This is a genomic window from Pseudomonas sp. G11 (assembly GCF_029457515.1).
GTDB lineage: Bacteria > Pseudomonadota > Gammaproteobacteria > Pseudomonadales > Pseudomonadaceae > Aquipseudomonas > Aquipseudomonas gorinensis.
Window position 1 is genome coordinate 4,912,975 of sequence record NZ_CP120377.1, and the last position, 922,746, is coordinate 5,835,720.

General features: G+C 60.6%; 818 protein-coding genes, 10 tRNA genes, 24 pseudogenes and 1 riboswitch (1 of these 853 only partly in view). Of the genes and pseudogenes, 352 read left to right on the forward strand and 500 right to left on the reverse strand.

What is annotated here, in order from left to right; translation table 11 throughout:
• Positions 1–130: 130 nt before the first annotated feature.
• Complete coding sequence (locus tag P2T68_RS22520; protein WP_069075767.1) at positions 131–961, reverse strand: IclR family transcriptional regulator; 831 nt, start codon at positions 959–961, stop codon at positions 131–133.
• 244 nt (positions 962–1,205) lie between these two features.
• Between P2T68_RS22520 and P2T68_RS22525 the strand changes: the two genes are divergently transcribed.
• From P2T68_RS22525 to P2T68_RS22555, 7 genes are read left to right on the forward strand one after another with little or no spacing between them, the layout of a single operon-like run.
• Positions 1,206–2,234, forward strand: coding sequence for an ABC transporter ATP-binding protein (locus P2T68_RS22525; protein WP_277378300.1), 1,029 nt, complete (start codon positions 1,206–1,208; stop codon positions 2,232–2,234).
• Positions 2,231–3,076 carry an ABC transporter permease gene (locus P2T68_RS22530; protein ID WP_069075768.1) on the forward strand — a complete coding sequence of 282 codons (846 nt, stop codon included), beginning with the start codon at positions 2,231–2,233 and terminating at the stop codon, positions 3,074–3,076. Before P2T68_RS22525 ends, P2T68_RS22530 begins: the two co-directional genes overlap by 4 nt.
• Positions 3,077–3,080: 4 nt before the next feature.
• Positions 3,081–3,875: an ABC transporter permease gene (locus tag P2T68_RS22535; protein WP_024074860.1), complete on the forward strand. Its 795-nt coding sequence runs from the start codon at positions 3,081–3,083 to the stop codon at positions 3,873–3,875.
• Positions 3,875–4,165: a (2Fe-2S)-binding protein gene (locus tag P2T68_RS22540; RefSeq protein WP_024074859.1), complete on the forward strand. Its 291-nt coding sequence runs from the start codon at positions 3,875–3,877 to the stop codon at positions 4,163–4,165. Before P2T68_RS22535 ends, P2T68_RS22540 begins: the two co-directional genes overlap by 1 nt.
• A complete protein-coding gene (locus P2T68_RS22545) occupies positions 4,162–5,505 on the forward strand; it encodes an FAD/NAD(P)-binding oxidoreductase (RefSeq protein ID WP_277378301.1) in 1,344 nt (447 codons plus the stop codon). Before P2T68_RS22540 ends, P2T68_RS22545 begins: the two co-directional genes overlap by 4 nt.
• Complete coding sequence (locus P2T68_RS22550) at positions 5,502–6,599, forward strand: FAD-dependent oxidoreductase (RefSeq protein WP_150054876.1); 1,098 nt, start codon at positions 5,502–5,504, stop codon at positions 6,597–6,599. The genes P2T68_RS22545 and P2T68_RS22550 overlap by 4 nt, the downstream gene beginning before the upstream one ends.
• A gap of 14 nt (positions 6,600–6,613) precedes the next feature.
• Entirely contained in the window at positions 6,614–7,645 is a 1,032-nt protein-coding gene (locus P2T68_RS22555) for an ABC transporter substrate-binding protein (RefSeq protein WP_024074856.1), read from the forward strand.
• 45 nt (positions 7,646–7,690) lie between these two features.
• Here P2T68_RS22555 and P2T68_RS22560 read toward each other — a convergent pair whose 3' ends face one another.
• From P2T68_RS22560 to P2T68_RS22580, 5 genes are all read right to left on the reverse strand, one after another.
• Complete coding sequence (locus tag P2T68_RS22560) at positions 7,691–8,107, reverse strand: hypothetical protein (protein WP_223817850.1); 417 nt, start codon at positions 8,105–8,107, stop codon at positions 7,691–7,693.
• A 59-nt stretch (positions 8,108–8,166) separates the two neighbouring features.
• Entirely contained in the window at positions 8,167–8,376 is a 210-nt protein-coding gene (locus P2T68_RS22565) for a hypothetical protein (RefSeq protein WP_277378303.1), read from the reverse strand.
• A 219-nt stretch (positions 8,377–8,595) separates the two neighbouring features.
• Positions 8,596–9,405 (reverse strand): ammonia-dependent NAD(+) synthetase, encoded by an 810-nt coding sequence (gene nadE / locus P2T68_RS22570; protein WP_277378304.1) that lies wholly within the window; start codon positions 9,403–9,405, stop codon positions 8,596–8,598.
• A 1-nt stretch (position 9,406) separates the two neighbouring features.
• Positions 9,407–10,624, reverse strand: a complete 1,218-nt coding sequence (pncB, locus tag P2T68_RS22575; protein WP_069075772.1) for a nicotinate phosphoribosyltransferase — start codon at positions 10,622–10,624, stop codon at positions 9,407–9,409.
• Positions 10,625–10,635: 11 nt separating this feature from the next.
• Positions 10,636–11,283: a nicotinamidase gene (locus tag P2T68_RS22580; protein WP_024074851.1), complete on the reverse strand. Its 648-nt coding sequence runs from the start codon at positions 11,281–11,283 to the stop codon at positions 10,636–10,638.
• Between the two features lie 146 nt (positions 11,284–11,429).
• Between P2T68_RS22580 and P2T68_RS22585 the strand changes: the two genes are divergently transcribed.
• The gene (locus tag P2T68_RS22585; protein ID WP_069075773.1) at positions 11,430–12,122 is read left to right on the forward strand and encodes an NUDIX hydrolase; all 693 of its coding nucleotides are present in this window, start codon (positions 11,430–11,432) and stop codon (positions 12,120–12,122) included.
• 156 nt (positions 12,123–12,278) lie between these two features.
• Here P2T68_RS22585 and P2T68_RS22590 read toward each other — a convergent pair whose 3' ends face one another.
• Both P2T68_RS22590 and P2T68_RS22595 read right to left on the reverse strand, forming a co-directional pair.
• On the reverse strand, positions 12,279–13,052 hold the full coding sequence (locus P2T68_RS22590) for an L-iditol 2-dehydrogenase (protein ID WP_277378305.1): 774 nt from the start codon (positions 13,050–13,052) through the stop codon (positions 12,279–12,281).
• A gap of 17 nt (positions 13,053–13,069) precedes the next feature.
• A complete protein-coding gene (locus P2T68_RS22595) occupies positions 13,070–14,395 on the reverse strand; it encodes a sugar ABC transporter substrate-binding protein (RefSeq protein ID WP_277378306.1) in 1,326 nt (441 codons plus the stop codon).
• Between the two features lie 210 nt (positions 14,396–14,605).
• On the opposite strand from P2T68_RS22595, the gene P2T68_RS22600 reads away from it, so the two are divergent.
• From P2T68_RS22600 to P2T68_RS22610, 3 genes are all read left to right on the forward strand, one after another.
• Complete coding sequence (locus P2T68_RS22600) at positions 14,606–15,544, forward strand: AraC family transcriptional regulator (protein WP_069075776.1); 939 nt, start codon at positions 14,606–14,608, stop codon at positions 15,542–15,544.
• 155 nt (positions 15,545–15,699) lie between these two features.
• Positions 15,700–16,647, forward strand: a complete 948-nt coding sequence (locus tag P2T68_RS22605) for a nucleoside-specific channel-forming protein Tsx (RefSeq protein WP_277378307.1) — start codon at positions 15,700–15,702, stop codon at positions 16,645–16,647.
• Positions 16,648–16,661: 14 nt separating this feature from the next.
• Complete coding sequence (locus P2T68_RS22610) at positions 16,662–17,690, forward strand: purine nucleoside permease (RefSeq protein ID WP_277378308.1); 1,029 nt, start codon at positions 16,662–16,664, stop codon at positions 17,688–17,690.
• Between the two features lie 190 nt (positions 17,691–17,880).
• On the opposite strand, the gene P2T68_RS22615 is transcribed toward P2T68_RS22610, so the two are convergent.
• The 3 genes and pseudogenes from P2T68_RS22615 to P2T68_RS22625 form a co-directional block, all read right to left on the reverse strand.
• Positions 17,881–18,840, reverse strand: coding sequence for a zinc-binding alcohol dehydrogenase family protein (locus P2T68_RS22615; protein WP_277378309.1), 960 nt, complete (start codon positions 18,838–18,840; stop codon positions 17,881–17,883).
• Between the two features lie 30 nt (positions 18,841–18,870).
• Positions 18,871–19,044, reverse strand: a complete 174-nt coding sequence (locus tag P2T68_RS22620; protein ID WP_024074843.1) for a DUF1427 family protein — start codon at positions 19,042–19,044, stop codon at positions 18,871–18,873.
• Positions 19,045–19,136: 92 nt separating this feature from the next.
• A pseudogene (locus P2T68_RS22625) lies at positions 19,137–19,898 on the reverse strand (helix-turn-helix transcriptional regulator); the annotation flags it as partial.
• A 116-nt stretch (positions 19,899–20,014) separates the two neighbouring features.
• On the opposite strand from P2T68_RS22625, the gene P2T68_RS22630 reads away from it, so the two are divergent.
• Together P2T68_RS22630 and P2T68_RS22635 are read left to right on the forward strand one after the other, a co-directional pair.
• Positions 20,015–20,257 carry a DUF6555 family protein gene (locus P2T68_RS22630; protein ID WP_024074841.1) on the forward strand — a complete coding sequence of 81 codons (243 nt, stop codon included), beginning with the start codon at positions 20,015–20,017 and terminating at the stop codon, positions 20,255–20,257.
• Between the two features lie 16 nt (positions 20,258–20,273).
• Positions 20,274–20,546 carry a hypothetical protein gene (locus P2T68_RS22635; RefSeq protein ID WP_024074840.1) on the forward strand — a complete coding sequence of 91 codons (273 nt, stop codon included), beginning with the start codon at positions 20,274–20,276 and terminating at the stop codon, positions 20,544–20,546.
• A 62-nt stretch (positions 20,547–20,608) separates the two neighbouring features.
• Here the strand turns inward: P2T68_RS22635 and P2T68_RS22640 are convergent, their stop codons facing one another.
• The 3 genes from P2T68_RS22640 to P2T68_RS22650 all read right to left on the reverse strand — a co-directional run bounded on the left by P2T68_RS22640 (position 20,609) and on the right by P2T68_RS22650 (position 21,813).
• Positions 20,609–20,779 (reverse strand): metallothionein, encoded by a 171-nt coding sequence (locus P2T68_RS22640; protein WP_081329179.1) that lies wholly within the window; start codon positions 20,777–20,779, stop codon positions 20,609–20,611.
• Positions 20,780–20,867: 88 nt separating this feature from the next.
• Positions 20,868–21,320 (reverse strand): DMT family transporter, encoded by a 453-nt coding sequence (locus tag P2T68_RS22645; protein ID WP_024074839.1) that lies wholly within the window; start codon positions 21,318–21,320, stop codon positions 20,868–20,870.
• Positions 21,321–21,324: 4 nt separating this feature from the next.
• On the reverse strand, positions 21,325–21,813 hold the full coding sequence (locus P2T68_RS22650) for a DMT family transporter (protein WP_024074838.1): 489 nt from the start codon (positions 21,811–21,813) through the stop codon (positions 21,325–21,327).
• A gap of 120 nt (positions 21,814–21,933) precedes the next feature.
• Between P2T68_RS22650 and P2T68_RS22655 the strand changes: the two genes are divergently transcribed.
• Positions 21,934–22,884 carry a LysR family transcriptional regulator gene (locus P2T68_RS22655; RefSeq protein WP_277378311.1) on the forward strand — a complete coding sequence of 317 codons (951 nt, stop codon included), beginning with the start codon at positions 21,934–21,936 and terminating at the stop codon, positions 22,882–22,884.
• A gap of 23 nt (positions 22,885–22,907) precedes the next feature.
• On the opposite strand, the gene P2T68_RS22660 is transcribed toward P2T68_RS22655, so the two are convergent.
• Both P2T68_RS22660 and P2T68_RS22665 read right to left on the reverse strand, forming a co-directional pair.
• Positions 22,908–24,227, reverse strand: coding sequence for an Nramp family divalent metal transporter (locus P2T68_RS22660; RefSeq protein ID WP_277378312.1), 1,320 nt, complete (start codon positions 24,225–24,227; stop codon positions 22,908–22,910).
• Positions 24,228–24,268: 41 nt separating this feature from the next.
• Positions 24,269–25,822, reverse strand: a complete 1,554-nt coding sequence (locus P2T68_RS22665; protein WP_277378313.1) for a DUF726 domain-containing protein — start codon at positions 25,820–25,822, stop codon at positions 24,269–24,271.
• 460 nt (positions 25,823–26,282) lie between these two features.
• On the opposite strand from P2T68_RS22665, the gene P2T68_RS22670 reads away from it, so the two are divergent.
• Together P2T68_RS22670 and P2T68_RS22675 are read left to right on the forward strand one after the other, a co-directional pair.
• Complete coding sequence (locus tag P2T68_RS22670; protein WP_150054648.1) at positions 26,283–28,091, forward strand: monovalent cation:proton antiporter-2 (CPA2) family protein; 1,809 nt, start codon at positions 26,283–26,285, stop codon at positions 28,089–28,091.
• Positions 28,092–28,166: 75 nt separating this feature from the next.
• The gene (locus P2T68_RS22675; protein WP_024074833.1) at positions 28,167–28,721 is read left to right on the forward strand and encodes a hypothetical protein; all 555 of its coding nucleotides are present in this window, start codon (positions 28,167–28,169) and stop codon (positions 28,719–28,721) included.
• 258 nt (positions 28,722–28,979) lie between these two features.
• On the opposite strand, the gene P2T68_RS22680 is transcribed toward P2T68_RS22675, so the two are convergent.
• The 4 genes from P2T68_RS22680 to P2T68_RS22695 are packed head-to-tail and all read right to left on the reverse strand — an operon-like array spanning position 28,980 to position 31,677.
• Positions 28,980–29,699, reverse strand: coding sequence for an alpha/beta fold hydrolase (locus tag P2T68_RS22680; protein WP_277378314.1), 720 nt, complete (start codon positions 29,697–29,699; stop codon positions 28,980–28,982).
• 11 nt (positions 29,700–29,710) lie between these two features.
• Entirely contained in the window at positions 29,711–30,466 is a 756-nt protein-coding gene (gene cobF, locus P2T68_RS22685; RefSeq protein ID WP_024074831.1) for a precorrin-6A synthase (deacetylating), read from the reverse strand.
• A gap of 9 nt (positions 30,467–30,475) precedes the next feature.
• Complete coding sequence (locus tag P2T68_RS22690) at positions 30,476–31,066, reverse strand: histidine phosphatase family protein (protein ID WP_069075765.1); 591 nt, start codon at positions 31,064–31,066, stop codon at positions 30,476–30,478.
• A gap of 47 nt (positions 31,067–31,113) precedes the next feature.
• Positions 31,114–31,677, reverse strand: a complete 564-nt coding sequence (locus tag P2T68_RS22695) for a DUF4865 family protein (RefSeq protein WP_069075764.1) — start codon at positions 31,675–31,677, stop codon at positions 31,114–31,116.
• A gap of 93 nt (positions 31,678–31,770) precedes the next feature.
• Here P2T68_RS22695 and P2T68_RS22700 point away from each other — a divergent pair, with 93 nt between their 5' ends.
• Positions 31,771–32,637: a LysR family transcriptional regulator gene (locus P2T68_RS22700; protein ID WP_069075763.1), complete on the forward strand. Its 867-nt coding sequence runs from the start codon at positions 31,771–31,773 to the stop codon at positions 32,635–32,637.
• Here the strand turns inward: P2T68_RS22700 and P2T68_RS22705 are convergent.
• From P2T68_RS22705 to P2T68_RS22750, 10 genes are read right to left on the reverse strand one after another with little or no spacing between them, the layout of a single operon-like run.
• Complete coding sequence (locus P2T68_RS22705; RefSeq protein ID WP_277378315.1) at positions 32,634–33,611, reverse strand: LysR family transcriptional regulator; 978 nt, start codon at positions 33,609–33,611, stop codon at positions 32,634–32,636. The genes P2T68_RS22700 and P2T68_RS22705 overlap by 4 nt on opposite strands.
• A gap of 51 nt (positions 33,612–33,662) precedes the next feature.
• Positions 33,663–34,604: a peptidylprolyl isomerase gene (locus P2T68_RS22710; RefSeq protein WP_069075761.1), complete on the reverse strand. Its 942-nt coding sequence runs from the start codon at positions 34,602–34,604 to the stop codon at positions 33,663–33,665.
• Positions 34,601–35,071: a YbjN domain-containing protein gene (locus P2T68_RS22715; protein WP_102625576.1), complete on the reverse strand. Its 471-nt coding sequence runs from the start codon at positions 35,069–35,071 to the stop codon at positions 34,601–34,603. The genes P2T68_RS22710 and P2T68_RS22715 overlap by 4 nt, the downstream gene beginning before the upstream one ends.
• Before the next feature lie 20 nt (positions 35,072–35,091).
• Positions 35,092–35,718 (reverse strand): hypothetical protein, encoded by a 627-nt coding sequence (locus P2T68_RS22720; RefSeq protein WP_024074824.1) that lies wholly within the window; start codon positions 35,716–35,718, stop codon positions 35,092–35,094.
• A 17-nt stretch (positions 35,719–35,735) separates the two neighbouring features.
• Positions 35,736–37,436, reverse strand: a complete 1,701-nt coding sequence (locus tag P2T68_RS22725) for a putative porin (RefSeq protein WP_024074823.1) — start codon at positions 37,434–37,436, stop codon at positions 35,736–35,738.
• Between the two features lie 43 nt (positions 37,437–37,479).
• Positions 37,480–38,184 carry an energy transducer TonB gene (locus P2T68_RS22730; RefSeq protein ID WP_277378316.1) on the reverse strand — a complete coding sequence of 235 codons (705 nt, stop codon included), beginning with the start codon at positions 38,182–38,184 and terminating at the stop codon, positions 37,480–37,482.
• 3 nt (positions 38,185–38,187) lie between these two features.
• Entirely contained in the window at positions 38,188–38,613 is a 426-nt protein-coding gene (locus P2T68_RS22735) for a biopolymer transporter ExbD (RefSeq protein WP_010211136.1), read from the reverse strand.
• 11 nt (positions 38,614–38,624) lie between these two features.
• The gene (locus tag P2T68_RS22740) at positions 38,625–40,424 is read right to left on the reverse strand and encodes a MotA/TolQ/ExbB proton channel family protein (RefSeq protein ID WP_024074821.1); all 1,800 of its coding nucleotides are present in this window, start codon (positions 40,422–40,424) and stop codon (positions 38,625–38,627) included.
• Positions 40,425–40,448: 24 nt separating this feature from the next.
• Positions 40,449–42,035 (reverse strand): ShlB/FhaC/HecB family hemolysin secretion/activation protein, encoded by a 1,587-nt coding sequence (locus P2T68_RS22745; protein WP_102625580.1) that lies wholly within the window; start codon positions 42,033–42,035, stop codon positions 40,449–40,451.
• Between the two features lie 59 nt (positions 42,036–42,094).
• Positions 42,095–42,688: a transposase gene (locus P2T68_RS22750; protein ID WP_102625581.1), complete on the reverse strand. Its 594-nt coding sequence runs from the start codon at positions 42,686–42,688 to the stop codon at positions 42,095–42,097.
• A gap of 384 nt (positions 42,689–43,072) precedes the next feature.
• Between P2T68_RS22750 and P2T68_RS22755 the strand changes: the two genes are divergently transcribed.
• Positions 43,073–43,342 (forward strand): hypothetical protein, encoded by a 270-nt coding sequence (locus P2T68_RS22755; RefSeq protein WP_277378317.1) that lies wholly within the window; start codon positions 43,073–43,075, stop codon positions 43,340–43,342.
• A gap of 655 nt (positions 43,343–43,997) precedes the next feature.
• On the opposite strand, the gene P2T68_RS22760 is transcribed toward P2T68_RS22755, so the two are convergent.
• The 10 genes and pseudogenes from P2T68_RS22760 to gspG form a co-directional block, all read right to left on the reverse strand.
• The gene (locus P2T68_RS22760) at positions 43,998–56,045 is read right to left on the reverse strand and encodes a filamentous haemagglutinin family protein (RefSeq protein ID WP_277378319.1); all 12,048 of its coding nucleotides are present in this window, start codon (positions 56,043–56,045) and stop codon (positions 43,998–44,000) included.
• Positions 56,046–56,192: 147 nt separating this feature from the next.
• Positions 56,193–56,318, reverse strand: a pseudogene (locus P2T68_RS35195) (outer membrane lipoprotein carrier protein LolA); the annotation flags it as partial.
• 52 nt (positions 56,319–56,370) lie between these two features.
• Entirely contained in the window at positions 56,371–57,573 is a 1,203-nt protein-coding gene (locus tag P2T68_RS22765; RefSeq protein ID WP_024074816.1) for a substrate-binding domain-containing protein, read from the reverse strand.
• 377 nt (positions 57,574–57,950) lie between these two features.
• Positions 57,951–59,162 (reverse strand): type II secretion system inner membrane protein GspF, encoded by a 1,212-nt coding sequence (gene gspF / locus P2T68_RS22770; RefSeq protein ID WP_024074815.1) that lies wholly within the window; start codon positions 59,160–59,162, stop codon positions 57,951–57,953.
• On the reverse strand, positions 59,162–60,580 hold the full coding sequence (gene gspE, locus P2T68_RS22775) for a type II secretion system ATPase GspE (protein ID WP_024074814.1): 1,419 nt from the start codon (positions 60,578–60,580) through the stop codon (positions 59,162–59,164). The genes gspF and gspE overlap by 1 nt, the downstream gene beginning before the upstream one ends.
• 952 nt (positions 60,581–61,532) lie before the next feature.
• On the reverse strand, positions 61,533–63,878 hold the full coding sequence (gene gspD, locus P2T68_RS22780) for a type II secretion system secretin GspD (RefSeq protein ID WP_168233347.1): 2,346 nt from the start codon (positions 63,876–63,878) through the stop codon (positions 61,533–61,535).
• Entirely contained in the window at positions 63,875–64,387 is a 513-nt protein-coding gene (gspM, locus tag P2T68_RS22785) for a type II secretion system protein GspM (protein WP_168233348.1), read from the reverse strand. Before gspM ends, gspD begins: the two co-directional genes overlap by 4 nt.
• Entirely contained in the window at positions 64,380–65,450 is a 1,071-nt protein-coding gene (gene gspL, locus P2T68_RS22790; RefSeq protein WP_168233349.1) for a type II secretion system protein GspL, read from the reverse strand. Before gspL ends, gspM begins: the two co-directional genes overlap by 8 nt.
• Positions 65,447–66,325, reverse strand: a complete 879-nt coding sequence (gene gspK / locus P2T68_RS22795) for a type II secretion system minor pseudopilin GspK (protein WP_168233350.1) — start codon at positions 66,323–66,325, stop codon at positions 65,447–65,449. The genes gspL and gspK overlap by 4 nt, the downstream gene beginning before the upstream one ends.
• Positions 66,326–66,333: 8 nt before the next feature.
• On the reverse strand, positions 66,334–66,783 hold the full coding sequence (gene gspG / locus P2T68_RS22800) for a type II secretion system major pseudopilin GspG (protein ID WP_024074809.1): 450 nt from the start codon (positions 66,781–66,783) through the stop codon (positions 66,334–66,336).
• A gap of 148 nt (positions 66,784–66,931) precedes the next feature.
• On the opposite strand from gspG, the gene gspI reads away from it, so the two are divergent.
• The gene (gene gspI / locus P2T68_RS22805) at positions 66,932–67,318 is read left to right on the forward strand and encodes a type II secretion system minor pseudopilin GspI (protein WP_024074808.1); all 387 of its coding nucleotides are present in this window, start codon (positions 66,932–66,934) and stop codon (positions 67,316–67,318) included.
• On the opposite strand, the gene P2T68_RS22810 is transcribed toward gspI, so the two are convergent.
• The gene (locus tag P2T68_RS22810) at positions 67,305–67,736 is read right to left on the reverse strand and encodes a type II secretion system protein N (RefSeq protein ID WP_024074807.1); all 432 of its coding nucleotides are present in this window, start codon (positions 67,734–67,736) and stop codon (positions 67,305–67,307) included. The two genes, gspI and P2T68_RS22810, sit on opposite strands and share 14 nt — an antisense overlap.
• 93 nt (positions 67,737–67,829) lie before the next feature.
• On the opposite strand from P2T68_RS22810, the gene gspH reads away from it, so the two are divergent.
• From gspH to P2T68_RS22835, 5 genes and pseudogenes are all read left to right on the forward strand, one after another.
• The gene (gene gspH / locus P2T68_RS22815) at positions 67,830–68,282 is read left to right on the forward strand and encodes a type II secretion system minor pseudopilin GspH (protein ID WP_024074806.1); all 453 of its coding nucleotides are present in this window, start codon (positions 67,830–67,832) and stop codon (positions 68,280–68,282) included.
• Complete coding sequence (locus P2T68_RS22820; protein WP_024074805.1) at positions 68,279–68,881, forward strand: type II secretion system protein GspJ; 603 nt, start codon at positions 68,279–68,281, stop codon at positions 68,879–68,881. Before gspH ends, P2T68_RS22820 begins: the two co-directional genes overlap by 4 nt.
• Positions 68,882–69,090: 209 nt before the next feature.
• Positions 69,091–69,207 (forward strand): annotated as a pseudogene (locus P2T68_RS22825) (IS481 family transposase); the annotation flags it as partial.
• Between the two features lie 51 nt (positions 69,208–69,258).
• Positions 69,259–70,509: an IS256 family transposase gene (locus P2T68_RS22830; protein ID WP_102625793.1), complete on the forward strand. Its 1,251-nt coding sequence runs from the start codon at positions 69,259–69,261 to the stop codon at positions 70,507–70,509.
• A 60-nt stretch (positions 70,510–70,569) separates the two neighbouring features.
• Positions 70,570–71,586 (forward strand): annotated as a pseudogene (locus P2T68_RS22835) (IS481 family transposase); the annotation flags it as partial.
• An 864-nt stretch (positions 71,587–72,450) separates the two neighbouring features.
• Here the strand turns inward: P2T68_RS22835 and P2T68_RS22840 are convergent.
• Genes P2T68_RS22840 through P2T68_RS22850 form a run of 3 tightly spaced genes read right to left on the reverse strand, consistent with a single transcriptional unit; the run spans position 72,451 to position 74,601 of the window.
• Positions 72,451–73,377: a DUF4880 domain-containing protein gene (locus P2T68_RS22840; RefSeq protein ID WP_024074803.1), complete on the reverse strand. Its 927-nt coding sequence runs from the start codon at positions 73,375–73,377 to the stop codon at positions 72,451–72,453.
• Positions 73,378–73,414: 37 nt separating this feature from the next.
• Positions 73,415–73,960, reverse strand: a complete 546-nt coding sequence (locus tag P2T68_RS22845) for an RNA polymerase sigma factor (RefSeq protein WP_024074802.1) — start codon at positions 73,958–73,960, stop codon at positions 73,415–73,417.
• Positions 73,957–74,601: a secretin and TonB N-terminal domain-containing protein gene (locus P2T68_RS22850; RefSeq protein WP_041161160.1), complete on the reverse strand. Its 645-nt coding sequence runs from the start codon at positions 74,599–74,601 to the stop codon at positions 73,957–73,959. The genes P2T68_RS22845 and P2T68_RS22850 overlap by 4 nt, the downstream gene beginning before the upstream one ends.
• Before the next feature lie 217 nt (positions 74,602–74,818).
• On the opposite strand from P2T68_RS22850, the gene P2T68_RS22855 reads away from it, so the two are divergent.
• Together P2T68_RS22855 and P2T68_RS22860 are read left to right on the forward strand one after the other, a co-directional pair.
• Positions 74,819–75,130, forward strand: coding sequence for a hypothetical protein (locus P2T68_RS22855; protein WP_277378320.1), 312 nt, complete (start codon positions 74,819–74,821; stop codon positions 75,128–75,130).
• Positions 75,131–75,517: 387 nt separating this feature from the next.
• On the forward strand, positions 75,518–76,642 hold the full coding sequence (locus P2T68_RS22860) for an IS481 family transposase (protein WP_277378321.1): 1,125 nt from the start codon (positions 75,518–75,520) through the stop codon (positions 76,640–76,642).
• A 507-nt stretch (positions 76,643–77,149) separates the two neighbouring features.
• Here P2T68_RS22860 and P2T68_RS22865 read toward each other — a convergent pair.
• Positions 77,150–78,217, reverse strand: a complete 1,068-nt coding sequence (locus tag P2T68_RS22865) for an NAD(P)-dependent alcohol dehydrogenase (protein WP_024074799.1) — start codon at positions 78,215–78,217, stop codon at positions 77,150–77,152.
• Positions 78,218–78,364: 147 nt separating this feature from the next.
• Between P2T68_RS22865 and P2T68_RS22870 the strand changes: the two genes are divergently transcribed.
• The 3 genes from P2T68_RS22870 (at position 78,365) to P2T68_RS22880 (ending at position 81,557) form a co-directional block, all read left to right on the forward strand.
• On the forward strand, positions 78,365–79,261 hold the full coding sequence (locus tag P2T68_RS22870) for a glyoxalase (RefSeq protein ID WP_102625713.1): 897 nt from the start codon (positions 78,365–78,367) through the stop codon (positions 79,259–79,261).
• Entirely contained in the window at positions 79,258–80,649 is a 1,392-nt protein-coding gene (locus P2T68_RS22875) for an alginate export family protein (RefSeq protein ID WP_069075755.1), read from the forward strand. The genes P2T68_RS22870 and P2T68_RS22875 overlap by 4 nt, the downstream gene beginning before the upstream one ends.
• Before the next feature lie 89 nt (positions 80,650–80,738).
• Positions 80,739–81,557 carry an alpha/beta hydrolase gene (locus tag P2T68_RS22880; protein WP_024074796.1) on the forward strand — a complete coding sequence of 273 codons (819 nt, stop codon included), beginning with the start codon at positions 80,739–80,741 and terminating at the stop codon, positions 81,555–81,557.
• A 145-nt stretch (positions 81,558–81,702) separates the two neighbouring features.
• Here P2T68_RS22880 and P2T68_RS22885 read toward each other — a convergent pair whose 3' ends face one another.
• Positions 81,703–82,089 (reverse strand): DoxX family protein, encoded by a 387-nt coding sequence (locus tag P2T68_RS22885; protein ID WP_024074795.1) that lies wholly within the window; start codon positions 82,087–82,089, stop codon positions 81,703–81,705.
• Positions 82,090–82,170: 81 nt separating this feature from the next.
• On the reverse strand, positions 82,171–83,046 hold the full coding sequence (locus P2T68_RS22890; RefSeq protein ID WP_024074794.1) for a LysR family transcriptional regulator: 876 nt from the start codon (positions 83,044–83,046) through the stop codon (positions 82,171–82,173).
• 111 nt (positions 83,047–83,157) lie between these two features.
• On the opposite strand from P2T68_RS22890, the gene P2T68_RS22895 reads away from it, so the two are divergent.
• Together P2T68_RS22895 and P2T68_RS22900 are read left to right on the forward strand one after the other, a co-directional pair.
• Positions 83,158–84,390, forward strand: coding sequence for a YbfB/YjiJ family MFS transporter (locus tag P2T68_RS22895; protein WP_277378322.1), 1,233 nt, complete (start codon positions 83,158–83,160; stop codon positions 84,388–84,390).
• Positions 84,387–85,385 (forward strand): NAD(P)H-quinone oxidoreductase, encoded by a 999-nt coding sequence (locus P2T68_RS22900; RefSeq protein ID WP_024074792.1) that lies wholly within the window; start codon positions 84,387–84,389, stop codon positions 85,383–85,385. Before P2T68_RS22895 ends, P2T68_RS22900 begins: the two co-directional genes overlap by 4 nt.
• A gap of 951 nt (positions 85,386–86,336) precedes the next feature.
• Here P2T68_RS22900 and P2T68_RS22905 read toward each other — a convergent pair.
• The 3 genes from P2T68_RS22905 to P2T68_RS22915 all read right to left on the reverse strand — a co-directional run bounded on the left by P2T68_RS22905 (position 86,337) and on the right by P2T68_RS22915 (position 88,844).
• A complete protein-coding gene (locus P2T68_RS22905) occupies positions 86,337–87,461 on the reverse strand; it encodes an alkene reductase (RefSeq protein WP_150054792.1) in 1,125 nt (374 codons plus the stop codon).
• A gap of 79 nt (positions 87,462–87,540) precedes the next feature.
• A complete protein-coding gene (locus tag P2T68_RS22910) occupies positions 87,541–88,218 on the reverse strand; it encodes a type 1 glutamine amidotransferase domain-containing protein (protein ID WP_069075743.1) in 678 nt (225 codons plus the stop codon).
• On the reverse strand, positions 88,215–88,844 hold the full coding sequence (locus tag P2T68_RS22915; RefSeq protein ID WP_069075744.1) for a TetR/AcrR family transcriptional regulator: 630 nt from the start codon (positions 88,842–88,844) through the stop codon (positions 88,215–88,217). The genes P2T68_RS22910 and P2T68_RS22915 overlap by 4 nt, the downstream gene beginning before the upstream one ends.
• Positions 88,845–89,016: 172 nt before the next feature.
• Between P2T68_RS22915 and P2T68_RS22920 the strand changes: the two genes are divergently transcribed.
• A complete protein-coding gene (locus P2T68_RS22920) occupies positions 89,017–89,958 on the forward strand; it encodes a GlxA family transcriptional regulator (RefSeq protein WP_193690492.1) in 942 nt (313 codons plus the stop codon).
• Here P2T68_RS22920 and P2T68_RS22925 read toward each other — a convergent pair.
• Positions 89,955–90,221, reverse strand: a complete 267-nt coding sequence (locus P2T68_RS22925; RefSeq protein WP_024074787.1) for a hypothetical protein — start codon at positions 90,219–90,221, stop codon at positions 89,955–89,957. The genes P2T68_RS22920 and P2T68_RS22925 overlap by 4 nt on opposite strands.
• An 80-nt stretch (positions 90,222–90,301) precedes the next feature.
• Positions 90,302–90,808: a GNAT family N-acetyltransferase gene (locus P2T68_RS22930; RefSeq protein WP_041161159.1), complete on the reverse strand. Its 507-nt coding sequence runs from the start codon at positions 90,806–90,808 to the stop codon at positions 90,302–90,304.
• Between the two features lie 179 nt (positions 90,809–90,987).
• Between P2T68_RS22930 and P2T68_RS22935 the strand changes: the two genes are divergently transcribed.
• Together P2T68_RS22935 and P2T68_RS22940 are read left to right on the forward strand one after the other, a co-directional pair.
• Positions 90,988–91,860, forward strand: a complete 873-nt coding sequence (locus P2T68_RS22935; RefSeq protein ID WP_024074786.1) for an undecaprenyl-diphosphate phosphatase — start codon at positions 90,988–90,990, stop codon at positions 91,858–91,860.
• A 60-nt stretch (positions 91,861–91,920) separates the two neighbouring features.
• The gene (locus P2T68_RS22940; RefSeq protein ID WP_277378324.1) at positions 91,921–93,903 is read left to right on the forward strand and encodes a hypothetical protein; all 1,983 of its coding nucleotides are present in this window, start codon (positions 91,921–91,923) and stop codon (positions 93,901–93,903) included.
• Here the strand turns inward: P2T68_RS22940 and P2T68_RS22945 are convergent.
• The 5 genes from P2T68_RS22945 to P2T68_RS22965 are packed head-to-tail and all read right to left on the reverse strand — an operon-like array spanning position 93,898 to position 98,375.
• Positions 93,898–94,860 carry a Dyp-type peroxidase gene (locus P2T68_RS22945; RefSeq protein WP_069075747.1) on the reverse strand — a complete coding sequence of 321 codons (963 nt, stop codon included), beginning with the start codon at positions 94,858–94,860 and terminating at the stop codon, positions 93,898–93,900. The two genes, P2T68_RS22940 and P2T68_RS22945, sit on opposite strands and share 6 nt — an antisense overlap.
• Before the next feature lie 50 nt (positions 94,861–94,910).
• Positions 94,911–95,729, reverse strand: a complete 819-nt coding sequence (locus P2T68_RS22950) for a sugar phosphate isomerase/epimerase (protein ID WP_277378325.1) — start codon at positions 95,727–95,729, stop codon at positions 94,911–94,913.
• A 1-nt stretch (position 95,730) separates the two neighbouring features.
• Complete coding sequence (locus P2T68_RS22955; protein ID WP_277379770.1) at positions 95,731–96,930, reverse strand: FAD-dependent oxidoreductase; 1,200 nt, start codon at positions 96,928–96,930, stop codon at positions 95,731–95,733.
• Positions 96,931–96,932: 2 nt separating this feature from the next.
• Entirely contained in the window at positions 96,933–97,253 is a 321-nt protein-coding gene (locus P2T68_RS22960) for a MocE family 2Fe-2S type ferredoxin (RefSeq protein WP_024074781.1), read from the reverse strand.
• Between the two features lie 27 nt (positions 97,254–97,280).
• Positions 97,281–98,375, reverse strand: a complete 1,095-nt coding sequence (locus P2T68_RS22965; protein WP_102625597.1) for a fatty acid desaturase family protein — start codon at positions 98,373–98,375, stop codon at positions 97,281–97,283.
• A 162-nt stretch (positions 98,376–98,537) separates the two neighbouring features.
• On the opposite strand from P2T68_RS22965, the gene P2T68_RS22970 reads away from it, so the two are divergent.
• Positions 98,538–99,581, forward strand: coding sequence for a LacI family DNA-binding transcriptional regulator (locus tag P2T68_RS22970; protein ID WP_069075751.1), 1,044 nt, complete (start codon positions 98,538–98,540; stop codon positions 99,579–99,581).
• A 222-nt stretch (positions 99,582–99,803) separates the two neighbouring features.
• On the opposite strand, the gene P2T68_RS22975 is transcribed toward P2T68_RS22970, so the two are convergent.
• Complete coding sequence (locus P2T68_RS22975; protein WP_277378326.1) at positions 99,804–101,777, reverse strand: sigma 54-interacting transcriptional regulator; 1,974 nt, start codon at positions 101,775–101,777, stop codon at positions 99,804–99,806.
• 185 nt (positions 101,778–101,962) lie between these two features.
• Between P2T68_RS22975 and P2T68_RS22980 the strand changes: the two genes are divergently transcribed.
• Genes P2T68_RS22980 through P2T68_RS22990 form a run of 3 tightly spaced genes read left to right on the forward strand, consistent with a single transcriptional unit; the run spans position 101,963 to position 104,704 of the window.
• Positions 101,963–102,979 carry a Gfo/Idh/MocA family oxidoreductase gene (locus P2T68_RS22980; protein WP_024074777.1) on the forward strand — a complete coding sequence of 339 codons (1,017 nt, stop codon included), beginning with the start codon at positions 101,963–101,965 and terminating at the stop codon, positions 102,977–102,979.
• Complete coding sequence (locus tag P2T68_RS22985) at positions 102,979–103,758, forward strand: TIM barrel protein (RefSeq protein WP_024074776.1); 780 nt, start codon at positions 102,979–102,981, stop codon at positions 103,756–103,758. Before P2T68_RS22980 ends, P2T68_RS22985 begins: the two co-directional genes overlap by 1 nt.
• Positions 103,759–103,777: 19 nt before the next feature.
• Positions 103,778–104,704 carry a sugar ABC transporter substrate-binding protein gene (locus P2T68_RS22990; RefSeq protein ID WP_277378327.1) on the forward strand — a complete coding sequence of 309 codons (927 nt, stop codon included), beginning with the start codon at positions 103,778–103,780 and terminating at the stop codon, positions 104,702–104,704.
• A 78-nt stretch (positions 104,705–104,782) separates the two neighbouring features.
• Here the strand turns inward: P2T68_RS22990 and yghU are convergent, their stop codons facing one another.
• Positions 104,783–105,616, reverse strand: a complete 834-nt coding sequence (gene yghU, locus P2T68_RS22995; RefSeq protein ID WP_277378328.1) for a glutathione-dependent disulfide-bond oxidoreductase — start codon at positions 105,614–105,616, stop codon at positions 104,783–104,785.
• Between the two features lie 44 nt (positions 105,617–105,660).
• Positions 105,661–106,896 carry an MFS transporter gene (locus P2T68_RS23000; RefSeq protein ID WP_024074773.1) on the reverse strand — a complete coding sequence of 412 codons (1,236 nt, stop codon included), beginning with the start codon at positions 106,894–106,896 and terminating at the stop codon, positions 105,661–105,663.
• Positions 106,897–106,996: 100 nt separating this feature from the next.
• On the opposite strand from P2T68_RS23000, the gene P2T68_RS23005 reads away from it, so the two are divergent.
• Genes P2T68_RS23005 through P2T68_RS23015 form a run of 3 tightly spaced genes read left to right on the forward strand, consistent with a single transcriptional unit; the run spans position 106,997 to position 109,103 of the window.
• Positions 106,997–107,959 carry an AraC family transcriptional regulator gene (locus P2T68_RS23005; protein ID WP_069077386.1) on the forward strand — a complete coding sequence of 321 codons (963 nt, stop codon included), beginning with the start codon at positions 106,997–106,999 and terminating at the stop codon, positions 107,957–107,959.
• A complete protein-coding gene (gene mug, locus P2T68_RS23010; protein ID WP_069075736.1) occupies positions 107,956–108,468 on the forward strand; it encodes a G/U mismatch-specific DNA glycosylase in 513 nt (170 codons plus the stop codon). The genes P2T68_RS23005 and mug overlap by 4 nt, the downstream gene beginning before the upstream one ends.
• A 38-nt stretch (positions 108,469–108,506) precedes the next feature.
• Entirely contained in the window at positions 108,507–109,103 is a 597-nt protein-coding gene (locus tag P2T68_RS23015; RefSeq protein ID WP_277378329.1) for a glutathione S-transferase, read from the forward strand.
• A 752-nt stretch (positions 109,104–109,855) separates the two neighbouring features.
• On the opposite strand, the gene P2T68_RS23020 is transcribed toward P2T68_RS23015, so the two are convergent.
• Positions 109,856–110,623, reverse strand: a complete 768-nt coding sequence (locus tag P2T68_RS23020; RefSeq protein ID WP_024074769.1) for an SDR family oxidoreductase — start codon at positions 110,621–110,623, stop codon at positions 109,856–109,858.
• A 137-nt stretch (positions 110,624–110,760) separates the two neighbouring features.
• Between P2T68_RS23020 and P2T68_RS23025 the strand changes: the two genes are divergently transcribed.
• Entirely contained in the window at positions 110,761–111,909 is a 1,149-nt protein-coding gene (locus tag P2T68_RS23025; protein ID WP_024074768.1) for an aldose epimerase family protein, read from the forward strand.
• 115 nt (positions 111,910–112,024) lie between these two features.
• On the opposite strand, the gene P2T68_RS23030 is transcribed toward P2T68_RS23025, so the two are convergent.
• The 5 genes from P2T68_RS23030 to P2T68_RS23050 all read right to left on the reverse strand — a co-directional run bounded on the left by P2T68_RS23030 (position 112,025) and on the right by P2T68_RS23050 (position 117,972).
• Entirely contained in the window at positions 112,025–113,029 is a 1,005-nt protein-coding gene (locus P2T68_RS23030; protein ID WP_024074767.1) for a substrate-binding domain-containing protein, read from the reverse strand.
• Between the two features lie 141 nt (positions 113,030–113,170).
• Complete coding sequence (locus P2T68_RS23035) at positions 113,171–114,034, reverse strand: SMP-30/gluconolactonase/LRE family protein (RefSeq protein ID WP_277378330.1); 864 nt, start codon at positions 114,032–114,034, stop codon at positions 113,171–113,173.
• A gap of 19 nt (positions 114,035–114,053) precedes the next feature.
• Entirely contained in the window at positions 114,054–115,634 is a 1,581-nt protein-coding gene (locus tag P2T68_RS23040; RefSeq protein WP_277378331.1) for an aldehyde dehydrogenase (NADP(+)), read from the reverse strand.
• A 10-nt stretch (positions 115,635–115,644) separates the two neighbouring features.
• Positions 115,645–116,634 carry an AraD1 family protein gene (gene araD1 / locus P2T68_RS23045; RefSeq protein WP_069075733.1) on the reverse strand — a complete coding sequence of 330 codons (990 nt, stop codon included), beginning with the start codon at positions 116,632–116,634 and terminating at the stop codon, positions 115,645–115,647.
• A 15-nt stretch (positions 116,635–116,649) separates the two neighbouring features.
• On the reverse strand, positions 116,650–117,972 hold the full coding sequence (locus P2T68_RS23050) for an MFS transporter (protein WP_102625367.1): 1,323 nt from the start codon (positions 117,970–117,972) through the stop codon (positions 116,650–116,652).
• 193 nt (positions 117,973–118,165) lie between these two features.
• On the opposite strand from P2T68_RS23050, the gene P2T68_RS23055 reads away from it, so the two are divergent.
• Positions 118,166–119,902, forward strand: coding sequence for an IlvD/Edd family dehydratase (locus tag P2T68_RS23055; RefSeq protein WP_024074762.1), 1,737 nt, complete (start codon positions 118,166–118,168; stop codon positions 119,900–119,902).
• Positions 119,903–119,950: 48 nt separating this feature from the next.
• A complete protein-coding gene (locus P2T68_RS23060) occupies positions 119,951–120,673 on the forward strand; it encodes a FadR/GntR family transcriptional regulator (RefSeq protein ID WP_024074761.1) in 723 nt (240 codons plus the stop codon).
• Positions 120,674–120,701: 28 nt separating this feature from the next.
• Here the strand turns inward: P2T68_RS23060 and P2T68_RS23065 are convergent, their stop codons facing one another.
• Both P2T68_RS23065 and P2T68_RS23070 read right to left on the reverse strand, forming a co-directional pair.
• A complete protein-coding gene (locus P2T68_RS23065) occupies positions 120,702–122,150 on the reverse strand; it encodes a hypothetical protein (protein ID WP_277378333.1) in 1,449 nt (482 codons plus the stop codon).
• A 459-nt stretch (positions 122,151–122,609) separates the two neighbouring features.
• Complete coding sequence (locus P2T68_RS23070; protein ID WP_277378334.1) at positions 122,610–124,736, reverse strand: TonB-dependent siderophore receptor; 2,127 nt, start codon at positions 124,734–124,736, stop codon at positions 122,610–122,612.
• 308 nt (positions 124,737–125,044) lie between these two features.
• On the opposite strand from P2T68_RS23070, the gene P2T68_RS23075 reads away from it, so the two are divergent.
• The 5 genes from P2T68_RS23075 to P2T68_RS23095 all read left to right on the forward strand — a co-directional run bounded on the left by P2T68_RS23075 (position 125,045) and on the right by P2T68_RS23095 (position 132,606).
• Positions 125,045–125,935, forward strand: a complete 891-nt coding sequence (locus tag P2T68_RS23075; RefSeq protein WP_069075729.1) for a bestrophin family ion channel — start codon at positions 125,045–125,047, stop codon at positions 125,933–125,935.
• A 142-nt stretch (positions 125,936–126,077) separates the two neighbouring features.
• The gene (locus P2T68_RS23080) at positions 126,078–128,021 is read left to right on the forward strand and encodes a methyl-accepting chemotaxis protein (RefSeq protein ID WP_024074757.1); all 1,944 of its coding nucleotides are present in this window, start codon (positions 126,078–126,080) and stop codon (positions 128,019–128,021) included.
• 239 nt (positions 128,022–128,260) lie between these two features.
• On the forward strand, positions 128,261–129,019 hold the full coding sequence (locus tag P2T68_RS23085) for an autoinducer binding domain-containing protein (protein WP_024074756.1): 759 nt from the start codon (positions 128,261–128,263) through the stop codon (positions 129,017–129,019).
• Positions 129,020–129,100: 81 nt separating this feature from the next.
• Positions 129,101–129,988 carry a proline iminopeptidase-family hydrolase gene (locus P2T68_RS23090; RefSeq protein ID WP_069075727.1) on the forward strand — a complete coding sequence of 296 codons (888 nt, stop codon included), beginning with the start codon at positions 129,101–129,103 and terminating at the stop codon, positions 129,986–129,988.
• A gap of 209 nt (positions 129,989–130,197) precedes the next feature.
• A complete protein-coding gene (locus tag P2T68_RS23095; protein WP_277378335.1) occupies positions 130,198–132,606 on the forward strand; it encodes a glucose/quinate/shikimate family membrane-bound PQQ-dependent dehydrogenase in 2,409 nt (802 codons plus the stop codon).
• A gap of 141 nt (positions 132,607–132,747) precedes the next feature.
• Here P2T68_RS23095 and fabI read toward each other — a convergent pair whose 3' ends face one another.
• From fabI to P2T68_RS23155, 12 genes are all read right to left on the reverse strand, one after another.
• On the reverse strand, positions 132,748–133,533 hold the full coding sequence (gene fabI / locus P2T68_RS23100; protein ID WP_277378337.1) for an enoyl-ACP reductase FabI: 786 nt from the start codon (positions 133,531–133,533) through the stop codon (positions 132,748–132,750).
• Positions 133,534–133,569: 36 nt separating this feature from the next.
• Complete coding sequence (locus P2T68_RS23105) at positions 133,570–134,274, reverse strand: lysophospholipid acyltransferase family protein (protein WP_024074752.1); 705 nt, start codon at positions 134,272–134,274, stop codon at positions 133,570–133,572.
• Entirely contained in the window at positions 134,271–135,305 is a 1,035-nt protein-coding gene (locus P2T68_RS23110) for a hypothetical protein (RefSeq protein WP_168233304.1), read from the reverse strand. Before P2T68_RS23110 ends, P2T68_RS23105 begins: the two co-directional genes overlap by 4 nt.
• Positions 135,302–136,513, reverse strand: a complete 1,212-nt coding sequence (locus P2T68_RS23115) for a beta-ketoacyl-[acyl-carrier-protein] synthase family protein (protein ID WP_081730323.1) — start codon at positions 136,511–136,513, stop codon at positions 135,302–135,304. Before P2T68_RS23115 ends, P2T68_RS23110 begins: the two co-directional genes overlap by 4 nt.
• Positions 136,510–136,764: an acyl carrier protein gene (locus P2T68_RS23120; protein WP_024074749.1), complete on the reverse strand. Its 255-nt coding sequence runs from the start codon at positions 136,762–136,764 to the stop codon at positions 136,510–136,512. Before P2T68_RS23120 ends, P2T68_RS23115 begins: the two co-directional genes overlap by 4 nt.
• 24 nt (positions 136,765–136,788) lie before the next feature.
• Complete coding sequence (locus tag P2T68_RS23125; protein ID WP_277378338.1) at positions 136,789–137,403, reverse strand: isoprenylcysteine carboxylmethyltransferase family protein; 615 nt, start codon at positions 137,401–137,403, stop codon at positions 136,789–136,791.
• Positions 137,384–138,289: an NAD-dependent epimerase/dehydratase family protein gene (locus P2T68_RS23130; RefSeq protein ID WP_277378339.1), complete on the reverse strand. Its 906-nt coding sequence runs from the start codon at positions 138,287–138,289 to the stop codon at positions 137,384–137,386. Before P2T68_RS23130 ends, P2T68_RS23125 begins: the two co-directional genes overlap by 20 nt.
• 16 nt (positions 138,290–138,305) lie before the next feature.
• Positions 138,306–138,878, reverse strand: a complete 573-nt coding sequence (locus P2T68_RS23135) for a histidine phosphatase family protein (RefSeq protein WP_024074746.1) — start codon at positions 138,876–138,878, stop codon at positions 138,306–138,308.
• Positions 138,875–139,603 carry a hypothetical protein gene (locus tag P2T68_RS23140; RefSeq protein ID WP_144113499.1) on the reverse strand — a complete coding sequence of 243 codons (729 nt, stop codon included), beginning with the start codon at positions 139,601–139,603 and terminating at the stop codon, positions 138,875–138,877. Before P2T68_RS23140 ends, P2T68_RS23135 begins: the two co-directional genes overlap by 4 nt.
• 82 nt (positions 139,604–139,685) lie before the next feature.
• Entirely contained in the window at positions 139,686–140,840 is a 1,155-nt protein-coding gene (locus P2T68_RS23145) for a pyridoxal phosphate-dependent aminotransferase family protein (protein WP_024074744.1), read from the reverse strand.
• Positions 140,841–140,847: 7 nt separating this feature from the next.
• Positions 140,848–141,852 carry a GNAT family N-acetyltransferase gene (locus P2T68_RS23150; RefSeq protein WP_277378340.1) on the reverse strand — a complete coding sequence of 335 codons (1,005 nt, stop codon included), beginning with the start codon at positions 141,850–141,852 and terminating at the stop codon, positions 140,848–140,850.
• A gap of 76 nt (positions 141,853–141,928) precedes the next feature.
• Entirely contained in the window at positions 141,929–142,513 is a 585-nt protein-coding gene (locus P2T68_RS23155) for an acyl-homoserine-lactone synthase (RefSeq protein ID WP_024074742.1), read from the reverse strand.
• A 339-nt stretch (positions 142,514–142,852) separates the two neighbouring features.
• On the opposite strand from P2T68_RS23155, the gene P2T68_RS23160 reads away from it, so the two are divergent.
• Entirely contained in the window at positions 142,853–143,566 is a 714-nt protein-coding gene (locus tag P2T68_RS23160) for an autoinducer binding domain-containing protein (RefSeq protein ID WP_024074741.1), read from the forward strand.
• Here the strand turns inward: P2T68_RS23160 and P2T68_RS23165 are convergent.
• A complete protein-coding gene (locus tag P2T68_RS23165; RefSeq protein WP_024074740.1) occupies positions 143,563–144,732 on the reverse strand; it encodes a XylR family transcriptional regulator in 1,170 nt (389 codons plus the stop codon). The two genes, P2T68_RS23160 and P2T68_RS23165, sit on opposite strands and share 4 nt — an antisense overlap.
• 140 nt (positions 144,733–144,872) lie before the next feature.
• Here P2T68_RS23165 and xylA point away from each other — a divergent pair, with 140 nt between their 5' ends.
• The 7 genes from xylA to P2T68_RS23200 all read left to right on the forward strand — a co-directional run bounded on the left by xylA (position 144,873) and on the right by P2T68_RS23200 (position 154,188).
• The gene (gene xylA, locus P2T68_RS23170) at positions 144,873–146,189 is read left to right on the forward strand and encodes a xylose isomerase (protein WP_024074739.1); all 1,317 of its coding nucleotides are present in this window, start codon (positions 144,873–144,875) and stop codon (positions 146,187–146,189) included.
• 101 nt (positions 146,190–146,290) lie between these two features.
• The gene (xylF, locus tag P2T68_RS23175) at positions 146,291–147,289 is read left to right on the forward strand and encodes a D-xylose ABC transporter substrate-binding protein (protein ID WP_277378341.1); all 999 of its coding nucleotides are present in this window, start codon (positions 146,291–146,293) and stop codon (positions 147,287–147,289) included.
• Between the two features lie 135 nt (positions 147,290–147,424).
• A complete protein-coding gene (gene xylG / locus P2T68_RS23180; protein ID WP_277378342.1) occupies positions 147,425–148,972 on the forward strand; it encodes a D-xylose ABC transporter ATP-binding protein in 1,548 nt (515 codons plus the stop codon).
• Complete coding sequence (locus P2T68_RS23185) at positions 148,973–150,109, forward strand: sugar ABC transporter permease (protein WP_193690475.1); 1,137 nt, start codon at positions 148,973–148,975, stop codon at positions 150,107–150,109.
• A gap of 405 nt (positions 150,110–150,514) precedes the next feature.
• The gene (locus P2T68_RS23190; protein WP_277378343.1) at positions 150,515–151,531 is read left to right on the forward strand and encodes an iron ABC transporter substrate-binding protein; all 1,017 of its coding nucleotides are present in this window, start codon (positions 150,515–150,517) and stop codon (positions 151,529–151,531) included.
• An 18-nt stretch (positions 151,532–151,549) separates the two neighbouring features.
• Positions 151,550–153,124: an iron ABC transporter permease gene (locus tag P2T68_RS23195; protein ID WP_150056391.1), complete on the forward strand. Its 1,575-nt coding sequence runs from the start codon at positions 151,550–151,552 to the stop codon at positions 153,122–153,124.
• Entirely contained in the window at positions 153,121–154,188 is a 1,068-nt protein-coding gene (locus tag P2T68_RS23200) for an ABC transporter ATP-binding protein (RefSeq protein WP_150293834.1), read from the forward strand. Before P2T68_RS23195 ends, P2T68_RS23200 begins: the two co-directional genes overlap by 4 nt.
• A gap of 573 nt (positions 154,189–154,761) precedes the next feature.
• On the opposite strand, the gene P2T68_RS23205 is transcribed toward P2T68_RS23200, so the two are convergent.
• The 5 genes from P2T68_RS23205 to P2T68_RS23225 form a co-directional block, all read right to left on the reverse strand.
• Positions 154,762–155,682, reverse strand: a complete 921-nt coding sequence (locus tag P2T68_RS23205) for a substrate-binding domain-containing protein (RefSeq protein WP_024074732.1) — start codon at positions 155,680–155,682, stop codon at positions 154,762–154,764.
• A gap of 17 nt (positions 155,683–155,699) precedes the next feature.
• Complete coding sequence (locus P2T68_RS23210) at positions 155,700–157,685, reverse strand: methyl-accepting chemotaxis protein (protein ID WP_024074731.1); 1,986 nt, start codon at positions 157,683–157,685, stop codon at positions 155,700–155,702.
• 273 nt (positions 157,686–157,958) lie between these two features.
• Entirely contained in the window at positions 157,959–159,209 is a 1,251-nt protein-coding gene (locus tag P2T68_RS23215; protein WP_024074730.1) for a glycoside hydrolase family 68 protein, read from the reverse strand.
• A 251-nt stretch (positions 159,210–159,460) separates the two neighbouring features.
• Positions 159,461–159,766, reverse strand: coding sequence for a hypothetical protein (locus P2T68_RS23220; RefSeq protein ID WP_256581295.1), 306 nt, complete (start codon positions 159,764–159,766; stop codon positions 159,461–159,463).
• Positions 159,767–160,233: 467 nt separating this feature from the next.
• Complete coding sequence (locus P2T68_RS23225) at positions 160,234–161,733, reverse strand: CoA-acylating methylmalonate-semialdehyde dehydrogenase (protein ID WP_024074728.1); 1,500 nt, start codon at positions 161,731–161,733, stop codon at positions 160,234–160,236.
• 109 nt (positions 161,734–161,842) lie between these two features.
• Here P2T68_RS23225 and P2T68_RS23230 point away from each other — a divergent pair, with 109 nt between their 5' ends.
• From P2T68_RS23230 to P2T68_RS23300, 15 genes are all read left to right on the forward strand, one after another.
• Entirely contained in the window at positions 161,843–162,781 is a 939-nt protein-coding gene (locus tag P2T68_RS23230) for a LysR family transcriptional regulator (protein ID WP_024074727.1), read from the forward strand.
• A gap of 576 nt (positions 162,782–163,357) precedes the next feature.
• Positions 163,358–165,229, forward strand: coding sequence for a 3-dehydroquinate synthase (locus P2T68_RS23235; protein WP_277378345.1), 1,872 nt, complete (start codon positions 163,358–163,360; stop codon positions 165,227–165,229).
• Positions 165,230–165,234: 5 nt separating this feature from the next.
• On the forward strand, positions 165,235–166,104 hold the full coding sequence (locus P2T68_RS23240) for a UbiA family prenyltransferase (RefSeq protein WP_277379771.1): 870 nt from the start codon (positions 165,235–165,237) through the stop codon (positions 166,102–166,104).
• A complete protein-coding gene (locus tag P2T68_RS23245; protein ID WP_193690471.1) occupies positions 166,101–166,784 on the forward strand; it encodes an EboA domain-containing protein in 684 nt (227 codons plus the stop codon). Before P2T68_RS23240 ends, P2T68_RS23245 begins: the two co-directional genes overlap by 4 nt.
• Before the next feature lie 39 nt (positions 166,785–166,823).
• Complete coding sequence (locus P2T68_RS23250; RefSeq protein ID WP_277378346.1) at positions 166,824–167,708, forward strand: TatD family hydrolase; 885 nt, start codon at positions 166,824–166,826, stop codon at positions 167,706–167,708.
• On the forward strand, positions 167,705–168,925 hold the full coding sequence (gene eboE, locus P2T68_RS23255; protein WP_277378347.1) for a metabolite traffic protein EboE: 1,221 nt from the start codon (positions 167,705–167,707) through the stop codon (positions 168,923–168,925). The genes P2T68_RS23250 and eboE overlap by 4 nt, the downstream gene beginning before the upstream one ends.
• Complete coding sequence (locus P2T68_RS23260) at positions 168,915–170,351, forward strand: nucleotide pyrophosphatase/phosphodiesterase family protein (RefSeq protein ID WP_277378348.1); 1,437 nt, start codon at positions 168,915–168,917, stop codon at positions 170,349–170,351. Before eboE ends, P2T68_RS23260 begins: the two co-directional genes overlap by 11 nt.
• A complete protein-coding gene (locus P2T68_RS23265; RefSeq protein ID WP_102624902.1) occupies positions 170,330–171,469 on the forward strand; it encodes a hypothetical protein in 1,140 nt (379 codons plus the stop codon). The genes P2T68_RS23260 and P2T68_RS23265 overlap by 22 nt, the downstream gene beginning before the upstream one ends.
• A 10-nt stretch (positions 171,470–171,479) precedes the next feature.
• Positions 171,480–173,837 (forward strand): hypothetical protein, encoded by a 2,358-nt coding sequence (locus P2T68_RS23270; protein ID WP_024074719.1) that lies wholly within the window; start codon positions 171,480–171,482, stop codon positions 173,835–173,837.
• Between the two features lie 213 nt (positions 173,838–174,050).
• Entirely contained in the window at positions 174,051–175,307 is a 1,257-nt protein-coding gene (locus P2T68_RS23275) for a hypothetical protein (RefSeq protein WP_277378349.1), read from the forward strand.
• Positions 175,308–175,310: 3 nt separating this feature from the next.
• A complete protein-coding gene (locus P2T68_RS23280; RefSeq protein ID WP_277378350.1) occupies positions 175,311–177,119 on the forward strand; it encodes a hypothetical protein in 1,809 nt (602 codons plus the stop codon).
• A gap of 12 nt (positions 177,120–177,131) precedes the next feature.
• The gene (locus P2T68_RS23285) at positions 177,132–178,184 is read left to right on the forward strand and encodes a hypothetical protein (RefSeq protein ID WP_277378351.1); all 1,053 of its coding nucleotides are present in this window, start codon (positions 177,132–177,134) and stop codon (positions 178,182–178,184) included.
• Between the two features lie 79 nt (positions 178,185–178,263).
• The gene (locus P2T68_RS23290) at positions 178,264–179,211 is read left to right on the forward strand and encodes an ornithine cyclodeaminase family protein (protein ID WP_069075659.1); all 948 of its coding nucleotides are present in this window, start codon (positions 178,264–178,266) and stop codon (positions 179,209–179,211) included.
• Between the two features lie 22 nt (positions 179,212–179,233).
• Entirely contained in the window at positions 179,234–180,367 is a 1,134-nt protein-coding gene (locus tag P2T68_RS23295; RefSeq protein WP_024074713.1) for an FAD-binding oxidoreductase, read from the forward strand.
• Positions 180,367–180,993, forward strand: coding sequence for a PAS domain-containing protein (locus tag P2T68_RS23300; protein ID WP_277378352.1), 627 nt, complete (start codon positions 180,367–180,369; stop codon positions 180,991–180,993). The genes P2T68_RS23295 and P2T68_RS23300 overlap by 1 nt, the downstream gene beginning before the upstream one ends.
• A gap of 131 nt (positions 180,994–181,124) precedes the next feature.
• Here the strand turns inward: P2T68_RS23300 and P2T68_RS23305 are convergent, their stop codons facing one another.
• Positions 181,125–181,901 (reverse strand): ABC transporter substrate-binding protein, encoded by a 777-nt coding sequence (locus tag P2T68_RS23305; protein ID WP_069075658.1) that lies wholly within the window; start codon positions 181,899–181,901, stop codon positions 181,125–181,127.
• 433 nt (positions 181,902–182,334) lie between these two features.
• Here P2T68_RS23305 and P2T68_RS23310 point away from each other — a divergent pair, with 433 nt between their 5' ends.
• Complete coding sequence (locus P2T68_RS23310; protein ID WP_024074710.1) at positions 182,335–183,204, forward strand: oxaloacetate decarboxylase; 870 nt, start codon at positions 182,335–182,337, stop codon at positions 183,202–183,204.
• On the opposite strand, the gene P2T68_RS23315 is transcribed toward P2T68_RS23310, so the two are convergent.
• From P2T68_RS23315 to P2T68_RS23330, 4 genes are all read right to left on the reverse strand, one after another.
• Complete coding sequence (locus tag P2T68_RS23315; protein ID WP_277378353.1) at positions 183,194–183,892, reverse strand: glycosyltransferase family 2 protein; 699 nt, start codon at positions 183,890–183,892, stop codon at positions 183,194–183,196. The genes P2T68_RS23310 and P2T68_RS23315 overlap by 11 nt on opposite strands.
• 324 nt (positions 183,893–184,216) lie before the next feature.
• Positions 184,217–186,217 carry an FUSC family protein gene (locus P2T68_RS23320; RefSeq protein WP_277378354.1) on the reverse strand — a complete coding sequence of 667 codons (2,001 nt, stop codon included), beginning with the start codon at positions 186,215–186,217 and terminating at the stop codon, positions 184,217–184,219.
• Complete coding sequence (locus P2T68_RS23325) at positions 186,217–187,125, reverse strand: HlyD family secretion protein (protein ID WP_150293795.1); 909 nt, start codon at positions 187,123–187,125, stop codon at positions 186,217–186,219. The genes P2T68_RS23320 and P2T68_RS23325 overlap by 1 nt, the downstream gene beginning before the upstream one ends.
• Before the next feature lie 10 nt (positions 187,126–187,135).
• Positions 187,136–187,324, reverse strand: coding sequence for a DUF1656 domain-containing protein (locus tag P2T68_RS23330; protein ID WP_041160899.1), 189 nt, complete (start codon positions 187,322–187,324; stop codon positions 187,136–187,138).
• Between the two features lie 127 nt (positions 187,325–187,451).
• On the opposite strand from P2T68_RS23330, the gene P2T68_RS23335 reads away from it, so the two are divergent.
• The 8 genes from P2T68_RS23335 to P2T68_RS23370 all read left to right on the forward strand — a co-directional run bounded on the left by P2T68_RS23335 (position 187,452) and on the right by P2T68_RS23370 (position 193,746).
• Positions 187,452–188,264, forward strand: coding sequence for a helix-turn-helix transcriptional regulator (locus tag P2T68_RS23335; RefSeq protein ID WP_024074706.1), 813 nt, complete (start codon positions 187,452–187,454; stop codon positions 188,262–188,264).
• A 238-nt stretch (positions 188,265–188,502) separates the two neighbouring features.
• On the forward strand, positions 188,503–189,093 hold the full coding sequence (locus tag P2T68_RS23340; RefSeq protein WP_024074705.1) for an amino acid synthesis family protein: 591 nt from the start codon (positions 188,503–188,505) through the stop codon (positions 189,091–189,093).
• A gap of 44 nt (positions 189,094–189,137) precedes the next feature.
• Entirely contained in the window at positions 189,138–189,971 is an 834-nt protein-coding gene (locus tag P2T68_RS23345; protein ID WP_024074704.1) for an alpha/beta fold hydrolase, read from the forward strand.
• A complete protein-coding gene (locus P2T68_RS23350) occupies positions 189,968–191,449 on the forward strand; it encodes an aldehyde dehydrogenase (protein WP_024074703.1) in 1,482 nt (493 codons plus the stop codon). Before P2T68_RS23345 ends, P2T68_RS23350 begins: the two co-directional genes overlap by 4 nt.
• A gap of 12 nt (positions 191,450–191,461) precedes the next feature.
• Entirely contained in the window at positions 191,462–191,947 is a 486-nt protein-coding gene (locus tag P2T68_RS23355) for a flavin reductase family protein (protein ID WP_024074702.1), read from the forward strand.
• A gap of 13 nt (positions 191,948–191,960) precedes the next feature.
• Complete coding sequence (locus P2T68_RS23360; protein WP_024074701.1) at positions 191,961–192,350, forward strand: carboxymuconolactone decarboxylase family protein; 390 nt, start codon at positions 191,961–191,963, stop codon at positions 192,348–192,350.
• A 77-nt stretch (positions 192,351–192,427) separates the two neighbouring features.
• A complete protein-coding gene (locus P2T68_RS23365) occupies positions 192,428–193,180 on the forward strand; it encodes a GntR family transcriptional regulator (protein ID WP_024074700.1) in 753 nt (250 codons plus the stop codon).
• Between the two features lie 2 nt (positions 193,181–193,182).
• A complete protein-coding gene (locus tag P2T68_RS23370; RefSeq protein ID WP_024074699.1) occupies positions 193,183–193,746 on the forward strand; it encodes an NUDIX hydrolase in 564 nt (187 codons plus the stop codon).
• Between the two features lie 299 nt (positions 193,747–194,045).
• On the opposite strand, the pseudogene P2T68_RS23375 reads toward P2T68_RS23370, so the two are convergent.
• Together P2T68_RS23375 and P2T68_RS23380 are read right to left on the reverse strand one after the other, a co-directional pair.
• A pseudogene (locus P2T68_RS23375) lies at positions 194,046–195,421 on the reverse strand (IS3 family transposase).
• Positions 195,422–195,528: 107 nt separating this feature from the next.
• The gene (locus P2T68_RS23380) at positions 195,529–195,822 is read right to left on the reverse strand and encodes a DUF1330 domain-containing protein (protein WP_024074698.1); all 294 of its coding nucleotides are present in this window, start codon (positions 195,820–195,822) and stop codon (positions 195,529–195,531) included.
• Between the two features lie 70 nt (positions 195,823–195,892).
• Between P2T68_RS23380 and ribBA the strand changes: the two genes are divergently transcribed.
• From ribBA to P2T68_RS23405, 5 genes are all read left to right on the forward strand, one after another.
• Positions 195,893–197,002, forward strand: a complete 1,110-nt coding sequence (gene ribBA, locus P2T68_RS23385; RefSeq protein WP_024074697.1) for a bifunctional 3,4-dihydroxy-2-butanone-4-phosphate synthase/GTP cyclohydrolase II — start codon at positions 195,893–195,895, stop codon at positions 197,000–197,002.
• Between the two features lie 225 nt (positions 197,003–197,227).
• A complete protein-coding gene (locus P2T68_RS23390; protein ID WP_024074696.1) occupies positions 197,228–198,253 on the forward strand; it encodes an ABC transporter substrate-binding protein in 1,026 nt (341 codons plus the stop codon).
• On the forward strand, positions 198,250–199,167 hold the full coding sequence (locus P2T68_RS23395) for an ABC transporter permease (protein WP_024074695.1): 918 nt from the start codon (positions 198,250–198,252) through the stop codon (positions 199,165–199,167). The genes P2T68_RS23390 and P2T68_RS23395 overlap by 4 nt, the downstream gene beginning before the upstream one ends.
• A 6-nt stretch (positions 199,168–199,173) precedes the next feature.
• A complete protein-coding gene (locus P2T68_RS23400; protein WP_010567348.1) occupies positions 199,174–199,983 on the forward strand; it encodes an ABC transporter permease in 810 nt (269 codons plus the stop codon).
• A 17-nt stretch (positions 199,984–200,000) separates the two neighbouring features.
• A complete protein-coding gene (locus P2T68_RS23405; RefSeq protein ID WP_024074694.1) occupies positions 200,001–201,155 on the forward strand; it encodes an ABC transporter ATP-binding protein in 1,155 nt (384 codons plus the stop codon).
• A 131-nt stretch (positions 201,156–201,286) separates the two neighbouring features.
• On the opposite strand, the gene P2T68_RS23410 is transcribed toward P2T68_RS23405, so the two are convergent.
• From P2T68_RS23410 to P2T68_RS23420, 3 genes are read right to left on the reverse strand one after another with little or no spacing between them, the layout of a single operon-like run.
• Positions 201,287–202,027, reverse strand: coding sequence for a PAS domain-containing protein (locus P2T68_RS23410; RefSeq protein ID WP_024074693.1), 741 nt, complete (start codon positions 202,025–202,027; stop codon positions 201,287–201,289).
• Positions 202,028–202,687 (reverse strand): response regulator, encoded by a 660-nt coding sequence (locus P2T68_RS23415; RefSeq protein WP_024074692.1) that lies wholly within the window; start codon positions 202,685–202,687, stop codon positions 202,028–202,030.
• Entirely contained in the window at positions 202,656–203,726 is a 1,071-nt protein-coding gene (locus P2T68_RS23420) for an ATP-binding protein (RefSeq protein ID WP_277378355.1), read from the reverse strand. Before P2T68_RS23420 ends, P2T68_RS23415 begins: the two co-directional genes overlap by 32 nt.
• Positions 203,727–203,951: 225 nt before the next feature.
• Here P2T68_RS23420 and P2T68_RS23425 point away from each other — a divergent pair, with 225 nt between their 5' ends.
• The 9 genes from P2T68_RS23425 (at position 203,952) to folD (P2T68_RS23465) (ending at position 214,844) form a co-directional block, all read left to right on the forward strand.
• Positions 203,952–204,398, forward strand: coding sequence for a dimethylamine monooxygenase subunit DmmA family protein (locus tag P2T68_RS23425; RefSeq protein ID WP_277378356.1), 447 nt, complete (start codon positions 203,952–203,954; stop codon positions 204,396–204,398).
• A complete protein-coding gene (locus tag P2T68_RS23430; protein WP_277378357.1) occupies positions 204,395–205,324 on the forward strand; it encodes a PDR/VanB family oxidoreductase in 930 nt (309 codons plus the stop codon). The genes P2T68_RS23425 and P2T68_RS23430 overlap by 4 nt, the downstream gene beginning before the upstream one ends.
• Before the next feature lie 11 nt (positions 205,325–205,335).
• Positions 205,336–206,352 carry a DUF3445 domain-containing protein gene (locus P2T68_RS23435; RefSeq protein WP_041160898.1) on the forward strand — a complete coding sequence of 339 codons (1,017 nt, stop codon included), beginning with the start codon at positions 205,336–205,338 and terminating at the stop codon, positions 206,350–206,352.
• Between the two features lie 27 nt (positions 206,353–206,379).
• The gene (locus P2T68_RS23440; protein ID WP_069075689.1) at positions 206,380–207,510 is read left to right on the forward strand and encodes an aminomethyltransferase family protein; all 1,131 of its coding nucleotides are present in this window, start codon (positions 206,380–206,382) and stop codon (positions 207,508–207,510) included.
• 30 nt (positions 207,511–207,540) lie between these two features.
• Entirely contained in the window at positions 207,541–208,407 is an 867-nt protein-coding gene (gene purU / locus P2T68_RS23445) for a formyltetrahydrofolate deformylase (RefSeq protein WP_277378358.1), read from the forward strand.
• Positions 208,408–208,427: 20 nt separating this feature from the next.
• Positions 208,428–209,795 carry an NAD(P)/FAD-dependent oxidoreductase gene (locus P2T68_RS23450; RefSeq protein WP_069075688.1) on the forward strand — a complete coding sequence of 456 codons (1,368 nt, stop codon included), beginning with the start codon at positions 208,428–208,430 and terminating at the stop codon, positions 209,793–209,795.
• Between the two features lie 2 nt (positions 209,796–209,797).
• Positions 209,798–212,107: an aminomethyltransferase family protein gene (locus P2T68_RS23455; protein ID WP_277379772.1), complete on the forward strand. Its 2,310-nt coding sequence runs from the start codon at positions 209,798–209,800 to the stop codon at positions 212,105–212,107.
• 74 nt (positions 212,108–212,181) lie between these two features.
• Positions 212,182–213,861, forward strand: a complete 1,680-nt coding sequence (locus P2T68_RS23460) for an APC family permease (RefSeq protein WP_024074683.1) — start codon at positions 212,182–212,184, stop codon at positions 213,859–213,861.
• A gap of 65 nt (positions 213,862–213,926) precedes the next feature.
• The gene (folD, locus tag P2T68_RS23465; RefSeq protein ID WP_277378359.1) at positions 213,927–214,844 is read left to right on the forward strand and encodes a bifunctional methylenetetrahydrofolate dehydrogenase/methenyltetrahydrofolate cyclohydrolase FolD; all 918 of its coding nucleotides are present in this window, start codon (positions 213,927–213,929) and stop codon (positions 214,842–214,844) included.
• Between the two features lie 329 nt (positions 214,845–215,173).
• Here folD (P2T68_RS23465) and P2T68_RS23470 read toward each other — a convergent pair whose 3' ends face one another.
• The 5 genes from P2T68_RS23470 to glnT all read right to left on the reverse strand — a co-directional run bounded on the left by P2T68_RS23470 (position 215,174) and on the right by glnT (position 220,923).
• The gene (locus P2T68_RS23470; protein ID WP_041160897.1) at positions 215,174–216,499 is read right to left on the reverse strand and encodes an ammonium transporter; all 1,326 of its coding nucleotides are present in this window, start codon (positions 216,497–216,499) and stop codon (positions 215,174–215,176) included.
• Positions 216,500–216,637: 138 nt separating this feature from the next.
• Entirely contained in the window at positions 216,638–217,960 is a 1,323-nt protein-coding gene (locus P2T68_RS23475) for an FMN-binding glutamate synthase family protein (RefSeq protein WP_024074680.1), read from the reverse strand.
• Between the two features lie 14 nt (positions 217,961–217,974).
• Positions 217,975–218,649 (reverse strand): protein glxC, encoded by a 675-nt coding sequence (locus P2T68_RS23480; RefSeq protein ID WP_024074679.1) that lies wholly within the window; start codon positions 218,647–218,649, stop codon positions 217,975–217,977.
• An 11-nt stretch (positions 218,650–218,660) separates the two neighbouring features.
• Positions 218,661–219,566: a glutamine amidotransferase family protein gene (locus P2T68_RS23485; RefSeq protein WP_069075686.1), complete on the reverse strand. Its 906-nt coding sequence runs from the start codon at positions 219,564–219,566 to the stop codon at positions 218,661–218,663.
• Positions 219,567–219,588: 22 nt separating this feature from the next.
• Complete coding sequence (gene glnT / locus P2T68_RS23490; protein ID WP_024074677.1) at positions 219,589–220,923, reverse strand: type III glutamate--ammonia ligase; 1,335 nt, start codon at positions 220,921–220,923, stop codon at positions 219,589–219,591.
• Positions 220,924–221,205: 282 nt separating this feature from the next.
• Here glnT and P2T68_RS23495 point away from each other — a divergent pair, with 282 nt between their 5' ends.
• From P2T68_RS23495 to P2T68_RS23525, 7 genes are all read left to right on the forward strand, one after another.
• Positions 221,206–221,805: a helix-turn-helix domain-containing protein gene (locus P2T68_RS23495; protein WP_041161149.1), complete on the forward strand. Its 600-nt coding sequence runs from the start codon at positions 221,206–221,208 to the stop codon at positions 221,803–221,805.
• A 1,232-nt stretch (positions 221,806–223,037) separates the two neighbouring features.
• On the forward strand, positions 223,038–223,904 hold the full coding sequence (purU, locus tag P2T68_RS23500; protein WP_024074674.1) for a formyltetrahydrofolate deformylase: 867 nt from the start codon (positions 223,038–223,040) through the stop codon (positions 223,902–223,904).
• On the forward strand, positions 223,901–224,806 hold the full coding sequence (folD, locus tag P2T68_RS23505) for a bifunctional methylenetetrahydrofolate dehydrogenase/methenyltetrahydrofolate cyclohydrolase FolD (protein WP_193690457.1): 906 nt from the start codon (positions 223,901–223,903) through the stop codon (positions 224,804–224,806). The genes purU (P2T68_RS23500) and folD (P2T68_RS23505) overlap by 4 nt, the downstream gene beginning before the upstream one ends.
• Complete coding sequence (locus tag P2T68_RS23510; RefSeq protein WP_024074672.1) at positions 224,788–226,029, forward strand: FAD-dependent oxidoreductase; 1,242 nt, start codon at positions 224,788–224,790, stop codon at positions 226,027–226,029. The genes folD (P2T68_RS23505) and P2T68_RS23510 overlap by 19 nt, the downstream gene beginning before the upstream one ends.
• Positions 226,030–226,042: 13 nt before the next feature.
• A complete protein-coding gene (locus P2T68_RS23515; protein WP_024074671.1) occupies positions 226,043–226,342 on the forward strand; it encodes a sarcosine oxidase subunit delta in 300 nt (99 codons plus the stop codon).
• Positions 226,339–229,236 (forward strand): 2Fe-2S iron-sulfur cluster-binding protein, encoded by a 2,898-nt coding sequence (locus P2T68_RS23520; protein ID WP_277378360.1) that lies wholly within the window; start codon positions 226,339–226,341, stop codon positions 229,234–229,236. The genes P2T68_RS23515 and P2T68_RS23520 overlap by 4 nt, the downstream gene beginning before the upstream one ends.
• A gap of 3 nt (positions 229,237–229,239) precedes the next feature.
• Complete coding sequence (locus tag P2T68_RS23525) at positions 229,240–229,806, forward strand: sarcosine oxidase (RefSeq protein ID WP_168233164.1); 567 nt, start codon at positions 229,240–229,242, stop codon at positions 229,804–229,806.
• On the opposite strand, the gene P2T68_RS23530 is transcribed toward P2T68_RS23525, so the two are convergent.
• The 3 genes from P2T68_RS23530 to P2T68_RS23540 form a co-directional block, all read right to left on the reverse strand.
• The gene (locus P2T68_RS23530) at positions 229,798–230,898 is read right to left on the reverse strand and encodes an HNH endonuclease (protein ID WP_024074668.1); all 1,101 of its coding nucleotides are present in this window, start codon (positions 230,896–230,898) and stop codon (positions 229,798–229,800) included. The genes P2T68_RS23525 and P2T68_RS23530 overlap by 9 nt on opposite strands.
• A gap of 2 nt (positions 230,899–230,900) precedes the next feature.
• The gene (locus P2T68_RS23535) at positions 230,901–233,246 is read right to left on the reverse strand and encodes an AAA family ATPase (RefSeq protein ID WP_150054871.1); all 2,346 of its coding nucleotides are present in this window, start codon (positions 233,244–233,246) and stop codon (positions 230,901–230,903) included.
• 82 nt (positions 233,247–233,328) lie between these two features.
• Positions 233,329–234,729, reverse strand: coding sequence for a cytosine permease (locus P2T68_RS23540; RefSeq protein WP_277378361.1), 1,401 nt, complete (start codon positions 234,727–234,729; stop codon positions 233,329–233,331).
• A gap of 322 nt (positions 234,730–235,051) precedes the next feature.
• On the opposite strand from P2T68_RS23540, the gene P2T68_RS23545 reads away from it, so the two are divergent.
• Positions 235,052–235,537, forward strand: a complete 486-nt coding sequence (locus tag P2T68_RS23545; protein WP_024074665.1) for a flavin reductase family protein — start codon at positions 235,052–235,054, stop codon at positions 235,535–235,537.
• 216 nt (positions 235,538–235,753) lie between these two features.
• Here P2T68_RS23545 and P2T68_RS23550 read toward each other — a convergent pair whose 3' ends face one another.
• Positions 235,754–237,700 (reverse strand): methyl-accepting chemotaxis protein, encoded by a 1,947-nt coding sequence (locus P2T68_RS23550; RefSeq protein WP_069075681.1) that lies wholly within the window; start codon positions 237,698–237,700, stop codon positions 235,754–235,756.
• Positions 237,701–237,888: 188 nt separating this feature from the next.
• Between P2T68_RS23550 and P2T68_RS23555 the strand changes: the two genes are divergently transcribed.
• The 4 genes from P2T68_RS23555 (at position 237,889) to P2T68_RS23570 (ending at position 243,274) form a co-directional block, all read left to right on the forward strand.
• Complete coding sequence (locus P2T68_RS23555; protein ID WP_277378362.1) at positions 237,889–238,932, forward strand: LLM class flavin-dependent oxidoreductase; 1,044 nt, start codon at positions 237,889–237,891, stop codon at positions 238,930–238,932.
• A 298-nt stretch (positions 238,933–239,230) separates the two neighbouring features.
• The gene (locus tag P2T68_RS23560; protein ID WP_024074662.1) at positions 239,231–239,686 is read left to right on the forward strand and encodes a (2Fe-2S)-binding protein; all 456 of its coding nucleotides are present in this window, start codon (positions 239,231–239,233) and stop codon (positions 239,684–239,686) included.
• Positions 239,686–241,917: a xanthine dehydrogenase family protein molybdopterin-binding subunit gene (locus P2T68_RS23565; RefSeq protein WP_277378363.1), complete on the forward strand. Its 2,232-nt coding sequence runs from the start codon at positions 239,686–239,688 to the stop codon at positions 241,915–241,917. The genes P2T68_RS23560 and P2T68_RS23565 overlap by 1 nt, the downstream gene beginning before the upstream one ends.
• A gap of 16 nt (positions 241,918–241,933) precedes the next feature.
• Complete coding sequence (locus P2T68_RS23570) at positions 241,934–243,274, forward strand: cytochrome c (RefSeq protein ID WP_277378364.1); 1,341 nt, start codon at positions 241,934–241,936, stop codon at positions 243,272–243,274.
• Positions 243,275–243,524: 250 nt separating this feature from the next.
• Here the strand turns inward: P2T68_RS23570 and P2T68_RS23575 are convergent, their stop codons facing one another.
• From P2T68_RS23575 to P2T68_RS23610, 8 genes are all read right to left on the reverse strand, one after another.
• Positions 243,525–244,112 carry a hypothetical protein gene (locus P2T68_RS23575; protein ID WP_024074659.1) on the reverse strand — a complete coding sequence of 196 codons (588 nt, stop codon included), beginning with the start codon at positions 244,110–244,112 and terminating at the stop codon, positions 243,525–243,527.
• On the reverse strand, positions 244,112–244,810 hold the full coding sequence (locus P2T68_RS23580; protein ID WP_024074658.1) for a hypothetical protein: 699 nt from the start codon (positions 244,808–244,810) through the stop codon (positions 244,112–244,114). The genes P2T68_RS23575 and P2T68_RS23580 overlap by 1 nt, the downstream gene beginning before the upstream one ends.
• Before the next feature lie 31 nt (positions 244,811–244,841).
• Entirely contained in the window at positions 244,842–245,603 is a 762-nt protein-coding gene (gene pstB, locus P2T68_RS23585; protein ID WP_017847588.1) for a phosphate ABC transporter ATP-binding protein PstB, read from the reverse strand.
• Positions 245,604–245,679: 76 nt separating this feature from the next.
• Entirely contained in the window at positions 245,680–246,591 is a 912-nt protein-coding gene (pstA, locus tag P2T68_RS23590) for a phosphate ABC transporter permease PstA (RefSeq protein ID WP_277378365.1), read from the reverse strand.
• Positions 246,591–247,556 (reverse strand): phosphate ABC transporter permease subunit PstC, encoded by a 966-nt coding sequence (gene pstC, locus P2T68_RS23595; protein WP_024074655.1) that lies wholly within the window; start codon positions 247,554–247,556, stop codon positions 246,591–246,593. Before pstC ends, pstA begins: the two co-directional genes overlap by 1 nt.
• Before the next feature lie 74 nt (positions 247,557–247,630).
• Positions 247,631–248,659 (reverse strand): phosphate ABC transporter substrate-binding protein PstS, encoded by a 1,029-nt coding sequence (gene pstS / locus P2T68_RS23600; RefSeq protein WP_069075677.1) that lies wholly within the window; start codon positions 248,657–248,659, stop codon positions 247,631–247,633.
• A 217-nt stretch (positions 248,660–248,876) separates the two neighbouring features.
• The gene (locus P2T68_RS23605) at positions 248,877–250,655 is read right to left on the reverse strand and encodes an acyl-CoA dehydrogenase (protein WP_069075676.1); all 1,779 of its coding nucleotides are present in this window, start codon (positions 250,653–250,655) and stop codon (positions 248,877–248,879) included.
• A 367-nt stretch (positions 250,656–251,022) separates the two neighbouring features.
• Positions 251,023–252,045, reverse strand: coding sequence for an AraC family transcriptional regulator (locus P2T68_RS23610; protein ID WP_024074652.1), 1,023 nt, complete (start codon positions 252,043–252,045; stop codon positions 251,023–251,025).
• Between the two features lie 162 nt (positions 252,046–252,207).
• On the opposite strand from P2T68_RS23610, the gene P2T68_RS23615 reads away from it, so the two are divergent.
• Together P2T68_RS23615 and P2T68_RS23620 are read left to right on the forward strand one after the other, a co-directional pair.
• Entirely contained in the window at positions 252,208–253,059 is an 852-nt protein-coding gene (locus tag P2T68_RS23615) for a 3-hydroxybutyryl-CoA dehydrogenase (RefSeq protein WP_024074651.1), read from the forward strand.
• Positions 253,052–253,666, forward strand: coding sequence for a TetR/AcrR family transcriptional regulator (locus P2T68_RS23620; RefSeq protein WP_024074650.1), 615 nt, complete (start codon positions 253,052–253,054; stop codon positions 253,664–253,666). The genes P2T68_RS23615 and P2T68_RS23620 overlap by 8 nt, the downstream gene beginning before the upstream one ends.
• Positions 253,667–253,672: 6 nt before the next feature.
• On the opposite strand, the gene P2T68_RS23625 is transcribed toward P2T68_RS23620, so the two are convergent.
• On the reverse strand, positions 253,673–254,308 hold the full coding sequence (locus tag P2T68_RS23625; RefSeq protein WP_150293575.1) for a response regulator transcription factor: 636 nt from the start codon (positions 254,306–254,308) through the stop codon (positions 253,673–253,675).
• A 4-nt stretch (positions 254,309–254,312) separates the two neighbouring features.
• On the reverse strand, positions 254,313–256,157 hold the full coding sequence (locus P2T68_RS23630) for a PAS domain S-box protein (RefSeq protein WP_277378366.1): 1,845 nt from the start codon (positions 256,155–256,157) through the stop codon (positions 254,313–254,315).
• Between the two features lie 239 nt (positions 256,158–256,396).
• Between P2T68_RS23630 and P2T68_RS23635 the strand changes: the two genes are divergently transcribed.
• The gene (locus P2T68_RS23635; RefSeq protein WP_024074647.1) at positions 256,397–258,019 is read left to right on the forward strand and encodes an acyl-CoA synthetase; all 1,623 of its coding nucleotides are present in this window, start codon (positions 256,397–256,399) and stop codon (positions 258,017–258,019) included.
• An 88-nt stretch (positions 258,020–258,107) separates the two neighbouring features.
• Here the strand turns inward: P2T68_RS23635 and P2T68_RS23640 are convergent, their stop codons facing one another.
• From P2T68_RS23640 to P2T68_RS23720, 17 genes and pseudogenes are all read right to left on the reverse strand, one after another.
• Positions 258,108–259,178, reverse strand: coding sequence for a chemotaxis response regulator protein-glutamate methylesterase (locus P2T68_RS23640; RefSeq protein WP_024074646.1), 1,071 nt, complete (start codon positions 259,176–259,178; stop codon positions 258,108–258,110).
• Complete coding sequence (locus P2T68_RS23645; RefSeq protein WP_024074645.1) at positions 259,175–259,687, reverse strand: chemotaxis protein CheD; 513 nt, start codon at positions 259,685–259,687, stop codon at positions 259,175–259,177. Before P2T68_RS23645 ends, P2T68_RS23640 begins: the two co-directional genes overlap by 4 nt.
• Complete coding sequence (locus P2T68_RS23650) at positions 259,680–260,483, reverse strand: protein-glutamate O-methyltransferase CheR (RefSeq protein WP_024074644.1); 804 nt, start codon at positions 260,481–260,483, stop codon at positions 259,680–259,682. The genes P2T68_RS23645 and P2T68_RS23650 overlap by 8 nt, the downstream gene beginning before the upstream one ends.
• 21 nt (positions 260,484–260,504) lie before the next feature.
• Positions 260,505–261,029 (reverse strand): chemotaxis protein CheW, encoded by a 525-nt coding sequence (locus P2T68_RS23655; protein WP_069075672.1) that lies wholly within the window; start codon positions 261,027–261,029, stop codon positions 260,505–260,507.
• Positions 261,030–261,084: 55 nt separating this feature from the next.
• Positions 261,085–261,597, reverse strand: a complete 513-nt coding sequence (locus tag P2T68_RS23660; RefSeq protein WP_193690450.1) for a chemotaxis protein CheW — start codon at positions 261,595–261,597, stop codon at positions 261,085–261,087.
• 123 nt (positions 261,598–261,720) lie between these two features.
• Positions 261,721–262,635, reverse strand: a pseudogene (locus tag P2T68_RS23665) (methyl-accepting chemotaxis protein); the annotation flags it as partial.
• An 87-nt stretch (positions 262,636–262,722) separates the two neighbouring features.
• A pseudogene (locus P2T68_RS23670) lies at positions 262,723–264,045 on the reverse strand (MCP four helix bundle domain-containing protein); the annotation flags it as partial.
• A complete protein-coding gene (locus P2T68_RS23675; protein ID WP_277378368.1) occupies positions 264,042–266,192 on the reverse strand; it encodes a chemotaxis protein CheA in 2,151 nt (716 codons plus the stop codon). The pseudogene P2T68_RS23670 and the gene P2T68_RS23675, both read right to left, overlap by 4 nt.
• Positions 266,193–266,196: 4 nt before the next feature.
• The gene (locus tag P2T68_RS23680; RefSeq protein WP_102624675.1) at positions 266,197–266,514 is read right to left on the reverse strand and encodes an STAS domain-containing protein; all 318 of its coding nucleotides are present in this window, start codon (positions 266,512–266,514) and stop codon (positions 266,197–266,199) included.
• Positions 266,515–266,547: 33 nt separating this feature from the next.
• On the reverse strand, positions 266,548–266,916 hold the full coding sequence (locus P2T68_RS23685; protein WP_024074638.1) for a response regulator: 369 nt from the start codon (positions 266,914–266,916) through the stop codon (positions 266,548–266,550).
• A 13-nt stretch (positions 266,917–266,929) separates the two neighbouring features.
• The gene (locus P2T68_RS23690; protein WP_277378369.1) at positions 266,930–268,114 is read right to left on the reverse strand and encodes a methyl-accepting chemotaxis protein; all 1,185 of its coding nucleotides are present in this window, start codon (positions 268,112–268,114) and stop codon (positions 266,930–266,932) included.
• A gap of 163 nt (positions 268,115–268,277) precedes the next feature.
• Positions 268,278–268,907 (reverse strand): response regulator transcription factor, encoded by a 630-nt coding sequence (locus P2T68_RS23695; RefSeq protein WP_024074636.1) that lies wholly within the window; start codon positions 268,905–268,907, stop codon positions 268,278–268,280.
• On the reverse strand, positions 268,907–271,804 hold the full coding sequence (locus P2T68_RS23700) for a PAS domain S-box protein (protein WP_277378370.1): 2,898 nt from the start codon (positions 271,802–271,804) through the stop codon (positions 268,907–268,909). The genes P2T68_RS23695 and P2T68_RS23700 overlap by 1 nt, the downstream gene beginning before the upstream one ends.
• Positions 271,805–272,085: 281 nt before the next feature.
• Positions 272,086–273,555, reverse strand: coding sequence for an amidase family protein (locus tag P2T68_RS23705; RefSeq protein WP_172831343.1), 1,470 nt, complete (start codon positions 273,553–273,555; stop codon positions 272,086–272,088).
• Between the two features lie 10 nt (positions 273,556–273,565).
• Entirely contained in the window at positions 273,566–274,798 is a 1,233-nt protein-coding gene (locus tag P2T68_RS23710) for an MFS transporter (protein WP_277378373.1), read from the reverse strand.
• A gap of 10 nt (positions 274,799–274,808) precedes the next feature.
• A complete protein-coding gene (locus tag P2T68_RS23715; protein ID WP_277378374.1) occupies positions 274,809–275,741 on the reverse strand; it encodes a transporter in 933 nt (310 codons plus the stop codon).
• Positions 275,742–275,809: 68 nt separating this feature from the next.
• Entirely contained in the window at positions 275,810–276,802 is a 993-nt protein-coding gene (locus tag P2T68_RS23720) for a helix-turn-helix domain-containing protein (RefSeq protein WP_024074631.1), read from the reverse strand.
• Between the two features lie 683 nt (positions 276,803–277,485).
• Between P2T68_RS23720 and P2T68_RS23725 the strand changes: the two genes are divergently transcribed.
• The 9 genes from P2T68_RS23725 to P2T68_RS23765 all read left to right on the forward strand — a co-directional run bounded on the left by P2T68_RS23725 (position 277,486) and on the right by P2T68_RS23765 (position 285,423).
• Positions 277,486–277,827 (forward strand): hypothetical protein, encoded by a 342-nt coding sequence (locus P2T68_RS23725; RefSeq protein ID WP_277378375.1) that lies wholly within the window; start codon positions 277,486–277,488, stop codon positions 277,825–277,827.
• A gap of 71 nt (positions 277,828–277,898) precedes the next feature.
• Positions 277,899–279,197: an FAD-binding oxidoreductase gene (locus P2T68_RS23730; RefSeq protein ID WP_024074628.1), complete on the forward strand. Its 1,299-nt coding sequence runs from the start codon at positions 277,899–277,901 to the stop codon at positions 279,195–279,197.
• 467 nt (positions 279,198–279,664) lie between these two features.
• Positions 279,665–280,030 carry a cupin domain-containing protein gene (locus P2T68_RS23735; RefSeq protein WP_277378376.1) on the forward strand — a complete coding sequence of 122 codons (366 nt, stop codon included), beginning with the start codon at positions 279,665–279,667 and terminating at the stop codon, positions 280,028–280,030.
• A 57-nt stretch (positions 280,031–280,087) separates the two neighbouring features.
• Positions 280,088–280,747, forward strand: a complete 660-nt coding sequence (locus P2T68_RS23740; protein ID WP_277378377.1) for a LuxR C-terminal-related transcriptional regulator — start codon at positions 280,088–280,090, stop codon at positions 280,745–280,747.
• A gap of 85 nt (positions 280,748–280,832) precedes the next feature.
• Positions 280,833–281,654 (forward strand): molybdenum cofactor biosynthesis F family protein, encoded by an 822-nt coding sequence (locus P2T68_RS23745; protein WP_277378378.1) that lies wholly within the window; start codon positions 280,833–280,835, stop codon positions 281,652–281,654.
• Entirely contained in the window at positions 281,647–282,447 is an 801-nt protein-coding gene (locus tag P2T68_RS23750) for an SDR family oxidoreductase (RefSeq protein WP_024074624.1), read from the forward strand. Before P2T68_RS23745 ends, P2T68_RS23750 begins: the two co-directional genes overlap by 8 nt.
• On the forward strand, positions 282,440–283,210 hold the full coding sequence (locus P2T68_RS23755) for an SDR family oxidoreductase (protein ID WP_024074623.1): 771 nt from the start codon (positions 282,440–282,442) through the stop codon (positions 283,208–283,210). Before P2T68_RS23750 ends, P2T68_RS23755 begins: the two co-directional genes overlap by 8 nt.
• A gap of 172 nt (positions 283,211–283,382) precedes the next feature.
• Complete coding sequence (locus tag P2T68_RS23760) at positions 283,383–284,444, forward strand: aromatic ring-hydroxylating dioxygenase subunit alpha (RefSeq protein WP_277378379.1); 1,062 nt, start codon at positions 283,383–283,385, stop codon at positions 284,442–284,444.
• A 28-nt stretch (positions 284,445–284,472) separates the two neighbouring features.
• Positions 284,473–285,423, forward strand: a complete 951-nt coding sequence (locus P2T68_RS23765; protein ID WP_277378380.1) for a PDR/VanB family oxidoreductase — start codon at positions 284,473–284,475, stop codon at positions 285,421–285,423.
• Between the two features lie 6 nt (positions 285,424–285,429).
• Here P2T68_RS23765 and P2T68_RS23770 read toward each other — a convergent pair whose 3' ends face one another.
• The 6 genes from P2T68_RS23770 to P2T68_RS23795 form a co-directional block, all read right to left on the reverse strand.
• On the reverse strand, positions 285,430–286,143 hold the full coding sequence (locus P2T68_RS23770) for a GntR family transcriptional regulator (RefSeq protein ID WP_024074620.1): 714 nt from the start codon (positions 286,141–286,143) through the stop codon (positions 285,430–285,432).
• A 55-nt stretch (positions 286,144–286,198) separates the two neighbouring features.
• Positions 286,199–287,941, reverse strand: a complete 1,743-nt coding sequence (locus tag P2T68_RS23775; RefSeq protein ID WP_102623777.1) for an acyl-CoA dehydrogenase — start codon at positions 287,939–287,941, stop codon at positions 286,199–286,201.
• A gap of 35 nt (positions 287,942–287,976) precedes the next feature.
• Positions 287,977–289,218: a thiolase family protein gene (locus tag P2T68_RS23780; protein WP_168233157.1), complete on the reverse strand. Its 1,242-nt coding sequence runs from the start codon at positions 289,216–289,218 to the stop codon at positions 287,977–287,979.
• Positions 289,215–291,089 carry a feruloyl-CoA synthase gene (locus tag P2T68_RS23785; protein ID WP_277378381.1) on the reverse strand — a complete coding sequence of 625 codons (1,875 nt, stop codon included), beginning with the start codon at positions 291,087–291,089 and terminating at the stop codon, positions 289,215–289,217. Before P2T68_RS23785 ends, P2T68_RS23780 begins: the two co-directional genes overlap by 4 nt.
• 62 nt (positions 291,090–291,151) lie before the next feature.
• Positions 291,152–292,600, reverse strand: a complete 1,449-nt coding sequence (locus tag P2T68_RS23790; protein ID WP_024074616.1) for an aldehyde dehydrogenase — start codon at positions 292,598–292,600, stop codon at positions 291,152–291,154.
• Between the two features lie 76 nt (positions 292,601–292,676).
• Positions 292,677–293,507 carry a p-hydroxycinnamoyl CoA hydratase/lyase gene (locus P2T68_RS23795; protein WP_010567568.1) on the reverse strand — a complete coding sequence of 277 codons (831 nt, stop codon included), beginning with the start codon at positions 293,505–293,507 and terminating at the stop codon, positions 292,677–292,679.
• A 213-nt stretch (positions 293,508–293,720) separates the two neighbouring features.
• Between P2T68_RS23795 and P2T68_RS23800 the strand changes: the two genes are divergently transcribed.
• Positions 293,721–294,209, forward strand: coding sequence for a MarR family transcriptional regulator (locus P2T68_RS23800; RefSeq protein ID WP_024074615.1), 489 nt, complete (start codon positions 293,721–293,723; stop codon positions 294,207–294,209).
• Between the two features lie 5 nt (positions 294,210–294,214).
• Here P2T68_RS23800 and P2T68_RS23805 read toward each other — a convergent pair whose 3' ends face one another.
• Positions 294,215–295,516 (reverse strand): OprD family porin, encoded by a 1,302-nt coding sequence (locus P2T68_RS23805; RefSeq protein WP_069076178.1) that lies wholly within the window; start codon positions 295,514–295,516, stop codon positions 294,215–294,217.
• Between the two features lie 323 nt (positions 295,517–295,839).
• Here P2T68_RS23805 and mhpT point away from each other — a divergent pair, with 323 nt between their 5' ends.
• Positions 295,840–297,069: a 3-(3-hydroxy-phenyl)propionate transporter MhpT gene (gene mhpT, locus P2T68_RS23810; RefSeq protein ID WP_277378382.1), complete on the forward strand. Its 1,230-nt coding sequence runs from the start codon at positions 295,840–295,842 to the stop codon at positions 297,067–297,069.
• Here mhpT and P2T68_RS23815 read toward each other — a convergent pair.
• The 3 genes from P2T68_RS23815 to P2T68_RS23825 form a co-directional block, all read right to left on the reverse strand.
• The gene (locus P2T68_RS23815) at positions 297,066–298,013 is read right to left on the reverse strand and encodes a transporter (protein WP_277378383.1); all 948 of its coding nucleotides are present in this window, start codon (positions 298,011–298,013) and stop codon (positions 297,066–297,068) included. The two genes, mhpT and P2T68_RS23815, sit on opposite strands and share 4 nt — an antisense overlap.
• A gap of 81 nt (positions 298,014–298,094) precedes the next feature.
• Positions 298,095–298,862, reverse strand: a complete 768-nt coding sequence (locus tag P2T68_RS23820; RefSeq protein WP_277378384.1) for a coniferyl-alcohol dehydrogenase — start codon at positions 298,860–298,862, stop codon at positions 298,095–298,097.
• A gap of 57 nt (positions 298,863–298,919) precedes the next feature.
• Positions 298,920–300,395 (reverse strand): benzaldehyde dehydrogenase, encoded by a 1,476-nt coding sequence (locus P2T68_RS23825; RefSeq protein ID WP_277378385.1) that lies wholly within the window; start codon positions 300,393–300,395, stop codon positions 298,920–298,922.
• Between the two features lie 270 nt (positions 300,396–300,665).
• Here P2T68_RS23825 and P2T68_RS23830 point away from each other — a divergent pair, with 270 nt between their 5' ends.
• Both P2T68_RS23830 and P2T68_RS23835 read left to right on the forward strand, forming a co-directional pair.
• On the forward strand, positions 300,666–302,423 hold the full coding sequence (locus P2T68_RS23830) for a sigma-54-dependent Fis family transcriptional regulator (RefSeq protein WP_069076182.1): 1,758 nt from the start codon (positions 300,666–300,668) through the stop codon (positions 302,421–302,423).
• Between the two features lie 105 nt (positions 302,424–302,528).
• On the forward strand, positions 302,529–303,140 hold the full coding sequence (locus tag P2T68_RS23835) for a TetR/AcrR family transcriptional regulator (RefSeq protein WP_024074607.1): 612 nt from the start codon (positions 302,529–302,531) through the stop codon (positions 303,138–303,140).
• A 234-nt stretch (positions 303,141–303,374) separates the two neighbouring features.
• Here P2T68_RS23835 and P2T68_RS23840 read toward each other — a convergent pair whose 3' ends face one another.
• The 11 genes from P2T68_RS23840 to P2T68_RS23890 form a co-directional block, all read right to left on the reverse strand.
• Positions 303,375–304,478, reverse strand: a complete 1,104-nt coding sequence (locus tag P2T68_RS23840; RefSeq protein ID WP_150056082.1) for a polyamine ABC transporter substrate-binding protein — start codon at positions 304,476–304,478, stop codon at positions 303,375–303,377.
• A gap of 40 nt (positions 304,479–304,518) precedes the next feature.
• Positions 304,519–305,856 (reverse strand): hypothetical protein, encoded by a 1,338-nt coding sequence (locus tag P2T68_RS23845; protein ID WP_041160894.1) that lies wholly within the window; start codon positions 305,854–305,856, stop codon positions 304,519–304,521.
• A gap of 117 nt (positions 305,857–305,973) precedes the next feature.
• Positions 305,974–307,236: a serine hydrolase gene (locus P2T68_RS23850; protein WP_024074603.1), complete on the reverse strand. Its 1,263-nt coding sequence runs from the start codon at positions 307,234–307,236 to the stop codon at positions 305,974–305,976.
• 248 nt (positions 307,237–307,484) lie between these two features.
• Entirely contained in the window at positions 307,485–309,095 is a 1,611-nt protein-coding gene (locus P2T68_RS23855; RefSeq protein ID WP_193690438.1) for a gamma-glutamyltransferase family protein, read from the reverse strand.
• A gap of 17 nt (positions 309,096–309,112) precedes the next feature.
• On the reverse strand, positions 309,113–310,204 hold the full coding sequence (locus P2T68_RS23860) for a polyamine ABC transporter substrate-binding protein (RefSeq protein WP_277378386.1): 1,092 nt from the start codon (positions 310,202–310,204) through the stop codon (positions 309,113–309,115).
• A gap of 20 nt (positions 310,205–310,224) precedes the next feature.
• Positions 310,225–311,004 (reverse strand): amino acid ABC transporter ATP-binding protein, encoded by a 780-nt coding sequence (locus P2T68_RS23865; protein WP_193690437.1) that lies wholly within the window; start codon positions 311,002–311,004, stop codon positions 310,225–310,227.
• A 2-nt stretch (positions 311,005–311,006) separates the two neighbouring features.
• A complete protein-coding gene (locus tag P2T68_RS23870) occupies positions 311,007–311,783 on the reverse strand; it encodes an amino acid ABC transporter permease (RefSeq protein WP_024074599.1) in 777 nt (258 codons plus the stop codon).
• A gap of 12 nt (positions 311,784–311,795) precedes the next feature.
• Positions 311,796–312,602: an ABC transporter substrate-binding protein gene (locus P2T68_RS23875; RefSeq protein WP_069076189.1), complete on the reverse strand. Its 807-nt coding sequence runs from the start codon at positions 312,600–312,602 to the stop codon at positions 311,796–311,798.
• Positions 312,603–312,676: 74 nt separating this feature from the next.
• Complete coding sequence (locus P2T68_RS23880; protein WP_024074597.1) at positions 312,677–313,345, reverse strand: GntR family transcriptional regulator; 669 nt, start codon at positions 313,343–313,345, stop codon at positions 312,677–312,679.
• A gap of 341 nt (positions 313,346–313,686) precedes the next feature.
• A complete protein-coding gene (locus P2T68_RS23885) occupies positions 313,687–317,403 on the reverse strand; it encodes an ATP-binding protein (protein WP_277378387.1) in 3,717 nt (1,238 codons plus the stop codon).
• A gap of 25 nt (positions 317,404–317,428) precedes the next feature.
• Complete coding sequence (locus P2T68_RS23890; protein WP_024074586.1) at positions 317,429–318,529, reverse strand: ABC transporter substrate-binding protein; 1,101 nt, start codon at positions 318,527–318,529, stop codon at positions 317,429–317,431.
• Positions 318,530–319,004: 475 nt separating this feature from the next.
• Here P2T68_RS23890 and P2T68_RS23895 point away from each other — a divergent pair, with 475 nt between their 5' ends.
• The 8 genes from P2T68_RS23895 (at position 319,005) to P2T68_RS23930 (ending at position 327,943) form a co-directional block, all read left to right on the forward strand.
• On the forward strand, positions 319,005–320,057 hold the full coding sequence (locus tag P2T68_RS23895; RefSeq protein ID WP_024074585.1) for an ABC transporter substrate-binding protein: 1,053 nt from the start codon (positions 319,005–319,007) through the stop codon (positions 320,055–320,057).
• 322 nt (positions 320,058–320,379) lie between these two features.
• On the forward strand, positions 320,380–321,306 hold the full coding sequence (locus P2T68_RS23900; RefSeq protein WP_024074584.1) for an ABC transporter permease: 927 nt from the start codon (positions 320,380–320,382) through the stop codon (positions 321,304–321,306).
• Positions 321,307–322,101: an ABC transporter permease gene (locus P2T68_RS23905; RefSeq protein WP_024074583.1), complete on the forward strand. Its 795-nt coding sequence runs from the start codon at positions 321,307–321,309 to the stop codon at positions 322,099–322,101.
• A gap of 270 nt (positions 322,102–322,371) precedes the next feature.
• A complete protein-coding gene (locus P2T68_RS23910) occupies positions 322,372–323,832 on the forward strand; it encodes an NAD-dependent succinate-semialdehyde dehydrogenase (protein ID WP_277378388.1) in 1,461 nt (486 codons plus the stop codon).
• A gap of 159 nt (positions 323,833–323,991) precedes the next feature.
• Positions 323,992–325,080 carry an ABC transporter ATP-binding protein gene (locus P2T68_RS23915; protein WP_024074581.1) on the forward strand — a complete coding sequence of 363 codons (1,089 nt, stop codon included), beginning with the start codon at positions 323,992–323,994 and terminating at the stop codon, positions 325,078–325,080.
• Between the two features lie 262 nt (positions 325,081–325,342).
• The gene (gene gabT / locus P2T68_RS23920; RefSeq protein WP_024074580.1) at positions 325,343–326,629 is read left to right on the forward strand and encodes a 4-aminobutyrate--2-oxoglutarate transaminase; all 1,287 of its coding nucleotides are present in this window, start codon (positions 325,343–325,345) and stop codon (positions 326,627–326,629) included.
• A 97-nt stretch (positions 326,630–326,726) separates the two neighbouring features.
• Positions 326,727–327,413 (forward strand): hypothetical protein, encoded by a 687-nt coding sequence (locus P2T68_RS23925; protein ID WP_277378391.1) that lies wholly within the window; start codon positions 326,727–326,729, stop codon positions 327,411–327,413.
• A gap of 38 nt (positions 327,414–327,451) precedes the next feature.
• On the forward strand, positions 327,452–327,943 hold the full coding sequence (locus P2T68_RS23930; protein WP_024074578.1) for a winged helix-turn-helix transcriptional regulator: 492 nt from the start codon (positions 327,452–327,454) through the stop codon (positions 327,941–327,943).
• Positions 327,944–328,028: 85 nt separating this feature from the next.
• On the opposite strand, the gene P2T68_RS23935 is transcribed toward P2T68_RS23930, so the two are convergent.
• From P2T68_RS23935 to P2T68_RS23950, 4 genes are all read right to left on the reverse strand, one after another.
• A complete protein-coding gene (locus P2T68_RS23935; RefSeq protein ID WP_024074576.1) occupies positions 328,029–328,739 on the reverse strand; it encodes a cupin domain-containing protein in 711 nt (236 codons plus the stop codon).
• A gap of 14 nt (positions 328,740–328,753) precedes the next feature.
• Positions 328,754–330,037, reverse strand: coding sequence for an FAD-binding oxidoreductase (locus tag P2T68_RS23940; RefSeq protein ID WP_277378393.1), 1,284 nt, complete (start codon positions 330,035–330,037; stop codon positions 328,754–328,756).
• A gap of 60 nt (positions 330,038–330,097) precedes the next feature.
• The gene (locus P2T68_RS23945; RefSeq protein ID WP_024074574.1) at positions 330,098–330,802 is read right to left on the reverse strand and encodes an HAD-IA family hydrolase; all 705 of its coding nucleotides are present in this window, start codon (positions 330,800–330,802) and stop codon (positions 330,098–330,100) included.
• A 142-nt stretch (positions 330,803–330,944) separates the two neighbouring features.
• Positions 330,945–331,892, reverse strand: coding sequence for a LysR family transcriptional regulator (locus P2T68_RS23950; protein ID WP_024074573.1), 948 nt, complete (start codon positions 331,890–331,892; stop codon positions 330,945–330,947).
• Between the two features lie 139 nt (positions 331,893–332,031).
• On the opposite strand from P2T68_RS23950, the gene P2T68_RS23955 reads away from it, so the two are divergent.
• Positions 332,032–333,459 (forward strand): aldehyde dehydrogenase family protein, encoded by a 1,428-nt coding sequence (locus P2T68_RS23955; protein ID WP_102623760.1) that lies wholly within the window; start codon positions 332,032–332,034, stop codon positions 333,457–333,459.
• 37 nt (positions 333,460–333,496) lie between these two features.
• Here P2T68_RS23955 and P2T68_RS23960 read toward each other — a convergent pair whose 3' ends face one another.
• From P2T68_RS23960 to P2T68_RS23970, 3 genes are all read right to left on the reverse strand, one after another.
• Positions 333,497–335,230: a GMC family oxidoreductase N-terminal domain-containing protein gene (locus P2T68_RS23960; protein WP_277378394.1), complete on the reverse strand. Its 1,734-nt coding sequence runs from the start codon at positions 335,228–335,230 to the stop codon at positions 333,497–333,499.
• A gap of 9 nt (positions 335,231–335,239) precedes the next feature.
• Positions 335,240–336,289, reverse strand: a complete 1,050-nt coding sequence (locus P2T68_RS23965; protein WP_024074570.1) for an ABC transporter substrate-binding protein — start codon at positions 336,287–336,289, stop codon at positions 335,240–335,242.
• A 228-nt stretch (positions 336,290–336,517) separates the two neighbouring features.
• Entirely contained in the window at positions 336,518–337,429 is a 912-nt protein-coding gene (locus P2T68_RS23970) for a LysR family transcriptional regulator (protein WP_277378396.1), read from the reverse strand.
• A 107-nt stretch (positions 337,430–337,536) separates the two neighbouring features.
• On the opposite strand from P2T68_RS23970, the gene P2T68_RS23975 reads away from it, so the two are divergent.
• The 3 genes from P2T68_RS23975 (at position 337,537) to P2T68_RS23985 (ending at position 340,715) form a co-directional block, all read left to right on the forward strand.
• Complete coding sequence (locus P2T68_RS23975) at positions 337,537–338,616, forward strand: tartrate dehydrogenase (RefSeq protein ID WP_069076200.1); 1,080 nt, start codon at positions 337,537–337,539, stop codon at positions 338,614–338,616.
• 107 nt (positions 338,617–338,723) lie between these two features.
• Positions 338,724–339,650, forward strand: a complete 927-nt coding sequence (locus P2T68_RS23980; RefSeq protein ID WP_024074567.1) for a glyoxylate/hydroxypyruvate reductase A — start codon at positions 338,724–338,726, stop codon at positions 339,648–339,650.
• A gap of 330 nt (positions 339,651–339,980) precedes the next feature.
• Complete coding sequence (locus P2T68_RS23985; protein WP_277378397.1) at positions 339,981–340,715, forward strand: EthD domain-containing protein; 735 nt, start codon at positions 339,981–339,983, stop codon at positions 340,713–340,715.
• Positions 340,716–340,835: 120 nt separating this feature from the next.
• Here P2T68_RS23985 and P2T68_RS23990 read toward each other — a convergent pair whose 3' ends face one another.
• The 20 genes from P2T68_RS23990 to P2T68_RS24085 all read right to left on the reverse strand — a co-directional run bounded on the left by P2T68_RS23990 (position 340,836) and on the right by P2T68_RS24085 (position 363,866).
• The gene (locus P2T68_RS23990; RefSeq protein ID WP_277378398.1) at positions 340,836–341,969 is read right to left on the reverse strand and encodes an FAD-dependent oxidoreductase; all 1,134 of its coding nucleotides are present in this window, start codon (positions 341,967–341,969) and stop codon (positions 340,836–340,838) included.
• Between the two features lie 307 nt (positions 341,970–342,276).
• Positions 342,277–343,746, reverse strand: a complete 1,470-nt coding sequence (locus tag P2T68_RS23995) for an NAD-dependent succinate-semialdehyde dehydrogenase (RefSeq protein ID WP_277378399.1) — start codon at positions 343,744–343,746, stop codon at positions 342,277–342,279.
• A gap of 16 nt (positions 343,747–343,762) precedes the next feature.
• On the reverse strand, positions 343,763–344,779 hold the full coding sequence (locus tag P2T68_RS24000) for a dihydrodipicolinate synthase family protein (RefSeq protein ID WP_024074563.1): 1,017 nt from the start codon (positions 344,777–344,779) through the stop codon (positions 343,763–343,765).
• Positions 344,780–344,807: 28 nt separating this feature from the next.
• Complete coding sequence (locus P2T68_RS24005; RefSeq protein WP_102623755.1) at positions 344,808–345,818, reverse strand: NAD(P)-binding domain-containing protein; 1,011 nt, start codon at positions 345,816–345,818, stop codon at positions 344,808–344,810.
• Positions 345,819–345,917: 99 nt separating this feature from the next.
• The gene (locus P2T68_RS24010; RefSeq protein ID WP_024074561.1) at positions 345,918–346,868 is read right to left on the reverse strand and encodes a LysR family transcriptional regulator; all 951 of its coding nucleotides are present in this window, start codon (positions 346,866–346,868) and stop codon (positions 345,918–345,920) included.
• Positions 346,865–347,596, reverse strand: coding sequence for a FadR/GntR family transcriptional regulator (locus tag P2T68_RS24015; protein WP_277378401.1), 732 nt, complete (start codon positions 347,594–347,596; stop codon positions 346,865–346,867). The genes P2T68_RS24010 and P2T68_RS24015 overlap by 4 nt, the downstream gene beginning before the upstream one ends.
• Positions 347,593–348,378, reverse strand: a complete 786-nt coding sequence (locus P2T68_RS24020) for a cyclase family protein (RefSeq protein WP_277378402.1) — start codon at positions 348,376–348,378, stop codon at positions 347,593–347,595. Before P2T68_RS24020 ends, P2T68_RS24015 begins: the two co-directional genes overlap by 4 nt.
• Positions 348,365–349,372: an NAD-dependent epimerase/dehydratase family protein gene (locus tag P2T68_RS24025; protein ID WP_277378403.1), complete on the reverse strand. Its 1,008-nt coding sequence runs from the start codon at positions 349,370–349,372 to the stop codon at positions 348,365–348,367. Before P2T68_RS24025 ends, P2T68_RS24020 begins: the two co-directional genes overlap by 14 nt.
• Positions 349,363–350,355: a fumarylacetoacetate hydrolase family protein gene (locus tag P2T68_RS24030; protein WP_277378404.1), complete on the reverse strand. Its 993-nt coding sequence runs from the start codon at positions 350,353–350,355 to the stop codon at positions 349,363–349,365. Before P2T68_RS24030 ends, P2T68_RS24025 begins: the two co-directional genes overlap by 10 nt.
• Positions 350,352–350,924: a cupin domain-containing protein gene (locus tag P2T68_RS24035; protein WP_102623752.1), complete on the reverse strand. Its 573-nt coding sequence runs from the start codon at positions 350,922–350,924 to the stop codon at positions 350,352–350,354. The genes P2T68_RS24030 and P2T68_RS24035 overlap by 4 nt, the downstream gene beginning before the upstream one ends.
• A 62-nt stretch (positions 350,925–350,986) precedes the next feature.
• Positions 350,987–351,940 carry a PDR/VanB family oxidoreductase gene (locus P2T68_RS24040; protein WP_277378405.1) on the reverse strand — a complete coding sequence of 318 codons (954 nt, stop codon included), beginning with the start codon at positions 351,938–351,940 and terminating at the stop codon, positions 350,987–350,989.
• Positions 351,937–352,977, reverse strand: coding sequence for an aromatic ring-hydroxylating dioxygenase subunit alpha (locus P2T68_RS24045; RefSeq protein WP_150293449.1), 1,041 nt, complete (start codon positions 352,975–352,977; stop codon positions 351,937–351,939). Before P2T68_RS24045 ends, P2T68_RS24040 begins: the two co-directional genes overlap by 4 nt.
• A gap of 48 nt (positions 352,978–353,025) precedes the next feature.
• On the reverse strand, positions 353,026–354,228 hold the full coding sequence (locus P2T68_RS24050) for an MFS transporter (protein WP_277378406.1): 1,203 nt from the start codon (positions 354,226–354,228) through the stop codon (positions 353,026–353,028).
• Between the two features lie 126 nt (positions 354,229–354,354).
• The gene (locus P2T68_RS24055; protein WP_277378407.1) at positions 354,355–356,883 is read right to left on the reverse strand and encodes an MMPL family transporter; all 2,529 of its coding nucleotides are present in this window, start codon (positions 356,881–356,883) and stop codon (positions 354,355–354,357) included.
• 4 nt (positions 356,884–356,887) lie between these two features.
• Entirely contained in the window at positions 356,888–357,991 is a 1,104-nt protein-coding gene (locus P2T68_RS24060; RefSeq protein WP_277378408.1) for a YCF48-related protein, read from the reverse strand.
• A 71-nt stretch (positions 357,992–358,062) separates the two neighbouring features.
• Positions 358,063–359,427 carry a DUF1329 domain-containing protein gene (locus tag P2T68_RS24065; protein ID WP_102623750.1) on the reverse strand — a complete coding sequence of 455 codons (1,365 nt, stop codon included), beginning with the start codon at positions 359,425–359,427 and terminating at the stop codon, positions 358,063–358,065.
• A 12-nt stretch (positions 359,428–359,439) separates the two neighbouring features.
• A complete protein-coding gene (locus P2T68_RS24070; protein WP_069076211.1) occupies positions 359,440–361,119 on the reverse strand; it encodes a DUF1302 domain-containing protein in 1,680 nt (559 codons plus the stop codon).
• A 127-nt stretch (positions 361,120–361,246) separates the two neighbouring features.
• Positions 361,247–362,371, reverse strand: a complete 1,125-nt coding sequence (locus P2T68_RS24075; RefSeq protein WP_277378409.1) for an FAD-dependent oxidoreductase — start codon at positions 362,369–362,371, stop codon at positions 361,247–361,249.
• A 157-nt stretch (positions 362,372–362,528) separates the two neighbouring features.
• Positions 362,529–362,912 (reverse strand): Rieske 2Fe-2S domain-containing protein, encoded by a 384-nt coding sequence (locus tag P2T68_RS24080; protein ID WP_150053835.1) that lies wholly within the window; start codon positions 362,910–362,912, stop codon positions 362,529–362,531.
• Between the two features lie 15 nt (positions 362,913–362,927).
• Positions 362,928–363,866, reverse strand: coding sequence for a VOC family protein (locus P2T68_RS24085; protein ID WP_277378410.1), 939 nt, complete (start codon positions 363,864–363,866; stop codon positions 362,928–362,930).
• A gap of 314 nt (positions 363,867–364,180) precedes the next feature.
• Between P2T68_RS24085 and P2T68_RS24090 the strand changes: the two genes are divergently transcribed.
• The 3 genes from P2T68_RS24090 (at position 364,181) to P2T68_RS24100 (ending at position 368,226) form a co-directional block, all read left to right on the forward strand.
• Positions 364,181–365,092, forward strand: a complete 912-nt coding sequence (locus P2T68_RS24090) for a LysR family transcriptional regulator (RefSeq protein WP_024074544.1) — start codon at positions 364,181–364,183, stop codon at positions 365,090–365,092.
• Positions 365,093–365,290: 198 nt separating this feature from the next.
• Positions 365,291–366,448 (forward strand): prolyl oligopeptidase family serine peptidase, encoded by a 1,158-nt coding sequence (locus P2T68_RS24095; RefSeq protein ID WP_168233135.1) that lies wholly within the window; start codon positions 365,291–365,293, stop codon positions 366,446–366,448.
• A gap of 647 nt (positions 366,449–367,095) precedes the next feature.
• A complete protein-coding gene (locus P2T68_RS24100) occupies positions 367,096–368,226 on the forward strand; it encodes a hypothetical protein (RefSeq protein ID WP_277378411.1) in 1,131 nt (376 codons plus the stop codon).
• Between the two features lie 76 nt (positions 368,227–368,302).
• On the opposite strand, the pseudogene P2T68_RS24105 reads toward P2T68_RS24100, so the two are convergent.
• The 4 genes and pseudogenes from P2T68_RS24105 to P2T68_RS24120 form a co-directional block, all read right to left on the reverse strand.
• A pseudogene (locus tag P2T68_RS24105) lies at positions 368,303–368,835 on the reverse strand (KUP/HAK/KT family potassium transporter); the annotation flags it as partial.
• A gap of 214 nt (positions 368,836–369,049) precedes the next feature.
• A pseudogene (locus P2T68_RS24110) lies at positions 369,050–369,889 on the reverse strand (IS3 family transposase); the annotation flags it as partial.
• 42 nt (positions 369,890–369,931) lie between these two features.
• The gene (locus P2T68_RS24115; RefSeq protein ID WP_126587413.1) at positions 369,932–371,281 is read right to left on the reverse strand and encodes an IS110 family transposase; all 1,350 of its coding nucleotides are present in this window, start codon (positions 371,279–371,281) and stop codon (positions 369,932–369,934) included.
• Between the two features lie 39 nt (positions 371,282–371,320).
• Entirely contained in the window at positions 371,321–371,758 is a 438-nt protein-coding gene (locus P2T68_RS24120) for a transposase (RefSeq protein WP_249410712.1), read from the reverse strand.
• Positions 371,759–372,250: 492 nt separating this feature from the next.
• On the opposite strand from P2T68_RS24120, the pseudogene P2T68_RS24125 reads away from it, so the two are divergent.
• Positions 372,251–372,771, forward strand: a pseudogene (locus P2T68_RS24125) (cation:dicarboxylase symporter family transporter); the annotation flags it as partial.
• Positions 372,772–372,987: 216 nt separating this feature from the next.
• Here P2T68_RS24125 and P2T68_RS24130 read toward each other — a convergent pair.
• Positions 372,988–373,947: a hypothetical protein gene (locus P2T68_RS24130; RefSeq protein WP_126587301.1), complete on the reverse strand. Its 960-nt coding sequence runs from the start codon at positions 373,945–373,947 to the stop codon at positions 372,988–372,990.
• Between the two features lie 99 nt (positions 373,948–374,046).
• Between P2T68_RS24130 and P2T68_RS24135 the strand changes: the two genes are divergently transcribed.
• Positions 374,047–375,075: an IS30 family transposase gene (locus P2T68_RS24135; protein ID WP_019818564.1), complete on the forward strand. Its 1,029-nt coding sequence runs from the start codon at positions 374,047–374,049 to the stop codon at positions 375,073–375,075.
• A 781-nt stretch (positions 375,076–375,856) separates the two neighbouring features.
• On the opposite strand, the gene P2T68_RS24140 is transcribed toward P2T68_RS24135, so the two are convergent.
• Together P2T68_RS24140 and P2T68_RS24145 are read right to left on the reverse strand one after the other, a co-directional pair.
• Positions 375,857–377,614, reverse strand: coding sequence for an ATP-dependent helicase (locus tag P2T68_RS24140; protein ID WP_126587303.1), 1,758 nt, complete (start codon positions 377,612–377,614; stop codon positions 375,857–375,859).
• Entirely contained in the window at positions 377,611–379,503 is a 1,893-nt protein-coding gene (locus tag P2T68_RS24145; RefSeq protein ID WP_126587304.1) for an AAA family ATPase, read from the reverse strand. Before P2T68_RS24145 ends, P2T68_RS24140 begins: the two co-directional genes overlap by 4 nt.
• A gap of 602 nt (positions 379,504–380,105) precedes the next feature.
• Between P2T68_RS24145 and P2T68_RS24150 the strand changes: the two genes are divergently transcribed.
• The 3 genes from P2T68_RS24150 (at position 380,106) to P2T68_RS24160 (ending at position 388,120) form a co-directional block, all read left to right on the forward strand.
• Entirely contained in the window at positions 380,106–381,479 is a 1,374-nt protein-coding gene (locus P2T68_RS24150) for an IS1182 family transposase (RefSeq protein ID WP_042910153.1), read from the forward strand.
• A gap of 396 nt (positions 381,480–381,875) precedes the next feature.
• The gene (locus P2T68_RS24155) at positions 381,876–386,471 is read left to right on the forward strand and encodes a hypothetical protein (RefSeq protein WP_212799537.1); all 4,596 of its coding nucleotides are present in this window, start codon (positions 381,876–381,878) and stop codon (positions 386,469–386,471) included.
• A 182-nt stretch (positions 386,472–386,653) separates the two neighbouring features.
• Complete coding sequence (locus P2T68_RS24160) at positions 386,654–388,120, forward strand: glycosyltransferase family 9 protein (protein ID WP_212799536.1); 1,467 nt, start codon at positions 386,654–386,656, stop codon at positions 388,118–388,120.
• 6 nt (positions 388,121–388,126) lie between these two features.
• On the opposite strand, the gene P2T68_RS24165 is transcribed toward P2T68_RS24160, so the two are convergent.
• The 10 genes from P2T68_RS24165 to P2T68_RS24210 all read right to left on the reverse strand — a co-directional run bounded on the left by P2T68_RS24165 (position 388,127) and on the right by P2T68_RS24210 (position 396,400).
• Positions 388,127–388,909 (reverse strand): glycosyltransferase, encoded by a 783-nt coding sequence (locus P2T68_RS24165; RefSeq protein WP_212799535.1) that lies wholly within the window; start codon positions 388,907–388,909, stop codon positions 388,127–388,129.
• Positions 388,900–390,033 carry a hypothetical protein gene (locus tag P2T68_RS24170; RefSeq protein WP_212799534.1) on the reverse strand — a complete coding sequence of 378 codons (1,134 nt, stop codon included), beginning with the start codon at positions 390,031–390,033 and terminating at the stop codon, positions 388,900–388,902. Before P2T68_RS24170 ends, P2T68_RS24165 begins: the two co-directional genes overlap by 10 nt.
• Positions 390,030–390,884, reverse strand: coding sequence for a histidinol-phosphatase (locus P2T68_RS24175; protein ID WP_212799533.1), 855 nt, complete (start codon positions 390,882–390,884; stop codon positions 390,030–390,032). Before P2T68_RS24175 ends, P2T68_RS24170 begins: the two co-directional genes overlap by 4 nt.
• Positions 390,881–391,909, reverse strand: coding sequence for a radical SAM protein (locus tag P2T68_RS24180; protein WP_212799532.1), 1,029 nt, complete (start codon positions 391,907–391,909; stop codon positions 390,881–390,883). Before P2T68_RS24180 ends, P2T68_RS24175 begins: the two co-directional genes overlap by 4 nt.
• An 80-nt stretch (positions 391,910–391,989) precedes the next feature.
• A complete protein-coding gene (locus tag P2T68_RS24185; protein ID WP_212799531.1) occupies positions 391,990–393,219 on the reverse strand; it encodes a hypothetical protein in 1,230 nt (409 codons plus the stop codon).
• Positions 393,220–393,247: 28 nt separating this feature from the next.
• Positions 393,248–393,391, reverse strand: coding sequence for a hypothetical protein (locus tag P2T68_RS24190; protein ID WP_164488184.1), 144 nt, complete (start codon positions 393,389–393,391; stop codon positions 393,248–393,250).
• A 31-nt stretch (positions 393,392–393,422) separates the two neighbouring features.
• Positions 393,423–394,232 carry a ubiquinol-cytochrome C chaperone family protein gene (locus P2T68_RS24195; RefSeq protein WP_198799710.1) on the reverse strand — a complete coding sequence of 270 codons (810 nt, stop codon included), beginning with the start codon at positions 394,230–394,232 and terminating at the stop codon, positions 393,423–393,425.
• Positions 394,233–394,243: 11 nt separating this feature from the next.
• Positions 394,244–394,879 (reverse strand): helix-turn-helix transcriptional regulator, encoded by a 636-nt coding sequence (locus tag P2T68_RS24200; protein ID WP_277378413.1) that lies wholly within the window; start codon positions 394,877–394,879, stop codon positions 394,244–394,246.
• 179 nt (positions 394,880–395,058) lie between these two features.
• Complete coding sequence (locus P2T68_RS24205; protein ID WP_212799530.1) at positions 395,059–395,427, reverse strand: hypothetical protein; 369 nt, start codon at positions 395,425–395,427, stop codon at positions 395,059–395,061.
• A gap of 103 nt (positions 395,428–395,530) precedes the next feature.
• Entirely contained in the window at positions 395,531–396,400 is an 870-nt protein-coding gene (locus P2T68_RS24210) for a hypothetical protein (RefSeq protein ID WP_212799529.1), read from the reverse strand.
• A gap of 98 nt (positions 396,401–396,498) precedes the next feature.
• Between P2T68_RS24210 and P2T68_RS24215 the strand changes: the two genes are divergently transcribed.
• A complete protein-coding gene (locus tag P2T68_RS24215) occupies positions 396,499–397,587 on the forward strand; it encodes a WYL domain-containing protein (protein WP_212799528.1) in 1,089 nt (362 codons plus the stop codon).
• A gap of 69 nt (positions 397,588–397,656) precedes the next feature.
• On the opposite strand, the gene P2T68_RS24220 is transcribed toward P2T68_RS24215, so the two are convergent.
• Complete coding sequence (locus P2T68_RS24220; RefSeq protein ID WP_249410707.1) at positions 397,657–397,884, reverse strand: LysR substrate-binding domain-containing protein; 228 nt, start codon at positions 397,882–397,884, stop codon at positions 397,657–397,659.
• Between the two features lie 295 nt (positions 397,885–398,179).
• Between P2T68_RS24220 and P2T68_RS24225 the strand changes: the two genes are divergently transcribed.
• From P2T68_RS24225 to P2T68_RS24235, 3 genes are all read left to right on the forward strand, one after another.
• Positions 398,180–399,274: a PD-(D/E)XK nuclease family protein gene (locus tag P2T68_RS24225; protein ID WP_126587308.1), complete on the forward strand. Its 1,095-nt coding sequence runs from the start codon at positions 398,180–398,182 to the stop codon at positions 399,272–399,274.
• A gap of 108 nt (positions 399,275–399,382) precedes the next feature.
• Entirely contained in the window at positions 399,383–401,668 is a 2,286-nt protein-coding gene (locus P2T68_RS24230; RefSeq protein ID WP_126587309.1) for an AAA family ATPase, read from the forward strand.
• The gene (locus tag P2T68_RS24235) at positions 401,665–402,432 is read left to right on the forward strand and encodes a hypothetical protein (RefSeq protein ID WP_277378414.1); all 768 of its coding nucleotides are present in this window, start codon (positions 401,665–401,667) and stop codon (positions 402,430–402,432) included. Before P2T68_RS24230 ends, P2T68_RS24235 begins: the two co-directional genes overlap by 4 nt.
• A 1-nt stretch (position 402,433) precedes the next feature.
• Here the strand turns inward: P2T68_RS24235 and P2T68_RS24240 are convergent.
• Positions 402,434–402,829 (reverse strand): annotated as a pseudogene (locus tag P2T68_RS24240) (biopolymer transporter ExbD).
• Between the two features lie 44 nt (positions 402,830–402,873).
• Positions 402,874–402,978: pseudogene (locus tag P2T68_RS24245) on the reverse strand (MotA/TolQ/ExbB proton channel family protein); the annotation flags it as partial.
• 175 nt (positions 402,979–403,153) lie between these two features.
• Between P2T68_RS24245 and P2T68_RS24250 the strand changes: the two are divergent.
• On the forward strand, positions 403,154–403,366 hold the full coding sequence (locus tag P2T68_RS24250) for a hypothetical protein (RefSeq protein WP_126587311.1): 213 nt from the start codon (positions 403,154–403,156) through the stop codon (positions 403,364–403,366).
• Positions 403,367–403,485: 119 nt separating this feature from the next.
• Here the strand turns inward: P2T68_RS24250 and P2T68_RS24255 are convergent, their stop codons facing one another.
• From P2T68_RS24255 to P2T68_RS24270, 4 genes are all read right to left on the reverse strand, one after another.
• A complete protein-coding gene (locus P2T68_RS24255; protein WP_126587312.1) occupies positions 403,486–403,746 on the reverse strand; it encodes a hypothetical protein in 261 nt (86 codons plus the stop codon).
• Positions 403,747–403,987: 241 nt separating this feature from the next.
• Complete coding sequence (locus P2T68_RS24260; RefSeq protein ID WP_126587313.1) at positions 403,988–404,695, reverse strand: RES family NAD+ phosphorylase; 708 nt, start codon at positions 404,693–404,695, stop codon at positions 403,988–403,990.
• Positions 404,688–405,359, reverse strand: coding sequence for a hypothetical protein (locus P2T68_RS24265; protein ID WP_126587314.1), 672 nt, complete (start codon positions 405,357–405,359; stop codon positions 404,688–404,690). Before P2T68_RS24265 ends, P2T68_RS24260 begins: the two co-directional genes overlap by 8 nt.
• A 605-nt stretch (positions 405,360–405,964) precedes the next feature.
• Entirely contained in the window at positions 405,965–406,285 is a 321-nt protein-coding gene (locus P2T68_RS24270; RefSeq protein WP_013692855.1) for a hypothetical protein, read from the reverse strand.
• 160 nt (positions 406,286–406,445) lie between these two features.
• On the opposite strand from P2T68_RS24270, the gene P2T68_RS24275 reads away from it, so the two are divergent.
• Positions 406,446–406,586: a hypothetical protein gene (locus P2T68_RS24275; protein WP_185833616.1), complete on the forward strand. Its 141-nt coding sequence runs from the start codon at positions 406,446–406,448 to the stop codon at positions 406,584–406,586.
• 440 nt (positions 406,587–407,026) lie between these two features.
• Here P2T68_RS24275 and P2T68_RS24280 read toward each other — a convergent pair.
• From P2T68_RS24280 to norV, 3 genes and pseudogenes are all read right to left on the reverse strand, one after another.
• A pseudogene (locus P2T68_RS24280) lies at positions 407,027–407,317 on the reverse strand (Arm DNA-binding domain-containing protein); the annotation flags it as partial.
• A gap of 974 nt (positions 407,318–408,291) precedes the next feature.
• Positions 408,292–409,425: an NADH:flavorubredoxin reductase NorW gene (gene norW, locus P2T68_RS24285; RefSeq protein WP_025214355.1), complete on the reverse strand. Its 1,134-nt coding sequence runs from the start codon at positions 409,423–409,425 to the stop codon at positions 408,292–408,294.
• Positions 409,422–410,864, reverse strand: coding sequence for an anaerobic nitric oxide reductase flavorubredoxin (norV, locus tag P2T68_RS24290; RefSeq protein ID WP_095021390.1), 1,443 nt, complete (start codon positions 410,862–410,864; stop codon positions 409,422–409,424). The genes norW and norV overlap by 4 nt, the downstream gene beginning before the upstream one ends.
• 156 nt (positions 410,865–411,020) lie before the next feature.
• On the opposite strand from norV, the gene norR reads away from it, so the two are divergent.
• A complete protein-coding gene (gene norR, locus P2T68_RS24295; RefSeq protein WP_102617426.1) occupies positions 411,021–412,544 on the forward strand; it encodes a nitric oxide reductase transcriptional regulator NorR in 1,524 nt (507 codons plus the stop codon).
• 123 nt (positions 412,545–412,667) lie between these two features.
• Here norR and P2T68_RS24300 read toward each other — a convergent pair whose 3' ends face one another.
• Positions 412,668–413,870 carry a cytochrome P450 gene (locus P2T68_RS24300; protein ID WP_014338858.1) on the reverse strand — a complete coding sequence of 401 codons (1,203 nt, stop codon included), beginning with the start codon at positions 413,868–413,870 and terminating at the stop codon, positions 412,668–412,670.
• 198 nt (positions 413,871–414,068) lie between these two features.
• Here P2T68_RS24300 and P2T68_RS24305 point away from each other — a divergent pair, with 198 nt between their 5' ends.
• Entirely contained in the window at positions 414,069–414,416 is a 348-nt protein-coding gene (locus tag P2T68_RS24305; RefSeq protein ID WP_034114482.1) for a hypothetical protein, read from the forward strand.
• Between the two features lie 377 nt (positions 414,417–414,793).
• On the opposite strand, the pseudogene P2T68_RS24310 reads toward P2T68_RS24305, so the two are convergent.
• Positions 414,794–415,242: pseudogene (locus tag P2T68_RS24310) on the reverse strand (regulatory protein NosR); the annotation flags it as partial.
• Between the two features lie 474 nt (positions 415,243–415,716).
• On the opposite strand from P2T68_RS24310, the pseudogene P2T68_RS24315 reads away from it, so the two are divergent.
• The 6 genes and pseudogenes from P2T68_RS24315 to P2T68_RS24340 form a co-directional block, all read left to right on the forward strand.
• A pseudogene (locus P2T68_RS24315) lies at positions 415,717–415,866 on the forward strand (DUF488 family protein); the annotation flags it as partial.
• A gap of 366 nt (positions 415,867–416,232) precedes the next feature.
• Complete coding sequence (locus P2T68_RS24320) at positions 416,233–416,583, forward strand: hypothetical protein (protein ID WP_034114485.1); 351 nt, start codon at positions 416,233–416,235, stop codon at positions 416,581–416,583.
• Between the two features lie 669 nt (positions 416,584–417,252).
• Positions 417,253–418,110: a cytochrome c gene (locus P2T68_RS24325; RefSeq protein WP_025214367.1), complete on the forward strand. Its 858-nt coding sequence runs from the start codon at positions 417,253–417,255 to the stop codon at positions 418,108–418,110.
• Between the two features lie 15 nt (positions 418,111–418,125).
• Positions 418,126–419,493, forward strand: coding sequence for a cbb3-type cytochrome c oxidase subunit I (locus tag P2T68_RS24330; protein ID WP_102617428.1), 1,368 nt, complete (start codon positions 418,126–418,128; stop codon positions 419,491–419,493).
• A gap of 14 nt (positions 419,494–419,507) precedes the next feature.
• Positions 419,508–420,323 carry a CbbQ/NirQ/NorQ/GpvN family protein gene (locus P2T68_RS24335; protein WP_094989999.1) on the forward strand — a complete coding sequence of 272 codons (816 nt, stop codon included), beginning with the start codon at positions 419,508–419,510 and terminating at the stop codon, positions 420,321–420,323.
• Positions 420,324–422,342, forward strand: a complete 2,019-nt coding sequence (locus tag P2T68_RS24340) for a VWA domain-containing protein (protein WP_102617429.1) — start codon at positions 420,324–420,326, stop codon at positions 422,340–422,342. It abuts the gene before it with no gap.
• Positions 422,343–422,777: 435 nt separating this feature from the next.
• On the opposite strand, the gene P2T68_RS24345 is transcribed toward P2T68_RS24340, so the two are convergent.
• The 3 genes and pseudogenes from P2T68_RS24345 to P2T68_RS24355 all read right to left on the reverse strand — a co-directional run.
• Positions 422,778–423,755, reverse strand: coding sequence for an IS5 family transposase (locus P2T68_RS24345; RefSeq protein ID WP_033902000.1), 978 nt, complete (start codon positions 423,753–423,755; stop codon positions 422,778–422,780).
• Positions 423,756–423,761: 6 nt separating this feature from the next.
• Positions 423,762–424,082: a hypothetical protein gene (locus tag P2T68_RS24350; protein ID WP_277378417.1), complete on the reverse strand. Its 321-nt coding sequence runs from the start codon at positions 424,080–424,082 to the stop codon at positions 423,762–423,764.
• A gap of 37 nt (positions 424,083–424,119) precedes the next feature.
• Positions 424,120–424,431, reverse strand: a pseudogene (locus P2T68_RS24355) (hypothetical protein); the annotation flags it as partial.
• A gap of 739 nt (positions 424,432–425,170) precedes the next feature.
• On the opposite strand from P2T68_RS24355, the gene P2T68_RS24360 reads away from it, so the two are divergent.
• Positions 425,171–425,485 carry a c-type cytochrome gene (locus P2T68_RS24360; protein WP_041475993.1) on the forward strand — a complete coding sequence of 105 codons (315 nt, stop codon included), beginning with the start codon at positions 425,171–425,173 and terminating at the stop codon, positions 425,483–425,485.
• 122 nt (positions 425,486–425,607) lie between these two features.
• Here P2T68_RS24360 and P2T68_RS24365 read toward each other — a convergent pair whose 3' ends face one another.
• The 8 genes and pseudogenes from P2T68_RS24365 to P2T68_RS24400 all read right to left on the reverse strand — a co-directional run.
• Positions 425,608–426,117 (reverse strand): nitrous oxide reductase accessory protein NosL, encoded by a 510-nt coding sequence (locus tag P2T68_RS24365; protein ID WP_277378418.1) that lies wholly within the window; start codon positions 426,115–426,117, stop codon positions 425,608–425,610.
• A gap of 24 nt (positions 426,118–426,141) precedes the next feature.
• Positions 426,142–426,972 (reverse strand): ABC transporter permease subunit, encoded by an 831-nt coding sequence (locus P2T68_RS24370; RefSeq protein ID WP_014338850.1) that lies wholly within the window; start codon positions 426,970–426,972, stop codon positions 426,142–426,144.
• Positions 426,969–427,892, reverse strand: a complete 924-nt coding sequence (locus P2T68_RS24375) for an ABC transporter ATP-binding protein (protein WP_014338849.1) — start codon at positions 427,890–427,892, stop codon at positions 426,969–426,971. Before P2T68_RS24375 ends, P2T68_RS24370 begins: the two co-directional genes overlap by 4 nt.
• Complete coding sequence (locus P2T68_RS24380; RefSeq protein WP_102617442.1) at positions 427,889–429,160, reverse strand: nitrous oxide reductase family maturation protein NosD; 1,272 nt, start codon at positions 429,158–429,160, stop codon at positions 427,889–427,891. The genes P2T68_RS24375 and P2T68_RS24380 overlap by 4 nt, the downstream gene beginning before the upstream one ends.
• 56 nt (positions 429,161–429,216) lie before the next feature.
• Positions 429,217–431,154, reverse strand: coding sequence for a TAT-dependent nitrous-oxide reductase (gene nosZ, locus P2T68_RS24385; protein ID WP_013692874.1), 1,938 nt, complete (start codon positions 431,152–431,154; stop codon positions 429,217–429,219).
• Between the two features lie 65 nt (positions 431,155–431,219).
• A complete protein-coding gene (locus P2T68_RS24390) occupies positions 431,220–433,409 on the reverse strand; it encodes a NosR/NirI family protein (protein ID WP_044059280.1) in 2,190 nt (729 codons plus the stop codon).
• Between the two features lie 352 nt (positions 433,410–433,761).
• The gene (locus P2T68_RS24395; RefSeq protein ID WP_019818564.1) at positions 433,762–434,790 is read right to left on the reverse strand and encodes an IS30 family transposase; all 1,029 of its coding nucleotides are present in this window, start codon (positions 434,788–434,790) and stop codon (positions 433,762–433,764) included.
• A 331-nt stretch (positions 434,791–435,121) separates the two neighbouring features.
• Positions 435,122–435,340 (reverse strand): annotated as a pseudogene (locus P2T68_RS24400) (IS3 family transposase); the annotation flags it as partial.
• Between the two features lie 509 nt (positions 435,341–435,849).
• Here P2T68_RS24400 and P2T68_RS24405 point away from each other — a divergent pair.
• Complete coding sequence (locus tag P2T68_RS24405; protein WP_013692859.1) at positions 435,850–436,044, forward strand: hypothetical protein; 195 nt, start codon at positions 435,850–435,852, stop codon at positions 436,042–436,044.
• A 149-nt stretch (positions 436,045–436,193) separates the two neighbouring features.
• Here P2T68_RS24405 and P2T68_RS24410 read toward each other — a convergent pair whose 3' ends face one another.
• Entirely contained in the window at positions 436,194–436,478 is a 285-nt protein-coding gene (locus P2T68_RS24410) for a hypothetical protein (RefSeq protein ID WP_013692858.1), read from the reverse strand.
• 344 nt (positions 436,479–436,822) lie between these two features.
• Here P2T68_RS24410 and P2T68_RS24415 point away from each other — a divergent pair, with 344 nt between their 5' ends.
• The 4 genes from P2T68_RS24415 to P2T68_RS24430 are packed head-to-tail and all read left to right on the forward strand — an operon-like array spanning position 436,823 to position 440,885.
• Positions 436,823–437,764, forward strand: coding sequence for a hypothetical protein (locus tag P2T68_RS24415; RefSeq protein ID WP_277378420.1), 942 nt, complete (start codon positions 436,823–436,825; stop codon positions 437,762–437,764).
• A 7-nt stretch (positions 437,765–437,771) separates the two neighbouring features.
• On the forward strand, positions 437,772–438,941 hold the full coding sequence (locus tag P2T68_RS24420; RefSeq protein WP_277378422.1) for an HlyD family secretion protein: 1,170 nt from the start codon (positions 437,772–437,774) through the stop codon (positions 438,939–438,941).
• Positions 438,938–440,326, forward strand: a complete 1,389-nt coding sequence (locus tag P2T68_RS24425; RefSeq protein ID WP_102617430.1) for an efflux transporter outer membrane subunit — start codon at positions 438,938–438,940, stop codon at positions 440,324–440,326. The genes P2T68_RS24420 and P2T68_RS24425 overlap by 4 nt, the downstream gene beginning before the upstream one ends.
• Before the next feature lie 46 nt (positions 440,327–440,372).
• Entirely contained in the window at positions 440,373–440,885 is a 513-nt protein-coding gene (locus tag P2T68_RS24430; protein ID WP_041475991.1) for an integrating conjugative element protein, read from the forward strand.
• A 68-nt stretch (positions 440,886–440,953) separates the two neighbouring features.
• Here P2T68_RS24430 and P2T68_RS24435 read toward each other — a convergent pair whose 3' ends face one another.
• The 17 genes from P2T68_RS24435 to P2T68_RS24515 all read right to left on the reverse strand — a co-directional run bounded on the left by P2T68_RS24435 (position 440,954) and on the right by P2T68_RS24515 (position 458,075).
• The gene (locus P2T68_RS24435) at positions 440,954–441,520 is read right to left on the reverse strand and encodes a TetR/AcrR family transcriptional regulator (RefSeq protein ID WP_232925609.1); all 567 of its coding nucleotides are present in this window, start codon (positions 441,518–441,520) and stop codon (positions 440,954–440,956) included.
• 250 nt (positions 441,521–441,770) lie between these two features.
• Positions 441,771–442,976: an MFS transporter gene (locus P2T68_RS24440; protein ID WP_014338839.1), complete on the reverse strand. Its 1,206-nt coding sequence runs from the start codon at positions 442,974–442,976 to the stop codon at positions 441,771–441,773.
• 6 nt (positions 442,977–442,982) lie between these two features.
• A complete protein-coding gene (locus P2T68_RS24445; protein WP_233903647.1) occupies positions 442,983–443,936 on the reverse strand; it encodes a cache domain-containing protein in 954 nt (317 codons plus the stop codon).
• Positions 443,929–444,789, reverse strand: a complete 861-nt coding sequence (gene panC / locus P2T68_RS24450; RefSeq protein ID WP_102617432.1) for a pantoate--beta-alanine ligase — start codon at positions 444,787–444,789, stop codon at positions 443,929–443,931. Before panC ends, P2T68_RS24445 begins: the two co-directional genes overlap by 8 nt.
• 2 nt (positions 444,790–444,791) lie before the next feature.
• The gene (locus tag P2T68_RS24455; protein WP_014338836.1) at positions 444,792–445,343 is read right to left on the reverse strand and encodes a glutathione peroxidase; all 552 of its coding nucleotides are present in this window, start codon (positions 445,341–445,343) and stop codon (positions 444,792–444,794) included.
• A gap of 24 nt (positions 445,344–445,367) precedes the next feature.
• Positions 445,368–446,492, reverse strand: a complete 1,125-nt coding sequence (locus P2T68_RS24460) for an acyl-CoA dehydrogenase family protein (RefSeq protein WP_014338835.1) — start codon at positions 446,490–446,492, stop codon at positions 445,368–445,370.
• Between the two features lie 42 nt (positions 446,493–446,534).
• Complete coding sequence (locus P2T68_RS24465; protein WP_014338834.1) at positions 446,535–447,335, reverse strand: crotonase/enoyl-CoA hydratase family protein; 801 nt, start codon at positions 447,333–447,335, stop codon at positions 446,535–446,537.
• The gene (locus tag P2T68_RS24470) at positions 447,332–448,405 is read right to left on the reverse strand and encodes an acyl-CoA dehydrogenase family protein (RefSeq protein WP_014338833.1); all 1,074 of its coding nucleotides are present in this window, start codon (positions 448,403–448,405) and stop codon (positions 447,332–447,334) included. Before P2T68_RS24470 ends, P2T68_RS24465 begins: the two co-directional genes overlap by 4 nt.
• A complete protein-coding gene (locus P2T68_RS24475) occupies positions 448,405–449,553 on the reverse strand; it encodes an acyl-CoA dehydrogenase family protein (RefSeq protein ID WP_034114487.1) in 1,149 nt (382 codons plus the stop codon). Before P2T68_RS24475 ends, P2T68_RS24470 begins: the two co-directional genes overlap by 1 nt.
• 110 nt (positions 449,554–449,663) lie before the next feature.
• Positions 449,664–450,971: an amidohydrolase family protein gene (locus tag P2T68_RS24480; protein WP_014338831.1), complete on the reverse strand. Its 1,308-nt coding sequence runs from the start codon at positions 450,969–450,971 to the stop codon at positions 449,664–449,666.
• Between the two features lie 113 nt (positions 450,972–451,084).
• Positions 451,085–452,362 (reverse strand): cytochrome P450, encoded by a 1,278-nt coding sequence (locus P2T68_RS24485; RefSeq protein WP_014338830.1) that lies wholly within the window; start codon positions 452,360–452,362, stop codon positions 451,085–451,087.
• A 139-nt stretch (positions 452,363–452,501) separates the two neighbouring features.
• The gene (locus P2T68_RS24490) at positions 452,502–453,005 is read right to left on the reverse strand and encodes a carboxymuconolactone decarboxylase family protein (RefSeq protein WP_014338829.1); all 504 of its coding nucleotides are present in this window, start codon (positions 453,003–453,005) and stop codon (positions 452,502–452,504) included.
• Position 453,006: 1 nt separating this feature from the next.
• The gene (locus tag P2T68_RS24495; RefSeq protein WP_014338828.1) at positions 453,007–454,182 is read right to left on the reverse strand and encodes a thiolase family protein; all 1,176 of its coding nucleotides are present in this window, start codon (positions 454,180–454,182) and stop codon (positions 453,007–453,009) included.
• On the reverse strand, positions 454,179–455,081 hold the full coding sequence (locus P2T68_RS24500) for a 3-hydroxyacyl-CoA dehydrogenase (protein ID WP_014338827.1): 903 nt from the start codon (positions 455,079–455,081) through the stop codon (positions 454,179–454,181). Before P2T68_RS24500 ends, P2T68_RS24495 begins: the two co-directional genes overlap by 4 nt.
• 13 nt (positions 455,082–455,094) lie before the next feature.
• Positions 455,095–455,946: a fumarylacetoacetate hydrolase family protein gene (locus tag P2T68_RS24505; protein WP_034114489.1), complete on the reverse strand. Its 852-nt coding sequence runs from the start codon at positions 455,944–455,946 to the stop codon at positions 455,095–455,097.
• Positions 455,946–457,010 (reverse strand): amidohydrolase family protein, encoded by a 1,065-nt coding sequence (locus P2T68_RS24510; RefSeq protein WP_034114491.1) that lies wholly within the window; start codon positions 457,008–457,010, stop codon positions 455,946–455,948. Before P2T68_RS24510 ends, P2T68_RS24505 begins: the two co-directional genes overlap by 1 nt.
• 333 nt (positions 457,011–457,343) lie before the next feature.
• Positions 457,344–458,075: a TetR/AcrR family transcriptional regulator gene (locus tag P2T68_RS24515; RefSeq protein WP_014338824.1), complete on the reverse strand. Its 732-nt coding sequence runs from the start codon at positions 458,073–458,075 to the stop codon at positions 457,344–457,346.
• 184 nt (positions 458,076–458,259) lie between these two features.
• Here P2T68_RS24515 and P2T68_RS24520 point away from each other — a divergent pair, with 184 nt between their 5' ends.
• Complete coding sequence (locus P2T68_RS24520) at positions 458,260–459,891, forward strand: ATP-dependent acyl-CoA ligase (protein WP_277378424.1); 1,632 nt, start codon at positions 458,260–458,262, stop codon at positions 459,889–459,891.
• Between the two features lie 126 nt (positions 459,892–460,017).
• Here P2T68_RS24520 and P2T68_RS24525 read toward each other — a convergent pair whose 3' ends face one another.
• On the reverse strand, positions 460,018–460,818 hold the full coding sequence (locus tag P2T68_RS24525; RefSeq protein WP_014338822.1) for an SDR family oxidoreductase: 801 nt from the start codon (positions 460,816–460,818) through the stop codon (positions 460,018–460,020).
• Between the two features lie 101 nt (positions 460,819–460,919).
• On the opposite strand from P2T68_RS24525, the gene P2T68_RS24530 reads away from it, so the two are divergent.
• Positions 460,920–461,660 carry a DUF2889 domain-containing protein gene (locus P2T68_RS24530; protein WP_014338821.1) on the forward strand — a complete coding sequence of 247 codons (741 nt, stop codon included), beginning with the start codon at positions 460,920–460,922 and terminating at the stop codon, positions 461,658–461,660.
• Positions 461,661–461,745: 85 nt separating this feature from the next.
• Here P2T68_RS24530 and P2T68_RS24535 read toward each other — a convergent pair whose 3' ends face one another.
• The 4 genes from P2T68_RS24535 to P2T68_RS24550 form a co-directional block, all read right to left on the reverse strand.
• On the reverse strand, positions 461,746–462,321 hold the full coding sequence (locus tag P2T68_RS24535; protein ID WP_014338820.1) for an aromatic-ring-hydroxylating dioxygenase subunit beta: 576 nt from the start codon (positions 462,319–462,321) through the stop codon (positions 461,746–461,748).
• 89 nt (positions 462,322–462,410) lie between these two features.
• Entirely contained in the window at positions 462,411–463,811 is a 1,401-nt protein-coding gene (locus P2T68_RS24540; protein ID WP_014338819.1) for a Rieske 2Fe-2S domain-containing protein, read from the reverse strand.
• A gap of 114 nt (positions 463,812–463,925) precedes the next feature.
• Positions 463,926–464,924, reverse strand: coding sequence for a fumarylacetoacetate hydrolase family protein (locus tag P2T68_RS24545; RefSeq protein WP_102617434.1), 999 nt, complete (start codon positions 464,922–464,924; stop codon positions 463,926–463,928).
• On the reverse strand, positions 464,921–465,622 hold the full coding sequence (locus P2T68_RS24550) for an SDR family NAD(P)-dependent oxidoreductase (RefSeq protein ID WP_014338817.1): 702 nt from the start codon (positions 465,620–465,622) through the stop codon (positions 464,921–464,923). The genes P2T68_RS24545 and P2T68_RS24550 overlap by 4 nt, the downstream gene beginning before the upstream one ends.
• Before the next feature lie 139 nt (positions 465,623–465,761).
• Between P2T68_RS24550 and P2T68_RS24555 the strand changes: the two genes are divergently transcribed.
• The gene (locus P2T68_RS24555) at positions 465,762–466,160 is read left to right on the forward strand and encodes a Zn-ribbon domain-containing OB-fold protein (RefSeq protein ID WP_014338816.1); all 399 of its coding nucleotides are present in this window, start codon (positions 465,762–465,764) and stop codon (positions 466,158–466,160) included.
• Complete coding sequence (locus P2T68_RS24560) at positions 466,160–467,350, forward strand: thiolase family protein (RefSeq protein ID WP_014338815.1); 1,191 nt, start codon at positions 466,160–466,162, stop codon at positions 467,348–467,350. The genes P2T68_RS24555 and P2T68_RS24560 overlap by 1 nt, the downstream gene beginning before the upstream one ends.
• 9 nt (positions 467,351–467,359) lie before the next feature.
• On the opposite strand, the gene P2T68_RS24565 is transcribed toward P2T68_RS24560, so the two are convergent.
• The 6 genes from P2T68_RS24565 to P2T68_RS24590 form a co-directional block, all read right to left on the reverse strand.
• Entirely contained in the window at positions 467,360–468,145 is a 786-nt protein-coding gene (locus P2T68_RS24565) for an IclR family transcriptional regulator (protein ID WP_014338814.1), read from the reverse strand.
• 64 nt (positions 468,146–468,209) lie between these two features.
• Complete coding sequence (locus P2T68_RS24570; RefSeq protein WP_014338813.1) at positions 468,210–468,494, reverse strand: MFS transporter; 285 nt, start codon at positions 468,492–468,494, stop codon at positions 468,210–468,212.
• A gap of 34 nt (positions 468,495–468,528) precedes the next feature.
• Positions 468,529–469,413 carry a fumarylacetoacetate hydrolase family protein gene (locus P2T68_RS24575; RefSeq protein ID WP_014338812.1) on the reverse strand — a complete coding sequence of 295 codons (885 nt, stop codon included), beginning with the start codon at positions 469,411–469,413 and terminating at the stop codon, positions 468,529–468,531.
• A gap of 1 nt (position 469,414) precedes the next feature.
• The gene (locus P2T68_RS24580) at positions 469,415–470,365 is read right to left on the reverse strand and encodes a VOC family protein (protein ID WP_102617435.1); all 951 of its coding nucleotides are present in this window, start codon (positions 470,363–470,365) and stop codon (positions 469,415–469,417) included.
• 61 nt (positions 470,366–470,426) lie between these two features.
• Positions 470,427–471,185 (reverse strand): SDR family NAD(P)-dependent oxidoreductase, encoded by a 759-nt coding sequence (locus tag P2T68_RS24585; protein WP_034114552.1) that lies wholly within the window; start codon positions 471,183–471,185, stop codon positions 470,427–470,429.
• A 51-nt stretch (positions 471,186–471,236) separates the two neighbouring features.
• Complete coding sequence (locus tag P2T68_RS24590) at positions 471,237–471,473, reverse strand: ferredoxin (RefSeq protein WP_014338809.1); 237 nt, start codon at positions 471,471–471,473, stop codon at positions 471,237–471,239.
• A 352-nt stretch (positions 471,474–471,825) separates the two neighbouring features.
• Between P2T68_RS24590 and P2T68_RS24595 the strand changes: the two genes are divergently transcribed.
• The 4 genes from P2T68_RS24595 (at position 471,826) to P2T68_RS24610 (ending at position 475,614) form a co-directional block, all read left to right on the forward strand.
• Complete coding sequence (locus P2T68_RS24595) at positions 471,826–473,088, forward strand: MFS transporter (RefSeq protein WP_014338808.1); 1,263 nt, start codon at positions 471,826–471,828, stop codon at positions 473,086–473,088.
• A 33-nt stretch (positions 473,089–473,121) separates the two neighbouring features.
• Entirely contained in the window at positions 473,122–473,442 is a 321-nt protein-coding gene (locus P2T68_RS24600; RefSeq protein WP_014338807.1) for a 2Fe-2S iron-sulfur cluster-binding protein, read from the forward strand.
• 20 nt (positions 473,443–473,462) lie between these two features.
• Complete coding sequence (locus P2T68_RS24605; protein ID WP_014338806.1) at positions 473,463–474,698, forward strand: FAD-dependent oxidoreductase; 1,236 nt, start codon at positions 473,463–473,465, stop codon at positions 474,696–474,698.
• An 82-nt stretch (positions 474,699–474,780) separates the two neighbouring features.
• Complete coding sequence (locus tag P2T68_RS24610) at positions 474,781–475,614, forward strand: oxidoreductase (protein ID WP_014338805.1); 834 nt, start codon at positions 474,781–474,783, stop codon at positions 475,612–475,614.
• A gap of 56 nt (positions 475,615–475,670) precedes the next feature.
• Here the strand turns inward: P2T68_RS24610 and P2T68_RS24615 are convergent, their stop codons facing one another.
• The 5 genes from P2T68_RS24615 to P2T68_RS24635 all read right to left on the reverse strand — a co-directional run bounded on the left by P2T68_RS24615 (position 475,671) and on the right by P2T68_RS24635 (position 480,627).
• A complete protein-coding gene (locus tag P2T68_RS24615; RefSeq protein ID WP_014338804.1) occupies positions 475,671–476,021 on the reverse strand; it encodes a nuclear transport factor 2 family protein in 351 nt (116 codons plus the stop codon).
• Between the two features lie 23 nt (positions 476,022–476,044).
• The gene (locus P2T68_RS24620; RefSeq protein WP_014338803.1) at positions 476,045–477,346 is read right to left on the reverse strand and encodes an MFS transporter; all 1,302 of its coding nucleotides are present in this window, start codon (positions 477,344–477,346) and stop codon (positions 476,045–476,047) included.
• Between the two features lie 45 nt (positions 477,347–477,391).
• Entirely contained in the window at positions 477,392–478,180 is a 789-nt protein-coding gene (locus tag P2T68_RS24625) for an SDR family oxidoreductase (protein WP_014338802.1), read from the reverse strand.
• An 87-nt stretch (positions 478,181–478,267) separates the two neighbouring features.
• A complete protein-coding gene (locus tag P2T68_RS24630) occupies positions 478,268–479,299 on the reverse strand; it encodes a hypothetical protein (RefSeq protein WP_014338801.1) in 1,032 nt (343 codons plus the stop codon).
• A 50-nt stretch (positions 479,300–479,349) separates the two neighbouring features.
• Entirely contained in the window at positions 479,350–480,627 is a 1,278-nt protein-coding gene (locus tag P2T68_RS24635) for a cytochrome P450 (protein WP_014338800.1), read from the reverse strand.
• A 182-nt stretch (positions 480,628–480,809) separates the two neighbouring features.
• On the opposite strand from P2T68_RS24635, the gene P2T68_RS24640 reads away from it, so the two are divergent.
• Complete coding sequence (locus tag P2T68_RS24640) at positions 480,810–481,475, forward strand: TetR/AcrR family transcriptional regulator (RefSeq protein WP_014338799.1); 666 nt, start codon at positions 480,810–480,812, stop codon at positions 481,473–481,475.
• 179 nt (positions 481,476–481,654) lie between these two features.
• Here P2T68_RS24640 and P2T68_RS24645 read toward each other — a convergent pair whose 3' ends face one another.
• The 8 genes from P2T68_RS24645 to P2T68_RS24680 form a co-directional block, all read right to left on the reverse strand.
• Entirely contained in the window at positions 481,655–483,259 is a 1,605-nt protein-coding gene (locus tag P2T68_RS24645; RefSeq protein ID WP_014338798.1) for an NAD(P)/FAD-dependent oxidoreductase, read from the reverse strand.
• A gap of 90 nt (positions 483,260–483,349) precedes the next feature.
• Positions 483,350–484,171 carry an SDR family oxidoreductase gene (locus P2T68_RS24650; protein WP_014338797.1) on the reverse strand — a complete coding sequence of 274 codons (822 nt, stop codon included), beginning with the start codon at positions 484,169–484,171 and terminating at the stop codon, positions 483,350–483,352.
• A gap of 32 nt (positions 484,172–484,203) precedes the next feature.
• A complete protein-coding gene (locus P2T68_RS24655) occupies positions 484,204–485,022 on the reverse strand; it encodes an enoyl-CoA hydratase/isomerase family protein (RefSeq protein ID WP_014338796.1) in 819 nt (272 codons plus the stop codon).
• Entirely contained in the window at positions 485,019–485,990 is a 972-nt protein-coding gene (locus P2T68_RS24660; RefSeq protein WP_277378425.1) for a lactoylglutathione lyase, read from the reverse strand. The genes P2T68_RS24655 and P2T68_RS24660 overlap by 4 nt, the downstream gene beginning before the upstream one ends.
• 47 nt (positions 485,991–486,037) lie before the next feature.
• Positions 486,038–488,569 (reverse strand): MMPL family transporter, encoded by a 2,532-nt coding sequence (locus tag P2T68_RS24665; protein ID WP_014338794.1) that lies wholly within the window; start codon positions 488,567–488,569, stop codon positions 486,038–486,040.
• A gap of 35 nt (positions 488,570–488,604) precedes the next feature.
• A complete protein-coding gene (locus tag P2T68_RS24670) occupies positions 488,605–489,735 on the reverse strand; it encodes a YCF48-related protein (protein WP_014338793.1) in 1,131 nt (376 codons plus the stop codon).
• A 95-nt stretch (positions 489,736–489,830) separates the two neighbouring features.
• On the reverse strand, positions 489,831–491,192 hold the full coding sequence (locus P2T68_RS24675) for a DUF1329 domain-containing protein (RefSeq protein ID WP_034114512.1): 1,362 nt from the start codon (positions 491,190–491,192) through the stop codon (positions 489,831–489,833).
• Positions 491,193–491,222: 30 nt separating this feature from the next.
• On the reverse strand, positions 491,223–492,884 hold the full coding sequence (locus P2T68_RS24680) for a DUF1302 family protein (protein ID WP_014338791.1): 1,662 nt from the start codon (positions 492,882–492,884) through the stop codon (positions 491,223–491,225).
• 421 nt (positions 492,885–493,305) lie between these two features.
• Between P2T68_RS24680 and P2T68_RS24685 the strand changes: the two genes are divergently transcribed.
• Positions 493,306–494,151, forward strand: coding sequence for an SDR family oxidoreductase (locus tag P2T68_RS24685; protein ID WP_014338790.1), 846 nt, complete (start codon positions 493,306–493,308; stop codon positions 494,149–494,151).
• 44 nt (positions 494,152–494,195) lie between these two features.
• Here the strand turns inward: P2T68_RS24685 and P2T68_RS24690 are convergent, their stop codons facing one another.
• Both P2T68_RS24690 and P2T68_RS24695 read right to left on the reverse strand, forming a co-directional pair.
• Positions 494,196–495,233, reverse strand: coding sequence for an amidohydrolase family protein (locus tag P2T68_RS24690; protein ID WP_014338789.1), 1,038 nt, complete (start codon positions 495,231–495,233; stop codon positions 494,196–494,198).
• A gap of 165 nt (positions 495,234–495,398) precedes the next feature.
• Positions 495,399–496,310, reverse strand: a complete 912-nt coding sequence (locus P2T68_RS24695; protein WP_277378426.1) for a LysR family transcriptional regulator — start codon at positions 496,308–496,310, stop codon at positions 495,399–495,401.
• A 141-nt stretch (positions 496,311–496,451) separates the two neighbouring features.
• Between P2T68_RS24695 and P2T68_RS24700 the strand changes: the two genes are divergently transcribed.
• The gene (locus P2T68_RS24700) at positions 496,452–497,357 is read left to right on the forward strand and encodes an AraC family transcriptional regulator (RefSeq protein WP_034114517.1); all 906 of its coding nucleotides are present in this window, start codon (positions 496,452–496,454) and stop codon (positions 497,355–497,357) included.
• Positions 497,358–497,397: 40 nt separating this feature from the next.
• On the opposite strand, the gene P2T68_RS24705 is transcribed toward P2T68_RS24700, so the two are convergent.
• The 8 genes and pseudogenes from P2T68_RS24705 to P2T68_RS24740 all read right to left on the reverse strand — a co-directional run bounded on the left by P2T68_RS24705 (position 497,398) and on the right by P2T68_RS24740 (position 506,416).
• Complete coding sequence (locus P2T68_RS24705) at positions 497,398–498,324, reverse strand: zinc-binding dehydrogenase (protein WP_014338786.1); 927 nt, start codon at positions 498,322–498,324, stop codon at positions 497,398–497,400.
• A gap of 93 nt (positions 498,325–498,417) precedes the next feature.
• Positions 498,418–499,665, reverse strand: a complete 1,248-nt coding sequence (locus P2T68_RS24710; protein WP_102617437.1) for an MFS transporter — start codon at positions 499,663–499,665, stop codon at positions 498,418–498,420.
• Positions 499,666–499,675: 10 nt separating this feature from the next.
• Complete coding sequence (locus P2T68_RS24715; protein ID WP_034114521.1) at positions 499,676–500,497, reverse strand: SDR family NAD(P)-dependent oxidoreductase; 822 nt, start codon at positions 500,495–500,497, stop codon at positions 499,676–499,678.
• Positions 500,498–500,556: 59 nt separating this feature from the next.
• Positions 500,557–501,921 (reverse strand): phosphotransferase family protein, encoded by a 1,365-nt coding sequence (locus P2T68_RS24720; protein WP_014338783.1) that lies wholly within the window; start codon positions 501,919–501,921, stop codon positions 500,557–500,559.
• A 38-nt stretch (positions 501,922–501,959) separates the two neighbouring features.
• Positions 501,960–502,408 (reverse strand): annotated as a pseudogene (locus P2T68_RS24725) (nuclear transport factor 2 family protein).
• Positions 502,409–502,441: 33 nt separating this feature from the next.
• Positions 502,442–503,260 carry an SDR family NAD(P)-dependent oxidoreductase gene (locus P2T68_RS24730; protein WP_014338781.1) on the reverse strand — a complete coding sequence of 273 codons (819 nt, stop codon included), beginning with the start codon at positions 503,258–503,260 and terminating at the stop codon, positions 502,442–502,444.
• A 65-nt stretch (positions 503,261–503,325) separates the two neighbouring features.
• Complete coding sequence (locus P2T68_RS24735) at positions 503,326–504,678, reverse strand: DUF1329 domain-containing protein (RefSeq protein WP_014338780.1); 1,353 nt, start codon at positions 504,676–504,678, stop codon at positions 503,326–503,328.
• 67 nt (positions 504,679–504,745) lie between these two features.
• On the reverse strand, positions 504,746–506,416 hold the full coding sequence (locus P2T68_RS24740) for a DUF1302 family protein (RefSeq protein ID WP_014338779.1): 1,671 nt from the start codon (positions 506,414–506,416) through the stop codon (positions 504,746–504,748).
• A 373-nt stretch (positions 506,417–506,789) separates the two neighbouring features.
• On the opposite strand from P2T68_RS24740, the gene P2T68_RS24745 reads away from it, so the two are divergent.
• The 3 genes from P2T68_RS24745 to P2T68_RS24755 all read left to right on the forward strand — a co-directional run bounded on the left by P2T68_RS24745 (position 506,790) and on the right by P2T68_RS24755 (position 511,533).
• The gene (locus tag P2T68_RS24745) at positions 506,790–510,353 is read left to right on the forward strand and encodes an indolepyruvate ferredoxin oxidoreductase family protein (RefSeq protein ID WP_014338778.1); all 3,564 of its coding nucleotides are present in this window, start codon (positions 506,790–506,792) and stop codon (positions 510,351–510,353) included.
• A 100-nt stretch (positions 510,354–510,453) separates the two neighbouring features.
• A complete protein-coding gene (gene folE / locus P2T68_RS24750; RefSeq protein WP_014338777.1) occupies positions 510,454–511,011 on the forward strand; it encodes a GTP cyclohydrolase I FolE in 558 nt (185 codons plus the stop codon).
• A gap of 63 nt (positions 511,012–511,074) precedes the next feature.
• The gene (locus P2T68_RS24755; RefSeq protein WP_034114523.1) at positions 511,075–511,533 is read left to right on the forward strand and encodes a MarR family transcriptional regulator; all 459 of its coding nucleotides are present in this window, start codon (positions 511,075–511,077) and stop codon (positions 511,531–511,533) included.
• A 52-nt stretch (positions 511,534–511,585) separates the two neighbouring features.
• On the opposite strand, the gene P2T68_RS24760 is transcribed toward P2T68_RS24755, so the two are convergent.
• Both P2T68_RS24760 and P2T68_RS24765 read right to left on the reverse strand, forming a co-directional pair.
• Positions 511,586–513,238: a methyl-accepting chemotaxis protein gene (locus P2T68_RS24760; protein ID WP_014338775.1), complete on the reverse strand. Its 1,653-nt coding sequence runs from the start codon at positions 513,236–513,238 to the stop codon at positions 511,586–511,588.
• 189 nt (positions 513,239–513,427) lie between these two features.
• Complete coding sequence (locus P2T68_RS24765) at positions 513,428–514,444, reverse strand: AraC family transcriptional regulator (RefSeq protein ID WP_014338774.1); 1,017 nt, start codon at positions 514,442–514,444, stop codon at positions 513,428–513,430.
• Positions 514,445–514,754: 310 nt separating this feature from the next.
• Between P2T68_RS24765 and istA (P2T68_RS24770) the strand changes: the two genes are divergently transcribed.
• From istA (P2T68_RS24770) to P2T68_RS24845, 16 genes are all read left to right on the forward strand, one after another.
• Positions 514,755–516,269: an IS21 family transposase gene (gene istA / locus P2T68_RS24770; RefSeq protein ID WP_102617438.1), complete on the forward strand. Its 1,515-nt coding sequence runs from the start codon at positions 514,755–514,757 to the stop codon at positions 516,267–516,269.
• A 19-nt stretch (positions 516,270–516,288) separates the two neighbouring features.
• Positions 516,289–517,044 (forward strand): IS21-like element ISPsy14 family helper ATPase IstB, encoded by a 756-nt coding sequence (istB, locus tag P2T68_RS24775; protein WP_057711072.1) that lies wholly within the window; start codon positions 516,289–516,291, stop codon positions 517,042–517,044.
• 110 nt (positions 517,045–517,154) lie between these two features.
• Positions 517,155–518,339, forward strand: a complete 1,185-nt coding sequence (locus P2T68_RS24780; RefSeq protein WP_014338773.1) for an acetyl-CoA C-acyltransferase family protein — start codon at positions 517,155–517,157, stop codon at positions 518,337–518,339.
• A gap of 13 nt (positions 518,340–518,352) precedes the next feature.
• The gene (locus P2T68_RS24785; protein WP_014338772.1) at positions 518,353–519,204 is read left to right on the forward strand and encodes a 3-hydroxybutyryl-CoA dehydrogenase; all 852 of its coding nucleotides are present in this window, start codon (positions 518,353–518,355) and stop codon (positions 519,202–519,204) included.
• Entirely contained in the window at positions 519,191–519,871 is a 681-nt protein-coding gene (locus P2T68_RS24790; RefSeq protein WP_080569988.1) for a TetR/AcrR family transcriptional regulator, read from the forward strand. The genes P2T68_RS24785 and P2T68_RS24790 overlap by 14 nt, the downstream gene beginning before the upstream one ends.
• Before the next feature lie 658 nt (positions 519,872–520,529).
• A complete protein-coding gene (locus tag P2T68_RS24795) occupies positions 520,530–520,964 on the forward strand; it encodes a hypothetical protein (protein ID WP_277378429.1) in 435 nt (144 codons plus the stop codon).
• A 37-nt stretch (positions 520,965–521,001) separates the two neighbouring features.
• On the forward strand, positions 521,002–522,030 hold the full coding sequence (locus tag P2T68_RS24800) for an IS30 family transposase (RefSeq protein ID WP_019818564.1): 1,029 nt from the start codon (positions 521,002–521,004) through the stop codon (positions 522,028–522,030).
• A 396-nt stretch (positions 522,031–522,426) separates the two neighbouring features.
• Positions 522,427–522,654 (forward strand): AlpA family transcriptional regulator, encoded by a 228-nt coding sequence (locus P2T68_RS24805; protein ID WP_034113396.1) that lies wholly within the window; start codon positions 522,427–522,429, stop codon positions 522,652–522,654.
• Between the two features lie 182 nt (positions 522,655–522,836).
• Positions 522,837–523,046 carry a hypothetical protein gene (locus tag P2T68_RS24810; RefSeq protein WP_034113398.1) on the forward strand — a complete coding sequence of 70 codons (210 nt, stop codon included), beginning with the start codon at positions 522,837–522,839 and terminating at the stop codon, positions 523,044–523,046.
• Between the two features lie 14 nt (positions 523,047–523,060).
• On the forward strand, positions 523,061–524,632 hold the full coding sequence (locus P2T68_RS24815; protein WP_126587196.1) for a ParB family protein: 1,572 nt from the start codon (positions 523,061–523,063) through the stop codon (positions 524,630–524,632).
• Positions 524,629–525,177, forward strand: coding sequence for a DUF2857 domain-containing protein (locus tag P2T68_RS24820; RefSeq protein WP_126587195.1), 549 nt, complete (start codon positions 524,629–524,631; stop codon positions 525,175–525,177). Before P2T68_RS24815 ends, P2T68_RS24820 begins: the two co-directional genes overlap by 4 nt.
• On the forward strand, positions 525,174–526,361 hold the full coding sequence (locus P2T68_RS24825) for an STY4528 family pathogenicity island replication protein (RefSeq protein ID WP_126587194.1): 1,188 nt from the start codon (positions 525,174–525,176) through the stop codon (positions 526,359–526,361). The genes P2T68_RS24820 and P2T68_RS24825 overlap by 4 nt, the downstream gene beginning before the upstream one ends.
• Before the next feature lie 143 nt (positions 526,362–526,504).
• A complete protein-coding gene (locus tag P2T68_RS24830) occupies positions 526,505–527,260 on the forward strand; it encodes a PFL_4669 family integrating conjugative element protein (RefSeq protein WP_126587193.1) in 756 nt (251 codons plus the stop codon).
• Positions 527,257–527,775, forward strand: coding sequence for a DUF3158 family protein (locus P2T68_RS24835; RefSeq protein ID WP_126587192.1), 519 nt, complete (start codon positions 527,257–527,259; stop codon positions 527,773–527,775). Before P2T68_RS24830 ends, P2T68_RS24835 begins: the two co-directional genes overlap by 4 nt.
• The gene (locus tag P2T68_RS24840; RefSeq protein ID WP_126587191.1) at positions 527,772–528,242 is read left to right on the forward strand and encodes a single-stranded DNA-binding protein; all 471 of its coding nucleotides are present in this window, start codon (positions 527,772–527,774) and stop codon (positions 528,240–528,242) included. Before P2T68_RS24835 ends, P2T68_RS24840 begins: the two co-directional genes overlap by 4 nt.
• 222 nt (positions 528,243–528,464) lie before the next feature.
• Complete coding sequence (locus P2T68_RS24845; protein ID WP_126587190.1) at positions 528,465–530,432, forward strand: DNA topoisomerase III; 1,968 nt, start codon at positions 528,465–528,467, stop codon at positions 530,430–530,432.
• 36 nt (positions 530,433–530,468) lie between these two features.
• Here the strand turns inward: P2T68_RS24845 and P2T68_RS24850 are convergent, their stop codons facing one another.
• Positions 530,469–530,726 (reverse strand): hypothetical protein, encoded by a 258-nt coding sequence (locus P2T68_RS24850; RefSeq protein ID WP_126587189.1) that lies wholly within the window; start codon positions 530,724–530,726, stop codon positions 530,469–530,471.
• Positions 530,727–530,935: 209 nt separating this feature from the next.
• Here P2T68_RS24850 and P2T68_RS24855 point away from each other — a divergent pair, with 209 nt between their 5' ends.
• From P2T68_RS24855 to P2T68_RS24915, 13 genes are all read left to right on the forward strand, one after another.
• Positions 530,936–531,277 carry a helix-turn-helix transcriptional regulator gene (locus P2T68_RS24855; RefSeq protein WP_027912505.1) on the forward strand — a complete coding sequence of 114 codons (342 nt, stop codon included), beginning with the start codon at positions 530,936–530,938 and terminating at the stop codon, positions 531,275–531,277.
• Between the two features lie 867 nt (positions 531,278–532,144).
• A complete protein-coding gene (locus P2T68_RS24860; RefSeq protein WP_014338759.1) occupies positions 532,145–532,726 on the forward strand; it encodes an STY4534 family ICE replication protein in 582 nt (193 codons plus the stop codon).
• Positions 532,727–532,795: 69 nt separating this feature from the next.
• The gene (locus tag P2T68_RS24865) at positions 532,796–533,053 is read left to right on the forward strand and encodes a hypothetical protein (protein ID WP_041475988.1); all 258 of its coding nucleotides are present in this window, start codon (positions 532,796–532,798) and stop codon (positions 533,051–533,053) included.
• 100 nt (positions 533,054–533,153) lie between these two features.
• Positions 533,154–533,648, forward strand: a complete 495-nt coding sequence (radC, locus tag P2T68_RS24870; RefSeq protein WP_014338758.1) for a DNA repair protein RadC — start codon at positions 533,154–533,156, stop codon at positions 533,646–533,648.
• 53 nt (positions 533,649–533,701) lie between these two features.
• Entirely contained in the window at positions 533,702–534,448 is a 747-nt protein-coding gene (locus tag P2T68_RS24875; RefSeq protein ID WP_102617439.1) for an ABC transporter substrate-binding protein, read from the forward strand.
• A gap of 106 nt (positions 534,449–534,554) precedes the next feature.
• Positions 534,555–535,097 (forward strand): PilL N-terminal domain-containing protein, encoded by a 543-nt coding sequence (locus P2T68_RS24880; protein ID WP_014338756.1) that lies wholly within the window; start codon positions 534,555–534,557, stop codon positions 535,095–535,097.
• Positions 535,094–535,765 (forward strand): chemotaxis protein, encoded by a 672-nt coding sequence (locus P2T68_RS24885; protein ID WP_014338755.1) that lies wholly within the window; start codon positions 535,094–535,096, stop codon positions 535,763–535,765. The genes P2T68_RS24880 and P2T68_RS24885 overlap by 4 nt, the downstream gene beginning before the upstream one ends.
• A gap of 9 nt (positions 535,766–535,774) precedes the next feature.
• Positions 535,775–536,494, forward strand: a complete 720-nt coding sequence (locus P2T68_RS24890; RefSeq protein ID WP_014338754.1) for a TIGR03759 family integrating conjugative element protein — start codon at positions 535,775–535,777, stop codon at positions 536,492–536,494.
• Positions 536,476–537,024, forward strand: coding sequence for a hypothetical protein (locus P2T68_RS24895; RefSeq protein WP_041475987.1), 549 nt, complete (start codon positions 536,476–536,478; stop codon positions 537,022–537,024). The genes P2T68_RS24890 and P2T68_RS24895 overlap by 19 nt, the downstream gene beginning before the upstream one ends.
• A complete protein-coding gene (locus tag P2T68_RS24900; RefSeq protein WP_041475986.1) occupies positions 537,021–537,536 on the forward strand; it encodes an integrating conjugative element protein in 516 nt (171 codons plus the stop codon). Before P2T68_RS24895 ends, P2T68_RS24900 begins: the two co-directional genes overlap by 4 nt.
• Before the next feature lie 9 nt (positions 537,537–537,545).
• Positions 537,546–539,651, forward strand: coding sequence for a type IV conjugative transfer system coupling protein TraD (gene traD / locus P2T68_RS24905; RefSeq protein ID WP_014338751.1), 2,106 nt, complete (start codon positions 537,546–537,548; stop codon positions 539,649–539,651).
• An 86-nt stretch (positions 539,652–539,737) separates the two neighbouring features.
• Entirely contained in the window at positions 539,738–540,457 is a 720-nt protein-coding gene (locus tag P2T68_RS24910; RefSeq protein WP_277378431.1) for a TIGR03747 family integrating conjugative element membrane protein, read from the forward strand.
• A gap of 40 nt (positions 540,458–540,497) precedes the next feature.
• Positions 540,498–541,648 (forward strand): IS3 family transposase gene (locus P2T68_RS24915; RefSeq protein WP_277378190.1). Its coding sequence is split into 2 segments (ribosomal slippage): positions 540,498–540,732 and positions 540,732–541,648, totalling 1,152 coding nucleotides; the frame shifts between segments, so codons are not numbered across the junction.
• A gap of 129 nt (positions 541,649–541,777) precedes the next feature.
• On the opposite strand, the gene P2T68_RS24920 is transcribed toward P2T68_RS24915, so the two are convergent.
• Positions 541,778–544,096 carry a hypothetical protein gene (locus P2T68_RS24920; protein WP_277378432.1) on the reverse strand — a complete coding sequence of 773 codons (2,319 nt, stop codon included), beginning with the start codon at positions 544,094–544,096 and terminating at the stop codon, positions 541,778–541,780.
• A 391-nt stretch (positions 544,097–544,487) separates the two neighbouring features.
• Between P2T68_RS24920 and P2T68_RS24925 the strand changes: the two genes are divergently transcribed.
• From P2T68_RS24925 to P2T68_RS24965, 9 genes are read left to right on the forward strand one after another with little or no spacing between them, the layout of a single operon-like run.
• Entirely contained in the window at positions 544,488–544,820 is a 333-nt protein-coding gene (locus P2T68_RS24925) for an RAQPRD family integrative conjugative element protein (protein ID WP_014338745.1), read from the forward strand.
• Complete coding sequence (locus P2T68_RS24930; protein ID WP_014338744.1) at positions 544,817–545,056, forward strand: TIGR03758 family integrating conjugative element protein; 240 nt, start codon at positions 544,817–544,819, stop codon at positions 545,054–545,056. The genes P2T68_RS24925 and P2T68_RS24930 overlap by 4 nt, the downstream gene beginning before the upstream one ends.
• Positions 545,057–545,073: 17 nt before the next feature.
• A complete protein-coding gene (locus P2T68_RS24935) occupies positions 545,074–545,445 on the forward strand; it encodes a TIGR03745 family integrating conjugative element membrane protein (RefSeq protein WP_014338743.1) in 372 nt (123 codons plus the stop codon).
• Positions 545,446–545,452: 7 nt separating this feature from the next.
• Positions 545,453–545,866, forward strand: a complete 414-nt coding sequence (locus P2T68_RS24940; RefSeq protein WP_014338742.1) for a TIGR03750 family conjugal transfer protein — start codon at positions 545,453–545,455, stop codon at positions 545,864–545,866.
• Complete coding sequence (locus tag P2T68_RS24945) at positions 545,863–546,504, forward strand: PFL_4703 family integrating conjugative element protein (protein WP_014338741.1); 642 nt, start codon at positions 545,863–545,865, stop codon at positions 546,502–546,504. Before P2T68_RS24940 ends, P2T68_RS24945 begins: the two co-directional genes overlap by 4 nt.
• Positions 546,501–547,313 carry a TIGR03749 family integrating conjugative element protein gene (locus tag P2T68_RS24950; RefSeq protein WP_126587186.1) on the forward strand — a complete coding sequence of 271 codons (813 nt, stop codon included), beginning with the start codon at positions 546,501–546,503 and terminating at the stop codon, positions 547,311–547,313. Before P2T68_RS24945 ends, P2T68_RS24950 begins: the two co-directional genes overlap by 4 nt.
• The gene (locus tag P2T68_RS24955; RefSeq protein ID WP_126587185.1) at positions 547,303–548,820 is read left to right on the forward strand and encodes a TIGR03752 family integrating conjugative element protein; all 1,518 of its coding nucleotides are present in this window, start codon (positions 547,303–547,305) and stop codon (positions 548,818–548,820) included. Before P2T68_RS24950 ends, P2T68_RS24955 begins: the two co-directional genes overlap by 11 nt.
• The gene (locus tag P2T68_RS24960; protein ID WP_041475984.1) at positions 548,783–549,199 is read left to right on the forward strand and encodes a TIGR03751 family conjugal transfer lipoprotein; all 417 of its coding nucleotides are present in this window, start codon (positions 548,783–548,785) and stop codon (positions 549,197–549,199) included. The genes P2T68_RS24955 and P2T68_RS24960 overlap by 38 nt, the downstream gene beginning before the upstream one ends.
• Positions 549,199–551,952, forward strand: a complete 2,754-nt coding sequence (locus P2T68_RS24965) for a conjugative transfer ATPase (RefSeq protein ID WP_126587184.1) — start codon at positions 549,199–549,201, stop codon at positions 551,950–551,952. The genes P2T68_RS24960 and P2T68_RS24965 overlap by 1 nt, the downstream gene beginning before the upstream one ends.
• A 41-nt stretch (positions 551,953–551,993) precedes the next feature.
• Here P2T68_RS24965 and P2T68_RS24970 read toward each other — a convergent pair whose 3' ends face one another.
• A complete protein-coding gene (locus tag P2T68_RS24970) occupies positions 551,994–552,251 on the reverse strand; it encodes a LasR-specific antiactivator QslA (RefSeq protein WP_126587183.1) in 258 nt (85 codons plus the stop codon).
• Between the two features lie 157 nt (positions 552,252–552,408).
• Here P2T68_RS24970 and P2T68_RS24975 point away from each other — a divergent pair, with 157 nt between their 5' ends.
• The 5 genes from P2T68_RS24975 (at position 552,409) to P2T68_RS24995 (ending at position 556,993) form a co-directional block, all read left to right on the forward strand.
• Positions 552,409–552,663, forward strand: coding sequence for a helix-turn-helix transcriptional regulator (locus P2T68_RS24975; protein ID WP_046062023.1), 255 nt, complete (start codon positions 552,409–552,411; stop codon positions 552,661–552,663).
• A 115-nt stretch (positions 552,664–552,778) separates the two neighbouring features.
• A complete protein-coding gene (locus P2T68_RS24980; RefSeq protein ID WP_126587182.1) occupies positions 552,779–553,735 on the forward strand; it encodes a TIGR03756 family integrating conjugative element protein in 957 nt (318 codons plus the stop codon).
• Complete coding sequence (locus P2T68_RS24985; protein WP_212799524.1) at positions 553,732–555,114, forward strand: integrating conjugative element protein; 1,383 nt, start codon at positions 553,732–553,734, stop codon at positions 555,112–555,114. The genes P2T68_RS24980 and P2T68_RS24985 overlap by 4 nt, the downstream gene beginning before the upstream one ends.
• A 3-nt stretch (positions 555,115–555,117) precedes the next feature.
• Positions 555,118–555,426: a hypothetical protein gene (locus P2T68_RS24990; RefSeq protein WP_277378434.1), complete on the forward strand. Its 309-nt coding sequence runs from the start codon at positions 555,118–555,120 to the stop codon at positions 555,424–555,426.
• A gap of 10 nt (positions 555,427–555,436) precedes the next feature.
• Positions 555,437–556,993 (forward strand): conjugal transfer protein TraG N-terminal domain-containing protein, encoded by a 1,557-nt coding sequence (locus P2T68_RS24995; protein WP_126587180.1) that lies wholly within the window; start codon positions 555,437–555,439, stop codon positions 556,991–556,993.
• A 9-nt stretch (positions 556,994–557,002) separates the two neighbouring features.
• On the opposite strand, the gene P2T68_RS25000 is transcribed toward P2T68_RS24995, so the two are convergent.
• Complete coding sequence (locus P2T68_RS25000) at positions 557,003–557,368, reverse strand: DUF3742 family protein (protein ID WP_126587179.1); 366 nt, start codon at positions 557,366–557,368, stop codon at positions 557,003–557,005.
• 448 nt (positions 557,369–557,816) lie between these two features.
• On the opposite strand from P2T68_RS25000, the gene P2T68_RS25005 reads away from it, so the two are divergent.
• Together P2T68_RS25005 and P2T68_RS25010 are read left to right on the forward strand one after the other, a co-directional pair.
• On the forward strand, positions 557,817–558,146 hold the full coding sequence (locus P2T68_RS25005; RefSeq protein ID WP_126587178.1) for a hypothetical protein: 330 nt from the start codon (positions 557,817–557,819) through the stop codon (positions 558,144–558,146).
• A gap of 113 nt (positions 558,147–558,259) precedes the next feature.
• Positions 558,260–559,222, forward strand: a complete 963-nt coding sequence (locus P2T68_RS25010; protein ID WP_212799523.1) for a zincin-like metallopeptidase domain-containing protein — start codon at positions 558,260–558,262, stop codon at positions 559,220–559,222.
• Between the two features lie 134 nt (positions 559,223–559,356).
• Here P2T68_RS25010 and P2T68_RS25015 read toward each other — a convergent pair whose 3' ends face one another.
• Positions 559,357–559,551, reverse strand: coding sequence for a hypothetical protein (locus P2T68_RS25015; protein ID WP_027912535.1), 195 nt, complete (start codon positions 559,549–559,551; stop codon positions 559,357–559,359).
• Between the two features lie 231 nt (positions 559,552–559,782).
• Here P2T68_RS25015 and mobH point away from each other — a divergent pair, with 231 nt between their 5' ends.
• Complete coding sequence (mobH, locus tag P2T68_RS25020) at positions 559,783–561,507, forward strand: MobH family relaxase (protein ID WP_102617440.1); 1,725 nt, start codon at positions 559,783–559,785, stop codon at positions 561,505–561,507.
• A 612-nt stretch (positions 561,508–562,119) separates the two neighbouring features.
• Here mobH and P2T68_RS25025 read toward each other — a convergent pair.
• Complete coding sequence (locus tag P2T68_RS25025) at positions 562,120–563,097, reverse strand: IS5 family transposase (protein ID WP_033902000.1); 978 nt, start codon at positions 563,095–563,097, stop codon at positions 562,120–562,122.
• Between the two features lie 34 nt (positions 563,098–563,131).
• On the opposite strand from P2T68_RS25025, the gene P2T68_RS25030 reads away from it, so the two are divergent.
• The 3 genes from P2T68_RS25030 (at position 563,132) to P2T68_RS25040 (ending at position 566,276) form a co-directional block, all read left to right on the forward strand.
• A complete protein-coding gene (locus P2T68_RS25030) occupies positions 563,132–563,329 on the forward strand; it encodes a hypothetical protein (RefSeq protein ID WP_277379773.1) in 198 nt (65 codons plus the stop codon).
• Between the two features lie 324 nt (positions 563,330–563,653).
• Entirely contained in the window at positions 563,654–565,252 is a 1,599-nt protein-coding gene (locus P2T68_RS25035; protein WP_212799522.1) for an AAA family ATPase, read from the forward strand.
• 1 nt (position 565,253) lies between these two features.
• Entirely contained in the window at positions 565,254–566,276 is a 1,023-nt protein-coding gene (locus P2T68_RS25040) for a hypothetical protein (RefSeq protein WP_041475976.1), read from the forward strand.
• A 457-nt stretch (positions 566,277–566,733) separates the two neighbouring features.
• Here the strand turns inward: P2T68_RS25040 and P2T68_RS25045 are convergent, their stop codons facing one another.
• From P2T68_RS25045 to P2T68_RS25070, 6 genes are all read right to left on the reverse strand, one after another.
• A complete protein-coding gene (locus P2T68_RS25045; protein ID WP_019818564.1) occupies positions 566,734–567,762 on the reverse strand; it encodes an IS30 family transposase in 1,029 nt (342 codons plus the stop codon).
• 466 nt (positions 567,763–568,228) lie between these two features.
• Positions 568,229–569,212 carry a DUF4113 domain-containing protein gene (locus P2T68_RS25050; protein ID WP_256580865.1) on the reverse strand — a complete coding sequence of 328 codons (984 nt, stop codon included), beginning with the start codon at positions 569,210–569,212 and terminating at the stop codon, positions 568,229–568,231.
• 136 nt (positions 569,213–569,348) lie between these two features.
• Positions 569,349–569,483 carry a DUF4113 domain-containing protein gene (locus P2T68_RS25055; RefSeq protein ID WP_277379774.1) on the reverse strand — a complete coding sequence of 45 codons (135 nt, stop codon included), beginning with the start codon at positions 569,481–569,483 and terminating at the stop codon, positions 569,349–569,351.
• 156 nt (positions 569,484–569,639) lie between these two features.
• Positions 569,640–571,013: an IS1182 family transposase gene (locus P2T68_RS25060; protein WP_042910153.1), complete on the reverse strand. Its 1,374-nt coding sequence runs from the start codon at positions 571,011–571,013 to the stop codon at positions 569,640–569,642.
• A gap of 407 nt (positions 571,014–571,420) precedes the next feature.
• A complete protein-coding gene (locus P2T68_RS25065) occupies positions 571,421–572,068 on the reverse strand; it encodes a hypothetical protein (RefSeq protein ID WP_057387406.1) in 648 nt (215 codons plus the stop codon).
• A gap of 12 nt (positions 572,069–572,080) precedes the next feature.
• Positions 572,081–572,818 carry a HupE/UreJ family protein gene (locus tag P2T68_RS25070; protein WP_057387407.1) on the reverse strand — a complete coding sequence of 246 codons (738 nt, stop codon included), beginning with the start codon at positions 572,816–572,818 and terminating at the stop codon, positions 572,081–572,083.
• Positions 572,819–573,331: 513 nt separating this feature from the next.
• On the opposite strand from P2T68_RS25070, the gene P2T68_RS25075 reads away from it, so the two are divergent.
• Genes P2T68_RS25075 through P2T68_RS25090 form a run of 4 tightly spaced genes read left to right on the forward strand, consistent with a single transcriptional unit; the run spans position 573,332 to position 575,965 of the window.
• The gene (locus tag P2T68_RS25075) at positions 573,332–573,631 is read left to right on the forward strand and encodes a metal-sensing transcriptional repressor (RefSeq protein ID WP_057387408.1); all 300 of its coding nucleotides are present in this window, start codon (positions 573,332–573,334) and stop codon (positions 573,629–573,631) included.
• Between the two features lie 7 nt (positions 573,632–573,638).
• Positions 573,639–574,775, forward strand: a complete 1,137-nt coding sequence (locus tag P2T68_RS25080) for a nickel/cobalt efflux protein RcnA (RefSeq protein WP_057387409.1) — start codon at positions 573,639–573,641, stop codon at positions 574,773–574,775.
• A gap of 12 nt (positions 574,776–574,787) precedes the next feature.
• The gene (locus P2T68_RS25085) at positions 574,788–575,225 is read left to right on the forward strand and encodes a YqaA family protein (RefSeq protein WP_057387410.1); all 438 of its coding nucleotides are present in this window, start codon (positions 574,788–574,790) and stop codon (positions 575,223–575,225) included.
• Positions 575,222–575,965: a TraX family protein gene (locus tag P2T68_RS25090; RefSeq protein ID WP_057387411.1), complete on the forward strand. Its 744-nt coding sequence runs from the start codon at positions 575,222–575,224 to the stop codon at positions 575,963–575,965. The genes P2T68_RS25085 and P2T68_RS25090 overlap by 4 nt, the downstream gene beginning before the upstream one ends.
• 41 nt (positions 575,966–576,006) lie before the next feature.
• On the opposite strand, the gene P2T68_RS25095 is transcribed toward P2T68_RS25090, so the two are convergent.
• Positions 576,007–577,317, reverse strand: a complete 1,311-nt coding sequence (locus P2T68_RS25095) for an MFS transporter (protein WP_057387412.1) — start codon at positions 577,315–577,317, stop codon at positions 576,007–576,009.
• A 265-nt stretch (positions 577,318–577,582) separates the two neighbouring features.
• Here P2T68_RS25095 and P2T68_RS25100 point away from each other — a divergent pair, with 265 nt between their 5' ends.
• Positions 577,583–577,735: a YHYH domain-containing protein gene (locus P2T68_RS25100; protein WP_223656464.1), complete on the forward strand. Its 153-nt coding sequence runs from the start codon at positions 577,583–577,585 to the stop codon at positions 577,733–577,735.
• Between the two features lie 48 nt (positions 577,736–577,783).
• Here P2T68_RS25100 and P2T68_RS25105 read toward each other — a convergent pair whose 3' ends face one another.
• The 6 genes and pseudogenes from P2T68_RS25105 to P2T68_RS25130 all read right to left on the reverse strand — a co-directional run.
• Positions 577,784–578,236 carry a chromate resistance protein ChrB domain-containing protein gene (locus tag P2T68_RS25105; protein WP_057387413.1) on the reverse strand — a complete coding sequence of 151 codons (453 nt, stop codon included), beginning with the start codon at positions 578,234–578,236 and terminating at the stop codon, positions 577,784–577,786.
• An 82-nt stretch (positions 578,237–578,318) separates the two neighbouring features.
• On the reverse strand, positions 578,319–579,677 hold the full coding sequence (gene chrA / locus P2T68_RS25110) for a chromate efflux transporter (RefSeq protein WP_057387414.1): 1,359 nt from the start codon (positions 579,675–579,677) through the stop codon (positions 578,319–578,321).
• Complete coding sequence (locus P2T68_RS25115; protein ID WP_057387415.1) at positions 579,670–580,614, reverse strand: chromate resistance protein ChrB domain-containing protein; 945 nt, start codon at positions 580,612–580,614, stop codon at positions 579,670–579,672. Before P2T68_RS25115 ends, chrA (P2T68_RS25110) begins: the two co-directional genes overlap by 8 nt.
• A gap of 379 nt (positions 580,615–580,993) precedes the next feature.
• Positions 580,994–581,440, reverse strand: a complete 447-nt coding sequence (locus tag P2T68_RS25120; protein WP_124188771.1) for a hypothetical protein — start codon at positions 581,438–581,440, stop codon at positions 580,994–580,996.
• Positions 581,430–583,451 (reverse strand): hypothetical protein, encoded by a 2,022-nt coding sequence (locus P2T68_RS25125; RefSeq protein ID WP_223656463.1) that lies wholly within the window; start codon positions 583,449–583,451, stop codon positions 581,430–581,432. Before P2T68_RS25125 ends, P2T68_RS25120 begins: the two co-directional genes overlap by 11 nt.
• Positions 583,448–584,395, reverse strand: a pseudogene (locus P2T68_RS25130) (site-specific integrase); the annotation flags it as partial. The pseudogene P2T68_RS25130 and the gene P2T68_RS25125, both read right to left, overlap by 4 nt.
• Positions 584,396–584,573: 178 nt before the next feature.
• Between P2T68_RS25130 and istA (P2T68_RS25135) the strand changes: the two are divergent.
• Together istA (P2T68_RS25135) and istB (P2T68_RS25140) are read left to right on the forward strand one after the other, a co-directional pair.
• A complete protein-coding gene (gene istA / locus P2T68_RS25135) occupies positions 584,574–586,088 on the forward strand; it encodes an IS21 family transposase (RefSeq protein ID WP_102617438.1) in 1,515 nt (504 codons plus the stop codon).
• A 19-nt stretch (positions 586,089–586,107) separates the two neighbouring features.
• Entirely contained in the window at positions 586,108–586,863 is a 756-nt protein-coding gene (gene istB, locus P2T68_RS25140) for an IS21-like element ISPsy14 family helper ATPase IstB (RefSeq protein WP_057711072.1), read from the forward strand.
• Here the strand turns inward: istB (P2T68_RS25140) and P2T68_RS25145 are convergent.
• The 3 genes and pseudogenes from P2T68_RS25145 to P2T68_RS25155 form a co-directional block, all read right to left on the reverse strand.
• The gene (locus P2T68_RS25145) at positions 586,855–587,766 is read right to left on the reverse strand and encodes a hypothetical protein (RefSeq protein WP_277378440.1); all 912 of its coding nucleotides are present in this window, start codon (positions 587,764–587,766) and stop codon (positions 586,855–586,857) included. The genes istB (P2T68_RS25140) and P2T68_RS25145 overlap by 9 nt on opposite strands.
• Positions 587,759–589,051, reverse strand: a complete 1,293-nt coding sequence (locus P2T68_RS25150; protein ID WP_124188769.1) for a site-specific integrase — start codon at positions 589,049–589,051, stop codon at positions 587,759–587,761. Before P2T68_RS25150 ends, P2T68_RS25145 begins: the two co-directional genes overlap by 8 nt.
• Positions 589,052–589,130: 79 nt before the next feature.
• Positions 589,131–589,337: pseudogene (locus P2T68_RS25155) on the reverse strand (DNA polymerase V subunit UmuC); the annotation flags it as partial.
• Positions 589,338–589,785: 448 nt separating this feature from the next.
• Here P2T68_RS25155 and P2T68_RS25160 point away from each other — a divergent pair.
• From P2T68_RS25160 to istB (P2T68_RS25170), 3 genes and pseudogenes are all read left to right on the forward strand, one after another.
• Positions 589,786–591,192, forward strand: a pseudogene (locus P2T68_RS25160) (SulP family inorganic anion transporter); the annotation flags it as partial.
• A gap of 110 nt (positions 591,193–591,302) precedes the next feature.
• The gene (istA, locus tag P2T68_RS25165) at positions 591,303–592,802 is read left to right on the forward strand and encodes an IS21 family transposase (RefSeq protein ID WP_115129398.1); all 1,500 of its coding nucleotides are present in this window, start codon (positions 591,303–591,305) and stop codon (positions 592,800–592,802) included.
• The gene (istB, locus tag P2T68_RS25170; RefSeq protein WP_029241171.1) at positions 592,795–593,598 is read left to right on the forward strand and encodes an IS21-like element ISPsy20 family helper ATPase IstB; all 804 of its coding nucleotides are present in this window, start codon (positions 592,795–592,797) and stop codon (positions 593,596–593,598) included. The genes istA (P2T68_RS25165) and istB (P2T68_RS25170) overlap by 8 nt, the downstream gene beginning before the upstream one ends.
• A 713-nt stretch (positions 593,599–594,311) precedes the next feature.
• Here istB (P2T68_RS25170) and P2T68_RS25175 read toward each other — a convergent pair.
• The 9 genes from P2T68_RS25175 to thrS all read right to left on the reverse strand — a co-directional run bounded on the left by P2T68_RS25175 (position 594,312) and on the right by thrS (position 601,767).
• A tRNA-Pro gene (locus tag P2T68_RS25175) sits at positions 594,312–594,388 on the reverse strand.
• Positions 594,389–594,478: 90 nt separating this feature from the next.
• A complete protein-coding gene (locus tag P2T68_RS25180; protein ID WP_003174972.1) occupies positions 594,479–594,835 on the reverse strand; it encodes a MerR family transcriptional regulator in 357 nt (118 codons plus the stop codon).
• Positions 594,816–595,118 carry an integration host factor subunit alpha gene (gene ihfA, locus P2T68_RS25185; protein ID WP_002553164.1) on the reverse strand — a complete coding sequence of 101 codons (303 nt, stop codon included), beginning with the start codon at positions 595,116–595,118 and terminating at the stop codon, positions 594,816–594,818. The genes P2T68_RS25180 and ihfA overlap by 20 nt, the downstream gene beginning before the upstream one ends.
• A gap of 3 nt (positions 595,119–595,121) precedes the next feature.
• Positions 595,122–597,500, reverse strand: coding sequence for a phenylalanine--tRNA ligase subunit beta (gene pheT, locus P2T68_RS25190; protein WP_277378442.1), 2,379 nt, complete (start codon positions 597,498–597,500; stop codon positions 595,122–595,124).
• Positions 597,501–597,526: 26 nt separating this feature from the next.
• Positions 597,527–598,543, reverse strand: a complete 1,017-nt coding sequence (gene pheS / locus P2T68_RS25195; RefSeq protein ID WP_024076467.1) for a phenylalanine--tRNA ligase subunit alpha — start codon at positions 598,541–598,543, stop codon at positions 597,527–597,529.
• Positions 598,544–598,651: 108 nt separating this feature from the next.
• Positions 598,652–599,008, reverse strand: coding sequence for a 50S ribosomal protein L20 (gene rplT / locus P2T68_RS25200; protein WP_002553161.1), 357 nt, complete (start codon positions 599,006–599,008; stop codon positions 598,652–598,654).
• 30 nt (positions 599,009–599,038) lie between these two features.
• Positions 599,039–599,233 (reverse strand): 50S ribosomal protein L35, encoded by a 195-nt coding sequence (gene rpmI / locus P2T68_RS25205; RefSeq protein WP_002553160.1) that lies wholly within the window; start codon positions 599,231–599,233, stop codon positions 599,039–599,041.
• A gap of 60 nt (positions 599,234–599,293) precedes the next feature.
• Positions 599,294–599,845, reverse strand: coding sequence for a translation initiation factor IF-3 (gene infC, locus P2T68_RS25210; protein ID WP_169850653.1), 552 nt, complete (start codon positions 599,843–599,845; stop codon positions 599,294–599,296).
• Positions 599,845–601,767 (reverse strand): threonine--tRNA ligase, encoded by a 1,923-nt coding sequence (gene thrS / locus P2T68_RS25215; RefSeq protein WP_024076468.1) that lies wholly within the window; start codon positions 601,765–601,767, stop codon positions 599,845–599,847. Before thrS ends, infC begins: the two co-directional genes overlap by 1 nt.
• Positions 601,768–602,132: 365 nt before the next feature.
• Here thrS and P2T68_RS25220 point away from each other — a divergent pair, with 365 nt between their 5' ends.
• Both P2T68_RS25220 and P2T68_RS25225 read left to right on the forward strand, forming a co-directional pair.
• Positions 602,133–602,447, forward strand: coding sequence for a hypothetical protein (locus tag P2T68_RS25220; protein ID WP_024076469.1), 315 nt, complete (start codon positions 602,133–602,135; stop codon positions 602,445–602,447).
• A gap of 289 nt (positions 602,448–602,736) precedes the next feature.
• Entirely contained in the window at positions 602,737–602,949 is a 213-nt protein-coding gene (locus P2T68_RS25225; RefSeq protein WP_003234260.1) for a cold-shock protein, read from the forward strand.
• 73 nt (positions 602,950–603,022) lie between these two features.
• On the opposite strand, the gene P2T68_RS25230 is transcribed toward P2T68_RS25225, so the two are convergent.
• Positions 603,023–603,343, reverse strand: a complete 321-nt coding sequence (locus P2T68_RS25230; protein ID WP_024076470.1) for an I78 family peptidase inhibitor — start codon at positions 603,341–603,343, stop codon at positions 603,023–603,025.
• Between the two features lie 145 nt (positions 603,344–603,488).
• A complete protein-coding gene (locus tag P2T68_RS25235; protein WP_024076471.1) occupies positions 603,489–603,797 on the reverse strand; it encodes a hypothetical protein in 309 nt (102 codons plus the stop codon).
• A gap of 155 nt (positions 603,798–603,952) precedes the next feature.
• Here P2T68_RS25235 and P2T68_RS25240 point away from each other — a divergent pair, with 155 nt between their 5' ends.
• The gene (locus P2T68_RS25240; protein WP_024076472.1) at positions 603,953–604,165 is read left to right on the forward strand and encodes a hypothetical protein; all 213 of its coding nucleotides are present in this window, start codon (positions 603,953–603,955) and stop codon (positions 604,163–604,165) included.
• Positions 604,166–604,198: 33 nt separating this feature from the next.
• On the opposite strand, the gene P2T68_RS25245 is transcribed toward P2T68_RS25240, so the two are convergent.
• Genes P2T68_RS25245 through P2T68_RS25275 form a run of 7 tightly spaced genes read right to left on the reverse strand, consistent with a single transcriptional unit; the run spans position 604,199 to position 611,165 of the window.
• The gene (locus P2T68_RS25245; RefSeq protein WP_069076654.1) at positions 604,199–605,227 is read right to left on the reverse strand and encodes a nucleoside hydrolase; all 1,029 of its coding nucleotides are present in this window, start codon (positions 605,225–605,227) and stop codon (positions 604,199–604,201) included.
• A gap of 26 nt (positions 605,228–605,253) precedes the next feature.
• Complete coding sequence (gene rbsD, locus P2T68_RS25250; protein ID WP_024076474.1) at positions 605,254–605,658, reverse strand: D-ribose pyranase; 405 nt, start codon at positions 605,656–605,658, stop codon at positions 605,254–605,256.
• Positions 605,655–606,572: a ribokinase gene (gene rbsK / locus P2T68_RS25255; RefSeq protein WP_277378444.1), complete on the reverse strand. Its 918-nt coding sequence runs from the start codon at positions 606,570–606,572 to the stop codon at positions 605,655–605,657. The genes rbsD and rbsK overlap by 4 nt, the downstream gene beginning before the upstream one ends.
• Positions 606,573–606,595: 23 nt before the next feature.
• Complete coding sequence (locus tag P2T68_RS25260) at positions 606,596–607,618, reverse strand: LacI family DNA-binding transcriptional regulator (RefSeq protein WP_024076476.1); 1,023 nt, start codon at positions 607,616–607,618, stop codon at positions 606,596–606,598.
• A 3-nt stretch (positions 607,619–607,621) separates the two neighbouring features.
• Positions 607,622–608,599 carry an ABC transporter permease gene (locus P2T68_RS25265; RefSeq protein WP_069076652.1) on the reverse strand — a complete coding sequence of 326 codons (978 nt, stop codon included), beginning with the start codon at positions 608,597–608,599 and terminating at the stop codon, positions 607,622–607,624.
• Positions 608,596–610,149: a sugar ABC transporter ATP-binding protein gene (locus P2T68_RS25270; protein ID WP_024076478.1), complete on the reverse strand. Its 1,554-nt coding sequence runs from the start codon at positions 610,147–610,149 to the stop codon at positions 608,596–608,598. The genes P2T68_RS25265 and P2T68_RS25270 overlap by 4 nt, the downstream gene beginning before the upstream one ends.
• Before the next feature lie 56 nt (positions 610,150–610,205).
• Positions 610,206–611,165, reverse strand: coding sequence for a sugar ABC transporter substrate-binding protein (locus tag P2T68_RS25275; RefSeq protein WP_024076479.1), 960 nt, complete (start codon positions 611,163–611,165; stop codon positions 610,206–610,208).
• Between the two features lie 565 nt (positions 611,166–611,730).
• Between P2T68_RS25275 and P2T68_RS25280 the strand changes: the two genes are divergently transcribed.
• From P2T68_RS25280 to P2T68_RS25290, 3 genes are all read left to right on the forward strand, one after another.
• Complete coding sequence (locus P2T68_RS25280; RefSeq protein ID WP_024076480.1) at positions 611,731–612,819, forward strand: asparaginase; 1,089 nt, start codon at positions 611,731–611,733, stop codon at positions 612,817–612,819.
• 249 nt (positions 612,820–613,068) lie between these two features.
• Positions 613,069–613,320, forward strand: a complete 252-nt coding sequence (locus tag P2T68_RS25285; RefSeq protein ID WP_172831355.1) for a DUF1654 domain-containing protein — start codon at positions 613,069–613,071, stop codon at positions 613,318–613,320.
• A 4-nt stretch (positions 613,321–613,324) separates the two neighbouring features.
• Complete coding sequence (locus P2T68_RS25290; protein ID WP_024076482.1) at positions 613,325–614,014, forward strand: endonuclease I family protein; 690 nt, start codon at positions 613,325–613,327, stop codon at positions 614,012–614,014.
• A 43-nt stretch (positions 614,015–614,057) separates the two neighbouring features.
• Here P2T68_RS25290 and P2T68_RS25295 read toward each other — a convergent pair whose 3' ends face one another.
• Entirely contained in the window at positions 614,058–614,423 is a 366-nt protein-coding gene (locus P2T68_RS25295; RefSeq protein WP_150054087.1) for an SPOR domain-containing protein, read from the reverse strand.
• A gap of 263 nt (positions 614,424–614,686) precedes the next feature.
• Here P2T68_RS25295 and csrA (P2T68_RS25300) point away from each other — a divergent pair, with 263 nt between their 5' ends.
• From csrA (P2T68_RS25300) to P2T68_RS25310, 3 genes are all read left to right on the forward strand, one after another.
• Complete coding sequence (gene csrA, locus P2T68_RS25300; RefSeq protein ID WP_003192511.1) at positions 614,687–614,881, forward strand: carbon storage regulator CsrA; 195 nt, start codon at positions 614,687–614,689, stop codon at positions 614,879–614,881.
• A gap of 205 nt (positions 614,882–615,086) precedes the next feature.
• Positions 615,087–615,350 (forward strand): hypothetical protein, encoded by a 264-nt coding sequence (locus P2T68_RS25305; protein ID WP_024076484.1) that lies wholly within the window; start codon positions 615,087–615,089, stop codon positions 615,348–615,350.
• A 95-nt stretch (positions 615,351–615,445) separates the two neighbouring features.
• Positions 615,446–615,730 (forward strand): hypothetical protein, encoded by a 285-nt coding sequence (locus tag P2T68_RS25310; protein ID WP_024076485.1) that lies wholly within the window; start codon positions 615,446–615,448, stop codon positions 615,728–615,730.
• Between the two features lie 36 nt (positions 615,731–615,766).
• Here the strand turns inward: P2T68_RS25310 and P2T68_RS25315 are convergent, their stop codons facing one another.
• Entirely contained in the window at positions 615,767–616,435 is a 669-nt protein-coding gene (locus P2T68_RS25315) for an HAD-IA family hydrolase (protein ID WP_024076486.1), read from the reverse strand.
• A gap of 100 nt (positions 616,436–616,535) precedes the next feature.
• On the opposite strand from P2T68_RS25315, the pseudogene P2T68_RS35200 reads away from it, so the two are divergent.
• From P2T68_RS35200 to P2T68_RS25335, 5 genes and pseudogenes are all read left to right on the forward strand, one after another.
• Positions 616,536–616,749: pseudogene (locus tag P2T68_RS35200) on the forward strand (alpha/beta hydrolase); the annotation flags it as partial.
• 107 nt (positions 616,750–616,856) lie between these two features.
• Entirely contained in the window at positions 616,857–617,117 is a 261-nt protein-coding gene (locus P2T68_RS25320; RefSeq protein ID WP_041160981.1) for a DUF2790 domain-containing protein, read from the forward strand.
• A gap of 42 nt (positions 617,118–617,159) precedes the next feature.
• Positions 617,160–617,831, forward strand: coding sequence for a heavy metal response regulator transcription factor (locus P2T68_RS25325; protein WP_024076487.1), 672 nt, complete (start codon positions 617,160–617,162; stop codon positions 617,829–617,831).
• Positions 617,828–619,228, forward strand: a complete 1,401-nt coding sequence (locus P2T68_RS25330) for a heavy metal sensor histidine kinase (RefSeq protein ID WP_024076488.1) — start codon at positions 617,828–617,830, stop codon at positions 619,226–619,228. The genes P2T68_RS25325 and P2T68_RS25330 overlap by 4 nt, the downstream gene beginning before the upstream one ends.
• A gap of 121 nt (positions 619,229–619,349) precedes the next feature.
• Positions 619,350–619,667, forward strand: a complete 318-nt coding sequence (locus P2T68_RS25335; protein WP_223817811.1) for a hypothetical protein — start codon at positions 619,350–619,352, stop codon at positions 619,665–619,667.
• A 15-nt stretch (positions 619,668–619,682) separates the two neighbouring features.
• Here the strand turns inward: P2T68_RS25335 and pcp are convergent, their stop codons facing one another.
• The 5 genes from pcp to P2T68_RS25360 form a co-directional block, all read right to left on the reverse strand.
• Entirely contained in the window at positions 619,683–620,324 is a 642-nt protein-coding gene (gene pcp, locus P2T68_RS25340) for a pyroglutamyl-peptidase I (RefSeq protein ID WP_024076490.1), read from the reverse strand.
• Between the two features lie 7 nt (positions 620,325–620,331).
• Positions 620,332–621,282 carry a DUF979 domain-containing protein gene (locus P2T68_RS25345; RefSeq protein WP_069076648.1) on the reverse strand — a complete coding sequence of 317 codons (951 nt, stop codon included), beginning with the start codon at positions 621,280–621,282 and terminating at the stop codon, positions 620,332–620,334.
• Positions 621,279–621,995, reverse strand: a complete 717-nt coding sequence (locus tag P2T68_RS25350; RefSeq protein ID WP_024076491.1) for a DUF969 domain-containing protein — start codon at positions 621,993–621,995, stop codon at positions 621,279–621,281. The genes P2T68_RS25345 and P2T68_RS25350 overlap by 4 nt, the downstream gene beginning before the upstream one ends.
• Before the next feature lie 240 nt (positions 621,996–622,235).
• A complete protein-coding gene (locus tag P2T68_RS25355; RefSeq protein WP_024076492.1) occupies positions 622,236–622,661 on the reverse strand; it encodes a GNAT family N-acetyltransferase in 426 nt (141 codons plus the stop codon).
• 465 nt (positions 622,662–623,126) lie between these two features.
• Positions 623,127–623,203: transfer RNA gene (locus P2T68_RS25360), tRNA-Val, on the reverse strand.
• Positions 623,204–623,387: 184 nt separating this feature from the next.
• Between P2T68_RS25360 and P2T68_RS25365 the strand changes: the two genes are divergently transcribed.
• Positions 623,388–624,671 carry an FAD-binding oxidoreductase gene (locus P2T68_RS25365; protein WP_024076494.1) on the forward strand — a complete coding sequence of 428 codons (1,284 nt, stop codon included), beginning with the start codon at positions 623,388–623,390 and terminating at the stop codon, positions 624,669–624,671.
• 233 nt (positions 624,672–624,904) lie between these two features.
• On the opposite strand, the gene P2T68_RS25370 is transcribed toward P2T68_RS25365, so the two are convergent.
• The 19 genes from P2T68_RS25370 to leuC form a co-directional block, all read right to left on the reverse strand.
• Positions 624,905–624,981 (reverse strand) — tRNA-Asp (locus P2T68_RS25370).
• 105 nt (positions 624,982–625,086) lie between these two features.
• Positions 625,087–625,163 (reverse strand) — tRNA-Asp (locus tag P2T68_RS25375).
• 55 nt (positions 625,164–625,218) lie between these two features.
• A tRNA-Val gene (locus P2T68_RS25380) sits at positions 625,219–625,294 on the reverse strand.
• Between the two features lie 107 nt (positions 625,295–625,401).
• Positions 625,402–626,166: an SDR family oxidoreductase gene (locus P2T68_RS25385; protein ID WP_051448900.1), complete on the reverse strand. Its 765-nt coding sequence runs from the start codon at positions 626,164–626,166 to the stop codon at positions 625,402–625,404.
• Positions 626,167–626,177: 11 nt separating this feature from the next.
• Complete coding sequence (locus P2T68_RS25390) at positions 626,178–627,389, reverse strand: O-succinylhomoserine sulfhydrylase (RefSeq protein WP_010566994.1); 1,212 nt, start codon at positions 627,387–627,389, stop codon at positions 626,178–626,180.
• Positions 627,390–627,454: 65 nt separating this feature from the next.
• Complete coding sequence (gene purF / locus P2T68_RS25395) at positions 627,455–628,960, reverse strand: amidophosphoribosyltransferase (protein WP_277378446.1); 1,506 nt, start codon at positions 628,958–628,960, stop codon at positions 627,455–627,457.
• A gap of 41 nt (positions 628,961–629,001) precedes the next feature.
• Positions 629,002–629,559: a CvpA family protein gene (locus tag P2T68_RS25400; protein ID WP_277378447.1), complete on the reverse strand. Its 558-nt coding sequence runs from the start codon at positions 629,557–629,559 to the stop codon at positions 629,002–629,004.
• Between the two features lie 257 nt (positions 629,560–629,816).
• Positions 629,817–630,476, reverse strand: coding sequence for an SPOR domain-containing protein (locus tag P2T68_RS25405; RefSeq protein WP_168232060.1), 660 nt, complete (start codon positions 630,474–630,476; stop codon positions 629,817–629,819).
• Positions 630,460–631,767 carry a bifunctional tetrahydrofolate synthase/dihydrofolate synthase gene (folC, locus tag P2T68_RS25410; protein WP_277378448.1) on the reverse strand — a complete coding sequence of 436 codons (1,308 nt, stop codon included), beginning with the start codon at positions 631,765–631,767 and terminating at the stop codon, positions 630,460–630,462. The genes P2T68_RS25405 and folC overlap by 17 nt, the downstream gene beginning before the upstream one ends.
• The gene (gene accD, locus P2T68_RS25415) at positions 631,764–632,684 is read right to left on the reverse strand and encodes an acetyl-CoA carboxylase, carboxyltransferase subunit beta (RefSeq protein ID WP_024076500.1); all 921 of its coding nucleotides are present in this window, start codon (positions 632,682–632,684) and stop codon (positions 631,764–631,766) included. The genes folC and accD overlap by 4 nt, the downstream gene beginning before the upstream one ends.
• Positions 632,685–632,928: 244 nt before the next feature.
• The gene (locus P2T68_RS25420) at positions 632,929–633,561 is read right to left on the reverse strand and encodes a phosphoribosylanthranilate isomerase (protein WP_069076647.1); all 633 of its coding nucleotides are present in this window, start codon (positions 633,559–633,561) and stop codon (positions 632,929–632,931) included.
• Between the two features lie 63 nt (positions 633,562–633,624).
• Positions 633,625–634,449 (reverse strand): tRNA pseudouridine(38-40) synthase TruA, encoded by an 825-nt coding sequence (gene truA / locus P2T68_RS25425; protein ID WP_041160982.1) that lies wholly within the window; start codon positions 634,447–634,449, stop codon positions 633,625–633,627.
• A 231-nt stretch (positions 634,450–634,680) separates the two neighbouring features.
• Entirely contained in the window at positions 634,681–637,257 is a 2,577-nt protein-coding gene (locus tag P2T68_RS25430) for a FimV/HubP family polar landmark protein (RefSeq protein ID WP_277378449.1), read from the reverse strand.
• A gap of 162 nt (positions 637,258–637,419) precedes the next feature.
• Positions 637,420–638,430, reverse strand: coding sequence for an aspartate-semialdehyde dehydrogenase (locus tag P2T68_RS25435; RefSeq protein WP_024076504.1), 1,011 nt, complete (start codon positions 638,428–638,430; stop codon positions 637,420–637,422).
• 249 nt (positions 638,431–638,679) lie between these two features.
• Positions 638,680–639,792 carry an aspartate-semialdehyde dehydrogenase gene (asd, locus tag P2T68_RS25440; RefSeq protein ID WP_024076505.1) on the reverse strand — a complete coding sequence of 371 codons (1,113 nt, stop codon included), beginning with the start codon at positions 639,790–639,792 and terminating at the stop codon, positions 638,680–638,682.
• Between the two features lie 64 nt (positions 639,793–639,856).
• Positions 639,857–640,939, reverse strand: coding sequence for a 3-isopropylmalate dehydrogenase (gene leuB, locus P2T68_RS25445; RefSeq protein WP_024076506.1), 1,083 nt, complete (start codon positions 640,937–640,939; stop codon positions 639,857–639,859).
• Between the two features lie 52 nt (positions 640,940–640,991).
• Positions 640,992–641,756, reverse strand: coding sequence for a class I SAM-dependent methyltransferase (locus P2T68_RS25450; RefSeq protein ID WP_277378450.1), 765 nt, complete (start codon positions 641,754–641,756; stop codon positions 640,992–640,994).
• Between the two features lie 129 nt (positions 641,757–641,885).
• Positions 641,886–642,530 (reverse strand): 3-isopropylmalate dehydratase small subunit, encoded by a 645-nt coding sequence (gene leuD, locus P2T68_RS25455; protein ID WP_024076508.1) that lies wholly within the window; start codon positions 642,528–642,530, stop codon positions 641,886–641,888.
• Between the two features lie 10 nt (positions 642,531–642,540).
• Positions 642,541–643,959 (reverse strand): 3-isopropylmalate dehydratase large subunit, encoded by a 1,419-nt coding sequence (leuC, locus tag P2T68_RS25460; RefSeq protein WP_024076509.1) that lies wholly within the window; start codon positions 643,957–643,959, stop codon positions 642,541–642,543.
• 147 nt (positions 643,960–644,106) lie between these two features.
• Here leuC and P2T68_RS25465 point away from each other — a divergent pair, with 147 nt between their 5' ends.
• Both P2T68_RS25465 and P2T68_RS25470 read left to right on the forward strand, forming a co-directional pair.
• Positions 644,107–644,997 (forward strand): LysR family transcriptional regulator, encoded by an 891-nt coding sequence (locus P2T68_RS25465; protein ID WP_024076510.1) that lies wholly within the window; start codon positions 644,107–644,109, stop codon positions 644,995–644,997.
• 66 nt (positions 644,998–645,063) lie between these two features.
• Positions 645,064–648,342 (forward strand): EAL domain-containing protein, encoded by a 3,279-nt coding sequence (locus tag P2T68_RS25470; RefSeq protein ID WP_102624573.1) that lies wholly within the window; start codon positions 645,064–645,066, stop codon positions 648,340–648,342.
• Between the two features lie 3 nt (positions 648,343–648,345).
• Here the strand turns inward: P2T68_RS25470 and P2T68_RS25475 are convergent, their stop codons facing one another.
• The 13 genes from P2T68_RS25475 to uvrB all read right to left on the reverse strand — a co-directional run bounded on the left by P2T68_RS25475 (position 648,346) and on the right by uvrB (position 659,819).
• A complete protein-coding gene (locus P2T68_RS25475; RefSeq protein WP_102624572.1) occupies positions 648,346–649,602 on the reverse strand; it encodes a hypothetical protein in 1,257 nt (418 codons plus the stop codon).
• 118 nt (positions 649,603–649,720) lie between these two features.
• Entirely contained in the window at positions 649,721–650,509 is a 789-nt protein-coding gene (locus tag P2T68_RS25480) for a hypothetical protein (RefSeq protein WP_227496816.1), read from the reverse strand.
• A gap of 241 nt (positions 650,510–650,750) precedes the next feature.
• A complete protein-coding gene (locus P2T68_RS25485; RefSeq protein ID WP_024076514.1) occupies positions 650,751–651,740 on the reverse strand; it encodes a hypothetical protein in 990 nt (329 codons plus the stop codon).
• Between the two features lie 614 nt (positions 651,741–652,354).
• Positions 652,355–653,323: a tRNA-dihydrouridine synthase family protein gene (locus tag P2T68_RS25490; RefSeq protein ID WP_024076515.1), complete on the reverse strand. Its 969-nt coding sequence runs from the start codon at positions 653,321–653,323 to the stop codon at positions 652,355–652,357.
• Between the two features lie 55 nt (positions 653,324–653,378).
• A complete protein-coding gene (locus P2T68_RS25495) occupies positions 653,379–653,813 on the reverse strand; it encodes a thioesterase family protein (RefSeq protein ID WP_024076516.1) in 435 nt (144 codons plus the stop codon).
• Positions 653,814–653,851: 38 nt separating this feature from the next.
• Positions 653,852–654,685 (reverse strand): alpha/beta fold hydrolase, encoded by an 834-nt coding sequence (locus P2T68_RS25500; protein ID WP_024076517.1) that lies wholly within the window; start codon positions 654,683–654,685, stop codon positions 653,852–653,854.
• A gap of 15 nt (positions 654,686–654,700) precedes the next feature.
• Positions 654,701–655,240 carry a TetR/AcrR family transcriptional regulator gene (locus P2T68_RS25505; RefSeq protein ID WP_024076518.1) on the reverse strand — a complete coding sequence of 180 codons (540 nt, stop codon included), beginning with the start codon at positions 655,238–655,240 and terminating at the stop codon, positions 654,701–654,703.
• 218 nt (positions 655,241–655,458) lie between these two features.
• Positions 655,459–655,534: transfer RNA gene (locus P2T68_RS25510), tRNA-Glu, on the reverse strand.
• 90 nt (positions 655,535–655,624) lie between these two features.
• A tRNA-Ala gene (locus P2T68_RS25515) sits at positions 655,625–655,700 on the reverse strand.
• Between the two features lie 49 nt (positions 655,701–655,749).
• Positions 655,750–655,825: transfer RNA gene (locus tag P2T68_RS25520), tRNA-Glu, on the reverse strand.
• Between the two features lie 78 nt (positions 655,826–655,903).
• Positions 655,904–655,979, reverse strand: a tRNA-Ala gene (locus tag P2T68_RS25525).
• Between the two features lie 147 nt (positions 655,980–656,126).
• On the reverse strand, positions 656,127–657,608 hold the full coding sequence (gene gltX, locus P2T68_RS25530) for a glutamate--tRNA ligase (RefSeq protein WP_024076519.1): 1,482 nt from the start codon (positions 657,606–657,608) through the stop codon (positions 656,127–656,129).
• A gap of 195 nt (positions 657,609–657,803) precedes the next feature.
• Entirely contained in the window at positions 657,804–659,819 is a 2,016-nt protein-coding gene (gene uvrB, locus P2T68_RS25535) for an excinuclease ABC subunit UvrB (protein WP_024076520.1), read from the reverse strand.
• Positions 659,820–660,163: 344 nt separating this feature from the next.
• On the opposite strand from uvrB, the gene P2T68_RS25540 reads away from it, so the two are divergent.
• Both P2T68_RS25540 and P2T68_RS25545 read left to right on the forward strand, forming a co-directional pair.
• Positions 660,164–661,360, forward strand: a complete 1,197-nt coding sequence (locus tag P2T68_RS25540; protein WP_150056164.1) for an amino acid aminotransferase — start codon at positions 660,164–660,166, stop codon at positions 661,358–661,360.
• A gap of 111 nt (positions 661,361–661,471) precedes the next feature.
• Entirely contained in the window at positions 661,472–661,681 is a 210-nt protein-coding gene (locus tag P2T68_RS25545) for a hypothetical protein (protein ID WP_024076522.1), read from the forward strand.
• A gap of 81 nt (positions 661,682–661,762) precedes the next feature.
• On the opposite strand, the gene P2T68_RS25550 is transcribed toward P2T68_RS25545, so the two are convergent.
• Positions 661,763–662,656 carry a LysR family transcriptional regulator gene (locus P2T68_RS25550; RefSeq protein WP_069076637.1) on the reverse strand — a complete coding sequence of 298 codons (894 nt, stop codon included), beginning with the start codon at positions 662,654–662,656 and terminating at the stop codon, positions 661,763–661,765.
• Between the two features lie 103 nt (positions 662,657–662,759).
• Here P2T68_RS25550 and P2T68_RS25555 point away from each other — a divergent pair, with 103 nt between their 5' ends.
• Complete coding sequence (locus P2T68_RS25555; RefSeq protein ID WP_277378453.1) at positions 662,760–664,151, forward strand: aldehyde dehydrogenase family protein; 1,392 nt, start codon at positions 662,760–662,762, stop codon at positions 664,149–664,151.
• Positions 664,152–664,175: 24 nt separating this feature from the next.
• On the opposite strand, the gene P2T68_RS25560 is transcribed toward P2T68_RS25555, so the two are convergent.
• Positions 664,176–664,481 carry a protealysin inhibitor emfourin gene (locus tag P2T68_RS25560; protein WP_024076525.1) on the reverse strand — a complete coding sequence of 102 codons (306 nt, stop codon included), beginning with the start codon at positions 664,479–664,481 and terminating at the stop codon, positions 664,176–664,178.
• 28 nt (positions 664,482–664,509) lie between these two features.
• A complete protein-coding gene (locus tag P2T68_RS25565) occupies positions 664,510–665,571 on the reverse strand; it encodes a M4 family metallopeptidase (RefSeq protein WP_168232055.1) in 1,062 nt (353 codons plus the stop codon).
• A 132-nt stretch (positions 665,572–665,703) separates the two neighbouring features.
• On the opposite strand from P2T68_RS25565, the gene P2T68_RS25570 reads away from it, so the two are divergent.
• From P2T68_RS25570 to P2T68_RS25585, 4 genes are all read left to right on the forward strand, one after another.
• The gene (locus tag P2T68_RS25570) at positions 665,704–666,633 is read left to right on the forward strand and encodes a DNA/RNA non-specific endonuclease (RefSeq protein WP_277378454.1); all 930 of its coding nucleotides are present in this window, start codon (positions 665,704–665,706) and stop codon (positions 666,631–666,633) included.
• 82 nt (positions 666,634–666,715) lie between these two features.
• Positions 666,716–666,911: riboswitch (cobalamin riboswitch) on the forward strand.
• A 113-nt stretch (positions 666,912–667,024) separates the two neighbouring features.
• Positions 667,025–668,035 carry an ABC transporter substrate-binding protein gene (locus P2T68_RS25575; protein ID WP_150056442.1) on the forward strand — a complete coding sequence of 337 codons (1,011 nt, stop codon included), beginning with the start codon at positions 667,025–667,027 and terminating at the stop codon, positions 668,033–668,035.
• Complete coding sequence (locus tag P2T68_RS25580) at positions 668,032–669,036, forward strand: iron ABC transporter permease (RefSeq protein WP_024076529.1); 1,005 nt, start codon at positions 668,032–668,034, stop codon at positions 669,034–669,036. The genes P2T68_RS25575 and P2T68_RS25580 overlap by 4 nt, the downstream gene beginning before the upstream one ends.
• Positions 669,033–669,797: an ABC transporter ATP-binding protein gene (locus P2T68_RS25585; RefSeq protein ID WP_069076634.1), complete on the forward strand. Its 765-nt coding sequence runs from the start codon at positions 669,033–669,035 to the stop codon at positions 669,795–669,797. Before P2T68_RS25580 ends, P2T68_RS25585 begins: the two co-directional genes overlap by 4 nt.
• 363 nt (positions 669,798–670,160) lie before the next feature.
• Here the strand turns inward: P2T68_RS25585 and P2T68_RS25590 are convergent, their stop codons facing one another.
• A complete protein-coding gene (locus P2T68_RS25590) occupies positions 670,161–671,087 on the reverse strand; it encodes an alpha/beta hydrolase fold domain-containing protein (protein ID WP_277378455.1) in 927 nt (308 codons plus the stop codon).
• Entirely contained in the window at positions 671,087–671,527 is a 441-nt protein-coding gene (locus tag P2T68_RS25595; protein ID WP_069076632.1) for a TspO/MBR family protein, read from the reverse strand. Before P2T68_RS25595 ends, P2T68_RS25590 begins: the two co-directional genes overlap by 1 nt.
• 197 nt (positions 671,528–671,724) lie before the next feature.
• Between P2T68_RS25595 and chrA (P2T68_RS25600) the strand changes: the two genes are divergently transcribed.
• Complete coding sequence (gene chrA / locus P2T68_RS25600; protein ID WP_277378456.1) at positions 671,725–672,933, forward strand: chromate efflux transporter; 1,209 nt, start codon at positions 671,725–671,727, stop codon at positions 672,931–672,933.
• 39 nt (positions 672,934–672,972) lie between these two features.
• Here chrA (P2T68_RS25600) and P2T68_RS25605 read toward each other — a convergent pair whose 3' ends face one another.
• The gene (locus P2T68_RS25605; protein ID WP_024076534.1) at positions 672,973–673,206 is read right to left on the reverse strand and encodes a hypothetical protein; all 234 of its coding nucleotides are present in this window, start codon (positions 673,204–673,206) and stop codon (positions 672,973–672,975) included.
• A gap of 228 nt (positions 673,207–673,434) precedes the next feature.
• On the opposite strand from P2T68_RS25605, the gene P2T68_RS25610 reads away from it, so the two are divergent.
• The 3 genes from P2T68_RS25610 to P2T68_RS25620 all read left to right on the forward strand — a co-directional run bounded on the left by P2T68_RS25610 (position 673,435) and on the right by P2T68_RS25620 (position 674,627).
• Positions 673,435–673,653: a hypothetical protein gene (locus P2T68_RS25610; protein ID WP_041160983.1), complete on the forward strand. Its 219-nt coding sequence runs from the start codon at positions 673,435–673,437 to the stop codon at positions 673,651–673,653.
• Positions 673,654–673,785: 132 nt separating this feature from the next.
• Entirely contained in the window at positions 673,786–674,103 is a 318-nt protein-coding gene (locus tag P2T68_RS25615) for a hypothetical protein (protein ID WP_024076535.1), read from the forward strand.
• Positions 674,104–674,219: 116 nt separating this feature from the next.
• Complete coding sequence (locus P2T68_RS25620; protein ID WP_024076536.1) at positions 674,220–674,627, forward strand: hypothetical protein; 408 nt, start codon at positions 674,220–674,222, stop codon at positions 674,625–674,627.
• 144 nt (positions 674,628–674,771) lie between these two features.
• Here the strand turns inward: P2T68_RS25620 and P2T68_RS25625 are convergent, their stop codons facing one another.
• A complete protein-coding gene (locus P2T68_RS25625; RefSeq protein WP_033902000.1) occupies positions 674,772–675,749 on the reverse strand; it encodes an IS5 family transposase in 978 nt (325 codons plus the stop codon).
• A gap of 575 nt (positions 675,750–676,324) precedes the next feature.
• Here P2T68_RS25625 and P2T68_RS25630 point away from each other — a divergent pair.
• Complete coding sequence (locus P2T68_RS25630) at positions 676,325–676,705, forward strand: cupin domain-containing protein (RefSeq protein ID WP_024076537.1); 381 nt, start codon at positions 676,325–676,327, stop codon at positions 676,703–676,705.
• A gap of 159 nt (positions 676,706–676,864) precedes the next feature.
• Here the strand turns inward: P2T68_RS25630 and P2T68_RS25635 are convergent, their stop codons facing one another.
• Positions 676,865–677,596, reverse strand: coding sequence for a BPL-N domain-containing protein (locus tag P2T68_RS25635; protein WP_024076538.1), 732 nt, complete (start codon positions 677,594–677,596; stop codon positions 676,865–676,867).
• Positions 677,597–677,776: 180 nt separating this feature from the next.
• Here P2T68_RS25635 and P2T68_RS25640 point away from each other — a divergent pair.
• A pseudogene (locus P2T68_RS25640) lies at positions 677,777–677,920 on the forward strand (methylmalonyl-CoA epimerase); the annotation flags it as partial.
• Positions 677,921–677,983: 63 nt separating this feature from the next.
• Positions 677,984–678,610, forward strand: coding sequence for a glutathione S-transferase (locus P2T68_RS25645; RefSeq protein ID WP_069076629.1), 627 nt, complete (start codon positions 677,984–677,986; stop codon positions 678,608–678,610).
• A 211-nt stretch (positions 678,611–678,821) separates the two neighbouring features.
• On the opposite strand, the gene P2T68_RS25650 is transcribed toward P2T68_RS25645, so the two are convergent.
• The 10 genes from P2T68_RS25650 to P2T68_RS25695 form a co-directional block, all read right to left on the reverse strand.
• A complete protein-coding gene (locus tag P2T68_RS25650) occupies positions 678,822–680,879 on the reverse strand; it encodes a methyl-accepting chemotaxis protein (RefSeq protein WP_277378457.1) in 2,058 nt (685 codons plus the stop codon).
• A 236-nt stretch (positions 680,880–681,115) separates the two neighbouring features.
• Positions 681,116–681,424 carry a DUF3144 domain-containing protein gene (locus tag P2T68_RS25655; RefSeq protein WP_024076543.1) on the reverse strand — a complete coding sequence of 103 codons (309 nt, stop codon included), beginning with the start codon at positions 681,422–681,424 and terminating at the stop codon, positions 681,116–681,118.
• A gap of 33 nt (positions 681,425–681,457) precedes the next feature.
• Entirely contained in the window at positions 681,458–682,153 is a 696-nt protein-coding gene (locus P2T68_RS25660; protein WP_277378458.1) for a tRNA (adenine(22)-N(1))-methyltransferase TrmK, read from the reverse strand.
• Positions 682,154–682,258: 105 nt separating this feature from the next.
• Positions 682,259–683,410: an acetylornithine deacetylase gene (argE, locus tag P2T68_RS25665; RefSeq protein ID WP_069076704.1), complete on the reverse strand. Its 1,152-nt coding sequence runs from the start codon at positions 683,408–683,410 to the stop codon at positions 682,259–682,261.
• Positions 683,407–684,084, reverse strand: a complete 678-nt coding sequence (locus P2T68_RS25670; protein ID WP_277378459.1) for a DUF1028 domain-containing protein — start codon at positions 684,082–684,084, stop codon at positions 683,407–683,409. Before P2T68_RS25670 ends, argE begins: the two co-directional genes overlap by 4 nt.
• 10 nt (positions 684,085–684,094) lie before the next feature.
• Positions 684,095–684,826, reverse strand: coding sequence for a class II aldolase and adducin N-terminal domain-containing protein (locus tag P2T68_RS25675; protein ID WP_024076549.1), 732 nt, complete (start codon positions 684,824–684,826; stop codon positions 684,095–684,097).
• Between the two features lie 52 nt (positions 684,827–684,878).
• On the reverse strand, positions 684,879–685,709 hold the full coding sequence (locus P2T68_RS25680) for an ABC transporter substrate-binding protein (RefSeq protein WP_024076550.1): 831 nt from the start codon (positions 685,707–685,709) through the stop codon (positions 684,879–684,881).
• A gap of 28 nt (positions 685,710–685,737) precedes the next feature.
• Complete coding sequence (locus tag P2T68_RS25685) at positions 685,738–686,610, reverse strand: phytanoyl-CoA dioxygenase family protein (protein WP_150055936.1); 873 nt, start codon at positions 686,608–686,610, stop codon at positions 685,738–685,740.
• Between the two features lie 26 nt (positions 686,611–686,636).
• Positions 686,637–688,154, reverse strand: a complete 1,518-nt coding sequence (locus P2T68_RS25690; protein WP_102623653.1) for an amino acid ABC transporter permease/ATP-binding protein — start codon at positions 688,152–688,154, stop codon at positions 686,637–686,639.
• Between the two features lie 895 nt (positions 688,155–689,049).
• Positions 689,050–690,024 (reverse strand): LysR family transcriptional regulator, encoded by a 975-nt coding sequence (locus tag P2T68_RS25695; protein WP_069076168.1) that lies wholly within the window; start codon positions 690,022–690,024, stop codon positions 689,050–689,052.
• A gap of 183 nt (positions 690,025–690,207) precedes the next feature.
• Between P2T68_RS25695 and P2T68_RS25700 the strand changes: the two genes are divergently transcribed.
• The 8 genes from P2T68_RS25700 to P2T68_RS25735 all read left to right on the forward strand — a co-directional run bounded on the left by P2T68_RS25700 (position 690,208) and on the right by P2T68_RS25735 (position 697,087).
• Positions 690,208–690,630 (forward strand): RidA family protein, encoded by a 423-nt coding sequence (locus P2T68_RS25700; protein WP_024076555.1) that lies wholly within the window; start codon positions 690,208–690,210, stop codon positions 690,628–690,630.
• A complete protein-coding gene (locus P2T68_RS25705; RefSeq protein ID WP_102623651.1) occupies positions 690,627–691,607 on the forward strand; it encodes an NAD(P)H-quinone oxidoreductase in 981 nt (326 codons plus the stop codon). The genes P2T68_RS25700 and P2T68_RS25705 overlap by 4 nt, the downstream gene beginning before the upstream one ends.
• Positions 691,608–691,620: 13 nt before the next feature.
• Entirely contained in the window at positions 691,621–692,061 is a 441-nt protein-coding gene (locus P2T68_RS25710) for a type II 3-dehydroquinate dehydratase (protein WP_069076166.1), read from the forward strand.
• A gap of 101 nt (positions 692,062–692,162) precedes the next feature.
• The gene (locus P2T68_RS25715; RefSeq protein ID WP_024076558.1) at positions 692,163–693,413 is read left to right on the forward strand and encodes an NAD(P)/FAD-dependent oxidoreductase; all 1,251 of its coding nucleotides are present in this window, start codon (positions 692,163–692,165) and stop codon (positions 693,411–693,413) included.
• Between the two features lie 357 nt (positions 693,414–693,770).
• Positions 693,771–694,535, forward strand: a complete 765-nt coding sequence (locus P2T68_RS25720; RefSeq protein WP_277378460.1) for a hypothetical protein — start codon at positions 693,771–693,773, stop codon at positions 694,533–694,535.
• Between the two features lie 29 nt (positions 694,536–694,564).
• Positions 694,565–695,002, forward strand: a complete 438-nt coding sequence (locus tag P2T68_RS25725; protein ID WP_277378461.1) for a hypothetical protein — start codon at positions 694,565–694,567, stop codon at positions 695,000–695,002.
• 97 nt (positions 695,003–695,099) lie between these two features.
• Positions 695,100–695,765: a response regulator transcription factor gene (locus P2T68_RS25730; protein WP_150296195.1), complete on the forward strand. Its 666-nt coding sequence runs from the start codon at positions 695,100–695,102 to the stop codon at positions 695,763–695,765.
• On the forward strand, positions 695,741–697,087 hold the full coding sequence (locus tag P2T68_RS25735; protein ID WP_277378462.1) for an ATP-binding protein: 1,347 nt from the start codon (positions 695,741–695,743) through the stop codon (positions 697,085–697,087). Before P2T68_RS25730 ends, P2T68_RS25735 begins: the two co-directional genes overlap by 25 nt.
• A gap of 16 nt (positions 697,088–697,103) precedes the next feature.
• Here P2T68_RS25735 and P2T68_RS25740 read toward each other — a convergent pair whose 3' ends face one another.
• The 11 genes from P2T68_RS25740 to P2T68_RS25790 form a co-directional block, all read right to left on the reverse strand.
• Positions 697,104–698,183 (reverse strand): chemotaxis response regulator protein-glutamate methylesterase, encoded by a 1,080-nt coding sequence (locus tag P2T68_RS25740; protein ID WP_024076559.1) that lies wholly within the window; start codon positions 698,181–698,183, stop codon positions 697,104–697,106.
• Positions 698,176–698,679, reverse strand: a complete 504-nt coding sequence (gene cheD, locus P2T68_RS25745; RefSeq protein ID WP_024076560.1) for a chemoreceptor glutamine deamidase CheD — start codon at positions 698,677–698,679, stop codon at positions 698,176–698,178. The genes P2T68_RS25740 and cheD overlap by 8 nt, the downstream gene beginning before the upstream one ends.
• Complete coding sequence (locus P2T68_RS25750) at positions 698,676–699,485, reverse strand: protein-glutamate O-methyltransferase CheR (protein WP_024076561.1); 810 nt, start codon at positions 699,483–699,485, stop codon at positions 698,676–698,678. The genes cheD and P2T68_RS25750 overlap by 4 nt, the downstream gene beginning before the upstream one ends.
• Positions 699,486–699,494: 9 nt before the next feature.
• Positions 699,495–700,034 (reverse strand): chemotaxis protein CheW, encoded by a 540-nt coding sequence (locus P2T68_RS25755; protein ID WP_024076562.1) that lies wholly within the window; start codon positions 700,032–700,034, stop codon positions 699,495–699,497.
• 36 nt (positions 700,035–700,070) lie between these two features.
• Entirely contained in the window at positions 700,071–701,729 is a 1,659-nt protein-coding gene (locus P2T68_RS25760; RefSeq protein ID WP_024076563.1) for a methyl-accepting chemotaxis protein, read from the reverse strand.
• A gap of 29 nt (positions 701,730–701,758) precedes the next feature.
• Entirely contained in the window at positions 701,759–703,792 is a 2,034-nt protein-coding gene (locus P2T68_RS25765; RefSeq protein ID WP_277378463.1) for a chemotaxis protein CheA, read from the reverse strand.
• A gap of 41 nt (positions 703,793–703,833) precedes the next feature.
• The gene (locus P2T68_RS25770; protein ID WP_024076565.1) at positions 703,834–704,121 is read right to left on the reverse strand and encodes an STAS domain-containing protein; all 288 of its coding nucleotides are present in this window, start codon (positions 704,119–704,121) and stop codon (positions 703,834–703,836) included.
• A 23-nt stretch (positions 704,122–704,144) separates the two neighbouring features.
• On the reverse strand, positions 704,145–704,513 hold the full coding sequence (locus P2T68_RS25775; protein WP_024076566.1) for a response regulator: 369 nt from the start codon (positions 704,511–704,513) through the stop codon (positions 704,145–704,147).
• A 9-nt stretch (positions 704,514–704,522) separates the two neighbouring features.
• Entirely contained in the window at positions 704,523–705,737 is a 1,215-nt protein-coding gene (locus P2T68_RS25780) for a methyl-accepting chemotaxis protein (protein ID WP_024076567.1), read from the reverse strand.
• Between the two features lie 282 nt (positions 705,738–706,019).
• The gene (locus P2T68_RS25785; RefSeq protein WP_277378464.1) at positions 706,020–707,366 is read right to left on the reverse strand and encodes a hypothetical protein; all 1,347 of its coding nucleotides are present in this window, start codon (positions 707,364–707,366) and stop codon (positions 706,020–706,022) included.
• Positions 707,367–707,473: 107 nt separating this feature from the next.
• Positions 707,474–707,980 (reverse strand): hypothetical protein, encoded by a 507-nt coding sequence (locus P2T68_RS25790; protein WP_193689607.1) that lies wholly within the window; start codon positions 707,978–707,980, stop codon positions 707,474–707,476.
• A gap of 414 nt (positions 707,981–708,394) precedes the next feature.
• Between P2T68_RS25790 and P2T68_RS25795 the strand changes: the two genes are divergently transcribed.
• Positions 708,395–710,416: a methyl-accepting chemotaxis protein gene (locus P2T68_RS25795; protein ID WP_024076569.1), complete on the forward strand. Its 2,022-nt coding sequence runs from the start codon at positions 708,395–708,397 to the stop codon at positions 710,414–710,416.
• Between the two features lie 23 nt (positions 710,417–710,439).
• On the opposite strand, the gene P2T68_RS25800 is transcribed toward P2T68_RS25795, so the two are convergent.
• Both P2T68_RS25800 and P2T68_RS25805 read right to left on the reverse strand, forming a co-directional pair.
• On the reverse strand, positions 710,440–711,780 hold the full coding sequence (locus P2T68_RS25800) for a hypothetical protein (protein ID WP_277378465.1): 1,341 nt from the start codon (positions 711,778–711,780) through the stop codon (positions 710,440–710,442).
• A 103-nt stretch (positions 711,781–711,883) separates the two neighbouring features.
• Positions 711,884–712,390 (reverse strand): hypothetical protein, encoded by a 507-nt coding sequence (locus P2T68_RS25805; RefSeq protein WP_146015743.1) that lies wholly within the window; start codon positions 712,388–712,390, stop codon positions 711,884–711,886.
• A 245-nt stretch (positions 712,391–712,635) separates the two neighbouring features.
• Between P2T68_RS25805 and P2T68_RS25810 the strand changes: the two genes are divergently transcribed.
• From P2T68_RS25810 to P2T68_RS25820, 3 genes are all read left to right on the forward strand, one after another.
• Positions 712,636–713,676: an alpha/beta hydrolase gene (locus tag P2T68_RS25810; RefSeq protein ID WP_277378466.1), complete on the forward strand. Its 1,041-nt coding sequence runs from the start codon at positions 712,636–712,638 to the stop codon at positions 713,674–713,676.
• Between the two features lie 212 nt (positions 713,677–713,888).
• A complete protein-coding gene (locus P2T68_RS25815; protein ID WP_150054517.1) occupies positions 713,889–715,115 on the forward strand; it encodes an MFS transporter in 1,227 nt (408 codons plus the stop codon).
• An 80-nt stretch (positions 715,116–715,195) separates the two neighbouring features.
• Positions 715,196–715,357 carry a DUF2986 domain-containing protein gene (locus P2T68_RS25820; RefSeq protein ID WP_168232039.1) on the forward strand — a complete coding sequence of 54 codons (162 nt, stop codon included), beginning with the start codon at positions 715,196–715,198 and terminating at the stop codon, positions 715,355–715,357.
• A gap of 75 nt (positions 715,358–715,432) precedes the next feature.
• On the opposite strand, the gene P2T68_RS25825 is transcribed toward P2T68_RS25820, so the two are convergent.
• From P2T68_RS25825 to P2T68_RS25835, 3 genes are all read right to left on the reverse strand, one after another.
• Positions 715,433–716,716, reverse strand: coding sequence for a hypothetical protein (locus tag P2T68_RS25825; RefSeq protein WP_277378467.1), 1,284 nt, complete (start codon positions 716,714–716,716; stop codon positions 715,433–715,435).
• Positions 716,716–717,036, reverse strand: coding sequence for a hypothetical protein (locus tag P2T68_RS25830; protein ID WP_168232037.1), 321 nt, complete (start codon positions 717,034–717,036; stop codon positions 716,716–716,718). Before P2T68_RS25830 ends, P2T68_RS25825 begins: the two co-directional genes overlap by 1 nt.
• Before the next feature lie 179 nt (positions 717,037–717,215).
• Positions 717,216–718,427, reverse strand: a complete 1,212-nt coding sequence (locus P2T68_RS25835; RefSeq protein ID WP_277378468.1) for a YeeE/YedE family protein — start codon at positions 718,425–718,427, stop codon at positions 717,216–717,218.
• Positions 718,428–718,507: 80 nt separating this feature from the next.
• On the opposite strand from P2T68_RS25835, the gene P2T68_RS25840 reads away from it, so the two are divergent.
• From P2T68_RS25840 to P2T68_RS25855, 4 genes are all read left to right on the forward strand, one after another.
• Positions 718,508–719,725 carry an MFS transporter gene (locus tag P2T68_RS25840; protein WP_024076578.1) on the forward strand — a complete coding sequence of 406 codons (1,218 nt, stop codon included), beginning with the start codon at positions 718,508–718,510 and terminating at the stop codon, positions 719,723–719,725.
• 76 nt (positions 719,726–719,801) lie between these two features.
• Positions 719,802–720,077, forward strand: a complete 276-nt coding sequence (locus tag P2T68_RS25845; protein WP_024076579.1) for a metal/formaldehyde-sensitive transcriptional repressor — start codon at positions 719,802–719,804, stop codon at positions 720,075–720,077.
• Entirely contained in the window at positions 720,074–720,985 is a 912-nt protein-coding gene (dmeF, locus tag P2T68_RS25850) for a CDF family Co(II)/Ni(II) efflux transporter DmeF (protein ID WP_069076157.1), read from the forward strand. Before P2T68_RS25845 ends, dmeF begins: the two co-directional genes overlap by 4 nt.
• A 33-nt stretch (positions 720,986–721,018) precedes the next feature.
• Positions 721,019–721,198: a DUF1289 domain-containing protein gene (locus P2T68_RS25855; protein ID WP_024076581.1), complete on the forward strand. Its 180-nt coding sequence runs from the start codon at positions 721,019–721,021 to the stop codon at positions 721,196–721,198.
• Between the two features lie 26 nt (positions 721,199–721,224).
• On the opposite strand, the gene P2T68_RS25860 is transcribed toward P2T68_RS25855, so the two are convergent.
• Together P2T68_RS25860 and P2T68_RS25865 are read right to left on the reverse strand one after the other, a co-directional pair.
• Entirely contained in the window at positions 721,225–722,022 is a 798-nt protein-coding gene (locus P2T68_RS25860) for a DNA/RNA non-specific endonuclease (RefSeq protein ID WP_277378469.1), read from the reverse strand.
• A gap of 138 nt (positions 722,023–722,160) precedes the next feature.
• On the reverse strand, positions 722,161–723,372 hold the full coding sequence (locus P2T68_RS25865) for an MFS transporter (RefSeq protein ID WP_277378470.1): 1,212 nt from the start codon (positions 723,370–723,372) through the stop codon (positions 722,161–722,163).
• 122 nt (positions 723,373–723,494) lie between these two features.
• On the opposite strand from P2T68_RS25865, the gene P2T68_RS25870 reads away from it, so the two are divergent.
• Positions 723,495–724,145 (forward strand): TetR/AcrR family transcriptional regulator, encoded by a 651-nt coding sequence (locus P2T68_RS25870; RefSeq protein WP_102623606.1) that lies wholly within the window; start codon positions 723,495–723,497, stop codon positions 724,143–724,145.
• 70 nt (positions 724,146–724,215) lie between these two features.
• On the opposite strand, the gene P2T68_RS25875 is transcribed toward P2T68_RS25870, so the two are convergent.
• Positions 724,216–725,271 carry an NAD(P)-dependent oxidoreductase gene (locus P2T68_RS25875; protein ID WP_277378471.1) on the reverse strand — a complete coding sequence of 352 codons (1,056 nt, stop codon included), beginning with the start codon at positions 725,269–725,271 and terminating at the stop codon, positions 724,216–724,218.
• Positions 725,272–725,420: 149 nt separating this feature from the next.
• Positions 725,421–726,317 carry a LysR family transcriptional regulator gene (locus tag P2T68_RS25880; protein ID WP_069076154.1) on the reverse strand — a complete coding sequence of 299 codons (897 nt, stop codon included), beginning with the start codon at positions 726,315–726,317 and terminating at the stop codon, positions 725,421–725,423.
• A 122-nt stretch (positions 726,318–726,439) separates the two neighbouring features.
• Between P2T68_RS25880 and P2T68_RS25885 the strand changes: the two genes are divergently transcribed.
• From P2T68_RS25885 to P2T68_RS25895, 3 genes are all read left to right on the forward strand, one after another.
• Entirely contained in the window at positions 726,440–727,102 is a 663-nt protein-coding gene (locus P2T68_RS25885) for an RraA family protein (RefSeq protein WP_024076587.1), read from the forward strand.
• 11 nt (positions 727,103–727,113) lie between these two features.
• Entirely contained in the window at positions 727,114–728,322 is a 1,209-nt protein-coding gene (locus P2T68_RS25890; protein WP_024076588.1) for a pyridoxal phosphate-dependent aminotransferase, read from the forward strand.
• Positions 728,323–728,417: 95 nt separating this feature from the next.
• Positions 728,418–729,695 carry a cation:dicarboxylase symporter family transporter gene (locus P2T68_RS25895; protein ID WP_102623604.1) on the forward strand — a complete coding sequence of 426 codons (1,278 nt, stop codon included), beginning with the start codon at positions 728,418–728,420 and terminating at the stop codon, positions 729,693–729,695.
• A gap of 290 nt (positions 729,696–729,985) precedes the next feature.
• Here P2T68_RS25895 and P2T68_RS25900 read toward each other — a convergent pair whose 3' ends face one another.
• The 3 genes from P2T68_RS25900 to P2T68_RS25910 all read right to left on the reverse strand — a co-directional run bounded on the left by P2T68_RS25900 (position 729,986) and on the right by P2T68_RS25910 (position 731,693).
• The gene (locus P2T68_RS25900; protein WP_024076590.1) at positions 729,986–730,444 is read right to left on the reverse strand and encodes an Hsp20 family protein; all 459 of its coding nucleotides are present in this window, start codon (positions 730,442–730,444) and stop codon (positions 729,986–729,988) included.
• A 201-nt stretch (positions 730,445–730,645) separates the two neighbouring features.
• Positions 730,646–730,721, reverse strand: a tRNA-Asn gene (locus P2T68_RS25905).
• Positions 730,722–730,805: 84 nt separating this feature from the next.
• Positions 730,806–731,693 (reverse strand): LysR family transcriptional regulator, encoded by an 888-nt coding sequence (locus P2T68_RS25910; RefSeq protein ID WP_024076600.1) that lies wholly within the window; start codon positions 731,691–731,693, stop codon positions 730,806–730,808.
• Between the two features lie 100 nt (positions 731,694–731,793).
• On the opposite strand from P2T68_RS25910, the gene lldD reads away from it, so the two are divergent.
• On the forward strand, positions 731,794–732,936 hold the full coding sequence (gene lldD / locus P2T68_RS25915) for an FMN-dependent L-lactate dehydrogenase LldD (RefSeq protein WP_069076150.1): 1,143 nt from the start codon (positions 731,794–731,796) through the stop codon (positions 732,934–732,936).
• Between the two features lie 281 nt (positions 732,937–733,217).
• Positions 733,218–734,144 (forward strand): GGDEF domain-containing protein, encoded by a 927-nt coding sequence (locus P2T68_RS25920; protein WP_041160986.1) that lies wholly within the window; start codon positions 733,218–733,220, stop codon positions 734,142–734,144.
• A gap of 22 nt (positions 734,145–734,166) precedes the next feature.
• On the opposite strand, the gene P2T68_RS25925 is transcribed toward P2T68_RS25920, so the two are convergent.
• The 7 genes from P2T68_RS25925 to P2T68_RS25955 all read right to left on the reverse strand — a co-directional run bounded on the left by P2T68_RS25925 (position 734,167) and on the right by P2T68_RS25955 (position 741,880).
• On the reverse strand, positions 734,167–734,970 hold the full coding sequence (locus tag P2T68_RS25925; RefSeq protein WP_024076603.1) for an iron-containing redox enzyme family protein: 804 nt from the start codon (positions 734,968–734,970) through the stop codon (positions 734,167–734,169).
• A gap of 45 nt (positions 734,971–735,015) precedes the next feature.
• Positions 735,016–737,478 carry an EAL domain-containing protein gene (locus P2T68_RS25930; protein WP_150095469.1) on the reverse strand — a complete coding sequence of 821 codons (2,463 nt, stop codon included), beginning with the start codon at positions 737,476–737,478 and terminating at the stop codon, positions 735,016–735,018.
• A gap of 71 nt (positions 737,479–737,549) precedes the next feature.
• On the reverse strand, positions 737,550–739,367 hold the full coding sequence (locus P2T68_RS25935) for an ABC transporter ATP-binding protein (RefSeq protein ID WP_069076148.1): 1,818 nt from the start codon (positions 739,365–739,367) through the stop codon (positions 737,550–737,552).
• Positions 739,360–739,995 carry a DsbA family protein gene (locus P2T68_RS25940; protein WP_024076606.1) on the reverse strand — a complete coding sequence of 212 codons (636 nt, stop codon included), beginning with the start codon at positions 739,993–739,995 and terminating at the stop codon, positions 739,360–739,362. The genes P2T68_RS25935 and P2T68_RS25940 overlap by 8 nt, the downstream gene beginning before the upstream one ends.
• Before the next feature lie 3 nt (positions 739,996–739,998).
• Positions 739,999–740,940: a rhodanese-related sulfurtransferase gene (locus P2T68_RS25945; protein WP_024076607.1), complete on the reverse strand. Its 942-nt coding sequence runs from the start codon at positions 740,938–740,940 to the stop codon at positions 739,999–740,001.
• A 118-nt stretch (positions 740,941–741,058) separates the two neighbouring features.
• The gene (locus tag P2T68_RS25950; RefSeq protein WP_024076608.1) at positions 741,059–741,355 is read right to left on the reverse strand and encodes a BolA family protein; all 297 of its coding nucleotides are present in this window, start codon (positions 741,353–741,355) and stop codon (positions 741,059–741,061) included.
• Between the two features lie 6 nt (positions 741,356–741,361).
• Positions 741,362–741,880: a DUF2059 domain-containing protein gene (locus P2T68_RS25955; RefSeq protein ID WP_010567461.1), complete on the reverse strand. Its 519-nt coding sequence runs from the start codon at positions 741,878–741,880 to the stop codon at positions 741,362–741,364.
• A gap of 192 nt (positions 741,881–742,072) precedes the next feature.
• Here P2T68_RS25955 and P2T68_RS25960 point away from each other — a divergent pair, with 192 nt between their 5' ends.
• A complete protein-coding gene (locus tag P2T68_RS25960; protein ID WP_193689616.1) occupies positions 742,073–743,455 on the forward strand; it encodes a class II fumarate hydratase in 1,383 nt (460 codons plus the stop codon).
• On the opposite strand, the gene P2T68_RS25965 is transcribed toward P2T68_RS25960, so the two are convergent.
• The 3 genes from P2T68_RS25965 to pap form a co-directional block, all read right to left on the reverse strand.
• Positions 743,452–744,408, reverse strand: a complete 957-nt coding sequence (locus P2T68_RS25965) for a DMT family transporter (RefSeq protein ID WP_024076610.1) — start codon at positions 744,406–744,408, stop codon at positions 743,452–743,454. The two genes, P2T68_RS25960 and P2T68_RS25965, sit on opposite strands and share 4 nt — an antisense overlap.
• Before the next feature lie 128 nt (positions 744,409–744,536).
• Positions 744,537–745,721, reverse strand: coding sequence for a thiolase family protein (locus P2T68_RS25970; protein ID WP_024076611.1), 1,185 nt, complete (start codon positions 745,719–745,721; stop codon positions 744,537–744,539).
• 385 nt (positions 745,722–746,106) lie between these two features.
• A complete protein-coding gene (pap, locus tag P2T68_RS25975; protein ID WP_277378472.1) occupies positions 746,107–747,621 on the reverse strand; it encodes a polyphosphate:AMP phosphotransferase in 1,515 nt (504 codons plus the stop codon).
• A gap of 141 nt (positions 747,622–747,762) precedes the next feature.
• Here pap and mnmC point away from each other — a divergent pair, with 141 nt between their 5' ends.
• From mnmC to P2T68_RS26000, 5 genes are all read left to right on the forward strand, one after another.
• Positions 747,763–749,757: a bifunctional tRNA (5-methylaminomethyl-2-thiouridine)(34)-methyltransferase MnmD/FAD-dependent 5-carboxymethylaminomethyl-2-thiouridine(34) oxidoreductase MnmC gene (gene mnmC / locus P2T68_RS25980; RefSeq protein ID WP_024076613.1), complete on the forward strand. Its 1,995-nt coding sequence runs from the start codon at positions 747,763–747,765 to the stop codon at positions 749,755–749,757.
• Positions 749,758–749,922: 165 nt separating this feature from the next.
• Positions 749,923–751,695: an N-acetylglutaminylglutamine amidotransferase gene (locus tag P2T68_RS25985; protein WP_277378474.1), complete on the forward strand. Its 1,773-nt coding sequence runs from the start codon at positions 749,923–749,925 to the stop codon at positions 751,693–751,695.
• Positions 751,696–751,698: 3 nt separating this feature from the next.
• Positions 751,699–753,447 carry an N-acetylglutaminylglutamine synthetase gene (ngg, locus tag P2T68_RS25990; RefSeq protein ID WP_024076615.1) on the forward strand — a complete coding sequence of 583 codons (1,749 nt, stop codon included), beginning with the start codon at positions 751,699–751,701 and terminating at the stop codon, positions 753,445–753,447.
• A 467-nt stretch (positions 753,448–753,914) separates the two neighbouring features.
• Positions 753,915–755,099: an osmoprotectant NAGGN system M42 family peptidase gene (locus P2T68_RS25995; protein ID WP_069076725.1), complete on the forward strand. Its 1,185-nt coding sequence runs from the start codon at positions 753,915–753,917 to the stop codon at positions 755,097–755,099.
• 59 nt (positions 755,100–755,158) lie between these two features.
• Entirely contained in the window at positions 755,159–755,386 is a 228-nt protein-coding gene (locus P2T68_RS26000; RefSeq protein WP_003236706.1) for a YheU family protein, read from the forward strand.
• 8 nt (positions 755,387–755,394) lie between these two features.
• Here P2T68_RS26000 and csrA (P2T68_RS26005) read toward each other — a convergent pair whose 3' ends face one another.
• Positions 755,395–755,592 (reverse strand): carbon storage regulator CsrA, encoded by a 198-nt coding sequence (gene csrA / locus P2T68_RS26005; RefSeq protein WP_024076617.1) that lies wholly within the window; start codon positions 755,590–755,592, stop codon positions 755,395–755,397.
• A gap of 188 nt (positions 755,593–755,780) precedes the next feature.
• Positions 755,781–756,596 carry an SDR family oxidoreductase gene (locus P2T68_RS26010; protein ID WP_024076618.1) on the reverse strand — a complete coding sequence of 272 codons (816 nt, stop codon included), beginning with the start codon at positions 756,594–756,596 and terminating at the stop codon, positions 755,781–755,783.
• Between the two features lie 328 nt (positions 756,597–756,924).
• Between P2T68_RS26010 and P2T68_RS26015 the strand changes: the two genes are divergently transcribed.
• A complete protein-coding gene (locus P2T68_RS26015) occupies positions 756,925–757,077 on the forward strand; it encodes a DUF3309 family protein (RefSeq protein WP_010208879.1) in 153 nt (50 codons plus the stop codon).
• Between the two features lie 54 nt (positions 757,078–757,131).
• Here P2T68_RS26015 and P2T68_RS26020 read toward each other — a convergent pair whose 3' ends face one another.
• The 5 genes from P2T68_RS26020 to P2T68_RS26040 form a co-directional block, all read right to left on the reverse strand.
• Positions 757,132–759,219, reverse strand: a complete 2,088-nt coding sequence (locus P2T68_RS26020) for an LTA synthase family protein (protein WP_277378475.1) — start codon at positions 759,217–759,219, stop codon at positions 757,132–757,134.
• A gap of 410 nt (positions 759,220–759,629) precedes the next feature.
• The gene (locus P2T68_RS26025; RefSeq protein ID WP_024076620.1) at positions 759,630–759,821 is read right to left on the reverse strand and encodes a PLDc N-terminal domain-containing protein; all 192 of its coding nucleotides are present in this window, start codon (positions 759,819–759,821) and stop codon (positions 759,630–759,632) included.
• Between the two features lie 67 nt (positions 759,822–759,888).
• Positions 759,889–760,419 (reverse strand): hypothetical protein, encoded by a 531-nt coding sequence (locus tag P2T68_RS26030; protein WP_024076621.1) that lies wholly within the window; start codon positions 760,417–760,419, stop codon positions 759,889–759,891.
• 41 nt (positions 760,420–760,460) lie between these two features.
• A complete protein-coding gene (locus P2T68_RS26035; protein WP_024076622.1) occupies positions 760,461–760,976 on the reverse strand; it encodes an ankyrin repeat domain-containing protein in 516 nt (171 codons plus the stop codon).
• 97 nt (positions 760,977–761,073) lie between these two features.
• On the reverse strand, positions 761,074–762,900 hold the full coding sequence (locus P2T68_RS26040) for a long-chain-acyl-CoA synthetase (RefSeq protein ID WP_277378476.1): 1,827 nt from the start codon (positions 762,898–762,900) through the stop codon (positions 761,074–761,076).
• 399 nt (positions 762,901–763,299) lie between these two features.
• Between P2T68_RS26040 and P2T68_RS26045 the strand changes: the two genes are divergently transcribed.
• Positions 763,300–763,578: a DUF3509 domain-containing protein gene (locus tag P2T68_RS26045; RefSeq protein ID WP_003172952.1), complete on the forward strand. Its 279-nt coding sequence runs from the start codon at positions 763,300–763,302 to the stop codon at positions 763,576–763,578.
• Between the two features lie 60 nt (positions 763,579–763,638).
• On the opposite strand, the gene P2T68_RS26050 is transcribed toward P2T68_RS26045, so the two are convergent.
• The 4 genes from P2T68_RS26050 to aroC form a co-directional block, all read right to left on the reverse strand.
• Complete coding sequence (locus P2T68_RS26050) at positions 763,639–763,917, reverse strand: helix-turn-helix transcriptional regulator (RefSeq protein WP_024076624.1); 279 nt, start codon at positions 763,915–763,917, stop codon at positions 763,639–763,641.
• 209 nt (positions 763,918–764,126) lie between these two features.
• Positions 764,127–764,657, reverse strand: a complete 531-nt coding sequence (locus P2T68_RS26055; protein WP_024076625.1) for an acireductone dioxygenase — start codon at positions 764,655–764,657, stop codon at positions 764,127–764,129.
• A complete protein-coding gene (locus tag P2T68_RS26060) occupies positions 764,654–765,817 on the reverse strand; it encodes an MFS transporter (RefSeq protein ID WP_277378477.1) in 1,164 nt (387 codons plus the stop codon). Before P2T68_RS26060 ends, P2T68_RS26055 begins: the two co-directional genes overlap by 4 nt.
• Before the next feature lie 61 nt (positions 765,818–765,878).
• Entirely contained in the window at positions 765,879–766,970 is a 1,092-nt protein-coding gene (aroC, locus tag P2T68_RS26065) for a chorismate synthase (protein ID WP_024076627.1), read from the reverse strand.
• A 142-nt stretch (positions 766,971–767,112) separates the two neighbouring features.
• Between aroC and P2T68_RS26070 the strand changes: the two genes are divergently transcribed.
• Positions 767,113–768,075, forward strand: a complete 963-nt coding sequence (locus P2T68_RS26070; protein ID WP_024076628.1) for an alpha/beta fold hydrolase — start codon at positions 767,113–767,115, stop codon at positions 768,073–768,075.
• A 99-nt stretch (positions 768,076–768,174) separates the two neighbouring features.
• Positions 768,175–768,981 carry a hypothetical protein gene (locus P2T68_RS26075; protein ID WP_024076629.1) on the forward strand — a complete coding sequence of 269 codons (807 nt, stop codon included), beginning with the start codon at positions 768,175–768,177 and terminating at the stop codon, positions 768,979–768,981.
• A gap of 341 nt (positions 768,982–769,322) precedes the next feature.
• On the opposite strand, the gene prmB is transcribed toward P2T68_RS26075, so the two are convergent.
• Positions 769,323–770,231 carry a 50S ribosomal protein L3 N(5)-glutamine methyltransferase gene (prmB, locus tag P2T68_RS26080; RefSeq protein WP_024076630.1) on the reverse strand — a complete coding sequence of 303 codons (909 nt, stop codon included), beginning with the start codon at positions 770,229–770,231 and terminating at the stop codon, positions 769,323–769,325.
• A gap of 239 nt (positions 770,232–770,470) precedes the next feature.
• Here prmB and P2T68_RS26085 point away from each other — a divergent pair, with 239 nt between their 5' ends.
• The 5 genes from P2T68_RS26085 to P2T68_RS26105 all read left to right on the forward strand — a co-directional run bounded on the left by P2T68_RS26085 (position 770,471) and on the right by P2T68_RS26105 (position 773,253).
• Entirely contained in the window at positions 770,471–771,061 is a 591-nt protein-coding gene (locus P2T68_RS26085; RefSeq protein WP_024076631.1) for a cysteine hydrolase family protein, read from the forward strand.
• Between the two features lie 140 nt (positions 771,062–771,201).
• Positions 771,202–771,522, forward strand: coding sequence for a hypothetical protein (locus P2T68_RS26090; RefSeq protein ID WP_102625225.1), 321 nt, complete (start codon positions 771,202–771,204; stop codon positions 771,520–771,522).
• A 75-nt stretch (positions 771,523–771,597) separates the two neighbouring features.
• Complete coding sequence (locus P2T68_RS26095; RefSeq protein WP_003192796.1) at positions 771,598–772,155, forward strand: Smr/MutS family protein; 558 nt, start codon at positions 771,598–771,600, stop codon at positions 772,153–772,155.
• Positions 772,156–772,233: 78 nt separating this feature from the next.
• Positions 772,234–772,779: a GTP cyclohydrolase I FolE gene (folE, locus tag P2T68_RS26100; RefSeq protein ID WP_024076633.1), complete on the forward strand. Its 546-nt coding sequence runs from the start codon at positions 772,234–772,236 to the stop codon at positions 772,777–772,779.
• A gap of 102 nt (positions 772,780–772,881) precedes the next feature.
• Positions 772,882–773,253, forward strand: a complete 372-nt coding sequence (locus tag P2T68_RS26105; protein ID WP_024076634.1) for a glutathione S-transferase N-terminal domain-containing protein — start codon at positions 772,882–772,884, stop codon at positions 773,251–773,253.
• 16 nt (positions 773,254–773,269) lie between these two features.
• Here P2T68_RS26105 and P2T68_RS26110 read toward each other — a convergent pair.
• From P2T68_RS26110 to P2T68_RS26125, 4 genes and pseudogenes are all read right to left on the reverse strand, one after another.
• A pseudogene (locus P2T68_RS26110) lies at positions 773,270–773,344 on the reverse strand (outer membrane lipoprotein carrier protein LolA); the annotation flags it as partial.
• Between the two features lie 20 nt (positions 773,345–773,364).
• Positions 773,365–773,676, reverse strand: coding sequence for a hypothetical protein (locus P2T68_RS26115; RefSeq protein WP_069076716.1), 312 nt, complete (start codon positions 773,674–773,676; stop codon positions 773,365–773,367).
• Complete coding sequence (locus tag P2T68_RS26120; RefSeq protein WP_277378479.1) at positions 773,673–774,998, reverse strand: acyclic terpene utilization AtuA family protein; 1,326 nt, start codon at positions 774,996–774,998, stop codon at positions 773,673–773,675. Before P2T68_RS26120 ends, P2T68_RS26115 begins: the two co-directional genes overlap by 4 nt.
• Before the next feature lies 1 nt (position 774,999).
• Positions 775,000–776,292, reverse strand: a complete 1,293-nt coding sequence (locus P2T68_RS26125) for a citrate:proton symporter (protein ID WP_024076637.1) — start codon at positions 776,290–776,292, stop codon at positions 775,000–775,002.
• A 111-nt stretch (positions 776,293–776,403) separates the two neighbouring features.
• On the opposite strand from P2T68_RS26125, the gene P2T68_RS26130 reads away from it, so the two are divergent.
• A complete protein-coding gene (locus P2T68_RS26130; RefSeq protein ID WP_024076638.1) occupies positions 776,404–777,306 on the forward strand; it encodes a LysR family transcriptional regulator in 903 nt (300 codons plus the stop codon).
• Positions 777,307–777,315: 9 nt separating this feature from the next.
• On the opposite strand, the gene P2T68_RS26135 is transcribed toward P2T68_RS26130, so the two are convergent.
• Together P2T68_RS26135 and P2T68_RS26140 are read right to left on the reverse strand one after the other, a co-directional pair.
• Positions 777,316–777,918: a glutathione S-transferase family protein gene (locus P2T68_RS26135; RefSeq protein WP_024076639.1), complete on the reverse strand. Its 603-nt coding sequence runs from the start codon at positions 777,916–777,918 to the stop codon at positions 777,316–777,318.
• 10 nt (positions 777,919–777,928) lie between these two features.
• Entirely contained in the window at positions 777,929–779,095 is a 1,167-nt protein-coding gene (locus P2T68_RS26140; RefSeq protein WP_277378481.1) for a PLP-dependent aminotransferase family protein, read from the reverse strand.
• An 81-nt stretch (positions 779,096–779,176) separates the two neighbouring features.
• On the opposite strand from P2T68_RS26140, the gene P2T68_RS26145 reads away from it, so the two are divergent.
• From P2T68_RS26145 to P2T68_RS26155, 3 genes are all read left to right on the forward strand, one after another.
• Positions 779,177–779,611: a MarR family transcriptional regulator gene (locus tag P2T68_RS26145; RefSeq protein WP_277378482.1), complete on the forward strand. Its 435-nt coding sequence runs from the start codon at positions 779,177–779,179 to the stop codon at positions 779,609–779,611.
• 256 nt (positions 779,612–779,867) lie between these two features.
• Positions 779,868–781,199: an NCS2 family permease gene (locus tag P2T68_RS26150; RefSeq protein ID WP_205896041.1), complete on the forward strand. Its 1,332-nt coding sequence runs from the start codon at positions 779,868–779,870 to the stop codon at positions 781,197–781,199.
• 13 nt (positions 781,200–781,212) lie between these two features.
• Positions 781,213–781,839: a LysE family translocator gene (locus tag P2T68_RS26155; protein ID WP_024076643.1), complete on the forward strand. Its 627-nt coding sequence runs from the start codon at positions 781,213–781,215 to the stop codon at positions 781,837–781,839.
• Positions 781,840–781,894: 55 nt separating this feature from the next.
• Here the strand turns inward: P2T68_RS26155 and P2T68_RS26160 are convergent, their stop codons facing one another.
• Both P2T68_RS26160 and uraH read right to left on the reverse strand, forming a co-directional pair.
• Complete coding sequence (locus P2T68_RS26160; RefSeq protein WP_277378483.1) at positions 781,895–787,135, reverse strand: DUF6543 domain-containing protein; 5,241 nt, start codon at positions 787,133–787,135, stop codon at positions 781,895–781,897.
• 148 nt (positions 787,136–787,283) lie between these two features.
• Entirely contained in the window at positions 787,284–787,637 is a 354-nt protein-coding gene (uraH, locus tag P2T68_RS26165) for a hydroxyisourate hydrolase (protein ID WP_024076645.1), read from the reverse strand.
• Between the two features lie 389 nt (positions 787,638–788,026).
• Between uraH and puuE the strand changes: the two genes are divergently transcribed.
• The 7 genes from puuE (at position 788,027) to P2T68_RS26200 (ending at position 795,441) form a co-directional block, all read left to right on the forward strand.
• On the forward strand, positions 788,027–788,953 hold the full coding sequence (gene puuE / locus P2T68_RS26170; protein ID WP_024076646.1) for an allantoinase PuuE: 927 nt from the start codon (positions 788,027–788,029) through the stop codon (positions 788,951–788,953).
• Positions 788,950–789,465 carry a 2-oxo-4-hydroxy-4-carboxy-5-ureidoimidazoline decarboxylase gene (uraD, locus tag P2T68_RS26175; protein WP_024076647.1) on the forward strand — a complete coding sequence of 172 codons (516 nt, stop codon included), beginning with the start codon at positions 788,950–788,952 and terminating at the stop codon, positions 789,463–789,465. The genes puuE and uraD overlap by 4 nt, the downstream gene beginning before the upstream one ends.
• A gap of 41 nt (positions 789,466–789,506) precedes the next feature.
• Positions 789,507–790,502 carry an allantoicase gene (gene alc, locus P2T68_RS26180; RefSeq protein ID WP_024076648.1) on the forward strand — a complete coding sequence of 332 codons (996 nt, stop codon included), beginning with the start codon at positions 789,507–789,509 and terminating at the stop codon, positions 790,500–790,502.
• 356 nt (positions 790,503–790,858) lie between these two features.
• The gene (locus P2T68_RS26185) at positions 790,859–791,362 is read left to right on the forward strand and encodes an ureidoglycolate lyase (RefSeq protein WP_024076649.1); all 504 of its coding nucleotides are present in this window, start codon (positions 790,859–790,861) and stop codon (positions 791,360–791,362) included.
• A gap of 51 nt (positions 791,363–791,413) precedes the next feature.
• The gene (locus P2T68_RS26190; protein WP_102651009.1) at positions 791,414–792,697 is read left to right on the forward strand and encodes a urate hydroxylase PuuD; all 1,284 of its coding nucleotides are present in this window, start codon (positions 791,414–791,416) and stop codon (positions 792,695–792,697) included.
• Positions 792,698–792,873: 176 nt separating this feature from the next.
• Positions 792,874–794,220, forward strand: coding sequence for a nucleobase:cation symporter-2 family protein (locus P2T68_RS26195; RefSeq protein WP_277378484.1), 1,347 nt, complete (start codon positions 792,874–792,876; stop codon positions 794,218–794,220).
• 435 nt (positions 794,221–794,655) lie between these two features.
• On the forward strand, positions 794,656–795,441 hold the full coding sequence (locus P2T68_RS26200; RefSeq protein ID WP_024076652.1) for an outer membrane protein OmpK: 786 nt from the start codon (positions 794,656–794,658) through the stop codon (positions 795,439–795,441).
• 116 nt (positions 795,442–795,557) lie between these two features.
• Here P2T68_RS26200 and P2T68_RS26205 read toward each other — a convergent pair whose 3' ends face one another.
• Together P2T68_RS26205 and P2T68_RS26210 are read right to left on the reverse strand one after the other, a co-directional pair.
• On the reverse strand, positions 795,558–796,706 hold the full coding sequence (locus P2T68_RS26205; RefSeq protein WP_069076727.1) for a patatin-like phospholipase family protein: 1,149 nt from the start codon (positions 796,704–796,706) through the stop codon (positions 795,558–795,560).
• A gap of 40 nt (positions 796,707–796,746) precedes the next feature.
• Positions 796,747–797,682 (reverse strand): lipid A biosynthesis lauroyl acyltransferase, encoded by a 936-nt coding sequence (locus P2T68_RS26210; protein WP_069076728.1) that lies wholly within the window; start codon positions 797,680–797,682, stop codon positions 796,747–796,749.
• Positions 797,683–797,801: 119 nt separating this feature from the next.
• Here P2T68_RS26210 and minC point away from each other — a divergent pair, with 119 nt between their 5' ends.
• The 7 genes from minC to P2T68_RS26245 all read left to right on the forward strand — a co-directional run bounded on the left by minC (position 797,802) and on the right by P2T68_RS26245 (position 804,578).
• Complete coding sequence (minC, locus tag P2T68_RS26215; protein ID WP_024076655.1) at positions 797,802–798,539, forward strand: septum site-determining protein MinC; 738 nt, start codon at positions 797,802–797,804, stop codon at positions 798,537–798,539.
• A 201-nt stretch (positions 798,540–798,740) separates the two neighbouring features.
• Positions 798,741–799,553 (forward strand): septum site-determining protein MinD, encoded by an 813-nt coding sequence (gene minD / locus P2T68_RS26220; RefSeq protein WP_003175251.1) that lies wholly within the window; start codon positions 798,741–798,743, stop codon positions 799,551–799,553.
• A gap of 3 nt (positions 799,554–799,556) precedes the next feature.
• Entirely contained in the window at positions 799,557–799,811 is a 255-nt protein-coding gene (gene minE / locus P2T68_RS26225) for a cell division topological specificity factor MinE (protein WP_003175252.1), read from the forward strand.
• Between the two features lie 96 nt (positions 799,812–799,907).
• Positions 799,908–800,543 carry an RluA family pseudouridine synthase gene (locus P2T68_RS26230; RefSeq protein WP_003192838.1) on the forward strand — a complete coding sequence of 212 codons (636 nt, stop codon included), beginning with the start codon at positions 799,908–799,910 and terminating at the stop codon, positions 800,541–800,543.
• Between the two features lie 170 nt (positions 800,544–800,713).
• The gene (locus tag P2T68_RS26235) at positions 800,714–802,003 is read left to right on the forward strand and encodes a M18 family aminopeptidase (protein WP_024076656.1); all 1,290 of its coding nucleotides are present in this window, start codon (positions 800,714–800,716) and stop codon (positions 802,001–802,003) included.
• A gap of 156 nt (positions 802,004–802,159) precedes the next feature.
• Positions 802,160–802,336 (forward strand): hypothetical protein, encoded by a 177-nt coding sequence (locus tag P2T68_RS26240; protein ID WP_017845812.1) that lies wholly within the window; start codon positions 802,160–802,162, stop codon positions 802,334–802,336.
• A gap of 73 nt (positions 802,337–802,409) precedes the next feature.
• Entirely contained in the window at positions 802,410–804,578 is a 2,169-nt protein-coding gene (locus tag P2T68_RS26245; protein WP_024076657.1) for a mechanosensitive ion channel domain-containing protein, read from the forward strand.
• Positions 804,579–805,001: 423 nt separating this feature from the next.
• On the opposite strand, the gene P2T68_RS26250 is transcribed toward P2T68_RS26245, so the two are convergent.
• The 5 genes from P2T68_RS26250 to P2T68_RS26270 form a co-directional block, all read right to left on the reverse strand.
• On the reverse strand, positions 805,002–805,223 hold the full coding sequence (locus tag P2T68_RS26250) for an MbtH family protein (RefSeq protein ID WP_024076658.1): 222 nt from the start codon (positions 805,221–805,223) through the stop codon (positions 805,002–805,004).
• An 82-nt stretch (positions 805,224–805,305) separates the two neighbouring features.
• Positions 805,306–806,718, reverse strand: coding sequence for an aspartate aminotransferase family protein (locus P2T68_RS26255; RefSeq protein WP_024076659.1), 1,413 nt, complete (start codon positions 806,716–806,718; stop codon positions 805,306–805,308).
• A 215-nt stretch (positions 806,719–806,933) separates the two neighbouring features.
• Positions 806,934–807,701 (reverse strand): N-acetylmuramoyl-L-alanine amidase, encoded by a 768-nt coding sequence (locus tag P2T68_RS26260; protein ID WP_069076729.1) that lies wholly within the window; start codon positions 807,699–807,701, stop codon positions 806,934–806,936.
• A 126-nt stretch (positions 807,702–807,827) separates the two neighbouring features.
• The gene (locus tag P2T68_RS26265) at positions 807,828–809,147 is read right to left on the reverse strand and encodes an ATP-binding protein (protein ID WP_041160988.1); all 1,320 of its coding nucleotides are present in this window, start codon (positions 809,145–809,147) and stop codon (positions 807,828–807,830) included.
• Positions 809,147–809,842 carry a response regulator gene (locus P2T68_RS26270; protein WP_024076662.1) on the reverse strand — a complete coding sequence of 232 codons (696 nt, stop codon included), beginning with the start codon at positions 809,840–809,842 and terminating at the stop codon, positions 809,147–809,149. Before P2T68_RS26270 ends, P2T68_RS26265 begins: the two co-directional genes overlap by 1 nt.
• Before the next feature lie 177 nt (positions 809,843–810,019).
• Between P2T68_RS26270 and dsbD the strand changes: the two genes are divergently transcribed.
• Genes dsbD through dsbG form a run of 3 tightly spaced genes read left to right on the forward strand, consistent with a single transcriptional unit; the run spans position 810,020 to position 813,344 of the window.
• Positions 810,020–811,747 (forward strand): protein-disulfide reductase DsbD, encoded by a 1,728-nt coding sequence (gene dsbD / locus P2T68_RS26275; RefSeq protein WP_277378487.1) that lies wholly within the window; start codon positions 810,020–810,022, stop codon positions 811,745–811,747.
• A complete protein-coding gene (locus P2T68_RS26280; protein WP_024076664.1) occupies positions 811,747–812,607 on the forward strand; it encodes a TlpA disulfide reductase family protein in 861 nt (286 codons plus the stop codon). Before dsbD ends, P2T68_RS26280 begins: the two co-directional genes overlap by 1 nt.
• A complete protein-coding gene (gene dsbG / locus P2T68_RS26285; protein ID WP_024076665.1) occupies positions 812,583–813,344 on the forward strand; it encodes a thiol:disulfide interchange protein DsbG in 762 nt (253 codons plus the stop codon). Before P2T68_RS26280 ends, dsbG begins: the two co-directional genes overlap by 25 nt.
• Before the next feature lie 124 nt (positions 813,345–813,468).
• Here the strand turns inward: dsbG and P2T68_RS26290 are convergent, their stop codons facing one another.
• Both P2T68_RS26290 and P2T68_RS26295 read right to left on the reverse strand, forming a co-directional pair.
• Entirely contained in the window at positions 813,469–826,353 is a 12,885-nt protein-coding gene (locus tag P2T68_RS26290; protein WP_277378488.1) for a non-ribosomal peptide synthetase, read from the reverse strand.
• 56 nt (positions 826,354–826,409) lie between these two features.
• Positions 826,410–827,162: a thioesterase domain-containing protein gene (locus tag P2T68_RS26295; protein WP_277378489.1), complete on the reverse strand. Its 753-nt coding sequence runs from the start codon at positions 827,160–827,162 to the stop codon at positions 826,410–826,412.
• A gap of 302 nt (positions 827,163–827,464) precedes the next feature.
• On the opposite strand from P2T68_RS26295, the gene P2T68_RS26300 reads away from it, so the two are divergent.
• A complete protein-coding gene (locus tag P2T68_RS26300; RefSeq protein ID WP_024076668.1) occupies positions 827,465–828,016 on the forward strand; it encodes an RNA polymerase factor sigma-70 in 552 nt (183 codons plus the stop codon).
• A gap of 27 nt (positions 828,017–828,043) precedes the next feature.
• Here the strand turns inward: P2T68_RS26300 and P2T68_RS26305 are convergent, their stop codons facing one another.
• Complete coding sequence (locus P2T68_RS26305) at positions 828,044–828,832, reverse strand: transporter substrate-binding domain-containing protein (protein WP_024076669.1); 789 nt, start codon at positions 828,830–828,832, stop codon at positions 828,044–828,046.
• Between the two features lie 94 nt (positions 828,833–828,926).
• Positions 828,927–829,550, reverse strand: coding sequence for a TetR/AcrR family transcriptional regulator (locus tag P2T68_RS26310; RefSeq protein ID WP_024076670.1), 624 nt, complete (start codon positions 829,548–829,550; stop codon positions 828,927–828,929).
• A 152-nt stretch (positions 829,551–829,702) separates the two neighbouring features.
• On the opposite strand from P2T68_RS26310, the gene P2T68_RS26315 reads away from it, so the two are divergent.
• From P2T68_RS26315 to P2T68_RS26350, 8 genes are all read left to right on the forward strand, one after another.
• Entirely contained in the window at positions 829,703–831,481 is a 1,779-nt protein-coding gene (locus P2T68_RS26315) for an acyclic terpene utilization AtuA family protein (protein ID WP_277378490.1), read from the forward strand.
• A gap of 13 nt (positions 831,482–831,494) precedes the next feature.
• Positions 831,495–832,367 (forward strand): SDR family oxidoreductase, encoded by an 873-nt coding sequence (locus P2T68_RS26320; protein ID WP_024076672.1) that lies wholly within the window; start codon positions 831,495–831,497, stop codon positions 832,365–832,367.
• Between the two features lie 3 nt (positions 832,368–832,370).
• Positions 832,371–833,987 (forward strand): geranyl-CoA carboxylase subunit beta, encoded by a 1,617-nt coding sequence (atuC, locus tag P2T68_RS26325; RefSeq protein WP_150053697.1) that lies wholly within the window; start codon positions 832,371–832,373, stop codon positions 833,985–833,987.
• Between the two features lie 16 nt (positions 833,988–834,003).
• A complete protein-coding gene (gene atuD, locus P2T68_RS26330; protein WP_069076736.1) occupies positions 834,004–835,161 on the forward strand; it encodes a citronellyl-CoA dehydrogenase in 1,158 nt (385 codons plus the stop codon).
• Positions 835,158–835,919 (forward strand): enoyl-CoA hydratase-related protein, encoded by a 762-nt coding sequence (locus tag P2T68_RS26335; protein ID WP_277378491.1) that lies wholly within the window; start codon positions 835,158–835,160, stop codon positions 835,917–835,919. The genes atuD and P2T68_RS26335 overlap by 4 nt, the downstream gene beginning before the upstream one ends.
• Before the next feature lie 136 nt (positions 835,920–836,055).
• Positions 836,056–837,978, forward strand: coding sequence for an acetyl/propionyl/methylcrotonyl-CoA carboxylase subunit alpha (locus tag P2T68_RS26340; protein WP_277378492.1), 1,923 nt, complete (start codon positions 836,056–836,058; stop codon positions 837,976–837,978).
• A gap of 89 nt (positions 837,979–838,067) precedes the next feature.
• Entirely contained in the window at positions 838,068–838,610 is a 543-nt protein-coding gene (locus tag P2T68_RS26345; protein WP_024076677.1) for an exonuclease domain-containing protein, read from the forward strand.
• 63 nt (positions 838,611–838,673) lie between these two features.
• A complete protein-coding gene (locus P2T68_RS26350; protein WP_003226701.1) occupies positions 838,674–838,958 on the forward strand; it encodes a pyrimidine/purine nucleoside phosphorylase in 285 nt (94 codons plus the stop codon).
• A 65-nt stretch (positions 838,959–839,023) separates the two neighbouring features.
• On the opposite strand, the gene P2T68_RS26355 is transcribed toward P2T68_RS26350, so the two are convergent.
• Both P2T68_RS26355 and P2T68_RS26360 read right to left on the reverse strand, forming a co-directional pair.
• Complete coding sequence (locus P2T68_RS26355; RefSeq protein ID WP_024076678.1) at positions 839,024–839,830, reverse strand: MOSC domain-containing protein; 807 nt, start codon at positions 839,828–839,830, stop codon at positions 839,024–839,026.
• 39 nt (positions 839,831–839,869) lie between these two features.
• Positions 839,870–840,805: a chemotaxis protein CheV gene (locus tag P2T68_RS26360; protein ID WP_024076679.1), complete on the reverse strand. Its 936-nt coding sequence runs from the start codon at positions 840,803–840,805 to the stop codon at positions 839,870–839,872.
• A 622-nt stretch (positions 840,806–841,427) separates the two neighbouring features.
• Here P2T68_RS26360 and P2T68_RS26365 point away from each other — a divergent pair.
• The 4 genes from P2T68_RS26365 to P2T68_RS26380 all read left to right on the forward strand — a co-directional run bounded on the left by P2T68_RS26365 (position 841,428) and on the right by P2T68_RS26380 (position 844,912).
• Positions 841,428–841,835 (forward strand): hypothetical protein, encoded by a 408-nt coding sequence (locus P2T68_RS26365; protein WP_277378493.1) that lies wholly within the window; start codon positions 841,428–841,430, stop codon positions 841,833–841,835.
• Between the two features lie 37 nt (positions 841,836–841,872).
• Positions 841,873–842,901, forward strand: coding sequence for an IS30 family transposase (locus P2T68_RS26370; RefSeq protein ID WP_019818564.1), 1,029 nt, complete (start codon positions 841,873–841,875; stop codon positions 842,899–842,901).
• 461 nt (positions 842,902–843,362) lie between these two features.
• A complete protein-coding gene (locus P2T68_RS26375; RefSeq protein ID WP_024076681.1) occupies positions 843,363–844,256 on the forward strand; it encodes a sensor histidine kinase in 894 nt (297 codons plus the stop codon).
• On the forward strand, positions 844,253–844,912 hold the full coding sequence (locus P2T68_RS26380) for a response regulator transcription factor (protein WP_024076682.1): 660 nt from the start codon (positions 844,253–844,255) through the stop codon (positions 844,910–844,912). Before P2T68_RS26375 ends, P2T68_RS26380 begins: the two co-directional genes overlap by 4 nt.
• On the opposite strand, the gene yegS is transcribed toward P2T68_RS26380, so the two are convergent.
• The 52 genes from yegS to P2T68_RS26640 all read right to left on the reverse strand — a co-directional run bounded on the left by yegS (position 844,871) and on the right by P2T68_RS26640 (position 897,301).
• Positions 844,871–845,791: a lipid kinase YegS gene (gene yegS / locus P2T68_RS26385; RefSeq protein ID WP_024076683.1), complete on the reverse strand. Its 921-nt coding sequence runs from the start codon at positions 845,789–845,791 to the stop codon at positions 844,871–844,873. The two genes, P2T68_RS26380 and yegS, sit on opposite strands and share 42 nt — an antisense overlap.
• Positions 845,792–845,899: 108 nt before the next feature.
• The gene (locus P2T68_RS26390) at positions 845,900–846,292 is read right to left on the reverse strand and encodes a DUF2802 domain-containing protein (RefSeq protein ID WP_024076684.1); all 393 of its coding nucleotides are present in this window, start codon (positions 846,290–846,292) and stop codon (positions 845,900–845,902) included.
• Positions 846,293–846,781, reverse strand: a complete 489-nt coding sequence (locus tag P2T68_RS26395; RefSeq protein WP_024076685.1) for a chemotaxis protein CheW — start codon at positions 846,779–846,781, stop codon at positions 846,293–846,295.
• Positions 846,782–846,860: 79 nt separating this feature from the next.
• Positions 846,861–847,661 carry a CheW domain-containing protein gene (locus tag P2T68_RS26400; RefSeq protein WP_024076686.1) on the reverse strand — a complete coding sequence of 267 codons (801 nt, stop codon included), beginning with the start codon at positions 847,659–847,661 and terminating at the stop codon, positions 846,861–846,863.
• Positions 847,661–848,449: a ParA family protein gene (locus tag P2T68_RS26405; RefSeq protein ID WP_277378495.1), complete on the reverse strand. Its 789-nt coding sequence runs from the start codon at positions 848,447–848,449 to the stop codon at positions 847,661–847,663. Before P2T68_RS26405 ends, P2T68_RS26400 begins: the two co-directional genes overlap by 1 nt.
• Before the next feature lie 51 nt (positions 848,450–848,500).
• Entirely contained in the window at positions 848,501–849,388 is an 888-nt protein-coding gene (gene motD / locus P2T68_RS26410; RefSeq protein ID WP_069076742.1) for a flagellar motor protein MotD, read from the reverse strand.
• A gap of 142 nt (positions 849,389–849,530) precedes the next feature.
• On the reverse strand, positions 849,531–850,271 hold the full coding sequence (locus tag P2T68_RS26415; protein WP_024076690.1) for a flagellar motor protein: 741 nt from the start codon (positions 850,269–850,271) through the stop codon (positions 849,531–849,533).
• A complete protein-coding gene (locus P2T68_RS26420) occupies positions 850,271–851,404 on the reverse strand; it encodes a chemotaxis response regulator protein-glutamate methylesterase (protein WP_024076691.1) in 1,134 nt (377 codons plus the stop codon). Before P2T68_RS26420 ends, P2T68_RS26415 begins: the two co-directional genes overlap by 1 nt.
• 48 nt (positions 851,405–851,452) lie before the next feature.
• Positions 851,453–853,696 (reverse strand): chemotaxis protein CheA, encoded by a 2,244-nt coding sequence (locus tag P2T68_RS26425; RefSeq protein WP_102624821.1) that lies wholly within the window; start codon positions 853,694–853,696, stop codon positions 851,453–851,455.
• An 11-nt stretch (positions 853,697–853,707) separates the two neighbouring features.
• Positions 853,708–854,496, reverse strand: coding sequence for a protein phosphatase CheZ (locus P2T68_RS26430; protein WP_024076693.1), 789 nt, complete (start codon positions 854,494–854,496; stop codon positions 853,708–853,710).
• An 18-nt stretch (positions 854,497–854,514) separates the two neighbouring features.
• Positions 854,515–854,889: a chemotaxis response regulator CheY gene (locus P2T68_RS26435; protein ID WP_160385018.1), complete on the reverse strand. Its 375-nt coding sequence runs from the start codon at positions 854,887–854,889 to the stop codon at positions 854,515–854,517.
• A gap of 167 nt (positions 854,890–855,056) precedes the next feature.
• Positions 855,057–855,797, reverse strand: coding sequence for an RNA polymerase sigma factor FliA (fliA, locus tag P2T68_RS26440; protein ID WP_024076694.1), 741 nt, complete (start codon positions 855,795–855,797; stop codon positions 855,057–855,059).
• Entirely contained in the window at positions 855,794–856,627 is an 834-nt protein-coding gene (gene fleN, locus P2T68_RS26445) for a flagellar synthesis regulator FleN (protein ID WP_003192912.1), read from the reverse strand. Before fleN ends, fliA begins: the two co-directional genes overlap by 4 nt.
• Before the next feature lie 105 nt (positions 856,628–856,732).
• Positions 856,733–858,049, reverse strand: coding sequence for a flagellar biosynthesis protein FlhF (flhF, locus tag P2T68_RS26450; protein ID WP_024076695.1), 1,317 nt, complete (start codon positions 858,047–858,049; stop codon positions 856,733–856,735).
• Positions 858,050–858,060: 11 nt separating this feature from the next.
• Positions 858,061–860,175, reverse strand: coding sequence for a flagellar biosynthesis protein FlhA (flhA, locus tag P2T68_RS26455; protein ID WP_041160990.1), 2,115 nt, complete (start codon positions 860,173–860,175; stop codon positions 858,061–858,063).
• A gap of 468 nt (positions 860,176–860,643) precedes the next feature.
• Positions 860,644–860,847 carry a cold-shock protein gene (locus P2T68_RS26460; RefSeq protein WP_277378497.1) on the reverse strand — a complete coding sequence of 68 codons (204 nt, stop codon included), beginning with the start codon at positions 860,845–860,847 and terminating at the stop codon, positions 860,644–860,646.
• Between the two features lie 44 nt (positions 860,848–860,891).
• A complete protein-coding gene (locus P2T68_RS26465) occupies positions 860,892–861,092 on the reverse strand; it encodes a cold shock domain-containing protein (protein ID WP_024076699.1) in 201 nt (66 codons plus the stop codon).
• Between the two features lie 516 nt (positions 861,093–861,608).
• The gene (gene flhB / locus P2T68_RS26470) at positions 861,609–862,745 is read right to left on the reverse strand and encodes a flagellar biosynthesis protein FlhB (protein WP_024076700.1); all 1,137 of its coding nucleotides are present in this window, start codon (positions 862,743–862,745) and stop codon (positions 861,609–861,611) included.
• A gap of 3 nt (positions 862,746–862,748) precedes the next feature.
• Positions 862,749–863,534 (reverse strand): flagellar biosynthetic protein FliR, encoded by a 786-nt coding sequence (gene fliR / locus P2T68_RS26475; RefSeq protein WP_024076701.1) that lies wholly within the window; start codon positions 863,532–863,534, stop codon positions 862,749–862,751.
• A 4-nt stretch (positions 863,535–863,538) separates the two neighbouring features.
• Positions 863,539–863,808: a flagellar biosynthesis protein FliQ gene (fliQ, locus tag P2T68_RS26480; RefSeq protein ID WP_003214552.1), complete on the reverse strand. Its 270-nt coding sequence runs from the start codon at positions 863,806–863,808 to the stop codon at positions 863,539–863,541.
• 4 nt (positions 863,809–863,812) lie between these two features.
• Entirely contained in the window at positions 863,813–864,556 is a 744-nt protein-coding gene (fliP, locus tag P2T68_RS26485; RefSeq protein WP_024076702.1) for a flagellar type III secretion system pore protein FliP, read from the reverse strand.
• Positions 864,556–864,990, reverse strand: a complete 435-nt coding sequence (fliO, locus tag P2T68_RS26490; protein ID WP_024076703.1) for a flagellar biosynthetic protein FliO — start codon at positions 864,988–864,990, stop codon at positions 864,556–864,558. The genes fliP and fliO overlap by 1 nt, the downstream gene beginning before the upstream one ends.
• Before the next feature lies 1 nt (position 864,991).
• Complete coding sequence (gene fliN, locus P2T68_RS26495; RefSeq protein WP_024076704.1) at positions 864,992–865,459, reverse strand: flagellar motor switch protein FliN; 468 nt, start codon at positions 865,457–865,459, stop codon at positions 864,992–864,994.
• A gap of 56 nt (positions 865,460–865,515) precedes the next feature.
• Positions 865,516–866,484 (reverse strand): flagellar motor switch protein FliM, encoded by a 969-nt coding sequence (gene fliM / locus P2T68_RS26500; protein WP_024076705.1) that lies wholly within the window; start codon positions 866,482–866,484, stop codon positions 865,516–865,518.
• A 9-nt stretch (positions 866,485–866,493) separates the two neighbouring features.
• Complete coding sequence (gene fliL / locus P2T68_RS26505; protein ID WP_024076706.1) at positions 866,494–867,000, reverse strand: flagellar basal body-associated protein FliL; 507 nt, start codon at positions 866,998–867,000, stop codon at positions 866,494–866,496.
• Between the two features lie 223 nt (positions 867,001–867,223).
• Positions 867,224–868,615, reverse strand: coding sequence for a flagellar hook-length control protein FliK (locus P2T68_RS26510; protein ID WP_277378498.1), 1,392 nt, complete (start codon positions 868,613–868,615; stop codon positions 867,224–867,226).
• Positions 868,616–868,733: 118 nt separating this feature from the next.
• A complete protein-coding gene (locus P2T68_RS26515) occupies positions 868,734–869,078 on the reverse strand; it encodes an Hpt domain-containing protein (protein ID WP_024076708.1) in 345 nt (114 codons plus the stop codon).
• A 30-nt stretch (positions 869,079–869,108) separates the two neighbouring features.
• Entirely contained in the window at positions 869,109–870,827 is a 1,719-nt protein-coding gene (locus tag P2T68_RS26520) for a fused response regulator/phosphatase (protein ID WP_168233195.1), read from the reverse strand.
• Entirely contained in the window at positions 870,824–871,129 is a 306-nt protein-coding gene (locus P2T68_RS26525; RefSeq protein WP_024076710.1) for an STAS domain-containing protein, read from the reverse strand. Before P2T68_RS26525 ends, P2T68_RS26520 begins: the two co-directional genes overlap by 4 nt.
• 108 nt (positions 871,130–871,237) lie before the next feature.
• Positions 871,238–871,687: a flagellar export protein FliJ gene (gene fliJ / locus P2T68_RS26530; RefSeq protein WP_024076711.1), complete on the reverse strand. Its 450-nt coding sequence runs from the start codon at positions 871,685–871,687 to the stop codon at positions 871,238–871,240.
• Between the two features lie 3 nt (positions 871,688–871,690).
• Positions 871,691–873,049: a flagellar protein export ATPase FliI gene (fliI, locus tag P2T68_RS26535; RefSeq protein WP_024076712.1), complete on the reverse strand. Its 1,359-nt coding sequence runs from the start codon at positions 873,047–873,049 to the stop codon at positions 871,691–871,693.
• Entirely contained in the window at positions 873,039–873,803 is a 765-nt protein-coding gene (fliH, locus tag P2T68_RS26540) for a flagellar assembly protein FliH (RefSeq protein WP_168233194.1), read from the reverse strand. Before fliH ends, fliI begins: the two co-directional genes overlap by 11 nt.
• A gap of 10 nt (positions 873,804–873,813) precedes the next feature.
• Positions 873,814–874,833 carry a flagellar motor switch protein FliG gene (fliG, locus tag P2T68_RS26545; protein WP_010563975.1) on the reverse strand — a complete coding sequence of 340 codons (1,020 nt, stop codon included), beginning with the start codon at positions 874,831–874,833 and terminating at the stop codon, positions 873,814–873,816.
• The gene (gene fliF / locus P2T68_RS26550) at positions 874,826–876,604 is read right to left on the reverse strand and encodes a flagellar basal-body MS-ring/collar protein FliF (protein WP_024076714.1); all 1,779 of its coding nucleotides are present in this window, start codon (positions 876,602–876,604) and stop codon (positions 874,826–874,828) included. Before fliF ends, fliG begins: the two co-directional genes overlap by 8 nt.
• A gap of 16 nt (positions 876,605–876,620) precedes the next feature.
• A complete protein-coding gene (fliE, locus tag P2T68_RS26555; RefSeq protein ID WP_024076715.1) occupies positions 876,621–876,950 on the reverse strand; it encodes a flagellar hook-basal body complex protein FliE in 330 nt (109 codons plus the stop codon).
• A gap of 128 nt (positions 876,951–877,078) precedes the next feature.
• Positions 877,079–878,455: a sigma-54 dependent transcriptional regulator gene (locus P2T68_RS26560; RefSeq protein WP_277378499.1), complete on the reverse strand. Its 1,377-nt coding sequence runs from the start codon at positions 878,453–878,455 to the stop codon at positions 877,079–877,081.
• 6 nt (positions 878,456–878,461) lie between these two features.
• Positions 878,462–879,673, reverse strand: coding sequence for an ATP-binding protein (locus P2T68_RS26565; protein WP_069077440.1), 1,212 nt, complete (start codon positions 879,671–879,673; stop codon positions 878,462–878,464).
• Between the two features lie 110 nt (positions 879,674–879,783).
• Positions 879,784–881,259, reverse strand: a complete 1,476-nt coding sequence (locus tag P2T68_RS26570) for a sigma-54 dependent transcriptional regulator (RefSeq protein ID WP_024076718.1) — start codon at positions 881,257–881,259, stop codon at positions 879,784–879,786.
• Between the two features lie 169 nt (positions 881,260–881,428).
• The gene (fliT, locus tag P2T68_RS26575) at positions 881,429–881,725 is read right to left on the reverse strand and encodes a flagellar protein FliT (protein ID WP_024076719.1); all 297 of its coding nucleotides are present in this window, start codon (positions 881,723–881,725) and stop codon (positions 881,429–881,431) included.
• Between the two features lie 25 nt (positions 881,726–881,750).
• Positions 881,751–882,155, reverse strand: coding sequence for a flagellar export chaperone FliS (gene fliS / locus P2T68_RS26580; RefSeq protein WP_024076720.1), 405 nt, complete (start codon positions 882,153–882,155; stop codon positions 881,751–881,753).
• A 139-nt stretch (positions 882,156–882,294) separates the two neighbouring features.
• The gene (gene fliD, locus P2T68_RS26585) at positions 882,295–883,704 is read right to left on the reverse strand and encodes a flagellar filament capping protein FliD (protein ID WP_024076721.1); all 1,410 of its coding nucleotides are present in this window, start codon (positions 883,702–883,704) and stop codon (positions 882,295–882,297) included.
• A gap of 81 nt (positions 883,705–883,785) precedes the next feature.
• Positions 883,786–884,136: a flagellar protein FlaG gene (locus tag P2T68_RS26590; RefSeq protein ID WP_024076722.1), complete on the reverse strand. Its 351-nt coding sequence runs from the start codon at positions 884,134–884,136 to the stop codon at positions 883,786–883,788.
• A gap of 74 nt (positions 884,137–884,210) precedes the next feature.
• A complete protein-coding gene (locus P2T68_RS26595; protein WP_277378501.1) occupies positions 884,211–885,626 on the reverse strand; it encodes a flagellin in 1,416 nt (471 codons plus the stop codon).
• A 274-nt stretch (positions 885,627–885,900) separates the two neighbouring features.
• Positions 885,901–886,830 (reverse strand): ketoacyl-ACP synthase III, encoded by a 930-nt coding sequence (locus P2T68_RS26600; protein ID WP_024076724.1) that lies wholly within the window; start codon positions 886,828–886,830, stop codon positions 885,901–885,903.
• A 277-nt stretch (positions 886,831–887,107) separates the two neighbouring features.
• A complete protein-coding gene (locus P2T68_RS26605) occupies positions 887,108–888,709 on the reverse strand; it encodes a flagellar hook-associated protein 3 (RefSeq protein WP_024076725.1) in 1,602 nt (533 codons plus the stop codon).
• A 14-nt stretch (positions 888,710–888,723) separates the two neighbouring features.
• Entirely contained in the window at positions 888,724–890,769 is a 2,046-nt protein-coding gene (gene flgK, locus P2T68_RS26610; RefSeq protein ID WP_024076726.1) for a flagellar hook-associated protein FlgK, read from the reverse strand.
• A 13-nt stretch (positions 890,770–890,782) separates the two neighbouring features.
• Entirely contained in the window at positions 890,783–892,048 is a 1,266-nt protein-coding gene (gene flgJ, locus P2T68_RS26615; protein WP_277378503.1) for a flagellar assembly peptidoglycan hydrolase FlgJ, read from the reverse strand.
• Positions 892,049–892,052: 4 nt separating this feature from the next.
• On the reverse strand, positions 892,053–893,141 hold the full coding sequence (locus tag P2T68_RS26620) for a flagellar basal body P-ring protein FlgI (protein WP_162163609.1): 1,089 nt from the start codon (positions 893,139–893,141) through the stop codon (positions 892,053–892,055).
• Between the two features lie 27 nt (positions 893,142–893,168).
• Positions 893,169–893,864 carry a flagellar basal body L-ring protein FlgH gene (gene flgH, locus P2T68_RS26625; protein WP_024076729.1) on the reverse strand — a complete coding sequence of 232 codons (696 nt, stop codon included), beginning with the start codon at positions 893,862–893,864 and terminating at the stop codon, positions 893,169–893,171.
• A 53-nt stretch (positions 893,865–893,917) separates the two neighbouring features.
• Positions 893,918–894,703, reverse strand: a complete 786-nt coding sequence (gene flgG, locus P2T68_RS26630) for a flagellar basal-body rod protein FlgG (protein WP_024076730.1) — start codon at positions 894,701–894,703, stop codon at positions 893,918–893,920.
• A gap of 66 nt (positions 894,704–894,769) precedes the next feature.
• On the reverse strand, positions 894,770–895,510 hold the full coding sequence (locus tag P2T68_RS26635) for a flagellar basal body rod protein FlgF (RefSeq protein ID WP_024076731.1): 741 nt from the start codon (positions 895,508–895,510) through the stop codon (positions 894,770–894,772).
• Between the two features lie 228 nt (positions 895,511–895,738).
• Entirely contained in the window at positions 895,739–897,301 is a 1,563-nt protein-coding gene (locus P2T68_RS26640) for a sigma-54-dependent transcriptional regulator (RefSeq protein WP_168233190.1), read from the reverse strand.
• Positions 897,302–897,558: 257 nt separating this feature from the next.
• On the opposite strand from P2T68_RS26640, the gene phhA reads away from it, so the two are divergent.
• The 3 genes from phhA to P2T68_RS26655 all read left to right on the forward strand — a co-directional run bounded on the left by phhA (position 897,559) and on the right by P2T68_RS26655 (position 900,003).
• Positions 897,559–898,350: a phenylalanine 4-monooxygenase gene (phhA, locus tag P2T68_RS26645; protein WP_277378504.1), complete on the forward strand. Its 792-nt coding sequence runs from the start codon at positions 897,559–897,561 to the stop codon at positions 898,348–898,350.
• Between the two features lie 103 nt (positions 898,351–898,453).
• Positions 898,454–898,810 carry a 4a-hydroxytetrahydrobiopterin dehydratase gene (locus P2T68_RS26650; RefSeq protein ID WP_069076748.1) on the forward strand — a complete coding sequence of 119 codons (357 nt, stop codon included), beginning with the start codon at positions 898,454–898,456 and terminating at the stop codon, positions 898,808–898,810.
• Positions 898,810–900,003, forward strand: coding sequence for an amino acid aminotransferase (locus P2T68_RS26655; RefSeq protein WP_277378505.1), 1,194 nt, complete (start codon positions 898,810–898,812; stop codon positions 900,001–900,003). Before P2T68_RS26650 ends, P2T68_RS26655 begins: the two co-directional genes overlap by 1 nt.
• 159 nt (positions 900,004–900,162) lie before the next feature.
• Here the strand turns inward: P2T68_RS26655 and P2T68_RS26660 are convergent, their stop codons facing one another.
• A complete protein-coding gene (locus P2T68_RS26660) occupies positions 900,163–900,972 on the reverse strand; it encodes a UDP-2,3-diacylglucosamine diphosphatase (protein ID WP_024076736.1) in 810 nt (269 codons plus the stop codon).
• 137 nt (positions 900,973–901,109) lie between these two features.
• Between P2T68_RS26660 and P2T68_RS26665 the strand changes: the two genes are divergently transcribed.
• The 3 genes from P2T68_RS26665 (at position 901,110) to P2T68_RS26675 (ending at position 903,254) form a co-directional block, all read left to right on the forward strand.
• Positions 901,110–901,877, forward strand: a complete 768-nt coding sequence (locus tag P2T68_RS26665; protein WP_069076749.1) for an AraC family transcriptional regulator — start codon at positions 901,110–901,112, stop codon at positions 901,875–901,877.
• Positions 901,878–901,959: 82 nt separating this feature from the next.
• Positions 901,960–902,844 carry a DMT family transporter gene (locus tag P2T68_RS26670; protein ID WP_024076738.1) on the forward strand — a complete coding sequence of 295 codons (885 nt, stop codon included), beginning with the start codon at positions 901,960–901,962 and terminating at the stop codon, positions 902,842–902,844.
• A 128-nt stretch (positions 902,845–902,972) separates the two neighbouring features.
• Complete coding sequence (locus tag P2T68_RS26675; RefSeq protein ID WP_102624213.1) at positions 902,973–903,254, forward strand: hypothetical protein; 282 nt, start codon at positions 902,973–902,975, stop codon at positions 903,252–903,254.
• Positions 903,255–903,295: 41 nt separating this feature from the next.
• Here the strand turns inward: P2T68_RS26675 and P2T68_RS26680 are convergent, their stop codons facing one another.
• Complete coding sequence (locus tag P2T68_RS26680; RefSeq protein ID WP_024076741.1) at positions 903,296–903,583, reverse strand: SelT/SelW/SelH family protein; 288 nt, start codon at positions 903,581–903,583, stop codon at positions 903,296–903,298.
• Between the two features lie 84 nt (positions 903,584–903,667).
• Between P2T68_RS26680 and P2T68_RS26685 the strand changes: the two genes are divergently transcribed.
• Positions 903,668–905,857: a patatin-like phospholipase family protein gene (locus P2T68_RS26685; RefSeq protein ID WP_069076751.1), complete on the forward strand. Its 2,190-nt coding sequence runs from the start codon at positions 903,668–903,670 to the stop codon at positions 905,855–905,857.
• A 78-nt stretch (positions 905,858–905,935) separates the two neighbouring features.
• On the opposite strand, the gene P2T68_RS26690 is transcribed toward P2T68_RS26685, so the two are convergent.
• The gene (locus P2T68_RS26690) at positions 905,936–906,370 is read right to left on the reverse strand and encodes a MarR family transcriptional regulator (protein WP_024076743.1); all 435 of its coding nucleotides are present in this window, start codon (positions 906,368–906,370) and stop codon (positions 905,936–905,938) included.
• A 121-nt stretch (positions 906,371–906,491) separates the two neighbouring features.
• Positions 906,492–908,618, reverse strand: coding sequence for a DNA helicase RecQ (recQ, locus tag P2T68_RS26695; RefSeq protein ID WP_024076744.1), 2,127 nt, complete (start codon positions 908,616–908,618; stop codon positions 906,492–906,494).
• A gap of 274 nt (positions 908,619–908,892) precedes the next feature.
• Here recQ and P2T68_RS26700 point away from each other — a divergent pair, with 274 nt between their 5' ends.
• The 3 genes from P2T68_RS26700 (at position 908,893) to P2T68_RS26710 (ending at position 913,502) form a co-directional block, all read left to right on the forward strand.
• Positions 908,893–909,480 carry a YecA family protein gene (locus P2T68_RS26700; protein WP_024076745.1) on the forward strand — a complete coding sequence of 196 codons (588 nt, stop codon included), beginning with the start codon at positions 908,893–908,895 and terminating at the stop codon, positions 909,478–909,480.
• A 20-nt stretch (positions 909,481–909,500) separates the two neighbouring features.
• Positions 909,501–909,884 (forward strand): YbaN family protein, encoded by a 384-nt coding sequence (locus tag P2T68_RS26705; RefSeq protein WP_041160992.1) that lies wholly within the window; start codon positions 909,501–909,503, stop codon positions 909,882–909,884.
• Between the two features lie 147 nt (positions 909,885–910,031).
• Entirely contained in the window at positions 910,032–913,502 is a 3,471-nt protein-coding gene (locus P2T68_RS26710; RefSeq protein ID WP_024076747.1) for a PAS domain-containing hybrid sensor histidine kinase/response regulator, read from the forward strand.
• A 104-nt stretch (positions 913,503–913,606) separates the two neighbouring features.
• Here the strand turns inward: P2T68_RS26710 and rmuC are convergent, their stop codons facing one another.
• Positions 913,607–914,971, reverse strand: a complete 1,365-nt coding sequence (gene rmuC / locus P2T68_RS26715) for a DNA recombination protein RmuC (protein WP_168233204.1) — start codon at positions 914,969–914,971, stop codon at positions 913,607–913,609.
• A 174-nt stretch (positions 914,972–915,145) separates the two neighbouring features.
• Positions 915,146–915,469, reverse strand: a complete 324-nt coding sequence (locus P2T68_RS26720; RefSeq protein WP_024076749.1) for a hypothetical protein — start codon at positions 915,467–915,469, stop codon at positions 915,146–915,148.
• A 459-nt stretch (positions 915,470–915,928) separates the two neighbouring features.
• Between P2T68_RS26720 and P2T68_RS26725 the strand changes: the two genes are divergently transcribed.
• The 4 genes from P2T68_RS26725 to P2T68_RS26740 all read left to right on the forward strand — a co-directional run bounded on the left by P2T68_RS26725 (position 915,929) and on the right by P2T68_RS26740 (position 919,094).
• Entirely contained in the window at positions 915,929–916,234 is a 306-nt protein-coding gene (locus tag P2T68_RS26725; protein ID WP_277378506.1) for a hypothetical protein, read from the forward strand.
• A 443-nt stretch (positions 916,235–916,677) separates the two neighbouring features.
• Positions 916,678–916,899 carry a hypothetical protein gene (locus P2T68_RS26730; RefSeq protein ID WP_024076751.1) on the forward strand — a complete coding sequence of 74 codons (222 nt, stop codon included), beginning with the start codon at positions 916,678–916,680 and terminating at the stop codon, positions 916,897–916,899.
• A gap of 279 nt (positions 916,900–917,178) precedes the next feature.
• On the forward strand, positions 917,179–917,661 hold the full coding sequence (locus P2T68_RS26735; RefSeq protein WP_024076752.1) for a hypothetical protein: 483 nt from the start codon (positions 917,179–917,181) through the stop codon (positions 917,659–917,661).
• A 146-nt stretch (positions 917,662–917,807) separates the two neighbouring features.
• On the forward strand, positions 917,808–919,094 hold the full coding sequence (locus P2T68_RS26740) for an outer membrane protein transport protein (RefSeq protein WP_024076753.1): 1,287 nt from the start codon (positions 917,808–917,810) through the stop codon (positions 919,092–919,094).
• Between the two features lie 64 nt (positions 919,095–919,158).
• Here P2T68_RS26740 and P2T68_RS26745 read toward each other — a convergent pair whose 3' ends face one another.
• The 5 genes from P2T68_RS26745 to cobC form a co-directional block, all read right to left on the reverse strand.
• Positions 919,159–919,707 carry a redoxin domain-containing protein gene (locus P2T68_RS26745; RefSeq protein ID WP_024076754.1) on the reverse strand — a complete coding sequence of 183 codons (549 nt, stop codon included), beginning with the start codon at positions 919,705–919,707 and terminating at the stop codon, positions 919,159–919,161.
• 150 nt (positions 919,708–919,857) lie between these two features.
• Positions 919,858–921,057 carry an MFS transporter gene (locus P2T68_RS26750; RefSeq protein ID WP_162163611.1) on the reverse strand — a complete coding sequence of 400 codons (1,200 nt, stop codon included), beginning with the start codon at positions 921,055–921,057 and terminating at the stop codon, positions 919,858–919,860.
• Between the two features lie 63 nt (positions 921,058–921,120).
• A complete protein-coding gene (locus P2T68_RS26755) occupies positions 921,121–921,525 on the reverse strand; it encodes a MarR family transcriptional regulator (RefSeq protein ID WP_277378508.1) in 405 nt (134 codons plus the stop codon).
• Positions 921,526–921,567: 42 nt separating this feature from the next.
• Complete coding sequence (locus tag P2T68_RS26760) at positions 921,568–922,296, reverse strand: adenosylcobinamide-GDP ribazoletransferase (RefSeq protein WP_024076758.1); 729 nt, start codon at positions 922,294–922,296, stop codon at positions 921,568–921,570.
• Between the two features lie 2 nt (positions 922,297–922,298).
• On the reverse strand, positions 922,299–922,746 hold the 3' portion of the coding sequence (gene cobC, locus P2T68_RS26765) for an alpha-ribazole phosphatase family protein (protein ID WP_150055686.1). The gene runs 128 nt beyond the window's last position; only the last 448 of its 576 coding nucleotides appear in the window; its start codon lies beyond the right edge, outside the window; it ends in the stop codon at positions 922,299–922,301.

A 922,746-nucleotide genomic window follows, 5' to 3' on the forward strand; every position in this document is an offset into this window, starting at 1 on the left:
GCAAGCCCGCTCGCCACAGTTAGCCCGTCTGCCACAGTTAGCCCGTCTGCCATAACAGCCCACATGCCACAACAGTCCGCTCGGCACTGAAGTGCGGTTCCCACATGGGATCTTCATTGCCGGGAATAAGTTAACCGCCGAAGGTTTGTGAAGGCCGGCGCAATGTCGGGTCAAACGGGTTGATCCTGGGACCGATCGCCGCCGCTTCGCGTTTCAACAACTCCACCACCATCGGCAACCGGCTAGGCCCCAGGCGATCGCTGATGGTCGCCACGCTCAATGCCGCCACCGCATGCCCGTCCCGGTTGAGGATCGGTACCGCCAGCCCCGCCATGCCTTCCAGCACCCCGGTGTTGCGCGCCGCATAGCCCAGGTTGCGCACATTCTCCACCTCCGAACGCAACAGCACCTCGTCATACAGATGGAAATCCTTGAGCCGTGGCAAGTTGTAGCGGATCACCGTCTCGCGCTCTTCTTCCGGCAGGAATGCCAGGATGGCCAGGCTGCCCTGCCCCACGCCCAATGCCACGCGCCCGCCGATGTCGCCGGTGAAGGTGCGGATCGGGTACGGGCCCTCGCTGCGGTCCAGGCAGATCGCGTCAAAGCCGCTGCGCGCCAGCAAAAACAATGAGTCGCCCAAGGACGCGCTCAAGCGCAGCATGCTCGGGCGCACCAGGTCGCGCAGGTTGCCGGTCTTGCCCGCGTTCGCCGCCAAGGCGAAGAACTCCAGGCTCAGGCGATAACGTTTGCTGCGCGCGTCCTGTTCGACCATGCCTTCGTCCATCAGGCTGCGCAGCAGGCGGTGGGTGGTGGGCTGGGATAGGCCGACCTGTTGGGCGAGTTGGGTGACGCGCTCACCACCTTCCGGCACCTCACCCAGGGTACGCAGCAACGCGAACAGACGGGACACCCCGCCCGCCCCCACTTCCTTACTGTTGTTATTCCGCTCAGTGGAATCCATAACGCGCTATCTCATGAGTAATTCTGTTCAGTGAATAAATCTTAAAATAATTGCTCACCCAGTGAAATTCCATCTTCCGCCCATCCTAGTCTTCGTCCTAATCTGCGTCCACAGGGGCGAAATGAACAACAACCGGCAGCCGACTTGAGATCGAGCGCCAACGCACCCGCAACACTCTTTTCGCATCTGCCCAAAACAAAAAAAGCGCGTTTCGACGCGACTGAAAAAAAGGTGGAACGCAGACATGGCATTTCTCCAACTCAACGCCTTGAGCAAACGCTACGGCGCCGTCGACGCGGTGGTCGCCACTGACTTGGCGGTGGAAAAAGGCGAGTTCGTTTCCCTGCTCGGCCCCTCGGGCTGCGGCAAGACCACTACCTTGCAAATGATCGCCGGCTTCGTCGAGGTGAGCGGCGGCCAGATCCTGCTCGACGGCCGCGACATCACCCATGCCAAGCCCGCCAGCCGTGGCCTGGGCGTGGTGTTCCAGAGCTACGCGCTGTTCCCGCACATGAGCGTGCGCGACAACGTCGCCTTCGGCCTGAAGATGCGCAAGGTGCCGGGCAGCGAGATCGCCGCCAAGGTCAAGACCGTGCTGGAGCTGGTGCGCCTGGCCCCCCACGCCGACCGTTACCCACGGGAGTTATCCGGCGGCCAGCGCCAACGCGTGGCCCTGGCGCGCGCCCTGGTGATCGAGCCGCCGGTGTTGCTGCTGGATGAGCCGCTGTCCAACCTCGACGCCAACCTGCGCGAAGAGATGCAGTTTGAAATCCGCCGTATCCAGTGCGCGGTGGGCATCACCACCTTGATGGTCACTCACGACCAGGCCGAGGCGCTGTCCATCAGCGATCGTGTGGTGGTGATGCAAGCCGGGCGCGTGACCCAGATCGATGTGCCGTACACCCTGTACGAACACCCCCGCACGCGGTTTATCTCGGACTTCGTCGGCAAGGCCAACCTGCTGCCCGGCGACTATGACGAGCTCGGCACTGCGCAGGTCCGCCACGCCAAGGGCGACGGCGAGTTGGTGTTGAGCCTGCGCCCGGAAAAAATCCAGCTGGTGGACGCCGGCACCGGCCGCCTGCAAGGCCAGGTCGTCAACCGCTACTTCTTCGGCAGCCAGTGGCTGTACCGCCTCCAGACCGCGCTGGGCGAAATCACCGTGGTGCGCAGCAACGACGGCAGCGCGCCGTTGGACCATGGCGCAACGGTCGGCCTGGATTGGCAGGCCGACCTGCTGCGGGTATTGGCGACGGATGAGGTGCACGCATGAGTCGGGGTTATTGGCTCTCGCTGCCGGCGCTGGTGCTGTTCGCCGGGCTGCTGATCCTGCCGTTGGGCCTGACGCTGGTGCTGTCGTTCAACGTGTTCGACTATCAGGTGGGTGTAAAGGCGGATGAATGGACCTTGGCCCATTACCTGTCGTTGTTCAGCGATGCGTACTTCTACGAGATCTTCTGGCGCACCTTCTGGATCAGCGCGTTGGTGACCTTGCTGTGCGTGGTGATTGGCGTGCCCGAGGCCTACATCCTCAGCCGCATGGGCACACCGTGGCGCTCGATCTTCCTGATTTTGATCCTCACGCCGCTGTTGATTTCGGTGGTGGTGCGGGCGTTCGGCTGGAGCCTGCTGCTCGGTGCCGACGGGCTGGTGAACCAGATGATCCAGGCGCTGGGCGGGCGCCCGGTGAAGCTGTTGTACACGCCGTTCGCGGTGATCATTGCGCTGGTGCACGTGATGCTGCCGTTCATGATCATTCCGGTGTGGACCTCGCTGCAAAAGCTCGACCCCTCGGCCGAACAGGCGGCGTTGTCGCTGGGCGCAAGCCAGGCCACGGTGATGCGCAAGATCGTGTTGCCACAGGTCATGCCCGGCGTGCTGTCCGGCACCTTGATTGTGTTCGGCCTGGCCGCCAGCTCCTTTGCGATCCCCGGCCTGCTCGGCGGACGCCGCCTGAAAATGGTCGCCACCGTGGTGTACGACCAGTACCTCTCGGAACTCAACTGGCCCATGGGCGCGACCATCGCGGTGGTGCTGTTGCTGGTCAATCTGCTGATCATGCTGAGCTGGAACCGCATGGTCGAAGGCCGCTACAAAAAGTCCCTGGGGGTTTAAGCGCATGTCCAGAAACGGTCCTTTGGCCCTCGGTTTCCACGGTTTGGTGGTGCTGTTCATGATGGCGCCGCTGGTGGTGGTGTGCCTGGTGGCTTTCACCCCGGAAAACACCTTGAGCCTGCCCACCTCGGGTTTCTCACTGCGCTGGTTTCGCGCCGTGTTCGAGCGGGCCGACTTTATCCAGGCGTTCTATAACAGCCTGATCCTGGCGTTTACCGCCGCGACCTTGGCGACACTGATCGCGGTGCCGGCAGCGTTGGCGATCAGTCGCTATCAGTTCCCGGGGCGCAACTTCTTCAGCACCTTGTTCCTGTCACCGATCATCATCCCGCACCTGGTACTGGGGGTGGCGATGCTGCGCCTGTTTGCGCTGATGGGGGTGAATGGCAGCTTCACCTGGCTGATGTTGGCGCACGTGGTGATCATCACGCCCTATGTGCTGCGCCTGGTATTGGCGGCGGCGGTCGGCATGGATCGCAGCGCCGAGCAGGCCGCCGAGTCCCTCGGCGCCGGGCGCATCACGCTGTTTCTCAGGGTGACGTTGCCGATGATTTTGCCCGGCGTGGCCGGTGGCTGGTTGCTGGCCTTCATCAACAGTTTCGATGAGGTGACCTTGTCGATCTTTGTCAGCTCGCCAGCCACGCAAACCCTGCCGGTGCGCATGTATGTGTACGCCACCGAGTCCATCGACCCGATGATGGCGGCGGTGTCGGCGCTGGTGATTGCGCTGACGGCGGCGACCATGATTCTGCTCGACCGGGTCTACGGCCTGGACCGCGTGCTGGTGGGGAAACATTGATGGCTCTGTTCAAACGATTGGCCGAGACCGCGCGCCCTGCCGTTGCCTTCACCCTCGACGGGCAACCGGCCACCGGCCTGCGCGGCGACACCCTGCTGACCGCCGTGCTGACCTGTGCCGAGCACCTGCGCGGCAGCGATTTCAGCGCCGAGCGCCGCGCCGGGTTTTGCCTGATGGGCGCCTGCCAGGACTGCTGGGTGCGCCTGGAGGATGGGCGGCGGGTACGCGCCTGCTCGACGTTGCTGGAAGAAGGCCAGGTGATCAGCCGTGATCCGGGGCGCCAGCTATGAAGCCGGTGGTGATTGTGGGCGCAGGCCCGGCGGGGATCAGCGCGGCGCGCACCCTGCTCGACCACGGCGTCAAACCTTGCCTGATCGATGAAAGCCTGCGCGGTGGCGGGCAGATCTATCGGCGCCAACCAGCGGGTTTCCAACGCTCAGCCAAGCAGGTCTACGGTTTTGACGCGCGCAAGGCAGACGCCGTGCACCGCACGATGGATGAGTTGGCCGGTTTGATCGACTATCGGCCCGAAACCCTGGTGTGGAATGCCGAGGACGGTCGCCTGGACACGCTCAAGAGCGGCCGTGCCGAGAGCCTCGAGTATTCGCGGATCATCGTCGCGACCGGCGCCACCGACCGCATCCTGCCTGTTTCGGGCTGGACCTTGCCCGGCGTCTACAGCCTGGGCGCCGCGCAAATCGCCTTGAAGTACCAGGGCTGCGCCATCGGCGAACGGGTGGCGTTTTGTGGCAGCGGGCCATTGCTGTATTTAGTGGCTTATCAATACGCCAAGGCCGGGGCCAAGGTGGTGGCGGTGCTCGACAGCGCGCCGTTCAGTGCGCAATGCCGTGCGTTGCCGGCGCTGCTCGGTCAACCGGCGACGTTGGCCAAGGGCTTGTATTACCGCGCCTGGCTGAGCGCCCACGGGGTTCCCGTGCATCAGGGCGTGACGCTCCAGCAGATCGAGGGCGAACAGCGGGTCAGCGGTATTCGTTGGGATAGGCAAGATTTGGCCTGTGACGCCGTGGCCTTCGCCCACGCCCTGCGCAGCGAAACCCAACTGGCGGATCTGCTCGGCTGTGAATTTGAATGGAATGCCTTGAACCGTGCCTGGTTGCCGCGCCGGGACAACGCTGGGCGCAGCAGCCTCGCAGGCGTGTACCTGGCAGGCGACGGTGCCGGGATCATGGGCGCGGATGCCGCACAGCTGGCGGGCGAGCGGGCGGCGTTGGCGGTGTTGGAAGACGCAGGCGTGGCGATCGATCATCGCCGCCCCGCTGTGCTGGAGCAGCAATTGGCAGGCATCCAACGCTTTCGCCAGGGGTTGGAGACTGCGTTCCCCTTCCCTGAAGACTGGGCGGCGCAGGCACCGGATGAATTGATTGTGTGCCGCTGTGAAGAAGTCAGCGTCGGCGATGTACGCGCCGTGGTGGATGAAGGCCACTGGGAGATCAACCGGGTCAAAGCCCATTGCCGGGTTGGCATGGGCCGCTGCCAGGGCCGCATGTGCGGGCTGGCGGCAGCCGAGATCGTCGCTGAGCGCAGTGGCCGCGGGATTGAACACGTCGGCCGCTTGCGTGGCCAGGCACCGATCAAGCCGCTGCCGTTTGGCGTGCAGGTGCAGCCATGATCGACGTCATCGTATTGGGCGGCGGGATCGTCGGGGCTTCGGCGGCCTTGATGCTGGCGCACAAAGGCCAGCGCGTGGCCCTGGTAGAGCGGGACTTTTGTGGCTCGCATTCCAGTGGCGTGAATTACGGCGGCGTCAGGCGCCAGGGTCGGCCGTTGCATCAGTTGCCGCTGTCGCAGCGCGCCCACCAGCTGTGGGCCGACCTGCCGGGGTTGATCGGTATCGAGGGCGAATACGTGCGCTCCGGGCATCTGAAACTGGCGCGCAGCCATGCGGATTTCGCCGCGTTGCAGGCCTATGCCGAGCAAACCCGAGGTTTTGGCCTGGGCTTGCAGCTGCTCGATCACGCCGAACTGCGCGCACGCTTCCCTTGGGTCGGCGATATCGCAGTGGGGGCTTCACTGTGCCCTGAGGACGGGCACGCCAACCCGCGACTGGTGTCCCCCGCCTTCGCCCGTGCGGCGCAACGCCTGGGCGCATCGGTATACGAGCAGGCCGAGGTGATCCGCATCGAACATGACGGCCGCCATTTCCGCGTACACTGCGCCAACGGCCTGCACCTGCAAGCCCCCTGGTTATTGAACTGCGCCGGCGCCTGGGCCGGCACCCTCGCCGCGCAATTTGGCGAGCCGGTGCCGATCATTTCGGCGCACCCGGCCATGTTGGTCACCGAACCGCTGCCGGTGGTGATGAACGTGAGCACCGGTGTCGAAGGCGGTGGGATTTATGCACGCCAGGTGGCCCGCGGCAATTGCATCCTTGGCGGCGGGCGCGGCTTTGCCCTTGGCCCCCGGCAGGCGCGCCCCGGGCAAGCGGCAGTGCTGGAAATCCTGCGCAATGCCGCCGAGCTGTACCCGTTCCTCAAGGGCGCCCAGGCGATTCGCACCTGGAGCGGCACCGAAGGTTACCTACCCGATCACGAGCCGGTGATCGGCCCCAGCAGCACCCAACCTGGCCTGCTCCACGGTTTCGGCTTTGCCGGCGCCGGGTTCCAGCTGGGCCCAGCGGTCGGTGAAGCCCTGGCAGAGATCGTCTGCGACGGGGCCAGCCGCCAACCCATCGAAGCGTTTTCCATCCGTCGTTTCCAAGCCTGAGAGGAAAAACATCCATGAACACTCGTATTGCGCTGTCCTGCTTGTCCCTCGCTCTGCTCGCCTCCACCGCCCATGCCGCGCCGACGCTGTACCTGGGCATGAACGGCGGCACCATGGAACGGGTGTACGCCGACAAGGTGCTGCCTGCGTTCGAGAAGGCCAACAACGTCAAGGTGGTGATCGTACCCGGCACGTCGTCGGACATCCTCGCCAAGGTCCAGGCCAACAAAGACAACCCGCAGATGCACGTGATGTTCCTCGACGACGGCATCATGTACCGCGCCATCTCCATGGGCTTGTGCGACAAACTGGCAGCCAGCCCGACCCTGGAACAGATCCCGGCCAAGGCGAAGATCAAGGACCAGGCCGTGGCCGTGACGTTGGGCGTCACCGGCCTGGGCTACAACGCCAGGATGTTCAAGGAAAAAGGCTGGGCCGCCCCCACCTCATGGATGGACCTGGCCGACCCGCGCTTCAAGGACAAAGTGGTGTTCCAGTCCGTGGCCTCTTCCACTTTCGGCCTGCACGGTTTCCTCATGTTCAACCGCCTCCAGGGCGGCGACGAAACCAACGTGGAGCCCGGCTTCAAGGCCTGGCCAAAAACCGTCGGCCCCAACGTGCTGGAATATATCGCCAGCTCCGCGAAAATCTCCGAGATGGTGCAAACCGACGAAGCGGCGATCTTCCCCCTCACCCCAACCCAGGTGGCCACCCAGAAACTGCTCGGTGTGCCAATGGAATACGCGCAACCCAAGGAAGGCGCCGTGGTGCTGAACGTGGCCGAGTGCGTGATCGCGCGTAATGACCAACCGGAACTGGCACAGAAACTCGCCGCCTTTTTGCTGACCGCCGAGGCCCAGGCCCCGGCGCTGGAGGAAGGCGACCAGATCCCGTCGAACCCGACCACCCCGACCACCGACAAGACCCGCGCGCGGGTAGAGGCGATGCAGGGGTATTTGCAGACGGCGATTTCGATTGATTGGGACCAGGTGAACCAGGCGCGGCCGGAGTGGAATGCGCGGTGGAGTCGGTCGATTGAGCGGTAGGCGGGTATAGCTTGCGCTCCCACGTTGTTGACGTGGGAGCCGCCGTTACCCTTCCCTGCCCGCCCTGGCCTTGAGTTTATTGCAGTAATTTTTGTAGATCGCTCTCGCGGTATTTCGTTGAATGCGGATTTCAAATAATTTTTGCCGCATTTCCCGGTGGCGTTCGGTATTGAGCAGAAGCAATCCCAGGAGTGGAAATACAACGCCCAGAGAAAACGCCACGGTATGCGGGCGGTATTGAATCGTTGGTATGACCAGCATCAGGCAGAAAGCGAAATAGCCCGCCAGGAGTCCAACTGCCCAGTTGAAGCCACGCACAATCATGAAATTGGAAAACCCGAAGAAAAACGTCAGCGACAGAAGCCCCCACCCCATCAATTCGGTTCTCAGTGACGGCTCGAGCTTGCGCAAATAGTGATCATCAACCAGCACGGTCACCATAGCGGTTGAGAAGATAGCCATGAATATCGTGCTCATGAACACTGGAAAGTTACGGCGGAGAAGACGGAGAGGTGACTCATTCACTCTGAAATCTCCTCGTACCAGCCCACAACTATTATCGTCGTGGCATTTCCAACGTGACCATGTTGATAACTTCCAGCCAGCCCCGAAATCCCGCCCAGAACATCGTTTAATGGTTCGTTGAAGCGTCGAACCCTGCGGCTTTCTACCCGTTCACGGGGGGTGAGGTGGGCCCAGGGGAAACCGTCCTTCAATACGCTGCTAGCCATTCCTTTGCTCCTGAACTCACAAGAGCGCAGAGCGTAAAGAATCAATATCCGTCAAGAATGTAGGAAGGTTTCCTTTTTTAAGACAGGCACTTCCCGATCTGGTCTCAGCGCCTTGTAGTCAATCCTGGGAATGGGAAAGGTACCGCCGCAGAAAGCCGATGGCGGGCCGATCCGGTTCGGCTGGAATATTCGCGAGCACATCAACATTTGATCGTCCGTTCAAGCGGGAACTATCGGCAGCGCGCGTTTGTGCGCTGTCTTGCTGTACGCCCCTTCGACAATCGTCCTCACCCGCTCACTCACCGGCTCGCCCATCAGGTAGGCATCGATCTCTTCGTACGTGCAGCCATAGGCATGTTCATCCAGCTTGCCCGGTACGAGTTCTTCCAGGTCGGCAGTGGGCTGCTTCTGCACCAGGTTCGTCGGGGCCCCAAGGGCACTGGCCAACAGGCGCACCTGGGTCTTGGTCAGGCCCGACAGCGGTGCCAGGTCACAGGCGCCGTCGCCGAATTTGGTGAAGAAGCCCATCAATGCCTCGGCGCCGTGGTCGGTGCCGACGACCAGGCCGTTGTGCAGGTTGGCCACGGCGTACTGGGCGATCATGCGGGTACGGGCCTTGACGTTGCCTTTGATGAAGTCGACATGCTCCGCACTGGCTTCAGTGGCGCTCAGGCTGGCCATCAGGCCGTCGACGCTGGCGGCGATGTCGAGGGTGTCGATCTGGTCCGGAGCGATGAAGTCCAGGGAGGCCTGGGCGTCGTGTTCGTCGGCCTGGCTCTTGTAGGGCAAGCGCATGGCGATAAAACGCGCGGCGTAGTCCTCAGCCCGCAGTTGCTCCACCGCCAACTGGCACAGGCGACCGGCGGTGAGCGAATCGACGCCGCCGCTGATGCCCAGTACCAGGGCCTTGCAGCCTGAGTGGCGCAAGGTGGTCTTGATGAAGTCGATGCGCCGTTGGATTTCCTTGGCTTCACCGCCCTTGACCAGTTGCCGATCGATATTCAGTTCCTGCGCGATACGTTCTTGCATGTCACACCTCCACCCTGCCCACGTTGAACACCTGTGCCGCGTACTGCAAAAACGAGGCGTCTTCGCAGACATTCTTGATCGGATCATCGGAGAATTTCACCACCGGTTCGCCGTGCACCCGCACCAGCTTCATGACGATACTCAGCGGCTCGACGCCCTCCACATCGCACGCCAGGCTGGTGCCCATGCCGAAACCGAACTTGGCCTTGCCACGCACGTGACGCAGGATCGGCAGGCATTTTTCGAAGTTCAGGCCGTCGGAGAACATCAGGTCCTTGGTCATCGGGTCGATGCCCAATGCTTTGTAGCGGGCCAGGACTTTGTCGGCCCAGGCGATGGGATCGCCGGAGTCCTGGCGCAAACCGTCATACAACTTGGCGAAGTACAGGTCGAAGTCCTTGAGGAAAAAGTCGGTGCTGATGGTGTCGGTCAAGGCAATGCCCAGGCGGCCGCGGTATTCACGTACCCAGTTTTCCAGGCCGGCGTTCTGGCTTTCGCGCAAGCGCCCCAGTTGCTGGTGCACCATCATCCACTGGTGAGCCATGGTACCAATCAGCGGCAGGTCGAATTCGTAGGCCAGGTGCGCGTTGCTGGTGCCCACGAAGTGGCCGGGGAAGTCGCGGCGCATGATGTCCACCACTTCACGCTGGGCCTTGAATGACAGGCGCCGACGGGTGGAAAAGTCAGAGACGCGCAGGTCGGCCAGCTCGTCGCGGCTGAGGTGTTTCTCCAGCCAATCGAATTTCTGGTAGAGCTTGCGGGTGACGTCTTCCAGGGTCACGTCCGGGTACTTGTCGCGGTTGCGCAACTCACTGACCAGCGCCAGCACCGGCTGCTCGAACATGATGCAGTGCAGCATCGGGCCGACCACGCGGATATTCAGCTGGCCGTCGATTTCGCTGACGTGGATGTAGCGCAGGTTGAAGCGGAACAGGCCGAGGAAGCGTTCGTAGTCGGGGGTCAGGTATTCGCGAAAGCGTGGGTTGAACAGGAAGCGCAGCTCGCCTTCGCGCATTTGCAGGCCGGCCATTTTTTCAAGCTCGGCACGCAGTTCTGGGATCAGGTGACCGAGTTTTTCCCTGGAGCGCACGATGAAGTTGTATTCGACGTCGACGTTGGGGTGCTGGTGCAACACCGCCTGCATCATGGTGAAGGTGTAGTAGTCGGTGTCGAGCAAGCCCTGGATCACCGGGGCTTCGTAGTCGTAGGCACTTTCCATGGTGTGTCTCCTTAACGCGTGGCCATCGCGGCCAGTTCTTCGCGGGTGCTGCTGATCACAGCCCCGGCCTTGAGCAACTCATTGACGGCCTGCACGCTCCCCTCGTCGCTGATTCCTCGGCATGCCGGCAGGTGCAGGACCACCTCCAGGCCAGCCTTGAGCAGTTGCAGCGCAGTGGTCTTGACGCAGTAGTCCAGGGCCAGGCCGCCGACGATCACGCGGACCACGCCTTGGGCCTTGAGGTATTCGATCACGCCCGTGGAGAGCTTGTCGTGCAGGTCGTGGTAGCAGGCGCCGTAAGGGTGCAGGTCGGGTTCGACGCCTTTCCAGATGAAGTAATCGTAGTCATATGGGGCGGGCAACTCGTCTAGCAGGGTGAAACCCTCGGTGCCCGGCACGCAGTGGCTGACCCAGGTGACATCGGCGTGCGCCAGGCCGGTGGGTTGCAGCATCTCGCTGGGTTGGGCAACCACCCAGGGGGCGTGCGGGCTGTGGGCATCTTTGCTGCCGATGCGGTGGCCGGCGAGGCTGGCCATGTAGTTGAGTTCGGCACCGATCTGGTCACCACCCGCCACCGGCAACTCGTTGGGGCACAGCGGCGTAAAGCTCTTCTGGGCGTCGACGTCGAATGAAGCGATGGCAGTTTTCGAGAGGGTCATGGCGGTTCTCCTGTGGCCTGGAAACAAAAGTACACGTCATGTACTTTCATTGCAAGAAACATTTGTTTATCTATTCTGGACTCAGTACATGACATATCTATTCGATCCGTTAGACTGTGCCCCACCGCTGTTTACAAGGACTCCACATGCCACTGAGCGCCTACCTCCACACCGTCGACCTCTGCGTGCTGTGCTACTGCCGCGCGGCGGGAGAATTAAAGCTGCTGCTGAATAAACGCGACGCCGAGCCATTCGCCGGGCATTGGGCGCTGCCGGGCGTGGTGGTGAATGGTGGGGTGCAGGATCTGAGCCTCCAGGATGCCGTGGAACGCTTGCGCGCCAGCAGCAAGGTTGGCCTGGCGTTGGCCTGGAGCGAGCAAGTGGGCACGGTGGGCGATGCGTTTCGCGACCCGCGTTGCTGGTCGTCGTCCACTTATTACCTGGCGATCGTCGCCGATGAGGTGGCGCTGGGTGAGCATCAGGGCTGGTTTTCGCTGAAGGCGGTGGCCGATGGCAGCATCAAGTTGCCGTTCGATCACAACAGCATCGTCGCGGCCGTGCAGGAGCGGCTGTTGTCCAAGTCGCTGTACAGCAACTTGCCCTTGATGTTCCTGGGCCATGAGTTCAGCGCGCCGGAAGCGACGACGATCTTCTCGCTGGTGCTGGCGCGGCCAGTGTTGAAGACCAGTATTCGCCAGCGCTTGTTGAAGCTGACGGAGGCAGGGTACTTGCGCGAGACGGGACGCAAGAAGCAAGGCGAAGGCGGCAGGCCCCAGGCGACGGTGGAGAACCTGAGACCTGGGGAGGTTTATTTCTTTGATCGCAGTTTTGCTGACTAGCCTCGATTTAAAGAACACCGATCATCCAATGTGGGAGGGGGCTTGCCCCCGATGGCGGTAGATCGGTCTATATATGTACTAACTGTCACACTGCCATCGGGGGCAAGTCGAATCGTCGCACCGCCCCTCCCACATTATTTTGATTGGGGTATGGCTTCAGCTCATCCAGTTGCCGCCATCGACGTTATAGGTTTGCGCCACCACATAATCGGCCTCCTTCGACGCCAGGAAAATCGCCATCCCGGTCAAATCCTCGGCCGTCCCCATCCGCCCAAACGGCACCTCGGCCGCCACCTGCCGCTTCTTCTCGCCCGGCGCCAGCCCTTCATGCTTGGCGAACAATGCATCCACGCCGTCCCAATGCTCGCCATCCACCACTCCCGGCGCGATGGCGTTGACGTTGATGCCCTGCTTGATCAGGTTCAGCCCCGCCGATTGCGTGAGGCTCATCACCGCCGCCTTGGTCGCGCAGTAGATCGCCACCAGCGGCTCGCCACGACGCCCGGCCTGGCTGGCCATGTTGATGATCTTGCCGCCATGGCCCTGGCTGATCATCTGCCGTGCCGCCGCCTGCAACGTGAACAACGTGCCGGCAACGTTGATCGAGAACAGCCGCTCATAACTGTCGCGGGTGATATCGACGATGGGCGCCAGGTCGAACAGTGCGGCGTTGTTGACCAGGATATCCAGCTTGCCGGCCTGGGCCACCACGGCGGCAATCGCGCTGTCGATGGAGGCTTGGTCGGTGACGTCCATCGCCACCGCGTAAGCCTGGGGCCCGAGTTCGGCCGCTGTGGCCTGGGCGCGTTGCAGGTTGATATCGGCGATGGCCACGGTCGCGCCTTCGGCGATATAGGCCTGGGCAAAGGCGCGGCCGATGCCGCGCGCCGATCCGGTGATCAGCGCGCTCTTTCCTTCGAGTCGTTTCATGGGTTTGTCCGTCAACGTTATTTGGGATAACCGGCGCGTTTCATCTCACGCTCGGTAGTGGACTGGGCCTGCTGCAATGCCTGATCGACCGACATGCCGCCGGTCAACGCCGCCGAAAGCAGCTTGCCGACGGAAGTGCCGATGGCCTGGAACTCGGGGATGGTCACGTACTGGATGCCCACGTACGGCACCGGCTGGGCCGAGGGATGCGCGGGATCGGCGTGCTTCATCATCTCCAGGGTGACCTGGGCGAACGGTGCGGCCTTCAGGTAGGCCGCGCTGTAGGTGGATTGGCGCGTGCCCGGCGGTACGTTGGCGAGACCCTCCTTGTCAGCCACCAACTGGATGTAGTCCTTGGAAGTGGCCCAGGTGATAAAGGTCTTGGCGGCGTCCTTGTGCTTGGACGTGGCGGGGATCGCCAGGGACCAGGCATAGAGCCAGGAAGAGCCTTTGTCGGTGACTTCGGTGGGCGCGGCGACGAACCCTACGCTGTCGGCGACCTTGCTCTGGCTCTTGTCGGTGGTGAACGAGCCGGCGACGCTGGCATCCACCCAGATGGCGCATTTGCCACTGTTGAACAGTGCCAGGGTTTCGTTGAAGCCGTTGCTGGACACACCCGGCGGGCCGTATTGCTTGAGGGTGTTGACGTAGAAGTTGGCCGCCGCGGTCCACTCGGGGCTGGTCAATTCCGGCTTCCACTGCTCATCGAACCAGCGTGCGCCAAAGGCGTTGGCCATGGTGCTGAGCAGCGCGATGTTCTCGCCCCAGCCGGCCTTGCCGCGCAGGCACATCCCGTATTGGTCTTGGTCTTTAGCCGTGAGCCTGGCGGCGAACTCGCCGAGCTGGGTCCAGGTGGGGTGCGCGGGCATGCTCAGGCCGGCTTGTTTGAACAGGTCGGTGCGGTAATAAGTGACGGTGCTTTCGCCGTAGAACGGCAAGGCGTACAGGGTGTCGTTGACCGACAGGCCCTGGCGCACCGAGGGGAAGATGTCTTCGGCGTCGTAGTCGGCGGGCAGTTGGGTCAACGGCTCCAGCCAGTGCTTGGCGCCCCACAGCGGGGTTTCGTAGGTGCCGATGGTCAGCACGTCGAACTGCCCGCCCTGGGTGGCGATATCGGTGGTGAGGCGTTGACGCAGCACGTTTTCTTCCAGCACCACCCAGTTGAGCCGGATGTCTGGGTGCTGCTGCTCGAACACCTTGGACAGGCGTTGCATGCGGATCATGTCGCTGTTGTTGACCGTGGCGATGGTCACGGTGTCGGCGGCCTGGCTGGGCACGGCCAGTGCCAGGCCGGACAGCAGGAACAGTGCTTGCGGGAACGTGGCTTTGCAGGACTGGAGCATGGCGGTTTGCACCTGTTGTTTTTGTTGTCGAGGGCCGATTACAGCAGCTTGGCCAGGCCCTAACAAACCCATGGCGCATGCACGACTGATACTTTTTTAACCGCCGGCCCCGGATCAAAAAAGTATCAGCGCCGGACGAAACCAGAGGTAGCGCTGCCGTTGCCAACCCGCGTATTTTGAGGCGATTCCACAAGCAAAAGAGGCATCAGCATGCCCGTCGACCGCGCCGCCCTGTTCGAACACCGCCCTGCCGAGCTGGAAGTGATCCTGCCCGAACCTGAGCACGGCTTTCGCTGGTTCGAACATGACTACCCTTTTGAGCTGGCGCGCTGGAACCACCACCCCGAATTCGAAATCCACCTGATCCGCCAGGGCAGTGGCAAGCTGGTGGCGGGCGACTATATCGGGGCGTTCAGCGCCGGGCATGTGGCGCTGATCGGCCCGGACCTGCCCCACGACTGGATCGGCGAGCTGGCACCCGGCGAATACCTGAAGGGTCGCGATGTGGTGCTGCAATTCGACGGCGCCGCCCTCCTCGCCCTGCGCAAGACCCTGCCGGAGCTCGGCGACTTGCACACGCTGTTCGAACAGGCCCGGCGCGGCCTGGAGTTCAGCGGCGACACCGCCGCGCAGGCTGCGCGTTTGCTCGAGGCCATCGGCAGCGCCCACGGCCTGCAACGCCTGATCCTGTTCCTGCAACTGCTCGACACCCTGAGGAACGCCCCGCCACCCGAGGTGAAAGCCCTGGCCAGCGCCTGCTACGCACCAACCCTGGACGCGCGCAGCGCCGAGCGCATCAACAAGGCGTTCGACTACCTGATGCGTGAACTGACCGGCGACTTGCGCCTGTCGGTCATCGCGCAGCAACTGGAGATGAGCGAACCGGGCTTCTCACGCTTCTTCAAGCGCAACACCGGCCACGGGTTCATTGACCTGATGCGCAAGTTCCGCGTGCAGCGCGCCTGTCGCCTGTTGCTGCAAAGCGAGATGTCGGTGGCGGATATCTGCTTTGAGGTGGGCTACGCCAACCTGTCCAACTTCAACCGGCACTTTCGCATCGAGATGCACCAGACCCCCAGCGAATACCGGCGCGAAACCGCCATGCACTTGTTCAATCGGATTGAAAAAATGACACCGCGTCATTTCTGATCAAAAGGTCGATTAATCGCGATTTTTTCCAGTCCATTCAAGCCATTGCGCAAAGTTGGTACGACCTGTGCGAGCGTGTGCGCAACGAACTTGGTCGCCAAGTTCGCCTCAACCCGAAGAATCGGGTTCAAACCGCGTACGAATAGGGATTTTCAATGCACTTGACCTCAAGGCGTCCTGCTTATTTTGGTGTTTCCCTGCTACTGGTTGCCGTTACGGGAGTACTCAGCCCGCCCATTTTGGCGCAGCAACCGCCCATCGATGACTCAGCACAGGGCGAAACCCTCAGCCCGGAAGCCAGCCCGGCGAAAAAAGGCGTGTACCTGTCGGACTGGTTTAACCAGGACCTGACCTTGATCGGCAGCAAGGACATCAGCTTCGGCCCCAAGCCGCAGGACGATGTCTACCTGGAATACGAGTACTTCGGCCGCAAGGGCCCCTTCGAGTTGTACGGCTACATCGACGTGCCGAAGATCCTCGGCATCGGCAACAGCCACGACAAAGGCGCGTGGGACCATGGCTCGCCGGTGTTCATGGAGCACGAGCCGCGTATCTCCATCGATTACCTGGCCGGCCGCAGCCTGGCCATCGGCCCCTTCAAGGAATGGTACGTGGCCTTTGACTGGATCTACGACCACGGCAGCAACCAGGCCAACCGTGCCAACACCCTGTACAGCGGCCTCGGCACCGATATCGACACCCACTCGCGTGTCAACCTCTCGGCGAACTTCTATGGGCGTTACCAGTGGGAAAACTATGGCGCCAGCAATGAATATTCGTGGGACGGCTACCGTGCGCAGATGAAATACATCGTGCCCATCGACACGTTCGACAACGGTGCCTCGCTGACCTACATCGGTTTCACCAACTACGATTTCGGCTCGGACCTGCACAAGGACAACCCGGCCCGTACCGCCAACGCGCTGGTGGCAACCAACGTGCTGCTGTATTCATTCACCCATTTGCGCTTCACCCTGGTCGGCCGTTATTTTCATAACGGCGGCAACTGGGAGGATGGCAGCGAGTTGAATTTCGGCGAAGGCAACTTCCGCGCACGCTCCAACGGCTGGGGTTACTACGCTGGCGTGGGCTACCAATTCTGATCAAGGAGTACTGGATGAAAGCGTTTACCCGTCTCACGCTGGCTATCGGCCTGACCCTGCTGCCCCACATGGTGCTGGCTGACACACCCACGCCGATCAAACCGAAAGTGATGCTGATCACCATGTTCGCCCCTGAGGCGCAAACCTGGATCGAGCGCCTGGAACTCAAGCAGGAGGTGCGCGTACCGGGCTTGTCCGCCGACTACCCAGTGATCCGCTGCAACACCCAGGACGTATGCCTGCTGGTCACCGGCATGGGCCAGACCAACGCCGCCGCGTCCACCCTGGCCCTGGCGCTGTCGCCCAAGTTCGACCTGCGCCACAGCTATTTCCTGATCGCCGGGATCGCCGGCATCAGCCCCAAACACGGCACCCTGGGCACCGCCGCGTGGGCCCACTACCTGGTGGAATTCGGCACCCAGTGGGAGCTGGATTCGCGGGATGCACCCAAGGATTGGCCGACCGGGTATATCGGCATCAACACCAAGGGGCCCAACGAAAAGCCGCCACTGGACTACAAGACCGAAGTGTTCGAGCTGAACCCCAAGCTGCAGGCCAGGGCGTTCGCCCTGTCGCACAAGGTCGAACTCACGGAAAGCAAAGAGTCCGCCGCCTGGCGCAAACACTACCCCGCCGCCCCCGCCAACCAGCCGCCGCAAGTCACTCGTTGCGACACCCTGGCGGGCAACACCTGGTTCTCCGGCACGCGCCTGAGCGAGCGCGCCGAGGTGTGGACCAAGCTGCTCACGGACAACAAAGGCGAATACTGCACCACCCAGCAGGAAGACAACTCCACCTATGAGGCGCTGCTACGCGCCAGCCGTGAGGGCCTGGTGGATATCCAGCGCCTGGCGGTGGTGCGTGCAGGGTCCGATTTCGACCGGCCTTATCCGGGCTACAGCGAGGTGGATAACCTGCTCAAGTATGCGGATCAGGGTGGTTTCGTGCCGGCGCTGGAAAACCTGTACCGCACGGGCAATCCGTTGGTACAGGCGATCCTGAAGAATTGGTCGGCATGGGAAAAAGGCGTTCCCGACGCCTAGTGCCGAGCGAAATGTGGGGCAGCGTCCATCGCCGTCTGTAGGAGCGAGGGGGACGCCTAGTTCTTGCTCGCGAAAAACTCACAGGCGCCGCGTTCATTCAGGAAGCGCGCGTTATCGTTGAGGTTTTTCGCGAGCAAGAACTAGGCGTCCCCCTCGCTCCTACAAAAAGGCCTTAACTGCCCCGATCGTGTCAGGGCAGCAAGATGATTTTGTCGGCGCTGCCTAGATTCACGTCCTCATAGCACTGCACGCCATGGGCCAACGCCACTTCGCGCAGGCCAGTCGGCAATGGCAGTTGCCCTTCATCGAAAAAGCGTCCGAACTGCTCCAGCATCACCGCGCACTGCTCGCAGTTGTAGAGCAATGAATTGATGCCCACCACCGAGCCACCCTTGCGGTACAGGGCCAGGGCCGGCAGTTGTACGTGGCCGTCCACCGGCGCGGCAATGATCGCGATGCGGCCAAACGGAGCCAGGCCGGCCACGGCGGCTGGCAGCCAGAAACCGGTGGTGTCGAAGATCACATCGGCGCCGCCCTTGAACACCGCATGAACCTGCGCACCCAGTTCTTCGGGCTTGCCCAACGCAATGGCGTCGAACCCTTGCCCCTGCAACACCTCGACCTGGTCAGCCTTGCGCACCGCCGCCAACACGTGGGCGCCGCGGATGTTCGCCAAGGCCAATGCCGCACTGCCCACAGCACCATTGGCGCCGATCACCAGCAACCGCGTGCCTTTGCCCACGCCACTGCGCTCCAGCGCATCCCAGGCCGTGGTGTACGGCACTCCCAGGCTGGCGGCCTGGGAAAAACTCAGGTGCGCAGGTTTATGCGCGACACCTTTGGCCGACACGGTGAGGTACTGGGCGTGGGAGCCGTCAGCGAAAAACCCCAGGTCGCGGCCGGTACCCCAGACTTCCTGGCCCACCAGTGCCTGCGGACCTTGAACGACCACGCCGGCAAAGTCGCGGCCAGGTATGCGCGGCACTGTGGTGTAGGGGAAACGCCCGAGTACGTTCTTCACGTCGCTGGGGTTAAGGCCCGCGGCCTTGATCTGGACCAGCACCTCATCGGCGGCGGGCACCGGGGTGGCAACCTCGACGAAGCGCAGGGCGGTGAGGTCGCCGGTGGCGGAAAATTGCAGTGCATTCATGGCCAATATCCATCGAGGGGAAGAAAGGGATCAGGACAACCAACCGGCGACCAACTGCCGGCCCATGGGCCAGAGCTGCTCACCGAGCAGCATGCCCATCAGGCCCACCAGCGCGATGGCCGGCGGTGCGGGCGAACGAAAGTCCAGGGCGCCGTAGATCAAGCCGACGAACAGGCCGATAGCCAGGGAAATCAGATAGTTCATGGTGGTGAGTGCCTGATGGGTAGATGGGCCCAGTGTAGAGAGCCCATCGCTGAAGCATCGGCCAAGTGCTTCGGGATTTCGGCCAACCCTCAGCCGTTGTATTGCGACGGTGCCACACCGAGCTCGCGGCGGAACATGTCGCTGAAACTGCTCGGCGAATAGCCCAGGGAGCGCGCGATAGCACTCACCGACTGGCCCTGGATCAACTCAGCCACCGCCGTGGCCAGTTGCACCTGGCGACGCCATTCGGCGAAGCCCATGCCCAGGTGGTTCTGGAACAGTCGCGCCAGCGTCCGCACACTGGCGCCGGCCGCTTCGGCGTGTTGCTCGAAGGGAATCTCCAGGGACGGCGCCGCCATGACCGCCTGGCAGGCATTGATCAGCCGCCGGTCGACGCCCACCGGCATGGCGATGCGAATGGGCGAGCGGCGCGCGCGTTGCAGCTCCAGCAAGGCCAGGCCGACCACCGCGTCGTAATAGCCTGCATCGCCAGTGTCCCCCTGCTCCACCAGCGTGACGATCAACTCGCGCAGCAACCCACCGACTTCGATGACCTGCACCTGGCTGTCCAGCGTCGTCGCCAAGGCTGGACGCAAGTAGATATTGCGCATCTGCAAATCCGAGACCACGCGGATGCCGTGCTCCACCCCCGGTGGCAACCACACCGCCCGCTGGGGCGGCACCACCAGCGCCTCGTGGGGTGTCTCGACCCACATCACGCCGCTCATGGCGTAGAGCAACTGGCCCCAGTCGTGGCTATGGGGCTCCACGTACAAACCGCGCGGGTAGGTGCGCGCCAGGGGCAGTACGGGGACGGCGTGGTCACTGAGGTCGGGGGGCGCGGCCTGGGCCATGGGAAACACATCGTTCAAGGGTGAGCCGCCATGGTAATGACCACCGCTCGACAATCCGAGTGAATTTTTGCGGCCCACGAGGATCACTTGCTTACACCTGAAGGTTTGATGGGCCCATGAATAACGCAAAACTGTTTGTGATCGACTACACCCTGCATGGCGAACCCAAGTCATTCATCATTCGCCTGGAACAGCTCGATGCCGCTCAAGCCTGGCATTGGGCGAGCTGTGACGCCGGCGTGGGGCGCATCGGTCGCTTTGCCCGTGAGCAAGTGAAGAAAACCAGCCAGGAGCAGGCCGAGAAATTCGGCATTGAAAACGTGCAATGGCGCCGCTCGGATGCGCGCGCCCAGGCTTGATCAAGGAGCGATACCCATGGATTCAACCCGGCAAGTCAACGGCAAGGCCCGGATTGACTACACCCAGGACACGCTGTTCGGGCCACTGGCCAAGCATGTCGAATGCCAAGTGAGTGTGCAGCAAAGGGCCGGATGGCTGGTGTTGAAGGTGTTCCAGCCACTGCCCGATGATCTACATGCCGCGCAAACCGTAGTGTTTGCATTGGAGGGGCGGCGCACCAGCGCCGTGGTGAAAGACAGCCACCGCCTGGCCGATCACAGCCTGCGCCTGGAACTGGAAACCCAATAGCCCAAATCGAACCGCTGAAGCGTGGGAGGAAGCAGGCCCCCCTCCCACCGTCATAACTGCGCTCAGCCTTTGGCCGACTTGGCGCACTCACACCCCGTCGGCGCTGCACAGGGTTCGCCATGGGCATGGTGCTCGGCACAGCCCTGGCAGCAATAACCCTTACCGTCTTTCATTACTGCATCAGCCCCCAACACGCACTTGCAGTGTGGGCAGGCACAGGTTGCATCTGGCATGGTCAGACTCCTTCTTCATGGTCGTCCGGTGCGGCGAGCGCCAGCACCTTAAGCAGTGACTGCGGGCCGGCGCGGATGGTTCCAACCATCAATCGGTGCGGGTATTGCTGCGGTACATGAACACCAGCGCCAGGGCCAGGCAGGCCATGGCCACGATGCGGCTGCCCGACAACTCGATCGCCGGGTTGCCCAGCCAGCCGAAGTTATCGATCAACATACCCATGCCCAACTGCCCGACGATCACCGCTACAGTGGCGACCGCCGTGCCGACCACCGGTACCGCGCCGACCATGACCATCATGTACACCACGCCGAACAGCGCGCCGGTCAGTTGCCATTTCGGTACGTCCAGCAGGCTCAAGGCCTGGGCCGGCTCGAAGAAGAAAATCAACAGCGCAGTGGTCAATGCGCCCACCGCAAAGGTCAGCAGGCTGCTGCGCAATACCCCCACCGCCTGGCCCAGGCGACCATTGATCGCCGCCTGCACACTCAACACCGCACCCGCGGCAATCACCAGCACCAATAACAGAATCAGGTTCATTGCCTTACCCTCGTGCAATCAAAACAAGTGCCGCCACAATCAACGCCAAGGCGATCCAACGCTCGCCATTGACCCGCTTGCGCGCGGTGCCGAACCAACCGAAATGGTCAATCAGCACGCTCTTGCCGACCTGGCCCGACAGAATCGCGATCATCGTCATCGCGATACCGATATGCGGCGTGGCCAGGGTCAACACCACCACATACATCGGCCCCAGGAAGCCGCCAATCAACTGCCAGCGCGGCAAGTCGGTCAACGCCGGGCCCTTTTGCGGGCCGCTGAACAACAGCAGCAAATACAGGATGGCGGAGCCGACGCCGAAGATGCTCAAGGTCGCCCACAAGTGGCCCACCTGCACACCCAACGGCCCGAGCAAACCGGCTTCCACGGACAAGCCCATGCCCGCCAGGATCACCAGTGGCAACAACAGCAACCTGAGCGCATTTTTTTTCGTGGTGGCCCGCGCCACACCCTCGATAGAACTGGCCTGCATACATCACCTGCGCTTTAACAAAAGATTGGATGGCGCGCATTATCCGGTGGCCGTGCTGTGCGATAAATGGGAGCATACAGACAACACCTTTGCGCATTACGCACAACACGGGGGAGCACGATGCAGGGTTTGAATGAATTGAGTTTCAAGGCGCTGCGCCTGTTCGTCGCGGTGCTGGACCATGGCAGCTTTTCTGAAGTGGCGCGTCGCGAAAGCCTGGCGCCCTCCTCCATTTCGCGGCAGATCCAATTGATGGAACAGGCCCTCGGCCAGCAGTTGCTCTACCGCCACACCCGCGCAGTGACCCCCACCGAGACCGGGCGTCTGCTTGGACGGCATGCACGCGTGATGCTGGAGCAGTTGGAAGTCGCCAGCCAGGCCCTGCAGGAACAGGACAGCGAACCCAGCGGGCTGGTGCGGATCAACGCGCCGATGGTGTTCGGCCAGCGCCACCTGTCACCGTGGCTGGGGGCGTTATGCCGGCGCTACCCCAAGCTGCAACTGGATATCCAGCAAACCGACACCTACGTTGACCCGCTGCAAGATGGCACCGACTTGCTGTTCCGCATCGGCGTGCTCAACGACTCCAGCATGCAGGCGCGCATCTTCGCCCCCCAGCGCTTTCGCATCGCCGCCAGCCCCGCCTACCTGGCCCGGCACGGCACGCCCAGGCACCCGGACGAACTGCTCAATCACCAGTGCCTGGCCTATAAAGGCATCACCGGCCAGCAGCGCTGGTTCTTCCGCCGTGACCAGGGCGACTGGACGCCCTACAGCGTCAAGGGCCCGATCACCGGCAACCACGCCGACACCCTGACCCACGCCGCCGAACAGGGCCTGGGGCTGGTGGTGTTTCCTTCCTGGCTGATCGGCGAAAGCCTGCGGGCCGGAACCTTACAGGCGGTACTGACAGAGTACGAAGTGGCAACCACCCTGGAGCCCCAGCAGATTGCGGCGTTGTGGCCCGGGAGCCGGCGTTTGTCGCTGAAGGTGCGGACGGTGATCGATTACTTCGTGGAGTGTTTTGGGGCCGTGCCGTACTGGGATCGAGGGGAGGTACCGGTTGTGTAGACCGCCCGAGCTACCCAGCGGATTCAAAACAACCACTGCCCAAGCAACCACGCATTCGCCCCGCTGATCACCGCAAACAGAAACCACGCCAGCCACCGCGTCGGCAGCCGATTGACGAACGGCCCCATCAATTGCGGGTCGCCGGTCATGCGGATCAGCGGGTACAGCGCAAACGGCAATTGCAGGCTGAGCACCACCTGGCTGAGGATCAGCAGCTTGCCAATCGCGTCATCGCCCATCAGCCACACGCCAAGGAACGCCGGGATCAGCGCCAGCCCACGGGTGATCAGGCGGCGTTGCCAGCACGGAATACGCAGGTTGAGGTAACCCTCCATGATCACCTGGCCGGCGATGGTGCCGGTAAAGGTCGAACTCTGCCCGGACGCCAGCAAGGCGACCCCAAACAGGATGCTGGCAAAGGCACCGCCCACCAACGGGTCAAGCAGGTGGTAGGCGTCCTGGATTTCCACCACATCGGTATGACCGGTCTTGTAGAAGGCAGCGGCGGCGAGTATCAGGATCGCGGCGTTGACCAGCAACGCCAGGGCCAGGGAGCCGATGGTATCGATGCGTGCCAGCTTGACCGCGTCCTGTTTGCTGGCGAGGTCCTTGCCGATCAGGCGGGTTTGCACGATCGAGGTATGCAGGTAAAGGTTATGGGGCATCACCGTGGCGCCGAGGATCCCAATAGCCAGGTACAGCGGTGCGGCATCGCTGATGGCCGACAGTGACGGGGTGAAACCGCTGAGCACGTCCGGCCAATAGGGTTTGATCAGCACCAGCTCGATAAAGAAGCACACGCCGATGGTCGCCACCAGCGCCAGCATGATCGCTTCCAGGCGGCGGAACCCACGGTTTTGCAGGGCCAGGATCAGCAGTGTGTCGAATGCGGTGATGACAATGCCGGTGGTCAGGGACACGCCGAGCAGCAGGTGGAACGCCAGGGCGCAGCCGAGTACTTCGGCGAGGTCGGTGGCAATGATGGAGATTTCCGCCAGTGCCCACTGGGTGCGCGCAGAGCACGGGCTGTAACGCTCGCGGCACAGTTGCGCCAGGTCCTTGCCGGTGGCGATACCCAGGCGCGAGCACAAGCACTGCACCGCCATGCCTGCCAGGCTGGCCAGCAGCACCACAAACAGCAGGTTGTAGCCGTAGCGTGAACCGGCCTCGATGGCCGTGGCCCAGTTGCCTGGGTCCATGTAGCCGATGGAGATCAGCAAGCCGGGGCCGGCGAACATCAGCACCCGTTTGAAAAACGAGGCCTTGGGGTCAACGATGATAGAGCCGGCAACTTCCGGCGGGCAGAACGGGGCGGTAGCGACTTTCGGCAGACTGAATTTCACGCGGTATCCCAGGCAAACACACAAGACAGAGGCGCAGCTTATCAGTCGGACGCGACCGTGCGCATTACCGTCTCCCGAGGCAAATCGAATGCCTCGACCACCTGCACCACCAGGTCCATCTCCTGGTTCAGCGCCTCGCGCTCCATGCGTTGGCGAATCACGCCGATCACCAGCACCGCCAGGGTGGTGATGGAGTACGCCGGGCCGGAGAACGCACGCACACCGCTTACCACCAGCATCGCCGCCGCCAGCGCCTGGCCCACTACCGGAATCGCCGAGGCCGCCCCCCGGCGCAGGATAAACCCGGTCAGCCCCGCCAAGGCGGTGCCGCTGAGGGCCGTGGCGGCCGAACGGCCGACATCGAAACGATTGAACAGCCCCTGTTCCTTTTGCGCGGCGGCCTGGAGTTCGGCGTCGAATACTTGCCGGTCGGCGTTGCTGAGTTTGTGCTTGTACTGCTCGATCAGTTTTTCCGCGACCTGGGCTTCAATGTCGGCCAATGCAACGGTGTCCACTGGATCATCGAACGTGATCCCCAACCGCTGCGCCACGTCCTCGGCAATCTGGCGATAACTCACGCCATGGCCACGGGCCAGGTTCATGAAGCTGTCACCGCCCATGCGCTGTAGCTCGATCGCCAGCTTCAGCGGCTCGCGCACGCTGGCGTCAATCGAGGCGCTGCGTTTTTGCGCCATCAATTCGGCGAGGAATTTCAGCTCTTCCGCGCGTGCCTGTACCAACGCCGGAAACAGGTCCACGTCTTCCTCGGCAAAGCGCACCTGCGCACTGCGCTGGTCGGCGCGGATCATGCCGCGCCGCTCCTGCAGCAGGTCGGTGTACTGCACCACCGTGCGCAACTGCGGCCAATACGCGGCATGATCGAAGCTGGCCAGGTGCACATTCGTCACCTTGGCCTTGAGCGCCGGCGTGACGGGAATCGCATATCGACCGATGCAGCGCTCGGTGTCGGGTTTCAGCGCCAGGGCCCAGTCCTTGCTGGAGTGGCAGTTGATCACCCGCCCCTTGAGCGGCGCCGCTATTTCATCCCACGGGCTCGACGTACAGATCGCGCCGCCCATCAACAGCAAATTGTCCAACGGCAGTTCGTGGGCGGTGTCGGGGTTGGCCAGCACGCTCTTGACCAGGATCCGTGCGCCGAGGGAATGGCCGATCAGGTTGATGCGCCGCACGTCCAGCGATTCGCCGTGCAGGTAGCTGGCCAGCTCCGGCAATAAGGTCTTGGCCACTTCATCGACGCGCGCCTCGACGCTTTTGTAGTGATCGAGAAAATACGCGATCGCCTTGCCCACCCCCACCGTTGCCGCTCCCAGGCCACCCCCGCCGAGCATCGAGGTGATCACGTCCTTGAAGGGCGCAAACACATTTTCCAGGAAATGCCCCGCTGGCCAGAACAGCATCAGGTTGGTCGAACCTTCGATTGCCGCCAGCTGTTCCTTGAAGTTGCCCAGTTGTTGCCGGTTGAAGAATGCCGAATAACCGTGAACGTAGAGATTGAGCACATCCCCCTGGGGCTCGCCACACAGAACGAACGTGGGCTTGCGGGTGCGGTGCATTTCATCCCACTGGTGTTGCATGGGCCGGTGACTCCTGGTGACAAGGGAGAGCGATAGTAACAAAGGGCGGGCCGCTGGAAGGTGAATCCTGACCGACGCGGCAGCGGCACGCCGCCTTGCCCCTGGTATTTTTCATTGCACGCCCCGCCGTGCGGTTCCGCTACGTGGCCGCCTTCGGCTTTATTTTCGGGCTGGCCTGGCGGTGGGGTTATACCGCAGGCCCACCCCGGCGCACGGCAAGACACGCCGTCAGCGAAAGGAGCGATCTTGCGCTGAACGTCGGGAAACCACGGGATAATGTCCCGGTTCGCGTACATCGCACGCATGCAGCCAGGCAGCGTATTCAGGACCGACCTTCGGCGGTTTCTTCAAATGCTTCCCCCGCCTTCAAGCAAACACCTCTCAAAAACACAATTTTGAAGCGGTAAAAAGCGCTCTAATAGCCGCCTGTCGATTGGTTTTAAAGATTTTGGAGTTCGCAATGCCCCATGAAGGCAACCTGTTACAAGCAGCCGTGGTATTCCTGCTCGCCGCCGTGCTGACCGTGCCCCTGGCCAAGCGCCTGCAATTGGGCGCGGTGCTCGGGTATCTGTTCGCCGGCGTCATCATCGGCCCGTCAGTGCTTGGGCTGATCGGCAACCCGCAAAGCGTTGCGCAGTTCTCTGAACTGGGCGTGGTGTTGCTGCTGTTCATCATCGGGCTGGAGTTGTCGCCAAAGCGTCTCTGGGTAATGCGCAAGGCGGTGTTCGGTGTCGGCCTGGCCCAGGTGCTGCTCACCGGCTTGGTGATGGGCGCGGTGGCGCTGTGGCTGTTTGGCCAGGCGTGGAACAGCGCAATCGTGCTGGGGCTGGGCCTGGCGTTGTCCTCCACCGCCTTCGGCCTGCAAAGCCTGGCCGAGCGCAAGGAGCTGAACCAGCCCCACGGGCGCCTGGCCTTTGCCATCCTGCTGTTCCAGGACATCGCCGCGATCCCGCTGATCGCCATGGTGCCGCTGCTTGCCGGCAGCGACCACCCGACCAACGAAGCGCAAGGCTTGCAGCACGTGTTGCAGATCCTCGGCAGCATCGCCGTGGTGATCATCGGCGGGCGCTACCTGTTGCGCCCGGTGTTTCGCATTGTCGCCAAGACCGGCCTGCGCGAAGTGTCCACCGCCACGGCCCTGCTGGTGGTGATCGGCACCGCATGGTTGATGGAGCTGGTCGGCGTGTCCATGGCCCTCGGCGCGTTCCTCGCCGGCCTGCTGCTGGCGGACTCGGAATACCGCCATGAGCTGGAGTCCCAGATCGAACCGTTCAAGGGCCTGCTGCTGGGTCTGTTTTTTATCAGCGTAGGCATGGGCGCCAACCTCAGCCTGTTGCTCAGTTCGCCACTGGTGGTGATCGGCCTGACCCTGTTGCTGATCGGTCTCAAGCTGCCGCTGCTGTATGCCGTGGGCCGCCTGGTGGGCGACCTCAATCGCGAAAGTGCCCTGCGCCTGGGCGTGGTGCTGGCGGCCGGCGGTGAATTTGCCTTTGTGGTGTTCAAGATCGGCCGCGACCAGGGCCTGTTCGAACCGCACCTGTACGACATCCTGGTGTTGACCATCACCCTGTCCATGGCCATTACGCCGCTGCTGTTGCTGGTGTGCCCGAAGCTGTTCAAGCCCAGGGTCAAACCGGTAGAAGTGCCCGAGGAGTACCGCGCCATCGAAAGCGACGCACCGCGCGTGGTGATCGCCGGGATGGGCCGCATGGGCCAGATCGTCGCGCGGATCCTGCGCGCGCAGAACATCTCGTTCATAGCCCTCGACACCTCGGTGGAAACCATCGAGCTGACCCGCAGTTTCGGCGGTATGCCGGTGTTTTACGGCGACCCGCAGCGCCCGGAAATCCTGCACGCGGCCAAGGTCGACCAGGCCGAGTTCTTCGTGATCGCCATGGACGACCCGGAGATCAATATCAAGACCGCCGAACTGGTGCGCAGCCTCTTCCCGCACATGAAAATCATCGCCCGCGCCCGTAACCGCCAGCACGTTCACCGCCTGGTGGACCTGGACGCGTCACCGGTGCGCGAGACCTTCTATTCCAGCCTGGAAATGAGCCGCCGCACCTTGGTGGGCCTCGGTTTGAGCCAGGCCCAGGCCGATGCGCGCATCAACCGCTTCAAGAACCACGACCTGCAAGTCCTCGCCGCCCAGCACGCGGTGTATGACGACGCGGCCAAGGTGATGCAAACCGCCCAGGAAGCCCGTGCGGAACTGGCGCGACTGTTTGAAATGGACCGACTTGAGGAAGAGTCCGACAAGGTGTAAGGCAGTGGACGAACGATCTTGCGAAATTTCTGACAGAATACCGCGCAATTTCGTTCACCACTGGAGCGCTTCCCCATGGCCACTTTCACCAAGACCGCCGTCCTGCTGGCCCTTGCGCTCAGCGCCGGCAGCGCCTTCGCCGCGGCCAAGCCGGCCACGCAGACCATCTCCACCTTGGGCGGCAAGTTCACCTTCAGCCTGCCCAAGGCCTATGCGGCCGATACCTTGCCGGCCGGCAAGGCCGAGGATGGCACCGCCGATACCCAAGGCACGATGTACGCGAACCAGACCACGAAAAGTGTGGTGATCGTCGCCGAAACCGTGCGTAACGATGGGGTGACCATCCAGGATAACGACCCGCAGTTCCTCGACGGCGCGGTCGCCGGTTTCGTCAAGGACCAAAGCGCGGCCCTGCCCGATTTCAAGAAGCAAAACGAAAAGAAACTGACCTTCAAGGGCCTGGGTCTGCGCCAGGTGGACAGCACCGCCACCCAGGGCGGCGGCAAGACCTTGAACTCCACCTTCCTCGGTGGTTCGGGCAACCACCTGCTGGTGATCCAGGCCATTTCGCGGGCGGATGATGTGAAGGGGCATGCGGAGTTGGTGAAGCAGATTACCGGCGGTAAGTAAGCCGAGCAGGCTTGTTGTGGCGAGCGGGCTTGCCCTAATGCCGTTCAGTTAAGGCTTTTTTGTAGGAGCGAGCTTGCTCGCGAAGAACTCACAGGCGCCGCGTTGATTCAGGAAACACGCGTGATCGTTGACGTTTTTCGCGAGCAAGCTCGCTCCTACAGAAGGCGATGTACGCTTAACTGAACGGCATTAGGGCTTGCCACAACAAGCCTGCTCGCCACATTAAGGGGCCTTCCCCTCCCACCCTTTTGACCGCGTTTACTTCAAGCTTTTTTCCAACCAGGCTTTCAGGTCCTGGATTTCCGCTGCGCTGACGGTGTGGTTCATGCCCGGATACGTATGGAACTCCGGCTTCAGCCCGATCTTCTCCAATACCTCATTCGCCCGCGTTGCCGACTCATACGGCAGTGCCTGGTCCAGGGTGCCGTGGCCAATAAAGATCGCCAGTTTGTTCAAGCGCTCATCCGGCTTGAGCTCAGCCTTGAGCACCGGCAGCACGCTGCCACTGAGCGCTGCGATGCCGCGCACCAGCCCAGGATCACGCAATGCCACTTCGTAAGACATGATCGCGCCCTGGCTGAACCCCACCAGGAACACCCGGTCAGGCTGGGTGTGGTACTTGGCGGTGGCCTTGCCGACGAAGTCCTTGATCAGCCTGGCACTGCTCTGCAGATCCTCAGTCACCCCATCGTAATCGCCCTCACCGGGCGTCTTGGTAAACCAGCGAAACCCGTGGGGGTCCACGGGCATGGGCGCGCGGGCTGACAGGTAGGTCCAGGTCGACGGCAGCGCATCCTTGATGCCAAACAAGTCTTCCTCGTTGCTGCCGAACCCGTGCAGGAAAATCACCAACGGCTGGTTACGCGCATCGCCCTGGGTCTGTTCCAGGTAGGACAACGGCAAGTCGGTGTGCAGGGTGGCATCGGCCTGGGCGGCGCCGGCCACCAGGGTCAGCGCCAGGGCAAACAGTTTGAGCATGGGAAATGACCTCAGGGTTTGCGCAATAAATAAGTGTCCATGATCCAGCCGTTGTCCAGGCGCGCGGCCTTGCGCACCCGTTCGATCTGTTCAGCCACGTCACTGACTTTGCCACTGATCAGGATTTCATCCGGCGTGCCCAGGTAGGCGCCCCAGTAGATATCCAGGTCCTGGTCGGCCACCGTACGGTAGGAATCTTCCGCATCGAGCATCACCACCAGGGTATCGGCATCACTCGCCTGCCCCGCCGCCAAGCGGCGCCCGGTGGTGATCTCGATGGACTTGCCGATGCGGTTCAGCGGGACTTTGTGTTGCGCGGCCAGGGCCTGCACGCTGGTGATGCCGGGGATCACCTCGAACTCAAAGGCACAGCGGCCGCTGGCCAGGATCGCCTGCAAGATACGAATGGTGCTGTCGTACAACGCCGGGTCGCCCCACGCCAGGAAAGCCCCCACCTCACCGTCCGCCAGGTGCTCGTTGATCATGCGCTCGAACGTCTGCTGCTTGTCGCGATTGAGGTCCTGCACGGCGGTGGTGTAGTCGATGTCACCGCGCACCCGCTCGGGGCAATCGGCCTCGACGAAGCGATAGCCAGGCTCGGTGATATAGGTCTCGCAGATCTCGCGGCGCAGGTCGATCAGCTTGTCTTTGCTCTGGCCCTTGTCCATCAGGAAAAACACATCCGTGCGATTCAGTGCTTTCACGGCCTGCATCGTGATGTAGTCAGGGTTGCCGGCGCCAATGCCGATGATCAGGATGCGTTTCATGGGTTGCTCTCATTGCGGGGCGGCGATTTTGCCATGTTCGGGGGGCCAGGCGTGAGTTTCCAGGCGCAGGCGCCAGACACCGTTGAAGCGCAGCTCGGTGGCGGACAACGGCTCGACATCAATGCGGTGGAACAGCGCGATGGGATAGCGCATGACGTACAGCATCGCCGCGCGGATAACAAACGGATGGGTGACGGCCAACACATGGCCAGGCTGGCTTTCCAGGGATTCCATCCACAGCGCCACCCGCGTGCAGATCTGGTCCACCGACTCGCCGCCATGGGGAGCGCTGGCACTGTCGGTGAGCCAGGTCGTCAAGGCATCGCTGTCCAGTTGACCGATGTCCTGGCCTTTCCACTGGCCGAAATCGCCATCGCGCAGCGCCGGCTCGATCACCGCGTCGGTGCCGAACAGACGCGCGGTCTCGCGGGTCCGGGCCTCAGGCCCACACAGCAGGCGCCGGCCTTTCTTGAAGCCACCGGCCAGGGACAGCGTTGCACCTGGCCCATTCAGCGCCAGCGATTCGTCATCGGGGAAGCGCCCGCGCTTTTGCAGCGGGGTGAGGGCATGGCAAATCAATGTCAAACGGGTGGCATGCATTGCAAGTCGCTGCGACAGGAAAGATCAAGCCACCAAGACTGGCGCACTTAGCCCTGTGACGCAACGCCTTGCGCCAGATAGAGCACCTGGTAGCCCGTGCCCGGACGCTCCGCCGCCACCGGCTGGGCCGATACGGTGATGCGCACCAGGCGCCAGGCCTGCACATCCAGAGCCAGGAGCACCGCGAACGTATCGCGGCGGTCCGCCACCTGCCGGTTGCGTACTTTCTCCTCGGCCAGCCTCGCGGCCCGGTCTGCGCCCGGTTCCAGCGCCCACTCCTCTCGATACAGGCTCAAGGCGCCCTGCGCCGGCCCGCGCTGCACGTCCAGCGGCAGCCAGCTTTCAATGTGCGGTCGACCAAAGCTGTCGAGCACTTTTTGAAAGCGTTCGCCCAGCAGAAAATCGGCGGCCTGCAACGGGTCCGACCACAGGTACACCGAGGCATACAGGTTGCCCACGCCCGCTCCCTGCCCGTGCTCCTGAGCAATGAAGGCCTTGAAAATCAAACCCTCGGTGCCGTCCCATAACGGCCCCAATTGCGTCGCGCGCTGGCGAATCACGCCCATGTCGTAGTCGGCAGGCAAGCGATGTGAATACTGTTTGGCAAACATGGAAAAGCTCCCGTGCAAATTGAGGGTCCAGCTTGCGCAGCGGCGATGATTTCAACAAGATATCACCCAATATAAGTGCGATAAGGATTTGATATGACCGATGCGCCCAAACCCCTGGATATCGACACCGTGCAGGCGTTTGTGCTGGTCGCCGATTTCGCCAGTTTCACCCGCGCCGCCGAAGCCCTCGACACCTCCCAGGCCGCCATCAGCCTCAAGCTCAAGCGCCTTGAAGAGCGCCTGGGTTATCGCCTGCTGGAGCGCACCCCCCGCCATGTGCGGCTGTCGCCCCAGGGCGAACGCTTTATCGTCGCGGCCCGCGCCCTGCTCAATGCCCATGAACGCGCCCTGGCCGACCTCGGCAGTCACGCCTCCCGGCGCCTGGTGATCGGCATCAGCGACCACGTGGCCGGGCCGGACTTACCCTCCTGGCTAAGCCGTCTCGCCGCCTACGACCCGCTGGTGATCCTGGAAGTGCGCATCGCCTCCTCCCGCGACCTGGTCGGCGCGTTCGACCGCAACGAACTGGACGCCGTGATCGTGCGCAACGAAGGCGATCGCCAGGACGGCGAAGTCTTGGCGGTGGAACGTTTTGGCTGGTTTGCCGCGCCCGGCTGGCAACACAGCCCAGGCACGCCGTTGCGCATGGCGACCATGGCCGCGCCCTGCGGCGTTCGCCAGTTGGCGACACAGGCACTGGATGCCGCGCGCATCGACTGGGCCGAAGTGTTTGTCGGCGGCGGCGTGATGGCGGTGGGGGCAGCGGTCAGCGCCGGGTTGGGCGTGGCCGCCCTCGCCCACCGCGTGGCACCGGCCGGCGCTGTGGAGGTGAGTGGGCAATACGGTTTGCCCGCCTTGCCCGTGAGTGAAGTGGTGCTCTACAGCCGCATCAGTGACACACGCTCCCGTGAAACATTGCGTGCGCTGAGCGCGACGTTTCGTGGGGTGTTGCAGCGTTAATCAAACCACTCGCGCCGCCCGTCGAACGTACTGACGATCAACTCGACAATCATCTGCACGGCCTCGGCGTGCTGCACCTGTGCGTTCACCGCCAGCCACACCTGGCGCTGCATGCTCTCGGCGAGCAAGCCCGGCAAGGCCACCAGCCCACGGTCGAAGCTGCTCATGTAATGCGGCAACAAGCCGATGCACGCGCCGCAGCGAATCATCTCCAGCATCAGCGAATAGGCCTGCACCTGCACCACTGCCGCCAGGCGTTGTTCCACCACGCGGTTCCAGGGCTGCAAGGCGTCGACCTGTATGTCGGGTCGCCACTGCACCAGCATGTAGTCGGCGAGGTCGTCGACACTGTCGGGGCGCGTCGTCAGTCGCGAGTAGCGCTTGGCGATATGCGGCAAGTAGTGCAAGCGCGCCAGGCGCTTCGGTGGCTCGGTGGGGAAACTCGGGCCCGGCGCGGGGCCATCCGCGTCGGAGAGCCACAGCACCACATCCACGTCCACCGCCTGCAGTGACAGTTGGCTGTCCAGGGAGATGATCTCCAGGCGCACGCTGGCGTTGCGGCGCAGCAAGGCGATCAGGTCGCGGCCAAGGATGTCGTGCAGGATCGGTTCGGCCACCGCCAGGCGGATCAACGGCTGCTCCAGCACCGGCAGGCGCCGCTCATGGGCCAGGGCGGCCAATTGCGCTTGCAGTTGCTGGCCGTCGCGACTGAGGACCAGGCCATTGCCCTGGTAGCTGAACAGCGAATGGTGCAGCTGTTCCTCCAGCTGCGCCAGGCGTTTGCGCAGCAGGGTCGCCTTGATATTCAGGCTGCGCGCGGCCTGCATGAAACAGCCGCAACGCGCACTGACCAGGAAGTAGCGCACCACCTCCGGCTCGATCTCGCTGGCTAATGCCAGCCAGGCGCCGCGCACCGGGTTCGGCTCGCGATAGGGTGCAGGCCCCTGGGGGCCGGACGGTTCTAGAAATGCCATGGGAGACTCCCTGTCTTGTGGGGCTTGTGCATCCAATGCGATCGACGCGTATCACTCCAGCACGGTGTTCAGCTGTGCTCCGTCGATGCTCAAGGTGGCGGTGTTGAGCATGCCTTCGAGGTACGCCTTGGCAATCTGCTCCTGACGTTGGGCGCGCAGGGCCTGGGTCAGGCGCTCGCGCAGTTCGTCGAGGGTGGCGGTACGCGCCGGTTGCTGCGCGGTGAGCTTGAGCACATGAAAACCCGCCGCGCTCTGCACCGCGTCCGACACCGCGCCGACCTTGAGCCGCGAGACCACCTCGCGCACCTGCGGTACCAGTTGCTGCAACGGCTGCAAGCCCGAATCGCCGCCCTGTTGCGCAGTGCCGGGGTCCTGGGAATATTGCGCGGCCAGGGCGGCAAAATCCGCCGGCGCCGCCTGGGCCTTGCGGCTCAGTTCCTGGGCCTGGCGCCGCACCGCGTCGACGCTTTGCGGGCCATCCACCGCCAGGAAAATCTGGCTGACCCGATACATCGGCGGCGTCACCCACTGCGCCTTGCCGCTGTCGTAGGCTTGTTGCAACTCGGCGGCGCTGGGGTAATCGGCCGGCACCTGGCTGACCGAGAGCATGTAGTCGCGGAACACGATCTGCTCGGTGGCGGCGCGGGTCTGTTGCTCCACCTCCGGGCGCTGGCGCCAGCCCTGGGCGTCGGCCTGTTCGAGCACGGCCTTCTGCGCCAGGCGCGAACGCAGCCAGGTCTCCAGGGCGCCGCGGTTACCGCGCAGTTGCTCACGGGTTTCGGCCGGCAGGCTCGCCAGCACGCTTTTCAGTTCAGTCAGGTCAATGTGCTGGTTGCCCAGGCGTGCCACGGCTGGCCCGCCCTGTTCGGGGCTGACGGCGGGCGCCGGCTGCTGCGCGGCGACCGGGTCGCTGCCCGGGCGCAGGCTCAGCCCCACCGCCACCACCAGCAACGTCAGCGCACCGGCGCCGACAAGCAAGGTTGGCTTTTTCACAGGATCGGCGCCTCTTCAGCCACGGGTTCAGCCGCCTGGGCCTGCAACTGCGCAGCCTGTTGGCTGTATTCACGCAGGTAGACGATAAATTCCTGCAACAGGCGGTCCCACAGCTCCAGCTGGCTGCGCAGGTGCGTGGCGCCAACGCCGGCCACCACCACGTCCATTTCCATCAGCAGGAACTCGCCCTGCAACGACAACCGCGCAAAGCGGCGCGAGGCATTCCACACCTGGGCCAGGCCCTCGGGCAATGCGCCCTGTACCCGCAGCGCGCAGCTGTAGGTGAAGTCCACATAGCTGCCCGGCTCTGCCGACGGGTTGCCAAAGCGCACGGCATAGCCGATGCCCTGGCTGGCGCTGAGCAGTTGCACGATGCCGTTCTGTTCGCTCTGGTTGACCCGGTAGCCGGCCTCTTGCAACAGCTCGGTCAAACTCTGGACGGTCACGCCGGTGATCAATTCGCTCATGGGGATCTCTTCCTTGTCTATCAGTGAGTGGCAGCTGCCTGGGGCGCGTCATAACGGGTCTTGTACAAATCGTCGCCAAAGCCCTGGGCCAGTTCCTCGAACTTGACCCGCGCACCACTGGCGAAGGGCTGGCGAATACTCATCACCTCGGCCACGTCGATTTTTTCGTAGGCCGCGAGCAACTGCTGGGCCACGCCGTACATTTGTTGATTCTTGGCTGAACATTGCTGCACTTGTGTGTCACGTTCACTCAATTGTGCTTGCAGCCGCGCGCGCTCGGCCTCTTTGCCCTTGGCGAGGGCCAGCAGTTCTTCATAGGCCTTCTTGAACTTGCCGATCTGCTCGTTGCTCGCCGCCACCTGGGCCTGCGCCTGGCTGTGCAGGCTCTGTTGCTGGCCGGCCAGTTGCTCAGCCGTACCACGGGCTTTTTCCAGCTCGGCGGTCAGTTGCTTGATCTGCGCCTGGGCTTGCTTGGCCTGGTTTTCAGCGGCCAGGCGTGCAGCGCTGGCCTGGGCCTGTTCGCTTTGCAGCGCCTGCAACTGCTGGGTGGTGCTGCGCAGTTGCGTGCGCAGGCGCTCTTCCATGCCTTCGGCCGAAGCCCCGGTGGCGACCAGCGCCAACAGCAGCGCGCATATTCGCGTGTTCATGTGGCATCTCCTGCGCATCAAAAGCGCGTGTTGAGTTCCAGTTGCATCACATCGACTTCAAACGGCGCGCCATACACTTCGGATGCGCTCAACCAACGCGCACTGGCGTAGATGTTCTTGTCGATACCGTAGTTGCCGCCAATGAAATACCCCTTGGCGTTGGTGCCGCCCAGGTGAAACGAGGAGTCGTTGAAGCCGTCGGGCAAGGCGTCCGGCTGGATGTACTTGTAGCCAGCCAATACGTTCCAGTCGCCGCGCTTGCGCATCTCCAGCGCGCTGCCGAGGGTGAAGGAGACCATCAAGGCATTGCCGCCACTTTCAAACTGGCCATTGCTGTTGATGTTGTTGACGATCTCGCCTTCGCTGCGCTTGAGCATTTCGCCCTTGTCGTAGGCCAGGTTGTGGATGAAGTTACCCTGGGTGCGCAGCTTGAAGTCGCTCGGCAGTTCGCTGTCCCAGACCAGGTTGAGGTCCAGCACATCGAACTTGGATGCCAGGCCCACGTATTGTGGGTCCGGGGTGGTGGTTGGGGTGGCCGGGTTGGTGGTGTTGTTGCGCAGGTTGAACACGCTGTTGCCTTTTTGCATAAAGGCCACGCGGGTGCCGTCAGTGTCGCAACCGGGTGCGCCCTTCCACGTCGAGCAAGGGCTGGAGCGTTCACCCTCGATATCCTGGAACTGGTAGTACGCCGCGGCCAGCTTGAGGCGGTTGCTGCGGTTGATCTTCCAGTCCGCGCCGATCTGCCCACCGAACAGCCACTTGGTCTCACTGTCTTGCTTGTCGATGCCGTTGGTAGTGGCCGCATCCGAGGTGTATTCGACCGGGAACGCACCCAGGGTGCCGAACAGGCCCCATTCGTTGCTGAGCGTGTGATTGAAGATCGCGGCCACGCCGTCGAAATTGAGGTCGGTGGAGTACATCATGTCGGTGGAGTAGAACGGGTTGGCGATACGCCCCGCGGTCAGGGTCATGGCATCGTTGGCTTTCCAGCTCAGGTAACCCTGGTCGAGCCAGATGTCCTTCTTGCCAAAGCCACCGCCCAGGGTCTGGGTGGTGGACACCGGGTTATTGTCAGAGCCGGTGCCCAGGCGAATACCCGCGGTCCACTCCGGCGAGATCACCGCTTTCATGCCCAGGCGCGCGCGCAGGCGGAACAGGTTCTCGCGGTCCTGGGTGGTGTTGATCAACGGCGGGAACTTGGTGTTCGAGTTCTTGTTGACGTCATACGGGCCGGTGTCATTGAGCTTGGCGAAGTCGGTGATTTCCGGGCTGTTGTTGCCTGAGAAATAGCGCGACTCATCACGCAGGCGGATATCGCCATCGAAGCTGATGCGCGAGACCCAATCCGGGAAGGTATTGGGCTGGGCCCAGTTTTCCTGCTTGGCGGTGGCCATCACCTCGGCTTTGACCTGGTCGCGGATCTGGTCGCGCACCGCCTGCGGCACGTACTGCACGCGCACATCCCCAGGCGCCGCCGCCGGGCCGCTGGCGACCACCGGAGCGGCATTGGCCTGGCGTGCCTGCTGGGCTTCTTTTTCCGCCTGGGCAATCAGCCCATTGGCGGTGTCCTGGGTCAGTACGCCTTGTTGCACCAGCAGGCGGATGAGGTTGATCGTGACGTTTTCCGAAGGCGCGACCGGGGCTGCAGCCGCCTGGCCGACCAGGGTCGCGATGACCATGCCGACCGCCAGGGTCAGTCGATTCACGGGGGAAATCATGTGTACGCAACTCCTGTAAAAAACTGCGAATAAGTAGGTTTGTTCAATCCGGACGCCGACCCTTGAGGGACAGGCGTACCGGCAGGGTCACTGACGCAGGAACACGTTGCGTGGCATGGGGTGTGCGCAAGGCCGCCAGCACCTGGGCGTCGGTCTCGGCGTCGCCGCTGGACTTGGCCAGTTCAACCCGCGTGACCTGGCCCTCGGCGCTCAACCACACGTCCGCCTGTACCGCGTAGGCCTTCTTGCGTAACTCCGGGTCTTCCCTCAGCAGGCGCTGAAACACGCCGGCCAGGTACTGCTTGTAGGTACCGGCACCGAGGCCACCGCCGCCACTGCCCGCCATGCCGCCGCCCTTGCCCGCGCCGATGTTGAAAGCGTCATTGCCCGATTGCGCGTCGCCGTCGATCTGCATCGGGTTGGCCAGATCATCAACCGGCGAAGGCGGTGCTTCTTCTGCCGGCTTGACCTCCTCGGGTTCAGGGGTGGGCACCGGCTCAGGGACTTTTTCCTCGACCTTGGGCTCGGGTTCCTTGGGTTTTTCCGGCGGCGGTGGCGGCGGTGGCGGCAACGGGATAATCGTCGGCACCTTCGGCGCTTCGCGGCGTACGCCACTCATGTCATTGGCCCATTGCCAGAGGAACCAGGCCGCCACGGCGCCCAGCAGCAGGCCGGCGCCCCACTTCAGCGGGCGCAGCGGCGGCTTGTTCTTTACCGGCAACGGCGGCATCGGGATCTGTGCAGTCATGGCTCAGCCCTGGCTCGGCTTGCCGGTGACCAGCCCGACCTGGGACAGCTCCAGCCGCCGCAGCAAATCGAGCACCTCGATCACCTTCTGGTACTGCACCATGGCGTCGCCGCGCACGATCACCGGGAAGTCCGGGTTCAGCGCTTTCTCGATGCGCAGGCGTTCTTCCAGCTCGCCGAGGGTGACCGGGTAGGCATCGAGGAACACCTGGCCGCCATCGTTCACCGAGATGGCCTTGGTCTTGGCCTCGGACAACGACACCGAGGCGCTGGCCTTGGGCAAGTGAATCTGGATGCCCGAGACCTGGGCGGTAGCGGTGAGGATAAACATCACCAGCACCACCATCAGCACGTCCACCAAGGGCGTGATGTTGATGCTGTCGACAGCCGCGTCGTCATCATCGTCGTGGGAGGCATTTACGGAAGCCATGGCGATTCTCCTCAGGCCGAAACCGGCGCGTGGTGCGGAGCACGGTGCCCCGCTTCACTGAACTGGCTCTCGCCGTGCATCTCCGCCAGGCGGGTGATGAACTCGTCGACAAACACGCGCATGTCGGCGCTGACTTCCTTGTTGCGCGTGATCAGGCGGTTGTAGCCAAACAGTGCGGGAATCGCGACGAACAGCCCCATGGCCGTGGCCAGCAAGGCGGCCGCCATGCCTGGGGCGATGGCGTTGATATTCACGTCGCCGGCCATGGCCGTGCCGAGGAACACCACCATGATCCCCAGCACCGTACCGAGCAGGCCGATATACGGGCCGCCGGCGATGGCGTTGGACAAGGTCGAGAGTTTGGAACTGAGCGCCTGGTTTTCACGGGTGCGCACGCCGTCCATGGAGCAGCGGATGGCTTCGATGGTCGCCGCCGACACCGACGACGTGTCGGCGCCCTGGGCGCGACGGGTGCGGATCTCCTTGATCGCCACACGGTACAGGCGCCACAGCGAGGAATGCGTCAGGCGTTCGGCGAGCACGGCGTCGTCATAGAACATTTCCAGGCGCGTGCCGATCTGCGCGAACTGTTCGCGAAATACCTCGTTGGCACTGCTCACGCGGCTGACCATGCGGTTCTTGCGGATCATGATGAACCACGACTGGAACATCATCGCCACCAGCACCAGGATGATCACCCAGGCGTCCGCCGGCACGGCTTTGAGCAAAAAGCCCAGGCTGCCGAAACCGAAGCCCGACTGCTCTTCATCCACCCCGTAGGCCACCAGTTTCGACTCGGCGCCCTGGGCGCTCGCGTCGGCCAGCAACAGCGCAGCCGGGCGGGCCACCTTGGACAGGCGCAACTCATCGATGGCCCCGGCGAACGGCAGGTGCGTGCTACCGGCTTCGGGCAGGTCGGCGCCAATCGCCCATTGTGAATTCAGCGCGGGCATGGCCACTGCCAGGCTCGCGGTTTCGCGGCCATTGACATACAGCGCGACTTTTTCACCCTCGGCGGTGAACGCCAGGTGCTGCCATTGGCCAGGGTTGAGCGGCTGGGTCGACGCCGCGCGCTGGCCGTCGATCTCGACAAACGGCATGCCCTGGTTCACGCCCAGCAACAGGCTGTGGGGCCCCTCACGTCGGGCCACGACGATTTGCTCGCCGCTGGCCTGGTCCAGGCGCAGCCAGGCGCTGAAGGTGAAGGCGCCACCCGCGGCGTGTTGCAGCGATGGGCTGGCCGGCAACAGCAGCGGCTGGCCGCCGAACTGCAAGGCGCGGCCGATCACACCGTCGATGCTGGTGCCGGTGGCGTTCAGCGCGGTGTTGGCATAGGCCGTGGTGTCACGCGGCGGCGTCGCATTGGCGCCGTCAAAGTGGTAGATCGCGGTGTAGTTCGGGTCGAAGGTCAACTGGCCGTTTGCCGTAGCCGGGGCCTTCTGGTTGCCGTAGTACATCCACAGGTCCTGGCGTTGGCCGCCCTCGACCTTGGGCACATCGACCCAGATCAGCGCCATGCCCATCAGCGGGTCGAAGCTTTCAATCTGGTGGTTGAATACCGTCTTGTCATCGGCACTGACAAAGCGCAGGTCGCTGCCGTCATCCTTGACCCCGTCAAAGGTGAAGTTGCCGGTGTGCAGGCGCACCAACAGCGCGGTACGGCCCAGGGCCTGGCTGATCGCCGCGCCTTGGGCGGTGGTGTCCACGCTGATCTGTTTGCGGTAATGCCAGTCGTCTTGCCACCAGGCATGGGCAGTGGCCGGGAGCGCGAAGCCCAGGCAGATCAACAGGCTCAGGATTAGGCGTTGCATGGGAAGAGTCTCCGGGGAAAAGGGTCAGAAAGTCGCCTGCACACTGAAGTGCAGTCGCGAGTCCTGTTTCTGGGTGTTCGGTCCGTCGAGCAGCGGGTAGCCCCAATCCAGGCTGCCGGACAACCATTTGCTCAAACTGGCGCGGGTGCCCAGGCCGACACTGGCCAGGCTGTATTCGTCTTCCTGCTCGGGCAGCGGGTCATGCAGGCGCAGGCGCGCACCTTCAGCGAACGCATAGAAGCGCCACTCCTGTACGTAGCTACCGAGGAACTTGGCCAGGGACGGTGTGCGCAACTCCTGGGAGAGCAGGAAACCTTCATCCCCGGTGCGCTCGGCCGCCAGGTAGCCGCGCACCGAGGTGGCGCCACCGGCGGAATACTGCTCGTTGGACACCAGCGGCCCCGAGGCCAACTGGAAGCCGGCCTTGCTCGCCGACTGCCAATCGTTGGCGAAGGTGTAGGTGTAATTCAGGTCGCCCTTGAGCACGGCGAAGCTGGCACTGGCCTTGTAGCGCTTGTTGTCGAACGCTTTAGCGTCGCTGCCATAACCAAAAAATGCGCGGGTGCCGACGATCAGGTTCAAGCCCAGCCCCAACTGGGATTGCTCGGTGTAGCGATAACCGTTGTAGCCAAAGGTCAACGGTGCGTACTTGAGCGGTACCTGGTCGCTGCTGTTGCCGAACCTCATCTCCTCGTCGAAATCCTTGAAGTCGATCCCGAACGAAAACGAATTGGCCCAGTTGCCTGCCGCCGGCAGGTTGTAGATGGCCGATACCCCGTAGGAGTGGCCCTTGCCCAACACGTTGCTGCCGCCGATGGTGGCGATGTTGCTGTCGGACTGGTAGCCGGAGAACTGCAAGGTCCAGCGCTCATCCAGCGGGGCACTGTAGGAACCCGACCAGACCTTGGCATTCGAGCTGTCCTCGGGGGCGGTGAAGTAGGTCAGGGAAATGCTGTGGCCCAGTTGCCAGAGGTTGTCGTAGCCCAGGGTCGCGACCGAGCGCAGCTTCTCGGTGTCGGCGCTGTAGTCGTTGTTCAGGCCGAGACTGGCGTGCCAGGGGTTCTGGTCTTCCACCTGCAAATCCACGTCCATGGTGCCGGGGCGCTGGCCTTCGCGAACCAGCGGCGTAACCTGCCGACCGGCGCTGCGGTTGAGCCCGGCCAGCTGGCTTTGCACCGAGGTGAAATCCGGCACGGCGCCCTCTTTCAGGCCCGGCACTTCTTCGCGAATTTCCACGGGTGAGTAATGCTTGGCCCCAACGACGCGCACGCGGCCGACCTTGGTTTCGCTGACTTGCAGGAACACGATGCCGTCATCGACCTTCTGCTCGGGCAGTTCCACAAACACCGACTGGTAACCCCGTGCCTGGTAGATCTTCTGCAACGCATCGCGGGCGCCTTCGATATCGCCCAGGGTCTTTTGCGGGCCGAGAAACGGGTACACCGCCTCCTCGATCGTTGCGGCATCGAGCACGGTATTGCCGCGCACGAAGTACTCGTTGACGTCCACCCGGCGCGCCGGGGCTTCGCCCTCTTCGGCCAGCACCGGCTGCGCGAAGGCGCCCAGCGTCAGGCAGCACAACGCCAACGTTGACTTGAACAGATGCTCCACACAGCCCCCTAAGTGTCTAAAATATTGCGCCGTCGCCGTGTGTATGGCGTTTGGCCTGCTCAATTGCGGATGGTCGAAAGCTGGCTGTGCCGGGCCAGCCAGGTGTGCAGCAGCGCGAAGTTCAGGGAGAACTCCTGCATGTGCAGCAAGGCGCCGCCAAACACGTCACCGATGATGGTCTGGATCAGCTGCACCGCCCGAGGGTTGTTCAGCAAGGTGGCAATGTCGCGTTGCAGGACGTGGAGGCCCCACACCTTCTGGTGCAGGTCGAGGCCGACGAACCAGCGGAACAGCAGGTTGTAGTTGAGCTGCTCGTGCAGTTGCTGTTCGCTGGGCACCGAGTACAGCAGTTGCAACAACAGGATCTGCAGCACGGTGCGCGGTGCGATCAGCATCCCCGGTGTGGGCTGCAGCAGGTCGGGGTGCCGGTCGAACACCTCGTCGATCTGCGGGCGCAGCAACACCAGCGAATGGCTCGCCGGGATGTAGCTGGAGACTTCCTTCAAGGCGCCCTGCCAATCGTCCTGGGAGACGATCCACACCCACGGTGCGCCGTAGCGGTACACCGAGACCGGTTTCTTGCGCGCGGCTTCGACGATCTTCGACAGGCGCTGGTCGAGCTCCTGCATGCCGACTTTCGAGTAACGTTCCATAGTTCCCATTTGCCCCACTCCTGGCGTCCTGCTGACGGCTGGGGAGGTGATTTGTGGTCGCCTCCAGCGCGTTACATAGGCAAGACGGGGATGGGGGGGAGCTACCGAACTTTTGTCATGAAAGCTTCATTTGGGATTGGGTGGGGGGCAATTTTTTGGGGGGCGGTTGGGGGGTTGGGGGGCATATCCGTTGCTGCGGTAATGGCGGGTGGTCCGTGTACATATCCATTTCTGCGGTAACGGCGACTGGCGGTTCCGCCCTTACGGCGGGTCACTTTTGGAAAAGAGCCCCAAAAGTAACCAAAAGGGCTCTTGCCCCACCACTCGGCACCTCGCTTAGGCTCGGTGTGCCCGAACGAAGGCTTGAATCCGTGGGCCGCCGTCATGGGCCATCCCTGGCCCAGGACGGCTAACCCGGCGTCCTGCCGGGTTACCCACGGATTCAAGCCTGCGTTCGGCCAGCGTGGTTTAACGGGGCGCCTAAGATCAAGATCAAAAGCCAGAGCAAAAGCAGAGCAAAAGCAAAGCAAAGCAAAGCAAAGCAAAGCAAAGCAAAGCAAAGCAAAGCAAAGCAAAGCAAAGCAAAGCAAAGCAAAGCAAAGCAAAGCAAAGCAAAAGCAGAATGAGGTCTACCTGACTTGCAGAGATATCTGATCTATGAAGATCCAATTGTGGGAGGGGCGGTGCGACGATTCGACTTGCCCCCGATGGCGCCGGGTCAGTTAACCAATAAGTGACTGACACACCCTCATCGGGGGCAAGCCCCCTCCCACATTTTTACCGAGTACACCAGCCACAACACCGGTCGGTTCCAAGGCAGCAAAAGACAGAGCAAAACCAGGCCGAGGTCTACCTGACCTATGGAGATCTCTGACCTGTGGAGATCCAATTGTGGGAGGGGGCTTGCCCCCGATGGCGCCGAGTCAGTTAACCAATAAGTGACTGACACGCCCTCATCGGGGGCAAGCCCCCTCCCACATTTTTAACCGAGTACACCAGCCACAACACCGGTCGGCTCCAAGGCAGCAAAAGACAGAGCAAAACCAGGCCGAGGTCTACCTCACCTATGGAGATCTCTGACCTGTGGAGATCCAATTGTGGGAGGGGGCTTGCCCCCGATGGCGCCGAGTCAGTTAACCAATAAGTGACTGACACGCCCTCATCGGGGGCAAGCCCCCTCCCACATTTTTAACCGAGTACACCAGCCACAAATCCGGTCGGCTATCAGGCCGCCGCGCCAACAACCCCAAAAAAACGGGGCGATCATTGATCGCCCCAAACGGTACATCGAGAGGTCCCTTCTAAATCGTTACAGCGTGATCTGCTTGCGCTCTTCATCCGTCAAGCGCGCACGCGCCTGTTCACTCAACGGTCCGGCGCCCAGTACCTGCACCGGGCTGTTGGGGTTGTAGCCGGAGGTTTTCTGCTGTTCCTGCGGCTCGCGCTGTACCGGCTCGGAGCCAAAGCTCAGTACCTCCACCGTCACGATCGACGCCCTGCCCTGCTTGGCCGCCGCCTGCTGGCTGCGTGCGGCACCCTCCGCTGCCTGGGACGCCGCCGCCCCCGCCGCGCTGGCCGAGCTCATGGCGCCGGTGTTGACGGTGGCCGTCACCGGCACTCCGGACGATTTGCCCTGGGTCTGGATGTTGGCCGCGTTGACCACGCGCAAGGCGGCGATGTTGACGTTGCCCGACACCCGAATGCCCGCCTCGCCCGCGTCGATGGTGCCCAGCGGTGCGATCAGGTCGATGTCCCCCGCCGGCACTTCCGGGATCGGGTTCAACGTGGCGATCCCCGCCCCGGTGCTCGGTACCGATGGCGACAGGCCCACGTTGCCCCAGTTGTCATAGACGCGCTTGGGCGGTGTGTACACCACGGTGGTCTTGGAACCGCGCCCGGCGTTGATGTCGCCCTGGGCGGTCCAGGCCATGATCGAACCGCCGAAGGTGGTCATGATGCGGCTCTGGCCGAGCAGGATACTGCCCAAGGAATACAGCTGGATATTGCCCGAGCCCTGGGTGATCACACCCGCCGTCGACGGAGGCGCCGCGCCTTCGATGCCGAAGGTCTGGTTACCGCCTGGGGTGAGCATCTGGATCGAGCCACCGAAGTTGGTGTGTACACCCGCGCCGCCGAACATCGTGATATTGCCTTTGTAGCTGATCGGGTTACCGGCCACGTCGGTCTCGGGGAACAACCTGGCAATCGCCGCACGCCCACGGACATAGCTGCCCTGGCGTACGCTGCCGTCCTGGTTGTACTCGCGGCCGGCGGCCTTGAGTTCGGCGAAGTACACGTCACGGGCGAAAACCCGCTGTTGTTCGACCGGCAGTGCGGCGTAGTAGGTCCGCGCCTGTTCGCTATTGCCGACGAAACCGAAGCGTGCGGCCAGCCAGGAGACCAGCTCGTTTTCGTAGGTCTTGGCGATTTTGCCGCCCTGGATCGACTCCCCTGGCTGGGCCAGGTTAGCGGGGTTCAGGTAGGCCTCGACAAAGCGGCGGTAATCCGGGCCGTTGGGGCCTGCGCCGGCTTGCATCACGATGCTCGCACCGGGCCGGGTGTCGCCAGGAGCCACGGCCCCCAGGCTGGTGATCGCCACTTGGTCGTCCATCAGGATATTGCGCCCAGCGGTCACTTCCAGGGTGCCGGGGCCGGCGACATTGAAGCTGCTGTAGAGGATGTCGCGACCGGCGCTGGCGATGGAAATGTCGCTGGCGCCGTTATGCACGAACAGGTTGCCCGCAAAGGTGTACTGACCGGTCGTCGGGTCCCCGCCCGTGGCGCCGCTCAGGAGAGTGCCGCTGCGGACAATATCTCGCCCGGCCAGCATCCGTACCGCGCCAGCGCCCTCGTAATAGGTCTGCCCGAAACGCGCGTCATCCGAGCCGGTAATGGTGATCGCACGCCCACTGTTGACCGCGAGCAGATCGCCGCTCAGCGCATAGAAACGTGCAGGCTCCAGAGCATCACCCCATGACGTACTGGCGGTGTTGGGACCGAAGGCAAACAACGGGTAGGAGATGCCCAGGCGGGCAATATTGCCGTCGATAGAGACATTCCCGCTGCCCACGTCCGGGCGCCTGCTAATAAAGCCCTGGAAAGCCGGATGCAGGATGCTCGCCAAACTATTCGGCGCCGCGCTGGAACGGCTGATCGTCAGGTCACCGCCGTAGATCGAATCCCCCGCCAGCAGCTGCAACTGGCCGTTGGTCGACGGTGCCAACACCAGCGCCTTGAGCTCCGGCCAAGGTGCTGTGTTGAAGGATGAAGCGCGGCCGTAGTACAGGCTGCCATTGGCGGCGACTGCACGTAATGTCGCGGGATACACTGCTGCCATGTCCGACTCTGCGGTATCGGTCAACGGCGTGAGATTGCCACCGGCCGAGAACAAGTCGATGGCTGTGCGGTTGGTCCACAGGCTGAACCAGCTCTGCCCCAGACCGCTGACCCCATTATTCTCGTAAGCCAGGATATTCATCTGCGGTGCACGGCCAGGGTCGGCCACGTCCTGCAGCACCAGGTCACCACGGGTGGCCAGGCTGAAGGTCGCATCCCCCGGAAACAGGCTCCAACCACCGGTCGCGGCCGCAGAAGTCGAGCGGGTCGGATCGTAGGCGCGGATTTCGCTGGGGCTCTGATCCTTAGGCTGGCTGCCATAACGCAACGTCAGGCTACCCAGGGCGCCACCCGTCAGTTGTACATGCCCACGCAGATCCACCACCGCGCCATTGAGATGCTCCAGCGCCGTCTGGCTGCCGGGGTTCACCGCCCCACCCACCCGCACGTTCAGATCGCCGCCGCCGGTGAGTTGCAGGCTGCCATCGGCCGCGACCCGCCCAGTACTGCCTACCGCCAGGACCAGGCCCGTGCTGCGCGGGCTTATGTTGCCAGCCAGGTTCGCCACAGGCTTGAGCATCCCCGCATCGCCACCGACCTCGACATTCAGATTGCCGCCGCCCAGGGTGCCGAACCCGGTAAAGCCCACCATCCGATCCGCTAGCCCCGCTAACGGCACCTTGGAGCCAAAGTTGATCCACCAGGCGGTGGGTTGCGCCTGGCTGCCGCTCAAACCATTGCCTTGACGCCAGAGCCAATTGCCGACGTTGACCGAATCCACCTCACCATCGGTAGTCACCGGCCGCCCGCCAGTGGACCTCGCCTTGCTGGTAATGTTGCCGGTCAGGTTGCCACCGACCTTCAACAACACATTACCTCCCCCATCCGGGAACCAGGCACCTTGCGGGCTACCGGCGGTGGCAGCGGTGGGACTGCCGGCGGTGTAGACGCCGAAGAGCGATTCCATGCTTAAATCACCCGCGGCCAGCAATTCCAGGTCCGCCGTACCGGTGCGGATTACGCTGAAACGCGCGCTGCTGCCCACTATCTTGCTCGGACCGAAGACGCCGTAATGGCTGTCGGCCAGGCGCAGATCACCGGCACCGGCCTGTGGATGCGCCAGCAGCATCCGGCTGTTGGCCGCCTGGGTATCGGCCCCACCCACTAGGCGCATCGACCACGACTGGGAGCCCTCAGGCAGCATGGGCGCTGCGGCCCATAGACGGTTCGGATAGTTTGGGTCCGGCACTCGCAACTGTATCGACTTTGCGGCCCCCGGAAATTTAAAGTTGACGCCCTCCGGCAACCGCGCACCACGAGGCAGTTCCTTGGTGCCAAAGAGGGTCACGGAGGCTACGCTGGGCAGCGGCACGCCAGCAGGCCAGGTCATCTGCTTGACTTCGGTCAGACTGACCAACACGTTCCCGGCATCCAGGATACTGTCAGCCGGGAAGGTCACCGCTGTGCTTAACAGGGTGCCTGCCGGGTACAGCACACTCCCTGTCGCATCGCGCACGGCGCCCGCCAGCACCGTGCCGGCCGGAAGCACCAGTTCCTCAGCGAGGGTCACTGCGACCGGCAGCCGGGTGCCAGCCGGCAGGCTCCGCGCTTTGATCGGCAGGTCAAAGTTAAGCGTCGTGCCACCTGGGAACGTCGTACCGTCCGCCAGAATCACACCGTTGCGCGGTATTACCACCGCGCCGCCGGTGTAATCGAGACCCGCACGCAGTACCCAGCCGTTGTCATCCGCCGTCGCTGCAGGCACTGCAAAGCCGTCATTGATGCTGCCGTAGATATTCAGGTTACCACCGGCGCGCAGCGTCAGGCTGCCCGCCTCGGTCACCGCACGGGTAGGCGATTTCAGGCTGGCGTAGCGATAGCCGGACAGGTCCAGGTCGCCTTGTACCACCAGGTCGCCATCGGCGGTTTTGCTGATGATTTCTACGCCGGGACGCAGGTGGAACGTATCGCCGTAGGTCGCATTGTTCAGACCGGCCAGCTTGTTCTGTACCAGGTTGGTGTTACTCAACGCCGCATCGATGAACGTGGTGTTGAGACCGTGTATGTCATCCAGGTATTTCTGGGTGATGACCTGATACGGCCTGCCGCTGGCGGTCGTACCGGTCCCGAGCGGCGCATTATCATAGGTGGCCATGCCATTGAGGGCGATCGAGCGCGCGCCCTGGATCGTCAAGCGTCCACTGGCGTCGATCGCGATGTCATCGGCACCCAGGCGCGGCGCATTCAGTTCCAACGTGCCACGGTTGCGCCCGTCATTGGCGGTGGCGGCTTCGGTACCATGGCGCAGGTCAATTCGCGCCCCATCGGCCAGGGTCAGTTGGCCGGTGCCGGAACCCAGGACCACGATGGCGCGGTTCGGCGAATCAATGATCTTGCCGTAGCTGTCCACGCGCAATTGCGTGCCATGGGCGTCAAGCACCGCAGTGCCGTCCAGGGTCAGGCCGTTCTTGCCAGCCAGGTTGATGCTGCCGACGCGCTCGCCACTGGCGTCCACCCGGCCAGTCACGCGCAACGTGCCGCTGTCCACCGAGACATCCACGGTGTTGGCCTTGACTCCGTCGCCGATGATCAGGTCGCCCTGCTTGAGCTGGAAGCTGCGCGCGCCAAAGACCTGGCCCTGGTTGAGACGCTGGTTGAGGGCGGTGAACTGGTCACTCAAGCTGCCGCTGCCACCCAGGTGCTGGGCCTGGACTTCCACCGCGCCGGCCAGGTACGGCACCAAGGTGCCGCCGGCATCGTAATAACCGCTGCTACCCGCAAGGATCTTGCCCGCCAGGTCGACGGTGCCGGCCGTGCCGCCCACCGCCACGGCGCGTAGCTTGCCCGCCTGGTTGTACTGCGCCGACAAGTCGATGGTCGAGCCCGCGGCCTGCTGCACATTGCCTGCGCGACTCTCCAGCACCACGTCGCCCCCCGCGCTGTATTTGGTCAGGTCGTTGAAAACGATCGAGCGACCGGACACATCAACCGATGCGTTGTCGGTCAGCACCACGTCGCCACGGGCGCCCAGGGTGACCTTGCCGCTGGGCAGTACCACCGCGCTGGCCAGGCGAAGGCTGTCGCCCTGCAGCGACAGCTCGCCGCCCAGGCCTTCCACTTTACCCACCGGGCCTGCCGATGCGCTGATGTCGATGGCGCCACCCGCGGTGATTTTATTCACCGAGCCGGCTTCGCCGGTCATCAGTGGCGTGAGGATATTCAGGTTGCCGCCACTGTAGGCAAAGCCCTTGAGCGCGTCATAGGCACCTTGGCTCTGGTACACCGAAAGGCTGCCCTTGTGGTTGGCGGTGATGCGGTCGCTGGCATTCAGGTTGACATTGGCAAAGCCCAGGGCGAGGTGCTTCAACGTTGCCGTGGTGCTGGCTTGGGCAAACTCGCCATAACCGAACACGATGCGTTCGGCGTTGATATCCAGGCGCCCGCTGCCGGTGCCCGCACCACCCGCCACCACCATGCCAGGGGCTGCCTCGGCGCCCTGCCAGATCAGGTTGGCGGTATGGATGGTCGCCACATCATTCGCGCCCCCGGAACCGTAGATCGCCGGGGTGGAGAGCATCAGGTTGTTCAACAGGGACTTGCCGGTCACCGCATCGTAGGTGTCGAGGGTGGCGGAGCCGTAGAAATTGAAGCTGTCCCGCGCCGACAGTTGCAGGGTTTCCAGGGCCGGAGCGCCAAATTGAGTGTCGCCGCGCAGCAGGCGGTCGAGCACTTGCTGGGTGAGGGTCAGGCCCGCTGGCAAGCGATTCCCCGCCGCGGCGTCGGCCAGCGCTTGCGGGCTGCCAACGTTGATGCTGGTCAGCCCCAGGTTGAGGTGACGGGTGCCATAACGCACCTGATCGCCCATCTGCAGGGTGCTGTCGGTCAAGGCGACAATGCTGCCTTCGGAGTACAGGGCGGTCTGCCCAGTGCACGGCGCGTTGTTGCATACCCCCAACTGGATGCCGCGGCCGACATCCGGTTGCGCCGCTGCGACCACATTGAGCAAACCGTTGGAAACCGCCAGTGTGTTGGCCAGGTTGTAGATGAAACCGTCACGCGCGTCATAACTGGCCTTGCCACGCCCGATAGTATTGATGGACGCCCCCTGCTCCACCACGATGGAACCGGTGGAAGCCACCAGGAACACTTCCGGCGCCGCCAGGCTCGCGCCCTCTCGCAAGACGAGAGCGCCAGTGGTGCCGTTGGCAAGGGTTATGTAGTTGCCCGCCTGGCCGTAGTTGACCACTGTCGTCCCCCCGATCATCAGGCGCGCGGCACCCAGCGAATTCAAGCTGTCGGCATCCACGGTGATACCGTTGAAACCACTGGTGGCGCCCCGGCCGGCAGCCACGATTTCGAGGTCGTTGCCTAGACCGCTGTGGTCTACGTTCATCAGCGCAACGGTACCCCCGTACCCCCCTTCAGCGGCCTCGAAGCGACCATTGCCCTGGAACGAAAAAGCATCCGCCCCGGCCCCCAGGCGCAAGGCCAGTTGTAAGGTCTTCGCATCCACAGGCAGCAATGCCCGTGGGACACCGAGCCGCGCGGCATCGGCTATGGCAAATTGCGCGTAGCTGGTTTCGTTGTACTGGGAGTAACGGCGCAAGGTATCGGCGGAGGTCAGGATCACTTGGCTCGCGATGCTGTCGCTGATGCCGGTGTTGGCGATGGACAGCTGCCCGGCAGTGGACCATGAGCCGTTGCCCATCAGTTGGGCTGCCCCTTGACTGCCAAGGCCGGCCAGGCCGTTGATTTCCACCCTGAACGCCCCCGGCATCAGGGCATAGGTGGACGGCATCAGCGTATAAGTGCCCGCCGCCAGCCCCGGCACACCAGCACCGATCGTGATCTGCTGGCCCACAAGCGGCTCGACGGCCCCACCCTCCGGTGCTACCGGGGCGTAGCCCGGTTGCGCGCCGGGCACAATCGCATAGACCGGGTTAGTGCCCAGCCCCGGCAACACAAAGCCACCATTTGCGCCGAACTGCACCAACGGGTTGTAGCGCGCATCCGTGGAGCCGCCGCGCCCGGAAATGAACCCGGCCCCGAGCAGCTCGCCACCGCCGGACAGATCAACGGTAGCACCAGGCCGCACCAACACCGACTCACCGCCCAACGTCATGCCGACATTAAGGGTGCCGTTGAGGGCTGAGCCTCCTTGGCCGATGAACGTCACCGTCTTGCCGTTGTACTTATAAACCTGCCCATCCACCGTGCCGCCATAGGGCAGCACCAACCCCTTGCCACTCACCGAGGTAAGGCTGCCAGGCAGCAATTCGACACGACTGGAGCCCAGGCTGCCAATTTCGATCAGCCCCAGGGGCGCGCGTATCACCCCGCCCTGCTTGATGGTAGGGCCGCCCAATTGCAGGCGACCGAACGCCGAATACGGCGTGGCGCTCTGGCTGTCACCGGTGCGTGCAATGGTCAAGGTACGCGTCGGGTCGTAGTTGAAGCCGGTGCCATTGTTGCTGAGACCGTCCAGGTAACCGGCGATCACCCGCGCCCCGACTTCGGTCGCGGGGTACAGCTGTGCGGCACTCAGGGTCATGTCCCCCCGGGTCATCAGTTGTGTGCTGATGCCCTGGGCAATCACGTTTGCATCGGCACCGGCCAAGAAGCGCAGGTCGCCCTGGCTCGTCAGTTGTACATCGTCGAAACCGCGACGGTCGACAGTCACCAGGCTGCCATCGGCCAGCGTCAGATCACTCTTGTTGCCCATCAGCACATTGCCGCGCACATCGATCAGGTTGCCACCGGCGTTGAATACCGCCTGACTGGCGCGTCGCGACATGCCTGAGGTCAACACCGGATGCAGGTATTGGTCCTTTGTGGGATCCAGCGGCGCAAGGATGCCCGCCAACAACAGGTAAGGCGCCGACAGGTTGATACGGGCATTAGCGGCAGCGTTTTCAGTCAGGCCCATGGCGCCGCTGTACAGGCGCAGGCTCTGGCCCATGTTCAACGCCACGTCGCCGTCAAAACTCAACAGGCCGTTGCTGAGCAAAGCCAGGTTGTCAAAACCACCAGCGCTGACCTGATCCACCCCAAGGCGGCCATGACCGTATTCCAGGCTCGCAGCCGCGGCATCGGCGGTACCCGGTAAGAGGCTGTCTTGATGGACTTGACTGATCACCAGCTCGCGCACATTGAGCACCCTGTCGGTGACCGTACTCTTGGCGTAATACGGGCTTTCCAGCGCCAGCGACAAACTACCGCCCGCCGCCCCCGCACCACCGGCCCGGGCGACAACGCTGCCGTCCAGGTACAGGCCATTGTTGGAGGCCAAGCTGATGCTGCCGCCCTTGCTCGCGACCAACACCCGGCCCTGGCCTGGAATGTCCAGCGCCGCCTGGGCACCCGAAGCATCCAGGCGCGCGCCCTTGCGCACCACCACAAACAGGTCGCTGGCCTTGGCAATGCCGGTCGCCAGGTCGATATCGCCGCCGATGCTGATCTTGCCGCCACTGCGCACCTGACCGTAGACCCCCCCACGGTTGTTCACCGCCGTAACCGCCCGCGACGCCACGTCGATCAGCGCGTTCTCGCCCACCCAGATCGAGCGGCCATGGCCAACGGCATTCGTCGCTTCGGAGCTGCCCACCGTCAGGCCGCCGAGGCTGACGCTCCCGCCCCAGGCATTGAGAGTACCGTTCATCGTCAGCTGGCCGACGCTGCGCAGGTTGATGCCCTGGCCGGGGTCGACATTGATCACCGCGCCTTGGCCTACGGTCAGGGTCGTGGTGGCCAGGTCGGCCGCAGTGGAGTCCTGATGACCCGCGGTCAAGCTCAAGCTGGCACCCAGGCGCTGGTTCAATACGCCTTGGGTCGGGTTTTCCTGGTACAACGCTGGCGTCCAGCGCTCAAGGGCAGCGGCCGGGTCGCTGCCGCTCGAAACGCCGGATGTCTGTTCGCCCAAACGGTAGACCGGCGTGGTGACATCCACCTGGGTGCCATCGGTGACAAGCAGCCCTTCATTGCCGGTAATGTCATAGGCCGAGAAGCCCTTATTGAAGAAGTCGCCGGCCAGTTGCAAGGTGTCGGCGGCCGGCGCCGTGGCGCTGTCGCCTATCTGCACCTGGCGCGCCTGCAACGCCAGGGTGCCGCCGCCGCTGACGCCATAGCCACGAATCTCGCCGTCCAGCGCCAAAGTGCCAAGGGCCGCCAGGGTCACGTCACCGCCCTTGCCGCCAGTGAGGGTGCCATTCACACCCAGCGTGCCACCGGAAGCCACGTCCACCACACTGCCCGTCGCCAGGTTGACATTCGCGGTGCTACGCAGCGACACCTTGCCGCCGTTCACATAGGCCACACCGGCGGTATTGGCTGGGTCCAGCAGCAGGTTGTTCCAGCGCCCGGTGGTGTCCAGCCTGACCCCGCCGGCGACGTCGACAATACCGCCCCCCGCCAGGATCGTGTCACCCACAGCCCCGGCTTTAAGCGGGTCGACCTGGCTGAGAATGTTACCGGCATTGATGCTGCCACCATGGGCCGTGAGGTTGGCGTTGAGGTTGACCCCTGGCCCGAACAAGGTGATATCGCCGCCATCCGCCACCGTGAGCGCACCGTTGACGGTGATCTGCTGAGTGGCACCGACTTTGATCGCGCTCAGTGAGTAGCCATTGAGCTGATCGCTGTCGAGCACCAGCTTGCCTTGGCGATCCGCCGGCAGTGCGGTGCTGAGGTCCAGGCCCTCGGCGATCTTTTGGGTGTTGCTGTCAATCAGCACTTCGGCGGCAGTGCCGTTCAGGGCATAGCGCAGGGTGCCGGTGGTCTTGTTATAGACCGGTGTGTACCCGCCAATGATCAACTGCGCGCGCTGGGCCATGGCCTTCTGTGACTGCTGGTAACCGTCGAGGTTGAGGTTTGGCGCCTGGGTCTGGCGATCGCCCTGGAAGACGTCACTGATCAGTTGCCCTTCCAGCACCGCGCTGGTGATTCCGACCACCAGCTTGCCGGCATCGCGGCCCACGGTGTAACCCGACTCGTAACGGCGTTGCTTGGCGATCATGGGGTTGTAGTAATACTCGGTCTGGCCCCAGCGTTTACTGGTGTCTTCAAACCCCTTGTAGAAACCGGAATAGAGAATGTCGCCCGGCGCCCTGGACACTTCATACAAGCGCCCATCGGGGCCCTTGAGCCAGGTCTGTTGGATATAACCGGCCTGCACATCCACGGTGCCACCCGACAGGTTGATCTGCGCGCCCTTTTGGGTCACCACGTCCTTGCCGGTAAAGGTCACGGTACCGCCCTGGGCCATCCACTCACCCACCGAGTGGCCCTGGGTGCCGAGGTAGCCACCGACTTCCAGCAAGCCGCCGGCGGTGTACCAGCGATCCGTCGCATAGCCGTTGGTGCCGGCGGGCACAAACACCAGCTCGCGCAGGTCGACCCACACATCGTTGTTGATCAACTGCCCGCTGTCACGGTTGACCGGCGCATCGCGCTGCTCGTTGCCCTGCACGTTGATCTTGATGTTGTTGGCTTCCATCGACACCTTGACGCCTACCGCACCGGACACGTCGATCATCGCCCCATCGCGCACCAGGCTGCGGCCGGCGGCGCTTACGGCGACCTGGCCGCCGGTCGCCAGGGTGATCGAGCCCTTCTGGAAATCCACGGTGCCGCCGCTGACGATCTCGATACGCGATTGGTCGGTGCGATCGGCCACGGCGCTGAGGTTGTTGAACAGACCGGTGATCAGGTTGGCGGGGGTGCCGTCGAGCTTGGTCAGGCCATTGCTTTGCTGGCTGTTCAGCGCAGTGCTGCCACTGCTGTCCAACAGGATCGCGGTGGTGCTGCCCTCGCCCAGGGTCACACTGCCGGTGGTGTCGGTGGCGGAATTGAGCAGGTGAATCGTGCCACGGGTGTCCACCGAGGTGCTGGCCAGGGCCACGCCGTTTTGCTGCACCTGGTGCCCGGTCAGGGTGATATCGCCGGTGGAGGCCATGATCAAACCGCTGTTGCTGACCTTGCCGGCACTGCTGCCAGTGTTAAGGCTGGTCGCCACTTCGTTGCCACGGGTGGTGGAACGATCGTTGCCGGTGGTGCCGACCCCCTTGCGGATGTAAAAACTGTCACCGGCCGCCAGGGTGGTCTGCCCCTTGGCGGTGCTGATGGTGCCGGCGTTTTCGACCTCTGAACCGAGCAGCAAGGCATAGCCGCCCGCATCCGTCGAGGTGGACGGGGTGTGGGTCTGGATCAGCGCGCCGCGCTGTACCTGGACCTTGCCCGCTGCGTCGGTGAAGGTCGGCTGGGTGCCGGTGCCATCCACGTAAATACCGCGCTGGGTGAACTGCTCATCAGTGATGGTCGCAGCGGCGGCCACGAGATTGCGCACGTTGACCTGGCTGGTACCATTGAAGACCACACCGTTGCGGTTCACGATCATCACCGTGCCAGCCCCCTTGATCTGGCCCTGGATCTCGCTGGGTCGCGCATCAGGATCGTTGACGCGGTTGAGTACGCCCCAACTGGACTGCTGTTGGAAATCCACGGTGGTGTTGCGCCCGACGTTGAAGGTCTCCCAATTGAGGATCGCCTTGTCAGCCGTCTGTTCGATGCTCACCGTGGTTTTGCCGCCAGATTGGCTCTGGGTCGGGCCCTTGGCGTTGGTCCAGCCCTGGGTCAGGCTGTTGTCAACTTGCAGGCCGCCCTTGCCCAGGCCATCGGGAATCGTCGACACCTGGCCAAACGCCGCCTGGCGCCCTGCCGCTTGCGCCGCCTGCTGCGCTGCAATCGCCGCGACACTGGTATTCAAGTTGCTGATCGAGCGCGCCATCTGCTGGTTGACCCGCGCTTGCTGGTTCAGCGTTGGAACCCCCGGCACCTGCCCGGCACTGATCCGCGCCGCCGTCGCGGCCTGGGACGCGCCTTTGTCGGCAAACCAACCGGAACTGAACGCCGTGGCCGCCTGGGCATTGCCTGCCACCATCAACAAGGCAATGGCGTGGGCCAAGGGCTTGAGCCGCAGGACCGTCTCTTGGGCTTTCAGGTTAACCGGCGATTTGCAGCGGACCATCGGGAATCTTCCTTCTTTATTGGCGCCCAGGGGCAAGACAGGCTTGTGTATGAGGGTTAGGCGGTTGGCGGGGGGCGCGACTGAACTTCTGTCATGCAAAGTTCATAAAGGACTGGTAACGGCCCGATAAGGACGACGCACAGTTTCTGTAGGAGCGAGCTTGCTCGCGAAAAACGTGAGGACGCCGCAGGCATTCAGCAGGCCCGCGTCATCGTTGACGACCTTCGCGAGCAAGCTCGCTCCTACAGAAGAAATCGCAACGCAAAAAATCAGCAACGGCACAGGCCGTTGCTGATCAGGTGTTGCAGGTCGGTGAAAGCTTGGGTTACAGCGGACGACCGATGCCGTTGCAAACGTTGGTTTTGCCGATGCTCAACGCGCTGCTTGCCGTCACGAAGTTATCGGTGATGGCGGTTTTCCAGTTATCTGGCAGCGGTACGAAACGGTTGGCCGTGATGGCGTCGTCGTTGTTGTTGGTGTCGCCAAAGTGCTTGGTGAAGAAGGCACGCACTTGGCTGGTCTGGGTAGCGTCGGCGTAGCACTGGCTGAAGATCAGGTTGGTGAAGCCGAGGATTGGGTAGCCCGAATCCGGGTACGGCTGGACACCGGCCACGCCTGTTTTACCGAACACTGGAACCCAGTTGTCCGGGTTGGTGACATCGAGCGGAGCGCTCGGGTCGTTAGGTGGCAGAACCTGAGCAATGGCGTCGGAAACATTGCTCGGAGCTGGCGATACGCCTTTGATGCCCTTAGCCGTGTTTTTACCAACACGGGCAACCTTGGTGGCGTCGTCCAGACCGGCCAGCGTAGACGCAGCGAAGTCAGGGCTCATGTAGGTGATGCGGCCTTCAGCGACAGAAGTATCGTTCACGGCATCCATCACGCCCTGGCTGCCAGTGGCGGCAACAGCGCCGGCAGGCAGGCCACCGGTGTAGCTGGTGCCGAAGGTGGTGGTGATGTTGAAAGTGCCGGTCTCAGTGCACTTGGCGTTAAGGAAACGCGTGAACAGCTCGGTGGTACCGCTGCTCTCGCTGCGATAGACAACCGTGATCGGGCCAGTACGGCCAGCGCCCGAAATCCCGCTCCAGTCAGTGATACGGCCGGAGAACACACCACACAGCTCTGAAACGCTCAGGTCAACCGCGTTGGCACCGCTCTTGCGGAAAGGAATGGCAACCGAAGTAGCCACCGAAGGCACCTGGATCAATTTGCCCCAGGTAGGTTGTTTGTTGGTGGCGTAGGTCGACAGTTCAGTCGCAGTCAGCTTCGAATCGCTACCGGCCCAGTGCACGTTCTTGTTGCTCACGCCAGCCACGAACTTGGTGTAATCGTTGGTCAAGAAGGCTGCCTTGCCATTCCCGCTGCCCACACCAATGTAAGGGGCGAAACCGGCAGTCAGCACACCGGAGGTCTGGTACAGCTTCTGTGGCAGGGTCGCACCACCGCCGTTGATGTCAGCCATTGCAGCCTGTGCCGAGCACAGTGCAGCGAGGGTCATGGATACCGCGAGAACGTTGCGCTTAAACATGAAGAATCTCCTTTCATCGTGTTTGTACGTTTGGGGTAGATGGCTCTTGCATGACGCCATGGCTTCGGTCCCAAGCCGTGTGTCGGGGGTGGCGAGGGGTGAGGCCATGGGTTAGGAATTTGGCAGCTTCCGATGACAGCAAAACGAAAAAACCTCGGGAGGAAGGGCTTGATTTTTAAAAAGATTCTCGGGTGTTTTGGTCATGCTTTTGAGCGGTTTGGCGGCAGGTGACAGCGGGGTTTCAGCGTGGGTTTCGTCAAGGCGGCGCGGGCTGTGGCGAGGGGGGTGGATGTGACGGAATGAGGAACCCGAGGTTGAGGGCCGGCGATATCGGCCCGCCCCAAAATCGACTGAACAGACAGGGTCCAATGTGGGAGTCAGGTCACCAGTTGGTTGATCTCGATGATCGGCAACAGCACCGCCATCACGATCACCAGCACCACCGCGCCCATTACTACGATCATCAACGGCTCCAGCAACGCGGTCATGCCCATGGCACGCCGTTCGATGTCCCGCGACAGGGTCTGCGCGGCGCGTTCGAGCATCGGCGGCAACGAGCCGGTTTTTTCGCCGCTGGCGATCAGGTGGATCAGTACCGGCGGGAAGACTTTCTCCACCGCCAGCGCCGGGGCCAGGTTGACGCCTTCGCGCACCTTGGCCGTGGCATCGTTGACGCACTGGCTGAGGCGCTCGTTGGACAGGGTTTGCCGCGCCGCTTCCAGCGCGCGCAATAACGGCACGCCGGCACCGCCGAGGATCGCCAGGGTCGAGGCAAACCGCGCGGTGTTCAGGCCCAGCACAAAACGCCCGATCAGCGGCAGGCGCAGCACCCGGCTGTGCCAGTTCAATCGCGCCACCGGGTCGCGCAGGTACAGGCGCCAACCCCAGAAGCTGCCGACGATACCGCCGAAACACAGCCAGCCCCAGGCGCGGATAAAGTCGCTGGCGTTGAGCATCGCCAGGGTCAGCCCCGGCAGGTCCTGGCGCGCCTGGGAAAACGCGCTGACCACCTGGGGCACCACGTAGCTGAGCAGGAAAATCACGATGCCGATCGACACCAGCCCCACCACACCGGGGTAGATGAACGCAGTGAGGATCTTGCCGCGCAGGTTGTTGCGCTCTTCGATGTAGTCCGCCAGGCGTTCCATCACCTGGGCCAGGTCACCGGACTCCTCCCCCGCCGCGATCAGTGCGCGGTAGATCGACGGGAAGTCCCGTGGCCGTGCCGCCAAGGCATCCGCCAACCGCATGCCGCCGCGCACATCGGCACGCACAGCGGCCAGGGTCTGGGCGATGTGCTTTTTCTCGGCCTGCTCCACCGTGGCGCTCAGCGCCGCCTCCAACGGCAGGCTGGCGCCGAGCAGGCTCGCCAGTTGCCGCGTGGCCCAAGCCAGGTCGTTGTCCGACAGCTTGGCGCTGAACAGGCTGCTGCCGGCGGCGCTTTGCTGACTGCCTTCGACCTGCACCCGCAGCGCGGTCAGGCCACGGCTGCGCAGCACGGCAAACGCCCCGCTCTGGCTGTCGGCCTCCAGGTGCCCGGCCTCGACTTTGCCGCTGGCATCGGCGGCTTCATAACGATAGCGATTCATCAGGCGTCCCGTGTCACGCGCAGGATTTCTTCCGGTGCGGTGGCGCCGCTGCGCACCCAGCGCTCGCCGTCTTCACGCATGCTGAACATCCCCGCACGGCGTGCGGCCACGCGCAAATCCTGCTCGCCGGCGCCTTGGTGGATCAGGCTGCGGATATCGTCGTCGACGCAAAACAACTCATGAATGCCGGTACGCCCGCTGTAGCCGATCTGGTTGCACTGCGCGCAGCCCACCGGGCGCCAGGTGCCGGGCGCGGCGGGGTCTTCCTGCTTGCAATGCGGGCACAGGCGCCGTACCAGGCGCTGGGCCAAGACGCCCAGCAGTGACGAGGCCAGCAAAAACGGTTCGACGCCCATGTCGATCAGGCGGTTGACCGCCGACACCGCGTCGTTGGTGTGCAAGGTGGCGAGCACCAGGTGGCCGGTGAGCGAGGCCTGCACGGCGATTTGGGCGGTCTCCAGGTCGCGGATTTCGCCGATCATGATGATGTCCGGGTCCTGACGCAGGATCGCCCGCAGCGCGAGGCCGAAGGTCATGTCGATCTTGGCGTTGACTTGGATCTGGCTGATACCCGGCAGGTCGTACTCCACCGGGTCTTCGACGGTGAGGATATTGCTGGTGCTCGCATCCAGCCGCGCCAGGGCCGCGTACAGGCTGGTGGTCTTGCCGCTGCCGGTGGGCCCGGTGACCAGCACGATGCCATGGGGCTGGCGAATCAAGGTGTCGAGGCGCGCGAGCAACTGCGGCTCCATGCCCAGGGTCTCCAATTGCAGACGCCCGGCCTGCTTGTCCAGCAAGCGCATCACAACGCGTTCGCCATGCCCGGTGGGCACGGTCGACACGCGAATATCAATCGGCCGCCCGGCCACGCGCAGGGCAATACGGCCATCCTGGGGCAAGCGTTTTTCGGCGATGTCGAGCTGGGCCATGATCTTGATGCGCGACACCAGCGCACCATGCAACGCCTTGCGCGGCGACACCACGTCACGCAGGGTGCCATCGACGCGGTAGCGCACCACAGAATGGGTTTCATACGGCTCGATATGAATATCACTGGCCTCGTCCCGCGCGGCCTGGGTCAGCAAGGCGTTGATCATGCGGATCACCGGCGCGCCGTCCTGGGTATCGAGCAGGTCGGTGATCTCGGGCATGTCCTGCATCAGGCGGTCGAGGTCGACTTCGTTTTCGGCAGCGCCGACCACAGCGGCGGCGCTGCCTGTATCGGCATAGGCGCTGGCGAGCAGGCCGTCGAGTTCGTCATCGCGCACTTGCTCGAGGCGGGCCTGGCCGAACTGGCGATGGACTTCGCTGATGGACCAGCCGGGGGTTGAGGGGCAGACGGTCAGCAGCATGCCCTGCTCGCTGGGGCGCAGGAGGATGCGTTGGGATTTGGCCCAGGCGTAGGGCAGAAGGCTCATGGGGTGGGCCCTTTTTGGGGGTGGGCGTGGGCATATCCGTTGCTGCGGTAATGGCGGCTGGCGGGGGGGTGTACATATCCATTGCTGCGGTAACGGCTACTGGCGGTTCCGCTCTTACAGCGGGTCACTTTTGGAAAAGAGCCCCAAAAGTAACCAAAAGGGCTCTTGCCCCACCACTCGGCACCTCGCTTAGGCTCGGTGTGCCCGAACGCAGGCTTGAATCCGTGGGCCGCCGTCATGGGCCATCCCTGGCCCAGGACGGCTAACCCGGCGTCCTGCCGGGTTACCCACGGATTCAAACCTGCGTTCGGCCAGCGTGGTTTTACGGGACGCCTAAGATCAAGAGCAAAAGCCAGAGCAAAAGCAGAGCAAAAGCAGAGCAAAAGCGGAACGAGGTCTACCTGACCTATGGAGATCTCTGACCTGTGGAGATCCAAATGTGGGAGGGGGCTTGCCCCCGATGGCGGTGGGTCAGTCAACAAATAAGTGACTGACACGCCCTCATCGGGGGCAAGCCCCCTCCCACACTTAACCGAGTACACCAGCCACAACACCGGTCGGCTCGAAGGCCGCCGCGCTTTGGCTTTTGATCTTCGGCGCCCCGTTAAACCACGCTGGCCGAACGCAGGCTTTGGAGCGTGGGTAACCCGGCAGGACGCCGGGTTAGCCGTCCTGGGCCAGGGATGGCCCATGACGGCGGCCCACGCTCCAAAGCCTTCGTTCGGGCACACCGAGCCTAGGCGAGGTGCCGAGTGGTGGGGCACAGACCTTTTGGTTACTTTTGGGGCCTTCCAAAAGTGACCCGCTGTAAGAGCGGAACCATAGGTGGCCGTTACCGCAGCAATGGATATGTACACCCCCCCGCCAGCCGCCGTTACCGCAGCAACGGATATGCACCCCAACCCGCCAGCCACCGCTCCCGCAGCAACGGATATGTACACCATCAAAACACTCACGGCCTCCCCCCAGAACCAGAAACCGGCACCGCCCGAATCACCGCCCGCGGCGCCTGCTGCTGTTGCTGCGCCCCAGGAATCGCCTTCTCCACCGAAGGCAACTGCGGCGCCTGCACATCCGGCATCGCCCAACTACGCTCCGGCTGCAACCCACCCTGCGCCCGGCGCATAAACTCATACCGATTCAACGTAATACTGCGCCCCGCCCCACCGTCACGAATAATGTAAGGCCGCAAAAACACCATCAAATTGGTCTTGCTCACACTGCGCTTTTCATTGCGAAACAACGCCCCCAACCCCGGAATATCCGAGAGCCAAGGCACCGCGTCATTGCTCTGGCTATAGCCATCCTGCAACAACCCGCCAAGCACCATGATCTGCCCGTCGTCCAGCAAGATGCTGGTATCGATCGCGCGCTTGTTGGTCACCGTGCCCGCCGCCACCGAAGCCCGGGTATCCACGCTGCTGACCTCCTGGTAAATATCCAGCTTCACCGTGCCGCCCTCGGAGATCTGCGGGCGCACATTCAGCTTGAGCCCCACTTCTTCACGCTGCACGGTCTGGAACGGGTTATTGCTGGTGCCACCGCCGCCCGTCACATAACTGCCGGTGACGAACGGAATGGTCTGCCCGACAAAAATGCTCGCGGCTTCGTTGTCCAGGGTCAGCAGGTTCGGCGTCGACAGCACATTGGTACCGCCCTTGCTCTTCAACGCACGGGCCAGCACCTTGAGGTCGAGCACCTTGCCAATGCCGGGGATGTCCACGGTGCCATTGACCAGGCCGATATTCAGGCCCTTGGGCAATACGTCGATGCTGGTCTTGCTGGTGGGCGTGCCATTGACCCCGCTGCCGCCCAGGTTGACGCCGCCGAAGCCGCCCTTGCCCGCCAGGTTGCCAGCCTGCCATTGCACGCCAAACTCGCTGGCGTCGTCTTCGCCGACTTCGACGATCAGGCTTTCGATCACCACCTGGGCGCGGCGCTGGTCGAGCATGTCGATCACTTCGCGCAGGTTGCGGTACAGCGGGTCGGGCGCGGAGATCAGCAACGTGTTGGTGGTGGCGTCAGCCTGGATGGTCGCGCCGCCGGCGCTGAACGCGGTGTTCTGATCGCTGGCGGTGCTGCCGTTGGCGCTGGTGCCGGTGGTGCCGGTCTGGCCATACGCGGACGGTACGCCGCTGCCGGTGGGCGTGCCGCTGCTGTTCTGCGTGGTGGTATTGCCTTGGGTCGCCTGGCCAGTGCCGCCCATGGCGCTGAGCTTGCCCCGTGCTTCCTCGCTGACACCCGAGTCGCTCTCGCCGGTGAGCAAGCCGCGCAGCGACTGCGCCAGCTTGCCCGCCTGGGCGTTGCGCAGGTACACCACGTGCATATTGCTCGGGTTGCTCTGGGCGTTGTCGAGCTTGTAGATCAGGTTGCGCGCCAGCTCGGTGCGCTCGGGGCTGCCGGCGCGAATGATGATCGAGTTGGAGCGTGGGTCGCCGACCACGTTGATCTTCTGGGTCTGGTCGGCGCCCTGGGTATCCAGCAGTTCGCTGACCATGGTGGCGATGTCCACGGCAATGCCGTTCTGCACCTTCACCACGTCGGTGTCGATGGCGCCGGGGGTGTCGATGCCGTCGATGATCTGCGCCACCCGCGCGAGGTTTTCCGCGTAGTCGGTGATGACGATGCTGTTGTTGCCGGGGTAGGCGTTGATCGGGTTGTTCGGCGACACGATGGGGCGCAGCACTGGGATCAGGTTTACCGCGTTTTCATATTGCAGGCGAAAGGTCCGCGTCTGCATACCGCTGCTGCCGGCGCTGTAGATCGGCCCGCCGAGCAACTTGGCATCGGCCTCGGGCACCACCTGGGCCACACCGCCGACGTCGACCACGCTGAACCCCTGCATGCGCAACGCCGCCAACAGCATGTCATAGGCTTGATGGGCCGGCACCTGGCCTTCGCTGACCAGGGTCAGGTTGCCTTTAACCCGTGGGTCGACCAGGAATTGCTGACCGGTGGCACGGGACAGCGCACGCACCACGGCCTGGATATCGGCATCGACGAAATTCAGTTGCACCGGCTGATCGCCCAGCGGGTTGCGCGCCTTGACGGTGGTCGGGGCATGAGCACGGGCACTGTTGGTCAGCGGGTGCTGGACGCGCGGCGTGGGCGCCGGTTCGCGCTGGCGATCGAGCATGGTTTCGCCGCTGCGCCGGGTGTCGGCCAAGGGCTGGCCAAGCTCGCTGTCCACCAGCAACGGCGTGTCGGGCGGCGGGTTATGGCTGCACGCGCTCAAGGCCAGTAACAGCAGCGGCGCGACCTTTCGAAAAGGCGCGGGGTTGGGGACTGACCACTTCATGAAGCTTCCTTAGCGCCAAGCGCCTGATCCATGCGAACGGTCCCGGACACAGTGCCGGCCGAGTTGTCGACGGCGTCCGCGCTACGCTGCAAGCGCGCCTCGGACACCTCTAGGGAAAATGCACGGGGGTTGCCCAGCAACCAGTCCACCACGGCATCGGCCGGGGCGTTGTCGAAGGTCAGGCGCCAGCCACCGGTTTCCAGGGCCTGCAACTGATAGCGGCCTTGCAGGCCGGCGCTGTCCAGGGTCTGGCGCAGTGCGCTTTCGTCGGCGTGCCGAGGCGCCGCGACGCCCTGTAACAGCACTTGCAAGGCGGCGGCTTGGGCGCGCAATTTCGGGGTTTCGGCCTGCCAGTAGTCGATCTTCTTCAACGCAGGCTGCACCAGCACCAGCCAGGTCAGCATGCCCGCCAGGACCAGGCTGGCGCCGCTGAGCAGGCGTTGTTCACGCAGGGCCAGGCCGCGCCAGAAGCCCTGGGCCTGGCTACGCAGACGGCGCCACTTATTCATCGCTGGCTCCCGCTTGCTCTGCCGGTTGCGCCAGGCCAAGGGTCCAGCCGTGGTCATCGCGGGTCGCGGTAAAACCGGCCTGGGCCAACGCGGCCTGCGCCTCGCCTGGCAGCGTCGGGCTGTGAGTGTCGGTCAGCAACCCAAGGTGCAAGCGCCCTTGTTCGAAAACCAGGCTGTCGACGCTGCCCACCATGAACGGCAAGTTGCTGCCGCCGATCTGCAACAGGCTGGTAAAGCGCTGGCCAGGGTCGGCCGCCGCGCCGGTTTGCCGCGCGGCCAGCTGTTGGCGGGCCTGCTGCAAGGGGTTGAGCACCACCGGCAATTCGGGGAATGCCTGGCGTACCTGCTGGCTCATCAGGGCCTTGAGCCGTTGGCCTTCGTCCACTTGGCGCGCCGCGTAGAGGTTCAGGCCGAGGGTCCAGATGGCGGTGGCCAGGGCGACACAGGCCAGCGCCCTGCCCCAACCACCGCTGGCCGTTTGATTGAGGTGGCCGTGCAGGCCCCAGCCGGGCAGCGCGCCAGTCCAGCGTTGGGTGGCGTCCACCAGCGGCAGATCGAGCGCCTGCAATCCCAACGGATGAACCGTCCCTTGTTGCAGGCTATCGCGGGTCAACAGATACCCGTCGTCCAACGCCGCAGCGCCTACCGGCAAGGCATAGGGCGCCGGGTACAGGCCACGCAGCTTGAGCTGGACCTGCGCCAGTACCTGGGCCAACTGTTCCAGGCCGGCCTTGGGCACCCAGCCCACCTGGACACGCCCCTGACTGTCGCGCGGGCCGTGGGCCACGTGCATCTGGTCCAACGCGCCGAGGATCAACGCCTGCGCCGCACAGGTCACCGCCGCATGGGTTTTTGCAGCAGGTAATGGCGGCAGCTCAAGGCTGGTGAGCAGGCTGTCACGCGGGTGCAGAAAACAGTCCACGGCCTGCCGGCTCTTGCCCAATTGCGCCAGGCTTTCATGCCCCTCGGACACCACCACACCGCGGTCTAGCCAGGCAAATTTCACCCGGCTTTCAGCGCTGACCTGGTCCAGCGGCGGCAAGCCAATGCGCAAGCGTTTCATACGCCCACCCGCGACCAGATCACCTTGGGTTCACGGTCTTCGGGGCGATGCAACAACGCGTCGATCGTCACTCGACGGCGCTCGCGCCGCGCCTGGCCCTGCAGGCGAAACCACTCGCTGGTAATGCCCACTTGCACCGAATCCACCGCCACCTGGGGCAAGTGCAGACGGTTGACGAAATCCCCACGGTTGATAAACCAATGGCCATTGTCGCGCTCGGCCACCAGCCCATGGGCCTGGGACAGGCTGAGCTGCGGCACCACCGCGCTGAGCACTTCGGCGCTGGCGGTGTTGCCGTTGACCCAGGTATTGCCAGGCAACACGCTGATGTAGGCCTGCAGGCGCTGCAACACCTCGGGGGTCAGGCCTTCGAGGCCCCTCAGGTCGTCGAGGCTGCGCAGCATCGGGTATTTGGCGGGCAACCCCTTTTGTGCGTAGGAAGCGATCACCCGTTGGCTGATGCGGCGGCTGACGGCCGGGTCCACGCCAAGGGTGCGGCACAGGCGCTCGAAGCTGTGCAATTGCTCGGCGTCGAGCTGTTCGCGGTTAACCAGGTTGCGCAGGTTGAACTTGCCCTGTTCATCGTCGATCCGCCCCTCGAACACGCCGGCCTGGATGCGCACCCAGGGCTGGTCAAGGCGCGTCAGCACGTCCTTCTGGCGCGCCGCCCAGAGCAGCTGACGGCTGCGTTCCAGGCCACCCTGCAACAGCCATTGGCCCTGCACACGCAACTGTTCGGCTTCCAGGCTGCGGGTAAAGACGGTCTGGCGCGTGAGCATGCCGCCGGCGATCACCGCCACCACCGCGGCGATCAGCAAGGCGCTGATAATCGCCATGCCGCGCTGCTTCGCCGCTGCGGACGAATACCGTTTCATGGCGCGCCTTACAACTGCCAGGAGCCGATATCGGCATTGACGCCTTCGCCATCCGGTTGGCCGTCGGCGCCCAGGGAGAACACATCGACCTCACCGTTGGCGCCCGGGTTGAGGTAGTGATAAGGGTGGCCCCACGGGTCGTTGGGCAGGCGGTCGAGGTAGGCGCGCCAGTTGCTGTTCTTCGCATCGGCCGGGCGTTCCACCAGCACCTTGAGACCCTGGTTCATGGTGGGGTAAGTGCCGTGGTCGAGGCGATAGAGTTTCAGCGCCTGCATCAACCCGGCGATGTCCTGTTTCGCGGCGGTAGCCCGCGCCTGGTCCGGGCGGTCGAGCACCTTGGGTACCACCATGGCCGCGAGGATCCCGAGGATGACCACCACCACCATGATCTCGATCAGGGTAAAGCCACGTTGCCCGCGAGGGCCTGGCGTGGGGGATGTTAGGCGCGCGATATCCATCTCGACATTCCTTGGCTTGAGTGCGTTTCGTGGCGCAGTGTTGCAAGAACACATGTCAGTCGTATTGAAAATCCTCGGGAGCTTCGGTCGCCAATCGGTCAACTCGCGGCGCTAGTCTGCGGGCCTGTTTCCCGGCTTTGAGAGCGCCATGTACGGCCGTCGCAACGCGCAAGGTTTTACCTTGATAGAAGTGCTGGTGGCGCTGGCGATCATCGCCGTGGCCATGGCCGCCGCCGTGCGCGTGGCCGGGCTGATGACCCAGAGCAACGGCCTGCTGCGCGACAAGTCCATGGCGTTGCTGGCGGCACACAGTCGCCTGGCGGAATTGCGCCTGGAGGGGCGTGCGAGCCCCGGCAAGAGGACGTTCACGTGTGATCAGGGGCGCTTGAAACTGCGCTGCGAACAAACCATCAGCATCGGCCCCGATAACCGGCTGTTGCAGGTCAATGTGCAAGTGCTGGACGCCAGCCGCGACGCACCACCCCTGGCCCGCCTGGAGACTTCGCTGGCCAGGCCGCAGGTCAAGGCCGAGTGAACCGCGGCAAGGCCGGCGCCTGCGGTAATGTGTCGAGGGGCACGCGCACCTTCTCGCCCGCGCGCTCGATCTCGACGCTGTCACCCGCGATGGCCGTCAAGCGCACGCCGGGGCTGAGGTGCTCGCCGAGTAAAAAGCTGCGCGGCGGGCCCTCGTTGAGGCTGAGGATCGCCACCGCACCACGTGCCCCGGCCAGCACCCCCGAAACCTTGACCTGCACCGCCGCCGGCACCGTGGAGAACCATTGCAGCGCGGGGTTATCACTGCGCGTCGCCAACGCCTGGGGCGCAACCTGGGGCGTATGGGATTCGGCCGAGGTGAGCAGCAGCGGCGTCCATACCGCAACGCCGGCCAACGCCGCCAGCACGCCCAGGGCCTGTACGCCATGGGCCGGTGAAAAACGAAGGGCAAATGCCATGGGAAGGACCTCCTGTTTGTCCATGGCACCAGCCTACAGGCCAATTCGCACGTTTTTATTTCATAACCTCGCCAGCTTTCCAGGTACGCCACCATGAAACAGCATGGCTTTACCCTGATCGAACTGATGGTGGTGCTGGTGATCATCGGCATCGCCAGCGCCGCCATCAGCCTGACCATCAAGCCCGACCCACTGCAGCTGCTGCGCAAAGACGCCGAACGCCTGAGCCAACTGCTGCAAGTGGCCCAGGCCGAAGCCCGCGCCGACGGCCGCCCGATCACCTGGCGCGCCGACGCCAAGGGCTTTCGCTTCAACCGCCCCAGCGAGGACGGCCTGGGCGTGGAAGCCTTCCAGGGCGACGCCCAACTGCGCCCGCGCCTGTGGGAGAGCACCCCGATGCAAATCAACATCGAGCCGCGGCAAACCCTGGTGCTCAACGCCGAATGGATCAACCCGCCCGTGCGTGTGGTGCTGTCTGACGGGCAACACCGTCTCAGCCTGCAACGCGATGCTGCGGGCTTGATGCGCGTGGTGAGCCAGCCATGAACCCATCGCAGAAGGGTTTTACGCTGATCGAGGTGATGGTGGCGATCATGCTTATGGCGCTGGTCAGCCTGATCGCCTGGCGGGGGCTCGACAGCGTTAACCGGGCCGATCAGCACTTGCAGGCGAGCACGGAACAGACCGAGGCGGTGTTGCGGGCGTTGAACCAGTTGCAGCGCGACGTCAGCCTGCGCGCCAGTGTGGAACTGAACCCGCCGAAAGACCGCGCGGCCCCATCGGACGGGTTGGCGGCGGTGACGGTGCGCAGTTCCGACAGCAAGGGGTTTCGGTTGGATGTGATCCGCAGTGCGCCGGTCGCGGGGGATGGGTTGCAGCGGGTGCGTTGGTGGCTCAAGGGCGACAACCTGTACCGCGCGGTCGCGCCGGCGCGGGATCGCTTTCCGTTGCCGGCGGCGAAGGATGGGGTGGTGGTGTTGACGGGGGTCAGTGATCTGCAGGTGCGGGTGTGGGAGGCGGATAAGGGGTGGCGGCAGTTGAGTGGGAATCGGCGGGAGGATCCGTTGGGGTTGGAGGTGAGTCTGGTGCGGCAGACGGCGCAGGGGGTGGAGCGGTATCGGCAGGTTTTGGGGTTGGTTTGGTAGGGGGATTGGGGTATGTATCCGTTGCAGCGTTAATGGCTACTTGCGGGTTGGGGGGCATATCCGTTGCTGCGGTAATGGCGGCTGGCGGTTCCGCTCTTACAGCGGGTCACTTTTGGAAAAGAGCCCTGTATGGACCGGACACATGGTTGACGGGTGTGCGGGGACATGGTGGACACTTTTCGGCGAGCCAATTTCGCCGGAAAGCCATCATGCCCTGGGACACGAGAGATGCCATGAGCCTGAAAGAAGAGTTTGTTGCCTTAGCAGGGCAACCCGGCAGCAACAAACGAGAACTATGCCGACGGTTCGGTATCAGTCCGCAGACGGGGGTGTCAGAAATTTTGTGTTCGGGCATAACATGAGTAAGAGGTGCATGTATGCCAACCAAAAAGAAACCTGCGTTGCGAGAGCTGCCGAAAATCCCGAAAGAGCTGCTCGAGCAATTCACCGATGGACCGATGACCGCTGAAGCCATCGAGGACGCGTCTGCGGCGTTCAAGAAGGCTTTGATCGAGCGAGCCCTGAGTGCTGAGCTCGGGCATCACTTGGGCTATCCGCCGGGCGCGCAGCGCCCAGAGGATGAAACCAATCAGCGCAACGGCAAAAGCGGCAAGACGGTTCTAACCGGCGACGGCCCGCTCCGACTGGATATTCCTCGCGACCGGGACGGCAGTTTTTCGCCCATTTTGATCCCCAAGCACGAACGCCGCTACACCGGTTTCGACGACAAGATCATCGCCATGTATGCCCGTGGAATGACGGTCAGAGAGATCCGAGCGTTTCTTTCCGAGCAGTACGGTACTGACGTTTCTCCCGACTTCATCAGCTCTGTAACCGACGAGGTCATGGCAGAGATCGGTGCATGGCAACAGCGGCCTTTGGAGCCGATGTATCCGGTTATTTTCTTCGATGCTCTACGGGTCAAAATTCGCGAAGAGGGGCTGGTTCGCAACAAGGCGATTTACTTGGCCCTGGGCGTTTTGCCTGACGGAACACGCGATATTCTCGGCATCTGGATAGAAAATACCGAGGGCGCCAAGTTCTGGATGAAAGTTTTCAACGACCTCAAGACACGCGGCGTCGAAGACGTGTTGATTGCTGTGACCGATGGACTGAAAGGCATGCCAGAGGCTCTCAACGCCGTATTTCCAGACACGACACTGCAAACATGCATTGTTCATCTGATCCGCAACAGTCTTGATTACGCGGCCTGGGACAAGCGTCGCGAACTGGCCAAGGCGCTCAAACCGATCTATCAGGCGGTGACCGCCGAAGCGGCCGAGCAGGCACTGGATGCGTTTGAAAGCGGGCCATGGGGCAAGCAGTATCCGACGGTAGTGGCTGCCTGGCGCCGCGCTTGGGATCGTGTGATCCCATTTTTCGTGTTCCCGCCGGCGATTCGAAAAGTGATCTACACGACCAACGCCATTGAGAGCATCAACGCTCAGTTGCGCAAGATCATCAAGACCCGAGGTCACTTCCCGACCGACGATGCGGCGACAAAACTGATCTGGCTTGGACTGCGCAATATCACCGCAAACTGGGGCTCCGCGGCACATGACTGGAAAAGTGCGATGAATCAATTTGCGATTCTGTACGGAGATCGATTTATCAGGCCAACCTGGTAAAGCATGGCCTGCCTGACGGCAGGCCATTACCGGCCCGCACACAAAATATCTGACAGTCCCCCGCAGACGGCTTACAAGTGGCTTAACCGCTACGCGACGCTCGGCCATTCAGGGCTGCAAGATAAATCCCGAAAACCGGCTACCAGCCCCAAGCTGACCACGCCGGCCCTGGAAGCGCAGGTCATAGCGCTCAGACAAGACCATCCAGCATGGGGTGGGCGCACGATCAGCAGCCTCTTGAAAAAGCAGATTGCTCCCAGCACCGTTACCAATGTCCTGCACCGGCACGGGCTGATTCAGCCGACTACGAAGGAGCAAGAGGCAAAGCTGAGGTTTGAACACGAGGCGCCCAACAATCTTTGGCAGATGGATTTCAAAGGGCATTTCCCGACGCAAGAAGGCAGATGCCATCCCCTGACTTTACTGGACGACCATTCACGTTTCAGTTTGGCTATTCAAGCTTGTGATAACGAGCGTGGAGCCACGGTGAAAGAAAGGTTGACCGAGGTATTCCAGCGCTTCGGATTACCGGCTCGCATCAACGTTGATAACGGACCGCCTTGGGGCTCTCCACGTAACCCTGGTGAAATCACAGAGCTGAGTATCTGGTTGATTCGTCTGGGTATTCGGATCAGTTTCAGCCGCCCTTACCACCCACAAACCAATGGAAAGATTGAGCGTTTCCATCGCTCACTCAAGGCCGAAGTACTTGAAGGGCGTCAGTTTTCCACGCTCAAGGAAGCTCAAGCAGCATTTGATCGGTGGCGTGATGTTTATAACCTGCAACGGCCCCATCAGGCACTGGACTACAAGGTGCCTATGGACCGGTATAGAGCCAGCCCATGGGCTTATCCGCAACAGTTACCAACCTTTGAGTACGGACCGGACGACGTATTAGCCAAGGCTTATCACAGCCGTTTTCGTTTTCAGAAACGCTACTTCAGCATCGCCAAAGGTTTGGCTGGGCATCACATCGCAATACGGCCCAACACTGAAGGTGATGGACTGTTTGACGTGTTTTTCTGCCATCACTTCCTACGAACGATCGACGTGAGCAAACCTGACTATGGTCCATAATGTGTCAACCATGTCCCCGCACATGTGTCCACCATGTGTCCGGTCCATACAGAAAAGAGCCCCAAAAGTAACCAAAAGGGCTCTTGCCCCACCACTCGGCACCTCGCTTAGGCTCGGTGTGCCCGAACACAGGCTTGAATCCGTGGGCCGCCGTCATGGGCCGTCCCTGGCCCAGGACGGCTAACCCGGCGTCCTGCCGGGTTACCCACGGATTCAAGCCTGCGTTCGGCCAGCGTGGTTTAACGGGGCGCCTAAGATCAAGATCAAAAGCCAGAGCCAGAGCCAGAGCCAGAGCCAGAGCCAGAGCCAGAGCCAGAGCCAGAGCCAGAGCCAGAGCCAGAGCCAGAGCCAGAGCCAGAGCCAGAGCCAGAGCCAGAGCAGGATGAGGTCTACCTGACCTGTGGAGATATCTGACCTGTGGAGATCCAAATGTGGGAGGGGGCTTGCCCGCGATAGCGCCGGGTCAGTCAACAAATAAGTGACTGACACGCCCTCATCGGGGGCAAGCCCCCTCCCACATTTTTTACCGAGTACACCAGCTACAACACCGGTCGGCTCTAAGGCCGCCGCGCTTTGGCTTTTGATCTTCGGCGCCCCGTTAAACCACGCTGGCCGAACGCAGGCTTTGGAGCGTGGGTAACCCGGCAGGACGCCGGGTTAGCCGTCCTGGGCCAGGGATGGCCCATGACGGCGGCCCACGCTCCAAAGCCTTCGTTCGGGCACACCGAGCCTAGGCGAGGTGCCGAGTGGTGGGGCAAGAGTCCTTTTGGTTACTTTTGGGGCTCTTTTCCAAAAGTGACCCGCCGTAAGGGCGGAACCGCCAGTGGCCGTTACCGCAGAAATGGATATGTACACAGACCCACACTAACTCAACAACACCACCCCCCCAGGCAACTCCGTACACCTGGCCCCATAAGCATCCCGAATCAACAGCGCCACCCCCGCCAACTGCTGCAAGCTGAACCGCGCCTGCACTCGCCGCTTGCCCAGTTCCTTGTTCAGCAACACCAACATCCCCGGTCGATATCGGTTGATCTCATCCACCACCGTCGCCAACGTTGCGTTGTTGAACACCAGTACCTGCTCACGCCAGGCCACTACCGCGTGGGCATCGACGCTCGTCACTTCACCCATGCCCGCCGCGCCGTAGGTCAGTTGCCGGCCACTCTCCAGGCGTACATTGCGCCCGGCGACGTCCACCGACAGCCACCCCTCGATACAGGTCACGCAGACGTTGCGATCGGTATGCCGCACGTTGAACCGCGCCTGGGCCGCGCTCAGCCAGCCCTGGCCCGCCTGGACCTTGAGCGGCTGTGCCACGTCGGCGAGGACTTCGACTTCGCCTTCGAGCAGTTCGATCCCCTGCCCCACCCGGCTGATGCGCGTCTGTGTATTGAGCTCCAGGCTCACACCCTCGCTCAATAACACCTGGCGCTGTTCGCCGACCTCGGTTCGGTAGTCGGCGGTCAACCCGGCAAACCCGCCCGGCACACCGACGTTGACCATCACCACCGCCGCCGACGCTGCAATCGCGCCGCCGAGGAAGGCACGCCGGCCAAAATGACGCGGGCGCTCGGCCTGTTCGGCCGCTGCGCCCAAACGCTGCCACAGCGTCTTGGCCTGTTCGAACGCCTGGGCATGTTCCGGGCTTTGGGCGCACCACGCTTTCAGGGCCTTGGCATCGGCCACGGTAGCGCGGCCCGAGGTCAACAGGACCAGCCAGTCGCGGGCTTCGTCGTGCAGTGGGCTGGCGGGTGTTTCCCGGGCGGTGGAGAAGCTAAAAATATTCAAGCGCGCAAATACTCACGGATTTATCAGGGACTCACTACTAAGACGGTTTCCCGGCCCCGGGACCGAACCGCTGAATCACTTTTCTTTCCAGGCGCTGAGCACAGTAGCCCAGGGCAGCCTTGATTTCTTTCTCGACCATGCGTGTGGAAATGCCGAAACGCTGGGAGATTTCCAGGTGCGGCGCCTCTTCCAGGCGCGCGGCGATGAGGATCTTGCGTCGGCGTGCCGGCAGTTCGTAGAGGGCCTTGACCAGCGATTGGATTTCTTTCTGGCCACCCACCACCCGCGACGGGTCCAGGACTTCGTCGGCGCTTTGCAGCAGCTCTTCCACCTCGCTGCCGGTCAGCAGGCGCGCGTCGGCCTGGCGGCGGTCGGCGGCGATGTTCAAGGCCATGCGGTACAGGTAGGCATTGGGCTGCTGAAGGTTTGGAGGCATGTCCATGCGGTCGACCCGCAGGTAGGTTTCGTGCAGCACGTCGTTGGCCAGGTCCTCCGAGCCCAGGCGCTTGCGCAACCGCACCTTGAAGTCCTCGTAGGACGCCAGGAACAAGCTGACCATTGTGCTCTGCCCGGTATTTTTCATCCGCCCCAGGCTCCGTTTGCTGCTGTGCATTCCATGCGCGTTCCTGTTGTGTCAGGCATCAAAAGTAAAGTCACCGGTTGGCGCAGGGAACTGGGTGCCGGGCGTTCGACCCGCGCGGTTGCCAGGCTGCGTACCAGTGCTTCATCGCGTTGTTCATCGCCGGTGGAACTGACCAACCGACTGTGTTCGATCAGCCCTTGCGGGTTGACCCACACCTGCACCAGTGCCCGAAAACTGCCGGGCCGGGTCAGCGGCGAGCGGCACAGGCTGGTCTCGATGGCCTGCTGCAAGGCCGTGGCGTAGCTGTTGTTGATGCGCGCGGCATTGCGTGCCGCCGTACCACGGGTTGCAGGCGGCTGGCTGACCTCGGGCAGTTGCAGGGTAAACGCATCGCTGCGTGCATAACGTGCCATCAGGCCACTCCCTGTCAGCAACATCGCCAGAGCCTCCTGTGCCGTGAAGCGCCCGCGCACACTGATGGAGCGCCGGCCCAGCGTCAGTTCGCGGTCGACCAGCACCGCCATGCCGGTGGCACGGCTGTACGCTTGCAGTGCGTGTTCCAGGTCTTGTGCCGGCAGGTCCAGGCTCAGCAACGGGGGCTCTGCCTTGGCGGGCGGCGTGCCCGTCAGCAGCAACAGCAAGACCAGGGCGCATACGGCGCGCCGCCAAGTCCCCTGTTCACCCCCCGCGTTGCATCGCTGCACGGCCGACGTGTCCTTGAAAACCGTCATCCTGAGGCCAGTTTATGAACCTGATGTTACGGTGATAGCAAAAAAAACATCACGGTGACGAGAGGCCCGCTGCACTACACTTTCACGCCATGCCGGCCCATTCTCTCGGGCCCATCAGGAGGCTCCGATGAAGCTGTTTCCAACCCTCGCCAGCCTGTTGCTGTGTATCGCAATGCCCCTGCTCGCCCACGCTGAAACCGCGGCCAATGGCTGCACGGAAGTCACGGTGGATGGGTATAAGGCGCCCAACTACGGCTGCCTTGGCCAGCAGATGGGGAATGCACCGAACGCGGCCAAGGCCGCCCAAAAAAATCGCGAAGCGCAGAATATCCCGGTACAGAAGCGGCCACCGAACCAGGTGGGGCTGTCTACCCCGGCGGCGACCGGTGTGCGCATGGGCAATACCTTCGGGACCTCGGTGAAACCGCAGCGGCCTTGAGGGCTCTGGGCACAATCCATCAAGCATTCAATAGATTTTTCATCGCTTCCCGATGCTGGTGGGTGCGACGATTCGACTTGCCCCCGATGGTGGTGGGTCAGTTAACAAATAAGTGACTGACACGCCCTCATCGGGGCATAAGTATCTACACAACTTTTTTCAGCGGTCTGTGGCGAGGGAGCTTGGTCCCGTGGCGGCCTTCGGGCCGACCGCTTTTTTGGAGTTTTAGCGAGTACATATCCGTTGCTGCGGTAACGGCCACTTAGGGTTCCGCTCTTACAGCGGGTCACTTTTGGAAAAGCGCTGTATGGACCGGACACATGGTTGACGGGTGTGCGGGGACATGGTGGACACTTTTCGGCGAGCCAATTTCGCCGGAAAGCCATCATGCCCTGGGACACGAGAGATGCCATGAGCCTGAAAGAAGAGTTTGTTGCCTTAGCAGGGCAACCCGGCAGCAACAAACGAGAACTATGCCGACGGTTCGGTATCAGTCCGCAGACGGCTTACAAGAGGCTTAACCGCTACGCGACGCTCGGCCATTCAGGACTGCAAGATAAATCCCGAAAACCGGCTACCAGCCCCAAGCTGACCACGCCGGCCCTGGAAGCGCAGGTCATAGCGCTCAGACAAGACCATCCAGCATGGGGTGGGCGCACGATCAGCAGCCTCTTGAAAAAGCAGATTGCTCCCAGCACCGTTACCAATGTCCTGCACCGGCACGGGCTGATTCAGCCGACTACGAAGGAGCAAGAGGCAAAGCTGAGGTTTGAACACGAGGCGCCCAACAATCTTTGGCAGATGGATTTCAAAGGGCATTTCCCGACGCAAGAAGGCAGATGCCATCCCCTGACTTTACTGGACGACCATTCACGTTTCAGTTTGGCTATTCAAGCTTGTGATAACGAGCGTGGAGCCACGGTGAAAGAAAGGTTGACCGAGGTATTCCAGCGCTTCGGATTACCGGCTCGCATCAACGTTGATAACGGACCGCCTTGGGGCTCTCCACGTAACCCTGGTGAAATCACAGAGCTGAGTATCTGGTTGATTCGTCTGGGTATTCGGATCAGTTTCAGCCGCCCTTACCACCCACAAACCAATGGAAAGATTGAGCGTTTCCATCGCTCACTCAAGGCCGAAGTACTTGAAGGGCGTCAGTTTTCCACGCTCAAGGAAGCTCAAGCAGCATTTGATCGGTGGCGTGATGTTTATAACCTGCAACGGCCCCATCAGGCACTGGACTACAAGGTGCCTATGGACCGGTATAGAGCCAGCCCATGGGCTTATCCGCAACAGTTACCAACCTTTGAGTACGGACCGGACGACGTATTAGCCAAGGCTTATCACAGCCGTTTTCGTTTTCAGAAACGCTACTTCAGCATCGCCAAAGGTTTGGCTGGGCATCACATCGCAATACGGCCCAACACTGAAGGTGATGGACTGTTTGACGTGTTTTTCTGCCATCACTTCCTACGAACGATCGACGTGAGCAAACCTGACTATGGTCCATAATGTGTCAACCATGTCCCCGCACATGTGTCCACCATGTGTCCGGTCCATACAGAAAGAGCCCAAAAGTAACCAAAAGGCTCTTGCCCCACCACTCGGCACCTCGCTTAGGCTCGGTGTGCCCGAACCCAGGCTTGAATCCGTGGGCCGCCGTCATGGGCCATCCCTGGCCCAGGACGGCTAACCCGGCGTCCTGCCGGGTTACCCACGCTCCAAAGCCTGCGTTCGGGCACACCGAGCCTAAGCGAGGTGCCGAGTGGTGGGGCAAAGCGTTTTTGGTTACTTTTGGCGCTCTTCCAAAAGTGACCCGCTGTAAGAGCGGAACCCATAGCGGCCGTTACCGCAGCAACGGATATGTACTCGGTCAAATCCAACCACATGGTCGGCCCGAAGGCCGCCACGGAAACAAGCCCCCTCGCCACAGACCACTGGAAATTGTGTAGATACCCATGCTCATCGGGGGCAAGCCCCCTCCCACAAAGGCTCTACAGTGGTTTGGAGATCGGGGTTTCAGGCCGCGTGGCTTTCCTTTTTCAAGCTGTCCATATCGATCACGAACCGATACTTCACATCGCCCTTGAGCATGCGCTCATACGCCTCGTTGATGCCCTGGATATCGATCATTTCGATGTCCGAGACAATCCCGTGCCTGGCGCAGAAATCCAGCATGTCCTGGGTTTCCTGGATGCCGCCGATCAACGAACCGGCCAGGCTGCGGCGCTTGAAGATCAGGTTGAACACCGTAGGCGACGGGTGCGGGCTGTCGGGGGCGCCGACCAGGGTCATGGTGCCGTCGCGCTTGAGCAGGTTGAGGAAGGCATCGAGGTTGTGCGGCGCGGCGACGGTGTTGAGGATGAAGTCCAGGCTGTTGGCGACCTTGGCCATTTCGTCCGGGTTCTTCGACACCACCACCTGATCGGCACCGAGGCGCAGGCCGTCTTCGCGCTTGTTCGGCGAGGTGGTGAACAAGGTGACATGGGCGCCCATGGCGTGGGCAATCTTCACCGCCATATGCCCCAGGCCCCCGAGGCCGACCACGCCGACTTTCTTGCCGGGACCGACCTTCCAGTGATGCAGCGGCGAATAGGTGGTGATGCCGGCGCACAGCAGCGGCGCCACGGCCGCCAGGTTAGTGTCATCGTGGGAGATACGCAGCACGAACTTCTCCTTGACCACGATATTGTCCGAGTAGCCCCCGAAGGTGTTCTCCCCGCCAAACACCGGGCCGTTGTAGGTGCCGGTAAAACCGTTCTCGCAATATTGCTCCTCGCCCTCGGCGCAAGAGGCGCAGTGCTGGCAGCTGTCGACCATGCAGCCGACACCGGCGAGGTCGCCGACCTTGAACTTGCTCACATTGCCACCCACCGCCGTCACACGGCCGACGATTTCATGGCCGGGCACCGAAGGGTAAAGGGTGTTGTTCCACTCGTTGCGCACGGTGTGCAGGTCGGAGTGGCACACGCCGCAGTAGAGAATGTCGATCTGTACGTCATCCGCCCCCGGCGCGCGGCGCTCGAAGGTAAAGGGCTTGAGGGCATCCTTGGCGTTCTGGGCGGCGTAACTGTATGTCTTGGCCATTTCGTTCACCTGTGTGATCTGACGGTAGAGGTCAGTGGACCAGCATAGACGCTGAACCGTTCAACCGAGCACGTCTGTACAATTTCCATCGCGTCCCTGCGCCTAACCTCACGGCTTTCAATCGCGTAGAAGTGCTGGAGAATGGGCATGCGTAGCAAAGCAATCAAGGTATCTGTGGCATTGACGCTGCTGGCGGGCGCAATGATGGGCAATGCCTTCGCGGCAACCCCGAGCGTGGCCGTGGCGCCACAATACGACACCAGCCACGTCTACGTGGCCCCAGCGGATGTGGACCGTTTCACCCAGAGTTTCCTCGCCACCTTCGGCGGCAAAAGCACGCCCCAGGTAGTGGTGAACGTGCTGCCGGTGCCGAGCAGTACCACCTCGCAGCTGCTGCAGACGCCGGCGGGCACGGTGTCGCTGTTCGGTTTCACCACGCCTATCCCGCACCCTTTTGGCCAGGAACGCAACGGCTACCTGGTCAAGGACATGGACGTTGCACTCAAAGCCGCGCGGGAAAACGGCGCCGCCGTTATCGTCAGCGACTTCCCGGACCCGATCGGGCGTGACGCCGTGGTGCAATGGCCGGGTGGCGTGAACATGCAGCTCTACTGGCACACCAAGACCCCGGCCTACGCAGCGTTCCAGACCGTGCCGGAAAACCGCGTGTACCTGTCCACCGAGCGCGCCGATGCCTTTATCAAATCGTTCCTGGGCTTCTCCCACGGCAAGGTGCTGGCCGATGACAAGCATGCGCCCGGCGCCGATGTGGGCCAGGCCACTGGCACGTACCGCCGCGTCGATATCGAGTCACCGTTCGGACGCATGGCGGTGCTGGTCACCAACGGCCAACTGCCCTACCCCTTCGGCCATGAGACCACCGGTTATCAAGTGCCTGACCTGACGGCTACCCTGGGCAAGGCCACCGGTTCCGGCGCCAAGGTCCTGGTGCCGGCCTTTGACAGCAAGGGCCGCCGCAGCGCCGTGGTTGAATTCCCCGGCGGCTACGTCGCGGAAATTCACCAGCTCCTCGCTGCAAAATGATTGGCCGCACAGGCTGGGGCCTGGCCGTGCTGTGGCCGCTGCTGATCGGCAGCGCCCACGCCGACGATCAACCGACACGACCGGCCATCAAGACCAACCGCTGGCAGGAAGACTGGTCGGTGCTCCAAGACCCGGCGCTGCGCACCCAACCGCTGGACAGCTTGAAGTACATCCCGCTGTCCAGCGCCAACCCGTTCACCTATTTGTCATTGGGGGCGACGTTGCGCGAGCGCTTCGAGATGAACGATGCCAATGGTTTTGGGGTGAAGGGCGTCAAGCGTGACAGCTACCTGATCCAGCGCTTCCAGGTGCACGCCGACCTGCACTTGAACGAAAACTGGCGGCTCTTCACCCAACTGGAAGATGCACGCGCCTACGACAAGACCACGGTCGGCGGCGCCGACCAGAACCGCGTCGATTTGCGCCTGGCCTTTGCCGAATACGTCAACGCCTTCAGCAGCGGCACGCTCAAGGCGCGTGTCGGGCGCCAGGACTTTGCCTTCGACTTGCAGCGTTTCATCTCATCGCGGGACGGCCCGAACGTGCGGCAATCCTTCGATGCATTGTGGGCCGATTGGGAAACGTCCAACTGGCGCTTTATCGGGATTGCCAGCCAGCCGGTGCAGTATCAGGACGAGCGGCACTTCGACGACAAATCCAACAGTGACGCGCGCTTCCACATGCTGCGGGTCGAGCGGCTGGTGGGCGGCAAGAATGAGCTGTCGGCCTACTACGGCGTGTACGAGCGCAGCGCTGCGCACTATCTGGATGCGGACGGCGATGAAACCCGCCACCTGCTGGATGCACGCCTGGGCGGCACGGCCCAGGGGTTCGACTGGGACATTGAAGCCATGCTGCAAAGCGGCTCGGTGGGCAACAAGGATATTCGCGCCTGGGCCGGCGGCAGCCGCACGGGATACACCTTCGACAGCGTGACGTGGAAACCGCGCATCGGCCTGCAACTGGACATCGCCTCGGGCGACCGTAAGACCGGTGACGGTACAGTCGGCACGTTCAACCCGCTGTTCCCCAACGGCTACTATTTTTCCCTGGCCGGCTATACGGGCTACAGCAACCTGATTCACGTCAAACCGTCGATCACCGTCAAGCCCATCGACAAGCTCAGCGTGCAGACCGCCGTCGGCCTGCTGTGGCGCCAGACCACCAGCGATGCGGTGTACACGCAACCGAACCTGCCAGTCGCCGGCACCGCAGGCCAGGGTGGACGCTGGACCGGTGCCTACGGTCAATTGCGCACCGACTACGTGTTTACGCCGAACCTCACCGGTGCGGTTGAAGCGGTGCATTACGCGGTCGGCCGCACGTTGCGCGACGCCGGCGGCGATGACAGCAATTACCTGGGGGTCGAGCTCAAGTTCAGTTGGTGACCCCAGGCAAGCACACCCGTACAAGCCCCTGGCCCGGTTTCGGGCAATAGTGAGGCTGATGTCCAGTCCCTCAACCAAGGAGTTTCTCCATGAGCACATTCGTAGCCAAAGACGGTACCCAGATCTATTTCAAGGACTGGGGCAGCGGTAAACCGGTGCTGTTCAGCCACGGCTGGCCGCTGGATGCCGACATGTGGGAATACCAGATGGAATACCTGAGCAGCCGTGGTTTTCGCACTATCGCATTTGACCGCCGTGGCTTCGGGCGCTCTGACCAGCCGTGGACCGGTAACGACTACAACACCTTCGCTGACGACATCGCGCAGTTGATCGAACACCTGGACCTCAAGGACGTGACCCTGGTGGGCTTCTCCATGGGCGGCGGTGACGTGGCCCGCTACATCGCCCGCCACGGCAGTGCACGGGTGGCCGGCCTGGTGCTGTTGGGCGCCGTGACGCCGATCTTCGGCCAGCAGGCGGATTACCCACAAGGCGTGCCGAGCGAAGTGTTCGACGGTATCAAGGCCGGGTTGCTCAAAGACCGTGCGCAGTTCATCGCGGACTTCAACACGCCGTTCTTCGGCATCAACAAGGGCCAGACCGTTTCCGAAGGTACGCTGGCCCAGACCCTGCAGATCGCCATGCTGGCGTCCCTCAAGTCGACCGTGGATTGCGTCAGCGCATTCTCCGAGACCGACTTCCGCCCGGACATGGCCAAGATCGACGTGCCGACCCTGGTGATCCACGGTGACGGCGACCAGATCGTGCCGTTCGAGACCACCGGCAAGGTGGCGGCCGAGATGATCAAGGGTGCCAAGTTGAAGGTGTACAAGGATGCGCCGCACGGGTTTGCCGTGACCCACACCCAAGCCTTGAACGAGGACCTGCTGGCGTTCCTCAATCGCTGAAACACCCCGCTCCTTTGGCCGGAACGCTAGTGCCCTGTAGGAGCAAGCTTGCTCGCGAAGATCGTCAACGATGACGCAGTCAATCAGATTTAACGCGTCGCTCTTGGGTTCTTCGCGAGCAAGCTCGCTCCTACAAGGGCAGGGTTTAACCGGCCTTTTTTTCCAGCGCCAGGCGACCTGGCCCGGCAATCAGGATGCTGGTGAAAATGATCAACAGCAGCCAGCCGAATTGCCCTTCCAGCAACGTCCACTCCGGATGCACCACCACCATCGCAATCAACAGCACCGCCAGGATCGGCAGGCACGCCAGGCGCACCAGCACCCCGGCGATGATCAACAGCGGGCACAGCACTTCGGCGAATATCGCCAGCAGCAGGGTGACATGGGCGCCGAGGTGAAACGGGTCTTCGATCAGCTTCAACTGCTCGCTGTAGTTGAGCAATTTGGGCAGGCCATGCACCCACAGCAGGAACAGCGCCCCGCTGACCCGCAGAAATAACAGCCCGATGTCCTGGTGTCTTGATTCGTTCATATGCGCTCCGGTGGGTTGACACGTTATCGACGTCGATTGTGTCCGCAGAGCGCTGCGCACGCTTGCAACCGTGTGCTGACCTTACTCCCCGGTGCCGGAAAACCCGGCGACGATCTCGTCGATCACCGCCCGTACCCGCGCGGTGTGGCGCAAGTCGGCATGGGTCACCAGCCACACGTCATACGGCAAGGGCCGCGTACGCTCCGGCCACACACGCACCAGGCCGTCCATCTGGCCGGTCGGCACCGGGATTTCACCGATACCGATGCCGGCGGCAATCGAGCGGCGTACCAGCAGGCTGGAACTCAACGCGGCCACAATGCGCCCACGGCCCAAGGGTTCGGACACCAGGCTCATGTCCTTCTGGGTTTGCAGGTACGGCTGGTAGACCACCAGGTCATGGCCTTCGAACAGACTGCCCGGCTCCGGCACACCGTGGCGGTCGACATACGCCTGTGAAGCGAACAGGCCCACCGGCCAACGCGCGATACGCCGGGCGATCAGGTCGGGGCTGTCCGGGCGGATGTTGCGCACAGCGATGTCGGTTTCACGCTTGGCCAGGCTGAGGAACTGGGTGGAAGCGTCCAGTTGCACACGCACGTCGGGGTGCTGATGGTGCAGCCGGGCGATCGCCGGGATCAGGAAGTCGATGGCCAGGGAGTCGGTGCTGCTGACCCGCACAGTGCCGGTCAGGCGGTCGTCCAGGCCTTGGATCTGGCGCTGGAGATCCAGGGCCGAGCGTTCCATTTTTTCCACCGAGAGCAAGGCGGCCTCGCCAACGGCGGTCAATGCATAGCCCTCGGAGGTGCGCAGGAACAACGTCGCGCCCAAGGCCTTTTCCAGGGCGTTGACCCGCCGCCCGACCGTGGCCTGGTCGACCCCAAGTACCCGCGCGGCACCGCGTAATGTCGACTCGCGGCACACCGCCAGGAACACCCGTGCGTCATCCCAATTCATGCTGCCTCCTTGTGATGCATATCTGCATCGCCATGACGTGTAATCGCTGCATTATTGCATCGAAAAACCTGGATATGCTGGGCGCCAGAGAAAATACCCAGGACCACCGTCATGCCCGACACTCATACCCCCCCTCGCACGGCCTTGTGGCTGCCGATTTTCGCCGGCCTGTGTGCCAGCCTGGTCAGCATCGGCCTGGCGCGCTTCGCCTACACGCCGTTGATTCCATCGCTGATCCAGGCCCACTGGTTCAGCGCCAATGATGTGGTGTACCTCGGCGCCGCCAACCTGGTGGGTTACCTGATCGGCGCGCTGATCGGCCGGCCTATCGCCCAGCGCACCTCGAACAGGACCGCGCTGCGCCTCATGATGCTGGCGGTGACCCTCGCGTTCTTTGCCTGTGGCTTCCCGCTGTCGGTAGTGTGGTTCTTCGCCTGGCGCCTGCTGTCGGGGATTGCCGGTGGCGCGATCATGGTGCTGGTGGCCGCGACCGTGTTGCCCCATGTACCGGCCGCACGTCGGGGCCTGGCCAGTGGGGCGATCTTCCTCGGCATTGGCCTGGGCATCGCCGGCTCCGGCACGATAGTCCCCCCGCTGCTGAGCCTGGGCTTGCAGCAGACCTGGTTCGGCCTGGGCCTGTTGGCCGTGGTGCTGACCGCCGCCAGCTGGTTCGCCTGGCCTTCGGGCACGCTGCATGAAGATGCGCGGCCCTCCGGCCCGGCCGTCGCGACGCCATCCGGGGTGTACCTGCTGTTCGCCCAGTACGCCTTTATGGCCGCAGGGCTGGTACCGGCGATGGTGTTCCTGGTGGATTACGTGGCCCGTGGCCTGGGGGCCGGGGCGCATATCGGCGCGATGATCTGGGTGATGTACGGCCTGGGTTCGATTGTGGGGCCGGTCACTTACGGGTTCCTGGCAGACAAACTGGGTGCGCGCTTGAGCATTCGCGTGGTGCTGGTGGTGCAGGCGATAGCGGTCGGGTCGTTGCCGTTTGCCGGCTCGTTGACGGCCCTGGCGGTACTCGCGGTGCTCCTCGGTTCTTTCCCGCCGGGCATTGTGCCGTTGGCGCTGGCACGGGTGCATGAACTGATCCCCAACCATCATCAGCAGCAGGTCGCGTGGAGCCGTGCCACGGTGTCATTTGCCACTTTCCAGGCGCTCTCGGGGTTTGCCTATTCCGCCCTGTTCAACTTCAGCGGTGGCCAGCATGGGTGGTTGTTCATGATCGCCGCCGGGGCGATAGTGGTTGCCCTGGCACTCGAACTGGGCATGCGCCTGCTGAACCGCCGACCGTCCGCCGCGGTCCCACCCCATACGCTCATCGCTGCAGGTAATCTGAAATGACGCTCCCGAAAGAAATGACCTTGATCGAAATCACCACCCCCGGTGGCCCCGAGGTGCTGCAGCCGCGCCGCGCAGATGTACCGGTGGCGGGCCCCGGCGAGATCCTGATTCGCGTGCATGCGGCCGGGGTCAACCGCCCCGACGCCCTGCAACGCGCCGGCAAGTACCCGATGAAACCTGGCATGAACCCGCTGCCTGGCCTGGAAGTGGCTGGGGAAGTCGCCGCGCTGGGCGACGGCGTGACCGAATACGCCCTGGGCGATAAGGTCTGCGCCCTGACCAACGGCGGCGGCTATGCGCAGTTCTGCACGGTGCCCGCCAGCCAGGCGCTGCCGATCCCCGCCGGCATGGACTGGATTCAAGCCGCTGCCATACCGGAAACCTTCTTCACCGTGTGGGCCAACCTGTTCGGCCTTGGCGGCGCGCACACCGGCCAGCGCGTGTTGATCCACGGTGGCACCAGCGGCATCGGCACCACCGCCTTGATGCTCTGCCGCGAGTTCGGTATCCAGGCCTTCGCCACCGCCGGCAGCGCCGACAAATGCGCGGCCATTGCCCAGCTTGGCGGCGAGCCGATCCATTATCGCGAGCAGGATTTTGCCGAGGTCATCGCGCAACAGACCGACGGCCAGGGCGTGGACGTGATCCTCGACATCATGGGCGGCTCGTACCTCAACAACAATCTCAAGGCCCTGGCCATGGACGGTCACCTGGTGATGCTGGGCTTCCTCGGCGGCGCCAAGGCCAATGATGTCGACCTGCTGAGCATCCTCGGCAAACGCGCGGTGATCACCGGCTCGCTGTTGCGCGCGCGCACCAAGGATGAGAAAGCCGCGATCGCCCAGCAACTGCGCGAATATGTGTGGCCGGTGCTGGAGGCCGGGCGGTGCCTGCCGATCATCGACAAGGTGTACGAATACACCGACGCCGCCCAGGCCCATGCACGGATGGAAGGTGGGGACCATATCGGCAAGATTGTGTTGCGGGTGGAGTAACCGGCAGGCAACACCTATTAAATGTGGGAGGGGGCTTGCCCCCGATTGCAGTAGGTCAGTCAATGATGACTGTGACTGTCCTACCGCTATCCGAGCATGGGTATCTGCACAACTTTCAGGCTGAAAAATCTCTTTGGGGGTGAGGGAGCTTGGTTCCGTGGCGGCCTCTGGGCCGACCGCTTTTTTGGAGTTTTAGCGAGTACATATCCGTTGCTGCGGTAACGGCTGCTTAGGGTTCCGCTCTTACAGCGGGTCACTTTTGGAAGAGCGCCAAAAGTAACCAAAAACGCTTCGCCCCAACACTCGGCACCTCGCCTAGGCTCGGTGTGCCCGAACGCAGGCTTTGGAGCGTGGGCCGCCGTCATGGGCCATCCCTGGCCCAGGACGGCTAACCCGGCGTCCTGCCGGGTTACCCACGCTCCAAAGCCTGCGTTCGGCCAGCGTGTTTGACGGGGCGATCCCAGATCAAAAACAAAAGCGAGGCGGCCTTAAAGCCGACCTGATCATTGAAGCGTACGCGGTGTGGCTTCTATTTCCTTAAACGCTGACGAAGTCAGCAATCTTTTGATCTGCTCTGGCTCTGGCTCTGGCTTTTGATCTTGATCTTGATCTCAGGCGCCCCGTTAACCACGCTGGCCGAACGCAGGCTTGAATCCGTGGGTAACCCGGCAGGACGCCGGGTTAGCCGTCCTGGGCCAGGGATGGCCCATGACGGCGGCCCACGCTCCAAAGCCTGGGTTCGGGCACACCGAGCCTAAGCGAGGTGCCGAGTGTTGGGGCAAGAGCCCTTTTGGTTACTTTTGGGGCTCTTTTCCAAAAGTGACCCGCTGTAAGAGCGGAACCCTAAGCAGCCGTTACCGCAGCAACGGATATGTACTCGGTCAAATCCAACCACATGGTCGGCCCGAAGGCCGCCACGGAAACAAGCCCCCTCCCACATTGATTGCGTGACTATTCGGAATAGACGGGGTAGTCGATGTAACCCACCTCCCCCCCACCATACATCCCCTCTTCCCGCAGCGGATTCAACGGCCAGCCGTTGAATAGCCGCTGCGGCAGATCCGGGTTGGCAATGAACGGCCGTCCGAAGGCAATCAAATCCGCAAGCCCGGCTTCCACCAGTTTCGCGCCGCGTTCAGCGGTGTAACGACCGGCATAGATAATGCGGCCGCTGAAGGTGCTGCGCACGGCTTCACGGAAGGTGTCGGGCAACACGGGGGCGTTGTCCCAGTCGGCTTCGGCGATGGAGACATAGGCGATGCCCGAGGCTTGCAGCACCTTGATCGCTTCGATGTAGGTGTGATGCGGGTCTTCTTCCACCAGGCCGATATACACACGGTCCTCATCGGTACCGCTGAACAGCGGCGAAAAACGCACGCCCAACCGTTCCGGCCCCACCACCTTGCAAACCGCCTCGACGATCTCACGCAAAAAGCGCAGGCGATTATCCAGTGAGCCGCCGTATTCGTCGTCACGCTGGTTGGCGTGGGCCGAGATGAACTGGTTGACCAGGTAACCGTTGGCCGAATGAATCTCGACCCCGTCAAACCCTGCGTCCAGTGCATTGCGTGCCGCCTGGGCGTAGTGCTGGACCAGTGCCTTGACCTCTTGGGTGCTCAACGCACGGGGCACCGGCGGTTGCATCAGCTCGCCCACACCCGGCCCGGTTGCGATAAAGGCTTTGGCTTGCTCGGCTGCCAGTGCGGACGGCGCAACCGGTGCGGCGCCGTCGGGCTGCAAGGCGTTATGGGACACGCGGCCCACGTGCCACAACTGGGCGAAGATGACCCCGCCCTCGGCATGCACGGCGTCGGTGACTTTGCGCCAGCCGTCAATCTGCGCGGGGGTGTAGATGCCTGGCGTCCAGGCGTAACCCTGGCCACGCGGTTCAATCTGCGTGCCTTCGCTGACCATAAAGCCGGCCGTCGCGCGCTGGCGGTAATACTCGGCCATCAGGTCGGTGGCGATATCGCCGGGTTGCGCGCTGCGCTGGCGTGTCAGGGGCGGCAGCACCACACGGTTGTTCAGGGTGTGATGCCCCAGTGAAATCGGGGTACTTAAAACAGAGTGGGTCATTCGAGAACTTCCAAATTGAGGACAAGCGAAGGCATTGGCGACTCCAGGGAGTCGCCAAGCCATCCAGCGTGTCAGGGGTTTAAGCGGTGAGTTTCAGCAGGGCCTTGGCCACATCACTGGAGCTGGCAGGGTTCTGCCCGGTGACCAGCAAACCATCTTCGAGGACAAAGGACTGCCAATCCGCGCCCTTTTCATACTTGCCGCCCAGGGCCTTGAAATCATCTTCAATCAGGAACGGCACCACATCGGTCAAGCCCACCGCCTTCTCTTCCGAATTGGAGAAGCCGGTGACGCGACGGCCCTTGACCAGCGGCTCGCCATTGACCGCCTTGACGTGACGCAAGGCACCCGGCGCGTGGCAGACAAAGCCGATAGGTTTGCCGGCCCGCTCGAAGGACTCGATCAGGGCGATGGAAACCGGCGACTCCGCCAGGTCCCACAGCGGGCCGTGGCCACCTGGGTAGAACACGGTGTCGAAGTCGTCAGCGTTGACCGTGTCCAATTTGACCGTGTTGGCCAGGGCCTGCTGCGCAGCCGGGTCGGCGGCAAAGCGGCGGGTTTGTTCGGTTTGTGCATCGGGTGCGTCACTGACCGGGTCCAGGGGCGGCTGGCCGCCGGCCGGGGATGCCAGGACCACCTCGACCCCGGCGTCCTTGAACGCGTAGTACGGCGCGGCAAATTCTTCGAGCCAGAAGCCGGTCTTGCGGCCGGTGTCGCCCAGTTGGTCGTGAGAGGTCAGTACCATTAATACTTTCATGTTCCAGTGCCTCGATCGATGTGAATGTCAGTGTGTTCAGGGCAACCCAACATCTGTCGGGTCAGCCACAGCGCCTGATCAAAAGGCGCAGACGTACGGGTGATCTTGTTCATGACGCTGGTGCCCAGCCATAACGCATACAGCTGATGGGCGAGATCCCTTGGGCTGTGTTCAAGCACCAGGGAACCGTCTTCAACGCCGCGCTGCATGGCCTCGGCGAGCATTTGGATAGTGCGCGAGGTGCCACGATGCAGCGCCAATCGCATGGGCTCTGAAAGGTCTGACACCTCCGCACCGAGTTTGACGGCAAGGCATTTGCCTGCATCGGTGCAGCCGGTCTGGTTGTCGATCCAGGCTTGCCAATAGCGCATCAACTTGGCCTGCTGGGATAACCCCGGCTGGGCGAAGAGTTGCGCCATTCCCTGCACGTAGCGATCAAAGTAGGTGTCAAGCAAGACGACACCAAATGCATCCTTGGAATCGAAGTAGTGATAAAACGAACCTTTGGGCACATCGGCGGCTTGCAGTATTTCGTTCAACCCCACGGCGGAAAACCCTTTGCGGCCCACAATCGATTGCGCCGTCTCCAGAATGGTCTGCCGTGCACTTTTGGTTTCGCTGTTCATGCTTCACTCCGCCCGATTAGACCAGTCGTCTAGTGCGTGGAGTGAATGTTAGGAGCCGAGCCTTACGCTCACAATGTCATATCCGCAAGGATTCCGGACACGCTGCAAAGGCGGTTGCCGTTTTCCCGGCAGCCACCGACAATCCCTTCTCCCACGCCCCAGGAGACATGCGATGCACAGCGTTGCGCTGATGGTTTACCCGAACTTCCAATCCTTGAGCCTCAGCCTGGGCTCGGTGTTCGAGTGCGCGAACCTGCTGCGTGGTGAGCCGGCCTATGAGTTTCACCTGGTGTCGGAAAGCGGCGGCGCGGTGATGACGTCCCAGGGGTTCTCGGTCAATACCACGCCGATTCGGCCCGAAGGCTATGACACCCTGATCGTCAGCGGTTACCTGGAATTTCGCCTGCCGGAAGCGAACCTGCTGGCGCTGGTCAAGGCAGCGTCGGTGCAATCGCGGCGGATTGCCTCGCTGTGCACGGGCATTTTCGTGCTGGCCGAGGCTGGGTTGCTGGAAGGCAAGCGCGCCACCACGCACTGGATTCATGCGCCGGCTTTTCGCAAGCGCTACCCGGCTATCCAGTTGGAAGACGACAAGCTGTTCATCGTCGACGGCCAGATCTGGACCGGTGCCGGCATGAGCGCCGGGGTCGACCTGGCGTTGGCGATGGTGGAAAACGACCTGGGCAGCGACCTCGCCCGGCGCATCGCGCGCAAGCTGGTGATTGCCCAGCGTCGCGGCAGTGAACAATCGCAGTTGTCCGCCTTGCTGGAACTGGACCCCAAGTCCGACCGCGTGCAACTGGCCCTGGCCTACGCGCGTGAGAACCTCACCCACGATCTGTCCGTGGACGCCTTGGCCGACGTCGCCCGTCTGAGCCCGCGCCAGTTCAGCCGGGTATTTCGCGAAGAAACCGGGCAGACGCCGGCCAAAGCCATCGAAGCCCTGCGCGTGGAAGCCGCGCGGGCGATGATGGAAACCAGCCGTCACCCCGTGGAAGTAGTGGCGCGCGAAACCGGCTTCGGTGATCGCGAGCGCATGCGCCAGGCGTTTCTACGTGCTTTCGGGCAACCGCCCCAGGCGATGCAACAGGCGCTGTTCAATACGCGTGCCTAGCGGCAGTGGTAAGGGCTTTCGCTCTTGAGTTCTTCCCCGGTTTTGAGGTCACGGATGGTCACCGTGGCTTTCGGGAAGTTCTGGCAGAACATATTGCGCGAGGAATAGATACCGCTGCCGTGGCTGGTGATCACCATGTTGATCGGAGCGCCCGAGGCGTCGACGGCCGTGACATCGTAGTCACCCGACATGGTTACGCAACCGCCCAAAGTCAGCAGCAGCGCAGCGCCAACGAGGTATTTGGAAAAAGACACTGTGTGCATTTCGCATCCTTGTGAAATTAAGGGCCAGAACGGCCAGCGAGATTAGGAACAGGCCGCCGCGTTTAAGTTCAACATTGTGTTCAATGCAACGCCGCCCGGGTAATCAGGTAACTGGTCAACTGCGGGTCATCGTCCAGCTCGATGGCCTGCACCGGGCGTGGCAGGTTATCCAGCACCGTACGCCAGAACGCCTGGGACACTTCATCCTGGTCATAGAAACGCACCAGCCAATCGGCCTCGCCGCTGCACAGCACCTGGGTGGCGATCGCGCTGCCGATGCCCTTGCGACGATAGCGCTTGAGGATAAACAGGTCGGCCAGTTCCAAGGCATGGATGCCCGGCACTTCGCTGCCCTCGATCAGCAGGAAGCCGGCGATATAACCGTCGACCAGCAACAGGTTGGCGCTCCATTGCGGGTCTTGCCAATAGCGGTTCAGGTGTTCGTCATGGATGTAGAAACGACCGTCCGCCTCGACATCTTCCTGCTCCCAGTCCGACGACTCGTAGGCGTAGTACTGGTAAAGATTGCGGATCAACTCGGATGCTTCGGGGCCGGTCTGGATCAATTCAACGGTGGTTTCAGGCATGGGGCTCTCGGTGAAAAAAAACAGGGCGCCATTGTTCACAAAACCCCGCCCCAGTCCAATAGCGGTCTCCACCTTTCTACTTGCTGAACCGATTGCAAATAGCGATTGCATTGGCCGAATTCTTGAAACATTTGGAATAAACTTCGCCGACTCGCCCGTTATTCTCAAGGACACCTATTTTGACCAACGTCTGTTCCGCCGGCCTGGATGTGGGCTTCGCCTCTCTGGATTACCTGCAAATCTTTATCCTGGGCGTGATCCAGGGCATTACCGAGTTGTTACCGGTGTCGTCCACCGCCCACATGCGCGTGATACCCGCCCTGCTCGGCTGGCAAGACCCGGGCTCGGCGTTTTCGGCGGCGATGCAGTTGGCGGCGCTGGCTGCGGTGGTCAGTTACTTCTGGCGCGATGTGCACCAAGTGACCACCGGCAGCATCGGCGCGGTACGCCGGGGTGACTACAACGACCGCTGGTTCAAGCTGGCTGTGGCGATTGTGCTGGCGACGATCCCCATCGGCATTGCCGGCCTGGCGCTGTCCTCGACCTTGAATGCCTGCAACTCGCCGTTGCGCGGGCTGATGGTGATCGGCATTTCCTGCGTGGTGATGGCGGTGTTGCTGGCGGCGGCCGAGCTGCGTGCCCGGCATACACGGGACGTCAGCCAGATGCGCCTGCGGGATGCGTTGATCGTCGGTGTCGCCCAGATCGGCGCGTTGATTCCAGGCGTATCGCGTTCCGGCTCGACCCTCACCGCGGCCCTGTTCCTCAACTTCAAACGCGAAGAAGCCGCGCGCTTTTCCTTCCTGCTGGGCCTGCCGGCCATCGCCCTCGCCGGCCTGAAGGAGCTGTGGGTGCTGCTGCACGCCGACATGCCCGCCCACGCCTGGCCGCATTTGCTGTTTGGGCTGGTGGTGGCCAGCGTGTCGGCGTTCTTTGCGATCTGGGGCCTGATGAAGTTCCTGGAGCGCTTCTCCACCTGGCCCTTTGTGATCTACCGCGCGCTGCTCGGGGTGTTCTTGATTGTGGCGGTCAGTACCGGCTTGCTGAGCTGACCCGAGGCGCAGGTATTCGTCTGGTAGAGTTCAGTGATCGCAACGGAGTGGTCGCTGAACATGTCTTTCTTGAAACGCGTACAACACCAGAAAATTTCACGTCCCAACCAACACAGCTTCCACCCTGACCGGTGGAACGCAGCGCTGGATCCCGACGCCGCTGACGCACAGGACAAGAGCCTGCATCAAGCCGGCCTGTGGTTTTACCGCGCGTTTGGTGAGTTGCGCAAACAGCTGAGTTTTGCCGCTGACCGGCAGATCCCCAAGAAGAACAAACTGTTGGCGTTCATCACCCATGCCAACCTGAACGCCATGATGTATGAGCAGGCCGCGAAGGAGATTCGCGAAAACATCGGTGACCTCGATCCGGCCGAGATCACGCGCCAGCAACTGGTGCCCAAGTTTTCCGACAACCAGGGTACAGAGCACTCGATCGATGAGGTTGCCCAGGCCGATATCGACGGGCTGCAAATGCCCATCCAGATGGTGCTGGCGGAAAAAGGCGATGCGTCAGAACCGGATATCAGCACCACGCATTTCGACCTCAAGCGTGTCGCCCACGACTATCAACTGGGTGCCTTTTACGGTGTGCTTGAAGAGCACTGGGAGGACTGCCTGTGGAACGACTACAGATTCGAGCACGGTGCCAGGATCTTGCTCACGCCAGGCAATCAGCACTTCGCCGCCTGGAAGGTCATCAGTCAATTTCGGCGCAATATTCTCGTTCATTCGAAGACAACCGCGCGGATCATGCACTTCAGCAGGCACTACACGCAAAATTCCCACACCGAACTGGGGATTGTGCGACCTGTCTGTGCGATCACCCACCGTGAGGGCGTCACTCACTACCACCTCGCCGATGACGCAGAGGTCCAGCGCTCAGCCCTGGCCACCTACCTGATCATCCATGAAGCCCTGGAACCGTACTACAACGGATATTCCGCCTTCCAGGCGCCCAAATTGGATGGAGCAACCCTCCATGACGTGGTCAGGTGCTGGGCCGTCCTGTGCAGCCTGGCAAGATGCCTGCTGGATACCCCCAAGGCGCCACCTGAAACACCGTTGGGCGACTCGTTGCTGGTGCATGTGGCTGCACCGATGGTCGATAGAACCGCGTTGCTCAATGCGGTATCCGAATCCCTGGGAGTGGACCTGGCACGTAGCCGGGCACTGATTGATTTCCTGACCTTTGATCACACCGACAAATCGGATACCGGTAAGAACGAGTTGTGGACGCAACCGTTAATCCCCTACAACGACGATAAACTGCTGGTGTTATTCACGCCGCTGCTGTGGGGCACCACCCAACGCAACGTGAATATCTGGTTGCGACAGATGGGCGCCGACCTGGCGGCGCGCGGCAACTCGTTCGAAACCCATGCGCGTCAGGTCCTGGAACGCTATGCCCAGGACTCGCGCCTGAAAAAACACATTCGAATCATGCCGCATGCCTTCACATTCAACTTACCGAAGACCGCTGCGCCCCCGTATGAGGACATCGACCTGCTGATGCTGATCGGCAGTACGCTGGTGGTCGGCGAAGTAAAATGCTTCCTGCAACCTGCCGATACGCTGAGCACCTTCAAGCATCGAGACAAGGTCATCGAGGCTTGCGCGCAACTGGCACGCAAAATCGAGGGTATCCGACAACATGAAAAGTCCTTTAGAAAGCAGTGCCTGAAAGCCAATTTCCCGCTGCCTGACAAGCTCTCGATCCAACCCGTGGTGCTGTTGAACGGACCGGCCCACTGCGGGATTCCCTATGACGGCATACCGATTGTCGACACGTTGATTCTGTCGACCTTCCTGAGCGGCGTTATCCGGCAAAACATCACCGAAACCGTCGAGGGCGTGATCGCCGAAGAGCAGATTCATCTCTACACGGACCTCCCGGGCGCTGAAGCCAACCTTGCCGATTACCTGTCAGCCCCACCGCAACTGGCCTATATAAAAGCCGGGCTCACCGTGCAGGAATCCAACCGCCAACACATAGCCCAGCCGATCGAGGCCATCAGCTATCGGTATTTCGAGGTGGTCCTATAGGCCGGGGCTGCGCTCCGCCAGTTCGTCGAGCAGATCGGCCGACGGCACGAAAAACAAACCGCCGGTGACCGCCGTGCTGAAGTCGAGCAAGCGGTCGTAGTTGCCCGCCGGGCGGCCGACGAACATGTTTTCCAGCATCTGCTCCAGTGGCTGCGGCGAGCGTGCGTAGCCGATGAAGTAGGTGCCGAACTCCCCGGCGCCCGGACGGCCGAAGGGCATGTTGTCGCGCAGGATTTTCACTTCTTCGCCGTTCTCGTCGGTGATGACGGTCAGCGCGCTGTGGGAATTGCTCGGCTTGGCCGCATCGTCCAACTCGATATCCGACAACTTGGTGCGCCCGATCACCTTTTCCTGGGCTTCCACGGTCAGGCCGTTCCAGGCGGTCATGTTGTGCAGGTATTTCTGCACCAGCACGTAGCTGCCGCCTTCGAATTCGGGGTCTTCGTCGCCGACGATGGTGAAGCCCACGGCCTTGCGCCCCACCGGGTTCTCGGTGCCGTCGACAAAGCCGATGATGCTGCGCATGTCGAAGTAGCGGAAACCCTGGACTTCATCCACGACCTTGACGCTGTCACCGAGGGCCGTCATCAGTTGGGTGGCGAGTTCAAAGCACAGGTCCATCTGTTCGGCACGGATGTGCAGCAGGATGTCGCCGGGCGTCGACACTGCCATGCGCCCTGGCACCCCGAACTCGCGAAATGGATGCAGCGAGGCCGGGCGTGGCGCGCCGAACAGCCGGTCCCAAGCCTGCGAGCCGAAGCCACAGACGCACGTGAGGTTGCCCGCCGGCACGCGTTTACCCACCGAGCGCACCAGCCCGGCGATGTCCGCACACCAGGCGCGCACGCTGTCTTCAGTGCCAGGCGCGACGGTGGCAACCATGAAAATCGCGCTGCTGGTGATGGGGTGGCAGACGGACTGAGGCTCAAGAGGCGGCTGAACAGACGAAGTCGACATAGTGGAAGTCCAGGCTAAAGGGCGAGAGTGAACCCGCGCAGATTAGCAGATCATTTCCGACACTCCTGCCACACGTCGCGAATCAATGCCTTGAGCTTCAACGCCTCGGCCCAGCGATCACTGATTTCATGCCCATCGGCGCCGGTGATGGCATAGGGCGGCGGGCCCAGTTCGCAGGTGAAGGAAAGGCTTTGCGGGGTTTCGGGGCGGGCCAGCCAGTCTTCGATCCCGTAGCGCCACCACTCGGTAAAGCGTTGCACCCAGGCTTGGTGCTGGGGAAACGCCAGGGCGACTTGCACCTGTTCACTGCTGGCCACACGCCCATGAAAGCCCCAGCTGTGCTGCAGGATCGTGCGGATCTGTTCATCGTCTTCAACGGCGCCGGGCTCGGGCAATTCGCGCCCGACCACGTAGTGGGACAAGTCAGCGAGCAGTTTCAGGTCGGGCATCTGCGCCAGCAGGTCGAGGGTGAACAGCAGGTCGTTGGTGAGGCGATAGCGGTGGGTTTCCAGCAGCACCGGAAAGTCCACCTGCTCGGCCAGGCGTTGCCAGCCTTCGATCAAACGCGCGGCCTCGGTTTGGGTACGTGGGCGCACATCGGCTTGCAGGGTGAGGTGGTGGCAGCCGTGGCGGCTGATCACATCCAGTGCGGTCGCCAGGTCGTCGACGCTTTGCGGGAACAACTGGCCTTCGATCTGCAGGCCCCGCGCCGTGGCGGCGGCGTGTAGGCGCGCCACATCGGCGGCTTGCCAATAGTGATCGGTAATGCCGTCGAAACCGGCGGCTTTGATACGGTCGAGTTGGGCCTCCAGAGGGCCGGGCTCGGTGTGCATCGCCCACAGGGATTGGAATACCAGGAATTGGCGCATATCAGCCTCGCAGCAGGTGTTTGAGGGACACGTGGGGGTCGGCCAGGCTGGCAGGGTTCAGGGCGATGCGCGCGCTGATCAGCCGTTCGCACAGCTTGACATCCTTGGCCACGCTATTGCCGGGGCCCCAGCCGCAGGCGCCTTGCAGGCGATGGTCGGCGTCGAGGTAGAACAGCAGCAGCCCCGCGTCCGGCAATACACGGCTGACGGTCAGCGGCGTGATCACGCCCACGGTCTGCAACCCCCAGTCGTACTGGTCGGACCAGAAACCGGGGAGCGCTTCGAACGGCTCGTCGCGCCCCAGCATGTTGAGCGCGGCATGCCGCCCTTGCGCCTCGGCGTTGCGCCAGGTTTCCTGGCGTTGGTACTCGCCGCCGAGGCGAAACTCGCAAACGTCCCCTGCCGCGTAGATGTCCGGCACACCGGTGCGCAGGTGCGTGTCAACGCGAATGCCCTGCCCCACCTCCAGCCCCGCCGCCACGGCCAGCTCGATATTCGGTTGCATGCCGATGCCGACCACCACCAGGTCACAGGGCAGCCATTGCCCATCCACCAGTTGCACCGCCTCTGCATGGATCGACTCCAGCGCCACATTCAGGCGCACGTCGACGCCGTGTTGGCGATGCAGCTTCAGCAGCGCCTCGGAGATGACCGGCGCCAGCACCCTGCCCGCCAAGCGTGGCCCGGCTTCGAGCACCGTCACCTCGCAACCCAGGCCGCGCGCCGTCGCCGCCACTTCCAGGCCGATAAACCCGCCGCCGACAATCACCAGCCGCGCTCCGGGGCGCAACGCGGATTTCAGCGCCAGCGCTTCATCGTGGGTGCGCAGGTACAGCACGTTGGCCTGTTCCTGGGGCAAACGCCGCGCCCTGCCCCCGGTGGCCAGCAACAGGCCGGCGTAGGACAGCCACTGGCCGTCGGCGAGTTGCAGGCGGTGTTGCGGCGGGTCCAATTGGCGGACCGGGTTACCGGCGATATGTTCGATGCCCAACTCGGCCAGCCGCGCGCTGTCGCACAGGCTGCACCCGGCGAGGTCCATGCTGCCCTGCAACAGCCCTTTGGACAGGGGCGGCCGCTCGTAGGGCACGTGCGGCTCGTCGCCGATCAGGATCAGGCGCCCGCTGTAGCCTTCTTCACGCAGGGTCAATGCCGCGCGGCCACCGGCATGGCCGGCGCCGACGATGATCAGGGCGGCGGTCATCATCAGGCCGTGACGGCGAGCAAAACCCGCCCCGCTTCGACCCGCACCGGGTAGGTCTTGAGGTTGACGCACACCGGCGCGCCCAAGGCCTTGCCGGAACGGTAATCGAAGCGCCCGTTGTGCTTGGGGCATTCGACCACATGGTCCATCACCAGGCCGTCGGCGAGGTGGATTTTCTCGTGGGTGCACAGGCCGGCGGTGGCGAAAAACTCATTGTCCGCCGAGCGGAACACCGCGTAGGTGTGCGGCCCGTGATCGAAGCGCAGCACGTCTTCTGCGTCTATTTCGCCCACGGCGCAGACGTCGATCCATTGATCGTTCATGGCGTTTTCTCTTGTTATTGGAGGGTGTCAGCCGGCAGTGGCTTCTGCATGCATCGGGGCCCTGGCGGCCGGTTCAGCACTGGGGCCGATGGGACGTTGGACGAAGTAAGTCGAATCGCTGCGCTGTTTCCAGATCGTCGGGATGATTTCCTTGTACGCCTCGAACAGGTTGGCGTACGGCGGCGGGCAGTCGTTGCGGATCTCTTCGTGCAATTGCGCCAATGCGTGGTACGGCACCATTGGGTACATGTGGTGCTCGAGGTGGTAGTTCATGTTCATGTAGATAAAACGCAGCACGCGGTTCATGTAGATCGTGCGGCAGTTGCTGCGGTGGTCGAGCACGTCTTCGGCCAGGCCCACATGCTGGCTGAGGCCGAACACGTAACCGAGCCAGGCACCGTAGAGGCTCGGCAGGCCCACCAGCATCAGCGGCAGCCAACTGTGCAGGTACAACGCAGTGCCGATGACCAGCGCATAAATGCCGACCCAGATACGCGCGGCGCGGAACACCTTGGGCCACTCGGACTCCGGGATAAAGTCCTGCTCCTGGGCACTCATCTGGCCGATCGCATGGCGCGCCACACCGCTGAAGGTCTTCCAGGCCAGGGGCAGGTTGAACAGGCTGAGCACCATCATCGGCAGGCTCGGCGGACGTGGTTCGACGATCTCCGGGTCGCGGCCGACGACGATGGTGTCGGTGTGGTGCCGGGCATGGCTCCAGCGCCACACGTGGGGCTCGAAGATGCACATGAAGCTCGCGACCTGGTACAGCACGTCGTTCATCCAGCGGGTCTTGAATGCGGTGCCGTGGCCGGTTTCGTGCCAGCGCGGGTTGGACGCGGTGCCGTACAGCACGCCATAGGCGAGGAAGAACGGCACGCAGGCCCACGTGCCCCAGAACCAGTAGCCGCCGAAGCCGGTGGCGAACAGCGCGGTCACCCAAATAGCGGTATCGAGCAAGGCCGGGGCGTCGCGGCGTTGCATCAGTTCTTTCATGCGTTTACGGGAAATCGGCGATTGGTACCAACTGGCCGAGACCAGGCCTTTTTCCGCCGCGCGGGCGGCTTCGGGACCGGTGAGGCTGTAGTCGCGCCGAGCGTGATGAGCGGTGTGTTCAGGCATTGTTATTGTTCTCCGCAAGCGAGAGGTTTCAGGTGCTTTGCGAAACCAACGATAGAGTGCGGCTAAATCACCCTCAAGGCCTTGAATCCATTCCCTATCAAGCTATCATCCAGGCCCAGCGGGGCTTGATAGTTTTCTATCAAGACGCTCAAGAGGGCTGTCATGAACAACAATAAACGCCCCACCATCGCCACCGTCGCCGCCCATGCGGGCCTGAGTGTGGCCACTGTCGACCGCGTGCTGAATGCGCGCGCGCCAGTCAATCCGCAGACGGCCGAGCAGGTGTTCCAGGCCGCCGAAGCCGTGGGCTATTTTGCTGCGCGGCTGATCGGCCAACGCATCCGCGAACGCCGGCCGACCTATCGCTTCGGCATTCTGCTGCTGGGCACCGCCCAAGCGTTCTATGCCCACCTGGCGCAGTCGATCAGCGAGGCGGCGCAGCATCACGCCACCACCAACCTCACCTGCCAGTTCGACTACATCAACGACCGCACACCCAGCGCCATCGTCGCGCAGATCGAACAACTGGCCGTGCAGTGCGACGCCCTCGCCGTGGTCAGCTTCGCCCACCCGCTGATCAACGCCTGCCTGGCGCAGATCCGCGCGGCCGGCGTGCCGGTGGTGGCCCTGCTCTCGGATATTCACGAGCAAGCCCTTGAACCCTACGTGGGTCAGGACAACCACGTGGTCGGCCGCACCATGGGCTGGCTGCTCGCCCGCACCTGTGGCGCACGCAAAGGCAGCGTGGGGATCCTGCTCGGCGGCCATCGCTTCCTCGGTCACCAGGCACGGGTCGAAGGCCTGCACAGCTACCTGGCCGAACACGCACCTGGGCTCAAACCGCTGGAGCCGCTGATCAACCTGGACAACTGCGACATCACCGAAGAAGCCACCCTCGACCTGCTCACCCGCCACAGCGACCTGCGCGGCCTGTGTGTGGTCGGCGGCGGCGGCGACGGCATCATCAGCGCCCTGGCGCAGCTGCCCAAGCGCCCGGCGTTGTGCTGCATCTTGCAGGAGTCCACGGCGCTGTCACGCCAGGCACTGAGCCAGGGGTTGATCGATGTGGTAATGGATTCACAGCCCAGGCAGACGGCGAACGCGCTGGTGCAGTTGCTGGTGGAATTGCAGAGTGCCGAGGGGTTTGATCCGGTGCGGCATCGGGTGCATATCGCGCCGCAGATTGTCACCTCGGAGAACATGTGAGCCTGAGACAGGGGGATCAAATGTGGGAGGGGCAAGCCCTAATGCCGTTCAGTTAAGGCTTTTTTGTAGGAGCGAGCTTGCTCGCGAAAAACGTCAACGATAACGCGTGTTTCCTGAGTCAACGCGGCGCCTGTGAGTTTTTCGCGAGCAAGCTCGCTCCTACAGAAGGCGATGTACGCTTAACTGAACGGCATTAGGGCTTGCCCCTCCCACATTTTGAATTTACGCGCCGCGAAAATCGCCGGCATTCAGCCCGAATCGACTCATCTTGTTGTACAACCCACCCCGCGATACGTTCAGTTGCCGGGCGGCCAGGCGGATGTTGCCGCCGGTGCTTTTGAGTGCGGCGACGATGGCGTGCATTTCGTGGCTGCTCAGGTCCTGGGCGGGCTGAGGTTCGTGGTGGCGCAGCGTGGCGCGCGGTCTGGTTTCCAGAGGCAGATCGGCCGCCTGGATCAACTCGCCTGTCGCCAGGTTGGTGGCGCGCTCGATGCTGTTTTCCAGCTCGCGCACATTGCCCGGCCAGGCGTAGGCCGAGAGCAATTCCAGCGCATCCGGGGCAAAGCCCTGCACCGCTTTACGCAGCGAACGAGCACAGCGTGTAAGGAAGTGCCGCGCCAGCAACGGGATGTCTTCACGGCGCATGCGCAACGGCGGTACGGTCAGGTTCAGTACGTTGAGGCGGTAGTAGAGGTCTTCACGGAACGCGCCTTCGGCCACCGCCTGACTAAGGTTGCGGTGGGTCGCGGCGATGATGCGCACGTCCACCTGCCGTGAGTTTTTCGCGCCGACGCGGGTGATCTCGCCTTCCTGCAACACTCGCAGCAGGCTGACCTGAGCGTCGAAGGACATATCGCCAATCTCATCCAGAAAGATCGTACCGCCATCCGCCAGTTCAAACTTGCCCGCCGACCCGCCACGGGCCGAGCCGGTGAATGCGCCTTCGACATGCCCGAACAGCTCGCTCTGCACCAGATCGCGTGGGATCGCGCCGCAGTTGACCGCCACGAACGGGCCGTTGGCGCGGTCGCTGGCGTTGTGGATGGCCTGGGCGAACAGTTCCTTGCCGGTGCCGCTTTCGCCGAGGATCAGGGTGGTAGATTCACTGCGACTGGCGATACGCCCCAGATGCAGCGCGTCCTGGATCGCCCGCGACGTGCCCTGGATGGTGTCGAAGGTATAGCGGGCCTGGGTGCTGATGATGCGCCGGGTGATTTCGCGGATGCGGCGGTTCTCGCGCAGTGACACGATCACCCCGCCCTGCTCCAGCGGGCACACCGAGACCAGGCAGGCGAGCTGGCTGCGGTCGCGCAGGTGGAAGGTGCAATCGAGGTCACGCACCGACTCACCGCCGCGTAGAAGAATGGCGTCACTCAACTCACTGCGGCCCAGGCGCTGGAACGGGCTGCCGATCAGTTCCAGCCCCACTCCGAACAGTTGCCGGGCATAACGGTTGAGCGCCTTGATGCAGCCACGCTCATCGAGCACCACCAGGCCCTCGTTGAGGACTTCGAGCACGGTTTGCTGCTCTTCCAACAGCGCTTGCAGGGCCATCTGACGAGAGACCGCTTCGGCGGCGGCTTGCACGGTGCCGAGGGTGTGAAAGTGAAACCAGCCGGGCTCGGCAGTGAGGGTCAGCATCGCCAGGGTCTGGCCCTGGGCATTCCTGATCGGCGCGGCGGCGCAGTGCATGCGGCGCTGGCGCAGGCCACTGCCGAAGTTCTCCTCGGCCAGCACGTACACCAGGCGGTCTTCGGCCAGGGCCAGGCCGGTGCAATTGGTGCCCTGGACTGATTCGAGCAGGCGACTGCCGACGGGGGTGATGTCCAGCCCGCAGAAATACAGGGTGATGCCGTCGGCGTCGGTGAGGTTGATATGGCCGCGAGGGTTGTAGGCCAACAAGCCGTGCATGACTTGCGCGGCGGCGGCGATCAGCACGCGGTGGCTGGCCAGGGTGGTCGCCAGCGTGTCGGCGGCGGCGAAGCGGTATTGGCTGTCCTGCGGGTCGATACCGGCATCGACACTGCGCCGCCACGAGTCCCAGATTACCTGGCGCACCTCGGCCGGGCGCTGCACCTGCCCGGCCAGGCACGCGCGCCACGCGTGTTCCAGCGCGGCAATGGGGCCGTCGTTCAGCGCCGCCGGCCCCAGGGCCGTCAGGTAGTCGAGGTCTTGCATGCTGAACGCCATGCTCATCGTGAGGTACCCATGTTCATGTTTTTGACATGTCAGTATAGGCATGTCATCAGAATGAACACATTTTGTTTATTGTATTTTATAAATTGTTAATTATCAGTCACTTATAAATTGGCATAACCTTTGCTCCTGCCCCTTTGCCAGTCAGGGCTGTCCTGCGGCCAACAATAAAAAGGGGTCATTTCATGAGTACACAGAACATCCGCCTGGGCTTGATCGGTGCTGGTCGCATGGGCAGCTTCCACGGCTTGACCGCTGCGCGACACATCCCCGGCGCGACCCTCGCCGCCATCGCCGACCCCACTCCCGGCCAAGCCGCACGCCTGGCAGCCGAACTGGGGGTGGACAAGGTCTACACCGACCCGCAGCAGCTGCTCGACGACCCGGACATCGACGGCGTCCTCATCGCCGCCCCCGCCCGCAGCCACGCCGAACTGGTGATCAGCGCCGCTCGCGCCGGCAAGGGGATCTTCTGCGAAAAACCCATGGCCATCACCCTCGACGAAGCCGACCGCGCCATTGCCGCCGCGGCCGATGCGCGCGTGCCGCTGCAGGTCGGTTTCAATCGGCGCTTCGCCAAGAGCTTCCGCACCGCCCACCTCGACGTGGCGGCCGGCCGCATCGGCACGCCGCAGCTGTTGCGCTCGCTGACCCGCGACCCGGCACTCAATAACCCGGCCAATTCGCCGCAGTGGGTGATCTTCCTGGAAACCCTGATCCACGACTTCGACACCCTGCGCTACCTCAACCCCGGTGCCGAAGCGGTGCAGGTGTATGTGATGGCCGACGCACTGATCGCGCCGGAGTACAAAAGCAAAGGCTTCCTCGACACCGCCGTGGTCGCGATCCGCTTCGACAACGGCGCCATCGCCACCGCCGAGGCCAACTTCCAGGCGGTGTACGGCTACGACGTGCGCGGCGAAGTGTTCGGCAGCGCCGGCATGCTGAGCATGGGCAGCCTCAACGACTCCGACCTGGTGCGCTACCTGGCCCAGGGCATCCAGGCCGACACCCAGCGTATGGACACCGACCTGCTGCGCGACGCCTACATCGCCGAACTCAACCACTTTGTCGACTGCTTGCGCAGCGGCGCCAAGCCCATGGCCAGTGGTGAAGACGCGCGCGCCGCCCTGGCGATCGCCCGCGCCTGCATCGAGTCGTTCGAAACCGGCAAGGCCGTTGCCGTGCAGGGGGCCCGCTGATGAGCCCGTTCAAACTGGCGATCAGTGCCGAGATGGTGTTTCTCGACCTGCCCTTCATCGAGCGCGTGAAGCGCATCCACGCACTGGGTTTCAGCGCCGAGATCTGGAATTGGACCCACAAGGACATCAGCGCCCTCGCCGCCACCGGCGCCGATTTCACCTCGATGACCGGCTATATCAGCGGCAGCCTTACCGACCCCGACGGCATCCGCCAACTGCTCGACAGCGCGCGCGAATCCATCGGCGTCGCCGAGCGCCTGAACTGCCCCAGCCTCAACCTGCACGGCACCGGCCTGGGTGACGGCGGCCTGCCGGTGCAGCCCGTGGGCCAGACCACCGGGCGCATGTGGCTGAGCGCGTGCAAGACACTGGAAAAAATCGCGCGCCTGGGCGAAGACGCCGGCCGAGTGTTCCTGCTGGAAAACCTCAACACTGAGGTCGACCACCCCGGCGTTCCGTTCGCCCGCGCCGACGACACCCTGGCGCTGATCGAAGCGGTGGGCAGCCCGCACCTGAAGATGAACCTGGACCTTTACCACGCGCAGATCGGCGAAGGAAACCTGATCGAACTGATCCAGCGCGCAGGCAGCGCCATCGGTGAAATCCAGGTGGCCGACGTGCCCGGGCGCAAGGAGCCTGGCACCGGCGAAATCCACTACCCGGCCATTGCCAGGGCCCTGCACGCCATGGGCTACAACGGCGTGGTCGGCCTCGAAGGCTGGGCCAGCGGCGACAGTGAGTTGGCCCTGGAGCGTTTCCGTCAAGCGTTCACCCTATAACAATAAAAGGAACACCCTCATGCATCGCTATTCATTGCTTGTTGCTGCGTTTTTACTGCTGTTCAGCCAATGGACCTTCGCCGCGTATCGCATCGGCGTGAGCATCGCGCGGGTCGACGATAATTTCATGACCTACGTGCGCACCGGCCTGGAAAATGCCGCTAAACAACAGGACGTGCAGATCCAGTTCGAAGACGCCCAGGGCGACGTGGTGCGCCAGCTCAACCAGGTCGAAGGCTTTCTCAACCAGAAAGTCGACGCCGTGATCGTGCTGCCGGTGGACACCGCCGCCACCGCCAACATGACCCGCGCGGCCGTGGCGGCCAAGACGCCGCTGGTGTACGTCAACCGCCATCCGGATGAGCGCACCTTGCCCAAGGGCGTCGTCACCGTGGCGTCCAACGATATCGAAGCCGGGCAATTGCAGATGCGCTACCTCGCGGACAAACTCGGCGGCAAAGGCAATGTGGCGATCATCATGGGCGACCTCGCGCAGAACGCCACCCATGACCGCACCGAAGGCGCCAAGCAGGTGCTCAAGGAATTTCCCGGCATCAAGGTGGTGGAGCAGCAAAGCGCTGAGTGGCAACGCAGCAAGGGCATGGACTTGACCAGCAACTGGTTGCTGGCGGGCACGCAGTTCGATGCCATCGTGGCCAACAACGATGAAATGGCGATTGGCGCGGCCATGGCCTTGCAACAGGCGGGCAAGGCCAAGGGTGAGATCGCGATTATCGGCATCGACGGCTTGCCCGACGGCTTGGCGGCGATCAAGCGAGGCATGCTCACCGCCTCGGTGTTCCAGGACCCCAAGGCCCAGGCCACTCAGGCAGTGCAGTCGGCGATCAAGATGATCAAGGGCGAGCCGATCGAGTCGGAGGTGTGGGTGCCGTTCGAGCTCATCAAGCCTGAACAGGTGGCGGTGTTCGAACAGCGCTACAAATAAATCGAAGATAAGGACATCCAACTGTGGGAGGGGCAAGTCGAATCGTCGCCCCGCCCCTCCCCCACACCTGGATCTCAATCAGTCCAGGTCACTTGCGTCATGCCGCTCGGCCAACTGCTCATGGGGCTCACCCGAGACCCGATTCACCCGCCGCCCACGCTGCACCGCCGGCCGCGCTTCAATCGCCTCCGCCCAGCGCTGTACATGTTTGTACTCATGCACCGACAGAAACTCCGCGGCCCCATACAAGCGGCCTTTGACCAGCCCGCCGTACCACGGCCAGATGGCAATGTCGGCGATGGTGTATTCATCCCCGGCGATGTATTCGCTCACCGCCAGGCGTTGGTCAAGCACGTCCAGTTGGCGCTTGGTCTCCATGGCAAAACGGTTGATCGGGTATTCCATCTTGCTCGGTGCATAGGCATAGAAATGCCCGAAGCCACCGCCCAGGTAAGGCGCGCTGCCCATCTGCCAGAACAGCCACGACAAGCACTCCGCGCGGGCCCCCGGCTCGGTGGGGAAGAACGCGCCGAACTTCTCGGCCAGGTACTGCAGGATCGCGCCGGACTCGAACACGCGAATCGGCTGGGCGCCGCTGTGGTCCATCAAGGCCGGGATCTTGGAGTTCGGGTTGACCGCGACAAAGCCGCTGCCGAACTGGTCGCCATCGCCGATCTTGATCAGCCAGGCGTCGTACTCCGCGCCGCGGTGCCCCAGGGCCAGCAATTCTTCGAGCAGGATGGTGACCTTCTGCCCGTTGGGCGTGGCCAGGGAATACAACTGCAACGGGTGCTTGCCGATTGGCAGTGTCTTTTCATGGGTGGCGCCGGCAATCGGGCGGTTGATGCTGGCGAAGGTGCCGCCGCTTTCGGTGTCCCAGGTCCAGACTTTCGGGGGTACATACTCGGTCATGCTTACGACTCCAGCAGCGTTTGCGATCAGCGAAGCGCTTGAGACTAAACCAAAGACGGGTGGTGCGTCACACTCCCCGCCTCAGCGTGCCGGGGCACCTGCACACGCAGGGCGATCAACAACGCTGCCAGCAGCATCAAGCAACCCGCGCCCAGAAACACCCCGTCGATACCGGTGGCACTGAACATCGCGCCCCCGCCAGCGGCACCCGCCGCGATTGCCGATTGCACCGAAGCGACCACCATGCCACCGGCACTTTCCGCCTGATCTGGCACCGCACGCGCCACCCAGTTCGACCACGCTACCGGCACGCCGCCGAAGGCCATGCCCCACAGCGCCAGGAGCAACGCCTGGCCCGGCAGCGATGCCGGCAGCAGCACCAGGGCCAACGCAGCGACGCCCACCAGGACCGGCATCAACACCAGGGTTCCACGGGGATTGCGCACCAGCAACCACCCGGCCAGCAGCGTGCCGACAAAATTCGCCGCGCCAAACCCCAGCAGCATCAGTGCCAGCCCTTGGGGGCCGACCCCGGTGGTGCTTTCCAGGAACGGGCGAATGTAGGTAAACAGCGCGAAGTGCCCGGTGTGCACCAGCACGCAGCCGAACATGCCCACGGCAATGCCGGGGCGCAGCAGTACATCAAGTACGGTGCGCAGGCGTGCGGTGCCACGGGGTGCCAGGCGTGGCAGTGTGAACAGCTGGAACGCCAGGGTCACCACGCCAACGGCGGCGGCAGCGACAAACGCGCTGCGCCAGCCGTACAGGCCGCCGAGGTAGCTGCCCAACGGCACTGCGACGACAGTACCCAGCGCAATGCCGCTGAAGATGATCGACAGGGCACGGGGCAGCAACGCCGCCGGTACCAGGCGCATCGCAACCGCGGCCGCCATGCTCCAGAAACCACCAAGGGCAATGCCCAGCAAGATGCGCATCAACAACAGCACCAACAGGCTGGACGAGAACGCCACCAGCAGGTTGGACGCAATCATCAGCGTGGAGAACCCCAACAGCACCAGGCGCCGGTCGATACCGCGCGTCAGGCCAGGCACCAGCAACCCGGCGAACAAGGCCACCACCGCCGTGACCGTGACCGCTTGCCCGGCCAACGCTTGGGACACGCCCAGGTCCAGGGCCATCGGCGTCAGCAGGCTGGCCGGCAGGTACTCCGCCGTGAGCAGGCCGAACACGCCCATCGCCAGGGAAAACACCGCCATCCACGCCGGCGTGGTCGGTTCTACCCTGCAATCGACAGGGGCATGGGACACACAATCATTCATCACAAGACATCCTCAGGCATTAGCGTGACGGCCAGTCTAGGTTCCGCTCCCTGGATGATCTATGATTCAAACCCTTGAGTTTTTGACCGAAACCCCGAATATGCCAACCGACAACGCGTTCGCCCTGTCCTCCGAACTGATCAATGAGCTGCTGCGCAGCATGCGCCTGCGCGGCGTGCAGTACCGGCGCATCCAGGCCGGGCCGGTGTTCGGTATCGGCTTTGCGGCCAAGCCGGGGCACGCGTATTTCCATTTTCTGGCCGCCGGCTGCGCGACCCTGCGCCTGCAGGACGGCAGCCTCTTTGAGTTGTCGGCCGGTAATGCGGTGTTCATCGCCCATGGTGGCGCCCACGCGTTGTTGTCCAAAGCGGATGACCCCGTGCAGGACATCGCCAGCTTCGACGCCGCACCGCTGGGCGATACCGTGTGTGCCGTGAATGCCTCGCCCGATGAGCCGCCCAGCACCCTGCTGTTCAGCGCCTGCATGGAGTTCGAGCTCGACAGCATCCAGGGCCTTGGCAACCTGATGCCGGCCTTGATGCTGATCGACGCCGGGGGCCAGCGTTACCCCGGCTTGATGCCGATCCTGGCGGTGATGGAACGCGAAGTCTCCAGCGCCCGCGTCGGTTATGCCGGCATCCTCGCGCGCCTGGCCGATGTGGTGGCGGCGATGATCGTGCGGGGCTGGGTCGAATGCGCCTGCGCCAATGCATCGGGCCTCGCGGCCGCCTTGCGCGACACCCGGTTGGCGGGCGCCCTGCTCGCCCTGCACCAGCAACCGGGGCGCGACTGGAGCGTGGCCGAACTGGCGGCGCACTGTCATACCTCACGTTCGGTGTTCGCGGATCGTTTCCAGGCCACCCTGGGGGTACCACCGCTGCGTTACGTGACCGAACTGCGCATGCGCCTCGCCAGCCAGTGGCTGACCCTGGAGCGCCTGCCCATCGAAGAAGTGGCGTACCGACTCGGCTATACCTCCCAGGCGGCCTTCAGTCGCGCCTACAAACGCATCACCGGGCAACCGCCGGGCGCCAGCCGCCAAGGTTTCAGGAGCCCGGCATGAACGCCGGGCTGGAAGACATCCTCGCCGACCACCTGAACGTGGTGTTCTGCGGCATCAACCCCGGCAAGGGTTCCGCTGCCCTCGGCCTGCACTTCGCCAACCGCAGCAACCGCTTCTGGCGCACCCTGCACCTGGCCGGTTTCACCCCCCATGAAATCCGCCCCGAGCACGGCCGCACGCTGTTGCACTACCACTGCGGCCTGACCACGTTGGTGGAACGCCCCACGGCCAGCGCGGGTGAACTGGCGCGACATGAGTTCACGCAGGCGGCGGCGGGCTTCGAACAGAAGATCCGCCACTATGCACCGCGCTTCGTGGCGTTTCTCGGCAAACCCGGCTACAGCGCGTTAAGCGGCCAGCGCGAGATCGGCTGGGGCTTGCAGCCAAAGGTGTTGGGCGGTGCGTCAGTGTGGGTACTGCCCAACCCCAGCGGGCGCAACCTGGCGTTCAGCCTGGAGCAGTTGGTGCAGGCGTATCAACAATTGCGCCGGGCGACCGAGTGCCCTTAATCTCTTGAGCTCGTCACCCTGATAGCAATGGAGGCTTCATGAAACTGATCGGCATGCTGGACTCGCCTTACGTACGCCGCGTGGCAATTTCCCTGGACTTGTACGGGGTGGATTTTGAGCATGAACCCTTGTCCGTGTTCCGCACCTTCAACGAATTTGCGCAGATCAACCCGGTGGTCAAGGCCCCTACCCTGGTGCTGGACGATGGCACGGTGTTGATGGACTCCAGCCTGATCCTAGACTACCTCGAAGCCTTGGCCCCGGCTGACAGGAAGCTGCTGCCCCAACAACCGGCGGCACTTGCCAAGGACTTGCAGGTTCTGGGACTGGCGCTGGCAGCCTGTGAGAAGAGCGTGCAGATCGTCTACGAACACAACCTGCGCCCGGCCGAGAAACTGCATGCACCCTGGCTTGAGCGCGTGACCGGCCAACTGCTCGCCGCCTATGCGTTGCTGGACAAGCAAGTGGGCCACAGCGAAGCACTGACCCAGGCCTCGATTACCGCGGCGGTTGCCTGGTCGTTCAGCCAGTTCACCGTGGCATCGGTGGTCAAGGCGGATGCGTTTCCTAATCTGCAACGGCATGCCGAGCGGCTGGAGCAGCATCCGGCGTTCAAGCGTTACCCGATTGAATAAGCGATGCAGTTCAAATGAGAGAGGAGGCCTGCCCCCGATAGCCATGGGTATCAGGAGCAACTTTGTAGCAGCCCCGGTAACCACGATGCGAAGCGAGCCGCTCTTGATCTTGCCGTTGCTTTAGATCTTGATCTTGCTTTTGATCTTGATCTCAGGCGCCCCGTTAAACCACGCTGGCCGGAATTCGATATTGATTTGGGGGGTAAACCGGCAGGGATGCCGGTTTAGCCGCCCCGCGCCATGGATGGCGCGTGGCGGCGGCCCCCCAAATCAATGTCGGATTACGGGCACACCGAGCCTAGGCGAGGTGCCGAGTGGTGGGGCAAAGCGTTTTTGGTTACTTTTGGCGCTTTTCCAAAAGTGACCCGCTGTAAGAGCGGAACCCTAAGTAGCCGTTACCGCAGCAACGGATATGTACTCATTCCACTCCAGCATCCTGGTCGGCCCAGAGGCCGCCATCGGGGGCAAGCCCCCTCCCACATTTAAGTCGCGGAGCATCAGTTAGATAGTCGTCAGCTCCTGAGCCGTCACGGGGGCAAGCCCTAATGCCGTTCAGTTAAGGCTTTTTTGTAGGAGCGAGCTTGCTCGCGAAGAACTCACAGGCGCCGCGTTCACTCAGGAAACACGCGTTATCGTTGACGTTTTTCGCGAGCAAGCTCGCTCCTACAGAAGGCGATGTACGCTTAACTGAACGGCATTAGGGCAAGCCCCCTCCCACATTGGCCTCTGTTGTCTGGACAAGGGTTCCAGGCTCAGACCCAACCACCATCCACAATAAAATTCTGCGCCGAACACATCGCCGACGCATCGGAAGCAAGAAACAACGCCATATTGGCGATATGTTCCGGCAGTACGCTACCCGGCAGGCACTGACTGCGGCTGATCAGCTCCTTGGCAGCGTCATCCACCCACATGGCCAGCTGTTTTTCAGTCATCACCCAACCCGGCACCAGCGTGTTCACACGGATACGGTTCGGCCCCAACTCCCGTGCCAGCGCGCGGGTCATGCCGTGGGCGGCGGCCTTGCTGGCGGCGTACACCGGATAGCCGGCCGAGGCCATCATCCAGCCGACGGAGCCGAGGTTGATGATCGAGCCGCTGCCGGCGCGCTTCATCATCGGCACCACGGCCTTGGCGGCAAAGAAGGCGTGTTTCAGGTTGACGGAGATCAGCTTGTCGAAGGTTTCCGAATCGACTTCTTCCAGGGTGTGGCGCACGTCATTGGCGGCGTTGTTGACCAGCACGGTGATCGGCCCCAGGGAATGCTCGAAGCGCCCTATCGCCGCCTTGTAGGCGATTTCATCGGTGATGTCGCAGCACACGAATTCCACGGCATGCCCCCGCGAACTCAACAAGGCCGCCAGGCGTTCGCCCTGGCTTTGCGCGCGGTCCACAAACCCGACCCTGGCACCCTGCGCGGCGAAGGCCCGCACCATGAATTCGCCGATCCCCGAGGCGCCCCCGGAAATCAATACGGTCTTGCCGTTGAGGTCGGGATAAACGGCGTGTTCAGTACTCATAAAAGGATGCCTCGATCAATTAGTCTTATTTTATTTTACGAAATTGGCGTTTAAGGCTATAAATTCGCTGTCATATCGACAAAATATCGCACATTAGTAGAACTATTCCATCCAAAACAACAAAAGGAAGTTCGACCATGAAGCACCCTCGATACCTGCTGTCCGGCCTGGCGCTGTCCATGATGATCGCCAGCGGTGGCGCCCAGGCAGCCGGTTTGTCCAGCGAGCAAAAACCTTTCGGTAAAACCAACGACGGCACCGCCGTCGAGCAGTACATCTTGCGCAACAGCCATGGCATGCAAGCCACGGTGATCACTTACGGCGGTGTGCTGCAGTCGCTGAAGGTGCCGGACAAACACGGCAAGCTCGACGACGTGGTCCTGGGCTTTGACGACGTACAGGGCTATCAGGCCGGCACGGCGTTTTTCGGCGCGACCATCGGGCGCTTTGGCAATCGCCTGGCGGGCGGCGCCTTTGAGCTCGACGGCAAGCGCTACCAGGTGCCACTCAACGACGGCCCCAATTCGCTGCATGGCGGCGCCCAGGGTTTCGACAAGCAGGTGTGGAAAGCCGAGCCGGTCAAGGATAAGGATTCCGTCGGTGTGAAGCTGAGCTACTTGTCCAAGGACGGTGAAATGGGCTTCCCTGGCAACCTGAAAACCGAGGTCACCTATCGTCTCAATGACCAGAATGAACTGCATATCGACTACACCGCCACCACCGACAAACCCACGGTGCTTAACCTCACTAACCACAGCTATTTCAACCTGGCCGGCGCGGGGAATGGCGACATCCTCAAGCAGGTCGCGACCTTGCATGCCAGCCACTACACGCCAGTCAACGCCACCTTGATTCCCACGGGCGAACTGGCGCCGGTCAAAGGCACGCCAATGGATTTCCTGAAACCTACGCCTATCGGCCAGCACATCAAGGATGACCATCCGCAGCTCAAATTTGCCGAGCCCAAACAGGGCGGGTTTGATTTCAACTGGGCGCTGGACACCCAAGGCAATATCAAACAACTCGCCGCCGAGGTGCACGACCCCGCCTCCGGACGGCGCTTGCAGTTGTACACCACCGAGCCTGGGGTGCAGTTCTATACCAGCAACTTCCTCGACGGTTCGGTAAAGGGCAAGGGCGGCAAGACCTACCTGCACTGGAGCGGTTTCACCCTGGAAACCCAGCACTTCCCGGATGCGCCGAACCAGCCCAAGTTTGCGTCAACCCGCCTGGACCCTGGACAGACTTATCGGCAGAACACCGTCTTCAAGTTCTCCGCTGACTGACGCGGTTTATATAAGCGCTGTCGAGCTTTAGCGAGGCTGCCTCGCTAAAGCTCGACAGCGCCCACATTGGATCAGTGTTAAGTGTGGACGCAGTGCAACGGCGAGAGAAAACCTATCAGTTCCACAAGCCGATTTTCTCCAGCTCCTGCTTGAAGTTGTCGCGGGTGATCAGGGTCACTTCGTCCATGGCGGTGTATTTCGGTGGTTCCTTGCCGGTGGTCACCCAGTCGAACATCATCTTCGCGGTGTTGTAGCCCTCGATATGCGGGCTGGGCAGCATCGAGCCGAAGAAGCCACTGTTGGGTTTCTTCAGTTCGCCGATGGCGTCGGTGCCATTGATGCCGATGCCGATGACATTGGCGGCGGCGAAGCCGGCGCTCTCAGTGGCACGCACGCCGCCGAGCACGGTGTTGTCGTTCATGCCGCCGATGATCAGGTTTTTCGCGCCGGCGGGCAGCTTGACCAGGGCCGAGTTGGTGGCGTCCATGCTGCCGGGGACGTCGAGGGTTTTCAGCGCAGCCGTCAGAATGTGGTCCTTGGGAATACCGGCCTCTTCCAGGGATTTGATCGAGCCGTCGGTGCGTTTCTTGCCGGTGTCGAGTTCATTGAAGGTGTTGATCACCGCGTAGGTGTCCTTCCAGTCCCAACCGCGTTTTTTCGCTTCGGCCGCCATGGCCGCGCCTTGTTTCTGGCCCACTTCAAACGCAGCCATGCCCAGGTACGGCACGTCTTCCATGAAGTTGCCCTTGGCATCGACAAAGCGGTCATCCACGGCGATCACTTTCAAACCGTTGGCCTTGGCCTTGGCGACGATGGCCGGGCCCAGGGACACGTCCGGCGGGCAGATCACAAAGCCCTTGGCGCCGTTGGCGGCCAGGCTGTCGATGGCCGAGAGGGTTTTCTCGCCATCGGGCACGGCGATCTTGATCACCTTGAAGCCATGTTCCTTGCCGGCTTTTTCGGCAAAGGCCCATTCGGTCTGGAACCACGGCTCCTCGGCCTGCTTGACCAGAAAACCGATCTTCACTTCTTCAGCGGCCAGCAACAGCCCGCTCAAGCTCATGGCCGAGACCGCCACAGCGGCGCAGCACAGGGAACGCAAACCACGACGACGTTTCATACGGGTGACTCCTTGTTGTTGTTTTTTGTTTGCTGTTTTTTGTAGGAGCGAGCTTGCTCGCGAAAAACGTTAACGATGACGCGTACATCCTGAATGCACACGGCGCGCTCAAGCTTTTCGCGAGCACGCTCGCGCCTACAGCTAACCGGCAAAGCGATGGCAAGGCTTGCCGGGTACATCGACTTCGATGGCCAGCACCGCGCCGTCCAGAGGGTGATCCAATGGGCTGGCGGCGCTGGTGATATACAAGGTCGTGAGGTTGGGGCCACCGAATACGCAACTGGTGGGCCGGCTCACGGGCAACTCGATAATGCGGTCCACCTCACCATCGGGTGTCAGGCGCAGCAGGCAACTGCCGTCCCAACGGGCGTTCCAGATGTAGCCTTGAGTGTCCATGGCCGAGCCATCCGGCCCGCCGCGTACGTGCGGGCCGAACCACAGCGTTGCGGGCTCGAGTTGACCGTCGGCCTGGATCGCATGCTGGTAGAGCGTGGCATCCAGGCTGTCGCCGAAATGCACCTGGCTGCCGTCCTCGCTCCACAGCAAGGTGTTGGGAATACCCAGGCCGTGCAGCAACGGCGTGACCTGCCCGTCCGCATCGATGCGAAACAGGCCACCGGAGCGCCGCGTGATCGGCAGGTCTTCGCCGTGTTCGCCGATGTTGTTCTGCATGGTGCCCAGCCACAGGCGGCCCTGGGCATCGCAGCGGGCTTCATTGCCACGGTTGCCCGGTTGCGGGTCGGCCACGCAGAGCAAGGTCAGGGCCTGGGTCGCCAGGTCCAGCCGATAGACGCCACTGCTCAAGGTCACCAGCGCATCACCGCTTTCACACGGGATAAACGCCGAAACGTGCTCGGGCAACTGCCAGATCTGCAAGTGCCCGCCCATCAGGCGCAGTGCCTGTTTGCCGGCGATATTGACCCAGTACAGTGCCTGGGTCGGCACGTCCCAGAACGGACCTTCCCCCAGTTGCGCACGGTGTTCAGTGACAGCGGTACACGACATGTCGCCTCCTGATTGTGGTTTACAGCGGGTCGCGCGATGGCGTGCCATCCACCAGACGCTGGATACGCAATGGGTTGGCGTTTTTCAACGCGTCGGGCAGCAGGCTATCAGGGTAGTTCTGGAAGCACACCGGGCGCAGGAAACGGTCGATGGCCAAGGTGCCGACCGAGGTGCCACGGGCGTCGGAGGTCGCCGGGTACGGCCCGCCGTGGACCATTGCATCGCAGACTTCCACGCCGGTCGGGTAGCCGTTGAGCAGGATGCGCCCGACTTTCTGTTCCAGCAGCGGCGTGAGCTCGGCGAACTGTTGAAAGTCCGCCGGTTCGCCAATGATCGTCGCCGTGAGCTGGCCGTGCAGGCCGTGCAAAGCGGCAGTGAGTTGGGCCTGGTCGGCGACTTCGACGAACACCGTGGTCGGGCCGAAGACTTCCTCCTGCAACACTTCGTCGCCGTCGATCAACAGGCGGACATCGGCCTTGAACACTTGCGGCTGCGCCTGGTTGCCGGCCTGGACGCTGCCCGCCAGGTGCTGGATGCCAGGGTGCGCCAGGAGTTTCTCCAGGCCCTTGGCATAGCTGCCCAGGGTGCCGGCATTGAGCATGGTTTGGGCGGGTTGATCGCCGATCAATTGCGCCACCTGCTGGGTGAACGCAGTGAACGCCGGCGACGCGATACCGATCACCAGGCCGGGGTTGGTGCAGAACTGGCCGCAGCCTTGCACCACCGAGGCGGTCAGGTCGCGGGCGACGGTTTCGGCCCTGGCCTGCAACGCCTGGGGCAACACAATCACCGGGTTGATGCTCGACATCTCGGCAAACACCGGGATCGGCTGCGGGCGCGCCGCCGCCATGTCGCACAAGGCGCGGCCGCCCTTGAGCGAGCCGGTAAAGCCCACTGCCTGGATCGCCGGGTGCTTGACCAGCGCTTCGCCAACGCCGCCGCCGAAAATCATATTGAACACACCCGCCGGCATTTCGCTGGCCGCAGCCGCGCGCATGATCGCATCGGCCACCTGTTCCGCCGTGGCCATGTGCCCGCTGTGGGCCTTGAACACCACCGGGCAGCCGGCCGCCAGTGCGGCAGCGGTGTCGCCGCCCGCCGTGGAAAACGCCAGGGGAAAGTTGCTCGCGCCAAACACGGCGACCGGGCCCAGGCCGATGCGGTATTGGCGCAGGTCCGGGCGTGGCAGCGGCTGGCGATCGGGTAATGCCTTGTCGATACGGGCACCATAGAAATCACCCCGGCGCAGCACCGTAGCGAACAGGCGCATCTGGCCGCTGGTGCGCCCACGCTCGCCTTTGATACGTGCGGCGGGCAGCGCGGTTTCGCGGCAGACCAACTCGATGAAATTATCGCTCAGGGCATCCAGCTCGTCGGCGATCGCGTCCAGGAACTGCGCGCGGCGCGCGGCACTCAAGGCGCGGTAGGCCGGGTAAGCCGCAGCGGCGGCCTGGGCGGCGGCGTCGACCTCTTCCGGCGTGGCCTGGTAGAAAGCCTGCGGCAAGGCTTCGCCCGTGCTGGCATCGACGCTGTACAGCTTGACGCTGCCGTTGGCGCTGCGCTGGCCGCCGATATAGTTGTGGCCGAGGAACTGGGGCATGTTGATCTCCTTAAAGGGGGGTGACTTGGCCGGGTTCGAATGCCGCATCGCTGCTGCCGACACCGTTGATCAACGGCGCGCCGAACTCGGCCTGGCTGATCTCGAACACATCGCCCGGCAGGGTACGTATACCGTCGGCGAATGACAGGGTGGCGGTGCCGAAGAAGTGAACATGCACATCGCCGGGGGTCAGGAACTGGCTGTACTTGAAATGGTGGTATTCGAGGTTTTCCAGGCTGTGGCACATATTGGCCTCGCCACTGAGGAATTCGTTCCGCCAGATTTCCTCGCCGTGACGCAAGATGCGGCTGGTGCCCGCCAGGTGCTGCGGTAACTCGCCCACGCGCAGCTCCGGGCCAAAGCTGCAACTGCGCAGTTTGGAATGGGCCAGGTACAGGTAGTTCTTGCGCTCCATGACGTGGTCGGAGAACTCGTTGCCCACCGCAAACCCCAGGCGATAAGGCTTGCTGTCAGGGCCGATGACGTACAGGCCACCGATCTCCGGCTCTTCGCCCGCGTCTTCGGCGAACGGCGGCACCGGAAAAGCCGCACCCGGGCGCACGACGATGCGGCCATCGCCCTTGTAGAACCACTCGGGCTGCACGCCCGCCTGGCCGGCTGCTGGCTTGCCGCCCTCCAGGCCCCACTTGAAGATGCGCATGGTGTCGGTCAGTGCGGTTTCGTCAGCGCCCTGGTGCATCTTGTCGCGGGCCGAGGCGCTGCCCAGGTGGGTCAGGCCGGTACCGCTGATCAGCATATGGGCCGGGTCCGGGTGGTCCAGCGGCGGCAGGACTTTCAGGTCGGCCAGCAACGCCGCGTAGTCATGGCTGGCGCCCAGGCCGAGACGCTCTACCTGCTGCTGCAAGTTGATGCCCGCCTCGATAGCGGCCAGTGCCAGTTCGCGCACGCTGCGCGCGGTTTGCACTTCGCGCAGTTGGTTGCCATCCACCACGCCGACCCGACGCTCACCGTTGTTTGATTCGAACTGCACTAAACGCATGAAGCTTCTCCCTGATTAAGTACGTGTGGCGCCACGGGCACTGGCGGCGAATTGATCGACCGGCAGGACGTGCTTGCGCTCCAGCAGGCGGTAGACCACGCCGGTCAAGACCAGCCCGAACACCATGACCCCGGACAGGAAGTACAAGCCCGAGGCGAGGTTGCCGGTGTATTCCTTGAGTGCACCGATCACGAACGGACCGATATAGCCGCCAAGGTTGCCCACCGAGTTGATCAAGGCAATGCCCGCCGCCGCACTGGCGCCGGCAAAGAAGCGCCCCGGCAAGGTCCAGAACACCGCCGTGCAGGAAAACAGCGCGAAGGCCGCCAGGCACAGCGCGGCCATTTGCAGCACCGGCACACTCAGCCAGGCGCTGAAGAACAGGCCGATGGCGCCCAGTACATAAAGCACGGCCAGGTGGCCGTAGCGATCATTCAGGCGGTCGGAACTGCGCGGGATGATCAGCAGGCCGATGATCCCGAAAATGTACGGCACGGCGGAGATAAAACCGGTGACCAGGTCGGTGCCGCCGAACTGCTTGATCAGGGTCGGCAGCCACAGGCCCAGGCCATAGATACTCAAAGTCACTGGCAGGTAGAACAGCGCCAGCAGCAACACACGCTGGTCCTTCAGGGCGTGCAACGGGTTGCCGTGACGTGTCTGCCCATAGGTTTGCAGGTCTTTATTCAGCTCGCCGGTGAGCCAGGCTTTTTCATCGTCGCTCATCCATTTGACCTGCTTGGGGCCATCCGGCAGGTAGCGCAGCACCGGCCAGGTCAGCAGGATCGCCGGGGTGCCGATCACAATAAACAGCCACTGCCAGCCGTGCAGCCCGAGGATGCCGTCCATGCCCAGCAAGCCACCGGAGACCGGGCCGGTGATCATCATCGCGATGGGTTGGGACAGGATGAACAGCCCGAGGATCTTGCCGCGATGGCGAATCGGAAACCATTGGGTGATGTAGTACAGCACGCCGGGGAAGAACCCCGCTTCGGCCGCGCCCAGCAGGAAGCGCATCACGTAGAAGCTGTGCGGCCCCTGCACAAACGCCATGCCAATGGTGATCGCGCCCCAGGTCAGCATGATGCGTGCGAACCAACGCCGCGCGCCGAAGCGGTCGAGCATCAGGTTGCTGGGGATCTCGAACAGGAAGTAGCCAATGAAGAAAAGCCCCGCGCCCAAGCCGTAGGCTGCGTCACCGATGCCGACGTCGGCGCCCATGTGCAACTTGGCGAACCCGACCGCCGATCGGTCCACATAGGCGATCAGGTACAGCAGGATCAGGAAGGGAATCAGTTTCAGCGTAATGCGCCGGATAAGCCGCAGTTCCTGGCTCATGGGGGTCGATCTCCGATTGTTGTTCTTATAGAAGCTCGGGGGACGCCTCTGGCGAAAATCCGCCAGGGCCAACCCTCAGTTGAGATCGACTATATAGTAGTACTATTTACTAAACAACACTTCCAAAGCGTCGATTTTGCGCTTATGTTTAGCTTCAGATAGAACATATAGTCATACAATAAGAGAATCGATCATGTCTGATAAAAAGCCCGGCCTACGCTCCGCCCAGTGGTTTGGTACCGCCGACAAAAACGGCTTCATGTACCGCAGCTGGATGAAGAACCAGGGCATTGCCGACCATCAGTTCCATGGCAAGCCGATCATCGGTATCTGCAACACCTGGTCGGAGCTGACCCCGTGCAACGCGCATTTCCGCCAGATCGCCGAGCACGTCAAACGTGGCGTGATCGAGGCCGGCGGCTTCCCGGTGGAATTCCCGGTGTTCTCCAACGGCGAATCCAACCTGCGCCCCACCGCCATGCTCACCCGCAACCTGGCGAGCATGGACGTGGAGGAAGCCATTCGCGGCAACCCGATCGACGGTGTGGTGCTGCTGACCGGCTGTGACAAAACCACCCCGGCCCTGCTGATGGGCGCGGCCAGTTGCGACGTGCCGGCCATCGTGGTCACGGGTGGGCCGATGCTCAACGGTAAGCACAAGGGCCAGGACATCGGCTCGGGCACCGTGGTGTGGCAGCTCAGTGAACAGGTCAAGGCCGGCACCATTACCCTGGATGACTTCCTCGCGGCCGAAGGCGGCATGTCGCGCTCGGCGGGCACCTGCAACACCATGGGCACCGCGTCGACCATGGCCTGCATGGCCGAGGCGCTGGGCACGTCCCTGCCCCACAATGCGGCGATCCCCGCCGTGGATGCGCGGCGTTATGTATTGGCCCATATGTCGGGCATGCGTGCGGTCGAGATGGTGCGCGAAGACTTGAAGCTGTCGAAGATCCTCACCAAGGAGGCGTTCGAAAACGCGATCCGCGTGAACGCGGCCATCGGGGGTTCCACCAACGCCGTGATCCATTTGAAAGCCATCGCCGGGCGCATCGGCGTCGAACTCGACCTGGACGACTGGACCCGCATCGGCCGTGGCATGCCGACCATCGTCGACCTGCAACCGTCGGGGCGCTTCCTGATGGAAGAGTTCTACTACGCCGGTGGCCTGCCCGCCGTGCTGCGTCGCCTCGGTGAAGCCAACCTGATCCCGCACCCGAACGCCTTGACCGTCAACGGCAAGACCCTGGGCGAAAACACCCAGGACTCGCCGATCTACGGCCAGGACGAAGTGATCCGCACCCTCGACAACCCGATCCGCGCCGACGGCGGCATCTGCGTGCTGCGCGGCAACCTGGCGCCATTGGGCGCAGTGCTCAAGCCTTCGGCGGCCAGCGCCGAGCTGATGCAGCATCGCGGCCGTGCGGTGGTGTTCGAGAATTTCGACATGTACAAGGCACGCATCAACGACCCGGAGCTGGACGTGGACGCCAACTCGATCCTGGTCATGAAGAACTGCGGGCCCAAGGGTTACCCAGGCATGGCCGAAGTCGGCAACATGGGCTTGCCGGCCAAGCTGCTGGCCCAGGGCGTGACCGACATGGTGCGGATTTCCGATGCCCGCATGAGCGGCACGGCGTATGGCACGGTGGTCTTGCATGTGGCGCCGGAAGCCGCGGCCGGCGGACCGTTGGCTGCCGTGCAGGAAGGCGACTGGATCGAACTTGACTGCGCCAACGGCCGCCTGCACCTGGACATCCCCGACGCCGAGCTGGCGGCGCGCATGGCCGACCTGAAACCGCCGCAGAACCTGATCGTCGGCGGCTATCGCCAGCTGTACATCGACCATGTGCTGCAGGCCGACCAGGGTTGCGACTTTGACTTCCTGGTCGGTTGCCGAGGGGCGGAAGTCCCTCGGCATTCCCACTAATTGGGATGCTATGATGCCGCGAATTTAAGCCAGAGCATCCCTGTCGTTATGGATCAGCCGCCGTCCAAGCCGCGCAAGAGCATGCATGCCCAGATCGTTCAGGACTTGGGCATGCACATCGTTTCCGGTCGCTTCAAGCCCGAAGAAAGACTGCCCATGGAGGCCACGCTCTGCGAGGAGTACAAGGTCAGCCGCTCGGTATTACGCGAAGCGACACGGGTACTCAGCGCCAAGGGCCTGGTGTACTCCAAGCCCCGCGTGGGCGCCGTGGTGCGGCCTCGGGTGAAATGGCACCTGCTCGACCCGGACGTGCTGTCCTGGTTGATGCAGTCCACGCCCCATAGCGAGTTCTTCAATACGCTGGCGGGCGTGCGGCGCATCCTCGAACCTGAAATCGCCGCCATGGCCGCGACCACGGCCACTGATGAAGACATCGCCATCATCGAAAAAGCCTACCTGGGCATGGAAACCGCGCAGACCCACGAGCAGCTGTTGCAGGCCGACCTGGACTTCCACCGCGCGATTGCCGATGCCACCCGCAACGACCTGCTGGCCTATATGTGCAACATGTTGTCGCTGCCGCTGCGCGAGTCGATCAGCATCACCAACCGCCGCCCGGATATCCAGGGCCTGAGCCTGCCCCGGCACAAGGCAATCCTCACCGCGATCCAGAACCGCGACGCCCTCGGCGCGCGGCATGCGTCGCTGGTGCAACTGGATGACACGCGGGTGGCGTTGGATACGGTGATGAATGTGCTGACGCCGCTATAACCTGCGGTGGGGAGCTTGAACCGCTGGGTTAGTGCAAGCTGTAGGAACCTATGCCGGTGTCATCGGCGCTCTTTTGTTGGCTCCAGAACACCCGGTCGCTGCCACCGTCGAAGCCGCGTACCCCCATGTAGCCATCCACCGCCAGGCGCTGCCATGACTGGCCCCAGTCTTTGGAGTAAAACACCGCCTCGGCGGAAATATTTGCGTCCCCCCACCAGTAGAGCCAGCGTGGCGGATGGTGTTCGCTGGACGTGTTGAGCAACAGGCTGTTGCGCCCCACCCAAAGCCCGCGGGCCTGGGTGTCGGCAGCCAACGGCGAGAACACACTGGGCAAGTCGCTCAAGGGCTGCCAGGCCAGGGTGGTGGTGTTCAGTTCGGCCACCACGGTATGCCCATATCCGCCCCGGTCGATCAAGCCGATCACACGGCCATCGCCGTTGTCCGCCAGCGCCGTGACAAACAGGCCATCTTCACGCTCAAGGCGCCCCACCTGCCAGCCCCCGGTCGTGCGGGTTAACGACGCACGGGTGGTGATATCGATCGCCAGGTTGTTGCTCTGGCCGTCGGGGTGGCTGCCCCAAAAGCGCTGGGACACCCAGATCAGTGCGTGCTGGGCATCCTGTTGCAGGACATGGCTGCGCACGTCGCCGGACTCCCCTTCGGCCGTGCGCCATTCGACGATGTCCGGGCGCTTGCCTTGGGCGTACTCACGCGGTACCAGCAAGGATTGAGGTGCAACGACCGGCGCACTGTGGGCACCGCCGTCCCTGGAGTAATACACGCCCGTGGGAATTGCGCCGGAAGGGTCGGCGCTGGCCTCGTCGTCCGCGGTGCCGGGTGAACCCCAGGCCCACACCTCGTCCTTGTTGTAGAAATACGGGGTCAGGTTGTCGGCCACCCGGTCCGCCTCCGGGAAAAAGCCTGCGGCCATCCATGTCCAGTGCTGGCCCTGGTCATCGCTGCGAAATACCACGGTCTGGGCGGCGGCGTCATCGGGACGGTTCGCGTCGCTCAACAGGTACAGGTGGGCGCCATCCGGGCTGGCCACCAAACACGCTGCGCCGCTGAGATGGGCCACAGGGGTGAATTGGCCGTTGGCATCCAGGCGCGAAATAAACGTGGTTTCACGCTCGCGGCTCGGGATCAGGCTGCCAAAGGCACCCGGCTCCTTTGGCGGTGCGGGCGCCTTGCCGTGCAGTACGGCATTCAGGTCGACCATGGCGGCAGACGGCTGGAACGGTTCGTAGGCATCCTCCAGCCGCCCCACCAGCCAGGTGCCCTGGGGCGTTACCAGCACGCCGGTGCAATATTGGCTGACCGCCCGCGTTTGCACGCCGGGCACCGTGCCCAGCCAGTGTTGCTCGGGGCTGCTGCCGCCCCACTCGAGCTTGGCACTGGCGATCATCCACACGTACCAAAGCGCCACGCCGACCAACAGTGCGACCAATAGCCGGGTGATAAGGCTTGAGCGAGGCATGTGACGTCCATATCCAGGAAGTTGGCAGAGCTTTTCTCATCTCCTTGGGCACGAGTAAATAGTTATCGCCTGCCAACGTGGAGTTTTTCAGCAAGGTGTGACACCGATTGCAATCGCGTGAGGCCTGCAACGACCTGCTGGCCTACATGTGCAACATGTTGATGAATGTGCTGACGCCGCTCTGACTTCAATGTGGGAGGGGGCAAGCCCTAATGCCAGTCGGTTCAGGGGGGGAACACTATAACTGTGGCGAGCGGGCTTGCCCTAATGCCGTTCAGTTAAGCGTACATCGCCTTCTGTAGGAGCGAGCTTGCTCGCGAAAAACTCACAGGCGCCGCGTTCATTCAGGAGACACGCGTTATCGTTGACGTTTTTCGCGAGCAAGCTCGCTCCTACAAAAAAGCCTTAACTGACAGGCATTAGGGCTTGCCCCCTCCCACATTGAAACGGTGCACGCCGTTAGAGCGTGTAGGCGATGCCCACCTGCACCGTGCGCGGTTCGCCTGGGTAGGCGTAGACGTTGCCAAACGCCCCCTCTTCATAGTCGCGGTTGAACAGGTTCTTCACGTCCAGGTTCAACCGCACCTTGTCATTGACCTTGTAGTAGCCGAGCAGGTCGACCACGGTGTAGGCGCCCATTGAAAAAGCGCTGTTGGAGGTTTGCCCGGCCCGCTCATCCACATACTTGCCACCCGCGCCCAGGCCCAGGCCCTTGAGGGCGCCGTCCTGGAATTCGTAGACGTTGAGCAGGCTGAAGCTGTTGCGCGGGATGTTCAGCAAACGCGTACCGGTGCGCAGGGTGTTGTCCTTGGTCACTTCGGCGTCCACGTAGGCATAGCCACCGATCACACGCCACTCGGGGGTGATATTGCCGGCCACGTTCAGATCGAAACCACGGCTGCGCACCTGACCGGCGGCCACGCTGAAGGTTGAGTCGAAAGGGTCGGTGGTGAGCACGTTTTTCTTCTCGATCTGGTAGATCGCTGCGTCGACGCTGAGTTGACGGTCCAGGGCTTCCCACTTGATGCCCATCTCGTACGACTTGCCCTTCTCCGGCGCAAACCCACCGCCCTCGCGGCTGGCCCCGGTGTTGGGCTTGAACGAGCGAGCGGCGTCGGCGTAGACCGCGACGGTGTCGGTGAGGTCGTAGATCACGCCCATGCGTGGGGTGACGGCATTGTCGGCGGCCTGCCAACTTTTACCGCCCGGCACATAGGTGGTGTAGTCATGCTCAAAACGCTCGAAACGTGCACCGGCCAGCACCTTCAAACGTTCGGTCAGCGCCACTTGATCCTGCACAAACGTCGCGTAGGTCTTGAGGTTTTCCTTGTCGTGGGTCGGCGTGCGCGTGAGGGCCGGGCGCGCCTGGCCATAGACCGGGTTGAAGATGTCGATGGGGTAGCTACCCGCCGCGCCGCTGGAACGCTGGATAATCGACTTGTAGTCGTAGTCTTCGAACTCGACGCCGGTGAGCAAGGTGTGATCAAAACCGCCCGCGGAGAAATGGCCGGTGAGGTTGAGCTGGGTGTCTTTATCGGTCCACTCCAGTTTGCGGTAGTTGAAGTTGCGGCTCAGGGTGCGGCCGTCAGCGGCGAGGCTGTTGGCTTCAACAGCATTGCCTTGCAAGGTGCCGTCGAGCCACTGGAAACCACCGCCCAGGGTCCAGCTGTCGTTGAGCCGGTGCTCGAAACGCAGCTGGGCCATGCTGTTGTCGTTGTGCAGCTTGCCGGCGTCTTTTTCACCCCAGAAGGTGTCGCGCGAGGCGGTGCCTTTTTGATTGGGGTAGCGCGTCAGGCCACGGTCCAGCGGGTGGTTGTTGCGCATGAAGTCGCCTTCGAAGATCACCTTGGTGTCATCGCTGGCCTGCCAGGTGATCACCGGCGTCACGCCATAGCGTTCGGTTTCGACATGATCACGGAAGGTATCCCCGCCCTCACCCACCACGTTCAGGCGATAGGCCAGGCGCCCCTCCTCATCCAGCGGGCCCGAAGCATCCAGGGTGCCACGACGCATGCCCTGGTCATCCAGCTGGCTGCCGAGGGTCACGGTGCGCTCGGCCAGCGGTTGCTTGGAGACCACGTTGAAGGTGCCGCCGGGATCGCCACGGCCATACAGCATGGTTGCCGGGCCGCGCAGCACTTCGAGGCGCTCGATGGTGTTGGCGTCCGGCATGTTCGGGTAGCCGCGGTTGATCGGGAAGCCGTTGCGGTAGAACTCGCCGGTGGTAAAGCCGCGCACGGTGAACGTCGTGAGCCCCTGCCCACCGAAGTTGTTGGCGCGGCCTACGCCGCCGGCGTAGTCCAGTGCGTCCTGCAACCGGGTGGCACCGATGTCTTCGACCACATCCTTGGACACCACGCTGATGGACTGCGGCGTTTCATGAATCGAGGTGTCGGTGCGCGTCGCACTCGCCGAACGTGTGGCGTGGTACCCCTTGACCGGCCCTTGAGCCGTCTCGTAATCCGCCTCCCCCGTGACATCGATGGCTTGCAGCTCAAGACTGGCCTTGTCGGCAGAGGCCACCTCTGCCCAGGTAAAAGGGGAAAACGCCTGAAGCACACAGAGGGAAATCAGGGTACGACGCATGGATGTTGAACCTAGTGAATGAGCCAGAAGGGGCGGCAAACCTGCCAAAAATTCGCACGAATGGTATACCAAGTCATTCGCGTTTGATATCTGTTCTCATTCACTATTTTTCAGGTAACCGTTTTGTATCGATACGTAGGAAGTTTGACGCGAGGCAAATGTGGGAGGGACGGTGTGCCAAAGCTCCAGGCCGAGAGGCCGGCCCCCGCCGCCACGACTTAAACGTTTCACGTCCACAGGCGAACCTTCCCCACCCAGCGACGTCGGAGCTAAGGCACTGTTGCCTACCGCCGCCGCGAGGTCCTCGTTTGAAAGCCGCTATCGCCAAGAAATACCGCCTGGTCATCAAGACCATGGGCTACGTGGGCTGGTCATTGTTTTGGCTGTTGCTCTGGGACGTCGCCGTCACCGTGGATTTCATGCTGTTCCTGACCGCCAAGATCAACCTGCCGCTGATGCCCCTGACGCTGCTCGGCTCAGCCCTGGTGGTGCTGATCAGTTTTCGCAACAGCAGCGCCTACAACCGCTGGTGGGAAGCCCGCACGCTGTGGGGGGCGATGGTCAACAATTCGCGCAGCTTTGCACGGCAGGTGTTGACCCTGCTGGATGACCCGGAGGGCGAGGTGAACCCGGTCAAAGCCACCCTGCTGCGCCGCCATGTGGCCTATGTGAATTGCCTGGCAGCCCATCTCAAGGGCCTGCCGTGCCCGGACGAGGTGCGTGCGTTTATCCCGTCAGAGGAGTTCGCCCGCAATGGCGCCACCAACAACTTCGCCAACGACATCCTCACCGGCTCGGCCGCCCTGCTGGCCAAGGAATACAAGGCCGGGCACCTGGACAGCATTCGCTTGGCGCGGTTGGAGTCGACCCTGGTGGACTTGTCCAACGCCCAGGGCGGCATGGAGCGTATCGCCAACACGCCGCTGCCCTACCCTTACGTGTATTTCCCACGCCTGTTCATCTCGCTGTTCTGCCTGATCGTGCCGGTGGGCCTGGTGGAATCCCTGGGTTGGTTCACGCCGCTGGCGTCCACCGTGGTGGGTTTTATGCTGCTGGCCATCGAACGCATCGGCACCGACCTGCAAAGCCCGTTTCATTCCAGTGAGCATCAGATCCAGATGGAAACCATCTGCGAAACCATCGAGAGAAACCTGCAATCGATGCAGCGCGATGCCCTCGGTGGCGATCGCATCGGCTAAGCCTCCCCTGCGCCCTAAAGTGCGTGCTCCCACGGCCGATAGAGAGGGAGTACGCATGGGCCGCACCCCTCATAACAACACATGCGACGTTCACCGCTACCGTTTTTCCTTGCCAAAACTATAAATACCCGCGGGAGAAGTCATGAATATCAAGCAGAAGCTGACCTGGGCGTTTGCGGCCATCGCGTGCCTGCCGGTTGTCCTGGTGGCCGTGCTGGTTGTACTGAATGTGCGCGAGGGGGCCCAGGCCAATTTCCTCGACAGCAGTGGCCGAGAAATCCGCCAGATCGACAATGGCATGAAGCAGTTTTTCGACGGCATCAGCCAGAACGTCGACTTTGTGGCCAAGGACCCGCGCGTTGTCGCGGCCAAGGACCTCAAGAGCTACGCGGGCGCCGACGCCGCGCAAATCCCGCTGACACCGACCAATAAAGAACTGCTGGCGATTTTCGACCAGTTCGCCAAGAGCCATCCCAGCACCGCCTACCTGTCCCTGGGCCTGAGCGATGGCGGCTACGCCAGCTGGCCTGACGACACCAAGCTGAACAACTACGACCCGCGCGTGCGCCCCTGGTACAAGGCCGCCATCGCCGCGCCAGGCACCACCGTGCGCACGGGCGCTTATTACTGGGCCCCGGACGACGTGGTGCTGATCGGCACCGTACATACCGTCGCCGACGCCACCGGTAACATCCTCGGCGTGGTCGGGTTGGACGTGTCGCTCAAGCAACTGACCGAGCTGGTGCGCAACATCAAGCTGGGCGACAGCGGCTACCTGATGCTGGTGGAAGCCAACGGTAACGTGCTGGTAGACCCCAGCGACGCCAAGCACAACTTCAAGCCCCTGGCCGACCTCGGCCCCAGCTACGCCGAACTGGCCAAGCGCGGCGACGGCGTGACCCAGGTCGAGATCGACGGCGTGCCCTACATGGCCAACGTGGTCAGCTCCAAAGACCTGGGCTGGCGCTTTATCGGCTTGATCAAGCGTGATGAAGTGATGGCCGGCGCCACGCGCTTGACCTGGCTGATCGTCGCCATTGCCGCGGCCTTGGCCGTGATCTTCGCGATTGTCGGCGCCAGCTTCGCCAGTGTGATCGTGCGCCCGATTCGCGGGGTCGCCGACGGCCTGCAAGAAATCGCCGAAGGTGAAGGCGACCTGACGCGCCAACTCAAAGTGCAAGGCAAGGATGAAACCGCCAGCCTGGCCGGCTGGTTCAACCAGTTCCTGAGCATGATCGCGCAACTGGTGCAGCGCATCGGCAACGCCTCTTCCGACCTGCAAACCGCCGCCGCCGACACCAGCGAAGTCGCCAACAACATGAACCAGGCCGCCGGCCGCCAACGTGAAGCCGTAGAGTTGGTGAGCACCGCGTTCAACGAAATGGTAGCCACGTCCAACGAAGTCGCGCGCTCTTGCAGCGCCGCCGCCGCCAGTGCCGACGAAGGCTACCGCGACGTGCACGACGGCCAGCAACACATCGGCGAGGCCACCGGCAGCGTGCTCAAGCTCAGCGAAGACCTGCAAAAGTCGACCCAGACCATGCAGTTGCTGGAGCAGGACAGCCAGAACATCAACACCATCCTCGACACCATCCGTTCGATTGCCGAACAAACCAACCTGCTGGCCCTCAACGCCGCCATCGAAGCCGCGCGCGCCGGCGACCAGGGCCGTGGTTTCGCCGTGGTGGCCGACGAAGTACGCGCCCTGGCGCGACGCACCGCCGACTCCACCGGCGAGATCGACAGCCTGCTGGGCAACCTCGCCCGTCGCACCCAGGAAGTGACGGCGCAGATGCAAGGCAGCTTGCAGGTGTCGCACACCAGCGTGGAACGTATCCAGCAGGCCCGCGACAGTTTCGACAAGATCCTCGGCTCGGTGGACTCGATTCGCGACCAGAACACCCAGATCGCTACAGCGGCCGAGGAACAGCACCAGGTGGCCGAGGAGATCAACCGCCACATCGCGCAGATCCATGCCGATGCGCAACTGGTGGAAGGCTTTGCTCACTCGGCGCAGACCGGGTCCGGCCGGCTGACGGATATTTCGGGTCAGCTCAAGGGGTTGGTGGGGCGGTTCAAGTTCTAGCCTGCCGCAACAATAGGCGCGCCCCTTGCCGGGCGCGCCAGCCGGCCGCAGTCATATGAAGCAGCAGCAAGACGCCCCGCGCACCATCATCGCGCATGCACGCCAGCCATTGATCCCCCCCTCCGACAATACCCGCGCCTATGGCGCAAGCCAGCCACCCACAACGTGAAAAGCGCCCCGCCTCGCCGTTGGCAGAGTGTTTGCTTGCAACAACAAGCATCCCACCGCCCGGAGGCGCCATGCATACCGACCTGATGACATTCAGCGAGCAACTCGCCCCCTTGAGCAGCCTTGACGCGTGCCTGGCCCATGTCCTGCAAGTCATCAACCCGCTGGGGTTCAAGACGCTGATCTATGATTACGCGCCAGTCCCCGTCAGCCATGAAGGCGCACTGATCACGCCGTCGGTATTCAAGGCGTTGAATGCCCCGGGCGATATGCATGCGCAGTGGTGCGAGCGCGGCTACTACCAGATCGACCCGGTGCAGCAATGCGCAGCGCGACGGACCACGCCGTTCGCCTGGTCGTTCAGCACCGACACTCACTGGAACGGTGCCCTCACCGAAGCCCACCGTCCGGTGGCCCACTACATTTGTGACTATGGCCTGAGCACCGGCCTGACCGTGCCGCTGCACTTGCCCGATGGCGGCTTTGCCACGCTGACCGCCTTTGTCGACGGCGCCCCGGCGGAGGCCGAGCAACACGCCCAGCGCAACCTCGGCGAGATGCTGGTACTGGCCCATACGTTCCAAGCCCGCGCCAGTGAGTTGCTGGCGCCGGCGGAACGCTGCTGCACCCACATTCATCTCACGCGCCGCGAACGCGAGTGCCTGCAACACTCGGCCAAGGGGCTGTCAGCCAAAGGCATAGCCGCCACCCTCCACCGCTCCGAAGCCACGGTCAACCTGCACCTGGTTGCCGCCGCGCGCAAGCTGGGCGCGCGCAATCGCGTCGAAGCCGTGGCGCGCGGGCTGCATTACCGCCTGGTCGAAGTCTGAGAACCTATCATTTTTGCCAGTGCACCTGGCCCACCGTTTTGACTAGCCTGTACCTCACTGAACCCCAAGGAGGTACACAGCATGCAAGTACGCGAAGGTTATGCCGATTTCCGTGAGCATCGGACGTGGTTCCGGGTCACGGGGGATTTGAACTCAGGGCGACTGCCCTTGATCATTGCCCACGGCGGCCCCGGCTGTACCCATGACTATGTCGACAGTTTCAAGGACCTGGCCGCCACCGGCCGCGCCGTGGTGCACTACGACCAATTGGGCAACGGCCGCTCGACCCACTTGCCCGAAGCGCCCAGCGATTTCTGGACGGTGGAACTGTTCCTGGCTGAACTGAACAACCTGATCGCCCACCTGGGCATTCGTGACTACGCCCTGCTGGGCCAATCCTGGGGCGGCATGCTCGGCGCCGAGCATGCGGTGCGCCAACCGGTTGGCCTCAAGGCGCTGATCATTGCCAACTCCCCGGCGTCCATGGCGCTGTGGTGCCAAGCGGCAAAGGAACTGCGCCAGGCCCTGCCCGCCGAGGTGCAAGCCACCCTGCAACGGCACGAAGACGCGGGCACCACCGACAGCGCCGAGTACCGCGCCGCCTCCGATGTGTTCTACGCGCGCCATGTGTGCCGCATCCAACCGATGCCCGCCGAGGTGGCGCGCACCTTCGCGGCCATCGATGCAGACCCCACCGTCTATCACGCCATGAACGGCCCCACCGAGTTTCACGTGATCGGCAGCCTGCGCACCTGGAGCATCATCGAACGCCTGGCGTCCATCCAGGTGCCCACGCTGCTGATATCCGGACGCTTCGATGAAGCGACACCCGCGACGGTGCAGCCATTTGCCGACGGGATCGCCAATGCGCAGTGGCAGATATTCGAGCAGTCCAGCCACATGCCCCATGTCGAAGAGCGTGAGGCATGCATGGCCTGTGTGGCTGGGTTTCTTGAGCAGCAGCGGTAGCGCGGCCAGGCGAGCACAGCGCTGATAACCCGCGAAGGCGGCGACCGCGTTATTGCGTGCGCCACCTATCGCGGTCGCGCGGAAAACCCGGCACCTGTCCCACAGGGTTCGCCTACATGTAAAAGTATATTGCAGCGCACAATGTACTAACCGGTTACTTATGTTGCTAAAATCACGCCTTTGCCCTCTCACCTTCGAGTCTTGTCGATATGAAACGAGCATCGCGCGCCGCTGGCGTCTCTAGAATCTTCCTGCTGGGCCTGGGCGTGATCATCGCCTTGCTCGGCGCGGCCCTGGCTGTCGGTGGCGTCAAACTGGTCAGCCTGGGCGGTTCCTGGTATTTCCTCAGCGGCGGCGTGGCCATGGCGATTGCCGGCCTGTTGATTGCCGCACGTAAACCGGCGGGTGCCTGGCTGTTTGCCGCCTTCCTGGTCGGCACCGCCATATGGGCGGTGGCGGATGTGGGGCTGGTGTACTGGCCACTGTTCTCGCGGCTGTTCATGTTTGCGGTGATCGGTGTGGTGGTGGCGCTGGTCTACCCGCTGCTGGCCGGCAAACCGGCACGCGGCGCGTATGGCGTCGCTGCGCTGTTGGCCGTGGGTGTGGCAGTGGCGGCAGGCAATATGTTTGTCGCGCACCCCAGCGTCGCGCCGACCGGTGCAGGCCCTGGCGTCACCCCGGTCAACCCGGCCGATGCACAGAAAGACTGGGCGCACTACGGCAACACCGAGGGCGGCAGCCGCTTCGCCGCGCTGGACCAGATCAATCGCGACAACGTCGACAAACTTAAAGTGGCATGGACCTACCACACCGGCGACATCGCCATCAGTGACGGCAACGGCGCCGAAGACCAACTGACGCCCCTGCAGATCGGCAACAAGGTGTTTATCTGCACCCCGCACAACAACCTGATCGCCCTGGATGCCGACACCGGCAAAGAACTGTGGAAAAACCAGATCAACGCCAAATCGGCGGTGTGGCAGCGTTGCCGTGGCATGGCGTACTTTGACGCCACTGCGCCCATCGCCCAACCGACCCAGCCGCACAGCTCGCCGATCCTGGCCGCCAGCGTGGCGGTGGGTGCGCAATGCCAGCGACGCTTGCTGACCAACACCATTGATGCGCGCCTGATTGCGGTCGATGCCGACACCGGCAAGTTCTGCGAAGACTTCGGCAACCACGGCCAGGTGGACTTGAAAGCCGGCCTGGGCAATGTGCCGGACAGCTACTACCAACTGTCCTCGGCGCCGTTGATCGCCGGCACCACCGTGGTGGTGGGCGGCCGCGTCGCCGATAACGTGCAGACCGACATGCCCGGCGGTGTGATCCGTGGTTTCGATGTGATCAGCGGGCACATGCGCTGGGCCTTCGACCCCGGCAACCCGCAGGACAAAAACGCCCCGGCAGCGGGCAGCACCTATGTGCGCAGCACGCCGAACAGCTGGGCACCGATGTCCTACGACCCATTGATGAATACCGTGTTCTTGCCGATGGGCAGTTCGTCCACCGACCTATACGGCGTGGAACGTACCCCACTCAACCACAGATACGGTGCCTCCGTGCTGGCGCTGGACGCCTCCACCGGCGAGGAAAAGTGGGTCTACCAGACCGTCCACAACGACCTGTGGGACTTCGACCTGCCGATGCAACCGAGCCTGATCGACTTCACCCCGCCCGGCAGCGACAAGGCGGTACCGGCGGTGGTGATCGGCACCAAGGCCGGGCAGATCTATGTCCTCGACCGCGCCACCGGCCAACCGCTGACCGAGGTGAAAGAAGTACCGGTCAAGGCCGCCAATATCCCCAACGAACCGTACGCGCTGACCCAGCCAAAGTCGCTGGGCATGCCGCAGATCGGCGCGCAAACCCTGACCGAGTCGGACATGTGGGGGGCCACCCCGTTTGACCAACTGCTGTGCCGCATCGATTTCAAGGGCATGCGCTACGACGGCCTGTACACCGCGCCAGGCACGGATAAATCCCTGAGTTTTCCGGGCTCCCTGGGCGGCATGAACTGGGGCAGCCTTTCCACCGACCCGGTCCATGGCTTTATCTTCGTCAACGACATGCGCCTGGGCCTGTGGATCCAGATGGTGCCGTCACAGAACAAGGCCCAGGCCACCTCCGGTGGCGAAGCGCTGAACACCGGCATGGGCGCCGTGCCGCTCAAGGGCACGCCGTATGCGGTGAACAAAAACCGCTTCCTGTCGGTGGCCGGCATCCCATGCCAGGCGCCGCCGTTCGGCACCCTGACCGCCATCGACATGAAGACCCAGAAGATCGCCTGGCAAGTGCCGGTCGGCACCGTTGAAGACACCGGCCCCCTGGGCATTCGCATGCACATGCCGATCAAGATCGGCCTGCCGACCCTCGGCGGCACCTTGTCGACCCAGGGCGGCCTGATCTTTATCGCCGGTACCCAGGACTTCTACCTGCGCGCATTCAACAGCGGCAACGGTGATGAAATCTGGAAAGCCCGCCTCCCGGTCGGCAGCCAGGGCGGCCCGATGACCTATGTCTCGCCAAAAACCGGCAAGCAATACATCGTGATCACCGCCGGCGGCGCACGCCAGTCCACCGACCGTGGCGACTATGTGATCGCCTACGCCCTGCCCTAACCCGCCCTTGGCGCGGTGCCCAGGCACCGCGCTGTGCGCCGGCAAGCCTCCATGACCGCAGGCTGACCCGAGCCCCGGCTTGGGCGCCTGCTGCCGGGCCTGAGACTCGGGCCGCAGGTCAAGGCGACGTCCTGACTCGCTTCACCCGCCCATGGCGGTGGTGTTGAAGCCAGCATCCACATACAGGATTTCACCGCTGATGCCGGACGCCAGGTCGGAGCACAGGAAGGCGCCAGCGTTGCCGACCTCGTCGATGGTGACATTGCGCCGCAACGGCGCCTGGGCTTCGCTGGTGCTCAGCATGGCACGGAAGTTCTTGATGCCCGACGCGGCCAGGGTGCGGATCGGTCCCGCCGAGATGGCATTCACGCGGGTACCTTCGGCCCCCAGGCTGCTGGCCAGGTAGCGCACGCCAGCCTCCAGGCTGGCCTTGGCCATGCCCATGACGTTGTAGTTTGGCATCGTGCGCTCAGCCCCCAGATAAGACAGCGTCAGCACATTACCCTGGCGGCCGCGCATCATTGCCCGCCCGGCTTTAGCCAATGCCACCAGGCTGTACGCACTGATATCGTGGGCACTGCGAAACCCTTCGCGGGTAGTGACCTCAGTGAAGTCACCGTCAAGTTGCTCAAGCGGCGCGAAGCCCACGCAATGCACGATGCAATCGAGCGCGTCCCAGTGTTGGCGCAAATGCTCGAACACCTGCGCAATTTCATCATCGCTCGCCACATCGCAGGGCACGCACAGGGCCGCGTCGGTGCCCCATTGCGCGGCGAGCGCCTGCACGCGCCCCTTGAACTTTTCATTCTGATACGTGAACGCCAGCTCGGCGCCCTCGCGATGCATCGCTTGGGCAATGCCTGACGCAATCGACAAGCGGCTGGCCACGCCAACGATCAGCACGCGCTTACCCGTGAGAAACCCCATTGTGTGCTCCTTGCTGTGCGATACGACCGCGGCTCGCTATGGCTGAACCACAGGCAGCGCGTTGTTGATAATCTCGCGGGCGTGATTGGCCAGCTGCTTGGCGCTCATCGCCGCCACCTCATCGGCTTCGATGGGCGGGTGGGCGACGATGCTGACGTGGGTACTGCGCAAGGCGTTGTAGGCAATATGATTGACCGCCGGGCTGATCGTGACGGGAATGATCCCCACCCCCATATCCTTGGCAATCCGAAAGGCCCCGGTCTTGAACGGCAGCATCTGGCCGCCATGGTTTCGCGTGCCTTCGGGGAAGATCCACAGCGATGTATTGTCGGCCACAACCCGCTTGGCGATCTTGCGCAAACTCTGGATGGACGCCCGTGGGCTGTTGCGATCAATGAACAGGCTGCCGGTCAGCCAATACAACTGCCCTACCAGCGGCAACCATTTGAGGGATTTCTTACCCACGATCACGGTGCCGGGGTTGAGCGCCTGCGCCACGATCAACACGTCATAGTTGCATTGGTGGTTGGCCACGTAGATATACGGACGCGTCGTGGGGATGCTGTCAAAACCACGTACATCCACGCGCACCGAGAAGATCTTATTGATCACCGCGTAGGCCCGACAGGCCACGTAGAGGTTTCTATTCTTCGAGGGGTTGATCAACATGTAGAGGCACAGGAACGGAAAGCTCAACACGATCAACACCAACACCAACAGCCCCCTGGCTAACGCAATCATAAGCTACCCGCTTGACTCGAATGATTGGGCGCGGTTAACGCAGCCGCTTGAAAAGCGTTACGCTGAATCAGTGCAACGCCATAAAAACCTTCTTCATCCACACAGGCCATCACCCCACCGCCTTGCGCCGGAATGCTTTTGGCCAGGTGCGCCAATTGATAGGCGCCGACCAGGGACAAACTCAGCGCCTTGGCCCGGTCCAGCCTGTCGACCGGCATACCCAGGGCGTCGCTCAACGCCACGCAGGTCGCCGGCCAGGCATCCGGTGCGGCCAGGCTCACGCGCCACTCCGCCGGTTCAACGCCCTGCCCTGCCAGACACCCACGTATCAGCTCGCCCAGGCTGGCCGGGTCGGCGGCGAGCAGTCGCCCGGTGACACAAGCGCGCACGACGAGCCCGGGCGCCTGCGTGTCGGTACTGGCCTCGAAGCTGAACACCGCCGCGGTGTCCGGCCGTTCTTCGGCGGGCCGTTCAATCGCGCGCAGGTAGCGCTTGCCAAACTCACCGCTGAAGGTTTCCAGCGCCGTGGCGTAGAGACGCTCCGAGTCGCCGCGCCGGGCAATCCTCAAGGCTTGAACCAAGGCGCTGTAGAAACTCAGCTCCTTTGCGCACAACGAGACGTTCGCGCCCTTGATGCCGTATTTGATCGCCAATTGACCCAACGACGAATTGATCACGGTATTGGGGATCTGCGCCGGGTTGACCTGAAAGGCAAAGCGGTTGTCGTTGGATTCCTTGATCAACTGAATGACGCTGTCGATGGAGCCATTGGCCGTCGCACCGATAAGGGCCGAGCGCACCAGGGTGTCACCGTGGTTGTCATCGTTGACCAGCGCCATCGCCGCCAGCAGCAACAAGGCTTGGCGGTCGAAGTTCTTCAGCTCACGCCCGCCTACCAGCTCGCCAGCGGCCAAGTCCCACGCAGGCCGGGTGCCCCGGTTCAATTCGACGCCGCCGTGCTCGAACTCACCGGGCATTTGCAACATGACCCAATCACGCAGGATCAATCCAACGATAGCGTCGCCCGTCATTTCAAATTACCGAATACCAGAATTGAATTATTCCCGCCAAAAGCGAAAGCGTTGTTGACCACCACATCGACCTTGCCCGCCCGGAACCCCTGGGCAACCACATCAAGAGGGATGTGCGGGTCCTGCTCGGTGACATTGATCGTCGGCGGCAGCCCCTCGCTCAGCGCCAGCATGCAGGCAATCGCGCCAAAGCCGGCCGCGGCGCCCATGCTGTGGCCCATCATGGACTTGATCGAACTCACCGGCGGCGGCGACGCGCCGAAGACCGCTTCGATGGCCTGATATTCGTTGCTGTCATTGGCCACGGTGCCAGTGCCGTGGGCACAGATATACCCCACCTCAGCCGGCGCCACTGCCGCCTTGGCCAGCGCCGCCTGCAGACACTCGCCGACACGCTGGTGATTGAGCCTGACCATATGGTCGGCATCGCAGTTCATCGAAAACCCCAGCACTTCCCCATAGATCGGCGCACCCCGACGCAGCGCCCGCTCGTAATCCTCAAGCACCAGGGCACTGCCACCTTCGGCGGTCAGCACGCCTTTACGCCCGGTATTGAACGGCGTGCAGTCTTTGTCGGTCATGCTGCCCAAGCGATGGAAGGTGGCGAAGGTGGCCTTGTAGACCGCGTCACTGCCACCGCACACGGCAATATCGCAGTCCCCGGCCTGGATAGCCTCGTAGCCAAAGATCAGCGCGGTGTTGCTGGCCGAGCAGGCGTTGCCGATGGTGAGTGACTCACCGGTCGAACCGATTGACCGGAGCACATCACGGCTGATTTCAGAGGCAAACACCGGGTCGACTGACGGCTGTGGGTCCGACTGGGGGTCGGCCATGGCCGTCACCATGCTGTCGATCCGATCAGACTCGCCATAGGTGGTGCCGAAATAACAATTGACGCGCTGGCCGCGAATTGCGGCGCGCTCGATACCCGCGTCGGCCAGCGCCAGTTCAGTGGCGGCAAGGGCAAAATGGCTGGCAGCCCCGGCGTGCGCGAAGGCGGCAAAATTCGGGATCAAGGGGCCGACCGGCGCTTTCACTTCACAGCCGTATTTGCGCTCGAACCGGTCGGTGTCGATTTTGCAAAGCGGCGCCGAGCCATTGACCCCGGCTTTCAACGCTTGGAAAAACGCGGCTTTGCCGATGCCGATCGGACTGACCGGCCCCAGCCCCGTGACCACCACCCTCCTGCCCTTGTCGGCGTTCATCATGCACACTCGGCCGCAGGCAAGGTCTCGTGGATAAACCCGAGAATGGAATCCACACTGATGATCTGCGGCAGATAGGCTTCATCGACGCGCACCTGGAAAGCCCCCTCGATCCCCGCCAGGATTTCTATGCCTGACATTGAATCGGCACCATACGCCTCGACAAAGTTTTCGTGGTTGCGAATCTCCTCGGCATTGACCCCCAATACCTTGGCGACGATCTGCTTGATTTTTGCTTCATGCACAGTGTTCATAAACGCTCCTTTTAAATAACCGAGTCAGATAACAAACGGGATGACTTTGAAACTATCGAACTGGTACTGCCTGTAGGCGGCACCGAAATACCCCAGCAGCATTTTCTCCTCTTGACTCACGCGCTTGAGAATCAACGCAAGTGCCAAAAAAAAGATGACCAGTGCCGCGTAGATACTCGTGTACAAGGCAAAGCCGGTCACGATCAGCAACGTGCCCAGATACGCCGGATGCCGGATGTATTTGAAGGCGCCGACCTTGACCAACTGATGATCGGCAAGGACCCGCAGCGAGTGGGAAAAGTGCCGCCCCAGGACGATCTTTCCATGGGCACGCAAACCGATCCCACCGGCGATCAGCAACGAGCCGACAAGGTGCAACAGCACATCGCTGCGCATCAGCAACTGCAACAACATGACGATCGATATGGCACAGGACACCATGAAGCCGCTCTTGATGCCTTTATCGAAGGTGCTGTCGCTGTCGGTTTCCTGGAGAAAATACAGCTCTGCCAGCAGCAGGACACTGGCCATGAAGATTGGCACCACGAATGTCAGGTCGGCGTAATACATGAGGACCGCCGATGCACATGCCAACGGCGTCAGCAGGCTTAACGCCACATCAACCCTGAGCGTTTTCAAAGTAGTCTCCTATCAACGCCGACACCCTGAGCGGGGTCTGGATCACGTCTACACCGCTTTCGATGTGCCAAGGGCAGACAAACAGATCATTGAAGCGCGCCCATGGAAACAGCTTGCGCCCGCGCCTGAACCGGTCCATGAACGTCAGCACTTTGTAGACCTTGGCCAACCCGTGCACGCTGACCGAACGTAACCGGGCACTGCGCGTCAGTGGTTGCAAGCGGGCATACACTTCGCCCACCAGATCGTTGTATGTCACCGTGCGGTCACTGAGCAGGTAATACGTGTGCAGTGCCGGGTCAGGCACGCGCGCCAACCATTGGATAATGCAGGTGGCAATACTCTCCACCCCAATCACATGCAGGGCCGGAAGTTGGCCGGTGACCTTCGGCAGCAGCTTCAACCGGCACATCGAAATCATCGGCAGCAGGTTCTTGTCATGCCGCCCCAGTACCGTCGGCACGCGCAATATCACGCCCTGCACTTTGTCGCTATTGAGGTGAATCACCTGCTCGGCCGCGTACTTGTCATCGGCGTAGGCATCCACTCGTTGCTCTGGGTTGTGGGCTTTGACGCTGCTCAAATGAAAGAATGGTTTCTTGCCCGTGGCACCGGGTTTGATCGCGGCCAGTATCTGCTCGGTAAGGGCTTTGTTACTGGCGCCGGCCGTGCCCAGGCGGCTAAGCCCGATGCCGGTGCAATTGACAATGCAATCACACTCGTCGACCAGCGTATCGAATGCCGGCGAGCCGATTTCGCACGCCGTGTACCCCGCCCTGGGCGAACGCGAATGGCGGATAACGTCAATCCCCGGCAATGGGTCAAGGCGTTCGTAGACCCCTCGTCCGATAAACCCACTGGCGCCTAACAGCAGTATCTTCTTCACGTGCACGCAATCCCTTTCATGGGGTTAAGGTTTCGACCGTGAAACACCCTGAGCGATAAACCGTATGCGCCTGCATACCCTGCTTTTGCAGGCGCTGGCGCACCGATCGCAGGAACATGCCGTGGGACACGACGACCACGGTCTTGCCCGCCTCGGTGCTGGCGGCATAGAGCTCGTCGGCGACCGCGGCCGCTCGACGGTACTCGTCCTTGCGGGAGGCCGCGCCCAATGAAATGCCCAGCAGCCAGGCCACCCGATGCAGGGCGAACCATTGCCGCAAGCCCATCGTCACCCAGGGAATGGCGCTCAAGCGCAGGTCGTACTCGTGCAAGCGGCTGTCCCGCTGGACACGCTGCGCATCGAACAACCGGCACGCCGTGGCATAGGCCCGGTTGACGGGTGAAGACAAGATGGTGGCCTCGGCGCTCAATAGCGGCTGCGACAACGGCGTACGGTTCAAGAAGCCGCTGATTTCGTCTTCTTCGATCAGGGCGGTGTGGTTGTATTCATCCAGGCGGACTTTGGCCAGTGCGGCACCGCAGCGCGAATAGTCGACCTTGGGTGAGGCATGGCGAATCAGATAAATCACAGCAGGTACACCCCCGTCACGATGGCGTTACCGACCAGGAACAGAAACGGCGTATCCCAGGTGTGCGGGGATTTGGCTTCCGTCAGCGTCAGTGCAAGTGGGAACACGGCGCAGAGCAGGAAAAACTGTCCCGCTGAAAAGTACTGCTCGAACGCCACGCAAAACACCATCGACATCACAAACACAGTGGCCGACCCTTCAAGGGTTCGCTTGAATTTCTTATCGACAAAAAAGCCTTTCGCAACGTACTCGTGCTTACCAAAACGGACACCCACCGGCTCTGCCAGCCCGTCACCGAAGGTGGTGGCCAGGATCGTGATGTATATCAACTCCACCGGTACCCCGAGCGCCAACCAGCAATACTGGGTCACCCACAGCACGAACAACCCCGCCACGGTCTGGCTCACCAACCAGGAAAGGGTGTGCGGCGAGTCTTCCGGGCGATCAATACTGGCAAACATATGTTGGGCGGTGAGGGACCGACGACGAGACCATCCACACATCGCCAGGAACAGGATGGCAGTCGACACCATCGACAGCAGCAAGCGCTCATGGGTGCTTTGAATATTGAACAAGGCGAAAAACAGGCTGGGCAGCAGGAACATCGCAAAGTGCCCGACTTTTCGTGTGTAGTTCACCCGCACGCCTCGGTTGAGCACCAACAGTCCCAGGCCTTTACACAACACAAAATAGAAAAGCACGATGCCCAACAGAGCCGAAGCCACCTGAACCATTTCATTACCACTTCGTTGACGGATTAAACAGCGGACGCAGGCGCCCGCTGGCATTGGGGAACCGACGGCGGTCTCAGATCACGCTGCGCAGGGCTGTAATGCAGTAATCCACATCGGCCACCGTGTGGTTGTACGTCAGGCACAGCCTGATCCGGGACTGATGGTTGGGTACGAAGGGCGGCACAAACAGCGACCCCATGATGCCTTGGTCAACCAGCTCGGCATTGACCCGTGCGGCCTCCATCGGGTCCTTGAACACCACGGGAATCACCGCCGTCCGCGAGCTGAGTTTGTCCACGCCCAGGGCGCTCAGTTGTTCGTGGGTGTAGCGTGTCAGTTCAGCCAGTGCCTGGCGGCGTTCGGCGCCCTGCGTGGCATTGATCTCGAGCGCGGTGCACGATGCCGAAGCGACACCCGGCGACACCGAGCGCGAAGCGTTATAGGTCGGGCAACGGAACCGCACCCGTTCGGCGAACGCCTCGTCCTTGAACACCACGAACCCACCGGAAGAGCCGAACGCCTTGCTCATGGTGCCGACAATGTAGTCAACCTGCGCGGCGACCCCCGCCGACTCACAGGCGCCCTGACCGGAGTCGCCCAACATCCCCACGCCGTGTGCATCGTCGATGTAGATTTCGAGTTGCGGATGCACCTGCTTCAACGCCACGATGGCGGCAAGATCGGCCACATCCCCGTCGGCGGAAAACACGCCGTCGCTGATGATCAGGATTTTCTTGTCCTGGTTGAGCTGCACCAACTGCCCGAGCATCTCCACGTCGCCGTGGCTGTAGGCCCTGAACGGGCAACCCGATAGCTTCACGCCGTCCCAGATCGAGACATGGGACAGCTTGTCCAGCAAAATCAGATCGGCACGCTCAGCGGCCAAGGGGATCACCCCGAAGTTCGCTTGGTACGACGTGGTAAACATCAGCGTGGTGCGACCACCGAACAAATCACGGTAACGGTTTTGCAAGCGCTCGTGGTATTCAGTAAAACCACTGAAAATCATCGGCCCGCCGATGTTCGAACCGTACTCGCGAATGGCCGCGATGGCCGACTCTTTCATACGTTCGTTATTGGACAACCCCAAGTAATCACACGACGCAAAGTTCAACAGCGTGCGCCCGTCGGCGAGGGTCATGTCGCGACCACAGGCCGAACGCACTTTAGGGAAGTAGGTGTAATAACCCAACTCTTTCGATTTGAAGGCGACGTCATCTATGCGCATAACACTCTCATTCAGCCGGCGTGGCATATCTATAAATTCGATAAGCGCGTTCATGGCAAACACCCTCTTGAGTCAGGTGGCGCATGGTGCGCAGTACCATGATGTTATCTTCGAGCATCCAGGACACACTGATGCGTCCGCGTCCGACCACACTTAATGCAATCGCGGATAACTTCAGCGTGAGCGCAACCGACAATCCCTTGCGTTGATAAGCCGGCGCGACACCAGTGAAAAACGCCCGGCCATATAACCCCTGTTGATTCAAGGCGGGTGCAAACATAGTGAAACCGACCACTTCACCGTGCCGCTCGGCGATCAACGCAGAAATATTATTGATATTGCGCGCCGCCACTTCAAACTGCCCTTTCGACGCCGGGCTATAACCCCAGTTGCGTTCCCAGGCGCGGTTATAACAGTCGGCCAATTGCTGACTCTTGGCGACCAGCTCATCCTGGCCACAATGAACAAACTGGATATCGGCCAATCGTTGCGTGAGTTTGTCTTCCAAGGCCTGGTATTGATAACCCTGGGCAGGCGGTTCAAAGACAATCTCGATCAGGTCTTTTTCTTTGTGGAAACCCGCCTCGGTCATTGCATCCGCGAGTGCCAGCGTATTGGCGGGCAATGAAAACACATTAAAGTCGGACTCGAACGTACGCAGCCCGCGCTCAATCAGGAATGAACTGTGGAGGGGGCCGACCAACTCAGTCACCTGCCGGGGCAACAACCGCGAGCTGTTTATATAGTCGATTGAACTGTGCATCAGCGCCTGCAAGGCGCTTGCCTGGGGTAACGCGATCAGGGTTGAAAAATAGGCAGTGCCCACCCCATTGATCGTGGCGCGCCGATCGAAATGCACAATGCAAAAGGCAACGAGGTTACCGTGTTCGTCTTGCCACGCCACCGGGATGTTATGTTCGGTGGCCGAATGCTCGCAGGCTGCTATCACGCGCTGTTCAATCTGTTGCTGCGTGCGCCCCACCACCGACACCTGCTGGTCCAGATGCTGCAAGGCATACCAGTCGCACGCGGCCAAACCTATGACTCTGCTCATCGATATTCTCGTCCCACCTGCGTGGCATGGGTGTTCAGGCGGCCAGGCATAAGGCACGGGTGGTTTGGTCGTCGATCTCAATCCAGAAAGGCACAACGCTCTGGTTATCGATCAGGTGTGGCGGTGAAATCCGGCGGGTATTGACGCCCATCCGCTTGAGCAAACGTTCATTGCCTACCGCACTGAACGCGATCAATCGAAAAGCGCCCTTGGAGCGCGCAACATCAATGACTTCCCGAACCAGCGTTACTGTATTTTTCCAAGCTTGCGCGGCGGTTAATACCTGGCCCTTGGGCTGGCTGATGGCAAACCGGGAAAGCTCCCAGATACCCGGCGAAAAAGGCGGGGAACTTGCACCCATCAAATGCGGAAAAACTTCCCCCAACAAATACGGCCCATTAGTGGGAAGCAGTCGGGCACAACCAAATATTTCGCGATCACGATCACAGGCCACTACATAGACAGTATCTGGACGATCAAACGCATCCAGTTCAATACCCTCCTCGCAATGTAACGGCCAACCCAATGTTTTAACGAATACTTCGTACCGATAGTTAGCCAACGCGCGTGCCATCCCTGGCAAAAGTTCGCCAACCGTCCCTGTTATTGCCGTAAGCATGCCAACTACCCAGCCAGCCAATATGATTAAGCAAGTACAACAAACCCATCACTGTGTGAGTAGCTGCCCAAATGGGCAGGTCGATCGAAGCCCTCGCCGCCTAGGCAGAACTTATGGGTCAAAAACCGACTTTCTAGTACTGCCGTACTAATAAATAATCAAGCTTAATGCGCCGACTACTGACTTCATTTCACCTGCGTCCCACGTCGAATGCGGTGTTGCCGACTTTTTCAGGCAACTCGATACCCCGCAACCGCACGCCCTTCATCGCCCGCAGAGCCTGTATAATCCGCTCCCGCCTCCCAGCATCAGGGGCGTTGACCACGGAAGGTATTATTGGTGAAAGAATGGCGCGAAACATTAATAGAGGCCGTGTCCGACTGCGCGACCGAACATGAACTCTTCAATAAACTTCACACGATAACGTCCAACTTAGGCTTCGAATTCTGCTCTTATGGATTAAAAGTTCCATTGCCGTCGAGCGCTTCGCAATATGTACTGATTTCCAACTACCCCCGCTCGTGGGAACAGAAGTACGTCAGCGAAAACTACTTCTCCCAAGACCCCACTGTCGCCCATGGCCTGACCCGCTCCATCCCGCTGCACTGGTCCGCCGCCCAACAGCAGCAACACCTGGCCTTCTGGGAGGAAGCGCGCCATTACCAGCTTAATCATGGTTGGTGCTTGTCGTCGCAACGCGGCCCTAACGCGATTGGATTGCTCTCGGTGTCGCGCTCCAGTGAATACATCTCGACCACGGAACTCGAGCACATCGAGAACAAGTTGATCTGGCTGACGCAGTTGGCACACGAATCGATGACGCGCTTCTTTTCCGAAAAGTGCTTGCCAGACATCCACCGCGCCCTGACCGCACGGGAAAAAGAGACCTTGAGGTGGACGGCCCTGGGCAAAACCTATGTCGAGATCAGCATGATCCTCAACATCGACACACGGACCGTGAAGTTTCATCTGGTCAACGCCATGCGCAAACTCCAGGCCAGCAACAAAGCAGAAGCGGCCGTCAAAGCCTCCTTGCTGGGGTTACTTTTTTAGCCCTGCTGGTACTCGCGCGGCGTACAGCCGAACTCGCGGCGAAACACCGTGTGCAGGTACTGCGCCGACTTGAAGCCACACTTGGCGGCAATATCGGCAATCGCCAGTTCGTGGCTTTCCAGGCCCTTGGCGGCGGCCGCGAGTTTGAAGCGCAGGATCTCGTCATGCACGCTGCAACCACGCGCCTTGCGAAAATGCGCTTCCAGGGATGAGCGCGACACACCGACATAGGCCGCCACCTGCGCGGTCTTGATGCCTTGGCAGGCGTACTGCCGGATAAACAGCAGCGCCTGCATCACATACGGATTACCCAAGGGTTGATGCACGCTGGAAGCCTGCACATTGATCGCCTCCGGCGGTACCAGAATCTGCGTGCCCGCGCAGGGTTTGCCGTGCAGCATCTGATGCAACAGCGCGGCGGCCGTACGCCCCATGGTCTCGGTGCCCTGGATCACCGAACTGAGCGGCACCCGCGTCAGGGTGCGGGTCAGCGGATCGTTGTCGATGCCGATCAACGCCACCTCCTCCGGCACCGCGATCCCGGCCGTGAGGCAGGCCTGCAGCAACTGCCGCGCGCGGGCGTCGGTGACGGCGATGATGCCAATCGGTTTGGGCAGGCTGTGCAGCCAGGCGATCTGCTGTTCCACCGCGCTGTCCCACAACGGCGCACTGGTCCCCAGGCCACGATAGACCTCGACGTGCAGGCCATCGCGTTGCAGCAGGCGGCGAAAGGCTTTTTCGCGCTCCTGGGCCCAGCGATTGGCCTGGGCTTCGGGCAGGCTGAAACAGGCAAAGCGGGTCAACCCGGCCTCGATCAAATGCTCATAGGCCAGCTTCATCAAGGCATGGTTATCGGTGGCGACGTAGGGAATGCCCTTGGGGTAGGCGCGCGCATCTTCATAAGAGCCGCCCACGGCCACCACCGGCAGTTTGCAATCGGCCAATGCCTCGCCGATCAGCGGGTCATCGAAATCGGCAATGATGCCGTCACCCTGCCAGCGCTCGATGCCGCGCAGGCGACAGAGGAAATCCTCTTCCAGGAACAAATCCCAGGACGCGCGCGTGCTGCTCAGGTAGTTGCCGATGCCGGCGATGATGCCACGGTCGTAGATTTTGCTGCCGTTGAACAACAGGGCGATGCGGTGGACGGGCGGTAGGGTTTTCATTGTTTTTATCCGGGGGCCAGTGGTAACAGACTAGCCCTCGCCACTCAAAATCGCACTACACCTTGGTGATTTTCATAATCAGCAGCCCAGGTGCCGTTGCTAGTATCCAGACATCGCCAAGAACAATAAGGAACACGCCCATGCCGTACTTCCCCGGTGTCGATCAGGTGCGCTTCGAAGGCCCTGCCAGCGACTCTCCCCTCGCCTTCCGCCATTACGACGCGAACAAGCTGATCCTCGGCAAACCGATGCGCGAGCACCTGCGCATGGCCGCCTGTTACTGGCACACCTTTGTGTGGCCGGGGGCGGATATGTTTGGCATGGGCACCTTCAAGCGCCCGTGGCAACGCAGCGGTGAGCCGATGGAAGTGGCCATCGGCAAGGCTGACGCGGCCTTTGAGTTTTTCTCCAAGCTGGGCATCGACTACTACAGCTTCCACGACACCGATGTGGCGCCGGAAGGCAGCTCGCTCAAGGAGTACCGCAACCACTTCGCGCAGATGGTCGACCACCTGGAGCGCCATCAGGAACAAACCGGTATCAAGCTGCTGTGGGGCACCGCCAATTGCTTCAGCAACCCGCGCTTTGCCGCTGGCGCAGCGAGCAACCCCGACCCTGAAGTGTTTGCCTACGCTGCCGCCCAGGTGTTCAGCGCGATGAACGCTACCCTGCGGCTCAAGGGTGCCAACTACGTACTCTGGGGCGGCCGTGAAGGTTATGAAACCCTGCTCAACACCGACCTCAAGCGCGAGCGCGAACAGCTCGGGCGCTTTATGCGCATGGTGGTGGAGCACAAGCACAAGATCGGCTTCAAGGGCGACCTGCTGATCGAGCCCAAGCCCCAGGAGCCGACCAAGCACCAGTACGATTACGACAGCGCCACGGTGTTCGGCTTTTTGCATGAGTACGGGCTGGAACATGAGATCAAGGTGAATATCGAGGCCAACCACGCGACCCTGGCCGGGCACAGTTTTCATCATGAGATCGCCACCGCCGTGTCCCTGGGGATCTTCGGCAGCATCGACGCCAACCGCGGCGACCCGCAGAACGGTTGGGACACTGACCAGTTCCCCAATAGCGTCGAGGAAATGACCCTGGCCACGTATGAAATCCTCAAGGCTGGCGGGTTCAAGAATGGCGGCTATAACTTTGACTCCAAGGTGCGCCGCCAGAGCCTGGACGAGGTGGACTTGTTCCACGGGCATGTCGCCGCCATGGATGTACTCGCCCTGGCTCTGGAACGTGCGGCGGCCATGGTGCAGAACGACCAGTTGCAGCAGTTCAAGGACCAGCGTTATGCGGGCTGGCAGCAGCCACTGGGCCAAGCCGTGCTGGCCGGTGAGTTCAGCCTGGAGTCGCTGGCCGAACATGCGTTTGCCCATGAACTGAACCCACAGGCCGTGAGTGGTCGGCAAGAGATGCTGGAGGGAGTGGTCAACCGGTTTATTTATCGGTGACATTTGCGCGACAAATCTGTGCACGGAGCGTCGAAGGACGCTCTACAGTTCTACCCGCATCACGCTGTGTCTTTCCAACAACAATAAAAGGACGCACCACCATGAAGTCATTCAAACGTACCCTGCTCGCCACCGCCCTGGCCCTGTTCGCCCTGCCGGTGATGGCTGACTCTGCCCACCCGAAAATCGGTTTTTCCATCGACGACCTGCGCCTGGAGCGCTGGTCCCGTGACCGTGACTACTTCGTTGCCGCGGCGGAAAAACTCGATGCCAAGGTCTTCGTGCAGTCTGCCGATGCCAATGAGCAGAAGCAGATTTCCCAGATCGAAAACCTGATCTCCCGTGGCGTCGACGTGATCGTGATCGTGCCGTTCAACGCCACCGTGTTGACCAACGCCGTGGCCGAGGCCAAGAAAGCCGGGATCAAGGTGGTGTCCTATGACCGCCTGATCCTCAACGCCGACATCGACGCGTATATCTCCTTCGATAACGAAAAAGTCGGCGAGATGCAGGCCAGCGGCGTGCTGCAAGCGGCGCCCAAGGGCAATTACTTCCTGCTCGGCGGCGCGCCCACCGACAACAACGCCAAGGTGCTGCGCGAAGGCCAGATGAAAGTGCTGCAACCGGCCATCGACAAGGGCGACATCAAGATTGTCGGCCAGCAGTGGGTCAAGGAATGGAACCCCACCGAAGCCCTGAGCATCGTCGAAAACGCCCTGACCCGGAACAACAACAAGATCGACGCCATCGTCGCCTCCAACGACGCTACCGCCGGCGGTGCGATCCAGGCCCTGGCCGCGCAGAAGCTGGCGGGCAAGGTGCCGATCTCGGGCCAGGACGCCGACCTCGCGGCGGTCAAGCGCGTGATCAACGGCACCCAGACCATGACCGTGTACAAGCCGCTCAAGCTGATCGCCACCGAAGCCGCCAAGCTCTCGGTGCAGTTGGCGCGTAACGAGAAACCGACGTACAGCTCGCAGTACGACAATGGCAGCAAGAAAGTCGACACCATCCTGCTCACCCCGACCCCGCTGACCAAGGCGAACATCGACCTGTTGGAAAAGGACGGGTTCTATACCAAAGAGCAGATTGGCCAGTAGGAGCGGGCTTGCCCGCGAAAAACGTCAACGATAACGCGGGCATTGAGGATGAACGCGGTGTCCTCGGGTTCTTCGCGAGCAAGCTCGCTCCTACGGGAACCCGCGTTTCTTCGGCCTTTTGTGTGAGCCATGGTCATGTCCGACTACCTGCTGCAAATGAACGGCATCGTCAAAACCTTTGGCGGTGTCCACGCGCTGAACGGCATCGATATCAAGGTGCGGCCGGGGGAATGTGTCGGCCTGTGCGGTGAGAACGGTGCCGGCAAGTCGACCTTGATGAAGGTGCTGTCGGCCGTCTATCCGCACGGCACCTGGGAGGGTGAAATCCTCTGGGACGGGCAACCGCTCAAGGCCCAGTCCATCAGCGAAACCGAGGCCGCCGGTATCGTCATCATCCACCAGGAACTGACCCTGGTGCCCGACCTGTCGGTGGCCGAGAACATCTTCATGGGCCACGAGCTGACCTTGCCCGGCGGGCGCATGAACTACCCGGCGATGCTACACCGCGCCGAAGCGTTGATGCGCGAACTCAAGGTGCCGGACATGAACGTCGCGCTGCCGGTGTCGCAGTATGGCGGCGGCTACCAGCAACTGGTGGAAATCGCCAAGGCTCTGAACAAAAAGGCGCGCTTGTTGATCCTCGACGAGCCCTCTTCGGCCCTGACCCGCTCTGAGATCGAGGTGCTGCTCGACATCATCCGCGACCTCAAGGCCAAGGGCGTGGCCTGCGTGTACATCTCCCACAAACTCGATGAAGTCGCGGCGGTGTGCGACACCATCTCAGTGATTCGCGACGGCAAACACATCGCGACCACCGCCATGACCGATATGGATATCCCGCGCATCATCACGCAGATGGTCGGACGCGAGATGAGCAACCTCTACCCCACCGAGCCCCATGCCGTGGGCGAGGTGATCTTCGAGGCGCGCCACGTGACTTGCTACGACGTCGACAACCCCAAGCGCAAACGCGTCGACGATATTTCCTTCGTGCTCAAGCGCGGCGAAATCCTCGGCATCGCCGGCTTGGTGGGCGCCGGGCGCACGGAGCTGGTGTCGGCGCTGTTCGGCGCCTACCCCGGCCGCTACAGCGCCGAGGTGTGGCTGGACGGCCAACTGATCGACACGCGCACACCGCTTAAATCGATCCGCGCCGGGCTGTGCATGGTGCCCGAGGACCGCAAGCGCCAAGGCATCATTCCCGACCTGGGCGTGGGCCAGAACATCACCCTGGCGGTGCTCGACACCTATGCGCACCTGACCCGTATCGACGCCGAGGCCGAACTGGGCAGCATCGACCAACAGATCGCGCGCATGCACCTCAAGACGGCCAGCCCGTTCTTGCCGATCACCAGCCTGTCCGGCGGCAACCAGCAAAAAGCCGTGCTGGCGAAAATGCTGATGGCCAAGCCCAAGGTGCTGATCCTCGACGAGCCCACACGCGGGGTGGATGTAGGGGCCAAGTATGAGATCTACAAACTGATGGGCGCGCTGGCGGCCGAAGGTGTATCGATCATCATGGTCTCGTCGGAGCTGGCCGAAGTGCTCGGCGTGTCCAACCGCGTGCTGGTGATCGGCGACGGCCAGTTGCGGGGCGACTTCATCAACGAGGGGCTCACCCAGGAACAGGTGCTCGCCGCCGCGCTCAGCCAAAACAATAATAACGATCGGAAAACCGCGTAGATGAATCAGGTCAAACAGCTGTTTACCCGCTACAAAATGCTCGCCCTGGTGATCGCCGTGGCGTTTATCTGGCTGTTTTTCAGCTGGCAGACCGAAGGCGGTTTCCTCACTCCGCGCAACCTGTCCAACCTGCTGCGGCAGATGTCGATCACCGGGATCCTGGCCTGCGGCATGGTGCTGGTGATCATCAGCGGGGAGATCGATTTGTCGGTGGGCTCATTGCTCGGCTTGCTCGGCGGGCTCGCGGCGATCCTGGATGTGGTCTATCACATGCCGTTGCTGGCCAACCTCAGCCTGGTGGCGCTGTGTGGCTTGACGATCGGTTTGGCCAACGGCTACATGACCGCCTACCTGCGCATCCCGTCGTTTATCGTTGGGCTGGGTGGCATGTTGGCGTTTCGCGGGATTCTGCTGGGGATTACCGGCGGCACCACCATTGCGCCGGTGTCGCCATCGCTGGTGTATGTGGGCCAGGGGTATTTGCCGCATTCGGTGGGGCTTGGCCTTGGGGTCCTGCTGTTTGCCCTGACCCTGTTCTTGACCTGGAAACAACGGCGCAACCGCGCACTGCACGGGTTGGCCGCGCACTCGCTGGTGCGGGACGTACTGCGCGTGGTGGTGATCGGCGCGGTGCTGGCTGGGTTCGTCACCACCCTCAACAGCTACGACGGCATTCCCGTGCCGGTGCTGCTGTTGCTGGTGCTGCTTGGCGTGTTCAGCTACGTCACCAGCCAGACCGTGTTCGGCCGCCGCGTGTATGCGGTGGGCAGCAACATGGAAGCCACGCGCCTGTCAGGTATCAATGTGCAGGCGGTGAAACTGTGGATCTTCGGGATCATGGGCGTGATGTGCGCCCTCGCCGGCCTGGTCAACACCGCGCGCCTCGCGGCGGGCTCACCGTCGGCGGGCAATATGGGCGAACTCGACGCCATCGCTGCGTGCTTCATCGGCGGTACATCCATGCGCGGCGGCTCGGGCACGGTGTATGGCGCGCTGCTCGGGGCGCTGGTGATCACCAGCCTGGATAACGGCATGTCGATGCTGGATGTGGACAGTTATTGGCAGATGATTGTGAAGGGCAGCATCCTGGTGCTGGCGGTGTGGGTGGATGTGAGTACCCGCACAGGTCGGCGGTAGGAATGCAGGATAAATGTGGGAGGGGCTTGCTCCCTCCCACATTGACCGCCTCAAAAATCACTGCCTGAACGGGGTCAAAACTGTGGGAGGGGGCTTGCCCCCGATGGCGGTCGGTCAGTCGACATCTACAGTGCCAGCAGCTTTCTTGAATGGGGTAACCCCAAGATAAAAGAGGTAGGCAATCGCTCCCCACGTCAATAGCTGATGATTGGCCCCCCAAAACGCTTCGACCACCTTCAACCCCGTGCGCTCGCGACCCGTTTATCACATTTTTTTGACGTTTTTTTCTCATTCCCGGCTCTACATTCGCCGCGCCTAAACATGCAAATGATTCCTATTGGTTTCGTCTCAATCGACCTCTAGCGGATTTCCCGTGTCGCCATACAAACCCGGAGCGCTCACCGCATGACCACCCGCCTTCCTTCGTTCGTCAAAAAAGCCCTGCTGGCCACCGCCCTGGTCAGCGCCGGGCATGTGTATGCCGCCAGCGAGCCGGTCGGCATCGTGGTCTACAACGCCCAGCATGAAAGCCTCACCAAGGCCTGGGTCGAAGGGTTCACCCAGGAAACCGGGATTCCGGTGACGATCCGCAATGGCGACGACACCGAGATGGGTAACCAGCTCGTGCAGGAAGGCGCGGCCTCTCCGGCGGATGTGTTCCTCACCGAAAACTCCCCGGCCATGGTGCTGGTGGACAACGCAGGCCTGTTCGCGCCGGTCGCGCCGGCCACCCTGCAACAGGTGGACGCCGCCTACCGCCCGGCTCATGGCAAATGGGTGGGCATCGCTGCGCGCTCCACCGTGTTCGTGTACAACCCGAGCAAACTGAAAGAGGGCGACCTGCCTAAATCCCTGCTGGACCTGGCTTCGCCAAGCTGGAAAGGCCGCTGGGCCGCTTCACCGGCCGGTGCCGACTTCCAGGCCATCGTCGCCGCCGTGCTTGAACTCAAGGGCGAAGCCGCGACCCTCGACTGGCTCAAGGCAATGAAGGCCAACGCGAGCATCTACCGAGGCAACAGCGCCGTGCTCAAGGCCGTCAACGCCGGCCAGGTCGACAGCGGTGTGATCTATCACTATTACAGCTTCGTCGACCAATCCAAGACCGGTGAAAACAGCAAGAACACCCAGCTGCACTACTTCAAGCACCAGGACCCGGGCGCGTTTGTGAGCATCTCCGGTGCCGGTGTCCTGGCCTCCAGCAAGCATCAGGAACAGGCCCAGGCCTTCTTGAAGTGGATCACCGGCAAAGACGGCCAGGCGGTCCTCAAGGACGGCAATTCGTTCGAATACGCGGTCGGCCAGAACGCCCAATCCAACCCCAAACTGATGCCACTGGCGCAACTGGATGCACCTAAGGTCGACGCGTCGAAACTCAACAGCAAAAAGGCTGTCGAGCTGATGACCCAGGCCGGACTGCTCTGATTGTTGCCTGAATCGTCGATACCCGGCATCGCCCACGCGCAGCTACGCAAACGCCCCCACGGACTGTTCAAAAGCCGTGGGGGCACGTGGGTCACCAGTTTGTCGGTACTGGTTTCGTTGTTGGCGCTGCTGCCGATTGCGTTTGTGATCGGCGTGTCGTGGCAAATCGGCTGGGCGCAAATCGAAGCGCTGGTATGGCGCCCTCGCGTCGGCGAGTTGCTGACGAACACCGTGCTACTGGTGCTGTTCACCTTGCCGTTGTGCATCGTATTGGGCGTCGCGCTCGCATGGTTGACCGAGCGCACCGACCTGCCCGGCCGCCGTGCCTGGTCGTTGCTGGCGGTCGCGCCGCTGGCGGTGCCGGCGTTTGTGCACAGTTACGCGTGGGTCAGCCTCGTGCCGTCGATCCATGGATTGCCGGCCGGTGTGCTGGTGTCGGTGATCGCCTATTTCCCGTTTCTGTACCTGCCGGTGGCGGCGACCCTGCGCCGGCTGGACCCTGCGATTGAAGACGTGGCCGAATCCCTGGGCCTCAAGCCCTGGGCGGTGTTCCGGCGGGTGGTGTTGCCGCAGTTGCGCCTGGCGATCTGCGGCGGTGCGCTGTTGGTCGGCCTGCATCTGTTGGCCGAATATGGCCTGTACGCGATGATCCGCTTCGACACCTTCACCACGGCGATTTTCGATCAGTTCAAGTCCACCTTCAACGGCCCGGCGGCCAATATGCTCGCGGCGGTGCTGGCCCTGTGTTGCCTGGCGATGCTCACCGTCGAATCCGCCTCGCGCGGCCATGCACGTTATGCCCGGGTCGGTTCCGGCAGTGCCCGTGAGCAACGCATCGTGCGGCTGAGCGCCGTCACCCGCATGCTCTCCCTCGGCTTGCAAGCCGCAACCTGTGCATTGGCCCTCGGCGTGCCGCTGGTCACCCTGGGCAAATGGCTGGTCGCCGGTGGGCGTGAGGTCTGGCAGTTCAGCGAGCTGCTGCCGGCGCTGGAGCAAACCGTGCTGCTGGGCATTGCCGGTGCGGTGTTGACCACCTGCGCGGCGGTACCGATTGCCTGGCTGTCGATTCGTGCGCCGGGGCGCCTGCAACGCATCCTGGAAAGCTGCAACTACATCACCAGTTCGTTGCCCGGCATTGTCGTGGCACTGGCGCTGGTCACGGTGACCATCCACTTCGCCCGGCCAATCTACCAGACGACGATCACCGTGCTGCTCGCCTACCTGCTGATGTTCCTGCCACGGGCGCTGGTGAGCCTGCGTGCGGGTATCGCCCAGGCGCCGGTGGAACTGGAAAACATGGCGCGCAGCCTTGGCCGCTCGCCGGGCCGCGCCCTGTGGCTGATCACGATGCGCCTGGCGGCCCCGGCCGCCGCTGCAGGAGCGGCGCTGGTGTTCCTGGCGATCACCAACGAGCTGACCGCCACCCTGTTGCTCGCGCCCAACGGCACGCGCACCCTGGCCACCGGTTTCTGGGCGATGACCAGCGAGATCGACTACGCCGCCGCCGCGCCTTACGCGTTGATCATGATCCTGCTCTCACTGCCGTTGACCGGCCTCCTCTACCACCAATCCAAACGCACGGCCGGCCGATGAACGCCCTCGAACTCACTGCTCTTTGCAAAACCTTCGGCACCCAAGCAGCCTTGGCCGACGTCAGCCTGGCGGTGCCCAACGGCAGCCGCACGGTGATCGTCGGGCCTTCCGGCTCCGGCAAGACCACCTTGCTGCGGATGATTGCCGGCTTTGAATTCCCCGACAGCGGCAGCCTGACCCTGAACGGCCAGGTGCTGGTCGACGACATCCACGCCGTGCCGGCCCACCAGCGCCAGATCGGTTATGTGCCGCAGGATGGTGCGTTGTTCCCGCACATGACTGTGGCCGACAACATTGGCTTCGGCCTCGCGGCCAAGCACGCTGCACGGCACGAACGCATCGCCGAACTGATGGACAGCGTGGCCCTCGACGCCAACATGGCCCGGCGCTGGCCCCACGAGCTGTCCGGCGGCCAACAGCAGCGCGTGGCGCTGGCGCGGGCCTTGGCGCAACAGCCCCGGCTGATGCTGCTGGATGAACCGTTTTCCGCGCTGGACACCGGCCTGCGCTCGGCCATGCGCAAGATGGTGGCGCGGTTGCTGAGTGATGCGAACATCACCACGATCCTGGTCACCCATGATCAGAGTGAGGCGCTGTCGTTCGCCGACCAGTTGGCGGTGATGCGCCAGGGGCGCCTGGTGCAATCGGGTCATCCGATGAACCTTTATCAGTACCCCGTGGACGAACAAACCGCGTTATTTCTCGGCGAAGCCGTGGTCATGCCCGCGCGGATTGAGGCGGGCTGGGCTCACTGTGCGTTGGGTCGCGTGTCGGTCGACAGCCAGGCCAATCATGGTGCGGCACAGATCATGCTGCGCCCGGAGCAACTGCACCTGAGTACCACCGACGAATCCGGCTGCCGTGGCGTGGTCACCGAGCGCGAATTCGGCGGCAATACCTGCACCCTGACCGTGGCGTTGCAACCGGGCGAGGACGCGCCTGGCCAGGCCATCCTGGTGCGCAGCTCGGGTCTGCAAGCGCCAAACCCAGGCAGCGTGGTGTATCTCAGCACGGTGGGCATGGCCCATGTGCTGAAAAAACCAGCGGCCCTCAGCCCCCGCTGAGTTTTGCGAGGTATCTACACAACGTTGGCGCGCCCCTGAACAAGCGGGCTTGCCCTAACACCGTTCAGTTAAGGCTTTTTTGTAGGAGCGAGCTTGCTCGCGAAGAACTCACAGGCGCCGCGTTCATTCAGGAAGCACGCGTTATCGTTGACGTTTTTCGCGAGCAAGCTCGCTCCTACAGAAGGCGATGTACGCTTAACTGAAACGGCATTAGGGCAAGCCCGCATGCCGTTCAGTTAAGGCTTTTTTGTAGGAGCGAGCTTGCTCGCGAAGAACTCACAGGCACCGCGTTCATTCAGGAAACACGCGTTATCGTTGAGGTTTTTCGCGAGCAAGCTCGCTCCTACAGAAGGCGATGTACGCTTAACTGAAACGGCATTAGGGCAAGCCCGCATGCCGTTCAGCTAAGGCTTTTTTGTAGGAGCGAGCTTGCTCGCGAAGAACTCACAGGCACCGCGTTCATTCAGGAAGCACGCGTTATCGTTGACGTTTTTCGCGAGCAAGCTCGCTCCTACAGAAGGCGATGCATTTGACCGCGTTCCAAGGCTGGATCGAGGTGCTCAGTCCGAGCCCCTATTCAAACGCCTGGCGATTCTCCGGTGTGATCAACTTGAACGGCACCCAGACCACCGTCGACTCCAGCACCTCACCGCGTACCAGGCGCAGTGCGGTGTCCACTGCGCCGCCGGCCTGGCCTGCGGCGTCCTGAAATACGCTGACCGCCATCTTGCCCTCAGCCATCAATTTCAAACCGTCCGGGGTGCCGTCGATGCCGCCGACCCAGTAGTCCTTGGCCTGCTTGCCGGCCTTTTCCAATCCCATGATCGCGCCGATCGCCATTTCATCGTTATTGGCCGCGATGATCGAAAAATCGACGCCCTGCTTGATCCAGTCAATGACAATCGTGGCAGCCTGGCTACGCTCCCAGTTACCGACTTTTTTCTGGACGACTTTCATATCCGGGTATTTGGCGACGACTTTTTCCACGTCTTCGGTGCGCATCAAGGAGGATGCGTTGGCCGGGTCGCCCACCAGAATCACCACATTGCCCTTGTAACCGGCGCGGCGCGCCAGCTCTTCCATCTGCAACGTCCCCGACTCCAACTCGTTGGAGCCGACAAACGCGGTCTGCGCCGGCCACTTTTCCGGGTTCGGATTGCGGTTGACGAATACCAGCGGGATCTTTGCGTCCGTGGCCAACTGCATCATTTGCGCCGCACTTTTGCCGTCAACCATCGCGACGATAATCGCGTCCACCTTGGCGTTGACCAGGTTGCGGAATTGGCGCATCTGCAAATCGATGCTGTCCTGCCCGTTCTCCATAAAGATGTCGACGTTCATGACGCTGGCCTGTTGCTGCACCCCATTGCGCAGCAGGGTCTGGAAGTTGTCGTCGTATTTTGCCATGCCCACACCCAGCAAGGGCGTGGCGGCCTGGGTTGGGCCCGGAATGAACAGCGTCGCCCCCAAGGCGAGCATTAACCATGCTTTCATGTTCTGACTCCCGCGGCTCAAACGCTGAAATGATGGAGCAGCTCGCGCTGCACCTTGGCCATGTCCGACAGCTCGTGGCTGCTGATGGCAGACTGCTCGGCACCGTCTGCCGTCTGCTGGGCCGAATCGTTGATCTGGATGACCATCCGACTGGTTTCCTGCACCGTGGCGCTCTGCTGCTCGGTGGCGGCGGCAATCTGAATATTCATGTCGCGGATACTGTCGACCGAATCGCTCATCGACAGCAGCAAGTCACCGGCACCCGAGGCCAGGGACACGCACTGGCTGGACTGCGCCTGGCTTTCGTTCATCACGTGCACCACCGAGTGAATTTTTTCCTGCATGAGCCCGATCATGTCCTGGATTTCGCTGGTCGAGGTCTGGGTACGGCTGGCCAGGGAACGCACTTCATCGGCCACTACCGCAAAACCACGTCCCTGCTCGCCGGCACGGGCCGCTTCGATCGCCGCATTCAGGGCGAGCAGGTTGGTCTGTTCGGCAATGGTGCGAATGGCGACCACAATGCCCTCGATGTTCTGCCCGTACTTCTGCAACTCATCGGTCACCTGCGTGGCTTTGTTCACCTGGTCAGCCTGCTGGCGGATATTGACGATGGTCTCGGCCACGCGCGCCTGCACCTTGTGGGTGAGCTCACTCGTGTCGTCCACGGCCTGGCGGGTGTCCTGCGCGCGCCGGGCCACCTCTTCGACCGTGCTTTCCATCTGCGTCATGGCCGAGGCTGCCGATTGCAACCGGTCCTTCTGCTCATCCACCACACGGGTGGTCTGTTCGCTGTTCAAGGCGTTGCTGCCGGCGGTCACGGCCAGTGCATCGGCAGAGCTGATCAATTCACGGAAGGTTTTCTGCAGGGCCTTGGTCAGTTCGTTCAGGTACCCCCCCAACTCACCGAACTCATCTTTACGGCTGACATCGAAACTGACCCGCATGTCGCCCGCAGTGAGCGTCTTGAGGACTTCGCGAAACGCCGCCAGCGGACGCCGCAAGCTGAAGGCGACCCAGGTGCCAATCAACACCGCCGCCAGCACCGCAAGCACACACGCGATCAACAGCAAGCTGCGGCTGGTGCCGATGGTGGCATTGGCAGACTGACTGGCCTGGTTGGCCACCTCCAGGGACTGGCTGCCAAACTCGCCAATCCTGTCCAGGGTGGCTTTCAGCGCCGCCTCCACCGCATTGCGTTGCTGCTGCACCTGCGCGGCCAGTTTCGCCTCCACCTGGTAGGCCTGGAACAAGCCGTCAGGGGCGGTCAGATCCGTCAGCAGGCGGTTGACCATGACCCCGGCAATCCGCCCGACCCGCGGGTCAATCGCCGTCAGGGCCTGGGCCCGGGTGCTGATCACTTCGTCTTGCAGATTGAGCACACGCTGTAATTTATCAATGGCGGGCGTGACAGCATGGGCCGCGAAGCCATCGTAGGATTTGTTGACTTCCAGCAGCAGCTTTTCCGCTGCGGCAACCTGTTGCGGCTCGCCAACACTGCGCGCATGCGCGATGTAATCACGCAAATAGCTGGTCAACTGCATGGCCTGCGCACTGCTGTAGCCTTGCAGTTTGCGCGTCAGCGCCAACTGCTGCACATGTTGCAAGTGGGACGTCATCAACGCCTGCGCCTGTTCGGCGTAGGCCGCTACCTCTTGGCGCTGCTGCGCCAGGTTCGCCCGCAGCGCTTCATGCTCGCCTGTGTAGGCAACGGTGCTGTCGAGTAACTGATTGAACTGGGCGATGCTCTCGGTAAACGGTCGCTTGCCGTCCTCGATCTGCTTGGGGTCGGTGCTGATCTGGATGGCCAGCAACGCCTGGTTGGCGCGCAGGATATGCACATACAGTTCACTGGCGGCCCGGCTCAAGGGCGCCGACTGGCCGGTAATAATGGTCAAGCGACTGCTGATGGACTGCGTGTTCTGATAGCTGATCCCCGCCATGATCAGCAGTAACAGCACCAACACCGCAAACCCGCCGATCACACGCTGCAATATGGTCATGGCCACCCCTTTTGATTTTTATTCGTTGACCTGAGCGACGACCAGGCGTGCCCCTACGAGTTCGGGATCACTCGTGGTGCTAGTGCCTGTATCGGCCGGGTGGGCTGGGACTTGAGCGGTGAAGACAGGCTGTAACGCGCTCAAAAAAATGTGGGAGGGGGCTTGCCCCCGATAGCGGAGTGACAGTCACTGTATATGTGCCTGATACACCGCCATCGGGGGCAAGCCCCCTCCCACCTACCTGATGAAATCAGGCTGGCTTTTGCACTGGGGTTACTGGCTCAACACCACATCCCGCATCGCCGGAATGTAGCCGTAGTCATAAGACTCCTGCACAAACGAGCGAGCGCCCTTCAACACGATCCTGACCGTCGGCGCTTCGGTCCCGCCGATGCGGTAGTCATCGCCGGTGGTGGGTACGCTGTCGATGAACGACGTCACCAGGCCGTTGGGCATCACGCAGTGAGAGTACGTCTGGAACGGCTGCGAAGGCGGGTTGCCGAGTACCAGCCCCGACGCATTCATCGGTGCATAGGGGCCGAACAGATGATCGCTGACAAAGCCATAGACGCCATCCGGACCCGTCACGCCATCCGCGTAGGTGAACTTGTGGCTGATGGTGAACAGGTAGTACTTGTTGTCCTGGAACACATAGTGCGGGCGCTCGGTCTGGTCATTCACCCCGACGGCAGTCACCAGCGGCGGCAGGATTTCCCACTCGTCACCGTTGAGGTCCTTGGCCACGGCGATGCCGATGCAACCCACCTGGTAGCGGGCGCCGCCCACGTCCTCATGCCCCGGTGGCACCAGTCCCAGCTCGTTCGGGCCCACTTCGTGAGTCCCGCGCTCGCCGGCCACATTGCCTTCGAACACCATGTACAACTTGCCATCGACGGGGTCGATAAAGGGGCTGGGATCGCGAAAGTTCCAGGTCGCGTTCTGTGCTTCGGTTTGGTAGTAGGTGCCATCGGCCTCGAACAACGACTTGACCTGATCAAAGCCCTGGAGGGTGACACCGGTGTCCGAGGTGACAACCTGGCCCCTGACTTTGGCAATCGTGGCACCCGGCGTGACGCAGGTGTAGTACAGGTCGATATCACCGTTGTTATTCAACAGGATCGGCGTGCCCGCCCATTCACGGGTGGTCGGCGAAACCCCTTCGGCCATGACACGGCCGCCGAAGATCCAGTCCTTGCCGGTACGCGAATACCAGTAGCAGATACGCGCATGACCATGGCGGTCTTCCCAATCGCGCTTGATGTCGTAGCGGCCATCGGCGTTGATGAATTGTGGATCATGGGGGCGACGATCGGCGGTCAGGGTGAAGATCACTGACCAGCCATCCACCGATACCACCGTGCCATCGAGTTCACGCAATGGCATGGTGTCCCAGATAAAGACCGTGTCACTCATGACAGGAAAGTCAGGACTCACTAACGGCTGTGTCGTCGTCGGGTCATTTTCATTAACTTTCAGCGCATCGGCCCGTGTCCAGCGAGTGGGTGTGTGATTCGCATGTTTCATGATGATGTCCTTTTGCTGACGCTTAAGTGACAAGCGAAGATTAAATAGCACCTGACAGCCCACAACTTAATGGCGACTGAAAGAGCATATGATAGTTGCATCTGCAAGTGCGAAAACAGGTTTAACATGGAAGCCTGAATATCACAACATGAGGGATTATTTAGATTACAAAGGCCATCACTGTGTTTATATCCTTGATATAAATACAGTGGCACTTGCAATAAATGACAGCTCAGTAGAAAGCGAGCCAATCAATCACCGAACACCCGCGCCGCGGCCTTGGCCCCGGCGTTCTTCTGGGTAAAGCCCTTGGCTTGCGCCGCCGCCTTCAAGGTTTGGGCGTCGTTGGAAGTTGCCGTCCATTGTGTTTTAGGCGACTTCTGATGGGTGATCGGCGGCACACTGTTTGTATCAGTGAACATCCCGCTGCCCTTGCCATCCAACATGCCTTTGTTTTGGCTGCGCTCGCCAAAACAATTACGTTCAGAAAGGATATTGGCATTCTGCGCCAAGGTGAAACCGGTCAAGCCGATGAGTTTGCGTTCTGGATAGGACATGAGTTCCCTCTCTCGATATAAAACGGCTCGGTATAACGAGCCTGTGCATCAAGTTAATCCGTTAACTTGCACACAGTGTTTGGCATGGCTGAAGTTGCCGAGTGTTGGTCGATCAGCGCTTAAACACTGTGTTTATGTACAGTATTCTTGAATCACTGAATCGTCAACCCTTACGCGGTCAAAAAAATGGGAGGGGGCTTGCCCTAATGCCGTTCAGTTAAGGCTTTTTTGTAGGAGCGAGCTTGCTCGCGAAGAACTTACAGGCGCCGCGTTCATTCAGGAAACACGCATTATCGTTGACGTTTTTCGCGAGCAAGCTCGCTCCTACAGAAGGCGATGTACGCTTAACTGAATGGCATTAGGGCTTGGCCCCGAGGGTGGTGGGTCAGTCGACATCTCTACGACTGATCCACCGCCATCGGGGGCAAGCCCCCTCCCACATTTGCCCTGCGGTGTTCTTCCAAGCGTTATTTGGACACAGGCATCGCAAACTCCGCACCCTGCTCGATGCTTTCCGACCAGCGCTGCATGATCGACTTCTGCTTGGTGTAGAAGCGCACGCCTTCGGTACCGTAGGCATGCATGTCGCCAAACAGGCTCTTCTTCCAGCCACCAAACCCGTGCCAGGCCATCGGCACCGGGATCGGTACGTTGATGCCGACCATGCCCACTTCGATACGCCGCGCAAACTCGCGGGCAATGTTGCCGTCGCGGGTAAAGCAGCTGACGCCGTTGCCGAACTCGTGGTCGTTGACCAGCTTCACCGCCTCGGCAAAGTCATTCACGCGCACACAGGCCAGCACCGGGCCGAAGATTTCTTCGCGGTAGATGCTCATCTCTTTGGTCACGTGGTCGAACAAGGTCGCGCCGAGCCAGAAGCCGTTTTCCAGGCCCGCTTCGGTAGGCACATAGTCACGCCCGTCGAGCAGCAGTTGCGCGCCGGCCTGCACGCCTTGTTCGATGTAGCCGCTGATGCGCTCCAGGGCGGCGCGCGAGACGATCGGGCCCATTTCGGCCTTGAGGTCGCGGCCGTCGGTGATGCGCAGTTGCTTGGCTCGTTCGGTCAGGGCGGCGATGACTTTGTCGCCCACATCGCCCACCAGCACCGCGACGGAGATGGCCATGCAGCGTTCGCCGGCACTGCCGTAGGCGGCGCCCATCAGCGCGTCGACGGTTTTCTCGATATCCGCGTCGGGCATTACCACCATGTGGTTCTTTGCGCCGCCCAGGCCCTGGACGCGCTTGCCGTTGCGCGCGCCGGTTTCGTAGATGTATTGGGCGATCGGCGTGGAGCCGACAAAGCTCACGGCCTTGACGTCCGGGTGTGCGATCAGCGCGTCCACCGCTTCCTTGTCGCCCTGCACCACGTTGAATACACCTTTGGGCAGGCCGGCTTCATGCAGCAGCTCGGCCATGAACAGCGAGGCGCTCGGGTCGGTCGGGCTTGGCTTGAGGATGAAGGTGTTGCCCGCCGCGATGGCGATCGGGTACATCCACATCGGCACCATCACCGGGAAGTTGAACGGTGTGACGCCGGCGACCACGCCCAGGGGCTGGCGCATCGTCCAATTGTCCATGCCACGGGAAACCTGGTCGGAGTGTTCGCCCTTGAGCAGGTTGGGAATGCCACAGGCGAATTCGAGGATGTCGATACCACGGTCGACTTCGCCCTGGGCATCGGTGAAGACCTTGCCGTGTTCAGCAACGATGATGCGCGCCAGGTCGTCCTTGCGCTCACGCAGCAGGTGCAGGTATTCGAACAATACGCGGGCGCGGCGGATCGGTGGGGTGTCAGCCCAACGGGTGAACGCGGCTTGCGCGGCGGCGACGGCCTCATCGACCGTCTGCCGGCTGGCCAGGGCGACGCGGCCGGTCACTTCGCCGGTGGCCGGGTTGTAGACGTCCTGATAGCGATCATCGCGGCTGACGCGCTGGTCGTTGATGTAGTGCTCGATTGTTGTAGTCATGGCAGTAGATCCCAGGTGGGTTGCGTTGGGACACACGATAGGCTTTCGGTTTGTTCCAAACCAGAGCAGAATCCAGAACTGATTGTCCTCATAAGCGAACAATAACCCCATGGAAAAATCCGAGATCGAAGGGCTGTGGACCCACATTCACTGGCTCTCAGTGCTGGAGGAACACGGCACCTACACCGCTGCCGCCGCGCGCCTGGGGGTGAGTAAATCCGCGGTCAGCCAGCGTATTTCCGACCTGGAGAAAGCCACCGGCACACGCCTGGTGACGCGCACCACGCGCAGCGTGCGGTTGACCGATGCCGGGTTGTCGTTGACCCGTGAAGTGCGCGGTGCCTATGAGCAAATCGCCCGCAGCTTCTCGTCCGTGCGCGATTCCGCCGGCGAGATTCGTGGCCTGGTGCGCTTGACCGCCCCCGTGGCATTCGCCCGGCAACAGCTGGTGCCGCACCTGTCGGAGTTCCTCCAGCACTACCCGCAGGTGCGTATCCAACTGGACGTGTCGGACGCCTTGAGCTCGCTGGCCGCCGAAGGCTACGACCTGGCGGTGCGCCACGGTTTCCAGGTACCGGAAACCCATGTGGCCTGGAAGCTGTGCGACACCACCTCAGTGCTGGTTGCCAGCCGTGACTACCTGCAACGCCACGGTGAACCGCGCGCGCCCGCCGACCTCAGCGCACACAACTGCCTCTATTACCCGCGCGGCACCGACCAACCGGCCTGGACCTTCGAGCGCGGCAGCAGGAAAGTCGAACGGGTCACCGTGCCCATCGCCGGCAGCTTCTCCACCAACAACAGCGAAGCCCTGCGCGACGCGGCGCTCAACCACCTGGGCATCGCCCTGCTCCCGGACTTCAGCGCCCACGCCGCCCTGGCCGGCGGCAAACTGGTGCAGGTGCTCAAGGACTGGACGCTCAAGGGCGCGTTTGCCGATGAGATCTACCTGATTCGGCCCTACTCGCCCCATGTACCCAAGTCGGTGAGTGCGCTGGTGGGTTACCTCAAGGAAAAACTCTCTAGCGGCTTTCGTTTCCTCGGTTAGCGCACCCCGGCTCAGTGGCCTCTTGAGCGCATCCGTGCGCACCCCGCAGCATTGCGGGCAACGCTGCACACAACGGGTTTAAAGGCCAATAACGCAGGTCCCTTTAGTTGCAGGACGTTCCCGAAACAATTCCACGGCGTGAGCACACCCACATTAAACGGAATCATTCTCGACAAATACAACGTGGAACAACGCTATATAGCGAACGGCAATAATTCATCCCCGAAAACAACACGCTTCGCGCACTTGAACATCAATGACTCATTCAAGACAAACACGTTTGACGGGTTATTGGCGTCATTCAAAACACTATGCAACTCGTTGTAATCAATCAATAAATCCCATCACATAAAACCCGTCTCGACCTGCTTTCAGTCGCGCTTTAAAACGCTGTCGCCCGACAAACTTGCAAAAAAACCACAACCGACTAAGTTCATCCATACCATGAAGGCAATCAGCCATTGCCCGTATAAACAGCCATCCAGGCGAGGAATTTTATTGCTCTGAAAACCGACCAGACGCAGCGTTAACACAAGACACGGAATTTAAGTCTTAACACTCAAAAGGGATGCTTTGATGAAGCGCAGCCGGTGGTATCGTGCGTTCTCGAAAAAGGGGCCAGTTGAACATTTCTGGCTGTCATTGCTGTGCTTTTCGGGGCTGGTCATCGCCAGCTTCCTGTTGTTCGAACAACAGATCCAAGACGTCCTGATACACCTCAACCTCTATCAGCCGACGACCCCCACGCAAACATTCAACCTGGCGCTGCTGCTGATTGCCCTGCTCGCGCTGGACGTGGTGCTGCCCGTACCGTCGAGCCTGGTGGCGCTGCTGGCGGTGGCGATGCTGGGCAGCCTGGGCGGTTACCTGGTGATTTTCATTGGCCTGTGCCTCGGTGCCGGGTTGGGGTACGCCCTGGGGGCCGGGTATTTTCGCCTGCTGTCAGGCCGCCTGGGCCTGCATCAGCGCCAACCGGGGCAGTTGGCGTATCGCTTGGGCACACTCTCGCTGATTTGCCTGCGTGGCGTACCGGTACTGGCGGAAACCTCGGTGGTGGCCGCCGGCATGCAGCGCTATCCGCTGCGGGCATTTACAGTCATCACCACCCTGGCCAACGCGGGCCTGGCCCTGGCCTACACGGCTATCGGTACATTCCTGATCGAGCAAAACGCGCTGCTGGTGACGATCCTCGCCAGCATGGTGTTGCCGGTGGTGTTTGTGGCGGGCTACAGCCTGTTCAAGGCCGCGCGCAAGCCGCACGCCGAGCAAGCGCTGCACGGGCGCTTCGAAGTCCGTTATGACTACCCGGTGGTGTTCACCGACCACCTGTTCACCCCGCTCAACCCTTGCCTGCATCGCCAACTCACCGCCCAGCACAGCGGCCCGGTGACGGTACTGGTGTTCGCCGATGAACAACTGTTGCTCAGCACACCGCACCTGCTGGAAGAGATCGACAGCTACTTTGCCGCGTATCCCGACTTGCATCTGCAGGCGGCACCGATTGCGCTGCCGGCCGGTGAACTGAGCAAGCACGCGCAGGTACTGGAACGGCTGTACAGCGACATGCTGCAACACGGCCTGGACCGGCATTGCTACGTGCTGGCCCTGGGCGGCGGTGCGGTGCTGGATGCAGTGGGCTACGCCTGCGCCACCTTCCATCGTGGCATTCGCCTGATCCGTATCCCGAGCACCGTGCTGGCGCAGAACGATGCCGGTATCGGCGTGAAGAACGGCATCAATGCCTTCGGCCAGAAGAACCTGTTGGGCGCCTTCTACCCCGCCACGGCGGTGCTCAATGACTTTCAACTGCTGACCAGCCTCACCCGCCGCGACCAGATCGCCGGGCTGGCCGAGGCGGTGAAGGTGGCGTTGATCAAGGACCGGGCTTTTTTCGAATGGATGGAACAGCACGCCGACGCCCTCGCCCATTTCGATCACGCTGCCAGCCGCTACGCCATTCGCCGCTGCGCCGAACTGCACCTGCACCACATCACCGGGGCCGGCGACCCCTTCGAACGCGGTAACGGCCGGCCCCTGGATTACGGGCACTGGGCCGCGCACAAACTGGAAAACCTCAGCCATCACCGCCTGCGCCATGGCGAGGCGGTGGCGGTGGGCATGGCCCTGGATGGGGTGTACGCCAATGCCCTGGGGCTGCTGGGCGATGCCGACATCGAACGGATCACGCAGTTGCTGCTCACGCTCGGTTTCAACCTGTGCCCACCGGAGCTGGCCTTGCGGGACGCGCAAGGTCGCTCGCCGGTATTGCTCGGGCTGGAGGAATTCCGTCAGCACCTGGGCGGGCAACTGTCGATCCCGATGCTCTGCCGCATCGGTGAGTCGGTGGACCTGCACGAAATCGACAACGCGAAGATGGAAGCTGCCCTGCAACGCCTGCTGAGTCGCAGCGATGCCGCGCTGCCGCTGGGTGAGGGCTACGCACAATGAGCCCGATGAAAACCTGGATGACCCTTGGCCGCGTCTCCAACCTGCCCACGGTGTGGACCAACACCCTGGCCGCCGCCCTGCTCGCCAGCAGTGCCGGCGCCCTGGCGCCGCCGTCATGGCTGGTGTGGGGGTTGCTGTTGATCACCCTGTCGCTGCTGTACCTGGCGGGCATGCTGCTCAATGACCTGCTCGATGCCGACTGGGACCGGCAACACCACAACCCGCGCCCGATCACCCTGGGCCTGGCCAGCCGCCAGCAAGTCGGCGTGGCGACCGCGCTGTTGCTGAGCCTGGCCGCTGCCGCGGTGCTGGGCCTGAGCCGCTTGATCGATGAGCCCCATTGGTTGCTCGGCGGCGTACTGCTGCTGGTGGGCTGCATCTTCGGCTACAACCTGCTGCACAAGAAGTACGCCCACAGCGTGTGGCTGATGGGGGCCTGTCGCTCGGCGCTGTACCTCACCGCCGCCGCCAGCCTGGCGGTGCCACCGGAACCGATCTGGCTCTGCGCGATCCTGCTCGGCGTGTACATCAGCGGCCTCACCTACCTGGCACGCCAGGAACACCGCAACCAGCTGATCAGCCGCCTGCCGTTGCTGCTGATGCTCAGCCCGCTGGCCCTGGCGATCTACTCCAACAACCTGTGGTTCTGGCCGGTGCTGCTGTTGTGGCTCGGTTGGTTGGGCTGGCACTACCACCAGCACCTGGCCAACCCGCGACAGCGCCAGGTTCGCGCGTATATCGGTGCCGGCCTGGCCGCCCTGCCGTTGTTCGATGCACTGGTACTGGCCGTGGCCGACCAGCCGGTTGGCAGCCTGTTATGTGTGCTGGTGTTTTTCCTGCTGCCCCACTTTCAACGCTGGATCAAGCCGACATGAACATGCGCCAGGATTGCCTCACCGAACATCGCCAAAACTTGAGCCAGCAGCTGGATAACACCGAGCAACAATGGTGGCAGCAGGCGCAGCAACGGCTTGTGCAACAGCCGGACGCCGACACGGCCGCACTGTTGAGCGGCCAGTGCAAGCGCCAGTTGAAAGCGCCCGTGGTCGCGCTGGCGCGGGCCTTGCTGTTGGCCCAGGTGCTGGAGACCTGCCCGGCTGCCGAGCGATTGGCACTGCTGCGCCAGCTGTTCCTGTGGGGCGACGACCTGGAAAAAATCGCCTTGCTCAACGCCCTCGACTGGCTCGACAGCGACGGGCAGTGCCTGGCGCTGGCGCTGCAGGCCGGGCGCACCAGCAACCCCCAGGTGTTTGCCGCCCTCGCCCTCGACTCCGCCTACCCGTCGCGTCACTACCCGGAGCACGCCTTTCACCAACTGGTGCTCAAAGCCCTCGGCATGGGCCTGGACATCACGCGCCTGGTCGGCCTGGCGCAGCGCCACAGCGTCAGCCTCAACCAGCTGGCCCTCGACCTGCTGGACGAACAGCTCGCCGCCGGGCGCAGCGTGTCCCCCGGCCTGCCCCGGGTGATCGCCTTCAACCTGCTCAGCCCGGCACAACTGCAACGCCTGCGCGGCCTGTGCCTGCCGCCGGAATGGCACACGTACCTGAATTGACGCCCAGTGCCGCCCCTTTTCCCTTGACGAGGATCCACCATGCTCAAGTATTTCGACCCGCACATTCATATGGTCAGCCGCACCACCGACGACTACCAGAACATGGCCGCCGCCGGGATCACCGGGGTGATCGAGCCGGCCTTCTGGCAGGGCCAGGCGCGCACCAGTGTCGGCAGTTTCGTCGACTACTTCGACACCCTGCTGGGCTGGGAGCGCTTTCGCGCCAGCATGTTCGGCATCCACCATTTCTGCACCATCGGCCTGAACCCCAAGGAGGCCAATGACCTGTCGATCGCCAATGAAGTGCTGGGGATTTTGCCGCGCTACCTGGTCAAGGACGGCGTAGTGGCCGTCGGCGAAATCGGCTATGACGACATCACCCCCGAAGAGGATCGCTTTCTCGCCGCCCAGCTGGAGCTGGCCAAGCAATTCAACCTGCCGGTACTGGTGCATACGCCGCACCGCAACAAGATCGGCGGCACTAAACGCACCCTGGCGGTGATCCGTGAGGTGGGGATTGCCGAGCACCTGGTCATCATTGACCACCTCAACGAGCTGACCTTGCCGCTGGTACTGGACAGCGACTGTTGGCGCGGGCACTCCATCTACCCCAACACCAAGATGTCCGAGCAGCGCATGGTCGCCCTGCTCCAGGAATACGGCACCGAAAAAATGGTGGTCAACAGCGCTGCCGACTGGGGCATCAGCGACCCGCTGAAAGTGCCCAAGACCGGCGAAGCGATGCTGGCGGCCGGGTTCACCCAGGCCCAGGTCGAACAGGTGCTGTTCCATAACCCGGTGGACTTCTTTGCCCAAAGCGGGCAACTGGACAAGGCCCTCGTCAGCACCCCGCTGCCCATCGACCAGCGCAAGCAATGGCAGGAAAACTCGGCCCTGCGCGGCCAGGACCCGGTGATCAAATGAACGCCGTCAGCGGCTGGACAGCCCCCCAGGTCGGCTACTGCAGCAACGTCCACCCCACCCGTGACCTCGCCGGGCTGCAGGCCTCGATCGCGCGGCACTTCCAGGGCGTGCGGCGCTTGCGCGGGCTCGACGAACAGGACAGCGGCTTGTGGATTTGCGCGCGCGCGGCGGCCGAACTGCAACAGGCGTCGGCGCGTGAGTCGTTCCTGCAATTGCTGCAACACAGCGGCCTGCGCCTGACCTCGCTGAACGGCTTCCCCTATGGCGAATTCCATCAGGGCGCGGTGAAAGCCGAGGTGTACCTGCCCGACTGGGCCGACCCACAACGCCTGGCGTACAGCCTGGACCTGGCGCGAATCCTCGCCCAGGCCTTGCCAGCCGATTGCGCGCAGGGGGTGATTTCCACGGTGCCCCTGGGCTACGCCGCCACTTGGACCCCAGCACGGCAGGCACGCGCCGATGCGCACCTCAGCCAACTCACCCGCGCACTCGCCGCGCTGCATCGGCAAACCGGCAAGAAAATCCTGTTCTGCCTGGAAATGGAACCGGACTGCGTGCTGGAAAACACCGCGCAGGCCATCGCCTTCTTCCAGCAACGGCAAACCTTCGACCCACACCATGAGTACCTGGCGCTGTGTTTTGATGTGTGCCACCAGGCCGTGATGTTCGAAGACTGTTATGAGTCGTTGACGCGGCTGCACCAGGCGCGGGTGCCGGTGGGCAAGATCCAGCTGTCCAACGCAATGATTTGCCGCTTGCCGCCTCAAGGCGATCAGCGCCGCGACCACGTGCTCAAGACCCTGGGACATTTTGCCGAGGCGACCTACCTGCATCAGGTCAAGGCACTCGATGCGCAAGGTCGCCTGGCTGCCTGGGCCGACTTGCCCGCGGCCCTCAGTGACTGCGCGCAGTTCACGGAGCTGCGCATTCATTTCCACATCCCGCTGTTCAGTGAACAGCTGCTGTTGCCGGAGCTGACGGGCAGCCAGGTCGCCCTGGCGCAGACCTTCGACTACCTGGCGGGCCATGTGGACTGTCGTCCGGTGCTGGAAGTCGAGACCTACAGCTGGGGCGTGTTGCCCGCCCAACTGCGCCCGGCCACCGAGCCGGCGCAACTGGAGGGCATCGCCGCTGAACTGCGCTGGGTCGAAGACCAACTGCGCCAGCGCAACCTGTTGCACGCTGCGGTCCAGGAGGCCTACGCCCATGCCCTCTGAGCAACCGCTGTTGTTGATCAATGTGGTGGGCTTGACGCCCTCGTTGTTGGGCGAAGCCACGCCGCAGATCAATGCCCTGCTCAAGACTGCCAAGCTGGCCCACCTGCAACCGGCGTTCCCGGCGGTGACGTCGACGGTACAGGCGTCGATCCTGACCGGGGCACCGCCGTCGCAACACGGTATCGTCGGCAATGGCTGGTACTTTCGCGACCAGGCCGAAGTGCGCTTCTGGCTGCAACCCAATGCGCTGGTCCAGGGCGAAAAGGTCTGGCACACGCTCAAGCGCGAGTTCCCGGCCTTTCGCTGCAGCCAATTGTTCTGGTGGTACAACATGTACGCCGACGTGGACGCCGCCATCACCCCGCGCCCGCATTACCCGGCGGACGGGCGTAAACAGTTCGGCCTGTACTCGTCACCGCCCGGGCTGCATGAACAGATCGAACAGCAGATTGGCGAGTTCCCGTTTCCCGGGTTCTGGGGCCCGGCGGCCGGCATCGCGTCGAGCCGCTGGATCGTCGATTGCGCCATTACCGAGTTCCAGATCAACCGTCCCCACCTGCAATTGGTCTACCTGCCCCATCTCGACTACAGCTTGCAGCGCCTGGGCCCGGATCACCCGTCGATCGCCGACGAAGTGCGGGCCATCGACCGTGAAGTCGGCCGGCTGCTGGCCTTCGCCAAGGTGCAGGGCGCCGCGGTGATGCTGCTGTCGGAATATGGCATCGAGGCCGTCGAGCAATCGGTGTCGATCAACCGTGTATTGCGCACCGAAGGCTGGTTGCAGGTGCGCCAATCCCTGAGCTGGGAGCTGCTCGACCCCGGCGCCAGCGCGGCCTTCGCGGTGGCTGATCATCAGGTTGCGCATGTCTACGTCAAGCAGGCGCAGGACATCCCTCGGGTCAAAGCCCTGTTGCAGCGCCAGCCCGGCATCGAGCAGGTGCTGGACAAAGCCGAGCAACGCGCCTGGCAACTGGATCACCCGCGCAGCGGCGAGCTGGTGGCCGTGGCCGCCGCCGGCAGCTGGTTTGATTACTACTACTGGTTCGACGACCGCAAGGCCCCCGACTTTGCCCGCACCGTGGACATCCATCGCAAGCCTGGCTACGACCCGGTCGAGCTGTTTATCGACCCGGCGATCCGGTTCCCCATGCTGAAAGTGGCGCGCCGCCTGCTGCAAAAAAAGCTCGGCTTTCGCTACTACATGGACCTGATCCCGCTGGACACCTCCCTGGTCCGCGGCAGCCACGGGCGCCTGCCGACCAGCGTGCAGACCGGCCCCCTGCTGATCACCAATTGTGATCTGCCGATACCGCAGCAGCTTGCGGCGACGGCAGTGAAGCAACTGCTCCTGGAACACTTCCTGGGGCGCCCACACACCGAACTGGCCATTGCCAAGGAGCTCTCATGCGGCGAGCCTTCTCTATAACGGTCCTCAGTGCATTGGCCGGGTTGGCCCAGGCACAGGACACCAACCCCTTCGATTGCAGCAACTTCCTGCAATTTGGAGGCAACCTCGACAAGACCCGGGCGGCCTTTGTGCAAAGCCCGGACACCCTGGCCTGGAACTGGTTTGCCTGCCTGAACCAGCCCGCCAGCGTGCAGAGCCCCGACCGGGTCTGGGAAACCCTGAAACCCTCGGACCAGGTGTACCTGGCCAACGGCGCCCCGCCCCAGCCGTACAACCAAAATACGCCGCCGCCAGACGCCGTGCTGCAACAGGCCAAGGCGCTGGGCATGAACCTCAGTCGCACCTTTCACAACCTCAATGCCACGCAGCAGGTGGACGGGCTGATCCTGGAAATGGGCGGCCAGGTCCCCAAGGACCAGCAAGGCCAGGCGGTGCGCTTCCAGTTGTTGATGGGCGCGGACACGTTCGACTACATCGTGCAGCAGAAGGTCTACAACGTGAACGGCCAGGCCGCCTTGACCAGCGATCTCAACTTCCCCGCCACCGCCTGGGAACTGAAAGCCGCGTGGCTGTGGATCGGCAACGACCCCAGCTACCAGCAGCAACTGGCCAACGATGGCTACTACATCGCCCAGGCCTACTACCAGCAAGGTGAACAGTACCAGGTGGGCTATGCCGCCTTGAGCGGCTTGCATGTGATCAACAAGCTGAACCCCGACTGGGTCTGGACCACCTTCGAAAACCGCCACAACAGCCAGTACACCGTGACCAATGCGGTGCCGCCCACGCCGATGACCAACAGCACCGGGCCGACACCGGCGGCACAGCCGGTCAACACGCTCTTCCAGGCCCAGTACGCCGAACTGGCGCAGTACGAGTTGATTGGCGTGCAGTCCAACACCACGCCCACCCTGCTCGCCAATTCCCAGCTGGAGTCGGCCTTCCAGAGCCAATCGTCGTGTTTCGCCTGCCACGCTACAGCCGCGTACTCGGCGAAACAGGGCTACTTCAATTTCGCCCTCAAGGAACAGGGCGGCATCGTGTACCCCACCGCCCTACTGCCGGCCACCGACTTTGTCGGTTACCACAAACTGGACTTTGTCTGGTCGCTCAAACGCGCCCAGTGGCAACGCTAAGGAGCCTGACATGAGCGTATTGAATTTCCCGCGTATCTACCTGGGCGGCCATCTGTTCTGGAACCCGCCGACCGCTAACAACAACGACATGTACCCGCTCTACGATGCGGTGAAGATGCAGATGAACTGGCGGTTCCTGGACAGCTTCAACGTCACCCCGCAGAACGCCGCCAGCACCTTGCTGCCGTGGACGATCGCGCCACTGCCACACAGCCAGATCCCCGGCTATGTCCTGCAAGTACCGGGCAACGCCTCGCAGTTGACCACGCCGATGATCCCCGGCGAATGGAACCTGTTCGGGGACAACGCCTGCGGCACCGTGAGCTACAACCAGATCCAGTCCGTGGTCACCGGCGGCGAGTTGCCCACCGGGGGGTATGTGAGCCAGGACCCGCTGATCAACCAGAGCTTCCAATTGCTCGGCAACCCGTTTGGCAGCAACGCGCCCACACCGGCGCGCTTTGTCGACGTGAGCCCCTGGCAGAACACCTTCACTGCGCTGTACTTCGACAAACTGGTGCTGGGCACCGACCAATGTGGCCTGACGCTCAAGCGCGAGCACCGCATGCTCGACCGCTTCCTGAACTTCAACTGGGCCAACCTCGGCGGGCTGAGCTACGTCACCACCACCTGGCAGACCTGTTTCCCGAAAGAGAACCTGGCCTGGGTCATCGGCAACTCGGCCTTGCTGCAAAACCTGCAGGCGCAGATGGAACAACAAAAAGCCAAAGGTTTGATGTTTCGCTTTTCCACCTACCTGACGTGCTACGACAGGAACGGTATTTTCAATAACTACCCGCCCATCGACACCCACTCCTCCAGCCCCGAAGCCCTGGCCAAGGTGACGGCGATGTATCAACAAGGGCTGGATAACGTCGGCGATATTTTCTTCAACCCGGCCTACAGCCGCACGGTCGGCACCCTGGGCCTGTGGCTGGACGGTGAATTCCCCACCGCCCCGGCCGGTCGGCGCCTGATCCCGGCCAACCCGGTGCCGATCACCTCGCCCACGCAAACCACCTCGGCCAAACTCGGCGTGATCTCGGCGCAGGCCCATGGCGATACGTTGTCGCTGGACCTGGGCAACGCCTTTCCGTTCTACCCGGTCGACAAGACCGCGCCCATCCCGGTGGCGGCCAAGTTCCAGGCCGGCAACTACCAGATCGGTATCCGGCAGGGCGAGCAATTCAGCCCGTTGGCCAGCTTCGGCTATGACGATTACCAGCAGGCGGCGTTCGACCAACGTGCGGGTATCCTCGACCTGCCCCTCACCGCCCAGGCCCAGGCGCAGCTGCAAACCGGCACGCTGGAACTGCAACTGCAAGGCGCCACCACGCCCCCCGCCGCCACCCAGCAAATGTGGACAGCCGAAGTGGTGCAGAGCGCCAGCTTCATCGACGTGGGCGACACCAAGACATTGCAGATCATGGTGCAATACGATGGCCTGCCAGCGCCGGCCGGGACCGTGTTGTGGGTGGCGGAGTACAGCAATGCCTACATGCTGTGCACCACCGATTACTACCTGGCGTTCAGCAACGCGGCCGACTTCACGCTGTTCAACAACGACCCGCAAAACCCGATCAAGAACAGCGCCAACCTCCCGCAATTCAACGGCACGTCGACACTGCTCGCCGAAGTCACCGAGGGCACCGGTCGCCAGCTCATGGCCACGCGGATCGTCGAATCAGACGATCAAACGGTGCCGGTGACCTACCAGCAATTCCTGCCGACACCCGCCTCCGTCGCCCTCAGCCCGTGCCTGTCGTTCGCCAACCCGATCCCCCGGCAAGGCACGTTGCAAGACCCGCTCAGCAACACGGTGCAGTACAGCGTGACCCAGATCCAGACCGACGCCAACGGCATTGCCAACCTGACGGTCACCGCCCAGGCCCCTGGCTTTCCGACCCTGCGTTTCTTTGTGCAGGAAGGCCAGCAGGCACCGGTGATCCCGTTCAGTTTCCCGCTCAACCAGGCCTTCACCGACTTCCTCGCGCCACTGCGCGTGTTGCCGCTGGAGCCGCAGATGCAGCAGGACTTTGTCGACGCATGGAACCAGGTCTACCAACGTGAAGACGCCGGCCAACTGATCTGGGAGAGCTTTATCTACCCCTTCATCCTGCAACCGTTCTATTACCTGTACCCGATCATGAGCAAGTACATGCCGCTCAATTCCCTGACGCGCATCGAAGGTGCCGTCGACCAGCTGATTGTGTTGATCAGCAAGGAGTACCAGGAGGAAAGCACCCTGGCGATGCCCATCACCCGCGACATGCCGCAAAGCCGGCGCGCCGTGCTGGAGCTGTGGGCGCAGGCCCTGGTGAAGCGCAATTACCCACCCGTCCCGCTCAGTATGAGCGACTACTCGTAAGCCTCGGACAGGACCACCGGGTGACGCACCTGTCACCCGGACTTCAAAGGAGTGTCATATGAACACCAGCCTCTTGAGTCGACTGTTTCTGCTCCTGCTGCTGCTCAGCCCCGCGGCGTTTGGCGGGCAAGACAGCGGCGCAGAGTAACGGGCATAAGGCGCAGTGGAACCAGCTGATGCAGCGCAAACCCTGACCCCCAAGGAAGGATCGCCATGAAAAGCCTCATTTGTTGTGCCGTGATAGTCATCGGCCTGGCCAGCCCGCCGGCGCTGGCCAGGGAAACGCCTGCGGCGTCGACGCTGGCCGCCCCACTCAACTGCCAGCCGCCCAGCAGTGCACCGGTCGCCACCGCCAGCCAGGACCAGTTCGATCAATACAGCTGGCAGATGTTCATCGCGTTGAACTGGCCGGCCCAGGACGGCCAACGCGGCACGCCCAATTGCAGTCAACAGCCCGGCGATGCGGGCTATACCGTGTGGCAGACCTACAAGACCGTCGAGGAAATTTTCTTGCCGAATGCGGCCGACCCTGGCCCATGGAACACCCCGCTGGCGGCCAGAACCCTGGGCATCATCAACATTGCCGCGTTGAAAAACACGCGACAGGAGACCTTCATTGACCAGGCCGTCGGCGGCTGGCTGATCGACCAGGCCGGCAACCCGACCTACTACGACATCGCGGCCAACGAGACCTCCTACAACTACATCGTCGCCAACCGCTTCTACAACGCCGATGTGGTGTCCAAGGCCAACAACATCCAGTTCCCCAACGGGGTCATCGAGATCAAATCCAGCTGGCGCATCCTGACGCCCAATGACAATGCCAGCCGCTACCTGACCCAACTGGCGCAGGTTGCCACGTTCAACGAGCAGGGCCAGCGCATCGGTACCCAGCAGGCGTACCTGGGGCTGGTGGGCCTGCACATCATCACCAAGCCGGCCGGCTACCCGCAGTGGGTCTGGTCGACCTTCGAGCAGATCGACAACGTACCGTCCAATGCGACCACCAGCCCGCCCTACAGCTACTTCAACCCCAGCGCCGCCCACGTCAACCAGTCGCCCTGCACCTGGCAGCCCCAGGGCGCCCAACTGGTCTGCGTGCCGCTGCCGGGCACCACGTTCCAGACGCCCGACCCGCTGAGCCGGTTCACCCCGATTGCCGCGCTGACCGACGACGTCAACAAACGCTACCGCGCCGAGCCGGGCCTGCAAAACAGCGTGCTCAAGTACTACCAACTGATCACCACCCAGCGCCCGCTGCGGCCGAACGACCCGAGCAACCCCTTGGGCACGCCAACGCCCGCGCTGTCGGCCAACGTGACCATGGAAAGCTACATCCAGCCCAACAGCAGTTGCATGACGTGCCACTCCATGGCCACACCGGCCAAGAGCCTGTTCACCTCCGATTTCTCCTACCTGTTCAAATTCGCCAATGCCCCGGGTACCCGCCCGTCCAAGGAAAAGGAATAGACCATGAGTATTCTGAATGGACCTCGCCTGAATTTCTGGGGCGGCATCAGCACGGATGTCAGCGTGTCGAACAACACCCCATGCCTGCCCCAAGGCACGGCACACAGCTGGCCGGTGTTTGACCTGGCCACCTCGACCCTGGCGCCGCAAGCCGAGGCTTTCAGCGACGACCAGTTGAACGACATGCTCAATACCCCCGGCGGAACACGCTACACCCTCGGCGGCTGGAACCACTACGGGCAGCACCTGGTGGAAACCCAGGACGCCTTGATCAGCTCCCAAGGCAGCCCGGGCAGCATCAGCACCACCGGCGACCTGGTGGGCCAGGCGGTCTACCTGCTCGGTTCGGTAGACCCGGTGACCGGCCAGGGCCCCCACTCCGGGCCGATGATGGTGGACCTGGACCCGACGGCGTCCACCACCACCCAGATCTTCGTCGGTGGCCTGCAGATCGGCGCCAGCGACAACGTCCAATTGCTGATCCACTGCGATACCGTGTGCAGCAGTTTCGACGTGCAGGGCCGCGTGCTGCTGCCGGGCACCATGGACGCACCGGGCTCGTTCCACGCCAGTGGCACGTTCCAGCTGACCTTCCCGCTGAGCAGTATCGTCAGCTGGAACACCAGCAGCCCTGGCCTGCAATCGATCATCCAGGCACCGGGCGCGACGGGCATCGTGCTGCGTTTCGTGATGTTCGAGATGTGCCCCTTGATGACCACCGAACAACTGAACGCCGATTACGCCTTGGGCCAATACACGCCCAACCCCAGTATTGGCCGGGTCATCGGCACCCTGGCCCCGGCATTCGCCGACGAGCCGCTGACCTGCCAGCCGGGGCGGCAGTTGGTCAACCAGTGCACGTCCAATGCAGCCTATGCCGAGTTGGCCAGCAATGGCCTGCTGAGCCTGGACATGGTGAACGTCATCCCCAAGGAAACCTTCCGGGCGGTCAGGGACGACATCACCAGCGCGATCGGGCCGAACGCCAATTACGGCACCGTCAGTATCAGCGCCGGCACCACCCTGCTGACCACCCTCGACCCCACCAGCAGCCCGTTGGTCGACTACTACGTGTATGGCGGTATCGTCGACGTGCCCCTGAGCCCCAGCCAACAACAGGCGACCCAGGTCTCGCCCTTGTCCATCACCGCACCGGGCACGGTGGCCGGGACCACGCTGAACGCGATCGAATCGACCTACCGGGTGTACGGTGATCAGCGCAATGTCTACCTGGAGGACTACCCCGATGGCCTGTCGATCACCTTGCAGGTCCGCTATCTGGGCGGCCCGGTGCCCGACACCACCGATATCGGCCTGACGGTCACGCCTCCGGCGCTCTACACCGACCCGCAAAACTACGACTTCCTCGATGTCCCCACCACGCTGACGGTGAAGGCCGGGCAACTGGCTGTCCGCGTACCGGTCAGCGTCAAGCCCGGCACCGCGGCCCAGGCGGGTTTCGCCGCCTTGACCTGCACCGCCAATGGCCTTGACAGCAGCGGCTACTTCACCAATTTCCGCAAGTACGCCCAGACCGACTTCGGCATTCCCAAGGGCACAACCATTACCTGGGAACTCATGTACCCAAATGTCCTGCGCTTTCACTACCTGGCCTTCCCGGCCATGTCGCGCTATGTGGCATTGAACCAACCGGATGCGGTGATGGGCGCCAAGAACGCGATCCTCGCCCGCACCGCCGACACCTACAAAGGCACCACGTTGTTCATGCCGGTGGTGCGCTCGATGTCGCCCTGCCAACGCGCCCTGTTGCGCGCCTATCTCACCGGCGAACCGTGGCAGCCACCCCAATAGGAGAGCGATCCCATGACCTGGCATATCCCCGCCCACCCCGACGAAACCCTGCGCCCCAGCACACTGATCGCCGAGGGGCTGCTCAACCCGCGCGGCGTTTGCCTGCGGGCCGATGACAGCCTGTTACTGGCCGAGGCCGGTTCGGGCCTGGCGGACCAACCCTTCAGCGGGCGTATCAGCCTGCTGCAACCAGACCCGCAACGACCCGGCGCCTACCTGCCCGGTGAATGCCTTGCCCAAGGGTTTCGCGCGATGAACATGCAGGCACGCATGCTGCGCGATGAAATCATGGGCCTGTCAGACATCGCCTGCGGTGACGGGCACTGCATGGTCAGCCAGACCGACTATGTCAGTGGCTCCAAGTTGCTGGACCTGCAATACAGCCCGCCCGAACCGGTGTTCCACAGCCGTGGCAACCTGAATGCGCTGTGCTGGCACCCAACCCGACGCAGTTGGCTGGCGGTCAAGCCCGATACCAACCAACTGGTGGAGTTCAGCGACGGCCAGGACGAGCAGGTGCGGGTGCAACTGCCCGAACTGGAACAAGGCCAGGAGGCCGTACCGGTGACCCTGGTCTACGAACCGCAGACCGACGCGGTGCTGATCAGCCTGTTCTCCGGTGAATTGCGGGGCGACCCGGCGCGCCAGGGCATCGACTTTGCCGACAAGGCCGGCCAGGTGATTCGGGTACACCCGGCCAGCGGTCGGATCGAGGTGCTGATTGACGGGCTGCAACTGCCCACCGGGTTGGCGTGGTGCCCGGACGGCAACCTGCTGGTGCTGGAATTGTGCAGCCACCTGCAACAACCCTTGCCGCCGGACTGGAACGGTGCCGTCCTGCACGGCGGCTTTACCCGCTTCAGCGGGCGGCTGTTGAGCTGCAACCTGGACACCGGGCAAGTCGCCGTACTGGCACGCGGGCTGGATACGCCGTCCAACCTGTGCCGGGTCCAGGATGCGGTGGTGATCAGTGAAGGCATGGGGCTGACGGGGCGGCCGATACCGGCGCCGGATAACAGCGTAGTGGCACTGAGCGGCCGGCTGCGGCGAGTGCAACTGGCCTGACAGCTTTTTTTCACCGGGATATTGCTCCGCATAACTAAAAGTCCATAATGGACAAAATAGTTTAATGCGGAGCAAACCCATGTCCAGCACGCCTTATGTGATCAACCCGGCACAGGCCCGCGAGTTACTCGCTCAAGTCGATGTACCGCAGATCCTGCGCAAGTTGTTTCACGACCTCGCCGCCGGGCAGGCGGTGCAGCCCGCACAGCAACAGGTGGAGTTTCCCCAGGGCGCCGGCGACTTTATCAACTACCTGGGCGTGCTGGCCGAAGACGGGGTGTACGGGGTCAAGACCTCGCCCTACATCGTGCGCGAGCAAGGGCCGCTGGTGACCGCATGGACGCTGTTGATGTCGATGCACACCGGCCAACCGTTGCTGCTGTGTGATGCCGGTGAGTTGACCACCGCTCGCACCGCCGCCACCACGGCCCTGGCGGTGGAGGCACTGGCGCCATTGGCGGTACGGCGCCTGGCGATCATCGGCAGCGGCAAGGTCGCCCAGGCGCACCTGCGCTACGTGCAGAACCTGCGCGACTGGCAGCACATCAGCCTGTTTTCGCCAAGCCTGGCCAACGCCTCCCCCACGACCCTCGCGCAGCTCGGCAGCCTCGATCCGCGCCTGGTCATCGCCAGCAGTTGCGCAGCCGCGGTGGAGGATGCCGACGTGATCCTGCTCTGCACCTCATCGGCCGGCCCGGTGCTCGACCCGGCGCGCTTGAGCAAACCGGCACTGATCACCTCGATCAGCACCAACGCCCCTCGCGCCCATGAAGTACCGCCCCACGCCCTTAACGACATGCAGGTATTCTGCGACTACCGCCAGACCACACCCGGCGCGGCGGGCGACATGCTGATCGCCAGCGAACAGCACGGCTGGGACGCCAGCGCCGTCATGGGCGACCTGCCCGAGCTGCTGACGGAAATGGCGCAGCGCCCGAACAATGACCGCCACGTATTCTTCCGCTCTATCGGGTTGGGCCTGGAAGACATCGCCCTGGCCAATGCGCTCTATCAGTTGCAGCGCTGACCCCACCTATCAGGAGACGAGCATGAGTCACGCAGACTTCATCATCATCGGTGGCGGCATCGCCGGCGCTTCCACGGGTTTCTGGCTGGCGCCCCACGGCAAAGTGCTGGTGCTGGAACGTGAATCGCACCCCGCCTATCACTCCACCGGGCGTTCGGCGGCGCTCTACACCGCCGCCTACGGCACCCCGCAAGTGCGGGCGCTGACCCTGGCCAGCCGTGAGTTTTTCGACAATCCGCCCGCCGGGTTCTGCGAGCACCCGCTGCTGACGCCACGGGGCGAGATGACGGTGGACTTCATCGGCGACCCGACCGAGTTGAACCGCCAATACCTCAGCGCCAAGGCCACCGTGCCGCAGGTCGAACAGCTGAGTGCCGACCAAGCCTGCGCGCGGCTGCCGATCCTGCGTCGCGAAAAAGTCCACGGGGCGATCTATGACCCGACCGCCAGCGATATCGACACCGACGCCCTGCACCAGGGCTACCTGCGCGGTATCCGCCGCCACCAGGGCGAGGTGCGAACCGACCACCACGTGCTGGGCCTGAGCCGCGACGCCGACGGCCTGTGGCACGTACAAACCCAACAGGAAACCTTCACCGCGCCAATTATCATCAACGCCGCCGGGGCCTGGGCCGACCATATCGGCGGGTTGGCCGGCGCGGCTTCCATCGGCCTGCAACCCAAGCGCCGTTCAGCGTTTATCTTCGCCGGCCCCGAGGGCGTGGACAGCCACGCCTGGCCGATGCTGGTTGCGCTCGACGAAGCCTTCTACATGAAACCCGACGCCGGCATGTTCCTCGGCTCACCGGCCAACGCCGACCCGGTGGAACCCCAGGACATCCAGCCCGAAGAGCTGGACATCGCCATGGGGATCTACCAGATCGAAGAGGCCACCACCCTGACCATCCGACGCCCGACCCGCACCTGGGCCGGCCTGCGCAGTTTTGTGCACGACGGTGACTTGCTGTCCGGTTTCGATCCTCGGGTGCCCGGCCTGTTCTGGGTCGCGGCGCAAGGCGGTTATGGCATCCAGACCTCGCCCGCCATGGGCCAGGCCAGCGCGGCCCTGGTGCGCGGCGCGGCGTTGCCGGAGCCACTGGCGCGGTTCGGCCTGGACGCTGGTATGCTCTCCCCCGAGCGCCTGGAGCCCCATTGATGAACACCGCTGAACAAGACAAGGTCCTGCAGAACTTCCGTGCGATCGCCGATGCGATCGCCACGCTGTTCTTTCCCCATGCCGAGGCCGTGCTGCACGATTTGCGCACGCAAAAGGTCGACTACATCGCCAACAACCTGTCGAAACGCGCCATTGGCGACGACTCGGCGCTGGAAGACATGCTGTCCGACGATGTGCGCGAAGTGAATATCGGTCCCTACGAAAAGCTCAACTGGGACGGCCAGAAAATTCGCAGCCTGAGCACCGTGCTGCACGACCACAAAGGTCGCCCGCTGGCGGTGCTGTGCATCAACCTGAATATCTCGCTGTTTGAAAATGCCAAGGCCGCGCTCGACCTGTTCCTGTCACCGAGCAAGCTGATCCCGCAACCGGATTCGCTGTTTCGCGATGACTGGCAGGAACGCATCAACACCTTCCTGCATGCGTGGATGCGCGAACGCCAATTGAGCCTGAACCTGCTGACCCGAGATCATAAGCGTGAGTTGGTACTGGCGCTGCATGCCGAAGGCGCCTTCAAGGGCAAGAGCGCCTCGAACTATGTGGCCAATGTATTGGGGATGGGGCGGGCGACGGTCTACAAGCACTTGAAGGAACTCAAGAGCTGAACGCCCGGCAAATAGCGCTGGTGTGGTGATCGGGCTGGCCACAGGGAGATTGGTCAGGGGCTGAGAAGTTGTGTAGATGCCTATGGTTATCGGGAGCAAGCTTGCTCCCGCATTTTACCCGCCTATGACGCTCAATCGCCGTAGATATCCGACTTGAAATAGTGCTGGGAAATCTTCTGGTACTCGCCACTGGCACGAATGCCATCGATGGCCGCATTCAACTCGCTGACCAACGCAGTATTGCCCTTGCGCACTGCGATCCCGGCACCCTCGCCCACGTATTTCGGGTCCTTGAGCTCCGGGCCGACAAAGGCGTAGCCCTGGCCGCGCGGCATGGACAGAAAGTCGCTCAGGGGGATGGTGTCGGCAAAGATCGCGTCCAGGCGCCCTGCCGCCAGGTCCATGTAGATTTCTTCATTATTGCCGTAGCGCTTGACGTTGATGCCCTGCGGTTCAAACACCTCGGTGGCATAACGATCGGTGGTGGTGGCGCGTTGCACGCCGACCGTCTTGCCCTTGAGGCTGGCGTACTGGTCATCCACCACCGCGCCCTGCTTCATCACCAGGCGCGATGAGGTGAAGTAATACTTGTGGCTGAAATCCACCGACTTCTTACGGTCCTCGTTGATGGTCATGGACGACAAGGCCATGTCGATCTTCTTCACTTTCAGCGACGGAATCAGCCCGTCGAACTCGCCTTCAACCCACACGCATTTGGCTTTCATCTGCGCGCACAGCGCATTGCCGATGTCGTAGTCGAACCCGACGATCTTGCCGTCCTCGGTCTTCGAGGCAAACGGCGGGTAAGCCGCCTCGATGCCAATGCGCAGGGTTTTCTCGGCGCCCAGCACATGGCTGGAAGCGAGCAGGCTCAGGGCCAGGGCGGTGATAAGGGAGCGTTTCTTCATGATCGTGTTCTCGCAAGTTGTTGTTGGTTTGGCAAGAGTGAAGAAAAGGTGACGCCGGCGAGCATTTTTTGTACTTATAATTCCATAATGGACTTTTGTGTATTTCACGTCAATCCACACGCAAACACTTCATCGCCATCCATTTCCAGGCATCACACGACCGCCCTCTCGCGCGTGAGAAGGTCGCGAAACATCACAGGGGCAGGCAAAAAAATCATCAGTGGAAAAAGCCCAATGCGCTCTTTCGGGGCGCGGCGCAGGGGCCTGACAGGCATCAGGAAAACAGGCGTGCTTTATAACGGTGCATCAGTATGTGCGTGGCGCATACCCTATTCTCAAACGTCATGACTCTGTATTTTGGCGCGTGGTAGTCTCGCTGGTTTATGAATAGGCATTGATCGTACTTCGACGATGACCAGCACCAGGATAGATCATGCCAAAAATGTCCCACTCCGCTCTTCGTCGTAATTTCCGTGAACTGCTTGGCGCACAAAAATGCGTGGAGACAGCATCTGTTTTCGATCCGATGTCCGCGCGAATCGCGGCGGACCTGGGTTTCGAAGTCGGTATCCTCGGCGGCTCCGTCGCCTCGTTGCAGGTACTGGCGGCGCCCGACTTTGCGTTGATCACCCTGAGCGAATTCGTCGAACAGGCCACCCGCATCGGCCGTGTCGCCCAGTTACCGTTCATCGCAGACGCCGACCACGGCTACGGCAACGCCTTGAACGTGATGCGCACCGTCGAAGAGTTGGAACGTGCCGGCGTCGCGGCGTTGACCATTGAAGACACCCTGCTGCCGGCGCAATTCGGGCGCAAATCGACCGACCTGATTTCCGTCGAGGAAGGTATCGGCAAGGTCAAGGCCGCCCTCGAAGCCCGGGTCGACCCCGAGCTGTCGATCATCGCGCGAACCAACGCCGGCGTGCTGCCCACCGAAGCCGTGATTGAACGTACCAAGGCCTACGAAAAAGCCGGTGCCGACGGCATCTGCATGGTGGGTATCAGCGACTTCGAGCACCTGGAGAAAATCGCGGAAAACCTCACGGTACCGTTGATGCTGGTGACCTATGGCAACCCCAAGCTCAATGACGCCGAGCGCCTGGCCCGCTTGGGTGTGCGCGTGATCGTGGCCGGCCATGGCGCCTACTTTGCGTCGATCAAGGCGACCTACGACAGCCTGCGGGCCCAGCGTCAGCTGACCCACAGCACCTCGAACCTGAGCGCCACGGAGCTGACGCATACCTACACCCTGCCGGAAAGCTATGTGGCATGGGCCAAGGAATTCATGGACGTCAAAGAGTAACCAGCGGCGGGCCGCCGGCAGGCAACTCCGGGCCGTGGGGCGCAAGCATGGACATCAGGTATTCGCCAAAGCCGCCACGGCACTTGTAGTCGCGGCGCGCGCTGGTGATCACCGGGTTGGTGGCGGTCCAGGCGATTCGCGCGCCGGTCCGCTCAAGGTCGGCCACAAGCCGCACGTCTTCATGAGTGACCAGGTGTTGAAAGCCACCGGCGTTGCGGTAGGCATCGGCACTCAGGCCCAGGTTTGCACCGTGGATGTGGCGATGGTTTTCGATGAATTGGTACAGCTCCAGGTAGCGCGAGCGCACGCTTTCATCATGCTCGCTCCAACTGTCCACTTCGACGGTGCCACACACCGCGTCAGCGCCACATTCGATCTGGCGCACCAGCCAATCACGGGGCACCCGTGTGTCCGCATCCGTGAAGGCAAGCCATTGCACACCGGCCTCCAGCAAGTGCTCAGCGCCCACGGCCCTGGCCTTGCCGACGTTCTGAAAGCACACCTCGAGCATGCTCGCCCCGCGCGCCGCCACCTGCTCGACCGTGCCGTCCGAGCAGGCGTCCAGCACCACCAGTATCTCAACCCGCTGGCCCTGCAACGCCGGATGCTCACTGGCAAGTCGCACAGAAGCAAGGCACTCGCTGATATGCCGTTCTTCGTTATGGGCAGGTATCACAACCCCTATCATTGACGTTCCCTCACCTGGCGAAGTATCTCCAGCTATCGACCTGTCGCTCAGTGAGAAGGTTTAAATAATCTTGCGTACAGGGCGTGCCTGTCAGTTAAGGAGGAACACTGTAACTGTGGCGAGCGGGCTTACTGTGGCAAGCGGGCTTGTTGTGGCGAGCGGGCTTGCCCCGCGTTGGGCTGCGCAGCAGCCCCAATAAGGCCGCCGCGTTTATCCAGGCATATTAAATCGTTAGGTTTTGGGGCCGCTTCGCAGCCCAACGCGGGGCAAGCCCGCTCGCCACAGTAAGCCCGCTCCACAGTAAGCCCGCTCGCCACAGGTTACTTACTGTTTGCTCGTTCTATCTCTTAACTGACTGGCATTCGGGCGTGCCCGCTCATTCATCGAATGGTCAGGGCCCCGCCCGTACTGTTCCAACAACCCAGCCAGTTCCTCGTAGCACGCAGCGAGATGCGGGGCCCCCAGCCTGCGCATCGATTTTGCCGTTCGCCGGGCCTGGGCCGCGCTCACTGCGGTGTTCAAGGCATGCCTGGACAGTCGCCGAGCGCCCCTTTGCGCACATTCGGCAATCGCCGACCTCGGCGCCAATTGGCCGGTCTTGCGTTGCAGCCGCCCCAGGCTCCGGCTCAATTGCAACGACACATAGCCGGCTGGGTCAGCCTGTGGCTGATCTGCGCCCAACAAGGCCAGCAACGACACCATTCGATGTTGTTGCTTCGCCTGCCATCCAAGCCTGTCCAATCGGCTGCCCTGACGCAGCAAGCGTCGTGTGTCCCTCTCCAGCGCCTGCCTGAGTGCCCGTATGGGGCTGGCGGATTTCTTCGGAAACAGTTGGAAAGCCAGCAGGCAAACGGCAAGCGCCACCATCCAGGCCAGTGCTTGATTGGCGAACTCGACAAAGTCGTAGTGCGCCGTCTCCCCGGTGCTGACCAGGGTATTGAACGTGATCAGGTAGGCAATGCCTTGCAGCGCATGGCGCGGTCGGGTCGTGGCATGCATGCCGAATATCCAGAACGCGGCGAGCACTACGCTGAGCAGTGCAAACCCACTGATGTGAGGCAGCAGCAGAAACTTGCAGGCCGCAGCCGCCAGGATGCCGTAGAGCGTGCCCTTGATAAAACCGCGCATGCCCTGGGTGGGTGCGGCGCTGGTAGCCAGCAATGTGCAACATGGCCCCACGACCGCCAACAGCGTTGGCCCTTGGTCCCAGCCGGTCAGGTACCAGATGGCCGCCGTCGCCAAAATCGCCAGCAACGCTCGCAGGCCGTTGCGCAGCGCGTCCCCATAGTGTCGGTGAAAGCCCACTGCACGGGCAGGCACTTGGGTATTGCGTTGCAGGCTGGCAAAACTCAACAAGGCGCTGCACAGGTCTGCCAAGGATTCATCCAGGTACTCTGCATCGCTCGCGTGCCGCTCAAGATCGCCCGCCAGCCAATGTTGCATGGCCCTGACGCGCTCGGCTGCCGTGGAAAAATCCTGCGTGGCGTCGGCCAGCCCTTCGCCCAGCGGTTGCAGCTCCCTGCCAATGCGGGCAATGGCGGGTAATGCAGACCGATGGGACGTACTCTCGGCCAGGACCACGCCCTGCAGGTACGCAAGCCCCGCCTGCAGCGTCGGCATCCGGGAGCGGATCAGCGCGGACTCGCCCCGGCCGATGCCGAGCAGATCATCTACCTGGCTGATCTCAAGCGAGAGTGGCCCAGCGGCAAGGCTCGGGGGCGCGTCCTGCTCGCCACTCAACCGAATCGCCAGCCAGCGTATCGTGCGGGACGTCACGCTGATGAGCAGCCGATTGAGCTTCTGCTCGACGGTCTTGCGGCTGAACAGCGTCGCCACCAAGCTCAGGCTGAAGACCCCGAGTACCACCGCCGTACCGCGTGTCACGATATGCTCGAAGCTTTGCTCGGGAGCGACAATCGCCGGGCCCAGGGCAAGGCATACGGTGTAACCGGCGACCACGGCCGCGGTAGCGTGATAGTGCCGCAGCACCGTCATGGCACCGACGCAGAGACCGAGCCACACACCGACCCCAAGGATAAACAGCAGCATTTTCTGGGCGAACAGGGCGGTCAGCACGAAGGCCGCGACGATCCCCACCAGCGTGCCCAGCACACGATGGAAACCCTTGCCGACCACGGCGCCCTGGATCGGGTGAATCAGCAGCAACACCGTCGACGCCGCCGAGAACGGCGCATCCAGGTGCAGTTGCAAGCCCAGCCACAGGGCCAGGGTGGCCGCCGCGACACTGCGCGACACGTAGCCCAGCGTCTGCGGCGTACATGGCAGCGGCAGCCCACTCAACACGCTCAACAGGCGGCCCTTCATCACATAAATGCCTGAAGCCAGCGTGACAGCCGCCAATGTCGCTCGGCGCCGGCCTCACTCACTTCGACACTGGCCGTCATCCCCGCCGCCAACTCCACGCCTGGGGGCACGCTGTCTAGTTCAATCCGTACGGGCACCCGCTGGGCGAGTCGTATCCAACTGAACGTCGGGGCCACCTGGGGTAAACCGCCCTCGCTGCGCAGCTCGTTACCATCGGCGATGCCCCGCCCGATACTGGCGACATGGCCTTCAAGCAAAGGCGCAAACCCCATGAGTTTGATCGACGTGGCGGCCCCCAGTCGCACACCGGGGAGCTTGGTTTCTTCAAAGTAAGCAGTGACCCAGAAGCTGTGCGCATCGACCACAAACACATTGGTCGTGCCGGCGACGGCGTAGTCACCTGGCTGCAGGCGCAGTTGAGTCACGTAACCATCGACCGGCGAACGAATGGTCGTACGCTCGAGGTCCAGCCGGGCTTGGGCCAACTGGCTCTGGGCCGCCTCCAGGCGGGCCTTGGCCACTGCCAGGTCCCGCGCCGCATTGTCGGTTTCTTCCCGTGCAATCGCATCGCCGAGTTGGCTGCGGCGCTGGAGCTGTGCCGTACGTTGCGCGAACACGCTACGTGCCTCTGCCAGCTCGGCGGCGCGCTGTTGCTGGGCCAGCAGATAGGCGCGCTGATCGATCCGATACAGCAACGCGCCCTTGGCGACCCACTGGTTATCCCCCACGAGGACGTGTTCGACCTGGCCGGACACCTCCGGGGCCATCCGGATGACATGCGCACTGACACGTCCGTCGCGCGTCCAGGGCGCCAATACGTAGGCTCGCCACAACTGCGTACAGAACAGCAGCGCAACCAGCCCCAGTACCAGCGTGGCGAGCGTCTTGAAGAGGTTATTGATAGACATGGCGCCTCGCTTAGACCATCAGGACTAACGTCGAAAGGATGATGAGCGAGACAAAAAAACGCGCCAGGCTCGGGTGCCAGGCCCACTCCAGCCAGCGGCGGATGGTGCGTTCCAGCAGCCCGTAGACCAGGGCTGAAACACCCAGGTAAACCAGCAAAGGCGGGATATAGAGGTTGGCAATCGTGATTTCGCTGAGCATCGGTGGGTCTCGCCGTCGACCATCAACGCGATGGCCTTGCTGACGATGTTAGGTAATACGCACCCTTGCCGATATTGAGTATGCTGCCAGAATATAATCAAATTCAGCCAAGTTGCGGTGATGGGGCATGCACGAGACAAATCACGCCACGATTGAACAGTTCGAACTCGATCGCCTCGACCAACCTGCCGTGGCATTGATGCTGGGCGCCCAGCGCAACGACACCGAGTTTCCCGTACACACCCACCGCAAAGGCCAGCTGGTAGTGGCTTATCACGGCGGCATCGTGTGCACGGTGGAGGATGGGGTGTGGATGGTGCCGTCAGGGTTCGGCGTGTGGATTCCGGGTGGCGTGGCCCACAGCAACCGGGTCACGGCCAACGGTAAAGTCGGCTTTGTTTTTGTGGAGCCCGGCGCGGCGGCGCTACCGCAACAGTGCTGTACGTTGGTGCTGTCACCGCTGATCCTGGAGCTGATCCTGCACCTCAGCGCCCAGGCCCAGGACTACCCGCCAGCGTGTGCCAACGCGCGATTGGCCAGTGTGCTGCTCGAACAGCTGGAACTTGCCCCGACGGAACAGTTGTACCTGCCGCTGCCCGCGACGGCGCAGTTGCGCGTGATCGCGCGCGGGTTGGCCCAGGACCCGTCCAACCGCTGCACCATGGCCCAGTGGGCGCGCCAAGTGGCCATGAGCGAGCGCTCCCTGGCCCGCCTGGTCAAACGTGAAACCGGGCTGACCTTCGGTCAGTGGCGCAAGCAATGGCAAATTATCGTAGCGCTGCAAAACCTGGCCGAAGGCGAGTCGGTACAGCACACCGCTGAAGCGCTTGGCTATGAGTCGGTCAGCTCATTCATCAGCATGTTCCGCAAGACCCTGGGCACGTCGCCGGCACGTTATATCCGCGCCACGGCCATGCCGGCCTCGCGCGCGCAGCCCTGACGCACGCCTCCAGCCCACCCGCAAGCCCAGTGATCATCGCTGGGCGGTCCGCGCTCATTGGCGCTCCCTCGCCCTGCTGAGCCAGGCGTCCCGAGCACACGCCTCGCCCCCCCCTGAAAAGGTGTACCACCTGACCTTTTGTCGCGGTATTTATCGACGGCCCATCGCTGGCTCTTGCACTTAAGGTATTATGGTATACCATCATACACGGACCCACTCACACCCGACGGAGCAGCTCATGAGTTTCGAAATCCGCAAGATCGTCAGCTACGTAGAAGAAACCTTTATTGAAGGCGGCAAGGCCTCTGACACTCCCGTCACCATGGTTGGCCTGGCGGTCGTGTTGAAAAACCCCTGGCTGGGTCGCGGGTTTGTCGAAGACCTGAAACCGGAGATCCGTGCCAACTGCTCGGACCTCGGTGCACTGATGGTAGAGCGCCTGGTGGGCATCATTGGTGGCGCGCAGAAGATCGAAGCCTACGGCAAGGCCGCCGTGGTCGGGGCTGACGGCGAGATCGAACACGCGTCGGCGATCATCCATACCCTGCGCTTCGGCAACCACTATCGCGAAGCGGTCAAGGCCAAGAGCTACCTGAGCTTCACCAACAAGCGCGGTGGCCCGGGCACGTCGATCCAGATCCCGATGATGCACAAGGACGACGAAGGCCTGCGCTCGCACTACATCACCCTGGAAATGCAGATCGAAGACGCGCCGCGCGCCGATGAAATCGTGGTGGTGCTGGGCTGCGCAGACGGTGGCCGCCTGCACCCGCGCATCGGCAACCGTTACATCGACCTCGAAGAGCTGGCGGCGGAAAAAACCCAGTAAGCCAAGACCGTCACTCCAACAAAAAAGGCATGCAGGAGCGCTCCATGATTCGGCTCACCGCTGAACGTACCCCGGCTGGCACCAGTTACCTGGCGACCGGCCAAGGCCAGCCTGTGGTTTTGATCCACGGCGTGGGCCTGAATAAAGAGATGTGGGGCGGCCAGGTGGTTGGCCTGGCCACCCATTACCGCGTGATCACCTATGACATGCTCGGCCATGGCGCCAGCCCGCGCCCGGACAGCGGCACACCGCTGCTCGGTTATGCCGACCAACTGCTGGAGCTGCTCGATCACCTGCAATTGCCCCTGGCGACGGTGATCGGTTTCTCAATGGGCGGCCTGGTGGCGCGCGCCTTTGCCCTGCACTACCCGGAACGCCTCAACAGCCTGGTAGTGCTCAACAGCGTGTTCAACCGCAGCCCCGAACAGCGCGCCGGGGTGATTGCGCGCACCGCCCAGGCCGCCGAGCATGGGCCGGATGCCAATGCCGAAGCGGCCCTCTCGCGCTGGTTCAGCCGTGAATACCAGGCGGCCAACCCGGCGCAGATCGCCGCGTTGCGCCAGACCCTGGCCGGTAACGACCCCCAGGGCTACCTGACCACCTACGAGCTGTTCGCGACCCAGGACATGTACCGCGCCGACGACCTGGGCAGCATCCAGGTGCCGACCCTGGTGGCCACCGGCGAGCTGGACCCCGGCTCGACACCGCAGATGGCCCGCCAATTGGCGGAGCGTATTCCCGGCGCAACCGTGGCGGTATTGCCCGAGCAACGGCATATGATGCCGGTTGAATCGCCGCGCCTGGTCAACCAGCTGCTGCTGGACTTCCTCCAGACGGCGCACTCCCAACAACACCCGATAAAGGGGATCGTGGCATGACGCTTGAACGCTTCCAGATGTGCATCGGCGCAGAATGGGTCGATGCCTTGTCCGGCAAGACCTTTGACAGCCTCAACCCGGCTCTGGCCGAACCTTGGGCACAGTTGCCCGATGCCGATGAAGCCGACGTGGAACGCGCGGTGCAGGCTGCGCAACAGGCCTTCGACAGCCCGGCCTGGCGCGGCCTCACCGCCACCGCGCGGGGCAAACTGCTGCGCCGCCTGGGTGACCTGATCGCCGACAACAAGGAACGCCTGGCGCAGCTGGAAAGCCGCGACAACGGCAAGCTGATCCGCGAGACCCGTGGCCAGGTCAGTTACCTGCCGGAGTTCTTCCATTACACCGCAGGCCTGGCCGACAAACTCGAAGGCGGCACCCTGCCCCTGGACAAGCCCGACCTGTTTGCCTACACCGTGCATGAACCCATGGGCGTGGTCGCCGCGATCATTCCCTGGAACAGCCCGCTGTACCTCACGGCGATCAAGCTGGCGCCGGCCCTGGCGGCGGGCAACACCATCGTGATCAAGCCGTCGGAACATGCCTCGGCGACCATCCTCGAACTCGCGCGCCTGGCCCTTGAAGCCGGGATTCCGCCGGGCGTGGTCAACGTGGTGACCGGCTACGGCCCAAGCACCGGGGCCGCCCTCACCCGCCATCCGCTGGTGCGCAAGATCGCCTTTACCGGCGGTGCAGCCACGGCGCGCCATGTGGTGCGCAGCAGTGCCGAGAACTTCGCCAAGTTATCGCTGGAGCTGGGCGGTAAATCACCGAATATCATCTTTGCCGACGCCGACCTCGACAGCGCCATCAACGGCGCGATTGCCGGGATCTACGCCGCCTCCGGGCAGAGCTGCGTCTCCGGTTCGCGCCTGCTGGTACAGGACGAGATCTACGACGAATTCGTCGAGCGCCTGGTGGAGCGCGCCCAGCGCATTCGCATCGGCAACCCCCAGGAAGATGCCAGCGAGATGGGCCCCATGGCCACTGCGCAGCAACTGGCCGTGGTCGAGGGCCTGGTGGCCGACGCCATCGCCGAAGGCGCGCGCCTGCGCACCGGCGGCAAGCGCCCGCAGAACCTGGGGGCCGGCTGGTTCTATGAGCCGACCCTGTTCGAGTGCGACCGCAACTCGATGAAGATCATGCAGGAAGAAGTCTTCGGCCCGGTGGCCTCGGTGATCCGCTTCAAGGACGAAGCCGAAGCCCTGGCGATCGCCAACGACTCGCAGTTCGGCCTCGCCGCCGGCATCTGGACCCGCGACCTGGGCCGCGCCCACCGCCTGGCCCGGGACGTGCGCTCGGGGATCATCTGGGTCAACACCTACCGCGCCGTCTCGGCCATGGCGCCCATCGGCGGCTTCAAGAACAGCGGCTACGGACGCGAAAGCGGCATCGATTCGGTGCTGGCCTACACCGAGCTGAAGACGGTGTGGATCAACCTCTCCCAGGCACCCATGCCTGATCCTTTTGTGATGCGTTAAGAGACCCCGACCATGATCGAACCCGGCATTTACAAAGACGTCATGAGCTCGTTCCCCTCCGGCGTCACGGTGGTCACCACCCTGGACCCGGACGGCGGCATCGTGGGCATTACCGCCAGCGCGTTCAGTGCGCTGTCGATCGACCCGGCCCTGGTGCTGTTCTGCCCCAACTACGCCTCGGACACCTACCCGGTGCTGCGCGACAGCAAGCGCTTTGCGATTCACTTGCTGTCGGCCGACCAAACCGCCGAAGCCTATGCCTTCGCCAGCAAGGGCAAGGAAAAGGCCAAGGGCATCGAGTGGCACCTCAGCGACCTGGGCAACCCGTTGCTGGCCAAGGCCACGGCGATCATCGAGTGTGAGTTGTGGCGCGAATACGATGGCGGTGATCATGCGATCATCGTCGGCGCAGTGAAGAACCTGATCCTGCCCGCGCAACCGGTCACGCCGATGATCTACCACAAAGGCAAGCTGGGCCCGCTGCCCACCCTGGCCTGAGGAGCACAGTACGATGAGCAACGACAAATATGAGCAGGGCCTGAAAATCCGCACCCAGGTGCTGGGCGAAGCCTATGTGCAGCGCTCCCTCGAGAATGCCGACGATTTCACCCGGCCCTTGCAGGAGATGGTCACCGAGTACTGCTGGGGCCATGTGTGGGGCCGTGAGGGTTTGTCGCTTAAAGAACGCAGCATGATAAACTTGGCAATGATTTCGGCCCTCAATCGACCTCACGAGCTCAAGCTGCATGTACGTGGCGCCTTGCGTAACGGGCTGAGTCGTGAACAAATACGCGAAATTCTGCTTCAGGTCGGCATTTATTGCGGGGTTCCCGCCGCCGTGGACAGCTTCCGGCTGGCCCGGGAAGCTTTCGCCGAAGCCGATGCAGAGGCCACCCGTTAACCCTTGGCTGTTTTGATCGATCGAGCACCGCTGCCGGTGCTCGTTTTGCAGGGACAGCCACCTTCAGAGCAGACCCCATGAAACGCCTGCCACTCGACGACAGCTTCAAGGTCAATCACAACCCGGTCACCCTGCGCGAAATCGTGCTGGAGAAACTGCGCAGCGCCATCATGAACTTCCAGCTCCTGCCGGGCGACCGCCTGGTAGAACGCGACCTGTGTGATCGCCTGGGCGTCAGCCGCACGTCGGTGCGCGAAGCCCTGCGTCACCTGGAGTCCGAGGGCCTGGTGGAGTTTGCCGATGCCAAAGGCCCGCAGGTCGCGATCATCACCCTGGCCGACGCGGTCGACATCTATGAACTGCGCTGCGTGCTCGAAGGCTTGATCGTGCAGTTGTTCACCCTGCGCGCCAAGGCCAAGGACATCAAGGCCCTGGAAAAAGCCCTGGAGGAGAACCGCAAGGCCCTCAAGGACGGCGAACTGCAACAGGTGATCGACTCGGTGCAAGGCTTCTACGACGTCTTGCTCGAAGGCTCCGGCAACCACGTGGCGGCCACGCAACTGCGCCAGTTGCAGGCGCGTATCAGCTACCTGCGCGCCACCTCGGTGTCCCAGGAAAACCGCCGCGGCGCCAGTAACCAGGAAATGGAACGCATGGTCCAGGCAATCAAGAGCGGCGACCCGCTCGCGGCGCACCAAGCCTGTGTCGATCACGTGCGCGCAGCCGCTGCCGTGGCCCTGGATTACCTCAAGCGCAAGCAGGAAGAGACCGGCAAGATTCCAGAGATCACCCTGCCCATCGCGCTCAAAGAACCGCGCATAGGCCACTGACCATGTTCAGCCCAAGCTATTGCCCGAAATGCGGCGGCAGTGACCTCGGTCGCCAGTTGCCACCGGGCGATACGCATGAGCGCCTGATGTGCCGGGGTTGCGGCTATATCCACTACATCAACCCCAAGATCATCGCCGGCTGCATCATCGAGCAGGACGGCAAATACCTGCTGTGCCAACGGGCGATCCCGCCCCGTCCCGGCACCTGGACCCTACCGGCCGGCTTCATGGAAGGCGGCGAGACCACTGAACAAGCCGCGTTGCGCGAAGTCTGGGAAGAAAGCGGCGTGCGCGCGGAAATCGTCTCGCCCTACTCGATCTTCAGCGTGCCGACGATCAGCGAGGTGTACATCATCTTCCGCGCCATCGCGCTGGAAATCACCGGCCAGTTCGGCCCGGAAACCCTCGACTACCGGTTCTTCGCGCCCGAGGACATTCCCTGGGACAGCATCTACTACCCGGCGATCCGGCAGATCCTCGAACGGTATATCGAGGAACGCCAGGCCGGGGTGTATGGCATCTACATCGGCAATGACGACAGCGGCAAGATCCACTTTATCCGCTGATCTCACAGCCAAACACCGGACCAAATGTGGGAGGGGCGGTGCGACGATTCGACTTGCCCCCGATAGCAGTGTGTCAGCCGCTGAATAAGGTGACTGACCCACCGCCATCGGGGGCAAGCCCCCTCCCACACTGGCCCGCTGTTGGCAGGTAGAAAGCAGCCCGGCGGTAGATCGCATGGATACCACCAATCCCCTGTGGGAGATGTCGAGCTTTAGCGAGGCTTCGAAGGCGGTGGCACGGTTGGCAGAGAGGTTGGCTGACACACTGAAGTGCGCCCCAAAAGCTGGACAGCTGTTGGTTAGGCTACAGCGGACCGGGTCCTGTACGCTACAGGGCTCAGTCCGCCAAGCTTCACTTTGATTCGCTTATGGTTGTAGTAATGGATGTACTCATCCAGCCCCGCTTGCAACTGCTCCACGCTTTCAAAGCTTTCCCGATAGTAGAACTCTGACTTCAGCGTGCCGAAGAAACTCTCCATTGTGGCGTTGTCATGGCAGTTTCCTTTGCGTGACATGCTTTGCTCCAGCCCTGCTTTTTCTAGCCTCTCCCGGTACTTTGGATATCGATAGTGCCAGCCTTGATCTGAATGCAGCATTGGCTTGCCGCCCTCAGGTAAGCCTTCAATAGCTTTTTCCAGCATCTCGCCCACCAAGGCATATTGGGGACGTATTGCCGTCTGATAGGCCACGATTTCTCCGTTGTACAAGTCCAAAACTGGGGACAAGTACAGCTTTTTGCCGGCCACTTTGAACTCGGTGACATCCGTCACCCATTTCTGATTCGGTTGCTCAGCCTCGAACTGACGAGCCAAGGTGTTGGGCGACACTTCGCCCATCGGCCCTTTATACGACCTGTATTTCTTAGGCCGCACCGTGCATTTCAGACCCAGCTCCCCCATCAGTCGTCGTACCGTTTTACTGTTGATCAGCGATCTTTCTTTACGTAGTTCTAGCGTCATCCGACGGTAACCAAAGCGGCCCTTATGCTCGTTTTGGATGGTCTGGATAGAAGCTTTGATCGAGGAAAATCGGTCCGCAACGCCCATCGCCTTGAGTTGGTAGTAGTACGTACTTCGCGCAAGGCTCACTAGCTTGAGCAAGTCACGCAAGGGAAAGTGTTGCTTAAGCTCACTGACTAATCGGGCTTTTTCTTCTGTTCTTTCTCCCGCCTCATCACCGCCTCGCCTAACTCCCCAAGCTTTTTTAGATAAGCGTTCTCCATCCGTAGGTATTGGAGCTCATCAAGTAACGTCTTGTGCTCAGGCTCAGGGCTGGTGAGTGGGGCAGCGGTTTTGCGTGGTTTAGCAGGTGGTTTAGGCATAGCGGTGCTCAGTCCTCTTTTCCCTGACTCCAGGGCTTCAATACCGCCACTGTAATACTGCTGTTGCCATCTGCCCACCTGAGTGGAATCCCCCAAGTTGAAAAGCGCCGCTGCGCGGCGCAAGGAAAGGGAGTCATCCCACATGCGCCGCAGAACAGAGAACTTGAACAAGGCACTGTAACGCTGGCCGGTACTGCTCAAGCTGGCCTCACCGTGTAATCGATAAGCCTCGACCCAACGACGAAGCAAGGTGGGGTCCATTTGAAATTGAGCGGCGACCCGGCGAAACCCTCGGCCTCGCTCAAGGAAAGCGGTGATGGCAGATAGCTTGAACTGCGTGGTGTACTTGCTCATGAAAACGCCCCAGAAATTGGATGGGTGTCCAACTTCTGGGGCGCACTTCACACCGCCATCGGGGGCAAGCCCCCTCCCACATTTGGTCCTATGTTTGGCCTGATGACCTAAGGTGCCAGCCCTTCCACGATGACGATCTGCGCCACCCCCGCCCCTTCACGGTACCCCTTCGCCTCCTGATATTCAGCAGACTCGTAGCACGCCACCGCCTGCTCGTAGCTATCGAACTCGATCACCACATTGCGCTGCCGTGCCGGCCCGCCTTCCATCGCCTCGCTGCGCCCGCCCCTGGCCAGGAACCGCCCGCCAAACTTGGCAAACGCTGCCGGTGCGCGTTGGGTGTACTGCGTGTACTGCTCTGCGTCGGACACATCCACATGGGCAATCCAGTAAGCCTTCATCGTGACATCCTCTTGTTGAGTTTTTGTGGTATACCATAATACATACAACCAACAAAACGAGCACACTGACATGCCCTTCAACAGCATCGCAGACATCATCGAAGACTATCGCCAGGGCAAGATGGTGCTCCTGGTGGACGACGAAGACCGGGAAAACGAAGGCGACCTGTTGCTGCCCGCTGCCTGCTGCACCGCCGAGACTATCAGTTTCATGGCTCGCGAAGCCCGTGGCTTGATTTGCCTGACCCTGACCGACGAACACTGTCAGCGCCTGGGCCTCGAGCAGATGGTGCCGAGCAATGGCAGCGTGTTCAGTACGGCGTTCACCGTGTCCATCGAAGCCGCCAGCGGCGTGACCACCGGCATCTCTGCCGCTGACCGCGCGCGCACCGTGGCGGCGGCCGTTGACGTCAATGCCGGGCCCGCCGACATCGTGCAACCGGGGCATATCTTCCCGTTGCGCGCCAAGGACGGCGGCGTATTGACCCGCGCCGGCCACACCGAAGCCGGCTGCGACCTGGCGCGCCTGGCCGGGCACACACCGGCCTCGGTGATCGTTGAAGTGATGAACGACGACGGCACCATGGCGCGCCGCGCCGACCTGGAAATTTTCGCGCGCAAACATGGGATCAAGATCGGCACCATCGCCGACCTGATCCACTACCGCCTCAGCACCGAGCGTACCGTGGTGCGCATTGGCGAACGGGATTTGCCCACGGTGCATGGCACGTTCCGCCTGATCACCTTCGAAGACCGCATCGACGGCGGCGTGCACATGGCAATGGTCATGGGCCAGTTGCGCCGCGATACCCCTGCGCTGGTGCGCGTGCATGTGATCGACCCGCTGCGCGACCTGGTCGGCGCCGACTACAGCGGCCCGTCCAACTGGACCCTGTGGGCCGCGTTGCAACGCGTCGCCGCCGAAGGCTGCGGCGTGGTGGTGGTGCTGGCCAACCATGAGTCGTCCCAGGCGCTGCTGGAGCGTGTGCCACAACTCACCCAGGCGCCACGCCAGTTCAACCGTTCGCAGTCGCGCATCTATTCGGAAGTGGGTACCGGGGCGCAGATCTTGCAGGACCTCGGCGTCGGCAAGCTGCGTCACCTCGGCCCGCCCCTCAAATACGCCGGGCTGACCGGCTACGACCTGGAGGTGGTCGAGAGCATTCCCTTCACCGAATGACGGATAACCGGTAAGGCAAAATGCTTGCACAAAGTTTGGAATACCATAATATGATATTCCATAGACCGAACGCTTTCGCCAAGTGCGCCCGCCAGGGATAGCACCAATAACAGCCCTTGGCACGGTCGCCTTTTGGGGCCCCGACTGAGGCCCTGATTGACCTACTGCTCCCGATAGGCGGGCATTACCAGCCCGCTCAATAACAAAACAAATGAGGGCGTGAACATGGTGTTGAACAAACGTACAACCGCGGTGCTGTTTGCCGGTTTACTGGCGACGGCCACCCACGCGGCCCTGGCGGCCGAAAGCATCAATTTCGTGAGCTGGGGCGGTAGCACCCAGGATGCGCAGAAGCAGGCCTGGGCCGACCCGTTCAGCAAGGCCAGCGGCATTACCGTGGTCCAGGATGGGCCCACCGACTACGGCAAACTCAAGGCCATGGTCGAAAGCGGCAACGTGCAGTGGGACGTGGTGGATGTAGAGGCCGACTTCGCCTTGCGCGCCGCCGCCGAAGGCCTGCTCGAACCCCTGGATTTCTCGGTGATCCAGCGCGACAAGATCGACCCGCGCTTCGTCTCCGACCATGGCGTGGGCTCGTTCTTCTTCTCCTTCGTGCTCGGCTACAACGAAGGCAAGCTCGGCGCCAGCAAGCCCCAGGACTGGACCGCGCTGTTCGACACCAAGACCTACCCCGGCAAACGCGCCCTCTACAAATGGCCGAGCCCTGGCGTGCTCGAACTGGCCCTGCTCGCCGACGGCGTACCGGCCGACAAGCTCTACCCGCTGGACCTGGACCGCGCCTTCAAGAAACTCGACACCATCAAGAAAGACATCGTCTGGTGGGGCGGCGGTGCACAGTCTCAGCAACTGCTGGCCTCCGGCGAAGTCAGCATGGGCCAGTTCTGGAACGGTCGCATCCACGCCCTGCAGGAAGACGGCGCGCCAGTGGGCGTGAGCTGGAAGCAGAACCTGGTGATGGCCGACATCCTCGTCGTGCCTAAAGGCACGAAGAACAAAGCCGCCGCGATGAAGTTCCTGGCCAGTGCCAGCAGCGCCAAAGGCCAGGCCGACTTTTCCAACCTGACCGCCTATGCTCCAGTGAACATCGACAGTGTGCAGCGCCTCGACTCGGTGCTGGCGCCGAACCTGCCGACCGCCTACGTCAAGGATCAGATCACCCTCGATTTCGCCTACTGGGCCAAGAACGGTCCGGCCATTGCGACACGGTGGAATGAATGGCTAGTCAAATGAAAATGACGGCAACCACACCGACCGGGAGCGCCCTCGGCGCTGCCGGCGCGGTTTCCTCCAAGGCCGGTGCGCCGTCCCTGGCGCAGCGCTGGCGGGGGTCGAGCAACCTGATCCCGGCCCTGCTGTTCCTCGGCCTGTTCTTCCTGGCGCCGCTGATCGGCCTGCTGCTGCGTGGCGTGCTGGAGCCGGTGCCGGGCCTGGGCAACTATGAACAACTGTTTGCCAACTCGGCCTATGCACGGGTGCTGCTCAACACCTTTTCGGTGGCGGGCCTGGTGACCCTGTTCAGCCTGCTGCTGGGCTTCCCGCTGGCCTGGGCGATTACCCTGGTGCCGCGCGGCTGGGGGCGCTGGATCCTGAACATCGTGCTGCTATCGATGTGGACCAGCCTGCTCGCCCGCACCTATTCCTGGCTGGTCTTGCTGCAAGCCTCCGGGGTGATCAACAAGGCGCTGATGGCGATGGGCATCATCGATCAGCCGCTGGAGATGGTGCACAACCTCACCGGCGTGGTGATCGGCATGAGCTACATCATGATCCCGTTCATCGTGCTGCCGTTGCAGGCGACCATGCAGGCCATCGACCCGATGATCCTGCAGGCCGGCTCGATCTGCGGCGCGAGCCCGTGGACCAACTTCTTCCGGGTGTTCCTGCCGCTGTGCCGGCCGGGGTTGTTTTCCGGCGGCCTGATGGTGTTCGTGATGTCCCTCGGTTACTACGTCACCCCGGCGCTGCTCGGCGGTGCGCAGAACATGATGCTGCCCGAGTTCATCATCCAGCAGGTGCAATCGTTCCTCAATTGGGGCCTGGCCAGTGCCGGCGCCGCGTTGCTGATCTTCATCACCCTGGTGCTGTTCTACTTCTACCTGAAGCTTCAGCCGGAATCCCCGGTTGGCGCCAGCAACGCGAGGTAAGCCGTCATGCTCCTGACTCCCAATGCCATGAGCCGCAGAATGCGCTTGGGCCTCTACACCACCACCGGCTTGATCGGCCTGTTCCTGCTGCTGCCGATCGTGTTCATCGTGCTGCTCTCGTTCGGCTCGTCGCAATGGCTGGTGTTCCCGCCACCGGGCTGGACGCTGAAATGGTATGGCCAGTTCTTCTCCAACGCCGACTGGATGAATGCCGCGATGGCCAGCCTCAAGGTGGCGGTGCTGACCACCGTGTTCGCCGTCGCCCTGGGCCTGCCCACCGCGTTTGCCCTGGTGCGCGGGCGTTTCCCCGGCCGTGAGCTGCTCTACGGCCTGTTCACGCTGCCGATGATCGTGCCGCTGGTGATCATCGCCGTGGCGGTGTACGCGCTGTTCCTCAAGCTCGGCTACACCGGCACGATGTTCGCCTTTGTGGTCAGCCATGTGATCGTCGCGCTGCCGTTCACGATCATCTCGATCATCAACTCGCTGAAGCTGTTCGACCAGTCGATCGAAGACGCGGCGGTGATCTGCGGCGCCTCGCGTTTGCAGGCGGTGTTCAAGGTGACCTTTCCGGCGATTCGCCCAGGAATGGTGGCCGGTGCGCTGTTTGCCTTTCTGGTCTCGTGGGACGAGGTGGTGCTCAGCGTGATGATGGCCAGCCCGACCCTTCAAACCCTTCCCGTGAAAATGTGGACCACCCTGCGCCAGGACCTGACGCCTGTGATCGCCGTCGCTTCGACGCTGCTGATCGGCCTCTCGGTACTGGTCATGGTGATTGCCGCCGCCGTTCGCCGGCGTACCGAAACCCGCGCCTGAGCGCCGAGGAGAAGAACATGAGTGCAGTGATCAACGATGTCGCGCGAAGCCATGGCCAACCCCTGGTCAGCCTGCGCAACCTGAACAAGCACTACGGCGAATTTGCCGCCGTCGACAACATTTCGCTGGATATCAAGGACGGCGAATTCCTCACCTTCCTCGGCTCCAGCGGCTCGGGCAAAAGCACCACGCTGTCGATGCTCGCCGGTTTTGAAACACCGAGCAGCGGCGAGATCCTGGTGAGCGGCCAATCGCTGGTCAACGTACCGCCGCACAAGCGCGACATCGGCATGGTGTTCCAGCGTTACTCGCTGTTCCCGCACCTATCGGTACGCGACAACATCGCCTTCCCCCTGGCGATTCGCAAACTGGCCAGCGCCGAACGCGAGAAGCGCGTCGACGCCATGCTCAAGCTGGTGCAGCTTGAGCAATTTGCGCATCGCCGCCCTTCGCAACTGTCCGGCGGCCAGCAGCAACGGGTCGCCATCGCCCGCGCGCTGGTGTACGAGCCGCGCATCCTGCTGATGGACGAACCCCTCGGCGCCCTCGACAAGAAGCTGCGTGAAGACCTGCAGGACGAACTGCGCCAACTGCACCGGCGCCTGGGCATCACCATCGTCTACGTGACCCACGACCAGGAAGAAGCCATGCGCCTGTCCCAGCGCATCGCGATTTTCAGCCACGGCAAGATCGTCGGCCTGGGCAGCGGCTTCGACCTCTATCAGAACCCGCCGAACGCCTTTGTCGCGTCGTTTCTGGGCAACTCCAACTTCCTCAAGCTCAAGGCCCAGGGCAATGCGGCGGCGTCGTTCGAAGGCCAATCCCTGTCGATCCGCCTGACCAGCGGGCTGCACACCGAGCAGGAGGTACTGCTGATGGTGCGCCCGGAAAAAGCCCTGGCGCTGAGCGTCGAACAGGCCACCGCACAGCCCTTGGCCGCCGGTTGGAATGAAGTGTCGGCCATCGTCGGTGAAGTGCTGTTCCTCGGCGAAAGCCAGACCTGCACGGTGAAAACCCTCGGCGGCACGTCGATGACGGTCAAGGCGCTGTCTGCCGCGGGCATGCCCCTCAAGGCCGGCGACCCGGTGCGCGTGCGCTGGGCCACGGCGGATGCGTGTGTGTATACCGAATGGGCTGAAAGCGACCTGAACAAGGCCGCCGGCGCGCACTGAGTCACCCTTGTGGGAGGGGGCTTGCCCCCGATGGCTGTGTGTCAGCCAAAGATGCATCCACTGACACTCCGCCATCGGGGGCAAGTCGAATCGTCGCACCGCCCCTCCCACATTTGAACGGCGTTTACCCGTTAAAGCTTGCGCTCGAAAATCGCCCCCTCGATCCCCAGCACCTCGCGGGTATCGGCATAAATCCCCACGCCCTTCTCCCACACGTGCTTGATCGAGCGGTCGGCGCAGCGGATCTGGTAATTGAGCTCGAACGGCTCATGCCGTGACAGCGCATATTGCACCTCGCGCCATACGTAGTCGGCATCCTGCGCCAGGATCAGGCTGTTGTAGGTGAACTCATGGTTGTCCACCAGGCGCTCGGCGGGGTAGCCGGTCAACTCCAGGCAGCCGGCGCTGACGAATTCCATGGTCCAGTCGCGGTTGTTGCGCCCGCGGTAGATCAGCCCCGGCATGCTGTCGAGCAGGCTCATGCTGCTGCGCTGGCTGGCCTGCAAGGCAATTTCACGGCGTTTATGCGCGGTGATGTCGCTGGCCACCAGATAGAACCCCTGGGGGCCGCGCTTGAGGCTGATCTCGAACCAGCGCAGCTCGCCGCTGGGGTGCACGAAGCGCAGGCGCTGGTTGAACGAGGTCTCGGGGCGGCGGCGCAGTTCATTCAGGGCCTGGCGCCATAGCGGGCGGTCTTCCTGGTGCACATAGTCCATCAGGTTGCGCTCGGCACCCGGCGGCCCCATCAGCTCGGCCCAGGCCAGGTTGAAGTGGGCGATCTGGCCGTTGTCGCGCAGTTGCAATAAGGCGGCGGGAAAGCAATCCATCAGGTCAATCGGCAGGGGCGCAAACGCTTCAGGGCTATCCCTCATTTAATGGCGCTCCTCGTGTTTCATCAAGGCGCCGCTGTGCACCCAGGCCGCCAGCTCCAGCCGTGAATGCAGGCCAAGCTTCTGCAACAGGCTGCGCACGTAGATTTTCACCGTGCCGTCGCTGATCCCCAGTTCCCGGCCGATCTGTTTATTGCTCATGCCGGCGGCGATCAGCGCCAGGGTCTGGCCTTCGCGTTCGGTGAGGTTTTCGCTGCCCGCGGCCTCACACGCCGGCGCAGGCTCGGCCTGGTCGGCGAGCAAGGCAATCAGGGTCGAGTCCAGCACGATCGCGCCCTTGTGACAGTTGCGCATATACGCCAGCAACGCCTCGGGCTCGGTTTCCTTGAGCACATAGCCGCTGGCGCCCAGGCGCAAGGCGGTGAGCAGCTCGGCGCGGTCCATCGAGGCGGTGAGCACCACCACCTGACACTCCAGGCGCAACTGGCGCAGTTCATCCAGCACCTGCAAACCGCTGAGGCCGGGCATGTGCAGGTCGAGCAGTACCTGTTGCGGCGTCAGGCTCACGGCCAGGTTGATGCCTTCACGGCCACTGGCTGCCTGCCCCACCACTTCGAAGTCGTCGCTGGCGTCGAACAACTGCGCCAGGCCCTTGCGAAACAATGGGTGATCATCGATCAGTAATAAGGTCGTGCAGTCCATCGAGACTCCCCTGTGGCAGGTCGTGGTGGCGGCGCAGGCCAAGGTGCACGCGCACCCCGTGCGGGCGGATCGTTTCAATGCTCAGGCGCGCGCCGAGGCTGGCGGCGCGCTCGCGGATAATCGCCAGGCCGAAATGATTATGTTCGTCGGATGCCGGGCTCAGGCCGATGCCATCGTCTTCCACCGACACTGAAGCGTCGCCGTCCTGGGTCTGGCGCAGCTCAATGCGCACGTGCCGCGCGTGGGAATGGCGCACGGCATTGGCCAGGGCCTCGCGAATGATCTGCAAGACCTGCAATTCAGTTTCCGGGCCCAGGGCATCGTCCGGCAGGCGGTTGTCCAGTTCGAACACGATGATGCAACGCCGCGAGAACTCCGCCACCGAATCGGCCAGGGCCTGGCGCAGCGAGCGCCCGTCCATGGTCAGGCGCGCACTGGTGATCAGCTCGCGCACCTGGCGTTGCAACTGGCTCAGGCCGGCACACAGGTCGTGCAGGGCTGGCGCGCCCAACTGCGACTGCAACCCATGGGCCTGGAACGACAGGTAACCCAACTGCTGCGCCACCGAATCGTGCAGCTCACGGGCCAGGGCACCGTGGCGGGAGGTCGCCTGTTTGCGCTGCTGCTCACGGGTGTGGCCGCGCAGGCGCACGGTTACGCCGACGGCCTGCGCCGCCTCTTCCAACAACTGGCGCCAGCTGGCACCGGCTCGCCTGGGCGTGTCGAGCAGCAACACGCCCTTCTGGCCCTCGGGCAAGGCGCACACCAGGCGATGCACACCGCGTTGCCGGCACGGGCCGCAGGCCTGGGGCGTTTGCGCCACAGCTGCATTGCGCCAGGGGCAGGTCGCGGCGTCCTGGCAGCCTTCGATCAAGCCGCGGCGTGTCGGGCTGAGGTCTTCGCCGCCAAGGATCAGGTTGAGCCTGGCGCGGGGTAGCAGTGCGTCGAAACGGTCCAGGAAATCCGACAAGGCACCGTCAGCGTGCAGGGGCAACCCGGCCAACAGCCGGCGCACGCTGCGCGCCTGTTCGCGGCGCACAGGCCCCAACCAGAGCGGCCACCATTGCGGTCGTATTCGCACTCTTCGATAACTCCCCGTCCCGTTGCTCGGCGTGACCTCAAGCCCAGCAACTTCCATGCCCCGAACGCCCTTGGGGCAAGGCTTATCTCCAAAGGCATAGCCCTTTTTCCAGATTGAGAAGATTTTCCCCATAGGAAAGTATCTCTCCCAACAGGAAACAAAACGCACCTTGGAGGAGCCCGCATGACGCACACCCTCAGCCGCCCCATCGTGGTGATGCAATCGGCGACCGCCTGCACGGAGGTGGTCGCCACGCTGGACCAGCCGGTACTGCTGAACGGCGAACAACCCGACTTCGCGCGCCGCCTGCAACAGGCATTGAGCAGCGCCACCGTGGGGTGCCGGCTTTACCTGCTGGGAGATGAAGCCTTTGTCTGGCGTATCCATGCGCAAGCCCGCGCCGCTGGCCTGGAAGACGACGAGATCAGCATGACCTGCGCCACGCCCGGCCTACGCCAGGTGTATTGCGCCCACTGTGGCCTGACCCAGGCTGCCGGGCCAGCGCCCTCATTGAACTGCATCGGCTGCCACGTCGGGCTTGAAGTGCGTACGCATTTCTCTCGGCGCCTGGGGGCTTACCTCGGCGTGTGCCACAACCCCGACCGGCCGTATGCAGGGTTCCAGCCATGAGCGCGGCCCTCAAGGTTCAGGTCAGCGCCGCAAGAATGCTCACGCCGGTGGTGCGCGAACTCACCCTGACCGCCTGCGACGGTACCCTGCCCGGCTTCTCGCCCGGCAGCCATGTGCAAGTGCATCTGCCGCTGGCCGACGGCACGGTGCGCAACGCCTATTCGCTGACCAGCGACCCGGCGCACCTGCACCACTACCGCATCGCCGTGCGCCTGCAAGACGCTTCGCGTGGCGGCTCGCAGTACCTGCATCGGCAGGTGCGGGTCGGCGACACCTTGCAACTCTCGCCGCCGGCCAATCTGTTCGCGCCCCACGGCACCGCGCGCCGGCATATCCTCATCGCTGCCGGAATCGGTATCACGCCGTTCATGGCCTATATCGCCGCGCTGGAACAGCAGCAGGCCGACTTCGAACTGCATTACCTGTTCCGCCCAGGCCTCAGCGACGCCTATCTCGACGAGTTGCAACAACGCCTCGGCCCGCGCCTGCACAGCTACGAACGGCGCCCGGACCTGAACCGGATCCTCGCCAACCGGCCACTGGGCAGCCACGTCTACAGCTGTGGCCCGCAGTCTCTGCTCGACGCGGTCGAGCTTGAGGCCACGCGCCTCGGTTGGTCGCCCAAGCGCGTGCATTCCGAAGCCTTCAAGGGTGCCCAGCCGGGCCAGCCGTTCGACCTGCACCTGCTGCGCAGCGGCCGGCGCCTGCGGGTCGAGGCCGAGCAAAGCCTGCTCGAAGCCCTGGAGCACGCAGGACTACAGGTGCCCAACCTATGCCGTGGCGGGGTCTGCGGCCAGTGCATCACCCGGCACAACGGCGGCGCCATCGAACACCGTGACAGTTTCCTCAGCCCGGCCGAGCAGGCCGAATTTCTGATGCCCTGCGTCTCGCGCGGCAACGGCCCCTGCGTTTCGCTGGACCTCTAGGAGTGAGTGACATGCCCCTGCAATCGAGCCCCGTGTTGAGCTATCGCGACGATTTCAGCTTTCGCAACAGCCCGGCGGCGATCCGGCGCTTCCCCTTTCCCTTCATCGAGGACAGCTACCTGTACTCGGTGAATATCGAACCGGCCACCTCCCGCGACCCCGGCTCGATCTATGAGCACGCCTTCGACATCGACGAGCACTACCGCTCGGAAATGGCCGAGCGCGCCCTGGTGCTGGACCAGGACCCGCGCCGCTACCTGGTGATGCCGCACATGCAAGTGGCGGCCTGGGATGCGTTGCAGATGCTCATGCAGCACCTGGCCGCCGACTACCCGCAGTGGTTCAGCCTGACGCAAGACGGCGAGCACTGGCATTGGCGCAACCACCTGCTGGACATCGACCAGCCCTTCATCTTCGGCGACGCCACCAGCCTGCCCTGCGCACCGCTGGAGTACATCGGCCGCCAGGTGCAGGGGGATTTCGCCCTGCTCGACCAGCGCGACGGCGACCTGTACATGGACGCCGGCCTGGTCACCAGCCCGGCCGACTGGTCGCTGGCGTTCGATGCCGGCATGAGTTTCAAGCAATGGCACGCACCGGTGCCCATGGCCCATCAGATGGGCGTGTTCGACCGCGCGCTGAAGTACCTGCTCAACCTGCAGGTCGGCCAGCCCGTGCGACGCTTGAACTGGACCCTGACCATCAACCCGCGCCTGGATTCATCCCCCGAGACGTTCCATCAATGGGGCGCCGATCGCGGCCAGATCACCGCGCAGAACGTCGGGCAGCAGGTGCACCTGCGGGTCGAGCTGCAAGTGATGGCGCGCCTGCCGCGCAGCCACGCGGTGATGTTCAGCATCCGTACCTACCTGATCAGCCTGGACGAGCTGGTCACGCAACCCGGCTGGGGCTGTCGCCTGCACCGCGTGCTGCGCGACCTGCCCGACCCCATCGCCGACTACAAGGGCATGACCCGCTACCGCCGCACGCTGGTCGAGTGGCTGAGCCAGTTTGACCCACTCGCGTGACCTCATTTTCCCGACAAGGAGCATCACATGACCCACTCCTGGCGTATCTCTGCATTGGCCGAACGGCACCGCGCCCTTGGCTCGAACCTTGAAGACTGGAACGGCATGGGCACCGCCTGGACCTACAGCAGTGCACTGGCCGACCACCACGAAGCGATCCGCACCCGCGCCGGCCTGATGGACGTGTCGGGGCTGAAAAAAGTCCATTACGTGGGGCCCCACGCCGAGAGCCTGTTGCAGTGGGCGACCACCCGCGACATCGCCAAGCTCTACCCCGGCAAATCGGTGTACGCCTCGATGCTCGACGAGGACGGCAAATTCGTCGATGACTGCATCGTCTACCGCACCGGGCCCAATGCGTTCATGGTGGTGCATGGCGCCGGCAGCGGGCATGAAATGCTGGTGCGCTCGGCCCTGGGCCGGCAAGTGGCGGTGCTGTTCGATGACGACCTGCACGACCTGTCGCTGCAAGGCCCGCTGGCGGTGGACTTCCTCGCCGAACACGTGCCCGGCATCCGCCAACTGGCGTACTTCCACCACCTGCAAACCCGCCTGTTCGAGCGCCCGGTGATGATCTCCCGCACCGGCTACACCGGTGAGCGCGGCTACGAGATTTTCTGCAAGGCCGCCGACGCGCCGTTCCTGTGGGACAGCATCCTCGAACAGGGCGCCGGCCTGGGGATCATCCCCTGCGCCTTCACCGCCCTGGACTGGCTGCGGGTGGAAAGCTCGCTGATGTTCTTCCCCTACGACAACTCGCAGATGTACCCCTTCGCCGACCAGAAGGCCGGCGACACCCTCTGGGAAATGGGCCTGGACTTCACCGTTTCGCCGGGCAAAAGCGCGTTCCGGGGCGCCGAAGAACACCAGCGCCTGCGCGGCCAGGAGCGTTTCAAGATCACCGGCGTGCTGCTTGAGGGCGTGCGTGCCGCCGAGGCCGGCGACACCTTGTGGCAGGGCAACCGGCAAGTCGGTGTGATCACCTGCGGCATGTATTCGCGCCTGAGCAAACGCTCGATGGCCATCGCGCGCATGAGCGTCGCCTGTTCCGAACCCGGTATTGCCGTGCAGGTGCGCGGCAGCCTTGAGGCCAGTGCCAGCACCCACGCCCTGCCCTTCGATGACCCGCAAAAAACCAAGCGCACGGCCAAGGGCTGAGCCTTCCTTCACTGTATTCAGGAGCCTTCGATGGACGCCTCCCGCGAACATTACATCCTCAAGATCACCTGCCCGGCGGCGTCCGGGATCGTCGCCGCGATCAGCGCCTGCCTGGCCCGGCAGCAGTGCTACATCAGCGAGCTGGCGCAGTTCGACGACGAGTTCACCGGGCAGTTCTTCATGCGCGCGGTGTTCCGCTTCAACACCGGCGTCAGCGGCGATATCGGCGCCCTGCGCGAAGGCCTGGGCGACCTGGCCGGCGGGTTCGATATGCACTGGCAGTTGTTCAGCTCACGCCAACCGACCCGCGTACTGCTGATGGTCAGCAAATTCGACCACTGCCTCACCGACCTGCTCTACCGCCACCGCAAGGGCGAGATGGACATGCACATCACCGCCGTGGTCTCCAACCACCTGGACCTGCGAGCGATGGCCGAGCGCGAAGGCATCCGCTTCATCTACCTGCCGATCAACCAGGACACCAAGGCCAGCCAGGAAGCCGAGCTGATGCGCATCATCGAAGACACCCAGACCGACCTGGTGGTGCTCGCGCGCTACATGCAGATCCTGTCTGACGGCCTGTGCCAGCACCTGTCGGGGCGGGCGATCAATATCCATCACTCGTTCCTCCCAGGGTTCAAGGGCGCCAAGCCCTACCACCAGGCCTATGACCGTGGCGTCAAGCTGATCGGCGCCACCGCCCACTACGTCACCAGCGACCTGGATGAGGGCCCGATCATCGAGCAGGAAATCCAGCGCGTCGACCATACCCACTTGCCCGACTCGCTGGTCGCCATCGGCCGCGACACCGAAACCGTGGCCCTTTCCAAGGCCCTGAAATACCACCTGGAACACCGGGTGTTCATCAACCAGGACAAGACAGTGATCTTTCGCTGAACCCTTCAGGAGGCACGCTCATGACCCTACGTGTTGCAATCATCGGCGCCGGCCCGTGTGGCCTGGCGCAACTTCGCGCGTTCCAGTCGGCCCGCGACAAAGGTGCCGCCATCCCCGAATTGGTGTGCTTCGAGAAACAGCAGGACTGGGGCGGCATGTGGAACTACACCTGGCGCACCGGCCTCGACGAGAACGGCGAGCCGGTGCACGGCAGCATGTACCGCTACCTGTGGTCCAACGGCCCCAAGGAATGCCTGGAATTTGCCGACTACACCTTTGAAGAACATTTCGGCCGGCCCATCGCGTCCTACCCGCCGCGCGAGGTGCTGTGGGACTACATCAAGGGCCGGGTGGAGAAAGCCGGGGTACGCGACTACATCCGCTTCAACCATGTGGTGCGCCAAGTCACCTTCGACGAACAGACCCAGCGCTTCAGCCTGTATGCCCACGACTACAACACCGACACCTTGACCTGCGAAGCATTCGACTACGTGATCAACGCCTGCGGCCACTTCTCCACGCCCAAGGTGCCGTACTTCGAAGGCTTTGAGCAATTCGCCGGGCGCATCCTGCATGCCCATGATTTTCGCGAGGCCCTGGAGTTCAAGGACAAGGACCTGCTGATTGTCGGCAGCAGCTATTCGGCCGAGGATATCGGCTCGCAATGCTACAAATACGGCGCGCGCAGCATCACCAGTTGCTACCGCACCGCCCCCATGGGCTATGCCTGGCCGGACAACTGGGAAGAAAAACCACTGCTCCAGCGCCTGGAAAACAACCGCGCGTACTTTGCCGACGGCAGCAGCAAGCACATCGACGCGGTGATCCTGTGCACCGGCTACAAGCACCACTTCCCATTCCTGCCGGATGAACTGAGCCTCAAGACCGACAACCGCCTGTGGCCGATGAACCTCTACAAGGGTGTGTTCTGGGAACCCAACCCCCGCCTGATCTACCTCGGCATGCAGGACCAGTGGTACTCCTTCAACATGTTCGATGCTCAGGCCTGGTATGCCCGCGATGTGATCCTCGGGCGCATCCCACTGCCCAGCCAGGCCGAGATGGTCGCCGACAGCCAGCAATGGCACGCGCGGGAACAGACCCTGGAAACCAACCAGCAGATGTTCGAATACCAGGGCGCCTATATCCAGCACCTGGTGGACGCCACCGACTACCCGGATTTCGACATCGCCGGGGTCAACGAAACCTTTCTGCACTGGAAGCACGACAAGGCGGAAAACATCATGGGTTATCGCGACAAGTCCTACCGCTCGCTGATGACCGGCACCCAGTCGCCGCCCCACCACACGCCGTGGTTGCAGGCCCTGGATGATTCGATGGCGGCGTACCTGGGCGCGCCCGCGACGCCCATCAAGTCGGTCGGCTGATGATGAATGCACCGCGTATTTCCCATCCCCGAGAGCCCGGGCTGTTTGCCCGCGCGCCGAACCTGGAGCGCTACCGCGTGGCCGCCGGCGGTGTGACCCTGGTGGACTTGCAGCCTGGCGACGGTCTGCACGTGATCGACGTCGAAGGCCGGCAACCCTGCGCACTGCTGGCCCTCGACGCCGGCGGTCGCAGCGCCCTGGCGAGCTGGGGCCTGCGCGGGTCAACGGCGTGCAGTGTGCCAGGGCGTATCGGCCTGGCGCTCCAGCGGCGCGGCATCGACGCCCAGGCATTGCCGCTGGCCGCCTCGCTGTGGGACGCCGACAGCCCGCCCGGCCACAGCCGGCAGTTTGTCGCCCAGGACGCGCTGCTGGTGATCGTCGCCGCGCCCGCCGAGGCCACCGCCGTCGACCGGCAATACCGGCCCAGCGAGCTGCGCCTGCAGGTGACGCGGGCCAACCCATCGCCGCTGCTGGTACCGGCCCTGCCCGAGCCGTTGGGTGAAGTGCTGGACGAATTCACCCTGCGCGCGGGCACGGCCCGCAGCTACACCGTCGCCAAGGGCCAGTACGTGCAGGTGCTGGATGTGGCCGGCCGCCAGTGTTCGGACTTCGTCGCGCTCGACCGGCGTGCCCTGGATCGCGGCGTGGAGCTGGAGCTGGACCAGACCGTCACGCGCACCCTGAACGGCAGCGCCTACCCGGCACCGGGGCTGTTCTCGAAGTTTTTCGACCGCCACATGCAACCGATGCTGGAGGTGGTGCAAGACACCGTCGGGCGCCACGATTCATTCGCCCTGGCCTGCGCGGCGCGCTACTACGAAACCCATGGGTATTTCGGGCACGACAACTGCAGCGACAACCTCAGCCAGGTCCTTGCGCCCTATGGCGTGCAGGCCCGCAACGGTTGGCCGGCGATCAACTTTTTCTTCAATACGGGGATTGATGCGCACCAGCAGATGACCCTGGACGAGCCCTGGTCGCGGCCCGGTGACTACGTGCTGCTGCGGGCCATGACCGACCTGCTGTGTGGCAGTACCTCGTGCCCGGATGACATCGACCCGGCCAATGGCTGGAACCCGACCGATATCCATGTCCGCATCTACAGCGAGAAGGAGCGTTTTTCCATCGCCATGAGCACTCGAACCACGGCGGATGCCGACCCGATTCTCACCCGTGAGTCCGCGTTTCACTCACGCACCAGCGCCCTCACCGGCAGCTTCACCGACTACCGCAACTGGTGGCTGCCGCTGCGCTACGACGGTTACGGCGCCACCGAGGAATACCTCGGGTGCCGCGAACGGGTGGCGGTGATGGACCTGACCGCCCTGCGCAAATTCGAAATCATCGGCCCCGACGCCGAAGCCCTGTTGCAGTACTGCCTGACCCGCGATGTGCGGCGCCTGGCGGTGGGCCAGGTGGTGTATTCGGCGATGTGCCACGCCCACGGCGGCATGCTCGACGACGGTACCCTGCTGCGCCTGGGCCCGGACAACTTCCGTTGGATCTGCGGCGAAGACTACGCCGGCGTGTGGTTGCGCGAGCAGGCACAGAAACTGGGCATGAAGGTGTGGGTCAAGTCCGCCAGCGAGCAGATCCACAACCTGGCGGTGCAAGGGCCCCTGAGTCGCGAGCTGCTCAAGCAGATGGTCTGGACCCCGCCCACCCAGCCGAGCCTGGAAACCCTCGGCTGGTTCCGCTTCCTGGTCGGCCGGCTGGACGGTTTCGACGGCTGCCCGTTGATGATTTCGCGCACCGGTTACACCGGCGAGCTGGGCTTTGAGGTGTGGTGCCAGCCCGAAGACGCCGAACGGGTGTGGGACCGCATCTGGCAACTCGGCCAACCCTTGGGCCTGGTCCCGCTGGGCCTGGAGGCCCTGGACCTGCTGCGCATCGAAGCCGGGCTGATCTTTGCCGGCTACGAGTTCAGCGACCAGACCGATCCGTTCGAGGCGGGCATCGGTTTCAGCGTACCGCTCAAGAGCAAGACCGATGACTTCATCGGCCGCGATGCCCTGTTGCGGCGCAGCGCCCACCCCAGCCACAAGCTGGTCGGCCTGCACCTGAGCGGCAACGAGACGGCCCGGCATGGCGACCCGGTGTACCAGGGCCGGGCCCAGGTCGGGGTAATCACCAGTGCCTGCCGCTCACCGCTGCTGACCAGCAATATCGCGCTGTGCCGGGTCGACGTGAGCTGCGCCGAGCCCGGCACTGAACTGGAGATTGGCAAAGTCGATGGCCTGCAGAAGCGCATCAGCGCCACGGTCAGCGCAGCGATTTTCTACGACCCGGACAAAAGCCGGGTGCGTAGCTGATCGTCCCGAAACGTGTGTGCCACCCCATTTTGACTGCCCCAACCTAACCGCTATTCAGACATGGGAATACGAAGATGGAAGCGACGACGTTCGAGGCTGTACCGCAGGCTGCCGGCTCGGTGGGCAGCCTGCACCGCAAGATCGATTGGCGCGGGGCCTTCTGGGTCGCCAGTGGCGTGCCCGCGCTGGTGCTGTTCTCCATCGGTGCGATTGCCGCCACGGTGGGCAAGCCGGCGTGGATCGTGTGGATCGTGTCGATCCTGTTCGGGTTTATCCAGGCCTTCACCTACGCCGAGATCGCCGGGTTGTTCCCGCACAAATCCGGCGGCGCCTCGGTGTACGGCGCGGTGGCCTGGGTGCGCTACAGCAAGCTGATCGCGCCGGTGTCGGTGTGGTGCAACTGGCTGGCCTGGTCACCGGTGCTGTCCATCGGCTCGGGGCTGGCGGCGGGGTATATCCTCACGGCGCTGTTTCCCGCCGATGCGTTGATCAACACCTGGCAACTGACCCTGCTGGACCTGGGCTGGGTCAAGAGCGGTCTGTCGCTGCGCATCAACGCGACGTTCGCCATTGGTTTGTTGATTTTGCTCACGGTGTTTGCCGTGCAGCACGGCGGCATCCTGCGTTCGGCGCGCCTGACCCTGGTACTCGGCGTCACCTCGTTGATTCCGCTGCTGCTGGTGGGCGTGGTGCCCTTGTTCACCGGGGATGCGGCCCAGGCCAACTTCCTGCCGCTGTACCCCCTGGCCCATGACGCGGCCGGGCAAGTCATCGATGGGCCCTGGGATATTTCCGGCTGGTCGCTGATGGCCGGTGGGCTGTTCATGGCGGCGTGGTCCACCTACGGTTTTGAAACGGCGGTGTGCTACACCCGCGAATTCAAGGACCCCAAGCGCGACACGTTCAAGGCGATCTTCTACGCCGGCCTGCTGTGCATCCTGGTGTTCACCCTGGTACCGCTGGCGTTCCAGGGCAGCCTGGGGCTGGGCCAGTTGGTGACCCCGGCGGTGCTCGACGCCAGTGGCGCAGTCGTGACACCGGCGGTGTACAGCGGCCTGCTCTCGCCCGCGATCTACAGCGGCATGGGGGTTGGCCAGGTGATGGCCGACAGCATCGGTGGCGGCAAGGTGGTCGCCAATATCGTGTTGATCATGCTGGTGCTGGCGACGTTGCTGGCGATCATGACCTCGATGTCCGGTTCGTCGCGCACCCTGTATCAGGCCTCGGTGGATGGCTGGTTGCCCAAGTACCTGGGGCGCACCAACGAGCATGGCGCGCCGACGGCGGCAATGTGGACCGACCTGTCATTCAACCTGCTGCTGTTGCTGATGTCGGACTACGTGTTCGTGCTGGCGGCATCCAACGTCAGCTACATCATCTTCAACTTCCTCAACCTCAATGCCGGCTGGATCCACCGCCTGGACCGCCCCGACTGGGTACGCCCGTACAAAGCTCCCACCGTGCTGCTGGCGGCCGGCGGCGTGCTGAGTTTCGTCAACCTGGCCTGCATGGGCCTGGGCGCGGATATCTGGGGCGCGGGCACGCTGGTCACCGGCTTGCTGTTGGCGCTGCTGATCCTGCCGGTGTTCTGCTACCGCCACTATGTGCAGGACAAGGGCCACTTCCCCGCCGCCATGCTCACCGACCTGTATATCCAGGCCGACGACGGCCAACGCCGCGCCGGCTGGCTGCCCTACGCCACGCTGGTGGCCGGCGTGCTGGTGGTGTATGCCTGCCATCAACTGGTAGCCTGAGCCTTCTGGCCTGCCTATGGCTGAGGGATTGTTATCCCTCAGCTCCTTAATTTCCCCAGACAATGGTGACGCTTTTGACCAGCTCTCTCCCCACGCTTGCCCGCGATATCGACGGCAAGGCCATCGCCGCCCAGGTGCTCGACGAGGTTCGCGAAGAGGTCCTGCTGCTTGCCTCGCAGCAGATCTACCCGGCCCTGGCGGTATTGCTGGTGGGCGATGACCCGGCCAGCCACGTCTACGTGCGCAATAAACTGCTGCGGGCCAAGGAAGCCGGGATTCGCTCCCTGGAATACCGGCTGCCGGAAGATGCCAGCCAGGCGCAGGTGCTGGACCTGCTTGCCCAGTTGAATACCGATGCGTCGGTCAACGGCATCCTGGTGCAATTGCCACTGCCGGCGCATATCGACGAGGCAGCGGTGATCCACGCGATTGACCCGATCAAGGACGTGGATGGCTTCCACCGCGAAAACGTCGGCGGCCTGGTGCAAGGCATCGAGGTGCTCACGCCCTGCACACCCAGCGGCTGCATGCGCCTGCTGCACGAAACCTGCGGCGACTTGAGCGGCTTGCACGCGGTGGTCATCGGCCGCTCGAACATCGTCGGCAAACCCATGGCGACCCTGCTATTGCAGGCCCACTGCTCGGTCAGCGTGGTGCACTCACGCAGCGTCGATGCCCCAGCGTTGTGCCGTTTGGCCGACATCGTCGTCGCCGCCGTCGGCCGGCCGCAATTGATCGACGCCAGCTGGCTCAAGCCTGGCGCAGTGGTCATTGATGTCGGGATCAACCGCATCACCACCGAGACCGGCACGAGGCTGGTGGGGGATGTGGACTATGCCAGCGCCCGCACCGTCGCCAGCGCGATCACGCCGGTACCCGGCGGTGTGGGCCCCATGACGATAGCCTACCTGCTGAAGAACACCCTGGTGGCGAGCCAGTTGCAGCGCAAAGCCCTGCCCCGAGCGCTGGCGCTGTACCTGTAGGAGCGAGCTTGCTCGCGAAAAACGTCCAGGCAACGCGGTCATCCAGGGTGCCCGCGTTATCGTTAACGATCTTCGCGAGCAAGCTCGCTCCTACAGGGTTCTCAGTGGTTTTAGGCGGCCAGGTCCATTTCTTCCACCGACTCATGGGCACGCAGGCTGAAGAACACCCTGGTGGCGAGCCAGTTGCAGCGCAAAGCCCTGCCCCGAGCGCCGGCGCTGCACCTGTAGGAGCGAGCTTGCTCGCGAAAAACGTCCAGGCAACGCGGTCATCCAGGATGCCCGCGTTATCGTTAACGATCTTCGCGAGCAAGCTCGCTCCTACAGGGTTCTCAGTGGTTGTAGGCGCGCTCGTTGTGCTCGGCCAGGTCCAGGCCCATCTCTTCCACCGACTCATGGGCCCGCAAGCCGACCAGGGCATTGACCACTTTGAGAATGATCCAACTGACCACAAAGCAATACACCGTGGTCAACAACACCCCCTTGAGCTGGGCAACCACCTGCCCTCCCATGGTCACACCTTCCACCAGGCCCCCCATGGACGGTACACAGAACACGCCAGTCAACACCGCGCCGATCATGCCGCCGATGCCATGCAGGCCGAACACATCAAGGCTGTCGTCGTAGCCGAAACGGCGCTTCAACACCGTCACGCTCAAGTAGCAGAACACCCCGCACAGCAGACCGATGGCCAACGCCCCCCCCACCCCCACATAAGCGCACGCCGGGGTAATCCCCACCAGGCCGGCCAACGCGCCGCTGGCCAGGCCGAGGGCACTGGGTTTGCCGACCTTGAACCACTCGGTGAACATCCAGCCGAGAATCCCGGCGCACGCGCCCAGTTGGGTATTGAGCATGACGATGCCCGAGGTACCGCTGAGGCCACCGCCGGAGCCGATATTGAAGCCGAACCAGCCGACCCAGAGCATCGCCGCGCCGGCCATGGTCAGGCTCAGGTTATGCGCAGGCATCGGCGTGTTCTGGTAGCCCTTGCGCTTGCCGAGGATCAGGCACGCGGCGAGTGCCGCCACACCGGCATTGATGTGCACGGCGGTGCCGCCGGCAAAATCGAGCACGCCCCAGTTATGCATCAAGGCCCCCGAACCGCCCCAGACCATATGCGCCACCGGGGCATAGACCAGGGTGAACCAGATGGCCATGAACAGCAGCGCCGCCGAGAATTTCATGCGTTCGGCAAAGGCCCCCGCGATCAGGGCCGGGGTGATGATGGCGAAGGTCATCTGGAAGGTCACGAAGACCCCTTCCGGAATATCCCCTACCAGGCTCTCCGGGGTCATGCCGGCCAGGAAGGCACGGCTCAGGCCGCCGACAAAACTGTTGAAGGTCACCTGCCCTTCGACCATGCCGGTGGTGTCGACCACCATGCTGTAGCCGTAGATCACCCACAGCACGCCCACCAACCCGGCGATGCCAAAGCATTGGGTGAACAGCGAAAGCATGTTTTTCGCGCGGACCAGGCCGCCATAGAACAACGCGAGCCCCGGCAAGCACATGAACAGCACCAGCACGGCGGCGGTGACCATCCAGGCGGTACTGCCGGTGTTCAAGGTGGGTGCATCAGCAGCGTACGCCAAGGGTGCAAAGGCACCGGCCGCGAATAAACCGAAGAGGGATTTGCCGAGAAGACGATTGACCATGTTCAAAGCTCCTGCAACAGAAGTGTGTAGGAGCGAGCTTGCTCGCGAAAAACGTTCAGGCAACGCGTTCATCCAGGGTGCCAGCGTTATCGTTGACGATCTTCGCGAGCAAGCTCGCTCCCACAGGGGGGGGGTAATTCAGTAACTCGAACCCGGCACCCAACTGGTCCCGGCCAGCGGCACGCGGGCCATGGCGGCCGATTCCACGGTCAGCGCCACCAGGTCCTCGGGGTCGAGGTTGTGCAGGTGCGACTTGCCGCACGCACGCGCCATGGTCTGCGCCTCCAGCACCATCACCCGCAGGTAGTTGGCCAACCGCCGCCCACCTTCCACCGGGTCGAGGCGCTTGGACAGCTCCGGGTCCTGGGTGGTGATACCGGCCGGGTCGCGGCCGTTCTGCCAGTCGTCGTAGAAGCCGGCGGCCGAGCCGATCTTTTTCAGTTCCGCGTCCAGCCTCGGGTGGTTATCGCCCAGGGCAATCAGCGCCGCCGTACCAATGGCGACCGCATCCGCGCCCATCGCCATGGCCTTGGCCACGTCGGCACCGTTGCGAATCCCGCCCGACACGATCAACTGGACCTTGCGATGCATGCCCATCTCTTGCAAAGCCTGTACCGCTTGCGGGATGGCCGACAAAATCGGAATGCCCACATGCTCGATAAACACTTCCTGGGTCGCGGCGGTACCGCCTTGCATGCCGTCGAGCACGATCACATCGGCACCGGCCTTGACCGCCAGTTTCACGTCGTAATACGGCCGGCTCGCGCCGATCTTCACGTAGATCGGTTTTTCCCAATCGGTGATTTCGCGCAGCTCGGCAATCTTGATCGCCAGGTCATCCGGCCCGGTCCAGTCCGGGTGGCGGCAGGCGCTGCGCTGATCCACACCGATGGGCAAGGTGCGCATGCCGGCCACGCGTTCGGTGACCTTCATGCCCAGCAACATGCCGCCACCGCCGGGCTTGGCGCCCTGGCCGAGGACGATCTCGATGGCGTCGGCCTTGCGCAAATCATCCGGGTTCATGCCGTAGCGCGACGGCAAATATTGATAGACCAAATGCTGGGACTGGCCGCGCTCTTCCGGGGTCATGCCACCGTCACCGGTGGTGGTGCTGGTGCCCGCGATGGTCGCGCCACGGCCCAGGGCTTCCTTGGCATTGGCCGACAGCGCGCCGAAACTCATGCCCGCGATGGTCACTGGGATCTTCAGGTGGATCGGCTTCTTGGCGAAGCGGTTGCCGAGGATCACGTCGGTGCCACACTTCTCGCGATAGCCTTCCAGCGGGTAGCGCGACACGCTGGCGCCAAGCAGCAGCAAGTCATCGAAGTGCGGCAGCTTGCGCTTGGTGCCGCCGCCGCGAATGTCGTAGATGCCGGTTTCGGCGGCGCGTTGGATTTCCTGGATGGTCAGGCGGTCGAAGGTGGCCGACTCGCGCAGGACCGGAGGGGTTTGTTCAGTCATGGTGGAGCTCCTGATCAGTACGCGGAGGCGTTATCGACTTTGAAGTTGTAGAGTTGACGGGCCGAGCCGTAGCGCTTGAAGTCCGCCGCCTGGTGGGCGAAACCCGCACGGTCGAGCAGCTCTTGCAGCTCCTTGAGGTGCTCGCTGCGCATCTCTTTTTCGACGCAGTCCGAGCCCAGGGACTCCACCGTGCCTTTGACGTAGATGTGGGTTTCGTACAGCGAATCGCCCAGCGCATCGCCGGCATCGCCACACACCACCAAACGCCCGGCCTGGCCCATGAAGCAGCTCATGTGGCCGATGCTGCCGCCGACGACGATGTCGATACCCTTCATGGAAATCCCGCAACGCGCGCCCGCATCGCCCTCGATCACCAGCAAGCCGCCATGGGCCGTGGCCCCGGCCGCCTGAGAGGCGCTGCCCTTGACCCGTACCGAGCCGGACATCATGTTCTCGGCGCAGCCCACGCCGACATTGCCGTGCACGGTGATCGAAGCCTGCTGGTTCATACCCGCGCAGTAGTAGCCGGCGTGGCCCTCGATATCGATGGACACGGCTTGGTTCACGCCCACCGCGAGGTTGTGCTTGCCGTTGGAATGGATCACGCGCCATTCGTTGTCGATGGCCTGGGCGTGCAGCGCCTGGTTGAGGTCACGCACGGTGGCGGTGGAAAGATCGATGGTTTTCATGTGTGCGCTCCTTAAGCCGACTGGCGTTCCCAGATGTACAACGTGGCCGGTGCCGGCTCCCAGATCCGCGCGTTCTCGATGCCCGGCAGGCTCGACAGCGCCTGGTACTCGGAGGCCATGGCGACGTAGTCGTCGGTCTCGGCGAGGATCGCCGGCTTGCACGCAATCGGGTCGCGGATCACCGCAAAACCGTTGCGCGTGCCGATGGCGAAGGTGAAGAAGCCGTCGAGGTCTTCCAGGGAATGGTCCAGCGCCTCTTTGAGCGAATCGCCCTGTTGCAGGCGCCAGGTCAGGTAGCCGGCGGCGACTTCGGTGTCGTTGTCGGTTTCAAAATGGATACCTTCGCGCTTGAGTTCCTGGCGCAGGCGGAAGTGGTTGGACAGCGAGCCGTTGTGCACCAGGCACAGGTCGGCGCCGGTGGAAAACGGGTGGCTGCCTTCCATGGTCACCGCACTTTCGGTGGCCATGCGCGTGTGGCCGATGATGTGGCTGCCCTGCATGCTCGCCAGGCCGAAGCGCTGGGAAATCTCCTCGGGCAGGCCCATGCCCTTGAGGATCTCGATGCTCTGCCCGGCGCTCATGATGCGTACGCTCGGCGCCAGTTCGGCCAGGGCCTGGCGCACCGGGGCTTCGTCGGCGTGGATTTTCAATACGGCGGCGCTGGCGTTCTGGAACCAGTCCAGGGAACAGCCGAGGCGCCCTTCCAGCTCGCCCATCAAGCCTTTCCAATCGAAGGCTTCGGTGGTGGCTTGCAGGGTCAGCTTGACCCAGCCATCGGCGACTTCATCGCCGTAGATGGCAAAACCGGCGCTGTCCGGGCCACGGTCGGTCATGGCTTGCAGCATGGGTTCAAACAGCTGGCCGAGCTGGGGTTCCAGCCGCGGATTCTTCAGGTACAGGCCTACGATTCCACACATAACAAGTCTCCGTCACACGGTGTCAGAAAAATTCGGTATAGCGCTGGATTTCCCAGTCGCTCACATGGCGGCTGTACTCCACCCACTCCATGCGCTTGAGCTTGATGAACTCGCCCACGATCTGCGGGCCAAGCACTTCGGCGAACAGCGCGTCGGCTTCCAGCGCGTCACAGGCTTCCTTGAGGGATTGCGGCAGGGTCTTGATGCCGCGTTCAGCGATCTGCTCAAGGCTCAGGCTGTAGAGGTTTTCGTTGCAGACGTGGTCGATTTCCAACTGGCGATCGATACCGTCCAGGCCCGCGGCGATGATCGCGGCGCTGACCAGGTAAGGGTTGCAACCGGCATCCGGCAGGCGGAACTCCAGGCGGCCATACGGCACGCGCACCATGGCCGAGCGGTTGTTGGCGCCAAACGCAATAAAGGCCGGGGCCCAGGTGGCGCCGGACAACGAGTTGCCGACCACCAGGCGCTTGTACGAGTTGACCGTGGGCGCGGCGAACGCACACAGCGCCGGGCCATGGGCGAGCAAACCGGCGGCGAAGTGATAGGCGAGTTTCGACAGGCCCATGCCGCTCGGGTCGCTGGCGTCATGGAACAGGTTTTTGTTCTCGGCGCTGCTGATCGACAAGTGAAAGTGCATGCCGTTGCCGGCGCGTTTCGGGTCGGGCTTGGGCATGAATGAACAGATCATGCCCAGGTCATTGGCGATCTCGCCGGCGGCCATGCGGAAGAAGGTGAAACGGTCGGCCGAGGTCAGGGCGTCGCTGTAGGTGTAGTTGATCTCGAACTGGCCGTTGGCGTCTTCGTGGTCGATTTGATAGACCTCGAAATCCACCGCCTGCAAGGCTTCGGTCAGGCGCTCGAGGAACACCCGCGAACGGGACAGGCCCTTGTAGTCGTAGCAAGGCTTGTCGAGGTTGTCGCTGGGGTCTACCAGTTGCAACTTGCCCTGCTCGTCGCGGCGCATCAGGTTGAATTCGGGTTCCAGGCCGGTGTTCAGCGTCCAGCCCTTGTCCTGCAGGCGCTGCACCTGCTGTTGCAACACGTAGCGGCTGTCGTAGGGATGGGGCTGGCCGTCGACATGACCGACGCACACCACGCGCCCATAACCTGGCTGCCAGGGCACCGGGGTCAATGTCGAGAGATCGCCGCGCGCCATGAAGTCCGGGCCATGAGGCTCCATGCCCATGCCGCTGATGGCAAACCCGGCGAACCCCGCGCCCTCTTCGGCCACGGTCTTGAGCCCACAGATCGGCACCGACTTGGTCTTGGCCGCCCCGTGTATATCCACAAACTGCGCAAGCACGTACTTGATCCCGTGCTTGTCGATGATGCGCTGGGTTTCTGCTGGCAACATTGCGTGTCACTCCTCGCGAAAGGCAAAACCGTGTGGGTGGGCCTAGGCTGTCTTTTTATTCCTAAAAAGAAAGTTAGTTTCCCAACAGGAATGCAATACCCTTGCCAGATTCGCGAGCGGCGGATTGATGTGCCGGTGAAAGCGCTTTTGTGCTGTATATATGGGAAAATTCTTTTCCCCGCAGGAATACGTACAGCGGGGTGGCCTTCAAGCGCCAGACCTTGCACTTTCCCAGTGCGAAAATAATATTACTGAACGGAAACCGTGCAGGAGCCGATGATCATGTCCACCGAAACCGCCCCGCGCCTCAAGCTCGAGCAATACCTGGGGCTGCAGATCAAACGCCAGCGCCAGGCCCAGGACCTGAAGCTGTCCGACGTGGCGAAGATTGCCGATATCAGCCAGGGCATGTTGAGCAAGATTGAGAACGCCCAGGTGTCCACCAGCCTCGATACCTTGAGCCGCCTGTGCGATGTGCTCGGGCTGCCGTTATCGAAGTTGTTCAGCGAATACGACCAGCAGGATGGCAGCGCCTTGCTGGTCAAGGCTGACCAGGGCATGGAAGTGGTGCGCCGGGGGACCGAGAAGGGGCATACCTATCACCTGCTCAACCATACGCGCGGGCCGAAGAAGAGTTTCGAGGCGTACATGGTGAGCATGGATGACGCCAGTGAGGAGTTTCCGACCTTTGCTCATCCGGGGACGGAGTTTTTGCATTTGCTGGAGGGGGAGTTGATTTATCGGCATGGCAATCAGCTGTATCGGATGGAGGCTGGGGACAGCTTGACGTTTGAGGGGGAAATTCCTCATGGGCCGGAGGAGTTGGTGCGGGTGCCGATTCGGTTGTTGTCGATTATGAATTATGGGGGGGATAAGGAGTGATCGTGGGCATATCCGTTATTTTGGGGGTGGGGGTTTCGTGTACATATCCGTTTCTGCGGTAACGGCCACTGGCGGTTCCGCCCTTACGGCGGGTCACTTTTGGAAAAGAGCCCCAAAAGTAACCAAAAGGGCTCCTGCCCCACCACTCGGTGCCTCGCCTAGGCTCGGCATGCCCTCACTCCGGCTTGAATCCGTGGGCCGCCGTCATGGGCCATCCCTGGCCCAGGACGGCTAACCCGGCGTCCTGCCGGGTTACCCACGGATTCAAGCCTGCGTTCGGCCAGCGTGGTTTAACGGGGCGCCTAAGATCAAGATCAAAAGCCAGAGCAAAAGCAGAGCAAAAGCAGAATGAGGTCTACTTGACCTATGGAGATCTCTGACCTGTGGAGATCCAAATGTGGGAGGGGGCTTGCCCCCGATAGCGCTGGGTCAGTTAACCAATAAGTGACTGACACGCCCTCATCGGGGGCAAGCCCCCTCCCACATTTTTTACCGAGTACACCAGCCACAACAACGGTCGGCGCCAAGGCAGCAAAAGACAGAGCAAAAGCAGACTCAGGTCTACCAGATGGATGCAGATACAAATGTGGGAGGGGGCTTGCCCCCGATAGCGCCGGGTCAGTTAACAAAAAGTGGCTGACACTCCCTCATCGGGGGCAAGCCCCCTCCCACATTCCCAACCGAGTACACCAGGCACAACACCGGTCGGCTCTAAGGCCGCCGCGCTTTGGCTTTTGATCTTCGGCGCCCCGTTAAACCACGCTGGCCGAACGCAGGCTTTGGAGCGTGGGTAACCCGGCAGGACGCCGGGTTAGCCGTCCTGGGCCAGGGATGGCCCATGACGGCGGCCCACGCTCCAAAGCCGGAGTGAGGGCACACCGAGCCTAGGCGAGGTGCCGAGTGGTGGGGCACAGACCTTTTGGTTACTTTTGGCTGGGCCGGCATCCCGGGCGTTTGCCAAAAGTGACCCGTTGTAAGAGCGGAACCGCCAGCCGCCGTTACCGCAGAAACGGATATGTACTCAACCCAACCCAACCCAACCCAACCAAAAAATTTCCCCCCAGTTAAAAATCTTTCCCAAAACCCCTAGACGCCCCGCCCCCATTCCCCTATAAAGCCACTTCAGGAATATTTTATTCCCCACAAGAAAACGCGCTCAAGGAATGAGCCTGCTGTCCTCAGACATTTTTTCGCTATGCGATGAGCTGCCGCCATCATCCCGAGGACGTGTCATGCAACACGAAAAAAACCATTTCATCATCAAAGTCACTTGTCCCGCGGTGTCCGGCATTGTCGCTGCCGTCACCACCTACCTGGCAGACAAGGCGTGCTACATCGGGGAGATGGCGCAGTTCGACGATGACTTCAGCGGCCGCTTCTTCATGCGCGCGGTGTTCCGTTTCAACGATGGCCATGCGGGCAACCTGCAAGAGATCAGGGACGGTTTCGCCGAGGTCGCCCAGGCCTTCGATATGCAGTGGGAACTGTACGACACCCGCGAGCCGATGCGCGTGATGCTGATGGTGAGCAAGTTCGACCACTGCCTCACCGACCTGCTCTACCGCTACCACAAGGGCGAGATGGACATGACCATCACCGCCATCGTCTCCAACCACCTCGACCTGCGGCCCATGGCCGAGCGTGAGGGTATTCGCTTTATTTACCTGCCTGTGTCCAAGGACAACAAGGCCGCGCAGGAAGCCGAGCTGATGAAGATCGTCGACGACACCCGCACCGAACTGGTGGTGTTGGCGCGCTACATGCAGATCCTCTCCGACGACCTGTGCCGGCAACTGTCGGGGCGGGCGATCAATATCCACCATTCGTTCCTGCCCGGTTTCAAGGGCGCCAAGCCCTATCACCAGGCTTATCAACGCGGCGTGAAGCTGATCGGCGCCACCGCGCACTACGTGACCAGCGACCTGGATGAGGGCCCGATCATCGAGCAGGAAGTACAGCGCGTCGACCACGTGTACAAGCCCGACGACCTCGTCGCCATCGGCCGCGACACCGAAACCGTGGCCCTGTCCAAGGCGGTCAAGTACCACCTGGAGCACCGCGTCTTCCTCAACCAGGACAGAACGGTGGTGTTCCGGTGAGCGCGCCCACACTGATCGACGGCAAAGCCGCCGCCGCGCAGGTGCTGCTGCAAGTGCGCGAGGACGTGGCGCACCTGCATGCGCAAGACATTCAACCGGCCCTGGCGGTGATCCTGGTGGGCAACGACCCGGCCAGCCAGGTCTATGTGCGCAACAAGATCCTGCGCGCCGAAGAGGTGGGCATCCGCTCCGTGGAGCATCGCCTGCCCGATGACACCAGCACCGAACAACTGTTGATCCTGATCGGCCAACTGAATGCCGACCCGGCGATCCACGGCATCCTCCTGCAATTGCCGTTGCCGGCGCAGATGGACGAACTGCGTGCCTTGGAGGCCATCTCACCGGACAAGGACGTCGATGGTTTTCACAGCCAGAACGTCGGCGGCCTCAGCCAGGGGCGCGCGGTACTCACGCCGTGCACGCCGAGCGGCTGCCTGTACCTGCTGGAGCAAACCTGCGGCGACCTGCGCGGCAAACACGCGGTGGTGATCGGCCGCTCGAACATCGTCGGCAAACCCATGGCCGCGCTGCTGCTCAAGGCGGACTGCTCGGTGACCGTGCTGCATTCGCGCAGCCAAAATGCCCAGGCCCTGTGCAAACAGGCCGATATCGTGATCGCCGCCGTAGGCCGTGCACGCTTGATCGACGCCAGCTGGCTCAAGCCTGGCGCGGTGGTGATCGATGTCGGCATCAACCGCATCGACGACGACGGCCGCAGCCGCCTGGTGGGCGATGTCGACTTCGACAGCGCCCTGCCCCATGTCGCCGCCATCACCCCGGTGCCCGGCGGTGTCGGGCCGATGACCATTGCCTTCCTGATGAAAAACACCGTGGCCGCCGCCCTCGCGCAACACCACACCTTACGCAGCCAATCGGAGGCCGTATGCCATTCAATCTATTGAAATACGGACTGAGTTCGGAGTACCCGGTGGAGGTGGACCTGCCACCGCCCAAGGAACTCAAGGCCAGCTATGACGTCGTGATCATCGGCGCCGGCGGCCATGGCCTCGCGACCGCCTACTACCTGGCCAAGTACCACGGCATCACGAATATCGCAGTGCTGGAAAAGTCTTACCTGGGCGGCGGCAATACGGCGCGCAACACCGCGGTGATCCGCTCCAACTACCTCACCAGCGAAGGCGTTCGTTTCTATGCCGAGTCGGTGAAGATGTTCCAGTCGCTGTCCAACGAATTCGACTTCAACATCATGTACTCCGAGCGCGGCCAATTGACCCTGGCCCACACCGACGCCACCGTGCGTTCGTTCCGCCAGCGCGCTGAGGTCAACAAGCACTTCGGCGGGCGTACCGAGATGATCGACCGCCAGCAGATCCGCGAGCTGGTGCCCAGCCTCAACCTCGACCCCGGCCACTTGCCGGTGATCGCCGGGCTCTGGCATATCGACGGCGCCACCGCGCGCCACGACGCCGTGGCCTGGGGCTACGCCAAGCAGGCGGCCAAGCGCGGCGTGGAAATCCATCAGCTCACCGAAGTGCAAGACCTGGTGATCGAGAACGGCGCCATCACGGCGGTGAAGACCAATCGCGGCACCATCCGGTGCGGCTGCGCGGTGCAGGCGATTGCCGGGCACAGCTCGCTGCTGATGGCCAAGGCCGGCATTCGCTCGCCGATCCAGACCTTCCCGCTGCAAGCCATGGTCACCCAGCCGTTCAAGCCGTTCCTCGATCCGCTGGTCAGTTCCTCGGCGCTGCACTGCTACGTGCAGCAAACCAGCCGCGGCGAAGTGGTGTTCGGCGGTGGCTCCGACCCTTACCCGCTGTTCAACACGCGCTCGACCCTGGACCTCAAGGAAAGCCTGCTGGCCCATGCCATCGAGATGTTCCCCTTCCTCGCCAATGCCAAGTTGATGCGCCAGTGGGCCGGGATCACCGACATGACCCCCGACTACAGTCCGATCATGGGCCTGTCGCCGGTAAAAAATTACTACCTCGACGCCGGCTGGGGCACCTGGGGCTTCAAGGCCACGCCGATCTGCGGCAAGACCATGGCCGAGCTGGTCGCCAGCGGCGGCAAGGTGCCGGAGCTGATCAAGCCGTTTGGTCTCGAACGTTTCTCGACCTTCCAGCAAGTCAACGAGATGGGCGCCACGGCGGCCAGTCACTGACGGAGAGCGGACTATGAAAATCATGATGTGCCCGCTCAACGGGCCACGCAATATCAGCGAGTTCACCTATGGCGGTGAATTCAAACCGATGCCCGACCCAGTGACGTGCAGCGATGCCGAATGGGCCGACTACGTGTTCAACACCGACAACCTCGCCGGTGTGGTGCGCGAATGGTGGATGCACACGCCCTCCAGCTATTGGTTCCTCGCCGAACGCCACACGGTCACCGATGAAATCCTGCGCACCTTCGATCCCCGCGAGTTATTTACCACCCGCGTCGACTTCACCACCGCCAAGGAGATCGCCGGATGAACCGCCTCCCCGCCCCCATGGGCCTGCTGATCCAGCGTGACCAGCCACTCGATTTCAGTTTCGACGGCCTGCCCTACCAAGGTTTACAGGGCGACAGCATCGCCAGTGCCCTGCTCGCCAACGAGCGCTTCCTGATGTCGCGTTCGTTCAAATACCACCGCCCACGCGGCCCCTTGACCATGGCCGGCCAGGACGCCAACAGCCTGGTGCAACTGCCCCGCGAACCCAACGTGCTGGCCGATGCCCACGCGCTGTCCGCCGGCTTGGCCGTGACGGCGCAGAACGTCAACGGTTCGCTGGACAACGACAAGGACGCCTACCTGGGCAAGTTCTCCAGGTTCATGCCGGTGGGTTTCTACTATCGCTCGTTCTACAAGCCCAAGGGCATGTGGAAAGTCTGGGAGCCGATCATCCGTAAAAAGGCCGGCCTGGGCGTGCTCGACCTGAGGTTCCAACCCGAGTACTACGACAAGGCCTACCTGTTTACCGACCTCGCGGTGATCGGTGCCGGCCCCGCCGGCTTGCAGGCCGCGCTGACCGCCGCGAATGCCGGAGCCAAGGTGTTGCTGATCGAACAGCAGCCGATCCTCGGTGGGTCGCTGACCTATGCGCGCTTCGATATCGCCGGCACCCGCGCCGACACCTTGCGCCGCGAGTTGCTGGACGTGGTGCAGCAGCACGCGAATATCCGAGTGCTCACCGATGCCACCTGCAATGCCTGGTTTACCGACAACTACCTGCCGGTGATCCAGGGCAAGCGCCTGTATAAGGTGCGCGCGCAACAGTGCCTGGTGTGCAGCGGTTCGTTCGACCAACCGGTGGTCTTCCGCAACAACGATCTACCGGGGGTGATGCTCACCAGTGCCGCGCAACGCCTGATGAAGCTCTATGCGGTCAAGCCCGGCAAGCGCGCCGTGGTGCTCACCGGCAACGATGACGGCTACCTCGCCGCCCTCGACCTGCATGACCAGGGCGTCGACGTGGCCGCCGTGATCGACCTGCGTCACGCTCCGGCAGACAACGCCCTGCCCGCGGCCCTGGCCCAGCGCAAGATCCCGTGCCTGACCAACAGCACGGTGTTCGAGGCCCTGCATGAAAAAGGCCTGCGCCATGTGAAGGGCGTCGACGTGCGTCAGATCACCGGCCAGGGCCAGGTCAGCGCCAGCGGGCAAGTGATCGACTGCGACCTGCTGTGCATGTCCGCCGGTTATATGCCGGTCTATCAGTTGCTGTGCCAGGCCGGTGGCAAGCTGGCCTATGACGACTCGCGTGCGGAGTTCAGCCTCAGCGGTTTGCCGCAGAACCTGAATGTGGCCGGCTCCGTGCACGGTCGGCACCAGTTGGACAACGTGCTGGCAGACGCCACCAATGCCGCCGCCGACAGTGTGCTCGCCCTCGGCTTGAAGACTGCCAGCCCGCGCGTGCCGCTGCGCAGCGAAGCCCAGGTCAACTTCCACTGGCCAATCTTCCCGCACCCCAAGGGCAAGGACTTCGTGGATTTTGACGAAGACCTGCAAGTGGCGGACATCGTCAACGCCACCCGCATCGGCTACCGCGATGTGCAGTTGGTCAAGCGTTACTCCACGGTCGGCATGGGCCCGTCCCAGGGGCGCCACTCGGCGCTGCCGACCGCGCGGCTGGTGGCCTGGGCGACCCAGCGCAATATCAGTGAAACCGGAGTGACCACCGCGCGGCCGCCATTCGTGGCGGAAAAACTCGCGCATGTCGCCGGGCGTGCCTTCGACCCCTACCGCCAAACGCCGATGCACGCGCGCCATGTGCAAGCCGGGGCGAAGATGATGCCTGCCGGTATCTGGCAACGCCCGGCCTACTATGGCAAGCCCGAGGACCGCGAAGCCTGCATGCAGGCCGAAGCGCTGCACGTGCGCAACAAGGTTGGCCTGATCGATGTGTCGACCTTGGGCGGCCTGGATGTACGCGGCCCGGACGCCGCCGAACTGCTCAACCGCATGTACACCTTTGCGTTCCTCAAGCAGCCGGTGGGCCGTTCGCGTTATGCGCTGATGACCAACGAACACGGCGTGGTGATCGACGATGGCGTGTGCGCGCGGCTGGCCGACAAGCATTTCTACGTCACCGCCACCACCAGCGGCGTCGACCGCATCTACCAGCAGATGCTCAAGTGGAACGCGCAGTGGCGCCTGGACGTGGATGTGGCCAACGTCACCGCCGCGATCTGTGCGGTCAACGTAGCCGGGCCGGATTCGCGCAAGGTGCTGGAACAGGTGTGCAGCGACCTCGACCTCAGTGCCGAAGGCTTCCCCTACCTGGGCGTGCGCCAGGGCACGGTGGCCGGGATCAAGGCCCGCCTGCTGCGGGTGGGTTTCGTCGGCGAACTGGGCTATGAAATCCACGTACCGGCGCGCCACGGCCTGGCGTTGTGGGACGCGTTGATGACGGCCGGCAAGGCCTTTGACATTCGCCCCTTCGGCGTCGAGACCCAACGCCTGCTGCGCCTGGAAAAAGGCCACGTGATCATCAGCCAGGACACCGATGGCATGACCCACCCGGCGGAAATCGACATGGGCTGGGCAGTGAGCCGCACCAAGCAGTTTTTCGTCGGCCGCCGCTCGGTGGACATCCTCGAAGCCCAGCCGCTGAAACGCAAACTGGTGGGCTTCAGCCTGCCCAAGGGCAGCGTACAACCGCTGGAAGGCCACCTGGTGCTCAACGGCGCGGACATCAGCGGCAACGTCACCTCCTGCGAATACTCCAGCAGCCTGGGCCGTATCATCGGCCTGGCCTATGCCGGGATCGACCAGAGCACACCGGGGCAGCGCATTCCGATTCGCGTCGAGGGCGGCATCGTCGTCCAGGCCGAGGTGGTGCAACTGCCGTTCTTCGACCCCACCAACCAACGCCAGGAGGGTTAAGCCATGACCAGTCTGAAAGCCCACGAATTGTTCACGCCTGCCTGCCAGTTGCAAGATCAGACCGACCTGCCCCGGGTTGGCTTTCGCGGTACGCAAAGCGCCGAGTACCTCAGCGCACGCGGCTTCACCCTGCCCGATGCGCCCAACCGCGCACTCGCGCAGGCCGACGGCGGTTGGGTGGCGCGCCTGTCGCAGAACGAATACCTGTTGTTGGGCAGCCCCCAGGATGAGGGCCAGCGCATCGCCGATGAAGAAGCGCGCTGGGAACTCGACCACCGCGCCAACTACCTGCTGCCGCGCCAGGACAGCCATGCCTGTGTGCGGCTCAGCGGCGGTGTGATTGCCCAGGTCATGGCCAAGCTGTGCGGCGTCGACCTCAGCCACCCGGCATTCAAACCGGGCATGGTGGCGCAGACGTCGGTGGCGCGGGTGAATGGGATTGTCATCCACACAGGGAGTGTGGAGGTGCCGGCGTTTCATATCCTGTGGGATCGCGCCTCGAAGGAATACTTCGAGGGCGCGTTGCGGGATGCGTTGGAGGAGTTTGGCGGCGTGGGTCAGTCAGTTTAGGCGTGCCGTAAAGCATTCAAGATAGGCCCGAACCATCATGGAGTAAGGTGCCTGGGGTTTGGCCATGGATTTCATTTGTTGTACGGTACGGTCGCGCAGGTGCTTCAATCCCTGCTCGATAAGCTTGTCCTCGTCGGCGTAATCGTATGCGGGCTTGGACGCCCGCAACTTCAATTTTTTGATAAAGGTGGTAATTTCCACCACCTGACTTTCCATGAACATCAGCTGACGTAGCACGCGAGTTCTATCCTGCACCAACCCCAGGCGGTTAAGGCCGTAGATCAGAATCGAGACCGAACCTCGCAGATCGAGGTTGTGCCTGAGGGTCAAAGCCAACTCATCACGAAACTCTTCCCGGGTTTTCGGGTCGAGTCCGATGCTCGAAGGGATTGCGCCCACATTCGGCCTAGCCAACATCAGCCCGATGATATTCTTGAAATCTATGTAGTAATCCAGGTGATCTTTCGGCTGATCCAGGCATGGGTTCAGCAACAAGGGGAGCTCCTTGGAGCTATCACCCGTCCGGTCGGTTACACGTGCTCCCAAGACCGGAAAATGCGTACCTTTGCCCGTGAATGCGGAACGTGGATCCTCGAACTGCCCTTTATGTTCCAGCAGCACCACAGGTTTGCCTGATGCCCTAGGTAAGCTTTGGCTGCGACGTTGGTTGCAGTAGATGCAACTGGGCAACAAGTTGTCCCAAGCAGCACCTAGCCACCAATAACCCTCGTGATCCGCTTCGCCTTGCACGCTTTCTTTGGGTCGGTAATGCTCAACTTCCATCGCCGACGTTGCGTAATAGAGACTCTCGCAGTAGGCACACTTGCGGTGGAACATCTCATTGAGTCGCGCACGGACGCTATCGTGCCCGTATAACTGAAAGGGCGATGGCGGTTTAGCGACGGTCGCGGGAGGCTTTAGTCCTGCCAGTTTTGCCTGCGCTTTGTTCTGCTCGTTCAGCGCGCGGATTCGCGCTTTTTCCTTGATGTATGCCTCCACCTTCACCAACTCAAGCTCCGCCTCCGAACGGTGGCCAAGAACGGCGACCATCACCTTTGGCGTGGAGTATTGACTTCGGTCCACATAACGCATGCTCAGAAGCCCTCCAGGAGGTCTAGGATTTCACGTTTGGCCGCTTCATCTAATGCCTTTAATTGCTCGCTGGAAGCAGTGGTCCGGGCCTGAAGAAATCTAGCGACCGCCTCTTGCACCACCTGTTGTCCACGAGTTGTACCCACCGGCAAAACGTCGTTGATCTCCTGCTTGAAACGCGCAACTAGTTGCTGATCTTCAGGGTCGGAAAGTTCGCCCCTATAGCTTGCGCTCAACAAGTCGGCAAGCTTGGCCATTTTCAGATTCATCACTGGCTGGTCGGTTGAGGCAACATTGAAAAAATCTGAGGTCAACAGTTGCTCAATAGTTAATTGGCTAATGTCGGGCAGATGTTGCAATTGCTCTACAAGCGCCCTTTGCTCCGTGTCGCCCCCCTCCCCGTCTGAAGTCGTTGTAGTGCGATGAACCACTATAACTTCTCCGTTACGCATGCCGCGCACACACAGTGGGTCATGGCTTGTCGCGATGAAGGTGACCTTTGGCAACGCCATGCGCAAAGCCCCCATGATTTGGATTTTCCAACGTGGGTGCAGATGGGCTTCCACCTCGTCGATCAGCACAATGGCACGGGCGTTTTCCAGACTTTGATAGTGCGGGTTAGTGCTGCGGTCCATCAGCCTGCGCATGATGTCGCAGACCATTGCTAGCACGGAACGGTATCCCGAGGACACCTGCGTGAGGGGTGTCTTGACCTTCACACCGCCTTGCACTGTGACAATAAAGCAACGTAGTTCGTCCTCAGATTTCTCAATGACCTGGATATTTTCCTCGACAGTCATAATAAAGCGTAAGGCACGCGTCACCTCATTGAGGTCATCATCTTTTAACGCCAACAGCCAAGGCTCGGGGTCTGGTAATAGGCGGTTGGAATTGAACAGGTTGAACACCGAATGTCCAAGCTTGAATTTATCGCTATTTTTTTGGTACTGGCGAAATGCGCCATAGGCAAACACTGGGGGACGCAAAAACGATGTCTGCGGTTTCCAACCCGCTTTATTGATCTCCAACACAGTATCGGGACCCTCGTCAAAGCCGAGGCGAATCTGAGCTGAAAGCATCCCATCCTGGTTTTTCGCACCTAGCTGAGTCGAATCTAGCACTAGGTCGCTAGCTTTCAGCCCTAGAGCCTTTCGAGTTTTCCGGTCAGACAATGCAAGAGCGGTAGCCTCAAGAATCGAGCTTTTTCCAGTGGCATTTTCTCCTAGGATCAACATGGCCGAATGCATTGGTTCACTGCTTAATACCGAATCCGCGCTTGGAAGAGTCAGTTGCAACTTGAGATAATCGATGGCTTTAAAATGGGTCAGCTCAATTGAAAGCAAAGAAGGGTATACCGAGGGAGTAACGGGCAGTTGCTCGTCCGACATACTCGTTGGTTCGACACGCTCCGGCTGAGTTATTGCGATCGACGGGTAACGGCCAAAATCACCCGTTTCAATCCAGCTCTGCAATATTTCCCGATATTCATCAAAACCTTTATGCAGGGACAGGGCACGAAATGAATGACCCACTTTGGTACGCGAAACATCTACCTTTTTCTTAAGTGCACGTGATAAATGCTGAACTATCATTCGGCACTGTAAATACCACAAACCACCAAACTCCAGATTGGAGAAGTCGAAAATCGGAAAATTTCCCTCAACAACTACCAGGCGTTCAGTGGTGTCGGGAGTCAGAAGCAACCTTCGATACTCCCCCAACCTGATACGGCGTTTTTCCACCAAATCTTCACGATTAAGCTTGAAGTGCTCAATTGTTAGGGCGCCCCTTGCCCCCTGCTTTTGCAACATGCCTGTAATTGATATAAAGAAATAATCGTAAAAGCGCTCGTTACGACAGGGGTCGATTAAAAGCTGTCTTTCGGCAATAGGGTAGCCCCGCCACGATCCCAAATCCTCATCAACGTACCACTGAATATCGTCAATATCAGGCAGACGTACACGGTTGCCTGTTACTGGGAAAAATTCTGATTGGCGTGGTACACAGCGATGGCAAATCGGGTAAATATTCTCCCAGGCATTAGCAAGCCAGCTGTAATACAGATGACTATTTTTAGCTTCCGGCGTTGCAGAAGCTGACGGTCGAAACCGATAGGGAAATGTCTCACCCCGAGTTTCACAAAATGCGCACTTACCCCGAAATAAACGCCCGAGCCCATCGAACACGGTACCGTCCTTGAGGTCGAGCGCATGATCTGAAAAACGCGTCTGCGCACGTTCTACCGGATCCAATTCAAAAAATTGCAGCAACCGGTGCCGGGCCCCACTCGCTACGCTTCCACGGAAAAATTTCGGCGGCGGCTCGGCACTGCGCTCAAAAAACTGCATCGCTCTCTTCCCTAAGACCTTCAAAAGAGAGCAAGATTAATAGCATTACGCCACCAAGGAAACTCCAACGCGCAGTTTTACTCTACGTACTCAACCGCGCCGCTACCTGCTTGGCTGCTTGATTCCGTGTCGCCAGGCAGTAATACAACGGACACGTCACCACCAACCCCACCAGCCACGACAAATCCGCGCCTTCCACCAGGTTGGCCCACGGCCCCACATACAGCGAGGTATTGGCAAACGGCAGTTGCACAAGGATGCCAAGGAAATACGCCACGATCGCATGCAGGTTGAAACGCCCGTACACCCCGCCATCCGCCTGGAAGATCGAGGCAATGTCATAGACCCCGCGCTTGATGACGTAGAAGTCGATCAGGTTGATCGAGGCCCACGGCACCAGTACCAGCAACAGCGCGAGGATCAGGCCGATAAATTGCGAAATGAAGTCCGCCGACGCGCCCAACGCGACGACACAGCAACCGGCGAGGATCACGCCTGAGAGCAGCACGCGCACCTTGATGCTGGGGGTCCAGTGGCTGGCGAAGGTCTGGACCGAGGTGATGATCGACAGCACCGCGCCATACAGATTCAGGGCGTTGTGGCTGATGATGTTGAGCAGGAACAGCACCATCAGGATCGGCCCCAGCCAGCCGGTGGCTTGCTTGACGGCGAGCATGGCTTCGGTGCCTTCGGGGGTGGCCAATGCCGCGACCAGGCCAAAGGCGAAGGACAGGATGGTGCCAAGGGTCGCGCCCAGGTAAGTCGCGATAAATGGCCGAGTGATGCCGATATCCGCCGGCAGGTAGCGTGAGTAGTCGCTGGTGTAGGGCGAAAAGCTGATCTGCCAGATCACCCCCAGCGATACGGTGGCCAGCCAGCCGGTCGCGTTGAAGCCGCCACGGGTGAGGAAGTCCGCCGGCAGGTCATGGGCGAAGATGTAGACGAACCCCGCCAGCAACGCGCTGCCCATCACCCAGGTACCGATACGGTTGAGGCTATGGATAAAGCGGTAGCCGATCACGCCAATAGCCGTGGCGGCGAGCGCGCCGATCAGGATGCTTGCCGGCACCGGGACCGACGGCACGATGCCGACGATGGATTTGCCCGCCAGCACGATATTGGAAATGAAGAAACCGATGTAGATCAGCGCTGCGAAGAACACAATCAGCAACGCACCGTAACGGCCGAACTGGCCCCGGCTCTGCACCATCTGCGGGATGCCCATGCGCGGGCCCTGCGCCGATGCGAGGGCAATCACGATGCCGCCGAGCAGGTGCCCAAGGGCAATCGCCAGCAGCCCCCACACCAGGTTGAGATGGAACACCTGGGCCACCATGGCGCCGGTGACGATGGGCAGCGGTGCAATGTTGGTGCTGAACCATAAGGTGAACAGGTCGCGGGCCTTTCCATGGCGCTCTGCGAGGGGAACGTAATCGACCGTGTGATGCTCGATCAGGGGGTCTTGCCGGGACATCTGGGGCATGGAAATGAACTCGCGTTTGTCTGATCTTATAGTTGTTTGACGCCAAACCGGGGGAGCTCTGCGGCCGCCCCTCAGATGAACACCATATTATGGTATTCCAACATTTTCACAAGACTGATCCGTAGTCTCAGCGCGCATCTGATCCGCAAGTGTGCCACAGGGCACGCGGTTATTTCCTGGCATAGTCCCCGTATTTATTGGCTGTAAGAGCCAGGATCGACGTTCATCGGGCGATTGAAAAAGCGGTTGCACGTATTGTATTACGGTATACCATCATACCTACAAACCTATAAAAGCCGCTCAACCCGCAGAGGACCGTCCCATGATCGATGCCGCCATCTACAAACAAGTGATGGGTTCGTTTCCGTCCGGGGTCACCGTGATCACCACGCTCGATGATGATGGGCAAATCGTCGGGCTGACGGCCAGCGCCTTCAGCTCGTTATCCATGGACCCGGCCCTGGTGTTGTTTTGCCCCAACTACAGTTCCGACTCGTACCCGGTGTTGATCAAGAACAAGCGCTTTGCCATCCACGTCCTTTCCGCAGGCCAGCAAAGCGAAGCCTATGCGTTCGCGCGCAAGGGCAAGGACAAGGCGCAAGGCATCGAATGGACCTTGAGCGCACTGGGCAACCCGATCCTGGCCAATGCCACGGCGGTGATCGAGTGCGAGTTGTGGCGCGAATACGAAGGCGGCGACCACGCGATCATGGTCGGCTCGGTGAAGAACCTGATCGTGCCCCAGCAGAACGCCGGGCCACTGGTGTACTGCCACGGCAAGATGGGCGCCCTGCCGCTGCCGGCCTGAGCCACACAATCATCAGGCAGCCCTCGGTCTGGTTTTGCTCTGGCTTCTGTGTGCCTTAGAGCCAACCGGAGTCGTGTCTGGTGTACTCGGTTAGACATGTGGGAGGGGGCTTGCCCCCGATCGCGGTGGAACAGCCCGCTTATTTGTCGCTGACCCACCGCCATCGGGGCAAGCCCCCTCCCACAGTTTGATTGCGGGATGACGGCCAGATACAGGTCAGGTTCGAAACCGGCTGACCAGTTGATTCAACGTCTGCGACAACGCCGTCAATTGCTGTGCATCCTGGCGTGTGGCGTCGGCCAGGCTTGCCACCAATTGCGCATCCCCGTGAATCTGGCTGATATGCCGATTGATGTCTTCGGCCACCTGGTGCTGCTCTTCCGCGGCGGTGGCGATTTGCGTATTCATGTCGCGGATCACGTCCACCGACTCACGGATCAACCCGAAACTTTCGCGAGCGTCGTTGATCGACACCACCGTTTCCTGGGACACCTCAAGGCTGGCATGCATCTGCTTGCCCATCTGGTGCGTGCGCCGCGCCAGGTTACCCAGCAGCCCGTCGATTTCGCCGGTGGAGTCCGACGTGCGTTTGGCCAACGCGCGCACCTCGTCCGCCACCACCGCAAAACCACGGCCCTGCTCACCCGCCCGCGCGGCTTCGATGGCGGCGTTCAGCGCCAACAGGTTGGTCTGTTCGGCGATGGAGCGGATGGTGCCGAGGATCGACTGGATGTCGTTGCTGTCTTTTTCCAGTTGCTCCATGGCCTGGGCGGAGTGGCCGATTTCTTCGCTCAGGCGCCCCACGCTGTTCACCGCCGCGTCGATCTGTTGCTGCCCGGTATGGGCCTGGCGCTGGCCGTTGTCGGCCGAGTCGGCGGCCTGGCTGCAGGAACGTGCGACTTCGTTGGAAGTGGCGACCATTTCATGAAACGCGGTGGAGACCATGTCCACCGCTTCGCGCTGGCGCGAGGCGACTTCGGCCATTTCCACCGAGACTTCAGTGGCACTGCCAGAGCTGCTGTGGATCTGCCCGGCGGCCTGGCCGATGCGTTGAATCAGCGTGCGGATCGCTTCGAGGAACTGGTTGAACCAGCCGGCCAGTTGCGCCGTCTCGTCGCGGCCCTTGATCGCCAGGCGCGCGGTCAGGTCACCTTCGCCTTGAGCGATACCTTCCAGGCCACTGGCCACGCCGCGAATCGGCTTGACGATCAGCCCGGCAAACCAGGCCCCGACCCCGGCAAATAGCACCGCGCACACCAGCGCGATGGCTGCGATCAGCCAGGTCAGGCGCGCCGCGCCGGCCATCACTTCACTTTCGCGCATCACCCCGACAAATCGCCAGCCCAATGCCTTGGATGGCCAGACAAGCGCCATGTAGCGCTCCCCCGCCAGCTCGACCTGGACCAAACCCTGGCCGGCCTCGCTCAACTGCCGGTAGCCCTCGCCCAACTCGCCCAGCGCCTTGAAGTTATGGGACGGGTCATTCGGGTCGACCAGTACGGTATTGTCGGCCTCCATCAGCATCAGGTAGCCGCTCTCGCCCAACTTGATCTGCTTGACCAGGTCGGTCAGTTGCTTGAGCGATACGTCGATATTCACCACCCCACCCGGCTTGCCCTGGCGGCTGTTGAAACTTTGCACGGTGCTGACCAGCACCACATCGTCGGCGGCCCAGTAGTAGGCCTGGGTGCGCAGGGTCTTGCCCGGCTGCGCCATCGCGGTTTTGTACCAGGGACGCGTGCGCGGGTCGTAGCTGGCGAGCTGGGGGTCGCCGGGCCAGAACACATAACCACCGTCTTCGGTGCCCAAGGACAGATAGGTATAGGCCGAATGACTCTTGGCCAAGCCTTCGAACAGTTTGAACACCTGCTCGTCACGCACACCGGGGGCGACGCGCGCAGCATCGGCGGCCAGGTAGCGTTTCACATCGCCATCAATGCCCTGCAACTGCGGGTGCGCTGCCAGGTAGGCGACGTTCTGGCTGATGCCCTCGAAAAACAGCTGCATGGCGTTGTCGACCTGGCGGATCTCGCGCTCGCTGCCGTCGATAAAGCCATCCCGTGCTTCATGACGCACGTTGAGGATGATCATCACAGCCACCAGAATCACCGGCAGGCTGGCGATCACCGTAAAGGCCAGGATCAATTTTTGTTTTATGTTCATCTAGCTCGCCTTCCTTGTGAGGTGAGAGTGCGACCGTTGGAGAGAAAAGTTTTGCGGATATTCCGTATTATGGTATACCAACAATCAATCCGCCGAACAGCCGTCATCACTGGCAGGCTTCACAAGGGCGTGAGCATTCAAGGGCCCGCAGTCGACAGGCCGATCACAATAGATCCGAGGTAAGCGTCATGAAGTTTTCCCTGTTCGTACACATGGAGCGCTGGGATGAAAGCATCAGCCACCGCCAGCTGTTCGAAGACTTGACCGAACTGACCCTGATGGCCGAAGCCGGTGGTTTCAGCACCGTATGGATTGGCGAGCACCACGCCATGGAATACACCATCTCGCCCAGCCCGATGCCATTGCTGGCTTACCTCGCGGCCAAGACCACCACCATTCACCTGGGCGCCGGCACCATCATCGCGCCGTTCTGGCACCCGCTGCGGGTGGCGGGTGAATGCGCCTTGCTCGACGTGATCAGCAACGGCCGCATGGAAGTCGGCCTGGCCCGTGGCGCTTACCAGGTGGAATTCGACCGCATGGCCGGCGGCATGCCCGCCTCCAGCGGTGGCCAGGCCCTGCGCGAAATGGTGCCGGTGGTGCGCGCGCTGTGGCAGGGCGACTACGCCCATGATGGCGACCTCTGGAAGTTCCCCACCTCCACCAGCGTGCCCAAACCGATCCAAAAGCCCAACCCGCCGATGTGGATCGCCGCCCGCGACCCGGACTCACATAACTTCGCGGTGGCCAACGGCTGCAACGTGATGGTCACGCCGCTGATGAAAGGCGATGAAGAGGTGCTCGACCTGAAGAACAAATTCCAGGCCGCCCTGGACAACAACCCGGCGGTGCCGCGCCCGCAATTGATGGTGCTGCGCCACACCCACGTACACGCCGCCGACGATCCAGAGGGCTGGAAAGTCGGGGCCAAGGCGATCTCCAAGTTCTATCGCACCTTCGATGCCTGGTTCGGCAACAAAGAGGTGCCGGTCAACGGCTTCCTGGCGCCAAGCCCGGAGGAAAAATTCGCCGCCCGCCCCGAGTTCGAACTGGACAGCCTGCACAAGACCGCGATGATCGGCACCGCCGAAGAGATCATCCCGCGCATCAAGTACTACCAGGAATTGGGCTTGGATGAGTTCAGCTTCTGGTGCGACAACAGCTTGCCCCACGCCGAGAAGAAGAAATCCCTGGCGCTGTTTATCGAGCAGGTCGTGCCAGCGTTTCGTTGATTGATATGAGCCGTAGGCCGGTGGGGATGTTCCGCCACGCCTACGGCTGCTTTGCCAACTGATACACCGCCCCCAACCAGACGCCCCCCGAAAGCCGAACAGGTCCGCACCGGGAGCGGCCTGCCGCGCCGCGATCGCCCAATCCTCTTGAATACTTGCCTGATCCTCCGACTTATCGGCGCTTTGATAGATAGCCCTTGCCCCCTGGTCTAGAGTTCGACAATGAGCGCCTGTCGCTCGCATAAGAAAAAAGCCCCACCGACCGAAGATCAGCCGATGAGCCACGGAGCCATGCATCATGGAGCTACGAATCAACCAAAAGTCCTATCAGGTCGATGCCGACGCCGACACGCCATTGCTGTGGGTCATCCGTGATGACCTTGGGCTGACCGGTACCAAGTACGGCTGCGGCCTGGCGCAATGCGGCGCCTGCTCGGTGCTGGTGGACGGCAACGTGGTGCGTTCCTGCGTCACACCGGTGGCGGGTGTGGTCGGTCGCGAGATCACCACCATCGAGGCCATCGAGGCCGATGCGGTGGGCCAGCGGGTGGTCGCCGCCTGGGTCGAGCATCAAGTGGCGCAATGCGGTTACTGCCAGTCCGGGCAGGTGATGGCCGCCACCGCGCTGCTCAAGCATACCCCCGCGCCGAGTGATGCGCAGATCGAAGCGGCGATGGTCAACCTGTGCCGCTGTGGCACCTATAACGCCATTCGTACCGCAGTGCATGACCTGGCCAAGCAGGAGAATGCCTGATGAACACGCGCTACGAGCTACCCGACCTGTCGCTGAGCGAGCCCGTCAACCTGTCGCGCCGGCGCTTTCTGGCCAGCACGGCCGTGGGCGCGCTGGTCATCGGATTCGGCTTGCCGCTGGGCGCGGCCCGGGTGCAGGCCGCCGCCACGGCGGAACGCGGCACCCAGGTGCCGGCGTTCCTGGAGATCCGCCCGGACGGCAGCGTGCGCCTGCTCAGCCCCTTCATGGAAGGTGGCCAAGGCACCCATACCGCGATGGCGCAGATTGTCGGCGAAGAGCTGGACGCCGACCCCGCCACGTTCATCGTCGAAGCCGCGCCGCCCGGTGAAGCGTATGTGGTGATGGAAAACGGCATGCGCATTACCGGCGGCAGCATGTCGGTGCGCATGAGTTACCCGACCATGCGCCGCCTCGGCGCCCTGGCCCGCGCCATGCTGTTGCAGGCCGGCGCCAAGCAGTTGGGCGTACCGCTGGCCGAGCTGACCACCCAGCCGGGCCGTGTGGTTCATGCCGCGTCCGGCCGCTCACTGGGCTACGGCGAGCTGGCCAGTCGCGCGCTGGACATGCCGGTGCCCGACCCGGCCAGCATCACCCTGCGCGACCCGAGCCAGTTCCGCTGGATCGGCAAGCCGGTCAAGCGCCTGGATGCCTATGACAAATCCACCGGCAAGGCGCAATACAGCATCGACATGAAGGTCGACGGCATGCTCCACGCCGCCGTGCAGCATGCGCCGCGCCTGGGCATGAGCGTGGGCGGCCTGCGCAACCAGGCCCAGGTCGAAGCCATGAAAGGCGTGCACTCGGTGCATCAACTGCCTGGGGCGGTCGCCGTCGTGGCCGAACGCTGGTGGCACGCCAAGCGCGCCGCCGAGGCGATCCAGGTCGACTGGCAGGAAGCTGCCGCCGATGCCAGCGTGCGCGTGATGCCGGCGAATTTTTCCAGCGACACGTACCGTGATTTTCTTGCGGCCCAACAAGGCCCGGCCCGCGACGACGAAAACCAAGGCGACGTCGCCGCCGCCCTGGCAAGCGCCAAGACCCAGGTCGAAGCCACCTACCACAATCAATACGTCAACCACGCTCAGTTGGAGCCGCCGTCGGCCTTGGCACGCTTCAACCCCGACGGCACGCTGGACATCTGGCTGCCCAACCAGGCGCCCGACCTGTTCCGCGCCGACATCGCCAAGCGCGCCGGTCTCGACCCGTCCAAAATCAACCTGCACTCGCCCCTGCTGGGCGGCTTTTTCGGCCGCCATTTCCTGTATGACTCGGCCAGCCCGTACCCGCAGGCCATCGCCCTGGCCAAGGCGGTGGGCCGTCCGATCAAGTTGATCTGGAGCCGCGAGGAAGAGTTTCTGCGCGATGTGCTGCGCCCGGTGGCGGTGGTCAAGTTCCGCGCCGCGCTGGACGCCGAAGGCTTGCCCGTGGCAATCGAGGCAGTCAGCGCCACCGAAGGCCCCACCGAAGCCATCGCCGGCAAACAGGGCGAAAAGCTCGACCCCACGGCCCTTGAAGGGCTGTCGGGCAAGAGCTACGCCATCCCCAACAAACGCATCGCGCAGATCTACGGCAAGGGCCCGGCCATGCTCGGCTATTGGCGCTCGGTGGGCAATTCGCTCAACGACTTCTTCTACGAAGCGTTCCTTGATGAACTGGCGGACAAAGGCGGCCGCGATCCCTTTGAGCTGCGCCTGCACCTGCTGCGCGACAACCCACGGCTGACCACCTTGCTCAACGCGGTGGGCGAGCTGTCCGGTGGCTGGAAGCGTGGCCCCTACACCGCCGAGGATGGCACCCGACGCGCGCGCGGCGTGGCCATGGCTTCGCCGTTTGGCTCCCACGCCGCAGTGATCGCCGAAGTGTCGATCGACAAGGGCCAGGTCAAGGTGCACCAGATCTGGGAAGCCATCGATCCGGGCAGCATCGTCAACCCGGCGATCATTGAGGCCCAGGTCAATGGCGCCGTGGCGTTGGGCCTGTCGCAAACCTTGCTGGAGGAAGCGGTGTACGTGGACGGCAAGCCACGTGCGCGCAACTACGACCTGTACCCGATCCTGCCGCCTTCGCGCATGGCCCAGGTGCACGTCAAGATCGTCGAAAGTGGCGAAAAGATGGGCGGTATCGGCGAACCACCGCTGCCTGCCGTGGCGCCGGCGGTGGCCAATGCGGTCGCGCAGCTGACTGGCCAGCGCATCCGCAGCCTGCCATTGAGCCGATACACCTTCAGCTAACCGACAAGGAACGCCCATGAACAACCGCCGATTCGCAAGAACCGTAGGCTGGCTCGCGCTGGCCGGCCTGGTCGCCGCCGCGCTGCTGGCCTGGTATGTCAACCGCCAGCCCGCTTCACCCTTCGCACAGGAAGCGGCCGCCAGTAGCGAGCCGGCCCTGATCAGCCGTGGCGAGTACGTCGCCCGCCTCAGCGACTGCGTGGCCTGCCACAGCCTGCCGGGCAAGGCGCCGTTTGCCGGCGGCCTGGAGATGGCCACGCCGCTGGGAGCTATCCACGCCACCAACATCACCCCCGACCAGGGCACCGGCATCGGCGCCTACAGCCTGGCCGACTTCGACCGCGCGGTGCGCCACGGCGTAGCGCCAGGTGGTCGACGCCTCTACCCGGCCATGCCCTACCCGTCCTATGCCAAGCTCAGCGACGATGACGTGCGTGCGCTGTACGCGTTTTTCATGCATGGCGTGCAACCGGCCAAGCAGCCGAATATCCCCAGCGATATTCCCTGGCCGCTGAATATGCGCTGGCCCATCGCGTTGTGGAACGGCCTGTTCGCGCCGACCGCCACCTACGCGGCCAAGCCCAGCCAGGACGCGCTGTGGAACCGCGGCGCCTACATCGTCCAGGGGCCGGGCCACTGCGGCAGCTGCCACACGCCGCGCGGCCTGGCTTTCAACGAGAAGGCCCTCGACGAATCCGGCGCGCCGTTCCTCGCCGGCGCCCTGCTCGACGGTTGGTACGCCCCCAGCCTGCGCCAGGACCCCAACACCGGGCTGGGGCGCTGGAGCGAACCGGAGATCGTGCAGTTCCTCAAGAGCGGGCGTAATCAACACGCGGTGGTCTACGGTTCGATGACCGAAGCCTTCAACAACTCCACCCAGTTCATGGCTGACGACGACCTGGCGGCCATCGCGCGCTACCTCAAGTCACTGCCCGGCGACCCGCAGCGCGACGGCACACCCTGGCACTACGTGACCGCCGAAGCGCGCCCGGACTCCCCCGGCGCGCACACCTACGCGACCCGCTGCGCCTCCTGCCACGGCCTTGACGGCAAGGGCCAACCCGAGTGGATGCCACCGCTGGCCGGCGCCACCTCGGCACTGGCCAAGGAAGACGCCTCGGCGATCAACATCACCCTCAACGGCTCGCAACGCGTCGTCGCCGCCGGCGTGCCGGACGCGTACCGCATGCCGGCCTTCCGCGAGCAACTGACCGACGCGCAAATCGCCGAGGTTCTGAGTTTCGTGCGCAGCAGTTGGGGCAACAGCGGTGGCGCGGTCGACGCGAAGGCGGTGGCCAAGCTGCGCGGGCATACAGACCCGGCCAGCAGCAGCCCGATTATTCTGCATATGCGCTGAAAGGCGTATTCCGGCGATCGCCCCGGCAAGCAGGCTTGTTGTGGCGAGCGGGCTTGCCCTAATGCCGTTCAGTTAAGCGTACATCGCCTTCTGTAGGAGCGAGCTTGCTCGCGAAAAACGTCAACGATAACGCGTGTTTCCTGAGTGAACGCGGCGCCTGTGAGTTCTTCGCGAGCAAGCTCGCTCCTACAAAAAAGCCTTAACTGAACGGCATTAGGACAAGCCCGCTCACCAAAGCAGATACCCATGCTCAGGAGGAGAACACTTGCGCCCGTGGTCGCGCAGGCTGTGGGTGCCTGAGCGGTTGCTGCCGGGCGAGTTGCGCCTGGACATGAGCGACGGCATCCAGCACTCGCTGTGCCCAGTTTTCGTCCTGCGGGTCCACCACGACCACGCGGAAACCATGGTCATGGCCTTCACTGCGCACACCTTCGGAATCATCGACATGCAAGTCGATATCGAAGGCCGGCGGAAATTTGGAGGGGGTATTCGACAGGCCATGCACCGTCAGCGCACGGTTGTGCAGCACGCTGTTGACCACACCGTCGACACGGATGCCATACAGCATGAGCCAACGCCGAATATAGGACGGTGTGCGACCGGACGAGGTATAGACCCAGATGCTGCAACCCTGGCGGCGCAGTTCGCGGGTCAGGGCGCGTGTCCCCAGGCGCAGCGGCTCGCCGAGCAACCGGTGGACACAGGCCGGCAGCCGGCTGCGTTCGACGGCGCTATGGTGGAGCTGGCAGGCCAATGTGTCATCGATATCAAACGAGATACGGATGCGCGGGCGTTTGAACAGGCGCTGGAGCGTGTCGGTCACTGAATACCGTCCCATCAAAGGCCTCCCTGATAGGCAGGCACGGCGGTGTCGCTCAGGAAAAACTTCATTGGATCAGGCGCCTTATCTTCCAGGAACGCAGCGTATTTTTTCTTGATCTTGGGCAATTCGTACAACGCCTTGACGCCATGCTTGGCGGAGTTGCGTATGACCGAGGACGGGTTGAAATAGCCCTCGGCGTTATCCAGCGTCAGCACGAACGGCGGCAACCCGGCGCGCATCAGCAAGTAGCTGACGATCAGCGAGCCACTGCGGTTGTTACCCTCGATGAACAATTGCGGCTTGCTGAGGATGCGCACATACACACCCGCGGCACGCTTCCACACGGACTCACTGCGATACGCGCAATACCAGTTGTACAAGTCCTTGATGCCACCTTCAACGTTGTTGAAAAAGTGCTCCTCGGTGGCCGCCAGGTGCTGGGCGTATTCCAGCCGACGCACCGGGTCCTTGCCGCAGAGCACGGTGGCGTTGATCTCCAGCATCAGGTTCAGTTGCTGCAGATCGAACAGGTCGACGCCGCGAGCGACATAATCGTCAATCAGCGCGTAGCCTTCAAGCACGTTGTGCAGCACTTCGTCCGTCAAGGGGTCGCGCGGCTCGGTAAAGTGCCGGCTGAGTTCGGCAAAGCGGCTCTGTACCTCACGCAGTGCGCGTTCGATCGCGGGCAAATCAAGACGACGTGTTGCAGGCATTGGCAATCCTGAGAAACGTTGGATAAGTGGGTCAGCTGAACTTGCCGCTGATGTAGTCCCCGGTCATTTGTTCGCGCGGGTTGTCGAAAATCTGCGCGGTGGGGCCCATCTCCACCAGGTAGCCGGTGCGCGTGCCCTGGGAAATGTCCACTGAGAAGAAGGCCGTGGTGTCCGCCACGCGGATGGCCTGCTGCATATTGTGGGTGACCAGCGCGATGGTGTAGTCCTTCTTCAACTCGACCATCAGTTCCTCGACCCGGCGGGTGGCGATCGGGTCCAGCGCGGAACAAGGCTCGTCGAGCAACAGCACCTCCGGCTCGGTGGCGATGGCGCGGGCGATACACAGCCGTTGCTGCTGGCCACCGGACAGCGACAGGCCGCTGACCTTGAGCTTGTCCTTGACCTCATCCCACAGCGCGGCGCCTTGCAGGGCGTGCTTGACGCGATCACCCAGGTCGCCCTTGTAGCGGTTGAGGCGCAGGCCGAAGGCGACGTTGTCGAAGATGCTCATCGAAAACGGGTTCGGCTGTTGAAACACCATGCCGATATAGCGGCGCACGACCACTGGATCAACGCCCTTGCCGTAGACGTCCTGCCCGAGGAAATGCACATGGCCCTCGAAGCGAAAGCCCTTCACCAGATCGTTCATGCGGTTGAGGCTACGCAGCACGGTACTTTTGCCGCAGCCGGAAGGCCCGATGAAGCCGGTGATCTTGTTTTTTTCGATCGGCACATGGCTGTCACGCACGGCCATGAAGTTGCCGTAGAAAATCTTGTCCAGTTTGCAGTCCATGACCACAGGCGCCTGGGTGACAAACGGAGCGGCTCGTTGCGCAGTTGATACGTTCAAAATTCAGGTGCTCCCGTTCTCAATACTTGGGCTTGCCGAAAATACGGCTGACGATATTTACGACCAGCACGATCATGACCAGCACCAGCGAGGCCGCCCAGGCGAGCTCAAGCTGGTTGTCGAAGGGCATGCCTGAAAAGTTGTAAATCAGCACGGCCAACGAGGCCGTCGGATTCATGACGGCCAGGCTGCCGTCGTGGTAGATCCAGTAGTTGCTGAACAGCGCGGTAAACAACAACGGCGCGGTTTCGCCCGCCGCTCGCGCCACGGCCAGCATGACGCCCGTGAGGATCGCCGGCAGGCCGGTGGGCAAGACGATTTTCCAGATGACCTGCGAGCGTGTGCAGCCCATGCCGTAGGCCGCATCCTTCATGATCTTGGGCACCATCCTCATCGACTCTTCCGCCGTCAGCACCACGATGGGCAGCATCAGGACCGCCAGTGCCACGCCGCCCGCCGGGGCCGAGTAGGTCCCGGTGGTCATCACCACCAGGGCATAGGCAAACACCCCGGCCAGGATGGAAGGCAGCCCCGTGAGCATCTTGGCGGCAAAGCGCGAGGCGTTGGCCAGCTTGCTGTCCGGCCCCAGTTCGGCCAGGAAGATCGCCGCCATGATGCCGACCGGTACGGCGATAGCCGCCGCGATACCGACCATCACAAAGGTGCCGACCATGGCGTTGCCGAAGCCACCACCCGTCTCGAACCCCGTCGGAGGCAACTCGGTGAACACTTCCAGGCTCAGGCGCGCCCCGCCGCGCATGATCAGCATGTAGAGCACGGAGATCAGCGGCACGCTGGCCAGTAGCGCGCCGCCCCAGACCAGGGTGGTCAATACCAGGCTACGCAGGGCGCGGCCTTCGAACTTGCGCTGCAAGCTGGGCATCGCGCCTGCGGGCGCGGTCAGGTCGGTTGCTGCAGTGAGATCAGTCATCACTTATTACCCCGTTGGGCATACATCATGATCATGGAGCCGAAGACGTTCACGATCAGCGTGATCAACATCAGCACCAGTGCCGCGTACATCAACACCTCGATCTCGTTCGGCCCGGCTTCGGGGAAGTTCAGCGCCAGCAAGGCCGCCAGGGTATTGGCCGGGGCAAACAGCGACAGGGAGATATTGTTCGCGTTACCGACCAGCATGGCCAGGGCCATGGTTTCACCCAGCGCGCGGCCCAGGCCCAGGACCAGCGAGCCGAAAATACCGGTGGCGGCGGACGGGACCATCACCTTGAGAATCGCTTCCCAATGGGTGGTGCCCATGCCATAGGCCGCTTGCTTGGTTTTCATCGGCACGGCGGTCAGGGCGTCCTGGGACACCGCGGCAATGGTCGGCAGAATCATGATGGCCAGTACCAGCGCCGCCGGGAGCAGCCCCGGCCCGCTCAAGGACGTGCCGAAAAACGGGATCCAGCCCAGTTCAGTGTTCAACCAGGCCGTCAGCGGGCGAATGGCCGGGATCACCACGTAGATGCCCCACAGGCCGTACACCACGCTGGGGATCGCGGCGAGCAATTCGACGATGGTACGAAACACGGCGGCCAGCTTGGCGGGCAGGAAGTCCTGGGTCAGGAAAATCGCCATGCTGACGCCGAAAAATCCGGCGATCAACAAGGCGATCAGGGCGCTGTACAGCGTGCCCCAAATAGCCGGCAGAATGCCGTACTTGCCCTGGTTGACGTCCCAGACGCTGCCGAGCAATACGTCAAAACCGTGCTTTTCCATGCCGGGAAGGGCTTTGCGTCCCACCTCGAAGACCAAGGCAAAGACCAATGCCAGCACCAGCACCACCCCTATTCGCGCAAGCGCACGGAAGGTCCGGTCAACCAGGAAATCCTTCGTAGACGGTGGCTGGCAGGCAGAATCCGGGTTAACCGGTACGACAAAAGGTGTGTTCATTGGCGAGTTCCGGAACAGGGGGGAAGCGCTCCCGGCATGGCTGGCAGCACACACCGAGAGAGGCCCTAAGCGCGTTACTGGATGTTGGCGGACGCTTTGCGAACCTGGTCCACGACCGATTTCGGCAGCGGGATATAACCCATCGAGTCGGCGATTTTCTGCCCCTCGGTCAGGCTGTACTCGACCATTTCACGCATGGCCTTGGCCTTGGCCGGGTTGCCGTTCTGCTTGCGGAAGATCATCCAGGTGTAGGAGGTGATCGGGTACGACTTGGCACCGTCCGGGTCCGGCAGCCAGGCCACCAGGCTTTCCGGCATTTTCACCGCGGCCAGGGCTTCGGCACCGCTTTCGGCGTTCGGCACGACGTAATGACCGGACTTGTTTTGCAGTTGGGCAAAGTCAACCTTGGCCAGCTTGGCGAAGCCGTATTCGATGTAGCCAATAGCGCCCGGGGTCTGGCGTACGGTGGCGGTCACACCATCGTTCTTGGGCGATTTGATGAATTTGTCGCTGGCTGGCCAGTTGACGGTGTTGCCCTCACCCAGCTCTTTCTGGAACTGCGGATTGATCGCTGCCAGGTGCTTGGTGAAGACCGCCGTGGTACCGCTGGAGTCTGCACGCACAACCACGGTGATCGGCGTATCGGTCAGTTTCAGGTCAGGGTTGGCGGCGACGATCTGCGGATCGTTCCACTTGGTGATCTTGCCCAGGAAGATGTTGGAGTACACATCCCGTGGCAGCTTCAGGCCCTTGGGGTTGCCCGGCAGGTTGTAGGCCAGCACGATTTCGCCCGCGGTCATCGGCAGCAACTGCGCGCCTTCGGCGACCTTGGCGATGTCTTCGTCTTTCATCGCCGAGTCACTGGCGGCGAAGTCGACGGTTTTATTCAGGAAGTCCTGTACACCCGCGCCGCTGCCCTTGGATTGGTAATCCACGGTGACACCTTCGCTTTTCTTGCTGAAGTCCTTGAACCAGGTGAGGTAGATCGGTGCAGGGAAACTGGCGCCGGAGCCGGTCAGGCGGACGCTCTCGGCAGCGAACACCGTGGTGCCGCACAGCGATACCGTAACGGCGAGTGCAACAGACTTCATCAAGCTTTTCATTAAGGGAACTCCTTGTGTTTAAGGGCTCCCGAACTTTGCAGCAGTGTTGTTACGTTTTTATGAATGTTGAATGGCAGGCAGCGTTTTTGTCCCCATTTATCGCCACAGCGGCCAATTTCGACGTTATTACCTCATAACACATGCAACTGACGCCGCCCTGGCCAATGGCGTCTGCAGCCGTGAGGTACCCCCGGCTGCAGACGCTACAACGCGGCGGTCAGAACTGCTCTTCCTCCAACGCCATGATGCTCGCGCTCCCGGCGCTGATCGCCGCCAGCAAGGCGTGCACGCGGGGCAGCAGTTGCTCGGCATAGAAACGTGCGCTGATGCCCTTGGCTTCAAGGAAGCTGGCGTCGCCCGTGCCGGCGGCCAGGCGCGCATGCGCCTGCACCGCCGAGCGCGCCATGAGCCAGCCGCCCGACAGGTAGCCGAACAGCATCAGGTAGTTAACGCTGACGCTGCCCGCCCAATCCCCATCGTGTTTGGCCTGGTCGAGTAACAGGGACAAGGCCTGGCGTCCGGCCCCGAGTGCGGCCTCCAGCGTCACCGCCTGGTACGCGAGGGCGTCGATGCGGTGCAGTTGCTCGACGGTTTCATGCATTTCATCCAGCAGGTTGTTCAACAGCTCGCCCTGGTTCAGCAGGGTCTTGCGCCCAACCAGGTCAAGCGCCTGGATACCGGTGGTGCCTTCATAAATGGTGAGGATACGGGCGTCACGATAATGCTGGGCCGCGCCGGTCTCTTCGATAAACCCCATGCCGCCGTGGATTTGCACGCCCAGGGAGGTGACCTCCTGGGCCAGCTCGGTCAGCCAGCCCTTGACGATCGGGGTCCACAGGTCGACCCGGCCCTGATGCTCGCGCGCAAGGTCTGCCGTGGCTGCGCACGCGGCACGGTCGACTTCCGCCGCGGCCACCAGGGCCAACGCGCGCATGGCTTCGATGGACGCTTTCATCTGCAACAACATCCGGCGCACATCCGGAAAGTGGATGATCGAGAAACGGCTGCCGTCCTTACGCGAGCCTTGCAGGCGGTCCTTGGCGTATTGACGCGCCTGCTGGTAGGCCCGTTCGGCAATCGCCAGCCCCTGCAACCCGACACTCTGGCGGGCGTGGTTCATCATGGTGAACATGCAGGCCAGGCCCGTGTGCGGTTCACCGAGCAAATAGCCGACGGCCCCTTCGGGGTCACCAAAGTTCATCACGCAGGTGGGGCTGCCATGAATGCCCAGTTTGTGTTCCAGGGAAATGCACTGCACATGATTGCGCGCACCTGGCCGGCCCTGGGCGTCGAGCAAGAACTTCGGCACCACGAACAATGAAAGGCCCTTGACGCCCACCGGAGCCTCTGGCAACCGCGCCAGCACCAGGTGCACGACGTTGTCGGTCATCTGGTGGTCGCCCCAGGTGATGAAGATCTTCTGGCCGCTGATCAGGTAATGATCGCCCTGGGGGACCGCCCGGCTCTTGATCGCGGCCAGGTCGGAGCCGGCATCCGGTTCGGTGAGGTTCATGGTGCCAGTCCATTCGCCACTGACCAGTTTGGGCAGGTAGTGCGCCTGCAGTTCGGCCGAGCCGTGATGGGCAATGGCCTCGATGGCGCCTTGGGTCAACATCGGGCACAGGGCGAACGCCATATTGGCGCTGTGCCAGATTTCATTGACGGCCGTGCCGATCACGTTGGGCAGGTTCTGCCCGCCATGCTGCTCCGCCGCCGTCAACGAGGGCCAGCCGCCCTCCTGGAACTGCCGATAGGCATCGGCAAACCCCGGCGTTTCCTGCACACCCTGCTCGCCCAACCGCGCCCCCTGGGTATCGCCGACCCGGTTGAGCGGTGCCAGCACGCCGGAACCCAAGCGGCCGGCCTCGCTCAAAATGGCCGAGACCAGCTCGTTATTGACATCCTGAAGCCCGGCGCTCGCGCATAACCGCTCAAACCCGACCAATTCCTCCAGCACGAATTCGGTATCGCGGTACGGATGGGCATAACCACTCATTGCTGCTTTCCTCGTTGACTCGTTAGACAGGCTGCTACCGCCTTCGCCGCTGGCGATTGACCCAGACGGCCATCGGCAAAAACCCAGGTGTACTGCGGAGCCCGCAGCACATAGCGCTATTGAGCGTTGAGCGAGTGCGCCCTGGCAATTACCAAATCCGTCGAAAAACTGACGTAAACGGACACTCTCACTGAAGGAGGAACACTGTAACGGTGGGGAGCGGGCTCATTCAGTTAAGGCTTGTTTGTAGGAGCGAGCTTGCTCGCGAAAAACGTCAACGATAACGCGTGCTTCCTGAATGAACGCGGCGCCTGTGAGTTCTTCGCGAGCAAGCTCGCTCCTACAAAAAAGCCCTGACTGAATGGCATTAGGGCTTGCCCTGGACGCGGTCGCGGTAACGGCCAGGGCTTTCACCGGTCCACTTCTTGAAGGCCCGATGAAACGCGCTGGGCTCCTGGAAACCACTGTGCGCGGCGATTTCACCAATGCTGGCCCGTGTCTGGCACAGCAGCTCCAGCGCCATGCTGCGCCGGACTTCATCCTTGATCTCCTGAAACGAACAGCCCTCGCGCTCCAGGCGTCGGCGCAAGGTACTGGGGCTCATGTGCAAGTCCACCGCCAAGTCCTCCAGGGCCGGCCATTGGCTGTAATGACTGCCACGCAGGCGCTGGTACACCTGGGTCGAGACGCCATGTGGGTTGCGAAAGCGGATCACCAGCCATTGCGGCGCGCTGCGCAGGAACACCTTGAGCGAAGCCAGGTCCTGGACCACGGCCAGGTGCAGGTAGCTGCTGGCAAATTCGATTTCGGTGCGCTCGGCGCCAAACGTCAGGTTGTAGCCCCACAGCAACAGGTCGTCGCTCTGGGGCGGACGGGCATGGCGGAAATCGGCGCGATCGATGGGCACGCGTCGGCCACCCAACCAGCACAGCAGGCTGATCATCAGCACCAGAAAGGTTTCTTCGCCATAACGACGGGTGTCGTCATCGCCGCCGCCGGCCTCCAGGCGCAGCACCGCGCGCTTGCCCTGCACGCTGAGGCTGCCGCGAAAATCGCGCAGGAACAGGGAGAAACTGGCCAGGCACTGGGTGAGTGCCTTGCCCAGGTTCGGTTCCTGGATCAGCCCCCGGCAGATCAGGGCGAAACTGCCCGGCGGCATGCCATGGGAGTCGAGCCGGAAGAACTCGTCGTTCAACTCGCGAATCTGGATCAGCCATAACGCCGCAAACGCACTGGCCGGCACCCGGGCCTCGGGCTGATTCAGCAGCGCCGGCGCAATGCCCGCTTCGGCCAGCACCGCGGCCTGCCGCTCAGGCTGGTCGCGCAGCGCATGGATCATGACCTGCACGAAGTAGACGGCAACCGAATCCTTTTCCCGCGTGGGCATCATTCTGGGGTCCTGTAGCGTGAACATGGTAAGAAACGCCAATACAACTGACAGGTTACGGCATAGGCCGCCACATTGTCGGGCCCTAGACTCTCGCCCAATGCTCCGTATTGCAAGGCGTGCCTGCCCTGCAAAGGCAGCGCACCTTGAGAAGAGAGACTGACGATGAATTTGCAGACTATCGGCATAATCGGCGCGGGCACCATGGGTAACGGCATCGCCCAGGTCTGCGCAGTGGCCGGCATTAACGTGACCTTGCTGGACATCTGCGCCGGTGCCCTGGAAAAAGCCCTGGCCACGGTGGGCAAGAACCTTGATCGCCAGGTCAGCAAGGGACTGCTCAGCGAGTCGCAGAAGCACGCCGCCCTGGACAAGATCCGCACCAGCACCGACTACACCAGCCTGGCGCCTGTGCAATGGGTGATCGAGGCCGCCACGGAAAACCTCGAGCTGAAACGACGCGTGTTGCAACAGATCGCCGCGCACGTCGATGAGCGGTGCGTGATTGCCTCCAATACCTCGTCGCTGTCCATCACCGAACTGGCAGCGAGCGTCAACGCCCCCGAGCGCTTTATCGGCCTGCATTTTTTCAACCCGGTACCGGTGATGGGCCTGATCGAAGTGATCCGGGGCCTGCAGACCAGTGACGCGACCCACGCCCAGGCCATCGAGCTGGCCCAGTACCTGGGCAAAACCGCGATCACCGCCGGCAATCGCCCAGGCTTTGTGGTCAACCGCATCCTGGTGCCGATGATCAACGAAGCGATCCTGGTGCTCCAGGAGGGCCTGGCCAGCGCCGAAGACATCGACGCCGGCATGTGCCTGGGCTGCAACCAGCCGATCGGCCCGCTGGCACTGGCCGACCTGATCGGCCTGGATACCTTGCTGGCGATCCTGGAGGCCTTCTACGACGGCTTCCAGGACAGCAAATACCGCAGCGCCCCGCTGCTGCGGGAGATGGTCGCCGCCGGTTACCTGGGGCGCAAGACCGGGCGCGGCTTCCATAGCTATGGCTGAATATCGCTCGCGCCTGTGCGAACACCGCAACAAGGCCCTGGAACTGCTGGCCAGCAAAGGCTTCGGTCAAGTCGGCATGCGCGAGCTGGCGAGCAGCCTGGGGCTCACCCCAGGCTCGCTGTATCACCACTATCCCAGCAAGCAGCATCTGCTGCTGGACCTGATCGAAGAGTTCTACGAAGAACTGCTGACCACCCTGGGGCGCGTCGAGCAGCGGCCACGCTCGCGCCAGGACAATCTGCAACGGCTGATCCACGCGCACCTGAGGCTGCATGAAGAGATGCCCTGGCATTTCCGCCTGGTGGAGCGTGACAGCGGTTGTCTCACGCAAGACCAGCAACTGCGGGTGCGGCAGTTGCGCGAACAATACGAACGCCGACTGTTGCAGATGCTCGGCCGGCCGCGGCGCCTGAGTGCCCAAGCCCTGCAAGCCGCTGGCCACGCCATCGCCACGCTGCTGAACAACGCGCCGAGCTGGCTGGCCGATCAGGCGCTGGATGAGGCGGAACGCACCGAACTGCTGGAGAACCTGCTCACCGGTGCCATCGAGCGCATGCTGGCGACAAGGCCCAGTGAGCGGCCGAGCCTGCAGGTTGCCGTGGCCTGAGCCGCCTCAGCGCAGGTGCAGGGGGTCGACCAGGCCGGCGGCAATCGCCATGCCCACCAGCTCCGGTAAATGACTGGCCGCCATGCGTTTCATCACCCGTGCGCGATACAGATCGATGGTCTTGACGCTGACACCCAACTGCTCGGCGATTTCCCGGTTGGTGTAGCCCTGCACCAGCGGGAGCAACACATCGCGCTCCCGTGGCGTCAGTTGTTGCAGGCGCGCCTGGACCCGCGCAGGCCCCTCGCCCAGGCTGTGGCGCTGATCGGCTTTGCTCAGGGCTTGCTGCACGCTGTCCAGCAGCAACTGTTCGTTGTAGGGCTTTTCGATAAAGTCATGGGCACCGGCCTTGAAGGCACGGACTACGATCGGCACGTCGGCGTGGCCACTGACGAAAATAACCGGCAGGTGCAAGTCTCGGCTGCGCATGTGCTCCTGGACATTCAGGCCGCCCATGCCGGGCATGCGCACATCCAGCAGCACGCAGGCATTGAGGCGGCTGTCGCAGGCCTCAAGAAAGTCGCGGCCACTGGTAAACGGCAGCGCCTTGAGGCCCACCGACTCCAGCAACCAGACGGTCGAGTCGAGCATCCCCTGGTCGTCATCCACCACATACACCACCTGTTCCGTCACGCTGACCATGCCTTCATTCCTGTTGTTGTTGTGTTGCACCGCCCTGGGCATGTGCCGGCAAGCGACAGCACATTTGCAGGCCTGCCGACATCGGCACAGCCTGCAACTCGCCACCGAAACCTTCGATGATGCTGCGACTCATGGACAAGCCCAGGCCCAGGCCATTGGCCTTGCTGGTGTAGAACGGGGTAAATATCTGCTCCAGTTGGGCCGGTGATACACCGGGGCCCTGGTCGCTGACGTCGATCTGCACCCAGCCGTCACGCTGCGCCACGGCGCCGATGACCAGGCGCGAGGGCCGGCCGGGATGGGCTTCGCGATTCGCCTCGATGGCATTGCGCAGCAGGTTCAACAGCACCTGCTCCAGCAGCACGCGGTCGGCGTAGATCAGCGGCAGATTATCCGGCAGGCGATCCTCGATCGTCACCTGGCAATCGCCGGCCTCCCAGGCGCACAGGCGTACCGCTTCGCGGGCCACCTCCCGGGGGTTCAACGCCTCCATGCGCCGTCGGCCCTTGCGCAGGAATGCGCGCAGGCGCTTGATCACTTGCGCGGCATGGTTGGCATGCACGGAGATCCGCTCCAGGCCCTGCGCCACCCGTTCGGCCGCCGGGGAGTCGCTGCCCAGGGCACTCAGGTAACGCTGGCTGGCGTTGGCGTAGTTCACCACGGCCGCCAGGGGCTGGTTCATTTCATGGGCAATGCCCGACGCCAGTTCCCCCAGGGTCACCAGGCGCGCGGTGTGGGCCAGTTCATCCTGGTGATGACGCTGTTGAGCCTCGCGCAACTCCCGTTCAGTGAGGTCGCGAACCACCAGGGAATAAAAACGCTCGCCGCTGGCAGAGCGATGCGCCAGCAACATCAGCACCACGGGCACCGTCACCGCCCCACCCAGCGGTTGCAGGCGCGTGTCGAGGCTCCAGCGGCCATGGCGTTCCGCATTACTCCAGCCTTCGCGGTGCAGGCAGGCCAGGACCTCGCTGCCGAGAAACTGCGCCAGGCTCGGCATCTGCGGCGATTCAAGCAACCCCAGGATGCGTCGAGCGGCAGGGTTGAGATAGGTCACGGCCCCGCCGGGCTGGATAAACAACACGGGGTCGGTGTGGGCCTCCACCACCTCGGCCAGGCGCCGGGTGGTTTCCTCGGCCTGGACCCTGGCCGTGATATCGCGGGACACGCTGACCACCTCCACCACCGCCCCCGTGTAGGTCTCGCGGATTGCCCGGCAGGCCGTCTCGAACCACAGGTAATGCCCCTGACGATGGCGGATGCGATAGGTCATCGTGTAGTAACCGTCCTGCTCCAGGCCCTCACGGGCGCGACGCGCCAGCTTGGCCAAGCCCTGGCGGTGAAACAGGCGTTGCGCCGGGCGCCCACGCAACTCCCCCGGCCAATACCCCAGCAAGGCCCAGGACGCCGGCGAGGCATCGAGAAAACAGCCGTCGGGCGTGTGCCGGGAAATCAGGTCGGTGGTGTTTTCGATGATCAGCCGGTACAAGCGCCTGGCCTTGACCGATTCGCGCTCGGCGGCAATCTGCGCACTGGCGTCCCGGCAACGGGCCAGTACGCGATTGCCCCCAGGGTCGGGAATAAAGGTCCACACCAGGATGCGGTCGGCGAACTGCGCCTCGACATTTTCGATCGCCCGCGCCTGCCCCAGGCACGCCTGGACGAGCGACACGTAATTGACCGGCAACAGGCTTTCGCACTCGGCCAGGGACAATTGCTCGAGCAATACCCGCAGCGCCGCATTGAGTTCCAGCGGCCGGGCCTGGGCGTCCAACAGGAGGCTCGGCTGCGGGTCATGATCGAGCAGCGGCGAGCAGCGCGGCACGCGCACAGAGTTGCCTATCATCATCGAACCTATGCAGAGGGAAAGCCGGTGAGCGAAATATAGTAGATATACTATACAACTCAGGTAGTACTTCCATATATCCGTGCGAACAGTATATAAAAGCGGCCGGAGAAGTCACCGCGCTTTTCCTGCTGGGGCCGGCTTGCCTACGCTAAAGCCTCAAGGCCAGCGTTGTCCGCCGAGCGGCCAGCACCAGCACCTCGACCAATAGAGCTAATAATCAGCCACCGGGTATTTGCACCATGTCCATTTACGAGCAAGGCCTCGCGCCGACCAGCGTCAATCACATCGCCCTCTCGCCGTTGAGTTTCATCGAACGCACCGCCAGCGTCTATCCCGACTACCCTGCCGTGATCCACGGATCGGTGCGCGCCACCTGGGCGCAAACCTATCGTCGCTGCCGACGCCTGGCGTCTGCCCTGGCTGGTCGCGGGATTGGCAAAAACGACACGGTGGCCGTCATGCTGCCCAATATCCCGGCCATGCTCGAAGCGCATTTCGGCGTGCCCATGATTGGCGCGGTCCTCAATGCACTCAATGTGCGCCTGGATGCCGAGGCTATCGCGTTCATGCTGGCCCACGGCGAAGCCAAGGTACTGATCGCCGACCGCGAGTTCCATGACGTGGTGCATGCCGCCATTGGCATGCTGGACCATCCGCCGCTGGTGATCGACGTCGACGACCCGGAATACGGCGAAGGCCAGCCGGTCAGCGAACTGGACTACGAGGCCTTCCTGGCCGAAGGCGATCCGGACTACGCCTGGCAGTGGCCGGAGGATGAATGGCAGGCCATTTCGCTGAACTACACCTCGGGGACCACCGGCAACCCCAAGGGCGTGGTCTATCACCACCGCGGCGCCTATCTCAACTCCCTGGGCAACCAGATGATCTGGGCGATCGGCAACCACCCCGTATACCTGTGGACCCTGCCGATGTTCCACTGCAACGGCTGGTGCTACCCGTGGATCATCACGGCCTTGGCCGGGGTGCATGTGTTCCTGCGCCGAGTCGATCCGCAGAAAATCCTCAATCTGATCCGCGAGCACCAGGTCACCCACTTGTGCGGTGCGCCGATTGTGCTCAACGCGCTGGTGAATATGCCGGACTCGGCCAAGGCCGCCATCGACCACCCGGTGAACGCCATGGTCGCCGGCGCCGCTCCACCGGCCAAGGTGATCGGTGCCGTGGAAGAAATGGGCATCAAGGTCATCCACGTCTATGGCCTGACCGAAGTCTATGGCCCGGTGACCCTCTGCGCCTGGCACGCCGAATGGGATGCCCTGCCCCTGGAAGAACGGGCGCAGATCAAGGCACGCCAAGGTGTGCGCTACCCGACCCTGGAAGGCGTGATGGTCGCCGACCCGAAAACCCTTGAACCCACGCCCCATGATGGCCAGACCATCGGTGAGATTTTCATGCGCGGCAATACCGTGATGAAGGGCTACCTGAAGAACCCGACCGCCACCGCCGAAGCGTTCGAAGGCGGCTGGTTCCACACCGGCGACCTGGCGGTGACCCACCCCGACGGCTATGTGGAAATCCGCGACCGGCTCAAGGACATCATCATTTCCGGCGGCGAGAATATCTCCACCATCGAACTCGAAGGTGTGCTGTACCGCCACCCGGCCGTCATGGAAGCAGCCGTCGTCGCCCGCCCCGATGAGAAATGGGGTGAAACGCCCTGTGCCTTCATCACCCTCAAGGCCGACCACCCCCACGTCCGCGAAGCCGAGATCATCAGTTTCTGCCGAGAACACCTGGCGGGCTTCAAGGTCCCGCGCACGGTGGTGTTCACGCAGTTGCCGAAGACCTCGACCGGCAAGATCCAGAAGTTCGTGTTAAGGGACATGGCGAAAAAGCTCTAGCCCGAACCCCAGACCACATTGTCGAAACGCGAGTCTTTGAGCCTGGGGCGCAGGGTGTCCTGCCGCCCCTCACACACGGACCGAAGCCTCAGCGACGCTGATGCGTCGACTGCAAAATCGCCGCCGCAATATGCTCAAGGGGCAGCTCACGCTCCACGGCCCCCAGCTTGAAGGCCTCCTTGGGCATGCCGTACACCACACAGGACTGTTCATCCTGGCCGAGGGTGCGGGCACCGTTGTCGTGCATTTCCTTCAAGCCGCGGGCGCCATCGTCCCCCATGCCCGTCATGATGATGCCCAGGGCGTTGCCTCCCGCACTGCGGGCAACCGAGCGAAACAGCACATCCACCGAAGGGCGATGCCGACTGACGGGAGGCCCGTCGACAATTTCTACCTGGTATTGGGCACCACTGCGCTTGAGCAACATGTGCCGGCCACCGGGTGCAATCAACGCACAACCGGGCATGACCCGGTCGCCATGCCTGGCTTCTCTGACCTCGATCTCGCACAGTCGGTTGAGGCGCTCGGCAAACGCCGCCGTGAAGTGTTCAGGCATGTGCTGCACGATCACAATGCCTGGGCAGACCCTGGGCAAGGCGGTCAACACCAGCTCCAACGCTTGCGTCCCTCCCGTGGACGTTCCGATGGCAACGATGTTTTCGGTGGTGCGCGCCATCGCCTGAGTGCTCCCAGGCAGTATGGCGTCGGCATTCAACCTGACGGGGACCCGCTCCCCGGACGGCACCATCCGCTTCATGTTGGCCCGGGCTGCGGCCTTGACAGCACCGGCCAGTTCATCGGCGCTGTCGGTCAGAAACTGGCGCAAATTGAGTTGTGGCTTGGTCACGATACTCACCGCGCCGGCAGCCAGTGCCTGCATGGTGGTGGCCGCGCCCTTCTCGGTCAATGTGGAGCAGATGACCACCGGCGTGGGGTGTTCGGCCATCAATTTCTTGAGGAACGTAATGCCGTCCATCCGTGGCATCTCGACGTCCAGCACAATGACATCCGGCCATTGCTTGTTCATTTTTTCCATGGCGAACACCGGGTCCGCGGCTGCGCCAATCACTTCAATAGCGGGGTCTTGTCCCAGGGTCGCCGTCAGTACCTGGCGAACCACGGCGGAGTCGTCAATGATCAGCACTTTGATAAGGCTCATGTCGTACGCTCTCCATGGGGTCTGCCGGGGGGTCGTTGCAGGGCCAGGTAGTTGAGTTCAATGTTGCCAGTGGCAAGATCGAGCACCACGGTGCGATACCCCACGCCTTCCACGTGGAAGTTGTGGCAAGGCAACTGGTGCAGGTCGAGCAGGCGCCTGGCTTGCTCGACATTGCGTTGCCCGACGTAGTGGTTATCCGCACGCGCAAGCCCGGGAAACATGTCCCCACCACCGTAGACATTGATCCTGAACTCGGCAGGCCGGACCTTGCTCGCGTGTATCCGTGCGAGCAACAATTCGAGTGCCTCATTGCCGTAGCGCCCGTCCAGCACACCAGGCTTGGCCACCGCGCGCTGCGGCAGCAGGTAGTGGCACATGCCGCCCAGCAAGTGCCGGGGATGCCAGAACACCAGGGCCACACACGACCCCAGCACGGTTCGTAGCCGAATCGAGCCAGCGCCGAAAAACCACTCGCCGGGATTCAGGAACACCTCGCGGGAATCAGGCATGTGGCCTCCGATAGATGGAAGGCTTGACCAGCCGCAGCTCATCGGTGATGCCATTGAGGCTCTCCGAGTGACTGACAATGAAATACCCACCCGGCTTGAGGTGGCTGACCAGCCGCTTGACGACCTGCACTTTGGTGTCGTTGTCAAAATAGATCATCACGTTGCGCAGGAAGATGACGTCAAACATCCCCAGTTTCGGCAACGGGTTATTCAAATTGATCGCCTGGAAGTCGATCCGCGACGCCAGCGCCGGTTCGACCATGAAACACCCGTGGTTGGTACCGACACCCTTGAGGCAATATTTATGCAGCAGTGCTTCGGGAATCCCGCGCGTCCCGTCCAGGGGGTAGCGCCCCAGACGGGCCTTGTCCAATACCCGGCTGCTGATGTCCGACGCGACAATTTCCCAGGGCCGACCGGCGAGGTTGTCCGCCAGGACCATCGCCAGCGTATAGGGCTCCTCCCCGGTCGAGCACGCGCCACTCCATACGCGCAACGGCCCGCTGCCGCGCAGTTCGGGCAGCGCCACATCGCGCAGGAAATCAAAATGCTTGGGCTCGCGGAAGAAATAGGTTTCGTTGGTGGTCAGCATGTCGATCGCCACCTGCAGTTCTGCACTGTCCTGCATCAGCACCTTGTAGTAAGCGCCGTAGTTCGTGAGCTTGAACACTTGCAGGCGCTTGGCCAGCCGAGCGCTCACTAACTGTTTCTTCGCATCGGACAGGCTGATGCCCGCGATCTGATGAATGAGATTGCGAAATTGCTGAAACTCGGCGTCGGACAGAATCACGTTCATAAGGACGTTTCCAAGAAAGAATCAGACGGTCGCAGGCAGCGAAGACTCAAGGTTCGCCAGTGCATCGACCTGCTCCAGGGACAGCACCCGACCGACATCCAGCAACAGCACGAAACCGCTCTCCAGCTTGCCGATGCCCAACAAGAAATCAGCCCTGACGTCGGTACCGAAGTTCAGCGAGGGTTCGATGTCCTGCCCGGCGATCTCGAGCACTTCGCTGACCGCATCCACAATGATGCCCACCGGCTTGCGCACGGCATTGGTCTGCACCTCCAGGATCACAAAGCAGGTCCTTGAGGTCTGTACGGTGCGTTCGCCGCGAAAGCGCACCCCCAGGTCCAGTATGGGTACCGCGGCGCCTCGTAGGTTGATCACCCCGCGAATGCTGGGGGGCAACAAGGGCACGCTGGTGATCGGCCCATACTCGATGATCTCTCGTACGTTGAGCGTGCCGACGGCGAACATCTCCTCCCCCAGCTCAAAGGTGAGGTACTGGCCTGGGCTCGAGGCCGTGGCATTGCCTGGATTTTCGATGGATAGCGCCATGATTCACCTCGGATCAGTTACTGTCCGCCTGCGCCTGGGGGCGCGGCCGTTCGCGTCACACTTTCATCAAGCCGGCCATCTCATCGACACACAAAACATGCTCAATTTGCAGCAGCGTGACAAAGTCGCCTCGCACCTTGGTCATCCCCCGGATGAAGTCGGTGCGAATGTGATTACCGAAGGCGGGGGCGGGCTTGATATCCGCATCGAGTATCTCGATCACTTCGCTGACCGAGTCCACCACCACCCCCAGGACCTGGGACTCGCCCTCCTTCGCCGCCTCCAGGATGACAATGCACGTGCGGCTGCCCAAGACCGTCGTCCCCTGGCCAAACCGGGCCTTGAGGTCCACCACCGGCACCACCGAACCGCGAAGGTTGATGACCCCGCGCAGGAACGCCGGCATCAACGGCACGCTGGTCACCTGGTTGTATTCGATGATTTCGCGAACACTCAGGGTGTTGACCGCATACATCTCCTGGGCCGCCAGGAAGGTCAGGTACTGCAAGGGTTCCTCGGCTTGCAGTGGTGGCTCGAAAGTGCCCGACATAACGGCTGAGGCACTCATGGGTCAACTCCCGAAGCGGACGAAACCACCGCTCTCTGAATGGCTGTCCTGATCATGGGTGAACGTCGCACGGCTGGTGGCGGGCATCGAGACCGTCCGCCCGGCGCGCTTGGTCTGTACGGTGAAAAAGCCCATCAGTTCCTGCAACTGCTCGGCCTGGCCGCTCATCTCCTCGGCCGTCGCAGCCAGTTCCTCGGAAGCCGACGCGTTTTGCTGGGTCAGTTGGCTCATCTGCGACATCGCGCTGTTGATTTGCTCGGAGCCGATGGATTGCTCTTCGGAGGCGGCTGCAATTTCCTGCACCAGGTCCGACGTCTTGGCGATCGACGGCACGATCTCGTCCAGCAGGTTGCCCGCGCGTTCAGCCAAGGCCACGCTGTTCTTGGCCACTTCACCGATTTCCTGCGCGGCAATCTGGCTGCGCTCGGCCAGTTTGCGCACTTCTGCCGCCACCACTGCGAACCCCTTGCCATGCTCGCCAGCACGCGCGGCTTCGATGGCGGCGTTGAGCGCCAACAGATTGGTCTGGTAGGCAATGGAATCGACGATGCCGATTTTCTCGGCGATGGTCTTCATCGCTGCCACGGTATCCTTGACGGCTCGACCGCCTTCGGACGCTTCCTTGTTGGCTTTGCCCGCCATGCCATCGGTCACCTTGGCATTCTCGGTGTTCTGGGCAATGGACGCCGACATTTGCTCCATCGATGCCGAGGTCTGTTCCACCGATGCGGCCTGTTCGGACGCCGATTGAGCCATGCTCTGGGCCGTCGCGGAGATCTCTTCCGAGGCACTGGACAGCGAGTCCGCCGAGCCGCGCACTTCGGCGATGATTTCCGAGAGTTTTTCCACGGTGCCGTTGACGGAGTGCTTGAGCTCCAGGAACTTGCCTTGATAGTCGCCGTTGATGCTACGGGTCAGGTCGCCGCCGGAAATCGCCGACAACACCTCCATGGCTTCGGTAATCGGCACAATGATCGCATCCAGCGAACCATTGATGCCGAGGATGATGCGGCGGAAGTCACCCTGATGCCGTGTCACGTCAGGGCGCGTGTCCAGCTTGCCGATCAGCGCGCTGTCACTGATCTGGCGGGTGTCTTCGATCAGTGCCTGGACGTTAGCCCGCAGTTGCTCGATGTTTTCGTTGATAAAGGCTTTTTTGCCTGGGAACCGCTCAAGCGGCGCCGACAGATCGCCTTCGCCGAACGAACGGATACAGGCCATGGCCTTTTTCTTCACGCTGATATGGCCGCTGACCATGTCATTGATACCCTGGCCGATATCACGGTACGAGCCCGAGAAGCGATCCACATCGATCATGACGTCGATGTCACCTTTTTCGTGCTCGCTGGACATGTGTTGCATTTCATTGATCAGCGCCAGGATAGTGGTGCGCAACAGCTCGATGTTTTCGTTGATAAAGGCTTTTTTGCCTGGGAAGCGCTCGAGGGGTGCCGACAGATCGCCTTCGCCGAACGAACGGATACAGGCCATGGCTTTTTTCTTGACCGCGATGTGGCCGTTGACCATATCGTTGATGCCCTGGGCCATGGAGCGATAACTGCCATGAAAGCGGCCAGCATCGATCTGCACGTCAATGTCACCCTTGTCGTGCTCACTGGACATACGGTCCATCTGCTCGATCAATTCATGCAGGCTCGCGCCCAACTGCTGCATGCTCGCCATCAGGCTGGTGGTGTCACCCTGGCGCAGCGTTGCCTTTGCCGTCAGCTCGCCGGCGGACAAACGTGCAGCGAAGGCTCGAACCACCGACGGCTCGGCACCGAGCTGGCGCATCAGGCTACGCCCCAGCAACCCACCGATCAGCAGGGTTGCCAACAGCGTCAGGCCACTCACCAACAGGATGATGTAGCGTGCATTCTTCTCGGTGGCGGTCGCGAGCAGTTGGCCCTTGCGCCCCAGTTCCAGGTTGTATTCGCGCAGGTCACTGACCGCCGTCAACACCGCGTTTTGCAAGGGCTGGCTCGCCTCGATCAAGGCGCGGGCCGAGGCTTGATCACCGCTGTCGATGAACTTGTCGAAATGCGCCTGCAAGCTGGCGAACTCCTCCAGGCGACCACGCAGTTGCTTCAACAGTGCGGTGTCATGGTCGTCGGAGATCAACTCGGTCTGATAGTGATCCAGGGCTTTGGCAATGGCACTGAAACGCTGGGCCACGCTCTCGGCGTAACTCGGCACGACATTTTTCTCGGGATCGTTCAAATGCTGCCATTGCAAGGCATGAAGGTCGGTGAAGGCCGCGGCGACACGGTCGATGTCCAGCAAGCTGGGGACCGTATTGGCATTGGCATAACTGGCGCTCGTATTGATTTTATCGGTCAGGTAAAAGCTGGTGCCGCCCAACACGACAACACCCAGTACGGCCGTGAAAACCAACAACATGATGTTTCTGATAACGGTCATGGCGAGGAACTCCTGGTGACGCTTCATTGAGTCGATAAAGGACTTGGGATCGAACGGTGGGTGGCGTCCTTGGCAACGAGTCCTAACAGATTGGGTATATCCAGAATCAGGGCGACGGCTCCACTGCCAAGGATCGTGAACCCGCCCAGTCCATGGGCCTCACCAAACACTTTGCCCAATGGTTTGATCACGGTCTGAAACTCCCCCTGCAAGCGATCGACCACCAGGCCGGCACGCAGGCCTGCGTATTGCACGACGACCACGTTTTCTCGGTTACCTCCAGGTTCTTGCACATCAAACATGTCCCGCAGGCGCAAGATCGGCAGCACATCGCCCCTGAGGTCCAGGTAGCCGGTGCCTGCCGATTGCTCCGGCGCCAGCTCGATGCACTCCTCGACCATGTTCAGCGGGATGACATAGGAAGCCTTGCCCACCCCGATCAGGAAACCGTCGATGATTGCCAGCGTCAGCGGCAGGCGAATGCGCACCGTGGTGCCCTGCCCTTCTTCGCTCTCGAGGCTCACGCTGCCGCGCAAAGCAGTGATATTGCGCTTCACCACGTCCATGCCCACGCCGCGCCCGGACAGGTTGCTGACCTGGTCGGCGGTGGAAAAGCCCGGCTCGAAAATCAGATTCAGAATGTCTTTGTCCGCGGGTTGCTGGCCTTCGCCCACCAGGCCACGCTCGCGGGCCTTGGCGAGGATTTTGTCCTTGGCCAGGCCACCGCCGTCGTCCGACACCTCGATCACGATGCTGCCGGATTCGTGATAGGCGTTCAGGCGCACCGTGCCCTGGGCCGGCTTGCCACGTTGCAGGCGCGTGGACGCGGGTTCGATGCCATGGTCCATGGCATTGCGCACCAGGTGCGTCAGCGGGTCGCCGATACGCTCGACAACCGTCTTGTCCAGCTCGGTCTCGCCACCGCCGATGTGCAGCACGATGTCCTTGCCCAGCTCTTTGGATACGTCCCGCACCACACGCTGGAAACGCGTGAACGTCGCGCCGATCTGCACCATGCGTAATGTCAATGCCGAGTCACGGACCTCCTCCACCAACCGCGACAACAGGCTGGTGGCCTCGATCATCTCGCCAATCCCGCTACGCACCGCCACCAGGTTGGCTCCGGCGCCGGCGATGATCAGCTCGCCGACCAGGTTGATCAGTTGATCCAGCTTGCCGGCATCGACCCGAATCAGGTTGCTTTCATGACTCGCTGCACTCTTGCCGGCCTTGATCACCGGCGTGTTCGAGTCCTGTGTTGCATCAGGCTCGTCGCGCGTCTCGGCCGCTGCGTGCTCGCCCTCCTGAGCGACGAGCACGGCCTGGGGCTCAGTCAAGGTGCCGCAACGCACCAGCAGCTCGAGCAACGCAGCGTTGTCTTCCGGCAATGCATCGATGTGCGCGCGGCAGGCTTGGACAGTGGCGTGGGGTGCGAGGATCTGCACGATCGCGTCGTCGCGCACAAAATCAAAGGCGCCGTCGATAACCTCACGGGAAGCGTCGCTGGCCAGCGCGAGTTCAAACCCCAGGTAGTTGGTTTCCGGGTCCATGGACGCCAGGGGCGGCAACGCGTCGAACAGGCTGACGGTATGCAGCAAGCGCCCCAACGTGCTCAGGTAGCGCAGGAACGCCAAGGGGTCCATGCCATTGCGCAGGACATCCGGGCCAAAGCGCAGGGACAAATGCCAGTGGCCAGGACTTGCCCCTTGCTCATCCGTCGACGACGGCTCCCCTTTAGGGGTGGGCGAAGCGGTCGCGACCGAGCCGTCCAGGTACAGGGCAAGCCGCTCACCCAGGCGTTGGCCCTGGACCTGCAACGGTTCGTCCAATCGATCGAGGTTGCCATCCTCGGCCAGCAGGTCGATCAATTGGCCGATATGGTCACGGGCGTCGAGGAACAACGCACTCAACGCCTCGTCGACCCGCACTTCCAGGCTGCGTACCCGATCCAGGACGCTTTCGGCGACATGGGTGAACTCAACGATGGGCATCAAGCCAAACAAGCCGGCCGAGCCTTTGATGGTGTGGGCGACGCGGAACAGGCCGTTGATGGTGTCCAGGTCCTGCGGCGACTTCTCGATCTGTAGCAGCGCATCTTCCATCTGCAACAGCAGTTCGCGACTCTCGGCAATGAAAGTCTGCAGCACGTCATCCATGTTCATGGGCTGGGCCATACGATCATGCTCCGACCGACAGGGGGAAAGAGGCATTGGTGAAGTAGTCGTCAAGGCCGCTGAGCCGTATCGCTTCGGTCACCGTCGGGCTGGGGTTGCTCAGCAACAACTGCGTGCCCTCTTTGAGCGACTCGCGCTTGATGAGGATCAACAGTTGCAAGCCGGCGCTGTCCAGTTCGTCGACATTGGACAAGTCCAACTCGACCTCATGGGCCAGGGGAAACAACGACAACAACACGTCTTTTTGTTCAGTCGCCGTGTAGATCGTCAGGGGGCCTTCCATGACCTGGATACGACGGAGCATCGGGGTGGGGCTTTTCATGGAGACCTCCTGGCCAGCAGTCGCTGGTCATCGCTATGGCAGGATCAACTTGGAGACGGCGGTAAGCATTTGTGCGGGCTGAAAGGGCTTGACCATCCACGCCTTGGCACCGGAAGCCTGGCCTTGCTGCTTCATCGCATCACCGGCCTCGGTGGTCAGCATGATGACCGGCGTGAACTTGTAGGCCGGCAGCAGCTTGGCGGCCTTGACGAAACTCAAGCCGTCCATGTTGGGCATGTTCACATCACTGACAATCAGGTGGATTTTGCGGCCGTCCAGCTTGCTCAGTGCGTCTTTGCCATCACAGCCTTCGATGACGTCATAACCGGCGCCTTTGAGCGTGATGCTCACCACCTGCCGGATGGAGGCCGAGTCGTCGACGATCAGAATGGTTTTGCTCATCGGAAAAACTCCTCTAGAAAAAGGTGATTTCGTTGGCCTCGGCCTTGGCGTGCGGCTGACCGTCATGAATGGCGTGCTGCTCCGGCATCGTGTAAGCCGTTGAAAGCTCTTGCAGCCAACGGTCACTGCGCATCGGAGGGAGCGCATGCCCACTCAGGCTCGACGCTTGGCGCTCGTCCAGTTGCTGCTGCAGCTTGCCCAGGTCGCCGGTAATCAGGGTCAACATCTGGCTGACGCGATCCTGGAACTGCAAGGCGACCAGCACCTGGGCAATCTCGTCGGCGACGCCGGTACTCTGCTGCTGCAAGTCATGGCTGTTGCGTACGAGGGTCTGGGCGGTAGCGCGAAAATGTTCGATGACCTGAGAGACCACGCGCTCCGAATCGGCGAGGGTCACGGTGTCTTGCTCGGCGTGGTGGCGGGACATCTGCACCGTACGGGCAATAGCAGCGTTGACGGTGATCACGGTTTCACTGATCTTGCGCCCGGTTTCGCCGGACATGCTCGACAACTTGCGCACCTCATCGGCGACTACCGCAAAACCTCGCCCGGCCTCACCGGCTCGCGCCGCTTCGATGGCCGCATTGAGGGCCAGCAGGTTGGTTTGACTGGCGATGTCACCGACGAACTTGGCCATCTGCTGAAGTTGCTCGGTGAAACCCGAGAGCTGCATGACTTCCTTGAGTTCGCTCTCTTTATTCGACAGCGCGGTGCGCAGGGCCACCACGATGGAGTTGAGGTCCTGCTGGCCGACTTCCAGCAAGTCGACCAATTGTTGGGAGGCGTCTTGCCCGCCATTGCTGGCCACGCTGTGGCTGATGTTCGAGGACAGCGTGCCGAAACGTTCGCTGAGCTTGAGGATGGAGGTTTCGCTGATGGCTCGAGCCGCTTCTATCTGCCGCGACCAGATCGGAAGCACGCTCAGGCACACGTCTGCCAGGCCGTTATCGACGGCCAACGCCGCCGAGGCCACTGCCGGCTGATCGAGCTGCTGGCGCAGGCGGGCCCACTGGACCTGGTAGCCCCGGTTCGCCCAAAAGCCCAGGCCGATGCACAGCGCCAACAACAGACTCGCCACGCCCACTGACCACGCACTGAAGCCATTGCTGTAGGCAACTGCCAGGCCACCGAGCAGACCGGCCAAAGCCACGGGAAACAGCGTCAAAGCGGTCGAAGGCGGGGTGGTCTGTTCGCTCACGGTCTGTCTCCCATTCAAAGCATCTCGTCGCCGGTTGATCGGCTGTTCGATTGCCTGAGACAGATGCTGGCCCAATAATGGCACTGCTGCCATCGGACCATCCCTATTCTGGGGTAGGGATACCGGGAGTCCGGGTAGGAAAATCCCTACCCGCGGGGGTTGATCACGAAATACCCAAGGTCATGGCGAAGCGCACAATGTCTGCGGTGGAGCTGAAACCCATCTTTTCCATGAGCCGCGTCTTGTGGGTGCTGACGGTCTTGTTGCTGATGACCAACTGCTCGGCAATCTGGTTGACGCTCATGCCATGCGCCAGCAAGCGCAGGATCTGGAACTCGCGATCGGACAGGCTTTCCACGTAGGTGTGTTGCTTCAAGCCACTGCTCTGCAGGGCAATCTGCTCGGCCAGGTTGGGGTCCAGGTAGCGTTGACCACTGGCCACGCGACGCATGGCAGCCAACAGCGTCTCGGGGTCGCGGTCCTTGGTGAGGTAGCCGAGCGCACCGGCGCGCAGTGCGCGTTGCGCGATGTGAATCTCGTTATGCATGCTCAACACCAGGATCGGCAGATCCGGGTACTGGGTATGCAGCCGGGCAATCAGGATCTCGCCACTGATACCCGGCATGTTCATGTCGAGCAGCAGCAGGTCGATCTCGACCTGGCGCAACAGCTCGATCACTTGGGTACCACTCTCGGCTTCGGCCACCACCTGGACGTCGGCGACCAGCATGAACAACTGCTTGAGCCCTTCGCGCATGATGGTGTGGTCATCGGCAATCAGCATGCGAATCATCAGTACGTATCCTTGTGCATCGGAATGAACGCTTGCACCGTAGTGCCGTGTCCGGGATGGCTGAAAATAATCACTTTGCCGCCCAGCATCAGGCCACGCTCACGCATCCCGGCCAACCCTAAGGTCTTGCGGCCAACGGCATCCGGGTCAAACCCCTTGCCGTTATCCTGGACCTCCAGCAGCCAGTGAGTTTCCTGCGGGCTCAGGGTGACGCTGACCTGTGTCGCTTCGGCGTAGCGAGCGATATTGGTCAACGATTCCTGCACGATGCGAAACGCTGCGGTGATATGGGTATCGGGGAGCGTCAGGGGAATCGAAGGCAGGTGCAACGTGCAAGGAACCCGGGTCAGGGTGACAAACTCGGTTGTCAGCCATTCCAGGCCGGAGACCAGCCCCAGGTTCAGCGCAGACGGTCGCAGGCTGGTGGAGACATCCCGTACGACCTGGATGGTCTTATCGGTCAGTACCATCAGCCGTTCGACCTGCGGGGTAAGTTCGGGCGTGCTGGCACCGAACTGAAACCTCAACAGCGATATGCCCATGCGCAGTGCGGTCAGGTGCTGGCCCAGTTCGTCATGGATTTCCCTGGCGATCAGTTTGCGCTCCTCTTCACGCGCCGTTTCGCGGCGGGTCGACAGATCACGCAACTGTGCATTCGAATTGGCCAGCCGCCGCTCGGCAGCACGCAGCTTGGAAATGTCGCGCCCCACCGCCAGCACGCTGACTACCCGCTGGCCGTCGACCTCCGGCACAAAGTGGATCAGCACGACTTTGGGCGCGGCCTTCAACCCCGAGAGGAGAAACTCCTGCTCCGTCGCTTTATTCTGCTGGATCACCTGAGCCACCAATTCGCGAAACAGCTGAGCCTGGTTGTTCAGGGGGGCCACCGCATCCATGGGCATTCCGATCAGTTCCGGCCACGCCCCGCCCACCCATTTTTTCAGCTGCGCATTGACGTACAGCACTTGGCCATGCGCACTCACGCGCACGATAGCGTCCGGGCTGTTTTCAACCAGGGCGTTGATGTCGTGCTGGCGTTCGAGTTCTTTCTGCCGAGCCCTGGCCAACAGGGTAATGTCGCGACTGATCACCAGGATCCGCGGAGCCACCCGGGCCGAGTCCGCTACCGGCACCAGGGTCAAGTGCAGTTGACGAACTTCGTCACGCAGCACCATGCCCTCATCCGACTCGATCACGCGTCCGACGACCGTGCATTGCTCACAAAGCGCCTGGATTTTTTGCGCGCTCAACCGACCAAAGATCGACGCCAGGCTCTCATCGATCACCTCGCCATGCGCTTTGCCCAGCGCGCGCAACAACGCAGGGTTGACCTCGACGCAACGCAGGTCACCGACCGAGGTCATTTCCAGCAGGCACAGCATGTCCAGGGTGTGGTCGAAAATGTCCCGGTAACGACGCTCGCGCTCCCGGAGTAACGACTCCGACTGCCAGCGTTCGATGGCGATCGCCGCGATGTGACACGTCTGGCGTACGCGCAGGATATCGCTCTCATCCGGCTCGTCGCCGGGAGACAGGGACAACTCGAAAATGCCCAGGACGCGCCCTTGTTTGTCGACGATCGGTTCGGACCAGCCAGCAGCAGGACTGGATGCCGCCAGTCCAGCAGAGGCCTTGTACGTCGCCAGTCCGATGCCGAGCGGCTCTGCCAGCCGTACCCCGCAGGACCGATGGGGCAAGGCCATTTGCAAATAGCCCACCAGCAACGCCAGCGTCTCCTCCAGAGCCCCGCCGGTCGCCATTTTTTCGAAAATCCCCAGGCGCGCGTCTTCCAGGACCTGTTGCTTGCGCAGCTCGGTAATGTCGTGGGCCAGCGCCAGCACGCCGATCACCTCACCGGTATGACTGCGCTCGGCCATCAGGCTGACCGCACAACTGACATACTCGGTACTGCCCTCGAAGGTCCAGCTGTCGAGGAATTGCGCCGTTTCCCCCGTCGCAACCACATGACGCAGCTGGTTGAGATAGTGACCTGCGCCCTCGCCAGGGCTGACGCCTATCGACTCGTCATAAGACCGGCCGGTCAAGAGCAGAAAGGTCGGGTTGACGTAAGTGCGTAACAGATTGCGGTCGTAGCGAACAATGATGTTGGGTGAGTTTTCCGCGAGGGTGAGAAATTTGAGTTCGCTGCCCATCAAGGTTTCGCGAAGCTGCCAATTCTCGGTGATGTCCTCCAGTTGGGACACGAAGCAGACCGGCTGGCCTTGATCATCCCGTACCAGGCCCACGGTCAACCTGACCCACACCACGCGCCCGTCGCGATGGATATAGCGTTTATGCAACGTAGCGCCTGGCCTTGCACCGCGCTTGAGTTCGTCGATCAACTGCTTGCCGACCTCGCGGTCCTCGGGGTGGGTCAGCGCCATGAACGTGGTGGCTTGCAGTTGCGCCTCGCTATAGCCCAGCAGCGTGCAGATGACGCCATTGGCCCGTAGCCAACGACCGTCCAGCGCCACCAGCGCCAGGCCGGTACCCGAGGAATCGAAAATGGACCTGAGCGGAATGTCCGAGAAGCTTTCGGTACTCGATTGCAGGGGCGATGGCGCCTGGCGGGCAATGACCTCGACAATAAAATAATCGTCGCGCCATACCGTGAGCGAGATGTCCAACCCGCACGACACCCGGCTCAACGCCGCGAAAACCGCGCGCGTTTTCCCCGCCGCCTTTTCCAGGGCAGCGTAAAACAACCCATGGTCTTCGGACTGCAGGAGGGAGATAAATTCGCAGCCCGTGGCGGGGCGAACGCCGTTCTGGATTTGCAGATGTGAGAACGCGGGATTGCCTGCGACCACCCGAGCAGCTCGATCCAGCGCGACCACAGCACCTGACAGGCAGGCGAGCACGCTCTCGAGGGTTTGCAGCATTTCATCGTCAGCCACTGCAGCTCCTTTGCCCGTCCTTCGCGAATGATTCTTCCCTGTGCTTCCTGCGGTAAAACACTCAGCAATGACTGGATGGACTATCACGCCACCGACTTGCCTGGCCTACACCGACCAGTCGGCCTACCGCAGGCTGGAGCATTTGTGTGGTGACGCCTGGAGCTTTTCCGAAATACTTTGTAATCCTTATCTGAAGGGTAGCTCAAGATCAAAAATAACGACAGGGGGCTACCCGTGGTACGCGTTGATAACCATTGGCAGCCCCCCTGTTTCGCCCCTGATTACAGCGCTGAAGCGGGCCGCCGGCAGGCATTGAACGGCGGGATTCGCCCGCGCCAGGGTTGGGCGCGCTCCAACTGCGCGGCGAGTGCGAACAGGGTACTTTCCTCGCCAAAACGACCGGCGAAGTGCGCGCCCATCGGCAAGCCCGCAGCGCTCCAGTACAGCGGCACCGACATCGCCGGTTGCCCGCTGGCGTTGAACACCGCCGTGAACGGCGAATAACTGTGGAAACGCTCAACCAACGCCTCCAGGCTCAAGCGATCGTCTTGCAGGTCCAGCTCACCTATCCGTACCGGTTCACGCGCTAACGTTGGCGTGAGTATCACGTCGTAGTCCTGCATGAACATCGCCAATTGGCGGCCCAAGGCATGTATCCACTCCACCGCCCCGGCGTACTGCGCACCGCTGACGTCGCCCTTGGTGCGCAGAATGATCCGGGTGCGCGCCTCCAGTTCCTCAGGCCGTACCGCGCATCCGCGCATCTGGCCCAACACCTCGACGTAATGCCGGGTACCTGCACCAATGATGGTGAAGACCTTATCGAGAAACTCCGGCAGCACCACCGGCAACGTGGCCGGCTCAACACGATGGCCCAAGGCTTGGCACACACTGGCAGCCTGGCGCACGGCGTCCACAGACTCATCGGAGGTCGGCCAGGGCCCCAGTTGCTCGACCAACGCAATCCGCAGCGGTCGAGGGTCACGTTGCACTGCGCAAACATAGGGCTGTGCCGACAGGGGGGCCGCGTAAGGGGCGCCCAGGTCGATCCCGGCCGTGGCATCCAGCAACGCGGCGCTGTCACGGACCGACAGGGTAATCCCATGGGGGGTGCCCATGCCGGCCCAGCCCTCGCCAATCATCGGCCCCGACGGCAGCAGGCCACGGCTCGGTTTAAAACCAAAGACACCGCAACATGACGCAGGGACGCGCAAGGAGCCGCCACCATCGTTGCCATGGGCAAAGGGGACGACACGGGCAGCAACCAGGGCCGCCGCGCCGCCGCTGGAACCGCCCGCGCTATGCTCGAGGTTCCAGGGGTTGCGCGTCGCGCCAAAGCGAGTGGACTCGGTGGAGTAGGACGTGCCGAATTCGGGAGAGGTGCTGGTGCCGAGAATCAAACAACCGGTGCCGCGCAAACGGGTGACTATTTCGGCTTCAACGTCTGCGCGAGCGCCTCCCAACGCCAGCGAGCCATTGGTCATCGCGGCCCCCTTGACCGGCGAAAACAGGTCCTTGACCAGGGTCGGCACCCCGGCAAACACACCGTGAGCGGGTCGCGACGCGCGTGCCGCCTGCCGTGCCGAATCGTAGAGCCGCTCGGCCACCGCATTCAGCTGCGGTTCGATCCGTTCGATACGCTCAATCACCGCTTCCAGCAGCTCGCCGGGCTGCACCTCACCACGCCTGACCCACTCGGCCAAACCGGTGGCGTCCTCGCTGTCCAGCAGGTTGTGGATGTCCATGTTCATCTCCTATTGATTATGAATGACTTGATCTGAATGCCTGGGTGAGCGCTTTGCGCCGCGCTTGCAGGCCTGCCAGGGCCCATGCCAGGGCCGAGGCGAAGCTGGCGCAGGCCAGCCACAGGATTGAACGACGTACGTCACCCGAGTAAACGCTGAGCAAGGCCACCACCAGCGGGCTGACAAATTGACCGAAATACAGAAAAGCCGTGAACCCGCCCAAACCGCGCCCGCGGGTTTTCGCACTCAGGGCATTCATCACCGGCGCCATCGCGTTAGGCACCAGGAGCCCGGCGCCCAGGCCGTGGATCAGCACTGCCAGCAACACCATGGTGTAGCTCGGCGCTCGCACCAGCAGCCACAACCCCAAGCCCAACAGGCTCAGCAACAGCGCATTGCAGCCGGGGATACCGATGCACCGACGCAGCAGCGGCCAGGCTAACGAACCGCCCAGGGTCGCCAGCAGGCTGCCCCCCGCCGACAGCCCGATCATCGTGCTTGAGGTAACGCCGAGGCTGACGAGTAAAACCGGCGCCTGGATCGGCACGATAAAGCTCAGGACCATCCCGCTGAGGATCAGCAGATAACCGAGCACCAGGGGCAGCACGGCCACCCTGCCCTGTTCAGCCACCTCGACGGGTCGGCGGGCGACCGCGGGTTCCCACAGCACCTTGATCATCATCGGCACCAACAACAGTGGCAGCAGGTACAACAGGAATGGCAGGCGCCAGGAGTGTTCGCCCAATACGCCGCCCACCACATAGAACAGCGAGCCGACCAGACCGATGGTGACCACTTGCCGATTGATGTAGCGCAGCCGCTCCTCGCCGTGCCAATAGTCGGCAATCAGCGTGGCGCAACAGGTCATCACCACCGCCTCCGCCGCGCCGAACAGCAGGCGTACACCGACGATGGAGGGCAAGTTATCCAGCAGGGCCGGGATGGCTCCGAGCACGGCATATAACAGGGTGGCGATCACCAGCAACGCCTTGCGCCCGACCCGGTCGGCCAACCAGCCGGCCAGGGGCGCGCACAGCACAATCGCCAGTGCCGGCCCGGTGACCGCCAACGGCACCAACAAGTCGGCACGCGGTTCCAGCGGGCCGAACTCGGCACCGAGCTTGGGCAGGATCGGCGCCACCATGGCCGCGCCCATGATGGTCAGGCTGCTGCCCAGCATCAGCACCAGCCCTTCACGGCGCCCGGTGGCTTGCCGTGGTGCGGGAAAATCGGAATGTGATGAGTTCATGGCCAGCCCCTTAGAAGCTTTGAGAAATACGCAGCGCCACGGTGTAACCCTGGGCACGGTTGACGGCGTCGGTTTCCTTGTAGGCATGCAGCCACACGGCTGGCAGGCCGGGCTTGAAGTAGCTCACTGCCGGGCCGACGGCCAGCACCCGCGCGCGGTTGCCCGATTGCAGCCCGGGCGCATCGTCGTCGGTGAACTGGCGGTAGTAGTACCCCCCCAGGCCCAGGATCCACGGCCCCACATGCTGACCGACGGCAAACTCGTGCCGATACTCCACACCGCTTTTGTAATCGGTGGCAGGGTTACGGGTGTTGACGTCGACTTCAAAGCTGGAAGAAACCTCAAAGCCACTGTCGGTGATGTAAGTAGCGTTGACGATCGGCGAGAACGTCCAGTGATTGAGCCCTGGGGAGACCAGACGATTCTTGTCGTAGTCACCGGTGGGCGTCTGGATCTGCAACTGGGTGTTGATAAACAGATTCGGCGATAGATTCCATTGCAGGATCACCGGTAGAAATTGCACGTCGGCCAATCGAAACGGATCGGCTTCCAGGTTCAGCGGGCCGGCCGGTGTCGGTATCTGGAGGGAAGCGTCCATCTTGAAAAATGGCACCACCATGCCGAACCCATAGTTAGCGCCCAGCACGGTGTGATCCGTCATGCGCATATACGCGGCCGCGATGGACAAGACATCCAGAGAAAGATGGTTGTCAACTGAACGTCCGTGGCGATCTTTCTGCACATTGGTCGAGTAAAACGCTGTTCGCACCCCCACTGTCCCAAAAGGCGTGGCGGGCGGCATCATCCCCGCGCCGAAATCGTAGACACCAACGGCCGTGGTCGGCGAACCATTCTCGGTGCCGTGCACACTGGCGCAGCAACCGACCAGTCCCAGCGTAAACAGCGTCACACGCACGGTGCTTGCATTATTCTTGTTAATCATCGAATGCCCCTCCCATCAAGTGGTGTGGGCCATCCTAGTAACGCGTGACGTGAGCCGGTTATCCGTTTTCAGCAGAGTTGAGTGCGACGCAGGGTCTGTGAAGGGCTTTCGCCAAACATCGTGCGGTAATCGCTGGAGAACCGGCTCAAATGCCAGAAACCCCAGCGCGCCGCCACTTCCTGTACGCCATGGGCTTGGGTGCTCATTCGCAGTTCACGTCGCACCGCATTGAGGCGCAGCGCACGCAGATAAGCCACCGGGTTGATCCCCAGGGTTTCCTGAAAACAGTACTGGAGCTTGCGCCGGCTGGCGCCGATGTGATTGCACAGGTCGAGGATCGACAGCGGCTCGTCGAGGTGACTCAACGCGTATTCGCGGGCGCGGTCGACCATCCTTTTGCGAGCCGTGGGATTGAGCGGCGGCGCTTGATCCGGCGCCACCAATTCCAACAAGTGCAGCATCACCGCATCGCGTATGCCGCGACGGATCGAGTCATGCCCCAGCACCGCATCACGCCCCTGATCGCAGCCCGCCAGTTCATCGAATAGCGCCATGAGTTCACGTTGCACCGATGAGTTGCCCAGGCGGTAACACTTGGGAAGATCGGTAATTCGAAACTGGCTGCCCTGACGCTCCAGGACATGCTCCAACGCCTGTTCTTCAATCGCCACACTGAGCAAATCCAAGTGTTGTGGCGTGAGCAGTTCGGGAAGATTTTCGCCATGGGCGACCAGCAGGCTAGGCTCATGGATCGGATGCCCCGAACAATACAGCGCGCCGCTGGCACTCAGGGGCAAGCTGAACGTGATCGCGCCTTTCCAGGCCGTTCCCCTTTTGATCATGGCCTGATTAGAGCGGTCGCGTGCCAGTTGCATCCAGCCCGAGCGGAATTCGATCAGCTCCCCTGTAAAGGGGCCCGGTGATAGTTGGTCATAGCGAACGTGCCAACCGTCCATATTACGAGCGTGCTCATCGATGTCGTTCGTCTGCCAACGCTGGAAGGGTAATGTCGATCGAACCAGCGCAGAGGCGGTGGGCACCAGCATATTGTTGTTGTTCATTGACCCAACCTTTTTCAGTTGCAAGGCTTACGGGTCGGTTATTACGCAAGTTCCATTCCGCCCTGTGGAGGGTTTGCGCATTTGTGCCGAAAATGGATAGTGGGGGGGGGTTGGCCAGGGGTGGGGATCTACACGGCTTTGGTGTGGCCCTGAACCTGTGGTGGCTTGGGAGCCTATGACTATCTAACTGATGCTCCGCGGCTTATATGTGGGAGGGGGCTTGCCCCCGATGGCGGCCTGACAGCCGACCAGGATGTTGGAGTGGAATGAGTACATATCCGTTGCTGCGGTAACGGCTACTTAGGGTTCCGCTCTTACAGTCTGGCCCTGAACCTTTGGCGGCTCGGGAGCCCACGACTATCTAACTGATGCTCCTCGGCTTAAATGTGGGAGGGGGCTTGCCCCCGATGGCGGCCTCGGGGCCGACCAGGATGTTGGAGTGGAATGAGTACATATCCGTTGCTGCGGTAACGGCTACTTAGGGTTCCGCTCTTACAGCGGGTCACTTTTGGAAGAGCGCCAAAAGTAACCAAAAACGCTTTGCCCCACCACTCGGCACCTCGCTCAGGCTCGGTGTGCCCGCAATCCGACATTGATTTGGGGGGCCGCCGCCACGCGCCATCCATGGCGCGGGGCGGCTAAACCGGCATCCCTGCCGGTTTACCCCCCAAATCAATATCGGATTGCGGCCAGCGTGGTTTAACGGGGCGCTTGAGATCAAGATCAAGATCAAGATCAAGATCAAGATCAAGATCAAGATCAAGATCAAGATCAAGATCAAGATCAAGATCAAGATCAAGATCAAGATCAAGATCAAGATCAAGAGCGAGAGCGAGAGCGGCTCGCTTCGCATCGTGGATACGTTTGCGCGACTTGGACAGGGGTGGGCGCAATCAGTCAGCGATCGACAATCGATTGCTGTGTGCAGCTTTACTGCCAGGCCGGATTCATGGTTGATGGTGGCAGCCACGGTCAAGACTGGCGGCACACAGCGTCAAGACATCTGCCGCTCGGAAGGGACTTAATAGCACCTGAGCGGAACAGAGCCTCCCGTCGGCTCTGCAGCGAGTTTTCTTTCACTTTTCCAGGCTGCGCCATGATCAATATTGAAACGCCTACCTATTATTCGGCGACCAAGAAATACAACCTCAGCTTCCCCACACTCGAGCAGGACGTGGAAGCGGATGTCGTGGTGATTGGCGGTGGTTTTTCGGGGATCAATACCGCACTCGAACTCGCCGAAAAAGGCATCACCAATATCGTGGTGCTGGAAGCCCGCTACCTGGGCTTCGGCGGCACGGGCCGCAACGGTGGCCAGATCATGGCGGGGATCGGCCACGACCTGGAGAAAATCAAGCAGCAGGTGGGCGAGCAAGGGCTGCGCGAGATCTTTGAAATCAGCGAGCTAGGTGCTGGCATCATCAAGGATCGCATCGCCAAGTACTCGATCGACGCAGACTTCTGCCACGGCTATGGCTATATGGGCTTCAACGCCCGCCAGGAAAAAACCCTGCGCGCCTGGGAGAAGGACTTCAAGTCGATCAATACCCAGGACGAAATCCGCTTTATGGCGGGGTCCGAGGTCAAGCAGATCATCGGTTCCGACGCTTACAGCAGCGCGCTGTTGCACATGGGCGGCGGGCATGTTCACTCACTGAATCTGTTGCTGGGCGAAGCCAAGGCGCTGGTCGGACACGGCGTGCGTATCTATGAACACAGCCCGGCCCTGGAAGTCAGCTATGGCGAGCGCATCACCGTGCGCACAGGCCGGGGCTCGGTGAAAGCCTCCAAATTGTTGTGGGCCTGCGACAGCTTCCTCAACAAACTGGAACCCGAGCTGCACAAGACCACCCTAAACACCTACGCCTTCCAGTTGATGACCGAACCGCTGTCGGACGAGATGATCCGCCGCATCAGCCCGATACGCGGCGCCTACAGCGACATTCGACCGGTGATCGACTACTACCGGGTCACCAACGAAAACCGCCTGCTGTTTGGTGCCGCCACGCCTTTTGTCGAGCACATTCCGCTGGACCTCAAAGCCTGGAACCGCAACCTGATGCTGAAGATTTTCCCGTACCTCAAGGACGTGAAAATCGACCTGGCGTGGGGCGGGCCGATGGCGACCGGGGCCAACTTGTTCCCGCAGATCGGCACGCTCAGCGGGCGCCCCAATGCCTTTTATGTGCAGGGCTACGCGGGCTTCGGGGTCACCCCGAGCCACATCATCTGCAAGGTATTGGCCGAAGGCATGAGCGAAGGCTCTTCGCGCTACGACCTGATCAGCTCGGTCAAGCATGCGCAGATTCTGGGCAAGGACCACATACGCCCGTTGCTGCTGACAGCCGGCAAAAGCCTTCATCAACTATCAGGCTATTTCAACGGTCGCCGTTGAGCCTGATGCCCGTCAGTCAAGGAGGAACACTGTAACTGTGGCAAGCGGACTTACTGTGGCGAACGGGCTTGTTGTGGCGAGCGGGCTTGCCCTAATGCCGTTCAGTTAAGGCTTTTTTGTAGGAGCGAGCTTGCTCGCGAAGAACTCACAGGCGCCGCGTTCACTCAGGAAACACGCGTTATCGTTGACGTTTTTCGCGAGCAAGCTCGCTCCTACAGAAGGCGATGTACGCTTAACTGAACGGCATTAGGGCTTACCCCGCGTTGGGCTGCGAAGCAGCCCCAATAAGGCCGCCGCATTTCTTCTGGTGGAACCGGGAGACTGGTTTTAGGGCCGCTACGCGCCCCAACGCGGGGCAAGCCCGCTCGCCACAACAAGCTCGCTCGCCACAGGTGACTGTTTGCCCGTTCTATCTCTTGACTGGCATTAGCCGTTAAGCCCCCTTTTTCATTCACAGGAGAACCGCCATGCCCGTTACCACCCTCAAGAAAGATGTCCAACTGTCGGACCTGGATGCCTGGGGCACGGTTGCCGACCTGGGCTCCGAGATCCTCGAAGGTGAGGTCAAGGCCTTTGGCAAAATGACCTTCGGTGCCCTCACCGACCCCGTCAGCAGCGCCTATTTCGGCACCACCCAAGGCAAGTTCCGGATGACCTACCCGTTCGCCGAGCAAGCCACGGTGGTCACCGGCGAAGTGGTCTTGACCGACGAAAGCACCGGCCAGAGCACCCGCTACAAGGCCGGCGACAGCTGGTTCGTGACCAAGGGCACGCCGGTGCTGTGGGAGGTGGTGAGCGAGAGTTTTGTGAAGCACTATTTCGCGGTAGCCTGATCGCCCCCCCTCTGCCGGCTTCGGCCGGCAGCGTTTCTTCCGACCAGGTGACCGACCATGCACGCCATCCCCGCTCAGGAAGTCGCCAGCCATTGCCTGAAGGCGTTCACTCAACTGGTGCCCGCCAGCCAGGCAGCGTTCTATTGCGTCGACCGCCAGCTGCAAGCGCATGATTTCAGGCTGCAAGGCATGAGCGGTGAGATGCATCGCGACTACCTCGACAACTACCGCCAATTCGACCCGTTGCAACCGCGCAATTGCCTGTCCAGCGGGCTGGCGGTGGTACCGCTGGTTTTCGCCATGGCCCGCCAGCCGCTACGTGACAGCCGCCGCTATCAAGACTTCCTGAAACGCTACGGCGTGGTCGATGTGGTGGAGATCGTCGCCCATCGCGCCGACCAGCCTCAGGCGGCTATCTCCTTGCTGCGCACGGCGGAGCAAGGGGTGTTCACCACCGACCAACTGACTCAGCTCAACGCCTTGCAGGCCTTGTTGCAAATGGCGGTGGCCAATATGCAACCCTGCGACGACGCACTGGCCGGGCTCACGCCCAAGGAGCGCCAGATTGCCTGGTTGTTGCGTCAGGGCGCGAGCAACAAGCAACTGGCCCTGGAGCTGGATGTCGGCCTGCCCACCATCAAGACCCACCTGATCCACCTGTTCCGCAAGACGGGCGTCAGCAGCCGTACCGAACTGGTCGCCGCGCTGTTTCTCTAAGCCGCCTCAACCCTTCGGTTGATAGGCGAGCCTCGCGCGCCACCCCATGATCCGGGTTGTCTATTCCATCAACCGGAGTCATGCAATGGCCACACTATCCAACTGGATCACCGTAGGCGCCCTCGCCGACGGTTTTGCCCCCGACGCATTTATCCTGCCCAACCTTGCCGACCTCAGCGGCAGGACCTTCACGCTGAACTTCGCCAACGGCTGGCAGATCGAACATCGTTTTGACACCGAGGCCCTGCACTGGAACGCCGCCGACGGTCATTCCAGCGGCTCGGCCGTGTACCGCGCCACGTCCGTGCGCCCCGGCCTGTATCTGGTCGATTTCATCAAGCACGAAGCCACTCAGGCCTGGTCGATCAGCCTGGTGCTGGATACCTCCACGTCGTCGTTCACCGCCGTGATCGGCCGCCTGCCGGACCGCGCGCAAACCGAAGAAGGTTTGTACAGTCGCGCCCTGGCCGGCAAGGCCCTGACCTCGGTTGAAGTGGAGTTCCTGCACGGCAGCCTGGATCAGCCCTGGCAGGCAGGCCTGTGCCCCCACGGGCCCACCCAGGAACTGACGGGCCTGCGCAACCTGTATCGCTACAGCCCCAGCGAAGTGTACGAACACGTCTATCTGAACGATCAGTTCTATGCCTGGCAGTGCCTCAAGGGCGTCGAGCAAGGCCTGTGCGATACCGACCGCTGCCACGCCTACAAGATTGCCGATCAACTGTACCTGTTCGTCTGGCGCGAAAAGATCATTCCGACCCTCGGCCTGGTGTTGATCGACCTGCAACAGCACCGCAGCGACGGCAAGATCTTCGGGTATGCCGGTGCGTCCTTCGACGCCCTGTCCAATTTCCCGGTCAGTTCCTACTGCCAGGTCCTTAACCGCACGGAGTATCCCGATGCCTGATCCACGTACCGTCGTCATCACCGGTGCCGGCACGGGCATCGGTGCCGCCTGCGCCCGCCTGTACGCCGCCGAAGGTGCCAACCTGGTGTTGATCGGCCGTCGGCGCGCGCTCCTGGAGCAGGTTGCGCAGACAACCGGAGGCCTGATCCTGGTGGGCGATGCCGCCTGCCCAGACACCTGGGAGGGGTTTATCGCGCAGATTCAAGCCCACTACGGTCGCCTCGATGTGCTGCTGGCCTGCGCCGGCGGGCATGGCCTGGGCAGCGCCACCGAGACCCGCCCGTCGAGTTGGGAAGCCGCGTTGCGCAGCAACCTGGACAGCGCGTTCTACAGCGCCCGGGCCTGCCTGCCGCTGCTGATCGCCAGTGCCGGCAACATCGTTCTCCTCGGCTCCCTCGCCTCGTTGGCCGCCGGCCCCGACGTGTGCGGCTACACCACCGCCAAGCACGCACTGCTCGGGCTCAATCGCTCCCTGGCCCGCGACTACGGGCCACGTGGGGTGCGCGTCAACGCGGTGTGCCCAGGCTGGGTCACCACACCGATGGCTGACGAAGAAATGCAGCCATTGATGAATTTCCATGGCGAAACACTGCAACAAGCCTACGCACGCGTATGTGCCGATGTGCCGTTGCGTCGCCCGGCCAGCGCAGAAGAAATCGCCAGGGTATGCCGCTTCCTGGCCGGCCCCGACGCCTCGATCATCACCGGTGCGAGCGTCGTCGCCGATGGCGGTTCGAGCATTGTCGATGTACCGACGCTGGCCTATGCCCGCCTGGAGCACACACATGCATGAAGCATTGGATTTCAGCGCAAAGACGGTACTGGTGACCGGTGGGGCGCAGGGTATCGGCCGCGCCATCGTCGAAGCGTTCGCCTGGCGTGGCGCGCGGGTGATGATCGCCGACCTGCGCGTCACGCAAGCCCAGGCGCTGGCCGCAGAGCTGACGGCACACGCGTGCCGGGTCGAGGCCACAGGCGTTGATATGGCCGATGCGGCAGCGGTGTTCGAGTTGGTTGGGGAGATAGAACGACGCTGGGGGCGCCTGGATATCCTGGTGCACAACGCCGGCTACTTTCCGTTGACAGCGTTCGCGCAGATCACCCCGTCCATGCTGGAACGCACACTGGCAGTCAATCTTTCGGCGCTGTTCTGGTTGACTCAGGCAGCCCTGCCCATGTTTCAGCGCCAAGGGGGTGGCTGCGTGCTGGTCACTTCATCGGTCACCGGGCCAAGGGTCGCCTACCCAGGGCTCAGCCATTACGCAGCCTCAAAGGCCGGGGTGAATGGTTTCATTCGCAACGCCGCACTGGAACTGGCCACCTACCAGGTGCGCGTCAACGGTGTCGAGCCGGGGATGATCGCCACGCCGGCCATGGACAACCTTGGCGACGCGCAGGTCAACGCCGACATCACCGGCCGAGTCCCCCTGGGGCGGCTCGGCGCCCCTCAGGATATTGCCGGGGCCATGCTGTTCCTGGCGTCTGACCTGGCGGCTTACATCACCGGGCAAACCCTGGTGGTGGATGGGGGCTCTACGTTGCCTGAAGTGAAATGAAACAGCGTTTGCCGAACAACTCAAGGCAGTGATGAACGCCGACCAGTGGATCCAATAACTTAAAAATGATCGATAATCGCCCGATAAAAAGCGATTCAAGATTGACTCTCCATTCGAGCACTCATTTAATGGATCCATTAAATAAAAATAATCACTCGCCTGGAGAGTCGCCATGTACCCCAAGAACACTTGGTATGTTGCCTGCACCCCCGATGAAATCGCGCAAAAGCCCCTGGGTCGACAGATCTGCGCTGAAAAAATGGTGTTTTATCGTGGGCTGGAAGGCGCCGTCGTGGCGGTCGAGGACTTCTGCCCCCATCGCGGTGCGCCGCTCTCGCTGGGCTATGTGGAAAACGGCAACCTGGTCTGCGGCTACCACGGCCTGGTCATGGGCGGCGATGGCAAGACCGTGGAAATGCCCGGCCAGCGGGTGCGCGGCTTTCCCTGCAACAAGACGTTCGCCGCCGTCGAACGCTACGGCTTCATCTGGGTGTGGCCCGGCGATCAGGCCCAGGCCGATCCGGCACTGATCCATCATCTGGAATGGGCGGTGAGTGATGAATGGGCCTATGGCGGCGGGCTGTTCGATATCCAGTGCGACTACCGCCTGATGATCGACAACCTGATGGACCTGACCCACGAAACCTACGTCCACGCCTCCAGCATCGGCCAGAAGGAAATCGACGAAGCACCACCTGTCACCACGGTCGAAGGCGACGAAGTGGTCACCGCGCGGCATATGGAAAACATCATGGCCCCGCCGTTCTGGCGCATGGCCCTGCGCGGCAATAACCTGGCCGATGACGTGCCGGTGGACCGCTGGCAGATCTGCCGCTTCACCCCGCCCAGCCATGTGCTCATCGAAGTCGGCGTGGCCCACGCCGGCAAGGGCGGCTACCACGCCGCGCCCGAGCACAAGGCGGCAAGCATCGTGGTCGACTTCATCACCCCGCAAACCGAGACCTCGATCTGGTATTTCTGGGGCATGGCGCGCAACTTCAACCCCCACGATGAAGCACTGACCGCCAGTATTCGCGAAGGCCAGGGCAAGATTTTCAGCGAAGACCTGGAGATGCTTGAACGCCAGCAACAGAACCTGCTGGCCCACCCGACGCGCAACCTGCTCAAACTGAATATCGATGCCGGCGGCGTGCAGTCACGCAAGATCCTGGAGCGACTGATCGCCAGGGAACGCGCCCTCGAACCGCAACTGATCGCCACGACCACCGCCTGAACGGCACAACCCCTTGCGAGGACTGAAGATGATCGATGTGGTGGTGGTATCGCGCAACAACGAAGCCCAGGATATTTGCAGCTACGAACTGGCCAGCGTCGACGGCAAACCGCTGCCGGCCTTCAGTGCCGGCGCGCATATCGACGTGCACCTGCCGGATGGACAGGTGCGCCAGTATTCGCTGTGCAATCACCCTGAAGAACGCCATCGCTACCTGATCGGCGTGCTCAAGGACCCGGCTTCCCGGGGCGGCTCGCGCAGCCTGCACGAACAGGTGCACGAGGGCACACACCTGACCATCAGCGAACCACGCAACCTGTTTCCCCTGGCCCACGACGCGCGGCGCAGCCTGCTGTTTGCCGGTGGCATCGGCATCACCCCGATCCTGTGCATGGCCGAGCGCCTGGCTCACGCGGGTGCCGACTTCGAATTGCATTATTGTGCCCGCGCCGAAGAACGCGCGGCGTTTGTGCAGCGTCTGAAAACATCGCCATTTGCCGAGCGGGTGTTCCTGCATTTCGATGAGCAGCCCCACACGGCCTTGAATGCCGCCCAGGTACTGGCGAAGCCCGAAGCCAACGTCCACCTGTATGTGTGCGGCCCCGGCGGTTTTATGCAGCATGTGCTCGACAGCGCTCGGGCCCAGGGCTGGCAGGAGGCATGCCTGCACCGCGAATACTTCACCACGGCGCCGGTGGACAGCAGCCTCGACGGGGGCTTTTCGGTGAAAGTCGCCAGCAGCGGCCGAGTCTTCGAAATCCCGGCCGACAAGACGGTGGTCCAGGTCCTGGAAAGCCACGGTATCGAGATTGCCGTGTCGTGCGAACAAGGCATTTGCGGCACCTGCCTGACCCGCGTGCTGGAAGGCATACCGGAACACCGCGACCTGTTCCTCACCGAGCAGGAACAGGCGTTGAATGATCAGTTCACGCCCTGCTGCTCACGCGCGAAGACCGCGCTGCTGGTGCTCGATCTCTGACAGGTGTCACGACGCGGGCAAAATCACCTTCATGCGCGCGTCGGCGGTGGCCGAGCTGAAGATCTCGGCATAGCGCAAGGTCGCATTGGCGTGCTCGCGCATGATGGCTTCGGCCCGCGCGCCCTGGCGATTGACCAGGGCATCAAAGACCGAGTGGTGTTGCATGTGGGCATAATTGAAGCGCCGGTATTCGCGGGCCATGTCCTCGCGATCCACCGCCAGCGCGGTCACCGACGCAAACGGCAGGTGATCGTTGCGTGCCAGGGCGTCGGCGATCGCCGGGTTATGGCTGCCTTCGACGATGACGTGGTGAAAGCGCATGTTCAGGTCGTGATAGACCTCCAGGTCGTCTTCGGTCACGTAGCCCTTGTCGAACAGTTGGTCGCCTTCCACCAGGCAGCGCTCCAGTGTCGCGCGCGCCGCAGCAGATAAACCGCGCTCGGCGGTTTGACGCGCCGCCAGGCCCTCAAGCACGCCACGCACTTCGACGGCGCCGGCAATGTCGTCCGGGCTGACCGAACGGACCTGATACCCACGCCCGCCGAACGGCACCAGCAACCCTTCCTGTTCGAGGGTACGAAACGCCATGCGCACGGGCATGCGCGACACACCGAACCGCTGCGCCGTGGGAATCTCCATCAGGCGCTCCCCCGCCGCCAACTCCCCGCTGGCGATCATCTTGCGCAGTGCAACCAGCACCAATTGACCGGGTTTACTCATCCAGGCAACTTCCAGAAAACGTGAGTCGCCATAGTACCGCAAGCGTCCGGCGCCGTCAGACGAACGCCAGCGCTGCGCGCGCGCCGTCGATTGCCCCGAGGTGCTGCGCCAAACGCGACGGCAGGTAATCGAAAAAGAACCCGGCGCTTTGCAGCTTGGCGGCTCGCAATGGATCGTCTTCGGGCAGTGCCCTGGAGACCCGTGCGGCCCGCGCCCAGGCAAAGGCCAGCAGCGCCACGCCACATAACTGGAGAAAGTCCGGCGCGGCCCGATAGGGGTACTCGCTGTCATCCAGCGCTCGTTCACCGATGGCCTCGACCACACTCGCCAACGCGTCACACAGGCTGCCCAGTGCCTGGGCAAAACCGGCACACTCGCCGCACTCCCCGCCCTGCGCGGCTTCCGTGCGCAACTCGGCCAGCAGCAGGCCGAAGGCGCGGCCCTCATCCGCCAGCACCTTGCGCAGCAGCAGGTCATTGGCCTGGATCTCGTTGCTGCCCTCATAGATCATCGCGATGCGGCTGTCGCGCAGGGTTTGCTCGATGGCGAACTCAGTGACGTAGCCGTAACCGCCGAACACCTGCAGCGCATGGCTGGCCTGGCGAAAGCCCTGTTCGGTGAAAAACGCCTTGATGATCGGCGTCAGCAACGGCGCCAACTGGGCGGCCGACGAGTGCGGGTCATGCTCGGCCTGATCAAGCAGGTGCGCGGCCCAATAGCCGATCGCGCGCATCCCCTCGCTGGTGGCGCGCAACTCCAGCAACACGCGGCGCATGGCCGGGTGATAACGGATCGGATCAGCCGCCTGGGCCGCCACTTCTTCCGGCCTTGACGGCGCGCGCATCTGCACGCGTTCGGCGGCGTATTGCCGGGCGTTCTGCCAAGCGGCCTCGACATGCCCCAGGCCTTGCAGGCCCACATGCAGGCGCGCCGAGTTCATCATCACGAACATCGCCGCCAGGCCGCGATTGACGTCGCCGATCAGCCAGCCTTGGGCGGCGTCGAACACCAGGGAGCAGGTGGCACTGCCCTTGATGCCCATCTTGTGTTCGATGCCATCGCAGTGCACGCCATTGGCCTGGCCATCGTCCAGTTGCTTGGGCACCAGGAACAGCGAAATGCCTCGACTGCCCGGCGGCGCATCGGGCAGGCGCGCCAGCACCAGGTGCAGGATATTGGCCGTGAGGTCGTGCTCGCCGCCGGAGATAAACAGCTTGCTGCCGCTGAGGCGATAACTGCCATCTGCCTGGGGTTCAGCACGACAGCGCAGCAAGCCGACATCGCTGCCGGCCTGGGGCTCGGTCAGGCACATGGTGGGCAAGGCCTGGCCACTGACAATGTCGGGCAGGTAGCGCGCCTGCAACCACGGAGCAGCGTGGGCCTTGAGGCACAGGTAGGCGCCATGGGCGATCCCGGTGTACATGGCCCAGGCATGATTGCTGGCGTAGAGCATCTCTTGCAGCGCCGCGTCGAGCAATTGCGGCAAGCCCTGCCCGCCCTGCTCCTCGGCACACGCCAGCGCCGGCCATCCGCCCTCGACATAGGCGCGATAGGCCGCGACGAAGCCGTCCGGGGTGCTGACCTGGCCCGCCTGCCAGCGGCAGCCCTGGCGATCACCGTGGCCGTTCAACGGCGCCAGCACGCCCTGGCTGAAGCGTGCCGCCTCCTCCAGCACTTGTACCGCCAGCGGCAGATCCAGGGCCGCGAACGCCGGGTTACGCTGCCAGGTATCGGGCGCCTGCAACCAGTGTTCAAGGACAAATTGCATATCGCGCAGGGGCGCCTCATAGCTCCACATCGGGACACCTCATCGACAAAAAAAGAATCGCGCACTCAAGCGCGATAGGTAGGGTTCTCGATCAGCAACGCCATGCCCTGCCCGCCGCCCACACACGCCGAGGCAATCCCGTAGCGCAGGTTGTGCTGGCGCAGTTGCCGGGCCAGGGTCATCACCAGGCGCAGGCCGGTGGCGGCCAGTGGATGCCCCAGCGCAAGCGAGCCGCCCTGGACGTTGAGGCGGGTGCTGTCCAGCTCCAGTTCATGGGCCACCGCCAGTACTTGGGCGGCCTGGGCTTCGTTGATCTCGAAGCGGTCGATGTCGCCCAGGTTCAACCCGCTGCGTTGCAGCAACAGGCGGATCGCCGGTGCCGGGCCGATGCCCATGAACTCGGGGGCCACACCGACCACCGCGCTGGCCAGCAGCCGGGCCAGGGGCGGATGCGTACAGGCCGAGGCGCGCCCCACCAGCGCCGCCGCCGCGCCATCGACCACCGCGCAACTGTTGCCGGCGGTTTGCACGCCGTCTGGATGCACGGTGCGCAAGCGCGCCAGGGCCGCAAGGTCGGTGGGTCGTGGGTGGCTGTCGACGCTGACGGCACCGGCCCGACGCGCGAGGCTGATGCCCCTGGGCTGATACCCCTCAAGCTCGAACACCTGGTTGTCGACCGTGACGATTTCTTCCGCCCAGGCGCCGTCACGTTGCGCCTGCAAGGCACGCTGATGGCTGTCGCAGGCGTGACGGTCCACGGCCTCGCGGCTCAGGCCATAACGGCGCGCCAGGTTGTCGGCGGTGGCGATCATGTCCAGGCCCGGGGCCGGGTCGTACAGGGCCTCCCAGAGGAAATCCTTGAATTGCACCTCGCCACCGAGACGAAACCCATCCCGGTGGGTGTAGGCCGCAATCGGGTTGCGCGACATGGACTCACTGGCCACGCACAACGCCAGTTGCACCTCGTCGCGCAGTTGTTCAGCGGCCTGGCGCAACAGCTCGAAACCGGTGGCGCAGATGCGCTGCACCCCCAGTGCCGGGACCGCTTGCGCCACACCGCTGTACAAGCCGATATGCCGTGGCAGCAAGTAGGCATCGAAGCTGGCCTGGGCCATGGAGCCGGCCAGTACGCTGTCCACTGCCAAGGGGTCGATGCCGGCGCGGGCCAGCACTTCACGGCCGACCTTGATCCCAAGGTCGATGGGCGACACCTGGGACAGTGCTCCGCCCAGGTCCACCCATGGCGTGCGCACTGCCTCGAAAATCGCCACGTCGGCAAACGCCGAGTACTGCCCGACGCTGTTCAAGGCTGGCGCTCGGCACGCAGGATCGACGCGTCTTCACCGCGATACAACGCCTCGACCTTGGCCGCGCGCCATTGCAGTACCGCACGCTGGTTGATCGAGCCTTTGTCGGTGATTTCCCCACGGTCGATGGACGCGGGCTCGTCGAGCAGGGCAATCCATTCCAGGCGACTGGCATTGCCAGTGGCCTCGCGGTTGAGGCGCTGCAACCAGTCGCCGAACCACTGGCGCACCGGCGCGCTGGCGAGCACTTCGGCGTCGCTGGCGGCCGCGTCCAGTCCCGCCAGCCGACGGCACTCGTAGAGCCGAGGGAATACCAGGGCGCCCAGGCATTCGCGGTCCGGCGCCGCAACCACCAGGTCCTGCACCAAGGGCGAGCCTTCGAGTACCGCGCGATTGCGCAACGGACCGACGCTGACAAACACCCCGGAGGACAGCTTGAAATCCTCGGCAATTCGCCCGTCGAACATCAGCCCCAGTTGCGGCTGATTCGGGTCGGCCAGCTTGATCGCATCCCCCGAGCAATAAAAACCCTGCTGGTCGAAGACCTCGGCGGTTTGCTGGGGGGCGCGCCAGTACCCCGGCATGATGTGCGGCCCGCGAAAGCGCCCTTCGAACTTGCCGTCCACCGGCACCAGGCGTACCTCGCAGCCCGGCGCGGGCAAACCGATGTAACCGGCCATGGACAGTGGCCCGGTGGTGAAGGTGCAGGACGGTGCGGCTTCGGTCATGCCCAGCCCGGCCATCATGCGGATGCGTTCACCACAGTGCAGCTCGGCCACGCGGTCAAGGCGGTCCCAGACACTTTGCGAAAGGCCGGCGGCGGCGAAGAAGAACAGTTTCATGCGCGCAAAAAAACGCTCGCGCAACTCGGCGTCCTGTTCCAGGGCGTTGACCAGTTCTTCCCAGCCCTTGGGCACCGTCAGGTAGGCCGTGGGCGACACCTCCTTGAGGTTGCGCAGGGTCTCGGCAAAGCCCTGGGCCGTGGGCTTGCCATCATCGAGGTAAAAGGTGCCGCCGTTGTAGAGCACAATGCCGACGTTGTGGCTGCCGCCGAACGTATGGTTCCACGGCAGCCAGTCCACCAGCACCGGCGGTTCTTCGCCGAACACTGGAAAGGTCTGCAACAGCATTTGCTGGTTGGCACAGAGCATGCGCTGGGTGGTAATCACCGCCTTGGGCAATTTGGTCGAGCCCGAGGTGAACAGGAACTTGGCGATGCTGTCGGGGCCGGTGGCCTGGAACGCCGCGTCGGCTTCGGCGCCGCCCGGCGTTTGCAGCAGGCTGGCGAAGCTGACCTGAGTGCGTCCAGGCACATGGCCGCGCACGCTGATCAGCGGGGTCTCGGCCGGCAAGACGGCGTCGATGGCGCGCTGGTAAACCGCCGCGTCGCTGACGAACACCAGCCCTGGCTGCAGCAAGCCACAGACATGGCGCAGCTTGGCGAAATCCTGGGACAGCAACGAATAGGCCGGCGATACCGGGCAGTAGGGAATACCGGCGTACATCGCGCCGAGCGCCACCTGCAAATGCTCGATGTCGTTGCCCGACAACAGTGCCAACGGTTTATCCGCCGAGAGCCCATAGTTCAACAGGCCCTGGGCAATCGCGCGCACGCTGTCGAGCATTTCCCGGTAGCTGACCCGGCGCCAATCAGCGCCGGCCTGGCGCGCCGCGATAAATGTCTGCTCGGGGCGCACTTGGGCCCAATGCACCAGGCGATCGAGCAGGCGCGCTGGCAACTCGGCCAGGGGCTCCAGGGAGCGCATATGCAGCACGCCGTGTTCTTCAGTGACCGCCACCGGTGCGTGGCCGATGGAGACCTCGCGATAGCGCGGTGCGGGCTGGGGTTGCGGTCTGAATTCGGAACTCACAAGGGTGTCCTCCAGCAAGGCGGATCAAAGCCGCCTCGTTATTGTTATGTCGCGACGCCTGCTCAGATCGGGTAATGCCGCGGCCCGTTCTGCAAGGTCACCCAGCGCAATTGCGTGAAGTGCTCGATCGAGGCCTTGCCGCCAAAGCTGCCGTAGCCGCTGGATTTGACGCCACCGAACGGCATCTGCGCCTCGTCATGCACGGTCGGGCCGTTGATATGGCAAATGCCCGACTCGACCCGTTGCGCCAGGGCCAGTGCACGCCCGGTGTCACGGCTGAAGATCGCCGCCGAAAGGCCGAACTCGGAATCGTTGGCCAGGCGCAGCAAGGCTTCATCACCGTCACCGCGCAGCAGCACCGCCACCGGGCCGAAGGATTCTTCGCGGTACAAGCGCATGTGTTCGGTAACGCCATCGATCAGGGTCGGCTGCAGGATGCTGCCCTCCAGCTGGCCGCCCGTCACCAGGCGTGCGCCCTTGGCCAGGGCATCGTCGATCAGCGCCTTGATGCGTGTGCCGGCGCTGGCGTCCACCAGCGAACCCAGTACCGAATCCGGCGCAGCGGGGTCACCCGCGCGCAGGGTCGCGACCTTGGCCGCCAGCTTGGCGGTGAACGCATCGGCGACCTTGGCGTCGACAATCAGGCGTTCGGTGGACATGCAAATCTGGCCCTGGTTGAAATAAGCCCCAAAGGCCGCCGCCGCGACCGCAGCGTCGAGGTCGGCGTCGTCGAGCACCAGCAACGGCGCCTTGCCACCCAACTCCAGCAAAGCCGGCTTGAGGTGACGCGCCGAGAGCTCGCCGACAATCCGCCCCACATGGGTCGAACCGGTAAAGTTGACCCGGCGCACGGCCGGGTTGGCGATCAGCCGCGCGACAATCGCCGCGGCATCCGCCGGGGCATTGCTGATGACGTTGACCACGCCGTCACCCAGGCCGGCATCCTGCAATACCTGGCCGATCAGGCGGTGCACCGCCGGGCTCAGCTCCGAGGCCTTGAGCACCACGGTATTGCCGCAGGCCAGCGGCATGGCGATGGCACGGGTGGCGAGGATCACCGGGGCATTCCACGGCGCAATGCCCAGCACCACGCCGCACGGCTGACGCAAGGCCATGGCGAAGCTGCCGGGCACATCGGAAGGGATCACCTCACCGGTGATCTGGGTGGTCATCGACGCGGCTTCGCGCAGCATGTTGGCCGCCAGGCGCACGTTGAAGCCATACCAGTTGGCCATGGCGCCGGTCTCGCCGGCGGCGGCAATGAATTCGGCGCTGCGCGCCTGCAATTGCTCGGCAGCCTTGAGCAAGCGGGTGCGGCGTTCGTTGGGCGCCAGCGCCGCCCACGCAGGGAACGCGGCGTGAGCGGCCGCTACGGCGGCATCGGCATCTTCCAGGGTCGCGGCGGCAACCCGCGAGACCACTTCACCGGTCACCGGGTTGCGGCGTTCGAAGGTTCGACCGTCACGGGCGGGGCACGCCTGGCCGCCGATCAACAGGGGCACGTCCAGCATGGTGATTCCTCTTTATTGTCTTTATCGGGAATACGTTCAAGCAGGGTACAACGGCGCGGCCAGATGGCCGCGCCCTTCAGCGTTTATACGCCTGCAGGCCAGGCTTGATGCTCTTGTCGTCAAGGAACTGCTTCATGCCCTGCTCGCGGCCGCCTTCGGTGTCGAGCAGGCGCGACTGATCGAGCTTGGCGTAGAGGTAATCCTCGTTCTGCTCCCAGGTCAGTTCGCGGCAGCGCTTGAAGCCATGCTTGGCGGCACGCAGCACCACCGGGTTTTTCTCCAGCAGGTTGCGCGCCAGCTCAATGGTCACTTCGCGCAGTTGGGCCAGGGGCACGCTTTCGTTGACCAGGCCCATTTCGGCGGCTTTCTGCCCGCCAAACGTCTTGCCGGTCATGATGTAGTACAGCGATTGGCGATGGCCCACGGTGTCGGCCATGGCTTTGCTCACCAGGTTGCCCGGCGGGATACCCCAGTTGATTTCCGAGAGGCCGAAAGTGGCTTCGTCGGCGCAGATCGCCAGGTCGCAGGCCACCAGTGGACTGAAGCCGCCACCGAAGCACCAGCCATTGACCATGGCGATGGTGGGCTTGGCGTACATGCGCAGCAACTTCCATTGCCATTGCGAGGCTTCGCGGCGGATTTTCTCCTGGAGGATTTCCGGGCCGGCGTCCACCTCGCGAAAGTACTCCTTGAGGTCCATGCCAGCGGTCCAGGCTTCGCCGGCACCGGTCAACACCAGCACGCCGGCGGCAGGGTCCTGCTCGAGGGTTTCCAGCACGTCGATCATTTCCCGGTTCAGGGTCGGGCTCATGGCGTTGCGCTTTTCCGGACGATTGAGAATGACCCAGGCAATGCCTTCTTCGATCTCAACCTTGACGGTGGTCCAACGGCCTTCGTAATTGCTCATGGCGGTACGCTCTTGTTCTGGGTTTGAAGATGATTCGAAATTAAACCGCAAATATAGTTATGTCAATTAACTATTAATCCGCATAACCAATATTTTTCCGCTGTAAAACCTACGCTGTGCGGGCGTTATGAAAAGCCGGCATAGCCATGGCGCTCCAACCTCGGCAAACTAGATAGCCTTCTTAACCTCCACCTTCTGAGGATTGCACTGTTAATGGCCAAGCCTTCCAACCTCGCCGACGCCAGCCAGGCCCTGCCTGATCCCAACGAGGCACGCGTGCCAATGGATTCGGCCCTGGACGACCTGATCGGTTACGCCATGCGTCGCGCCCAGCTCAAGTTGTTCCAGAACCTGATTGGCCGTCTTTCCGACCACGACCTGCGCCCCGCCCAGTTCTCGGCCCTGGCGATCATCGAGCAGAACCCTGGCCTGATGCAGGCCGACCTGGCTCGCGCCCTGGCCATCGAGCCGCCCCAGGTGGTGCCGTTGCTGAACAAGCTGGAAAGCCGTGCGCTCGCGGTGCGAGTGCGTTGCAAGCCGGACAAGCGTTCCTACGGGATCTTCCTCAGCAAGACCGGCGAAACCCTGCTCAAGGAGCTCAAGGACATTGCCGCCCAGAGCGACCTCGACGCCACGGCCGCCCTCGACGGCCAGGAACGTGAAGAGCTGCTGCGCTTGCTGAAGAAGGTCTATCAGGACTGACCGGCTTACCAGAGCGCCACGGTGTAGAGCACCAGGAACCGGGTCTGGTTTTCATCGCGAAAGGCCGCGCCGCCTGGGAAGTCATTGCGGTAGATCGACTTGCGCGCCATCAACCCGACGTTCTTCAGCGGGCCGCTCTGGATCACGTAGCCCAGCTCCATCTGGAACTCGCGCTCCTTGCGATCCTCGGCGTTGAACGCTGCCAGTTCGATGTTGTCGCCACGCACATACCGCAGCCGGCTCTTCAGCCCAGGCAGGCCGGATGCCGCGAAGTCATAGTCGTAGATCGCTTGCCACGTGCGCTCCTTGGCATTGAGAAAGTCCGAACTCATGGTCAGCTCACTCATGCCCATCAGCTCGGTGCCGGAGATATAGGGCGTGGCCGTCTGCCCACTGGAATGCATGTAGCCCAGGCTGAATCGGTGACCGCCCAGGCGGTAGCCGAATAACGCCGAGAGGTTGCGGTTATCCACGTTGCCCGCCTTGGCGCTGCCGTCCTCGCGACTGAAGAAACTACGCAGGTCGCTGGTGAGCACGCCATCGCCCACGGGCAGATTGTGCAGCAGCGCCAGGGTGTCCTGCTGGTAGAGGTCCGCGATTTGCGAGTGATAGACGCGCAGGCTGAGGTCTTTGTTGACCTGGTAATCACCGCCCACGTACGCCAGGTGCGAGGTGGTGGCGGTGGGGTTGAAACGCCGGTTGGGCGAGGCGATGGTCATGGCCTGGTAGTCGGTGGAATCGCGCTTGTTGATGCGGTCGATGTAGCCGGTATTGAGGGTCAGGCCATCGATGTCCTTGGAGCTCAAGGTGGTGCCGCGAAAGGTTTGCGGCAACAGGCGCGAGGGGCTGGCAAAGGCGAACGGCAGGAAGATCGATACGTCGCCGGTCTTTACGGTGGTTTGTGCAAACCGCAACTTGGCGGTCGGTGCCAGGCGCGAGTATTCATCGGCGGCACGCTTATCACTGGCCGACACCGGCAACAACTCGGTGCCGCTGCGGTCCGGCGACGAGTCGAGCTTGACCCCCATCAGACCGCGGACATCCAGGCCAAAACCCAGCGGGCCTGGGGTATATCCCGACTCCAGGTTGACGATAAATGCCTGGGCCCATTCCCGCGCGGCGGTCTTCGCACCGTCGTCCTTGTAGTCGCGGTCCAGGTAGTAATTGCGCAGGGTCAACGTGCCGTGGCTGTCGTCGACAAAGCCTGCCGCCCAAAGCGGGGTGGGCAGCACGCTCAAGGCCAGCAACGCCATGAGCAGGCACGCAGGGTTGTTCGGCACACGGGCGACGGCTACAGCGTCTTCCATAGGGAGTTCTGGCATGTTCGTTGTCCATTTTTTGTTGTTGTTTTTGGGGTGGCACAGGCTCGGCCCACTGGGCTTGGCGAACAAAGAATGGAAACAGCCGACGCTGCTCGTCAACTGCTAATGACCGATAATCGAACATTAATAAAGCTATCTATTTTTAAGTCGAGCACAGATAAGAACCACAACTAACTGTATTTAAAGTACTTATTTATTGATTTTGGCAATTTTCATCCGCCATTCATTTTTTAGTTATCTTTGTTATCTTAATAACCAGCAGCCATTCGTGCTTGCCACCACAACAAAAACAACAATGAGGTTTGCCCATGGACAGTCCATCGCGTCGTTCGACGCTGACTATCGCGTTGTGCTTTATCGTTGCGCTGATCGAGGGGTTCGATCTGCAAGCCGCCGGAACCGCTGCCGCAGGATTGCGCCAGAGTTTTGCCCTGGACCCGAAGATGCTCGGCTGGGTATTCAGCATCGGGATCATTGGCCTGCTGCCGGGGGCGTTCTTCGGTGGTTGGGTCGCTGACCGCATCGGGCGCAAGAAAATCCTGGTGATCGCCGTGCTGCTGTTCGGCCTGTTCTCCCTGAGCACTGCGTTTGTGGAAAGCTACCCGAACCTGCTGTTGGTGCGTTTTCTCACCGGCCTGGGGCTGGGCGCCGCGCTGCCCAACCTGATCGCGCTGTGCGCCGAAGCGGTCAGCGAACGCAACCGTGGTACCGCCATCAGCGTCATGTACTGCGGCGTACCGTTGGGTGGCGCATTGGCGGCGGTGGTGGCGATGTTTTCCAGTGAGCACTGGCAGACCACCTTCATCATCGGCGGCCTGGCCCCCTTGCTCGCCGTACCGTTGATGATCCTGTTGCTGCCTGAATCCACCGCCTTTCGCCAACAGCGCGACAACACCCCCGGCGCCCGCCCCTCCACCGGCCAGGCGCTGTTCGGCGAAGGTCGCGCCCGCACCACACTGGCCTTGTGGCTCAGCTACTTCTTCACCCTGACCGTGATGTACATGCTGCTGAACTGGCTGCCGTCGCTGTTGCTGGAGCAAGGTTTCAGCAAACCCCAGGCGGGCATGGTGCAGATGCTCTTCAATATCGGCGGCGCCCTGGGTTCGCTGCTCGGTGGCGTGCTGCTGGACCGGTGCAATGCCGTCAAAGTGGTGCTGGCCGTGTATGCCGGGTTGCTGGCGGCGTTGGCAGGGGTCGGGTTGTCGGTGGGCATCGTGCCCATGGCCATTGCCGGGTTTGCCGCCGGCCTGTTCGTCATGGCCGCGCAGTTGGTGCTGTACGCGTCGGCACCGCCCTCCTACCCCACCTCGGTGCGTGCCACCGGTGTCGGTGCAGCGGTGGCCGTCGGCCGCCTGGGTTCGGTAGCCGGGCCGCTGGCGGCCGGGCAACTGCTTGCCGCTGGCGCCGGCACCGCCGGGGTACTGCTGGCGACCTCCCCCGGCGTAGTGATCGCCGCACTGACCATCATCAGTGTGATGGTGCGTACGGCGCCACTGAACCTGCCCACCCCGGCAGCGGCCGGGCACACCAAGGCCTAGAACTTGTGCAGCCAGTTGAGCACCAGCTTGTTGCCCTGCGTGCGGTTCTCAGCCTGCTGCTCGAAGTAAGCGTTCACCGACAGCACGTTCTCCTTGTTGAAGGCATAGACCAGGCCTGGGCCCATGGCCCAGACCTTCTCCCGACGGCCGCTCACGGCGTGCCCATCGACCTTGGTGTCGGTGATCTGCTTCAACCAGTAGCCGTTCACCCCCACGCTCAGTTGCTGGCTCAAGGCATATTGCAGCGTCAGGTTGGCATGCAACGCCTGGCCGGCCTGGGTATCGGAAACATCCCCAAAGCCGGCCTGCGGGTCATCATTCTTGCCATTCCACAGGTACATGAAACGCCCGCTCGCCGACCACTGCGGGTTGAACCAGTACGTCGCCGCGTAATACGGGTTGAATGACCAGAAGTTGCTGCCGGGGTTGATCGAGCGCTTGCGGTCATAGGCCCCCACCGGCACCGAAATATCGGCTTCGATACGTTGGGTCAGCAGTGGGCTGCCATCGGCGCGGCTCAGGGTCGGCAGTTGCAGGAAGGGCCCCACCGTCACATCACCAAAGCCGGCCCGCGAACTCAGCGCCGCATTGTTCAACCCATCGTCGACGTCCACGTGGGCCAGGGAGGTGTTGATCAGGGTGAATCCCGGCATCGCACCATTGGCCAGGGGTTGGCCGAGGTAGATGATCTGGGTGGTAGGCGCCACCACTTCCACGTCCTGCTTGGGCAATGCCAGCTTATGGCCGTTGGCATCATTGAAGCGGCTGGCCCGGGAGTACGTCAGGTATTCCTCCAGGTACCAGCCCGGGCCGGCCGGCGCAGGTGAGCCGTCGTAGAAACTGGTGCTGCCCAGGTTGAGTCCGGGCAAATCGTAAGCGTGCGCAGTCGATGTCAGTGCGACAAAAGTCATGGCCGCAACCGCCCGCAAGATAGGCTTGAGCATCTTGTATGTCCTGTATTTTTGTTGTTGTTCAAGACCCCCGGCACGGTGGATCCGCACCGGGGTTTACCGCCGTTGCAACCTTTACACGTAGGTCGCCGCCAACCCACCATCCACCGGCAGGTTGACCCCGTTGACCCAGCGCGCAGCGTCCGAGCAGAGGAAGGCGATCACCGCGGCCACCTCATCGGCCAGGGCCGGGCGGGTCATGCGCTGGTTGTCCGCGGCCACCCGCTCCGGCCCGAGCATGCTGACGAAATCGCCGAGAATCGGGGTGAACACCGGCCCCGGCGCGACGCAGTTGATACGTACCGAGTGATCGCGAAACCAGCCCTGGGATTGCTGGAAGCTCCACACGATCAGCGCTTCCTTGAAGTACTGGTAACAGCTGGCCTGCTCCACCGGATTGGCCGCCAGCCACTGCTGCCCGGCCTCGAAGCTGTGCGTCGCGGCCAGGGCCTTGTGCAGTTCCAGGCGTTGCGGCCATTGCGCACCGAGGACCGAGGCGACATTGACGATGCTGCCGCCCGCCGGCATGCGTGGCAGCAGCGCTTGGGTGAGATGCCGCAACCCCAGGTAATTGACCTCGGCCACCGTTTGCACCGGCGCCGTACCGGGCACGCCGGCGATGTTGCACAGCCCATCGACGCGCGCCGGCAGGCGCGCCACCAGCGCATCGATGCTGGCCGGATCGCCCAGGTCGGCCTGGAAGAAGCCATCCAGGGTCAGTTGCGGTGCATGGCGATCGACACCGATCACCGTCGCCCCCTGGAAACGCGCGAGCCGTGCCAGCTCGGCGCCAATGCCGGAAGCGACACCGGTGACGATCAAGGTTTTGTTGTGCAGGTTCATGTTCAAGCCCTCTTGTTTTTGTATAGGCATGCGTGTTTCAACCCCATGGGCCGGGGCTTAGAAGGGATAGGTCGGCGGCGTATTTTTCACCGTGACCCATTGCCACTGGCTGTATTCGTCCCAGTCGGCCGGCCCGCCCACGCTGCCGCCATTGCCGGAGGCACCGCGCCCACCGAAAGGGTTGATGCATTCGTCGGCCACGGTCTGGTCGTTGATGTGCAGCAGGCCACAGTCGAGCCGCTCGCCGATGGCCATGGCGCGCCCGACCGACGGCGAGATGATGGCCGCCGAGAGGCCGTACTCGGTGCGGTTGGCCAGTTCGATGGCCTCCTCGTCGGTGGTAAAACTGACGACCGTCGCCACCGGGCCGAAAATTTCATCCTCGAAGGCGCGCATGCCTGGACGCACACCACTGAGTACGGTGGGCTGGTAGAACAACCGGTCGTATTCGCCGCCCGCCTCCAACCGCGCGCCGGCCTGCAGGCTGTCGCTGACAATCTCGTGCACGCGCTGCAATTGCCGTTGATTGATCAACGGACCGAGTGCGGCTTCACCTCGCGCGGCATTGCCCACGGTCAGTGCCCGGGCCTTGTCCACCAACTTGCGCGTGAGGCGTTCGGCGATGGATTCATGGGCGAGAATCAAGCCGGTCGCCATGCAGATCTGCCCCTGGTGCAGCCAGGCGCCCCAGGCTGCGTTGCTCGCGGCCAGGTCCAGATCAGCGTCTTCAAGAACGATCAGGGGGTTTTTGCCGCCCAGTTCCAGCGCGACCTTTTTCAGGTGCCGCCCGGCCACCTCGGCGACTTTGCGCCCGGCCGCCGTGGAACCGGTGAACGCGATCATCCGCACATTCGGGTCGCGGCACAGCGCTTCCCCCGCTGGCGCGACACCGGGCAACACGTGCAACAGCCCCTTGGGCAAACCCGCCTCTTCAAACAGCCGGGCGATGATAAAACCACCGCTGACCGGCGTCTGTGGATCGGGCTTGAGCACCACCGCATTCCCCGCAGCCAGGGCCGGCGCCACCGAGCGCAGCGACAGCACCAGGGGGAAATTGAACGGTGAAATCACCCCGACCACGCCATGGGGCTGACGCCGGGCGTAAGACAGGCGACCGGCCGCACTGGGCAGCACCAGCCCATGGGGTTGGGACAACAGCCCCGCCGCCTGATGCAGCAGCACAATGGCCTCGCGCACCTCGTGTTCGCCCTTGAACAGCGCGCCGCCGGTTTCCCGCGCGACGTACAGCGCCAGTTCGGCAAAGGACTGCTGAGCCAGGTCCGCCGCCTTGCGAAACACCTCGGCGCGTTCCCGTGGGCCGAGGGCGGCCCAGGCCGGCTGCGCCAGGGCCGCACTCCGGCAAGCGATGGCGATATCGGCCGGGTTGGCCATGGCGCACTGCATCAACGGCTCGCCGGTGGCCGGTTCGATCACCGCGCTCAGGGCTCCCGAAGCGGGTCTCCAATCGCCGTTGAACAGGCATTCGGACTCAAGGGCCCGCTGTAGAAAATGGGTGGTTTCAGACACTGACATGGCAACTCCCGGTTCTTGTAATTGTCATCGCCTGCACACGGTGCAAACGCCGCATCAAGCCTTGAGCAAAGGCTGTGCCGCTTGCACACCCTGGCGCTGACATAACGCGCCGAAGGCTCTGGACCAAGGGTTGCCACGCACGGCCCATGGACACCCCGCAGCGCGGCGGTAAAAACCAGGCCGCTGGCACTTGTTCAATTGATAAGGTTATGTTTAATAACTATCTTCGCAGTTGCTCATATCGTTCACTCGCTTTGCAGGGGCATAACAATGACTAATCCCCACAGCGCGCTGCCCGACGACCGGGTGGCCACCGCGTCTTACCATCCGAGGGGCGATAGCCGCCAACTCAGCGACAGCAGTTCACCGACGCCGGCGGAACTGACCGACTGCCTGTTCTTTTCTCCCGAAGACGGGCGGATCTGGCTCAACGATCAACGTATGTTGTTGCTGCACAGCTCGTCGTTTGGCGCCCTGCGCAGGGAGGTCATCGAGCGCCTGGGGCTGGAACAGGCGCGCGGCCTGTTCACCCGTGCCGGCTACGCGTCCGGTGCGCGGGATGCCCGGCTGATCCGCGAACGCTGGCCACAGGCGGATGCCGCTGCCGTGTTTCGCGCCGGCACACATCTGCACACCCTGGAAGGCATGACCAAGGTCGAGCCCCTGCACTTCAAGTTCGACGCCGACTCAGGCTTCTACGAAGGCGAATTTCTCTGGCACCACTCGTGCGAAGCCGACGAACATGTAGGTGCCTATGGCATCGGTCAGGATCCGGTGTGCTGGACAGAAACGGGCTATGCCATCGGTTTCGTCAGTGGCCTTTTTGGGCAAATGGTGATTTTCCGCGAAGTGGAGTGCCGCGGCATGGGCCACCGAAGTTGCCGGGTGATCGGCAAGACGGCCGAGCAATGGGGCGACGTCGAGCAGGACCTGCGCTACCTGAATGTGTCCCAGACCGTCAGCCGCCCCGCCGCCGCCCCTACGCTCGATAGCGCAATGGGCAACCGTGCCAGCGGCAGCCAGCCACCGCCGTTGGTGGGCGCCAGTGCCGCGTTCAATGCCGCGATGCAGGCCCTGCAGCGCGTCGCGCTGACGCCCGCCACCGTGCTGATCAGCGGTGAGTCAGGGGTGGGTAAGGAGATGTTCGCACGCCAGTTGCACCAGCTCAGCTGTCGCCGTGACAGCCCGTTCGTGGCGCTCAATTGCGCGGCCATCCCGGATAACCTGATCGAAGCCGAACTCTTCGGTGTCGAACGTGGGGCGTATACCGGCGCGACACACTCACGTCCCGGACGTTTCGAGCGAGCCCAGGGCGGGACACTGTTTCTGGATGAAATCACCAGCCTCAGCCTGACCGGGCAAAGCAAACTGCTGCGGGCCTTGCAGGAGCGCGAGATCGAACGGGTCGGCGGCGTGCGCGGCATCAAGGTGGATGTGCGGGTGGTCGCCGCTACCAACCTGGACCTGCGCAAAGCCGTCGCTGACGGCACGTTTCGCGAAGACCTGTTCTACCGGCTGAATGTCTACCCCATCGCCCTGCCGCCCCTGCGGGAACGCCGCGACGACATCCCGCTGTTGATCAACGCGTTCCTGACGCGCTTCTGCCAGGAATATGCGCGCACCCCCGTGGGCCTGACCATGCGCGCCCTGAAGGTGTTGCTGCGCTACGACTTCGCGGGCAATGTGCGCGAGCTGCAAAACCTGATCGAGCGCGGCCTGATCGCCAGTAACGAAGGCCAGGCCATCGACCTGGTGCACCTGTTTCGCAACGAACCAATGCCGGCCGATCCCTACGGCCTGGACGATCACGGCAGCCTGTCAAACACCGGGCAAGTGCCCCGCCCTGCACTGTTGGATACGCTTGGCCAACTGGAACAGGGGTTTTCCATCGAGGGCCTGGAATCGCGCCTGATCAATGAGGCGCTGCAACAGAACTCAGGCAACCTGGCCGCTGCGGCCAGGCTCGTGGGACTGAGCCGGGCGCAATTTGCCTACCGCCTGAAGAAACATCGGCGGCAGGCGCCTTGAATGGCAATTAGAGCTTTAAAAGCTTTACCCAATTAAGTATTTTGCAGGGATACCGGGCCGACAAGCGCCTGGTGCCCCTCTTTTTACTCGTGACAAGGACCTCCCGTGAGCGGACTGCGTGAACGTCAGAAAGCCGAACGCCGGCAAGCCATTAGCAAGGCGGCGATCGAACTGTTCGAGCGCCAGGGTTTCCAGAACACCACCATCGAACAGATCGCCAGCCAGGCCGGGGTGTCGCCGCCCACGGTGTTCAAGTACTTCGGCAACAAGCAGGAAATCATCCTGGAAATCCTGCACCACGCCGATCAACGCGCCATCACTGACACGCGCAGCCTGATCCGGGAAATAGAGGATCCGGTCGAGGCGCTGTGCCACTTGGAACGGCTGCTGACGGGTTATGCCTTGGAAGTCATGCACCCCAGCCTGTGGCGCGAACTGCTGCCATTGATCCTGTTCGGTGGCAGCAATGAACTGCCCGAAGGTTATCGGGCCATGAACGATGCGCTCAGGGCCGAAATCAGCGAGCTGCTGCGGGAACTGCAACGGGCCGGCAAGCTGCGCCCGCAACTCGATGTGGAGTTGGCCGCGTTCCTGCTGAACGACTACTCCCACCTGCAGTTGTTTCGGCTGGTGAACCAGGAACACCCGGATATCGACGCGCACTCTACCCAGGTCAGGCGTATCACCGAGTTGCTGTTCTACGGAATGCAGGCCTGACAGCATAGGTATCTACACAAATCTTAAGGCTGACACATAACTCTGCAGTGAGCGGAGCAAGCCCTAATGCCCGTCAGTTAAGCGTACAGCGCCTTCTGTAGGAGCGAGCTTGCTCGCGAAAAACCTCAACGATGACGCGTGCCTCCTGAATGAACGCGGCGCCTGTGGGTTTTTCGCGAGCAAGCTCGCTCCTACAAAAAAAAAATTAACTGCCTGGCATTAGGGTCACACTGATCAGCGGTTGCTCTTGATGGCGGTCCAGGTGCGGGTACGGATGCGCTCCACCGCAGCCGGGATCGGCTCCAGGGCGAACAGGGTCTTGCGCGCGGGCTCCGGCACATACATGTTGGGGTTGTTACGGATGCTGGCGTCCACCAGCGCGGTGGCGTCCTTGTTCGGGTTGGGATAGCCGATTTTGTTGCTGATGCGCGCAATCACGTCCGGGCGCAGGATGTAATTGATGAACACATGAGCCTCTGCAAGGTCGGGCGCGTTGGCCGGGATCATCATCACATCCGACCACATCGGCGCGCCTTCCCTGGGCAATGCCATCTCGACCTTGACGCCCTTGCCAGCGGCATCCGCCAATTGCTTGGCCAGCGCGACACCGCCGGACCAGCCCACGCCCACACAGATATCACCGTTGGCCAGGTCCATGCCGTAGCGCGACGAGTTGAAGTAGGTGATGTAAGGGCGAATCTTCATCATTGCGGCCTGAGCCTGCACATAGTCCTCGCGCTTCTGGCTATTGGGGTCGAGGCCCTTGTAGTGCAAGGCAATCGGCAGGATCTCGTTGCCGGCGTCGAGGAAGCCGACCCCGCAGCTGGCGAGCTTGGCGAGGTTTTCTTCGTTGAAGATGATGTCCCAACTGTTCATCTGCACGTCGGGGCCCAGGGCTTTGCGCACCTTGTCGACGTTGTAGCCGATCAATGTGGTGCCCCACAGGTAAGGCGCGGCGTAGCGGTTGCCGGTGTCACCCACCGCTTCCAGGGATTGCATGAACTGCGGGTCCAGGTGCTGCCAGTTCGGCAACTGCTTGCGGTCCAGTGGCTGCACCGCTCCGGCGGTGATCAAGTGCCCCAGGTTGGCGGTGCCGGGGAACACCACGTCATACCCGGAGTTGCCCGTCAGCAGCTTGGACTCCATGGTTTCGGAACTGTCGAACACATCGTAAATCGGACGAATGCCGGTTTCGTCCTGGAAGCTCTTGAGCACTTCGGGTGGCAGGTATTCGATCCAATTGTAGATCCGTACCGTCCGCTCTTCAGCCAGGCAAAAACCACTGATCAGCAACGAAGTGACAGTGCCCAGCAAGGTATTACGCAAAAACCTGTTCATGATCCAAACACTCCAGCGCGGCCACGATGGCTCGCGGCACTTAATAGCGATAGGTGAAATACAGTTCCAGCGCACTGAACGTCTGGTCATCGCCGAATACCTGTTTGGCGGCGGCCAGTGGCTTGACCCAGTTGTAGGACAGCGACGTATAGAACGACGGCGTGGGCGTCCAGTCGAGGAAAACCACACTTTCGTCAGCAAAGCGCCGATCGCTGACCGGTGCGCCCATGTAGTTTTTCTCGTCCAGCCAGAACTGGTAGTGAATCGCGCCGAGGGTCAGGGTTTCGTTGAGGTGGGTCTTGAGGGAGAACTGCTGGACGTTTTCGTTGCTGTTGAACAGCAGGTAGTTGCCGACCACGTCCCCGACCAGCCAGGTGCTCCAGTCGACGAAGCCTTTACTCAGCGAGTCCCAGGCTTTCTGCCGGTTGTCGGTGAGGTTGTCGTCGCCGGAAAAGCTCGCGTAACGGTAGCCGAGGATCGGCGTCAGCGGCACGGTGCTGAAGGCGTAGTCGGCCTGGGCGTACCAGGCGTTGGCATCGTAGTCGACCCCCTCGCCGCTGCCGCGCTCCAGCGCGTACTCGGCATTCAGCGTCAGCGCCTGTACGCCGGGCACCTTGGCGTTGAGCGCCCGCAGGTTGTACACCTGCATGCCGTCCCGACGGCGCGGGAGCGTGCTGCCCCTGGGGCCAAGGGCATTGACCTTCATGGCCATGGCGCCGAGCGTCACCTGGTCATCGAGGTTGTAATCGAGGTTGACGCCGGTCATGCGGAAATCGCCCAAGTCATCATCGGTGCGCAAGGTGAAGGCCTGGGACTTCAGCGCGCCATGATCCCAGGCGAGGATCGCCGAATCCTTGAACGCGGTTCGCGGGCCGAGCCAGTAGGCGCCATCCTTGTATTGGTCGAGGTTACCGTCCATGACGATGAACCCGGTACCGATCATGTAGTTCTGGCGGCCGGCGGTGAACTTCCATTCGCCGGCGCGAAAACCGCCGTAGAGTTCTTCGGCAGCGACCTTGCCGTCGGAGCTGCGGCTGAAGCCCCCCGCATCGCCATCGCCAAACGTGCTCGCGCCCACCAGGGAACCGCCCGCCAGCAGGCTGAAATCCGGTTGCAGCGCATACTCGAGTTTGACCCCGGGTTTTACGTAGACCTCTTGCCAGTTGATCCTGGCGCCGCCGTTTTTGCCGTTGCGCGCATCGACCTGGCCGCTGCCGAAGTTGACGCCACGGGTAAACAGCGTCGCCCCGCCCACCGTGAGATTGACTTCACCCTTGAGATCGCCGTCCTCAAAGGTGTAGCCCGCCAACGCGACATGACTGGTCAGGGGTAAGCCGAGCGCTAACAGCGCTCGGGAAAAACGCTTGGTGAAAACCATAAGAAGCTCCTGTGGAATTATTGTTGTTACAGGGCAGTCAATGGCGACGCAGAGCGCCGCCAACACCTGGGCAAGCCAGGTGAATAGAACGCAAAACTCTTATTTTTTAGGCGTGGGTCAGTGACTCAGTTGCGCGGCGATCGCGCGCAGCATGCGCACGCTGTCGTTATCGAACGGGCTGACCGCATCGGTGAGCGACGATTGCTTGACGATCACCACGCCGGACGGCTTGTCGATAAACAGGTATTGGCCGTGGATGCCCCCAGCCATCAGGGCTTGGCTGTGGTCGTTGAACACGTACCACTGGCTGCGATAGGACGCACCCGGCGTCCAGCTCGAGAACTCGGCATTTTGCGCGTAGACCGCAGGATCAGCGCCGGCGGCGATACGGGCCACGGTCTCGGGCGACAGCAGCTCAACGCCGTCCTGGCGACCGTCGTTGGCCAGCAGGCGGCCGAAACGTGCCATGTCTCTCAAGGTTGCACTGAAGCCCGCCCCGGCAACGTTACGGCCCCAGGGATCGGCCATGAAATAACCGTCGCGGTCGCATCCCAGGCGAGCCCAGATCTCTTCCAGCATCTGACTGCAGGCCTTGCCCGAGGCACGTTCCATGACCCATGCCAAGGCTTCGGTGGTTGCGGTCACGTAATGGAAAAAACCACCGTGGCTGCCGCGCTTCTTGAGAGACGGCAAGTACTGGTACAACGAGTCGAACTGGGCGTACTGCGCCGGTGCCGGTTGAAAGCCGCAGGCATAACCATACTGCGAGCTCTCAGAGCTGGGGTCGTCATACACCTCGCTGTAGTCGATGCCCACCGCCATATCGAACAACTGACGCACCGTGGCATCGCCAAACGCACTGCCCACCAGCTCAGGCACGTAGTACGCGACGGACAGCTCGGGCTTGAGCGTGCCGTTGGAAACCAGCTGTTCACCAAGGGTGCCGATCAGCGACTTGGTCACCGAGAACATGATGTGCCGGTCATCCGCACGCTGGCCGTTGAAGTAGCGCTCGAACAACACCGTGTCGCCCTGCAGCACCAGAAAGGCGTCGGTCTGGCTGGCGACAAGGTGTTCGATAACACTGATGCTCAACCCGCATTCGCTGTCGAAACACAGCTGATCCAGCGCGTTGGGCGCTTCCTTGAGCTGACCGGCAGGCCCTGGACCCGCCGCCACATCGATGGTGGGACGCAGCCGCGCCAGATGACGGAAGCCCCACTGGCTGAAGGGTGCGCGCATCCAGTTGTGCCACGTGACTCGGTGTTTGGGTTCGGCGGGGAAGCCCTGCATCAGCTGGGGGGTGATGCGATTGGCCGAGGGCGACTCAGTGGCCTCGATGTAAAGAGTCGCAAGAAAAGACGGGGGTGTATGACTCATCGGGATAACCCTGAAGATGACTCTGCATGAAAGCAGATGCAGGGAAATAATTACCCGATATTTTATTTTAGTCAATAAAACTTTTTATCAAGAAACGCTAATTCCACCGCCTTTGAATCCCAGCGGATTGCCGGCTGCGGAGGATGCCGCTGCCGGGCAATCTGGGCCGAAAGCCCGTGCCATAGGAAAGCCTCGACGACCCGCTACGAGTCGCCGTGACATGCTCAGACGAGGGCTGCGCCAGGCGGTTACCACACGGCAATATGGGAGTCCGCCCGCGGTTCAGTGCCTGCGCAGAGCACCCCGCTGACCGGGTCGCGCAGGATGATTTGCCCACGCCCGTAGTCGGTCAGGTCGCTGGCGATCTGCACGTGATGCCCACGCCGGGCCAGGGCATTGGCCAGGTCACGGGAGGCGCCCTGCTCGATGCCGACCTTCATGTCGCCCAGCCATTGCCAGCGTGGCGCATCCAGCGCGGCCTGGGGGTTGAGGCCGAAGTCCACCAGGTTCATCACCATCTGCACGTGGCCCTGGGGCTGCATATAGCCGCCCATCACGCCGAACGGGCCAAGGGCTTGGCCATCCTTGGTGAGGAAGCCGGGGATGATGGTGTGGAAGGTTTTCTTGCCCGCGGCCAGGCAGTTGGCATGGGCCGGGTCGAGGCTGAATTCCTGCCCACGGTTCTGCAGCGCAATGCCACTGTCGGGCAGCACCACGCCGGAGCCGAAGCCGTGGTAGTTGCTCTGGATGAACGAGACCATATTGCCTTCAGCGTCCGCCGTGGCCAGGTACACCGTGCCGCTGGCGTGCGGGTCACCGGGTTTGGGCGGCTGTGCCTGTTCGCCGATCTGCGCGCGGCGGCGCGTGCTGTAGTCGTCGCTGAGCAGGTCGGCGACTGCCACGCGCATATGCAGAGGGTCGGTGATGTAGTGCAGGCCGTCGCTGTAGGCGAGCTTCATCGCCTCGAGCTGGCGGTGCCAGGTCTGTTGGCTGTCGCGGTGATCAAAGGTGAAGCCTTCGAGGATTTTCAGCGCCATCAGCGCCACCATGCCCTGGCCGCTCGGTGGGATTTCCCACACGTCCACGCCACGGTAGTTGATGTGGATCGGGTCCACCCACTGCGCGCGGTAATCCTTGAGATCACTGGCGCGCAAGTAGCCACCGCTGGCCCGCGAATGGGCATCCAGGCGTGCGGCCAGGGCGCCGCGATACAGGCTTTCGCAACGGCTGGTGGCGAGTTCTTCCAGGGTGCGCGCCTGGGCCGGGTTGCGGAAGATCTCCCCTGCCCGAGGCGCGCGGCCGTCGATCAGGAAGGTATCGAACCAGGCGTCCAGCACCGGGTCGCGATGGGGGGTGAATTCATCCAGCGCGATCTGCCATTGATGGGCAACCACCGGCGACAGCGGGAAACCATCACGCGCCAGGCTGATGGCCGGTTGCAGCAGCTCGGCAAACGGCAGCTTGCCGAAGCGTTGCGACAGCTCCGCCCAGGCCGACGGGCAGCCGGGCACGGTGACCGGGGTCCAGCCGTACAGCGGCATCCGATCGTGCCCCGCGGCCTTGACCGCGTCGATACTCAAGGCGGCCGGCGCGTGGCCGTTGCCGTTCAGGCCGTGCAACTGGCCCTTGCACCACACCAAGGCAAAGGCATCGCCGCCCAGGCCGCAGCCGGTGGGCTCCACCACCGTGAGCGCCGCCGCCGTGGCAATCGCCGCGTCGATGGCATTGCCGCCCTTTTGCATGATCTCGATACCCGCCTGGGCGGCCAGGGGCTGGGATGCGGCGACCATACCGCGACGCGCGAACACGCACTGGCGTTGCGATGGATAGGGGTACTCGTGAGCAGAAAATTTCAACATGGCAAAGGCTCTTCGATTTATTGGCCGGATTTGATCCGGTTCCATTCCCGGGTCATCAGGCGCTGGATGTTTTCCGGCAGGTCGGCGGAGACAAAGGTGTGGCTGATGACGTCATCGCCGGGGTAGATCCCCGGGTTACCGCTGACCTTGGGGTCCATCAGCGGCGTGGCGTCCTTGTTCGGGTTGGCGTAGCCGACGTAGTCGCTGATCGACGCGATCACGTCGGGGCGCAGCAGGTAGTTGATCAGGGCGTGGGCGTTGGCTGTGTTACCGGCGTCCTTGGGAATCGCCAGCATGTCGAACCACAGGTTCACGCCTTCCTTGGGCATCAGGTAGCGGATGTCGATGTTTTTACCGGCGTCCTTGGCCCGGCTCTGAGCCTGCATCACGTCGCCGGAATAACCGACGGCCACGCAGATATCGCCGTTGGCCAGGTCAGCGGTGTATTTCGACGAGTTGAAGTAGGTCACCGACGGCCGCAGCGCCATCAGGCGTTTGGAGGCTTGCTTGTAGTCGTCGGGCTTGACGCTGTTGGGGTCCAGGCCCAGGTAGAGCATGACCTGGGGAATGATCTTCACCGGCGCATCGAGGAAGGCCACGCCGCAACTTTTCAGCTTGGCCAGGTTGCCAGGCTCGAAGACCATCGACCACGAGTCCAGCACCACGTCCTTGCCCAGCACGGCGCGCACTTTTTCTGCGTTGTAGCCGATGCCCACGGTGCCCCACATATACGGCACGGCGTAGCGGTTGCCGGGGTCGGCGGCTTCCAGGCGTTGCATCAGGCGCGGGTCGAGGTGCTTCCAGTTATCCAGCAGCGCGCGTTGCAGCGGCTGGTAGGCGCCGGCGCGAATCTGCTTGGACAGGAACTGGCTGGACGGCACGACCACGTCATACCCCGAGTGCCCGGAAAGCAACTTGGCTTCGAGCATTTCGTTGGTGTCGAAAATGTCGTACTGCACCTTGATGCCGCTGTCTTTCTCGAAGTTCTTCACGGTGTCGGGGCCGATGTAATCGGACCAGTTATAGACCTTCACCACCGACTCGGCGGCCTGGGTCACGGGGACAAGGGCGGCACAGCACAGAGCCGCAAACAAACGTGATAAACGCATGGTGATTTTCCTTGCAAGGGTCATAACACGCGGCTGAGAAAGGCCCGGGTACGCGGGTGGCTGGGGTGGCTGAAAATCTGCTCCGGCGGGCCTTGTTCGATGAGCTCCCCCTGATCGAGCACCACCACACGGTCGGCCACTTCACGGGCAAAGCCCATTTCATGGGTGACCACCACCATGGTCATGCCCTCTTCGGCCAGCGTCTTCATGACCTGCAGGACTTCGCCGACGGTTTCCGGGTCGAGCGCGCTGGTGGGTTCGTCGAACAACATGGCCTGGGGTTTCATTGCCAGGGCACGGGCAATCGCGACCCGTTGCTGCTGGCCACCGGAAAGCATCGAGGGGTAATGGCTGGCCTTGTCCGCCAGCCCGACCCGTGCCAGCAAGCCACGGGCCTGTTCCAGCGCCTCGGCACGCGGTACGCCGAGCACCTGGATCGGGGCTTCGATGATGTTTTCCAGGGCAGTCATATGGGGGAACAGGTTGAAGCGCTGGAACACCATGCCGATGTCGCGACGTTGCCGGGCAATGTTGCGCTCCGAATCGCGCACCAGGCTGCCGTCGCTGCGCTCGCGATAACCCATGGCGCGGCCGTTGACGCGGATGCGTCCAGCCTGGATGTCTTCCAGCAGGTTGATGCAGCGGATAAAAGTGGTCTTGCCGGAACCGGAGGCGCCAATCAGCACCACCACCTCGCCGCGTCGCACCTGCAACGAAATCCCCTTGAGAATCTGCAGCGTGCCGAACGATTTGTGGATATCCAGGGCTTCGATGATCAGTTCTTCACTTTGGTGCGCCATGGTTAACGTCCCCTCAGCAATTTCAGGGTGCTGCGGCCGAACATGCGGCTGGATGCCGGCGGCGGTGCGGCAGGCCGATCGGACTGGCTGAAACGCGTCTCCAGCCAGCGCTGGAAAAAGCCCCACAGGGTCGTCAGCGTCAAGAAGTAGAGCGCCACCACCAGGTACAACTCGAATACGCGAAAGGTCGCCGAGGTGATCATCTGGGTGCTGAGCAGCAACTCTTGCACGCCAATCACACTGACCAGGGTGGTGTTCTTGAGCATCACATTGAACTCGTTGCCCAGCGGCGGCACGATCACCCGGAACGCCTGAGGCAACACGATGCGGCGCATCAGCTTGGCGAACGGCATGCCCAGGGAGCGCCCGGCTTCATACTGGCCCTTGTCCACCGCACCGATGCCGGCGCGGATGATCTCGGCCATGTACGCCCCTTCATTGAGACCCAGGGCAATGATCGCCGCCTGAATATTGCCGGGCACGACCAGGCCGAACAGCGCAATGTCCTCAAAGCGGAAGATGCCGCCCGCCGCCAAGGCCGTGTAGAGAAAGACGATCTGCACCAGCAACGGCGTACCGCGCATCAACCACACATAAAAACGCACCGGCAGGTGCAACAGCGGGTTTTTCGACAAGCGCAGCAGCGCGGCCGCCAGCCCCAGGACACAACCGAGCGCCATCGCCAGCACGCTGATCAGGCAGGTCAGCCAGAGCCCGGTGAGGTACACCCCGCTCGGCTGCAACAGGTACTGCCAGAACACATCCCAATTGAAATTCATCGCTGGCAAACCTCAGTCGAGTGTGTCGCTGCTGACATGCCATTTGTTGAGCAATTGCCCATAGCTGCCGTCACTGCGCATATCACTGATCACCTGCTGCACGGCGGCGGTCAGTTGCGGGTCGTCCTTGCGAATCCCCAGGCCGGTGAGGATGCGACTGAAAGCCGGCACGCCCTCCTGGAACAGCTCCGGCGCCATCGCCGCGTAGTACCCGGCGGTTTCCACGGTGGTGCCGTAGGCGTCGACCTGGTTGATGCGCAGCGCCTGGAATGCATCGGTGTCGGTGTTGTAGACCACCAGCTTCATCGGTGGCTTGCCGGCCTTGGTCAGGCTTTCATTCTGGGTATCGAGCAGGGTCTTGATGGTGGAGCCGTTGAGCACGGCCACTTTGTGCCCGGACAAGTCATCAAGCGCCTTGATGCCCTTGGGGTTGCCCTTGGGGACCACCACCGACTGGCTGGAATACATGTAGTTGACGATGTCGATGACCTGCCGCCGCTCAGGCTTGTCGAACAGCTGGTCGACGATCATGTCGCACTGCTGGGCGAGCAGCGCCGGGACCAGCCCGGAGAACGGAATCACCCGCCACTGCACCGGCTTGTCACCCAGGCGCTTGGCGATTTCCAGGCCCAGGTCGACGGTGAGCCCGCGCGGTTTCTGGTTTTCGTCGAAGGACACCAGGGGCGGTGAATCCATCCCCGAGCAATACGTAAGCTTATCGACTTTCTGCAGGCGCTCCGGCACCTGGGGCGCGGCAAACGCCCCTTGCGTGCAGAGACCCAGGGTTACAGCCACCAGCAAGGCGCGGCGTTTATGCATGACCAGACACTCCAGTTCGTTGAACAACGGGGGCAGGACTCAATGTCAAAACACAGTCGGGCTTGGGCCCGCTTCTATTTTTCCGATTGCAGGAATTGAATCAGCGCCGGCACGGTGCCTTCGATGTGTTCGCGCACCACCGCTTCGGCACGGGCGGCATCCCCGGCACGGATGGCATCGAGGATCACCGCGTGCTCCTGGCGCGCGCTGAGGGGTTTGTCACCGTGCTGCAACCATAACCGCATGGGCGCCTCGACCAGCGAGTACAGCGCCGAGATCTGCTTCATCAAGCGCGGACGCCCGCTGAGGCTGCAGAGCAATTCATGGAAGGCACGGTGGCGGCTGACCCACTCGGCGCTGTCGTCGCGGTAATCGTCCATCTCGTCCAGCAGGCGCTCCAGCGCCGCCAGTTGGCGTTCGCCGATACGGCTGGTGGCAACGCGCACCGCCAGGCCTTCGAGGGCGCTGCGCATTTCAAACACTTCGTGCAATTCATCGATATCCACGCCGCTGACGACCGCGCCACGGTTGGGCCGCAGGGTCACCAGGCCCTGCGCGTCCAGGCGGCGAAAAGCCTCGCGTACCGGCATGCGGCTCATCCCGAGCTCGGTGGCAATGTCCTCTGCAATCAGGCGATCACCCTTGCGATAACGGCCGTTGCAAATGGCATTGAGCAGAAAACTGTAGGCCTCCTCCTCGGCGGTGAGGGGCTGGCGGTCAACGTAAGCGGAGGCAAATTGCATCGGACAGCACCTTTTGAATTTTTGTATCCAATTATCCACGAATACAAAAAAAGCAGGATGCGTGCCAATTCTTCGGTTACGCGTCAAGTGATTGATTTGGCAGCAATCGCCGGAAAACCCGCGTCAGCCTGGCGCATGGGGTCAAGGCGCGGTGCTACCAAATAGCTCAAGGGGTGCGCCGTTAATGGGCACAACTGCAAGCGCAGTAACACTCGAGTCGCAGCAGCGGCGCCGTTGCTGCGCGTCGTGAGTCCGGGTGGTGTCGGGACCGCGGCCAACTCGCCCCTCATCAACCGCGTCAGCGATACCTCATCGACCAGCCAGATGCGCCGATTCAGTGTTCATCCCTTACTCTGCTGGGCATCAAGGGGGACATCGAGGATGAAGGTTGCGCCTTGCCCAGCCCCGTCGCTGCGCACGGTCAAGCTGCCACCCATTTCCTGCGCAGCGAGCGCGCAGCTGTGCAGGCCGAAACCGTGACCGTCCTGGCGCGTCGTGAAGCCATGGGAAAAGATGCGCACCAGGTGCTCTGGCGTAATCCCGTTGCCGTTATCGGCCACCGTGATACGCAATACTGGCCCGTGCGCAACAGAGGCGTTGAACGTGATGGCCGGGCTGCGATCGATCACGCCGTCCAACGCCTGCTTGGCATTCCTGATCAGGTTCATCAGGATCAGCAGCACCCGGTGCCGGTCCAGCGACAGCAGGGGCAAGTCGGCAATCTCCTTGACCACCGTCACCTCCTGACGCCCCCGTGGTCCGGCACTCATGCGCAAGGCATCATCGATTAGTTCCGAGATCGCTATTGTCTCGACGACACTGACGGCAACGGCATAGGACTGCTGGGCTGCGACAATGGTTTTGATGTGGTCAATGCCCTTGGTGAGTTGCCCGAGTTCTTCGATGATGCCCTGTTGCTCTGCCGTCACCACTGTCGCCAGCTTGAGCAGGTAGTCGGGCAGCATCTTCCCTTTGTTGTCTCGGGTGAGGAAATCGCTCAGGTCATGGACGTGTTCGTTCATCAGCTGAGCCACCTTGCCCAGGCCCTGGGCTTTGGAGTTGCGCATCTGGCCGCTGACCAGCTCTGCCGATACGTTCACGCTGTTGAGGACATTGCCGACGTTGTGCAGCACCGTAGTGGCAATTTCGGCCATGCCCGCCTGACGGGATTTTGCGCTCAGTTCGGCTTGCACCTGGCTCATGCGCAGGGCCGCGCGTACGCGAGCCTTGAGCTCCAGCGGCGAGAAGGGTTTGGCGATATAGTCATCGGCGCCACTCTCCAGCCCGGAGACGCAGGCCTCGCTGCCGCCGCGGGCGGTCAACAGGATCACGGGCAGATGAGCGAAGCCGGCGCTGGCTTTGATTCTGGCGGTCAGGCCAAAGCCGTCGAGCTTGGGCATCATCACGTCCGAGAGAACGACATCGATGGGTCGACGCTGCAGTATTGCCCAGGCCTGTTCTCCATCGGCTGCGGTGGCGACAATGTAGTCGTCGCGCAAAAGTTCGTTGAGGTAGCTGAGCATTTCCGGGTTGTCGTCGACCACCAGTACTTTGGATCGCAAGGCGTGTTCCGGGTGGGGCTCGTCGTCTGCGACTTGCGTCGACGCCGGGTCGCCGCGACTGCCTTGGCGGCCGTCGTCGAAACGCAGGTAGCGCTGCTCGGTGGTGCTCGGTGCTGACCGCTCGTGCATCCTATTGCTGGCGTCGATCGGCACGATGCTTTGCTCGGCCCCCAGCGGAAGTCGCACAAAGAAGCATGAGCCGCGTCCAGGCTCGCTGTTGACGCCAACTTCGCCCCCCATCCGTTCGGCCAGATACTTGACCAGGGCCAGACCAATGCCTGTGCCGCTGTAATGGCGCGTGGCGGAATTGTCGATCTGGGAAAAACGCTGGAACAACAACGGCAGTTTGTCAGGCGCAATGCCAATCCCCGAGTCTTGCACCGCGAGTTCAAATCGCTCGCTATCAATCGGCGTCACGGCCACGTGCACGGTGCCGCCAGCGGGCGTGAACTTGATAGCATTGCTCACCAGGTTAAGCACGATCTTCTCGAAGTGTCGGGGGTCCAGGAACACCGTGCCGAGCGCGGCGTCGATGCTGCAGGTCAAGGTGCAGCCTTTGCCCTGCGCCACCAGCGCGGCATCCTCGGCCAGCACACCCACCGCCTTGTTCAAGTCAACGGACGTTGGAAACAACTCCACCTTGCCGGCTTCGGCCTTGGAAAAGTCGAGGATCTCATTCACCCGGCTCATCAAGCGCAGCGCATTGCGTTGGGCGCGCTCGACTTGCACACGCCAGTCCGCGGGCGGGGTGGTCACCGCCGAGAGCTGCTCCAGGGGGGCGAGAATCAGGGTCAGGGGGGTGCGCAGTTCGTGACTGACCGTGGCAACGAAATCGCTCTTGGCCCGGTTAGCCGTCTCGGCCTGGTTGCGCGCCTGAATGAGTTCGACGGCCTGCGCCTCCAACACCTCGGTCTGCCGGTGCAGCGTGTCGGTCCGTTCATCGACCATTCTCTCCAAAGAGGCCTGGACCTGCTGTCGTTCGGCTTCGGCCTCGGCCTCCAGCACCCGGATGCGCAAAGCATTCTCCTGGAACACCCGCACCGCACGGGTCATGATCCCAATCTCATCGCCGCGCCCGGCGCTGGCGATCTCGGCGCTCAGGTCACCGGCAGCGAGCCGGCGCATGACCGAGGCCAGGGCAACGATGGGCTGCGCAACAAACCGCGAGGTGCTCCAGGCGATGGCACCGGCCAGCAGGATGGCGACGGCGCCCGCGATGATCGTCGCGAGCATGCCGCGATCCTTGTGGACCAAGGCGTCTGAACGCGCTTGGCCAGCGAAGCGCGCAACCAACAGGCCTGCACTGCGGGCCTCGTTGCGAACTTGGTCGCGCGCGTCACTCAAGGCATTGCTCGCCTGATGGAACCTGGCGAATGCGGCCCGGTAGCCGGCGATCTGATCGCTGACCGTCTGGGGCGTAGCGTCGGTCTGCGGCCCTACCGATGAAGGGAGAACGCGCGCGAGACGGGAGAGTTCATCGAGGATGGCATCGACAGCGCTGGCGACCTCGGCCGAGGGTGCCAGGCGAAACGACAACGTCTGCGCCTCCAGGGTGGCCACACGCTCGGCGAAACGCTTGGACAATGCGGCCGCATTTTGCAGCAAACCGGTGGCGGCCTGAATGTCGCTGGCTTCGTGGGCAACGTGCTCCTCCACTTCACCCAGCATGACTTCGAGGCGTTCGGCCACATCCCCAACGGTGCCGAGATGCCGCAAAGCCTCGCCACCGCGAAGCTTGGGCGCCGCGCCAAGCTGCTCGACCGCCAGGCAGGCGTCAGCGACCGCCGTCGCCAACTGCCCCAGGGTCTCGACCTCCTGCGGCGCTCCCATCAACTCGCGCAATTGCTCGACCACGGGCGGCAATGCCGCGCAGGCGCTGCTCGCCGCAGTGGCGGCCGCCCCATCACCGGTCACCAGCACCTTGGCCACATTGGCGGTGATGATCCGTTCGCCGTTGCGCAGGATATCCAGGATACGGTGGGCACTCTCAATATTGCTCACCCGCGCCTGGTGGTCAGTGGCGCGGGCACCAAGCGTCTTCAGCCCATCGGCGATGCCCTGTTCGACGACGATCGTCGCCTCTCGCATTCGCTCGTAGTGGGCGGTCATGTTCTCCGTTTCGCCATCCATGGTCAGGGTCGCCGCCCGCAAGGCGGCGATCGCCCCGGCGAGCCGTTCCAGGCTGCCCTTGAGCGATTGCGCTTCTGCCACCGGAATGGCGGCAAGGCCGGTGATAGCCGTCGCCACCATGCCTTCGGCCTGGGACAAGCTTTCCTGATCGCGGGTGGCAATGAAGTTTTCCACCCGTCCGGTGGCGCCGTTGACCGAAGCCAGAATTTCTGCGGAATGGCTGGCGGAATCCACCGCCCGTACCATGCCTCGCAGGCCGTAGAGGTTCACCAGCGATACCGCCAGCATCAAGAACACCAGTGCGGCAACTGCCAGGCCAATCCTGACGGCAATGGGCCTGGCCGTGGCTGATTTGAATGTCAACATGGGGGCTTCGCCTCCTCGCCCGCCGCTACTGTTTCGTCACCTCCGGCAGCGGCGCTGGCGACACCGTGTTGTTGATGGCAGCGTCGATCATCGCCGCAACGGAAGCCTGGCTGTAGAAAGGATTGGCGGCGCCGCCCACCGGCATAGTGGCGAGCCAGGCGTCCAAGTCTTTTGCATCGATACGCACCAGCGGCACCTCGACGAACTTCGGCACCTGCTTGCCCGCCAGGATCTGCTGGGCTACCCAGAAACCCACCTGAGAGACGCTCGGGGAGGCAGAGACAGAGACGGTCTCGTAGCCATTGGCATCGCGCTCCTGTTTCCACAGGGCGAGCTCGTCCTGACGGTTGCCCATCACGATGATCGGCAACGGACGTCCCGCCGCCTTGAACGCCATGGCCGCCCCATAACCGTCGCCCCCCTGAGTCGCCACGGCATCAATGTTGGGCAGCGATAGCAGCGCCAGCGCCACCTCCTTGCGGGCCACAGAAGCCGTCCAGTTCCCGTACACGGTCTTGGCGAATCTCAGGCCCGGATAGTCGCTGGCGGCCTTGCGAATGCCGTCGCTGATGTTTTTATCGGTGGCATCGCCGGCAATGCCACGGATCTCCAGCAACGTTCCGTTGCCCTTCAGACGCTCGGCGATGTAATCCATTTCCACACGGCCCATGGCAGACCAGTTGTAATCCACGGTATAGACGCATTGCTCGGTGACCAGGCTGGCCATGACCACCACCACGATGCCGGCGTTGCAGGCATCGCGGATCACCCCATTGAGGGCCGTGTCAGACGCGGCCAGGATGACGATGGCATTGACGCCCTTGACGATCATGTCCTGGATATGGGCCGCTTGTTCCGACGCCGAGTTATTGGCGCTGACCACCGGAGCCTCCCGGATCAAGCCATCCTTCTGCGCCTGGAGCGCCATCGCCTGCCAATTGCTCACCATCACCTTGCGGAAATCGCTGCCCGCGTAGGAGTTGCTGAAGGCAATGCTATAGCTTGCGGTAGGGCCACCGGCGATGCCGCCGTCGGCAGCCTGGGCTGGATTGGCGGCAACCATTGCCAGCCCGGTCACGCAGCCGGCGAGGTGCCATAAGATTTTGTGGATGGGTTGAGTGTTCATACTGCTCTCCATCTTCTTAGGATTTACCCACAGCAATCCACCTGCACTTGCCGACAGCCTGGATCGACTGATTGATTTGGTTGATCTGGTTGGAGAAGCCGCCCGGCGGAATGGAGATTGACAGTCATCATAGTATCAAAGTGCCCGCTTCGCCCGCGGCCATAGAGAATTTCAACCAATGCTTGCATGAGCCCGCGCCCCACCAACTAGACCGACGCCACGCCAAACACCGCATCGGATAGATCCCCCAGCGAAACCGCTACGGACGAGACGCTCTCGACGCCCTCCCCTGCAGTCGACGCACGAAATACCGTGACCGTTGCGAATTTCGCAATAAACAGCTTTTTATCCGCACATTCATAGCCGCTTCACTCGTGGGCAAGCCAGTACATTAGACCTCCATGGTCCCGCAGAGCGACCGACAACAAAAACGACAGCTCGCCCAAGAAATCTGCCAACCATTCGGAGTCTTTCCATGAGCACATTGCGCACTACAGCTTTCAAACTCGCGAGCCTGGCCCTGTTCATCGGTGGCGCTACCCAGGCCATGGCCGAGGACATCACATTCGTTTCCCAGGGCGGTGCCTACCAGGACGCCCAGAGCAAGGCGATTCTCGAGCCGGCCGCGAAAAAACTCGGCTTGACGCTCAAGCAGGACAGTTCACCGAAGGCTTATCCGATCATCAAGACCCAGGTCGAGAGCGGCAAAGTCACCTGGGATGTGGTCGACCTGCCCACCGGTGATTGCATCCGAGGCGAGGCCGAAGGCCTGTTCGAGAAGCTCGACCTGTCGCTGGTTCCCAACGCCGCGCAGATACCCGACAGCCTCAAGGACGACTACAGCGTCGGCTACATCAGTTACTCCACGGTGCTGGCGTATCGCACGGACGCCTTCAAGGGCGACAACGTACCCAAGACCTGGGCCGATTTTTGGAACACCAAGAAGTTTCCAGGCCAACGTTCCCTGCGCAACTTGCCGCGCCCGACCCTGGAAATCGCGTTGTTGGCGGACGGCGTGCCGGTGGACAAGCTCTACCCACTGGACGTTGATCGCGCCTTCAAGAAGCTCGAACAGATCAAGCCCGACATTGCCACCTGGTGGACATCCGGCGGGCAGTCGGCGCAGCTGATCAGCGACGGTGAAGTGGACATGATCCAGGCCTGGAATGGCCGCATCACCGCCGTGCAGGCCGCCGGGGCGCCGGTGGCCTTCGATTACAACCAGGGCGTGCTGGAAACCAACTCACTGTGCGTACTCAAGGGTTCCCCGCACAAGGTGGCGGCGATGAAATTCGTCAACGAAGCCATCGATGCGCAGCTCCAGGCGGCACTGCCGATGATCATCGACTACGGCCCGTTGAATCCCGAGGCATTCAAGACCGGCGTGATCCCGGCCGAGCGTGAAGCCAAGCTGCCGTCCGCCCCCGAGAACATCTCCCGCCAGGCCCTGCTCTCGGCGCAATGGTGGGCCTCGCAGGATGGGGTCAAGGCTGAAGAGCGCTGGCTGGCCTTCGTCCAGAAAAAATAACCGCCGATTGATGCTGCGCCGCGGGCCAGACGCCTCGGCGCAGGACATGCCGTCTGCCTCCCCGATTTCGACATAAAGCACTTCGGCACCGGCCAATTCCACCCGCTTCGTTCGTTGGCATCCCGGTACATTAGACCTGAGGGTCCCGCAGAGTGAGCTATGCAGACAACTCGCGCTCGCCCTACGTACCTGCCCACCATTGGGAGTTCCCTACATGACACTATCCGAGCACCGCACCTTGCAGTCCGTGAGGACGATTGCCGCCAGCACTGTCCGCCAGCGCTGGATTCCCTCCAGCCCCCTGCAGTGACGAGAGGTCTTTATGTCAAACGCCTATCTCGCCAAATCCATGCCCGACTCCAGCGACCAGCCCCAACCGCCGTTGAGCAGCGAACAGGCCCTGGCCCGCGAAGAGCGCAAGGAACACACCTCGATGCTGTTGCTACTCACCCCCGCGCTGGTGATAGTGGTGGTGCTGCTGATCATGCCCCTGTGCTGGCTGGCCTTGCAGTCGGTCCAGACCGAGGAAGGGTTTTCCCTGGCCAACTACGTCCGGATTTTCCAGGAAACCATCTACTGGGACACCTTCGCCCTGACCTTCAAGATCAGCTTCATGGTGACCATCCTGTCGGTCGTGATGGGTTTCCCCATCGCCTACGCCGCCTCGCGCCTGCAGGGTCTCTGGGCCAACCTCATCCTGATCTGCGTGATCTTGCCGTTCTGGACCAGCGTATTGGTGCGTGCCTATGCCTGGCTGGTGCTGCTGCAACGCCGCGGGCTGGTCAACCAGACGCTGATGGACCTGGGGATCATCGACCAGCCCCTGACACTGATGCACAACACCACCGGCACGGTGATCGGCACCCTGCACGTGATGTTGCCCTTCATGGTCCTGCCGCTGTATTCGGTGATGAAGAAGATTCCCCAGGACCTCATGCAAGCGTCGGAAAGCCTGGGCGCAAAACCCTTCTACACCTTCCGCCGTGTGTTCCTGCCAATGGCGGCGCCCGGGATCATGGCCGGTTCGATCCTGGTCTTCGTCATTTGCCTGGGCTTCTTCATCACCCCTGAATTGCTCGGTGGCGGTCGCACGATCCTGGTGTCGATGCTGGTGCAACGCAATGTCGAGCTGTACCACGCCTGGGGCGCCGCCAGTGCGGTCGGCCTGGTGCTGCTGTTCGTGGTGTTCCTGATTTTCTGGGGCATCAATCGCTTCATTCCCATCGAACGCATTCTGGGAGCTCGCTAAATGAACCTGCTTGCCAACCTGCGTCACCTGCGCCTGTCCCACGTGCTGTTCACCGTGGTGGTCGCGGCGATCCTGCTGTACCTGATCATCCCGGTGTTGATCGTGGTGCCCATGTCGTTTTCCGAAGCACGCTTCCTGCAGTTCCCGCCCAAACAATGGTCTTTCCATTGGTACGAGGCGTTCTTCAACAGTGTGGAGTGGATGTCAGCGGCACGGGTCAGCCTGATCACGGCATTCTTCACCATGGCAATCAGCCTGCCGATCGGCATGGCGGCCGCCTACGCCATCAACAACTCGAGCCTGAAGGTGGTGCGTACGTTGCAGATCATTCTGCTGCTGCCGATGATGGTGCCGATCATCCTGATCGCCGCCGGCGTGTTCTTCGTGTATGCCCGGGTCGGCCTGATCAGCACGCTGACCGGGCTGGTGCTGGCGCACATTATGCTCGCCCTGCCCTATGTGATCATCGCGCTGCTGGCCGGCCTGCGTAATTTCGACATGTCGCAGGAAATGGTGGCACGCAGCCTGGGCATGAACCGCTTCCGCGCGTTCATGGCCGTGACCCTGCCGCAGATCAAGCCGAGCGTGGTGTCGGCCACGCTGTTCGCCTTCATCACCTCGCTGGATGAAACCGTGGTGGCCTTGTTCATCTCCGGTGGCGACAACCAGACGCTGACCAAGCGCATGTTCACGGCGCTGCGCGACGAGATCGACCCGACCATTGCCGCAATCAGTTCGATCCTGATCCTGGCCTCCCTGATCCTGGTGCTGATCGCCGGGCGCAACAAGCACTGATCCTTCCTCAAAAACGCCTTTGCCCGCGTGGGTCGTGTGCTGGACATCATCAATGTCCGCGCGGCACCGCCCACGCGGGCAAAGGCGTTTCCGGGGCTTTGTTCCTTACCCGCCGATCACACGACCCAGGCAATTTCCAGCCCCAGCACAGCCTGCCGTCACGCGCCTCATTTCAGCATCTATCACCCGTGCGCAGGCGTATCTCGGCATCGGCCACTGGACGGGGCTTTTTACAATGGGCCCATCGTTCGCACCCTCAAGGCCCTGATCATGTTGAAAAACCAACTGCGTGACCCTTCCCTGCTTGTCGAACGCGCCTACGTCAACGGCGCCTGGATCGAGGCCGATGACGGCGCGACGATCGACGTGACCAACCCCACCGATGGCAGCGTGATTGCCCGGGTGCCGGCGTTGCAGGCCGCTGAAACCCGCCGCGCGATCGAGGCCGCGCGAGCGCGCTTCGTCGCCTGGCGCGAAGTGCCTGCTGCTGAACGCGCGCGCTATCTGGAGGTGTGGTTTGGCCTGATCATGGAAAACCAGGAAGACCTGGCGCTGATCATGACCACCGAACAAGGTAAACCGCTGACCGAGTCCCGTGGCGAAATCGCCTACGGCGCCAGTTTCGTCAAGTGGTTCGCTGAAGAAGCCCGGCGAGTTTATGGCGACACGATCCCTTCGCCTGCCGCCGACCGGCGCATTCTGGTGCTCAAGCAGCCGATTGGCGTCGTCGCGGCCATCACCCCCTGGAACTTCCCGAACGCGATGATCACCCGCAAATGCGCCCCCGCCCTGGCGGCCGGTTGCACGGTATTGGTCAAGCCGTCGGAGATGACCCCGCTGTCGGCCCTGGCACTGGCGGTACTGGCTGAGCGCGCGGGCATCCCGGCCGGCGTGTTCAACGTCCTGACCGGCCTGCCTGCCGGGGTCGGCGGCGAGATGACCGCCAACCCCGATGTGCGCAAGCTGTCGTTCACCGGTTCCACCCGGATCGGTCAGTTGCTGATGAGCCAGTGCGCCGCCACCATCAAGCGCCTGAGCCTGGAACTGGGCGGCAACGCGCCGTTCATTGTCTTTGACGACGCCGACCTTGACCTGGCCATCGCCGGCGTCATGCAAAGCAAATTCCGCAATGCCGGCCAGACCTGCGTGTGCGCCAACCGCATCCTGGTGCAGGACGGCATCTACGATCGTTTCGCCGAACGCCTGTGCGCTGCCGTTGCCGAGTTGAAAGTCGGCAACGGCCTGCAAAGCGGTGTCACCATCGGGCCACTGATCAACGCCGCCGCCGTGGACAAGGTGGCACGGCACATCAACGACGCCCTGGAGAAAGGCGCGAGCATCGCCATCGGCGGCGTACCTCAAGGCGAGGGGCTGTATGTGCAGCCGACCGTGCTGCGCGACGCCAACGCCGACATGCTGCTGGCCACGGAAGAAACCTTCGGCCCGGTCGCTCCACTTTTCCGTTTCAAGGATGAGACCGAGGCACTGACCCTGGCCAATGCCACGCCCTACGGCCTCGGCGCGTACTACTTCACCCAGGACATGCGCCGCGCCTGGCGTATGGGCGAACGCCTGGAGTTCGGCATGGTCGGGCTCAACACCGGGATCATTTCCATGGAGGTGGCGCCCTTCGGTGGCATGAAGCAATCGGGCACCGGCCGCGAAGGTTCCAAGTATGGCCTGGACGAGTTTCTCGAGGTAAAGGCCTGGCACATCGGCGGCCTGGACTGATTGAGGCGGGCATAAAGCAGCCTGTGGTCCCCCACTCGCACCGGACAGCAGATCATGTTGGTCCGGCCCCCCAAAACGGCACGAACCAGGCCCATGCCTGTGTTCAGATAACCAGCAGGCTTATCGGGCAATCCCTGGTTCTACAGAGGACGACGCTTCATGAATTTCACTGAAGGTTTTGAATCGGTCAGCGTTAACAAGGTGTGCAAGCACTACGGCAACCTCAAGGCTTTGAACAACGTGGACCTCAAGGTCGAAGCCGGGGAATTCATGTCATTGCTGGGCCCGTCCGGTTCAGGCAAAACCACCTTGTTGAGCATTCTGGGTGGTTTTATCAGGGTCAGTTCCGGCAGCATTTTATTCGGCGAACGCGACGTCACTCTGATGCCGCCGCACAAACGCGAAATCGGCGTGGTATTTCAGAACTACGCGCTGTTCCCGCACATGACTGTCGGCGAAAACGTGGCCTTTCCACTGCGTGCCCGTGGCGAAAGCGCCAGCAAAAGCCGCGACCGGGTCAAGAGCGCCCTGGCGACCGTGGAACTGACGGGCTACGAAGACCGCAACATCGCGGCGCTGTCTGGCGGGCAGCGCCAGCGCGTGGCCCTGGCCCGCGCCATCGTCTTCGAACCCAAGCTGATCCTGATGGATGAGCCCCTGTCGGCCCTGGACAAGCAACTGCGCGAAATCATGCAGATCGAGCTGCGAGCCCTGCACAAGCGCCTGGGCGCCACCATGATCTACGTGACCCACGATCAGCGCGAAGCCCTGACCATGAGCGACCGTATCGCAATCATGCGCGGCGGCCAGCTGGTGCAGGTCGACACACCGCGCCGCCTGCACGATCACCCGGCCGACGATTTCGTCGCCAGCTTCATCGGCGAGAGCACCCTGGTGCCGCTGCAACGCAGTGCGGACAACGGCTTGACCCTGGGCAGCACAGCACTGCGCACCACCCGTCCGGTGCCGGCATCGGGCGATGTGTTCCTGGCCCTGCAATCGGAAAAACTGCTGCTGGACAACAACAGCTCGGGGCCGGAATGGAACCGTCTGCGTGGCCGCGTGGCAGACATCGTTTTCCAGGGCGAAAGCCTGAAGGTGTTCGTCGACCTCGAAGGTGGGCCAACGGTCAGCCTGCGCCAACCCAGCCATCACGAAGGCAACCTCAGCCTGCCGCCCATCGGCGCCCCCATGATGATGCGCCTGCATCCGGAAGACACCATCGTCGTGCCACGCGCCGGGGTTTGATTCAGCCAGAACCTATCGGCCCATGGCAGCACGGTTTGCCGGCGTCAACCATTCAAGGTCCCGCCGACAAATCGCACGGCCATGGGCCGATGTCGTTTCTGACGCAAACGATACCCTGCGCCCTGCGCAGCGAAATATTTCGTCACACCCCTGCAAAACAGTCGATCACAGCGCGCGGCACCCCAAGTTCAGCGCTTGTGGTTCCGGGCAATCCTTATCCTGATGACATCACCCGCCACCTTCGGCGTTCACGGAGATCGAGATGAATTCTGCACTGACTGAAAACCAACGCCTGCTGGCCCTGCGCGAACAGCATGTACCGCGTGGTATCGCCACCGCCCACCCGGTGGTCGCGGCGCGCGCGCAGGGCGCCGAACTGTGGGATGTCGATGGCAAGCGTTACCTGGACTTCGTCGGCGGCATCGGCGTGCTCAACGTCGGCCATAACCATCCGAAGGTGGTCGAGGCAGTGCGTCGGCAGGTCGGCGAGATCTCCCATGCCAGCTTCCAGGTGGTGGCCTACGAAAACTACATTCAGGTCGCCGCGCGCCTGAACAAACTGATCGGCGGCGACGCCCACTACAAAAGCGTGCTGTTCACGTCCGGTGCCGAAGCCGTCGAAAACGCGGTGAAGATCGCCCGTGGCTACACCAATCGCACCGCGGTTATTTCCTTCCGCGGTGGCTTCCACGGCCGTACCCTGCTGGGCGTGACCCTGACCGGCATGAGCCAGCCCTACAAGCAGAACTTCGGCCCCTTCCCCGCCGAGATCTATCACGCCACCTACCCCAACGCCTATCGCGGCGTCAGCAGCGATGATGCGCTGGCCGAGCTGGACGAGCTGTTCGCCACCGACGTGGCGCCGGACCGTGTCGCCGCGATCATCATCGAACCGGTCCAGGGCGATGGCGGCTTCCTTGCGGCACCCAAAGAATTCCTGCAAGCCCTGCGCGCCCGCTGCACCCAGCACGGCATCGTGCTGATCCTCGATGAGATCCAGGCGGGCTTCGGCCGTACCGGCACGATGTTCGGCTTCCAGCATGCCGACATCCAGCCCGACCTGGTGACCGTCGCCAAGAGCCTGGCCGGCGGCATGCCACTGTCTGGCGTGGTCGGTCGCGCCGAGATCATGGACGCACCGACGCCGGGCGGCCTGGGCGGCACCTATGGTGGCAACGCAGTAGCTTGTGCTGCGGCACTGGCCGTGCTGGACCTGTTCGAAGAGCAGGATCTGCTGGCACAGGGCGAGACACTGGCAGCCCAACTGCATGACGGGTTGCTGGCCTTGCAGAAACGTTACCCGAGAATCGGTGACGTGCGCGGCCTGGGCTTCATGCAGGCGATCGAAATGATCGCCGACGATGCCGCCCGTAGTCCCGATGCAGCACTGGCGCAAAAGGTCATCGATGAAGCCCGAAACGCCGGTTTGCTGGTGATCAAGTGCGGTGTACATCGCAACGTAGTGCGTTTCCTCGCGCCGCTGGTGACCACTCCAGAGCAAGTGGCAGAAGCCTTGCAGATGCTCGACAAAGCGTTGGCCGCCTGCTGAGTGCAGTAACGGTAACACCCGGCCCGACCTGTCCCGGCAGTGTCGGGCCCTGGGCTGAATCATGATGGAACCGGCATGGCCTACTCAGGAGCAAGTCATGAGAGTCACCCAATACAAGGCGTTGGGCTTGTCATTCAGCACGTTGGTTGACCGCGAACGGGGCATCCTCGAAGGCCTGCGACCGCTGGCAGTGCAAAGTGAATCCAGCGCCAGTGATGCGCAGCTACTCAGTACTTACCGACAGGTGGCGCAAGAGCTTGCCAGCCGTGCACCGCAGATCAGCGCAGCGGCTTTCCACGGCCAGCTCTACCATCGTGTGGCGCAACATTTGCAAACCATTCCGGGCTGGGATGAAAGTGTGGCATTCAGTAGCTCTTCATCCTGGTGGCCGATTTTCGAAGACGCCCCCGGTGCCCTCCAGTACCTGGGCAAGTTCTACCGTTTGATACTGATTGCCCCACCCCAGGGTATCGATGTACTTGCCCTGGCCCGTCGCTTGCCGGTCGAATTCGATGCGATCATTGAACCCAGCGACGAGGATTGGCACAACAGCCTGGAGAGCGAGTTGCATCGCCTGGGGCTGGAGCGATCGGAACTATTACCGGTGCGCAGCACGGAAAGCGATGACCCGTGGAACGAGCGGGTGGATTTTCCGGTTTGCACACTACGGCGCGGCCATGCCCAGCCGTGGAACCATTCGCCTCAGGCAATGGACGGCAAGCGCTGTGAATACGCCAGCCTCGCTGACTTGGCCCATGCCCATCAAAAGGCATTGCACACCTGAGTACGACGGCCCTGATTTGACATTGCGAGGACTGATCAATGGACGCTGCAACCAAGCTCGACCGTATCGACATCAACATCCTGGTCCAATTGCAGAAGGACGGGCGCATGACCAACGTCAGCCTCGCCGAAGCCGTTGGACTGTCGCCCAGCCCTTGCCTGCAACGTGTCAAACGCCTGGAGGCCGCCGGGTACATCAGCGGCTATGAAGCCCACGTCAATCTGGCCAAGTTCGCCAACTCGGTGACCGTGTTCACCGAAATGACCCTCTCGGATCACAAGCGTGCCGACTTCGTGAAGTTCGAATCGAGCATCCGCAACATCGACGAAGTGCTCGAGTGCCACTTGATCAGCGGCGGCTACGACTACCTGGTGCGCTTCCTGTGCAGCAGCATCCAGCACTATCAGGAGCTGATGGAATCGATCCTCGACAAGGAAATCGGCATCGAGAAGTACTTCAGCTACATCGTGATCAAATCGCCGGTGGTCAAGAGCACCGTGCCGTTGCGCAGCCTGGTTCGGGCGGTCTAAAAAAACCTGCAGCGGTGCGGCTGGCCGTACCGTTGGCCAGCGCGCCGCTGCAGGTCGGATGGATCCTGCCGGCCCTTTGCCGAACTCACGACAAGATGCAGAACACCTTGCGTACGGTCTCTTCGCTGACCCACGCATTGGTGGCGCCCTGGGGCACGATCACCGTTTCTCCCGCCCGCACATGATGGCTGTCGCCCTGTTCAGCCCGCAACGTCACCGAGCCTTCAAGGATAAACATCAGCTCGCTGTAACCCGGCTCGACCTGCTTGCGCGCGTACGCCTCGCATTGCCACAGCCCGACACGCAGGTTGCCGGCGCTGAACAGGGTTTCGCTCCAGGCCTTGGGCGTCGCGGTCAACAGCACACTGGCTGCCGGCGGACTCGCCGGTGCAAGCGCCTGGGACAGGTCGATTCTGATCGGAAGGCGGGGCATTTGCGTGGAGGCTGAAAGCCCCGGAAACACCATGAACAGCCGGCGCAATTGCCCGTGATGGTGCCAACGCACACGGAGTCCACGAGGCACGACGAAGCAATCCCCTGCCGTCAGCTGCAGGTCAAAACCCTCACCCTGCAAACGTAGTTCTCCGGCTTCAACCACACCCAGTTCAACCCAGGGAAACGCCTCGATCAACAGGTTCGCACCGGTGCTGACACTACTGCCTGCGGCATAGCCCTGCACGGGGTCGTGGAAGTTGATGACTCGCCCGGCCGCCAGCGGATCGCCCTGCAGGGCGAATGCGGCGCAGGGCAATTGACGATCAGTGTAGGGGTGGGAGTAATGCAGAATCGGTGGCATACCTTAACGCTCGCTCATCGGCCGATGATGTCTAGAAATTGCTGCCAGCCCGCCGCCAGGCGAACGCCCGGTGCGCGGAAGGCATGCAGAGGAATGGGGTTGAAATGCTCGCCTGCGAGCAAACCGAGCTCGACCTTCTCGCCCGCCGTCATGGCGGCCAGTTGCTTGCCCATCCAGGTCGACATCGCGACCCCGCCACCGTTGTAGCCAATGGCGTAGTAGCTGCGTTCATCGAGCTGGCCGGCATGGGGAAGATAATCCAGGGTCATGGCCACCAGGCCCGACCAGCGATAAGCAATAGGCTGGTCGCGCAGGATCGGGAAAACGTCGCCCATGCTGCGCTGCAAAGCATCGAAGGCGCTTTGTGAATCGCCTTTGCCGAACGCTCCCCGCCCACCAAAAATCACGCGATCACCGATAACGCGGAACCAGCGCAACATGCGCTTGGTGTCACCACACACCTGCCCACCCGGCATGATTGTGGCAAGGATGTGCGGTGGCAGTGACTCAGTGGCGATGATCGCGCTGCGGAAAGGAATCAAGCGTCGGTGCAGCGTATCGGTGGCGCGGGTCTGGTCGGAATAACCATTGGTAGCGTAGATCACTTGCTTGGCACTGACCCGCCCTTGCGGCGTCTGCACGATCACCCGGTCGCCTTCGCGACGGACCTGCTCGGCCGGGCTGTTGATGAACATTTTCACGCTATGGCCGGCCAAGTGGCGGGCCATGCCGCGCGCGTAGTTCAAAGGGTGGATACCGCCGGCCTTGGGGGTCAGCAGGCCGCCGGCGAAGATCGTCGAGCCGGTCATTTCCCGCACCTGGTCGGCCGAGATCATCCGTGATGACGTACCGCCGGTTTCACGCTTGATCCAGTTCGCGGTGGACTCCAGCGCGCCCAGCGCGTGGACATTGTGCGCCGCCGCGACGTGCCCGCCCAGATGCAGCTCGGCCCCGGTCAGGCCAAGGGTTTCAACCATCTCCACCAGGCTGTCCACCGCGGCATAACCGGTGTGGTACATCTGCAACGCAGTGTCACGACCAAAGCGCGCCATGAGCGTGGGAAAGCCCACCCGGAACTTCGGTGACACCACACCGCCGTTACGTCCGCTCGCGCCCCAGGCCAGGGTATTGGCTTCGACGATGAGGGGCTCGCGACCACTGCGGGCAATGTGATGGGCTGCCGAGAGGCCGGTGTAACCCGCACCAATGATCACCACGTCGCACTGCCGCTCGCCTTCCAGGGATTGCAGCGCAGGTGCCGGTTGGGCGGTGGCCGCCCATAAGCTCTGAACAGTCATGCCAGCCTCTCGACTCAATAAGGATTGGCGCTCACGGCCAAGGCCCAAGCGCCGAGGGGATCAACCCAGCTCTTTCTCGACCGCGTCGGCCAATTGCGCCAGCGAAGTGAAGTGGTAATGCGGCTCGGTGCGTTCCGATTCGAGGGTGCCGCCGGTGCCTTTCTGGGCAAAACGACGCTCGATCCAGCAGGTCTGATAACCCAGGCGCATGGCCACGCCGATGTCGTGGTACTGACTCTGGGCAACGTGCAGGATGTTCTCGAACAGAATGCCCTGGGTCGCCAGCACACCACGGGTGTAGGCAAAGAACTGCGGATCGGGTTTCTCGAAGCGCACATCGTCGACGGTGACCCGTACGTCGAACGGCTGGTCGAGGGTTTCGGCCATGTAGTTCAGCGCCCAGATCTGCGAGTTGGTGGTGGCCACCAGCTTGAAGTGCTTGCGCAGGCGCTTGAGCGCTTCGACAGAATCAGGGAAGGCCGGGAAGTTCTTCACCGCCTGCGCCAGGCCCTTGGCATAGTCGTCGTTGTCCGGCAGCCCCAACTTGGACGCGATGACGTGGTAGCAACGCTCCAGGTCATCCGGCCACCAGCCCGAATCAGTCGAGGCACGGGCCTCGCGATAAGCTTTGAGGATGTCGTCGTCGCTGCGGGCCTTGCCCGCTTCACCCGCGACTTCGCGTACATGGGCCAGGATTCCGGCTTCGAAATCGATCAGGGTACCGACAACGTCGAACGTCAGGGCTTTGAACTGCTTGAAAGACATAGGGCGCTCCGCAAGAAAAGTCGTAAGGGTGAAGCTGACTGGACAGGCCCATTATCTGCCCGCATTCTCGCGAAATATTTTGTTTTGCCCTACCCCTGAGGCATAACCTACTGTTTTTTTACTCGACGTGCCGCACCTGTGCTCAATGGCTCGATTCCAGGGCGGCAAGCAGCCCCAGATGAGGGTAAAGCGCGTCGATCCTGAGCATGTCCTCACGCATCTCCTCGATGATCCAGTCACGCACGCTTTCCACGATCGGGCGCACTGGACGATTGGCCGGAACGACCAGGCAGCAACGCCGGGAGTTGACCCGAAAAGAGTCCGTCGCCGGCACCAGCTCGCCTTTGCATAAGGAGTTCGACACCACGTTCAACCATCCCAGCGCCATGCCCTGGCCCAACAAGGCGGCCTGTACCACCACGGCATAATCGGAGAACACCAGCGCGTTGTCGGCGCGTCCCGGCGTTTCAAAAGCGGCGGCCCAGCCGCGGTCCTGGTTGTCCATGCTGATCAGCGTCGGCACCTGTTTTTTAGCCTTGCCCTGAACGACATCCGCCAGGTACTGGGCGTTGCACACAGGCAGGGTAATTTCTGGAATAACCAGTGTATCCGTGGCCTTCAGGCTGCCCGCCTCGAGGTAACGCATGCCCAGATCGACGTCCACCAAGGGGCCGCCGATCCTACCGGACATCAATTGATAGCGCATGTCGACAGTGGGGAATCGCTGGCTGAAACGACTCATGCGCGGCATCAGCCAATGGGTGGTGAACGCCGTCGACACCGACAGCGTCACGGTCTCGATGCCCGTCGCCCGTGCCTCGATTTCACTGATTGCCGACTCGATGGTACTGAAGCCTTCCTGCACGCGACGGTACAAAATGCTGCCGCTTTCCGTCAGCCTCGCCCCACCATGAACACGCTCGAAAAGCTGCACGCCAAGGTGCTCTTCCAGGCGCGACAACATGCGACTCACGGCCGGTTGGCTGACGCACAGTTCATCCGCCGCCCGGGTGAAGCTGCCACATCGAGCGGCCGCCTCGAAGACGAACAATGAGCTGGAACTGGGAACCTTGCGACGTAGATTAGACATGACCTGAGTTTATGCCTGGCACAACTATTAGTAAATTGTCCCGAACAAAATACCCCGCCTATTCTGGTGAGCGGCTGCGTAAGGCGACCCACGGATATTCGGAGCGGCACTCCTCTCCCTCACGAGACCCTTCCCTGCTATGAAAAACACCTTGAAGTTTTACATCGATGGCCGCTGGGTAGAGCCTCACAGCTTCGATCGCCTGCCCGTGATCAACCCTGCCACCGAGCAGGCATTCTGCGAAATCGCCATGGGAGACCTGAACGATGTCGAGTCTGCCGTCATGGCCGCCCGGCGCGCTTTTCCAGGGTTCTCGCGCACGTCACCCGCGCAGCGCAAACAACTGCTGCAACGGATTCTGGATGTCTTCATGGCGCGCTACGATGAAATCGCTGACGCCATCGTCCAGGAAGTCGGTGCCCCGAAAGCCTTGTCCCACGCCTGGCAAGCCGGGATCGGCAAACGTCACCTGGAGCAACTGCTGCGCACCCTCGACACGTTCGAGTTCCAGAAATCCCGTGGCACCACATTGATTACCCACGAGCCTGTGGGTGTGGTGGCGCTGATCACACCCTGGAACTGGCCGATCAATCAGATCGTCTGCAAGGTCGCGCCGGCCCTCGCCGCCGGCTGCACCATGGTCCTCAAGCCGAGTGAAATCGCACCGATCAATGCCTTGCTGTTCGCTGAGGTCATGCATGAGGCCGGCGTGCCGGCGGGCGTTTTCAACCTGATCAACGGCGACGGCCCGACAGTGGGTGCTGCCCTGTCTGCACACCCACACGTGGACATGGTTTCGTTTACCGGTTCGACCCGCGCAGGGACGGAAATCGCGCGCCTGGCCGCACCGACCGTCAAGCGTGTGCATCAGGAATTGGGCGGAAAATCGGCCAACATCTTGCTCGACGATGTCGACCTGCAAGCGGCAGTGACCAACGGTGTAGACAGTTGCTTTGGCAATAGCGGGCAATCCTGCAATGCGCCTACGCGCATGCTGGTGCCCGTCGCGCTGCACGACCAGGCCGTGGACATCGCCCGTCGCGCCGCGCAAAAACATATCGTTGGCGCGCCCGATGAGGACGCCACGACCATGGGCCCGGTGATCAGTCAACGCCAATACGACAGCATCCAGCGAATGCTTGCCATCGGCATCGACGAAGGTGCACAACTGGTGTGCGGCGGTCCAGGTCGCCCCGATCACCTGCCCCAGGGTTACTACGTACAGCCGACGATCTTCGCCCAGGTCACCCAGGATATGACCATCGCCCGCGAAGAAATTTTCGGACCGGTGCTGGTCATCCAGGCCTACGAGGATGAAGCGCACGCAGTCCGCATGGCTAACGACAGCGTGTTCGGGCTGGCGGCTTACGTTCAATCGACGGACCAAGCGCGGGCCCGCGACGTTGCCCTGCAAATGCGTGCCGGCAGTGTGTACATCAACTATCCGAGTTGGGATTCCGGCGCGCCGTTTGGTGGCTACAAGCAATCGGGCAACGGCCGTGAGTACGCCGAATGGGGGCTGGAGGCGTTTCTGGAAGTGAAGGGAATTGTCGGTTGGGGAGCTTGATGCCCCCGCCCTGACAGGCTCGCCGGCCAGGTGATGGCTACAGTCGAGCCGCCACCGTGGCCACACTGCCTGACATTTTCGCCTCAGCCTTGATCAGATCGGCCATGCGCTCGGTGATCATCAGGGTCGGGACGTTGGTATTGGCGCAGGGAATCGAAGGCATCAGCGAAGCGTCACACACCCGCAACCCGGCGACACCGATCACGCGGCCATCACCGGTGGTGACTGCCAGCGGATCATCGGCGCGCCCCATGCGGCAAGTGCCTGACGGGTGCCAGGTGCCACCGACATTGCGCTGCACGAACTCGGTCAGGGCCTGGTCATCGGCGAGCAGCTTTTTCAGGGTGACCCCCTGAGTCACCAGGCCCTGAATCAGCAAGCCCCGCAACGGCCCGGCGATATCCAGCAACACGCTCAAGGCGCCGCGTTGCAGTGCATTGAACCAGCCCGGCATTGCGACCCTGGCCACTCGTGGTGAGTAACTCGATGGAAACACCACACTGCATTCCCGGTTCAAGGCGGGCGCCGACAAGGTCTGGGCGCCGAAGCGCAATGCCTGCTTCAGACGTTCGAGGTCGCGGCCATCGCTGAGCATGCCGAAGCGTACGTGCGGTTCGTCATGGGGATCGCTGGATGTCAGGCGCAGATGGCCACGGGAATAGGATTTGTTGACCCAGAAAAACATCGTGCCCAGTCGATAACCGATCGAATGCCAGCCTGATCGAGAAAGGATTGCGCCATGCATATCACACGGCACCGTGTCATCCAGCCCGGATGAAAAACGCACGATGGCCTGCTCATGGTGCTCTTCGGGAAACGCCGTGCGACCTTCGCGATTGAGCAGCGCAGACACCGCAATCGAAGGATGCTCCATCAGGTTGGCCCCCACCCCTGGCCGGTCCACCACCGGGGCAATGCCCAGAGAAGCCAGGTCGTCCGCCGGACCAATCCCACTGCGTAGCAACACCGCAGGGCTGTGGATCGCGCCGGCACAGACGATGACTTCACGCGCCCGCAAGGACTCGACGACGCCATGACTGTCGATAATCCTGGCGCCTGTCGCACGACCGGCCTCAATCAACACCCGATCCACCACGCAGCGGGTGCGCAGGGTCAGGTTCTGGCGTTTGCGCACCTCATCGGTCAGATAACACACCGACGTCGGGATTCGCTCGCCCTGCTCGCTGACGCCAATGGCACCCACGAACACGCCCTCCTCCCAGAGCCCATTCTGATCGGCCTTGTGCTCGAGGCCACGCCCGCCCAGGACCTTCATCACACCTTTGACGAAAGGCGAAAGGCGCTCCGATGGCGTACGCCGGATCCTGACCGGGCCGTCGCGGCCATGCAGCGCCTGGTCCTGCGGCCCGCAAAAGTCGGTGTCGTTTTCCAGCTTGCGAAAGTACGGCAGGCAGGTGTTCCAGCTCCAGCCTTCGGCCCCCAGCGCCTGCCATTCGTCATAGTCGGCGGGCGCACCACGGTTGGTCATCAGGGCGTTGATCGCCGAGCCCCCACCGAGGATCCGCGCCTGCTCATAGCGCCGGGTGGCACCGGCACGCGGGCCCATCAACGCGGTCAGGCGCTGCCAGATATTGCTGGCATCCAGATAGGCGCGCCCCGGGTAACGGCTACGTATCTCGGCGGGCATCGTGTGCAGGGAAATATCGCGCCCCGCCTCGATCAGACACACCTGTTTGTCGGGGTCCTCCGAGAGCCGGGCGGCCAGCACGCAGCCGGCCGAACCACCGCCCAGAATCAAATAATCGATCATGCCGACACCTTACTGAACGAATTTGAGCCAGCGATCCTTGGCGGCAATCCCTTCAGCGGAGGCCCACCACTCTTCCGACATCAGCGCTTGCCTGGCCGCGTTATCCGGCGAGCTTGGCAGTTCCTTGGCCCGCTCGGGGGTAATTTTCCCCGTGGCGAACGCCGCCGGGTTACCTGGACCGTAGTCAATGTAGAGCGGCAGGTTGGCTTGCAATTCAGGCGATACCGCTTCGTTGAGGAACTTCACAGCCGCCGCATAGTTGGGGGCATTTTTCAGGATGCACAACTGGGTGTTTTGCAGCAGGCCGTCGTTGTAGGTGAAGGCCACGTCCGGATTACTCTTTTGCACGGCGCTGGCTCGACCGTTCCAGATCATCAGCATGTCGACTTCGCCATCGGCGAGCAATTGCGCCGACTGACCACCCGAGGTCCACCACACGGCAATGTTCGGCTTGATCTGCTCGAGACGCTTGTAGGCGCGGTCGACATCCAGCGGGTAAAGCTTGTCACGGGGCACGCCGTCAGACAGCAGCGCCGCCTCCAGGGTGCTCATCGGATCGTTACGCAAGGCACGCACGCCGGGGAAGTTCTTCACGTCCCAGAATTCGGCCCAGGTCTGCGGCACTTTCTTCAGGTTTTTCTTGTTGTAGCCAATGACCGACGAATAGAACTCGTAGGCCACCGAATATGGAGTGCGGTAGGCCGCCGGCATGTTCTGTACGTTCGGCAGCTTGCTCAGGTCCAGCGGTTCGATAAGCCCTTCCTTGCCACCGCGCAGGCAGTTGGAGGGTGGTGTATCGATCACATCCCAGACCGGTTTTTTCGCTTCGCCCTGGGCCTTGACCATCGGCCAGGCGTCGGGGGCGCTGTCCTGCTTGATGGTAATGTTCAGCAGTTTGGCTGCCGGATCCAGAATGGCCTTCGTCTGGGCCTCCTGGTAAGCACCGCCTTGGGAGACAAAGGTGATTTCCGCGGCCACGGCGGGCATCGCGCACGCCACCGAAAGACTCAACAGGGAAATGACGGAACCGAACGCTTGAGCAACAGACAAGGTTTTCATGGCAAATCATCCTGGACGTAGATTAATTCGGCAGCGTTAAAACCTCGACTGAACACCCTGCACCCACGTGCTTTGCTCAGGTTTGATTTTATTGTTCGACCGAGCGGGACATTTCGACGTTACAAGAGCATGACAGCAGAGGGCAATGCACGAATAGTCAGAGATGTCATAACCTCAGATCATGCTTATTTCTACAGGCACCTGCCCTCGTTCGCGCGGGCCACTCGCCTACTTGAGCGCCGCGAACGGCAAGCGTCTGGCCAGCTCCTGCGCGAGGTAACGGGCGAACACCGAGATGCGTTGCGGAGTATGCCGGCGATGCTGATAGACCACGAAGATATCGGCCCTGGGAGCCTGGTAATCGCTCAAAACCGCCCGCAGGCGCCCGCTTTCAAGGTGATCCTGAACATTCCAGCGAGAACGCAGGATCAGTCCATGCCCGTCCAGGGCCAGGCGTAACGCGACTTCTCCATCGTTGCTCGACAGCGTTCCGCTGACCTTGTGCGAGTAATCCTGGCCATCCTTGCTGAAACGCCAGATCGCGTAATCACTGCCGAACTGACGCAGCACGATGCAGTTATGCCGGACCAGATCCTCCCCCCCTGACAGAGCAGGCATAGCTTCAAGGTATTGCGGGGAAGCACAGAGAATGCGCGGGTTTTCCAGCAGGCGCATAGCGATCAGTCGCGAATCGGGTGGCTCGCCCATGCACACGCTCATGTCGAACTGGTCATCCAGCAAGCTCGAAGGCTGGCTGGACAACTCCAGGGAAAGCTCCAACTCCGGGTGCAATCGGGCAAAGCTGGAGACCACCGGTGCCAGGTGTTGTCGACCGAAACCCAGGGTGCCGTTGATCCGCAAGCGTCCCTGCAACGTCGGCTGTCGGCGATTGAGCGCACTCTCCAGCTCTTCCAGTTGCCGCAGGATCGGCCGTCCTCCTTCCAGGTACAAGGTCCCTTCCGGAGTCAGCGACAGTCGCCGGGTGGTGCGCTGCAGCAACTGCACGCCCAGACGCGCTTCAAGCTGGCTCAGGCGTTTGCTCACCGCTGGCAACGACAGGCCGAGGTGCCGCGCCACTTCGGTGAGACTGCCGCGTGTCGCCACCTGCTGGAAGAAACTCAAGTCATCGATCATCGCCATGATTCTTTCCTTAAAACTAAGAATGGCTTTCGCTCAAGGCTAATTATTAATACAGGGCCACTGCATACACTGGCAATCAGTCCACATCAATCCCAGGAGTCGAACCCATGAGCAAAGCCCAGTACAAAATCGCGGTGATCCCCGGCGACGGCATCGGCAAGGAAGTCATGCCCGAAGGCGTGCGCGTACTCGACGCCGTGGCGACCAAACACGACCTGGAACTGCAATGGGACTGGTTCGATTTCGCCAGCGCCGATTACTACCTGGCCCACGGCAAAATGATGCCCGACGACTGGTTCGACATTCTCAAAGACTACGACGCGATCTATTTCGGTGCGGTGGGCTGGCCAGACGTCGTGCCTGATCACATTTCCCTGTGGGATTCGCTGCTGCAGTTCCGTCGTGAGTTCGACCAATACGTCAACCTGCGCCCGTGCCGCCTGATGCCGGGGGTAAAGGCGCCGCTGGCCAATCGCGCGCCCGGCGACATCGACTTCTGGGTCGTACGGGAAAACACCGAAGGCGAATACTCCAGCGTCGGCGGCAAGATGTTTCCCGGCACCGACCGGGAAATCGTCTTACAGGAGACCGTCATGACCCGCGTCGGCGTCGACCGCATTCTCAAGTTCGCCTACGACCTGGCTCTGAGCCGCCCGAAGAAACACCTCACCTCCGCCACCAAGTCCAACGGCATCGCGATCACCATGCCGTACTGGGATGAGCGCGTCGTCGAGATGGGCAAGAAATTTCCTGAGGTAAAGGTCGACAAGTACCACATCGACATCCTCACCGCGAACTTCGTCCTGCATCCGGACTGGTTCGATGTGGTGGTCGCCAGCAATCTGTTCGGTGACATCCTTTCCGATCTCGGCCCCGCCTGCACAGGCACCATCGGTATCGCGCCGTCAGCCAACATCAACCCGGAGCGTAACTTCCCGAGCCTGTTCGAGCCGGTGCACGGCTCGGCGCCGGACATCGCCGGCAAAGGCATCGCCAACCCGATCGGACAGATCTGGTGTGGCGCGATGATGCTCGAACATCTGGGCCACCCGCAGGCGGGCGCAGCGGTGCTGGCTGCCATCGAAACCGTACTGGCGATGGGGCCGGATAATGCACCATTGACGGCCGATATTGGCGGCAAGGGCAACACCGAAGCCTTGGGCAAGGCCATCGCCGCTGCGGTCTGAACCGGCAAATAACGCGCAATCTTCCGTTCACGGCCCGTGATACGGGAGATTGTTGCGTGTGACTTTGGCATCGTCTGAATACCTTGCCAGCGCTTGCGAGAGACACCATGACCCTGCTATTCAAAGTCGACGAGGCCCGTGGCCGCGCCTGGAAATCGCTGTTCGAAACACACGCGCCGGACATCGACGTGCGCTTCTGGCCGGACATTGGCGACCCGTCGCAAGTACGCTACTTTGCCGCCTGGCAACCGCCACGACAGCTGCATGAACGCTTCCCGAACCTGCAAGTGATCTTCGCCACCTCGGCGGGAGTCGATCAATTCGACCTCGGCGAGCTGCCAGAGCCTATCAAGGTCGTCCGCATGCTCGACCCCGGCATTGCCCAAGGCATCGTCGAGTACGCCTGCTTCGCCGTGTTGAGCCTGCACCGACAGATCCCTCTGTACCTGCATCAACAACAGGCCGGGCGCTGGCAAGACCACTTCCTGACCCCGGCAGCGCAACGTCGGATTGGCGTCATGGGCCTGGGCAATCTGGGCGTTGCGGTGCTGCAGAGCCTGCGTGCGTTCAACTTCCAGTTGCATGGCTGGGCGCGCTCGCAGAAGAGTATCGACGGTGTGCAATGCCATGCCGGCGACGACCAGCTCGAGTCCTTTCTCAGCCAGTGCGACATTCTGATCTGCCTACTGCCACTGACCGACGACACTCGCGACATACTAAACGCGAGGACGCTGGCCGCACTGCCAAAGGGTGCCAGCCTGATCAACCTGGGCCGGGGCGGTCATCTCAAGGAAGACGATCTACTTCAAGCGCTGGATAGCGGACAACTGAGCCACGCCATTCTCGACGTGCTCAACGAAGAACCGCCATCGCCGGATCATCGGTTCTGGCAGCACCCACATGTCTGGCTGACGCCGCACGTTGGCGCAATGACGGCACCGCAGAGCGCGTTCGAGGTATTGCTGGCCAATATCAGGCGTCATCAGGTCGGCAAGCCCATGCAAGGCTTGATCAAGCGCGATCATGGCTACTGAGGCTCCGCACAGTACGTCCGGCCAAGTCACCTTCTGAACTCCAGCACTAAGGCCGACGGTGTCCGCGAGCGGCTCCAGTGATCCGCATCGATGCCATTTGGCTCGCCACCGAGCCGATGGAAATGCGCGCCGACACCCACCCAAGGCTCGTCAAGCATGCTATTGCGCGATACCTCCTAGCGGAAACGCTGATTGGTTCGCCAGTCCGTTCTGGTTATATATTTTATTGCTGAATAAAGTAACGCCCGAACATCGCGCATAACAAATATGCATTAAATATTCAGGACACTACATTCATTTAAAATCAGTCCAATAAACGCGAGAGCTCTCATGATTAAAATGCTAGCCGCCGTACGCCGAAAACCTGGAATGACCCATGCTGAGTTTTTGGAATATATAGAGCATCAGCACGGAAAAATCGCTCGAGCCAAACCATTGAGTGTCAAACGATACGTACAAAACCATATCATCGACGGCGCGTTCGGAGTGGACTCCGATGTGACCTATACAAGAGGTTTTCACCGAGACTCCATCACGGAGTTATTTTTTGATGATATGCCGGGTTTGATTCACACGTTCAGCGATCCCTATACCCAACAAACCGTAGGGCCTGATGCAAAAAACTTCGCGGACCTGTCTAACCAGGCCGCTCAGTTGATGGATGAAGTCGAAACCGTCCCTGCAAGTTCAGGGTCCCTCAACAGCAAAGTGATGATTTTTTTGAAAAAGAATCCAACGGTGTCTTTGGATTCGTTTTTCAGCGCATGGGATTCGGCGCACGAGGCAATCATCAGCCGACACCCAGACTTTCAAAGTGCACTCCGTCGGCATGTTCGTTCCAGATACCTGCCTGAAGGTGACAGGGTAACCGCCTATTTCGGACCCGACATAACGGTATATGAAGGCGCTTGCAGCATGTGGTTTGAAAGTGAAAGCGCTCTTTCCAGTTTTCGTCAGTATCAGCGCGCACTGTTCCAACAGCTTTCTGACGAAGGGATTGTGGTGTCAGCGGAGTCTTTTTTCGTATATGTCAAAGAGGTGGTGATTATGGGCCTGAACCGGTAAACACTTAATCAACGGAACTGTGCTCAACCGCGCGTCAACGCGGACTCAAGCCGCTGAGTCCGCGTCCTGTGCCGCACACCCTAGACATAAGTGCCAGGCACCAGAACAGCGACTCATTTATCAGATGGGCTCGGCCAACATCGCAGTAGACTCGCGCATGATCTGAGCATGCTCGTCCTTGTCACCCCCACTTTTTTCTATCTCGCACAGCCGCGCGGAGTTTTCGACCACGAGCTGGCAACGCTCCCAACGCCGCGCTTCGAACCGGTTCAGGGCAGTCTGTAGATCGGCGCTGGCGAGCAACTCTTCGGCGAGCACGATGGCGCTCTCAATACCAATTCCAGCCCCGGAAGCCAGATGTGGCGTGGTGGCATGCACCGTGTCCCCAATCATCACCATACGGCCTTTATGCCAGGGCAACGGCACCAATAGATTGGCCAGCGGACGATAGTCGATATTGGCGCCCGGCTCATACAATTGAGGCACCAGCGCCTGCAGGATCGGGGCGGGGAACTCACCCAGCAGCCGCGCCATTTCACCTGGCCAACTGGCCGGATCGATCCACTCGGAAAACTCGCGGCTTTCCATGAGGAACATGTACATGTGCATTTCGGAAATCGGATTGACGCCAACCTTGGTGCGTCCGAGCCAGTGACTGGGCCGCACGATTTCCGGCGGACGCCTCAGTACAGCACGCCAGACACTCTGGTGAATGGGTTTCGGCGCAGGCGCTTCGGGGAAAAACGCCTTTCGTATCTGCGAATGCACACCATCGGCGGCAATGACCAGGTCATAGCGCCCAGAGGTGCCGTCGGTGAAAGACACTTCAAGGTCATCCGCGTGCTCGATGATGCCGTCGAACGTGATGCCGAGGCGCACATGGGTGCCTACTTCCCGTGTCTTGTCGGCAAAAATACGAGCCAGCACCGGGCGCAGAATGCCGCCGCCACAAGGAATCGCTTTATCACTGAGCGGAGGTCGAAGCGCCAACTGCACAATCAGGTCGCCTGCCGGTGAAAACACATCGAAATTGGTCGACAGATACCCTTGCGCGGCCACCTGTTCAAGAATCCCAACGGTATCAAGCGCTCGTAGCGTGGGCCCACTCAGGGTAATTCCCGCCCCTAGAGGGCACCACAAAGGATCTATTTCGACCAGGTCAACTTCCACCCCCTGGCGGGCGAGCTGGATAGCCGCGGTCATACCGGAGAACCCTCCTCCGATCACCAGGACCTTATTGACTGCTGCAATCATCACGCTCTCCTAATTATTCTTATTCACCCGGCTGACAGTGCATGGCACACCGACGAGCGTTGCGGCGTCGTCGAGTCAATGCTGCAGAGTCATGAGTTTCCGACGGAAAATGTCAGATCAACGACGAGACTATCGAATTGGTTATCTGCGCTGAAATCGCTTTGCACAATCCGAGGTATCGCTTCAGCTGATGGGTCTTGGCGTTGCGACAAAACCCGGTGTTATCCGCGTACCTACGGATAAATAAAAAAGCCGATTGATTGCAGTTCATTCGAACCGCAATCAATCGGCCTTCAACGACACGGATTCACACGCTTTCCAAGCCATCCCAGCAGAGGTATTTCACTTCAAGAAATTCGTCGATCCCAAGGTGCGATCCCTCGCGCCCAAGACCGCTCTGCTTGACGCCACCGAAGGGGGCGACCTCATTCGAAATCAAACCACAGTTGATGCCCACCATGCCCGATTCGATACGAGCGGCGTTGCGCCAGATGCGTGCCGCATCACGGCTGAACAGATACGCCGCCAGGCCAAACTCGCTGTCGTTGGCCATCGCAATGGCTTCGTCATCGCGGTCGAAACGCAACAGCGGCATGACCGGGCCGAAGATCTCTTCACGAGCGATCCGCATCCCATGGGTCACGTCGGCCAGCAGGGTGGGCTGGAAGAAACCTCCTCCCAGCACATGGGGCTTGCCGCCGGACAGCAGTCGAGCCCCTTGCGCCAGCGCGTCATCAACCAGGGCCTGGGACTTTCGTACTGCCGCATCATCGATCAACGGCCCGACCTGCACACCCGGTTCCAGGCCATTGCCCACCTTCAGGCGTGCCATGCGCTCGACGATGCGTTCGGCCAGTGCGTCATAAATCTCTGACTGCACCAGCACCCGGTTGGCACCGATGCACGACTGCCCGCCATTGCGAAACTTGGCCAACATCACCCCGTCAGCGGCGGCATCCAGATCAGCATCGTCGAAGACAATGAACGGGGCGTTGCCGCCCAACTCCATGGAGCATTTCTTCACCGTCTGCGCCGCTTGCGCGAGCAACAACCGACCCACTTCGGTGGAGCCCGTGAAAGTGAGCTTGCGCACCAACGGGTTGGCCGTGAGCTCACCGGCAATGTCGCGGGTGTCGTTACCCGTGATCACACTGAAAACACCGGCCGGCACACCCGCGCGTTGCGCGAGTTCGGCCAGCGCCAGTGCGGTCAGGGGCGTCTGACTGGCCGGTTTCACGACCATCGTGCAGCCGGCCGCGAGGGCCGGGGCGGCCTTGCGCGTAATCATGGCAGCGGGAAAGTTCCAAGGCGTGATCGCGGCGCACACCCCGATGGGTTCGCGCAGTACAACGATGCGCTGAGTGTCCTTTACGCCGGGGATCATTTCGCCACGTACCCGCGTGGCTTCCTCGCCAAACCAGCGCACAAAAGACGCCGCGTAATCGACTTCGCCGCGCGCCTCCTCCAGGGGCTTGCCCTCCTCCAGGGTAATCAGCGTGGCAATATCCTCCCGATGTTCAACCATCAACTCATACCAACGGCGCAACACCTCGCCACGGCGTTTGGCCGTCAGGCGCCGCCACGGCCCAAAGGCCTCCTGCGCCGCGTCGATGGCGTGCCGGACTTCAGTTTCGCGACAGCGCGGCAACTCGGCCAGCACCGTTTGATCCACCGGATTACGCAGCGTGTAACGACCGTGTGGCGTCTCGGTCAACCACTCTCCAGCGATGTAGGCTCCGGTACGCCACAGTGTCGGGTCCTTAAGTAAATGCTTCACGGTGCAACCCTCCTGATCAGCACGGGTGACGCCCGATCATGAAGGCGGCATCAGGGTCCGAAGTCACTGGCAGCCCCGACGCGACCAACCCTTGACGCAGAGACTTCATGAAGCGATCCGGCACACGCATCGCCGGGGCGCGGAGCGGGCCGCCGTTGAAGCCGGCGAGCCAGTCCTGGTATTTCCACATCGTGCGGTTGAGCACACCGGTGCCGCCGGCATAGCTTTGCGCGGCGGCGCCGTTGGCGCTGCGTGCCGGATTGACCTTCCAGTACAGTTCCATCGCTTCTTCGAAACGCCCCGTGCGGGCCAGCTCGAAAGCTTTCGGGTAGTAGTCGCTCATCCAGGCGGTGTTGCTGGTGCCGGAAAACTGCAGCTTCATCAGGCTCATCAAGGGGATCGCATCGCCTTCGATCGGGCAACTGATCACCACTTGGTCACGGAAGTGGTGGTACATCTCGCAAATGCCCGCCGGCAATGGGAACCCTTGCTCGGACTTGATGGCGGCGATATTCGGGCAATCGGCCAGCAGGCGACGGACCAATTCCAATGACATCCCCGCCGGATGCACGCGCTCAAAGCCCCAGAGCGGAATCGGGAAGAGCATGACGGCAAGGTCCGTCGCGTCGCAGAATGCCTTGGTGTAGTCGTAGATTTCCTGCTCGCTGGTCGGCCAGAACTGTGGCGGATAGGACAGCAGGACGATGTCAGCACCGGCATTCTCGGCGAGCTTCACCGCCTCGATATTCTCGGCAAGCGTGCCAAAAGCCGCGTGGAAGAACAGGATCAGGCTTTTCCCCGACTCACGCGCCCAAGCGGTGAATTGCGCGTTTTCCTGGGCAGAGATGGCCAGCTCGCTGCACAGCAACGTGGCGCTGTAGCCCAGCCCGACCGTATGTTCGATGTCGTGGCGTATGCCACGCTCATTGAGGCGCTTCAGATCAGCACTGAAGCTTGGGAGGGTGACAGCCGAGCAGCCCACCAGGTTTTCACGCGCCCAGGCACGGGCATCCGCTTTGTTGTAAGTCGCCATGATGATTTTCCTTCGGACAGTGGAGGGGTTATTTCGAGACAGGGACAATGCTGGCAGGCAACTCGATGCCGAGGCCTTGTTGCCGGGCGCGCTCGTACAGCACTTGCGCAATGACAACGTCTTGCAAGGCCGAGCCCACCGATTTGTAGAGAACGATGTCGCTGTCGTTCTGGCGCGGGATGACACGCCCTGCCACCAGGTCCGACAGCGCGACCAATTTGTCGGCGACATAGACACCGGCAGTGATCGCCGCAATGGCATCCCCCGTATCGTGGAGTACCTCTTGCGGCATATCCGCGACGATGCACACGGCTCGCTCCATCGTGACCGGGTCAACTTCCCGTTGTTCAGGCAAGGTCGAACCCAACGATACGATTGTGGTACCCGGGCCAATCCACGCGCCTTGCAGTACTGGAGACTCGTCACGGCTGCGGGCGGCACAGATCACCACATCACAGTCCTGCACGGCCTCTTGCGCGCTGCCCACCGCGTGAATATCCAGCCCCGGCCTGAAGCTGTCGGCAAACCGTTCGCGGCTCGCAGGCGTTGGACTGAACACGCGAACATGGGCGACATCGCGCACGGATTTGAGGCAATCCAAGGCGCCACGCGCCTCGAACCCCGCGCCAATCACACCCACCCGCAGCGCACGCTGGGGCGCCAGCAAATCCACCGCCAGCGCAGCGGTTGCCGCGGTGCGCAATCCGGTTACCCGATTGCCGTCGATCAGGGCACTGAGCGCCATGGTTTGCTGGTTGAACAACGCGATCAAATAGCTAGCGCAACGTGCCCGCATGGATGCAGCAATCAGCTTGCAGCCCATATGGCCGCCAGTCGGTGGTACGGCGGTCAAACTGCGCAGCCAGATCCCATCGCCCCGCGCCATCGAACGGGGCGGCACCATGGCATCCGAGGTGGGGCTGGCATAGGCCTGGGCGAGCGCCGCGACGGCGGCGCTCCAGTCGGCGAGCGAGGCCACATCGGCATCGCTGAGAAAAAGCGTCGGGGCCACGACGTGGTGCTGTTGGGCGTGATGCATAGCGCTAACCTCGCAATCGGGTATCAGTCGGTGATTGACTGACACCCTACGAGGCACATCCCCCACCGAATACTGCTGGGGATCGAAAGCAGCTATCGCTCAAATCGATGGCATCGCCAGGCTGCCGATCAAGCGTCGCACTTCACGGGAGGCACGGGTCAAGGGGCGACGTGGTGACTCGACCAGTACCACAAAGCGCTCGAGAAGCGGCTCGACGATACGTGACGAACTCAGTCGCGGGTCCAGAGAGCCCGGTAGCACAGAGGCGATCGCATAGCCGCCACCCGCGGCGACGACTTCATATTGGAGCTGCACGGAGTCGGCTTCGACGGCAACGCATAATTCCACGCCTTGCTCGGTGGCCAGATGGTCGAGCCTGGCCCTCAACAGATGCGGTCGCCCAGGCACGACCAATGGCAACCTCGATAGATTTTTTAATGCAATATCTCGCTTGACGAACAGCGGATCGGCGGCCGGTCCTACCAGGTGCAACGGCAGCCTGGCCACAAGATGGGCCTGCCCGATGCTTGCCTCGCTCTCGCGCAGCACCAGCGCCATATCCAGACGACCATCGTGCAACTGCTCTTCGAGTTGAGCGCTCGCGCCCTCGATCAGGTGCAACCTCACACCGGGCATCTGGGCGCGTACCGCAGAAAAAAGCGTCCCGGCAAACCGACGCACCGCAGACGGCAACATGCCCACGACCACCTCCCCCACCGGCTTTCCCCGCAGGTTGCGAATGTCATCGGCAAGGCCTTCAGCGTCCGCAAGAAGATCCGATATGCACGGCAGCAGTTGCTCCCCAAATTCGGTCAGGACCACCCCGCGCCCCGTGCGATGAAACAGGCGCTCGCCACATTGCGACTCGAGCAAGGCAATATTGCGACTCACCATGGACTGCGGCATATCCAGCAGTACCGCGGCTTTGCTGAGACTTCCAGCCGCCACGACACGCACGAACAAGGTCCAGCGAGGATCGATGATGGTCAGCGCTGTTGCCGGATAGTGCGAGCCATTGCCCGGTACATCGGCACTCTGAAGGTCCTTCATGGCCTCAACTCTTGGCGAGCCTGCTGCAGGTACTCGCGACTGTCCTGAAGATGCAGGCGCATGGCCGCGCGCGCGTATTCAGCGTCCTGGTTGAGGATCGCCTGATAGATCTGTTCATGCTCGCTTTGCATGCGCTGTTCATAGTGCAACGGCTCATCATGAAACAAACGCGCAGAATCCAATCGACTGCGCGGAATGATGATCACGCCCAGGTTGGCCAGTGTGTTGGCGATGTAGTGATTACCTGTCGCCTGGGCAATGCTCAGATGGAACTGAAAATCCAACGCCGCCCTGTCATTGACACTGACGGCTGGCTGTCCGAGTTGATCGAGAAGCCCCCGCAACCCGGCCAACTGATCCGGACGACGTCGCTGGGCGCACAGCCCGGCAGCTTCCACCTCAAGACCGATTCGAAACTCCATGATCGCCAGCGAATCATCGAGGATGCCAAGAGTAGCCGGATCGATGAATGCCCCCAGCGACAGGGCGCTGCCGCGCACAAACGTGCCGATCCCGTGGCGTGTCTCAACCATTCCAGCAGCCTGTAGACGCGACATGGCCTCGCGCACCACGGTCCTGCTGACCCCATGCTCAAGCATGAGGGCCGACTCGGTGGGCAACTGTTCACCGCCACGCAGTCGCCCCTCCAGAATGTGCCCGGACAGCAGCGCCTCCAGCCCCTGGGACAGGCTGCTGCGTTTTTTTCCTGCGGCCGCCGGCACGTTCACGCCTCGAAAATCGCTACGGCACGGACGAAACCGGCCGACGCGTGCCGGATCTTGTAGGGGAAGCAGGACACCTGGAAACCATGGGCCGGCAGGCACTCCAGGTTGGCCAGTTTCTCCATCTGGCCGTAGCCGATGTCACGCCCGGCCTTGTGCCCTTCCCAGATGATCGAGGCATCGCCCGTGGCCGCGAAGCGTTCGCGTGTGTACTTGAACGGCGCATCCCAGCTCCAGGCATCGGTGCCGACCACACGCACACCGCGCTCAAGCAAATACAACGTAGCCTCGCGGCCCATACCGACCCCGGCATCCAGATACCCTGGCTGACCGAACAGCGCGCCGGCGCGGGTGTTGACCAGGACAATGTCCAACGGCTGCAGCACGTGGTCGATGCGCGCCAGCTCCGCCTGCACTTCGGCGGCGCTGACCACATGGCCATCGGGAAAATGACGGAAATCCAGCTTCACGCCGGGTTGCAGGCACCAGTCCAACGGCAACTCATCAATGCCGAAAGCCGGCTTGCCACCATCCGTGGTCGAGGCATAGTGCCAGGGGGCGTCCATATGCGTACCGCTGTGCGTGGTGATCTGCAGGCGCTCAGCCGCCCAGGATTCGTCGCCAGGCAGTTGCGCCTTGGACAGGCCGGGAAACATCGCGGCCATCTCCGGCCAGCCTTGCTGATGGTCCATGTAGTCGATTTTCGGCAGCAACGGCGGTGGATCGGTGTAGGGGTTGTTGTCCAGGGTAACGGACAGGTCCACCAGGCGGCGTTTAGTTGATTGCATGTTCGCTCACTCCAAGCGCCACCCGCCCACGCGCACGACGCGCCGGGGCAGCAGCATTCAAACTGTTTCGTATCAAGGCGGCAGCCGAGCCGTCATGGCGAAAGCCAAGGGCACGGGCCAGAGGGGTTTTCATGGCCGGGAAGTTGCCAAACAACGCTTGCAGCCCGGCATCCGGTGCGAAGCTGATCAGCGCACGGCGTTCCTGGCCATAGACAGCGGCCAGGGCATCGATGACCTGGGCAATGGACAGGCGCAACAACGGGAGTTGCCAGACGCGTGACTCGCCAAGCTCGGCGGCCGGCAGTTCGGCGGCCCGTAACAGGTTATCCACGCAACACCGCACCGACATCCACCAGGCCTGCGCCTGCGGTGAAACCGGGCAGCAATACGGCTGGCCTTCGGCGAAGGCATGCAGCAGGTCGCTCATGAACGCCGAGCGCAGCCCGTTGGGTTCACGTGGACGGGCAACGATGCCGGGCAGGCGTACGGCACGGCCGTCCACCTCGCCTCGTCGGGCCAGGTCGTTGAGTGCCATTTCCACCATCGCCTTGTGCGCACCGTAACTCAACTGCGGGTGTGGCACGGCGCGCTCATCGAGGCGCGCCGGCAGGTCGCCGCCGTACACCGCCACGCTGCTCGCATACACCAGCACCGGCGCGCCAGGCTGCGCGCGCAACTGGTCAAGCAACTCCAGGCTTGCCAGCAGGTTGACCTGATAGCCCAGTGAATAATGCTGCTCGGCCGCTCCCCCAGGGATGCTGACCAGGTGAAAAACCACATCAATGCCATCGGCCAGGGCGCGACGCAATAACGCGGCATCGGTCACACTGCCGCAATGCCGACGCAGGCGTTTATCGTCAGCAAACCCCACCAACTCTTTATCCAGCAGGATCAACGCGCTGATCGAACGGCCTTGCCATTCATTCGCCTGGAGCAATCGGTTGACCAGCGCCCGGCCGACAAAACCATTGGCCCCGGTAATCATCACGCGCATGGGAGGCCTCCGTGCACGACACGTTGGTCTATCGCCCCGAAGACCGACTGCCCGCGCAGGTCGAGAACTTCCATGCGCACGCGATCACCGAAGCGCATGAAGGACGTCTGCGGCGCCCCTTGCTCGATCATCTCGACGGCACGACGTTCGGCGATGCAGGCCGCGCCAACCGTGGGGTCGGCATTGGAAACCGTGCCAGAACCGATCACGCAGCCGGCCCCGAGGCGCCGGGTCAGCGCCGCGTGGGCGATCAACTGATGAAAGCCGAAATGCATGGCGCCACCGTGGGCATGCCCGAACCACTGGCCATTCCATTCGACCCTCAGTGGCAAATGCACACGCCCGTCCCGCCAGGCCTCGCCCAACTCGTCGGGGGTGATCGCCACCGGGGCAAAACTTGACGAGGATTTGGCCTGGATAAACCCGAAGCCGGTCTTCATTTCACGGGGGGCCAGCGCACGCAAGCTGACGTCGTTGACTTGCACAATCAGCCGAATATGGTCGGCGGCGTCTTGCGCCGAGCAGCCCATGGGCACCTCATCGACCACCACCGCGAATTCACCTTCAAAGTCGATACCGTGGCTTTCACTGGGCAGCACGATGTCGTCGTGGGCCCCCAGGAAATCATCGCCACAGCCCTGATACATCAAGGGTGTGTGTTCAACACCTTCGATCGGATCCAGCGCGAACGCTTTCTGCATGCGCTCGCCATGACTGAGGAAGGACGAGGCATCCAGCCATTGCCAGGCACGTGGCAAGGGTGCGGCAGCGTGCTGCGGATCGAAGGCGAAGGCGCCGGCCAGGGTGCCTTCATTCAAGGCGTCGTAGCGCGCGCGTAACGCGGTTTCGACGCTCGACCATTGTTCAATGGCAACCTGCAACGTCGCCGCAATATCGCTGGCATCGGCCGCCCAGGCGAGGTCGCGCGACACCACCAGCAGGCGACCGTCGCGGCTATCATTCTTGAAGGTACTGAGCTTCATGCCTGGCCTCCTTGCAGTTCGGGCGCGAAGCGGCCATCCAGCAGCACAAACAACATGCGTGCCATCTGCTCGGTGCGATTGCTCCAGGCGTGGTTGGTACCTCGCTGCACGACGATGTCACCGCGCTTGAGATGCACCTCCTCGCCATCGAGCACCAACCAGACCTCCCCCTCCGTGACCACGCCGTAATCGAGGGTTTCGGTGCGGTGCATCAGCTTGTGTTTGGAATCTGCCTGCCCCGTGCCGGCATGGGCCTGGCCAATTTCGGCGAAGGCCGCCGCGGCATCCTCGGCGCTGACTTGGTTCTGTACGCTGTCGGGCGGGATATCCACCACACGGATAACGCTGCCCAGCGGCGCCGGACTCAACTGAAGCGGCTTGCGGGTGGGGTCCTCGCCATTGTCGAGTAAGGCCGGGCTGGCGCCACTGTTCCAGATCTCATGGAATACCGTACCGGGCACGGCCTTGAGCGGGAAGCTGTTGGGTGTCGGTCCGCTGAGCGCGACCACCGCCTGGCCGTGGGCATCGTGCCCGGTGACCACGCGTTTGAAACCTGGAAGTTGTTGCATGTTCGACTCCTCAATCAGTTGGCAAAACACCGCAGCGGGTAGAGATGGATGAATGGAAAACCTTAAAGATCGAGCACCAGCCGGGCGCTCCTGGCACGCGAGCAACACGGTGTGAACTGGTCGTTGCGGGCCCGCTCGGCATCGGTCAAGAACATGTCGCGATGCTCCGGTTCGCCTTCCAGCACGCGCGTGATGCAGGTGCCACAGATGCCCTGCTCGCAAGACAAAGGGATGTCGATGCCGGCCTCCAGCAGCACCTGGGCAACGCTGAGCGTGGCCGGCACTTGGAAACACTGTCCGGTGCTGGCCAGTTGCACTTCGAACCCGCCCGCCTCACTCGCCGGGGCAGCAGTAGCGGTAAAGTACTCACGGTGCAGTTGCGTTTCGGCCCAGCCCTGCGCACGCGCAGTGCCGAGCACATGCTCCATGAAGCCATTGGGGCCACAGACGTACAGATGACGGTCACGGGTCGGCGCGGACAAAACCCCAGCGCTGTCCAGGCGCTGGCTAGCCTCGCCATCGTCCACATGAATGTGCACGCCATCGGCGAACGCCGAATGGCGCAGGTACTCGATAAAGGCCATGCGCCCGACCGAGCGACCGCAATAGTGCAACTCGAAAGGCGCACCGATCCGCGCCAGGCGCTCGGCCATGCAGAGGATCGGTGTAATGCCGATGCCGCCCGCGAACAGCACGCTGTACCCGGCCCCATGCTCCAGCGGGAACAGGTTGCGTGGCTCGCTGATCCGCAGCCGGCTGCCTTCGTGCACTTGCTCATGCATGGCCTGGGAACCGCCACGAGACGCAGGGTCAAGCAACACGCCCAGCAGGTAGCGGTGACGTTCTTCCGGGTGATTGCACAGCGAGTACTGGCGCACCAGGCCATTGGGCAGGTGCACGTCGATATGCGAGCCGGCACTGAAAGCCGGCAGCAGGGAATCCTCGGCCGGGGCCAGTTCAAAGCTGTAGATGCCTTCGGCTTCGCGACGCTTGCGGGTCACCACGACATCGATCATCTCGGGGCACTCACTGGCTGCTCAGCGGCAATCAAGCGACGCAGAACACGTCGGCAACGCACGGCCCCGGCATCGACTGGCAACAACACAGGGTTGAGGCCAAGCAGCTCAACCTCGCCAATCTGGCGCTGTTGAGCCTCGACCATGGGTTTGTCTTCACCGGCGAAAATCCCGATCAACATGTCCTGGATGAAGGTGTTCAACTGCGCATTGTCCTGCTCGAAACTGCGTGTGTTGGCGAAGAAGTAATGGGTGTTCGTCGCGTCCTGCGGCGTCATCAGATGCAGGTTCCAGGTCACCGGTCCCTCTTCCCTGGGGCGGCCGGGCGGCGTGGCGCCACTGCCCAGCAGCATCAGGCCGGGGGCGTGCCAGATGACTTCGGCCCAGACGTCTGCCCGGCTTGGGTCTTCCAGATGAGCGCCGAAAGCCGGTGGGGGGACATCGTCTGGCGCCCACCAACTGATGCGCACGCGGTCGTTGGGCAACTCCTCGATGGTCGCGCGCGTGCGTGACAACGCCCCGCCACCCAGCGTATCGGGGTGCAGGAAATCAACGTGGCTCAGGTCCATGATGTTGTCGGACAGCAACTCGTAGTGCGCGCGGGTTGGCAAATACCCATGCCCCTTGGCATGGGGTGGGGCCTGTTCGAGGAAGGAAAAATCAGGGATCTGCGCCTCGTTGGCCAGGCTCGAATCGCCAGGCCAGACCCAGATCGCCCCATGCCGCTCGACGACCGCGAACGCGCGAACGCAGGCGGCCTTGGGGACGGTCCCATCGCCATGGGGGTTGTGCGTACATTGGCCACTGCCATCGAAACGCAAGCCGTGGTACGGACACTGGACGCTATCGCCGACAACCTTGCCCATGTGCAGCGGGGCAAAACGGTGTGGGCAACGATCGGCGAGCGCCTGGATCACACCCTGGCTATTGCGAAAGAACACGATGGGTTGCTCGACGATGGTCCTGCCAAGCATCCCACCTTGCGTCAGCTCGTCTGCCCATCCAGCGATGTACCAGGTATTGAGCAAATAACTCATGATGATCTCCTCATTGTTCTTGTTTTCATGAAATGTCGAATAGACAGATCAGCGATCAGGCTCTGCGACGACCGCGCCGGCAAAAGCGGCCCCGCTGCCTCGCAACCGAAGGCAGGCCAGGGCCACCACAAGTTGAAGCCCTGCGATGATTCCCAGTGCGGCAGGCAAGGCGCCGATCACCCCGCCGGTGATCGCCAGCACCACCAGTGGGCTGGCGAACTCACCGGCAAAGAACAGCGCCGTGAAGCCGCCGGCCGCGCGGCCGCGCTGCTGGAAGTCAACCTGGCTCATGATCCAGGTGAGCAGGGTCGGCATCATCAGGCCGATGCCCAAGCCGTTGATCAGCACGGCGACCACCACCAGCCCGTGACGGTCGGCCACCGCCAGCAACCCGCCGCCGATAGCGGCCGCGAAGAAAGCCAGGAGCATCTGCCGAGGCGCCGGGACACCACGCAACAGACGGAAACTCAAGGCGCCGACCAGTACGCCGAACTGACTGGCGCCCATGGTCAGGCCGATCTGCTGCGACCCTTCGACATGCAGCAGGTTGAGCAGATAACTGACTTGTACCGGCACGATGAACAGGCTCAAGCCAGCCAGGAATGCCAGGGCATACAAGGGGGCCAGGGCGCGCCAGGGGAATGCCCTGTCCGCTGTGGTTGTCACGGTGACGGCCTGCGCACGCGGCTCCCATAGCAACCAGGCCATCAGCGGCAGGAACACCAGCCCCAGCCCATACAGGGCAAACGGCGTGCGCCAACCGTGCTCGCCGAGCACACCGCCGACGGCAATAAAGATCGCCGCCGACAGCGAGGTCGCAACCATTTGCAGCGCGAATATGCGTTCACGCCGCGCGCCGCTGTAGTAGTCACCCATCATCGTGGTGCAACAGGTCATGATCGCCGCCTCGGCCACACCGATGCCGGCGCGGCTGATCACGATGACCTGCAGCGACTCCAGCCATAGCGGCAGCACGCCACAAACCGTGTAGAGCACCATCGCACCGATCAGCAACGGCTTGCGCCCCAGTCGGTCGGCGATGATCCCGGCGACGGGGGCCAACAGCGCAATCATCAACGCCGGCAGCGTCAGGGCGATGGGCACCAGCACCGCGACACCTGGCGTGTCGGCAAAGTGTTCCTGCATACGCGGCAGGATGGGAGCCAGCAGCACCGCACCGAGCACCGGCAGGCAACTGCCGAGCAAGAGCAACAAGGACTGCGGCAGCCGCGCCTGGCGTTCAACGTTCATCACGCACCTCCGCAGATTGGGTCGCGCAGAACGCCATGCCGAAGGCGCTCAGGCCGGCGATAAGGTCAAGCCATAGAAGCTGTCGGAACAGATACATACGAGGCATCGCAACGTCCTTTCTTGTTGTTATGGCGCGACCGGATTAGCCGCCACAGAGACTGTCTTCTTGCACGATGAGTGCTGTTCCCTGGTCCTCTGCTCGGCGGTGACGGGCGTCAGCGCCGCAGTGACCAGGCAGTGGGGCTCATCCGCGACTGTGTGCCCAACCGGTTCCTTGCTCACACGCTTGCTCGGCAACAGGAAGTGAGCCAGGGCCGGCAGCAGAACCAGGGCACCGACCATGTTCCAGACGAACATGAAGGCCAGCAGCACACCCATGTCAGCCTGGAACTTGATCGGCGAAAACATCCAGGTGGCCACGCCGATCGCCAGGGTCACCCCGGTCAGCATCACCACCTTGCCGGTGGACAGCAGTGCCCGGTAATACGCCTGCGACAGGCTTGAGCCCTGGCGCATATGCCCGAGCAGGATGCTCATCACGTACAGCGCGTAGTCAACGCCAATGCCCACGCCGAGGGCGATCACCGGCAGGGTCGCGACCTTGACGCCGATGTTCAGCCAGACCATCAGCGCCTCACAGAGTACCGAGGTGAGCATCAGCGGAATGACCGCGCAAATCGTGGCGCGCCAGGAGCGGAAGGTGACCAGGCACAACAGGATCACCGCACCGTAGACCCAGAACAGCATTTCGCGGTTGGCCTGTTTGACGACAATGTTGGTCGCCGCCTCGATCCCGGCATTGCCGGCAGCCAGGAGGAACTGGACCTCGTCGGTATTGTTCGCCGCGGCGAATTGCTCGACGTGATCCACCAGGCGGCTGAGGGTTTGCGCCTTGTGGTCGGAGAGGTAGACGTACAGCGTCAGCAGGCTGCAGTCTTCGTTGTAGAGCCCGCGTGGTGCCCCGGCGGTGACCATGTTGAGCATCGCCTGGTTGTTCTGCAGCTCGTACCACTTCGGGCTGCCTTCGCTGAGGCCGACCAGCATGCGGCGGTTGAGCAGCGCCAGGGAATTGGTCGAATCGACACCCGGCAACGTGCGCAACTGCCAGTCGAGGGCATCGACCTTGTTCAGGATGTCATAGCGCGAACAGGCGCTGGCGGGGGTCTTGATCATGACCGCGAACAGATCGCTGCTGGCGCCGTAATGCCGGGTCAGAAACGCATCATCCTGGTTGTAGCGCGAATCGGCCCGCAGCTCGGGCGCGCCGGCATCCAGATCACCGACCTTCAATTGCAGGCTGACGATGAAGCCGAGCGTCGCCAGCGCCAGGCTCAGGGCGATGCACAACGCCGCCCAGCGCCGCTGGGTGAACAGGTCAAGGAAACGCCAGAACCCATGGCGATGCTGACCGGCCTGTTCAGCGTGCTCGCTTTTCAGGCTCAATCGCGCCGCACGGCGGCTGACCCCAACGTAGGAGAGCAATATGGGTAGCAAGATCAAATTGGTGAAGATCAACACCGCCACGCCGATGCTGGCGATCATCGCCAGGTCCTGGATCACCTGGATCTTGATGATCATCAGCACCGCGAAACCGACCGCATCACAAAGCAGCGCGGTGAGCCCGGCAAGGAACAGGCGGCGGAATGTGAAGCGTGCGGCGACCACCCGGTGCATGCCGCGCCCGATGTCCTGCATGATGCCGTTCATCTTTTGCGCCCCATGGCTCATGCCAATGGCAAACACCAGGAACGGCACCAGCACCGAATAGGGGTCCAGTTGATAATTCAGTAACGGCAGCAAGCCAAGCTGCCAGACCACCGCCACCAACGAGCAGAACACCACCAGCAAGGTGCTGCGAATGCAGCGGGTGTACCAATAAAGCACGACCGTGGTGATCAGGATCGCCACGGCGAAGAAGATCAGGATCTGCCGCAGGCCGGCAATCAAGTCACCGACTTTCTTGGCAAACCCGGTGATGCGAATGTCGATGCTGTCGCTCTGGTATTGGCTACGCAACGCCTCCAGCTGTTGCGACAGCTGGGTGTAGTCCAACGCACGGCCATCCGGGGTGCGCTGCAACAGCGGTACTTGAATGATGCTCGATGCCTGGTCGAACGCCACCAACTGGCCGAGTTCATTGGACAGCTGCACATTGCGCCGCAACGCCGCAAGGCTCGCGGCGCCGCCATCGTATCTATCCGGAATGACCGGCCCACCCTCCAGGCCCGCTTCGGTCACCGCCACCCAACGTGTGGCCGGTGTCCACAGCGACTTCATGTACGCACGGTCGACACCGGGCAGCAGGTAAATCTTGTCGCTCAACGCTTGCAGGGTCTTGAGGTAGGCGCTGTCGTAGATATCGCCCCGCTTGTTGACCACGGCGATGCGCACCGCATTACCCAGCCCGCTCAGCTCCTTCTGGTGCTCAAGGTAGTTGGCGATATAAGGCTGATGGGTGGGGATCATTTTTTCAAAACTGGCATTGAGCTCGACACGACTGGACTGCCAACCCAGCACCAACGTGGTCGCCAGACACAGCAACAACACCCACAGGCGATGGTTGAACAGGGCTCGTTCGAGCACCGAGCCAGAACGCGGATCGAAGTCTTCGAACGCATTGGCAGGGGACTGGGGGAAATTACCAGGAGACGTCATAACCTCACTCCGAAGCGGCAGTGGCTGGCTGCGCAAGACGCTGCAGCCCGGTGAAACCAGCAACGATCAGGCTGCCATCGGCGGCCTCGATCACACTTGAAACAGGCTTGCCCAAGGGGTTGCCCAGTGGCAGCAGCGCCGCCCCGGTCTGCTCGCTGTTGCGAAACAGCGTGCCGCCCTGGTTGACCAGCAGCAGCTGGCCGTCGGCCAGGCGGATGGCGTCGTTGAAGGAGATGGGTATGGGAACTGACAAGCGCTGGAAACTTGCGCCGGCATCGTGGGAGACAAAGGCATTGCCCTTCAGGCCGGCGACCACCAGTGCGCCATCGGCGCGGCTCTGCAGGGTGAAGAAACTGCCTTCGTAGGGGCTGTCCAACTGACTGAACGACAGCCCGTCGTCGTCCGAGCGCGCCAGGTAACCCTGCTCGCCAGCCAGGAACCAATGTGTGCCCTGCCGACTGATGGCGTACAAGTGCAAGCCGTTCGGGTTGGCGATACGCCCCATGAGCGACTGCCAGGTGGCGCCACCATCGGTGGTCAGCAGCGCCAAACCGTAGGCACCGACGATCAACCCGCGGCGGGCATCGACGAATTCCAGTGCCAGGAAAGGTTTGTCTGGACCATCGGCGACAAGACGCTCGGCATTTTGTATCCGTACCAGTGCGGCATCCGGGTCGCTAGCCGTGGCCTGGTCCGCCTTGGCGGCGTCCAGTTCCAGCTGCGCCACGCGCACGCCGTCGAGCTGCAACGTCCAGTGCTCGCCACCATCCAGCGTCGCCAGCACCACGCCCGCGTGGCCGACCGCCCAGCCCTTTTGTGCATCAACGAAGCGTACCGCCGTCAGGCTGACCGAGACCGGCACCGACGCCTGGCGCCAGGTTTGTCCATTGTCGTCGGAGAGCAGTACCAGGCCACGCTCGCCTACGGCCACCAGGCGTGTACCGGCACGCGCCAGGTCGATCAATACGCTGTTCTGCGCAGCCGGTACCCGCATGGCCGGGGTATTGAGCGGCACGCCCACTGCAGCCTGCCCCGCCAGGCACTGGCTCGTGACGAAGGGCAAATACAGGGCCAGGAGCAAAGCACCCGCCTGACTGATTCTGTTCATAACCTACCTCGGACAAACACTCGTACCCCAAGGACATGCCGACGGGCATGCCCTTCACGCTCGGTTCAGGTTTAACGCACGCCGCGCCCGGCCATCGCCGCAGGCGAGAACTCCGAGGCCTTGTAGCGATCAACCGCGCGATACTGATCCGGCAATCCGGCGTAGACGTTCTGGATAAACCACGCCCCCGAAGTCAGGTCATAAAAACCCGAAGACAGTTGCACCAGGCCAGGCAGGTCGGGCAGTACGGACGGCAGGGACCAGAGGGTCTTGGCCAGTTGACCGCTGGCATCCCAACGGTCACCGAGCAGGGCTTGCCAGGTGTCTTCGTCGAGGTAGTAGCGGCCTTTGGGCAGTTGATGACGCTTGCCGGCGGCCAACGTCGACTCGACGACCCAGACGCGGTGCAACTCCCAACGCACGTAGTCAGGATTCAGATGGTGCTTGGCGAACAGGTCTTGCGGCTGGGCGGCGGCCTGCACCTTGTTGGTGTTGTAGGGAACATACATTTCCTGCTTGCCCACCAGTTTCCAGTCGAACCGGTCCGTGCGCCCGCCCCACACGCTCAGCTCGTCGAACGACATGACGCCAGCGGTGGACGGCGTCGGTGTATCGCAGCAGGCGTTGGGCAACGTGCGCACCCGGCGCTGGCCGCTCAGATAGACATGGGCCTGGGATTTGTCGCCGTTGATGTTCTCACGCCCCAGGATCTGTTCGCCGGCACGAATCGCCGGGCCGAGATTGACGAAGCGCACCAGCCAGTAGTCGCCCGAGAAGTTTTCAGGGCCACCTTCCTGGAAGTAGTAAGGCATTTCCTGGGTCAACAAGCCGTCGCTGGTCATCACCTGGTTGCCGTCGGCCGTCATCAGATAGTGGCGGAAATGCCCCGCCACCGAGGTGCCGCGCCAGTTCAGCAGGTGGTTCCAGATGGCTTCGGTACCGTTCTGTGGAATCGGAAACGGGATCCCGCCATAGGCACCGTCGGGGATCAGGCCGGCGCTGCTGTTGACCAGTTTGGCGCGGGTCGCATTCTTGAAGGTGTTGTCATACACCCACTGCGGCGCGGCCGCCGTGCGCCGGGTCGGATAGACATCGATGCGATAGGTGTCCGGGAAGCGCTTGAACAGCTCCTTGGTGCCGTCGCTGAGCTTGTCGGCGTACTTGGCCACGTTTTGCGCGGTGATGCTGTACAAGGGTTTGTCCGCGGCAAACGGATCGCTGCGCTTGCCCCCCGGAACGTAGGCAGGATCGACCTTGGTGTAGCCACCGTCCCAGGCGGGAATGCTGCCATCGGCATTGCCTGCTTTCTCGGCACCAAAGGGCGTCAGGGTCTTGCCCAGTGCGGCGGCTTGTTCGGCGCTGGCGGCCAGCGTCATCGGCGCGGCAACAGCCAGCAGGGTCAAGCACAAGGCCTTTAGAGTGAACTGAATGGTCATGCGCGAATCCTCTTAGAACGTGGTCTTGACGGAGAAGGCCAGGTAATCCCGGTCCTTCAACGACTGCTTGTAAGTGAACTGGCTGGCGGCGTTGAGGCTGGTGTCCTCGGGACCGTAGTAGTGCGTGTAGGTCAGCCCTACGGTCACTTGGTCCAGGTAGGTGGCGGAGACGCCGATGTTCATGTCCCCTCCTCTATCGGGACCAAACCCGCTGATCACCGCCGACTTGCCCATGGGGAAATAGCTGATGCCCAGCGGCACGCTGATATCGATGCCGGGGAAGAACTGGCGATAGGTGGGCGTGTACACCAGCTTCAAGCCCAGGCCATCGTCGGTGGCGTTGGGGTCGAGGGCTGCGCGGTTCCGGGTCACGGCCAGCAGGCGGTTCCAGGCCACTTCCCCTGTCAGGTTGGCTTCATTGGAAACGAAGGAAGGGCCCAGCGATGCCAGGACGTTGAGGTTGACATGGGCCGTCCGGCCAACCGCGTACAAGGCGTTATCGTTGTTGTCCGCCTCAACGCCCGGCAGGACGGTCTGGGCGTTGGACACCAGCGGCATGTTCCAGCGCATCGATGCCTCGCCGGCAAAGCTGTACTCGTCCACGGAGGTCGCGAAACTGGCGCCCAGGACACGGATATCTTCCGGGTAGACCCAGGAATACTCGCCGATTTGCCCGGTACTGAAGTTCGGCCCGGTGGCATTCGGTTTCAAATACAACGTCGGCGTTTTCTCGTGATACTGCAGCGCGTACAGGCCGTAATCCGTCGTCCCGGTGTTGAACTTGAGCTGCAGGCCGCCCTGGCCGGAGTCCCTGGCTTTCTTATCCTTGCCATGGAAAAAAGCCGCCGGGCTATTGGCATTACCGCCAAGGACATCCGGGAACGGCCCGCCCGTGATCAGCCGTTCATTGCCCTCGCCGATGGTATCGCTGGTGGAGAAATAGCTGCCGGCGCCCGGCAAGCGGGTGGCCTCCCACTCCAGTTGGTAGAAGGCGCCCAATGACACACTGTCGGTCAGTTGGTAGGCGGTCGAGAGCTGATTGACCGGCCGGGTGATTTCCTTGAACTGAGTGTTGGGCACCGATTGCGCCTTGACCACGTCCACCGGCGCCATGGCACCGGCGATGCCGTTACTACCGAAGAACAGGCTCTCGCCCCAGATAAGGCCGTGGCGCCCCGCGCGAACCGATAAGGCACGGTCGGCCAGGGTACCGTTCCAGTAGACAAAGGCATCCAGCAGTTCGCCATCGCCACCATGCAGATGACGCGTGTCACTGGTGAACTCGTCGAAGCCCACCGAACGCTGGTTGGCACTGGCCGCGTCGTGGTTGTCGTTGCGTTCCTGGTAAACGGTGTCGTACCAGGCTGCACCGCTCACACGCGCGCCGAAGTCGCGATAACCGATGTCCAGTTCGGAAAGAATATCCAGGCGATCGGAAATCAGCCCCTTTTTGAAGTTGTGATCGCCGTCGTTCTGGTTCAGCGCCGTCTGCCCCTCGCTGAGCTTGCTGCTGGGGTCCTTCAGGCGCCAGGCCGCGCTGTACTTGAGCGTATTGTCCCAACGCAAGCTGAGATCGGGATTGCCGGTATCGATCTGAAATGCCTGGGCGGCCGTGGCGCCGAGTCCCAGGCTGGCCGCAAGGGTCAGGGTGAAAGGGACGCGCCGCGACGCAGCGATCTTACGAGTAGCCATCGAAGTAACCCTCTTTATTGTTTTTGTATGTCAGTTCTTCAGGTGAAACAGCGCCCACGGACGAACCGGGCCAAGCCTGCACAGGCATAAAGCATCCGTGGGAGCGCGAATTCGGTCTTGCCGGGCCTTAGATGGGCTCTGCCGTGACTTCGAGCATCCGCCTGACCAGGCCGATCCGGTCGAAGCCGCTGTCGTGGGTCATTTCCTTGTCACCGGCCAGCACCGAGCTTTCGCTGATGAATTTGCAGCGCTCATATCGGCGCGCCATGAAGCGTTCGAGCTGCTGTTCGACGCTGCCGTCGGCGACCAGCTCTTCGCCGAGCACCACCGCATCTTCAATGGCCATGCCAGCGCCCTGGCCCAGGTGCGGCGTCGTGGCGTGCACCGCGTCGCCAATCAGCACGACACGGCCGCGGTACCAGGGCTCGCTGACGAACACCACCTCCAGCGGCTTGTAGACCACCTGGTCGCTGTCGAGAATCTGCTCGCGCAGTTCACCGATCAGCCCGGTGAAACCGTTCAGGCGCTGGCGCATCTGGGTCGCCAGCGTGGCGGCATCCATCCTCGGGTTGGCGGGTTCATGAGAGGTGACGAACAGGTACATCTGGTCGCGTCCCAGCGGCACCAGCCCGGCATTGCCGGCGGGGCCTTGGAAGGTCGCCAGGTGATCGATTCCAGCCGCGCGTGGGAAGTTGTAGCGCCACACCGACTGGCCGGTGAAACGCGGCCGGTACTGCTCACCGAACAGCAAACCGCGTATTCGCGAGTACAGACCATCGGCGCCTACCACCAGGTCGTAACAATCGCGACTGCCATCGGTGAGCAGCACATCAACGCCCTCGCCCACCTGCTCCAGGCTTTGCACGCTCAGGCCCAGGCGAATCGAAGCACCCAGGGCAATCGTGGTTTCGCTGAGGACTTGATGCAGGGCCAGGCGCGAGATGCCGACGTTGGCCGGATACTCGGGGCCCGCCAGGCGTTGGCCGGGAATTCGCGCCAGCTGTTCACCGGCCGTGGTATTGATGGTCACATCCTCAAACGCGTAGGCAGCGTCCAGGTAACCGTCCAACACACCCAACTTGGCCATCTCACGCACCACGTTGCTCTGCTGGATGATGCCGACACCGTAGACTGTCCACTGCGTCTTGAGCTCGACCAGGTCGACTTCGATAGCCTGGCGACGCAACGCGATTGCGGCGCACAATCCACCGATACCACCACCGACGATAAGCACCTTTTTCACTGCGTTCATGCTTGTCTCACTCTTATTCTTGTTATTCACGCAAGCGTTCTGCCGGAGCGATCCGAAGCCTCACTACCGGCTGTTTCTGCACGCATTCGCTAGCGCGTTGTGCTCACTTTCTCGGCAAAGCAGGCGTTTGACTAATCGCATGTAGGGATACGATGTATCAGCAACCGCGATACGTTGACTCAGGTGCACACGCCTCCAATTGACCCGCTTCAAGCACCAGCCAATCGGCCTGCGCCTGCCATTTCAAAGCCGTCAGGTGCTCGCCCAGACACGGCCCGTAGACGCACAGGCCACTGTCCGGAAGGAAGCGGGCACCGTGGGCGTAACAGACAATCTGGCTGCCATCGACGCTGAGAAAACGGTCCTTGCGGTACTCCAGGCGCACCTCCAGGTGCGGGCAGCTGTTGCGATAAACCCGCACCTCGCCGCCATGGCGCAGCGCAAACACGCTGTCCTTTCCCGTGCCCAGGGGATCGAACCCGCGGGCCTGCCCTTCGAGCAGTTCATCCAGGCGACATAGCGCAATCACGTCGTGACTCATGGACGAAATCCGCACTCAGGTCTGCTTGGGCGGCGGGCCGCTGGGGAACCATTTTTCCCGGGACGTGAACAGGAACAACTGCGAGTTATCCGCCGACAACGGCGCCTGACGCGCTTGCCAGGCGTCATCGTGCTTGTCCATGTCGGCGTCGTATTCGATGTGGCAGCCCAGCGGGCTGTTGAAGTACCAGAACCAGTTGGAGCCGAAGAGGTGACGGCCCGGCCCCCAGAAGCTGGTCCAGCCTTGCTGTTCGAAACGGCGCCCGGCCAGCAGCACTTCCGTGCCGCTGCCCATGTGAAAGGTGAAGTGCTCGCAACCCTTCATGTGCGGTGGCGTCTGGATCATGAACAGGCAATGGTGGTCATCGGAACCGGCTGGACGCATGAACGGGCCGGCGCCCACGAAGGTGTCGGTGGTCGTGAAGCCCAGGCGTTTGTAAAAGGCCTCGGCCTTGGCCGCATCCGGCACGAAATACACCACGTGGGACAGGGTGCGTGGCAGGGCCTGCATGTCGGGGGTGATGCCCGGTTGGTTGACCGGACGCTGGGGAGCATGGCCCGGCGCATTGGTCAGGTCAGCCGGCGCGCTGTAGGGGCGCCGTACACTGATCTGGAAACCCAGGGCAAACCCCATATCGTCCACACTGTGCACCGAACCATCGGCGCCACGGGTCACCAGGCGATCGCGCCCCAACTCATCGGCGATGGCCTCAAGATCAGCGACGCTGGCCACGCCATAAATGGTTTCACGAATCGAGGGCGCTGGCCCGATGGCCGCCGGCAGACGGGCATCGTCAGCACGACGGATAATCACGGCCGTGCCGTCGAGGGCTTCAAAACGGCCGCCCTCGCTGTCGACATCGACAGGTTGCAGGCCATAGTCACGCAGGCAATGGGTACAGGCTTGAATGTCGTCGACGCCAAAAATCAAGGCATCAAGGCCAATGATGTTCATTGTTACCACTCCATTTGAATTATTCAGCACACGGGCCGGACAGCAATGCCTGGCAGTGCGCTGCTGATGCTGGTTGTGGAGTCGATAGAGCGTCACGGCCAACCGACTGTGGGCCGATACTGAAGTGGCAAAAACGTACTGACTAATCGCTTGTCGGGATGCGACCTATCGGCAAACGCAATACCTGGTCGCGCAGCACCCAATGACGGGGAAAAACCCAAAGACACAGGCCGACGCCCCTCGTCAGGGGGCTTGACGGCGCGATAGGAAGGTCGGAAGGTATTTACAAAATAAATACAAGAATCGAGACCGCCATGCGTTTTAACCACTTGGATCTCAACCTCCTGGTGGCGCTGGATGTGTTACTGGAAGAGCAGAACATCACACGCGCCGCCGAACGCCTGCACATGACCCAATCCGCCACCAGCGGCGTACTGGGCAGGCTGCGCCTCTACTTCGAAGACGAACTGCTGGCGCAGGTCGGGCGCAAGATGCAACCCACGCCCTACGCCCGCGAACTGGCGGCGCCCGTGCGCCAGGTACTGCTGACGATCCAGTCCTCGATCACCGCCAAACCGGTGTTTGACCCCGCCACCAGCAAGCGCCATTTTCGCCTGATCACGTCGGACTATCTGATCAGCGTTCTGTTTGCCCGGGTGATCCAGAAGATCTCCCTGGAAGCCCCGCACATTACCTTCGAACTGCTGGGCCCTGGCGACGCCTCCACCGAGCTGCTGATGCGCGGCGAGGCCGACATGATGATCGTGCCCGAGCGCTACCTGATCGAAGGCCACCCATCGCAACTGCTGTTCGAAGAAGAGCATGTTTGCGTGGTGTGGGACGGCAACACCCAAGTGGGCGACAGCATCACCCTCGATCAGTACATCGAGATGGGCCATGTCTCGGTGATTTTCGGCCGCAACCGGCAGTTGAGCGTCGAAGAATGGCTGATGAGCCAGTACGGTTTCACGCGGCGCATGGAAGTGGTGACCCACGACTTCAACACCTTGCCGCAGTTGATCGTCGGCACCCAACGCGTGGCCACCATGCTCCAGCGCATGGCCAGGCTCTATGCCGACTACCTGCCGCTGCGCATCGTGCAACCCCCGGTGAAGATCCCGGTGATGCGTGAGTTCATGCTATGGCACCGGACCATGGAGGGGGATCCGATGCACCGTTGGCTGCGGGCGAAGATCAGTCAAATCATCAACGAGTTAGAGCAGTAGTGGCTGCTTGAAGGGCGAGTAGAGACCCTCGGGTCGACGGCGCGCATACGTTCTATCTGCGTTCGCAATACCTCCCATCCTGACTCGCGATTAGCCAAACAATGGGCCTCCCCTTAGCCTGCTTCGAACCGCCAGGTCCGGCGATCACCGCTCAAGACCTGGCCGTCTGCCTTTGCTTGCACAAGGACAATTACCCTCATGTTTCGCTACTTCCCGACCAACTACGTATGGAATCTCTCCGTCGATCTGGCCATTGAAATGGGCGCCCGCATCGGCGAAATCGAAGAGATGTGTGCGCCACTGCAAGAAGCCGCCAAGCAGCCGGATGCCGCCGGCAGCAAGGCCTTCCGTGAAACCTGGGCGAACATGGCCGACAAGCTGTGCGGCCTGGCTGAAGAAGACGAAGCCAAAGGCCGAATGTTGTCAGCCGGCGAAAAATACAACCGCGCCGCCACCTATTACCTGAGCTGCGAACGCCTGCAGGCCCATGGTGCTCCTGGCCGCACGCAGCTGTACCAACGCTTTCTGCACACCTTCCAACGCGGTATCGAGCTGGCGCGAGAAAACTGCGAGCGCGTTGAGATCCCTTACGAAGGCAAACACCTTTCCGGTCTGCTGGTTCGTGCCGAAGGCGTCAGCGGCCCGGCGCCGATTCTGGTGCAGGTCAATGGACTGGATTCCACCAAAGAAATGAAATACCGCGTCGGCCTGCCCACCTGGCTGGCCAAACGTGGCGTGTCGTCATTGATCATCGACCAACCCGGCACGGGCGAAGCACTGCGCCTGCATCACCTGACGGCGCGTTTCGACAGCGAGCATTGGGCCAGTCGCGTGGTGGACTGGCTGGAAACCCGCGACGATATCGACGCCAAACGTATTGGCCTGGAAGGCGTATCCCTCGGCGGCTATTACTGCCCGCGCGCGGTCGCCTTCGAACCGCGCTTCGCTTGCGGCGTAGTGTGGGGGGCCAACCATGACTGGCGTGATGTGCAGAAGCGTCGCATGGAAAAGGAAGGCAGTTTCCCGGTGCCGCATTACTGGTCGCATGTGTCGTGGGTATGGGGCGCCAAGGATACGGACGAATTCATGACCATCGCAGAGAACGTCCATCTGGACGGCATCCTGGATCGCATCAAGGTGCCCTTCCTGGTCACCCACGGTGAAAAGGACTCGCAGATTCCGCTTAAGTGGGCACACCGAACCTATGAGCAGTTGGTAAACAGTCCAAAACGCGAGCTGAAAATTTTCACCGAACGCGAAGGGGGTGTGCAGCATTCAAGTTTTGATAACAGCATCAATGCCGGTCAGTACATTGCCGACTGGGTGGCTGAAGTGCTCGGCGGTCATACCGCATGATGGGGGTCAAACGTACCAGACCCTCGGCAAGTGTCGGCCTTGCCTGAAACTACAACTGCACGACTCGGCGATGTTATGCACAACGGGCCCGAGTCCTGTATTCAAATGTTCCAAGTGGGGCAAAGGCACAAAAAAAAAGCCACTCATATGAGTGGCTTTTTTAAATTTTGGAGCGGGAAACGAGACTCGCATCTGGCGACCGACCCATTGAAAAATAAGGGTTTTCTTTTCTTGCCGAAGCAGGAAAAGACTTAATTCTGGACTCGTTTTTGGGGAGTATCAAGGGCCAAGAAGGGGTGACTCCGGGCTGTGCCATTTCCTTCTATCCATAGCCAACCGGACCGGAAGCGTCCGGTCTGGACAGTTAGGCGATGGTTTACGAGATGACGATGACGCGTCGGTCCGTGAAGGACGGCAGGCTCATCTCTTCACGAGCGAGCACGCACCGACCGAGTCGATGATGCCCTTTCAGCACCAGCGTAACACGCCCGCCATGTGGACTGCTTGTGCCCAAAATTCTCTGAAATTTAACATCCGCTCCGACCGAGTTGACCTAAACTCGCGATAGATTGGGATGGCAGACTGCATGTACACATTAGTGTACCTTCACCATTGCGGAACTGTTCGAAAAGGTATGGGAAACGCCGATGGTCAAATTGGCTCAGGACATCGGTGTGTCTGACGTTGCTGTCGCCAAGGCTTGCCGCAAAGCCGGCATCCCTCTCCCTGGCCGTGGCTACTGGGCGAAGCAGGAAAAGCAGCGACCACGCAAACCCAAGCCTCCTGCTATTGAGGGCGTGATCCAATTCCAAGTTCTCGACCATGCCCCCCTACCCGCTGCGAATAATGCGGAGACAAACTCACCTACAGTCCAGCGGATGATTGAAGTCCCGTCTCAATTGACCGAGCCCCACGCTCTGGTGAGTCAGTGGTTAAAAAGCGCAAAGGCAGCAAAGCTCAAAGATGGCTACCTCGATTACGCAGGCAAGCGTGTCTTGAATGCAATGATCTCCTCGTCATTGATCGAACGCTGCGCAATCCTGTTCGATGCACTAATCAATGAAGGTGAAGCTGAAGGTTATGCATGGAAGATCAATGCTGAAGGAAAAACCATTGTCACTGTTAACGACGAGCCCATAGCCATGCGACTCGTGGAACGCTTAGACAAACATCCGATACCGCCCCCGCCTCCCCCCAAGCGCCGCCCCGGTGCTCCTTGGGAACCTGATTTTATGTCTCTGCGAAGGCCACAGTTTGAGTGGACCTCAACGGGTGAGCTGACCTTTCAGATTGAAGCGCGGATGGATTATGGGGAGCGGAAAAATTGGAAGGACACCAAGACCGCACCGCTCGAGAAAAAACTACCTAGCATTTTGTCCGGCCTCACGTCCGCCTCAATCTCCATCAAGGCGCTTCGAGAGAAAGAGGAGGCAAGAAATCGTGAATGGGCTGAAAATGAGAAACGTCGCCTTGAACGTGTCCGAGAAGCAGAAACACAGCGTCGTCTCAGGCGGTCACTCGTTAAGCATACGGAGTGCTGGGAACGCGCCGAGCGCTTACGGGCGTTCATAAAGAGTGTTGAAGACAGCCTTAGATCTGCCTCTCTAGCAGACCCCGAAATGGCCCAGAGATGGATTGATTGGGCTCACAAGCAAGCTAACCTCTTAGATCCACTCCAGGAAAATCTCGCACAGATCACCAATTTGGACGTGCAGCTGGAAAGCTGGTTCAGTGGTTCACACTACGGCCAAGTGGAAAAAAGTTGGTGGTCCGAATAAGCGCTGAAAGGAGCATTCCATACCTACCTGCCTGGCTTAAATTCGTCGATTCGCCCGTCTCCCAGGATATGGTCCCTTACATCTCAACTTGCGTAGCAAGCTTTATCACCCGGTTTAACGGCAGCTTGAATACTTCAGGTTGCTGTTGGCATTCTTCAGCAAAAACGCAAACAGGTTTTCGCGCCACCGAGCCATGCCAATGCGCTTGGTTGGGATCACCGTCTCACGGCTGAGAAAGTAAGTGGTTCGCATAGGACTGAAATCGAGTTGCTCGAGATGGCACTGACTCAACGCCAGCGGCACGTCAGGCTCCTCCATGAAACCGAAATGGAGGCTGACGCGGAAGAACCCTTCGCCGTGGGCCTCAACCTCAAAGCGACGGCCTGCGCAAACGCGAGGACTGTCCTCGGAAACCACGGTCAGCAATACCGCCTGTTCATGGAGCACTTGGTTATGCAGCAGGTTGTGCAATAACGCGTGCGGAACGGCATCGGCCCGCGCCGTGAGAAAAACCGCCGTACCTTGCACACGTTGGGGTGGCTGTAAACGGACGCTGGCGATAAACAAAGGCAAGGGAAGCGCAGTTTCGTCGAGCCGCTCGACGATGACTCCCCCGAAGCGTGCCGAAGTATCAAATTATCCGCGCGGTGCCCGACGACACGGTGAGAGCTTCTAACGATCCCCAACGGCAGTTCACTACCCCCGCTCTCATCGCCAACGAGCGAGATTCGTCCCCAAAGAGCGGAAACAGTGTCTAAGAAATAACGCCGACTTAGCACCGGCCTTTGAACTGGTCAAGTAATTCTGGACACGAGTTAAGGTTTCACGCCGCCATTTTCTCCATAGCTACTGGCGACCGATAGCCGTTGTAGCTATGGAGCCTGACGTTGTTGTAACGCATCACATAACGCTGTACATCCACCCGAGCTTCGTGTTCCGAGCTATAGCCGTCTTCCGGCACCCATTCTGACTTCAGACTACCGAAGAAACGCTCCATCGGGGCGTTGTCCCAGCACTCACCTTTGCGACTCATGCTTTGCAGGAGTCCATGCTTGCGCATCTCATTCCTGAATTTGTGGCTGGTGTATTGGCAACCTTGATCGGAATGAAACAGCACCTCTTTTGGACGGCCTCGCAATTGAACTGCCATTCGCAACGCTTCGCAGGTCAGCGTGGCATCGGAAATCATGGAAAACGACCAGCCCACGATCCTGCGTGCAAACAAGTCCAGTACCGCTGCGAAATACATCCAGCGATTACCCACCTTGATGTACGTCACATCGCCACACCACACCTGATTGATCGCCGTGACATCAAACTTGCGCTTGAGCACATGCGGCGCCACCAGGGCCTCCACACCGGAAGATTTGTACTTGTGCCGACGTCGCTGATGACTGGCAACACCGGCTTCGCGCATTAAGCTGCGAGCCATATGCCGCCCGACGCGATGCCCCTTTGCTTGCAGCTCCTTGGAAAGGGTGCGAGCCCCCGCGGACGCTCTGGACTCCTTGTGATGCTCGACCAGCATGGCTTTCAGTTTCTCCCGCTCAGGCTTCACCTTGCCTTGGCGCTGACGCCAGGCGTAAAAGCTGCTGCGGTTGACTCCAAACGCCCGACAGCAATTGTTGACGCCGTACTGCTCGTCCAGCTCATTGATCAACGAGAATGATCTTTGGAGTCCAAAAGCAGGAGAGCACTGGCCTTCCTAAGAAACACCCTCCAGTGGTTGCAGCGTAAAACCAAACTCAGCCGCGCGTCGGTGTAGGCCTTTGACGACTCGCTCGCGATATTTTTGCTCATAGTGATCTGCTCCAGGGTCTTGATAATTCATGCCGAAACGCATGGCGTTGTAGAACAGGATCGCGATCTTTCGAGCGGTAGCCGTGACCGCCTTGGCTTTGCCGATTCGCGCCGCGAGCCGCCGATAAAACGCCCCCAATGCGGTATTGGTTCTGCCGACCGTCACTGCGGCTAAGCGCAGATGGGCGGTCACTCGATTTTTGGTCTTGCGGGTATGGGCCGAAAGTACCTTGCCGCCACTGATGCGACAGCCGGGTGCAAGGGTGAGCCAGGAAGTGAAATGGTGACAAGTCCGCCATCGACTCAGATCCGTGCCACACTCGGCGACCAGCCGAAGAGCCAGGTAGGGGCCGATGCCGTGGATCTGGGTCAGATCAACACCGACCAGTTGATAGAGCAAGGTACGTACATCGAAATTGAGCGCGTTGGGTTGCCGAGTGTTATGCCGTGGTTTTGGCAGCGGCTCAGCGGGCAATGTCTTTTCCTGCGAGAGCTTAATCAACGTTTGTGCAATCTGCTGGTCGCAAACCAGTAGCTGCGCTTGATAAGCGTCATACATGGACAGCGCCTGCGTCAAAGCGAAAACGTGCTCGGGCTGGTAGTTGCCGACCAGCGATGCCTCAATCACATCAACACCTGCCTTGCAGCGCTTGTCACTCAGCGCCGCTAACGAGGAGGGGTTGCGCTCGCCTGCGACGATGGCGCGAATTATCCGCATCCCCGACAAGCCGGTGATATCGGCGACGACGTGATGCAATTGCAGGTTCATGTGCGTGAGAGCTTTTTGCATGTGCTGAATATGCGCCGCGGCATAATCGAGATGACGCTCCCGCAGCCGCAAATAGCTGCGCAAAGCCGAAATCTCACGATCAGGGTGAAAGCTGGCTCGAAGCAGCCCACATGCATGGAGTCGTTGAATCCACTGTGCATCATTCACATCGGTTTTGCGCCCTGGCACCGCACGGGCATCACGCGCATTGGCGAGTACGACCTGAAGGCCGTGCGCTTCCAGTATTTCGTAAACCGGAATCCAGTAAACGCCAGTTGATTCCATGGCGACCGTCGTTATCCCAAGACTTACCAGCCAGTTGGCCATGCGCTCGAGATCGGCAGTGAAGGCCTGGAAAGTTTGAACGGATTCTTTGGCCAGGTCTGCAGGAACGGCCACCACATGAAAGCGTGAGCCAATATCAATGCCGGCTGCGTAATCATGAATAACCGGTAACCCACGCTGCTTCAGATCATGCTTTTTCATGAGCACCTCCAGTCAAGTTGAACTGGACGGGGACTCGGATCAAATCACCTTCCTAAACGGGGTCACGGAACGTGCCACCACTAACGGGTCCGCAGCTTCCCCTGGGTCAAGTTTTTTGACGGGGACTAAGCCTCCAAAAAGCCAGCGACCACTGTCCAGTAAGATCAGTGTAGAACGCAGTGTTTCTAATCCAATGGGCCGCGGAGCGCCGGGGAGGCGGTTTTTTAGGATTTCAATGTCCAGGTCTTTTTGTCTGAGCAAGGCTTTGAGCTGCTGGATCTCTCGCTGATCAGCGGTAATCGCCTTGGCCCCTTCCGGGGTCGACCCCAAGCGCTCTTTTCGAACCTGATCGACCCAACGGCGCAAGGCCGTAGGGCCAATATCCAGGCTGGCACAGACCTCAGGGACCGACTGTCCCTCGTCCAGCACCATGCTGGCAGCTTTGAGCTTGAACTCACTGGAATAAGATTTACGCATATCCAAACACCTCAGATTTGGGCGCCATCATAGCGCCCGATTGAAGTGTCCAGAATCATTAGGCCAGTTCACCTTCTTGTACTCATGTCGGGTTGATATGTACGTACGACTCGTGGAGCGGTTAGATAAACACCCGATACTACCCCCGCCTCCCCGCCTCTCCCCAAACGCCGACCAGCGGCTTCATAGGAACCTAGCTTTAGACACTAGAGAAGCGAGCTCAAGGATTGGTGGGTCATATTTTGATCCTCCCACAACGATAGCGACAGCAGCCCGACCCGCAGATCAAGCACAGCTTCGTAGGCGCTGAATGCTCGGTAAGCCTGCTTGTGTTGGATGAAGCACAGCAGAAGCGCGGTCATCTAATAAAACCACAAGGCCATCCGATTCCTTTCGCGAGGAGCGCAGAACAGCCAGCCCGTCACAATGCAGTCGACATCTAGCAGGATTGATTGCCAGTGATCTAAGAACGAAGCCTGTCCAACGTAGGCGTTCGAGTTCATCAACCTGATCATGAAATTCGCCCCACTCGGCGCGTTCGGCTCGGAGGCGTACGCGATCGGCAGCAACTGGTCGGCGGTGCTGATGGTGCTGATCAACCTAGTGCTGGTGCTACCCACCGGTCATGCTTCAACCTAGACGGCATGTCCATTTACATGTCGCTGTAGTGCTGTTCATCGTCAACGCCTACGGCGTGCCGATGAGCTGGGAACAACGCCTGGGCACCATCGCCATCATGCTGGTCACCTCCAAAGGGGCGGCGACGGTGTTCGGTGGCAGCTTCGTGGTGTTTGCCGCAACGGTCACGGCGATCGGCCTGTTGCCGGTGGAAAGTCTGGCGCTGCTGTTCGGCGTCTACCGCTTCATGGTCGATGGCGATCGCCACCTGCAACACCATCGACAACAGCGTGGCAAACGTGGTGGTGTCGAAGTGGTCAGGCGAGTTCACTGAACAGACCGCCAGGGCTGAATACCACCGAGTGTTTGGCCGCAGCCCAGAGGCAGCGCTCTAGTCGCTCATCGGTGTGCAGCAGTTGTCCTGAAGACCGTTCATGACGAAGGGCCGGCAAAGGGCCCTTTTTTGTATTCTCTCCAAAATCACTTGATCAGCTAAGTCTCAAGCATTGGGCGTCCTTCTAACCGAATTGGCCTGCGTGACGTATCCGACCGCGAGAGCTCAAACATTCGTGGTTGTTGATGAAAAGGCACATCTGCATGGGGGTAACGTCTCAGTCGTTGACCTTGAGGGGTTTGTACTCACACTTTTGTCGAGAAAAGTCGGTAGGTATCACCACAGATGCTTCAAAGAAGGTGCCAAAGTCAAAATCCTCTAGAGCAAAAGGCGCGACCAATACGGACTCCTGTGTGTTCCCAAGAAAAACGACCGGCTTGGAGGCTTTCACGTTGGCGCACTCATGCGAGTAATTGAAATCAAGTGCATGGGCCATCAGGTAGATTTTCTCTGAAATTCTTGAGTCATTCAGTTCTTCCTTCGACCAGCCCGAACCAAAAAGCAAAATCACACTGGACACACATATGAACAATAACGAAAACAGCGGCGGTAGTTCTACATCGCGGTCCGTCCACTTGGCTTTAACCCAGGTCAAAATAATCAGAAAATGAGCCAAGGCAGTTATCGTTGCCAAAGCCAATACAAAGGGGATCAACAACTTAAAGAGCACGAGCCCTGTAGTCAGTACCAATGTGACAGTGAATGCCGATGCGTCAACATGAAAAACACTGTTAACTAAACCTGCCGCTCGACCTCGAGCATAAAATATGACGCCCGACAAGATAATCGACACGATAAATTTTGTGATGTAAAAACCCCATAGCGATTTGACTAAGGCCGATCGTTCCAGCGATACACCAACAAAAATCGTACACAGCGTCACGCCCCACAATTGCAGCGTTAATCGGTGGTGCTCTATCCACTCAATATCACTGTTTCCCCATTGACCGATGGCCAAGAGTACACCGACTATACCGATCCCCCCCATGGCCCAACTGAGATTATAACGATGCTTGTGCTGCTCCCGTTCTTGCGCGATTAGAAACTCCGTCAAACGATGACTGATGCTACGCACATAGTATTTTAACGATTTTACAGAATTGCTAGACAGATCTCGCTCGTCTCCTTTCAACTGGCGATGGATTTCCTCGAGACTCCGTTCAATTTCTTTTGTCATTTTCAGTCCATTTGCTGTGTGGATCCTGCTTGTTTTTTATAGAGGGCGGCCGCGAAAACTGAGTGCAACACCTGACCTTTCCGGTACGGTGCTGCCCCTATGTCCTATTCCGAACTCAGCGTCGAAGAGCGCGCCATCATTCAACTCAGTCAAGCTCAAGGCTTCAGCCTGCGCGGCATTGCTCGCCTGATTGACAGGTCGCCCTCGACCATCAGCCGAGAGCTGAAGCGCAATCGAGGCAGTAGTGGTGCTTACTCGGCCCGCTGCGCCCAGCAACAGATGAACATTCGGCGCCAGGTTTGTCGCCCCAAGCGCAAGCTTGTGCCGGGCAGCGAGCGCTTCGAACTGGTGGCCCACATGCTGCGTAAGCGTTTGTCTCCCGAGCAGATTGCCGGCAAGCTGCGCAGCATGACCATACCCAACCTCAGAGATGCCTACGTCTGTCGTGAGACGATCTATAACGCGATCTATGCCTTGCCGGTCGGCGAGTTGCGCAAGGAGCTGATCGTCTGCCTGCGCCAAGGCAAGACGACGCGCCGGCCGCGCTCTGGTGGCGTGGATCGGCGCGGCCAGATCCCTGAGATGGTCAGCATTCATGTTCGCCCGCCAGAGATCGAAGACCGGCTGATGCCGGGGCATTGGGAGGGCGACCTGATCAAGGGTAAGGCCAACGCCTCGTCGGTAGGCACGTTGGTGGAGCGCACCAGTGGCTACCTGATGCTGATGAAGATGAACGACGCAACGGCGACCTCGGCGATGGAGGGCTTCAGTGCAGCGCTCAACAGCATGCCGCTGGCGATGCGCAAGAGCATGACCTACGACCAGGGCCGGGAGATGGCGCGGCATGCTGAAATCACCCAGCAGACAGGGGTCGCTATTTACTTCTGCGACCCGCACAGCCCCTGGCAGCGCGGTAGCAACGAAAACATCAACGGCCTGATCCGCCAGTACCTGCCCAAGGGGACTGACTTGTCGGTACACAGTCAAGAGCAATTGAATGCCATCGCCTTGGAGCTGAATATGCGCCCCCGTAAACGCTTCGATTTCAAGTGCCCGATCGAAGTCATGGGCGAGGTGATGCAGGAAGCCATGGCTATGCGGCATCATGCTCCAGCTTCAAATCAATAACCGTGTTGCACTCAGCTTCTGCAACCGCCGAGTATTTGAGCGCCCCGCGATAGTGAGCAATGATCCAGTTGCAGAGATTCGCGACTCAATATTCGGGAGCTGAAACTAACTTGTCAGAGTGTCGAGCTCGTTACTTGCCCAGACTCTCGAATTGGGTACTGACTTTTGAGCCTGGTGATTGATGCCGCTCAGCGGCACTTTCAATTTGGCCGGCCACGTGGCGGTGGCACCCTACTTGAACGAACCTATACCCGTTCCCAGTCTCGAGGATCATCCGGTAGTCCGAGGGTGGATGTGTCCACCAGTTCAAACGTTTCTGGATGGAGTACGGAGCTGGTGGCGTCGTTTAACAAGTCATCAATGGCGTGCAGGATGCTCTGATAACTACCTAGACTCTCGTGATCGAACATTGGATGAAATCTGCCATCTACCGCTTGAGCAATGTAGAACGTGCCGACCCGTGTCCTGTATTTCAAAATCGTGCGCATGTGCTGGCTTGCCCGCGTTGTCGGTTGAAATGGAACTGATCCAGAACAAAATTAGCAAAACGCCACTATGGCGTCCACCCTCCGATCTGCGCGGCGGAAACGGTGCGAGGCTGCTCCGGGGAAGAAAGTGAACGCCTCAAACCGCGAGCCCGCTAATCATTGTTACTTTCGATACACAGCCACCTGGCAGGACGGTATTGAGAAACAATCAGACATGAAAACGACTGCAGGTAGCAGCGAATCCGTTGCCCCTGCGAAACATTATCCAAGCGCGACGTTTTTTGACTGACGGATTATCGCTGAGCTATATGAAATCCGAGCCGCTGAAGTGTGGTTCGCTCTGCGGCTTTCAATTTCTTGACTGCCCAGACCAGGAGATTTCTGGGCCTCGAACTCGCCACATAGGCGAGCCTTGCCGCTTCTAAATTCTTATCACCAATCCAATCCGCCCAATGTGACTGATCCCCTCGCCTGGAAGCTGAGACCAGCATTGTCGCTTCGTGGGTTTCGCCTTTGATCTCATGAATTGTTGCCAACCGAATGCTGCTCTGCTGCAACGCCACCAACGATAGTCTCTGAGTGACCAATTGCTCACCGAGCCCCGCTGGGGAGCGCAATCCAAGTGCTACCAGTGGTGCAATTGCTACGGCAATATCGGCGATGACAAAGGCCTGCTTTGGCAGTTCATTAAGACGAGCTTTGGCGACCCTGCACCACCCGCGCCAGTGCTGACCTGCGACCAAGGCGCCTGTGCTTGTGACAAATGCCAACGCCTGATGAAGAAATAAACGCCACTCCAACTCGGACTCGACATCCACAGGGCAGTGGAAGGAATTGGGTTTTACTGAATACTCCAACTTGCTGGCCAGCCACCCTCCAAACAGCGCAAGCGACTTCTGGATGGCGAATGCCGAATCATTACCTGCCAAGGCGCAGGCCAGTGCCAAACGCTCGGTATCGTTCAGGTCATTGGCACCGCTGCAAAACCGGCTCAGTGTCGAATGACCGCGCGAGACGATCACCCGGTTCGCGTAGCTGTCACTGAGGCTCATAAACAGCGGCATCGCTTCCGAGGGACAATCGTCATACTCGACAATCACTGGCGCAGCCGATTGAATCGTTGGATTGCCGTGAATTTTGCTCCCCGGTACTAGTTCGGAGCAGAGGTCGACAATGGCCTGAGAACTGCGAAAATTCTGACACAACTGCAGACCGGTGAATCCATGAGCTCGAATGAAATGCATGACACGTGCGGGATCTGCATGGCGAAATCCATAGATCGACTGGTTGAGATCCCCCACGATGTGCATTTTCACGCCCAGCCCGAGCAAACCCTCCAAGATGGTTAACTGCTCTACCGAAAGGTCCTGACACTCGTCGATCACCAGAAATGGATATCGCAGGGCCAGTCGTGCGCAAAAGGCGGACAACTTTGCCTCGTGCAAGATCTGGATGGCGAGATGTTCAACATCCCTATATGTGGAAAAACCTGCCGCCTTGAAACGTGTCTTGGCCTCCCTAAGGTCACGCAATTGCCAATCGGCCAATACAACGGCGTTCAGCTTGCGGTCCAGTCCAGGCTCCCCCGTTCGGAAGACAAACTTACCCGTTGCTAGATCCAAGTCGTACTGATTGGCGGAAACGCGGATGTGTTCGATGGCGTATTTGGTTTTGAAGTACACCGTTGACGAGGCGTCGACCAACCTCAGCCGGAAGTCGCCGTTTTTGCCAGCATATCCGGTGAGCCGATGGGCCACGGGCGCCACGACACAATTGAGGATGAAGCTGTCAATCGTCGACACCCAGTGCGGGTAGGCCAACGGAGCCCGTTGCCGATGAGCGATTAACCGGCTCTTCAGTTCATTGGCCGCGCTGTTGGCAAACGACAGCAGTGCGATTCCTCCCGGATAGCCCTGCCAATCCTCGATTTCGCGTGCCACCTTCGCGGCAATTACCTCGGTTTTCCCGCTCCCTGGACAAGCCTCCAAGTAAATATTATCGTCAATGGAGGAGCCGAGATATGCCCGTTGCTCGTCGCTCGGAAAGATCATTCAGATCCCTCCTCAGCAATAGCGCACGCCCAACAGATGGCCTGCTTGATATAGCGCGGTACGGCAAAGACGCAGTCACCCTGCTCGAGCTTGTCGGCCAGTAGCTGGGCGTAGAGCCCCTTTCCCATGCTGGTAGAATCAATACGCTCCAGAAGCTCGTAGGCATATTCGGCTTTCTGCACCTCGGTCAGGGCCACAAAGTCGGCCGCGAGCATCTCCTTGAACGCGGCCTTGACGGAGCCATCGGTGGGCCAGTTGTCATACGCCACCTGCAGCATCAATTGCAGATTGCCTGCCGTCATCGCCAAGTCATACTCAAAAGTTTTAAGGACGCCACTAAACAAGCGCCCGTATTGGGATGTCGCAATGGTCGGAATCAGGCCCAGCGCGGGATTTGTTCCTGCGGCCAAATTCCCTGGATACGGTTTGATAGCCACGTCGACCAACTGCTCCTGCACCCGCACCTTGTGGGTTTTGGCCGGATCGTTGTCGGTGAGACCTGAGCAGGGAATAGGCAGGTTACGGCTTCGTAACTGCCCATCGACCTCACAAAACAGCTGCATGAAATGGGCGAAATAGATGCCGTTGAGATTGATGACGGACACCCCGTAGTCTTCCAGGGTGTTCAGTCCTTGGCCGCGATTAGCAAGCACGATTTTCGCCAGCTCCGGCAGTGCAATGGCCTCTGCCACGCCCTCGACAAGGATGACGCCTTTCGAGAAAAGCAGGTTGGATTTGGTGACATCCAGCCAGCGGTCGATAAATCGCCGACTCGGTTCCGCTAGGCCGCAAAAACGCGCAGGAACGGCGAGTGGTTCGGCTCCGCCGTTGATATGGATAATGTTGTTGATGGAGACGGCCGACGAAATAACAGTAGAGTGGGTAGTGATTACTACTTGAATATTCTTGTTGAGGGCCACCTCCTGCAGGTGTTTTAACAGCCTGATCTGCAGTTGCGGATGCAGGTGAGCTTCCGGCTCCTCAATCAACAGCAGCTTATGCAGTGTGCGCTCCCCCGGCCCCTCGCCATCCTCGACGACCAACTCGGCGAGAATGGAGGCGATGTAGAGCAGATTGTTGTAGCCAAGGCTGTTTTCATCCAGCGAGCGGAACTGCGACAGTTCGGCGGATGACGCGTTCGGAAAGTACAGCAAACGCAAGCCTTCGACGATCCTGGTGAAGTTGGATTCCGAAAACTGGATCGTGGTGTTTTGCGACAACCTTTCTCCGAGGGCGGCGCGTAGACTACTGGAGATCAGGTCATTCGCCCGTTTAATGTCTTGTTCAGCCGCTAGCTGGGAATTGAAGTCGGCGACTTTTACTTCAAGCGGATGCAACGTTCTGGTTTTAGCACATGCCTGTAGCTGGTCTTTGCACAATGCCTTCATCAGCCGGGATAATCTGGACTGTCGCCCCTCTCGCAGCTTCTGCTCCGCATCACGCAACGGTGGCAAATAGATGCAGTGAATTAGCTCTAGCGTCTGTTGATTGAAGCCCCCCGTCCTGATTGCGCCCCCCCAGAGCTCCTGGCTGTAGCGACCGCGCAACTCGCGGTTGAGCACGGTCAGATTGAGCACCGCTTCGTCCTGCTCACCACACCAGGAGTCGAGAGCTACTTTCTCGAAAACACTGAGATCGCCAAACGTCGCCGTGATGGCGAAACTGGGGGCGGGCACCGCGTCTAGCTCGAACGACTTGTGAAAATCGCGCTCGTTGATCGAGCGTTTACCCGACTCCGAATCCTGGAACAGCTGACGCAACGCGTTAATCACGCCCGTTTTGCCCGCCCCATTTTCCCCAACCAATACGTTCAACCCTTCATGAAACTCAACCGTGAAACGCCTGCCGAAACTCTTGAAGCCCTCAATCTCTAGCTTTCTCAAGTACATTAAATCTCATCCCTTCAACTTAACGTTTGGCAGGTGTGCTGGGGTGCGCTCACCTGGTGGTAATTGCCAATGTCGCCAATTGCCAAGGGGATGTCCATAGGCCATTAGTCGCTAAGTTGTGACTAGACTATTTAGGGCACTCCAAAGTGCCCCCCCAGAGTTGATGTCATATCAACCCCTGGCCGTGACGTTTAGACGAAATTTTCCAACAACATCCTGATTCACAAGTTGAAGTCAGGGACGGTCACTCACTCAAGTGCCTGATGAAACCCCATGGGCATCCATGGCTGGTTATTCCCCGTCCTTCTTTAGAGGCGGCGGAATGAAGTAATAATTCGTGTTACTCGACATCGGTCAACAGTCCGTCGCCTCCCGGCTCGTTGCTTCCATCGTTTGTCGGAACTTGCAGCAGCAGTCCACCGCGCAGTACCACGCGGATGGCGTTGACCTCCCTAGTACCTTGCAGGTAACAATCAAATTCAAGGCCAAAACACGTAGAGCCGACAGCCAATGTCTGCATTTGACCGATTCTGTTGAAAAAGTAGCTCCCCTGGCCGACCTCCGGCAAAATCTCTTCATTGGCCGGAGGGGGATCACACAGCATGATGGGACAGTTATCGAGTGGGCAGGAGCGACTGTTTTACTCCTTCAACCTTGAAGATCACATCCCAGCCAATCACCTTCTGCGCAGCATTGATCGGTGTCTCGATCTGAGCGACCTGCGCCATTACCTCGCTGATTTCTATAGCCCGATTGGGCGCCCTTCAATTGATCCTGAACTGATGATCCGCATGCTGGTCGTGGGCTACTGCTATGGCATCCGCTCCGAGCGGCGGTTGTGCGAAGAGGCCCATTTGAACCTGGCGTATCGCTGGTTCTGCCGGTTGAGCCTTGAAGATGAAGTACCCAATCACTCGACGTTTTCCAAAAATCGACACGGCCGTTTTCGGGACAGTGATCTGTTCCGCTGGTTGTTCAATGAAGTACTGCGTCGCTGCATGGATGCAGGGTTGGTCAAAGGCGAAGGCTTTGCCGTGGACGCCAGCATTATCAAAGCGGATGCCAGCCGGCAGCGCGGTGTACCGGGCGATGAACAGGTCAACTGGAGCGATCCGGCCCTGAGCACCCGCGCCGTGCGTGAGTATCTTGAGGCACTCGATGAAGAGGCTCTGGCCGAAACGCTACCGAAGCGCCTATCGCTGACTGATCCTCAAGCCCGCTGGACCGCAGCTCCAGGTGGCCCAGCGTTCTACGCTTACTCCACGAATTATCTGATCGATACCGAGCACGGTGTCATCGTGGATGTGGAACCCACACCGGCTCATCGCACGGCCGAGGTCGAGAGCACCAAGATCATGATCGACCGGGTCGAGGCGCAGTTCGACATCAAGCCGGAACGCCTTATTGGCGACACCGCTTACGGAACCGCGCCGATGCTGGCCTGGATGGTGGAGGAAAAAGACATAGAGCCGCATGTGCCGGTATGGGACAAAACCGAGCGCAAGAACGACAGTTTATCGAGCAACGATTTCCACTGGAATGAGGAGACTGAGGAATACCGCTGCCCAGCCGGCAATGCCTTGCGCAGCGAATGGCGTGCCTTCAAGAATGAGCGTTCGCACGTCACCAAAGCCAACACCATCATCTTCCGATCCCGGCAGACCGACTGCGTTTCCTGTCCGATGAAAGCCAAGTGCTGCCCGAACACGGCGTTCCGCAAGATCGCTCGCAGCGTCCATGAAGCCGCTCGTGATGTGGCTCGGCGCATTGCAGCAACGCCGGCGTATCAGCGCTCTCGCCACGAACGTAAAAAGGTCGAAATGTTGTTTGCCCACCTCAAGCGCATCCTGAAATTGGATCGCTTGCGGCTACGTGGCATGAGTGGCGCGACCGATGAGTTCACGCTGGCGGCTGCGGTACAGAACCTGCGTCGACTGGCCAAACTCACATCTCAAGGGCCACCTGCCACGGGATAGGTGCGCCTGCACGAAGCAAAAAACCTCAAATTAACCCAATAACAGAGCAGCAAAGGTCAACGAAGGGCCGAGAAACCACTCAATGTGGTGAGTAGGTTCTCCGGGGGGAGCCGTGCCTGAGTTCAGGCGAACTGAAAATCCGACTTTTTCAACAGAATCGGCCGGTTCCTGCCTTTCGCGACCAGCTACAATCGACCCAAAGCTGGCGATGGCGACAGGTAGAAATCGGCCAGTATGAGACATTCTTTGCTTTTAAAAGCCGGAGGTCCGGAAAGTTGTCTTCTGCAACCGACACTTCTTCCGAGCCTAGCCAAGAGGTGGAGCAAAGCGTTCCCCTGACAAAGCTACGCCCCCTAACTCCATTGGCTGCAACACTTGTGGAACCGTCATTCCAGCATGAACACAGCAGATAAAACGCACGCGAAGGCTCTACAGGACGCCCTTTTAGCCCTCGATCCTTCAGGCCCAGAAGGATTTGAAGGGTTACTCGGAGTCGTACTGGGTCAAATTACAGGACAATCTTTCCGTCTCGCAAAGTCAGGTACACAGCGAGGACGAGACGGCGATTCGGCGTTCGATGGCGGGGCCACATATTTCGAGGGCAAACGCTACAAAGAAGGCCTTTCGAAGAACGATATTTCGACGAAGCTTTTCGACGTTGCGAACGACGACACCGGGGTGGTGGATCTCTGGATACTCGGAGCAACATGCGAGGTGGCATCCCAAACAGTCGAAGACGGGCGGAAATTTTCGGCCAAGAACGGCTTCGGCTTCACGGTATTGGACTGGTCAAATAACGATCTCGGGGCACTGCTCGTAGCCACTGTTGCGGCAGGTTTAAAATCCAAAGCATTTATCGAACAAGGACTTACCGGAAAACTTGGCTCGGTCCTTATCGCACCCGCTATCAAAGCAATCGACCACTTTGAAAGACACGGGGATTATCCCTCAAGGCTGAGTGCGCTCAGAAAATCACTCGCCACAGACGTTGGGTTGGGCCACGCCAAGACGCTCAACCAAGAATGGCTGGGCCGGTTGTTCACAGACAAAGTGCAGGCGCGCGCCGAGCTCGGCCAACCACTCTCCCCATTTGATCCGTCCGGCCCTTCGGCACTCGACCGACCTGAGCGTGCGCTTCTTACAAAGGCATTCTCCGGAGCTCCAGAAAGCGAAATCTACGCAATTGTCGGTGAAGAGGGAGTCGGAAAATCCTGGCTGGCTGTCCAGAGCTGGAATCTGTCCCATCCCAAATCACTTCTCGTTCTGTGTCCTGCTGACGATTTGACCGGAGATGATGCAGAAGACTTTGATGACTTCCTAATTCGCAAACTGATCTATCAGACAGATGGAAATGTTACGCCGCAAGTGATCGCGCGCTGGCGGCGCCGTTTTAAAGACTGGCGCACGAACACTCCGGCAAGCTCCGTCCGCGTAGCCCTCATAGCGGACGGGCTCAACCAGCCGCTCAAGTCGAATTGGGGGCGTTGGCTCGATCGCGCCGCGCTACGCTTAAAGGAACTGGGCGGCTGCCTGGTAGTCACCACCCGTACGCCGCACTGGGCGTATCTCAAAAAAACGCTGTTTTGTGCAGTAAGGACGATCACGCTGGCCGAGTGGTCCATCAATGACGTGAAACAGATATTGGGAAGTCGCGGCATCGACTTCTCCAACACCAGAATTGAGGTTCTCGAATCCGTTCGGAATCCCAGACTTCTTGGTATCGCTATTGAGCTGATAGAAGCCAAGGCCATCGAGCTTTTGGATGAGCTAAGCGTCGGGCGGCTGCTCTTTGAGCATATGCGCAGAATGGAGCAGCACGGAGCGGCTACAGTTTCGGCGCCCGCATTCGCCGACCTTTTGAAAGACCTCGCAGCTAAGGTAGTGGCTCGAGCGAATGCGCAGAATACGGATGATCTTAGGCTGTTCGATGCCGTCCAAGAAGCCCAACTCGAAGCTGTTGCATCGAGCCGGTTCTTCTCCTCGGTGAAAGGAAGCGCATCACAGTATGAGATAAAACTCGATGGTCTAAACCTGGCACTCGCGCTCTACCTCGTCGGCCAACTCGAACTCGAGTTGCGCAACGAACGCGACCCGCGAGAAAAGCTAGCGACAATACTGGAACCGATCAGCGCACTTGATGAAACGGCCAAGGTTATCTTGCTCGCAACGCAGATCGCTTGCCTTGAAGATGAAACGAGCCCCGAGATACGCTCCGCGCTGATCGAAAAATTCGTATCACTGCAGAATCTTCCGAACAGCCAGGCCGACGCCTTCGCCGTGCTAGCAAAATCGGCCCCGCTCGCTTTCCTGCAAGCCGCTGAAAATGTATACCTGTCTCAAGAACACATCGCCAGCAAAGAGTGGCTGCTTTACGCGCTACTCAACCGGCGCGACGAGCCGGGAATTTGGCAGCACATTTTGGAATCTACGAAGCGTTGGCTTTCCTTCTATTCGCTTGCACCAGAACGAGGGATGCACCGGACGTCGGGCCATGGATCTGTCACTCATACTGACGAAGAGCGCAATAAAGTCTTGGCTAACATTCAAGTACGTCAGGCTGCCCTCACTGAAGCCGAGCGATCCTTCATGACTAGGAACCTCGTAATCGCTCCGCACCCTAGGTTCGATGGTATAAGTCGCTTCGCTCTCTATCTTCTGGCTGGTATGCCGCTAGAAGAGATCGCAACCTATCTTGTCCGTTGGCGGTTTTCTGCCGCACTCAATTCATCAACGTCGGTGCCCTATGCAGAATTCGAGCAGCTTCTTCACTACAACCGCGCCGATTGGGAGGAGACTCGATCAGCAATCCTGAAGGGATTGGAGGCGCTGCTGGCGGAACACTCGTCCAGCGTGGGGGCGTGGACACGCGTTGGCATCCTGTACGGCACCGGGGATGTCGGCGACGCCGAAGAGGGGGCCCGTATCCGCGGTGAACTCACACGCGACCAAGAACGCTTTGAAGGCTGGTCTATAAAAGAAAAATACAGCGCTGTTGATCCCTGCAATCCCGATACCGTTGAACCAGAGAACGTTATCGCGACAGCCCAAAACTATCGACAGATTGACCCAGAAAAAATTGCCATGAGCCGGGGAATGGCCCAAGAGGAACATTACTTCCGCGGCGCTCGGGCCGGTGTCGCACGCTTCGTACCTGCTGACGCGATACACACGCACCGAGCACTCGCGAGCGAAGTGCTCGGCCGTAGCGGGCATGCGCGACTTCAGGGCGTATTGATGCTTTTACGGCATAGTGCGGCCCTCACAAAAGACCTTGCCCAGCGCTTCCTTTCGGCCAGTGTAGCTAGCACCGCGTCGCATAAAGACGGGCAAGACGATCGGGACGAATTCCTTACGGCACAGTTTTCCGCGATCATCGCATTGCCGCATTTTACCGCCGACGAGCAGCTCGACGCGATCATAAAAATGCAGGGCGAGACCCTCCTACTGGAGCTGCTCTCATGCGTGCGCAGCGCCAAACCGGAAAAAGTGGAACAGGTGCTGGAGGGTGTTCAGCAGAGCGGAAATCAGCATGCGCAGACAGCGGTTCTTGCCTCAATCCACTATTCTAAATCGCCGCTCACACCGCGCGCTGTCGGTATTGTCAAAGGCTTCATCCGATCTCCACTAAAAAATCTCCGGCATGAAGCGCTCGCCCTCGCCGCATCGAGCGGTGACACCTCATTACTACAGGAAGTCATAGATAGTGGATGGAGCGCTGAAAAGCCGAACAAGCGCGACAGCAGCTTCGAGGAGTGGCACGGGTCCACCGCGATATTGAAAGCGTTGGAAGCGGGCCTGATAGAGACGGAGTCCGCGCTTGATCGAATGAACGTGTCCCACTACGGGTTCGCCGCCGAAACGCTACCTGCCGAACAGAATGATGCCATCGCCGCTCGCATCGAAGCCGCGCTTGTGAAAGCATTGGACTATGAGGGGGATGTGGAGTTGCCGGAGATTGAGGCTGGGGCGCCGACAGTGTCCGACCTCGCGCCTCCCCTAGTTTCGTTAGCGGAACGGGCTCCATCGGAAAACGACTTCGCATCCCAGATGAATCGGCTTTCGGAAACGGAAGAACAGTTCGACGAGCGCCAACGCCGCATGAACAATGCCTATGAACGCTTTGTCGGTGAGCTTACGGCTGTTGAAGCAGACCTAATACTCTCCGACCTCACGTTCGACGGCATCAAATCGATCATCGGACAGGATGCTGATCGCGATCAGCGCTGGCTCCGGATGTTGGTCGCCACCTCCGATCGAAAGCTCCGTCATCTTCACCACGTCGCCCTGCAGGTAGCGGTCGCACTCGGCACCAGCGGCAATCTCTTAGCACCTGAGTTCATTACCCGAATTTTGGCATTGGGCCCGACCATACGTCGTGTCACCGGCGCTGCAAAAATCCCTGTAGAGACCATTGTCCTATGGAGCAACACTGCTAACGCGGCGATGGTGGACATATGCAAAAGGCGCCTACGAACACCGCAAAGCGACAGCGACATCGCGCGCGAGGTCATCGCAGCCCATCTCTGCGGAAAGGTGGCAATTCTACAGACCTATATTGATGAACTTCTTGCCACGGACCGGCCGTACGAGACAGCACTTGCGCTCATGATTGCAGGCTTTTGCGACGATAGCGTCCACGCTGAGGCGGTTCTGTCTCGCTTCGACGGCACCGAGGGTTTCATTGGCAAGGCCCACTCAACTGCGAGCGATTCGTATGCAAGGAATCTTTGGGCAAAGACTTGGTATGAAAAGATGCTAAATGCCCAACGGCAGGAGGATTTCTGGAGCGCGTCCATTCTGTTTATGAAGATCGTCGATGGCCGTTTTGACATATGGTCCGAAGCCTCGATAGCACCAACAGCCATCTTCACGGCCTTTATGCCGACGATAAGTCGGGAGATCAGCAACAGAGCAATTAAGGTCCAGAAAAAGCGCCAAGAGAAGCTGTTCGGTGAAAAAGCTCCCTCATCTGTAATGTTGAGTTTTGAATAATGAAGTGCGAAGGCAGAGGCGAAAGCGTGGCCGCTTTCGTCGGTAGGTATCGACTTTGCGAGTGGCCGAGATAAGAGCGCAAAGCCCTGCCTCATCGGCATATTTCACGCGCCTTAGGCCAGTACTGGCAACGGCCCCATGCCATAGATATCATCGCCAGCTATTCCCGAAAGTGTGAGCTGATGCCGATTTTGCAAAACCATCGGAAGTCTATGGCACGTCTGTTGATGCGTTGCCTGGTGGACCGCCAGCTGGCACGTCGCGACCTTGCCCAACCCCTGCATATCGTGCTTCCCCGCTGGGACGCCAAACTGGGCGACGCGATCGTTTCTTCATTCTTCTTTCGCGAAGCGCAGAAGCTCGGTGCCCGGCTCACTGTGCTCACCGTACCGGAGCTGGTCGCCCTGCATCGGCTCGACTTCGGCGTCGACCGGGTCATCCCCGTCACTTGCCCATCCACGTTGACCGGGATGGGCCAACTGGTACGCGAATTGGGATCGGTAGATGTGTTGGTCCACCTAGTTGGCCGTATCCAGCCCCTCGAGATACTGTTCATCCGCTTGCTTAAACCTGCCCGGGTTTACTCGCTGGACGATGCTTTACACTGCGTCAGCGGCAAACTGGGTGAAGCCACCGCCCAGCTTAACGTGGTCGAGCGCTACGCCCGGGTCCTGCTCGATCTCGGGGCGACCCGGATCAACCGCGACTATATCGTCCCGCTTCCCGAACGACAGGACGGCAACACCGTCGCGCACATCCTGGTCAATCCCTATGCCAGCCGACCTGACAAAAGCCTTGGGTTCGCCAGAGCGCTCTCGCTGGTCCGTGCACTGGCGGATGCCTGGCCGCAGCACCATATTGGCATTCTGTGCAGTCCCGCCAGCCGTGCCGAGGCACTGCAACTCGAGCACGCCATCGCCCGCAGCAACGTCCGGACACTGTTCGAACTGGATACGCCCCGCGCGGTCGCGGGTGCCATCCAGCGGGCCGGGGTGGTTGTCAGCGTCGATACCGCCATTGTCCATATGGCCGTCGGACTTAAAGCGGCATTGGTCGCGATCTATCCAGCCAGTAACTTTTTCAATCCCTGGCTGCCGCCGCTTTCCCCCCGTACCCGGGTTGTCTTCAGCCGCCAGGAACCACGTCAGTACCCGCATACCGGCAGGAAAAACTTGAACGAATTCACTGATGTCGACGTGATTCAACCCGTCACCGAACTGCTCCAAGAGTCGATCGATGCGGCCCTCGCAGTGGATGCGCATATCGTTTCAGGCCTGGGCGTGGCCAATGGCACGCTGGCCCGCCAGCTGCCCTTGATCAGCCAGTCTTTTCCTGAAGTCGCCGATTGCCATCCGGGCACGCTGAACCTGCAACTGTCACGACCGCTGCGTTTGATCCATCCTCATCACCGCAGCGCTCCGCTGGCTTGGACACCGAGCGGACGTACCAGTGAGGTGTTCGACTTGCTGCGCATCGAGCTGGAATTCGACCACCTTGCCCACCGCGTGCCGGCCTGGCTGTACGTCGCCCACGGCTCGCCACACCGGCAGACCCCGACGGTGCACGAGGTGATCGCGACTCGCCTGGAGCTAAACGGGGCCCAACGTTGCCGCGTGCACCTGCCGGCGCATGCGGTGGAACTGGCCTGAACACCCTCAGCCGCAGCGTTCGATCAAGCGCTCACTCTCCCCCAGCCAATAGCCACGATCGGGTTGGATATGCAGGAAGATGCGTGACAGCAGGGTACCCTCGTCAAGGAATTCCGCCACCGACTCGTCGCGTGTCACTGTCCGCTTGAACCAGGTGTTGTACAGCTTCAGCAGGCTTACGTCATGGAGCAGGAAATCACTCACTGCAATGTCCGTGCGCCTCATCACCGCGCAACTGTCGAAGTTGTAAACCGGTCGATAACCCGGGTCGCATACCGAGGGCGAAATTGGCACCAGCTGATGCGGCGACCTGGCGACAAGCTCCTTGATCCCTCCCGGGTTGCCCCAGGCATGTGTCTCGACCGCGAGCCCGGTCGCCAGTGCCTCAGCGAGATCGGCGTTTCCCGGCAGTGAGGCGAACAGGCATTCGCTGTGCCAGTGCAGTCGCTCGTCGAGTCCCGTCGGGAACAACAGGGAGGTCGGGTCGCGCAGCAGGATGCTGTCCGCGTCGATCCAGGCCCCGCCATGGCGATGAACGTAAGCCATGCGGATGAAGTCGCTCCTGGCGACGATCGCCTCGATCCCCTTGTCCATGCTGAAGGTAAGCGGCTCGAAGCGCCAATCCTTGCCGAGGATAGAAGCATCTATGCAATGCTCCAGGCTGTCCGGGGTTAGCAGGGTGAAATGATCCCCCAGCGCACGCTGCATGGAGACCAGAGCCAAGGCGATCCACGGCGGCATGCACTGCCCCGCCGCCGTTTCCCAGTAGCTCACGTAGTTCACACGCACAACGGGGCCCTCTCTGCCGTCACGCCGCTACTGCCCAGCAGCCCGAGGTTCTCCAGGTAATGCCGCAGCAGCGTCAGCGAGGGTATGCATTCGGCCTGGCGCAGGAACTCGTTTCCCAGGGCCGCCTTGTACAGCCGCAACCAATTGGCCGCCGGCACCCGCGCCAGGAATGCCGGCAAGGCTTGGTAGTTGTCCGTCGAAAACAGTAGACGCAACGTGCGCAGGATCGGTTGGTAATCCGCGGCCCCAAGCAGTTTGGCCAATGTGTCGTCCAGCTGATGGCTGATTTCCACCATGTTCAGGCGCTCCTCGACGGTGGCATCCGCCAGGGCGACCCGCGGATCGATGGCAACCGGGTAGATCGCCTGGAACGAGCGGGCACCGGCTAGCAGGGACTCACGCAACACCTTGTCGGCAGTCGACCCCGTCACCAGTACATCGTCGCCGAAGATGACGTGCACACCGCTCCAGCGATAGAAGTTCTCCGCGGGTATCACATGGTCCTGGACAAGATTGACCCGCTCGCGTTCTTCAGCACTCAGGCTCGCGTAGTTCTCGCAAGGAGGGGCGATGCGCGGCAGCTTGACGTTGATCAGGGTGGGGAGGCCCATATGGGCGAGCTTGATGTTTATCTCCTCAACCACGATGTCGTAGAGCACGTTGGCCGTCGAAGGCACGTTGCGCCAGCCAGTGGTCATCAGCACCACATTGTCGTTGAGCTCCCGCGCGCTGGTGAACAGCCGTGCCCAGTGCGATGCCGGGTCATCCAGCTGCCGCTCCAGATAGTTGATCACCAGGCCGGCTAGAAAACGGATGTCCTTCTGGCTGCCGTACTTGGCACGGCTGTAGATGGATGTCAGCGCGGAGGCGCTTGCGCCATTGCTCATGTCGCGGAATCCGTTGGTGCAGTCGGGCGTCAGACAGTTCAGGGCATGACCACCGAGCACCGCGACATAGCTGTCCATATCGATCAGGTCTTGCGCAAGCAAGCCGCAAGCGAATGCGCGCAGACCTCCTTTTACGTCCTCCGCCTGCGGCCGGGCCACGGCCTCGCGAAAGCGCGCCAGCTGTTCGTCGACAGGCGCCTTGGCGAGTAGTTTCCAGTCAATCGATCGGGAGTTCACGGGACAATCCTTGTATCGGTGCCGGACGACAGGCTGAAGAAGTCTAGGGGCATGTCGATGCGTCGACGCCCTTCGAAGTAGCTGATCCGGTCCAGGCCCAGCGGTTGCAGTTCGTCGACCAAAGTGCGGATACCTGCCCCCGCGTCCAGCGGATCGTGGGCGTCTGAACCTATGGTGAAGGCCGCGCCGTGGGCGATCAGTTGGGGCAGCAGGGTGCGTGATGGATAGCTCCAGACACCCTGAACCTCACGAGTCGAACCGGGCAACAGGCTCGACTTGCGAATGCCCGAGGCATTCAGTTCGTAGGCCACACCATTGCGGGCGAACAGCGGCAGCAGCGGTTCCATCCGGCGCAGCACTACGTCTTCCGCCACGCCGCGCAGCAGCGTGTCGGCGTGCCCGACTGCGTCGAACAGCCCGCACTCCAGCAAGGCTTGCAGATGGGCGAAATAACGGTCGAGAAAGGCCGGGGCGGACAACCGGGCCAACTCCCAAACCTTAGCCATGGTCTCGCCCGGCAACTCGACGTAGTGGATCGAGCCGATGGCGAAATCCAGCTCGTACCGGGCCAGCATCTCGCGGTTGTAGGCATCCACACCCGGCATGTAGTCGAACTCCAGTCCGCGCAGGATCTTGATCTGCCCCTGGTGCTCCTGTCGTGCCCGCTCAATATCGGCGAAATAGCGCTCCAGTTCCGCCTCCAACAGGCGATTGTCGCTGTCCACCGGGAACGGCGCGTGGTCGGTGATGGTGAGGATCTTCACTCCGGCCGCGATTGACGCCCGCACCAACTCATCCACCGTACCGACGGCATGCTTGGAATAAAAGGTATGGCTGTGGGAGTCGATCATGCCGGCACCATTCGTTCTAACAGACCATCGTGATTAGCCAGTTCCTTGACCAGCCAGTAGGGGTTATTCGCCTTGCGCAGGATCTTGTGCACCAGTTCGAGGTCGTCGAGACGCGCCAGCAGGTCCCTCAGCGGTTGGCTGTAAAGGGCGCGGACCAGGGGCGTGTCGCGTACATGGCTGGCCAGTCGCTCCCAGCAAATCCGGTCAAAGTGGATATTGCCCAGGCGCTGGTGCTCGATGCCGTACAGATAGACGTCACCATTAGGTTTCACCGTCAGGTCGATGCCGTTGGCGTGGGGAGGCGGGTTGAGGCTGCCGAGGGTGAAGCGCTTGTTGACCCGGGCTTCGATCGCGTCGATGTAGCCATGCAGGTCCAGGTAACCTGGTGGCGTGTCGGCCGCCGGGTGGACAAGGTTCTTGTAGTCGATACCGAACCGTTCCTCGCCGACCACCAGCGTATCTTCCAGGGCGTTGCCCGGGACTATCTCGGCGTCGAGGCCCCAGCGCGCCAGTTCCTCCCGTAAGTAGTCGCGGGTGAACTCCCGATCAGTGTCGATCGAGCGGAACGAGAAGCTCAGCCCGGCCGGTCTGTTTCGTCGCAGGTAATCCAGACTGAAGCCATGAGCCCGCCATTTCACCTTGTCGATATGGTGGCTATCCGAGCTCAGGCGGATATTGCAGGTGTCGCCGCGGCTGACCACGATGCGATTGGTGGTGTCATAGAACTCCGCCATCTTCTCGTGGGGAAAGAAGCCGCTTGTGATGAACTCGAAACGCTTGCCGCCTTGGGAAAGCTCGAGAATCTCGTGGAAGACCCTGGCGTTGTTGAGGGGTTCGCCCTCTCCGCTGATGGAGATGCGCTTGACGTCGGGGGCGTTGATCAGCGCCGTCAGGTTCTCCCGGGCGAGGCTCGATAACTCCATGCTCATCCCCGTCTTGTGCTTGTCGGCGTACATGCAGAACGTGCAACCGATGCCGCAGATTTGGGTGATATCGATGTACAGCAGGTGGCCTTTCAGATCCATCTTTCTTGACTCGTTGCTAGCCTGTACAAGCGCACAGGCGTGGGTTGCACATGACCGGTAGGCACCGGTCACGTGGGGCATCAGTAAGGCTGCAATACCTGCAGTTGCGGGATCTGCACGGAGTCGCGATGGACCACTGTATGCAGTACCCGATCCTCTCGGACCGCAGCCATGTCCGGGTAATCGCTGTAGTGGTCGTTGCTGATCACATAGGTCTCGACATCGAACTCCGCGGCGACCAGCACCGGATGGTCGGCGGTGAGGGTGGGCGGCATAACCAGTACCCGGGCCTGCGGAAACATCGCTTGGAGTGCGTTGTCGCTCATATCGAGCTGGCGGCGGATGCCCGGATCAAAGACCAAGGTCACGCCATAAGTCGCAGCCAGGTGAGGCACAAGTGTCTTGAGCACCTCCAGACCGATGAAGCGCCGTTTTCCGCCCGCTTCGTTCAGGTAGCAAAGATTATTGCCATCTACCACCAAGTTGCGGATTTCGTTTTCTAGCAGGCGAATGGTGTCGCGCAGGCGCCGCTTGCGTTTTTCCTCTTCCCGTTCCAGTTTGCGCTGGTGGAATTGCCGGTCCTTCAACACTCTATCCGGACCGCGCTGCCCGGCACCAAAACGAGCTTCGCAATCGTCATGGACCATCTTTCTATCGAATGGGCTTTGCGCGTTGTCCAACTGGTTGATGAAGCACTGGGCATCGATGATGTCCCGCTCCGTCGCCCGCAACTGGTCATGAGTAGTTTTCCAATTGCGATACACCTCTCCGGCCACAGCCTCCCAGTGGGCGCTGGCCTTTCTGACTTCGTCGGCGACGCCCTGCAGGCGTTGCACGTCGTTGTCCAGTTGCGTGATGGTGGCCTTGGCCTGCAATGAATCGAAGCCCCGGTAACGCCGCGAATTGGCGCTCAGGCACAGCTCCTCCCGCTGGCTTTCGCCGAGGCCGGATACCAAGCCCTCTAGCCGACTCTTGAACTGCGACAGCCGCTCCTGCAGGGTGCTGACCTGGCGCTCAGCCACGCGCCGTTCACTGGAAAACCAGTGCAACGGCGACCAGCCCGCCTCGGCAACGCCCTTGGCGCTGTTCAGCTCAGCGCGGCTGGCCTTGATGCTCTGTTCCACCCTTGCAAGCTGCTCCCGCGCGGCGAGAGTTTCCCGTTGCAACTGAGCGAGCCTGCTATGGTTGCTCTCCTGGTCGAATCGCTCGAACCATTCGAGGTCGGCACGCAGATTCTGGATGTCTGCATTGATCTTTATGATTTCCCCTTTGAGGGATACCAGTCGCTTGGCGTGATGGTTGCTGTACACGGTTCTCGCTCCTACTCAATCCGTTGGTTCAGGTGGCGCTCTGCGCGGCGCGTTTGCCGGAGGCATGCACGGCTTTCGCCGCAAGGTTCAGCGCGACCACCGTGGCCGCGCCAGCGGCGAAGCAGATGACGTTGGTCAGGAGAAATTCGAGAGGGGAAATCACAGGGTTCATTGACTCACTCCTTGGTCGTCTAAAGTGAGCATCAGGCGCCCAGTCGTATCCCGCATTTGCCACAGAAGTTGGCGCCGACCGCGACTATCGCGTGGCAACCGGGACAGGTGGGTTTGAGCAACATCTTCTGGCGCATATGGCCGATCTGGATGACGCAGGGCACGGTGACCCGGTACGCCGGGCTTGCTAGGTCGAATGCCGTCCAGATCCCGGTGATGGCCCAGCCCACCGGGCCAGCCAGCACTGCTAGACCACGACCCAGGGTGCTCGAACCCGCCAGCACCACGCCACGCCCTACCAGGCTGCTCATGGTCGCGCTGGCGACCACCGCCGCCACGTTGTAGGAAGCCAACCCGGAACTACCGAGTGAAGCCAGCAAAGCCGCCAATGCCCCTGGCCCCATGCCGGGTCGGTACGCCAGTCCGCCCAGGGATTCGAACAGTGTTTTGCGGTCTTCCTCGCTCATCCGCGCCAGGGACTGGGCGAATACCTTGGTGATGATCGCCATTTCCATCTCGGCGCAGCTGGCGCTCGCCTTGTTCTTCGCGCCGACGTGCCCGGCCACATCAGCCAACAGCTCGCGGTACGGCACACCACTGCCACCGCGGAACAGGTTGACCAGTGAGTTGCCGCCAAAGCGGGTCAGCTCCTCGGCGAAAATAGCCCGGGTCGACTCGCCGACACCCTTGTCCTTGTCGGACATCAACTGACGACAGACTGAAGATGACAGGGAGATGCGGCCCTTGCCGTTGTCGGTGATCACATCTATCAACAGGCCCACGTCGTCGGCGCTGGCACTCATCAATACATCGGCAAGATCGGGGTCGTGAATGATCGGCATCCCGGCACTCCTTATTGTTCGCTAGAAGAAGGATCGTGTGGCGTGGTCTGGCTGACCCAGGCGCCCGCTATCGCGGCCAACCACTTGCGTGGGCCGGATTTTGAAATCTCGCGCAGCATCAGCGCATCGAGCTTGAGACATGCGCGTCTACGCCACTCATCGCGGGCATTGGCCCGGGCAACTTCCGGCGAGGCACCCACAATACTGGGGCGCCGATCCGGATGGACCTTGCATTCGCGCAAGACCTTTTCCACCGGATTAATCTCTTGAAGCCGCTCATCGGCCTCCAACTTGTGAGCTGCAACCAAGTAATCGCCACTGTTGCCGATCGCGCTGGCCAGCAGTGCCCAGTCCTGGGGCCGCATCAACAGAAAAGCAGGTGGTACCCCCAGAGCCTGGGCAAGACGCTCGATAGTGCTCAGGTCCGGGTTGGCATCGCTACCTTGCGCTGGTGATTTCAGGGCCCGCAGCGTGCTACGAGCGATGCCGGTTCGCTGCTGGATCTTCACTGCGGACAAGGGCCCGGGGCCGTCGGCATCGTGTTGCGTTTCCCGCTGCGCACCTGCGACAGCGAGAACGGAGGATAGGTTGCGGCTAAACCATTGGCCGAGCGAAACCTGAATGGGTTGAGGCGTGAGGATATTCATTGCCATCATCTCGCTATTAGATGGTGGCACTTTAGTAATATTTTTAGCGTAGCAACAGGCCTAACTGGAGCGCTGTCACTCCATTTTTAAGATATCCCGATGGTGACTGGAGCGTTGTCACTCCATTATTCTGTGCGTTGTCAGGGCGAAGACAACAACGGAGCTCTGTGAATCCAACGCTACGCTTTTCCCGAACGCCGGGCGTTTGCCTTTCTGAGCATTTCATCCAACTGCGCTATGAGTTCATTCGGGTCCAATTCGGTCCAGTTGCCACAATCCGCGGCCACAATCATTTCGGCGAACTCCGGGCTGTACTCAGGTACCCGGTCAGCGACCACGTCGTCGATGAAAGAAGTGAAAAACCAAGCGCCCTCCGCCTCTTCACCAACAAGCCGGCCTTCGACTTGCAAGGTGGCCAATTCCCCCAAGTAAGCACCATCGTTCAGGTGTGGGTGAACGCATAGGACAGCAGATTTGAGCGCCGACGAACTAATACCGCTTTTCGCCAACTCGACAATCATGAGTTGCAGCGAGGTCATCTCGGCCATTGGGGCCTCCGATTTAAGTTAGTGGGGGCGCAAGGGCGCAGGACGCCCCCTCGCCTCCTCCAGCAGGGTGACTTGTGAGATCGTTTCACCAAAGCAATGGTGGTCAGTCGTTCACCGGCAAGTCATACCCAATACTGAACAGAGCCTGTTCGATGCTGCGAAGTGTTTGTTGGGTTGTTTTACCGACTCGGAAAGGACTCTCAGCACAGAGAGGATGTTTTGCCACTTGGCTGAGCACGTAGCTGGCGTGCATGTTCCAACGTGCGTGATGCGACCCTGAGCGCAGGCGTTTGAACTGTAGACTTCCGATACTTGGGTTACGGCGTTTAGGTGCGAGAGCAGTGGTCGACCCTTTCGCCCCGGCCCAAGGGAAATTAAGCGCCGGCGGAACTTTCGTCAGGCATTTGACATTGCAGTATTTGACCACCAGCAATCCCAATGCAGCGGCTACCCGGCTGTCGTAGATGATGAAATCAGGGCAAAGCAACGAATAGATTTTGGTCATTCCCGAATTGAAGCGCAGCGATTGATTACGAAGAATCGGGGCGTCGGGATCATTGTCTACCAATGCTGTAGCGACATCCGAAATCATCTTTGCAAGGCCAGTCTTGTTGGCTTTCAACCATTCGTTGTTGCGGGAGGTGACACCTCCCCAGGCCATGACGTCGAGGGACGCCTGAAGGATCAACGCATCGCTGCTGCCAGCAGCGATCAAGTCTGCGCGCAGTGCGGACAGCGCCATTTCGTTGCTGGCAGCGCTAACCCCTGGGTTGAACGCGAGGCGGGTATTACCCGGATGATTCCAGCAATACGAGGTAAACGCGCCGTACAGGCTGTTACACGACCACCGTACTCCCGAGCGACGATCAACGTACTCATGCGTGATGAGCGTGTCCGAATCAAGATGACCCGCCAACCAGTCGATGAATTCGGGGACGTGATCAAGCTTAGCGTAGGGGTGTTTAGTGTTCATGAATGCTCCTGTGGGCTGGCATATTCAACGCCCAATTGCGTGCCAGCGGGGCTATGATGCAGTCCTACTAGACACTAGTTTGTCCGAGTTGAAAAATTATGCGAATTATTTCAGATGAAACTGAACACCGAGAAAAGCGGCGCAAATATTTGCGCAAGATTCTCCAACGTGCAGGCCGCGCTTTGTCGACCGAGGAGTTGCATCAAGAGATGCTCGAATGGGCGGACGGTACCGCCAATCCGAGGACAACTCGGCGTGACCTGTTTGAGTTGAAGGCGGAAGGGTTTGTAGAAAAAGTACCCGAAGAATCAGGACAGCGACGCAGAGCGCATCGCTGGAAATTGGGCAAGGGCAGTTTTGACTTGGCGCTTTCGCCGCAAGAATCGATGACCCTTAGCGCTATTTTCCAACATGCTGAACGCTTCGGTTTCTGGATGGACACGAAAGAGCTTACAAAGCTGCGCGAGTACGCGGCCTGGGAGCTGAAGTCTCGATCAGCCCGGCATTTAGTCGCCGAGGGTCGCATCATCACTGGCACGCGGTTCACGGTGCTGGAGCATGGGCAACATGACCATGAGCACCTCAAGCTCATACAAGGTGCAATGATCGACGATCATAGCCTGACCGTGCGTTATAGACCTCGAGATGCCAACGGCGTGGAGTGCTCCTACCTTCTGAAACCGCTCGCGCTCGCGTACCAGGACAGCAACATCTACCTGTCAGCATTTGTAGCAAAGGAGACCTGGCATGGAGAGGCGCCCGATCCTGGCTTGCCAAGAGGAAAGTACAGCAGCAACGGGATTGGTAAAACCTGTGCGCTGATGTTGCATCGGATGGTGGACGTGCGGGTGGCGAGGGATGCTATCCAAGAACCTGAAGGCTATGACGTTCGCTCCATCGAGGTTCAGCGAGACCTAATTTCTGTCCACGCGAACGAGACGATAGAGTTGGTGTTGCGGTTGAAGGAGAACCTTCACAATCGCCTTACGGAAAACGCGCTTGCGGCGAATCAACGGGTCGAAAGAGATGGCAACGGATGGTTGCTGCGTTGTGAATTGCTCGACACTCAGGGGCTTAGATTATTCCTGATGAGCAATGCCGCAGACGTCGAAGTCGTGTCGCCCGAGTACCTTCGCTGTCATGTCCGCGAGCAACTCGAAACAGCGCTATCGCAGTACACGTGCTGAAATCCACTGGAAAGGCTCCCGGCACCTGGGGCAGATTTTGTACATCCATCGCCCCACGCCGCCCTCCCCTCAAATGTGCAAAGAAATGAAATCCACAAAACAGCGCAGCGTGGGCGTGATAAAGCGATTCGGCGGCCACAGCACGCTAAAGTGAATTGTGCGGGTTACCTCCTGGGTAAGCACGGCCCGCAATTCTCCAGACTCAAGGGCCTCCTTGACGGAAAATTCCTGCAGGCAGGCAATGCCCGCTTCCATGGCGGCGTTGAAAAGCATGTCGATGTTGTTGCAGACCAGCATGGCCCGGCTCGGTGGTCGTCAATGAAATTGCCGGTGGTATCGATTTCAGGATGATACAGCGTTCGCTGTGCCACCATGGGGACAGCGAAGCTCGACTGATCGTGCACCTCCAACCGTCACAGGCTGCTCCCACCAGTCCCGCCTCAAGCCCCCACGACCGTCAGCCATGAAGGGTACACACGCATCCTGCATAGGCTTTAAGGCAAACCGTCACGCCGCTTCATTCACCACTTGATATCACTATGCCATTGAGGCAGCCTCTACCGAGGAGAAAGGGTTCAACTCAGGAGACGCGATGAACCAGGAACAGGCTCGAGCTTTGTTAGCGCAAGCTCAACAGCATCGACAACCCACCTACGAGCCCAGCATCTTTGCTCTTGGCGGAAGGGGCTATTACGAAAATCCTACGAGTGATTTGCTGGCATTCTTCCTCGATCCCACTCAGATACATGGCTTTGGCGATTGCTTCCTTCGAGTCTTGCTGAGTTGTATAGGCCAGGAACCATTGCCCTCTACTGCGCTTCGTTCTCCGCCCGAGCGAGAGGTAATGACCAGCAATGGCAACCGGATCGATCTACTCCTTCAGGGGAAGGAATGGATCTTGGTTCTGGAAAACAAGATATTCCATGGCCAAGTCAATCCGTTTGCCGATTATGAGCTCCACGCTAAAGCGCTTGCGTACGGAAGTTCTAGCCATCCTATTCTCGTCGTGCTGTCTCCATCAGGACGCAGCCCAGACGTTAACTGGATTGGCTTGAGCTACGTGTTATTTATCAATAAGTTACGTGAAGAACTATCTTGTTACTCCCTACTTGAGCCAATGGATAAATGGCGAGTACTGGTGGGAGAGTTCGTGTTGCACTTAGAAAATCTTACTATTGAGCAGGCTATGGACACGGACAGCGTTGGATTTATCTTTGATCACCTCCCCCAAATTAACGCCTTGAACAAGCTGCGCGATAAGGCCCTGGAAGCGTTGAACAGCAAGATCCTCGGCAATCTCCAAGCCGAAATCCCTGACTACGTACCTTATACGCGACGGCAAAACTGGGTTGATGGCCCGGTTCTGCGCTACGCCTGCAATGATTGGGAGAACTGGTCGGACGTTCTCCTCTACCTGGATTGCAGTCAATCAACGTTAAAACCCTTCATACGTGTTTATTTATGCGATGCCGACACAAACCTCATGGAGCAGGCACGCAAGCATTTCATACGCCCCAGCCGGCAACCATGGACCGAAGGCAAGTCTGTCATCGGATTCGAATGGCAACTGGAGACGTTCGATGAGCAGACGATTATCGAAGTGATCACTGAAAAGATGAAGCTGCTGATGCGATTTGAGAATGACGATCGCCGAGATGAAGACAAGTTAGCGTCATCAACCACGTAGGCAACTGACTGAGAACCAATAAACTCGCCCTATTGATTTTTGCACGCTCCCGCGTCTCATCGGAGCTGATTGAAAATCTATCCCCTTATCAATTTTCGGTATTCCATCATGGACGAAAGTGTCATCTGGCTGAACAGGCTACTCAAAGCATCCACGGATCGTCAGCTTGATAAAGATATGACAAAATTGGATTTTCAGGAACTGCTGCTTTATTGGCTCGCCGTTCACATGGTGGATTGGAACAACGACAAATGGCGTCACGAACGAGCGAATAGGTCTTGGGCGGCTGACCGCGATCTGGACGATCGCGCGCAAATGCTGATGGACTACTGTGACCGCGGTGACGAACTGTCGGCTCGACATAGCAGTATTCACGAACATCTATCGCATTTGATAACAGATGCGCTAATAGGACTACACCCAGATGAACACCTCGCGCTCTTCGATACCTTGTTCTATCGCATCATCGCCCAAGCCGGTGTCGACCGCAGACACGCAGAAATCAGCGCAGCCTTGGCCAGCGGCCTGGCCCATAACCAGGATTTGATCGAGCTGCAAGGGTACAGCGGTGAACCTTTTATCGTTCACTCACACCTGGAAAAAGTTCCTCGACCATACCGCTACACCTCGGCCCAAAATCGCCGCCAGGACCTAATGCGACTCAGGCTGGCGGTGCATCAGATTAACGCCCAGCTGCTCGGGTACGGCCTGGATGACTTCGAAAGTGAACACCTGACTCTACTTGATCTTTCCACAACTCAAGCGGCGCCACTCCAGGCAGTGCACCAGCACCTCCAGTCCGGTAAGTTGACAGGGCGTTTGCTGGTGCTGTTCAAACCCAGCGGCGGGTCAGAGCGTGAGACGCCAAACGAGCTCAAAGACATACTGCGGGATGACGATCTTCTGGAGGCCGTTTTTTCATTCACCAGCTACAACGTAAAAGGCAAACCTGCTCCGCTTCGCGCCTGGCTATTGAACAGCGACAAGCATCACGGCACGAAAACGCTATGCATCGATACGCGAAAACTGCTTGACCATTTCCCCGGTATCACAGCAGAACAACTTGCATGGTTTGCGTCCGCAACGTACCAACTCTGGGCCGCCCGCAAGAAATTTCGCATCGGTCAATTTCCTCACGCACGTCTAGGGTTGCTTCAAGGTCTTTTCAGCCAATACTTTCAAAGCGATTACCGAGACGTAGAAGGTTTCTGCGTCGTTCACGGCTCAAGATATGTGCTAAACACTCCCTGGAATCGACTGATCCCACCCGCCAGCTCAGTCGATGTGAAATTTTCTCTATTGGACAAGCACCGGGTTGTAGACGCACTGGAGCGGGTAGGCCAAGGGCCATTTTGCGCCTATATCATCGGCGACAACGGGGCAGGTAAAAGTTTATTGCTGACCGCCTTGGCTGCCCATCTGCAAAATAAGCAAACGGGCTGTGCCGTGATTGCCAGTGGAAGCACGGATCGCTTCCCCCTGACCGGCGACAAAAATACCTACCGCTACATGGGCGACAGAACGACGAAAGGCAGTTCCATACAAAATACCGAAAAAAAACTGCTCGCTTTCCTAAAAGAGACTTTTGCTCTCCACGACCGTATTCAGCTATTCGAAAAAGCATTGGAACTCCTGGGTCTGAAAGGCCGGGTCTACCTCGCCCCAATCGAGCTTTTCAACAAATTTCTAGTCCCCGACTATGTGATCGATCGTGTTATGCCTCTGGCGGAAGCGTTTCAGGCCTCCGCGCCAACTAACCACGACACGCTCGCCTTGTCCCGGCAAGGCAGTTCCCATTTGGTGAAATTCAACGAGCTGAGCTCCGGGGAACAACAAGTCTTGCTGTTGCTCGGAAAGATCATGGCGGGCGCCGGCCCTGGAAAGGTTCTACTCATCGACGAACCAGAAATCAGTCTGCACGTCCGATGGCAGCAATTGCTGCCGGCATGTTTCAGCCTGATTGCACGGGAAACGGAAACACGAATGGTCATCGCGACGCACTCGCCCACACTGATTGCCAATGCCCAGGACGACATCAGTGCTTGTTTCCTCGCCAAAAACCAGCAGCTTCACCCGGTTCCGCCTGAGCAGCGCCATTCAGTGGAGACCATACTACTGGAGGGATTCGAGACCTATACGCCACACAATCGCGAAATCGCCGAACGTTGTGCCGCCCTTGTCGCAAAAGCAATTAGAGCAATTAATCACAGCCAAGGTATCGACGCCAGCCAGCAACAAAATCTGGTGGATGAGCTAAATGACATGGAGGAGATCATGACGAACTCCGGCAATCGCGAAGACAAGCGATATGAGCAGGACCGGCAATTGATCATTCAAGCTCGTCAAGCGATTGCCGAGACATTTCGCTTCGCCCAAGAGGAGTTGCCTGAATGACGGGTAAAGCGGCCGAAGCCACAGACCTCAAACCTTCCCGAGCCGAAAAGCGCTTGAGCCTTCGACAGGACCGTCTGACCCTCCTGCGTGAATTGCGGATCGCGGCAAAAGGTGGCGATATCCATGTCTGGACTCGCCAGGGCGATACTAAAAATGCTCCGAGCAAGGATCTCAAGGCCCTGCTTCGTAAAAGCCTGAAGGCTCGCCAAGAGCCACGTTGCTGCTATTGCAAGCGTTGGCTATTAAACAATGCACATGCGAGCCCCATAGAACATATTCTGCCACGCAAGCACTATCCAGAATTTGCGCTCCGTGCGCGCAACCTCGCGATTGCCTGCAATGATTGCAATTCATTGAAATCCGACGCTGATTGGGGAAATTTCACTGGATCGCCTAAAGCTTACCCTTCCCCTGCGACCATGCATTTTTTTCATCCCCGCTACCATTTTTATGATGAACATATCCGCTACCTACGCATGGAAACAAATCGACAGGAATTCGTCACTTACCATGGACTCACCCCCCAAGGACAACACCTGTGTACAAAGCTGCTAAGCAGGGTAGTCGGTAAGCGTAACCTGAAAAAAAGTTATCCTCAGTTAGCCGGCTGGCTGCGTACGCTTGAGGAATTTGATACCGAGCCTCAATCAACGTCTCGCCCTGCCTTGCAAGCATTCCGTGATGCGATGGACAAGGCGATAGCCGAGCGCCTCGATGACGGCGACAACGTCAGTGCACTATGGATAGTGCCTGACGAATCTTAATCTACTTCGCCGTAATCACTGATAACTTGCTGATCCCCGCCGGTCAATAGACGCCATGGCCCGAGCCACCTCGCCATAATTCACCCCGTTGTCCGCCTGCAGCTGCACGCGGACGTCAGATTTTTTCGCCTTGGCGGCTTTAAGGTTCAACTCCAGCAAATCTGCTGGATCTCGTCCTTATTGATGAAGACCTTGCCCTTGTCATCAATGCTCACCACCAACGGTCTTTCTGCTCCACTGGTACCGACTCGGTCTTGGGCAGGTTGACGGAGATGGCGTTTGTCAGCAGCGACGCGGTGACGATGAACACCACCAGCAGCAGCAATATGACATCCCCCAAGGGCGTGACGTTGATCTCGCTGAGCACTTCATCGCTGTCTCGTGCCGAGAAGGCCATGTCAGGACGCCTCCCTGACGTGTTACACGGCGACGGTCGCGCCAGGCTTGTTCAGCCCCCGGGTGCAACAACACGCGGAAGGCATCTTTCTGCGCCAGGCTGTAGAAGTCGTAGGCGAAATCGACCAAGTCTGCGGCAGTCAGCTTCAAATCGGCGCAGGAAATCTGGCTTAAAATAGACTCTGCTATAGACCCGATTTAGCGTTTTACCTTCCAGGCCGATTACTGTCGCTCGATATCAACAGGTACGCGCTTCCCTCGTCCGCCCTTTTGTTTCCGCCCCTTCCGCTGCTACGCTCTTGAGTCCTCGATTGGAGCCAAAACAATGCCCAGCGAATATTCACTTTCTGATGTTCTTGAGCGGCTGTACCAAAATCAGCTCGCCTTGGAGGCCGCGGTGATGGAGCTGACCTTGAAGGTAGAAGACCAAGGTGCAACGGAGATTGGTGCTAACGTCCGAGGTGCACTTCACACCATCGGAGAGAACGCCGGACACATCAAGCAGGGCTTGGCTAAGCTGAGAACCCAAGGTCACTGATTTAACCGCCCATGCGATGGCGAGCTTGGCGATTTTTCGCGCAAAGGACAAAGACTGACATGACGGATGTGCAGATTTCCCGCGCGCTGCGCGGCGACATCGTGAAGATAGGGATCCTCTCAGCCTCGCGTTATGAAAAGGTGGCGCACCTTGATAATCCTGCCCGAAGCGACCTTATGCTTGGGCTTGGCCATCCGAATAACCGTGTGCGGACCATCGGCCGTTGTTTCAACGAGCATGCCATCTCTGATTTCCATCACGCTGAGTCCGGCCGCCAGCGTATTGATATAAGCAGCTTTGATCGCGCCTTTCACCATGGCTGGAATTTTTTCTTCCAGCCGGCTCACCAGTTCATCATTCATCGGTTGGTTGGCGATCATAACGAGCTCCGCGTAAGGCCAGCACGGAGCCAGCCATCGTTGTTGCTGCGCTCCGTGGCAAGCCCCCCTTCCTTGGGAGGTAGGCGAGACGTGTCTGGCCGTCGACACCACGTAAAACTTGTACGGAAATCACCATTAATGCCCCCCATAAAAACTCGCCGTCTTCGGCAAGATCTAATGACTGGTGGCAACTCCAGCCTCAGAGAGAGGATCCCAGGGGCCACTGTTCGGCCATTTTGACTCAGCTTTTTCCCGGGATGATAACGACCCCAATCCGCTCTGCCAGATTGAGCACCGTGTCGAACACAGTCGAATCGCCGGACAAGCTGCGCGACGCCCCCTGCGGGTGGAGTGCGCCGTCAGGAATACGGTCACCGAAGAGCACCACCGCACGCGCCGAATCATCCTGTCGCGACACCCAAGTCAGCCCTTGGGCATCTGGACACTGACGGTGGATTGCCTCGGCCCATTTGCGCGTCGCAGGATATTGATCTTTCTCAGTGTCGATCAATTGTTTGCGCGTGATGCCCAGTTTCCGCAGGGGCACGCTGGACAGATCAACCAGGCGCAGCGGTTGGCTAACCTGGACGGCAGAATGCACCTGTCCAGTTAGCTTGCCTTTGTCGAAGCTCTTAAACCCAGCCGTATGGGGAACGTCGTGGAAGACGGTCTCCATCAAGGCGCAATCGACTGTCGTGCCGCCATACAAGGTGGGAATCGCCCGCCCCTGATTATCCTGGATCGGGCTGAAGCGTGCGTTGCCGTGCACACCAGGATTGAATTGATCAGGCTGATACTTATCCTGGTGCACACGGTGAAACACATCGCCTTTGGCGATCACGGTGAAAGTGACGTGCAACGTAGCCGCAGGCACTGGGGTAACGGACGCCGCCAAATCCGTGGGAGGCGTCGCCCTACCCTCACTGGACTCGGTACGCTGCTTAGCCATGGACAATACCTTGGATTTCATCCAGTGCTGCAGCAATCACCCGATCAGGCGCCGATGCCAACAAGTCCTGAGGTCTTTTGCCTCCCAGAAAACTATTATCGGAGCGAAACCAGTAAGCCATCCCCCAGCCGTCCTTGTGGCCAGCGAAAGCCTCAATGATTTTGGCCAGCGCCTTGAACGGCCGATAGCCCGCGTCCGGGTCCAAGCCGTAGCCAGGGAAATAATCGACCCCACCGTGACTGATGGCAAAGATCTGCCCCTGCTTTTTCCATTTGTTGGGCTGGGCACTCGGGTTTCGTGTACTCAACTGTGCCACTTGGGCGATGTCTGCGGCGGTCAGCCAGTCACCGCTTTCCAACACCGCTTTGCGGGCCTGTACCAGCATTGCCGCTTCCTTGAGCAAGCGAGGCGAAGGCGGCTTACGCGTCACAAACACCTCGGCCAGTCGCTCTAGCGACTTCGGGTCCTGACGCTCCTGCAGCACCTCGTACATCGAAGAAGCCACATTGGCGAAGTTTTCCGCCAACACCTCAAATACGCTGAGGTTGACCTGATCGAAGGACACGACCAGCACTCGGTCCGCATGCGAGCGGCTCAAGCTGGCCCGAGCCTCCTTAGGCGTACCGATCAAGGTGGAGACGCCCGACTGCTCTGTAACGCTCATGGAAATCTCCTCTCCAGTTATCTACGTTATCTAATTCTAGCATAGTCGTGATAACCCTAGCTCTAGCCTAAGCTCCATTCATCTGGATGCATAGGTAAGTTTGAGTGGAGTACGCCATGCCGTCGATCAGCGCATGGCGCTGGGGTGAGAAGCCTAAGGACACGATCTTGGCATTCAGGTGCTGCGAGCGGACTCGTTCAAGACATGCGTTGGAAACCGCAAGAAGTCGCGTAGCATAGTGGCGCTGTGAGCAGACTACGATCTCAATTTAATTACAGTTCGGTCACCGTCGTCGGTGATATCGATAATTCGTCGAGCATGCGCCGGGGCGAGTTGGGCTCTGCTCCTCCATGAATCACGGCGTCGGTGGCGGTAGGCACTGAGCAGCCGTCGACTGAATTCTCGAGGAGGACTGACAGCTGCCGGCCAGAAGTGGCAAGGCGGTCACGTAGACGAGCCTGATTCGTTGTGCATCGCTCAGTTCCTTAATGGGTCTGTTCGTTGGCCGACAGACGCTGCTCCAGTTCCAGGCGCCTTCCAGCTCGGGGCCCGCCGCTCCACATGGCCTAAGTAATCTACAGGGCTACATTGAGGAATTTTAGGCATCAAGCCTTGCGATAAATACCCAGTCGAGCCGTAGATGGAAGGGGTAACAGCTTCGTCGACGTGAGAGTCATTGCCCTCCCTACACCGAACGCTAGCGCTGTACTCATCGACTCCCCCGGCCGCTCCTTGTAGTACTCCTCAAAAAGCATCGAACCTTCTCCGTCGTAGGCACCAACAAACAATTGAACCGCCCCGGTGCGGGAAGTCCGCACCTGCACATCAATCTGCCCACCGTCTGAGAGCAAGCCATCGTGACAACGATTGTGAAGCTCGCTATCGGACCATTCCCAAAACACTCGCCTTCGTTGTTTTAAATACATCTGTCGTGGCCTTGGGGATTATTTGTATCTTTTACTCCTTATTTTATTAGGAAAGTAAGGAAATCGAACTTTTTATTGAACTATAATCGCACTGCACGGTATTAGCGCGCCCGCACCTCTTCTTACCTGCCTGCCGGTGAACCGCGGGCGAGAAATTCTTATGCCCGATAAAAATCTGCTGCGCGATGCTGCGATTGGCACCAAGTTCGGCCTTAGAGAGCGAATTCAAGGGGCGCTGCTCGGTCATTTTGGCTCAGTTTTTCCCGCGATGATGACGACCGATCAGGTCCGCCAAATCTAGCACCGTGTCGAACACAGCCGAATCCTCAGTCAAGCTGCGTGACGCCCCCCTGCGGATGGAACGCACCCTCAGAAATCCGGTCACCGAAAAGCACCACCGCACGTGCCGAGTCATCTTGTCCCGACACCCACGACAGCCATTGCACATCAGGGTATTGACGGAGGGTCGCCTCTGCCCATTTGCGCGACGCGGGGCATTGATCTTTCTCAGTGTCGATCAATTGCTTGCTGGTGACGCCCAACCTACGCAGGGGCACGCTGGACAAATCAACCAGGTGTAGTGGCTGGCTAACCTGGACGGCAGAATGCACCTGTCCGACCCTTCACTCATCCCGAGGCATAAATAGGGTTAAGAGGCACGCCTTCGGATGATGCCGCGCCCCTCCCTCAAGGACCGAGGATTTGCAACACATCAACGCTAAAACGATGCTCAGGAGGCGCTTTGCAGGTCAACAGCTTGGCATTGCGCTCAAGGCGTCGCTGATCGCGGGGATCGATACCCTTCGCGATCAGCGCCCTGGCGATATCACGCAGAACGCGAGCATCGCGTAGACCTATTTCAGGATAAGTACCGAGCGAAATACGAGGCTGTTTGCCCGCCCAAGAAAAACGGAAGTGCCAGCTCTTGGTGCCCTTCGTATTCACGAAAAGCGCAAGGCCGTCAAAGTCAGAAAGGGTGTAGTTTTTTGCGCTAGGTTTGGCGTGCCGGACCGCCGTATCGGTAAGAACCATTGTACTAACTCCACTCATATGAATGAAGGAGTGTTGTACAGCCATCAGAGTGCCAAGCAGCTCTAAAAACTGATTTACCAAGCGTCGAATTGATGTACTAAAAAATGTACTAAAAAATCGCGGATGCCAATGTAACAGAATAGACTTTACTGGAACTAAAAAAGAGACCTAAGCCTCTTTTTTTGATCTCTACATACTTCAATGGAAGTCTATAGCAAAATAATTGGAGCGGGAAACGAGACTCGTATCTGGCGTCCGACCCATTGAAATATAAGGGGTTTCTTTTCTTGCCGGAGCAGGAAAAGACTTAATTTTGGACTTGTTTTTAAAGTACTTCAACGGTCAAAAAGGGGTTTATTCCAAGCTGCGCTACTGGATTACATCCGTAGCCAATTGGACGAACGCGCGCCGCCGTTACGAACGGTGAGCCTACCAGAACGGTAAATAACATGATGCAACGCCTGACCGCGCCCAACCTCAATACATTCCCAAAACCAGTGGGCGCGGCTCGTGTTCGATGAGTACACAGAACTTTATGGCGCTGCGCTGGCTCAACGATTGAGGAATTGAGCGGCTAGGGTGATGATGAAACTCGGAACCCACCGAACCAAACAAGAACCTGCTGCTCCATCCGCGCCTTCTGCCACCCCCGGCACGAAACGCAACCCGTTCGGCCTAGCCTAGGCCTAGAACTGTGCTCTCCTGTTTTCGAAGGCTGACGAGGCCCACATCAAGCGGTACAGCTGCATTTTGCTCGGGAACTCTTGATAGTAAACCATGCCAACGCAGGTCAAGGCCGGTTGCATGATATACAAGTCGCGATCACACAAGTCCGGCTTTTGTTCGGCAAGACGGTCTAACGTCAATTACTCAAAGCCGATCTGGCGATTGCAGACTTGACGTCGATAATAAGTCTAGGAAGAACAAAACACTCAGCGCGATTGGTCGATCCGGGTGAGCCCTGCCAATTTTATTTACAACGAGAGTTGCCGTAGTAATGTAAAGGCCTGCTTCATTTGGTCTTCACTGACGACAAACGCCCGCAGCTGCCCTGCCATGTCCAGCCCTTTGGCTACCAGCCCCTGTGCCTCAAGGTTGATCTGCCATTGCAAGTCCTTCCGGTTGGTTTCTCCGGCCAGGTGCAGCGGCATTTCCGGGGTCTTGATCTTCACCAGCATCGCCGGGAACTTCACTTGCTCATCGCCACCCAGCACATTACTCGCCAGGGTCATGGCGCTTAACTGAATGGGTTGTAGAAACGGCAGCAGCTTGCCCTGGATTTGCGCGCAATCGCCAACGGCAAATATGTGTGGGTCAGAGGTGCACATGCGTTCATCAACTTCAATGCCACGATCAACCCGTAGGCCAGCCTGCGCCGCTAACGTCGTATCAGGTTTCAATCCGATTGAGGCAATGATCACATCGGTGGTGATTTGCCGGCCATTGGACAAAGTCGCCAACAGGCTATCGTCTCTCTTTTCAATGGATTCCAAAGCCTGGTTGAACACCATTTCCACCCCCATCTGGCATAACCGATGCTGCAAGCGGCTACTCACCTCAACAGGCAGCAACGATGCCAGCAGGCTGCAGGACTTATCCATCAGTACCACTTGCTTTCCGGCACGATTGACATCCATTGCCAGTTCACTGCCAATCAAGCCGGCTCCCAGAATCAGTACGCGCTCTGCCGCTCTCAGAGCGTGTTGTGCATGACGGTATTCTTGCTGACTATTCAAAGTCACCATCCACTCCCGTCCGGGAATTGGCGGAACGATGGCTTGCGCACCCGTGGCAAGAATCAGTTTGTCGTAGCTGAACGCCTCACTGCCGGCGCTGACACGCTTGTTTTCACGATCAATTGCAGTCAGCTGGCAACCAGCATTCAGGGTTAACCGATACATCTCGGCAAACTCCGCCGCAGACTGACGAGTCATGTCGTCCGCTGTCTGATTGAGACTGATGACGTGACTCAGGTCGGGCTTGTTGTACTCATCGCAACTGTCTGCAGCAATCAGCCGAATGGGCACCGCTGCATCGAGCCTGCGCAAGTTCTTGACCACCTGACGAGCAGCGAAGCCGGAGCCCACAATGACGATTTCCTTGTTCATTTCGCCTCCGAAGCAAGCTCATCGAATACCGATTTACCCAGTGAACATTCCGGGCACAGGAAGTAATCAGGCACATCACACCAGGCCGTATCGGCCTGCACATCCTGCATTGGTTCCCCGATCGCCGGGTCGTAAATCCATTGGCAGACACTGCACTGCATGCGCGGGCCGTTGTCCGCGATTGGTTCTGCCTGGGCAGTTGTGGCTGCGGCAGATCGTGCGACTTGTGCTTGCGTCGATGGTTGCAGCGCCCATTGCCGAGCGATTTCACGGCCATGAGCTCGGCAAACCTCAAGCGAGTCACCGTCTGGCCGCCACTTGGCTTTGAGCGTCAATGTGGTTTCAAAACCAGCGTCCATCAAGCGTGTCTGAATGCGGTCTACCGCCCCACCATTCCAGCCGTAACTGCCAAACGCCGAAGCCTTTTTGTTACGAAAACGCAGCCCGGTTATTTCCTCCAGCAGGGCGGCGACTTTCGGCATCATGACGTTGTTCATGGTGGACGAGCCCACCAGAACACCTTTTGAGCGGAACACGTTGGTCAGAATCTCATTCTTGTCGTGGCGCGAGACGTTGAAAATCTTCACCGCCACACCCGGATCAACTTCGTGAATGCCTTGTGCGATGGCATCGGCCATCATGCGGGTGTTATTCGACATGGTGTCGTAGAACAATGTGATGCGGTCCTCCTGATAGTCCGCCGCCCATTCCAGATAGCGGTGCACAATCTGCGTCGGATTATCACGCCACACCACGCCATGAGCGGTGGCAATCATATCGACCGGCAGATTGAAACCGAGGATCTCGGTAATCTTAGGAATGACCAGACGACTGAATGGCGTGAGGATATTGGCGTAGTAACGTTGGCACTGATCGAACAGTTCGTTTTGATCCACTTCATCATTAAACAGGTGTTCGTCGCAGTAATGTTGGCCAAAGGCGTCGTTACTGAACAGTACGGCATCGCCGGTTATGTACGTCATCATGCTGTCTGGCCAATGCAGCATCGGAGTTTCCACGAAAACCAGCTGTTTGCCATTGCCGACATTTAGGGTATCGCCGGTATGTACGACGTGGAAATCCCACTCTGGATGATGGTGATGACCGTTGATCGAGTCCACGCCATTGGCGGTGCAATAGATCGGCGTATTCGGGATCAGCGACATCAGTTCTGTCAGCGCCCCTGCATGGTCCTCTTCGGCATGATTGATGACGATATAGTCCAGCGTGTTCAGGTCGATTTCCATCGCCAGGTTCTGTATGAACTCCCGGCTGAACCTGTGATCAACCGTATCAATCAGCACGGTCTTTTCTTCACGGATCAGATAGCTGTTGTAACTGCTACCTTTGTGGCATTTGTATTCTGTGCCATGAAAGTCCCGCACTTCCCAATCGCGCTGACCGACCCAATGGATGTTGTTCTTGACGAGAATTGACATAACCTACCTCGGTAAAAAATGATTTCTACACCGAAGATGGCAATGTTCGTGCCAGATAATAAGACATTGATTTTAAACGACAAATAAAAAAATATTGTCAATATGACATTACCCGTTTACTGTCTTTATGACTAATCATTGTCAAAGTGACAAAACATGAGTCTGTCCGTTGAATCCTTGGCGCGCATCGCTATTCAGTTGCAAAGCGGCATTTCCCATCAGGATCGCTTTCAACGTCTAATCAATACCTTGCGCCAATTGCTGGGTTGCGACGCTTCTGCCTTGTTGCGTTATGAACAGCGACAGTTCCGTCCGCTGGCGATTGACGGCCTGGCACCGGATGTTCTGGGGCGTCGCTTCAGCCTTGATGCACATCCGCGACTGGAAGCCATCGCTCGCGCCGGTGACGTGGTGCGCTTTCCGGCAGAGAGTCATTTGCCTGATCCCTATGACGGACTGATACCGAACCGGCAGGACCTCAAAGTGCATGCCTGCATCGGATTGCCGTTGTTCGCGGACCAGACACTGATTGGTGCGTTGACGATCGATGGCATGGACCCGGCACAGTTTGATCACTTCAGCGACGAAGAGCTGCGACTTGTGGGAGCCCTCGCTTCTGCTGCCTTGGCCAATGCATTGCTGGTGGAGCAACTGGAAAGTCAGACAATTACGCCTCTCTCCATCAGCAATATCCCGGCGGGCAAACCCGGCACCGAAATGGTCGGGCTCAGCGAAGTCATGCGACAGTTGAAGAGAGAGATCGAAATGGTGGCAGGTTCCGACCTGAACGTCTTGATCACTGGAGAAACCGGAGTCGGCAAAGAACTGGTCGCCAAGGCCATACATGAAGGTTCATCGCGCGCCGGTCAGTCTGTGGTTTATCTGAACTGCGCTGCGCTACCGGAATCAGTGGCTGAAAGTGAGTTGTTCGGCCATGTCAAAGGGGCTTTTACCGGTGCAATCCATCATCGCACCGGCAAGTTCGAAATGGCTGATAACGGCACACTGTTTCTCGACGAAATCGGTGAACTGTCATTGAATCTGCAAGCAAAACTGTTGCGGGTACTGCAATACGGCGACCTGCAACGGGTTGGTGACGATAACGTCTTGCGGGTCAACGTACGGGTGCTTGCCGCGACCAATCGTGATCTGAAGCAGGAGGTGTTGAACAATCGGTTCCGTGCAGACCTGTTCCACCGTTTAAGCGTATTCCCTGTGCATGTACCACCACTGCGTGAGCGTGATCAGGACATCACGTTGCTAGCGGGTTTTTTCTGCGAGCAGAGCCGGGAACGCATGGGATTGAAACGGGTGGCTTTGGCTGCCAACTGTCTGTCGTTGCTCAAGCAGTACACGTGGCCAGGAAACGTTCGCGAACTGGAGCACGCTGTTTATCGGGCGACGATCATTGCTCGCGCGACCCAGCAAAGTGACGAGCTGCTGCTTGAAGCACAGCATTTCAATCAAGTACCCGAGCAGATGGTAGCGCCGCCTGTTGCTCTGGATGTATCTTTCCTCGGCGTTGAACAGGGCCTGCGGGATGCGACGGATGACTTCCAGCGTCAGCTGATTGATAACACGCTGAATAATTGCGCAAGGAAATGGTCTGCCTGTGCTCGAATGCTGGATATGGACGTAGCTAACCTGCACCGACTGGCGAAGCGGCTTGGTTTGAAATAACACTCACGGCCGATCAGGGCTCAATTCAACCAGAACCAAGCATTGATCGACTGGCCGATTGCAGTCAGTCAAGGCCGTCGGTCCCGCCGCCAAGCCATCCAGCATTAAAGGACTGTCTGGAGATCATGGGATCTCGGGGGGCAGGCAGGCTCCCAAAGCTTGGGAAGACGGTTTTTGAATCCGCAGGGGTAGAGAAGAAAACCCGCTAGCAGGGAAAAACGCGTTCACTGGTTCCTTATCCATCGCTAGTGCAATCCGACTGGTGCGGCCCAGCAGCTCTTCCATCACGATCCGTAGTTCCAGTCTTGCAAGCGGTGCACCGGGGCAGACATGAATGCCGGCACCATAGAGCAGGTTCAGCTCGGGATCGCGATCGAGGCGCATTTCATCGGGATCTCCAAAAACCGCTTCGTCCCGATTGGCCGACGCCCAGTTGAGGGCGATACGCGCCCCCTTTGCCTGCGTGCGCCCGCCCAGCATGACCTGTTTCGTAGTCACCCGACGGTTCATAATCAGCGGTGCATGAATACGCAGTATTTCATCGATGGCGGCAGGTAGCAGAGCGGGTTGTTCGCGTAATTGCTGCTGCCATTCGGAGTTGATGGCCAAATAATGCGCGAGAATGCCGACTGAAGCGGAAATGGTTCCGAGTTCGCCGACCGTCCAGTTGCGTAAAATGCTGACGATTTCATCGTCTGTCAGAGTCCTTCCCAAGGACTGATCGCGTAGCAAGATGGTCGTGATGTCATTCGGCGCAGCAGCGCCGGCCGTACGGCGCACCTCCAGCAAATCCTTGATATAACCGTCAAACTCGAGGGCCACGGCGGCCAGGTCAGCGTCGTCTCTGGCCAGCGTGGCCGCGTGATTCTTCAGTGTCCACAGGCGCAGCGGTTCATGAAGATCAGCCGGCCAGCCCAGCCAGGCACACTGGATCCGCAACGCAAAGATTTGAGCAAATTCCCCTATCAGTTCCGAAGGGCCTTCATCCGGTAACGCCCGCACCAAACGAACAGCTATATCCCGGCACACCGGGGCAAAAGCATCCATATGCTCCGGGCTGAAATAAGGCTCGATGAGGTTCCGGTACACCGTATGCTCGGGCGGATCCATGCCATTGGGAACAGAGGGAAAACGCGAGACCGCATTACTGAAGGATTCATGATCCTTAAGTACGCGCAGCACATCCTCATGCCTGAACAAGGACGTATAGCCATATTGACTGTATGCGACCGGGCAACGGCGGCGCATGTCGTCGTAGGCTGTCGTCTGATCCTTTAACACAGCTTCTGACCTCGGATCCCAATCAGGTAGTGATTTCTCGTCCATCGTTTACTCCATAAACCCGTCCAAGTGAATCTGGAAAAGGTAGCAAGGTTAGTCGAGCTAGCCGCACTCGGTCGGGACATGTCCGAAAAGCCCGCTAGACTGAAACCATGCACGACGTCCATTACGTCGGCATCATCCGGGTGAAGTCTGCACGGGCTTGTAGGGAAAATCGGGTCACTAGCTGGCCAGGGAGACGTGATGAGTAAGCTTCAGCACAGGTTAAACTCGCAGGGTAGCACTGCGTTGTGGGTGGTGTTCTGGCTCTACGGCGTAGTGCTCAGCAATGTACTATTTGGCCTGATCCTGGTCGCCTTCAACAAGGTTGCCCCCTCCCTGTTTGGTCTGATGCTGCTGGGTTTCGTGGCCTACGCCGCTTGCATGCTCAATGCTGTATGGCGCAATGCGGATAATGTCCGTGACCCCATCTGGGGTCAGATCGCTCGTTTCCTCACAGTGGCGTGGTCGATCAACGCGGTATTGGTTTCGGGTTTTCTCTTCCTAGGTCATCTTAATGCCATTGCCTACCCCCTGCTGCTCCCTTTTTAACCCCAAATGACCAGGGCCCTCAATCCTACGGGAGGAATAGGGTGGCAGGTGGGTGGTGATACGATTGACTCCGAGCTCCTCATCGTCAGAACATCAATCATTTCAGCAAAGCCATACCTCAATGATGTTTTCTTTCTTTCGAGAAGCTATTTTAATTCAATCACCGCGGATATAGTGCCGAGCGTACACAGGGCTTTGCTGACGTCCAGCATACCCTCCACGCCCTATTTTAATTCAATATATTTTAGCGACTTACACAACACAACTTAAAGGAAGAGCCATGAAGATAAATAATCAGCGCTCAACCCCGGGAGTTGCGAACACGACACACTTAGCAAGCATCAGTTAATTATCCACGGGCGGCAATTAACCACACGGGACCGGCCAACGACCACCCTTCGGTCGGCCTTGACCCCTTTGTATTTGGCATCGAAGGCATGAAGCTTTTCCACGGGAATGCCGATCAGCAAAATCGGCTCATGGTGCTCCAGCACGTAGGCATCCTGGATGACGCCGTGGGTATCGAGGATGACCTGCATGTTGATCGGTTGCCCGAGTAAGCCGGAATATCTACCACGTTCTGACTCTGAAACACGTAACCGAGCACCTCTTTGCCGGTGCGCATGGTGCGAACCTTAAACTCGCCGTCAGGCTCGGAAAGTCCATCGCTACCGGGAAATATGGTTTCTACACGCTGCTGCTCGAACCCGCCATAGTCCTTCGCCTGTAATCCGAAAAAACCATCGAACACCAAGCACAACAAAATAATCAGCCCATAGTGAAATGGCCGCCGGACACCGGGCATTGGGAGTTTGGAAGCACGCATGGGTTCGCTGAGCGATCGACCTCTGAAAAAACACCCGTCGAGTAACGGTTATGCTCAATCGCTCTTAACTGAATTATGTGATCAACACTCCCCCTTACTCACGAAAATAGCAATCATATTCTATAAACGGGTCAAGCCAATTATCAGCACCCGTGGTTCAATATTTATTTAAGAGATTATCCAGTAGATAAATAGTCATCTTCCAACAGGTCGATATATTTTTCGTCATTGCACGAAAACCTCTCCTGACAGGTATTCATGCCTGATTTTATCGCCTTTCGTCTAAAATACAGATTTGAATAAATTATTTATTGACCATGACCGAAATTTCCGCGCCAACCCCCCGATGTTCATTGTCATAGTTAGCACTTTTGGTATTGTTGGACCGAGGCAATATTCAAGTTGCAGCAACTTACATATCCGAACCGCGCCCACACTAATGGACTCTGGATCAGATAACGTTTTCATAACTATGGCGACCATGCATCGTCCGAAGAATTTGAACAGGCTTTTTTGCGTTTGCAAGAACTCAGTCAGGACCAGCGATGCGATCCTATGTGGGAGGCCGTCTGGTGGCGTTGTCATCGCAGAATCGTAGCGGACTACCCTCTCTTTGATTACTAGCTTTTTCCAAGGCAAGAGCTCGGCTTTGAAGGCAGACTGATTCGGCACCCGACAACTCTGGAATCTCGGTAGCCGCCATGATTGCAGTTCTACTGCTGCTCCCTTGTTGCCCGCGCCGATGCGTCGCACCTTCTCAGGAGGTGGATTGTCTATTAGCGGCGCTTCACCGTCTGTCCCGTAAGCTGGCGCCGAATAAGCCACCAGTCGAGAAGTCATATTGACTATTGTTTTGTCATTATGACCCTTTCCGGACTAGGTCGTAATGACCATTCAAATACTTAACTAATTGATATTGTTGAATAAAATTCTTGGCCCGTTTTGTGTATTGAGTATTGAACTTAACGCAAACCCCAAAGGGACAATGTCATGACTCGTTCAATCGCGCTCAGTTTTACCCTGTGTACTCTACTGTCTCCGCTATGCCTGGCAGACCAGATAATCCGTGAAGTCCCCGACACAACTGCCGGCAAGGGTTTCGGCGCCTTGACCGGAATGATGGTTGGCGCGGTAGGGGGGCCGATTGGTGCATTAGTCGGCGCAGCTGGCGGTTTTTTCGCAGGCAGTGCGGTGCAAACAGGGATTGGTAAATCTGAAACCGCTTATCAAGTAAAAAACACACAAGGTGAGACTAGTACAGTGCGCTCACCCAATGCCAGATTTGAAGTCGGGCAGCAGGTCACGCGTAAAGGTGCGCGACTGGTGGCAGTTGAGGAGTAAGAAGCCGGAACAGTTTCATGCGACTAATAGCCCCCCCTTTTTAGGCCCGCTTGTGGGCCTTTTTAAGTCGTTTTTGATATCTATCATTAACGATTCGATGTTTGATCAGATTCCTAAATGGATTCCCACCGTTCGGACTTTTTCGAGCTGCGCCGCCCTTGATTACTCGATCGACTCTATCTAGATCGGAAATTTGAATCCCGGATCATGAAAAGAGACGAAATACCGATCTCAAAATATCATGAAGCCATCGAGCTTACGGTTGACCATGACTGAATGCCATGCGCCTCCGCCCTCAATAGAGATATGCTGATCATTTGCTTCACCTGATTATTTCAATTTCTTCTATGTATCCGTCACTACGACTTGTTAAAATTTCATAGAATTTCTTGACAGCCATGCAAAGCCTACTACCCTCAAGATCATTCATTCTCACAACTTGAACCACCACACTCAAATATGCAGCGCTTGGTATCGTTAATAATACCCAACCGGCAGAGCGCTTTTCCAAGAACTTTCCAACTGCACTTTCTACTCGGGATGCAGCCGTGCAAAAAGCTTTGAAGATAGTCAGCTATGCCGTGCTCGTGCTGATGGCCAGCGCGGTCGTTTATGCCAGCGTTATCGGCATCACCTATTGGACGGGTATCGGCGTCTAGGGAGTTCGCAATGAACAAACGCCAGACACGCTCGTTCGCGCTGATATCGACGGCCATCGCCGCCATTGTGTTTCTTGGCATGACGGTTGATAGTCACCGGCAGTTTCCAAAATTGACCAACGCTCAACAGATCACGCCAGAAGTCACTCGCGGCAAGGATGTATGGCATGAATACAATTGCATCAATTGCCATACGTTGTTTGGTGAAGGCGCGTATTACGCTCCGGACCTTACGAAAATCACCCAGCAGCGCGGCACCCCCTATCTCACCGCGTTCCTCAAAGACCCCTCAAAGTTTTATGACGAGCAACGTCATCGCCGGTTGATGCCGAACCTAAAACTCAACGACGAAGAAATCGCGGCGTTGATCGCCTTTATGGATTGGGTGAGCAAGGTCGACAATCAAGGCTGGCCGCCGCGGCCGATCCTGGTGACCGGCACGTCGATTCCCGGCATGGACCTCACCGTTGCGCAACAGAATGTCGCCGGTGGCAACCAGCCACCCGCCGCACGCCCGGTGTCCGACAAGGAAGACCCGATCGCCCTGGGCGAGGCGCTGTTTCGAACCACGGCCACACCGGTGTGCAGCGCTTGTCATTCGATTGCACCGGGAGTCAATCTCGCCGGACCGACACTGGCCGGGTTGGCTGCTCGGGCCAAACAGGTCATTGCCTCGCCTGACTACAAGGGCAAGGCCAAGGACGTCGAAGGCTTCATCCGCGAATCCATCGTCACGCCAAGCGCGTACCTGCATCCGGGCGACATGTATTCCGCCAATGGCATGTCTTTCATGCCGGACACCTTCGCCAAATCGCTAACGCCCGAACAGATCGATCAACTGGTCGCCTATCTGGCGTCGTTCCAGTAATCAAAGGGGATGACCATGCGTTACAGATCTCAATCCGTCGCTTACTGGTACTTCGCCGTCGCCATGGCGCTATTCGGTCTGCAACTGGTATTCGGCTTGCTCTCGGCGGCTAAATACCTCGGACCGGATCCCCTGCTGGACGTGTTGCCCTTTGATGTCACCAAGGCGATACACACCAATCTGTTGATCGTCTGGGTGCTGACCGGGTTCATGGGGGCAACCTACTGGATGGTGCCGGACGAGTCCCGTGGCGAGTTGCACAGCACCAAACTGGCGTATATCCAGCTCGGGTTGTGGACGGCCATGGGCGTCACCGCCGTGCTGGGCTATCTGTTCGGTTATGGCACCGGGAACAAATTGCTCGAACAACCGCTGCCGCACAAGATCGTGATCGTGATCTGCATGCTGATGTTTCTCTACAACATCGGCATGACCATCAAGAAAGCCGGGCGCTTCACTGCCACCGAAGGCGTTCTTTTGTTGGGGCTGGCCAGTGCCGCCGTGCTTTATCTGCCGGCGCTGCTGCACTATGAAAACTACGTGGTATCGATCTACTACCGCTGGTGGACGATTCACCTGTGGGTCGAAGGTGTCTGGGAAATGATCCAGGGCGGCTTTCTGGCCTATCTGCTGATCAGACTGTCCGGTGCTGATCGCGAGGTCATGGAGAAGTGGCTGTACGTGATTGTCGGCCTGGTGTTCATTGCCGGTATCCTTGGCACCGCCCACCATTATTACTGGATCGGCGTCCCCCATTACTGGCTTCCATTGGGCGGTTTCTTCAGTGCACTTGAGCCTATGGCGCTGGTCGGTATGGCGATCTACGCTTACAACGCAATGCGCCGCTCCGGCCTCTCTCATCCCAATAAACTGGCCTTGCACTGGACCATGGGCAGCGCCCTGTTCACCATGTTTGGCGCTGGCCTCCTCGGTCTGGCTCATACCTTCCCCGACGTCAACAAATGGACCCATGGCACCCTGATTACCGCAATGCACGGCCATGCGGCCTTCTATGGGGCCTATGCCATGATAGTCCTGGCGATGATCACCTACGCACTTCCAGGCATGACCCGTCGTCCCGTGGAAGAAAGCAGTATCGGTTATTGGGCATTTTGGCTGCAGTTGGGAGGGATGTTCGGCATGACCCTGTCATTTGCCACTGCGGGCATTGCTCAGGTGTACCTGGAACGCATTCTTGGCATGGGCTATCTGGATGTGCAGTTGAAGATTCAGGTGCATTTCCTGATGCTGGTGGCGACGGCGTCGATGTTCAGCCTGGGTGTCGGGCTGTTTATCTTCGATTTTTTCCGCCATGCGCCGCAATTCAATGTCGATGAATCCGATCCGGTTCTGGTGCCTCGTGCGTCGGGCGCAGCGTTGTGATTGATCGTTCACGAATGCAGCAGAACCTGTCGGCCGCAGAACCCGCATCGCCGCAAGCTGAACCCTATTACCAGCCCAGCGGCGACGAGGTGGCGATCTTCGATCAATGCCATGCACAGCAGCTGGCTGTCATGCTCAAAGGACCCACCGGGTGTGGCAAGACCCGTTTTGTCGAACACATGGCCTGGCGTCTCAAGCGCCCGCTGATCACTATTTCCTGCCATGACGACTTGAGTGCCAGCGACCTGGTCGGGCGTTTCCTGATCGGTCACCAAGGTACCCATTGGACGGAAGGCCCGCTGACCCGGGCGGTGCGCGAAGGCGCTATCTGTTACTTGGATGAGGTGGTCGAAGCGCGGCAAGACACCATTGTCGTCCTGCACCCGCTGACCGACCACCGACGCATTCTGCCCCTGGACAAAATTGGCGAAATCGTTGAAGCCTCGCCACACTTTCAATTGGTGGTGTCCTACAACCCCGGCTACCAACGAATACTCAAGGATTTGAAGCCGAGCACTCGACAGCGCTTTGTGGCGCTGGATTTCGATTTCCCGCCGGCCGAGCGCGAAATCGCCATTGTCATCCATGAAGGTGGAACCGACTACGCCATCGCCCACGCGCTGGTCACCCTCGCCCAGCGACTACGCGCCCTGCAGGACCGGGGCCTGGCGGAAGTCCCCAGTACCCGTCTGTTGATTGCCACTGCGCGACTGATTACCAGCGGCATTGCTGCGCCCATCGCCTGTCGGGTCGCATTGATCTCGCCGCTGTCCGACGACGCGGTACTGGTCGCTGCCATGCGCGACCTCGTCGACCTGACATTTATCTAAATGGCCGAAGCCGAGGACCTCATTACCGATGTTGCACGCCACGCGACGGTGTATGCACAGGCGTTGTGGCGTCGTCACCGCCCCCCCTCGGAAACTGAAAAAATCGTCACCCTCGGGGATGTCGCACAACACCTCGACTTGCTGATCAAGGCAGTGTTCAACACCCACTATTCGCTGCGCGTCGCGCAACCGCCCTCGCCCCCTACGCTGCTGAAGAAGCTTTTTGTGCGTCACGAAAAGCCGTGTCAGCAAAGCGCCGTCCCAGCGACCGATGGCGTGACTATATGGCTACCGCAGGATTTGGGAAGCAGCGAGAATCCGCTCACCCTGGAGTGCTATAGAGCCCTGGCCTTGCAACAGGCGATGCGCGCCCAACGAGGCAGCGCCAATGCCCTGTCAGCCCTCGACAACCCGATGCAGCGCAGCGTCTATCTACTTCTCGAAGCTTGGGCGGCTGATGCGGATTTGATACGCCTGTTGCCGGGATTGGCGCCCTCGATCCATGACTTGCGCCAGCATGCCCTGGCGACCCGCCCACCGCTTCACGCCTTTCCCAGCCAGCGACACCCCCTGGAAAACTTCCTGCGTTTACTGCTGAACAGTGAATGCGGCGCGCCTCTGGAAGAGTTGGCGCCCCCCACCCACACCGCCGATTCGCTGCAACTGTCAGAAGCACTCGCGCAACGTCTCCTCCTCTGCGAAGAATCTCACGGGCTCGGCGCAGACAGGCTTCTCCTTGATGCCTGGACCGGCGACCTGCGCGAACCGTCGGCCGGTGAGGAAGTGTCGCCCTCGCCCGGTGAAATCGACACCGACGATGCCCTGCCACGCAGTGCCCGCCTCACACGTCAGCCCACTGCGCGCGAGGCCTGTGCCGATGAGGACGATCAGGAACAAGGCCTATGGATGGTGCAACCCGCCGAACCGCTGGAAAAAGCCGAAGACCCCATGGGCATGCAGCGCCCGACCGACCGGGATACCGATACCCCTGCGGCTGATTTCGCTGAGTCTTTGTCCGAACTCAACGAAGCCCGGCTGGTGGTGACGGCAGGTCGCCCGAAAGAAGTGCTGCTGTCCCTCGACCCGCCACGGACCCGATTTCAGCACCGTGCACAGGACCTCGCAACCCACACGATCAGCTATCCCGAGTGGGATTATCACCACCAGGTGTACCGTGATCCGGGGGCGACCCTGCAACTGAGTCCTGTTCGGGAAGGTCCGCAGCAATGGGTTGAGCGAACCCTTGATGCTCATCGTCCGGTGCTGGATGCCATCCGTCGGCAATTCGAAAGTCTGCGGGCCCAACGCGTCAGGCTACGCAAACAATGGGACGGCGACGAAATCGATCTGGAAGCGTATATCGACGCTTGCGCCGAGGCCCGCGCTGGCCTGAGCATGCCGCAAGCGGTGTATCTGACCCAGCGTCGTGGCCGTCGCAACATGGCGATCATGTTGCTGATCGACGTCAGCGGCTCCACCGACAGCTGGCTGTCCTGCCATCGTCGGGTCATTGATGTCGAGCGCGAAGCGTTGCTGCTGGTCTGCCTGGCGCTAGAGAGCCTGGGCGAGCCCTATAGTGTGATGGCGTTTTCCGGCGAAGGGCCGCAGCGGGTCACGATCCGAACTCTGAAAACCTTCGATGAGCGTTACAGCCTTGAAGTCGGTCGGCGCATCGCGGCTCTCGAACCGGAACGCTACACCCGGGCCGGCGCCGCCCTGCGCCACGCCAGCACGTTGCTGATGCGCGAAGCTGCCACGCACCGTCTCTTATTGCTGATCTCCGATGGCAAGCCCAACGATGTTGACCAGTATGAAGGCCGCTACGGCGTCGAAGACATGCGTCAGGCCGTAACCGAAGCCAAGCTCCAAGGCATCTATCCCTTCTGTTTGACTATCGATCGCCAGGCGGCGAACTACCTGCCAGCGGTATTCGGCTCGCGGCAATATGCCTTGTTGCACAGACCCGAGTTGCTACCCAGGGTGCTGCTGGACTGGATCAAACGACTGGTATCAGCGTGAACGAGAGACGCCCGCCAAGGTTTTTCATGGCAGGCGGTTTTCGGCTCATGACTGAGTTTCCCGTCAGTGGGGAGATGACTTCATGACTGCGCCTTTCCTGATTCCATTGGTGACGCACACAATAACTTCTAAACCTAATCTTTGAATGCAGGGCAAGCTTTGTCGCGCAGGCCAGGCCGCTCAGTGCTCATATTTCCGACAGCTTTCGAAATCTCACTGCACGGTCGACGCTGTTGACCATTTGGGATGCGGCATGAATCGTCAAAGGGTGCTGGGTAAAACCCGGTCTAGGGAAGGTCTGAAGTAAGCAGCCGTTTTTAACGGCCTCGCTGTCTGAGGTTCAAAAAACACCGACTTAATCGAAAATCAGACCTTTCCTCCTGTCAGTTCACTGTTTTTTGCGGAATAGCACCTTTTCAGGGCTCATTGTCCACATCACAGGCGCACCTCGCCTGCATTCAACAGTCGTTTTCGCATCATCCACAGGTTCGATAAGGCAAACAGTGTGGTCTGCTGCGCGGTGTTTTTCACCAAGCCTCGGAAGCGGACTTTCGTATAACCAAACTGGCGCTTGATCACCCTGAATGGATGCTCAACCTTGGCCCGGACTTGAGCTTTCGCGTATTCGATTTTGCGGCGCATGCGACCGATCAGGCTCTTTTTTGCATGCTTCTTATAGCTGCTGGGGCGCGCTGCGATCGACCAGATCATCTGGCGATGTTGATGCTCCGCACGCTTCTCCACGCCGGTGTAACCGGCATCGCCAGAGACGTAAGTTTCCTCGCCATGCAGCAACTGATCGACCTGAGTCACGTCCGCCACATTCGCCGCCGTGCCCACCACGCTATGTACCAGACCGGATTCAACATCGACACCGATGTGCGATTTCATCCCGAAATAGTACTGATTTCCTTTCTTTGTCTGGTGCATTTCGGGGTCGCGTTTACCGTCCTTGTTCTTGGTCGAACTGGGCGCATGAATGATCGTCGCATCGACCACAGTTCCCTGACGCAGCAGCAAACCTCGGTCGCCCAAATAGCCGTTGATGACCTGCAAAATCCCACCGGCCAGCTCATGTTTTTCCAACAGCCGGCGGAAGTTGAGGATCGTGGTTTCATCCGGAATCCGATCCAAATGCAGCCCGGCAAACTGGCGCAGAATCGTGGTTTCGTAGAGGGACTCTTCCATCGCCGGATCGCTGTAGCCGAACCAGTTTTGCATCAGATGAACCCGCAGCATGGCCATCAACGGATACGCCGGACGACCGCCTTCACCCTTCGGATAATGCGGCTCGATCAACGCAATCAGGCCTTTCCAGGGCACGACCTGATCCATCTCAATCAGGAAACGCTCACGGCGGGTCTGCTTACGTTTGCCTGCGTACTCGGCATCAGCGAAAGACATTTGCTTCATCGGGGCTCAACCGTTCAGTTCGTGGGACAGCCGTATCTCACCAGATTTGGAAGTCTTTTTCAGAGTTTCCCTAGGCCTAATGTAGCCAGCCATTTCCCGGGCGACCGTAAGCTGTTGATCCGTCCCTTGGGCGAGCAACGCGATAACCAGATTTTCCAGAGCAATCACACGAACACGAAGGTGAACCAACTCGGTATTTGATAATTCGGGAAGCTCATGAGTGCCTTGGGTGGGAAAAGCTTTTGATGTGTCTTCAGCGTCCCATCTCGAAAGCGTCATCTGAAGTTGTTGTGCAACAACCGACGATGGGGTCTTGTCTCTAGGCATAAAAGGATTCTCCAAAGAGAAGGCGAATTGTGGAAGCTCAAGCCATCACCAGCCTTTTGATCCACTTCAGCAACACGCCGGGCAACAACTCGGGTCTGGGCAATAAGGCGTATTGACGCGCCAAATACCGCAGGCGGATAGTTTGCTGCTTGCCTGTCGATAGTCAAACAGAAGGAATAGATGCCTTGCAAATCAGCTTCGGTGACTGCCTGGCGCATGTCTTCTACACCATAACGACCCTCATATCGATCGATATCATAGGTTTGCCATCGGAAATCAACAATAGCAGACTATTCCTGCTGGCTTCGCGCATCAGTAAGGTGCTGGCGTGGCGTATGGCGGCCCCTGCCGTCTTCGACCATGATAGTCGGTCCGCCATCCAGCACCCAGGAAAACCAGCGTGGCAATCACCAGATCGGCTTCGAAAAATAACAATAGATCATCTCGGCTAATTGAGCCTAGCGTATACCACCGCCATGCATTTCTCCTTCAGTTAATTCAGATGGCGTGAAAAAAAAAAAACAGTTGGGTTCAATGGGAGAACTCCTATCAGCAATTGATCACTCCTGTCATTACACCAGCCATTGAATTCAACACCCTGCGCTCGCCTGGATTTTAGCTCCTTAAATAAAAAACAGCTGCAAAATTGGAATTTATACCATACGCCATTGATTACAACCTTTTGAACAACTCCGAACTTTCAGCGCAAAATTCGAAGCGAAATTCGAGTTACGCTAGCATCCAAGCCACTGAATTATAAGCATATTTTTCTGAAAAAGCCCAGATCCTGGATGGTGAATTTGGGCGGCATTTACAATACTAACAAATCGTACCGAACATCGAGTTTCGCTAAAATGTCACATATCTGAACGACCAATTGCAGCGATCACACCATAAATACTTCAGTGAATGCCGCAGTCGATATCTCAGAAAATCCCGACAGAAGTTTTTGAAAATCTCGGAACCTCAACTACACTTTCCACTGCATCCGAAGCTTACCGGCGCGAATGCTGTATTGATTGATAAAAAACGGAACAGATTACTGACAAGCGGTACTAGCAAAGCACACCCAGATGAGGAAATAAAAAATGAAGAAAAAACTTATGCATCTTTTTATCTTCGGCACTTTGCTGAACCTTCAACCAGCCCAAGCCGTTGATGGTGAAGCACTGTTCAAGAGCAAACCCTGCGTAGGCTGCCACATGATCGAAGCGAGACTAGTCGGGCCTAGTTATAAGGAGATCGCAGCTAAATATGCCGGACAAGCTGATGCCTCGGCCACCCTGGTAAAAAGCATCAAGGAAGGTAGCTCCGGAAAATGGGGCGCCGCGCCAATGCCGGCCAACCAAGTAACAGACGAAGAAGCGAAAACGTTGGCGGACTGGATCTTGACGCTCAAATAATTTTTGCTAAAGCAAGGTACCGCAATCCGACCGCCAATAAAATCGCAGAAGTGGGTCCAGCTCTCTTCTGCGAGTCGGTTCGGTAAGTTCCTCAGACAGCCCTACTCAGGGAAGCGGCTCAGTTACAGCGCAGGCGTTTGCTGTAAAAGCGTTAAATCGATGTCTTCAAATCGCAATACTCTGCCGCCCTGCTCGCTGGCCAGCTTGCGCGCGGCGGCCTCCTCGGAAAATGACGCAAGGACCACGCCCATGGAACCTTTGAGCCGGGTCCCGACGACGTAGTAGGCTTGGGTGGCATCAATCAAGTAATGGTCGTCGGGTTTCTCCCAGGCACTTTTACCCATGTCGTGCACATACAGTTTCGCCTCAGTGAGGTGATTCTCTGGCTGAAGCCACCATCCAAGCATTTCTGCGGTGGAACAGAACTTCTTGACTGAACCTTTTGCCACGACTTCACCCTTGGGGCCCGGGAAGTCGGCGATCACCATGCCGCAGACATGACACTCGTCGCTCTGATGGAAAGCCACCGGCGCAAAGGTTTGCTTTTCTTCTGCGCGATCATTACAAGCCGCCAACCCCAAACAGATAATGATGACCAGGGCACGGGTTCCGATCAGGTACAGAGTGTTCATCGCAATAGCCTCGAGCGTAATGAATCAAGTCAGCCGACGGCGAAACATCCAATAAGCCAGCAACAGCAAAGCGCCGACCCAGAGCAACAAGCAGAGCCAGAGCACCGAAATCGACACCGGTAAATCACTGCTCAATGCCATGAGACCGATGGCATTACCGCTGCCCTCGAAACCAGAGAGATTGATCAGGCGATAGATATCGGTGGGGTTGAGCAGCAGAAGCCACGGTAAGAGGTCCGGGTTGAACCGGCCCTTGCTGAGCACGAGCAACGCCAACAGTGCCAGGTCGAATACCAATACGAAGAGAAACCACACGCCCAATGCCATCCCGGCGGCGCTGGATTTCTCGCTGGCCTTGCTGCTCAAGACATAAGCCAGCGCCACGAAGACCCAACCCAGTAGCGTGGAAGACACCATGAAGCGACCGAACGCCCAGAGCAGCAGCCCCAACTCGACGTCATCGACCAGCAAGGCGATGGCCACTGCGGCGCAACCAAATCCAATCAGGGTGGCCAAGGCCAGAATCAGGCCATGACCGACAAACTTGCCCAACAGGATCTGGCCACGACCCAGCGGGTAGGTCAGCAGCAGCATCAGCGTGCCACCCTCCTCCTCCCCGACAATGGCATCGTAGGCCAGCAGCAGCGCAATCAATGGCATCAGGAACGTCGCCAGGCTGGCGAGGCTGGCAATGGTTGCCGGAATCGAGGTAAAGCCCACTTGCCCGGAGGCCGCCGCGCCAAGCCAGGCGATCCCCACCGCCAGAACGGCGAACAACAGACTGATTGCCAGCAGCCAGCGGTTACGCAGGCCGTCGCTGAACTCCTTGGCGGCGATATTCCAAATCTGCGTCATGAATGAGTGCCTTCAGTGGCGGCGCTTGCATGGCTCATGTAATAGCCGTAAAGGTCCTCAAGGGACGGTTGCAGTATCTCGATGTCCTGCGGTTGATCCTCGTGGAACAACTGGCGCAGTAGATCAACTTTGTAGCCATTGACGGCCATCACCTCGATCCCGTTGCCGCCCACCGCTGTGGCGGTGTGCCCGGCGGCATTCCAGCGCTGCAACCATTGCTCGCGTCGGCAAAGACCACTGGCCCGGATTCGCGCCGGCAAGTCGGCGTCTTCTCGCAGTCTGGACAGACTCCCGATCGCCTGTAAGCAGCCATTGGCCAGGATGGCCGCACGGTTGATATGCACTTCGACACCTGCCAACACATGGGAACAGAGGATGATGCTCGCGCCCTGTTGGCGCAGACGGTCGATCAACAGGTAAAGTTCTTGGGTGGCGATAGGGTCAAGACCCACCGTGGGTTCGTCCAACAGCAACAGGCGAGGTTCACCGAGAACCGCCTGGGCCAGCCCTAGACGCTGGCGCATGCCTTTGGAGTAGGTTTTCACCCGACGGTCTGCGGCGCCGGCAAGACCGACCTGCTCCAGTAGCTCGTCCACTTGTGTCAACGCGGCGCCCTTGAGGCGGGCGAAATAGCGCAGGGTCTCGCGACCACTGAGTTGTGGGTAGAACGTCACGTTTTCCGGCAGGTAACCGAGTTGGCGACGCACGTCGGCTTGTGCGGGTCGGCAGCCCAGTACGTGCACCTGGCCGGCGCTGGCCTTGAGCAGGCCAAGGATCAATTTCATCACCGTGGTCTTGCCCGCACCGTTGTGGCCAAACAAGCCCAGCACCTCGCCTTCGCCCAGACTCAGGGTCAGATCGTGCAGCACGGTCATGCTGCCGTAGCGCTGGCTAACCCCTTCAATGTCGACTGCGTTCATAAGTTCGGCTGCTGTGTCTGGGGCATGGTCGGAAGATTCATCAACGGATAGCTGTCCTTGACCCCTGGCGACTTGGTCACCGGGAAACTTTGCTGCACCCAGCGCAGCAGTTGAATGCTCGGGCTATTCATCAGCAGACGGACCTGCGGGTACAACCAGAGCAGGCGGTCCACATTGTCATTGGGCTCATAGATCACGTCGCCAATCGCATCGTTATTGCGATCCCAGCCCAGGTAATCACTCCAGTAATTGCCGTGACCGTCGGCCGACCACTCCTGCAAGCGGGTGGCAACGTATTTGACCTGCTGCTGGTTGTCGACGAAGGCGTTGTCGGCGATACGGTTGTCTTCGGAGCCTGCGGTGAGGTGAATGCCCACGGCACTGCGCTCGAAGTGGTTGTGTTCGATGACATTGAACAGCGAGTTGTAGATGAACAGCGCCTTGCCTTCGGCACCGCTGACCATACCGCCATCGGCGGAACCACTGCGCACGTCGCTGACGAAGTTGTCGCGCAGCTCGGAATAGGTGATGTAGTTCATGAGGATGCCATAGCCTTCGTCCTGCTCGGAGCGATTGCCAATCACCGTCAGCTTGCGGCTCTGCATCAAGGCATAACCGGTGCGTGTGCGGCGGGTGGTATTGCCCAGCAACTGGTTGTCGTTGGCGTACATGTAGTGCACGCCATAGCGCAGGTCTTCCAAAGTATTGCCCTGCAGCAGGTTGCCATTCGAGGTATCGATGTAGATCCCGTCCCGGGTCTGTCGCACGTGATTACCGATAACCTTGGCGCCGTGCACGGCATACAGATGAATCCCATTGCCGCGGTCTTGGGAGCGAATGCTCGGGTCGCCTTCAATATCGTTGTCAATCAGGCTAACGTCATGCGCCCTATCCACCCATATACCAAATCCCGGCCCGTTCATTGTATTGTTGCGTATCATCGCGCCTGTCGCTTGAGGGCCGATGAAAATCGCAGCGTTCATCGCTGTCATATCGCGCCCCCAGTTAAGCAAAGTACAGCCTTCGACGCGCACATCGGGCGCACTGATAAAAAGCGCGTTCCCAGCACCTTCAGCGTCAAAGACCGCACCTTTATCACAAACTATCTGCATAGATTGCTCAATAGTAAATTGGCCTTTGTATTCTCCTAAAGGAAGTCTCCAGCGGTTGGCGCCCTCTGCATGCATTAACAATTCAGTGATGGGCCGAGGCGACGAATATGCGAGGGACGTTAACATCAATGAAAATAGAGTTAACGCCCATCGCATCTTGAACAAGAGATGCCTAGACACTGCATTTTCCTTCTTGGCAGCGCGGGGGGCCGTTAAACTCGCTCGACTTTCATACGCCCAACCATTTCCATGTGCAGTGCATGACAGAACCAACTGCAGTAGTACCAATGCAGACCGGGCTTGTCAGCAATGAAAGTTATCGACGATGTTTGTTGCGGGCTAATCTCCATACTTACACCATGATTAGTCATGACAAAGCCGTGAGAGACATCCTCAATCTTATCGATATTAGTTATCGTCACAGTAACCTCATCGCCTTGTTTTACGGTAAATTCTTGCATTCCATAGGCAGGGGCCATAGAAGTCATATAGACACGAACTTTCGTGCCCTCTCGGACAACCTTGTTATCAGTCTCCAGTTTAATTCCGTCCTTCGCAGCGATAGCCACGGTTTCTGCAAAAAACGGATCGTTGCGGTCCCAGATCTTTTTAGTCTTGATCTGATCTCGACGGGCCATGACGCAGTCATGTGGTTCAGCGAAGGCCGGGCCGTCGTGCACCAGCTTCATCTCGTCACCGGAAATATCGATCAACTGGTCGTTTTCCGGGTGCAGCGGACCGGTCGACAGAAAGCGATCCTTGGAAAACTTGCTGAGTACCACCAGCCACTGGCCGTCGGCCTCACGGGTTTCGGTCAGCGACGCGTGGTTATGTCCGGGTTGGTACTGCACGTCGAGTTTTTGCTTAATGTAGTTGACCTTCTCTCCCTTGTAGGCGCGGATCGCCTCTTCCATGTTCCATTTCACTACCTGGCTATCGATAAACAAGGTGGTATAGGCGTTACCGCGGCCGTCGAAGGTGGTGTGCAACGGCCCCAGTCCCAGTTCAGGCTCACCGACTACCACGTCCCGTGGGTCTTTGAGCTTGTCATCAAATAAATCGTCGAGCTTGGCAGTTGCAATGATTGTGCATGTAGGCGAGAGCTTGCCGTTGGCGATGAAATATTTGCCGTCAGGCGAGGTATTGAGCCCATGAGGATTTTTCGGCACAGGGATATAGCGGGTAAATTCAGAATCCTTGCCGTCGCTTTTGCGCCCATCCACCACAGGGACCTTAGAACCGTCCAGGGTGATGAACTTGCCGGCCTTGATCGCCGCTTCGATGCGAGGGATGTTGAACACCACCACCCAGTCGCGCTCGTTGCGCATCATACCGCCCAGGTCGTAGGCCTTCTCGGAGTTGTAGCAGGTGCTGGCGGCGTATTTGCCGGTGTAGTCAGCGTCGGTGTTGTCCAGGTTGCCGTCGACGATCACCTGGAAGGCCATCTCCATTTTCTCGGCATCGACAGCGTTGAACATTGTGAAGCTGTTCTTATCCTGCAAGTCGAAGGTGCTACCGTCGTTGGGATGCGGAATAACGAACTCAGCGTTGGCGAACACATACTGAGTATGGGGCACCTTTTGCAGCCGTAGGCCATGGATCGCCTGTACGTTGGGCACAGTAAGCATCTTGTCGCACTTCATAATGTCTAGGCGAATGCGCGCGATCCGGGAGTTGGCCTTGTCATTGATGAACAGGTACTTGCCGTCGTACTTACCGTCAGTCATGGACAAGTGTGGATGGTGGCAATCGCCATTCATGAATCTTGCGCTATCACCCAGTATCCGCTTGCTTTCGTTGGTCAGCCCCCAACCGGTGGCAGAGTCGACGTTGAATACCGGTATGCGTAACAACTCGCGCATCGATGGAACCCCCATGATCCGCACTTCGCCCTGATGGCCGCCGCTCCAGAAACCGTAATACTGGTCCAGTTCACCCGGCGCCACGTGAATTTTCGACTGCGCATCCTTAGCCGCAGCCGCCCAGGATTCGCGGGTGAAGACCACGCTGCCAAGTGCCGATGCACCGGCTAGCGAAGCGCTGGCAAGCGCACTGGTACCGAGAAAACCGCGACGGCTAAGGCCGGGCGATTTAAATTCCTGCGTTGCCTCCTTAGGTTCATGATCAGCATTCGTTTTGTTGTCAGTCATGGTTGCTGCTCCATTGGATGCGGGTGAAAAAACAAGAATCGCAATGTTTCGTCCAGCTTAGATATTCATGGCTTGAATACCTGCACCACCGGAATCAACTCAGTGTGTTCTGGCACCGGCGCCGGTTTGTCCCGCGTCTTGCGCTTATTCTTGAGCACCAACGGCGGGCATTTGTTTTCGTTGTGGTAAGTCATCTGGCAATCCAGACAGTAATGACACTCGTTGACGTTGATATGACCGTCCGGGTGAATCGCCTGGATTTCACATTCCTTGGCGCATAGTTGGCAGGGCGAGCCGCATTCCTTGCGTCGTTTAAGCCAGTCGAACAGACGCAGCTTGCTAGGAATGGCCAATGCAGCGCCCAACGGGCAGACGTAGCGGCAATAGATCTTGCGGGTAAAAATGTTGATGATCAGCAGCCCCCCTGCGTAAGCCACAAACCACCATTGGCGGTCGAACTTTAGGGTGATGGCGGTCTTGAACGGCTCCACCTCAGCAAATTGCTCGGCGGTAGTCATCGACTCAAGCGAGATGCCGAACAGCACTAACAAAACGATGTACTTCACCGCCCATAGGCGCTCATGTAATGCAAAAGGCAGCTCATATTGGGGAATCTTCAGCTTGCGGGAGGCTTCGTTGATCAACTCTTGCAACGCGCCGAAGGGACACAACCAACCACAGAAAACTCCTCTTCCCCACAGCAGAATACTGGCGGCGGTGAACGTCCAAAGAATGAACACAATCGGGTCGGTAAGAAACAATTCCCAACGGAAGTTATCGAACAGAGCATGGGCGAAGGTCAGTACATTAACCACAGAAATCTGCCCCAGTGCATACCAGCCGATGAACACGACGGTGAACATCAGGTAAGCCCGACGCAACCAGTGGAGAAAACGCGGGTACTTGGTGAAGGTATCTTGCAGGAACAAGATAATCATCAATACAGCCAGAGCCGTGCAAAGAACCCCGATCTGAAAGGCTTTCTGATACCAGATATTGACCCATGTCGGTCTATTGGCAACCTCGATAGCCTCCAGCTCTTGAGCGGTGGGTGGCGGACGCAAAAGGTATTGTTCTGGCAATTGGTAAGGCAGTTCGAAGCTGCTGAAGGTACCACCGACAGCGCCGGTCTGGCGACGCACCAGCAATTCCAAGGTCCAGGGCGATCCTGGATCGAACCGGACGGGCTCACGAACAATGAAAATGGACATTTCATTGAACTCGGGCATGCCCGTTGCGAACACGTCGGACAAACGTTGATGGTCCATGTCGCGAAAGCTGATGATGTTGCCGAACTGACGCAATTGCACCCTATCGAAAATTCCTCCTCGCACATAACCGGAGCCCTTGTAGGAATAGAGGCCACGACCTAGCACTACGATGGCGTGCTCACCTGGCTTGAGGTCTTGCATCAAGAAGCGATATTGATTATCGCCCAGCAGGTTTCGACCAATGGCGGGTGGGTTCAGATCGGCGGTGTATAGTTCTATGAAAGTATCGTCTTCCTGTCCGGGCGGAGCATTGTCAACCCCCTCGGCCTCAGTACCCTTGAATGCAGCGTCGACTTGACCGCGGGTTAGGCTTAACCGGCGGATTGCGCCGTTGCCGGTCAGTTGCTCCCAGGTGGCAGGCTTAAAAAAATCTTCACGCACGGCAGCAGGTTTCTGCTTAACGCCGCTGTTGTCCTCGATCAGTTGCAACGACACCGCCACTTTATGTGCCGCACGCATGATGATTTCATTCACCACCATGGCGGTTACTGTGGCTCCGGCGATCCCGTCAACTGTCACCGTCTCTGGATCGCTGGAACGACCCACGACTACCCGTCGATCAGCTTTGATGCCCTTGTATTTATCGTCAAATGCGTGGAGCTTCGCCACTGGAATTCCGATTAACAGAATTGGTTCATGGTGCTCCAATACATATGCATCCAGTATTACGCCTTGAGTGTCAAGAATGACCTGCATATTAATGGGTTTACCCGAATATGCGGGTATATCTACGACATCTTGGCTTTGGAATACGTAACCTTTGATTTTTCCTTCAGACTTTACGACGCGCACCTTAAACTCATCCACCGGCGCGGAAATATCTACATTACCTGCAAACACTTCGCTGATGCGCTGCTGCTCCATCCCACCGTAATCCTTAGCTTGCAAGGTAACAAAACTAATGCATAGCAATATGCACATAAGCACGGCAAAACGACTGAAAAGCAAGACGAATTTGGAGACGAATTTTTTATAATTATCCATGCGACAACGGCGCCATCCAATTTGCATTAAGTATAAAACACGCTTTTCCACCGCACTATTCTACTCTAGTTTTTCTTGACCTTAGACTAGAGACATGAACATTTCAAGTTTGTTGCTTAATAAACAACGCATTATCAGCGCTCCCCTAAAAATATAAAAAAAATATTTACAAAACAATAGGTTACCCACGCAAGATGCGTCATCCGTCAAAGAAGCACCTATAGCCCCCGCGACAGTCACTTTCGTACGACAACACGCGAGTACTCAAAAGCACTAATTCGAACATTTTTTATCGCATTTTTGACTAAGGCGGTAAATAAACCGGCGGTTGCAGAAGCTGAGTGCAACACGGTTATTGATTTGAAGCTGGAGCATGATGCCGCATAGCCATGGCTTCCTGCATCACCTCGCCCATGACTTCGATCGGGCACTTGAAATCGAAGCGTTTACGGGGGCGCATATTCAGCTCCAAGGCGATGGCATTCAATTGCTCTTGACTGTGTACCGACAAGTCAGTCCCCTTGGGCAGGTACTGGCGGATCAGGCCGTTGATGTTTTCGTTGCTACCGCGCTGCCAGGGGCTGTGCGGGTCGCAGAAGTAAATAGCGACCCCTGTCTGCTGGGTGATTTCAGCATGCCGCGCCATCTCCCGGCCCTGGTCGTAGGTCATGCTCTTGCGCATCGCCAGCGGCATGCTGTTGAGCGCTGCACTGAAGCCCTCCATCGCCGAGGTCGCCGTTGCGTCGTTCATCTTCATCAGCATCAGGTAGCCACTGGTGCGCTCCACCAACGTGCCTACCGACGAGGCGTTGGCCTTACCCTTGATCAGGTCGCCCTCCCAATGCCCCGGCATCAGCCGGTCTTCGATCTCTGGCGGGCGAACATGAATGCTGACCATCTCAGGGATCTGGCCGCGCCGATCCACGCCACCAGAGCGCGGCCGGCGCGTCGTCTTGCCTTGGCGCAGGCAGACGATCAGCTCCTTGCGCAACTCGCCGACCGGCAAGGCATAGATCGCGTTATAGATCGTCTCACGACAGACGTAGGCATCTCTGAGGTTGGGTATGGTCATGCTGCGCAGCTTGCCGGCAATCTGCTCGGGAGACAAACGCTTACGCAGCATGTGGGCCACCAGTTCGAAGCGCTCGCTGCCCGGCACAAGCTTGCGCTTGGGGCGACAAACCTGGCGCCGAATGTTCATCTGTTGCTGGGCGCAGCGGGCCGAGTAAGCACCACTACTGCCTCGATTGCGCTTCAGCTCTCGGCTGATGGTCGAGGGCGACCTGTCAATCAGGCGAGCAATGCCGCGCAGGCTGAAGCCTTGAGCTTGACTGAGTTGAATGATGGCGCGCTCTTCGACGCTGAGTTCGGAATAGGACATAGGGGCAGCACCGTACCGGAAAGGTCAGGTGTTGCACTCAGTTTTCGCGGCCGCCACCCTTCTTGCGGTTCGTTCCTACAAGCTATTAGCCGCTCAATTGCAGTGCGCAAGAAATTCGTAGATGGACACTATGCCGAAAATAGCGAATCAGACCGATATTCAGACGATTAGGAAATAACTCATTGCCAGTCAAAGCTGACGGATCAAAACCGATGATGTTCGTGGCGAAACCAAACCTGCCCCATGCACGCTAAGCATTTTGTGGCATGGAAGCTAACGACACGCTCACATTCCCGGCGTTTTTCAAGGTAGTTGTCGCGTCACCGTCTAATTATGCAGCTCTTTTCTCAGCTGGCTGCTCCCGGTCTGGGTTCAGCAGCACCGTGCCTATCGGCTCCCAGTTGCGTGTCTGGCCAGGCCAGCGCTCCGGATTTTTCTCCCTCGCCTGCTTGTACACTACATGACGCCGCGCCAGGATCTTTCGGTCCAACCCTTGGTGGCGTTCGGCCGGGGTCACGAATCGGATTCGGCTAAGCCGGCGGTTGTGGCTGGCTAACCTGGACGGCAGAATGCACCTCTCCGGCCCTCCACTCATCCCGATGCATAGATAGGGTTAAGGGAGCACGCGGTGCCATCGGTCAGTGCAATGGCGTAGAGGTGTGAGTCTATGGGCACAAAGTTAGCATTCAGATGTGTTACGGGCGATCGTTCTCAAGCCCGGCGACGGTAGACCGACGGTGTTGGCATAACCCGATTCAGCATTGCTTGAACCCCAGCGCACGACGGCAACATCTTCGGGTGGTGCCGCGCCCCTCTCCCAAGGGCCGAGGATCTGCAGCACATCAACGCTATTACGACGCTCAGGAGGTGTTTTGCGGTTCAACAGCTTGGCATTGCGCTCAAGGCACCGCTGATCGCGGGGATCGATACCCTTCGCGACCAGCGCCCTTGCTATATCACGCAGAGCGCGAGCATCGCCTACCGCTCGCTTATTCAACCGCACTTTGTTTCCACCCCTTCCGCTGCTACGCTCTTGAGTCCTCGATTGGAGCCAAAACGATGCCCAGCGAATATTCACTTTCTGATGTTCTTGAGCGGCTATATCAAAATAAGCTAGCCCTGGAGGCTGCGGTGATGGAACTGACCTTGAAGGTAGAAAACCAAAGTACAACAGATATTGGCGCCAACGTCCGAGGGGCACTTCACACGATCGGCGAGAACGCCGGACACATCAAACAGGCTTGGCTAAGCTGAGAGCCCAGGCACTGATTAGCGGACCCAACGCACCGGCGAGCTTGGCGGTTATCCTGCTCAGCAGGAAGGCTGGACTTGCCGAAGTGTCAGACTTCCCGCGTGTTGCACGGCGACATCGTGAAGATACGGGCCCTCTCAATCTTTCGTTATCAAAAGCGGCGCACCTTGATAATCCTGCCCGAAGCTATCTTATGCTTGGGCTTGGCCACTCGAATAACCTTGTGCTGACCATCGGCCGTTGTATCAACGAGCACGCCATTCATGACTTCCATCACACTGAGTCCGGCCGCCAGCGTATTGATATAGGCCGCATTAATCGTGCCTTTCGCCATCGCTGGAATTTTCTCCTCCAGCCGGCTCACCAGTTCATCACACAACGGTTGGTTGTCATTTATAATGAGAACCACATCCAAGGCCAGCAAGGAGCCAGCCATCGTGTCATTTCTGCGTTCCGGGACAAGTGCCGCCCTTCCTTGGGATGCACGCAAGGCGTTTGGCCGTCGACGCCGCATAAACCTTCTACGGAACCACCGACACCCCACAGAAGCCCGCCCTCCTCAGCAAGTCCTAATGAATGGCGATTTAAGCCATAGAGAGCGGATTCCAGGGACCACTGTTCTGGCATCGACTGTACGTCTTTGAAGCAGGCCTGGCGCTGTGCAGTCTCGCCGCCGTCGTCGTTCTCAAACTGCCTCCGGGAGAGCGGATCAAAATCTTTGAATCGCTGGACTTCGTAACCTTCGCGCTACTTGCTCCGGGGCTGGCATTGATAGCTGCGGTGCTGGCCCAGGGCCGCGTGCAATGGTGGAACAGCCAGCTATGGATGGGGTATGCGCTGCTCGCATCGGTCATTTTGCTGACCGCTGCCTTCATCATCGAGTACAACCGCAAGAACCCATTGCTGCAAACTCGCTGGCTGGGATCATTGGAGACTTTGCGTTTCGCCATGGGCGCAATGATGTTGCGCTTCATCCTCTCAGAACAGAACTTCGGCGCCGTCGGACTACTACAGACACTTGGTATGGGCGCAGACCAACTGCATTCGTTGTATGCAGTCATGCTTGCAGGTTTGCTGGGAGGTATGTGCACCAGCGCTCTGACGTTCAGTCAGAAGGCGGTGATTCCGCAGATCCTGACGTCCATCGTCCTGATAGGCCTGGGTAGCTTCATGGACGCCGACGCAACCAATCTGACGCGTCCACACGATATGTTCCTCAGCCAGGGACTGCTCTCGTTTGCAGCCGGGATGTTCATGGGGCCGCTGATGCTGATTGGCGTAATGAGCGCCTTGAAAAACGGGCCGCAGTACATGGTCAGTTTTGCCGTGCTGTTCTCTCTCACCCAAAGCATAGGTGGGTTGGCGGGCCCCGCTGCTTTCGGCTCTTTCCAGGTGATGCGCGAAAAATTCCATTCGAGCCAGATCAATGGCCATCTCGACCCGACCAATCCTGTGGTGGCTCAGCGGTTGCAGATCCAGAACCAGATCTACAGCGCGACCCAGACCGACCCTGTTCTACGTCAGGCCCAGGGCATCTCGCAACTGAGCCAGGTAGCCAGCCGTGAAGCCAATGTGCTGGCATTCAATGACGTCTTTCGTGTTATCGGCTTGCTGACCATCAGCTTCTTGAGTTGGTCGCTATTCCACACCGTGCGTGCCGCACGGGCGGCAAAGAAGGCCGAACAGCCCAAGCCCGACATTACCCATCCTGTGACTGTGTGACCCTCTTATGACCCGAAATGACAAAGCCGGAAACGGACAGCCCAACCCGCAGAATCCAGCGACGCAAGACTCCATCTCGGTGGCAGATACTGGCAGTGCGGCCCAGGACCCGCCAAAAATCATAAAGCCCCGACGGGGTACGGTTTTCATAATGATTGGTGTGGCTTTGGCGGGTATTCTGGCGATTCTTTACGCTTGGCAATTCTGGCCTTTCAACAGCGCCATCACCACCACTGAAAACGCCTATGTCCGGGGACAGATAACGGTCATGGCACCTCAGGTCAACGGTTATGTCGCAAAGGTATTGGTGCGCGACTTCGAGGCTGTGCGTCGAGGCCAGACCCTGTTGCAAATCGATGATCGGATTTATCGCCAGCGAGTCGAGCAAGCACAGGCCGACCTTGACGCCCGGAAGGCAGAACTGGACAACTCTGTGCAAACCCAGGCGTCAGACCAGGCGACACTCACCTCTCGAGGGGCGGAACTCTATTCGGCGCAAGCAGAATATGCCCGTGCGCAGGCCGACGAACTGCGGGTCAACGAGTTGGCCTCTCGTGGGTCGGTCTCTGTACGTGAACGCGACCAGATTCGCGCGACCGCTCGGGCCGCCAGTGCGAACGTCAAAAAAGCGCGAGCCGCCATCAACATTGCAGAAGAGACCGTCAAGTCCACCCGTGTTTCACGAGGGGTGCTCCAGGCGCAGGTCAGAACCGCACAAGCGGCTCTTCATCTGGCTGAGATCGATTTGGACAATACACAGATCAGGGCGCCGCGCGACGGCGTTCTCAGCGAGGTATCGGTGCGTCTTGGCCAATATGTATCGGCGAGCTCGCAACTGCTCTACCTGGTGCCGGAACAACTGTGGGTGATCGCCAATTATAAGGAAACCCAGATTCACCATATGCTAGTGGGCCAACCTGTCAGCCTTGATGTGGACGCACTGGACGGCGCACGTCTGACGGGGCGACTCGAACGTTTGGCCCCAGCCACCGGCTCGGAATTCAGCGTCCTGCGTCCGGACAACGCAACAGGCAACTTTACTAAAGTCGCACAACGTATTCCCGTTCGAATAGTCCTGGATCCAGAGCAACCCTTGTTGCACCGGCTGCGTCCAGGCATGTCGGTGATCACCCATGTCGATACCAGCGACACCTCGAAGCGGAGTTCGGCGCCATGAATATCAAAGCGTATGGTGCCCTGCAGTGGATGTCGTTAGGCGCCGCATTCGGCTTGATTGCTTGCGCCCCGGTCAAAACAGCCTCACCCCAGGAGGCCAAAGTATTTGCCCCGGCGGCCTGGCGCGCACCCATCGGAGTCCCCGCACCGATATCCGGCACGTGGTGGCAAACGTTCGATGAACCAGCGATTAATGACCTGGTTGAGGCTGCTCTGGCCCATAACACTGACATTCTAGAGGCCATATCCAGAGTTGAAGAAGCCCGACAGCAGATCAGGCTGTCCCACTCAGCGCTGTTGCCGACTCTGGACGGTTCGGTCGGCGGACAAACCAATCGCAGTTTGGGGACTACCGGCATCACCCATACGCGGTCCATACAACCGGAGCTGCAGGCGTCTTATGAACTGGACCTCTGGGGCCGCCTGCGCACCTTGGAAAACGCGGCGCAGATGAGTTATCAGGCAAGCCAGTCTGACAGGGATAACATTCGCCTGTCTGTGGCCAGTACCACCGTGCGGGCCTACATTTCACTGGTGTCCCTGGACACCCAGCTAAAGGTTACCCGAGATACCGCACAATCACGCCGTGACGCATTGCGTGTCGCTGAGGATCGAGCAAACGAAGGCTACACCTCGCAACTGGAACTTACCCAGGCGCAGTCTGAGTACGAATCTGCCGCACAGATGATCCCCGAACTTGAGCAGGCTATCCGTCAGCAAGAGAACGCCATTCGTTTATTAACCGGCACGCTGCCGGGCGATCTACACCGGGGACGAGAGCTTCAAACCCTTACACCGCCCACGGTGCCAGGACTCTTGCCCGCGCAATTGCTGCGCAGGCGCCCTGATATACAGCAGGCCGAACAGTTGGTCGCCGCTGCTGACCTGAAGCTGGATGCACGGCGTGACGAATTCCTCCCCCAAGTGCAACTGTCGAGTGGCATAGGACGGCTTTATGTAAATGCCTTGGATTTCGATCCAGTCAAAGTTTGGGATCTGGGGGCGAGCGTCTTGGCACCGATCTATAGCGCTGGTCGACTCGAAGCCCAAGTCGGGGTCGCCACCGCCCAACGCAATCAAGCGGCTTATTCGTACAGGGCCACTGCGCTCAAAGCTTTTGGTGAAGTTGAAAATTCATTATCTGGCGTCAAACGCCTCGAGGAGCAGATAACGCGAGTGCATGCTCGCCGGGTTACCTTGGCTCGCTCACTGGAAATCGCCAGGGATCGTTACCAAGGGGGCTACTCTTCGTACCTTGAAGTACTGGACGCTCAGCGCAATCTGTTTAACACCGAATTGTCAGCCATTCAGATTCGGGAGAACCAGCTTAAGAACGTGATTTCTCTGTATCAGGCGCTTGGAGGGGGATGGGTGCCGGAAAAATGAACAGGGTCCCAGCAATGAACCCCGCGGTCGAACAGGTCCCATCACCATGAAGCAAATCCCCCTCACCTCTTGTCTCATTCTGATACTGACACCCTTCGCCCTAGCAGAACTGACAGTTGTTGAGGGTCTGCCCGGCGACTTCGCTCAAACCGATCTTCGAGTATTCGATGCTCAGATGAATGGAGGGACACCTAACGGACTTTTCCGTGCCGAGGTCTCCCTGCTATCTGATGAGGCCTGGATGCTACCCATCAGCAGTTCTCGGTTGAGCCCAGGCAAGATCACACCTCGAACCCTGGACATGCCTGGCCTGCCGCCCTTCTTTCTGGTGGGGGACGATCCCAAGTCACTGGCTTGGCTTCAGGAGCGGGGCACAGTCCTGCGCGAGCTGGGTACAGTTGGCCTGGCTGTCGAAGTGGCTGATTTAAAAGCTCTGGCTCGGATTCGCGCAGCCGCTCCCGGGATCACCATTCTCCCGCTCAATGGCAACAGCATCGCAACACGCTTGCAGATCAAGCATTACCCAGTCCTGGTCACTGCCACCTCGCTGGAACAGTGAATCGAGGAAATGGCCTTCGAAACAGAACACCCTGCGAAAGTTTAGATTTTACAGGGGTGACTATCTCATCAAGCGCCCTGCTTTTCTATTGCCTCAAGGTATGCAACCAAGGCGCGTGGCGCCTCGTTTAGAATAAGCAAACTTTTAAAATTATCATTTTCAAATGCTGCGCGACAAAGACCAGCAGGTAACGCCAACATTGCAACCGCATACACTTCACACATTTCGGTACTGACATTAGGAATGCGTAACATAACAACATGACTATAAATTTCTTTGAGCTGTACCTGTAAATCAGAAGCCTGAAGCTGGCCAGCAGAGAAATTCGGGCTGATCATATGCAGAAAATCAGGATTTTTCTCAACATACTCCAGCAATGGAAGCACTAAATGTTTAACTGTATCCGCCGTACTAAATCCAATCCAGGTGGCGGGTTCAATAAGAAGAAGCTCACTGGCAATTTTGCCTAGCGCATCAATATGGCGACGGCCCAATGCGCTCAGGACCTCCTCCTTATCCCTAAAAAAATGATAAAGCGACCCAATGGAAGTACCCGCTTCCTTGGCAATACCATGCATGGTCAGACTGAGCACACCTTTCCCCACCATGAGGCGTGCACAAGCATCCAGAATCATCTCGACACGCTCATGGCCACGCATCTGTTGTGGACGACGTTTGTATCTCGGGGAGGCGGGTGCCTGTGAGTCTGTCATGATCTTCAAAATCGAGAGGGCTTTCCATTATGGCATGGCGTCCAGTCGATCACATCGTCGGCCAGGCAGGCCGCGAACAGGAAGCCTGTGGATCGCTGCGCTCTCAGAGCGTCGAAGGGCTTACTTGCGCATCAGTCATGTCAAACAGAGGGACGCCATTAAGCAAGCCGTATCAATCGCGTATGCGGCCCTTCCGCCAACATAGGCAGAGCGCCACTAGAAACCCGCCTGCTGACATCAGTGCAGCACAGAGAAATATCGCAGCATAGCCAAAACCTGAGGCAACCAGGCCCATCACCGGGCCGGCGATCCCCACTGCAATATCAAAAAATATTGAAAGGGCACTGAGCGCCGAGTTACGGTTCGCGGCCGGAGTGCTCGCCAATGTCTCCACGCCTAGCCCCGGATAGACCCATGACACCCCTATCCCGGTCAACGCCCCGCCGGCAATGGCCAGCGCAGGAGACGGCGCGAGCCATATCAGCAGCATGCCCAAGGTCTGTACAAGCAGGCACCCACCCACCACCTTGTACCCTCTGAATCGCTGCAGTATTCCCGGCGACGACAATCGGGCAACGATAAAACCTGCCCCGAAGCCACTTAGACAGTAGGCGGCGTGATCCCAGCCCAGACTGTCGAAGAACAGTGCGACGAACGCCGTCAGCCCGCCAAACCCCACCGAACTGCAAACCAGGACCAGGCCATTTGGCATGACGGCGAACAGGACTCGATAAAATGCCAGACGGGCGCCTGTCACTAATGGAGCTGACCGCTTGCCCAGAGCCAAAAGCAGGAACATCAGGCCAAGCAACACGGTGCTCAACCCCACACTGGCGATACCCAACGAATTGTGCAGCAGCACACCCAGTGGCGCGCCAACAGCCGTGCCGCCGTAAGCCGCTATTCCGTTCCACGACATGACCTGTGCTGCCCGAGGGGCACCGCATAACCCGATGGCCCAGGTGCAGCAGGGCGTGGAAATCATGGCTGTGGACGCCCCCAACACCAACCTCCCCAGCAGTAATAGTGTCAGGGTCAACCAGGGTTGGGTGTGCAGGAAAATGGCGAGCGCAGTCAGGGTGCCGCTCAACATCAAGCCACTGAACCCACACACCACCGCGTATTTGGCACCCAGGCGATCGGCCACGCCACCAGCCAAGGGGCGGGTCAGGAGCGTCGCCAGGTACTGCGAGCTGATCACCACACCCGCGAAAACCGAGGGCAGGCCCAGGTCATTGAGGACGTAGCCCGGCAACACAGCAAGCGGCAAGCCACTGCATACGTACGAGATAAAGTTGAAGCTGATAATGGACAGAATCATCCAATGGCTACGGGTCGCCTTGTCGCTGCCATGGCTCAAAACACCGATATCACCCATCATTGATCACTTGATTGCATAGCAGCCCACGGCGACGATGTACCCGTTCACCCGCTGCAGAAAAGTCCTCTTGTATTCGTTCTGCCCGGTCATAGGGTTGCGCCACAGATAGGCGATCTCCCCTGTTTCATGGGCGCTCATCTGCTTGAGAATATCCTCGCCAATAGGCTTGCCGTCGGTTGAGCGCAATGACTTGAAGTCGGTGCCGATCAACCGGGGCGAAAAACCGTGAGCGACAAACCGCTGGGTTTTCAGGTCCACCACAAAGGCATAAAGATCATCCCGGGTGAGCTGCTTATCGTGCTGATTAATGAGGCTGAAGGTGGTTTTAGCGTCGTTGGCAACTTGCCCCGAGATTTGGCGCAGCAGTTGTTGTGCCTGTTCCGGGCTCGACCGTGGCATGTAGTAACCCACGGAGATCACCCGATCCTGCACACGCTGATAGAACACCCGTTTGCGCTCGACCTTGGCGTGTTGCCAGTTCCACCAGCGGTATTCGGCGCTATGCACAACGCCGTCATCTGGCTGTGAAATGGCTTGCTGGAATACAGCTTTGAGGTCGTCGTCCAGGAAGCTGACCACCGGTTTGCCGACCAGTGAAACTGAAGGCCCGCCGCTCGCAAGCATTACACCGGAGGTATCTACCACGTAGATGTACAGCTCACCATCGACATAGGCCCCCTGCCGGCTGAACTCGGCTAACGCTGTGTCGCCCTTGGCTTTGTACTCGGCGACAGCTTTTGCCAGCAAGGCTTTGGCACGCTGGGTGTCGGCACCATAGGCATCCGCTGGGGCTTGCTGAGCAACGCCGACTAGAGAGACAAAACACAGGCAAAGCGCAGCGAATGCTCGATAAAGGCCCACTGTCGTTTCCTTTGGTGATCTTTCTGTTTTCACGATGGACTGAGGCCCCCCTTGGGACTGTGTGGTGATGCATTCCGTGATGGTTAATTCAGTCACCCAGGCGAAGATCCACCGTCAAATTATCGATGAGTCGCGTTTTACCGATGCGCGCCGCCACCAGGATCACAAAATGAGTATCAGTGCTTGTCACAGGATTTAAATTCTGGGCATTCCTGACCTCAAAGTACTCCAGCTGAAAACCGGCGTCGCTTATACGTCGACGACATTCCATCAACTGGCCCTCAGCCACCCGACCCTCAACCTGGATAGACGCCGCCATTTGTTGCAGGCATGCATAAAGCACTGGAGCAATGGCACGCTCTCTATCGGTCAGATAACCGTTGCGGGAAGATAACGCCAACCCATCCGGGGCTCGAATGGTCGGAGCAGCGACAATGTCGACTGTCATATTGAGATCCCTGGCCATTGAACGAATGACCGCCAACTGCTGATAGTCCTTCTCCCCGAAAACCGCGACGCTCGGCTGAACGATATTCAGCAATTTGACAACGACCGTAGCCATGCCATCGAAGTGTCCTGGGCGCGCTGCACCGCACAAACCTTCGGAGACGTTCGGCACACTAACAATGGCCTGGTTAAGCATTCCTTCGGGATAGATCTGTTCGACAGCCGGGACAAATAGCGCATCACAGCCAGCGTCGACCAGTTTCTCTCGATCCGCCTCCGGCGTCCGAGGATAGCCGGCCAGATCCTCACTCGCCCCGAACTGGAGTGGATTGACGAAGATACTCGCGACCACATAATCAGCCCGCTGCCTGGCCCAATGAACCAGGGCTATATGACCCTCATGTAAATTGCCCATGGTTGCCACCAGAGCGACTTTCTTGTTTTCACTGCGCGCGCGGGTTACCAACGCGCGAAGTGCACTCACTGTGTCGACCGTCTGCACGCCTAAGCCTCTTTGGCCAACTGTGTATTTATCGCGTCAAGCAACCGAGGGTCATCCGCCGTAACGTCCGGAGCGAAACGCGCAACCACCGCGCCGTGGCGGTCGATCAAAAATTTCTCGAAATTCCACAGCACGTCCGTGGTGTTGGCCGACTCGATGCCATATCCCTTCAACCGCTCACGGAACGGACCGTCACCGATGGCTTCAGGTTGCGAGCCAGTCAGTTGAGTGTAGAGAGGGTGCTGATCCGCGCCGACCACCGAGATTTTCGAGAACAACGGAAAGTGGACGTCATAGTTGACCGAACAGAACTCGACGATTTCCGCGTCGCTCCCCGGCTCCTGTTCCCTGAAGTTATTGGCCGGGAAACCCAACACCTCAAACCCCTGGTCTTTTTTACTTTGGTACAGCTTTTCCAACCCCTCGTATTGCGGGGTCAGGCCGCATTTTGAAGCGACGTTGACCACCAGCAGAACTTTGCCCTGGTAGTCGCCCAGGCGGCTGGCACTGCCATCGTTTTTTTTCAAAGGAATGTCATAAAGGGAGTTATTCATCTGATTGCCTCCTGCGGCAGTACTTCAAAGGGTACGGCCGATAATTTCTTTCATGATTTCCGAGGTGCCGCCGTAGATCCGAGCAACGCGAGCATCTACCCAGGCACGGCTGATCTTGTATTCGCTCATGAAGCCATAACCACCGTGCAATTGCAGGAACTCGTCGAGCAGCTTGCCCTGCATTTCCGACCCCAGTAGCTTGGCCATCGCGGCGATTTCAGGCGTCAACTCACCGCGCATCACCTTGGTCAGGCAGTCGTCAACGAACACCCGCAACATGGTGGCCTGGGCCTTGGCTTCAGCGAGTTTGAAACGGGTGTTCTGGAAGTCGAGCACCGGTTTGCCGAAGACCTTGCGCTCACGGGTATAACCAATGGTTTCCTCCAGCAGCGTGTCGATCGATTGCGCGGCACGGATCGCGATAATCAGGCGCTCCCAGGCCAGTTGATGGGTCAGGTATTTGAACCCCATGCCCTCCTCGCCCAAACGATTGCCGACAGGCACCCGGACTTCATCAAAAAACAGTTCGGCGGTGTCTTGCCCTTTCAGGCCGATCTTTTCCAGCAGGCGTCCCTTGGCGAAGCCGGCACGGTCTTCTTCGACGCAGATCAAGGTCAACTCTTTGGCCGCGGGGTCAATCTTGGTGGCAGTGACCACCAGGCCAGCATTCCCACCGTTGGTGATAAAGGTCTTCTGGCCACTGACAATGTAGTCGTCACCGTCGCGCCGCGCCGAGGTGCGCATGGCCCTCAGGTCACTGCCGATCCCCGGTTCGCTCATGGCGATCACGCCAATCAATTCACCACTGACCATACGCGGCAGCCATTGCTGCTTCTGCTCTTCGCTGCCGTAGGCCACGATATAAGGCGTTACGATTTCCGAGTGGGTGGTGAAACCCACGGCAGTGGCGTTGGCTCGCGCCAGCTCTTCGATCATCACCGCCGAATGACCGAAGTCACCTCCGGGGCCGCCATATTCTTCTGGCACCGTGGAGCACAGCAATCCGTTCTCGCCGGCCTTGAGCCAAACCTCCTTGGGAACGATGCCGTTCTTTTCCCACTCATGCAGGTAAGGCACGATTTCGCGGTCGACGAAGCGGCGGGCCTGATCACGGAACATGTTGTGGTCTTCTCGAAATACGCCACGCATTTTGCTTACTCCAGATCGATTCTTGTTGTGGGCAATGGGTGATCAGCGGTCCTGATAATCGGGATCGCGCTTGTCGACAAAAGCCGCCACCGCCTCTTGATGGTCTTCGGTGTGATGCGCCAGCGCCTGATACGCCGCGGACAATTCCAGCAGCGAATCCAGGCGCATATGTTGGCCTTCACGCAGCAGGCGCTTGCACAGGCGCAACGCATGCCCCGGATTACTGGCGATTCGTCGCGCCAGCGCCTGAGCTTCCGTCTGGAGCGTTTCGTGCGTGCAGACTTGCTCCACCAGGCCCCATTCCAGCGCCTTTGCGGCATCGATGGCATCGCCGGTAAACGCCATGAGACTGGCTTTGGGAATGCCGATGATGCGCGGCAACAGCCAGGCACCGCCGTCCCCGGGAACAATGCCCAGGCGCACGAAACTCTCGGCGAAGATCGCCTTGGGCGCCGCCAGGCGGATGTCGCACATGCACGCCAGATCGAGACCCGCGCCAATCGCCGGGCCGTTTACCGCCGCGATGACTGGAATATCCAGCTCGTAAATCGCCAGGGGAATGCGTTGAATGCCATCGCGGTAGGTATTGCGCAACTCATAGGGCGAACCGGCGAAGATACCGCCACGCTCGTGCATATCCTTGACGTTACCGCCGGCACAGAACGCGCTGCCATTGCCCGTGAGCACCATCACCCGCGCCGACTTGTCGCGCCGCAGTTCCGCACACAGGTCGACAAACTCCTGAATCTGCTCGGGCGTCGTCAGCGCATTGCGGGTATCGGGATGGTTCATGCGCACAGTGACGATGCCGTCCTCGCGCTCGATCTGAAGAAAGTTGCTCATGCCGGGTTACTCGCAGGGCAGATTAAGGATTGCTGGCCGTGGCTGGTCAGCAACGGCCAGTATCCATCGCTGCCTCCCTGGCATATTTGAGCGCCGAAACGTTGACTCCAAACGCTGGCCGATCCGAATTCGCTGCGCCACGCCCACAACCGCCGCGTGAGCAAATGCAGGGGGTACTCCTCGGTAAACCCGATAGCCCCATGCACGGAATGCGCAATGCCGGCGCCAACACTGGCCGCTTCTGCCGTGCTGATTTTCGCGGCAGCAATGGTCAGCGCGGCCAGGCCCCAACGGGACTCTGCAAAGGCGGCCTCGGCGGCAATGCCGGCGGCAGCAGCCTGTTCGGCGAATACCGCCAATTGCTGTTGAATGGCCTGGAACGAACCAATGGCCTTCCCGAACTGTTTGCGTTCGCCGGCGTAGTTGGCGGTCATGTCCAATAGCGCGTGCAAAGCCCCGGCGGTCTGCGCCGCACGCAGCATCGCACCGCCCAGTTCCAGGACATCGGCGTCGAGCCCGGCGGGTAGCGGCGCTTGCGCCAGTACCTGGGCACTGGTGAACCCCAGGTCATCCCGTGGCTCGCCCGCCACATTCAAGCTCGGCGTGAGTTCGCTGGCAGCACTGCGCTCAAGCAACACCACATGTGGGACACCGGTTACGCTATTGGCAATCGCTACCAGCGCTTCGACATTGCGCCCCCAAGGGACCGAATAGGCAGCGCCATGAACGCGCTCGCCATCGAGCACCAGATCAGCGCTGGCCGCCATGCTCAGGGCGCCTGCCCTGCCCTCCAGGCCGGCCTTGCTCAGTAGCCAGTTGGCGAGCAGGGCCTCACCCAATGGCGCGGGCACCGAAAAGCGCCCGGCGGCACGGACCAGCACATACATATCGGCCCAACTGGCTTCAGCACCTCCCAGCGCTTCGGTGACACCCGCCTGGGTAAAGCCCGACTCGTCCAGCGCGGCCCATAATTCGGCCGGCCATTCGCCTCCTTCACAACCCATCACATAAGCCGGCGTCGCCACATCGGCAAACAGGCGTTCAATCGTCGTTTCAAATATCTCGCGCATTATCGCAACCCCAACCCGCGGGCAATGATGCCGCGTAGAATTTCGCGCGTGCCCCCGCGCAGTGAGAATGAGGGCGCCATCTGAGTCAGGTAGGCCAGCACCCGTGCATGTTCGCTGCCGCCGTCTTGCCGTGGTTCGGTTTCCAGTAACAGCTGGGCAACCTCGGGAATTTCCTGCTCAAAGGCATTGCCCAAGTCCTTCACGCAGGAAGCCGCCCAGGCCGGATGCTCACCCGCTGCCAGCTGTGCCGTGACCGACAACGACATATTGCGCAGTGTCAGCAACTTGGCCGAAAGCCGCCCGATCTCCCGCGCCTGTAGCGCATTGGGTGTCTTACCCACCGCGTCAATCAGCGTTTTCAACAAGGCCATGCAACTGAGGAACCGCTCAGGGCCGCTGCGCTCGAAGGCCAGTTCAGCGGTGACCTGGTCCCACCCTTTGCCTTCAGTGCCGATCAAGGCGTCGGCGGGCAGCCGCACATTGTCGAAAAACACTTCGTTGAAGTGCTCGCCACCGGCCAGGTCGCGAATCGGTCGGATGGTGATGCCGGGCAGGCTCAGATCGACGATGAATTGCGACATGCCCTCATGCCTGGCGGCCTGTTTCTCACCGGTACGCACCAGGGCAATCATGTAGTGCGAATGGTGGGCGTTGGTGGTCCAGACCTTCTGGCCATTGACCAGCCAATCATCGCCCTCACGCACCGCAGTGCTTTTGATCGACGCCAGGTCCGAACCGGAATTGGGCTCGCTCATGCCAATGCAGAAGTAGCTTTCACCCCGGCAAATGGCCGGCAGGTAATGCTGTTTTTGCTGCTCGGTGCCGAAACGATTGATCAGCGGCCCGCTTTGCCGGTCGGCGATCCAATGAGCCGATACCGGCGCACCGGCAGCCAGCAACTCTTCGATAATCACATAGCGGGCAAACGGGCTCGCCTGTGCACCGCCGTAGGCGTTGGGCAAGGCCATGCCGACCCAGCCCCTGGCGCCGAGTTTCTTGCTGAACTCGGCGTCGAACCCCATCCAGGACCGCGCACTCAGGGTGGGAGGATAATCGGCCAGCGTGTCGTGAATGAACGCTCGCACCTCTGGGCGAAGCGCTTCCGCCTCGGGAGGAATACTGCTGTAGGAAAATTGACTGATGGCCATATGCGCTCTCTCACGCTCAACACAGGCGCAATCGCTTCGAACGAAGCGACCACAGAACGGCAACCGCTCCACAGCCGCCATTGGCCGGCGACTGTGGGAGCAGCGACAACTTACAACGCGGTTTGCGCGTCAGCCTGGGCGAACATCGCATTGATGTCGCCGGAGGTGACCGGCTTGTTGTCATGGCGACCATGATCGGCGCCGCCCAGGCCCAGGGCAGGCTCGATGCTGACGTGCGTGGCCTGAGCCCGTAGCGCGCCGACCGTGCAGTTTTCCCGGCCATGGATGGAGAACGGATCGAAGGAAAACTCACGCATGGCATTCAAGTGAGTGACCTTGTCGATCATCTCCTTGGGCAGGTGCTGCAACCCTTCCCAGGCGGTTTCCGGCGAGTTTGGCCAGGTGCAGTCGGAGTGCGGGTAATCGCTTTCCCAGGTGACCATCTCGGCGTTCAAGTAATCGAGGTTTTTCAGGCCGAAATTATCTTCGATGAAGCACGTGATGAAGTGCTTGTTGAAAATGTCACTGGGCATTTTTCCGTCGAAATTGGAGTTGGTCCAGGCGTTGTGATGACGGTGGGTGAAGTCAGCCCGCTCCAGCAGGTAAGGAATCCAACCGATACCGCCTTCGGAAAGCGCCATGCGCAGGTCCGGGAATTTTTTCCACATGGGCGCCCAGATCCAGTCGGCGGCGGAGTTGGCGATGGAAATCGGCATGGAGGTAATCCAGGCATCGATGGGTGACAAATCCGATGCGTGGTTGGCTTTTACGCCGGTACCGATGTGACAGCAGATCACCACCTTGTTATCGCTGCAGGCCTTCCACAACGGGTCCCAGTAATCGCTGTGAATCGACGGGTAACCGTGAATGGCCGGGTTATCCGACAGCGATAGCGCGTGCACCCCCTGCTTGGCCAGGCGCTCGACCTCGGCGGCAGCGGCCTTCATGTCCCACCACGGCACGATCATCAGCGGGATGAAACGGCCTGGCGCTGCATTGCACCAGTCATGCAAATGCCAGTCGTTGTAAGCCTGGATGGCCGCCATCGACACGTCACGGTCAGCGTGCACCTGGAAACGTTGCCCGGCAAAACCCGGGAAGGTAGGAAAGCACAATGAACCTAGCACGCCGTTGGCGTTCATATCGTCGACGCGGTCCTTGATACTCCAGGTGCCACGACGCATCTGCTCGTAGCCCAGCGGCTCCATGCCGTATTCCTCTTTGGGTCGGCCGACCACGGAGTTGAGGCCCATGTAGCCAGTGGCCTGCTCCTCGAACACCCAAACATCGCGATCGCCTTTCTTGATCACATGCGGCTCGCGCCCCTTGAAACGGGCAGGCATGTGACGAGCAAAGGCATTTGGCGGCTCGATCGCGTGGTCATCGACACTGACGAGAATCAGATCTTCAACTTTCATTGTTTTCCCCTTCGCATTCGGGCTTGTTGTTGTGCCTGAATCATAGTGCACATCTTGATTTAATTAAACACATTTTTTATTTGTGTTCATATTAAATCAGACCCAAGCGCCCATCAGTCCCACTGCACATGCAGGTAGTGCGGGCCGCGCAGCTGCGCGCCGACGATTTGCGGGCCGGGTTTGCTCGGGTCGAGGCGAATGTTGGGCATGAGGTCGAGGATGGCATTCAGCGCACAGTTGATCTCGGTTTTGGCAACGAACTGACCGATACACATGTGCGGACCGAAGCCGAAGCCGAACGAGGGTTTGGGTTTTCGGTCGATGTCGAATTGATCGGCATTTTCGAACGCCTCTTCATCGCGGTTGGCGGAAGTGACAATGCATTGCACCATCGCCCCCTTAGGGATGGGCACGCCACGAATCTCCAGGTCTTTAGCGGCCTGACGCACCTTGAAAGTAGCCACCGGTTCAAAGCGCACCGCTTCATCGATGGCCTTGTTCACGAGGCTGCGGTCATTGCGCACCCGCTCCAGTACGTCCGGATTTTGCAGAAGCAAGGACATCAAGGTGCCGAAGGTTCGGGTTGTGGTTTCACTGGCAGCCGGAAGCAGCGAACGCACAAAGGTGGCAATCTCATGATCGTCCAGGGAGCGACCCTGGTATTCGGCGTTAATCAGCCGGCTGATCAGATCATCGCCCGATGCCCCGCTTGCGCGACGCTCGGCCACGACTACTTTCACCACATCATACAAGGACTGCGCCGCTTGCATGGCGGCGCCCCGGGCAGCCGCGGCTTTTTCCGGGTCGACTTGCGGACCCGCCAGAATGGCCAGGGCCCAGGCAGCGTATTGCTCGATCTGCTCGGGACGGTCCTCGGGGAAGCCGATCAACGAGTAAATTACCCGGATGGGGAAATACAGCGCGAAATCCATCAGGTCCGCGCCTTTGGCCTGCACCATCGGCTTGAGGTATTCCTCGCGAATCACCCGGTCGATCTTGGTTTCTTTCCAGCGATTCACCGTCTCCGGCATGAAGACCGGCTGCAACAGGTTACGGATGTTCTTGTGGGCATCCCCGTCCATTGCCGTGAGGATCAAGCCATCGAAAAACGCACCCAGCCCTTCCGCGATGAAACCACTCGTGAAGGTGCCGGCGTCACGCATGACAGCCATGACATCGTCGTACTTGAACAATGTGAAGGTCGGTCGACTGGCATCCAGCCCGGCAATCGAGGGCACGCCCAGCCGGGCCATGAAATTGTCTTGCAGCACCGGCGAGTTGGCGCGCATGTCGCGGTAGACCGCGTGCAAGTCGATATCGCTGGTGCCGCGATAATTACTGGCTACGTCAGTAAAAACCTTGACCAGGTCACTCTGTGCGGGTGTGGACATGATCGTCTCCGTAATTTTTGTCATTATTTTTCAAGAAAGCTCGCTTAAGGCCATACTTTACGGCCAATCATAGGCCTTGCCCGAACACTATTGGACACTTATTAAAAAATAGATCATATATACCTCGACATCGAAGGTATCAATAGGCCTGCTGCACCAGGGTCATACGACCTCCAGCCAACATCAGCGCGCAATACAGCCCAAGCTCTACCACTTGGGCCGTGGAGAAGAAGTCCCCAAGCTGGAGGAAATCGGTGTCGTCAATTGCCAGGTAGTCGCCGGCAAACAACTCGGCATAACGCAGCGCAGCGCGCTCGGCTGGCGTGAAGGACGCGCTGTCCGTTGCCATGCACGCAATATCTTCCTCAGTGACCGCATCGGACTTACGCGCCAGTTGGCAGGCCTTGCAGGTGGTGATGCTGGCAATCTTCAGCCGCACCAGCTCGCGCAAGCGCTCATCGAGCACACTGTCGTTGTGCAAGCTCTCCATCAAGCCCAGCCAAGCCAGCGCTACCGCCGGTCGATGCGCCCAGACCTGAACCGGCGTCGTGGAACTGAGCATGCGGCTGTACCGACCACGCTCGACTGCGTCCTGCAACGCAACCGGCATGGCCTCCAGCGAAACCAGCGGTAGGCGCGCCATCTCAATCGAGCCGTTCGATGATGGTCGCCGTGCCCATGCCGCCAGCGCAGCAAATGGCTTGCAGGCCAAAACGACCACCACGGCGTTCGAGCTCGTTCAACAAAGTCGTCATCAATCGCGCACCGCTGGCACCCAACGGATGACCGAGGGCGATGGCGCCACCGTTGACGTTCAACTTATCGTGAGGCACACCGGTTTCCCGCATCCACGCCAGCGGCACGGAGGCAAACGCCTCATTGACTTCGAACAGGTCGATGTCGTTGATGCTCAGCCCGGCCTTGCTCAATACCTTCCAGGTGGCATCGATGGGGCCTGTGAGCATCAACGTCGGATCGGAACCGACCGTGGTGAAGGCCACAACCCGCGCGCGCGCCCTGAGCCCGAGTTTTTTCGCGGTTTCGGCACTCATCAACAATAAAGCCGCAGCACCATCGGAGATCTGCGACGAGTTGCCAGCCGTAATGCGTCCAGTGTCCGGACGAAAACTGGTCTTAAGCGTCGACAGCTTTTCCCGCGACGTGTCACGACGAATGGTTTCATCCTGACGCAACACAGCGGCCGGCGCCGCCAGCACCCGCTCAGACAACTCCTCGACCGCAACCGGCACGATTTCATGATCGAAATAACCGGCATCGGACGCCGAGGCGGCGCGCTGATGACTGGCGAACGCAAAATCATCCAGGGCATCACGGCTGAGCCCCCATTTGTCGGCGATACGCTCGGCTGCCTCGCCTTGACCAGTCAGTTCATAACGCTGCGCCACCATCCAGCCAAACGCCTCGCCGTGAATTTCGCGATTGCTGCCCATGGGCACGCGGCTCATGTTTTCCGCGCCCCCCGCCACCACGACATCAGCGGCGCCAGCAGCAATAGCGCCAGCAGCCACATGCACCGCCACTTCACCCGAACCACATTTGCGGTCGATGGTCAGCCCCGGAACAGTCACTGGCCATCCGGCACCGAGCAAGGCTGTGCGGGCGATGTTGGCGGACTGCTCACCGATTTGCGTGACGCAACCGAAGATCACATCATCGACCAGATTCGGCGACACATCGACCCGCTCCAGCAAGCGGTTGAGCACCAGCGACCCAAGATGATCGGCGCGCACGCTGGCAAGGCCGCCACGGAACTTGCCGATTGGCGTACGTACGGCATCAACGATGACGATGTCTTTCATAGCGCGCTCGCCTTGAGCCCCGAACCCGGAACTTGTTTACCCTCTTCATAGCGGTAGACCCCCTGCCCCGACTTGCGACCCAGCCGCCCGGCGGCAACCATTTTGATGATCAGCGGGCAAGGCCGGAATTTTTCGCCCAGGGTCTGGTGCAAATAGCGCAGCACCGACAACCGCGTATCCCAACCAGTCAGGTCACCCAGCTCCAATGGTCCCATCGGATGGTTGAAGCCCAGGCGCAACGCCGTGTCGATGTCTTCGGCGGTCGCCGTACCCTCCTGGAGCATCCACATCGCCTCGTTACCCAAGAGCGCAGACATGCGGCTGGTGGTCAGTCCTGGCGATTCATTGACGACGATAGAGGTTTTGCCGATCTGCTCACACAGGGTGCGCGTACGCGCCACGACTTCATCGCGAGTGGCCAACCCTCGCACCAGCTCCACCAGCTTCATCTTGTGCACGGGGTTGAAGAAGTGCATGCCGATCACGCGATCCGAACAGTCCACCGACGCAGCAATTTCGGTCACGCTGAGGGCCGAAGTATTGGTCGCGATAATCGCGTCCGGTGCCAGCAGTGGCGCCGCCTGAGCGATAACGGTTTTCTTCACCGCCAACTGCTCGGACACCGTCTCCACCAACCAATTTGCGCCACTCGCGGCTTCGCTCAGGTCGCTGCAGGTCAGCAGGTTGGCCAGGGACTGCTGGGCTTTTTCGTCACTGACTTTGCCCAGGCGCACACCATCGGCAAGGATCTTTTCGATGCTCGCCCTGGCATTTGTCAATGAGGCGGCATTGGTATCGACCAGCAACGTGTTGAACCCGGAGCTGGCGAACGCATGTGCAATACCGGTACCCATCAAGCCAGCACCGACGACGACTACTTTTTCTTTATTGGCGTTCATGTTTGGCTCTCGATTAGGCGCAGTTCTTTTTACTGACCACATTGCGCAACGTGCCAATGCCCTCGACGCTGGCTTCGACCACGTCGCCTTCCTTGAGGAACACACCGGTGCCCATCCCCACCCCCGCTGGCGAACCGGTGAATAGCACGTCGCCACCGGCGAAACTCGAACGCTGCTGCACGAAGCGGATCAGTTGACCGACATCCCAGGTCATTTCCGCTGTCGATCCGTCCTGACGTACTTCACCGTTCACCTTCAAGGTCAGGCGCAGCCGCGGCGAACCTTCCGGGAACTCGTCCTTGGTGACGATCCAGGGCCCGAGGCCGGTGGTCTGGTCCTGGCTTTTCGCCGCGAACAGGTCCATGCCAATCCCCGCAGGCCCGCTGCGTTGCAGGTCTCGGGCACTGACGTCGTTGCCGACCGTGTAACCGAGCACGCAAGCCAGCGGGTTTTCCAGGTCGATCTCATCGGTGCCAATGACCGCGACCAACTCGACTTCGTGATCGAGCTCCTCAGTCAACGGAGGAAAGCGGATAGGGTCATTGGCGCCAATCAACGCGCCATAGGCCTTGAGGAATGCAACCGGCTGCGCCGGCGCCTGCAAGCCGAACTCCACCAGATGCTTGGCGTAATTGGCTCCCGCCACCACCACTCGGTTGACAGGCTCAATAGGCGGCAGCAAACGTACTTTGGAGAGCGGCAACGAGGGCCCGGCGAAACGTACCGAACTGATACCGCGCCCGGCCGCCACCGCGGGTGCCCAGTCTTTGAACTCTCCGCAAATGGGTGTCACCTGATTCTGAGCGACATCAACCACCGCCCAAAAAACCCCAGTATCAAAATACTCACAACGCGCCAGTTTCATCAGGCACCTACCTTGCCCAACTTGGCGGGATCCAAGTGCAGCAGGCGGCATGCGTTTTCATAGCGAATCTTGCGCAGGTCCGCGTCGGACAACTTCAAACCATGGGTCAGGTCGTGACGCACGGCATCGCTGCCGCCGAAGTTGCTGCCGTACAGCACGTGGTCTGCCCCAATGATATCGACCAGAGCCTGGCGCATCGGCACTTCATGCAGCTCGACGTCGAAGTAGAAGTTCTTCATGTACTCGAGCAGCGGCTTTTTGTTGTATTTGACGTCGAGGTTTTCGTTGGTCTTGGCCAGGCGACCGAGCTGGTACGGGACATAACCACCTCCATGGGTGATGTACACCTTCAAATCGGGAAAACGATCCAGCACACCGCCGCAAATCAGGTTCCAGAAACAGCGGCTTTCGTCGTACTGCATGCCTACGATGGCAGTGGTTTCGTAACGGTCATCATTGGCGTTCTTACCCCACGTGACCGACTGGTTGTAGCCGTGGATGAACATCGGCAGATCCAGGTCGCAGAGGGTTCTCCATACCACGTCGAGCTCCGGCGAATCGAACTCCAGGCCGCCGAAGTTGGCCCCTCCGGCGACCAAGCCCTTGGCGCCCAGCTCGGTGCAGGCGTAGCGCAATTCAGCCGCCGCCGCTTCGGGAGCATTGAGCGGTACATGGGCCCAGAACATCAGGCGATCAGGGGCGGCGGAGCAGTATTGCGCCAGCGTCTCATTGACGGTGCGGGCGAACGGTACGGCAAATTCGGCTTCGGTCCAGTACATGTAGCAATGGGATGGGACAGAAACCACCTGCAAATTCTGTCCCGCGGCATCCATGCCGGCCAGACGCGTTTTCGGGTCAGCCCAGCGAGCAAAATACTCCTCAAGCTTGGGACCGTTGCCCGAGCGCACGGCCGCCTTACGCTCGGGCGACCCAAGCCCGAGAATCCAATCACCTACACGCAGCTTGATATCGCCGTCGGCATGTTGTTCGAAGAACGGCCCCCAGTGAGGGTGCTGGTTGTAATAGCCAGGGTGTGGTGCGTGGGCGTGTAGATCGATAAGCATGTCTGGTACCTCGAGGTTGGCACTTTTTGTTGGTTTATTAGCGCGGCGCCTTCACATGGACAGGATCGACCCGTCACGAAAAGACTTACTACCAGGACCAGAGCTTAAATTTAAATTGAGCAGAAATCAAAATACTGTTCAATTTATTTTGAAAAATCGCCAGGAAGCCTGACGCAGGGCCTTCGACCTAAGTCTTGAAACGCATCGAGGGATTGGAAAGCACGAGCCAAGCTCGAAAAATGAGGAGTGCAGCGGCGAAAAAACTAGCGCCCGGAAACGCGAAGCCCTCGATATGCGAGGGCTTTAGTCAAGCGATGGGTGATTTGTCGAAGGTCAGCGGCGGGTACGGGATGTGGAACCCATGATCAGCGCACCCAGCAGTTTTTTCATCCGCACCGGGAACAAGCGTCGCCCCGCGGCTTCCGGCACCAGGATTTCGCTCAACACATAACGAATGATCATTTCGCAGATCAACTCACGGTCAAGACGTACCCCCAGGCGCTCGTCCCAATCGTCGAAAACAATGCCCAAGCCATCCTGAAAACGCACGATCGAATCGTGGAAAATCCGCCGGAAAAAACCCAACGCATAATCAGGGGCAACCACCAGAAGGCGCCGCGCCCGACTTTGCTCAAGGTAATTGTCGAGATAAGCGAACAGCGCATTCAGACGCGCTTCCGGATCACTGATATGCCCCAGCTCCTGGGACAGCGAGCTGTGGAAACTTTCGCGTTTGTGCCGCGAAAAAGTGTCCAGCAGATCTTCTTGGGAGGCGAAATAGCGGTAGAAGGTCCCCCGCGAAACACCCGCGACCTGACACACATCCAGGATCGAAATACGATCGGCACCGGACATCAACACCACTTCTTCAGTGGCCTTGAGGATATTGGCGATTGTCTCTTCCGAACGTCGGTTCGGCTTCACCTTGATCCCTGCCCCTCCATTGGCAGCGATACGTCGCTCGACCGGTTTAACCTGGCTCGCCCCTGTATCAGGCAACGCCTTTTTCTTCGTTCTGGAGGCCGGCGTAGGCGCTTCTGTTTTCAGGGATGCGGCTTTTGGCATGGATCGATGCGCTCAAGGAAAGTAAAGATGGCGCAACGTTACCACAGGATCTGGGCATAAATAACAGGATATGTTCAACTTATTGCTAAAGACATTTTCACATTTTCTATTTAGAATCTCATTCTCTCTTCAAAATAAAATCAGGCAACCCTTACCAACGTGGGCGCCTAAAAGGAGAAAACTGATGGGCAGCAGTGGAAATCCAGAGACGTGGGCAGTGGGAGAACGAGACACTGTTATCGATGCGTTAGATCGGGCGGTAGCAAGGCATCCAGACAAGATACTGCTGGATTTCAGCGGAGAGTTATACACATATTCACAGATTGACTCACTCTCAACAAAAATGGCGCATGCCTTGATCTCGCTGGGCGTCAAGACCGGTGACACGGTGCTGACAATGCTCGATAACAACATCGACGCAGTCACCACTTGGCTGGCCATTAACAAGCTCTGCGCCGTGAGCGTGCCAATCAACACCGCCCTCAAAGGGGAGTTCCTGCGCCATCAGATCGCCGATACCGGCACCTCGGTGGTGATCTGCGAAGCAGCCTACCTGCCGCGCATAACGCCACTGGCCGGACAACTGCACGACGTACAGCACATTCTCCATCGCGGCGCACTGGAGAAAGTCCCCGATTGCCCGATTCATATTGCGCCATTGGATGCATGGCGCGGACATGACACGACCCCGCTGGTCAAGAAACCACAGCCTTCAGACCTGGCTTGCCTGATCTACACCTCAGGCACCACCGGCCCCTCCAAGGGCTGCATGATCAGCTACAACTTCATGTGCAATCTGGCGCGCCTGCAATTGCGTGCCGGTCCAGCCAGTGCCGATGACGTGACCATCACCCCGCTGCCGCTGTTCCACATGAATGCACTGTGCGTATCGATCATCGCCAGCATTCTGGTGGGCGCGCGCGCCGCCATTCTCCCGCGTTTCTCGGTCTCGAATTTCTGGCCTGAAGTGGAGCGCTCGGGCGCAACCATCGCCTCGATCCTGGGCGGCATGGGCGGCCTTCTCGCTCAAGCGCCTGACAATGAAGCGATGCTGCGCTGCGTCGGGCAGATTCATACCGCACGTGGCAACCCTTACACCGAAGAGACCAAGAAAATCTGGCGCGAGCGTTTCGGCACCCAACGGGTAGGCGGCAACGGCTATGGCCTGACCGAAGCCTGTGTCGTCACCTCGCTGGCGGCCGGGGAATACGCCGCGCCCGGCTCGTCGGGAAAACGCATCGCGGATTTTGACGTACGGATCGTCGATGACCTGGATCAGGAAGTACAACCCAACTGCGTGGGCGAAATCGTCGTACGCCCGCTACGTCCGGACATCATGTTCCAGGGCTACTGGCGTCGTCCGGAGGACACCCTTAAATTGATGCGCAATATGTGGTTCCACACCGGCGACATTGGCCGATTCGATGACGACGGCTTCTTCTACTTCGTCGACCGCAAGAAGGACTACATGCGCCGCCGGGGTGAAAACATTTCCAGCTTTGAAATGGAAGCCGCTTTTGCTGTTCACCCGGCACTGGCAGAAGTGGCGGTACATGCCGTCCCGTCAGAGCGGGGTGAGGACGATGTGAAGGTCACTGCCGTACTGCATGAAGGCGTAACGCTTGAACCGGAGCAATTGTTCCATTGGGCCACCGATTCGGTGCCCTACTACGCCCTGCCGCGCTACATCGAGTTTCGCAGCAGCTTGCCAAAAAACCCGCAGGGTCGGGTGTTGAAGTATCTATTGCGCGATGAAGGAAAAACCGAAACCACTTGGGATCTGGAAACCACATCGATCGTAGTGTCCAAAAATTAGCGGCCTCTTGCTTGGTACGCGCCAACACAGAAAGCCCGCTTTGAAGCGGGCTTTCGCGTTTTTTGGGTCTGGCGCCGTATCCGGTCACAGGAGCGAGCAAGCTCGCCCCCACATTTACGGGCTCAATCAGTACTCCCGCACGGGAACACCTTTCGGGCGGGAGTTGTAGCCGGGAAGGTGCAAGCCACCATCGACGTGAATAGTCTCGCCCGTGATAAACCGCGACATCTCCGACGCGAGGAACACCACCACCGGACCAATGTCGGCCTCAGGCTCGCCACAACGACCCAACGGCCGCATCGAAGCGGACATTTCGGCAAAGCCGGGGTTTTCCGCGGCGAGTTTGTGGAAGGTGGCCCCCATCGCGGTAGGGGCAATGGCATTGGTGCGGATGTTGAAGCGCCCCCACTCAGAGGCCGCGCTGCGGGTCAGTCCGACGATCGCTGACTTCGCTGTGTTGTAGTCGCCGTGCAGCCAGGCGCCGATCTCGATATCGATGGAATAGAAGTTGATGATTTTGCCGCCGCCCCGCGCCTTCATATGGGGCAGCGCGGCTTTCATTGCCCACCAGGCAGCCCATACCGTAGAGCCGAGGGTCTGCTCGAGCATGGCATCGGTTTTTTCTTCCAGAAGGACATTGGGCGTGGGAGCGAAGGCGTTATTGACCAGGATGTCCAGGCCACCAAACTGATCGACGGCCAATTGCACGGCGGCTTCGATATCGGTCTTGCTGCACACATCGGTCTTGATGAATACCGCCTGGGCGCCCAGCGCTTTCAACTCGGCGACTACAGCCTCGCCACTGGAAACATCCAGCTCGGCGACCACCACGGCAGCACCTTCTTTGGCAAAACTCAGTGCAATGCCGCGACCGATTCCGCCACCTGCACCGGTAATCAGCGCAACCTGTTCGTTTAGCAATGCCATAGCCACTCCAATTCTTGTTATTCAGTGAACATTTTTGTTTATAGTGTTCAACTATAGCTGATTTCTTCTGACCGAACAGTAGCGGAACAAGGATATCGAGAATGGCTGTATTTCGTCGCCGCGTGGACATCGTTGCTCATCATGCCCAGGCCACGGGGGAAGTCCGTGCCGCTCTGGAAGACGACTTCCACCACTTCCGCGTCTGGGTTCGTCACCATGAAGGTGAAGTCACCGCCATAGGCGGTGAAGCGTTGCGCTACCCCTATTCTCTGTGCCCACAGGCTTGCGATCAGTTACAGCAGTTGCTGGGCATGACATTGAATCGGATTGCCCACTCCGTCACCCGGCAGACCGACGCCAGCCATCAATGCACCCATTTGTTCGACCTGGCGGGCCTGGCCATTGCCGCCGCCGCGCGCGGTACTCACCAACGTCGCTACGAAATCAATATCGGCCGGCGCATCGACAACCGTACCCGCGCCATCTTGATACGCGATGGTAATCAAGACCTGACCTGGGACGTGAACGGCACCCTGATCGAAGGACCTGCGCCCTATGCCGGCATCAACCTTCGCGAAGGCATGGCCCGCTGGGCCCTCAACACCCTCAGTGAGGAAGCCGCCGAGGCAGCCCTGCTACTTCGCCGCTGCACGCTAATTTCGATGGGACGGGCCTACAACCTCGACGAACAGATTCACGCCTCGAGCACCGCCCGGTGCTACAGCCAACAACCCGAGCGCGCCGAACGGGCACTGCGAATGAAGGGCTCGACCCTGGACTTCAGCTATCAAGCATCAGCGCTGTGTGACCAGGACCAGGCGTGGCTCAGGCAGAAACGCTAGCCGCGCGACACTGGCGTAAAGACCGGTGCGGCCGATACCTCCAAGGGTTGGCGATCCGGACGCGAGCCGGATCGCCGATACCACCCTAGAGGAAAACAGCCAGGTTGGGCGTCCCGAGCACCGCCTGATCGATAATGACTTCGCGCCGTGCCAGCTTGAAGCCCGCCCCGCCGAGACGCAGCACGTCACGCCGTTCACCACTGATGATATCGACGTGGTGGTCTTTGAAACGGCTGCGGGTCAGCAGCAGGTAACTGGTCACCACGAACTCATCGGGCTTGTCGGTTTCTTCGACAAACACGTTGGTCACCAGACGCCGGGTACGCGAGGGAGGGTCTTCCGCCCAGGCGCTTTTGCCGGACAGGCGCAAAATGCGGCCCATGATCGAGCGGTAATCGTCGTGGTAATGCTGAACGCTGCGCACGATGGTGGTTTTCAGTTCCGCCGCCAGGCGCGTCTGGCGCAGCGGCACGGTGTACACCAGGTCGGTGTCCAGGCGCTCGGCCCATTCCTGTAGGCGGATCTGGTCGAGCAGCGTGGCTTCCTCGTACAAAAAGGTCACCACGTCGTTGTATATCGGCGACCCCACCGGCACCCGCTTGGTACCGACTGGGGAACCCGGCTGGATATCTTCCACGCCGCGCTGTTGAACCTGAGCCATGAGTCATTCCCTCACTGTTATTCTTGTTAATGCTGTTACCGCCGACGGCGGCCCGAGGACCGCAGTCGAACCTGGCCTGACAGCGGGCGTTACTGGTCATCCGATGCCGTCATCAGCTCATGCCAGTACAACCACCAGTGCCACTGGGTATCGTCCTTGGTGAAGCCTTCATTGACGATGCCGGGGCCAGGCCAGCCTTCAGGTGCGCCGGTTTCAAAGCAGGCCTGGTATTTCAGCGTGCTCTTGCGGCCCATTGCCCCTTTGGCGGCCAGGGTCATGTGCGGCCAGGTGTCGGAGTCATCCTGCTCAACCATGCCAGAGGTGCCGAACAGCTGGATGGTTTGCTTGAGCATCTTGTCGCGCAGTTCCGGGGAGGCGTCTTTCTCGGCAAACACCCAGTTGACGAACTCGAGCTTGTCCGGGCCTTGCGGTACGTAAGCATGCAGGGTCATCGAGCCAACGACAGAGCCATCTGGCTGCGGAATGTAGACAAAGCCGAAAAGAATGTTCGGGAACATCCCACCGACCTGGGGCGGCATGCTGGTGAGCACGTTCAATTGATCTTCGGTCAGATTGCGTGCCAACTGCTCGACCATGTCGGCCGTCATGCCGGCCGGCGGCAATGCTTCAAGTTTCTGCTGCACAGTCAACTCCGCCGGATCGAGGCCGGTCAGGCGCTTGATCTTGCGCGCCAGGTCGATGCAGCGCAGTGCATGACCGTGCGGCGAGCTGATTTCCACGCCAATCATTTCCGGGCTGAGGTCGGCTGTCTCGCCCTCGCCTTTCTTGGCGTAATTACCCACCTCACCCAACCAACGGTGCAGGGTCAGCGTGTGGAAACCGTCCGCCGCCGATTGCTCGCCCGCCGTTTTCCAGTTGGCGTTGACGATAAAGCGCTGCGGTGGGCCGAGGACTTCCATGCCCTTGTCGGAGCGACAGAACAGCATGTCGTAATACCACTTGGCATCGCCCAGGAACTCGTCGAACGAGGGCCCATCGATATTCCAGGTGGCAAATACCAGGCCGCCATACAGCGTGACCCGCGCCTTCTTCAGGCCCAGTTCTTCCTTGGGCAACATCTTGCCGTGCATGCATTCACGTTCGACGGGCGAGCCGATGAAATCGCCATTGGGGCGGAACGCCCAGCCGTGATAGATGCATTTATGAATTTGCGTATTGCCGCAGTCGGCGGTGCTGATGCGCATCCCGCGGTGCGGGCACACATTAAGGGTCACGAACACCTCGCCCTGCTTGCCACGGGCCACAATGACGGAATCGGACCCCAGGTCTCGGACCATGAAGTCTCCGGAGTTGGGAATTTCCGACTCGTGCCCCAGGAGTACCCAGATCTTGCCGAAGATCTTTTCCATCTCCAGTTCGTAAATTTCGCGGTCAGACAACACGCGCATTTGCACTTCACGGCTAGAGGGGTAGATGAGGTCCGAGACCTTGGTTCCATCGGACAATACGGGGCTTGTTTTTGTTAGCATGATTGCCTCCTGATCAGAGCGTTACACGGTTGGTCGCCACAAAATATAAGACACTTTCTATATTTCTGTACATTTAATTCGCGAGCGGTGAATGTCTCCGTCCTCGCATCATAGTCATTCCCTGTCGGGCGCCTTGCCCACTTGAGTCCGCAGCACGCCAATGCCATCGATCTCCAGCTCAACCACGTCGCCGGGTTTCAAATAACGCAATTGCTCCAGGCCACAGCCGTTGCCGACCGTGCCGGAACCAAGAAACTCACCGGGGTACAAGGTTTCCGAACGGGACACGTGGGCAATCACGTCTTCAAAACTCCAGCGCATATCACGGGTATTGCCGCGCCCCCACTCCTCCCCATTGACCCGGGCAACCATATTCAGATCGTGGGGATCACCCAGTTCATCGGCGGTCACCAGGCATGGCCCCATGATGTTGGCGGTGTCGAAATCCTTGCTCTTGGCCGGACCGAGCATGCCGGGCATTTCCAGGGCCTGCGCGTCGCGCGCACTCATGTCGTTGAAGATGGTGTAACCGACGATATGCCCACGGGCTGCTTCACGGCTGATGTCCTTGCCGCGCTTGCCGATGTAGCAACCGAACTCCAGTTCGAAATCCATCGCCCGGCTAAAGCTCGGCCATTGGAATTCATCGTCGATGCCAATCACCGCGAAACGGTTGCCCTTGTAGTAGATGGGCTGCTGGTTGAAGGTCTCGATCACCCGGTCGTCGGCACGAGTGTTCATCGCTTTCAAAGTAGCTTCCGGATCTTCGGTACTTAGCGCACGGGCGCGACGGGCCGCAGCGAAGCTCTGGCGCAGATGCAATTCGAAGCACGAACAGTCGCGCATCTGTGGGGGTGGCTGAATCGGTGCGCGCAGTTTCACATTGGCACGTTCCAGCACCGCCGCCGAGGGTGCCTTGGCCACCAGCGAACGGGCCAATTCCAGCGCCGGCTCACCGCCCTCCACCAAGGCCAGAATGCTGCTCAGTGCTACACTGTCGCGACTTTCCAGCAAGCGGTAAGCCCTTTGCAGGTCGAGCACCTGCTGGTCCTGGTTGAGCAAGGCTCCTGCGCGGTCAAAGCCTTCGGCGTCGGTATAGGTCACCAGTCTCATACGCGACCACTCACGGGCAACAGCGCACCGGTTACAGCGGCAGCATCATCCGACAGCAGAAAGGCCACCACCGCCGACAACGCTTCTGGCGTCACCCAGCGGCTGCTGTCGGCATCCGGCATGTCGGCACGGTTGGCTGGGGTATCGATGATGCTTGGCAGCACGGCGTTCACCGTCACGCCACGCTCCTTCAACTCTTCGGCCAGGGCTTCGGTCAACCGGGCCACACCAGCCTTGGAGGCCGCATAAGCCCCCATCCCCGTTTCGGCCTTGACCGACGCCAGCGCACCGATATTGACGATGCGTCCCGCGTTGGAGACCAACAGGTGCGTCAGCGCCGATTGAGAACTGATGACCGCGGTACGCACGTTTATCTGATAGAGGCGATCCCAAGTCTCCAGGCTGCCGCCTTCGACGGTCTCCCAGGCAAAACCGCCCGCGACATTGACTAAACCATCGATGCCGCCCCACTGCGCCGCGACCTGCTCGAACGCCGCGCTGGCCGACTCGGTCGAGGTCAGGTCGACACCGCCCAGGCACAGCAGATTCTTTGTATCCAGCAAGGCGGCTGGCGCCTGGCTACGGTCCAGCAAAGCGACCCGGGCGCCGCGCGCCAGCAGGCATTTGCCAAGTGTGCTGCCAAGGGCACCAAACCCGCCGGTAACGACTACCCTCTTGTCCAGTAATGACTGGGACATCGCAAAATCCTCTTGTTGTTGTTTTACGGCGCGAACGGTCGATTCGTGCCTTCGTCGGAACAAATATATGACACTTTTAGAAAATATGTACAAATGATACCGTATGACTTCCAGTCAAATACTCACCTGCGGAGCGCTGATGCCCAGAAAACTACCTGCACTCAACGCCGACAACCGCGCCTTCTGGCAAGGTGGCGAACGGGGCGAACTGCTCGTTCATCGTTGCGCGGCCTGCAGCCGGTACTTCCATCCACCGGCCCCGCTCTGCCCGCATTGTGCAAGCTTTGACGTGGCACCGCAGGCGGTGTCAGGCAAGGGAAAAGTGCTCAGTTACACCATCAACCACCAGCCTTGGGCTCCTGACCTGGAGGTGCCCTATGTGGTGGCAATCATCGAGCTGGTCGAACAGTCCGGATTGCAGTTCGTAAGCAACATCGTGGGCATGCCGGTCACGGATGTGCATATCGACATGCCGGTACGGGTCAGCTTCCTCAATGTCGAGGATGTGTGGTTACCTCTGTTCGAGAAGGATCAGTGATGTTCGATCATCGTTATGAAAAAGACGTCGCCATCACCGGCGTCGGCCAATCGGAAGTCGGGCGCCCCTCGAACAAGTCGGCGATGCGCCTGACGCTGGATGCCTGCCTGGAAGCGATTGCCGACGCTGGCCTGCAACGCAGCGATATCGACGGCGTGGCCTGCTGGCCGGGCGACAACAATAACGGTGACCCGTTCTCCCCGGTCGGCCCCAGCGCACTGAAAAGTGCCCTTGGGCTCAACGTCAACTGGTTCGGCGGCGGTTATGAAGGACCTGGCCCACTCACTGGCGTGATCAATGGCGCCATGGCGATTGCGGCGGGCCTGTGTAATCACGTACTGGTGTTTCGTACTATCACCGAAGCGTCGGCTCGCAGGGTCAACAAACAAGCGGGCGCTCTCACCAACAAGACTCAAGGTCGCGACAGCAGCTACGCCTGGCAGTGGTTTACCCCTTTCAATGTGCAATCGGGCATCAACCTGATGGCGCTGTATGCCCAACGTCACTTCCATGAGTACGGCACCCGGCCAGAGCAACTGGCGCAAATCGCCCTGACGTGTCGCCAGAACGCCATGCGCAACCCCAAAGCGCTGTACCGAACGCCCATGAGCATGGACGACTACATGGCGTCGCGGATGATTTCCTCTCCTCTGCGCATGTTCGACTGCGACGTGCATTGCGATGCATCCACCGCCATCATCCTGTCGCGTCGCGATATCGCGCGGGATCTGCCGAACGCACCGATCCGCATCGAGGCCATGGGCGCGGCGTTGAACCAGCCATGGTCGTGGGACCAGATTTCCCTGACCAGGATGGCCGCCTTCGATGTCGGCCAGATGATGTGGGCACGCACCGACTACACTCCGCAGGACGTTGGCTCTGCGCAGTTGTATGACGGTTTTTCGATTTTGACCCTTATCTGGCTGGAAGCCCTGGGGTTGTGCCCGACCGGGGAAAGTGGCGGGTTTGTCGAGGGTGGCACGCGCATTGCGCTGGAGGGCAGCTTGCCCATCAACACCAATGGCGGGCAACTGTCTGGCGGGCGCACCCACGGCCTGGGTTATGTGCACGAAGCCTGCCTGCAATTGTGGGGGCGTGCCGAAGGCCGACAAACCCGCGAACACCGCGTCAGTGCGGTGGCCGCCGGCGGCGGTCCGCTGGGAGGCAGCCTGCTGTTGGTGCGCGAGTGACCGCGCGCCTCAGTAGAGAACGCCAGCCACTTCGTTACAGAACTCGATCAGCGCCTTGCCCAGTTCGGCAAGGCCCGCTTCATCCCGTTGTCCACGGAACATCACCGCTGAAACGGTGAAGTCGATGCTGTTGGTCGGTGAGTAGACCGGCGCCGCAATGGCAAGAATCCCCCCCGAGAAATGGCCATCATCCACCGCCCAACCACGCTCGGCAGCTTGTCTCACTTCCTTGCGGTAAACCTCCAGCGACAGCGGTTGAGCCCAGCGGATGGTCTCGAAACTGCTTTGTACCTCGGGGTCGTCAAGGTCGATCTGCGTGGCGAACAGACGGCCACTGGCACCCATCAGAATCGGCAGGCGCTGACCTTCGGCCATGTCGATGCGCACATCGGTCGGGCTGGCCGCGGAGCTGACAATGACGATGCGATCAGGGCTCATCTTGCGCCACAGGGTGATGGTCACTCGCAGGCGTGCAGCCAGGTTCTGCAACAGGGGTTTGGCCATCTGTACGCGGTGGCCCTGGGTGACCAATTGCTCGACTAAACGCGCCAGCCCCAGGCCCACGGAGTAACGCTTGGACATGGGACTGAAATCAACCACTTCCTCCTGGACCAGGGTGCGCAGGATATTGAAGCAGGTGCTGGGATTGATCTTCAGTTGCCGGGCGATATCCACCGAACGTTCCGGTGTGCCCACCTGACTGAGGTAGCGCAGGATGCGAATGGCGTTGGAAACGGGCTTGACGAGGGTTACGCCGGCCGATTTGGTGCTGTCATTGACGTCAGTGAATTCCATGCCCGATCCCGTCACTTTAAAGTGCCGGCATTCTAGCCTGAGAATGAACGACAACGTGAAAGTTTTATCTGGGAATTAGTCGAACACTTGAGACGGAGTATTTCTCTAACGGCTGGTAAATCAGCCGGCGGGTTTGCAGGTTCTCTCGACGAAAACGCTCAATGAGACACTCCTGGGCATGGTCAGCCTGGGTCACCCGCATCTGCTGGCGCAGATACTCCAGCCAGGACTCGACAATAAAGCGCTCACTGTAGAGTTGCGGGTCCGCCATGTCGCGGTAAAGGCACCAGTTTTGCGCACCGTTGCGCCGTCGCGCCTTACCTACAGCGTACACGGCGATCAAATTCATCGCGCTCTGGCGCCGTCACTTGGTACAGGATCTTTCACTTATCCAGCGGCAGGCCCAGTCGCCCGACCGCACGGGCGGGGCTGAGCGGGCGTGGCGCAGCAATGGTATTGCGCAGTCGGCCGATGCCTTCGATTTCGGCCTCGACGCGGTCACCCGGGCGCAAAAAGCGCCCGCTTTCCAGCCCCACGCCGTGGGTGGAACCGGTAAACACCAGGTCACCCGGGCGCAGGCTGATGCGCGCATCCAAATAATTGAGCAACTCGTCCAAGGGAAAAATCATCTGCCGGGTATTGTCCTGCTGGCGCAACTCATCGTTGACGCTCAGGCGCATCTCCAGAGCCGGTTGCCCCCTGACGGCCACTTCGTCCGTGGTCACGATCCAGGGACCTACCGGCGTGGTGCGATCCATGGCTTTCTGCGTCAACAGGTCCAGGCGACCAATCTGCTTGCCGGCATCCCGAGCACTGATGTCATTGCCCACCGTGTACCCCAGCAGGCAATCGCTGGCATGGGGTTCATCCAGCAACGGTCGGCCCACCACGGCGACCAGTTCGACCTCATAGTCAAGTTGGGCGGTTAAGGGTGAGTAGTCGATATCGTCATCGGCACCGACCAGCGCCGACCCAGGCTTCATGTAGGCCAGCGGGTGCGCCGGCGCATCACTGCCCAGGCGCTTGAGATGACTGAGGTAGTTGAGGCCCACACCAAAGACGCGGCTGCCCGGCTCCAAGGGCGCGAGCAGGCGCGCGGCTGACAACGGCAACCATTGGCCTGCCAGGTCCAGGGCGTCTATCGCAAGATCCGCGCACAGCCCGACCCAGTGGGAAAACGGCGCGTTAATCCGCCGCAAATGCTCGGTTTGCCCATCCAACAGTGCCCAGAACGCCTGCCCAGCGACTTCGACCCGCGCCAGACGCATATCAGCGCTTGGCCAGGTACGTCGTCAGGTACTCGGCATCGAGCACTTCTTCCGGCGTCTTGACGCTGGGACCGAGAATCGGGCCAACCATTTCGTGGCCCCACAGGCTGAGTTTTTCCGGGTTCAACTCATAGGGATCGCCTTGCCATGGCTCGATTTCAGCAATGGTCTCGAAGGCAAAACCGGACGGATTGAAATGGTAGAACGACAGGTGCGGGTCCTGGGCATGTTGGCCGAGGGTCATCATCATCGGCAGCCCACGCTGGCGCACGATGTCGTAGGTTTCCCCGACATCCCGCACATTGCGCACGAACAGCCCGACATGCTGCACCCCCATGCGTCCCGGCCCATGGCCATAGGCAATATCATGGCTGGTGTGATGGTTGAGTTTGGAGCGGAAGAAACCGGTTCGCCCTTTGCCCGCACCCGCGCCATACCAACTGAAGCCCATCACGTTGAGCAGAAAGTCTTCCAGTTCCGGGGTGTAGTCCGGGGTGATCAGCACCACATGGCCCGCGCCCCGTTCGTCAGCCAGGAAACCACTGTGGGGACGCCCTGGCTGGAACGAGCGCGGCAGCCATTTCTGCCCGTAAAACAGTTCGTGCTGATACCCCACGGGGTCGCGGAAGCGCACCAATTCGCGCACACCGCGCTTTTCACACAATTGGGCGTCGCCACGGCTGTAGTCGACATTCGCCGCCGCCAGCTTCCTGATGCCCTCTTCGAACGCCATGCGCCCCACCGCTTCCCAGCCGATGTAGGCAATTCGGTCTACCTTGCCTGGATGAAAAGCGAAGCGATGGCGTCGATCGTCGATTTTGAAGTACAGCGACTCCGGGTCACTCTCGGGATTCTTGCCGATACCAAAGCCCATTACCTGCGGGCCGTACTCACGCCACGCCTCGAGATTGGGGGTTTCGAAGCCCATGTAACCGATACCGATGATGTCCACGTTATTCACCTTTTTATTGTTCGAGATGAAAGGTGCCTGCGGCACCCGCCCTGACGCCGCGCTAGACAGCCAGCAACCCACCGTCGATGACGAAGTCTGAACCGGTGATGAATGAGGCCTCATCCGAAGCGACAAATACCGCCATGGCCACCACTTCCTCAGGCTCGCCGGGGCGATCCATCAATACGCCGTCCAGCAGCATGGCGCGAATCTTCGGGTCTTCCAGAAACGGCCGGGTACCCGGGGTGGCGACAAATCCCGGACTCAAGCTGACCGCACGGATGCCGAACGGGGCGCCCTCCACCGCCAGCTGGCGAGTGAACGACACCACGGCCCCCTTTGCTGCCGAGTGGGCGCTGATGCCGGCGACTTTCGAGCCGCCCCAGGCTGCGGTGGACGATACGTTGATGATCACCCCGCGCTGCTCGGCCAGGTGGGGCCAGGCATACTTTGTGGTATAGAACAGCAGGTCGATTTCATTGCGCATGGTGTACTGCCAATCCTCGATCGACAGTTCGCTGACCAGTCCGAAACGAGCGGCGGAAGCATTGTTGTAGAGAATGTCGATGCGCCCATGTTCGGCGACGGCGGCATCGATCCAGGCCTGGGCCTGTTCATGATCGCCCAGGTCCACAGGCGCCGAGCCATACAGGGTATGGCCCTCGGCCCGCAGCAAGGCCGCCGTCTCCTCATGACCTTCGGCAACCACGTCGCAACCAACCACGATTGCGCCTTCGCGGGCAAAACGCAGCGCCGCCGCCCGGCCCTGGCCACCACCGGTACCGGTGATCAACGCCACTTTGTCTTGTAAACGTCCCATCAGCACACCCTCACCTCTGTGGTTATCACATTGCGGCAAACGTTCATGCCGTCAAACGGCTTCGTTTTCCGAGGTGATGGGTTCAAGCCAGATCGCCTCGGCGGGACAGGCGGCAGCGCCCTCACGGGCCTCCTCCTCCAACTCCGGGGGGATATGGGCGTCGTCGAAATACACCAGGCCATCGGCATCGAGCTTGTACAGGCTGGGGCAAATCGCGGCACATAAACCATAACCACAGCAGCGGCTACGGTCTACCACGGCTTTGAATTGCGCTTTTTCTGAACTCATTTTTTTCTCCTTATCAGGTTCAGCCTCGGCAAATTATGAACACTATTTTATTTTATGTGCAATTAATATTTGGCACGGCTATGCTGGCAGTCACCTGGGACGATCGCCGTGCCAGACAAAGATCCATGTGGGCGAACTTGCTCGCTCCCAGAGGCCCAGATTGGTCCGAAGGAGGCCCCCACGCAGGGAATTCGTTTGTCTATAAGTCAGATGGTTGGGCTGGACAAAGCGGAATTTTTGATTTTATTCTGAATAAAAAACCAGATTCTGTTCAAAGAATCTGCTGAGGGTGGATTCATTTCCCCCTTGTAGCAATGCTTGGCTCAACAAAACCTATAAGGAAGCCAACCCCATGCACCCGTCTACAAACCAAGCCGCAATCGATCCGCGCGAATTTCGACAGAGCTGGAAAATTCTCATTTTGTCCGTCGCCGGTGTTGCCATCAGCATCAATGCCGCCCTGCTCTATGGCTTCGGCACATTGGTCGTGCCGCTCGGCGATGCCTTTGGCTGGAGCAGAAGCGAGCTGCAGGCCTGCATCACCTTTCTGTTTGGCGGCGCCGTGGTGTCACTGCAACTGGTGGGTTGGTTCAACCTGCGCTATGGCATGAAGCGCGTCACGGTCATTTCCCTGCTGTTGTTGTCACTCGGCTACCTGGCGACAACCCAACTGACCCAATCGATCTGGTCGATGTACATCGCCTTTGCAGTGCTGCCGATCGTGGGCATGGGCGCACTGGCGGTGACCTGGACACAACTGTTGAGCCTTTGGTTTGACCGCAATCGCGGCCTGGCATTGGCCATCGGCCTGTCCGGCACCGGTCTCACCGCCGCCACTATTCCCCGGTTGATGGCATGGGGGATCGAACAATGGGACTGGCGCGCGGCCTTCGTGATTCTCGCCCTGCTCAACCTGCTGGTTTTGTTGCCTCTGATTCTGCTGTGGTTCAAGCTGCCCGCTGCGGCGGGTAGCCAAGACGACGGCCATGCACTGGAGCGATTGCCCGGCATGGGCTTTCGTGAGGGTATGGGCTCGCTGAAGTTCTGGACCTGCAACCTGGCGCTCAGCCTGGTGATTTCTTCGATCGTTGGCATGGTCACGAGCACCGTGCCCATGCTGCAATCCAGGGGGTTGTCCGCTGCGGATGCCGCCACCATTTTCAGCGGTTTTGGTATTTCGCTGATCTTCGGCCGGATGTTGATCGGCTATCTGCTCGATCGCCTGTGGCCACCGGCGGTGTCCGCGCTCAGCCTGGTGTTGCCCGCCGTCGGTTGTTTTATCTACCTGAGCCCCACCGCTGAATTTGCGCCGCTGATGCTGGCTGCCGTACTGATCGGCTTTGGCGCCGGGGCAGAATTCGATATTGCCGCCTTTTTGATTGCCCGCTACTTCGGCCTGCGCGAGTACGGTCGTCTGTTTGGCGTCCATCAGGGCTTGAATACCGTGGCTTCGGCGCTGGCGCCATTGCTTTTCGCCTACCTGCTGGCACGTACTGGTTCGTACACGGCAATGCTGGTGTACAGCGCCGCCTGTTGCCTGGTCGGTCCGCTGCTTTTACTGACCCTGGGACGCGTACCACGCTTCAATGCGCAACCACTTCCCAGCCAATCCTGAGCCCTCCCCCCACAACAAGAACCGGAGCAGAACATGCCCACATTGACGTTTATCGAACACAACGGCACCACCCATCAGGTCAAGGGCGACATCGGCCAATCGGTGATGCAAGCCGCGACCTTCGCCTCGGTGCCCGGTATTTCCGCCGACTGCGGTGGCGCCTGCAGTTGCGCTACTTGCCATACCTACGTGGACGAGGCCTGGCTGGGCAAGGTGCAAGCACCGCAAGGCATGGAAAGCGACATGCTCGAGTACGCCTTCGAACGCCGCGACAACAGCCGCTTGAGCTGCCAGTTGATCATCAGCCAAGAAATGGACGGCATGGTGCTGCACCTGCCGTCGTCGCAATTCTGAATGCACTTGAAGGAGCTCTCATGACCCTCGCCTCAGTCGTTATCGTCGGTGCCGGCCAGGCCGGCTTTCAGGTCGCTGCCTCCCTGCGTCAGGAAGGCTATGACGGGCGCATTACCCTGATCGGCGATGAACCAGGCCTGCCCTATCAGCGACCGCCGCTGTCCAAGGCCTATCTGCTCGGCAAAATCCAGGCGACCAATCTGCTGTTTCGCCCGGCGGACTTTTACGCCACCCAGCGTATTGAACTGCTACATGACCAGGTCAGCGCCATTGACCGCCAGAACCAACGGGTGATCCTGGCCTCGGGTGCGGCTGTCAGTTATGACCATCTGGTGTTGGCCACCGGTGCGCACAACCGTCCCCTGCCGGTTCCCGGCGCAGAGTTGGCGCAAGTGTTCGGTATCAAGACCAAAGCCGATGCCGATGCCCTGGCGCCGCTCGCGAAAGCAGCGCGCAACGTGGTGGTGATTGGGGCCGGGTTTATCGGCCTGGAGTTCGCGGCAGTGGCCGCTGCCTTGGGCGCCAGCGTGCACGTGTTGGAGCTGGGTGAGCGCCCCATGGCCCGTGCCGTGTCGCGGGAGATGTCTGCAGTGTTTCGCCAGGCCCATGAAGCCTGGGGCGTGCATTTTGACTTCCGCCAGGGCTTGAGCCGCATCGATGGCGACAACGGCAAGGTGTGCGCGGTGCAAACCGGTGACGGACGTGTCCTGCCCGCTGACCTGGTGGTCTTTGGTATCGGCGTGATCCCCAACGCGCAACTGGCGACCGAAGCAGGCCTGGACATCGAGAACGGCATCAAGGTAGACGCCAGCCTCCTGACTTCTGACCCGCGAATCTCCGCGGTGGGCGACGTCGCCAGTTTCCCTTGCCAGCAGAACGATGAACAACATACCCGCCTCGAGTCGGTGCAGAACGCCGTCGACCAGGCCCGCGCGGTCGTCGCGCGCTTGATGGGCAAGCCGGCGCCTTACAGCGCCCTGCCCTGGTTCTGGACCGATCAGGGGGACTTGAAGCTGCAGATTGCCGGGCTCTCCAATGGCTACGACAGCACCGTTGTCCTCGGCTCCGTCGACGAGAAACAAGTTTCTGTGCTGTGTTTCCGCAATGACCGCCTGGTGGCCGTGGAGTCTTGCAACCGCATGGGTGATCACATGGCCGCGCGCAAGATCCTCGCCCGCGCGCCCAAGCTGACGGCTGTCGAAGCCGCCGCTGACGGTTTCGACCTGAAGGCCTGGGAAGTGGCCAATCGCGACTGAGCACTGCGGACCTGTAAACCCGCAGCCGCGCCCGCCCCAAAGCTGACGCGGCTTTTTTTTGCACAATGCCTGGAGCGATGCGATGAACAAAGTCTGGTTTATTACCGGTGCGGCCCGAGGCCTGGGTGCCGCCATTGCCAAGGCCGCGCTGACCGACGGCGACCGTGTGGTGGTCAGCGGCAGGCGCACCGACGCGCTGGAAAATGTCTTCGCCGAGTATGGCGAGCGCGTGCTGGCAGTGGCCCTGGATGTGACCGATGAAGCCCAGGCGCTTGCCGCCGCAGAGAAGGCCGTTGCGCGTTTTGGCCGAATTGATGTGCTGGTCAACAATGCCGGCTACGGGCAACTGGGGCCCTTTGAAGACAATTTCGCCAGCGACGCCGACAAGCAGTTCGCGACCAACGTGTTTGGTGTGTTCAACGTCTGCCGTGCCGTCTTACCCATCATGCGCCAGCAACGCAGCGGCCATATATTCAATCTGTCCTCGATGGGCGGCCTGGTGGGCATGGGCGGTGCGGCGCTGTATTGCGCGTCGAAATTTGCCGTGGAAGGTTTTTCCGAATCACTGGCCCTGGAGGTGGCGCCGTTCGGTATCAAGGTCACGCTGGTGGAACCCGGCGTTTTCCGTACCGACTTTCTCGACGCCAGTTCAGCGGTCTTCGGTGCAGGTGGGCTAGAGGATTACGCAACATTCACCGCCAAGGTCAAAAGCGCTTCGGCCGCCTACAACCACCGGCAAACCGGCAGCCCGACGAAACTGGGCAGCGCGCTGGTACAGCTGGCCAACAGTGCGCAGCCACCGTTGCGTTACCTGGCAGGCTCCGACGCTTATCAGCAAGTCCGCGACAAGCTCGACAAGATGCTCGCGCAAATCGAGCAGTGGCGGCCGCTGACCTGCTCCACCGATGGCGAATAACCGCAGGTGCGCATAGCCTTTCTTGACAAAAGCTGCACGCACCAGGGCGTCCACGGTTACTGGTTGATGAAATAACGCACAGACAACTTGCCGTCTTCGAATCGGTACAACTCGATCGTCTCGATGCCACCTTGCTGCTCGCGAAAGGCGTTCAGGTGATGACAGGCCGCCTCATTGCCATTGACGATGCACTGGCGCACCTCCACGCGAATCTTCGGCTGCTGTAGCGCCCACATGCCTTCCAACACCTGCCAGGCATCATGCAGGGGTTTGCCGACATATTCGATACTCAAGCCATTGGCCGAGACGCTGCGGTAATGGGCGAAAAAACCCTCTTTGTCGCCTTTATTCCAGCAGTCGATCTGGCCGTGCAGGAAGTGCTCGATTGCTTGTTTGTCCATGCTCATATCAGGTTCATCCTCAGGTGGGGTCAGGCGTGTTGTCCTTGCTGCGGGTTTTGTTGACGGGCCAGGAATGCCGGCTCCATCTTCAACCACAACAGAATGATCGGACCGATGATGGCGCAACAGAAACAGCACACCAGCACCGCCGAATAACTGCCGTACACGTCATAAAGATGACCGAACAGCATGGGCACCAGCCCGGAGACGATGGTAATCAGGCACAGGTGCAAACCAAAGATTCGCGCGTAGTCCTTCAGGCCGAAATAGCGGGCCATCAGGAAGGCCGCCAGATCGAATTCAGCCCCGGCACTGGCGCCAATGCACAGGGTGGCAAGGACCAGCAACGAGGTGTTCTGCGCCCCGCCCAAGAGGAAGATCGCACAACCCAGCGCCGGTAGCGCCAGGCTCACGGCCGCGACCACCGAAGGTGAATAGCGATCCAGCAGATAGCCCACCAACAAACGTCCGCCGATGATGGAAATACCAAAGCTGCTGAAAATCTGACTGGCCTGCTGGGGGCTCAAGCCCTTGCTTTGCAGCATCGGCACGAGGTTGGTGACCATGCCGACGGTCAACGACACCGACAATATCAACGCGACGTTGAAGCCCCAGTACATCCCTGAGCGCAAGGCTTGTCTGAACGACATGCCAGTCAGTTGCGCAAGCGCTTTCTGAGGCGTGGCATCAGCACTGGCGAGCGGTGCCGGCATGCGTAACCACATCAATGACAAAGGCAGGGTAAACAGCATCGGCATCGCCGCCAACGCAATGAACCCGGCCTGCCAGCCGTAGGCGGCAATCAACCGCGACAACAGCGGCGGCAGAATCATCGCCATCAAGCCGGTGCCACACAGGATCACGGCCAGCGCCAACCCACGATTACGCTCGAACCACAGGTTGACCAGTTGTGTCCAGGTAATCGCAATGGTGCCGGCGCAGATGATCGGCATGATGAAGAATGCCAGGTACAACCAGCCAATCGAGCCCTGGATCCGGGTGATGGCCAGGTAACCGACGATCTGCAGCACCATCGAAACAATCGCCACTCGGCGCAATCCGTAACGGCGATACAACCCACCCACCAACTGCGTGGAAATCGCCACACCAGCAAACAGAAAGGTGATCGAGGCCTGCAAGTCGCCACGACTCCAGCCGAACGCCTGCTCCAGCGGAATCACCAGGGTGCCGAAGGAATACAGCAACGCAGCGGAAATGCTCGTGCAGATGCCAAACAACCCCAGCAGGACAATGTGCCAGCCACGCTTGAACTCGGAGAAATCATTGCCGGCGTGGGCCGAGGTGGTGCTGTTGCGTGTATTTGTAGTCATGACCTGACTCCCAGCGCGGCCCGCCATTGCGGACGCGCGACATGATTAGTGGCCCTTGAGGATTTCTTCGACTTTGGGCAGCGCGACCATGGTGGCGCCTCCATCCACCAGCAGCGAGGTGCCAGTGATGTAGGAGGCCTCGTTGGAGGTCAGAAACAGTACGGCATTGGCAATGTCGGCGGACTCACCCAAACGCCCCACGGGAAAATGTGCCGCGAGTTTATGCGGCAGTTCATTGCCCAGGGTTTCCAGCATATGGTCAGTGCCGATCAGCCCGGGCTCGACAACATTGACCAGAATATTCATGGCGCCGAACTCCACCGCCAAGCCACGAGCGAAGGCGTTCATAAAGGCTTTGCTGGAGCTATAGGCAATCAGTCGAGGCGTATATTTGCGGTTGGCTTCGCCGGAGGAGATGAATATCAACCGGCCTTTATCGACCGCCCGGGACAGGTAAAAGGCGCTGTCCTTGGCCAGCCAGAACAACGACTGGATGTTGCTGCGCACGATGTGATCGAAGGTGTCATCGGCCATGTCGGCGATCAATCCGTGGCTCGTATCGGCCGCGCAATGCACCACGATATCCAGGCCGCCAAAACGCTCCACGCCACCTTCCACCATCGACTTGATCGCCTCGCGGTCGGCGATGTCGCCACCGACCAGACAGGCCTCACCGCCCAGGGCCTTGATCTGGCTGATCGTTTCTTCGCCGTATCGAGCGGTGCGTGCCGATACGACCACCTTGGCGCCCTCGCGGGCATAGGCCAGGGCAATGGCACGGCCCATGCCTCGACCGGCACCGGTGACCAGCACGACTTTGTCACGGAATTTCATTGCGGTTCCTCATTGTTGTTATTAGAAGAGGCTTTTGACGCAGCGCGCGCGCCGGGTAACCCATCGCAACCCGGCGCACCCGACCGACTACAGGTCCTTGCCTGGAACGTTACGGGCCGAGCCGTTACGTCGGTCCGATTCGCCCCAGCCCAGCCAGTGCGAAGGCTCACGGGTATCGCCCACCCGACGCCAGCGTCCTTCCTGCTGCGCCGTGATCGGGAAGCCACCGACGAAGTCGATCATCTCCCCCTTCTCGTCGGGCAGGAACTCCCACTCTTCCTGGCCTTCCAGGACAATTTTGGCCGACTTCAGGAAGTAACTGCCGTCCTTGTGCACGGTTTGCCCTTCGATATCGGTGGTGACCCGTACCTCGCCCTTTTCATTGTTGAAAATGGCGTAGCCCAAGTGGTCGTGACCGACCATGAAGGAACCGGTGTCCCAGCTGCCGTCTTTGTAAACGGTGACAAAGGACCACCAGATCACGTGCTTGTTGTTGTTCACCACCAGGTCTTTCTTGAAGTGAATAGCGCCGCCTTCGGCCATGTAGAACTGGTCCAGCGCCATGGCACCTTTCACCGCCCGCCCCTCGCAGACACCGGCGATGTCCCACAACTGCGAAACGTAGAAGGTGCCCCAGTCCACACCCGGCAAGTACCACTGCAGTCCCGGGCCGAGCAGACGCCCTTCCAGGTGAAACAGGCCTTCTTCCTTCCAGGTCAGGCGCTCGCTGCTGGCCGTGATTTCCCAACCATTACCGGGCTCACCCGGTTGGCTGGCCCAGCGTGCGACATCGCCTTCCAGGCTGTGCACGGGCAACGGCGTCAGGGCCTGCCGGGCCATTTTTTCGTGGTCCATGCGCAGGTTGACGTTGTCGACGTGGTTGTTCAGGTAGAAGAACTTGGTCGGGTTCGGGGTGCCATTGGGCGCCATCAGCGAACGCACGAATGAATAGATGTTGCCTTGTTCATCGCGCACCGACCCGAACGGGGAACTCTTGCTCAGGTGCAGCCCGAAGAAACCGCGTTCGGCGGACATCGAAGCCCCCGTGACCTTGTGCGGCCCGACCAGTTGTTGAAAGCCAAAATCACCGCGTTCCGGAATGGTCTTGAACGTTCTCATAATGCCCTCTGTTGTTTTTGTTGAGGCCTGGAGATGGCTCTTAGGCGTGGTTAGTCCCAGATCACCGGAAGCTTGGACACGCCGCGCAGTTGCGCCCCGCCGATCTGCGGGACAGGCTCGCTCGGGTCGAGGCGCAAATTGGGGAATAGATCGAGGATCGCGTTGACCGCGCAGCTGATTTCCACCTTGGCTACGAATTGACCGATGCACATGTGCGGGCCAAAGCCAAAACCAAAGGAGGGTTTTGGCTTGCGATCGATGTCGAATACATCGGGGTTTTCAAAAGCGTCTTCGTCGCGGTTGGCGGACACCACCATGCACTGGACAAACGAACCCTTGGGAATCTTCACGCCGTGAAACTCCACTTCTTTGGCGGTTTCACGCACCTTGAAGGTGGCGACCGGCTCGAAGCGGGTGGTTTCGTCCATCAGTTTACCGATCAGCGAGCGGTCGGCCTTGACGCGCTCCAGCAGGCCGGGCGTGGTCAGTAGCAAGGTCATCACCGAGCCGAACATGCGCGTGGTGGTTTCGCCAGCGGCCGGCAACAACGAGCGGGTGAAGGTGATCACTTCATGGTCATCCAGCGTGCGCCCTTCGTATTCGGCACGCAGCAAACGCCCGATCACATCATCGCCCTGGCTACCCTCGGCACGGCGTTGCACCACGACCTCGGCCAGCGCGTCGTACAGCCCTTTGACGGCGATGCCGGCCTGGCGGCGCGCTTCAGCCATTTTGCTCGGGTCAATCTGGTTGCCGCCGACAATGGCCAAGGCCCAGGCGGCGTATTGCTTGTACTTGGAGGGGTCATCCGAAGGGAAGCCCATCAAGGCGTACATGATGCGAATCGGCAGTTCGAGGCCGAACTTCATCAAGTCGGCCTTCTTCGCTGGCAGCATCGGCCGGATGTATTCTTCGCGAATCACTTGATCGATCTGCGGGCGCCATTTGTTCACGGTCTCCGGCATGAATGCCGGTTGCAGCAAGGCGCGGACCTTGCGGTGTTCGTCACCGTCCATGGCAAGAATGATCAGGCCATCGAAGAACGCGCCCAGACCTTCGGCAATGAATCCACTGGTGTAGGTCGCACCGTCGCGCAGGACGGTCATCACATCCTGGTACTTGAACAAGGCGAAGGTCGGGCGAGTGCCCTGCTGGGTCCCGGCATTGGTCGGAACGCCGAACTGGGTGATGAAGTCGCCTTCATAGATGGGCGATTTCAGCCGTTGCTCGCGGCACACCGCGTGAATATCCAGGTCGGTGCCGCGGTACATTTGCGATACGGCAGAATAAGCGGTTGCCAGGTCCAGTGCCGCGCTGTCGTTGTTCATCAGGGTCTCCCGTCTTGTTTTTATGGCTCTTGCACACCAAGATTGCCCGGCTGCTAACCTATGGTATGCGCTTGCATCCATACCGGTGGCCGGCTTCGTTTGACTTAGGGTCAAACGAAGGCCCACGGGAAAATGCTTCAAAGTATCAATAGCCTGCCCCATGCAGGCATGAGGAGTACGAGGTGGCGGTGAAGGCAGGAGAAGGTGGCGAACAGGGCAAGCGCAATACGATGAATCGCCTGCTCGCTGCTGCGCGCATGGAGTTCGCCAAAAAGGGCCTGGCCGGTGCGCGAGTGGAAGAAATTGCCCGGGATGCGGGCGTCACCAAGCAGTTGGTCTACCACTACTACAAGTCCAAGGAAGGGCTGTTTGTAGCGGTACTGGATGAGTCTTCGGACAACATCATGTCCGAGCTGGTCAACCTCAATGTCGAAGCGCTTCCACCACCGGAAGCGATGCGCGTCGTGCTCAACCATTTCTTCGATCAGTACCGCCTGGACCCCTTCCTTGGCAGCCTGGCGCTGGAGGGCATCCGCTACCACGATACCCACGAAACACCCCGTAACCATTTCCTGGAAATGGCGCCGAAACTGATCGCCAAACTCGACGCGATTCTGCTGCGCGGCGCTGCCAATGGTGATTTCCGTGGGGGTATCAACCCGCGCCTTTTGCTGGCCAGTGCATCTTTGGTGACCACTGGCTGGTTCACCAACCGCTATTCGATGTCGGCACTCGCCGGGTTGGACACCGACTCGGCCCAAGGCATGGCCATCTGGCGTCAGTACTCGGCGGACTTTGTCCTGGCGAGTATTTCACTGGGGGCAGAAAAGAACGCCGACAGCGTTTAAGGCTGTCGGCGCGTTTTCGCGAGCAGGCTCGCTCCCACAGGTTTACCCGCGTTACCTGAACATGATCTCTTTGTGGGAGCGAGCCTGCTCGCGAAGGGGCAAGCACTTGCACCATCATCGCCGCCTGACACACCACCTTCGCGAGCAGGCTCGCTCCCACAGGTTTATCTGTCGACGGTTCAGTTGCCTTTTTTACTCAGGTACTTGCTCACCCGCCTGGCCGCCAGCCGGCCGGCCATGCCATTGACTCCGCCGCCCGGGTGAATGCCGGCACTGCCCAAATACAATCCCGCCACCGGCAAGGTATCGCCTCCCAAGCCGTATGCCGGGCGCATGGTACTCGAGCGCATCGAGGTGGTGTCGATATGCACCACGCAGCCATTCACGGTGTTCAGGCGTTCGGTAAAGTCCGGGGCGGCCTCGATGCGTCGGCCAATCACTTGCCCTTCGATACCCTCGATATAGTCGTACAACTGTTCCTGCACCTGGTCGGCCACTCGCTCACGCAACGCGTCCCAGCCTTCGTTGGGGTTCACCGGCATCACGGGCGGGTAGATGTACAACACATCCTGGCCGGCTGGCGCCTGGGAGGGATCCGCGGCGCTTGGTGCGGCCACGGTGATATAGGGCAATTTGGGGACCTCGCCACGGGCGCAGGCGGCGAAGTTTTCCAGCACGGCCTCTTCGGTGCCGATCAACATCACGGTCTTGCGCAGATCCACACCGTCGCCGCGCGCGGCAGCGAAACGTGGCAGGGAAATCTGCCCACGCAAGGCGACATCCACTTTGAGCGGTCCCGAGCCCTTGCCGTTGGCCGGCGCCATGGCGATGCGGGTCAGCAGGTGTTGCGGGATCTCGCCGCGGGTGACCATGTCCAGCGCTGGCTTGGGATGACAACCGGCAATGACTGCACGGGCCGTGAACTCGCGACCGTCGGCCAGCTTCACGCCTTTGACCTGACCTTGCCTGGCGACGATTTCACTGACGCTGGCCGATACCAGCACCTGGCCGCCCAACTCTTCCAATCGAGCCTGCATGGCATTGCTCAACTGCTGCATACCCCCCATCACCCGGCCCACGCCAAAACGATGGAGGAAACCGAGCAAGGCGTAATAGATGCCACCGCCATCGGCGCTGATATCGCCCGCCAGGCCGGTGAGTGCGCACATCGCAGAAAGGGTCACCGGATGCTCGAAGCGCTCACGGGCCGCCTGCAACGCAGAGCCCGTCATCAGCGCCATCAGCTCGGGTTTCAAGGCTTTGTGCTTAAGCGCGGTGCCGAGCATTTTCAGCTTCACGCCCAGGTTGGTTTTCGCCGGGTCGACCCGCATCATCGGCAGCGCGATATCGAGGAACATGTCGATGACCTTCATGAACTGAAGAAACGCCTCGGCGTCCTTGCTGCTGAAGCGGCGTATCTCGGCAGCGGTTTTCTCACGGTCACGCCAGAAAATCAGCGACTGCCCATCCGGGTGGAGGTAGACATACCCCGGCGCGAGCTCCACCGATTTGAAGCCGTGGCGCTCCAGTCCCAATTCCAGCGGCACATGGGAATGCACACGCATCGACATCATGTCCAAGGCACAGGGGTGTACCAGATGCTGCGGCGCTTCGGGTATCAGGTAGCCAGACGAGGCCATCCCGCCAACCTTGTCCAACGCCTCAAGGACCAACACTTTTTTGCCTTCCATGCCCAAGTAACAGCCCGCTGACAGGCCGTTGGTACCCCCACCGACCACGATTACATCGAAATCAGTGTTTCTCTCAATTTGGTTCTGGTTCATTTCAGGCTTCCAATGTCGAAATACAAGCACGGCGGCTGTAGCGGCGAAGATCAGCCTCGGCGCACTGCGTAGAGGGCGCCGAGGCAAGCGTTACATGCCGGTGCGGCCCATCTGCGCAAAGAGCGCGCGCATCGCCACCAGGGATGGCGTGTGGCTGCTGAAACCACCGTCGGCGACCAGTGTGGTGCCGGTGACAAAGGCGGATTCATCACTGGCCAGGAATGCCACGACATCGGCGATCTGCCGGGGTGTGCCCAGCTCGGCGGTGCAGTGGTTGTCGCGCAGAATGTCGAGCACCGGTTCAGGCATGGCGTGCTCCGAAGGCGCCAGGCCGATCTGCACGGCGTTACCACGAATACCTTGCTTGCCGTACTGCGAAGCCACCATGCGCGGCAGCATCATCAGCCCCGCCTTGGAGGTGGCGTAGCCGGTCAGGGACATATCGCCCTGCATGCCCAGGCCTGAAGTGGCAAAGATAATCGAGCCCTTGCCGTTCTCCAGCATGACCGGGATCACATGCTTGGTGCACAGCACCGCGCCCCGCAAGTTGACGGCGATGGCGCGATCCCAGGCCTGCATATCGAGGTTGACGAAGTCACGGTCCAACTGACGTTGCTCGGCATTCAGGATCGCCGCGTTGTTGTGCAGGATGTCGACACGGCCAAAACGCTGTTTCACCTGGGCGACCATCGCCCGCACGTCGTCTTCCGAGGACACGTCCGTAGCGATCGCCAAGGCTTGATGACCCGCAGCCAGCAGCGACTCGGCAACGGCCGTCGCGCCCTCGAAGTTGATATCGACCACTGCGATACTTGCACCATGCGACGCCAGTACCCGGGCGCACTCAGCGCCCAGGCCGCCACCGGAACCGGTAATAATGGCCACTCGCCCTGCCAGTTTTCCTGTGCTCATGTCCTGTTCCTTATTGTTTTTTGGGTGACGCTTTACTCGCCGGTAAAGCGCGGTTCGCGCCGCTCGCTGAACGCCTGGGCCGCTTCGCGGGCATCCTTGGTCGGGGCCAGCAAGGCGAACAGATCGAGCTCCAAGTCCAGGCCGCGCTTGAGATCCATGTCCAGCGCCGCCCGGGCCGCCTGTTTGACAAAGGCCGACGCGGTGGGTGGTTTGCTGGCGATGCGCTGAGCAAAGGCCCGTACTTCGTCCAGCAGGCTGGCGTTGTCACTGGCCAGGCGGCTGACCAGGCCAATGCGCTGCGCGTGTTCGGCACCCACCCGGTCACCGGTAAGCAACATGTCCAATGCCTGACCCGGCGCCACCACACGGGAAAGTCGTTGCGTGCCGCCGCCACCGGGAATCAGGCCCAGGCCGGTTTCCGGCAGGGCGAACACGGCATCGGGCGCGGCGAAACGGATGTCACACGCCAATACCAGCTCCAGCCCACCGCCCATGCAGTAGCCATGGATGGCGGCAATCACGGGTTTGCCGATGCCATCCAGCGCTTCGATCCAGCGCACCTTTTCCATGCGCTGGCGCACTTGCAGGCTCGACTCCGGACCGCGACGTTCCTTGATATCGGCGCCCGCACAAAAGCCTCGCTCGCCTTCCCCGCGAATCACGATCACACGAATTTCCGGGTCTTGTTGCAACAACGCCAATGCTTGCGGCACGCCCTGGCGAATGTCGTCGTTGATGGCGTTGATCTGCCGGGGCCGGGTCAGTACCACCCAGCCCACCATGGCCTCCCGCTCCAGGCGCACGGCATCGTTGATCAGCACGCAAGACGGCTGGTTCTGCGCCGGGCTCATGCAGAGCACTCCTCGAACTCGAAGACTTGGCCATCGAGTTCCTGCGGATCGACCTTGATCAACGCACGGCCACCCACGGCCGCCGAGGATTCGATCCACTGGAACCGAGTGCCGCGCGCTCGCAAGTCCTCGGCTTTGGCGGCCAGGTCGTTGACACCGATGCGGATGTAGTACGGACCCGGGCCCCAATTATTGACGTAGTGGCCGGCGTCGGTGTTCCAGTAGGTAGCCTCGAGCACATCGAGGGTGGCGCTGTTGGGCACTGTGAAGCCCATCCGCGCACGGCGGTAACCTTCACTACCGATGGTCTCTACCGGGCCGCTCGGCTCCCAGTCGAGGTTGGTCGATACCTTGCGCAGGGTTTCATCGAGGTCGCGTATCAGGAAGCCACGGGCGGTGACGCGCACCATGTCGCCGGGCTTGAGATCGCGCGGTTGCATCGGTGGCAGCTGGTAGGTTTCCGGCGGCATCTGCAAAGGCTCGGTCGGCATGATTTCAATGCACAAGCCGCCGTCCACGGAGGGTTGGTAATACGGTTGCTCGGGGGTCGCCCCCAGCCATAGGCGATCGAACGGCATTTCCGGGGTGTGCTGCGCCATGCGGAATGGCAAGCGACGACGCATCAGTTTGTCCACCAGCGCGTCGAACTTGTCCCCATGCAGCGCCAGCACGATGGAGTGGGTAAGCATGGGCCGGTGGTGGCCCTGGAAATCCTTGAGGCTTTCCAGGAAATCATGAAACAGCGGGTCACCGGGGTTCGGCCGATCCAGGTGCCACTGCGGTTCGATGCGCGTCGGCGACACCGCCAGGGATTTGTGTACCCGCAGAAAATGCGCGATGTACGGGTGATTATCGAACGCCTGGCGCCAGCGCTCGTGTTTGTAGATCCCGAGCTTGTCGACCAACATTTGCGTCATGCCGTCCGGGTCTGGAACCATCATGTCGGCACTCATCAATAACTCGAACATCTTTATCTCCTTGCAATTGCCAGCCAGGGCCTGGGCCCGGCCATTAGTCAGCGGGCACGCCGGGGTAAGGCGAGCTCAGTCAATGAGTGTGTTGGTGCACTGGTCGCGGCCTTACGCGGTTCCTGCTGCGCGCGGGCGTCTTCAAGGTCAAGCGTCACTCCGGCCTTGGAGTTGCCCTTGGGGTTGAGCAGGTAATGTGACAGGGCCGGGATCAACACCAGCGCACCGAGCATGTTCCACAGGAACATGAAGGTCAGCAGAATGCCCATGTCCGCCTGGAACTTGATCGGCGACCAGGCCCAGGTAATCACCCCCGCGGCCATGGTCAGGCCCACCAGGGCGACGACACGGCCAGTGAAATCCAGCGAGCGGCGATAAGCGACAGCCAGGCTGCCACCTCGCGCCTGCACCGCCAGTTGCACGCTCAGCAGGTACAACGCGTAATCGACACCGACCCCGACACCCACGGCGATGACCGGCAAGGTGGCCACTTTCAGGCCGATGCCCAACCAGACCATTAGCGCCTTGCAGATGATCGTGGTCATCAGCAGCGGAATCAGCGCCACCAGCGTTGCACGCCAACTGCGGAACGTCAGCAGGCAGAGCAAGGCCGTGGCGCCATACACAGCCAGGTACATCGTGATGATGCCCTTCTCAACCTCGATGTTGGTGGCGGCCTCGATGCCGGCGTTACCCGCGGCCAGCAGGAATTCCACCGGCTGCTCGGCGCCGGCGGCGGTGTTGTTTTCCTTGGCGAACGCCTCGGAGACCTTCAATACCCGGCTCAGGGTATCGGCCTTGTGGTCTGCCAGGTAGGCAATCAATGGCGTCACCGAGCATTGCTGGTTGGTGATGCCGGGGGCGGAAATCATCGCCGCGTCCACCGCCGAGTTGGTGATCGCCTGGTCACGGCTGATGCTCAACCATTTCGGGCTGCCTTCGGCCATGCCGGAGCTGATCATCCGCACGGTTTCGGCCAGCGATTGGGTGGTTTGCACGCCCGGCGTCTGGCGCAGGCGCCAGGCCAGTTTGTCCATGCTTTGCAGCGACTGGTACAGACGGCAGCTGTCTTCGTTGGTCTTCATGATGACCACGAACTGGTCACTGGAAAGTCCGTAATGGCTGGTGATGTAGGCGTTGTCACGGTTATAGCGTGAGTCCGCGCGCAACTCGGGTGCACCGGGGTCCAGGTCGCCCACCTTGAGATGCATCATCACCACGCTGCCCAGCAGGGTCACCAACAGCGACAAGGCAATGACTGCCGTGGCCGCCGGCCGTTCGGTGAAGCGGTCGAGACCACGCCAGATATGCCCAAGCAAACCTCGGCTGGCTTCATCGGCCTGGTCTTTGGCGATGGCGATACGCGCGGCTTTTTCACTCACACCCAGGTATGACAGCGCCACCGGAATCAGCAGCAGCTTGGTGAAAATCAACACCGCCACACCGATGCTGGTGGTCAGGGCCAGGTCGCGGATCACCGGGATATCAATGATCACCAGCACGGCAAAACCGACGATATTGGTCAGTAGCGCGGTAAGGCCGGTGAGGAACAAACGGCGGAAGGTGTATCGCGCGGCCACATACTTATGAGTGCCCCGGCCAATATCCTGGAGGATGCCGTTCATCTTCTGCGTGCCATGGGAAATGCCGATGGCAAAAATCAGGAACGGCACCAGAATCGAATACGGATCCAGCTCGTAGCCGAGGATCTGCATCAAACCCAACAGCCACACCACACCGGCCACCGCCACGCTCACCAGCAACAGGGTGCTGCGCAGGCAGCGGGTATAGCAGTAGACGAACAGGCCGGCGATCACCACCGAGGTGCCAAAGAACAGCATCACCGAATACAGGCCGTCGATCAGGTCACCGACCAGCTTGCTGAAACCGACAATGTGAATGCCCACCTTGTCGCTTTCCAGCGAGCGAATCTGTGCTTCCAGTTGCTTGGAAAAATCACCGTAGTCCAGGGGTTTCCCGGTCTGCGGATGAGTATCGAGCAGTGGCGCGACAATCATGCTCGACCGGCCGTCGTTGGCCACCAGGTTGCCGATAATGCCGGCGCGCATGATGTTGCGGCGCAGCGCCTTTATCGACTTGTCGCTGCCGTCGTAATCGGCTGGCATCACCGCACCGCCATCGATGCCCTCCTCCGTCACTTCTTTCCAGCGAACGATGGGCATCCACAGCGACTTCATCCAGGAACGGTCGATACCCGGAATCAGGTACAGGGTGTCGTTGACCTTCTGCAGGGCCAGCAAGTAGTCAGCGTCGTAGATGTCACCGGTCTTGTTTTCCACCACCACGCGAATGCTGTTGCCCAGGCCTGGTAACTGGTTTTTATAGGCCAGGTAATTCTTGATGTACGGGCTGGAGCTGGGAATCATTTTCTCGAAGCTGGCATTCACCTGCAGCTGGGTAGCAAAGAAGCCCAGCACGACCGTGGCGAGCAAGCAGGCAACGATGACGACCATGCGATGACGGAAAATGACCCGTTCAAACCAGCCACCGGAGTGCTTGTCAAAGTCCTCCAGGTTGGCAATCACTGGCATCCCGCTGTTGAATTTTTGCTCGACCATTTTTTCTTTCTCGTAGGGGAATCGTGCCGGCGGCGTTAGTTGGCCGGGGCGATATCGATGACCTTCGCGCCGCTGAAGCGCGTGACGACCAGGCTCCCAGCCTGTTTGGTGGCGGTGGCTGCATACACCTCGCCTACCCGCGCATCGGTCAACGGGCTGACCTGCAAACTCTGCCGATCGACACTGACCAATTGCCCCCCCTGGCTTACGACGATCAAGGCGTTGCCCTGCTCGACGATACTGACCAGGCTGCTATTGAGCCGGGTCTCCACGGGCTGCCACTGCTGGCCGTCATCACGGCTGGCCAACAGATTGCCGCGCAGTCCGTAAGCCAGCAGTAGATGATCGAAGGCACGAACGCCAAAGTAGGTACCGGTATAGGGCGTATCGATTTTCACGAAACGCTGTTGCTGACCGTCCAGGCGCAACAACAGGCCCTGTTCACCCGCGATATAAAAAGCGCCAGCGTGCTGCGCCAGGCCATACAGGTGCATGCGTCGATCGTTGTCGCTGCGCTCGATCCATGGTTCCCAGCTCTGGCCGTTATCAGCGCTGTGCAACAACATGCCGAAGGCCCCCACGACAAACCCGCTGCCGTGTTCATTGAACATCACATCCAGAAACGGTGCGGCCAACACGTCCGGCGTCGCCGAAGTGCTGGCGGCCATGGCAACCTCCCTGAGCACCAGGGCTGCGGCTTCATCGCCTTTTTCGGCCCGCGGGCCGTAGTAGGCGTTGAGCAACGTCAACAGGCGGCGCCCGTCAAGTTGCACCTGCCAGCTGTCGCCGCCATCGGTGGTGCGCATGACCAAGGCATCGTGACCGACGACCCAGCCATTGCGCTCATCGCGAAAGCGTACTTGCACCAGATCGCTGGAAACCGGGCTGTCGACCTGCCGCCAGGTCCGGCCGTCATCGGTGGAACGCTGGATCAGCCCGTGCAGACCGACGCCGATCATCGCGTTGCCAGCCCTGGCGACCGACAGCAAGGGTGCGGGCAGACGTTCATCCACCCGCTGCGCCGGCACGTCCAGCGAGTCGGCGGAGGACGCGACCGCGCTATAGGCAGGCGTCGTCACCCACGGACTCGCACCGACGATCAGCGCGACAGCCAGCAGCAGGCGCGTCGTGGAGCGGAAAAAAGAAGCAGGGCAAGGGCCAGTCATTATTTTTATTCCTTAACCATCCCACGTGGCGAACCCACCCGCTCTGCCTGCCAGGCTTGATGCGCAAACCGGCACGCAGAACAGGCGAGATCACGTCAGCGCTGAGTCACCCGGGCCACAATGGCTTCAGGGTTCATGTCACGCTCGGAAAGTGGTTTGTCGACGAATTTGTAGCCGCCCTTCAAACCATCGTTGAGCAACGCATACATGCCTTTGTTGAAGTCATAAACGACGTTCTTCACGTTGTAGGGGATGTTCTTGTCGTAGAGCTGGACACCGCTGAGGAAGATCGAGCGATACAAGGCGCCGCTCTTGTCCCAGGCGTCATACAGGCCTACGCCGAAGGTATCTTCATCCAGATAGTAGGTGCGCTTGCTGTAGACGTGACGCATGCCCGGCTTCAACGTCGCCTCGACGACCCAGACCCGATGCAGTTCCCAACGCTCGTTCGCCGGATTGGCGTGGTGCGGCATGAACTGATCTTCCTGCTTGCCAACGCCGAAATAGAACTTGTAGGCGTTGTAAGGGATGTACATCTCCTTGCGGCCGACCAGTTTGTAGTCGAACCGGTCCTGGCTGCCGGAGAACATTTGCAGCTCGTCGAACAGCGTCACACCGCCCTGGCTGGCGACCGGCGTGTCGAAGGCGAATTCCGGCGCCAGTTTTACCCGGCGCTGGCCTGGGGAATAACTGAACGAACGACGCGCCTTGGCCAACGGATCGAGGAAGTCGGTCAGTACCACCACTTCACCAGAACGTCGCGCCGGATAGTCATTGCGCGAGAACACCCGGGCATACATCAATGGGTCGCGATCCTGCTGAGTCACCTGGTAATAAGGGGTTTCCTCGAAGGTCGCCTGTTCAGCGGTCTTGGTAATCGAGCCGTTCGCATCGACTACCCAGCTATTGGAAGAAGACGTGGTCGAGTAGCCGGTGCCGATCTTGTAACGCACCTGCTGGTTCCACATCACTTCGTTGCCGGTTTTCGGAATCGGGAACGGCAAGCCGCCACGGCAGGCCGGATCGACTGCCAACCCGTCCTTTTGGATCTGACAGCTGGTGGCGTTGCGCATGGTGGCGTCAAGTACCGCCTGAGGATAGGCCGCCGTACGGTGGCTTGGGTAAACGTCGATGTAGTAGGTCGGGTATTTCTTGATCAGGGCCTTTTGCCCTTCACTGAGCTTGTCCCCGTACTGGTCAACGTTTTTGGCATCAATGCGAAACAGTGGTTTCTCGTCCTTGAACGGGTCGACCCAGAACCCGCTATCCGCTACGAAGCCGGCCGGTGCCTTGGTCAAGCCGCCATCATAGGCAGGAATCGTACCTTCGGCGTTACCTGCCTTGATCGCCCCGAACGGGGTAAGGCTTTTGCCCAGTTCCGAGGCGTCACCGCCTGCCGCCAGGGTGTAGGTCGCCATGCTCATCAGGGCAATGGATAGGGCAAGTTGTCGTTTCATGAACACATTCTCCGATTCTTGTTGTATTTGTCAGAAGGAGGTCTTGAAGGTAAACGCCAGCCAGCCGCGGTCGGTGCCGCCCACGGGCCCGTTACCCGCCACGGTCCCGTTCGCCAGGTGCTTGGGTTGAGCCCGGGTGTCGGCATAGCGCAACCCGAACTCATAGAGTTGCGCGTAAGTTGCCTTCAGCCCGATCGAATAGGACAGCGCTCCCTCGTTCCCACCACCGGCAGTCGGTGCGTTGCCATGCAGACCGTAGTTGACGGTCAATGGAACATCCAGATCCCAGGACGGAAAGATGGAAATGTACTGTGGCGTATAGTTGACGGCGACGGCGTAGTAGTTCTTCGACGAACAGCCATCGGCTTCGCTGCCCGAATCAGGAATGCCGGGAGTCCTGGCATTGGTACAGGCCGCCGTACCGACGCCCTTGTACAGTTCTTCGTGTTCGGTCACCCGTTGCAAATGACTGTAGGCGAACTCACCGACCAGCGTGGCGTTGTCCGAAATGAAGTTACGCGGTACGCCGTAGACAGCGTTGGCGATGAAGTGGATCGTATCGCCGCGAGGGCCTTCATCATCCAGGGCACTGACACCGGTGGCATTCAACGCGCCGCCCATGCGATAGGACAACTCGGTCCCTACCGCCACGGTGTTGAAGACCCGGGCAAAACTGACACCAGCGAGTTTCACGCCGCGTGGGTAGACCACCCGATAGGAGCCCGATGCCGCTTTGACCTGCGGTGCCAGCCAAGGCTGGTAGTCATCGAACTGACGATAGTAGGCGCCAAAGGTCGATTCGATTTCTTCGACGTTGAGCTTACCCATCACGCCCCAGTTCTTGCCGTCACGCCCGAAGCGCGAATCCTGACGCTGCAACGTTGCCCCATTGGCAGCCACCGGCAATTGGTCCGGACCTTCGAACAGAGGGTCGGCGCCACCGAAATAGGTGCCGCCGAATGGAATCCGGGTCGGTTCCCATTCATAGAAGTACTGAGCGGCAAGGGAGAGTCGGTCGGTGACCTGCGCTTTGGCCGACACTTGTCCGACGGGCAGGAACACTTCCTTGGTTTCGATACCTGGGCTGGTTGACGCCTTCACGCCATCGCTCGGGGCTTGCGAGTAAGACACGGAGTGGGCGCCGAAGAGCAGGCCCTCGCCCCAATAGTTGGTATGGCGACCGACTTTCACGTTGACTGGCGTGTCGCCGATGTTGAAGTTGCGCCAGACGAACGCATCGAGGATCTCGCCCGACGGTCCGTTCATGTAGCGATCCACTTCATCGCTGTACTTATTGTTGTGATAGCTGGTCGCGTAGCCGGGAATGTTACTGGTCACCGAGTCGTCGTGATAAGCCTGGTCAAACCAGGCGGCGGCACTGAGTCGCCCTCCCCATTCGTTGAGGTAGGAAAGGTCGAACTCACTCAACAGATCGAGGCGATTTGTCACGATATCGCCTTTATCGAACTTGCCGTCCGACTCGTCGTAGTTCGGCGTGTTCATGATGTGGCTGTCTTGACTGTCGGTGCGCATCCCGAGGTTGTAACGGACCGTATTGTCCCAACGCACACGGTAGTCCGGGTTCGACATGTCGAACGAGGCCGCCATCGAAACCTGTGCGCCGCCAACCATCAACAGTGTCAGCGCACCTTGAGTCAGCACCCGCCGACCCTGTTTGGTCTTCTCTTTCATACACACTACCTTTTATTTTTATTTTCAGTCGTTTAGTGCGTTCAAACAGTCCTTCCAACAATCTGCGAAACCTCACAGGATCGTTGCAAGTCCCGCCTGGACAGTCCGCTCACGGAGGCCTGGCACGCTCCAGGACCGCTTCCCTCCTCAGCTGAAGTTACCGTAACGGATAAGAACCAAAAATTCCACATAAAGATTTCAATTCTATATACAGAATTATCGATCGACTTCCTTGGGATACCGATTTCAGCCACAGGCGATGCCAGGAATAATACTGCACACAAAATCTATAAACGTTCAAATAGTCTTTGACGCTTTTCCTCTTTCAGCTTTCAATAGCTCCGGAAAACCCAGTGAATTTGGGATGTTCCCCAGCAAAAAACGGCCATCGCAGCGGCAGATAAAAACAAGAGGAGCCACCATGAACATTGATTTGAGTGCCAAACGCGTGATCATCACGGGCGCTTCGCGGGGCATTGGCCTGGCCATTGCCCGGGCTTTCGCGGCCGAAGGCGCACGGGTAGCGATTTGTGCCCGCAGCGAGACTGCCGTCCACGAAGCCGCAAAGGAGCTCTCGCAACACGCCCAAGCGGTCATTGCCCGGGCTGTCGACGTGACCGACAGCGAGGGGGTCAAAGCATTCGTGGCTGAAGTTGCACAGGCCTGGGGCGGTGTCGATGTGCTGGTGAACAACGCCGGTCAAGGGCGTGGCGGCAATCTAGAGACCCTGACGCCGGAAGCCATCCTCGAACATGCCAACATTCTGCAGATGGGGCATTTCCGGTTCGTTCAGGCCGTGGTGCCGTTCATGCGTGAACAGCGCTGGGGGCGGATCATTGAGATCAATGCCCTGGCCGGCGCGATTCCGACGCCCGACGGAATTCCCTCGGTGATCAACCGCGCCTCGTGCATCGCCCTCTCCCGCTCCTTGGGCATGTCCCTGCCCAAGGACAATATCCTGGTCAACAGCCTGAACATGGGCTGGATCGATACCGGTCAGTGGGATCGCCACTACAAGGAAATGGGCCCGGGCGTCAGTCGCGAGGAATTCGACGCCATGGTGATGAAAGTCGTACCGCTCGGGCGTTACGGCAAACCTGAAGACGTGGCCGGCATGGCGCTGTTCCTGGCCAGTGAATATGCCAGCTTCATCAGCGCCGCCTCGATCGACATTGCCGGTGGCATGGGCGGACAGATTGCCTACTTCCCAACCCTCAAGCGCGATTTTGCCGCTGCCATCGCGGCGCGTAACGCTGCCAGCGAATAACACAGGCATGGCCGCCTGGCGGCCATGCCTGGCAGGCTATTCCATCACGGCGTCAATATCCGGTCAGTGCTGGCCGGCACCGTCAGCTTGAGCAGTTCAATCGCGTTACCACTGCGAATCCGCTCGCGGTCCTCAGTGGATAAGCCGATGCCTTCGGTCAGATCGCCATGGTCGTAGGCACCGCCGAAGTTGGTGCCGTACAACAGACGCTGCGCGCCCACCACTTCGGCGACACCACGACGCAAGCCCGGAGCATGAACGTCGAGATCGAAGTAAAAGTTCGGCAGGTAATCCATCAATGGCCGCTGGTTGCGCGAGTCCGGCGCCATGGCCCGGTTCAGTTCGCTCAGGCGCCCCAACTGGAACACCGCCATACCGCCGGCATGGGTGATGTAGGTTTTCAGGGTCGGAAACACATCCAGCGCGCCGCCGCAGATCAGGTACCAGAAAAACAGTGTTTCATCGACACAGTCGCCCACGATCGACGTCGTTTCGAATTTGTCTTGCGTATGTTTCTCGCCCCAATAGATCGACTGGTTGAAGCCGTGCACCATAATCGGCACATCCAGCTGGGTCAGCTTTTCCCAGACAGGAAACAAGCGCTCATCGTGAGCCTCCAAACCATTGAAATTAGCCCCACCCACGCAGACACCCTTGGCGCCTAGCTGAGTCACGGCGCGCTCGATCTCCTTGGCCGCGTTTTGCGGGTCCGCCAGGTTGGCATGGCACCAGAAATCGAAATGGTCGGGGTCGGCCCGGCAAAACGCGGATAATTCATCGTTGCAGATGCTTGCGTACTCATTGGCGAAGTCCCCCGCCCAGTACATGAAGCAGTGGGACGGCGTGGACATCACCAGTTTGTCGACACCCCGCTCGTCCATCAGCTTTCGACGGCTGGCGTGGGTCATGCGCGCCAGGAGATTGGCCTGCGCTTCGGCATCCGTAGCCGCTTTGGCCGGTTGTTTGGTACCGAGGGAAAAATGCCCCACGGTCAGCCCCTGGACCTTCATGAACGGCCCCCAGAACTCATGGCGGTTCAACATGCCCTCGGTCAGCAAGTGGGCGTGGACATCAATCAGCATGGCGTTCTCCTTGTTGTAATGAGCCAGCAGACCGAACGCCCCATTGGCAGGGGCTCCGGATCGATTTGAGGGTATAAATGCATCGCCAACTATATAGACACATTTTAATTAAGTGTTCATTTAATTATTGAGTGAACGACTAGAACAGCCACCTGCCGGTAGCGGCTACGAGGCGCAGGCCATGATCAGGAACTGCCGGAACGCCTGGGCCGGCGCCGACAACCGGTTATCCGGCAGCCAGATCAGCCCCAGTTCCATGGGTGGAATCACATCCACCAGCGGCCGGATCTCAATTTTCTTGCCTTCCAGTGACCAGGCCCGGTAGAGCATGTCCGAGAGAATGGTCACACCGAAGCCATGCGCCACCAACCCGCGCAACGCCTCCATGGAAGAGGAGCGAAAAGCTACCTTGGGGGCCAGCCCACGGGATTCCCAATAGCGCAAGGTCGACGCCTCTCCCTCATCCACCGTGGGGAGGATATAGGCATGCCCGGCGACGTCCTCGAGATTGATCGAGGTGGCAGCCATCAACGGGTGCTGGCTGGCCAACCAGAGTTGGCGGCGGGAACGGACCAGCACATGGTGAGCAAATCCGTCGAGGTTCGGTGTGTTGGAGACGATCGTCAGGCCGAGATCGAGGTCGCCATTGCCCAGGGCCTCCTCAATGCTCTGGCGGTTCATATCGATCAGGTCGATCTCGACCTGAGGGTAGCTACGCTTGAAGCGTGCCAGCAGCGCAGGCAGAAAGTAACCCAGCACCGTGTAGGAGGCGCCGATGCGCACGGTCCCCTGCATGGTGTGGCCGAGAAACAGCGGTTCACTGAGGGCATCCTGCAAGGTGTCGAGGATGTGCCGCGCATGCTGGGCAAACTTGTTGCCCTCAGCGGTCAGTGTCACGCCATGAGGTAAACGGTCGAACAGGCTGACGCCCATGGACTGCTCCAGGTGCAGCACCGCCGCAGTAATCGCCGACTGCGAGACATGCGCCTTGAGCGCCGCTTGGGAAAACTGGCCCGCGTCGGCGGCGGCAACGAAATAGCGCAGTTGACGCATGGAAATATCTTTGCCTTTCGTCATCGGATTTTCTGATACCTGTCACCTGAATATGTGAAACAGCTCGGCTCACGCGCTGGGTACACTCAAAGCCGGGTAACTCCCTGACGTATCGTTATCTTTCGAATTTCAGCGCCAATAATAAAAATGGCTGAAGGTTGAACCATGAACGCGATCCACTACAGCGAGTACGACTGCGAAGCGTCGGGTAATTTCCTGACTGAAGCTTCATTGGCCAGACAAGGCTTCGACATCCGGGTTGAACACGCGCAGTGGTCCAACACGGGCACCGCCTTGATCGAAACCGGCGACAGTTGCCTGTTACGCCTGATGCTGCCGACCAGTGCCCAGACCAAGCCTAACTTCGGCAGTTTCCCCAGCCACGGCGCGCATCGATTCCACCCCCTGGGTAATCTATTATTCATTCCCCGCGGCACCGAATTTCACCTGCGTCACGCGGCCAGCGAGCAAAAAGCGCTGGTCTGCCTGTTCGATCCCTCCTCCCTCGGCGTCCTGGGCAGCTATCGCTGGAATTGGCAAGACGGCGTCAGCGAAGCCATGCTCAACCTGCAAAGCGGTTACCTGCACGCCTCCCTGCAGCGTCTGGCCGAAGAGGTGGCCCACCCCGGTTTTGCCAGCGAACTGCAAACCGAGTGCCTGCTCACCAGCATCGCCCTGGACCTGCGTCGCGAGTTCATCGACGCGGACGACGATGCCGTCCACTCCTCGCACAGCGCGGAAAAACTCAGCCCTCGTCAACTCAACATTCTGCGCGAGCTGCTCGACAGCGCCAGCGATGAGGGCCGCTCCCTCGGCCACCTGGCGCAGGCCTGCCAACTGCCGCTGCGAACGCTGTCCAGTCGCTGCAAAAACACCACCGGCATGACCTTGCGTCAGTACGCCGCGCAAAGTCGCCTGCAAAAAGCCGTGGCGCTATTGGCCGACTCACGACTGCTGATCAAACAGGTTGCCTATCAGGCCGGCTTCAACAATGCCGCCGCCTTCAGTGCCGCATTCCGTAAAGAACTCGGTGTCACACCCGAGGAGTTTCGCCACCAGCGCCAGCGCTGACAGGCGCCCTGACAAGGACGCCCTTTTCGCGCTCATGGCTTCAGCGATGAATCTTGGCGGTGATTTTGGCGTGTGGCCCATTGACCTGCGCGGCCCAGGCTTCAGCCGCCTGGTCGAGGGTGTAATCAAGGTAATCCACCTGGATCTGCTGCTCTTTGGCGATCTTCAGCAGTCGGAGCCAGATCTGCTCACGGTCTGCGGGCGGGCGTTGACCCGTGCCAATGCACGACAAGTTGCGAAACAACAGATCGGCAATATCCAGATTGAGCTGGCGACCGGCTCCCGTGCCAATGGTCATGATCCGCGCCCCCCAATTGGTGGCTTTCAGGGAGGTCAACATGGGTTGACCGCACACGAGGTCAAGCACCACATCAAATCCGCCATCGGCCGCATCCTTCAGTGCAGCCACATCATCGCTGCCACCCAGCGTCACCACAGCGTCGGCCAGGCCCCGCGACTTCAAACGGCCCAGCGCTTCGCCCGACCGTGCAGCACCGACCACTTTGCCAGCCCCCATGCCACGCGCCAATTGCAGGGCAATCTGGCCGAGGGTGCCGGTGGCGCCCAGTATCAGGACCTTTTCACCTTTCTGGATCGCGGCTTTTTCCAGCGGCACGATGGCACCGGTAGCGGCGATGCCCATGCTGATCGCGGTTTTATCGTCGACGTCGTCCGGCACATTCCATACCTCGGCTTGCGGCACCAGGGTGCGCTCTGCCCAGGCACCAAACGGCAACACCGAGCGCTCGCCGAAATACACCCGGCGACCATCCGGTGCCCGGCCCACGCCTTCGCCGCGAATGACACAGGGGTATTCAACCCCGAGTCGGTACGCGCCGAGGACATCCCAGCCGCCCAGGCCGGCGGTATCGACATCGATCAGGACTGCGCCGTCTTGCGATTGCGGCTCACGAAACTCACCGACGACTGGCGGTGCATTGCGCTCGGAAATGATTGCGGCACGCATGGCATTCTCCTTGTCTGTTTTATTGTCAGGCTGCACCCGAGCAATAATTGAACATTTTTCTATTATCTGTCCATATTTACTTAAGCGCCGCGTTTAACTGCTCCTCAATGGCTCGACCTGATAACGCGGGTACCCACCCAGCGTCAGGAGTAGCAAGGGCCCGACGACAAAGCAGATGGAACTCAACAGCAGCATGGCCGAGTAGCCACCGGTGAGCTTGAACAACCCCGCGAACAGTAACGGTGAGATCGCGGCACCGGCGGTAATCAGGCCCAGGTGGGCACCAAACAAGCGGCCGTAGTCACGCATACCGAAATAGCGGGCGATCAGGAATGCCGCGATATCGAACTCGGCACCCGCCCCCACGCCCACCAGCAACGTGGCGAGGATGTACAGCGCAATACTGGAATCCCCATAGGCGAAAATGCCGCAGGCAAATGCCGGCATCAGCAGCGCCAAAGAGGCGACGCCGGGCGCCCACAACCGGTCAATCAGGTAGCCCACCAGCAGCCGGCCAAGAATCAGCGACACGCCAAAACTGCTGAAAACCTGGCTGGCCTGCAAGGCGCTCAGGCCTCTGTCCTGCAGCAACGGCACGATATTGGTGACCATGCCCACCACGCAGGAAACCACCAAGGTCATCGACAGGTTGCAAACCCAGAACCGCCATGAACGCAGCGCCTCCCGCAGTAACAGCCCTCCAGCTTGTCCGTTGGCGGCTGGGAGTTGTGTGGTGTTGTGGCTGACATTGGCCGTCGGTAATAACCACCGCAGTGCCAAGGGCAACGCCAGCAGCACCGGCAATACGCCCAGCGCCAGGAAACCGGCCTGCCAATTCCAGCGGCCGATCGCCCAGGCGGTAACCAGCGGCAGCATGATGGCGGCCAGCCCGGAGCCGCTGAGGATGATCGCCAGCGCCAGGCCACGGTTTTCCTCGAACCACAAGTTGACCAGGTGCGACCAGGTCACCTGCAATGTACCCAGCCCGGCTAGCGGCACCAGGAAAAACCCCAGGTAGAGGGTCCAGATCGAACCGTTGATACAGGTCAGGGTGAAGACACTCAGGGACAGCGCCAGCAGCGACAGCAACGTGACCCGGCGCAGGCCATATCGCAAGTTCAGCCAGCCCGCCAACTGCGACGCGACAATGGTGCCCAGCGACAGCGCGGTGATCGCTGCCTGCAACTCTGCCCTGCCCCAGCCCATGGCCTGTTCCAGAGGAATGACCATGGAACTGAAGCTGTACAGCAGCAACGAACTGGAACTGGTCGCGACGCCGATCAGGGCCAGGATCAGCACTTGCCACCCGCGTTTGAATTCTGCGTTATCAAAACCTTTCATGGGGGTGACCTCAGTCGTTGCCGATAAACACAGCCGCTTGCGCGCTCTTGCCCAGCACATGGGCACGACGTGCCGCACCGGGTGTATCCGCGCCCTGGGCGAGGATGTCTTCGGGATGGATCAGCGTCGGGCCATTGCCCAGTTCCTCAAGCGCCAGGAGCGCCAGGTCTTCAGCCTGGGGCAAGGTCATGGTCAGAGCGTCGGGAATGTTCAACTTGACCATGGCATCACGCATGGTCGGTGTGTCGACGGTGCCGATGAGCAGGTTGAGCACATCCACGCCACGGTCTTTCCACTCGGCCCATAACGACTCGCCGAGATTCAATGCGAACCCCTTGGTGGCGGCGTACATCGCCAGTTTGCGAATACCGCCCAATGCAGCCTGGGAACCCACCAGCAGCAATCCGCCCTGTCCGCGCGCCAGCATGGCGGCACCAAAGGCATGGCTGCATTGCATCACGGTCGAGCAATTGAGGCGCAGCAAGGCGCCCCAGTCCTCAACCGAGGTGTCGAGGAAGCGTGTGATGTAAGGGTCACCGCCAGCGTTGTAAATGAACAGACCGACTTGCCGTTCACCCACAGCCGCCATCAATTGCTCGCAGGCATTCGGATGAGCAAGGTCTTGGGTCACCACCAGCACATCGATGGCGTACCGTTGCTCCAATTCGCTTTTCAATTGCGCCAGCGCGTTACCACGGCGCGCCACCAGCACGCAGTTGAGGCCACGCTCGGCCAGTGAACGGGCGAACGCGGCGCCCAAGCCATGGGAGGCGCCGGCAATCACGGCCCATGGGCCATACCGATGCGCGAAGGCATTATTAGGAACAGGCATAGGGACTCCCAAAACGAGGGTCCGGTGACCGATCACCGGACGAGGAAGGTTTCAGCGCGTCAGATGACAGGCGGCAGGTCGATGTGGCTGGCGGAGGCGCCAATGGCGGTGCTGCCATAGACCAGGACGCGGCGCTCGATTTGCGCCATGAACAGGCGCAGCAAGGGCTCGTCGTATTCGGGCCCGGCGCTTTTGACAAAGGCCTCCAGCGCTGCATCGATCTCGTTGTAGCCACTGAAGGTGCGGTCCAGCAGGTCTTGCGCTTCTTGTTGTTCCAGCTCGCGCAAGTGCAACTCCATGGCATCACCACGACCCAGGTATTCCACCAATTTGCTCACTGCGCGCAGTTTAGTCTTCTGGAAGTCACTGCTCACTTCCACCTGTGCCAGGGCATCGGCGAGCATGGTCAGCAACGCTGCATTCGGGCCACTGCTGACAATGTCCAGTGTCGGCGTTTGCAGAGCGACCCCCATGGCTTCGGCCAGCGCATGCACCACCACCCGGCGCAGGGCGAGGTCAAACTCGGCGTAGGTGTCATGGGGGTCACCCGGTTGTGGCGTAGCCACCGACGCCGAGAACTGCATCGTGCTGACGGTGGCAAACAGGGCGGTGTGATAACGCACGACATCGGGGTCCGCCGGTTCACCGGTCACTTGCTGGTAGTAGCGATACAGGGCCGCGAAACTGTCCCCGAGCGGCTCATAATTGTCGCGCATGCGCGCCGAAGCCAGGTCGGCCAGGGGATCGCCGATCATGGCGAATTCAAAATCATAGAGGCCAAGCACCTGGCCGTTCTCGAACAGGAATTGCCCCGAGTCATACTGAACGAAAGCAGGCCGGGTGCGGTGCCGTGGCACGTTGCGGCGCAGCCAACCGAGGGCGAATTCGGCCAGCGGTTGCGGCTTGGTTTTATTACGCGCGTACAGCGGGTAATAGGCCTCCAGGCCTGCCAAGGTCATGTCCTCGGCACCTGTTGGGAGATCAATACCCTGCTCGACAAAGGGTTGCAGCGGCAATTGATGCATGCGTGCCATGGCGTCGACCCACTGGCGTGCGACCCCATGGCGTTCGGCATCGCTCTGCGCGGTGCTGACATCACGACTCCCCGGCACCCACTGCATCACGATGGCCTGCGGATCTTCGCAGAAACCGTAGATACGCGGTACCGGCACGCCTTGCTGATCGAGCACAGTGAGAATATCCGCTTCCCGGCGTAGCTCCGGAAATGGACTGACATCCCCCCCGCGCTCGCCACGAATGTGCAGTTGAAGGGTTTCGCCCTCGCGTTGCAGTTCAAGGTTCCAGGCCGGGCGCCAGCGCGGCAGGCGTTGCATGGCAGTGACTTTCCCACCCAGCAGCCCTTCGACAAAGGTACGCAGCTTTTCTTCGAGCGGATCACAGGTCGCATTTATTGTTGTTGACATACAAGGTCCTCATCAGGCGCTGATGACCAGCGCCGTTTTCAATGGGTGTCGGTCACTCCAGCGCCAGGCCCGCCCACCTGTTCCAGCGGCACCCTTTTTTCCTGGCAAGGTCGGCGGTGTCCAGGTACTCGCGCCAGGCACAGATGAGCCCGTTTTCATCCAGCTCATACACCGCCACCATCGAGTGCGGCATGGGGATGCCATTGCTGACGCAGTAATCGTCGCGCTCGGTCATCACCACGCGCTCGGAAGAGACAATGTGGCGCGTGGTGCAGCGGTTATGCGTGACATAACTCATCTGCCGCTCGATCTCGCGACGCAACGCAGCATGCCCGCGGATCACCGGGCCACCCGGCACCCACAGTTGCCAGACGGCGTTGTCGGCGAAGGTGGCCATGATGCGGTCGATATCGGGGCGGCTGCCGTCGCTGCCATCGCCCCAGGCGGCCAGCATGTCGAGGATGAAGCGTTCCTGTTCGAGTGCCATGAAACGGGCTCCAGTGCAGTGAATGGATCGGCATCAGACCGAGGCTTTGGGCAGCAGGAAATTACGCACCACCGGCACCATCGGCGTGCCGCAGCTCATGCCGCCGTCCACGCGCATCAGCGTGCCGTTGACATAGGCCGCGTCGTCGCTGGCGAGGAAAGCAGCCATGGCGGCGATATCTTCCGGCTCGCCCAGTTGCGGTACGTTTTGCAGATCGAGAAAGGCGGCCTTCATGGCCTCGTTGGCCCAGCTTTCCATGGCAGGCGTGCGAATCACCCCCGGTAAAATGCCATTGCAACGAATGCCGCGCTTACCGAAGGTGGCGGCAATGCTTTGCACGTACCAGTTGAGCGCGGCCTTGGAGGCGCCGTAGCTGAACTGGGATATCTCACCGGCAATCGAGCTGGTGGACGAGGTGAACAAAATCGAGCCACTGCCCTGGGCGAGCATGTGCGGCAAGGCGTATTTGCACGCCAGCACACCGCCCAGCACGTTGACACGCATGCAGTTGTGGAACAGCTCGGTGTTGAAGTTGATGAAGTCGATATCGCGCGTGGTGGCCGGGTTTCGGTACACGGCGTTGTTGAACAGCACGTCGATCCAACCGAAGGTCTGGACGGTCTGCTCAATCATCTGCCGCAAGGCGTCTTCATCACCGACGTCCACCTGCAAGGCCAGGGCGTTGGCACCGATTTCCGCTGCCACGGCCTGCGCCGATTCAGCGTAAAGATCGGTGACCACCACCGTGGCGCCTTCCCTGGCAAAACGCAGTGCCGAGGCACGGCCAATGCCGCTGCCTGCGCCGGTGATCACACAGATTTTGCCGGCTAGACGTTTCAGGATCTCGCTCATAAAGGAATCTCGGGACGGATAAAAAAAATCGGCGCCCGTGGCGAACGCCGAAAAGGAGCATGACGTCAGCGGGTCTGCCCCCCGGCGATGGTCTGCGGGTTGGCTTCACGCTCAGCCACCGGTGCCTTTCGGTAGCGCGTCGGGCCATTGCCGAACATGCCGTATTGGTCACGGGTGAAGTCGTACAGCGAGTAGGAATCCTGTTGCGGATTGTTGGGAATGCCGTAGGCCTCGATGTTGTACTGAGAGCCGGTGCGGAACAGCGCACCGCTGTCGTCCCAGGCGTCGTAGACCGCAGCGCCGTAGGTGTCCTCGTCGATGTAGTAGCGACGTTTCTTTTGCGCGTGGCGCACCCCGTCCTTGCGGGTCGCTTCCACCACCCAGACGCGGTGCAGCTCCCAACGCTCACAAGCGGGGTTGATGTGTTTGGGCATGAGCTTCTTGTCCATGTCGCAACCCCATTTCAGCGTGTAGTTGCTGTAGGGAATGAACATTTCCTTCTTGCCCACCAGCTTCCAGTCGAAGCGGTCCATCTTCCCGGAGAACAGGAAGATTTCGTCGTAGAACGCCACCCCGCCGAACGCCGAGTTGGGGGTGTCGTAATTGAACTCCGGGGCCTTGCGCACACGGCGCTGGCCGGTGCTGTAGCTCCAGGCGTATCGGGCGTCGGCGACCGGGTCGAGGTAATCCCAATACCCGGATGCCTGCCCGGCGGTGCGAGCCGGCGCGACAATGCGCGACCAGATACGCTGGGCGATTTTCGGATCGCGCCCTGGCACCTCCAATTGGTAGAAAGGTTTTTCGCCGGTGGACTGGTTGGTGTTGGTCAGCGTCGCATGGCCTTCGTTGACCACGTAGGCACTGTGGTTCCAGTCCCAGCCATTCACGCCCTGGTAGTTGAGGATGTAATTCCACATCAACTCCCGACCGTCACGCGGCAACGGGAATGGCAGGCCGCCACGGCAGCCTTCGCTGATCGACAGACCGTCGTTTTCGGTTTTGCATTCCTTGCGGCTGGCGTTGCGCTGGGTGGCGGCCAGAAAGTCAGCCGGAAAGGCCGCCGTCCGGTGCGTGGGGTACACCTCGAGATAATAGGTGTCGGGGTTCTGCTTGAGCAGTTGCAATTGCCCGGCCGCCAATTGGTCGGCGTACTGATCGGCGTTGGCCGCCGTGATGCGCAAGCGTGGTTTTTCATTGGCGAACGGGTTGGGCCAGTTCCCATCGCCGGGCACCAGGCCTGCAGGCACTTTCAAACCACCGTCGTACGCCGGGATCGTGCCCGCGGCGTTGCCCGCGACTATCGCGCCAAACGGCGTGAGCTTGCCGCCCAGGTCGGCCGGGGTGAAGCTGTCATCGGCCAACGCCGAACCCGCCAACGCGATGACCACCAGGCCTATCGCATGAAAATCAACCATCATGACATTCTCCGATCAGAGGGGGGTGATCACCGAACCCGGCGATCACTGCATTGCATTCAGAGGCTGTTCAGAACGCGGTGCTGAGGGTCAAGGACACCCAGTTACGGTCGGTCAGACCAACATCGCCGGAACCGCCAACCACCGTTTTGCCGACACCGGCGACGTCCGCGTAGTGGCGCTCACTGCCGTAGCCGATGTACGACAGGGTCACGTCAACGCGCTCGTCGTAAGTGCCCTTGATGCCAGCCTTCCAGGTGTATTTCCCTTCGTTGCCACCGCCCGTTGCGGCATTGCCGTTGACGCCGTAATCCACACTCATGGGCGTGGAAATATTCCAGCCGGGGAACACCCCAAGCCATTGCGGCGCAAAGCTGACGGCGAGGCCGACATAGTTCTTGGTGGCGCAGCCGTAGTGCTTGTCCTGGCCCGCCGGGCAGCCGCCATAGCCTTCGCCCTTGAACAGTTCTTCATGCTGGGTCACCCGTGCCACATGGCTGAAAGCCATTTCGGCAATCAGGCTGCCGGTGTCGAAATAATCGGTGCGCGGCAGCAACCACAAGCCGTTGACCACCATGTGCCACGTATCACCCCGGGCACCTTGGTTGTCGACGGTGCTGATATTGCTGGAGACCAGCGAGGTGTTCTGGCGATACGACAGGTCTACTCCCAGGGAGCCACCACCCAGTACCGGGCCAGCGGAATAACCCAGGCCATAGAGCTTGACGTTCTCGGCGTACACATACCGGGCGAAGGTGGGCGCCACCTGCAGGCCCCACGGGTTGTAATCGTCGAACTGGCGATAGAACAGGCTGACCTCCGAGTGCAGGAAGTCGAAGCTGTAAGTGCCCATCACCCCCCAGTTGCCCCGGTCCTTGGGCTTGACCGGATCGATCAACGGCCGTGATACACCACTGAACAGCGGCAAGCGGTCCGGCCCCTCCAGGGCGACGTCGGCAGACGCCAGATAAGTGCCGCCTTCCGGTGCCCGAGTGGTGTCCCATTCGAAGAAATACTGCGCCGCCACCGATAACTTGTCGGTGACCTGTGCCTGGGTGGAAAGCTGCGTCAATGGCAGGAAAATTTCGCGAGTCTCGGTACCGGGGTTGCTCACGGCCTTGCGCCCATCCAGCGGTGCTTGCGAATAGGAGACCGCATGCCCGGCAATCAGCAGGCCATTGCCCCAGTACACGGTGTGTCGACCGGCACGTACGCTGACCGGAATGTCACCGAGTTCGAAGCGGGTAAAGGCGAAGGCGTCCAGCAACTCACCGCTGGGGCCGCGGTGGTAGCGCTTGGTAAAGCCCGAGTAATGGCCGTTGGTGTAGCTCGACGTGCTGGTACCGGGAAACGCGCCGGGGTAGTAGACATTGCCAGGGCTGGTTTCGACATCGGTGTCCGCATATGCCTGGTCGTACCAGGCGGCGCCGCTGATGCGAAAGCCGTTGTACTGCTTGTAAGCCACCTCCATTTCACTCATCCAATCGATGCGATTGGTCACCACATCGCCTCGATCGAACTTGGAATCGGACTCGTCGTAGCTGGCATTGTTGGCCAACGCGGAGTCGCGTCCCTCGGCCCGTATCCCGAGGTTGTAACGTACGGTGTTGTCCCAGCGCGCGGTCAGGTCGGGATTGCCGGTATCAAACTCGGCAGCCTGACCAGGGCTGACGATGAAGGCACACCCGGTCACGCTGAACCAGACGGCCAGGCTTAACGGCTTTAACTTTGCATCGATCATCAACACTCCCCCTACATTCTTGTTGTTATTGGCAGCCGAGGCCTTGGGCCGTTTGGGCCGCGCGATAAGCGCCGGCCCGACGGCATTCGGTATGGCCTGAAGTAGACGGGAGGGGGAGGTTCGGGCACAACGGTTGGGAGCATTGCTCAAATGCATTTTGGTATTGATCAAATGCTCAGGCCCACGGAGGGCGTGCAACACGCAAGCTGTGTCAGCAAGGACCGCTGGACGACTGAGCGGTATTTGAATAACCAATACCGACCCGTCGTTTTTGTGATTTTACGATGACAGAAGCACTCCCTAGACTCCGGCCAATAACTAGGCAACGCCGCTCTCCTGGCGCCGCCATGACAATAAAGCCTGGAGGATGAACATGAGTGCGCCCCCGTCCCTGGATGACAAATACGTCCAGCACAGTGGAAACGTTTTGCTCAGCGGGATTCAGGCGCTGGTGCGCCTGCCGCTGATGCAGCGCCAACGCGACCTGGCCAATGGCCTGAACACCGCCGGGTTTATTTCCGGGTATCGGGGCTCGCCGCTGGGTGGTTTCGACCAGGCATTGTGGAAGGCGCGCGACTATCTCAAGGCGCACCACACAGTGTTCCATCCAGGCATGAACGAAGACCTCGCCGCCACCTCGATCTGGGGTACGCAGCAGGTCAACCTCTTCGAAGGCGCCACCTACGATGGCGTGTTTGGCATGTGGTACGGCAAGGGTCCGGGCGTCGACCGCTGCGGCGATGTGTTCCGTCACGCCAACGCCGCCGGCACCTCGCCGTTCGGCGGTGTACTGGCCATTGCCGGTGATGACCATGGCGCGCGTTCCTCCTCGCTGCCTCACCAGACCGAGCACATCTTCAAAGCAGTCATGATGCCGGTACTGGCACCATCGGGCGTGCAGGAATACCTCGACTACGGCATGCACGGCTGGGCCATGTCACGTTATTCCGGGTGCTGGGTTGCGCTCAAGGCAGTGGCCGATACCGTGGAGAGCGCGGCCATTGTCGATATCGACATTCATCGCGTGCAGCCGATCATTCCCGATATCCCGCTGCCCGAAGGCGGCTTGAATATTCGCTGGCCAGACCCGCCCCTGGCGCAGGAACAACGCCTGCTGGAACACAAGCTGTATGCCGCCCTCGCCTACGCCCGCGCCAATCGCCTCGACCGGATCGTGATGGACTCGCCGAAGGCGCGGATCGGTATCATCACGTCCGGCAAATCCTACCTCGACGTGTGCCAGGCACTGAAAATCCTCGGTATCGATGAAGCCCTGGCGCAGCAGATCGGCTTGCGCGTGTACAAGGTCGGCATGGTCTGGCCGCTGGAGGCTGAAGGCGTGCGGCAGTTCGCCGAGGGCCTGGAAGAAATCGTGGTGGTCGAAGAAAAACGCCACATGATCGAATACCAGTTGAAGGAAGAACTCTACAACTGGCGCGAAGATGTCCGCCCGCGCATCGTCGGCAAGTTTGACGACAAAGGTGAATGGAGCCTGCCGCACACCGATTGGTTGCTGCCCGCCATCAACGACCTGACCCCGGCGATGATCGCCCGTGCGCTGGCCAAGCGTATGTTGCGGGTACATCAAAGTGGCCCGCTGCAAGTGCGCCTGGCCGTGCTGGATGCGCAGCTGGCCAGCAAAGGCCAGTTCAGCAACCTGATGGACCGCGTCCCCCATTACTGCTCCGGTTGCCCGCACAACACCTCGACCAAAGTGCCCCAGGGCAGCCGGGCACTGGCCGGCATCGGTTGCCATTACATGGCCGCGTGGATCTACCCCCAGACCCAGACTTTCAGCCAGATGGGTGGCGAAGGCGTGGCGTGGATCGGCCAGGCGCCCTTCACCACCACCCAACATGTTTTCGCCAATCTGGGTGACGGTACCTATTTCCACTCCGGCATTCTCGCGATCCGGGCTGCCGTCGCGGCAAATGTGCAGATCACCTACAAGATTCTCTACAACGATGCCGTAGCCATGACCGGTGGGCAACCGGTGGACGGCAGCCTCAGCGTGGCGCAGATCAGCCGACAGCTCGCCGCCGAAGGCGTACAGCGCGTGGTGGTGGTCAGCGACGATGTCGAGAAATACCAGCATATCCATGATCTGGCTGATGGCGTGCCGGTGCTGCGTCGCGACAAGATGGACGAGGTGCAGGAACAGCTGCGTCAATTCCAGGGTGTGTCTGCAATCATTTATGACCAGACCTGCGCCGCGGAAAAACGTCGGCGTCGCAAGCGCGGCAAGTTCCCCGATCCGGCCCGCCGGGTAGTGATCAACGAAGCGGTGTGTGAAGGCTGCGGTGATTGCAGCAGCAAATCCAACTGCATGTCGGTGGTGACAGTGGAAACCGAGTACGGCCACAAGCGGGAAATCGACCAGTCCTCGTGCAACAAAGACTTCACCTGCCTCAACGGCTTCTGCCCGAGTTTCGTCACGGTCGAAGGTGGCGCTTTGCGCAAACCCAAGGCGCTGGCGGCTACGGCGGATGACGTCTGGGAACTGCCAACCCCTGCGACCGTTACCCTGGATGAGCCCTACAGCATTCTGGTGACCGGCGTAGGAGGCACCGGCGTGGTGACCATCGGCGCACTGCTGGGAATGGCAGCGTTTATCGAAGGTAAAGGCACACTCAACCTGGACATGGCGGGCATGGCGCAAAAAGGCGGCGCGGTGTGGTCGCATATCCGCATCGCCGCGCATCAGGATCAGTTGTTCGCGCCCCGGATTGCCGAAGGTGAAGCAGCGCTGCTGCTGGGCTGCGACCTGGTGGTCAGCGCCAACACCGAAACCCTGTCCAAGCTGCGCCAGGGCGTTACCCATGCGTTGATCAACAGTGAAGAAAGTATTACCAGCGCCTTTGTGCGCACCTTTGCCCAACAGGCCGAAAGCGGCGATTTGCAGAAACACCCGGACCCGACATTCCAGACCCAAAGCATGTCGGCACAAATCGCCGAAGCGGTTGGCCAGGCCCAGGCCGACTTCGTCGACGCGAGCAAAATCGCCACGGCATTGATGGGCGATTCGATTGCCACCAATACCTTCATGCTCGGCTATGCCTACCAGAAAGGCTGGTTGCCCGTGGGCGAAGCGGCGCTGCTACAGGCCATCGAATTGAATGGCACTGCGGTCCCCTTCAACCTTTCAGCCTTTGCATGGGGCCGGCGCAGTGCCGAAGATTTGCCACGGGTCTTGCGCAAGCTGGAAGCCGGCAACGTGCAGAACGCAGATCGCCGGCTGTCGCAAAGCCTGGAGGAAACGCTGGAACGCCGCGTGGCATTTCTCACGGCGTACCAGAACAAGGCGTATGCCCAACGTTACCGACAACGGGTCGAGCAAGTCATGGCAGCGGAAACGGCACTGCTCGGGCAGCCGGGCAAGCTGTCGGCAAGCGTCGCCCGTTACTACTTCAAAGTGCTGGCGATCAAGGATGAATACGAAGTGGCACGTCTGTTTACCGATGGTCAATTCCTGGAAAAAATCCAGGCGGGCTTCGAGGGCGACTACCGCCTGCGCTTCCACCTGGCGCCACCGCTGCTCAATGATAACGGTACCGGTCGTGAGCCGAAAAAGCGCAGCTTCGGCCCGTGGATGCTGCAAGGCTTCAAGCTGCTGGCCAAGCTCAGGTTCCTGCGCAACACCTGGCTCGATCCATTCGGTCGCACCCACGAGCGCAAGGTGGAACGTAACTGGCTGGCCAACTATGAAAGCATCCTCGACGAAGTGTTGAGTGATTTGACTGCGGACAAGCTGGGCCTGGCTCAGGATCTGGCGCAGTTGCCAGACAGCGTCCGCGGTTATGGTCCGGTTAAAGAACGCTTCCTCGCCCACGCCCGAGAGCGCCAGGCACTTTTGCTTGAGCAGTGGCGCAACGGCACGGGGGCAGCGTTTCACGATGCCAGTCGAACCACAGGAAAAATCACCGTCACCCAACTTTAAGTTCGACACCCCGGCGCTGCGGCGTCGGGGTGTACGTTTTTTTGCCACGTGGCAGGGTATGACGTTCTCTTCTTTTTCAACCTGACAACAAGGTCGACTAATGGACGAAAAGCTGGCGAAAAACTACCGGGAAATACTCCAAGGCGTGGGCGAGGATCCGCAGCGAGAAGGCTTGCTGAATACGCCAGAACGCGCGGCCAAGGCCATGCATTACCTCTGCCATGGCTATCGGCAAACGCTCGAAGAGATCGTCAACGGTGCACTGTTCGAGTCGGACAACGATGAGATGGTCATCGTCCGGAATATCGAACTTTACTCGCTGTGTGAACATCACATGCTGCCGTTTATTGGTAAGGCGCATGTTGCTTACATGCCGACGGGCAAAGTGCTTGGTCTGTCAAAGGTGGCGCGTATTGTCGATATGTTTGCCCGCCGCCTGCAAATTCAGGAAAACCTCACCCGTCAAATTGCCGAAGCTATTGCCCAGATCACCCGTGCCGCCGGCGTGGCGGTGGTAATCGAGGCGAAACACATGTGCATGATGATGCGCGGCGTTGAAAAGCAGAACTCTGTAATGAGCACTTCGGTAATGCTCGGTACTTTTCGCGAGTCGTACAACACGCGCCAGGAGTTCTTGCAGTTGATCCGCAGCCGCTAGGCGATGCACCTGATTCGCCCAGGCATGGCGGCATTCAGTTCAAACATTGACTTGAGGTGCCTAATGACAACTGAATCTACCCTCAGCTTAGTTCTCCATGACGTTGCCCGTTTGATGCGAAAACGTTTCGAGCGATTGACTCGTGCAGCCGGCCTAACGCGCGCTCAATGGCAAGTTCTATCCAAACTGTCCATGCATGAGGGCATTTACCAAAAAGGTCTGGCCGATCTGCTGGAAGTCGAGCCTGTCACTCTGGTACGCCTGCTGGACAAAATGCAGGCGCGCGGTTTGATTGAGCGTCGCAACCACCCCACTGACCGTCGTTTTTTCTTGTTGTTCCTAACCCCGAGTGCCCACCCGCTGCTGCAGTTCATGCGCTCCATTGGCGAGCAGACGCGACTGGAGGCCATGGCAGACTTCTCCCCTCAGGAGTATGACCAATTGCAGCAGTACCTAGAGCGTATGCGTGAACATTTGCTGACGGCTTGCAGCCTGCCCCCGGACGAAGCCACAGCAGGCTAGGTGCAACGGGAATCCACCAAGCACCCATCCGTAGGCGCCCTGGATCGGTCGGTCATATTTCAAAGCGAAAACGTCCTACCGCCAGATTCAGCTCATCGGACAGCTCCCGCAAAGAAACCACGGCTCCGGAGACTTGATGAGTGATCGCATCGCCCTCGCCGGCCATGCGCGCGATGTGCTCGACGTTCGCAGTGATGCCCCGCCCACCCTCGCTCTGCACACTCGCCGCGTCCGCAATCTGGTCCACCCCGCGCGTGGAATCACCGACCAGTTCCGCTGCCTGTTGTAGCGTACTTTCCAACTCAGTCAACAATCGGCCGCTATCATCCAACGCCACCGTGCCGGCGCGCAGGGCTTCGTCGACAACCTCAGACTGACTCTCCAGCTTCACGGTCAGTTCGTTGATCGAATTAGCGGCCGTCGCAGAGCGTTGTGCCAAGTTGCGCACCTCGTCGGCCACCACACTGAAACCGCGTCCGCTCTCTCCTGCCCGCGCCGCCTCGATCGCCGCATTGAGGGCCAACATACTGGTCTGTGCGGAAAGATCCTTGACCTGAGCGATGCTCGTAGTGATCGCCGTCGTGCTCTCGACGAAGTCGCCCACCGAGCCGCGGATCGCTGAGAACGCAAGGCGCACGCTGTCGATCTTCTGAAGCAGTCGTGCCAGTGCCAGGTGTCCATCTTGCGCACCACGCAAACTGGCTTCGGCACAACTGCGCAGGCTCTCTGCATGACGGGAGATTGCTGCAATCCCGTCGCTCATCTGCTCGATGGTCATCGAAACCGCACCCACCGCACCGGCCTGTGCGGTAGAGCTTTCGGCCACCCGAGCAGAGGTTTCCACAAGTTCCTCCGCCGACGCGCCAACCGATGCCGCAACGCCGGCTACCTTGCGCATGGCCTGCTGGAAGCTATCAATGAGCTCGTTGAATGCCTGGGCGGTATGGGCAACCTCATCTCGCCCCATGACCCGCACACGTCGGGTCAGGTCGCCGTCGCGCAAGTCGATCGACGCCTGCTCGATTTCCCGGATGGGCCGGATGATCTGTGAACGCAATAACAGACTGACCACCACAGCCAGTATGCTGGCGACCAGCAATACCACGACCAGCATCTGCGATACCTGTCGTTGCGTGGCACCGGCCTCGGCAAAGGCGCCAGAGGTCAGCTCCGCCTGCAGCCCCAGAAGGCGGCTGAATTGGCCTTGTAGCCCATTGTTATCGGCGCGCGCCCTTCCGAGCAGCGAAGCAGCCTGTATCTGATCGCTCAGGGCGGTGCGCTTGAAATCGGCAAGGCCCTCGCCAACGACCGCGGCCTGTTCCTGCACGGCCTGGTAGAGGGCTTTCTCCTCGTCACCCAGGCGCGTCTCACGGGCTACCTTGTCCAGCCCCACGCGCATATCGTCGACACTGGCCTGCATGTCTTCCAGATAGGACTCAAGGTCTTCAGCAGAAGCTTGCCCGTTGGATTCGAGAATTCGCGCGCCTGCCGCATAAGCGCCGACCATCGCCGCCTGCGAGGCGGCCGAGGTTTCCAATACCTGGCGATACTGCTGAAAGCGCAACTGGTCTATTTCCTCAATCACCGCTTGCTGCTTGGCAAGCCCCCGGTAGGCCAGACCGGAGACAACCAGGAGAGCGAGCATGAATAACCCGGGCAACACGAGGAGTTTGCCGCCGATAGAAAGGCCTTTGAGAAGTGACATGATGGGTACCGTTTTTGTTTTTATAGGGACATGACTGGGCAGGCAACTCTCCCGCCTAATTCTTTATACAGTATTTAATTCTTCTTTCAGAATAAAAATAACTATTTGCCCCCCATCAATGACCGGTTCCAGCGAGCGCGCACGCGCATCGACGCCTCATCACCTCACATGCCGGCCAAGGCGCATGGCTCATTCAGAACGAACCCGAAACCGCGCCCGATATCGCCCCGGACTCTCCCCCGTCCACTTCTTGAACGCCCGATGAAACGCACTCGACTCCTGAAATCCCAACTGCTCGGCAATCTCGCTGATGTTCGCCTTGCTCTGGCGCAACCATTCAAACGCCAGCGCGCGCCGCACTTCATCTTTGATTTCCTGATACGAACAACCTTCACGTCCTAACTTCCGGCGAAACGTGCTGGGACTCAGGTGCTGCTCCAGGGCGAAGGCCTGCAAGGTCGGCCATTCGCTGTAATGGCTGTGGCGCAGGCGTTGATGAACCTGCGACGCCAGCCCATGTTGGTTGCGAAAGCGGATCACCAGCCATTGCGGTGCGGTGCGCAAAAAAACTTTCAGCGAGGCAAGGTCTTGGACTACGGGCAAGCGCAGGTAATGACTGGCGAACTCGATTTCGGTGCGCTCGGCACCAAAGGTCAAGTTGGCTCCCCAAAGCAACGCATCATCACGCAACGACAAGCGCTGATGACGAAAGTCTGCCCGATCGATAGGAATGCGTCGCCCGCCCAGCCAGCACAGCAGACTGATCATCAACACCAGGAACGTTTCTTCTCCCAACCGGCTGACCTCACTGTCCTGCGAACCGCTCTGCAAGCTGATCACCGCACGTTTGCCACGCACAGTTAGCGTGCCGCGATAATCACCTAGGAACAGGGCAAAATTGGCCAGGCACTGACGCATGGCTTTCTCCAACGTCGGCTCCTGAATCAATGCCCTACATATCAAGGCAAAACTGCCCGGCGGCATGCCATGGGCGTCCAATTGAAAAAACTCGTCGTTCAGCTCACGAATCTGCACCAGCCACAACGCGGCGAAGGCCTTGGCCGGTACCCGTGCTGTCGGTTGACCCAGCAATGCCGGATCGATGCCCACCTGTTCCAGTATTGAACGCAGACGCTGCGGTTTCTCACGCAGCGCATGGATCATGGGGAACATGAAGTAAGCCGCCACCGAATCCGTTTCCCGCATTTGAATGCCTCTCTCACATCTGAATATGGCAAAAAACGCCATCACCCTTGAACAGTTCTGGCATAGGCCAGTGGCGCTGCTGATTCTAAACTCGTGTCCAACATAAAAGACCTGCTTAGAGGGCAACATTGCGGATTCCACGGGCATCCGGCCACCCATTCCATGAACATCCGGCCACTGATTCCACGATGATCCGGCCACCCATTCCACGGCCATCCGGCCACCCACAAGGCAGGCAGCAACGCAGGATTAATTCACTACCATCGACCTCTTTTATCGAAGCAGAGAGGTCGTCGTGGAGCGGTTATCCATGCGTAAAATTAAGGAAGTGCTACGTCTCAAGTTTGAGGTCGGCCTATCTGCTCGCCAGATCGCTGTCAGCTTGCAGGTGGGTCGCGCAACTATCGGTGAGTACCTCAATCGCTTTGCTGCCAGCGGGCTGACTTGGCCGTGTGCGGCGAGCGAGGCGCAGTTGCAGCAGCGTCTTTTTCCGCCACCACCCGACGTCCCCAGCGATCAACGTCCGATGCCGGACTGGACTCATGTCCACGCAGAGTTGCGCCGCCCCGGCGTAACCCTGGCCCTGCTTTGGCAAGAATATCGACTGGCGCACCCGCAAGGCTTCCAGTACAGCTGGTTCTGCGAGCACTACCGGCTCTGGGCCGCCAAGGTCGACGTGGTCATGCGCCAGGAACATCGCGCCGGCGAAAAGCTGTTCGTCGATTACGCGGGTCAGACCGTGCCGATCATCGACCGGCGAACCGGAGAGATCCGCCAGGCCCAGATATTCGTCGCCGTCCTCGGCGCCTCCAGCTACACCTTCGCCGAGGCGACCTGGTCGCAGAAACTGCCCGACTGGCTGGGCTCGCACGCCCGCTGTTTTGCTTTTTTCGGCGGCACCGCACAGATCCTGGTGCCCGACAATCTGCGCAGTGGCGTGACCAAGGCGCATCGCTACGAGCCGGATATCAACCCCAGTTACCGCGATCTCGCCGAGCATTACGGCGTAGCCGTGCTGCCCGCGCGCTCGCGTAAACCCAGGGACAAAGCCAAGGTTGAAGTCGGCGTACAGGTCGTCGAGCGGTGGATACTGGCGGTGCTGCGCAACCGCCAGTTCTTCTCCTTGGGCGAACTCAACACAGCCATCGCGTTGCTGCTGGATCGCCTCAATCAGAAGCCCTTCAAGAAACTGCCCGGCTCACGCCGCTCGGCCTTCGAGACCATCGACCAACCCGCGCTGCAACCGCTACCAGAACATCCATATGTCTACGCCGAATGGAAAAAGGTGCGAGTCCACATCGACTACCACGTCGAAGTCGACGGCCATTTTTACTCCGTGCCGTACCAACTGGTGAAACACCAACTCGAAGTACGCCTGACCGCGCAGACCGTCGAGTGCTTCCACGCCAACCAGCGCGTGGCCAGCCATCTGCGCTCGCCGCACAAAGGCCGCCACACTACCCACACCGAGCACATGCCCAAAAGTCACCGCGAACACGCCGAGTGGACGCCCCAGCGGCTGATCCGCTGGGCTGAGCAGACGGGCCCGAATACGGCCGGTGTCATCGCCTACATCCTCGAACGCCGAATCCATCCGCAGCATGGCTTCCGCGCCTGCCTGGGCATCCTGCGCTTGAGCAAACAGCACGGCGAAGAGCGGCTGGAAGCCGCTTGCCAACGTGCGCTGGCCCTAGGCGCATGCAGTTACAAGAGCCTCGAATCGATCCTGCGCCAAGGCCTGGAACGGCTACCTCTTGCCCAGCAAAACCTGCCGTTACTGCCCGATGAACATATCAATCTGCGCGGCCCTGGCTACTACCACTGACTGAAAAAGGAGCACGAACATGCTGCCTAACCCGACCCTCGACAAGCTGCAAATCCTACGCCTGCACGGCATGATCAAGGCGCTTGGCGAACAACACGCAACGCCCGACATCAACGATCTCAGCTTCGACGAACGCCTCGGCCTGATGGTCGACCGCGAGCTGACCGAGCGCGAAGACGCCCGCCTGACGACTCGCCTCAAAGCCGCACGACTGCGCCATAACGCCTGCCTGGAAGACATCGATTACCGCAGCCCTCGTGGCCTGGACAAGGCGCTGATCCTGCAACTGGGTAGCGGTCAGTGGCTGCGCGATGGCCTGAACCTGATCATCGGCGGGCCGACGGGCGTAGGCAAAACCTGGCTCGCCTGCGCGCTGGCTCATAAAGCTTGCCGCGACGGTTACAGCGTGCGCTATCTGCGCCTGCCGCGCTTGATGGAAGAACTGGGCCTGGCACACGGCGACGGCCGCTTCGCCAAGCTAATGGCCGGCTACGCCAAGACCGACCTGCTGATCCTGGATGACTGGGGCTTGGCGCCGTTTACCGCTGCTCAGCGGCGCGACATGCTTGAACTGCTGGACGACCGCTACGGCAACCGCTCGACGCTGGTGACTAGCCAGATGCCGGTGGACAAATGGCACGCACTGATCGGCGATCCGACCTTGGGCGATGCGATCCTCGACCGGCTGGTACATAACGCTTATCGGATCGAACTGAAGGGCGAATCGATGCGCAGGCGCGCAACGAAATTGACGGCGACAGAGACTTCAGACTAACAATGCAAACCTGCGTCGCTGCGCTCCGACTGCCCGGCCGGATGAGCGTGGAATAGGTGGCCGGATGTTGGTGGGCTGGGTGGCCGGATGGCGTGGAATGCGCAGGCAACATGAAGCATTCCGATATTTTTGTCGTGAGCGCCGTCCGTTCTGCCATTGGCAGCTTTGGCGGCTCGCTCAAGGACGTGCCGCCTATTGACTTGGCAACCGAGGTTTCCCGCGCCGCTATCGAACGGTCAGGCCTGGCGCCCGAACACATCGGCCATGCGGTGATGGGACATGTGATCCCGACCGAGGCACGTGATGCCTACATCTCTCGGGCTGTCGCAATGAATGCCGGCCTGACGAAAGAAACCCCCGCCTTCAACGTCAACCGCCTTTGCGGTTCGGGTCTCCAGGCCATTGTCAGTGCCGCGCAAAGCTTGATGCTCGGAGACGCGGGTGCTGCGCTGGCCGGTGGCGTCGAGTCCATGAGCCGGGGGGCGTATTTGTTGCCGCAGGCGCGCTGGGGGGCACGAATGGGCAACGTGCTGGCCATCGACTATATGCTTGGGGTATTACAGGACCCATTTGCCGGTTTCCATATGGGTATCACTGCTGAAAATATCGCCGAGCACTATGGCATCACGCGTCAGACCCAGGATGAACTGGCGCTTCTGAGCCAGCAGCGGGCTGCCCGGGCGATTGCCGAAGGGCGTTTTTCCGGGCAAATCGTGCCGATCGAAGTCGCGACCCGCAAAGGGCCTGTTTCGTTTGCGACGGATGAGCACGTACGGGCCGAGGTCGACGCCGAGCAATTGAGTCGCATGAAGCCGGCCTTCAAGAAGGATGGCAGCGTCACCGCTGGCAACGCGTCTGGCCTCAATGATGGTGCCGGCGCACTGATCCTGGCCACGGGCCAGACTGTTCACGAACAAGGCCTCAAGCCCCTGGCGCGACTGGTAGGTTATGCCCACGCCGGCGTTGAACCTTCGATGATGGGGTTGGGACCGATTCCCGCCACCCGCCTGGTGCTCGAACGTGCCGGCCTGAGCGTCGCCGACCTCGATGTAATCGAGGCCAACGAAGCCTTTGCCGCCCAGGCCTGTGCCGTAGCGCAAGAACTGGGCTTCGATCCGCAGAAGGTCAACCCCAACGGGTCGGGCATCTCGCTGGGCCATCCTGTGGGCGCCACTGGCGCGATCATTGCCACCAAAGCCATTCACGAACTGCATCGCTGTCAAGGCCGTTATGCCCTGGCGACCATGTGTATTGGCGGCGGCCAAGGCATCGCCGTGTTGTTCGAACGGGTTTGATAAGGAAATACGCATGACTCTTCAGAATATAGGCGTCATCGGCGCCGGCACCATGGGCAATGGCATCGCGCAGGTCTGCGCCCTGGCTGGTTTCAATGTGACCTTGATTGACATATCCGAGGGTGCCTTGCAAAAGGCAGTCGCAACCGTCAATAAAAACCTTGATCGACAGGTTTCCAAAAACACCCTGACACATGAGCAAAAGCTCGCGGCTCTCGACAGGATACGCACCAGTACTGAATACCACAGCCTGCAAAACGCGCAACTGGTGATCGAGGCCGCCACCGAAAACCTCGACCTGAAACTGCGCGTGCTACAACAAATCGCCGCGCAGGTCAGCGCCGAATGTGTAATCGCCTCCAATACCTCATCGCTGTCCATTACCCAATTAGCTGCCAGTGTGAGCCGGCCTGAACGCTTCATCGGCCTGCACTTTTTTAACCCAGTGCCGGTAATGGGCCTGATCGAAGTGATACGCGGTCTGCAAACCAGCGATGCTACCCGTGCCCTGGCGCTGGAAATGGCATCCACGCTCGGCAAGACCGCGATCACCGCTGCCAACCGTCCGGGTTTCGTGGTCAACCGGATCCTGGTGCCAATGATCAATGAAGCAATCCTGGTGCTTCAGGAAGGCTTGGCCAGCGCCGAAGATATCGACGTGGGCATGCGCCTGGGCTGCAACCAGCCAATCGGCCCGCTGGCGCTGGCGGACCTGATCGGCCTGGATACCCTACTCGCTATCCTTGAAGCGTTCTACGATGGTTTCAACGACAGCAAATACCGCCCCGCGCCACTGCTCAAGGAGATGGTTGCCGCCGGTTACCTGGGACGCAAAACAGGGCGTGGCTTCCATGCCTATGCCTGAGCGTTGCTCGCGCTTCGCCGAGTATCGGGACAAGGTGCTGGAGCTTTTTGCCAGCAAAGGGTTCGGTCAGGTCGGCATGCGAGAGCTTGCCACGTGCCTGGGGCTGTCCCCAGGCTCGCTGTATCACCACTACCCCAGCAAACAACACTTGCTGCTCGACCTGATCGAAGAATTTTACGAAGAGCTGCTGGCAACCCTGGCGCGCATCAAGCAAACGGCTACGACAAAACGCGACAGGCTCAAGCCATTGATCCGCGCCCACCAGGATCTACATCGGGAGATGCCTTGGCATTTTCGCCTGGTGGAGCGTGACAGCGGTTGTTTGAATGAAGAACAGCAAGAACGGGTCCGACAACTTCGCGAACAGTACGAACGCCAACTGCTAATGATGCTCGGTGTCCGCTCCCGACTCAGTGAACAGGGCCGAGCCGTCGGTCATGCCATTGCCACGCTGCTTAACAGCGCGCCCGGTTGGCTGACGCACTATTCGCTGGAGGAACGAGAGCACGATAGTCTGATAGAAAACCTGGTGAGTGGCGCCATCGAGAGGTCGCTGGCATCTGGCAATAAGCCTGGCCTTGGTTTCAAAAAACACCCCCAGGAAACTCATACCCCCGCCGCAGTCCAGAAAACTTATTCGGAGCTCCACTGCAGGAAGACATCGTAGCAGAGGGCAGTTGTTGGGAGCAGGCGCGGCTCCTGTGAACACTGCCCTAGTCTGCACTCGTTTCAAAAACTCCCCTCGATACTAGCAGGCGCAGATCCCCGATGCCCCCTCTCCCAAACATGTGAATCAATTGATCGGCGTAACGAACCGATATTTGAATCCGAACGGCTCGCGCCGCGGAAACGCCTAGCGAAACACTTTTGCTACTTACAGTGGGGTGGTTATGCCCGCAAATCTGCTAAAAGAACAACCGAACGTTGCGTACCGAGCTATGGGCGAAGACTATATTCATCGAACGTATGTAGCTCAACGCTGCAAGAAAGCCAACTGGCTATGATCAGGTAACAAACGCATCAATCGTTACCAACATCAATAGTTGAAATTCTTACTATTTTTTTCTCATGCCCCCATGATGGTCCGAACACTACAATAGTGGCCAGGAACGGACCGTACGTACCTGGGGATAGTATAAAGTTTTTAATCTATTGACACCGGGGCTGGACGAAAGAAAAATGATGGATTCGACGTATAATTTATTCTAGGAGTCCATGATTTACAGGAATAGGAGGTTCCTTCGGTGTACATATCTCAAAGCTGTAACCCACTGGCACAGGTATTCTATCGCCCCATCGATGCAGCAATACGTTGGTGCAACTTAATGGCCTACGAGACGCAGATTCTCGAGGTAGCCTGGCGATCACCTACCATGCTCAGGTCTGCCTTCCCACAATGGCCATGTCTGTACGCAAACACTGAGAAAATTTTCGATGCTATTCGTCATGGAGAACTTCCCTACGGCTGCCTCGGCATACAGGTAGCCATTGGGACTCGCGTCGAGTGCACTCAAGTAACCATCCGCCACACTGATCTTAAACTTTGGATGTCTCGCTTTCACCCTGAACAAAAGCCAGCTTTCCTTTTCGATCAACCATTGAACCAGAACGGAACAATCAGCATTGGTACCTACTTGGCTCTACAAGCCGATCGTGATGCTTTGCAACTACAGGTGAGGAGTACAGAAACAGCTTATCAACAACTGTTGAGTGAACTTGAAGCTGTCGGTTTGGAAAAGGAGGGCGGCCGCGAAAACTGAGTGCAACACCTGACCTTTCCGGTACGGTGCTGCCCCTATGTCCTATTCCGAACTCAGCGTCGAAGAGCGCGCCATCATTCAACTCAGTCAAGCTCAAGGCTTCAGCCTGCGCGGCATTGCTCGCCTGATTGACAGGTCGCCCTCGACCATCAGCCGAGAGCTGAAGCGCAATCGAGGCAGTAGTGGTGCTTACTCGGCCCGCTGCGCCCAGCAACAGATGAACATTCGGCGCCAGGTTTGTCGCCCCAAGCGCAAGCTTGTGCCGGGCAGCGAGCGCTTCGAACTGGTGGCCCACATGCTGCGTAAGCGTTTGTCTCCCGAGCAGATTGCCGGCAAGCTGCGCAGCATGACCATACCCAACCTCAGAGATGCCTACGTCTGTCGTGAGACGATCTATAACGCGATCTATGCCTTGCCGGTCGGCGAGTTGCGCAAGGAGCTGATCGTCTGCCTGCGCCAAGGCAAGACGACGCGCCGGCCGCGCTCTGGTGGCGTGGATCGGCGCGGCCAGATCCCTGAGATGGTCAGCATTCATGTTCGCCCGCCAGAGATCGAAGACCGGCTGATGCCGGGGCATTGGGAGGGCGACCTGATCAAGGGTAAGGCCAACGCCTCGTCGGTAGGCACGTTGGTGGAGCGCACCAGTGGCTACCTGATGCTGATGAAGATGAACGACGCAACGGCGACCTCGGCGATGGAGGGCTTCAGTGCAGCGCTCAACAGCATGCCGCTGGCGATGCGCAAGAGCATGACCTACGACCAGGGCCGGGAGATGGCGCGGCATGCTGAAATCACCCAGCAGACAGGGGTCGCTATTTACTTCTGCGACCCGCACAGCCCCTGGCAGCGCGGTAGCAACGAAAACATCAACGGCCTGATCCGCCAGTACCTGCCCAAGGGGACTGACTTGTCGGTACACAGTCAAGAGCAATTGAATGCCATCGCCTTGGAGCTGAATATGCGCCCCCGTAAACGCTTCGATTTCAAGTGCCCGATCGAAGTCATGGGCGAGGTGATGCAGGAAGCCATGGCTATGCGGCATCATGCTCCAGCTTCAAATCAATAACCGTGTTGCACTCAGCTTCTGCAACCGCCGAGAACATCGAGCATCTCATCAAAATTAACGGCAAAGTAAGCGACCGAAGTGAGGCCACTTACCTCCACATCATCGGAGCGATGCTCAGTCTACTGCTCGGTCACTCTCCCTCAGGAAAACCTCATTCAGTTTTCCGTTCCCAAGCCGCCATTGTCGACGCACTGACCGCCCATTATGACAAGCTGCCAGGCATATCCAAGCGAAATCTGGATGAGAAATTTGCTGCTGCCAAACGCAGCCTCTCGGAGCGCTAGGGCAGATTGCGCTGCAATCGCTGTAGTTGCAGCGCAATGACGCCAACCCGTTTCAACGATTCAATTCAGGTCACGTCTTATCACGCGCCAATCGACGCCAGGAGTGACCATTATGTCCAGCCAGTCCTTCCCCATCGCTAAGCATCAACCACAAGTCGAACGCCATATTATGCGGCGTGAAGAGGTGGAGCAAAAAACCGGCTTCAAGCGCGCGCACATTTACAGCTTGATGAAGGAGGGCAAATTCCCACAAGCCAAGCGCATTGGATTGCGTGCTGTGGGATGGGACTCAATGGAGATCGAGCGATGGGTCACCGATCGCTTGGCGCAGCAGCGCTGATGTTACGCGCGAGGTGTCGGTGGCTTCCACTAAAGGTGGAACAGGTAAACCCACGGTTGCCGTCAACCTCGATAGCCACGTGTGAGGAGGCTCAATGAAACGAATTACCAAGCGGGTGTTTCTCGCCCGGCCATATTGTTTGACCGGCCTCGACGCCAATAGCATTGGCAAGGATCTCTTCGATGTTAGATAAACTACCCATCGTCGTTCAGCCATCCGATTGGCTGCCCCCTCCGCCGTCCGAAGAGTATTGCACCGTGGTATTTCACCTGCAGGGCGGACGCTCTACCATGGGATCGTTCCTAACAGAACTTTCCAGTCACTTCGAAGATGCGCGGACTCTCAAGATCGTCAAATTCGAGGTCGGTGACCATTTGCGCAACCGGCGCTAACTGAGACTATTCAAATGAAGAAGCTCAGTCAGGAGGAGGTCGCCGACAAACTGCACCAGAACCATTTTCCTCGAGGTCCAGAACTGGAGCGACTCTCCGATCCGGTCGTCGACACTCCCATGCTGGTCACACTGGAGCAGTTACGACCCTACGAACACAACCCACGCTTCATCCGTAATCCGCTTTTTGACGATATTAAAGCCTCCATCCGTGAACGCGGGCTGGATCAACCACCGCCGATTACCCGCCGCCCGGGTGGGACCTATTTCATTATCCGCAACGGCGGTAATACGCGGTTGGCAATTCTCGGCGAGCTGTGGCAGGAAACCCGCGACGAGCGCTTCTTTCGCATTCATTGTCTGTTTCGGCCTTGGAGCAATGAAGTCACCACCCTGCTCGGCCATCTGGCCGAAAGCGATCTGCACGGTCAACTCACCTTCATCGAACGGGCTCTGGCGGTGGCCAAACTCAAAACCATGATCGAATCAGACGGAGCGACACTCTCGCAACGTGAGCTGGCGCGACGTATTGCCGCTGGGGGTTACCCAATTTCACAGTCGCACATCAGCCGGATGCTCGACACCCTCGAACATCTCCTGCCCGCCATTCCACAGACCCTGTATGCCGGATTGGGTAAACCCAAAATTGAACGCTTGATCGCTCTGCGTAGCCAGGCTGAACGAACCTGGAATCGTTACCCAACCGACATCATTTCGTTCCCCGAGTTTTGGCTCGACACCTTGGGGCAATTTGATGCCGATCCCGAATCTTTCCACCTTGAGCAAATCAAGGATGAACTGCTCGAACGCATGAGCCGCCTACTCGGCCAGTCCTACCGCATGTTGGCCTTGGAGTTGAGCTCCACACAACGGCCTGGCGTTGTCAGCACTTCCTTAGAGAACAGCCATCTGCCAAGCATTGATGAAGCCGCAGCAGGACCTCCCTCCTCCGAGTCCCGCCCCCCATCAACTGAAACCGGAACCCGGGCCGAAACAGCGCCAGAGGAGCAGCTCACGCTGCCCGAAACGAATGTCGCATCAGCAGTCAGCCCTCGGTCACGTGTCCAACAAATTCGCGAACAGATTGAACGCGACACTGCCCCCGAACCAGCACCGACCGTCGAAACCTGCATGATCGACGACCTCTGGATCATCGCACCAACACTGGATACCCCCGAGCAGCTGCGTTTAGCCATTGCTGGGCTGGCTCGGGAACTGGCGACCTATGCCGGGTATCCCGAGAGCGTCAGCGATCAGCAGCGCGACTTGGGCTTCGCCCTGAACATCGACCAACTTGATCTTGCAGCGCCCCGCGCGACCGGCGTTCACCTATTGCTCTTGGCCCTGCTGCGTGCACAAGACGAAGTGAACTGGGAGGATCGCAAGCAATTGCCCTCAGCCCTTTTCGGGCAACTGCTATTGGGGGTCTATCAACTCCCGCTGGCCGATCGTCCCGCCGTGGACGTAGGACTGGAGCGACTGCCCGACTATCTGTTAATCAAACTGTATCGCCTCATTCGCTTAGCCCGGCGTCTGATCGACTTGACGCTTACTCCTGAAGACGATTCACCAAGGGAGCTGCCATGAACCTGTCCTTCAATGTGCTCAACCAGGCCATGCTGACTCAAGTCCTTCACGAGTTGCGCCTGGGTAATCTGCAACGCTGCAAAGCACTCGGACTGGGTGAAGACGACATCTACCTGTTGCAATCCTTACCGCCCAGCACACTGTCACGTCTGGCCCATGCCACCGTCCCCTGGGTTGAGGTCAAGATTGATTCGCCGGTGCTGCATCGATTGATCGACCAGGCCGAACGCGACGAACAGAACGAGCGCCTGATCAACCGAGCGCTCAAGCTCGGTGCCAGCAGTACCATCATGTATCAGCACTTCGGCTTGGCGCATTCGGAAACCGCCCTGCGCCGACGTCTGCTCAAGATAGAAACCCGTAAGGGCCGTCCTCAGAACTTGAGCGAAGCGCAGGAACATGCGCTCTGGCAGCGTTGGTGCCAACTACGGGCTGAGGACGGTGCTGAGGATCAGCTCGACGCCATGATGATGTTGGCAGAGGAGCAACAGATCAGCTTGACCATCGTTTGGCAGCAGATCGACCATTACAGCAACGGAACATGAACACTGCCCCTTCCAGTCGCTGGCAGCGTGTTCTGCAGCAATGCACCCAGCAATTAAGTGAACGTTGGCCCTCACGCCCAACCACTGAGCATCCTTCCAACCAGGCCCTGCAGGCGGGCTTTTTGTTCAGTGGCCAATCTCTCGAAGTCGTGCCGCGTCGACTGCTGCTGGATAGTCGGCTAACGCCATTGGAACGGAATGCCTGGCAAGTATTTCGACTCATGCTGCAAGGCCAGGGCGTGGTCACGCCGCGCTATGAAGATCTGCAACCTTACTTGTCGAGCGTGCCCTACGGTGCGTCAGCCTCTCGTGAAACCATCGCTCGCGTTTTGACGATGCTCCGGCTGACCCGCTGGCTCAGCTTGGTAAGTCATGGCCGCGATCAGCTCAGCGGGCGCCTACAAGGTTCTCTGTACATCCTGCACGATGAACCGTTAACCCCCGCCGAAGCCATGGAGCTGGATCAGGATTACCTGGAGCTGGTCGGACACGCCCTCGATCATGCAACCAAGGCTGTGCGAATTGTCGCTCGGCATGTTTTGGAAGAAATTCGTCAGGACACCGATATCGATTTGGGTCGGCTCCCCACCCGGCTCGACAGTTGGGGCGACCATTGGACAAAACAAGGATTGGATAAGGCGCCCGATGAAGCGCTGCACGATTCCGAACTGGGTGGCGACCACCTCGTTCGGAATCGTGCGGGACCCGGTTCGGATTCCGAACCGGGTCCGAGCGCCAATGTTTCCGGCAGCGTTCGGAATCCGAACGCTGCCTGTACTGTATTAAAAGAAAGTATTAGTACGGTACCGCGCGCGACCCCAGCGGTGGATAACCTGCACTGGCCTGATCCGCTGCACCTCAGTCCGAGCGAGCGACAGGCCGTCACCGTGGCGCTGAACAAGCTTAAGCCAGCGGATCGGCAGGCAGTGCTCAACGAAGCGGGCGCGCGATGTGCGGCAGGCAGCGTCCGCAAACCGGCGGCGTATCTGATGGGTCTTATTCAGCGAGCGCTGAAAGGCGATTTCCGCCCTTGGGCAGGTCAGGCTGAATCGTTACCCATTGCAGAACCGCCACCCGCTCCCCCGCGCCAACTTAGGAAAAAGGGCGAACCCGCCTCTGCCCTCGCCCAAGCGTGCCTGGATGAACTGCGCCAGCTGCGTAGCAAACGCGGTGGACGTCAGTAGATTTGATGCCACTGGCATCACTGACGAGCGTCTCGAAATCAACCGTCTCGAACCAAATCGAACAGACCGAATACAGCTTTTCGGATGTACTTGACCTTCTTCTGTCGCAACGTTCCCGTCCAAGCCTATGCGAGGACGACACCGTGGCCGATCACTATCAGCTCAACCTGGGCTCATTGCGCAGCAGCATCACCCTGACACTGCATACCCACCACGCCGCCCGAATCTGGCAAGGCCGAACCGCACGCGAAGGCGTCCACTCGATCATGGGTATGGCGGGCTACATCAGCGTCACCAACCTGATCAAACAAGCCGCAGCGCAGGACGATCCTTATGCCGACTGGGCGATCGTGCAGCTCGAAGAAAAATTGATGCAGGCCAAGGCTGGGATGCTGGAACTGACCCAGCAGTTGGACCGGATCAGACAGGACCTGCCGACACAGATCGACATGAGCGACAATATCAACATCCATCCCGTTACTTTGCCGTTGTACATCGGCAGCCAGCTGGGCTTCCTCGCCGTCTACCTGCTGACTGACTACGACACCTTGGTGCGTCATACCCTGTTGGCCCATCACACCGCCTTGATCGGTCGCCGAGACATGGAAGCCTGGATCGACGACGGCGCCCATCTGCTGCGCAGCCTATTCGGTCAGGCGCAGCGCTATCGGCATGCTGGCGTCACCCGTGACGACATGGCGGCAAATAACGCTCGTGCTCTGGCGGCCATGGAGAAGTTTGGGCTCCCCCCTACGGACATCCTTGAGGGGCATCGCCGCTCCCAGTTCGCGCCCCCGATCATTCGTCGTGGTGCTGTGGCGGTGGATGACGCTGAAGCGTTGGAGGAGAACGCGATAGAGCCATCTGCGACAGTCGATGAGCCGGAGGACGAAGTATGAACCCCGTGATCCCGACTCAACCAATGCCCCTCGAAACACTCACACCGGATGCCTATCGACAGCTCGAACACGCTGCCTCCCTAAAAGGCCTTTTAAAACCATTTAAGGGTAAGGGGGAGCTAGAACACCTGGCGCAGGTGGCGAGGGGAATCGAGGCGCAGTTACGTCGCCTGATGGAGGCTGTGGCGCAGCACGCCGAACAACCTCCTTACTCACTGTTGGATATTCGATTGGTGCTGCAGAACACCAGTGCGCGCAGCACCTTTTTGCGATGGCGCACCCGCGACTTCGCCCGTATGGGCGTTGCGGTCTGGGAACGCCAGGTCTCCAACAAGGCTTTGCCGCAAGCCGTACGCGAGGGACTGCACCGTTTCGAATGCGAGCGTATCGCACTGAACTTGCAGATGAGCGTGGTGCATTCGCTCTACCGTCAGGCTTCAACCTGCGCGATCAAAATGGCCAGCGCCGAACGGCTGCTGCGCCAGTTCACACCAGCAGCGGAGATATCACAATGAGTACCTTTTTCGTCGGCGAAGGCAACATCGGTAGTGCGCCAGAGTTCCAGGAGTTCCCGTCAGGCAATGACGAGCCACGGCGCTTGCTGCGCCTGAATGTGTATTTTGACAACCCCGTGCCACGCGACGGCAGCTATGAAGATCGAGGCGGCTATTGGGCGCCGGTTGAGCTCTGGCACCGCGACGCTGAACACTGGAGCACGCTGTATCAGAAAGGTATGCGTGTAATGGTCGAAGGCCGCACCGTGCGCGATGAGTGGGAGGACAGCGAAGACAATGCGCGGGTGACCTTCAAGATCGAGGCCCGTCGAGTCGGGATCCTGCCTCACCGCGTGCAGAACGTGCTCATGCGGGAGCGCACAAGTGAATCAGCATCGTTTGCGGCTCCCGTCGGGCAGGCTACAGACCAGGCCAGCTCGCCTGCGTCGAAGTCCAAAAAGCGCAGAGGGCAGCCACCATCGGCATGACTGACATGAGGCATAAAAATTGCGCGTTTGCGCGAAGTTCCTGGCCTGTCATTACTCGCTGCTCGTGAAGCACTGTCGTCCACATGACTGCAACCTAGCAGCCTCTCCCCCATTCAAGACTGCCCTCACCGACTAATGTGAGAGACCTGCCATTCAGGTTTCTCATAGCTCGCCACTGCTGTTTCCAACAACGCTGCTCCGAACTCAACCCGGAGCAGTTCTATGCGTCTTTTTCTCTGCGAGAAACCCTCCCAAGGTCGTGACATCGCCAAGGTTCTCGGAGCCAGCCGACGTGGCGATGGTTGCTTGATTGGTCCCGAGACAACTGTCACCTGGTGTATCGGTCACCTGCTGGAAACGGCCCAACCTGAAGCCTATGGCGATCAGTACAAAACCTGGTCGTTGGATCATCTACCGATCATTCCCGCGCAGTGGAGAGTTGAGGTCAAACCCAAGACTGGCGCGCAGTTCAAAATCATCAAACAGCTGCTCAGCGAAGCTACCACCGTCGTCATCGCCACCGACGCCGATCGCGAAGGTGAAATGATTGCCCGCGAGTTACTGGAGCTCTGCAACTATCGTGGTTCTGTTGAGCGCCTCTGGTTATCGGCACTCAACGAGGCGTCGATTCGCAAAGCGCTGTCCTCGCTGAAGTCTAGTCAGGAGACCTTCCCGCTCTATCACTCAGCCCTCGCCCGCAGCCGCGCCGATTGGCTGATTGGTATGAACCTCAGTCGTTTATTTACCCTCCTAGGACGGCGGGCGGGCTATGACGGCGTGCTGTCGGTTGGACGCGTCCAAACACCCACTTTGCGCTTGGTGGTTGAACGAGACCGCGCGATTGCCAGCTTCGTCTCTGTGCCGTACTGGGTGGTGGATGTGCACCTGTCTTCAATGGGGCAACCCTTCATCGCGTCGTGGATACCGCCAAGCTCAGGACGTGACGAAGCCGGTCGCTGCCTGCAGCAGGCGCTCGCCAGTCAAGCCGTCCAAGCGCTTTCTGGCAGCAAGACCGCCACCGTAGTCTCGCTGCAGACTGAGCATTTGCGCGAAGCGCCACCCCTGCCCTTCGACCTGAGCACACTGCAAGAAGTCTGTTCACGCAAGTTGGGACTCGGCGCTCAGGAAACACTGAACATCGCCCAAGCCTTGTATGAAACCCACAAAGCCACCAGCTATCCGCGCAGCGATTGCCGTTATTTGCCAGAGAGCATGTTCAACGAGGTCGCCGCAGTATTCGATGCCCTACTCAGAATGGATCCTGCGTTACGCCCAGCGCTCGCAAGCGTCGATCGATCATTGCGCTCACGAGCATGGAACGATGGCAAGGTCACTGCGCACCACGCCATTATCCCCAACACCGAGCCGGCGAATCTCACGCGGATGTCCGAACAAGAGCGCCAAGTCTACGAGCTAATTCGTAGCCACTACCTCGCGCAATTTCTGCCGCATCACGAGTTTGATCGAACCGAGGTCGAACTGGAGTGCGGCGCCGAGCGTTTGACTGCTGTTGGCAAACGGATCCTCGTCCAAGGCTGGAAAGGCTTGCTCTCCGACAGCGCCGAAGACGATGAACCCAATCAAAAGTCCCAGGCGTTGCCCGCTCTACAACAGGGTGTGAAGTGCGCAGTGGACGACGTCGACCTCAAGTCCATGCGCACCGCTGCTCCCAAACCGCTCACCGAGGGTGATCTGATCAGGGCGATGAAAAATGTGGCCAAGCTGGTCAACGACCCGCGTCTGAAACAGAAACTTCGGGACACCACCGGTATCGGCACCGAAGCCACGCGAGCCGGCATCATCAAGGGGTTGATTGATCGCGGCTATTTGCTGAAGAAAAAACGAGCTTTGATGGCCTCCGCAGCGGCCCATACCCTGATCGAAGCGGTACCCGCAGCAGTCGCGGATCCGGGTATGACAGCGATCTGGGAGCAGGCTCTGGATGAAATCGAAGCGGGACGTCTGACCTTGGATGCATTCGTTGCCAAGCAGGCGCACTGGATTACGCAGCTGATCGCAAACTGCGGAGCGCTTAACTTGTCGGTACCGGCCGAAGCCGGGCCGATTTGCCCCATTTGCAACGCCTCAATGCTCAGGCGGAAGGGAAAATCAGGACCGTTCTGGTCATGTTCCCACTACCCGGACTGCAAAGGCACTGTGCCGATCAGCAAAGGTATACGTCGTCCATGAGGCACCATTGGCGTTCACATGACCTCGGGGGTGTTGTCAGTGCATCATCAACGGCGCCTGATCCTTCTCCAAGTCGTCTAGCGGTTGTCCGATTTCACGGGCCAAGGCGATGCCTGTCGCGATCCATATCTGCCCCAGTTCGTTGAACGCTTTCAGGTGAGCAGGATCTTCGTTTAGCCAATGAACGAGGCTCTCGAGATGTTCAGGGCTATCAGGGCAGTCATGGATCTTGATGAACAGCTCCAGTGTTCGATCCCAGATCAGGTCCATGACGTTCTCGCGCGGCTCATCCATGCTCAACCTTACCTCCCTTTGGCCCTATCAGACCGCTCAGTCTCGCTGGTCACTTCGGCCTCTGATTCCTGGAGGAATAGATGTCACGTCGCGACAAACAGCTATTTCAGTCAATATAACAACCTTCTAAGTCGATACTCAACCGTTAAGGATGTTCATGTCAATGGGTCTTTGCTCAACCATTCGGGTTGAATTGGAGAGCTCATCACTTGGCACATAAACATCCAACCCAAGCCCAAATTGGGCGCATGATCGCGAAGCACCGCACTCAGCGTAATCTGACCCAGGAAGAGGTGGCTGAACGCCTGGGGATCGGCAGCGAAGCCATTTCGCGCCTTGAGCGGGGTGTGGTGGAGCTTTCCGTGGTCAAGCTGATGCAACTGGCGGACATCTTCGACTGCCGGATGGATGAACTGCTGACGGAGTCGAGCAGTCGCCCCAACGACCAGGGCCAGATGATCGCGGGCCTGCTGAGCGGCCTTCAAGAAAGCGACCGTGCCTTTATCCTGACGACCGTCGAACAGCTGGCCGCTCATCTCAGTAGCAAATAACCTCTTCGCCCACTGGCTTGACGTCGCCACACCCATTCTGCTGTAGTGCCTCAGGATCATCGCTACGGCGACCCAAGACCGATTCGCTCCGGGCAGCTCGGTTGGACTCCCTGAGTTCGGAGCCTTCTCTTCTGCGGAATTTCATTCCCGCTTTGTGCTCGACCGGATCAATGTGGCGGATGACCACTGTTGCCTCTGCCAGGCATCAGCGGTCATCCGCTACGGCGATCACATTCAATCCCGGAGCCCGCCGGGGAAACACTGGGCACCCTTTGTGCGCGGATGCGTGCCAGCGTATTCCGACCCAGGCCACGATAAGGGTCGGTTGGCGAATCATGGCGCAGTTAATAAAGTTTTGCGAGGAGCTTGTCGACTGCGTCAGACCGCCTAAGGTGGCTTTTTTTATTCCTCGCCTGGCACCCCGCCAGGCCTACTCTTCACTTTCTTCCGTCCAGTGATTGCCACTGAATTCCGGCCATAAAAAACGGGTTGCGGCGCCTTGACGCGCCCCTGTGACAGGCTTATATAAAGGGTGTGGTTCGCTGTCGTTGACAGCCCAGCCCAGGTAGCTTGAACCTTCAAGGCTACGCCACGCTTGTGGTGGTTTACCCAAGTGCGATCAGCATTCGGAGGCTCGCACGATTACCGCTTCAGCGGTGATGAATGCCCACTACCCTAGGTCCGCAGATATGCTGCGGATTTCTCCTCTGCTGCCCCCCTATTCTCCAGGCGCATCGATCTGATGGTCATCGGCTTGCCGGTGACGAGTCGTTCATCGTTCGCCTTCACCTAACCCACCCTGACGGGGACTCACTTCCCCGTCAGGGGCTGTGCGTCGCCGTTTTCCCTTGAAACAGGAGAACCACCATGGCCCACGCCAACCAATCCCAAGAAGCAACTACTTACTTCAATCTGCACACCGTCGGTATCGGCTACCTCAACCGTGTCCGTGAAGTACAAGTCCGCCGCGGCCAGCCGTTCATGGCCTGCGATATCGCCGCTCTGCATGGTGCCACTGATGCAGTGGAATACACCCGTTTCGACTGCAAAGTCGCAGGAGGCGAAGCTGAACGTTTGATTCGCCTCTATATGGACGCCGTCAAAGCCGAGAAAAAGGTCTTGCTGTCGTTCCGTATCGGCGACCTGTGGATTGACCCATTTCTCTATGAGAAAGGCGATAAACAAGGCCAACCGGGCGCCAGCCTGAAAGGTCGTCTGCTGTACATCGACTGGATCAAGGTCAACGGCACGTTCGAGTACAAAGCGCCTGCCAGGCAGGAAGCAACAGCACCTGCTGAGCAAACGCCAAACAGTGAGCCATCCCCAACGTCGGCTGATGCCGATGCCGAGGATACCGACACCCCAGCGAAGTCCAGGGCTGAACCTGAATCTGCACCCACTCCCCGCACGGCCCGCCGTGTCGCTACACGTACTGTTCAGTCCGCCTGAACAATTCACGATGTTTACATCAAGGCGCTCAATCGAGCGCCTTTCTTCAATCTGCACAGGAGAACCCATATGGAATCCTTCTGGCTTTGCGACGATTGCCTGTTCGCTGCGGCTTACGAGGACTACAGCACGTTATCGCTCTACTACACGACAGATGAGATCGCAAAACGCATTGCTGACCTCCATCTTGGGCTGGTTCGGCTAATGCCCATCAGTGCCGACTTCGACCCCGAAACTGGCCAGGGTATAAGAACTGCCTCTCCATTGCCCTGCGACGGTTGTGATTCACACCTGCACGGACAACGCCACCGATTCACTCGGCTGTAAACAGCGCGTCATCGGGCAATGCCCGTCACTCTATATCCACCTCGGGGACAACACTCCCCTCAGGTGTGTACCCCCGGATTGTTCCCTTCGGAGGTACGCCATGAGCACCCCACTCACCCTGATTGAAACCTCGGATGTCGAGGCTGATCGTATCGCCCAGGAAAACCAGCTAATCGACGAAGCGCTGCACATTCTGGATCGTCGGCTGTTCACCCGCGGCCCCAACCTGACGTCACCTGACGCCGTGGCCTCATATCTGAAACTTCATCTTGCGCAACAAGAGCATGAAGTTTTTGGTGTGATTTTTCTCGATGCCCGCCATCGCGTTCTGGCATTCGAGATCCTCTTTCACGGCAGCATCGATGGCGCCAGTGTTTATCCCCGCCAAGTTGTCAAGCGCTCCCTCGCACATAACGCAGCAGCGGCCATTGTCTGCCACAACCACCCCTCCGGTTGCACGGAACCCAGCCTGGCGGATCGCGCCTTGACCGCACGGTTGAAAGCGGCGTTGGATTTGATCGAAGTGCGCGTACTGGATCACTTCATCGTGGGTGAAGGTCGCCCACTTTCTCTTGCCGAATACGGCTGGCTTTAACCCTTACAGGCGCCTTCGGGCGCCTTGTTCATTTTCATCCTGGAGAAATACTCATGAACTCCACTACCCAAGCCCCAGCCATGCTGGGGGCCTCAAACCCATTCGTTCGCGGCTATGACAATCTATTTATTGAACGGCTGCTGCAAATCACCTACGCGAACGACTGCCCTCCCTGCTTTCGCTCCATACACGACTCACAAGCTCATCTACCCAACGATGCGCTGGAACTGTTCGCCTGCCTGTTCAACGACGACTTCGCTCTGATCAGCGAGGGTCAGGCCATTCCGGATGAATTGGATGAACACTTCCAGTCCACCGGGCTGGTGCGGGAAGTGATCTATGCCGTGACTGGCGAGATGCTCAACGAACGACATCATGTCGGTGACCTTTACTCCCAGGAAGAAGCCCAAGCCATGGTCCACCGTTTGAGCTTCGACACAGGACACTACAGTCGAGCCTGGGAGATCAGTACCGCACACCTCACTGAAGAGGCGTTGCGCTACTTGGAACGCCGGGCTAGCAATTTCAACTCCGGACCAACCGGTCTGCTGTTTGAACCCTTCGCCCTGCCAGACGGCAATGGCCTCGGGTGTAAGCTGGTCGGCACGCCCTGGACCGACGAAAATCTGATGAAGATTGAGGGCAGTCCTTACACATCGCTGAGGCAGGAGCAGCTCGACGCTGGCACACCGGAAGCCCTGGTCAACGTACTGTATCTGGCGGCATTGGCGGATGTGAGGTTGTTGATTTTCGACCCCGACGCTGCCGTCTTGGATGGGCTCGCCATTTATGACGAATAGCAACGCGTTCAACTTAAACACGACCCGTCTTGAATCAACTTACTCACTGAATCGCTCCTTCACCTCATGTCAGGTTCTGCACTGAATCTGACATGAGGTTTTTTCCATGGAGCGTTTTTTCACGCCTGTCTGCCTGCTGGGTTTATTGAGCGCCTGCACGGCGCAGATCCCCACCCATTTGCCGACTAGTCCAGAGAATGCCGGTGGTTCCAATCGGGCCCAGCTTTCGAGGAGTACAGCCGAAGAGAGTCATCCGACAGAGCTCCGCTATGGCCGCTATACGCTGGTCAGCACCGAGCCCACCCCGGAACAACGTGATCTTCTCGCTCAAATTGTTGACGTGAGCATTCCGTCCAACCTGAATCCTTCGGTACAGGAAGCGATGCACTACGTGCTGCAGCGCTCAGGTTATTCGCTCTGCCCTGCTGCCGAACCAGTAAAAATACTGTTTACCCGGCCTCTGCCTGCCGCCCATTACCGGCTCGGCCCGATCTCATTACGCAACGCGCTACAAGTACTGGCTGGCCCCGCCTGGCAACTCACGATCGATGAGGTTAGCCGTTCGGTCTGCTTCGAACGGCAAAAAAATGATGCTGCCGTCGTGCGGCTCGCACCCAGCGCGGCCCATCAGCCGGAGGCACGCCCATGAAAGCCACGACGTTTCAAACCCTCATTGTCGGCTCACTTTGCCTGGCGGTCTCCGGGCTGAGTGGTGGTTTGTATAACCAGTATCAACGCGTGACCGAGCTGGAAAATGCGAACGCCCAACGCCTACAGACCCTGGATACCCTGCAACGTGACTCAAGCACCCTCATGGATGCACAGGAGAAGCTGCAGTACGCACTGAAAGACCTGAAGCAGATGGTCGATTCCGGTGAGCAACAGGCCAATACCCTCGATCCGATGTTGGATCAATGGGCGCAGGAGATACAGGAACTGCGCGATGGTCTGGCAGCCCGTGCTACCGAAGCCGACATGATCGCGCTACGCGCACGACTTGAGCACGTCGAGCAGCAACTCCTGGACCTCAAAAGTCAGCCACCACTCCCACCACCGACGCCTTCCTCGGCCAAGCCGAAAAAAACCGCTCAGCCCAAGCCTGCCCCGCTCCTGCCGCCATTTTCAGTGTTGAGCGTTGAGTACCGCGGTGGCGAGCGCTTTCTGGCGGTCGCACCTCCTACCAGTCGCTCGCTCAATGATATCCAGTTGCTGCACAACGGCGAGCAGTTCGGCACATGGCAACTGAAGGTGCTGGAGCCGAACGCGGCTATCTTCGCGGTGACCGCTCACCCAGACCAGACCGTGCACCTCCCTTGAGAAGCGATCATGAACAGAGCTCCGCTGAGCCCCATCGTCTGTTTCATTTCATTGCTGAGCACGGGCGCTGCGCTGGGCAACCCCGTCACGACACCGTCACGGACCCAGGACACGCAGTCTACTCCGCTGGAGCGTTCGCACTCTGAACAGGCGGCAAGCTGGGGTCTGACGGAGCAGGAGTGGACACGCTTCGAACAGATCCAAGCCGGCCCGCGTGGTTACTGGAGCCCGAATCTCGATCCGCTGACTGCACTCGGCGTCGAAGCAGAGAACGACCAAGAGCGTCAGCGCTATGCCGAATTGCAGGTAGCGCTGGAAGCCAAACGTGCCGAGCGCGAGTTGGCTTACCAAAACGCCTACACCGCAGCTTGGGCCAAGCTGTTTCCTGGACTGTTGCCGATTCAGGGTATGGCCTCCCCGCCCGCTGCTAGCTCACCGGTAGAGCCGCGCCGTGCTCTGTTTGTCGAAGACCATTGCCCAGCGTGCACCGCTGAAGCGCAGCGTCTGCAAAGTAGTGATACAGCGTTCGATATCTACTTGGTGGGCAGCCAAGGTGAGGACGAACATGTCCGTGGCTGGGCGCGGCAAGCAGGCATTGATGCGAGCAAGGTCCAACACCGGAAAATCACGCTGAACCATGATCGCGGGCGCTGGTTCAGCCTGGGAGCCCCGAGACCGCTACCCGTCACATTTCAGCAGGTGAACGGACAATGGCAACGTCTCGATTGATTGCTATTGCGCTCCTGCTGACGGTGCACGCCGTCCGGGCAGACGAACTTCCGCCTCCGGCTTATCAACTGGCAGCGCATGACGCCAACGTCCCTTCCACGGTGTTGTTCGCGACTGCCCTGCAGGAGAGTGGTATGCGCGTCCGTGATCAACTGCTGCCCTGGCCCTGGACCTTGAACGTCGCCGGAATACCTTACCGTTTCGCCAATCGTCAGACCGCCTGTCACGCCTTGCTTCAGGCGCTTGCTCGGTATGACGCCAAGCGGATCGATGCCGGGCTTGGGCAAATCAACCTGGGTTATCACGGACAGCATTTTTCCAGTCCCTGCGAAGCCCTTGAACCCTACCGCAATCTGGCCGTAACTGCCGCGCTGCTGCAAGAGCATCACGCCGTCACCGGTGATTGGGTGTCCGCTGCCGGACGCTATCACCGCCCGGCAGGGGGAACGCCGGCCGCGCGTTACCGCGCCGGCTTTTCTCAACAACTCGAACGACTGCAGGTTTCCTTTAAACAGGGCACACCACCATGAAGCGAATTCCCAGTGCGTATTACTTCGCCGTGCTCTTGGCTGCGCTCGCCCAGCCAGGACTGTCGTTTGCAGAAGTTCAGCCTGGCGGTTTCACCCGCCCCCAGTTTGAAGCTTCCAGGCCGCCAATAAACAACAAGACCCAGCCTGCTCGGGCCATACATGCAGACCTCTCTGCATTTGCCGATGAAACCTGGATACTGCCCGTGCGCAGCTCTCACTTGAGCCCAGGCCAAATCACAATTCGCACCCTGGACATGCCGGGCTTGCAGCCATTTTTCCTTGTCGGGGAGGATCCCCAATCGTTGGCTTGGCTGCATCAGCGTGCGACTGAACTGCAAGAAATGGGGGCGGTCGGCCTCGCCGTCGAAGTGACCGATACTCAAGCCCTGGCCCGAATTCGAGCAGCCGCGCCGGGCATCACCATCCTGCCGGTCAACGGCAACGACATCGCCTCTCGCCTGAAAATTGAGCACTACCCTGTCTTAATCACAGCCACCTCACTGGAACAGTGAGTCTGGGTCATGGCCGAGCATGCGATGGAGTCCAAACTCCGGCCCGCAGTCGAGCTGTATACCGTGGCGATCTGCGTCGCCGCGGCGGTGTTATGCGTGTATTCGCCCTGGGCCGTGGCCCTATCACCCGAGATCGGTCTGATTGCGGCTCTGGCCTATGCCCTGTTCGGTTTGATCCGCCTCCGACAAGCCTGGGTGGTGTTGCGCTATCGGCGCAATATCCGCCGGCTGCCTCGCTACGAGCTGACCAGCCGGCAGATTCCGGTGAGCCGCAAACGTCTGTTCATGGGCCGAGGCTTTCGCTGGACCCGCCTGCACGCCCAGCGCTTAGTCGAGGCCCAGGATCCGGCCGTCGCTCACTACGTCGACCAACCGACCCGTTACCGCCTGGCACGTGGACTCGAACGTCGCCTAGAACATGCACCATTTCCGCTCTCGACATTGGCCCGTGTCACCGCCTGGGACAGCGCCTTTAATCCGTTGCGCCCTTTGCCTCCGGTAGGAGGCTCGCCACTGCTGCATGGGGTTGAGCCAGATGAAACAGAGGTCAGCCTGCCGCTTGGCGAACGGGTGGGTCACACGCTGGTGCTTGGTACTACCCGTGTCGGCAAAACCCGGCTCGCGGAGGTGTACATCACCCAGGACATTCATCGTATCGAACACGAGGTCGTCATTGTCTTCGATCCGAAGGGCGATGCAGACCTGCTCAAACGCATGTACGTCGAAGCCAAACGCGCCGGTCGGGAGAAGGAGTTTTATGTCTTCCATCTGGGCTGGCCGGAGATCTCCGCCCGCTACAACGCCGTGGGACGTTTCGGGCGCATCTCGGAAGTGGCGTCGCGCATCGCCGGGCAGCTCAGTGGTGAAGGCAACTCGGCGGCATTTCGCGAGTTCGCCTGGCGTTTCGTCAACATCATCGCCCGCGCCCTGATCGAGTTGGGCCGACGTCCAGACTACCTGCAAATCCAACGGCATGTGGTCAACATCGACGCATTGTTCATTGAGTATGCCCAGCAATTTTTCGCCAGAACCGATCCGAAAGCGTGGGAAGTGATCGTCCAGCTTGAAGGCAAGCTCACCGAAAAAAACATTCCCCGGCATATGGTGGGACGCGAAAAACGCGTGGTGGCCATCGAGCAGTATCTGGCGGTGAAGCGGGTATTTGATCCCGTAATGGACGGGCTGCGTTCGGCGGTGCGCTACGACCGTACTTACTTCGACAAAATCGTTGCCTCGCTACTGCCGCTGCTGGAGAAACTCACCACCGGCAAGACCGCCCAGTTACTGGCCCCCGACTACACCGATTTAGATGACCCGCGGCCGATCTTCGACTGGATGCAGATCATCCGAAAACACGGCATCGTTTACGTCGGCCTGGATGCACTGACCGATGCAGAGGTGGCTGCCGCCGTCGGCAATTCCATGTTCGCCGACTTGGTCTCGGTCGCGGGCCACATCTACAAACATGGCATTGACCACGGCCTGCCTGCATCGAGCAGCAGCAGTGACAAGCTGGCGATCAACCTGCATGCCGATGAGTTCAACGAGTTGATGGGCGATGAGTTCATTCCGCTAATCAACAAGGGCGGTGGCGCCGGCATCCAGGTGACGGCTTACACCCAGACACTCAGTGATATCGAAGCACGCATCGGCAACCGCGCCAAAGCTGGCCAGGTGATTGGTAACTTCAACACCCTGCAAATCCTCCGGGTGCGCGAAACTGCTACGGCTGAACTACTAACCCAGCAGTTGCCCAAGGTTAACGTGCTGACCAAGACCCTGGTGTCGGGTGCGACCGACACCTCCGATCCGGAGGCCAACACGGACTTCACTTCGTCCTCGCAGGATCGCGTCAGCACCACCAGCGTGCCGCTGATTGAGCCAGCGCATATCGTCAGTTTGCCCAAGGGGCAAATGTTTTCCTTTCAGGCCGGTGGCCAGCTCTGGAAAGTCCGCATGCCTTTGCCTAAGCCCTCCAACTACGATGCAATGCCCCAGGACCTGCAGGAGCTTACCCAGAGGATGCGGGCCACTTACAACGAACAGGTGGGCCAATGGTGGAGTGCGAGCGGCGGCCGCCCGACAACCAACTTCGATCTGGATCAGGTTGGGTAGCCCGCCCCGCGACAGGTTTTGATTCAGCAAACACGTATTCGGCAGGTGCCGTGGCAGCAACTTAACGGTGCGCAATGGAGTAAAGGATGGCGACTTCGGTACAGAACACGCCGCCACAACCGATCCAGCGCCCGGGATTGATCGTCTCGGTTATTGGCTTGGTCTTACGCATTATCGGTTTGCTGATCGCCTCGTTGCTGTTCTCAATCCTCATCGAGTTCGCCGGTCTACTGCTGTTCTGGAGCGACCAAGGTTGGCGACACAGCCAAGCGATGTTGAATAGCGAATTGGGATGGCTCAGCGAGCACTTCAAAGCTTCACTCATGCTCCAACAACCCGGACTGATGATTGTCCAGTGGCTGGATTTCCTCGATCAGTGGCTGTTGGTCAAGACTGGCTTTTCGGATTACGCCCGGCAAGCACGGGTGTCGAGCCAGGGCAACGGTTTATGGAGTTGGGCCAATCAGTTCTACGTGAGCATCGAAGATTTCGTGATTGCTGCAGTGTATGTGACCTTCACATTTGTGGTGCGCCTGACCATTCTGGTTCTGGCGACACCCTTGTTTCTGTTGGCCATGTTCACTGGTTTTGTAGATGGTTTGATGCGCCGTGACCTGCGCAAATTTGGCGCGGGGCGTGAAAGCAGTTTTGTCTATCACCGCGCCAAGCGCGCAGTGATACCACTGCTGATCGTGCCCTGGATCATTTACCTGTCACTGCCCTTTTCAATCAATCCCATGATCGTTTTTCTGCCTTGCGCTGTGATGCTTGCGGTGACGATAACTGAATCGCCCCGGGTTTCGTAGACACCTCCATGCCTTAAACTGAGGCCAATCAGGAGGTGCCATGAGCAACCCACGTTATCCCGAAGAGTTCAAAATCCAAGCGGTCAATCAAGTGACCGAAAAGAAGCTGCCTGTCGCTGATGTGGCGGCGCGTCTTGGCGTGTCGACGCATAGCCTCTATGCCTGGATAAAGCGCTACAGCAAACCTCAGGCAGAACGGCAGCAAGACGACGATCAGCACGCTGAACTGCGTCGTCTGCGAGCCGAACTCAAGCGCGTCACCGAAGAGCGAGACATCTTAAAAAAGGCCGCCGCGTACTTTGCCAAGGAGTGCGGTTGAAGTACGCCTTTATCAAGCAGCGAGCGGGCGATTATTCCATTCGACGGCTTTGCCTGACGCTGAAAGTCCATCCCAGCGGTTATTACGCCTGGCTGTCTGAGCCGCAATCTGTACGCGCCAAAGACGACCAGCGACTGCTGGGTTTGATCAAGCATTCCTGGCTGGAGAGCGGCGGCGTTTATGGCTATCGCAAAGTCCATGACGATCTGCGCGAAGTCGGTGAGGATTGTGGTCGGCATCGTGTGGCGAGGCTGATGCGTCTTGAAGGTCTGCGCTCTCAGACAGGGTATCGACGCCGTCCTGGCAAATACGGCGGTAAGCCAGCGGTCGCCTCACCCAATTTACTGAAGCGCCAGTTCGATGTCGTAGAACCCAACAAAGTTTGGGTCACCGACATCACTTACATTCGTACGTATGAAGGCTGGCTGTATTTGGCAGTGGTGCTGGATCTGTTTTCTCGTCAGGTCGTTGGCTGGTCAATGAAGTCGCAGATGACCAGTGATTTGGCCATTGATGCGTTATTGATGGCGGTCTGGAGGCGTAAACCGAAGCAGGAGGTGATGGTTCACTCCGACCAGGGCAGCCAGTACAGCAGCGCCGATTGGCGCAGTTTTTTGAAGGCGAACAATTTGGTTGCCAGCATGAGCCGCCGAGGCAATTGTCATGACAACGCCGTGGCTGAGAGCTTTTTCCAGCTTCTAAAGCGGGAACGGATCAAGCGGAAAATCTATTCCACGCGCGAAGATGCTCGTAGTGATGTGTTTGATTACATCGAGATGTTCTACAACGCAAAACGCCGCCATGGTTTCAACAATCACCTGTCACCGGTAGAGTTTGAAAAGCGTTATGCAATGAGCTTGCAAGGTGTCTAGAGAATCCGGGGCGATTCAAACTATAACAACAGCAACATTCAAAAAGTACATCTGAGATTTAATCTACGAGCTTCTAATGACGAGCGCACTGTTGGGGAGCACAGCCTGATTCTCTGCCAGCGCGACGACTTACTTCTGGAGTAAGTCCTCGATTTTATTTTTCCACATAGTCCAGCTGCTGACTTCGGTCGCCAACTCTTGCAATTGACTCACCGAGATACCACGTTTAGACGCTTCGCGAACCTGCTCTCTTATAATATTCGGGTTGTGGTAATTACAACGATTCCTAATTGTGCCAATCAGATAGGCAACCTCGTTTGCCCCCGTATCGACGCGCTGTGCCAGAATTTTTGCGAGGGCCGTCAGTGCCAGATCTGGCTTACTTTCATGAGCAAATGCTTCGGCCATAACATCAATCACCTTTGAGTACCCGTGACGTTTGGCCAAGCTAAGTATTTGGCTTTCTCCTTTAAGAGCCAGCTTCGCGCTACGGAGGCATCCATTCCAAGACTCGATAACTAAGTGATTCCCGGCCGCCGGAGGCATTGAACTATCAATATCTTTGTAACGTTGGCCAAGCCAGATCTGAAGAGTGAGGATCTGAGCCGGACTGAGCGAGACAAGTGATTGGTCAATGGCCTCCATGGCAGAGTAAAGACTAGCCGGCAACGGTGACGGGATCGGACGTACAACCTGCTCGCCATCGAAATCCAGATGGAGTTGCGTTGCAGCAAGTCGCTGCAATTTTGCTCTAACTTCGGGACGAATTTTTTGTATTCGCTCTACCTCGAGAAGCTTAGAGTCGATCTCAACCGCCTTCTCGAACGCTGCCAGCAGGGCGTAGCTATCTGTGTTGGTACCGACCCAACCATAAGCGAATACCACATCTCTACTTGGCTCAAGATTTAGACGCTCCAGCGATGCAAGCGCCCCCTGATAGTCACCTAGATTGGCCTGTCGGAAAATATACTCAATACCGTATCGAGTCGGAGCAAGCTCGGTGAGCTCAGCTAACCAACCAAGGTAGGTATTGCTGCTGTCCCCATCACAATTGATCTTCGCAATATTTCTTTTAGCAAAAGCGAACAGCATCGATAACACTCGGAGTCGATTCGTTGCTGCAACTTTTCTGAGCTGCGCTTTAGCACCAAAAAATAAGGGGCCGAATTTCAAATCAACGTCATCCCACTCAGACAAGATCTCCAGAGCCGCGACGTCCTCTCCGTCCTCGAACTGATACTCTTCCAGATAGTCGATCATCAAGGCCCCAAGAGTCTTCAGGTCCTTAGTAGAAAACTCGCTGAGCAACTCAGCAACCTCGTAGGACGGAGCGTCAGTCCAAAGCTGTCGGACACAATTAGTAAACGCCTCTCCAAAGGCATACTGAGCGTCATTTAGCAGCAGAAGGCGAAAACGGTTTGAGGACTCGGTGTTAGGCAGGCGACGAAACAATTCTAGCTCAAATCCGTCCACTGGCTGGAGTATCGACGGCCAAGAATCATATGGACCCTCAGAAAGAAAGCGTGTGTAACCTTCAACCATACATGGTGATTGGTAACAGATTAGGGTATCGACATTCGTACGCTCCAAGACGACCGCAGCACGCTCGAATTGTCCGTTCGAGGCACAGGAAAAAAGTTCTATAAGAGGATCGGATAAAAAATCATGGGCATGCTCATTAGGAATGTTGTCGAGCAAATCCACCTGGTTGCTCATAATCGCGGCGCTCACCAGCGCCCTGTACATTTGCGGGCCCAATTTGCTGTAGCGAGCGACAAAGACTCTCGCGGCCCGTTGTGCAGTTTCTTTTTTGTTGACGAAGTTGGCTGCACGGCAAACGGTGGCCATATTAGGGGCCGTGTCAAAATCGACTGCCTCCAAAAGGGTCAAAACAGTATCGCGATTTCGATCGGCTAGGGCATCCAACAACTCTGAATGCCACTTACCATGTATGGTCAGCGTGGGGTAAACAACTCTCTGCAGGTCAACGAAAGCCTGATGTCCACGGCGGCTGTGCATGCTGGCCCCATACCAAGACATCAATACTAGGCGGCCTGCGTATGGATTAGAGTCCACATGGTCCTTGATCCATCTGGTCAGACGAATTAATTCCTTCGGTTTTTCATACTCATCGGGCTCGAGGTCAGAATCCCACAGCTGATGGATTCGGTGTATGGCCTCTACCTGGAGCTCCAGCCCCATCTGAGAGCTAGAACTCAAGTCATCACCTATCAGATCACCGTCATTACTACCAGCGCTGCCAATGCAGAGCTTGGCGAAGTAGATTTTCTCGCGCAAAAAGCGACCCGGCGATTCAATCTGCCGATAGAGGTCCAGCGCTTCCTGATACTGATCGGCTAGCAAGCACCCGTCGCCCTGCCCCTCGATCATGGCTACATTCGGTTCTGGTTTCTCTTTGAAGCGAAATAACTGATCCAGGTTAAGCATGAATGTCCCTTTATGAATTCGGGAAAGGCCGTATCAGGGAGTCAATAATGTCACAGCCAGTGTGTGTCTCTGGCATACATTTTTGACAGAACTCAATCCGTAGCGAGGTTAACCCAGGCTGTGAAGAGTATCCGCTCCCACCCATAGTGAACGTATGGTTGGACTTCGCCACCTAATGAGTACCTAGCTACCTCCGATAATGAACGCTGGCCATTTACGCTAGTCTCCGAAGCAGGCAAGGATGACTATTCACTAGCGTCAAAGGAAGGCCAGTTGTCCGTAGTCTCAGCAGCGCTCCGCCAGAAAAAACGATTCATTACACCTCATATTTCCTACTGAATAACTCGACCGCTGACTTGATTCTGTCCTCAGATCCATACGAGCCAGCATCATGCCAACTACCGTCTTTCGCTATTTACTGCTCTCGCTGGCTATCGTTGGTGGCAGCAGCTATGCCGCATCTGGTCATGAGCAGGATCAGCTCAGGCTAGTCCAGCAGCAACTCGACATCATCGAACGTCTTGCGACACGAGCTGAGGCAGCCAATCCGTCGGAATCAATCGAGCGTTATCGCTTCGACTATCCCCGCCTAATCCAAGACATCCAACGCATGCGCCAAGGCGTGCAGAGCTATCTATCCCCATCCCGCGCTCAACCACGCGATCCCACTGAATTGGTCGGCGATTATCGTCTCGACACTCCGCCAGCGGAGCCTTTGCCATGAGCATGACTGACGCTCAGACCACGGCCTTCCAAAATGCCTCAGGCTTTTCGGCACAGAGCAGTTCGACGCTCTGGCTGTCCTTGGTTCTCGTCCTGGCTTTGCTGTGGTGTGCCTGGGTGATGTGGACGGCTTACCGGGGTTGGGCCGCCGGCAGTGTGCGCTTTGGAGCCTTTGGCGGCAGCGCCGTGCGCGTCTTGCTCGCCCTGCTCGTACTGATGTTCTTCACCCTGTCCTAATCCAGGAGATCGTCGCCATGCTCAAGTGCATTCCCCCCCTAAAAAACAATCTCCGTGATGGTGCAAGCCAGCGCTTGATCGGTCTGCTGCTAGTACTTGGTCCAAGCCTGGCTTTTGCCGAACTCCCGACCATGGAGGCTCCGTCACGTGGCGAAGGTTCCGGGTTGATCGAGACGATCAAAAACTACGCCTACGACGGCGGCATTCTCCTCGGCCTGCTGATCGCCCTGCTCGCTTTTCTCGGCGTAGCTTGGCACTCGCTGACCGTCTATGCCGACGTTCAGAACCAGCGCAAGACCTGGAAGGACTTGGGTGCGGTGGTCGGCATTGGAGCGCTGCTGGTGGTGATCATCATCTGGTTCCTGACCAAGGCAGCCGCGATTCTATGAGGTCGACATGAACGACACTATTGAACGTCTTGCCGACGGCACCTTGATCTTTCTGCCTGAGCGACTCAATCGTGACCCTGCTGTATTACGCGGTTTGACCAATGATGAGATGTGGGTAGCGCTCGGTGCCGGCGCAGTCATTGGCCTGGTGCTGGGTGTTCCTCTGGCGATTGCCACCTCCTCCATTGCCGTGGCGCCAACCAGCATGATCGCAGGCATGGCGGTAGTGTTATTGGCCGGTGGGGCGCTACTGCGTCGGGCCAAACGAGCCCGCCCCGAGACCTGGTTATACCGCAAAATCGAATGGGTCCTCGCCAGCCGTTGGCGCCTGGGTCGCGGAAGTTTGATCCTTCACTCCGGCGCCTGGACGGTTCGCCGCTCGCGTCGGCTGCGCCCTGCTCTGTCCCGGTGGCAGCGATGAGCCGCTTTCGAAACAAGGTCGATGCCCAACAGGCGCATATCTTCAGCCTGCGTTTGGCGGTAATGATCCTTGCCCTGGTCTGTGCCGGGCTCTGGTACGGCTGGCGTTCGGCACCGACCGATCTGACCGTGCATGTACCACCAGATCTGCGCTCGGGCAGCACTCGCAAGTGGTGGGATATCCCCTCAGAAAATATCTATGCCTTTGCCCTGTATATCTTTGGTCAGCTAAACCGCTGGCCCTCGGATGGCGAGCAGGATTATCGCCGCGCCATCTATGGCTTGCAGTCCTACCTGACACCTGCCTGCAAAGCCTTCCTCGACGGCGACTACGAATACCGCAAGGCCGCCGGTGAACTGCGCCAGCGAGTGCGCGGGGTCTACGAAATTCTGGGCCGCGGTTACAGCGAAGATCCGGAACTCAGGGTCAAGCAACTCGACCGCGACAGCTGGCTGGTCACCCTCGACCTCAACGCTGATGAATATTACGCCGCGGAACCGGTGAAACGGGTGGTGGTGCGCTATCCACTACGCGTGGTGCGGTTCGACCTCGATCCCGAACACAACAAGTGGGGACTGGCGCTGGATTGTTATCAAGGCACGCCACAAAAAATCGCTCTGCCTGGAGGTGATTCATGAAGCGGATTTCTACCCCGGCGCTCACCATCGCATTGATGCTATGGGGAGTTGCAGCGCAGGCCGTCGAGTTGATGCGCTGGGAACGCCTCCCTCTCGCGGTCCCACTGGTGATCAATCAGGAGCGGGTGGTCTTTGTCGATGAGGCTGTTCGCGTCGGAGTGCCCTCAACCCTGACGGGCAAGCTGCGCGTGCAATCAACTGGCGGCACGCTGTACCTGCGGGCGTCGGAGGCCATCGCCCCGACCCGCCTACAGCTGCAATCTGTCGCGACGGGAGAGATCATCCTCTTGGACATTGCGGCCACGCCTGGCGATCAACCGCTGGAACCCGTGCGTATTCTTAAGAATGCTCAGGAGCAGCCTACCGAGGCTGAATCCAGCACCGTCCCTGTTCCAGAACGTACGCCAATCCCAGTCGCTTTGACACGCTACGCCGCGCAAAGCCTGTATGCGCCGCTACGCACCGTGGAGTCCCTGCCCGGCGTACGCCGCGTCCCGCTCAAGCTGCGCACCGAACTGCCAACCCTGCTGCCGATCGAACACGTGTCCAGCACGCCCATCGCCGCCTGGCGACTCGGTGATTACTGGGTGACGGCCGTGAAGCTGCGCAATCGTGGTTCAGAGACGGTGCAACTCGATCCACGTCGACTCCAGGCCAAGCTATTCGCCGCGGCTTTCCAGCATGCTTTCCTCGGACCTGTCGGCAGCGCTGAAGACACCACGATCGCCTACCTTGTCACCCGCAGTGTCGGCCTTGAGCAAGCCGTGCTGTTCCCGGCCGTTTCGCGAGGTGCTGGCGATGAAAGCTAACGCCTTGCTCAAATGGCTGGTACCGGCTGCGCTGCTGGGCGTGGTGTTGATTATCCTGAAAACTTGGGTCGGGGGTGGCAGCAGTTCCTCTCCAGAGAAGTCGGTTGATCAAGGCAATCTTCAGCTATCCGCCGAGCAAGCCAAGTCGCTCGGTATTGCGGGCGATACCCCCCGCGATACGGTCGCCACCCTGGTCGGCCAGGTGAAGGCCATGCGCAGCGACATGCTCGGTTTGAAGAAACACAACGATTCGCTGCAGACGGAAAACAACCGCCTGCGCGAGCGGGAAAACAATGTTGATTCGCGTATCCAGACGGCGCTTGGCAGCGTGACTCAACAGGTCGACGAAGGTCGACGACAAGCCAACGAGGCTCGACTCAAAGCGGAACAAGACAGTCGCCAGGCCCGTGGTCTGCTGACGCAATTGCAGGAGCAGCTGTCAGGGCTGACCGGCAAAGACAAGGATATGCCTATCGGACTGGGGCTTGAGCCGGGCGACGGCTCCCAGTTCGAACGGCAGCATCCTGCCAATGATGCACTGCTGTGGATTGAGCCCTCGGATGCTCTGTCCACCGCCCCCCAGGGCAGAACCAAGACCGCGCCCACCCTGAGTCTGCCTACTGCCTTCAACACACTGGAGGGTTTGAAGGACAATGCCATCGACCGCAGCCAGAAGCAGTTACACGAGGTCACCAAGGGTGAACATGACCTGACACGCTCCGCTGATCGTACCGAAGGCGCGAAGCCGGTCTACACCATTCCCGAAAACGCAACATTGATGGGTTCGGTCGCCATGACCGCGCTGATCGGCCGAGTCCCAGTCGACGGCACCGTGAATGATCCCTATCCCTTCAAAGTACTGGTGGGCCCCGAGAACCTGACCGCCAACGGCATCGAGCTGCCGGACGTCGCGGGGGCCGTTATGAGCGGCACGGCATCCGGTGACTGGACCCTGTCGTGCGTACGCGGACAGGTCGAGTCAATCACCTTTGTGTTTACTGACGGCACCATCCGCACGATGCCTCCGCCGAAGGCAGTGGCCAGCCGCAATGCCTCCACCACCCAGAGCTCGAACACCGACAAGATTCGTGGCGGACTCGGTTACCTATCCGATCCATATGGCATCCCGTGCATTGCCGGCGAACGCCGCTCAAACGCTCAACAGTACCTCGGCAGCCAGAGTTTGATCACTGCCGCCGGCGCCAGTGTCGCCGCCTTGCTCGGGGATGAGCAGAACAACAGCAGCGTCATCAGTTCGGGCGGCAGTACGCTTGGGGTCACCAGCAGCAGTGGCAATAGCGCGCTGAATTCAATTCTCAGTGGTGGGGTCAGCGACATCCGCGGGTGGATCAACAAATTGTATGGCGAGACCTTTGCTGCCGTGTACGTGCCACCGGCCGCCCAAGTCGCGCTGCACCTCGACCATGAAATCACCATCGACTACGAGCCCAAGGGCCGGAGCGTACGCCATGAAAAAATCCACGTTTCCCTGCCTGACCTGGATTAGCGTGTTTTCCTTGGTCCTCACAGGGTGCTCCACCGACAAGGAGACGCTGCTGCCCCATGGCGAGCAAACCATGATGGATATCTGGAATGGCGCCGGTTCGCAAGGCACTCAGCAGCAACTGCTGGATGCTCGGCAGCAGCTACGCCGTCCGCTGGCTCAGGCAGATTCCTCCGCGTCTCTTCAAGAACCGTATACGCGCACCGCGGCGAACGAGATCCACAATCTGTTCCCTCGCCTGCCCAATCCCGATCTGGTGCTGTACGTGTATCCGCATTTGAGTGGTACCGAGCAGGCACCGGTCCCGGGGTACTCAACCATCTTTCCGTTCTACCAACGGGTGCAGTACGCATTACCGGGTGAACGTCAGGAAGACTTATAGTGCCTACCGGTGACTCGGGTGAGGGCTCTTCTGCGTGGAAAGCCTGGCGCCACCCATTGCGCCCTCGTGCCACCTTGGCCGATGAGGCCGCATTGTATGCGCACCACCCCAGCTTCACCGATCACCTGCCATGGGTCGAATACCTCGACACCGAACAGTGTTTTCTGCTGGATGACAATCGCTCGGTGGGTGCGGTGTTCGAGTTGCTGCCCATCGGCACCGAAGGGCGCGAACCTGATTGGCTGATGGCGGCCCGCGATGCCCTTGAAGACGCCCTACAGGATAGCTTTGACGAGCTGGATCAAGCGCCTTGGGTGGCGCAGTTTTTCTGCCAGGACGATAACGACTTCACCCCCTACCTGACCCGGCTCACCGATTATATTCAGGACAGCGCACGAGGCACCGTCTTCACCCAGGCGTATTTGGCGCTCAGCCGCCATCATCTGAAGGCCATCGTCAAGCCCGGTGGTTTGTTTGAGGATAAGGTGGTGACGCGCCTGCCCTGGCGTGGCAATAACCGACGGGTGCGCCTGGTGGTCTATCGCTGGTTTGAGTCTGACGCTGATGAGACGGGACTCACCCCAGTGCAATCCCTGCAACAGGCTTGCGAACGTATCAGTGCTTCCTTGCAGGCGTGCGGCGTGCAATCGACACGAGTCGATGGCCGAGGTTTGTATGCCTGGTTGTTGCCCTGGTTCAATCCGGCACCCAAGCTCACCGATGAAGCGCCCGAAGAATTCTACCGCCGCGTGGCCTATCCAGAGTCGAGCGAAGATGAGTCACTGGAACTGCCCTTCGATCACGACTTTGCCGAGCGGCTGTTCTTCAACGAACCGCGTTCGGATGTGCAGCACGGACTCTGGTTTTTCGACGATCAGCCCCACCGGGTGATGGTGGTGGACAAACTGCGGCGGGCACCGTCGATTGGTCAACTCACCGGGGAAGCCCGCAAGGGTGACGCGGTGAATGCGCTGTTTGACCAGTTGCCTGAAGGCACAGTGATGAGCCTGACTCTAGTGATCAAGCCGCAGGACATGCTCGAGGAGCAGTTAAACCGCCTAGCGCGCAAATCCATAGGAGAAAACCTGGCCTCAACCCAGACCCGCCAGGATGTTGAAGAGGCTCGCGCGATCATTGGCCGCCAGCACAAGCTGTACCGGGGCACACTGGCGTTTTACGTGCGCGGTCACGATGAGCAGCAATTGCATCAGCGCTCGGTCAGCCTGGCCAGCGCACTGCTGGGTGCGGGGCTGCAACCGGTAGGCGAAGGCGATGAGGTCGCCGCCTGCAACAGTTACCTGCGTTGGCTACCAATGGCTTACAACCCGGCCCGCGACACGCGCAACTGGTACACGCGCCTGATGTTTGCCCAGCACCTGGCGAATCTGCTCCCGGTATGGGGCCGCAGTACAGGTACCGGCCACCCGGGCATCACCCTGTTCAATCGTGGTGGCTCGCCGTTGAGCTTTGATCCATTGTCACGCCTAGATCGGGCCATGAACGGCCATCTGCTGTTGTTCGGCCCCACCGGCGCCGGCAAGTCGGCCACCCTGGTCACCCTACTGATGCAGGTCATGGCCGTGTACCGCCCTCGCCTGTTTATCGTCGAGGCCGGCAACTCATTCGGCTTGCAGGGTGATTACTTCGCAACTCAGGGCTTGTCGGTCAATAAGGTCCAATTAAAACCTGGCGCCTCGGTCAGTCTCGCCCCGTTCGCCGATGCCTGGCGCCTGGTCGAGCAACCGGATCAGGTGGCGAGTCTGTCGATTGATGAGCTGGACGATGAGGCGGCAGCAAGTCGAGAAGACCAACGCGATGTTCTTGGCGAACTGGAAATCACCGCCCGGCTGATGATCACCGGCGGCGAGGCTAAGGAAGAGGCGCGCCTGAGTCGAGCCGATCGCAGCTTAATCCGCGAGTGCATTCTCGATGCGGCACAGACCTGTGTCGCGTCGTGTCGACAGGTATTGACCCACGATGTGCGCGACGCGTTGCTGCGCGTCGCCGCCGACACGCACTTGCCGGAGAAGCGTCGTGAGCGTGCCCAGGAAATGGGTGAATCCATCGACCTGTTTTGCCAGGGTTTCGAGGGTGAACTGTTCGATCGCGAAGGCACACCTTGGCCCGAAAGCGATGTGACCATTGTCGATCTCGCCACTTACGCTCGCGAAGGCTACGAGGCCCAGATGTCCATCAGCTACATCAGCCTGATGAACACCGTGAACAACCTGGCCGAGCGCGACCAGTACCTGGGCCGACCAATCATCATGGTCACTGACGAGGGCCATATCATCACCAAAAACCCGCTGCTGGCGCCATTCGTGGTCAAGGGAACCAAGATGTGGCGCAAGCTCGGAGCCTGGTTCTGGCTGGCGACGCAAAACCTTGCCGACTTTCCTTCCGCCGCGCAGACCATGCTGAACATGATCGAATGGTGGATTTGTTTGAACATGCCGCCCGCGGAAAGCGAAGAAATAGCACGCTTCAAGAAGCTCACGCCTGCACAGAAATCTTTGTTGCTCTCAGCTAGCAAAGAACCGGGGAAATATACCGAGGGAGTAGTGCTGTCGAAAAAGCTCGAAACGCTGTTTCGAGCAGTGCCGCCCAGCCTTTACCTCGCCCTGGCCATGACGGAACCCGAGGAAAAAGCAGAGCGCTGGACATTGATGCAGAACATTGGCTGCTCGGAGTTGGAAGCCGCTTACCGGGTAGCTGAACGGATCGATAGAGCGCGAGGCATAGAATCCGCATAGGGAAATCTACTCAAATATCGCGCTCTAAAGCAAGCGGCCGGTTACTGCGATGCGCCTCGAAGCCGCTGCTGAATCCTCAACAAGAATCCGGCTTCAAAAGCATCTTGGCAGTCACCGATAGGAAAGGTCTTGCGTGTTTGGGCCAGCTCCCACCACAGTGGAGTCTCGCCGGGAGTACCGAGCCAAGCCTGGGCGCATTGCACGCCGCGTTCGATCATAGGCGCAAATTCGCTGCCCCACGGCGTCAGAAGGCTCGGGCAACCATCCGCCGCCGGAATTGAAACGTAATTTTCGTCCATAGACACCTTAGCTTTCGATTATTTATTAATGCTCGGTCTGTTCCAAGCAGCATAGAAACAAAACTGACACTCGGCTTAAGCATCAAAAAGCCTGAATCAGAGCAAATGTAGACTATATCCCGTGGATTGAGAGTCCCTCAAGGCGCAGTTTGCGCGCATGACTCAAGACTACGAACAGCTCCGTCTGCAACTCGCGGAAAACATCCGCTCGATGCGACGCGTGAAGAACCTTACCCAGGAGCAATTGGCGCTCATGGCCGAGGTGGATCGTACCTACGTGAGCCAAATCGAGCGAGGGGTAGGCAACCCGTCGTTATTGGTCCTCTGCAAACTCGCCAACATTTTCGAGATCAAAACGGATCAGCTGCTCATCGAGTCTGACGCGCTTGCTCGTACGCTGAGCGCTGAATGACCCTCTGCTCATCTAGAAGGTCGCTGTAAACCGACTATCCTGCTTTCGGCTTTCTCACTGACACCCTTCTTTCGATCATTGAACCTGTCCAGGCCATACACCCAGAGCCTGGATCATGTCTGCTGCCTGCCCGTATATTTCGCCCCAGAAGTTACATCCTTTGTTGCTGAGCATTCTGCTGGCATCCGGGTCAAGCGTGGCGCTGGAAACGGGCAGCATTACCGCCTCCGTGCTTTCTCCAGACTGCCTCGAGTACAGGGTCGTCGGCATCTGCTTCTGGTTGCTCTGCACCCCTTTTGGCTGCACGGTTAAAACCTCAACCAAGGTTCGTCACTTCATTCCTGAACTGGTGGTCTCGAGCTATACCACCACCGGCAGCAATCCGTGGACCGAGATGGCCGCTCTCTCCTACCCCATCAGCGGTGCGGAAGGTGGCGGTAACCTGATCACGCCGAACACTCAGCGCGATAACCTGCCTCGTTTCAAAAATGTTGATGGCATTGGCCATCCCGGCGGCTGGGCCGCCACGCAACTTGCCTCGCAATCCGGCTACGCCTGCGCCAGCGGCGCCACTGCGTTCGTGCCCTACTATCTGAGCACTTTGGACTCACTGGCCTGGCGTCATGGCATCCCAGAAAGCTTTTACCCCGAGTCGCTCGCGCCCGGGATCCGTGAAATCGGTCGTCAGCTCGCAGGAAACATGTGGGGCAGCGTCTATCCCCGGCAAGGATTTTTGGTGCAACCCGACGACTTCAAAGCCGCTGCGGTGATGGCGCAGCGAGCGGGTGACGTCATTACCCGCAACTGGCAACCGCACGTGTATGTCCCGCTCACACCCGTACCACGCGATGGTTATTGGCCGCCTGGCCCAATCGTTGAAAACGACGCTTCGACCCACAAATGGCAATTGCTCTCCCCCGTGGTTCAACCCACATGCGCCATCTTCCCCAACGATCCGGTGCAGAGCGCGGATGGCGGCTATGCCTGGTCGCTGTGGCGTCCCTATAGCTGCTGCAAGCGTGAGGGACAGACCTTCCTGTTCAGCATCGACTTCGAAGGTGGTGCTTCATGAGTCGGCTTCTTGCAGAATCATGGTTAAGCCCGATGACTTTGTTGCTCTGCGGACTGCTCGCAATAGCCACGCATGCCCACGCCGCCGAGGACGATTACCGCTTAAGCACCCAAGGCGAAGTGCTCGACGATCGGGTGATGTACACCATCGGTGGCGGCTCGGCAGCGGGCTCGCCGAGCTCGCTCTATCGCCCCAACGGGCTCGGTGTCGGCGGATCCTGGCAGGCGAACATGATGTGCGGAAACATGAGCCTCACCAACACCCTGCAAAACCAGTTGAACGGCGTCACCGAAGGGTTCCAGCAGATCATGGGCAGCATTGTGCAGAACGCGACCCAAGCAGTAATGTCGCTGCCGGCGTTGATCATCCAGCGTGCCAACCCGGGTCTCTATGAGTTGTTGAGCAACGGAGTGATGCAGGGGCGTATCGACTTCGACCGTTCCAAGCTGACCTGCCAGGCCATGGCTGAGAAGATGGCGGACAAGGTCGGTCAAGCCGGCTGGGGCGCATTGGCCAAGAACCAGGAAATGCAGGGCAACCTCGAACAAACCGACGGTGATGCGGTGGCTGCGGTGAAAAACACCGAGGCCCGTAACGGCAACAATGGGGTGTCTTGGGTCGGCGGGCAGAAGGCTGGAGGTAGCGGACAAACACCCATCCGGGCAACCTCCGATGTGGTGCGCGCGGGTTATAACCTGCTGCATAACCGCGCAGTGGATGACAACACCTCGATCAGTAACAGTGATTGCCTGGGCGGCGCTATTTGCCAGGCATGGACCTCACCGCAAGAGGAGTCCGAATGGGCTGTTCGCGTGTTGGGCGAGACCGAAGTCGCGACCTGCGACACCTGCGAGACTCTGCGGGCTACCGCAGGCAGCGGACTGACGCCGCTGATCCAGGAGGCCTACAGTGAACACCTCAAAACCCTGCAAGGCTTACTGTCCGGATCTCTGCCGCCGAACCCTGACAATCTGAGCAAAGCCTCCAGCCCGATGCTGCCGGTGACTCGTGGTGTGATCGAAGCCCTGCGCGACGATCCTGATCAGGAACTCCTGGCGCGGCGCCTGGCCAGTGAGACGGCCCTGTCCAGCGTACTCGACAAAGCGCTCCTGCTATTGCGCACGCTGCTGGCAGGCAGCCACGAACCTAACATCGCTTCCGCCGAACCGGCCCAAACGGCCTTGACGAAAAACATCGACACACTGGAGCGCGAGATACGCCTGCTACAAACCGAGTTGCAGGTCCGGCAGATGCTCACAACCAATACCGCCAGCCTAGTGCTCGATCGACATGCCGGAGGTGCCGATGCGTCGCGCACCGTCGAGCAAGGCGACCCCGAACCTGGCCGACTCAACGACGCTGATGCCAGGCGCAAGTGAGCCATGAAACGCTCACTGCTATTCACTTTGCTTTCCAGTCTAGGGATCGCCGCAGGGATGATCCTGACCGCCGCACTGAGCGCCTGGATCGGCTGCACTGCGCTGGGCAGTTTCGGGGGCTGGCAGCAAGCCTTGGAATCGATACGGCCTTATCTGCGGTGGTGGCGTGTCCTGCTCTACGGCGTCCTCTTTGCACTCTGGTGGGACCTGCTGAGGCGCTACCGACATCGACCACAGGACCGACTGCGCGTGAAACGCGCCGGGACATTAGGGCTCTTGCTCTTTACCTGCGTCGAGCTCACTCGATTGTGAGGTCACCACCATGCTCATGAGCACTAACAGCTACCTGGAGTTTTACCTCTCCCTGCTGGCATGGATCATCAACAACGGTATCTGGAACGTCCTGTCCGATACTGGCCTGTTCGCAGCTCCCTTTGGTGCAATCATCTTGCAAGAATGGTTGTCGGCCCGTCAGCAAGGCGCGGATGAAGGCAACAAAGGATTGCTCTCGGTACCTCGAATCGAGAACCGGCTTTGGTTGGCCTACATCGTCGTATTGTTCGGCTGTGCGCCGGTCTTTCCGCTAAACCTCGCGTCTATGGCGTTCGATGATGCGGCGAGTCAGCGCTGCGGCATCAGTGTGGCCAAACCGACGGAAACCGCCTGGGGGACGACCTTCAATACTATCGGCGAACGCTCCGCCAACGTACCGATCTGGTGGTTTCTGGTACACGCCTTGAGCAAAGGCGTGACCGCAGCGGCCACCGCCTCCATCCCCTGCGCACCGGACATCCGACAGATGCGCATGGAGATCGACAGTTCGCGCATTGATAACCAAGTGTTGTTACAGGAAGTCGCCGATTTTACTCGCGACTGTTACGGCTATTCCCGCTCTCGGCTCTTCACCAATCGTCCACAGCTGGACAAGGCTCAAAGTCATGATGCGTCTTGGATCGGCTCAAGCTATTTTCTCGACGCTCCGGGCTACTACGACACAGATCACTCACGGACACCACGAGTCAGCTGGCCCTATGATGAAACCCGCGATATTACCTTGCCACGGTTGGAGAATGGCGCGGGCTACCCCACTTGCAAACAATGGTGGAGTGACAGCGGTATCGGGTTGCGAGCACGATTGGTCGAGCAAGTTGACCCTTCGCTGCTGACTCAGCTGAAAGGCTGGTTGACTGGTCGCTCAAGCAACGAGATCGAGGATGCCACACTGCGCGAACTGGTCAGCCCGCGCCAACAATCGATGTCCATGTCGCCCGGACAGGTGTTCCAGGACTATGGCTCCAGTGCTCGCGGTGGGTCGATCAATCAGGGGCTCAATAACCTGGCCACCAACACTGGGCTGGCCCTTGGCTCGTTCAGCAACTTCCCGGCAATAAATGCACTACGCGCTGCCCTGCCGATGGTGCAGGCTTTCCTGATCATGGGTGTCATCATCAGCTTGCCGCTGATCCTTCTGGTCAGTACCTACCAATTGAAGACCGTCATGACGGCGACGTTCGCGCTGTTCACGCTGCACATGCTGACCTTCTGGTGGGAGTTGGCCCGCTGGGTCGACTCCAGCATGCTCGATACCTTGTACAACCAAGTCTCGGCGTCCAATCAGGTGCTGTTGTCGCTGCCGACATCCGGTTTTATGGATGGAACCGTCACGGCACAAGTGATTGAGTATGTGATGGGGGCGATGTTCATCGTACTGCCGATGGTCTTTCTAGCCGCAATGAGCTGGGCTGGGTATAGCGTAGGTTCAGGTGTAGAAGGAATGCTCAGCCGGGGAACCCAGGCTGCGCAGACAGCGAGTTCTAACGGGACCTCTCAGTTGATGAGCGGAGCAAGAATAGTTTCAGGTAAATCGGGCTCAAAATAACCAGGGAGGTTACTTCAGTGAACCCCATTTATCGTACCGCTCAGGCCAAGACGCTCTGTGAATTGGATCATTGATATCATCAATATCTGGAGTGTCTGAATCTTGAACTGAGATAGCCGCTAATGCGACGAATGTGCACACCAGCAGAAACAACCAAAAGCTAACAAAAAGAAGTGCACCGAACAGGGCCACCTGGGCAAGCAGAAAGATCCCGCGAATGAGTAAATTACCCGCAGGCAAACCTGCCGTCACTGCACGCTTGGCCACACGAGACTCAAACCCTTTCAAGCTGCGATAACCACGTTTGGCGAACATACCGCATGCATATGCCCAGCGGTGTGTGCGGGAGATTTGAAGTGGCTGCTGAGCCGGCATGATTGCGCCCTCTTCTGAGCGTACTCCTGTGGAAATCGAGATTACAGCCTACTACTGAAAACCGCCCATGCTTAACCGTTTATCAGCTTATTCGGTCGAAAACTCTTCACTGGAAGACAGAAGACGCACCTCGTACAACAGCGCCTCTAAGGCCGTTGACCCATCCAAATCATCCAGCTACATAGAGGATACGGATCGCTGTTATCGACAGCACCTTCCCAGGTAGCCAGAGTCTTTGAGGCTACGTCACTCCAGTGATGGTTCCCCCAAGTGCGATTAGCGTTCGGTGGCTCGCACGGTCACGTTTCACGGTGATGAACGCCTACTGCTCTCCCGAGCGTCTTTCAAGCTCGGCTCGTCCTAACCCCTCTTATTTTTCTTCAACCCACCGCGGGGAATTCTTTCCCCTATGGGACAGGTTTCTTCGCGCTATCAACGGAGGCATACCATGTCCGACTCACTCACACCCGAAGCACTGAACAATCTGCACTTGCCCGTTGTGTTCACTCCAGACGCGTGGCAACGCGCAGTACTGCTCGACGGTTCAAATCATCCTGAAAAACTGCAATTCGATAGGCTGAGCAACGTGGTACGCGCAGCCTTCAAAGCTCACTTGGCCGATCCAAACGCGCCCTACGTGGTGTTCGAGGTAGCCAAAATTGGCTCAACACGTGACGCAAACCATGAACCGTTGCTGCAACTGAGCCTCAGCCTGCTTCAGGCACCGGAGCAGCCTGACGCCTTATTGATAGCGCTTGCGGGAGAGCAGCAACGCTGAACGCATACACACTCAGACTGCGCGCAGTCCTGCATCAATCCAACCCAACACCCACCGGGGAACCCCTCCCCGACGGGCAAGGCGTTCCTCCGTTTTCTCTCGAGGAAAATGCCATGCGTAATATCTACCAAGACGTGACTAACAAAATCGTTGCCGCGTTAGACCAAGGCGTAATCCCCTGGATCAGGCCCTGGTCCTCAAGTGGTTCAACTGACGTCGGTCATCACCAACCCTATCCCATTAACGCCATCACGCAGCGTCCCTATTCAGGCATTAATTTACCGTTGCTCTGGGCCGAGGCCAGGTTGCAGGGGTTCACTCAAGATCGCTGGCTGACCTTCAACCAAGCCAAAAAAGCCGGCGGACACATCCGTAAGGGTGAGCACAGCATTCTGGCAGTGCTCTACAAGCCGATGGAGCGCGAGGAACAGACCGAATCAGGCCACCCCGTACTTGATGAAAACGGTCAGCCCAAGGTCGCTCACTTTGGCATTCTCAGGACGCACTTTCTGTTCAACATCGAGCAAACGGAGGGGCTCGAAACGCACAACGAAACTTTGCTCCAGACGGAACCGAGCGATCCCTTCTTCCCCAACGCTGCTGCGGAAAGTTTGTTGCTAAGTTCGGGCGCAAATATCATTCATCGATTTGCCGACGAAGCCTTTTACCACCCGATCAGGGATCTCATCCAACTGCCGACAAAATCGCAATTCCACGATCAAGGTGGATACTACGCCACTGCACTTCACGAGCTGACGCACTGGACCGGACATCACTCTCGATTGCAGCGCGAAGGCGTGACCTCTCCGTGTCCATTTGGCTCGCCAGGCTATGCATTTGAAGAGTTGATCGCCGAAATGGGCGCCGCTTTTTTATGTGCCTACGCCGGTATACGGGGAGAGCTTCGGCACGAGGGCTATATCGACTCCTGGCTCGGCCTGCTCAAGGCTGACAACCGCGCGATTTTCCGCGCCAGTGGCCAGGCCCGATGCGCTTCGGAGTATGTGCTCAACCTGGAGCAGCAACGGAAGCAGACGGTAATGGATGACTCGCGATGCATGAAAGATGGAGCTTGATCGTCACCTCACCGCTGCAAACGCTTCATAGGGTCCAACACGAGTTGGACCCTTTTTCTATGCCCAGAAAAATCCCCACAGTGCGGAGTTCTGACGCAAAGAACATGAGGTAATCCCGTAACCCCAGTTCGCCGTTACGTATCCAGATTCTCAGCCAGGTAATCCACCAGCTCAAGTGGACTTCGGCTATCGATCACCTTGTAGATCAGATCACGTTTGCTGCGCGGTAGCTTCTTGACCACGCTCTTCGCCGAGGCCCTGACGGCTTCGTCTGTTCCATGGATACGTGCCGCGAGCAGCAGTATGAGCGTTGCGTCCGTGAGGTTCATGGCAAGACCCGATAAAATTCGCACCGCAGTGTACCGACACTTTCCTTTTTCGTACCAGCATGCGCATCCAACAAAACGGCACCAGGACAAATCAATATTCCGATTGCCGCACAAAGGGAAACGCGTCAAAAGGGCCGGTAAGGATTGGAAGGGAATGGGGAGTCAAGGGTAAGAGCCCTATCCGAAAAGGCTAAAAGGCCACTGACTCTGCCAGTTCCCGGGAGGACCATGATGCTCAGTCTGTTTCGGCACAAAAGGCAAAAGCCTCCTCCGCCACCAACCGTAAACGTCGCCGATGGGTACCGGTTCATCGAATCGTCCCAGAGCTTGTTAGCAGCCGAGCATCGCCGCCAATTGCTTGATCGCATTTGGCAGTACACCGCCCTCTCCCATCCGCAATTCAGCCAGCTCTATTTAAATCCGATCCATCGATACGCCGAGCTGGTCCAGCAGCTTCCAGCCAGCGAGACGCACCACCATGCTTATCTTGGCGGCATGCTAGACCATGGGTTGGAACTGGTCGCTTGTAGTTTGAAATTACGTCAGTCGTATCTGCTTCCCACCGGCGCCGCACCTGAAGACCAAGCCGCCCAGACTGACGCTTGGTCCGCTGGCATCGCCTATGGCGCGTTGCTCCATGACATCGGCAAGATCGCCGTGGACCTGCTGGTTGAGCGCCAAGATGGCCGTGTCTGGCATCCTTGGCAGGGATCCCTGGATCAGCCCTACCGTTTCCGTTATATCAAGGGTCGTGACTACCACCTGCACGGCGCGGCTGCAGGATTGCTCTACACCCGAATTCTCGACCGCACAATCCTCGATTGGCTCAGTGGATTTCCATCGCTCTGGGCCAGTCTGCTTTATGTCCTGGCGGGCCAGTACGAACGTGCCGGCGTGCTCGGTGAGTTGGTGATGCAGGCCGACCGCGTTTCTACTGCGCAGAATATCGGTGGTAATCCGAGCAAGGCACTGCAGGCACCGACTCATTCGCTGCAACATCACTTAATCAGCGGACTGCGTCATCTGGTTCAGCACGAACTGAAACTCAACCAGCCAGGTGCCGCGGGATGGCTGACCCAGGACGCACTCTGGCTCGTCAGTAAGACGGTCACGGACAGGCTACGAGCCTATCTGCTGTCGCAATCGATTGAGGGCATTCCCTCGTCCAATCTCGCGGTGTTTGACGAGCTGCAATCGCATGGATTGGTGGAGTCCACACCGGAAGGCAAAGCCATCTGGACCGCGCTTGTGGCACAGGGAAATTGGCAGCAGAGTTTCACCTTTCTGCGCCTTCAACCGGCGCTGATTTGGGGGAACGAAGACCGGCCCGAGGCTTTCAGCGGAACGGTGAGCATTGCAGCCCATGACCACTCAACTGACACCCAGATACCAACACCAGCGCCTGAGACAGCCAGTGCAGGATCAGCTCAAAGCCAACCGCAGCCGGATCCCATGGTACTAAAGGATGGCGATTACCTCGGCACGCTGCTGGACATGTTCGAGTTGGAAAAGCCTGAGGCCAGTGACGCACTGCCAGAAAGTGCTATCGAAATTTCAACGCTTCAATCGGATAACCCAGGCCAGGCATTCCTGAATTGGGTCAAGGAAGGCATTCTGAGCCACAAACTGATCATCAACGACAGCAAGGCCAAAATCCACACGGTGGATGGCAGCGTATTTCTGGTCACGCCTGGTCTCTTCCAACGCTATGCGCAGGAGTTTCCAGGCGTTTCGCAGGGTTCAGATCAGGAGATTGAGGCATGGCGCTGGGTGCAAAAGCAGTTCGAGAAGCTGAGGGTTCATAGGAAGCGAGACAATGGTCTAAACATCTGGACATGCCACGTGCAAGGTCCAAGGAAGAAAACCGTCCTCAAGGGATATCTGATTGAGGAACCGAAGCTACTTTTTGAATTAATTCCGCCCGACAATCCCTTCCTTAAAATCGAAAAAAACTGAACATCCTGCCCATTGATGGGTTCGAAACGCAGAGTTGGCCCCTGGAGAACCCTCGCTGCTTGATCGCCCCATTATCCGTCCTAGCGGGCTTTGCGTCCAATGATGGATTGGAACTGCTAACTCTACAGGCCTTGTAATACGAGCCCTGTAGAGCATCATAAAAAACCCCGTACCACTTTCGTACCATCATCTTTCACCACATTTAGGCCCTGCCCTTTTCGCCGGCTGTAGCGGCTCCACGACGGAGTTCGATTTTTTTGCCTTTTGATCCTATCTAAACATTCGTCTACCGGATTTAATCGGGCTACGCTTCTGACTGCTCCATAGCAGATTTTAAGCTATCGCTTTGTGGTTTCTCTTACCGGCACTGCCGTTGCTATGCTTGAGTTTTCTGAAAAAGGGGGTGATCAATGTCAGGGAGCTACTCGCTGCCGGATGTGCTGGATAGGATCTATCACAATCAGCTAGGGAAGGTCTGAAGTAAGCAGCCGTTTTTAACGGCCTCGCTGTCTGAGGTTCAAAAAACACCGACTTAATCGAAAATCAGACCTTTCCTCCTGTCAGTTCACTGTTTTTTGCGGAATAGCACCTTTTCAGGGCTCATTGTCCACATCACAGGCGCACCTCGCCTGCATTCAACAGTCGTTTTCGCATCATCCACAGGTTCGATAAGGCAAACAGTGTGGTCTGCTGCGCGGTGTTTTTCACCAAGCCTCGGAAGCGGACTTTCGTATAACCAAACTGGCGCTTGATCACCCTGAATGGATGCTCAACCTTGGCCCGGACTTGAGCTTTCGCGTATTCGATTTTGCGGCGCATGCGACCGATCAGGCTCTTTTTTGCATGCTTCTTATAGCTGCTGGGGCGCGCTGCGATCGACCAGATCATCTGGCGATGTTGATGCTCCGCACGCTTCTCCACGCCGGTGTAACCGGCATCGCCAGAGACGTAAGTTTCCTCGCCATGCAGCAACTGATCGACCTGAGTCACGTCCGCCACATTCGCCGCCGTGCCCACCACGCTATGTACCAGACCGGATTCAACATCGACACCGATGTGCGATTTCATCCCGAAATAGTACTGATTTCCTTTCTTTGTCTGGTGCATTTCGGGGTCGCGTTTACCGTCCTTGTTCTTGGTCGAACTGGGCGCATGAATGATCGTCGCATCGACCACAGTTCCCTGACGCAGCAGCAAACCTCGGTCGCCCAAATAGCCGTTGATGACCTGCAAAATCCCACCGGCCAGCTCATGTTTTTCCAACAGCCGGCGGAAGTTGAGGATCGTGGTTTCATCCGGAATCCGATCCAAATGCAGCCCGGCAAACTGGCGCAGAATCGTGGTTTCGTAGAGGGACTCTTCCATCGCCGGATCGCTGTAGCCGAACCAGTTTTGCATCAGATGAACCCGCAGCATGGCCATCAACGGATACGCCGGACGACCGCCTTCACCCTTCGGATAATGCGGCTCGATCAACGCAATCAGGCCTTTCCAGGGCACGACCTGATCCATCTCAATCAGGAAACGCTCACGGCGGGTCTGCTTACGTTTGCCTGCGTACTCGGCATCAGCGAAAGACATTTGCTTCATCGGGGCTCAACCGTTCAGTTCGTGGGACAGCCGTATCTCACCAGATTTGGAAGTCTTTTTCAGAGTTTCCCTAGCCTTGGAGGCTGCCGTAATGGACCTTACGTTGTGGGTGGAGCAGCAAGGCTGCTCGGTTGTAGGCAATAATGTTCGTGGGGCACTCGAGGAGATTGGCGAAAATGCAGGCCATATCAAACAAGGCTTGGCACGGCTTAAGAGTAAAGGTCTTGGCTAGGTTTCAGTGAACAGGGCGGGAACTGACTATCGCCTCTCCTACCGATAGGGGCCCTTATGCTTGATATTCTGGCTTGGGGGCATTGGCCTTGACTCGGCCAAGCTTTGTGAATGATATTCAGGTATCGTCTGGCTTCGAATAGGCTGGACATTTCTAACCGTTCAAAGGATTGAATATTGAAAATGTATAGACCGAAATTTTATAGAGACTCGATAGGTTATACATCTCGAAAGAGTTCGAAAGCCATGTATGACTAGTTAAATATACAACTAAGTCAAAACCTTAATATAATCGTTATTCATCTGTCAATACAGGTCATAAACCTTGAGCCACGTCAACTCCTTCGGCGTTCGAAATCTTAGAAGCTTCGGCGCAGAAACCCAACTGATCCCGATAAAAAAAATCAATATTTTTGTTGGTCGAAACAGTTGTGGAAAAAGTACGTTTTTACGAACATATCCTCTACTCCGCCAATCTGTAGAATCAAACACTAGATCACCGATATTGTGGTATGGATCTTATGTAGACTTTGGAGATTTAACTACGGCAGTCCACGACGGCTCCACCAAGATCTATTTTGATTTCAACTGCGAGCTTGACATTGAAACAAATTATTCTGACAAATACTTGTATGAATCACAATTCTTCAACGCACTTACATCACTCACAAAAGAGACCTTACAAGTTAATACGGACATCTCGATAGGACTCGATCTTAGAACAGACAAACAGGTTCAATCTAACTCTGTAATAACAATCAACAATACTGAGATCGTTGTAAACTATTGCGCGGGACAGGTTCAGGACATGGTATGTACACAATACAGCCAAGACTCTGAAAAAAAACAACTTAACCAGCTGGCATTTTCTAATTTATATATAACATCAAAAGGCAGTATTCTCCCAACAAACATATACGGAATAAAAGATTCCACCGATGCACAAGGCAATATGGTGAAACAGCTGGACGAAGAAACCATTAAAAAAGGTGCCCAACAAGCGCTTTTAAGCTATCTAAAAAAATACACTTCTACAACAAAATCTCTCTCGCAAAAGCTCGAACAAATTAAGCTAGTAGAAATAAGAAAACTTGGAAGGGAACTGACTAAAATATTCCCCGCCGATAAAAAATTTCACATGCATTTGAAAGAACTACCTAACGAAATCCCAGAAACAGTTTTCTTCTATCTAATAATTCGCAACTTTCCTAGAATCCTAACCGCCGCAGATAAATCCTTTAAAGGACTATTCAGCGGAGTCAGATATTTAGGTCCAGTTCGTGCGTCCGCTGAGAGATTTTATAGACATCAAGATCTCGAAATTGGGGAAGTTGATCACAAAGGAGAAAATCTCCCGATGGTGATTAATTCGTTAGACGCTCGAATGAAGAAAAATCTGAGCAAATGGATTTCTGATAATTTCGGCTTTGAATTGGAACTTGAAGCGTCCGGCCTACATTATGAATTAAAAATAAAAGAAGAGCATGACGCAAAATTTCATAACATAAGCGATATGGGTTTTGGCTATTCTCAAATATTGCCAGTCATTGTATCCATATGGCTAGAAACGGTGGGAGCAGTGCCAAGACGGCACCTAGGCTTCACCGATGCAAACTCTCGAACCCTTGTGATTGAACAACCTGAGCTCCACCTGCACCCTGCTCTCCAATATCGATTCGGCCTAGCCATAGCGAAGGTAGTTAGCTTAGCTACAAATTTTGGTTTTAGAATCGTTATAGAAACCCATAGCAGTCAAATGATTGAAGCTATAGGAGAAAGCATCAGACGTGGAGTAATAGAAGATTCCGACATCAGCATCGCGCTCTTTGAAAAAAATAAAAATGACTGCACCGAGATAACAATGTCAGGTTTTGACGACGAAGGTTATCTGATGAATTGGCCTGCTGGTTTCCTGTCTGCCTAATATGATTATTATAATAGAAAAAATAGATGAAATAGAAAAACTTAACCATTCACAGGAGTCAGCATTAGAATGTTTACTCTGGGCCTATGGTCGTGGAAACCAAGTACTATGGATGCCAATAGATTTAATCGAAGCCCTCCTCAAAAAAACGTGTTTTAGTGATTACGCAAAGCGCGCGCTCGTGGATTTGAAGACGTTTTCAAGATTCTCGAAAAACCTGCTGATAACCGAATTCGATTTTCGAGTGGTCGTTGACTTCTCGAACAAACATAAACTCTTAAGTACCGAAAAACAATTGACCGTCGGATATGAAATCATTCTAGACGAAAAATTCTTGCTAGAGCCTGTGTTACTTACCGAAAATGAAATTGATGCAAAGGTCTATACTCTATTTGCTAAGGCAATTTTCTCCTCCCGGAAAAATCTGAACCTTGTATATGAGATAAATATTGAGCCACATGGGGGTGGAGGGTCCGACACAATTAAAACTTTTGAGCGGTTGCTAAGCGAAAGCAGGCTTTTCGTTTGCTTATTAGACAGTGACATAAAGCATCCAAAAGGACCACTAGGCGAAACAGCCAAACATTTCGCCCTCTACCCTAAGGGCCCGAATAGAAATTCCCGTTTAGAAATATTAAATGCACATGAAATTGAAAACTTAATACCTATCCCCATAATCGAACACTTATTTGCCAAGGAGTATCTTGGGCATTTATTTAAACATGCGAACCCTATAAAATTCAAAAAATACCCTGATCACAAAAATGGTTTCTTAGTGGAACAGGCAAAAAAACAAGACATGCATCATGGTGATACTTTCTGGAAAGATTTTTATCATCTAGGAGATCACACTTACATCTGCGCTAAGTTAAATAGCCTCACTGAGCAAACTAAGCAATTTCTTGAAAATACTTCCACGTATAAAATACAAGAGTTTCTGGACAAGGACGCGAACGAAGAGCTCTTCACGATATCGAATATCATTGCTAGTTGGGGTGTCAAACTCAGACGCCGATTATCCTAGGCCTCAAGTCTTCGGCTTTATGCCTACTCCTTACCTCGTTATCTGCTTCGCGGCTGATAACGAGGGCTCGGCTCCCTCTATTCGCTCCCCATTTCCAGGCTCACAGCGTGCCGATATGACGTGCGCGGGCTGGCGACTACTACCGAATGCTGTTGGTGACTGTGCACCAGGTTGTGTGCAAGAACTTGGACGCACCAAAGCTAGCGCCTTCCCCTTTACGCTTTTTGCGCTTTTAATGTTGACCCACGGGAAAGAGGTTAGGAGGGTAAGTTTTTTGCTAGGTGCTCTGGAAGGCTTGTTTGTTATGGCTTTTCAAAGGGTTGGCAAGGTTAGCTTTTTGGTTAGGTCTGGTTATTTACTAACCTTTATTAGTGTTAAATATTCAATAAATTAATCCCTTCAAAAATAGTAACTTATGAGTTACTAACGGCGGTTGCAGAAGCTGAGTGCAACACGGTTATTGATTTGAAGCTGGAGCATGATGCCGCATAGCCATGGCTTCCTGCATCACCTCGCCCATGACTTCGATCGGGCACTTGAAATCGAAGCGTTTACGGGGGCGCATATTCAGCTCCAAGGCGATGGCATTCAATTGCTCTTGACTGTGTACCGACAAGTCAGTCCCCTTGGGCAGGTACTGGCGGATCAGGCCGTTGATGTTTTCGTTGCTACCGCGCTGCCAGGGGCTGTGCGGGTCGCAGAAGTAAATAGCGACCCCTGTCTGCTGGGTGATTTCAGCATGCCGCGCCATCTCCCGGCCCTGGTCGTAGGTCATGCTCTTGCGCATCGCCAGCGGCATGCTGTTGAGCGCTGCACTGAAGCCCTCCATCGCCGAGGTCGCCGTTGCGTCGTTCATCTTCATCAGCATCAGGTAGCCACTGGTGCGCTCCACCAACGTGCCTACCGACGAGGCGTTGGCCTTACCCTTGATCAGGTCGCCCTCCCAATGCCCCGGCATCAGCCGGTCTTCGATCTCTGGCGGGCGAACATGAATGCTGACCATCTCAGGGATCTGGCCGCGCCGATCCACGCCACCAGAGCGCGGCCGGCGCGTCGTCTTGCCTTGGCGCAGGCAGACGATCAGCTCCTTGCGCAACTCGCCGACCGGCAAGGCATAGATCGCGTTATAGATCGTCTCACGACAGACGTAGGCATCTCTGAGGTTGGGTATGGTCATGCTGCGCAGCTTGCCGGCAATCTGCTCGGGAGACAAACGCTTACGCAGCATGTGGGCCACCAGTTCGAAGCGCTCGCTGCCCGGCACAAGCTTGCGCTTGGGGCGACAAACCTGGCGCCGAATGTTCATCTGTTGCTGGGCGCAGCGGGCCGAGTAAGCACCACTACTGCCTCGATTGCGCTTCAGCTCTCGGCTGATGGTCGAGGGCGACCTGTCAATCAGGCGAGCAATGCCGCGCAGGCTGAAGCCTTGAGCTTGACTGAGTTGAATGATGGCGCGCTCTTCGACGCTGAGTTCGGAATAGGACATAGGGGCAGCACCGTACCGGAAAGGTCAGGTGTTGCACTCAGTTTTCGCGGCCGCCAACCTTTAACCTAACCTAATCTAACCCCTCAAAGTTAGGTCTCAAGCCCAACAAACACGGGCCTACCAAGTCACATCACCCCCCCTTAAAAAAAACTAACCTTTTTCCCGAGGCACCTCTGAATTCAGCTATCTGTGCGTTCTTCTAAGCGTTGCGAAAAACATACACCTTCGCAGGGTTTCGCAGGTTTTTGCCCCCTCTAAAACGCCAAGCAAACGCCCGGCCTGCGCCGTCGTAAGCGGCCCGCAAGTCCGCGGAAAAAATGACCCATTTAGGCCGCAGGCGAGGTGGGGGGACGACGGCGCGCGCCAGGTGTGAAGCACGCCATTGCCAGCGCATTTCGCCCCATTTCGGTGCGCTTCCTTCGGGCGAAAAAAGCCGCCTCAATGGGCGGCTGGTGCAGGCATCAGTTCACCTACAGTGCACCTGCCAAAGCTGGTCCAGCTTGGTGGTGTAGCTCTGGCTCATCATGTCTCGTCGCATTCCCCAGTCCGGGTTGAGGGGCACACTGGCTGAGCGAAGCGTCCCCCTACCCCATCGACCGTTGACCTGGTCCAACACCGCCATCAGCTTCGTGGCGTCGGCAGGTTGGGAAGTGGCAAATAGATCGTCGGTGTACTCCCCCTGTTGACAGAGATTCATCAATAACACCTCGGCCTTGCTGTACTTGAAACCTGGCCGGAACACTCGGTCGAGCGCGTCCACCGCCGCCTTGGTCAGCAGCCGTACATCATCGGTGGGATACGGGAGGTCAATCAGTACACCATTGGCGTACTTCGCCTCCTCGGGGTTGAACATGCCGGTGCGGATGCTGACGCGGATCTTCTTGCACAGCGACTTCTGTGCCCTGAGCTTTTCCGAGGCGCGCATCATGTAGGTGGCCACCGCCTCCTTGATGGGTGCCAGCTCCGTGAGCCGCTTGCCAAACATCCGGCTACAGCAAATCTCCTGCTTCGGCGGGTCCGGCTCGTCCAGCTCCAGGCACGGCGTACCGCTCAGCTCCCGGGCGGTCTTCTCGATCACCACGCTGAACTTCTTGCGTAGCGTCCATGGGTCGGCCTTCGCCAGGTCCATCGCGGTCTTGATCCCCATGGCGTCCAGGTGAAGTTTCATCTTGCGACCGACGCCCCAGACCTCGGACACGTCGGTGTTGCGCAGAACCCAGTCACGCTTGAACGGGTCGCAGATATCGACCACACCGCCGGTTGCCACCTGAAGCCGTTTGGCGGTGTGATTTGCCAGCTTTGCCAGGGTTTTGGTGTGGGCGATCCCCACCCCAACAGGGATGCCTGTGCAGCGCAGTACCAGGCTGCGGATCTTCCGACCGAGGGCATCCCGGCCGTCGATGCCGGTCAGGTCTGCAAAGGCTTCGTCGATGTAAAGGAAAGATGTCAACCCATGGACATCGGTTTGAATGAATATTTGTGAGGGTTTAGATTAGGTATCCGATGTCCATAGACCACACGCATTTTTCACAGAAATTGATCATGTGGTGTCCATGGCACATACGCGAATTTTGTGGCGACAGAAACTAGCGTGACCAAGATGAGCCCGATCCAACAGCCCAAAGCTCATCCAATCTGGTTGGACAACTGGGGCTCTTAAGCCCTCTCCTCATACTCCATTCAGGTGATACAGGGACGCTGGCAGTCCGTAATCGACCGATTCTGTTGAAAAAGTCGGATTTTCAGTTCGCCTGAACTCAGGCACGGCTCCCCCCGGAGAACCTACTCACCACATTGAGTGGTTTCTCGGCCCTTCGTTGACCTTTGCTGCTCTGTTATTGGGTTAATTTGAGGTTTTTTGCTTCGTGCAGGCGCACCTATCCCGTGGCAGGTGGCCCTTGAGATGTGAGTTTGGCCAGTCGACGCAGGTTCTGTACCGCAGCCGCCAGCGTGAACTCATCGGTCGCGCCACTCATGCCACGTAGCCGCAAGCGATCCAATTTCAGGATGCGCTTGAGGTGGGCAAACAACATTTCGACCTTTTTACGTTCGTGGCGAGAGCGCTGATACGCCGGCGTTGCTGCAATGCGCCGAGCCACATCACGAGCGGCTTCATGGACGCTGCGAGCGATCTTGCGGAACGCCGTGTTCGGGCAGCACTTGGCTTTCATCGGACAGGAAACGCAGTCGGTCTGCCGGGATCGGAAGATGATGGTGTTGGCTTTGGTGACGTGCGAACGCTCATTCTTGAAGGCACGCCATTCGCTGCGCAAGGCATTGCCGGCTGGGCAGCGGTATTCCTCAGTCTCCTCATTCCAGTGGAAATCGTTGCTCGATAAACTGTCGTTCTTGCGCTCGGTTTTGTCCCATACCGGCACATGCGGCTCTATGTCTTTTTCCTCCACCATCCAGGCCAGCATCGGCGCGGTTCCGTAAGCGGTGTCGCCAATAAGGCGTTCCGGCTTGATGTCGAACTGCGCCTCGACCCGGTCGATCATGATCTTGGTGCTCTCGACCTCGGCCGTGCGATGAGCCGGTGTGGGTTCCACATCCACGATGACACCGTGCTCGGTATCGATCAGATAATTCGTGGAGTAAGCGTAGAACGCTGGGCCACCTGGAGCTGCGGTCCAGCGGGCTTGAGGATCAGTCAGCGATAGGCGCTTCGGTAGCGTTTCGGCCAGAGCCTCTTCATCGAGTGCCTCAAGATACTCACGCACGGCGCGGGTGCTCAGGGCCGGATCGCTCCAGTTGACCTGTTCATCGCCCGGTACACCGCGCTGCCGGCTGGCATCCGCTTTGATAATGCTGGCGTCCACGGCAAAGCCTTCGCCTTTGACCAACCCTGCATCCATGCAGCGACGCAGTACTTCATTGAACAACCAGCGGAACAGATCACTGTCCCGAAAACGGCCGTGTCGATTTTTGGAAAACGTCGAGTGATTGGGTACTTCATCTTCAAGGCTCAACCGGCAGAACCAGCGATACGCCAGGTTCAAATGGGCCTCTTCGCACAACCGCCGCTCGGAGCGGATGCCATAGCAGTAGCCCACGACCAGCATGCGGATCATCAGTTCAGGATCAATTGAAGGGCGCCCAATCGGGCTATAGAAATCAGCGAGGTAATGGCGCAGGTCGCTCAGATCGAGACACCGATCAATGCTGCGCAGAAGGTGATTGGCTGGGATGTGATCTTCAAGGTTGAAGGAGTAAAACAGTCGCTCCTGCCCACTCGATAACTGTCCCATCATGCTGTGTGATCCCCCTCCGGCCAATGAAGAGATTTTGCCGGAGGTCGGCCAGGGGAGCTACTTTTTCAACAGAATCGACCCAAGGCAGACATTCGTCTTGTGTCTCTCAATCGCTGGACCAAGGGACAATGTCGTCACGCAGAAACAAACAAGGCCGCACATGCGGCCTTGTTTTATTCAGGGTGTTACTCGTGTGAGTGTCCGTGCTCAGCGCTCTCGGAGGCTGCTCCTTTCTCACCGCCGCCGCATGCCGTCATCAGGCCAAGGAAACAGATCAGGAGCACCGAACGGATCAGCGTTGTTGGGGTTTTCATTGGGAGACTCTTCAAAAAACGGGTGAAATAAATGCTTTCGTTTAGGCTGAATACTGGCATTTTCGACAATAGAACAGCCATCGCTGATTCGTATTACTGTTTGACGCTCAAGTAATCGCCGGTTGTTTTCAGTGCGATGGTCACGTCGTTATTGCTGCGGTTACGCCAAAACCAACCGTGGGTGCCGTCAAAAATGGCGGTGAATTCACCTTTATCACTTTTGACTTGCTTGCCCTTGTTGTAGCTGTGGAAGTAACCCTTTTCACCGTTGTAGGGCTCGCCATGGGTGTCGTAGTTCACAGGCCCACCAACCGCTGTCCATTCATAGCTGACAGTCTTGTTCTTCAGCACTTCCAGTTTGATTTCTGTCCCTTCACCTGGCTTGAGCGTGACGCTCATTTGATTCGTCTTCAGAGCTGGGGTAGGTGTCGCCACTGGCTGAGCAACAGGTTTCGCAATAGGTTGGACTTGCGCAACCTGCGGAGCTGGAGCTGGAGCTGGAGCTGCTGGTTGAGGTGGCACGGCATCCGCCAAAGCTTCTTGGGCAAGGATGATCTTCAGTTCGCCCATCTGGGTCAGTCCCAGTGCTCGACCCACACCCGTTGGATCAACGGCGTATTCCGATGGCATGACAACGGTCACCAGCAGGCCGACAGCAGTCAGCAGTGCAATGACAGTCGAACGCACCAGTTTGCGAGTGCTAGGCAATTCATTAACAGTTGGAAGCGGAGTATTGAACATGGTCAGAATTCCTTACGCAGAGACAAACAGGCCGGTGATCTGGTAACCCATCAGCAGGAAACCGGCACTCATCATGGCGACGTTGGCGGTATAGGCGTGGCGCCAGAAACTGCCGGTGCGCCGCCAATACCCCATCAAAATGAGAATCGCGCTAAGGGCCAGCAATTGGCCGATCTCAACGCCAACGTTGAAGGCGATCAGGTTCGGAATCAGGCCATCAGGCGAGATCTCGTACTCCTGAATTTTCGTCGCCAGACCAAAACCGTGGAGCAGACCGAAGATCAGCGTGGCCACTTTGGTATTGGGTTGGAAACCGAACCAGCGCTGGAATGCACCCAGGTTATCGAGCGCCTTGTACACCACCGAGAAACCAATGATGGCGTCGATGATGTAGGAGCTGATGCTGATCTCGGTCAGCACGCCAAGCAGCAGGGTGACCGAGTGGCCTACAGCGAACAGCGTGACGTAGAGCCCCACGTCTTTCAGGCGATAGAGGAAGAAGATCACCCCGAACAGAAACAGCAGATGGTCGTAGCCCGTCATCATGTGCTTGGCGCCCATGTAGATGAAGGGCAGCAACATGACGCCGGAGCTTTCCTGGATGAATCCCTTGTCGCCTTCAGCAACGGCATGAGCCATCGCCTCGGGCATTGTGAGGAAAAGTGACGCGACAAATAAAAACAGCAGCAGTAGCAGGCGACGCGAAGGCGCAGTAAATGCGTCGACGCCGCACATCGAGTGCGAATGCATAGATAAATCCTACGTTGCAGTGATCGTGGGCCGCTGAGCGGCCATGGTCAGGATGCGAACGAAGGACGGGGTGGACGCTCGATCAAAAAAATCGGCGGACGAGGAACGGAATATCGGAGCGCATCAACCCGTATTGACAGCTTCGGCTGTGCAGCCAAACTCAACGCGGACGTGAGCTGTGGCGTTTCGTGCTGATGGTCAGGGGTCAACGGCGAGTGGTAGTGATCCGAGTAGCTCGCGCTCGACATCTCTGCCTGCAGCTCATGGGAGTGATGGGCGTCTTGCGCAATCTCCCAGGCTGGCTGTTTCGATGTCACCGACAACGTATAGGTATGCCCGGCCCAAGCCACAAACATGGCGAGAGCAAGTGCGATTACCACCGTCATTGTCAGTGTTCTGCTGAACATAGTGTTCGGGTTTCAACTCGTTTTGTAGGGCTTTGATGCGTTTGACCACATCCCCCTAGGGGGGATAGGATGCCAGCGTAATTCATTGAGGCCTGAGGCTCAAGTCATGAGTGAGCGCGAACACGAACACAACCATCCCCATACCCACCAAAGTCACGAGGCGATCATCAAGCGCCTCAAGCGGGCGGACGGCCATTTACGCGGCATCATCACAATGATTGAAGAAGGTCGTCAGTGCGTCGACATTGCTCAGCAGTTGCATGCTGTCGAAAAAGCAGTGTGCCAAGCCAAGCGCACGCTCATTCAGGATCACATTGATCACTGTCTGGAGGACACCGTCTCGGCCTTGGGCAATGGCGAGCGCGCACCGCTGGAAGCGTTCAAACAAATCACCAAATACCTCTAGGTCTGATATGCCCAACTTCGCTGAACTGCTGCAACAAGGCGGGGCTCACGCCTGGCTGTATTTCCCGAGTGCTATTCTGCTCGGAGCCTTGCATGGGCTTGAACCGGGCCATTCAAAAACCATGATGGCGGCCTTCATCGTGGCCATTCGCGGCTCGGTAAAACAAGCCGTATTGTTGGGCTTGGCCGCGACGCTGTCGCACACCGCTGTTGTGTGGTTGGTCGCTATCGGCGGCATGTACCTGGGCAAAGGTCTGGACGCTCAAACCACCGAGCCTTACTTCCAACTCGCGTCCTCTGCTCTGATCATCGTGATTGCACTATGGATGCTATGGCGTACCTGGCGCGGCGAGCAGATGTTTAAGTTCGAGCAAGGGGATGATCACCACCACGGCGAGCATGACCATGGTCATCACGATGAGACTCATCGTATCGATACAGGCCATGGTCGCATCGAACTGTCGATCTTCGAAGATGGCATGCCACCGCATTGGCGCCTGAAGGCACTGACCGGGCATGCGTGGCCTGCTTCAGACGTTCGTCTGACCACTACCCGCCCAGACGGCAGCACTCAAACGTTCTCTTTCGTCGAACGCGAAGGCTTCTTGGAGTCGATGGTCGATATCCCGGAACCGCATGAATTCAGTGCGCGCTTGAGTCTTGGGCATGCCGGCCACTCCCATGATTACGACCTGGAATACCAGGAGCATGATCATGGGCATGCGCATTCAGAGCTGGAAGGTCTGGAGTTGTCAATTGATGGTTATCAGGATGCGCATGAACGTGCACATGCCAACGATATCCGTAAGCGCTTCACCAATCGTGAGGTGACCACGGGCCAGATCGTCATGTTCGGTTTGACGGGCGGTTTGATTCCTTGTCCGGCTGCCATCACCGTTCTGTTGCTGTGTCTTCAGGTTAAAGAAGTCGCGCTGGGAGGCATGCTTGTCCTGTGCTTCAGCATCGGTTTGGCGCTCACCTTGGTGGCCGTAGGTGCTGCGGCAGCTATTGGCGCTAAGCAGGCTTCTAACCGCTGGCCATGGCTGGGCACCGTGGCTCGTCGTGCGCCGTACCTGTCCAGTGTGTTGATCATCGGTGTCGGCCTGTACGTGGGCTTCCATGGCTGGATCGGCCTGAACGCATAAGGCGACGTTTGAGTGTTTGAACTCACCAGCTACGCTGGCCTGTTCCTGGCGGCATTCGGTGCCGCGACGTTACTGCCCATGCAGTCTGAAGCCGTATTGGTCGGGATGTTGCTCTCCGACCGGTATATCGTCTCTACGCTCTTGGCGGTCGCCACCTTTGGCAACGTTCTTGGCTCTGCACTGAACTGGGTGCTGGGCCGTTCCGTTGAACGATTGCGCCACAAGCGATGGTTTCCCGTGAGTGAGAGCAAGCTCGAAAAAGCCCAGCAGTCCTATCTGCGCTACGGGCGCTGGTCATTACTGCTCAGTTGGGTGCCCATCATTGGCGATCCGCTGACGGTCGTCGCCGGAGTCATGCGCGAGCCATTCTGGAGTTTCCTGCTGATTGTCATCCTGGCCAAGGGCGTGCGTTATCTCGTGCTGACCGCAGTCACACTGGGGTGGACATGACGACGGCTCATACAACCCCGCAGTCCTCACTCAAGAGCCGAAGCAGTAGCCTGGATCTGATCAAGTGGCTGGCGATGCTGACCATGGTTATCGATCACTTGCGCTTGGTGTGGCCGGAGATGAGCAATCTGTTCATTCTGGGGCGGCTCTCTTTTCCGCTGTTCTGTGTCGCCATTGCCGCCAACGTGGCGCGCTCCAAATCGGGCGAATGGCTGACTGCCGCGAACGGTCGATACCTCGCGTTGATGCTGTTGTTCGCCGCCATTTCAGAAGTGCCTTATCGCTACATCAGCACCTCGGGATCATTCAACGTGTTGGTTACCCTGGCATTGGGGCTGGTGATTGCCTGGGGATGGCAGCATCGTACTTTGTTGAGCGCAGCAATGGCGTTGATGGCCACCGCAGTTGCCTATGCGCTGGATGATCCATTGATGTATGGATTTTACGGGGCACTTGTTCCAGCGGCTGTCCTAGTAGCAATCAAGAGCCCCGGTGTTCTTTGGTTGCTGCCAGCGGCTCTATGCCTGTTGAGCAATACCCGCAGTAGCATCGTAACCAGGGCGTTGGACTTGGAAGTCTATTCATTGTTGGCCTTGAGCACTGCGTTCGCCGCTCCCCTGATCGGACTCTGGCTACTGCGTCAGACTTTCACCTTCAAGGTCTGGCCAGTGCGGCAATGGGGCTACTGGTTTTATCCAGGGCACCTTGCCGCTCTGCAAGCGCTACGGTTTCTGATCTGAAGGCTGACCAACCAGCCTTAGCTAGTCTTAGGAAATTACGATCATTTGTTGGGCCATCGGCGATGCTGATCATCGATCACGTATGGATGTTCGTGATCCGCGCCCTTCTGGCCGTCGATGTGCATGTGATCGCCCGGCAGATTCTCATGGGTGTGCTTGATCGACTCTTGGTCATGGGCCGGACGCCAGATCACGATGCTGACTGTCAATGCGCAACCTGCCACGACGGCGAGCCCAACAAACGACGCTGTGAGGCTGATGTTGGCACCCAGCCACCCAGCCAATGGGTAGGTAATCAACCAGCAGGCATGGGACAGGGCAAATTGGGCGGCAAATAGTGCCGGGCGATCTTCGGCATGTGCCGAGCGACGCAACAGGCGACCGCTCGGGGTCTGAGCCAGCGAATAGCCCACGCCGAGCAACATCCACAGCGGTAAAAGGAAGTTGTAGGTGGTCAGGTTGATGCCAACGGCCAAGCCTGCGACCAGTATTCCTCCGCCAAACAACATGGCCGTTCGGTCTTTGATGTTTTTCAGCAGGCGAGGCAAGACCAGGGCGGCGACCATGGAGCCGCCACCAAACGCAGCCAGCGCCAATGCCGTGGAACTCTGAGGTAGAGCGAAGCGCGACTGAACCAGAACCACCGTATTGACGATGACCATGGCGCTGGCGGCAGCTACCGTCAGATTGAGAGCCAGCAGTCCCCGCAAGCGAGGCGTGGCCAGGAATATGCGCATGCCACGGGTGGTTCGTTCGTAGATGCTGCGTCGCGGTGTCTGCTTCGCCTTGGGCAGCAGTACCGTGGAGACCAGCGCCGCTGAGGCGAGAAAACCGATGACCGTGCCGGCGAACAGGTTGTGGAAGCTGATCACCGTCAGCAGTGCGGCGGCGAGCATCGGGCTGGCGACACTTTCAAGATCGTAGGCCAGGCGCGATAACGACAAGGCACGGGTGTAGTCGTCTTCATCCGGCAGGATGTCTGGAATGGTCGCCTGGAAGGTTGGGGTAAATGCGGCCGAAGCCGACTGAAGGACGAAAATCAGCACGTAGATTTGCCAAACTTCGGTCACAAACGGCAGAGCAAGCGCGACCAGGGCCCGCACCAGATCCAGCGAGACCAGCATGGCTCGGCGAGGCAGACGCTCTGCAAAAGCCGCTGCAATGGGCGCAACGCCAATGTAGGCCGTCATTTTGATTGCCAACGCCGTCCCGAGAACGGCACCCGCTTGGGCGCCTGCAAGGTCGAACGCCAGTAAACCCAGTGCGACCGTGGCGAGTCCCGTCCCGACGAGTGCAATCACTTGAGCCAGGAAGAGATGACGGTAGGTTCGGTTGGCTAGGATTTTCAGCATGAGAAATCTCACATGGAGAGGCCCGCACCCATCAGGTTGTCGAGCATTTCTCGAAAAAAGAGAGTAACGAGTTTCTCATTTATCGATTTTTTGTATCCCCCCTAGGGGGATATAGAGCCCATCCTAAACCAGAGGCAGGGACAGCTCAAGAAATAGGCGATGAGCCTTTCATCGAAAGCCTGGGAAACGGTCGGGAAGTTGCTTGCTCAGTGGAGGCAATTAGCCATACGCTGCGGAGCGTGAGACATCTCACGGATATAAAAACATGAGCAAGGAGCAAGCCCTGATGAAACTGTCCGCCATCTTGATCGCCGCTTTACTTTCGATTACGTCCGTTGCTGCCTTCGCGCACAGCGGCGGTACTGACTCAAAAGGTTGCCATCGCAACCATAAAACGAACGACTACCACTGCCACTAAATGAACAAAGCCCAGCACTAGGCTGGGCTTTGGTGTGAACTGGTCTCTTTACATCTGAGGAGGCCAGTTATGCGATTCGCCTTGGCATTCCTTGCACCAGGCATAGAGCGCGTCGTACATGACCAGACCGTGTGACAGCATTTCGTGGTCGTCCGAAAAACGCTTCGACAGTCCAAGTGATATTGCGTACAGCCCAGCCGACTGCGGTGTTAGCTCCAGGCGAGACGTATCTGCTCCCCGAACAATTTTGGCTAATTGCTGTAAAGCGGGCTCGTTGAGCTGGTACTTTTTCAGAAACGCATCGAAGCTGCACAGCTCGCCCTCATGTGTCAGTTCTACGCCGGGAATGTCGTAAGGTGCAGCGTCTTTCTCCGCCGCTAAACGCAGCACGTCACCACTGCGCACGTATAAAAACTCGGGCTGCGGATCGATGAAGCGAACGATCAGCCAGGGACAGGCGATGCGGTCGATCTTGGGTCGTTCACGGGTAATCCACCTCATGAAACACCTCCTGCCTAGCTCGGTAGGCTGGGTGATCTGGCGAGCCCAGTGCTCGCCAAGACTGTTAATCCACTCGTGCGATCTAGCGCAGCAGATGCGCTGCCAAACCGACGAGCGCGCAGGCCATCAGCACCTGGATGACGCCTCGCTTGAAGCGGAACAAGGCAATCGCCGCTGCAATGGCGATCAGTGCAGAGGGCCAGTCGAGGCTTCCGCTGAAGCCTCTCGGCCAAAGCACGTGATAGCCGAAGAAACACGCCAGATTGAGGATCACCCCAACTACGGCGGCGGTGATGGCGGTAAGCGGTGCCGTGAACTTGAGTTCGTTATGAGTCGACTCCACCAGCGGGCCACCCGCGAGGATGAACAAAAATGAAGGCAAGAAGGTGAACCAGGTTACCAGTGCGGCGGCGACGGCTCCGGCCAAAAACACCTGATCAGCCCCGAACACTTGCGATACATAGGCCCCGACGAAGCCGACGAAGGCCACCACCATGATCAGTGGCCCTGGCGTGGTTTCCCCTAGCGCAAGCCCGTCGATCATCTGTGTCGGGGTCAGCCAGCCATAGTGACCGACTGCGCCTTGATACACATACGGCAGCACCGCGTAGGCCCCGCCAAACGTCAAAAGCGCCGCCTTGGTAAAGAACCAGCCCATCTGGGTCAAGGTGCCTTCCCAGCCAAATAATGCGGTCAAAATCCCCATCGGCAATGCCCATAGCACGGCTCCTATCAGTGCAAGCCATGCCAACTTCAACCAACTGAACCGGGCATGCTCCGGGGACGGAGTGTCATCATCGATTAAGGCCGGGCCAAAGGATTTCTTGGCGGCGCTATGGCCCCCGGCTCTGAATTTCTCGGGTGCCAAGCGTCCACCGACATAACCGATCAATGCAGCACCCAGAACGATCAACGGGAACGGAACATTGAATGCGAAGATTGCGGTGAATGAAGCCGCCGCTATCGCCCATAGCCAATTGTTCTTCAATGCCCGAGAGCCGATTCTATGTGCCGCCTGCACGACGATGGCGGTCACGGCAGGCTTGATGCCATAGAAGAGCCCTGCCACCACAGGCACTTCGCCGAAGGCGATGTACATCCATGACAGCGCGATCAGGATAAATAGAGAGGGCAGCACAAACAGCGCACCCGCGATAACGCCTCCCCAAGTTCGATGCATCAGCCAGCCAATATAGGTGGCCAACTGCTGCGCCTCTGGCCCAGGCAACAACATGCAGTAATTGAGGGCATGCAGAAACCTGCGTTCGGATATCCAACGCCGCCGCTCCACCAATTCCTGGTGCATGATCGAGATCTGACCCGCAGGCCCTCCGAAGCTGATGAAGCCGAGCTTCAACCAGAACCAGAACGCCTCACGCAAACTGATTGCTTCCGGCCTCGACAGCTCTTCTTCAACCATTGGCGCCAATTCCTTACTCATTGGGTTTCTCCTCTTTCACGAACCCGGCGAGCAGGCCGTCGAAGATGGCACTTGCTGCTGCCAGCAAATGGTCGTCGTCGGTTATGGTTTCGCGCAGCCCTGCCAGCACCCGCTCAATGCCAGCAGCCTCCACCGGCTGAATACCGCCGACATCGAGGTAATGCACAAGGGCAGCAATGCGCCCTAGACCTGGTTTCTGGATTTGAAAACTGGCTTGCAGGGTTTCGAAGGTCACGCGGTTACCAGCATGGCTGAAGGTCGCGTCATCAAAATCAAAACCCAACGCATCTACCGGACAGTCCTGTGGAGTGTTCAGCCAAAGGATCTGAGCTTGCGGGTCAATGAAGCGGCGAATCAGCCAGGCACACGCTAGCCGGTCGACCCAGGGACGTTTGCGCGTTGCCCAGATACGCCCCTGATATTCGTCAAGATTGAGTGCCGGTATTGGTTGGTTACTGCTGTGCGGCTCATCCGGAGACAGGGCTCTGCTGACTGCTGTCTCCAACTCCTGCAAAGCCGAATCAATCTGCTGCTTCGGCTTACCTGGAAAGTAATCGATGCTGGCTATCTGATCGTAGGCTTTGCGTAGCTTACGAATTTGTTTGGTCGTCGCCAGCGCATTTTCAGCATTCAACTGTCCACGGCATTCTTCGATCTCTACACCAAGCTTGCCGTAGTCATCGCTACGGTCGAACAACTCGATAAAGCGTTCACCGTCAGGGTCGACGACAGGCAGGACATAGGCGGTGCCGTTGATCGCCAGAATGTCACGTTCGACAGACGCAAGCACTTCACGACAGACACCGCTATTCGGCAATAGGTAGGCGCCATCGCGTATGACTGCCGCGCCGCTGGCTTTCAAAGCGCGCCAAGCTCGCATGCGTTCGGTGGCATTGGCGGTCGGCAGACCGAGAATCAAAATCAACCAGTTTTTCATGTAGTACATTCTACTTATTATGTAGTTTTCGTTACCTTAATACTAATTTTGGCCGTAGGAAAGATCTCCTTCAGAATTAGAAGTGCGCAGATAGCAGGTGTGGTGCGATGTGGGAGCTATCAGAGGTGTTTTCGTTTTAGTGGTGATCGTATCTGATGGTTTAAGGGGGGAGTATCTGATTTGGCCGATAGCTGCCTGTTTCCATCAGCGGATCGCAGCCACTAGGCAGGAAGCATCTAGCCCGGAGCTGCCGGCTGAGATGCCTCAATCAAGCAGAGCGCTCTTCTCTTTCCGGCTCGCAGCATCAAGGTTGAGCAGCAGAGTGGTCGGAATAGGCAGTCCCCTACACCTGGCGACTAGCTGCACGCGCGCTGTTATCTCAAAGCTTTCTGGGCCCGCGTGGATCCAACGACAGTATGTTGGACGCAGGTAACTGTCGCTCAAGCTCAGCAATACGGTCATACAGCTCTATGATTTTCGCATCCGCCTCGCTCAGTAAACTTGCTAGCTGGTCGCGCTGTCGAGCAACCTGCTCAATCCGATCCCGCAAGGCGCGGCTTTTCTGACGGGCAAGATGATTTACCTGGTTCAACGAAGGAGGTCGCTCCTCCGCATGTTGTTCCACGTAGGTTTTTATCTCTGCGATGAGACTCGGGAAACGAGATTTCTTAAGCGCTGACGGATCGCTCCCGGCCTCTTTGGCCACGTTGTTCTGAGTGACCGGTGTCCCCTTTGGTAGAAGCTGTGGCTTATTGAGTTTCAGACGCTCAAAAGCATCACGATATTGATCAGCCGCGCTTCGGCGAGCAGGGAGTTCAACGTCCATTTGCGCTTCCTACGACACGGCGAAAGCTCTCTACGCTTCGCTTTTGAGCCATCAACGATTCCATTAGCGGACTCCCTCCCTGAGCAGTAGCAAGCCGCTCTTTGAGTACATGTTCAAAATCATCTACCGCACCCAATCGTTCTGAGTCATACAGCACATCAGGGCAAGGTTTTGCATCCACTGAATCACCACCCCCGCAACGGGCAATGTTGTCAATTCCGCCGTACGGACAAGGCTCGCGACTCGAACAAACGCCAAGAATTATCGGGCGACAGGCGACCGCGCCTTTCTTTGCCAAACCAATCATCTTCTTCGCATCCTCTGGCGAAATCAGCCGAACGATCTCAGCCTTTCGTTTGTCTCCATGGGGACTGACAAAACGCTCACTCGTTAGCTGCTGTAATTCTCTTCCAAGCGTCTCGTACATTGTGCGAACGTACAGAGTGTGAGCCTTCTCCTCTAGACGCACCCGCGAGTGATTTTGTCCGTAGTAAAGGCTCATCGCTCGTGTGACGTGCTTGAGCTGGTACTGAAGCGAAGCATCACTTACGAGCCCGGAAGCTTGCATGTTCACTGCCCCAGTTCTACGCAACTGATGCCAAGCCAACGGCCATACATCGCCCACTTGATACTCCTCCGGCAATGAAGGGGTAGCTAGCCGGGCCAATTTCAAATCCTCAGGCGTGATACGCAAACGTTCTAAGTCAAAGAGCTTCCCATACTTCCCCAAAAGGTCGGAATATGACTGGATGCTCGGCCTCAGTGAGTGATTACCTTTATTGCGCAACGAACTCCAGGGCTCGTAAGAAAAATCGGTCAAGTAACGCCCGGCGAGAACTCTCGCGGCTTCGTGAGGTGCGTGGAGTGAGCGAAATAGAGAAATAACCTCCATCGCCTTCACGGCGACCGCCACAGATGGGGATGTGACCCAAACGGCGTCCCTATCAGAGAGCGTTTTTGTCGTCTGCCCACGTAACAAAAAAATGTCGCCGAAACTCTTGTCGTGCTCGATGTCAAGGCACCCGGCTCGAAGATTCCATGCTTCCTCAACCCGCATGAGACTGAAGTTAAGGATGTAAGCCAATCCCGCGCCGTTGACCAGTTTCAGATAGCTAGTCAGCGCTCTTACTTGCAAGTCACCACTGCGCCCTACCCAACGTTCAAGTAGCTCAAAGACGCCGAAGCGTTTCGCCGTTTCCGCAAACGCGCCAAGAAAACGAAGCCCCGTTTTAGCGCCTGATAATTGCATCTTATGGCCGCAAAAAGGCGGGGCGTTTACGCACGCTGTTCTCTCCGAAACCCTCTGGTTATGTTCGTAAGCCGCGAAGCAGAACCGGTAACAAGCTTCAACCTGTTCTCGATGGGATAGGAAATCATCAAGGCACTCTCGCAGCCTAGTAACTTGATAGCGCCAAATACGTGGAGGAATGTAAGGTGTTTGAGCTGTATGGTGAGTTGGAAAAAGCGCAGCCAGACGGGTTAGGGAGCCTGAATCCAGCAACGTAAATCCTACGGCACTACGGGACGCGTAAAGCTCATGCATTAACGACAGAAACTCGGTTTTTCTTGAGGTATGAAGAAAGGCAGGGATCCGTTCGCATACGCGTGGAAAGTGGCTTAATTCGCTGGCAAGTATTCCTGCCTCTTCGCAAAGAACAAACAGCCGCCGCATCTGATCGAAACGCGTTTTAAGGGATCTGTAGCCACGAGCGCCATACGGCCCGTATAGCCACCAGCCAGTGATGATTCGAAGTAAATTTGCGTTCTTTGAGCTAATTGGCGCCGCTGATTTTTTAACTGGCCCATCACCAAAATTCAGCGTCAGTGCCTTCTTGGCCCATGGATCAAGCCTCCAAATTGGATCGCCCCAACGGCTTATTACTTTGCCCTGTGCATCAATTACGACCGGCCAATCAGGTGACGGAGGCCAGCTCTCTGGACGGTAATTCGATGCCCCAGGAACGGCGAGAGGCGACTCGATAGAAAGCCCCAACGTTGTGAGCATATTCATAGGGAAGTCCCCGCTGTAACTTCCGCAAGCCGAATAAATCCATCCCAAGCTGGGTGATAGTCCTCCTCAGCTATGCGTGCGAATGCCTCTTCCACCCAAAGCCGACGTACCTCGCTACTCTCTTGAAAGAACCGTAACTTCGCGCTCAGACGCTCGACCGCAAGCATCGCTGGATGGTCAGTCTCGTCAGATCTATCCGTGCAAGCTGGGCGATATCTAACTAGCTCCAAGCTCTTGAGCACTCGCAAACTACTCAGAGACCAGACGTGATCCTCGCTTTCAATATCCCGATGATTGACACAGAAAAGGCAACCCGCAGCGTTGATACAATCGGGATCAGGAGCATTAGTCGGAGCATCCACGACCGATTCTGGTATCGGCTCCACACAAGTACCTGGAGCAGGTGAGCAAACGACGGGATCTGCTTGCCGGTGAAATCGAGTGATTTCAATCATCGCAATTTGCGGATTGGGCTCGGCGTACACACGAATCAAAGTTTCAGCGGTATGCTGTGCGATTTCCGCCACCAGTTCCGGCCGTTGCGACTCACGTAGCAGCCAATTAATACGCGCACCCCGGAGCTTACGGGGTCGAACGAATCGAACACTGGAATCGGTGCAGACGCGCGCGATAGCCGTGAACTGAGGAGCTTCTAAAACGAGACGTCCCCCAGGGCGGACGAGAGGGAAAAGAAGTCCCTCTAGATCGTCTGGAAACCACGTGTTACGCCACTCAATGTAGCGTTCGAACCACTGCTTGTAGCTTGAGAAAACGTCAAACAGCACTTCACCCTGACGGCGATTTTTGTAAGACCTCACTTGGTAACCATCAAAATGACTCGTGTAATGGTATTGGTCGATACGAAGCTGATGCGCCTGCGACAAATTCATGCCGGTTTGTGCGATGAACATGAGCAGCTCGGCTTCGATTCGCAGATTCACTGCGGATTCCACGGGCATCCGGCCACCCATTCCATGAACATCCGGCCACTGATTCCACGATGATCCGGCCACCCATTCCACGGCCATCCGGCCACCCACAAGGCAGGCAGCAACGCAGGATTAATTCACTACCATCGACCTCTTTTATCGAAGCAGAGAGGTCGTCGTGGAGCGGTTATCCATGCGTAAAATTAAGGAAGTGCTACGTCTCAAGTTTGAGGTCGGCCTATCTGCTCGCCAGATCGCTGTCAGCTTGCAGGTGGGTCGCGCAACTATCGGTGAGTACCTCAATCGCTTTGCTGCCAGCGGGCTGACTTGGCCGTGTGCGGCGAGCGAGGCGCAGTTGCAGCAGCGTCTTTTTCCGCCACCACCCGACGTCCCCAGCGATCAACGTCCGATGCCGGACTGGACTCATGTCCACGCAGAGTTGCGCCGCCCCGGCGTAACCCTGGCCCTGCTTTGGCAAGAATATCGACTGGCGCACCCGCAAGGCTTCCAGTACAGCTGGTTCTGCGAGCACTACCGGCTCTGGGCCGCCAAGGTCGACGTGGTCATGCGCCAGGAACATCGCGCCGGCGAAAAGCTGTTCGTCGATTACGCGGGTCAGACCGTGCCGATCATCGACCGGCGAACCGGAGAGATCCGCCAGGCCCAGATATTCGTCGCCGTCCTCGGCGCCTCCAGCTACACCTTCGCCGAGGCGACCTGGTCGCAGAAACTGCCCGACTGGCTGGGCTCGCACGCCCGCTGTTTTGCTTTTTTCGGCGGCACCGCACAGATCCTGGTGCCCGACAATCTGCGCAGTGGCGTGACCAAGGCGCATCGCTACGAGCCGGATATCAACCCCAGTTACCGCGATCTCGCCGAGCATTACGGCGTAGCCGTGCTGCCCGCGCGCTCGCGTAAACCCAGGGACAAAGCCAAGGTTGAAGTCGGCGTACAGGTCGTCGAGCGGTGGATACTGGCGGTGCTGCGCAACCGCCAGTTCTTCTCCTTGGGCGAACTCAACACAGCCATCGCGTTGCTGCTGGATCGCCTCAATCAGAAGCCCTTCAAGAAACTGCCCGGCTCACGCCGCTCGGCCTTCGAGACCATCGACCAACCCGCGCTGCAACCGCTACCAGAACATCCATATGTCTACGCCGAATGGAAAAAGGTGCGAGTCCACATCGACTACCACGTCGAAGTCGACGGCCATTTTTACTCCGTGCCGTACCAACTGGTGAAACACCAACTCGAAGTACGCCTGACCGCGCAGACCGTCGAGTGCTTCCACGCCAACCAGCGCGTGGCCAGCCATCTGCGCTCGCCGCACAAAGGCCGCCACACTACCCACACCGAGCACATGCCCAAAAGTCACCGCGAACACGCCGAGTGGACGCCCCAGCGGCTGATCCGCTGGGCTGAGCAGACGGGCCCGAATACGGCCGGTGTCATCGCCTACATCCTCGAACGCCGAATCCATCCGCAGCATGGCTTCCGCGCCTGCCTGGGCATCCTGCGCTTGAGCAAACAGCACGGCGAAGAGCGGCTGGAAGCCGCTTGCCAACGTGCGCTGGCCCTAGGCGCATGCAGTTACAAGAGCCTCGAATCGATCCTGCGCCAAGGCCTGGAACGGCTACCTCTTGCCCAGCAAAACCTGCCGTTACTGCCCGATGAACATATCAATCTGCGCGGCCCTGGCTACTACCACTGACTGAAAAAGGAGCACGAACATGCTGCCTAACCCGACCCTCGACAAGCTGCAAATCCTACGCCTGCACGGCATGATCAAGGCGCTTGGCGAACAACACGCAACGCCCGACATCAACGATCTCAGCTTCGACGAACGCCTCGGCCTGATGGTCGACCGCGAGCTGACCGAGCGCGAAGACGCCCGCCTGACGACTCGCCTCAAAGCCGCACGACTGCGCCATAACGCCTGCCTGGAAGACATCGATTACCGCAGCCCTCGTGGCCTGGACAAGGCGCTGATCCTGCAACTGGGTAGCGGTCAGTGGCTGCGCGATGGCCTGAACCTGATCATCGGCGGGCCGACGGGCGTAGGCAAAACCTGGCTCGCCTGCGCGCTGGCTCATAAAGCTTGCCGCGACGGTTACAGCGTGCGCTATCTGCGCCTGCCGCGCTTGATGGAAGAACTGGGCCTGGCACACGGCGACGGCCGCTTCGCCAAGCTAATGGCCGGCTACGCCAAGACCGACCTGCTGATCCTGGATGACTGGGGCTTGGCGCCGTTTACCGCTGCTCAGCGGCGCGACATGCTTGAACTGCTGGACGACCGCTACGGCAACCGCTCGACGCTGGTGACTAGCCAGATGCCGGTGGACAAATGGCACGCACTGATCGGCGATCCGACCTTGGGCGATGCGATCCTCGACCGGCTGGTACATAACGCTTATCGGATCGAACTGAAGGGCGAATCGATGCGCAGGCGCGCAACGAAATTGACGGCGACAGAGACTTCAGACTAACAATGCAAACCTGCGTCGCTGCGCTCCGACTGCCCGGCCGGATGAGCGTGGAATAGGTGGCCGGATGTTGGTGGGCTGGGTGGCCGGATGGCGTGGAATGCGCAGATTCACTGCCGGGTATCGAGTCTCGATTGAAACGTCAGCGTTCCGAAGTTCGCGGTTTCTAAGGATGGTCGCAATCTGGAATTTGGTTTGAGGTCGAATCCGTCGTGACGCTTCCCTCTCTGTATCGCGCAGGCCGCACCAGATAGGTAGCGTCGAACCCGACCGCAACTCCACGTGGATGGGAAGTGGCCCCGTCACAGCCTCATAGGTAAGGGACGTACAGACGTCGGCAATGAACTGCCCGAATGAAAAGCTCTCTTCTAAACTTTGCTTATCAGCGCCCCCATTACTGGCCTTTCCGTTGCCTCTAGGCTTGCGAATTCGGGTGCTGTACAGAAGCGTCGAGCTTCGGCCTAGAACTCGGTCGAGCATCGTCGCGGTTAAACTTGCCGCGTCGTATAATGATCCGGCAGTTAGATATCCTTCCACGCGATGACGCTGTAGAAGATGTTCAGCCCACCCCAGGTATTCCTCCGCGACCGTATCAATGCTCAACGGACGCTCGCACTGATCCACCCACTGAAAAAACTTCCTCAACGCACCAATCTTGTTATTTGCCGAAAAGCGGCTCCCCCCGCCGACAAGGTCGTCGGTCAAACAGTCATGGAGCCCCTTCACAAGCTCTACCCGCTCCAGCAAAGGATCACTCAAAGCACCTGATGTGATTTCACTGCGTACAGTCTTCACTTTTGCCTTAGCACCACCGCTGTATAAAAGTGGTGCCAGATCCCAGGGCGTCTCATTTTTCGCGTACTCAAGCATTGGAAACGTTAGGTCTGAAAACGTCAGATTATTCATTGCTTGCTCCCTGCATCGACGCAATCCCTATAAACGCAGTCATGAAGCTGTTCGCAATGGCCTGCTTAGCGGGCGCGGCTTGCACAAATTTGATGTATTTGAAGGTGGTAGCCTCCGAATTTCGACCGTGAAGCAATGCATTGCTGACAGTCGCAATCACTATCGCCACATCAGTGCAATTTGCTAAAGCGAGCCTAGCTAACTCAGTTCCAAAGGTGCATCGGGATTGGTGGAAGCGAAACTTCCTGAGCGCTTTGATGCCCGACGCGATGCCTAGTTTTCTAAGTGATGACATCTCAACGTTTATGGCCGAAGACTGATCACTGTTGCGACGTCCGAAAGGGTTTCCAAAACGTGTCAAGAACACTAAGTCTTGATGCTCGCCAGCAGCAGATGCCTCGCGAGTCAACCTGCGAAGACCCTTGGCATACTCCAAGACTTCTGAACACAAAGCTTCGGGAATCCATACCTGGCCAGTTACTGCAAATTTGGTATGCACGGGCGGGGACGCACCTGGCCCTACGGATATCAGAAGCAGACCTTCAGCAGACGGGTCATGTATGGCACGCTCCAACGCATCGATACGAAGGTCACAGATCGTTCCCAGTCGCATACCCGTAAAGAAACCTAGAGCCAACATCAGATAAAGCTCGGGTGAGGCGCTCTGTTTTGCGAAATCAAGAATGGCGTCTCGATCAACCGCTGACACAGGAAGTAGCCCACCTTCCAAAGTGACCCCAATGCGTTTTCGGTTTGGAATACCCAGATCGGTGGTGGTGCCAGCTAGCGTTCGCTCGAAGCCGACCTGGTCAAAGTATTTGATGAAATAGCGCTTGTCTTTCCACAACGGCAATAGCGGGTTTAGAAGGCCACGCCTCCTGACCCACCTGTAGAAACTGATGCAGTTACGCATGTACTCGGAAGCCGTGGCAGGACTGATATGACCGGCATCACGAGCCTTGATAAGCGCCCCACGGTACTGAACAAGACATCGATCAGCCTTTCGAGACGGAAACTCAAACCACTGAAGCCTGCGACTCTCCAAAAACTTCGCGTAGTTCAACAGCCCGTTCAGGTTGCTAGAAACGGTCTTAAGGAGTGCCTCACCATTGGTGACTCTCTCCATAGCCCAGAGATTGGCTTCTCTCCAGGGCAAGCCGTCTTCCCAGAATATTTGTGGTAGTCCTTCGATCACTACACGGGAGCTATTCAGCGAGTAGGTAATCAGGCGGTCTTGGACAGAAAGGTCATGCGGACTGAAGTGAATGTGTTCGACGGTAGGCAAGTGAAATCTCTATAAGAACAAGCATCAATGTCCATTGGGACGCCATCTAACTTTGGGCGTCCACAGTATGCAACTTATTCTTATCGATGCTGTAGACCTCGACGGCAGGCACCAATGATTCAATGAGCGTCATGACCCGCTCGCTCATGTCGCCATAGAGCGCATAGTTCGAAGAGAACGGGATGATGCCGTGCTTATGCAGCTTGTGCTTGATCTGGAAATACGGCTCGCCCATCTTCACATAGGGCTTGGCATCGTAGCTGCGGGCGATCACGCAGCCGTCATTGTATCTGAATGACCCTAACAGTTAGTTGAGTGTAAGATATTGATTTATAAGCAAATTAACTCCCTAACATTTTTTTGATTATTTTCCTTCGTTCCTGATGGCGATACTCCTCGACTAAGCCTATTTCAGACGTGGCTTCGCAAAGCAGGGCGGCGGATCGCAATCGACGATAGCTTCACTGTATACTTTTGGCTCCGCATACCCCTTGAGCTACAGGAACACCAGCATGACTGTACTCCAAACGCTCTACTGGCAGCCTACGCCGCCTTAGCGCTACGCCCCCTCGCAACAACCTCGCCTCCGCCAGTTTCGCTGGCGGCTGCGTACTGCTGTATGCCCGGTTCTTACACCCAAAGCGCACAGCAAAATAATCCTCACAATTTGAATTCGTATCGACGCGCTCGCCATTTTCCTGGCATGCGTGCGGTGCATTGCTTTGGATATTCTGATGCTACAAACACTCAAACAAACGTGGTTTTCCAACGTCCGTGGCGACGTGCTCGCGGGGATCGTCGTCGCACTTGCGCTGATCCCTGAAGCCATCGCTTTCTCTATCATTGCGGGCGTCGACCCCAAAGTTGGTCTCTACGCCTCATTCTGTATCGCCGTGGTGATCGCCTTTGTCGGTGGCCGCCCAGGCATGATTTCAGCCGCGACAGGGGCCATGGCACTGCTGATGGTGACCCTGGTCAAGAACCATGGTCTTGAATATCTGCTGGCCGCCACGCTGCTGTGTGGCGTGTTGCAAATTGGTGCTGGCTACCTGAAGCTCGGCTCGCTGATGCGCTTCGTTTCGCGCTCGGTGGTGACCGGCTTCGTCAATGCACTGGCGATCCTGATTTTCATGGCTCAGCTGCCCGAGCTGACCAATGTCACCTGGCACGTCTACGCCATGACAGCCGCAGGCCTCGGCATCATCTACCTATTTCCCTATATCCCCAGGATCGGCAAGCTCATCCCATCGCCACTGGTGTGCATCATCGTGCTGACCGCAGTCGCCATGTCGGTTGGGCTGGATATCCGCACGGTCGGTGATATGGGGGAACTGCCGGATACGCTGCCAATCTTTCTCTGGCCTGACGTGCCGCTGACGTTCGAGACGTTGGCCATCATCTTCCCTTACTCGGCAGCGCTGGCCGTGGTCGGTCTGCTGGAGTCGATGATGACCGCGACTATTGTCGACGACCTGACCGACACCCCCAGCGACAAGAACCGCGAGTGCAAGGGCCAGGGCGTGGCCAACATTGCTTCGGGTCTGATCGGCGGTATGGCCGGCTGCGCGATGATTGGTCAGTCGATCATCAACGTGAAATCCGGCGGTCGTTCTCGTCTGTCCTCCCTGGCCGCAGGTGTATTCCTGCTGCTGATGGTGGTGTTCCTCGGCGACTGGCTGAAGCAGATCCCGATGGCTGCGCTGGTGGCAGTGATGATCATGGTGTCCATCGGCACCTTCAGTTGGGATTCGCTGCGCAACCTGAAGAAGCACCCGTTGTCGACCAACATTGTCATGGTCGTCACCGTTGTGGTCGTGGTGGCCACCCACAACCTTGCCTTCGGCGTGTTGGCCGGCGTGCTGCTGGCCGCGATGTTCTTCGCCAACAAGGTTGGCCATTACATGGCGATCAGTTCTTCGCTGGACGAATCCGGCGAGCATCGTAGCTATAACGTCACTGGCCAGGTGTTCTTCAGCTCGGCAGACAAGTTCGTCGCGGCCTTCGACTTCAAAGAAGCCCTGAACAAGGTAACCATCGACCTGAATCGCGCCCACTTCTGGGATATCACCGCAGTTGCTGCCCTGGACAAGGTGGTTATCAAGTTCCGCCGCGAAGGCACCGAAGTTGAAGTGTTAGTGTTGCCGCTGACCGAAAACTGACCCAGTAGAGGCTGTTCTGCCGACTGAAAACTGACCCAGGTGTTCAACTGCTTCTGCTCACTTTTTGAGCAGGAGAACACAGGGTGATCAGCATGGAAATGTTGGGAAAAATCCGGCGGATGTACTTCCGCGACAAGCTCTCGCTGCATCAGATAGCCAAGCGTACCGGGCTGTCGAGAAACACCATCCGAAAATGGGTCAGAGCGCCCGAAGCCACTCAGCCAGCGTACCAACGGTGCGCAACCTTCAATAAGCTCAGCCCTTTTCACGAGACCCTGGAGCAGGCGCTCAAGGCCGATTCGTTCCGGCCAAGACACAACCGCAGGAGCGCCAAAGCGCTTTTCGAGCAGATCAAGGCCGAGGGTTACGACGGCGGCTACAGCCAGCTCACGGCGTTTGTCCGCTCTTGGCGAGGGGAGCAAGGCAAGTCTTTACGCGCTTTTGTACCGCTGACGTTTGCTCTCGGTGAGGCCTTTCAATTTGACTGGAGCGAAGAAGGTCTGCTGATCGGTGGTCTTTTTCGACGTGTCCAGGTCTCCCACATGAAGCTGTGCGCCAGCCGCGCATTCTGGTTGGTTGCGTACCCCAGCCAAGGCCACGAGATGCTATTTGATGCCCATACGCGCTCGTTTGGAGCGTTGGGTGGCGTGCCACGTCGCGGCATCTACGACAACATGAAAACGGCTGTCGACAAGGTCAACAAAGGTAAAGGCCGCACGGTCAACGCCCGGTTTTCCGTGATGTGCGCGCACTATCTGTTCGATCCGGACTTCTGCAACGTGGCCTCTGGCTGGGAGAAAGGCATCGTCGAAAAGAACGTGCAGGACAGCCGGAGGCGAATCTGGCTCGATGCTCAAAATTGCATGTTCCATACCTTTGAGGAGCTGAATGTCTGGCTCGGCCAACGTTGCCGGTCGCTCTGGAGCGAACTGGTGCATCCGCAGTACAACGGGCTGACGGTGGCCGAGGTCTTGGAGCTGGAGCAGGTCGAAATGATGCCAATGCCGACGGTATTTGATGGCTACGTCGAGCGTACCGTGCGGGTCTCCAGCACCTGTCTGATCAGCGTGGCGCGAAATCGCTATTCAGTGCCATGTGAGAGAGTCGGCCAGTGGGTCAGCAGCCGTTTGTACCCTTCGCGGATCGTGGTCATTGCCGACGAAACGGTGATCGCCAGTCACGAGCGCCTCTTTGATCGAGATCAGGTCAGTTTTGACTGGCAGCACTACATCCCACTCATCGAACGCAAGCCTGGTGCATTGCGCAACGGCGCGCCATTTGCTGATTTGCCAAAACCGTTACGGCTTCTCAAACGAGGACTGAGGCGTCACACCAACGGTGATCGAATCATGATGCAGGTACTGGCTGCTGTGCCAATTGCGGGTCTCGAACCAGTGCTGGTGGCGGTGGAGCTGGTACTTGAATCGGGAAGTCTGAGCGCCGATCACATCCTCAATGTCGTTGCCCGCCTGACCTCCACCACACCACCTCCCTGTGTAGAAACCAGCCTGCAACTCAAGGTCGCGCCTGTTGCCAATACGGCACGCTACGACCGGCTCCGTGCGACCGATGAGGAGAATCGCAATGCGTGACCTAATGACTGAACTCAAAGAACTTCGCCTGCACGGCATGGCCAGTGCTTGGGAAGAACTGGTCTCTCAAGGAACAGCGTCGACGGCTTCATCGAAATGGCTGCTGGAACATCTGCTTCAGCAGGAACATGCGGATCGCGCGGTACGCTCGGTGAATCATCAGATGAACATGGCAAAACTCCCCATGCACCGTGACTTAGCTGGCTTTGACTTCAGCGCTTCCAGCGCTGATGCCCGGCTGGTCAGCGATCTATCCAGCTTAGCGTTCACTGAAACCGCGCAGAATGTCGTGTTCATCGGCGGCCCTGGAACCGGGAAAACACACCTGGCCAGTGCCTTGGCTGTATCCGGAATCACGGCCCACAACAAACGCGTGCGCTTCTTTTCCACGGTGGATCTGGTGAATCTGCTGGAGCGTGAGAAGTACGATGGCAAGGCAGGGCGAATCGCCCAGGGACTGCTACGAACAGACCTGGTGATACTGGATGAGCTGGGGTATTTGCCCTTCAGTCAAAGCGGCGGTGCCCTGTTATTTCACCTGCTGTCCAAACTGTACGAACACACCAGCGTGGTCATCACCACCAACCTGAGCTTCTCGGAATGGTCGAGTGTGTTTGGCGACGCCAAGATGACCACCGCGTTGCTGGATCGGCTGACACACCACTGCCACATCGTCGAAACGGGCAACGAGTCCTACCGACTACAACACAGCACCTTGGCCGCGCAGACAAAGATCAAGTCACGGGAACGAAAGCGCAAGGACGGAGATGATGTCGAGGACGATGAGCCATTTTGATCCGCACCATAAATGCCCTGCCGCTTGCGGTGGGGCTTGATGGTCTTGAATCGGAACACTGCTGCTAAGCTTATCCACAATTGCTGGGGCAAAAATCAGCAATCCGTCCTGGGTCAATTTTCAGTCGGCAGGGTGGGTCAGTTTTAAATCAGCGCCAACACTCGACACGCTTCAGACTCACACCGACCGCACTTAGGATATCCACTCATCTCCATATCGTCTTCCGAACGACCAAAGATTTGCCATAGACGGGTTGCTCGCCCGTATAAGGAGGCGTACTGAATACCAGCCACTGCCATACTTGAGTCCGTCAGAAATCGCCATTCGCGATCACTCGCACACTCGGCGCGAATGAGGGAGGAAAATGGGGCATAACTCGTTTTTTGAGCTAAAACCACCTTGCTGAAGCCCAGTCAAAACGTTCTTTGGAGAGAGCGACCTTAACTGTATTTACAGGCTTCCGGCTTACCACGCTTTGCGGCGCGACTCAGCATCAACCGCAACCGATCTGCAAATCGGCAACCCTTTAACAAACCTACTCGCGCCTTCTGACTCTTGCACTGATACGAGCTGCCCGGGGAAACGAGAGTCGAACGCCTCTCAAGTGGCATATCTACCGAGATCCAAGATATCCGTGGGAGTAAATGTGGGAGTATTTTTCGAGACATGAAAAAGCCCAACCTTTTCAGATTGGGCTAAGTCATTGAAAAATATGGTCGGGACGGAGTGATTCGAACACTCGACCCCTAGCACCCCATGCTAGTGCGCTACCGGACTGCGCTACGCCCCGACTAGGCGTGTTACTGGGTTCGCTTCGCAACGAAGCGATCAGGAATATACCGCAAGCTTTTGAAATGTGGAAGTATTTTAAAAGCCTGAATCATTTCTTCAACACCACCAGCACATCTTCGAGTTCGGAGATCATCTGGCGGATCAGTTGCTTGTATTGGGTGGTGTCGTCTTTGGCTTCATCACCGGACATGCGCTGGCGGGCGCCGCTGATGGTGAACCCCTGGTCATACAGCAACGCACGGATCTGTCGGATCATCAGCACATCCTGGCGCTGATAATACCGACGGTTCCCGGTACGCTTGACGGGGTTGAGTTGAGGAAACTCCTGCTCCCAGTAGCGCAGCACGTGCGGTTTTACCGCACATAGCTCGCTGACTTCACCAATGGTGAAGTAGCGTTTGCCTGGGATGACGGGTAGCTCGTCGTTATGACTTGGTTCCAGCATAAGCCTCAACTCGGGCCTTCAACTTCTGCCCTGGACGAAAGGTGACCACACGGCGAGCCGTGATCGGGATTTCTTCTCCCGTTTTTGGATTGCGGCCAGGCCGCTGGCGTTTGTCCCGCAGGTCAAAATTGCCGAAACCGGACAATTTGACCTGTTCATTGTCTTCCAGAGCGTGTCTGATTTCTTCAAAAAACAGCTCAACCAATTCCTTGGCCTCGCGCTTGTTCAGACCCAACTCTTCGTACAGACGTTCCGCCATCTCAGCTTTCGTCAAAGCCCCCATACGTCACTTCCTTAACGTGGCGTTTAACCTTTGTTCGAGCGAGGTGAGGATATTTTGTGTCGTGGTGTTCACCTCATCGTCATTAAGAGTGCGCGATGGATGCTGCCAGGTCAAGCCAACTGCAAGGCTTTTTCTATGCGGATCAATGCCTTTACCCTGATAGACGTCAAATAGCCTGAGGTCTGTCAGCCATTCCCCTGCATTTTCACGGATTACATCCAGGACGGCAGTGGCGGCGACTTCGCGGTCGGCGATCAGGGCCAGGTCTCGACGCACTTCAGGGAAGCGCGACAGCTCGCTGAATTTAGGCATCTTGCCCGAAGCGACTTCCGCCAGGACCAACTCAAAGACGAAGACCGGACGGTCAAGGCCGAGGGTTTTCGACAGTTCCGGGTGAATGGCGCCGACGAAGCCTACCAGGCGACCTTCGCGCTCGATACGCGCGGTCTGGCCAGGGTGCAGCGCCGGGTGGTTGCCTGGAACGAAGGTGAAATCACCCAATGCACCGGCAAAACCCAATACGGCTTCCACGTCAGCCTTGACGTCGAAGAAGTCCACCGCATCACGACCTTGTGCCCAGCCTTCCGGCAGACGGCTACCGCACACTACACCGGCCAGCATCGGTTCCTGCTTCAAACCGTCCAGTTGGCCGACAAAACGCAGGCCGCTTTCGAACATGCGCACGCGATCCTGCTGACGATTCAGGTTGTGGGAAAGCGCTTTCACCAGGCCTGGCCACAGGGAAGAACGCATGGCGGCCATGTCGTTGGAAATCGGATTGGCCAACAACAACGGCTCGACACCGGGGTTGAACAGTTCGAACTGCTTCGGATCGATGAAGCTGTAGGTCACGGCTTCCTGGTAACCACGGGCAACCAGCAGACGACGCAGCTCAGGCAGGTGTGCACGCGCCTCCGCCTTGGGTTGCGGTGCCAGGCGTGCTTGCGGGTAACGAACCGGTAGACGGTTGTAGCCGTACAGGCGGGCAAGTTCTTCGATCAGGTCGACTTCCAAGCTGATATCGAAACGATGGCTTGGCACTTCAACGCGCCACTGCCCTTCCCCGCCTGCGGAAATACCCAGGCCGAGAGCCGACAGAAGTCGCTCAATCTCTGCAGCCTCAATCACCAGGCCGAGCATTTGCTCGACGCTCTTGGCGCGCAGGGTGATAGGTGCAACGGACGGCAGATGCTGTTCGCTCACGGCCTCGGTAATCGGGCCGGCTTCGCCACCGGTGATGTCCAGCAGCAGGCCAGTGGCGCGCTCCATGGCTTCACGGGCGAGCTGCCAGTCTACGCCACGCTCATAACGGTGCGACGCATCGGTATGCAGGCCATAGGAACGGGCCTTGCCAGCGATGGCGATCTGGTCGAAGAATGCGCTCTCAAGGAAGATGTCACGCGTGGTCGCGGACACGCCGCTGTGCTCACCCCCCATCACGCCAGCAATCGCCAGGGCGCGGGAATGGTCGGCGATTACCAGGGTGTCAGCGCGTAGGGTGACTTCCTGGCCGTCAAGCAATACCAGCTTCTCGCCTTCTTCTGCCATGCGCACACGGATGCCGCCATTGATTTCGGCGAGATCGAACGCGTGCAGTGGTTGGCCCAGCTCGATCATCACATAGTTGGTGATGTCGACGGCAGCGTCGATGCTGCGCACGTCAGCGCGACGCAGGCGCTCAACCATCCATAGCGGGGTGGGCTTGGACAGGTCGACGTTGCGGATCACACGGCCCAGGTAACGAGGACACGCGTTTGGCGCCAGCACCTCAATCGGGCGGACTTCGTCGTGCACCGCAGGGACGGCGGTAATCACGGGCCGGGTGACCGGGACGTCGTACAGCGCGCCCACTTCACGCGCCAGGCCCGCCAGGGACAGGCAGTCGCCACGGTTCGGGGTCAGGTCAACCTCGATGCTGGCGTCTTCCAGTTCCAAATAGGCACGAATGTCCTGGCCCACTGGCGCGTCGGCCGGCAGCTCCATCAGGCCATCGTTGCCCTCGCCTACCTGCAGTTCAGCCTGGGAGCACAGCATTCCGTTGGACTCGACACCGCGCAGCTTGGCTTTCTTGATCTTGAAGTCACCTGGCAGTTCGGCGCCGATCATGGCGAACGGGATCTTCAGGCCCGGACGCACATTGGGCGCTCCGCACACGACCTGGAAGGTTTCCGTGCCATTGCTGACCTGGCATACACGCAACTTGTCGGCGTCAGGATGCTGCTCGGTGCTCAGCACCTCGCCCACAACCACGCCACTGAATACGCCAGCAGCCGGGGTAACACTATCGACCTCAAGACCGGCCATCGACAGACGAGCAACCAGCTCGTCGCGATTTACCTGCGGGCTTACCCAGCCACGCAGCCATTGTTCACTGAATTTCATCCTGCTCTCCTAAAGATTCGTTACGACTAGCGAAATTGCGCGAGGAACCGCAAGTCGTTGTCGAAGAACAGACGCAAGTCGTTCACGCCGTAACGCAGCATGGCCAGACGCTCAACGCCCATGCCGAAGGCAAAGCCCGAGAACTCTTCCGGGTCGATCCCGGACATGCGCAGCACGTTGGGGTGAACCATGCCGCAGCCCATCACTTCCAACCAACCCGTCTGCTTGCAGACGCGGCAGCCTTTACCGCTGCACATCACACATTCCATGTCGACTTCAGCGGACGGCTCGGTGAACGGGAAGAACGATGGACGGAAACGCACCGCCAACTCTTTCTCGAAGAACACCCGCAGGAACTCTTCGATGGTGCCCTTGAGGTCGGCGAAGTTGATATCGCGATCAACCAACAGGCCTTCGACCTGGTGGAACATCGGCGAGTGGGTGATATCGGAGTCGCTGCGGTACACACGGCCTGGGCAGACGATGCGGATCGGCGGCTTCTGCGATTCCATGGTGCGGACCTGTACCGGCGAGGTATGGGTGCGCAACAGCATGTTCGCATTGAAATAGAAGGTGTCGTGCATCGACCGGGCCGGGTGATGGCCGGGGATGTTGAGCGCCTCGAAGTTGTGATAGTCGTCTTCGACCTCAGGGCCTTCGGCGATGCCGTAGCCGATGTGAGTGAAGAACTGCTCGATACGTTCCAGAGTCCGGGTAATCGGATGCAGACCGCCCGAAGCCTGGCCACGGCCAGGCAGGGTCACGTCAATGGACTCGGCGGCGAGCTTGGCCGCAAGATCGGCCTCCTCGAGCGACGCCTTGCGCGCATTGAGAACCTCTGTGACACGCTCCTTGGCAACGTTGATCAGCGCACCGACTTGCGGACGCTCTTCAGCCGGCAAATTTCCCAGGGTCTTCATCACCTGAGTCAATTCACCCTTCTTGCCAAGGTAGTGAACCCGGATTTGCTCCAGGGCATTGATATCTTCAGCGCTTTGCACAGCCTCAAGAGCTTGAGCGACGAGCGCGTCCAGGTTTTCCATGTACAGACTCCAGATACAAAATAGGGGAAGAGCTTGAAGGCTCTTCCCCTATTTAAGACGTTTAACACCTTGGGCTACAGAGTAACCCAGGGTGACTGTCGGGGGTACTTAAGCCAAGGTGGCTTTAGCTTTCTCGACAATCGCAGCAAACGCCGCTTTTTCGTTCACTGCCAGATCAGCCAGAACCTTACGGTCGATCTCGATGGACGCTTTTTTCAGGCCAGCAATGAAACGGCTGTAGGACAGACCGTTAACACGAGCACCAGCGTTGATACGAGCGATCCACAGAGCGCGGAACTGACGTTTTTTCTGACGACGGTCACGGTAGGCGTATTGGCCTGCCTTGATTACCGCTTGCTTGGCAACACGGAATACGCGTGAGCGTGCGCCGTAGTAGCCTTTAGCAAGTTTCAGAATTTTTTTGTGACGTTTACGGGCAATGACGCCACGCTTTACACGAGCCATGAGTTACTTCCTCTAGTCTTGATCCAAAAATTAACGAAGGCGCAGCATGCGCTCGACTTTTGCCACGTCAGACGGATGCAGCAAGCTGCTACCGCGCAGTTGACGCTTACGCTTGGTCGACATTTTGGTCAGGATGTGGCTCTTGAAAGCGTGCTTGTGCTTGATACCGTTAGCAGTTTTCAGAAACCGCTTAGCAGCACCACTTTTAGTCTTCATCTTTGGCATGTTCGGATACTCCGCATTCAGTTGATAAACATAATCAGAAGGCCTGCCGTGCCCTGTTGATTACTTCTTCTTTTTCGGGGCGATGACCATGATCAGCTGGCGTCCTTCCATCTTAGGATGCTGTTCGACCGAACCGTACTCGAGCAGGTCAGCTTCAACCCGCTTGAGGAGTTCCATCCCCAGCTCCTGGTGGGCCATCTCACGGCCGCGGAATCGCAAGGATACCTTGGCCCTGTCCCCATCACTCAGGAAACGTACCAGGTTGCGCAGTTTTACCTGGTAATCCCCTTCCTCCGTCCCTGGACGAAACTTGATTTCTTTTACTTGAATCTGCTTCTGGTTCTTCTTCGCCGCAGCAATCTGCTTCTTCTTTTCGAAGATCGACTTGCCGTAGTCCATCACCCGGCAAACAGGCGGGACTGCGTCGGCGGAAATTTCCACCAGGTCCAATTTGGACTCTTCAGCGATACGAAGCGCTTCATCAATCGAGACGATGCCAATCTGCTCGCCGTCAGCGCCAATTAACCGAACCTCGCGTGCCGAGATATTCTCGTTGATCGGGGCTTTCGGTGCAGCTCGTTTATCTTGTCTCATTTCACGCTTAATAATAATTACTCCGAATCTGGGCGACCACGCCGGGAAACCGCTTGCGCGAGGAACTCAGCGAACTGGGCGACGGGCATCGAGCCCAGGTCAGCACCTTCACGAGTACGCACAGCGACAGTCTGCATCTCGACTTCCCGATCTCCGATAACCAAAAGATAGGGAACCTTGAGCAAAGTATGCTCGCGGATTTTAAAGCCGATCTTTTCATTTCTCAAGTCGGACTTGGCACGAAATCCGCTTTCGTTGAGAGTTTTTTCAACTTCAGCGGCAAAATCTGCCTGTTTATCAGTGATATTCATGATCACTGCCTGGGTCGGAGCCAGCCACGCGGGGAACGCACCCTCGTAGTGCTCGATCAGGATCCCGACGAACCGTTCGAACGAGCCAAGGATCGCCCGGTGCAACATGACCGGGTGTTTACGGCTGTTGTCTTCGGAGACGTATTCGGCTCCCAGACGGATCGGCAGGTTAAAATCGAGCTGCAAGGTACCACATTGCCAGACACGGCCAAGGCAATCTTTCAGCGAGAACTCGATTTTAGGCCCGTAGAACGCGCCCTCACCCGGTTGAAGATCGTACGCAAGGCCCGCGCTGTCTAGCGCAGCGGCGAGTGCCGCTTCGGCGCGGTCCCATAGCTCGTCGGAACCGACGCGCTTTTCCGGACGAGTGGACAGCTTCATTTCGACTTCGGTAAAACCGAAATCGCGATAAACGTCCATGGTCAGCTTGATAAATGCAGCGGACTCCGCCTGCATCTGTTCTTCGGTGCAGAAGATGTGTGCGTCGTCCTGGGTGAAGCCGCGTACGCGCATGATGCCGTGCAATGCACCCGATGGCTCGTTACGGTGGCAGGCACCGAACTCGGCCAGGCGCATCGGCAACTCGCGGTAGCTCTTCAAGCCCTGGTTGAACACCTGCACGTGGCAAGGGCAGTTCATCGGCTTGATGGCGTAGTCGCGGTTTTCCGACTGGGTGGTGAACATATTGTCGGCGTAGTTGGCCCAGTGCCCGGATTTCTCCCACAGGCTACGGTCAACAACCTGAGGAGTCTTGATCTCCAGGTAGCCGTTCTCACGCTGCACCTTGCGCATGTACTGTTCAAGCACCTGGTACAGGGTCCAGCCGTTCGGGTGCCAGAACACCATGCCCGGGGCTTCTTCCTGGAGGTGAAACAGGTTCAGACGCTTGCCGATCTTGCGGTGGTCGCGTTTCTCGGCTTCTTCGATGCGCTGGATGTAGGCCGCCAGCTGCTTCTTGTCAGCCCAGGCGGTGCCGTAGATCCGCTGCAGTTGCTCGTTCTTGGCATCGCCGCGCCAGTAGGCACCGGACAGCTTGGTCAGCTTGAACGACTTGAGGAAACGCGTATTCGGTACGTGCGGGCCACGGCACATGTCGACGTATTCTTCATGGTAATACAGGCCCATGGCCTGTTCGTCCGGCATGTCTTCTACCAGGCGCAGCTTGTAGTCTTCGCCACGCGCAGTAAACACGTCGATCACTTCGGCGCGCGGGGTGACTTTCTTGATGACGTCGTAATCTTTTTCGATCAGCGCGTGCATGCGCTGTTCGATGGCGGCCAGGTCGTCCGGCGTAAAAGGACGCTCGTAGGCGATGTCGTAATAGAAACCTTCGTCAATGACCGGGCCGATCACCATTTTCGCGGTGGGGTACAACTGCTTGACCGCGTGGCCAATCAGGTGCGCGCAAGAGTGACGAATGATCTCCAGCCCCTCTTGATCCTTGGGCGTGATGATCTGCAGGCTGGCGTCGGAGGTAATCAGGTCGCTGGCGTCGACCAGCTTGCCGTCGACCTTGCCGGCCACGGTGGCCTTGGCCAGGCCGGCACCAATGGATGCGGCGACCTCGGCGACGGAAACCGAATGATCGAATGAACGTTGACTGCCATCGGGAAGAGTAATAGTTGGCATGGCGCCTCCTCTCCTAGTGGTGACCCCTACCAAAGGTCACGTGGGTTGGGATGAGCCAGTACAAGATCCAACACCAGGCCGTTCAGCAACGAACGCCTGCCTTACAGCGGCAGGAGCCTTTCGGCAAACCGATAATCGAACCAGAGTGACTGGAGTGAACAAAAGGAACATGGCAAGGCGGCAAATGGCGCGCCCGGGAATAGCCAGGTGGCTGATGCTAGCACAGATGAACGGTCATCGCGCCGGCGCCATCCGACGTAAAGACAAATTCCAGCCTTTATAGCGGTAAAAGTGAACTTGAGCTGTACGCGACGCCTCAAACCCACTGAGAATCGCTGTTCGTCCTCGACCCAAAGGAGCATCCCATGATGCGTTTTACCTCGACCCTCGCTCTCGCCGCTACCCTGAGCCTCCTTTCCCTCGGCGCACAAGCAGCTGCGCCTTCCAACTGGCCAGCCGGTGCCCGTGACAGCTTCGTTAAAGACTGCACCTCTGCCGCCAGCCAAAATGTGGACGTCAAAACCGCCAAAGAACATTGCGAATGTGGCGCGAACAAAATCAACGCCGAATTGAGCACGGCCGAGATCAAAGAGCTGATGACCAACCAGAACGCCAGCCCGGACCTTAAAAACAAGGCGGTCGCGGCTATTTCGTCCTGCAAGGTCGTGAAGAAAAAGTAATATTCACCCCTGATCAGACGGCCGTTTTGCTGGAAAAACACCTCGAAAACTGCCATTTCTCACAAATTACGCAGCTTTTACGGCTTTTTTTACCAGCTTATATTTCGCACAAAAGCCCCGTAGATCGGGGCTTTCAGCCGATTCAGGTAGTAAACGCAACGCTATTGACTCGCAAACAATGCCTTGGGGGGGCTCCCAAGTCGAACATTTCGACTATGATAGCCCGGTGTGCCCAGTTGGCCTGAGCAGCACAGCACTACTGAAAATATATGTTTCTTGGAGATACACCATGTCTAATCGCCAAACCGGCACCGTTAAATGGTTCAACGATGAAAAAGGCTTCGGCTTCATCACTCCTCAAGGTGGCGGTGACGACCTGTTCGTACACTTCAAAGCTATCGAAAGCGACGGTTTCAAAAGCCTGAAAGAAGGCCAAACCGTTTCCTTCGTGGCTGAGAAAGGCCAAAAGGGTATGCAAGCTGCACAGGTTCGCGGCGAGTAATTCTCCGCTGAGCTAAAAAAACCCCGTCCATGTGACGGGGTTTTTTATGGGTGGCGCAAAAACCCGGAGGCTGTCAGCCGCAATTGACCCGCGTGATCACCAGGTTGTCGTCGGTGTTCAGGTTCAGGCGGTCGGAGCGGTATTCCAGGGTGATCATATCGTTGGGCTTGAGGATCCGTGCATTCTGCGCACCGGCACGGGCGCGCGCCTGCTCCAGCAGTTGGGGCGAGGCTTTCTGGCCAATCGCGAACTCGGCGGCCTTCGACTCACAGCGGCTATGGCCGGTGTCGGCCGTGGCGGCGTCTTTGGCTGGCTCAGAGGCACCTGGGGTGCTGCAACCCGCCAACGCGAGTGCTGCCAACAAAGTACCGAATGATGCGAGCTTCCAAGGCATGAAGCCTCCTAATGATAAAAAATGAACAGAGATCGTGCGACAGCCGTCAGACGGATTGGTTTCAAGACGTAAATCGCCTGCGGGCAAGTCTGCCTGACTCAGAGCGGGCATTCGCCCGGCCAATCGTGACCAGATATGAACGTACTCAGTAGATATCAATGTAGTCAAACCGTGGCGTCGGCCAGTTCTCCTTCAGCGCATTGAAAATCTGCATGACCCAGACTTCGTCGCTGGCCGCCACATTGCCTACATACCCAGAGCCCTTGGCCCACGTTTCCAGACGAAACAGCAACCCATCAATATCAACGCCACCCACCGCTTTGCCCGATGAGATATAGGCGATACCGCTCTTGGTCACGCGCAACTGGGTATGTTCATCGTCGCTGGCACTGGCGATCAATTGGCGCACGGCCACCAGCGTCAGGCTTTCGGGGTTATTCAAATCGATCTGCACCTGGTGTCCCCGGCAGTTAGACAGGCGACCAGTGTCGCACAGCCACCCCCTCATGCCTAAGTAGCAGTGCCAAACCCTGCGCAAAATGGTTAACTGCGCCCGCAAGAACCGAGTTTCAGCGCACTGCCCAGCACTTTTCAGATCGTGAGCCGCCCATGAGTACCGTAACCCTTCAAGCCGATATCAAAGCCAAATGGCACCAAGGACAGAGCTCCTACAGCCCCGGAAGCCCGGAAGAATTGGCGATCATTGGCATCGACCTGCTGGTCAAGGAACTCGGCACCCAAGCCGCACAGGCATTCATCGGCCAGATATTCGAGAAATACCCGACCGATTACCGGGGTGCACACGACCCCGAGCGCGATTAAGAACCGGCCGGCGAGCGCCAACCGGCAACTGCATTACTTCAGGCGTGCCAAGCGCTCGGTCAACAGATCGAAGAAGCCCTGGGCATCGCCGTTCTCAACCCAGAACACATTCTTTTCCTGCTTCAGGCCGTCATACCAGTCGACGATGGTCTGGCCGAAGGTCGGTCCTTCGCGACTGTCCACCACCATATTGGCCTGACGCCCACTGAACAGAGAGGGCTTGAGCAGGTAGGCAATCACGGTAGCGTCGTGCACTGGGCCACCTGGGATGCCGTAGTGCTCCATGTCACCCTTGACGTATTCATTGAGAATATCGCCGACGACCTTGCTCGCGTTGTTCTTGATGTCCGCGATCTTTTTCAGGCGCGCCTCGCTGGTCAGCACCTTGTGGGTCACGTCCAGCGGCAGGTAGGTCAGCTTGACGCCACTCTTGAGCACGATCTCGGCCGCTATCGGGTCGGCGAACAGGTTGAACTCAGCCACCGGCGTGATATTGCCGCCATTGAAGTGCGCGCCGCCCATTACCACCACTTCCTTGATGCCTTGGGTAATTTCAGGAGCCTGGGTCAATGCCAGCGCCAGGTTGGTCTGTGGGCCGAGCATGGCGATGGTGATGCTGTGGGGCTTGGCGGTGCTGAGGGTCTTGATCAGGTAGTCGACAGCATTGCCTTCGGCCAGGCCTTTTTTCGGCTCATGCACCGTCACACCGGAAATGCCTTCCTTGCCATGGATATTCTCGGCATAGATAGGCGTACGCAGCAGCGGTTTTGGCGCACCGGCGTACACCGGGATGTCCTCACGCCCTGCCCACTCGCGGGCCAGGCGCGCATTGCGCGATGTCTTGTCCAGGCGCACGTTACCTGCGACGGTGGTCAGCGCGCGAATATTCAACTCCTCTGGGGAAGCCATGGCAAACAGCAAGGCCACCACGTCGTCAGCGCCCGGGTCGGTGTCGATGATCAGGTCGATTTTTTCCGCCGCTTGGGCGCTTGCTGCAGTGAGTGCGGACAAAAGCAGGACACTCCGGAACAGATTTCTCAGGTTGGGAAGACTACGTTGCATGGAACACTCCTTGTCGTTGGGAAACGCTAGAACGTGACGCCGGACACCAGCGCGATATTGCAATAAGGCTGGCACTCACCGGTGCGAACAATGGCGCGCGCGTTACGGCTGAGCTGCTTGAACGCTTCATGGCTGACCAGGCGACGCTCGCCGAGATGGGCCTGTGCGTTCAGACTGTTCAGCTCAGTCAGCGCCGGTGGCTGCTTAAGCAGGATTTCTTCGGCCAGCACATGGCTTTCCACCTGCATTTCACTGAGCACGATGCGCAAGGTACTGATGAAATCGGGAATGCCCTGGGTCAGCGCCAGGTCGATCAACTCGACACCCGGCGGTACTGGCAGACCAGCATCGCCGATGACCAGAATATCGCCGTGCCCCAGGGAGGCGATCACGCGCGACAGAGCAATATTGAGCAGGGGTGTCTTTTTCATGAGGGCACAAAACCTTGTACGTCGTGCAGCGTAGGGATGGAAGGCTGGGCGCCGTCACGGGTCACCGACAGCGCCGCCGCCACTTGGCCGAATCGAATAGCCTCGGCTTCGCTCTTGCCGCTGGCCAATGCCGCGGCAAAGCCACCCACAAAAGTATCACCGGCCGCCGTGGTATCCACCGCCTTGACCTTGGGCGCCACCAGGTGTTCAAAGCCATGACCATCGGCGAACAATGCGCCCTGGGCACCAAGTGTAATGATGACTTTACCCGCGCCCGCCTTGATCAATTCGGTCGCAGCCAGCCTGGCGCTGTCGAGGGAGTCGACCGCCACACCGCTCAGCGCGGTCGCCTCGCTTTCATTGGGAATCAGGTAGTCGATCGAGGCATACCACTCGGTCGGCAAAGGACCGCTGACCGGCGCAGGGTTAAGAATAACCGTCTTACCCAGCTCACGACCGCGCTTGAGCGCATGCCCCACAGTCTCCATTGGCACTTCAAGCTGGCAGACGATCACATCGGCGGCCTGCAGCACCGCGTCAGACGCCTGCAATGAAGCCGGCGTGAGTTCACCGTTACTGCCCGCGACGATCACAATGGCGTTCTGGCTGCTGTCATCTACGACAATCAGCGCCACGCCGCTGGAGCCGGCAACGGTGCTCACAGCCCCGCAATCGATGCCTTCCACCCGCAGCGCATCGCGCAGCTGGCTGCCGTAGGCATCAGTGCCGACACAACCGATCATCGCAACCTCGGCCCCCAACCGCGCCGAAGCCACGGCCTGGTTGGCGCCCTTGCCGCCGGGAACGGTGGAAAACGATTGGCCGATCAAGGTTTCACCGGCACGGGGCAAGCGACTGGCACGGGTCACCAGGTCCATGTTCAAGCTGCCTACTACCACTACTTTTGCTGGCATACATCAATACTCATCAATTCGGTTCAGCGGTATTGGGCGAACACACCGGCAATTGGCGCCGTCGACTCACGCAACACGATGCTCGGCGTCACGATGCGTTGATCGATCGGCAGTTGGGGTGTCGCAATCCGTCGCAGTAAAAGTTCGGCAGCCGTCTCGCCCAGTTGCACGATCGATTGCCCGACCGTGGTCAGCGCCGGGTAGACGTAACGGCCCATTTGAATATCGTCGAAACCAATCACCGACAGCTCGCCGGGCACGCGGAGATTACGTTCAGCCGCCGCGCGCAGCACACCAAAGCCGATCATGTCGTTGCTGGCGAAGATTGCGCTGGGCGGGTTTTCTGCCAATAACTGCACAGCCGCAGCATAACCACCGGTACTGGTGAAGTCGCTTTCCCGGGTGCGATCAGCCGCCACCTCCACACCCGCCTCGCGCAGCGCACGGTGATACCCCGCCAGGCGCATCTGCGCCACGCGGGTATGGACTGGGCCGCCAATACAGGCGATGTCCCGGTGACCCAGTTCAAGCAAGTGCCGGGTGGCCAGGTAAGCGCCCTCCTCGTGGTCGATACGCACCAGGTCAACGTCAATGCCGTCCAATGCCCGGTCGACGATGACCATGGGCGTGCGCACCGCGCTCAAACCCGCGGCGAGGCCGCTGTCGTCACCGCCCACGGAGGTCACGATCAAGCCATCGACACGTTTTTCCAGCAACACCCGCAGGTAGCTGCGTTGCTTTTCAGCATTGTCGTCGGAATTACACAGGATCACGCAATAGCCATTGCGCTCGCAGTAATCCTCGATGCCTCGGGCCAGCTCGGCAAAATACGGGTTGAGGCTGTTGGGTACCAGCAGGCCAATAGTCGCCGTGGTCTTGGCCTTGAGCGAGCGCGCGACGGCGCTGGGCACGTAGTCCAACTGCTTGATCGCGGCTTCCACCTTGATGCGTACCGGCTCGCTGACCGGACGCGTCTTGTTCACCACATGGGACACGGTGGTGTAGGAAATACCGGCAAGCGCTGCCACATCCTTGATCGTTGCCATGGCTCAGCCTCGCCGACTGGCGCGTTGGCTGCGGTAGGTATCGAGGACCACGGCAATCACGATCACAGCACCGGTGATGATGCGCTTGGTGGGCTCCGTGGCACCGATCTGCGCCAAGCCAGCGGCCAGCACCGAAATAATCAACACACCAAAGAACGTACTGATGACCGAGCCGCGCCCACCCATCAAGCTGGTGCCGCCGATCACCACCGCAGCGATCACTTGCAGTTCCAGGCCGGAACCGGCGTTCGGGTCTGCCGCTTCCAGGCGTGATATCTGGAACAACGCCGCCACGCCAGCCAGCAGGCCCATGAGGCTGAACACCAGGATCTTGTAGGGCTTGGGATTGATCCCTGCCAGGCGCACGGCTTCCTCGTTGGTGCCGATGCCGATCAGGTAACGACCAAACACGGTACGGGTCAACACCAGTTGGGCAACGATGATCACCAGCAAGGCGATGATAAATGACGGCGAAATGCCGAAGGCAATCGGGTTGGACAACCAGGCGAAGGAATCACCGATATAGGCGGTGCGCGAGCCGGTCATCTGGTACGCCACACCGCGTGCCATTTCCAGTACGCCAAGGGACACGATGAACGACGGAATGCGCCAGGCCACCGTGATCGAACCCGTAATCGTGCCTGCCAATGCGGCGCAGCCCATGCCGAGCAAGGCTGCCGGCAACACGCTCCAGCCCCAGCCAAGAATCGCCACGCTGACGGCCGATGCCGCCAGTGCCAGCACCGAGCCCACTGACAGGTCGATACCGCCGATAATCAGGATGAAGGTCATGCCCACCGCCAGCACCATCAGGTCTGGAATCTGGTTGGCCAGGGTGCTGAAGGTGTCGTAGGACAGGAAGTGATCACTGAGCACCGAAAACAGCGCAATCATCGCCAGCAACGCACCTGCCAGCCCCAGGTAGGTGCCCAGGCCGTAGAAGTTGCCAGCTGCTTTACCGGGGGAAGTTGTTGTTTTCATGGGGTATCCCTAAGCGCGGCGTCATTGAGCAGCGCATCACGTTTCTGATAGCCGGCAAACGCGGCGGCGAGCAATTCGTCCTGGGTCCAGCTGTCACGTTCGAAGGTCTCGATCAGGCGCCCGGCGGACAGCACGCCGATGCGGTCGCAGATCAGCATCAGCTCACGCAGGTCACTGGACACCACCACCAGCGCTTTACCCTGGCGAGTCAACTCGCCGAGCAAGGCATAAATATCGAACTTGGCCCCCACATCGATACCGCGGGTCGGCTCATCGAACAGCATCACCGAGCAGTCGCGCTCCAGCCAGCGGCCTATTACCACCTTTTGCTGGTTGCCGCCGGAGAGCTCGGACACCAACTGCGCCGGGCTGGAACTGCGGATGCGCATGGCATCGATCTGGCGCTTGGCCAAGGCGGTTTCATCGCGGCGATTCACTACACCGCCGCCAGAAATTTCCGGCATGTTGCCCAAGGCAATATTGGCGCTGATGGACTGGGTCAGCAGCAGGCCTTCGCCCTTACGGTCTTCGGTGATCAGGGCAATGCCGTGGCCTACCGCGTCCACAGGTGAACGAATGCTGACAACCTGGGCTGGGGAGCCCAGCGCCACGGTGCCGCTGTCGGCGAGGTCGGCACCGAAAATGAGGCGTAGCAACTCGGTACGACCAGCGCCGATCAGGCCGGAGATGCCATAGATCTCGCCAGCACGCACTTCAAAGGACACATCACGAACCTTGTCCGAACGCGTCAGGTTTTTCACCGTCAAGGCGGGACCGCCGATTGTCCGCGGGCCCAGATCGATGTGCTCGCCGAGCTCGCGACCGACCATCAAGGTGACCAGTTGCTCACTGTTGTAATTGGCCATCGGCTCGACACAGACCAACTTGCCGTCGCGCAGTACCGCAATGCGCTGGGCTACACGGGCCAACTCTTCGAGCCGGTGCGAAATATAAATGATCGCCACGCCCCGGGCCTGCAGGCGAGTGATTTGTTCAAACAGCATCTCGACTTCACGGGCGGTCAGCATGGCCGTAGGTTCGTCGAGGATCAGCACATGGCAGTCGCCGATCAGGTTGCGCGCGATTTCGACCATTTGTTGATGGCCGATGCCCAGGCTGCCAACCAAGGTGTCAGGGTCGATTGCATCCAGGCCGACCTGAGCCATGGCGTCGATCGCGGCTTTACGCAGTTGCTTGCGGCTGATCCAGCCACAGTGGCTGGGCAGGTTGTCCAGGAACAGGTTTTCGGCCACGGTCAGCGTTGGCAGCAGGTTGAGTTCCTGCATGACCATACGTACGCCCAACCCTTCGGCCTGGGTGCGACTGCCTGGACGGAAGTCCTCGCCATTGAACTGCATATGCCCGGTGGTCGGTGTGACCAAACCGCCGATGATCTTCGACAAGGTACTTTTGCCTGCGCCATTTTCACCGGTCAACGCCAGCACTTCCCCGCGATTAAGCGTCAGGGTGATGTCGGACAGAACCGGTTGGGCATAGGTCTTGCCGATACCGCTGACCGAGAGGACAGCGTTCGGGGCGGAAGATGACATAGGAAAATCTCCAGGCGCCCGCTCAGGACGAGCGGACGCTGTTGGTGCTGCCAGGATTACTGCTTGGTAACGAGTTCGACCGGAGTTTCGATCACACCGTCTTTGGCGTCGACTTTTTCACCCTTGACCAGCTTCAGGGCATTCTGGATACCGAACACGGCTTGCTGGGCGGCAGCCTGGTCAGCAGTCGCCAAGACTCGGCCGTCCTGCAGCATCGGCTTGATGGCCTCGATGTTGTCGTAGCCCACCACCATCACTTTCCCCGCCTTGCCTGCTGCACGTACCGCAGACACTGCGCCCAAGGCCATATTGTCATTACCCGCCAGCAGAGCCTTGATGTCCGGGTATTCGCTCAGCATCGCAGACGCCACTTTCTGGCCCTGGTCGATTTCCCAGTTACCGGATTGGGTGGAGACGATTTTCATACCGGCAGCGTCCATCGCATCCTTGAAGCCTGCGGTGCGCTGCTGGGCATTGGTAGTGGTCGGCACACCTTCAATGATGCCGACCTTGTCACCCGAGGCCAGTTTCTTGGCCAGGTAGTCGCCCACCAGCTTGGAGCCTTTGCGGTTGTCGGGGCCTACGAATGGGATATTGAGGTTTTTGCTTTTCAGTACGTCCGGGTCCAATCGATTGTCGATGTTGACGACTTTGATACCGGCGTCGGAGGCTTTCTTCAGCACGGTGACCAGCGCCTTGGAATCGGCTGGGGCGATGACGATAGCGTTGACCTTGGCAAGGATCATTTGATTGACGATATCGATCTGCGCGCTGGTATCGGTTTCGTTCTTGATACCGTTGGTGATCATGTCGAAATCAGCGGAGTGCGCCTTTTGGTAATCTTTCGCCCCCTCCTGCATCGTCACGAAAAACTCGTTGGCAAGGGACTTCATCACCAGGCCGACCTTGGGTTTGGCGGCAGTATCGTCAGCGAATGCAGAGGAGAGCGGTAAAGCGACGGATGCGGCAGCAAGCACAGCGACAGCAAGAAGACGTCCAGCAAATGGCAGCTTCATGGGTTCACTCCGATCTTATGATTATTGTGAGCAACGCTTGCACCGAAAAGCGCTTCGGCAGCCCTCCCACCTGGGTGGCTGAAACGAGCTTTCACGAGACTCAGGGAGCCACCCGTGAAATATCTCGCAAACGTTTGCGTTATTCAAACTATGAGAACCTTGTCGAGATTTGTCAACGCTGGAAAACAACCTTTCATCCAGGCCCTCTATCCCCTGCCTTGCCGCTCGATCGCACCGATCAGTAAACATCATCTGCGCCCAGTCGTTCTCTAAAACGACAGGCCATGACGCCTCCGTCGCGCAGGGTGTCCGGAGAGTTCGTCACTGCTTTCGGACAACCGAACGCGAACCCACTCTGTTGTTCGGAAAGCCGGACAACGGGCCGGCCAACCGGTCCGAAACAGTGAAAATAAATCTTTTTAAATCAACAACTTAATTTATATACAAGGCCACAACCAGACTGGTACAGATCCTGCTCTTCCCTAACACCTCGCGGCGTTCAGAACCGCCCGGGTGTTCTAGATGAACTTGCTACCGCACTCATCAAAAACCAGAGAGAAAAATAATGAAATCTGCATTGAAGAACATTGTTCCGGGCGCATTAGCCCTCCTGCTGCTGTTCCCCGTTGCCGCCCAGGCAAAGGAAGTTGAAACCAAGGCCAAACTCTCCAACGTAGTGATCCTCGCTACCGGTGGCACCATTGCTGGCGCTGGTGCCAGCACGGCCAACAGCGCTACTTACCAGGCAGCCAAGGTCGGCATCGAGCAGTTGATTGCCGGTGTTCCTGAACTGAGCCAGCTTGCCAATGTGCGTGGCGAGCAAGTGATGCAAATCGCATCGGAAAGCATCAACAACGAAAACCTGCTGCAATTGGGCCGCCGCGTCGCCGAACTGGCCGACAGCAAGGACGTGGATGGCATCGTGATCACCCACGGGACCGACACCCTCGAGGAAACCGCCTACTTCCTGAACCTGGTGGAAAAAACCGACAAGCCTATCGTGGTAGTCGGCTCCATGCGTCCAGGCACCGCCATGTCAGCCGATGGCATGCTCAACCTGTACAACGCTGTCGCCGTTGCCGGTAGCAAAGATGCCCGCGGCAAAGGCGTGCTGGTAACCATGAATGACGAGATCCAGTCGGGTCGCGACGTCAGCAAGATGGTCAACATCAAGACCGAAGCCTTCAAGAGCCCATGGGGCCCGCTGGGCATGGTGGTCGAGGGTAAATCCTACTGGTTCCGCCTGCCGGCCAAGCGTCACACCATGGATTCGGAATTCGATATCAAGACCATCAAGAGCCTGCCCGACGTCGAAATCGCCTACGGCTACGGCAACGTAGGCGACACTGCCGCCAAGGCCCTGGCCCAGGCCGGCGCCAAAGCCATCATCTATGCCGGTACCGGCAACGGCTCAGTGTCGTCCAAGGTTGTTCCTGCCCTGCAGGAGCTGCGCAAGCAAGGTGTGCAAATCATTCGCTCGTCCCACGTGAATGCCGGCGGTTTCGTACTACGCAATGCCGAACAGCCTGACGACAAGTATGACTGGGTCGCAGCCCACGACCTGAACCCGCAGAAAGCGCGGATCCTGGCAATGGTTGCACTGACCAAGACCCAGGACAGCAAGGAACTGCAACGGATGTTCTGGGAATACTGATTACTAGCCATACCCTGTAGGGACGAGCTTGCTCGCGAAAGTGGTTAACGATGACGCGGTCCGTCTGGCTTAACCTATTGCCTTCAAGTCTTTCGCGAGCACGCCCGCCCCTACAACTCTTCGCCCCCCCCCCCGCCGCTACACAAAAATCCCAAATCACTGTCAGACGGCCTTGTTTAACTTTAAGCAGTTGCGAAACTGCCTACAGTTAAATACTGTATGCACGTACAGTTAACTAAGGAATATTCCGTGGCAACGTCCTCTTCCGCAGCACCAACCCTGCCCGATGCCTATCAACGCCTGGCCGTTCGCGTGCAAAAAGTCATCAATTCGACCAATGCCCAAAAAAACAAGGCGGCCTTGATCTTCCGTTTGCCGGATGAGCCGGAGGACGAGTGGGCGCGTTTGCTTGAAGAGATCGCAGAAAACGACAACGTTACCCTCGCCTATCGGGACGACGGTGGCGTGCAGATTTTCTGGGTTGTGCCGAAGGAAGACTGATTCAATGAGTGTCCGTTTTATTGCTGTGCTTTGCTTGTTTTTTGCCGTCACCGCCCATGCCCAAGCGCCCCGAACGTTCAGCGAAGCCAAAAAAATCGCCTGGAAACTCTACGCCCCGCAATCCACTGAGTTCTACTGCGGCTGCAAATACACCGGTAACCGCGTGGACTTGAAAGCCTGCGGTTATATCCCTCGTAAAAACGCCAGCCGCGCTGCACGCATCGAATGGGAACACATTGTTCCGGCCTGGCAGATCGGGCACCAGCGCCAGTGCTGGCAGAATGGCGGACGCAAGAACTGCACACGCCATGATGAGGTGTTCAAGCGTGCCGAGGCGGACCTGCACAACCTGGTGCCGAGTATCGGTGAGGTCAACGGCGATCGTAACAACTTCAGTTTTGGCTGGCTGCCGGTGCAAAGCGGGCAGTACGGCTCATGCTTGACCCAGGTCGACTTCAAGGCCAAGAAGGTGATGCCGCGCCCGTCCATACGCGGAATGATTGCCCGGACGTATTTCTATATGAGCAAACAATACGGCTTGCGCCTGTCGAAACAGGACCGGCAACTTTATGAAGCCTGGGACAAGACCTACCCTGTGCAGCATTGGGAGCGTCAGCGCAACCAGACCGTGGCCTGTGTGATGGGGCGTGGAAATGAGTTTGTCGGCCCGGTGAACCTCAAGGCCTGCGGTTGAACGCGGGCGGGAGCACTCGGCGTGCTCTCGCCCTACCTGCCGGTTACTGCGCAGTCTTGTGCTCGACAACCTGCGATTCGGTGTCGTTTTTCTTGGCGCGGGCCAGCTTTTCCGTGAGCAGGGCCTGCTTGGCTTCCGCATCGGCCTTGGTTGCGAATGGCCCCAAGTACACTTCGTCCTTGCCGTTTTCCTTCACGATATAAAAATTGAAACCATGCTCCAGCAACCACGCGGTCAGGTCGGTGATCGCCTGTAGCTTGTGGTCAGGCGGGCCTACCCAAACGTCCCATTCCTGGGCAGCAATCGCGCCGGTCTGTGGCTGGTTTTCAGTCACGGCAGGCTTGGCCTTGGGCGCTTCGACAGGTTTACCTTCACCGCAACCGGCCAATGCCAACACCGCAATTGCCATCGCTACTTTACGCACTGCCCTGCTCCTTAAAGGATAAAGAGGCAACTTTATCATTCGCTGTCTATTCTGGCCGTCATAAACGTTGGCTTAAACAATGCGAATGATGTATCGCAGACCTGTATGATGCCGCCATGGGAATTAATGTTGCCTCTATGCGTCCTAAAAAGAGGCAGTCACAGGGAAGCGCTTAGCAGTAAGCTACACACATCCGACACCTGCCCTGTCTGAAACATGTGTCCTTAAAAGTAATCAAGGAGAAGTCCATGCTGATACTCACCCGCAAAGTTGGTGAAAGCATAAACATCGGTGATGACATTACGATCACCATCCTGGGCGTCAGCGGCCAGCAAGTACGAATCGGCATCAACGCACCCAAGGACGTTGCCGTGCATCGCGAGGAGATCTACCAGCGCATCCAGGCTGGCCTGACAGCTCCGGACAAAAACCAGACTCCTTGAAGCACTCCAGTAGCCAGCCTTTTCGCTCTGTAACGGCTGGCGAAAACTGCCTAGACCTGCTCGCGCCTTATTCTTGTCCCGCGCACTGCCCTTGCATCTGCATTGGCAGATGAAACTGTCTTCATCCCTGGAACTTGTCGCGCGATTCGCAGCCGAAACTCCTGACTCACTCTGCCGACATCTGAGCACACTCAGGAGCACGCCGATGAGGCGCACCTCAACACAACGCTTTATCACCTATTCCTGGGCGATCGCCGTGCTGATCGGGTTGGCCTTTGCCGGCCTGGAATATGGTTTGAGGTTCGAAATTGAAAGGACAGACGCCACCGACGCCCCTTCATGGCTGGATCTGGCTTTGTTTTTGTGCGGCTACCTGTTCATGTTCTGTCTCAAACCGATCCAGAAGGCCATCCAGCGCAAGTTGTGCCAGCGAGCCACCCACCGCGCCCACCCAAAAAACGCGGGTTGATAGGTCGCAGTTTCGCTAATAGATCACCGGTGTTTACAGTCTTCCAACAGGATCTATGCTTGGGCTTGCACGATCAGTGAAAGGTGCTTACGCAGATGGACACCCTCAGCAAATCCCAAATCGAATCTGCCCTGGCGAGCCGCCTGCCCAGCTATACGGTCAATTGCACGTTGCATGCCGACGGCACCCTCTCCGCCATCCTCAGCGGCCCGGAAACCGACCACTTCGCGATTACCGGCATTGTGCGCGCGCATTATCGCGGGACTGAAGCGATTGCCCGTCTGGCCAATGAAATCCTCAGGGAAATGGTGCTGTCACGCCAGGGCATGAGAAGCAGCCGACTGCAACAGGTGCCGCCTGGTCATACATCCTGCGAATAGGACCGAGACCGCCAAACCGGGCTCGGCTTTTTCGCATCAACCTGCCAGGCGCCGCAAGCGCAGCAAACCGCCACCGTCGTGCTCGACGTGCAAGTGTTCATACCCATCGGTGGTGGCATGCGCAGTGTGCATGGTCGTCAGGTGAGTCGAGGTCACGACCATCACATCCGCGCCAGCGGCCTCGCCTGCCCGAATACCTACCGTCGCATCTTCGAATACCAGGCAGTCCTGTACCGCCGCCCCCAGGCGCTGTGCGCCCAGCACATAGCAGGCAGGGTCAGGCTTACCACTGGCCACATCTTCAGCCGTCACCAGCACCGCAGGCGGAGTGATGCCGGCCGCTTGTAGCCGGCGCAACGCCAACTCCCGGGGGGCAGACGTCACCAGCGCCCATTGGTCGCCAGGCAGGCGGTTCAAAAACTCAACGGCACCGGGAATCGCCACGACGCCTTCGACATCATTCAACTCCGCCTCGGTAATCCATTGCGCCTCCACCTCAGGATCAACCCCAGGCAACGCCTGGCGGGTAATGGTATCGATGGCCCGAGCGCCATGAATGGTAGTCAGGAAGGCCTTCACGTCCAAGCCGTGACGTTCAGCCCACATACTCCAGACCCGCTCGGCGGCAGCAATGGAGTTGAGCAGGGTCCCGTCCATATCGAACAGGAAGGCGCGGTAAGGCCGGGTAAAGACGCGGATGGACACTGCTGGGCTTCCTCTTGGACGGTGACAAATGATGAGCCCGTTGCAATCTACGGGTCAGGTCTGCACTTGTAAACGCGGCGGACAAGCACTCCAGCGATTTCATGGTTCCTGGGCTGACGGCTCCAGCTGGTCCGAAGTGATCACCCGACTCCAAGCCGCCCCTACCGTACTGGTCGGCCATTCCTACGCCGGCAGCGTGGTCAGCGACTCGGGAGTAAACCCGAAGGTCAGCGCATTGGTGTATGTGGCTGCCCGTGCGCAATGGAGTGGAAAAGCACGACGGCTACCTCACCCTGAGCCAGGACGCCTTCCTCTTATTACGAACTTGTCATGATCCTGTTGGTTGGCTGTTTGTGTCGCCTGGTTACTGTGAACTCACTGCCAACGACCGGGCAACCCGCCCTTAACGAGAGATACCTCCATGAAACTGTTTGCCCTTGGTTTTGCCGCTTTACTGGCCACCGGTTCGGTATTCGCGGCCGACACTCCAGCTGCCACGGACGTGATCCACGACAAAACCGGCTTCTTCGTACACCTGGACGTCGCCAAAGTCCTGTCGAGTACCGACACTTACGGCCAATGTGGAATCGTCCCGGCACAACTCAAATACCTGGACCACCAGGACCGCGAACATGTGCTGGACTATCAGGTCCAAGGCATCGGCTGCGCCAATGACAATTGATCGGGCTACACTTGCGCCACGCACTGAACCAGGGCACTTCCCATGAACATCCTTGTCGTCGAAGACGAGCCCAAGGCCGGCAATTACCTGCTCAACGGCCTGCAGGAGCTGGGCTACTCCGTAAGCCTCGCCCGTGACGGGGTAGATGGCTTGCACCAGGCCTTGGAAACGCCATTCGATGTGATCGTACTCGACGTGATGATGCCGAAAATGGACGGCTGGGAAGTGCTGCGGCGCTTGCGCAAGGAGGCCGACACGCCGGTGCTGTTCCTCACCGCCCGCGATGACATTGCCGACCGCATCAAGGGCTTGGAACTGGGGGCTGATGACTACCTGATCAAACCTTTCTCCTTTGCCGAACTGGTCGCGCGCCTGCGCACCTTGACCCGACGCGGTCCGAGCCGCGAAGAAGAACACCTGAACATCGCCGACCTGCACATCGACGTGCTCAAGCGCCGTGTCACCCGTGCCGGTACGCGCATCACCCTGACCAATAAAGAGTTCGCCCTGCTGCACCTGTTCGCCACGCATCAGGACCAGCCGTTGTCCCGCTCGTTGATTGCCTCGCGGGTCTGGGACATGAATTTCGACAGCGACACCAATGTGGTGGACGTAGCCGTGCGGCGCCTGCGCCTGAAAATCGATGACCCGTTCCAGCTCAAGCTGATCCACAGTGTGCGGGGCATCGGCTACCGTTTCGATACCCAGCCATGAGCCCAAATCGACATTACTCCTTGACCTTGCGCCTGGCGTTGATCTTCGCCTTGCTGGCCTTTGTGCTGCTGGCCACCCTGGGCGTGGCGCTGTACCGTGAGCTGGAGCGTGAGCTGATCATGCGCGACGACGCCGCATTGATCTACCGTATCGACCAGTTGCGCAACCTGCTCAACGACAGCAACACCCTGGACCTGATCAAGACCAAGCCGGAGCTGTTCCAGAACATGCTGGGCAATCGCGAGTCGGTGCTGAGCATCACAGCGCCGGGCCAGACACCCCTGCTGGTCGTCAACCCCGGCAACATCGAGGTGCCATCCGTTCCCCCCGTGCCGAAAAACCATACCCTGGCGTTGACTGACGTACACCATTTTCCCGGCGTGGATGGCGTACCGTTTGCCATCGTTGCGGCCTCCATCGACTCTGGCGACCTGGGCAGCCTGCAAGTCACCACCGGCCGCCTGATGACTGAACGCACCGCCGTGCTCGCCAGCTACCGATTGAGTGTGTATATCCTGGCCAGCATCGCGGCAATCTTCCTCGCCCTGGTGGGCTACCTGCTGGTACACCGTGGCCTGCTGCCCTTGCGACGCCTGGCGCGGCATGCCCGGGGCATCGGTGTCGGCAACCTGGCTGAACGCCTCGACAGTCGTGGCACGCCCAAGGAGTTGCTGCCGATGATCGACTCGTTCAATACCATGCTTGAACGCCTGGCCAAGGGCTTTACGCAACTGGGCCAGGTATCCACCGACATGGCCCACGAACTGCGTACACCGATCAACAACTTGCTGGGGGAAACCCAGGTCGCCTTGCAACAGAGCCGCAACGTCGAAAGCTACCAGCAGTTGCTCGCGTCTAATGTAGAAGAGCTTGAACGCCTGGCCCGCATGCTCGATAACATGTTATTCCTCGCCCGCACCGACCCGGCAAGTGCATTGCGCCAGCGCCAGGAATTAAGTGCAGCAGACGAAGTGGAACGCATGGCTGATTACTTCGAAGGATTGGCGAGTGACGCAAATATGCACATCATCGCCGAGGGCGCGGGCGTGATCTGGGCCGAGCCGATGCTGCTGCGCCGCGCATTGGCCAACCTGTGCGCCAATGCCATCAAGTATGGCGCTCCTGATTCCGATCTGTTGATCCAGGCGCTTCCCAATGCCGAAGGCATCCACCTGAGGGTCAGCAACCAGGGCGACACCATTGCTGCCGAACATTTGCCGCGACTGTTCGAGCGGTTCTACCGGGTGGATGAGTCACGGGAACGGTCGGCACAGTCCAATGGGCTAGGGTTGTCGATCGTGGCAACCATCATGCAGTTGCATAGCGGCCGGTACAGCGTCAGCAGCCAGGACGGCGTGACGTGTTTTGAGTTGTTCTTTCCGCAACGGGGTCACTGAGCGCCGCGGGCCAGAACCTCGGTGGTATTTTGCAAAAATTTGTCGGTCACCCTCTGCTCTGACTCCCACTATTCTTTTCTCCCAAGCGCTCTCTCACACGATTTAAAACAGGTGTCAGGCTTTGCAGAAAAAACAGTATCGATTTGGCTCGACGAATACGCTGAATACCCCGACTCAAGGCAGAGCGGGCGGAGGAAATGACGGAGGTCCCGGTGTGGAAAAACGATTGAGCTCACTGGAAAAGAGGCTGGCTGAAATGAAAGAGAAGCTATTCACCGTTTCAAACAGGGCAGACTCCATGGAAAAGCATTTCGCTACCAAGGCGGACCTCGCAACCACTGAACTGAATCTCATCAAATGGTATGTCGCAACGGCGTTCGCCATGACAGGCCTGGCCTGTGCGATCACCTTCGGGCTTACCCGACTGCTTGCCACCTGAAGTCAACCCGACAGATCAGCTGACCTGCCCGCCCGCTTCCGTTACATCCACGGATGTTTGCCACGCCGTCAGCACAGCCACCTGCAACCCTTTGACCAGCGTGGTCAACGCCATTGAAGGCTGCCCCGAGACAACCACCTGCTCCGGCAGGTACGGCACGTGAATGAAACCACTGCGTACACCCGTTCCTGCGAGTGAGTGCTGCAAACGGTAGAACACTTGGTTGCAAACGAACGTCCCCGCTGTCTGCGAGACTGAGGCTGCTATACCCGCCTCGCGCACGGCCTTGACCATGGCCTTGATCGGCAACGTGGAGAAGTAGGCTGCGGGCCCATCGACCACTACAGCCGTGTCAATCGGTTGCTCCCCCAGGTTGTCGGGAATACGGGCGTCATTCAGGTTGATCGCCACCCGCTCTATGGATATCTCGCCACGCCCAGGCCCCAGGCCCGTCGCGATGATCAGGGCCGGGTGCAACTCATCTATCAGTTGGGCCAGGCACTCGCCGGCAGTGGCAAAGGCGCAGGGCAAACGACGCGCAACAATTTGCACATCTTCACCCAACGGCATGCCATCCAACTGACGCACGGCCTCCCAGGATGGATTGATCGCGTCTTGATCAAAGGGCTCGAAGCCCGTCAGCAGAACGATTCGCATCCTGGCCTCACATCAACAGGTAAAGCAGGACAATATTGACCACCAGCATCATCAACGCGGTCGGCAACTGCGCCTTGATCACCGCGTTTTTGTCCGGCAGCTCCAACAAGGCGGCCGGGACGATATTGAAGTTGGCCGCCATCGGCGTCATCAGCGTACCGCAGTAGCCGGAAAACATGCCGATCGCCGCCATCACCGCCGGGTTGCCACCGTAGATACCCACCAGCACTGGCACACCGACGCCACCCGTCATCACCGGGAAAGCCGCAAAGCCGTTGCCCATGATCACCGTAAACAAGGCCATGCCCAGCACATAAACCATCACTGCCACCAACTTGTAATCCAGGTTGATGTAGGTGGTGGTGACGTGGGCGACGGCCGTGCCCACTCCGGCTTCATTGAACAGCAGCCCGAGCATCGCCAACATTTGCGGGAGCACCATCGCCCAGCCAAGGGCTTCGGTCAGGCGGCGGGATTCGCGCAAGGCTTGCACCGGGGTGTCGCGAGTCAACCAGCAGGCCAGGCCGAGGGCGATCAGGCAGCCGATACCGAGGGACACAAAGGTGGTGTTCTTCGGGTCCAGCAGCGGTACGCCGCCGATCTCGGTGTGCTTGAGCAACACCGAACCAATCACCGTCGTCAGCGGAATGGCCAGCGCCGGGATAAACAACTTGTGGCCCAGTCGGCCGGCACTCGCGCGGGAAGCCTTGTCGTGCAATTCGGCATGGGCGCCACGGCCAACCCCGCCCAACCCTGCGATCAACGCCATCACCACCACACCCGCCCCGATCACCACCGACGGCAGGCGCTCGCCCACCAGAAACGGAATAGCGAACAGCAACCAAAACAGGGTGCTGGACCAGCGCTTCGGGTGGCTACGATCCAGCAGGATCATGCCGGCAGTGATCAACAGCAACACACCGGCGAGCCAATACAGGTATTGAATGGAAATGATCATTGGGCGGCCTCCACTGGCGTGGCGACGGCGGTCATTTCCCGCGTCAACCGTCGATCAAAGCGATGCAACCGAATCGCGTGGATGATAAAGGCGCAAATCGCCGTGGGAATGCCCCATACCGCGATGTGCAGCGGTTCCACATCTATCCCCGAACCAAGCAAGAAGGTGTGCATCAGCGCGATTGCGCCAAAGGCGACAAAGATGTCCTCACCGAAAAACAGCCCGACGTTATCGGTCGCCGCGCACATGGCCAGCACCTTGTGACGCAGTTTGTCCGGCAATTTGCCAAAGCGCTTTTCCGCCGCACCTTCGGCCATCGGCGCGAGCAGCGGGCGCACCATCTGCGGATGCCCACCAAGGCTGGTCAGCCCCATGGCAGCGGTCGACTCACGCACAAACAGGTAGATGATCAACAAACGCCCGACCGTGGCGCGTTCGAAACGAGCGATCCAGTTCTGTGCATGCAGGCGCAAGCCATGGCGCTCCAACAGCCCGATGACAGCCAATGGCAGCAACAGAATCAATTGCAGGGCGCGGGTCTGAAGGAAACCATCGCCCATGGTGGCGAGGATTTTCTCCAGCGGGAAATGGGCAGCGAGCCCGGTGGCGATAGCGGCGGCGGTGACCACCAACAGGGGATTGAAGCGCAAGACAAAGCCAACCACGATGACGAGTACGCCGATCAACGGCCATAGATTCACAACAGTTTGCATGGCGGTGAGGTCCTTAAGTGCGCGCTGCGGCGCCATTACAGCAGGATGTGAACAAAGGGTTCACAGCAAGAAAGTGGCGTGCAGTCGGCTCGGTTTTTTATTGTTGACCTGGAAGGTCGAGCGTCGGTGGCGGCATCTTTGCCGCTTGGGGCGGGGGGTGTCCAACAAGAAAAGTTGTTGCTGTAAACCAATAAATTTTGTGGGTAATGGGCGCCAGGTGAACCGGCGCCCTGGCAGGATTCAGGCCAGACGTTTCTGGAAAAAGTGACGTTGGTGTCCCGGTGGATAATCGGCAATATGCCCGAACTCAGTGAACCCCAGCTTTCGATAAAACCCGGGCGCCTGGAAACTGAAGGTATCCAGCCAGATCCCGGTGCAGCCATGCTGCCTGGCCAACTCTTCAGCGGCGCGCATCAGGCGGGAGCCAGTACCTTGGGTGCGTAACTGATCGGGAACACTCAACAACTCAATGAACAACCATCCGTATGAAATCTTCCCATACAGCCCACCGACCACCTCTTCAGTGACAGGATCCCGCAGCAAAATCCCTACGGTTTCGAACGCCATATCGCCGGTATGACTGAGGTTATACGCCCTCAACGGTTTGAGGATTGCCTCACGCTCCTGTGCCGTCACGTCGAACGACACTTCCATTAACTGCTCCATCGCTGCCTCCCCGGTTGAATTCAAACAGTGCCCAGTATGGCGTCAACCCTGCAAAAAAGGGCCAACCTCTCGGTTGGCCCTGCGATCGCGCCCCCTCAAGACAGCCCTGTATCAGAGCTGGCCTGAGGCTAGACAGTGAAGAATCCCAATCCGAAACTATACTCAACCAATACGGTGCGCATTCCTGCGCATCGTTTACGGCATGATTGCCGACAAAGAGGTAGCCAACATGTACGCCGGGCAAATGGGTATGGCGACAACGAATGGTGAAATACGCTGCCAGATGATAGCCCAGATCATCTGCCTGCTCGCGGTGGCTCAGCTTTTCTGCTGATCGATCCGCCCTCACTTTTCAAAGCGAGCCGCGTCAGTGGCCAGGCGACGCCGTGCCCAAATTCCAGACAACAAAAAAGGGCCCACCTTTCGGTGAGCCCTTCTAGACCGCCCAGCAGAGCGGATTTTGTTTGGTAGGCGCGATTGGACTCGAACCAACGACCCCCACCATGTCAAGGTGGTGCTCTAACCAACTGAGCTACGTGCCTGCTGTGAGGCGGCATTCTACGGAATTTCGGAGGGGTGTCAACATCTTTTTTGCAGCTAACCCTATGAATATGCGAATTTTTTATTTGCGGCTGGTGCATTTGCATTTTTCGGGTGGCTGGCAGGCAATTTTCAACTCAGGTAGGATCGGGGCACTCGTAAAAAATATAAAACAGAGGTTCCAGGATGGCGAACACCCCCTACCCCCAGTCGTATTACGCTGCGTCCGCCAACGCGGTCCCTCCGCGTCCGGTACTGCAAGGCGAAGTGGAAACCGATGTGTGCGTGATTGGTGCCGGCTATACCGGCTTGTCCAGCGCACTGTTTCTACTGGAAAACGGTTTTCGCGTGACGGTGCTGGAAGCCGCCAAGGTCGGCTTTGGCGCGTCGGGCCGCAATGGCGGGCAGATCGTCAACAGCTACAGCCGCGATATCGATGTGATCGAACGCAGCGTCGGGCCCAAGCAGGCGCAATTGCTGGGGGACATGGCGTTTGAAGGCGGCCGGATCATTCGCGAGCGGGTGGCCAAGTATCAGATCCAGTGCGACTTGAAGGACGGCGGCGTCTTCGCCGCACTCAACAGCAAGCACATGGGCCACTTGGAATCGCAGAAGCGCCTCTGGGAACGTTATGGCCACACACAACTGGAGCTGCTCGACGAGCGCCGTATCCGCGAAGTAGTAGCCTGTGACAACTATGTCGGCGGCCTGCTGGACATGAGCGGCGGGCATATCCACCCACTCAACCTGGCGCTGGGTGAAGCGGCGGCCGTGGAGTCTCTCGGTGGCACGATCTATGAGCAGTCAGCAGCTGTACGCATTGAGCGCGGCGCCAACCCGGTGGTGCACACGACCGAAGGCAAGGTCAGGGCCAAGTTCATCATCGTGGCGGGCAATGCCTACCTGGGCAACCTGGTGCCGGAGTTAGCAGCCAAGTCGATGCCCTGCGGCACTCAGGTGATCACAACCGCACCACTCGGGGATGAACTGGCCCAGTCGCTATTGCCGCAGGATTACTGCGTCGAGGACTGCAACTACCTGCTCGACTACTACCGACTCACCCGTGACAAGCGACTGATCTTCGGCGGTGGCGTAGTGTATGGCGCGCGCGACCCGGCAAATATCGAAGCGATCATCCGCCCGAAAATGCTCAAAGCCTTCCCTCAGCTCAAGGACGTGAAGATCGACTACGCCTGGACCGGCAACTTCCTGCTGACCCTGTCGCGCTTGCCGCAAGTCGGCCGCCTGGGCGACAACATCTATTACTCCCAGGGTTGCAGTGGCCACGGCGTGACGTACACACACCTGGCGGGCAAGGTATTGGCCGAGGCACTCAGAGGCCAGGCCGAGCGCTTTGATGCGTTTGCCGACCTGCCGCATTACCCGTTCCCAGGCGGGCAACTGCTGCGCACGCCGTTTGCGGCGATGGGGGCTTGGTATTACGGGTTGCGAGACAAGCTGGGGTTCTGATTGGAAAGTTTGCCTGGGATGTGACAATGCGGGCTCATGATGAGACCCAGTCGTTGCTATCGCAGGCAAGCCAGCCGCCATCGCGTTGCGATGGCTTGCGCGGGCGCATTGACCAGCACCAAATTGCAGACACAAAAAACCCCGGTCTTTCGACCAGGGTCTTTGCTATCGGATCAAAGTAGCCAGTGGCTTTCTTTGTGCTTCAAGGCGTTCAGTGGGCCTTGATGCAGATATGGCGCAGCGGACGGGACTCGAACCCGCGACCCCCGGCGTGACAGGCCGGTATTCTAACCGACTGAACTACCGCTGCGTATCGCTTGACCGGCTGCGCGTGATGCCTCAACCGTCTTTAAACATCTGATCAATCAGCCTTGGCTGTTCAATCTCAAGCCCGACAAGTCAGGCCTGGAAAATATGGCGCAGCGGACGGGACTCGAACCCGCGACCCCCGGCGTGACAGGCCGGTATTCTAACCGACTGAACTACCGCTGCGCGTCGGTGCAACCTTTAACGTTGCGTCTTGCCCGAAGGCAAAACTCTCAAGAAGTGGTGGGTGATGACGGGATCGAACCGCCGACCCTCTGCTTGTAAGGCAGATGCTCTCCCAGCTGAGCTAATCACCCTTTGCTTCGTTGAGGCCGCGAAATTTACGCAGGTAGAGGACCTAAGTCAATAGCCCGCTTGAAGTTTTTCTGAAAAAGACAAAATTGCTTCAAGAGCGCTAACCACCCTACTCGCTGTAAATCATCTTCTTGCTCATGCCACCGTCCACCACAAACTCTTGCCCCGTGACAAACCCGGCCTGACGCGACAGCAGCCATGCCACCATCGCAGCCACATCCTCCACCGTGCCAACCCTCCCCGCCGGATGCTGGGCATGATCGGCTTCGGTCAGTGGTTCTGCACGTCGCGCAGCGGGGTCACGCGCATCGATCCAGCCAGGGCTGACCGCATTGACCCGCACTTCCGGCCCAAGGCTCATCGCCAGGGCGTGCGTGAGCGCCAACAGGCCGCCCTTGCTCGCGGCGTAGGCTTCGGTGTCTGGCTCCGACTGACGAGCGCGGGTCGACGCCAGGTTGACGATGGCTCCCCCATGGGCACGCAGGTAAGGCGCACAGTGCTTGGCCAGCAGCATCGGCCCGCTGAGGTTCACCGCCAGCACGCGATTCCAGTAGGCCAGGTCGAGGCTTTCCAAGGTGATATTGCGCGGGTCGGCCACTGCTGCGTTGCAGACCAGCGCGTCCAGGCGCCCGAATTGCCCGAGCACTTCGGCCACGCCCTGGGCGACCTGCTTTTCATCAGCCACGTCCATGGTAATAAACCAGGCGTTGTCGCCCAGCACCCCGGACACCTTGGACCCGCGCTCGCGGTCCAGGTCGGTCAATACCACCTGCCAGCCTTCGCTGATCAACCACGCCGCAATCCCCAGGCCAATGCCCCGTGCAGCGCCCGTCACCAAGGCGACACGCCCGTTACTGGCTGTTGCAGCCTCCATGGACCACTCGATCACAAGGCCGCCAGCCCACGAGCCAGGTCAGCCTGCAAGTCAGCCACGTCTTCCAGGCCCACCGCAATGCGGATCAGGCTGTCCCGAATACCCGCCGCTTCACGCTCTTGTGGCGCAAGACGGCCGTGGGAGGTGGTGCTCGGGTGGGTAATCGTGGTCTTGCTATCACCCAGGTTGGCGGTGATGGAGATCAGGCGCGTCGCATCGATAAAGCGCCAGGCGCCCTCTTTGCCGCCCTTCACTTCAAAACTCACCACGGCGCCAAAACCGCGCTGCTGGCGCTGGGCCAACTCGTGTTGTGGATGGCTCTTGAGACCGGCGTAGTGAACCTTCTCGATACCATCCTGCTGCTCCAGCCATTCGGCCAGGGCCTGGGCGTTGGCACAATGGGCCTTCATCCGCAGGCTGAGGGTTTCCAACCCCTTGAGGAAGATCCAGGCGTTGAACGGGCTCAGGGTCGGACCGGCAGTGCGCAAGAAGCCCACCACTTCCTTCATCTGCTCGCTGCGACCGGCAACAACACCGCCCATGCAACGACCCTGGCCGTCGATAAACTTGGTCGCCGAGTGCACCACAATGTCCGCGCCCAACTTCAGCGGCTGCTGCAAGGCAGGCGTGCAGAAGCAGTTATCGACCACCAGCATCGCGCCTTTGGCGTGGGCCACTTCGGACAGCGCGGCGATATCCACCAACTCGGCCAACGGATTGGACGGCGACTCGACGAACAGCAACTTGGTGTTGGCCTTGATCGCCGCATCCCAGCCCGAGAGGTCCGCCAGGGGCACGTAGTCCACTTCGATACCGAAGCGCTTGAAATACTTCTCGAACAGGCTGATGGTCGAACCGAACACGCTGCGCGACACCAACACGTGGTCGCCGGCGCTGCACAGGCTCATCACCACCGCCAGGATCGCCGCCATGCCGGTAGCCGTGGCTACCGCCTGCTCAGCACCTTCCAGCGCAGCAATACGCTCTTCGAACGCTCGCACAGTCGGATTGGTATAACGCGAATAGACATTGCCCGGCACTTCGCCGGCAAAACGCGCGGCGGCGTCGGCAGCAGTGCGGAACACGTAGCTGGAAGTGAAGAACATCGGGTCACCGTGCTCACCTTCGGGGGTGCGGTGCTGGCCAGCACGCACTGCAAGGGTATCGAAAGCTACGCCATCGAGGTCGCTGTCCAACCGACCGGCATCCCATTCCTGACTCATGCTGCGACTCCTTACTCAATTCTTTATTTAAGATACAAAACCGGCCCCTCAGGGCCGGTGTCTACTCAGTTGTTGTACAGGTCGATGATCGCGCTGACCGCCTGGGTCTTGATCTTCGACGAGTCGTTACGCGCCTGCTCGATCTTGTTCAGATAGGCCTCGTCAACATCCCCGGTCACGTACTTGCCGTCGAACACGGCGCAGTCGAACTGGTCGATCTTGATCTTGCCACCGCCAACCGCTTCGATCAGGTCCGACAGGTCCTGGTAGATCAACCAGTCGGCGCCAATCAGGTCAGTGACGTCCTGGGTCGTACGGTTGTGGGCGATCAGTTCGTGAGCGCTCGGCATGTCGATGCCGTATACGTTCGGGTAGCGCACGGCAGGCGCTGCGGAACAGAAGTACACGTTCTTCGCACCGGCTTCACGGGCCATCTGGATGATCTGCTTGCACGTGGTACCCCGCACGATGGAGTCGTCCACCAGCATCACGTTCTTGCCGCGAAACTCCAGCTCAATGGCGTTGAGCTTCTGGCGTACCGACTTCTTGCGCGCCGCCTGGCCAGGCATGATGAAGGTGCGGCCGATGTAGCGGTTCTTGACGAAGCCTTCGCGGAACTTGACGCCCAGGTGGTTGGCCAGCTCCAGCGCGGCGGTACGGCTGGTGTCCGGAATAGGGATCACCACGTCGATATCGTGCTCAGGACGCTCGCGCAGGATCTTCTCGGCCAGCTTCTCGCCCATGCGCAGGCGCGCCTTGTAGACCGAGACGCCGTCGATGATCGAATCCGGACGCGCCAGGTAGACGTGTTCGAAGATGCACGGGGTGAGTTTCGGCGCGACAGCGCACTGACGGGTATGCAGCTTGCCATCTTCGGTGATGTACACCGCTTCGCCCGGCGCCAGGTCACGGATCAGGGTGAAGCCCAGCACGTCCAGGGACACGCTTTCGGAGGCAATCATGTACTCGACGCCTTCGTCGGTGTGACGCTGGCCGAACACGATCGGGCGGATGCCGTGCGGGTCGCGGAAACCCACGATGCCATAGCCGGTGACCATGGCCACCACCGCGTAACCACCGACGCAACGGTTGTGCACGTCGGTCACAGCGGCGAACACATCTTCTTCGGTCGGCTGCAGCTTGCCGCGCTGGGCCAGCTCGTGGGCGAACACGTTGAGCAGCACTTCCGAGTCGGAACTGGTGTTGACGTGGCGCAGGTCAGATTCGTAAATCTCCTTGGCCAGTTGTTCAACGTTGGTCAGGTTACCGTTGTGCGCCAGGGTGATGCCGTAAGGCGAGTTGACGTAGAACGGTTGAGCTTCGGCCGAGGTCGAGCTACCGGCAGTCGGGTAACGCACATGGCCAATGCCCATGTGCCCGACGAGGCGCTGCATGTGACGCTGATGGAACACGTCACGTACCAACCCATTGTCCTTGCGCAGGAATAACCGGCCGTCGTGGCTGGTCACAATACCGGCAGCGTCCTGGCCGCGGTGCTGGAGGACGGTTAGCGCGTCATACAGCGCCTGATTGACGTTCGACTTACCGACGATACCGACGATGCCACACATGCGACGCAACCCCTACTTAATGAATCTTGACTGAACACTGCTTACTGAGGCGTTTTGGCCGGCAAGAGGTGTTCCTTGAACGGAAGATCAGCGGGTACGCTGATTCCGCTGGCCAGCCACTGACTGCTCCACCCCAGAATGAGGTTCTTGGACCAATCTGCAACCAATAGAAATTTTGGCACGAGTACCGACTCCTGCCACCATGCATCCTGCTGTACCGGCCCCAGGCTCAACAGCCCGACCGCCACGACCACCAGCAACGCGCCACGCGCGGCGCCAAAGGCCATGCCGAGAAATCGATCGGTCCCGGAGAGGCCGGTGACACGTATCAACTCGCCAATAAGATAATTGACCATTGCCCCCACCAGCAGCGTGGCGATGAACATGATGGCGCAGCCCGCGATGACGCGAGCCGAGGGTGTCTCGATGTATCCGCTCAGGTAGACCGACAGCGAACCGCCGAACATCCAGGCGAAGACTCCTGCGATGATCCAGGTCAGCAGCGACAGTGCTTCTTTGACGAAGCCGCGGCTTAGACTGATCAAAGCGGAGATGGCGACGATTGCAACAATCGCCCAATCAACCCAGGTAAATGGCACGTTTGAGCCTACGGACGGATGAGGCGGCGCATTTTAGCAGAGCTCCGGGCTATCGGTAAGCTGTGATTGCGGGTGCTTTGCAAATCAATAGTTTGTGGCGAGTTGAGCGCATTTCAAGTCCCGCACAAAAGCAAAGCGGGAGGGGGCTTGCTCCCGATGGCGGTGGGTCAGTCAGCACATCGGATACTGACCCATCGCTATCGGGAGCAAGCCCCCTCCCACATTTGACTGCATTCCAGGCTGAACGCGAGGCGAACTCAGCCGCGCTCAGGCTGGAAACGGGTGACGAAACCCTTCAGGTTCTGCTGGCGATCCAGCAAATCCCGCAGGCGGTCCGCCTCGGCGCGCTCGATCAGCGGCCCGATAAACACCCGATTCTTGCCATCGGCACTGCGGATATAGGCGTTATACCCCTGGCTACGCAGTTTTTTCTGCAAGGCGTCGGCGCCGTCGCGACTGCCAAGGCTAGCGACCTGAATCGACCAACTGATCGGCAGGCCATTAGGGTCGATACGGCTCTGGCCCACATCCGGCTTGCCCGGTGCAGCCGGTTGCGGTGCGACCGGCTTGGGCGCCGCGGCTGGCGTAACAGGCTTCGCGGCGACAGCCGGAGCCGGTGTCGGCTTGACCACCGGCACACTTGGCTGCACCGGCATCGAAGGCGCTTGCTGGGCGGCCACTTCATCATCGGTCGGCACCGGCTCCTCCTCAGGCAATGCCTGCGGCTCCGGCACCACCACCGGCTCAACCTGCACCTGCGGTACGGCCGAAGCCTGGGGCGCTGCGGGCACGTCCACGACAACCTGGCGCTGTTCATCCTGGCGGGAGAAGAGCATCGGCAGGAAAATCACCGCCAATGCCACCAGCACCAAGGCTCCGACCATTCGCTGCTTGTATGCGCTATCCAGTAATGCCATGTGCAGCTTCCTCCGTGGAGCGCCGGGCCAACCACTCAAGCGCCTCGGCAACACAATAAAATGATCCGAACAACAGAATTTCATCCTCGGCCGTTGCTACCGCACACTGGGCCTCAAGGGCAGCGGTAACGCTTGCATAAGACGTCACGGACGCGCCAAGGTTCTGCAAGGCCACTACCAGCTCAGCAGCCGGACGGCTGCGCGGCGTATCCAGCGGCGCCACCGCCCACGCCTGGACACTGCCCAACAAGGGTGAAACCACGCCATCCAGGTCCTTGTCGGCCAACAAACCGAAGACTGCCAGACGACGACCCACCGGCGGCGTGCGCGACAGGCGCTGCGCCAGGTATTGGGCCGCATGCGGGTTATGACCCACGTCCAGCAGCAGGTTCAGGCGCTTGCCTGCCCAGTTGAACACCCGGCGATCCAGGCGCCCGACCACCCGGGTCGCCAACAACGTCGCGGCAATCTGCTCGGCGTCCCATGGCAAGTCCAGCAGCAGGTAGGCTTGCAGCGCGAGCGCCGCATTTTCCATCGGCAGGTTCAGCAGCGGCAAATCATGCAGTTCGACCACTTGGCCACGCGCATCACGCCCGCGCCACTGCCAATGCTCAGCGCCAATCTCAAGATTGAATTCATGCCCGCGCAGGAAGAACGGACAACCCAGCTCGCGCACCTTGTCGAGCAAGGTATGAGGCGGATCCAGGTCGCCGCACAGCGCTGGCTTGCCCCGGCGAAAGATCCCGGCCTTTTCATAGGCCACGGACTCGCGGGTATTACCCAGGTAATCGGCATGATCGACACCGATGCTGGTGACCAGCGCCAAGTCGGCATCCACCACGTTGACCGTGTCCAGGCGCCCGCCCAGCCCGACTTCCAGCACAACCACGTCCAGTTGCGCACGCTCGAACAGCCAGAACGCCGCCAGGGTGCCCATTTCGAAGTAGGTCAGGGAGATCTCGCCACGCCCTGCATCGAGGGCCGCGAAGGCTTCGCAGAGTTGCTGGTCAGTGGCTTCGACGCCATTGAGTTGCACCCGCTCGTTGTAACGCAGCAGGTGCGGGGAATTATAGACGCCCACTTTCAGCCCTTGAGCTTGCAGCAGCGCCGCGACAAAGGCACAAGTAGAGCCCTTGCCGTTGGTGCCGGTCACCGTGATCACACGCGGTGCCGGGCGGCCCAACCCAAGGCGGGCCGCTACCTGTTGCGAGCGCTCCAGGCCCATGTCGATGGCGGACGGATGCAACTGCTCCAAGTAGGCGAGCCATTCGCCCAGGGTACGTTGGGTCATAGGTTTGCTGGCACCGGCGGCACGACCATCGGCTCAACCTTCGGAGCAACGTAGACCGGCGTCGGCAGGCCCATCATCTGCGCCAGCAGGCTACCCAGGCGTGGACGCAGCTCACCGCGCGGGATGATCAGGTCGATCGCGCCGTGCTCCAGCAAGAACTCGCTGCGCTGGAAGCCTTCGGGCAGTTTTTCGCGAACGGTCTGCTCGATCACTCGCGGCCCGGCAAAGCCGATCAGGGCTTTTGGCTCGCCAACGATCACATCCCCCAGCATCGCCAGGCTGGCGGAAACGCCGCCGTAGACCGGATCAGTCAGTACGGAGATGAACGGAATACCTTCTTCGCGCAGACGCGCCAATACCGCGGAGGTCTTGGCCATTTGCATCAAGGAGATCAACGCTTCCTGCATACGCGCACCACCGGAGGCGGCGAAGCAGATCATCGGGCAACGGTTTTCCAGGGCGTAGTTGGCGGCACGTACAAAACGCTCACCGACGATGGCACCCATGGAGCCGCCCATGAAGGAAAATTCAAACGCAGACACCACCACCGGCATGCCCAGCAGCTTGCCGCTGACGGAAATCAGCGCATCCTTCTCACCGGTCTGCTTCTGCGCAGCGGTCAAACGGTCCTTGTACTTCTTGCCGTCGCGGAACTTGAGGCGGTCAACCGGTTCAAGGTCAGCACCCAGCTCGTTACGGCCATCGGCGTCGAGGAAGATGTCGATGCGGGCGCGGGCGCCAATACGCATGTGATGGTTGCACTTAGGGCAAACGTCCAGGGTCTTTTCCAGTTCCGGGCGGTACAGCACCGCGTCGCAGGATGGGCACTTGTGCCACAGACCTTCAGGAACCGAGCTTTTTTTCACCTCGGAACGCATGATCGAAGGGATCAGTTTGTCTACTAACCAGTTGCTCATGCTTTCTTTCTCCAGTACCGGTGGCTTGAACACAGCCCCGCGTATGCCCTTGAGCTAAATTCATATGTGGCGATGACACATGCTGGACGGGGTCAGGCGTTCGACCAGCCATTTCCCGCATGCATCCTCAGCCTTCCAGACAACCGGCCAATGCACGGTCGCCACTTCATTTCCGGGCCTCCCGCAGGCGGCACCGGGCTGTTTTACACAGTGGTCACTATGGACGGCGGCAGACTGCCCGCCGTCACATCGCCTCCCTGCTGTTGCGCACGGCCTGCATGAATGCGCGAATCTTGCTGTGGTCCTTGATGCCCTTGCCCTGCTCTACGCCACCGCTGACATCCACGGCATACGGGCGAACCTGCGCGATCGCCGCCCCGACATTCGCGGAATTGAGCCCACCCGCCAGGATGATCGGCTTGCTCAGCCCCTCGGGAATCAGCGTCCAGTCGAACGCTTCGCCCGTGCCGCCAGGTACCCCCTCGACATAGGTGTCCAGCAAAATCCCGCGTGCACCAGTATAAGCAGCGCAGGCGCCAGCGATATCGTCACCGGCCTTGACCCGCAACGCCTTGATATATGGGCGTTGATAGCTTTCGCATTCATCAGGGGTTTCGTCGCCGTGGAACTGCAGCATGTCCAGCGGTACGGCATCCAGGGTTTCGTTGAGTTCGCAGCGGCTGGCGTTGACGAACAAGCCGACAGTGGTCACGAACGGCGGCAACGCGGCGATGATAGCCCGCGCCTGCAACACATTCACCGCCCGTGGGCTCCTGGCATAAAACACCAAGCCAATGGCATCCGCCCCCGCCTCGACGGCCGCCAGCGCGTCTTCTATGCGGGTAATCCCGCAAATCTTGCTGCGAACGGCAGACATATTGTAGAAACCTCAGGGGGAAACCGAGAAAGTCCCGGATGGTAACAAAAGCTTTTCCGGGCGTCAGCCGCCAAGTTCGCTGAAACCTGTGAGGAAGTGTGGTCCGATGAAACGCTGCGGCAGCTCGAACTCGTCGCGGTACTCCACATCCACCAGGTACAGGCCGAACGGATGGGCCGTGACGCCGCCGGTACGGCGAATTCGGCTTTCCAGCACTTCCTTGGCCCACTCAACCGGCCGCTCGCCGGTGCCGATGGTCATCAGTACGCCGGCGATATTGCGCACCATATGGTGCAGGAACGCCCCCGCGCGGATATCCAGCACAATCATCTTGCCATGGCGGGTTACCCGCAGGTGGTGGACTTCCTTGATCGGCGACTTGGCCTGGCACTGACCGGCGCGGAACGCACTGAAATCGTGGACACCGACCAAGTGCTGCGCTGCTTCGGCCATGCGCTCGGCATCCAGCGGACGGTGGTTCCAGGTAATTTCTTCGTTGAGGTGCGCCGGACGGATCTGGTCGTTGTAGATCACATAGCGATAGCGCCGGGCGATGGCCTTGAAGCGCGCATGAAAATGCGCGGGCATGACCTTGGCCCAGCTGACGCTGACATCATGGGGCAAATTGATATTGGCGCCCATGACCCACGCCTTCATCGAACGCTCAGCCTGAGTGTCGAAGTGCACCACCTGGCCACACGCGTGTACGCCCGCATCGGTGCGCCCGGCGCACATCAGCGAGACCGGTGAGTCGGCGACTTTCGACAGCGCGTTCTCCAAGGTTTCCTGCACCGTCAGCACACCCGAGGCCTGGCGCTGCCAGCCGCGGTAGCGCGAACCTTTGTATTCCACGCCCAGGGCGATCCGGTAAAAGCCTGCGGCCGCCATTTCGGCGGCCGCGTTATCTATATTTGCCAAGAACTGAGAGCCTGATGAGTTGCGCAAAGGCGGCCATTATAAATGCGGCGGCTGCATGGCGTGCGCTTTTGTTAGGGATTGACGCCAACCAAATGCGGGAGGGGGCTTGCTCCCGACAGCAGGGAATCAGTCAGCCCATGTACGTGCTGACCCACTGCTATCGGGAGCAAGCCCCCTCCCACACAGGACGTGCGTCGAACTTCAGATTTTGCCGAGCATTTCCTTGGCTTCGCTGCGCTGGACATCATCGCCTTCGGTCAGCACTTCGGAGAGGATATCCCGCGCGCCATCAGCATCCCCCATGTCGATATAAGCCTGGGCCAGGTCGAGCTTGGTGGCGACCTCATTGGTCCCGGAAAGGAAATCGAACTCCGGCTCATCGTCACCCAACGCTGCATCTTCAGCCGTGAAGGAAGGCTCGATCGGCGGGTTCTCCAAGCTCTGGGACAGGCGGTCGAGCTCGGCGTTGACATCATTCAGTTCGGAAGCGAAGCCATCAGGCTTGGCCGTCGCCGGAGCCTCTGGCTCATCGGCCAGGGACAGGTCAAAGTCTTCCGGCAGATCGAAGTCGTCCAACGCGGCCGGCGTCAGTGTCGGCGGTTCGACCGCCGGCGCATCCTTCATCTGCTCCTCAAGACCGGAGAGGAAGTCATCATCAGACAGCGCAGACGGCGCATCGAGTTGCAGGTCCAGGTCAAAATCCGACAAGTCGTCCTGGCTTGCCTTGGCTTCTGTCTGCTGCTGCAGGACCGACTCGAAACTCAATTCGTCTTCCAGGTTCGCTGGCGAGGCCGCTTCCAGGTCATCCAGGCTGAGGTCGAAGTCAGTGTCGAGCGCATCGGCTTCAGCTACCGGCGCTGGCGCGGGCGTTGGCGCTGGCTTGTCTTCCAGCAGGTCCTTGACGTATTGAGCGTCCAGCGCGGCAGCGGCTACCGCAGCGCTTACACCCGCCGCCAGCACGGCCATGGCCGGGAAGCGCGACTTGAGCTGCTCGACCTGGGCATGGTTTTCACCATTGGCCACCAGTTGGCGCTCCTGGGTCACGAAACCGTCCTTGTCACTTTGCAGGCCGTAGACTTCCATCAGCTTCAAACGCAGGTCGCTGCGCTTGGGTTCGTGCTTGATCGCCTGCTCCAGAACATCGGCGGCCTGGTTCAGGTGGCCACGGTCGATATGGGACTGGGCCTGTGCCAAGGCATCGGACGAGTGCTCGGGTGCGACCGCAACCGCCAGCGGCGACAGCACCGACGCCACGCTCGGCACCACGACCGCAGCGGGAGCGGGAGCCGGCGCAGGAGCCGCCGCCAGCTTGACGTTCGGCGGCGTGACCTCAAGGCCCTCGAAGCTGTCCGGCGGCAGGTCTTGATCGATATTCGAGGTGAATTCCGGCTCTTCGGCCAGGGCCCGCGCCATGCGCAGGTGCTTTTCCTCTTCGCGGCGCGCGTTGCGATGGCGTGCCCACAGCAACAGGAGCAACAACACCAACAAGCCAGCGGCACCGCCGATCACCCCCAGAACTATCGGGTTGGTCAGCAGGTCGTTGAATTTGCCTTCGGCAGTGGTCGGGGCGGCATCCGCCTTGATGGGGGCGGGCGAAGGCTCGGCAGGGGCCGGAGCGGCCGGCGTTGCAGCCGGTGCTGCCGCCGCGGCGGCCGGGTCAACCGCCAACTGAGCAGGCATCGCCGCCGTCGCCGGGGCAGCCGATTTATCCGCCTGCAGCCTGGCCAATTGATCATTTTTCAGCTGGATCAGCTTTTGCAGCTTGTCCAACTGGCTCTGCAGGTCGGCAGCACGGCTTTTCAGTTCTTCGTTGTCGCGACGGGTGGTGTCCAGTTGTTCCTGGGTCATCGCCAGTTTGTCGCTCAGGGCCTGGCTATCGCCCGCCTTGCCCTTGGCGCCCTTCTTCGCATCGGCCGAGACCAGGCTCAAGTTGTCCTTGGCATTGGTGCTCGACGGCGCATTGCCTGCCTGGGTGCGCCTGGTGGCATCCAGTTGCTGCTTGCCCGCGGCTTGATTGCTCGCCGTACGGCGCCCCTGGCGCCAGGCGAGGTTCTGCGCCGACACTTCGGCGATCGCCTTGGGTTGCGCGAGTGCCGTGCTTTGTACCGTGTCCGGCAGGCGCAGTACCTTGCCGGTTTTCAAGCGGTTGATATTGCCGTCGATAAAGGCGTCGGGGTTCAGTGCCTGGATGGCCAGCATCGTCTGCTGTACCGAACCGCCATTGTGGTACTTCTCGGCAATTTCCCACAGGGTGTCGTGGGAGGTAGTCGTATGCTGGGCGGGCTTGCTCACGGCGGGCGCCGTATTGGCCGGCGCACTCAGGCGCGGCGCAGGGGCTGCTGGGGCTGTAGGGGCTGCGGCTGGCGCCTGCTGGTCGAACTTGGCCGGGTCGAGCAGCACGCTGTAGTCGCGCATGAGGCGACCATTGGGCCATTGCACCTGCAACAGGAAGCGCACATAGGAGTCCGGCAGCGGCTTGCTGGAGGTGACGCGCACCACACTGCGGCCGTTGGGATTGATCACCGGCGTGAATGTCAGGTCGTTGAGGAATGCCTGGCGATCGACGCCGGCATCCACGAACGCCTGGGATGAAGCCAGGCTCGGCGTGATCTCGGAGGCTGTGAGGCCGCCGACATCGAGCAATTCGATTTCCACCGACAATGGCTGGTTCAACTTCGACTTGAGGGTCATCTCCCCCAGCTGCAGCGCCTGCGCCATACCGGAGGACAGCGCCGAGGCGGCCGCTATTGCTAACACCAGTTTGCGAACTTGAACCATAGCCTCATCCTTTGTTTGAACACTCCCCGGCCTGCGAGAAGGTTGGTAACCGCTGCCATAAGGCATGGCGAGCCGATAGGTCACCGACGCGCTTCTGTTCCTGCTTGGGGCCAAGCATAGCGCCTGGTTAGAATCAATCTACAAATTGCCGCCAAGTATCTTTTACACAAGGCCTTTTATCAACAACTGCGCCAGTTGCACGGCATTCAGGGCGGCGCCTTTGCGTACGTTATCTGACGTCAGCCACAAATTAAGTTCCGCCGGGTCGTCCACACCGGCGCGAACCCGTCCTACATACACCACATCCTGACCCACCGCATCGCCCACGGCAGTCGGGTAATCCCCCTCTTCCACCAGCTCGATGCCCGGTGCCGCTTCAAGCACACGGTTAACGGCGGCAAGGTCGACCGGCGCGCCCAATTGCAAGGACACAGTCAGGCTATCGCCAAAAAACACCGGGGCTTGAACGCAAGTTGCGGAAATCTTTAGCAAAGGAGTTTCCAGCACGGCACGCAGTTCGTGTACGAGACGTTTCTCCAAGGCCGTATGACCTTGGGCGTCTGGCTTGCCGACTTGTGCCAGCAGGTTGAAGGCCATCTGCCGATCAAAGAACTGCGGCTCCAGCGGGCGCACATTCAACAGCTCGGCGGTTTGCCGGGCCAGTTCGCTGACCGCTTCACGGCCTTGGGCCGAGACCGCCAGGTTGGCGGTGACGGCGACCCGCTGGATATCCAGCAAACCGCGCAACGGCGCCAGGACGACGGCGAGGTTGGTCGCGGACGGGCTCGGGCTGCTCAGCTGGAATGGCGCTTTCAGACCCTCGAGCACGTGGGCATTGGCCTCCGGCACCACCTGGGGTGCCTGATCGGCGGGCAAGGCTCCCGACAGGTCGATCACCGAACATCCGGCCGCCGTGGCACGCGGCGCAAAGCTCAGTGTCGCCGCCGGACCGGCCGCGAAGAAGGCCAGTTGCGCCTTGCTGAAATCGAACTCATCGACTTCGCGCACGCGCACGTTCTTGCCACGAAACGGCACCGACGCACCGGCAGAATTGCTGCCCGCTAACAGATGCAGGACGCCGACCGGGAAATTCAACTCTTCGAGAATCTGTACCAGGGTTTCGCCAACGGTGCCGGTGGCGCCGATCACGGCGATATCAAAGGTCTGGGTCATGGAGGCTGCCTCGGGCATTGCGGGGGGAGCGGCACTTTACCGGGTGCTTGGGGGGGCAGGCAATTAAGCTGGGGCTGGTGGTGGGGCTGATGATGCTATCGGGGGCAAGCCTCCTCCCACAGTGAACAGCATTTCAACGTTGGAATTCGGTCGAATGTGGGAGGGGGCTTGCCCCCGATAGCGCCCGAAAGAACAACAAAAAACCCGCGCCTGTCACCAGTCGCGGGTTTCTTGTATTGCCTCAGGCGATCAACGCTCCAGCAGGATCCGTAGCATGCGACGCAGCGGCTCGGCCGCGCCCCACAGCAGTTGGTCGCCGACGGTAAACGCGCCCAGGTACTGGGTGCCCATGTTCAACTTGCGCAGACGGCCCACCGGTACATTCAGGGTGCCGGTGACCTTGGTTGGGCTCAGCTCCTGCATGCTGATGTCGCGGTTGTTCGGCACCAGCTTGACCCAAGGGTTGTGCTGGCTGATCAGCCCTTCGATATCGGCGATCGGCACGTCTTTGTTCAGCTTGATGGTCAGCGCCTGGCTGTGGCAGCGCATGGCGCCGATGCGTACGCAGATGCCATCCACCGGGATCGGGCTCTTGAAGCGGCCGAGGATCTTGTTGGTTTCGGCCTGGGCCTTCCACTCTTCACGGCTCTGGCCGTTCGGCAGCTCTTTGTCGATCCACGGGATCAGGCTGCCAGCCAACGGCACGCCGAAGTTCTCGGTCGGGTACGCGTCGCTGCGCATGGCTTCGGCCACGCGGCGGTCGATGTCGAGGATCGCGCTGGCCGGATCGGCCAGTTGATCGGCGACCGCCGCGTGGGTCGCGCCCATCTGCTTGATCAGCTCACGCATGTTCTGCGCGCCGGCACCGGAGGCTGCCTGATACGTCATGGCGCTCATCCACTCGACCAGGCCGGCTTCGAACAAGCCACCCAGGCCCATCAGCATCAGGCTGACGGTGCAGTTGCCGCCGACGTAGTTCTTGGTACCTGCGTCCAGCTGCTGGTCGATGACCTTGCGGTTGACCGGGTCAAGGATGATCACGGCGTCGTCCTGCATGCGCAGGCTCGACGCGGCGTCGATCCAATAACCCTGCCAGCCGGCGTCGCGCAGCTTGGGGAAGACTTCGCTGGTGTAGTCGCCACCCTGGCAGGTCAGGATCACGTCGAGGGTTTTGAGCTCGTCAATGCTGTAGGCGTCCTTGAGCGGGGCAATATCCTTGCCCACGGACGGCCCTTGGCCACCCACGTTCGAGGTGGTGAAAAACACCGGCTCGATAAGATCGAAATCCTGCTCTTCCAGCATCCGCTGCATGAGCACGGAACCGACCATACCGCGCCAACCGATCAGACCTACACGTTTCATCGCAACTACACCTTGTTAAAAAGTGGGCCGCCTTGCAGCAACAACTGCAAGCGGGCCCGAGAGATTACAGATTCCGCAACGCGGCGACTACTGCGTCGCCCATTTCTTGCGTACCGACTTTGGTGCAACCCTGCGACCAGATGTCGCCCGTGCGCAGGCCTTGGTCCAGCACCAGGCTCACCGCCTTCTCGATCGCGTCCGCCGCAATGCCCTGGTTGAAGCTGTAGCGCAGCATCATCGACACCGACAAAATGGTCGCCAACGGGTTGGCGATGCCCTGGCCGGCGATGTCCGGTGCCGACCCGTGGCATGGCTCGTACATGCCCTTGTTGTGGGTGTCCAGGGACGCCGACGGCAGCATGCCGATGGAACCGGTGAGCATCGAGGCCTGGTCGGACAGGATGTCGCCGAACAGGTTGTCGGTAACGATCACGTCAAACTGCTTCGGCGCGCGCACCAGTTGCATGGCGGCGTTGTCGACGTACATGTGGCTCAGTTCAACGTCCGGGTAGTCCTTGGCCACTTCTTCAACGATTTCGCGCCACAGTTGGCTGGACGCCAGGACGTTGGCCTTGTCCACCGAGCAAATTTTCTTGCCGCGCACACGGGCCATGTCGAAACCGACACGGGCGATACGGCGGATTTCACTCTCGCTGTACGGCAGGGTGTCGTAGGCCTGACGCTCACCATTTTCCAACTCACGCACGCCACGTGGCGAGCCGAAGTAGATACCGCCGGTCAGCTCACGCACGATCAGGATATCCAGGCCCGCCACCACTTCCGGCTTGAGGCTGGAAGCGTCGGCCAGTTGCGGGTAGAGAATCGCCGGGCGCAGGTTGCCGAACAGGCCCAGTTGCGCACGGATCTTCAGCAGGCCGCGCTCAGGGCGGATATCACGCTCGATCTTGTCCCATTTCGGGCCACCCACGGCGCCGAGCAGCACAGCGTCGGCCGCACGGGCGCGGTCCAGGGTTTCATCGGCCAGAGGCACGCCGTGCTTGTCGATGGCCGCGCCGCCGATCACGTCGTGGCTCAATTCGAAGCCCAGGCTGTACTTGGTGTTGGCCAGTTCCAGGACCTTGACCGCTTCGGCCATGATTTCCGGGCCAATACCGTCGCCAGGGAGAATCAGAATCTGCTTGCTCATGCGTTCCTCATTTCATCAAGCGACCCGCCCGTGGGCAGGTCGGGAAAAATAATCAGCGTTCGGCCCAGACCACCAGTACGTCGGTGCTGAAGGTGCCGTCGGCCTGAATTTCGTAGTAATCGCGCACTTCCTGGCCCATTGCCTGCTGCAGTTGCAGGATCGCAGCACGCAGGGCCGGTGGCGTGCGCATGCGCTCAACCCATGAACTGTATTCCAGGCGCAGGCGCTGGCGACTGCTGCTGCGCACGTGCAAGCCGGCTTCGCTGAGCTGGCGCATCCACTCGGCAGCGGAATAATCGCGCACGTGGCTGGTATCGCGCAGCACTTCGACGGTTTGCAGGTAAGTGTCCAACAGCGGGCTGCCCGGTGACAAGACGTCTACAAACGCCGCCACGCCGCCCGGCTTGAGCACCCGACGAACTTCGCGCAGGGCCAGGCCGAGGTCGCTCCAATGGTGCGCCGAATAGCGGCTGAACACGAAGTCGAATTCGCCATCGGCAAACGGCAGGCGCTCGGCAGCGCCGTGCACGGTGCTGATGTTGCCCAGGCCACGATCCTTGGCAGCGGCTGCCACCACGTCGAGCATCTGCTGGGACAGGTCGTAAGCCACCACTTCCTTGACCAGCGGGGCCACATGGAAACTCACGTGACCGGCACCGCAACCCAGGTCCAGCAGTCGCGCAGCGCACTGCCCGGCCAGTTCGGCCTGGAGCAACGCGAATTCGGTGCCTTGGGCGTGCACGGCACTGCTCAGGTAGGCAGAGGCTTGCTCGCCGAATTGTTTTTGCACGACTTGGGTGTGGGCGGTGTTGGTCATGGTGGCATCCTTCAAGGGTTGTGTTGCTAGTACCGGCCCTATCGGGGGCAAGCCCCCTCCCACAGGGGAACGCATTCCAAATGTGGGAGAGGGCTTGCCCCCGATGAGGCCGGTCCTGCCTACATCAATTCAGGCGTCACGAAACAACCATGGCTGGCTCGCCCGGTGCTTGGCTTCAAACGCCGCAATCGCATCGCCGTCCTGCAAGGTCAGGCCGATATCGTCCAGGCCGTTGAGCAGGCAGTGCTTGCGGAACGCATCGACTTCAAAGTGATACACCTTGCCATCCGGGCGGGTCACGGTTTGCGCGGCCAGGTCAATGGTCAACTGATAACCCACATCGGCTTCCACCGCTTTGAACAGCTCATCCACTTCCGCATCGCTCAAGATGATCGGCAACAGGCCGTTCTTGAAGCTGTTGTTGAAGAAGATGTCGGCATAGCTCGGCGCGATGATGCTGCGAAAGCCATATTCTTCCAGGGCCCACGGCGCGTGCTCACGGCTGGAGCCGCAGCCGAAGTTCTCGCGGGCCAGCAGCACGCTGGCGCCCTGGTAGCGCTCGGCGTTGAGCACGAAGTCCTTGTTCAACGGGCGCTTGGAGTTGTCCTGGTAGGCGTAGCCCACGTCCAGGTAGCGCCACTCGTCGAACAGGTTAGGGCCGAAACCGGTGCGCTTGATCGACTTCAAGAACTGCTTGGGGATGATCTGGTCGGTGTCCACGTTGGCACGGTCCAACGGCGCGACAAGGCCTGTGTGTTGGGTAAAAGCTCTCATCGGGTATTCCTCAGATCAATTCGCGAACGTCGATGAAACGACCGTTGACGGCAGCCGCGGCGGCCATGGCCGGGCTGACCAGGTGGGTACGGCCACCGGCGCCCTGGCGCCCTTCAAAGTTACGGTTGGAGGTGGACGCGCAATGCTCGCCGGACTCCAGGCGGTCCGGGTTCATCGCCAGGCACATCGAGCAGCCCGGCTCACGCCATTCAAAACCGGCGTCGAGGAAGATCTTGTCCAAGCCTTCCGCTTCGGCTTGCGCCTTGACCAGGCCCGACCCCGGCACCACGATGGCTTGCTTGATGGTCGAGGCGACTTTACGGCCCTTGGCGATCACCGCCGCAGCGCGCAGGTCTTCGATCCGCGAGTTGGTGCAGGAGCCGATAAACACGCGATCCAACTGGATGTCGGTGATCGCCTGGTTGGCTTTCAAGCCCATGTACTTCAATGCACGCTCGATGGAGCCACGCTTGACCAGGTCGGCTTCCTGCGCCGGGTCCGGCACGTTCTGGTCGACGGCCAGGACCATTTCCGGCGAGGTGCCCCAGCTGACTTGCGGCTTGATCTGGGCAGCGTCCAACTCGACCACGGTGTCGAACACCGCATCGGCATCGGAGACCAGGTCTTTCCAGGCTTCGACAGCCGCGTCCCAATCAGCGCCTTTCGGGGCGAATGGACGACCTTTGACGTATTCGATGGTTTTTTCGTCCGCCGCCACCATCCCCACACGGGCACCGGCTTCGATGGACATATTGCAGATGGTCATGCGGCCTTCGATGGACAGGTCGCGAATGGCGCTGCCGGCGAACTCGATGGCATGGCCGTTACCGCCGGCGGTGCCGATCTTGCCGATCACCGCGAGCACGATGTCCTTGGCGGTGACGCCGAACGGCAACTTGCCTTCGACCTTCACCAACATGTTCTTCATTTTTTTGGCGACCAGGCACTGGGTGGCGAACACATGTTCCACCTCGGAGGTGCCGATGCCATGGGCCAAGGCGCCGAACGCACCGTGGGTCGAGGTGTGGGAGTCGCCGCAGACCACGGTCATGCCCGGCAAGGTGGCGCCCTGCTCCGGGCCAATCACGTGAACGATCCCTTGACGCACGTCATTCATCTTGAATTCGGTGATGCCATATTCGTCGCAGTAATCGTCGAGGGTCTGTACCTGCAAACGCGACACCGTGTCGACAATGGCGTCGATCCCGCCCTTGCGTTCCGGGGTGGTCGGCACGTTGTGGTCCGGGGTGGCGATGATGGAGTCGACGCGCCAGGGCTTGCGCCCGGCCAGCCGCAGGCCTTCGAACGCTTGGGGCGAGGTCACTTCATGGATGATGTGACGGTCGATATAGATCAGCGACGAGCCATCGTCGCGCCGTTTCACTTCATGGGAATCCCAAAGCTTGTCGTAAAGCGTTTTGCCGGCCATCAGTCGGTCCTCATCAGCGGTATTTCTATGCCCCGGGTCTTGAGACATTCAATAACCCTTTGGCTTGTGAGGCTGATGGTATGGCGCTACATTAAATAACTCAAATTCATATTTTTTATGCTTTGGATTACCAACTGGAATACAACAATGGACCTGGCCAACCTCAATGCCTTTATTGCCATCGCCGAGACCGGCAGCTTCTCCGGCGCTGGTGAACGCCTGCACCTGACCCAACCGGCCATCAGCAAGCGCATCGCCGGCCTGGAACAGCAATTGAAGGTGCGTTTATTCGATCGCCTGGGCCGTGAAGTCGGCCTGACCGAGGCCGGCCGCGCCCTGCTGCCGCGCGCTTATCAGATTCTCAACGTGCTGGACGACACCCGCCGCGCCCTCACCAACCTCACCGGCGAAGTCAGCGGGCGCCTCACCTTGGCCACCAGCCACCATATCGGCCTGCACCGCCTGCCGCCGGTATTGCGCACGTTCACCCGCACGTACCCGAACGTGGCACTGGACATCCAGTTTCTCGATTCGGAGGTCGCTTACGATGAAATTCTGCACGGTCGCGCCGAAGTGGCGGTGATCACCCTGGCGCCCGCCCCCCACAACCTGGTGCGCGCCACTCCTGTGTGGGACGACCCACTGGATTTCGTGGTGGCACCGGAGCACAGCCTGATCAGCAACGGCCCGGTCAACCTGGCCGATATCGCCGGGCACCCGGCGGTCTTTCCCGGCGGCAATACCTTTACCCATCATATTGTCAGCCGCTTGTTCGAGGCCCAGGGCCTGACGCCAAACATCGCCATGAGCACTAACTACCTGGAAACCATCAAGATGATGGTTTCCATTGGCCTGGCCTGGAGCGTGCTGCCGCGCACAATGCTCGATGACCAGGTGGCAAGTATCGCTTTGCCGGGCATACAACTCAGTCGCCAGCTAGGCTATATCGTGCACACTGAAAGGACGCTGTCGAACGCTGCGCGGGCGTTCATGAGCCTGCTGGATGCACAAGTCGATCTGCCAGGAGCATCGGCATGACACTGTGCGGCCTCAAGGCCTGACTGAACCCGCGCTGTTTGCCCATCGAGCCAAGGCCCTTTGATAATGCGCAACCCCGTCGATTCCGTGCCACCCTTACCCCGCATCTACGCCCTTGACCCTCAAGAGGCGGAACGAAGCTGGGACAGCGCTCCGCAGTTGCTGGCAGCTCTGAACGCCGCACGGCTGGGAGCGTGGTGCTGGGAAATCGAAACCGGCCGGATCAGTTGGTCCCGAGGCACCCAGGCGCTGTTTGGCTTCGACCCCCACCAGCCGCTACCCAGGGACGTGGATTACCTTGACCTGCTGGCACCGCAGGATCGCGCCCGGGTCGTTCGGGCCTTCCACGCGGTGCTGGCCGGCGAGCCGTTCGAACAGGCCATGCACCACCACATCCAATGGCCGGATGGCAGCCACCACTGGCTGGAGATCAACGGCAACCTGGCACCGGACAAGGCCGGCCGGCGCCGCATGATCGGGGTGATCCGCGAGACCACCCGCCAACGCGAACGGGAACACGCCCTCAGCCACTCCGAAAAGCGCTTCGCGACGCTGTTTCACCTGTGCCCGAACATGGTCCTGCTGACCCGCCAGTCGGATGGCCTGATCAGCGAGGCCAACCAGTATTTCCAGATGCTGTTCGGCTGGCCATTGGCCGAAGCGATAGGCCGCACCACCCTGGAACTGGGCCTGTGGCGCCATCCCGAGCAACGCGCGCAACTGGTCAAGGCGACCCAGCGCAAAGGTGAACCCATCACCATGGAAGTACAGTTCTGCGCAAGCAGTGGACAGATCCACGATGGCACCCTCAGCGCGCAAAAAGTCGAGCTGGAGGGCGAGGCCTATTTGCTCAGCACCTTCCTCGACACCACCGAACGCAAAAACGCCGAGCAGGCCCTCAAGGACAGCCAGGAACGCCTCGACCTGGCGCTGGACTCGGCGCAGTTGGGCACCTGGGATTGGCATATCCCCAGCGGCATGCTCTACGGCTCAGCCCGTGCCGCCCAGCTGCATGGCCTGCCGGCCGAGCCCTTCCATGAATCCTTCGAGGCATTTTTCGAGGGCATGCCCAAGGAAGAGCGCGAGAACATGCGCAACGCCTATCGCACCCTGCGCGAAGGCCCGGCCGGCAATTATCAACTGACTTACCGCGTGCAACTGGAAGACGGCAGCTCACGCTACCTGGAAAGCCGCGCGCGCCTGTACCGCGACGAAAAAGGCGCTCCGCTGCGCATGGCCGGCACCCTGCTGGATATCACCGACCAGGTCGAGCGCGAACAACGGCTGACCGCCTCCGAAGAAAAATTCGCCAGCCTGTTCCAGGCCAGCCCCGACCCGATTTGCGTCACTTGCCTGGAAAGTGGCGCGTTTATCGAAATCAACCCGGCCTTCACCCAGACCTTTGGCTTCACCGCCGCCGAAGTGCTCGACAAGAGCGCCGAACAGATCGGCCTGTGGGATGAGTCGAGCAGGCGCCTGCAACGAATCGAACAAGTCATACGCGACCAGGCGCTGAACAATGTCGCCATCGTGGTGCACCACAAGGACGGCCAAAGCCTGACGTGCGTGATTTCCAGCCGACTGATCAAGGTCGGCGACCAGCCGTGCATCGTCACGACGCTGCGGGACATCACCCAGCAGCAACGCTCGGAAGCCGCGCTGAAGGCCAGCGAAGAAAAATTCGCCAAGGCGTTCCACTCCAGCCCCGACGCGATTTCCATCACCGAGCGCGACACCGGCCGCTATGTGGAAGTCAACGATGGCTTCTGCCGGCTGACCGGTTTTCGCGCCGAAGAAGCCATCGGCCTGACGCTCTACCAGATCGGCATCTGGGCCGATGAAAAACAACGCGCCGCGCTGCTGGCCGAATTGCAGCTCAAGGGGCGCATCCATCACCTGGAAATGCTCTGGCACAACAAGCGCGGCGAGGTATTGACGGTGGAAGTGTCGGTCGAACCGATCACTCTCAATGAAACCCCGTGCCTGCTGCTGACCGCTCGGGACGTGAGCCTGCTGAAAAACGCGCAGGCTCAGATTCGCCACCTGGCCTATCACGACCCGCTGACCAACCTGCCCAACCGCGCCTTGCTGATGGACCGGCTGAGCCAACAGATTGCCTTGCTCAAGCGCCATAATTTGCGCGGCGCCCTGCTGTTTCTCGACCTCGATCACTTCAAGCACATCAACGACTCCCTCGGCCATCCGGTGGGCGACACCGTATTGAAAATCGTCACTGCTCGCCTGGAAGCCAGCGTGCGCATGGAAGACACCGTGGCGCGCCTGGGAGGCGATGAATTCGTGGTGCTGCTCAGCGGCCTGGACGGCACCCGCACGGCAGTCAGCGCCCAGGTACAGGAACTGGCCGATACCCTGCGCGAACTGCTCTCGGAACCGATGTTCCTCGACGGCCATCGGCTGCAAGTCACGCCAAGCATTGGCGTAGCGCTGATTCCCGACCATGGCTCGACCCCGGCGGACCTGCTCAAGCGTGCCGACATCGCCCTGTATCGCGCCAAGGATTCCGGGCGCAACACCACGCAGATGTTCCACAACAGCATGCAGAAGACCGCCAGCGAGCGGCTGCGCATGGAAACCGACCTGCGCCTGGCCCTGTCACGCGGCGAATTCAGCGTGCATTACCAGCCCCAGGTGGATGCGCGCGGCAACAAGATTGTCGGTGCCGAGGCCCTGGTGCGCTGGCAGCATCCGCAGCTGGGCGCACAGTCGCCATCGGAATTTATCAAGGTCCTGGAAGACAGTGGCCTGATCCTCGAAGTGGGCACCTGGATCCTCGATGAAGCCTGCGCCGCGTTTCAGCAACTGATTACCGAAGGTCTGGTAGACCCGCTGAACTTCAGCCTGTGCGTGAACATCAGCCCCCGGCAGTTTCGCCAGGCCGATTTTGTCGAACGGGTGGAGCACAGCCTCAAGCAACATCAACTGCCCCACAGCCTGCTGAAACTGGAAATCACCGAAGGCATCGTGATCCAGAACCTGGAAGACACCGTGGCCAAGATGCGCCGCCTGAAAAAACTCGGCGTCAGCTTTGCCATGGACGATTTCGGCACCGGTTATTCCTCCCTGACTTACCTCAAGCGCCTGCCGGTGGATGCGCTGAAGATCGATCAGTCCTTTGTCCGCGATGCCACCCACGACCCCAACGACGCGGAAATCATCCGTGCCATCGTGGCCATGGCCCGCAGCCTGAACCTGGAAGTCATCGCCGAAGGGGTGGAGACCGCGGAGCAACTGGCGTTCCTGCAAAAGCTGGGATGCCATTTGTTCCAAGGGTATTTGCACAGCCGGCCATTGCCGATCGAAGCGTTCAGACGGTTGCTGGAATAGCCCTCACGCCAGCTTCAAGGCCCGCAACCCGGTATTCATCCATCGCGATGACGCCAGGCGGTGCTTTTGCCCATAGTAGTCAACCGCACCGTTGACCACCGCGACCGAATGGAAACGGTCCGCCAGGGTACCGATCGCACCGTTTGCCAGCTCCTCAACAGTACTTTCGCGCATATAGCCAAACAGCCCGAGACGCCGCAGCGCCTCCCCTGGCGTTTCCCCGTCGTTGAGGGTTTCCAAAGCCACCGCATAACCCTGCCCGGCCCGCGAATCGTTATTCTCCAATTGCGCGCGCTTGGCGCTGACGGCGTACAAAAAGTTCGCATAGCTCAGCAATTGCGGGTGGGCGCCACGAAAGTTCGAGGCTTGTGTCGCCTGGCTGACTTCATCATGGCTCAATTGCAGCCTGAAGGAATCCCGCATGGTCACGTCAAAGCCATCCGGGGTGAGGTGAATGTGCTTATAGATACCCTGGGAGTCCTGCCCGAAGCGCATCAGGGCCGCCTTGATCGCTGAAACGGTGACGCAATTACCTTCCGCACCTTGATAGAACCCCTCCCAGATTTGCGCAGGCGACGGGTTTTCGCCCTCATGGGACACCGCCTGGGCATCGCTGCGCAGCGGTTTCCTATCGTCAAACAATACATACCCGTAGTCCTGATGCCTGCCCCCCTCTTTGACTAACGCGGCACCAAAGTCATGCGTCTGCATGACGCCCACCGCCCCGTTGAGCTTCATGTCGTTCGACGAGACAAACTGCGAAAGGCCGTACACCCCCATGCCCTGCAAGCACCGCTTGAGCGTCTCGCCCTCGACGGTCTTTGACAAGGCCGCGCCAAACGTCGAGTAGCCGTGGGTCATCTGCTTGCGTTTCACAAAGGCGGCGAACACAAAGTTGGCATCCCTGACCGCACCGTCGTCCTCACCGGCAAAGCGTGAGGCCTGCGCCGCCTGTTCCATTTCCTGGCGCGAAAGACGAACCTTGAATTCATCCTTCATCGTGACTTCATAGCCATCACCTGAACGCTTGACCTCGTTGAACATCCCGGCAGGATGTTGTCCGAAGGTCATCATCATCAACTTGATGACCGCCGCATGGCTGCTGCAATCAAAATGCTCGCCGAACCGACGTTGCGTCGCGTTAAATGCCCGGGCGATGTCGGCGGGCTTTTCCCCTGCATGCTTCGAAGAAGATTCCGACAAGCCCTGGCCTTGCACACCCATCGGGGTCACCGGACGAGCCAATACCGAGATATTCATCCACTGGATTCCTGATGTTTATCTAAACCGCAGAACGCGCAGCCAGGACGCACGCACACCACCCCAGCGTTGATCGAGTACGCCCCAGAGGGCTGCTGCGTTCTTCCATTCACGTCAGTCACATAAGCGCTACAGCATCACCGTGGGTTGGCGCCCAGCCCGGGCTGCCCCATAACTCCTCCCGCCCATTGATGACCGCCACCGAATGCCCGGTTCGATTGCACATCCCCAGTTGGCCGCGAGCGAGTTCACTGACGTGGACGCGCTTCATGTGTTTCCTTAATCCCAGTCGCAAAAAACCCTCCCCAGGCCCGGTCTCATCCTCGCCATCATTCAAACTGCGGATCGCAGCCTGATAACTGCGGCCCGCCGTGCGATCGTTGTTTTCCATCTGTGCCCGCTTGGCACTGACGGCGAAGAGAAACTGCGCATCCTGAAGCATGCCTCTGTCGGTACCGGCAAACTTCGCGCCCCGCGCACCTTCAATCAATTCACGATCACTCAGGGTAAGCCGGAAGTCATCACGCATGACCACGTGATAACCATCGCCCGTTTTTTGCACCTCTTTGAAAATATCCGTGGGGCTTTGGCCGAATCGATACATCGCCGCCTTGATGGCCGATACCGTCACACAGTTGCCGTCGGGCCCCTGGCGAAACCCGCTCCAGATATTGTCCGGCTTGGCGCCGTTTCGCTTATTCGAAAGGCCTGGGATATACACCGCTGGCGCCGGCCGTGGCGCCACAGGTTCTGGTACCACTCGCGGTGCCACCTCGGGGCGCGGAGGCGGTATATCGGGGACTGTTTTGTCTTTTCTATCCGATAGCAGGTTAATCAGTTGAGTAAAAAATGAGGAAAACAGCGCCACCATTGTCTGGATAGCGTCTGAATTATCACCCACTCCCATCGTACTTCCCTGCGCAGTGGGCGCGAAACAAACACCCTGCCCGGCACTAGTGGATGGCGGGGTTGAGTCATTACTGACACTCAGAGAATCCGTAGGCAGTACCTGGCGCATATCCCCGACACGCGCAATATTATTAATTGAACAACACGACATGCAGCCCTCCACGAGCAGGTACTTCGCTAAACGGTTAAGTTCAGGAAGTACGCGCTCTATTCAAAGTATCGAGATCAAGTAAGCCAGGTCAGGACATGAACTTCGGACGCGGCGCGAACCGCCAACTCCTGGGGTCGAATCGATTATCCGTAGGGGCTGGGCTGGTTAAGTCCGGGGTAACAGGAGGTGCCGGCTGTGGCGTGACCTCAGGCGTCGGCGTTACGTTGGGTTTTACATCCGACTGGACTTCAGGCTTCGGGCTGGGTGTTGTGTCGGGGTTCATGTTCAGCTTGACCTCAGACCGTGGGCTTGGCGTTACGCCTGGCTTGACCTCGGGCTTGGGACGGGGCGTTACCCAGGGTTTCACATTCAGCTCGACCTCAGGCCGTGGGCTTGGCGTTACGCCTGGCTTGACCTCAGGCTTGGGACGGGGCGTTACCCAGGGTTTCACATTCAGCCTGGGTTCCACGACGGGCTTGGGCACGTCCGGCAGCACCCGCGGCTTCAACCCGCCGTCCGGTAACGACTGCGTATCCGGGCAATGGCAATGGCCGACGTTCACGTTCACATGCACATTGGCCTTGGCATCGTTGTTCACACTGATGTGGGGAGGTAAAACCAGTTCCTCATGCGGCTCGTGCTCGTGCTCGTCAGGCCGCACCCATGCCGGATCAACGTACCGAGGCTCCATCGGCAGCTTCACGCCTGGCAAGTCGCGCTGCTGTGGTTTCAACGGCAGGTTGCCCTTGTCAGGGGTCACAGGCAGCTGGCGCGCGTCCGGCTTAACGCCCGGCAATTGCCCCGACTGGGGCAGTACATCAGCGGCTATGTTTCTTCCGGAAAGCACCTCGCGCATGGCCCTGAAGACCATATCAAACATGTCAAACAACTTGGTGAGTGCACCGCCATTGACTATCACGTTATTGGGCGCAACTTGGAAACAGTCACTGCGAACCGGCGCCCGAGTATCTGCCTTGGCAGGCAGCGCACTTTTATTGACATCGGCTGAAGCTGGGCTACGGTCATAGACCGACTTATCAACATTGACAAAGGGGGAGTTATTGATCGATAGCGACATTAGCAAGTTCCTTATTCAGCGCGGCCTGACGTACGTTAGTTGGCCAGGGAAGCGATAGTCTGTAGGGGCTGCGAACAACGGCGTTGCTTCACAGTCATTACATTCGTGGAACATCACGCCATCGAGTTCCTGAAATCGCGCTTCATATAAGGAAACCAAACTGATTCTTCAGACTTTTCCCCATGACTTCCAGAGGAATGCCGCGTATCAAACGGGCCTGACATGCCCTTACAGGACACACACGCTAATAAACCGCGCAACACGTCAATCACCGACATAATTCCAGAGACCACAACACCGTCTATTGTGTTATTCCGCGTCCACGGGAATAACATCAAGCAACCCAATCATTCATTCACATTAAAAAAATGAAAAACACAAAAAACCTTACATGCCATTTTATTTTGAATCTGGAATACCGTGCACTTTACTCAATGTTACCGCCTAATATTGAAACACCCTCTCCCTCACCCAAATACCCCACTACCGCTGGGGGTACCGAGTGAATCCCTACCGCCCACAAACACAAAATGCCCCGTACTTTTCGGTACGGAGCATTTACGTTGAAATACAATAAACGCTGACGCGTGGCCCCAGCGGTCCTCAACAAACACTCAAGCGTTACTGCATGACTCAGGATGGGGCATATTCAGCAGGCGACTCACCTGCTCCAACCCGGTCTCGCGGCGCAGGGCCGTAAACAGCTCGACAGCTTCGGGGTAATTACGCGTCAGCATCGCCAGCCACTGCTTCAAACGGCCTGGCGCCTGGCGTTCGGTCAACTGGGCGACCGACTGGACCCAGAAGTCCTGAAGCAAGGGCTGCAACTGCGCCCAAGTCATTTCCACCACGTCTTCGCCCGCCCGCGCCGCGGCAATCTGCCGAGCCAGGTCAGGGCGCGCTACCAGGCCACGACCGAGCATGATGTCTTCAGCGCCGCTGACTTCGCGGCAACGCTTCCAGTCTTCGACGCTCCAGATATCCCCGTTGGCGAACACCGGCACCTTGACCACGTCCTGCACCCGCGGGATCCACTCCCAATGGGCCGGGGGCTTGTAGCCATCGGTCTTGGTGCGCGCATGCACCACGATATGCGCCGCGCCACCTTCGGCCAGGGCAGTGGCGCACACCAACGCGCCGTCCGGGCTGTCGAAGCCCAGACGCATCTTGGCGGTCACCGGGATATGAGCAGGAACTGCTCGGCGTACGTGCTCGACGATCTGATTGAGCAGCTCCGGCTCCTTGAGCAGCACCGCACCGCCGCGCGACTTATTGACGGTCTTGGCCGGACAGCCGAAGTTCAGGTCGATCACTTGCGAACCGAGCTCGCAGGCCAGGGCTGCGTTTTCGGCCAGGCACACCGGGTCGGAGCCAAGCAATTGCACACGCAGCGGCACACCGGCAGCCGTATGGGCGCCTTGCAGCAGTTCCGGAGCGAGCTTATGGAAATAGGCGGGGGTGAGCAGGCGGTCGTTGACGCGGATGAATTCGGTCACGCACCAGTCGATACCGCCCACGCGGGTCAACACGTCCCGCAGGATGTTGTCGACCAACCCCTCCATGGGCGCCAAGGCAATTTGCATGGAAAACACTCAACAAAAATCGTGGCGCAGTTTACTGGGTTTCCCAGCGCAACCGTTAACCCCCTGTCAGGGCGGGGCCATAACCGTCGAGAAACTCTGTCGGCATACGCTTGGGCTTGCCCGTGGACAGTTCAATGCAGACGAAGGTGGTTTGCGCGCGCAGCAAGGTCGCACCGTCACGGGGCCGGACGAGCTGGAAGCGCCGGGTCATTTTCAGGCGCTGGTCCCAATCGACGATCCAGGTCGCCAGTTGCAGCTCGTCGCCCTCATAGCCGGCCGCCAGGTAATCGATCTCATGGCGCACCACGGCCATGGCACGGTCCAGGCGACGATACTCGGTCAGGTCCAGCCCCAGGCGCTGGGAGTGGCGCCAGGCGCAGCGTTCCAGCCAGGCGACGTACACCGCGTTGTTGGCGTGCCCCAGGCCGTCAATGTCCTCAGGGGCTACCTGCAGGTCGATGATAAACGGCGTTGCCAAATCCCAGCCCATGCCTTGCTCCAGTCGATTGATGTCGGCACGGCAGTGTATCAGGCGGTCTGGCGCTCCTGTAAACGACGGCCTGCCAACAGATCCAGCACGCCTTCGATCACACGCGGGTCAGCCAGAACTTTCTGGTGCCCGCCGTGTTCCAGGCGCAGCAGGCGGCTGTCGAACCAGGCGTCATGGATAGCTTGCGAGGCGTTGACCGGAACGAAGGTATCGTCTTCGGCGTGAACGATCAGGCCAGGGATATTCATCTGGTAGTGGGCGACATCCAAGTGCTTGAGCGGCATGCCGAACGTCAGTTCCACTTCCTGGATAAACGCCGAGCGGGCCCGCGACGGCAAACCGACCATTCCGGCAAAGCCGCGCAGCACATCCAGGAAGCGGGACGGCGCCGCAATGCTCACCAGCGCTTCAGTGCGCAACCCCAACTGCACCGCCAGCATCGCACTGGCGCCGCCCATGGAATGGCCGACCACGGCGTGCAAGGGCGGCAACTCGGCCGCCGCCTCCAGCATGGCGCGGGCGAACAACAGCACATGGGCCTCACGCCCCGGCGAACGACCATGGGCCGGGCCATCGAGGGCAATCACCGAATAGCCGTTGCCCACCAACGCCGTGATCAAGCTGGCGAATTGCGTCGGCCGCCCTTCCCAACCGTGCATCAGCAACACCGCCGGCCCTTGGCCCCAACGCAGCGCCGACAGGCCGAAACGCAAGGTGATGCGCTCCGACTGGGCCAGCAGCGGCAATTCCCAATCACGCGGCGGCAGGTCTCGCGGGGTCATGAAGACCCGACGCATTTTACTGGCCACCGTGTGCGGCGCCAGGCGCCCCAAGGTGCCGTTGACGCTACGAATCCATGTGAATGCGCCCATTATGCAACCCCCTTTTCAGCGCACTGCCGACTTGGCAGCACGCAATACACGATCCGACAATTCACCCGGCCCAAGCGCACGAGCCAGGGCCAGGCCACCAATCATCAAGGCCATGTCTGCCAAGGCTTTGTCGGTATCTTCCGGGCTGGCGGCCAACTGTGCGGCCATCAACTCCACATGCTCATTGAGCACCTGGCGAAATTGGTCCGGCAGGCGGCTCATCTCGCCCACCGTCGCCGGGATGGGGCAGGCTTTGGCCGTCGAGTCGCGGTGTTTGCGCGACAGGTAGAACGCGGCCACCAGCGCACGACGCTCTTCACCGGTCAGTTGCTCGTCCATGTCGTCGATCGAAGCTCGACGCTGGGCCAGCAGTTGACTGAAGGCCTCCAGCATCAGCGCATCCTTGCTTTCAAAATGCGCGTAAAACCCACCCACCGTCAGCCCCGCCGCGCCCATGACTTCCCCCACGCTCGGCTCGGCCGGGCCACGCTGGACCAACGCGGCACTGGCGGCCTGCAGAATGCGTTCGCGGGTTTGCGCTTTTTTATCGCTCATCGTGTGCCTCCGTCGTTCATGGGTTGAATATTATTACCATAATAATATTTCGCAAGCGAGAAGCATGACCGCCCGTCCGAACCGGCCGCCTGCAAAACGTTGGAATAAGAGTCAGGGCAAATAGAACAGGCCAGAGGGCAGAAACCCAAACGCCAGACAAACAAAAGGGCCATTCAATAATTGAATGACCCTTAAAAATCCCGCAGAGCGGGTAATCGTGGCGTCCCCTAGGGGACTCGAACCCCTGTTACCGCCGTGAAAGGGCGGTGTCCTAGGCCACTAGACGAAGGGGACACAAACCTTCTGTACAACTGACCAGGCTGATCTTGAAACCAGACCTGATCGATCCAAGGACGGTGTGGCCGGAACCTTGGACCTGTAAATTGGTGGAGCTAAACGGGATCGAACCGTTGACCTCTTGCATGCCATGCAAGCGCTCTCCCAGCTGAGCTATAGCCCCGATTTTTCGCCTGGCGGCGCAGCAGACCTTTCGAACTGCTTGTTGAAACTGGCGTCCCCTAGGGGACTCGAACCCCTGTTACCGCCGTGAAAGGGCGGTGTCCTAGGCCACTAGACGAAGGGGACAAAACCTTCTGTACAACTGATCAGCGCTGAGGACTGATCGATTCAAGGACGGTGTGGCCAGACCTTGAACCTGTAAATTGGTGGAGCTAAACGGGATCGAACCGTTGACCTCTTGCATGCCATGCAAGCGCTCTCCCAGCTGAGCTATAGCCCCTCATCGGTGAGGACGGGGCGAATCTTAATGGCGCTTTAGAAAGGTGTCAAATTTATTTTCAACAATTTCTAAAAATTTTTGCCGGGATAACAATCACTTACCAGACAAACCCCGGAAAACCGGGGTTTGGCCGCTACAGCAGCTGACTCAGGCGATAGCGCCCAGCAGCTTTTCCCATTCCTTGTTTTCTTTCTTCGACACACCGCCAAGCAAATCAAGGGCTTGGCGTAGACGGAAACGCGTCAGGTCCGGGCCAAGAATTTCCATCGCATCAAGCACCGACACCGAACTGGCCTGGCCGGTGATCGCGGCGAACATCAGCGGCATGGCGTCGCGCAATTTCAGTTCGAGGGATTCAACCACCGCCTGGATCGTCGCGGTAATCGCCTCCTTCTCCCACTGGCGCAGGCTTTCGAGCTTCCACAGGATCAACTGCATCAGCTGGCGAACCTGGTCACCGGAAAGCTTCTTGGATTCAAACAGCTTGGCATCCGGGCTCACGCCACCGGCAAAGAAGAAGCTGGCCAACGGTGCGACCTGGCTGAACGTCTCCACCCTGCCCTGCACCAGCGGTGCGATCTTCATCATGTATTCAGGGTTCAACGCCCACTGCTGCACGCGGCTGGCGAACTCTTCCACCGGCAGGTCACGCAGCCACTGGCCATTGAGCCACGACAATTTCTCGATATCGAAGATCGGCCCGCCCAGCGAAACGCGGGACAGGTCGAAGTTGTCGACCATTTCCTGCAACGAGAACTTCTCGCGCTCGTCCGGCATCGACCAACCCATGCGGCCCAGGTAGTTGAGCATGGCTTCGGGCATAAAGCCCATGCGCTCGTAGAACGTCACCGAGGTGGGGTTCTTGCGCTTGGACAGCTTGCTCTTGTCCGGGTTACGCAGCAGCGGCATGTAGCACAGCTGCGGTTGTTCCCAGCCGAAGTATTCGTAGAGCAGGATCAGCTTCGGTGCCGACGGCAGCCATTCTTCACCGCGCAGCACGTGGGTGATACCCATCAGGTGGTCATCGACAACGTTGGCCAGGAAGTATGTCGGCAAGCCGTCGGTCTTCATCAGCACTTGCATGTCCATGCGGTCCCACGGGATCTCGACGTCACCGCGCAACATGTCCGGCACCACGCACACGCCTTCGCTCGGCACCTTCATGCGAATCACATGGGGCTCGCCAGCCGCCAGGCGCCGGGCCACTTCTTCTTTCGACAACAACAGCGCACGGCCGTCGTAACGTGGCGTTTCACCGCGCGCCTGCTGCTCGGCGCGCATCTGATCGAGCTCTTCGGCGGTGCAGAAACAAGGGAACGCATGGCCCATGTCGACCAATTGCTGGGTGTACTGCTTGTAGATGTCGCTGCGCTCGCTCTGACGGTACGGGCCATGCGGGCCGCCGACGTCCGGGCCTTCTGACCAGGTAATGCCCAACCAGCGCAGGGCATCGAAAATCTGCTGTTCCGACTCACGGGTCGAACGCAGTTGATCGGTGTCTTCGATCCGCAGGATGAATTCACCGCCATGCTGCTTGGCAAAGCAGTAGTTGAACAAGGCGATGTAGGCAGTACCGACGTGGGGATCCCCAGTAGGCGATGGCGCGATGCGCGTGCGGACGGTGGTCATGGCAGGTCTCGAATGGGCGATATAACTGAAAATTGAAACAAGGGGCGAATGGTAACAGCCTGGGTGATTTCTGGAAAACCGAGGCGCGGCCATCGGGGGCAAGCCCCCTCCCACACCGGACCGGTTCTCAGCATGAGAATGCAGTCAAATGTGGGAGGGGGCTTGCCCCGATGAGGCCGGTTGAGTCAGCGCAAATCAGACCGTCAGCAACCGCTCACGCAACTTGCCGATCTCATCGCGCGTCTGCGCCGCTGCCTCGAACTCCAGATCCCGCGCCAGCTGGTACATCTTCTCTTCCAGCTGGCGAATCCGCTTGGTGATCTCGCTCGGCGAGCGCAGTTCGTTTTCGTACTTGGCGCTTTCCTCGGCAGCCTTGGCCATGCCCTTGCGCTTTTTGCTGCGCGAGCCAGGCACGGTGGCACCTTCCATGATGTCGGCGACGTCCTTGAACACGCCCTTGGGCGTAATGCCGTTGGCCAGGTTAAAGGCGATCTGCTTGTCGCGGCGGCGCTCGGTCTCGCCGATCGCCCGCTCCATGGAGCCGGTAATACGATCTGCATAGAGAATCGCCCGGCCATTGAGGTTACGCGCCGCACGGCCGATGGTCTGGATCAGTGAACGCTCGGAACGCAGGAAGCCTTCCTTGTCCGCGTCCAGGATCGCCACCAGCGACACCTCGGGCATATCCAGGCCCTCACGCAGCAGGTTGATCCCCACCAATACATCGAAGGTGCCCAGGCGCAGGTCGCGGATGATCTCCACGCGCTCCACGGTGTCGATGTCCGAGTGCAGGTAACGCACCCGTACGCCGTGGTCGGCCAGGTAGTCGGTCAAGTCTTCGGACATGCGCTTGGTCAGCGTGGTGACCAGCACCCGCTCTTCCAGGGCCACGCGCTTGGTGATTTCCGAGAGCAGATCGTCAACCTGGGTCAACGCCGGGCGGATTTCGATCTGTGGGTCCACCAGGCCTGTCGGGCGCACCAGTTGCTCGATCACGCGGCCGGCATGCTCGGCCTCGTAGTTCCCCGGTGTCGCCGACACGAAAATGGTCTGGGGGCTGATACTTTCCCATTCATCGAAGCGCATCGGCCGGTTATCCAGCGCCGACGGCAGGCGGAAACCGTATTCCACCAAGGTTTCCTTGCGCGAGCGGTCGCCCTTATACATGGCGCCCACTTGCGGCACGCTGACGTGGGATTCGTCGATCACCAGCAGCGCATCGGGCGGCAGGTAGTCGTAGAGGGTCGGCGGCGGCGCCCCGGATTCGCGGCCCGAGAGGTAGCGCGAGTAGTTTTCGATGCCGTTGCAGTAGCCCAACTCGAGGATCATCTCCAGGTCGAAGCGGGTGCGCTGTTCAAGGCGCTGGGCTTCCACCAGCTTATTGTTGGCGCGCAGGTACTCAAGGCGCTCGGCCAACTCGACCTTGATGCCCTCGATGGCGCCCATCAACGTCTCGCGCGGGGTCACATAGTGGCTTTTCGGATAAAAGGTGAAGCGCGGCAGTTTGCGGATCACCTCGCCGGTCAACGGGTCGAACGCCGACAGGCTCTCGACTTCATCGTCAAACAGCTCGATGCGGATCGCTTCCAGGTCGGATTCGGCCGGGTAGATGTCGATCACATCGCCGCGCACGCGAAAGGTGGCGCGGGCAAAGTCCATGTCGTTGCGTGTGTATTGCAGGCTCGTCAGGCGACGCAGCAGTTCACGCTGGTCAAGTTTGTCACCGCGATCGACGTGCAGCACCATCTTCAAGTAGGTTTCCGGGCTGCCCAGGCCGTAGATGCACGACACCGTGGTAACGATGATCGCGTCCTTGCGCTCCAGCAGCGCCTTGGTCGCCGACAACCGCATCTGCTCGATATGGTCGTTGATCGACGCATCCTTCTCGATAAAGGTATCGGAGGACGGCACGTAGGCTTCGGGCTGGTAGTAGTCGTAATAGGAAACGAAGTACTCCACCGCGTTGTTCGGGAAGAACGCCTTGAACTCGCCATACAGTTGCGCGGCCAGGGTCTTGTTCGGCGCCAGCACCAACGTCGGGCGGTTCACCTGCGCGATCACGTTGGCAATGCTGAAGGTCTTGCCCGAACCGGTCACCCCGAGCAGCGTCTGGTGCGCCAGGCCGGCCTCGATGCCTTCGACCATCAAGCGAATCGCTTCGGGCTGGTCGCCGGCGGGTTCAAAGCGGGTGACGAGCTGGAAATCCGACATAACGTACCTCTTTCAAGTCACCCCAGGCTGACAACCGCCGAGGACGAAATAGCTCAGCAACCCGCGAATTCTCATCGCAGGTTGCAGGAAAAAACCATGATAGCTGTAGAAGTGGTGGCGAATGTGATGGGTTTCAAGGTAATCCTCCTACACGGCCCTTCCCCCCAATGTTGCAATAAGACTAACGGTCGGCAAATAAACCGAAAAACTTGGCCGAAAAGCCGTTTCGGCTGTCGCCCTCAGGCGTGATGGCCTCTATACTAGCTCCCCGTTTGTGCACCGCTCTAGTGCATTCGGCTGGAGCGCGACACGTCCCTCCTTTCCCCCATAGAGCTGCCGCAAAAATGAGCCTGTTCTCCGCTGTCGAAATGGCACCACGCGATCCTATCCTGGGCCTCAACGAAGCATTCAACGCCGATACACGAACCACCAAGGTCAACCTTGGCGTGGGCGTTTACTGCAACGAGGAGGGGAAGATTCCACTCCTGCGTGCCGTTGCCGAAGCGGAAGCCATTCGCGTGGCGCAACACGCTGCCCGTGGCTACTTGCCGATCGACGGCATCGTGGCCTACGACCAGGCCGTGCAAAAACTGCTGTTTGGCGCTGAGTCGCCACTGCTGGGCGCCGGCCGCGTCATCACCGCGCAAGCCGTCGGCGGTACCGGTGCCCTGAGAATCGGCGCCGACTTCCTCAAGCAACTGCTGCCCAATGCCGTGGTTGCCATCAGCGACCCCAGCTGGGAAAACCACCAGGCACTGTTCGAAAAAGCCGGTTTCCCGGTGCAGACCTACCGCTACTACGACGCCGCCACCCACGACGTGAACCGTGCCGGCCTGCTCGAAGACCTCAACGCCCTGCCGCCGCAGTCCATCGTGGTGCTGCACGCCTGCTGCCACAACCCGACCGGCGTCGACCTGAGCCCGGCGGACTGGCAACACGTGCTGGACGTGGTCAAGGCCAAGAACCTGGTACCGTTCCTCGATATGGCTTACCAGGGCTTTGGCGACGGCATCCACGAAGACGCCGCTGCCGTGCGCCTGTTCGCGGAATCCGGCCTGACCTTCTTTGTCTCCAGCTCGTTCTCCAAGTCGTTCTCCCTGTATGGCGAACGCGTGGGCGCACTGTCGATCGTCAGCGAGTCCAAGGAAGAAAGCGCGCGCATCCTGTCCCAGGTCAAGCGCGTGATCCGCACCAACTACTCCAACCCGCCGACCCACGGCGCAGCGATCGTGGCGGCGGTGCTGAACAACCCTGAACTGCGTGCCCAGTGGGAAGCCGAGCTGGCCGAAATGCGCCTGCGCATCCGTGGCATGCGTGAGCAAATGGTGGCCGAGCTGGCCAAGGCTGCTCCGGGCCACGACTTCAGCTTCGTCGGCCGCCAGCGTGGGATGTTCTCCTACTCGGGCCTGACCGTGGAGCAAGTCACCCGCTTGCGCACCGAGTTTGGTATTTACGCGCTGGACACCGGGCGTATCTGTGTGGCGGCGTTGAACCAGTCGAACATCGGTGCGGTAACAAAGGCGATTGTTCAGGTTCTATAAGCCTGACGGCGTTATACGAAGGGAAGCCGTGGCTTCCCTTTTTAATGCCTGTCGGAAAATACCCTGCTCCCCTAGACTGAGCACCGATTGCCCTTTTGCTGTGAGAGCCCTATGAAAAACGACGACCTGAACCTGCACGCCGATCCAGACGACCAGGAGTACTTCGCTCCGCGCGCGCCGCAAGCCAAGCGCCAGAAAAGCCTGGTGCTGCAAGTGGCGCTGGGTGTGTTCCTGGGTGGCCTGGCGTTGTGGCTGGTGCAGTTGGGCGCGACGGCACTCATGGCGAAACTGGCCATGGGCACCCTGCAATTCGGCGGCTGAACACGACCCGCAGTAGTAGGAGCGAGCTTGCTCGCGAAAAACGCAGGGACACCGCGTTTATCCAGAATGCCCGCGTTATCGTTAACGACCTTCGCGAGCAAGCTCGCGCCTACAGTGGCCGCGCTCCTCCAGCAACTTCACAAAACTGTTCAAACTCTGCGACACCGTGCCCCGTCGCCAGATCAGCCAGGTGTGCAACAGGCGGAAACTGTCCGTCAGCGGCCACACGCTCACCGTGGTAAACCCCGGCATGCTTTCCAGCATGCTGCGCGGCATCAGCGCCAGGCCGGCCCCGGCACTGACGCAGGCGAGCATGCCGTGGTAGGACTCCATCTCGAAGATGCGGCCCGGCACCGCGCCATCCTGTGAGAACCACCGCTCGAAATGGTGCCGGTAGGAACAGTTGGAGCGAAAGGTGTAGATGCTCTCCCCGTTCACATCCTGCCCGCGGGTGATCGGCGCATGCTGCAACGGCGCAATCACCACCATCTCTTCCTCGAACACCGCCACGCCTTCCAGGGTGGCATGCAATACCGGCCCATCCACAAACGCCGCCGCCAGGCGTCCCGACAACACGCCTTCGATCATCGTCCCGGACGGCCCGGTGCTCAGGTCCAGCTCGACCTTGGCGTGCTTCTGGTTGTACGCCGCCAGTAACGCCGGAATGCGCACCGCGGCCGTGCTCTCCAGCGAACCGAGGGCAAATGCCCCCTGGGGCTCCTCCCCCGCCACCGTCGCGCGGGCTTCCTGCACCAGGTCAAGAATGCGCCGCGCATAGCCAAGGAAGTTCCACCCGGCTGGCGACAGGCGCAGGCGGCTTTTCTCGCGGATGAATAATTCCACGCCCAGATCCTGCTCCAGTTGCTTGATGCGCGTGGTCAGGTTCGACGGGACCCGATGAATCAACTGCGCCGCGGCACTGATGCTGCCTTGCTCGGCAACGGCCTTGAAGATTTCCAGCTGCACCAGATCCAAATCATTCTCCAATCGTGAATGTATTGCTCAATATTATTCAGTTTCCAGAAAAGATGCAGCCCCGTAGGCTGACCCCAATCCACTCATTCAGCCGGACGGTGCCATGAACGCTATCACCCACCAGACCCACGCCCTGTCGATCAACCCCACTACCGGGGCGACGGTCGGCAGCTACCCCTACGAAACCGAAGCCCAGTTGGACGCCGCCCTCAACCGTGCCACCCACGCCTTCCGCACCTGGCGCCGCCAGCCGGTCAGCGAGCGCTCGGCCCTGTTGCTGGCCCTGGCCGGTGCCCTGCGTGATCAAGCCGAAGAGATGGCACAGATGATCACCTTGGAAATGGGCAAACCCATCGTCCAGGCCCGTGCCGAAATCGAGAAATGCGCCCAGCTCAGCGAGTGGTACGCCGCCCACGGCCCGGCCATGCTCGCCCCGGAACCGACCCTGGTAGACAACGGCACCGCCCATATCGAATACCGCCCGCTGGGCCCGATCCTGGCCGTGATGCCGTGGAACTTCCCGGTGTGGCAAGTCCTGCGCGGCGCGGTGCCGACGCTGCTCGCCGGCAACACCTACGTGCTCAAACACGCGCCGAATGTCATGGGCAGCGCCTACCTGATGAAAGCCGCGTTCGACAAAGCCGGCTTCGCCGAAGGCTTGTTCGAAGTGCTCAATGTGACCCAGGAAGGCGTGTCAAAAGCCATCGCCGACCCGCGCATCGCCGCCGTCACCCTCACCGGCAGCGTGCGTGCCGGCATGGCCATCGGCTCCCAGGCCGGTGCCGCGCTGAAGAAATGCGTACTGGAATTGGGCGGTTCCGACCCGTTCATCGTGCTCAACGATGCCGACCTCGATGCCGCCGTCCAGGCCGCCGTGATCGGCCGCTTCCAGAACAGCGGCCAAGTCTGCGCCGCGGCCAAGCGCCTGATCGTCGAAGCGGGTGTGGTGGAGGCCTTCACCGCCAAGTTTGTCGAAGCCAGCCGCGCCCTGGTAATGGGCGACCCGACCTCGACCGCCACCTACGTCGGCCCCATGGCCCGCTTCGACCTGCGCGACGAACTGCACGCCCAGGTCCAGGCGACCCTGGCGCAAGGCGCGACCCTGCTGCTGGGCGGCGACAAAGTAGCCGGCGCCGGCAACTACTACGCGCCGACCGTACTGGCCGACGTCACCGACCAGATGACCTCGTTCAAAGAGGAACTGTTCGGTCCCGTGGCCTCGATCATCACCGCCCGCGACGCCGACCATGCCGTGGCCCTGGCCAATGACAGCGAGTTCGGCCTCACCGCGAGCATCTTCACCAGGGATTCAGCCAAGGCCCGCGACATTGCGAACCAGCTGGAAACCGGCGGGATCTTCGTGAATGCTTTCAGCGTCTCCGACCCTCGGGTGGCGTTTGGTGGCGTGAAGAAGAGCGGCTTCGGTCGCGAGTTGTCGCACTTTGGCGTGCGCGAGTTCTGCAACGCGCAGACCGTTTGGCTGGATCGCAAGTAAGTTCGGGCAGGCCCTGAGCCTGCCTCAACAGCGAATATGCCGCCGCACACACTGCACCAGCCCATCCAGCGCCTGCGACTTCACCGGCGCCAGCACGCAGACCGTGTGCTCACGCTCGCCTTCCGTCACGGTCAACGTGTAATGCACCTGGCTTGGGTTGCCGGGTTCTGGCGCGGTGCTTTGCGGCAACTCAAAGAAGTTTGACGCCTCGATCAGTTGCCGCAATTCCTGCTGGTCCGGCTCGGGCAGCGTGTCCAGCTGCACCGTACGAGGTTTGGCCAGCCCCGGAAAAAACGCCGGCCCGCCGTTTTCCTTGATCGAAATTTGCATGGCTGCTCCTCACCGCACAGGCGGTTTGTCACACATGAATGCCAACCGCTTTCCAGCCCTCCTTGACCGCCTTCTGCTCATCCTTGTTCGCGCCATACAGTCGACCGGCGATATCGTAGGTAATCCGCGCGAAGCGCAGGAACCCTGAGTTCGGCCGCAAGCGCGCATCGCGCAATGCGTCATACCAGATCCGCCCCGCACGTTCCCAGGCAAACCCACCCAGCTTCGTGGCCACCTGATAGAACGCATGGTTGGGAATGCCAGAATTGATATGCACCCCGCCATTGTCCTCGTAAGTCTGTACGAAATCATCCATATGCCCCGGTTGTGGGTCCTTGCCCAGCAACTTGTCGTCAAAGGCAGTACCGGGTGCTTTCATCGAGCGCAGCGCAATGCCTTTGATCTTGTCGGTAAACAACCCTTTGCCGATCAACCAATCGGCATCTTGCGCCTTCTGCTGCAACGAGTACTGTTTGATCAGCGAGCCAAACACATCCGACAACGACTCGTTCAAGGCGCCGGATTGATTGAAATACATCAGCTTGGCTTCATCCTCGGTCACGCCGTGGGCCAATTCATGGCCAATCACATCAAGCGCGATCGTGAACCGGTTGAATAATTGCTGATCGCCATCACCAAACACCATCTGGGTCGAGTTCCAGAACGCATTGTTGTAGTTCTGGCCAAAATGCACGGTCGCGTCCAGCGCCATACCGGCATCGTCGATGGAGTTGCGGTCGAAGACCTGGTCAAAAAAATCGAACGTGGCGCCCAAACCGTCATAAGCTTCGTCTACCGCCGCATCGCCGCTGGCGGGCTGCCCTTCGCCGCGGATCAGCTTGCCTGGCAGGCTATCCGTGCCCTCGGCGCCGTAGATCGAACGCCGTTTGCCGGCGCCCATGGACAAGGCCATACGGGCCGGGCCATGAGCGGGCTCGGCGACCATGCGCAACGAGCGGAACGTGCTGTCCTTGGCACGGGTACGTAACGCGACGTCCCGTTGCGTTTTATTACCGTTACGCGCGATCTGGTCGAGGATGTAAGGCGGGATCAGGCAGAAAATCGCCTGGCGCGGGTGGCGAACACACATGGGCTGGCTCCTTTTGGCGGGTAATGAACGTCCGGGTCACCGGTTCAGGATAGCCCTGCTGCGGGCACCTGGCCCTAATTGTCATGAACCTGTGTTGCAGTCGTGTTTACCCAAGACTGCGAGGAACTCGCGATGCCAGCACGCAAAGCCAAAATTGACCTGACCCACCGCCCCCGGCTCGTCGATCTACGCCCGTTGATCCCGGCCACCCCCAGCCTGATGGAAGCCAGGGCGGCGACGCCCCGTGTGACGCCCGCCAAGGATTTGCAGGACCGGCGTGGCTACGCACCCGACTTTCTCAGCGGCTTCGCCGTGCCGTGGCCCACGGTGGATGAGGCATTGGCAACTGACGTCCAGCCGCTGCGCCTGGACTACACGCATTTCTCGGTGACCCTGTCACGTTCCCGACGGATGGCGCTCTATGTGGGCGTGAATATCGACGGCAGACAGGCGGTGGATATCGTTCGCAGCAACGACACCTGGGCCTACGACGGCCGCCTGCCCATCAGCGCGCAGATCGGCGACGAGCTCTACACCAACAACGGCCTGGATCGCGGCCACCTGGTGCGACGACAGGATCCCAACTGGGGCGACGAGGCCAACACCGCCAACCTCGATACGTTCCATTTCACCAATTGCTCGCCGCAGATGAGCGGGTTCAACCAGAAGACCTGGCTGGAGCTCGAAGACTACATTCTCGACAACACACAACGCTGGAAGGCCCGGGCCACGGTGTTTACCGGCCCGGTGTTGGCCGATGACGACCGTGTCTACCGCGGCGTGAAAATCCCCAAGGCATTCTGGAAAGTGGTGGCCTACCTCGGCGACGACGGCAAGCCCTCTGCCAGCGCCTACATGATCGACCAGAGCCGTGAACTCGGTCAGCTTGATCTGGTATTTGGCCAACTGCGGACCTACCGGCGCAGTGTGATCCAGATCGAGCAATTGACCGGCATCCGTTTCGCCAACCTGGCCGACTACGACGGTTTCAGCAATGAAGAGCGCGCCACGGGGACGCGAATTGAAGCACTGATCCGCGGCCCTGAAGATATACGCCTCTGACCGGCTACCGCGGCTTTATGTGGGCACGAGCCTGCACGCTCCTACAGAAAGCCGCCATTCGGTTCCCCCTCCCCAGCCCAATCGACTACCATACCGCGCCGGTTCCCAAACGGGACTAATAGGGAATCCGAAGCGCGGTACCCCCGCGTCAATCGGAACTGCCCCCGCAACTGTAGATGCCGAGCCTGCTCCTCAACGCCACTGGATACCCTCCGGGAAGGCTGGAGCCGGGTGACGACGCATCAGTCAGGAGACCTGCCGGCCCAGTAAAACCACTAACCGGCGGGGTGTCCGGGAAGGACATCCTTGGCTGCCTCCACTGCAGCGTCCGAGGGCGTATTTCCGAACCGTACCTCCCCAGTTCCACGTACGGCTCCCAGGAGATTGCCCCATGCTGCCACGCGTTACCGCCCTGCTCACCGGCCTGGGCTTCTGTGCCCTGGCCCAGGCGACGCCCACCCACTACCCGCTGACGCTGGAGAACTGCGGCAGCACTCTGACCTTTCAGCAAGCGCCCACCCGCAGCGTAACCATTGGCCAGGCGGCGACCGAAATGCTCTACGCCCTGGGTGTGGGCAACACAGTGGTCGGCACGGCGTTGTGGTTCAACAACGTGTTGCCGCAGTTCAAGGCACAGAACGACACCATCGAGCGCCTGGCCAACAATGAGCCAAGCTTCGAAGCGGTCATTGCCAAGCGCCCGCAACTGGTGGCCGCCGAGTTGGAATGGGTGGTTGGCCCACAAGGCGTGGTCGGCACCCGCGAGCAGTTTCATGAATTGAAGATCCCCACCTACCTGCTGCCGTCCGACTGCGAAGGCAAGAACAACCTGGTGGGCGCCGACGGCACACGCCTGGAGCCGTTCCGCATCGACACCATTTATAAAAGCATCAGCCAACTGGCCGAGATTTTCGACGTGCCGGACCGCGGCCAGCAACTGAACGAGGCGCTCAAGGCGCGCCTGGCCAAGTCCGTCGCCACCGCCCGCAACAAGGGCCTCAAGCAGGCCAGTGCGCTGGTGTGGTTCTCCAGCGCCGAAATGGCCAGCGATCCCTATGTGGCCGGCCACAAGGGTGTCCCCGAATTCATGCTGCAAACCCTCGGCTTGCACAACGTGGTGCAGTCCGATGAAGAGTGGCCCGCCGTCGGCTGGGAAACCCTCGCCAAAGCCAACCCCACCTTCCTGGTGATCGCGCGCATGGACCGCCGCCGCTACCCGGCCGACAACTACGAACAGAAACTGGCCTTCCTGCGCAGCGACCCGGTGACACGCAACATGGACGCGGTGAAACACAACCGCATCATCATCCTCGACGCCATGGCCCTACAGGCCAGCGTGCGTACTTTCGATGGGCTCGACCAACTGGCGAGCGCCATCGACAGCTACGACCTGCCCAAATGAGCAGAACGCTTCTCGCCCTGGCGCTGCTGTTGATCGCCATACTGGCCGGCGTAGCCATCGGCGAAACCGCCATCGAGCCGCAGGTAGTGCTCCAGGTGTTGGCTAATAAACTGTGGGCCGCCGGCTACGCGCTGGACCCTATCGACGAAGGCGTGGTGTGGAACTATCGCCTCACTCGCACGCTGGTCGCCGCCGCCTGCGGTGCGGGGCTGGCCACATGCGGGGTGATTCTGCAGTCGTTGTTGCGCAACCCCTTGGCCGACCCTTACCTGCTTGGCATCAGCGCCGGTGCCTCGACCGGCGCGGTGCTGGTGGTGCTGATGGGGGTCGGCGGTGGCTTGATCTCGCTGTCCGCCGGCGCCTTTGCCGGGGCGATGGCGGCGTTTGCGCTGGTGATTTTGCTCGCCCGGGCCAGCGGGTCGTCGAGCGGCACCGGCCAGATCATCCTGGCAGGCATCGCCGGTTCGCAGCTGTTCAACGCGCTGACCGCGTTCCTGATCACCAAGTCCGCCAGCTCCGAACAGGCGCGCGGCATCCTGTTCTGGTTGCTGGGTAATCTCAGCGGCGTGCGTTGGTCGTCGGTGTGGCTGGCGGTACCGGTGGCCGTCGCGGGGTTGGCGGTGTGCCTGTGGCACCGCCGCGCACTGGATGCATTCACCTTCGGCAGCGACTCGGCGGCGTCCCTCGGCATCCCGGTGCGCCGCGTGCAATTTGTGCTGGTGGGCTGCGCGGCGTTGGTCACCGCGGTGATGGTGTCGATTGTCGGCTCCATTGGTTTTGTCGGCCTGGTCATCCCTCACGCCGCACGCCTGTTGCTCGGTACCGGGCACTCACGCCTGCTGCCGGCCAGCGCCTTGGGAGGCGCATTGTTTTTGATTACAGCCGATGTGCTGTCACGCACCTTGATCAAGGGCCAGGTCATTCCGGTGGGCGTGGTCACCGCACTCGTCGGCGCGCCGGTATTTGCGCTGATCCTGATCGGCCGGAGGAATGCGCGATGACGGTGCTGAGCTGCACGGCCCTGGGCTTCAAGGTGCGAGAGGCCCAGTTGCTGCGCGATATTCACCTGCAAGTCCAGTCGGGGGAAACCTTGGGTATCGTCGGGCCGAACGGCTCCGGCAAATCGACCCTGCTCAAACTGCTCGCCGGCTTGCGCGCACCGGCCAGCGGCGAGGTGCACCTGGGTGGTGAGCGTTTGGGCGCGCTGTCCCGCCGCGCCATCGCGCAGCGCCTGGCGGTGGTGGAACAACAGGCCGACACCGACGATGCCATCCGCGTATTCGATGCCGTGGCACTGGGCCGCACACCGTGGTTGTCGGCGCTGAGCCCGTGGTCCAGCGAAGACGATCGCATCGTGCGCCAGGCCCTGCACGACGTCGACGCCACCCACCTGAGCCAACGCGCCTGGCGCAGCCTCTCCGGCGGTGAGCGCCAACGCGTGCACATCGCCCGCGCCCTGGCGCAACGGCCACAGATCCTGTTGCTGGATGAGCCGACCAATCACCTGGACATCCAGCATCAACTGACGATCTTGAAAGGCGTGCAGGCATTACCCGTCACCACCTTGATCGCCCTGCACGACCTCAACCAGGCACTGACCTGTGACCGCCTGGCCGTGCTGGATCATGGGCGATTGGTGGCACTGGGCAAACCGCTGGAGGTGCTGACGCCGCAACGCTTGCAGGAAACCTTCGGCGTGCAGGCGCATTACCTGACAGACCCGTTCGACGGCGCGCAGATACTGCGGTTGCGCTCGAACTGAGATTTAACAACGCGGCCCAACAGTGTCATCGGGGGCGAGCCCTAATGCCAGTCAGTCAAGGAGAAAAACGGTAACTCTGGAGAGCGGGCTAATTGTGGAAAGCGGGCTTGTTGTGGCGAGCGGGCTTGCCCCGCGTTGGGGTGCAAAGCGGCCCCAAAACCTGACGATTTAATAGGCCTGTATAAACGCGGTGGCCTTACTGGGGCTGCTTTGCAGCCCAACGCGGGGCAAGCCCGCTCGCCACAACAAGCCCGCTTCGTTTTCCTCCTTGACTGACTGGCATTAGGGCAAGGCCCGTCATACGAAAGCCCATGATGGGTACCTCTTGAAGCAAGGGCCCATCAGGCAAGAACCGCGGCAGGTTTACGGTGCTACAGCGATCCGGCGCGCGACCCACGCCCGACTATAGGCCAGTACGTTCTCGGCGATCGCCAACGGAAAATGGATAAACCCATGAGCCGCCTCCGGCAGCAGATGGGCTTCCACCGTCCCCCAGCGCTCAGCAATGAGCAGGGTGTCATCCTTGAGCGGGTCCAATGCCCCCACAAACATCAACGCCGGCGGCAACCCGCTGAAGTCGCCATACAACGGCGACAACGGTGGCTGTCGCCGCTGCTCATCGCTCAACCCTGGGGTCAGCCTGCGCAACGCGTCCACCATTCCAGGCCCATCCAGCAACAACGTCTGCGGGCCCGCCGCGCGTACGCTGGGAGTGCCGGTCAAATCATAGACGCCGTAATACAACACCGCACCGCTCACGCGCTGGAGCAAATCCGGCCACTGCTTCAATGCCAGCAACGTCGCCGCCGCCAAGTGCGCACCGGCCGATTCCCCCACGACAATCACCGGCAACCCGGCAAATTCCGCGCAGTCACCCAACAGCCAGCGCGCGGCGCTCAAACAATCCTCCATCAGCCCTTCTATCGGTGTATCGACCGCCAGCCGATAATCCACCGACACCACCGCCACCTCGCACGCGTTCACCAGGCCCAGGTTGAGGTCATCATCCATCTGCGCATTGCCGATCACCCAACCGCCGCCGTGGATATCCAGCACCACGCCCTTGGGCTTGCCGCTCGGCCGCAAGATACGCACGGGGACTGCGCCCACGAATTGAGTCTCGGCCAGCGGCACCCGCTTGAGCGTTTGACTGACCCGCAACAGCGCCTGAATCAAACGCGGTGTCACGCGATTGCGGATTTTGAAGCGCGGCAGCCAAGTGAGCTTTTGGTTGAAGCGGCGCATTTGAGCCAGTTCAGGCGCACTGGCGGGCCAGGGTTTATGGGCCATCAGCGGTTATTGCGCAAAATCGAGAAATTCAACGCCGCCGCCACGCACAGCCACGCCAGGTACGGGAACAGGATCAGCCCGGTAATCAGGTCCAGGCGCACGGCCAAGACCACCATTGCGGCGACGGTGAGCCACAACAACACGATGATCAGCATACCGGCGAGCAACTGATGCGCACCGAAAAATACCGGTGTCCACAGCGTGTTCAACGCAATCTGCGCCGCCCACAATGCCAGTACCGGCTGGCTGTCGGGGATCAGGCTCAAGCGGTAACCGGCCCAGGCCAACAGCAGGTAGATAATGCTCCAGGCCACCGGGAACAGCCAGTTGGGCGGGGTGAAGCCGGGCTTGACCAGGGATTCGTACCAGGCACCGGGCTTGAAAATGACACCGGTGCTGGCGGCAGCGGCGCAAGCCAGGAGGAATATAAAGAAGGTCATCGTCTGTCCTTGGCTGAGTTCAGTGGCGTGCAACGGGGAAGTCTTTCTGCATGCATCTTCAATGACTCCAGCACGCGCGCAAAAATTCCATCCGGCGTGGCGATTTGCGCGAGCGGGCGCCTCTTCTGTGCGTCATCAAAATTCGCTAAGGTGCCTCGATACCCTAGCCTATTTTGCCCTTATCGAGACCCTGCACCTTGGCCCACTCCCCCACTGATCGCCCCACCCGCATCTGGGGAGTGTTCCTGATCTTCCTGCGTCTGGGCCTGACCTCCTTCGGCGGTCCCGTCGCGCATCTGGGCTATTTCAGGCACGAATTCGTGACCCGGCGCGGCTGGCTGAGCGAGCGCAGCTATGGGGATTTGGTCGCGCTGTGCCAGTTCCTGCCCGGCCCGGCCAGCAGCCAGGTGGGCATCGCGCTCGGCCTGTCGCGGGCCGGCTACGGCGGAGCGCTGGCGGCGTGGCTGGGGTTTACGCTGCCGTCCGCCGTCGTGCTGATCCTGTTTGCCCTGGGCATTGCCCAACACAGCACCGCCATCCCGCCCGGCGCGCTGCACGGCCTCAAGGTGGTGGCTGTCGCGGTGGTCGCCCAAGCCGTATGGGGCATGGCGCGCAACCTGTGTACCGACGCACCGCGCATCACCCTGATGCTGCTCGCCGCCTGCGTGGCCCTGCTGCAAAGCTCTGCGTGGGGCCAGGTCGGGGTGATCAGCGCAGCAGCGGTGGCTGGCCTGCTGCTGTTCAAGCCCACACCGCCCGCCGCGCACGATGCGTTGCCCATGACCATCAGCCGTCGTGCAGGGGCAATGTGGTTGTCGCTGTTTGTGCTGGTGCTGGCCGGTCTGCCGATCCTGGCCCACTGGCTCCCCAACCCAGGCCTGGCGTTAACCGACGCCTTCTACCGTACCGGCGCGCTGGTATTTGGCGGCGGCCACGTGGTGCTGCCCCTGCTGCAAGCCGAAGTCGTGCCCACCGGCTGGGTCAGCAACGACGTGTTCCTGGCCGGCTACGGTGCCGCCCAAGCCATGCCCGGCCCCTTGTTCACCTTCGCGGCTTTCCTAGGGGCCTCCATGACCCAAGCCCCGACCGGCTGGCTCGGCGGCCTGCTCTGCCTGCTGGCGATCTTCGCACCGTCGTTTTTGCTGGTGATGGGCGCACTGCCCTTCTGGGAAAGCCTGCGCCGCAGCCCTCGCACCCAGGCCGCGCTGGCAGGCGTGAACGCCGCGGTGGTCGGCCTGTTGCTGGCGGCGTTGTATCAGCCGGTGTGGACCAGCGCGATCTTTACCGCCCAGGACTTCGGCCTGGCGCTGATTGGCGTGGTGGCGTTGATGGTGTGGAAGCTGCCACCGTGGCTGGTGGTGGTAGGAAGCGGCGCGGCGGGATGGTTATTGAGTCTTACGGTGTGAGGCTCGCAGCCCACGCGCATCGCCCTGCCGAGTTAATCCCTAGCCCTTCAACTCGCCCAACCGATGACTCGCCGCGTCGTCGTAAGCCACGTACAACGACTCCGCGATTTGGCTTTTGATGGCTTTGGTGGATTCCAGACCCAGCACAAAACCTTCCGCCTTGCCGCCGGCACGGTTGAGCTCTTCGTGAGTGGCCGCGCCCGTGATGGCGTCGAGAAGCTTGGCGGCGTGAGGGCCTACACCTTTGGGCAGGGAGATTTGGTCGATGGTCATTACGGTACCTTCAAGGATGGAGATCGGTAGCGCGTGGAACCACTGCCGGGGTGGCATGGTAGACCGGTTAGCGGAGAAAGGGGTTGCTTTCGGCCAGACGCTCGACGGTTTCAAATTGGATCTGCTTTGTTTGACACATCAAAGCGCTTGACTGAAGGGCATTGGGTTGCGCCAGCCGCCCGGACTTTGTAGGCTCCGGCCAGACCTCCCACGCCGTTGAGGCCCACATTGGAAAGCGTGATAAGACTGCAAATCGAGAAAGCGACCTACGATGAATTCCTGACGCTTTGGCAGCAAGGTGCTTTCGACCATCAGCGGCTGGGCCAGGCTTTCTATAACCATTTCCGTCTGCATCGTCTCAGCGATCAGGGCTTGCTGCATGAGCTTTACGCAGCTGACGGCAGCAAAGCCCTGAATGCAATTGCTGGCATTTTTCAGATCAATTAACTCGCACCACTGCGGCTCTCCGTCCGGCTGTATTAACGCGGCCTAGAACAAAAATCGCGCACCGGACGAAAAAAATAATGGCCCATAGCCACTACTCGGTGATATTCTAGTATTTTGCATGGAGTGCATATAATGAAGAAACACCTCGCCCTATCTATTATCTTGTCCACTATCAGCGGATTAGTCGCTGCAGAGCCCGCCAAAACGTTGTTGGTCCCTGACTCTCAAAATAGGGATTTTGGTATTATTTGTCGAATCAACGACAAAACAACTTATTACATAAAAAAAGACAGCAACAACAACGACTACCAAATTGCTAGAAACATCTATCTCACTGACATTAGTTCGGGGCGGGTAGCGATCAGTTTAATGCATGGTTTCGTCAGCGCGAACAAAAGCAGCACCTACATCACCGCAACCAATGAATCCTGCAACACTTTCAGCCAGTAATCAAAACCACATAGTACCCATCAATCTATACCCCGCCATAACGCGACACCTCTAGTTCGCTGAAAATGCCGGAATCCAATGATGCCGGTCCACGCCCCGACAACTATGAGCAGATCATGAGCAAGCCAATAAGATACATAAAACTGATCGCCCCCCGAGAACTCGAAAAGACAGCAAAACTTTTTGATTTCTTTTTAAATCTTTGTGCGCAAGAAGGTGACGGCCTAGTTATCCACCCTCAAGTCGGGCATGCCAGGCGAGATGACTTTGGCGAAGGTGTAGGGGATAAAATTGCAATGTCCCTTACTAACGGAACACTCAACCATAAAGGGCACGGTATCAAACTGTGCGCAGCGCACACCATTAGCAGACACCCGGTATCCCAAGTCTATTTCGCTTGGTGGCCTTTAAATGTTGACCTGGAAAAAATAGAGAAAAAATCTTGGAAATTTGGCGTAATTGCCTGCCGAGACGAGTCAGACATTAGCTTCATGAGCCATAAATTTGACTTTAAATATATCTAGGGAAGGTCTGAAGTAAGCAGCCGTTTTTAACGGCCTCGCTGTCTGAGGTTCAAAAAACACCGACTTAATCGAAAATCAGACCTTTCCTCCTGTCAGTTCACTGTTTTTTGCGGAATAGCACCTTTTCAGGGCTCATTGTCCACATCACAGGCGCACCTCGCCTGCATTCAACAGTCGTTTTCGCATCATCCACAGGTTCGATAAGGCAAACAGTGTGGTCTGCTGCGCGGTGTTTTTCACCAAGCCTCGGAAGCGGACTTTCGTATAACCAAACTGGCGCTTGATCACCCTGAATGGATGCTCAACCTTGGCCCGGACTTGAGCTTTCGCGTATTCGATTTTGCGGCGCATGCGACCGATCAGGCTCTTTTTTGCATGCTTCTTATAGCTGCTGGGGCGCGCTGCGATCGACCAGATCATCTGGCGATGTTGATGCTCCGCACGCTTCTCCACGCCGGTGTAACCGGCATCGCCAGAGACGTAAGTTTCCTCGCCATGCAGCAACTGATCGACCTGAGTCACGTCCGCCACATTCGCCGCCGTGCCCACCACGCTATGTACCAGACCGGATTCAACATCGACACCGATGTGCGATTTCATCCCGAAATAGTACTGATTTCCTTTCTTTGTCTGGTGCATTTCGGGGTCGCGTTTACCGTCCTTGTTCTTGGTCGAACTGGGCGCATGAATGATCGTCGCATCGACCACAGTTCCCTGACGCAGCAGCAAACCTCGGTCGCCCAAATAGCCGTTGATGACCTGCAAAATCCCACCGGCCAGCTCATGTTTTTCCAACAGCCGGCGGAAGTTGAGGATCGTGGTTTCATCCGGAATCCGATCCAAATGCAGCCCGGCAAACTGGCGCAGAATCGTGGTTTCGTAGAGGGACTCTTCCATCGCCGGATCGCTGTAGCCGAACCAGTTTTGCATCAGATGAACCCGCAGCATGGCCATCAACGGATACGCCGGACGACCGCCTTCACCCTTCGGATAATGCGGCTCGATCAACGCAATCAGGCCTTTCCAGGGCACGACCTGATCCATCTCAATCAGGAAACGCTCACGGCGGGTCTGCTTACGTTTGCCTGCGTACTCGGCATCAGCGAAAGACATTTGCTTCATCGGGGCTCAACCGTTCAGTTCGTGGGACAGCCGTATCTCACCAGATTTGGAAGTCTTTTTCAGAGTTTCCCTAGCGCATACACACCAACGATATATTCCATAAAAACGGAGTTTTAATTGTTCGAATCGGGGGCAGACCATATTCGTAAGAGCCTGAGTTCTGCCCCCGACGTTGAGACTTCTTAATCCCCCTGGCATCACCGCACAATCAACCGCAACAACTCCGCTGCCCATCCAACCGCATTTCGCTGATATCCCTCATGCCACTGCTGCGGCTAATCCTCGGGCCGCCCTTGCGTTTCCGTCTCCGCCAACGTTAACCCTTCAACAATACGTTGCCACGTGTCGTCATTCGGCACCAGGACGGTGTCCCCCCAGGGAAACTCGGCCTGCACAACAAAACTATTGCAGCCTAACTGCCTGGCATAGGTACGCTGGCTATAGCCCGCTGGATTCAGGCCCAGTCCGTGAGCGTTTGCGCATCGTCGATCAACTATTTCAACATGCAGGATCGTACAAGCCAGCTAACCACCCCCTCGATATCCTGACACCTCTCAACTACCCGAGTATCGGTCATGGCCCAGTCACAGCACCCAACACAACCTGTAAACCTCACGCAAAAAGCGTCGCTCATCAACGAGCAATGGAGCCCGAGGGTCGTCGCCGAGATGAACGACTACCAGTTCAAGGTGGTGCGTATCGAAGGAGAATTCATCTGGCACTCGCACCCGGAAACCGACGAGGCGTTTCTTGTGCTTGAAGGGACGCTGCGTATCGACCTTCCGGAAGGCCCCGTGTACGTGGCGCCGGGTGAACTGTATGTGGTCCCCCGTGGCGTCGAGCATCGGACGGCCGCCGAAGGTGAAGCCAAGCTGATGATGATCGAACCGCGCGGCATTCTGAACACTGGCCATGAAGGCGGAGAGCGCACTGCCACGAATGATCTGTGGATCTGAACGGCTGGGGCTCGTCGCCCCGCTTTTGAACTTGGCGCCGAGGGCGAGGATAGCGAGTACGGCCAACGGGTGAGGCGGTGCAAGCCGCCTGATGCACCGGTAAAAACCACTGCGCCCACCAATAGACGGCGTCGGTCGTGATGGGTTAATCAGCCTCCCCTACTCTTCAACACTGTGTATCAACGCCGCAAACAGCTCGCCACGCGGCCTCTTGTTCCACGGGATATCGGCACTTTCAAACCACGCCTGCCCGGCTTCCGGATGGGGGCCGCTCAGTACCACCACGCCTTTTTCATAGGCATAACGCGCCGCGGCGACGTCGCCGTTATGGTAGGTCGCAAGGGTTTTATAGCGTGTGGTCGTGCGGGGTGTGGGGAAGTAAGGGCCATCCTGATAGAAGGCGTGGTCCGGCTTGCCCGCCCAGGTGACGCGAACCGCCGCGTCGTCGAGGGTGGTCACTTCAAAGCCTGGGCGGCCGACTTCGCTGTCGAGGGCCTGCGGGATCAGGCCGAAGTTGTTTTCGTCCGCCAGGTAGGCGCCCATGCACAAGCCCAGGTAACGACCACCCTGGGCGACATAATTGCGAATGGCCTCGACGCGAGCATCGCCCAGGCTGTCGAGGGCGGCGGGAATGTCCTGGCCGCCGCCGGGTTGCACATAGAGATCGTAGCGGGCGAGGGTTTGCGCGGTGATGTCGATCGGTTCGTCGGCGCCGACGAAGTCGATCTGGTAAGTCGGGTCGAGACGCAGCAGTGCCCTTTTCACGCTTTCCGAACAGTCCTCGCAGCCCGCCGGGCCGCGGTAGATCGCCACATGGGTGAGGGGTGTGGCGGCGTGCGCCGACACTGTGGCAAACGCCAGTAACGCGGCGGCGATAGCGTACGACTTCATGGCAGTGGGCTCTTGGCAGGTAGGGCATGGGTGATCCAGCGCACAGCCTAAATCGAATGGGCTGTTGAATCCGTTAACAGTTGTAAACACCCCCAGGTGCCTTGGGTACCCTGCAGGCCGGCTCGAAAGGCGGCATGCAATGGATCTGAAATTCAGTCACGTCTATATATTGGTCGAGCATCTCGAGATAGGGTTGTTGTGGCGAGCGGTGGGCGCATTATCGGGTTGCCCAAACGCTTAGGGCACTTCTCCATCGAGATTCTGGAGGAGAAAGGGCTGAAAGCCTTTATCGACGCAGCGTTTGCCGACGAACCGGTCAATTAGGGCACTCCTTCGCAGCAGCGCAGTCTCTACCTGAACACCCACTTTTGCCCAGCGGAGCCTCACATGATCATTGTCCACCACCTCAACAACTCGCGCTCGCAGCGCATTCTATGGCTGCTCGAAGAGCTCGGCCTGCCCTACGAGATCAAGCGCTACCAGCGCGACCCGAAAACCAATCTTGCACCACCGGAGCTCAAGGCCATTCATCCGCTGGGCAAATCCCCGGTGATTGAAGACGGCTCCCGCGTGGTGATCGAGTCCGCCGCGATCATCGACTACCTGATCCGCCGCCATGGCGAAGGCCGCCTGCAGCCAGACCCGGCGACCGCCACCTATGACGAGTACGTGCAGTGGCTGCACTTCGCCGAAGGTTCGGCCATGTTGCCGTTGATGCTCAACCTGTACGTCGGGCGCCTGGGGGAAGCCGGTGCGCCGTTGCATCCGCGTATCGAGTCCGAGGTGGCCAATTACCTGGGTTATCTGAACGACGCCCTGGGCAACTCTCCATATCTGGTGGGTGACACGTTGAGCGGCGCGGATATCCAGATGAGCTTTATCGGCGAGATTGCCAAGGCCCAGGGCAAGTTGCAGGCCTACCCGAACCTGGCCGCCTGGGTGCAGCGGTTCCAGGCGCGCCCCGCGTATCGCCAGGCGTTGGAACAGGGCGGAGCGTATGCGTTTGCGAAGTGAGGACGCTGTTGTGGCGAGCGGGCTTGTTGTGGCGAGCGGGCTTGCCCCGCGTTGGGCTGCGCAGCAGCCCCAAAACCAGGCACCGCGGTGTGTCAGTTAAAAACACATCGCCTGTAAAGGGGCTGCTTCGCAGCCCAACGCGGGGCAAGCCCGCTCGCCACAACGGCCCACTCCACAACAGCTTGCTCGCCACAGGAAACGCGGTGAGCGTTCAGCTCAGGCGAAAACGCGCGGTGTTGTCGCTCAGGGCACGGCTGCCCTTACTCAGCGTATCCGCCGCCTGATTCACCGCCCGCGCGCCGTCGAGCAAGCGCCCTGCCGCCTGGTCGACCTGTTGGATATTGCCGCTCACTTCATCCGCCGTGGTGGCTTGTTCTTCCACCGCCGCCGCAATCTGCGCCAGGGTGTCGGTGACGTTCTGCACAGCCCCGGCGATCTCGCCCAGCCGCGTGCCCAGCCCGGTGACGGACTCGGCATCGGTCAGCGCCTGTTCGCAGGCGGCGCCCATCAGCGTGACGGCCTGGCTGACCGTGGCGCGCAGGCTGTCCACCGTGCTGGCGATCTGCGCGGTGGAGGCCTGGGTGCGTTGTGACAGGCTGCGCACTTCATCGGCCACCACGGCAAAGCCCCTGCCCTGCTCGCCGGCGCGAGCGGCTTCGATGGCGGCGTTGAGCGCCAGCAGGTTGGTTTGTTCGGCGATGCCGCGAATGGTGTCGACCACCGATTGAATCTGCTGGCCCTGCTGGCTCACTTGCTCCAGGGCGTTGGCCGTGTCGGTCAGGCGCTGGTTGAGCTGCTGGATGCTCGCCGTGGTGCGCAGGCTGTCGCGGCTGCTGTCTTCGGCGATGCGCCGGGTCTGCTGGGCGCTGCCGGAGGCTTGTTCACAGCTCTTGGCGACGCCCATGGAGGTGGCGGCCAACTGCGTGGCGGCGGCGGCGATCTGGCTGATCTGGTGTTGCTGGTCTTCGACGTCGCCGAGGGTGCTGCTCGATTGCGTATTGAGGGTGAGCACGGCAGAACCGAGCTGCTGGGTCTCGTGGTTGACCCCGAGCAGGCTGGTGCGCAACTGCACCACCGCCACGTTGAGCGCGGTGCTGATGACCGCCAGTTCGTCGCGCCCTTCCACCGCCACTTCCACGCACAGGTTGCCGTCACGCAGGGACTCGGCCAAGGTGGTGATACCACTGGCACTGCGGCGGATCGAGGCTTGCAGGCACATGAACAGGTACAGCGCCGCCAAGGCCAGCAGGCTGAACGTCGCCACTACAGGGATGAACTGCTGAAGGGAACGGTCGTGGTAATAGCTCAGGCGCGCTTCCAGTGAGCCCAGCGACTGGTTGCGCAGCGCGCCCAGGCTACCGAGCATGGCGTCGACACTGCGCTCGAAGCCGGCGGGATCGAGCTTGATGCTGCCGCCGAACACGCCATCGTCAAGCACTTTGAGCTCGCTATCCAGCAATTGCAGGCTGTTGTCGTACTGGGCGATCCAGGGTTCCAGGCCAGGGTATTGCTTGGCCTTGAGCGAGGCCGTCGCCTTGACCAGTTGCTCCCGCGCATCACCGATGCGGCTGCGCAGGTCACGCATCTGCAAACGGCTTTGCAAGGTGAACTGCCCCGAGGCGACGGACGACTGACCCACACTGGCCATGCGCCCGATACGCTCGATCAGGTCTGGCGTTTGCTGGGTGGAAATCTGCATCAGCAGGTAAGTTTCCAGCCAGGGATCGAGGATCAGGCCGGTGTCGAGGGCGATCTGCTCGCGCAGGGTTTGCAGGGCGGTCAGGGCCGAGGTGAAGCGGTCGTAACCGTCCGGCCACCAGCCCACCGTGCGCAGGGATTGCACGTCCATGCCCTTGACCGTTGCCTGCAACGCCTCGAAGCGGGCCAGGGTGTCGGCGCTGACGCCCCGAGCCTTGAGCGCATCGCCCAGGGCTTGCAGGCTTTGCAGGATCAGCGGGTTATTGGCATCCACCTTGTCCATCGCCACCTTGGCCGCAGGCGTCGGTTCACGCAGCAGGTCCAGGGCTTTCCAGCGCGACGCCAGGTTGCGCTGGGCGGTCAATTGGCCATCCAGCGAATCCAGAGCCAGCAGTTGGTGAACGCCGGACGTTTCGCTGGAAATCACCGCTAATTTATCGCGATAGTCCAACCCGATCAGCCACAGGCTCCCGGCCAGGGGCAGCATGAACAGAATGAATAGAATCTGGAACTTGCGCGCAAAACCAAAACGTCCGAGCAGGCGGATACCGGGTGATAAAAGACTGTGCATGGCCGACCACTCCCCAAAACAACCCACGTGGTACAACGCAGGGCGAAACCATGAAATGACTAACGGCAAAGTGCCATGTCATTGATTGGGAAGGCTCAAGCAAGATACGGGCCGTCGGCATGGGGCCCGCAGATAGGCAGGGTGCGGCTGAATAACGGGCGCGGTGCGCACGAAAATGGGGCAAAAGCACTCAGGTGCGCTGGGCAAACTGTAACCGCTCTTTACGCCCCTTTCGCTTATTCGCCGGCGGGCGACGCATTTACCTGCATGTACTGGCTGAAATTGTTGATGTGGTCATCCAGATTGTCCTCAAGCATCAGTCGGTATTGCTCGGTGAAATACTTCAACAGCGCTTCGCGCGCGTCGGCCATCTCCGCCCCGGACTTGAAACTGCGCGCGCTGGCCCAGGCATTGAAACGCGTGGTCCCGAAGGTCATCGAGGCGCTGACCTGGCCGATGTTTTCAAGGGTCTTGAGTTGCTCGTTCGACAGCTCGATATGGGCGTCGGCGCGGTCGTAGAAGGCTGAGTCGGTGGCGTCTGCCATGGTGGGCTTCCTTGATGAATCGTTGAATTGAGTTCAAGCCAGCAACGCGGTAATCCACTGCACCTGCTGGACAAGTTCCTGCACCTTGGCCTGCGGCACCGCATGCCGCGCTTGCTGGAAACTGGCCAGAGTCTTGTGTTTCTGGCGCAGCAGGCGTTGCCATTTGGCCAGGAACACCGGGCTGCGCGCCTGCATCAGCAGCGGGCCGAAGTACAACGCCTCGGCACTGTACACCACCGGTTCGGCACGTTCGGCGACGATGATTTCGTAGTAGAAACGGTTTTCCTGCAACAGCTCCTCGACCAGGATGCGGTAGCCATTGTCCATCAGCCAGTGGCGCAGCGGTTGCTCGCCGCCGTTGGGTTGCAGGATCAGACGCTCCTGGCCGTTGAGGTACGCCGTGCCGCTGGCGAGAATGTCACGGATCGTCTCGCCGCCCATGCCGCACAGGCTGATGGCGGTGATCGCATCTGCCGGCGTGACGGCCGCCAAGCCATCGGCCAGGCGCACGCTGACTTGCTGCTCCAGGCCATTGTCGCGCACGGTCCGTTCCGCCGCGTGGAAGGGCGTCGCCGCCACCTCCCCCGCCACCGCTGCTGCGATCACACCGCGACGCATCAACGCCACCGGCAGGTACGCGTGGTCCGAGCCGATATCCGCCAACCGCGCCCCAGGCGGCACAAGCGCCGCCACGCGTTCCAGGCGGGTGGAGAGTGTGTGTTCGTTCAACTGAGGTTCCTTCTTCACCGCGAATGTCAGTGCGAGCGGCGCATCATGCTGGGTGAAGAAGATGAGGTAAAGGCTGGCACCTGAAAACACGGCCGGCCTTGCCATTCAATGGCGCACAAACCCCACTACCCGCGCCAACATCCGATCACACGCCTCCAGTTGCGCCAGGCTGATAAATTCATCGGCCTTGTGCCCCTGCTCCATGCTCCCCGGCCCGCACACCACCGTGGGAATCCCCACCTGGTCAAACAGGCCGCCCTCGGTGCCAAAGGCGACGGTGCCGTAGTCTCGAGAGCCGCAAAATTGCGCGACCCACTCGGCGGCCTGGCTTTCCAGGGAGGTCACCAGGCCGGGGTAGCTCGACAACTCGCTGAAGCCGATCGCGCACTGCGCACTCACCGCCTGCATCGCCGGTAGCAGGGTGTGCTCGGCGTACTCACGCAGTTGGTTGGCCACCTGCCAAGGGTCATGGGCCGGCAGCGAGCGCACTTCAAAGTCAAACGTGCACTGCTGCGGGACGATATTCAGTGCCTTGCCGCCGCTGATCACACCGGTCTGCACCGTGGAGAATGGCGGTTCAAAACGCGGATCCAGCTGCGCCGGCGCCTTGAGTGTTTCGCCAAGCCGTACCAGTTCACTGATCAAGCGCGCCGCGTATTCGATGGCGTTGACGCCCGACGGCGCATACGCCGAATGACACGCCGCGCCGTGTACGTCGCAACGCATGGCCAATTTGCCCTTGTGCCCCAGCACCGGCTTGAGCTCGGTGGGCTCGCCGATCACGCATAGCAGCGGCTTGACCGGTTGGGCCTGAAACCTTTCGATCAACGCCCGCACACCCAGGCAGCCCACTTCTTCGTCATAGGACAGCGCAATGTGCACCGGCATGCGCAACGGCGCCTGTACCAGCGTTGGCACGCAGGCCAGTACGCAGGCGATATAGCCCTTCATGTCAGCCGTGCCACGCCCGTATAACCTGCCGTCCTGTTCCGTCAGCTCGAACGGCGCCACGCTCCAGCGTTGGCCGTCCACCGGCACCACATCGGTGTGCCCGGACAACACGATGCCCGGCACATCCGCCGGGCCAATGGTCGCCAGCAGGTTGGCCTTGCTCTTGTGTTCGTTGAATAACAGTTCACAGGCAACGCCGTGGCCCTGCAAATAGGTGCGCACGAAGTCGATCAGCGCCAGGTTGGATTCGCGGCTGGTGGTGTCAAAGCGCACCAGTTGCGCCAGCAGGTCACGGCTGTGGTTCATCGATCGTCTCCCGGCACCGCATAGCCCGGTGCAAGGTGCGGGTTGAGGGCGCGGTCGAGGTAGTCCTGCAGTTGCGGGCGATAGGCCTGCCAGAGCTGGTCGAGGCCGCCAATCGGGTCTGTATCGGCCCAGTCCACACGCAAGTTGACGATAGGCCACGGCAGGTCATCGACCACCACCAGGGCCGCCGAATGCACCGGCCCGGCTTCGCCGCCCTCGGCCTGGCCGGCGTGCATCGCGGCAAGCAGGCGCTCGGCCAGGTGCCCGCTGGCGTGCTCAAAGGCGCGCACCATGGCGCTGATCACTGCGCGATTGGCCAGCATATTTCCGGCGGCAACACACTGCTCCCCGCTGACCGCGTCGTGAATGCCCAGGGTCTGGGCACCGCTGTAATGCGCGGTGCGCCCCTGGCTATCGATCACCGTTACTTGACGATATTCACCGTGCTCCTGGCCGGCAAGCACCGCGCCAAGCGCCTCACTGGCTGCCATGCCCTGCTCCAACACGTCCAGCACCTGCGGCCCCAGGCTCGGCAAGGTAATGTTCTGCGAGGCCACCGCGCCCACGCCGGGCCGCAGCCATGGGCAACGGGCGCCCACCGCAATGCTCGACGAGCTGATTGCTATACCCAACTGGCCCGTTTCGGCGCAGCGGGCGACAACGGAAAAAGTCATTGAGCGCTCCTCAATCGAGTACCGAGGGGTCGGCGTCGATCATCATCTGCTTCATTTCTTCAAAGTGCCGGCGTGAGAAATCCGCAATGCCTTCCCAACTTCGTGCGGTTTTCTCCGCGACGTCATCGGACAACACTCGCAGCGGCTGCCCCGTGGACCACGCTGTGACGAGGATCTGGCAGGCGCGCTCCAGGGTCCAGATATCGTCAAAGGCTTCACCGATGGACGAGGCCGTCACCATCACGCCGTGGTTGCCCATCAGCAGGCGACGCTTGCCGTCGAGCAAGCCGGCCAGGCGCGCGCCTTCGGCCTCGGTGTCGGCCATGCCGCCGTAGAGTTCATCCACCGCGACACGGTTGAAATAGCGCGCGGTGTTCTGGTCGATCGGCGGGATATGCGGTGTGGCCAGGCACGCCACCGCCGTGGTGTAGACCGGGTGCAAGTGCAGCACAGCACGGGTGTGCGGCAGCAGGCGGTGGATCTGCCCGTGGATCGACCAGGCAGTGGCGTCCACGTTCGGGTGCTCGGCCCAGGATGAGTCATCAGCGTTGAGCAGCAACAGATCGCTGGCCCGGATCCTGGAGAAGTGCTTCCACTTCGGGTTGAGCAAAAACTGTTTGCCATCGGCCGACACGGCGGCACTGAAGTGGTTGGCCACGGCCTCGTGCATGCCCAGGTGGGCAATGATGCGAAAGGTCGCCGCCAGGTCGATGCGCGTTTGTTCTTCGAGGGATAACGCCATGGATCGGTCTCCGCAGGGCGCGGCCGCAGCGGACTGCGGCGCGCGGGTCAGGTTACTTGGGCATCAACGCCGCAATGTCGGCATCGGTCGGCGCCTCGAAGTTGTATTTCTTGAGCAAGGCCGCGTACTCAGGCGTGGCGCGGTATTTGTCCAGGCCGTCGAGCAGGGCTTTTTTCACCGTGTCATTGCCCTTCTTCACGCCGAAGCCGTTGAGCACCGGGTAGATCAACGTGTCGGATGAAATCACCACGCGGTTGCCCAGCTTGTCGATCACACCACGGGCCACGGCCGCGTCGGTGATCTGCGCCTCCACCGCATGCGCAAGCAGCGCCTGGGTGGTTTGCGGGTCGGTGCTGTATTCGCTGATCAGGATCGGCTTCAAGCCTTTGGCCACGCAGTACTCGGCCGACAGTTTGTTCATCTGCGCCAGCCACGAGGTGGCGCCCATGGAGCCGATCTTGTGGCCGCAGAATTCTTCCGGAGTCTTGGGCTGGAACGCACTGTCCTTGAGGGTGAGGATCGACTCGCCGCTCTTGAGGTAGGGGATCATGTCGATGACTTTGACCCGCTCGGCAGTGATGTACATCGACGAATTGGTCACATCGAAACGCCCGGCTTGCAGGCCGGTGATCAGGTTGGGAAAGCGCGTGTCGAGGGTCTCGACCTTGCGCCCCATGACCTTGCCCAGGCCGTCCATGAACTCGATATCAAAGCCCGCCGGCTTGTTGTTATCCATGTACTCGTAGGGGAAGAACGTCACATCGGAACCGGCGACGATCTTGCCTTCCTGCTGGAACGCCGAAGCCGCCAACGAAGTCATCGCAACCGCAGCGCCCAGCAGGCACACGGCAAGGGGGCGAACACTTTTACGAAACGCTGTCATGGTCAATACCTGCAAGGGGGTTGGGAGGTTAGGCAGTGGCAGAATCTTGTCCGGCCTGTTGCACGAAGAACGAGGCGCCACGGGGTTTCTGCGGCAAGCGCAGTTGGTTATCCGTAGAACGCACCACGCCACTTTCTTCGCCGGCCACCAGCAGGCCGGCATGTGCGCTGGGCAGTGGGTTTTCGCCGAATGGCAGCGCGTCTTCAGCGGCGTAGACGCTGATGAAGAGGGTGCGCGGCAGTTCGGTCTCGTTAGGGCTGGAAGCATGTAAAAGCCGCGTGTGCATGAAGCACACGGAGCCGGCCGGGCCGTAGCAGGCCACCGGTTGCTGGCAGTGTTCCTGCACCACCGCATCGTCCACCGCGCCGGTGAAGCGCTGGTTCTGCCAGTGCGACCACAGCGGGCCTTTGTGGCTGCCGGGGATCACATTCAGCGGGCCATTTTGCGGGGTGACTTCACTGACCATCAGCAACGCAGTGACGATGTCGTCGTTGCTGTGGGGCGTGAACAAAAAGTCCTGGTGCCACTTCACCTGGGTCGCGGTGTGGGGCAGTTTCGAGTTGATCTTGCTGTGGTGGAAACGCGCGCCACCGCCACCAATCAACTGCGCGGAAATCGCCGCCATGCGCGAGTGCAAGGCCACGCGTTCATACACCGTGGAAATCTCGGTGGGCGAGCTGACCCGGCGCAACGAGGGGTGGTCAGGCCGGTGGTCGCCTTCCAGGTCGAAGCGCGCGCGGCCATCCACGGTAGCGCCCCACCCCTGGTCATGGCGCCGGCTTTCTTCGACCCACTGGTCGAAGTCGTGCTGCAGCGCGGCCACTTCGTCCATCGACAACACACCTTCCACCACCAGGTATCCGTCGCGCTGGAACTGCTCGATTTGTGCTTGCTCGATCATTGTCTTTTTCCTGAACGTTAAAGCGATCACGCCAGCGAGACGTCCTTGAGGAACGCCTCCACGCGTGGGTTCTGACCGCTGCGCAATACCGCGGGTGTGTCGTCGCAGACCACCCGCCCCTTCTCCATGAACACGATCCGGTCGGAGACCTTGAACGCGAAATTCATCTCGTGGGTGACGATCACCATGGTGATGCCCTCCTCGGCCAAGGCCTCGATGACTTGCAGCACTTCGTTGACTTTCTCCGGGTCCAGCGCCGAAGTGGGCTCGTCGAACAACATGATCTGCGGGCGCATCATCAGGGCGCGGGCAATGGCCACGCGCTGCTGTTGGCCGCCGGAGAGTTGGTGCGGGTACTTCCAGGCATGGTCGAGCATGCCGACCTTGTGCAGCAGCGCGTAGGCCTGTTGCTTGAGCTCGTCGGTACGGCCCAGGCGGTGGTATTTGGGCGCCATCAGCAGGTTGTCGAGCACGTTCAAGTGCGGGAACAGGTTGAAGCTCTGGAACACCATGCCGATGTTCAGGCGGTGCTCGGCGTGCTCGGTGTACTGGGGTTTCTGCGCGCCGACCTTGCTGAGGTGAATGAAAGGCTGGCCGTTGATCTGGATCTCGCCGTTGTCCAATGGCTCCAGGCCGTTGAGCAGGCGGATCAACGTGGTTTTGCCCGAGCCGGACGGCCCGATCACCGACACCACTTCACCCGGCTGGATTTGCAGGTTGACCGAGCCCAGTACCTCGATGTCGTTGTAGGCCTTGTGCAGTCGCGTGGCCTGCAGCGCCGACACACCGGTACTCACCGGGCGCTGCAACGCGCTGCGCTGTTGTGTGGCCAGGGCCAGCACCGCCGCATCGGGAACGCGCGAGACATTGCGCTGGTTGACGTCGAGAAGGCGCTCCAGGCGTTTGAGCAGGAAGTCGAACACCGTGACGATAAACACGTAGAAGAACGCCACCGCGGCCATGGTTTCGATCACCAGGAAATTCTGCGAATACAGGCGCTGGCCGACCATCAGGATTTCCGTCAGCGAGATCACCGACACCAGCGAAGTCAGCTTGACGATGGAGATGTATTCGTTGGCCAGGGACGGCAATGCCACTCGCAGCGCCTGGGGGATCACCACGCGCCATTGGGTGCCGAAAAACTTCAGGCCCAACGCCCGCGCCGCTTCGCCCTGGCCCTTGGGGATCGAGAGCAAACCGCCGCGATGGATCTCGGCCACGTATGCCGTTTCACAGATCACCAGGGCCAGCAGGCCGGACCAGAACGGGTCGGCCAACACCACCGAGGTGGCGGGCAGCGCCTGGGGCAGGTTGTAGATAAAGATCAGCAGCACCAGCAGCGGCAGGCTGCGGAACAACCAGATATAACCCCGCGCCGGCACGCTGAGCAGCGCGTGCCTGGATTGCTTGGCCAGCGCCAGCAGAAAGCCAAAACCGATGCTCAAGACCCAGGTCAGGGTGCTGAGCTTGATCACCGTCCACGTCGCTCGCCAGAACTCGGCGTCACCCAGCAAACCCAACATGTAGTTCCAGTCAAATGTCATCGTCGCTGTGCCCTGCAGAAAAAAGAAATGGCCGATCGAACGTGCAAAACGTTGATCTGCATCAATGGATTCAGAGTCGTGGCGAGAGGCACTTGGGGTCAATTCGTAAAAGCCGGTCCACTGGGTAGGCAGAACCTACGCAGCGCCTCCCCCACTGTTGAAAACACCCCACATCCACTGTGGGAGGGGGCTTGCCCCCGATAGCCATGGGTATCTACACAATGTTGTATTAGCCAACGCTAACCACGATGCGAAGCGAGCCGCCCTTGATCTTGCTTTTGATCTTGATCTCAGGCGCCCCGTTAAACCACGCTGGCCGCAATTCGACAGTGATTTGGGGGGTAAACCGGCAGGGATGCCGGTTTAGCCGCCCCGCGCCATGGATGGCGCGTGGCGGCGGCCCCCCAAATCACTGTCGGATTGCGGGCACACCGAGCCTGGGCGAGGTGCCGAGTGGTGGGGCAAGAGCCCTTTGCTTACTTTGGGGCTTTTCCAAAGTGAGCCGCCGTAAGGGCGGAACCCTAAGTGGCCGTTACCGCAGCAACGGATATGTACTCGGTCCAAACCAAAAAAATAGTCGGCCCAGAGGCCGCCATCGGGGGCAAGTCGAATCGTCGCACCGCCCGCTCCCACATTTAGGTCGCGATGCATCAGTTAGATAGTCGTCGGCTCCCGAGCCGTCACGGGAGCAAGCTCCCTCGCCACAGGTTCAGGGCCATGCCAAAAGTTGTGTAGATACCCATGCCCCGATAGCGGTGCATCAGCACCCCATCATCCGGCTGCCCCTCCGCAATCGGGAGCAAGCCCCCTCCTACAGTGAACAGACTGTGTGGTTTGGCTAAAAGGGTGCACGCTGCAATTCAGCGTGCCGCGAACGCCACCTTCTGGTGCGTTCTCAGTTCACACTGCTGAGCGAGCGCACCGCATGGGGGTCAAAAAAGCTCGGCGGCGCCATGCCGGGGATGTACTGGTCGGACACAAACATGCGGCAGCGCTCGGCAAATGCCGACACCACGCGCGACAGCTGGGTGTTGCTCGCAGTGGCATAGCCCAGCTTCATCGGCCGATGCGCCCCGGCCAGGCGCAGGCGGATCACCCGCTTGCCGTCCTGGGACATGTTCGATTTGGGCCGCGCATTCGCGAAGGAATAGCCAATGCCATTGCCCACCATCGCCCGCACCGTTTCCAGGTTGGTGGAGCGCATGATGATGTTCGGCGTGGTGCCCGCCTGCATAAACAGGCTGAGGAAATAGTCGCGGCTCCAGGGCGTGTCGAGCAGCACCACCGGGTACGCTTCCAGGTCCTGCATGCTGACCGCCGACAGGCTGGCCAACGGGTGATACTCGCCGACCATCACATAGGGCGGCAGGTGCGCGAGGGGTTGGAAGTCGATGTCCGGGCTGGTTACCAGGTCGTAGGTCAGGGCGATATCCAGCTCGCCGCTGCGCAGTTTTTCCAGCAGTTCCTCATGGTTGCCTTCGGTTTGGGTCAACCGCACGCCGGGAAACGCGCGACCAAAACCAAACACCAATTCGGGCGTGATCATCGGCGCCAGCGACTCCAGGCAGCCCACCCGCAACGGCCCGCGCACCGTGTTCAATGATTCCGAGGCGATGGTATAGAGGTTGCTCATCTGCTCCAGGATCTGCTTGGCCTCTTGCATCACCAAGCGCCCCACGGCGGTCAGGGAAATACCCTGGGCGTGATGACGGATAAACAACTGGATGCCCAGTTCGGCTTCCATATGGGTGATCGCCGCCGAGATCGACGGCGATGACACATGAATGCGCTCAGCGGCCGCACTGATGCTGCCCGCCTCTCCCGACGCCACAAAATACTCCAGTTGACGCTGAGTAATACGACTGAGCATCACACCTGCCCCTCAACAATGACTGTGCAGGCGACGTTGCAGGGTTCGTGCCGGGTCCTGCGCGCGCCGATGACCTGCACGGGCTTCGGATTTTCCTAAGCACTACCCCGCGCAAATGCTGGTTTCGCGAGAACGGAGGCGATGTGAAGCTGAACTCATCCCGCTTGCGATGAGTTACCTGCTATGCCGACCCACACCCGTATCCGCATGTTCAATACCAAAGAGACCTACCCCAACCAGGCGCTGGACAACGACCTGTGCCAGGCCGTGCGCGCTGGCAATACCATCTACGTGCGCGGCCAGATCGGCACCGACTTCGACGGCAACCTGGTCGGCCTCGGCGACCCGCGCGCCCAGGCCGAACAGGCGATGAAAAACGTCAAGCAACTGTTGGAAGAAGCCGGTTCCGACCTGTCGCACATCGTCAAGACCACCACCTATTTGATCGACCCGCGCTACCGCGAGCCGGTGTACCAGGAGGTTGGCAAATGGCTCAAGGGCGTGTTCCCGATTTCCACCGGGCTGGTGATTTCCGGCCTGGGCCAGCCCGAGTGGCTGATGGAGATCGATGTGATCGCCGTGGTGCCGGACGATTGGACCGTATGAACGCGGTGATCGCCCGCGAGCCCGGTGGGCCAGAGGTGTTGCAGTTAGTGCAACGCCCGGTGCCGTCGCCCCAGCCTGGCGAAGTGCTGATTCGTGTCGCGGCCGCGGGTGTCAACCGCCCGGACCTGATGCAACGCAGCGGCTTGCCGACACCGCCCGGTGTCACCGACGTACTGGGCCTGGAAGCGGCAGGCATCGTGGTCGCACGGGGTTGCGATGTGGACGAATTTGCCGTGGGCGATCGCGTGATGGCGCTGCTCAACGGCGGTGGCTACGCCGAGTACTGTGTGGCCGAGGCGGCGCACTGCCTGCCGGTACCCGTGGGCGTGTCACTGCACCACGCCGCCGGCATACCGGAGGCCGCGTTTACGGTATGGCACCACCTGTTTGAACTGGGGCGCCTGCGCAGTGGCGACAGCGTGCTGATCCACGGCGCCGCCAGTGGCGTCGGCAGCTTCGCCGTGCAGTGCGCCCAGGCTGCCGGTGCGCGGGTGATCGCCACCGCTGGCGGCGCGCAGAAAGTCGCGATGCTGCAAGCGCTCGGCGTTTGGCGCGCGCTCGACCGCCACACGGAAGACTTCGTCCGGGTGGTGCAGGACTGCACCGAAGATCGCGGCGTGGACGTGGTCCTGGATAACGTCGGTGGCCCCTACGTGGCGCGCAACCTGGCGGCGCTGGCGATGGGGGGACGGCATGTGAGCCTGTCGTTCCTGCAAGGCGCGCACATCGAGCTGGACCTGGGCCTGTTGATGCGCAAAAGCCTGAGCCTCACCTCATCGTCCCTACGCCCTAAAAGCCACGCCGAAAAAGCCCGCCTGGCGGTGTGCATCCGCTCCCGCGTTTTGCCCTGGCTGGCGTCCGGCCTGGTCAGCCCGCAGCTGCATGCGCAAATCCCCCTCGCCCAGGCTGCCGAAGCTCATCGGCTGCTGGAAGCCAACGCCAATGTCGGCAAAGTCGTGCTGAGCGTCGCGCACTAAGCAGGAGAACCCCATGCCCCACACCGTGTATTTCCTCAATGGGCCCAACGCCAACCTGTATGGGTTGGATAGCAACGGCACCTACGGCAATGAGAGTTTTGCCAGCATCGAAGCACGCTGCCAACGCCACGCCGCCGAACTGGGCTTGAGCCTGGACTTTCGCCAGAGCAACCACGAAGGCGTGCTGGTGGACTGGATTCAAGAAGCGCGCCTGCACGCTGACGCCCTTGTGATCAACGCCGCCGGGCTGAGCTACAGCTCGGTGCCGATCCTCGACGCGCTGCTGGCCTTCGACGGCCCGATCATCGAAGCGCACATGAGCAATATCTGGAAGCGCGAACGCTTCCGGCATCACTCCTACCTCTCCAAGGCCGCCACCGGCGTCATCGCCGGGCTCGGGGCGTTGGGTTACGAACTGGCACTTACCGCCGTGGCCGAGTTGCTCAAGCCTTGAATGCGCACTCGAAAACACAGCAGCTCCCCGCGGGCGTTCGACAACGCTCGCATCGGAACGTCGGCGTCGCTGATAAACCTCTCACTTTCCAGGAAACGCACATGTCAGTAGAAACCATCAACACCCTGGTCGTCGGCGCAGGCCAGGCCGGTGTCGCCATGAGCGAACACCTGTCCCTGATGGGCGTGCCGCATATCGTGCTGGAACGCCACCGCATCGCCGAACGTTGGCGTTCGGAGCGCTGGGACTCGCTGGTCGCCAATGGCCCGGCCTGGCACGACCGCTTCCCCGGCCTGACGTTCGAAGGCATTTCCCCCGAAGCCTTCCCGCCCAAGGAGCGCATGGCTGACTACTTCGAAGCGTACGTCGAGCGGTTACAGGCGCCCGTGCGCACCGGCGTAGAAGTGCACCAAGTGGAGCGCCATGTCGGCCGCCCCGGCTTCAAAGTCACCACCTCGGCCGGCGTGATCGAGGCTGCCAACGTGGTGGCCGCCACCGGCCCGTTCCAACGCCCCGCCATCCCGAACATCGTCCCCGCCACCGCACCGCTGCACCAACTGCACTCCTCCACCTATAAAAACCCCGGCCAACTGCCCGAAGGCGCCGTCCTGGTAGTCGGTGCCGGCGCCTCCGGCGCGCAAATCGCCGAAGAACTGCAAAAGGCCGGCAAGACCGTGTACCTCTCGGTCGGCGAACACTACCGCCCTCCCCGCGCCTACCGCGGCCGCGACTACTGCTGGTGGCTCGGCGCCCTAGGCCTGTGGGACGAAGTCAAAATCCAGCCGAAGAAAAAACACGTCGCCTTCGCCGTCAGCGGCTACGAAGGGGGCAAGACCGTCGACTTCCGGCGCCTGGCGCACCAAGGCATCCATCTGGTGGGCGTCACCCAGGGCTGGAACGACGGCATCATGACCTTCCAACCCGGCCTGGCCGAGAACGTGGCCGAGGGGGATCGTGCGTATTTTGACGTCCTGCGTGAGGCGGATGCCTATATCGAGTCGAACGGCCTGGCATTTCCACCGGAACCCGAAGCCTGGAAGCTGCTGCCCGACCCGGCATGCCTGATTAACCCGACCCTCAGCCTGAACCTGGCCGAAGCCGGCGTGACCACGATCCTCTGGGCCACTGGCTTCACGTTTGATTTCGGCTGGTTGAAGGTGGATGCATTCGACGAGAACGGCGAGCCGTTCCACAAACGCGGGATCTCGGCGCAGAGCGGCATCTACTTCCTGGGCCTGCCAAACCTGGTGAACCGCGCATCGTCGTTTATCTATGGGGTTTGGCATGACGCGAAGTACCTGGCCGATCACATCGTGTTGCAGAACGAGTACATGGCCTACAAGAAGCCTTAAAGGTGGCCCGGTCGCTGACAACTCAGTGATCGGGTTCAGTAGCCCGAGTGAAAACATCACTTCTGTGGCGAGCGAGCTTGCCCTAATGCCGTTCAGTTAAGGCTTTTTTTGTAGGAGCGAGCTTGCTCGCGAAAAACGTCAACGATAACGCGTGTGTCCTGAATGAACGCGGCGCCTGTGGTTTTTTCGCGAGCAAGCTCGCTCCTACAAAAGACGACGTAGGCTTAACTGAACGGCATTAGGGCAAGCGGGCTTGCCACAACAGCCCTATCTGCCCCCCCTCAGTCTCAGCTAAGTATCCGTGCGTATCTTCCCCTCCACGCAAGTTCAGCGCAGATCAGGAGAGGCTACCCACACATGAATCACGTCAAAGCCGGATGGCTCAATAAAGTGCCCGAGGTCACGCTGTCGTTTTGGTTGATCAAGATTCTGTCGACGACCGTGGGCGAAACCGGTGCGGACTTCCTGGCCGTCGATGCCGGTTTGGGTGCGGGCTGGACCAGCATTGGCATGGCGCTGCTACTGGCGTGCGCGGTGTTTTTGCAAATGCGCAAAACCGCTTATTCGCCGTGGATCTACTGGTTGACCGTGGTGCTGGTGAGCATCGTTGGCACGCAGATCACCGACATCATGACCGACATGCTCGACATCAGCCTGTACGTCAGCACGGCGGTCTTCTCCGTCCTGTTGGCCACCAATTTCCTGCTGTGGTACCGCGTGGAGCACAGCCTGTCGATTCGTGAAATCGACACGCCGCGACGTGAGTTTTTTTACTGGTCCACCGTGCTCTGCACCTTTGCCCTTGGCACCGCCGCCGGGGACCTGGCCACTGAAGCGCTGGGGCTGGGGTTCACCCTCGGCGCGGTGATTTTCGGCGCACTGATCGCGGCAACACTGCTGGCCTGGCGCCGGGGTGCCAATGTCGTGCTGACGTTCTGGATCGCTTACATCCTCACTCGCCCGTTCGGTGCCTCCCTCGGTGACTTGCTGACCCAAGCCAAGACCTACGGTGGCTTGGGCATGGGCGCCGCGTGGACCAGCGCCATCTTCCTGACGGTCATCGTGCTGTTGGTGGCAGTCGCGCAAGTCAGCGTGGCCAACCGTAAACCTGTCATTCAATAACCCTTCAGACCTCGACCAAAGGAATCATCATGCCCGCCTTTCAAACGGCTCTTCGCCACGTAGCAATCGTCGCGTCCCTGGTACTGTTCGGCAGCTTGGCCGGCTGCTCGAAACCCGCCGACAAACCCAGCACCGGTACACCAACTACCTCGATGAGCGCGCCTGCCCAGTCGGGCTCAAAGCTGGGTGACCTGAGTGAGTTCCGGGCCATCGCCGCCGATGTCAGCGCGCTCGTCGAGAAAAACGACCTGCCCGCGGCCAAGGCGCGCATCAAGGACCTGGAGACCACCTGGGACTCCGCCGAAGCCGGCATCAAACCTCGCGCCGCCAGCGACTGGCATGTACTGGACAAGGCCATCGATCGAGCGCTCGACGCCCTTCGCGCCAGCACGCCAAAGCCAAACGAATGCAAGGCGGCAATGGACGATTTGCTCAGCGCCTTCGACGCGATGAAAGGCAAACCGTGAGGCCGCGAGGAATCGGCGGCGGACAATCCCCGGCTCAGATGCTTCAATACAGGTGCGGCGGTCGCGACCGTCGCACCTTTCCTTATCGGAGCGCAGCATGCGGATTCTGCTGGTTGAAGATGACCTGATGATTGGCGAGGCCATCCAGGCCGTGCTGAACGACGCGAGCTACGCCACCGACTGGGTGAAAAATGGCCTGACCGCCTTGGCGGCTCTGGATACCCAAAGCTATGACCTTGTACTGCTCGACCTCGGGCTTCCCGGCAAAGACGGGCTCGACGTGCTGGATGCCATTCGCGCGCGTAACAACGCGGTGCCCTTGATCATCATCACCGCACGGGACGCTCTCGATGATCGTTTGCGGGGCCTGGATGGCGGCGCCGACGACTTCCTGCTCAAACCCTTCCCGATGGCCGAATTGCTGGCGCGCATGCGTGCGGTATTGCGCCGTCGTGGCGGCAACGCGCAATCGCTACTGGATAACGGAGAGGTCTCGTTGAATCTCGTCTCGAAGCAGGCCACCACGGCCGAGACCCGCGACGTCCAACTCTCCAATAGAGAATTCGCGCTTTTACAGGCCCTGTTGATAAGACCTGGCGCCATCCTCTCGCGGAGCGAACTGGAGGACCGTATCTACGGCTGGGGCAATGAAGTGGAAAGCAATGCAGTGGAGTTTCTGATCCATGCATTGCGACGAAAACTGGGGAGCCATGTCATCAAAAACGTCAGGGGGATGGGATGGATGGTTTCAAAAGGCGCTTGAGAGACTCGGTCCAGCTAAGGCTTTCGATCACGCTGTCGCTGGCCATCCTGATCGTCGCATTGGTGGCCGGGGCATTCGCGTTTACCTCCGCGCTCGATGAGGCACACGAAATGCAGGACGACGCTCTGCGCCAAGTGGCCGCGCTGTTTGATCGACAACACATGACGCTGCAGTATCCCAGCGCAGAACAAGCCGCAGGCGAAGATGAAGACGCCAGGATCATCGTGCAGTACCTGGCCGATAGCGAGCACGCGCCCAGCAATAATGACAACGCCATACCCTTGCCCTTTCCGACGACGCTGGCCGATGGTTTGTCGACCTTGACGATCGCGGGCGAAGCCTTTCGGGTACTGGTCAAAACGACTGCGGCAGGCCAACGAATCGTGGTTGCCCAGGAGGCAGACGTGCGTGACAAGGAAGCGCGCGAAAGCGCCTGGCGCAGTCTGTTGCCCTTCCTCATTCTCTTTCCGGTGCTGTTGCTGGTGGTGGGTGACCTGGTGCGCAAGCTGTTCAGACCGATTGCAACGCTGTCGGCCGAAATCGATCAGCGCGACAAGCAGGCTTTGCATCCTATTGACGAACATCACCTGCCGACAGAGATCCGGCCTTTCGTGGTGGCGATCAACCGGTTGCTCAAGCGTGTCGAGCAGGCGATGGAAACACAGCGTCGTTTCATTGCCGACGCCGCCCACGAATTGCGGTCGCCGATGACGGCACTATCCCTGCAAGCGGAACGGTTGAAGGCTACGCCACTGTCGGCCACCGCCCAGGAACGTTTTTTGCCATTGGCCGAGGGGATCGAGCGCAACCGAAAACTGATCGAACAACTGCTGGCCTTGGCCTCTGCACAATCGCTGACCGCTCGACCACAAGCCTGCGTGTCAGTCCATGCAGTGTTTCGCCAGGTGCTGGAAGACTTGCTGCCCTTGGCCGAACACAAGGGCATTGATATCGGGGTTGAAAGCCTGGCCGATGTTCAAGTCGTCATCAACGAAATGGAGATGTTCATCCTCCTCAAGAACCTGGTCGACAACGCCATTCGCTATACCCCTGCGGCGGGCCGTGTCGACCTTAAGGTCACTGCGCAACGGAAGACCGTCCTTATCGAGGTCACGGACTCCGGGCCGGGCATCGCCGTTGCAGAACAACGGCTTGTATTCGACCCGTTCTACCGCAGCCTGGGAACCCATGAATCCGGTTCCGGGTTGGGCTTATCCATCGTCATGGCGATCGTGGAGCGTATCGGAGCGCGTATCCAACTGGGTTTTGCCGATGAAGCGAAGCAGAGCGGGTTACGTGTTTCTGTCTGGATCACACGTTGACCGCTGGCGTTCACCTTCACTTGTACAAGATCGCCTGATGAATGTCCTCCAGCGCCATGATGCGCTGGGCGGCGTTGAGCTTGATCGCCTCCTTGGGCATGCCGAACACCACGCAACTGGCCTCGTCCTGGGCCACGGTGGCGGCTCCGGCCTCGAGCATCTCCTTGAGCCCGCGTGCGCCGTCGTCGCCCATGCCGGTCATGATGATGCCGGTGGCATTCCTGCCGGCGAACTTGGCCACCGAGCGAAACAGCACATCCACTGACGGCCGATGCCGGTTGACCAGCGGCCCGTCGATCACCTGGGCGTGATAATAGGCACCACTGCGGGTAACCATCAGGTGTTTGCCGCCAGGCGCGATCAAGGCCAGGCCGGGCAGGATGCGGTCGTTGTTGCGCGCCTCGCGTACCTCGATCTCGCAGACGCTGTTGAGGCGCTCGGCAAAGGAGGCGGTGAATTTCTCGGGCATGTGCTGCACGATCACCATGCCGGGGCACACCCTCGGCAATGCTGTCAGCACCGCCTCCAGTGCCTGGGTACCGCCGGTGGAGGTGCCAATGGCGACGATACGTTCCGTGGTCTGTGCCATGGCGTGGCCATTGGCGGGCAGGATCGCATCCGCACTGAGCTTGCTGGGCGGGGCCAGTGACGGCGCCGGGCTGGCGGCGCGCTTTCCCAGGTTCTTGACGTTGGAGTTCGCCGCGGCACGGATCGCGGCCACCAACTCGGCCGCCGACTCGATCAGGAAACTCTTCAGCCCGGTCGTGGGCTTGGTGATGATTTCCACGGCACCGGCCGACAGCGCTTGCAGGGAGGTCTCCGCGCCTTTCTGGGTCAGCGAGGAACAGATCACCACCGGCGTCGGCCGCTCGCTCATGATTTTCTTCAGAAAGGTGATGCCGTCCATGCGCGGCATTTCCACGTCCAGTACGATCACATCCGGCCATTCCCGGGCGAGTTTGTCCATGGCAAAGATCGGGTCAGAGGCGGCACCCATCACGTGGATATCCGGTGTATCGCTGAGAATCGCCAGCAGCACCTGGCGTACTACGGCCGAGTCATCGACCAGCAGCACACTGATTTTTTTGTTAGGCATTTTGTTGAAGTGTTCCCATTGGTTGGTGCCGAACCCAGACGTTGCCGTTCCACAGGTCGAACATGATCGTGCGGTAACCGGTACTGCCCATGTCCTGGGCCGCCAAGTGCAGGTGATAGCGCTCGGCCAAGGCCAGCGCCGCGCGAATATTCAGGCTGGCCACGTCCTGCGTCGGCCGCTGGCGTTGCTGTTCGGGAAACATCCTGCCGCCACCGAACAGCTTGACCTGGTAATCCTGTGCCTGCGTGCCATTGAGGTGGGCGTGTTGCACCAGCAGTTCCAGGGCCTCATCGGCATACTTGCCGTCCAGGGACTGATGGTTGCGCAAGCGCCCCGGCAGCATGAAGTGGCACATGCCGCCGATCTGCCGTTGCGGGTGCCAAAAGGTGATAGCTACGCAGGAACCGAGCAAAGTGCGCAGGCGCGTCGGCCGCGTCGCAAAGCTGACCTGCCCAGGTGCCAATACCACTTCGGCCACGCCGACAGGCTTTTTCATGGCTTGCGGTAAATCGACGGTGCCACCAGCTTCAAGGTGTCATTCACACCGTGGAGGCTTTCCGAATGACTGATGATGAAGTAACCGCCGGGCTTGAGCAGCGGCAACAGGCGCGCAACCACCTGGCTCTTGGTCGGCTGGTCGAAATAAATCATCACGTTGCGCAGGAAGATCACCTCGAACTCGCCGAGTGCGGGCAGCGCTTCGTTGAGGTTGACCTGGACAAAATTGACCCGGTTACGCAAGGTCTTGTCGATCAGGAAGGTGCCTTCCTGGCGACCAATGCCCTTGAGGCAGTACTTGGTCAGCAGCGGCTGGGGCAGCGTCTCGGTGCGCTCCATGGTGTAATGACCACTGCGCGCCTTGGCCAGCATCTGGGTACTGATGTCCGAACCGACCACTTCCCAGGGGGTGGTGCCCAGGCTCTCGGCCAGGGTCATCGCCAGGCTGTAGGGTTCTTCGCCCGAGGAGCTGGCCGCACTCCACACACGAAACACCTTGCCCGGCACGACCTTGGGCAGCACCTGTTGACGCAGGAAGTCGAAGTGCTTGGGCTCACGGAAAAAATAGGTTTCGTTGGTGGTCAGCAAATCCAGGGCAACCTGCAGTTCGCCCGTGCGTTGGTCATTCATGATCAGCTTGAAATACTCACCATAGCTCTGCAGCTCATAGTGCTTGAGACGCTTGAACAGGCGCCCGGCCACCAGGGCTTTCTTGGCCGGCGACAGGTTGATGCCGGCAGCGCGGTACAGCCAGGATTGGAACTGGCCGAATTCACGATCGTCGATAACGGCGGTGTCTGGCATGGTCGGGCCTCAACGCAGGTCAAGGTCGAGAGCCGGCGCCTGGCCGCCCTCGGCGAGGCTGGACATCTCATCGATGGACAGCACCTTGTCCACCTCCAACACAATCACGAACTTGCCGTCGACCTTGGCCATGCCACTGATGAAATCGGCGCGAATCCGCGCGCCGAAGCTGGGCGGCGGCTCGATCTGCGTGGCGGGGATCTCCTGCACGGCAGACACCGTATCGACCAGCAGCCCGATGTCCTGGGGCTGGCCATCTTCGGTACTCGCCTCGATGATGATCACGCAGGAACGCCGGGTGATCGCCGAATTGGCCCGGCCGAAGCGCGCCGACAAATCGACCACCGGCACTACCGCGCCACGCAGGTTGATCACCCCGCGCACGAAGGCGGGCATCATCGGCACCACGGTCAGGCTGCCGTATTCGATAATTTCCTTGATCCCCAGAATGCCGAGGGCAAACATTTCGCCGCCAAGCATAAAGGTCAGGTATTGCGCGTCCTCGTCCACCGCAACCGCGGCATGCCGAGTCGTCATCACTGCGCCCATGTCATTCTCCCTGTAGGCCCGCATCGATTCTTGTGATCAGAAGCGGGTGAATTCCGATTCGTCCGGGGCACTGGCCATGCTGTAGGCGAAGGCCTTGCGCGGCGCCTGTGGTTTCGGGCGTGGCGGTTGACGGTTGGGCTTGCTGCCAGGGCTGTCCACGCTGCTGCTTTGAACCGCGGCCTTGGGCGTTGAATCCAGCACGAAGAAGCTCATGGCCTGTTGCAGTTGCTCGGCCTGGCTGCTCATTTCTTCGGCGGTGGCGGCCAGTTCCTCGCTGCTTGAAGCATTCTGCTGGGTCACTTGGTTGAGCTGGGTCATCGCCGTATTGATCTGCGCGACACCTGCGGCCTGTTCCTCGGACGCGGCGCTGATTTCCTGCACGAGGTCGGAAGTCTTGTTGATCGAGGGCACCATTTCGTCAAGCAACTTGCCGGCCTTCTCGGCCATGTCCACGCTGCTGGAGGACAGTTCGCCAATTTCCTGGGCGGCGACCTGGCTGCGTTCGGCCAGCTTGCGCACTTCGGCCGCCACCACGGCGAACCCCTTGCCATGCTCACCGGCCCGAGCGGCCTCGATGGCGGCATTGAGGGCGAGCAGGTTGGTCTGGTAGGCGATGTCATCGATGATGCTGATGCGCTGGGCGATTTTCTTCATCGCCACCACCGTCTGCTGTACCGATTCGCCGCCCTCGGTGGCTTCCTTGGCGGCCTTGCTGGCCATGCCGTCGGTGACCTTGGCGTTTTCAGTGTTCTGGTTGATGCTGGCGCTCATCTGCTCGACCGATGCACTGGTTTCCTCGACGCTGGCGGCCTGTTCACTGGTGGCCTGGCTCATCGATTGCGCAGTGGCGCTGACCTCCTCGGAAGCGCTGGCCAGGTTATCGGCGGCGTTGCGTACTTCACCGATGATATGTGCCAGCTTGCCGACCATGTTGCGCATGGCGTTGAGCACCATGCCGGTTTCATCTTTGGCACCCGGCTCGATGTGGGCGTTGAGGTTGCCTTCGGCCAATTGCTCGGCGGCAGTCGCGGCTTGCTTCAACGGACGGGAAATGATCCGCGCAATGAACATCGCCAGGCCCAGGCCAATCAACAAGGCGGCGATCAGCACCGCGATGATCGACACGCGTGCGCTTTCGTACAGCGCCGCGCCCTTGTCACCCGCAATGGTCGCCCCGCCGTCGTTGAGCTCGACCATTTTCTGCAAGCGGCTGGTCACTTCATCGAAATGCTCCTTGGACTCGCCCCTGAGCAAACCGCGCGCCTGGGCTTCCTGATTCTGCCGGGACAGCTCGAGCAACTGCTTGCTGGTCGCCAGGTAGGAGGCCCAGGCGCTTTTCACGCTGGCCAGGAGCTGACGGTCTTCATCGTTGGACAACAACTGCTCATAGGTCCCGAGGCGGGTTTCGAACTGTTGGCGCGAGTCCACGGCCTCACGTTCAGCCTGGGCCTTTTCCTCGGCAATCTCGGTACCGATGTGGCGGTTTTCTTTCAAGCGGTAGTTGGCGGCAAAAAAACGCATGCCGGCCGCTGCGCGCATGGAGGGCATCCAGTTGCCCTTGATGTCCTGGGCCGCCTGGTTGACCGCACCGAGCTGGTGGATGGCGAAGCCGCCCATGGCGGCGGTAAGCGCCAGGACCACCAGGAACGAGCTGATCAACTTGGTGGAAATCTTAAGATCGTAGAACCATTTCATCGGGGAACCTCCATGGAGTTGCGAATACGTCAGCGAGCGACGGCCGGTGGCGATTGAGGCACCTGGGTCGTGCGGGCTTCCAGTTGTACGATTTGGTTGAGCAGTGCCGGTATATCCAGGATCAGGGCCACCGCGCCGCTGCCCAATATGGTCGAGCCGCTGATGCCGCGCAGTGCGCCAAACAACTTGCCCAGGGGTTTGATCACGGTCTGGAACTCCCCGAGCAGCTCATCGACCACCAGCCCGGCCTTGTGCTCGGCGTAGCGCACCACCACCACATTCTGGCGGCGCGAGGCGGGGCCTTCGTGGCTGAAGTGGTCGCGCAGGTCCACCAGCGGCAACACTTCACCACGTAGGTCCAGGTAGCCCTTGTCGCGGCTGGACTGGCGCTGGCGCTCATCCAGTTCGATGCATTCCTGGACCATGTCCAGCGGAATCACATAAGTGGACTGGTCGATGCCCACCAGGAACCCATTGATGATCGCCAACGTCAGCGGCAGGCGGATGCGCACCACGGTGCCCTGGCCGGGGCGGCTGTCCAGGTCGACGGTGCCGCGCAACAGGGTGATATTGCGCTTGACCACGTCCATGCCCACGCCACGCCCGGAGAGATTGGTCACGGCCTCGGCGGTGGAGAAACCCGCTTCGAAGATCAGGTTGTAGATCTCCTGGTCGGTGAGCACCGCGCCGCTGGCCACCAGCCCGCGCTCCTGGGCTTTGGCCAGGATGCGTTCACGGTTGAGCCCGGCGCCGTCGTCGGCGATTTCAATGACGATGCTCCCCGAGTCATGGTACGCATTGAGGCTCAAATGGCCTTTGGCCGACTTACCGGCCGCACGCCGGGCATCGGCGCTTTCGATACCGTGGTCCATGGCGTTGCGCAGCAGGTGCATCAGTGGGTCGCCGATTTTCTCGACAACCGTCTTGTCCAGTTCGGTTTCCGCGCCGCTGATGATCAGTTCGATGTCCTTGCCCAGCTCCTGGCTGATATCGCGCACCACGCGGCGGAAGCGGTTGAACGTGTCGCCGATGGGGATCATGCGCAAGTGCAGGGCGCCATCGAGGATCTCTTCCACCAACCCCGATACCGTCGAGGTGGCCTCTTGCAGAGGGTCGTTGTTACAGGAGCGGGCCAGCAGGCTCGCGCCGGCACTGGCAATCACCAGCTCGCCGACCAGGTTGATCAACTCGTCGAGCTTGTCGGCGTTGACCCGCACGTAATTACCGTCCCGGGGTTTCGCCTCGCTGGCTGCCGGCTGGCGCTGCGCCGAAGCCGTCATGGCGCCTTGCTCTGCCGCCGTGACCTGTTCGCTGCCCAGGCCGCTGTCGGGCGTGTGATCGACGGCAACGATGTGCACTTCACAATCGTCACGCACGAAGTCGAACACTTCGTTGAGGGTGGCGTGGCTGGCTGTCGAGCGCAGGTCGATCTCGAAACCCAGGTAGCAGCTCTCCGGGTCCCAGCTTTCCAAGGCCGGGATGCTATCGGTGAGGATCGTGACCTGCATCATCTGCCCCAAGGTCTCGAGGTAACGCAGAAACGACAGCGGGTCCATGCCATTGCGGAACACATCCGCGCCGAAGCGCAGGGAGATGTGCCACAGCACGTCGGTGGGAGTGCCTGTGCAGGCCGCGGCGGTTTCGACGCGTTGGGCCGGGGTGCCAGGTGCCTGATACGTGCTCAGCGCCTCGCGCAATGCCGCTTCACGTTCCAGGGCCTCGGGCTGCAACGTTTCGCCCCGATGGGCGACGACGTCGATCAACTCGAGCATATGGTCGCCGCACTTGAGCAACATCGCGATCAGCGTGGCATCGACCGCCACACTGCCGTCGCGCAGGCGGTCGAGTACGTCCTCGACAATATGCGTAAAACTCACGACAGGCTCCAGGCCGAACAGGCCGGCGGAACCCTTGATGGTGTGGGCAGCACGGAAAATCGCGCCAATGGCATCCTGGTCGCCGGGCTCGCTTTCCAGTTGCAGCAAGGATTGCTCCATGGCTTGCAACAGCTCGCGCGCCTCGACGATGAATGTCTGCTGTGCCTGATCGAGATTGATGCTCACCTGAACTTTCCTTGTCGATCAATGAACGTGGATGGCGCTGACTACAAGACCGCGCCGCGACACAGTTGGAGTGCCTGCGTGACCGCCTGGCTCTGGCCGATCACGCTCAAGGCTGTGCCGGCGATGCCGGCTTCACGCTGGATGACCGCGAGCAACTGCAGGCCGGCGCCATCCAGTTCCGTGACCTGCGACAGGTCCAGTGCCATGCGTGGCGTCGCGCCCAGCTGCGGCAGCAGCGCGCCCGCCAGTTCGGCGACGGTGTAGATCGTCAGTTCGCCGTCAATGCACACGCGGGTGGTGTCATCGAACGTTTCATGGGTGATGGGCATGGGAGCCTCCCTGGCGCCGGGTGTCAGGGCAGAATCAGTTTTGAGACCGCTGCCAGCATCTGTGCCGGCTGGAACGGCTTGACCACCCAAGCCTTGGCGCCAGCGGCCTGGCCCTCGGCCTTCTTCGATTCCTGGGACTCGGTGGTCAGCATGATGATCGGGGTGAACTTGTAGTTGGCCAGCTTCTTGACCTCCTTGACGAAGGTGATGCCGTCCATGTTGGGCATGTTTACGTCGCTGATGATCAGGTGCACCTTCTGCCCGGTGAGCTTGCCCAGGGCATCCCGGCCGTCGCACGCTTCGATCACGTCGTAACCGGCGCTTTTCAAGGCAATGCCGACCACTTGCCGCACACTGCTGGAGTCGTCGACCACTAATACATTCTTCGCCATGAGGTGCTCCTAAAAGAAGGTAATGTCTTGAGAATTCTGCTGCACGGCCGCTTCGCCATGATGGATGCGCCGTTGCTCGTCGGTGGCATAAGTGGCTTCCATGCGCGCCAGCCACTGCCGGGCGTCGACGGCGACCGCCTGGTCGGGGGCCTGGCTGGCCTGCAGGAGGTGGTCATGCAAGGCGTGCATGTTGTCTCGCACGTGGCTGAGGATCTGGCTGACCCGGTCCTGGAATTGCAGGTTGACCAGCACCTCGGTCATCTCATCACGAATGCCGTAGCTTTCCTGCTTGAGCAGGTCGGCGGACTCGGCCAGGCGCCCGGTGATGTTCTGGAAGCGCTCGAGCACCACTTGAATGCTGTTTTCGGATGCCGCCACCGAGTGGCTGTCCTGGTCGGCGCTGCTGGACGCGGCCTGTACCAGTTGGGTAATGGCGTTATTGATGATGTCGACCTTGGCCGACATCTGTTGGCCGGTTTCACTGGATTTGCTCGACAGGCTGCGCACCGCATCGGCCACCACGGCGAAGCCACGACCGGCTTCGCCAGCCCGCGCCGCCTCGATGGCCGCGTTGAGCGCCAGCAGGTTGGTTTGCGCGGCAATCGCCGCCACGTCGGCGGCCATGGTGCGCAGTTCACCGGTATAGGCGGTGAGGCTACGGACCTGGGCCAGGGTTTGGTCACGGCTGCTTTGGGTCGCCTTGAGCGAATTGATCACCTGGCTCAGCTCACTGTCGCTGCGCGCCAGCACCTCAAGCGCGCCGTCGGCGGCCTGGCCATCCAGCTCACCCGCAGCGTGCTGCGAGGCTTGTACCGTTTCCTGCAACCGTGCGGCAATGCCGGTAAAACGGTTGGCCAGGCTCACAATGGCTTCTTCGGTCTGATGGCGCGAGCTTTCCACCTGCTTGGCCCAGATCGGCATGGCGCCCAGCAACACTTCATCAAGCTGTGCCCGCGCGGCCATGCCGTTATGTGCCGCGTCCGCGTCGGCCTGATCCGCCTGCGCACGCGCAATGGCTCGCCGCGTGGCGTCACGCTGCGAACCCGCGCTCCAGGCACAGGCACCGAAGCCGATCAACACCAGTACCGCGCAGGCCGCCAGGTTGGCCGCAGAAGTTGATTGCACCAGTATCCACACGACGGCGGGCAGGACCGGGATGAAAGCAAACCAGCGAAAACGCGGATGACCGGTAGGGGAAATGCGGCTGGCTTGACGCTGGGTCATGAGTTCGATCCTTGAACGTTGTTGCGGATATAAACGACATAGGGTTTATCTGCCCAGTACAGAACAACTTTAGACACCTTATGTGCCTTCCGTCTGATTTATGACCAACGGATGAACGTCCACGGTGTTCAGTCCCGCTGAAGCTGCGCCTTTCGAATCGCTGCCGTTAACGTCCGCTCATGACGTTGAGAAGCCTCGGGGGCTGGCTACGCCGCGCTCTTGCGCCATTGCCCCCCAACCGGCGGTGATAGAGGACCGCCATTGACCGTCTTCACCCAAGCCTCAAGGTTTGAACCCCCTCATCAATTTGAACAGATGGCCGGGCCAGATCCATCGTGCGTTGGGCTGGTCGCGGGTGTCTGCGAGGGCGTCGAAGGCATTGCGATTGGGCGCCGTATCCACAGGGGCATTCAGGGTAGAGGGCGGCGACGCTTGATCATCAGGGGCTTTGGCTGGCTTGCTCATCCGGCCGGTGACCGGGTCGATGCTATAACCAGCCGCCTTGCCTTTTTCGGTCAGGCCCCATACGCCATTAACGATACCCGAGAGTGCTTCGGAGGGCGGCAGCCTTATGGACTTGTCCGTGGTGCGAACAATGTGATCCTCGATCCGGACTCGCGTGTAGGTGGCGAACTCGCTGCCCAGCGGCGGTTGCTGATCGCCCTCGCTGGAGAACTTGTTCACCATCTTCTCCAGGAACGGTATCCCCCCGATGTTCATGAACGCCCCATGGTCTGGATGCAGGATGTATCGCAAAAAACCCTGGTCGATACGGGTACTGTTGATCGCCGAACCATTGAGGACGCGTGAGGCGATTGCAGCGTCTTCCGGCTTGAAATCGAAAGTCACTCGATACCGCTCCGCGTCATAGCCGGTGTTGCCCCCCAAGAGCTGGCGGCCATCGCTGTGATGACGATAGGTGCCGAGTGTCATGGCCAATGCATCGACATAAACCAAATCCACTCCCTGCGCCTGCGCATAAGCATACATATCCGCGAACAAGGCACGATCCTCGCGGTTAAGGAAAAGGTTAGGGTTTAGGGTGCCATTGAAGCGGGTAAACGGTGGTTTGGCGACCGGTGGCTCGGTGTTGCTACCAAACAGGCGCGAAATCATGAGGTCACGGTGGGAATTGGACTTGGCCGGCGCAGGAGGCTCCATCGATCGCAGCTCTTCCCATGCGGCACGTCGCTCATTGAGGGTGAAAGGCCCGCCGTCGTCGTGGGCAATCAGCTGGAGTTGATCGCGTGTGAGGCCCTTGAACGGGTTGGTATCAGAACCGTTGACGAAGCCGGTCGCTTGTCGAGCCCGTGCCAGGAGATCCGGGTTATCGGTAGAGGGAACCTGCGCGTCGTGCCGCGCTTTGTTGGCGAGGTACTGATCGCCGGTAATCGAGTCGAGCAGGCTGATATCGTTTTGGCCGATGCGGGTTTCGGCACGCGTTGCGGCTTCACTCAATTGCTGAGCCAGGATTGAGACTGAGCTGAAGGTGCCACTATCGGTTGCTGAACCATAGGTATCGGGTTTGACTTCATCGCCTGGCGACACCGAAGAGCGAGGCGTGGTGTTGACTGAGCTGTTTGCCACGGGGTTGTAAGCCGACGGTGCGGCAGGATTGATAATGACCATGAGCATTCACCTTGGCTTGGGAAAACAGCAACGGTGCGATGAAAAGTCTATTGTCAAAACTGGAAAGCAACCCGCAGCCAAATAGGCTGCGAGTACTTTTTGTTTTATTAATATCGATATCGGAATGTCACTGAGTCGGTGCCGGCAGGATTCACATAACGTGGTGTCCCCCCTAGTACACTATGGTAGATGATGACTCGTGAGCCATGACCAAAGGCCTGAGTATTGAAGTCTGACAGCGTTCCGGATGAATTTGGAAAGATAGTTCTACATTCCTCTTGGGCGCTGAAGGGGCGGGAATAACATAACTTCACATCTTCCTTGGTACCCTGAGGATAGTAGGTCGTAGTCCATTTAATCTCTAACAACTGTTTGGGATCAATGAGTGTACCTTGGGGAATATCCGCAGCCAAAACATTGAAACTCGCAAGCCCGACGCCTGGCTGGGTGTCAGAGTTAGATAAAACAAGAACGGGGTTGGGCGCTGCTGTTTTAGTAATAGCGTTTTCTGCCGCAAAAGCAGTCCCATGAGTAGACGTTACAAAAACCGCTAACAAAGCGAGCAACGTTCGTCTTTGAGTAATACCGCGCGCCCATACAATCGTGCCTTTCATAATCATCACCCTAGAGTCAGTTATTAACATGTCAGGTTCAAATCAATCCAGCTGTAAGCATCACGCCCCTACCATTGCACGATTTAATAACCGTAGAAAGCCAAGCACTTCCTAAAAACACGAAGGACAGCACTGTCATACATGAAAGTAGGAATTCGTAAGTAACTTCCTAGTCCCGCCAGCATTACCGCTCGGAAGCCCCTTAACCCATCTTCCAGCGAATGGCCGTTCAAATCACCTGAATGATGAACCGGTTATTTCTTGTCTTTCTGACTGACAAACCCAAAGAGGGAGTGCCCTGCGCTCATTCGTCGCATCTTTGCGTCCTCCCCTCCAGCCCTCACCGAACCCGCCGATAACCCTACTAACCGCATGCCTATGACCTGCGCCCCTCCACCCGTTCGAGCCAGCCCTATGAACCCACTTTCCCTTCTAAAAAAAGCCCGGGCCGATCGTCAAGGCACCGCCACCCTCACCTGCACCGCCAATGAATTGGAGTCTTCATTGGCCACCCTGCGCATCACACCCACCCTGATCACCGGTTTCATCTCCCCCCACCTGGACATCGACCAGGTCGCCGCCAAGCTCAAGCGTCGCTTTCCGCAAACCGCCATCAGCCTGTGCACCACCTCCGGTGAGTTGTGCAACGCCGCCGATTCGCTGTATTGCGCGACCGGCGAGCGCTGGGACCGGATGGTGTTGCAGCTGTTTGATGACAGTGTGATTGCCTCTGCCGAGGTGGTGATGGTGCCGTTGGAGTGTGAGGACATTCGCAGCGGCGGCAAGCGCTTGGGGATGCAGGAGCGGATCGCCAAGTTGGTGGCCAATATCAAGCGGGTGCAGGTGCACACCTCGATCGATCACCGCGACACCTTGGCCTACGTGGTGTTCGATGGGTTGTCGGCGTCGGAATCGTTTTTCATGGAGGCGCTGTATGAGTCCGGGCGTTTTCCATGCTTGTTCGTAGGCGGGTCGGCTGGGGGTAAGTCGGATTTCCAGAAAACGCTGATCCACGATGGCCAGCGCAGTTATCAGAACCATGCACAGATTGTGTTCCTCAAGACCGCGGCCCATGTGCGCTTTGGCGTGTTTAAAAGCCAAAACTTCAAGGCCGCGGATTTGACCTTCAGTGTGCTGACCGCCTCGGTGGAGGACCGCACGATTGACCAGGTGATCGACAGCAGCGGCAATATCAAGAGCATGGTGCAGGCGCTGTGTGACGCGTTCAATTGCGCCCCCCAGGCACTGGAGTCGAAGCTGGCGGATTACTCGTTCGCGATTCGGGTGGGCAGTGAGTTGTTTGTGCGCTCCATCGCACGCATCGACTATGAACAGCAGATCGTGCAGCTGTTTTGCGACGTAGCGCCGGGCGAAGAGCTGGTGATGGTGCGGCGTACGCCATTGCGTGAGGCCACACGCCTGGACTACGAGCAGTTTTTGCGTGGCAAGGGCGGCCAGCCGGTGGCGGGGATTTTGAATGACTGCATTTTGCGCCGACTGAATAACGGCGCCGAGCTGGGCAGCATGGCCGGCATTTTTGGGGATGTGCCGTTGGCGGGGTTTTCGACCTTCGGGGAGATTCTGGGCTTGAACCTGAATCAGACGCTGACGGCGATTTTCTTCTTTCGGGTGGCCAAGGGTGCGAGTTTCAGTGATGAGTACGTGGACAATTTCATCGCCCATTACGGCGAGTTCAAGGCATTTTTCCTGCGGCGTCAGGTGAAGAAGCTGGCGGGGTTGAACCATGTGGTGGTCAAGCAGATTGCGGCGTTCAAGAACAATGATTTCACCGACACCCTGAATACCCGAGGCCTGGACCGCAATATCCTGCCAGTCTTCGAAGGCCTGGCCGACTTGGGCCTGGTGTTGGCCCAGGCCGAGCGCCAGCAGGAGGACATCGCTTCGCAGCTCAAGCACTACTCCGGTGAGTTACACGCCTCGATGGATGAACTGGTGGGCACGATTGGCCAGCAGAACACGGTGTCTGCCCAGGCCGGGGCCACGGTGGAGGGCCTGTCCAGCCAGGCGGATGTCGCGGTGCAAGGCGCGCGCACGCTGGCGGGGTCGAGTTTGCGTATCCAGTCGATTGTGCAGGTGATCCAGCAGATCGCCGGGCAGACCAACCTGCTGGCGCTCAACGCCGCGATTGAAGCGGCGCGCGCGGGCGACCTGGGCCGAGGCTTTGCGGTGGTGGCGGACGAGGTGCGCAAGCTGGCGGAAATCACGCGTAAGAATGCAGCGGAAATCGGTGTGGATATTGACCTGTTGTCGAGTGAGATCCAGCGCGTGGCCCAGCAGATTGAAGACCAGTCCACCGGGGTGGGCGCGTTGCGGGAGATGCTGGATGTGCTGGAGGCGTCGAGCCGTGCGACGGAGGGTACGGCGCAACGGACCAAGACCATTGCGGATACGTTGACGGGGCTGACCCATGCCTAGGGTATAGGGCGACGACCGCCGCATCAGGGGTTGATAGCTCTCATCACCGTGAACAGATAACCGGGTCCGGTCACCCCCATAGGCGCCCGATTGCGGCTGGTGGCGAGGGCCTCCAGGAGGGTGCGATGGGGGGCTTTGTCGACGGGGACAGGCGAGGTGGAGCCGTGTGGCGCTGGATTGTCTGCAGCGGCAGTCGCCCGTTGCAACTTGCCGGTGGCCTTGTCTAACGTGTAGCCGGCGGCTTTGCCTTCTTCGGTGAGGCTCCAGGTACCGTTGACGCTAGCGGCGAGTACCTTGGAGGGCGGTAGTTTTATGTTCTTATTCGTGGTGATCACAATATTGTCGTTGATCTTGACGGTTTTTAAAGTGGCGAACTCATTGCCCAGCGAGGGCAGTGAAGCCCCTTCGCCAGAGAATTTGATGACCATCTGTTCAAGGAACGGCATACCACCTGTATTTGAGAGTGCTCCGTAATCCGGATTCAGGATATGCCGCAAATAGCCTGGGTCGAGGCGGGTGCTGTTGATCGCCGAACCTTTCAGGATACGTGAGGCAATTGCAGCATCTTCTTCCTTGAAGTTGTAAGTCACTCGATACCCGTCCGAATCGTAGCCATTGTTGCCGCTCAAGAGCTGGCGCCCATCGCTCAAATGACGGTAGTGGCCAAGTGACCAAGCCAGGCGATCCACATAGCCCAGATCCGCACCTTCCGCCTGCGCATAAGCATACATATCCGAGATCAAGGCACGATCATCGCGATTGAGGAATTCAAAAGCGCTTTGAGTGGTGTTCTCAAAGGTCGCCGGAGGTTGGGCAACCGACAGCTCACGGTGGCCGAACAAGCGGGAGATCATCAGGTCACGGCCATTGATGCCTGCCGACCTGGGGCTACTCGCCACTGGGGGAGCGACAGTTTGCATCTCCTGCAACGCGGCACGTCGCTCATGGGTGGTAAAGGCGCCGCCCTCGTCGTGGGCGATCAAGCTCAATTGATCGCGCGCAAGGCCTTTGAAGGGGTTGCTGTCGAACCCGTTGACGAAGGCGGTTGCTTGACGGGCGCGAGCCAGCAATTCTGGGGTGGCGGTCTTTGGAAGCTCTGCGTCGTGCTGCGTTTTGTTGGCGAGGTAGGTGTCGCCCGTAATCGAGTCGAGTGGATGGGGGGTGTTTTGACCGCGACGGGCTTCAGCGCGCGTGGCGGCTTCGCTTAATTGATGGGCGAGCGTCGATACGGTGCTGTTGGTAACGCGACTGCTTGTAGTCAAGGATGCATCAGTCTTGTGTTGAGTTGGCGGGCTAACAACATTCACCGGACTGCCTGTCAGGCGACCATGAGCTATCGAAGCATAAGAAGTCAGGTTAATCATAAAATCTCACCCCGTAGAGGCGGCTGTAACTTGCCTACATTCAAAATATTCAATTGTCAGCACAGAAGGCCGCAGTAAAAGTGCCCCCTGAGCGGGCACCTGACTAGTCTCTATATCGAAAGGTCACTGAATCAACGCCGGCAGGACGAGCATAGGGAGGGACTCCTCCTAGTACCGTATGACCGATGGTGACACGCGAACCATGGTTGAACGCCTCACCATTAAAGTCTGATAGTGTTCCGGAAGAGTTCGGGTTAATAGCAACACAGTTCTTTTCAGAACTGTAGGGGCGGTAGTAGCACAACTCGACCGACTCGCTAATACTCTGAGGATAGTAGGTCGTCTTCCAGTCGACCCCTAATAATTGTTTAGGATAGGGTAGCGTACCACTGGGGAAATCTGAGGTAGCCAAGTTAAAAAATGCTAATCCGACACCCGCATTATTCGATATCACAAGAACGGGGTCCGGCGTTTGGGTTTTAGTAATAGATCGATCTATCGCGTAGGCTGCGTTATCTAAAACCAGTACGCAAACAGCCAACACAGCAAGCAGGGCTCGTCTTGCATTCATGCAAGACGCCAACAACAAAAACACCGTTGAGCGTTTCATAGTGATCACCATAGCGTCAGGAATTACTCTCTCGGCTTGCTAACAAGCCAGCAGTAGGAACGACGCCCCTAACATGCACGATTTATTATCCCGGGTAAGCCAGCCGCTTCCTAAAAACACTAAGGACCGCTCCGTCATACTTAACAGTAGGATGACGTCAGCCACGTCCTAATCCCGCGTGCACGCTATTCAAACCAAGTGGTTAAAGTCATGATGCGCGCCTCACTTCAAGGACGATAAAAACAGTGAAAACCACCTTCGCCGCCCTGCTCCTGACCTGCCTGGCCACACCCGCATTCGCTGACGCCCCCCTCATCGGCTTCAAGAGCACCACCCTGCCCGACGCCCACCACGCTCGCCCATTGGAACTGGCGGTCTGGTACCCCGCCAACACCACCGCCACGCCAACGCTGATCGCCGACTCCGTCGTCTTCATCGGCGCCCTCGCCGTGCCCGACGCACCACCGGCCAGCGGCGAACATCCCCTGGTTGTGCTCTCCCATGGTTACGGCGGTAATTGGGGTAAACAGGTGTGGCTGGCCAGTGCTTTGGCGCACCAGGGTTATATCGTGGCGGCGGTCAACCATCCCGGCACTACCAGCAAAGACCGCAGCCCCCAGGCCGCCGCAGCGTTATGGCAGCGCCCGGCCGACCTGAGCCGTGCCATCGACGCAGTCCTGGCGCAACCGAAGCAATTTGGCGCGGTGGCGAAAAACCAGATTGCCGCGGCAGGCCACTCCCTCGGCGGCTGGACCGTACTGGAGATCGCCGGCGCGCGCTTCGACCCCGAGCTGTTCAGCCGCGACTGCAGCATCCACCCCAAGCTCGGCGGTTGCATCGGCTACCAGGAGATGAACCCCGCCGGGACACCTGACGGGAAGGCGCGACTGGCCGCTGACTTGAGCGATAAACGCGTCACCGCCATAGTGTCATTGGACCTGGGCCTGTCACGCGGCATGACCGACGCGAGCCTGGCGGCGCTGCGGGTGCCGGTTTTGGTGATTGCAGGCGTGGTACCGTCGGAGGATATGCCTGCCGAACTGGAGTCTGCCGACCTGGCCAAGCGCCTGCCAACCGCCTCGACGCGCTACGTGGCGATCAGCGACGCCAACCATTTCAGCTTTATGTCGATCTGCAAGCCGGGGGCGGTCGCATTGATCGAAGAGCGTTCGCCAGGCGACGGCATGATTTGTCGAGATGGTGAGGGCGCACGACCACGGGCGCAGATTCAAAAACAGGTGACAGCGCTGATCAGCGACTTTCTGGCGCAGACGTTTCAGCGTTAAACAAATCCCCCCTGGACAGACGGCGGCCAGCCAATCAGTCAGGCTACATGGGCGGACCTGGGCAATCCCGCTCAACAGCCTCACATCGATAACACTGATGATTACTATCGAACCGCTCGCCTATGGGGTGGCCAAACCCGATTCCTATAATCGCCTCCCAATTCTTCCCCTTCGCCTGGCCTCAGGCGACATCCCCCTTGGAACCCAGCATCATGCCAAGCGCCCTCCAGGCCCCCAGCGGCCGTCCCGAACATAATCAACAAAGCGTCAAACAGCAGTGGCTGGCGATTCTCTCGGTCGCGGTGGGCGCCTTCGCCCTGGTGACCAGTGAGTTCCTGCCGGTGGGCGTACTCAACGACGTCGCCGCCGACCTCGGTATCAGTGCCGGCCACGCCGGGCTGATGGTGACCCTGCCGGGCATCATGGCCGCCCTCGCCGCGCCGTTTCTGTCGGTGAGCATTGGCGCGATGGACCGTCGCTACCTGCTGATCGGCCTGACGTTGATCATGATCATCGCCAACTCGGTCGTGGCCTTTGCCAGTGACTTCAACCTGCTGCTGTTCGGCCGTGTCTTGCTGGGCATCAGCATCGGCGGGTTCTGGGCCACGGCCATTGCCCTCAGTGGGCGCCTGGCGCCCAAGGGTGTGGATGTCGCGAAGGCCACCTCGATCATCATGATGGGCGTGACCCTGGCCACCGTGCTCGGCGTGCCCGTCGGCACCTGGCTCAGCGGCCTGATGGGCTGGCGCATGACGTTCCTGGTCACCGCGCTGCTGGGCGTGCCGGTGCTGCTGGCGCAGGTGTTCCTGCTGCCTCGGCTCACCCCGGAGAAGGCCATTCGCATCAGCGACCTGCCGGCGTTGTTTATCAACCCACAGGCGCGGGTCGGGTTGATCGCGGTGCTGTTGATCGGCTTGGCGCACTTTGCGGCCTACACCTATGTCGCGCCGTTCTTCAAATACAGCTCCGGCTTCGACGGGCCGACGATCGGCTCGCTGTTGCTGCTCTTCGGCGTGGCCGGGGTGTTCGGTAATATCTTTGCCGGTTTCGCCGCCAACCGCAGCGTGCGTCACACCCTGTTGCTGGTCGCGCTGATGATCGGCACCAGCACCGCCCTGTTCCCTCACTTCGCCACCGGGATGACCGGCGCAGCGATGCTGATCGGGCTGTGGGGTTTCGCCTTCGGCGCCTTCCCGGCCTGTGCCAGTATCTGGATGTTTGTGGTGGCGCCCAAGGATGTCGAACGCGGCATGCCGCTGTTCGTCGCCTTGTTCCAGGTGATCATCGCCTTGGGCTCGTTCTTTGGCGGGCGGATCGTCGACCAACTGGGCAGCTCGGTGCTGTTGAGCCTGGCCACGGCCCTGGTGGGCTGCGGTTTTGTGACGGTGCTGGTGCTGGGGCGTAATGTCAGCAATAGCTTGGCGGCGCAGCCTGGCTAGGCCTGTGCGGCTGCTGCGTGGGGAGCTGTGGCCGTTTTTAAGCTGGTATCATCCTGGCCTGTCCAACCCGGGTACAACACATGAATCGCCAGAAAAAACTGCAACAGCTGTTCAAGGCCAAAGCCAAAAAGGCCAGCGCCAAATTGGCCCCAAAAAGCAAGGACAGGTACATCAGCAAAGCAGAGCGGGAAAAACTGGCTGCTGAAGCCGCTCAAGAATCAGACGTTTCCCCTGAACGTTAATTCAGTAACCGTCCAACGCCACCTGCGGCCGTTCACATGCAACGAAAAACGGCCGCAACCGCACAGTTGTCACGACTACTCTGACCAGCCAAGCGCGATCATGAAGCGTGTCTTCACCGCGTTTTCAGGCATTTCACGAACGAACGACAACAGCAACTTGAACTGCTGGAAGCGTACCCACCGCTCATAGTCGTCGCCCTCTTGTTCCTCGGCATATACGTCGTCAAAAAAACCTGCGGCCACTTGTGCGACGCGTTCAATGACACGTTCCGGATAGCCCCTGGCAAAAATCTTTGTGGCACGAGGATGGAAGCCCATGTAATCGGGCACGCTCTTACCCGAACACTCAGCCAGCGCGAGATTCAGATCATCAATCAGCTCTGCGGCTTTGCGCTCGTAATACTGCGCATGCTCTTGAGGTGAATCGAGGATTGCCAGGATGTTATTGAAAATACCTTCGATGCCGCTGGCGATTGCAGATAACCCAAGCCATGACTCGCTGTCAGCACAACGACTGCCGATAGCGTGGCGGATATGAGCGAGACGCTCCCTTGCCGGAGGGTGACTGTTGCTGAAATCCAGCCCGATTTTTTCCAGGCATTGGTAGATCTGCAGCACGAACTCGATGCCCGCGTACCTCAATTGCAGCTCGGTTCCATCGGTTTGAGAGTGATCATCCTCCCTCGCCCCCAACACAAACATCGCGCCAAAAAAATCGGCGATAAATTCGTCAAAGTGCGATTCCAGGTCTACGCCCTGGATGTCACTGGAGATTTCTTCCAACATGCCAGGTACATCCGAGGCGATATGCCCGACTTCGTGACACAGAAGAAAGGCCTCAGCCTCCATAGCCAGCTTGTTGGCTACTTGCATCTGATCATCATTGATCGGGTAATCAGGGCCGTGGGCAACGTTGGTTTCCTCGAACCACCAGAAGACTTCCGCGACGAGCCTGGCCGTTTCGTGCAACTCCACTTCAACGCGTTGTTCTCCGATCGAGAAACGCGTCGAGATTATGCGCGCCAGCCGGTACACAAACTCTCGCATGCCCGTGCTGAAAAGGATGGCATAGCCGCTTTCCAGCTGGGTGATACAGGCATCAGGCAAAGGATCGTCGATTGCACCGATCGCAACGGCGTCAGATTCCAAAAGCGCTACCAACGCAGGATGAAGTCGGGGCTTTAGGTAGTTAACCAGAAACTCTGCCCAATCCTTCTCGTTCAGTTGTACGAGTAAATCCGAGAGTTTCAGCCCTGCGGCTTCACACGCCCTGGCGACGCTATCAGCAATATCTTCTTCCGTGTAGACACGTCGACTCGCGCTTGTCTGCCTGGCGCTGACGTAGTCTTTCGGCGTCATCACAGACTCCGCTTGAACTTCACCTTGATACCGGCTTGCATGCCGGCTTCAAGCTTGCCGATCAACGCAATGCTGCCTTTGCCATTCACCCCAAGCGAGACTTCAATCTCATCGACGCAATAACCGGACTTCGCTATCGGCTGTTCGTCAAGCACAGCCTGGAACCGGGAAAGAACGCCCTTGAGGTTTTCACTTAGTGTTTCCAAATCGACTTCAGTCGCACTGGTTCTGGCGCGACCAAGCGAAGGCAACGCATTGCGCGTTGCGGTTTCAGTAGTTTCGATATCCCAGACTTCGATGGTGCCCAATCCGCTAGACATAACACTTCCCTGATTGATGATGATCAGCGCCCGAGTGACGGAGCGAAGAGAGAACGCATGATATCATTTGGCCTTTATCCAAAAAAGTACAGCGGAGTGCCCCTCTCGGCCCCTCAAAATAAACAGTCCCTATCCCTCGTTATCTCATGAAGGACATGATGGGCAGGGCAGTGGCGGTCTCAGCAACCGCTCAACGCCACCTGCGGCCGCTCACCGGCAAAGAAAAACGGCCGCAACCGCACACCCACGCTATTGCCGATAAACGCCGCCACCAACCACACCCAGCCATGCAGGCTGCCCGAGGCGATACCGCTGAAGTACGCGCCGATATTGCAGCCGTAGGCCAGGCGTGAGCCGTAGCCGAGCAACAGGCCACCGATCACCGCCGCTACCAGCGAGCGTGCCGGGATGTTCAGGCTGGGAGCGAAACGCCCGGCCAGGCCGGCCGCCAGCAGCGCACCGAGGACGATGCCGATGTCCATGACGCTGGTGATGTCTTCCCACACTGGCGCGGCCAGGGCCTTGGCGTTGCCAGGCATTTGCCAGAACGCCCAACTGGCCACATCCACACCCAGCCCGCTGGCCGCCTTGGCCCCCCACAACGCGAACGCCGACGTAATGCCCCACGGCCGCCCGGCCAGGGCCAACGTTGCGTAGTTGAGCAGCGCCAGGCCAATCGCGCCCCAGACCAGCGGCCACGGCCCGCGCAGGAAGCGGCGCAGCCCTGGGTGTTCGCTGGTCACGCCCGCTTCAAGCTGACCATGACGGGCTTTTTCCAGCCGCACAGTCACCACCGCGATGAGCGCAAATACCGCCAGGCTCATGAGCAAGGCCGGCACCACGCCGAGGCTTTTGACGATGGACGTCGCGGGGAACGCAGGCAGCGCAAACCACCAGTCCACATGGTGCGTAGCTATCAACGAACCGCAAATGAAGAAGAACAACGTCACCAACATGCGCGCATTGCCGCCGCCCACGGTGAACAGAGTGCCCGACGCACAACCGCCGCCCAGTTGCATGCCAATGCCGAAGATAAATGCGCCAAACACCACCGACACCCCGACCGGCGCCACCAGCCCGACCACCGGTTGCCCGAACAACGTGCCTGCCCCCAATGCCGGGAAGAACAGCAGCACCGCCACCGCCAGCATCACCATCTGCGCGCGCAGGCCGGCGCCACGCCGATCATTGATAAATACGCGCCAGGCCGAGGTGAAGCCGAACGCCGCGTGATAGAGGGTCAAGCCCAGCGCCGCGCCGACCACCAGCAACAGCATCTGGCGCACGCCGACGGTGTTTTGCAGGAACACGGCGCCCACCAGCAGGATGATAAACGCCACCAGGGGCGCAAGCGGTTTGCGCGCAGGGGTCAGGGAAAGAGAGGTGCTCATGGGGATCTCGGTTCGGGTGAAGTTGGACGATTGCGAGGGGGCGAGTATAAACCCAGGGGCGGCTTATCTTTGGAGTATTCATGAGTTTGCTCGGAACCTTCCGCTCCCTGCGCAGCGTCAACTACCGCATCTGGGCGGCGGGTGCACTGGTCTCCAATATCGGCACCTGGATGCAGCGCACCGCCCAGGACTGGCTGGTACTGACCCAGCTCACCCCGCATAACGCGGCCGCCGTCGGCATCGTCATGTCGTTGCAGTTCGGGCCGCAGTTGCTCTTGCTGCCCTGGACCGGCTTCGCCGCCGACCACTATGACCAACGCAAGTTACTGATCGTCACCCAGGCGGTCATGGGCATGCTGGCGCTGACGCTGGGGGTGTTCACCATCACCGGTTTTGTCGAGCTGTGGCATGTGTATGTGTTCGCGTTTTTGTCCGGTTGCGCCTCGGCTTTCGATGCACCGGTGCGACAGATCTTCGTCGCGGAGCTGGTGGGTGAGAAGGATTTGTCCAATGCGATCGCGCTCAATTCCACCTCGTTCAACATGGCGCGCCTGATCGGCCCGGCCGTAGCGGGCTTGACCATCGCATCGGTGGGCACCGGATGGGCGTTCCTGCTCAATGGCACGAGCTTTTTTGCGGTGCTGGCTTCGCTGTTTTTCCTGCGGGTGTCCGGCCAGCCGGTGAAGGTGCGCGCGCTGCGCTCCAAGGGCAGCCTGACCGAAGGGCTGCGCTATGTGTGGGCGCGACCGGACTTAAAGGCGATCCTGCTGATGCTGTTCCTGATCGGCACCTTTGGCATGAACTTCCCGATTTTCATCTCGACCATGGCGGTCAGCGTGTTCCATGCCGATGCCCGCGCCTACGGCCTGCTGAGCTCGACCCTGGCCATCGGCACGATCGCCGGCGCCCTGCTCGCCGCCGGCCGCGAACGCCCGCAGTTCAAGTCGCTGCTCACGGGTGCAGCAGTGTTCGGCGCGGGCTGCACGCTAGCAGCCCTGGCTCCGAACTACTGGTTGTTTGCCGTGGCGCTGGTGATTATCGGCGTGGGTGCGATGACCTTCAGCAACACCACCAACAGCCTGATGCAGCTGAGCACCGACCCCGCCATGCGCGGCCGCGTGATCGCCTTGCGCGTGGGCGTCGCCCTGGGCGGCACGCCGATTGGGGCGCCCATCGTCGGTTGGGTCGCCGACCACCTGGGCCCGCGCTGGGCGCTGGGGGTGGGCGCGTTATCCGGTGTGCTGGCGGTGGGCGTGGCGCTGTATACCCTAAGGCGCCAGTTGCACCGGCCGAAGTAGCGTTGCAACAGCCTTCTTGTATAGGGGGGGTGGGGTATGCAATGATCCGCCGCATTATAGGTAGGGGGGGTATGCCGTGGGTCATCTAGCCGCAAACAAAGACAGCCTGATCAAACGCGTCAAACGCATCGCCGGGCAGATTCAGGCGCTGGAAAAAGCGCTGGAGTCAGACGCCGACTGCGCCAAGACACTGCACCTGGTGGCCGCCACGCGCGGTGCTATCAACGGTTTGATGGAAGAGATCATCGAGGACCACGCCAGGGCGCATGTGGCTGACCCGTCACTGAGTACAGAGGCGCGCAACCAGGGCGTCGAAGAATTGCTTGAAGCCATTCGGCGCTACTCCAAATGACCCTCACGAATAGCCAGGCACACGAGCATGTCTTCCTGGGGGCTGCCCACGACGAGAACGCCCGGCGCACGCTGTGGGTGGTGATACTGACCGTGGTGATGATGGTGGCGGAAATTGCCGCTGGCGCCCTGACCGGTTCCATGGCCCTGCTGGCCGACGGTTTTCATATGGCCACCCATGCGGGCGCATTGGGCATTGCGGCGGCGGCCTATGCCTACGCCAAGCGCCATGCGAACAGCCCTCGCTACAGCTTTGGCACCGGCAAAGTGGGTGACCTGGGCGGCTTCGCCTCGGCGCTGATCCTGGCGCTGGTCGCCCTGGGCATCGGTATCGAATCGTTCATGCGCCTGCTCCAGCCGACCGAAGTGCAATTTGGTACGGCGACCCTGATTGCTATCGTCGGGCTGGTGGTCAATATCGTCAGTGCGTTGCTGTTGGGCCATGGGCATAGCCACGGCCATGACCATGATCACGACCATCACCACCACGGCCACGATAACAACCTCAGGTCAGCCTACATCCACGTGCTTGCCGATGCGTTGACCTCCGTGCTGGCGATCGCCGCATTGCTGGCGGGTCGGTACCTGGGTTGGGTATGGCTGGACCCGGTGATGGGCATCGTCGGCGCCATCGTGATTGCGCGCTGGGCCTGGAGCCTGATGGGCGTGACCGCCGGCGTGTTGCTGGACCAGACCGACGAACACGTCGCCGCCGAGATCCGCGAGCGGGTGGAGCAACCCGGCGATGCAACGATTACCGACCTGCACGTCTGGCAGGTCGGGCCCGGTGTGCATGCGGCCATCGTCAGCGTGGTCGGCCAACCGACAGCGGATGCCGAGAGCATTCGCCTGCGCCTCAAGCCGGTCCATGAAGTGAGCCACCTCACGGTTGAATTTCGTGCCGCGTAGCGGCGCCCCTTGACGGTATCCCCAGGTGAAATCTTGGCTAAAGAAATCGAAAACCCGTGTGTCTCGACCTGCCAGTTGAGTGGCGAGTTGTGCGTCAGCTGCGGGCGGACCAAGGACGACATCCGTAAATGGAAACGGATGAAACGCCCCGAGAAAATGGCCGCCGTACAGCGAGCGACAGCGCGCTTGAAGGCGTTGAAAAAAGGCAAGTAACGCTGGGCGTATCGCTCAACCCAGCATCACGTACGCCCCACCGAACCCGTCACCGGCAGGTTGCCGAGTAATTTGAGCCCGGTACTCTTCACGAAGGTGTCGTAGTCCATCGGTTTCTGGATACGGGTTTCGGCATTGGGCAACACGTAGGCCCAGGCGCGTTTGCTTGAGGCGTCGTACACCAACTTGAACAGGCGCGTCGGCACCCAGACCTTGTTGTCGCCGATGGTGCTGTAGCCCGCATCGAACAGCGGCCCGGTGAACACATACACGTCGCCGCCCGCGCGCTTGGCAAACTTGCGCACATCCGCTTCGACCTTGCTCCAGATCTTGCGGTTGTTGGTAGGGTCTTGCGGCACCATGTTCGACAGCGCGAAAGACTGTGCCATGGCATGGGCATTCGGCGCGTCGGCGGCTGGGGATTGGTGGCCACGGTCCATCGCCGGGTGCTGGCTGCGGTAGTCGCTCAACTCGGCGCGCCCACCTTTGGGAATGCGTGGGTCGGGGTAAAACTGGTTGGTGCGCTCCTCGCCTTTGGCGTCGTTCAACTGGGCGGCATTCAGGCGCTCGACCACCACCAGCGGGGTCTTGCTGGTTTGCGAATAGAGCACCGCGAAGTGGTCGGAACAGAGGGCCATTGGCCTCATGCTGGCTGGCACCGTGGCCGTGTTGATCGGTGTCGCGGCGGGGAAGAGTTCGGCGCAACCGTCAAACGAGATACGTTGCTGCGTGGACGTGTAGGGGTTTGCCGGGCCGCGAGCGTCTACGGCGGTAGAGACTAAAACGAGGGCTACCAGCCCGACTGCAATGTTGCGTAGGTACATGCTTTAGATCTTAAGGTGAGGGTAAACGGATGAGCGCGAATGATCGCGCGGGGCGTATGGACCCTGATAAATCCGTTTGGTGCCGCAGGCTTACCGATCTTGTCGCGCTCCGCTCCCCTATCGCGCTCACCCGAAGGTTCAGTGAGACACTATTGCAACGCCAGACCGTCGCCCAGGCTTGAAGCCGTGGTCACGCGCGCCCCACGCGATCCCCAGCGCCACGCCGATCAACACCAGCATCGCCCACGGAAATGCCCCCACGCCCCAGCGATCGAGTAATACGCCACCCACCACACCGCTGGCGGCAATGGCGCTGTTCCACGCCACGACGTTCAGCGACAACGCCACATCGGCGCCATCGCCCGCCGCGTCGGCCAGAGCCGTTTGCAGCAAAGTGGCGGCACCGCCGAAGCTCAGGCCCCACACGGCGACGCCAAGGTAGATCACTTCAGGCACGTTGCCCAATACGCCAAACACCAGCGCAATCGCGGCAAACACCACCAGGCTGACCAACACCGTCTGGCGCAATAACGGCTCGACCAGCTTGGCCGTCAGCCAGATCCCCACCAATGCCGCAATGCCGAATACCAGCAACACCAGGTCCACCCGCGCGGCCAAGCCTGCACGCGCCACGAACGGGGCGATGTAGGTATAGAGAACGTTGTGGGCGAGCATCCAGCTGATCACCACCGCCAGTACCGGCCTGACCCCTGGCGTGGTGAGGACCTTGCGCAACGGCAGGCGTTGGTGCGCGGGCTGTGGCGCATAGTCCGGGACTTTCACCAGCACCCAAGCGATCAACACCAGGGTCAGTACCGACATCAGGCCAAAGGTGGTACGCCAGCCGACCAGGCCGCCAAGCCAGGTGCCCAGCGGTACACCCAGTGACAGCGCAATCGGAGTACCCACCATCGCCAGCGCCAGCGCCCTCCCCTGCTGATGGGGCGCGACCATGCGCCGGGCGTAACCGGCCAGCAGGCTCCAGGCCAACCCCGCGGCGACCCCGGCGAAGAAACGCGCCACCAGCGTCACACCGTAATGGGACGACAATGCCGTGATGGAATTGAACAGCAGGAAGCCGACGATGGTCAGCAGCAGCACATTGCGGCGGCGCCAACCACGGGTGGCTATGGTCATGGGGATCACCGCCAGCACCGAGCCCAGCGCATAGGCGGTGACCATCTGCCCGGCCATGGACGGGGAAATCCCCAGGCCATCGCCGATCAACGGCAACAGCCCGGCCGGCAGGGTTTCGGTGACGATGCAGATGAAACCGGTCATGGCCAGCGCGAGCAAGGCGCCGATAGGCAGGCGTTCAGAAGACGCGGATACGCAGACTGAGGGGGTCACGGGAAACTCCTTGAGGCAATTTAGATACTGATCGATACAAATGTTGCAGGCAGCTGTCGCACGTTGTCAACGACTTATGTATCGACTAGTATTTATCTGGTCTGCCAAGGGAGTTTTATGAAATGGCACAAATGGGCCGTCCCCGTACCTTCGACCGTGACCACGCCGTGGAACAAGCCATGTACCTGTTCTGGCAGCATGGCTACGACGCCACGTCCCTCGCCCAGCTCAAGGCCGGCCTGGGCGGCGGTATCTCCGCACCGAGTTTTTATGCCGCATTCGGCTCCAAGGAAGCGCTGTTCGATGAGTGCGTGCAGCGCTATCTGGCAACCTACGCTCAAGTGACCGAATGCCTATGGGATGAAAGCCTGCTGCCGCGCAAAGCCATCGAGACCGCATTGCGCCAATCCGCGCGCATGCAGTGTGAAGACGGGCATCCCAAGGGGTGTATGGTGGCATTGGGCGTGATGAGCGCACCAAGCCCGGAGAATGCGCGGGTGGCGGATGCATTGACCCAGTCCCGTATGAGAACGCGGGCAGGGATCGTGGCGTGTGTCGAACGTGGAATAAGCTCAGGGCAACTGCCGGATACGATTGCCGCGGTGTCGATGGCGGCGGTGTTTGACAGTTTCTTGCAGGGCATTTCGATATTGGCGCGGGACAACGTGCCCCACGCAACCATCGATGCCGCCATCAGCCACATCCTGCTGACGTGGGACATTGCCGCCGCTACCGCACCGCCCATCCGTGCGACGGCTGCACAGCAGCCCTAGCCCATCCGGAAGCGCTTGCTACAACTCAAGGCGTTGAGGCGCTCATCAAGAGAGCGCTTTGTGCCCGTGGTCAATGTACGTCCGTAGCCAGGCTGAGCGCGTGGATCTTGTCGACGATCTGCCGTGAAGCCTTGCGGATTGCCTTCGTCGTGTTGCCGGCGATATGGGGTGTCAGTTGGGCGTTGCGAATGCCAGCCAGCGGCGAGTTGAAGCGGTCTTTTTCCTGGGCGAAGGTATCGATGGCGACCGCTTTTATATGCCTGGGAAATGCCGTCATGAAGCTTGCCAACTGGGCTTCGTCGACAATGTCACCGCGAGCGGTGTTGATCAGTATCGAACCTTGGCGCATCTGTCTGAACTCGGTAAGGCCGAACAGGCCTCGGGTGAGCGGTGTCAGCGGTACGTGGATCGAGACCACATCGGCCTCCCCCAACAATTGCTCGAGGGTTTCTCGTCGCTCAAGCCCAAGGCTGCGCGCGACCTGCTCCGTAAAGCGTTCTGAACCGGTGGCGATGACCCGGATCCCCAGCGATCCGGCCTTGCGCGCGACCTCTTGAGCAATGCTGCCAGTGCCAACCACGCCTAACGTGAGTTCGCAGAACTCAAGGCCGGGCGCCAAAGTGCCCTTGGACCAGTGACCACTGTGCGTCTCGGCGTTGTAGTGATCCAGGTCCCGGGATAAAAACAATGTCTGGGCCACCACGTATTCGGCCACAGCTACCGCGTTGGAGGCCGGCGTGTTCAGTATCGTCACGCCACACCGTTCAGCCTCTTGCCGGTCGATATGGTTAACGCCTGAACCGGCCTGGGCGATGGCGCGCAGTGGCGTTGGCAGGGTCGGTGATGCAGCGGCGCGGATCAGTTTGCTCTCAATGGGAATATTCAGGCGCGTCTTGAACACGCTATACCCCCCGGCCTCAGTCACGGCGTCGATGAAAGCTTGCCTGTCGTGGCAATTGATCTCGGTGTATCGGATGCGCTCGCCGTAGTGCTTGCGGATACTGTTTTTATCCGTGAAATAGTAGAGATTCAGGGTGACGACCAAGCCCAACTCAAGGAATCGGTCGACTTCCTCGAATAGCAACGGCGGGCCGGGTGCATCCAGTATCAGGGTGGTGAATGCCATGCATTTTGGTCTTCTTGACTGATAGAGGCTGGGTTCATGCGCCTTCAAGTATGAAGTTGAACTGACTACATCCAGGCTTGAATTAATCATGATCCTGTTTTTCGACAAAGGACCCTTTTGGAATAAAAAGCGCAGTGTGTGCACTTACGCTAAAACAACAACCGCGAGAAATCACAGCACCCCTGCGCCATCCGCGCCACGTCCTGGTTCAAGCCGAATTGGCGGTCCACCCGGTGCAATGCCACGTACTGGATACTCGGCAACTCCGGCTGCGTGACCAACGCGCGTAATGCGCCGTGCTCGATCAGATGGGACAAACAGGCCTTGGGCAAATAACTCACGCCGATCCCCGACAACGCCAAGCCCACCTGCACCAGCAGGTTATGGCTGGTGAGGGTCCGCGGCATCTGCACGTTGTGCGCGGCCAGCCAACGCTCGTAGATTAAGCCGGTGCCCGACTGCGAACCCTGGGTCAGAACGGTGTAATCGGCCAGCACTTCCAGGCTTACAGGGTCGGGCTGGGGGATCAGGCCTGGCGCGCAGATCCAGGCGTTTTCTACGCATTGCAGCGCCGTGCTGTGAAAGCGCGGGTCGCTGTAGACGTCCGGCACGATGACCAAGTCGAGTTGGTCGCTTTCCAGCTTGCGAAACAGTTCGCTGCTCAGTTCCACTGACGGCTCGATCTGCACCTTGGGGTAGGCCTGACGCAGCGCATCCACCAGCGCCGGCAGCCAGGTCAATGCTGTGAGTTCGGTGACGCCGAGGCGAAAACGGCGCACCAGCACTTCGCGGGCGCTGACCCGTTCGAGCAGTTGGTCGCGGCTGTTGAGCAGGTCGCGGGCGTAGTCAAGCAGCTCACCGCCCTTCTCCGTCAGCCGGGCGTTGCGCTTGCTGCGGTCAAAAATCTCGACGTCAAAGGTGTCTTCCAACTCCTGGATGCGCTTGGAGATGGCCGACTGAGACATGTTCAGCTTGTTCGCCGCCGCTTCAAAGCTGCCGAGTTCGGCAATCCAGTACAGCGCATCGATTTGCTTGAAGGTGATCATCGCGGCCAATTCATGAGAAAAAGCGATGCTATCACATCATAAAATATCGCTAAAACTCTTCGATCATCACTCCTAAGATCCAGCCATAGCCCATTGCTATCTAACAATTCTGGAGATTTGCCATGTCCTTGCCCGGTTCACGCATCCTTCCCAACGCGCCCATGGCCCCGGCCGAACTGGTCGAGGCGTTTGGCCATGTCGTCACGCCGCATATCAGCGACAACCTCGGCCGTCATATCGGCGCCCGTGGCCTGACGCGCTACAACCGCAGCGGCAAGCTGGTGGGCACGGCGATCACGGTCAAGACCCGTCCCGGCGACAACCTGCTGATCTACAAGGCCATGAGCATGCTGCAACCGGGCCATGTGCTGGTGGTGGACGGCCAGGGCGACACCAATAACGCGGTGATCGGGGAACTGGTCAAGCTCTACGCCCAGCAGCGTGGTTGCGTGGGGTTTGTGATTGACGGCGCGATTCGCGATGTCGCCAGCTTCGAGGACACCCCGTGCTATGCCCGCGCCGTGGTGCACACCGGCCCGTACAAGACCGGCCCCGGCGAAGTGAACGTGCCGGTGTCTATCGGCGGCATGGTGATCAACCCCGGCGACCTGCTGGTGGGTGATGAAGACGGCCTGGTCGCGTTCTCCCAGGCCGACGCCGCCGAAGTACTGCGCCGCGCCGCGCAACATGCCGAGCACGAAGAAGCGGTCAAAGCAGAAATTGCCAGCGGTGCAGTGCGCCAGAGCTGGATCGACAAGGCCCTCAACAATGCCGGCCTGGTATGAAGGAGTCCGAAATGAGCACTGCATTTTTGTCGGACCGTGTCCTGGGCATTGCGCCCTCCCCCAGCATTGCCGCCAACGCCCTGGTCACCGAGTTGCGCGCCCAGGGCCGCGACATCGTTAACTTCACCGTGGGCGAGCCGGACTTCGACACCCCGGCGCATATTCTTGAGGCCGCCAGCTTGGCGATGCACAGCGGTGATACCCATTACACCGCCACCACCGGCACCCTTGCCCTGCGCCAGGCCATCTGCCTGAAACTGCAGCGAGATAATGATGTGGTGTATGGCCTGGACGAAGTCGTCGCCGGTTGCGGCGGCAAGCACATCATTTATCACGCGTTGGCCGCCACCTTGAATCGCGGCGATGAAGTCATCGTGCACACGCCGTATTGGGTCTCATACCCGGACATCGCACGGCTCAACGATGCCACACCGGTGATCATCCCGGGCGATGAAAGCCTGGGTTTCAAGCTGTCGCCCGCCGCGCTCGAACAGGCGATCACCCCACACACCAAATGGGCGATCCTCAACAGCCCGAACAACCCCAGCGGCGCGGTGTACAGCGAAGCCGAGCTGCTGGCCCTGGCGCAGGTTTTGCGTCGTCATCCCCATGTGCTGGTCATGGCCGATGAGATCTACGAACACTTCGTCTACGGCGACGCCCGGCATGTGCCGTTGACACGCCTGGCGCCCGATCTCAAGCCACGCACGCTGATCGTCAACGGCGCGTCCAAGGGCTATGCGATGACCGGTTGGCGCCTGGGCTTTGGTGCGGGGCCGGCCTGGTTGATCGCGGCCATCGCCAAGTTGCTGTCACAGACCACCACCTGCCCCAGCTCGTTGAGCCAGGCGGCAGCGGTGGCCGCGTTTGCGGGTGATCAAGCACCTATCGCCGGCATGCGCGAGGAATACCAGCAACGCCGCGCGCGCATTCTGGCGCTGCTTGAGGGCATCCCCGAATTGAGCATTACACCACCGGATGGCGCGTTTTATGTATTCGCCAACGTCAGCGGCCTGATGGGCAAGCTCACTCCCCAAGGCGATCGCCTCGACAGCGACACCCAACTGGTGGACTACCTATTGCGCGACTACGGCCTGGCCACCGTCAGCGGCGCGGCCTACGGCATGTCGCCGTATGTGCGCCTGTCGTTCGCAAGCTCGCTGGACGTGATCGAAGAAGGGTGCCGTCGCCTCAAAGACGCATGCAACGACCTGCGCTGACGGCCACCCGTAACACCCGGCGACCAGCGGACGGCCGCCTTTTGACTGCCTAGAACAACAACTTAAAAATCATTGATCTCAAATGAGGCACTCCCATGCACACGCCCCGCATCGCGCTGGTCTGGCAAATCATGATCGGCTTGCTCGCCGGTATCGCCATTGGTGCCCTGCTGCACCGCTTTCCCGAATCCCGGCCGTGGCTGGTGGACAATGTCCTGCAACCGGCGGGCGATATCTTTATCAAGCTGATGAAAATGATCGTGGTGCCCATCGTGTTTTCCTGCATGGTGGTGGGCATTGCCGGGCACGGTGACGGCAAATCCCTGGGCCGTATCGGGGTCAAATCCCTGAGCTATTTTTTCTGCATCACCACCCTGGCGATCATCATCGGCCTGGTCATGGGCAACCTGCTCAAGCCCGGCGCTGGCACTGAACTGTCCAGCCTGCACGCGGCGAATATCACCCTACCCACCAGCAACGGCGCCGGTCATAGCCTGGGGCAGATCATCGTCGGCATCATCCCCGACAACGTGGTCAACGCCATGGCCCAGGGCAGCCTGTTGTCGGTGCTGTTTTTTGCGGTGATGTTCGGCCTGGGCGTGGCGCGCTTGCCCGCCGAGCGCAAAGACCCGGTCATCGCGCTGTTGCGTGGCGTCAGCGACGCGATGTTCAAGGTCACCTCGATGATCATGGCCTACTCGCCCATCGGCGTGTTCGGCATGATCGCCGTGACGGTGGCCAACTTCGGTTTCAGCTCGTTGCTGCCGCTGGCCAAGCTGATCATGGTCAGCTATGTGGCCATCGCGTTCTTTGTGCTGGTGGTGCTCAACCTGGTGGCGCGCGTTTGCGGGATCAACCTGTTCGCGCTGATGCGCCATATCAAGGATGAACTGGTACTGGCCTTCTCCACCGCCAGCTCGGCGGCGGTGATGCCGCAATTGATGAAGAAACTCGAAACCTACGGCGTACCGCCTTCACTGGTGAGCTTTGTGGTACCGGTGGGTTACTCGTTCAACCTCGACGGCGCTTCACTGTTCCTCGGCATCGGTACCCTGTTCGTCGCGCAGTTGTACGGCATTGATTTGAGCCTGGGCGATCAGGCCTTGCTGGTGGTGACCATGGTGCTCACCTCCAAGGGGGCGGCCGGGGTACCGGGGTTCATGTTCGTGATTCTCTCGGCCACGCTGGCCAGTGCCGGTTTGCCGTTGGAAGGCATCGCGTTTATCGCCGGGGTGTACCGTTTGATGGAGATGCCGACCACGGCGCTGAATGTGCTGGGCAATGCGTTGGCGCCGTTGGTGATTGCCAAGTGGGAGGGGCGTGAGGGGCGGGCTGGGCAGCAGCAGAAAGCGCAAAATGTGCAGATGGAATGAAGCGACTGCTGTGCTTCTGTGGTAAGCGGGCCTGTTGTGGCGAGCGGGCTTGCCCCGCGTTGGGCTGCGAAGCAGCGCCAATAAAGGCACTGAGATTTTCCGATTAGAACTCATAGGCTGATTTTGGGGCCGCTTCGCGTCCCAACGGGAGCAAGGTCCCTCGCCCCAGGTACAGTGTTCGCCCTTAACTGACTGGCATCGGGGCAAGTCCGCTCATACAAAAGCGCCACATTTTGACCTCGCCACATCGAATAAAAGCGCTCCGAAGAGCGCCTTTATTCATTCCAGCCTTATTGCTCGCTGATGGATTTCACCTCAGCCTTGGCAGCACCGCCAATCGCAATGCGCTTAGGCTTGGCTTCCTCGGGCACGATCCTGAGCAGATCGATGCTCAGCAAACCATTGGCGAGCTGTGCGCCCTGCACTTCAATATGGTCAACCAGGCGGAACGACAGGCGGAACGCGCGCTGGGCGATGCCTTGGTGCAGGTAAGTGATGCCCTCATCGTGTTCCCGCTTGCCGCCGGCGACGGTCAACACGCCTTTCTCCACCTGAATATCCAGGTCGTCCTCCACCAAGCCTGCTGCCGCGATCACGATCCGATAATGATCGTCACCGTGCTTTTCGACGTTGTGTGGCGGATAGGTGGTACCGGCCTCGCTGCGAAGCGCCGATTCGAACAGGTCGTTGAAACGGTCAAAGCCCACGGAGTGACGGAACAGTGGGGCCAAGGAAAGAGTAGTAGCCATTGCAAAATCTCCTGAGTTTTCTCCAAGTGATTTGATACGCGACCCGCATTCGGCATCGCGTAATCCCTAGGTAGGTTCAGGCGGAAAAATTTCAAGCGTCACCCCAAAAAATTTTTCGTGCGTTTTTTGGCTGCTGGCACGCAGGGTGTTCGTCAAATTCAAGGCGAAAAAAAGCCTGCATCGCTGCAGGCTTTCTCTATCTGGCTCCACGACCTGGACTCGAACCAGGGACCCAATGATTAACAGTCATTTGCTCTACCAACTGAGCTATCGCGGAATGCGCCGTATGTTACTGATTGAAAAGGAGAAGTCAAGCATTACGTAGCATTTGGCCGGTTTCATTCGGATGACCGGTGACGCCCTACTGCGTCGGGCTGGCCATTTCCTTGGCCAAATCCAGCCAGGCGCGTGCCGCCGGTGGCAGGTGGGCACTGGCGCGCCAAGCCAGGGCGATGTGCCAGTCGGTGTGGGGTTCGTCCAGGGGGATCAAGGCGATGCCGGCGTGCTGGTGCTTGTGCGCCAGCATGCGGGGCAGGAACGCGACGCCCAGGCCGGCCGCTACCAGGTCGACGATAAAGTCGATCTGGCCACTGCGGGCGGTGACTCGGGGCGTTACGCCCTTGCGCTCGCAGGCAGCCATGATCAATGCGTTCAGGGCGAAGCCGGCTTCGAACAGGATGAAGGGTGAATCCGCCAGGTCGGTGAAATCGATGCGAGTGCGCTGGGCCAGTGAGTGGCCCATGGGCAGTACCGCCATCAGTGGTTCATGACGCACAGGCTGGTAATCGAACCCCTCGTCCACCGGCAGCAGCAGGGCCGCCAGGTCGACCTCACCGGCTTCCAGGCATTCGCGCAGTGTCTTGCTGCCGTGCTCGGTCAGTTCGATATCGATGTCTGGATAGCGACTGCGATAGGTGGTGAACATCGCCGCGAACAGCACGCCACATCCTACCGGCGGCAGGCCGATGCGCAGCACACCGCGCTTGAGGCCGCGCAAGTCGTTGATCTCGGCAACGAGGTCATGGTGCTCGGCAAGCAGCACCAGGGCACGGCGGTAGGCAATTTCGCCGGCGGCGGTGAGTTCGTTCCGGTGGCCAAGGCGATTGAGCAGTGGCGCGCCGAGTTCCTCCTCCAGGGTCTTGACCGCCTTGCTCACCGTGGATTGGGTCAGGGACACCACATCGGCCGCTTGGGAGAACCCTCCCTGGCGCACCACTTCGACAAAGGCACGCAATGTGCGCAGGTTCATCAGCATTCCTTTAGCGACTGGGTAGTAGTGATAAAAGTTGTTTTTATCATGCCAGATGTTTGCTTATCGTGGCGCCACCTTGCCCGTGGAGTCACCCTAAATGATCATCTCGTCTGCTGCCGATTACCGCGCAGCCGCCAAGCGCAAGCTGCCGCGCTTTCTGTTCGACTATATCGATGGTGGCGCCTACGCCGAGCACACAATGCGCGCCAACGGCTCGGACCTGGCCGAGATCGGCCTGCGCCAGCGCATCTTGCGCAACGTTGATAACTTGAGTTTGAAGACCCGCGTCTTCGGCCAGGAACTGGCTATGCCCGTCATCCTCAGCCCAGTGGGCCTGACCGGTATGTACGCGCGACGCGGAGAAGTGCAGGCCGCCAAGGCAGCGGCGAACAAAGGCATCCCGTTTTGCTTATCGACGGTGTCGGTGTGTTCGATCGAAGAAGTGGCCTCCCAGAGCCCGCAAGCGATCTGGTTCCAGCTCTATGTGCTCAAGGATCGCGGTTTTATGCGCAATGCCCTGGAACGGGCACAGGCCGCCGGCGTGACAACTCTGGTGTTCACCGTCGACATGCCCACCCCAGGCGCACGCTACCGCGATGCGCACTCGGGCATGTCCGGGCCGTATGCATCGACGCGGCGGATGTTGCAGGCCGTGACCAAACCGCAATGGGCATTGGATGTCGGCTTGCTCGGCCGCCCTCACGATCTGGGCAATATCTCCACGTACCTGGGCAAACCCACCACCCTGGAAGATTACGTGGGCTGGCTGGCGAACAATTTCGACCCCTCGATCAGTTGGAAAGACCTGGAGTGGATTCGCGAATTCTGGAAAGGCCCGATGATCATCAAGGGCATCCTCGACCCGCAGGACGCCAAGGATGCGGTGAGTTTCGGCGCCGATGGCATCGTGGTGTCCAACCACGGCGGGCGTCAGCTGGATGGCGTGCTGTCCACCACCAAGGCGTTGCCACCGATTGCCCAGGCAGTGGGCGATGACTTGACGGTGCTGGTGGACTCCGGCATTCGCTCCGGGCTCGACGTGGTGCGCATGCTAGCCCTGGGGGCCAAGGCTTGCCTGCTGGGACGCTCGACGGCGTATGCGCTGGCCGCCGAGGGCCAGTCTGGCGTGGAGAACCTGCTGGATATCTTCGCCAAGGAGATGCGCGTGGCCATGACGCTAACGGGCGTCACCGCGATCGACCAGATTGACCCCAGCACGCTGGTTCAGCCTGCCAAATAACCGGCGTCATACGGCAATGGCTGTTTTGCGTGTTAAAAACAGCCATTGATTTATAAGGAGTTTAATTAAGTTAAACGAAGTGGCATGAATCTCGCTCTAACCCTTCCCACGCAGGTTAAGCGATGACAAGACGTGCGGCAGTGCCCAAGGGTTATAACCCATGACAAAGCGGTCTAAACTGTTTCCAATGTTTTACGGAACTGAAGGAACAGTAAGACGCTTGGCACTCGCCACTCTCATCGAGCCTGTAAGACAGCTAAGTGCTTAGAGGCCGATTGCTTATGAAAACACCCACCCAGACCCACGCAATCGACTTCGACACGGCCAAATTGCAACGCCTGGGCTTTGGCCAGCCAACCTCTCTGCCGCGCCGCCCCACCACCACTGTCCAGCTTCGCCAGCAACTGGGTCAGCAATTGCAGATCAGCCTGGAACCGGAGCGTATCCTCGGCCTGTTCTTTCGCGAGATCCAGCGTCTGGTACCCCTTGATGCCCTGCTGTACCGCCACCAGGCCAGTGATTTGCGCCTGGAGTTTGGTCATCGCGGCCATCATTCGGTCAGTTATGCCCTCAGTCACGAAGGCGAGCACTTGGGTGAACTGGTGTTCCGCCGCAACCAACGCTTGGTGGAAGAAGAGCTGAGCCAACTCGAATCCCTGCTGGCCACCCTGCTCTACCCGATGCGCAACGCCCTGCTCTACCGCGCCGCCACCCGCAGTGCGCTACGCGACCCGCTGACCCAGACCGGTAACCGCGTCGCCATGGACCAGACCCTGCAACGGGAAATCGATATGGCGCGGCGGCACCTGAACCCGTTGTCGTTGCTGATGCTGGACATCGATCACTTCAAACAGATCAACGACACCCATGGGCATGCGGCCGGCGATAACGTGCTGCGCGCGGTCGCCGCAGCGATCAAGGCCCAGTTGCGTAACGTGGACATGGTGTTTCGGTTTGGCGGGGAAGAGTTTCTGATCCTGCTGTCCAACACCGGCCGGGATGCCGCGGCGATGGTTGGCGAGCGTCTGCGCCAGGCGACGCAGGCCCAGGACTACTGGGCGGATGACCTACGCATCGAATTGACGGTGAGCCTGGGCTGCTCGACCTTGTTGGCGGGTGAGTCTGCCGACAGCCTGTTGCGCCGGGCCGACAATGCGCTGTACGTGGCCAAGCGCGAAGGCCGTAACCGCTTGGCAATGGCGGGGTAATGACCCCGCCATCACGCTGACCTTATGCTTCGCTGGCCACGCGAACCGGGCGTTCACGCACCGCCATGACCGCAGGTTTGTCTTTCTCCAGGCGCATGCAGCTTTCCAGGAACAGGTACATGTAGTCGTAGCTCTTGCACACGGCCTGGCGCAGCTCTGCCTGCAGCGCCTTGGTCGGGTTCATCCCGGCCAGGGTGCAGATGATTTCCAGCGCTTCCCACGGGTGGGCGTCATCGTACTGGGCGTGCATCTTCAGCCATTTCATCGCGCGCTTGCGGTCTTCCTCGGGGAAGGCGGCAGCGTAGACGCCGGTGGAACATACCACCGCGGACCACTCCCCGGTCGCCCCCTCGATTGCGTAGTTGGTCGCGGCAATCGCCACGATCAGCGAATCGGCCGAACTTGTGTGCCAGCACCAATGGCTCAGTGCATGCAACTCCGGCGGTACGTTCTGCGCTTGCAACTCTTCGAGGCTGACGCCATGGGCGCGGGCCCAATGCACCCAATAGTCGGCGTGGTTCAGTTCCACGCGAATGTTGCGCATCAGCCACCGCCGCGCCATGTCCTCTCCAGGATGACGGGCAAACTTGGTTTTGGTGAGGTTCTGTGCCATGTACAAGGCAAACTGTTCAACCACTGGCCAGCCACCAATAAGGTAATGGCGCATGGTCTTGGCGCTGAGCGTGTTATCACGCATGCGCTGGTACAGTTCGTGCTCGACAACTCGGCGCTTGCTCTCACTACAGTCCTGGATCAGTCGTTGTGCCCAGGCGGGGTAACTTGAGGCTTCCATAAGCGGGCCGGTTCGGTTGAAGGTGTCGATCACTGTAAGGCTCCTTTTTAAGTGTGATTGTACAGACCAGCAAATGTTTCAGCGGAATGTGCCGGGCGCCTTGAATAACAGGGGCTGCGGCCGCACAGGTCGACACTGCAAGCTATCAGGGGTAAACAACTGCGGGCGTTCAATCACGTAGCCCTGAGCGTAATCCACACCAATCTCGAGTAACGCCTGTTCAATGAGCGGTGTTTCAACAAACTCGGCAATTGTGCGCTTACCCATGACGTGGCCGATGTGATTGATCACTTCGACCATGGCGCGGTTAATCGGGTCGTCCAGCATATCCTTTACGAAACTTCCATCGATCTTCAGGAAGTCTACAGGTAAATGTTTCAGATAAGCGAATGAGGACATTCCGGCACAAAAGTCGTCGAGTGAAAAATGGCAACCTAACGCTTTGAGTTCATTAATAAAGCGAATTGCACTACCCAAATTGGCAATAGCGCTGGTCTCAGTTATTTCAAAACAAATCATTTCCGCAGGAATGCTGTAAGCCGCGAATTTGTCACGTAGAAACCCCAGGAAATCGTCATCGCCAATGGTTATTCCCGACAGATTAATCGCACACATGGCCATGGGCTGGCCCGGACGCTCATGCATGCAGCGGGCGATGATCTTGAACACGTTCTCAACCACCCAGCGATCCAGCGAGGTCATCAGGCCGTAACGTTCGGCTGCCGGGATAAAGCTGTCCGGCAGAATGATCCGACCGGCCTCATCATGCAGGCGCAGGAGGACCTCGATATGTCCGTTACCGGGGTCCGTATGGCCCAAGGCTGCGATTTCCTGGGCATACAGGCAGAAACGGTTTTCTTCCAGGGCCATGTGCAGGCGCTGCACCCAGGCCATCTCGCCGAAACGCAAGGACAGCTCAGAGTCATCGGCATGGTAGACCTGCACGCGGTTGCGGCCCTTTTCCTTGGCCATGTAGCACGCCATATCGGCGGCCCGCAGCGATGTCTCCAAGGTGGTCGGCGCGTGTGAGAGGTGCACCAGGCCAATGCTGACCGTGGTCATGAACGGCCGCCCCTTCCACACAAAATGCAGGCTTTGCACGGTATGGCGCAGGCTTTCGGCGATTTTTTCCGCCACCGGCGCCGGGCAGTTCTCCAGCAAAATACCGAACTCATCGCCGCCCAGGCGCGCCAGCGTGTCACCCTCCCGCAGGTCCGATTGCAACAAGGCGCAGATGTGGCGCAGCAGTTCGTCGCCTGCCGCATGCCCGCAGGTATCGTTGACCAGCTTGAACTGGTCCAGGTCGAGGAACATCAAGGCGTGGCGCCCACTTTGCTGGCGCGCGGCCTGTTGCAACACCTGCTCCAGGCGGAATTCGAATTCGCGGCGGTTGGCCAGGCCGGTCAGGGCATCGTGGGTGGCTTGCCACGACAGATTGGCAATGTACTGGCGCTCCTGAGTCATGTCGTGCAGCACCAGCACCGCCCCGCTGACCTTGCCGGCGCTACGGATCGGCGCGCCCACCAGGGTCACCGAGACCGTGCTGCCGTCCAGGCGCTGAATGGTTTTGGAGTGTTCACTGCCACCGCTGAGCTGGCCTTTGGTGATGTGCTCGATCAGGGTAAATCCATCGGGCTGGGCGTCTTCATCCAGCAAATTGAACAGCGAAGCCAGGGGCAGGCCCTGGGCCTGGGACGATTTCCAGTGGGTCAGCGCCTCGGCCGCCGGGTTCATGTAGGCAATGGCACCATTGACATCAGTGGTGATCACCCCGTCCCCGATCGATTCCAGGGTGATCTGCGCCCGCTCCTTTTCCAATTCCAGGGCATCGGCGAACGCATGACGCTGGCGCAGTAACTTATGGGTGCGCAGCAAAGCCAGGGCGATCAGGCCCAGGGCCGTGGCCAGGTTGGTAATCATCAACAGCCGCAGGATAAATCGCGAACCTTCGCCCAGGGCATCACTGAACGCCTTGGCCGCCGGCGTCACGCCGTCGTTGATGGCAAAGATCTGGGCTTTCCATTGCCGCACAGCGTCGCCGCTGACCTGGTGGGTGGTGATTGCGCGGTGCATCGTTTGGGCCAGGTCATCCAGTTGCACCAGGTAGCCATCCCCCACGGTCCACAACTCGATGGCTTTTTCCAGGTAACTGAAATGGCGAAAGTTGAGGTACAACCAGATCAGGCTGGAGACATCATCCGGGTGGTTGCCCCCCTTGAGGATCCCCAGGCGTGCGGCGGAGAGATCGGGTGTGGGCCGGTCCAGGGCGATACGCAGCTCATGCCCGCCCTGGGGCACGGCGATGGCCTGCTGGTATTTGAGGAAGGTGGCTTCGTCACGATTGTCGGCGTACAGGGTCAGGTAGTAGATGGCGTCCTTCTGGCCTTTTGACCACAGGCTTTCGCCGGCCACATAACCACGCACGGCCGAGAGTACGTAGAGACTGACACTGCCCAACAATGCCTGGAACAGCACGACGGCGATAAATGGCCAGACAATGCCCAACAACCGTGGCGTTCCGAGAGTCCGCTTTTGCTTCATGAAGTCCCTTGCACATGCACAGCTGAAAACGCACGCGAACATCCGCTCCTGATAGCACAGCGTAGGCTAAATCAACGCACTTGTTGCAGGTGCCCGTAAAGTTTGGCGTACAGGCCGCCGTCGGCGATCAGTTGCTGATGGTCGCCATCTTCGGCGATATGCCCACCATCGAACACCAACACCCGGTCTGCCTGCTTCACTGCTGACAAGCGGTGGGCAATGATCAGTGTAGTACGGCCACTGAGAAACCGCGCCAACGCCTGGTGCAGGTTGTACTCGGTGGCGGCGTCCAGGGCGGAGGTGGCTTCATCCAGGATCACCACTTTCGGCTCGGCCAACACCATGCGCGCAATCGCCAGGCGTTGCCGCTGCCCGCCGGAGAAGCGCACGCCTGAGCGACCGACGATACTATCCAAACCCATGGGCAGCGCCTTGACGGTCGCATCCAACTGGGCGATTTCAAGGGCCTGCCAGCACGCCTGGTCCGTACGACTGCGCCCCATCGTCAAGTTGGCCCGCACGGTATCGTTGAACAGCGCCGGGTGTTGCAACACCACCGCGACGTTCTCGCGAATGGTCTCCAGGCCGATTTCCTGCTGGGTGGCGCCGCCAAAACGAATGCTGCCAGCTTGCGGCGTGTAGAGCCCCAGCAGCAGTTGCACCAGGGTACTTTTGCCGCCGCCACTGGCGCCGACGATTGCCACCTTCTCCCCCGGCTCGATGGCCAGGTTCAATTGATCGAGCACCCGTTCTTCGCCATACCCGAACGTGAGGCCGCGCACTTCAAGGCCGACCGTCTCGCGCCCGGCAAACGGGTCCTGGCCGCCGGCATATTGCGGCTCATCGGCGCGTGCCAGCAGTTCGTTGATCCGCGTCAGCGCCCCGCCCGCCGCGTAGTAGGCGTATTGCAGGTTCAATAACTGCTCCACCGGGCCGATCATGAACCACAGGTAGCTGAATACCGCGAGCATCTGGCCGATGGAGAGGTCGGAGAACAGCACCGTCAGCATCGCTGCCGCACGGAAGATGTCGATGCCGAATTGGAACAGCAAGCCACTGGCGCGGCTGGAGGCGTCGGTTTTCCACTGGGAGTGGATGGCATAGTCCCGCACTTCCTGGGCACGCTGGCCGAGGCGCCCGAGGAAAAAGCCCTGGCGGTTACCGGCGCGCACTTCCTGAATGGCATCGAGGGTTTCGGTCAGCGCCTGGGTAAAGCGCGAGGTGCTGTCGTTTTCCAGTTTCTTCAGGTGTTTGACGCGCTTGCCCAGCTGCACCGTGGCGTAGATCACCAGCGGGTTGAACAACAGGATCAGCAGCGCCAGTTGCCAATGCATCCACACCAGGATGGCCGACGTGCCCACCAGGGTGAGCATCGCCACCAGGAAACGGCTGAGGGTTTCGCCGACGAACTTGTCCAACGTATCCAGGTCGGTGACCAGGTGCGTGGTGACCGTGCCGCTGCCCAGGCTTTCGTATTCCCCCAGGGAAATACGCTTGAGTCGTTCGATCAGGCGCACGCGAATGCGGTAGACGATGTCCTTGGCCAGCCGGGCAAACAAACGCGCCTGCACCACGTTGAATACCAGCGCACCACAGCGCAGGGCCAAGGTCACCAGCAGCATCAAGCCGATATACCCAGCGGCCTTTTGCCAACCCAGGGGCAACGCGTGGTTCATCACCTTGAGCGCGGCATCGCCGTGGCCCAACAGCACTTCGTCGACCAACAGCGGCAACAGCAGCGGAATAGGCACGCTGCACAGGGTCGCCAGGACGGCGACACCGTTGGCGATCCACAGGGATTTCTTGTGACGCAGGGCCAGGCGGCGGATCTCCGCCCAGGTCAAGCGGTCGACACGAGGGGTGGGCGTTAGGTCGGGCTGATCATGCACAGGCAGCTCGCTCCAGCCATCGGGCGAGCAGAGGCGACAGCTCGGAGAGCGGCTGGTAGCCATTGGTCAGCAACGCCAACTGACCATTGCGCTCGGCCAGCAGCGTTGGGAAACCGGCGATCCCCAGGTCCTGTACCCAGGTGAAATCGGCGGCGGTAGCGGCATGCTGCTCGGCGCGGTCAAAAGCGCCGGCAAACTCGATACGCGGGATACCGGCCTCCTCGGCCAGTTCCACCAGCACACTGGCGAGGGTCACATCGCGCCCCTCGACATAAAATGCATGCTGGATCAGGCCCAGCAGTTTCCACGCGCAATCCGGCGCCAGGCTGCGCGCAGTGACAATTGCACGGCACGCCGGCTCCGTGTCGTAGACAAAACCGTCGGGCAGCGCGCCTTCGAACGTGAACGTCTGCCCGGTGGCGTCGGTGACCGCCTGCCAGTGTTCCAGGATATAGCGCCGGGTCGTCGGCTCCAGCGCCGCGCCGCTGCCGGTGCGCAAGCCGCCCACCACCAGGTGCAGCTCCACGCCGGCCGCCTGGGCCTGCTCAACCAGCGCCTGCGCCACCGGGGCAAAGCCCCAGCACCAGGAACACATAGGATCCATTACATAGAGCAGGCGCGCGGACATGGCTCAGGCCTCGGAAGGAGTTTGCTTGTAGTTGAAGCCGATCGGGTGCGGCATATTGCGGGCCTTGGCCAACTCAATCTGCTTTTGCCGGTCGATCGCGCTGCGACGGGTTTTCTCCGGCAGCTTATCCCAGCAATGTGGGCAACTGATGCCCGCCACATAGTGCTCGGATGCGCGGTCTTGCACGCTCACCGGTGTGCGGCAGGCATGACATTGATCGTAGTCGCCTTCGCTCAAGTCGTGGCGCACGGTGACGCGATTGTCGAACACAAAGCAGTCGCCCTGCCATTTGGTCTCTGCCTGCGGCACCTCTTCGAGGTACTTCAGGATGCCGCCCTTGAGGTGGTAGACCTCATCGAAGCCTTCACTGAGCATGTAGCTCGAGGCCTTTTCGCAACGAATGCCGCCGGTGCAGAACATGGCGACCTTCTTGTGCTTGGCCGGGTCGAAGTTGGCTTTGATATAGTCGGGAAATTCGCGAAAACTGGTGGTTTTCGGGTCGATCGCGCCTTCAAAAGTGCCGATGGACACTTCGTAGTCGTTACGGGTGTCGATCAACAACACTTCGGGGTCGCTGATCAGCGCGTTCCAGTCCTGCGGATCGACGTAGGTGCCGACCTTCTTGTTCGGGTCGACGCCTTCGACGCCCAGGGTCACGATCTCTTTCTTGAGCTTGACCTTGGTGCGGTAGAACGGCTGCTCGTCGCAGTACGACTCTTTGTGGTCGATGTCGTCCATGCGCGGGTCGTTCTTGAGCCAGGCCATCAGGCCGTCAATGCCTTCGCGGCTGCCGGAAACGGTACCGTTGATGCCTTCTTCGGCGATCAGCAAGGTGCCTTTGATGCCATTGTCGACCATCGCCTGCAGCAGGGGCTCGCGCAGCGCAACGTAATCTTCGAGGGTGACGAACTTATACAGTGCCGCCACGACAATCGGTTGAGTCATGGGTGTTCTCTCCAGGTGGCTACCCTCGTAAGGGGTGAACCGGATGCAAAAAAAACGCGCCGGCTAAGCGGCGCGTTGCGGATTCTAGCAAATGCGAGGTGTCAGAGACACCCGGTCATCAGCCATGGCCGCCGGCGCAGGTCGGCGAGGCCGGGGCTGCGTCGATTTTCGCCCACTCTGCGGGCGTGTAGGTATGCAGCGCCAGCGCATGAAACTCGCTCATCAGGTCACCCAGGGTGGCGTAGACCTTCTGGTGGCGCTTGACGCGGTTGAGCCCCTCGAACTGCTGGCTGACCAGCACGGCCTTGAAGTGGGTCTGCAACCCACGGCTGTGCATATGGCTTTCGTCCAGCACGCTCAAGTGCTCCGGGGCCAGGGCGGCAAGTGCCGTTTCGATACGCTGTTGCATGGTCATTCCTGCTTACTTCTTCTTGGCCGGTGCGGCGGCTTTAGGCGTCAGCTCGTTGGTCATGTCTTCCAACAGCTTGTTCACCACCGGCACGGCGCTTTCCAGTTTGGCCTGGGTCATCTGGGCCGATTGCTGGGTCAGCTGCGGCATTTTCTCCAGGACTTTCTTGCCCAGTGGCGACTGGTAGAACGCAACCAGGTCCTTGAGCTCGGATTCGCTGAAGTTGCTGGTGTAGAGCTTGACCATGTCCGGCTTCAGTTTCGGCCAGCCGATGGCTTGGTCCAGGGCAGCATTGGCCTTGGCCTGGTAGCTGTCCAGTACGGACTGTTTGGCGGCAGGCGCCTTGGTCTGTTCGAAACGCTGGGCGAACATTTGCTGCACTTGCATGTACACCGGGGTCCCCAGCTTGTCAGCGTGGGCCAGGGTAAGGAAGGCTTCGGCACTGGCGTTGTGGCTGGCGGTATCGGCAAAAACCTGGCCGCTGGCGCAAACCAGAGCAACCGCGGTACAGATGGCACGAAGACGAGTCATCGAGTTTCCTTTTCTAGCAGGCGAGGTAAGACCCCAAGGGCGCCCATTCTGCGCCTAAAAAACGCCCCGGCTCAACCCCGAGCCTTAGCGGGCGCGGATTGCCGTGAATGAATCCGATGAAAAGTCTTTTAGGGAACCCCCCGGGCCGATCACAGCCTAAACTGCGCAAACGAACCTGAAGGAGTGTGCCCGATGAGCCGTATCGAAACCGACAGCCTGGGAGAAGTCCAAGTCCCGGATGACGCTTACTGGGGCGCCCAGACCCAACGTTCGCTGGTGAACTTCGCTATCGGCGAACAGCGCATGCCCCTGGCGGTCCTGCACGCCCTGGCCTTGATCAAGAAGGCCGCTGCCCGGGTCAACGACCGCAATGGCGACCTGCCCGCCGATATCGCCCGCTTGATCGAACAAGCCGCCGACGAAGTACTGGCCGGCCAACATGACGACCAATTCCCCTTGGTGGTGTGGCAAACCGGCAGCGGCACCCAAAGCAACATGAACGCCAACGAAGTGATCGCCGGCCGCGCCAACGAGCTGTCGGGCAAGCCCCGTGGCGGCAAGAGCCCCGTACACCCCAACGATCACGTCAACCGCTCCCAGAGTTCCAACGACTGCTTCCCCACCGCCATGAGCATCGCGGCGGTTCAGGCGGTCAACCAGCAATTGCTGCCGGCGATCACCCACCTGTCCGGCGGCCTGGCGGAACTGTCGGCACGGCATATGAAGCTGGTGAAGACCGGTCGCACTCATATGATGGATGCCACGCCGATCACCTTTGGCCAGGAACTGTCGGCGTTTATCGCCCAGCTTGATTACGCCGAGCGCGCGATCCGCAACGCCCTGCCCCAGGTCTGCGAGCTGGCCCAGGGCGGCACCGCCGTGGGCACCGGGCTCAACTCGCCCCATGGCTTTGGCGAAGCGATTGCCGCCGAGCTGGCGGCACTGTCGGGCTTACCGTTCGTGACCGCCCCCAACAAATTCGCCGCCCTCTCCGGACACGAACCCCTGGTGACCTTGCACGGTGCGCTGAAAACCCTGGCCGTGGCCCTGATGAAAATCGCCAACGACCTGCGCCTGCTCGGCTCCGGCCCCCGCGCCGGGCTGGCGGAAGTCAAACTGCCAGCCAACGAACCGGGCAGCTCGATCATGCCCGGCAAGGTCAACCCGACCCAGTGCGAAGCGCTGTCCATGCTGGCCTGCCAAGTACTGGGCAATGACGTGACCATCGGCATCGCGGCGAGCCAAGGGCATTTGCAGTTGAACGTGTACAAGCCGGTGATCATCCACAACCTGCTGGAATCGATCCGCCTGTTGGCCGACGGCTGCAATAACTTCCAGGAGCACTGCATCGCCGGCCTGGAGCCCGACGCCGAACAAATGGCCGAGCACCTGGAGCGCGGGCTGATGCTGGTCACGGCGCTCAACCCGCACATCGGCTATGACAAGTCAGCAGAGATCGCCAAGAAGGCCTACGCCGAAGGATTGACCCTTCGGGAAGCGGCGCTGGACCTGGGCTACCTCACCGACGCAGAGTTCGACCAGTGGGTACGCCCGGAAAACATGCTGGGCGCCTAAGACGCCATGCGTAGCCGCCGGGCCTTGAGCCCGGCGAGCAACGACGGCGCCAGCGCAACCGCCGCCGACCCCATGACCACCACCAACGCGCCGAAATAGCCCAAGGCATTGATCTCTTCGGCCTGCACATAGTTGGGCCACAGCCACGCCGCCAACGCCACCGCGACAAAGGTCACCAACGGCGTCAGTGCCAGGGTTGCACTCACCCGCGAGGCTTCCCAGTGGGCCAGGGCTTCGGCAAATGCGCCGTAGGCCACCAGTGTGTTCATGCAACACGCCAGCAACAGCCAGCCTTGCAGCGGGCTCAGTTGCAGGGCCTCCAGCGGATGCGCCCAAGGCGTCAGCAGCACGGCGCACGACAGGTAGATCACCATCATCACTTGCAGCGAATTCCAGACGGTCAGCAACTGCTTCTGGCCCAAGGCGTAGAACACCCAGATCGACGTGGCGAGCAGGATCGTCAGCACACCGGCGGTATAAGCGCCGAGGGACGTCAGCAGTTCCTCCAGGCGTTGGTTGAAGAACAGACCGAAGCCGACGATCAGCACCACCAGGCCCACGCTCTGACCCACGCTGAAACGTTCCTTGAACACAAACACGCTGGCGATCATCAGGAAGATCGGCCCCATCTGCACCACCAACTGCGCGGTGCCGGGGCTGAGCAGTTTCAGGCCCACCAGGTACAATACGTAGTTGCCCACCAGGCCGCACACGGCCATCGCCACCAGCCAGCCGCCTTTGGGGCCGAGCACTTTACGACTGGGCAGGCGCTTGGTCGCGGCGAGGTACACGAAGAGGCAACTGCCGGCCACCATCAGGCGAAACCAGGTGACGGTGATCGGGTCCATCACCTGCAACACTTGCTTGAGCTTGATCGGCAGAATGCCCCAGAGCAGCGCGGTCAGCAGGGTCAGGAAAAAACCGTAGACCCAGCGGCCGGAAGAGATGTGCATGAGTGCCCCAGAAAATGCCAGAGGTGGAGGAGTGGCTATTCTAGGGGCAAGTGGACGCATTGGGATATGGCGCTGCATACCTGTGGGAGGGGGCGGTGCGACGATTCGACTTGCCCCCTCCACACTTATCAGCGCACGGCTTCGAACAGTCCCGTGGCGCCCATGCCGCCGCCCACGCACATGGTGACGATGCCATAACGCAAATTGCGCCGCTGCAGCTCACGCACCAGGTGCCCGACCTGGCGCGAACCGGTCATGCCGAACGGGTGGCCAATGGAGATCGAGCCGCCGTTGACGTTGTACTTGTCGTTATCAATTTCCAGGCGATTACGCGCGTACAGGCATTGGGAAGCGAAGGCTTCGTTGAGTTCCCACAGGTCGATGTCGGCAACCTGCAAGCCCTTGGCCTTGAGCAGCTTGGGCACCGAGAACACCGGGCCGATGCCCATCTCATCCGGCTCGCAACCTGCCACGGTGAAACCGCGGAAAAACGCCTTGGGCTTGAGCCCCAGTTCCAGGGCTTTCTCCAGGCTCATCACCAGCGTCATCGAGGCGCCATCGGAGAGCTGCGACGAGTTACCCGCCGTCACCGAGCCGTCTTCGGCAAACACCGGCTTCAACCCAGACAGGCTGGCCAACGTGGTGTCCGGGCGGTTGCAGTCATCGCGATCTACGACGCCGTCGAGGATTTGTACCGCGCCAGTGTTCTTGTCCTCGACCCTGTACTTGACCGCCATCGCCACGATTTCATCGTCAAACAGGCCATCGGTCTGGGCCTGGGCCGTGCGCTGCTGACTTTGCAAGGCGTAGAGGTCCTGGTCTTCGCGGCTCACGTTGTAGCGGCGCGCGACGATTTCAGCGGTCTGGCCCATGGGGAAGTAGATGCCCGGCACCTGCGCCTTGAGCAGCGGGTTGATGAGGTTATCGGTGTTGACGCTTTTCATGGTCAGGCTGATCGACTCGACACCGCCCGCCACGATGATATCGCTGCACCCCGAGGCGATCTGGTTGGCGGCGATGGCGATCGCCTGCAGGCCCGACGAACAGAAGCGGTTGAGCGTCATCCCTGCCGTGCCGGTACCCAATTGCGAAAGCACCGCCACGTTGCGCCCGATGTTGTAGCCCTGGGCGCCCTCGTTGGAGCCGGCGCCGACGATGCAATCCTCCACCGTGGCCGGGTCGATGCCGTTGCGGGCCAGCAGCGCGTTGACGCAATGGGCCGCCATGTCATCCGGGCGGGTCTGGTTGAACTTGCCGCGAAAGGATTTGGCCAGGCCGGTTCGCACACTGTCGACGATCACTACTTCACGCATGGGCTACCTCGATCTTGTGGTTGTTGGATCGAGAATAAGTCCAGTCCTCTCCCACTGCGACGATCATTCACCCGGCGTATGCAAAAACATGGTGACGAACATAAATCGGTGGTGAGTCGGCCTGTTGTGGTCAGAGGGCTTGTGTGGCGAGCGGGCTTGTTGTGGCGAGCGGGCTTGCCCCGCGTTGGGCTGCGAAGCGGCCCCAAAACCAGCCAATGAGTTCTGCCTGGAGAAACGCGGCGTCTGGGTCAGGGCCGCTTCGCGCCCCAACGCGGGGCAAGCCCGCTCGCCACAACAAGCCCTCTAACCACTTCAAGCCCTCCGGCCACTTCAAGCCCTCTCCCTCGCAACAGCCCCGCTCGCCACGAGTCAGTTACCCAGCCACTTATTTCTTTTTCTTTTTATCGTGCTTGTCGGACTTGGCGAACGCTTCTTCCAAGGCCAGGTTGATGGTGCGTAGCACCTTGACCCGCGCCCAACGCTTGTCATTGGCCTCCACCAGGGTCCACGGCGAGACCTCGGTGCTGGTGCGGTCGACCATATCGCCCACCGCCGCGCGGTAGTCGTCCCACTTGTCGCGGTTGCGCCAGTCGTCCTCGGTGATCTTGAAGCGCTTGAACGGGATCGCCTCACGGGCCTGGAAACGCTCCAGTTGGGTCTGCTTATCGATAGCCAGCCAGAACTTGACCACAATCACCCCCGCATCGCGCAGTTGCTCCTCGAAGTCGTTGATCTCGCCATAGGCACGCAACCAGTCGGCCGGGGTGCAGAAGCCTTCGATGCGCTCCACCAACACTCGGCCATACCACGACCGGTCGAATACCGTGAACATGCCGCGTGCCGGGATCTGCCGCCAGAAACGCCAGAGGTAAGGTTGAGCCCGTTCGTCTTCAGTGGGGGCAGCGATCGGGATGATGCGGTACTGGCGCGGGTCGAGGGCCGCGGCGACACGGCGGATCGCCCCCCCCTTCCCGGCGGCATCGTTGCCTTCGAACACCGTGACCAGGGCGTGCTTGCGCATGCGTTTGTCGCGCATCAGGCCAGAGAGGCGCGCCTGCTCGGTAATCAGTTGTTCTTCGTAATCTTCCTTGTCCAGGCTCAAGGTCATGTCGAGGCTGTTCAGCAGGCTCACCTGGTCCACCGCGGCAGGCAAAGGCGCCGGGTTCATGCCGCTGGCCTTGCCCCTGGCTTGCTTCAAGGCGTTTTGCAGGCCTTCGAGCAGGATCTTGCCCACGGTCAGGCCACGGTAATAGGGGTCGACACCTTCGATCACATGCCACGGAGCATAGTCACGGCTGGTGCGGCGCAGCACGCGCTCGCCAAAATGCACGAACTTGTCGTAGGTCTGCGATTGCTGCCAGTCCAGCGGGCTGATGCGCCAGCTGTGCAGCGGGTCATCGGCCAGGGCCTTGAGTCGCGCCTTCATCTGTTTCTTGGACAGGTGGAACCAGAACTTGAAGATCACCGCGCCCTCATCGCAGAACATCTTCTCCAGACGCTCGGCACCGGCGATGGCCTGGTCGAGCCGCGCATCCTTGATCTCGCCATGCACGCGGCTTTGCAGCATCTGGCTGTACCAATTGCCAAAAAACACGCCCATGCGGCCCTTGGCGGGCAGTTGGCGCCAGTAGCGCCAGGCCGGGGGGCGCGCCAGTTCCTCGTCGGTCTGCTGGTCGAAGGTGCGCACTTCGATCAGGCGCGGGTCCATCCATTCATTGAGCAGCTTGACCGTCTCGCCCTTGCCCGCACCTTCAACCCCGTTGATCAGGATGATCACCGGAAAACGCTTCTGCTGCTGCAACTCGTATTGCACTTCGAGCAAGGCTTCGCGCAGGGCGGGCACCTCGGTGTCGTAGGTGTCTTTGTCGATGGCGTGACCGATTTCGGCGGATTCGAACATAGGCTGCTCCGTTTCAAGATGGATCAAGACTAGCGGATTGGGCAACGCCATGCGGGAGGAAATTCCACGTGCGCTTGCCGTGGGTCAATTCAAAGGCTGTTGATCGGCTAGAATGGCGGCCTTGCCTTTGCCGAGTCGCCCATGAACCCCGTAACCCACGCCCAGCTCGACTGGGATGACCAAGGTCGCCCGCACTCACGGGTATTCGACGACGTGTACTTTTCCGACAAATCGGGCCTGGAAGAAACCCGTTATGTGTTCCTCGAACAGAACCGTTTGCAGGAGCGTTTTGCTGCCTTGCCGGTGAATGGATGCCTGGTGATCGGCGAGACCGGTTTCGGCACTGGCCTGAATTTTCTCTGCGCCTGGCAGTTGTTTGAACAGCAGGCCGTAGCCGGTGCGCGCTTGCACTTTGTCAGCGTTGAGAAATACCCGCTGAGCCACGCCGACCTGCAACGCGCACTCGCCCTGTGGCCCGAGCTGCAACCCTTCGCCGAATCCTTACTGGCGCAGTACGTCGCGATCCACCAAGGCTTCCAGCGCCTGGTGCTGGCCAACGGCCGTGTGACCTTGACGCTGTTGATCGGTGACGCCCTGGAGCAATTACCGCAACTGGATGCGCAAGTCGATGCATGGTTTCTCGATGGCTTCGCCCCCGCCAAAAACCCCGACATGTGGACCGCCGAGCTGTTCGCCGAACTGGCACGCCTGGCGGCCCCTGGAGCGACCATCAGCACGTTTACCAGCACCGGTTGGGTGCGGCGGCTGATCAATGCCGCCGGGTTCAAGATGAAACGCACGCCGGGTATTGGCCACAAATGGGAGATCCTGCGGGGTGAATACCTTGGGTGGCCGGCCGACACCCCGCCGCCGCCCCCGGACAAACCGTGGTTCGCCCGTCCAACGCCGCTGCACGGTGAGCGCAGCGCCCTGGTGATCGGGGGTGGCCTGGCCGGCTGCGCTACGGCAGCCAGCCTCGCGGCACGCGGCTGGCGCGTCAAGCTGCTGGAACGACATGCGGGCCTGGCGCAGGAAGCCTCGGGCAACCCGCAAGGCGTGCTTTACCTCAAGCTGTCAGCGCACGGCACGGCACTTTCGCAGTTGATCCTCAGCGGTTTCGGCCATACCCGACGCCTGTTGGAACACCTGCACCGAGGCGTCGACTGGGACGGTTGCGGCGTGCTTCAACTGGCCTTCAACGCCAAGGAAGCCGAGCGCCAGGCACAGTTGGCCGGCGCATTCGCCCCTGGCCTGCTGCATCGGCTCGATCAGGCCCAGGCCCAGGCTCGTGCCGGTGTGGCGCTGGAGCATGGCGGGCTGTTCTACCCCGAAGGCGGTTGGGTGCACCCGCCAGCGTTATGCGAATGGCAAGCCCGGCACCCTCTGATCACCGTGCTGACGCATCACGAAGCCCTTGAGTTGCAACGCGTCGACGGTCAATGGCGCGCCCTGGCCGGCGACACCTTGCTGGCCAGCGCCAGTGTGGTGGTGCTGGCCAACGCAGCGCAGATCAAGCACTTCGCGTTCAGCGCCGACCTGCCCCTCAAGCGCATTCGCGGGCAAATCACCCGCTTGGCGCAAACCCCGGCGAGCCAGGCGTTGGCCACGGTGGTGTGCGCCGAGGGCTATGTGGCCCCGGCGCGCCTGGGGGAGCACACGCTGGGCGCCAGCTTCGACTTCAAGAGCGATGACCTGACCCCCACGGTCGCCGAGCATGTCGGCAACCTGGACATGCTGCGGGAAATATCCGTCGACCTGCTGCACCGCCTGGGCGCCGACCACCTTGCCGGCGAGGATCTGCAAGGCCGCGCCGCGTTTCGCTGCACCAGCCCGGACTACCTGCCGATTGTCGGGCCACTGGCCGATCGCGCGGCCTTTGACCACGCCTATGCGGCACTGCGCAAGGACGCCCGACAGGTACCCGAGGCCGCCTGCCCATGGCTCGACGGCCTGTATATCAACAGCGGCCATGGCTCCCGTGGGCTGGTGACCGCCCCCCTGTGCGCGGAACTGTTGGCGGCATGGCTGGACGATGAACCCTTGCCGGTGCCTAAAAGCGTGGCCGACGCCTGCCATCCGAATCGGTTCGCCTTGCGCGCATTGATTCGCGGCACGGGCGGCTCCTCTGCGCAGTAACGGGCCACTCGCCGCGCAGGATCGCACCGGAGCAGCCAAGGCTCTTGGCCTTATAACAGATTGTTCTAAAACTCCAATCATAGGGGCGTGTCAGTTTCTGGGTACGCGCCCTTTAGGCGCATTGAGTATTTACCCCTCCCCAACGGAAAAACCGGTAAGGAACTTATGTGCGGATTAGCTGGAGAACTACGTTTTGATGCCCAACCTGCCGACCTGGCAGCGATTGAACGCATCACCCATCACTTGGCCCCCCGTGGCCCCGACGCCTGGGGCTTTCATGCCCAAGGGCCGATTGCCCTGGGCCATCGACGCCTGAAAATCATGGACCTGTCGGATGGCTCGGCCCAACCGATGGTTGACGCCCAGCTGGGGCTGTCCCTGGCGTTCAACGGTGCAATCTATAACTTCCCGGAACTGCGCCAGGAGCTCGAAGCCCTGGGCTATGCCTTCTATTCCGGCGGCGACACCGAAGTGCTGCTCAAGGGCTATCACGCCTGGGGCGAGGCTCTGCTGCCCAAGCTCAACGGCATGTTCGCGTTTGCCATCTGGGAGCGCGACGCCCAGCGCCTGTTTATCGCCCGCGACCGCCTGGGCGTGAAGCCGTTGTACCTCTCACGTACCGGCCAGCGTTTGCGCTTTGCCTCAACCCTGCCAGCCCTGCTCAAGGGCGGCGATATCAACCCGATCCTCGACCCCGTCGCACTCAACCATTACCTGAACTTCCATGCCGTGGTGCCTGCACCGCGCACGCTGCTGGCAGGCATCGAAAAACTGCCGCCCGCCACCTGGATGCGCGTCGACACCAAGGGCAACACCGAGCAAAAAACCTGGTGGACCCTGCCCTACGGCCCGCGAGAGGATGAGCGCAACCTCACGCTGGAAGACTGGACCGACCGCGTGCTCGACAGCACCCGCGAGGCCGTGGCGATTCGCCAACGCGCCGCCGTGGATGTCGGCGTGCTGCTCTCCGGTGGCGTCGATTCGAGCCTGCTTGTCGGCCTGTTGCGGGAAGTCGGCGTGCAGGACCTGTCGACCTTCTCCATCGGTTTTGAAGACGCTGGCGGCGAGCGCGGCGATGAATTCCAGTATTCAGACCTGATCGCCAAGCACTACGGCACCCGCCACCATCAATTGCGCATCGCCGAAAGCGAGATCATCGAGCAACTGCCGGCCGCGTTCCGCGCCATGAGCGAGCCGATGGTCAGTCATGACTGCATTGCCTTCTACCTCTTGTCCCGGGAAGTGGCCAAGCATTGCAAGGTGGTACAAAGCGGCCAGGGCGCCGACGAACTGTTTGCCGGTTACCACTGGTACCCGCAGGTGGACGGTGCCAGCGATCCGTATGCCGCGTACCGCGAGGCGTTTTTCGACCGCAGCTACGACGACTACGCCGCCACCGCCGCTCCAAAATGGCTGACCGCCAACGATGCCGCTGGCGATTTCGTGCGTGAGCATTTCGCGATGCCCGGCGCCGATGCCGCCGTGGACAAGGCCCTGCGCCTGGACAGCACGGTGATGCTGGTGGACGACCCGGTCAAACGCGTCGACAACATGACCATGGCCTGGGGCCTGGAGGCCCGCACGCCGTTCCTCGACTACCGCCTGGTGGAGCTGTCGGCACGCGTCCCCGGTCAATTCAAGTTGCCCGACGGCGGCAAGCAGGTACTCAAGGAAGCGGCGCGCCGGGTGATCCCGAGCGAAGTCATCGACCGCAAGAAAGGCTACTTCCCGGTGCCAGGGCTCAAGCATTTGCAGGGCGACACCTTGAACTGGGTGCGTGAACTGCTGCTCGACCCCAGCCAGGATCGCGGCCTGTTCAACCCGGCCATGCTCGATCGCCTGCTGACTGACCCGCAGGGCCAACTGACGCCGTTGCGCGGCTCCAAGCTGTGGCAACTGGCAGCGCTGAACCTGTGGCTCAGCGAACAAGGAATCTGATCCATGAAACCGAATGCCGCGGCTTACAGCCAACGCTTGCTCAAGGGCCAGGCGCCGACCTATGAGCGCCTGCAGGCGCGCCTGGCCGAAGATGGCAGCCCACTGGCCGCCGAGCCGATTGCGGTGCATTGCGGCTGGGGCCGGCTGTTGATCGGCCACACCTTTCCCGACCCGGCCAGCCTGGCCCAGGAACTGCTCAACGAGCAGCCCGGCGAGCGCGACATCGCGCTGTACGTGGCTGCGCCCCAACAGATCCTCGGGATCGATCCGCAGCAGTTGTTCCTGGATCCGTCCGATACCCTGCGCCTGTGGTTCAGCGACTATCGCCCTGCCACCCGGGTGTTTCGCGGCTTCCGGATTCGCCGGGTCCAGACCGAGGCCGATTGGCTCGCGGTCAACCAGCTCTATCAGGGCCGCGGCATGTTGCCCGTCGACGCCGAGCGCCTCACGCCGCGTCATGAAGGAGGCCCGGTGTACTGGTTGGCCGAGGATGAGGACAGCGGCGCAGTGATCGGCAGCGTCATGGGCCTGAATCACCCCAAAGCCTTCCACGACCCGGAAAACGGATGCAGCCTGTGGTGCCTGGCCGTCGACCCGCAATGCACGCGCCCCGGCGTGGGCGAAGTGCTGGTGCGCCACCTGGTGGAACACTTTATGAGCCGTGGCCTGAGCTACCTCGACCTGTCGGTGCTGCACGACAACCGCCAAGCCAAGAGCCTGTACGCCAAGCTGGGCTTCCGCGCGCTGACCACCTTTGCGATCAAGCGCAAGAACGGTATCAACCAGCCGCTGTTCCTCGGCCCCGGCCCGCAGGCGGGGTTCAACCCCTATGCGCGGATCATCGTCGAAGAAGCCCATCGGCGCGGCATCGACGTGCAGGTGGACGACGCCGATGCGGGGCTGTTCACCCTCAGCCATGGCGGGCGTCGCGTGCGTTGCCGGGAGTCATTGAGCGACCTGACCAGCGCCATCAGCATGACCCTGTGCCAGGACAAGAGCCTTACGCACAAGGTATTGAAGGCCGCCGGTTTGAAACTGCCTTCCCAGCAACTGGCGGGCAGCGCCGATGACAACCTGGAGTTCCTCGACGAACACCAGCGCATCGTGGTCAAGCCGTTGGACGGCGAGCAAGGCCAGGGTGTAGCGGTGGACCTGCAAGAGATTGACGAGGTGCAACAGGCCATCGAAGCGGCGCGGCAGTTCGACAGCCGCGTATTGCTCGAGAGCTTCCACGAGGGTCTCGACCTGCGCATCCTGGTGATCGGCTTCGAAGTCGTGGCCGCCGCGATTCGCCGCCCGGCCGAAGTAATCGGCGACGGCCAGCACTCCATCCGCGCGCTGATCGAGGCGCAAAGCCGGCGCCGCCAGGCCGCCACCGATGGCGAAAGCAAAATCCCCCTGGATGCCGAAACCGAACGCACCTTGAAAGCCGCTGGCTACGACTACAACAGCATCCTGCCCCGTGGTGTGCAATTGGCTGTGCGCCGTACTGCCAACCTGCACACGGGTGGGTGCCTGGAAGATGTGACGGGCATCCTGCATCCCACCCTGGTCGACGCCGCCGTACGCGCCGCCCGCGCGCTGGATATCCCCGTGGTGGGCCTGGACCTGCTGGTGCCCGCGGCCGATCAACCGGAGTACGTGTTTATCGAAGCCAACGAACGGGCCGGGCTGGCAAACCATGAACCGCAGCCGACGGCAGAGAAGTTTGTGGATTTGTTGTTTCCACACAGTCAGCCGACCGCTCAATAAACCCTGTGGCGAGGGGGCCTGTGGTGGTAGCGATTTTTTGTGGCGAGCGGGCTTGTTGTGGCGAGCGGGCTTGCCCCGCGTTGGGCTGCGCAGCAGCCCCCCACATGTGCCAATGAGGTCTGACTGAAAGAGCGTGGTGCTTGGAGAGAGGGGGCTGCTGCGCAGCCCAACGCGGGGCAAGCCCTAATGCCGTTCAGTTAAGCGTACATCGCCTTCTGTAGGAGCGAGCTTGCTCGCGAAAAACGTCAACGATAACGCGTGTTTCCTGAGTGAACGCGGCGCCTGTGAGTTCTTCGCGAGCAAGCTCGCTCCTACAAAAAAGCCTTAACTGAACGGCATTAGGGCAAGCCCGCTCGCCACAACAAGCTAGCTCGCCACAACAAGTCCGTTTGCCACAACAAGCCAGCTCTCCACAACAAGCCAGCTCGCCACAAAACCGCCCTTATCTTATCCAGTCAGGAGTCTTTATGACCCGAACCATCCCCGAACCGGATCTCAACTACCTGCAAAAAGTGCTGCTGGAAATGCTCGCCATCCCCAGCCCCACCGGGTTTACCGATACCATCGTGCGCTATGTCGCCGAACGCCTGGAAGAGCTGGGCATCCCGTTTGAAATGACCCGTCGCGGCACCATTCGCGCCACCCTCAAGGGCCAGAAGAACAGCCCCGACCGCGCAGTATCGGCGCACTTGGACACCATCGGCGCCGCCGTCCGCGCGATCAAGGATAACGGACGCCTGACCCTGGCCCCCGTCGGTTGCTGGTCAAGCCGCTTTGCCGAGGGCAGCCGCGTCAGCCTGTTCACCGACAACGGCGTGATCCGTGGCAGCGTCCTGCCATTGATGGCCTCAGGGCACGCATTCAATACCGCCGTGGATGAAATGCCGGTGAGCTGGGACCATGTGGAGCTGCGCCTGGACGCCTACTGCGCGACCCGTGCCGACTGCGACTCCCTGGGAATCGGCATCGGTGACTACGTGGCGTTCGACCCCCTGCCCGAATTCACCGAAAGCGGCCATATCAGCGCGCGCCACTTGGACGACAAGGCTGGTGTCGCCGCCCTGCTTGCCGCACTCAAGGCCATCGTCGACAGCGGCGAACCCTTGCTGATCGACTGCCACCCGCTGTTCACCATCACCGAGGAAACCGGCAGCGGCGCAGCGGCTGCCCTGCCCTGGGATGTGAGTGAGTTTGTCGGCATCGATATCGCACCGGTCGCCCCTGGCCAGCACTCCAGCGAGCACGCGGTGAGCGTGGCGATGCAGGACTCCGGCGGGCCGTATGACTATCACCTGTCCCGCCACCTGCTGCGCCTGGCGTCGGACAATGAACTGCCGGTGCGTCGCGACCTGTTTCGTTATTACTTCAGCGATGCCCACTCGGCGGTGACCGCTGGCCACGATATCCGCACCGCGCTGCTGGCGTTTGGTTGCGATGCGACCCACGGCTACGAGCGCACCCATATCGACAGCCTGGCGGCCCTGAGTCGCCTGCTGAGCGCGTATATCCTCAGCCCCCCCGTGTTTGCCAGCGATGCGCAACCGGCCCAGGGTTCACTGGACAGGTTCAGCCATCAGATCGAGCACGAAACGCAGATGGAGAGCGACACGCGTGTGCCGCCGGTAGATAGCCTGGTCGGTCAGAAGTCCTGACGCTGGCAACAATGGTCCCGGCGCAGTAGCATCGCCGGGATTCTCTAGTTGAGGCTTGTATGCTGATTCCCTACGACGCACTTGAAGTCGACACCCTGACCCGCCTGATCGAAGACTTCGTCACCCGCGACGGTACCGACAATGGCGACGACACGCCCCTGGAAACCCGGGTATTGCGCGTGCGCCAGGCGCTGACCAAGGGCCAGGCATTGATCGTATTCGACCCCGACAGCGAACAATGCCAGTTGATGCTCAAGCACGACGTGCCCAAGCATCTGTTCGACTGAGCGCGGTTTCAGGCGTTGGGTTGCGGATGGGCGGCGGCACCCTGGCGTTCGACGATCTTCTCAAACACCTCGGCGCGGTGCACATTGACGCCCGTCGGCGCTTGGATGCCGAATTTAACCTGGGTACCGTTCAGTTCGAGGATGTGCAAGGCGATGTCATCGCCAATGGAGATGATTTCGCCTACGGCGCGGCTTAAGACCAGCATGGCGGTTGTCCTTTTCGAGTGACAGGACCTTGACCTTGCGCGCTTGGATTTGTGGCAGCAATGGCTTGCGGCTAAATCAGGCAGCGCCTACATAGGCGGGTAAATTGCCTGACAGACAGAGGCTTGGTTGTGGCGGGTTTAGCGGGGCATATCCGTTACCAAGGAAACGGATATGCACACCATCCCAATCACCCCCTGACAGCCTGGGCCTTCGCGCGCATCTTATCCGCCATCACGGTCATCTCGTCATACAGCAACTGCGGGTTCTTCTGCTTCAACGCCCACGCCATCCGGCCCTGCTCATGGGGCAGGATCATGAACTCGCCCTGGGCCACCCGCTGGTAAATGTAATCGGCGATATCCGCCGCCGAAATCGGTGAGCTCTCGAGCAACTTGCCCACCTGCGCTTTCATTGCCGGGGTCGGTCCACGGAACGAGTCCAACAGGTTGGTCTGGAAAAACGACGGGCAGACCACGTGCACCCCCACTTCCTGCTGCTTGAGCTCCACCAACAGGCTTTCCGATAGCGCCACTACGCCGGCCTTGGCCACGTTGTAGTTGCTCATGGCCGGGCCCTGCATCAGTGCTGCCATCGAAGCAATGTTGATGATGCGGCCCTTGCTCTTTTCCAGCAGCGGCAGGAACGCCTTGCAGCCCTTGACCACGCCCATCAGGTTGATCGCGATCTGCCAGTCCCAATCCTCCAGGGACAGTTCGGCGAAGAACCCACCGGAGGCCACGCCGGCATTGTTGACGATCACATCTATGCCACCCAGCTTCTCCTCGCAGGCCTGGGCAAAGGCCGTGAGCTGACTGTAGTCGCGCACGTCGCAGCGCTGGATAAAACCGTCGCCACCGGCCTCGCGTACCCGCTTCAAGGTTTCCTGCAGGCCCGGCTCACTGACATCCGACAAGGCCAGTTGCCAACCCTCGCGGGCCCAGCGCAGAGCGATTTCACGACCCAGGCCGGACCCGGCGCCAGTGATCATCATGCGATTTTGCATAGAAAGTAGCCTTGTGGTTCACAGAAGAAGTGATCGGCAGTGTAGCGAAGGTTTTTCCTACACCCACGCACCATCAGAGTGATGAATGCCCCAGGCAAACCGCGGGCTCGGTCGGATACCTGCCCACAGGCTAAGTTCAATCTTTTTCAACTAAGCAGGTGCATTGGCGAGGGTATTAAAAGAAATAAGCGACGCTGCAAAACGCTTTAAAAAAACATGGAATTTTCCACGCAGGCGCACAGTCGGAGTTATTAAGGCGTCCGTATTCAACTGTCGGGCCTATCGTTAAATAACCGGTCTTTACAGAAGGCCTACAAGGAAAAAAACTATGAGCCTCATTCTGATCATTATCCTGATCCTTCTACTGGTCGGTGGCCTTCCAGTGTTCCCGCACTCCCGTAGCTGGGGTTATGGTCCGTCGGGTATTCTCGGTGTGGTCCTGGTCGTGCTGCTGGTGTTGTTGCTGCTCGGCAAGATATAAAAGCCGGGCAAAAAAAGAGGCCTTCTTGAAGGCCTCTTTTTTATTGCCGGTCAATTAGTCCGGCTTGCCATCAACCACCCCTGCGGTGTTATCCAACAGGCTCTTGGTTGCGGTCTGCAGGAACGATTCAAGCTTCTGCTTCAGTGCAGCTTCGTCCGGCGAATCAGGAATGACCTTACCGGTTGGGTCGGCGCCCAGTTCGTATTCCCACAACTTCGGTGGCATTTCCTTAGGCAACACCAGCACGCGGTCGCCAGTGAGCAACGCCACGGTCTGGTCGCTGCCCGAAGGCTTGATCACGCCGAAGCCCTTGTCGCCTTCCGGCAGGTTCAGCAGGTCACGCCCCCAGCACTGGTGCAGGGTGTCGCCGCCAAGGCGCCCCATGATAGTCGGGACGATGTCGATCTGGGTGCCCACGGTGTGGTCACGCTCGCCGAACTTCTCCTGGATACCCGGTGCGATCATCAGCATCGGCACATTGAAGCGGCCCAGGTCCATTTCGGTGATCTGCTGTTCATTGCCAAAGCCGTGGTCACCCACGATCACGAACAGGGTTTCCTTGAAGTACGGCTCTTTGCGGGCCTTTTCAAAGAACTGGCCCAGGGCCCAGTCGGAGTAGCGCATGGCCGTCAAATGCTCGTCGAGGCTGCCACGGCCGGTCACTTTATCCACCGGCAACGGGTTGGGCAGCGCGTACGGCGTGTGGTTGGACAGGGTTTGCAGCAATGCGTAGAACGGCTTGCCGCCTTCGCGGGCCTTCAACTCTTCCAGGCCACGGTTGAACATGTCCTGGTCGGACACGCCCCAGGTCGGGTCGGAGAACACCGGGTTGACGAAGTCATTGCGGCCAATGAAGTTGGTCATGCCCTGGTTGCTGAAGAAACCGGACTGGTTGTCCCAGGCGAAGTCGCCGTTGTAGACATACACGTCGTCAAACTTGCGCGCACTGAGCAACTGCGGCAGGCCCGACAGCTTGTGACTGCCTTCGGGGGTCTGCATCAGGTATTCGAAGCCCGGCAGGTTCGGGAAGCAGGCCATGGTGGCGAACATACCCTGGTGGGTGTGAGTGCCATTGGAGAAGAAGCGGTCGAACAGCAGGCCTTCCTTGGACAACTTGTCGAAGTACGGCGTGATATTGCCCGGGCGACCCAAGGCGCCCACCGAGTGACCGGCGAAGCTTTCCATCAGGATCACGACGACGTTCTTGATCGGCAGGGTTTTTTCGGCCGGCGGCGTGTAGTCACGGCGCACGGCGGCGGTGTCGGTATCCACCAGTTTCTCTTGCGGCAAGACCAGCATGTCGCGCACGGTCTGGGTGGCCAGCGGTTGATCCAGGGTGGCTTTCCAGATGTTGGAGCGTTCTTCGGAGAAGCGCGACTTGGCCGCGGCGATCAGCGACAAGGTGCCATTGAGGCCCAACTGGTTGGCGAAGTTCGACTCGGTGGTGTAGACGTCACCCCAACGCAGCGGCGGGCCCTGGCGCAGGGTGCCACGAGCAGCGACGACCGCGACCAGCAGGCAAACCACGAACACCGCGATGCGCGAGTACCACGGCGCCACCTGGCGGGTACCGATGCTGCCACCGCTGAACGGGCCGCGCGGGCGCGTGGCACGGTCGGCACCCTTGAAGGCGATGCTCAGGATCAGCGTGCCCACGGCCCAGGCCAGCAGGTAGCGCACCACTGGGAAACCGTACCAGAGCATGCTCATCACGGTCTTCGGGTCTTCCTTGACATATTGGAAGACCAGGCCGTTGAGGCGCTGGTGGAATTCGCGGTAGAAGTCCATCTCCATCAAGCCCAGGAACAGGGCGATGCTGGACGCAACGGTCAGCCACAAACGGAAGAACCCACGCGCGGCCATGGCCCGTACGCTGAACAGGGCCAGCAGCAGCGGGATCAGCACGTACACCACCAGGCGAATATCCAGGCGCAGGCCGTTGGCGAACGCTTCCAAGAAGGTCGAGGCCGGGGTGTCGAGGATCATCTCGCGGTTGTAGGCCAGCAGCGCCAGGCGCAGCAGGGAAAACATCACCATCATGACCAGTGCGCAAAGCAGCGTGTACGCCAGATGGGATTTGACGGTCGGTTGCAGCAGGCGATTAGAAGCTCGCTGCTGACTCAGGGCGTCCGGGTTTGCCATGTCGTTTCAGGACCCATTGGAAGTTTAAGTTGCGAAATAAAGCAATGGCGCTCGGCCTCGCCCAGGCTGGCTGGGGGTAGGCGGTTTGCGCGGTGGCGCAAATGGTGCCCGATCAATGCGAGCAACGCTATTAATTACTGAATGTGCGCCCCCCTTCTGCCGTTAACGGCACTGGAGATAGAGCCTTGGGGCGGCGATTCAAAGCGGGCGAATTGTCTTGGATGGGATGTGAAAATTTCGTGCAGCGAATATTTCGACACACAAATCTCTGGAGTGCGCTGAAGACCACTGTGGGAGGGGGCTTGCTCCCGATAGCGGTGGGTCAGCCAACTCATCTGGCACTGCCACACCGCTATCGGGAGCAAGCCCCCTCCCACACTTATTGCTCACACGCCAAAGGGAGTGAGGGGTCAGATCCGCACATTACCGCGCGGCCCGGCGATCGCCCAGATGATCAGGCCCAACACTGGCAGCAACAGGATCAACAGGATCCAGAGCACCTTGGCCCCGGTGCTTGCGCCGCTTTGGAACACATTGATGATCGCCCAGATATCCAGCGCCAGGATGATCAACCCGATCAGACCGTTGAAAGTAGAACCCATGGTGTCGCTCCTAAGTGAGGGCATGCCCTTGTAGGATAGTCAGCCCTGGCGGGGGTTCCGTTTTATTTCAGACGTGAACGGCCACCTTCAACGCTTCCAGGGAAGGCTCGCCCTTGATGCCGACTTCGGCACACAGCGCCAACACGCGCGCCAGGTCGTTGCCGTACACCAGCACCGCCTGGATCTCGTCATCCAGCGGTTGGCTGAAGTTCATCAACACATAGCCGCCGTCTTCCGGGCTCAGGGCGCTCATCTGGATCTGGATGCGGTTGAGGGCGGTCAGCGCTTCGGTCTTGGCCAGTTGCTTGGGCTTGAGGTTGAATGCCACGCCCGGGCCGAACGACGCGACGATCTGGGCAAACAGATCACTGTAAGTATCGGCCTGGAACAGCACGGTGTCCGGCAGGCTGCCGACCACCACCCACTCCCCCAACGGGATCGGGAAGGTGTCGTCGTAGTTGATGTCCGGATTGGCCGCCAGGAAGGCCGCAGGGTCTGCGTAGGCCTGGGCGGCCTCTTCGGCGATGCGCGCCACCTCGTCGTCGCTCATGAGGCCAGTGCTGATGTTGCTGATGAGTTCGACGAGGGCGGTTTTCATGGGGCGATCCTGTGACGGGCTGGTTTTCGAGGGCGCGTAGCCTACACCAGTTTCTGCAACTGCGCCGCCGTATCCATCGCGCCCATGGTCTGCGCCGCTGCCAGCACCGTCGCACCCTGGGCATCGACCGCCCTGGGGTTCGCGCCCTGGCCCAGCAGGTAGTCCACCATCTCAACGCGGTTGAACATCGCCGCCATCATCAGTGCCGTGCGGCCGTCCGAGGATGCTGCGTCAACCGGCGCGCCACCCTCGATCAGGGCCTTGACCACGGGCAGGTTGCCCTTGAACGCCGCGCCAGCGATCGGCAGTTGGTTCTTGTCATTGGCGATCAGCGGGTCAGCCTTGAATTCCAGCAGCACTTTTACCGCCTCGGCGTGGCCATGGTAGGCCGCGAGCATCAGCAAGGTGTCGCCGTTGTGGTTGCGCAGGTTGGCCGGCAAGCCTTTGGCCAGCAGCGCGGCGAGCATGGCCGCGTCGCCTTTGCGGGCCACGTCGAAGACCTGCTCGGCAAACTCGGCGGCTTCGTCTTCGGTCATTCGTTTGGCGTGGTCTGACATGGGGAGGCTCCTGTTCTGGTGCTTTATATGGCGCCCAGTGTCGCGATGGAGTTCCCCACTGTCATGGCTTTTTTGTCAAAAGCCTTCATAGACACAATCAATAGCGAAACTCACCGCCCTGGATCTGCGCCAATAATTGACCGGTGACCGGCACGTAGCTGTCCGAGCCCGGCAACCACGCGTAGACCGGATCGTTGCCCGCCTTGTCCGGGTCGAAGGCTTCTTCCTTGAGCCGTACCTTCTGGTACTTGAAGGTGCCAGTGGTCTCCATCTTCACCTTGATCCGCAGGAATAACGGCACCGCATAGTGCGGCAATTGACCATGGGCGAATTGCAGCAGTTCGCGCATATCCAGGGCCGCCAGGGATTCACTGGGAGTGATGGCGACCATGCCTGCGCGGCCGTTGGTGTTTTCGATCTCGACACCATAGGCCACGACCTCGGCGATCTGCGGGTGTTGCAGCAGGATGTTCTCGACTTCGGTGGTGGAAACGTTCTCGCCCTTCCAGCGATAGGTATCCCCCAGGCGATCGACAAACTGCGCATGGCCAAAGCCGATGCTGCGTAACAAGTCGCCGGTATTGAAGTAGCGATCGCCCTTTTCGAACACGTCGGTCAGCACCACCTTGCGGTTCTTTTCCGGGTCGGTGTAGCCATCGAACGGCGACTTTTCATCAATCCTGGCCAGCAACAGGCCCTGGCCGCCCGTTTGCACCTTGCGCATGAAGCCATCACTGCCCCGCAGCGGTTCGCCGCTCTCCGGGACGTAATCCACCAGCGCCCAATGTTGCAGGCAAAAGCCGATGGTGTTGTCGAAGTTCAACACGTTAGTAAAGCCGATATTGCCATCGCTGGCGGCATACAGTTCGCAGATATGCTCGACGCCAAAGCGCTGTTTGAATTGTGCCCAAACACCGGGGCGCAAGCCGTTGCCGACCATCTTGGTCACCTGGTTATCGCGATCCTGGGTACTGGTGGGCTGGTCAAGCAGGTAGCGGCACAATTCGCCGACATACCCGAGGGTAGTGGCGTTGAATTTGCGCGCATCGTCCCAGAACTGGCTGGCGCTGAATTTGCGCCGAATGGCGAATCCCGAGGCACCAATGATCGCCGCCCCCCAGCACACGCACAGACCGGTGGCGTGGTACAGCGGCAAGGTGCAATACATGACATCGTCCGGGCCCATGTCCAGGGCGATGCTGCCGAAACTGACGGCGGTCCTGGTCCAGCGACCATGTTTCATGATGCCGGCCTTGGGCAGGCCGGTGGTGCCGGAGGTGTAGATATAGAAGCAGGGGTCGCTGAAGAAGATCCGGGCACTGCTGGCGGGGTTGTCTGGCGAACAGTCGGCACTGGCGGCCATCAGGTCGACATACCCCTCGGGGGCCACGCTGGCATGCTGATCCGCGACGAACCAGGTGCGCTCCGCCGGGATCGACACTTGATCGCGCACCACCGTATAGGCATCCACCAATTCCGCGCCGACCACGATTGCCACCGGGTTGACCAGGTTCAGGCTGTGCACCAACGCCGCCTGGGTTTGTGCGGTATTGAGCATGGCGCAGATGCCGCCAAGCTTGGCCACCGCCAGCACGTTCAGCAGCAACTCGGGACGGTTTTCGATAAACAGCGCGACGACGTCACCCTTGCCGATGCCTTGGGAGGCCAGATGATGGGCGATACGGTTGGCACGCTGGTTAGCGTCGCGGTAGCTGAGCACGCTGTCGCCGTAGAGCAAGGCGGCGCCATCAGGGTTACGCAGGGTGGCTTGTTCGAAGTGCCAGCCCAGGCCGCAAGGCTGCGCCGGGTCGGTGACATTCGCAGCGCGCATGCCGCGCACCACTCGAGGCAAGGCCCGCACGATGGCTGGCACCTTACGCAGCATCATGCCCCAGGTGATCATGTCGTTTGGCTGATGGCTCATGGCGGAACATCCTTTTTCTTATTCTTTATCTGATCCGGAAACACCGGCGCCTTGCGAAGGCAGGAGGCCGAATGCCTTGCAGGAAAATACGCCAGCGATTCTTCAGCTGTACACGCGGGATTTGAAAAGTTTTGTATCCCCTGCCCCTCGTCGGCTGAAAAAAGGGAATTTAGTCACGTACTGACAGTCTTTACCCTTGAGCACCCGCCGCGACGGGCCTATCGAATAGCGCAAAATGCAGGATGCATGATGGCCATTCATGCAAATTGCACGAAACCGAAAATTCTGAATATTTTCAACCTGTTGATTTATAAAGATTTTTTATAAATTCATTAGCTGGCACAATCACTGCACCTATCACTCCATGCTTGCCAACTTGAGCCAACGGAGCTGATAGACATGAGCCTGATCCAAGATAAATTCGCCTCAGTATTCTCCAACTACGACGTCACCACCCAGCCACGTCCCGACGGCGGTATCCTGTTGACCCTGCGCAACAGCGAAGGCAAGCAGGTCAAGCGTTCGATCTCTTACCAGCAGTTGCACACTGCCGATCAACTGACGTGGGTGATCAGCGCGATTCGCCGCGACCTGGCCGAACAAGCCAGTGAGCTGCCGCAGATTTCGATGCTGCAAAGCCAGAACCGCTTTGCCTTGCCGACCTACCATTCGGCCTGAGCTATCCAGCAATAAAGAGGGCCGCGACGCCATCAAGCGTCGCGGCCCTTTTTTATGCGTTCAGTACAGGCCTTGCCGAACCGCTTCATTCATTGCCTGCACGCGGTTGGTGACCTGCAACTTGCCATAGATGTTACGCAGGTGAAATTTCACCGTGGCTTCGGAACTGGCTCGAATCTGGCTGATCTCCCAGACAGTCTTGCCCTCCAGGGCCCAGCGCAGGATTTCCTGTTCCGCGGGGGTCAGGGGCTTGCCGGACAAGCTCAGGCGCTTTCTCACCGCTGTGGACACTTCGTCCTGCGTCGGTGACGATCGATCCTGCTCCTGTTGCGCGCTCATTCATCTCTCTCCTTTTATTTGCGGACGCCGTCCTAACCTTCGGATTTCTCCTATTGACAGACAGCATAAACATCGAGGTTTGGAGAGATTTACATAACGAACGGAATTAAAGAGCAAGACCTGCAAAAACAGCCAAGTCTTACACTCCAATAAGGTTCTTCCCACAATACTTTTCCGCATAGGCGGGTTGAACAATCGCGAACCAGCGACTAGTCGTCCAATCCTGGAAACCCAGCGGCAAGCTCACTCCCGGTAAACTCAGCGACCGCGTGCCCAGGCTGGTGGGATAACTGCAAGATCACGCAGTGCGGGTGCTCTCCCATATCGAACCAATGCGGCAAGCCGGCCGGGATCACCAGCAGGTCATTTTTCTCACAGCGTACGCCGTACACATAGTCACCGATGTGCAAGCTGAACAGCCCCTGGCCGGCGATAAAGAACCTGGCCTGGTCCGAGCTGTAGCGGCGCTCATCGAGAAGGCCGGCGCGCAGCTCGGTGCGTTGCGGGTGGTCGCCGGTGACGCTGAACACCTCAATGCAGCCGTAACCGAGGGCGTCGATCCGGGGCTGGCACGCGGCGATCATTTCAGCCTCGCTGGCACCTTTTGCCAGTGGGCCTGGTTGCCAGCGCTCGAACCGCACACCGTGCTCGGCCAGGGTCGAGACGATGTCGTCGAAATGGGTCAGGACCTTGTTCGGGGTATCCGGGGTGGTGACGGAGTAAACGGCTACATAACTCATTGGACGGTTCCTTGGTTCTGCTCTTTCAATCGAAAGCCGATGATAAGGGCGGCGGCCAGGGCCGCGACGCTGGCGATGCTGAACGTGAGGGTCGGCCCCAACAGGTTCCAGCTATAGCCGGCATACAAAGCGCCAAGTGCGCCGCCGGTGCCGGCCAAAGCTGCGTACAACGCCTGGCCCTGACCCTGCTGGCGGTCGCCGAAGCTGCGTTGCACAAAGGCAATCGCCGCCGCATGAAAACTGCCGAACGTTGCCGCGTGCATCACTTGCGCCAATAGCAACACCCAGAAAAACTCGGCAAACGAGCCCAGCAGCAACCAACGCAGCGCCGCCAGCAGGAAACTGGCCAGTAACACACGACGCACGGAAAAGCGCGTAAGGATGCGACTCATGGCCAGGAACATCAGCACTTCCGCGACCACCCCCAGGGCCCAGAGCATACCGATCACGCCTCGGCTGTAGCCCAAGTGCTCCAGGTGCAGGGTCAGGAAGGTGTAGTACGGCCCATGGCTCATTTGCATCAGCGCCACACAGGCATAAAACGCAAGGACCCCGGGGCTGCGCAATTGCGTGAGGAAACCCTCGGCAGCCAGGCGATTGCCCTGGGTGGCAGGCTGCGCGTTCGGTACCCACAGGCTGGCGCCGATGATGCCGGCCATGATCACCACGACCACCACCGGGTAAATATCCAGGCTCAGCCAGTCGAACAGGCGACCCATGATCACGACGGTGAGGATAAAGCCGATGGAGCCCCATAGGCGGACCTGGCTGTAGCGCGAGGTTTGTGTGTGCAGGTGGGCCAGGGTGATGACTTCAAACTGCGGCAGCACCGCATGCCAGAAGAACGCGTGCAAGGCCATCACCAGCGCCAGCCAGGCGTAAGTCTTGCTGATGAAAATCAGGCAAAAGCTCGCCAGGGTGCACACCGCGCCAAAACGCACGATGGCCAGGCGCCGACCGGTATAGTCGCCGAGCCAGCCCCACAGGTTGGGCGCCACGCAGCGCATCAGCATGGGGATGGCCACCAGTTCGCCGATGCGCGCGCTGGAGAACCCCAGATGATCGAAGTAAAGCGCCAGGAATGGCGCTGTCGCCCCCAGCAGGGCGAAGTAGAACAGGTAGAAGCTGGAGAGGCGCCAGTACGGGACGGGGGGTGTCATGTTGCCGCAAGGGGCTGCTTCACAGCCCCGCGCGAGCCACATCGCTCGCCACCACAATCCGTCACAGTTGGCCCAGTACCGGGGTACTCACGCGTACATCGGCATTTTGCCCACGGTTGCGCAGCAGGTGGTCCATCAACACGATCGCCATCATCGCTTCGGCAATCGGTGTGGCACGGATGCCGACGCACGGGTCATGGCGGCCCTTGGTGATGACGTCCACCGGATTGCCGTGCACATCGATCGAACGCCCCGGGGTGGTGATGCTCGATGTGGCCTTGAGGGCCAGGTGCGCAATGATCGGCTGCCCGGAGGAAATACCGCCGAGGATGCCGCCCGCGTTATTGCTGAGGAAACCTTGTGGGGTCAGTTCGTCGCGATGTTCGGTGCCGCGCTGGGCGACACATGCGAAGCCCGCGCCGATTTCCACGCCTTTCACCGCGTTGATGCTCATCAGCGCGTGGGCCAGTTCGGCGTCCAGGCGGTCGAAGATCGGCTCGCCCAGGCCCGGCTTGACGCCTTCGGCGACCACGGTGATCTTGGCGCCCACGGAGTCCTGGTCGCGGCGCAACTGGTCCATGTAGGCTTCCAGTTCCGGCACTTTGTCCGGGTCGGGGCAGAAGAAGGCGTTGTCTTCCACGCTGTCCCAGGTCTTGAACGGGATTTCGATCGGGCCCAACTGGCTCATATAGCCACGGATGACGATACCCTGGGTGGCCAGGTACTTCTTGGCAATCGCACCGGCCGCCACGCGCATTGCGGTCTCACGGGCCGAGCTGCGGCCGCCGCCACGGTAGTCGCGTTCGCCGTATTTGTGATGGTAGGTGTAGTCGGCATGAGCCGGGCGGAACAGGTCCTTGATCGCCGAGTAGTCCTTGGACTTCTGGTCGGTGTTGCGGATCAGCAGGCCGATGGCACAGCCAGTGGTGCGGCCTTCGAACACGCCAGAGAGGATTTCGACCTGGTCAGGCTCCTGACGCTGGGTGGTGTGGCGGCTGGTGCCGGGCTTGCGGCGGTCGAGGTCGCGCTGCAGGTCTTCCAGGGACAGCTCGAGGCCGGGCGGGCAGCCGTCGACAATGGCGACCAACGCCGGGCCATGGCTTTCGCCTGCGGTGGTGACAGTGAACAGCTTGCCGAAGGTATTGCCGGACATGCAGGGCGCTCCGTGAAATCAGTTGTAATCACTCAGAGGTGATAACCAAGCGCGCCAGTATACGCGGGCCAACCGACTAGTTCATCCTCGAAACCTTACCGGTAGACGTTGGTCGAACCGGCACCTTCCTGATGATGGCGTGATGATGCTTCGAGTTTTGCTACTGACCCTGACCCTGTTTACTGGCGTGGCCTGTGCCGCGTCCCCCGTGGTGTTGCAACGGCCCATCAGCCTCGACACCGGCAGCGGCGAGCTGTTTGGCTCGCTGCTGCTGCCCCAGTCCGACAAACCGGTGCCGGTGGTGCTGATCATTGCCGGCTCCGGCCCCACCGACCGCAACGGCAACAGCGCCGACGGCGCGCGCAACGACAGCCTCAAGCGCCTGGCCTGGGTACTGGCCCGGCATAACATCGCCAGCGTGCGCTACGACAAGCGCGGCGTTGCCGCCAGCCTGGCCGCCACGCCCGATGAGCGCAACCTGACCCTGGACGCCTACGTGGCCGACGCCGTGGCCTGGGGCAAGCTGCTCAAGGCCGACAAGCGCATGGGCCCGCTGATTGTGCTGGGCCATAGCGAAGGTGCGCTGGTGGCCGCCCTGGCCGCGCCGCAACTCGATCCGGCGGGGGTGGTCTCCTTGTCCGGCAGCGCCCGTCCGGTGGACCAGGTGATACGCCAACAGTTGGCTGACCACCTGCCCCCTGCCCTGCTGCTGCGCAGTAATGAAATCCTTGACCACCTCAAGGCCGGCCAGGTGGACCCCGATGTGCCGGCCCCTCTGGAAGGGATTTTCCGACCCAGCGTTCAGCCCTATCTGATCAGCCTGTTTCGTGCCGACCCCTCGGCAGCTTTTGCCAAGCTACGCATGCCGGCGCTGATCATCCAGGGCACCCACGATATCCAGGTGGGGGTGGGCGATGCGCAGCAATTGAAGAACGCCAAGCCCGACGCCGAATTGACGATAATCGAGGGCATGAACCACGTGATGCGCATCGTGCCCAACGACGTGAAGCAGCAACTGGCCTCCTATAACAACCCTCAATTGCCCCTGGCCGCCGAGCTGGGCACACGCCTGGTGCGCTTTATCGACGGACTTCAACCCCGTTGACCGACTAATTGCCTCCAGTACTGGGAAAAGCGGCCGATAAGCCCAGGGTCGACAGCAAAAAGCCTGTCGACTGGCTGGGCTTGGACAGGATCGCGCCGCATGACTATCACCGAAGCAACACCAGAACCTACCGCTGAAACCGCCACGGAAAAAACCGAGGTCGTCGACGCGGCGCCCCTGCCGTGGGCAGACGTGCAGGCGGAACATTTCAAGATGCTGCGCCTGGCGCCCCTGGCCACTGACCGCGCCACGGGGGTGAGGCCTTTGCGTTTCGTGCAGTTCGGTTACGCCGAACGCAACGACAAACACCACAGCCTGCTGCGCATGGTCATCCAGTTACCGGGCCAACGGGTGCGCCGCGAGCAGAATCACCTGGACATCTGGGTCGATCACGACAAGCACCGCGTGCACTTCGGCCCAGGCAACAGCCTGGAAATCGAACCGGCCAACCGTGGCATCGGCCGATTCCTGGTCGCCCAAGGCGCCGCCTGGGCGAAGAAGAAGTGGGCCCACTACCGCGTTGACGGCGTAGACCTGGCCAACAAGGACGCGCTCAATGAAGCCACGCGCCTGCGTCGCGATCACTTCCTGCGTGTCCAAGGCTTTGACGTGGCCTACGCCGATGTGCAGCATTTGAAAGGCAACGTGCAGCCCGGCAAGGTCGGCGATGTGCTGGACAGCTGGAACACCGAGAAGGTGCAGTTCGTGGAGATCCTCGAAGCCGCGCAAATGCTGCAACAGGCCGAACAGAACCTGGCGGAGCAGGAAGTGAAGCTGCGCAAGGAAGAGGAAAAAGTCACCAAGTTCAAGCGTGAGGACAGCGGGCTACGGTTTACCATCACCTGCCTGGTAGCGTTCACCGTGTTTCAGGCGGGATTGTTGATCTGGATCGCTACGCACCGGTAAATCGCGAGTGACCGGGTTGCACGGGATACACAGGTGGAAGGTGCGCCAACTATCCGACTGGGCGCCGTGGCGCAGCAAACCGGAACCCTGTGGCGAGCGGGCTAGCCATAATGCCGTTCAGTTAAGGCTTTTTTGTAGGAGCGAGGGGGACGCCTAGTTCTTGCTCGCGAAGAACTCACAGGCGCCGCGTTCACTCAGGAAACACGCGTTATCGTTGACGTTTTTCGCGAGCAAGAACTAGGCGTCCCCCTCGCTCCTACAGAAGGCGATGTACGCTTAACTGAACGGCATTAGGGCTTGCCACAACAACCCGCTTGCCACGACAGCCGGTTCTTCTTCAGTTAGATCCTGGCGGCGAAGATTGCCTGATGCGCCCGGCACTGTTCAGCCGTCAACATGAACACGCCATGCCCACCGCGCTGGAACTCCAGCCAGGCAAAATCGACTTCCGGGTACAGCGCCTCGACGTGGACCTGGCTGTTGCCCACCTCGACAATCAGCAAGCCCTTCTCGGTCAGGTGATCGGCCGCTTCGGCGAGCATGCGCCGCACCAGGTTCAGGCCATCGTCGCCGCACGCCAGGCCCAGCTCTGGCTCATGCTGGTATTCGTCCGGCATGTCGGCAAAATCCTCGGCATCCACATACGGCGGGTTGGACACGATCAGGTCAAAGCGCTGGCCCGGCAAGCCATCAAAGCCGTCCCCCTGCACGGTGTACACGCGTTCATCGACGCCATGGCGCTCGATATTCTGGTTGGCCACTTCCAGCGCTTCGAAGGACAGGTCGCCCAACACCACTTCGGCGTCCGGGAACTCATAGGCACACGCGATGCCAATGCAACCGGAACCCGTGCACAGGTCGAGAATGCGCGCCGGTGGCTGGGCCAGCCAGGGCTCGAAGCGGTTTTCGATCAGTTCGCCGATCGGTGAGCGTGGGATCAGCACACGCTCATCGACAATGAACGACATGCCGCAAAACCAGGCTTCCTTCAACAGATAGGCGGTGGGTACCCGCTCGTGGATACGGCGATGCAGCAAACGCTGCACATGGGAGATTTCCTCTTCTTCCAGGTTGCAGTCCAGGTAGCTGTCGGCGATTTCCCACGGCAAGTGCAAGGCGCCGAGCACCAATTGCCGGGCTTCGTCCCAGGCATTGTCGGTACCGTGGCCAAAAAACAGGTCTTCCCCATGGAAACGGCTGACAGCCCAACGGATATGGTCGCGCAAGGTGCGCAGGCGAGAAGTGATCACGGGGGCAAGCTCCTGGAAAAAACGACTGGCGATTCTAACAGCCTTCGCCCGTAGCGACGATGTACGTAACGCCCTCGCCGTACGTCGGATTTCATCCAGTTTGCCATCATTGGCTGGAACAAGCCGGCCTCTTGACATGGCTGCACGCCAGCAACGGCGTACCTTATGATCGTAGCGATTCACAGAACCGCTCAGCCAGTGGACAATGTCACAAAAGCCCCACTCACAGGAGCCCCAGAATGTCCGTTCCAAAGACGATGTTTCAACTCAGCGGTCGTGGTTATGCAGCTGCCAATCTCAGCCATGCGACCCTTGTGATCATCGATGCCCAGAAGGAATACCTCAGCGGCCCGCTCGCCCTCACGGGCATGGACGCGGCGGTCGCCAATATCAAGCAATTGGTCGCAGCCGCGCGCAGCGCCGGGCGCCCGATCGTGCATGTGCGCCACCTGGGCACCGTGGGCGGCCTGTTCGACCCGCAGGGCGAGCGTGGCGAATTCATCCCTGGCCTGGAACCGGCCGGCGACGAAACCATCATCGGCAAGCTGCTGCCCAGCGCTTTCCACGGCACCGGCCTGGAAAAACACCTGCAGGACCTGGGTTCGCTGGACCTGATCGTCTGCGGTTTCATGAGCCACTCCAGCGTCAGCACCACCGTGCGCGCCGCCAAGAACCTGGGCTTTCGCTGCACCCTGGTGGAGGACGCCTGTGCCACCCGCGACCTGCCTTACAAGGGCGGCGTCCTCACTGCCGAACACGTGCAGCAAACCGAAATGGCCATCATGGCCGACAACTTCGCCACCCTTGCCTTGACCAAAGACCTGATCTGACAGCCGCGCGATGAGCGGAGCGGCCGCGTGCGGGCCCCGCTCATCTGCAAATGCCTGTCATTTGCTGCAATTGCCTCTGGCACAGGAACAACCTGTGTATCTTCCGGTCGAAGGGCCGATACCCTGGAGGAAAGGTCGGAATGAAGATATCCGATGGTTTTGATGCTCGTCGCTTGCGCCCCAAGGGCCCGAGCAACTGGCGCCTGCGCCTGGTGGCCGGCATTGCCGCGCTGCTGGCGGTTGTAGGTGTGCTGCTGGCGGTGGCCGGTGGCGCAGGCTTGTCGGGGCACTCCCCGGCACTGGGCGAATTGAATGCCAGCCCTGGCGGCTCGGCGATCCTGGTGGTGGTCGGCCTGTTGGTGCTGTGGTTCGGCGTGTGGTTGTGGCGGCGCAGCCGGCGGCGGATGCGCCAGCCGTTGTCACTGAACATCGCCTCGCACCTGATGAAAAAACACGACTGATGGCGCTTGGATAGCGTTTCCTGCGCCCTGGCCGCCGCGATTTAGGTAAACTGCCCGCCCTTCGCGGAGGCTGACATGCAAGACGACGATTTTTCCCTGTTCAAGAACGAGCTGCGCGGCGTCAAGCCGATCAAGCACGACCGCGCCGACACCGGCAAGCCCAAGACTGACCGGGCGCAGATCGCCAAGTTGCGCCAGGCTGCGACCGTGCGCACGGATGCCACCACCGTAGACGGCCTGTCGGACCAGTTCGTGATCGACGTCGGCCCCGAAGACGAACTGATGTGGGCCCGCGACGGTGTGCAGGAAAGCCAGATGCGCAAGCTCAAGGCAGGCCAGATCCCGTTCGAAGGCAGCCTCGACCTGCATGGCATGACCGTGGAAAAAGCCCGGGAAACCCTCTGGGCCTTCCTGGCCGAAGCCACCAAATTCGAAATCCGCTGCGTGCGCGTCACCCACGGCAAGGCCGTGCGCCTGGACGGCAAGCGGCCAATGATCAAGAGCCATGTCAACACCTGGCTGCGCCAGCATGCCCAGGTGCTCGGCTTTACCTCCTGCCAGGCCCGTCATGGTGGCGCCGGCGCGGTGTACGTGATGCTCAAGCGCACCATGATGGAAGGGCGCGACGAGTAACAAGTGCCATCGTCAGGCTTGCAGCCATGTGTCGGCCACCGTAACCTTGCGCTTTGCGAAAATCCAACAGGTAGTTTCATGTCCCTGGAACAGAATTACACCGAGATCCTCGGCCAACTTGGCGAGGACGTCTCCCGCGAGGGCCTGCTCGACACGCCAAAGCGTGCCGCCAAGGCGATGCAGTACCTTTGCCGCGGCTATGAACAGACACTTGAAGAAGTCACCAATGGTGCCTTGTTCAGCTCCGACAACAGCGAAATGGTGCTGGTCAAGGACATCGAGTTGTACTCGCTGTGCGAACACCACCTGCTGCCGTTTATCGGCAAGGCTCACGTCGCCTACATCCCAAGCGGCAAGGTGCTGGGCCTGTCCAAGGTCGCGCGGATCGTCGACATGTATGCGCGCCGCCTGCAGATCCAGGAAAACCTCAGCCGCCAGATCGCCGATGCTGTCCAGCAGGTCACCGGCGCCCTGGGCGTGGCGGTGGTGATCGAAGCCAAGCACATGTGCATGATGATGCGCGGTGTGGAAAAACAGAATTCGTCGATGATCACCTCGGTGATGCTGGGTGAGTTCCGCGAAAACGCGGCGACCCGTAGCGAATTCCTCAGCCTGATCAAGTAACAGGCTGCGTAGGAAAAGGCCGGCGTCCATCGCCGGTTTTTTTTCGCCCGCAAAATTCAGGTAAGCTGCGGCCCCTTCTGTCATGGGCAAGAGGTTTCAGCCATGTTCGTCAAAGCACTTCGAGTGGGCCTCGGCCACGTCATCATCGCGGGCGACTTCATTACCCGCCCACGCAAAAAGCAGCGCCCCGCCGAGCAGCAGGCACAGGTGAACGCGGCGGCCAAGGGCCTGAGCCTGTACCAGTTCCACGCCTGCCCGTTCTGCGTGAAGACCCGTCGTACCCTGCATCGCCTGAATGTTCCGGTGGCGTTGAAGGATGCAAAGAACAACGAGCAAGATCGCCAGACCCTGCTGGAGCAAGGCGGCAAGATCAAGGTGCCGTGCCTGCGCATCGAAGAGAATGGCCAGACCACGTGGATGTACGATTCCAAGGTGATCATCGATTACCTGGACAAGCGCTTCGCTGCGCTCTGACAGACGCCGTCTCCTCTGTAGGAGCGAGCTTGCTCGCGAAAAACCTGAGGACGCCGCGGGGTGTCAGGTTCCCCTCGTTATCGTTGACGATTTTCGCGAGCTAGCTCGCTCCTACAGGATTTCCATGTCCAGTAATGCGGAGCCCAGGCATTTTCCGTGGGCATCCAGCGCCAGCGAGCGTGTCACGCCGCCGCGCAGGATCCCCGGCAGCACGAAGTTCAGCGCCTGCACGTTGGGCAACTCATAACGCCGTATCGGCGCAGCACCCGGTTCCAGAAGGCCCGCAAAAAATTCGCTCACGCGCTCGGCCGTGAGCTGTTCGCAAAGCAAGGGATAGTCCTCGGCGCGATAGGCAATGATCGAAATATTCGAGGTGTCGCCCTTATCCCCGGTGCGGGAATGGGCCAGGGTGTGCAGCTTCATGCTTCGATCCTCGGGTTGACCGCGTTACGCGGCAGCAGCAACGACGCCACCGCCACCACCTGCCGCACACTCTTGCTGGCGCCGCCACCGCCAGACGGGCCGTTGGTGTAGAGGGTTTCCACTTCATTGCCGACACGTACCGCCTCGCTGCGCTCTTCACAGCGCGCAGCCACGCGCAGACGCACTTCCCAAGGCTCGACACTGCCGCGTGGGCCATGCAATGAGTCCAAGCCGATCAACTCGGCGCGCACCTCCTGCATCTTCACCCCCATCAACTCCAGGCGCTTGAGCACAACATCTCGCGCCAGTTGCGCCCGTGCGACCGCACCCGGGCCACCGTAGGACATCTGCCCCTCGCCGATCCAACCGTCCAGGTAACCCACGCTGACCTTCAACTGTTCCGGCCGTGCTCGACCATTGGCGCCCTGGGCCCGCACCCGGTCAGTAGCGTCGTCGATAAAGGTCACCTGGGAAAAGTCGGCGGTGACATCAGGGGTCAGGTACGCCGCAGGGTCATGCACTTCATAGATCAATTGCTCGGTACAGGTCGCTCGACTGACCCGTCCACCGGAACCTGCGACCTTGGTAATCACCGCATCACCGTCGGCATTGATCTCGGCCAACGGAAACCCCAGGCGCGCCAGGTCATTCACGTCCTTGAAGCCGGGATCGGCGAAATACCCACCGCTGACCTGCCCCGCGCATTCGAGCAAATGCCCCACCAGTGTGCCGCGCCCCAGACGCGGCCAATCGTCCATCGCCCAGCCAAACTCAAACATCTGCGGCGCCAGGAACAGCGACGGATCGGCCACGCGCCCGGTGATCACCACATCAGCCTCGGCACCCAGGGCCTCGAGAATGCCGTCGACGCCCAGGTAGGCGTTCGCAGAAATCAACCGCGCGCCCAGTGAGCCCAAGGTCTGGCCGTTATCCAGCACCTGCTCGGGACGCAGGATGTCGAGCACATCGTCACCCAGCACCGCCACCACCTTGAGGCCCAGGCCCAACTCATTGGCGATGCGGCGCACTTCAATAGCCGCCGCCACCGGATTGGCCGCGCCCATATTGGTGATCACTCGCAAACGTCGGCGCCCATCGCGGCGGCCGACAAACGGCAGCACGCGGCGCATGCGCTCGCTCAGCAGCGGGTCATACCCGCCCTGCGGATCGCTGATGCGCGCCTGTTGCGCCAGGGCGATGGTGCGTTCGGCCAGGCATTCGAAGACCAGGTAATCCAGGTCGCCGTGTTCGGCCAGTTCTACGGCAGGTTCGATGCGGTCGCCGGAATAGCCGGCACCGGAACCGATGCGCAAGGTGTTCATCTCAAATCACTCCCAGGAGCAACGCCGTCAGGGTCATCAACACCGACGCGGCAAACAGAAAAGGGATGGTAAAGCGCTGGTGATCGGCCAATTCGATCTTGCACAGGCCCACCAACAGGAATGTCGCGGGGGTCAGCGGGCTGACCGGGAAGCCGGTGGTGTGTACGCCGAGCAGCGAGGCCTGGGCCACTTGCAGCGGGTCGACGCCCAGGGCCTTGCCGACTTCGGCGATCACCGGCATGACGCCGAAATAGTAGGAATCGGGGTCGAACAGCATGCTCAGGGGCATGGAAATGAAGCCCACCACCGCGGGGATCAGCTTGCCGTGGCCCGCTGGAATCTGCGCGACCGCCACTTCGGCAATGGCCTTGAGCATGCCGGTGCCCTGCATGATGCCGGTGAACACCCCGGCAGCGAGCAGGATACTGGCCATGGTCAGGGCGGTTTTGGCGTGGGCATCGATGCGCGCACGCTGGGCGTCGACATTCGGGTAATTGATGCACAGCGCGACCACAGTGCCGAGCATGAACATCACCACGGGATCGACCCAACCGGCAATCATCACCACCATCACCAGCACCGTCAGGATCAGGTTGACCCAGAACAGGCGTGGGCGGCGCAGCCGGATGTCATCATCGCTGAGCACCCGTTGCGGCACGGCATCCACTGTGGAACCGGCGCCCAGGCCCAGGCGTTTTTCCTCGCGACGACCAAGCCACCAGGCGCAGGCGAAAACGAAGATCAGGCCGACGATCTGCACCGGGATCAGCGGCTGGAACAAGTCCGCCACTGGCACGTGCAAGGCTGCCGACGAGCGCAACACCGGGCCGGTCCAAGGCAGGAAGTTGACCCCGGCGGCCATCGCGCAGACACAGGCAAGGATGCGCTTGTCGATGCCCAGCCGTGTATACAGCGGCAGCATCGCCGGCACCGTCACCAGAAAGGTCACCGCGCCGGAACCGTCCAGGTGGACCAGCAAGGCCAGGGTCGCGGTACCCACCACAATTCGTGTAGGACGCGTCCCTACCGTACGCAGGATGCGATCAATGATGGGATCAAGCATGCCGGCATCGGTCATGATCCCGAAAAACAGGATCGCGAACACAAACATACCCACCACGGGGGCGACGTTCTTGATACCGGTAATGATGAAAGCGCTGGTCTGCAGGCCGAAACCGCCGAGCAGCGCGGCGATGATCGGCAAGGCAATCAGGGCCACCAGCGGCGAAAGGCGTTTGCTCATGACGGCAGCGAGCAGGCACAGGATGGTGATGACACCCAGGGTAGCGAGCATGGGTTACTCCAGAGCGGCCTTGGTGGCCGGTTATTGTTTTCCCTGGAGTATTGGAAGCGGGTTAGTCTTTGTAAATTGGAATATTCAGCCCCGTATGTTCGGAAAAACAAAATGAAGAACTCAATCCAGCATATTCAAGCGTTTCTCGCGGTGGCCCGTACCGGAAGTTTCACCAAGGCCGCCAATGAACTGCACCTGTCTCCTTCGGCACTGACAGTCCAGGTGCAACAACTGGAGGACTGGCTCGGCGTCACCCTGCTGGACCGTAGCCCGCGCCATGTGAGCATCACCGCCGCCGGCCAGGAAGCCCGTGGGCCGATGGAAAAGCTGCTGCTGGACCTGGACAACATCGTCACTGGCTCCCGCGACCTGGCCGCCCTGCGCCGGGGCGTGGTCACCATCGCCGCCCTGCCCTCGGTCTGCGCAGGCGCCCTGCCCCCGGCGTTGCGCCTGTTTCGCGAGCGTTTTGCCGGGATCGAAGTGCGCTTGCAGGACCTGGTGGCCCACCGCATTCACGCCCAGGTGCGCGCAGGCGAGGTGGATTTTGGTATCGGCGTACGCGCGCGGTTGAGCCATGGCCTGGAATTCGTACCGGTGCTTAATGATCGTTTGTGCGCGTTCGTACCACTGGATCACCCCCTCGCCCACCATCGCCAGCTGACGCTGCAACAACTGGCCGACCAGCCGATCATCCTCACCGGCCGCGACAGCAGCGTGCGTGAGCAAGTGGATGGGCTGTTCGATGAGATGCGGCTGACGATGCACGCCGGCATGGAAGCCAACTACATGTCGACGGTGTTGGCGCTGGTGCGCCAGGGCCTGGGAATCAGTGTGCTGCCGGAGTCGGCGGCGGACAGCCTGGAGGGGTTGAAACGTATCCACATCGATCATCCCGGCGTGAACCGGGAGATCGGGTTGATCAGTCGTAGCGGGATGGGGCTGAGCCCGGCGGCACAACGTTGTTTCGACCTGCTGAATGAGGAACTGTCCGACACACCCTCCCAGAGTTTTTGACCGCGTCAGTCAGTCGAGCATCGCGATATGTCTGGGATGGCTGGCCACACGCTCCAACCAAGCCCGCACGGCCGGGTACGGCGCCAGATCAAAACCGCCTTCCTCGGCCACATGGGTGTAGGCATACAACGCCACGTCGGCAATGGAGAACTGGTCGCCGACCAGGTAGGGCGTGAGTTGCAACTGGCGCTCCATGACCTTGAGCGCCTTGTAGCCACCCTTGTGCAGCTTCTTGTATTCCTCCTGGCGATCTTCCGGCAGCCCCAGGTAAAGCTGGATAAACCGCGCCACCGCAATGTACGGCTCATGGCTGTACTGTTCGAAGAACTGCCATTGCAGCACTTGCGTGCGCAGGCGCGGCTCGGTGGGCAGGAACTGGCTGCCATCGGCCAGGAAGTTGAGGATCGCGTTGGATTCCCACAGGCAGGTGCCGTCTTCGAGTTCCAGCACCGGGATCTTGCCGTTGGGGTTCTTGGCCAGGAATTCCGGTGTCTCGGTGTCGCCGTTGAGGATGTCGACATCCACCCACTGGTACGGGATGCCCAACAGGTTGAGCATCAATTTGACCTTGTAGCAGTTGCCCGATTTGTAATCGCCATAAACCTTATACATGGGGCTCCCCTTATGCCGCTTGCGCGTGCTGTGCTTGACGGACCACTGCGGCCAGGCGCTTGAGACCTTCGTCCAGGCGGGACGGGTCGATATGGCTGAAATTGAGCCGCAGTGAACCCAGGTGCTGGTCCGGCTCGGAAAAGAACGGTTCACCGGGCATGAACGCGACGTCCTGATCGAGTGCAGGAGCCAACAAGGTGCGGGTATCGAGCGGCTGTTTCAAGGTCAGCCAGAAGAATAATCCGCCCTGGGGCACTTGCCAGTCGGCCAACTCGCTGAAGTGACGCGCCAATGCAGCCTGAAAAGCATCGCGTCGCTCGCGATAAAAACCGCGCAGCTCGACCAAGTGCTGTTGATAGTTGTCGGTACCCAACCACTGCATCGCTTGCCACTGGCCGACGCGGTTGGTGTGCAGGTCAGCCGATTGCTTGAGCTTGAGCAAATGCGGGAACAGGTCGGGGCTGGCGATCAGGTAGCCGACGCGCAGGCCGGGCAACAAGGTCTTGGACACCGTTCCAGTGTAGATCCAGCTGGCCTTTTTCAGGCGGCCGGCAATGGGCTGCGCGCTGCCGCCATCGAAGGTCAGCTCGCGGTAGGGTTCGTCCTCGATCAGGGTCACGCCGAACTCGTCGAGCAAAGCCGCGACAGCCTCGCGCTTGGCTTCGCTGTAGCGCACCGCCGACGGGTTCTGGAACGTCGGGATCAGGTAAATGAACGCCGGACGATGGCGTTCAAGGCTGGCACGCAGGGCGGCCAGGTTCGGGCCGTCGGTTTCCAGTTGCACGGTGAGGCATTCGGCGCCGAACAGTTGGAAGATCTGCAAGGCGGCCAGGTAGGTCGGGCCTTCCAGTAGGATCTGGGTGCCTTTATCGATATACAGCTTGGCCGCCAGGTCCAGGGCCTGCTGGGAGCCGCTGACCACCAGCACTTGGCTGGCCTGGCACGGCACGCCAAGGGCGCGGGCCTGGGCAGCGAGCAATTCACGCAGTTGCGGCTCGCCTTCGCTCATGCCGTACTGGCCGATATTCAGCGGCATGCCATCCCAGTTCAACGCCGGCAACATCGCTTCGGCGGGCAAGCCTCCGGCGAACGACATCACTTCCGGGCGCTGGGCCGCCGCGAGGATTTCACGAATCAAGGAGCTTTTGAGGCGCGTAACACGTTCAGAGAAGGCCATAAGGTCACCGCTAGCGAAGCCTGTGGGAAATACGTCAAACTAGTTGACCGAAATTACGACGACTTGAGTAGATACGTCAATATGCTTGACCTTAAAAACCAGAACAGTCAGCAAGCCGCCATGGAAGCGTTCTTCTTCGGCTACCAGGCGTTTACCGCCAAGGCCGACGAAATGCTCGAGCGCCGCGGCCTGAGCCGGGTGCACCAACGCATCGTGTTTTTTATCGCGCGCTACCCGGGCATGAGCGTGAAGGAACTCCTGGAATTGCTGGGCGTGAGCAAGCAGGCGCTGAACATGCCGTTGCGCCAATTGCAGGAAATGCACTTGGTGGACAGTGTCGCGTCCGAGGCCGACAAGCGTAAACGCTTGCTGGCGTTGACCGAGGACGGCCGGCGTTTCGAGCAGTCACTGCGCCGCGAACAGGTGAAATTGCTGCAGCGCGCCTTCGCCGAAGCAGGCGAAGAAGCGGTAACCGGCTGGTTGGCGGTGAACCAGGCCCTTGCAGGGCCGCCGTGATCGCCGTGGCAAGCGGAATTACTGTGGCGAGCCCGCTTGCCACAACCCCCACCGGGATGTGCCTTTCATCTATTTCGCACAAGAAATAGAAAACATTATTTGCTTTCTTTGTATACAAAAGCATAATTCGCTTCGTGCGAGTTCCTGACCTATTGGTCAACAAACCCGCCAGTACCTCACAGCGCGTGCGCGCTGGACATAACAATAAAATGCTTGAGGAGTACTCGCTGTGGATAGCCGCAAATCCGAAGCCCCGCTGGACCTCGCCCCGCCGAACCTCACCCACACGAACCACGGCTGGCTCGAACGCCTGTTCAAACTGCGCTTGCATGGCACCACAGTGAAGACCGAGCTGATCGCCGGCCTCACCACCTTCATCACCATGGCCTACATCATCTTCGTCAACCCGAACATCATGGCCGACGCCGGTATCGACCACGGTGCGGCGTTCGTCGCCACCTGCATCGCCGCCGCCCTGGGGTGCCTGTTGATGGGCCTGTATGCCAACTGGCCGGTGGGCCTGGCGCCGGGCATGGGCTTGAATGCGTTTTTCACCTACACCGTGGTCGGCACCATGGGCTACACCTGGCAGACCGCACTGGGTGCGGTATTCATCTCTGGCGTGCTGTTCATGCTCCTGACACTGTCGCGCGTGCGTGAATGGCTGCTCAACAGCATCCCGGTCAGCCTGCGCCATGCCATGGGCGCCGGCGTCGGGCTGTTTCTCGGGGTGATCGGCCTGAAAACCGCGGGCATCATCGTCGATAGCCCCGCCACCCTGATCAAACTCGGTTCCCTGCACGAACCAGCCCCGCTGCTGGCGGCCATCTGTTTTCTATTGATCGCGATCCTCAGCTATCACCGCGTGTTTGGCGCGATCCTGATCAGCATCATCGCCGTGACCCTGGCCGGCTGGGGCCTGGGCCTGGTGCACTACAACGGCATTCTCTCCACCCCACCGAGCCTGGCACCGACCTGGATGGCCATGGACATCAAAGGTGTATTCAATGTCAGCATGATCAGCGTGGTATTTGCCTTCCTTTTTGTGCACATGTTCGACACCGCAGGTACACTGATGGGCGTGGCACAACGCGCCGGGCTGGTGGGCGACGATGGCAAGATCCATAACCTGTCCAGGGCGCTGAAGGCCGACAGTGCCTCCAGCGTGTTTGGCGCCATGGTCGGCGTGCCGCCGGTGACCAGTTATGTGGAAAGCGCTGCCGGCGTCGCGGCCGGTGGTCGCACCGGGCTGACCGCCGTGACCGTGGGCGTGCTGTTTGTGGCGGCGATGTTTTTCGCACCGCTGGCCGGCATGATCCCGGCCTATGCGACGGCCGGTGCACTGATTTATGTGGCGATGCTGATGATGGCGAGCATGGCCCATATCCATTGGGATGAAGCCACCGACAGCATCCCGGCAATCGTGACCGCGATCATGATGCCGCTGACCTTCTCGGTCGCCGACGGTATCGCCCTGGGCTTTATCACCTATGTGGCGCTGAAAGCAGGTACCGGCAAGTACCGCGAAATTTCCCTCAGCCTGTGGGTGCTGTGCGCGATTTTCATCGCTAAATTCATATTTCTATAAAAAGGAGTAAGGCATGACCCTGGAAACCTGGCTGCTGTTCAGCGGCGCTGCATTGATCGTGATCCTGATCCCCGGCCCACTGTCCTTGCTGATGATCAGTAACAGCCTCAACTATGGTCTGCGCGGTTCGTACCCCGCATTCCTGGGTGGCGTGTTTGCCTCGGTCTGCCTTTTGAGTGCATCGGCACTGGGGCTGGGCGCGCTGCTGCTGGCCAGTGAGCAACTGTTCGGCGCATTGAAACTGCTCGGCGCGCTGTACCTGTTCTACCTCGCCTGGCAAAGCTGGCAGCAATCGCGCCAGCCGAGCCTCGCCGTGCACGTACCACAGGCCATCGCCACGCCGCGTTTTCGCAGCTTGTTTGGCCGCGCGTTTGTACTGGGCGCCAGCAACCCCAAGGACATTCTGTTCTTTGCCGCCTTCCTGCCACAGTTTCTCGACAGCGGGCAATCCTTCCTGCCGCAACTGCTGGTCATGATCGCCACCTGGACGGTGCTCGACCTGCTGTGCAAGTTGACCTACGGGCTCGGCGCACAGGGAGCGGCACGCTACCTGCGCAGCGGCAAGGGCCAGGTCGGGTTCAACCGCGTCAGCGCCGTATTATTCAGCGGGGCCGGGGCAGCGTCTCTGCTGAGTCGATGAGGTCACTGGCAGACGCTTCAGCCTGCACACTGTCGAGTCGATCGCGGCGAGGCGCTCACACCTTCACAAAATAAACACTGGGTGGATCCGCCTGAAAGACAGGCCATTGAATACCTGCCACGATCCGGACCAATCGATTTTCCTGCATGGCGCGCTGGACACTCACAACGGGAAGCGAACCCGGGTTGGCTCTGATGGCGACATTCAACCAGTGATCGGTCAGCCTTTCTTTCAACTGAACACTGGCTCGCTCAACCCACAGGGCGCTGATGTAGTACACATTGCCTGACGCGGAAGAACGGTGCGTCGCGATAAATTCATTGCTCAGGTACCTGTTTCTTCTTACCTCGACGTCATACACGTTGAAGCCCTGCTGCTCCAGGACGTTCCGGATGGCGGCGCGTTGTGCAGTGTTGCGCTGAGCCGTTCTCCCTGGACCGCTATATCGCAACACAGGATCCAAGTGGGGAGCCCTGAAGTCGACGCGAGTGAAGCCCGGCGCGTTGCTCTCGTTACCGATGCGGATTGATCCGTGCGCTCGTTCGGTGCGGCGTAACATTCTCAGCAAGTCATCGGTCTGGCTCGAGCCCCTGGCATTGGAGGCCAGCCAATTGTCCAGCGTCGCCCGGATATTGAGCAGGTGAGTGGTCGAGACCGAGTAGGCAGTGTCGGCCAACTCGATCAGCCTTCTGGCTGCCATTCTCTGGCTGTGCAGGGTCATGGTGGGGAAGGCCGTGCCGACATAGTGCTCCAACGGCCGGTCGAACAAACGCGTATGCACTTGCCAGTCACCCGTCGCATTGCGCGATACCGGTATCGGCTGTTCGCCTGGCGCAGTGCTTGTCCAACGTTCGATATCCACGTAGGCGCGTGAAACCAGCGGCTCGTCCGGGACAATAAACGCAATACCGCTCCTTGGCGCATTGCTACCCTCATGAAGCAACCGGTAATACCCGATCCCCGACACGGTCGGCGTGTCATATTGCGCCCCGATGTAGATAGTGTCGTAGGAAAACCCTCGGGCGTCCTGGCTCACATGAAACGTCCCGAACTCCGTGGCGGCAGACATCTGCTCGAGAGGAACCTGAACCCTCCAATCGAACCATTCGTTGGCTGTGGCGGGTGACTGGTAAATACGATGTTCCGTCGCAGCGCGCACACTGGTTGGCCGCCAATCCGACACTACCGGCATTGGCGCACGCCAGGGGTCAAGCCCAGCGGTACTCGTCCCCGCCACCGGCTGGGGCGCATCAGCGCCCAGTAACCACTCCCCAGGTTGGTGGACGTTGATAATCAGTTCGTCCTGCCCCGGCGCCTGCTGGTTTTTCAGGCGCAATACCCGTTCGTTGTCGCGCCGGTAAAGTGGGTAATGGTGGGTTTCATCCGCTACGAAGAGCTCGCCGTTTTTCACGTAGACGCCGGACGCCCCAGGCCCTTTAAGCGCCACCGCGCCCTCGGGCACACCCTTGGCTTTGAAGCGTTCCAGGGCTTTGAGTTGGGTCACCTTGGGCGGTTCCGGGCGTGAAAGCCCGTCATACGGTGTCATGCGCAAGCGGTGTATTTTTCTCAGCCCATTACCCAGCGCGGGGCGCGCCATGCCGGCGCTCTTGGGGCCGGGGATAAAGCTCATCAACAGGTCAATCGCCAGATAGGCGCTCCTGAAACCGACTTCGACGGCATCCCGAGGGTCGCCAGAACGGTGATAACGCCGTGCCGAAAGCAACAACTCATAGGCTTCGTTCAACACCCCGAAGGCCGGAGAGAAAAACGCCACCAACGCCCGCGCACGGGTATCGCCCTGCTCACCAAGGCGCCGAATTCGATAGTCTTGCAGCGCCTTGCCGGATTGACTCGCCGCCTGCGTCCGACGCTGCAGGTCAAGCAGGCTGGCACGGTAGAGCAATGCCTGGGCGTTGCTGTGGGATGTTCCGACGATCGCCAACCATTCCCGCGGCTCGCAAGCGATCTGCTCGAGGATCAGTTTTTCAATTTCTTCCGGCAACGGCGTCGGCTCCAAGTGCTTGACCTTGAATGAGCGAACAAAGCCGATACCTTTCCAGATCCCTTTCATGAAGAAAAAAGCCGGCGCGACAATCAAGTGCGCGGCCCCCACAGCGCGCTCGCCAACCGCCTCCGGATAATGGGTGATCGCCTCGAATGCCCAACCGGGGGCGACCTGCCGCGAGAGTGCCTTGACGTTATCGGGCAAGGCACCGATGCGATTGAGTTCATCCTGAGCCACTTGCAGGCTGCTGTACTCAGTGAGCGCCAAGCCGTGGGGCGCATCGGGCCAGTAGACCACGCAGAGCCCGGAAAGCTTGTCCTGCACGACCACTATCCCCGCGATATAGCGATCATGCTGCAGGGTGTGCCCCACCACATGCACCACATGCAATTGCAACTGGTACGGGCTCTTCCACAAGTCTTGGGGGGTTATCGCCGCCATCGCGGCGATGAACAGGTTTTGTGCATTGGCTGTCAGACCCCGTTGAATCGCCGAGAACAGATGATGTTCAACGCCCGCACGCAGGGCGCGATTCAGCAACGCGGGGATACGTCCTTCGCTGAGCGTCCGGCCAGGACCGATGAGTGGGTAAAAAGCCCGGTTGATCAACGCGTCGTATTGCCCACCGATATCCAGTGAAGACACCAGGCGGATCAGGTAACCGGCATTGAGCTGTTGCTTCCAGTCAGCTTGCAGATAGCGGGCGCGATCGAGTCGCCACTGCGTCCAGGGCGCCAGTGGGTCCAGGTTATGCAGCGCCAATTGCAGCAGACTGAACGTCGTGCGCGTCGTGGTTGGCGTCAACACTATGTTGCGATCACCCACGGTACAGGTGCTGCTCCAGCCACAGAAAGAGCCGCGCACATCATCGGGCAGCTCAATCAAAGGCTCGTCGATATCCGGCAGCGGGGAAAAACCATCCTGGCGTAAACGGTCGATCAAGGCTTGGCGGGCGAACGTGTTCAGGTCAGGCAGGTAGTGTTCGATCCGATCATGAAAGGCAAAGGTACTGCCCAAGTACACACGCTCCAAGTGTTGGAATTTTTTACGCTGGGCTCGGCTTGCGCGCGCCAACCACGTGGGCAGTTTCTTCGCTTCGGATACCGCTTTGCGCAGCAGCTCGACATTGGCCAGAGCCCGGCTCAGGAGGTTATTGAGGGGAATACTCAGTTGATCTTCCAGCTCGACCATCAACAGCGAGCGGCTCAGCCCGGGATCCGTCACCTCACTGAAAATACGCGTGATGTCCTCGTTGCTGTTGTGCAAGCGAGAGTAACTACCCAGCAGTTTCTTGAGCGAGGCCAGCGCTGGCTTGCCCGGGATCTCAAGGTAGCGAACAGCGAGCGTTTCACGTGCCGCATGCCCCCGCAGATCGGAGCGTTTATCCCGCTCGACGGTGCCCCACAGCACAGAGCCATCCGGGCTGCTCAGGCTCGTCTTGAGGCTTCGGGTCAAGGCGTCCAAACCGGCAAACGCCTGAATCCCCCCCTCCACGCCGAACGCGTACAGCACCACCGGATGCTGGCGGGCCGGAACCCGCACCGCAGCCGCCGTGGTCATCACCCAGACATTATGGAGTGGGTAGAAGGCGTCCGGTTCGCTGCCCACCGCGATCGACAGCACCCGGGTATCGCTGCCCGGGCGTTTGGTTGCCAGGGGCTGGGCCACCACTTCGATCACCAGGTCTCGATGGGCCGCACTGATCAACTTGAGCCCGTGCAGCAACTGCGCTTCGCAACGCAAGGCTTCGGTCTGGGCTTGCATAAACAGGGAAACACGTCTGGCCGTTCCCTTCCCATGGGGGCGCTCTGCCCAGAATGCCAACTCAAGCAGCCGATGCCGCGCGCTTTGCATCAAGGTTTTCAGCACATGGGTATGGACGTTGAGTCGCCCCACCTGGGACATGATCTCCAGATAGGCTGGAGTCTCTGCGCAGGGGTCATCCGCGGCCAATAACGCGACCAGGCCCTTTTCATAGCGTTTGACCTGCTGTTCTACGGTACGCATGGGCAAACCCGGCGCCACACCGGTGAACATGATTTCTTCGCGTCGTCGTTGCTGGTCCCATTTGAGCAATTGATCGCCAATGACCCCGAGCCGGGCAGCGCCGACCAGTTGGCGCCTGGCGCTCTCCACCTGCGCGAAAAAAAGCACGGCATCCAGCGGTGGCGGCTGAGACCGCACGTCAGAAAACACATGGGCAAAATACACCTTCACCGCACACCCCAGCTCATTGCTCCATTGCCCGGCCAGCAACGCCTGGGCGCCATGCGCCAGCGCATCGTCCCTCACCTCCAAGCCACGCGTGAAGCCGGTGGCCGGCGACAGGTCCGCCGGCCGGTACAAGGTTTTGCGGCGACTTAACGGCAAGCAATGCCAGAGGTCGTGGAACAGCGAGCGGTTCAACGCCAGCAGGTCGCACTGAAGGGCAAAGAAGGATGGGGCCTCGTAAAAATTGCGGGCGGTGCCCGGCAGGTAAATCACATGAGGCGTATCACTGGCCTCCCCCTCACGGTAAAGATGCAAGGCCCCGGGCATCGCGACGGCAGGAGTGCCCGGCCACATCAATTGGCTCACTTTGACGCTGGCCCACTCCCCGCCTGCCCGCTCGCGTGCTTCTGCGGCAGGGGCGTCGATCAGGGCTTGAACCAGGGCCATGCCCGCGCTCGATAGCTCCTCAAGTTGCCGCGCCATGAACGCACGGTCAGCGAAGAGCGTCTTTTGCAACTCGACCCAACGTTCCTGGCGGGTGAGCCAGGAGCCCTGCGCCAGCGTGCCCCAGTATTCAGAAACCGCGTGATCCAATCGCTCAAAGAGCCTCAGCGCATTGACACGCTGCAACGCTTCCAGCGGCGTATACGGTAAGCGGCAACCCGGATCTCCCTTGACGCTCAGCGCGGTGAACTGGTTAACGTTGGCCATTACCACGGGCAACGCCAGCAACATCAACGCCCGATCGGTCAAACTGTCGACTTTGCCGGCTTCGCTTGGCCGCTTGGATTCGGTGAACAACAAGCAGTCGGGGTCCATGCCGAATGCTTTGCGCAGCTCGGCACGGATAACCGTCAAGACTTTGGGAGAGCGTCCTATCAAGCGTGCAAGTTCCTGCGTCGACTCTGTACAACGCCGATCTACAAGGCCGATCTGATTGATCAGGCGGCTTGGATGGGGATGGGCGTTGATCCGCCGCGTTAACCGCTCACGAATGGCCTGTGGCGCATCGCTGTCGTCTGCAACGGATGGGGAACTGGAAGGGGGCGCAGCGCTTGGGTGATCGGTGGACGAGGTCATGGTGTTTTCTTTTCTAGGAGGAAAACACCCATCCTAGGTATCGCCGAGGTGCCCCTGGCGCTAGATAGTTGAACGCACGACACGCAAAAAAAAAGCCCGCAGTGTGGGCGGGCGAAAAACCAACGAAGAGCGTTAGGCGAGGTGACGCTCAGCTACCGCGATAGGTGGAGTAGCTGTAAGGCGAAATCAACAAGGGCACATGGTAGTGATCCTGTTCGGCATTGATGCCGAAGCGCAACACCACCACGTCGAGGAAAGCCGGCTCCGGCAGTTGCACGCCCCGGGCGCGGTAATAATCGCCGGCACTGAATTGCAGCTGGTACACGCCGCTGCGGTAGTCATCACCTTGCAGCAGCGGCGCGTCGCAACGACCGTCGCTGTTGGTCAGGGCGGTGGCGAGCCGTTCAAGCTTCTCGCCCTCGACGCGGTACAGCTCAACCTTGATTGCGCTGCCGGGGCAGCCATGTGCGGCGTCCAAAACGTGTGTGGTCAAGCGTCCCATGGCGTTTGTGCGCCTCCCGAAGTCAGTAGAAGAGGAAACCGCACTTTTTCAGGGCATCAAAAAAGTCGGCGACGGCTGATTAAGACACTTTTTAAAAAAATTGTACACAATAAATATCACAACGCTTTTGATCCCCCCGCCGACATTGCTCGACGAGTCGATTCGTCAGTAATCCTTGCTTTTAAACGACCTTTTGTCCATTAGCTGACCAGTCAGGCAAGTTTCTTGCTACACCCTTGAAGGAGAGCGATGCGGAAAAAATGCAGAAATGCAGGCTTACAAAGTTGGCAATAAGTTGTATACAATCACTCATCGCTGTGACGCCACCCAGTCTTTTCACTGCCCGGCCGCCACACCTATTGCTACCACGAACAAGAAGGAAGACTGCAGTGAGCGCTGACTACCCACGCGACCTGATCGGTTACGGCAGTAACCCTCCTCACCCCCACTGGCCGGGCAAGGCACGCATTGCGCTGTCTTTCGTACTCAACTACGAAGAAGGCGGCGAGCGCAACATCTTGCATGGCGACAAAGAGTCAGAAGCCTTCCTCTCGGAAATGGTCTCGGCCCAGCCGCTGCAGGGCGAGCGCAACATGAGCATGGAGTCGCTGTACGAATACGGCAGCCGTGCCGGCGTGTGGCGCATCCTCAAGCTGTTCAAGGCGTTCGACATTCCGCTGACCATCTTCGCCGTGGCCATGGCCGCCCAGCGCCACCCGGATGTGATCCGCGCCATGGTCGAAGCCGGCCACGAGATCTGCAGCCACGGCTACCGCTGGATCGACTACCAGTACATGGACGAGGCGCAGGAACGCGAGCATATGCTCGAAGCCATCCGCATCCTCACCGAACTGACCGGCGAACGCCCCCTGGGCTGGTACACCGGGCGCACCGGCCCGAACACACGGCGGCTGGTGATGGAGGAAGGCGGCTTCCTGTACGACTGCGACACCTACGACGACGACCTGCCCTACTGGGAACCGAACAACCCCACCGGCAAGCCGCACCTGGTGATCCCCTATACCCTGGACACCAACGACATGCGCTTCACCCAGGTGCAGGGGTTCAACAAGGGCGATGACTTTTTCGAGTACCTCAAGGACGCCTTCGACGTGCTGTATGCCGAAGGTGCCGACGCGCCGAAGATGCTTTCCATCGGCCTGCATTGCCGCCTGATCGGCCGCCCTGCCCGTCTGGCCGCCTTGAAGCGTTTTCTCGAATACGCCAAGGGTCATGAGCAGGTGTGGTTCGCCCGCCGTGTCGACATTGCCCGCCACTGGCAGGAAACCCACCCCTATACGGGAGTGGCGAAATGACCACGTTCCAGACCCTGAAACCCTCGACCTTGAGCCGCGACGCATTCGTCAAAGCCTTCGCCGATATCTACGAACACTCGCCATGGGTGGCCGAAAAAGCCTATGACCTGGGCCTGGATGCGTCGATCGACCAGATCGAAACCCTGCACCAGCGCATGAGCGATATCCTGTTGAGCGCCGATCACGCCAGTCAGCTGGCGTTGATCAACGCTCACCCGGACCTGGCAGGCCGTGCGGCCGTCCAGGGCCAGTTGACCGAAGCCAGCACGAATGAACAAGCTGGCGCCGGTATTCACCAATGCACGGCCGAAGAGTTCTCGCGCTTCACCGAGCTGAACGATGCCTACAAGGCCAAGTTCAAGTTTCCCTTCATCATGGCGGTAAAAGGCAGCAACCGGCACCAGATCCTGGCCGCGTTCGAAACGCGCATCCACCACTCGGCAGACACCGAGTTCAACTGCGCACTGGCCGAGATCAACAAGATCGCGCTGTTCCGTTTACTGACCCTCTAAACGACCATCCCCAGCCACTCTATCTAAGGCAGACAAGAAGAATGAAAGCTTACGCTGTACCTTTCGAGAAGTTCGTCAACCTGGCCGACGCCCGCCTGGGCACCAAGATCATCTCCGTCACCGATGACTGGTTCGCCGACGCCAACCGCCTGTTCCAGCCGACCCCGGCCGTGTGGAAGGAGGGCGTTTTCGATGACAACGGCAAGTGGATGGACGGCTGGGAGTCGCGCCGCAAGCGCTTCGAAGGCTACGACAGCGCAGTGATCCGCCTGGGCGTACCGGGTTCGATCAAGGGCGTGGACATCGACACTTCATTCTTCACCGGCAACTACCCGCCGTCGGCGTCCCTGGAAGCCTGCTTCCTGGCCTCGGGCGAGCCTGACGACAACACCCAGTGGGTAGAAGTACTGTCGGCCGTCGAGCTGCAAGGCAACAGCCACCACTACCACGAAATCAGCAACGACCAGGCGTTCAGCCACCTGCGTTTCAACATCTACCCGGATGGCGGCGTGGCCCGCCTGCGTGTGTACGGCGTGCCGTTCCGCGACTGGTCCGCAGTGGGCGATAACGAACAGGTCGACCTGGCTGCCGCCTTGAATGGTGGTCGCGCCCTGGCCTGCTCCGACGAACATTTCGGCCGCATGAGCAACATCCTCAACCCGGGCCGTGGCATCAACATGGGCGATGGTTGGGAAACCGCGCGTCGTCGCACGCCAGGCAATGACTGGGTGATCGTCGCGCTGGGCCACCCCGGCGAGATCGAGAAAATCATCGTCGACACCCTGCACTTCAAGGGCAACTACCCGGACACCTGTTCGATCCAGGGCGCGTTCGTCAAGGGCGGTACCGACAGCCAGATCGAAACCCAATCGCTGTTCTGGCGCGAACTGCTGCCGTCGCAAAAGCTGGAAATGCACGCCGAACACACCTTCGCCGAGCAGATCAAGGCGCTGGGGCCAATCACCCATATCCGCCTGAACGTGTTCCCGGATGGGGGCGTAAGCCGCCTGCGTGTGCTGGGTAAAGTTTCGAAGTAAGCAGTGAACCTCTGTGGCGAGCGGGCTTGCCCCGCGTTGGGCTGCGAAGCAGCCCTGAAACCAGGCACCGCGTTGTATCGGTAGAAACGCGCTGACTTGATGGGGGCTGCTTAGCAGCCCAACGCGGGGCAAGCCCTAATGCCGTTCAGTTAAGGTTTTTTTGTAGGAGCGAGCTTGCTCGCGAAGAACTCACAGACGCCGCGTTCATTCAGGAAACACGCGTTATCGTTGACGTTTTTCGCGAGCAAGCTCGCTCCTACAGAAGGCGATGTCCGCTTAACTGAACGGCATTAGGGCAAGCCCGCTCGCCACATGAACTGAATGACACAACACAGAATCCGGATAAGAAGACAGCCATGCGCACACTGATGATCGAACCGCTGACCAAAGAAGCCTTCGCCCCTTTCGGAGACGTTATCGAAACCGACGGCAGCGATCACTTCATGATCAACAACGGCTCGACCATGCGCTTTCACAAGCTGGCAACGGTAGAAACCGCACAGCCTGAAGACCACGCAATCATCAGCATCTTCCGCGCCGACGCGCTGGATATGCCGCTGACCGTGTGCATGCTGGAGAGACACCCGCTGGGCAGCCAGGCCTTCATTCCGCTGCTCGGCAACCCCTTTCTGATCGTGGTCGCGCCACTTGGCGATGCACCTGTATCAGGCTTGGTCCGCGCCTTCGTCACCAACGGCAGGCAGGGCATTAATTACCATCGCGGCGTCTGGCACCACCCGGTGCTGACGATCGAAAAGCGGGATGACTTCCTGGTGGTTGATCGCAGTGGCACAGGCAATAACTGCGATGAGCATTTTTTCAAAGAGGATGAGCGGTTGATCCTCGCCCCCCACCAATAAGAGAAGGCCGGATCACCCGACAACAAGGGTGACAGGCGAGAGGTAAAGACTGTGGAAGCACATCTGTTGGAATGGCTGAACCTTAGCGTGCGCTGGGTTCACATGATCACTGGCGTCGCCTGGATCGGCGCTTCGTTCTACTTTGTCTGGCTGGAAAACAACCTCAACCGCGTCAACCCCAAGAGCGGCCTGGCCGGCGACTTGTGGGCGATCCACGGTGGCGGTATCTACCACCTGGAAAAATACAAACTGGCCCCGCCGACCATGCCGGACAACCTGCACTGGTTCAAATGGGAAGCCTATTTCACCTGGATGTCGGGCGTCGCGCTGTTATGCGTGGTGTTCTACCTCAACCCGACGCTGTACCTGCTCGCCCCCGGCAGCAGCCTGAGCGGCACCGAAGGCGTATTGCTGGGCATTGGCTCGCTGTTCGCCGGCTGGTTCATCTACTCCTTCCTCTGCGACTCGGCCCTGGGCAAGCGCCCTGCCCTGCTCGGTTTCATCCTGTTCGTGCTGTTGATTGGCGCCGCATACGGTTTCAGCAAAGTGTTCAGCGGCCGTGGCGCGTACCTGCACGTGGGTGCGGTGATCGGCACCATCATGGTCGGTAACGTATTCCGCATCATCATGCCGGCCCAGCGTGCGCTGGTGGCGGCGATCGCGGAGAACCGCACGCCCGACCCGGCCCTGCCGGCCAAGGGTTTGCTGCGCTCACGGCACAACAACTACTTCACCCTGCCGGTGCTGTTCATCATGATCAGCAACCACTTCCCGAGCACCTACGGCAGCCAATACAACTGGCTGATCCTAGCGGGTATCGCGGTGGCAGCGGTGTTGGTGCGGCATTATTTCAACACCCGGCATAACAGCCAGAAGTATGCCTGGACCTTGCCGGTGGGGGCGTTGGCGATGATCTCCCTGGCCTACGTGACCGGGCCCAAGCCCGTGGCAGAAGTGGCCAAGGCACCCGCCGCGATCGAGTACCAACCGTTGCCGGAAACCGCCTTGGGCGGCGGCGTGAAATCCTCCGCGCCAGCCGCCCCCGTCGCGGCACCCGCCCCCGCCCAGGCGACGATTGATTTCGACAAGGTGCATGGGGTGATCCAGGAACGCTGTGCGGTATGCCATTCGGCCAAGCCCACCAGCCCGCTGTTCAGCACCGCACCGGCAGGCGTGATGTTCGATACACCGGCGCAGATCCAGCAACAGGCGGCGCGTATCCAGGCGCAGGCCGTGGCGAGCCAGATCATGCCGCTGGGCAACATCACCCAGATGACCCAGCAGGAGCGCGATTTGATCGGCACCTGGATCAACCAGGGCGCGCGTACCAACTGACGGATTCACATAGTTCCAATGTGGGAGGGGGCTTGCCCCCGATGGCGGTGCATCAGTCACAGATACGTTGAATGACACACCGCTATCGGGGGCAAGCCCCCTCCCACATTTGGACATGCCGTGTTTTGAAGATTGCGTTCCACACAACACAACAATAAAAAGATCCGAGGTGTTGCATGACCGAGTTAGTCGAACCGCAGATTCCTGCCGCACCCGCCATGGTGCGGCTGCCCCTCTTGCAACTGATTCTGGTAGGCCTGCAACACGTCTTGCTGATGTACGGCGGCGCCGTCGCGGTCCCCCTGATCATTGGCCAGGCCGCCGGCCTGAGCCGTGAAGAAATCGCCTTCCTGATCAACGCCGACCTGCTGGTGGCCGGTGTCGCGACCATGGTCCAGTCGTTCGGCATCGGCCCCCTGGGGATTCGCATGCCGGTGATGATGGGTGCCAGTTTCGCCGCGGTCGGCAGCATGGTCGCCATGGCCGGCATGCCGGGTATCGGCTTGCAGGGGATCTTCGGCGCGACCATCGCCGCCGGGCTCTTCGGCATGCTCATCGCGCCATTCATGTCCAAGGTGGTGCGCTTCTTTCCGCCATTGGTAACCGGCACCGTGATCACCGCCATCGGCCTGTCGCTGTTCCCTGTGGCAGTGAATTGGGCGGGCGGTGGCAGCGCCGCCGCGACCTTCGGCTCGCCCATCTACCTGGCCATCGCCGCACTGGTGCTGGCCACTATCCTGCTGATCAACCGCTTCATGCGGGGCTTCTGGGTGAATATCTCGGTGTTGATCGGCATGGCGCTTGGCTACGGCTTGTGCGGCCTGCTCGGCATGGTCGATCTCAGCGGCCTGGCCCAGGCGCCGTGGGTACAGGTGGTGACACCGTTGCACTTCGGCATGCCCACATTCGAGCTGGCGCCGATCCTGTCAATGTGCCTGGTGGTCGTGATCATCTTTGTCGAATCCACGGGCATGTTCCTCGCCCTGGGCAAGATCACCGGCCACGACGTGACCCCGAAGATGCTCCGCCGTGGCTTGCTGTGTGATGCCGGCGCATCGTTCTTCGCCGGGTTCTTCAACACCTTTACCCACTCCTCGTTTGCGCAGAACATCGGCCTGGTGCAGATGACGGGCGTGCGCTGCCGTTCGGTGACGATCATGGCCGGCGTCTTTCTGATTGTGCTCAGCCTGTTGCCCAAGGCCGCCTACCTGGTGGCGTCGATTCCGCCAGCAGTACTCGGCGGCGCGGCGATTGCCATGTTCGGCATGGTGGCGGCCACCGGGATCAAGATTCTCCAGGAAGCCGATATCGCCGACCGTCGCAACCAGTTGCTGGTGGCTGTCAGCATCGGCATGGGCCTGATCCCGGTGGTGCGCCCGGAGTTCTTCGCACAACTGCCGTTGTGGATGAGCCCGATCACCCACAGCGGGATTGCCATGGCGACCCTCAGCGCGCTGGCGCTGAACGTGCTGTTCAATATCCTCGGCGGCGCAGAGCGCCCCGCTGTCGCCCACACGCATTGATGCCTTTGTTAGTCCAAAAATAACAACAGACAAGGAACATCCCATGCACGCCATTCACCTGGGGCCGGCCATGTGCCGTGCCCCATTCTCGCCCCTTGCGCGCTCTAACAGCGCACTTGAGCCAAGGCTTTGGAGCCAGTATTCTCCGCGCCCGCTCGAATCGACTCAAAAAAAAACAGCGAATGTAAAAGCTGACTGCAAGGCCAACTTATCCCGGCCCTGCAACAGCGACCAATGTGCACAAACATCCCCTGAATTCGACTGCATTCCGTGCAGCCGACGGGGATTTTTTGGTTTTTCAAACACGTTGGCGCAGCTCTTGCTAAAAGCATCAAAGCTGACCGAATAGACGATTTTTGCAGCGAACCAAAAGGCGCCACACCAGAGCGCCTGCGTAGAAGAAAAACCATAAAACTTTAACTCGGGAGCAACCGAATGAAACCTATGTTCAAGGGCCTGATGCTGGCGGGATCGCTGCTGGCCGGTGGCCAAGCCGTGGCCGGTGACTTGTTGCAGTGGCAGAACAACAGCCTGACTTACCTGTGGGGCAAGAGCTTCACGGTTAACCCGCAGATCCAGCAAACCGTCACCTTCGAACATGCCGACGCATGGAAGTACGGCGACAACTTCTTCTTCCTCGACCGCATCTTTTATAACGGCAAGGAAGATGGCAACGTCGGCCCGAGCACTTACTACGGCGAGTTCAGCCCACGCTTGTCGTTCGGCAAGATCCTGGACAAGGACTTGTCCTTCGGCCCGATCAAGGATGTGTTACTGGCCTTCACTTATGAGTTCGGCGAAGGCGATAACGAATCGTACCTGCTCGGCCCTGGCTTCGACCTGAACATCCCAGGCTTCGACTACTTCCAGCTGAACTTCTACCAGCGTCAGACCGAAGGCAATCGCCCGGGTGACGGCGTATGGCAGATCACTCCGGTATGGGCGTACACCCTCCCCGTTGGCAACTCCGACATCCTGATCGACGGTTTCATGGATTGGGTGGTGGACAACGACAAGAACGCCCGTGGCACTTACCACGCCAACCTGCACTTCAACCCACAGGTCAAATACGACCTGGGCAAGGCGCTGCATTGGGGCGATAAGCAGTTGTATGTGGGTTTTGAATACGACTACTGGAAGAACAAGTACGGGATCGAGGATTCCGGGGCGTTCAAGACCAACCAGGACACGGCGAGCTTCCTGGTCAAGTATCACTTCTGACCGAACATCGCAGGTCAAAATGTGTCAGGGGCAAGCCCCAATGCCAGTCAGTTAAGCGTACAGCGCCTTCTGTAGGAGCGATAACTGACTGGTATTTGGGCTTGCCCCTCCCACATTCAGATAGGCGGCAGGCCTAAGAACCGGGTGATTTCTTCACGCTTGGCCAACGCATCTTTCCTGCCCAATTCAATCAACTCGCTGCAATACCCCGCTTCGAACAACAAGTAACTCAGCACCCCTGCCCCACTCGTCTTGGTCGCCCCCGGCCCGCGCAGGAACAGGCGCAATGCCGCGGGCAATTCCTGACGATGCCGCGCCGCGATTTCATCGATCGGCTGGCTCGGCGCAATCACCAGCACGTCCACCGGGGCCAGGCCGCGGGATGCGCTGTCGGCAGGCTGGAAATGGCTGAACTGGTTCAAACGCTCCAGCAACTCGATATCACTTTCCAGGCTGTCGATGAACGTGCTGTTGAGCATATGCCCGCCAATCTGCGCCAGGGTCGGTTGCTGGCCCGTGAAGACGCGCGGTGTCGCCGCCTCGTTGCCCCGTGGGTTGCCACTGACCCCCACCACCAGCACGCGGCTGGCCCCCAGGTGCAAGGCCGGACTGATGGGTGCCGACTGTCGCACGGCGCCATCGCCGAAATATTCCTGGTCGAGTTTCACCGGGGCAAACAGCAAGGGGATCGCCGAACTGGCCAGCAGGTGTTCAACCGTCAGTTGGGTCGGCACGCCGATACGGCGGTGGCGCAACCAGGCGTCGATGGTGCCGCCGCCCTGATAGAAGGTCACCGCTTGTCCGGACTCATAGCCGAACGCAGTCACCGCCACCGCGTGCAGATGCTTCTCGCGGATGGCCTCATCGATGCCCTCCAGGTGCAGCTTGTCGTGGAGCAGCTCGCGCAGCGGCGAGCTGTTGAGCAGCGCCACCGGCACTTGGGCACCCAGGCCCAGCAGGCTGTGAAAACAGAAACGGCTGGCCTGGTGAATCACCCCCGGCCAGTCGCTGCGCAGCACCCGATGGCTGCGAAAGCCCTGCCAGAACGCGGTAAGACGCTGGATCGCCGCCGTGAAGTCCATGGCGCCGCTGGCCAGGCTGACCGCATTGATCGCCCCGGCCGAGGTGCCGACGATGACCGGAAAAGGATTCGGCGCCCCCAACGGCAGCAACTCGGCAATCGCCGCCAAAACCCCCACCTGATACGCCGCTCGCGCTCCGCCGCCGGAAAGAATCAAGCCTGTGACCGGTTCAGCTGGGCGCATTGCATCACTCCATGTGGGGCCAACAGGGGAAGGTCAGGTGTTATCGACGACGTTTTTCGTACAGCTTGGGTTCGCCCGGTGGCCGGCTCTTGAAGCGGCGGTGGGTCCACAGGTATTGCTCGGGGCATTCACGCACCGAGGCTTCGACCCAGCGGTTGATGCGCAGGCAGTCGACTTCGTCGCTTTCGCCTGGGAAGTCGGTCAACGGCGGGTGGATCACCAGGCGGTAACCGCTGCCATCGGCCAGGCGCTCCTGGGTGAACGGCACCACCAGCGCCTTGCCCAGCTTGGCGAACTTGCTGGTGGCGGGCACGGTGGCGGCCTGGATGCCGAACAGCGGCACGAAGATACTTTGCTTGGCGCCGTAGTCCTGGTCCGGCGCGTACCAGATGGCGCGGCCGGCGCGCAGCAGCTTGAGCATGCCGCGCACGTCTTCGCGCTCGACGGCCAGGGAATCGAGATTATGCCGCTCGCGACCACGGCGCTGGATAAAGTCGAATAAGGGGTTGCCGTGCTCGCGGTACATGCCATCGATGGTGTGCTTCTGTCCCAGCAAGGCTGCGCCGATTTCCAGGGTAGTGAAGTGCAGGGCCATGAGGATCACGCCCTTGCCATCCAACTGCGCCTGCTTGAGGTGTTCCAGGCCCTCGACGTGAGCCAGGCGCGCCAGGCGCTGGCGCGACCACCACCAGCTCATGGCCATTTCAAAGAACGCGATGCCGGTGGAAGCAAAGTTTTCCTTGAGCAGCTTTTTGCGCTCCGCGGCGGATTTTTCCGGGAAGCACAGCTCCAGGTTGCGCGCGGCGATGCGGCGACGCTCGCCGGCCACGCGGTACATGCCCGCACCCAGCAGGCGACCAATGGCCAGCAACGCGCGATACGGCAATTGAGTGATCAGCCACAGCAGGCCGAGTCCCAGCCATAACAGCCAAAAACGCGGGTGAAAAAATACAGCACGAAAACGCGGGCGATCCATTACAGATTCCGGTAAAGACAAGGGCCGCGCATTCTACAACGGTTCGACTCGGCTTGCGGCCAGTGGATGTTCTCGTTATAAGTCTCGACACTTTTCGTGACAAGCCGCTTTTGCCGACCATGAGCCAAACCGAACCGCTAGACCAAGATCCCGTGTTCCAGCTGAAAGGCAGCATGCTCGCCATCACCGTGCTGGAACTGGCCCGCAATGACCTCGATGCCCTGGACCGCCAGCTCGCCGCCAAGGTCGCCCTGGCGCCGAACTTCTTCAACAATGCCCCGCTGGTGCTGGCCCTGGACAAGCTGCCGGCCGGCCAAGGCGCGATCGACCTGCCCGGCCTGATGCGCGTATGCCGCTCCCATGGCTTACGCACCCTGGCGATTCGTGCCAGCCGTATCGAAGACATTGCCGCCGCCATCGCCATTGAACTGCCAGTACTGCCACCGTCCGGCGCACGCGAGCGTCCACTCGATCCGACGGAAGGTGAAGTGAAGAAAAAACCGGAAAAACCGGCGGAACCGACGATCAAGCCGACAAAGATCATCACCTCCCCCGTACGCGGCGGGCAGCAGATTTACGCCCAGGGCGGCGACCTGGTGGTGATCTCATCGGTCAGCCCCGGCGCGGAACTTCTGGCCGACGGAAACATCCATGTATACGGCCCGATGCGCGGACGTGCGCTCGCCGGTATCAAGGGTGACACCAAGGCACGTATTTTTTGCCAGCAATTGACCGCTGAACTCGTGTCCATCGCAGGCCAGTACAAGGTTTCAGAAGATTTGCGCCGCGATCCGCTGTGGGGGGCTGGTGTACAGGTCAGCCTGTCGGGCGATGTGTTGAACATCATCCGTCTTTAACGGATACTGCCGCATTTTCCAAGCATCTCTAGACTCTGATAGCACAGCGAAACTGGCAAGACTTGCGTAGGAATAATTGGAAGTTGGCGTTTCCCCTCCGGGAACCCCATCTTTTCCCTACAAAGGCTGTCCGCCTGCAGCGAGTTCCAAGAGATGTTTTTCAGGGGCTGAAAAGTCCTTTTTCCTTAGGGGTGAAACACCTTGGCCAAGATTCTCGTGGTTACATCCGGCAAGGGTGGTGTGGGTAAGACCACCACCAGCGCCGCTATCGGTACCGGCCTCGCACTGCGCGGCCACAAGACAGTCATCGTCGACTTCGACGTCGGTTTGCGTAACCTCGACCTGATCATGGGCTGCGAACGCCGCGTGGTGTACGACTTCGTCAACGTCGTCAATGGTGAAGCCAACCTGCAACAGGCCCTGATCAAGGACAAACGCCTTGAGAACCTGTATGTACTGGCCGCCAGCCAGACCCGTGACAAAGACGCACTGACCAAGGAAGGCGTCGGCAAAGTCCTCGCCGAGCTGAAGGAAACCTTCGAATACGTGGTGTGTGACTCCCCGGCCGGTATCGAAACCGGTGCTCACCTGGCGATGTACTTCGCCGATGAAGCCATCGTGGTGACCAACCCGGAAGTGTCCTCGGTACGTGACTCGGACCGTATGCTGGGCCTGCTGGCCAGCAAGTCCAAGCGCGCCGAAGAGGGTCAGGACCCGATCAAGGAACACCTGCTGCTCACCCGCTACAACCCTGAGCGTGTCAGCAACGGCGAAATGCTTGGCGTTGAAGACGTGAAGGAAATCCTTGCAGTGACCCTGCTGGGCGTGATCCCGGAATCCCAGGCAGTTCTGAAGGCATCCAACCAAGGCGTGCCGGTGATTCTTGACGACCAGAGCGACGCCGGCCAGGCGTACAGCGATGCGGTCGATCGTCTGCTGGGCAAGACCGTGGAACATCGCTTCCTCGATGTTAAGAAGAAGGGATTCTTCGAGCGTATCTTTGGAGGCAACTAAACAATGAAATTTCTCGACTTCTTTCGCGCCAACAAAAAGCCAAGTACCGCGTCGGTAGCGAAAGAGCGTCTACAGATCATCGTGGCGCACGAACGCGGCCAACGCAGTACACCGGACTACCTGCCAGCCTTGCAGAAGGAATTGGTAGAGGTGATCCGCAAGTACGTCAATATCGGCAACGATGACGTGCATGTCGCCCTGGAAAACGACGGCAGCTGCTCGATTCTGGAACTCAATATCACCCTGCCTGATCGTTGATCGAAAGGGCGGTCGCCACGGCGGCTCCGTCACCCTGATGCCTTTGCGGGCATCGGGTGGTCGAGCCGCCGTTGGCGTTTGTTACGAGGCTGTTTAATGCCGTTGTCCAACATCCATATTCTTCATCAGGACGATGCCGTCCTGGTGGTGAACAAGCCGACTTTGCTGCTCTCGGTGCCTGGCCGCGCCGATGACAACAAGGATTGCCTGATCACCCGCCTGCAGGAAAACGGCTACCCCGAAGCCCGCATCGTCCATCGCCTGGACTGGGAAACCTCGGGCATCATCCTGCTGGCCCGGGACGCCGATACTCACCGCGAGCTGTCTCGCCAGTTTCACGATCGCGAAACCGAAAAAGCCTACACCGCCCTGGCCTGGGGCCAGCCGGCACTGGACAGCGGCAGCATCGACCTGCCCCTGCGCTATGACCCGCCGACCAAGCCGCGGCATGTGGTCGACCACGAATTCGGCAAACATGCGCTGACCTTCTGGAAGGTGCTGGAACGTTGCGGCGACTGGTGCCGCGTCGAGTTGACGCCGATCACGGGGCGTTCCCACCAGTTGCGGGTGCACATGCTGTCCATCGGCCACCCCTTGCTCGGCGATGGCCTGTACGCCCATGAACAAGCCCTGGCCGCCTGGCCACGCCTGTGCCTGCACGCGAGCATGCTGAGCTTTACCCACCCGCAAAGCGGCGAGCGTTTGCGCTTCGAGTGCCCAGCCCCGTTCTAAAGCTGCAAACACAGTAAATGTGGGAGGGGGCAGCCCCCGATTGCGGAGTGTCAGTCACTGTATTTGTTGACTGGGCCACGGCAATCGGGGGCAAGCCCCCTCCCACATTTGTGCTGTGCACTTCTTGCCATCGGACGGTAAACTCCGCGCATTGCTGTCTGGAGCTATTTATGCGCGAAGCGTTGAATCAAGGCCTGATCGACTTCCTCAAGGCCTCCCCTACTCCTTTCCATGCCACCGCGGCCCTGGCCCAGCGCCTCGAAGCCGCCGGTTTCCAGCGTCTCGACGAGCGCGAAACCTGGGCCACCGAAGCCAACGGGCGCTATTACGTCACCCGCAACGATTCCTCGATCATCGCCTTCAAGCTCGGCCGTCACGCGCCACTGCAAGGCGGCATCCGCCTGGTTGGCGCCCACACTGACAGCCCGTGCCTGCGGGTCAAGCCGCAGCCTGAGCTGCAACGCCAGGGCTTCTGGCAGTTGGGTGTGGAAGTCTACGGCGGTGCGCTGCTGGCGCCGTGGTTCGACCGCGACCTGTCCCTGGCCGGGCGCGTCACCTTCCGCCGCGACGGCAAGGTCGAAAGCCAACTGATCGACTTCAAGCTGCCCATCGCGATCATCCCCAACCTGGCCATTCACCTGAACCGTGAAGCCAATCAGGGCTGGGCGATCAACGCCCAGACCGAATTGCCGCCGATCCTCGCGCAGTTTGCCGGCGACGAACGCGTGGACTTCCGCGCCGTGCTCACCGAGCAACTGGCCCGCGAGCACGGCTTGAACGCCGATGTGGTGCTCGACTACGAGCTGAGCTTCTACGACACCCAGAGTGCTGCCGTGATCGGCCTGAACGGCGACTTCATCGCCGGCGCGCGCCTGGACAACCTGCTGTCATGCTACGCCGGCCTGCAAGCCTTGCTCACCAGCGAGACCGATGAAACCTGCGTGCTGGTGTGCAACGACCACGAAGAAGTCGGTTCCTGCTCGGCCTGCGGTGCCGACGGCCCGATGCTGGAACAGACCCTGCGCCGCCTGCTGCCTGAAGGTGATGAATTCGTACGCACCATTCAGAAATCGCTGTTGGTTTCAGCCGACAACGCCCATGGCGTGCACCCGAACTACGCCGAGAAGCATGACGCCAACCACGGGCCCAAGCTGAATGCGGGCCCGGTGATCAAGGTCAACAGCAACCAGCGCTACGCCACCAATAGCGAAACCGCCGGTTTCTTCCGCCACCTGTGCATGGCCGAGGAAGTCCCGGTACAGAGCTTCGTGGTGCGCAGCGACATGGGCTGTGGCTCGACCATCGGCCCGATCACTGCCAGCCACCTGGGCGTGCGCACCGTGGACATCGGCCTGCCGACGTTTGCCATGCATTCCATCCGCGAGCTGTGCGGCAGCCATGACCTGGCGCATTTGGTCAAAGTACTCGGCGCGTTCTACGCCAGCCACGACCTGCCCTGATCCAAAGGCTGAATGCAGTTAAACAGGTGGGAGGGGCGGTGATTCGACTTGCCCCTCCCACATTTGGCTTCGCGTACACCTGATCTATATCACCTGCATTTCCCACAATCCCACCTAGACTTGTCACTATTCCCACTCTGACAAGGCCATCGCCTCATGATCACCATGTCCTCCTTCCACGCCATGCTCATCCCTATCCTGATCGGCATGATCATGCTCGCGGTTGGTTTTAACTTTCGTGACAAGCCCCTGGGTGTGTTCGGCATGTGGATCGGCATGCTGTTGATCCTGGGCACCGTGGTCTACAAGATCCTCGCCAAACTGGCCGAATGACAAATGCACTCGCATTGGGCATAGCGGCCTCGTACACTCGGTCAACTCGTCGTTTCCAAGGTTGACCGCCTCCGTGCTTTCCCGTCTGTTCGCTCTGCCCTGCTACCTGCTGATCGCCCTGCTCACGCTGCTGCCGCTCGCACCTGCCCAGGCCGTGAGCTTGCCCGGCTTGCTGAGCAGCACCAACAAGACCCAACCCCAGGCCGATGTGCCTCTGGGGCAGTCGTTGGACGAGGTGATCAAGACCCTGGAAAACGACCAGCAGCGCACCCAACTGCTGAGCGACCTGAAGAAGCTGCGCGAAGCCACGCAAAAAGCCCAGCCGGCCGCCGAACAAGGCGTGCTCGGGTTGATCGGCAGCACGCTGTCGGACCTTGAGCAACAATTTTCCGGGGACGACAGCCCGATCAGCCGCTGGTCCAACGAGGTTGACCTGGCCAAGGATGAACTGAGCGCACTGATACTGCCGGCCAATGAATGGCTACCCATCATTTTCGGTTTCGCCGTGATCCTGGCGGTGTGGAGCCTGCTCGCCGCCGCGTTGATCTGGCTCAGCCACCGCGTGCGCGAGCGCTTCGGCCTGCCCGAGGAATTGCCACAACACCCGCGCACCTGGGACATGCTGCGCTTCGCCCTGCGCAAGCTGGGGCCTTGGCTGATCGCCCTGGTGATCACCGTGTACCTGAGCTATGCACTGCCGTCGTCCCTGGGCAAATCCCTGGCAATGGTGCTGGCCTACGCACTGGTGGTCGGTACGTGTTTCTCGGCGATCTGCGTGATCGCGTTCTCCCTGCTCGACGGCCCGCACCGCCACCGCGCGTTGTATATCCTGCGGCACCAGGCGTTCCGTCCACTGTGGTGGATCGGTAGCTTTGCCGCCTTTGGCGAAGCGTTGAGCGACCCCAGGCTGGTCACGGCGCTCGGCCAGCATTTGGCTCATACCGCAGCGACCGTGGCCAATGTGATGGCTGCGCTGTCCACCGGTGTGTTTATCCTGCGTTTTCGCCGGCCGATTGCGCACCTGATCCGCAACCAGCCGCTGTCCCGACGCCTGACCCGCCGCGCCCTCAGCGACACGATCGAAATCATCGGCACCTTCTGGTTCATCCCGGCCCTGCTGCTGGTGGGTATCTCGCTGTTCGCCACCTTCGTCTCGGCCGGCGACACCAGCACCGCCCTGCGCCAGTCGCTGCTGTGCACCGTGTTGCTGGTGCTGTGCATGGTGATCAACGGCCTGGTCCGACGCCACGCGCTCAAACCGCAACGCGGGCACAAGCGCCATGCGCTGTACTCCGAGCGCCTGAAAAGCTTCGTCTACACCCTGGCCCACCTGGCGGTATGGCTGGCATTTATCGAGCTGGGGCTGCGAGTCTGGGGCTTGTCGCTGATCCGCTTTACCGAAGGCGATGGTCATGAAGTCGCCGTCAAGCTATTCGGCCTGGCGGGTACCCTGCTGTTCGCGTGGCTGATCTGGATTCTCAGCGACACCGCGATCCTCCACGCCCTCACCCGCTCGCGCAAAGGCCTGGCCAATGCCCGTGCGCAGACCATGATGCCGTTGATCCGCAACGTGCTGTTCGTGACCATCTTTATCATCGCGGCCATCGTTGCCCTGGCGAACATGGGCATGAACGTCACGCCACTGCTGGCCGGTGCCGGTGTAATCGGCCTGGCCATCGGTTTTGGTGCGCAGTCGCTGGTGGCGGACTTGATCACCGGCCTGTTCATCATCATCGAGGATTCCCTGGCCATCGATGACTACGTCGACGTCGGTGGCCACCTCGGTACCGTCGAAGGCCTGACCATCCGCACCGTACGCCTGCGCGATATCGACGGCATCGTCCACACCATCCCATTCAGCGAAATCAAGAGCATCAAGAACTACTCGCGGGAGTTCGGCTACGCGATCTTCCGGGTCGCGATCCCCTACAACATGGACATCGACAGCGCGATCAAGCTGATACGCGACGTCGGCCATAAAATGCGCAACGACCCGCTGCAGCGTCGCAATATCTGGTCGCCCCTTGAGATTCAGGGCGTGGAGAGCTTCGAGTCGGGCAGCGCGATCCTGCGCGCACGCTTCAAGACCGCGCCGATCAAGCAGTGGGAAGTGTCGCGGGCGTTCAACCTGTCACTCAAGCGCCATCTGGACGAAGCCGGGCTCGACCTGGCCACGCCGCGCTTGAGCGTGCAGGTGGTGACAGGGGCTGCGGGTGGGCTGGAAAAAGACAAGAACGTATAAGGGGTACAGGCCTGTTGTGAGAGCGGGCCTGTTGTGGCGAGCGGGCTTGCCCTAATGCCGTTCAGTTAAGCGTACATCGCCTTCTGTAGGAGCGAGCTTGCTCGCGAAAAACGTCAACGATAACGCGTGTTTCCTGAGTGAACGCGGTGCCTGTGAGTTCTTCGCGAGCAAGCTCGCTCCTACAAAAAAGCCTTAACTGAACGGCATTAGGGCTTGCCCCGCGTTGGGCTGCGAAGCAGCCCCAATAAAGCAGAATGCGGTGTATCAGATATTGCCGGGGCGGCTGGTCTTGGGGCTGCTGCGCAGCCCAACGCGGGGCAAGCCCGCTCGCCACACATCAAGCCAGCCTTCCACATCAAGCCAGCCTTCCACATCAAGCCTACCTTCCACATCAAGCCCGCCAGGCTTGCCCCAGGTTTTGTGTCAGCCCAGCGCGGCGCCGTCCATCTTCTGGCGCAGGCTCAGCGGGCGCATGTCGGTCCAGGTTTCCTCGATATAGGCCAGGCACTCTTTCTTCAGGCCGCTCTTGCCCACGGTACGCCAGCCTTCCGGCACGGCCTTGTAGTCGGGCCAGATGGAGTACTGTTCTTCATGGTTGACCACTACTTGGAACAGGATGTCGTCGCGGTCAAATACTGAGGTCATTGCGGTTCTCCGTCGCTCAAGGGCTGGCTGCGCACCACGCGCAGCGCTGATATCTGTAGAAACGTACCAAGACGTTGAAAAATTAGAGGCTGGCGACCGCCGCCGCCAATGCACGCCCGAAGATCTCGGCAACGCGGTCGATTTCCACGGCCGTGATCACCAGCGGCGGCAGGAAGCGCACCACGCCGCCATGTCGGCCACCCAGCTCCAGGATCAGGCCGCGCTTGAGGCATTCACGCTGTACCAGCGGTGCCAGTTGGCGATGCACCGGTGGGTGGCCCTGGATATCGAGGGGGCCGTGCGGGTCCACCAGCTCTACGCCGAGCATCAACCCACGGCCACGGATATCGCCCAACTGCGGGAAGTCGCGCTGCAGGAGGCGCAGGTGCTCGCCGAGGCGCTCGCCCATCGCCGCCGCATGGCCGGCGAGGTCATGGTCCTTGAGGTAGCGCATCACCGCCGACCCCGCCGCCATGGCCATCTGGTTGCCGCGGAAGGTTCCGGCATGGGCGCCGGGCAGCCAGGTGTCGAGCCAGTCGCGGTACACCACCACCGCCAACGGCAGGCTGCCGCCGATGGCCTTGGACATCACCACCACGTCCGGGATGATCCCGGCGTGTTCAAAGGCGAACATTTTGCCGGTGCGGCCGAAACCGCTCTGGATCTCATCGACGATCAACGCCACGCCGGCCTGCTCGGTGATACGGCGCAAACCGCGCAGCCAATCGAGATCGGCCGGGATCACGCCGCCCTCGCCCTGCACCACTTCGACGATCACCGCCGCCGGCAACAACACCCCGGCTTCCGGGTCGGTGAGCAGGTTTTCCAGGTAATGCAAGTTGACCCGAACCCCTTGCGCGCCGCCCAGGCCGAACGGGCAGCGGTAGTCGTAGGGGAACGGCAGGAACTGCACGCCATTACCGAGCAACGCCCCCAGGGGTTTCTTCGGACCCAGGCTGCCCATCAGGCTCAAGGCACCCTGGCTCATGCCGTGGTACCCACCCTGGAACGACAACACCGTGCTCCGGCCGGTCGCGGTGCGCACCAGTTTCAACGCGGCTTCCACCGCATCGGTGCCGGTGGGGCCGCAGAACTGGATCTTCGCTTCACGGGCCAATGCTGGCGGCAACAGGCCGAACAGGTCCTGCACGAACTGGTCCTTGACCGGCGTCGTCAGGTCGAGGGTGTGCAACGGCAATTCATCGCTCAGCACTTGCTGGATGGCGGCGATCACCACCGGGTGGTTATGCCCCAACGCCAAGGTGCCGGCGCCAGCCAGGCAGTCGATGAAGCTGCGCCCTTCCACATCCTCCACGTAGATCCCCTTGGCGCGCTTGAGCGCCAGGGGGATACGCCGTGGGTAACTGCGGGCATTGGACTCCTGCTGGCGTTGACGGGCCAGCAGCGGCGTTTCTTCGAACTGGTAGAGCGTTTCTGCGGGTGCCGGGCTGACAAGCGCCTGGGCGTCTTCGATACGGCTGGTAGCGACTGACATCTCTCGATCCCTCAATACGCTGATGATGGTGACCAAACTGCCGATCCGTTGGCGTCTGGCCCAAGGGCATGCGCACGGATTTCCTGTTCTGGAAACGCACCAGCGAGAGGAGGATTTAGGAGAAGTGATTGTTGACTGAGGCATGAGGATCAAAATGTGGGCGGGGCAAGTCGAATCGTCGCCCCGCCCCTCCCACCTTTGAACGGTGCGGGGCTTCAAAGCCCAAGGTACTTTTCATTCAAGGCATACAGAATCGCGCAGGTTTCGACATCCAGGAACCCGCAGTAATCCCGCGGCCGAAAGTGCATCTGAAATGCGCGGGTCCTCAGTTCAAACCCATGGCGGTTCTGCGCCGGCTTATAGCCGTAGCGCTGGAATGCCCGCTCCACCTCCACTTCAGGCGGTAAGCCGAGACAGAACCGGCGCTGGTACATGGCTCGCGTCGACTCGTCAAACCACGCCCCGATTCCCGCCTCGAACAAGCGGCGCCACGGCAGCCGGGGCCCCGGATCGCTCTTGCGCCCATAGGCCACATCCGAATGCCCGAGCACGTCGGTCGGCCCGATCTGTGGGTAACGCTCGAGAATGTCACGCAGCAACTCGATCAACACCTCGACCTGCTCCTCGGCGTAATAGGGAAAGGTAAACCCACTGGCGTCATCCCGCGCCTGATTGACGATTTCGATGCCAATCGAGCGACTGTTGAGGTTATCCCGGCCCCCCCATTGGCTCACCCCGGCATGCCAGGCACGCTTGTCCTCGTCCACCAGGCGAAACACGCGCAATTCGTCATAGCCGGCCGTGCGGTAGCCGGGCTCATCGGGGTCGGGCAGCAAGTAATGCGCACTGACCCCGTTCCGGGTCAGGGTGTGCAAGGAGGAGGCGAAGGGTGCCGCGGTGTAATGCAGGATCACTTGGCGCACAGGTTCGCCATTGCGTTCGTTGAAGTCCCTGGAGGGAAAACTGGTATCGATCACCAACATAAGAGCTGTCCTTTTCAACACAGGCCGAGTCATTCAGCCCGTTCAAGCGCAAAAAAATTACCGCCATCCTGAAGGGTTGAACCTCAGGAGGGCGGTAACTATGTGTGACACTTGAAAAAAGGGTGATCAGCGCCGCAGGGGCATGCCCAGGTCAACTCGCAGGCCATCCGGCTGGCTGTCGAATGTCAACGAGCACGAACAGCGCTGCACGATCGCTTGCACGATCGCCAGGCCCAAGCCGCACCCTTCGCTGTTGCCATTGCGCCAGAAACGCTGGGTCAGGTATTGCAGGTCTTCGGCGGATATCTGCGTGCCATGGTCACGCACACGAAACACCACCTGGTCGGCGGTGGTGGATACATTGAGTTCCACCCGGGTAGCCGCCGGGGTGTGGCGCAGGGCGTTGTCCAACAGGTTGCGCAGGGCCGCAACCGCCAGGCCCACCGGCATTTCCACCGGGGCACTTGAGAGGTTGTCCGGCAGGATCAGGTCGATCCGCGAATTGTCACCGGCATTCGCGTCCTGGATCGCCAGCCGTGCAACCTCCTCGGCACTGGATTGCATGCCATCGTCAAACGACAGGCTGCCCTCCACCCGCGCCAGCAGCAGCAATTGTTCGAGGGTGCGGTGCAGACGGTCGGCGCCCTCCTCGGCGTGGGCCAGGGACTGGTCGCGGGCAGCGCCCTCGGTCATGCGGGCCACTTGCAGGTGGGTCTTGATCGCCGTCAGCGGGCTGCGCAACTCGTGGGCGGCGTCGCCGGTGAGGCGGCGTTCGCGCTCGATGGTCTTGGCGATGCGTTGCAACAGTTGGTTTTGCGTGTCGAGCAGCGGCTTGAGCTCGCTGGGCAGCGGGTGGATCTGCAACGGCTCAAGGGAGTCGGCACTGCGGCGCATCAACGCGTCACGCATGCGGTTGAGCGGCAGCAGGCTCTGGCCGATGCCCAGCCACAGCAGGCACAAGCAGCCCAACAGGGCCACGCCCACCGGCACCGAGGCCGCCAGCAGGATCGACAGGTTCAAGGCTTCCCGCTCCACCTGGCGGTCGGCGGTGGTGATGAACAGGTCGCCACGGGCCAGGGTGAAGCTGCGCCACGCCGCGCCGTCGATGATCTGGTCACGGAAACCACTGCGGTGGGATTCCAGGCCCTGGTCAGGGGTAGTGTGGCTGCGCGCCAGCACCTCACCGCGCAAGGAGCTGACCTGGCATGCCATGCCCCCCGGCACGTTGAGTTGTTCGGCACTGAAATGCTTGCCCTCGGCGGTGCTCGCCAGGCCGGGCATTTGCTCCATCAAACCGGCGACCATGCGCGCGGACGCCACCAGGCGCTGGTCGAGGGAAAACATCATTTGGTTGCGCAGATCATTGAGCATCCAGGCAGCCGCCAGGGCCCAGATCAGCACAAAGGCGGCGCCGAGCTTGAACGTCAGCCGCAGTCGCAGGCTCATCACGAAACCTTCTCTCCCGCCTCGGCCGGGCCGCCATCCGCCGGCCCCAGGCGATAGCCCAGGCCGCGCACGGTCTCAACGATGCCATTGCCCAATTTGCGCCGCAGGTGGTGGATGTGCACGTTGAGCGCGTTGCTCTCCAGCTCGTCGTTGAAACCGTAGACGCTGTCCTTGAGCTGCTCGCTGGAGAGCACTCGGCCTTTGTTGTGCAGCAGGGCTTGCAGCAACGCTTGTTCGCGGCGCGACAAGTCCACAGGCTGCCCGCCCAGGAAGGTCTCTCGGCTGCTGGGGTTGTAGGTCAGTTGGCCATGTTCGATCAGGTTGACGCTACGCCCGGCCACCCGCCGCAGCAGGGTTTGCAGGCGCGCAGCGAGTTCGCGCAGGTCGAAGGGCTTGAGCAGGTAGTCGTCGGCACCGGCCTGCAGGCCGTCGACGCGGTTGGTTACCGAGTCGCGCGCGGTGAGGATCAGCACCGGGATCTCCAGGCCCTGGCTGCGCTGTTGCTGCAACAGCTTGAGGCCGTCTTCGTCGGGCAGGCCGAGGTCGAGCACCATGATGTCGAAGGTAGCCGCCTTGAGCATCGCCCGCGCCGCTGCCGCCGAGGCCACGCGCTCGACCGTAAAGCCCTGGGCGCCGAGGCCGGCCACGATGCCGCTGGCGATCAGTTCGTCGTCTTCACAGACCAGTACGTGCATGCTGAACCCTTCATGAAAGATGGGGGTGATTAAAAGTGCTGCGGATTAAGCAGCGATTATGCCGCGAAAAGAAGCCCCCTCAGACATTCCCTACACTTTAGAATAGCGCCCGGTTAATCATCGGTTAATCAACACCACACATTGTGTGCCTCACTTGCATCGAACTAAGGCTTGACCATGCGGCATTTGTTTATCGTTCTGCTGGCGTTATTCGCAGGGTTCGTCCAGGCCGCGCCGGGCAACCCATTCGAGACCAAACCCGACTTCCTCCCGGTGGGCAAAGCCTTCACTTTTACCTCCGAACGCCTGGAGTCCGGTGAAACCCAGTGGTATTGGCAGATCGCCGACGGCTATTACCTGTACCAGCAGCGCATGAAGTTCGATGGCCTGGCCGAAAAGCCGCCGCTGCCCCAAGGCGAAGCCCATAGCGATGAGTTCTTCGGCGAGCAGCAAGTGTATCGCCAGGGCCTGGAAGTGAAGATCCCCGCCGGGACCACCGGCAAGGTCAAGCTGGGCTGGCAGGGCTGTGCCGATGCCGGCCTGTGCTACCCGCCGCAGTCGATCACCGTGGACCTGGGGGGCAACCCCGCCGTGGCCGCTACCGCCGAAGCCCAGGACCAGAGCCTGGCCAGCGGCCTGCAACAACGCAGCCTGGGCTGGAGCCTGCTGGTGTTCTTTGGCCTGGGCCTGCTGCTGGCGTTTGCCCCTTGTTCATTGCCGATGTTGCCGATTCTCGCCGGGTTGGTGGTCGGCAGCGGTGCCAGCCCGCGTCGTGGCTTTGCCCTGGCCGGCAGTTATGTCGTGTGCATGGCGCTGGTGTATGCCGCGCTGGGCGTAGTCGCCGCCCTGCTCGGCAGTAACCTCGCCGCGCTGCTGCAAACCCCGTGGATTCTGGGCAGCTTCGCTGCGTTGTTTGTGATCCTGGCCCTGCCGATGTTCGGCTTCTTTGAACTGCAACTGCCGGTGGCCCTGCGCGACCGCCTGGACAACGTCAGCCGTAACCAGAGTGGCGGCAGCCTGATCGGCGCCGGAGTACTCGGCGCCCTCTCCGGCCTGCTGGTCGGCCCGTGCATGACCGCGCCCCTGGCCGGTGCGCTGCTGTATATCGCGCAAAGCGGCAATGCCCTGCACGGCGGCCTGATCCTGTTCGCCATGGGCATCGGCATCGGTGTGCCGCTGTTGCTGCTGGTGACCGTGGGCAACCGCTTCCTGCCCAAGCCGGGCACCTGGATGAATGTGCTCAAGGGGATCTTCGGCTTCCTGTTCCTGGCCACCGCCATACTGATGATTCGTCCGGTCGTCGATGAAGCCCTGTGGCTGGGCCTGTGGGGTGTACTGGCCTTGGCCATGGCCTATTGCGGCTGGCGCCTGGCACAGGATTTCGGGCGTATCGCCATGCTGTCCGGCGCCGGCTCCGTGGTACTGGGGTTGTGGGGCGGCCTGCTGCTGGTGGGCGCGGCAGGTGGCAGCGATGACCTGTGGCAACCGTTGAAGGTCTACAGCGGCTCGCGCGCTGTCGCCGGCCCTACCGCCCACGACGCGTTCATGACCATCAACGACCCAGCCGTGCTGCAAAGCCAGCTCGACAGCGCCAAGGCCCAGGGCCAATGGGTGCTGGTGGACTACTACGCCGACTGGTGCGTGTCGTGCAAGATCATGGAGAAACAGGTATTCGGCAAACCCGAAGTCCTCGACGCCCTGAAGGACGTGCGCCTGCTGCGCCTGGATGTCACCGCCGACAACGCCGCCAGCCGCGAGCTGCTCGGCCGTTACAAGGTGCCAGGGCCGCCGAGCTTCGTGTGGATCGGCCCTGACGGTGAAGAACGGCGTGCCCAGCGCATCACCGGCGAAGTGGATGCCGCGGCCTTCCTGCAACGCTGGACCCAGATCCGGGGCGCCCTCTGATGCTGACCCTGACCATCGGCACCTTCGCTATCGCCCTGAATCACATCCTGCTGATCAGCGCGCTGATTCTCGCCACCCTGGTGGGCTGGCGCGTGGCCAAGCGTGGCGGGGAAAACCCCGAGTCGGTGCTGTTCAGCCTGTTCCTGCTGGGCATGCTCAGCGCGCGGGTCAGCTTCGTACTGATGTATTGGAGTTACTACAGCAACGACCCGCTGCAGATGGTCGACCTGCGCGACGGCGGCTTTCTGGCCTGGCCGGGCGTGATCGCGCTGATCCTCGGCGCGCTGCTGTACGGCTGGCGCCGCCCGGCCCTGCGCAAGCCGCTGAGCGCCGGGGTAATCACCGGCCTGGTGTTCTGGGGCATGACCAGCCTGTCCCTCAGCGTGTATGAAAAAGGCACACGACTGCCAGACATCACCTTGCGCACCGCCAACGGCGAGGTGGTGCAATTGGCCGACTATCAAGGCGGGCCGCTGGTGATCAACCTGTGGGCCACCTGGTGTCCGCCCTGCCGTCGCGAAATGCCGGTACTGGAAAGCGCCCAACGCATGCGCCCCGACGTGACCTTCCTGTTCGTCAACCAGGCCGAGAGCATGCAAAGCGTCAGCACCTACCTGGCCACCCAGGGCCTGAACCTGGACAACGTGCTGTTCGATGCCAGTGGTCGCCTGGGCCAGGCCGTGGGCTCCATGGCCTTGCCGACCACGCTGTTCTACCAAGCCGATGGACGCCTGATCAACAGCCACCTCGGTGAACTGTCCCAGGCCAGCCTGGCCCGTGCCATGGAACCCTTCGACTCCGCCCCCGCCGCCACGGCCCCCTCAAGGAAACCGACATGCCCCGCCTCCGCCACCTGCTGACCCTGCTGCCACTAAGCCTGGCCGCCACCCTGGCCCAGGCCGAAGACTGGCCGGCACCGATCAAACAGATTGAAGCCAAGGGTGCCAAGATCATCGGCAAATTCGATGCACCCAGCGGCCTCACCGGCTACGCCGCGCAGTATCAGAACCGTGGCATGGCCCTGTACCTGACCGCCGACGGCAAAAGTGTGATCGCCGGCAACCTGTACGACGCCCAGGGTAATGACCTGAGCAGCGCGCCCCTGGAAAAACTGGTGTACGCGCCGATGGCCAAGGAAGTCTGGGCCAAGATGGAAAAGAGCCACTGGATCCAGGACGGCGACAAAAACGCCCCCCGCACCGTCTACCTGTTCAGCGACCCCAACTGCCCGTACTGCAACATGTTCTGGGAACAGGCGCGGCCATGGGTGAAAGCCGGCAAGGTGCAGCTGCGACATATCATGGTGGGGATTATTCGCGAGGACAGCCCAGGCAAATCCGCTGCGCTGCTGGCCAGCAAAGACGCGCCCAAGGCCCTGGAAGAACACGAAGCCGCCGGCAAAGGCAGCAAGCTCAAGCCGCTGGAGAAAATCCCGGCGGATATCCAGGCCCAACTCAATGCCAATATGCAGTTGATGGATGACTTGGAGTTGTCGGCAACCCCGGCGATTTTCTACCTGGATGACAAGGGTGGCTTGCAGCAACAGCAAGGCGCGCCGTCGCCGGATAAGTTGGTGAAGATTCTTGGACCGAAATAAGCCGCGCCTGGGCTGACGCCATCGGGAGCAAGCCCCCTCCGACACTCGAGCCCCTTCCTTCAGGATGAACCCGGTCACTGTGGGAGGGGGCCTGCTCTCGATGAGGCCGCGCAGGCTGCGAAAATTACAAGCCTTCCAGCTCCGCCATCAAATCACTCAAGCGATCCACCTTCTGCGCGCTGATCTCATTCGCCGCCAGCCCATCGATGTACTCGGCCAACGCCGCCACCGTGCTGCACTCGAACATCGCCCGCAACGGTACATCCCGTTGCAGGGTTTTCTGCACCCGCGAGGCAATCTGCGTGGCCAGCAACGAGTGTCCGCCCAGTTCGAAGAAGTTGTCCTGTACCCCTACCCTTTCGACTTTCAGCACCTCGGCCCAGATCGCGGTCAAGGTGGCTTCAAGTGCGTTGCGCGGCGCCAGGTAGTCCTGGCTGTGCAATTGGCCGATCTCCAGGGTGGGCAGGGCCTTGCGGTCGAGCTTGCCGTTGGCGTTGAGCGGCAGGCGGTCCAGCCATAGCCAATGCAGCGGCACCATGTACTCCGGCAGTTCGGCGCGCAGGCGTTGCTTGATGCGGTCCAGGCGCTCGCCTGGGTTCAAGGTTTCATCGGCGGCCACCAGGTAGCCGACGAGGTGTTTGCCGTTGTCCCCCTCCTGCACGCCGACGGCCGCGTCGCGCACGTCCGATTGTTCGTGCAGGCGTGCTTCGATTTCCCCCAGCTCGATGCGGTAACCGCGAATCTTCACTTGGTGGTCGATACGCCCGACGTACTCCAGCACGCCATCGCTGCGACGGCGTGCCAGGTCGCCGGTGCGGTACAAACGCTCGCCCGCCGCGCCGAACGGGTTCGGCACAAACACTGGGGCGGTGCGCAACGGGTCGCCGACATAGCCACGCCCCACACCGGTACCGGCTACGCACAACTCGCCTACCGCGCCTTGGGGCACCAGTTCCAACGCACCGTCCAGCAGGTACAAGCGGTTGTTGTCGGTCGGCGTCCCAATCGGCAGGTAAGTGCCACGGGTCGAGGCCAGGTCGACGCGGAAGAACGCCACGTCGTCCGAGCATTCTGCCGGGCCATAGGCGTTCACCAGCCCGATCTGCGGATAACGCAGCAACCACTGGTGCGCCAGCTCCGGCGGCATGGCCTCGCCGGTGGGCAGCATCCAGCGCAGGCCATCGAGGCTGATGCGCTCCTCGGCCAGCATGCCCTGGATCAGCGACGGCACGCTTTCCAGCACCGTGATGCCTTGAGTCTGAACATGCGCCAGCAAGCCTTGGGGATCGTGGGCGATGGTGTTCGGCACAATATCCACCCGCGCCCCGAACAGCGGCGCGGCAAGGAATTGCCACACGGAAATATCGAAGCTTTGCGAGGCCGTCTGGGCGATCACATCCGTCTCGCTCAGTTGCAGGTAAGGCACTTTGCTCAACTGGTTATTGAGCATGCCGCGCTGCTCGACCATCACCCCTTTGGGCAAACCGGTGGAGCCCGAGGTGTAGATCACGTAGGCGAGGTTGTACGGTGCGCTGTAGACACCAGGGTTGGCACCCCGGGACGGCACTTCCTCCCATACCAGCAACTGACAGTCAAAACCGTCCAGCAACGCAATGGCCTGCTCGCGGCACGCCTCGGTGCACACCAGCAACGGCGTACGGCTCAGGTCGATGATGCTGCGCAAACGCTGGCTCGGCAGGCCGGGGTCCAGCGGCAGGTAACCGGCACCGGCCTTGAAGCTGCCGATGATCATGCCCAGCAAGTCAAGGCTACGCTCGGCCAGCAACGCCACCGGTTGGTCCAGGCCGACACCCGCCGCGATCAGCGCGTGACCGAGCCCGTTACTGCGACGGTTCAATTCGTCATAGGTCCACTGTCGGTCCAGGCAACTGGCGGCAATGCGCTGTGGATGGGCGGCGACCTGCGCTTCGAACAGTTCGACATAACTGCGTTCCAGCGGGTAGGCGTGCGCGCTCTGGTTGCAGCCGTGCAACAGGAACGCACGTTCCTGCTCGCCCATCAGCGGCAGGTCGGCCATGTCGCCATGGAACCCGTGCATCAATGCCAGCAGCAAACGCTTGAACTCGCCGAGCATGCCTTGCACGGTGGTTTCGTCGAAGTAACGCTGGTCGTAAGACAGGTGCAACCCCAGGTCATCACCCGGATAGCACACGGCCGTCAGCGGGAAGTTGGTGTGGGTGCGGCCGGAGTCCGAGGTGGCATTCAGGCTTTGTGCGCGATCCAGTACCGAGACTTCCACCGGGGCATTTTCAAACACGAACAGGCTGTCGAACAGCGGCTGGCCCTTGGGCAACTCGCTGTGTTCCTGGATCGTCACCAGCGGCAGGTATTCGTACTCGCGCAGTTGCATATTGCTGTCGAGCAAGCCGCTCAACCACTGGCGCACGCTGCAACGCTGGTCGTCCTCGGGCAGTTTTACCCGCAGGGCGATGCTGTTGATGAACAGGCCGACGGTGCGCTGCATCTCGGGCATGTCCACCGGGCGACCAGCCACGGTGACGCCGAACAGCACGTCACGATCGCCGCTCAAGCGGCGCAGCACCAACGCCCATGCAGCCTGGGCGAAGGTGTTGACGGTGAGTTGATGGGCCTGCGCCAACTCGCGCAGTTGCGCACCGTCGCGGGCCTCGAGACGGGTGTAGCAGTCGCCCACCACCATGCCACCGCTATGGCCGGCATGTTCACGCAGGAATGGCCGGTCGCTCGGGATCGGCGTGGTGCGCTCGAAGCCTTGCAGGTTCTGCTGCCACCACTGGCGTGCTTCGCTCAGGTTCTGGCGTTGCAGCCAGGCAATGTAGTCGCGATAACGCGGCGGCGTGGCCAGTTGTGCCTCGCGCCCTTCGCCCAGGGCCATGTAGATCTCGAAGAAGTCATTCATCAACAACGAGCGGCACCACGCATCGATGAGGATGTGGTGGTTGCTCATCATGAACCAGTAGCGCTCGGCGCCGACGCGGATCAGGCGCAGGTGGAACGGCGCCTGGTTGAGCAGATCGAAACCGGCTTCGCGCTCCTTCTTGAGCAGCGCTTGCAGACGCGGCTCCTGCTCGCTTTCTGGATCAGCACTCCAATCCAGGTACTCAATCGGCGTACTGCCCGGCTGATGGATCACTTGCAGCATGTCTTCGCCAACGTTCCAACAGAACGAGGCACGCAAGGCTTCATGCCGGGCGATCACCGCCTGCCAGGCCTGGGCGAAACGCTCAGGGTCCAGGGCGCTGTCGATGCGGTAGCGGTCCTGCATATAGTAGAGACCCGTGCCCGGTTCCAGCAGGGTGTGCAGCAGCAAACCCTCCTGCATTGGCGTCAGCGGGTAGACGTCTTCGATGACGCTGGCGGGTACCGGCAAGCTGTCCAGTTGCGCCTGACTCAAGTGCGCCAGGGGGAAGTCCGACGGCGTGAAACCGCCAACATCGTCCCTGAGGCAGTGCGCAATCAGGCTGCGCAGTTCGGCCAGGTAGGCATCGGCCAGAGCCTGGAGAGTCTGCCGATCGAAGCGTTCGCGGCTGAAGGTCCAGCGCAGCACCAGCTCACCGCCGTACACCTGGCTGTCGATGCTCAGTTCGTTGGGCAACGGTGCATCCGGGTCATGGGCCAGGCCGGCAGACTCGTCCAGCGGGTGGAACAGCGCATCGGCGCCAAAGCTCTGGTCGAATTGACCGAGGTAGTTGAAGGTGATGCCGGCGCTGGGCAGCCCGGCCAGGGTCTGCTTGCACAGGTCGTCCGCCAGGTAACGCAGCACGCCATAGCCGAGGCCCTTGTGGGGGATGCCGCGCAGTTGCTCCTTGATCGCCTTGATCGAAGCGCCCTGCTCCGCCAGTGGGGTCAGGCGCAGCGGATAAGCACTGGTGAACCAGCCGACGCTACGGGTCAGGTCGATATCATCGAACAGGGTTTCACGACCATGGCCTTCCAGCTGGATCAGCGCCGAATCATGCCCACTCCAGCGGCACACCACACGGGCCAGCGCGGTCAACAGCAGGTCATTGACCTGGGTGCGGTAGGCGCTGGGGGCCTGTTGCAGCAACTGGCGGGTGTGTTCGGCATCCAGGCGCACGCTGACGGTATCCGCATCCCGATTACGCAGCGCGCCTAGAGGACGCGTCACCGGCAATGCCACGGCCGGGCCGGCCAATTGAGCCTGCCATACCGTCAATTCCTCGCGCAGGGATTCACTGTGGGCATAAGCCTGCAAGCGCGCAGCCCAGTCACGCAGGGCGCTGGTCTTGGCCGGCAGGCTGACGGACTGGCCTTCGCTCAGCTGGCGATAGACGTTTTGCAGATCCTCCAGCAGCACCCGCCACGACACGCCATCGACCACCAGGTGATGGATAGCGATCAGCAGGCGCTGTTGCCCTTGCGGGCCATCCACCAGCAAGGCGCGCAACAGCGGGCCGTGCGCCAGGTCGAGGCTGCGCTGGGTCTCGGTGAACAGCGCGGTGCACTGCGCCATATCGTGCACGTGCGCCTGCATCAGCACGCCGCCCTGGGGCACGGCCAAGTGCTCGGCGTGCCATTGCGCGTCGCGCTGGCTGAAGCTCAGGCGCAGCGCGTCGTGGTGTTCCAGCACCGCCAACAGCGCTTGCTCCAGGCGATGGGGCTCGAGCAGTTGCAGGGGCTTGAGGACAAGCGCCTGGTTCCAATGCTGACGTTCGGGAATCGGGGTATCGAAGAACCACTGCTGGATGGGCGTCAGGCCCGAGCTGCCGGTGAGCACGCCCTGCTCGGCCGTCACTTGCTCGACGAGCGTGGCAACCGCCGCCAGGGTTTGCACGGTCTGGTGCTGGAACAGGTCGCGGGGGCTGAAGTGAATCCCCGCCTGCCGCGCACGGCTGACCACCTGGATCGACAGGATCGAGTCGCCGCCCAGTTCAAAGAAGTTATCGTCCAGGCCGACTTGCGGCACGTTCAACACGGCGCACCAGATCGCGGCCAGGGTGCTTTCCAACGCGTTGCGCGGGGCCACGTACTGTTGGCGGTTGGCTTCCGGGTCCGGTTGCGGCAAGGCACGCCGGTCAAGTTTGCCGTTGGCGGTCAACGGCATGCTGTCCAGCACGATCAGGTGCGCGGGCACCATGTAGTCCGGCAGTTGCGCCTTGAGATGCGCCTTGAGCGCATCGCGTAATGCGCCGTGCTCGGCATCGCTGACCAGGTAGGCCACCAGCTGTTTGCCGCTGGGCGAATCCAGCGCCAGCACCACGGCCTCGCGTACGGCGTGGTACTCCAGCAGGCGGGTTTCGATCTCGCCCAGTTCGATACGGAAGCCACGAATCTTCACTTGATGGTCGATCCGCCCCAGGTACTCCACCAGACCATCGGCGCGTTGGCGCACCAGGTCGCCGGTGCGGTAAAGACGCCCGCCGTCACGCGCGAAGGGATCGGCCACGAAGCGTTCGGCGGTCATGCCCGGACGCTGGTGATACCCCTGGGCCAGGCCGGCGCCGCCGACATACAGTTCACCCGTCGCACCTTGCGGCACCAAGGCCAGGTCGGCGTCGAGAATGTACGCCACGCGGTCCCCGATGATGCTGCCGATCGGTACGCTGCCGGCGCCCTCCTCCAACTGCTCGGGCGCGAGGCTGGCCAGCGGCATCACCACGGTTTCGGTCGGCCCATAGGCGTTGAAAAACACCTGCGGCTGGAACGCTGCGCGGATGCGCTGCAAGTGTTCGCCGGTCAACGCCTCGCCACCGGTGATGCACATGCGCACCGGCAACGTCTGCTGCTGGGTCGCCAGCCATTGCGCCAACTGGCTGCCGTAGCTCGGCGTAAAGCCGAGGATATTGATGCGATGGGTACGGATCAGCGCGCAGATCTCTTCTGCATCCCACTGGCCCTGGGCGCGTAATACCACCCGCGCACCGCAGAGCAACGGCACCAGCAAACGTTCGGTAGCGGCGTCGAAGTTGATCGAATAGAAGTGCAGTTCGCAGTCGTCCGGGCGCATGCCGAAGCGCTCGATCACGGCCCGGCAGTGCATGGCGATTTCGCCGTGCGACACCACCACGCCCTTGGGCTTGCCGGTGGAACCGGAGGTGTAGATCAGGTAGGCCTGGTGCTGCGCCAGGCTGATAAAGGGCAGTTCATCGGCCGGGTAATTCTCCAGCACCGGAAGGTCATCTTCCAGGCACCAGCAGGCCACGGTCGCCGGCAGTTCACCCAGGGCTTCGAACATCGCTGCATCGCTGAGCAGCAGGCCAATGCCGCTGTCTTCGATCATGTAGTGCAGGCGGTCCAGCGGGTATTCCGGGTCGAGCGGTACATAGGCACCGCCCGCCTTGAGGATCGCCAACAGGCCGATGACCATTTCCAGGGAGCGCGGCAACGCCAGGCCGACGCGTACCTGCGGGCCGACACCACGCTCGCGCAGCATCCAGGCCAGGCGGTTGGCGCGGGCGTCCAGTTCGCGGTAGCTGAGGGTAACGCCGGCGAAGGTCAGCGCGGGCGCATCGCCACGGGCTTTTGCCTGTTGGCTGAACAGCATGTGAATGCACTGATCAAGGCGGTGCTCGCCCGCTTCGACGCCCAGGCTGTCCTGCAACGCGCGCTGTTCCGTGGCGCTGAGCAACGGCAATTCGCTCAGACGCTGCTCGGGGCTGGCGATCAGCGCTTGCAACAGATTGCGCCAATGTTCGGCCATCCGCGCAATGCGCGGCTCATCGAACAAGTCGGTGCTGTAGGTCAGGCAGCACCCCAGGCGATGGTCAAGGTCGGTGACTTCCAGGTTGAGGTCGAACTTGGTCGCGCGCGCATCGTTGGCCAGGTACTCGACCGTCATGCCGGCCAGTTGGCGGCTCTGCTGGAACTCCCAACGCTGCACGTTGCACATCACCTGGAACAACGGGTTGTACGCCGCACTGCGCGGCGGTTGCAAGGCTTCGACCAGATGGTCGAACGGCAGGTCCTGATGGGACTGGCCCTCGATCACGGTGTGACGCACCTGTTCGAACAACTCACCCACAGTCATCTGCCCATTGAGCTGGCAACGCAGCACCTGGGTATTGAGGAACGCACCAATCAGCCCTTCGCTTTCCGGGCGAATCCGGTTGGCCACGGGGGCGCCGATGCGCAAGTCGGTCTGGCCGCTGTAGCGGTAGAGCAACACGGCCAGGGTGGCGGTCATGGTCATGAACAGGGTCAGGCCGCGTTCGGCGTTGAAGGCGCGCACGCGGGCCGCCAGGTCATCGCTCAATTCGAAGCGGTACAGCTCGCCACGATGGCTTTGTACCGGTGGCCGTGGGCGGTCGCCGGGCAGTTCCAGCAGCGGGTGCTCATGACCCAGTTGCGCGGTCCAGTAATCCAGCTGGCGTTGGCGTTCGCCGGCTTCCAGCCATTGGCGTTGCCACACGCTGTAGTCGAGGTATTGCACGGGCAACGGCGCCAGCGGCGAGTCGCGCTCGTCGATAAAGGCTTCGTACAACGCGCTGAGTTCACGGGCAAAGATGTCCATGGCCCAGCCTTCGGTGACGATATGGTGCAGGGTCAGCACCAGGTAGTGCTCCTGCTCACCGGCCTTGACCAGGCACGCGCGCAGCAGCGGGCCGGTTTCCAGGTTGAACGGTGTGTGGGCTTCATGGTCGGCCAGCTGCTGCAAGCGTTGCTGGCGCTCGGTTTCGCAGAGCGCCGAGATATCCTGCCAGCCCATGCGCACGCCGGACTGCGGCGCGACCTTCTGATAGGCCACGCCATCGACACTCGGGAAGGTGGTGCGCAAGGTTTCATGGCGCATGATCAAGGCTTGCAACGCCGCCTCGAAACGCCCCACATCCAGCACCCCGCGCAGGCGCGCCATGCCGCCGACGTTGTAGGCCGGGCTGTCCGGCTCCATCTGCCAGAGGAACCACATACGCTGCTGGGAGTAGGACAACGGCACCGGTTCGCTGCGGTCGACCTTGGCGATGGTGGTTTGTTGGTTGCGTTGCCCCGACGCCTGGATCAGCCCGACCTGTTCAGCAAAAGCGCCCAACTCGCTGGCTTCGAACAACGTGCGCAACGGCAGCTCGACGTCACAGGCCTGGCGGGTACGGGAGATGATTTGCGTGGCCAGCAGCGAGTGGCCGCCCAGGGCGAAGAAGTCATCGTGCAGGCCGATCTTCGGCAGGCCAAGGACCTCGCGCCAGATCGCGGCGATCTGCTGTTGCAGCGGCGTTTCAGGCTCGACGTGCTCACGGGTTTGCCACACCGGCTCCGGCAAAGCGCGGCGGTCGAGCTTGCCGCTCGGGCTCAGAGGCATGGCGTCCAGACGCATCAGCAGGGCGGGCACCATGTACTCCGGCAGCTCGGCGGCCAGGGCAGTTTTGACCTGCTGTTCGTCCAGCTCGGCATGGGCGGTGTAGTAGCCGATCAACTGTGCGTCACGCACCAGCACCACGGCCTGGGCGATGCCGTCCAGGGCGAGCAGGCGCGCTTCGATTTCTTCCGGCTCCACCCGGAAACCGCGGAGCTTGACCTGTTGGTCGAGACGGCCGAGGTACTCAAGCACACCGTCGGCGCTCCACCGGGCGCGGTCACCGGTGCGGTACAGGCGCGCACCTTGGTGGTCGGCGACAAAGCGCTCAGCGGTCAACCCAGGACGATCGAGGTAACCCCGCGCCAGGCCAATGCCACCGATGCACAGCTCACCCGGCACGCCAACGGGCACGGGGTTGAGCTGCTCATCCAGCACGCGACAGATCACATTGCCCAGCGGGCGGCCAATCGGCGAGCGCTCGCCATCCTCCACGCGGCAGTGCCAGTGCGTCACGTTGATCGCGGTCTCGGTCGGGCCATAACGATTGTGCAATTGCACCGCCGGCAACTGCGCCAATACGCGGTTGCGCAGCTCGGCGGGCAAGGCTTCACCACCGGAGAACAGGCGGCGCAGGCTGGTGCATTCGGCCACCAAGGGTTCATCGATAAACAGCTGCAACAGCGGCGGCACGAAGTGCAGCGTGGTCACGCCGTGTTCTTGGACCAACTGCGCGATACGGTGCGGATCACGATGCTCGCCAGGTCCAGCCAGCACCAGGCGGCAACCGGTGATCAGCGGCCAGAAGCATTCCCACACCGACACGTCGAAACTGATCGGCGCCTTTTGCATCAGCACATCCGTGTGGTTGAGCTGATAGGTGGCTTGCATCCATTGCAAGCGTTCGGCCAGGGCCGCATGGGTGTTGCCCACGCCCTTGGGCTGGCCGGTGGAGCCGGAGGTGTAGATCACGTAGGCGAGGTTGTCACCCTCCAGGTGCAGGCCCGGGGGCTGGGTCGGCCAACTGTCGAGGTGCAGGCTGTCCATGGCGATCACGCACACGCCGTCGGCCGTCGGCAGGTGTTCGAGCAAGGCGGTCTGGGTCAGCAGCAGGTGCGCGCGGCTGTCCCGGAGCATGTAGGCCAGGCGCTCGGCGGGGTAGTCCGGGTCCAGCGGCACATAGGCACCGCCGGCCTTGATGATCGCCAGCAGGCCGATCAGCAACTGCGGCGACCGCTCGGCAGCGATGGCCACGCACACGTCCGGGCCAACGCCTTTGTCGCGCAGGTAATGGGCCAGGCGGTTGGCCTGGGTATGCAGTTGGGCGAACGTCAGGCTGCCGTCCTGCCAGACCAGCGCGGTGCTATCAGAGACAGATGGGTTGAGCAGTTCGGGCAGCCATTGTTGAGCGGGGGTACACGGCGCCTGGCTCCACGCTTGCTGTTCGTCCTGCTGCATCAGCTTGAGGTCGCCGAGGGCACGCTGCGGTTGCTCGCAGATCGCGTGCAGCAGGTGGATGAAGTGTTCGGCCAGGCGCTGGATCGTCGCAGGCTCGAACAGTTCATCGGCGTAGTCGAACGACAGGCCCAGGCGCCCATTGCGGTCTTCTTCAGTGTGCAGTTGCAGGTCGAACTTGGCTTCGCGGCTGTGCCACGGCAGCTCGTCGGCAAGCATGCCCGGCAGGCGGCGCAAGGCACTCAGGTCGCGTTGCTGGTGGTTGAACATCACTTGGAACAAACCCTGTTCGCGGGCCTGCGGGAACGCCTCCAGCAGTTGTTCGAAGGGCAAGTCCTGATGCGCCTGGGCGCCCAAGGCGGCCTGGCGTGTCGCGGCCAATAGCTGGTTGAACGGCAAACGCCCGTCCAGTTCGGCGCGCAGCACCAGCGTGTTGATAAAGAAACCGACCAGACCCTGGGTTTCCTGGCGTGGGCGGTTGGCGTTGGGCACGCCAATGCGGATATCGCGCTGGCCACTGTAGCGATAGAGCAAGGTCTGGAACGCCGCCAGCAACAGCATGAATGGCGTGGACTCATGGGACTGGGCAGTCTGGCGAATCGCTTCGCTGAGGCTGGCGCCCAGGCGCACGCTGTGGCGTGAAGCAGTGTGGCGTTGCTGCGCCGAGCGCGGGTGGTCGGTGGCCAGGCTCAAGGCCGGATGCTCCTCCCCCAGTTGCGCCTTCCAGTACGCCAGTTGGCGCTGGCCTTCGCCTTCGGCCAGCCATTGGCGTTGCCAGCTTGCGTAGTCGGCGTACTGCAAAGCCAGGGGTGGCAACGCCAGGGTTTGGCCCTGGGCAGCGGCGGCATACAGTCGCGAGAACTCGTCGATGAGCAGATTCAGCGACCAGCCGTCAGCAATGATGTGGTGCAGCGTCACCAGCAGTTGATGATCTTCATCCTCCAGGCGTACCAGGGTCACCCGCAGCAGCGGGCCGTTTTCCAGGTCGAACTGGGCACGCGCTTCGTCCTCGCGGATCTGTTGCGCGCGGGCGTCACGTTCGGCGGCGGGCAGGTGGCTGAGGTCGATGACGTGCAGATCGAAATCGCTGTTGGCGTCCACACACTGGAAGGCTTGGCCATCGCGCTCATAGAAACGTGTGCGCAGGGCTTCGTGGCGCTGGATCAAGTGCTGGAAGCTGGCACGTACCGCGTCCTCATCCAGCTCGCCACGCAAACGCAGGGCGCCGGGGATGGTGTAGGCGCTGCTCAGGGGATCCAGTTGCCACGTGATCCACAAGCGATTCTGGGCCAGGGATTGGGGCAGGTCTTCGTCGCGCGATAGGGTGTGGATCGCGCCTTGGGCAACGCCACCGTCCTGTTGCAATTGCGCGATATGCGCGGCAAAGCCTTCCAGGGTCGGGGCTTCGAACAGCATGCGCAGGTTCAGCTCCAGGCCGAGGTCTTCGCGCAGGCGCGCGACCACCTGGGTGGCGGTGATGGAGTTGCCGCCGAGCAGGAAGAAGTGATCGTCGGCCGCCACGCTCGCCACGTGCAACTGTTCGCACCAGATCGCCGCGATCCGGCGTTGCAACTCCGCCCCCTGCGCCGCATTAGGCGCCGGCGCATGCAGGTCGGGGAACTGCGCATAGCTATCGAGGCTGCCATCGGCATGACGCACCGCGCAGGCCGCGCGTTGCAGCTTGCCGCTGGAGGTCTTGGGCAAGGCACCGGGGTTGAGCAGCAGCACCACGCACGGCGCCTCTTGGTAGGCCTCGGCCACGGCCTGGCGGATGGCTTTGATCAGCGCTTCAGGCGGCAAGATCTTCTGCACGCTGCGGCTGATTTCCGCCGCAATGCCAATACCTTCCTGGCCCTGATCATTCACCGCGAACGCCGCAACGCGACCCTTGCGCACCACTTCCACTTCGCGCTCGATGGTCTGCTCGATGTCCTGGGGATACAGGTTGTGCCCGCGCACGATCAGCAGGTCTTTCAGGCGGCCGGTGATGTACAGCTCGCCCTCGCGGATAAAGCCCAGGTCACCGGTGCGCAGCCAGGTGCGGCCGGCGTGCTGTACGAAGGTCTTGGCGCTGGCTTCGGGGTTGCGCCAGTAGCCATGGGCGATGCTCGGCCCGCTGGCCCAGATTTCGCCGACGCCGTTGTCGGCCAGTTCGCTCAAGGTGTGCGGGTCGACGATCAGCACCCCATGGTCCGGCTGGCTCGTGCCGCAACTCATGATCGCACTGCCCTGCCCTGGTTCGGCGCGGTTGGCGGCCAACGCCTGTTCGTCGACACGCAGCGCGGGGATGCCCTGGCCACGGCGGCCACCGGCGACAAACAGGGTCGCTTCGGCCAGGCCGTAGGAGGCGAAGAAGCTGTTCGCGGTGAAACCGCAACGGGCGAATTTCTCGGCGAAGCGTTCCAGGGTGTCGAGGCGGATCGGCTCGGAGCCGGAATAGGCCACGCGCCACTGGCTCAGGTCGAGACGCGCCAACGCCGACTCACTGACCCGCTCACTGCATAAACGGTAGGCGAAATCCGGGCCGCCGCTGATGGTACCGCCGTATTCGCTGATCGCTTCCAGCCAACGCAGCGGCCGGCCGAGGAAGTACGCCGGCGACATCAGTACGCAGGGCACGCCGCTGAAAACCGGTTGCAGCAGGCCGCCGATCAGGCCCATGTCGTGGTACAGCGGCAGCCAGCTGACGATCACATCGTCCGGGTTCACGTCGATGCCGAAGCCTCGGCGGATCAGCACTTCATTGGCAACCAGATTGCCGTGGCTGACTTGTACACCCTTCGGCAACGCGGTGGAGCCAGAGGTGTATTGCAGGAAGGCAATGTCGTCGGGTTGCAGGTCGGGGGCGCGCCAGCTGTCCGCGATTTGTGCGTCCAGGGTGTCGACACTCAACACCGGCGGCGCGTTTTCGAGCTGCGCCAAGCCATCGCCGAGGCTGGCGATGGTCAGCAGCAGGCGCGGCTCGGCGTCGGCGATGATCGACAGCAGGCGCGCCTGGTGATGCCGGCGGGTGGACTCCGGCGGGTAGGCCGGCACTGCAATGATGCCGGCGTACAGGCATCCGAAGAACGCCGCGACATAGTCCGGGCCGCTGGGGAACAGCAGCACCGCACGCTCGCCCAACGTTGCGTTGGCCTGGAGGGCGGCGGCGATGGTGCGGGCGCGCAGGTCCAGGTCGCGGTAACTGAGCACGACGCTCTGTTCGGCGGACTCGGCGAGAAAGCGCAGGGCCACTTGGTCCGGGGTCTGCTCGGCACGCTGTTGAAGGGACTGGACCAGGGTGCGGGGAAGTTCGAAGGCGTCCATCTTGGGGTTCCTGCCTGAAATCGGCTTACGGGAAATTCGGGAATGGGAGGGGGCGTTCAGCCGGCGGCCAGTTGCCGCGCCGTGCCATTGCGCCAGCGGGCCAGGTGCTCGTCGGCATAACGCCGCAGGCAGCGCAGCACGGCGTTTTCGTGCTGCACGAGAAAGAAGTGGTGGCCGTCGAACATATCCAGGGAAAAGCCACTGGCGGCGTCGGCCTGCCAATCGAGCAATTGGTCGGCGCGCACACTGTCCTGCTTGCCGCCGAACACATGGATCGGCATGTCCAGCGGCGTGCGCTGGCCATAGGTGAAACTGCCGCACAGCAGGAAATCGGCGCGCAGGATCGGCAGCATCAATTTCATCAACTCGGGATTGGCCAGGGCTTCTTCGGCGGTGCCTTGCAGTTCGCGCAGGCGGGCGATCAGTTGCTCATCGGTCTTTTCAATGGCGTATTCACTGACATCACGGCGCGCGGGCCCGGCGGTGCCGGAGGCGAACAATGCCAGCGGCGCAGGTACATGGCGTGCGTTCAGCGCGTGCGCCAGCTCGAAGGCCAGCAGGCCACCCAGGCTGTGACCGAACAACGCGTAGGGGCCGTCCAGGTCGCGACTGATTTCATCCGCCAACTGCGCGGCCAATACCTTGATATCACGCTGCAACGGCTCGTCCATGCGCATGCCACGCCCGGGCAACTCCAGCGGGCACACTTGCAACCACTCCGGCAGGGCGCGGCGCCAACGCACGTAGACCATGGCGCTGGCCCCTGAATAAGGCAGGCAAAACAGGCGCAGTCGAGTCGGCGCACTCATCGCCGGTGGCCCCCACACTGAATCACGCTGTATGCACGATAGAAACCCATCTCGCCCTCCTGCGGGTGCTGATCCTTGGCCGTTTTACTAACGGACCTGTCACCCAGAAGAACGGACGGCACCGGCAAATAATTAGTCGCCGGGGGCGAGCGAGACGTGGCTCACACCTTCCGCAAAGGCATAAGATTAGTTCGCCTTCTCATTTGACAATCATTATCATTAAGCATAATTTGTTGCCCGATGTGTAGGAGGCCTCAGCAAGGACGCCCTCCCCTAACCTCTTTAGCGACAAGGTGATTTCCATGACGGAACAAGTATCCACAGGCAGGTGCGACTCACCGCTGCTCCAGGCATTCGTCGACAATCGGCTGATCCTGGTAAAGATCGCAGCACGAATTACCGGGTGCCGCTCCCGGGCCGAAGATGTGGTGCAGGACGCCTACTTCCGGCTGCAATCGGCACCGACGATCACCTCATCGTTCAAGGCCCAGTTGAGTTACCTGTTCCAGATCGTGCGCAACCTGGCGATCGATCACTACCGCAAGCAAGCCCTGGAGCTCAAGTACTCGGGCACGGAAGAGGAAGGCTTGAATGTGGTGATTCATGGCGCATCACCGGAAACCACCCACATCAATTTCAACACCCTGGAAAACATCGCCGACGCCCTGACGGAGCTGCCCCAGCGCACCCGCTACGCATTCGAGATGTACCGCCTGCACGGCGTGCCGCAAAAGGACATCGCCAAGGAACTGGGTGTGTCGCCAACCCTGGTGAACTTCATGATCCGTGATGCGCTGGTGCATTGCCGCAAAGTGTCGGGCAACCATAGCGATACGTTTGCGCGGCGGGTCTGACTGAGGCCACCCCCACCCTGGCCAAGGTCAGGGCACGGCCATCACATCAATGCGATACGGCTCGAAAATTTTCAACATCTCGCCGTTATCGCGTAAACGTTTGAGCAGTTCGGCAAACGCCGGCCCGCTGATCGGCGCCTTGGGTCGCAGCAAGGCGTAATGGTGGTACACCTGATCAATGCGCTCCGACACCATCAACTGCCCCGCCATCTCGGCATTGCGCACCATGAAGTCACTCAGGTATGAGCGCGTGACCAGCGCGATATCAGCACGGCCACGGGCGACCATCAGCAGGTTGCTGTCATGGGAGTAGGTCAGCGTCGCGTTGAAGTGCTCGGCCATGTACCTGGGGTCGGCGTTGAAGTTGGCGAAGGCGTAGTGATAACCGCTGAACACCGCCAGGCGCTTGCCGGTCAGGTCGTTGAAATAGCTTTGATCGCGGTCGGGTTCATGCTGGGCGACGAACACTTCGGCATCTTCAAGCCCCATGTCGACACTGGTGTGGGGAATCTTCTGCCAGCCCCAGTCCGGGTTTTCGAAGATCGCCATGTCCACCCGGCCTTGCTCGAAATCCCGGAAACGCCGGGGGATGGAGGTGGGGACCAGCACAAATTGGTAGTCCGCCTGCGCAGCGTTCAGCGCTTCCACCAGTTGCGGCAGCAAACCGGTGTCTGCGCCCTGCTCAGGGCGTACGGTGTAGGGCGGGAAATGCGCGGCGCCAATCCTTACCAATTGCGCGGCCGAAGCCGGCATCCACCCTGCGGTGCCCAGTGCCCATAAAGAAAGTCCTGCAGCCAGCCGCCATGGCGAAAACATCGAGGCACACACCGTTCACTATTCTGATGGCGATAAGCTAGGCGTTTTTGTCTGGCGAGACAACTTTTCCACCGCCAAATTAACAGCTTGCGTCTTAATCGGCCTTCAACACCATCAACAAAGCCTCTTCGGCCAATTGTTCAAGGGTCAGGCTGCCCTCGGCACGGAACCAGGTGGTGGTCCAGGACAAGGCCCCCGTGAGAAAGCGCCGGGCAATAAACACATCGCCCTTGATATAGCCGGCGGCCTTGGCCTCGCCCAGCACCTGCAACCAGAGTTGCTCATACACATCACGCAGCGCCAGCACCTGGGCCTGGCCTTCGGCCGACAGCGAGCGCCATTCGTATACCAGCACCGCCATCGCCTCGCCGCTGCCGCCCATGATCGACTGCAATTCGCAGCGAATCAGCGCCAACACACGCTCGCGCACGTTCGTCGCTTCTTCCAGCGACGCCCGCATCAACGCGGTGTTGTAGTGGATGGTTTCCTCCATCACCGCGCGCAGGATCTCGTCCTTGCTCTTGAAGTGATGAAAGATGCTGCCGGACTGAATGCCCACGGCGCTGGCCAGGTCGCGCACGGTGGTGCGTTCGAAGCCCTTGTTGCGAAACAGGTGAGCCGCGGTTTGCAGCAACTTGCCCCGGGCACTGTCGGGGTCGGTCAATTGGCCGCCGTCGACCATGGTGCGCATCACCCGCAGGGCTTTGTGCTCATCCATGCTGCTCTCCTCTACTTCTTTGACGTCTTGGGCGGCAATTTAGGCCGTGGCCGCCACCCAAGCAAGCGCTTGGCTAAAACTTGTATCCGAAGTTTACAAACCAAGCGCTTGCTTGGTAGGATCGAAGCCAGCCATTCGAGGAAGGATTTCTCATGAGCAAGACGGTTCGTATCGGCTGCGCCAGTGCCTTCTGGGGCGACACCTGCACTGCCGCTGCCCAGTTGGTGCACGGCGGCAAGCTGGATTACCTGGTGTTCGACTACCTCGCGGAAGTCACGATGTCGATCCTGGCCAGCGCCCGGATGAAAGATCCCCAGGCCGGCTACGCCACGGACTTTGTCGAGGTCCTCGCGCCGTTGCTGGGCGATATCCAGCGCCAGGGCATCCGCGTGATCAGCAATGCCGGCGGGATCAACCCGCACGCCTGCGCCGCCGCCCTGCAAGCGGCCTGTGACAAGGCCCACGTGCCGCTGAAAATCGCGGTGCTGCTGGGCGATGACCTGCACGCCCAACTCCCGCACCTGCAAGGGATCACTGACATGTTCAACGGCGCGCCCCTGCCGCCCCTGTGCGTGTCTGCCAACGCCTATCTGGGCGCACCGGGCATTGTCCAGGCGCTGAAGCTGGGCGCCGATATCGTCATCACCGGCCGGGTGGTCGACAGCGCGGTGGTCAGTGCGGCATTGGTGCATGAATTCAACTGGTCCTGGCAGGATTACGACCGCCTCGCCCAGGCCGCCCTGGCCGGGCATATCATCGAATGCGGCGCCCAGTGCACCGGCGGCAACTTCACCGACTGGCGCGACGTGCCGGACTACGAACACATCGGTTTCCCCATTGTTGAAGTCAGCGCCGACGGCCAGTTCACCGTCAATAAAGTCGAAGGCAGCGGCGGGCTGATCAGCGAACTGAGCGTGGCCGAACAACTGCTCTACGAGATCGGCGACCCCCGCGCTTACCTATTGCCTGACGTGATCTGCGATTTCAGCCAGGTCAAATTGCACCAGCAAGGCAAGCACAGCGTGCGCCTGCATGGCGCCAAGGGCTTGCCGCCCACCGCTCAATACAAAGTCAGCGCCACCTACCCCGATGGTTTTCGCTGCACCGCCAGTTGCCTGATCGCCGGGATCGACGCGGTGGCCAAGGCCGAGCGGGTCAGCCAGGCGATCATCCACAAGACCTCGGAACTGTTCAGCCAACAAGGCTGGGCGCCCTACACCGAGGTGAATATCGAATTGCTCGGCAGTGAAGCCACCTACGGCGCCCACGCCCAGCGGCATGACTGCCGCGAAGTGGTGGTGAAGATCGCGGTGCGGCACCCGAGCAAGCAGGCACTGGCGCTGTTCGCCCGCGAGATCGCCCAGGCGGCCACCGGCATGGCGCCGGGGCTGACCGGCATCGTCGGTGGGCGGCCGACGGTGTATCCGCTGATTCGACTGTTTTCATTCCTGGTCGATAAGTCTGCGTGTGCGTTGCTCATCGACGTCCAGGGCCAGCGTCACACCTGCGAACTACCCACCCGCGATGCGCTGGGCACGCCCTCCGCCCCCGTCGACCCGCCCATGCCCGAGGGCCGTGCCGACGCCAGCGTGCCCCTGGTGAAACTCGCCGTGGCGCGCTCTGGCGACAAGGGCAACCACAGCAATATCGGGGTGATCGCCCGCGACCCGGCGTACCTGCCGTGGATCGCCGAGACCCTGACCCCAGCCGTGGTCGTCGACTGGATGAGCCACGTGCTCGACCCGCTCCACGGCCGTGTCGAACGCTGGTACCTGCCGGGCAGCCACAGCCTCAACTTCCTGCTGGAAAATGCCCTGGGCGGCGGCGGTATCGCCAGCCTGCGCATTGACCCGCAAGGCAAGGCCTTTGCCCAGCAACTGCTGGAAATCCCCATCGCCGTGCCGCAACACATCGCCGATCAATGCCAATAAAAGGAATGTCGCCGTGGCCTTCGACTCGATCTTCAAAGCCAACCTGTTCCAGGGTCACACCGTGATTGTCACCGGCGGCGGCAGCGGCATTGGCCGCTGCACCGCCCATGAACTGGCAGCCCTCGGTGCCCAGGTGATCCTGGTCGGGCGCAAGCCGGAAAAACTGCAAAAGGTCGCGGCGGAAATTGCCGAAGACGGCGGCAGCGCCCACGGGCTGGCCTGCGATATTCGCGATGAAGAGGCGGTGAAAGCGCTGGTCACGCAGGTCCTCAATGACCACGGCCCGATCCATGGGCTGGTCAACAACGCCGGCGGCCAGTACCCGTCGCCGCTCGCGTCGATCAATCAAAAAGGCTTCGAAACCGTACTGCGCACCAACCTGGTCGGCGGCTTCCTGATGGCGCGCGAGGTGTTCAACCAGTCGATGAGCAAACACGGCGGCGCCATCGTCAACATGCTCGCGGACATGTGGGGCGGCATGCCCGGCATGGGCCATTCGGGTGCGGCGCGTGCGGGCATGGACAACTTCACCAAAACCGCAGCATTCGAATGGGGTTACGCCGGGGTGCGGGTCAACGCGGTAGCGCCGGGCTGGATCGCCTCCAGCGGCATGGACACCTACGAAGGCGCGTTCAAGGCCGTGATCCCGACCCTGCGCGAACACGTGCCGCTCAAGCGCATCGGCACCGAGTCGGAAGTCAGTGCGGCCATTGTGTTCCTGCTCAGCCCCGCCGCGGCCTTCATCAGCGGCAGCACCCTGCGCATCGACGGCGCCGCCAGCCTGGGCAACCGCGCCTGGCCGCTGCACAAGGCGCACCCACCGAGCGCGCCGTTCAATGGTTTCCACCGCGCGTACCTGCCGGACGTGCTCAAGGCGGAGCAATAAACCATGCCCGTGATTGAAAGCTCGATCGATGCCCACAGCCCGCAGTTCGCACAGAACCGCGAAGCCCTGCTCGCCACCATCGCGCAGTGGCGCCAGTTGGAAGATGCCCTGCTCAGCAAGGCCCAGGAGGCCAAGCCCAAGTTCGACCAACGTGGCCAACTGCTGCCCCGCGAGCGCCTCAACCGGCTGCTGGACCCCGGCGCGCCGTTCCTGGAACTGGCCAGCCTCGCCGGCTACAAGCTCCACGACGACAAGGACGGCAGCGCGGCCGGTGGCGGTTTGATCGCCGGTATCGGCTACGTCAGCGGTGTGCGCGTGCTGGTGGTGGCCAACAACAGTGCGATCAAGGGCGGCACCATTTCGCCTACCGGTTTGAAAAAATCCCTGCGCCTGCAACAGATCGCCATGGAGAACAAGCTGCCGGTGGTGACCCTCGCTGAAAGCGGCGGTGCCAACCTCAACTACGCGGCAGAGATTTTCGTCGAAGGCGCACGCAGCTTCGCCAACCAGGCGCGCATGTCCGCCATGGGCCTGCCCCAGATCACCGTGGTACACGGCTCGGCCACGGCGGGCGGCGCCTACCAGCCGGGGCTGTCGGATTACGTGGTGGTGGTGCGCGGTAAGGCCAAGCTATTCCTGGCTGGGCCGCCGCTGCTCAAGGCAGCGACCGGCGAAGTCGCCAGCGACGAGGAACTGGGCGGTGCCCAAATGCACGCGCAAACCGCAGGCACCGCCGAATACCTGGCTGAAAACGACGCCGACGGCATACGCATCGTGCGCGAGATTGTCAGCCTGTTGCCTTGGAATGATCGCCTGCCGCCTGCGCCCAAGCGGGCTTATCAGGAGCCGCTGTACCCGGTCGACGACTTGCTGGGACTGATCCCCGACGACCCGAAAAAACCCTATGACGTGCGCGAAATCCTCGCACGCCTGGGCGACGGTTCGAACTTCCTGGAGTTCAAGGGCGAGTTCGACCCCCACACCGTCTGCGGTCACCTGCACATCCAGGGGCGGGCCGTCGGCGTCATCGGCAACAACGGCCCGATCACCCCCAAGGGCGCCAGCAAGGCCGCGCAGTTTATCCAGCTGTGCGACCAGAGCCGTACGCCGCTGCTGTTCCTGCACAACACCACCGGTTTTATGGTCGGCACCGAGTCGGAGCAACAAGGCGTGATCAAGCACGGTGCCAAGATGATCCAGGCCGTGGCCAATGCACGCGTCGCTAAACTCACCCTCGTGGTCGGCGGCTCTTACGGCGCCGGCAACTATGCGATGTGCGGACGCGGCCTCGACCCACGCTTTATCTTCGCCTGGCCCAACAGCCGCACCGCCGTGATGGGCGGCGCGCAAGCCGGCAAGGTGCTGCGGATTGTCACCGAGGCCAAACAACTGAAGAACGGCCTGGTGCCGGACCCCAAGGTGCTGGATATGCTGGAGCAAGTCACTGCGCAGAAGCTCGAGAGTCAATCCACCGCGCTGTATGGCAGCGCGAACCTGTGGGATGACGGGCTGATCGACCCACGGGATAGCCGCACGCTGCTGGGGTTTCTGCTGGATATCTGTGATGAAGCCGAAGTGCGGGAGTTGCAGCCGAACAGCTTTGGCGTGGCGCGTTTCTAACCGGAGAATAAGCACAATGATCTTCACCCAGGAACATCAGGAACTGCGCCGCACCGTCCGCGCCTTCGTCGACCGTGAGATCAACCCCTACGTCGACGAATGGGAAAAAGCCGGCCGCTTCCCCATCCACGACCTCTTCCGCAAGGCCGGCGACCTCGGCCTGCTGGGCATTTCCAAGCCCGAGCAATTCGGCGGGATGGGCCTGGACTACAGCTACTCGATCGTCGCCGCCGAAGAGTTCGGCACCATACGCTGCGGTGGCATCCCCATGTCCATCGGCGTGCAGACCGACATGTGCACCCCCGCCCTCGCCCGCTTCGGCTCCGACGAATTGCGCGACGAATTCCTGCGCCCGGCCATCAGCGGCGAACAAGTGGGCTGCATCGGCGTCTCGGAAACCGGTGCGGGCTCCGATGTGGCCGGGCTGAAGACCCATGCGCGCAAGGACGGCGACGACTACGTGATCAACGGCAGCAAGATGTGGATCACCAATTCCCCCAGCGCCGACTTTATCTGCCTGCTGGCCAACACCTCCGACGACAAGCCGCATATCAACAAGTCGCTGATCATGGTGCCGATGAACACTCCGGGCATCAGCGTCAGCCCGCCCTTGGAAAAACTCGGTATGCACAGCTCCGAGACCGCCCAGGTATTTTTCGATGGCGTGCGCGTGCCGCAGCGTTATCGCATCGGCCATGAGGGGGCCGGCTTTATGATGCAGATGCTGCAATTCCAGGAAGAACGCCTGTTTGGCGCGGCCAATATGATCAAGGGCCTGGAGTACTGCATCGACAGCACCATCGACTACTGCAAAGAGCGCCAGACGTTCGGCAAGGCGCTGATCGACAACCAGGTGATTCACTTTCGCCTGGCTGAACTTGCCACCGAAATCGAATGCCTGCGCGCACTGGTCTACCAGGCCACCGAGCAATACATCAAAGGCCAGGACGTCACGCGCCTGGCCTCCATGGCCAAGCTCAAGGCCGGGCGCCTGGGCCGTGAAGTCAGCGACAGCTGCCTGCAATATTGGGGCGGCATGGGCTTTATGTGGGACAACCCGGTGGCCCGCGCCTATCGCGATGTGCGCCTGGTATCGATTGGCGGCGGTGCCGACGAGATCATGCTGGGCATTATCTGCAAACTGATGGGCACCCTGCCGGGGAAAAAACCATGAACACCCTGCTGCTCGAACCGCATACCGGGGTGCTGCATATCACCCTCAACCGGCCGGAAAGCCGCAATGCAATGAGCCTGGAAATGGTCAATGAACTGCGCGCGGTGCTGGCGGGGTTGGACAGCCAGGTGCGCGCGGTGGTGATCAGTGGCGCAGGCGGACACTTTTGCGCCGGTGCCGATGTGAAGGATCTGGTCAGCGCAGGCGATCAATTGCAGGCACTGAACCGGGCCTTTGGCGCTTTGCTGCAAGACGTGGAAGCCGTGTCGCCAGTGGTCATCGTGGTGCTGCAAGGCGCAGTGCTGGGCGGTGGGTTTGGGTTGGCCTGCGTGAGTGACATCGCGATTGCCGATCACCAGGCGCAGTTTGGTTTGCCGGAGACCAGCCTGGGGTTGCTGCCGGCACAGATTGCGCCGTTCGTGGTCAAGCGTATCGGCCTGACCCAGGCGCGGCGACTGGCACTCACCGCCGCACGCTTTGATGGACTGGAAGCTGAACGGCTGGGGCTGGTGCACTTCACCGAGCGCGATCCGCAGGCGTTGGCGGAGCGTTTGGATGAGGTATTGGGGCAAGTGCTGCGCTGCGCGCCAGGCGCCAACGCGCGCACCAAGGCGCTGTTGCTGGCCAGTGCGGAGCAGCCGTTGGGGCCGCTGCTGGACCAGGCGGCGCAGTGGTTTGCCGAGGCGGTGACCAGTGAAGAAGGGATCGAGGGGACGCAGGCGTTTGTGCAGAAGAGAAAGCCTGGGTGGTGCAAGTGACGTCATCGGGGGCAAGTCGAATCGTCGCACCGCCCCTCCCACATTTTTACCGCGCCCCCCCCGTGGGAGGCGCGGTGCAACGATTCGACTTGCCCCGATGAGGCCGGAACAACCGCATAACCCAAGGGATAATCCAATGCCCCAGCTCACCAAGATCCTGATCGCCAACCGCGGCGAAATCGCCTGCCGCATCCAACGCACGGCCCAGGCAATGGGCTACCGCACCGTCGCCGTCTACAGCGACGCCGACGCCCAGGCCCTGCACGTGCAGATGGCCGACGAAGCGGTGCACATCGGCCCCGCCCCGGTACAACAGTCCTACCTCAATATCCCGGCCATCCTCGAGGCCGCCGAAAAGACCGGCGCCGACGCCATCCACCCCGGCTACGGCTTCCTCTCGGAAAACCCCGACTTCGCCCGCGCGTGCCGAGACGCCGGCCTGATCTTCATCGGCCCCAGCGTCGAGGCCATCGAACTGATGGGCAGCAAGCGCCTGTCCAAACTCGCCATGCTGGAGGCTGGCGTGCCCTGTATCGCCGGCTACCAAGGCAGCGCCCAGGACGACGCCACCTTGCAGGCGCAAGCCCAGCGCATCGGCTACCCCCTGATGATCAAGGCCAGCGCCGGCGGTGGGGGGCGCGGCATGCGCCTGGTGCACGATCCCGCGTCCTTGCTGGACAACCTCCACACCGCACGTTCGGAAGCCCGCAATGCCTTTGGCAGCGACGAGTTGATCCTCGAGCAGGCGCTGATCGACCCGCGCCACGTCGAGATCCAACTGTTCGGCGACAGCCACGGCAACCTGGTCTACCTCGGCGAACGCGACTGCTCGATCCAGCGCCGCCATCAGAAAATCATTGAAGAAGCGCCGTGCCCGGTGATGACGCCCGAACTGCGCCAGGCCATGGGCGAAGCGGCGCTCAAGGCCGGGCGCGCAGTGAATTACGTGGGCGCCGGTACCGTGGAGTTCCTGCTCGACCGCAACGGCCGGTTCTACTTCCTGGAAATGAACACGCGCCTGCAAGTGGAACACCCGGTTACCGAACTGATCACCGGGCTCGACCTGGTGGACTGGCAACTGCAAGTCGCCGCCGGCCTGCCGCTGCCGCTGCTGCAATCACAAGTGACCCTCAGCGGCCACGCCATGGAAGTACGCCTGTATGCCGAGGACCCGGCCCAGGGCTTTTTGCCGCAGACCGGCGAGGTGCTGCGTTGGGAGCCGGCCCCCGGCATCCGGATCGATCATGGGTTGTGCACAGGCGAAAAGATCAGCCCGTTCTACGACCCGATGCTCGGCAAGCTCATCGCCCATGGCGCTACCCGTGAAGAGGCACGGCGCAAACTGCTGCGGGCGGTGCAAGACACGGTGCTGCTCGGGGTTGCGAGCAATCAGCGGCTACTGGCCGACCTGCTCGGGCATCCGGACTTTATCCAGGGCGACGTCAGCACCGGGTTTATCGCCAAGCACTTCAGCCCTATCCCGCCCGTGACCGCCAGTGCAGAACAGATCGCCCTGGCTGCCGCACTGTTCTACCAACGCAGCGCCGCCGAGCATCGCCGGGACCTGGCAGGCTGGCGCAACAACGCCACTGTCCCCTGTACCTACCAACTGAGCGTCAACGATGCCGTTCACCACGTCACCCTCAGTGTGCTGGCCGATCACCGGCTGCACATCGATGGCGTCGACATCCAGGACCTTCGCACCGACGGCCGCTGGGCCACCCTGGTGATCAACGGCATTCGCCGCCGCCTCGCCTACCACCTTGACGGCGCCCATGCCTGGTTGCCGGGTGTCAGCGTGGTTGACCGCACGCAGCAGGTCGCGAGCCGCCAGGCCCAGGCCAACAGCGGCACGCTCAAGGCGCCGATGGACGGTGCGATCGTCGATGTGCGTGTCCAGGCCGGTGACTGCGTCAGCAAAGGCCAGCTGTTGCTGGTGCTCGAAGCGATGAAAATGGAGCACCCGCTGAAAGCCGGCATGGATGGCGTGATCAAGGACGTGCAGGTGATCGCCGGAGACCAGGTGCGCAATCGCCAGGTGCTGCTGGAGATCGAATAAGCCCGGCCTCAATCAAAAACAGCGCGGAACTACGCAACCGGGCTACGCTCTATCCCCATCAGGAAGGGAAGAGTACGGGAACCTGCACCATGCATCATTGGCTGATTATTGACCTTGAGGCCACAACGGATGACGGCGGCTGGCCCGTGACGGAGATGGAAGTCATCGAGATCGGTGCGAGCCTGGTCAACCGACAGGGCCGCGAACTGGACCATTTCCAGCGCTTTGTGCGGCCGCTGCGGCGCCCCTTGCTGACGCCGTTCTGCCGCAAGCTGACCCATATCACCCAGGCGAACATCGACGGCGCCGCGCCCATCACCGAGGTGTGGCCGCTGTTCGAGCGCTGGCTGGGCCAGCATCAACCCCGCCTGGAGGGCTGGGCCAGTTGGGGTGACTACGACCGCCAGCAATTGGAACTGGAATGGCAGCGTCATGGCCTGAGCAGCGCCCTCGCCCACACGCCCCACGTCAACCTCAAGCAACGCTTCGCCAAGGCGCGGCGCCTGGACAAACCCCTGGGGCTCAATGGTGCCCTGCAATTGGCGGGGATGCAGTTCCATGGCCAGCAACACCGGGCGCTGGAAGATGCGCGCAACACCGCCCGCCTGCTGCCGCTGATTTTGCCGGTCTAGGCAGCTCCCCTGGCCTTGGGCATACTGGCCGACCTTTCCAGACCCTTTTCCGAGGATTCGCCCATGTTTAAAGTCAACGAGTACTTCGACGGCACCGTCAAGTCGATCGCTTTCGGCACCGCAGAAGGTCCGGCGACCATTGGTGTCATGGCCCCGGGTGAATACGAATTCGGCACCGCCCAGCGTGAAATCATGCACGTGGTGTCCGGCGCCCTGACCGTCAAGCTGCCCGACAGCAGCGACTGGGAAACCTTCGCCGCCGGCAGCCAGTTCAACGTACCGGCCAACAGCAAGTTCCAGCTGAAAGTCGCCGTGGACACCGCTTACCTGTGCGAATACCGCGGCTAAGCGCTCCCGCCGCGTAAAAAAATGCCCGTCTCGCAGGAGACGGGCATTTTTTATGGGCGGGCGATCTATTCGAGGATAGTCACCGGCATGCCGACTTCCAGGCGACCGACGCCATCGTTGACCAGGTTCTGGCCGAACATCGCGCCGTTCTCCGTCTTGCGATAGGCCTCCAGCGTGACGAAGGGTTCGCGGTCGGCACTGCGCTCGCCGGTCCTGGGGTCAATGGTGGTGAGAATGCAACGCGAGCAAGGCTTGACCACGCGAAACTCCACGTCACCGATGCGCAGGCGTTTCCAGCCGTCCTCGGCGAAGGCATCGCCGCCTTCGATCACCAGGTTGGGACGAAAACGCAACATTTCCATGGGCCGCCCCACCCGCGCGGACAGGTCGTCCAGGGAGGCCTGGCCGATCAATAACAGCGGGTAGCCATCGGCAAAGGCCACTTGGTCACCCTCCTGGCCATACCCCGCCTCGGTGTAACGGGCGCGCTCCAGCGGGATGTGCACCAGCCGGGTCGGCTTGCCGATAAAGTCACTGACCCAGGCGGCGGCCTGATCGCCGGCATCCGGTACGCGCAGGGTGTCACGCCAGATGGTCACGCCGCGCAACTCGGCATCACGGCCGGGCAGCGCGATTTCCAGCGGCGTGTGGCCGGGCGCGCTCAGGCTGAGGCCACCTGCGCTGTTCCACAGCGCCGACAGCTGGCTCATCTTCGCCACGGCCCGCTGGGTGAGGAACCGCCCACTGGCTTCGTCCACCAGCATCCAGCGTCGATCCCCAGCCAGCCCAAGTTTATCCAGGCCGATATGCTGAAGGGGTTCGGCCTTGCCGGACTTCAAGGGGTAACGGTACAGCGCGCTGAGACGAAGCATGGGCCTGCGTTCCTGAGGGGCAAAGACGTCACCCTAAGGTCAGGCGGACACTTCGTCCAGCATCAAGCGTTCGCGCACGACGTCCACCAGTTTGTCCGGCTGGAATTTGGAGAGGAAGTTGTCGCAGCCGACCTTCTTCACCATCGACTCGTTGAAGCTGCCTGACAGTGAAGTGTGCAGGACCACATACAGGCTCCGCAGGCGTGGGTCGTTGCGAATTTCGGTAGTGAGGCGGTAGCCATCCATCTCAGGCATTTCGGCGTCGGTGAAGATCATCAGCAGCTTGTCGGTCATCACCTGGCCGCTGTCGGCCCAGCCCTTGAGCATGTTCAGGGCCTTGAGCCCGTCGCTGGCGATGTGCATTTTCACCCCCAGTTGGCCGAGGGTGTCGCGCAGTTGCGACAAGGCCACATTGGAGTCGTCCACCAGCAGCACTTCACGGCCACGGGCGCGTTCCAGTACCGGATCATCGAGTTTCTCGCGGGAGACCTTGGCGTTGTACGGCACGATCTCGGCCAGGACTTTTTCCACGTCGATGATTTCCACCAACTGGTCATCCACCTTGCTGATGGCCGTGAGGTAATGCTGGCGACCGGCGCTGGTCGGCGGTGGCAGGATGGCTTCCCAGTTCATGTTGACGATGCGGTCGACGCCGCCCACCAGGAACGCCTGCACCGAGCGGTTGTACTCGGTGACGATGATGGTGCTGTTCGGGCCCGGCACCAGCGGGCGCATGCCGATGGCCTGGGACAGGTCGATAACGGGCAGGGTCTGGCCGCGCAGGTTGACCACCCCGCACACAAAAGGATGGCGCTGGGGCATCAGGGTCAGCTTGGGCAGTTGCAACACTTCCTGCACCTTGAACACGTTGATCGCGAACAACTGCCGACCCGCCAAGCGAAACATGAGGATCTCCAGGCGATTCTCACCCACCAGTTGCGTGCGTTGATCTACCGTGTCGAGAATGCCGGCCATTAAAAGCTCCTGATGCGCTAAGGGTTATGCAGTTGACTGAAGCAGGTCGCGATTAGCAACGACGATACGCGCCCCTTCTGGATCACGTGGCATCTTGAGTTCTTCACGAGCAAGCTCGCTCCTACGCTAGTTATCGGCGGCAAACGCCAGACCTTGACCCCGTTAAAATGCCACGTAAATCCATTGATGTCACACTGACATCATGCTTTACTGCGCTGGCCTCTCCATTCGGCAAGGCAGCGACATCGCGCGACATCCAAATCGGCGCGAGGTTCCGCTGCGTAAGGGATTCCCCTATGCACAATCAGGCCCAACCTGATATTCGCGATATCTAATAGCCATTAATGTGACGCCATTCTCATTGCATGAATGGAGTCAGGCTTTTGTTTGCCATCGCAAGTCCACGGCCTACTGGCCTTCCAGACATTCACGTCGCGGCAACCGAAGTTGTGCAAATGAACTCAACTGCGGGCCGCGTACTCGGCTGTCGCCCGTATTTAGATAACGGTCCTACTGAAATCTCAGAAGCGACCTACAGATTTCAGTCATCTTTCAGCGATAGTTTTACGCCATTCACTTGGTGCGACATCTCATCACCCGACCTTACGTTGTGGAGACTTGCATGATGAATAGCGCAAACGAATGGCAAACCACACTTCCCGAGTTCCTGCTTGAGGCCGAAACGCTGCTGACCAAGTCGGAAGAATGCCTGAGCCACCTGCATCTGATTCGCAACGACAGCGATGCCATCGACTGCATGACGGTCAGCCTGACCCAACTGGCCGAGAAGGCCGACAGCCTGGCCCTGCGGGCGATCAGCGAGTTCTCCCGGCACATCCAATACCTGATCGCCAATGCGGAAAACCCGCTGCAACTGCACGATCAAGCCCTGAAGGCCTTGCACGATTGCTTGACATTACTGGCATGGCAATTGGAGTTGATTGATACCAGGACCGGCGAACTGACACTGGATGAAAGTGAACAAACGACATTGATTGCCACGGTGACACTGGGCGGCCGCGAAAACTGAGTGCAACACCTGACCTTTCCGGTACGGTGCTGCCCCTATGTCCTATTCCGAACTCAGCGTCGAAGAGCGCGCCATCATTCAACTCAGTCAAGCTCAAGGCTTCAGCCTGCGCGGCATTGCTCGCCTGATTGACAGGTCGCCCTCGACCATCAGCCGAGAGCTGAAGCGCAATCGAGGCAGTAGTGGTGCTTACTCGGCCCGCTGCGCCCAGCAACAGATGAACATTCGGCGCCAGGTTTGTCGCCCCAAGCGCAAGCTTGTGCCGGGCAGCGAGCGCTTCGAACTGGTGGCCCACATGCTGCGTAAGCGTTTGTCTCCCGAGCAGATTGCCGGCAAGCTGCGCAGCATGACCATACCCAACCTCAGAGATGCCTACGTCTGTCGTGAGACGATCTATAACGCGATCTATGCCTTGCCGGTCGGCGAGTTGCGCAAGGAGCTGATCGTCTGCCTGCGCCAAGGCAAGACGACGCGCCGGCCGCGCTCTGGTGGCGTGGATCGGCGCGGCCAGATCCCTGAGATGGTCAGCATTCATGTTCGCCCGCCAGAGATCGAAGACCGGCTGATGCCGGGGCATTGGGAGGGCGACCTGATCAAGGGTAAGGCCAACGCCTCGTCGGTAGGCACGTTGGTGGAGCGCACCAGTGGCTACCTGATGCTGATGAAGATGAACGACGCAACGGCGACCTCGGCGATGGAGGGCTTCAGTGCAGCGCTCAACAGCATGCCGCTGGCGATGCGCAAGAGCATGACCTACGACCAGGGCCGGGAGATGGCGCGGCATGCTGAAATCACCCAGCAGACAGGGGTCGCTATTTACTTCTGCGACCCGCACAGCCCCTGGCAGCGCGGTAGCAACGAAAACATCAACGGCCTGATCCGCCAGTACCTGCCCAAGGGGACTGACTTGTCGGTACACAGTCAAGAGCAATTGAATGCCATCGCCTTGGAGCTGAATATGCGCCCCCGTAAACGCTTCGATTTCAAGTGCCCGATCGAAGTCATGGGCGAGGTGATGCAGGAAGCCATGGCTATGCGGCATCATGCTCCAGCTTCAAATCAATAACCGTGTTGCACTCAGCTTCTGCAACCGCCCTGCAAATCCCGCAAAAGGACTACAGCTATAAACCGCAGCAACGTTTGCATCACACCTCCTGAGTCCAGCCAGGTCGCTTTTAATACGTGAGTTAGCTAAAAACGACAGACGCAACTGATCGGTCGTGATCGACCTGCAGGCGAAAAGATATCAATTAGCCACTAACCGCAATAACGATACGATTCAACTTAAACAATACAACCCTCCATTGTTTAGACCCGGTATTTACCGTCCAGACCGTTTGCCTGAATTATGACTCAACGGTGTCAGGCGCCAGGCGACCAACGGTAAGAGTGGTGGTACTATGCCCCCGCTCGAAGTCACTCAACTTCATCATGTACAAAAACGATTCGGCCACGCATTCCAAACAGAGCCCCGTCAGCCGCCGTGACCGGTCTTATCGCAGCGAACCCTCATTGGCTCCATCCGTTATGTACGCCAGCCTCAAGTCACTCATCGCAAGGTCCGTGTCCCGCAGCCATGCACGGCGCCTGATCCTTGCCCTGTGCCTGTGCTCGTCGCTGCTCAGCCTGTGGGCCTATATTCGCGCCGACACCCTGCCGCTGGCGGTGCTGCTGTTCAACCTGGCCACGCTGGCGTTGGTGGGGTTGCGTCAATGGAGTTCGCGCAAATCCATCAAGTTCCAGCCTCAGGAACTGGCCGAACGCCTGCTGCAAGTGCAGGAAAACGAGCGCCACCGCCTCAGCCGCGACCTGCATGACGATATCGGCCAATTGCTCACGGCTGCCAAGCTGCAAAGCGAATGGCTCAAGCGTCGCCTGCCGGACGACCTGCAAGGCCAATGCGCGGTGCTGTGCAACACCCTGAATGAAACCCTGGCCAAGGTGCGCGACGTCTCCGCGATTCTCAACCCGCGCCAGTTGACCAGCCTGGGCCTGGAAGCCAGCCTGCGGGCACACTTGCTCAAGACCCTGGAAAACACTCAGGTGCACTGGAGCCTGGAATGCCATCAACGCCTGACCGGCATTCCGGAAGAAATGGCCGTGGCGGCGTTTCGTATCACCCAGGAAGCCGTGACCAACATGCTGCGCCACGCCCAGGCCCGCAACCTGCTGGTACGCCTGCAACGCCTGCCCGAAGGGTTATCGCTGTTTATCAGTGATGACGGCCAGGGTTTCTCGCCCGCCAGTAACCCCGGCCTGGAAGGCCAACGGGGTATGGCGGGTATGTCCGAGCGGATTGATCAACTGGGGGGCACCTTGTCCGTCAGCAGCCAGCCTGGCAAAGGGACCCGGATCGACGCGCTTTTCCCCTGGGCGCCCCGCGCCCTCGAACGGGCCAGTTCCCCTAAGGTTCTCGAGTGATCTGCAATTTACTCCTGGTGGATGACCACGCACTGATCAGGGCCGGCGTACGCGCGCTGATCCTGGATATACCCGGCTATGCGGTGGTCGGCGAGGCCAGCGACGGTGCACAGGTGCTGGAGGCGTTCAGCGCCTTGCAGCCCGATATCGTGCTGCTGGACCTGTCGATGAAACACACCGGCGGCCTGGACGCGTTGCAACAGTTAAAAGCTGCCTACCCGGCGAGCAAGGTGCTGATCCTGTCGATGCACACCGACCCGGAGCTGATCATGCGCGCGCTGGAGTCCGGCGCCCATGGCTACCTGCTCAAGGACACCACCGCCAACGAACTGGAGCACGCCCTGCTGGCCCTGCGCAACAATGAGCGCTACCTGAGCCCGGCGATCGCCCATACGGTGATCAACCAGGCGCTGGTGCGCAACCAGGGCCCGGTTTCCTCCGTCGCCCAGAACCACAACCTCACCGCGCGACAGCTGGAAATCCTGCGCCTGATCGTGCGCGGCAAGTCCACCCGCGAAATCGCCCACGGCCTAGGCCTGAGCATCAAGACCGTAGAGGCGCACCGCTCACAGATCATGAAGCGCCTGCAGATTTTCGATGTGGCGGGCCTGGTGTTATTTGCCGTGCGCGAGCAGATCATCAGCCTGGACGACTAGGGGCGAGCCCAGCGGCAAGTGCACGCGCAACGCCTTGGGCAGCGCGCAAAAGCGCAAATCGTCGCCCTTCAGCGGTTCGCCATCGAGATTGATGTACAACCCCTCGGCCTGTTTGATCTGAACCCACGGCAGGCGCGCGCGCACGAACATGGTGTCCAGGCCCCAGCCATTGTTCATCAGCTCACGCAAGGTGCCGACCACTTCCTGGGGCGCCGGCAGGATGCTGACGTCGAGCAACCCGTCATCAGCCAACGCTTCAGGGCATAACACATGCCCGCCGCCCGCCTGGCGCCCGTTGCCGATACCCAGCGCGAGCAGTTCGCCCTTCCAATGGAAACCCGGGCCTTCCAGCTCGCCATACGCCGCCTTCAATTCGCTGAAGCGCGACAGGCCGGTGAACAGGTAGGCGGCGCCACCGAGGATTTTTTTCAGGTCTTCGGAGGTGTTCGCGGTGACCTGGCTGCCAAAACCGCCGGTGGCCATGTTCAAGAACATTTGCCCACCGACCTGGCCGAGGTCGATCGCCCTGGCCGGTACATCCAGCAGCGCCAGGGCCTGCGCAGGCTCCAGCGGCACGCCGGCGGCCTTGGCAAAGTCATTGGCGGTGCCCAGCGGCATCAGCACCAGGCTGGCGTCGGTCCTGGCCAGGGCCATGGCTTCGGCCACGTCGCGCAAGGTGCCGTCGCCGCCGCCAGCGATGATGTGGGTATAGCCATCGGCCAGGGCTTCCTTGACCAGGCGCTGGGCGTCGCCGCCCTCCCACGTGACCCGCACGGCCAGCTCCTCGCCCTGCTCACGCCGGCTCATTACAGCGGCGCGCACGTCCTCGTTGAGGGCTTGCTTGCCGTGGAGGATCAACAGGGCCTTGGGGGTGGTCATGGGGGGAAATCTCCGCGTTCAAAGGGCTTGAAGGATGTTGACCTTTGGGGAGGAGAAAAAAGTCATTGGGATTGGAAATTAATTGACCGGGTGGATTGGCGAGTACGCTCAGCTCCTGTGCAACTTACTCATCAACTGCGCCTCAGCCTGGGTCAACCCACACGACTGCGTCAGTTCATCCACCGTAGCCCCCATGCCCACCAGCTTCGCGGCCTGGGCAAAGGAAAGACTCGACGGATCACGCTGCTCGATCTGCGCCAGCTTGTCCGGCAGGGGAGCAAGGATCGCGCGCAGTTCATGCACTTCGTCTCCGACCCGTACCGCACTCTGCTGGAAGTGATCAACGCGCTTGACCAGCTCCAGCACGCGCCGATCACGCACGGCATCGCGCTCGGCCTGTTGCATGGCCGATTCGCGTTGCTGGCGCAGGTGGCGCAGCAGGAATGCCAACGTCCCGGCCCACAACAGGGCCAGGACAATCACCGCTGCTTCAAGGAACAATCAGATGCTCTCCAGTTCCGACCACTCTTCTTCGCTCATCATTTTGTCCAGCTCAACCAGAATCAACAACTCGTTGTTCTTGTTGCATACGCCTTGAATGAACTTGGCCGACTCTTCGTTACCGACGTTCGGCGCTGTTTCCACTTCCGACTGGCGCAGGTAGACCACTTCGGCGACGCTGTCGACCATGATCCCGACCACTTGCTTGTCGGCTTCGATGATGACGATACGCGTGTTGTCGCTGACTTCGACGGTATCCAGGCCGAAACGCTGGCGCGTGTCGATGACCGTCACCACATTGCCGCGCAGGTTGATGATGCCCAGCACGTAGCTCGGTGCACCCGGTACCGGGGCGATCTCGGTGTAGCGCAGCACTTCCTGCACGCGCATCACGTTAATGCCGTAGGTTTCGTTGTCCAGTTTGAAGGTCACCCATTGCAGGATCGGATCATCCGAACCTTGTGCGGACGCGGACGCTGACTTATTCATACCCCTACCCCTTCAAATGCCGTTAGTTTCGGCGTGTGTGCTTCGTGGGCCGCACAACCGTGCGGTCCTTGTTGTTCAATCAACTGCGTGTGTGGCCTGGCATCGATTTGACGGCACCGCTGGCGATCAACTCGGCCAGTTCAGCGACATCAAGCAACGCGCACATATGTTCGATCACGGTGCCCGCCAACCAGGGGCGCTGGCCCCGGTGGCTGCGCCATTTGATTTCATTCGGGTCCAGGCGCAACGAGCGGCTGACTTGATGCACCGCCAGCCCCCACTCATAGCCTTGCACCGAAATCACGTATTGCAAGCCCTGGCGGAAATCATCGCGGTAGCGATCGGGCATCACCCAGCGCGCGGTGTCCAGCACCTTGAGGTTGCCGGCCTGGCTGGGCAGGATGCCGAGGAACCACTCCGGTTGCCCGAACAGTGGCGTCAGCTCCTGGCCTTCCAGGGAATAAATCGAGCCCAGGCACACCAGCGGGACCGCCAGGGTCAAGCCGGCCACGTCGAACAACAGGCATTCGAACGGCTCGGCAGCCCACGACGGGCGATCATCACCACTGACCGGCGGCGGTGTGATACTCGGTGGCAAGTGGACTTCGACCACCGGTTCGACCACCACGGGCGCCACCACCACAGGGGCGCTCGGCATCACCGGCGCGGCGACGGGCACCGCCCGCGCATCCCGCGCCTGCTCTTCCAGCACGGCCAGTTGAAACTCATCCAGCGTGCTTTGCGGCGGTTCCTGCACGGCCGGTTCCAGCACCAGGATCGGTTCCGGCAGTTCTTCGGCGGTGGCTTCCTGCAGCAAGGCATCCAGGTAGGATTCCAGTGCCAGTTGCGGCCGGGTCTTGAGTTCGACGGGACGGTTCATCACGCCACCTGCGGCACAAGCTGTTGGGACAGCAGGTGCTTGAGCAATGCGCGGTAAGCCAGCACGCCACGGCTCTTGGGGTCGAATTGCGACGGTGCCAGGCCCACGCGGCTGGCGTCACGCAGGCGCGTGTCCACCGGGATATAGCCATTCCAGATGGTCTCCGGGTAGGCGTCGCGCAGCACGCGTAAAGTGCCAAGGGAGGCTTGGGTACGGCGGTCGAACAAGGTCGGCACGATGCTGTACGGCAGCGCCTGTTTGCGCGAACGGTTGATCATCGCCAGGGTGCTGACCATGCGCTCCAGGCCTTTGACCGCCAGGTGCTCGGTCTGTACCGGGATCACCAGTTGCTGGCTGGCGGCCAAGGCGTTGACCATCAGCACCCCCAGCAACGGCGGGCTGTCGATGATTGCGTAGTCGAAGTCCTGCCACAGTTGCGCCAGGGTCTTGGCGATCACCAGGCCCAAGCCGCTTTGCCCCGGCGACTGGCGCTCCAGGGTGGCCAGGGCGGTACTGGACGGTAGCAGGGAAATGCTTTCGTTACTGGTAGGCAACAGCAATTGGCCAGGCAAATCGCTCGGCACACTGCCCTTGTGCAGGAACAAGTCGTAGTTGCTGTGTTCCAGGGCATCCGGGTCGTAACCGAAATAGCTGGTCATCGAGCCATGGGGGTCGAGGTCGACCACGACCACACGCTTGCCCGCCTCAGCCAGCAAGCCGGCTAAGGCGATGGAGGTGGTGGTCTTGCCGACTCCACCTTTTTGATTGGCAACTGCCCAGACTCTCATTCGGTTGGTTCCTCCCGGTGGGCGTAGACGCGACCGAGACATTGCATAAAGTTATTGAGCCGGTGACGGAGAATTGACGGAGCTTTGACGCACCGGCGGTTTTGCAAGGGCTGGTGCAGTTTGTGTGCCAGCCCGCTTCAAGGCCGCGTCCGGTGTTGCATTGGCGGTGCCGGTACCGGTCAGGCTGCGGCGTACATCCAGGTTACGTGACACCACCAGCACCACGCGGCGGTTACGCGCGCGGCCTTCCACCGTGGCGTTGTTGGCCACCGGCTGGAACTCGCCATAGCCCACCGACGCCAGCCGCCCGGGGTTCACACCCTGCATGGCCAGCATGCGTACGATGCTGGCGGCACGGGCCGAGGACAGCTCCCAGTTGGTCGGGTATTGCGCGGTGCTGATCGGGATATTGTCGGTAAAGCCTTCGACATGGATCGGGTTTTCAAACGGCTTGAGGATCGCCGCCACCTTGTCGATGATCGTAAACGCCTGGTCGCTCGGCATCGCATCGGCGCTGGCGAACAGCAGGCTGGAATTGAGTTCGATCTCCACCCACAACTCATTGCCGCGCACGGTCATCTGGTTGGAACTGATCAGGTCGCCAAATGCGGCGCTGATGTCGTCGGCGATGCTTTTCAGCGGGTCGCTGGTGCCACCCACGCCAGCCGCGGTTTCATCGCTGTCGTTGACCAGCGGCTTGGCCGGGGTCACGGTCTTGGGCCGCTCCTCACCGATGGGGATGGGCTTGAGCGAGCGGTCGGCGTCGTTGAATACGCCGATCAACGCCTGTGAAATCACTTTGTACTTGCCTTCGTTGATCGACGAGATGGAATACATCACCACGAAAAACGCGAACAGCAAGGTGATGAAGTCCGCGTAGGACACCAGCCAGCGTTCGTGGTTGACATGTTCTTCAGGCTCGCGACGGCGACGGCTCACAGACGATTACCTCCGCACAACGAATCACCTGTAGGAGCAAGCTTGCTCGCGAAAAATCCGAGAGCCACGCGTTCATCCAGGATGCCCGCGTTATCGTTGACCCTTTTCGCGAGCACGCTCGCTCCTACACCTTTCATGTACATCAATCCATGAAGCCCTGGAGCTTCAATTCGATGGAGCGCGGGTTCTCGCCCTCGGCAATCGAGAGGATGCCTTCGAGCAGCATCTCGCGGTAACGGGACTGGCGCATGGCGATCGACTTGAGCTTGCTGGCCACCGGCAACAGCACCAGGTTGGCACTCGCCACACCGTAGATGGTGGCGACGAACGCCACGGCAATGCCGCTGCCCAGTTGCGAAGGGTCGGCGAGGTTGCCCATCACGTGGATCAGACCCATTACCGCACCGATGATGCCGATGGTCGGCGCGTAGCCGCCCATGCTTTCAAAGACTTTGGCTGCGTTGATATCGCGGCTTTCCTGGGTGTAGAAGTCCACTTCCAGGATGCTGCGGATTGCTTCCGGCTCGGCGCCGTCCACCAGCAATTGCAGGCCCTTGCGCGCGTAGCTGTCAGGCTCGGCATCGGCCACGCCTTCCAGGCCCAGCAGGCCTTCCTTGCGAGCGGTGAGGCTCCAGTTGACCACCCGATCGATGCCACCCGGAAGGTCGACGCGTGGCGGAAAAATAATCCATATCAGGATCTGCATGGCGCGCTTGAATGAGCTCAAGGGCGACTGCAGCAACGCGGCGCCCACGGTACCGCCAATCACGATCAAGGCCGCCGGGCCGTTGGCCAATGCGCCGAGGTGACCGCCTTCGAGGTAGTTGCCGCCGATGATCGCGACAAACGCCATGGTGATACCGATCAGGCTCAAGACATCCATCAGAGGCAAGCCTCCACCAGATACTTGCCGATGTCGTCGAGGCTGTAGACGGCGTCGGCCAGGTCCGCCTTGACGATGGCCATGGGCATGCCATAGATCACGCAGCTGGCTTCATCCTGGGCCCAGATCGCACTGCCACCCTGCTTGAGCAACCGCGCGCCTTCACGGCCGTCGGCGCCCATGCCGGTGAGGACCACCGCCAGAACTTTGTCGCCGTAGGACTTGGCCGCCGAACCAAAGGTGATATCCACGCACGGCTTGTAGTTGAGGCGTTCATCGCCTGGCAGGATTTTGATCGCGCCACGGCCATCGACCATCATCTGCTTGCCACCCGGCGCCAGCAGCGCCAGGCCAGGGCGCAGGATGTCGCCATCCTCGGCTTCCTTGACGCTGATACGGCAGAGCTTGTCCAGGCGCTCAGCGAACGCTTTGGTGAAGGCCGCAGGCATGTGCTGGATCAACACGATCGGCGCCGGGAAGTTGGCCGGCAACTGGGTCAATACCCGTTGCAGCGCCACCGGGCCGCCGGTGGACGTGCCAATGGCCACCAACTTATAAGCCTTGCGCTTGGGCGCTGGCGAATAGGCGCTGGGCGCCGACGCACGGGCCGGGGCCACGGCTGGCCGGGCAACAGGCGCCGGGGCCGGACGACCGAACGCGGTGCTGGTGGGCGCAGCCGGGGGCGCGACCGGTGCTGCGGGTGCCGGTGCAGGCGCACTGAACAGGCTGCGACGGTTGCTGCGGGAAATGCTGTGCACCTTCTCGCACAGCATCTGCTTGACCTTCTCGGGGTTGCGCGAGATGTCTTCGAAGTTCTTCGGCAGGAAGTCCACCGCGCCAGCATCCAGCGCATCCAGGGTGACCCGGGCGCCTTCGTGCGTCAGCGAGGAGAACATCAATACCGGGGTCGGGCAGCGCTGCATGATGTGCCGGACTGCCGTGATGCCATCCATCATCGGCATTTCGTAGTCCATGGTGATCACGTCCGGCTTCAACGCTATGGCCTGATCAATCGCCTCTTTGCCGTTGGTGGCCGTACCGACCACCTGGATGGTTGGATCGGCGGAAAGAATTTCCGAGACGCGGCGGCGGAAGAAACCCGAATCGTCCACCACCAGGACCTTGACTACCATAAACACTCCGTTAGGCGGGACGGGCAATACCGCCCTGCCCCACCAGAATCAAATACGCCGTGCGGCGTAACGCTTGAGCATGCTCGGAACATCGAGAATCAGCGCGATCCGACCGTCACCGGTGATGGTCGCGCCCGACATGCCCGGGGTTCCCTGCAGCATTTTGCCCAAAGGCTTGATGACCACTTCTTCCTGGCCCACCAGTTGATCGACCACAAAGCCGATACGCTGGGTGCCCACCGAAAGGATCACCACGTGGCCTTCGCGCTGCTCTTCATGGGCAGCCGATGCCACCAGCCAGCGCTTGAGGTAGAACAATGGCAGCGCCTTGTCGCGCACGATCACCACTTCCTGGCCGTCCACCACGTTGGTGCGTGACAGGTCGAGGTGGAAGATCTCGTTGACGTTGACCAGTGGGAAGGCGAAGGCCTGGTTGCCCAGCATCACCATCAGGGTCGGCATGATCGCCAGGGTCAACGGCACCTTGATGACGATTTTCGAGCCCTGGCCCTTGGTCGAGTAGATATTGATCGAGCCGTTGAGCTGGCTGATCTTGGTCTTCACCACGTCCATGCCCACGCCACGGCCCGACACGTCGGAAATCTCGGTCTTGGTCGAGAAGCCTGGGGCGAAGATCAGGTTGTAGCACTCGGTGTCGGTCAGGCGGTCGGCGGCGTCCTTGTCCATCACGCCACGCTTGACCGCGATATTGCGCAGGATCGCCGGGTCCATGCCCTTGCCGTCATCGGTAATCGACAACAGGATATGGTCGCCCTCCTGCTCCGCCGCCAGGATCACCTTGCCGTTGCGGGACTTGCCCGAGGCTTCGCGTTCTTCCGGGGTTTCCACGCCGTGGTCGACGGCATTGCGCACCAAGTGGACCAACGGGTCGGCCAGGGCCTCGACGAGGTTCTTGTCGAGGTCGGTTTCTTCACCCACAAGTTCCAGGTTGATTTCTTTCTTGAGCTGGCGAGCCAGGTCGCGAACCAGGCGTGGGAAGCGGCCGAAGACTTTCTTGATCGGCTGCATCCGCGTCTTCATCACGGCGGTCTGCAAGTCAGCCGTGACCACGTCGAGGTTCGACACAGCCTTTTGCATGGCTTCGTCACCGCTGTTCAGGCCCAGGCGCACCAGACGGTTACGCACCAGCACCAGTTCGCCGACCATGTTCATGATGTCGTCCAGTCGTGCGGTATCGACCCGTACGGTGGTTTCGGCTTCACTGGCAGGCTTGTCGGCTACGGCAGCGGCAGGCGCACGCGCGGCGGCCGCGGCGGCTGGCGCTGGGGCTGGCGCCGGTTTGGCGGCAGCAGGCGCGGCGGCCTTGGCCGGTGCCGGTTTCGCGGCCACGGGGGTGGCAGTCGCCGCAGCAGCCGGGGCCACTTCGGTGAACTTGCCCTTTCCGTGCAATTCGTCGAGCAGGGCTTCGAATTCGTGATCGGAGATCAAGCCGTCGTCAGCAGGGGCCGCAGCGGCGCCCGGTGCAGCTGGCGTCGGCGCCGCGCCAGTGGCCGCGACTTCCGGCAAGGCATCGGCGGCAAAGGTGCCCTTGCCATGCAACTGGTCGAGCAACGCTTCGAATTCGTCATCGGTGATATCGGTACTGGCCGTTGCCGCCGGCGTTTCCGGGGCAGCCGCAGTGGCCACGGCATCAGCCGCGAACTGGCCTTTGCCATGCAACTGGTCGAGCAGGGATTCGAACTCTGCGTCGGTAATGTCTTCGCTGGTCGGCTCGGCAGGCGCAGCGGCCGCGGGTGCGGGTACGGCCGACGGTGCTTCAGCCTCGGCCTTGACCGCATTGAGAGAGTCGAGCAACTGCTCGAACTCGCTGTCGGTGACATCCGCTTCGGCTTCGACCACCGGCTCTGGCGCCGCTTCCACCACCGGCGCGGCCGAGGTGTCGGCAGGTTCTGCCAGGCGCGCCAGGGCGGCCAGCAGTTCCGGGGTGGCGGCGGTGATCGGGGCACGTTCGCGCACTTCGCTGAACATGCCGTTGACCGCATCCAACGCTTCGAGGATTACATCCATTAACTCCGAGTCAACGTGACGCTCACCCTTGCGCAGGATGTCGAACACGTTTTCGGCGATGTGGCAGCACTCCACCAGCTCATGGAGCTGGAGGAAGCCGGCGCCCCCTTTTACAGTATGAAAACCGCGAAAAATTGCATTGAGCAGGTTCGCATCATCCGGGCGGCTTTCCAGCTCGACCAGTTGTTCGGACAGTTGCTCTAAAATTTCGCCGGCCTCTACAAGGAAATCCTGAAGGATTTCTTCATCGGCGCCGAAGCTCATGGGTGTGCTCCTTAGAAGCCTAAACTGGATAACAGGTCATCTACGTCATCCTGACCTGACACAACGTCTTCACGTTTATCGGCATGAATCTGCGGACCTTCACCCTTGGCGAGATGTTTTTGTGGATCTTTTTCAGAGAGGATCGCTTCGCGGTCATGTTCGATGCCGGCGAAACGGTCGACCTGGCCGGCCATGAGTACCAATTTGAGCAGGTTGCTTTCCACTTCGGTGACCAACTGGGTCACACGCTTGATCACCTGACCGGTCAGGTCCTGGTAATCCTGGGCGAGCAGAATGTCATTGAGGTTGCTGGAAACCGTACGGTTTTCCTGCTCGCTGCGTGACAGGAACCCTTCGACCCGACGGGCCAGCTCACGAAACTCTTCTGCGCCGACTTCACGGCGCATGAAACGCCCCCAGTCAACGCTCAGCGCCTGGGCTTCCGTGGCCATGCCGTTGACCAGGGGCGTGGCGTTTTCCACCAGGTCCATGGTGCGGTTGGCCGCTGCCTCAGTCAGCCTGACCACATAGGACAGGCGTTCGGTGGCGTCGGTGATCTGCGAAATCTCTTCGGCTTGAGGCATGTGCGGGTCAATCTGGAAATTGACGATCGCACTGTGAAGCTCGCGTGTGAGCTTGCCCACCTCCTGGTACAGGCCGCGGTCACGGGTCTGGTTGAGCTGATGGATTAACTGCACCGCATCGCCGAACTGGCCTTTTTCAAGGCTGTCGACCAGCTGGTGAGCATGTTTTTTCAGGGTCGACTCAAAGTCGGCCTGCGATGATTCTTTTTGCTCCATAGCTCCCCCGTGGCAGCATTAGCCGTGGATGCGTTCGAAGATTTTTTCGATCTTCTCTTTCAAGGCCTGCGCAGTGAATGGTTTGACCACATAGCCGTTAACCCCGGCTTGGGCGGCTTCGATGATCTGTTCACGCTTGGCTTCGGCGGTCACCATCAGCACGGGAAGGCTGCGCAGTTTTTCGTCGGCACGCACGTGGCGCAACAAGTCGATACCCGTCATGCCCGGCATGTTCCAATCGGTTACCAGAAAGTCGATGCTCCCGCTGTTGAGGATCGGAATCGCCGTAAGGCCGTCATCCGCCTCGACCGTGTTTGTGAACCCAAGGTCACGCAACAGGTTTTTTATGATCCGCCGCATCGTTGAGAAGTCATCAACGATGAGGATTTTCATGTTCTTGTCCAATTCGACCTCCAAGCAGTCTTAAACGCGCCCAGCACCTGGACGCGCCATTTCAATCAACAGGCGTTACACAAAAAGGACTGCCCAGGGCACCACGGTTAGCCCCCGCGGCGGCCAAGGCCCTCGCGGTTGCGTCTGCAGTGTCCCCACACTGCCTGTCAGCGCGCGCGCCACTCTCCCAATCGCCCCCGCAAGCGGGCCGCGCACTGGCTGTGCAGCTGGCTGACACGCGATTCGCTGACCCCCAGGACCTCACCGATTTCCTTGAGGTTCAGCTCTTCGTCGTAGTACAGCGCCAACACCAGTCGCTCACGCTCCGGCAAATTGGCAATTGCGTCGGCCAATGCGCCCTGGAAGCGTTCATCCTCCAGGTCACGCGACGGCTCCATATGCGTACTCGCGCCGTCCTCGTGCAACCCTTCGTGTTCGCCGTCCTGCAACAGGTCGTCGAAACTGAACAGGCGGCTGCCCAAGGTATCGTTCAAAATCCCGTAATAATCGTCGAGACTCAATTGGAGTTCGGCCGCAACTTCATGATCTTTAGCGTCGCGACCGGTTTTTGCTTCAATTGACCGAATTGCGTCACTGACCATGCGCGTATTGCGGTGTACCGAACGCGGCGCCCAATCGCCTTTGCGCACCTCATCGAGCATCGCGCCACGGATACGGATACCCGCATACGTCTCGAAACTCGCGCCCTTGCTCGCGTCGTATTTGGTCGACACTTCGAGAAGGCCGATCATGCCGGCCTGGATCAGGTCTTCGACCTGGACACTGGCGGGGAGGCGTGCCAGCAAGTGATAGGCGATGCGTTTGACCAAAGGCGCGTAACGCTCGATCAACTCACCCTGACTGTCACGGGCGGACTTCTTGTAGGCGTTGTAGCCGGTCGCTGTCATAGCACGGGTCCTGCGCTCGTCTGATGCACCAATCGCTCGACGAAAAACTCCAGATGCCCCCGAGGGTTAGCGGGCAACGGCCAAGTATCGACCTTCTGAGCAATAGCCTTGAACGCCAAGGCGCATTTCGAACGAGGGAACGCTTCGTAGACTGCACGCTGCTTTTGCACAGCCTTGCGCACACACTCGTCATAGGGAACTGCGCCGACGTATTGTAGGGCGACATCGAGAAAGCGATCCGTGACCTTGGTCAACTTGGCGAACAGGTTGCGGCCTTCCTGCGGGCTTTGGGCCATGTTGGCCAGCACGCGGAAGCGGTTCATGCCGTAGTCGCGGTTAAGCAGTTTGATCAGGGCATAGGCGTCGGTGATCGAGGTGGGTTCATCGCAGACCACCAGCAACACTTCCTGCGCGGCGCGCACGAAGCTGACCACCGACTCGCCGATCCCGGCGGCGGTGTCGATCACCAGCACGTCGAGGTTGTCGCCTATATCGCTGAACGCCTGGATCAGACCGGCATGCTGCGCCGGGCTCAGGTGCACCATGCTCTGGGTGCCCGAGGCGGCCGGTACGATACGGATCCCACCGGGGCCCTGGAGCAGCACATCACGCAGCTCACAGCGGCCCTCGATCACATCGGCGAGGGTATGTTTGGGCGTCAGTCCCAGCAGAACGTCGACATTCGCCAGCCCCAGGTCAGCATCCAGCAGCATGACGCGACGGCCAAGCTCTGCCAGCGCCAGGGACAAATTCACTGACACGTTAGTTTTCCCGACGCCACCTTTGCCGCCGGTCACCGCGATCACCTGTACGGGATGCATGCTGCCCATTTTATTTCTTTACCTTGTCTTGCTTAGACGCAGGCTACATGGCTTGGCCGCGTGAATCGCTTGCAGACCATCGATGTAGATACATTTCACGGTGTTCATACTGACTCAACCCACCCGTTTTGCCGGGTTGTGGTAGAGGTCAGCGAACATGTCGGCCATCGCTTCCTCGCTAGGCTCTTCTTGCATTTGCACGCTGACGGCACGGCTGACCAACTGATGACGGCGCGGCAGATGCAGGTCATCCGGGATCCGCGGCCCGTCGGTCAGGTAGGCGACCGGTAGTTCATGACTGATGGCCAGGCTCAACACCTCGCCCAGGCTCGCCGTTTCATCAAGCTTAGTCAGGATGCAGCCGGCCAGCCCGCAGCGCTTGTAGCTATGGTACGCAGCGGTAAGAACTTGTTTTTGGCTGGTGGTTGCAAGCACCAGGTAATTTTTAGACTTGATGCCACGCCCGGCCAGGCTTTCCAGCTGCAGGCGCAAGGCCGGGTCGCTGGCTTGCAGCCCCGCGGTGTCGATCAGCACCACGCGTTTGCGCAGCAACGGGTCGAGCGCGTTGGCCAGCGACTGGCCCGGGTCGACGTGGGTCACCGACACATTGAGGATGCGGCCCAGGGTCTTGAGTTGCTCCTGGGCGCCGATACGGTAGCTGTCCATGCTCACCAGCGCGATATTCGAAGCGCCGTATTTGAGCACATAACGGGCCGCCAGCTTGGCCAGGGTGGTGGTCTTGCCCATGCCGGCAGGGCCGACCATGGCGATCACACCGCCCTCTTCCAGGGGTTCGATTTCCGGAGTGGCGATCATCCGCGCCAGGTGGGCCAGCAACATGCGCCAGGCCTGGCGAGGTTCTTCGATTTCGGTGGTCAGCGCCAACAGGTCGCGGGACAACGGGCCAGACAGGCCGATGCGTTGCAGGCGACGCCAGAGGTTAGCCTGGTGCGGTTTGCTGCCTTGCAACTGGGTCCAGGCCAGCGAGCCCAACTGCACTTCCAGCAATTCACGCAGGCCGTTGAGTTCAAAGCGCATCGAATCGAACACGCGCTGGTCGACTGCGGCAGCCGGCGCGGGCGCTGCAGGACGTGGCGGTTCTTTGAACGTAGGTTCGACCAGCGGCTCGGCAGCGGTCAGCGGCAAGCCGGCGAACAACTGGCGATTGGTGGTGGCATCGCTGTCACCCCGCATGCTCAGCTCAGCCTGGGCCGACACAATGCGCGAGGCGGTCTTGCGCAGCTCGTCTTCGAGTTCCATGTTCGGCACGCGCGGGGCCAGCGCCGAAGGGGTGTAGTCCAGGGCAGCCGTCAGCTCGACACCGCCAGCAATACGGCGGTTACCGATAATCGCAGCGTCGGCGCCCAGCTCATCACGGACCAGTTTCATGGCCTGACGCATATCGGCGGCGAAAAAACGCTTTACTTGCATAACCCACTACCTCAGCCGTTGGGCCCAACTGTCGCGACGATGGTCACTTGCTTATTGTCAGGAATTTCCTGGTAAGCCAATACGTGCAAATTCGGTACTGCCAGGCGTCCAAACCGCGACAACATCGCTCGGACCGGGCCTGCTACCAACAGAATCACCGGCTGGCCCTGCATTTCCTGGCGCTGCGCCGCGTCGATCAACGAACGCTGCAGCTTTTCAGCCATGCTCGGCTCCAGCAGGACACCCTCTTCCTGGCCAAGTCCGGCCTTCTGAATACTATTGAGCAATATTTGTTCCAACCTTGGTTCCAAGGTGATCACAGGCAGCTCGGAGTCAAGCCCCACAATGCTTTGCACGATTGCGCGGGACAATCCGACACGTACCGCAGCCACCAGCGCGGCAGTATCTTGACTCTTGGCGGCATTGTTGGCGATAGCCTCGGCGATGCTGCGAATATCGCGTACCGGCACCTGTTCGGCGAGCAACGCCTGCAGCACTTTGAGCAGCTGCGACAGCGACAGCACGCCCGGCACCAGCTCTTCGGCCAGTTTTGGCGAGGCTTTGCTGAGCAACCCCATCAATTGCTGGACTTCTTCGTGGCCGATCAGCTCGTGTGAGTGCTTGTACAGAATCTGGTTGAGGTGGGTGGCGACCACGGTGCTGGCGTCCACCACGGTGTAACCCAGCGACTGCGCCTGGCTGCGTTGGCTGATTTCGATCCACACCGCTTCCAGGCCAAAAGCCGGATCTTTGGCGGTAATGCCGTTGAGCGTGCCGAACACCTGGCCGGGGTTGATCGCCAGTTCGCGGTCGGGGTAGATCTCGGCTTCCGCGAGGATCACGCCCATCAGGGTCAGGCGGTAGGCGCTGGGGGCCAGGTCGAGGTTGTCGCGGATGTGTACGGTGGGCATCAGGAAGCCCAGGTCCTGGGACAGCTTCTTGCGCACCCCCTTGATCCGCGCGAGCAATTGCCCACCCTGGTTGCGGTCGACCAGCGGAATCAGGCGGTAGCCGACTTCCAGGCCGATCATGTCGATCGGGGTCACGTCGTCCCAGCCCAATTCCTTGGTTTCCTGGGCACGGGCCGGGGATGGCAGCAGTTCCTGCTGGCGCGCGATCTCTTGCTGGGCCTTCACCTTGATCGTGTTCTGTTTTTTCCAGAACAGGTAGGCCCCACCCGCCGCCATGGCCGCCATGCTGAGGAACGACACATGGGGCATGCCGGGCACGAGCCCCATGATCGCCATGATGCCCGCCGCCACGGCCAGCGCCTTGGGCGAGGCAAACATCTGCCGGCTGATCTGCTTGCCCATGTCTTCGGAGCCCGACGCACGGGTCACCATGATCGCCGCAGCTGTAGATAACAACAGTGATGGCAATTGCGCCACTAAACCGTCACCGATGGTCAGCAAGGCATACACCTTGCCGGCATCGCCGAAGGTCATGCCGTGCTGGAAGATCCCGACCGCCATGCCGCCGATCAGGTTGATGAACAGAATCAACAGGCCCGCGATGGCGTCACCGCGTACAAACTTACTGGCGCCGTCCATGGAGCCATAGAACTCGGCTTCCTGGGCCACTTCCAGGCGGCGCGACTTGGCCTGGTTCTGATCGATCAGGCCAGCGTTGAGGTCGGCGTCAATGGCCATTTGCTTGCCGGGCATGGCGTCGAGGGTAAAGCGCGCGCTCACCTCGGAAATCCGCCCGGCACCCTTGGTCACCACCACGAAGTTGATGATCATCAGGATCGCGAACACCACGATACCGACCACGTAGTTACCGCCGATCACCACCTCACCGAAGGCCTGGATCACCTTGCCTGCGGCAGCGTGGCCGTCCTGGCCGTGGAGCATCACCACCCGCGTGGAGGCCACGTTCAGCGCCAGCCGCAGCAGGGTCGCAATCAGCAGGATCGTCGGGAACACCGCGAAATCCAGCGGCCGCAGGGCATACACGCAGACCAACAGGACGACGACGGACAAAGCGATGTTGAAGGTGAAGAACACATCGAGCAGGAACGGCGGCATCGGCAACATCATCATTGCCAGCATCACCAGCAACAACAACGGCACACCCAGGTTGCCCCGTGACAAATCAGTCAGGGTGCCACGGGCCGTGCTGAGCATTTGAGAGCGATCTACCACCGGTATTCCCCGTATCCCTTAAAGCAAACTTTTGACGCCAGTTGGCGACTTGAAGGCGGTATTGCAAGAAGCCTTCCAACTTTGCTTTTGAGGGTATGGATCGCTACAGGCGCCCGAGTTCTACCGGATATACACCGTTCAAATGTGGGAGGGGCGGTGCGACGATTCGACTTGCCCCGATTGCAGTGTGTCAGGCCAAGAACAGGTGACTGATGCGCCGCTATCGGGGGCAAGCCCCCTCCCACCTATCGGAGATGTGTCCATCCGTTGCCACCTGGGATACGCCGGGGTCATTGAATTGGGCGGGGCAAAACGCGAAGGTGCGCTGGGCGTTGCGCAGTTGATCGGGCTGGCAAAGCTGATGGCTGGCAGAGTGCTGGAGGACAGCGAGCACTTGATGGCCTGATGGCTGATCGTTCCTGCAGCACCCTGCAGGAACGATCATCAAGCTCATAGGACACGGACGTTGGCAGCCTGCGGGCCCTTTTGGCCTTGAGTGACCTCGAACTCGACCTTTTGATTCTCCTCAAGGCTTTTGTAACCCGTACTCTGAATCGTCGAGTAGTGGACAAAAAGATCCGGACTGCCGTCGTCGGGAGTGATGAAGCCAAACCCCTTCTCCCCGTTAAACCACTTCACAATACCTGTAGCCATAGCCGTTCTCCGAACACTTCAATTAAGGACCTGCACAGGTGTCGTCAGATCAGTTTTACGTCATAGGCATAGATGCCATCCGGTCGATGGATCATCAGGAACGAGACTTTCTGACCCTTCGAAAGCCTGTGTCCACCCGAGCCGCGCCGATCTACTGACACGTCGTCCCCGCCTTCATCCGGCGCAATAGAGCCCTTGCCGGTCTTCTGGTTATAAGCTTTGACTCTGCCTGTAAATGGCTTCATCACTTCACATCCTGCATCTTGTTGCGCAGTGCCTGAGGCAATAGAAACGCGATAAGGCGATGGTGGCTACTGTCAAAGTTGACAGGTTGAGGGGTGTTTGCGATGAGCGGTCATAGGGGAAGGAGAGCACATTTGTGGCGAGCGGGCTTGCCCCGCGTCGGGCTGCGAAGCGGCCCCAAAAACAGACACTGAGTTGCGCCTGAAGGACTGCAGTGTTCCTGCCGGGGCTGCTTCGCAGCCCGACGCGGGGCAAGCCCTAATGCCGTTCAGTTAAGGCTTTTTTGTAGGAGCGAGCTTGCTCGCGAAGAACTCACAGGCGCCGCGTTCACTCAGGAAACACGCGTTATCGTTGACGTTTTTCGCGAGCAAGCTCGCTCCTACAGAAGGCGATGTACGCTTAACTGAACGGCATTAGGGCAAGCCCGCTCGCCACAGCCAACCTGCTTGCCACAGTCAACCTGCTTGCCACAGTCAGCCTGCTTGCCACAATAGGCCGGCTTGCCACAGAGAATGTGATCAAGAATCCCGGCGCAGGTCTGGCGGGATCGGCAGGTCCTTGAGCGGATCAGGGCGCTTGCCCTTGCCTGCGCGGTATTGGCGGATCTGGTAGACATACGCCAACACCTGCGCAACGGCCAGGTACAACCCGGCGGGGATTTCCTGGTCGAGGTCGGTGGAGTAGAAGATCGACCGCGCCAGCTCCGGCGACTCCAGCAGCAGGATGTCGTTGGCCACGGCGATTTCGCGGATTTTCAGCGCGGTAAAGTCGCTGCCCTTGGCCAGCAGCATCGGCGCGCCGCCTTTCTCCGGGTCGTACTTGAGCGCGACGGCGTAGTGGGTCGGGTTGGTGATGACCACGTCGGCGTCGGGCACCGCGGCCATCATCTTGCGCTGGGACATTTCGCGTTGCAGCTGGCGAATACGTTGCTTGACCTCAGGACGGCCCTCCTGGTCCTTGTGCTCGTCGCGCACTTCCTGCTTGGTCATCAGCAGTTTCTTGTGGCTTTCCCACAACTGGATCGGCGCATCCACCGCGGCGATCAGGATCAACCCTGCGGCCATCCACAGCGCGCTCCAGCCCACCACTTGCACGCTGTGAATGATCGCGGACTCCAGCGGTTCATGAGCAATGCGCAGCAGGTCGTCGATGTCGGAGGACAATACCACCAGCGCCACGAACAGGATCAGGATGAACTTGGCCAGGGCCTTGAGCAGTTCCACCAGGGCCTTGCTGGAAAACATGCGCTTGAGCCCGGCTGCCGGGTTCATCCGGCTGAACTTGGGCGCCATGCTGCTCGCGGCGAACAGCCAGCCGCCCAGGGCGACCGGACCGATCAGCGCAGCCAGCAGCAACGTGATCAGGATCGGTTGCACCGCCAGGATCGCGATCTTCCCTGAATGCAGCAGGTATTGCCCCATGGCACCGGGGCTAAGGAGTACTTCACGGGGCAAGGTGAAGTTGAGTTTCATCAGCTCCATCAGGTCCAGCGCCAGGCCGCCGCCATAGATCAGCAAGGCGCCGGACCCGGCCATCATGGTCGCAACGGTGTTGAGCTCCTTGGAACGGGCAATCTCGCCCTTCTCCCTGGAGTCCTTTTTGCGCTTCTCCGTGGGGTCTTCTGTTTTGTCCTGGCCACTCTCGCTCTCGGCCATGGCTCAGCGCGCCCGTGCCAGATCACGTAAGAACTGCAGGGCGTCGGTCGCCAGCGGTTGATACTGATTGAGAATGTCAGCCATGCCGACCCAGAAAATCCCCATGCCCAGCACCAGGGTCAACGGGAAACCAATCGAAAAGATGTTCAGTTGCGGCGCCGCGCGGGTCATCACGCCGAACGCGATGTTGACCACCAGCAGCGCGGTGATGGCCGGCAACACCAGCAGCAGCGATGCGCCCAACACCCAGCTCAGGCGCCCCACCAGTTCCCAGAAATGATTGACCACCAACCCCGAGCCCACCGGCAAGGTGGTGAAGCTTTCGGTCAGCACCTCGAACACCACCAGGTGGCCGTTCATGGCCAGGAACAGCAAGGTCACCAGCATGGTCAGGAACTGTCCGATCACCGCCGCCGACACGCCGTTGGTGGGGTCGACCATGGAGGCGAAGCCCATGCCCATCTGGATCGAGATGATTTGCCCGGCAATCACGAACGCCTGGAAGAACAGTTGCAGGGAGAAGCCAAGCAGCGAGCCGATCAGGATCTGTTCGGCAATCAGCATCAGCGCACTGAGGTCCAACGCATTGACCGGCGGCATCGGCGGCAGGCCGGGTACCAGCACCACGGTAATCGCCACGGCGAAGTACAGGCGGATGCGGCGTGGCACCAGGGTAGTCCCGAACACCGGCATGCTCATCAGCACCGCCGTGACGCGAAACAGCGGCAGGATGAAGGACGCCACCCAGGTACTGATCTGGGTATCGGTCAAGGCCAGCAGCGATTGCATGGGCTCAGCCGATCAACTGCGGAATACTGCCATACAGCTGCAGGATGTATTCCATGAAGGTTTGCACCAGCCACGGGCCGGCGACGATCAGCGTGATCAGCATCACCAGCAGGCGCGGCAGGAAGCTCAAGGTTTGTTCGTTGATCTGGGTCGCGGCCTGGAACATCGCCACCAGCAGGCCAACCAACAGGCTCGGCACGACCAGCACCGCCACCATCATGGTGGTCAGCCACAGCGCTTCACGGAACAGGTCGACCGCTACTTCTGGAGTCATGTCGCTACACTCCGCCGAAACTGCTGGCCAACGTGCCGATAATCAGCGCCCAGCCGTCCACCAGCACAAACAGCATGATCTTGAACGGCAACGAAATAATCAGCGGCGACAGCATCATCATACCCATGGCCATCAGCACGCTCGCCACCACCAGGTCGATGATCAGGAACGGGATAAAGATCATGAAGCCGATCTGGAACGCAGTCTTCAGTTCAGAGGTGACGAACGCCGGCACCAGGATGGTCAGCGGCGCCTGGTCCGGGGTGGCGATGTCGGTCCGCTTGGACAGGCGCATGAACAACTCCAGGTCGCTGGAGCGGGTCTGCGACAACATGAAGTCCTTGATCGGGCCCTGAGCCTTGTCGATCGCGTCCTGGGCGGTCATTTTCTCCGCCAGGTAGGGCTGCAGGGCTTGCTGGTTCACCTTGTCGAACACCGGGGCCATGATGAACAGCGTGAGGAACAACGCCATGCCGGTGAGGATCTGGTTCGAAGGGGTCTGCTGCAGGCCCAGGGCCTGGCGCAGGATCGAGAAGACGATGATGATCCGCGTAAAGCTGGTCATCAGCATGACAAACGCCGGGATAAAGCTCAGCGCGGTCATGATCAGCAGGATCTGCAGGCTGACCGAATACTCCTGGGCTCCGGCCGCGTTGGTACCCAGGGTGATCGCCGGGATCGACAACGGGTCGGCGGCCAACGCCAGTGGCGCGACCAGCCACAGCATGAGCGTCAATAAAACGCGCATTACTTCTTATCCTTCTGATCCTTGCCCAGCAACTCCATCAGACGCTGGGCGAATTCTGGCGTGGCGGGCTGGGACGCGTCCACGTTCACTGGAGTCTTGAGCACATGCAGCGGAGTGATGCGGCCGGGGGTAATGCCCAGCAGAATCTGCTCCTCGCCCACCTGCACCAGCACCAGCCGATCACGTGGGCCAAGGGCGCGCGAGCCGATCATCTCGATGACCTGGGCATTGCCCGGGCCGATGTTCTGCACACGGCGCATCAGCCAGGCCAGCACGAAGATCAAGCCGACCACCAGCAACAGGCCCAGCACCAGCTGGGTCAGTTGCCCGCCGACGCCACCGCCCACCGGCGCAACGGCGGCCTGGGCCACCGGCTCGGCGGCCCAGGCCGCCAATGGCAGCGCGACTAACAGTCCCACCATCAGCCGTTTCATATCAGCGCAACTTCTTGATGCGTTCGCTCGGGCTGATCACGTCGGTCAGGCGGATGCCGAACTTTTCGTTGACCACCACCACTTCGCCATGGGCGATCAGGGTGCCGTTGACCAGCACGTCCAGCGGCTCGCCGGCCAGGCGGTCCAGCTCGATCACCGAGCCCTGGTTGAGTTGCAGCAGGTTGCGGATGTTGATGTCGGTGCTGCCCACTTCCATGGAGATCGACACCGGGATATCGAGAATCACATCCAGGTTCGGGCCATCGAGGGTCACCGGCTCGTTGTTCTTCGGCACGCTGCCGAACTCTTCCATCGGCAGGCGCTTGCCGGCCGGCGCGGTGGCGGCGTCAGCGGCCAGCAATGCGTCGATATCGTCCTGGCCGACATCACCGGTTTCTTCCAGGGCCGCGGCCCATTCGTCGGCCAGGGCCTGGTCTTCGGCGGAAGTGCTTTCGTGTTCGGTAGCCATTACATGTCCTCGGCGGAGCAAACATTCATAAATGGGGGTGCATCAATCGGGGTGGCTCAGCGACGGTTGATCGCCTCGACCACTTGCAGCGCCAGGTTGCCCTTGTGGGAACCGAGCTTGACCTTGAACGACGGCACGCCATTGGCGCGCATGATCATTTCTTCCGGCAATTCCACTGGAATCACATCGCCTGGCTGCATGTGCAAAATATCGCGCAAGCGCAACTGGCGACGGGCCACGGTGGCGCTCAGGGGGACGTCGACGTCGAGCAGGTCTTCGCGCAGGGCCTTGACCCAGCGTTCGTCCTGGTCGTCCAGGTCGGACTGGAAACCGGCGTCGAGCATTTCGCGCACCGGCTCGATCATCGAGTACGGCATGGTCACGTGCAGGTCGCCGCCGCCGCCATCGAGTTCGATGTGGAAGGTGGACACCACAATGGCTTCGCTGGGGCCGACGATGTTGGCCATGGCTGGGTTCACTTCCGAGTTGATGTACTCGAAATTGACTTCCATGATCGCCTGCCAGGCTTCCTTCAAGTCGATGAAGGCTTGCTCCAGCACCATGCGCACCACCCGCAGTTCGGTCGGGGTGAATTCACGGCCTTCGATCTTGGCGTGACGGCCGTCGCCGCCGAAGAAGTTGTCCACCAGCTTGAACACCAGCTTGGCGTCGAGGATGAACAGCGCGGTGCCGCGCAACGGCTTGATCTTGACCAGGTTGAGGCTGGTGGGCACGTACAGCGAATGCACGTATTCACCGAACTTCATCACCTGCACGCCACCTACCGCCACGTCCGCCGAGCGGCGCAGCATGTTGAACATGCTGATCCGTGTGTAGCGGGCAAAACGTTCGTTGATCATCTCCAGGGTCGGCATGCGTCCACGGACGATGCGATCCTGGCTGGTCAGGTCATAACTTTTGACGCTGCCGGGCTCGGCAGCCGTTTCGGTCTGTACCAGACCATCGTCCACGCCATGCAACAGCGCATCGATTTCATCCTGGGACAGCAGGTCTTGCACGGCCATGTCGTGATCCTACTGCAATACGAAATTAGTAAAGAGCGCCTGCTCGATCACCACTTTGCCGAGCTCCTTCTGGGCCACTTCCTGCACGCTGGCGGTGACCTTCTGGCGCAGCATTTCCTGGCCCACCGGGGTGGCCAGGGCGTCGAAGCTCTGCCCGGAGAACAGCATGACCAGGTTGTTGCGGATCACGGGCATGTGCACCTTGAGGGCATCCAGGTCGGCCTGGTTGCGCGCCAGCAAGGTGATGCTCACCTGCAGGTAGCGTTGACGGCCGTTCTGGTTGAAGTTGGCGACAAAGGCCGGAAGCATCGGCTCGAAGATTGCCGGTTGCTTGACGTTACTGGCGGTTTCGGCGGCGGGTGCCGGTTTGCTTGCACTGCTGTGCATGATGTACCAGGTGCCGCCCACAGAGGCGCCAATGGCCAGGAGCAGGCCCAGGACAATCACCAAGATAAGCTTGAGCTTGCCCTTACCCTTGCCTGCGGGTGCTGTTGCTGCGTCGTCGCTCTTCGCCATGCCAATAATCCGTCACTATTCGGGGATTCATAGATCTTCGGAAAGGCAAGAGCAAGTGTTATGCCAGAGTTGTCTGGCTGGACGCAGACGAGGGAACACCACAAATCAAGTGTGGGAGGGGGCTTGCCCCCGATAGCGGTGTATCAGTCAACTGATGGATGAACTGACACACCCTCATCGGGGGTAAGCCCCCTCCCACATTTTGTCCTATGCCAGACTTACATCAGGCGTAGTAATCGACGGCGCTGGAGCCGACCACGGTCTGGGTCACCGGCGCGACGGCCGCGGCCACCTCGGCGTGATCCGTCAAGTCACCGCCGTCACCCCGGCCGCCGCTGCCGCTCACGCCGCGCGCCTGGTTCTGCTGCTGTTGTTCCTGGCCCTGGCCCTGCCAGCCACGGGACTGGTCGGACACGTTGACGTCCACCTGGCCCATGCCCTGCTGGGCAAACATCTCCCGCAGACGGCCGGACTGGCTTTCCAGCGCCTCACGCACCACGGCGTGACCACTCATGAACGTCACCTGGGCCTGCTGGTCCGCCGTCATGTTGACCTTGATATCCAGGCGCCCCAGCTCAGCCGGCTGCAACTGGATTTCCGCCGACTTGAGGTTGGCGCTGGACAGGTACATCACGCGGTTGACCACTTCTTCTGTCCAGCCGCTCTGATGCATGGCCAACGGTGCGTTGGCCACCGGCGGCAAGGCGTTGGCGGTTTTCGGCGTGGCGGCCTGGGTCAGTGCGGCCAGGCGGTTGGCAAAATCATCGACACGCGTATCGCTGCTGGCGTTCTTCAGGTCCTTGAGGCCGCCTTCGATGAGCCCGCTGAAGGCTTTGTCGCCCCCCTGGTCGGTGCTGTCCTTGGTGGCTTGCTGGTCGACCATATTGGCCATGCCAGCGGCAAAGCTCTGTGCAGCGGTCGGTTGATCCTGAGTCGTAGTCGGTGCGGTTTTCGCCGGTGTCTGGCTGCTGGCCGACACATGACCGCCCTGCTCCATCGCCAGGCGCACGGCCGGCATGGCGTCGAGGGGGTCGGCTTCGGGGTCGAAGGCCGGTGGCTGGGGCTGATCGGAGGCGGCGACGGGTGCGGCGACCACGGGCTGGGCCTTGTCATCCTTGGCAGCAGCAACAGGCGCCGGTGCTGGCGTTTCCACCGGCGCCACTACCGGTACCGGCACCACAACCGGGGTGACCGTGGCGATCAAGGCCGGGTCGACCACGGGGTCGACTGGAGGCTGCTGCGCCAGTGTCGGATCAGTGGGCTTGTCGCCGTCACTGCTCGCGCTGTCACTGGACTTGGCCGGTACGCTGGCAGGCAAGGAATTGCCGCTATCGGCAACCGCTGGCGTGCTGGCGGCAGGTTTGTCGTTGTTGGCGGCAGGCTTATCGTTGTTCGCGACCGGCTTGGCGCTGTTGTCAGAAGGCTTGTCCCGCGTGGATTTTGGCGCGTTATCGTCGGCCTTGACCGTCGGTTTCGACGCCTGGCTGGCGAACACTTGAGCGAAGCCAGGGCCCTTGTCCCGTGGGTCCGCAGCCACTGCCGGTGGATTGGCGGCGGGCGCTTGAGCCTTGGCCGCAGGGGCAGCCTGTAGGAGCGAATTAGGGGCGACTGGCATAGGTAAAGGTCTCCACTGCATGGGGATCGGAGATGCAGTAAAAGACATACAGCAAGAGTCGGGCCAGGTTTGCAAAGGACGCCTTGATCGTTCCCCTCACCCTGGGCAACAACGCTCATCACATCTGAAAACGCTGGCGCTCCGACTCATACAGCGGCTTGACCAGCGCAAACTCATGATCGATCTGGTCGACCAAGGCCCCCAGGTCCGCCGCGGCCTCGACGGACTCGGCCTCCAGCCGCTGGCACAACTGCGCCAAGCGTACCGCCCCCAGGTTGCCGCTGCTGCCCTTGAAGCTGTGGGCAATGCGCCCCAATGCCTTGGCATCATCGCGGGCCTTGCGCAACGCTTCGACGCGCTTTTGCGAATCGTCAAGAAAGGTATCGAGCAGCTTGGGATAGTCGCCTTCCATGATTTCCTGCAAACCCGACAACACGTCTGGGTCCAGATGAACCTCAACCACTTGTTCGCTCCTTGATCAAGAATCGGCGGATTATGCCAGAGCCTCCCAGGAAAACTCCACGCAGACACTGCGCCCGCCATCGGACCAGCCTATCGCGCTGCTCAACTGGCGCACCAGGCTCAGGCCACGGCCAGACAGACGGTCGAAATCCAGCGGCCGCGCCAGCACCTGCTCCACATCGAACCCAGGGCCACTGTCTTCGACGCGCAGGGTCATCTTGCCCCCCGCAGCGGTGGGCGACACTTGCACATGCACACGCACGTAGCCGCTGTTGAGGTGCGCCAAGCGCTCATTGCGCTGGCGATAATACTGCGCAAACCCCTGGGCATCGCGCTTGAGCCGCGAGTCCAGGCCCAGCACGCCGTGCTCCAGGGCGTTGGAATACAACTCTGCCATCACCGTGTAAAGCGCCCCGCTCCGCTCCCGCAGGCCGTGGATCTCCAGCAACAGTTGCAGCAGATAGGGCAAGGGGTTGTAGCGTTTGAGGGTCTCGGCGCGAAATTCAAAACTCACCGACCAGTCCAGCGGGCACGATTGGCCGCTGTCGGCATATAACAGCCCCGTCGCACGCAACGGCGGATCCGCTTGCAGGGTAATTTCCACCAGGCTGACGTCGTCCCGCGCCTCTCCGCGAAACGCCGCCAACGCCTGCTCGATGTCTTCGAATAGCCGCTCGGGCTCGCGATTGGACGCGAACACCTGCTGCAATCGCTCGACACCGAACAATTGTTCATTGGCATCGGCGGTATCCAGCACGCCATCCGACAGCAGAAACACGCGGTCGCCCAGGGCCATGGGCCAGACTTCAGTGCGATCATCAAACGCCTGCGCTGACAGCACCCCCAGCGGCAAATGCCGGGACAGCAGTGGCGTGCGCCGCCCAGTGGCTATGTCGTGCACATAGCCTTCGGGCATGCCGCCGTTCCACACCTCCACCGCCCGCCGCTGCGTGCTCAGGCACAACAGGGTGGCGCAGCAGAACATGTCCACCGGCAGGATGCGTTTGAGCTTGGCGTTCATCTCGCGCAGGATCTGCGCCAGGCCGTAGCCCTTGGCGGTCATGCCATAAAACACCTCGGCCAACGGCATGGCGCCCACCGCCGCCGGCAAGCCATGGCCGGTAAAGTCGCCGAGCAGCACATGCATATCACCCGACGGCGTATACGCCGCCAGCAGCAGGTCACCGTTGAACAGCGCGTAAGGCGATTGCAGGTAGCGAATATTCGGGGCGGCATTGATGCAGCCGGAATGGGCGACTTTATCGAACACCGCCTTGGCCACCCGCTGTTCGTGCAACAGGTACTCGTGGTGCCTGGCGATCAAGTCGCGCTGCTGCAACACCGTGGCTTGCAGGCGGCGCAGGCGGTCCATGGCGTTGATCTTGGCCGACAGGATCAACGGGTTGTAAGGCTTGGGCAGGAAGTCGTCGCCGCCCGCATCCAGGCACTGGGCCAGGGCTTCGCTCTGGCGCAGGGAAGTGAGGAAGATGATGGGCACCAGTGCTTCGCCGGCCAGCTGCTTGATCCGGCGCGCCGCTTCAAAGCCATCCATCACCGGCATCAGTGCATCCATCAACACCAACTGCGGGCGGTCGCGGTTAAACACCGCGACCGCTTCCTCACCATTGCTGGCCGTGAGGACTTGATGGCCCTGGCGCCGAATGATGGTCGACAGCAGCAGCAGGTCGGCGGCGCTGTCCTCGGCGATCAGGATGGTCAGCGACTCGAGGACGGGGGCCAGGACGCTCAACTGATATCGAACAGTTTGTCGAAATTGGAAATGGCGAGGATCTTGCGCACGTCGGAGTTGATGTTGATCACCTGGACTTCCGCGTCGTCGCCGCCGGCATGGTCCCTGAGCAGCAGGAGCATGCCCAGTGCCGAGCTGTCCATGTAGGTGGTGTCTTTCAGGTCGACCACATACAGCTCAGGCACCTTGTAGAAACGCTCATAGGCGTCACGAAACACCTGATGGCTGCCGAAATCGAACCGGCCCTTGATAGCGATCGTCAACTTCTTCCCATCCAGGGATACTTCTGACATGACTGACATACGACTGCTTCCTTGTCATTGGCATAGACACAAGGTGTAGCAGGTGAACCGGATGTGGGCAACATTGCCAATCAAATGTAGGAGGGGGCTTGCGCCCGATGGCGACCGTCAGAATGGTGATTGGCGGGGAAGACGCTGGGACAACTCATCGAGCAGCTTCTGCTCGCGCTTGTCTTCAATGGCCCGCGCTTCATCGATATAGCGCTGCACCAGCTTGCGCAACCCTTCTACCCGGGCATAGGCCGCTTGCCAGCTCTCGCGGGCCTTGTCGAGGTTGTTCTGGTGCCAGGCCAAGCTCTGGCGCTGCTGGCCGACAGCGGTTTCAAGCTGGTTGAGAAAACCCTGGTAGCCCATCAGCCACTGCCCGGACACGCCCTTGGTGCCGCGCTCGATCCACTGCTGCTGGTACTCGCCGCGAAAGCGCTCCAAGTCGCCCAGTTTGCTTTCCGCCAGGCGCACCTGGCCCTGGAAGTAACCCAGGCGCTGCACGGCGGTTTTTTCGGCTTTTTCAGCCATCTCCACCACCGGGGCCAGACGTGACGAGCGACTACTGGCCATGGCTTAGCCGCCTGGCGCGGGGGCGAAGATGGATTGCAGGTGCGCTTCGCTTTCGCCCATGCTGATGTTGTCGTTGAGGCCCTGGCGCAGGTAGGTCACCAACTGCGGCTGCAGGGCGATCGCCAGGTCGGTCTCACGATCGCCGCCGGCCACGTAGGCGCCGACGCTGATCAAATCACGGCTCTGTTGATAGCGCGACCACAGTTGCTTGAACTGCTGGGCGCGCGCCATATGCTCCGGCGTGACCACCGACGGCATCACCCGGCTGATCGACGCTTCGATATCGATGGCCGGGTAGTGCCCCTCCTCCGCCAGGCGCCGCGACAGCACGATGTGGCCGTCAAGCACGCCCCGCGCCGAGTCGGCAATCGGGTCCTGCTGGTCATCGCCTTCGGACAATACGGTGTAGAACGCGGTGATTGAGCCCCCGCCCGCTTCGGCGTTACCGGCGCGCTCCACCAGCTTGGGCAGCTTGGCGAACACCGACGGCGGATACCCCTTGGTGGCCGGCGGCTCGCCGATGGCGAGGGCGATTTCCCGCTGGGCCTGGGCGAAACGTGTCAGCGAATCCATCAGCAACAGGACATTCTTGCCTTTGTCGCGAAAATACTCGGCGATGCGCGTGCAGTACATGGCGGCGCGCAAACGCATCAGCGGCGCATCGTCCGCAGGCGAGGCGACCACCACTGAGCGCTTGAGGCCCTCTTCACCGAGGCTGTGCTCGATGAACTCCTTCACTTCCCGGCCCCGCTCGCCGATCAACCCCACCACGATGATGTCGGCCTCGGTAAAGCGGGTCATCATGCCGAGCAACACCGATTTACCCACGCCGGTACCGGCGAACAGACCCAGGCGCTGGCCGCGACCGACCGTCAATAAACCGTTGATGCTGCGAATGCCCACGTCAAGCGGCTGGCTGATGGGGTTGCGGTTGAGCGGGTTGATGGTGGGGCCATCCATCGGCACCCAGTCCTCGGCTTTCATGCCGCCCTTGCCGTCCAGCGCGCGACCGGCACCGTCGAGCACGCGGCCGAGCATGCTCATGCCCATGGGCAGGCGACCGGTATCGGCCAGCGGCACCACGCGGGCGCCGGGGGCAATGCCCGCCAGGCTGCCGACGGGCATGAGGAAAATCTTGTTGCCGGAGAAGCCCATCACTTCAGCTTCGACCTGCACCGGGTGGTAGCTGTCGTCGTTGATCACCAGGCAGCGGCTACCCATGGCGGCCCGCAGGCCCTCGGCTTCGAGGGTCAGGCCGACCATGCGCAACAGGCGCCCTTCAAGGATCGGTTGGCCGGGCAACTCGGTGGCCTCGGCATAACCGCCGAGGCGCTTGGCGAAGCTGGTGCGATCAAGGCGCATCGGAGGCGTCCAGCTCAACACTCAGGTCAGGCTCGGCCGGGTGCAGGGCTTGTTCGTGGAGTTGATCGAAGAGCTTGGCCATGATCTGGCTGATGCGGGTTTCCACCGTGGCATCGATGCGGCTGTGCTCGGTCTCGACACGGCAACCACCGGGCAGCAACGCCGCATCTTCGACGATGCGCCAGGTTTCTTCGTGGCGCTCGCGCAGGGCTTTGACCTGCTCGAAATCCTGCGGGTTGATGTACAGCCGCACATTGCCGACGCCCAGGGGCAGCAGCTTGAGGGCTTCGCGCATCACACTCTCGATCTGGCTGGAGTCCAGCGCCAGCTCGCGCTGGATCACCTGGCGGGCGATGTGCTGCACCAGGCCGACCATGGCTTTTTCGATCTGCGAATCCTGCTCGGCGATGGGGTCGAACAGGCTGCCCATCAGGCGTTCCAGGCTGGTCAACTTGACGCTCAACGCGGCCTCGGCTTCCTGGCGCACCTTGAGGGTGGTGCTGCGAAAGCCGTCTTTTTCGCCGGCGGCAAAGCCTTCGTTGTAGGCTTCCTGGCGGATGCTTTCCAACTCTTCCAGGGTCAGCGGCTGGACTTCCTCCAGCGGCACTTCTTCCATTTCCGCCGGCAGTTCCTCGACCGGTTCAGGCTCGGGTTCCGGCACGTGCGGGTCGAAGCTGGGCAACGACCAGATGTCAAACCCGCCCACGTCCCGCGCGCGAATCAGATCGCTGGGCGTCTCATCTTTGCTCGACATGTGGGGCGCCTTAGATCATTTCTTCGCCGCCCTTCCCGCCGAGAACAATTTCTCCGGCTTCGGCCATACGGCGGGCAATCGTGAGGATTTCCTTCTGGGCGGTTTCCACGTCGCTGACGCGCACCGGGCCCTTGGCTTCCAGGTCGTCGCGCAACAGTTCGGAGGCGCGCTTGGACATGTTCTTGAAAATCTTCTCCTTGACGCCTTCGTCCGAGCCCTTGAGGGCCAGCACCAGCACGTCGGAGGAGACTTCACGCAGCAACGCCTGGATGCCACGGTCGTCGACATCGGAGAGGTTGTTGAACACGAACATGAGGTCTTCGATCTGGCCGGACAGGGTGTCGTCGATCTCGCGGATCGAGTCCATCAACTGGCCTTCGACCGAGCTGTCGAGGAAGTTCATGATGTCGGCCGCGCGCTTGATACCACCCAGGGTGGTGCGCGAGGCATTGGAGTTGCCCGAGAACTGCTTCTCGAGAATCGTGTTGAGTTCTTTCAGCGCCGCTGGCTGCACGGTGTTCAACGACGACACGCGCAGGATGATGTCCAGCCGGACCTTGTGGTCAAAATGGCCGAGCACTTCACCGGCCTGGTCCGGGTCGAGGTACGCCACCACGATCGCCTGGATCTGCGGGTGCTCGTAGCGGATCACGTCAGCCACGGCGCGCGGCTCCATCCACTTGAGGCTGTCGAGGCCGCTGGTGTTGCCGCCCAGCAGGATGCGGTCGATCAGGCCGTTGGCCTTGTCTTCGCCCAGGGCCGAGGTGAGCATCTTGCGGATGTAGCTGTCGGAACCGACGCCCAGGCTGGTCTGGTCGCCGACGATCTCGACAAACTCGCTCATCACCTGTTCGACTTGCTCACGGTGCACATTGCGCATCTGCGCCATGGCCACGCCCACGCGCTGAACCTCTTTGGGCCCCATGTGACGCAACACTTGGGCGGCGTCGGTTTCACCCAGGGACAGCAGCAGGACTGCGGCTTTGTCGACCTTGGTGAGCTTGGCAACGGCGGCTCGATTATCACTCATCTGCGTTAATCCACTCTTTCACGACCTGGGCCACACGGCCCGGGTCTTCTGCCACCAGACTCTTGATTGCGTTCAACTGAGCGTCATAGCCTTCGCTCGGGCTAGGCAACAGGATGCTTTGCGGGCCGCCGAGGCTGACACGGTCGTTGGCCAGTTCACCATCCAGGCCGCCCATGCCACCCAACTCGACGTCGCTGCCACCGAAGGCGGCCAGTTGTTTCTTGCCATGGCCGGTGATGTTGTTGAGCACCGGACGCAGCACACCGAACACCAGCACCAGGATGAACAGCACACCCAACACTTGCTTGACGATGTCCCAGAACCACGGCTGGGTGTAGAACGCCGGGTCGGCGATGACTTCGCCGCGCTCGGCAGAGAACGGCATGTTGATCACGCTGACGCTGTCACCCCGGCTGGCGTCGAAACCGACAGCGTCCTGCACCAGGCGAGTGAAGCGCGCCAATTCGTCGGCGCTCCACGGCGCGCGAGTCACAGCACCGTCAGCGGCGTTGACCTTGACCTGGTCATCCACGACCACCGACACCGACAGGCGATTGATCCGGCCCTGCTGTTGCTTGGTGTGACTGATGGAGCGGTCAAGTTCGAAGTTCTTGGTGGACTGGTTACGCTTGTCCGCCGGGTAAGGCGCGAGCATTGGCTGGCCGGTGGCCGGGTCCATGATCTGTTGGCCATTGGCGTCCAGCAGTGGCTGGCCCGGGGCGATGGCGCCCGCGGTCGCCGCAGCGCCGCCCGTGGTTTGCGGCGCCGAGGCCGGCGACGGCGGTTGGTTGCTCAGGGCCCCCGGCACACCTTGCGGGCCATTGCTGGCGGTGCGTTGTTCGCTGGTGGACTGCTCGCTGCGCAGGGCCGGCTGGTCCGGGTTGAACTGCTCGGAGGTCGACTCGACGGCACTGAAGTCCACATCGGCCGACACTTCAGCCTTGTAGCGGTCGTTGCCCAGCACCGGCTGCAGAATATTGTGCACGCGCTGGGTGAGCATGCTCTCCATGCGGCGGCTGTAGTCAAACTGCTTGCCGGCCTGGGTCAGCGCGGAGTTTTCCGCCATGTCGGACAGCAGGTTGCCCTTCTGGTCCACCACGGTGATCTGCGACTTGCTCAATTCGGGAACGCTGGTGGCCACCAGGTTGATGATCGCCAGCACCTGGCCAGGCTCCAGGGAGCGGCCGGAGAACAGCTCAACCAACACCGAGGCACTGGGCTTGCGTTCGTCACGCACGAACACCGAGCTCTTCGGGATCGCCAGGTGCACGCGGGCACCCTTGACGTTATTCAGGCTGGAGATGGTACGCGCCAGCTCGCCTTCCAGGCCACGACGGTAGCGGGTGGCCTCCATGAACTGGCTGGTCCCCAACCCCTGGTCCTTGTCGAGGATTTCAAAACCGATATTGCTGTCGGACGGGGTCACGCCGGCGGCGGCCAGCTTCATGCGCGCACGGGCCACGTCATCGGACTTGACCAGCAAGGCGCCGGAGTTGGGCTCGACGGTGTAGGCGATGTCGGCGGCGGCCAGGGTTTCCATGATCTGCTTGGAATCCATGCCGGCCAGGCTGCCATACAGCGGACGGTAATCAGGTTGCTGCGACCACAACACCACGGCAAAACCAATCGCCACGCTGGCTGCCAGGCCGACCATCAGGCCCACCTGACGCAACATGGTCATTTCGGAGAGGTTTTCCAGGAACGACAGGCCAAACAGCGGCGGTTTGCCGTCTGCCTTGGCGGGTACGTTGTCCACGACTGCTTCTGCCATGACTTAAATCTCGTCCTTAAACCGGCATCTGCATGATGTCTTGATAGGCTTGCACCAGCTTGTTACGGACCTGGGTCAACGCCTGGAACGAAACGCTGGCCTTTTGCGAGGCGACCATCACATCGGTGAGGTCCACGCCGCTCTTGCCGATCTCGAACGCGGTGGCCAACTGGTTGGAGGCTTGCTGGGTATCGCTGACTTTATTGATTGCCTTGCCGAGCATATCGGCGAAACTGCTTTGGCCCAATTCCGGCGCTGGCGCGACGGATTTCGGCTGAGCCATGGCATCCATTTGCATGGAGCGCATATCCAACATCAACCGATTGAACTCAATACCCTGGCTCATGACCTTCTCTCCGACAACCCGCAATTTTTTGACACTACGCAGCGATTACTGGGGAGGTAGCAACAAGGGTGCCAGCTCTGTAGCAACTCGTAAGAAAAGGCGACAAACCTTGTCAGTCTCGTTACGGATCAGGTGGCAAAAAGATACGCTTCCACGTCCATACCAGCATCGCGCATCTGCGCCAGCTTGTAGCGCAGGGTGCGCGGGCTGATGCCCAGGCGTTCGGCAGCCTCCTTGCGACGGCCGCGCTCGGCACGCAGGGTGTCAATGATCATCTGGAATTCGCGGCGCCGCAGGTCGTCACCCAGGGCACCGGCAGACTCGGCTTCGGCGACGACCGGAGCGGGCGCCAGGCTCGGCAGCGGCGCGGCGCCACTGCCCATGGCCAGGCAGAAATCCTGAGGCTGGATCAAGCCGCCCTGCTGCAAAATCAGCGCGCGCTGGATTGCGTTGTCCAATTCCCGCACGTTGCCGGGCCATGGGTAGCTGATCAAGCAGGCCTGGGCATCGGCCGACAGCCGCGCCTGGGCGTGCTTCATTTTTTTGACGTGGTTGTTCAGCAGCCGCTCGGCCAGCGGGAGGATGTCTGCCGGGCGTTCGCGCAACGGGCGCCACGCCAGGGGGAACACCGAAAGCCGATAGAACAAGTCCTCACGGAAACGCCCTGCCGCCACTTCGCCCGCGAGGTCGCGGTTGGTCGTGGCGATCACACGGATATCCAGCTGGATCGGCTTGCGTGCGCCGACCCGCTCCACTTCACGCTCCTGCAACACCCGCAGCAACTTGGCTTGCAAGCCCAGGGGCATTTCGGAAATTTCGTCGAGCAGGAGGGTGCCGCCGTCGACCTGCTCGAACTTGCCGGGCTGGGCCGCGATAGCGCCGGTGAACGAGCCTTTTTCATGGCCGAACAGCGTCGCTTCGAGCATGTTGTCGGGGATCGCGGCGCAGTTGATGGCGATAAACGGTTGCTTGGCGCGGCTGGATTGCTGGTGGATATAGCGCGCCAGTACCTCCTTGCCGGTGCCGGACTCGCCGGAAATCAACACCGTGGAATCACTGCGCGCCACACGGGCCGCCAGCTCCAGCAATTGGGCACTGGCCGGCTCGAAGGCAATCGGACCTTCGCCGTCGGTGGCCGGGATCACACCCAGGGCATGCCGGGCGACTAGTTCGATCAGCGCCTTGGGTTCGAATGGTTTGACCAGGTAGTCCGCCGCCCCTTGGCGCATGGCGTCCACCGCCCGCTCCACCGCGCCATGGGCGGTCATCAGCAACACCGGCAACTGCGGCTGACGCGCACGCAGCAGGCCGAGCAACTGGTGGCCATCCATGCCAGGCATGTTCACGTCGCTGACCACCAGGCTGAAGGACTCCTGCTCGACGGCCTCCAAGGCGTCCTCGGCAGAACCGACCGCCCGGTAGTCATGGCCCGCCAACAGCAGCGTGTCAGCCAATGCCTCACGCAGGGCGCGATCGTCTTCCACCAATAAAACCTTGATAGCCATTGCTCTTTACTCCGCGCTTGCCGCGCTGACGAACAGCGGCAAGGTCATCAATGCACAGGTGCCGCGCCCCAGGTGGGAACGCAGCTGCAATTCTCCCTGATGAGCCCGCGCCACTGCCTTGACCACGGTCAGGCCGAGGCCCGTGCCGTTGGTCTTGGTGGTGAAAAAAGGTTCACCCAGGCGCCGCAGCACCGCCGGCTCGATGCCACTGCCGCTGTCGCTGATACACAGGCGCAGGGTTTGCCCGCGCGTATACAAGTGCACCTTGAGCCGTGCGCCGGGGCCGCTGGCCTGGGTGGCGTTTTCGATCAAGTTGAGCAAGGCGCCCACCAGGGTGTCGCGATTGCACAGCAACTCGCCGAGGTGGCTGTCGCACTGCCAGCGCACATTGGCTTCCTGGATATGGGTGGCTGCTGCCGCCTGCAACGACTGCATCAACCCCGACGGCGTGATGCGGTCGGTTAGCGGCAATTCGCCGCGGGCAAACACCAGCATGTCGCGCACCTGATGCTCCAGTTCATGCAAGCGTTCCTTGAGGCGCCCGGCAAAACGCTGCTGGGTGGCGGCGGGCAATTGCTCATCAGTCAAATGGCTGGCGTAGATCAACGCGGCCGACAGCGGCGTACGGATCTGATGCGCCAAAGAAGCGACCATCCGCCCCAGGGACGACAACCGTTCATGCCGCGCCAACTGGTCTTGCAGGTGACGGGTTTCAGTCAGGTCGTTGAGCAGCACCAGCTGGCCGGGCTCGGCGTCCAGGGAGCGGGTGGCAATGGACAGGCGGCGCCCGTCCTTGAGGGAGATTTCATGACCGTCGTCTTCGCGCGGCGCGAAGCAGCGGGTGATCACTTCACGCCACAACTCGCCCTCCAGCGGCAGGCCGAGCATGTCGCAGGCGGCCGGGTTGGCTTCGCGCACGCGACCCTGGTCGTCAATGACGATCACGCCGCCGGGCAACAGGTCGAGCAGGTTTTGCAGACGGTTGGCCAGGCGCTCTTTCTCGGCCAGCTCTTCCATGCGCTGGGCACTGACCACGGCCAGCTCACCCTTGAGCTCGGAGACCCGAGCCTCCAGCAGGCTGTAGGAATCAGTCAGTTGGCTGGACATCTGGTTGAACAGCGAAAACGCCTGCTCCAGGCCCTGGCGGCTCTGTTGCTCTACAGACGGGACAAGTCCCTGGAGATCAGGGACCGAAGTTAGTTGGGCGGCGTGGGGCATCATGCTCTCTCGCTTGGCTGACCGTCAGTTAAACGGAACGTTGCGAGGGCTGTAGCAATACCCGTGCCTAAAAAAAACCACCTATAAAACAGTGGCTTGAAAAACAGGCGTCAATCATCTGCCTGTTCATCACCTTCTCGACGACTCATACCGTACTTGCGCATCTTCTCCACCAGGGTGGTTCGGCGGATGCGCAGGCGCTCGGCGGCACGGGCGACGATGCCGTTGGCGTCGTCGAGGGCCTGCTGGATCAACCCTTGTTCCAGGTTGCCCAGGTAGTCCTTCAGGTCCAGGCCTTCCGGCGGCAACATGGCGGTAGCACCGAAGTCCGGGGTATGCCCGTTGATGGCGACCCGTTCTTCCAGGTCACTGCGCAGGCTGTCCACCAACTGCTCGTCTTCATCGTCGACGTAACGGAATTTTTTCGGCAGCTCGACCACGCCGATCACACCGTAGGGGTGCATGATCGCCATGCGCTCCACCAGGTTGGCCAGTTCGCGGACGTTGCCCGGCCAGCCGTGGCGGCACAGCGACATGATCGCGGCGGAGTTGAAGCGAATCGAGCCGCGCTTTTCGTGCTCCATGCGCGAGATCAGCTCGTTCATCAGCAACGGGATGTCTTCCACGCGCTCACGCAACGGGGCCATCTCGATCGGGAAGACGTTGAGGCGGTAGTACAAGTCTTCGCGGAAGCTGCCGACCTCGATCATGCTTTCGAGGTTCTTGTGGGTGGCCGCGATGATGCGCACGTCCACGCTCTGGGTCTTGTTGCTGCCAACGCGCTCGAAGGTGCGTTCTTGCAGCACGCGCAGCAGCTTGACCTGCATCGGCAGTGGCATGTCGCCGATTTCGTCAAGGAACAGGGTGCCGCCGTTGGCCAGTTCGAAACGCCCGGCACGGCTGGTGATGGCTCCGGTAAAGGCGCCCTTCTCATGGCCGAACAGTTCGCTTTCGAGCAGCTCTGCAGGAATTGCCCCGCAGTTGACCGGCACGAATGGCCCGTCGCGGCGCTTGGAGTGATAGTGCAGGTTGCGCGCGACCACTTCCTTGCCGGTGCCGGACTCGCCGAGGATCAGCACGCTGGCGTCGGTATCGGCCACTTGCTGCATCATCTGGCGCACGTGCTGGATCGCACGGCTGGTGCCGACGAGGCTGCGGAACAGGTTGGGCTCACGGTGGCGACCGCGTTCGCGGGCCTGGTCGTACATCTCGCGATAGACCTGGGCGCGGTGCAGGGAATCGAGCAATTTGCTATAGCTGGGCGGCATTTCCAGGGTGGAAAGTACACGGCGGCGCTGGTCTTCCGGCAGGTCGACAGAAGAAATATCGCCCATTAGCAACACCGGAAGGAACTCATCCCAGGTTGACAGTGTCTTTAACAAGCCCAGAACTGCACCAGGAGCGTTTACCGTCCCGATCAGCACACAAATGACTTCACGGCTCGATGACAATGAGCTGACCACCTGCTGCCAATCGTGGCTACCGCAGGGCAGATTTTCTTCGCCAAGAAAATTCAAAATCACCGCCAGGTCGCGGCGACGGACGCTATCGTCATCAATCAGCAGAATTTTGGTTTCACGCCACATGCAATAGCAACTTCCCTAGTAAAACGCTCTGCCCCAGAGTGAGGGCAATCTAGACGCTTGTAAGACTTCTTACTTACTAGACGTCTGAAATCTGAAAACAGCACTAGTTAAGTCAAAAATGCTGGCACAGTCAAATATATGACGCGCCGTTCGGATTAACTGCGCCCGTTCAACCGAACAGATGGTAAACCTTTGACGCCTTTTTCGCTTGGTTGATCTGCGACATCTCTTCGAAAATCGCCTGGCGTTCGCCGGTCGTCACTTCCAGCAACTGCTGATAAACCGCGAGCAGGCTCTCCAGTTTCTCTCGCAACGCATCCTCGTCCACCGGCGCTTCGCTCAGCACCTCCTCGATCACACTGCGACAGCCCATATCCAGTTCGCCGATGGCGTCCCAGTTACGTTCCGCCAGCGCGTCGATCAAGGCGTCGCGGGTTTCATCAATGCGTTGCAGTGCTTGGCTCATGACGAGTTCCTCAAGGCCGATGGCCTTATTGTGCGGCACCCTGCGGTGCGGCAATGGCATCCCAGCCTTCTTTTACGGTAATCAGCAGACGAGCGACTTCGTCGATCATCTCGGCATCGTTGTGCAGGTTGGCCTGCATCAAGCGGTTGGTCATGTACACATACAGACCTTCCAGTTGCTGGACGTATTCCTTGTTGTCGCTTTTTTCCGCATCGAGGCCATCACGCAGGCCGATCAGGATGTCGGTGGCCTTACCCAGCATCAGGCCCTTCTGAGCGATATCGCCACGCGCCAGCGCCCCCTTGGCTTGCGCCATGCGGTCCAGGCCGCCTTCCATCAGCATCTGCACCAGGCGATGCGGGCTGGCTTCGGAGATCTGGGCATGGGAATTGACCTTCTGGTATTGGCGAAGGGCTCTCATGGGATTCATTTTCTACCTCGTGACAGGCAACAGCTGGAAGGATTGCAGTAACCATTATGTCGACCGGGTCGCAAAAAACTTTAACCCGGCGGCTCTACAAAGAACAAAGCCCAGGTCAACGGACCCGGGCTTTTTCAGGCGCAGTCAATCAACTGCTGCTGCTTTTTGAGCCACTGATTGCATTGAGCGTACCGAGAATACTGGTGCTCTGCTGACGCAACTGCGCTACCAGCGTATCCATGGCGGTGTACTTGCGGGTCAAGGCGTCCTGCATGGTGGTGAGACGGTCATCCAGATCGGTCTGCTGCTTGGTCAGGTCTTTCAGGCTGTCGGCCAACGAGGTGGTACGCGTGGCCAGAATCCCGGTGCTCGGCTTGGCATACGCGTCGGTAGCGGCCGTCAGGCGCGCCAGCAAGCCAGTCTTGCCGCTGAAGATACTGTTGATGTCAGCGGCATTGGTCAGCACCGCCTTATCCCACTGCTTGCTATCGATGCTCAGCGCGCCGGTATCCTGATCGGTTGTGACACCGAACTGCGCCAGGGACTTCAAGGTGCCGTTCCCCGAAAGCGCGTTGAACTCGTTGCGGATCGCCGACTGCAAGGTGCGCATGGTCGAGTCGCCGGTCAGGGTCGCGGCGATGGAGTTACCCGCGGCGTCCTTGGTGACCTTGGTCTCGGCGTTCATGGCCTTGAGCAGGGCGTTATAGCTGTCGACAAAGCCCTTGACCCCGGACTTCAGCGCGGTGGCGCTGGTAGTGACCGAGATGGTCATGGCGGTACGAAGCGGGTTGGTTGTATTCGGATCGTTGGCCGTGACCGTAGGCGACAGCGACAGCAACTTGATGCTTACCCCACTCACCGCATCCGTGATGCTGTTGGACTTGGACTCCGCCGCAATGCCATCGATGGTGTACTTGGCGTTCTGAGGCGCGCTGACTACCGTGTAGCCAGTATCAATCCCAGAGTTGCCCGACATCGTCAGGTCCGAACCGACCCCGCTATTGGTGGAGGTCAGGATCAGACGCGAACCGGTGGAGTCGGTGAGGATGTTGGCACTCAGGCCGGCGGTGCCGAACGTGGAGTTGATCGAATCACGCACCTGTTGCAGTGTCGCGCCTGCCGGCACACTCAAATCAAAGTTCTTGCCCGACTGCGTGATTGTCAGCGTTGTCGCCGTGGTGCCGGCGTTGACGACTGTCGACTGGCCACCGGCAAACGTTTTGGTCGATAGCTTCGAAGGCATGGCCAGCTGGTTGACGATCAGCGAGAAGCTGCCGTTCGCTGCACCTTGGTTGGCCGTCATGGTGGCGACTTTTTCATCCGAAGAGGTACCGGTCAAGCCACTGAAGCTGTTGTCGGTGCCCATGCTGGTCAGCGCACCACGGAAGGCGTCCAGGGCAGCCTGGATCTTGCCGATCGACGACAGCTGGGTAGTTGCCTTTTGCGATTGGGTATTGATCTGCGACTGTTTCGGCGCTCGCTCGGCATCTACCAGGGACTTTACAATTGCCTGGGTATCGAAGCCCGACCCCACGCCAGTAATCGTTGTACCCGCCATCATCTTTCTCCTTTTACGGTGGCTGCCGTTATCTTGACGAACAACACTTCAAGCCGTAACAGCAACAAGTTTCATGCCAGCTCAAGCCTTGTCGTCAAACAACACGTGACTGGCGCTGGACAGACTTTGTGCCAGCTTCAAGGCCGTTTCCGAGGGGATCTGGCGGATCACTTCACCGGTGTCGGTGGCAATGACCTTGACCACAACCCTATGGGTGGAAGCGTCAATGGAAAAATCCAGATTGCGCTGGGCCGCTTGTACGAATTCTTTAATATCGGTGACCGCTTTTTCCAGATCGTCCTTTTGAGACTTACCGGTGGCTGGCGCGGCCGGCTCAACCTTAGTCTTATCTTTGTCAGCAACCACAGGTGCCACAGTGCCTTGAGGGGCCTGTAGCGGATAAGACAAGTTCAGTTTTACATTCATGTCCATGCCCAATCTCCTCTGATTGGAAAAGACGAAAGGGCACGTAAACGCGCCCTCCCGTCATTTACCCAGCGCTGTGATTACTGAAGCAGCTTCAGTACAGCGGATGGCAGTTGGTTAGCCTGCGACAGGATCGCAGTGGAAGCCGACTGCAGGGTTTGCTGCTTGGTCAGTTCAGCGGCTTCGGAAGCGAAGTCGACGTCCTGAACAGTACTACGGGCAGACGTGGTGTTTTTCTGAATGTTGGTCAGGTTATCCACAGTGCTGGTCAGACGGTTCTGAACGGCACCCAGGCCCGAACGGGAGCTGGAGATGGTAGCGATAGCCTGGTCGATTACGGACACTGCGTTCTGGGCCTTGGTGGCGTCAGTCACGTCAGTCTGCGAAACCGCAACCTTGGCCGAAGCAGCCGAAGTAGCGGCGCCGAAGAGACCGGTCACACCAGCGCCTTCCAGGGAGTAACCCTTGGAGGAGTTCATGTTCACAGCACCGGTAGCGATGATGCCGTCAGCCAGGGCAGTGGCAGTACCGTAGGCACCGGAACCGTCTTTGGTCGCAACAGTGATGGTACCGGCAGCGGTCGAAGAGCTGAAGGCCAGGTTTTCACCGGTGTCGGATTTAACCGACAGAGTGCCTTTGGATTCATCGTAGTTAACGCTGATACCCAGTTTGGCGGAGTTCGACTTCAGTTGGTCAGCCAGGCTGGCGGTATCGGTCACACCGACGAACGTGGTGGCTTGGCCGCCAACGGTCATGGTGAACGAAGCCGGAGCAGCAGCAGCACCCGCGCCGACAACGAACTGAGCTTCAGTGCTGGCGGTAGCGCTCAGGCCACCGACGGCGCCATTCAGTTGGGCAGCGATGGTTTTAGCGGAAGCAGCGGCAGCTACGGTTACGCTGGTAGTCTGGCCGTTACCAGTCACAGCGATTGCGCCACCAGCAACACCGGCACCAGGGGTGATGCCCAGGCTATTGATCTGTTGCGAACCGATGTTGTTGGCAGCAACGTTGTCCAGGCTTACGTTGATGGTTTCGTTAGCGTTGGCGCCAACCTGGATGGCTTTGGTACCGTACGAACCGTCCAGCAGTTTCTGGCCACCGAAAGTAGTGGTTTGCGAGATACGGGTCAGTTCCGAAGTCAGAGCCTGGTATTCGTCGTTGTTCGACTTACGGTCGTCGGTGCTCAGGGAGCCAGTAGCCGAAGACAGAGCCAGGGTACGCATTTTTTGCAGAATGTCGGTCGAAGCCTGCATTGCGCCTTCAGCGGTTTGCGCGATGGAGATACCATCGTTGGCGTTCTTCACTGCTTGACCCAGGCCGTTGATTTGGCTAGTCATGCGAGTAGCAATACCCAAGCCGGCAGCGTCGTCTTTAGCGCTGTTGATACGCAGGCCGGAAGACAGGCGCTGCATGGAAGTGGCCAGGGCGCCGCCTGCTTTGTTCAGGTTGCCCTGGGTAGTGATCGAAGCAACGTTAGTGTTTACTGTTAAAGCCATGACGAAATCCTCGTTGGATGGATACTGCGGCTTCCGGCCCTGGCAACCGCCGGGTGTGGCCTGAGAACCTACGTAATAGTTATCGTCGTGGTAGGCGGTTGCTTGAGCCTTTTTTTTATTTTTTTTACTGGCCTCGTGCCATCCCTTGTAATTCAAGGCTTTAGGCTGACTTTTCCCACCGGATTTTCTGGTTTTTTTGGCGCCAAATAAAAAACGCCGATGATCTTTCGATCATCGGCGTTTGCTTTTGCGGCGAACTCAGTCTACCGACGCGTCACGGACGATGCAGAATCGCCGAGCCCCACGACAGGCCCACGCCAAAACCGCTGATGGCCACGCGCTTCCAGGTAGCGTCCATCACGTGCTTCTCCAGCAGCAATGGAATACTCGACGACACGGTGTTACCGGTCTCGACCATATCCTTGATGAACTTGTCCACCGGGGCATCCTCGAAACGCCGCGCCACGGCATCGACAATCGCCGCACTGCCCTGGTGAATGCAGAACGCATCGATGTCGTCGGCCTTGAGCTGCGACTCATCGAGCAGCTCATGCAGGTGTGCCGGCACCTTGAGCAATGCGAAGTTGAACACCTGGCGGCCGTTCATGAAGAACACGCCATCACTGACCTTCAGGTGCGGCGCGCCGGAACCGTCGGTGCCGAACTTCGCCTTGCCCAGCAACCACGACGCGTCTTCGCCCATCCACGTGGCAGTGGCGGCATCGCCGAACAGCATGGTGGTGTTGCGATCTTCCGGGTCGACAATCTTGGAGTACGGATCGGCCGTGACCAGCAGGCCGTTTTTCAGGCCGGTGGCTTCCATGAAGCCTTTCATTGCGTAGATACCGTAGACGTAGCCCGAGCAGCCCAGGGAAATATCGAAGGCCGCCACGTGGGTCGGCAGGCCCAGCTTGTCCTGGACGATGGCGGCGGTGTGGGGCAAACCCTCTTCGTCGCCGTTCTGGGTGACGACGATCAGTGCGTCGATGGACTCGCGCTTCAAATCCGGGTTGTTGGCAAACAAAGCGTTGACCGCCTCGACACACAGGTCGGAGGTTTCCTGCGCAGCTTCCTTGCGCGGCAGAAACGCCGACCCGATCTTGCCAATGATGAACTCTTCATCCTTGGCGAATTTGGCACCCTGGGCGTAGTTATCGATCCCGTCTGCCGGCACGTAACTGGCGATGCTTTTTATGCCAATCATTGTGGCTTCCCAATACTAAATAGCTGGAGAACACCCCTCGGACGACGCCTGGAGTGCTGGACAATAAAGGGGATAACCCCATAAAAATCTCGCTGAAAGCCGCCCCGCAAGGACCCTGTGACGACTTATCCTTTTCACACGATACAGTGAAGATGCGCTTTATGACTCACAGGTCACTCAATTGTGTGTGCTTTGTGCAAAACCTTCAAACAATTAAACCCCAGAAACGAAAACGGCCCGCCCTGTTTCCAGAGCGGGCCGCTTGGCTAGACGCCGCTTACATCTTGTTGAACAGGCTCAACTGGGAGATTTTGACGAACGCCAATTGCGAGGCCTGCAACATGGTTTGCTGCAGCGTCAGATTGATCGCCGCCTCGCCCATATCGATGTTGGCCAGGTCACTCATGGTGCTGGTGTTGGCCAGGCCGATACTGGTGTTTTCGTCAGACTGGATGTCCAGGGCGTTGCCCCGCGCACCGATGGAACCCCGCACGTTGGTGATCTGCGACATTGAATTGGCCAGGTTGGCGATGGAAGCATCCAACACGTCCTTGAGCTTGACGGTCGCCGCCGGATTGCCGTCGGCGGGCAGCTCCAGCGCCTTGCGCAATTGGCCAAGGGTGTCCAGCGCATTCTGGGTTTTCTGGGTATTGGCCCCCACGGAAAACTGATCGCCCGCTTGCGGCGTCCCGCCGCTGATGTCAAAGGTCACCCCGGCCGCGGTCAAGGTTGTCCCGCCGCCGGTATCACCGGTGGCAATGGGCCTGCTATTGGCGGTGTAGGGCTGGGTATACATCTCATAGGCGGTGGCGCTGGTGAACTTGATCAGCGCCCCGCTGTTGGTCGGGAACGTGCTGGCATAGCCCGCCTGGCTGGACACGGTGGCATTGTTCAATTGTGCCGTGGACGCGTTGCTCGGCGTGCGCGAGATACTGAAGGTATCCGGCTTGGCTTCCAGGCTGAACGAACGATCCTTGACCAGCGCATCGGAGTTGGCGCCCGGAGCAACGTCGCCGAGGTTCATGGTGATGTCGAACTTCACCCCACGCAGCGCCACGCTGGTGCTGCCTTCCTTGGTGGCGTCGAAGGTACCGTTGCCGGCAATCTCCGAAGTCACGTCAGTGCCGTTCTTATCGGACACCTTGTATTGAGTACTGCTGGTAAAGGTCAGCTTGTACGGCTCGCCGTCGGCGAACTTACTGGCGTAGTCGGAGCTCGACGTCACCAGCCCGGCCGACAGCGCAACCTTGTTGTCATTGACCGTCGGCGGCACCGTCTGGGGCACAGGTGCAAGCCACGTGGCCTGGGTGCGACTGGAGTTGGCAGCGCCCTCCAGAACCGTCTTGCCGGTATCGCCAGCGTTGACCGTCAACGTATTCGACACTTGCAGGCTCAGCGGCGTTTCGTCGCCCTGATAGCTGTAGGTGCCATCATTGTTACGGCTGTAGGGCGGGGTCTGGGTCTTGGAACCGGAAAACAGGTAGTTGCCGGAAGAGTCCTTGCTGTTGAGCAAGCCCAGGACCTGATCCTCGATCGCCCCCACTTCACTGGCAACCGAGCGACGGTCGGCGTCGCTCAACGAACCACCGGCACGCAGGGCCAACTGAGTGGCGCGCTGCAAAGCATCGTTGATCGCGCCGAGCACGCTTTCTTCGTTGGTCAGGGAGTTTTTCAGGCTGGTGATATTGCCGTTGAACTGGCCCAGCATGTCTTTCTGCTGTTGCAGCAACAGCAAGCGCGCGGCGGCGACCGGATCATCCCCGGCGGTTTGCACACGCACACCGGAACTGGCCTGGTCTTGAGCCTTCACCACGCTGGAATAGTTGTCCGAATACTTGGCGGAACTGGTTTCGAAATATTGAGCAGTAGAAATACGCATCGTCCCAGACTCCCTTAAAGACTATTGATCAATGTACTGAAGGTTTCTTGCGCAGCCTTGATGATCTGCGACGACGCCGTGTAGTACTGCTGGAACTTGATCATGTCGCCCGCTTCTTCATCCAGGTTGACCTGGGACACCGAGTTGCGCGCGTCCTGGTTGGCCTTGAGCAATGCGCCGGTTGCCGTGGTGTCGGTAATGGCCGAAGCGGCCTTGGCACCCACGGTCGAGACCAGGCGGCTGTTGGCCGTCACCAGGCTCACACCACCGCCACTGCCATCGGCCAGGCCGACCGAGGCCTTGGTTTGCAGGTCCAGCAATGCCAGGGCATTGCGGTTATCCGAGCGGCCCGCGGCGTTGAACGAGAACGAGGTGCTGTCACCGTCGGCAGGCGAGCCGCCGACCGTAGTATCGAAACTGAAGCTCTGTGCCGGGGTGAGCAAGGTCCCGCTGGCATCGCGCATCGGTACGGCGACCGTAATCTTGTTGCCTTGGCCTGGAACGATGGTGCCGGTACCAATCGGGTTACCCTGGGCATCGTTGAGCGTGTACGGCTGAGTGCCGTCGGTGGCCGGCTTGCCGAATACCATCTTGACCGGCATCGAGTGTTCAATCCCGGTACGCAGCTGAGCGGTCGCCGCGCCGCCATCGATGTCGATCGGCACCGTCAGGCTCGGCGGGGTAAAGGTGCCAGTGCCCTGGTTGGTCTTGCTGCCCTCGCCCAGCAAAGGCCCGGCGAATGCAATTTTATTGGCGTCGGTCAGTTGGGTACCGATACCGGTGGCACCGTTGGCGGTCGGGCTGACCTTGAAAGTGTCACCCGCGGCCACTGGGCCTTTGCCGTCCAGGGCCAGGGTAAAACCATCAATCACCGGCGGCGGCGTGGTGGTGGTGTCAAACGCGCCCATGGCCTTGCCGTCGGAACGCGTCACCGTGTAGTTATTGCCACTGCTGAAGGTGACTTTATAGTCGTAGGTCGACAGCTTGCTGGTGTCGCTGATGCTGACATTCAGGTTACCGGAACCGGCGCTGTTGCCCGCCGCGCCTTGGCTGCGCTGCGAGATGGCGACAGCGCTGTTGACGTCCTTGAACAGGGACACGCCGAAGTCGCCGTTCAAATCCAGGCCTTGGCCGAGCTGGCTGTTGACGGTATCGGCGGTGGCGATGGCGATACGCCCCAAATCATTGATGGCCGGCATCAAGGCGTCACTGCGATAACGCAACAGGCCACCGATGCTACCGCCACTGAGCACATTGCCCAGGTCGATCGAGGTTCCGCCACCCGCATTGAGCTGGATGGTGTACTGGCTCGGGTCGTTTTGGCTCGGCACTGCCGAAATGGTGCTGGACTGGTCGCCCAACACCAGGGACTGGCCGGTGCCGGTACTGACGCTGAATATCCCGTTCTTTTCGCTGGCGGTGACCCCCACCAACTCATTGAGCGAACGTACCGCTTCGTTACGCGCATCCAGCAGGTTGGCCGGCGCCGTGGTGGTTGAGCCTTGGGCCTGGGTGATCTGCTTGTTGAGCGAGGCGATCGACGAGGTCAATTGGTTGACCTGATCGCTCATGGTGCCCAACTGGCCGTTGATCGATTCTTTCTGCTGGTTGAGCTGGCCGGAGATCGCGTTGAAACGGTTGCTCAGGGTCTGGGCGCTGGTCAACAGCACTTGTCGGGCAGAAACGTCGCTGGGGTTGGACGCGGCGGTCTGCACGGCGGAGAAGAACGCCCCCAGTACCGAGGACATGCCGGTGGTCTTGTCCGACAAGGTCTTGTCGATGGCGCTCGCCTGGCTCGAATAGGCCTTGGCATCGTTATTGAGTGCCGTGCTGTTCTGGTAAGCCGCGTCCAGGAATTCGTTATATACCCGGCGCACATCGGCCAGGGTGGTGCCGCTACCGATGTATACGCCGCCGTAGGGGTTCGACGCGTTCGCGTTCTGGGTGGTCTGCTGACGCGAATAGCCCGAGGTGTTGGCGTTGGCGATGTTGTTACTCAAGACCGACAACGATCCTTGAGCGGCGTTAAGCCCCGACATCCCGATATTGAGCAAACTCATGGTGGTTCAGACCTTATAAATGAGTGGTCGCGCCCGCGGCAGCGTAATTCTGGTAACTGTCCATCGTTTTGGCGATCTGCGAAATCTTGCTGGCATAGGCCGGGTCGGTTGCGTATCCGGCTTTTTGCAACTCGCGTACAAACTGTTCGGGGTTATCGGCCGATTTCACAACTTCTTTATAGCGATCATTGCTTTGCAGCAACGTCACCAGGTCATGGAAGCTGTCCTGGTAGGAGTCGTAGGAACGGAACTGCGCCGTCTCCTTGACCATCGCCCCATCACGAAACTCGCTGGTGATCGCGCGGGCCTGGCCGCCCTGCCAACTCTTGCCGGCCTTGATGCCGAACAGGTTGTGGCTGCTGCTGCCGTCCTCGGCGCGCATCACCGATTTGCCCCAGCCGGTTTCCAGGGCGGCCTGGGCCACCAAGTACTTTGGATCGACGCCGATACGCGCCGCCGCAGCCTTGGCCATCGGCAACATGGTGGCGACGAATTCATCCTGGGAACTGAAGGCTTTCTTCGCCGGCGCCAACGGTGGCTGGGCCACGGCGCGACCGTAGACCTGCATGCGTCCGCTCGGTACGGCAAACGTGCGCGCGGTGCTGTTGACCACACTGTCGTCGGCGACGCTGTTACGCAGCGGTGCGTTTTTAGCATCGATCGCGACCGGCGCGGTCGGCACAATGCCAGCGAGCAGGCGGTCGGTCAGCTTGCTTGGCAGGGCAATACGACGCTGGTTCATCAGCGCCATATCGTTGGCGTGGGCGCTGGCGCCCTCGGGCACCGCCACGCGGTACGCCCACAGCGGACGCTGGCCATTGGAGCGACCCAGCGGGCCATCGGCCTTGGTGCCAGCGGCGATTTCCGTCGGCACATCGACCTTCTTCGCCACGTCTGCCGCCGCCGGCCCCTGCAAGGTGGCCGCCTGGGCGTCCACCGGCTTGTTCTTCTGCATCTGGCGCATCAGCACGTCGGCCAGGCCGATACCGCCACCTTCGCGGGACATCGAGACCGCCAACTGCTGGTCGTACATTTCCTGGTATTGCTTGGCGGCCGGAGTGTTCAGCGGGTTGTCCTTGCCCAGGGCCTCGGTGGCCGAGCGCATGGACTTGAGCATCTCGCTCAAGAACAACGACTCGAACTCCTGCGCCACCTTGCGCATGTTGCCTTCGCTGTTCTTGTCAGCACCGACCTTGAGCTGGTTAAGCCGGTTCAGGTCCGAGTAAGACCCCGAGTCCGCCGTGCTGGTCAGCCCGCTTTTGCGCATATCCATGGCCATGGCCTCAGATCACGATCAGGTCGGCTTGCAAGGCGCCGGCCTGTTTCAAAGCTTCTAGGATCGCCATCAAGTCGCCGGGCGCTGCGCCCACCTGGTTCACCGCGCGGACAATCTCATCCAGGGTCGTACCAGGGCCGAACTTGAACATCGGCTTGGCTTCTTGCTGAGCGTTGACACGGGAGCGCGGCACCACGGCGGTCTGGCCGTTGGACAGCGGCCCAGGCTGGCTGACGATCGGGTCTTCGGTGATGGTCACGGTCAGGCTGCCGTGGGTCACGGCCGCTGGCGAGACCTTGACGTTCTGGCCGATCACAATGGTACCGGTGCGCGAGTTGATGATGACCTTGGCCACGGCCTGGCCGGGGTCGACCTCAAGGTTTTCCAGGATCGACAGGTAGTCGACGCGCTGGCTCGGATCGAGCGGCGCAGTGACACGAATCGAACCGCCATCGATCGCCTGGGCGACGCCAGGGCCAAGCATGTCGTTGATCTTGTCGACCACGCGCTTGGCGGTGGTGAAGTCGGAACGGTTGAGGTTCAAGGTCAGGCTGTTGCCCTGGTTGAAACCACTGGGCACGGTGCGCTCAACCGTGGCGCCGCCGGGGATGCGACCGGCCGATGGCACGTTCACCGTAATCTTCGAACCATCACGCCCCTCGGCGTCGAAACCGCCAACCACCAGGTTGCCCTGGGCGATGGCGTAGACGTTGCCGTCGATACCCTTGAGGGGGGTCATCAGCAAGGTGCCGCCCCGCAGGCTTTTCGAGTTACCGATGGACGACACGGTGATGTCCACCACCTGGCCTGGCTTGGAGAACGCCGGCAAGTCGGCGCTGATCGACACCGCCGCGACGTTTTTCAACTGCACGTTGCCCGAACCCGCCGGCACCTTGATGCCGAACTGCGAGAGCATGTTGTTGAAGGTCTGCAGGGTGAATGGGGTCTGGGTGGTCTGGTCACCCGTACCATTGAGCCCCACCACCAGGCCGTAGCCGATCAACTGGTTGGAACGCACGCCGGAAATGCTGGCGATGTCTTTCAGGCGCTCGGCCTGGGCGACTGCGCTCAGGCATAACAACAGTGCCGCTGCCATCAGCTGTTTGACGTTCAAAGTGGCCACCTAGAAAGGGAACAGCGGGCTAAGGAAGAAACGGTCGAACCAGCCCGGCTGACTCGCATCAGCAAACGAACCCGTACCCGAGTAGGTAATGCGCGCATCGGCAATCCGTGTCGACGGCACGGTGTTGTCGGTGGAAATATCATCGGCGCGGACCATGCCGGCAATGCGCACCAGCTCGTCGCCGGTGTTGAGGGTCATCCACTTTTCACCGCGTACGGCGATGATGCCGTTGGGCAATACATCGGCCACGGTCACGGTGATCGAACCGGTCAGGCTGTTGCCCTGCCCCGCCGAACTCTTGCCGTTGGTGGCGCGGTCACCGCTGTAGCCTGCGCTCAGGCTCAAGTCACCGCTGCCCAGGGGGTTATTGGTGTTCGGTACAGCACCAAACAACGAGGTCAGGCCAATGCCGGTCTTGCTGGTCTTGCCCACCTGCGAGTTGGCATTCTTGCTGGCCGTGGTCTTCTCGTTGAGGGTGATGGTGATGATGTCACCGACCCGGAACGCCTTGCGGTCGCTGTACAGGTTCTGTTCGAAACCGGCCTGGTAGATCGAGCCATTATTGGCCGCAGCCGGCAGCGGCGTGCGTGGCAACACCGGCGCGTAGTACGGGTCATTGGGTTTTGGCGTCGGGGCGACACAGCCCGCGAGCACGGCAATCCCACTCAATGCCAGAACGGAAACATAGCGATTCATGACCCTAACCTCACGGTGTTGCAGGCGCTCTCAGGAGCGCCCCATAGACTTGATTACAGATTCTGCGTAACGAACGAAAGCATCTGGTCAGCGGTGGAAATCACCTTGGAGTTCATCTCGTAGGCGCGCTGAGTGGTGATCATGTTGACCATCTCTTCAACCGTGCTGACGTTGGAGGTTTCCAGGGTGCTTTGCAGCGTGGTGCCGAAACCGTTCAGGCCAGGGGTGCCGATTTGCGGCGCGCCGCTGGAGGCGGTTTCCAGGAACAGGTTGTTACCAATGGCTTGCAGGCCGGCCGGGTTGATGAAGTCGGCGGTTTGCAGGTTGCCGATCACTTGCGACGCCGGGTTACCCGCCACCGTAATGGACACGGTGCCGTCGTTACCGACGGTGAACGTTTGGGCGTTGGCGGGCACGACAATCGCCGGTTCCAGGGCAAAACCGTTGGCGGTGACGACCTGGCCATTGGCGTCCAGGTGGAACGTGCCGTCTCGGGTGTAGGTAGTGGTGCCGTCCGGCTGCAGGATCTGGAAAAACCCTTTGCCGTTGATCGCCATGTCCAGCGGCTGGCCGGTTTGCTGCAAGTTACCGGCGCTGAAGTTCTTTTGGGTGCCGACGATCTGCACACCGGTACCCAGTTGCAGGCCCGACGGCAGTTCGCTGTCCTGGGTCGACTGGGCGCCAGGCTGCTTCTTGATCTGGTAGAGCAGGTCCTGGAACTCGGCGCGATCACGCTTGAAGCCCGTGGTCGACACGTTTGCCAGGTTGTTGGAAATGGTGGTCAGGTTGGTGTCCTGGGCGGACAGGCCTGTTTTGGCAACCCATAGAGCCGGAAGCATGCTGTTCTCCTTCGTGCGCCTGTTTGTTGGCGCTGTGCTGCAAAATTAGTGTGGGTGATGCCGCTATCAGCTCATCGCCAGAACGCGGGTCATGGCCTGGTCGTCTTCTTTGGCGCTGTTCATCATCTTGATGTGCAGCTCGAATTGCTTGGAAAGCGCCAGCACCGCAGTCATTTCTTCCACCGCGTTGACGTTGCTCGCTTGCAGGAAGCCCGAGGTCAGCTTGACGCTCGCATCGGCCTGGGCCGGCTGGCCATCCTTGGTGTGGATGGTGCCGTCGAGGCCTTTGGTCATGTTCTTGAGGTCCGGCTGGACCAGCTTGATGCGGTCCACTTCCGCCATCACCCGTGGGCCTTCGCCCATGGCGCGGATGCTGACGGTGCCGTCGGCGCCCACTTCGATTTTCTGCTGGGGCGGCACGGCAATCGGGCCACCGTTGCCCATGATCGGCATACCGTTGCCGGCCCGCAGCACGCCCAGCGCATCCACATTCATGCTGGCGCTGCGCACGTAGGCTTCGCCACCGTCAGGCGTTTGCACCGCCATCCAGCCGTCACCGCTGACCGCCACATCCAGGTCACGACCGGTTTCGATCATGGCGCCCGGCGAGAAGTCGGTGGCTGGCCGCTCGGTCATGGCAAAGGCCCGCGCCGGAAAGCTGTCACCGAACACCGGCATCGAACGGGCCTGCTCCAGGTCACGCTGGAAGCCGTTGGTGGAAATGTTCGCCAGATTGTTGGCATGGGCCTTCTGCGCCAGAGCATTCTGGCTGGCGCCGGTCATTGCCACATAAAGGTACTTGTCCACGCTCTATCCTCTTTCTGACGGACGCTTGCCGCCCACCGCTGTACTGATGAGGCTTAAGCAATTTGCGAACCAACTTTTGAAAAGCGGGAGAAGTGCAGGCGGGGCGGGGGTTTGGCGGCGGGCGTGAATAAATGACGTCCCGGTGAGAGTCGAAAAAACGGCGGACTTATGCCGCTTACGGCAACGCCACGGATTAAATGTGGGAGGGGTTGCCCCCTCCCACACGGGTTATTTGTCGACCTTGAGGATTTCGTAATCGCGCAATTTATTGGCGATGGTGGTGTGAGACACGCCCAAGCGCTTACCCAGCAGTCGACTGCTAGGGTGCTCGGCGTACAGGCTTTCCAGCACTGCCTTCTCGAAGCGTCCGACGATCGCCTCCAAACCACCCTCCAGCGAGAAATCGCCAAGCGGCTGACGCACGCCATAGTCCGGCAGCCGGATATGCTCGGCCTTGACCGTGCCGCCGTCGCACAACGACACAGCCTGGAACAACACGTTTTCCAACTGCCGCACGTTACCTGGCCAGTGGTAGTGGCTCAGGCGCTCCATCGCGGCGGGCGCCAGCTTGGGCAGCGGGCAGCCGATCTGGCGGCTGGCCTGGTCGAGAAAGTGCTCCACCAACGGCGTCAGGCCATCAAGGCATTCACGCAACGGTGGGATATGCAGGGACAGCACGTTGAGGCGATGGTAGAGATCCTGGCGGAATTCACCACGGGCGCACAGCTCGGACAAATCCACCTGGGTGGCGCAGATCACCCGCACATCCAGGTACACCTCTTCATCGCTGCCGACACGCCGAAAGCAGCCGTCCTGCAAAAAGCGCAGCAATTTCACCTGCAAGCGCGCGCTCATTTCCCCGACACCATCGAGAAACAGCGTACCGCCCGCTGTCAGTTCCAGCAGCCCGAGCTTGCCTTCGGCCCGCGCGCCTTCAAAAGCGCCTGGGCCATAGCCAAACAGCTCGGTCTCGGCCATCGATTCAGGCAGGCCGGCGCAGTTGAGCGCCATCAACGGCGACTGCCCACGCGGGCTGGCCAAGTGACAGGCACGCGCCAGCAACTCTTTACCCGTGCCGGTTTCGCCTTCTATTAATAGCGGCGCATCCAGCGGTGCCATGCGCCGCGCTTCGCGGACCACGGCAGCCATGACCTTGGAGCTTTGGAAGATACTGTCGAAGCCACGCAACTCTTGCTTGCGCACGTTGTAGATGCGCTCACCGACGCGATCGGCGCGATGCAGGGTCAACACGGCGCCCGCCATCGCTTCGCTGTCATCGTGCTCGGAGGATTGCAGCGGCGCGATATCCGCCAGGAACACGTCACCCTTGACCTTGACCCGCAGGCCATTGATCCGCGACTTGCTGGCGCGCACCAGTTCCGGCAAATCGAAATCCTCGGCATAGCGCGACAGCGGAATCCCCGGCACCTCGTCCACCCGCACGCCAAGCAACTGCGCCGCGGCACGGTTGGCGGCAACGATGGAGCCGCCCATGTCGATGGACAACACCGGAAACTCCAGGGCACCAAGCAGCGCATTGAGCTCCATATGCCGGCGCTCGCTGGGCATCAGCCCTACCCTCTTTACGCCAAACACCCCGGCAATCGCCTCGAACTGCGGACGCAATGCCTGGAACTGCATGTTCACCAGGTTCGGGCAGTACAAGTAGATGGCATTGCCGTGCTCGCCACCGACCTCGCCCTTGGCGACGTTGACGCCGTACTCCACCAGCAGGTTGAGGATGTCCCGCAGGATGCCGATGCGGTTCTGGCAATGCACTTTGATACGCATGGAAAGGCTCGAAAGGTCGGTAGGCGCTGCGTCTTTTTGTCGCTGGGCGCAGATAGTCGTCAAGATTATGTGACAGTCGCCGCGCTTTTCACAGCGTGGTGACGCCAGAATACCCAGGGCTGTAACGAAAACTTTACGAAAAACGATAATTTTTCCTACGAACACACCTGAGCGGCAGGTGGAATCGCGCCCCAGTCGGGGTATCAATAGGGTCATCGCAGGACATAACAAGAACGAATGCCTAGCAGGAGAGCCGTATGAAGCAGACGCACTACGTGGCCCGCGAGCCCGATGCGCAAGGTTTTATCCACTACCCGCCGGAAGAACACGCGGTGTGGAACACTCTGATCACCCGTCAATTGAAAGTGATCGAGGGTCGCGCCTGCCAGGAATACCTGGACGGCATCGACAAGCTCGGCCTGCCCCTGGACCGCATTCCACAGTTGAGCGAAATCAACCAGGTGCTGGCCGACACCACGGGCTGGCAAGTTGCCCGGGTGCCGGCGCTGATCCCCTTCCAGACCTTTTTCGAATTGCTCGCCAACAAGCAGTTTCCCGTGGCGACCTTTATTCGCACCCGCGAAGAACTGGACTACCTGCAAGAGCCGGATATTTTCCATGAGATCTTTGGTCACTGCCCGCTGCTGACCAACCCCTGGTTCGCCGAATTCACCCACACCTACGGCAAGCTCGGCCTGGCAGCCACCAAGGAGCAACGGGTGTACCTCGCGCGCCTCTACTGGATGACCATCGAGTTCGGCCTGGTGGATACCCCTGAAGGTCGGCGCATCTACGGTGGTGGCATTCTGTCGTCGCCCAAAGAGACGGTGTACAGCCTGTCGTCCGAGCCTGAGCACCAAGCCTTCGACCCACTGGAGGCAATGCGCACGCCGTATCGTATCGATATCCTGCAACCGCTGTACTTTGTCCTGCCCAACCTCAAGCGCCTGTTCGAAGTCACGCAGGAAGACATCATGGGCATGGTTGAGCGCGGTATGCAGTTAGGCTTGCACGCCCCGAAATTTCCGCCAAAACCCAAAGCAGCGTGAACCTCAGGTTTTGCGGCCAGGTGAGTCTGTTCCCTGGCCCCGCGTTGCTTTAGGGTAACGCCACTGACGACCGTTTCCAGACACTCGAATTCAGGACACCCCCATGACTACCTTGAACCAAGCCCACTGCGAAGCCTGCCGTGCCGATGCTCCACAAGTCAGCGATGAAGAACTGCCGGCGCTGCTCAAGCAGATTCCCGACTGGAATATCGAAGTACGCGATGGCGTGATGCAACTGGAAAAGGTCTTCCTGTTCAAGAACTTCAAGTTCGCCCTGGCCTTTACCAACGCCATGGGTGAAATCTCCGAAGCCGAAGGCCATCACCCAGGCCTGCTCACCGAATGGGGCAAAGTCACCGTGACCTGGTGGAGCCACTCCATCAAGGGCCTGCACCGCAACGACTTCATCATGGCCGCGCGTACCGACGAAGTGGCCAAGAACGCCGAGGGCCGCAAGTAATGCATTTCGATGCCATTGGTCGCGTGCCCGGCGACCCGATTCTCGGGCTGATGGACCTGTACGCCCAAGACTCCAACCCGAACAAGTTCGACCTGGGCGTGGGCGTGTACAAGGACGACCAGGGCCTGACGCCGATTCCCCATTCGGTGAAACGCGCGGAACAGCGCCTGGTCGACACCCAGACCACCAAGACCTATATCGGCGGCCACGGCAATGCGGCCTTTGGCACATTGATCAGTGAGCTGGTACTGGGCACCGACTCGGCGCTGCTGCGCGAAGGCCGTGCCGGCGCCACCCAGACCCCAGGCGGCACCGGCGCCCTGCGCCTGAGCGCCGACTTTATCGCCCACAGCCTGCCCGGCCGTGGCGTATGGCTGAGCAACCCGACCTGGCCGATCCACGAAACCATCTTCGCCAAGGCCGGGCTCAAGGTCAGCCATTACCCTTACGTGGGGGCGGACAACCGGCTGGATGTGGCGGCAATGCTCGCCACCCTGTCCACCGTGCCCGAGGGCGATGTGGTGTTGCTGCACGCCTGCTGCCATAACCCGACCGGCTTCGACCTGTCCCAGGCGGACTGGCGCCAGGTGCTGGAGATCGTGCGCGAGCGCCGGTTGCTGCCGTTGATCGACTTTGCCTACCAGGGCTTCGGCGACAGCCTGGAACAGGACGCCTGGGCGGTACGGCTAATGGCGACCGAGTTGCCAGAGGTGCTGGTCACCAGTTCCTGTTCGAAGAACTTCGGCCTGTACAGTGACCGTGTCGGCGCGTTGATTGTGTGTGCGGCGGATGCCGAGAAGCTGACCGACGTGCGCAGCCAGTTAGCGAACATCGCCCGTAACCTGTGGTCGACCCCACCGGATCATGGGGCGGCGGTGGTCGCGACCATCCTCGGCGATGCCGAGCTGAAGACGCTGTGGAGCGGCGAAGTCGAATCCATGCGTTCACGCATCGCGCAGTTGCGTTGCGGACTGGTGGAGGCGTTGGCGCCTCACGGTTTGTCGGAGCGGTTCGCGCACATCGGCGCACAACGCGGGATGTTTTCCTACACCGGTTTGAGTGCCGAGCAGGTGAAGCAACTGCGCGAGAAGCACAGCGTGTATATGGTCAGTTCGGGGCGGGCTAACGTGGCGGGTATTGACGCGACACGCCTGACGCTCCTGGCCGAAGCCATTGCCGACGTCTCCAACTGAAGAAACACAAAACCAATTGTAGGAGCGAGCTTGCTCGCGAAGAACTCATAAGCACCGCGCCTATTCAGGCTGCACGCGTTATCGTTGACGTTTTTCGCGAGCAAGCTCGCTCCTACAGTTGGATCAAGCCCCCTCCCACATCTGGACTGTGGTTGGCCTTCAGTTGGTGATCATCTCGGCCTTGAGCTGTGCCTCTTTGGCCTGCGCATCGGCCAACCGATACAACTCGATATGCCCATCCCAGTGTTCGATCAACGCCGTGCACGACTCCACCCAATCCCCGCAGTTGAGGTAATCGACCTCACCCACCTTGCGAATTTCCGCGTGATGGATATGCCCGCACACCACGCCGTGCAGTTCACGCTTGGTCACTTCATGGGCGATGGCTTCTTCAAAGTCGCTGATAAAGCTCACGGCGGTTTTCACCTTGTGCTTCAGGTACGCTGACAGCGACCAGTAGCCGTAGCCATACCGCGCGCGCCAATGATTGAGCCAACGGTTCAACGTCAGCGTGAACTCGTAGGCCGAGTCGCCGAGGAACGCCAGCCAACGGTGATAGCGGGTGATCACATCGAACTGGTCGCCATGGATCACCAGCAAGTGCCGGCCATCGGCGGTGACATGCACGGCCTCGTCCACCAGTTGGATGTTGCCCAGGATCAGCGTGGAATAGCGACGCAGGAACTCATCGTGGTTGCCGGTGACGTAGATCACCTCGGTGCCGCGCTTGGCCATGGTCAGCAAGCGGCGGATCACGTTGGTGTGGGCCTGGGGCCAATACATGCCGCCACGCAGCTTCCAGCCGTCGATGATATCGCCGACCAGGTAGACCTTGTCGGCATGGTACCCCTTGAGAAACTGCGACAGGTGTTCGGCCTGGCAATCCCGGGTGCCCAGGTGCACATCGGAAATCCACAGGGTACGCACGCGCTGCTTACGGCTGGGCGGGGTGAACTCGGCACTGGTCATGGGCATCCCTCGACGCTGTTTTTGCGAGCTTGCGCCCAGGCGGTGAATAGCCCATGACAGCTGTGCGTCAGTCTGATGACAGCGCCCACCGAGGGCGAAGCGTTGTAGACTGGCGCCCTGCTGCCCAGGAGACCGCGATGCAACCGTCCCTCACGCTCCGCCACTACCTCGAAGCGCCCATTGCCCACAGCCATGACCACGCGCAGCTGGTGTTCGGCCTGTCCGGCCATTTGGACCTGGAAGTCGATGGCCGTGGCAGCCAGGTGCATGAGAGCAGTGTGATGGTGCTGCCCTTCTCTGCGCATCACGCCTGCGGCAGCCGCGATGGCAGCCGCTGCCTGGTGCTCGACGTGCCCACCGAACACTGGGTGCTGCAATCGTTGGGCGAGCATGCCGATGCCAGCCGCCGCCTGCTCGATCAACCGGCCCGCCTGACCCTGGATACCCGGCAACACCAGTTGGTGCAATGGCTGGCGCACAGCCCGGTGAGTGACCCGCTGATCGCCCAGCAAGGCGCGGTGTTGCTACTCGCCAGCCTCAATCATCCGCAGGCGCCCCTCACGCCGGGCCGGCGCCTGCCCTACGCCGCGTTCAATGCCCATATCGAGCGGCACGCCGCCCATCCCCTGCAGGTCGCTGACCTGGCGCGCATCGCCGACCTCTCGGTGGCGCGCCTGCATGCGCGATTCATGGCCGAGTGCGGGCAGACGCCCATGGACTATATCCGCAGCCGTCGCCTGCACAGGGCACTGGGCCTGCTGCGCGATACCCCGCTGCCCATCGGCGAGATCGCCGCACGCGTCGGCTATGCCTCGCAGAGTGCGTTTGCCGCGGCAATGTTGCGTGAGTTCGGCGCCTCCCCCGGCGCCTTGCGGCGTTCGGTGCACACGCGAGTCCTGCGCTAAAAATCGCGAGCCGCACGACAGACACCCACACCGTCCACCCTCTAGACTGCGATCCTGTCACCCCGTTGGTTCAAGGATCGCAATGACTCCCCGTTCAGCCCTCGGCGCCCTGCATATCGGCGCACTGATGTTTGGCCTCACCGGCGTATTCGGCAAGCTGGCGGCCGCCTCGCCGGCCATCATCGTGTTCGGCCGCGCCGCGTTTGCGGTGTTGGCCCTGGCGGTCTTCGCGCGCTTCGCCAGCAACGCCCCCTGGAAGACGTTGCAAATGCGCGACTGGCGCCGGCTGCTGGTCAGTGGCGTGTTGCTGGCCGCACATTGGGTGACGTTCTTCATGGCGGTCAAGGTTGCTGGCGTCGCGGTGGCAACCCTGGGGTTTACCGCATTCCCGGCGTTCACCGTGATCCTCGAGGGCCTGATCTTCCGCGAGCGGATCCGCGCCAATGAAGTGCTGCTGGTCGCGCTGGTGACCGTCGGCCTGGTACTGGTCACGCCAGACTTCAACCTCGCCAGCGAAGCCACGGGCGGCCTGCTGTGGGGGATTGTCTCGGGGCTGCTGTTTTCCTTGCTGTCGCTGAACAACCGCGCCAGCTCCGGACGGATTCCGGCGGTACAGGCGGCGCTGTGCCAGAACGTGGTGGTCGCCGTGTGCCTGTTGCCCGTGGCGGCACCAGGGCTGGCGGATGTGCGGGCCATGGACTGGCTGTGGATCGGGCTGCTTGGGGTGTTCTGTACCGGGTTGGCCCACAGCCTGTTTGTCGCCAGCCTCGCGGTGATCAAGGCGCGCACCGCCTCGGTGGTGTTCGCCATGGAACCGGTCTATGGCATCACGGTGGCGTGGCTGCTGTTCGCCGAAACCCCGACCTTGCGCATGCTGCTGGGCGGCGCGCTGATCATTGTCGCCATCGTCCTCTCCGGCCTGATGGGCAGTGCCAGCCAGGCCAAACAGCCGGCAGCGACGGCCTGATCTATACTTTGCCCATCCGCAACAGTCTGTCGTCGTTCAACGGATAAAGACTCCTCGACGACAGCCATGCCCTTTGAAGTTGCTGCAAGCGAGTGGTCACGCCATTAACGCTATGCAGGAGCTGCATCATGGAAACACTCATCAGCTTGCTGATTCAGATCATCAGCGGTGCCGTCGGCGGTAATCTGGCCGGCATGACCAAACAGAGCCTGGGCACCGGGCTCAATACCTTTCTTGGCGGGGTCGGCGGCCTGGTGCTGGGCCAGGTGGTCTCCGCACTGACGGGCACCTCCGGTGGCGAAGCACTGGATGTGGCGGCGGTCGGCAGCAATATTGTCGGCGGTGGCATCGGTGGCCTGGTGCTGACGTGGATCGTGGGCTTCATCAAGAACCAGATGGCTGCCAAGTAGGCACGCGGCAGTGGGTCACTATCCTGCCAGGACGGTGACCTTTACTGCGTACGATCGTTGTGCCCCAGGTCACGCTGCGGGTCGATCTGGTCGCGCACACGCTGCTTGAGTACCTTGGCCTCCGGGAAGCCGCCATCGGCCTTGCGCTCCCAGATCTGCACGCCGTCGCAGGTGATGCGAAACGCCCCTCCCGTGGCGGGCGCCAGCGACACTTTGCCCAGGTCATCGGCAAAGGTGCTCAGCAGCTCCTGGGCCAGCCATGCGGCGCGAAGCAGCCATTGGCACTGGGTGCAGTAGGTGATGACGATTTCGGGTTTGCTGACGGACATAACTTGACAGGTTCCTGGCGTAACGGGCTCGGAGGGTCGAGTGGCTATAATACCGGCCTTTATCGCCCAGCCTCGAGATTCATGATGCGCCGCCTGCTGTCCTGCCTGTTCCTGTGCCTTCTCCCCCTCCTCGCCCACGCCGCCGACGCGCCGCGCCCGAAAATCGGCCTGGTACTGTCCGGTGGCGCCGCGCGCGGCCTGGCCCATATCGGCGTGCTCAAGGCCCTGGAGGAACAGGGGATTCATATCGATGCGATTGCGGGTACCAGCATGGGGGCGGTGATCGGTGGGCTGTATGCGTCGGGTTACAAGATCGACGAACTGGAAAAACTGGCACTGGGCATCGACTGGCAGCAAGCCCTCTCCGACGCGCCGCCTCGCGAGGATGTGCCGTTCCGGCGCAAGCAGGACGACCGGGACTTCCTGGTCAAGCAGAAGCTCAGTTTCCGCGATGACGGCAGCCTGGGCCTGCCCCTCGGGGTGATCCAGGGGCAGAACCTGGCGCTGCTGCTGGAAAGCATGTTTGCCCACACCAGTAACATCCGCAATTTCGACAAGCTCCCCATCCCGTTCCGCGCCGTAGCCACGGACATCACCACTGGCGAAAAAGTGGTGTTCCGCAAGGGCCACCTGCCCCAGGTGATCCGCGCCAGCATGTCGATCCCGGCCGTATTCGCCCCGGTCGAGTTGGATGGCCGGCTGCTGGTGGACGGCGGCATGACCGACAACATCCCCCTGGACGTGGCGCGGGAGATGGGTGTCGACATCGCCATCGTGGTCGACATCGGCACGCCGCTGCGCTCGCGCAAGCAACTGGCCACGGTGGTGGATGTGCTCAACCAGTCCATCACCCTGATGACCCGACGTAACTCCGAAGAACAACTCAAGGCCCTGCACCCCAAGGATGTGCTGATCCAACCACCACTGGCCGCCTACGGCGTGACGGACTTCGGCCGCGCCAAGGACATGATCGACGCCGGCTACCGCGCCACCCGCGCCCTCGACGTGCGCCTGGCCCACCTGCGCCCTGCCGAACCGATCGACCCGGAACTGGTCGCTGCGCGCACTCCGGGCGAACGCACGCCGGTAATCACCGCCATCACGGTGGAGAACGACTCGAAAGTCAGCGATGACGTGATCCGCTACTACATCCGCCAACCCCTGGGTGAGCCGCTGAACCTGGGCCGCCTGCAAACGGACATGGGCACCTTGTACGGCCTGGACTACTTCGAGCAGGTGCAATACCGCGTGGTCAAGAAAGGCCACGACAATACCCTGGTGATCAGCGCGCGCGGCAAACGCAGCGGCACCGATTACCTGCGCCTGGGCCTGAACCTGTCGGACGACATGCGCGGCGACAGCGCTTTCAACCTCGGCGCCAGCTACCGTATGAACGGCATCAACCGCCTCGGCGCAGAATGGCTGACGCGGGTGCAGATCGGCGACCGGCAGGAACTGTACAGCGAGTTCTACCAGCCGATGGACACCGGTTCACGTTACTTCGTCGCCCCCTATCTGAGTGCCCAGGCGCAGAACGTCGAGCTGATCCTGGACAACGACCCCATCTCCGAATACCGCCTGGAACGCTATGGTTTCGGGTTGAATGTCGGGCGGCAGATCGGCAACAGCGGTGAGATCCGCTTCGGTGTCGGCGAGGCCTGGGGCAAGGCCGATGTGCGCATCGGCGACCGAGACCTGCCGAGCGTGAGCTTCAGCGAAGGCTTCTATGAGTTGAAGTACTCCTTCGACTCCCTCGACAACGTGTACTTCCCGCACAGCGGTGAAGACATCGGCCTGGCATTCCGGGAATTCGAGCCGGGGCTGGGCTCGGACCAGCGTTACCGGCAATGGGAATTCAAGCTGGACAAGGCCATGAGCAGCGGCCCCGACACCCTGGTGCTGGGCGGGCGCTACGGGCGGACCCTGGATAACTCGGATGTGGTGATTTCCAGCTTTCTGCTCGGCGGGGCGCGGCAATTGTCGGGCTTTCGCCAGGATGCGATTTCGGGGCAGAACATCAGCTTGATGCGGGCGGTGTACTACCGCCGCCTGACGCCGCGCTCATACCTGCCACTGGATTTCCCGCTATACCTGGGCGCCTCCCTGGAACGGGGCCGGGCGTGGAACAACGACAATGAATTCGACAGCGGCTATATCAATGCCGCGAGTATTTTCCTCGGGTTTGATACGCCATTGGGGCCACTGAACTTCAGCTATGGGTTCAATGATGATAGTCAGCAGGCGGTTTACTTGAACCTGGGGCAGACGTTCTGACGCATCAACCGCAGGAGCCGGCGTGTTGTGGCGAGGGTACACACTCACTCGCCACAACACGCCCTGGATCCAGCCGTGTCAGGACTTTTCCAGATTCGCCAGGATATGCCCATGCACGCGCATGCACACGCGCATATCTTCTTCATCCACGCCCACGAACAGTTCATGGCGCAAGGCAGTGGCAATGGTCTCGATCTGCTCGATCAAGGGGCGGGCGCTATCGCATAGCAGAATACGCTTGGCACGGCGGTCTTCCACCACGGCCTGGCGCTGCACCAGGCCCTGGCCTTCCAGGCTATCGAGCAAACGTGCCAGGGTCGGGCCTTCCACGCCGACGCTTTGCGCCAACTCGCGTTGCGTCGGTGCCTCTTCGAAACGAGCCAGGTGCAACAGCACCAGCCAGCGCGCCTGGGACAAGCCCAGCCCGGCCAGACGGCGGTCCAGCTCGGCGCGCCAACCTCGGGACATTTGCGCCAACTGCATGCCAAAACGGTGTTGATCGGTTAACGGCATAAAAAACTCATGGGTTAGACTGAAAATAAAGTATGGCTAATTATTAGTCAGCTAAGCATGAGCCATGTCAGTAGGCAAGGTCTGCTATGTACTGATTCGTTACATTGTCGTAATTGGCACACTAAATTTCGAATTCCGACTGCAATGCCGCCCGAACACAGTACAAAACACCCTCAGGCACACGCCCGGTAAACAGCGGCGCAATCTCCGAAACAGCTGGCAATTCGCCTTCTCCATCGAGGAAGGCGTCTTGGATTTCGCCGAGCAAATCTTCCGGCAAATCAAGGGCCTGCTCCAGGGACAGCTGTTGCTTGCCGATGGATTCAGCCAACAGGGTGTAGACGTTTTTCTCCGAACATTGCAGTTGGCCGGCGATCTGAATCGGGGTCATCCCGGCGCGTGCCAGGCTGATCAATTCATGGCGAATATCGGCGACTTCCTTCGGCGCCTCGGCCTGGCCGCCGAGCACTTCGAGGAAGGCTTGGCCATAACGCTCCAGCTTGCGCGCACCCACGCCGCTGACCCGGGCCATCTCGGCCAGGGTGGTGGGTTGCTCGCGCAGCATCTCCAACAGGGTCGAGTCGGGGAAGATGACGTAAGGCGGCACGCTGTGTTCCTGTGCCAGTTTGCGCCGCAGGGTGCGCAAGGCTTCCCACTGCTCGCGTTCTTCGCCACGCACCAGTTGGCTGGCCTGGCTGGTGCTGCTCTTGGCGGTGGTTTGCGGCTTGAGGTCGCGACGCAGTTCCAGGCTCACTTCGCCCTTGAGCAGCGGCCGGCAACTGTCGTTCAGGCGCAGGCCGCCGTAGCCCTCGATGTCGATATCCACCAGGCCGCGCGCGACCATCTGTCGGAACAGTGAACGCCACTCGCCTTCGGCCCGTGCCTTGCCGACGCCATAGACCGAGAGTTTTTCGTGACCGAAGCTGCGCACTTTTTCGTTGTCTTTGCCCAGCAATACGTCCACCAGATGGCCCACACCATAACGCTGGCCAGTACGGTAGATCGCTGACAACCCCTGGCGTGCCGGTTCGGTGGCGTCCCAGGTCTGTACGCCGTCGACGCAATTGTCACAGTGACCGCACGGCTCGGGCATGTCTTCGTCGAAGTACGCCAACAGGGTCTGGCGGCGGCAGCGCGTCTCTTCGCACAGCGACAACATGGCGTCGAGCTTGTGCTGTTCCAGGCGCTTGTGGCGTTCGTCACCCTCGGAGTTCTGCAGCATCTGCTTGAGCATCACCACGTCTTGCAGGCCGTAGACCATCCAGGCATCCGCTGGCAGGCCGTCACGGCCGGCACGCCCAGTTTCCTGGTAGTAAGCCTCGAGGGACTTGGGCAGGTCCATATGCGCCACGAAGCGCACGTTGGACTTGTCGATCCCCATGCCGAAGGCGATGGTTGCCACCATGATCAGGCCTTCCTCGTTGAGGAAGCGTTTCTGGTGGGCGGAGCGCGTTTCATTGGGCAGGCCGGCGTGGTACGGCAGCGCCGGGTAACCCTGCTCGCACAGGAAGGCGGCCACTTCATCGACTTTCTTGCGCGACAGGCAATAGACAATGCCCGCATCGCTGCGCCGCTCGGACAGGAACGCCAGCAACTGCTTGCGTGGCTGCTCCTTGGGCACGATGCGGTAGAAAATATTCGGTCGGTCGAAGCTCGACAGGAAGCGCTCGGCATTCTGTAAATGCAGGCGCTCGACAATCTCTTCGCGGGTGCGCTTGTCGGCGGTGGCGGTCAGCGCGATGCGCGGGACGTCGGGGAACAACTCTGCCAACTGGCCCAATTGCAGGTATTCGCGACGGAAATCGTGCCCCCATTGCGAAACGCAGTGGGCTTCGTCGATGGCGAACAGGGCGATTTCCAGGCTTTGCAGGAAGGCCAGCATGCGTGGCTGCACCAGGCGCTCTGGGGCGAGGTAGAGCATTTTCACTTCGCCGCGCTTGATGCGCGCGGCCAGGTCGCGCTGCTGTTCGGCGCTGAGGGTGGAGTTCAATGACGCGGCCGCCACACCGAGTTCCTCCAGGGTCGCCACCTGGTCGTCCATCAACGCAATCAACGGCGACACCACCACGGCCAGGCCGTTACGCAGCAAGGCGGGCACCTGGAAACACAACGACTTGCCGCCGCCGGTAGGCATCAGGACCAGGGCATCACCGCCACTGGCCACGCGCTCAATGATCGCACCCTGGCGGCCACGAAAACTGTCGTAGCCGAAGATGTCCTTGAGGACGCGTTGAGCCTGCTCGAGCATGTAAAACTCCAAAAAAGTGCCGAAACCCTCAGTACAGGCTGGCCGAAAAAACGCGGCTTCACGGAAAATAATCCGTAAACGAAGTTTTCTCGGCCTGGTGCCTGGCCTGCGGGGCATCACAAAACGCGGCAGTATACCCGAGGGTCATCCGGCAAAGGGCGCGACTGACGAATAGACGTCCGTCTCTAAAACCTGGCAAATATGCAGTGCGGCTGGCCTGGGCGCTCAAGAAAGCCTAGAATTCAGCATCGTTTATTCCCAAGGTAGTCCTTCAATGTCCTTCGCTGAGCAACTAACCCGCCTGCAAGCCTTCCTCGACGCCGATGAGCTGCATGACGAGGCGCTGGACTATGTGGCCGCCCACGGCTACCTGACCGCCTTGTCGATCTCCTCCGACATCGTGCCGGACCGTGAGTGGATCGACGCCTTGTTCGCCGAAGAGCCGCACTACGCCGACGCCGCCCAGCGTGAAGAAATCGAAGCCACCCTGGTGGCCCTGAAGGCCCACATCGGTCGCCAACTGGCCTCCGATGAAGAGTTCGAACTGCCGTGTGACCTCGACCTGGGTGAAGAGCCGGACGACTCCGACCTGCGCGGCTGGTGCATCGGCTTCATGGAAGGCGTATTCCTGCGTGAAGCCGCCTGGTTCGAAACCGCCGAGGAAGAAGTCAGCGAAATGCTGCTGCCCATCATGGTCGGTTCGGGCCTGTTCGACGACCAGCCGGAGTTCTCCGACATCGCCGCCGACGCCAACCTGATGGACGACATGATCGTACAGATTCCGGAAGCGCTCACCGCCCTGTACCTGCTGTGCAACGCCCCTGACGAAAAACCGGCGATCCTCAAGCCACGCCACCACTGAGTCGTTTGCCCGTGACACCCATGGGCAACCGCTCGTTGCTCCTGCGCTACGTGCTGCTGGCCATCGGCTGGTTGAGCGTGGCGCTGGGGGTCATCGGTATTTTCCTGCCGGTCTTGCCGACCACGCCCTTTCTCCTGCTCGCCGCCGCCTGCTTCGCACGCAGCTCCCCGCGTTTCTACCGCTGGCTGGTGGAGCACCCGCGCCTGGGCCCTTGGATTCGCGACTATCTCGACGGCAATGGCATCCCGCTCAAGGGCAAGGTCTACGCCATCGGCCTGATGTGGTTGAGCATCGGTTTCTCCTGCTACCTGGTCCCCCTGCCCTGGGCGCGCGGCTTCATGCTGACCAGCGCCGTGCTGGTGACGATCTACATCCTGCGCCAGAAAACCCTGCCACCGAGGTAAGTGCGTGTCTCTGCCAGCAGTCAATATCAGCGGGCATGCGACATAAGATCCCACACGACCTTGGTCGACACTGACTAACCCCATGCATCATGCGAGACTGTCCAACCGGGCCCGGAATGCCTGGGTGTTCTTCTGTCCGGAGTTACCATGACGCTGTCCAGCGGGCTGATCGCCGCCGTTGCCCTGGCCTATATGGCCATTATGTTTGCCATCGCTTTTTACGGTGACCGCCGCCACGCGCCGCTGCCACCGCGTATGCGCGCGTGGGTCTATAGCCTGTCGCTGGCCGTGTATTGCACCAGTTGGACGTTCTTCGGCGCCGTAGGCCAGGCCGCCGAACAACTGTGGGCATTTTTACCGATCTACCTGGGGCCGGTGCTATTGCTTGTGTTTGCACCGTGGGTCCTGCAAAAGATGGTGCTGATCAGCAAGCAGGAAAACATCACCTCCATCGCCGACTTTATCGCCGCTCGCTACGGCAAATCCCAATCGCTGGCCGTGGTGGTCGCGCTGATCTGCCTGGTGGGCGTACTGCCCTATATCGCTCTGCAGCTCAAAGGCATTGTGCTGGGCGTGAACCTGCTGATCGGCTCGGGCGCCGACACCACCGGCACCCGCGCCCAGGACACCGCGTTGATCGTGTCACTGGTGCTCGCGCTGTTCACTATCGTATTCGGTACCCGCAACCTCGACGCCACCGAACACCACCGCGGCATGGTGCTGGCGATTGCCTTTGAGTCGTTGGTCAAGCTGTTCGCGTTTCTCGCCGTCGGCGCGTTTGTCACCTACGGCCTGTACGACGGTTTCGGCGACCTGTTCAGCCAGGCGATGCTCGCGCCCCGCTTGGAGGAATACTGGAAAGAAACCGTCAACTGGCCTTCGATGGTGGTGCAGACCGGCGTGGCCATGATGGCCATCATCTGCCTGCCGCGGCAGTTTCACGTCACCGTGGTGGAAAACATCGACCCTCAGGATCTACGCCTGGCCAAATGGGTATTCCCCGCCTACCTGATCCTTGCCGCGCTGTTTGTCGTGCCGATTGCCCTGGGCGGCAAAATGCTCCTGCCCGGTTCGGTGCTGCCCGACTCTTATGTGATCAGCCTGCCCTTGGCCGAAGCCCATCCGGCCCTTGCCGTACTCGCCTTTATCGGCGGTGCATCGGCCGCCACCGGCATGGTGATTGTCGCCAGCATCGCGTTGTCGACCATGGTCTCCAACGACATGCTGCTGCCCTGGTTATTGCGCCGCTCCAGTGCCGAGCGCCCTTTCGAAGTGTTCCGCCACTGGATGCTGTCGGTACGTCGGGTCAGCATTGTGATCATCCTGTTGCTGGCCTACGTCAGCTATCGCCTGCTCGGCTCCACGGCGAGCCTGGCGACCATCGGCCAGATCGCCTTCGCCGCCGTGACGCAACTGGCACCCGCCATGCTTGGCGCACTGTATTGGAAGCAGGCCAACCGGCGGGGGGTGTTTGCCGGCTTGGCGGCCGGTACGTTCCTGTGGTTCTACACCTTGGTCCTACCGGTTACAGCGAAAAGTCTCGGCTGGTCCTTCAGCCTATTCCCTGGCTTGACCTGGCTGCATTCGCACCCACTGGGCTTCTCGGTCACATCGCTGACCCTGGGCACCGTGTTCTCCCTGGCGGGTAATTTCACCTTGTTCGTCTGGGTTTCGATGCTGTCGCGTACACGCGTCTCCGAGCACTGGCAGGCCGGGCGCTTCATCGGCCAGGAAACCAGCCAGCGCGCCAGCGCCCGCTCGATGCTGTCGGTACAGATCAGCGACCTGCTCAGCCTCGCGGCACGCTTTGTCGGCGAGGAACGCGCCCAGCAGAGTTTTATCCGCTTTGCCTATCGCCAAGGCAAGGGCTTCAACCCCAACCAGAATGCCGACAACGATTGGATCGCGCACACCGAGCGTCTGTTGGCCGGTGTACTCGGTGCGTCTTCGACACGTGCGGTGGTGAAAGCGGCCATTGAAGGCCGGGAAATGCAGCTGGAAGACGTCGTGCGGATCGCCGACGAAGCCTCCGAGGTGTTGCAGTTCAACCGGGCCTTGCTGCAAGGCGCGATCGAAAACATCACCCAAGGCATCAGCGTGGTAGACCAGTCACTCAAGCTGGTGGCCTGGAACCGCCGTTACCTGGAATTGTTCAACTACCCCGAAGGCTTGATCAGCGTCGGCCGACCGATTGCCGACATCATTCGCTACAACGCCGAACGCGGCCTGTGCGGGCCAGGTGAAGCCGAGGTCCACGTGGCCCGCCGCCTGCATTGGATGCGCCAGGGCCGCGCGCACACCTCAGAGCGCCTGTTCCCGAATGGGCGAGTGATCGAGTTGATCGGCAACCCGATGCCGGGCGGCGGCTTTGTCATGAGCTTCACCGACATCACCGCGTTCCGCGAAGCCGAGCAGGCATTGACCGAGGCCAATGAGGGCCTGGAGCGGCGGGTCACCGAGCGCACCCATGAGCTGTCGCAACTCAATGTGGCACTGACCGATGCCAAGGGCGCGGCCGAGTCCGCCAGCCAGTCGAAGACCCGCTTCCTGGCGGCTGTCAGCCATGACCTGATGCAACCGTTGAATGCCGCACGCCTGTTCTCAGCCGCCCTTTCCCACCAGAACGACGGCCTGTCGAACGAAGCCCGGCAACTGGTGCAGCACCTGGACAGTTCGCTGCGTTCGGCCGAAGACCTGATCAGCGACCTGTTGGATATTTCGCGCTTGGAAAACGGCAAGATCAATCCGCAGCGCCAACCCTTTGTACTCAACGAGCTGTTCGACACACTGGGCGCCGAATTCAAGGCGTTGGCGCAGGAACAAGGCTTGCGCTTCCGCCTGCGCGGCAGTCGCTTGCGGGTCGACAGTGATATCAAGTTGCTGCGCAGGATCCTGCAGAATTTCCTCACCAATGCCTTCCGTTATGCCGACGGCCCGGTGCTGCTGGGCGTACGTCGACGCCAGGGCGAACTGTGCCTGGAAGTCTGGGACCGCGGCCCTGGCATCCCGCTGGATAAACAGCAGGTGATCTTCGAAGAATTCAAGCGCCTGGACAGCCACCAGACCCGCGCGGAAAAAGGCCTGGGCCTGGGCCTGGCGATCGCTGACGGACTGTGCCGCGTGCTGGGCCATCGCCTCAGCGTGCGCTCATGGCCGGGCAAGGGCAGCGTGTTCAGTGTGCGCGTGCCACTGGCGCGCATCCAGACCAGCCCGCAGGTCAAGGTGCCGCAGGAAAGTGGCCTGCCATTGAGCGGCGCGCAAGTCCTGTGCGTGGATAACGAAGAAAGCATCCTGATCGGTATGCGCAGCCTGCTGACCCGCTGGGGCTGTGAGGTCTGGACCGCCACCGACCAGGCGCAATGCGCGGCGCTCCTGGCCGAGGGCATACGCCCGCAACTGGCGTTGGTGGATTACCACTTGGACCACGGCGAAACCGGCACCGAGCTGATGGGCTGGCTGCGGGCGCAGTTGGCAGAACCGATTCCCGGTGTGGTCATCAGCGCCGACGGCCGCCCGGAAATGGTGGCCGAGGTGCATGCAGCGGGGCTGGATTACTTGGCCAAGCCGGTGAAGCCGGCGGCGTTGCGGGCGTTGCTGAGTCGGCATTTGCCGCTTTAAAAATGTGGCGGGGGCTTGCTCCCGATAGCGGAGCCTCAGTCACACCCTCCGTGCCTGATCCCACGCCATCGGGAGCAAGCCCCCTCCCACATTTCGGATGACGTTTATTCGGGAAGGTGCGCTACGCCGTCGGAGTCGGTCATCGCGCGCTCCAGCAAATCCGCCGGCAGGCTTTTGCTGGCGCGGGCACCGAGCAATCTTAATTGCTCGGTGCGACTGACCAGATTGCCGCGCCCATCTGTCAGCTTGTTGCGCGCCGCACTGTAAGCCTTATCCAACTGCTGCAACCGACTCCCTACTTCGTCCAGGTCCTGGATGAACAGTACGAACTTGTCGTAAAGCCAGCCGGCACGCTCGGCGATTTCCCGCGCGTTCTGGCTCTGGCGCTCCTGCTTCCACAGGCTGTCGATCACCCGCAGGGTGGCGAGCAAGGTGGTGGGGCTGACGATGACAATATGGCGGTCGAATGCCTCCTGGAACAGGTTCGGCTCGGCCTGCAATGCCGCTGAAAACGCCGCTTCGATCGGCACGAACAGCAAGACGAAATCCAGGCTGTGCAAGCCTTCCAGGCGTTTGTAATCCTTGCCGGCCAAGCCCTTGACGTGATTGCGCAGGGACAGCACATGCTGCTTCAACGCCGCCTGGCCAATCACCTCGTCATCCGCCGCCACGTATTGTTGATAGGCCGTCAGGCTGACCTTGGAGTCCACCACCACCTGCTTATCGCCGGGCAACATGATCAGCACGTCCGGCTGGAAGCGCTCGCCGTCCGGGCCCTTGAGGCTGACCTGGGTCTGGTACTCGCGGCCCTTCTCCAGGCCGGCATGCTCCAGCACGCGCTCAAGGATCAGCTCACCCCAGTTACCCTGGGTTTTCTGGCCCTTGAGGGCGCGGGTCAGGTTTGTCGCTTCGTCCGACAGACGCAGGTTCAGTTGTTGCAGGCGCTCAAGCTCCTTGGCCAGGGAAAAGCGTTCGCGGGCCTCGTTCTGATAGCTTTCTTCGACGCGTTTTTCGAAGGACTGGATGCGCTCCTTGAGTGGATCGAGCAACTGGCCCAGACGTTCCTGGCTGGTTTCGGCAAAGCGCTGCTCGCGCTCGTCGAAGATCTTGCCGGCCAGTTCGGCGAACTGCGCGCGCAGCTCATCTCGCGAACCCTGTAGATCAGCGAGGCGCTGCTGATGGCTGTCCTGCTGCTCGCGCAGTTCGGCGCGCAGGGCAGCCGACAAAGCGTCGAGACGGCGCAGTTCGGTTTCCTTGGCGCTGCGGTCGAGGTTCCAGGCGTGGGCGGCGTCACGGGCGTTGTCGCGATCGATCTGCAACAACTCGACTTCGCGGCGCACGGCAGCCAGGTCAGCTTGCTTGGCGGCATTGGCTTGGCTCAGGTCGCTGATCTCGTCGCGGCTGGCATCCAGTTGAGCCGCGAGGCCTTCCTGGGCCAGTTGCGCGGTGGCCAGGCGCTCTTCGAGCAATTCCCAACCGGCCATGCGCGCGACCAACCGCCGCTGGAGCTGCCAGCACACGGCCAATAGCGGCACTGCGGCCCCGGCGAGGCCCAGGGCAATACTGGTCCAGTCAAAAGCCATAGCCATTCCTGTCATTACCGAAAAGAGGAAGGTTAACCAAGCGCAGGGCCGGAAGACAGCTCAGTCTTTGAGCTGACCCAATTCGCGTTGGGCGCGCCGGTCCCCGGCACGCGCAGCCAGGCGCAAGAGGTCATGGCCGATACGGCGGTCACGGGCGCTGCCGCATTCGCGACACATCAGTTGGCCCAGACGGCTTTGCGCAACCACCACGCCATCTCGCGCAGGTTGTTTCAGCAGACGCCCGGCAAAATGCTTGACGTTAGTGCTGTGCCCCAGGCGTGGGCTATCGAGCAGCCACAAGGCGACCTTCAAGGAAAAACGCTTGGGTGCGGTAACAGTCGGGGGCGTGCTGGTAACAGAAGGTGATACTGAGCGAAACTTCATAAAGCACTGTGGGACAAACCGGAGGGCGCGCCACTCTACTCTTTTTTTCGTACACGTAAAGCTGAAAAAACTCTGCACGCCCGTGCTAGAGCAAGCGCTCGGGACAATCCACAGAAGCTGTGGATAACTCAGTGGACAACCCATCTTTAACTCGCGCAAAGGCCCATGGAACGGGGGCCGCAGTCAAACTGACGATTTTTTCACCAATAAAAAAAAGCGATATTTTTCATTGACTTAAATTTTCATCCCAGGCAAATGGCGGCGCAGCAAGACACTTGACAGCCAGGTTACACATCACGCAACCAATGTGTACAAGTACACATCCATTGGTTATATCGCCTGTTTTTTTGATTCGATCTCGCCCAGAACTGTTACCGCTGCGACAACCCAAGGGACTTTTCAAAATCATCCGCGGTCGCCACACTCCCCCACACCTAAAGCGCAGCCGTGTACGAACCGATGAAAGGAATTCTGTTGTTCGCCTTACTGTTACTGACCATTTGCGCGACGTCGCTTGGGATCAACGCAGCGCTGCCCTCCCCGGATGGCGCACTGTTTGCCATCGCGATCCTGTTGTCGGCGGCGTTTACGGCAGTGAGTCTGTGCATCGAATTGGGTGAAGGCCGGATCAACGATATGCGCGATGTGATGAAGGTGGTGGAAACCGGCAAGTCCCTGCGCCTGACGCTGGCCACCTATGGCCTGGGAAGCTCGCTGGCCGCCGCGGTTACCGTGCTGGTATATCGCGGGCTGCTGGGCGGCTGATTAAAGTTTTTTCGTTAGCGCACTTCCTTTCCCTGTTTCAATCCGTTACTATCCGCGGCGTTAGTACCAAGCTGAAAGTCAATTCTGGTCGAACAACTCCCCTGTACAACACGGGATCGACCACCTCGATGGTTTCCAGGTATTCCTTGCGACGACACGGCCTTTGAACAAGCAAAGGGTGTCGCGAAGACTCAATACTCTGACCGAACCAGCCTGCAAATTGATCAGGATCTTCACCCTGGGCCCAGAACCTTTGCCCCTGTTGTGTTTCCTGCCCTCCTAAGTACCTACCTGCCAGCCCAAGCGCGCCTAACTTATTAGCGCTTCAAACTGGCTGCTTTGTTCCAGTCGGGTTCTTCGTTCGATCAATGGTGATCAACGTCACTGGAACGTTTTAACGTTGCACGGTTCTTAACCGTGTCATTTGTAGGAACACCAATAATATGTCCACTATCCATACACAGGATGCCATTCGCACCCTTACCAACGCTTTTGCTCCAATGAACTGCCTGATCATGGCCGCTCGCAAAGGCTGCTTCAGCTTCACCCTGGTCAACGAACACGGTATCGCTCGTCACAGCGAACGCCTGTACCCCGATCAATACTCCAGCGCAGAGCCGCTGCAGGCCGTGATCGAGCGTACCCGTCAGGCACTGGTTGCCTGATCGACCCGAGTCGCTGAAATACAAAAACCCTGTCTAAAACACAGGGTTTTTTATTGCCCGGAATTCGAACCCGACGCTCGCGGATTAAGCTCAAATAGATATAACCGTTATAACTGATTAGAGAAGATGTTTTAAAAACAGTCTTTTACATCACGAATATGACACTACACTTCAACTCAAGCGGCATGATCCGCTTACGACGAGCCTGGGATCCGATTCACTGCTGCCAAGCCCCCCCTTCCCAGGCATCGTCGACCACTTTCACGGATTGAGGCTTGTATGGGTATCGCCGCCAGTGAATTGTGTCGTTATGTGATCAGGCCGACGTTATTTTATCTTGGCCACCCTCACCCGAGCGCTGAATCCCTCCTGCTGGGGATTGCCGCCAGCCAGTCGGAATTGGGTTCCGCCCTGCATGATCGACGCGGCCATGGCCTGTACAGCATCACCGAAACCCGCCACCGCGCGCTCTGGGACGACTACCTGGCGCTGGACCCCGAACGCGCCAGCCTCGTACGCGGGCTGGCCAGTCAACATGCGTTCCTCAGTGCGCCCCAGTTGGAATTGACGGTCAACCTGCGTTACGCCACCGCCATCGCCTGGCTGCTGGTGGAACAACATCGCCCAGCCTTACCACCGCCCGGCGATGTGCTGGGAATGGCACGTATCTGGAAAGAAATATTTCACCCTCAAGGAAGGCTGCGCGATTTCGCCCAAGCCTGGCAAACCTGTGTTTCACCCATGAATCACGTGGCCTGCTGACCGGGCAATTTGCAAGATTCGGCAAAAAACCGGAATTTTGGTCGGATTGTCCTACAAAACGGCTCTATCTCCTGCATTACAGCCTATAGCGCGATGTTAATTTTATTGATACTTTCCGCAGCGGTGATCACCACGGAGTTCTAATAATGAAAAAAGTAATGCTCAAGACCACACTTAGCCTCGCCGTTGCCATGGCCTCTTCCCACGTCTTCGCAAGTGGCTTTGCCCTTAACGAACAAGACGTCGCAGGAATGGGGACAGGTTTCGCAGGACGTTCCTCCTCTGCCGAAAACGCAAGCACTGTCTTTGGTAACCCTGCAGGTATGGCCCGCCTTGAAGGCCAGCAAATTACCGGTGGTGTTGCAGCGATCGATGCTTCGACCGATATCAAAAATACCGGCGGCCGCTCCAGCGGGTCCAACAAAGGCGACATGGTGCCTTTTACTGCCGTGCCATTCGGTTTCTACACCAACAAACTTAACGATCAATGGGCTATCGGCTTCGGGGTGTATGCACCGTTCGGGCTGAAGACCGACTACGAAAGCGGTTTCCAAGGTCGTGGCTTTGGCAACAAGAGCGAAGTGTCGGTTATCACCTTCCAACCGACCGTCAGCTACGCCTTCAACGACAAAGTTTCCATCGGTTTTGGTCCGACCATCAACCGCATCGACGGCACCCTGGAATCGCAGCCAAGCCTGGCCGGCCTGGGCTTCCCGGGCGACAACAGAGTCAAAGTCAAAGGCGACGATACCGCCCTGGGCTTTAACGCCGGTATCCTGGTGCAAGCCACTGATACCACGCGCGTTGGCCTGACCTATCACTCGAAAGTGAAGTACAAGCTCGAAGGCCACACCGAAGTCACCAAGGCTGCCACAGTGCCATCGGTCGTACTGGCCAACAACCGTTACGATGCGTCGTTGAAAGTGGATACCCCGGAATCCTGGGACCTGTCGGTCACTCAAGACCTCAATGACGCCTGGAAGCTGTATGCGGGTACGACCTGGACTCGTTGGAGTCGCTTGAAAGACATCACCATCAACAACGAAGGTGTGACAGCGGCCAGCGGTGGCATAGCTGCACCTACGCTCGTCAGAACGATCACTGAACCGCAGAACTGGCACGACACCTGGGCCTACGCCGTGGGCACCTCGTACCAGGTCACCAAGCAGGTGGTACTGCGTACCGGCCTGACCTTCGACCAGTCGCCAACCAACAACACCGACCGTTCACCACGCATCCCAACCGGCGACCGGACTATCTTCAGTGTTGGCCTGGGTTACGCGGTGATGGATAACATGACCGTTGACCTGGCTTACTCCTACCTCAAGGAAGAGCCGGTCAAAGTGAATAAATCCAACCAGCTGGGCTCCTACAGCGCCAAGTACGAAAACAGCGCCAACGGTTTCGGCCTGGGTGTGACGTACAAGTTCTGATCCAACGCTCATTAAAAAGCCCCGCTCTCCTGTAAAGGAGGCGGGGCTTTTTACTGGGCAATGCTCAGGGTTTCGACGCCAGCGCCTCTTCCACTGCCTTGATCAACTCCGGACTGTCCGGCTTGGTCAGGCTGGAAAAGCTGGCAATCACCTTGCCCTGGCGATCCACCACATACTTGTAGAAATTCCACTTCGGCGCGTTGGTCTGTTGCGCCAGCACCTTGAACAGGTGCACCGCATCCGGCCCCTTGACCTTCTGCGGCTCGGTCATGGTGAAGGTCACGCCGTAATTCACGTAGCAGACCTTGGCGGTCTCTTCGCCGGTCTTGGCTTCCTGCTTGAAGTCATCGGACGGCACGCCAATCACTTCCAACCCTTGGCCCTTGTAGCGTTGGTACAACGCTTCGAGGCCTTTGAACTGCGGGGCGAACCCGCAGAAGCTGGCGGTGTTGACGATCACCAGGGGCTTGCCGGCAAAGCGCTGGCACAGATCGATGGATTCCTTGGCGCGCAGCTTGGGCAACTGGCCTTCCAGCAGCGGCGGACAACTGGCGGCCAGGGCGGCACTGCCAATGGCCATCAGGACGGGTACAGCGAGCCAACGCATCTGCATGTCGTGTGTCCTTAAAAATATTCAGACCACGAACTTAACAGATCGCCATACCCAGTTGCATCAACGCCAGCCCGCCATGCTGCCAGCCCCACCAGGCCAGCAGCACCAGGATCAACCCCGCGACGAGGATCAGACCACGTAACGCTACACTCATGCCGCCTCCATCTGCGCCTGCAAGCGCGCCACCGGCCGCTCGCGTACCGGCCAGTTCAGGGCGGCGGCGAGCAGGCTCAACAGAATCGCCACCTGCCAGATCAAATCGTAGTTGCCGGTTCGATCATAGACCACCCCGCCCAGCCAGCCACCGAGGAACGAACCGAGCTGGTGGAACAGGAACACGATCCCGCCGAGCATGGAGAGATTTCGCACACCGAACAACGTCGCCACCGTGCCATTGGTCAGCGGTACGGTCGACAGCCACAAAAAGCCCATGGCCATGCCGAACAGGTAGGCCGTGATTTCCGTCACCGGCGCCCACAGGAACAGCATGATCACCACCGCGCGTAACAGGTACAGCCCCGTCAACAAGCGCGGCTTGGACATGCGCCCACCGAGCCAACCGGCGGTGTAGGTGCCAAAGATATTAAACAGGCCGATCAACGCCAGTACCGTCGTACCGACCGTGGCGGGCAGGTGCTGGTCCACCAGGTACGCCGGCAGATGCACACCAATAAACACCACCTGGAAACCACAGACGAAAAAACCGAACGCCAGCAGCCAGAATCCGGAATGGGAACAGGCTTCCTTCAACGCTTCCCGCAAGGTTTGCTGGCCCGCCAGGGTCGGCAGTGGACGGTCCTTGAGCATGGCCACCAGCGGCAGGATCAACGCGACCATCAAGCCCAACGCCAGCAAGGCTACTGACCAGCCCAGCCAACTGATCAAGCCCAGGGTACCCGGCACCATGGCGAACTGGCCGAAAGACCCCGCGGCGCTGGCAATGCCCATGGCCATGCTGCGTTTCTCCGGCGGAACGGCGCGGCCCACCACCCCAAGAATCACCGAGAATGATGTGCCGGATAGACCAATACCGATCAATAACCCCGCACTCAGCGACAACGACCATGCCGAATCGGACATGCCCATCAACACCAGCCCCGCGGCGTACAGCACCCCGCCGATGAACACGGCCTTGGTCGCGCCAAAACGGTCGGCCAGGGCCCCGGTAAAGGGTTGCGCCAGGCCCCAGATCAGGTTCTGCAAGGCGATGGCAAAGGCAAAGGTCTCACGACCCCAGCCGAATTCGGCGCTCATCGGCGCCAGGAAAAGCCCGAAGCCATGCCGCACGCCCAAGGACAACGCCAGGATCAGCGCACTCCCCACAAGAATCCAGCCACTGGTGCGCCACATCGAGGTCATTTCTTATTCTCCGCTCGCGGGTATATACCCGCTTATAGTCGAACAAACCCGCGTTCAGGCGAGCTCATCCAGCAAGGCCAACAGGGTTTCGCGTTTTTCCGCGCCCAATTGATCGATCAGTTTTTGCTGTGCCGCTTCCCAGGCCGGCAAGGCGGCGGCCAATCGTGCTTCACCCGCTTCGGTCAACAACACCAGGCGGTTGCGCTGGTCATCGCCTTCGATCAACCGTACCAGGCCCTCGCCTTCCAACACCCGCAGGTTACGCCCCAACGTGCTGCGATCCAGGCCCATGGCTTCGGCCAGGCTGGAAATACTCGGTTGATCCAGGCGCTGCAAGTTACACAGCAAAGAATACTGGGCAACGTTGATCCCGAAGCTGTCGAGAGCGCCGTCGTAATGCCTGCTGACGCCACGGGCGGCGCGTCGCAGGTTGGTGCATAAACATTGGGAGGCAAGCATGGAGCGTGTATATACCCGCGATTAATGAAATGCAAGAAAGTGTTACAGCGCCAGGCCAACCAAGACGACCACTTCCAGCAGCTCCAACAGGGCACCTGCGGTGTCGCCGGTGGTTCCGCCCAGGCGCTTGACCATCAGGTGGCGCAGGCCCACGAAGCAGAGCGCCGCCAGCAGCACAGCGATCCCACCGTTGAAGCCGCCGATCAGGATGCAGGCCAGGCCACTGAGGATCAGCACCTGCTGGCCGACCACCCTGGGCAGATGATCCGACAGCGCCTGGCCCAAGCCACCGGCGCGCACATAGCGCGTGGTCAGGAACAGCGCCAGCATCGACGCCCGCCCGATCAGCGGTGCGAGGATCAGCGCCGCGCCATTGTGCTGCTCGATCAGCGCCACCAGTGCAGCGAATTTAAGCAGCAACACCAAGCCCAGCGTGACCACGGCAATCGGCCCGCTGCGGGGGTCCTTCATGATCGTCAACGTGCGCTCGCGATCGCCGAAACCACCGAGCCAGGCGTCCGCGCTGTCCGCCAGGCCATCCAAGTGCAAACCACCACTGAGCAGCACCCAGGCGGTCAGCAACAGCGCGGCATGCAGCAACAACGGGGCCCCGGCCAATGCCACATTCAGGGCCCATAGCAGCAACCCGAACAACAAGCCAACCACCGGGTAAAACAGCAACGATCGCCCCAATTCCTGCGGCTGCGGCATACCCGGCAGGCGAACCGGCAAGCTGCTGAGGAACTGCAGGGCGATCCAGAACGGCAGCATCTTCAGGTACCTTCCTTCAACGCGCCGTCGGCGCCGACCTGCAGGCTGAACAGGCCACCGTGCGCGACCTCGACGTTCAACAGTTGCTCACGCGGCAGGCCACGCGCGCGCGCCAACAATAAACGCATCACACCGCCATGGCTGATCAACAGCACGCGCTGGCCGGCATACGCCTGATGCAAGCGTGAGATGGCGCCCAGGACCCGCGCAGAAAAGTCACTGACGGGCTCGCCATCAGGCGGCGTAAAGCGGTAAGGGTCGGCCCAAAACAATCCCAGCCCTTCGGCATCGGTCTTCATCAGCGCCGCCGCGCTCTGCCCTTCCCAGGCGCCGAAATGCAGTTCCTGCAGATCTTTTTCCAGGCTCACCGGCAGGTTAAGCGTCGCACCCAATTGCTGGGCAAAACGCGCACAGCGTTGCAGCGGCGAACTGATCACGCGGTCCCACGGC

What these genes read in the sequence shown, in the direction of transcription:
- P2T68_RS24955 (WP_126587185.1), top strand. Translation starts at nt 547,303, where the DNA reads ATGAAAGCTAACGCCTTGCTCAAATGGCTGGTACCGGCTGCGCTGCTG.
- P2T68_RS24455 (WP_014338836.1), bottom strand. Translation starts at nt 445,343, where the DNA reads ATGAATAACTCCCTTTATGACATTCCTTTGAAAAAAAACGATGGCAGT.
- P2T68_RS23535 (WP_150054871.1), bottom strand. Translation starts at nt 233,246, where the DNA reads ATGCAGTTTTTTGAGCGCAGTGCCGAGCCGCCGCCGAAATTTTTCCGT.
- P2T68_RS22915 (WP_069075744.1), bottom strand. Translation starts at nt 88,844, where the DNA reads ATGAACAGCGAAACCAAAAGTGCACGGCAGACCATTCTGGAGACGGCG.
- P2T68_RS26255 (WP_024076659.1), bottom strand. Translation starts at nt 806,718, where the DNA reads ATGTCAGTCGCTACCAGCCGTATCGAAGACGCCCAGGCGCTTGTCAGC.
- P2T68_RS22975 (WP_277378326.1), bottom strand. Translation starts at nt 101,777, where the DNA reads ATGAGCATGGCGTTCAGCATGCAAGACCTCGACTACCTGACGGCCCTG.
- P2T68_RS25180 (WP_003174972.1), bottom strand. Translation starts at nt 594,835, where the DNA reads ATGCTGGAACCAAGTCATAACGACGAGCTACCCGTCATCCCAGGCAAA.
- P2T68_RS25365 (WP_024076494.1), top strand. Translation starts at nt 623,388, where the DNA reads ATGGCGAACACCCCCTACCCCCAGTCGTATTACGCTGCGTCCGCCAAC.
- P2T68_RS23555 (WP_277378362.1), top strand. Translation starts at nt 237,889, where the DNA reads ATGAAGTTTTCCCTGTTCGTACACATGGAGCGCTGGGATGAAAGCATC.
- P2T68_RS22565 (WP_277378303.1), bottom strand. Translation starts at nt 8,376, where the DNA reads ATGGCTAGCAGCGTATTGAAGGACGGTTTCCCCTGGGCCCACCTCACC.
- P2T68_RS24260 (WP_126587313.1), bottom strand. Translation starts at nt 404,695, where the DNA reads ATGGCTAAGCAGCGTACCGAGTCCAGTGAGGGTAGGGCGACGCCTCCC.
- P2T68_RS24950 (WP_126587186.1), top strand. Translation starts at nt 546,501, where the DNA reads ATGAAGCGGATTTCTACCCCGGCGCTCACCATCGCATTGATGCTATGG.
- asd (WP_024076505.1), bottom strand. Translation starts at nt 639,792, where the DNA reads ATGAAACGTGTAGGTCTGATCGGTTGGCGCGGTATGGTCGGTTCCGTG.
- P2T68_RS24475 (WP_034114487.1), bottom strand. Translation starts at nt 449,553, where the DNA reads ATGGCCATCAGTCAATTTTCCTACAGCAGTATTCCTCCCGAGGCGGAA.
- P2T68_RS22665 (WP_277378313.1), bottom strand. Translation starts at nt 25,822, where the DNA reads ATGCAACACCAGTGGGATGAAATGCACCGCACCCGCAAGCCCACGTTC.
- P2T68_RS25645 (WP_069076629.1), top strand. Translation starts at nt 677,984, where the DNA reads ATGATCATTGTCCACCACCTCAACAACTCGCGCTCGCAGCGCATTCTA.
- P2T68_RS23090 (WP_069075727.1), top strand. Translation starts at nt 129,101, where the DNA reads ATGCAAGTACGCGAAGGTTATGCCGATTTCCGTGAGCATCGGACGTGG.
- P2T68_RS25805 (WP_146015743.1), bottom strand. Translation starts at nt 712,390, where the DNA reads ATGAAACGCTCAACGGTGTTTTTGTTGTTGGCGTCTTGCATGAATGCA.
- P2T68_RS24765 (WP_014338774.1), bottom strand. Translation starts at nt 514,444, where the DNA reads ATGCGGGAAACGGATTCGGTGGCGGCTTACTTCATGTTCCCCATGATC.
- P2T68_RS25680 (WP_024076550.1), bottom strand. Translation starts at nt 685,709, where the DNA reads ATGACAGCGTTTCGTAAAAGTGTTCGCCCCCTTGCCGTGTGCCTGCTG.
- P2T68_RS24860 (WP_014338759.1), top strand. Translation starts at nt 532,145, where the DNA reads ATGGCCCACGCCAACCAATCCCAAGAAGCAACTACTTACTTCAATCTG.
- P2T68_RS25895 (WP_102623604.1), top strand. Translation starts at nt 728,418, where the DNA reads ATGCACACGCCCCGCATCGCGCTGGTCTGGCAAATCATGATCGGCTTG.
- fliO (WP_024076703.1), bottom strand. Translation starts at nt 864,990, where the DNA reads ATGAAACGGCTGATGGTGGGACTGTTAGTCGCGCTGCCATTGGCGGCC.
- gspE (WP_024074814.1), bottom strand. Translation starts at nt 60,580, where the DNA reads ATGAGCCTTCTGCCCTACGCCTGGGCCAAATCCCAACGCATCCTCCTG.
- folC (WP_277378448.1), bottom strand. Translation starts at nt 631,767, where the DNA reads ATGACCCAACGTACCCTGGGCGAATGGCTCGCCTACTTGGAGCAGTTG.
- P2T68_RS26345 (WP_024076677.1), top strand. Translation starts at nt 838,068, where the DNA reads ATGCATCATTGGCTGATTATTGACCTTGAGGCCACAACGGATGACGGC.
- P2T68_RS26280 (WP_024076664.1), top strand. Translation starts at nt 811,747, where the DNA reads ATGCTGACCCTGACCATCGGCACCTTCGCTATCGCCCTGAATCACATC.
- P2T68_RS24430 (WP_041475991.1), top strand. Translation starts at nt 440,373, where the DNA reads ATGAAGCAAATCCCCCTCACCTCTTGTCTCATTCTGATACTGACACCC.
- P2T68_RS23280 (WP_277378350.1), top strand. Translation starts at nt 175,311, where the DNA reads ATGAGTATTCTGAATGGACCTCGCCTGAATTTCTGGGGCGGCATCAGC.
- P2T68_RS22645 (WP_024074839.1), bottom strand. Translation starts at nt 21,320, where the DNA reads ATGAACCTGATTCTGTTATTGGTGCTGGTGATTGCCGCGGGTGCGGTG.
- P2T68_RS22725 (WP_024074823.1), bottom strand. Translation starts at nt 37,436, where the DNA reads ATGATTTCCCCCGTGAATCGACTGACCCTGGCGGTCGGCATGGTCATC.
- P2T68_RS25145 (WP_277378440.1), bottom strand. Translation starts at nt 587,766, where the DNA reads ATGAATAATCTGACGTTTTCAGACCTAACGTTTCCAATGCTTGAGTAC.
- P2T68_RS23240 (WP_277379771.1), top strand. Translation starts at nt 165,235, where the DNA reads ATGAAAACCTGGATGACCCTTGGCCGCGTCTCCAACCTGCCCACGGTG.
- gspK (WP_168233350.1), bottom strand. Translation starts at nt 66,325, where the DNA reads ATGAAACGGTATTCGTCCGCAGCGGCGAAGCAGCGCGGCATGGCGATT.
- P2T68_RS24895 (WP_041475987.1), top strand. Translation starts at nt 536,476, where the DNA reads ATGGCAACGTCTCGATTGATTGCTATTGCGCTCCTGCTGACGGTGCAC.
- P2T68_RS23355 (WP_024074702.1), top strand. Translation starts at nt 191,462, where the DNA reads ATGATCGAACCCGGCATTTACAAAGACGTCATGAGCTCGTTCCCCTCC.
- P2T68_RS23845 (WP_041160894.1), bottom strand. Translation starts at nt 305,856, where the DNA reads ATGGTTTTCACCAAGCGTTTTTCCCGAGCGCTGTTAGCGCTCGGCTTA.
- P2T68_RS22605 (WP_277378307.1), top strand. Translation starts at nt 15,700, where the DNA reads ATGCACTTGACCTCAAGGCGTCCTGCTTATTTTGGTGTTTCCCTGCTA.
- P2T68_RS24635 (WP_014338800.1), bottom strand. Translation starts at nt 480,627, where the DNA reads ATGAACAACGACAGCGCGGCACTGGACCTGGCAACCGCTTATTCTGCC.
- P2T68_RS26750 (WP_162163611.1), bottom strand. Translation starts at nt 921,057, where the DNA reads ATGTGGCGCACCAGTGGCTGGATTCTTGTGGGGAGTGCGCTGATCCTG.
- P2T68_RS23805 (WP_069076178.1), bottom strand. Translation starts at nt 295,516, where the DNA reads ATGGAAGACGCTGTAGCCGTCGCCCGTGTGCCGAACAACCCTGCGTGC.
- P2T68_RS25260 (WP_024076476.1), bottom strand. Translation starts at nt 607,618, where the DNA reads ATGGCAACGATCAAGGATGTGGCAGCGCTTGCCGGTATTTCCTACACC.
- P2T68_RS25005 (WP_126587178.1), top strand. Translation starts at nt 557,817, where the DNA reads ATGTCCGACTCACTCACACCCGAAGCACTGAACAATCTGCACTTGCCC.
- P2T68_RS26685 (WP_069076751.1), top strand. Translation starts at nt 903,668, where the DNA reads ATGCGCCGCCTGCTGTCCTGCCTGTTCCTGTGCCTTCTCCCCCTCCTC.
- P2T68_RS23855 (WP_193690438.1), bottom strand. Translation starts at nt 309,095, where the DNA reads ATGTTGAAATTTTCTGCTCACGAGTACCCCTATCCATCGCAACGCCAG.
- P2T68_RS24985 (WP_212799524.1), top strand. Translation starts at nt 553,732, where the DNA reads ATGAGTCGGCTTCTTGCAGAATCATGGTTAAGCCCGATGACTTTGTTG.
- P2T68_RS24025 (WP_277378403.1), bottom strand. Translation starts at nt 349,372, where the DNA reads ATGCGCGTGATGATTACCGGGGCCAATGGTTTTGTCGGCCGGGCGCTG.
- P2T68_RS26105 (WP_024076634.1), top strand. Translation starts at nt 772,882, where the DNA reads ATGTTCGTCAAAGCACTTCGAGTGGGCCTCGGCCACGTCATCATCGCG.
- P2T68_RS22730 (WP_277378316.1), bottom strand. Translation starts at nt 38,184, where the DNA reads ATGACTGCACAGATCCCGATGCCGCCGTTGCCGGTAAAGAACAAGCCG.
- P2T68_RS25995 (WP_069076725.1), top strand. Translation starts at nt 753,915, where the DNA reads ATGACCCGAACCATCCCCGAACCGGATCTCAACTACCTGCAAAAAGTG.
- P2T68_RS24555 (WP_014338816.1), top strand. Translation starts at nt 465,762, where the DNA reads ATGCCCAGAAAACTACCTGCACTCAACGCCGACAACCGCGCCTTCTGG.
- P2T68_RS24150 (WP_042910153.1), top strand. Translation starts at nt 380,106, where the DNA reads ATGATGGGACAGTTATCGAGTGGGCAGGAGCGACTGTTTTACTCCTTC.
- P2T68_RS23315 (WP_277378353.1), bottom strand. Translation starts at nt 183,892, where the DNA reads ATGATAGGGGTTGTGATACCTGCCCATAACGAAGAACGGCATATCAGC.
- P2T68_RS22650 (WP_024074838.1), bottom strand. Translation starts at nt 21,813, where the DNA reads ATGCAGGCCAGTTCTATCGAGGGTGTGGCGCGGGCCACCACGAAAAAA.
- folE (WP_014338777.1), top strand. Translation starts at nt 510,454, where the DNA reads ATGGACGAAAAGCTGGCGAAAAACTACCGGGAAATACTCCAAGGCGTG.
- P2T68_RS25985 (WP_277378474.1), top strand. Translation starts at nt 749,923, where the DNA reads ATGTGCGGATTAGCTGGAGAACTACGTTTTGATGCCCAACCTGCCGAC.
- P2T68_RS23155 (WP_024074742.1), bottom strand. Translation starts at nt 142,513, where the DNA reads ATGCTTACGGCAATAACAGGGACGGTTGGCGAACTTTTGCCAGGGATG.
- P2T68_RS24675 (WP_034114512.1), bottom strand. Translation starts at nt 491,192, where the DNA reads ATGAAACGACAACTTGCCCTATCCATTGCCCTGATGAGCATGGCGACC.
- rplT (WP_002553161.1), bottom strand. Translation starts at nt 599,008, where the DNA reads ATGGCTCGTGTAAAGCGTGGCGTCATTGCCCGTAAACGTCACAAAAAA.
- P2T68_RS26725 (WP_277378506.1), top strand. Translation starts at nt 915,929, where the DNA reads ATGAAAGGAATTCTGTTGTTCGCCTTACTGTTACTGACCATTTGCGCG.
- P2T68_RS26420 (WP_024076691.1), bottom strand. Translation starts at nt 851,404, where the DNA reads ATGGTAGTCAAGGTCCTGGTGGTGGACGATTCGGGTTTCTTCCGCCGC.
- P2T68_RS24495 (WP_014338828.1), bottom strand. Translation starts at nt 454,182, where the DNA reads ATGAAAGACATCGTCATCGTTGATGCCGTACGTACGCCAATCGGCAAG.
- P2T68_RS25860 (WP_277378469.1), bottom strand. Translation starts at nt 722,022, where the DNA reads ATGTACCTACGCAACATTGCAGTCGGGCTGGTAGCCCTCGTTTTAGTC.
- flhA (WP_041160990.1), bottom strand. Translation starts at nt 860,175, where the DNA reads ATGCTCAGCACGGCCCGTGGCACCCTGACTGATTTGTCACGGGGCAAC.
- pstC (WP_024074655.1), bottom strand. Translation starts at nt 247,556, where the DNA reads ATGAACACACCTTTTGTCGTACCGGTTAACCCGGATTCTGCCTGCCAG.
- P2T68_RS26570 (WP_024076718.1), bottom strand. Translation starts at nt 881,259, where the DNA reads ATGTGGCGTGAAACCAAAATTCTGCTGATTGATGACGATAGCGTCCGT.
- mobH (WP_102617440.1), top strand. Translation starts at nt 559,783, where the DNA reads ATGCTCAGTCTGTTTCGGCACAAAAGGCAAAAGCCTCCTCCGCCACCA.
- P2T68_RS26160 (WP_277378483.1), bottom strand. Translation starts at nt 787,135, where the DNA reads ATGACCTCGTCCACCGATCACCCAAGCGCTGCGCCCCCTTCCAGTTCC.
- P2T68_RS23875 (WP_069076189.1), bottom strand. Translation starts at nt 312,602, where the DNA reads ATGCATAAACGCCGCGCCTTGCTGGTGGCTGTAACCCTGGGTCTCTGC.
- P2T68_RS22690 (WP_069075765.1), bottom strand. Translation starts at nt 31,066, where the DNA reads ATGCATGCCACCCGTTTGACATTGATTTGCCATGCCCTCACCCCGCTG.
- P2T68_RS25470 (WP_102624573.1), top strand. Translation starts at nt 645,064, where the DNA reads ATGCGCAACCCCGTCGATTCCGTGCCACCCTTACCCCGCATCTACGCC.
- P2T68_RS23575 (WP_024074659.1), bottom strand. Translation starts at nt 244,112, where the DNA reads ATGGGACGGTATTCAGTGACCGACACGCTCCAGCGCCTGTTCAAACGC.
- alc (WP_024076648.1), top strand. Translation starts at nt 789,507, where the DNA reads ATGAAAGCTTACGCTGTACCTTTCGAGAAGTTCGTCAACCTGGCCGAC.
- P2T68_RS25755 (WP_024076562.1), bottom strand. Translation starts at nt 700,034, where the DNA reads ATGGGCGCAGTGATGACGACTCGGCATGCCGCGGTTGCGGTGGACGAG.
- P2T68_RS23625 (WP_150293575.1), bottom strand. Translation starts at nt 254,308, where the DNA reads ATGGTCAGCGTGACGGAACAGGTGGTGTATGTGGTGGATGACGACCAG.
- P2T68_RS23345 (WP_024074704.1), top strand. Translation starts at nt 189,138, where the DNA reads ATGATTCGGCTCACCGCTGAACGTACCCCGGCTGGCACCAGTTACCTG.
- P2T68_RS25675 (WP_024076549.1), bottom strand. Translation starts at nt 684,826, where the DNA reads ATGGCGTTATCCCTCGAAGAACAAACGCGCATCGACCTGGCGGCGACC.
- P2T68_RS24590 (WP_014338809.1), bottom strand. Translation starts at nt 471,473, where the DNA reads ATGAGTTCAGAAAAAGCGCAATTCAAAGCCGTGGTAGACCGTAGCCGC.
- P2T68_RS22925 (WP_024074787.1), bottom strand. Translation starts at nt 90,221, where the DNA reads ATGCACACAGTGTCTTTTTCCAAATACCTCGTTGGCGCTGCGCTGCTG.
- P2T68_RS23850 (WP_024074603.1), bottom strand. Translation starts at nt 307,236, where the DNA reads ATGAGTCATACACCCCCGTCTTTTCTTGCGACTCTTTACATCGAGGCC.
- P2T68_RS22875 (WP_069075755.1), top strand. Translation starts at nt 79,258, where the DNA reads ATGATTGGCCGCACAGGCTGGGGCCTGGCCGTGCTGTGGCCGCTGCTG.
- P2T68_RS25635 (WP_024076538.1), bottom strand. Translation starts at nt 677,596, where the DNA reads ATGAAGTCGTACGCTATCGCCGCCGCGTTACTGGCGTTTGCCACAGTG.
- P2T68_RS25025 (WP_033902000.1), bottom strand. Translation starts at nt 563,097, where the DNA reads ATGAAGCAAATGTCTTTCGCTGATGCCGAGTACGCAGGCAAACGTAAG.
- P2T68_RS24735 (WP_014338780.1), bottom strand. Translation starts at nt 504,678, where the DNA reads ATGATGGTTGATTTTCATGCGATAGGCCTGGTGGTCATCGCGTTGGCG.
- xylA (WP_024074739.1), top strand. Translation starts at nt 144,873, where the DNA reads ATGCCGTACTTCCCCGGTGTCGATCAGGTGCGCTTCGAAGGCCCTGCC.
- P2T68_RS26665 (WP_069076749.1), top strand. Translation starts at nt 901,110, where the DNA reads ATGCAACCGTCCCTCACGCTCCGCCACTACCTCGAAGCGCCCATTGCC.
- P2T68_RS23985 (WP_277378397.1), top strand. Translation starts at nt 339,981, where the DNA reads ATGATTAAAATGCTAGCCGCCGTACGCCGAAAACCTGGAATGACCCAT.
- P2T68_RS25685 (WP_150055936.1), bottom strand. Translation starts at nt 686,610, where the DNA reads ATGATCGAGCAAGCACAAATCGAGCAGTTCCAGCGCGACGGATACCTG.
- P2T68_RS26700 (WP_024076745.1), top strand. Translation starts at nt 908,893, where the DNA reads ATGTCCTTCGCTGAGCAACTAACCCGCCTGCAAGCCTTCCTCGACGCC.
- xylG (WP_277378342.1), top strand. Translation starts at nt 147,425, where the DNA reads ATGTCCGACTACCTGCTGCAAATGAACGGCATCGTCAAAACCTTTGGC.
- P2T68_RS24380 (WP_102617442.1), bottom strand. Translation starts at nt 429,160, where the DNA reads ATGCGATGGGCGTTAACTCTATTTTCATTGATGTTAACGTCCCTCGCA.
- P2T68_RS26755 (WP_277378508.1), bottom strand. Translation starts at nt 921,525, where the DNA reads ATGCTTGCCTCCCAATGTTTATGCACCAACCTGCGACGCGCCGCCCGT.
- P2T68_RS25945 (WP_024076607.1), bottom strand. Translation starts at nt 740,940, where the DNA reads ATGACTCAACCGATTGTCGTGGCGGCACTGTATAAGTTCGTCACCCTC.
- P2T68_RS23425 (WP_277378356.1), top strand. Translation starts at nt 203,952, where the DNA reads ATGACGCACACCCTCAGCCGCCCCATCGTGGTGATGCAATCGGCGACC.
- ribBA (WP_024074697.1), top strand. Translation starts at nt 195,893, where the DNA reads ATGCCCTTCAACAGCATCGCAGACATCATCGAAGACTATCGCCAGGGC.
- fleN (WP_003192912.1), bottom strand. Translation starts at nt 856,627, where the DNA reads ATGGGCAGCATGCATCCCGTACAGGTGATCGCGGTGACCGGCGGCAAA.
- P2T68_RS26745 (WP_024076754.1), bottom strand. Translation starts at nt 919,707, where the DNA reads ATGCAGATGCGTTGGCTCGCTGTACCCGTCCTGATGGCCATTGGCAGT.
- P2T68_RS22610 (WP_277378308.1), top strand. Translation starts at nt 16,662, where the DNA reads ATGAAAGCGTTTACCCGTCTCACGCTGGCTATCGGCCTGACCCTGCTG.
- P2T68_RS24535 (WP_014338820.1), bottom strand. Translation starts at nt 462,321, where the DNA reads ATGGCTCAGGTTCAACAGCGCGGCGTGGAAGATATCCAGCCGGGTTCC.
- P2T68_RS25010 (WP_212799523.1), top strand. Translation starts at nt 558,260, where the DNA reads ATGCGTAATATCTACCAAGACGTGACTAACAAAATCGTTGCCGCGTTA.
- P2T68_RS23295 (WP_024074713.1), top strand. Translation starts at nt 179,234, where the DNA reads ATGAGTCACGCAGACTTCATCATCATCGGTGGCGGCATCGCCGGCGCT.
- minE (WP_003175252.1), top strand. Translation starts at nt 799,557, where the DNA reads ATGAAATTTCTCGACTTCTTTCGCGCCAACAAAAAGCCAAGTACCGCG.
- P2T68_RS22765 (WP_024074816.1), bottom strand. Translation starts at nt 57,573, where the DNA reads ATGTTTAAGCGCAACGTTCTCGCGGTATCCATGACCCTCGCTGCACTG.
- P2T68_RS22740 (WP_024074821.1), bottom strand. Translation starts at nt 40,424, where the DNA reads ATGCAACGCCTAATCCTGAGCCTGTTGATCTGCCTGGGCTTCGCGCTC.
- ngg (WP_024076615.1), top strand. Translation starts at nt 751,699, where the DNA reads ATGAAACCGAATGCCGCGGCTTACAGCCAACGCTTGCTCAAGGGCCAG.
- P2T68_RS25465 (WP_024076510.1), top strand. Translation starts at nt 644,107, where the DNA reads ATGGACCTGGCCAACCTCAATGCCTTTATTGCCATCGCCGAGACCGGC.
- P2T68_RS26270 (WP_024076662.1), bottom strand. Translation starts at nt 809,842, where the DNA reads ATGCACGTACTGGTCTGTGAAGACGACGAACTGATCGCCAGCGGCATC.
- P2T68_RS24045 (WP_150293449.1), bottom strand. Translation starts at nt 352,977, where the DNA reads ATGAGTTATTTGCTCAATACCTGGTACATCGCTGGATGGGCAGACGAG.
- P2T68_RS23395 (WP_024074695.1), top strand. Translation starts at nt 198,250, where the DNA reads ATGAAAATGACGGCAACCACACCGACCGGGAGCGCCCTCGGCGCTGCC.
- P2T68_RS26200 (WP_024076652.1), top strand. Translation starts at nt 794,656, where the DNA reads ATGAAACCTATGTTCAAGGGCCTGATGCTGGCGGGATCGCTGCTGGCC.
- P2T68_RS26135 (WP_024076639.1), bottom strand. Translation starts at nt 777,918, where the DNA reads ATGTATAAGGTTTATGGCGATTACAAATCGGGCAACTGCTACAAGGTC.
- P2T68_RS26510 (WP_277378498.1), bottom strand. Translation starts at nt 868,615, where the DNA reads ATGCCAGTCGCCCCTAATTCGCTCCTACAGGCTGCCCCTGCGGCCAAG.
- P2T68_RS23410 (WP_024074693.1), bottom strand. Translation starts at nt 202,027, where the DNA reads ATGAGGGATAGCCCTGAAGCGTTTGCGCCCCTGCCGATTGACCTGATG.
- P2T68_RS22905 (WP_150054792.1), bottom strand. Translation starts at nt 87,461, where the DNA reads ATGACCCACTCTGTTTTAAGTACCCCGATTTCACTGGGGCATCACACC.
- P2T68_RS23925 (WP_277378391.1), top strand. Translation starts at nt 326,727, where the DNA reads ATGAGAGTCACCCAATACAAGGCGTTGGGCTTGTCATTCAGCACGTTG.
- P2T68_RS26240 (WP_017845812.1), top strand. Translation starts at nt 802,160, where the DNA reads ATGATCACCATGTCCTCCTTCCACGCCATGCTCATCCCTATCCTGATC.
- P2T68_RS23000 (WP_024074773.1), bottom strand. Translation starts at nt 106,896, where the DNA reads ATGAATGATTGTGTGTCCCATGCCCCTGTCGATTGCAGGGTAGAACCG.
- P2T68_RS24095 (WP_168233135.1), top strand. Translation starts at nt 365,291, where the DNA reads ATGTTTCGCTACTTCCCGACCAACTACGTATGGAATCTCTCCGTCGAT.
- P2T68_RS23880 (WP_024074597.1), bottom strand. Translation starts at nt 313,345, where the DNA reads ATGCAATTTGCCTCCGCTTACGTTGACCGCCAGCCCCTCACCGCCGAG.
- P2T68_RS24720 (WP_014338783.1), bottom strand. Translation starts at nt 501,921, where the DNA reads ATGTCAACAACAATAAATGCGACCTGTGATCCGCTCGAAGAAAAGCTG.
- P2T68_RS23765 (WP_277378380.1), top strand. Translation starts at nt 284,473, where the DNA reads ATGATCGATGTGGTGGTGGTATCGCGCAACAACGAAGCCCAGGATATT.
- fliL (WP_024076706.1), bottom strand. Translation starts at nt 867,000, where the DNA reads ATGGCGAAGAGCGACGACGCAGCAACAGCACCCGCAGGCAAGGGTAAG.
- P2T68_RS24760 (WP_014338775.1), bottom strand. Translation starts at nt 513,238, where the DNA reads ATGTCACTTCTCAAAGGCCTTTCTATCGGCGGCAAACTCCTCGTGTTG.
- P2T68_RS22585 (WP_069075773.1), top strand. Translation starts at nt 11,430, where the DNA reads ATGCCACTGAGCGCCTACCTCCACACCGTCGACCTCTGCGTGCTGTGC.
- P2T68_RS25000 (WP_126587179.1), bottom strand. Translation starts at nt 557,368, where the DNA reads ATGCCGGCTCAGCAGCCACTTCAAATCTCCCGCACACACCGCTGGGCA.
- P2T68_RS23430 (WP_277378357.1), top strand. Translation starts at nt 204,395, where the DNA reads ATGAGCGCGGCCCTCAAGGTTCAGGTCAGCGCCGCAAGAATGCTCACG.
- P2T68_RS23115 (WP_081730323.1), bottom strand. Translation starts at nt 136,513, where the DNA reads ATGATGAACGCCGACAAGGGCAGGAGGGTGGTGGTCACGGGGCTGGGG.
- P2T68_RS23755 (WP_024074623.1), top strand. Translation starts at nt 282,440, where the DNA reads ATGCATGAAGCATTGGATTTCAGCGCAAAGACGGTACTGGTGACCGGT.
- fliM (WP_024076705.1), bottom strand. Translation starts at nt 866,484, where the DNA reads ATGGCCGTGCAAGACCTGCTGTCCCAGGATGAAATCGATGCGCTGTTG.
- P2T68_RS22970 (WP_069075751.1), top strand. Translation starts at nt 98,538, where the DNA reads ATGAACAACAATAAACGCCCCACCATCGCCACCGTCGCCGCCCATGCG.
- P2T68_RS26025 (WP_024076620.1), bottom strand. Translation starts at nt 759,821, where the DNA reads ATGGGTTCTACTTTCAACGGTCTGATCGGGTTGATCATCCTGGCGCTG.
- leuC (WP_024076509.1), bottom strand. Translation starts at nt 643,959, where the DNA reads ATGGCCGGCAAAACGCTTTACGACAAGCTTTGGGATTCCCATGAAGTG.
- P2T68_RS24065 (WP_102623750.1), bottom strand. Translation starts at nt 359,427, where the DNA reads ATGACCATTCAGTTCACTCTAAAGGCCTTGTGCTTGACCCTGCTGGCT.
- P2T68_RS24390 (WP_044059280.1), bottom strand. Translation starts at nt 433,409, where the DNA reads ATGGATAATTATAAAAAATTCGTCTCCAAATTCGTCTTGCTTTTCAGT.
- P2T68_RS23915 (WP_024074581.1), top strand. Translation starts at nt 323,992, where the DNA reads ATGAATTTCACTGAAGGTTTTGAATCGGTCAGCGTTAACAAGGTGTGC.
- P2T68_RS24155 (WP_212799537.1), top strand. Translation starts at nt 381,876, where the DNA reads ATGAACACAGCAGATAAAACGCACGCGAAGGCTCTACAGGACGCCCTT.
- P2T68_RS24090 (WP_024074544.1), top strand. Translation starts at nt 364,181, where the DNA reads ATGCGTTTTAACCACTTGGATCTCAACCTCCTGGTGGCGCTGGATGTG.
- P2T68_RS24485 (WP_014338830.1), bottom strand. Translation starts at nt 452,362, where the DNA reads ATGTCCACACCCGCACAGAGTGACCTGGTCAAGGTTTTTACTGACGTA.
- P2T68_RS26130 (WP_024076638.1), top strand. Translation starts at nt 776,404, where the DNA reads ATGAAGAACTCAATCCAGCATATTCAAGCGTTTCTCGCGGTGGCCCGT.
- P2T68_RS22895 (WP_277378322.1), top strand. Translation starts at nt 83,158, where the DNA reads ATGCCCGACACTCATACCCCCCCTCGCACGGCCTTGTGGCTGCCGATT.
- P2T68_RS22755 (WP_277378317.1), top strand. Translation starts at nt 43,073, where the DNA reads ATGGGCCATCCCTGGCCCAGGACGGCTAACCCGGCGTCCTGCCGGGTT.
- P2T68_RS26370 (WP_019818564.1), top strand. Translation starts at nt 841,873, where the DNA reads ATGTCCTATTCCGAACTCAGCGTCGAAGAGCGCGCCATCATTCAACTC.
- gspF (WP_024074815.1), bottom strand. Translation starts at nt 59,162, where the DNA reads ATGAATCGCTATCGTTATGAAGCCGCCGATGCCAGCGGCAAAGTCGAG.
- lldD (WP_069076150.1), top strand. Translation starts at nt 731,794, where the DNA reads ATGATCATCTCGTCTGCTGCCGATTACCGCGCAGCCGCCAAGCGCAAG.
- P2T68_RS23060 (WP_024074761.1), top strand. Translation starts at nt 119,951, where the DNA reads ATGGATCAGCCGCCGTCCAAGCCGCGCAAGAGCATGCATGCCCAGATC.
- P2T68_RS25070 (WP_057387407.1), bottom strand. Translation starts at nt 572,818, where the DNA reads ATGCATTCGCACTCGATGTGCGGCGTCGACGCATTTACTGCGCCTTCG.
- P2T68_RS23545 (WP_024074665.1), top strand. Translation starts at nt 235,052, where the DNA reads ATGATCGATGCCGCCATCTACAAACAAGTGATGGGTTCGTTTCCGTCC.
- P2T68_RS22545 (WP_277378301.1), top strand. Translation starts at nt 4,162, where the DNA reads ATGAAGCCGGTGGTGATTGTGGGCGCAGGCCCGGCGGGGATCAGCGCG.
- P2T68_RS26315 (WP_277378490.1), top strand. Translation starts at nt 829,703, where the DNA reads ATGAGCAAGACGGTTCGTATCGGCTGCGCCAGTGCCTTCTGGGGCGAC.
- P2T68_RS22890 (WP_024074794.1), bottom strand. Translation starts at nt 83,046, where the DNA reads ATGAATTGGGATGACGCACGGGTGTTCCTGGCGGTGTGCCGCGAGTCG.
- P2T68_RS23720 (WP_024074631.1), bottom strand. Translation starts at nt 276,802, where the DNA reads ATGAACAACAACAATATGCTGGTGCCCACCGCCTCTGCGCTGGTTCGA.
- P2T68_RS25795 (WP_024076569.1), top strand. Translation starts at nt 708,395, where the DNA reads ATGAACCCACTTTCCCTTCTAAAAAAAGCCCGGGCCGATCGTCAAGGC.
- P2T68_RS23200 (WP_150293834.1), top strand. Translation starts at nt 153,121, where the DNA reads ATGAACGCCCTCGAACTCACTGCTCTTTGCAAAACCTTCGGCACCCAA.
- P2T68_RS26560 (WP_277378499.1), bottom strand. Translation starts at nt 878,455, where the DNA reads ATGGCTATCAAGGTTTTATTGGTGGAAGACGATCGCGCCCTGCGTGAG.
- P2T68_RS24320 (WP_034114485.1), top strand. Translation starts at nt 416,233, where the DNA reads ATGACTCGTTCAATCGCGCTCAGTTTTACCCTGTGTACTCTACTGTCT.
- P2T68_RS25430 (WP_277378449.1), bottom strand. Translation starts at nt 637,257, where the DNA reads ATGGTTCAAGTTCGCAAACTGGTGTTAGCAATAGCGGCCGCCTCGGCG.
- P2T68_RS24135 (WP_019818564.1), top strand. Translation starts at nt 374,047, where the DNA reads ATGTCCTATTCCGAACTCAGCGTCGAAGAGCGCGCCATCATTCAACTC.
- P2T68_RS22930 (WP_041161159.1), bottom strand. Translation starts at nt 90,808, where the DNA reads ATGCCTGAAACCACCGTTGAATTGATCCAGACCGGCCCCGAAGCATCC.
- yegS (WP_024076683.1), bottom strand. Translation starts at nt 845,791, where the DNA reads ATGACCACCCCCAAGGCCCTGTTGATCCTCCACGGCAAGCAAGCCCTC.
- P2T68_RS24780 (WP_014338773.1), top strand. Translation starts at nt 517,155, where the DNA reads ATGAAGCATTCCGATATTTTTGTCGTGAGCGCCGTCCGTTCTGCCATT.
- P2T68_RS24225 (WP_126587308.1), top strand. Translation starts at nt 398,180, where the DNA reads ATGAACCAGGAACAGGCTCGAGCTTTGTTAGCGCAAGCTCAACAGCAT.
- P2T68_RS23870 (WP_024074599.1), bottom strand. Translation starts at nt 311,783, where the DNA reads ATGAATTTCAATTGGGATGTGTTCTGGCAGTACCTGTTGCAGCCGAGC.
- norV (WP_095021390.1), bottom strand. Translation starts at nt 410,864, where the DNA reads ATGTCAATTCTCGTCAAGAACAACATCCATTGGGTCGGTCAGCGCGAT.
- pstA (WP_277378365.1), bottom strand. Translation starts at nt 246,591, where the DNA reads ATGACTGATCTCACTGCAGCAACCGACCTGACCGCGCCCGCAGGCGCG.
- P2T68_RS26020 (WP_277378475.1), bottom strand. Translation starts at nt 759,219, where the DNA reads ATGGCAAACCCGGACGCCCTGAGTCAGCAGCGAGCTTCTAATCGCCTG.
- P2T68_RS23470 (WP_041160897.1), bottom strand. Translation starts at nt 216,499, where the DNA reads ATGGTCAATCGTCTTCTCGGCAAATCCCTCTTCGGTTTATTCGCGGCC.
- P2T68_RS23620 (WP_024074650.1), top strand. Translation starts at nt 253,052, where the DNA reads ATGGCTGAATATCGCTCGCGCCTGTGCGAACACCGCAACAAGGCCCTG.
- P2T68_RS24010 (WP_024074561.1), bottom strand. Translation starts at nt 346,868, where the DNA reads ATGAAGGACCTTCAGAGTGCCGATGTACCGGGCAATGGCTCGCACTAT.
- P2T68_RS24690 (WP_014338789.1), bottom strand. Translation starts at nt 495,233, where the DNA reads ATGCTGATTGATGTCCACGCCCACTTGCTGACCGAGGGCATGTTGAAC.
- folE (WP_024076633.1), top strand. Translation starts at nt 772,234, where the DNA reads ATGTCCCTGGAACAGAATTACACCGAGATCCTCGGCCAACTTGGCGAG.
- P2T68_RS23040 (WP_277378331.1), bottom strand. Translation starts at nt 115,634, where the DNA reads ATGCCCCAGTTCCTCGGCCACAACTATATCGGCGGCCAGCGCAGCGCC.
- P2T68_RS23790 (WP_024074616.1), bottom strand. Translation starts at nt 292,600, where the DNA reads ATGCTGGACGTGCCCCTGTTGATCGGCGGCCAGGCGTGCCCCGCCCGT.
- P2T68_RS24220 (WP_249410707.1), bottom strand. Translation starts at nt 397,884, where the DNA reads ATGCTGGTCTGCAACAACATCGACATGCTTTTCAACGCCGCCATGGAA.
- P2T68_RS25330 (WP_024076488.1), top strand. Translation starts at nt 617,828, where the DNA reads ATGAGCCCAAATCGACATTACTCCTTGACCTTGCGCCTGGCGTTGATC.
- P2T68_RS25655 (WP_024076543.1), bottom strand. Translation starts at nt 681,424, where the DNA reads ATGGCAGACGCCACCGACTCAGCCTTCTACGACCGCGCCGACGCCCAT.
- P2T68_RS23055 (WP_024074762.1), top strand. Translation starts at nt 118,166, where the DNA reads ATGTCTGATAAAAAGCCCGGCCTACGCTCCGCCCAGTGGTTTGGTACC.
- P2T68_RS23615 (WP_024074651.1), top strand. Translation starts at nt 252,208, where the DNA reads ATGAATTTGCAGACTATCGGCATAATCGGCGCGGGCACCATGGGTAAC.
- P2T68_RS24665 (WP_014338794.1), bottom strand. Translation starts at nt 488,569, where the DNA reads ATGGTCGAGCAAAAATTCAACAGCGGGATGCCAGTGATTGCCAACCTG.
- istB (WP_057711072.1), top strand. Translation starts at nt 586,108, where the DNA reads ATGCTGCCTAACCCGACCCTCGACAAGCTGCAAATCCTACGCCTGCAC.
- P2T68_RS23885 (WP_277378387.1), bottom strand. Translation starts at nt 317,403, where the DNA reads ATGTTGACATTCAAATCAGCCACGGCCAGGCCCATTGCCGTCAGGATT.
- P2T68_RS24490 (WP_014338829.1), bottom strand. Translation starts at nt 453,005, where the DNA reads ATGGCGCGCCTACCGCTGGTTTCGCTGGAGGCCATGCCGGTTGCGTTG.
- P2T68_RS23305 (WP_069075658.1), bottom strand. Translation starts at nt 181,901, where the DNA reads ATGAAGAAACGCTCCCTTATCACCGCCCTGGCCCTGAGCCTGCTCGCT.
- P2T68_RS25630 (WP_024076537.1), top strand. Translation starts at nt 676,325, where the DNA reads ATGGCCCAGTCACAGCACCCAACACAACCTGTAAACCTCACGCAAAAA.
- P2T68_RS24440 (WP_014338839.1), bottom strand. Translation starts at nt 442,976, where the DNA reads ATGGGTGATATCGGTGTTTTGAGCCATGGCAGCGACAAGGCGACCCGT.
- P2T68_RS26660 (WP_024076736.1), bottom strand. Translation starts at nt 900,972, where the DNA reads ATGACCAGTGCCGAGTTCACCCCGCCCAGCCGTAAGCAGCGCGTGCGT.
- P2T68_RS24435 (WP_232925609.1), bottom strand. Translation starts at nt 441,520, where the DNA reads ATGATTCTGGATGCTTGTGCACGCCTCATGGTGGGGAAAGGTGTGCTC.
- P2T68_RS24615 (WP_014338804.1), bottom strand. Translation starts at nt 476,021, where the DNA reads ATGAGCATGGACAAACAAGCAATCGAGCACTTCCTGCACGGCCAGATC.
- P2T68_RS25080 (WP_057387409.1), top strand. Translation starts at nt 573,639, where the DNA reads ATGCCCAACTTCGCTGAACTGCTGCAACAAGGCGGGGCTCACGCCTGG.
- P2T68_RS24515 (WP_014338824.1), bottom strand. Translation starts at nt 458,075, where the DNA reads ATGCCAAAAGCCGCATCCCTGAAAACAGAAGCGCCTACGCCGGCCTCC.
- P2T68_RS24900 (WP_041475986.1), top strand. Translation starts at nt 537,021, where the DNA reads ATGAAGCGAATTCCCAGTGCGTATTACTTCGCCGTGCTCTTGGCTGCG.
- P2T68_RS25275 (WP_024076479.1), bottom strand. Translation starts at nt 611,165, where the DNA reads ATGAAGCTGCCATTTGCTGGACGTCTTCTTGCTGTCGCTGTGCTTGCT.
- P2T68_RS23405 (WP_024074694.1), top strand. Translation starts at nt 200,001, where the DNA reads ATGAGTGCAGTGATCAACGATGTCGCGCGAAGCCATGGCCAACCCCTG.
- P2T68_RS25775 (WP_024076566.1), bottom strand. Translation starts at nt 704,513, where the DNA reads ATGGCGAAGAATGTATTAGTGGTCGACGACTCCAGCAGTGTGCGGCAA.
- fliH (WP_168233194.1), bottom strand. Translation starts at nt 873,803, where the DNA reads ATGTCGAGCAAAGATGAGACGCCCAGCGATCTGATTCGCGCGCGGGAC.
- P2T68_RS25875 (WP_277378471.1), bottom strand. Translation starts at nt 725,271, where the DNA reads ATGGCATTCACCACCCTGATACTGGATGCACCCGGCCCGCCGTTGCTA.
- P2T68_RS23145 (WP_024074744.1), bottom strand. Translation starts at nt 140,840, where the DNA reads ATGCGCATAGATGACGTCGCCTTCAAATCGAAAGAGTTGGGTTATTAC.
- P2T68_RS25900 (WP_024076590.1), bottom strand. Translation starts at nt 730,444, where the DNA reads ATGGCTACTACTCTTTCCTTGGCCCCACTGTTCCGTCACTCCGTGGGC.
- P2T68_RS25295 (WP_150054087.1), bottom strand. Translation starts at nt 614,423, where the DNA reads ATGGCAATTGCGGTGTTGGCATTGGCCGGTTGCGGTGAAGGTAAACCT.
- P2T68_RS26260 (WP_069076729.1), bottom strand. Translation starts at nt 807,701, where the DNA reads ATGTTGGTGATCGATACCAGTTTTCCCTCCAGGGACTTCAACGAACGC.
- rpmI (WP_002553160.1), bottom strand. Translation starts at nt 599,233, where the DNA reads ATGCCAAAGATGAAGACTAAAAGTGGTGCTGCTAAGCGGTTTCTGAAA.
- norR (WP_102617426.1), top strand. Translation starts at nt 411,021, where the DNA reads ATGAGTCTGTCCGTTGAATCCTTGGCGCGCATCGCTATTCAGTTGCAA.
- P2T68_RS24215 (WP_212799528.1), top strand. Translation starts at nt 396,499, where the DNA reads ATGCGAATTATTTCAGATGAAACTGAACACCGAGAAAAGCGGCGCAAA.
- glnT (WP_024074677.1), bottom strand. Translation starts at nt 220,923, where the DNA reads ATGTTGCCAGCAGAAACCCAGCGCATCATCGACAAGCACGGGATCAAG.
- fliJ (WP_024076711.1), bottom strand. Translation starts at nt 871,687, where the DNA reads ATGGCCAGTAGTCGCTCGTCACGTCTGGCCCCGGTGGTGGAGATGGCT.
- P2T68_RS25910 (WP_024076600.1), bottom strand. Translation starts at nt 731,693, where the DNA reads ATGAACCTGCGCACATTGCGTGCCTTTGTCGAAGTGGTGCGCCAGGGA.
- gltX (WP_024076519.1), bottom strand. Translation starts at nt 657,608, where the DNA reads ATGACCACCGTCCGCACGCGCATCGCGCCATCGCCTACTGGGGATCCC.
- P2T68_RS23230 (WP_024074727.1), top strand. Translation starts at nt 161,843, where the DNA reads ATGGAAAAATCCGAGATCGAAGGGCTGTGGACCCACATTCACTGGCTC.
- P2T68_RS24085 (WP_277378410.1), bottom strand. Translation starts at nt 363,866, where the DNA reads ATGAACATCATTGGCCTTGATGCCTTGATTTTTGGCGTCGACGACATT.
- P2T68_RS25835 (WP_277378468.1), bottom strand. Translation starts at nt 718,427, where the DNA reads ATGAGCACCTCTCTTTCCCTGACCCCTGCGCGCAAACCGCTTGCGCCC.
- P2T68_RS26600 (WP_024076724.1), bottom strand. Translation starts at nt 886,830, where the DNA reads ATGATTGGCATAAAAAGCATCGCCAGTTACGTGCCGGCAGACGGGATC.
- P2T68_RS22855 (WP_277378320.1), top strand. Translation starts at nt 74,819, where the DNA reads ATGAAGCTGTTTCCAACCCTCGCCAGCCTGTTGCTGTGTATCGCAATG.
- fliF (WP_024076714.1), bottom strand. Translation starts at nt 876,604, where the DNA reads ATGGCAGAAGCAGTCGTGGACAACGTACCCGCCAAGGCAGACGGCAAA.
- P2T68_RS26335 (WP_277378491.1), top strand. Translation starts at nt 835,158, where the DNA reads ATGAACACCCTGCTGCTCGAACCGCATACCGGGGTGCTGCATATCACC.
- P2T68_RS24655 (WP_014338796.1), bottom strand. Translation starts at nt 485,022, where the DNA reads ATGAGCCCGGCGCAGAACCAGCCGTCTTGCGTGCTGATCAACGATGCC.
- P2T68_RS24545 (WP_102617434.1), bottom strand. Translation starts at nt 464,924, where the DNA reads ATGAGACTGGTGACCTATACCGACGCCGAAGGCTTTGACCGCGCAGGA.
- P2T68_RS24730 (WP_014338781.1), bottom strand. Translation starts at nt 503,260, where the DNA reads ATGAGCGAGATCCTGAAACGTCTAGCCGGCAAAATCTGTGTGATCACC.
- P2T68_RS25545 (WP_024076522.1), top strand. Translation starts at nt 661,472, where the DNA reads ATGAAAAACGACGACCTGAACCTGCACGCCGATCCAGACGACCAGGAG.
- P2T68_RS26340 (WP_277378492.1), top strand. Translation starts at nt 836,056, where the DNA reads ATGCCCCAGCTCACCAAGATCCTGATCGCCAACCGCGGCGAAATCGCC.
- P2T68_RS25495 (WP_024076516.1), bottom strand. Translation starts at nt 653,813, where the DNA reads ATGGGCTGGGATTTGGCAACGCCGTTTATCATCGACCTGCAGGTAGCC.
- P2T68_RS24930 (WP_014338744.1), top strand. Translation starts at nt 544,817, where the DNA reads ATGAGCATGACTGACGCTCAGACCACGGCCTTCCAAAATGCCTCAGGC.
- P2T68_RS24425 (WP_102617430.1), top strand. Translation starts at nt 438,938, where the DNA reads ATGAATATCAAAGCGTATGGTGCCCTGCAGTGGATGTCGTTAGGCGCC.
- P2T68_RS23860 (WP_277378386.1), bottom strand. Translation starts at nt 310,204, where the DNA reads ATGCGTTTATCACGTTTGTTTGCGGCTCTGTGCTGTGCCGCCCTTGTC.
- P2T68_RS22540 (WP_024074859.1), top strand. Translation starts at nt 3,875, where the DNA reads ATGGCTCTGTTCAAACGATTGGCCGAGACCGCGCGCCCTGCCGTTGCC.
- P2T68_RS24040 (WP_277378405.1), bottom strand. Translation starts at nt 351,940, where the DNA reads ATGATCGATGTCGTGGTGACCCGCAAGCGTCGCGAAGCCGAAGGCATC.
- P2T68_RS23945 (WP_024074574.1), bottom strand. Translation starts at nt 330,802, where the DNA reads ATGTCTTTCAAGCAGTTCAAAGCCCTGACGTTCGACGTTGTCGGTACC.
- P2T68_RS24405 (WP_013692859.1), top strand. Translation starts at nt 435,850, where the DNA reads ATGCCCAGCGAATATTCACTTTCTGATGTTCTTGAGCGGCTATATCAA.
- gspH (WP_024074806.1), top strand. Translation starts at nt 67,830, where the DNA reads ATGAAACAGCATGGCTTTACCCTGATCGAACTGATGGTGGTGCTGGTG.
- P2T68_RS23830 (WP_069076182.1), top strand. Translation starts at nt 300,666, where the DNA reads ATGACTAATCCCCACAGCGCGCTGCCCGACGACCGGGTGGCCACCGCG.
- fliI (WP_024076712.1), bottom strand. Translation starts at nt 873,049, where the DNA reads ATGCGCCTTGATCGCACCAGCTTCGCCAAGCGCCTCGGCGGTTATGCC.
- P2T68_RS23290 (WP_069075659.1), top strand. Translation starts at nt 178,264, where the DNA reads ATGTCCAGCACGCCTTATGTGATCAACCCGGCACAGGCCCGCGAGTTA.
- P2T68_RS23320 (WP_277378354.1), bottom strand. Translation starts at nt 186,217, where the DNA reads ATGAAGGGCCGCCTGTTGAGCGTGTTGAGTGGGCTGCCGCTGCCATGT.
- P2T68_RS22535 (WP_024074860.1), top strand. Translation starts at nt 3,081, where the DNA reads ATGTCCAGAAACGGTCCTTTGGCCCTCGGTTTCCACGGTTTGGTGGTG.
- P2T68_RS25265 (WP_069076652.1), bottom strand. Translation starts at nt 608,599, where the DNA reads ATGAAAACAACAACTTCCCCCGGTAAAGCAGCTGGCAACTTCTACGGC.
- P2T68_RS24500 (WP_014338827.1), bottom strand. Translation starts at nt 455,081, where the DNA reads ATGAACGCCAATAAAGAAAAAGTAGTCGTCGTCGGTGCTGGCTTGATG.
- P2T68_RS22990 (WP_277378327.1), top strand. Translation starts at nt 103,778, where the DNA reads ATGCATCGCTATTCATTGCTTGTTGCTGCGTTTTTACTGCTGTTCAGC.
- P2T68_RS26565 (WP_069077440.1), bottom strand. Translation starts at nt 879,673, where the DNA reads ATGCCCCACGCCGCCCAACTAACTTCGGTCCCTGATCTCCAGGGACTT.
- cobF (WP_024074831.1), bottom strand. Translation starts at nt 30,466, where the DNA reads ATGAAACGCATCCTGATCATCGGCATTGGCGCCGGCAACCCTGACTAC.
- P2T68_RS23250 (WP_277378346.1), top strand. Translation starts at nt 166,824, where the DNA reads ATGCTCAAGTATTTCGACCCGCACATTCATATGGTCAGCCGCACCACC.
- P2T68_RS23440 (WP_069075689.1), top strand. Translation starts at nt 206,380, where the DNA reads ATGACCCACTCCTGGCGTATCTCTGCATTGGCCGAACGGCACCGCGCC.
- istA (WP_115129398.1), top strand. Translation starts at nt 591,303, where the DNA reads ATGGAAATGTTGGGAAAAATCCGGCGGATGTACTTCCGCGACAAGCTC.
- P2T68_RS26050 (WP_024076624.1), bottom strand. Translation starts at nt 763,917, where the DNA reads ATGAGCGCGCAACAGGAGCAGGATCGATCGTCACCGACGCAGGACGAA.
- dsbG (WP_024076665.1), top strand. Translation starts at nt 812,583, where the DNA reads ATGCCCCGCCTCCGCCACCTGCTGACCCTGCTGCCACTAAGCCTGGCC.
- P2T68_RS23310 (WP_024074710.1), top strand. Translation starts at nt 182,335, where the DNA reads ATGCCAAAAATGTCCCACTCCGCTCTTCGTCGTAATTTCCGTGAACTG.
- P2T68_RS25920 (WP_041160986.1), top strand. Translation starts at nt 733,218, where the DNA reads ATGAAAACACCCACCCAGACCCACGCAATCGACTTCGACACGGCCAAA.
- P2T68_RS23285 (WP_277378351.1), top strand. Translation starts at nt 177,132, where the DNA reads ATGACCTGGCATATCCCCGCCCACCCCGACGAAACCCTGCGCCCCAGC.
- pap (WP_277378472.1), bottom strand. Translation starts at nt 747,621, where the DNA reads ATGTTCGAATCCGCCGAAATCGGTCACGCCATCGACAAAGACACCTAC.
- flhB (WP_024076700.1), bottom strand. Translation starts at nt 862,745, where the DNA reads ATGGCCGAGAGCGAGAGTGGCCAGGACAAAACAGAAGACCCCACGGAG.
- P2T68_RS24195 (WP_198799710.1), bottom strand. Translation starts at nt 394,232, where the DNA reads ATGCCGATCATTCACGACCCCGATCTTGCCGATGTATTGATGAGTGCC.
- P2T68_RS26415 (WP_024076690.1), bottom strand. Translation starts at nt 850,271, where the DNA reads ATGGATGTCTTGAGCCTGATCGGTATCACCATGGCGTTTGTCGCGATC.
- P2T68_RS22865 (WP_024074799.1), bottom strand. Translation starts at nt 78,217, where the DNA reads ATGGCCAAGACATACAGTTACGCCGCCCAGAACGCCAAGGATGCCCTC.
- rbsD (WP_024076474.1), bottom strand. Translation starts at nt 605,658, where the DNA reads ATGAAAAAGACACCCCTGCTCAATATTGCTCTGTCGCGCGTGATCGCC.
- P2T68_RS24235 (WP_277378414.1), top strand. Translation starts at nt 401,665, where the DNA reads ATGACGGGTAAAGCGGCCGAAGCCACAGACCTCAAACCTTCCCGAGCC.
- P2T68_RS24935 (WP_014338743.1), top strand. Translation starts at nt 545,074, where the DNA reads ATGCTCAAGTGCATTCCCCCCCTAAAAAACAATCTCCGTGATGGTGCA.
- P2T68_RS23350 (WP_024074703.1), top strand. Translation starts at nt 189,968, where the DNA reads ATGACGCTTGAACGCTTCCAGATGTGCATCGGCGCAGAATGGGTCGAT.
- P2T68_RS24200 (WP_277378413.1), bottom strand. Translation starts at nt 394,879, where the DNA reads ATGAATATCCTCACGCCTCAACCCATTCAGGTTTCGCTCGGCCAATGG.
- P2T68_RS23655 (WP_069075672.1), bottom strand. Translation starts at nt 261,029, where the DNA reads ATGGCGCTATCCATCGAAAATCCAGGCAATGCCACGGCCTCGAGCCCA.
- P2T68_RS23680 (WP_102624675.1), bottom strand. Translation starts at nt 266,514, where the DNA reads ATGAAAAGCCCCACCCCGATGCTCCGTCGTATCCAGGTCATGGAAGGC.
- P2T68_RS23645 (WP_024074645.1), bottom strand. Translation starts at nt 259,687, where the DNA reads ATGCCTGATTCCCGCGAGGTGTTCCTGAATCCCGGCGAGTGGTTTTTC.
- P2T68_RS24795 (WP_277378429.1), top strand. Translation starts at nt 520,530, where the DNA reads ATGGCCTACGAGACGCAGATTCTCGAGGTAGCCTGGCGATCACCTACC.
- P2T68_RS25785 (WP_277378464.1), bottom strand. Translation starts at nt 707,366, where the DNA reads ATGGTCATTATCAATCCTGCCGCACCGTCGGCTTACAACCCCGTGGCA.
- fliP (WP_024076702.1), bottom strand. Translation starts at nt 864,556, where the DNA reads ATGCGCGTTTTATTGACGCTCATGCTGTGGCTGGTCGCGCCACTGGCG.
- P2T68_RS22620 (WP_024074843.1), bottom strand. Translation starts at nt 19,044, where the DNA reads ATGAACTATCTGATTTCCCTGGCTATCGGCCTGTTCGTCGGCTTGATC.
- P2T68_RS26115 (WP_069076716.1), bottom strand. Translation starts at nt 773,676, where the DNA reads ATGAAGCTGCACACCCTGGCCCATTCCCGCACCGGGGATAAGGGCGAC.
- P2T68_RS23070 (WP_277378334.1), bottom strand. Translation starts at nt 124,736, where the DNA reads ATGCGTCGTACCCTGATTTCCCTCTGTGTGCTTCAGGCGTTTTCCCCT.
- P2T68_RS25590 (WP_277378455.1), bottom strand. Translation starts at nt 671,087, where the DNA reads ATGGCCCATAAACCCTGGCCCGCCAGTGCGCCTGAACTGGCTCAAATG.
- P2T68_RS24175 (WP_212799533.1), bottom strand. Translation starts at nt 390,884, where the DNA reads ATGATCGACTCCCACAGCCATACCTTTTATTCCAAGCATGCCGTCGGT.
- P2T68_RS26070 (WP_024076628.1), top strand. Translation starts at nt 767,113, where the DNA reads ATGATGCTTCGAGTTTTGCTACTGACCCTGACCCTGTTTACTGGCGTG.
- P2T68_RS23085 (WP_024074756.1), top strand. Translation starts at nt 128,261, where the DNA reads ATGCATACCGACCTGATGACATTCAGCGAGCAACTCGCCCCCTTGAGC.
- P2T68_RS22945 (WP_069075747.1), bottom strand. Translation starts at nt 94,860, where the DNA reads ATGTCGACTTCGTCTGTTCAGCCGCCTCTTGAGCCTCAGTCCGTCTGC.
- P2T68_RS24050 (WP_277378406.1), bottom strand. Translation starts at nt 354,228, where the DNA reads ATGAACGTTGAACGCCAGGCGCGGCTGCCGCAGTCCTTGTTGCTCTTG.
- pcp (WP_024076490.1), bottom strand. Translation starts at nt 620,324, where the DNA reads ATGCGAATCGTTCTGCTGACGGGCTTCGAGCCCTTTGATCAAGACGCG.
- P2T68_RS26605 (WP_024076725.1), bottom strand. Translation starts at nt 888,709, where the DNA reads ATGCGTATTTCTACTGCTCAATATTTCGAAACCAGTTCCGCCAAGTAT.
- P2T68_RS26620 (WP_162163609.1), bottom strand. Translation starts at nt 893,141, where the DNA reads ATGGCAGCGGCACTGTTGTTATGCCTGAGCGCAGTCGCCCAGGCCGAG.
- P2T68_RS25670 (WP_277378459.1), bottom strand. Translation starts at nt 684,084, where the DNA reads ATGACTTTTTCCGTTGTCGCCCGCTGCGCCGAAACGGGCCAGTTGGGT.
- P2T68_RS23415 (WP_024074692.1), bottom strand. Translation starts at nt 202,687, where the DNA reads ATGGACTGCACGACCTTATTACTGATCGATGATCACCCATTGTTTCGC.
- P2T68_RS26670 (WP_024076738.1), top strand. Translation starts at nt 901,960, where the DNA reads ATGACTCCCCGTTCAGCCCTCGGCGCCCTGCATATCGGCGCACTGATG.
- P2T68_RS23325 (WP_150293795.1), bottom strand. Translation starts at nt 187,125, where the DNA reads ATGTCTATCAATAACCTCTTCAAGACGCTCGCCACGCTGGTACTGGGG.
- nadE (WP_277378304.1), bottom strand. Translation starts at nt 9,405, where the DNA reads ATGCAAGAACGTATCGCGCAGGAACTGAATATCGATCGGCAACTGGTC.
- P2T68_RS23560 (WP_024074662.1), top strand. Translation starts at nt 239,231, where the DNA reads ATGGAGCTACGAATCAACCAAAAGTCCTATCAGGTCGATGCCGACGCC.
- P2T68_RS26035 (WP_024076622.1), bottom strand. Translation starts at nt 760,976, where the DNA reads ATGTCAGACCACGCCAAACGAATGACCGAAGACGAAGCCGCCGAGTTT.
- P2T68_RS23975 (WP_069076200.1), top strand. Translation starts at nt 337,537, where the DNA reads ATGAGCAAAGCCCAGTACAAAATCGCGGTGATCCCCGGCGACGGCATC.
- P2T68_RS23865 (WP_193690437.1), bottom strand. Translation starts at nt 311,004, where the DNA reads ATGGCGCACCAAAGTGAAGAACTGATCATCGAAGCCCTGGATATCCAC.
- fliS (WP_024076720.1), bottom strand. Translation starts at nt 882,155, where the DNA reads ATGAATCCCATGAGAGCCCTTCGCCAATACCAGAAGGTCAATTCCCAT.
- P2T68_RS24460 (WP_014338835.1), bottom strand. Translation starts at nt 446,492, where the DNA reads ATGCGTGGCGTATTTCGAGAAGACCACAACATGTTCCGTGATCAGGCC.
- fliE (WP_024076715.1), bottom strand. Translation starts at nt 876,950, where the DNA reads ATGAGCCAGGGTATTGAGTTCAATCGGTTGATGTTGGATATGCGCTCC.
- P2T68_RS23455 (WP_277379772.1), top strand. Translation starts at nt 209,798, where the DNA reads ATGAATGCACCGCGTATTTCCCATCCCCGAGAGCCCGGGCTGTTTGCC.
- P2T68_RS26185 (WP_024076649.1), top strand. Translation starts at nt 790,859, where the DNA reads ATGCGCACACTGATGATCGAACCGCTGACCAAAGAAGCCTTCGCCCCT.
- P2T68_RS23015 (WP_277378329.1), top strand. Translation starts at nt 108,507, where the DNA reads ATGAAACTGATCGGCATGCTGGACTCGCCTTACGTACGCCGCGTGGCA.
- phhA (WP_277378504.1), top strand. Translation starts at nt 897,559, where the DNA reads ATGAAGCAGACGCACTACGTGGCCCGCGAGCCCGATGCGCAAGGTTTT.
- P2T68_RS26120 (WP_277378479.1), bottom strand. Translation starts at nt 774,998, where the DNA reads ATGAACACCTTGCGCATCGGTTCCGGTGCCGGCTATTCCGGCGACCGC.
- P2T68_RS26310 (WP_024076670.1), bottom strand. Translation starts at nt 829,550, where the DNA reads ATGGATGAGCACAAAGCCCTGCGGGTGATGCGCACCATGGTCGACGGC.
- nosZ (WP_013692874.1), bottom strand. Translation starts at nt 431,154, where the DNA reads ATGACTGACAACAAAACGAATGCTGATCATGAACCTAAGGAGGCAACG.
- gspG (WP_024074809.1), bottom strand. Translation starts at nt 66,783, where the DNA reads ATGGATATCGCGCGCCTAACATCCCCCACGCCAGGCCCTCGCGGGCAA.
- rbsK (WP_277378444.1), bottom strand. Translation starts at nt 606,572, where the DNA reads ATGCCAGCAAAAGTAGTGGTAGTAGGCAGCTTGAACATGGACCTGGTG.
- P2T68_RS25955 (WP_010567461.1), bottom strand. Translation starts at nt 741,880, where the DNA reads ATGACTCGTCTTCGTGCCATCTGTACCGCGGTTGCTCTGGTTTGCGCC.
- P2T68_RS25770 (WP_024076565.1), bottom strand. Translation starts at nt 704,121, where the DNA reads ATGCCCATCACCCATGAAACGTTCGATGACACCACCCGCGTGTGCATT.
- P2T68_RS26060 (WP_277378477.1), bottom strand. Translation starts at nt 765,817, where the DNA reads ATGACACCCCCCGTCCCGTACTGGCGCCTCTCCAGCTTCTACCTGTTC.
- P2T68_RS23235 (WP_277378345.1), top strand. Translation starts at nt 163,358, where the DNA reads ATGAAGCGCAGCCGGTGGTATCGTGCGTTCTCGAAAAAGGGGCCAGTT.
- atuD (WP_069076736.1), top strand. Translation starts at nt 834,004, where the DNA reads ATGATCTTCACCCAGGAACATCAGGAACTGCGCCGCACCGTCCGCGCC.
- P2T68_RS23705 (WP_172831343.1), bottom strand. Translation starts at nt 273,555, where the DNA reads ATGAACATGGACATCCACAACCTGCTGGACAGCGAGGACGCCACCGGT.
- P2T68_RS23550 (WP_069075681.1), bottom strand. Translation starts at nt 237,700, where the DNA reads ATGAACATAAAACAAAAATTGATCCTGGCCTTTACGGTGATCGCCAGC.
- P2T68_RS24130 (WP_126587301.1), bottom strand. Translation starts at nt 373,947, where the DNA reads ATGACAAAAGAAATTGAACGGAGTCTCGAGGAAATCCATCGCCAGTTG.
- P2T68_RS26015 (WP_010208879.1), top strand. Translation starts at nt 756,925, where the DNA reads ATGAGCCTCATTCTGATCATTATCCTGATCCTTCTACTGGTCGGTGGC.
- purU (WP_024074674.1), top strand. Translation starts at nt 223,038, where the DNA reads ATGCAACACGAAAAAAACCATTTCATCATCAAAGTCACTTGTCCCGCG.
- P2T68_RS26045 (WP_003172952.1), top strand. Translation starts at nt 763,300, where the DNA reads ATGAGCCTGATCCAAGATAAATTCGCCTCAGTATTCTCCAACTACGAC.
- P2T68_RS25815 (WP_150054517.1), top strand. Translation starts at nt 713,889, where the DNA reads ATGCCAAGCGCCCTCCAGGCCCCCAGCGGCCGTCCCGAACATAATCAA.
- P2T68_RS23450 (WP_069075688.1), top strand. Translation starts at nt 208,428, where the DNA reads ATGACCCTACGTGTTGCAATCATCGGCGCCGGCCCGTGTGGCCTGGCG.
- argE (WP_069076704.1), bottom strand. Translation starts at nt 683,410, where the DNA reads ATGAACCACAGCCGTGACCTGCTGGCGCAACTGGTGCGCTTTGACACC.
- P2T68_RS25690 (WP_102623653.1), bottom strand. Translation starts at nt 688,154, where the DNA reads ATGACATTTGACTGGAACTACATGTTGGGTTTGCTGGGTGACGCCGAG.
- P2T68_RS24715 (WP_034114521.1), bottom strand. Translation starts at nt 500,497, where the DNA reads ATGCCTGTTCCTAATAATGCCTTCGCGCATCGGTATGGCCCATGGGCC.
- P2T68_RS24505 (WP_034114489.1), bottom strand. Translation starts at nt 455,946, where the DNA reads ATGAAACTGGCGCGTTGTGAGTATTTTGATACTGGGGTTTTTTGGGCG.
- P2T68_RS22555 (WP_024074856.1), top strand. Translation starts at nt 6,614, where the DNA reads ATGAACACTCGTATTGCGCTGTCCTGCTTGTCCCTCGCTCTGCTCGCC.
- P2T68_RS24710 (WP_102617437.1), bottom strand. Translation starts at nt 499,665, where the DNA reads ATGAAAGGTTTTGATAACGCAGAATTCAAACGCGGGTGGCAAGTGCTG.
- dmeF (WP_069076157.1), top strand. Translation starts at nt 720,074, where the DNA reads ATGACCCTCACGAATAGCCAGGCACACGAGCATGTCTTCCTGGGGGCT.
- P2T68_RS25355 (WP_024076492.1), bottom strand. Translation starts at nt 622,661, where the DNA reads ATGGAGCAGTTAATGGAAGTGTCGTTCGACGTGACGGCACAGGAGCGT.
- P2T68_RS23390 (WP_024074696.1), top strand. Translation starts at nt 197,228, where the DNA reads ATGGTGTTGAACAAACGTACAACCGCGGTGCTGTTTGCCGGTTTACTG.
- P2T68_RS24840 (WP_126587191.1), top strand. Translation starts at nt 527,772, where the DNA reads ATGAGTACCTTTTTCGTCGGCGAAGGCAACATCGGTAGTGCGCCAGAG.
- P2T68_RS23515 (WP_024074671.1), top strand. Translation starts at nt 226,043, where the DNA reads ATGAAAATCATGATGTGCCCGCTCAACGGGCCACGCAATATCAGCGAG.
- fliN (WP_024076704.1), bottom strand. Translation starts at nt 865,459, where the DNA reads ATGGCTACCGAACACGAAAGCACTTCCGCCGAAGACCAGGCCCTGGCC.
- P2T68_RS23640 (WP_024074646.1), bottom strand. Translation starts at nt 259,178, where the DNA reads ATGAGCCTTATCAAAGTGCTGATCATTGACGACTCCGCCGTGGTTCGC.
- P2T68_RS26205 (WP_069076727.1), bottom strand. Translation starts at nt 796,706, where the DNA reads ATGCGCCCAGCTGAACCGGTCACAGGCTTGATTCTTTCCGGCGGCGGA.
- P2T68_RS24700 (WP_034114517.1), top strand. Translation starts at nt 496,452, where the DNA reads ATGAACGCGATCCACTACAGCGAGTACGACTGCGAAGCGTCGGGTAAT.
- P2T68_RS25595 (WP_069076632.1), bottom strand. Translation starts at nt 671,527, where the DNA reads ATGACCTTCTTTATATTCCTCCTGGCTTGCGCCGCTGCCGCCAGCACC.
- P2T68_RS23735 (WP_277378376.1), top strand. Translation starts at nt 279,665, where the DNA reads ATGCCCGTTACCACCCTCAAGAAAGATGTCCAACTGTCGGACCTGGAT.
- flgJ (WP_277378503.1), bottom strand. Translation starts at nt 892,048, where the DNA reads ATGGCCATGGATATGCGCAAAAGCGGGCTGACCAGCACGGCGGACTCG.
- P2T68_RS23710 (WP_277378373.1), bottom strand. Translation starts at nt 274,798, where the DNA reads ATGAACTCATCACATTCCGATTTTCCCGCACCACGGCAAGCCACCGGG.
- P2T68_RS24470 (WP_014338833.1), bottom strand. Translation starts at nt 448,405, where the DNA reads ATGCGCGAGATATTTGAAACGACGATTGAACGCCTGTTTGCCGATGTG.
- P2T68_RS24115 (WP_126587413.1), bottom strand. Translation starts at nt 371,281, where the DNA reads ATGAAAAAGCATGATCTGAAGCAGCGTGGGTTACCGGTTATTCATGAT.
- P2T68_RS23020 (WP_024074769.1), bottom strand. Translation starts at nt 110,623, where the DNA reads ATGAGTACTGAACACGCCGTTTATCCCGACCTCAACGGCAAGACCGTA.
- P2T68_RS26655 (WP_277378505.1), top strand. Translation starts at nt 898,810, where the DNA reads ATGCATTTCGATGCCATTGGTCGCGTGCCCGGCGACCCGATTCTCGGG.
- P2T68_RS25540 (WP_150056164.1), top strand. Translation starts at nt 660,164, where the DNA reads ATGAGCCTGTTCTCCGCTGTCGAAATGGCACCACGCGATCCTATCCTG.
- P2T68_RS25385 (WP_051448900.1), bottom strand. Translation starts at nt 626,166, where the DNA reads ATGGAGGCTGCAACAGCCAGTAACGGGCGTGTCGCCTTGGTGACGGGC.
- gspD (WP_168233347.1), bottom strand. Translation starts at nt 63,878, where the DNA reads ATGAAGTGGTCAGTCCCCAACCCCGCGCCTTTTCGAAAGGTCGCGCCG.
- P2T68_RS25345 (WP_069076648.1), bottom strand. Translation starts at nt 621,282, where the DNA reads ATGATCATTTCCATTCAATACCTGTATTGGCTCGCCGGTGTGTTGCTG.
- norW (WP_025214355.1), bottom strand. Translation starts at nt 409,425, where the DNA reads ATGAACAAGGAAATCGTCATTGTGGGCTCCGGCTTCGCTGCTCGTCAG.
- P2T68_RS23530 (WP_024074668.1), bottom strand. Translation starts at nt 230,898, where the DNA reads ATGCGTTATGTGGACCGAAGTCAATACTCCACGCCAAAGGTGATGGTC.
- P2T68_RS24530 (WP_014338821.1), top strand. Translation starts at nt 460,920, where the DNA reads ATGGCTGTATTTCGTCGCCGCGTGGACATCGTTGCTCATCATGCCCAG.
- P2T68_RS22600 (WP_069075776.1), top strand. Translation starts at nt 14,606, where the DNA reads ATGCCCGTCGACCGCGCCGCCCTGTTCGAACACCGCCCTGCCGAGCTG.
- P2T68_RS24395 (WP_019818564.1), bottom strand. Translation starts at nt 434,790, where the DNA reads ATGTCCTATTCCGAACTCAGCGTCGAAGAGCGCGCCATCATTCAACTC.
- purU (WP_277378358.1), top strand. Translation starts at nt 207,541, where the DNA reads ATGGACGCCTCCCGCGAACATTACATCCTCAAGATCACCTGCCCGGCG.
- P2T68_RS25245 (WP_069076654.1), bottom strand. Translation starts at nt 605,227, where the DNA reads ATGCAACGTAGTCTTCCCAACCTGAGAAATCTGTTCCGGAGTGTCCTG.
- P2T68_RS23460 (WP_024074683.1), top strand. Translation starts at nt 212,182, where the DNA reads ATGGAAGCGACGACGTTCGAGGCTGTACCGCAGGCTGCCGGCTCGGTG.
- P2T68_RS23080 (WP_024074757.1), top strand. Translation starts at nt 126,078, where the DNA reads ATGAATATCAAGCAGAAGCTGACCTGGGCGTTTGCGGCCATCGCGTGC.
- P2T68_RS24595 (WP_014338808.1), top strand. Translation starts at nt 471,826, where the DNA reads ATGCACCCGTCTACAAACCAAGCCGCAATCGATCCGCGCGAATTTCGA.
- P2T68_RS22980 (WP_024074777.1), top strand. Translation starts at nt 101,963, where the DNA reads ATGAGTACACAGAACATCCGCCTGGGCTTGATCGGTGCTGGTCGCATG.
- flhF (WP_024076695.1), bottom strand. Translation starts at nt 858,049, where the DNA reads ATGCAAGTAAAGCGTTTTTTCGCCGCCGATATGCGTCAGGCCATGAAA.
- P2T68_RS22910 (WP_069075743.1), bottom strand. Translation starts at nt 88,218, where the DNA reads ATGAAAGTATTAATGGTACTGACCTCTCACGACCAACTGGGCGACACC.
- P2T68_RS25940 (WP_024076606.1), bottom strand. Translation starts at nt 739,995, where the DNA reads ATGTCCGCGCGCCTGCTCTATGTAATGGATCCTATGTGTTCCTGGTGC.
- P2T68_RS23950 (WP_024074573.1), bottom strand. Translation starts at nt 331,892, where the DNA reads ATGTCTAATCTACGTCGCAAGGTTCCCAGTTCCAGCTCATTGTTCGTC.
- P2T68_RS25290 (WP_024076482.1), top strand. Translation starts at nt 613,325, where the DNA reads ATGAGTGTCCGTTTTATTGCTGTGCTTTGCTTGTTTTTTGCCGTCACC.
- P2T68_RS24520 (WP_277378424.1), top strand. Translation starts at nt 458,260, where the DNA reads ATGGGCAGCAGTGGAAATCCAGAGACGTGGGCAGTGGGAGAACGAGAC.
- P2T68_RS26710 (WP_024076747.1), top strand. Translation starts at nt 910,032, where the DNA reads ATGACGCTGTCCAGCGGGCTGATCGCCGCCGTTGCCCTGGCCTATATG.
- fliR (WP_024076701.1), bottom strand. Translation starts at nt 863,534, where the DNA reads ATGCAATCGCTGCTGGCCTTGACCGATACCCAGATCAGTACCTGGGTG.
- P2T68_RS26235 (WP_024076656.1), top strand. Translation starts at nt 800,714, where the DNA reads ATGCGCGAAGCGTTGAATCAAGGCCTGATCGACTTCCTCAAGGCCTCC.
- P2T68_RS24330 (WP_102617428.1), top strand. Translation starts at nt 418,126, where the DNA reads ATGCGTTACAGATCTCAATCCGTCGCTTACTGGTACTTCGCCGTCGCC.
- P2T68_RS26650 (WP_069076748.1), top strand. Translation starts at nt 898,454, where the DNA reads ATGACTACCTTGAACCAAGCCCACTGCGAAGCCTGCCGTGCCGATGCT.
- P2T68_RS22520 (WP_069075767.1), bottom strand. Translation starts at nt 961, where the DNA reads ATGGATTCCACTGAGCGGAATAACAACAGTAAGGAAGTGGGGGCGGGC.
- P2T68_RS23695 (WP_024074636.1), bottom strand. Translation starts at nt 268,907, where the DNA reads ATGATTCGCATGCTGATTGCCGATGACCACACCATCATGCGCGAAGGG.
- P2T68_RS24805 (WP_034113396.1), top strand. Translation starts at nt 522,427, where the DNA reads ATGTCCAGCCAGTCCTTCCCCATCGCTAAGCATCAACCACAAGTCGAA.
- fliA (WP_024076694.1), bottom strand. Translation starts at nt 855,797, where the DNA reads ATGACAGCGACCGGCTACAACGCCTACAAGAAGTCCGCCCGTGACAGT.
- P2T68_RS24360 (WP_041475993.1), top strand. Translation starts at nt 425,171, where the DNA reads ATGAAGAAAAAACTTATGCATCTTTTTATCTTCGGCACTTTGCTGAAC.
- P2T68_RS23820 (WP_277378384.1), bottom strand. Translation starts at nt 298,862, where the DNA reads ATGAACCTGCACAACAAAACCTTGATCGTCACCGGTGTCGCTTCCGGC.
- P2T68_RS26375 (WP_024076681.1), top strand. Translation starts at nt 843,363, where the DNA reads ATGTACGCCAGCCTCAAGTCACTCATCGCAAGGTCCGTGTCCCGCAGC.
- istB (WP_057711072.1), top strand. Translation starts at nt 516,289, where the DNA reads ATGCTGCCTAACCCGACCCTCGACAAGCTGCAAATCCTACGCCTGCAC.
- P2T68_RS26250 (WP_024076658.1), bottom strand. Translation starts at nt 805,223, where the DNA reads ATGACCTCAGTATTTGACCGCGACGACATCCTGTTCCAAGTAGTGGTC.
- P2T68_RS25045 (WP_019818564.1), bottom strand. Translation starts at nt 567,762, where the DNA reads ATGTCCTATTCCGAACTCAGCGTCGAAGAGCGCGCCATCATTCAACTC.
- P2T68_RS23260 (WP_277378348.1), top strand. Translation starts at nt 168,915, where the DNA reads ATGCCCTCTGAGCAACCGCTGTTGTTGATCAATGTGGTGGGCTTGACG.
- P2T68_RS24005 (WP_102623755.1), bottom strand. Translation starts at nt 345,818, where the DNA reads ATGCATCACGCCCAACAGCACCACGTCGTGGCCCCGACGCTTTTTCTC.
- P2T68_RS24365 (WP_277378418.1), bottom strand. Translation starts at nt 426,117, where the DNA reads ATGAACACTCTGTACCTGATCGGAACCCGTGCCCTGGTCATCATTATC.
- P2T68_RS25830 (WP_168232037.1), bottom strand. Translation starts at nt 717,036, where the DNA reads ATGTCTAGCGGATTGGGCACCATCGAAGTCTGGGATATCGAAACTACT.
- P2T68_RS24910 (WP_277378431.1), top strand. Translation starts at nt 539,738, where the DNA reads ATGGCGACTTCGGTACAGAACACGCCGCCACAACCGATCCAGCGCCCG.
- P2T68_RS23510 (WP_024074672.1), top strand. Translation starts at nt 224,788, where the DNA reads ATGCCATTCAATCTATTGAAATACGGACTGAGTTCGGAGTACCCGGTG.
- P2T68_RS22750 (WP_102625581.1), bottom strand. Translation starts at nt 42,688, where the DNA reads ATGGAACGTTACTCGAAAGTCGGCATGCAGGAGCTCGACCAGCGCCTG.
- P2T68_RS24970 (WP_126587183.1), bottom strand. Translation starts at nt 552,251, where the DNA reads ATGGACGAAAATTACGTTTCAATTCCGGCGGCGGATGGTTGCCCGAGC.
- P2T68_RS23540 (WP_277378361.1), bottom strand. Translation starts at nt 234,729, where the DNA reads ATGCCCCAGATGTCCCGGCAAGACCCCCTGATCGAGCATCACACGGTC.
- purF (WP_277378446.1), bottom strand. Translation starts at nt 628,960, where the DNA reads ATGTGTGGCATCGTCGGTATCGTCGGTAAGTCGAACGTCAATCAGGCG.
- P2T68_RS23485 (WP_069075686.1), bottom strand. Translation starts at nt 219,566, where the DNA reads ATGTGTGGAATCGTAGGCCTGTACCTGAAGAATCCGCGGCTGGAACCC.
- leuD (WP_024076508.1), bottom strand. Translation starts at nt 642,530, where the DNA reads ATGAGAGCTTTTACCCAACACACAGGCCTTGTCGCGCCGTTGGACCGT.
- P2T68_RS24300 (WP_014338858.1), bottom strand. Translation starts at nt 413,870, where the DNA reads ATGGACGAGAAATCACTACCTGATTGGGATCCGAGGTCAGAAGCTGTG.
- P2T68_RS24920 (WP_277378432.1), bottom strand. Translation starts at nt 544,096, where the DNA reads ATGCTTAACCTGGATCAGTTATTTCGCTTCAAAGAGAAACCAGAACCG.
- P2T68_RS26055 (WP_024076625.1), bottom strand. Translation starts at nt 764,657, where the DNA reads ATGAGTTATGTAGCCGTTTACTCCGTCACCACCCCGGATACCCCGAAC.
- P2T68_RS25320 (WP_041160981.1), top strand. Translation starts at nt 616,857, where the DNA reads ATGAAACTGTTTGCCCTTGGTTTTGCCGCTTTACTGGCCACCGGTTCG.
- P2T68_RS25060 (WP_042910153.1), bottom strand. Translation starts at nt 571,013, where the DNA reads ATGATGGGACAGTTATCGAGTGGGCAGGAGCGACTGTTTTACTCCTTC.
- P2T68_RS25500 (WP_024076517.1), bottom strand. Translation starts at nt 654,685, where the DNA reads ATGGGCGCATTCACATGGATTCGTAGCGTCAACGGCACCTTGGGGCGC.
- P2T68_RS23930 (WP_024074578.1), top strand. Translation starts at nt 327,452, where the DNA reads ATGGACGCTGCAACCAAGCTCGACCGTATCGACATCAACATCCTGGTC.
- accD (WP_024076500.1), bottom strand. Translation starts at nt 632,684, where the DNA reads ATGAGCAACTGGTTAGTAGACAAACTGATCCCTTCGATCATGCGTTCC.
- P2T68_RS26300 (WP_024076668.1), top strand. Translation starts at nt 827,465, where the DNA reads ATGACGGAACAAGTATCCACAGGCAGGTGCGACTCACCGCTGCTCCAG.
- P2T68_RS24145 (WP_126587304.1), bottom strand. Translation starts at nt 379,503, where the DNA reads ATGTACTTGAGAAAGCTAGAGATTGAGGGCTTCAAGAGTTTCGGCAGG.
- uraH (WP_024076645.1), bottom strand. Translation starts at nt 787,637, where the DNA reads ATGGGACGCTTGACCACACACGTTTTGGACGCCGCACATGGCTGCCCC.
- P2T68_RS24210 (WP_212799529.1), bottom strand. Translation starts at nt 396,400, where the DNA reads ATGAACACTAAACACCCCTACGCTAAGCTTGATCACGTCCCCGAATTC.
- P2T68_RS23095 (WP_277378335.1), top strand. Translation starts at nt 130,198, where the DNA reads ATGAAACGAGCATCGCGCGCCGCTGGCGTCTCTAGAATCTTCCTGCTG.
- P2T68_RS22955 (WP_277379770.1), bottom strand. Translation starts at nt 96,930, where the DNA reads ATGACCGCCGCCCTGATCATCGTCGGCGCCGGCCATGCCGGTGGCCGC.
- fliD (WP_024076721.1), bottom strand. Translation starts at nt 883,704, where the DNA reads ATGGCGGGTACAACGATTACTGGCGTGGGGTCGGGCTTCGATACCCAG.
- P2T68_RS24925 (WP_014338745.1), top strand. Translation starts at nt 544,488, where the DNA reads ATGCCAACTACCGTCTTTCGCTATTTACTGCTCTCGCTGGCTATCGTT.
- P2T68_RS23990 (WP_277378398.1), bottom strand. Translation starts at nt 341,969, where the DNA reads ATGATTGCAGCAGTCAATAAGGTCCTGGTGATCGGAGGAGGGTTCTCC.
- P2T68_RS24660 (WP_277378425.1), bottom strand. Translation starts at nt 485,990, where the DNA reads ATGTTCGAGTTATTGATGAGTGCCGACATGATGGTTCCAGACCCGGAC.
- chrA (WP_057387414.1), bottom strand. Translation starts at nt 579,677, where the DNA reads ATGAGTAAGGAATTGGCGCCAATGGTTGAAGAAGAGCTGTCGAGGCCG.
- P2T68_RS25950 (WP_024076608.1), bottom strand. Translation starts at nt 741,355, where the DNA reads ATGACCATGCAACAGCGTATCGAAACGGCACTTGCCGCCCTGGCCCCG.
- P2T68_RS26525 (WP_024076710.1), bottom strand. Translation starts at nt 871,129, where the DNA reads ATGTCAGTCATGTCAGAAGTATCCCTGGATGGGAAGAAGTTGACGATC.
- P2T68_RS22700 (WP_069075763.1), top strand. Translation starts at nt 31,771, where the DNA reads ATGACCGATGCGCCCAAACCCCTGGATATCGACACCGTGCAGGCGTTT.
- P2T68_RS23480 (WP_024074679.1), bottom strand. Translation starts at nt 218,649, where the DNA reads ATGAAAACCATCGATCTTTCCACCGCCACCGTGCGTGACCTCAACCAG.
- P2T68_RS24250 (WP_126587311.1), top strand. Translation starts at nt 403,154, where the DNA reads ATGCCCAGCGAATATTCACTTTCTGATGTTCTTGAGCGGCTGTACCAA.
- P2T68_RS26735 (WP_024076752.1), top strand. Translation starts at nt 917,179, where the DNA reads ATGGGTATCGCCGCCAGTGAATTGTGTCGTTATGTGATCAGGCCGACG.
- P2T68_RS24020 (WP_277378402.1), bottom strand. Translation starts at nt 348,378, where the DNA reads ATGCAATCAACTAAACGCCGCCTGGTGGACCTGTCCGTTACCCTGGAC.
- P2T68_RS24275 (WP_185833616.1), top strand. Translation starts at nt 406,446, where the DNA reads ATGCCCGATAAAAATCTGCTGCGCGATGCTGCGATTGGCACCAAGTTC.
- P2T68_RS24340 (WP_102617429.1), top strand. Translation starts at nt 420,324, where the DNA reads ATGGCCGAAGCCGAGGACCTCATTACCGATGTTGCACGCCACGCGACG.
- P2T68_RS24880 (WP_014338756.1), top strand. Translation starts at nt 534,555, where the DNA reads ATGGAGCGTTTTTTCACGCCTGTCTGCCTGCTGGGTTTATTGAGCGCC.
- P2T68_RS24820 (WP_126587195.1), top strand. Translation starts at nt 524,629, where the DNA reads ATGAACCTGTCCTTCAATGTGCTCAACCAGGCCATGCTGACTCAAGTC.
- P2T68_RS23895 (WP_024074585.1), top strand. Translation starts at nt 319,005, where the DNA reads ATGAGCACATTGCGCACTACAGCTTTCAAACTCGCGAGCCTGGCCCTG.
- P2T68_RS25270 (WP_024076478.1), bottom strand. Translation starts at nt 610,149, where the DNA reads ATGTCATCTTCCGCCCCGAACGCTGTCCTCTCGGTCAGCGGTATCGGC.
- csrA (WP_024076617.1), bottom strand. Translation starts at nt 755,592, where the DNA reads ATGCTGGTCTTAAGCCGCGCCGTAGGCGAAATCATCTCCATTGGCGAT.
- ihfA (WP_002553164.1), bottom strand. Translation starts at nt 595,118, where the DNA reads ATGGGGGCTTTGACGAAAGCTGAGATGGCGGAACGTCTGTACGAAGAG.
- P2T68_RS24160 (WP_212799536.1), top strand. Translation starts at nt 386,654, where the DNA reads ATGCCGATTTTGCAAAACCATCGGAAGTCTATGGCACGTCTGTTGATG.
- P2T68_RS24945 (WP_014338741.1), top strand. Translation starts at nt 545,863, where the DNA reads ATGAGCCGCTTTCGAAACAAGGTCGATGCCCAACAGGCGCATATCTTC.
- P2T68_RS23980 (WP_024074567.1), top strand. Translation starts at nt 338,724, where the DNA reads ATGACCCTGCTATTCAAAGTCGACGAGGCCCGTGGCCGCGCCTGGAAA.
- P2T68_RS26265 (WP_041160988.1), bottom strand. Translation starts at nt 809,147, where the DNA reads ATGAGCCTGCGACTGCGGCTGACGTTCAAGCTCGGCGCCGCCTTTGTG.
- P2T68_RS22560 (WP_223817850.1), bottom strand. Translation starts at nt 8,107, where the DNA reads ATGGCTATCTTCTCAACCGCTATGGTGACCGTGCTGGTTGATGATCAC.
- P2T68_RS22715 (WP_102625576.1), bottom strand. Translation starts at nt 35,071, where the DNA reads ATGAGCGAATTGATCACCGGCGTGACCGTCCAGAGTTTGACCGAGCTG.
- P2T68_RS22735 (WP_010211136.1), bottom strand. Translation starts at nt 38,613, where the DNA reads ATGGCTTCCGTAAATGCCTCCCACGACGATGATGACGACGCGGCTGTC.
- P2T68_RS22940 (WP_277378324.1), top strand. Translation starts at nt 91,921, where the DNA reads ATGTCTTTCTTGAAACGCGTACAACACCAGAAAATTTCACGTCCCAAC.
- P2T68_RS22590 (WP_277378305.1), bottom strand. Translation starts at nt 13,052, where the DNA reads ATGAAACGACTCGAAGGAAAGAGCGCGCTGATCACCGGATCGGCGCGC.
- P2T68_RS24975 (WP_046062023.1), top strand. Translation starts at nt 552,409, where the DNA reads ATGACTCAAGACTACGAACAGCTCCGTCTGCAACTCGCGGAAAACATC.
- P2T68_RS23630 (WP_277378366.1), bottom strand. Translation starts at nt 256,157, where the DNA reads ATGATGATAGGCAACTCTGTGCGCGTGCCGCGCTGCTCGCCGCTGCTC.
- P2T68_RS26030 (WP_024076621.1), bottom strand. Translation starts at nt 760,419, where the DNA reads ATGAAAACCGCCCTCGTCGAACTCATCAGCAACATCAGCACTGGCCTC.
- P2T68_RS24565 (WP_014338814.1), bottom strand. Translation starts at nt 468,145, where the DNA reads ATGGAATTCACTGACGTCAATGACAGCACCAAATCGGCCGGCGTAACC.
- P2T68_RS23970 (WP_277378396.1), bottom strand. Translation starts at nt 337,429, where the DNA reads ATGGCGATGATCGATGACTTGAGTTTCTTCCAGCAGGTGGCGACACGC.
- pheS (WP_024076467.1), bottom strand. Translation starts at nt 598,543, where the DNA reads ATGGAAAACCTGGACGCGCTCGTCGCTCAAGCTCTTGAGGCTGTGCAA.
- P2T68_RS25310 (WP_024076485.1), top strand. Translation starts at nt 615,446, where the DNA reads ATGGACACCCTCAGCAAATCCCAAATCGAATCTGCCCTGGCGAGCCGC.
- pstS (WP_069075677.1), bottom strand. Translation starts at nt 248,659, where the DNA reads ATGAAAAGCTTGATGAAGTCTGTTGCACTCGCCGTTACGGTATCGCTG.
- P2T68_RS24075 (WP_277378409.1), bottom strand. Translation starts at nt 362,371, where the DNA reads ATGAACGCAGTGAAAAAGGTGCTTATCGTCGGTGGTGGTATCGGTGGA.
- P2T68_RS24335 (WP_094989999.1), top strand. Translation starts at nt 419,508, where the DNA reads ATGCAGCAGAACCTGTCGGCCGCAGAACCCGCATCGCCGCAAGCTGAA.
- P2T68_RS26360 (WP_024076679.1), bottom strand. Translation starts at nt 840,805, where the DNA reads ATGGCCGGCATTCTCGACACGGTAGATCAACGCACGCAACTGGTGGGT.
- P2T68_RS25650 (WP_277378457.1), bottom strand. Translation starts at nt 680,879, where the DNA reads ATGCACAGTCTTTTATCACCCGGTATCCGCCTGCTCGGACGTTTTGGT.
- P2T68_RS26075 (WP_024076629.1), top strand. Translation starts at nt 768,175, where the DNA reads ATGACTATCACCGAAGCAACACCAGAACCTACCGCTGAAACCGCCACG.
- P2T68_RS26730 (WP_024076751.1), top strand. Translation starts at nt 916,678, where the DNA reads ATGTCCACTATCCATACACAGGATGCCATTCGCACCCTTACCAACGCT.
- araD1 (WP_069075733.1), bottom strand. Translation starts at nt 116,634, where the DNA reads ATGCGTTTAGTGCAGTTCGAATCAAACAACGGTGAGCGTCGGGTCGGC.
- truA (WP_041160982.1), bottom strand. Translation starts at nt 634,449, where the DNA reads ATGGCGGCCGCAGGCTTTTACCGGATCGCCCTGGGCGTGGAATACAAA.
- P2T68_RS25575 (WP_150056442.1), top strand. Translation starts at nt 667,025, where the DNA reads ATGCTGCCACGCGTTACCGCCCTGCTCACCGGCCTGGGCTTCTGTGCC.
- istA (WP_102617438.1), top strand. Translation starts at nt 584,574, where the DNA reads ATGCGTAAAATTAAGGAAGTGCTACGTCTCAAGTTTGAGGTCGGCCTA.
- P2T68_RS22655 (WP_277378311.1), top strand. Translation starts at nt 21,934, where the DNA reads ATGCAGGGTTTGAATGAATTGAGTTTCAAGGCGCTGCGCCTGTTCGTC.
- fliG (WP_010563975.1), bottom strand. Translation starts at nt 874,833, where the DNA reads ATGAGTGATAATCGAGCCGCCGTTGCCAAGCTCACCAAGGTCGACAAA.
- P2T68_RS23380 (WP_024074698.1), bottom strand. Translation starts at nt 195,822, where the DNA reads ATGAAGGCTTACTGGATTGCCCATGTGGATGTGTCCGACGCAGAGCAG.
- P2T68_RS22830 (WP_102625793.1), top strand. Translation starts at nt 69,259, where the DNA reads ATGCCAACCAAAAAGAAACCTGCGTTGCGAGAGCTGCCGAAAATCCCG.
- P2T68_RS25700 (WP_024076555.1), top strand. Translation starts at nt 690,208, where the DNA reads ATGCCGACCCACACCCGTATCCGCATGTTCAATACCAAAGAGACCTAC.
- P2T68_RS23185 (WP_193690475.1), top strand. Translation starts at nt 148,973, where the DNA reads ATGAATCAGGTCAAACAGCTGTTTACCCGCTACAAAATGCTCGCCCTG.
- P2T68_RS23955 (WP_102623760.1), top strand. Translation starts at nt 332,032, where the DNA reads ATGAAAAACACCTTGAAGTTTTACATCGATGGCCGCTGGGTAGAGCCT.
- P2T68_RS22810 (WP_024074807.1), bottom strand. Translation starts at nt 67,736, where the DNA reads ATGGCATTTGCCCTTCGTTTTTCACCGGCCCATGGCGTACAGGCCCTG.
- P2T68_RS23715 (WP_277378374.1), bottom strand. Translation starts at nt 275,741, where the DNA reads ATGATTAACAAGAATAATGCAAGCACCGTGCGTGTGACGCTGTTTACG.
- csrA (WP_003192511.1), top strand. Translation starts at nt 614,687, where the DNA reads ATGCTGATACTCACCCGCAAAGTTGGTGAAAGCATAAACATCGGTGAT.
- P2T68_RS24305 (WP_034114482.1), top strand. Translation starts at nt 414,069, where the DNA reads ATGAGTAAGCTTCAGCACAGGTTAAACTCGCAGGGTAGCACTGCGTTG.
- P2T68_RS24980 (WP_126587182.1), top strand. Translation starts at nt 552,779, where the DNA reads ATGTCTGCTGCCTGCCCGTATATTTCGCCCCAGAAGTTACATCCTTTG.
- P2T68_RS23900 (WP_024074584.1), top strand. Translation starts at nt 320,380, where the DNA reads ATGTCAAACGCCTATCTCGCCAAATCCATGCCCGACTCCAGCGACCAG.
- P2T68_RS23610 (WP_024074652.1), bottom strand. Translation starts at nt 252,045, where the DNA reads ATGATGCCCACGCGGGAAAAGGATTCGGTTGCCGTCTACTTCGTGCAG.
- P2T68_RS24670 (WP_014338793.1), bottom strand. Translation starts at nt 489,735, where the DNA reads ATGACTGGCCCTTGCCCTGCTTCTTTTTTCCGCTCCACGACGCGCCTG.
- P2T68_RS23675 (WP_277378368.1), bottom strand. Translation starts at nt 266,192, where the DNA reads ATGGCCCAGCCCATGAACATGGATGACGTGCTGCAGACTTTCATTGCC.
- P2T68_RS26400 (WP_024076686.1), bottom strand. Translation starts at nt 847,661, where the DNA reads ATGAACCGTCCCGTCGAACTCAAGACCCGGCCGCAACTGGCACTGGAA.
- P2T68_RS24995 (WP_126587180.1), top strand. Translation starts at nt 555,437, where the DNA reads ATGCTCATGAGCACTAACAGCTACCTGGAGTTTTACCTCTCCCTGCTG.
- P2T68_RS23035 (WP_277378330.1), bottom strand. Translation starts at nt 114,034, where the DNA reads ATGTCGTGTACCGCTGTCACTGAACACCGTGCGCAACTGGGGGAAGGT.
- P2T68_RS22885 (WP_024074795.1), bottom strand. Translation starts at nt 82,089, where the DNA reads ATGAACGAATCAAGACACCAGGACATCGGGCTGTTATTTCTGCGGGTC.
- P2T68_RS22965 (WP_102625597.1), bottom strand. Translation starts at nt 98,375, where the DNA reads ATGCCTGAACACACCGCTCATCACGCTCGGCGCGACTACAGCCTCACC.
- xylF (WP_277378341.1), top strand. Translation starts at nt 146,291, where the DNA reads ATGAAGTCATTCAAACGTACCCTGCTCGCCACCGCCCTGGCCCTGTTC.
- P2T68_RS22550 (WP_150054876.1), top strand. Translation starts at nt 5,502, where the DNA reads ATGATCGACGTCATCGTATTGGGCGGCGGGATCGTCGGGGCTTCGGCG.
- P2T68_RS23815 (WP_277378383.1), bottom strand. Translation starts at nt 298,013, where the DNA reads ATGCTCAAGCCTATCTTGCGGGCGGTTGCGGCCATGACTTTTGTCGCA.
- P2T68_RS24480 (WP_014338831.1), bottom strand. Translation starts at nt 450,971, where the DNA reads ATGAAAGTTGAAGATCTGATTCTCGTCAGTGTCGATGACCACGCGATC.
- P2T68_RS26210 (WP_069076728.1), bottom strand. Translation starts at nt 797,682, where the DNA reads ATGGATCGCCCGCGTTTTCGTGCTGTATTTTTTCACCCGCGTTTTTGG.
- P2T68_RS23335 (WP_024074706.1), top strand. Translation starts at nt 187,452, where the DNA reads ATGCACGAGACAAATCACGCCACGATTGAACAGTTCGAACTCGATCGC.
- P2T68_RS24680 (WP_014338791.1), bottom strand. Translation starts at nt 492,884, where the DNA reads ATGAAAGAGAAGACCAAACAGGGTCGGCGGGTGCTGACTCAAGGTGCG.
- dsbD (WP_277378487.1), top strand. Translation starts at nt 810,020, where the DNA reads ATGCGGCATTTGTTTATCGTTCTGCTGGCGTTATTCGCAGGGTTCGTC.
- P2T68_RS25015 (WP_027912535.1), bottom strand. Translation starts at nt 559,551, where the DNA reads ATGAACCTCACGGACGCAACGCTCATACTGCTGCTCGCGGCACGTATC.
- P2T68_RS22580 (WP_024074851.1), bottom strand. Translation starts at nt 11,283, where the DNA reads ATGACCCTCTCGAAAACTGCCATCGCTTCATTCGACGTCGACGCCCAG.
- P2T68_RS24960 (WP_041475984.1), top strand. Translation starts at nt 548,783, where the DNA reads ATGAAAAAATCCACGTTTCCCTGCCTGACCTGGATTAGCGTGTTTTCC.
- P2T68_RS24255 (WP_126587312.1), bottom strand. Translation starts at nt 403,746, where the DNA reads ATGATCGCCAACCAACCGATGAATGATGAACTGGTGAGCCGGCTGGAA.
- P2T68_RS26465 (WP_024076699.1), bottom strand. Translation starts at nt 861,092, where the DNA reads ATGAAGCCATTTACAGGCAGAGTCAAAGCTTATAACCAGAAGACCGGC.
- P2T68_RS25405 (WP_168232060.1), bottom strand. Translation starts at nt 630,476, where the DNA reads ATGGCATTACTGGATAGCGCATACAAGCAGCGAATGGTCGGAGCCTTG.
- P2T68_RS23825 (WP_277378385.1), bottom strand. Translation starts at nt 300,395, where the DNA reads ATGTCAGTGTCTGAAACCACCCATTTTCTACAGCGGGCCCTTGAGTCC.
- P2T68_RS23605 (WP_069075676.1), bottom strand. Translation starts at nt 250,655, where the DNA reads ATGAGTGGTTATGCCCATCCGTACCGCGATACCGAATTCGTGCTGGAG.
- P2T68_RS23770 (WP_024074620.1), bottom strand. Translation starts at nt 286,143, where the DNA reads ATGAGTAAACCCGGTCAATTGGTGCTGGTTGCACTGCGCAAGATGATC.
- P2T68_RS24420 (WP_277378422.1), top strand. Translation starts at nt 437,772, where the DNA reads ATGACCCGAAATGACAAAGCCGGAAACGGACAGCCCAACCCGCAGAAT.
- P2T68_RS25090 (WP_057387411.1), top strand. Translation starts at nt 575,222, where the DNA reads ATGACGACGGCTCATACAACCCCGCAGTCCTCACTCAAGAGCCGAAGC.
- P2T68_RS23025 (WP_024074768.1), top strand. Translation starts at nt 110,761, where the DNA reads ATGAAGCACCCTCGATACCTGCTGTCCGGCCTGGCGCTGTCCATGATG.
- P2T68_RS24940 (WP_014338742.1), top strand. Translation starts at nt 545,453, where the DNA reads ATGAACGACACTATTGAACGTCTTGCCGACGGCACCTTGATCTTTCTG.
- P2T68_RS24845 (WP_126587190.1), top strand. Translation starts at nt 528,465, where the DNA reads ATGCGTCTTTTTCTCTGCGAGAAACCCTCCCAAGGTCGTGACATCGCC.
- istA (WP_102617438.1), top strand. Translation starts at nt 514,755, where the DNA reads ATGCGTAAAATTAAGGAAGTGCTACGTCTCAAGTTTGAGGTCGGCCTA.
- P2T68_RS25450 (WP_277378450.1), bottom strand. Translation starts at nt 641,756, where the DNA reads ATGACCAACACCGCCCACACCCAAGTCGTGCAAAAACAATTCGGCGAG.
- P2T68_RS24375 (WP_014338849.1), bottom strand. Translation starts at nt 427,892, where the DNA reads ATGAACGCAGTCGACATTGAAGGGGTTAGCCAGCGCTACGGCAGCATG.
- P2T68_RS23800 (WP_024074615.1), top strand. Translation starts at nt 293,721, where the DNA reads ATGGCCAAGCCTTCCAACCTCGCCGACGCCAGCCAGGCCCTGCCTGAT.
- P2T68_RS23795 (WP_010567568.1), bottom strand. Translation starts at nt 293,507, where the DNA reads ATGAGCAATTACGAAGGCCGTTGGACCACCGTCAAGGTTGAGATCGAA.
- P2T68_RS24990 (WP_277378434.1), top strand. Translation starts at nt 555,118, where the DNA reads ATGAAACGCTCACTGCTATTCACTTTGCTTTCCAGTCTAGGGATCGCC.
- P2T68_RS24230 (WP_126587309.1), top strand. Translation starts at nt 399,383, where the DNA reads ATGGACGAAAGTGTCATCTGGCTGAACAGGCTACTCAAAGCATCCACG.
- P2T68_RS26350 (WP_003226701.1), top strand. Translation starts at nt 838,674, where the DNA reads ATGTTTAAAGTCAACGAGTACTTCGACGGCACCGTCAAGTCGATCGCT.
- P2T68_RS23495 (WP_041161149.1), top strand. Translation starts at nt 221,206, where the DNA reads ATGTCCACCGAAACCGCCCCGCGCCTCAAGCTCGAGCAATACCTGGGG.
- P2T68_RS24345 (WP_033902000.1), bottom strand. Translation starts at nt 423,755, where the DNA reads ATGAAGCAAATGTCTTTCGCTGATGCCGAGTACGCAGGCAAACGTAAG.
- P2T68_RS22900 (WP_024074792.1), top strand. Translation starts at nt 84,387, where the DNA reads ATGACGCTCCCGAAAGAAATGACCTTGATCGAAATCACCACCCCCGGT.
- P2T68_RS25930 (WP_150095469.1), bottom strand. Translation starts at nt 737,478, where the DNA reads ATGAAGCAAAAGCGGACTCTCGGAACGCCACGGTTGTTGGGCATTGTC.
- P2T68_RS25890 (WP_024076588.1), top strand. Translation starts at nt 727,114, where the DNA reads ATGAGCACTGCATTTTTGTCGGACCGTGTCCTGGGCATTGCGCCCTCC.
- P2T68_RS26680 (WP_024076741.1), bottom strand. Translation starts at nt 903,583, where the DNA reads ATGTCCGTCAGCAAACCCGAAATCGTCATCACCTACTGCACCCAGTGC.
- P2T68_RS23265 (WP_102624902.1), top strand. Translation starts at nt 170,330, where the DNA reads ATGCGGCGAGCCTTCTCTATAACGGTCCTCAGTGCATTGGCCGGGTTG.
- P2T68_RS23580 (WP_024074658.1), bottom strand. Translation starts at nt 244,810, where the DNA reads ATGCCTGCAACACGTCGTCTTGATTTGCCCGCGATCGAACGCGCACTG.
- P2T68_RS23745 (WP_277378378.1), top strand. Translation starts at nt 280,833, where the DNA reads ATGGCCACACTATCCAACTGGATCACCGTAGGCGCCCTCGCCGACGGT.
- P2T68_RS24120 (WP_249410712.1), bottom strand. Translation starts at nt 371,758, where the DNA reads ATGCGTAAATCTTATTCCAGTGAGTTCAAGCTCAAAGCTGCCAGCATG.
- P2T68_RS22720 (WP_024074824.1), bottom strand. Translation starts at nt 35,718, where the DNA reads ATGAACACGCGAATATGCGCGCTGCTGTTGGCGCTGGTCGCCACCGGG.
- P2T68_RS25750 (WP_024076561.1), bottom strand. Translation starts at nt 699,485, where the DNA reads ATGCCAGACACCGCCGTTATCGACGATCGTGAATTCGGCCAGTTCCAA.
- P2T68_RS25075 (WP_057387408.1), top strand. Translation starts at nt 573,332, where the DNA reads ATGAGTGAGCGCGAACACGAACACAACCATCCCCATACCCACCAAAGT.
- P2T68_RS25625 (WP_033902000.1), bottom strand. Translation starts at nt 675,749, where the DNA reads ATGAAGCAAATGTCTTTCGCTGATGCCGAGTACGCAGGCAAACGTAAG.
- P2T68_RS25725 (WP_277378461.1), top strand. Translation starts at nt 694,565, where the DNA reads ATGCCCGCCTTTCAAACGGCTCTTCGCCACGTAGCAATCGTCGCGTCC.
- flgG (WP_024076730.1), bottom strand. Translation starts at nt 894,703, where the DNA reads ATGCTTCCGGCTCTATGGGTTGCCAAAACAGGCCTGTCCGCCCAGGAC.
- P2T68_RS25490 (WP_024076515.1), bottom strand. Translation starts at nt 653,323, where the DNA reads ATGCAAATTGCCTTGGCGCCCATGGAGGGGTTGGTCGACAACATCCTG.
- P2T68_RS25825 (WP_277378467.1), bottom strand. Translation starts at nt 716,716, where the DNA reads ATGACGCCGAAAGACTACGTCAGCGCCAGGCAGACAAGCGCGAGTCGA.
- P2T68_RS25305 (WP_024076484.1), top strand. Translation starts at nt 615,087, where the DNA reads ATGAGGCGCACCTCAACACAACGCTTTATCACCTATTCCTGGGCGATC.
- P2T68_RS25325 (WP_024076487.1), top strand. Translation starts at nt 617,160, where the DNA reads ATGAACATCCTTGTCGTCGAAGACGAGCCCAAGGCCGGCAATTACCTG.
- P2T68_RS26000 (WP_003236706.1), top strand. Translation starts at nt 755,159, where the DNA reads ATGCTGATTCCCTACGACGCACTTGAAGTCGACACCCTGACCCGCCTG.
- P2T68_RS24265 (WP_126587314.1), bottom strand. Translation starts at nt 405,359, where the DNA reads ATGAGCGTTACAGAGCAGTCGGGCGTCTCCACCTTGATCGGTACGCCT.
- P2T68_RS23935 (WP_024074576.1), bottom strand. Translation starts at nt 328,739, where the DNA reads ATGCCACCGATTCTGCATTACTCCCACCCCTACACTGATCGTCAATTG.
- P2T68_RS23910 (WP_277378388.1), top strand. Translation starts at nt 322,372, where the DNA reads ATGTTGAAAAACCAACTGCGTGACCCTTCCCTGCTTGTCGAACGCGCC.
- P2T68_RS23565 (WP_277378363.1), top strand. Translation starts at nt 239,686, where the DNA reads ATGAACACGCGCTACGAGCTACCCGACCTGTCGCTGAGCGAGCCCGTC.
- P2T68_RS24835 (WP_126587192.1), top strand. Translation starts at nt 527,257, where the DNA reads ATGAACCCCGTGATCCCGACTCAACCAATGCCCCTCGAAACACTCACA.
- P2T68_RS25705 (WP_102623651.1), top strand. Translation starts at nt 690,627, where the DNA reads ATGAACGCGGTGATCGCCCGCGAGCCCGGTGGGCCAGAGGTGTTGCAG.
- eboE (WP_277378347.1), top strand. Translation starts at nt 167,705, where the DNA reads ATGAACGCCGTCAGCGGCTGGACAGCCCCCCAGGTCGGCTACTGCAGC.
- P2T68_RS22525 (WP_277378300.1), top strand. Translation starts at nt 1,206, where the DNA reads ATGGCATTTCTCCAACTCAACGCCTTGAGCAAACGCTACGGCGCCGTC.
- P2T68_RS25435 (WP_024076504.1), bottom strand. Translation starts at nt 638,430, where the DNA reads ATGACCCAGACCTTTGATATCGCCGTGATCGGCGCCACCGGCACCGTT.
- P2T68_RS26425 (WP_102624821.1), bottom strand. Translation starts at nt 853,696, where the DNA reads ATGAGCTTCGGCGCCGATGAAGAAATCCTTCAGGATTTCCTTGTAGAG.
- P2T68_RS24650 (WP_014338797.1), bottom strand. Translation starts at nt 484,171, where the DNA reads ATGAGCACAGGAAAACTGGCAGGGCGAGTGGCCATTATTACCGGTTCC.
- P2T68_RS24325 (WP_025214367.1), top strand. Translation starts at nt 417,253, where the DNA reads ATGAACAAACGCCAGACACGCTCGTTCGCGCTGATATCGACGGCCATC.
- P2T68_RS25105 (WP_057387413.1), bottom strand. Translation starts at nt 578,236, where the DNA reads ATGAGGTGGATTACCCGTGAACGACCCAAGATCGACCGCATCGCCTGT.
- P2T68_RS24875 (WP_102617439.1), top strand. Translation starts at nt 533,702, where the DNA reads ATGAACTCCACTACCCAAGCCCCAGCCATGCTGGGGGCCTCAAACCCA.
- P2T68_RS23635 (WP_024074647.1), top strand. Translation starts at nt 256,397, where the DNA reads ATGTCCATTTACGAGCAAGGCCTCGCGCCGACCAGCGTCAATCACATC.
- P2T68_RS25800 (WP_277378465.1), bottom strand. Translation starts at nt 711,780, where the DNA reads ATGATTAACCTGACTTCTTATGCTTCGATAGCTCATGGTCGCCTGACA.
- P2T68_RS25480 (WP_227496816.1), bottom strand. Translation starts at nt 650,509, where the DNA reads ATGGGAGTGGGTGATAATTCAGACGCTATCCAGACAATGGTGGCGCTG.
- P2T68_RS23525 (WP_168233164.1), top strand. Translation starts at nt 229,240, where the DNA reads ATGACCAGTCTGAAAGCCCACGAATTGTTCACGCCTGCCTGCCAGTTG.
- uvrB (WP_024076520.1), bottom strand. Translation starts at nt 659,819, where the DNA reads ATGTCGGATTTCCAGCTCGTCACCCGCTTTGAACCCGCCGGCGACCAG.
- P2T68_RS24755 (WP_034114523.1), top strand. Translation starts at nt 511,075, where the DNA reads ATGACAACTGAATCTACCCTCAGCTTAGTTCTCCATGACGTTGCCCGT.
- P2T68_RS24605 (WP_014338806.1), top strand. Translation starts at nt 473,463, where the DNA reads ATGACCCTCGCCTCAGTCGTTATCGTCGGTGCCGGCCAGGCCGGCTTT.
- flgK (WP_024076726.1), bottom strand. Translation starts at nt 890,769, where the DNA reads ATGAGTTTGCTCAATATCGGGATGTCGGGGCTTAACGCCGCTCAAGGA.
- P2T68_RS25485 (WP_024076514.1), bottom strand. Translation starts at nt 651,740, where the DNA reads ATGTCGCTATCGATCAATAACTCCCCCTTTGTCAATGTTGATAAGTCG.
- P2T68_RS23570 (WP_277378364.1), top strand. Translation starts at nt 241,934, where the DNA reads ATGAACAACCGCCGATTCGCAAGAACCGTAGGCTGGCTCGCGCTGGCC.
- P2T68_RS23245 (WP_193690471.1), top strand. Translation starts at nt 166,101, where the DNA reads ATGAACATGCGCCAGGATTGCCTCACCGAACATCGCCAAAACTTGAGC.
- P2T68_RS23110 (WP_168233304.1), bottom strand. Translation starts at nt 135,305, where the DNA reads ATGACGGGCGACGCTATCGTTGGATTGATCCTGCGTGATTGGGTCATG.
- P2T68_RS25280 (WP_024076480.1), top strand. Translation starts at nt 611,731, where the DNA reads ATGAAATCTGCATTGAAGAACATTGTTCCGGGCGCATTAGCCCTCCTG.
- P2T68_RS22705 (WP_277378315.1), bottom strand. Translation starts at nt 33,611, where the DNA reads ATGGCATTTCTAGAACCGTCCGGCCCCCAGGGGCCTGCACCCTATCGC.
- aroC (WP_024076627.1), bottom strand. Translation starts at nt 766,970, where the DNA reads ATGTCCGGCAATACCTTCGGCAAGCTGTTCACTGTCACCACCGCAGGC.
- P2T68_RS22950 (WP_277378325.1), bottom strand. Translation starts at nt 95,729, where the DNA reads ATGCGCCAATTCCTGGTATTCCAATCCCTGTGGGCGATGCACACCGAG.
- P2T68_RS25790 (WP_193689607.1), bottom strand. Translation starts at nt 707,980, where the DNA reads ATGAAAGGCACGATTGTATGGGCGCGCGGTATTACTCAAAGACGAACG.
- P2T68_RS25820 (WP_168232039.1), top strand. Translation starts at nt 715,196, where the DNA reads ATGAATCGCCAGAAAAAACTGCAACAGCTGTTCAAGGCCAAAGCCAAA.
- P2T68_RS23225 (WP_024074728.1), bottom strand. Translation starts at nt 161,733, where the DNA reads ATGACTACAACAATCGAGCACTACATCAACGACCAGCGCGTCAGCCGC.
- P2T68_RS24525 (WP_014338822.1), bottom strand. Translation starts at nt 460,818, where the DNA reads ATGGCATTGCTAAACGAACAGGTTGCGCTGATTACCGGTGCAGGTGGC.
- P2T68_RS23190 (WP_277378343.1), top strand. Translation starts at nt 150,515, where the DNA reads ATGACCACCCGCCTTCCTTCGTTCGTCAAAAAAGCCCTGCTGGCCACC.
- P2T68_RS26690 (WP_024076743.1), bottom strand. Translation starts at nt 906,370, where the DNA reads ATGCCGTTAACCGATCAACACCGTTTTGGCATGCAGTTGGCGCAAATG.
- P2T68_RS23270 (WP_024074719.1), top strand. Translation starts at nt 171,480, where the DNA reads ATGAGCGTATTGAATTTCCCGCGTATCTACCTGGGCGGCCATCTGTTC.
- P2T68_RS23050 (WP_102625367.1), bottom strand. Translation starts at nt 117,972, where the DNA reads ATGAGCCAGGAACTGCGGCTTATCCGGCGCATTACGCTGAAACTGATT.
- mug (WP_069075736.1), top strand. Translation starts at nt 107,956, where the DNA reads ATGAACGCCGGGCTGGAAGACATCCTCGCCGACCACCTGAACGTGGTG.
- P2T68_RS23905 (WP_024074583.1), top strand. Translation starts at nt 321,307, where the DNA reads ATGAACCTGCTTGCCAACCTGCGTCACCTGCGCCTGTCCCACGTGCTG.
- P2T68_RS26405 (WP_277378495.1), bottom strand. Translation starts at nt 848,449, where the DNA reads ATGAGAGTCTGGGCAGTTGCCAATCAAAAAGGTGGAGTCGGCAAGACC.
- P2T68_RS22595 (WP_277378306.1), bottom strand. Translation starts at nt 14,395, where the DNA reads ATGCTCCAGTCCTGCAAAGCCACGTTCCCGCAAGCACTGTTCCTGCTG.
- P2T68_RS25390 (WP_010566994.1), bottom strand. Translation starts at nt 627,389, where the DNA reads ATGAGTCAGGAATGGGATGCCGGTCGGTTGGACAGCGACCTCGATGGC.
- P2T68_RS24800 (WP_019818564.1), top strand. Translation starts at nt 521,002, where the DNA reads ATGTCCTATTCCGAACTCAGCGTCGAAGAGCGCGCCATCATTCAACTC.
- P2T68_RS25100 (WP_223656464.1), top strand. Translation starts at nt 577,583, where the DNA reads ATGAGCAAGGAGCAAGCCCTGATGAAACTGTCCGCCATCTTGATCGCC.
- P2T68_RS25715 (WP_024076558.1), top strand. Translation starts at nt 692,163, where the DNA reads ATGTCAGTAGAAACCATCAACACCCTGGTCGTCGGCGCAGGCCAGGCC.
- P2T68_RS26365 (WP_277378493.1), top strand. Translation starts at nt 841,428, where the DNA reads ATGATGAATAGCGCAAACGAATGGCAAACCACACTTCCCGAGTTCCTG.
- P2T68_RS24575 (WP_014338812.1), bottom strand. Translation starts at nt 469,413, where the DNA reads ATGCGTCTGGCGCGGGTCGAAGTCGCTGGGCAGGCGTTCTGGGCACTG.
- P2T68_RS24055 (WP_277378407.1), bottom strand. Translation starts at nt 356,883, where the DNA reads ATGACGTCTCCTGGTAATTTCCCCCAGTCCCCTGCCAATGCGTTCGAA.
- yghU (WP_277378328.1), bottom strand. Translation starts at nt 105,616, where the DNA reads ATGACCGAGTATGTACCCCCGAAAGTCTGGACCTGGGACACCGAAAGC.
- P2T68_RS23120 (WP_024074749.1), bottom strand. Translation starts at nt 136,764, where the DNA reads ATGAACACTGTGCATGAAGCAAAAATCAAGCAGATCGTCGCCAAGGTA.
- P2T68_RS25695 (WP_069076168.1), bottom strand. Translation starts at nt 690,024, where the DNA reads ATGCTCAGTCGTATTACTCAGCGTCAACTGGAGTATTTTGTGGCGTCG.
- P2T68_RS23660 (WP_193690450.1), bottom strand. Translation starts at nt 261,597, where the DNA reads ATGAGTGCCTCAGCCGTTATGTCGGGCACTTTCGAGCCACCACTGCAA.
- atuC (WP_150053697.1), top strand. Translation starts at nt 832,371, where the DNA reads ATGCCCGTGATTGAAAGCTCGATCGATGCCCACAGCCCGCAGTTCGCA.
- P2T68_RS25555 (WP_277378453.1), top strand. Translation starts at nt 662,760, where the DNA reads ATGAACGCTATCACCCACCAGACCCACGCCCTGTCGATCAACCCCACT.
- P2T68_RS22635 (WP_024074840.1), top strand. Translation starts at nt 20,274, where the DNA reads ATGGATTCAACCCGGCAAGTCAACGGCAAGGCCCGGATTGACTACACC.
- P2T68_RS26460 (WP_277378497.1), bottom strand. Translation starts at nt 860,847, where the DNA reads ATGGCTACAGGTATTGTGAAGTGGTTTAACGGGGAGAAGGGGTTTGGC.
- P2T68_RS26040 (WP_277378476.1), bottom strand. Translation starts at nt 762,900, where the DNA reads ATGAGCCATCAGCCAAACGACATGATCACCTGGGGCATGATGCTGCGT.
- P2T68_RS25735 (WP_277378462.1), top strand. Translation starts at nt 695,741, where the DNA reads ATGGATGGTTTCAAAAGGCGCTTGAGAGACTCGGTCCAGCTAAGGCTT.
- P2T68_RS23650 (WP_024074644.1), bottom strand. Translation starts at nt 260,483, where the DNA reads ATGAACGTGATTCTGTCCGACGCCGAGTTTCAGCAATTTCGCAATCTC.
- P2T68_RS25965 (WP_024076610.1), bottom strand. Translation starts at nt 744,408, where the DNA reads ATGCACATCTCTTCCGGCCGCTGGGTCTACGGTTTTTTCCTGACCCTG.
- P2T68_RS25585 (WP_069076634.1), top strand. Translation starts at nt 669,033, where the DNA reads ATGACGGTGCTGAGCTGCACGGCCCTGGGCTTCAAGGTGCGAGAGGCC.
- fliT (WP_024076719.1), bottom strand. Translation starts at nt 881,725, where the DNA reads ATGAGCCAAGCACTGCAACGCATTGATGAAACCCGCGACGCCTTGATC.
- P2T68_RS24370 (WP_014338850.1), bottom strand. Translation starts at nt 426,972, where the DNA reads ATGACGCAGATTTGGAATATCGCCGCCAAGGAGTTCAGCGACGGCCTG.
- P2T68_RS25870 (WP_102623606.1), top strand. Translation starts at nt 723,495, where the DNA reads ATGGCACAAATGGGCCGTCCCCGTACCTTCGACCGTGACCACGCCGTG.
- recQ (WP_024076744.1), bottom strand. Translation starts at nt 908,618, where the DNA reads ATGCTCGAGCAGGCTCAACGCGTCCTCAAGGACATCTTCGGCTACGAC.
- P2T68_RS22670 (WP_150054648.1), top strand. Translation starts at nt 26,283, where the DNA reads ATGCCCCATGAAGGCAACCTGTTACAAGCAGCCGTGGTATTCCTGCTC.
- P2T68_RS22640 (WP_081329179.1), bottom strand. Translation starts at nt 20,779, where the DNA reads ATGCCAGATGCAACCTGTGCCTGCCCACACTGCAAGTGCGTGTTGGGG.
- P2T68_RS25760 (WP_024076563.1), bottom strand. Translation starts at nt 701,729, where the DNA reads ATGAAATGGTTCTACGATCTTAAGATTTCCACCAAGTTGATCAGCTCG.
- P2T68_RS24810 (WP_034113398.1), top strand. Translation starts at nt 522,837, where the DNA reads ATGTTAGATAAACTACCCATCGTCGTTCAGCCATCCGATTGGCTGCCC.
- P2T68_RS24885 (WP_014338755.1), top strand. Translation starts at nt 535,094, where the DNA reads ATGAAAGCCACGACGTTTCAAACCCTCATTGTCGGCTCACTTTGCCTG.
- gspL (WP_168233349.1), bottom strand. Translation starts at nt 65,450, where the DNA reads ATGAAACGCTTGCGCATTGGCTTGCCGCCGCTGGACCAGGTCAGCGCT.
- uraD (WP_024076647.1), top strand. Translation starts at nt 788,950, where the DNA reads ATGACCACGTTCCAGACCCTGAAACCCTCGACCTTGAGCCGCGACGCA.
- radC (WP_014338758.1), top strand. Translation starts at nt 533,154, where the DNA reads ATGAGCACCCCACTCACCCTGATTGAAACCTCGGATGTCGAGGCTGAT.
- P2T68_RS25740 (WP_024076559.1), bottom strand. Translation starts at nt 698,183, where the DNA reads ATGCCTAACAAAAAAATCAGTGTGCTGCTGGTCGATGACTCGGCCGTA.
- P2T68_RS24080 (WP_150053835.1), bottom strand. Translation starts at nt 362,912, where the DNA reads ATGAGTCACGACGTGATTGCGCTATGTCGCCTGGATGAACTGCTCGAA.
- P2T68_RS23520 (WP_277378360.1), top strand. Translation starts at nt 226,339, where the DNA reads ATGAACCGCCTCCCCGCCCCCATGGGCCTGCTGATCCAGCGTGACCAG.
- P2T68_RS26740 (WP_024076753.1), top strand. Translation starts at nt 917,808, where the DNA reads ATGAAAAAAGTAATGCTCAAGACCACACTTAGCCTCGCCGTTGCCATG.
- mhpT (WP_277378382.1), top strand. Translation starts at nt 295,840, where the DNA reads ATGGACAGTCCATCGCGTCGTTCGACGCTGACTATCGCGTTGTGCTTT.
- P2T68_RS25730 (WP_150296195.1), top strand. Translation starts at nt 695,100, where the DNA reads ATGCGGATTCTGCTGGTTGAAGATGACCTGATGATTGGCGAGGCCATC.
- P2T68_RS26230 (WP_003192838.1), top strand. Translation starts at nt 799,908, where the DNA reads ATGCCGTTGTCCAACATCCATATTCTTCATCAGGACGATGCCGTCCTG.
- P2T68_RS23005 (WP_069077386.1), top strand. Translation starts at nt 106,997, where the DNA reads ATGCCAACCGACAACGCGTTCGCCCTGTCCTCCGAACTGATCAATGAG.
- P2T68_RS24060 (WP_277378408.1), bottom strand. Translation starts at nt 357,991, where the DNA reads ATGAACAGAATCAGTCAGGCGGGTGCTTTGCTCCTGGCCCTGTATTTG.
- P2T68_RS23300 (WP_277378352.1), top strand. Translation starts at nt 180,367, where the DNA reads ATGAACACCGCTGAACAAGACAAGGTCCTGCAGAACTTCCGTGCGATC.
- P2T68_RS26085 (WP_024076631.1), top strand. Translation starts at nt 770,471, where the DNA reads ATGTCCGTTCCAAAGACGATGTTTCAACTCAGCGGTCGTGGTTATGCA.
- P2T68_RS23750 (WP_024074624.1), top strand. Translation starts at nt 281,647, where the DNA reads ATGCCTGATCCACGTACCGTCGTCATCACCGGTGCCGGCACGGGCATC.
- P2T68_RS26760 (WP_024076758.1), bottom strand. Translation starts at nt 922,296, where the DNA reads ATGCTGCCGTTCTGGATCGCCCTGCAGTTCCTCAGCAGCTTGCCGGTT.
- P2T68_RS25120 (WP_124188771.1), bottom strand. Translation starts at nt 581,440, where the DNA reads ATGGACGTTGAACTCCCTGCTCGCCGAAGCGCGGCTGATCAATATCGT.
- pncB (WP_069075772.1), bottom strand. Translation starts at nt 10,624, where the DNA reads ATGGAAAGTGCCTACGACTACGAAGCCCCGGTGATCCAGGGCTTGCTC.
- P2T68_RS24410 (WP_013692858.1), bottom strand. Translation starts at nt 436,478, where the DNA reads ATGGCTGGCTCCTTGCTGGCCTTGGATGTGGTTCTCATTATAAATGAC.
- P2T68_RS23105 (WP_024074752.1), bottom strand. Translation starts at nt 134,274, where the DNA reads ATGATTGCGTTAGCCAGGGGGCTGTTGGTGTTGGTGTTGATCGTGTTG.
- P2T68_RS23685 (WP_024074638.1), bottom strand. Translation starts at nt 266,916, where the DNA reads ATGAGCAAAACCATTCTGATCGTCGACGACTCGGCCTCCATCCGGCAG.
- P2T68_RS26675 (WP_102624213.1), top strand. Translation starts at nt 902,973, where the DNA reads ATGGAAACACTCATCAGCTTGCTGATTCAGATCATCAGCGGTGCCGTC.
- P2T68_RS26590 (WP_024076722.1), bottom strand. Translation starts at nt 884,136, where the DNA reads ATGGACATGAATGTAAAACTGAACTTGTCTTATCCGCTACAGGCCCCT.
- P2T68_RS23065 (WP_277378333.1), bottom strand. Translation starts at nt 122,150, where the DNA reads ATGCCTCGCTCAAGCCTTATCACCCGGCTATTGGTCGCACTGTTGGTC.
- P2T68_RS23275 (WP_277378349.1), top strand. Translation starts at nt 174,051, where the DNA reads ATGAAAAGCCTCATTTGTTGTGCCGTGATAGTCATCGGCCTGGCCAGC.
- P2T68_RS24850 (WP_126587189.1), bottom strand. Translation starts at nt 530,726, where the DNA reads ATGGATGAGCCGCGCGAGAACGTCATGGACCTGATCTGGGATCGAACA.
- P2T68_RS24000 (WP_024074563.1), bottom strand. Translation starts at nt 344,779, where the DNA reads ATGGCGACTTACAACAAAGCGGATGCCCGTGCCTGGGCGCGTGAAAAC.
- P2T68_RS24035 (WP_102623752.1), bottom strand. Translation starts at nt 350,924, where the DNA reads ATGCAACAACTTCCAGGTTTCAAACGCGTGGTCACCGGGCACGATGCC.
- minC (WP_024076655.1), top strand. Translation starts at nt 797,802, where the DNA reads ATGAGCCAAACCGAACCGCTAGACCAAGATCCCGTGTTCCAGCTGAAA.
- P2T68_RS25880 (WP_069076154.1), bottom strand. Translation starts at nt 726,317, where the DNA reads ATGATCACCTTCAAGCAAATCGATGCGCTGTACTGGATTGCCGAACTC.
- P2T68_RS26290 (WP_277378488.1), bottom strand. Translation starts at nt 826,353, where the DNA reads ATGGACGCCTTCGAACTTCCCCGCACCCTGGTCCAGTCCCTTCAACAG.
- P2T68_RS26295 (WP_277378489.1), bottom strand. Translation starts at nt 827,162, where the DNA reads ATGAGTGCGCCGACTCGACTGCGCCTGTTTTGCCTGCCTTATTCAGGG.
- P2T68_RS22820 (WP_024074805.1), top strand. Translation starts at nt 68,279, where the DNA reads ATGAACCCATCGCAGAAGGGTTTTACGCTGATCGAGGTGATGGTGGCG.
- P2T68_RS24625 (WP_014338802.1), bottom strand. Translation starts at nt 478,180, where the DNA reads ATGAAATTCCGTGACAAAGTCGTGCTGGTCACCGGTGCCGGTCGAGGC.
- P2T68_RS24815 (WP_126587196.1), top strand. Translation starts at nt 523,061, where the DNA reads ATGAAGAAGCTCAGTCAGGAGGAGGTCGCCGACAAACTGCACCAGAAC.
- P2T68_RS24100 (WP_277378411.1), top strand. Translation starts at nt 367,096, where the DNA reads ATGGTCAAATTGGCTCAGGACATCGGTGTGTCTGACGTTGCTGTCGCC.
- P2T68_RS22615 (WP_277378309.1), bottom strand. Translation starts at nt 18,840, where the DNA reads ATGAATGCACTGCAATTTTCCGCCACCGGCGACCTCACCGCCCTGCGC.
- P2T68_RS26090 (WP_102625225.1), top strand. Translation starts at nt 771,202, where the DNA reads ATGAAGATATCCGATGGTTTTGATGCTCGTCGCTTGCGCCCCAAGGGC.
- P2T68_RS24630 (WP_014338801.1), bottom strand. Translation starts at nt 479,299, where the DNA reads ATGAGAACGTTCAAGACCATTCCGGAACGCGGTGATTTTGGCTTTCAA.
- P2T68_RS25615 (WP_024076535.1), top strand. Translation starts at nt 673,786, where the DNA reads ATGAAGAAACACCTCGCCCTATCTATTATCTTGTCCACTATCAGCGGA.
- flgH (WP_024076729.1), bottom strand. Translation starts at nt 893,864, where the DNA reads ATGAATCGCTATGTTTCCGTTCTGGCATTGAGTGGGATTGCCGTGCTC.
- gspM (WP_168233348.1), bottom strand. Translation starts at nt 64,387, where the DNA reads ATGAATAAGTGGCGCCGTCTGCGTAGCCAGGCCCAGGGCTTCTGGCGC.
- P2T68_RS22960 (WP_024074781.1), bottom strand. Translation starts at nt 97,253, where the DNA reads ATGAACGATCAATGGATCGACGTCTGCGCCGTGGGCGAAATAGACGCA.
- P2T68_RS24030 (WP_277378404.1), bottom strand. Translation starts at nt 350,355, where the DNA reads ATGAAGCTCAGTACCTTCAAGAATGATAGCCGCGACGGTCGCCTGCTG.
- P2T68_RS23940 (WP_277378393.1), bottom strand. Translation starts at nt 330,037, where the DNA reads ATGACTGTTCAGAGCTTATGGGCGGCCACCGCCCAACCGGCACCTGCG.
- P2T68_RS22880 (WP_024074796.1), top strand. Translation starts at nt 80,739, where the DNA reads ATGAGCACATTCGTAGCCAAAGACGGTACCCAGATCTATTTCAAGGAC.
- P2T68_RS25780 (WP_024076567.1), bottom strand. Translation starts at nt 705,737, where the DNA reads ATGACCCAGCGTCAAGCCAGCCGCATTTCCCCTACCGGTCATCCGCGT.
- P2T68_RS24190 (WP_164488184.1), bottom strand. Translation starts at nt 393,391, where the DNA reads ATGAACCCTGTGATTTCCCCTCTCGAATTTCTCCTGACCAACGTCATC.
- P2T68_RS24510 (WP_034114491.1), bottom strand. Translation starts at nt 457,010, where the DNA reads ATGCTTATCGATCTACACGCCCACGCACCACACCCTGGCTATTACAAC.
- P2T68_RS22870 (WP_102625713.1), top strand. Translation starts at nt 78,365, where the DNA reads ATGCGTAGCAAAGCAATCAAGGTATCTGTGGCATTGACGCTGCTGGCG.
- P2T68_RS25960 (WP_193689616.1), top strand. Translation starts at nt 742,073, where the DNA reads ATGAGCCGTATCGAAACCGACAGCCTGGGAGAAGTCCAAGTCCCGGAT.
- P2T68_RS23965 (WP_024074570.1), bottom strand. Translation starts at nt 336,289, where the DNA reads ATGAAAACCTTGTCTGTTGCTCAAGCGTTCGGTTCCGTCATTTCCCTG.
- P2T68_RS23030 (WP_024074767.1), bottom strand. Translation starts at nt 113,029, where the DNA reads ATGAAACGTCGTCGTGGTTTGCGTTCCCTGTGCTGCGCCGCTGTGGCG.
- fabI (WP_277378337.1), bottom strand. Translation starts at nt 133,533, where the DNA reads ATGGGGTTTCTCACGGGTAAGCGCGTGCTGATCGTTGGCGTGGCCAGC.
- P2T68_RS25350 (WP_024076491.1), bottom strand. Translation starts at nt 621,995, where the DNA reads ATGCAAACTGTTGTGAATCTATGGCCGTTGATCGGCGTACTCGTCATC.
- P2T68_RS26705 (WP_041160992.1), top strand. Translation starts at nt 909,501, where the DNA reads ATGGGCAACCGCTCGTTGCTCCTGCGCTACGTGCTGCTGGCCATCGGC.
- P2T68_RS24350 (WP_277378417.1), bottom strand. Translation starts at nt 424,082, where the DNA reads ATGCCTAGAGACAAGACCCCATCGTCGGTTGTTGCACAACAACTTCAG.
- P2T68_RS24865 (WP_041475988.1), top strand. Translation starts at nt 532,796, where the DNA reads ATGGAATCCTTCTGGCTTTGCGACGATTGCCTGTTCGCTGCGGCTTAC.
- P2T68_RS24785 (WP_014338772.1), top strand. Translation starts at nt 518,353, where the DNA reads ATGACTCTTCAGAATATAGGCGTCATCGGCGCCGGCACCATGGGCAAT.
- P2T68_RS24740 (WP_014338779.1), bottom strand. Translation starts at nt 506,416, where the DNA reads ATGATCGATGCAAAGTTAAAGCCGTTAAGCCTGGCCGTCTGGTTCAGC.
- P2T68_RS26010 (WP_024076618.1), bottom strand. Translation starts at nt 756,596, where the DNA reads ATGCAAAATCGCATGATGATCACTGGCGCCGGGTCCGGCCTGGGTCGT.
- P2T68_RS25840 (WP_024076578.1), top strand. Translation starts at nt 718,508, where the DNA reads ATGAGTTTGCTCGGAACCTTCCGCTCCCTGCGCAGCGTCAACTACCGC.
- gspI (WP_024074808.1), top strand. Translation starts at nt 66,932, where the DNA reads ATGTACGGCCGTCGCAACGCGCAAGGTTTTACCTTGATAGAAGTGCTG.
- P2T68_RS23475 (WP_024074680.1), bottom strand. Translation starts at nt 217,960, where the DNA reads ATGACTGAACAAACCCCTCCGGTCCTGCGCGAGTCGGCCACCTTCGAC.
- P2T68_RS26720 (WP_024076749.1), bottom strand. Translation starts at nt 915,469, where the DNA reads ATGAAGTTTCGCTCAGTATCACCTTCTGTTACCAGCACGCCCCCGACT.
- P2T68_RS25720 (WP_277378460.1), top strand. Translation starts at nt 693,771, where the DNA reads ATGAATCACGTCAAAGCCGGATGGCTCAATAAAGTGCCCGAGGTCACG.
- P2T68_RS24585 (WP_034114552.1), bottom strand. Translation starts at nt 471,185, where the DNA reads ATGGGACGTTTACAAGACAAAGTGGCGTTGATCACCGGTACCGGTGGT.
- P2T68_RS23960 (WP_277378394.1), bottom strand. Translation starts at nt 335,230, where the DNA reads ATGATCGATTATTTGATTCTGGGCGGTGGTTCGGCCGGCTGCGTGCTG.
- P2T68_RS26595 (WP_277378501.1), bottom strand. Translation starts at nt 885,626, where the DNA reads ATGGCTTTAACAGTAAACACTAACGTTGCTTCGATCACTACCCAGGGC.
- P2T68_RS25220 (WP_024076469.1), top strand. Translation starts at nt 602,133, where the DNA reads ATGATGCGTTTTACCTCGACCCTCGCTCTCGCCGCTACCCTGAGCCTC.
- P2T68_RS25565 (WP_168232055.1), bottom strand. Translation starts at nt 665,571, where the DNA reads ATGTGTGTTCGCCACCCGCGCCAGGCGATTTTCTGCCTGATCCCGCCT.
- P2T68_RS25420 (WP_069076647.1), bottom strand. Translation starts at nt 633,561, where the DNA reads ATGTCTGCCGTTCGCAGCAAGATTTGCGGGATTACCCGCATAGAAGAC.
- P2T68_RS23215 (WP_024074730.1), bottom strand. Translation starts at nt 159,209, where the DNA reads ATGAAACATGCGAATCACACACCCACTCGCTGGACACGGGCCGATGCG.
- P2T68_RS23330 (WP_041160899.1), bottom strand. Translation starts at nt 187,324, where the DNA reads ATGCTCAGCGAAATCACGATTGCCAACCTCTATATCCCGCCTTTGCTG.
- P2T68_RS25115 (WP_057387415.1), bottom strand. Translation starts at nt 580,614, where the DNA reads ATGAAAAACTGGTTGATTTTGATTCTCGGTCTGCCGACCGCCAATGCC.
- P2T68_RS24140 (WP_126587303.1), bottom strand. Translation starts at nt 377,614, where the DNA reads ATGATCTTTCCGAGCGACGAGCAACGGGCATATCTCGGCTCCTCCATT.
- P2T68_RS23760 (WP_277378379.1), top strand. Translation starts at nt 283,383, where the DNA reads ATGTACCCCAAGAACACTTGGTATGTTGCCTGCACCCCCGATGAAATC.
- P2T68_RS26640 (WP_168233190.1), bottom strand. Translation starts at nt 897,301, where the DNA reads ATGCGTATCAAAGTGCATTGCCAGAACCGCATCGGCATCCTGCGGGAC.
- P2T68_RS24070 (WP_069076211.1), bottom strand. Translation starts at nt 361,119, where the DNA reads ATGGCTACTCGTAAGATCGCTGCGTCGCGGCGCGTCCCTTTCACCCTG.
- P2T68_RS23210 (WP_024074731.1), bottom strand. Translation starts at nt 157,685, where the DNA reads ATGACCATATTGCAGCGTGTGATCGGCGGGTTTGCGGTGTTGGTGCTG.
- P2T68_RS24790 (WP_080569988.1), top strand. Translation starts at nt 519,191, where the DNA reads ATGCCTATGCCTGAGCGTTGCTCGCGCTTCGCCGAGTATCGGGACAAG.
- P2T68_RS26435 (WP_160385018.1), bottom strand. Translation starts at nt 854,889, where the DNA reads ATGAAAATCCTCATCGTTGATGACTTCTCAACGATGCGGCGGATCATA.
- P2T68_RS22985 (WP_024074776.1), top strand. Translation starts at nt 102,979, where the DNA reads ATGAGCCCGTTCAAACTGGCGATCAGTGCCGAGATGGTGTTTCTCGAC.
- P2T68_RS25225 (WP_003234260.1), top strand. Translation starts at nt 602,737, where the DNA reads ATGTCTAATCGCCAAACCGGCACCGTTAAATGGTTCAACGATGAAAAA.
- P2T68_RS26430 (WP_024076693.1), bottom strand. Translation starts at nt 854,496, where the DNA reads ATGGAGCAAAAAGAATCATCGCAGGCCGACTTTGAGTCGACCCTGAAA.
- P2T68_RS23165 (WP_024074740.1), bottom strand. Translation starts at nt 144,732, where the DNA reads ATGAAAACCCTACCGCCCGTCCACCGCATCGCCCTGTTGTTCAACGGC.
- P2T68_RS25040 (WP_041475976.1), top strand. Translation starts at nt 565,254, where the DNA reads ATGATTATTATAATAGAAAAAATAGATGAAATAGAAAAACTTAACCAT.
- mnmC (WP_024076613.1), top strand. Translation starts at nt 747,763, where the DNA reads ATGAACCCCGTAACCCACGCCCAGCTCGACTGGGATGACCAAGGTCGC.
- P2T68_RS23400 (WP_010567348.1), top strand. Translation starts at nt 199,174, where the DNA reads ATGCTCCTGACTCCCAATGCCATGAGCCGCAGAATGCGCTTGGGCCTC.
- P2T68_RS22530 (WP_069075768.1), top strand. Translation starts at nt 2,231, where the DNA reads ATGAGTCGGGGTTATTGGCTCTCGCTGCCGGCGCTGGTGCTGTTCGCC.
- P2T68_RS23730 (WP_024074628.1), top strand. Translation starts at nt 277,899, where the DNA reads ATGATCAATATTGAAACGCCTACCTATTATTCGGCGACCAAGAAATAC.
- P2T68_RS25885 (WP_024076587.1), top strand. Translation starts at nt 726,440, where the DNA reads ATGTCCTTGCCCGGTTCACGCATCCTTCCCAACGCGCCCATGGCCCCG.
- P2T68_RS23775 (WP_102623777.1), bottom strand. Translation starts at nt 287,941, where the DNA reads ATGTGGAGCTATGAGGCGCCCCTGCGCGATATGCAATTTGTCCTTGAA.
- P2T68_RS26395 (WP_024076685.1), bottom strand. Translation starts at nt 846,781, where the DNA reads ATGAATAAGTCAGCGTCCGCGTCCGCACAAGGTTCGGATGATCCGATC.
- gabT (WP_024074580.1), top strand. Translation starts at nt 325,343, where the DNA reads ATGAATTCTGCACTGACTGAAAACCAACGCCTGCTGGCCCTGCGCGAA.
- P2T68_RS25580 (WP_024076529.1), top strand. Translation starts at nt 668,032, where the DNA reads ATGAGCAGAACGCTTCTCGCCCTGGCGCTGCTGTTGATCGCCATACTG.
- P2T68_RS26155 (WP_024076643.1), top strand. Translation starts at nt 781,213, where the DNA reads ATGACCCTGGAAACCTGGCTGCTGTTCAGCGGCGCTGCATTGATCGTG.
- P2T68_RS25065 (WP_057387406.1), bottom strand. Translation starts at nt 572,068, where the DNA reads ATGTTCAATACTCCGCTTCCAACTGTTAATGAATTGCCTAGCACTCGC.
- P2T68_RS24745 (WP_014338778.1), top strand. Translation starts at nt 506,790, where the DNA reads ATGAGTGCGCCCCCGTCCCTGGATGACAAATACGTCCAGCACAGTGGA.
- P2T68_RS24705 (WP_014338786.1), bottom strand. Translation starts at nt 498,324, where the DNA reads ATGCGTGCCGCAATCATTTCCGAGCGCAATGCACCGCCAGTCGTCGGT.
- P2T68_RS24270 (WP_013692855.1), bottom strand. Translation starts at nt 406,285, where the DNA reads ATGTATTTAAAACAACGAAGGCGAGTGTTTTGGGAATGGTCCGATAGC.
- P2T68_RS24465 (WP_014338834.1), bottom strand. Translation starts at nt 447,335, where the DNA reads ATGAGCAACTTTCTTCAGATCGAGCGCGAGGACGGCATCGTCACTGTG.
- P2T68_RS23220 (WP_256581295.1), bottom strand. Translation starts at nt 159,766, where the DNA reads ATGTCCTATCCAGAACGCAAACTCATCGGCTTGACCGGTTTCACCTTG.
- P2T68_RS24610 (WP_014338805.1), top strand. Translation starts at nt 474,781, where the DNA reads ATGAACAAAGTCTGGTTTATTACCGGTGCGGCCCGAGGCCTGGGTGCC.
- P2T68_RS22695 (WP_069075764.1), bottom strand. Translation starts at nt 31,677, where the DNA reads ATGTTTGCCAAACAGTATTCACATCGCTTGCCTGCCGACTACGACATG.
- P2T68_RS24600 (WP_014338807.1), top strand. Translation starts at nt 473,122, where the DNA reads ATGCCCACATTGACGTTTATCGAACACAACGGCACCACCCATCAGGTC.
- P2T68_RS22920 (WP_193690492.1), top strand. Translation starts at nt 89,017, where the DNA reads ATGCACAGCGTTGCGCTGATGGTTTACCCGAACTTCCAATCCTTGAGC.
- P2T68_RS24890 (WP_014338754.1), top strand. Translation starts at nt 535,775, where the DNA reads ATGAACAGAGCTCCGCTGAGCCCCATCGTCTGTTTCATTTCATTGCTG.
- P2T68_RS24180 (WP_212799532.1), bottom strand. Translation starts at nt 391,909, where the DNA reads ATGGATCTGAAAGGCCACCTGCTGTACATCGATATCACCCAAATCTGC.
- P2T68_RS25240 (WP_024076472.1), top strand. Translation starts at nt 603,953, where the DNA reads ATGAGTACCGTAACCCTTCAAGCCGATATCAAAGCCAAATGGCACCAA.
- P2T68_RS24685 (WP_014338790.1), top strand. Translation starts at nt 493,306, where the DNA reads ATGAACATTGATTTGAGTGCCAAACGCGTGATCATCACGGGCGCTTCG.
- P2T68_RS23370 (WP_024074699.1), top strand. Translation starts at nt 193,183, where the DNA reads ATGTTCAGCCCAAGCTATTGCCCGAAATGCGGCGGCAGTGACCTCGGT.
- P2T68_RS23740 (WP_277378377.1), top strand. Translation starts at nt 280,088, where the DNA reads ATGCACGCCATCCCCGCTCAGGAAGTCGCCAGCCATTGCCTGAAGGCG.
- P2T68_RS23360 (WP_024074701.1), top strand. Translation starts at nt 191,961, where the DNA reads ATGAGCAACGACAAATATGAGCAGGGCCTGAAAATCCGCACCCAGGTG.
- P2T68_RS23365 (WP_024074700.1), top strand. Translation starts at nt 192,428, where the DNA reads ATGAAACGCCTGCCACTCGACGACAGCTTCAAGGTCAATCACAACCCG.
- P2T68_RS24205 (WP_212799530.1), bottom strand. Translation starts at nt 395,427, where the DNA reads ATGGCCGAGATGACCTCGCTGCAACTCATGATTGTCGAGTTGGCGAAA.
- P2T68_RS23840 (WP_150056082.1), bottom strand. Translation starts at nt 304,478, where the DNA reads ATGAACAGGTTTTTGCGTAATACCTTGCTGGGCACTGTCACTTCGTTG.
- P2T68_RS26140 (WP_277378481.1), bottom strand. Translation starts at nt 779,095, where the DNA reads ATGGCCTTCTCTGAACGTGTTACGCGCCTCAAAAGCTCCTTGATTCGT.
- leuB (WP_024076506.1), bottom strand. Translation starts at nt 640,939, where the DNA reads ATGAGCAAGCAGATTCTGATTCTCCCTGGCGACGGTATTGGCCCGGAA.
- P2T68_RS24645 (WP_014338798.1), bottom strand. Translation starts at nt 483,259, where the DNA reads ATGAACCAGAACCAAATTGAGAGAAACACTGATTTCGATGTAATCGTG.
- P2T68_RS25570 (WP_277378454.1), top strand. Translation starts at nt 665,704, where the DNA reads ATGCCAGCACGCAAAGCCAAAATTGACCTGACCCACCGCCCCCGGCTC.
- P2T68_RS23890 (WP_024074586.1), bottom strand. Translation starts at nt 318,529, where the DNA reads ATGAACACTCAACCCATCCACAAAATCTTATGGCACCTCGCCGGCTGC.
- fliQ (WP_003214552.1), bottom strand. Translation starts at nt 863,808, where the DNA reads ATGACTCCAGAAGTAGCGGTCGACCTGTTCCGTGAAGCGCTGTGGCTG.
- P2T68_RS25095 (WP_057387412.1), bottom strand. Translation starts at nt 577,317, where the DNA reads ATGCTGAAAATCCTAGCCAACCGAACCTACCGTCATCTCTTCCTGGCT.
- P2T68_RS25475 (WP_102624572.1), bottom strand. Translation starts at nt 649,602, where the DNA reads ATGAATATCTCGGTATTGGCTCGTCCGGTGACCCCGATGGGTGTGCAA.
- P2T68_RS23340 (WP_024074705.1), top strand. Translation starts at nt 188,503, where the DNA reads ATGAGTTTCGAAATCCGCAAGATCGTCAGCTACGTAGAAGAAACCTTT.
- P2T68_RS22630 (WP_024074841.1), top strand. Translation starts at nt 20,015, where the DNA reads ATGAATAACGCAAAACTGTTTGTGATCGACTACACCCTGCATGGCGAA.
- P2T68_RS22860 (WP_277378321.1), top strand. Translation starts at nt 75,518, where the DNA reads ATGCCCTGGGACACGAGAGATGCCATGAGCCTGAAAGAAGAGTTTGTT.
- P2T68_RS26305 (WP_024076669.1), bottom strand. Translation starts at nt 828,832, where the DNA reads ATGTTTTCGCCATGGCGGCTGGCTGCAGGACTTTCTTTATGGGCACTG.
- P2T68_RS25970 (WP_024076611.1), bottom strand. Translation starts at nt 745,721, where the DNA reads ATGCGTGAAGTAGTGATCGTCGACAGTGTGCGAACCGGCCTGGCCAAA.
- P2T68_RS26355 (WP_024076678.1), bottom strand. Translation starts at nt 839,830, where the DNA reads ATGCTTCGTCTCAGCGCGCTGTACCGTTACCCCTTGAAGTCCGGCAAG.
- istB (WP_029241171.1), top strand. Translation starts at nt 592,795, where the DNA reads ATGCGTGACCTAATGACTGAACTCAAAGAACTTCGCCTGCACGGCATG.
- P2T68_RS25620 (WP_024076536.1), top strand. Translation starts at nt 674,220, where the DNA reads ATGAGCAAGCCAATAAGATACATAAAACTGATCGCCCCCCGAGAACTC.
- P2T68_RS22760 (WP_277378319.1), bottom strand. Translation starts at nt 56,045, where the DNA reads ATGGTCCGCTGCAAATCGCCGGTTAACCTGAAAGCCCAAGAGACGGTC.
- P2T68_RS24560 (WP_014338815.1), top strand. Translation starts at nt 466,160, where the DNA reads ATGTTCGATCATCGTTATGAAAAAGACGTCGCCATCACCGGCGTCGGC.
- P2T68_RS26095 (WP_003192796.1), top strand. Translation starts at nt 771,598, where the DNA reads ATGCAAGACGACGATTTTTCCCTGTTCAAGAACGAGCTGCGCGGCGTC.
- pheT (WP_277378442.1), bottom strand. Translation starts at nt 597,500, where the DNA reads ATGAAATTCAGTGAACAATGGCTGCGTGGCTGGGTAAGCCCGCAGGTA.
- P2T68_RS22680 (WP_277378314.1), bottom strand. Translation starts at nt 29,699, where the DNA reads ATGCTCAAACTGTTTGCCCTGGCGCTGACCCTGGTGGCCGGCGCCGCC.
- pstB (WP_017847588.1), bottom strand. Translation starts at nt 245,603, where the DNA reads ATGGACTGCAAACTGGACAAGATTTTCTACGGCAACTTCATGGCCGTG.
- P2T68_RS23205 (WP_024074732.1), bottom strand. Translation starts at nt 155,682, where the DNA reads ATGAAAGCATGGTTAATGCTCGCCTTGGGGGCGACGCTGTTCATTCCG.
- P2T68_RS22675 (WP_024074833.1), top strand. Translation starts at nt 28,167, where the DNA reads ATGGCCACTTTCACCAAGACCGCCGTCCTGCTGGCCCTTGCGCTCAGC.
- P2T68_RS24825 (WP_126587194.1), top strand. Translation starts at nt 525,174, where the DNA reads ATGAACACTGCCCCTTCCAGTCGCTGGCAGCGTGTTCTGCAGCAATGC.
- P2T68_RS23435 (WP_041160898.1), top strand. Translation starts at nt 205,336, where the DNA reads ATGCCCCTGCAATCGAGCCCCGTGTTGAGCTATCGCGACGATTTCAGC.
- P2T68_RS25710 (WP_069076166.1), top strand. Translation starts at nt 691,621, where the DNA reads ATGCCCCACACCGTGTATTTCCTCAATGGGCCCAACGCCAACCTGTAT.
- traD (WP_014338751.1), top strand. Translation starts at nt 537,546, where the DNA reads ATGGCCGAGCATGCGATGGAGTCCAAACTCCGGCCCGCAGTCGAGCTG.
- P2T68_RS24550 (WP_014338817.1), bottom strand. Translation starts at nt 465,622, where the DNA reads ATGTCCCAGTCATTACTGGACAAGAGGGTAGTCGTTACCGGCGGGTTT.
- P2T68_RS25230 (WP_024076470.1), bottom strand. Translation starts at nt 603,343, where the DNA reads ATGCCTTGGAAGCTCGCATCATTCGGTACTTTGTTGGCAGCACTCGCG.
- P2T68_RS25505 (WP_024076518.1), bottom strand. Translation starts at nt 655,240, where the DNA reads ATGAGCGATAAAAAAGCGCAAACCCGCGAACGCATTCTGCAGGCCGCC.
- P2T68_RS25560 (WP_024076525.1), bottom strand. Translation starts at nt 664,481, where the DNA reads ATGCAAATTTCGATCAAGGAAAACGGCGGGCCGGCGTTTTTTCCGGGG.
- P2T68_RS26125 (WP_024076637.1), bottom strand. Translation starts at nt 776,292, where the DNA reads ATGCTCGCTACCCTGGGTGTCATCACCATCCTGTGCCTGCTCGCTGCC.
- P2T68_RS25605 (WP_024076534.1), bottom strand. Translation starts at nt 673,206, where the DNA reads ATGACCATCGACCAAATCTCCCTGCCCAAAGGTGTAGGCCCTCACGCC.
- P2T68_RS24570 (WP_014338813.1), bottom strand. Translation starts at nt 468,494, where the DNA reads ATGAATTTGATCGCCGTGTACGCTGTAGGTAAGGCGCGACGGCGCAAC.
- P2T68_RS26195 (WP_277378484.1), top strand. Translation starts at nt 792,874, where the DNA reads ATGACCGAGTTAGTCGAACCGCAGATTCCTGCCGCACCCGCCATGGTG.
- P2T68_RS24695 (WP_277378426.1), bottom strand. Translation starts at nt 496,310, where the DNA reads ATGACGAAAGGCAAAGATATTTCCATGCGTCAACTGCGCTATTTCGTT.
- cheD (WP_024076560.1), bottom strand. Translation starts at nt 698,679, where the DNA reads ATGAAAAAGCCTGTCGGCGTGGCCGAAGTGGTATTGGCACCTGGGCAG.
- P2T68_RS22845 (WP_024074802.1), bottom strand. Translation starts at nt 73,960, where the DNA reads ATGAAAAATACCGGGCAGAGCACAATGGTCAGCTTGTTCCTGGCGTCC.
- P2T68_RS24540 (WP_014338819.1), bottom strand. Translation starts at nt 463,811, where the DNA reads ATGCTAACAAAAACAAGCCCCGTATTGTCCGATGGAACCAAGGTCTCG.
- P2T68_RS24620 (WP_014338803.1), bottom strand. Translation starts at nt 477,346, where the DNA reads ATGACTACAAATACACGCAACAGCACCACCTCGGCCCACGCCGGCAAT.
- P2T68_RS25125 (WP_223656463.1), bottom strand. Translation starts at nt 583,451, where the DNA reads ATGAATATGCTCACAACGTTGGGGCTTTCTATCGAGTCGCCTCTCGCC.
- thrS (WP_024076468.1), bottom strand. Translation starts at nt 601,767, where the DNA reads ATGCCAACTATTACTCTTCCCGATGGCAGTCAACGTTCATTCGATCAT.
- P2T68_RS26145 (WP_277378482.1), top strand. Translation starts at nt 779,177, where the DNA reads ATGCTTGACCTTAAAAACCAGAACAGTCAGCAAGCCGCCATGGAAGCG.